Origin of the sequence: Methylobacter sp. S3L5C, assembly GCF_022788635.1 — a bacterium.
Classification (GTDB): Bacteria; Pseudomonadota; Gammaproteobacteria; order Methylococcales; family Methylomonadaceae; genus Methylobacter_C.
Window position 1 is genome coordinate 3,343,022 of sequence record NZ_CP076024.1, and the last position, 922,746, is coordinate 4,265,767.

The window sequence follows — 922,746 nt, forward strand, 5'->3', positions numbered from 1 at the left end:
TCAAAAGCTTGAATTAGTCATTCACCTACTATCCAATTCAAATCAGGCTCTTGTTGTTTGCGGTCCGTCAGGTATCGGTAAATCAACATTACTAAGTATATTGCAAGAACGCAAGCTTGATTCGTGGCTGTATTGTCCAATCTTGGGCAATACAGGGTTAAATTTCGAAAAGATTCAGGAACGGATAATTAGCGCCATTACTGATAATAAGTCCAGGCAAAAAAGTCGGAGTTTATCAGGCGCTTTTGGGCTACTTGAAAGTCAACACAAAAAAATAGTTTTAGTCATTGATGAAGCCGGATATTTACCGCCAGGCCTGATCAATACAATAATTAGCTATGTACAAGAACAGCTTGTTTTACAAGTTATTTTTGTGCTGACACACGATGACTTGTCTATAAAAAACAGCTCGGACAGTGCCATTGATGATTGTCACTTAATTGAAATACCACCCTTGTCAGAAAAACAATGTGGTGAATTTTTACAGTACCTGGCTATAAAACCCCGTTCACCGATAGCGTTTAACGGCATTAGTGATGCTATGATAGAAACTGTTTATCTGGAAACACACGGTATTCCGGGCAGAATTATCGGTAACTTGCCTAAGTTGAAAAATACCGGCAAAAATAATAACTCGTTATGGGTTCTTATTGCCGGAGTGCTGGGACTAATTATTTTAGCGCTATGTATTCAATGGTTTAGTTCTTCTGAATATAACAGCAAACCGTTACAGGCAACACCTTCGAATACTCAGTAATCAGTTGTTATTAATAGTGCCGAGATAATTAATTCCATTAAAAGATAAGTTGTAGAATAACCAGTAGAACCAACCCGGCATTTTTCAATTGTAAAATGTTTTAAACCTTTATAAAAAAACCTAATGACAGCATTAAAAAACGACATCTTTATCAGAGCTCTTTTAAAACAACCTGTAGATCGTACACCGGTATGGATGATGCGTCAGGCAGGAAGATATTTACCGGAATACAGAAAACTTAGGGAACAAGCAGGTAGTTTTTTAAATCTATGTACCAATCCCGAATTAGCTTGTGAAGCGACCATGCAACCTCTGCGGCGCTTTGATTTTGATGCCGCTATTTTATTCTCGGATATATTGACTATTCCTGATGCTATGGGATTAGGACTTTATTTTACCGAGGGTGAAGGTCCCCGATTTAAATATCCAGTAAAAACAGCTGCCGATATTAAAAAATTGCCCATTCCTGATCCGGATATCGATTTGCGTTACGTAGTTGATGCAGTTCGATTAATCAGGAAAACATTACAAGGCAGTGTACCGTTAATCGGTTTTTCAGGAAGTCCCTGGACCTTGGCAACTTATATGGTCGAAGGTGGCAGCAGCAAAAGCTTTCAAAAAGTTAAAGGTTTGATGTATGAACAACCCAAGCTACTACATGCCATGCTCGATAAACTGGCCCAATCGGTAGCAGCCTACCTGAATGCCCAGATTGAAGCAGGTGCCCAGGCAGTCATGTTATTTGATACTTGGGGCGGGATGTTGACATCAGAGGATTATATTGAATTTTCATTATATTACGCCAAACAAATCAGAGCCTTACTTAAAACCGATGTTAACGGACAACAAATTCCTGCCATTTTATTTACCAAAGGTGGCGGACTTTGGCTGGAAGCCATGACTGACGCGGGTTATGATGCACTGGGGCTGGATTGGCAGACAGATTTACAAAAAGCACGTGCCAGGGTCGGTGACCAAGTTGCTTTGCAGGGTAATATGGATCCAGTCGCACTTTACGCACAACCAGAAATCATTACTGAAAAAGTAAAAGCCATTTTACAAAAATACGGTTCCGGTTCCGGGCATGTTTTCAATTTGGGTCATGGTATTTTACCGGATATTAATCCTGATCATGTTAAAGCCATGGTTGATGCGGTACATAAATACAGTCCTGTTTATCATCAATAGTCACTAAAAAAGGTACCTATGAAAATATTAAATAGTTTTCTGGTCATGTCTTTGCTTATTTTTAATACGGGCATTAAGGCCGACGTAACTGATGCCGATGATAAACCGGTTGATATTGTAGTATATAGAAGTCCAAGCTGTGAATGTTGTGGCAAGTGGCTGGAACATCTGAAAAAAAATAATTTTACCGTCAAGGACATCGTGACTGGTGATGTCCAAGCAGTAAAGACAAAATATGGCGTTTCAGAGTCGATGGCTTCCTGTCACACGGCAGTAGTTAACGGTTATGTCGTTGAAGGTCATGTACCTGCTAATGACATCATGACTCTGTTAAAAACCAAACCAAAATTAGCCGGTATTGCTGTTCCGGGAATGCCCAAAGGTACTCCTGGCATGGAAATGGGCGACAAAAAAGATTCCTATAAAGTAATGAGTTTTGATAAAGAAAACCACTATGAAGTTTTTAACAGCTATCAAGGAACGCAGTAACTTAATCAATTTTTCTTGAACAGCCATATCATCAAGAAACGGGGGAAAAGAATACACAGAAACGCAAGGAGGCTGTCCGAGAAAATTAGCTACATAAAAAAGCTTAGCGGGGTGGTGTTGGTTTAACTTGTTGCCAGCCACTTCGACAGTCTTTAACGTGGGGATAATAACCTTCGGGATTATTACAGTAATACCAATAATTTTCCGGATATTGTTGCGCAACCGGAGGTTGCCGGATATAAACAGGGGGTGTTGCCGGAACAGTGATTACAGCCTGCGGATAATAAGGGGTTTGCCTGGGATAATAAGGATAAATCGGTGTATTGAAATAAAAACCTGAACCTGCATTACCGTAACGGTTTCTGTGACCAAATCCTCCCTGAAACCCGCTGCCATAGCGTCTACTGCCAAATCCTCGATTATGCCTTCCACCACCATATCCGCTGCCATGTCTTCTGACACCATAACCACCATGACTATGCCCACTATGATGCCTTCCACCGCCATGGCCACGATCTCTTGACCATACAACGGTACTGGTTACCAGTCCAATCAGGATGCTAAGCAAACAGACTATCGTCATTTTTTTCATAAAAACTCCATCCCTACTATCGGGATGTTTTTCAAAAAACGTAACCCGACGAAATATTTCCAAAAATACATAATGGGCTCATTTGTGCTGTTAAGCAAACTAGCGCATTCCTTGTGTATAATTTCCCTTCATGGCGAACAAACATTGTCTTCATTGTTGGCGCACTCATGTTGCTTGCCTATAGTTTATAGTTTGCCCCGTTTTTTCGTCCCACCCTCCGGCGTTTTTGCTTCTGTGTAAGGATTTTCTGCCAAGCCCTTTTTAACCAGTCCATCGTATTGCTGTTCAAATAAAATGATTTGTTTGGGGCTTAAAGAGTCTTGTTCCGACGGGAAGGCTGCTATGGTGTTTTTGATGTTGACCAATAAAGTCGCTATCTCACCCGCCCAAGTTTGTTGGAATTGTTTTTCCAGATAATCCAGTTCCCTTAGGTGATGGGCATTGCAAGCAACGTGTTCGCAACCGTCGTAGCTGAAATAAACTTTCCAATGGTCATGCACCAATTTGCCATGAAAATTTTTCCATAATCCCGGCAGAATTCATGGCTTCTCTACCCCGTTTGGCGCGAACTTCATAATCGGTGAGTTTGTCGGTTGAGGCTGAATGCAAGTAATGCAGCTTGCCAGCGACACGCAAACCTGGTCGAGTCACCCAAGGGATCTTCCCCCTCAGGTGCTCACGGAACCGTACGTGAACCTCTCGATTCATACGGCTCTTCCTATCCAGTCAATTTCATACCATAAAATAATCGCCAGTGTGCAAACAAATCAGGCTGACTCCGGGCTACGCCCAGCAACCAATTCTCTGCTCGCTGTCGGTGTCCACGAAAGTGTTTAAACTTCCGCGCTGCCCACAAAACAAGTTTCCGATTCAAATGTCTCCAAACCGGATTTAATGCCGATCGATAGAACACCCCGTAATACGCTATCCAACCGCGTATCACAGCATTAAACATCCTTGCCAAATCGTGCAGACTCTTATCACTTTTCTTCTGGAGCGCCCACCCTCGAACTTCCTGGCGTATCGCTTTGGCTGCTTTATTACTGATAGCCGGAACAAAGCCGGTGAATAAGCCACCTTCTTTGCTTTTCGCTCCACGAGGCCTGAAGGTGAACCCTAGAAAATCAAACGAAACGTCCGGGTAATCCTCTTTACACCGATAGTTTTTACAGTACACCACACGGGTCTTCAAAGGATGCAGCTCAAGTCCACAGACTGCAAACCGTTCTTGCAACACCTGTTTTAGCCTTTCCGCCTGCTCTCAACTCCGACAATGTAGAACACCATCATCGGCATAGCGCTCAAACGGAATTTCGGGATAGTGCCTCTGCATCCACATATCAAATGTGTAATGCAGAAACAAATTAGCCAACAAGGGGCTAGCAACTCCACCTTGCGGGGTTCCCCGGTCTCTAAGGCTGTAGTGTGCCATCCGCCATCTGCACGGGTGTTTTCAGCCAACGCTCAATATATAGCAACACCCATTTTTCCTGGGTATGCTTACGTACTGCACGCATGAGTAGATCATGGTCGATATTATCAAAATAACCCTTAATATCGAACTCTAGCACCCAATTGTATGTCTAGCAGCGCTTCCGCGTCACAGACAATGCCTGATGTGCTGATCTTCCTGGCCGGTATCCATAGGAATCAGGATGGAAGTGCTTCTCCAATTCCGGCTCCAGTACCTGCTTGACCACCGTTTGGGCGATTCGATCCGTCACCGTTGGAATGCCCAAAGGACGGGTTCCTCCATTGGCTTTGGGAATTTCGACGCGCTTGACCGGCGTAGGCTGATAGCTGCCTGATGCCATCCGATTCCATAGCTTATAGAGATTGTTACCAAGATCCTGGTCAAACTTCTCCAGTGTCTGTGCATCAACTCCCGCTCCGCCACGGTTTGCTTTTACTCGTTTGTAAGCTTCCCACACCTGATGTTTGGTAATAGGAAACGATTTTGCCGGGTTCAATAGAATTCTCCTGTTGCCAGTTGTTTTATCGTTCCAAGCCAGATAGGGCAACCTCTTTGCTCCAGTGCCATTACAGCCCCTTCATCACTACTACAGGTTGCTCCGTCCCTGTACTCCACATTGGTACTCTCACACTTGGGATGCTCCCCCTTGTGTTTCTCCCTTAGCATCGGAGTGACAGGTTCCCACGTTCCACACAAGAGCCCGGATCGCACTCTCGCCACCTCCATGCCGGATGCCGACCGGGCCGTCAACAGGCACCTCCCGGACTTATCCTGCGGTAACGAAACCTCCGCAGTTTTGACATCGTCTCCACGTTTCGACACGTCATCAGTGGTTCACTTGCGTTCGACTTTACGACCCATACCTGACCAAATCGAGTTTGGCCTTTTCCTATCTCGCTCACCACAACGCCTCTTAAACGTTGCAGCAGTAGGTGGTTTGAAGCCTCCGCCTGTACGGCGACTCCGAGGGACCTACCCTCATCTCTTGTGCAGCATAGCTGCACGGGGGATTTTCACCCCCAATGCGCCTTCGTGACACACTTTCATCAACATGCAAGATTTCCGCTTGTTGCAGTTGCTCTTTGATTGCAACTCTGGCGGGTTCAATTTTCTGTTCCAATTGCTTGCCCGCATTAAGGATGAAGGCTTCGGAAGGGGATTACCCGAACAAATCCTTAAATATTTGCGCGGTGCGTTCAATAGGAATGAAATGCCCGGTAGTGAAATAAGTGGCGGCCGTTTTAACTCCATAGCCATACTGCACGGGCTGGCTGACATTTTCTGGAAAATCGCTTTTATTTTCGGTTTTGCATTCAGGGCAGACTTTAAGGGTAGCTTGATGTGCGGTGACGATGGTTTTCATTGCAGGGATATCAAAAACCTGCCGCTCCTCCACCTTCAGCACAGCAACATCTGCCAAAGAAACGGCGCAGTTTCTGCAACAGTCTTTGTCATGGACTTCGACTTCATCCGGGATTTCGACTGGGTTCAATGTTGTACCCTTATGTCCGGGTTGTCCGCCATTCGGTTTTTTGCCGTCACCATCGCTTGACGGTGGTTTTGAACTGTTACTGCTATTCTTAGCCGCCTTTGCTTGAATTTCTTTTATTGCCGCAGCCTGTATTTCTAACTGTTCGGCAAGTACCTTGAATTGTGCTTCGAATTTGTCAAATAACGCCAAAATAGCCTCTTCGCCTTCGGCGAATACTTTTTGTATTTCTTCATGACTGGATATTTGAATATTCATGGGAAGATATTAGACTCGGGAACCGATTTTTTGGCAAGTTTGAATTAGGCTGAGTAGTTACAAAAATTATTTTGCACAGAGGCTTATTTATGCGATGAAAGACTCCCCTTCCAACAAAGAATCTATTATCAAGTAATAAAGTTGTCTAAATAGAGTACTCATAATATCACTCGGTGCGCAAAGCTTCTAATGGTTCCAGTTTGGCCGCTTTCATTGCCGGAATAACACCGGCGACAATGCCAATAAGTAATGACACCATAAAAGCCATGGCGATATACCCCCAAGCGATTTGCACAGGTAAAGCAGGAAGCATGGCATCAAGAATTTGCACGATAAACAGGCCCAGTAATACGCCAAAAGTTCCACCGACCATACTAAGCGTCAGCGCCTCCCATAAAAACAACTGAAAAATAGTCCGTCGCTCTGCCCCTAAAGCTCGTAGCAAACCAATTTCTGAAATTCTTTCAGACACTGCTATGGTCATTATTGTCAGAATACCAACTGACCCAACCACTAAAGAAACACTACCTAAAGCGGCTACGGCCAAGGTTAAAATACTCAAGATAGAATCCATTTTTTCCAGCATTTGGTTTTGTGAAACCAAAGTAAAATCTTCCATACCATGCCGCGAAATCAATAATTTTTTAATGGATTTTTGTATGCTGGTAACAGAAATACTGTTTTTATAGAGTAAATCAATTTGCATCAAACTTTCCCTATCGAACAGTTCCAATGCCTTTGCTGCCGGAATATAGATCGTGTCATCCATATCAAAACCCAATAATTGGCCTTTTTTTTCCATCACCCCCATAATCCGATACCGGTCAGTGCCAATTCTGATTCGTTTACCGAGCGGATTATTAGTGCCAAACAACTCACTGGCTAACTTATTGCCCAACACGGCAAAAGCACGCGGATTAGTTTCCTCACCGGTAGGTAAAAATCGCCCACTGACGGCTTTCATTTTCCAGACTTGGGGCACTGAGGCACCAACCCCCAGAACATTGGTTCTTCGCTGCTTGTTGTCCGCTTCAATACGAACATTACCCTGCACTAACGGTACTACGGCAATAATGTTTTCCAGTTGGCTCAAACTGACTGCATCTCCCAAATTTAGTGGTCTAACCGTGCTTATTGTTGCACCTGACAAACCAAAAGTGCTTTTTTTTCCGGGAGAAACACTCACCAGATTAGTCCCAAACTGAGTAAATTCAGCGAGTACAAAAGTATGAATCCCGCGTCCTATGGACGTTAGAATAACCACCGCAGCGATGCCGATAATCAAGCCCAAAGCCGTTAATGAGGAACGTAACTTCTGACTGGTGATGGTTCGAAATGACAAAACCAATAAATCGGAAGTATGCATGATTATCGCTTGCCCAATGCGACAACGGGATTAAGCTTTGCTGCTTTTCTGGCCGGCAATACGCCAAATAACAGACCGGTAAACAACGACACAGCCAATGCGGCCAGCAGCGCCCAACCCGGTAATTGAATGGGGAAATCGGGGTAAAGAGTCGTTAGTACAGTAATACCTGCCAGACCCAAAGCCATTCCCAACAAAGCACCTGCCAATGATAACATCGTGGCTTCTGTTAAAAACAGCCACTGTAATTGACGTTGGGTTGCTCCCAAGGCTTTTAGCAAACCAACTTCAGCGGTGCGCTGGGTAACGCTGACCAACATGACATTCATCACCAAAACGCCGGCAACAACCAGACTTATACCGGCAATACTGACCACAGTCAGCGTCAACGCCGTTAATATTTTATCAAAAGTATTGACGACACTATCCTGGGTAATGATGGTGATATCATCTTCACCTTCATGACGGGCTTTTATAATACCGGTAATTTCATCAACTGCTTGATACATGGATTGTTTGGATTTGGCTTCGATCAAAATCCGAAATAATGAATGGGTGTTGAATAAAGCCTGTGCAGAAGCCACCGGAATAATCACCATCTCATCAAAATCAACACCAATAGACTGCCCTTCGGATGCCAATACCCCGATCACCAAAAAACGCCGATCATTAATTCGCAGCCATTGCCCAAGAGCCTTCTGATCGGAAAATAATTGCTCGCGTATCGTTTGGCCAATAACACAAACTGACAAGGCTTTGTTGGCATCCATTTTAGGTAAAAAACTGCCTTGTGCCATGGTTAAATGACGCACACGTCTTAGTGCATAAGTCGAACCAAATATGTTGGTTTCCCGCTCCAGTCCTTGAGTTGAAACCGGCGCAGAACCAATAGTCAGTGGCGCAACAGCGGCAATATGATAACTACGAAACAGTGCCTCGGCATCATCCAAAGTCAGGTCTCTAGGTGTTTCACTAAACAGCGGTGGATGCCCGCCTGTTGTTTCATTACGTCCCGGCAAAACAATCATCAGATGAGTCCCCAGCGATTCAAACTCGTTAACAATATAACTACGGGCACTTTCTCCCAGCGCAGTTAGTACAATTACGGAAGCGATACCGATACTCATTGCCAGAATAATGAGTGCCGCACGTAAACGCTGGGCACTGATTGCACCAAAGGCTTGGACTAAAGTGTCTTTAAACAACATCACGGTAAACCTGACTCAACTGTTATCCCTTTATTCATAAGCCATGAGTTATCAACGGGCTATTTTTATGTGATTTTGACCACTTCAGCAAAAAATAACCGGTCATTCAGTACGCTATCTGTCCATCAACGATACGAATTTTTCGTTGTGCCCGATCACCCAAGGTTTGATCATGAGTAATAATCACCAAGGTTACGCCCCGCTGATTAAGGTTTTCCAATAGCTCGATAATTTCCATTCCGGATTTACTGTCAAGATTACCGGTAGGCTCATCTGCCAATAATATCTCGGGTCGCATGATCATGGCCCGGGCAATAGCAACACGCTGAAGCTGTCCACCAGAAAGCTGATCAGGTCTGTGACTGGAGCGATCTTGCAGATTGACAGAAGCCAACGCATCGGCTACTCTTTGTTTACGCTCTTTAACGGCGATACCGGCTAAAATCATCGGCATTTCAACATTTTCAGCAGCCGATAAACGCGGGATTAAATGAAAAAACTGAAATACAAAACCCAAATTTTCGCGCCGAACTTTGGCAAGTTCATCATCACTATGCAGGGTAACATTCAGATTATTTAACCGGTAACTGCCAGTGGAAGGTTTATCAAGCAGAGCAATAACATTTAACAAGGTCGATTTACCTGAACCTGACGGTCCCATAACTGATACATACTCACCCTTGTTAATGGTTAGAGTAATGTCATTTAAGGCATGAACGGTTTGTTCCCCGACCTGAAAATAGCGGTGTATGTTTTCCAGCTGTATCATTTTTGCTGGTGGGCATAAGCGCCCGCAACAACGCCATCCCGACCAACCGACAAAACCACTTTATCGCCAACATTCAGGCCCGATAATACTTCTTCGGCATTCCAATTAGCCAAGCCCGGCTTGAACTCACGTTCTACCAATAAACCATCATCCTGCATCAACAATACCCGATTATTTTCCAGTACCGCCTCAGCGGGAACTATAAGTGCCTGTTGCTTACTGGCCAACAAGATTTCAATATCCGCACTATAACCTGGCAATAAGTCCTTGATATCATTTGGATCAGTTAATTTAACCTCGACCTCAACGGTACGTGCCTGCTTTTCTTTTTCCAAAACATACGGTGCAATACGGGTTACCGTTCCAGAGCAACGTTTTTCGGCAAAAGCATCAAGGGACACACAAGCACTCATACCGGTTCTTATTTTTGGGGCATCAACTTCATCAATCGGTGCGGACACATATAAACAACTGATATCTAATAAATCAATGGCTGGCAAAGTTGGGATACCGGGAGGCGATGGGGTAACATACTCACCGATTTCAACATTGATTTCGGCAACCCTGCCATCAAAAGGCGCTAAAACCAGAGAGCGTTCAACGGCGGCCTGAACCACCTCGCGATTTGCCTCACTAACAGCAATAGTCGCTAATGATGCATTGCAAGTGGCCCGTTTGGCTCTTGCCTCTGTTGTTTTGGCATCAAAGACTTCTTCAGAAACAATATCATGTTTTCGTTGCAGGATCATGCGTTGAGCTTCGCGTTCAGCAACAGCCGCCAACTGACAGACCTGTTCGGCAGTCGCCTGATTAGCCCTGATCTGAAACCCGTGTAATTTTACCTGCGCTTTCAGGTCCTTGTTCCATACTTCCATTAGCAATTGGTTTTGCTTAACACTATCACCTTTCCTGACATGAAGCTTGGCAACTTGTCCACCTGTCGCAGGTGCCAGAAAAGAACGTCGACAAGCTTTAACCGTTCCTACCCGAGTATTGGAAATTGTTGCCCTTACCTCACCTTTTTCAAGTTGAACTATTTCAACGTCAATCAGCTTGGGTTGTTTAGTAAAGAAAAAAACCGCCACCATCGCAATAACGCCGACGATAACCAGCAGTTTTTTACTGACCATTGAGAATAGAAAATGTCATTAGAATAAATAGCCTTCAGCAGAAATAATCCTGCCAACTAAATAATTAGACTATACAGCAATATTCTTCCACACGAACCACCAAATAAAGCGACTTGTTATTTATTACCTGTCGACAACACCGCAAAAATCGAGTTTATTGACAATATTAAGCCCCTTAAATTCTTTATGTGCAACCAAAAAAACAACGATGTCGGCCTCAGTGACAGCATCCTTGTAATTAACCAGATTTAAGCCGTCGTAAGATTTTATATTGGGCTCAACTGCCAACACATCCAAACCCTCATTAACAAGACGTTTAGTGATGGATAAGGCTGGAGATTCTCTTAAGTCATCAATATCAGGCTTAAAAGCAAGCCCCATACAGGCAACTTTGGCTTTTTTACCGGTTTCATTTTCAAAGGCTAATGCCGAATTTTTTATCTTTTCAATGGTCCATTCAGTTTTGTGGTTATTAACTTCTCTGGCAGTGCGAATCAATTTGGCATCTTTACCACCTTTATGAACGATAAACCAAGGGTCTACCGCGATGCAATGCCCACCAACCCCAGCCCCAGGTTGAAGTATATTGACGCGAGGATGTCTATTGGCCAAACGAATAAGCTCCCAGACATTAATAGCAAATTTATCACACAATATTGACAGTTCATTGGCGAAGGCAATATTGGTGTCTCGATAACTGTTTTCAGTTAATTTGGCCATTTCTGCCGTTCTTGCATCAGTTTCAAGCACATCGCCCTGTACAAAGTCGCGATAAAAATCAGCAGTAATTTTAGTGGCAGCGTCCGTTGTTCCGCCAACAATACGGTCATTTTCGACCAGTTCTTTCATGATTTTTCCGGGTAGTACGCGCTCCGGACAATGAGCTATATATATCCCGCAAATATCTATGCCCTGCTCACTCAATAGCTCAGCAACTTTATCAGTGGTTCCTACCGGTGAAGTGGATTCCAGAATAACGATATTACCCGACCTTATATAGGGCACTATGGAAAGCGTAGCCGCACAAACATAATCAATGTTGGGTATAAATCCGTCATGAAACGGAGTCGGCACGGCAATGATAAAAACATCTGCTTCAGCAGGTTTTGTATCGGCTTTCAGTCGTCCCGAATTAACGGCTGATTTTACAAAAGTATCCAGTTCCGGTTCGACGATGTGGATTTCGCCGCGATTAATTATATCAACAGCTCGCTGATCAAGGTCAACGCCATGAATATCATAGCCTCTATTAGCCAATAAAGCCGCTGTTGGTAAACCGATGTAACCCAAGCCTATGACGCAAATTTTTGTTATTTTATTCATCCTATGCCTTCATGAAGTTTATAATTCTTTCACATGCCTTACCATCACCATAAGGGTTATGTGCTTTAGCCATGCTGTCGTAGGCTGACTGATTATCCAGTAACTCACTAGTTTCCTTAATGATGCGCTTTACATCGGTACCGACCAGCTTAACGGTGCCGGCATCGACAGCTTCTGGACGTTCGGTAGTATCACGCATTACTAAAACAGGCTTGCCCAAACTGGGCGCTTCTTCTTGTACACCGCCACTATCAGTAATAATTAATTTGGACAAGCTCATCAAATAAATAAACGCTTCATATTGCAAAGGCTCAATCAGATAGACATTTTTTAAATCACCTAATAATTCATTGACCGGTTTCAACACATTAGGATTTAAATGCACCGGGTAAACGATGTTGATAGCAGGTCTTTCCAACGCTATGGTCTTTAATGCCGAACAAATATCAACAAACCCTTGACCAAAATTTTCCCGACGATGCCCGGTAACCAAAATAAATTCTGTTACTTCGGGATCAAAACCTTTCTCATTGACAGATTCTTGTACGCGTTGTCGAAAAGGCGAATCCGTATCCAATCTGTTCTGCATAAACAGCAGTGCATCTATAACCGTATTTCCGGTAACAATAATTTTTTCATCAGCGACATTTTCTTTTAATAAATTATTTCGACTTTGCTGAGTTGGAGCAAAATGATAAGAGGTCAACTGTGATGTCAATTTACGATTGGCTTCTTCCGGCCAAGGCGAATAAATATTACCGGTTCGTAACCCAGCTTCTATATGGCCAATAGCTATCTTTTCATAAAATGCTGCCAAACTGACCGCAAAAGTGGTTGTGGTATCGCCATGCACAAAAATAACATCGGGACGGTAAATTTTAAAAACAGTTTTCATTCCTTGTAGGATATTATCGGTAATATCATACAAATCTTGATTGGGCTTCATGATATCAAGATCAAAATCAGTGGTGATTTCAAATAAATTTAAAACTTGATCAAGCATTTCCCTATGCTGTGCGGTAACACATACCTTGGTTTGAAAATCTTGATTTTGTTCCTGAAATGCTTTTACTAGCGGTGCCATCTTGATGGCTTCTGGACGCGTACCAAATACCAGCAGAATTTTTTTCATTGAATATGATAAAACCGTTATGACCGTGACAATGTAATTTTAAGAATAGTACAAATTAATAAACTTACCTGACAGGTATAACGAAAAAAGATAATAAGGCTATAGCGGGGCCACCTCGACCATAAATACAGAAAATCCGAGCTACAAAAACGTCGTGATATCGACACTATGTGCAAGATAGTATGTAAAATTCCTATGGCAGCGTTCTAAAATCTTCAGAAATTAAACTTCCACCACATGAAATTTATCTGAAAACCTATAGATAACCTTAATTTACTTCTGATAGCCAAATGTTTTAAATGGCTTTATAACCAAGGCGCACAGACTACGCCCTATTACTCGACAAAACTTATCCGGAACTGTATCAACCTGTAAAAATCACTTGGCCCACGAAAACCAAAAGCAAGTGTCTCCTTTTGGTTTTCCGTGAAATCGCCTATCCCAGCAACGCCAATAACTCTTCGGTTTTTGCCTGCATTAACGCTTGGTCACCGCGTGACTCTACATTTAAGCGTACCAACGGCTCAGTATTGGAACATCGCAAATTAAACCGCCAGCTACCAAATTCCATGCTCAAGCCGTCGGTATAATCAACAATTTGGGCATCGTTCTCATAATGTTTTTTAACCAATTCAATAGCCGCTTCCGGTTGGGCTATGGTGCGGTTAATTTCCCCACTGGCAGGGAAAAGACGCATTCTTTCATCGACCAGTTGCGATAGCTTTGTACCACTTTTACTCATTAACTCAATCACCAGTAACCACGGAATCATACCACTATCACAATAAGAAAAATCCCTAAAATAATGATGGGCACTCATCTCTCCGCCATAAACAGCATCTTCCAGACGCATTCTTTCTTTGATAAAAGCATGACCGGTTTTGCTTTGCACGGCTATTCCCGACATGCTCTTGACTATGTCAATGGTGTTCCAGGTTAAACGCGGATCATGGACAATTTTTGCACCCGGATTTTGTTTAAGGAAGGCCTCAGCCAGTAAACCGACAATATAATAACCTTCGATAAAACGACCGGTTTCATCAAACACAAAACAACGATCAAAATCACCATCCCAGGCGATACCCAAATCTGCGCCATGTTCTTTAATGGCAGCAATGGTACTGTCGCGATTTTCTGTTAATAATGGATTGGGAATGCCGTTGGGAAAGTGGCCATCAGGTTCATGATGTATCTTGATAAACTCCAAGGGTTGCACCATGGCTTTTTGCAGTGCCGCTTCCAACCAATCAATGGCATGCCCTGCTGCACCGTTACCGGCATTAACGACTACCTTTAGAGGTTTTAATGCCAAGGGATCAATATAACTCAACAAATGTTCAATATAATCCGCACCGATTGAAATAGCTGTAACCGTGCCGCGATGTGCTACCGGTTCCCCGAAGTTATTGGCTTCAGCCAACAGTTTAATATCATTCAGCCCGGTATCACCACTAACAGGCTTGCTTTGTTCACGCACCAATTTCATGCCATTATAATCTTTTGGATTATGGCTTGCAGTCACCATAATACCGCCATCCATGGGCATACCGGTATCCGTGTAGGCAAAAGTAGCATAATAAACTTCTTCAGTACCACACAAGCCAATGTCATAAACATTAACACCTGCATCTTGCAGACCTTTAATAACCGCATCCGCCATTTCGTTACTGGAAAGACGTATGTCACGCCCGACAATCACTCGGGTAGGCTGAATATTCTCTGCATAAGCGCGACCTATACGATAAGCAATATCGGTATTCAATTCATCGGGAATGCGCCCACGTATGTCGTAGGCTTTAAAACAGCTTAATAATTTAGTCATGATATTTTATAAAGTTGATGATTTATACAGCACATTGACGCTGCCCTGGGAGGCTGTCCGAGAATAGGAACCGTAGCGATGGTTTCCTATCCTTGAACCGCCTCCTATGTTATTAGTACAGGTTTTAATGACAAAATGATGAAAATATTTTACATAATCCGTCAAAAAAACTATAAAGCTTGCCATTCTAACAACATTTACCTTAAATCATCGGTAGATAATGTCATAATTACTAATTTTTTAGATTTCAAAAGGACTGTTGTTTTACATGGCTAATTTTAACACCCATTTATCCATTGCTATAACTGCCAGTATAGGTGCTGCACTAATTGCCGTTAATGTTCACTTGATTACTAGCCCTGATATGCCTTGGCTTGTCTTTCTGGGTACCTTGGGCGGACTATTGCCGGATATTGATGCGAGCAACTCAAGACCGGTAAAGCTGCTGTTTACTGTATTGGCCTTAATGAGTGTAGCAGGTGCGCTACAGGTTTTTAAAAACACTTACGACCCCTACCCGTTATTACTGATTGTTGCAGGCACTTACCTGTTTATTCGACATATAGTATTTGCCCTGTTTAACCGTCTTACCGTGCATCGAGGTGTATTCCATTCAGTATTGGCAGCAGTGTTTTTTGCTTTATTGATGACATGCATCAGTTATCATTTTTTACGCTGGAGTATTTTACACGCGTGGTTAAACGGGCTTTTTATTGGCTTTGGATTTATCGTCCATTTATTATTGGATGAGCTCTATAGCGTCGATTTATCAAATGCCAGAATGAAAAATTCTTTTGGTACCGCATTAAAATTATTTAGTTATAACGACATTACTGCTTCGATATTAATGACTGTTTTTACCCTACTACTTTTCTGGATGGCACCGTCACCGATGCCATTAGCCAAAGTATGGAAAGGGGCACAATGGCATAACTATTTAACACCAGTTAGATTCTTGAAATGAATGGCTATTTTTCTAACAATAGTGATTTTTCTACGAAAAGAACAAAAGACACAAAAGAAGAGGGAAGTTGCAATGTTTTTCTAAACTTTAGATAATCTTTTCATGCTTTATATTGTTAGCGGTGGGCAAAAAAGCCTGTACATTCCTACCCTGAAAAACCATATATTACCAACAATCGGCTGCGGTAACTCCCGTGCCAGTAAACCCTTTTACGCCTGTATGAGTCAACGTTAAGGTGCCACATTTATCAGATGACTGGACACCAGTAGGCTCAGCACTTAAGGTGTAACTACTGGCAGTAGCCGCATTAATAGTTAAATTGTAAAAAGCGGTTCCCCCATCTACCGGGCTGGTTATGCTATAAATTCGTGGCGAACCAGTATCAGCATGTGATCCAACAGTTCCAGCAGCACCTAAATAACTATTATTAACTGTAAAATAGCGTTCCATCGCATTTTCAAAGCCCAGTAACGCACCTTGCGCATCGGCGCGCCGTGACTTCATAACACTAGCCTGATAACTGGGAATAGCGATACCGGCTAAAATGCCCACGATAACGACGGTAATCATGAGTTCAATGAGTGTAAAACCTGGTTGTGATTTCTTCATAATCTTTATCCTAAATATCCAATAAATAACCACTCATTAGACACTTGCCTGCCAATATTAATAAATATTGTACATTGTTAACCTGTACAACTATTGTTTGCCAATGTAATTATGGAAAAACCAGTACTGAAAATAGCTTAAACATTACCATTCAAATTATTTCATACACATTCATAACTTGACAATGCCCTCTCTATTGCAAGAGCTCACGCCAACTGAGACGACCTTTGGAGCTACTACCGAAATTAATTGGAATTGGCTTCAGATCGCCAGAAGTAAGAGATGAAACACCGACACCGATATTACTTGAATCTACACTGGACAGGTTTTGGATGAAAGTTGTCCCTCCTAGTGCCGCTCCAACTTGAAAGCCTCCCACGTTAATGTCGGAGCTACTGAAAGTGCCGCTACCACCGGTGATGAAGATGGGACGGGAAAGCAGGCCGCCATTCAAATAGTCCAGGGACATTAACCAGCCCGTACCTGGAGAACAGATCGTAGCGGATGGGATTAAGGTATTGAAAAATATTACTTGATTAATAATCCTTGGTATCCCTGTAGCGCGTTCGCCGGCACTGGGCATATCCAAATACCAACCCATGTGAGTAGGCGAACAAGTAGGTGTGCAATTTGCGGTGGCACTAACAGCAGGTGGAGCCGGTCGCCAATTAATTGCGGTATTAGTGGGAATGCGGAAATTTCCACCGGCTAATGCTGACTCGGTCACCGTCTGCGGAAGCAAATCTGCAGCACGTGAACCCAGAGGTGTCCCGGTGACAATATGCCGATCCCATACACCATAGAAAGTTTGGGTTTGGGAATTGGTTTTATCGGCTGGTTCAAGATACTTGCCGGTGCCAAACAGGATCATCTGCCCGCCACTGGGATGCAATGTTACTTCTGGCGGCCAAATAATAGGCTGAGCCAGTCCGCCGCTGTCTGTTGCGGTAAAAAGTGAGGCACCGGAAAAGGCCACTTTCCAGGTTGTATCGGAGCTGGTAACGGTCGCATCGCTGTTATTGGGCCCCACTAGGAACTTCCACATATTGCCTTTTAAATCACCCGCGTAGACGGTATCAACGTAGCCATCACTGTTAGTGTCAAAAGGTACGGGCGTGGAAAGTCCATTGTCCAATCCTGCCGGTGTATCAGCTACGAGCTTTATAAAATCGCCCGTACTCCAACCGCCCACACCATCATTAATGAAAAGTATATACAGCACCGCCTTGCCCAGACTGCTGTTGTAACCATTTCCAACGATAACCGCCCACTTGCCGTTTGCCATTCTTATAATTTGTTTGGCTTGTCCTGTTGCTGAACTTGCTGATGGCAAATTATAGGCATAGCCCATATCAGCATCATCTACGTCATTAAACTCCCAGAGCAGAATATCAGCTGCGTTGCTTTCATTGAAAAGGGAAGGGTCTGAGATATCCAGCGCATAAAAGCCTTTGCCGCCAGCCGCCATAGCGCCTACCAATACCGTATGCCAGTTCGAACTGGTCATATCAACATCGCCGATCATTGGCGAACCATCAACAAAATAAAGATGATTCTGATTGTAAGTCAAGGCACTTAGCTTACTAAGGTTCGGAAATACACCCGCAGGGACATAAGCTAAAACTTCATTACCCGAAGTGGTTGTGGGCACACCGGCAGCGATAGTCGTCGTGTCAATTGAGGCATCAAAACCGTGTAGCATGCCGTCATTACCACCGGTATAAACGACAGGCTTACGGGTCATTTTGCCGCGCCGAAAGGCGCTGTAACCAGGATAGTCGATATCCGAGAAACCTGCCGAAGGAACACCAACATACCAGGGATTGGAATTGACGATGTCACCTAATTTGGTGGTACTGCGTTGGCGAAATTTACTGATTACACTACCGGAAGCGCAGACAAATGTTCCGTTTGCCGCTTCGTTGGTTGAATCACCACGAAGATAGGCGACCCGCTCCAAACCGCAATTTTCCGTCACGCCTGCCGCATTTTTATCCAGTAAATTTTGCTGTGTTCCAGCCGTTGTGGTGGGCCCGGTAAGGTTTGCATAGGCAAATGCCACGCCATCCCCTATAGCCCCTTTTGTTATAATGATGCGCCCGGTAGTCAGAATCTGTGCATTGATCTTGACGCCGGCATCCCATTCGGCTGTGCCGTTGAGCACTCCAGTGGCACTAAGCTGGTAAGACAGCAATTGTCCATTCCAGTCCAGACTGTTGTATCTGGCCTGATAGACGCGGCTTTGGGTCTTCAGGCTCGTAGAGTTGGTCGCTACCGCTGAAGCTGAGCTGTCGCGGGCTAGAATTTCGGTAAAAGCCCGATCTAATTGCTCCTTAAGCTTACTGGCATTGGTAACCAGAAAATAACTGTCAGGCACGCCGTCAGCGCCATCGCGGCTATCCCATTCCGTTGCATCGAGCAGGTTATTATCATTGCTGTCGATAAAGCCGCCCCACTTGGCGGCATACCATAAGGGGTCATGCGCAACAAAGGTAGCCGAAGTATTGGTGCCAACCGAAAAATTGCGCGTAATGGTGGTAGGCAGAGCCGCACCGCTCCGGCTATGCGGCGTATCCAGATAATAATCCACATCGCTTCCTGCCGCCGTGTCTGGATCCCTGACTTCCAGGTAAATGCCATCCGCAGATGTGCCGGAGATAACGTAACCCATGTGCTGAATACAGCCACCTGCTGCGTAAGTTGAAGACACCTTGATATCCAGTGTATTATCGGCTTTTGCCGTCAACTCGTATTCCGCGATAGCATCCATATCATGATCCGAACCGTATTCGGAATCTTCGTAATTGATTCTAAACTTGGCTTTAGGCAAACCGCTATTGACCGTCACGTCGATATTGGTCGAATCGGTGTTGGTGATGGTATCCACATAGAAATCGACAATGGTATTGGTCGGCTGATAGTGTCCTTGAGCAGCCGAAACACTGCCACAACCGCCTACGGTTTTAGCGAAGGGCACTAAGGTGATGTTCTGTCCGTTCAATAGAAAGGCAATGCGTGGTAATGGTGATGCAAGGGCAACACTGAAGATGTCGGCTTTCTGATTGCCGCTGGCGGTGGCATTTAAGTCAGTCGTTTTACCGAACAGGCCGATACTGGCTGCATAATAGCCACCCCGTTGCGTAGGTTCTTCTGGAGAAAGTCCGCGCATAGTGCCGAAGCTGGTGACATTTTTAGCCGTAGGCGCACCATCATAATTTGCACCTGATTGTCCGATAAACAGGGATTTGTCCGCGCCATATTCGCCATTCCAAATGGTTTGTGCAAGGGTATCAACGTTTAACCCGGTCATGTCTCCAGTAAATGCATTGAAATAACTGCCCGGTAACTGATCGGTATCGAAATTGGGATTAATATCACTAATCACGAATAGTGAGGGCCTTGAGCATACCGGATAGCCGCCGGTTGTCGACCGGTAAGGATCCAGCCATGCTGGCAGAGGTAAGCCAAGACTGGTGTCATCTGGGCTGCTACTGGTAATGGAGAAATTTGAAGTTGGTGCAGCTTTCCCTGCAAAATAACGTAGTCCTTCATACATGATTTCCGCAGTGGGATTACCCCACATCCGGCAGCGCCCTTCCGCCAAAGGGCCACCTACCTCAGGCACAGTGCAGTTTTGGTCGTAGGAATAGCCGCTGCCAAAACCGATGATTTTCAAGGCATCAATCGTCTTGATAATACCGTTGGTGTTGGTAAATTGGCCGGTAGCCGGATTAATCTCATCAGTCAGGGACGAAATGTTTTTTCGCAGTACGCCACCTGATTCGTTTTTTGTGTAAGTACCGGTTATCAAACCAAACGCCATCCGATCATTTTCCCCATACTGCTGCAATATGCCCGCAGGTTTGTAAACCGTCGTGCTGTTGGCTGGATAGCCCCGGCATTCACTTTCCAGCAGACTGGAGACACAGGCATCAACGCGGACGACATAATCAGTCATGGTGGAGGTGGGGGCTGTCCTTTGCCACCAAAGTTGATAACCATCACCACCGCCCGCTTCCTGCATACGGTAAAGAACGGTATGAATCCCTGCAGTAAGGTTGATAGTGCCAGTGTGGCTCGTACAATTACAAAAACCATGCGCACCATAGTAGCTGGCTACCACGGTACCGTCAATAATGACTTCCTGCGCATCATCACCATCCACTGCAAAGGTAAAGCTCCCCCCCATACTTGCAGGAATAACTAAATTACCGCTGATTAATGTCAAATAATTATCTTGTGCCCCGCTAGCTGTTGAGTTTACATTACAATTACCATTACTACTGTTACAGTCGATATTTGAAGCGGAAGTGCTGCCAAACAATTTCGAACTGTTCCCGTAAGTGCTAACCAGGGCATTAAAATCGCTGTGACTATTGGGATAATTTGCACCATAACCGATTGTATTGTATGTCGTAACTGTCAAATTGGTGAAATAGCTGGCAGGGATTTTTTCCCAATAAGTGCTGCCGGCCACCGCGCAATTCGATCTGACATTATTACCGGTAGCGCATTGCGTGCCAGCTACGGGACGTTCGATGGATAACCATTCCCATACCCTGAAAGCGGTGTTTTGCAAAACCCTTAGCAGCGGATCGGTGGTGTTCAACAGCGTCGTATTGGCGAATAAATGATGGGTGCCTGAAGTGGGCTGCGCCAGCGGCGTATACAGTGCAATATCGTAGCCATCAATCACCTCACTGGTATATTCCTTGCCCCAGCTATGGGCGTCTTGAGGAATAAAAGACCGTTCCAGTACAGTGGCAGTCGCATCATCAATGTAGCGCTTGCCACCATAGAGCACTCGCCGCAAAGCATCCATCCGTGACGTAGTTAAATAATTCAGATAATCACCGCTCCATGCCCCACTGCATTGCTTGTTAACTGTGACAACAGTGGGGGTGAACTTGCCAGAACCATAACTGTAGCACTTATACGAATCGAAATAGCCGAAATAAGTGATGGCAGGTTTGTAGCGGATATCGAGTATGCTATCACCATTGATGTCAGAAGCGTCGTTATAGGCCTCATAATAAAGCTTATGATCACGCTCCATAGTTAACATGACCAGCGGTGTGCCACTCTCACTTAGATAAAGCGGGCTCTGTGAGAGATTTAATGCGATCGTAGACGCTGGCAAAAACCCCAATAGGGTAATAAGCAGAATACGTTTTGCGTTCATGGTTGACTCCGGATGAGTAGCAGTTTTTATTATTGCTTATAAACCACTTGTAACCAGACGACCGTGTTAGGGCTAATTCCTTGAGCGCGGACGGTGATGCGGTAGTAAGTGTAAGCACTGGTCGTGTAACCTTCAATAACATAACGCGGTTGCGCGGAAAGCCCTGCGATCGCTAAGGCTCCGGTAAATTTTCCGTAGGCGACACTTGGCGTTGTGGTCATGTCAATAGTGAGTGCGGCATAGGAAGTGCCGGCAGTTGTTGTGAAGGCGGGCCAGCTTATGGATGTGCCCGTATAAGATGATGGCGCCCCCCATTTTCGGTCACAAAGACCATCATCATAGGTATTAGCCAAGTTATCCATATTACAATTATCGTAGAAGTCAGTAATTCCAGAAATGGTTGGGCTCCTGGGGTTTGTTCCAATACCTCGAATATCTTGTTCTGCATCGCGTATCGCTGACTCTGCTGCTTGAAAAGCGATGTTTTGATCTCGCAGGTTACCGGCCATTTTCTCTTCCAGCGAGGTAGTTTGTATACTGGATGCGCCTATCAGCATCATCAGCAGCAGCATAATTAAACTGATAATCAGGACGGCACCGGATTGATGCGCTGTTTTGTTGCAGAAGAGCTTGTCTGGTTGGACTGATAATGAGGATTTATTGTTCATAAAGACCTCTGGGCTATCGTAGCCGATTACGCAAAGCAATAGTCGAAGTGAAAACCCGTCTGATTTTACGGTTTGTTGGCGTGGTCGTTGTGCCATTATAGGTATAGGGCTGAGGCTGTGTGGTCAAATTATCATCAAGAGTTGTTGCCAACAGACTGATACGGATACTAACGACTTGATTCATGTTAGTTACACTACTTGCCGGAACATAATAATTAGGCGTTCCATAACCGGTGGTTCCATCTGAATCAGTGTCCACGCCGTATAAAAACTGCATATTTTCTATGCCTTCAATCAAGTCGTTATTCTGACCATTAGTATTCTGTTGTAAAACGCCGGTATTTATCTTGTAAGTGATTACTGAGCTGTTGCCAGTGTAGTAAGCAGCCGATGTGTTTACTGGAGTTCCACATGTCCCGGTTGGCGTCAGAACGAATGCGCCTTTTAGAGTTATGGTATCGGTACCGTTATCTATACTATCTCCGCTAACGGCATTGTTATCTGTTCCAGCAATATCAGTGTTTGGGCTATTTGGACTAAGACAGCCCCAGTAACCCGCCATGCGAATATCCTTAGCTAAAAAATCCAGTGAAAACCGGCCATTTTCCTGTAATCTGGACAAATTTTGCTGCATCCGGTAAGTCTGTTTACTGCTTATAAAAATCTGTAGTACCCCCCCTATCAAAAACGCACCTATCAATAAGGCAATCATAATTTCTATCAGGGACAAACCGGATTGATAGGGTTTAGTTTTCATAATTGAAAGCGTGTTTGGAAATTGGGGTCATTGCTATCAGTGTTGCCGTCCCGGTTATCATCCCAATTAATCGATACAGTATAAACTCCGGTTGCAATGGCTACAGTGCCTACACCGCCAGGTAAAGCGGAGGCCACTGCGAGATTCCATTGATAAAGATCATTTTCTGCCATCTCAACTGGACTACAACCGGTTGAGGTCAAGCAATTGGCATTTGCATTGGCCGAGCTTGGAGAAATGGATGTATAGGTGACTTTTCCAGCGATATTGGCACGCATTCTTTCCGCCAAGTCATAGCTAAGTTGCGTGGCCTGACTTCGGGTGTAGGCACTCTGATTGTTTCTAAGACTGGTTGCTTGCAAGCCAGCCAATCCCAGTAAACCGACCGCCAATACCACCATGGCTATCAGGACTTCGATGAGAGTAAATCCGGCGCTTTTATTCATGACTCTAAAATGGCGAGTCAGTACAAGAGACAATTTCAGTACCGTCATCTTTTTCAGGAATTCCATTATTGTCTATATCAAGACCTATATGCACTCTTCCTGAAAAATTAACGGTCAGTAGCTTTGAGGTATCTTTTTCGGGCAAGTTATTATTATCACTATTATCGCAAAGAACAAAACTACCTATATTATTACTGGTTCCGTCGGGTTGATAGCGTATAAAATTGATGAAATTATTATTACCTCTTAGGGTATAAGAGTCGGGAAGCGCCGAATAAACTCTTAGTACAAGATCGCCGGCATCAGGCGCATTTTGTTTTGCTAAAGTAGATCGATCAATATCAACGAATACTTGCCAACCATCCTCCCAATCGGTTCCGGTTTTTCTTACAACAACATGCTGCCCCCGCTTTACCGCCTCACTACGTGCCAAATTTAAAGCGGTTACTAATTCGTTAACATAAGTCGTCAAGCGGTTGCTGGAGATAATGGAGGTAAAGCTGGGGATAGCCAGGCCTAAAAGTATGCCAGCGATAGAGATGGTCACCATCAATTCCATCAAGGTATAACCTGAGATCGATTCTGGTTGGTTGTGCATGATATTGTTATTTCCCCGTTGCCGTTTTTTATGACCATTATGGTAATAATGGTTAGCTATCAGAGTTTATTTTAAAGCGGGCTAATTTCTTTCTTGAGACGCTGGTATAACAACGCTGCGGAACCGGGTTTGCAAACCCGTCCCAAACATTAGGTACTGCCACTGCCGTATTGATCGACGGAAACTGGAGCTCCCAAGTCTGTATTCCCAAGCCGGAGCTTGGAAATGACATAACTTGGCAAATAATAATCCCCTTACTTGAATAGCTCAAGAGTTTAAATGATTACTTGCCTTAAACACGCAGGTCGAAGCGTCACCATAGCCGATAACTCCACGGTATTTAAGTCTGTCTTACTGATTCGATACAAAATCGCATCCCGAATGGTATACTAAAAATATACCTAATCAAGGGAAAAAACACTCATGTCAGCCAAAATACAAACCAGCTTGCGCATTGATGCCGGGATGTATGTGCAAGAACAAACCTGGAGATAGACGTATTCCTGACCAAGAAACATTAAAGATGGAAATCGCGGCATGGCAAGAAAAAAGAAATGCTATTGCCCGCCCTATGGAATGGCGATTCACCACTGAGGATGCACGGATAAAACTGAAGAAACTTTATCCAACATTATCAGATTGACTGAGTACTAGGCGGAGACCCCCTACTTATCTACCAGACTGATGCGCAACACGTTTACCTGACGCGGTTAGGTAATCACGCCCAACTTTTCAAAAGTATGTGAGCTACTTAGGGACGTGGTTTGCAACCTCTTCCTTAACGTTTTGGCAATGCCACGGCCCCATTGCTCGACGGGAAGCTGGAGCTTCCAAGACCACATTCGCAAACTGGACAATGGAGGTCATGCTTTGCCTGACCTCCACGAGCAAAAAAGGAGTAGCTTTAGTTAAACCAACCTTGATTAACCGCTAAAAGCAATAATGCACCGGCAAATATTCCGGCCAGAACGTCATCAATCATGATGCCAAACCCGCCTTCGACATGCCTGTCTAACCATTTAATCGGCCACGGTTTTAGAATATCGAAAAATCTGAACAGGATAAATCCGGCGATGATGGTTTGCCAGGTAAGAGGAACCAACCACATGGTTATCAGGAAACCGGCAATTTCATCCCAAACGATACCGCCAAAATCATGTTCGCCTAATTTTTCTGCTGCATTTCCACAGATCCACACACCGACGACAGTTACGACTACAGTCAACAGACTATAAATAAGACAATCGGCTTGGGCAAACAACCAATAAACGGGAATTGCGGCCAAAGTACCCATTGTGCCCGGTGCTTTTTTTACCAACCCGGAACCAAAGCCAAAAGCCAGAAACAATATCGGATCAGACAGAATTTGCCTGGGTGTCAGTTTATTTTTACCGTAGCAGGTATCAAGAAAAATGCTCATAACTTTTACTATTAAAGGGTTGGATAGCACCTGATTTACGCAAACGCAAACCGGGAGTTGATTCAATAACGCCAATCTTTGTACAATTGATGGTTAATTGAGATGCTTTTTCCGGGCTTACCGTGAAGCACAATTCATAGTCATCGCCAGCGGTCAGCGGCATAGTCCAGTCTCCGGTAGCATTTATATAAGCCAATACCGCATCGGACAGTGGCAAAGCTTCCCAATCAAGACAAGCACCGACATTGCTTTGCTCCAAAATATGGCCTAAATCACCAGCAAGACCATCTGATACATCAATACAGGCATTGGCAATATCGAGTAATGCCTGCCCTGCTTCTATTTGCGGATTCGGCTGATTAAAGCGTTGCTGTGATGCCTGTGGATCATCGCAGTGATAGCCTTGTTTGATTTTCAAGCCTAACCCGGCATCACCTAGTGACCCGGTGAGATATACAAAATCACCCGGTTTTGCACTTGAGCGCAGTAGCGCTTTGCCTTTTGGCACAAAACCCATCGCCTGAACCGTTAGCGTTAACGGACCTAATGTGGTATCGCCGCCAATCAAATCCACTGAATAATGCTCGGCAAGATTTAAAAAGCCTTTAGAAAAAGCCGTTAACCAGTTTTCGTCGACACGGGGTAACGTTAACGCCAGTGTCACAGAAACAGGCTTTGCGCCCATACCGGCCAGATCACTTAAATTAACGGCCAGTAATTTATGCCCCAGTTGTTCAGGATCGGTTCTCGCAAAAAAATGGACATTTTCAACCATGGTATCGGTAGTCACTGCCAACTCATACCCCTCCGGCAATGACAATAGGGCACAATCATCACCGATACCCAAGCGTGTTGATGGATTAATAACCCGCTGCTTGGTAAAGAAACGTTGGATTAAGGAAAATTCGGAAATTGGGGGATTATGGTTCAAGGTTCAAGGTTCAAGGTTCAAGGTTCAAGGTTCAAGATTCAAGGTTCAAAGAACGATGCCGGTCGGGATTTGCAACCCGGACTAAAACGTTTAAAGATATCAATAGCTTTTAAATCGTGAGTAACGGGGTTACAAACCCCGCCACGCTTCATTTAAAACTGGTTAAAGCTTTTTACCTTGGGCTTTGCGCCCTACTCCTAATTTCTACCGTTCTTTTTTGCTGAGCCACTTTATCCAATATGCCGTTAACATATTTATGACTGCCATCAGCACCAAAGTACTTGGCCAGATTAATGCCTTCATTTAAAACGACGCGATAAGGCATATCCAATCGATTCATTAATTCATAGACACCAATTCTTAAAATAGCTCTTTCAACAGGATCAATCATATCGACCGGACGATCGACAAATTCAGCCAAGGCTTCATCTATGGCAGCCAAATTTTTAGGCACACCGTGAAACAGCTCGGTAAAATAGCTTTTTTGAACATCTTTCAGACGCTCTTCTTCGATAAATTGTCGCTCGATTTCAACCAGACTCTGCCCTGTCATTTGCCATTGATATAATGCCTGGACAGCCGCTTTACGGGCATTAGTACGCGTTGAACTCATCAGGCTTCCAGGTTATTAAATAAATTCACCATTTCAATGGCTGACATTGCTGCTTCCGCGCCCTTATTACCTGCTTTTGTGCCGGCACGTTCTATCGCCTGCTCAATTGAGTCAACGGTTAAAACGCCAAAACTAACCGGGATATTATATTGCAGGGAAACCTGTGCCAAGCCTTTTACACATTCACCGGCAACATATTCAAAATGTGGCGTACCACCACGAATGACTGCGCCAACGGCGATAATCGCATCATATTTTTTGATTGCGGCAATGCGCTGCACTACCATCGGCAACTCAAATGCACCGGGCGCTTTAACCAGATGAATATCGGCTTTATCGGCACCATGACGAACCAGTGTATCTATGGCACCGGCTTCTAATTGCTCAACGATAAAACTGTTAAAACGGGACGCTACGATACAAAATTTACCGCCCTGTGCCAATAAATTTCCTTCAAACGTTTTTATTGCTGACATGCTTTTTCTCTAATTAAATTACAAAATTCTGTTAACTAAAACAACACCATAAAATGGTGTTATCGCTTGACTTAGCCTAAGCCAAGCATTGTTGTGATCACTATTGATCCGGCTAAGCCACTCTATTGACCGATAAACTACAACGCGTCAATTTCCAAGAGGGTATTGCCGATTGGCAATTCAGGCTACATGCTCAGACACTTCCAAATCATACCCGGATAAGCCAACATATTTTTTCTGGGCGCCCAGTACTTTTAATTTATGTACGCCCAAGTCGGCCAGTATTCTTGCACCGGTTCCGGTCAGTCGCCAATGTTCTGCAGCTGGCGCGTTAACCGTGCTGAGTACACCGTTATCTTCCAACTGATAGCGATGAATTAATTCTGCCAGTGCTTTATTATCTTCACTTTGCCTGATTACCACCAAAACGCCGCGACCTTCCTCGGCAATTTTTTGCATGGCGGTTCGAATTGAAACGCTGGAGTCATTTCGTTTTGATGAAAATATATCATCCAGTAAATTACGGGCATGAACGCGAACTAAAACCGGCTCGTCACCCGAGACCTTGCCCATAACCAAAGCCAGATGCAGATTATTATCGTTCTGGTCTTGATAAGCATAGAGACGAAAATCACCAAATTCCGTGGGATACACACATTCACTAATGCGTTCCAGCGTGTTTTCATGCTGAATACGATAATGAATCAAATCAGCGATAGTACCCATCTTAAGATTATGTTGCTTGGCAAATACCTCCAAATCCGGTCGTCTCGCCATGGTACCGTCTTCATTAAGGATTTCTACTATAACAGCAGAAGGGTCGACACCCGCCAGTTTAGCCAGATCACAACCCGCTTCGGTGTGTCCGGCACGGCGCAGTACGCCACCAGGATTGGCCATTAAAGGGAATATATGCCCGGGCTGTACCAAATCATCTGCCGTGGCATTGGGTGCCACAGCACTTTGAACCGTTCGGGCACGATCAGCAGCAGAAATACCGGTGGTCACACCAACTGCCGCTTCAATAGAAACGGTAAAATTGGTCGAATGTGCGGTTTTATTCTCATTAACCATCAACGGTAAACGTAACTGCTGACAACGCTCACTGGTTAAGGTTAAACAAATCAAGCCACGTCCGTAACGGGCCATAAAATTAATATCTTCCGGTCGCGTAAAAGCGGCAGCCATTAACAGGTCGCCCTCATTTTCACGATCTTCATCATCCATAATGATGACCATTTTTCCTAACCGTAAATCGTCTATAATTTCTTCAATTGTATTCATTAGCCAAAAAACCCACTCTTTTGCAATAATTCTTCTGTAATGCCACCCTGATCATAAGCTGCTGACTTGCCTTGCATTAATCGCTCCATATAACGCGCCAGTAAATCTACTTCAAGATTAACCTCAGTACCAACTGTCGCTGAACCCAGCGTCGTATCTTTCAGTGTGTACGGTACGATATTAACACTGAATTGAGCACCCTTAACCTCGTTGACTGTCAAACTAATACCGTTGATACAGATAGAGCCTTTTTCAGCGATATATTTAGCCAGATTATCAGGGGCTTTAACGGTAAAGCGATACGAATTTCCATCCGCTTTTTTTTCTGTCACTTTACCGATACCGTCAACATGCCCGCTAACAATATGCCCACCCATCCGGGTTGACGGCGTTAAAGCCAGCTCCAGATTAACAGGCGTACCCACCGTTGCGGTATTTAAAATGCTTCTTGACAAGGTTTCATTGGAAACATCGGCACAAAAATAATGCGCTCCCAACTCCACTGCCGTTAAACAAACGCCGTTAACAGCGATACTGTCACCCAGCACCACATCTGTTAGTGATAACTTGCCGGTGTCTATCTTAAGCTGGCAAGCCCCTGCCCGACGACCGATTGCTGCTATTTTACCTACGGCTAAAATAATACCTGTAAACATTAGGCCTCTGTGTCATTTAGGGCGCATGCCATGCACCGATTAATAATAGAAAAAAGCACGCTATGATGCAGTCAATGTTAACTTTATATCTGGCCCAATCTGCCTGACATCGCTTACATGTAACGTTTTTTTATCCGCCATATGCTGCAATCCAGGTACGGTAAATAATCCTCGCCCTTGATCACCAAGGATACAGGGTGCCATATAAACCACCCATTCATCAACCAGGCCTTCAGCCAGTAACGCGCCATTAATTATCGAGCCTGCTTCAACCAGCAACTCATTAATTTGTTGTTGCGCTAAAAAAGCCATCACGGCAGACAGATCAAGCCGGCCATTTTTATCGGCCAGCGTATAAACTTCAAAACCAGCTGCCTGCAAAGCTTGCCGCTTTTGTTCATCCTGTGAGCACGTCAAAATCAGACTACGTCCAGCCAACTTTGCCATTTTGGCAGTAACCGGCATGTTCAAGGCAGAATCAAGTACCACTCTAACCGGTTGCACAACATCCCAGGCAACCCTGGCATTTAACGCGGGATCATCCGCTAATACCGTATTAATACCCGTTAAAATAGCCGAACTCTCCGCTCTTAAGCGATGTACATCCGCTCTGGCTTCGGCTGAAGTTATCCATTTACTTTCTCCAGAGGCCATCGCAGTACGTCCATCCAGACTCATCGCCAACTTGCTGCGGACAAAGGGACGCGTTACTGTCACTCTTTTAATAAAACCCCGATTTAATGCCAGTGCATCTTCTTCCAATACACCACAACTTACTTTAATGCCGGCGGCTTTCAGTTTTTCCAAGCCACGACCTGACACCAGCGGATTAGGATCTTGCATGGCAACCACAACACGACTTACACCGGCGGTTATCAGCGCATCACTGCAAGGCGGTGTTTTGCCATGATGACTACAAGGCTCCAAGGTGACATAAGCAGTTGCACCGCGAGCATCCTGAACATTTTTTAATGCTTCAACTTCTGCGTGTCCAAGGCCCGTTTTAGCATGCCAGCCTTCACCAATAACTTCGCCATTTCTGACTAAAACACAGCCTACACGGGGGTTGGGGTCCGTCGTATAGCGACCTTTTTTAGCCAGTTGAATCGCTCTGGCCATATAAAAAGCATCTTCACTGGGTGAACTCATTTTTTTTGTAAATCTTCAATCATCTCAGTAAATTCACTGACATCCTGAAAACTGCGATACACCGATGCAAACCTTACAAAAGCCACATGATCCAGTGAACTTAACTCTTTCATGACTTTTTCACCCAATTCCTCCACGGCAATTTCACGCTCCCCCCGTTGCATTAACTCTTTTTTTATACGATTAATTGCCGCTTCAATAGCATCACTATCAACCGGTCTTTTTTCCAAGGCTTTAAGCATTCCCGAGCGCAATTTTCGCTCTTCAAAAGGCTGGCGGTTACCATCACGCTTGACAACACGTGGCATAGTTAATTCTGCTATTTCAAACGTGGTGAAGCGTTCCTTGCAGACATTACATTCACGTCGACGACGAACCTGATCCCCTTCATTTATTAATCGGGAATCAAGGACTCGTGTATCTTGTGCCGCACAAAATGGACATCGCATAAAACTTAAGCCACTGTTTTTATATACCGAAAACTCGGCCTTTATATTCAAAACCTGTTATTTTATAACATTTCATAACGTTATTTGACTTTTATTTTTATAATCAGTTATTTAAGCTTGGTCAATTTTACCACTCGCCCTTCAGTGGCAGATTGCAAAGCCGCAACAATAACCTTGCAATTGGCTTTAGCATCATCCAACGATAATGCAGGTTGGCGGTTATTTAACACACAATCACTGAAATGCTCAATTTCAAGACGGAAATGATTCTCAACGGGCAGTTGCTCTTCGCAGTGCCTGCCATCTTCAGTCCACCAGGAAATGGTGGGGACATCTCCCGGAGATTGCCAGACAGTATGGCATTTTATACCGCCTTTTGACCCGGTAATCTCATATTCAGAGCGCCTTGCACGCTCAAAGCTAAAATCAAAATGTGCCTGTTTTCCGGCACCGAAATCAATGATACCGCTGGTAGTAATATCAGCACCACTCTCAACATACTTGGCCATCGCGGTTACCGCGACCGGAGTTTCCTTAAAAAACATCCGTGCCGAATGAATTGCATAACAGCCAATATCCCACATGGCACCACCGCCATGCTCAACACTTTCTACCAGACGATATAGCCGTGCAGGTTTCATCATAAAAGAATAACTGGCACGCACAAATCTTACTTCGCCAATTAGCCCGGAATGAATCAATTCCTGAACCCGTGCGTATTGCGGGTGAAATCGATACATAAAACCTTCCATGACTGTCACTTTATGCTTGATAGCCGCAACTTTAATGGCTTCAATATCAGCAACTGTCAACGCCATCGGTTTTTCGCACAACACATGCTTGCCGCATGCTATGGCACGTAGTACCCATTCGGCATGTTCATGATTGGCAAGAGGCAAGTACACGGCATCAACGTTAGTATCGCTTAGCAAATCTTCGAGATTATCATACGTTTTAACAGACTGATGCTGTGGCGCGTATTGAGCCATTATTTTCGCAGCGGCGCCAGGACGACGACTGGCAATGGCCACCAACTTCGCATTTGACGCTTCAACGATAGCCGGAAGCAAGCGCTCATTTACACGAGCAGCACCTAAAATACCCCAGCGTAATTTTGTTTTTATATTCATACGATTAATCCTTTTCGTGTGCGAGTCGCAGAAAATCGCCTGTTTTCTGTTCCAACATAACTTGATATGTACTAAAGCAGATTTAAGAGGGCTGGTTAATTATCAGTCAGGGTGTTTTTCGATTGTGCATACAATGCCGCACCCACAATACCGGCCTGATTTAAAAAGGCAGCTGGCTTTACCTGTGCATCTACCGTAATTTGTTTATTAAATTTGTTGAACTTTTTGCTGGCACCACCGCCAAGAATGATCAAATCAGGCCAGAACAGCGCTTCCATCTGCATCAGATAAGTGTTGAAGCGCTTTCCCCAAACTTTCCAGCTCAAATTTTTATTTTTCCGAACGGCATCTGAGGTGTAATGCTCGGCTTTTTTGCCGTTTTTTAAATATACATGGCCTAATTCCGTATTGGGAAGTAACTTTCCATCACTAAAAAAAACCGTACCCAAGCCGGTACCAACGGTTATCAGTAAAACAACCCCGGATTGACCTACTCCTTCACCAAAATGCATTTCTGCCATGCCGGCCGCATCGGCATCATTCAAACTATAACAGGAACATTTAGTCGCTTCTGAAAACAGCCTATCGATATTGATACCGATAAACGATGGCGCTATATTAGCCGCTGTCTTCGGTATACCGTGTTGAATAGCAGCAGGAAAACCACATCCAACCAAGCCGCTCCAGTTGAAATGAATGACCAGTTGCGCCAGGATTGCTGCAATCGCTTCTGGCGTTGCCGGTTGCGGTGTATCAATACGATGACGCTCGGTGACCAGTTCACCCGTTACCGTATCAACAACAGCGCCTTTAATACCTGACCCACCTATATCCACACCGAGAATTAGCATAAAATTTCCTGATAATTTATTACTGGGAAAGTCATTGTAGGCAAAGTCATTGCAAATGCAATGATTGAATCAGTCGCTCCTTGTTATTCTGCATCAAATGAAATCGAAAATTATAGAGAAGTTAAATTCTGAAAAGGTATAGTCGAGTAACGAGGCGTAAGAATAAACTGAACTTGTAAAATAAGTTATTATTCGGAAAACTTAAAAACCCGACACTATCGGTATGGGTACTACAATAAAGGTATGGGTGGGTAAAACAGCATTACCCACCTCATGCAATTTATTAGTTTGTAATCAGTTTACTTGGTTAGTTTTGCACTCAGTTGTGCTGACCATTGACCAAAATAAGTACCAACAACAATGGAAATAGAGATAACCAGTAAAGGGTTGCTCAGAGAAATACTCCACAGAACATCCTGATTTAACTTATCAGGTGTTTGCAACAAATAGGCAAAAGTTGATGAATAACCTAATACGCTGGCAGGTATTGTGGCAAGTTGTGGGATATTTGCAGCCAGACACATAACGACAACAGCAACGGCTACGGTAATGGCAGCCATAGCTGGAAAACCAAGAATCGCTGTAGATGGAATATGGGTAAGCAAAATAGCCGTGATCCAGGCCATAAATACACCGAAAATTCCGCATACGATAGTGTTTATCAATGCTTCTTTGCTGGCACCCAGAAAAAAGTAAGCAGCCCATGCGATAGTCGCTGCCCATATAAAAAAGAAACCACTCAAAGGTCCTACTGCCAAAAATGTTGCAACTCCGGCCAGACCGCCAATACTTAAAGAGAGCGCTGTTAGTGAATCGAAAGAGAGTGCTTTTAGTTTATCCATAATATATATCCAAAAAAGATCACCTCACAATTAGTATTTAGGAGATTTCCTGCAAATAACATACCCTGCTTGCAGGTCTTTTTATTTGTTGACGACAAGTCAAAATAGTTGCGTAATCAGAGCTGCGAGCTTATTTTTTGTCGTGTAAATAAAAAATCCTGTAATATTTAGGTCTATTAATTCCTGGATATCACCTTAGCCAGACTTCACATTGAGGTGGTTCTATGAAATCCAACATTTTCGGTTAATCAAACGACCAAACAGATCTGACGGTATCAAGTATTATCGAATAATACTCAAAAGCACTCAAATCAGCGGCTGATTTTATACTTTACTGATGACATAGGTCAATTGATAAGACCGCATCCCGGCATGAGCACTTTAATAAACAAATTTCTCAAGATGATATCCGAGAATTAATATACCCAAGTAGCGTAGGATTTTTGTTTAATTACAAGGCGGAGAAATAAGTGCGTAGTTGGCTACGTAATTATTTTGACTACACAGTAAATGAATAAAAAGACCATCAAGCTGGGTATATTATTCTCAGAACATCACCTAAGTCCATCAAACAGTGTAGTAGGTATAAGCACGGTAAGCAGCAAAAGCAGAAAGCACAAGAAAAATGCTGCCACTAATTTTATGCAACAAGACCAAAGGAATCTTTTTTAAAATAGTACGACCGGCAAGAATACCCAAAGCCGATGTTGAAGCCAACGCCGTTGTCGATCCCAGCCATACCGCCAGTGGCGTCACAGTACTGCTTAAAGCAACAACTGCCAATTGTGTCTTGTCACCAAATTCAGCGACAGTAATCAATAAGAAAGTAGTCAAGAAAATACTATGACCACTTTTTTCCTTAACGTACTCATCATTTTCCTCCTCGTGCATTCGTAAGGAATGGATCCCAAAAACGGCAAACAGCAAAGCAACGGTTGCCGCGACACTATATTCTGGTAACCAACTGGCAATGGCGACACCAAAAACAACAGCCAGGGTATTTAAAAAGGCAAAAGCTGCGATAGCACCCAATAAAACCGGCATGGCTCTATGCCTGGATGCCAAGGTCATACAAACCAACTGACTTTTATCGCCAATTTCTGCGGCTGCAATCAGGGCAAAACTGGTCACAGCGGTGGTTGATAGCTCGGTAATATTACCGGTAGCCAATAACGATAAAAATCGCTCCAATGAAAATTGTTGCAAAATATTTTGAATATTATCCATTCTTGTCTCAGTCGTTTTAATGCGAACATCATGTTCCACAGCCTGCTATTTTTGGGCCAAGCTACAGCTATGAAGAGCGTAAAGTCCCTCGCAGCAAGCCTTGCAGAAAATGCCCTGATATCAGAAACAACGATAAAAAAGCTGTTTTGGATGTTTTTTAGTATCAGCCAAGCAGATTATCCAGAATCATCATAATGATAAAACCACCCATCAAGGCGAAGGTTGCGAAACGCGAGCGTCCCTTTGAATGCGTTTCAGGGATAATTTCTTCACTGATAACAAACAACATTGCACCGGCGGCAAAACCCATTGCAATCGGTAAAACAGGTTCAAAAACAGTCACCATAGTAATACCCAGTAAGCCACCAACAGGCTCAACCAAACCTGTTAAGGTAGCAATACCGATAGCTTTCCATTTATTGTAACCCAAACCAACCAATGGCAAGGCAACGGCTAAACCTTCAGGAATATTTTGCAAAGCGATGGCAATCGCTAAAACCAGACCATTTTTCATATCTCCGGTACCAAAACTGACACCTACCGACATGCCTTCAGGAAAATTATGGATAGTGATGGCAATGATAAATAGCCAGACTTTTTTTAAAGACGATAATTGAATATCTGAGATTGAATCAAAATGTACATGTGGCAACTGGCGATCTGCGTAATGCAAAAATACTGCCCCCACCATCATTCCCAGAGAAACAATATAAATGCCTTTACCCGGCCAGATTAAATTGCCATAAGTCATACCCGGCATCAATAGCGAAAAGGCAGTTGCAGCCAACATAACACCGGCAGCCGCACCCAACATACTATTAAATAAATTACGAGAAATATCCTTAAAAAACAAAGCCGGTAAAGCACCAACACCGGTAGCCAGGCCGGCTAAAATACTGGCCAGAAAACCGATAACAACCACTTTTCCTAAAAACAGGTATAACAAACCAAAAAACACCAATTGTGATACTAAAAACAGGCCTGCCAACGTTGCCCAGCGTTTAAGTGGCGGTAAAGCCTGCAACTTCTGATAATTTTCGCTATCTTTTATCTGCTCTACCTTAATTTCAAAATAGCTTTGTAATTTTGAAAGTGTTCTTGTTGTTATCGTCATTATTACTTACCTGTGTCAGCAGTTTTAGTTATTGCCTCGCATTATAGCCAAATACCAAATTTTTATGCTGTTATTATAATTGTCTAATATACAATTTAGGTTGGGCAAGCATCTTTTCTCTACACATTGCTTACACCGATCTAATCAAGAGATATGATGAAGCTCTTTGTTTATCGCCCTAACCCCTTGTAAATTAGAATAGTGAGTGAAGTTATTATACCTAGAACCATTGTTTATTGGTTTTTCTGTAGTAAGCTGACAAGTCTAAAATAATTCATGTCTCACATTTTTGTCGATAAATTAAAGTCCCATCAGCGCGCCTATTTCATATCAGACGTTATCAAGCACCCACTCACATCTCATAAACCATGAACCTAAAACTAACAGATAAAACAGCTTTTATTTCGGGCTCTACCAAGGGTATCGGCTTTTCCATTGCCAGCCAACTAGCCTCGGAAGGAGCGCATGTCATTGTCAACGGGCGTTCGAATGAAGCGGTCGACAACGCCTTAAAACAAATTCGACAGACTGTGCCGGAAGCAAAAATCGAAGGCTTTGTTGGTGACTTTTCCAAAGCAGAAACAATCGAAGCTCTACTCTTGCACTTCCCTGCTGTGGATATTCTCGTCAACAATCTCGGCATTTTTGAACCCAAACCTTTCGAGGAAATTCCTGATGAAGATTGGCTGCGATTTTTTGAGGTCAACGTACTCAGTGGTGTGCGTCTTAGCCGCGCTTATATTTCCGGCATGAAGCAAAAAAATTGGGGACGGATTATTTTTATCAGTAGCGAAAGTGCTATTCAAATTCCTGCGGAAATGATTCATTACGGTACTACAAAGACAGCTCAGCTCGCTCTTTCACGTGGCTTGGCCGAGTCTTGTGCCGGAACCGGGGTTACTGTTAATGCCATTCTTCCCGGGCCGACTCGAACAGCTGGCGTTGAAGATTTTGTGACGCAACTCAGTGGCGGACTTGAATTCGCTGATTTTGAAAAGGAATTTGTTGAAAGCGCACGACCCAGTTCGCTGATCAAACGATTCGCAACGCCTGATGAGGTCGCCAGTTTGGTGACATTTGTTTGCAGTCCCGTTGCCTCAGCTATCACCGGTGCCGCTTTACGGGTAGATGGCGGCATTGTACGTTCGTGTTTTTAACAACAGTGCAATTTATAAAAAAACCTATTAATTAAGGCATTTAATGAAAACTATTTTAATCACCGGCAGTAATTCTGACATCGGTATTGCCGTAGCAAAAGCACTTGCCGATCACTCGGTAAACCTGGCATTACAATATTATTCCAATCAGACTAAAGCCGAATCGCTAAAAGAATGGCTGGATAATAAAAATATCAATAACAAGCTGTTTCAAGCGGATCTGACTCAAGCATCATCAGCTAAAAATTTGATTCAAAACACCTTGAAAGAATTTGGCAACATCGATGTACTTATTAATGTCATTGGACCTTTTGTCTATAAAGATATCTTGACCGTATCGCCACAGGAATGGGAGCAAGATATCCAATCCAATTTAAGCACTTGTTTTAACACCTGCCATTACGCGCTGGAAACACTAAAAAAAAACCAAGGTCATATTATCAACTTCGCTTTTTCCGGGGTAGAAAGCATTAAAGCCCGGCCAATGTCAGCAGGTTATTGCGCCGCAAAAACAGGTGTTGCCGTCTTAACAAAAAGCCTGGCTACCGCTTTGGCGCCTTTTAAAGTAAGAGTCAACGCAATCTGTCCAGGCCTGGTCGAAGAAGGCAACATATCCATTGAAGAGCGTCAAAATATGGCTGAACAAATTCCCTACGGTCGCCCTGTCTATCCCGATGAAATAGGAAAAACCGTCAAATGGCTGATTTTTGACAGCCCTGAAGCGATGACCGGATCATTTCTTACGGTTTCCGGAGGATGGGAATATTAATTACTGATGTTATTCGGTATTAACAAGAAAATGATAATCTTTGGGAACAACAGTAATACCACACTGGCAAGCATCGGGCTCGTGCCGAAACTCAATACGTGGCAAATGCTCGGGTAATGGCTGGCGTCCAGCGCGGGGCCGTTTAGGTTTACAATCGTTGTCGACCGGCACAGTGGCGCTTAACTGTTCAAGTGCCGCCTCAGCAGCGGCGACGTCTTCGTTCCAAGACTCCTCAAACAGACCCTTTTGTAGCTGACTAAAGGCTTCGGTTTTAGCGCCGTATCTGATCCTGCGTAGGTAGGATAAGCTCGTAAGTTAATGCTTGGATTTTATCTTCTTTGCTTTGAAGCTCAACTGTTTTACGTTAAATTTCTTGCGCATCTTTCTTAGTCTGTTCGAGCAGCGCACGAACCATTTCTGCCACCTGGGTTTTAGAGGCGGTTTCGAGGTCAAACTGTTCAAACTGGCTAAGTGATTTCATGGTGATATTATAACAAAAAAACCATGAAAGCCTTGTTATTACTGGGCTAAAGCGAAAAAATAGCTTACTGAAGAGTTATCGTTTACATCTGTAAATCTGCTGGCAGGATGGCCGACAAGCGCTGCCAGTTCACCCCGGCAATTAACCATTGCCATTGCTCAAACGTCACCGAAAAACAGGTGTCTGTAGACTTTGGTCAAACGAAACCACCTACATGTAAACGACGTTGACACAGCCACACGCCAGTAGCATCCCAGAGCAACACTTTGATGCGATTACCGGGGCGATTGCGGAACACGATGGCGACACCTGAGCAAGGCACCTTACACAAAGCTTCTTGGGCAATCATCGACAAGCCATCAATGCCACGCAGCATGTCCACGGGCTCGACTGCCAACCAAATAGCCATAGGATCTGTTATTAACCCAGGCATTGTAATAGCTCCGCAAGCCAGCGCGGCGAGGCGTTAACAGGCAGCTCCAATGAGAGTCCATTGGCTAACCGTAGTCGTAAGGGTTCATTTATCGCCGGCGGAGTTGTAATCGGTTGTGTAACGTCGATTGCAATCAACGAAGGTGCCATTGCTTGGGAAAGTGCTTGATAATTGCTAAACCATCTTGAAAACGTTTTTTTATTCAATGCATGTGTTTGGCAATAAGCTGTTTGCGAGGAACCACACGCTTGCCATGTTTTTATATGTTTTAGTTGCTGTTCAGTTAATGCCATGAGATATCCTCAGAAAAAAACTGAAGGATACCAGTGCATTTAGAATGTTTTAAGATGGTGGCGCTACGCGCTTACATTACAATCATACCGGCATCGTTCATAAGTCGGGCGACTTCGGTAATACGACGAATATTCTCTGTACGATTTTCATTGGAGAAACCGAGATTTTTATTTAGCCCATGACGGATGTTGTCGCCATCCAGTACATAGCAAGTACGACCTTCAGCGAACAGTGCTTTTTCAAGCGCAAAAGCCAAAGTGGATTTTCCTGCAGCACTAAGCCCTGTAAGCCAAATTGTGAGCGCTTTATTGACCCAATAAAAACTCTCTATCTTCACTGCTTACATGCCCGCCGTGCCAAACCACGTTACCTGAATTCTCTGTCATTCAATTACCTGCTTTGTATTTTTTCAGCCCAACACCGTTAGAATGATTTTCGGTCAAAGAAAAATCATCATATTTGCCGTCAGTGATACCATGCAACAGACACATCGAGTTCATCTGCCATAGAAAAAGATGGTAACAATGCGTCATCATTATTCTTACTTCAAACTATATTACTGCTATTTACGATCATTTCCGCGAACGCGAACGAGCTGGTAAAGGCAGGAGAAATTGCATTAAGTACGTGGGTAGAATGATCAGTATGCTGAAAAATATAATCCATTTCCAACTTCCCTTCACGCAAATTGACAAGCTGTGGACGAATACCTGCTTTAGGAGTTGGGATCATATCCTCAGAAGTAATCGATAGAAGCAAACGCTGCGCAGCCAAAACGAAATTGTGTTTCATGTACTTGGCTAACTCCATATGCGCCATGCGACGAAAGTTATATCGATTACCTAAGTACATTCCAGCCAAACGATAGCCAACATCAATGGCTTCCAACGGTCTAATGCCTTGAATCAATCCATAATTCTCACGGCCAAGCGCAGGTATGGCAGTGGGTCCGACATACACATCTCCGCTGATAACACGGGTTAAATGGACGCCCAAAAAAGGCAGTTCGATATCCGGAACCGGGTAAATATTGGCACGAACCAAGTGTTCAGCTTCCGGCCTCAGCTTCCAGTAAATACCCTTAAAAGGCACCAGTGCATAGTCAGAGGCCAGGCCAAAGCTTTTAGCCACAACATCAGCGTAAGCTCCCGCACAATTAAAAAGATAACCAAAAGAAAGTTTCCCTTGGTCGGTAACCACTTCACCAGATCGACCCAGCTTTCTAAAACCATGACGCCATAGAAATTGAACACCCTGTTGCTCAAGTAGAACCGTTAACTGATTGACCACCGCGCGACTATCTATTACTGCCGTGTCTGGCGAATAAATCGCTGCCAGTCCCGGAACTGCATACGGTTCGATTTCATGCAGCTCTTTTTCATCAATGCGCCAAGCGCGTATCCCGTTTTCATTGGCATTGCGTAGCAGACGCTTTACCGTTGGCAAATCCTTCTCGGACGTAGCCACGATTACCTTGCCGGATTTCGAGCAGGGAATACCGTGTTCTTGAGCAAAAGCCATCATCCTCGCGGCACCAACACTACAAACCTTGGCTTTGAGCGTGTCACTGCTGTAGTAAATACCACTATGCAACACACCACTATTACGACCGCTTGCGTGTAAACCTGAATTGGCTTCCTTGTCCAAGACACCTATTTTTGCAGATGGAAAGCGCATTTTAAGCTCGTGCGCAACGGTCAAGCCGACAATACCTGCACCCACTATCAAATAATCATAAGAATTTTCATTCATTTACTTTTCTCGTAAGACGTAGCGGCGACAAATTAACGAAGGTGAAACAGTATTTCATTAATCGTAAGTAAACAATCAAGTTGTAAATCCGGTTGAGGAGATACGACTATGTGCGGTGGTGCCATTAATACGACCTTGCCTACCTTTGCGGTGCGTGCAGCAATCATGTCAGAAGCTTTGTCCCCCACCAGAATCGAGTCCTCAAGCGATAGTCCCAGATCATCCCTGGCACGCAGAATCATCCCTGGATTGGGCTTGCGATCGAAGGAATCTGCTTTGTATTTTCCGATACCGTGTTCAGCATGATAGGGGCAAAAATACACGCCAGAAATGTTGACACCTTCTTCTGAAAAACGCTCACACATCCAATCCGACAATTCACAAAACTGATCTTCAGTATAGTAGCCACGCCCTATTCCTGCCTGATTTGTCACCACTACAATCGCCATGCCTACTGCTATAGCACTACGGCAAAGATCGAATATACCGTCAATAAACATAAAATCGTTAATGCGATAAACATAGTTCGTCTCCACATTAATGACACCGTCACGATCAAGGAACAGCGCTCCGCGTTTGTTACCCACTGTAAATCACTAGAACTATAATTGTTATGCTAACGCACAAACGGCCACAGCATTCCCCGTCCGGCCATATATCTACCGATAAACCATACCCAAAGATAAGCTCTCCAACGGAAAGGTAAGCCACAGTCAAATAAAAGCTTGCGAGTAAATTCTGCAATGGCCTTAAACAGTGTCTCAGGAACCTTTTCTATTTTGCCGCTTTCAGGACAGTATAAAACCTCAGGTTCTTCGCCACGTAAAACTTGCAACAACCGAGTAGCCACTTTTTTGCGAGAATTGATTAATGCCAAAAAAGTGTGATCATCGGCAAAACGGCCACGCTTTTGATAGGTATCATCAAAAAGAGCTTTTCCGGTTCGATAATGCAAATGTTCAAAAATAACATCGTCCAGGTAATAAAGTCGATCAAATCCAGCATATTGAAGGCGTTTAAAGATATCAAATAAATGGTAGTCAATAAATGCACCTTGATATTCTTTAGGATAAGGCTCTAACAACAGTTCGCAGGTGCGCCGTGACAAAATCGGGAATGTACAAAGGTTACCCTTCTTAAAAAGATCATTACCGTAGGCCAGATAAATTTTGTCGGGAACACTTGCGTGCAAGTTTATAATCCGGATATCCCAGTCTTGTGTACCGATCACCATATCATCGTTAACAAGGATGATAATGTCACCCCGTGCCTTTTCCAGACAAGCCGAGTTATAACAACCCATTGACATACGCGGCCCAATGATAGTAACAACGGAAACATCGTCACTACCAAGATGATGACTGTCGGTATCATCCTCATCTATATAGAGAATAATCTCAACCTGAATCAAGTCATTAGTATGGGTTACCAGGCTTTTAATAAACCGATCGACCAAAGTGGGGCGATCTCGCGTAGGCATTAAGAGCGAAACAAAAGGATGTGTCATTTATTCGGCCCCACGCTGTAGGCCACTGTCATTAAGTTAAGCCGAGATAACGAAGCTTTTCTTAACTTAATGGCAGTGTCTGTGCAGATGCCTACAATGCTGATAATGGGGTTGTGCTTTATCAACTTACCTTCCTGCTAAAAAATATCATTGGTACACCCCTGTTTTATGGCTGCCAAATTAAGGCGTGCCAAAGTTAATAGATTGTGACATGTGGAGCGCAAGCCCTGCTTGCGAACAGGCAAAGCCTATACTTCTGTTTTGTCCCGCTTTATAGCCCAAGATTTTTTGCAATTTCAAGTAAAATCGCCAAAATATCATCAACTATCATAGTTATTTCACTATCCCGTAATAGTTATAAGCTACGGTCAAAGTATAGTAGGACAAAAAAACAATATCGTTCGACAGACATTACAGTATCTTTCTAAAATACTCGATTGTCTTTACCAAGCCATCGTCCAGCTTAATAGTAGGAGACCAGCCAAGCTTCTCACGAGCGAGTGTAATGTCTGGTTGCCTTTGCTTAGGGTCATCCATAGGCAACGGTTCATATATAACTTTACTCCCGCTTTCAGGAATGAGCTGCAATATTCTTTCTGCCAACTGCTTGATAGTAAACTCATTTGGATTTCCCATATTGACAGGGCCAGTAAAGCCAACTTCGCTAGCCATCATTCTTACCATTCCCTCTATAAGATCGTCTACATACTGAAAGCTGCGTGTTTGTGAACCATCACCGTAAAGCGTAATGTCCTTATTTTGTAGTGCCTGGACAATAAAATTAGAGACTACCCGACCATCACACGGATGCATGCGGGTGCCATAGGTATTGAAGATACGGATTACTTTAATATCCAACTTGTGCTGCCGATGATAGTCAAAAAATAGCGTTTCAGCACACCGCTTTCCTTCGTCATAACACGCCCGCAGCCCAATCGTATTAACTCTTCCCCAATAGCTTTCTGTTTGAGGATGTATTTCCGGATCACCATACACTTCAGATGTTGAAGCCTGCAATATTTTTGCATGAATACGCTTGGCAAGGCCGAGCATATTAATCGCACCATGAACACTAGTCTTGGTGGTCTGGACGGGATCGTGCTGATAATGAATGGGTGATGCGGGACAAGCCAAATTGTAGATTTGATCCACTTCAACAAAAAGGGGAAAAGTAATGTCATGTCTTAACAACTCAAATCTTGGATGCCCAAACAAATGCTCCACATTTTTTTTGCGCCCCGTAAAAAAATTATCGGCACAAAGAACCTCATGGCCGTCAGCAATCAGTCGATCACATAAATGTGATCCGACAAAACCGGCACCACCCGTGACTAAAATACGTAAGTTATTCATGCGACATTATCCTTTTTATTTTTTATTTTTTATTTTTTATTTTTTATTTATCTTACTTTCAAATATTATTTGGATTTTCGTGAAATGTAGTGTTTTATATTTAATACGGAAGCCTCTGCAATCACCTTTATGTAAAAAGACGCTTGACGACTAAACAGCTTATGGAATATTTAATCCGGGCAGTTTTTTCCGGGAATCACTTTTGTGGCATGGATATCCAGTTCTCGTAGATACACCCCAGAACCCACTTTCGGGTGATGATTACACAAATCTTCTTTAGAGTACCTACTCCAAATAAAGGGCTCTGAAGAGCAGAATGTTTAGGTTGCATAACCACAGTGTAGCTATCGAGGCCTGATGACACCGAAACTTTCTCAGAAAAAACCCCGTTACTGTTTACTAGTCGTGCAGGTAATTAAGTCCATGTTTAGGGATTTTTATTTGGTTGTGATGTAGCTATCAGCCTTACATCTTTCATGTGTTCCGCCATGAGCCTTACCAACACTAAATTTAGGCAGACTGGCTGCGAAAAAGTACATGCCGCAAAAGGATCTGGATCATTTTCTTTTGATCCCCATGCAGTAGCGTCACAGACTCCGGATAATGTGGCGGACTGACCGAATGCCAACCGGGTTGCACTGAAGCGAAGAGACCTTGTGGCCCTAACTCATCTTTTTGTGAGCTGGCAGTGACTTTGTAGTCTTTTATTTTTGTGCTGGAAATGTCTATGGCGGAACGAGGCCAAAGAAGTTTGGTGGAATCATTTGAGTCACCACAACCTGTGGCCGCCACCAAAACAAAAGCTGAGGCAAGTAAGTATCTTATTTTCATGTTGATCTCCAATGTTATTAAAGCTTGGTTTTAAATATCCAAGTGCAATGAACTTCATACTTGAAACTAAGGTTGTAAAAATCAAAATTATTGCCTCAATTTGGCTAGCATTAACTAATCCGTTGACCAACGATTAAAATCCATACCCGACTAACCAATTGCATGCTTAACTAGCAAAACATCGTAATCAATCTTTACGTCGTAATCTGGACTGAGTACAATTTCATCTAGTATTGATAACCCAAGGTCGACATCCCCTCGCAAAACATGAAAATGCGCTCGAGCCGCCAAAACACATAACTTATACCAGCCTTTTAAATGGCTTGAAGCAGAAATCATAAGCGCGTCTCCTTCGTTTACGCTAAGTAAATTGTAGAAATTTTTGCCTAGCACGCCTTTGGGAATTTTACGTATTAGCCGAAAACACACGCTACTATCATCAGGAGAATCTACCAACTCGAAATAACTCGATAGAGACTCTTGAATCGCGTGAATCCATGGGCATTCTGCAGAAATAAAATCTTGATGAATGACAATTGAGTGACCAGGAATTAATGCTGGATAGAACTCGTTCACAATGCGTTCCATAGTTTCTGGACTTTTGGCTACGTCCACAAACAAAATTTCGATTGGGCTATCATTCCATGTTGCTTCGCAAATATTGCCCTTATGCGGTACAACTAATCTACTCAAGGTACCAAGGTTTTCCAGGAAAACCCCCGAAATATCCTCTAAATGACTAAAACTCTTCCCCGGGAAAAAACGACCCCAGTCGTCCCAAAATTGCCATAAATCATAGGAATGAATAACTGGTTCAGAAGATTTATGCCCTCCCTCATCCAAACCCAATGCTAAAGAGTAAGTACTGCCTCCAGCAAGCGGCCCAAGATCTACAATTGCGCCACAATTTGTAAAATATTCCTTAACCAGCCAATACAAATATCTGCTTTCATCTTCAGAAATCATTGACCCAATAGGGTTGATCTCCGATATTGGCTTTGTGCTTGTTCGCCACGGCAAAAGCCCATTGCTTGAAAGTATTTCAGGATGTACTAGTTTAAAATGTTCCATATATTGCCTTTGTTTTTCTAGGATGACGCACGCTGTATGTATACAGCGAACTTTTCTTTAGTAAAGCACTACGATGCCAAAATACAACTATCGAATTCGCTGACCAGCTATTTCAAAGCCATGCTGGACTAACCAGTTTGGATCATAGTCACTCAGTTCGGCAATAATATCGGCCGTCAAAAGATCTTTCCCTTCATAGGAAATAGAGAAGGAAATTTCCTTAATATCCTGGCGAGCCCTTAAAGTATCAAGGTCATATTGATCTAATAATAAGCCATTGATGTGCCGACGAGACAGCATGGAGTTGATATAGTCTTCAGCTGATACTGCCATATCTTCTTTAATGCGATCTGCCGCGCCGGTAGTTTCGGCATAGCGGAGAATCTGGTCGGGTGTCTTACGCAAATGTATCCAGGGATATTCCCCAAAATAGTTAAACATGTGATGACCAAATGGCGAATGATAAAGTGGCCCCGCCTGGATATAGAAATACCCGCCGACTTTTACCAACCGGATGATCTCATCAAACACGGCTTGCGGATCAGAAATATGTTCGAAGGTGGCAATCGAATAAACCATATCGAAACTTTCATCCGGGAAAGGTAAATTCTGTGCATCCCGGCAAAAATATTTAATCCTGGCATCTGGAAAGTTGCAGCCAGCGGTTTGCATCACATCAACGCCGATTACTTGCTTGGCTCCCAAATTCACCATGTATTCACAGACCAGGCCATCACCACATCCCACTTCAAGAACCGTTTGATTCTTGGGTAATGGCAGATGATTGAACAAACACGTCAGGTAATGCTTGTTGTAGATTAATCTATGTGCGTTCTCACCGGTGAGTGCGTGCCGCTGACCGGTATTCGTTAAAATTTCTACAGTATTGGCAAGGAGTGTTGCGGCTTGCTCGATTACGCTCTGAGACCAGGCACCATCCACCGCGATAGGCAAAACCACCTGATCGAAGCCGCTTTCCTTAAGAAGTAAGGCTACCTCTTCTTTGCTAGCAGCCACAATGGCATCAGCCAGAATAGGTAAAGCTTGACCTGCCACAACTATTTTACTGATGCCGTCAGGCTTTGCAGTAGGCTTCTCCACAAGTAAAGTAAAAACCTCTCCAGGTCTGGCAGATAAGATTAATTGATCCAGTTGGTCATTATCGGTAATACCGAAAATCAGTGTCTGCAATTGTTCGCCTAGTGCTAATTTTTGATGCCGATCTATCTCTATCTTTAATTGACTGACGCTGTGGGCATTAAGGCACACACTATATTCGTTGTTTACAAACTTGTCGTAATCAAAAGGTACCTCTGCGATAGGAATGGCGAAGTAAGTATGCTCGAACCGCGTAATAGTGAATCCCTTGAAATTCGAAAACAATTCTACGGGATCTTTTTTTTCTAAAGCTGCCTTCACCTCATCTGCTGACAGCCCCCAAAATATATCGGCATCAGAATCGTTAGCCCGTATTCTCGAACGTGCAAAAAAGGATGCATCACGTTGAAAGATCGTGAAATTCCGATAATCCTCATCGACCATGATAGTTTCGCCGCCCGTCGAGAGTTTCGCCATTAGAATCGGGACTTTGTATTCATGATCAGATTGGTGGGAGACGGACTTGTTAGCTTGTTGTCTTACAGCATTGCGCAGGAATTTTACTATTCGCAATTCTCGTGAATAGTCCGACTGGTCTATCTTGATCCAGAAAGCCCGAAACAAATGCTTGGTTATTGGAGTATTTTTAGTTATATGAATAGCCGATTTCGCTGTAATTCGAGCCAGTCGTTTTACTAAAGGAACTGGTTTTAATCTTTTGATAAAGTTGTAGCGAACAACTCTATTAGCCCCTCTTGTCAACAAAGCCCCACAATCATACTGGGTTAAAACAGACTCTTGGTATTGATCATCGATAATCAAGAGCGCACCCGAAATATTGCCCATTATCAGGGTTCGTAATTCATCAATCGTGTTTGCAGACAAAATACCAGGCAATTCACGGTCGGCTTGCACTGTAATATTTAGCGTGCCTAATCTCTGTGGTGCTCCCCAAAATCTATTCATGTAGCTGATAATGTTATGTCCATGAAATCCACTCTCAACAAGAGTGACCTCATACAGGGATACCAACTGGTTGTTGCCGCCGGACAAACAGACAACATCGATATCCTTTATACGATTGACATTCCACACTGGATTATCCTGTGGAAAACCGTATAGATTGCTTTGATAAGCGTAAACCACCCATTCCCCCCAATACCGTGGGAAGCACTCGAGTAATATGGCTAATTGGGCAGATTCTACGCTGTCAGAAGTTGTAGTGATAAACTGTTGACTATTAATAACAAGTTGCTTGGCGTAGTCGATAAGCGCGGGATAAGCATTGAGTTTTTCTGCAATAGCGAATGCTTTAAGCTTTAGCTCATCCGCTGACAAGCTACTCTTAATGAGCGTATCAATCTCTTCTTGCAAGTCTAATTGGGCAAGAATCGTTGGTTCACGATTCCAGATAGTTGTCTTAAGGCGCTGCCAACGCCCCGTATCCCGCCAAGCTTTAATGAAGATGGCACGCTGCTGTTCAAACTTTGTTCCTGCACTTTCTGAGTTGTGCGCCAGAGTCCCTCCGCCCACATGGGTAAGAAGAACTTCAGGTGTGCAAATTAACCGGTAGCCCGCCTCCCATACTGCAAACCCATAGGCAATATCCAGAAAATATTTTGAGTAAATCTCCTCAACTTTAATATGCCCTATTTTGTTTAGATCCAAAAGCATGACTGCACTGCAAATACTCTGTACGGCTACCGGTCGGTTATGCATCTCAAAAACGTGAGTGTGATGTCCTGAGTCATCCGGGTTCATTACGATGCCGGCGTATGAGAATTGCCCCTTTGCATTTTTATGGCATGGTGTTACCAGGGCAGTTTCATCGTCTATGCATTTCAGCAGACCATCAAGCCAATCTTCTTCAACGAACACATCGTCGTCCATCAATACAAGGTAATCCGTCCGACACATATCAATCAGCCGATTCATCTCCCGAGAGTGATTAAAATTCCCTGCGCCATTGTTATCAATCACAACAAGATCGAAGTTGGTTGTATAGCGTTTGACGCTATCAATGCAGCGTTGTGCCATCGGCGACATTAGGTTTGCAGAGACTACACCAACAGTGACTCGCGTATTGGCACTGGATAGCCTGGCTTCGGTTCCCATGTGCCTTACATATTCTGCCTGCCGTAGTCCTGCCCAATCGGTTAACGCTTCTACACGCCGCTGCCAAATTCCGTTATTGGCCTGCGTACGTCGACTCATTATGTAGCCCATTAATTGGCCAACCAGATGAGCTCTTTTCTCCTGCATTCCCTCAAAAAGAATGGTATCGAGCTTGTGGATTTCTTCATTTGGCTTGTATGATTCTGGGCCTCTAATTCCAACCTCTCTATTCAGGTGTTCGAACACAACATCAGGGAGGTAGATGATTCGTCGTTGCCCCAAACTTCCCAGTAAATCAAAAATATTATAAATGTGGTCGTCTATGCGATAGCGCAGAAAGGCTTCTGGACAAATGCCATTGGCGTAATCACAAAAAACGCGACTGACTAAGGGAAAAGTACAAAGCTTGTCTTCAAATATTTTGTCATTGGTATGGATTAAAACAATTCCATCCGGAAAGTTATCAGCGACAGCCCGAATTTTAATATCCCACCCCTGAGTACCAGCCAGGACATCATCGTTAAGAAGCATTACATAATCCCCAATGGATACTTGATAGCCTGCCATGTTCAGGGCACCCATTGACTGTCCAACTGGTACGACAACCATTTTGGTATTCAGCTTAGAATGGCGATAGTTGGCGGTCTCCTGATCATCACTATCGGCAACGATAATAACTTCGATATCTTCCGGATTTGCAACTGTGTTATACAAACTATTGAGACATCGAGCCAGACCAACCGGTCGATTACGACTAGGTATAATAATTGAAAGAAACAAATCATCTTGTTTTGATGAGGGATTTAATGTCATGGCTGCTTTAATTTTCACGTTGCCCCCATTTTTTTGTCAAAATTATTTTGCCAAACATGCTCTGCGATATAACAGCTAATTGTTGAGCAGATTCTTCTACTTTTTGCCTTAAAAAGACTGAACTCTCAGCTTGTCGGGTTTCTGATTGTTCTACGAAACGCTTCAGGGTATCCTCAGCGTCCTTGACTTGCTGCTGTAGCGATGCATTACTTTCAGATTGTCGGGACTCTGACTGGTCTTCGTAACGCCTCAAACTATCCTCAACTTCTTTAAGTTGTTGCTGTAGTGATGCATTACTTTCAGCTTGTCGGGTTTCTGATTGTTCTACGAAACGCTTCAGGGTATCCTCAGCGTCCTTGATTTGCTGCTGTAGCGATGCATTACTTTCAGCTTGTCGGGACTCTGATTCGCCCAACTTCTTCCGTAACGCAATTCCGACAATTACTTCATCTGTATTTGTACCAGTTAGAATTCGTTCGGGGCCCAGTTGTTCAAGAAGCAAAAGCATACCTAAGCGAACATCAATCGGGCCAGAAGTTTGATGGATTCCAATAACTTGGCCTTTAAAAGAAACCAGGTTGTAGCCCTCATAAGAACCAATTATAGTCGGCGTATCATTAGACTCAGCCTCTGACTGATCTTCATAATGCTTCAATCGATCCTCAACTTTTTTAAGTCGCTGTTGTAAATCTGCATTACTTTCAGCTTGTCGGATCTCTGACTCTCCCAACTTTTTTCGTAACGCAATTCCGACAATTACTTCATCTGCATTTGTACCTGTTTGAATTTGTTCGGGACCCAGTTGTTCAATAAGCAAAGGCATACCTAAGCGAACATTAATCGGGCCAGAAGTCTGAGGGATTCCAATAACTTGGTCTTTGAAAGAAACCAGGTTGTAACCCTCATAAGAACCAATTATAGTCGGCGTATCATTAGACTCAGCCTCTAACTGATCTTCGTAATGCTTCAATCGATCCTCAACTTCTTTAAGTCGCTGTTGTAGATCTGCATTACTTTGAGCTTGTCGGGTCTCTGACTCTACCAATTTTTTGCGTAACGCAATTCCAACAATTACTTCATCTGCATTTGTACCTGTTTGAATTCGTTCGGGATCCAGTTGTTCAATAAGCAAAGGCATACCTAAGCGAACATCAATCGGGCCAGAAGTTTGATGGATTCCAATAACTTGACCTTTAAAAGAAACCAGGTTGTAGCCCTCGTAAGAACCAATGATAGTTGGCGTGTCATCATGGGTATTGACTAGGGGAACTGTCACCTCTGGATTTAAAATGGTATCTAGTTTTTTATTGAGTTCGACAATAGAGTCAGCAATAAAAATAACTGGAGAAATATCAAAGTTAAATGAAACAGACTCAAAAATTTGTTTTGGATCAAGATGTATCGCTATAGCAATATATCTTGATCCAAATTCATGGATACGAAATTTACCATCATTTTCAATTAGTCGCAAAGAAGGTGATTCGTCAATTGCGCATTGTATATGTGCAGGTAAATTAACGGCTGCTAAATCAAGCACAATTTTCTCAGCCATTCCAGAAACCCAACGGATAGCCCAATAGCCCTGCCATGCTGATACCTCGCCTAATTCTTCAGCTACTGCTGCTGTAACACCAGGATGGAAGAAATGCCCACTGCTGTCACAGTTCGTGTAATCCAATCCGGTTTCTAATGATTGAAGAAGTGCTTGAGATGATAGCTCATTTGCCTGGATTTCAAGATCGTCACCACAAATAATGCCACCTTCCAGAATCAATCGCTTAGTCTCACGAATATCTGATATTACATTTGTATAGAGATGGGAACCGTCAATATAAATTAGGTGATACGTGTTATCGTTTAATTTTGGCAAAGTATCTTGCGCAGAACCACGTCTAATAATAACCTGATCTAAAATGCCTTCAGCACGAAGATTATGTAAAAATAGGGCATAAATATCCTCGGATGCTGCTGCTTCATTCATCAATCGATAATGATCGTTCGTTTCGCAAGCGAGATCGAAGTATGGTATCCATTGATCAACACAATCGATAGTGACAGTTCGACCCATTGCAACAAAGGCTTTAACCCAAGTAATTGCTGAAGCTCCTGCCCATGAGCCAATTTCGAGAATGCGAATCGGCCCTTCGAACATTTCACACACCAGCTCAACTGTGGGTCGAAAAAAAAGGTGGCGTTCAGGTGGGCCCTGTAACGCAGCCAATTCTGATCCAAGATAAACCTTACCTCTGAGTACACATTTAGCAAATCTAGTTATATCTCTCAAGTATATAATCTCCTATTTATTATTCAGTGCAATCAGTGCGTCCTGAAGGCTATTAAAAATTACTATATCTCCTTGCTGTTGGAACAACTTGAGTTGATCAGAAGATATTGTACGCAAATCAAAGTGACCCAAGTCCACACGAGCACTAAAGAACTTGTCTCTATAAAAAACAATATTCCAACCAAAGTATGACTCCCTCAGTAATAACAGATCATGATGGTGTTTATCTCCGTGACAAAGTGCGTACAAACGGTTGTCGACGACATTATTATTTAATATTGCTGAACTTATCGCCTCTACCAAATAGTATCCATATCCAACACCTTGCTGTTTAAAGGCTATTACATCTTTAAGGTGCTTGAACTCCCTGATAATTTGCTTAGAGCCGCAAATGTAATAGCCATCAACAACAAATATTGATTTGTCATCACATAAATCGTATGCAAGTGCAACGTTATTAGTGTTTATGGACGTATCAAATTCAAGCCAACCAGGTAAATCAATATCCAAAAATATTGTATTCAAAAATTCACCAAGTTTTCGAATACGAGGAGTAAACAATGCTGGATATATCCTATCAATAGTTTCTTGGATATAACTGTCTTCCCATGTATGGTTAATACGCTCAATATGCAATAAATCCAAATTGACCGAAAGCCCTAAAAATTGCATTACTCGATCAAGAAAAGTATTGACGTCAATTTGCAGGTCATCATAAAACAATATGAGAAACTGTTCTTTTGGAAAAACTGTAAGCCACCGACTTAGATTCTCAGCGTAATCGCTGGCAACAACAGGTCCGTCTGACAGCACATAAGACAATATCTCACTTTCTGTACAGTTTTCCCGGTTACGAAAAGTATGTTTCCAATCAGACGCGAGCCTTTTTCTGGGTTCCCGAAGGATGTATATTAACTTCAACTGGGGATTCATGTCGTAGATAAGCCGAATCCGAGAAAGTGGTAAACTGGCGTATGAAGGCGTCGCTTCCCCTTTGACTTGCCCTATTCCTCCTATGAATTGATTCAGATAGCTTCTGTAATCGAAGTTGAGTATATTCGATGAGAAAAACTTAAGTTCCTTATGCTCAGCAACGAAAGCGTTAGATACCTGTTTTATTATTTCGCTAAGAAACGTTGTTCCAGATCTCGGTGCACCTATAATCATGAAATCTGGAATCAGATTTGGATTAAAAATATCGCTTAGGATGTCTTGTTTAACATTATCTTCGCAGCTTTGGTATGTGTCACGATCGACGATAAATTTATCAAAATCCATGATGTACTAAAACATTCAAATTTGATTTCTCCAATGGAATTTCCAAGAACGATGCCGAGATATCTAGTATCCCCATAAATGTATAATCCTTCTGGTTCTTTATAGTAAAGTGAATAATTGATCGCCGCACTTCCATTACAATCCCTCCAGGTGAACCATCGATTTCTCCAACACCGAGGTCAATAAAATAGTCACCATGATTTAACGGTAACCGAAAATCAAATCGATAAAGACGGCTTTCACCTTTTAATGAGGTTGCCACATGGGTTTTTGCCAAAAAAGTATTAATGCCATAAATCGTAATTCCTGCTAATGTCTTCAACTCGAACCCAACAACCGGTGCGTAAACTGTTCTGTCGTAGCGCACTTTAATATATAAAGAAATCTCATCGCCACCTACAATATTTGTTTTATTTTTTTCTCCTGAAATAATTATTAGGTAATCAATTATTGCCGCACCACCATTCGCAACTATTACTTCTTTGTCATTATAAAAACGCCGTAACAGGCATTCATCTTTATTGGACTTGGCACAAAAAAGATGATCTATATCAGAATCTATAGGTGCCTCAGAAATCAAATGATCTATCACAGGCATTAGTCTGTTGACCTGTGTAACGAACATGAGTTGTAGATATTTATCTACAATATTTTTAGGTTCACCTGCCGCATACAGCCGATGCTTCTCAAGTAATATTGCGTAATCACATAATGCAGTGATGGCATCTACGCTATGAGAAACAAAGAGGATCGTTTTACCCGATTTCTTAAATTCGTGCATCCTTGCGTAGCAACTCTCTTGGAAGCGGGCATCTCCGACGGCTAATGCCTCGTCAATAATTAATATGTCTGGATCAATGCTAGTAGCAGCAGCAAATGCTACCCGTACAAACATTCCTGAAGAGTATATTTTCACAGGCTGATCGAAGAATTCCCCTATATCAGCGAATTTTTCGATTTCAGGAAGTTTTTTATCAATTTCCTTGCTGGAAAAACCCATCACTTGAGCTTGAAATATCACATTTTCACGGCCCGTGAATTCTGGATTAAATCCCGCACCGAGTTCGAGTAACGCGGATATACGACCGTTGACGATCACTTCTCCGCTAGTCGGTTGCATGATACCGGCGATAATCTGCAAGAGAGTTGACTTTCCGGAACCGTTACGCCCCAAGATGCCGACAGTCTGTCCCTTTGGGATTTCGAAACTCACGTCATCAAGCGCCCAAAACTCGCGGTGATAGTGCTTCGAGAACGGATGTAACGCCTCTTTTAGTCTGTCTTGATTGTTATCAAACAAACGATACTTCTTACTGATACCCTTAACAATAATTGCAGTTTCACTCATAGCCGGCTCATATTACGTCAGCAAATTCTGGTTTTAATCGCCGGAATACGTAGGCACCAAAGGCACCAAAAATTAAAGTACCTACCCAAAAGCATGATAATTGCGTAAGGTCATGCCACACAGGTTGGTTGTATAACAGTGCATCACGGTAACTTTCCACTATGTGATAGGCAGGATTAAGGTTTATAAGCGGCTTCCAGCGTTCCGGCAACATGTCAGTACTCCAGACGATGGGCGTTGCCCAAAACCAGAAACTCAATAAAACGGACAGAAACTGTCCTAAGTCACGATGAAAGACATTGACGGCAGCAAACAGCCAGCCCAATCCTAATGTCAGCGTTACTACACAGAAATAAGCATAGATTAACTGGACCAATCCCCAGCCGGGAACGATGCCATGGATAAGGAGTAAGCCAATAGTGAGCGTTAGTAATATCAGATGTCCAAATGTCAATGAAATAATCTCTACCAATGGCAGGGTTTCGGTAGGAAACACCATTTTTTTTACTAAATGACGGTTGCCGACTACGGAGTTGGTCGATGCCGCAAGTGCTTCGGTAAAGAAACTCCATGGCAGAAATGCCGTCATGAAGTAAACATCAAACGGTATACCATTCGGCCCCTTCGCTTTAAAGCCCAAGGAGAAAACCATCCAGTATGAGAATACGGTGGCCAATGGAAGAACAATACTCCAGATAACACCGCCCCCAGTACCAACAAAACGGGTTTTAAAACTGCGACCCGCCAAACTAAGAATGGCTACTCTGTACGCGAGCAACTTCTGACCAAAAGAGACTATCGTTTGCATGCTCTTTTTCAAAAAAATATTTTAGAAAGTGACATGTAAGCCTTCAATAAAATTGTGTTCAGCTTCATTTCGGGTTATTACAAATGTTTAATTCTTTTTGAATTAATGGATAAAAATATGTTGTACATGGACGTAATTTCAAGAGCCTACTTAACATATATTTAATCTCTTTTTTAGCGCTTCCACCAGATCGTTATTATGCTGTTTAACAATCTCGTTATAAGCTTCTATTTTGGGCTCTACAAAACCAATCATTGCCTCTCTGTTGAAAAATAACTCATAAAACGCGGCGAGTGAGTTCCAATCTTTCATTAAAAAACATACATCTTCAATAGGGTTCTGAGCAAAATTCTTGGTCAATATAGGTAAGTTATGATCAATCTCTAAAGCCCGATAAATCCGCATTGAACTGCAATATTTCCAATTGCGTGTTTGTGGCGGGTGTAAAGAAAATGCAGCTCGCTCAATTTTTTCACCTGAAGCCAATACCGAAAATGGTAAGGCTTTGCATCGGCCAAATATATTATTTAAACCCCTTAGTGTGATTTGGAAATTAATTTTTTTTAACCATTTTTTGCGATACTGGGTAACAGTGCCTGTAATTTCAAAAAATAGTTTTTTATCTATCATTAGCTGCTTTATTACATTTTGCTTATTAAACTCCGGGTATATAACGCCCAGAAATTTAAGTGCCTTGCCATCACTTCCCAATTCGTCATCATAACCCGGCATGATAAGCTCATGACTAGACATAGCGGCATCGGCGTATTTAAGATGCGCTTTTAACCCCAGATAGCGCATGTGAAAGTAAATCAACTTATGCTGCTTGAGTAGGAACTTAGCTAGCGGGTTTGATACCTTCTTTCTGAGAAAATTAAGCGCAATATAATTTGTGACAGAAAACAAAAAATATATAAATAAAATAGGGCTATACAACAACAAAGCCACGTAATCACGAAATCGTAATGAGGGAAAATCGTCGCGTGATTTACGTAAGTAAACATTAATCAAAGCAATAATGGCAGAATCAAATAATCCGCCAAAGTGATTGAGCGACTCAATTCCGTACTTCCGTTCTTTAAACTCTGTTAATAGGTAAATACATCGGTTATTGGGACTGTCCTTACTAAACGCTGCTATGCTTTTATTTTCGATATAATTAGTAAATTCGTCGATAATGATGTTGGTCGAATTGATGTGTAGCGTAGTTGACACCTCAACTTGAAAACCCCTGGAACCAAACACATTTTTACATAGCGTCAAATAGTCCTCGATACCATCCTGTTTACCATGGTTACCAGTATAGATAAATAGACGGCTATCCATTAAATCTACTTCCTAATTTCATTTTTCCGCTCCGACCTTTTCAATTCACTCTGCTTGAATTGTTGCTTCAACAAAATCACCAACGTACTGGCATCTTCAATCTCACCGTTGGCAATAAGATTATCAATTTCTTCTGTGTTATAAAATGCCAATTCTCCGTGTCCAAGTTCGCCATCCACCACACTCGCAATCTTTCCAGTCACTATTACCGTAAAAAGGCGGGTGCGGGCTTTGATTACACCCGCCTCAGGCGAAACGGCACCAAGATCAATAAGCTCTTCGGCTGTTACCAAAAAGCCGGCTTCTTCTTGTAGTTCACGTAGCGCAGAAAACCTGACATCCTCGTCCGGCTCAACATGCCCTTTGATAGCCTCCCATGACTCTTTGCCCAGCGGATGCCTGAATATCCGGATCAACCCAACCTTATCTTCGATGATTGGCAGTACGGCAACACCCGCAATTGCACCCTCCAAAAGACAGTTGGGTACTACACTCAAATAACGCTCTACCTGATGCCCGTTTTTATCAACAATGTGGTCTGCGAATACAGAGAAAACGGTGTTTTCAAAAACACGAGTTCGTGAGAGAACGTTAATCTCTGGATCACTATTCGCATTTATAGGATTAGCCGATAAGTTGGGTTTTATCATTGGGAGCGTTAATTAAACGTTGCCGTATTGTGTGTTTTTGATCATGGTGTAGCCTTTGATCAACTCTGCAATGCCTGTATCTAGCGACATCGAAGTTTTATAACCGGTTGCTTCAATTTTTTCGTTCGATACTATGTAGTTGCGCTGATCTGGATCTTTACCTATTGGCGCATCAATAAAAAGAAAGTCCGGTATTTGCTTCTGAATGGTTTCGCAGAGTTCTTTTTTTGATACGTTTGCCTCAGAAAGTCCGACGTTATAAATCTGTCCTTTCATAGTGTCAAAGTTGCCTATGGCGTGCTGAAAAGCACGAGAAACATCACGCACATGCACGTAGTTGCGTTTAAAATAGCTCTCAAACAGCACGACGAAGCGATCGTTAACGGCACGGTAGGTAAAGTCATTTACGAGCAGATCAATCCGCATGCGTGGTGACATACCAAACACAGTGGCAAGTCGGAAACTGATGGCGTTTTCGCGCTGCATCAGTTCTTTTTCAATACCTACTTTTTCTATGGCGTACTGAGAAATAGGCCGCAGGGGGGACTCTTCGGTGCAGAAATTGTTTTCGTCACCGGTGCCGTAAGCGCTATTTGTTGTCGGCATCAAAACAATTTGCTCTTTGGACAGCAGTTTTATCATCAGGGTAATGGCGTCGTGGTTAATCGTTGTTGCGCCTATAGGGTCAAGGTTACACAAAGGTGCGCCGACCAAAGCTGCCAGTGGAATAACAATGTCCGCTTTTTTAAGTAAGGGAGCCATTACGCTTTCAATGCGAATATCTCCCTTAACAACCGAAAAATTAGGATTATTACAAACATGATTAAGGCTGGTTTGCTTGAACATGAAATTGTCTAGCACCGTTACTTTGTGGCCTGCATTAAGTAAATCAGGAACCATTGTGGAACCCAGATAACCGGCTCCGCCCGTGACAAGTATGTTGTAACTCATTGTGTGTCCTTATTTTTATTTTAAAAGATTATTTGCCAAACATTGCCACTTCAATGCATTCACAGAGCGTGTGGGCTAATATGATGTGCAGCTCCTGAATGGTGCTTGTGGCTATTCCTGGAGCAATAATTGAATAGTCGGCCATTGCCTTTGCTTGCCCCCCATCGTGCCCACAAAAAATAATACTCGGTATATTCATAATGCGGCATTGCTCCAGTGCTTTAAGTATATTGGGCGATTGACCTGAAGTGGTTATACCTAAAAATATATCTTTTCCTGTAGCTTTGCCCGCCAGTTGCCTGGAAAATATCACGTCAAAGCCGTAGTCGTTGCCAATAGAAGTTAGTATAGAGGAATCTACGTTAAGTGCTTCAGCGGGTAATGGCGCTCTGTCGTGAGCCAAGCGACAGACAAACTCGGCGGCCAAATGCTGTGCATCAGCAGCTGAGCCGCCGTTACCTGCAATATAGAGACGTCCACCTTGTTTATAACGGTCGATGATGATTTCTATTGCTTTGGAAAATACCTCAAGACACGCTTCATCGGCAAACAACTGTTGTTTGGCTTGTATAGAGGCTTCCAGGTTCTTCTTTAATCGTGCAATTGTATTCAATAGCCTTCCTTTTTTACTAAGCCAGTAAGGTGGGTGCGCGATGATAATCATCCGGTACGCCAATATCGATAAAGGTGCCTGAAAACTCAACGCCTAGTAAATTCTGCCCCAAGTCCATGGCCGCCACCAAGAAATCATCCTCCAGAGATAGCTTGTCGCCTGGCGTAAACTTTTTATTAAGTAAAGCCTTTGGATTAACCCAATAGACGCCACCATTAGCCAAATGCCCCGCTACACCAGCGCCTGATTTAAGGGAGGTAATTTGCCCTTGCGGCGAAATATCCATCCCCATATATCGACCTTCTTCATGGGTACGAAATAAAGAAAAGCACCAATCTGCGTTATTTGCCAAGGAGAACTCATTTAATAGTTTTAAATCCACAGCAAAATAAGTATCGCCATTCAGTAGTAAAAAAGGCTTGTTTTTACTCACTTTTTCAGTCGCCAACAATAGTCCACCGCCGGTACCGAGTGGGGTTTTCTCAATGACATAATCAAGCTCGGCATCCTTATAACGATTGCCAAAATGGTCAATAATAATCTCATGGCGATAGCCAACAGACAGTACAAAATGACTGACACCTTGTTTAATCCAGTAGTCGATCTGATGCTCAAGAAACGGTCGCCCACTTATCGGCGCCATTGGCTTGGGCAAGTCCGGTACGACACTGCGTAAACGCGTACCCAAACCACCGGCAAGTATAATAGCGGAGGTTACTGCCACTTTCTTATGCCGAATTTATAATTGCACAGAGTTCATCTACTTCTTCATTTTTCAAGTCCGGAAAGTTACCAATGTAAAAGCCATAGAAATGAACATGCTCGGTTTCCGGAAAATCAAGATGATGCGCGTTGGGTACAATGCCTTTCAAATAAGGTTGACGAATTTGATTACCACCACCAGCACTGCCTCTCCGAAATTCGATACCAGATTCGCGCATTTTCTGCATTAATCGTTGGATCAGTTCATCATCCGGGTGCTTCAATATAAGATTGAAGGCATAGTTGCTGGAGCCTTCCAGCTTAAAGTCAGTGCGGTATTTTGACGGATCGATTTGCTTTAAAAAACGCAACAGGTTTTCAGTACGACGTGTCACTATTTTGTCCAGACGTTTAAGTTGACTGCGGCCCATGATGCCGCCAATCTCGGTATTACGGACGTTATAGCCAGCGTAGGCAAAAATAAAGTCAGGGTTTAGCTCAGGGTTTTCATTCGGGTAACGGTCGCGTAAAACATTGTCGTTAGCCTCTCGCACCATACCATGGGAGCGTAACATACGAACCTGCTGGTAGACTTCAGGATCATTGGTGCAAACCATGCCCCCTTCGATGGTGCTCATGTGGTGTGCGTAGTAATACGAAAAATTTGATATCCAGCTTATGCTACCCAGACGTGTGCCGTTATGGGTAGCGCCGTGGGATTCACAGACATCCTCAATCAGCGGGATATTGCGACGTTTGAGTTCATTGATCAGTTCGTCAGTCAACCCATCAAAACCTTGTACATGCGTCAGTAATACCGCCCGAGTTTTATCGGTAATTTTGCTCAAAATCAGGGCTGTGTCCATCGCCAGAGTCGCTGGGTTAATATCTGCAAATACCGGAGTAAAACCGTTTTGCAATACGGATGCGACATCAGAAACCCATCCCAACGGTGGCGTAATGACTTCACCACCTTCCGGGTAACGAATCTTGAGTACAGCCAAGGTCAAAAGGTTTGCGGATGCACCTGAGTTGACAAATACGCTGTATTTAACGCCAAGCCATTCTGACCATTCTGCTTCGAAGGCTCTTACATTGGCTCCGTGGGTCAGGATAGGATCGTCCTGCTTTAAATGTTCTATCACTGCGTCAAGGTCTTCGCGCAGGATGTTGTTACGCATTAAAGGAAATTTCATCTTATTTTTATCAGCATTATTTTGGAAGTGATTGGATAAACGTCGTCACGTTACGTAATACAAATTCAGGACCGATTCCTACCTGTTCGTGCAGTTCAGCACGCGATCCGAGTTCGAAATGGTAAGCCCCTTCGACGCCGATATTAAGCATGCGTGCGTTTAGGCCACGTCGGGCAATAAATTCAAAGAGCATGGCATCAACGCCGCCTCGCCCGCGAAAGCCTTCTTCAAGCGTGACGATACCGGAATAAGATAAGAGAGCGTTCTGAAGTTGGTCGGCAGCAAAATTGGAAATATCAAAAAGGTCTATAACGCCGACCGAATGTCCGGTAACAGCAAGCCTTTCTGCGACTTTTAGGGCGGTATGTAGCATATAGCCGGTTGCCACCAGACAGATACTTTTACCACGTTGATGGATATGAAAGCCGACATCCAGATCTGGGGCGACTGTCTCATAAATTACGGGTAATACTTGGGCATCAAGCCGCAAATATTTAGGGCCCAGAGTGCTTATGCAACGATCAAAAAGAGCACCTGCACTGACATGATCGGCGGGTGAAAGTACTCTAAAATTGGGTAACGCACGCATCAGGGTAATATCTTCGTAACACTGATGCGTGGGGCCGGACACTACATAGCTATAACCAGCGCCAACCCCAATCAAATTGACGTTAAGGGGACGTACTTCTGAGAGTAGCGCCAAGCTGACGCGAATTTGCTCGTAACAGCGCATGGTAATAAATGGAGCAATGGCATAAGCAAAGACAGTGTAACCTTCCAGTGCCAAGCCAACTGAAACGTTGATCAAATTTTGTTCAGCGATTCCTACATTAACGAAACGCTCAGGAAAATCAGCGCGAATTTTGTCTAGAATTGGGGAGCCAAAATCAGCACTGGTGAAGAAAATTTTATGATCTTCCGCCATAGCTTGCCAAATGCGATCAAGCAGTACATCGCGCATGGCGAGTGGTTTGATGCTCATGGGTGTTGCTCCAGCAGGCTGTCAATCAGCTCAGGTTTAGGATTCATAATGTGCGCAAGCGGGGCATTTTCAAGCCCTGGTACACCATGACCTTTCAAGGTTCTGGCTATCAGTGCCTTAGGTTTACCTGTATTGCTTGCTTTCATTTGCAGCAGAGCAGCTTGCACAGCTTCTATATCATGCCCGTCAACTTCATGGCAATCCCAGCCAAAGGCTGACAAGCGGGCGGAGAGCGAGTTATGACTCACAATCTCGTCGGTGTACCCAAGCATGCTAATTCCGTTGTTATCGACAATCAGGTGCAAATTATCAAGCTTATGTTGCGTAGCAAACATGATTGCTTCCCAGTTGGCGCCCTCATGTAATTCACCATCACCGCATACAACAAACACACTGCGGTCACTGCCTTTGCGCTTTAATCCCAAGGCCATGCCTGTGCCCACGCCCAAGCCGTGACCCAAAGAGCCGTTAACGGTTTCGTAGCCAGGAATCACCGGGTCGGGTATCCCACCCAAAAAGCCGCCGGTTTGACAAACGCGCTGCAATTCTTCAAGTAGAAAATAGCTCAAGTCAGCTAAAATGGGATACATGCAGATTGAGCCATGCCCTTTACTGATAATGCACCGATCACGGTGTTCGTCTAACGGCTGGCCAGGGTCAAAACGCAGAACCCCCCCATAATAAAGTGCGACAAAAATCTCGATACAAGAGAGCGATGAGGCTATACGGGTTTCTGGAGCCCTGCGATGTATCGCCAATGTTTCTCGCCATACCCAATGGGCTTTTTCGCGCAGATCAATCGGGTTAACTTTCATGGGCAGGTTCCTTGCTTAAGGTATTGTCGAGATACCATTGGTAGGTGTCTTGGAGGCCTTTTTCAAAATCCACCACCGGTTGCCAGCCAAAGCCTCGAAGACGACTACTGTCGAGTAATTTTCTGGGTGCTCCATCCGGCTTGTTGGTATCCCATTCTATGGCGCCGGTGTAGCCAATGACACGGGCAATGGATTCTGCCAATTCACGAATGGAAAAGTCTTTGCCGGTTCCCAAATTCAGGGGCAGTGTCAGCGTGGTTGTGTTGCCGGTAAGCAGCGCAATACAGGCATCGGCGATATCATCGGTATGAATAAACTCACGTCGCGGTGTACCACTTCCCCACAGCGTCAAACTCTGGGCGCCCGTTAGTTGTGACTCATGGAAGCGCCGAATCAGAGACGAGAGGACGTGGCCGGACTTTGGGTCAAAGTTGTCGTTGGGGCCAAAAGCACTATTAGGAATCACGGGGATAAAACGTTGCTCGCCGTATTGTTGGTTATAGGCAAGACACATTTGTAGACCGGCCAGCTTTGAAATTGCGTAGGCCAAGCTGGTCGGTTCAGGCTGTCCCGATAGTAAAGCGGTCTCTGCCATGGGTTGCGGACATTCGCGCGGATACATGCACGATGAGGCAAACAAAATCAGTTTGCGAACGCCCGTTTCGTGAGCTGCTTTAAGTACATTTAATTGAATAGCCAGATTGGCGTTCATAAAGTCAGCCGGATAGGTCTGGTTCTCGATAATGCCACCGACTCTTCCTGCCGCCAATACCACATAGCCAGGTAAATGCTTGTCAAAAAAACGAGCAACTGCTCCGGTATCGGTCAGTTCCAGATCCGTATGATTAGCCAATAGCAAATTGGAAAAACCTTCGCTTTGCAAGCGTCGAACAACCGCTGAACCAATTAAGCCGGTATGCCCGGCGACAAAAATTTTAGCTGTTTTATTCATTATTTACAGGCCGTTAGGTTGATACAATACGACACGACTGCCGGAATCATCAAAATTGAAAGAGACATGCACCAAGTTTTTAAGACGTTCACGAATTGCCGCATGCTTCTCGGGTTTTGCAAAAAGCAGCATAAATCCGCCGCCGCCAGCACCAAGAATCTTGCCGCCAATTGCTCCAGCACGCATGGCTTCATCGTAAATTTGGTCGATTTCCGGGGTTGATACCTGGTCAGACAAGCTACGCTTGTACTTCCAGCTTAGGTCAATCAGCTTTCCAAATTCATCAATACTCACGTGACTATCCGTTAGAATAGCAATGCCCTCATCAACCATTTCTCGCATACGATTAAGTTCTGTTTCACGATTTTTGAGGTTGTCGATTTTAGATTTTGCGATCGCATCAGCAATGCGTGAAAAGCCGGTAAAACAGAGCATAAGGTGATCATGAAGTTCTTCAAGCCGATACCTTGACAGAATGATCGGTGACACGTCAAAAGAATCATCTTGATGAAAATCAATACGGTTAAAGCCACCGTAAGCAGCTGAAATCTGATCCTGAGAGCCAACATTCTCGCCAATGAGATTTTGTTCTATATGTATCGCATCTTTAGCCAGAGTGTGCTGACTAACCATCTGACCACGAAGCCCGTACAGTGCATGCGCTAAGCCGACAGTAAAGGATGAACTGGATCCTAATCCCGAACGGGCGGGCAAATCGCCATCGTGATGAACTTCCAGACCATCAAAAACATTGGCCCAATTAAATACCGCCCGAACTGCAGGATGTTCAATTTCATGGTTATTACATACATTTTCGATATGGGAGTAGACAATACGATGTTTGTGCTCGAAAAATGGCGGCAAACGACGGCAGGTAATGTAACAGTATTTATCGATAGTGGTTGCCAACACGGCACCTCCGTGTTCCCGATACCATCCTGGATAATCGGTGCCGCCACCAAAAAAAGAAATTCTAAACGGGGTTCTGGTAATAATCATGCGTTATCAATTACCCAATATTTTGCGACTAAGATGGATGCTGACCATGTCTTCTATATTTTTTCTTTCAAGTGTGCCAAATTTTTTCTCAACCAAATTTAAGTAAGCCGGGTTGCTAAAGTACGTTTGCCAAGCTTCGTCACGGAATCTTAAAACATCAGCTGAGCTAACGTATTTTGTAGGCAGTGGTTGGCTTTCGTAGGATAAAAAGGCGTAGCCTTCGTAGGAGTCCGGTAATGCCCACCCGTTTTTCTTTGCAATGTTATACATCGGACTGCCCGGCAATGCCTGGCAAGGATACATATTTGCCATCTCGGTGTTGAGTTCCATGGCGAGATCCAATGTTTCTTGCATTGTCTGCAAGGTGTCTTCCGGGAATCCAAAAATGTAATTACTGATAATTTTAATATCAGAGTCGTTAATTATTTTGCAAACTTCGCGAATATTAACTTCATGGAAGGAACCTTTTGACACTTCTTGGCGAACCAGTTGATTGCCGGCTTCAACCCCCAGCGCAAGCCAGTTGACTCCCGAGCGTTTAAATAAATCAAGCGCGTCTCTGCGAACCGTATCAACCCGCGAGTAGGTCCACATATTGAAACCAAAGTCCTGATCAATGACCTGTTGAAGAATCGGCGTGTAATATTTTTTATTTAAAAAGAACATCTCGTCGCTGATCCGTAAGGTACGTACGCCCATATCAGCGAGTTTTCGCATCTCACGACTTACCCATTCAGGACTCCAGAAACGCATTCCTCGTGAATCTGCGGCATTAATTTCATTGCCGTTATCGGAGCGATTAACGATGTTGATCATGCAAAAATTACAGCCGAAATTACAGCCTAAAGAAGTATATATGGCGGCAAATGGGGTGCGTTTTGCATGATCAAATTCGGCATGCCAGAAATGCGCGCGGTAAAGGTCTAACGGCTTTTCCCGGTAGGGCAGTAGATCCCAGGCATAGCCAGGCAAGTCATGATCCATCCGTTCCTGCGGTACTATGCCCTGTGGTGGATTAAGTGTTGGGATTTTGCTGTTTGCTTGCCCCTGCTTTTTATAACCGATGCCCTTGATGTATTGCAAATCGCTGCCAAGATTGCTCTTAAGAAGATTGTGCAGTGCATAAACGCCTTCATTTAACAGTACGATATCAACACAATTATAATCGAGCACTTCCATGGGTAATGCACTGGTATGAGAACCAACAAAACATATTGGAATTTCAGGGTGCTTTTCTTTAACTGACTTAGCCATCGCTAAAGCACCAATCATGCTGGTGGTGCCAGAATTTGGGTTTTGACCATACACAACAAAGACAACCAGACGTGGTCGTAAGTCTTCGATTCTTTGCACCGATTGCTCAAGAGAAAGTCTTTCAGCATCGCAATCAAGAATACCAACCCCAAAACCTTTTGAGCGGCAAGACTCTGCTAACAACAAAGACCATGTCGGGGGCTCTATAGCTGAGTAAACTATTGCCAAGCCTTGATAGGCTTTAGCTGAAGAGTCTGGATTAACAAACAAGACATCCATGGTTATATCCATTTATTAAAAATGCTGTAGCAAAACAATCCCGGTACAACCAAGTAGTGTGCTAATTACGTAATAAATAAAAGGCAAAACAACTTGCTTCAAGAAAATTGGCGTTAAAATAAGTGCTACAGAAACAAAGCTAAAATGGATTTAAGTAATTACCCTGTTACTAAATAATTGCATAAATACTGCTGAATCAGTTACTTTGTAGCTAAGTTAACGTGAAGAATGTAAGCGTCTAAGCATTTTTATCAATAATTCGAAAGTATAGTTTGCCAATCTAAATTTTCAATAGGTATAAATACTAATACTGCTACCGCAAATGTAATTAATCTATAAGTTACAGTTAGATACGCAAATAATAAGATAAAGATCAAGCACTATTCTGGTAGAATTTTGAGTATTACAAAGTCTGATCAATAACTTAACCATGCCAGCTATTAAAAAAACCGTATTCAGCAGCAAATTGACCGCTTCAAAAAGTCATTTTTGCAATCCCAAGGACTAGTACTCAGTCAATCTGATAATGTCGGATACCATGTCAGTAATTTCGTTATTACAGGGCTACTTTTATCCGACATATCAACGCTGACTGAGTACTAGGTGTTGAGGATTTTTTTCAGCCGACAGCATTACCAACATTATCGCCAATACCCCGCATAAACGCTCCTCGGTGTTCTTGCCCTTAGTCACGCTTAAAGCTTTCATTTTCCAAGTATTAAGTGATGACGGTTCCTGTAAACAGGCAGTGGCAGGCGTATTGATTGATCGTATCGTCGATGGACAATCAGCTAATAAGGTCAACACGGGACCTTACTGTAAAGCCCGCAACGCTCGCCACTAAAGGAACTCAGAGCAGCCACCACAGCTGCTGGTTTGCGTCTTCATAACCAGTCTCTGACCGCGTGGCGATGGAAGGGTTATAACGTTGTCCTTACTGATGGAGCAACGGTACAAATGCCAGATACACCAAAGAATCAGGCAGACTTTCCTCAGCTGGATAGTCAAAAGCCTGACTTAGGCTTTCCGATTGCTCGCATGGCTGTGTTGATTTCTTTGGCTGCAGGAACCGTGCTCGACTATAGCTTGGGAGCCTATTAAGGCAAGGGAACTGGCTAAACATCTTTACTCAGTCAACTGTTTGGCAGCTTGTCAGCTGGCGACTTGCTGATGGCAGACCGCTATTGCTGTACCTTCGCCATTATTGCGCTCTTGCAGGCTCGTGAAATTCCTGTGCTATTTCCACTACATGCCCGGAAAAAAGTAGATTTCAGCTTGGGTGTCTACCTGGGTGCAAGAGATCATTTGATTGACTGGACGAAACCCAAACGGAAACCGGTGTGGATGTCCAAGCAGGACTATAGCGACTTGCCGGAATCGATTACCGTCCGAGAGTTTGCGGTAAACGGCAGAATCTATTTGACCACCTTACTAAATGCAAAGGGCTTTCATAAGCAAGAGCTGGCTATGCTTTATAAGCAGCGCTGGAAAATTGAGCTGGATTTTCGTTTAATCAAAACCAATATGGGCATGGAAATATTACGGTGCAAAAAACCTGACATGTTAAACAAGGAGATAGCTATCCACTTATTGGCATACAACATCATTCGTGGCAATTTGGCACAGGCAGCCAGCCTGCATGAGAAGATACCCCGCCAACTGAGTTTCAGGTCAGCAGTGCAACTGGTCATTCAAGCCGCCAAGCAGATGGTAGGCTTGACAGGGAACCAACTCATAAGCGCCTTGCGTGAATTATTAAAAGCGATGGCATCAACGGCCATTGGAAAACAAAAACGTAAGAGCCAGCCAAGGGCAGTCAAACGCCGACCAAAACCCTTTCCTTTGCTGATGGTGCCAAGAAACGAGGCATGTTTAAGCCTCTGACTTTGTTTTTTATATTTGCGGTAGCAGTATTGAGGGCCTGACCTAGCCATTTTCGACCAGCGTTATAAAAACTTGCCATAATATATTTTTTATATACTGAGTAGCAGTTTACCTAAACTGACTATCGTGCGATTAACTAAGGATAAGCGTAATTATATGCAAAACTTTATTCACCGGTAAAAGTGTATCTCCATAAAAGGCTTCATACTGAAATTTTTCTCAAGGCCGATATTAGCGAATTAGGAGCGAATAGCGGGATAAACAAATCAGCAAGTTTCCTCGGCACTTTTATGGTTAAGATTAAACCTTAATAAAACCAGACAGTTAAGAAAAATTTAGGTTGATTATAATTGACATTAATGACTTTTTTGATAATTAATGAATTTTTATCATTAATGAAGTATTATTGGTAATTATAATGCTCAAGCAAAATTAAATTTGCACTATATAATATTTATGATACCTTTGATTTAGTAAAATTATTATTTTAATAAGATTAACTTATCACTGTTAATTTAAAAATCAAGATTTATAAATAAATGATCACTGTATAAACTAAACATTCAATGACTAACAGAAATTGGCAGGAAAAGACTGGCACCGTTTTTTGGTTGACGGCTGGTTGACTTTGAAAAATAGTCATTTAGTAACAGGCACTGTTGTCGCTGACCAGTCATGCTGGAAAAAGAACTTAAAGCGGCAAAAATTGAGTGCAATTCAATAAATAAGCAACGATATTTTCAGTTTTAAAACATCAAAAATACATAAAAAAGAAATAAATATCTTATTTTTGCATTATAAAAATATATAATATATTATATCGCATAATATACCCATAAAATATCTCATTTATGTAAAAAGCTCCAGAGTGACTATAGAACAAACCTTAGGTTAAATACTCACCCTTTTGGCAATTTCTCATCAATATTAATTGATTAATACCAGCAAAAATTAGATGGCTCTTAAAGGTCGTTTTTTTATTTATTTAATCTTTTAGAAATTAATTTTTCATTACACATCGCTTCCAAAACTTTCTTAAATAACACGACTATAAGATTCAAATTTTCATTTGCCAATCCTATCCAAGGTCTAACATGTCCAACACGCAACAGACTGAACTTAACAAAATCCAGACAGGTATTCGCGGGTTGGATGATATTACCAACGGTGGCTTGCCCAGAGGTCGGGGCACTTTGCTCGCCGGTGGCCCAGGTTGTGGCAAGACGGTAATAGCCTTACAAATACTGGTTTATGGAGCGAAGCATGGTGAGCCGGGCATTTTTGTCACCTTCGAAGAAGATTCCTCACATATTATTAACAACGCCAGTGCCTTTGGTTGGAGTTTGCCTGAACTGGAAGGACATAAACTCTTTTTTCTTGATGCCAAACCGAGACCTGACATTGTTTGTGCCGGACAGTTCGATCTCTCTAGCCTACTCGCTTCGCTCAAGGTCAAAGCCGATCAGATGACGGCCAAGCGTATCGTTTTTGATTCCATTGACGTACTATTGTCGCTACTTGATGATCCGCTAGCCGAACGTCGCGAGTTATTCCGCTTGAATGACTGGCTGATATCAAGTGGATTAACCGGTATTATTACCTGTAAGAATAATGACTCCTGTCAGTCAAGGCTCGACTATCAGGATTTTATGCAGTATATGGTTGATTGCATGATCTTCCTGCGTCATGATGTGGATAACCGACTTGCCCACCGCACCATGCGTATTATCAAATATCGTGGCTCCAGCTTTAATTCTAGGGAAGCAGCCTTATTGTTGGGTGATACCGGTGCCGAGGTTATCGCTTTCACGCTATCGTTACCCCAACTAAGCGCCAGTACCGAGCGTATCTCCTCCGGCATAGATCGGCTCGACAGTATGCTGGGAAGCGGTTACTATCGGGGTTCTGCCGTGGTGCTAAGCGGCGCTCCCGGCACAGCAAAGACTACCCTCTGCGGTTGTTTCCTGCTTGCCGCATGCGAGCGCGGAGAACGCTCTCTTTTTATCGGATTTGACGAACCGGCGCAGGAAATTGTTCGTAATCTGCGTTCGGTAGGCATTGATTTGGGACCGTATGTCGATAGCGGTTTACTGCATATTCAATCGCTTCGTAGTAGCGTGAGCGGAACAGAAGAGCATATGGGAATGGTACGTAGGCTTATCGAAACCTATCAACCACGTTGCCTTGTGATTGATCCACTATCCGCCATCGTCAATAGTCATAGCAATGACGAGGCTCTCAGACGCATGCCTGAACAATTGCTGGCGTTGACCAAGTCAACCGGCATTACCATGGTATGTACCAGTTTACTGGCTTCTAATAACGACGCGCTGAACGAAGATACCAATATTCATATATCTACGGTGGCAGATACCTGGATACATATCAGTTACGCCATGCTCGCCGGCGAACGAAACCGGGCTCTAACCATTGTTAAATCACGCGGTACAGAACATTCCAATCAGGTACGGGAGCTAATCTTAAATTCGAGTGGCGTATCTTTGGCCGACGTCTATCAGGCAGGCGGTGAGGTATTGATGGGCACAGCCCGCTGGCAAAAAGAGACTGCTGAAAAAGCGACCGAAGATCTGTTATTGGCAAGCGTCGTTCACAAACGTCGGGCCATCGAACTGGCTCAAGCGGAGGTTAACGCACGCGTCGAAGTCTTGCAGGTTGAATTGGCCGTCAAGGAAGCGGAGTTAAAGTTGTTATTGGCGACTGAAGATACCCGTGTCAAACTATCTAATCTATCGCGCGATGAATTGTGGAGCAAACGCAGTGGCGATGACTTGAAGCCCTCATCGGAAAACTGGCACATCGACCAGGAGTTCTAGCGCATGCCTAACATTTCACTTATACCAAAACATACTTCAGAAATCAGTACGGCGACTCATGTTTTCCGTCTTTATGTTGCAGGAGAAGCACCTAACTCAATTCTTGCCCTTCATAATCTCAAGGCGCTCTGTCTTAGGCTGTACCGTGATGATTACCGAATTGATGTCGTCGATGTCTTGCTGTCACCTGAACGAGCGTGGGCTGAGGGCGTTATAGTTACTCCCATGGTCTTGCGTATTTCTCCAGAGCCGGTAGTTAAAATCATTGGTAATCTAAACAATACTGATCAGGTACTGCGAGCTCTGGGTCTTGTGATCAACGACAATGACTAAGAACATAATGTTAATTGATACCCTGAATCGGGAAAGTTTCGAAAAGCAGTTAACCAGGATCGAAAATTCTCCTGCTGATCTGATGATGAATGGTATCGATGCAGTGCTAACCCACGAAGGGCCGGTATTGAGTTGTGATGCACATTTAGCCATAACCAAATCTGAAGCTCGTTATCGCCATCTCATCAACCGGATAGCAGCTCTTATTGTAGAGCTTACTCCGACCGGTGAGATTCTCTATACCAACGAGGCCATAACGCTTATTACCGGATTTTCAACCGAGGAGTTAATATTCTGCAACTGGTTAGATCTGCTGTTGCCACTTCAGGAATCGACACACCTCAATTTATTGCCCCAACAATTTCTTGAAAATGGTGAATTGAATGCTTTCAAAACCCGCATCCTGACAGGAGATGGAAGTCGGAAAATTATTTCCTGGAATTCGGCTCATGTTCTTGGCACCAATGAGCTTGTTGAACGGATAATTTATTTCGGTATTGATGTTACCGAGCAGGTGCTCGCTGAGCAGGAATTAAGTATTGCGGCTATCGCCTTTGAATCACAGGAAGGCATGATGGTCGCTGATGCCAATGGCCTGATTTTGCGGGTAAACAACGCCTTCGTTACTATCACCGGCTATAGCGCTGAAGAGGTCATAGGTAAGCATACACGAACACTCCAATCTGGACACCATAATGTGGACTTTTATGCCGAGATGTGGCGGATTATTACTAGTACCAGTATGTGGTTTGGCGAAATATGGAATCGGCGCAAAAATGGTGAAAGCTATACGAGTTATCAGTCCATTACTGCAGTGAAAGACACCAACGGTATCGTCTCCCATTACGTTTCAACACTCACCGATATCACTGCAAGTCATCTGGCTGCAGAGGAAATTAAGAATCTGGCATTCTATGATCCGCTTACCCACCTGCCCAACAGGCGGTTACTTATCGATCGGCTAAAACAAGCATTAATTTCTAGCACGCGTACCGACCTTGAAGGGGCTGTACTATTTATCGACTTGGACTATTTTAAGGCTCTCAACGATACTCACGGTCATGCCATAGGTGACTTGCTGCTAAAACAAGTTGCACAACGTTTAACCTCTTGTGTGCGCGAATGCGACACCGTATCCCGCCTGAGTGGTGATGAGTATGTGGTAGTTTTGGTAAATCTGAATAAAAATAGTGTAGTAGCTGCGGCCCAGACCGAAAGCATAGGCAGAAAAATTCTGGCCGCTCTTACACGGCCCTACCAACTTGACAAGCATCACTATCACTGCACCGCCAGCATTGGCGCAACATTATTCAATGTTACCCATTCCGACACAGAGGAACTGCTGCAACAAGCCGACATTGCCATGTATGAAGGCAAAAGAACCGGCCGCAACAAACTGTGTTTCTTCGACCAGCAAATGCAGGATACTATTAGCGCTCGTGTGGCGCTAGAAAATGAATTACACCTCGCCATTAAGCGCGGACAATTTCAATTATACTACCAAATCCAAGTGGACAGTTCGGGATGTCCATTAGGGGCAGAGGCGCTTATCCGTTGGCTACATCCTGAACATGGCTTGGTCTCTCCCCAACAATTTATTCCGTTAGCGGAAGAAAAAGGCTTGATCCTGCTCATTGGACAATGGGTACTGGAAACGGCTTGCGCCCAACTTAAGGCATGGCAGCAAGAGTGCAACACCAGCAATCTTACACTGTCCGTGAACGTCAGTGCTCACCAGTTCCGTCAGGCTAATTTTGTCAATCAAGTACTGGCGACTATAAATCGATATGCTATTAATCCTGGCTTGCTCAAACTGGAACTAACAGAAAGCATTTTTCTGTCAGAAATTAACGATACGGTTATCGTTATGGACACATTAAGAAAAATCGGTATCCGGTTCTCATTAGACGACTTTGGTACCGGCTATTCATGCTTGCAATACCTTAAGCAGTTGCCATTTGATCAATTGAAAATTGACCGGTCCTTTGTACGTGATATTACTGCCAATAGCAGTGATAAAACGATTGTGAGCACCATCATTGCCATGGCACACAGTTTGGAACTGGATGTTATTGCCGAAGGGGTGGAGACTGAAGAACAGCAACAAATTCTCTTGGAAAAAGGCTGCGTCTATTATCAAGGCTATTTATTTGGCAAGCCGTTACCCATTGAGCAGTTTAATGTATTACTGCTGAAGACTTGATTATTTTTGAAGTAGGCTATTTTGGATTTTAATAAACAAAAGACTATATGTTGTAACTAAGTTATATGATCTAAAATCATCTATTTTCTTTCCATGCAAAGTCTAACTGTTATCCGGTAAAAAAGTGGCGGTGACACTCGAAAAACCATACTACTTACCTTTACCCATCAGCACGGAGAGGATAGCCATCGTCAATAGGCAGATCACGAATTGAATTTCGATTTTGTAGCGTTTTTTTTCTGAAAAATACACTTTCTGGTTTTTAACAGCACGCTCAATAGGCTGTTCAGAAACATCGATGACCACGGTAACTGCAGGATTTTTTAACAGAGCCTTGCGGTTGGGGAGTTTTTCGATTCTGACCAATAACCTTGCTGTGCGGGTATAAATTTTATGGCAATACGATTTGCTGATGTCGAAGATCGCAGCTAAATTTATCAATGTTGGATAGTGGTGTAGGCAATAGAGCGTCAGTAACAAACGGTCTTCCAAAGCCAGCGAAGGAAGTCGCTATTTCTGCGAAATATTTTTCCGGGCTTCCTGCTCGAAAAATCAGCAAAAAATCACGCGACCGCCAATGCCTTCGGCTGCCCCGATTCGTCTTCGTCACCTCGTTTCGACCCAACAAGGGGTCGAAAAATAGGATCCAGATGACTTGTCGCCCGATACGAGTAGACGAACGACAGCAATTGCAAATATTGCAGACGTTGGTTGGGAATAGCCGTCAGGCAGTGTTGGCCGTAATGCATAGCTATACATAGTGAAGAGGGTTCTTAGTCTGGCGGTAGCGGAGCACGGAACAGGATAACTGTATGGGACGATCACCGCGACCGGTAGACTAAAAATCCTGTTGTACTGAACCGCTGCACTGGCCGAAGTTTTATGGGAATTGAATCAGAGCGGCATCATCGAGGTGGGCGACTGCCAGAGGAAAAAGGCATACAGTCACGTTTGCACATTAATTTCTGGCAGGGTGTCCGAATATTGAACAGCCACAATTCGTAATTTAATGAACAAACTAGCCGAGACATAAGCCTATTAGCGCAGACTTTGCCTGCTCTGACCAAAGCAAGCCTACCGTTCCGCTTGCTTATTCCGGAAACGTTCAGCAACGTTATTAAGAGGGCTATCATGACTACGCTCCCGGAGATCCGCGTGGTAGGGTTCCCGGAAGGAAGGTTTCGATACAAATCATGTGTCCATGGCCACACTTTGGGCAATCACCGGTCATCGACAGCATGGCTTCAATAAGCAGGGTCCCCCCTGCGTCAGAATAGTTGTCGCCTCAACTTTTAAGAAAAAATAAAATTTGAGAGTAGAAATGAAAAAATATAAAAGGTATTCAGTAGGCTTCAGAGAGCAGGCCCTGGTAAAAGTATACAATCGTAGTAATGACCAATCAGTTCAGTCCGTCGCAAACGAATTGAATATCCATTTAACAACCTTGAAGGCTTGGATGAAACAGAAGGAACAGGACGTCAAACTTGCACCGCTAAAATCAAAGCGTCCCGAAGATTGGAGCTCTGAAGAACGCTTTACTGCTTTACAAAAAACCTATAATTTGATCGGTGAAGACTTAAATGCCTGGTGTCGTGAACGCGGCGTTTTTATTCATCAGTTGGAACAATGGAAAGCTGATTTCTGCCGCCAGGATGACTTAGTAGACAAGCGTGAAGAAGCGCGGGTCCTGCGTATATTGAAAGAAGAAGTCCAAAGCCTTGAGCGCAATTTATTGCGTAAAGACAAAGCCTTAGCAGAAGCCGCAGCGCTGTTGGTACTGCAAAAAAAGTTCCGGGCGCTCTTGGGGGGAGAGGTCGAATGACTGGCCACGAAGAGCGCGAACAAGTGATTGCTTTACTTAATGAATCAGTAACTGCGGGAGCACGTCAAGCTAAAGCCTGTGAAGTATTAGGACTTAGTGAGCGTACCTTACAACGCTGGCAGACAGGTGAGACGATTCACTGCGATCAACGCCCCTTGCGTGACTATCAACCGCCACACAAACTAACAGCAATCGAGCGTGCCGAGGTGCTGATCGTCGCTAATTCAGATGAATTTGGTCATCTGCCACCGAGTCAGATCGTGCCACGACTGGCCGACCAAGGTAGCTATCTGGCGTCTGAGTCGACCTTCTATCGCATCCTGCGCGAGGAAAAACAGCTTACCCATCGGCGTAGCGAACGTCCGGCTCAAACACGAACAAAGCCACGCGCGGCATGTGCTACAGCACCTAATCAACTGTACAGTTGGGACATTACTTATCTGCCATCACTGATCCGTGGACAGTTTTTCTATCTGTATCTATTTGTTGATATTTTCAGCCGAAAGATCGTCGGTTGGCAGGTGTATGAAGAAGAAAACAGCGCCTTGGCTGGCGAATTGTTACGTGATCTCTGTCATCGTGAAGGGATACAGGCAGAACAGCTTATCCTGCATTCTGACAACGGCAGTCCGATGAAGGGATCGACTATGCTGGCGACCTTGCAACAACTGGGTGTCATGCCTTCGTTTAGTCGGCCATCGGTTAGCAACGATAATCCGTACTCAGAATCGTTGTTTAAGACCTTGAAATATCGTCCTAACTATCCGCTAAAGCCGTTCGCCGATGTTACGGAAGCGCGTCAGTGGGTCACAAGCTTAGTGGAATGGTACAACCATGAGCATCGTCACAGCGCTATTCGGTTTATTACTCCAGCGCAACGCCATGAAGGCTTGGACGACAAGCTTCTGGATAACCGTAAAGTCGTCTACGAAGCAGCACGTGCTAAACATCCGCAACGCTGGACTGGAAGTTCCCGTAATTGGGAAAAAATCCAGACAGCCCACCTTAACCCAGACAAGGTCTAAACAAAAAAATGCTACCAAGGAAGTGATTATTTAGAAAACAAACCAGAGTAAGATTTAACCGTCGAGGCGACAACTACATTGACAATTACCGCAGGTGAGACGATTCACTGCGATCAACGCCCCTTGCGTGACTATCAACCGCCACACAAACTAACAGCAATCGAGCGTGCCGAGGTGCTGATCGTCGCTAATTCAGATGAATTTGGTCATCTGCCACCGAGTCAGATCGTGCCACGACTGGCCGACCAAGGTAGCTATCTGGCGTCTGAGTCGACCTTCTATCGCATCCTGCGCGAGGAAAAACAGCTTACCCATCGGCGTAGCGAACGTCCGGCTCAAACACGAACAAAGCCACGCGCGGCATGTGCTACAGCACCTAATCAACTGTACAGTTGGGACATTACTTATCTGCCATCACTGATCCGTGGACAGTTTTTCTATCTGTATCTATTTGTTGATATTTTCAGCCGAAAGATCGTCGGTTGGCAGGTGTATGAAGAAGAAAACAGCGCCTTGGCTGGCGAATTGTTACGTGATCTCTGTCATCGTGAAGGGATACAGGCAGAACAGCTTATCCTGCATTCTGACAACGGCAGTCCGATGAAGGGATCGACTATGCTGGCGACCTTGCAACAACTGGGTGTCATGCCTTCGTTTAGTCGGCCATCGGTTAGCAACGATAATCCGTACTCAGAATCGTTGTTTAAGACCTTGAAATATCGTCCTAACTATCCGCTAAAGCCGTTCGCCGATGTTACGGAAGCGCGTCAGTGGGTCACAAGCTTAGTGGAATGGTACAACCATGAGCATCGTCACAGCGCTATTCGGTTTATTACTCCAGCGCAACGCCATGAAGGCTTGGACGACAAGCTTCTGGATAACCGTAAAGTCGTCTACGAAGCAGCACGTGCTAAACATCCGCAACGCTGGACTGGAAGTTCCCGTAATTGGGAAAAAATCCAGACAGCCCACCTTAACCCAGACAAGGTCTAAACAAAAAAATGCTACCAAGGAAGTGATTATTTAGAAAACAAACCAGAGTAAGATTTAACCGTCGAGGCGACAACTACATTGACAATTACCGCAGATACAGCTATTACTGAATTATCGATACCTTTTAATACTTCTACTTGTGAAGTACCTACTTTAAGCAAAAAGTCCAACCCAGCATTTGAAGCGGTAAAGGAATCAGTTAATATCTGATTACTTAAATCATACTGTGTCTGAGCAGAAGTAGACATAGCTGTGATAGCATCTACTGTTGCCTGAGCTACGGATACTTGGGCAGTTGTTCTACTTGATAGCTCGCTTATAATATTACCCGCTTTTGCCTGCTCTAAAGCATAGGTAGCGAAGTCAGAAAATAGTTGCTCACTTGGTTTAGCTATATTTGCCAGGGCACTTGTTATAGCAGGGGTTAAGGCTAAAGAGCCACCAGACCTAGAGGTATTTAATGCACTAGACAGAGTAGCTTGGGCATTACTACGTTGTTGCCTTAAAGTAGCATCGCTCTCTATAGTTGTCGAGCCTATGGCTGACTTTAAAGCATCAGCCATAGCCGTAGCGGATGACAAAGTATCACCAGCGGCTTTCTGTAACGTAGCATGATACGCTAACGTCGTATCTAACTGTGTTTTTAGCAGGGCCCCATCAGAGGCATACTTATCAGATAATACTTTTTTCTCTGCTGTTATAGCCCTATTTAAGGTAGCCAATGAAGCATCCAGAACTGCTGTACTATCTTTTATGGAGTTAGCTATAGCAGCAGCTAGATTCTTTTGCGCAGCTGTATAGTCATTATTTACATTTATAAGGGCTTGCAACCCTTGCAATGTCGCGTCAATAGCCAGAATCTCATCTTTACGCTTTATAGCTAAGGCAGCTATAGAGTTGCCTTGGGCTCCTAGTAATGCTATTTCAAGCGCATGCTTTTGGCCAGCTAATTGTTTGGCACTATCCAGGGCAGCTTGGGCATTAGCCTCTAAATTTGTGTAGTATTGGTCAGCAGAGCTACTAAGTTTTAATAGGACCGAGTATAGAGCCTGCCCTGAGTTAGTTGTTAGGCGGTAATTGTCAATGTAGTTGTCGCCTCGACGGTTAAATCTTACTCTGGTTTGTTTTCTAAATAATCACTTCCTTGGTAGCATTTTTTTGTTTAGACCTTGTCTGGGTTAAGGTGGGCTGTCTGGATTTTTTCCCAATTACGGGAACTTCCAGTCCAGCGTTGCGGATGTTTAGCACGTGCTGCTTCGTAGACGACTTTACGGTTATCCAGAAGCTTGTCGTCCAAGCCTTCATGGCGTTGCGCTGGAGTAATAAACCGAATAGCGCTGTGACGATGCTCATGGTTGTACCATTCCACTAAGCTTGTGACCCACTGACGCGCTTCCGTAACATCGGCGAACGGCTTTAGCGGATAGTTAGGACGATATTTCAAGGTCTTAAACAACGATTCTGAGTACGGATTATCGTTGCTAACCGATGGCCGACTAAACGAAGGCATGACACCCAGTTGTTGCAAGGTCGCCAGCATAGTCGATCCCTTCATCGGACTGCCGTTGTCAGAATGCAGGATAAGCTGTTCTGCCTGTATCCCTTCACGATGACAGAGATCACGTAACAATTCGCCAGCCAAGGCGCTGTTTTCTTCTTCATACACCTGCCAACCGACGATCTTTCGGCTGAAAATATCAACAAATAGATACAGATAGAAAAACTGTCCACGGATCAGTGATGGCAGATAAGTAATGTCCCAACTGTACAGTTGATTAGGTGCTGTAGCACATGCCGCGCGTGGCTTTGTTCGTGTTTGAGCCGGACGTTCGCTACGCCGATGGGTAAGCTGTTTTTCCTCGCGCAGGATGCGATAGAAGGTCGACTCAGACGCCAGATAGCTACCTTGGTCGGCCAGTCGTGGCACGATCTGACTCGGTGGCAGATGACCAAATTCATCTGAATTAGCGACGATCAGCACCTCGGCACGCTCGATTGCTGTTAGTTTGTGTGGCGGTTGATAGTCACGCAAGGGGCGTTGATCGCAGTGAATCGTCTCACCTGTCTGCCAGCGTTGTAAGGTACGCTCACTAAGTCCTAATACTTCACAGGCTTTAGCTTGACGTGCTCCCGCAGTTACTGATTCATTAAGTAAAGCAATCACTTGTTCGCGCTCTTCGTGGCCAGTCATTCGACCTCTCCCCCCAAGAGCGCCCGGAACTTTTTTTGCAGTACCAACAGCGCTGCGGCTTCTGCTAAGGCTTTGTCTTTACGCAATAAATTGCGCTCAAGGCTTTGGACTTCTTCTTTCAATATACGCAGGACCCGCGCTTCTTCACGCTTGTCTACTAAGTCATCCTGGCGGCAGAAATCAGCTTTCCATTGTTCCAACTGATGAATAAAAACGCCGCGTTCACGACACCAGGCATTTAAGTCTTCACCGATCAAATTATAGGTTTTTTGTAAAGCAGTAAAGCGTTCTTCAGAGCTCCAATCTTCGGGACGCTTTGATTTTAGCGGTGCAAGTTTGACGTCCTGTTCCTTCTGTTTCATCCAAGCCTTCAAGGTTGTTAAATGGATATTCAATTCGTTTGCGACGGACTGAACTGATTGGTCATTACTACGATTGTATACTTTTACCAGGGCCTGCTCTCTGAAGCCTACTGAATACCTTTTATATTTTTTCATTTCTACTCTCAAATTTTATTTTTTCTTAAAAGTTGAGGCGACAACTATTCTGACGCAGGGGGTTAGGTCTAGTGCCTCTATGAATTGTCTATACTCTACTCTTGAAGCTGGCAAATAGGCATTAGGATTAACGGTAGCTAACTGGCTCTGTATATTGGTTTTTAATCTCGATTGCTTTTCAGCACCGGTGTAAAACTTGTCGTAAAAAGATTCAAATTGTTTTTGAAATTCAGCAAGGCCACCCGCAGCTTGCACCAGTGCGTCACTGATTGCAATGGCATTAGTTGCGAGGCTTAAACCGGATGTTGCGAGAGCATCTTTTACTACTGCAACTTCGGAAACTATCCGCACCGCTGTTTCGAGCATACCCTCACCGAGTTTTTGGTATTGTCCGATTATGTCGCCAAAGACGGCGGTTGACATAGTATCGAGAGCCGTACTGATTACGCCGTTCAGCTTTTTTGCTGCGTCTTCTCCCGACAAGCCCTTTAACTCAACTGTGAACGCTGGAATAACATAATCTTTGACTCGTGTTGCCAAGTCACCGCCAAGGTTATCAGCCAAGCCAAGCATAGTAGATCCCATACTAGAAAACATATCATTCATGGCGGCTTGGGTAGCTTTATCAATAGCCTGATATTGTGTAGAGTTTTTATATTTGTTTGAGGTGAACCAGCCACCTGCTGTTTTCGTCTCGATGTTTGTGTATTGTTGAGCGCCAATATTCCCGCCATTCATTACATCATTTAATGATGTCGCCCCAGTTGATATGCCTTGGCCGGTTACTGTGTTGGTTTTTTTACCACCAAACATAGAGTTAATAATCCAGGTGCCCATCAAATAGTTAGCCCAAGGCGGTATTGCATTTAGCCCTGTTTGCTGTGCCTTTGGTGCGGTCACGTTAGCTAGTCCTCCACCCTGATATAATCTTGTAATTACATTAGTGATACTACTGGATAGTGCCGCTACGCCTGAGTTGATGCCGCGTAATTCAGAGTATTCGTCAGCATGTATTGATTTAAGAAGATCGTAAGTTTTATCTATTGATTCGGATTTTGCTGTGCTATCGCCTAAAACCGTGCCAGTGTCAGGGGATGTTGGCATGACTGGAGCCACTGATGTGCTGCCGCCTCCAACGCCAAATCCTATGGCGGCCATAGCAACTGCCATTGCTGCCATAAGAGCAAAGCCTATATAAGGGCCTGCTGCTGCTTGTGTTGCCACACCTGTTGCGGCCGCCGCCTGGCCTTTAACCATTTCACCTGCCACGAACGGGACTACTGCTGCAGTATGTGCTGCCGATACTGCACCAATGCCAAATAACTTGATCAATGTTTGCGCCATTTGAGCGCCTGCTATACCCATCTCAATAGCATGAGCAGCTCGCTGCTCTGTTGACCCCTTGGTTAGCATGGCGCTTACTGCACCTGCTATTTGCCGTGTACCAGATAATTTATCAGATAATATCTTGCCGTTTAGGTCGCTTTCTTCTTTGGCATACTTTGCCGCATTAGATGCCTTGGCCGCTTGATCTACAGTTGACTCATTAAGCACTTGCATCTTGGCATTTTCATCCAGCGCTAATGATGACTTGTTAATAGAGTTAACCATGTTGTCAAATGCTCCAGCCATGGCGTTAATGCCACCTAAAGCCCCGTCAAATATTGCCGATGTCACCGCACCAAGATCACTGGTTTTAACGTGAGCATCATCCAGGGTTTTGTTGTAGGCCTCAAGCGCTACCCTTGCTGTTTCAGTAGTTTCTTTCTGTATAATTCCGCTGCCTTTCGCTGGCAGATTTCCACCTTGACTTGTTAGCGACGATAGCTGCTGATCTGCTGAGTTTTTAGTGTCTGTATATCCAGCAACTACATCCTTTGGCAAATAAAAGTTTGCTTCAATTGCGGCCTTTTTTTGTTTTTCAAGGTCTATCTGCTCTTTTATTGCTGCGTTGCTAAAACCTTGTAACTGTAGTGATTTGGCCATATTTGCCAGTTCTACGGCATAACGAGAATCATCTTTTAGCTTATCGAGCTCATTTGCCTGGCTTATAGTTTCATCCCACATAGATTGCTGGATTCTTCTGGTCTCGGTTTCTGCGGCTATTTGCTTGGTAATTAACTCAATCTCTACTCGTTCATCACCAATGGCATCTTTCAAGTTGGTTCTTAAGGCTATTTGCAATGCCTTGTCTTTGGCTGAAAGCGTATTTATATAAAGCTCGCTAGATAATGACTGAAGCAATTCCAGTATTTTTTTATTATGAGTATCTGAGGCAGTCGCGGCTTTTTTGGTTGCCGTTTCTTCATCACTACTGGCTTTTTCAGTCGCTTTTTTGCTGACTGTCAGTGTGTCTATTTGGTTTTTCAGAGCGACGTACTGCTCAAGTTCCTGACCAGTGAGCTTTAATGCCTCACCCTGGGTTCGGTTATAGTCCCCACTGGTCATCGTTAATTTATTTTTATCATCATTAAGCTTGGCCATAGCCTTTGAAAATTCGGTAACGGCAGTCGACGATAGAGCGATATCTAAAGCACCCTGGTATTTTGCCATGGCCTTGGTATAGGTTTCAAAGCTGATCTGCCCGGAATCAAGCAAGGCCTTGGTCGTTTTTAACTGATCATTAAAGACTTCCTGAGGACTTCGAAACGCCATTACCAAAGCTTTGGCTTCGTCTGTCACTGCGTTGGTTGTCGATAATGCATTACGATAGGCAATAGTGCCGTTGATATTGTCATCAATGGCTGCAATGTTTTTTTGATGCTCGGCAGTTAATGCAGAAATAGCGCTGGTATCAGTGATATCTGTGGTAAATAATTTGCTCCAGTAGCTTAATGTTTCAAACTTTTTAGCCCATTCACCCATGGCATAACTTGCCTGGTTAGCAACAGCAGTAAAAGAGTTTAACCAGGTACCGATTTCCCAACCAATCAAAGCCGCAAAGCCGATATTTAATAGATTTAATGGGTTTAGTAGTAACCTAAAGCTTGCTGCCAAGCCTGTTGACGCAACAATTCCCGCCTCTTGCTCAAGCTTTAGTTTGGCAGCCGCTACAGCTGCCGCATCTGTTGCAGCAGTAATTCGATTTGTTGTTATCGCATAAAACTCGCCCATTTGCGTAAGCTTTGCCAAGATTATCGTGCGCTCAGCTTCTGCTATACCCAGTGCTTGCTCGGCCTGCCTTTGAATGTAAAGTGTGGATGTAGTTTGTATAGTTGCTGACGTTGCCGCTATTGTTGCCCGTGACTGCGCGATTGTTATGTCAATTAGTGCTAATTTAGCTCTACCCGCGACTGATTCCACAGATACTGTCGACAATTGCGCAACCTCATAGGCCAATAGATAGGCAGTTGTAGCTACTGTCGATTCAGCCCGGGCAATGTTGACTTGTAAATTCTGCATGATTGCTGCTGAATGTGCTGATTCAACAGAAATAGCGGTTTTTGTTGCCGCAATATAGGCCGCGATACTACCAGCCATTTGCGCAACAAAAACAGTGACGGCAATTTTGCCAAGAGTAACCAGACCCTCAATAATTGGCGTTAAATTCATCGCCAGCGAATTTACGGATTGCGCCAATCCCGCTGTTGCTCCAGAGCCTTTGTTAACCTCCAAAACATATTGCCCAAAGGCCGTGTTGATATTCTCCATGGCCGAGCCTACGGTCAGCGGGATTTTGGCAAACTCCTCATTAATAGACATCTTTCCTAAATAATTGACATAGAATTTGGCTTTGATAGGGTTAAAATAGCGATCTACCTCTGAAAACACGGATAGCCATGACTCCTTATGCCCAATTGCCAAGACACAAGCCTGAAGAATTTTTAAGGACTGTCGGCCTGTCACCAGAAGATTTTCTGCATCTTCACGGTAAGCTGGTGACTTACCTGGACGAACAAAAAGTCCTTAATCCACTGACTAGACGGGGACGAAAAGACTCCAAGATGGCTTTGGAAGACCGCTTGTTACTGACACTCTATTATCTTCGTCACTATCCGACGTTGATAAATCTGGCTGCGGTCTTCGACATCAGCGAATCGTATTGCCATAAAATCTATACTCGCACTGTAAGACTATTGATCAAAATCGAAAAACTGCCCAACCGCAAAGCACTGTTGGAAGATCCCGCAGCTACCGTGGTCATTGATGTTTCGGAGCAGCCTATCGAGCGCCCTGTTAAAAACCAGAAAGCGTACTTTTCAGGAAAAAAAACGCCACACGATCAAAGTCCAACTCGTGATCTGCCTATTGACGATGACTATACTCTCCGTAGTGATAGGTAAAGGTCAACAGCATGATTTTTCGATCTTCAAAGATAGCCGTCTATTGTTACATCCTGATGCCCTGTTGTTGGCGGATTCCGGATACCAAGGGATAAAGAAACACCATCAGAACTCGACTCTACCGGTTAAAAAGAAAAAAGGCCAACCGCTTTCGGCAGAAGACAAAGCCGATAATAAGGCACTATCAAAACAGCGTATTTTTATTGAGCATGTTAATCGCCGATGCAAAATTTTCAGGATTGCCAAAGATGTTTATCGGGGCAAACACAAGCATTACTCCTTGACATGGAATTTAGTGGCTGCTCTTGTTAACTTACGCTATGGCTGTATTTAGGAAAGATGTCTAATGACTGAGGACTGACTTTGTATCGCCGTGATAACGCGTTTTGATGTTAATTCACCGGCTTCAGCCATCGCTCTTAACGCACCAATGCTGACATGCATACCGTCAGCTAAAGCTTGTGACAAACGTGGCGAGTTTTCCATCAGACTGTTAAATTCATCGCCACGCAATACCCCTGAGGCTAATGCCTGTGACATTTGCCGAATAACTGACGCGGCTTCTCCAGCACTGGCGCCGGATATCCGTAATGATTGCGCCAAGGTTTCAGTAAGCGCTGTCGTGTTGCGAGTGGTACCACCCATCTGCTCCATGGCTTTATTGATTCGGGAGAAGATAGTCGCGTTAGCTTCAAAACTGGTGCCGGTGCGCAAGCTGATAGCGACCAGCTCTTTTGATGAAGACAAGTAATCGGCTTGGCTGCCGGTGGCGATTTTTATCCGCGAATCTAACAGCGTCATGGTATCTGCCAGGCGAATGAGCTCTTTTGTAGACTGGTAAATTGCCAGTACTGACAAGCCTGCTGCCAAGCCCTTCAAGGCACTGCCCAACCCCAAGGTTTCCCGTGCCATTGCGGCAAAGGATCTATTAGCATTTTGGGCTGCGCTGTCAGCACCATTGATACTACCGCGCACCCGATCCAACTCGCCGGTTACTTGAGCAGAACCGTTAGCCCGGATAGTAATGCCTAAAACAATCGGTGCAGCCATTATTTATCTTTCCTTTTGTTTAGCTCATTAACAATGGTGCGGGTAAAAAGCATCAATCCCATAAAGATATCTTTGTTAGGCTTAATGCCCGCATAGCCCCAAATAACCTGTGCTGCCTGATAATTAAGACCAATCAGGTCGCCCATGCTGGCATATTGCCAGGCACAGCCGTCGAGGACAAAAAAAGCTTCCAGCACTGGCCAGTTGCCTTTCATCACTTCAAAATTAATCTCTTCCGGCTCTTCAATTTCCGGTAGTACCAAGCCAAACAGGGCGGCATCCTCATCCATGAGCTCGGTACTTAAATCTTGCGGCTGACTACAATAGTATTCAGCCGCCTCAATTAGTTTTTTCTTCTAAGTGCCTTGCCGGCAATAGATTCAAAAAAGCCCTTAACCAGTGCGCCACGAACAAAGGGCACCGACAGAATCAAGTCCTTGTTATCCTCGTTAAAGGCCAAGTCTGCACCTGCCTCATCTTTAAAGGTACCGTCATCCCAACCGATCAATACATCGTTCAAAATATCGGCATCTTCTTCCGCTTCATTTTTAACGATTTCATCAATGCGGCCTTGCGATAGCATCTTAAATTTAACACGGACCTTTTGGTCATTAAACTGGCCTCCGTCAACGGGCTCGCTGATAGTAATAGGCCAGGTATAACTTTTGTCTTTCTTGATAACGAATGCCATGGTGATTCCTTTATATATAGAGTGGGTTGGGCGTGAGTTCTACTGTTTTTGTCACGCCCTGGTTACGGTTATTTACTGCAAATTCTTATTTCATCATTGCCACTGACACCATACGGCAATAGTGCCATACTCAAATCCAGCATCGCGACACCATTAGAGTCAGAATACTTGGGGGCCGATAACTGCACTTTCGGGCAGGTAAAGCCAACGATATTACCGGCCGTTTGGCCGTGCTTAATAGCAAAGGCACCGGTGGTACTATCTTTAACAGCCGTCCACCAATCTTTGGTCGCAATAAGGCCCGCCTCCAATGAAATAGACCCGGAAGGCTTTCTGTCAGTAATCAATACCGACTCAGAGCCGAGTGTTTGACGGTAAGTGACGGTATTAGCGATATCAAAACTTAACTTTTCAATCGCTGCGCCGTTATAGCCCAGCAAATGGATATCGGTCGTATTGGCTGTTGATACCGGTATAGGTGTTTGCCAGCCTGTAAAATCCGAACTAGGAACCGCTTGCGGACTGTCGGTAATAGTGCCCAGCAAACCGTCAAATTTCCATTTCATTTTTGGAATGGCTTTAGGTGACAAATCAAAACTCATCGTGCCGCGAGCGCCCAGCAATACATGTCGAACACCATCAAGATTGAAATAAATGGTTGCCGAAGTGTTAGGCTGTCCAGATCCAAAATTGCTATTGGGCAGGTAGATAACATTGGGGCTAATTGAAAAAGGCGATGATGCGGTTACCGCTGCTTTCAATGGTTTACTAAGGGTTGCTATTTTAGTGGATGCAACGTACTTAATAATCTCATACTGTGCTGGCAGCGCATTAAAAGAAATAGACATGCCGGTATAAATATCATCTGTTGCTCCCACTGATAATGTAACTGTCGTCGTGTCAATTGCGCCAATAGCCGTAGTTGTTCCGACGATAGCAGTAGGGGTAATATTTTCTGAAAAATTCGACGCTTTTAATAGCGATCCCCATTCTGGCGCGGTTGCTGCCGTTCCGGATCCCGCAACTTCAGTTTCAAACGATACTGAAGCATAGCCTTCTACACGAATAGAGCCGGAATTACCAAAATAGGGCCGGATAAAGTCGCGCTCGACTGATGAGCCTTCCAATGGTGAAATATCCAGCGCGGTACAAAGCACCGCGTCAGCAATAGCAGGCGCTGAATCAGTGCTGTATGCAGCTTCCAGCTTAATGAGAATAAGCCGCTTTTTTTGTGATAATGCCATTAGACGGCCTCGTTAGTGGGTGATTTGGTGGCTTTTGCAACAGAAACCTTTGCAGCGGCAGCTTTAGCGGCTTGCTCGGCTTGGTATTGCTCCAGCGGGATTCTGATCCCTAAGTCGGGATCAACAATAAATGTCCCCGCGTGTCCAGTGTATTGATCTTGCATAATTAAACTCCTGACCGGATAAATTGATGGGTTATAAAAGACTCTTTCCAGATAAAAAAGCCGTTGGCGAAAGAGACCAGCGCGCCACCACTGTATTCCAAGGGATCGGCACTGGCATCGGGACACCAGCCCAGCAAGGCCGACTTAACGCTGTCTTGCAATAGATAACTGGCATCTGCTGCGTCACCTCCACGTGCATCACGGACATTACGAACGGCAATCAATATGGCAAATGACACTGCCAAGCGCTGCATGGTGGCACCAATCAAGTCACTTTCAGTCGCCGTTACACGCTCATGAAAGATATAACAACCGGCATCGCTTAAGCGTCCCGCCATAACATTGGTTAAATCAGCGGCACCGGCCACTTCTTTAAAGGCCGGTATTTGTGTCCGAATACGAGCTTCGATAAGGGGGCGTAAATTAGTAGCCACTTTCACGCCCAAAGAGTGAAGCGCTTGAAGTAAAGCTGGCTGACTGTGTTGTCACCGCATCGGCAATGCCAGCAATGTCGGGCGCAATAGCCACCTTCCCCTGTCCAACCAGCTTTAAATAAGCAATCGCCTGAGAATAAAGAAACTCAACTTTCTCGATTTTCTGATCTTCATATAAATAATACCGGGTAATATCGCAGGCAATCCGCACCAGATTGGCAGGTATGTTGGTCAGCGGCAGATAAGCGACTAAATAGCCGTTAATTTCTGCTGTGGCATCACCGATCGCTTGGTCAAGTACCGTGGTATTAATAGTGCCGACATTATCCCGATCAGTGAGATGGATTATTTCCCGCTCACCGTAGCGATTGATTAAGTCTTGTTGGGTGCAGTAGGTCATATCATATTTTCACTGATTTAAAGTCACATCACCAGACCGCACCGACCATGGCGCATTACCACGCGATGAGTGTTTGGGTTTGGGTTTGGGTTGTCATGTTAATATCTGTTTTGGTCTTGTGGATTATTACAGTTTATTTATAAAATCTGCAAACAACCCACCCAGGTAAGTTGTACAATCAAGATTCCAGTGAGTATTGTTATCCTGATCGTAAATAGCTTTAATGCCAACACCATTTGGATTGCTAATATAAGTTGCAATGTCAAAAACAGGTAGACCTAACGATTTTATAAAATCGTTATAAGAAGCAGCCATAGCTTGCTCACCAGCAGTTAGATAACTGTTTAACGGTTGTGTACCTAAAATTATCTGTATATTATTGTCGCAACACTTATTAATAATATTTAAGGTTTGCTGTTTGCCCAAGTTAAAAGCTGGAATTGACCCTTTAACGTTATTAATGCTCCACGTTTGCCACAATAAAAAACTAGGCTTTTGGGCGATTACGTAATTTACAGTGTTATTGTAATATTCCGTTTGTGTCCTACTTGCTTGAGCACAATTCCATGCTGTCACATTCCTATTCTTATTGCTTGCTAGTTTTGCGCCTAGACTAGCAAAACTAAGACCACCTAACACCTGCGCTGTAACATTAGATACACCAGCGTCCCCTTGCAGTCCTGCATAAGTGCTGTCTCCGCAAATTGCTACGTCAACCGCATTTTTTTTGTAAAAAAACTTTATAGTTGGAATGGCAACAAATATACCACTGGATGTATCGGTAGGAACATAAGCTACAGTGGTTGCATTTGTTGTTCCATCGGTTGCGCCTGATGTATTCTTAATCTCCCGCCCTGTACTGGTATTAAAAACACCAGTACCATTTGGATTTATTGAAATCATTCTCCAAATTGTCGCTCCATTTCTAACCCTTATATGTACTAGCGGATTAGCGTCAAGCACATCTGTGCGCGGTATAGATTCTAAATAAATAATATCAGATACCAATTGCCCAGGGATAGGTCTGACTGTACCAGAATCAGTAGCGGCTGGTATTTCACCTGTAGTTAGCCCATTAAATGTAATTGGTACAAAAGACATACCCAAGCCACTATGCCCATTTGTAGGTATTGCACATGCTGTAGCTGCTAGAATGGGCTGTACAGCCGCAGTATCATAATTTTCTAGGATTATTTGAATACCAAAAAAACCACCCATTGCATCACGCTGTTCTACCCATGTTCTATTTGCATAGGTTGATGCACCAGCATGGGCAAACACTTTATCTATTGCCGAGCGTTTTGATTTACCACCAGCCTCAGCCCCCTCCAAAAACATCCTTTTTCCGATCCTCTCCGCACCAGAATTGGACAGTTCCGCTATGGATGTACGTGGGGTAATTGTTTCCGTACCCGCATACGCCTTTTCCGGTATCGAAAACCCCGCCGAACTCCCGGCCGAATAATTCCCCCGCGCATCAAATGCTCTAACAGATATACTATGCGTACCAGCCGGAATGCCCGACAAGTTAATTATTGTCGTATTGCTACGTCCCACCTCATTTACCGCACCATTCAAAAATGCTGCATAGCCAATTACACCAACAGCATCCGTCGAGGCTGCGACAGTAACGGTTGCTGTTCCGTTTTCCAGCGCATTGGTAATGACTGGCGTACCAGGTGCTGTGGGTGCAGCTGTATCGGGCGCCGGGTAAGTACCATTAAATGGAGCAGTAGCCATAATTATTCCTTGGTTTTTCTAATAGGCTTACTGGTTGCTTTGATAGCCTCATCAGTGACTATCTCAACAATCAACATTGGCTCGGCTTGCAATACAGCCAGCTCGTCTGCCGTGAAGTGCTCATCTGAGTATTCCACCGGAATACTTGAATGAGCAGTCCCACAGCGCCGAAAACCATCTGCCCTTGACGTGATTATGACAGCCATAAATCAGCCTAAAGCCGGAACAATGACCAGCTCTACCGAGTTGTACCAGGGGTTAGTTGTGCCGCCGATATTTTCCAGCCTAATCAACTGGCGAGCTGCTGCTTCGTTGGAAGGTCCAACCAACAGATGGGTCGGCATAACATTCATGCTACTGCCATCCGGTTTGCGCTGGGTGCCGATAGCGACACGAGCAGCCGCGTAAGCGGCGACATCAAGGGCAGTCTTGCCCATATACGCCAACTGATGAAAGCCAAAGCCCACGTTATAACGCGCATCTGCGCCGTACATAAATTGGCGCTTTAAAAACACATTGTCGTCAGTTTCTCTGTCCAAATTGACAAACTTCACGTCTTGACGTTTTTGCATGACTAACGGCTTCATGTAAGTGCGAGACAAGTCCATCAGAAACCAGGGCGCCGCCGCACCAGCCGCATAGTTGCTATAAACCGCTTCAACACCGGCAGCATCATAACCAACGTGATCAGTATCAAAAAAATACTGCCCATCAAGACCGATAGTTGAATTACCCAGCAATAGTGATGACCACACCAGCGTATCGCCATGCTGGGCTGCTACCTCACCTTGCATGGCAAAGCGATTTCGATACAAGCCAAGCTGGTCATCTTCAATATCATTGCGATCAACACCGATGGTGTGCTCCCAATTTTTATTGATCAACTGGTAATTAGTCGCTTCAAGGTTATGGATAACCCTGTCACCAACCCACTCACGCATACCCGGCAAATCCCGCATCCACCCATAGTTTTCAATTTTTGCAGTAGACTGCACTTCCATGGCAACTAAAGGCCATTGCGGCTTGACCGACTCAATACCTTGTAAAAACGCAGCCTGAAAGCCTTGTCCCAGGGCACGTAAAACACCTTGTGTAATTTGCATGATGATCCTTAATTAATTAAACGCCCAAACCGAGCAATACCCAAACGCCGGCCGATTCAACAGCAACGATTTTACCGGCACGAGAGCGGGTAGATGTGCCGCTGGTTTTAGCGACAGTTTGATCGTCAACCAGGTAACAATCCGAACCAACATCAGCCTGGGCAATCAAATCGGTTGATGCTGAATTGCCAAACAAGAAGGTTCCGCGACCTACGCGCGCCTTAATCGCCCCTGCACCACCCGCTGAATTGTCAGCCGTATCTTCAAAGCGGCCAATGGCAATCAGTCCGGTTGCTGTTGTTGCGGGAGCTGCATAGCCACCACTTAAAACAGCCAGTCCACCCTGCAGGCATTTAACGGCGGCTTTTACAGGAAACTCGCCGATATCACCGGTGCGCTGTTTGGTATTTCTTTCTACTACTAATGCGGTCATTTATTCGCTCCGGTATTTAATCATTTGCTCATCGGTTAAGCCGAGCTGTGACGCTACAGCCTGCTCATCGACAGAAAGTGCAGCGGTGAGCGTGTCTTCTGGCGCCTTACCTTTGGTTTGCATACCAGACAAGGCAGCAATGGGTTGTGCCGAGCCCAGATAAGCCGATAACGATTCCAGGTTAGATTCACCTAACTTTTGTGCCCAGCCTTTTTGCGCAGCCAGCAAGCGCCCATCAGCCAGCGCCGGTTCAATCAGCTTATTTATCTTGTCAGCGTTAACGACAACGGATAGTGCGGCAAAATCAGCTTGCAATGCCGTCATCACCTCAACTGAGACAAATAAAGCAGGATCTGGCGTTTGTGCAGACAGTGCTGTCAACTGATCAGTCTTGGCGGCCAAGAAAGCCGATAGTCCGGTTGTTGTCCCCTCCGGCGTGGAAATAGCGACTTTCAGCTTATCCAGTTCCGCAAGGATTTCGTCGAGCGTTGCCAGGGTGGGCAGGTTGAGCATATAGCGCAACCGCTCCAATAGTTCATCTTGATCCATAATCGAGCCTTGTAGTGATAAATCAAAGTGTGCCGCAGCCAGATCGGTTAGGCCGTCCAGTGCGGGGTAATTTACGAGTGCCGCCATTAGCAGGCCGGTAATTTCGCCGGTGCTTGGGTTGTATTTCAAGACGGGAGAGATATAGCGGTATTCTTTGGCCTCAATTGCGGCTTTCGCTGATTCATTCCAGCCCACATCAGTCGCGTAAAGCCCATCATCAGGCCGCCAAGACAACGCAGAAAACCACCCGGCTGCCGGTGCTTTTTGGCCATTGGTTTTGCTGTGTAAGGTTTGGTGGTCGTAATCAATAAGATACTCGTCAGCTTGTTGCGCTGACGCACTTAACAGGGCGCTAGCGTTGGCCTCGGTCATCACCCAACCTGACAAGCCCAATGGCCTTCCGTCTTTGGCGCGAAATCTACCGGCCGGCAATAACCTAAATTCAGTCGGCGCAGTACCGCTTAGCTCGATTAATTGAGCAGAAAGAGCAATGGTTTCGGTATTGGGTGTTTTTTTCATGGCTGTAGAATAAAACAGCCGGGGAGTTTTTAGCTTAGGGAGGTGTTCGTAATCAACTATAAGCCCATAGCATGTGATTAGTCGCTTTAAAATAGCGCTAAAACTGCATTTAACGCCTATTTAACGGGGGTAAAAACAAAAAGTCTGATACTGATATAGATAGCAATAAAAGTAGGGCTTAAAACGTAGATTCCAAGTGGTCGCGAATAATGGCCAATATGGCTGATTCATCCTCGGTCGATATCCCTAAAAACGGCCGAGCAGGAATATCACCCCATAGATGAGGAAATTCGGCGGTGGCGCCACCGAACTGTTGCATGGCAGCGTATTCCATCGGACTACCAATTTGCACACTATCATTGCCCAGCAACTGATAATTAATAGTATCGCCCAGGATACCTCTATCAGTTAATGGCCGGTCGCCCTGCTTATCGCCTAACAAAGTAGATAATACCGAATTGAGCGCCCAGCGCTCACCATCCGGACCGGTTGTTGTTACAAAGCGTTTTTTGGTTGATTCGCTTAACGTCTCGCCGATCTCTTTAAGTGCCGGGCGCAAATTAGTGACCGAGCTTTGCAGGTTGCGCAAAGCGGCCATGATAGCTTGGTCATTGATAGTGATATCAATCATGACTGTACATACTGTAGATCAGGTATAAATCAGGGGTTTTCATCGTTTATTGTTTAGCCTATACTGATTATTAATCGAAGGTGACGACCGGAAAATCGGCGTCCGGTCAACTGGCGGGGTATACCAACCAGGGATAGAGGAACTGCCGACCTCTCACCTTCGAGCCTCAATTTAAGGGGATATATCTGCGCCTATCCTGCAACGCATTAACATTTATTTTAAACGTAGAACGAGCGAGATTAAGCTGCGCCTTCATTTTCCCCTGCAAAAAATCCATCTCTAATACAATCTTTATATCACGCGAATCAGTTAGCCCGGGCAATACATACAAAAGATTTCCCGTATCACTATCTAGCAACACGCGTGGATTATCGGCCAAGGCAGAGGGCATCGACTTCCACTCATCAACGCTTAGGGCGTCGCCATCGCGACTATGGCGGTCAGCCTTTTTACCAACCAACAACCTGTCTTCGGTATAAATTTCAGCAGTGATCGGTACCTTACCTTGTTTGGCGAGACCACTTAAAACACCGGAATCCATCCACCCCATTAGCTGCGCCGAGTTTTTTGACACGCCATCCGCTAAAGTAATATCTACCCACGCCGAAAAGCTTGCGTCTATCTCTGCCAACAATACCGGCTTTAATAAACTCATCATCGCCGCACCCACGGGCGCAGGCAAGCGGATTAGCTTGTCATCAATCAGGCTCTTAAAAGACTGGGTAACCGATGCTCCCGGCGCATAGTCCCACCCGTAATCAACACCCTGCGGCAAGGTATGCACTGTGCCATTCCGGTCAGTCTTAGTATAGGTTCCGTCATCCGGTGCCGGATGCCCCTTATACTCGGTGGCTCGTACTGCCGTTATTCGGCACCGGCAACCAAAGCCATTCGGGGCAAAATGCGCCTGCCACCACGGATCGTCATACCTCAATACCGTGCCATTCCAGCTTTGATGTAATGGCCGTGGGTGCGCCACCGTGTCATTGTGGATATACTTCCAGTAAGGCCGTGACTGCAATAACTCAGGGTCGGTCAATTGCGCATAGCGCCCAGCCGCATAACTGGCGCGCATGTTGGTGTTGTAAATCACCCTCGCTCGCCAATCCCGACCCGTCACGGTATCACTGCCGGTCCAGCCTTCCCAACCATGCTTCTTGACGATGCTTTCAAATTCTTGCTTAAACGCGCCTATCGACTTGCCGTCAGCGACCGCTTTATTAATCGCGTCATGAAAATCCGTTAATAAATCCGCCTTGGCTGCACCAGCAACTATAAATGCCCGATCATGCGCACTACTTCGAATATCGTCCCAGTGCGCCGTTGGCAGGTTCAGCTTTTGCTTTAAAAAATCGACCTGTTCCTGGAACGGCCGGTTAAATTTGCCATCGCCCCGCGCGTTAAATGCCAGTTGGGTAGGCGATAGATTTAGCGGCATAACAACCTACAGATGCGATTAATCACCGTACAGACGCGATTAATCGCGTCTCTACCCTTCATGCACCCTCCTTAACATCAAAACGCCCCGACAAATCCGAACAAGCAAAAGCCAGTGCCATTACCTTGACCAGCTCGGTACTGTTCAGATCACCGTAACTGTTGAGCAAGTCATCACGCAGACTATCCAGACTATCAGCCGCATCAACCTTGCTACGAATGGTTTCCACCCAGCTTTTCAGCACCGGTGCTGCCTCTTGTGCCAGTAAATCAGCCTGCGCGGTAACCGGTGAGTTATCAATGTCGGGTACAGACGCGATTAATCGCGTCTCTACTGCCAACATTGCGGCACCATTCCCTGGTGGTAAAGGGGCGACCTGTGCAGGCATACCTAATATCGCTTCACCGGCTTCCGGTTCCGGTATCTTTAATTTCAAATTAACATAACTTACCGGTATCTTGGCCCCGGCAGCCGCCAGCGCGGGCAAGGCAGTAGCAAACAAGGCTAGATCACTCGGCTCCTGGGTATCACTGACCCATGTCGGACAGCGGTTATCAGCAAACAGGCCATTAAGCATCGCCATCGGATACACCAGATAGGCGCTTAAGGTTTGATCCAGCTGCGTTACATCATCATCGCGGATATCCAGGCGCACTTCGTTATGAACTTCGCCCAAGCTACGATTACCACTTGCCCCGGTAGAGCTGGTCAGCGTGCCACCTAAAATCGCTTTACTGACACTGCCTTCACACCAGTCGATCATGACCTTAAAAGCATCGGCACTGCCGGTCGCCATCACCTGCTGTAACTCCAGCTTCATCGAGTCAGGGATAATCCCGGCGGCGTTATGGCCAATACTCAACACGGCATTCATCAAGGCGCGTTTTTCATCATCAGAAGCCCCCGGGGGATATTGCCCGACCCGAATCGGCAAGCCATAAACTTCCAGGAACTCGGCCAGATCACGTACTGAAAAATTCTTATACAGGTATGGCCAGGCTAATACCCGATGCAAACCAGAACGGGCCAGATAGCCGGAGCGGGAGCTATGGATATGGACAATCCAGCCAAACGGCTGCAAGGGCACGCCGTAAGTCGAGCGATTATCCCGCAAATGCAGGGTATTGCGGTTTTCTTGCGGACAGGTAAACCAAGTCGGCGGGCGGTGCTCGACTTGATCGGGAAACCATAAGCCGGCAGCGGTACGGCCCCACCCTAACTCAATACAAGAAAAGCCATGCCCGATAGCATCCAGCAAGCTCATTCGCAAGGCACCGGCATCCAGCTCATCACGAATCAAGGCCTCCAGCAGCTTGGTCGCCTTTTTCTCGGCAGCAGTGGCATCACGCGGCGGTACCAACTTCCAGTCCAGCTTTTTGGCAGCCATCTTGCGCTTGCTTAATTCAGCGGCAATATGGGCATCCTTCTCTTCCATATCCATAAACAACTCGGCCTGGGCAAGCATATTGCCCTGTTCGGCCTGTACCAGTATTTGGGCCAGCTTTGCCGGTGTCAGCCCTCGGGAAGGGTGCGAATCGAACTCACGATGCAATAGCGCCGCTTGTGGCGAGTCTGTTTGTCGCTCTGCGACCAGCGCCGGGGTTAACTTTTGTTTAAACCAATCAGCAAAGCTCATTACCAGGCACCTGTTGTAGAGTGTTCAAAATCGTCAGTTCCCCAGTAACGCGCATCTTTACTGGGCAGAGGGTTATATTCAATAATTTGCGCTTCGGTCAAACTGGCAAAATAGGCCAGTGCTTTCGAGATCGCGCTGTCACCATGGCGCTGATTAGGGCCGGTTTCGGTCTTGGTTTTGGGCAAGCGGATAATGCCGTTAATCACCTGCAAGGCGCGTAGATCGTTCATTTGGTCAGCATCGGCCGGAATCGTCAGCTTGCCATCTTCAAAAGCCGCTTTCAGCTTGGGCATGTTTTCCAGATACCAGCTTTCCGATAACTTGATTTCCTGAATACGCCCGGAACCATAACGGTGCCGTGCCTGCTCGGCCAGATACATGCCGTTTCCTCCCGCATCTAGCGCCCCACCAATTAATTTAGGTAGGCGATCAACGATATAAAACAATACCTGTTCTTGCTGTTTAAAGGGGATGTTGCGCAGCTCCACGCTAAACGGCACGGTTCTATCCAGATTCTGCTCGATAGTCATCGGGTCAATGACCGATAGATCACCCAAACGACCAAAGTCCATGCCAAAAGCATGCATAAGCTTGGGGTTAATCTTATCAAGCTCCGGACGCAGCAGCCCATCACACCAATCCCTTATTTCCGCCTGGCGCAAATGCTCCGGCCACTCGTTAAAGCTATTATCTTTACTTAATCGAAGCACGGGATAGCGCTTATCCATCCGTGCTTCAATCAATACCCGACTTAAAGCCGCGCCACCAGACTGACTGGGCACACAAAAATATTCTTCGTCGGCAGCTTCTTTGCTGGGCGCATTGGCAATGGTCTTGGTGCGCCATGCCAGCTCGGCTTCGGGGCTCCAGACTTGGCCAGTGACATAGCAAATACGCTTAAAGACGCCATCGGCCAGCGCATCATCCAGGGTAATCCGGTGCACACTGTAGGGCTTACGGCCAGCCCTGGCATCCTGAACGTACTGGTTGTATTCGTTATCGACGCCGTTATGGGTGCTGATAATCCGCACCCGCGCACCCCACATGGTCAATGCCATCGCGGCTTTTAACAGGCCATGCAAGGAGTCATGAAAGGCCGCTTCGTCAATAACGACATCGCCCTGCATACCTCTTAAATTCGAGGGGCGCGACGACAACGCGGTAATTTTAAAACCCGAGTTCGGGAAGCGAATGGTATAAGCAAGGATCTCCTTACTGCCTTCTTCGTCTTTGAATAAGGACTGGTCCACGCTGCCTGCCAACTGGTTGAAGGCCTTGGCAAACAATGCACAGGCGGCAATATATTCCAAAGCCATCTCTTGACGACTACCCACATAATAAACATTGTGTCCTCCGCGTTTTTTAGGTTTTGAAGCAGTGATAACGTTACAAGCGGCTTCCGCCCAGGTTAAGCCGGTACGCCTAGACTTTTCGGCAATTTTGACTTCCGACTCGTCTTCAAACCAGCGCGCCTGATAGCCCAACAAGACCGGCTCGTTGGCGGGAAAATAGTCGCCGGTTTGCAGCTCTTCAACCAGCTCGACGGGGACTGAAACAACCGTGTTAGTCATCACTTGCCCAGTAAAATGCGTTTAATGGACGCTTCCAGCTCAACACTGATGCCGTCGCTTTTAAGGCCTGCCGTCAGCTCTTCAGCGGCTTCAGCGCGCGCTTCCTGCCTAATTCTGGCGTCGCGTTTTGATTGCGACTCTTTTTGTAAGGTGCTGGCACGGGTTGTATCCAGTACAGACTTGGCCGCCTCTTTCAGCAGCGCCATGCGTTCGGCAGGTTCTGCATATTCCAGATCCTGCAAACTGACCATCACATCAAACAATTCAGATTGCACCAGGCTTATGACCGCCGCCGAGCGCAAGTCGGAATCATCCGGGGCTGCTTCGGCAATCATCCGCGCCGCTTCAGTGCTATTACGTACCGCTTGGATGCGGCGCTTGAGCTTGGAGGCATGGCGGTAAGCCGCACTGCGTGACAGTTCAAAGCCGTTTTCTGAAAGCCAAACAACCAGGCCGTCATAATCGGCAAAGTTGCGGCGAATCAGCTCGCGCTCAAAGTCGGCGCGCTGTTCCGGTGTCCAGCCATCGACCTGCGCAGGACTAGACATCGAAATACTTCTCGGGCCGGGCAATGCCGGGCTCTAAAACGACCGTGTACTCGACGATATCAACCCCGTAGCGAGCAATTTCGATAAACCAGCGTCCATCGGGGCGCTTGTCGACCTTAATCAGATCCCTGTCGTGCAAATACTCGCACTCGCGCCGAATCTCGTTTTGGGTAGCATCGGTGTATTCAGCCTGAATAACCGATAAGACAATGCGCTCGTAAGTCCCGATGGGCCGGGCATTGTTCAGTGTTAACAAGATTTGCCAGCGAATGTTCTCGCGGCGTATTTTCGGCATATCAGCCATATCGATCCCCTTTTAAAAAAGCATTTTCAAGTCGTACTGCCAAGCCATCGATCTTGGCTTCGATAACACTCTGATTGCGGATATAGTCGTCACGACGAACATAGTGGATCGGCAAATCGGCTTTCATCTGCATAATGTCCCGCTCTACCCGCTGCCACTCCCGTGCCTCATTGGCCGCCGCCAACTCCAGCGCCGCAAATTTAACGTCCCAGTGCCGCTGTGCCGAACTACGCGCTTCTTCCTGGGTAGAAAACTTCTCATCCAATCGCGCTTCAAACTGTCCTACCAGCAATTTACCGGCAGTGATAATCACGGATACCAACGTACCCAGCAAAGCACCGGCAACGCCCAATAACTGCCAGATATCAACCGCAACAGTCATAAGCTTCTCCCGGTTTTTAGTTGTTCATAAGCCGTTTGGCACTGAATACAGCGAATACATAACGGTAGCGCTGCCAGCCGGTTTGCCGGTATCGCTTTATCACAATCCAGACACAGCACACTCTCGGCAACAATACGTTGAAGGGTCAAGCGATGCCGGGCCAATTCCTGCTGCACCGCCCTGTTGATATCAAACAGCATCCGATCATTGGCACGATCAATATCATCACTCATCAGGCACCGAGACTTTCCCGATGACAGCACCGGACTCCCCAAGCGACGGTCGTGTCGATTTGACAATGACCTCAAGGCGCTCGGCATACTGGCGCTGTAAGCGGTTGCGGGCAGCAAGACGCAGATAAGTGTCGTCAGACAGGCACGCCAATTCATCGGCTTTAATCGCCGGTAGTACCGGACGTACCGGCAGCGGCAGAACTACCTGTGTGATAATTGGTGCCGGCAGGGTCGTACAGCCCAGCTGTAGCAGCCCAATCATTATCCAGGCCATCGCGCCTGGCCAGCGTTGTTGCGGTTGTTTCATTGAGTGTCTCTTGACGTTGTTGGTGTTCTACCGTTGTTAAAGCCTGATCCAGCGTGGCTCGGTGTTGGGTTTGATTAAGTGCCGCCTCGGCAATAGTGCTTTGGATAGCGGCATAATGCTCGGCCTGTTTGGCTTTGCTGCGATAAGCCAGGGCAATAACCACTAACAGCAAGCCGATGGCGACAAGGATTAAAAACAGGGTTAGCGACACAGGCCCACCTTGTCGCTGGTCGCAACGGTTAAATAGCTGTTAATAAGACCGCCTATTAACGCAATGCTGGAGGCGATAGCATCCAGATCATCAGGCGCCAACTCCACCGGTAAAAACTTAACCAGCAAATACAAAATGGCCAGAATGGCGTTTAGGCGTAACTGTTTATTTTTCCAGGCAGCAGGATCAGCCAGCGACTCACCAGCCTGTAGGGCACGACATAACAACAAAAAACCGGCTAACATTGGCCACGCTCCTGTAAAAATTTGATAAAACTGCGGTGGGATGAGCTTAGCAGCAACTCGAATAGCGCTGCCTTGCCTTGGGCTATTAATGCATCCAGCTCAGCCTGCAAGGCAGTAATAACCGCCTCGTGACTTTCACTGTAATTTAAGTAATACAAACGCATAGCCAATTGCTCAGCGCGCTCATTTGCCAAAATCGTCAAGCTATCTATGCGCCGTATTAAGGCTTTATTTTTACTCATACACCCTCAAATAAGGCGCGTTCTGCCGCACGTCGCGTGACCAGACCTGCCAGCTTGATCTTTTTACCGTCTACCGTAGCAAACACCCAACGATCAAACTCGGCAGCAGCACCGGAAAAATCACCGGCTTTTAGTTTTTTACGTAAGGTTGAATCGCAGTAATTACCCTGGCCAATGTTAAAGACCAGGCTTACCAACGCATCAAACTGGTTAGGGGTTAAATCAGGACGGGTAATAGAGCTGATAAACTCGGCCACTTGCTGGGTATCTTTACGCAGTAGGGTATCGGCTTGGGCAGGACTGATAAATAAACCGGCGGCTTCACGCGTTAACTTGCGGATACTCCGACAGGTATAAATAATGCGCTGCAAAGCCGTGGCATCAAAAGCCTTAAACAGTACGTAATCACGAGTCGGCAAAATAACATGACCATAACCAATAGTGAGCTTGTTGGCCGGGCATAGATACGCCTTTAGCTTTAAGCTTTCACTGGTTTTGATGATATTTAGCCCGGCTGTGCCGAGAATGTAGTGGGGTTGTGTTTTCATGGTGCCAGTGTAAAGACTGACACGACTGGGGGGATTCAGCAGGGATTCGTACGCGCGGTAGAGACGCGCTTTATCGCGTCTAAATGTACGGTAATTAGTATAGGTGTGATAAATCAGGCGCGATAAATCAGACGCGATAAAGCGCGTCTCTACAACGAAAAAATATCCAGCTGCCTATCCAGCCTGACAGTATTGCAAATCTTGTTAACCTGTCGCTCGGTAATGCCGTGCTCCAACGCCATTGTTGATTGAAATATACCCTGGGCAAAGCCCTTAAGAATCTTCTGATTACGTAGCGCCCTAATAGCGACGGCTGCTCGTGGTATCTGAATAACCTCATTGCCATACAGCTCACACAGCTGCACGAAGGCAGCAAAGCCCAACAACTCGGCTAGCCTATGAGTCGGCAGGGGATTTTTTGGAATGGCGACATGCACGCCGGGGTAATGCAATAACAAAACCATGGCAGTTTGCTGGCCACAGTAGCTGGCTATTTCCTGCATTCGCTCGGGAATTAATTCGGGGGGCAGATCAAACAAGGGCAAGGATGGCATGGCAAGCTCCAATAAAATAAAGGTAACCGCCACCATTATAAATAATGTTCCTCTATTGAGCGTACATAAAAAACCCCGCGTTAGCAGGGTTAGTGTGGACATTACTGAGAATAGGCTCATATAAGCCAGTCCTGAGTATATTTTTTGTCAAATCTAAACTTTTTTGTGCCTTTCGTCGATATCTAATTTAACAACTTTGGGTCGTATTGCGCTTATCTGCTACTGCCCATGATTCAACCTTAAACTTAGCATCATAGGTAGCGATTCCGGTACATGTGGCACTATCCAGTGCCGTCATCTCCAACGGCCATAAGACAATCTCAGCCAATCCCAATGTAAAGACATCAGCCGCTACATAAAAAACGGCCCTCACTTTGCTGGCTTGATTAAATCCAGACTGGAATTCAAAGATATCCTGCTTATTGCCATTCGCCGCAGTATCGATCATTTTGGGCGCACCTAACTGGATAATTAATGATTGCCGAGAACTCCCTATACCTATGCCTGATAAATCCGCAGGGCCTGGCTGCGATATTGCTTTATAGGCTGAACAGCCTGCTAATTGCATAGATAGCGCTACCATAATGATTATCTTATTTCTCATGCTTTAGCCTGTTTTATGTTGAAAAAGTAAAGGGTGCACAGTATGGCACCATTTTATTAATCATTATGTTTTTATCGTTTAAACACCCCTTTCATCATCGCTTTAATCCTTACCCGATTAGCTGCTGCCTTCTCTGGCGGATATTCCGGCGCTGACAGTTCCGGCAAGGGGTAAACCCGTGGCGGCAAGTCCTGCCTTAGCTGTCCGGGACTTGGCCAGCGCGTTGACCGGCCTGCCAAGGTTAAAAACGCTATCGTTAACCGTGGTCGGTCCAGCGCCTCATCCCAGACTATCGGCCAGCCCTTAATCACCCGATACCAAACATCGGCAGTCTGGGTGACGGTTTCACTGCTTGGGCTGCCGTCCAGATGTAATACCACCAGCGCCGATAAGCCCTTGCCTACCTCGCTCTTTAGCCAGTTAAGCAGCGCTTTGGGTGGCTCACTATCCGACTGTATAGGCCCATCATAAATAGTGCCCTCAATAACTATCTTTGCTACTTTATTCATTACCGAACCCCTCTAAGGCTGCTAAAGCCTGTGCTGTTTTTGACCGACCGATAATCTGACCAGGCATGGCCCGAGACTCTTTCATCGGTAATGGAAAAGGCGTCAACAAAAGCGCCTCTAAGACTTTCTTTAAATAATTATGATTGGTTAATGCCCTGCCACCTTTGCCTTGCAAGCTCTCCACGGTTTGTTGCATAGCCGCCGCAACCATTTCCCAAGGCGCCAAAGCTAGCGCAGACTTAGCCAACCTTAGCGCCTTATCGTTAGCCAGATCACGTGTTGTCGAGCGAAACAAACCCAGATAAGCCACCAAGGCGCTACCGGCCTCGGTGTTTAGTTTGCACAATAAACCCAACAGCTCTCGCCCTGACTCGTCTTGCACCAGGGCATCCACGCCAATACGGGCATGACAGATCGGGCATCTATTCAGTTGCATTGATAACCTCCTCTGGCTGTGCGGCACGTAATTTAGCAAACGTCTCATAGTCCAACAGCTCAATCGATGGGTTATGTTTTTTAATGTGCGCAATAAAGGCACCGGGGGTTCTAAATTCCGGCCAGACATAGCAGCTCCTCTCAAGATAGCCGCCTTCCCGACAACCCTTCTTGCCATAAATGTTCACGAGTAGTGCCGCTCGCTTCGCTGGCTGCCCCTTACTGTGTAGGCAATAGAAGCGCCTGGCGATATTGCTCATTTCCGCCAGCTTGCTCTCTTTGCCACACCAAACGTCTCTACCTCTAAAGTAGCCGTCGACATAAACCATGATAACCAACCGCATATTCCGCTGAACAACTCGCGGCGAAAGCAAATAATCATCACACTTCAAATAAACAGCGCTACCGTAAGTCGACGACAACTTGACCTTTACATCCGCCCACTCCCCTTTAGATAAACTCATCGTTCCCGCCTCCCTTCGCGTGCGGCATTTTTGGTTAACGCAGCAATAAGCCCTGCCAGCTCCTGACTGTTGCAAAACTCCAGCTTACTTTTTTTATACATTTGCACAGCCATTGCTGTTGCATAAGCCCACGGCCTGCCAGCCTCAGCCAGTAAAGCCTCAAGCTTTTTAAGCTGTTTGGCGGTAGTAGCAGCACTGTCAATGTTGTGCGGCCTGCCTGGATAAGCGGTTTTTCCGGTAAAGCCTGCCTGCTTCAACTGCTCCAGCACGGCCGCACGACCCAATGCCGTTAAATACTTTGCTGAAATAACACCTTCAAAGGCTTTGGTTTTACCTATGGCCGTCAAGTATCTGGCATCCAGCGCATTAACCTTCCTCAATAAATCCCGATAGGTATCATCATCCAACCCCAAATCTTTCTTGGCAATGTGGATCTTGGCCAGCTCTGCCAGTTTTATTTTGTCAGACGCTGACTTAGGCTTTTCAGTTTTTAGACTCATTGCTGATGCTCCACTGCCAATTTGGCATCATCTCTACTCATGCCCCGATCAAGCGTGGCATTTTTGCCGGCCAACTGACCTTTATAGCCATCAAAAGTAGCCGCCTTAGCTTTGCTGGTTCGTGCATTTGTACTGTTAACGTTACTGTGATTTTTATCCATATAGGCAGTAATCGCCTGCTCATCGGCCTGACTGGTAGCAATAGCGACCAGCTTATCGACGGCAGTAACCACCCAACCCCGACAATAAGCATCTGCACGTACGGTTTTAGTCGCCGCAGACCTACAGCGCTTCAGCTCGGTTTTGATGTAATCAGTACGGCTACGCCTGACTTGACGCAGCAACACCTCAAACGCATACCCTGATAACTCAGGGGCGGGGCTAATGCCAATAAACGACCAGGCGGCATGCGATGCCCAGCTACTGGTCATAAAAATCAGCTTGCAACCAAAAGCCGTGGCGGACTTGTTGGCCAAAAAGGCTTCCCAGTCGGTAGGCTTGGTCTTTACCGTAGACTTGGCATGGGTACTGGAAGCCTCAGCCGCCAGAATATCTGACCGGCTCAGGTTGTACTTGGCCATTAGCGCCTGCGCCTGCCGAAGTGCGGTTTCCGCCTCGTTGGCATTGGCACTACCAGCCAGCCGCAAGCATTTTCTTATCTTGCCGACTATCTTGGCTTGCTCAGTCATAACGCACCTCCGGCCCTGACAGCCCTTTCCAAGATAGCGCGACCGATTGCCTTGCTGCCCCGCTTCCAGCCGCGACGGATAACTTGCTGTGCCATCGCATCATCAAGGCTTTGCAATTTATTCATTGCTGAGGAGCCTTTCTTGGGGTTCTGATAGGTGACCAAAAAGTCAATAATATCGGCTTGCCGCCATAATGAGCGCCCCATACCCACGCCACCCTGCACTGAAGCAGGAAAGGTTGGCTGCTCCCGCTGCATTTTTAGCGTCCAATTCTTATCAATATGACCGGCCAGCTTGGCAACGCCTTCAATACCGATTAATTTATTTGCGCTCATAACGCCGCCAAGTCTAACGATAACTGCTCATACTTGCCGCCGGGCTTGTCGCGTCGGTAAATCCGTAAATACGCCTTGGTGCTGACGACTTGCATGGATTCACGCAAAGCTTTCATGGCCTGCTGCCACTGCTCGTCGGCAATATCCAGCTGCAACAAGGAATAAATACGGCCGATAGAGATATTGCCTTCCTTATCAGTCTGAAAGGCGTGTTCGACCAGTGCTTTGATTTCAATGCGACTGCCTTCTGTCCACTTATGGATGCAGATATCGACCAGCTCTTTGGCGGCGTGGATCCTTTCATCAAAAATTTTGACATCAGCCTGGGACAGCTTTAATTGATACTGACCATCAAAACTGCATAAGGTCACGTTACCTTTAACCCCACCTAATTTAACGCCGTACTTTTCTGCCGACAATTCAACAAAGGCACCGATATCGCCCAAGGTATCCACCTTAAAATCGGCCATAATTGCACGTAAATCCAGCACCTTCTCGACAATCTCCAGTACCAGTGCATCGCGGGTTTTATCGATTTCACTGATGAGCTCAGACGGCACTAAATGGCCGGCGGTATTGCGTAAATAACCCAAAGGAATGCTATTCGTAGTCATAAAGTTCTCTCTTATCTATAAAGGGTAGAGACGCACGGGCGTGCGCCTCGTTAACAATTAATCTTTCAGCGTTAGCAATGCCGACCATAGCCGACTAGCCAAGCGGAGCAAGCTATAAAGCGCCGCAATGCTCCATAACAAACATAGCGATAGGATTATGCTTAAGCCCAGCAGCTGATAGCCGGTAAGTTGGCAGCCATAATCAGCCAGCAAAGCAACATTCATAACACCCCCCGACGTTCCAGCTCTTTGGCAGTGCGGCGATTGCGCCGAATCACCCGGGCCAGCGCCAAGGCCGACAAAGCCTCATTGATACGGTCCCAGAACAAATTACGATTAATTTCCTTTAACAAATCACATTTACGACTCATAGCACTAACTCCTCATTGCCGGTAGCAACCCGACAGGTATCCAGTAATAAACGAATAAAACCCATGCATTCATCGGCGGTCATCACCGTTAAAATATCCGTCGCACCGGCGATGGTTCTAAACTCTGATACCCCGGAAATACGCAAGGCGATATCGCCCCGGCCATAATTTTGTACGGTTAACGTGTGGGCGGGGCTTGCGCCACCACTATTGACCTGGTCATCAATGACCATGCTTTTATTGGTTAACATGTGCAGCTCCACGCTCTTCACAAAATTGACAGGCTTCCCACCAAATTAACTTGGATAGGCCACCAAACGGGCGGGGTGCGCTTGAGCGAGCATTACACTGCACGCGTTCAATAACGCGCCCAACATGCGGGCAGGCCACCACATTGATATATTGCCGGGCAAACTGGTTTAAAATCGCCGTGGGATTGGGATAGTGGCCGGTGCCGATCATGCGCACCGCACTGTCTTTAATCCCCAAGGCATCGGCCAGCGCCTTGGTGCCGATCTCAGTGCGCTTAGCGTTAAAAGCGATTAATAACTCACTCATGATCGCCGCCCTCAATAATGGCATTACTATTGGGATCAAAGACCTGCCCGCCTTGCGCTCTGACTATAGGGGCTTTAGGGCCGAGGTCTTTAACCACGGTATAGCTATAACTACCATTGCTGGTCAGCTTGCCATCATCCACCCGTTCAATAACGACCACTCCGGCGGCAGCCAGCTTGGTTAGCCATTTGCGTAGATTGGCAACCGGATCTTTCTCGGAGCCGGTACACAGGCTACTTTGTAAATCAATTAAGGTCATGCTGCGGTTTTTACGTAAAACCCACCAGGCCCGTGCGCGTAGTCCGCCGGTTCTGGTTCGTGGTGCTTGTTGTCCTTGGCGCATGGCGCTCACTCCTGACTGTTTCTAATGTTATCGGATTGGTTACTCATTATTTGGAACTTTTACGTAAAGACTTCATGGCGTCCTCACAGAGCATCATGCCCTTGGTATCAGCCGCCGTAAGTTGGGTCTTGCCGGTAGCCGTAGCAAAGTCTTCCAGATTTCGACAGGCCACCGCCAGCAGTCGATAACGGCCACGCGACTGGGTTAAGGCTTGCTGGGCAATACCGACATCAATGCCAACTTCGCACAACTCAGCCAGATACAACTGACAATCGGCTAAGGTAGCGGGTACAAAATCCACCAGAGCGCTGATGCGCGTGGCGATATGTGCCAGCCGATGTTCACCAAAGCGGTGTTTTTCACTGTTATGACAGACCAGAATCAATACGCTACCGGCCTGCTCACAGATACGCCGTAAATACTCAATACAATCGGCTTTTTTGTCCAGACCATGCTGGGCTTCGTCCAGTATCACCATGGGTTTGCGCACGGCAAAGGTATCGGCAATCGCTTTTTGTTGTAAAAACTTGGAGCCTCCAGAACAACTCAACTCATAGGCCAATAAGTCCCGTAAATAGGTCACGTTCATACTGGGAATACCTTCGATGTGAATGGCATTGTGTTCGGCGCCAATGTTATCGACACAGCGACTTTTGCCGGTGCCCGGCTCACCTGCCAATAACAAAATACGGGCCTCGCGTGGGGTGCGCGCTTCCAGGGCGCTTAACATCGCCACAAATAACTGATGGTTACTGGTTTTTACATAATGGTATTTCATGGTTATAATCCTGTTTCATGGTTGTAAAAAGTGCCTTCCGGCTGTAACCGAAAGGATGGTGAGGGCGGTTTATCCGCCCTTATTCATGCCTGCCATAGAGCCTGTCTCGTTGGGTTAGTACAGACGCGATTAATCGCGTCTCTACCTATATGAACCCACTATTCCTCCGCTGCTTTATCAGCCATTAACTTGGCTAGCCACAAGGTTTGCTCTTGGTAATTCCTCATCATGGCAACCTCGGGTTCCTTGTTAAAATTACCCTCAACTACCGTATTTTTTAACGGCTCGTCAACCGCTTGCAGTATGTCCTGCATCGATATCAAGGGCGCCTCAAGCTCTCGCATAATCACCGGAATACGCTGCAAAACCTCACCCTCAATAATATTTCCGTCTACCAGTCCGGCACGCTTACTGACTACCACCTTCTTTTTGTCCAGATTCTTCAAGTTGGCAACTGCCCGTTTTTCATCCGCTGCTTCCGATCCGGTCACTGATCGATAACCTGTAGCTTCCAGGAAAGGTGCAATACAAATCAGCTCACCCTTCATATCCTTCACGATGACCTCGTCATAGTTCATGCTGTCATAAGCCACGACCACTTTGTCGCCTTCGTAGGCATCCAGCTCAGGCGAGCGAAACAACATGCCACCGTAAGGTTTGACCATACCGCGACTGACCCGTAACGTTATATGCACCATAAACAAATCTGCCAGGATAGATTCATCCATAAAGATCGGTTGCCAGCCATGCGCCTTATGCTCATCCAAACACTCTTGCGGGGTTTGGTGGCGCATCTTGCCGCTGTTGGCACAGCGCACCTTCGGCAAGGCACTATGGGGCTTGTTATTCCACTTCCGGCGCAAGTTGGTTTCTATCCATTCCAGCGCCTCGGCATAACTACCAAAGACAATCCCGCCGCCCACTTTGGCCGCCCGCGCTCTTAGCTTATCGCGTAGTTCCAGATCCCCTTTATCGGCAGCCTTGACCATTTGCGCGGTAATTTTCTTCACATTGCGTAGCGTTACACTGTCCTGCCCCTTGGCCTGATAGGTTGCCAAGACCCGACACTGCTTATCAGCCCAGGCATGCCAGTTTTCAGCGATGCCGTTGGCCTGTGCATTCCCGACCGTCTTGGGATGCACAATGGTAATGCCCGCCTTATCACTGATAGACTTAACCGGATCGCCGGTAAAATTCTTGTTAGCCTTAATGATATTGGTCGAGTCAGTTTGCAAAATAGCCATAACACCTTGATCCCGTATGGCGTTCTCAATACCCTTGGCAATTACTTCAAAGTTTTCCGTTAAACCAATACCAAACGGCGGGATATAACGGGTAGCCACATCATGAAAATCCCATAACTCATAGGTGACAAAATCACCGGTACGCGGGTGCGGTGCGGTAAAGTGCGTATTCCAGCCATCGGCATGGACTTCATCCCAGGGCAACATACCGGCGTTGGTTCGTGGCTGGTAAGCCTGCCGTCCCCGTAACTGCATCCCGGTATGGCGACCCTTCAAGACATCCATCCGGCTGTACTTCTCATTAATCCAGTTGAGCATGGCGGTATAACCCACTTCGGGATGGCGCTCCTGCAATTGCTCATGGATCAAGGCATAGGTACATTTTTGCCGGTTGTTATCCAGGCGTGTTCTCAGATCAACATGCCACGCCTTGATTTCAAAGTCTTTTTGCCTGACTCCCGGGGTGTAATTACCCTGTTCTTTAAGGCGGGCCTGCCATTTAGCGACTGTGGAAGTCGTTAAAATGTCCGTGGTTTTGGTAACCCCGGAGGCTTTCTGCCGACACCGCCCCAAAGCCGAGACCAAGGCACTGGATAATCGCCCGTCCTGATAACCCTGATTAAGCTCGCGCAAGGCCAGGGATTTGTTGTTACTTGGGTAGGTATCCAGCCAGCGCATGACGATCTGTATCGCTAAGTGGGTGTCTCGCTGTCCGGCTGTATAACCGCTAAGGTCGCTGCCTGAATCTCGACATGCAACTGGGCCATCCACAACCGGATGGCTAACAAGCCCTTTTGTGTCAGGCTCCACCGGTTTTCCCACTCGTCCAACTGGGCCAAGCCCTGCTCCTGTAGCTGTACTTGATCGTTGTGCCATTTCAGTACGATCCCTTGTAGTGGTGGATTGCTCCCCGCCATCGAGAAGGTGGCTTCGCCCGCCATTATCTGCAACATCCACTGCAACTGGTACAGGCTCAGGTTTCGCTCTATTTGAAACAGCTCCTCCCACAGCTCCGGCATAATTAAGGGTACTTCTGGTGTTAAATTGCTCATGTTGTTGCTCCATTTGTTGGCTATATAAAGTGATGTGCGCATCTTGCCGATGTTTCATCACCGCAAACTGAATGTCTTGCGGTAAGTCTTTCAGGGCATACAATTGTTTTTTATGTCGGCTGTGGCTTTTTTCAAAGCTGCATTTCCAGTCCTCTTTTTTTGACCACCGCTCAATAGATCGCTTGCTTTTACCCATCGCTGTCGCTATTTCGACCAGTGTGGCCAGGTCGTTAAGCGTACTCATGGCCTTCCCCCGATAATTGGGCGGCGGTCTGTCCCCGTGTTAAGCTTGGTTTTCCACAACGACACTTAAAAGAGAAGACCACCATGACTGAATAAATTGATCTTAACGTCCAAGAACGACTGCGCGATCTTGAAGCGCAACAGCAAATCATTACCGCTTTTCTTTATGCTGTAATCGAAACGCACCCATCACCCGCCGCGTTAAAAAACAGCTTCGCGTTAGCAAGCGAGCATATAATTGCGTCAAGTATTGATAAGCCGTTACCTGATTCTTGGCTTCGTCAACTAAGTACCTACCGTAATGTGCTCGATCAATGGCTTGACCAACGTATTCGTCGAGCAAAGTAAAGGGACTTTCTGATCCAACTTTCCAACCTTCTGGCGGATTAACGGTCTGCCAGGAGTTATTTCTTTCCACTTCTTTACGATCTTGATGGCTCATAGGATATTCCTCTTAAAATTACGTTTTGGGCGGCGGTCTGTCCCCGTGCTAAGCTTCGTTTCCCACAACTACACTTAAAAGAGAAGACCACCATGATAGAAAAACAATTACCACCACCAACACTGGAACAGATGGATAAAGACTTGCTCTTTGTTGCAGATGAAATGGCCGATGCCCGTGACCTGGGTATCGCCCTGCATGTCTTGCTTTTAAACCTAATCATCGCGCTTGATAAAAGCCAGGTGATTGATGGTAAGGCACTCTGTTACAAGCTGATAGCCCAAGCTTATAAAGTTGAGCCGGGTGGCGCTAAAATAGCGCTAGAGCAGGTGGCAAATGAGATAATTATTCATCTTGCCGGCGGCGAGCCAGACGCAACGCAGTAAGTTCCTTATTTCTCGCTGCTACATAAGCGGGATTGCTGGATAACTTCCTGGGAATATAAGCACGATCTTCAGCCTTGGCAGCGTTTATCTCCGCGACCATAATTTGATAAAACGGGTCTAAACAGGGCTTATTAACCTGAATTTTCTTTAACCCTCCCAATAAGTGGCGCCGCATAAGTAGCGCCGCTTTCTTCACCTTGCTAAACCCTGTTGTGATGTTGATTAATTGGCTCATGCTTGCGCTCCTTCGGCCAAGGCTTGTAGACGCTTGGTTCTGCGACTAGACTCTAACTTCTGGAAGCCCTGCAACTTGCGGGCGCCATCCAATTCATAACGACTGGGCCAAATGATTTGCGGCAACACACCGATAGCTTCGGCAATACCGCGTTCTGATTTGGGGTAGCTAAGCGTTAAGGCTTTTGATAGCATCGAGCCGCTTCTTAAGCCCAGTTCTTCAGCCAAAGATGACAGCGTATAACCGGCTTTATTAAGGGCGGCTTTGATGTCGGCGGGATGCCAATCTTGCGCGGTATCTTCCACGCCAAGATCGGCTTTTTTGGTAATTTTTTTAATCATGATTTATACTCCAAGCTGTTCAATTAACGAATGATCATTAAACTCCTAATAAGGATTTATGTCAAAGCAATTTAAATCCTAATAAGGATTGTCGCAACAGAAGTATAGGAATAATTTAGTGATTACTTCATTTTTATATATAAATCAGATGGTTATTGTTGCGTCATGTGTCGCAATAATATTTATTGATGTGTCGCAACAGACGGCATCGGTTGCGACATGACTATCGGGGCAAGATTAAAGCAATGGCGCGAATATAGAAATCTTAATCAGGAAGAAGCCAGCTCCTTATTAGGAACTCCATTTAGCACGCTACAAAAATATGAGATGAATATTAGCAAGCCTGGAGCAGATGCCATCATCCGTTTTATAGATGCGGGTATCAATGCTACTTGGCTATTGAAAGGTGTAGGCCCAATGCTGGTCGCTGACTACGACACAAAGCCTACTAATGAGCCGGTAGCGCCCTCAGCAGCGCCTGCCGAGCCAGTTGAGTCAGTCATTGACGCTAAGTGCTTACAAACGGCTATTGAAGAGATAGAGCTAGAGCTGATTAAACGGCGGCGCACTATGCGTCCGGACGTTAAAACCAGAGTGTTTATTATGGCGTATCACGTACTGGTGGATGAAAAGAAAGAAAAAGAGCTGGCATCGCATGAATATGCCAAACAAATTGTAACTAAACTAATGAATTCAGTTACCTAAACAACTAATGGGGAAATGTTTGAAATTTACGAATAAAATAGAAGATGAATTTAAGTATAATACGGGGGAGGTTCCAGGCAGCTCCTTCACACTAAATTTCTCGCTGTATATCGGCGAGACTTTTATTTTTTACCAAAAGGAGGGTTTTACTGAAGAATTTAAGGAGGATGCCGTTAAAAACGGTTGAATCTAAAAAAAATTAACGCAAATTAAAAAAAACATGCCAAATGTCGCGCGAAATATTTCGTAACCGTTAAAAAGTACTACCAAATATCCCACAAATCAAAAAACGACTAAAACGGCCTAAAGCCTTATTCCGTATAGTCCCGCTTCATTCTGCTTCATTCTGCTATTACATACCAAATAACCCAGCTCTTCACAATAGTCCCGCTTCATTCTGCTTCATTCTGCTATTACATACCAAATAACCCAGCTCTTCACATTTTTTATGCCTGAAATACTGGAAAGCATTGCGGTCGTTTGTTTTAGAATTGCGCATTCAGTGCGCCTTTTTAAATTTCAGGCACAAAAAAAGGACTTGGTATACACCTAAGTCCTTGATTTTTTTGGTGGCGATAGGTGGACTTGAACCACCGACCCCGGGGTTATGAATCCCGTGCTCTAACCAGCTGAGCTACATCGCCATTTAAATTGGTCTTTGTAAAGAACCGGAATTATAGATATCCCCGGTTAATTTGTCAAACGTTGAATCGAAAATGCACCACATCACCATCTTTTACAATGTAATCTTTACCTTCAAGTCGCCATTTTCCAGCATCTTTCGCACCCTGCTCACCTTTATAGGTAATAAAATCTTCATAGGCAATGACTTCGGCACGAATAAAGCCTTTTTCAAAATCGCTATGAATAACGCCGGCAGCTTGGGGTGCAGTCGCGCCAACAGGAATAGTCCAAGCTCTGACTTCTTTAACACCAGCAGTAAAATACGTGGCCAAATTCAACAAATCATAACCCGCCCTGACTACACGATTTAAGCCGGGCTCTTCCAGCCCCAGATCATCCAGAAACTCTTTCTTTTCTTCGTCATCCAACTGGGCTATTTCTGCCTCTATGGCTGCGCAAATTGGTACAACGACTGCGCCTTCTTTTTTGGCAAGTGCCAGTACTTTATCCAATAAAGGATTATTTTCGAAGCCATCATCCTGGACATTAGCTATATACATGGTTGGTTTTAGCGTCATTAAACAAAGATCTCTAATGAATAATTTTTCATCATCTGTTAACGGTAATGTACGGGCTGGTTCGCCTTCATTCAGTTGATTTAAAACCCGCTCTAAAACCAGCTTTTTAACCAGTTCTTCTTTATTACCAGTTCTGGCAATTTTACTTGCCCGTATTAACGCTTTTTCAACCGAAGCCATATCGGCAAGGGCCAATTCAGTATTAATCACTTCAATATCTGAAATTGGATCAATTTTTCCGGCAACATGAACAACGTTATCATCGTGAAAGCAACGGACAACATGTGCTATCGCATCGGTTTCCCGAATATTAGCCAAAAACTTGTTACCCAAGCCTTCGCCTTTTGATGCACCGGCAACCAGACCGGCTATATCAACAAATTCGATAGTTGTAGGCAATGTGCGCTGAGGTTTCACTATTTCTGCCAATTTTTCCATTCTGATGTCTGGCACAGGTACAACACCGACATTAGGATCAATGGTACAGAATGGATAATTTTCAGCAGCAATCTTTGCTTTAGTTAAGGCATTAAACAGGGTCGACTTACCAACATTGGGTAAACCAACGATTCCACAATAAAGCGCCATAGGTTCCTCTTGAGAGTTTTGAGTTAAAAAATGAAGACAGGTACAGCAAGATTATCAAGCCGAAACAACGGTAATTATACTAGCTATCGCTCCGATCTAAACACTTAAAACACTAATTTAGCTGTTATTGGTTCTGATTGACTCTGGATAAGAAGACTCTTTGTAGTCAAAAAATGACAATCGCTCGCTGAAAATCTTGGAAACGGAGCGACAGCGAAGTGAAGATTTTTAGTCCGCGATAGCCGTAGGGCATGTGTTTTCACGAAGCGTAGCGTAGTGAAAATGCAGGCTTTACGAGACGGTGTCAAGTCATTTGGAACCTATGTTTCGACCCCTTGTTGGGTCGAAACATAGGTGACGAGGACGAATCGGGGCAGCCGAAGGCATTGGCGGTCGCGTAATTTTTTGCTGATTTTTCGAGCAGGAAGCCCGGAAAAATCTTTCGCAAAAATAACGACTCCCTTAATGCTTGTGAAGACTATCATTTTACTGACTTTTATCCATCTAATAACTATCAGTATCTCCAGATTTTATAGCCAAGTTTGCTTTGATACCGTCAGTATTTCTACGACTCAACAAAGCCCTATGCTACCATATGCAAGATAGTTTAATGCTGAAACTAAGCACAAATACAGATATAATTGCAATTAAAACAGTATCTTAACGAGATTAAAGATTTTTATGGAAGAACTATTTATTGGCTGGCTTAAGGAATACGGTTACGTTATTTTGTTCCTGTGGAGCATAGTAGAAGGAGAAATGGGCCTGATCATGGGTGGAATCATGTCCCATACCGGCGACATGGATTACTTCGTAACGGTGTTTGTGGCAGGTCTGGGTGGTTTTACTGGCGATCAAATCTATTTTTATATAGGCCGTTTTAACAAAGGCTTTATTCAACGCAAACTGCATAAACAGCGGCGTAAGTTTGCAATCGCACATTTACTGTTAAAAAAATACGGCTGGCCCATTATTTTTATGCAGCGCTATATGTATGGCTTGCGTACAGTCATTCCGATGTCGATTGGTATCACCAAATATTCGGCAAAAAAGTTTGCCTTCATTAATCTTATCAGCGCATGGGTTTGGGCTGCGATTACTGTAACGCCGGCTTATTACTATGGCGCAGAAATATTAACCTTATTGACCACTGCCAAAGAACACTGGTATTTGGCGCTGCCAATAGCGGCAGGCTTTTCTTATGGGATTTATGCTTATTTTCAAAAGCTGGAGCAGCATTTCTTACAAAAACGCAACGGTCGTTTGTCGAAAAAATAGCATTTTTTGACAAACTAACCAGTAATGAATTGAATAAACATGCATAAAGAAGCCCCTTTAGTTGAAGTGATCATTGAGATACCCCGAGGCAGTTTTTTAAAGCGGGGTTCAACAGGAGAAGTGGATTTTATTTCTCCCTTACCTTGCCCGTTTAACTATGGCTCAATTCCGGCATTTATTGGAATGGATGGTGATTTTCTGGATGCAGTAGTGCTTGGTCCGCACCTTGCATTGGGTACAACGATAAAAATCCATGCTTTGGGTGCGATTAGAATGATCGACAACGGCTTGTATGACGACAAACTAATATGTAGTCGCTTACCAGTTTCGCCATGGAAAAAACGTCTGATTCTGCTGTTTTTTATGCTCTATGCCAAAGCCAAAAGCCTGATTAATATGACAAGAGGCTATCGAGGATGCAACAGCTGCGAAGGCTGGCATGAGGCCGATGATGCCTTGGCAAAGGCAACTCCCTGTGCCCATACTGACTGAAAAGACACGACAATCCTTTAGTCAGCATCTCCATGTCGTAGCGCATTAATTATGTTACCGTTAAAATGATAAGGATAATGTTGCTGCATTAAACAGATGCAACTTTATTAACCTAATAAAATAATTTTTCTGGGAAATTATATAGCAACTTAACTTAAACAGGATGAATGTAGCATTACCCGATTACGACCCTCCTGTTTGGCAATATACATTGCCTGGTCTGCTGCCGCTATTAACAAGGTAAATTCCACGCCGACATGTAGTGAATCAGAAACACCGATGCTAATGGTACTGTGCAGACTTTTCCCATCGAACTTCATCAACATGTCAGCATATGTTTGACGAAGACGTTCAGCTAATATCCAGGCATCTTTCTCACTGGTGGACGGTAGCAGAATACAAAATTCTTCACCACCGTAACGAGCGAAATAGTCATCTCTACGAATGATTTTTTGCGCCACCTCAGCCAGATTTATCAATACCGCGTCGCCAACTGGATGGCCGTAGCGGTCATTAATGGACTTGAAATCATCCAGATCAATCATCATGACTGCCATTATATCTCCGGTACGGGTGCAGCGCGCGGACAGACGATCTGCTTCTTGTTCAAGACTTCGTCTGTTCAGGGCTCCGGTCAGCGGATCAAGCAATGCCAGTTTTTGTAGCTCTGCGGCCAGTCGGGAATTTAGCATCAATACAAAGCCGAAGGTTACGCACATTTCCGACATAATTCCGATAAAAACCGATGCAGTATTAAAGGCTGCCGGCGAGTAAAGGCTATAGGTTTCGGGTTGTGCGTTAAAAATCGTTATCGCTCTGGCCAACAATAATGTCGCAAATATTGCAAACGACGTACCAGTAAACCAATATGCAGTACGCAATGGTTGCTCTATCCGGATAAACAAAGCTTGAGCGCAAGCGGCGTTACCCAATCCGTAAAGTAGTGAATTAGCGATAACTCTGGAATGAATATCGGGATCAATGACAACGAACCAGATGTTTTGAATAAACATCAATCCAGCCAGTAACCATGGAATATACTTATTATAGCGACCAGTCTTGAAAACCTGTATCCCATTGAATTGTAAGCCCAGCCCCCCCGCCAATAAGGTTGCGGCAAATACCAAAAGCCATGTATTGTAAATTGGCCCTTGCTGAATATAAGCAGAACCAAGACCCAAGCCGATATATAAACTACCCAGTGCCCACTGCTGAACTCCACGGGCGTTACCGACATGCAATCCAGCCAGTATGAGCAGACCGGAAAATAGCAAAGTCAGCAAGGACATTGTCATCAACATGGTGCGTATATCAAAAATCAATGTTTTACCCGGTAGTCAATAAAAACCTTAAGTTGAATAAACATCTGTATTCCTACACTGTCGGCATTACAGAGGTAATAAAGTATTCCAATAAAAATTATCAATTTATTGGGACAGGGTGATATAACATAATTTATTTGCAGATACTCATGTATCGCTTGCTTGAAAATTTTATTATATAGCAGACAAACCATAATACGTTGCTGAATACTTATCTGAGTTTTATTTTTTAAATTAAAAAGTTGGTTTGAATAAATAAATCGGTGGTAAATCAAATAGTCTATCAGTATTTGATGACAATTTATTTAAGATAAATCAGCGCATAAAAATGCCCCTGTCATGAGCACTTAAAATCTTTCATATTTCAGGTAATAAATAACCGCCACTACTTAATTTTAAGCACTTAACAAGGCCGTAACTCATACAGATTTTTTGGATCTGCTGTTTTCTCAAGCAATCCCATCGTGTATCATGTGAGTATATAATGAACGTTCCATAGGGCACTTACAAAATGACAATCTATTACTAAACAGTTAGTTATAAAATAATCAACCCTTCTTGCAATATGACTTATAAAGGTAAAATGCCGATATGCTAGACCCCCGCTTATTTAGAACTGATCTTGATTTTGTTAATGAACAATTAAATCGGCGTTCATTCACCTTTAATTCCGAGTCTTATGTTAAGCTGGAAGCCAGACGCAAAGACGTACAAATTAAAACCCAGGAATTACAAAATGAGCGTAACAGTCGCTCAAAAGCGATTGGACAAGCCAAAGCCAAAGGTGAAGACGTACAGTCGTTGTTGGATTTAGTACAACATTTAGGCGATGAATTAAAAGCTGCCGAAGCTATATTGACGGACATTCAGTCGGAAATGGAAATCTTGATGGAGGGTATTCCCAATATTCTCGATGAAATTGTGCCTGATGGTAAATCTGAAGAATTTAATCTTGAGATTAGTCGTTGGGGTGATGTGCCTGATTTCGACTTTGTGCCCAAAGACCACGTTGATTTAGGCGCACAACTAAAAGGTATTGATTTTGAGTTAGGTGTAAAAATTGCCGGCAGTCGTTTTGTCGTTTTAACTGGCCCGTTGGCAAGATTACAACGCGCAATTATTCAGTTAATGATGGATACGCATACAGCTGAACATGGCTACACAGAAACGTATGTACCTTTTTTAGCCAATGCCGATAGCATGCGCGGTACAGGACAATTACCAAAATTTGAAGATGATTTATTCAAAATCAATCAAGATCCGGTTTTATATCTGATTCCGACTGCAGAAGTTCCTGTTACCAATATGTTTAGGGATGTAATCATTGATGCCAAGGAGTTACCGCTTAAATTTGTTTGTCATAGCCCGTGTTTTCGGAGTGAAGCAGGTGCTTATGGACGTGATGTGCGAGGCATGATTCGTCAGCATCAATTTGAAAAAGTTGAACTGGTGCAAATTGTTAAGCCTGAAGACTCCGCTAATGCACACGAAGAACTGACTATTCATGCCGAAAATATCCTGAAAAAATTAAACCTGCCTTACCGGAAAATGTTGTTATGTGCCGGCGATACCGGGTTTTCATCATCAAAAACCTACGATCTTGAAGTATGGTTGCCGGGACAAGGCGCTTACCGGGAAATATCGTCCTGCAGTAATTTTAGGGATTTTCAGGCGCGGCGTTTACAGGCACGCTGGCGAAACCCTGAAACCGGCAAACCTGAATTGGTGCATACTTTAAATGGTTCTGGTCTGGCGGCTGGTAGAACCCTGATTGCCGTGATGGAGAATTATCAGGATGCCCAAGGTCGTATTCGTGTTCCTGAAGCACTATTGCCTTATATGGGCGGTTTCGCTGTTATTGAATTAGTCGAATAATTATTTTTATGAAGTGATCAGTGGTGTAATGTAGTTGAGGAATGCCGCTTTTCTGTTAAGTTAAGTGGCGACTTGAATGCAGATAATTGCTCCTGAAAACTCGGCATTCAGTAAATTCCATGCCGTCCCAAGATCTATAATTATAAATTATTGGGGATATTTCAAGTAAAACCATCCCCCCTAAATACCTTATCTAAGCAACCATTGTAATCTGAAGTAGCAATAGTACTTTTAGTATTGTTACTGCCTGCCCCGTAAAAAATACTAGACTTCCCAGAGAATTGCAGTGATCGGAATAGACAATAAGCAGTCGGTAAAAGATAGCTCAGATACAAGTGAGAACATTTACCGCATCCTTTTTGAAAAAGTAAATGATCCGATGCTTTTACTCAAAAATGGTCGTTTTATAGACTGTAATGCTGCAACCTTGAAACTGCTAGCCTATCCAACCAAGTCTGATTTTCTTAATCAGCGGCCCGGTGATATTTCTCCCGCGTTTCAAGCGGATGGTCGATCTTCGGAGGAGAAAGCCGAGGAAATGATTGCCATTGCCGTACAAACGGGGTTTCACTGTTTTGAATGGCATCACCAACGCCACGATGGCTTGACTGTTGCTGTTGAAGTAATGCTGACACCGGTAATAATGAATGATGAATTAATTTTGTACGCAGTGTGGCGTGATCTCACCGAGCGTATAAAAGCTTATGAAGAGTTGCGTAGATCAGAGACAAAACTTCGGACTCTCTATGATTCCACCAGCGATGCGGTAATATTGCTAAATGAACAAGGCTTGTTTGATTGCAACAAAGCCGCGTTGGCAATGTTTGGCTGTACTGATCAGAAACACTTTTGCTCTTTGCATCTCGCTGACTTATCGCCAGCCAAACAGCCATGCGGAAAAAACTCCACCGAACTGGCCAATCGATACATCATGATAACGATGGCCAAAGGCAGTTATCGTTTTGAATGGATGCACAAACGAGTAGATACCGGTCAGAGCTTTCCAGCCGAAATATTGCTTTGCGCTATGAAAATTGATGGCAGCCCTGTCATACAAGGCGTTGTACGTGATATTACCAAACGTAAACAGAGTGAAAATGCCTTGAGGGAAAGCGAATTTCGCTGGAAATTTGCCATCGAAGGTTCTGGTGACGGGGTTTGGGATTGGAATATTCAGACCGACGAGGCAAAGTATTCCAAGCGCTGGAAAGAAATGTTGGGCTATACGGAAGACGATATCCTACCGACTAACGATGAATGGATAACGCGTATTCATCCAGATGACCGATTAACTGTGGCAGAAACAATGCAGGCATATCTGAGTAGAAAGACCGATGTCTATGTCGTTGAATATCGCTTGAGATGTAAGGACAACAGCTACAAATGGATTCTTGGTCGCGGCATGATTGTAAGTTACGACGCAGATGGTAAACCACTGCGCATGATTGGTACCCACACCGACATTACTGAACGCAAGCAGATGGAAAAGCAAGTCCGCCAATTGGCCTTTTATGACCCGCTGACCAAATTGGCTAACCGCCTCCTGCTTCGTGACCGCTTAACCCAGGCGATATCTGCCGGTAAACGCACTTATTGTCATATCGCCGTAATGTTTATTGATTTGGATAACTTTAAGCCACTTAATGATAATCACGGACATGTGATTGGTGATTTACTGTTGATTGAAGTTGCCAGCCGGCTGGAAAGTTGTGTGCGTAAGCATGATACGGTAGCACGATTTGGTGGTGACGAGTTTGTCGTGATGCTTAATGAGTTGGATGTAGATAAATCCAAGTCTGTATTACAAACCACTATTGTTGCGGAAAAAATACGCAATATTTTATCAAAACCGTATCGATTAACTGTCAGTCACCACGGTCAGTCAGATATAACAGTCGCACATGACTGCACTGCAAGCATTGGCGTAGCGCTTATCAACCATGAAGGCAATCAGGATGACATCATGGAGTGGGCAGATGCTGCAATGTATGAAGCTAAAGAGGCCGGGCGAAATTCAATCCGGTTTTATAATTAAAAATATCAGGCATTCAGTCGATATGGCAATAAAATATTGACGCCAATTAAAAGCAAAATATTGCGCCAGGGTGATTGATTCTGTAAAAGCTACTCAGACCAAATTATCACTGCCGTCCGTAACCTGTTTTTACCAAAACAGGACATCCGATCAAAATCCTCGCGGGCAATCGGAATAAACTGGCAGTCGATCTCACTCTGACGCCCATCGTCAGGATCTGGATCATGCATATACAGGCAATCATCATCAAAGCCGCTCATAACCACCCAATGCGGCGCTTTTTTTCTATCCAATAAAAAAGTACTAATCAGTATCACTGGAATGGCCCCGGCTTTAAATGCAGCAATCAATTCATTTTGGGTAATATTGGCAAAATGCAGGGTAATGCCCTGCTCTGCTGCCTGACGCTTAAAGCAATTATCAACCAATTCAACGATCTGTTTTTTTTCTTCATGTCGCACGCCATCAATAAATAACGTACCGGTTTGGTTTATCCACACTTCAACAGAAAATTGCCGGCGCTTGGCCGCTAATGCCAAACCAATCGGATGACAGCCCCCGTGCCCTGAGGTCATAAAAATAGTAGTCGCTTCACGCCATAAATTAATTTCCTCCTCCTGTGAAGGCTGATATGACTTGTTAATGGCATGCATAGCCATCATCAATGCTGTCGGCCCACAAGTAAAAGGGGTCGTTTGTCTTAACCAATGTACTGATCGGTATTGCAGGGTATCTCGATAACGCCGAATACGTTTTTGATAACGCAAGGCATCTTTATGATCTTGATAATAATCACGATATATCCCGAATTTTTGATACCCCAGCGTTTCGTAGAGTTTTATGGCCGGATTATTATCCGCACTGACTTCAAGACGCAGATATAACCGCCCATCCTCATTAGCTGCCTGCTCGCCTGCAGTCATCAGTTGTTTGGCAAGACCCAAGCCTCTATATTGGGAAGCCACCGCTATCGAATATATTCTGGCCAGTCTTGTACCGGGATGATAAATAATCAGAATATAACCGGCAAGGGCTTTGGCTACTTCCGCAACCAGTAAAGCCCGGTGGTCTGCTGCCAACCAGTGTTTAAAGCTGCGCCGACTCAATCTATCGGTTTCAAAACAAGCGGCTTCCAGAGCTACCAGCTCATTAAGATCGGTAAATTGGGCATTACGAATTAAAACCGTCAAGTAGAGATTCCCCACAATGCCTGATTAATGACTTGTCTGGCCCGAAACAACACCATTTCCTGCCAGGCTTTATCTTGCGGGAAAAAGTGCTGTCGCATCAATTGACTATGCTCCTGACGAGCCAAAGCATTACCCGGTTGCGCCCAGAGTTGATGATCGCGCAGCAATACTTCAAATAATTGATCGGTTCGGTAAGTGCCAAATTCAAGCGTGATGTAGCAACTACGTTCATTCATAATGGCATGCCAAGCATAATCGAGTAAGCCCAGTTTAGGCACCGAACTGGACGTACCCAACCAAGGTAAGGTCACGGAATCGCCATACCACTGACGCGCCACTTTTATTGCCGGACTGTCCGGTTGATGGTCACAAATAATTTCACCGTAACCAAAAGAACCCAGCCCGGTATGTATATCAATAACGGCTAGATCGCGTTGTTGCAAAAAATACTTGGACAGTAAATCATCAATAACCAATCGGCCATGTGCAGGAGCTTGGCCCCCATAAAAAGGACCAGCCGGATCGGTATATTGCCCTCCGCTGATGGCTTTTTCCAGTGCCTCACGACCATGCGTCTGTGCAAATTCAGTAAAAACACGCTGGCGTTGCTGTGTATCGTTTAATAACAAGGTCGGTTTAAGTATTTCATAACCGCTATTTTCAGGTAAAGGCCCCGAGAAATCGACTACATTGCGATTAAGATCAACCCCATCGGCATCACAGCGGCGCAGCCAGGCATAACCCCACGGCGTTAAGGCATGTATCATTAACAGCGCAGTATCAGTCGGTATAACAAGTTGCCCGCCAGCCAGTAACCGCAGTATATCCGTTTCTATCGCACTGCCTGCAAAACCTTCAACACCATGCGTACCGCCAATTAATATCACAACTTTGGTAGCGGTTTCGGGGCCAATCCAGACGGTATCGGTAAACAGCGCGTCGCCTTGTGGGCTGCTACCCGCACAAGGATAAGAATAACAGCGCATGGTATTGCTCAACTCGGCTAACCAACGTTGCCGGCCCGATGCGTAGTTTGCCGGAAATAACGAGGTATCAATAGCAGTAAAAGGCAGAGAGCAAGACATAAAGATTAAACGGCACTATCGCTATAAGCTGTCGCCTGCCAGCTAATGATATGTTTAAGATCAAGCCGGGAGGTTAGCGTTTTTATGGCTTTAGCCACTTTTTCCGGCTCATCATAAAACTCTATAATCAACGGCAGTTCCAGTGACAAGGTCAGCAGCGATGAAGTATGTACCTCGCGGTTTTCACCAAAACCGGCAATACCACGAATGATGGTGACACCAAAAATTTTTTCTTCATCGCGCAGAATATCTAACGCCTTGTTTAACTGGTCCTGCCCTTCCAGGGTATAAATTCTGGCAATGGTAACGACTTTTGTGTTCATATCTGCTTACCCACTAATAAACCCAGCCAAATAACTAAAAGGCAGCCAAGACCGTTACCGACAAAAGTACCCAACATTAAGTTGGTGTGGGTCTCAAAGGAATAGCCGTGCTCGATCAAAAACAAAACTAAATACAAACCTGACAAGGTTAAATAAGCGCCGATCATGATTACCATCATAGCGGCGCGATATTCCATGGACAGCGCAACTTTCTGTAACAAAATAGTCGCCACAATGCCTATTAAAAAAGCACCTATGGCATTGACGATCAATAACGCGAAAGGAATAACACCACCACTCCAGTGAAACATGCCCCCCGAATAAAGAAATAACGTTCTGCCGCACAACAAACCAATCCATACCGCCAATAGACAGCCCACCAAACTGACGATTACATTTAAGGCCGCTTTGTTTAAGCTGCCCTGCTCCAACAGATAAATAGTTTCCAGGGAAAAAGTGGAAAAGGTGGTAAACGCACCAATAAAACCAACCAGTATTGCCGCCCTATATTCCAGTGTCATGGGGATGCGTTGCAGAATAAGGGCTTCGGTAAGTAAGCCGATTAAAAAAGAACCCAATACATTAACAACCAGAGTGCCATAAGGAAAGCCTCTGCCCAGCCACTGATAAAGTCCCGAAGATATTAAAAAGCGCATTACCGCACCACTGGCTCCGCCCAAGGCAACTGCTATTATTTGATTCATGGCTAAAACTTGATGAAATGTTCCCGGTAGTAGCGTAACTCTTCAATGGATTCAATAATATCATCCAGTGCCTGATGTTTGGATTCTTTATTAAAACCGTCTTTTACTGCGGGCGCCCATCTTGCTGCCAACTCTTTAAGCGTTGATACGTCAATATTTCGGTAATGAAAATAGGCTTCCAGTTTAGGCATATAACGATATAGAAAGCGTCTATCCTGACCAATACTGTTACCGCAAATAGGTGAGGTATTTTCGGGCACCCAAAGCTTTAGAAATTCAATCGTTAGTTGCTCTGCTTCCCGGTCATTAATCGTAGAAGCTTTAACGCGATCAATTAAACCGGATTGACCGTGATGTTTTTGATTCCATTCATCCATTGCCGCCAGTGCTTTATCAGACTGATGCACCGCCAGGACCGGACCATGCGCAAGAATATTTAAATCTTTATCGGTAACAATCGTGGCAATTTCAATGATCAAATCAGTGTCAGGATTAAGCCCTGTCATTTCAAGATCTATCCAGATAAGGTGCTGTAAATCCTGCGCCATTTGTTGATTCCATTGTGTTAAAGGTGAGGGTTAGTGTAGCATTGGGTAATCTGTACGTCTAACTCTTAAACTTAATATACCCGGCCTATGAATACCTTTACTATTATCTTTTTAATCGCACTGATTATTTCTTCTTCGATACAATTTTGGCTGGCTAAACGCCAGGCTGATTATGTCGCCGCTCATCGTCCTGCCGTGCCTTTAGCGTTCAAAGACAAAGTGTCTTTAGCTGCCCACCAAAAAGCCGCTGATTACACCCTTGAAAAAGTCAACCTGGGCAATATAGATGGCGTACTGGGCATTATGGTTTTGTTGTTGTTAACCGTCGGTGGCGGTATCAATGCAGCTTTTGAGTATTGGACTGATATTGTCTCAACCCCATTATTAGCCGGTGTTGCCGCAACAGCGACCATTTTTCTGATTTTGACCGTGATAGAAATACCCACCAGTATTTATCAGACGTTTGTCATTGAAGAAAAATTTGGCTTTAACAAAAGTACGGTTAACCAATTTATCAAAGACCAGTTCCTGCACTTGGGGTTGGGCGCAGCAATCGGCTTGCCTTTACTGGCATTAATCCTGTGGATTATGGATAACGTTGGTCCGTTATGGTGGTTATGGGCGTGGGCTATCATCATGGGCTTTTCTTTATTGATGAGCTGGCTTTATCCTACCGTTATTGCGCCTTTGTTTAATAAATTCACGCCGATGGACGAAGGCTCCTTAAAAGAGCGTATTCAAGGCCTGCTAACGCGTTGCGGCTTTAACAGCCAGGGTATTTTTATCATGGATGGTTCCAAACGCTCCGGTCACGGTAATGCTTATTTTACCGGTCTTGGCAATAACAAGCGTATCGTATTTTTCGACAATCTGGTTAATTCGCTGGAAGATGAAGAACTGGAAGCGGTACTGGCCCATGAACTGGGTCATTTTAAATGCAAACACGTAATCAAAATGCTGATTGCCACCGCCATTATGAGCTTAATCAGCTTGGGAGTTCTAGGTTGGCTGATTGATCAGGATTGGTTTTACACAGGACTAGGCGTTGCTTTGGAACAAAAATCCCATGCCGCCGCTTTATTATTATTCCTGATGGTTTCATCGACCTTTACTTTTTTTATGCAACCTGTCAGCGCCTACTTTCAACGTAAATTTGAATTTGAAGCCGATGACTTTGCTGCCAACAATGCCAAAGCCTCAAAAATGATTAGCGGACTGGTTAAGCTGTATGAAGAAAATGCCAATACCTTAACGCCTGATCCTTTGTATTCGGCCTTTCATTACAGTCATCCGCCGGCAGCGATTCGCATCGCCCACTTGGAAACCAAAAGTTAATGGCTGAGTTACTGGAAGGTTTGGTTATTTCCCATTTGGGCCAGGGTATTGCAGTTGAATACAACCATGAAATTATTCTCTGCCAAACCCTAAGGCGACTGGAAACTGTCGCCGTTGGCGACAGGGTTTCATGGACACTGTCTTCACCCGGCCAGGGCCGTATTGAAGCAATACTGCCCCGGCGTTCATTACTGGAGCGCCCTTCCAGAAACGGTAAAACCCGACCGGTTGCGGCTAATATTGATACCATTTTTGTCGTTTTTGCGGTCGAACCCCATTGTGATTTCTTATTGATAGACCAATATCTGGCGGTCTGTGAAAATCATAATATCGACGCCGCTTTAATACTCAATAAAACCGACCTTCCACAAACCGATATTATAGAAAAAGAACTGCTGGATTATATCAATCTGGGTTATTCCCTGTATCGGGTCAGTGCCTGGGGAAACTCAGGCATGGCTGAATTAAAAAGCGCCTTAAAAGATCAGGTTAGTATGCTGGCCGGGCAATCGGGGGTTGGCAAATCTTCGTTAACCAATGCCATCATTCCCGATAAAGACCTGAAAACCAACACCGTCTCGGCAACCACTAAACATGGCCGCCATACCACCACAGCTGCAACACTGTATCATTTAAATGACGGCGGAGATTTAATCGATAGTCCCGGCGTTGCCATTTTTGGCTTGGCGGGACTTACAGAACAACGCTTGGCTTATGGCTACCGGGAGTTTCAACCATTTATTGATCAGTGCCAGTTTAATGACTGCCGGCACTTAAAAGACAAAGGTTGTGCAGTATTGATGGCCTTAGAAAGTGGAGATATCTCCAGAACCCGCTATGAGCGATTTTTAAAACTGAGAGAAAAAATGCCCAAAGCATTTATTTAGGAATGAAGATTTACCTACGCAAACAACGGTAGGATGTGCCGAGGTTATCGAACGCATCCTACAGAATATTTTGGATAATTAACATTGTTTGATACCCCCGCGCTAATACCTGATTTGCAAGGTTTTTCTCATCATTTAAAGACATTTAAATCATTTGTGATGAATAATTTCACTGAACACTATTCGACGCCGCTAGGCAAGTACTTATTAATCTCAAATGACATTTATAGCATATCAATTGCTTAATAGTTGAGCAGCAGGTAATCGTGTTTACTGCTATTTTCTTTTCAGATTTGAAAATACTCACTGAGTGGATATTTCATGATCAACTATAAAAAATATTCTAAAACGTTGTTTCTTCGAGTATTACTTGGCACTTTAATGGCCGGAAATGCAATCGCTGAATCTGTTTTGGCACCGGTATATCTTGGCAGTGTCGATACTTTTGCGATTCTTAGCCAAAGTGGAATCACTGATGTTTATCGCTCTGCTATTGTTGGCGATATTGGTGTGAGCCCCATCGCCGGTGCAGCGCTGCTGCTCGTTTGCAAGGAAGTGACGGGCAATATATACTCTGTCGATGCAGAAGGCACTCTGACCTGCGCGACGACCAACGCTGTTTTATTGACCTCTGAGGCTGTCCGAGAATGGCGACTTTACGATGGTTTTTCTTTCATTAAAATAATGGCCTATGAAATAACTTAAACCATGTGTTGGCTGGCAGGACATAGGTAAAACATTACTTCCTCCAGGAGGAAATCCTTTAGGCAGAATGCTGTTGATAAGTTAAAGTACTCAGTATAAGTTTCTACCCATGAAGTGATGTGAAAAACAAATAATGTTGTATTGTAAGAACAGCCCCCCCCCGCGATTTAAGCATCTTCTACAGGAATGGCGGTGGGATGTTCAGTGTTAGCTGCCAAATTACGGGTGATGCCGGTTTTTTTGCGTAAAGCGAATTTATCCCGTAAACATAGGTTTCCGCGATTGGCACTCTGGGTGATTGCTTGTGCAATCTCATGTTTCATGGTGTGGCCATCTGCTTGTATGGCTGATGTGCGTGAGCTTGCAGGACTCTGGTATCAGGTTTCAGAGGACTGGAGCTATCAGGGACAGACAGATCTTGCTGTTGCAGGACTCAAGCCGGTAGCCAAGGTGGAATTGACCGGAGGCCATTTTTGGCAACAGGTGGATTTCGACATCAAGACTGCCGGTCGCCAGGTACTGGATTTTAAGAATACCAGTACCATTGGCTATTTTCGCCATATCATTCTTGATGCGCAGCAACATCCGGTTGCCGATTTGCAAGGCGGCATCCAGAGCAGCGAGCCCAATCCGTTTTTCTTGCGGCATGGTCGTGAGGTCGACCTTCCCTCTGGCCATTATCGCCTATTGACCGAACTGAATTCCCCTTTCTTTCTGGCTGAGCCGCAACCTTATCTGGATATGCTGGATACTTACCGACAGGCGATCAAGCAGGGTAACGCCCTGACGCTGATATGTCTGGGGATGTTTATGGGCTTGATTGTTTATTACGCGGCACTGGCGATGGTTCGCCAACGCTTGGCAGAAGCGTCGTACTCGACCTTCATCTTGGGTAATTTGCTGTTTAATGGCACGGCACTGCTGGTGTTCCCAGAACTGTTCAACATACACTGGATTTATCTGGTTAGCTATCCCATCGTGTTTTCCAATTGCGCTTATATCCTGTTCGTAATGTCCTTATTGAAAATTCGGCATAACAATTATCCTCGCCTTTACACGGCTGGAATAATTCTATTGGCACTGCTGGTCGGACTGATTATACTGGCGGTGCTCAAACCGCACTGGTCGCTGGAGATTGCTCGTTATGGTGTCGGAGTGTTCCTGATTTACGGTTTAACTGCTGGGATAGTGCGCTCGCTTAAAGGTAGCATTACTGCGCGTCTTTATCTATGTGCCATTGGAACGTTTTTTGTGTTGGGAATTACCACAATCTCGGTTAACAATCTCAGTTTCTTTACCCTATACGTCGAACATATGGGCCTTTTTTCTGTGTCGGTAGAGATCCTGCTGCTGGCTCTGCTACAATCTTATCAGTTTGCCCAGCTTTATCGCGAAAAGGAGTATGCGGTAGAACGAATGGAGCTGAGTAATCGCATTTCCCATACAGATGCCCTGACCGGTCTGCCCAACCGTTTGGCGCTGGATCTCGCGCTGGAAAACTTGCCGCAGCATGGCAGCCTGACCTTTATCGATATGGACGGTCTCAAGTATTACAATGACCGGTTCGGGCATGAACGTGGCGATGGATTGCTGTGCACTTTCGCTATACACTTAAGTCAGCGTTTGGGAGACGCTGCCCAGGCACACCGTCTGGGCGGCGACGAGTTTGCCATTACCTGCGAGCAAGGGGATGTGCCATGGGTCGAAAGAATGCTGACGCAGGCAGTTGATGACTTACGTGCCAATGGGTTTGAGTCTGCCGGCGCGAGTTCCGGTTCGGCGCATATCCACGAAATTCAAGGCAAAGAAGATATTAAGCATATGGCTGATTGCCGAATGTACGTAAATAAGCGTTTGCGCAAGCGGAGTCGCTATGGAGATCATGAAAATCAGATCTAACATAACTAGCAGGAAAAATGTAATGCAGCGCTTTTGTGGCTTGGTTTGGCCGATCGTTTTGTCGATAACATTACCGCTTGTGGCTGCATGGTTTGCATATCCTGAAACGCATTTACCGCCTGGCTTCGGGATTTTTCCGCCGCTGGTTGTGGACAACCCTCCCGGTTTCAATTTGGTAATCTTCGTTGCGTTGGCGCTAATTGAAGCTGCCATCGTCTTCTTTCTGTTGTTTCCTCAATGGTTCGGCTTTAATATCCCGACCCCGCCGCCCAAGCCTGTCTCGGCGCGATTCCCTGTGTGGTTTTGGATAGGCACGGTGCTAACGCTATTTTTTTGGTGGCTGATGTGGAAACGGGTCACGCCTTTTGGCGACCTAGTGTATTATGCCTTTACGCCCATGTGGTGGGGCTTTATTTTGGCGCTTGACGGGCTGGTATATCATCGTAACGACGGTTATTCGCTGCTGGCGGCGCGCCCCAAAACCTTGCTTATCAGTGCAGTCGTCTCTCTGACCGGTTGGTTTTATTTCGAATATTTCGATTATTTCGCGTTAGGCAATTGGTACTACCCCAACAGTACGATGCCGGAACTCAGTCATACATCTGTCGTACTGCTGTACTTGACTGCCTATACCACAGTCTGGCCTGCCATTTTCGAGTGGTATACCTTGTTAAATACCTTTCCCCGTTTGGCTAGCCGTTATAGTAACGGCCCAAAAGTAGCTTTACCTGGCGGGTTGCTGTTATGGGGCGGCTTATTTCTTATCTTTATCGTGGTGTTCTTTCCCTACCCGTTGTTTTGGGTAATGTGGATCGGGCCTTTGGCGATCTTCTCCGGACAACTGATCAGGAAGAACATATGGAACCCGTTTACTGCGATGGCAGAAGGCAACTGGGGGCCTGCCTTGCTGATGGCGCTTAGCGCCATGTTAAACGGTTTTTTCTGGGAATTATGGAATTGGGGTAGCGCCCATCCGGCACAACCGGTAACCAATCCTAATTATTGGATGTACGATATTCCTTACGTGAATGTTATCCATATTTTCGCAGAAATGCCGTTGCTTGGATACATGGGCTACATGCCTTTCGGTATCCTGGCTTGGGCAATATTCATCTGGCTGGGAGCATTGTTCGGCTTTGACACCAAGCTGCTTAAGGGCGATCTGGATAAAGGTTGAAACAACGCAAGTAGGGATGGGGCGTTGCATGCTGATTTGATCAAGGTGAGTTAACGCGATTACATAAAAAAGTTGAAAAGTTGCGAATGAAGTGCAAAATATTACAACAAGGTGCCTTTACATTGTCGTAGTATCAGTTGATTTATTAAAATTGACTGACAGGTATAAGTGAGGCTACTGTCATTAGAAAATCTGGCGGCAATCTCGCTTATGGGTCGTTAGCGCCCCTTGAACAAAGAGCCAATTCCATTCACTTTTTTACCAAAAACTTGGGGGAGTGTAAGAAAATTTGTGTAAACTGCCATTAATTAAAATCGGGCATCCTGTCCTGATACATCATCATAAACTGATTAATGGTCGGTTTCCAATCGCGTAATGGCATGGACCATTTTTTTGACGCATTTTCAATAGCCTCTCTGGACTGAAACTGTTGATCACAGTTAAGCCACAATTTTCGATACGTCTCCGTGGGCAATAACTCATCCCTGAACTGTAAAAACCTGAACGCCTGCGGTTTAGCGGATAGACTATGAATAACATGTCGATAATCAATGCAACGACCCCGTTCATGACTACCGGCGTTAGGGTAAACACGAGCGAGTGTGCTGGTTAAGGTTTGGCCAACAAAAAAAGCCAGGCGATCATGGTAAACATGGACGCGAACGTTTTCACCAATCATTCTGGATGGGACGGTATAAAGCACCTTTTTGACTTCCAGGGTGCTGCTGCGCGTCACTTTCAGACTGAGCTCGCTATAATCCATGAAGCGCTCTCTCGGTAAAGCTTGTAAGGCCAGTTGCTCATCTTTAAAGCGGCCTTGGCAGCGTTTGTTTAGGCGCTCTGTAACCTTGTTTAGAAATGCCTGATAATCTTTGATGGCGGCAAAATCAGCACTTCCTCTCAGCTTTAGTGCTTGATCCAGTCGTCGTTTAAAGGATCCATGGGCACATTCAATCGCCCCGTTTTCATGGCTCACGCCACGATTATTGCGTGTTGCCCGCAAGTTATAATGGGCACAGAGCGCATCATAAGATTGCGTCAATTTCTGCTCTTCAACGCTGTTAATAAAAGCCGCACTTAAACTGTCGGTACGATGCTCAACAGGACTGCCACCGGCCAGCGTTAACGCTGACTGCAAGCCATCGGCCAAGGCGGAATAACTTTCACCGCCCAAAATGATCTGTACATAACGCCAACCACTATAAGCAAAACGAAACTGGTACAAGAGATGGGTAAACACTTTATTCTGGATGGTAATTTCGGTATTTGGATGACTGAAGTCTGATAAGCCTTGCTGTCCAGCCGGCACGGACTGACGAAAGATCACCACTTTCTCCGGTCCTTCGGTTGCTTTCCACTGTTTGACACGACGCTGAAGGGTTCGCAATACGCTAAAGGGAAATTTACCGGCATGTTCATCTTCCAGATATTCCCAAAGTGTTAAGCCCGTTAGTTGCGCTTCTTTCTCTAGCAAGGGCACCAATTCTTTTTTCCAAATAGCTTCCAAAGGGTCTTCACGAGTACGCCAATGACGTTCTCCATGAATTGATAATCGTTCACCTTTTTCTATTCTTCGACCGGAACGCTCAGAAATGGAGGCTTTAGCTGCTGCGGTTTCTTGGCTTTTTCCTGATTTACGTGTGTTCATATATAAACTCTCTTGACGTTAAGTGATACGTTTTCCAGCCAAGGGTGGACTCCAAAAAATTGAAATACACCCTTGTCCTACATATCGGTCAACCGGTCAAGATAATTGACGCCGACCGGACAGGGTAATTGTCGCCGAACATCTAGGTGACCGTTTTGGCATGAATCCAACAGGCACTCCCGACACCATCGTTCCTTATGGCAGAAACCTGGCTGGCATGGGACGTTCAGTTTATGTCGGTGTGAATATCAAATATTAATCTGCTTGGCAAGATGTTTCAGTCAAGCCCAATCAGCTAATAGAGAACTTATACTAAATGTTAAGTTAAGTAGCTTGTGTCAAGTTAATGAATCACGTTCTGTTCCTAAAATAAATATTTTGGAAACAGAACGTGTTCAGCGATATTTTTCTTATCCAACAGCGTTATGGCTGAACTTCCTCAATCTGGTTTACTGGCTAACTAACTACCATGGCAGATGCTAAATCAGTAAAAAATGTGCTAACATTAGTATTACAGTGTTCTCTAATATAAATTGATGGGACACAATTAACTTGAAGATAATAATTAATTTGCAACGCCGTAAGTTATTAAAGTACGCAGCCGTCGCCATTACCAGTACGGCCACTGATGACCATTATCGTTTTTTATAAGAGTTTACCATGACCCAACGTACACTTTCGTTTCCTGTTAGCGGCATGCATTGTGCCGGCTGTGAAGCCGTTATTTGTTCTGCTGTGAAGGAGTTGCCGGGGATTGACACGGTTAGCGCTGATCATATCGCCAAAAAAGTACAGGTTAGCTTTGATGATGTACTCACCTCACCGTCAGCAATTCTGGCCTGTATCGAAAGCAAAGGTTATAACTATGGTGTCCAGGTCGAAAAATTTTTATGGGGACCACGCTTACAACAACTCGCCGTATTTTTAGTATTGCTGGTTCTGGTGGGAGGAGTCGCCTTCTGGGGGAAAAGCCTCATGCCCGGATTAATGAAGCAATTCGATGCACGTCTTGGCTATGGTGTAATCTTTACCGTGGGGTTTCTTACCGGTTTTCATTGCATTGGTATGTGCGGTGGTTTTGTGATGAATTACACTCAAGGCTTACAAGAACGCGGACGACGAGCGGTATTTTTTGCCCATTTGTCCTATGCGCTAGGCAAGAATCTCTCTTATGCTCTGCTCGGTGCCGGATTCGGTGCGTTGGGTGCCGTTCTTACCATCACTCCACATATGCGTGGAATCGCCGCACTGGTAGCAGGGATATTTTTAGTGCTGTTTGGTTTGACCATGCTCAAACTGTTGCCCAAATTTCGTCTGCCGTCTCTGCGATCCAAATCGGGATCAGTCACGCAACAAATCTATCGTGATCTCAAACCCAGACGCAACCCCTTTAGTATCGGCTTTTTAAGCGGTTTTTTACTGGGCTGCGGCCCGCTACAAGCCATGTATATCATGGCACTCGGTATCGCTAATCCCTTGGAAGGTGCTTTATTGCTGCTGTGTTTTGGCACCGGCACATTAATTCCTTTATTGACTTTCGGTATATTCGCCAGCGCACTTAGCGCAAAAATCCAGAACCAGTTAATGGCCGTATCCGGTATTCTCGTTATTCTTATGGGCTTGATGATGACAGATCGCGGACTAAAACTAACCCAGTCCGGTTATAACTTCTCGACAGTTGTAGAGCGGTTTTCAGTGCCACATCCTTAGTTTTGCCATTAGGCAATGCCAAGATAGATGTTTTTTTAATGACACACTTTGCAAAATTAATAACCCAAGGAAAGATGATGAAGAAAAAGTACCGTATCCTGATGGCCTTATGCATGTTTGTGACTACTGCCGCATTGGCGGGCAATAGCTTGTTAAAAGAAACGGACATTGAAGCGGTGGCACTTAAAGTAGCCACAGAAACCGTGCAAGGTGGTTATAAACTTTTGAGCGTGGCTGAGCTTAAACAAATGATTGATGCCAAAGAAAACTTTGTGCTAATTGATGCACACCCTACCGAAGAATACAATCTGGCTTACATTGATGGCGCACGGCATTTTGGGTTTCAATCCAATCATTCGGGCAATTGGGAAAAAGATATAACGATGCCTAATAATTTTACTCAGGAGGATTATCGTGTCTTACTGGGTGCTGATAAAAATAAGAAAATCGTCACTTATTGCGGTCTTACCAAATGTGGCCGCTCACATAATGCGGCATCTTGGGCAAAAAAACTGGGCTACACCAATGTATACCGTGCGCCAGGTGGTATTTCTGCATGGATAGATAGCGGTTATTCCTACAAAACCAATCACAACAAGTAATGGATGTAACCATTATTCGGCATTTCATGTAACAAAAATTATTTGATTGTCACACGCAAGTTATTAATTTTAAGCACATCAAAAAGATGTGTAACGGAATAGATAAAGGGGGGAATCACCGGGGCTTTTTTGTTACGCGACATTAGTCTGTTGGTCTGTTTTCGTTGCTACCGCATAAATAACGTTAGTTTCAATTGCATTCACCTGACCTTCAACAAGACGTGATAAATTTCCCTGGCGCACACGATCCAAGGTATCCGTATCCAGTTGCTCAAGCGTTCCTCGGTAGCCGCTACCCATGGCGATTTTCCACCAGTCATCCGGTAAATTTAAAGGATGCGTTCCTGCTTCGGCAAGAATGTCGACGTTGCACACATTAGCTTTCGCAAGCATTGCTCTGAGGCCGTCCGGCTCTGAAATACGGTCCCAAGGATTAAAGCCATGATGCAGATCGGGACGTTCGATATTGATGACATCCCAAAAAGCGCGGTTGGCCGGCTCGAATAAATGTGGCCCCCAAGTGGTAATGGCCAGTCTGCCGCCGGGTTTCACCATACGCCATAATTCCTTGACTGCCTCGGTCATGTCCGGAACGAAGAAAATACCGAAGACGCATACCACCGCATCGAAACTATCATCGGGATAACCCAGAGCCAGCATGTCGCCAACGTGAAACTCAATGTTTTCCAAACGCCTGACTTCCGCCTTGGCTTTGGCCAGATCAATCAGGCGTTCGGCAAGATCAGCCGCAATAACGTGTCCATCCGGCCCGACCATTTCTGCCGCCGGCAACGCAGAACCTCCGCTGCCTGAACAAACATCCAGCACGCGTTCGCCAGGTTGCAGATTGATTCGTTCAATGGTTCGTCTGCCAAAGCGATGCCAAAAAGAGCTGACCGGATGGTCGAAGTGATCTGCGGCGGCATTGTAGGCTTTCGCTGCCTTCGCTTTTGCCTCATCTGTGTTTTGGCCATTTTTGGCACTAGTGCTTAAAATATCTATTTCCACTGACTCGGTCATGATTACTCTCTCGTTGAATTAGTTTGTGGCGATTAGTTAAAAAAGAACTAATCAATATTGGTTGATTTTTACCTTACGGCATAAAACCGTTTCCTGAAGAAAAACGCCACATTTGTTAGCGCAATCATAACCGGCACTTCAATCGGTTGTCCAGGCCAAACGGGACAAACCTGATTGGCGGCATTATCACAAACCGTGATCACAAAATCGAGGGCTATGGCAACAGGTTTAGCAAACTCAATTCCAGCTCTAAACGCTCAAGGGCAAGTGGGTTAACGTGATGAGAAGGAAAATTACCAATGATAAAAGCCTGAAACTGGCCATTACGCTATTTACTTAGGAATGAACACGAAATAGTTTGAGCAACAAATATAAAATTGTTGCTTCACGAATAGCAATGTAATGTCGGAATCGCGTTGACAGGACACACTTAAAATAATGAAAATTGGTGCTGTTAAGGCACATCGCAATAACCTAAACGACTCGTCTCAAAAGAGATGTCAGTTTTTTATGTCTTATGCGAAACAAGGCCAACCCTGTGGATAGAATAATGAGTAGATTTAAAAAAACGGCGGCAATGGCGATCAGGATCGTTAGAACAAGCACAGCCGACTTAGTGTGCGTGCCGTTCGCGCTTTTTGATTTAGGTTTTTTATAAGACACTCGATGTCGTATATATCACGTTAGGAACTAATGAAACAAGACAAGCACTTCCAAATAATTGAAGCTGATGAATCCCACGTCGATTACCTTATCGATTTCGGACGAAGATCTTTTGTCGATACTTATAAAGGTACTTTATCAATAAGAGATTTGGAGGAATACACCAACGATGCATTTTCAAAATCAACTATAACTGCTGAAATCAACGATCCCTCGATGAACTATTTTGTATGCAGAGATTTAGAATCAAACCTGTATGGATACTCAAAATTAATCCTGTCTTCTTCTCCCGGATGCGTTGATCCCGATCGTACCATTGAACTTCAACGTCTTTATGTTGATGAAAGTTACAGAGAACGAGGGATAGGGAAGCCACTATTAATGCATGCTGAGTTATATGCCGGGAATCGAGGTTTTCGCAGTATTTGGTTGCGGGTCTGGGATGGAAATGTCATCGCGCAGAGGAAATATTTAAATTGGCATTACTTGGTGGTTGGAAAAGAACAGTATCAAGTTGGAAGAGATGCAAGAACCGTGATTCTGATGCAGAAATATTGTCAAACAGATAATACTTTAAGCGAGTGAAATTATGTTATTTAAGATGCCATTCACTAAAATATGCGATGAGAGAAAACCTAAATTTGATCAGACCGAATAACCTTATAACGGAAATTTCAGATCTACTATTGGCTGGTCGCTTTCCGTGAGTATGGTCCCATTTAGAAATCTGGATTTCTCCCCTGCAAGGCATAGAGATCCTTACGCGAAGCGGATTGATAATCCGCAAATTAGGCGCGTCGCATTTGACTCAGTCACATAAACTTAAGATAAAGACTAGCGGAACTTTTCACACGGTTAGACTTGAAGCCTCATTAACCCTTATTAGATCAAATTTAAAATAAATGATATTATACCTTTTGCTTATTATATTTATTTCTCTATGCCCTCTAAATTTGGTTTTCTAAGTTACGAAATCAGTCACGTTATTCGTCAGCGTTTTAATAAAGAAGCTGAAAACATCGGTTTAACCCATGCTCAATGGCGCGTCTTGGTACATTTGTCCGGCAATGAAAATTGTCGCCAAATTGATCTGGCGGAAAGCCTTGAAATCAAACCAATCACCCTGGTCAGGCAGATTGACTTATTGGAAGCTGCAGGGCTGATCAGGCGTAATAAAGATACTAGCGATCGACGAGCTTATCGCCTTGAACTCATGCCCAAGGCGTATCTCGTCATGCAGGAATTATGGAATATTGCCGATGCAGTAGAAGCAGAGGCGCTTGGCACCCTGACAACCAGCGAACAAGAAACCTTAACTACCTTGCTTGAGCGGGTTAAAAACAGCATTAACCCAAGTTCATTGGCCAAAGCTGTCGCTTAGCATAATTAATCTTGCGCATTATTAAATCAAGCCTTTTTATTAGGTGCTTGGCAGTCTTTTTCACTGATCAGTTTTATAAAAATAACGTGGCGTTTTCTATGTCTGCGTCGTTGTACTTAAAGGAATAGCATGCTCTTTTTATCAAAAAAACAGGATTGGCTCGGTAATATTCGCGGGGATCTGCTGGCTGGAACTGTCGTTGCCCTGGCTTTAATCCCTGAAGCCATCGCCTTTTCCATTATCGCCGGCGTTGACCCTAAAATCGGGCTTTATGCTTCTTTCTGTATTGCCGTGGTAACGGCAATTGTTGGCGGCAGGCCAGGTATGATAAGTGCTGCAACGGGAGCCATGGCGTTGTTAATGGTGACCTTGGTCAAGGATCATGGCTTACAGTATTTGCTGGCAGCAACGGTGTTGACCGGCATTTTTCAAATCATTTTCGGTTATCTACAGCTCGGCGGCTTGATGCGTTTTGTTTCGCGTTCAGTGGTCACGGGCTTTGTTAATGCACTGGCAATATTGATTTTTATGGCGCAATTACCGGAACTGACCCATGTAACCTGGCATGTTTACGCGATGACGACCGGTGGATTGGCAATTATCTATCTATTTCCCTACCTGCCGCTGATCGGCAAGACCTTACCGTCGCCGTTAGTGTGCATTGTGCTGTTGACCGGTATTGCCATGTATTTACATCTGGACATTCGCACCGTTGGCGACATGGGTGCTTTGCCTGATACCTTGCCAATTTTCCTCTGGCCTGAAGTACCGATGACGTGGAAAACCTTGCAGATTATTTTACCTTATGCAGCCGGATTGTCGGTGGTTGGTTTACTGGAGTCGTTAATGACCGCCACTATAATAGATGATTTAACCGATACGTCCAGTAACAAAAACCGGGAATGTAAAGGTCAGGGGCTTGCCAATATCAGTGCCGGCTTATTGGGGGGCATGGCGGGCTGTGCGATGATTGGTCAGTCTGTCATCAACATTAAATCAGGTGGACGAGGACGTCTGTCGACATTAACGGCAGGAGTGTTTTTACTGGTCATGGTAGTTTTTCTGGATACCTGGATTTCCAAAATCCCGATGGCCGCCTTGGTGGCGGTGATGATCATGGTCTCGATCGGTACTTTCAGCTGGCGCTCCATTGTTCAATTAAAAGAGCATCCTTTATCGACTAATATCGTCATGATAACCACCGTTATTGTGGTGGTGTGGACGCACAATCTGGCCTTTGGTGTCATAACCGGCGTGTTGCTGGCTGCCTTGTTTTTCGCCAATAAAATCGGCCATTTCATGGTGGTAAAATCTGCTCTGGATGAGCCAACCAATACCCGAACTTATCAGGTAACAGGTCAAGTCTTCTTTAATTCAGTCGATAAATTTACGGCAAGTTTTAATTTTAAAGAAGCCGTTGATAAAGTAATCATCGATTTACAGCGCGCGCATTTTTGGGATATATCTTCAGTTGCTGCGCTGGATAAAGTGGTGATTAAATTTCGACGTGAAGGTGCCGATGTCAGGTTACTCGGTATGAATGAAGCCAGCGCAACGATTATCGATCGTTTTGGTATTCATGATAAACCGGAAGAAATTGAAAAAATCATGGGAGGACACTAATGGCAACGAATAACCAAATGGTCGTAGCGAGTATTGATGGTTCGTTATTGACAGAAGCCGTCTGTGATTACGCCACCTGGATTGCGCAAGGAATCGATGCACCATTAAAGCTGCTGCATACTATTGATCACCATCAAGAAGCCGCCGCGATAACTGATTTATCCGGTAATATTGGTTTGGGTAGCCAGGAAGCGTTGCTCGAAGCACTGATCTCTATCGAACAGCAACGTAGCAAGTTACTATTGCAGCACGGAAAATTAATAGTCAATGCGGCAAAAAACCGCATTATTCAAGGCGGACTTGCCGAACCTGTTACCGATCAGCGTCATGGCAATCTGGTCGAATCACTGATAGAAATTGAAGACAGCATTCGTGTCCTTGTTATTGGTTTACGAGGAAAAGCACATGAAAACCAACCGGATCAGATAGGTGCAAAGCTTGAGTCTATCATTCGCTCATTACATACGCCTGTTTTGGTCGTTAACGCCGCCTTCAAAAAACCGCAACGTATCATGATTGCCTATGATGGCAGCAAAGCAGCAGAAAAAGCCGTCGATATGGTGGCAACAAGTGCGCTTTATAACGGCTTGGTTTGTCATCTGGTTTATGTCGGCAAAGATAATGCAGAGACAGAACTATTGCTTCACTCAGCTGCTGACAAGCTTATAAAAGCTTGCGGCCTTGAAGTGATCAGCAAAAAACTATCAGGCAAGCCCGATCAGGCACTTTGTGACTATCAGGACAATCACGCGATTGATATGATAGTAATGGGTGCATTCAGCCATACCCGTATCCATGATCTGTTACTGGGTTCTTTTACTGCCAAGATGCTGCTAAATACCCAAAAGCCGCTGCTATTGCTTAGATAATTGTCCCCGAGGCTTGCAGGTTGCCAGCCCTTAGCTGGCAAACACACTATTCAATATTATTAGTTTTTACTGCTTATGAAATGTATTCTATGGGGATTATTAAGTCTCGCGTTATTTGCCATGCAAAGTAGTCACGCTCAAAATACTGATGCTAACACGCAAAGTCCTGAACCAACGGCACTATAAACGATAATACTATTTATGAAACTGAATCGCTCAATGTTACCTGGAATACTCGTTTTACTCTGGGCGCTGATGGCAGCATTGCCTTTATATTGTTCCGCTTCAGATTTTCTTAAAGTGGATGGAACGAATATCAGGGACAGTTATGGCGCGGGCAAAGATGTGCATCTTTACGGCACCAATCTGGGTGGTTGGAAGGTTCACGAACCCTGGATGTCGCCATTAGCCGGCGCATCAAATGAGTGGGATGCGCGAAATATTCTTACCGCTCGTTTTGGTGAGACGGCTGTCAGTGATCTATACAATACTTATTGGAATTCCTGGATCACAGACATTGATTTTAAGAACATCGCCGACGCCGGTCTCAACTGTATCCGTTTGCCAATATATGCGCTTAACCATATCGATGATGAGGGCAACTGGAGACTGGACGATAATGGTGCCATTGATTTATCCCGGATTGAATGGACTGTAAACAAAGCCCAGGAATATGGGCTCTACACCATCCTTGATTTACATGGTGCTCCGGGGTCACAAAACGGCGCCCATCATTCGGGCCGGCAAAACGGCACGCTACTTTATTCCACTCCGCGCTATCAGAATCAACTGGTAGCGCTTTGGGAAACCCTTGCCACGCGCTTTAAAGGCAATGCGGCGGTGGCCGGTTATGACCTGCTGAATGAACCCTCAGGGACCTTTCCGGGAGCTATGGGGCCTGAGGTGGTTAATCTTTATGACCGTTTGTATCAGGCTATCCGAAAGATTGATCCCGACCATATCATCATTATGGAAGCTATCTGGTGGTGGGATACACTGCCCAATCCCCAAGAGAAAAATTGGGAAAACGTCGTCTATTCTTTGCACTATTACCAATGGCAAAACAATGACGACTTCGGAGTAATGAAAAGTGCTGTAGATGGATGGATACAGGATGCTAAAAAATGGAGTTCAGAATATAACGTGCCGCATTTTATAGGCGAATTCACGCTGTTCGGAAATACCGAATCCTGGAATTACGGACTTCAGCAATTTACAGAAACCGGCAGCCACTGGACCACCTGGTCTTATAAGGTGATGGGCCGCAATAACTGGGGCATGTACAACACAGCCGAACAAAACAGCAATGTTGTCAATATCGATACAGATGATTTAAACACGATCAAATACAAATGGGGTCAATGGAACACGCCAGACTATTTTTCACCCAACGCTACCGTCATCAACGCAATGCAAAAAGCAACCCTAGGCTTAAACCTGAAGCGACCCACTCAAGTCTTTACGGCTAAAGCAGAAAAACCGGTGCCACAAAACAATCCGGTGAAAGTAGAAGTAGCCTTTAAGTTTGCGGGTACGCAGACCTTACAAAATGAACGCCAGGAAGATACCTTAACGACTCTTAACGCAGAAGTAGAACAAAAACCGGCTGTCAGTGAATTAAATGTGGATGAAAAAATCAATATCGGCTTGCCACAGGATAAGGATCAACTGCACCAGGAAGTCAATGAGTTAAAAGCCAAAGTGGTGATGCTAGAGGACCTGAATGAACCCCTGCTTCAAGACCAGCAGGTATTGCAACAACATGACGCTATCCTTAAACAAAAAGACCTGGAAAACCATTCGGTAAAACTGAATAACTCATAAATTACCAGCCACACTGAACATTTAAGAGCGTGCTGAATAAGAAAAAAGTGGCTTCCAACTTGCCAGGTCAGTTGGAAGTTTATCGCTCATTGGCTAAAACCGAACCATTGGCCTAATTAGTTAATTTTTCTTTTACATATATTGCTGTCAAATAACCGGATATTGCGCCCCAAATTAACATATAAATACCGTGTAATATTATCTCAAAATTAAGTCTATAGACTTGTATATTGTAATCATACAGGTAATCCGCTATCACAATAAAAACCGTTATAACGAGAGCATTTTTGAGTGTAAGTGCTTTTGCATACCAAAAACTAACCCCTATGACAAGAAAACCCACCAAAAATCGTAGACTGGCATGGATTATCCAATCAAGATTGGGTAAATAAGTTTTTAGTAGCGCTACATTTAAAAAATAGAGCAGCACAGAGCCCGTAATAGTAGAAAAAATAATTATTTTCATGAGATGACCTTTGTTGATTTAGACAATATCTATAATTTTGTGTAACCACTTATTTTCAAACCGGGTAAAACGCTTCCCAGGAGACAAGAAAATGAGCGCTATCAGCAAAGATCTCATTATTATTTCCGCTTTGCAAGCGTTAGCAATAGCGGCAAAGTAACCGTGTGATTTAGCGGATCTAGTCAATGTTAATTAAAAATCACGGCAAAGCGGCTTTCATAAGTTGACTAACCGTTTTTACAAACTTTATTTTAACGGATATTGACACTGTAAAAAACAACGGATGTTTAAGAACGATACTACTGTAGACACCGTCGTCAGAAAGCACGTCATCAATGAATTTTTCTTATACTTTCAAGTTAGCAGTCCCTTTACCAACAACGGCTTTAGGAAGCAATAAGCGGATGAAAAACTTTTCGATTTCAACCAATATAAACACACTTGACGCGACAGCAACAATCATTTTCCAGGTCTGCCCGTCTATAGCAACCGTACCAAACAACACTTGCATGGACTGCCAATAGGTGAAAGCCATTTGAAACGTAATCAGTAACAGGATAGCAATCCATATCAGCCGGTTACCAAACAAACCCTGAAGATTGAGCACCGAATGATATAAGTAACGGCTATTGAAGACATAAAATATTTCAAACATTACCAGTGTATTTACAGCAACAGTCCGAGCCTTTTCAATCGACACTCCCAGTGCTTGTTCCCAGAGAAACAGACCAAAGGTACCGGCTACAATGATTAGTGACACGAATAGGATGCGCCAGATCAAAAACACCGAGAGTAATGGTTCATTAGGTTTCCGGGGCATGCGGCTCATAATATTTCGCTCCGGCGGTTCAAAAGCCAGTGTCAGCGCCAGAGTCACTGCAGTAATCATGTTCACCCAAAGTATTTGTACCGGAGTAATCGGTAGTGTTTCGCCCATAACGATAGCAGCAACGATAATAAACGCTTCACCGCCATTGGTAGGCAAAATAAAAATAATTGATTTTTTCAAATTGTCGTAAACACTGCGACCTTCTTCAACGGCATCAGCTATAGAAGCAAAATTGTCATCTGCCAACACCATTTCGCTAACTTCCTTAGCGACCTCGGTACCTTTTTTGCCCATTGCCACACCGACATCGGCGCGTTTAAGCGCCGGTGCATCATTAACGCCATCACCAGTCATTGCCACTATTTGCCCGTCGGCTTGCAGTGCCGTTACCAAGCGTAATTTATTTTCCGGACTGGCACGGGCAAAAACATCGACGTTGCGGATAGCGGCTTTAAATTCGCTATCCGTCATTCGATCGAGCTCTTCTCCACTCAGAACCGAGCCATTACCAATATTAATTTGTGCGGCAATTGCAATGGCCGTCGTTGCATGATCACCCGTGATCATTTTGACAAGAATGCCGGCGTTTTGACACTTAAGCACGGCTTTGATAGCTTCAGGACGCGGCGGGTCAATCATGCCGACAATACCCAGTAAAGTCAGGCCGGTTTCAACATCAGTCATGCCAATTTTCTTCTGGGTGGAAAGGACAGTTTTAAACGCAACCGCAAGCAGACGCTGGCCATGACTTGCAATTTCATTCATTGTTTGCTGCCACTGGGCAACATCAATAGGCACCTCTTCACCATCAATGCGTTGTAAACTGCACATGCCAAGCACCTGTTTAGGTGCGCCTTTGACAAACACAAAAGCATGGCCGCTAAGGTCGTGATGTAGCGTTGCCATATAACGACGTGCTGATTCGAACGGAATAACATCGGTACGGGGCATTTCCTGATTGAGAAAATCGGAATTGATCCCCGCTTTATGAGCCAGCGTAATCAAGGCACCTTCGGTAGGATCACCCTGTATAATCCAGTTCCCGAAGGTCTTTCCAACCTTGCGTTATTGCACAGTGCCGCAGCACGAACCAACTCATACAAATGCGAATAATCTTCTATGGTTGTAGTTTCGTCGATTATTTCAAAATCGCCTTCGGGGTTATAGCCGACACCGGCTACAGTAAATAGTTTGTTGTTAACGAGAACCGCTTTAACCGTCATTTCGTTACAAGTGAGGGTCCCGGTTTTATCAGAACAGATGACCGTAACAGAGCCTAACGTCTCAACTGCCGGTAAACGCAGTAGCGGTGTGGACAATTGAGGAACCGTGCGTAGCATGGAACTGATACGCACGATTTCGGTTTTATCACCAGTAGTGACGACCATGCCGAGCGCAGTACCGTAACTAATTAATGTACCCGAATAAACCAGACAAAATCGATCCCTCAAGGCAGCATTACTGTCGACAATCGCGGTGTTTTTTTCGATAGGTAAAGATTCTCCGGTGAGCATGGATTCATCGACACGCAAATTTTCAACCTGTAACAAACGCAAATCAGCCGGCACTTTGTCACCGCTTTTATCACGCCATACCATGGACTGTTGCGTGAGCATATGACGTATTGCATCCAGGGCCTTTTCCGCCTTGCCCTCTTGGATAAAACCGATCAGCGCATTAATCATTACCACGCTGATAACAACGCCGCTGTCAACCCAGTGCTAAATGGCTGCCGTTATAACCGCAGCAGCAAGTAATACATAAATAAGTACATTGTGAAATTGACTGAAAAAACGTTTGAGAGAGCCGCTACTGCTTGTTGGTGTCAGTTTGTTAAAGCCATAGTGTGTCAGTCGCTGTTGTGCCTCTTGCTGACTTAAGCCCTACTTACTACTGGCCAAAGCAGCACAAGTTTTATCCTGAGAAAGAGAATGCCATGAACAACTGTCTAATAGAGGCTTTTTTTTCATCATAACTGATCTTACTGGTGGTTTATATCGGCAAGCATCGCCAGCTCTTCTTTTTGATCTAAATCAACACCGACACTGACAATAAAACTGGTAACCGCTTCAATATTCATGCTCGATTTGACGACCTTTGATTGATGCACAATAAGCGTAAACCCGGAGGTTGGGTTGGGCGATGTTGGTACATAGACAATCAGCATTTCGCCTGCCTTGTTGGTGACATAGCCCGGTACCCATAAGCCTTCCTTGGGATATTCAAGAAACACAATTTCTTTGGCGACACTTTTTTCCTGATTACCCAGTAGATTGACCAATTTTGTACTGACTCTATAAATTGTCCGGATCATTGGTATACGATTAATCAGTAATTCTAACTGACGCAAAGCCCATAATTTTTCAGCTTTTGTCACCCTATAACCGGTGTAGGCAATAGTAATAAAAGACAGTGTGAAGGCCAGGGTAGTTACAAAGATATTGTTGGAATAGCCGTAAATATAAATAAAGAATTCTCTCAGGATGGTCTCCAAAAACACCATAACCTGAATAACGATAACTAACGGAATGACCGACAGAACCCCGACGATAAAGTATTTTAGGATTGATTTTATAAAAAAAAGCATGGTTAACTCCTGGTTCGATAAATAAGGGAATTTTTACAGAGGAATTTTGATAAATAGCCTTTACTAATAACAACAAACCTGTTTACTACTGCGATAGCATTTTCCAATTACAAAATAACGGCAGGTAAACGGGGTTCGTAAAAAGTTATTGTTGTCCAAGTACATGGTTAATTTTCTGGCTTAAATAAAAGATAAGTCTTTATTGATTCGGTTACCAACCAATCACCAAGCGACTTTTACTCGCAAGCGTCCATTTAAACAGGATAGCGATAGCCAGGCTTATCGCGATAACCAGCGGTACCGTCACCATGAAGCCAAGTGTTCCAGGAAGAAAATTGAAATGTTTAAAAACGGATAAATAATCAAAGAAATAAAGAATCCATGGATGTATAAAATAAATAGCAAAGCTGGTCGAGGCGAGATATTTTAAAAAAGGTATGTGTTTATCCTTAAATTTCTGTATTACCGATAACAGAAAAAAACACATCAGTATTTTTTGAAAAATAATCAAATCAATGCCCTCATAAGACAGCAGGTTTTCTTTATGAAAACTCCCATACTGCTTGTAGATTAAAACTTGTGCAGCTGATAGAACAATAACAGAAAGGCCTAAAATAAAACTTTTGCCTTTTAAAAAGTGAAATACCTCTGCCCTTTTTATAGAGCACATAATACCCATCATATAAATAGGAATGAAATAAATCACAGAATGAAAGGATGATAAATTATGCGCAGGGCGATGAACCAAGCTGGAAATGCATAAGAGAAAAATAAATAGCCACAGTTGGACCTTGATAGGTAGTTGTATTTGTTTAATAAAGAGCGGTGACAGCACAAAAATAATCATTATAAAAGGCACATACCAATAAGCATCCAATATGTTGCCTACCAACCAGTATTGGACGCATAGCCAGATATATTGATGCCAATCGTTTATTTGGTTAGTGATAAAAATTTCAGCATAAGGTGGACGATCCAAATAGAAAACAAAACAGGCAACACCTGCGAGCGTTAGCAAGGTGTAAGGTAGTAAAACATATTTCGCTTTTTTAAAAATAAATTGCTGGTACTGAAATGTAGGATAAAAAACATGATGAAAAAAGAAACCGGAAATAAACACAAACAAAATAGTGCCTCCGGTGATTAAGTTGGCAAACATTTTTTCATAAAATGAGTCTATAGCCCAGTACGTATAACAATGACCGGCAACTATAAATAATATGGCTAAACTTCTAAAATATTCAAATGACTTTACGTGCATGTTGTTCCATTAAAGTGGCTATTCTTATCGTAAGCATACTGTTCAAATGAGCTCAACAACAGTAATAACGGTCATAAAGAACGACCTACTGATGGTTTGGCTCTTGGTTAAGTTTTATTGGTCTTCAGTAGCCATCAAGATTTTTTGCGGTTACTTTAACTTTTCAAAGCTGGTCGCTAACAACCCCGATGCCATCATGGCGTCAAGTTCTGCCTCAATTTCGGTTACCAGCAGTTCCAGGTGATTTAATTTCATATCAGTGCTTGATCGTGAAGAATCCAGCAATTCTAATAAACCTGTTTTCCCCAAGCGATAGGCATCTTCGGCCATTTGCTTCAGGCTTGGCAAAGGTTTAAGTACAGTGCGTTCAAATTCGACCAAGGTTACCCGACGCCCATTCAGCACGGCCACTGCGCGTTCAAGCTCCTGCCGTGTGGTGGTTAACAGTAATTCTTTTCTAAGTTGAACGGCATGCTTTTCTGCAGAGGCTCTGGCCATACCACCCTGGCCACGATCAAATATCGGCAAATCGACGGATACGCCCGCATACGTTGCATTTCCGTAGGGTTGATCAGTAAAAGCGGTGCCCAGAAGTAGTGAGGGAACCGGCCAACGTTCACGACGAGCGCGATCGAGTCCTGAATCGGCAGCAATGATTTCTCGGTGCGCACTTTCAAGTTCCGGGTTATTTTGTTGGGCATGCAACCATAATTCGTTAATATCTGCCGTTATGCCAATAGGTACCAATAAACCTTTCGCTTGTGGCTTCCAATCGGGAAAACCCAACAACACACCCAGTTGACCAACAAGACCAACGTTATCACTCCGCGCACTTTCAAGACGCGTCTTGATATTATAAACTTCCTGATTGATGCGCATGACATCGTAACGACTGGCGGTTCCCGCCTTTTCTTTGCCGCTAATAATAGCCTGTAAGCGTTCCAGTTCTTGAGTGGCGACTTCAAATACGGCCAAGCGTTGCTGGCCGGCCAGTAATTGCACAAACAATAGCCATGTTTTGTGAAGCAATCGATGGTATTCAATTGCGACATCGGCTTCGGCAACGTCGACCCGCCGTTCTGCGGTATCTTTACGTGCACCACGCTGGCCAGCCAATAACACGGGAACTTCGACGGTAATATTTTGTTGCGAAGACCCATCGAACTGGGTATTCCTGCGACCACCCGCCTGATCATAACGGCCATAACTGACTTTGGGATTGGGCAGAACATCTGCGGCCACAACTTCAGCTTGAGCTGCTTCAATTTGAGTTTGGGCAACGGCATAACGAGGACTTTTTTCTTTAACAATGGTCAATAGTTGGTGAATCGATACTTCATTAGGCAATACCTTGTTTTCTCTTTCATTTTCCGAGAAAACGGCCGCGCTGTTAAGCAATAGCATGCCAAGTAACCATACTTTTATCGTGTTGACGGATACTTTACTTTTTAAATAATACTTGATCATCATTGCGTTTCCATTAATTCATCAGCTTCTTCGGGCGTTAGCAGCTGTTTTGGCGTCAGTAGTGTGTAAATAACCGGCAATATAAACATGGCCATCAAAAAAGTGGTTAACATGCCGCCAACGATAACCACCGCGAACGGGCGTTGCGTTTCACTGCCAATACTGGTGGATAACGCCATGGGCAATAAGCCCAGTAACGCCAGTAATGAGGCCATTAATACCGAGCGTAACCGCCGTGTCGCGCCTTCCCTGATAGCGTCCATCAATTCCAAACCATTACGGCGCATGTCTTCTGTTGCACTAAGTACCAACAAGCCCATTAAACAAACCTGACCCAACAAGGCAATAAACCCGATCGCCGCACTGACTGATAATGGAATACCCGTCAGTAATAAAGCGAACACTCCGCCCGTCATCGCAAACGGTGTAACCATTAAAATCGCCGCAGCGCTGCGTGCCGATTGCAGTGCGCTGTACAGTAAGCCCAGAACGATCAATACGGCGATGGGCACAACCACGCCAAGCCGGGCCATAGCCCGCTGCTGGTTTTCAAATTCGCCGCCCCAGAGCAAAAAATGACCGTCTGGCACATTGACTTTTTCTGCGACTAAAGCCATCGCTTCATGGACAATTGAGCCTAAATCGCGATCTTCAACATTGAATTTGAGCGCCATGTAACGACTGTTAGCTTCACGCTCAATAGACGTTCTCCCGCGTGCGATGTCGATAGTTGCCAAATCCCGCAAGGGAATATAGGCCGCTGATGGGCTGACAATATTAATATTACTGATTTTTTCGATATCATTACGTTCAGTTGCCGGAAGTATCAAGCGAATAGGCACCGGTCGTTCAGCCTCCCATAATTCAGCGACAACCCTCCCCGCCATGCCGATTTCAATCGTGTCTTGTACACTATCGACATCAAGACCATTGCGTGCCAGAGCCGCGCGATCCAGCGTAATCTGTAGCTGTGGCACTTGGGATTCACGATAAAGATCCAAATCAATGACACCAGCAACATTAGCCAATACCAACTTTACCGCTTCCAGCGTATCGCGCATTTTTTCAAGGTCGGGGCCATAAATTTTCAGCACGACTTTACCGCGCACGCCACTAACAGCTTCTTCCACATTATCTTTAATCGGTTGCGAGAAATTAAAGCGCACTCCCGGTATTTCTTCCAGCGAGGTACGCATGGCATCCACCAGCTTTTCTTTGTGCCAACCTTTACGCCATTGATCGTGCGGCTTGAGATGCGCGAAAGTTTCACTCATATTGACGCCTTCGTTATCAGTACCGTCCTCGGAGCGGCCTTGTTGGCTTAAAACGCCAATAACTTCGGGGTATTGCAGCAGGCGACGACGCATATCCAGTAAAATATCCTGGCCTTTTTCCAGGGCAACACTGGATGGCATTTCAACGAACACATGAACATCCCCTTCATCCAGTTCCGGTAAAAACTCAGTACCCAGTCGGGTTCCCGACACCATGCCAGCGAGCAGTAACAGCATTGCCAAGCCTAATGACAAGGTACGATGACGTAAAGTTGAATCCAGTAATCGCGAATAGCCTTGGCGCAGTTGCACCAAAAACCGGGGCTCTGTAATTAAGGTATGTTTAGGCTGAATAAAGGTGGCACATAATGCCGGAACCAGGAATAAAGCAAAGACCAGTCCGCCTGCCAAGGCAAAGCTGTAGGTCATTGCCAATGGACGAAATATCCGCCCTTCGACCCGTTCCAGGGTAAACACCGGTATTAACGCGGCAATGATGATCAACATCGCAAAGAAAGCCGGCTTGGCAACATCATAGGCAGCATCGGCAATCAAATTCAGCATTTCCCGGCGCGTCTGTGGTTTGCGCTGCGCCGCCTGGTGCATGACGTTTTCCATTAATACCACCGCACCATCCAAAATAATGCCAAAATCAATCGCGCCCATGGAAATCAGGTTGGCCGGCATCCCTAACTGATATAGCCCTAAAAAAGCGACCAATAGCGACAAGGGGATGACGGTGGCAACAATCAGCGAACCACGAATGCTGCGCAAAAATAACCAGACCACGCCCACCACCAGAAAAAAGCCGTGTAGTAAATTTTCAAACACCGTATGCAAGGTATTACTGACCAGATCAGCCCGATCGAGAAAGGGTACGATGCGCATACCGGTCGGCAGAATACTGGCATTCAATTCATCTACTTTGCCATGCAAAGCATCGAGTACCTGAGAAGGATTTTGACCGCGTCGTAGCAATACAATACCTTCCACCACCTCTTTTTGTTCATCAATGCCTACCGTTCCCCGGCGTGGCGTATAGGCTTGCACCAAACGGGCAACATCGCCAACGGTGACCGGTGTTCCATCGCGATTTTTCAACACGATTTTTTTGATATCTTCCGGTGAAAGTAAATTACCTACCCCACGTACGACCATCTCCTGATCGCCGTAACTGAGAAAACCTGCACCGACATTACGATTAGATTTTTCAATAGCGATACCGACTTCTGCCAACGTTAAGCCCAAAGATTCGATGCGATCCGGATCAATTTCGATGTGGATTTCTTTATAATAACCACCAAACGTCAGTACATCGGCAACACCAGAAATTTGCCGTAAAGCACGTGAGACATTCCATTCCATTTCCGAACGCAATTCATAAAGGGAATGGCGATCGCTAACCAAGGTAAATTTATAAATCTCACCCAATGGGGTGTAATCGGGAGCCAATACCGGCACCACGATCTCGGGTAATTGCGCACCGGAAATTCGTTGGGAGATTTCTGTCCGGGAATGAAAACTGTCAATGTGATCTTCAAAAGTAACGGTAATTAATGATAAACCGAACAAACTCTGACTGCGCATTTGAATCATGTCCGGCGTACCGTTTAACACCCGCTCCAAAGGCACTGTTACTTGGCGTTCAACTTCCTCCGGCGCGTAACCGGGCATCAGACTAATCACGGTAACTTGGGTATTAGTAACGTCGGGGTAGGCCTCAATCGGTGTTTCCAGAAAAGCATGTATGCCAAAAATAGCAATCACCAGTGCCAGAGCAATAACAGCAAAGCGTCTATGAACACAGCGTTCGATGAGTGTTTTTAACATGGCAAACGCCTCCTATAACAGCATGGCAGCTTGAGAATCAAGCAGTAAGGTTCCCGAAATAACTACCCGCTCACCCTCACCAAGACCGCTAAGCATCGGCACTTGACCATCGCGCGCCTGACCGATAACAACATGGCGTGGTTCAAACAGTCCGTCAGTCCTTTCCACATAAACTACCGTTTGTTTTTTATCTTTGATGAGCACCGCAGTGGTCGGCAACACAATACGGCGCAGGCCTGCTGTCTCTATCGATGCCCTGCCAAACATGCCGGGTTTGAGGGTTAAATTGGCATCATCAAGTTCAATAAAAACCGCACCACGGCGCAGGTCGGATTGCATCGCGGCACTGACGGCGACCACGCGACCCGAGACCGGTTCTGGCAACGCGTTTATTTGCAATAATGCCTTGGCACCTTTTTCTATTAGTGAGAAATCGTTGTCGAATACATCAGCTATAATCCACAGTGCTCCGGGTTGACCCAGTTCAAAAAGCACCGCACCGGCTTCCACAGCGGCACCAATCGATGTGTTAACGCGTAATACCACGCCGTTAATCGGTGCCCGTAATACCACGGATTGGCCAGTACCATCACCCAACAATCGAACCGCTTGCACACTGCGCTGATAATCCACGCGTGCTTGCCAGTGTTGCACATCCGCCTCTGCGCGTTCTATTTCCAGCCCCACGCCGCTTTTTTTCATTATAGCCTGGCGTTTGGCGCGATCTTCGGTATGCTGTAGCTCAGCTTTTGCGCGAGCAACATCTGCACGCATTTGCGCAGCCATGGGGCTTTCCAGTGTGGCCAATGCAGCACCTGCCTTAACATGGTCTCCGACTTGGACGTTAATTGTGCCAAGACGGCCAGCAACGACAGTGCCCACCGTCGATAGCGCCTTGGCACGAAACTCTACCCGGGACGGCGCTTGCACGGTCGCCGTGAAGGTTTGCGGACTAACTGCTGCGACAGTAATGTAAGGACGCGATGCTATTGGAATCGAAATGGCTTTCTGTTTATCAGTGGATTCCGCTTGCGACGCTTGAGTACTTTCTGCTGAAACAACCGATGCTTGTTTGCGATCAGTTTCCTCAGCAATCGGCTTTGTACAACCGTTAAGCAACAAGAGAGGAATAAAAATAACCAATAAATAATCGCGCATGATAGTGTCTGTCTATATTTAATAAGATGATGCTGTAAACATATCAATAATCGTGCCAGAAATATAAACGCCAGGCATTTATCTTGTTATGAGCGTATCTATCCAACACACTACACTGTTTTTATTGAAAAATAATTTTATCCAATAGCGGGCCGTTCACTTGGTTGACTACCGTTTGTTATCTTTGAAAGTAATTGCTGTCATTGCATATGTTGCGATATACTGCAAACCACTGTAGCAAATTACAACAGTTCAGGTTTCATGCGCATTTCCACTAAACTCACTTTCTCGTTAACCGCCATTGGCTTACTTATCTTTATTGCTTATGGGTTCTACCATCTGTCAATTGAGCAAAGGGATTTAACCCGGGTTATCTGTCGGCAAACCAAACTACTCGGTAAAGGCATGCAAATCGCTATTGAAAATGCCATGCGGGATAAGCAGTTAGCAGACATCACAGAATTGCTGAAAGGTCTTGAACAAATTGAACCCGAATTAAAAGTGCGGGTTTATGATGATCAGGGGCAGAGCTTCCCCGATATTATCGGTAATTCTTACCCAAGCGATTTCCAGAAAAGGCTTAATGTTGCTTTGCAAGACGATGCAGATGATCAGTTCTTTTATCCAGAAAATGCCCCTGAATATATTACGTTGATTTTGCCGCTACAAAATACACAAGGTAAAAAGCGGGGGGTTTTGGTGTTTGTACGTACCTTGTATGAAATGCACCGCGACCTTGATGTGACCAAGCGTAATTTGGCTATTTCCACACTTGCTTTTGTTTTAATTGCCGCGCCTCTTTGTACAGTAATTGGTATGGTTTACATTGGTTGGCCCTTACAACGACTGGCTAATGGTATGAAACGAATACGTGACGGCGATTTTTCGCCGTTACCACTCATTAATCAAAAAGATGAAATTGGTATTTTGTTAAAGGCATTCAATGCTATGGCGGCAGAATTAGCCATTGCTCAACAAAAACTTAAACAAGAAGCCCAATCTCGCCGTCATCTCCAGACGGGGCTTGAAGACGCGGACAAATTGATTACCATCGGGCAATTATCTGCTGGACTGGCTCATGAAATTGGTTCACCGTTACAGATATTAAAAGGTCGGGGAGAGCATTTGTTGTTGTGTGCCGACCAACCTGAAGAGGTCATTCGTCATGCGCGCATATTGGTGTCCCAAACTGAACGAATCACGCGTATTGTTCAACAACTACTGGAATTTGCCAGACGCAGACCGGCTAACATCACCTGTATTGATCTACGTGAACCTGTTAATGCTGTGCTCAATTTATTGGCATATGAAGCCCAAAAAAAACACGTTGAACTACGCTTAACAGCCTCAAAAGACCTTCCCTTGATCCTGGCTGATAGCGACGGTATTCAGCAAATTATTTTAAACCTGATTACCAATGCCTTATCGGCAAGCTCTGACGGCGGGCACATTATTGTGACTATTGAACGGCAGCCACTCAGGCCTAATCCGGTTAACAACCAGGCGACCGAAACCGTACAACTTATTATCAAGGATAACGGCTGTGGAATGCCGCCGGAAACACTAAAATATCTGTTTGAGCCATTTTTCACCACCCGGCATGAACAAGGGGGTGTCGGACTTGGGCTTGCCGTTGCTCACAGTCTTGTTAAGGCACATCACGGCAGTATTAAAGCCGAAAGTAGCCTGGGTACAGGCAGTACCTTTACCATCATATTACCTGTGGAGAAACCCTATAATGGCGCTAATTAATCAAGCAACACAAAAAAACAGGCAATTGCTGGTTATTGATGACGAGAGCGATGTTATCGATTACTTGACTGAAATGCTTAATGACAATGGTTATAAAGCGAGCGGTGAAACTGATCCACAACGGGCCTTGCAACGTTTGGAAACAGAGCATTTTGATTTGGTGATCAGCGATATAGAAATGCCCGGTATGCGTGGTCTGGATTTGATGTCGGCTATTCATGCCCGAAAGCCCGAGCAGTTAATTCTATTGATGACTGCTTTTGGCAGTATTGATTTAGGGGTACGCAGTTTACAGGCAGGGGCTTGTGGTTTTGTAACCAAACCGTTTTCTTTAAATGACTTGTTGGCCTCCATTGAACGGGCGTTTAACGACCGACAAATGCACAGGGAAATTGTCCGTGTTGGTACGCCAGATCAAAATCCCACGCCGCGTGGCTTGATTGCAGAAAGTCCCAACATGAAAAAAATACTGCAACTTGCCGGTCGGGCCGCCAAGATCAACTCCCCGGTACTGCTAACGGGTGAAAGTGGTGTCGGTAAAGGTGCTTTAGCACGCTTTATTCATGAACATAGTCCACAGGCTAACGGCCCTTTTCTACAAATCAACTGTGCAGCATTACCGTTTACTTTAGTGGAAAGTGAATTGTTTGGTGTCCGTAAAGGTGCTTACACGGATGCCCGTGAACACCGCCCAGGATTATTTGTTGAAGCCGAGGGTGGCACACTGTTTCTGGATGAAATTGCCGAAATGCCTTTGGCAATTCAACCCAAGTTATTACAAGCACTGGAAACAGGCAAGGTAAGACCCGTAGGAGCGGCCAGCGAAGTTGCCACCCATGTGCGCATTATTGCTGCGACTAACCAACCTATTGAAAAAGCCTTACAAAACGGCTTGATACGCCCGGATCTTTACTATCGCCTTAATGTTATTCGTTTGGACATTCCACCATTAAGAGAACGTCTGCCTGATTTGGAGTATCTGGTTGATCATTTATTGCAGAATGCCCAAACAAAATTACAACGACAAATAAAAGGTATCTCTGCCGAAGCCATGAGATGGATTCGGGCTTACCCATGGCCCGGGAATGTACGTGAATTAGCTAATACATTGGAGAGGGCGGTTGCTTTGACCGAGCATGATACGATCCTGCTGGAAGATTTGGCTCAGGCTACGCAGCTACCTATTGAGAGTAATTTTTCAGGTAATGCGGCAACTCACTCAATGACTCTGGCAGAATTAGAAATTAACTATATCCACCGCATTTTGGAAATAACCCAAGGCAACAAAGCGCAAGCGGCTAAAATATTAGGGATTGATCGAGGCACACTTTATCGGAAGTTGGGCGATGAAATTTAATTAAGGATTTAGCGAGGTAAAACGACGTAGTAATTCCAATCCGTCAATATCAGGCAAGCCTAAATCAAGCTATCATCTAAAATAACATTGTCTTATCAATACCTTCGCCAAAATTTAAGCCGCTCTTGCATGAATCCTGCCAATTTCTGCGGCTTGGAAGATACGGTCGTCGATTAAAAATGTGTCATCATTTTTGTCCAACGAATTAATAATCCGCTGCGTGTATTTTCGGGCTCTGAAGATGGTTTTCAAATCCAGCATACTGCCCTTGTTGGTTCCCTCTATTTTTGCCGATAAAAGCGGTGAAAAAGTGACCATGAACAAGGAGAAGTTAGCCGCATTGTTGACTTGCGTTTCTTTGACATTCATAAAATCTCCCAACCCCCAATATTGCTTGGCATCGCGGAAGTTAAACTCGATTTGAAACCGCAAAGCGTAGTAGCTGATCAATTTTTCACTGGCCAGTGTCAGGTCATCACTAAACAACAGTACCTTTGCGATCCGTCCTGTTTTTAGGTTGGTCTTTACAATGATGGCGACATTGAGCAATTCAGGAAAGTTTTTGTGCCAAACGTGTACCTGATAGGTACACGTTTGAATGCCTTTTTCCACGGCCTCCGATTTCCGATGCGCGTCCGTTAATGTTTCCAGTGTTAGTTTTTCACCGTATTTACGCGGCTTACCTTTTCCTGAATACTCGCCCGAGTAGGGCAAGTAAAGCGTTGAATCATGGCGTAGCTTGCAAATAAGGTGTAGCCCCGTTTGTATAACGGCTTGTAGGCCAGCATTGTTGCCCAGTGCGCCATCGTAAACAAAGTAGACGATTCCCAAATTCAACCCTATCAACGTTAATACCGCATTAATACAGGCTTGCAACTGTCGTTGAAAAGACCATAGTTTAACAACTTTCCGGTTTTTGTTAACACTGCCCTTAGGCCTGCCAGGTTTCGAGTTTTTTGGTTTAACGGCCTTGGGCGCACTGGTTTGAACATCGCCACGTACCAGCTATTCGGTGATTAAAGGGTAAGCCGTCCGTGTTTCGACAGATAACAATGACAGGTTTAAAAAACACAGCCCAGGCAATGGCTTGTTGTAAATCGAAGAAAAAAAACCCCTAAGCCATGCGTTTCTTTCCCTGATTTGGTCACCATGACCTCATCCCCAATCAGCAACCATATACCTTTAGTTTCCTGTGTATGTTGCTTTATGAGTTGTCAACGTAACGCTGACCACGCTATTTTTCTTTAAAAAAACGCTGTACCGTCCGATAGCTGCCATCCTTTTCAGTCCAACGCGACAAACTCAGCATGGTTACCCGCCCCGTCATCGACAGCATGGCTTCAATAAGCAGGGTCATCTGCTTTAGCGTGCAGGCTTTTAAATGTGGACTTACGGTATTTAGTATTGCTATGATTTCGTTCATGGTCAGTTTGGCTGCGAATGCTCTGTTAGAAGCGGTATTCTACCTTCTCTGACCTTTCTCCTTCCTCCGATATCTGTAAATTACTCATCCCAATTGGCGAAGGTATTGCTTGTATCAATAAAATGTTCATAAATCCGATACAACTGCCATTAAAAGTTGGTGAAAGAAAAAGGCTTTAGAATTACGTCTAAGCAATAAGCTGATAGTAAAATAAAGTACCATAGAGTTTAAAAGCAGGGTCTCAAAGTATAAGACTGGTATTTATAAAAAGTTTTCCTTTGGATAAGTTGTGAGCTATAAGCTTTTATAAATTAAATTTCTAATTCACGCCGCTGTAATACTACATAGAAATTATTTATCAGAGAATCTATATAAACAAATTAATTTCAATTAACTTCACCGGACTATTAATATGATACACAAACACAAGCAGTATTATTTTCGTCATTTAAAAAATGATATTCCTGCCGGAATTGTCGTATTTTTAGTGGCTTTGCCTTTATGTTTAGGAATAGCTCTGGCATCTGGTGCGCCCTTGTTTTCTGGTTTAATCGGTGGCCTAGTTGGTGGACTTATTGTCGCTTGGTTAAGCGGCTCACAACTGGCAATTTCTGGCCCAGCAGCCGGTTTAACCGTCATTGTGCTCAATGCCATTGAAACCTTGGGTGGTTTTCAGGGCATGCTCGTCGCCTGTATTTTAGCGGGTATCATGCAGCTTTGTTTGGGCTATCTAAGGGCTGGTATTATTGGCGCATTTTTTCCCTCTGCAGTCATTGAAGGTATGCTGGCTGCCATCGGTTTAATTCTGATTATCAAGCAAATTCCTCATGCAATAGGTTACGACAGTAGTTATGAAGGTGATGAGAGCTACATGAAAGAAACGGCTGAATCCAGTTTTATGGAGTTATTTCATGCATTTAATGGTGTATCTCCTGGCTCTGCTGTTATCAGTGTTGTCGCGATACTGTTGCTGATGCTATGGGGCACAACATGGTTTAAAAAACAAAAGCTGTTAAAACTGATTCCCGGAGCATTGGTTGCTGTAATTTGGGGTGTTAGCTATAATTTGCTTGCTCTACGGTTTTCCCCAGAGTGGGCTGTTAGCAGCAACCATTTGGTCAGCTTGCCTGTTTCAGAAAAAATAACCGACTTTTTCAACAATTTTTCGCTACCAAACGCTAGTTATCTGGATCATCTGAGTAACCCACAGATTTATGTGGTCGCCGTAACTATTGCAATTATCGCCAGTCTGGAAAGTTTATTAAGCCTTGAGGCAACCGATAAGATGGATCCCTTGAAACGTATCGGCCCCACTAACAGAGAGCTTAAAGCGCAAGGCGTCGGTAATATCGTTAGCGGCTTACTTGGTGGTTTGCCCATAACAGCGGTTATCGTGCGCAGCGCGGCTAACATCAATGCTGGCGGGCAAACTTGTGTAGCCTGCTTCACTCATGGCGTCTGCTTGTTGCTTAGCGTTATGTTTTTGGCGCACTACTTAAACTATATCCCCTTGGCTTGTTTGGCGGCTATCTTGTTGCATACCGGATACAGACTGGCTAATCCGCTTTTATTCAAGGCGTTTTACCGGAAAGGCATGAGCCAATTTCTGCCGTTTGTCATCACTGTTATTGCTATTCTCGCTACTGATTTATTAAAAGGCATGGCTATCGGGATGGTTATTGGCTTGTTTTTTGTCATTAAGACCAATTATCATGCTGCCATTACCTTGACTCAAGATGGCGCACATTATTTGTTGGCGCTAAACAAGGATGTTTCCTTTCTGAATAAAGCGCTATTGAGAAAATTTATTTTGAGTATTCCCGAGCAAAGCACGGTTACTATTGATGCAAGTAATACTAAGTTTATTGATCACGATATTTTGGAAACAATTGAAGATTTTCTGGCCACTGCGCCGGACGACAACATTTTAGTTAAAGTCATTGATCTACATGGCAAAGAAAAAATCAAAAAGCACGAGGCCGTGGTGATATTAAATGGCAGTGCCGAGAAAACGGACGCGGCGCTTATTGGTGCTGAACAAAAACTATTGAAACACTAACATCTGATAATTTATACAATAAACATTTTTCCTAAATTGTGATGGGCGCTTTTTTGGGGATGCTTTGGTGCTTTGAACGACTGTTCCTCAAGTCATCCAGCGGACGCAAACGTTACAATGTCCTCGGAGCATTTAGTGTAAAAGGCACCGATTTGGTCACCATAACCAATGATGCTTATATAAACTCTGATACGATTGTGGATCTTATCAAGCTCAATCAAGAATACACCGACATCCCATTGACACTCATTATGGACAACGCGCGTTACCAACCATGCACCAAGGTAACTGAACACGCCGAGTTACTGGGTATCAACATCCTTTTTCTGCCGCCTTACTCGCCTAATTTGAACTTGATTGAGCGCTTGTGGAAGTTTACAAAAAAGAAGTGCCTATACAATCGGTATCATGAGACATTTTGCGATTTCAAGGAAGCCATTGACGACTGCATTGATAAGGTGAAATCCACCTTCAAAGAACAAGTAAAAACACTTTTAAATCCAAAATTCCAGCTATTTCGAAAATCCGCAGGCGTGACCGCGTGAGGTATAGTTTCAGGCTGCCCCACCGCCATTGCTAGACGAAGCTTTGTCACAGTCATTTTGAATGGTCACCCACCTACTCTACCGCAAGCACGAATCGATGCTCTGTTTGATGGACACTGACAGACGAGGATCGGCCGGCCATTGAATTAAAGGGTATACCAAACTTCTAGATAACTGGTTTCTATTCGTAACTTAACAGTTAAGATACTGATAGAATTGCTACGCATAAACGCGCTGAGAAAAGGTTATTTTATAGAGTAGATCGCGGTAACTTGCTGAGACAAGTAATAAATACCCATTTATAAAGAAATTAGCCGAGTTTGCGGTATAAAGTACTTCGGTCTAATCCGAGTATCCGAGCCGCTTGAATTTTATTGCCACCGGTTACTTCTAAAACATGGTGAATGTAAGCTTGCTGAATATCATCTACCGTCCATCCTTGTATTATAGCTAAGTCCAGAAAACCTTTGTCGCTGACCGGTATTTTCGATGCCTGGGCCAAATCTTCTAATAAAATGGTATCGTGTTCGGCAAGTACGATAGCGCGTTCCAAGGTATTGGCAAGCTCCCGGATATTACCCGGCCAATGATAGGCGCGAATCCAACGTAACACTTCCATCGAAATATTAACCGATCCTTGTTTGCCAAGACGTAGACAAATTGTATCGATTAATGTCTTGGTTAACTCGTCAAGATCCTCCTTACGCTCTCTTAACGGTGGCACTTCAAGATTAATCACATTCAGTCGATGATAAAGATCGGAGCGAAATTGCTTGTCGTTGACGCGCTGCTCCAGAGGCTGATGGGTAGCGGCAATTAAGCGGACATTGACCTCAGTTTCTTTAGTATCGCCCAACGCACGGACTTTTCCGCTTTCCAATACGCGCAGTAACTTAGGTTGTATTTCTAAAGGTAGTTCAGCAATTTCATCAAGAAATAGCGTCCCTAAATTGGCTTGTGAAAACAAACCTGGCCTATCTTTGCTGGCATCGGTAAAAGCCCCTTTACGGGCACCGAACAATTCACTTTCCACTAAACTGTGTGGCAATGCAGCGCAATTAACGGCGATAAAAGGCCCTAGATTATTTTGACTGTTGTTATGGATCCAATGGGCCAATGCGCTTTTTCCGGTACCGCTTTCGCCCGTTAGGAGTATCGTTGAATTTACTACCGCCGCCCGTTTTGCCATACTCAACAATTGCTGCATACATGGGCTATGGGTTATAAAGATGCTCGAGTCGCTATTTTTATCACCGATATAGCCTATTTTTACTGCCGTACGCCGCATTTGCCGATCTTCAAGTGCATGTGTCACGGCAGAATAAAGATCTTCGATACGAAAAGGCTTGGTTAAAAAGTCGCATGCACCTGCACGTATACTTTGCATCGCTAAATCAATGGAACCAAAGCCTGTCATTAGTAATACCAACTGTTCAGGCCGTTTATGGTGTATAGCAGCCATTAATTCCAGTCCACGCATCCCAGGCATGATAATGTCTGATATCACAAGGTCAAAGGGCTCAATTTTGATCGCTTTAAGTGCTTCAGCAGTTTCTGTAAATCCGATGACCGAATAATTAACCTGTCGTAACATGTCAGTTAGATAATCAACAACACCTGGATCGTCGTCAATCACTAAAAGTCGACCACTTGTTGTCATCATAGAAATTTTCTCCAGGGCAATTGAATGATAAATAGGCTACCTTTTCCAAGTTCTGATTCGGCCATGACGCTACCGCCCATTTCAGTAACTAATGTCTTGACCACAGCCAAACCAAGACCAGTGCCACCTTGTCTGCTACGAGTAGTAAAGAAGTGTTCAAAAATCTGGGCGAGATGTTCCTGGGCAATTCCTGTACCCGTATCGCCTACGGTAAGTTTTAGCGACGGAATTGTTTGCTCAGCATAGATAATCGAAGCCTGGGATAACTCGATAGTTATCGCGCCTGTATTAACAATGGCTGCTAACGCATTGGTGAGCAAGTTTAAAACGACCTGTTGGATACTATCTTTGTTAATAGATATTAGCGGCAACGACTCGGGGTGTACAAAAGTCATTGCTACTTCTTGACGCCGAGCTTCAAAACCCAGCATATCAATAACTTCAGCAATAGCTGCGATAGCATCACAGCTCACAGGCTCAGCCGAACTGCGGGGCGTAAAATCCAGGAGACGCTGGACTATTCGTGTGATACGGTCAGTTTGATCGACTAATATGTTGGCAATGCGGCGCACCTCATCATAATCATCATTGCACTTCGCGAGAGCCCTTGCCCTGCCGTTAACAATTTGTAATGGTGAGCCAATTTCGTGAGCAAATCCAGCTGATAAATGACCGAGCGTAATTAATTTATCCGCGTCTTGTAATGCCCTTTGTAGTTTCTGCCGATGTTCTGTTTCAACATCCAGTCGACGGTAAGCCGAAAATAACTCGGCAGTCATCCGGTTAAATTCTTGTGTCACAGAAGCCAGTTCATCTTTACCATATACAGGTAAAGGTTTTGGGGGGTCTGTGCTGTACCTAAAAGCCCGCATGGCCTGACGAAGTCTTTGTAGGGGTAGAGAAATATAGATATGGCCTAATAAAAGGCAAAGCAAGGAAGTGAACAGAATGAAAGTAATGAAAGATAAAAGAATATAGGTTTTGGTTTTACTTAACTTTTCATTCATCATTTTCAGTGATTTTACGACGGCCACATTGCCACGTAAAGCACTTGATACTTCATTAAAGGGCATTGAAAAAATAAATAAGTAGGGTTCTTCCTCTGGATAATAAAATTGTTTCAGCTCACCATCCCTTGCCGCCTGATATAAAGCCTCTTCGACTTTTTCCGGCCAGACCAAGCTTTCTGCATCCAAACTAATGACACTGCGGTTTTGAATATAGATGCGGACGTCGACAGAGGGTTTGATACGTTCTAATTGCTGCATCAGTTTTTGCACGTCTCCAGTGTCATGATCACGCAACGAGTTTTCGACTGAAACCAGCAAGCTGTTGGCTAATAAACGCGTGTCTTGTTCTACGGTATCTCGTAAATCCTGCGATTCAGATCGAATTTGATACGTTCCATAAATACCAAAAACTATCAAACTTAAGGCAAATAAGGAAATCGCTAATTTATAAATAATAGGCATAATGAGATATTTTCCACTTAATTGTTGCAAAATGCAACGTTACCATAACGTAAAACTTGTAACTATTTAAAGTAACCTTATGAAATATAGCAAGAAATATAGAAAAAAATATATGGCGTGTTTTTTGCTGATAGAATCTAAGAGACTATAAATAATTTCTATCATCATTACAATTTTGTTCAAAAAAATAACTGATTTTTTATGTATATAAAATTACTTTTGATAACCGCTTACTCCCCCTTCACGGATTCAGTTTGGATGCTATTAATGGATGGATTGAAAAAAGTAACAGTAACGCTCAGTGAACAGGTTAAAAAATCCTTCCAGTTCAATTTCATCTGTTTGAACAATCCGCATCCGTGACTGAATGAAACATAACCACGCAATTTGTGCCATGGATAAAAACTCTACTTTGCATAACTACTAAAAATGAAAATTAGCCAAATACTGTTCCTTGCCTTGTGCTTAATTACGGCATCTTGTGACTCAAAAAAAGAAGCCAATACTATCGATACATATGAGGTGGTAACACCCCTAGTTAAAGATGCCACCTACAGTAACGAATATGTAGCCGAAATTCACTCGGTGAAATACGTCGAGATTAGAAGCAAAATTAAAGGCTACGTCGAAAAAATTTATGTGGACGAAGGCCAATCGGCAAAAGAAGGACAATTATTATTTAAACTTAACTATTTAACATTTGAAAAAGAATTGCAAAAAGCGAACGCGGCTCATAAAAGTTCTGTAGCCGCATTGAAGGCTACCGAAGTGGAATTAGCTAATGTGAAGCGGTTGGTGGAAAAAGAAATTATTTCTGAAACGGAGCTTGATGTAGCTAAAGCAAAAGTAGACGCTTTAAAAGCCGGCGTGGAAGAGGCTTTGGCAAACAAGGAGCAGGTAGCCTTAAAGCTATCATATTCACAAATAAAAGCGCCATTCAACGGCTTTATCAACCGTATTCCGAATAAAGTGGGAAGCTTGATAACGGAAGGCGATATGTTGACTTCTATTTCTAACAGTCAGGAGGTATTTGCTTATTTCAACCTATCGGAAACCGATTATCTTAATTACATTTCTGCCGGGGGAGAAAAGACAAAAATAGTGAGTTTAAAACTTGCCAATAATGCTCTCTATGATCACGAGGGAGAAATAGAAATGATTGAAAGCGAATTTGACCGCGCAACAGGTAATATTGCTTTTAGGGCAAGGTTTCCAAATCCGGATGGACTTTTAAAACATGGTTCGAATGGCAAGGTGATTGTAAACAAAGAACTTAAAAATGCTTTGCTAATTCCTCAAAAATCAACTTTTGAAATTCAAGACAAGCTTTATGTTTTCGTCGTTAATCAAGATAGTGTCCTGGAGCAAAGGAATATCATCCCCAAAATGCGGCTGCCAGATTTTTATATCGTGGAATCCGGCTTGTCTAAAGAAGAAAAGATACTGTTCGAGGGAGTTGATAATGTAAAGGATGGTAACAAAATACATTCCGTTGAAGTCGATTTGGCAACAGCTATGATGCCAAACAGTAAAGATTAAATAGGAATTAATACACATGATATCTAAATTTATTCATCGTCCAGTACTATCCATCGTCATATCTATTTTCATCACATTATTGGGCTTGTTGTCTTTATTCCAACTTCCTGTTACGCAGTATCCCGATATCGCACCTCCTGAGGTTAATGTCACTACAAAATTTACTGGTGCTAATGCAGAAACCAGTGTCAAGGCTGTAGTAACACCTCTTGAGAGAGCGATAAATGGTGTGCCTGGGATGGCATATATGAATACAGTTTCCGGTAATGACGGAGTCAGTATCATACAGATTATTTTTAAAGCAGGAACTAATCCTGATATTGCCGCAGTAAACGTTCAAAACAGAGTGGCAGCCGTTTTGGATGAGTTACCTGAAGAAGTAATTAAAGCGGGAGTGGCTGTTGAAAAAGTTCAAAACAGTATGCTGCTCTACATTAACGTATTGAGTAACGATCCGTTATTAGACGAGAAGTTTCTGTTCAATTTTACAGACATCAATGTTCTTAAAGAAATTAAGCGGATTGAAGGAGTCGGATTCGCAGAAATATTGGGAGCACGGGAATATGCCATGCGAGTGTGGCTAAAGCCCGATATGATGCTGATGTACAACATCTCTGCTTTAGAAGTGATAGAAAAATTGAAAGCTCAAAATGTGGAAGCTGCACCAGGTAAAATTGGTGAAAGTTCCGGAAAAACCGCTCAATCGCTGCAATATGTTTTACGTTACACAGGAAAATACAAAACCCAGCATGATTACGAACAAATAATCATCAAGAGCAATGTAAATGGCGAATTTATTCGTCTAAAAGATATTGCCGGCATTGAATTCGACTCACAAGGTTACAAGGTCGTTTCCAAGGAAAACGGGCAGCCTTCTGCCGCCATAATATTAAAACAAAGGCCTGGATCCAATGCTAAAGATGTAATAAAAAATATAAAAAAACTCATGGCTGATATTAAAGATAACTCTTTTTTACCCGGCATGGATTACACCCTGAGTTATGATGTTTCCGAGTTTTTGGATGCGTCTATTCATGAAGTCATTAAAACATTACTGGAAGCCTTCTTATTGGTTGCTTTGGTGGTGTTTATCTTTTTACAGGATATTCGCTCAACTCTCATATCTATTATTGCTATACCGGTATCGCTTATCGGCACCTTTTTCTTTATGCAATTAATAGGCTTTTCCCTTAATCTCATCACGCTGTTTGCCTTGGTACTTTCCATAGGCATTGTCGTAGACAACGCCATCGTGGTTATTGAAGCCGTGCATACCAAAATGGAGCATTCAGGCATCGGGCCCCGCAAAGCAACCGAGCACGCCATGCGTGAAATTAGCGGGGCGATTATTGCGATCACCCTGGTCATGTCGGCAGTTTTTCTACCGGTTGCTTTTATGGAAGGATCTACCGGAATTTTTTACCGGCAATTTTCCCTAACCATGGCAGTTTCTATTGTCCTCTCAGGTATTACCGCACTCACATTAACGCCTGCGCTGTGCGCTCTGTTTCTTAAAAAAACCAATCACGCTGAAAAGCATAAAAAATCAGGACTTCAGAAATTTTTCACCGGATTTAATAATCGGTACGGCAGACTGTCTGATAACTACAAGAATCTGATCGACGCGATAGCCAACCGAAGGATTATTACGTTTGGAATCGTACTGGCATTTTCTGTGGGTACCGGTTTGATAGGGAAATTTGTGCCTGCGGGCTTTATTCCCGAGGAAGATCAAGGCACTATCTATGCCAATATCACTGCACCGCCGGGAGCAACCCTGGAACGTACTGAAAAAGTGGCGGATGAAGTGTATCGCATCGCATCGGGTTTAGATGCCGTTAAATCAGTTTCTAGTCTTGCCGGATTCAGCCTCCTCTCTGAAGGCACCGGTGCCGTTTATGGAATGAACCTCATCAGCTTAAAACACTGGGAAAAAAGAACTGTCTCTGATAAGGAAGTTATCAGCCTTCTTGAAGAAAAAACCAAACACATAAAAGATGCCAGCATAGAATTTTTCACCCCTCCTCCAGTGCCGGGTTATGGCAATTCGAGCGGCTTTGAAATGCGCTTGTTGGACAAAACCGGATCTAACGATCTTGAGCAATTGCAGAAAGTTTCTATTGCCTTTGTAGAAGAACTCAACAATCGCCCCGAGATTGTCAATGCCTTCACTACCTTCAACGCACGTTTTCCGCAATTTTTACTGCATATTGACGGTGATAAAGCCGCTCAAAAAGGCATTACTGCCAAGAATGCCATGAGTACTCTTCAAGCCCTCATAGGCAGTGAATATGCTACCAACTTTATTCGTTTCAGTCAGATGTATAAAGTCATGGTACAGGCGCTACCCGAATATCGTGCGCAACCTGACGATCTGATGAAGTTGTACATAAAAAATGAATCCGGAAATATGGTACCTTTTTCTTCCTTTCTTCGTATTGAAAAAGTTTATGGTCCGGAGCAGTTGACACGTTTCAATATGTATACCTCCGCCATGATCAATGGACAGTCTGCAGAAGGATATAGTAGCGGGCAGGCTATTGCGGCAATTAAAGACGTCGCCGCAAAAAAATTACCTAAAGGTTTTGGCTACGATTGGGCAGGGGCATCAAGAGACCAAGCCAACGCCGGCAATCAGGCTATTTATATTTTTATGGTTTGCCTGTTATTTGTTTACCTGGTTCTTGCGGCACAATATGAAAGTTTTTTGTTGCCTTTCGCGGTGATTCTTTCTCTGCCAATTGGCATCTTCGGCGCCTTGTTTTTACTCATGATTATGGGCTTGGAAAATAATATCTACGCACAAATAGCGATGATTATGCTCATTGGCATACTTGGGAAAAATGCCATTCTGATCATTGAATTTGCCACATTGAAACACCGCCAAGGGAAAACACCATTTGAAGCTGCCGTGGAAGCGGGTGTGCTAAGGTTACGCCCTATTTTAATGACCTCATTTGCATTTATTGCCGGGCTTATTCCGTTAATGTTTGCCTCGGGTGCAGGAGAGATAGGCAACAACACTATCGGTTCAGCAGCAGCAGGCGGAATGATTTTGGGGACCATTTTTGGGGTAATTATTATTCCAGGGCTATATGTGGTATTTGCAAGCATTGCCGATAAGTATCGTCACGACGGAACCAATGAAGAAGCTCCATTCACTGAAACTATTTAATATCTAAATGAAAACTAGAATTTATTATTGCCTAAGCATTTCGTTTTTACTGATACTTTTCAGTGGTTGCACAGCGCTCAATACAGACCTGTCTATTCCGGAAAAGGAAATGCCGGCAAGTTTCCAAAATCAAAAAAATAGCGCCACTATTGCAAGCATCAACTGGCGACAATACTTTACCGATACGCTACTGCTAAAGCTAATTGATACCGCCATAAGCAACAACATGGATTTGCAAATAGCATTGCAACGAATTGAAATGTCACGTTCAAGCGTAAAATTGGCAAACGGTGCACTGCTGCCGCAAGTCAGTTTGAATGTAGGAGGCGGCGTACGAAAATTCGGGCTTTACACAATGGATGGAGCAGGTAACGCCACAACCGAAATTACCCCCGGGCAAACCGTCCCCGTCAATTTACCCGACATTTATTTTGGATTACAGTCTTCATGGGAAATTGATGTTTGGGGCAAATTACGTAGCCAACGCAAGTCGGCTGTTTCGCAATATCTATCCAGCATTGAAGGTACGAACTTTGTCATTTCAACGCTGGTTGCGGATGTGGCTATTTTCTATAACGAACTATTGGCATCGGATAATGAACTCGAAATTATTCGACAGACCATCCAGAAACAACAGGAAGCGTTGGCGGTTATTAAACTGCAAAAAGACGCAGGGAGAGCCAATGAGTTGGCAGTGCAACAATTTAATGCACAGTTGCTTAATACCCAGGTTTTGGAAAAAAATGTACTGCAACAAATTACCGAAATTGAAAACAAAATTAACTTCTTGTTAGGTCGCTATCCGCAACCTGTTCAACGGGCAAAAAACATAATATTCAAAGAGCTTCCACAACAAATTTCAGCGGGATTTCCTTCGCAGTTATTGGTTAACCGCCCCGACATTCGTGAAGCAGAATTTCAAATTGAAGCCAGCAAGTTTAATTTAAAAGCAGCAAAGGCAGCGTTTTATCCGAACTTTAATATTACAGCGAGTTTCGGTTTTCAAGCCTTTAATCCAGAGTTTTTATTTTCGTCACCTGCCTCCATTGCCTATTCGGTGATGGGAACTTTAGTTGCACCAATCATCAACAGGAATGCATTAAAAGCAAGGTTCAGCACCGCAAAAGCAAACCAGTTGACTGCCATGTATAACTATCAAAAAACAGTTTTAAACGCCTATGTGGAAGTGGCCAATCAACTATCCAATATCCAGAATTTGCAACAAATCACTGCCCTTAAAAAACAACAAAGCGAGGTATTGCAACAATCTGTTACAACGGCTAATGAACTATATAAATATGCCAGGGCGAGCTACCTGGAAGTACTTATTGCACAACAAAATGCATTGCAATCCAATCTTGAATTGATCAATGTGACCAAGCAGCAGCGGTTATCAACAATTATCATTTACAAGGCATTGGGAGGAGGATGGCGGTAACCCGAATATTGGCACACTAAAGGAATACTGCTTAAGCATTTGGATTTGGCTGCTTTGCAATAAATAGTCAACAATCAATTAGACAAACTTCAACCACTGAACTTGATAAGGAGATAACCATGCCCAAGCCCAAAGTTCTTATCTTTGATGTAAACGAAACTTTGCTTGATCTCACTCCGGTAATTGTCAATGTAGTTGTCGCATCGACGGTTAAATCTTACTCTGGTTTGTTTTCTGAATAATCACTTCCTTGATAGCATTTTTTTGTTTAGGCCTTGTCTGGGTTAAGGTGGACTGTCTGGATTTTTCCCCAATTACGGGAGCTTCCAGTCCAGCGTTGCGGATGTTTAGCACGTGCTGCTTTGTAGACGGCTTTACGGTTATCCAGAAGCTTGTCGTCCAAGCCTTCATGACGTTGTGCTGGTGTAACAAAGCGGATAGCGCTGTGACGATGCTCATGGTTGTACCATTCCACTAAGCTTGTGACCCACTGACGCGCTTCCGTAACATCGGCGAACGGCTTTAGCGGATAGTTAGGACGATATTTCAAGGTCTTAAACAGCGATTCTGAGTACGGATTATCGTTGCTAACCGATGGCCGACTAAACGAAGGCATGACACCAAGCTGTTGCAAGGTCGCCAGCATAGTCGATCCCTTCATTGGGCTGCCGTTGTCAGAATGCAGGATAAGCTGTTCTGCCTGTATACCTTCACGATGACAAAGATCACGTAACAATTCGCCAGCCAAGGCGCTGTTTTCTTCTTCATATACCTGCCAACCGACGATCTTTCGGCTGAAAATATCAACAAATAGATACAGATAGAAAAACTGTCCACGGATCAGTGATGGCAGATAAGTAATGTCCCAACTGTACAGTTGATTAGGTGCTGTAGCACAGACCGCGCGCGGCTTGGTGCGTATTTGAACTGGCCGTTCGCTACGCCGATGGGTAAGCTGTTTTTCCTCGCGCAGGATGCGATAGAAGGTCGACTCAGACGCCAGATAGCTGCCTTGGTCGGCCAGTCGTGGCACGATCTGACTCGGTGGCAGATGACCAAATTCATCTGAATTGGCGAGTGTCAGCACCTCGGTGCGCTCGATTGCTGTTAGTTTGTGTGGCGGTTGATAGTCACGCAAAGGGCGTTGATCGCAGTGAATCGTCTCACCGGTCTGCCAGCGTTGCAAGGTCCGTTCGCTCAGGCCCAGCACCTCACAGGCTTTAGCTTTGCGAGCCCCCGCTGTTACCGATTCATTCAGTAAAACAATCACTTGCTTGCGCTCTTCGTGGGGAGTCATTCGACCTCTCCCCCCAAGAGCGCACGGAACTTTTTTTGCAGCACCAACAGCGCTGCGGCCTCTGCCAAGGCCTTGTCTTTACGTAATAATTCGCGCTCAAGAGTTTGGTTTTCTTCTTTCAATGTACGTAAAATCCGCGCTTCTTCACGTTTGCCTACTGAGTCACCCTGGCTACAAAAATCTGTTTTCCACTGCTCCAGTTGATGAATAAAAACGCCGCGTTCACGACACCAGGCATTTAAGTCTTCACCGATCAAATTATAGGTTTTTTGTAAAGCGGTAAAACGTTCTTCAGAACTCCAATCCTCGGGACGCTTTGATTTCCGGGGTGCAGGTTTGACGTTCTGTTCCTTCTGTTTCATCCAAGCCTTCAAGGTTGTTAAATGGATATTCAATTCGTTTGCGACGGACTGAACTGATTGGTCATTACCACGATTGTATACTTTTACCAGGGCCTGCTCTCTGAAGCCTACTGAATACCTTTTATATTTTTTCATTTTGAATCTCAAATTTTATTTTTTCTTAAAATTTGAGGCGACAACTATTCTGACGCAGGGGGCACTCCATTGAAAATCTCTGTCGAAAAAGCCCTCGGCGGACGAGAAGATCTTCTGCCGCTCTGGTTTTCAACGATACTGCACTACTCGCTTGTAGAAACCTTAAGCGAAAACTATAGCTTATAACTCGACAATATTTATGACCGTTAAAAGTTGAGTTTAAGCGGTTATTCTCTCTTTTTTGTCATTCGTATTTTTTTTGGTAATGGATTAAGCGGTTGCATTGCTGCTACCTCATCTTTGATTTCCATTCCTTTAACCAACACATCAAGATCCTTTGCAAGGGACTTAAGAACATTCTCCGGCAACTGAAATAGTGAATATTGCAATATACCCTGTGGCGGTGAAGGTGCCATATTTATTAATTGGGCACCCGCTTCAGTCAAAGTCACTGTGATAACTCGTTGGTCTTGACTTATACGTTCTCTGATTATCAAGTCTTTTTTTGCCAGCTTGTTTAGCATATTACTGGCCGTGGAATGATGAATTGACATGGCCTTGGCCAACTCTGTTACCTTCAATCCAGGTTTTTCTGATAGCTCCCAGAGTGCCCAGAGTTGAGCACTGGTGACGCCACAATGTGTTTCAATCCACTGAGAATGTTGTTGAACCGCTTTAAAAATCAACCGAAACCGTTTAAGCACCTCATGGGGCCATTGTTTTAAATCGTTAGCATTAACGATTTCAGCAGATGTTACTCCCTTAGTATTACGATTCATACACGGCAAAATCCAGTCTCAAAAGTATTGTTATCCACCAAACCACCCGTGTAAATGGGTTTATTTCAACCTTTTCGTGGCGGTCATTATCGTTGCTTTAAGTATAAGCGTTTGTAAAATAGCATATATCGGTATCTGGCACATTCATTGCTTTTATGTTTGTACAAACATTGTTTGTACTTTAGAATGTCAATAGCAGCGCTACTGGCCGACTAATTATTAATTAGAGGACATGATTATACAAGCCCTTCGAACTATCGAACCGCCAAACCTTCATGTAACTTTAAACAGTAAATAATCATTCCAGGTAAGAGTTATGAATAAATTCAAAAAAATGGCAGTTTTAAGTGCATTTTTATTTGCTCAACCGATGTCCAGTTTTGCTGGTGAAGCGACAAACAATATGTTCGGCGTATGGGGTTCGGCAACATTGCAAGGTGATTTTAAAGCATTGTCGTCCAGCCTTAATAAATTTAATTGGCTGATAATGGATCAAAGCCGTACCCGTGAGGATTCGCCCAGTGGCTCAAGATACACCGAAAATCTGTTATTCAGTCAAGTTGGCTATCAATTAACGGATAACGCCTCGTTTGCACTGGGTTATGTGCATGATTGGATTCACCCGCTAGACAAGACGGCTTATCAGGAAAGTCGTCCCTATCAGGATTTGGTCTGGAACCAAACTATTGATGGATTTAAGCTCTTGAGCCGTACCCGGTTTGAGGAACGCATTAATCAAGCATCCACGACCGGACCCAGTGATACCGGATATCGTGCCAGACAATTATTGCAAATAAACCATCCTCTACCATTTTTTGACGGCCTAAGTGCTTACGTTGGTGATGAGGTTTTGGGTTACATGAATCAAAACCAATGGGGCAAGCAAGGCTTTTCCGAAAACCGTGTTTTAGCCGGATTAAGTTACCAATTTACGCCTAAAGCGGGAGCAGATTTAGGTTATTTAGGACAATATATAGACAATCTAACTGGTAACAACTTGTTCACGCATAATTTACAAGCCAATATCCGTTATAAATTTTAGTAACCCATGTGAGTGTAAGCATTATCGACCTACACACTATTTAGACTCATAGAACTCAACTTGAAAATTACAGACTTATTTAAGAGCGTTATATCATCAAAAAGAATGTGCTAAAAAATACACACGATAGCTCGCTGATCCTGGAAAGGCAACGTCACCGCTTGCTGGTACCCTCGATTTTACTGGGATTACTGACGGGTGCAATTTCAGTCGGAGTCAATCTATCCCTGAGTTACGGAGAAGAATTCCGTAACCGGGTTATCGATTTTGCTCATCAACAAGTCATCATCGGCCCTTGGATCATGATGGGATTTACGGTAATGGCAGTATGCCTTTCGGTGGGACTAGTCAGTCGTTTTGCGCCAGAAGCGTCCGGCAGCGGCATTTCGCATTTGAAAGGAGTAATGCAGGGCTGCTGGCCTTTTCGCTGGTTACGGGTGTTAGTGATCAAGTTTGTAAGTATGATTATTGGGGCCAGTGCCGGTTTGATGCTTGGCCGCGCAGGGCCAACTGTGCATATGGGTGGTGCAATTGGGCAAGGACTGGTAAATTCATGGCCTAACCAGACCTTTAAGGATCGTTCGGTATTAATAGCTGCGGGCGGTGGTGCCGGCTTGGCTGCTGCATTTAACTCGCCGCTGGCCGGACTGGTGTTTGTGCTTGAGGAACTGGACTCAAGATGCTCATCGTTCGAGTTTTTTGCCGCTGGCATCGCCTGCCTTTCTGCCGATATGGTGTGCCGTATAGTACTCGGACAATATCCTACTTTTCACCTGGTCATAGCCGGAACCCCACCACTGGATATACTAATTGCATTCTTACCGTTGGGAATCGTATCGGCCTTACTTGGCTATCTATTCAACAGGACATTGCTGACAGCCCAAAAATTGATCAGCCTACCTTTATGGCCAAGATTTTTTTGGTGGTTTGTTCTGGCAGCCATGGTAACTACCATCGGTTGGTTGACGCCGGATTTATTGGGGGGTGGCCAGGATTTTGTCAACTCTATTTTAGAAGGTAGGGTGTTTACACTACAGACGATCGTACTGTTTTTTATAATCCGCTTTATAGTGACCATCGGTAGTTCCAGTTCCGGTGCCGCAGGCGGAATCTTCATGCCGGTTCTTGTTCTCGGTGCTTTGCTAGGTTTGGGCGTCGGCAGCATTATCCAACTGCTGTTTCCCGAGTTGAATGTTGACGCGAAATTGTTTGCCGTTGTTGGCATGGCTTCCTACTTTACCGGAGTAGTACGGGCACCTTTGACAGGTATCGTGTTGATCATTGAAATGACCGGAAATTACACGTTGATACTGCCTTTATTTGTGGCCTGTTTTTCAGCGCAGATTGTCGCCGATTGGTTGAGAGTCGTGCCTATCTATGATGCGTTACTGGAAAACACCATCAAAAAAAACGAATCAAGAGAACTGGCGCTATCAAACGGCATTAATTAAAAAATCAACTAAAAGCATATAATGTATAAATCAGTTACCGAAAAATTGTATCTGAAAAAAACAAAAAGCGTCTGGCAATTGATTATTTTCATTTAAATTCAGTTCATTGAACTGTAACTCAACTAACAAAGGAACCACCCTATGGAAACCTATCCTTCTGAACTTCTGCTGATCTTGTTCGTTGCGATGCTGGCACCACTTCTTGTCGAATTGCCAAATAGTTTTCGCATGCCTGTCGTGGCGCTTGAAGTTATTTTAGGAATGCTGATAGGTCCTCATGTATTCAACCTAACCAGTCCTGATGGTATGATCAGTACGCTCGGAGAGCTCGGTTTGACTTTTTTGCTATTCATGGTCGGGCTTGAAATTGATTTTAGCAAGATTCGCGGCAAACCCTTATCACTGGCAGTAGGTGGCTGGTGTCTCTCGCTTAGTCTGGCATTTGTTTGTATGTTGTTCTTTCAATCAATAGAGCTCATAGAATCCCCCCCTTTATTGGCGGCAGTCGCCTTATCCACTACCGCCTTGGGTGTACTATCGCCAATTCTGCGTGATCGAGGCGAATTAAACTCTAAATTCGGAACGTATATGATTGCTGCCGCTGCCGTCGGTGAGTTCGGCCCCTTGCTGGTTATTTCGATGTTACTGATTCCGACGCATAGTACTTTCATACATACATTGTTCATGGTAATTTTTATTATCATTGCCTTTGCTACTGCGTATATTTCGCTAAATACTCGTTCATTACGGTTGATTGAAATGATGACTCGTACTATGCAAAGTAGTGGTCAACTTCCTGTAAGAATTTGTATTCTGCTTCAGATTCTATTCGTTGCACTCGCCGCTAAATTTGGCTTGAATATCGTGATGGGGGCGTTTACTGCAGGCATCGTCGTTGGGCTCGCCACTAAAGGAAAAGAAGGCGAATTATTACGGCATAAGCTGGATGCGATAGGTTATGGTTTTCTGATACCGATCTTCTTTATCGTTGCCGGCATGAACTTTGAAATCAGCGCCTTATGGTCGGCCCCTTTGGCTCCCGTGCAAGTGGCACTTTTATTGGGTTTAATGCTCTTTATTCGGGGAGTTTCGTTATTCTTATATAGGAAGGAACTGACTCCCGAAGAACAAATGCCTTTCGCATTCTATTCCGCAACAGGTTTACCGCTGATTCTTATCATTAGCGAAATCGGTGTTTCCTCTGGACTTATACCACCAGACAGGGCGGCTATACTGGTTAGTGCAGGTATGATTTCGGTCCTGCTGTTTCCAATACTGGCCGTTAAATTACGCGGAAAATTTACTCTGCCTTGGTAATAATCATCAGATAAGCCGTGATTATTAACAGTTAAGGCTTTGCTAAGAACAACCGTGTATGCAAGTCTCTTCATACACGATTCAAGCCTTTCTAAAGCTTTTTTCATAACCCGACACACTACCTTTGCAACACACATTTACAACCGACATACCAGTGATTAGGGTTTAAGGTGCAGTGAAACAATTATGGCTTTATATTCCCTTGTTTCACAGACGCCGTGATTAATGGGTTTGTAAGCCCACTCAAACCACCGGAAATTCCGGCGTAAAAATTTTCAGTCTTTATTCCAATGTCAAATCCGCCACAATTGCATAAAAATAAATGGCCTGCCCCTTATCACGGAAGGTGTATTGACCGTTTAAATGAATGTTCTGCCAATGGGTTCCTTTTTACCCCCAACCAGCGGGATTTCTGATCGTAATTGGTGATAGGATTCGATCCGGTTTTGCATACGCTCCAAATTGGCGGAGGTTATTTTTACGAGTTACCTTACTGCGCGTTCAGCTCTTTTTTTAGTGAGATGTAAAGTTTGGTCGTAATAATCTCAGCATTATGAAGGTCCGTCAAAGTCAAACTTAGTGATTCTTTCAACAAGTTATTCACAGTTTGTCGATTTAACCTGTCCAGCAGTTTCTGATTGGATTGGATTTTATTTTTCATCCGATCTTCAGTCCACATCTGTAACTCTTTAAAAACTGTCAATACATTATCAAGAGCTTGCTTATCATCAAATATCTCATATAACCGTGAATGTTCTATAGTTGACAGCACCTCAATCGATTTAGCAATCAACTTATACTGAGCTCGATAATATAAATACACTTCCTCCGGATCGGGCTGTTTAGGTTTCAGGAATAACGCTCTACGAAAAAAATTTATAAAAGGAAGATAAAACCAGTCGGTAAAATGCTCGTTAATGGCGATTAATTGCTTTTTCCCTTGCTCGACTCGGGCGACCTGAATTTCCAGCATATTAAGTATTTTCTTGTAACCGGCTTCGTTTATTTCACCACGCCGGAAAATTTCCTTCAGTTCCGCTTTCTCCAAACCAAGCACATACAGACGTAACATACCTTCGATAACATGAGAAGAATCGGCAAAGACTTGCCTGGATTCATCCACATGCTGATCATGCAAGGTACGGTAATAAACAGATAGCGTCTTATGTTGATCTGCACTGATCTCTTTAGTGGCAAGCAAGTAATTTAGTTTATTCAACATGTCCAGATAAATGAGCGCCTTGGTTTTAAAGTAGCTCAATTTTTCATGAGAAGACAAAACATCAATTTTTAGCTTTCGAATAAAAAATCCGATGGTGGTGGCTTTAACCAAAAGCGAAAAATAGATACAACCAATCGTAATAGCGGTAATAAAATCCTTTATTGAAAAAGGTAAAGTCCAATTCGGCAAGTTCAAATCATCAGGAATCAACAGCACCATCACTATAGCCAAGGCACCACGCAAACTACCCCACGCCATCAGTTTTTGCCAATTTTCTGGAATGCGTTCTTCCAATTTTAGGGTATTGACAACGGAAACTGACAGGTAAACTGAAACAACCCGGGCAATTACGACCACCGAAATCATGACCATAATAGGTAAAAACGCAACCTTTAGCTCAATCGAGAGATTAGCGAACATTTTCCCCATTAGAATAAAGACCAGAGAATTTGCAACAAAGGCAAAATAACTCCAGAATTTATCCATATATTTTTCAACGCCGTGAGACATTTTAAAACGGCCAAAATTGCCCATGACCATTGACGAAATCGAGGTAGCAATAATAGAAGATAGATGTATTTCCTGACCCAGAATGACCAAGTGCTCGGAAATCAGTTCTGTAAGGATAAAAGTGAAATGAGCAACCAGCAAAGTCAGCGTTATTTCCAGGTGTTCATTACCACTGACCCATTGAATCAGTTTTGAAAACATAAGCCCCATTAACAGGCCAAATAACCCACCTCCGATCAACATAGTGGTGAAAGAAAAAATAGCCTGTTGTATCGTCGAATAGCCGGTATAACCGTGAGCAAATATATCGAGGAACACCATAAACAAAGCGAAAGAAGTCGCATCATTAAACAAGCTCTCACCTTCAAAAATGAGGGTAAGCCGATGTGGAGCACCATAATCCTTAAATAAGGACAGAACAGCGACCGGATCGGTTGAAGAAATAATGGCCCCAAACATTAATGTTACGAATATAGGTACATTCAGACCTATCTCGTGTAATGCCCATTGTCCAACAAAACCAATAAAGACTGTGGATATCAGGAGCCCAAAAATAGCTAGAATACCCATGGAATATTTATTTTCTTTAATATTCCTTAATTTCATATTGTAGGCCGACTCAAAAATAAGAATAGGCAAAAAGACAAAAAATAACGATTCCGGTGTCAGCCGGAAACTATTAATAAAACTGAATGCCTTCATCTGGGAGAGTGGCACCAATAAGGAGCCAGCTATGACCAATAATACGGTATAGGGCATCCGTGTTTTAATAGCGACTAAATTCACTATTAAAGCAATAAACAACAGTGTAAAAATGGATAAAAATACATCAATATTCATTTGTAACTCGCAAAATTATTATATTAGGTTCCATTATGTTGGACTTAGGGTCAGGTCGTCAAACCCACAAATTGCCTGAAAATTATTGGGATATGAACCCTTCTCTCTAATGTTTAAAATCATTTCACAGTAACGGCACAGCTTTCGTAGACATCAAACTTTCTAAACATTGAACAAAAAGATAAACGTCAAAAAAGAATGCGCCATAAGCCGCTAGTACCGCTTTCTGATTTATTGCTGACGTCAATTGAACTTAAACAGCGGACAAAGTTTTGGCCAACTACCGCCTGCCACGCAGACGTGTTTAATATTGATGCTAGCAATCAGTCAGCGTTGATATATCAGGTAAAATTAGCGCTAAAAATTCGAAATTACTGATATAGCATCTGACATAATCAAATTGACTGAGTAGCAAATTACTTGAAGTGCCTTATCAGGTTAAAAAATGTTAAAAGACTTTTGAATGACTATTTACTACATGAAGTTGATGAATGTTATAAAAGCAGCTCGCGCTTATGAAAATATTTAATGGTTAACGTGAGGATTCTTCGTTGTTGAAACGTCTTATAATGGAACGAGCAATGCTGTTTACACTTACCAATCGTGTAAATGCAGGCTGTGAGATAATCCGGTTGACCTTAATCATTTTTTAATTTAATGAGTTTATACTTATAAAAGCTAACAAAACATACCTGTTTTTTTATTGCTATATAATCTCACTACAATCGGAGACATGTTTAACGATGAAAACGAAAATCGCCCTATTTTTAGGACTGCTGTTTATGACCAATGTGAGTTTTGCTAATTTAAAGATTGGCATTGTTAATATGCCTGCCGTTCTTGAGAAAGCACCCCAAGCAGAAAAAGCCAAAAAACGTCTAGAACAAGAGTTTTCGCCGCGCGATAAGCAGTTGGTTGCTCAACAAAAAGAAATCGAAAGCATAGCGAAAAAAATATCTAAAGATGCTCCTGTGATGAGTAAATCCCAGCAAGCTAAATTAGAAAAAGATATTTCAATTAAAAAAAGAAATGCACAAAGAGCGCAACAGGAATTTAGCCAAGATTTTAATGCGCGTCGTAATGAAGAACAGGGGAAATTACAAAGCCATATCGTTGAAGTTATCCGGAGTATAGCCAAAGATCAAAGCTTTGATTTATTACTCACCGATGGCGTTGTTTATGCCGGTGAACAGATTGATGTCACGACTCAAGTTCAACAAAAATTAGCAGCCCAACCCAATTAACTGATGTTTACCGTCAGCCCTTGAGACCCACAGATTCAGTAAACCTGGGGGATCATCCACTTCGTTAGCTACTACATTCATAAAATGACTTGATAGCCTTTTTTCTGTTTGGCTGCGCATAATTTTTGTCCCGCTAGCTGTGCTTCCGTCTCGGTATCGAACCAATCCTTCCGAACAGTTCCTGGTGAACCTGCCCTGCCCCACTCTTTAACCAGCGACCAGTCATCAAAAAGGCCTGGCATTATAAATAACTGATAAAACCGGTGTAGATTTTTGTCCGGGTCATGTCTTTCCAGGTAAATATGTTTCATGGCTCACCTCTGTTTTTAGTACGTTGTGTCGTGAATCAACTGTCGTAGGTTTTTAATAAGGTATAGATGGTTTGCCGGGTGACGTTAAAATGTCGGGCAATCGCTATCTTGGTAGCGCCCCCGTTAAACATCGCCAGGGCCATGTCTTTATTCAGTTCATTGAATGCTTTTGGCCGACCAAATTTTGTACCTTTGTTTTTGGCGGCCGCCAGTCCGGCTTTAACTCGCTCCCGAATCAAGCCGCGCTCGAATTCAGCGAGTGAGCCAAAAATATGAAAGATCAGTTTGCCAGTCGGAGAGGTGGTATCGATATTTTCCGTCAGTGATTGAAAACCAATCTCGCGATTTTCGAGATCCGCGATCACTTCAATTAAATGTTGTAAACTTAGGCCCAGACGATCCAGTTTCCAGACAATTAAACTATCCCCTGTCCTGAGCGATTTTAGAATAGCTCATTTACTCAAGCATCCCAAGCAGTTACAGGCAAGCACAAAGATTATTTCCTGACCTGGAATTTAGTGATTGCTCTTGTTAACTTACGCTATGACTGTATTTAGGAAGGATGTTTATTGTAGATTTCAATAGCAGAAAGCATTGCTGCGATTGATTTTTCCAACATTAGCCAAGATCTGGATTTCATCCTGTTCTTTTATAAAATGTTAATAAATTATTTATCAAAGACTAAATAACATAGACTATTTATATAATTTTTAGGTAAAAATAGCTGTTAACGGTAATTTATACCGATAGTTGAGCAACCGAGCCGAGTGCATTCCAATGATTAAAAAGGTATCATTGCAGCCAGTACTGTTTTTTCCTTCCTGACGTTTACGATCGGCAAGATGCCGTTAAAGCAGATCGTTTATGGAGCTTGTCGCCCCGTCATTCAACAAAAAGAGCACATGGATCACTCTACACATAATAAAATTGTCAGCTTTATCTGGTCAATCGCAGACGACTGCCTTAGGGATGTTTTTGTACGCGGCAAGTATCGCGATGTCATTCTGCCGATGTTCGTCTTGCGGCGTTTGGACTGTTTATTAGAGCCAAGCAAAGCAGCTGTACTCGAAGAAATTCGCTTTCAGCATGATGACGCCGACATGGCCGATCTTGATCCCCACGGCCTTCGCGATGCTTCCGGCTATGTGTTTTACAATACCTCCCGCTTTACGTTAAAAACCCTGCTTGGCAATCATTCCCAGTTGGAAGCCAATCTCAAGAACTATCTGGACGGCTTCTCGGATAACGTAAAGGAAATAATCGACAAATTTGATTTACGCAACCAGATTCGCAAGATGCAGCAATCTGATGTGTTGCACGATGTGATTGAAAAATTTGTCTCCGAAGAGATCAATCTCAGTCCGGATGATCGTAAAGGGCCTGATGGCCGCACGCTGACCGGCTTATCCAACCTTGGCATGGGCTATGTGTTCGAAGAGCTGATCCGTAAGTTCAACGAAGAAAATAACGAAGAGGCCGGCGAGCATTTCACGCCGCGCGAAGTTATTAAATTGATGACAAATTTGGTCTTCATTCAGGTTAAAGATCAGCTACCGAATCCACTGACAATCTACGACCCGGCTTGCGGTAGCGGCGGCATGCTCACCGAGTCGCAGGACTTCATCACCGACCCTGAAGGCGAAATCAAAGCCAAAGTCGGCGTGTACCTGTACGGCAAAGAGATCAACCCGGAAACTTACGCCATCTGTAAATCCGATATGATGATCAAGGGCAACGATCCCGAGAACATCCGCTTTGGCTCCACGTTGGCGACTAACGACTTCTCGGGCAAACGCTTTGACTTTATGTTGACCAATCCACCCTATGGAAAATCATGGTCCAGCGAGCAACGACATATTCTGGATGGTAAAGATGTTGTGGATCAGCGTTTTGAAGTTGAACTTAGCGATTTTCGCAATGGCGACGCCAAAAAAGAACGCGCCATACCCCGTTCGTCAGATGGTCAGCTGCTATTTCTGATGGAAATGGTAGACAAGATGAAGCGTCGCACCGACAGCCCGTTGGGCTCACGTATTGCCTCGGTTCATAACGGGTCGGCGCTCTTCACCGGTGACGCGGGCAGCGGCGAAAGCAACATCCGCCGTCATATCATCGAGAACGACTATCTTGAAGCTATTATCCAACTGCCCAATAACCTCTTCTATAACACCGGAATCACCACTTACGTCTGGGTACTGTCGAATCACAAGGCTAAGCAACGCCAAGGCAAAGTTCAGTTGATCGACGCTTCAAATCTGTATCAGAAGCTACGCAAAAACCTTGGCGCAAAAAACTGCGAGTTTAGCGAGGATCATATCAGCCAGATTACCCGGCTTTATCTCGATATACCCAATGAAGGTATATCCAAAGTTTTTAGTAATCGTGATTTCGGCTACTACAAAGTCACCATAGATAGGCCCTTGCGGCTTGCGGCACAATTTAACGCCGAACGTATCGTCACTCTCCGGTTCACACCGGGTATGCAGGAAATCATGGAATGGGCCTACGGTAAATACGGCGAAGAAGTCTACGCCGACCTGAAACCCCATGCCAAAGCTATCGAAACGCATCTGGAGCACGAGGAAATAACCCTCTCTCCCAAGAATCGCAAAGAGCTGGTTTCTGAGGCAACCTGGTGCGCACAGCGAAACATTATGCAGGCAGCGCAACAAATCGCCGAAAAAATAGGTACTGATGAGCATCTGGACTTTAATCAATTTGAGGCGCAGGTAGACGATGCCATCAAGGCTTTGGGCTTGAAGCTATCGGCTCAAGAACGCAAGCAAATCATCAATGCGGTGAGCTGGCGTGACGAGCGTGCCGCCAAAGTGATCAAAAAACTGCATAAGCTCAGTGGTTCAAAGCTACGCGATTTAGAAGAAGATCTGAAAACCACAAATGACAAACTGATCGACTATGGCTACTGGCCGACCAATAAGGCGGGCGACTATATTGAATACGAAGCTGACAGCGAACTGCGTGACACCGAAAATATACCGTTGGCTAACAATGCCGAAACGTCAACTTCCAGTATTATCCATGACTACTTCATGCTGGAAGTGCGCCCACATGTTGATGACGCCTGGATCACGCTGAACAAAACCGTAATTGGCTATGAAATCAGTTTCAACAAATACTTCTACCGGCATAAACCGCTACGTAGTTTGCAAGAAGTCACTCAGGAAATTCTGACACTGGAAGCTGAGACCGATGGTTTATTGAAACAATTGGTCAGTTTTGTTGAGGCCGTCTAATGCAGCGGTATGAAAGCTACAAACCGAGTGGCGTTGAGTGGTTAGGAGATATTCCGGATCATTAGAAAACAAGGCAATTACGATGGTTAATTGATTTTGTAGAGCGCGGCACAGCTCCATCGTATGCTGATAACGGAATATTGGTAATTAACCAAGCGTGCTTGAGTACCTATGAATTAAACTTGAGCAAAGCAAAATATCACTTTTCAAAGAAAGATTTTCGTAAGTCCCGAGGACTTCTTAAAAAAGGAGATATACTAATCGCTTCTACAGGACGTGGTGTACTTGGGAAATGTTGCTTTGTCAATTCTGAAGTCGAAGGTTTTGTTGACTCTCATGTGAGAGTGTAAATAATTTCGTGTAACTGCTTATTTTCAGCATAATAAAATTCCCTTAGGAGGAATGAAAATGAGCAATATCATCAACGACCCAGCTTTAATTTCAGCAATTCAGGATTTGGCACGCGGTATTAAATCAGAGGCTGACTTATCTTCGTTAACCAGAGAGCTACTTAAAATCACCGTAGAAGCCTCGCTTAATGCCGAAATGGAGGCTCATTTGGGCTACCCCAAGCATTCGCCTACGGGGCATAACTCCGGTAACAGTCGGAATGGTTATGGCAGCAAATCACTTAAAGGCGATCATGGCGTACTTGAGATTGAAACGCCCAGAGACCGCAACGGCACCTTTGAGCCTCAATTTGTGCGTAAAAATCAAACACGGTTAACGCATTTCGACGACAAAATCCTGACCTTATATGCAAAGGGTATGACGACACGGGACATTGTTGATACCTTTGAAGAAATGTACGGTGCGACTATTTCTGCCACGCAGGTTTCAAATATCACCGAAGCCGTTATGGAAAAAATCATTGAATGGCAAGCCAGGCCACTTGATGAGATCTATCCCATCATCTATCTCGATTGTATCGTGGTGAAAATCAAGCAGGATAAGCGCGTCATTAACAAGGCTATTTATGTGGCACTAGTACTCAGTCAATCTGATAATGTCGGATAAAGTTTCTTCAGTTTTATCCGTGCATCCTCCGTGGTAAACCGCCATTTCATAGGCCGAGCAATAGTATTTCTTTTTTCTTGCCACGCTAAAATTTCTGTTTTTAACATTTCTTGATCTGGAATGCGGCGATCCATACATTGCCGTGACAGGATGCTTAATTCTATCTCGGCCATATTTAACCAACTGCCATGCTTGGGCGTGTAGTGTATTTCTAGTTTTTCAAGAATTCTTCTCGCCTCTTTTGGCTCAAATGCCTTATATAAAGAGGCACCAGTATGGGTATTCAGATTATCCATAACCAGGGTAATACGTTTAGCCTGCGGGTAATGGACATCAACCAGGTTACGAATTTGATGCGCCCAATCAATGGCCGTTCTTTGATCGGTTACCTCAACAAACCGTTTGCCCTGCAAGGGTTCAAAAAACATAAAAATATTGCTCACTCCATTACGCTCATATTCCGTGTCGTACCGAGCGACCGTGCCAGGCTTTGCCGGTATTGGTGTTCGCGTGTCTTTAATCTGTTGCTTGCTGCTTTCATCCATGCAAATCAGTGGTTGCGCTTCATCATAAGGTCGCTTGTAAACCTCAAGCGTATCTTCCATAGCACAAACAAACTCAGCATTTTTTTTAGCCGGAATACACCACTCTTTATTTTGCCAGGGTTTTAATTCGTTTTTTTTAAGGTTTGCCGGATAGTTTCATGCGATACACTTTCAATATAACCCAGCTCAACCATCTGCTGTCCAAGTAAACGTAATGTCCAGCGACTACGCCCTTCAGGTGCATCGCCACAACTTAACGCGATCAAACGGGCTTCATTCTCTCCATCAATAGTACGACTTCTAACCCGAATTGACTTTGCCCGGTTTAAAGCCGATTCCAAGCCTTCTTGAACCAGTCGCTCCCGGACTCGTTCAACGGTACGTCTTGAAATACCAAAAGCTTCACTTATTGGCCGGTCCAGCCATTTTTCTCCTAACTCGCTAACATCCGCTTTCAGCAGTATTTCAGCGTGTAACCTTTTATGAGCGGCCACTTTTCCGGTATGAATCAAACTTCCCAAATAAGCGCGTTCATCTTCCGTTAGTCGTACTATGTATTTCTTTTTCAATGGTGTTTATTAATGGCAATGTAAAGACATTATATGGGGGCTATCATTCGACATATCAACGCTGACTGAGTACTAGGCGTGAATATGGCAGGCCAGAAGGAGTTATTAGGGCTTTGGTTATCCGAAAATGAAGGCGCCAAGTTTTGGCTTTCGGTACTGACTGAGCTTAAGAATCGAGGCATCAAGGATGTTTTTGTCGCCTGCGTGGATGGCTTGACTGGATTTCCGGATGCTATCGGCGCGGTCTTTCCTAAAACGCAGGTTCAGCTCTGTATTGTCCACATGGTCCGGAACTCATTACGTTTCGTTTCTTGGAAAGACCGAAAACTGATTGCAATAGATCTCAAGAAAATCTACCAATCGATCACGGTTGAAGAAGCCGAAATGGAGCTCGAAGCCTTTGCAAGGACGTGGGATAATCAATATCCATCAATCAGCCAATCCTGGCGTCATCACTGGCCTAACTTGATTGCTTTCTTTGATTATCCTAATGAAATAAGAAAGATAATTTATACTACCAATGCCATTGAATCCGTGAACAGCGTGATTAGAAAGGCGACCAACGCCAGGAAAATATTTCCCAATGATCAATCTGCAATGAAAGTGGTTTATCTGGCAATAGAGAATGCCTCAAAAAAATGGTCCATGCCATTACGAGATTGGAAACCGGCTATTAATCAGTTTATGATTATGTACGAAGACAGGATACTTAATTTTAATTAGAGGCAGTTTACACAGATTTTCTTACGCCCTCTCCATACGGGATGATGACCCACAGCATTAACAGCAACAACCACGACGTTTTATTAACATGGGTTAACTTCATTTTTTATGCTCCTAACGTTTGAGTGATGTATTTCCCGTCCTCAAACTTAAGTATTTTTACTATTTCTGTTATGCAACGACCTTCTTGGGTTCTGGCGATATGAATAACGCAGTGCACCGCTTCGCCAATCATCGGTTCAATCTGTTTGGGGGAGTCCGGGTGCATACTGATTAACAAGGCCAGTTGATCCAGTCCCGCTCGGGCATTATTAGCATGAAGGGTTGCGACTCCACCTTCATGACCAGTGTTCCAGGCCATCAGCAGATCTAACGCTTACTATTTTTAATCAAATCAAAACTTTCCAAAATATTGCTATATCGTGAGAAGAAAAAGGCAAAACCTATACGGTATTATTATTCTGCACTGACACTGACTGTGCGGCGCTGGACATCCTGCGCTATTACAAAGCAAAATTTCAGATGGAGTTCGGGTTTCGCGATGCCAAGCGACTTCCGAAGCAACATTGAGCTTCCATTTCAATGCTTCACTGGCCGCGCTGAATTTACTGCGTCTGGAAGACCGGCAACAGGCTGTGGAAGGCTCAGATCGCCATGTTATTTCAATCGCCAGTTGGAAGACCCGTAAATTCAATGCGCATTTATTGGAAAGGTTTTCTTGCCACTTAGGGCTGGACTTTACTGCCATAAAATCCAGCCCGGGCTTTGCAGCCCTCTGTAACTATGAGGCTATCGCCGCGTAAACTGTCCGAAGTATTGTATAAATAGCCGCCAAGAAATATCAAACTGCTAGATAGCTTCCCGGATAAATAATTTCGAAATTTAAAGCCACCATCTTTTGAAGGCATTTAGGGTTATTATCTGTATGCGCTTATAACGAGATGAATTGGCAGTTTACTTTCTGAAAGTCTGTACAACGATATTTTACTACTTGAAAAGCAGACGTGTTACTCGTTTAATCGGTCTTCAGGTTATAATGATTGACACAAATAAGCAGCGATATTCTAGCGCCACTTTTTTATTAGTCGTTCAGCGGTGGTTACCGCTATTACTTTTCAATAAAACCAAAAAACCTCAGTACTTTTTAAATGAGTTACCCAGATAAACTATGACACAAAAACTTTATATTCAAACCAACGGTTGTCAGATGAATGAATATGATTCTGATAAAATGCGCGATGTACTGCAAGCATCACATGGCTTTGAATTGATTGACGATCCAAAACTGGCAGACGTTTTACTTCTTAATACCTGTTCAATACGCGAAAAAGCCCAGGAAAAAGTTTTTTCAGCGTTAGGTAAATGGCGCAAGATTAAAGACAAACGCCCCGATGTCATCATTGGAGTTGGTGGTTGTGTTGCCAGCCAGGAAGGTACTGCCATTCAAAAACGTGCACCATTTGTCGATATCGTTTTTGGTCCGCAAACGCTGCATCGTTTGCCACAATTATTGGATCAAGTCCGCAGCAAGCATAAACCGGTTATTGATGTCTCTTTTCCGGAAATAGAAAAGTTTGATGCCCTACCCGAGCCTCGGGCAGAAGGTCCAAAAGCGTTTGTTTCAGTAATGGAAGGCTGCAGTAAATATTGTTCTTTTTGCGTGGTGCCTTATACCCGAGGCGAAGAAATCAGTCGTCCGCTAAAAGATGTCATTGCTGAAATTACTACATTGGCCAGACAAGGTGTCCGGGAAATCAATTTATTGGGGCAAAATGTTAATGCTTATCGCGGTGAAATGGAGGATGGCGACATTGCCGATTTTGCCCTGTTATTGCATTATGTAGCTGCCATTGACGGCATAGATCGCTTGCGTTTTACCACGTCACATCCGGTTGAATTTACGGATAGTTTAATTGAAGCTTTTGCCGAACTTCCACAACTGGTTGATCATCTGCATTTACCGGTACAAAGTGGCTGCGATAATATCTTAAAAATGATGAAACGTGGCCATACCAGCGCCGATTATCGGGAAATCATTCGTAAATTGCGTCAAGTACGCCCCAATATCAGCCTGTCTTCGGATTTTATTATTGGTTTTCCCGGTGAAACGGATGCCGAATTTGAAGAAACCCTGGCCTTTGTTGAAGAGATCGGGTTCGACTTATCTTTTAGCTTTGTTTATAGTCAACGACCCGGAACACCGGCAGCAGATTTACCGGATGATGTGTCTGCAGAAGTAAAAAAACTGCGTCTTGAGCGCTTTCAAAACCGGATTAACGAGATGGCTATCGCTATTTCCAATAGCATGATAGGTACCGTGCAAACGGTTTTAGTCGAAGGACAAGCTAAAAAGAATCCCCTGCAAATGCAAGGCCGAACCGAGAATAACCGGGTGGTAAATTTTATTGGTCATCCTCGGCTGGCAGGACAATTTGTTGATGTGTTCATTGCGGAAGCTCTGCCTAATTCTTTACGGGGACGGATGGTTGAAGCTTCTGTCGATAAAATAGTCACTCATAGCTGATAGATCATTCAATGACTTCTCAAGAACTTTGTTTGTTCCCTGCCGATAATGACAGGCTATCCAACTTTTGTGGCCAGTTAGATGCGCATTTACGGCAAATAGAAAAACGACTCCATGTTGAAATAGCCAATCGCGGCAACCAGTTTAAAGTGACCGGATTGGATAGTTCGTCAGTCCAGGCCACCTGCGCGGTTATACAGAAATTATTTGCCAGCACTGAAAATGACAAGTTAACCGCCGAACTGATTCATTTGGCTATGCAGGATGCCTCTATTGACGACATGTTGGAAACCTTGGCAACGGTAGCGGAACAAGAGGTCGCTATCAAAACCAAATTTGGCTTGATTAAAGGTCGGGGTTCCAATCAACAAGCTTACTTAAGAAAAATTTTCGCTCATGATATTAATTTTGGCGTGGGTCCGGCCGGAACCGGCAAAACTTACCTAGCCGTTGCCTGCGCTATTGAAGCCTTGCAAACTGAAAAAGTCAGAAAAATAATTCTGGTGCGCCCTGCGGTAGAAGCCGGTGAAAAGCTGGGCTTTTTGCCGGGAGATATGGCCCAAAAAGTCGATCCTTATTTGCGGCCTTTGTATGATGCCTTGCATGAAATGCTCGGCTTTGAACGCGTTGAAAAAATGCTTGATAAGGGTATCATAGAAGTTGCCCCACTGGCTTTTATGCGTGGCCGAACCTTGAATGACGCTTTTATTATTCTGGATGAGGCACAAAACACTACAACCGAACAGATTAAAATGTTTCTTACCCGCTTAGGTTTTGGTTCCACGGCCGTTATCACTGGTGATGTTACCCAAATAGATCTGCCTTCAGAAAAAATGTCCGGCCTGCGGCATGTACTTGGCGTTATTAAAGATGTTGAGGGTATCAGCTTTACTTTTTTTGAGGCGCGGGATGTCGTAAGGCACCCTTTGGTACAGCGCATTGTTTCTGCTTATGAAGACTACGAGCAAAAAAATAACATCAAGCCATGAATCTAATCGAAATCCAGACTATTTTTAACTCCGACGGCCAACCTGATCAGCAACAGATTCAACAATGGGTGGATGCGGCATTAAGCGATTATGATCAAGATACCGAAATTGTAGTGCGTATTGTTGATGAACAAGAAATTTCCAAACTTAATGAGCAATACCGCCATAAACACGGCCCCACCAATATCCTCAGCTTTCCCGTTGAAGTACCGGATGGTATTGAGCTGGATTTATTAGGCGATTTGGTCATCTGTGCTCCGGTCATGGAAAAAGAAGCACGGGAACAACATAAAGTTTTGGCTGACCATTGGGCGCATATCATTGTGCATGGCGTCTTGCATTTATTGGGCTATGACCATCTTGATGAGGCTGAAGCCGAATTAATGGAAAGCAAAGAAATAACCATTTTAAAGACATTATCTATACAAAATCCCTATCTACAGGACAATGACGAATGACCGATGAGCAACCTCCAAGTATAATCGCTCCCCGAAAACGGTGGGTGGAAAGAATCAGCCAACTATTTTCCGGTGAGCCTCAAGATTTGGATGATCTTCTTGAAATCATACGAGAAGCACAAGAAAACCGGCTATTGGATACCGATGCCTTATCGATGATTGAAGGCGTATTACAGGTATCACAAATGCGGGTCAGGGATATCATGATCCCCCGCGTTCAAATGGTCGTGGTACCCAAAGATGCCGAACTGGAAACCATATTTCCACTGGTCATCGAGTTTTGTCATTCCCGTTATCCGGTTATTGATGGCGATCGCAGTAAAGTGGTTGGGGTTTTGTTAGCCAAAGACTTACTGGCGCGTGTCTTGCAAAACAACACCATGACGGTTCAGGATATCATGCGGCCCGCCTTGATTGTTCCCGAAAGCAAGCGCTTAAACGTATTGCTGAAGGAATTTCGAACCAATGGTAATCATATGGCTATTGTTGTCGATGAATACGGACAGGCTGCAGGCCTGGTCACCATCGAAGATGTGCTGGAAGAAATTGTTGGTGAAATTGAAGACGAGCATGATGATCATGACGATGAAGGCTACGTTTTTCAGCGTAATCCCAATGAGTTCATGATAAAAGCACTCATGCCCATTGAAGAATTTGATGATTATTTTTCCACCAATTTAGTCACGGATGAATACGATACCATAGGCGGCTTTCTGGTAAATCAATTCGAACATATGCCTAAAAAAGGCGAAAGCCTCGTTATAGAGAACATGCGCTTTGAAGTGATTAGAGCGGATAATCGGCGCATTCGTCTAATAAAACTTAAAACCCAACATAACCTGGTCGCAGAAAAATAATGATGAATAATCAGACAGTATTAATAACCGGAGGCGCAGGTTATATCGGAAGCCATGCTTGTGTAGAATTATTGCAAGCGGGTTTTAAGGTTGTCGTCGTTGATAACTTGTCCAATAGTAAACTTGAAGCATTAACCCGGGTACAAAAAATTACCGGTAAAGCACTGTCTTTTTATCAAGCCGACATTCGTGACAAACCCGCATTAACTGAAATTTTTGCTAAAGAATCACCGTCAACAGTGATTCATTTTGCCGGATTAAAAGCGGTTGGTGAGTCCTGCGCACAACCGCAATTGTATTATGACAATAATATCCATGGAACGCTGGTACTTACTGAAGTAATGAACCATGCGAACGTAAAGCAATTGGTATTCAGTTCGTCTGCGACTGTTTATAGTGAATCATCCTCAACACCTCAATATACTGAAGACTTTGCTTTGGGTGCGATCAATCCTTATGGCCGCTCCAAAGCCATGATAGAAGATATTTTACGGGACTTATCAGCGGCTGATAAAATCAATCAAGCTGCATCACCCTGGAAAATTGCTTTGCTACGCTATTTTAATCCGATAGGTGCACATCAAAGCGGCTTGATTGGCGAAGACCCGAATGGAATCCCCAACAATCTGATGCCTTATGTTGCGCAGGTTGCCATTGGCAAATTAACACAATTATCCGTATTTGGTGATGATTACCCGACTCGTGATGGCACCGGTATCAGGGATTATATTCATGTGGTTGACTTGGTAAAAGGTCATATCAATGCAATAGCAGCATTGAACAGCGAAAAATTTGCAACGGGTGCTTGTAACGCTTATAACCTGGGCGCTGGCAGAGGCTATAGTGTTCTAGAAATAATCAATGCTTTTGAAAAAATAACCGGAAAAACCATTAATTATAAAATTTCTCCGCGCAGAGCCGGCGATCTGGCAGAGTGTTTTGCCAATCCTGATCTGGCCTTAAAAGAGCTTAACTGGAAAGTAGAAAAAACTCTGGATGATATGGTAGCTGACACCTGGAAATGGCAAACCCAAAACCCGCAAGGCTATAACCAAATTTAAACGGCTAAAGCCTGACTATTTTCTAAAGAAACCATAACTCTAATAAATATCTCCACAGGATATGCTGAACGCATTAAAATGTAGTGTATCGCTCAATCACCAATAATGAGCTTTATTACTACTTGGCATGTCCTGTATGAGTAGTCGGCCAAAATATATGTTATCCCTAGCAAATATTTAAAACCGGTAACCCCCGGTGATTACCAGAAAGCTTCAGGATCAAACTTTTCATACCCAATCATTGCTGGCACTACCTTCAACATCAAACTCATCCAAGCCAATCCAGAAATAATACTTCCCTTAGCCTTAAAAAAACTTATTAATTTTATCAAAAGGAAACTGTATGGATAAGCGTACATTTACAAATCGCATAGTCGTTCTTGATACTGAAACTACGGGGTTAAATCCGCAGGAAGGACATCGGATTATTGAAATTGGTTGTGTGGAAATGGTTAAGCGTCGCCTAACGGGAAAACGCTTTCACGTTTATATAAATCCTGATCGAATTATTGATGATGGTGCCATTGCAGTTCACGGCATCACCAATCAATTTTTGGATGATAAACCACATTTTGACCAAATTGTTGACGATTTTATCGGCTTTATTAAGGATGCAGAGTTGGTTATACACAATGCGCCATTTGATGTCGGCTTTATTAACAAAGAGTTTTCACTACTCAAAAATAAAACAGGAGCGGTAACAGATTATAGCGAGGTATTTGATACACTAGCCTATGCCAGAAAAAAACATCCGGGACAAAGAAACAGTCTGGATGCGCTTTGTAAACGTTATGGTATAGATAATAGTCATAGGGATTTGCACGGCGCTTTATTGGATGCAGAAATCCTAGCCGATGTGTTTTTATTAATGACGGGGGGGCAATCTTCGTTACTGGATGAGGGGCAATTGGAGACAACAGGATCAAGTGAAAATACGGAGGTAAAACGGATACTCACAGACCGCCCCGCATTAAGAATTATTACTTGTAATGAGGAAGAGTTGACCGCTCATCAATTACGTTTGGAAGCGATTGAAAAAGCCGGTGACTCTTGTCTATGGAATCAGTAGCTTGCAAGCCGGGAAAGCAGAAACCAACCCAACTTACAAATAACCGTTTTTGATCCGGTTAGCCGAGGCTAACCGGATCAATCAAATTACTCTTCTGCTTTTGGTTTTGCACGTCTGGATGTAGAACCCATTCTTTTTTTGCTTTTATCAACTTTTTTGGCCGCATCATCCGGTTGTGATCTTCTGGCACTTTCATCCATTTTTGAAATGTTAAGCAACTGTCCTGCGACCCGAATTCTTTTCAGTTCTTCAAGCAATTCTTTTGGCATACCTGCAGGTAATTCAACAGTACTGTAGTCATCTTCAATTCTAATACGGGCGATATGATCGCCATCAATGCCGGTTTCATTGGCAATAGCACCAACAATATTGCCAGGTTTTACGCCATGTGCATGGCCGACTTCAATACGAAATGTTTCCATTTCTATATTTGCGCCAGTTCCGAAAGCACGTTTTGGTTTACGATCCCTTTCAGGACGATCCTCCCTACGTGAACGGTCATCTCTGTCCCTTGAAGGACGATCCCTTTCAGGACGATCTTCTCTACTGTCGTAAGCTTTTTTAGGTAAATTTTGCATTAACAACGGTGTATCGCCTTGGACCAATTTTGCCAGGGCAGCCGCTATTTCTAATGCGGTTACATTATGTTCCTGTTGAAATTGCTCTATCAATTGAGTGAAAAAACTCAACTCTTCTGCGGCCAACGTGTCAGTAATATTTTGTTTGAAGCGTGAAATACGTTTATTATTAATGACTTCAGTTGAAGGTAAACCCATTTCTTCAATTTTTTGCTTGGTCGCTCTTTCGATATTACCCAACAACTTTCTTTCTCTGGGTGCAATAAACAAAATTGCATCACCGGTACGTCCCGCACGTCCTGTTCTGCCAATACGATGAACGTAAGATTCGGTATCGTAAGGGATATCGTAGTTGACGACATGGGTAATACGATCGACATCCAATCCGCGCGCAGCAACATCGGTAGCAATTAAAATATCCAATTTGCCATTTTTCAGATGGGCAATAGTGCGTTCTCTAAGAGTCTGAGACATGTCGCCATTAATTGCCGCTGCCGAGTAGCCTCGTGCTTCCAGCTTTTCTGCCAATTCAATGGTTGCCGTTTTGGTTCTGACGAAAATAATCATGCCGTCAAACGTTTCAGCTTCAAGGATACGAGTCAATGCGTCCAACTTATGTACGCCACTAACCATCCAAAAGCGTTGACGTATATTTTCTGCTGATGCAGTAGTTACTTTAATAGTGACTTGCTCCGGATCAGTCAAATATTCTTGAGCAATTTTACGAATAACCGAAGGCATAGTCGCAGAAAATAAAGCTATTTGTATATTTTCCGGTGTTTTTTCAAGTACCCATTCAACATCATCAATAAAGCCCATACGTAACATTTCATCAGCTTCATCAAGAACCAGAACGCTAAGGCCGTCCAGATTCAAGGTGCCTTTACGCATGTGATCCATGACCCGACCCGGTGTACCGACAACCACGTGTGCGCCGCGCTTTAGCTGACGTAATTGTGTGCTGTAGTCTTGTCCACCGTAAATAGGTAAAACATGGAAGCCTTTTAAATGTGCAGCATAACGCTGAAATGCTTCTGCTACTTGTATGGCAAGTTCGCGAGTCGGAGCCAGAACCAACACCTGTGGGTCTTTTTGACGAAGATCTATACGCGATAAAATGGGTAGTGCAAAAGCCGCTGTTTTACCAGTACCTGTTTGCGCTTGACCCAAAACATCTCTGCCTTGTAACATTAGCGGAATAACTTGTGCCTGAATGGGCGAAGGTGTTTCATAACCGACATCATCCAGTGCTTTTAGCAGAGGTTCGATCAGTGCTAAATCACGGAAAGTGGGTAATGTAGAAACATCATTGGACATGGATTTACCTGTTTTGGAGTTTTTGGAATGCGCGTAGAGCGCGGAGAAATTTTTGTTTATTTATAAATTATACCCCATTGTATTGAATTTCGCAGTAAATTGATACAGTCATAACTGTTGATGATGTTTTTTAAGTTACTGCAAGGGCTTGTTTCAATGCGATTATTGATACCTTACGAGGAAATTGGGCATATAAATCCACTACCCGTAACGGTTACCAATCATTTTTTATAACAAACTCTTATGGTTAAAAATGTCGCCGGGTAGTTGCCTTGGATCAAGCATTAAAAACGTGAAGTTCAAAAACAATGTCCGTTAAAGCTTTGCAATCCTGAAATTGAAGAAACATTAGCCTGAAAAATTGATGATATTAATAGACAAACTTGCAGCGCACAAATAAGTAAATAAACCAACGCTCAAGCGTTTTTTAACCGGTCAAAAAGATCTTTTTGGCCATGCATTTTGCGCCTTATACCTTTTTTAAGCATTTGCTTGTTATAATAACCGCAGTTTTGTAACCGTATCAATTCTGATCGAGAAATTTCATGATTCAAGGTAGTATCGTAGCGTTAGTCACACCGATGTATGAAAATGGTGCAGTGGACAAGGACAGCCTGAAAAAATTAGTCGACTATCACCTTGAACATGGGTCAGATGCCCTTGTTGCTGTAGGTACAACAGGGGAATCTGCGACCCTGAATGAAGACGAACACTGTGATGTTATTAAATCTATTGTTGATTATGTTGCCGGCAAAATACCGGTTATTGCCGGAACAGGAGCAAACTCAACTACTGAAGCAATAACGCTAACACGCAAGGCCAAACAAGCGGGGGCCGATGCCTGTCTGATTGTAACGCCCTATTACAACAAGCCAACTCAGGAAGGCTTGTATCTGCATTACCAAGCCATTGCTGAAGCGGTTGATATACCACAAATTTTATATAATGTGCCCGGGCGAACCGCCTGCGATATGCTACCTGAAACTGTTGGACGCTTATCCCATATCAAAAATATTATTGGCGTTAAAGAAGCAACAGGCGATCTATCCAGAGTCAAAACCATAAGGGATTTGGCGGGTATCGATTTTGCAATTTATACCGGAGATGATGCCAGCAGCCGTGAATTTTGTCTTTTAGGTGGTAACGGTACGATTACGGTAACCGGTAACGTTGCCCCTCGTCTGGTACATGAAATGATCATGGCAGCAATAACCGGTGATAAAGACACCGCATTAGCCATTGATATAAAACTGGCAGACTTACATAAAAACCTGTTTATTCAATCCAATCCAATTCCGGTTAAATGGGCGGTTGCTGAAATGGGCTTGATGGGTAAAGGTATTCGCTTACCGTTAACCTGGTTAACCGAGGATTGTTTTACCGTAGTACGCGATGCAATGCGTAAGGCTGAAGTCATTTAATGAAAGTTAAAACCGGCTCACTTTTCATTATGGCAATCCTGTTGCTTAGTCTATCCGCTTGCAGTTACATCAAAAGCTTGTTTCCTGACAAGGAAAAGGATTATCAATACACGACTGAAATTCCTCCGCTAATTTTGCCTAATGATTTAAAAACTAACTACGTTCCCAATGTAACTACATCGACAGCCCCTGCTGCTAGTAGTGATACTAATGCCAATATGCCGGAGGATGCTTCTGGCCTACCGACTGAAGAAGCTACATCAACAGCAACGCCGACAACCGAGGTAGTCATACCCGATGCGGCAATTACAGTTGAGCGCATTCAAGTAACTGATGGTGGTAACCGGTTGCGTATTAATACGCCGTTTATCACATCCTGGCGCATCGTCAATAAATCCTTAAGCCGAAAAGCGATTGAAGTCACCGAGCGCAATCAGGAAGCAAGACTGATTACAATTCAATATGACGCTGAAGGGCAAAAAGTAAAAGACGAATCCTATTTGGATGAAGTTAAATTTTTCTTCGCTGGAATTGACAATAATGACAAAACTTATTTACTCAAACTGGAAGCAAATAATGAACAAACAGATGTCGTTGTTCTTGATAAAGACCAGCAACCATTGTCTGATGCTGACAGCGCCAAGTTACTAATGCTTTTGGAAGAAACCATTAAAGCCGATTTGGCAAAAAAATAACGTCAGCCATTTCCATAGGTTGGGTTGGATTAAGCCAACCCGACAACCGCAACCGCTCGTGTCAGGTTACGCTGTGCTAATCTAACAACCAACATTTACTGTTTTACTCACATGTTAAAAATTTCTGGAACATCTGCATTATCCAACTTTCGTGTCAATAAACTACTGGTTGAATTACAAGCCATAGAAGCAAGCATCACTGCCGTTTCAGCACGGTTTATTCACTTTGTAGATATTGAAAATGACCTGACTGTTGGCCAAAAAACCATTCTAAATCAGCTATTGGCTTATGGTTCATTATCATCAACAAACCAGCCAAACAGTGAAAGCCTTTTGGTCGTGCCACGATCGGGCACTATCTCGCCCTGGTCAAGTAAAGCAACAGAAATTGCCCAGCGCTGCGGCTTGTCTACCATCAAACGCATAGAACGCGGCATTGAATACTTACTGACAGCCAACGAACCGCTGTCAACAGCGGTCAAAACACAGCTGTCAACTTTACTGCACGATCGCATGACTCAAACGGTCTTGTTTGGTAATGCAGAACCGGATTTATTTGCCCAACACCAACCCAAGCTCTTAGTCGACATCAAGATCATTGAACAAGGTCGCGAGGCACTGGTTAAGGCAAATTTACAACTGGGTATGGCGTTGTCGGATGATGAAATTGATTATTTAAATGACAGCTTTCAAAATCTTGGCAGAAATCCGACGGATGTTGAACTGATGATGTTCGCTCAAGCCAATTCCGAACATTGCCGACATAAAATTTTTAATGCCGACTGGACAATTGATGGCATAGAGCAAGCCCAATCTTTATTTGCCATGATACGCAATACTGCCGATAAAAATCCGGAAGGCATTTTATCGGCCTATCATGATAATGCTTCGGTAGCTGTTGGCTCTAAAGCAGCCGTATTTATTCGCAATGCCCTGACTGGCGAATATGGTTACATCGAAGAAGACGTGCATTTACTGATGAAAGTTGAAACCCATAATCATCCTACGGCTATTTCTCCTTTCCCGGGAGCAGCAACCGGTTCGGGTGGTGAAATTCGGGATGAAGGCGCAACCGGAAGAGGTTCGGCGACAAAAGCTGGCTTAACCGGATTTTCCGTATCGCATTTAAAAATCCCCGGATTTATTCAACCGTGGGAACAAGATAATGGTAAGCCGGAACGCATTGCTTCAGCTTTAGACATTATGCTCGAAGGCCCCTTAGGCGGTGCAGCTTTTAATAATGAATTTGGAAGGCCCAATATCGCCGGCTATTTTCGTAGTTTTGAACAACCTGCACCCGGTAGTAACGGTCATGAATTTAAGGGCTACCACAAACCCATTATGATTGCCGGTGGCATGGGTAATATTCGCCCGATGCTGGTCGATAAACACCCTATTCCTGCCGGTTCCTTAATCATCATATTAGGCGGCCCGGCCATGCTCATTGGTTTGGGTGGTGGAGCAGCGTCATCACAAGCATCCGGTGCCGGTTGTGAAAACCTTGATTTTGCCTCGGTACAACGCGAAAATCCTGAAATGGAACGTCGCTGTCAGGAAGTGATTAACCACTGTAATTCGATGGGTAACGACACCCCCATTATTTCTATCCATGATATTGGTGCGGGTGGCTTATCCAATGCCGTCCCTGAAATTATCCATGACTGCAAACGTGGTGGACAGTTTGAATTACGAAATGTCCACAATGCCGATAAAGGCATGTCACCCATGCAAATCTGGTGCAATGAAGCGCAAGAACGTTATGTGGTTGCTATCAAACCTGAATCATTACCGCTGTTTAGCGCTTTTTGTGAGCGCGAGCATTGCTTGCATGCCGTTATAGGTATCGCCACCGAACAAGAGCATCTGTTGCTTAATGACGCCTTGTTAGGCGACAAACCGGTTGATATCCCGATGTCAATATTGTTTGGCAAACCACCCAAACTGCACAGGAATACCCAACATATAAAACCGGCTACCAAGGTACTGGACTTTAGTGGCGTGGCTCTACAAGAAGCCGTTGAACGGGTATTGGCTTTTCCTGCAGTCGCTGATAAAAGCTTTCTCATTCATATCGGTGACCGTTCAGTAACGGGACTGGTCGCACGCGATCAAATGGCTGGTCCTTGGCAAGTCCCGGTGGCTGATGTTGCCGTCACGGCATCCGGTTTTTATGCTTTAACCGGTGAAGCCATGGCAATGGGTGAACGTTCACCGATTGCTGTAATTGATGCCCCCGCGTCCGGTCGTATGGCGATCGGCGAGGCTATAACCAATCTGGCTGCGGCCCGGATAAAATCACTCAATAAAATCAAAATATCTGCCAACTGGATGGCAGCGGCGGGTTTTCAAGGTGAAGACGCCGCGTTATTTGATACCGTTAAAACAGTCGGCATGGAATTATGCCCGGCACTGGGCATTGCCATACCGGTCGGTAAGGATTCATTGTCGATGAAAACCGTGTGGAAAGATAACACCGACGAAAAAGTCATGACGTCACCGTTATCGCTGGTTGTTACCGCATTTGCTCCCGTCATTGATGTCAGTAAAACCCTGACTCCCCAGATGCAGGATATTGAAGATAGCGTATTAATTTTAATTGATTTGGGTGCAGGTAAAAATCGTTTGGGTGCTTCGGTACTGGCGCAGGTTTATAACCAAATGGGTGATGACTGCCCCGATTTGGATGACCCGGAATTATTGAAAGACTTCTTTAATGCTATTCAATCACTCAATAGCCAAGGAAAATTGCTGTCCTATCATGACCGTTCAGACGGCGGCTTATTAACGACCGTAGCTGAAATGATGTTTGCCAGCCGATTGGGCGTTTCCTTGTCAATTGATGAACTGGGCGATAACGCTCTGTCTGCCTTGTTTAATGAAGAACTAGGCGCAGTAGTGCAAATCCATGCCAGCGATTGTGAGCAGGTAATTGATTTATTACAGCAATCAGGCCTAAAAAATTGTACTTTCGTTATAGGTAAAGTGCTAAAAGCACCACAATTAACCATCAATTTTAAAGATAATCCGGTTTATTCTGCCAGCCGTGCCGAATTGCAAACCATCTGGTCAGAAGTCAGTTACCGGATGCAGGCTTTGCGTGATAATCCTGATTGTGCGAAACAACAGTTTGATCGTATTACCGATGATAATGATCCCGGCTTAACAGCAACCTTAACGTTTGACGTTAATGAGGATATCACCGCACCGTTTGCATCAACGTTAAGACCCAAGGTTGCCATCTTGCGTGAACAAGGCGTCAATGGTCATGTAGAAATGGCAGCGGCGTTTGATCGGGCAGGTTTTACCAGCATTGATGTACACATGACTGATATTATTCATGGACGGGTAAGTTTGCGTGATTTTACCGGACTGGTTGCCTGCGGTGGTTTTTCTTATGGCGATGTACTCGGTGCGGGTGGTGGCTGGGCTAAATCCATTCTTTTTAATCCGCTCGCCAGAGCAGAATTTGCGGCATTTTTTCAACGCCCTGATACCTTTGGCCTGGGGGTCTGTAACGGTTGTCAGATGATGTCAGGCTTAAAAGAAATAATTCCTGGAGCCGAGCATTGGCCACGCTTTATGCGCAATACCTCGGAACAATTTGAAGCCAGAGTGGCAATGGTTGAAGTACAAAAATCACCGTCCATTTTATTGGTCGGTATGGAAGGTTCCAGAATGCCGGTTGCCATTGCCCATGGCGAAGGTCGCGCAGAGTTTATTGGCGATCCTCAGACAGCACTTGATGCACAAGCCGTCGCCTTGTGTTATGTTGACAACTATGGCGCAGTAACGACTGATTTTCCTGCCAATCCTAATGGCTCGCCTTTAGGCATAACCGGATTAACGACCAGTAATGGACGCTTTACTATTATGATGCCTCACCCCGAACGCTGCTTTAGAACACTGCAAAATTCATGGCATCCTGATAATTGGAGCGAGTATGGTGCGTGGATGCGGATGTTTAGAAATGCCAAGGTTTGGACGCAAAGCTTAAAATGAAACTAATAAGGGGCAAGTTGTTTTTAGCTTCGCCCCTTTTAAATCACAGGCAGGATGACAAATGCTTTTAACCTCTAATCGAAAGGTTCTTTACGGCTTGATTCTCATCGGCATTGTCATAATAATAACAATGCCTGATGTGATTATCGGATTATTATTTGGGGTAGTCCATTTTTTCTTTGAGTTACTATTTATCTCGTTTGAATGGCTTGAATCCCTATTGGATCATGTCGTCGAACACTTACTTCATACTGAACTCCACGAAACTCAAACCATTGTTTTCTATTTGCTGGTCGGCATTGCCGGAATACCGCTTTATTATCTCTGGATCACGCTGCGGCGGTTTTTTTATTGGTTAAAAAAAACGCTCCCGGTAATATGGACACAATGCAAAACTCACACAATTGTTTACTGGCAAGACTTGTCGTTAATCGACAAAGTAAAAGTACTTTTCATTACGGTGATCGTAATTTATTTAGCCTCTTTTATATTCATGTAATATAGAAAATCTGTTCATATAAACTGCACCCGACCTGCCCTACCACTATTTATTTCTCAGTCCACGGCATAATCGGAACAGTAGAGATACTATTTGCCGGTGCACCTTCAATCAATTTTCGACTAATAGCCACATAAATCAAGGTGTTACGGTTAGCATCAAACAAACGACTGACTTTGGTTTCTTTAAAAAACAGCGAGGTATCTTCGCTAAAGGCTGTTTCTTCTTTCGGCAACTTTCCATCAATAATAATGGGACCGACCTGACGGCAGGCAATAGAAAATTGCGAAGGATCTTCAGCGACGCCAAATGCCCCGGCAATACCCCCGGTACGAGCTTGGCTAATATGACAAGCAACGCCTTTTACCTTGGGATCATCAAAGGCCTGCACGCAGACTTTGTGATTTGATCCAATCAATTTCCACGATGTAGTAATACAGCCAATTTCTTCTGACTGCGCGGAAGGTGTCAAGAAAACAAGTAATAATGAGCTATACGTCAGTATTTTTTTCATAGAAATTTCCATCATATTTATTTTTAGTGGTTTGTTGGCATGCAGTTAAACAAGCTATCCAACGCTTTATCGCTTTCGGTATTAACCGTTATTACATTAATTTGTTCTTCAGCGGACAGAACTTCTGCCCATTGCAGTTGATGGAGTAATACATCAGTCGTCGCTTCTGAGGCATCATTTTGTCGTTGTTTTATACGCCGACATAACGCTTCTGTAGATGCCTTAAAATCAACAATAATAAATCGTACGCCACATTCTGCGGCAAGATTTTTAAATAAGTCGCGCTGATCAGCTTTAAGAAAAGCTGCATCAACAATGGCAGAGAAACCTGCTTTAATGACATTTTTTGCACAACCGGCAAGATGCAGATAAGTTTTATGTCCGGCCTCCCGGGTATAAAGCCCGCTATCAAGATCACTCCCGGTATCTGACTGTGCCTGATAGCCAAATAAGCGTTTACGTTCTATATCTGAACGTATTTGCAAAGCCCCCATTTTTTCGGCAAGCTGACCGGCATAAGTAGATTTACCGGAGCCTGAATAGCCATGAGTAATGATTAAAACCACCGGCTTTACCGTAGTAAATCGCTCGGCCAGAGTAACAAACTCAAGGTATTTTAAACAAGGCTGATTACAGACAGGATCATTTAATTGCTGGGCATTGCGCAACAATGAAACTTTGGCGCACACCAGCGCACGGTAAACCAGATAGTATCGCAATAAAGCCAGTCCCTGATAATCACCGGAATGTTGCAGATAATGGTTGAGTAATCGGTAAGCGTAACACTCATAGCCAACGTGCAGTAGATCAATCACCAGAAAAGCGAGCTCACTGATGACATCAATCCAGCGTAGCAGCGGATTAAACTCGATACAATCAAACAGCGTTACCTTGCCGTTGATAAGCGTCATGTTACTTAAATGCAAATCACCGTGACATTCGCGGATATAGCCTTGCCCCCTGCGTAGCTCCATTAATTCGGCTTTATCATGCCATTCATCATTACCCCAAGTCTCGATAACCTGGAGTTGCTGTTTTTGTTTTTCATCGACCAGCAAGGGCCTTATATGATCAAAATTCTCGTTAAACCAATGTTTGATACCTTCACTTTGACCATAGGGAGAGGCAATATCAGCTTTTTCGATAACATCATGAAAATCAGCAACAATACCGGTAATTTGATCGATTTCATTTACAGTTAATTGCCCACTTTCGGCAAGCTCACTTAAGGTAAATCCTGCGGGAAATTGAAGCATCTTAACGGCGTATTCAATAACCGCCCCTCTTCCTTCCATGGTTGGCTGATCGGGACTACCGGTTATTGCAACCACATCAAGATATAAATCGGGCGCCAATCGCCGGTTAAGGCGTATTTCTTCATGACAAAAAAACCGGCGTTTCTCTAACGTAGAAAAATCCAGAAAGCCAAAGTTAACCGGTTTCTTGATTTTATAGGCATATTTCCCGGTTAACAGCACCCAGGAAATATGTGTTTCAACCAGATTAAAAGCTGTTATTTTATGCTGATATGCACTGGCCTCAGACAAAGCCTTAATCAAGGCAATACTACTATCCAGTCGGGTTTTATTGTTATCCATATTAGCGTCAAACTATTGAAAATACTCAGTCAGATCATCATTAATAGCGTCAAGATCAAACTCTTCGGGATCAAACTCCCCGCCTAACCATTCCAGCGTATCTTCATACTCAGCATGTTTGGGATCTAAAACTATTGCAATAAGCTCTTCATACCCCCAGATACCACCACAATCTTCTGGTGGACAGGCACGCTTACCTTTAAGGCAAACAGGCAAGGCAATTTCAGTATCAAAAGGCAGTATTTTTTCGAGCAGTATTTTGTGTTCCCAGCTATCCCCAAAATCATATTCATAAATCAGGGAATCCTTTTCCTTTGTTAACAATTGCGCCAACGTGTATTGTGTCTCGTCTTCCGTTTCCAGATCATAATCTCCATCGGGGACACTATAAAATGTTTTATTGGCAATAAATTGGTGTAAATGACTGTTGGTCCAGCCCATTACAACCTGAATGACATCATGAAAGGCAGATAAACCTATATCACTGGCAACTAAAACAGTACGCCAAATGGGCGGTTTGGCACCCATCAATGAAATTTTTATTTGATAAATAACCCTTGATTGCTTCGTTGCCATTTTAATAACTCCGTCAAAATATAAATTTATTGATATTATTTACACAAGCATACTAAGGTGACTCCTAAAAGGGTTAAGTTTACCTGATACTTAATTTGTAAATAATTACCAACATTTAATGTTATGATTTTATTGCATTATTACTATAATAACAACAATATATCAATCTAATAATGTAAATAAAAAACTACATTTCTATAAAATTCTTTACAAAAAGTTATTAAGTAGCGTGTGCGTTAAATAATCCATGACTCATAGATGCATAAAATAAATTAGCAGCTAAACCCATCAATATTATTTATTATGAATTTATCTATTCTAAAAGGTCAGTTCGTCTGTTAATTTTTTCTTTAAAAGTTCCACACGTTCTTCAACAAAATCTGGAAAATCTTTAAGATCAAGCTTCTTTGGTAAATAATGCTTTTTCATTGATGGATTAGCTTCTAAAACCCAAACATTTAAGTCTTTTGCACCTTTAGATTTATTTTCATTCTCATCAAGCATTTGTAAATTAATAACTGAATTAAAGTAGCTTGGATCTGTATAGTATTCTCTATTATTATCGTCTAAAGTTACTCCTTTTGATTTTAGCTTCTTCTTATCAAAATGCGATAATGGATGACAATGGTCAAGATTAAAGTCTCTATTCTTATAATCGAGGTGTGGAAATAATAATGCTAATACCGCGAAAGCATATCTATTATCTTTACTTGTAAATAACAAGCTTTCAACAAACTCTTCATCAACCGAGATACTTTTATTAGTTTTGGAAAGCCTTAATGCTATTTGTTTAGCAGGAAAAATATCAATCCCTTTTACTAATTCTTTTTTAATAGTATCCCTGATTGTTTTTAAAACTCCCTCTGCTTGCCCACCAAATATTTGATGTAATAAAACAACATGCAACCATCTCTTAATTATTGCTCTATCATTTTTATATGCTGTTTTTTTACAAAAATTATTCACTCTCCCATTTTTATAAAGATAATAAACAATTGGAAGCACAGAATTCAACGAAGTTAGTGTCTTAGTTGTATATCCAAAGTCCGTTACTAACTGAAAAGATTCTTTAATTGCACTTTTAATTTCATTCCAGTTAGTTTCAAATTCTTTTGCATTTTTTACACTAAAGTTATCAACTCGAAACTTAATATCATCATTGTATAAAACCAAATATGTTCTCAAAATAAAATCTTTGTTAACCAAAAATCCAAATTCTTTGATTAGTTCATCAACAAGCCCATTAATTTCTTTCTTAGCATCTAAATTCATCCAACCTGAAATCGTTGTTGACATAACTAAATCAGAGTAACTTAGTGTTACGCCTCCTGAATTAATGCGTATAAAAATATTTAATGCTCTCGTGTAATCTGCGCTCTGCTCAAGATAGTAATGTATTAATTTTTCGATATGTACCATATCATGAAGTCTGCTTAAAATTTCTAGCGACTCACCATTTTCTATATTATTTTTTTTACAATAACTATTTAGTTGAGATAGCCCTCTGATATCTAATATTTCGCTAATCTTAAACCATTTTTTATTACTATTAACTTCGGCAGCTTCCTTTGGCTTAAGAAAAGAAAAATCATATTTTTTTTCATCGTCACTATCATCTAAATTATTTTTTTCATTTTTCTTGTAAAATAAATTTAAATAAAGGTATCTTGTTTGCACTGAGTATTCATTGTCATTCCAAGCAAGGTTATATCCGTGGTAGGCATATGAACCTTTTAATCCTAAGTATAATGCCGTAAGTCTTTGCTGCCCATCAAGAATAACTTCAAAGCTTGGAATACCTATTGTTGATATCTCTTCTGAACGTATTAAGTACCGCTCTCTATATTTTCTTAATATTCCATAAAATCTTTGATTTTGAGTATTTCTCCCATCAACACTCCAAAGAAGCATTGAGCCAATTGGATAACCCTGCATTAAAGAATCAAAGAGTTTTTCAATTTTACTATGCGTCCAAACAAAATCTCTTTGTATGGCAGGGAGTAAATATTGGTTGTAATCGATTTTTTGTAAAGCATCTGCAACAGACAGTGGAGGGAAAAATGACATTTTAAATTATATTATTATATTAGTTGAAAAATAAAAACGCTGTTAGCGCCGACTGAAACCGAGTTCTAGAGCGTTCTAGAGCATTAAAAATAACCCTACCCATATTTACTACCGACATTCCGTACCTTTGCACATTACGATTAGGGTAGTAAGCCGCTGCTGGCCATCTATGATATTTAGACGGAGGTCTTTCTCTCTGTCTTGTTGGTGCAGGATAATGCTACCCAGATAAAACGGATGAGAAGCTGGCTGCAAACCTGTTGCTGGTTTAAAGTATCTGCGCAGATCATCCAGCAAGCATTGAAGCTGAGATGCCCTCCAACGATAGGGGCGCTGATATTCTGGCAGGTGGAGAGAGCCCTGAATCTGCGCGCCATCACTGGCTATAATACTCGGTTCACCAGCAAACAACTCGGCCAGCGAACAGCTGGCAACAATAATACTCATCTCAACCTTTCCTTAAATCTTTGAATAGAGCGAATCAAGCAGCTTGAATCTTCGGAAAATATTCAACCTTTATGGTTTAAGTCCAACCGCTAGATCCCGGAAGGAGGCAAGCGCAGCTTCAAGGTGCTCAATGATTTCCTGCTGTAAAACATACGGAGGCGGCAGATCATCAAGATTGTCGAGAGTGTCATCCTTGTGCCAAAAAATATCCAGACTGGCTTTATCACGGGTTATTAATTCGCTATAGGTGAAGTATTTGAATCGTTCGGCTTCCTTACGCTCATGCCGATTTTCAGGGTTGTAGCAGGTTATAAAATCCCGCAAATCATCGAGCTTCAGGGTTTTTGTTTTCAGCGTGAAATGCTTGTTAGTGCGCAGGTCATATATCCACACACCTTTAGTATGCACCTTACCGTCTTTTGGTTTAGCGTCGAAAAACAGCACATTCGCCTTCACGCCTTGGGCATAAAATATGCCGGTGGGTAAACGCAGCAAGGTGTGTACGTCGCAGTTCTCCAGCAATTTTTTGCGAATTTTCTCGCCCGCTCCGCCTTCAAATAACACATTGTCCGGCAATACAACGGCGGCTTGGCCTGTGTCTTTGAGGATGGTGACGATGTGCTGCAGAAAGTTAAGCTGTTTGTTGGATGTGGTTTCCCAAAAATCCTGCCGCTCGTAAGTTAACGCGTCTTTGTCTTCCTCGCCTTCCTCATTGGTAATGGTCATGCTGCTCTTCTTACCGAATGGAGGATTCGCTAACACGTAATCGAAACGTTTACCCGGATCACCAATCAACGCATCGGCACGCTCCACGGAAGGCTCGCCATCGAGTTCGCCGATATTATGCAAAAACAAATTCATCAAACACATGCGCCGAGTGTTGGGCACGATTTCATTGCCTTGGAAAGTGTTATGCCGCAGAAACTCTTTTTGTTTTTTATCCAGCGTGTTGCCAGAGCGGGTTAACCAATTGTAAGCACCCAGAAAAAACCCGCCGGTACCGCAGGCAGGATCTGCAATTGATTTCATCGGTTCGGGACGCACGCATTCCACCATCGCCTGAATCAGTGCGCGCGGCGTAAAGTATTGGCCCGCACCGCTCTTGGTATCCTCGGCATTCTTTTGCAGCAAACCTTCGTACAAATCGCCCTTGGTATCGGCATCCATACCCACCCAGCTTTCAGCATCAATCATCTGCACCAGTCGAGATAACTTGGCCGGGTCTTGAATCTTGTTTTGCGCCTTGAAGAAGATTGCGCCCAACATACCCGGCCCAGTGCCTAGCTTGTGTAGTGTCGCTAGATAATGCGCTTCCAGCGGTTCACCCACCTTACTGCGTAAACTGGCCCAGTCATAACCTTCTGGAATATGGGTATCGCGGTTGTACGGTTCTTGCGCGTACTCATGCGCCATCTTCAAAAACAGTAAATAAGTAAGTTGCTCCAGATAGTCGCCATAGCCCACGCCGTCGTCGCGAAGAGTGTGACAAAAGTTCCAGACTTTCTGAATCAGGGTGCTTGTATTCATAGAAGTTCCTCTACCCAAGCTTTATCACGATGTGAGCCAATGGCTGACCTGAAAAAGCTTGAATATTCGTGATCGAGAGATAGATGTTCTTGCAAGTGCGTGATGATGACGGGCTGATTACCTACAAGGCGAATCAGGTCGTCCAACAAGCGCCAATCGTTTTTTTTGCTTTCAGGTATGTTCCATTCGTTAAAACCAAGCCGCTCAATCGTGTAGTACGCACGCTGGTATTCCCAAGTGCCAACAGGTGCAGCGAGCTTGATCTCACCATCTATAGTGTGTGCCAACAAAGCGCAATCGGCCTCAACACATGGATCAAGCAACCTGGGGATTTCAGCGGTAATTGGGCTCGCGGGGGCGTTGCAACGGCTGGTCTCGTTCTGGAGAGGAAATTCGTTGGCCTTGCCGTGCAATGTTGTAAGTTCGTCTTTCTCTGGCCGATTGCACCGTTGGCACGAAAGGCGGAAGTTCGACCACTCATACGCCAGCCAGAAGTAACCGTTATGCCCGACCAGCTTGACGCCATCCACCGTAATGCCGAGCTTAGGTCGGAAATGGTCTACATCAAAAACCGCACGGTTACTCTTCGCCTCGCAGTACCAACACTTATGTCCACTGGCGTTCGATAGCCACTTCTTGAGCAGCCCCCAACTGCCATTCTTCTTCAGATATTTTGACCGCTCTTCTTGCGTGACGAGTGCATTGACGACAGCAACCCTTGCTGGGTAAACCTTAATCCATCGCGCTGGCAGATTTGGTGGTAAAGGAATAATGACGAATCTCACCTACGATCCCCCTGCAAGCTGCTCAGCAGACTTTGCACTAAGGCATCTAAGGCCTTTTGCTTGTTTTCAGGCGTGACGATTGCACCGCCGATTTCGCCATCAGCCGCGAGATCGAATCTCGCCCGCAAATATTCCTGCTCCAGACGATCTCGTGAACCGAAATTGAAATCCAAGCCTTCCAGGCGCTGGCGAACTGCAACCAGCTCTTCTCGGTCGGTATCGCTCAATGTCGCTTGCGTGGAAAGCTGGTGCAATGAGAGCAGGTCAGTATTGGTGGCCTTGTCCAAGCTGGAGCCAAGACCAAACATATCGCTGGTAATGATACCAGCAAAGCCCATGCCCTTGGGGTCCATGGCAGGGTTTTCCGAATGCACTGTTCGAGCGCCGGAGTCTCGGTATAGGATTTGGACTTGCTCTTTGACAAGCTCAGCAATCGCCAAGGGATTGTGAGTCGTCAGAACAATATGGCTATTGTCCTCACCTTCGTTGTTTTGCCCCACAAAGGACTTCAAGTAGCTCAGGTAGTCAACGCACCAACGCGGATTCAAATGCGTATCCGGCTCATCCAGCAAAAACAGGCTTTCATCCTCGGCGGTGAAGCGCAGCAAGCCCAACACTGTCAATAACTGTTGCTCGCCTTCGCTGAGCTCACGGAACGTCACACTGCCGTCGTTTTTCTTGAGACGCACGCGGATGCGCACTTCTTCAATCAGCTCGGAGACATAGGTGCTCTCCAAATCTCGGAAGAACTGCGCCGGAGCCTGATTGCCCACCAAACGCCGTAACGCGGCAATGTCTTTCACGTATAGATATTTGAACTGCAGGGTTTTCTTGTTCCAGATCGATGTCGACACGCGGCGACTGATGTCAACCGGAGCCAAAGCAATGTCATAAAGGCGGGACAGGAAGTCGCGTACTACGCCCCGTGCATTCCAGAAACGCGGGTCGCCATCGGCAGCCTTTGATTTCCAGGGTGGTTGGCGCAGTACGAACAGCACCGATTCAATGCCTTCGTCCGGATCAAGACCCAAATGATCATCCAGGAAAGCCCGCACCATGTCCGACTGCTGGAATAAGAAGGCAAGCAGCACGAATTGACTGTGCACAGGCATTGCGTAAAACAGACGCTTTAGGCCGGGGTCTTCGCCATTGCGTAGCTTGCTATCGTATTTCTCCAAGTAAGGACGGAATATGTCGCGCATGCGTGTGCTTTCGCCTGAGTAGTAGCCGAAAACGTAGCGAGGCAGATACTTGCAATCGTCTTTTAAGAAATCAAGGAGATGGATGCGAGCTTTGTTTAATTTTTTCTTAACTTCAGAGTTAGCTTCAAACAAATAACCCAATGTTTCGTGTTGCTTAGTGTTTTTGATTTGCTCTATATCTTGTGCGTTGCCCACATAAAACTGAATGGGATCCGCTTTGCGATCCGGGTCAGAGCTAATGTAAACATGAAATAGGCTCTCACCCGTGCCTATGCGATAACTGAGCTCAAAGGCAAACGCTGGCATGCGCTTCATGGTAATTAAATCACGGAAGATGATGGCCAACGCCTCCAGCACGTTGGATTTGCCCGTGCCGTTCCATCCGATGACCACAGTCACCCAGTGATCCTGATCGAAGTCGATGGTGACGTTTTTCAGGTTCTTGAACTGGTGCGTCGGGCTATCTTTGGCGCTGCCAATGGTAAGTTTATCCAGGCGCATGGTCAGGTCGCCAACAGCTTCAGCCGATCGTGCAGTTTACGGCCTTGGGTGTCCGTAACCGCCTCTACCGCCAAACGACCCGCTTTATCCAGCATGCGCAGTTCGGCGTACAGCGCTTCAATTTGCTCGGTCTGAGCACCATCGGCCACACCGCAGCGACGAAATGCTTCTTGGGCTGTCACCCAATCGCCCGCCTCGCCGAGCACGTCAATTAATTTGCTCACCACGGCGGCGATCTCCTTTTGTTGTTTGGTTTTACGCACCTTCGGCTGCTTTTCGCGCTCAGCCCTTTCTGCACGAATACGCTCCAGCAACACGCTGGCTGGTTCTTCGTTGGGGGCTTGCGGCACCAACTGGCCGGAAAAAGCGGCTTTGAGGATGTTTTTGCGTTGGACGGCAGATTGTTTGAGGGAAAGCTCTACCGCATTCTCTTGGCGATTAAGGTTTTCAATCTGCAATTCGAGTTGACTCAATAGCTCTCTTTGTTCTGATGCAGGGCCTAAGGGAACAGGAAACATCCGCAACATAGTCATGTTAATTGATGCCAAGTTGGTCGTTTGCTTGCCTGCGTTTTGGAACCACAATTTGCCGAAAGTATTGCCATGATGCGAGATCAGCTCTGGCAATACCTCTGGCAAATACAGGCGCATGCGGAATACGTGGTTTTGGTGAATGCAATTGGCAACTTCATCACTCCACACCCAGCCACGTCCAAGCTTGTCTCGATCACCACCTTCGTTAAACAGCACATCACCGGCTTGTAATGTTAATTCCGCAATGTCGCGCTCAGTGGCCAAAATGGTCTTTATTTCGGAAAGATCGAGAAAGCCGCGCTGCACGTTGGCCACCCGTAAATACGGTACTTCGCGAACCTGGACATCAGGGTTGCGTTTTGTTCCTTTAGCAACGCCTGATGCAATTTCACCTAGCATATCCAAGCTCGTCCAAACCCACCCCTCCGGCAATTCCGACAAATCGCTAGTATCAGGGTTGGCCGGCTCGGGGTATTTGCTTTGCCAGCCTTTAGGCGGAGCTTTACCTTGTTCTTTAAATTTTGCTAATTGCTTGGCTTCCCAGAAGATTCGGCGCTCGGTGAGGATGCGTTCCAGCAATACAGTGCCGGTTTCTTCAGGTTGGTTTGTTGTACGCCACTCGGAAGTCAGCTCACCTTCCACTGCTGCTTTCAGCAGCGATTGCCGATACTGCACCAACTTCTTCTGTGCGGCCTTGAGTTCGCCCACCCCGGCGTCGAGATCGGACAGCATTTCTTCGAGTTTTTCGACGATGCGAGTTTGCTCAGCCGCAGGCGGCAAGGCCAGAAATTCTTTGCGTAAGTGCTGGTAATGGCGACCATACCCACGATTCTCAAGATCAATAGTTCCGAGCTGTAGATACGCAAACATCGGGTCCCAAAGCGCAGTCGGGGCAAATAGCTTGACTCCATCCGCTCCAACAGCAAACGGAAATTTCACGAACTTGAAACGGCGGGTGTGGTCACCAAAAACGATCACCGGAACTGGTGAATTAACTTTCGCATTCAAGTCATTGGTATATCCACCGATCAGACCTTCACCTTGATCAACTACAGGTAGTTCGCCTGCTGGTAAATAGTCTTTCTGTTTAATGCGAAATCCACGATCCGAGATGAGTTCAACGGCTTCATCAAAGCCAATCTGCAACCAAGAACTAGGTAAACCCCTCACGCCACCAACTCCTCATTCATCTCTGTCATCAATTCATCCAGTTGTTTGCCAAACACCGTCCAAACCTTCTGCAACCCGCCTTTATCCGCAAACTCGGCATAGTCGAAATCATCACGACTGATACTGCAACTACTGGCTATGTGGTCTTTGATCATCCGTAGCCATTCGGTTTGTTCGGCACTAAATGCCGTGGTGCGCCGGGCATTGTGGCGGAAGATCCATTCTTGAAAGCGTTTATCGACCTGTTCGCTAAAGGGTTTGAGTTCGGTATCTAGGCCGATGGCAAAGCGCAGCAGTGCGATCAGGTCGGTCAATTGGCGCTTACTGTTTGCACCTTTCACTTGGCTGGTTTGCACTCGGGCATAGGCGCTCCACAGCCGTTCGGTGGTCAGCATCAGCGGCGGGCGGCTTAAGGCATCGTGCAATTCATCGATCATTTCAAAGGTTAGCGTGCGGCGTTGGTAAGGTTGTTGGTAAAAGAAACTTAAGGCTTCGATTTCTTGCTTGTGCTGGTTGATGTAATCGGTGAAGGTCTGAATAATTTTTTGTGCCTGCGCTTCGGCTTGCTCGCTGTAGCCGGAAAAGGTGACTTGATCGAGATTAAGGTGGTCGATCAATTGTTCACGTTCGCGGCGAGCGGATTCGATTTGCTCGCGCAGTTCGGGTTTATCAAACGGCTCGCAGGCTGCGGCAACGCGCTGGGCACGGGCGGCGCTGATTTCATCTTCGGTAAGCGAGTCATCGCTACGGGTAATGCCTTGGGCTTTTGCTGTCGACAGAGCGGCTTCGATGATTTTGTCGGGGTCAATTGCGGTAATCAGCCGCTTGGCAAGTTCGCTGACGGGAATGCCGCCGGACACTTTTTCGATGCGGGCCTGAGCTTTGTCGTCCAATTGTTTGGATAAACGCAGCAAACGATTGGCAAGACTTAATACGGTGTCGTCGTCGCGGTGGCCGATGGCGATGCCTTGCAGTAAATCTTTAAGGGCGACACCGGGTTTTTTCTCCAGCGGGCGGGATTCGGTTTTAAGCGACTTCTCCACGCCAACGGCATCAATCAGCACGAAGCGGGTTTTGGCGCTATCGGCGCTATTGCTGACACGTTTTAAGTCGTCAAAGCCCAAGCTGCGGACGCCGCGACCTTTCATTTGTTCATAGTAGCCTTTGCTGCGCACATCGCGCATGAACAGCAGCACTTCCAGCGGTTTAACGTCGGTACCGGTCGCGATCATGTCAACGGTGACGGCAATGCGCGGATTGTAGTCGTTGCGGAAGCTGCTGAGAATGCTGTCCGGGTCTTCTTCGGCTTTATAAGTGACCTTTTTACAGAAGGCGTTACCCTGACCGTAAACTTCGCGCAAGATATTGATAATGTCGTCAGCATGGCTGTCGGTCTTGGCAAAGATCAGTGTTTTTGGAGTTTCCTTGCGGCTGGGGAAAATTTGGTTTTCCACCGCTGTTTTCATGGCCTGGATCACTTGCCGAATCTGGCTAATGTTGACGACGGAGCGGTCCAACTCTTTGCCGGTGTAGAGCGCGTCTTCTTCGGTTTCAGCCCATCGTTTTTTGCGCGTTTGACGGTCGCGGTGATCAACCCATTCTTTGGCTTTAAGTATCGAACCTTTTTGGGTAATTTCAGTTTCAATCTCGAAGACATCGTAACCCACGTTAACACCGTCGGCCACAGATTGCTCATAGGTGTATTCGGCAACAATGTTTTCGTTAAAGAAGCCGAAGGTGCGTTTGTCCGGCGTGGCTGTCAGGCCAATAAGGTAGGCATCGAAGTAGTCAAGCACCTGCTTCCACAGGTTGTAGATGGAGCGATGACACTCGTCGATGATAATGAAGTCAAAGGTTTCGACTGGAATGACTGATGTATAACGCACTAGCTTGGCTTGTTTCGAAGTTTGCTGAAGCTCGTTAAGCGAGACATCTTCAGCTGAATCGTCAATGGGTTCACCAGACAATATCGAATACATACGCTGGATGGTGGAAATGCAAACCTGCGAATGGGGATCAATGGTCGAAGATGCCAGACGCTGCACATTATAGAGCTCGGTAAATTTTCGTCCGTCGTCAGGCGGCGAGTAGGCCATGAATTCCTGATGCGCTTGCTTGCCGAGGTTACGAGTATCAACCAGGAACAATACACGTTTGGCTCCGCCGAACTTTAGCAAGCGATAGACCGAGGTAATGGCGGTAAAGGTTTTGCCTGCGCCGGTGGCCATGTGTACGAGGGCGCGGGGCTTGTTTTGTGCAAGAGATTTTTCCAGTCCGGTAACAGCACTGACCTGACAGTCGCGCAGGTTGCGCTCGGGTAACACAGGCATCTGCTCGGCCAGTCGGCGGCGCAGAGTTTCTGGCTGAGCCAACCATAAGCTCAGTTGTTCCGGCTTAAAGAAGTGGAACAACTCGCGTGAGCGGGGTATGGGGTCGCGGCCATTGGTAAAACGGATGATCTGGCCGGTACTTTCGAACAGAAAAGGCAGCGGAGTGGTTTGCACTCGCCACTTCAGGGTAGCGTTGGCGTAACGCTCGGTCTGTCTTTCTGTCACGGTAAGGTTCTCACCAGCTTCATCACGCTTGGCTTCGATCACTCCCACGGCTTCTCGATTGACGAACAGCACGTAGTCCGCCGGTCCAGTGTCAGTGGGATATTCACGCACCGCAACGCCTTGGCCTGCACCCAAGTTGATTTGCTTCATATCCTGAATTGTCCAGCCCGCCCGTTCGAGTTTCTGGTCGATCAGTTGCCGTGCTTTGACTTCCGGGGGCATGCTGGTTTGTCCTTGCTCAATTTCCACTTATTTAATTTATTCCGCTTGTCTTGAGCAAAAAACACAACTTTTATTATTAATGCAAAACGAGTCAAATGCATCAAAACTTAGCTCATTATTTGATGCTCATCTGGGAGATAAGCCGCTTTTTTATCCATATTAAGCTAGTAGGCTATAACGAACGACATCTAAATTTCCATAGTAAAACAACATTATACTGGTTTTCTGTGGTCAATTGATATTAAATGAACATCGTCCAAGTATGTTCCATTTCTGTTTGGAAAATTCATTGCCATTGCTAGTCTGCCAGTTGATGATGAGTTTTCGTAGGATATACGATGAAGTATTACGGAACTGTTTTAGCGAGCTGTTGTGTCAGTAGATTCGTTCTATTTCTATTTTTGTGACCATATATTTATTCTGTTCTTTCTCGATCAATCCTTGGCAAAGGTTCATTCAATTGATTCTCCTTCATGCCATATTTGTAAGCATTGTATTGCCAAATCACAAATTGTTCTAATAATGCCGAGTTTTTCTGCTTGAGGCTTTCTATTTCGCTTTGCTGCCTTGCAATTCGATCACCAGCCATAGTTAAACTACTAGGCTTGGGTGTAACAACCCCCTGTACTTTAAGAGTTGCTTTCCTGGAACTATAAGCCTCTTTTATCAGCTTATTGGCATTGAGAGATTGCCGAGTCGGGTTTTTACCTATAATGGGCTCAGATGCTTCGCAAATACTCTCCCAAGTCAGCTTTTCGTCCTTCCAGGCATAGATAATACTGATAATTGCTTCTACATCAGTCTGTGTTAAATGCTTAGCCAAGTCCACCTCCCAAAAGTTTCGCCATATCATCTAAAAGATTGGTATCGTCAGAATTTTTTAACGCAATTATTGCTTGCTTTGACTCAATGGCACGACGTAGTGGACTAAACGATTTATCATTACGTAATTTAATTTGCGCACCGTCATCTACATCTGGATGCTCTAGTATGGAAACCAGTTCTAGCAAACGCTCAAAGGTATTTTTATGATATTCGTACCAACGATCTGCTCCTGACAGCCCTTCCTTTAACGCATTTTCTGCCGCCTGAAACAGCTGCTCAACTTTATTTAGTCGCGCTTTGATCCGTATAAGTTTTTCATTCTCGCCCTTTATGCAGACTTGCTCATGGCAATTTAGACAATCCCTGTATTTTTCACAAGGAGTCATGGTGAAATCATGGACGCATACACCAAACTCCGTAACATGAACGGCACCTTTTTCCATGGTGTTGAATTCCTGAATGGTAATTGGCAGGAACTTGTCAATTTCACCCGATGGCCCGAACAGCGTCAGCGATGTGTCCAGCGCCTCAGCTTTGGCTACCATCTCGTACTCGCTCATGTGATTATAGGTACGGTTCTGCTTTTGATCCGCACGCCCCGACCATTTGGCAATTTCTAGCTGCGACAAGCCACCACGTTGGGCAAAAGTATTGAGCAAATGACGCGCTTGATGTGAGTTCAGCTTGATTTGCTTTCCATCAGCGGCAAGATAGCCGTGTCTATCGAAAATACTCTGATGTGTACTACTTTTTAGGCTTTCTCTGGGAGACAAGTCATTGTTAACAACATTATGAGTAGGAGCCCAAAGAATTACTGGACTAACTCCACGGCCTGTGCCGATTAAATTTCTTCGCATACAGAATAAAGCATTGCTATACTTAATTTTTCTCTCCCGATTTATCCAAGGAAATCCTTCCGGTTGCCTTGAAAGTACATATTTCCAAAGACTCTTGAGAGTATGCACACCATCTTTCTGTTCCAATCCAAAATTGTTTAATGACGTACGACACTCCTTTGATGTGCCATTGGCTTGACCTAACGCTTGGCAAGCCTCCTTCATCGTAAGTGGATAATCATCGTCCAACTTTGGGCAGCACTCATGCCGATAAAATTTATCAGGATTTGTCTCAATCCACTTAGCAAGCTTTCTCGATTCCTCAGTTAATTTCATTAGCCGCTTGATCGCTTCTTTGGCAATACCTACCATTTCCGTTGGAATCCATTTTATATCGCCACCAAATCCCTTTCCTGCGTAAAAACGCCACCCGTAGCGCGACACGCCCTTAGAATCAAACTCTTCCACCTCACAGTCAACGGGCAGTTCCAGCACCTCTGTAATGCGGGATGGGGCGCACATTAGCATTGCGAACGCACAAGAAGTAAAAATATCTTTTGGTTCTGTTGAATCGGCGGCAAAGATTTCTGCCATCGCTATTAGCGCTTCTTCAGAGGGTAACTTTTTTTCTCGCCGGGCTTTGGCTTTTTGTCCTGTTTGAGTTATATCGGTTTTACGTGCTATAGGATTTCTCCACCCGCCTAGATCCGCTGCAATCAGCTTTTTTGAAGTAACAAACTTAGCGAGTCGTTCCAACTCTCTGCCCCCATGATAATCAGCACCACTTAAGTAGCAGGCTCTCATGAGCTGCGATGCATTATCTAAAATGGGTATGGAAAGATTGTGAATGCTTGCAAGGACGCTACTTTGAAGCAATGCGGCTTCAATCGTCCGAAGTGCTTTCAGCTCGTTTTTAGCACCAGTTGGCTTATGTCCTTGTTGATACCGGAAGTAGGCTTTTGCAAAATCAATAAAATCATCATCCAATTTGTCGGCTTCATCTTTAGTGCGTGAATTAGCACCAGACTTGGTAAAGTTTCCAGCTTTAGGCCACCTCCAAGCATCCCAATCCAGATCATTACCAAAAACCGTTAGATCAGTTTCGCATTTGCTGATGAATTCCAGCAAATTACGTTCGGCATCAATTTCCGATTTCGGTTTAAAATGAAATAGTTCAGCCATTTGCTAACTCATCCCTTCGTATAGCGCATCGCTGTATCACATCGGCAATAGCAAGAATGCTACGATCATTGACGGCAGCTATTTGTTTGTCTCCAGTAAGCTCCAGTAGTCTTTCCCTTTCTGAGATTAATTCTTCGTAGGCGATTTCATGAGGGCCATCCAGCCATGGCTGGAAGTGCATACAGGTATAACAAGTAATTGGAATGCTTGCCCCACAAAATCCGTAACTCCCGCAAGACCCCAAGCCTTTTCCATCAACTTTAATGCGGCTATTGAGGTCGTTACCTCTTTTAGCATCAGCTTCCGAATCAACAAGCACACCTGCAAAAGCTTGCGCGTAGGGGGCAAGGTAATGCCCAACAGCCTGATCCAGCTTTTCAACATGCTCAGGTATATTTTTGATATACACGCCGGCATTTTGTGTATCAGAATGATCAAGCAGTTCTGCAATAACCATTTCGCCAAAACCTTCTCTCGCGGCTCTGGTGCCTGTGGTATAGCGAAACCTAACGGGTGTAATATTCAGTAATTCCCCTGTACGTTCAGAATATATTCTTGCTTCATCGGCAATGTGCTTGCAGACCTCTGAAACTTTCACTGACTGAATATGCAACAGATCAGTCTTCAGGGAATCCCTTAGCTGACGTGGAGAGTTAATTTTTGAAATCTCGCTCATGTCAGGAAATAGCGGCAATTCAACCCTATCCATCTCCTGCAACTTAAAACCAAGCACCTTCTCGACTGACTGAACTACATGCACTGTTTGTGCATTCAGTATCGCCCAGAGCTCTTGGGTAATGGCGAACTGCTTAAACTGGCCTCGAAATTCTGTAGCCCGCTGCTTTGCCCTTGGCATATTCAACAAATAAAAAGGTTCGCTCTTTTTGTTTGAACCGTTCAGGACGTCTTTTAACCGCAAATGAGAAATTTGGATTGGGCGACGGCCAGTATTGCTAATCGCCAGTCCCAAGGCTAAGTCTGTTAGCGTAATTGTATCCCTTTCATAGGCTTGTATCGCGCCTTCATTAAATGCTTGTAGTTCAATGTCACTTAGAGGGCCTCTGACTGGATCAAGTCGCTTTATGACATCCCCTTTGATGTTTCCCTTGATAGTCCAGTCATCCAATAAATCGATAACATCATCAGATATTCCTTCATACCCAAGGTCATACCATTTTCTTAGGAAACCACGAATTGTACCTAAATACCATTCGGTATCTCTTGTAAGTTTAGCTCTGTAGTTAATTAATACCGTATCAGTGACAACTGATGCTTCCGTAATTCTGAGCATGTGTAAAAAATATATATTTATATTTCCTGTATGTGAAGCTGATAGATTGGACGCATAATAAGTCAACACCTTTATATAGCTTTTTGCTATTGAATTTTCTAGCAAGCAACGAACTGAACTTACATGGGCTTTTGTGTTTTTATCTAACCGCCAATAATCATCATCTGGACAAAATAAATACCCTGCTTTAGAGAAAACTTGTTCTCTTGCAATGGTAATCTGCTTTTTATTTTCACTTTTCATTACTTACCCCTTCAGGCACTCGAACCATTCCTTCCTGTAACTTCAGCGCCGCTTCATTTGCCTTCTTTTTCACAAAGCGCTTGTTATAGTGTATTGCTGATCCAGAGCCTTCCTTCCAACCCATAATATATGATCGCATTTTTTCTTGCTCTTCTTGGCTAGGAGGGTTATCCATTGAGTCCATTCGAATGGAAAATGCCTCATTCCATGTATGGCGTAATTGGTGGCCTGTGAGATTAAATAATGTGGGTGATGCTGTTCGTACAACCTCGATTACTTTTTTATAACCTGATTTTGAAAGAGGTTGACCTTGCGTTGGACCAGACTTATGGGTCACAAACAGAAAATCATTCTTGGTCGAATTAGGAATAATCTTCCTGCCATTAAGAATATAGTGATGAATTTCTTGTACTAAGGTATCTTTCATAGGAAGGCGACGATCCAGCGTTTTCACCAAAGGCTGATTTGTTCTAGGATCATCTTTTTCGTCTGCCCTCCTGACAACGACTAGCTGGTTTTTACCAAAGTCAATGTCACGAATCCGAATATTCAAAAGCTCACCACCCCGTAAACCAAGGTAATAAAGCATCAAAAAGATTAACCGGTTTCTGATTCTGACTGACTCATCTGCAAATGGATTAAGTTCTGAGCCGGGTCTGAACATTTCAAAAAGTAAATCCAGTTGTTTTTCATCCAAACCTTTCTCATCGCGCTCCATATTGCGATTCTTTTTTATGGGTCTTCTGGCTTTCAGACCTTTTTCCATTTTATCGATTTGCAATACGGTTAACCGATCCTTACTGCTGCCAAAAATTTGTTCGGCCAACCACTTGGTATATTGGGCGATAACAGTCAGTCTTACATATTCTGTTTGAGAGCTAACCTTCTCATTAAACTCCCGCAACTCTGAAAGGGTAAATATTCCGTTACTATTTTCTTTAGTCGTTTGGGTGCTAAATTTTATCTGGCAAAAATCTCTAAGCGCATCAAGTTCATGCTCCTTGAATAACTCTCCCTTTTGAAATCGATTTTCAATGTTCTCACCCCGTTCCTCCAGGTATCTCAACAAAACAGAAACCCCACCCAAACTAGATTCCATTGATGAATAAGACAGCGATCTATTACGCGACTGAGTAGTAATAAACAGATTAGGATAGAACAATGGCAAACCCGTAAGATTATCCACTAACAGGCAATATCGCTCCCCTGACACCATAACAAACGTTTTTATAACGCTCTTCATTATCTGTATTACTCATAAAATTTACATTAGATATATGGTATCACATAACTGATAAATATCAAATGAAAACTTTACAAAAAAAATCCCTATGGAAACAAAAAAGCCTCTTATAACAGAGGCTTATCTACATTCTTTACATAATGATATTAAGGTGTCCGTTAAAAGGGTATATCGTCATCAAAATCATCATAATTAGGGAGCGGAGGAGTCGATCCCGGATTATTTTGCTGTGCGGGTTGCTGAGGCTGGTATGCAGGTTTGGATGATGGTGCAGAATGCCCGCCCATCTGTGCTTGATCACCGCCAAAATTGCTGGTACCGCCACTACGACTGTCCAACATGTGCATTTCTGTGGCAATTATTTCGGTAGTATAGCGATCCAGTCCATCCTGCCCTTGCCATTTTCGCGTTTGCAAACGCCCTTCTACATAAAGCTGACTGCCTTTTTTTAAGTATTCACCGGCAATTTCAGCCAAACGGTTAAAAAAGACCACTCTATGCCATTCAGTAGATTCTTTTTTCTCGCCTGATTGTTTATCCTTCCACCTAAAATTAGTCGCCAAGGTTATGTTCGCTACAGCACCACCCGTTGGCATATAACGGACTTCAGGATCAGCACCCAACCGGCCAATTAACGTTACTTTATTAAGCATATATTCTCCTAAATTTTTAGTCTATTTATTAAAACGACTATTTGTCATTAAACTGTTAGCAGCCATTAAAAAATTTCTTTTTTCAGCGTATGTAATTTTGGTAAAAACTCATGGACCTATTATTTTAACGGTACATTCATGCTGATTATTCTGTAAAAGAAGGCTTGTTTTCAATTGTTAAAACTTAACCTTTTACTATCCGCTTAAAAATATTACCAACCTGAATATTTATCTTTATGTCGTCTATAGTACCCGAACATACTCTTTTTTCTTAAAAAAATTACACATTCAAGGACCCTTTCCAGCAGTTATTTTCCTCTTTACACTGAGTGACAAAATACTCAGCCCCTAAAATCTGATAAGATGGTGCAATTAACTCATACGCAAACACATTCAATGGCGCTTAAGTCAACCATCTATAAAGCCGACTGTCAGATAGCCAACATTGACAACGGTTATTACCAGCCACATAACCTGACCATCGCACTGCATCCCTCCGAAACTGAAGAGCGCATGATGGTGCGTTTGCTTGCTTTCGTAGCCAATGCCCATGAATACCTGCAATTTTCCAAAGGCATGAGTACTGATGATGAACCGGATCTTTGGCAGAAAAGCCTGACCGATGATATTGAACTATGGATAGATGTCGGTATGCCCGATGAAAAACGCATACGCAAGGCCTGCAGTCGGGCTGATAAAGTCATCATATACAGCTATGGCGGACGTAATAGCGTTTGGTGGAAACAAATTCAACCAAAACTGGAACGCTTTAATAATTTAACAGTCGTAAACCTGCCTAAATCGGCAACTGATCAGCTTGGCTTGTTAATAAAACGGGTCATGCAATTACAAATCAGCCTTCAGGATGGACAAATTTGGGTCAGTGACGATCAACAAACCGCTCACATCGTGCCTGAAATATGGCTTAATTATTAGCCTTGGTAACATGCACGACATACTTAAGTATTATTATCCACGCAACCCTCGCCAACAAAAGAGGGAGTAAGACGTTTAGTGTGACATACCTTTCTTAACCCTGCTTTTTTTACCTTTACCCTTGAGAACAATACCTTGATTTCTACAGCTAACATCACCATGCAGTTTGGGGCCAAACCCCTGTTTGAAAACGTCTCTGTCAAATTTGGCGACGGCAACCGTTACGGCCTGATCGGCGCAAATGGTTGCGGCAAGTCAACCTTTATGAAAATTTTGAGCGGCGATTTAGAGCCCTCAGCTGGCAACGTCAGCACCAGTCCCAATGAGCGACTCGGTAATTTACGTCAGGATCAATTTGCTTTTGAAGACTACCGGGTGTTGGACGTAGTACTGATGGGGCATGCGGAAATGTGGGCTGCCATGTCTGAACGTGACGCCATCTACGCCAATCTGGAAGCTTCCGAAGATGATTATATGCATGCCGCCGAACTTGAATCGGTGTTTGCAGAATACAACGGCTACACCGCCGAATCCCGCGCAGGTGAAATACTGCTGGGACTGGATATTCCACTGGAACAACATACCGGTTTAATGAGTGCAGTTGCTCCCGGCTGGAAATTGCGGGTATTGTTAGCCCAGGCCTTGTTTTCCAATCCCGATATCATGTTGCTGGATGAGCCGACCAACAACCTGGACATCAACACCATTCGCTGGCTTGAAGACATACTGAATCAGCGTAATTGCACCATGGTTATCATCTCGCATGATCGTCACTTTTTAAATAGTGTCTGTACGCACATGGCAGATATGGATTATGGTGAACTGCGTGTTTATCCCGGTAATTATGACGATTACATGATAGCAGTTACCGAAGTTCGTGAGCGCTTACTGTCTGGAAACGCCAAGAAAAAAATTCAGATAGCCGAACTGCAAACCTTTGTCAGTCGCTTCTCGGCCAATGCTTCCAAAGCCAAACAGGCCACTTCACGTGCCAAACAATTAGATAAAATCAAACTGGATGAAGTTAAACCGTCCAGTCGGGTTAATCCCTTTCTACGCTTTGAGCAAACTAAAAAATTGCATCGTTTGGCGCTGGAAGTTGAAAACCTCAGTAAAGGTTACGGTGAAGAGCCTTTATTTAAAAAGTTAAATTTAATGATTCCTGTTGGTGAGCGCGTTGCTGTTATTGGCCCCAATGGTATTGGTAAATCAACTTTATTGCGCACGCTGGTCGGTGAATTAGTCCCTGATGCCGGTGAGGTTAAATGGTCAGAAAACTCGGAAGTGGGTTATTTTGCCCAGGATCATTCCGAAGATTTTGCCGAAGATGCCACATTAATTGAGTGGATGAGTCAATGGCGAAAAGAATCTGACGATGATCAAGCCCTGCGCGGTACTTTGGGACGTTTATTATTTAGTGCCGACGACATCAATAAATCGGTTAAAGTCATCTCAGGTGGCGAACAAGGACGTATGATGTTTGGCAAGCTGATACTGCAAAAAAACAACATTATGGTGATGGATGAGCCCACTAACCATCTTGATATGGAATCTATTGAGTCGTTAAATACTGCCCTGGAAAACTACCCAGGCACCTTGATTTTTGTCAGCCATGACCGTGAGTTTGTTTCTTCACTGGCGACGCGCATTATCGAACTAACGCCTAATGGCATCGTTGATTTTGCCGGCAATTATGAAGACTATTTAAATAGCCAGGCGTAAGAAAACCTCCAAAATCTGTAGGGTGTGCCGCGCGCTAAAGGTACTATAAGATACGCGCTCACAGTACACCCTATGCCCTGCATCATATTAGTTGATAACCAATAGTTTCATATTCTTTTGGTTTTGATGCATCAACTGATGTCTCCAAGATGATAGACTACATAAAAAACAGACCCCAATATTTATGGATGGCTATTGGGAGTTTTCGTCAATCACCACAATTCCTGTTTATCCCTTATGACTTCTCAAACGATAATGTCCAAACTCGATGATTTAATTTTCGATAATCGCTTTATCCGTGAATTACCGGCAGATGAAGAAACCATCAATAATCGCCGCCAAGTCATTGGTGCTTGTTACTCCCGGGTAAAACCAACTCCAGTTGTAAATCCGCAAAGAGTGGCATATTCAAGAGAAGTTGCTGAACTATTGGATTTGACTACCGATGCTTGCGAAGCGGATGATTTTACCCAAGCCTTTGCCGGTAATAGCCTGATAGCAGGCATGGATCCCTATGCAACTTGCTACGGCGGCCATCAGTTTGGTAACTGGGCAGGTCAACTCGGCGATGGCCGTGCCATTAATCTGGGCGAAATCGTCAATAAAAAAGGCGAGCGCTGGGCCATACAACTTAAAGGCGCAGGGCCTACACCCTACTCCAGAACAGCCGATGGTTTGGCGGTGTTACGCTCATCCGTACGCGAGTTTTTATGTAGCGAAGCCATGTATCATTTGGGAGTGCCTACCACACGGGCATTAAGCCTGATGTTAACGGGTGAAAATGTTATTCGGGATATGTTTTACGACGGCAACCCCAAAGCGGAACCAGGGGCTGTGGTTTGTCGGGTAGCGCCTTCATTTACCCGCTTTGGCAATTTTCAAATTTTAACGGCTCGCCGCGATATTGCTTTGCTGAAAAAACTGGTCGATTACACCATACGCACTGATTTTCCTCATTTGGGAGAACCTTCACCAGCAGTCTATATGACCTGGTTTACCGAAGTCTGCAGAAGAACCGCAGAAATGATTGTCCATTGGCAACGCGTCGGCTTTGTTCATGGCGTCATGAATACTGACAACATGTCAATACTGGGTCTTACCATTGATTATGGCCCCTATGGCTGGCTGGAAAATTACGATCCCAACTGGACGCCTAACACAACCGATGCCGAACAGCGCCGTTATCGTTTTGGTAATCAGCCGCAAATCGCTTTCTGGAATCTGGGGCAATTGGCTAATGCTATTTATCCATTGATTGAACAAGTAGAGCCTTTCCAGGAAGCCTTGGCTGTTTACACGGAAACCTTTGAACAGGGCTGGCAAGCCATGATGGCAGGCAAACTTGGTCTTAATGCCTTTAACAAGCCAACAGACGATGACTTATGCACAGAATTAATTGTTCTATTGCAACTCGTAGAAACCGACATGACTATTTTTTATCGTCAGTTGGCCAAGGTAGCCATCAATCCAGAGCCGCTATCAACTGAGTTTGATTATGATGCAGCGCTTAATCTTTTGGCTGCCGCTTATTACGTTCCAGAACAAATAACGCCGGAATATAAAACCCGTTTAACTATTTGGTTAAAACACTATAGTCAACGAGTACAAAATGACTGTACGCCTGATACAAAAAGACAACAGCAAATGAATGCTGTTAATCCTAAATATGTACTGCGAAACTACCTTGCCCAGCTTGCCATTGACAAAGCAGAGCAAGGTGACTTTGCCATGGTTAATGAGTTATTGGAATTATTGCGCCAACCTTATGACGAACAGCCAGACAAAGAAAAATTTGCTGCCAAGCGCCCCGATTGGGCTCGGCAACGAGCGGGCTGTTCAATGCTATCGTGCAGTTCTTAAAGCAATAGTGCCACTTTTGATTCAAAAAGGCGATCATCATGGCTATTGCAACTACATTAAAAATAGCGGTGTTTTTGTTATAGCCGTTTCTTATGCTATTTTTATATTTTTTGGCAGTAAAGTTAGTCGGCTTCGATACTTTGAAAAATTCTATGCCCTGGATATTTAGCTGCCAGATCTGCATCCCAACAAAAGTCAACTTGAAAAAGCCATGACCGGCATATTATTGTTCAGGCAGAACGGAATCAACTTCAAAATCAAAATAATTAATAGCGCCAATAATCGGTGTGCGCGGATTTAAGGATAACTTGACCGACACTTTATTAAGTAAAGCGCCCAGACGGCCTTTCGCTTTAAACGCCTGTATAAATTGTCCATTTTGTAGTGCCTGTAATATTTTCGGTGCTATGCCGCCACCGATATAAACCCCGCCCGTAGCCATTGACTTTAACGCCAGATTACCGGTTTCCGCGCCATATAGCTCAACAAATAATTTTACTGCTTCTGTGCAACAAGGGTCTTCACCGGCAACGCCCAGACTTGAAATGACGGCATTTCTGTCAATGCCGCCAGTTAACTCAGGAACATCAGGGCAAGGCGCAAAACCCTGAGTACAGAAAAAATCATACAAATGGCTAAAACCAATACCTGACAGAATACGCTCGTAACTGACATGATCGGGGGTTAGTTTTCTAAGATAGGCCAATAACAAATCTTGCTGAATATTTTGGGCTGCAAAATCACTATGCCCGCCTTCAGTAGCTATAGGATGATGCTTATTGCCATCCCAATAAAGAATAGCTTCGCCCAAGCCGGTTCCAGCCGCGATGACAGCAATATTACCGGCTTGGGGTTCTGCCTCGGCATTTAACTCGATCAAATCCTGTTTGGGCAAATACAGCATACCCAGCGCCATGGCTTCCAGATCATTCAGCAACTTTACCTTGGACGTACCCAGCTTTATTTTTAGCGCTGCGGCATCCAGCAACCACGGTAAATTGGTCGTTTGGCAGCGTTGATTAACAACCGGGCCTGCAACGCCAAAACACGCCGACTTGATCGCGACAGCAGCAGGTAAAAAAGCCGTCAAAATATCATCAAATGTCGGGAACTGTTGGCTTGAGTAGGTTTGCTCCTGCAGGCAAGTCAACGAACCGTTGGGCTCTTTGATCAAAAGGGATAATACTGTCTTCGTTCCACCTATGTCGCCCGCTAGTATCACTATTGACTCCTTAAGTCATTGTTAAGTAAATGTATTAAAGCATCAAGAATGCCATTGGCAACTTTATGTGGGGGTAAGCGATAAAATTCCTGCCATGCCAAAGACACGCTTTCATCATAATTTTCTTTGTTTTCAGGGTAGGCTTGTAACCAGCTAATTTTTACGGCATGGCCAATAATAATATCTGTTAACAATGTATCATCAATATGTAAGGATACATTTTCACGAAAAATAGAGGCTAAGGCTTGCAAAGCTTCTACCGTTAATTGACGATAGACCGGTGCCTGAATTTTATTAAGCAAATGGCTAACGTGTAATTTGAAACTTTGTTCGCCCGCCGTCATTTGTGACAAGGTATTTTCGCTATCCAGCCGATTTTTACTGTTCAATTTTTCACCGATCATTACTCCCTTGCAATGGTGCAAGATATCCCGAACACTGGTAAAAAAAGCATTATTTTCCCTGCCGACACTACCTTGCTGTTCTCGCCACTCGTACCAATCGTTAATTTCTTCCTGGTCTTTTGGATCGGTGTTTTTTAAGAAACGTACACTGGTTAGTTCATGATTGGCAGACTCGGACAAGGAGCCCTCATAGTGCAATATTTCAGCTAAATTTAGTTGATTTTCGGTATCGTTATAATCTTCGAGTGTTTCTTTTACTTTTATGGACAATTGATAAGGTGCCAAAGAAAGAATTTCGTTAAATGCCTGATCCAATGTAGTGTGGCCTGATTCACGCTGTTGCCTGACAATAACCAATTGCAGGATATGTCCTACCCTCACCGTATGCATATCGGTAAACAATTCAGGATTAGACTTAATTAACATGCCCAGATAAAGAATCAATTCCTGAATAATAACATGCTCACTGGCATCCGCATTATAAGCACGAATAATGTCCAATATTTCTGACGAATCAGCAGGACGCGTCAAGGTAGCTCTCCCGCTATAAGCGCGACCTAATGTCAGTGCATGTTGACGAACGAGTATATCGGTTGCTGTCTGCTCCAGATTGATATCATATTTGCCCAGCAATCCGGCAGCGCGTCTAAGTATATACCAGGTATGTTGATCACCGGCTCGTTCATATATTTCTTCCAACAAATCACGTACACAACTGACAGTGCCACCCATTGCTGTTAAGCCGGTATCATAATCCAGGCCGTGACGAAAACTTAGTAAGCTTAATACTTCAAGTTGTGCGTAAATATTAGGATTGGATGTTAATTGCTCAAGCAATATTCCATCGCTAGCGATTTCCCATTCTGTCAACACCTCTGTATTTAAGGGTACTGGTGGGTTGCTATCTATGGGTAATGCCAGAAAAAAAGGTCGCTCCGCCTCATCCCATGACGCTTTGGAAAATTTAAAATCATGCAGGTAGTTAATGATTTCATGACTTGATGTTGCCACGAAATCCGAAAGGGCTCCAAGTTCTACAGAAATGCCTTGACTATAGCCTTCTTGCAGTTCTTTAATAAATTCAATGAGAATCTCACGGTGATAACTATCCAACATATTTTGTTTTATAGTGATGACCACCAACGGGTTACCTGGTACATCCCAATGTTTACAGATATACAAAAGTTCCAGTCGTAAGCGCTCAATAAGCAAACGGTTGTCCATCGCAAGATAAAAGCCTTTTTGATTAAGACACTGCGGTAAAAAAAGCAAACACTCACCTGCCAAACTGTACATTTTGGATGTTGCCAATGTTCGCAGTTGCCTTAAAGGTCTACCGGTCAAACCAATGCGGTCATTTCTGCCTACTTGGGTAAACGCTTGAGCCAATTCACTCGCATCCCTTATCTGCAAAGGCGCTGTTTCAGCAAGTGTTTGCGTAAAAATGCCGTAGTCCTTTAAGCTGTTCTGTACGGTTTCATCATGAGCAAGCAGCTGAATTTGTAACTTACAATCCTTATATTCATTAACAACTTTATGGCGTCCCAAGGGATCTATATCGTCACAAGAAAGTAAGCCATCCTGTATCAGACACCCCAGCATAAAAAGACTTTGTGCCCAAACCAGCGGAACATTTTCATTGGGAACCCGTTCCTGACTATGTGGATTGGCTTTTTCTGCGGCAATCAAATCTAGTGGTACAGCATACAGCTCAGGTAATAATTGCTGACCATTTTGTTCAACCAACAAATCTTTAAGTTTGTTACGGTAGATTGCAGCAGCTTCATGATCGCCGGTAAATAAATTATTAAGCAATAAATAAGTAAAAAACAACGGCCATTCACATTCAATATCCGAAAATTGTTTTAATTCATGCGGATCATAATATTGGCGGTGACTATCTTCTATGACGGTTTGGTGGCCGTCCAACAAAAAACGTTTACAGCCAAACCGGCCTTCCAGCTTGCCACAAATAATGGCTTCTGTTTTTGCCCGAATAGTTTGATTATCAACCGCGAAAGCAGGAAACCCCGTGATACTCAAAACCGCTGAATCGGCTTCTTTGGAAATGGATTCTCTGGGTAACAGTGATTCCAGGGTAATTCTTGTCCGGGCAATATCATCACTGATAACATGAATAATAGACGCTTGCCCACCCTCTTTGCCAAACAAATTAAAACCCGATAGCGCTTCCAGCGCGGCTTTTGCCATGCCGATGGAACTGGCATTTAGCTCGGCGACACCGTGGTTAATTTTATTACCGCGCTCCCAGATACCGTAATCAGGGGTACGGTAAGTTCGGCTGATATAGTGAACCAGGTTTTGTACAAAATTAACTTCATTGATAGTAAAGACAATGCGTAAGCCGGATGCTGTCATTTGTGCCAACATCAACAAAAATAAAGACGTGGCATCCAGTTGTAAATGTCCCCATTCATCATCGCCCACGACAATCTCGCCCGATTTTGTATCGTATTTGGCATGTAAAGCATCCATTGGGTTTTGGGACTGCTTAAACTTTTCAACTTTCGGTGCCTGCCGCATCATTGCCGTTAATAGCCCTCGCATTAACTTAACGACACTTTGCTCCAAAACGTAGGTTCGTCCCTGATTATCTTCACTACGCCGATAAGCCAGTGCCAAACCCCACACGGCAAGAATACTGTAGACATTATCCCTTACCCAGGCATCGGTATAGTTACCATGGGCATTAACAGCAGTACTGGCAGGCAACAAGCCACTGATCCAATCCTGTTTATTAAGGATGATATCTTGTACTTGCTGGTAGTAAGTATCCAGCTTATCTTGCGAATCAATCATTTTCATATTTTGCAACGTGTCAATTTCCTGGTAGAACCATTATATTCATATTTATATAAAAATTTCTAGCAGATGTTGTGCCATTATTTCTGTTAATAATAAATGTCGCTACTACAGACATATCGATAGACTAATTATTTATTTTTCAGGCTGATTTGAAGCTAACCAGCAAACAATTAATAAGGCTTCCCGCCATAAAAAATCAGCCAACATTTTACAAAGCCAATATCGGTTGATTGTTTGCACCAAATTAGTCCAGATTGCACTACAAAAGTGCTATGTTAATCAACAAGTAAGTCACTAACATTAAAAGAGAAACAATCAGTCATTATTTCCCTACAGCCAATACCGCTATTTCAAATTTTTGAGTGATTTTGCTAGACTGTTCAATTAAACTGACTAAAATGAATGGTAAATAACAATCTGTAATCTAAAGCCTGTTATTTCTGATTCATCCTTTGTAATACCCCATCTAAACCCAAGCGGACTTTTCTAATGAAACAGCTTACGCCGGAAGGCCAGCAAATAATCAACAACATTGCCCAGCGCTATAACTTTAGTCCTGATGCCGTATTCAGCATGTTACAGTCAGTCATTAAAGGTAATGGCTCCATGGCTCAGTTTAATCATCGTGAGTTTGGTGGTTCCGGCCAATGGATGAAAGGTGGCATGATTATGTTGGGCGATATGTTCAATAATGGTTTAAAAAACAGCGTAGGTGGACTGTGTCAAGAATTGTCGACGCTCATTGCCAATCAACCGGGGCTTATCCAAAGCGGCAGTTTTCAGTCGCAGAGTCAGGGCAATCAGGAACAAAGCAACTTTGGTAACGGTTATTCCAACAACAACGGCGGGCAGCAACAACAAAACGGCTCCGGACCTGTCGGAGCAGTAAGTTTGTTTGTACCACCACCTGCCGGCAGCTCCGGAAACTGGTGGCCCGCTGGTCTGCAAAACCCCAACAGCACGGGTGCACAAAATAACGTGCGCTATGCTTACTTTGCCACCATTAATCGACTCGCTATTGACATTAATGGACAGGTAACCCTTTACGATACGCTAAATCATCACATTGGTGGCTTTTCCCAACAACAATCGACAGGAGGCTCAGTTACTTTTACCAGTCAATTCGGACTGGTCGACGTTAAAAACCTGCCCATCATTTCTATCGATAACGTGCCGGTACAAAAACCGCTGCAAGCCCCCTCAACACCTGCACCGGTTTATACTCAAGCTAATTCTGTTAGTAACTCAAGTGGAAATCAAAATCAGGAAGCCGATATTTTTGGCGCAATCGAGAAATTGGCTGCTCTGAAAGATAAAGGCATCTTGTCTGATAGCGAGTACAGCACCAAAAAAGCGGAACTATTAGCCCGATTATAAGCTGATAACTCTGTCATCTTTATTGAGTCCAGTAGGTCGGGTTAGCAAAGTATAACCCGACAATTTTGGCTCAATACAGTGTAATACAATACCAGTTTTTATCAGTTTATTCTGGCAAGCGTGGCAGGGTTTGTAAACCACGACCGGCTCGAAGGATAAAAATTGGGGGGACGGTGAAATGGCTTTTGCTGATAATATTGGCTATGAATAATCAAAATGTCGAGTTACGCTATCACTAACCCGACCTACAAGACTTGGCTTTCCAATAACCATGATTTGTCTTAGTCTCCAGAAATAAAAAAATAACGATAAAGCCCAGAAGGTCAATGGAATGGAATCCTCCCATTGACCAGAAAGACTCCAAGGCTGACGACAAATCCACTCTACGAGTTATAAACCTCGTCATATTTCGGTGCTTGCCGAAAACAGCCGTTATCGCTATCTCCCAAATAGGCTTATTTCTACTTAAATCTCCAATTATTTTTAGGCAAAAAGCAGGGTATAACCTTGCTCATTGCTTTACTCAAAAAAAAGTAATACCATTTAAGTATTACTCATAAACAGGTGATAACGATGCGTGTAACCAGTAAAGGACAAGTAACCATTCCCCAAAATGTCAGGGAAAACATGGGCATTTTGCCCGCTGAAACCGAAATCGAATTCTTGCAGGATGAAAACGGGCGTTGGTATATCAATAAAACCCAAGCTTCAAAGCAAAAATCCAGCCGATTCCGGACTGCCCATAATGCAGGCAAACTGACAATGAGCACCGCTGACATCATGGCATTGACGCGAGGCTAAACATGGCTGTTATTCTAATCGACAGCTGCATTGTTACCGATTTAGCCGCTCCTGAAAGCGCCTGGTTTGAATGGAGCGCTTCAACACTGGAGCGACTGGATCAAAACCACATCATGGTCATTAACCCGATTATTTATGCCGAGTGTTCGGTGGGCTTTGCACGCATTGAAGAGGTGGAAGCATTATTCGAGACCTTAGGCTTTGCGATGAAACCTGTTCCGAGAGAAGCCCTGTTTCTGGCCGGAAAAGCTTTTTTGCAATACAAAAAACGCAAAGGCGAAAAAGGCAATGTGCTCCCGGATTTTTTTATCGGTGCACATGCGGCAGTGTCCGGTTATTCATTAATGTCCCGTGACAAGGGACGGTTCAGTACCTACTTCCCCAGCGTTGAATTGATTATCCCCGAATCAACTGCCGGAGTTAATTGATGTAAATGGCAAGGAAGCCTTAATATTATTAGGGTGGATTTATGACACCGATCAATAAAAATGCCTAGAAGATAAACATGCTAAGGGTCAGATTTTGCAAAAGCCTATTTTGATAAATCATTGCAAGCCCTGACCCTGTTAATATATTAACCGCTTGAAGCGTGACAGGGTTTACCACCCTGTCACTCATGTTTTGAAAGCTATTGAAGTCTTTAAACATTTCGGTCGGGGTTGCAATAAACGACCGAAACGTCATAAACCCTGTCATGCTAAGTAATATTAGCTATAAATAACAAAATCTCGGGTGCGGTATCGCTAAGCCGACTTACAAGGCTTACGAGTTATTTATTTAAACCTGTAGAGCCAAATCCCCCTTCACCTCGTTGTGTGCTAGATAATTCTTTTTGTTCTTCTATATCAACAGATAGCGTTGGTTTAATAACTAATTGGGCTATTTTTTGTCCCTTGGTTACATGATAAGTTTCTTTTCCATGATTTATCAAGATAACTCCTATTTCACCTCTATATCCCTCATCAACAGTACCAGGTGTATTTAGCACTGTGATGGCATATTTAAGAGCTAAACCACTTTTAGGTCGCACCTGAGCTTCTGTATTTTCAGGCAGTTGAACCGAAAGACCTGTACCAATTAAAGCAACTTCATTTGGCAAGATTTCTTTGTCACAGATAGAACATAAATCCATTCCTGCATCACCTGGGTGAGCGTATGATGGAATTATTGCATCAGCATGTGTTTTTTTAAATATTAGTTTCATTTTAACCTTGTTCATTTTTTTACGTCATAATATTTCGAAGCATATATAGCTAAAGCAACGCCAGTAGCTACAATCCCATTAAATAAATAGTTATTATTGTTACTAATATTGGCAACAAAAGCCCCAACTATTGTAAAACCGACAACTAAACTAGGTGGTATCCAGAGTCCTCTGCACCGTGTTTTTTTTTCGTTAGCTAATTTGGTATCATTTTCTTTTATTTTTTCATCAATATTTATTGATGAAAATAACTCAGTAATAATATCTGCTCTACCACCAGAATGGCGGCTTATTTTTTTTGGAGCTACATTATTTTTAACAAAAATAATAGTACAAAATTTTTCCTTATACTCTAGTTCTATTTTTTCTGACGAATGATTATGTATAGCTATTAGTAAATGACCACTCCAATCAGGGTCAATAGTTGTTGATATATGCGATAAACCTAAACTTACCTTTTTAACTTTAGACTCGATTAATCCAGCATATAATCTATTTTTTGGCATTTGAATATTTTCAAGTGTCGAAATAAGTGTTGTTGAATTCGGGAGTAAAATAATAGGAGCTTCATCTGAAGCATGATTGGCTCCTTTTTTTTCTAATGTATAGTAATCACTACCGACTCTTAAATCATAACCTATTGCCGTCATTGATTTATCACTGTGAGGAGAAATAACTAACTTAGTTAAATCCGAACAATTAGTATCAGTTGAAAGTATTTCTTCTAATTCACCATCTGTTAAAAATGACATTAATGCTTCCCTATTTAGTATTCATAAATGATCTCTTAAATTTCCTCTAAGAAAAGATATATTAGGACACCTACATTGAAGGAAAAATCAAAGCACTCATGATTGATGCATAATTAATTATTCGAATCAATGAACCAAACTCGATTAATTCAAGCTTAGACATCTAAAAAGTGCTTAGTAATTCTTTATAAAATTCAAAAATAAACATCTACTATTTGTTTTATTTTATCTTTTTTATAATATTATCATAATTTATTTTTGTTAGCGACCTAAACTTATGCAAATTAATTCTAGATTTCCCAATCTACTGGGTAATCAATGGAACCAGGTATGCCGGGCAAATGCTTTTCGTGCCCGACATTTTCACGTTAAAAGACACGAATGGCATTGAAGTAATCTCTCGATATTCTGATTTTGACCGTTGAATGTTGGGCAACGAAAAGCTGTTGCCCAACCAACATTACTGTTATCGGTTCTTATTGATTAATTACCAGCGCAGAAAAAGCCAACAATTCAGGCCTTTGTTCGTGCTTTTCGTGTCTTTCGTGGATATTGCTTTTTGCTTGTTTATCTTATTTACCTAATACGACCCGTTGTATCGGGCTCCATTCACCATGAGCCTGACTTTTGTCCCACCAGCGCATTCGGTATTCGCGGGTTTCATAAGTGCCACCGTCTGCCACCGGGCGCTCATCATAATAAGGTTTTACGGTATTAATGGCTAAAAAACTCCAATCGCCACCATTACTATTCGTCTCTATCCAGATGCCATCATGACCATGTTTTTTAAAATCAAAACGGACACGCGGGCCGGTATCACCTTGTTCCAGCGTCAGCGTATAGTCAGGAATGGGGTATTCAACGGTATTAACCGAGCCAATAATACCCAAATCGTGGCCGATGACTTCGGTGTACTTAAGGCTGGCTTTGATGCGGACAATCTGGTTAAACAGACGCTTTTGAATGCCCGGGATAACAGCAGGCGGTGGCGTGGTAAAGACTGATGCTTGCGGATAGTTGATAATATCATTGCCGCTACCGCTTATCATGAGTTGCTTATAGGCGGTTGCTTCTTTGGCATCGCGGCGCATGGCAGGATGCCATTGCTCTAACAGCCAAATATAATAAAGCAGATCCGCTGAGGTCGCCTTAAGCTCTTGATTATTAATACCGCACTCAGGGCCGTTAACCGGCAACTTTAAATTATAATGGTTTAGCCAGATAATTTGGGCAGCTTCGGTGGTAGGAAAAAAACTGTTACTGGTCATAAAAAGGTCTCTCCTGGTAGGTTAATGGTGGTTATAAAATTATTTTAAGACATTATTGATGCGATTAAGATCGCTGCCTGGAAGTATTGGCAGAGTTTTATGCCTTGTGAGGAGTATTCTTAAGGATATTTCCTGATTTGTCTAGCTTTTGAGTTAAGTCTTTTTTACTGACTGTTTTCAAGTTATTCTTGCAAGGTAATCCCTGCATCTACCAAGGTAATCCCTGCGTCTTAGCGGGAATATATTTAATAATTTGGTTGGCAATAAATAGTATTTGAGAGTGGCTAATAACCTTGAAGGATTGTCGGCACAGGCTAATGGATCGCCTAAAACAGCGAGGACGTTCCCTGTTAACCATTGTGATTCTCGACTCACTCTGCCGACTCTCCCTGAGGCTCTCAGGGATTAACCAATAACTTTCGGTATATTCCCTGAGACTCTCGGCAGGTTCCCTGAAAGATGCAATATGAGCACAGGCACGAGCGTAGACTTGATAAATTTTATTGATAACAAAAAAACCGGCAAGGGCGTAATACATCAAAATGGGATATAGCCTTATTTAGGCTACCCATGTTAAGCGGAACGCTTTTACAGATACCAGTCCTTGAAGAATTGGTATCTGTAACAACTTAATTTGACCCTTTCCAAGTCTGCTTTCTGGCTTTTTTCTTGGCCGCTTTCTCTTCACGAATAATCTCAAGCTCCACCAGCTCTTGTTCCATCATCGCAGGCGTTTCAAAAGTAACCCGGCCTATCGTCCCTGCGCGTAATTCGGCCAACAAAATTTTAGCGACTTTATCCATTTCGACACGCCCACCTGAGCGCAAACAACCACGATTTTTGCCAATGGCCTGCATCAATTCATGTTCGGTTTGCGGCAATGGCTCCAACTGAAAACGAGCTTTCAAAAAATCGGGGTAATGGTTTAATAAATATTCAGCCGCAAAAGAAGCAATTTGTTCATGATCTATAGCGGTATCTTTGATAGCACCGGTGGTGGCAAGTCGATAACCGCTATTTTTATTTTCGACGTTACCCCACAGCAAACCGGGCGTGTCCAACAAAACAATGCCGTTGCCTATTGCTATACGTTGTTGTGTTTTGGTAACGGCGGGTTCATTACCGGTTTTGGCAATCATTCTGCCGGCCAATATATTGATGAAGGTGGATTTTCCCACATTGGGAATACCCATAATCAGAGTGTTGATGAGCCTTGAACTGGTCGCTTTATCCGGCAGCATTTTATGGCACAACTCAGAAAGTTGACGAATTTTTTCAGGATGATCAACGGTAACAGCCAGGGTTTTTACGCCTTGTTCCCGCTCCAGATAAGTTTGCCATTGCAAAGTTCTTTCCGGGTCGGCAAGATCACTTTTGCTGAGTATTTTGATGCAGGGCTTGTCGCCACGCAGCTTGGCAACCATGGGGTTTTGGCTACTAAAGGGAATACGCGCATCCAAAACTTCAATAATCAAATCAACCTGAGGCAGGATTTCTTTGATCTCTTTGCTGGCCTTGTGCATGTGACCGGGGTACCACTGAATAAGCATAATTTTGTATTTGATTAAGATGATGTTGGCTTTAGCGCGTAAAATACGCCTGAATGCGAACTAAATTAAATAGGGTTTAACACGTTCTCTCATCACGGTAGACAAGATGTCAGCCGTCCACAATACCAGAATGCAGCATTAATAAGTAGGAAAATCAATATCATGAAACAGATAACCATAACCAGTAGTTTTTATGCCTATTTATCACGATTAAGATGGATCAAGCGCTGGGGACTTAAACGCAATGCCTGTGAAGAAAATGTCATGGAACATAGTTGGGAAGTATCCGTGATTGCCCATACCCTGGCCTTGATTAAAAACCGCTATTATGATGGCACTGTTGACGCCAACGCGATCGCTACCGCAGCTTTGTACCATGATATTACCGAAGTGATTACGGGTGATTTACCGACGCCGATCAAATATCACTCCAAAGCCATCAATACCGCTTATAAGCAGATAGAAAAACAGGCTGAACTTGAATTGCTGGCGCTGTTACCGGCAGAACTTTATGAAGATTTTGAGGCGCTTATTCATCATGGCAACATGCCTGAAGAGCATGTAAAGATCATCAAGGCCGCCGATAAAATATCCGCTTATCTGAAATGCCAAGCGGAATTAAAAGCCGGCAATACCGAATTTGAAACCGCCGCCGAACAACTGGCGCTGGCAATTGGTGAATCTGAACAACCGGAAGTTATATTTTTTATGCAGGTTTTTGTACCCAGTTGTGGTTTGACGCTGGATGGTTTGATGAAAACCAATTGAGCTGGAAAAAGCTGTTCACCACGAAGACACGAAGATAAAAATGTTTTTTTTAGAAGCAGGAGCTTCCAAACTGCATTCCCAAGTCGGAACTTGGGAATGAACTCAATCCATAAATACAACCTGTCTTTCTTCGTGTCCTTCGTGGTGATAGCTTTTAATCTTTACACAAACTAGCAGCATAAGCATCGAGGGCGTTAATAATAGCCATGTTACTATTGCTGTTACTGCGTAATTCTTCCAGTCGTGCCAAATAAGCATCAAGGGTAATACTGGCTCCGGATTGCCTGCCGGTTAACCGATTCTGGCAAAGTTCATGCCATTTTAACTGCTCATCAGCACTGAGTGTTTCGGGATAATTACGCGCCCTATATCTAAAAAGCATTTCAGGGAGACGGGCATCGTTGAAACTCATGGCTGATGTTGCCAACTGCTCTGGAGACATTTCCCTAATGGTTACCATTTTCTGCCGGTCGGCTTCAGAGAAAAAGCCGCCACTATAGATGGACAAATCGGGGTCGGAATCCTGCTCGGCATAAGTATGACCGCTAAATACAGCAGCCAATTTTTTAACCAAACCTTTAGCCGCTTTAATTTTGTCAATATTGCTCAGACATAAAACCCAATCAATCGCCAGTCGCTGTGCATCGTCCGGCTTGATAACAGACACCGGCGCTACAACCGGGCACTTATTAATATGCACGGTTTTTAGCGGTATTCTCGTTACCCCTTCGGGCAAGTCATCCGTCGCGGTAAATAGTCGTTGCTGAATGGCTTCTATTGATAAAGTCAGCAATGGCTCAGGATCAACCGACAAATCATAAACAATAATTCCATTGTTATTGGTCGGGTGCTTGCAAAGAGGCAAGACAATGGCAAGGCCGTTCTTAACGATAGGGTACATACCGGATATATGTACCACCGGATTAAAGCTGCCTAACTGAAGCAACTCCAAAACTTTGGCTTTACCCCTATTATGCAAAAGAAACTGATACAATTTTGGCTGGGCTTGACTGACTAATTTAGCGATGCCGATGGTTGCATAAACATCTGACAGCGCATCATGCGCAGCTTCGTGAGCAATGCCATTGGCAACCGTTAATTGATCAAGTCGCAAACTGGGTCTGCCGTCATCATTAACCGGCCAATTTATGCCTTCAGGCCGTAACGCTCTTGCAGCTCTAACCACATCAATAAGGTCCCAGCGGGAATTGCCATTTTGCCATTCGCGGGCATAGGGATCATAAAAGTTACGATACAGGCAGTTACGGGTAACTTCATCATCAAAACGCAGATTGTTATAACCCAGGGTACAGGTATTGGGCTGAACAAGTTGTTGGTGTATCCGGCCAATAAACTCGGCTTCACAAACGCCTTTTTGTTCAGCCAACTGTGGGGTAATGCCGGTAATCAGACAGGAATCAGGGTTTGGCAGGCAATCTGAGGCCGGTTTACAATAAATAACCAGAGGATCTTCGATAACATTAAAATCAGCATCGGTGCGAAGACCGGCAAATTGCACCGCCCGGTCTCGCTGAGGATCAATACCGAAAGTTTCGTAATCGTGCCAATAAAAGGTTTGCGTGTTGGGGTTGCGTTCAGGCATCTTGCTAAATGGTCATTAAAGCTCTTAAAACATCGACACGACTGATAACGCCAACAAATTCACCCTCATCAAATACCGGAAAACTTCTGACCTGTGACTTCTGAAATTGTTCAGCCAGATCGACAATAGTCGACTTGGCATCAACGCTGATAGTATCTATGGTCATGTAGTCACCTACTTTCCCACTCATGCCTTGATTATAAACCGCCTCTAAAAAAACCTTGATACCGTCTTTTTCAGAAAACATACCAATCAAATCACCCTTTAAGTCAACAACCGGAGCACAGGTGATTTTATGATCCAGCAATTTCTTGATGGCATCTATCACATTTGTATCTTTGGTTAAGGTGACTAATCTTTTAGCCATGTAATCTGCTACCGTAATTTTTACCAGCATAATAAATTCCTCATTAGTATTTTTATTATTATCGGTCTGCTGAAGCGTAAATCAACTTTGCGTTAAACGGGCCTCTGCGTCCATTTTCTTTCTTTTATCACATTTTTCTACACAAACGCATTCTGCCTTGCTCATACCGCCACCACATGAGCCTTTAATGGCGCGTCTGCCAAAAATAACACCGATTGCCATAATGGCAATAACGATTAACATCACTACAAAAGTTACTAAAAAATAAGTCATGATACTACCTCATAAAATTGGCAAACAGTGATGTCATTTTTACATCAATCTTGTTTGCTGTTTTAAACATTAATAGACGCAGGTAAAGAGGTTTTCTCAAAAAAAAACATTTACCGGCATTGGCCCCGGCCTTGTAGCTATTGGGCTGGCAATTATCGTTTTATTCAAGCTACGGATCTTGATCGTTTAGCGATATCGGACACTTTTTTTAAAAAGAGTCTACAAAAAACCACTTATCATCTTTAATAAGCTATTGCTAATGGTTTAATTTTACCATCCCGCGTCTATTAATATTCAGTATTTTTCCTGTTATTATTTTTTAGCAGTAACAACAAGCCTGTTTACCGAGACTAATAATCATGACAATGACAAAAAATAGCGGTTAAATTTAACTGAAAAGCCAATAGGTTAACGCTGGCAAATCCAATGGGTAAAATACCAAAAGCAAGCTAACCTCAGTTACCCACAGAAGCTGTGGATAACTCTGTGTATAGCTTGTTATATTTAAGCCTTAAGTGCAGTTTTTATTACAATTTTGTCAAATCGTATAAAAATACGACAATCTGTTGGCAATTATAATTATCAATGAGTTACGGCTTGTTATTTGGTAATCTCGCAGTTGTCAACAACTTAAATGAAAGACATCCAAGCGATTGATTTTTACTGTGCACAAATCACAGCTAAGCATAAAGCAAGGTATTTTAGGCTACCAACAAAAAGTAAACGCAAATGCGCACCAGCCTGTAAATAAACCAAGCAAATGCAGCGGCATTAATAAAATTGACGACCACAAATAAAAATCGCCTATCATATTGTCACGCAACGATTACAGCGTCCACTATGATTTAATTTATTGATGAGGTTTTCATGAAGCATTTGTTATTGTTTGTGTTTTATATCGTGCTGTTAAGCTATGGACATAATGCATCTGCAAGTAAGCAGAATAAAAATCCCCAACAAGAGGTATTACAATGTGCCGCGTTCAGTCCTTATGTGGGAAAATTTAATCCCAATTATGGTGCGCATCCTTCCAAAGAATTAATCAATGAATTGCTGGATAAATTAGTTAAAGAAACCCCTTTTCGTTGCATTATGACTTATGGTGTTCTAAACGGCCTGGACACTATTTTTACAGCGGCAGAAGCCAAGCATATTAAAGTCATTGCCATTCTCTGGCTGGATGATGACATTACAGTTAATTCACAATCCATTGCCAAAGGCATTGAAGTTGCCAAAGCTTTCCCGAAAACCATCATCAAACTAAGCTGCGGTTCTGAAGTAAGAACCCGTCATGCCTATGCTTTTGATGGTGAAATAACCCGTTGTATCGATGCCTTGCGCAAAGCCGGTGTAACTCAGCCGATTACTACCATAGATACCTGGTGGGAATGGTGTAATCGGTCATTAGAATGTGGGCAGACCAGTTTTTCAGCCCAGGTTGATTGGATAGGCATCAATATATTTCCTTGGTGGGAAAACAAGTATTCCGGCATTCATACCTGCATTAGCGCAGAAACAGCCGCTGATTTTCATATTGCACGGCTTAATGAAGTTCACCGAATCAATCCCGACAAAGAAATTATGGTCACTGAGTTTGGCTGGCCCAATGGTCCGGAAGGCGGCACAGAAATCAATAATAAAACCAAGCAGCATTGCGGTATAGCCGGCAAGAAAAACCAAACGTTGGTCGTTGAATCGACTTTTAAAAAACTGGCCAAAAAGAAATGGTCCGGCGTGGTATTTGAGGCATTTTCAGAAAACTGGAAACCCAGTGAAGAAGGTGATTTTGGCAGTTTTTGGGGAATATGTCTCGGCGAATCTCCTTACACTTGCAACAAGAAATTAACTATCCACTAATGAAACAAGATGATTGTACCAAGATTAACAAAATACCATATTATCATTGCGTATCGTTTGATAGAATACCCGCCTTACGGTCACCAATGAAACTTGACTACATTAGCTAAAATTCTATTCGCTTTAGGTTGCCAATCATTTTTTATTAACTTAAAAATTGGTAACCTACTGTAATCATTTTACTTATTTAATAAATCCTGAATAACTCAAATCATTAAAACCAAGTATAGCTTAAATTTACCATGCAATAGCAAGTAAATACACAATCCATAAACTACTAGAGGCCCCCTTTTTAAATGAAAACTGTGAAATCGATACTACTTATTTTGATGCCTGTCTGGTTATTATTGCTACCGGCATCCAGTTATGGACGCCATGCTGCGATAATAATTGATGCGGATAACGGTAGCGTATTGCACGAAGAAAACGCAACTCACTCATGGTTTCCGGCTTCACTTACCAAACTGATGACACTTTACATGACCTTTGATGCGTTACAAGCAGGTCAAATTCATCTTTACGATACTTTAACAACATCCAATCATGCCTCACGCCAACCCAATAGCAAACTGGGCTTGAGGCAAGGTGAATCATTAACGGTTCAAGAAGCGATATTAGCGCTTATTACCCGCTCTGCCAATGATGCCTCTGTCGTTTTGGCCGAACATATTGGCGGTACTGAAGAAAGCTTTGCTGTTAAAATGACCACCAAGGCACATAATCTGGGCATGTACGATACCCACTTTATGAATGCAACCGGCCTCCCCCATCAATGGCAAGTCACAACTTCTCGTGACATGGCGATACTGGCATGGAAGACACAACGAAACTTCCCTAACTATTATCCTTATTTTGCTGCACACAGCTTTAATTTTAAGGGCCGTGAACTACGCGGAATCAACAAATTTACCGCCAGTTATCCTGGCGCTGAAGGTATGAAAACCGGGTTTACTTGTGGCTCCGGTTACAATCTTATTTCTGCCGCCAGTCAAAATGGCAAGCATCTGATCGGGGTAATATTAGGTGGAATGACGAGTGCAGAACGTTATCAGTTAATGATCAGCATGATGAATAATGGTTTTGCCAATAAATTCCCCCCTTATCCCGCTAAAAATATCACTACCATGGTCAGCAATTCAGCGGGTACACCACCCTATCAACTGGGTTGCGGAAATATAGCACCTACCGCCATAGGTTCCAACGATAATAGCAATAAAAAAGCACATATCAATCAGAGTCGACACACAAGCAATCGCAAAAATTTTAAGAAAACCAAGGTTAGCAGTAAAAGTAAAGTTGTCAGTCACAAAAAAGTTATTATCAAGAGCAAGAAAACTGCCAGTAAAATCAAGCCTAAATCCAGTAAAACCCGCTATCATCGATAGCTATTATCTAAAACATCATAAGATAATTTGCTGCCAGAAAACGTACATCAAATAAAATCAACTTGTTTCATGTACGTTTGTAAAGCCTGTAATCATTAGCCTAAAAATACTATATCTCTTAACTGTTTCGACCTTCCACACAACTTGTTAGAGTAAATCTTATTATCAAAAGCGTCATCATGACAGGATATAACATGAAGTTTTCAGGAAATGCCAGACAGCCTAAAACAAAAGTCATTACGACCCAAGGCTGAATTAAGCTTTTTTTGGAAAGGGATAGCATAAAACCAAAACTTTCCTCATCAATTTTATGCCGCTGGCTAATAAAAAATAATGATACAAAAGCAGCAATCAGTGCAAAATAAAGCGGATAGAAAAAAAATATCGGTGAATCATTGTTAAACAACGGCTTCCAATAACCAAACCAAACCAACAAGATACTGCTGGAAAAAATATCGTAACAAATTATGACCGATATTTTTTTAAAAATACTGGTCATAATACTGACAATAGCAATCGCTAAACTAATATAAGTCACCAACTGCTCTGCCAGTAGGACTTGTAATGGACTGGCCGTTTCCACCAGAAAACAAAGTCCAAGGCTAAAAACAATAAAAATCGGCATGGCGGTCAGTTAATATCCATAAAAAGTATCATTAAAAATATAGACTGGAAGCTTCCAGACTATGAAGATGTATTAATCGACAATAACAACTCAACCCGCCAAAGGCTTACAACAAGTATTATTGTTAATACCCATATACGGTTTAGTGTAGCCATATCAACTATCATAATGTATATCGTGAAGTCAATTCCAATTAGTTCGTTACCGAACAGACCAAGTTCTGCCTCGTGTGTAGAATCTATGTCCAATGATAGAAAATAGTATTTTGAACCTCTTCATGGCTAATTTATCAGGAGATTCTCATGATAAATACTTCGGACAGCTTTGATTGTGCTACTTTACCAATAACAAAGCTTGTGGGGAATTAAATCAAACTTATGCAAAATACAAGGCTGTATTAAATATAAGTAAACTGTCGGCTAACCTATCGTAATGTAAGATAGCTTGCAATTAAGAACTCACTTGTGTTGATGTTATTTATGCTGATAAATTTTCTATACCTTAGAAAAATAAAAGAAATTGATATAAGCCGTTATTTAGCGTTAAATATGCTCATTTATTTTTCAATAATATTTAATTGACGGACCTATAAAGTCGGTAGTGTGACAGGTTATATTAGAGTGTATCCACTAAAAACAAAGAATAAAATGATGAGTGTCTAATACACACATCGGGTAATGCTACATAGCAACAATACTAACCATCCAGGAAAAGATTAATCATGAGTACACAAAAAACCACTATCCATAAACCGCTATTACTGAGTAGCCTGGTCATTTCGGTTACCTTGGCAGGTTGTGCATCAGCGCCAACGACTGTCGAACCTGAACAAAATGATCCTTGGGTAGGTTGGAACCGGGGTACTCAATCGTTCAATGACAATCTCGACAAAGCTATTATAAAACCAATGGCAAAAGGCTATCTATGGATAACCCCAGACTTTGTTGATGAAGGTGTAACCAATTTTTTCAGTAACATTAACGATATTGGCGTAACTATCAACGATGTATTGCAATTTAAGATGGCACAAAGTGGCATGGATGCAGGTCGTTTTCTGATTAACACAACAGCAGGCGTTGCCGGTTTTATTGACGTAGCAACCATGATTGATCTGCCTAAGCATAAAGAAGATTTTGGACAGACCCTAGGTTTCTGGGGAGTTCCATCAGGTAACTATCTGGTATTGCCACTCTTTGGTCCAAGTTCACCCAGAGATACGATTGGCCTGGTTGGCGATGCGTTATTTAATCCATTGACTTATGTTTCGATATTTGGCGGTGCTGCAGCAACTGCAGCAACAGCAGGTTCCAAAGTTCTTGATGTGACCGATAAACGCGCAAATTTGATGACCACGGAAAAAATTCTTGATGAAGGTGCGGTCGATCGTTACGACTTTATTAAAAACTCTTATGAACAAAATCGTGATTATCTTATTCATGATGGCAATCCTCCTGAAGATCCTGATTTGTTTGATGAGAACTTTGAACCCGGAACCAGTGATGGAACCACTGATGGAAAAGGTTCTTCAAACACAGCACCTGCAAATAACAGTGCTAAAGGCAGTAATAAATCAAATGGTTCAAAATCACCAGCGACTGATAAAAAACCTGGCCACTATTTGGACTTGTCAGAACCCAAATAAATAGCCGCCGTTGGCAAATAAATTACCTTATTCTCGTCACTGGTTAGATAATCTGTAACCAGTCGGTTTAAGGTAATTAGCCCTATTACCCTCTCCCTGACCAAATTAACAACCGACAATTTATACGATAACATAGCAATACCCCCTAAAACAAAGGAGTATGAAATGAAATCACAAGAACTGGTTAAAGTATGGGATCTTCCACTTAGAATTTTTCACTGGCTATTGGTTGCCGGATTTGTTGTTGCTTACCTGACTGAAGATAACTTGTTAACAATTCATGTTTGGGCGGGCTATCTGGTATTTGGTTTACTGGTATTTAGGTTAATCTGGGGATTTATAGGCAATGATTATGCCAGATTCTCCAATTTTTTATGTAGCCCCGCTCAGTCAATCGCCTATATCAAAGACCTGATTGCCTTAAATGCTCAACGTTTTCTTGGCCACAACCCTGCCGGTGCCGCCATGATTATGTTATTACTCGTCAGCCTGCTACTGACATCCATCACAGGATTTGCTGTTTATGGTGCAGATCAGGGGGCAGGACCATTAGCCGGCATCATAACCTCCAGTAATGAAGATTTATGGGAAGAAACGCATGAATTCTTTGCCAACTTTACGCTATTTTTGGTGCTTGTACATATCGTCGGGGTAATCATTGAAAGTGTTATACACCACGAAAATCTGGCAAAAGCAATGTGGAACGGCCTTAAAAAACCTGAAGAAAAATAAGCCATTCCAAGCTGTATTATATCGATTTAAACTATTACTGCTTTTTTCACGATCAAGACCATGCAGGCTTTAGCACCGAAAAGCAAATGCGGCAATCACCGTCTTGAGTATTGACTACGCTAACCCAACAATACCAAAAACATGACCAACTCGGCTAAAGAACAGCAAGTTGTAGCCACTTCAAAGTATGAAAATGGCATTGCCATTTTGAGCATACTCGGTATTGGTTGCTATCTGATGCTAAGGTATGTTTTTGATATGGGTCATGACGTTTATACACTATCCGTCAATACTGCCTTAACGTCAGCCATTTCATCGCTATATCAGGGACAGGCAACCTTTTCTACTGCATTGCTACAACTACCACTCCTGACGGTTTTGCTGCTCGGTGGTATGCCTTTACTTTATCAGCTCACCGTAAAACTATACCATGGCGATTTTGGTGCCGATTTACTGGCAGGAATATCCATCGTTACGGCAATCGTGCTGGATGAATATCTGGCCGGGAGTCTCTTGGTATTAATGCTCTCGGGCGGAGCTGCACTGGAACATTATGCCGTGCGTAAAGCGTCTTCAGTACTTGAAGCGCTGGCAAAACGTATGCCGTCAGTAGCACATAGAAAATCAGTTGATGCACTAACCGACATCACTACAGAACAGGTAAATATCAACGATATTTTATTGGTACTGCCTCATGAAATTTGTCCCGTTGACGGTACCGTTCTGGAAGGAACCGGCACCATGGATGAATCCTATTTAACCGGCGAGCCTTATATGATGTCGAAAACCATAGGTTCACTGGTCATATCCGGTGCGATTAACGGTGATTCAGCCTTAACTATTCGTGCGGATAAACTTTCTGTTGATTCCCGTTATGCAAAAATCATGGAAGTCATGCGCTCTTCCGAGCAATATCGTCCCAACATCAGACGACTGGGCGATCAACTGGGCGCGTTGTATACGCCATTAGCCGTACTCATTGCCTTGGTTGCCTGGCTAATCAGTGATGATGTCGTTCGTTTTCTGGCCGTATTGGTTGTTGCCACGCCCTGCCCTTTGCTAATTGGCATACCCGTTACCATTATCAGCTCAATTTCGCTGGCAGCCAGGCGGGAAATTATTATCAAAAATCCGGCTATTCTGGAAACGATAGGTACCTGCCGTACCGCCATTTTTGATAAAACCGGCACACTAACCTATGGTCGCCCCTCGTTAACGGGTTTGATACCCGGAAAAAACCAGACTGAGCAAGACGTATTAACCCTAACAGCCAGCCTGGAACGTTATTCAAAACATCCACTTTCAGGCGCAATTATTAAAGCCGCAGAAAAAGCTGGATTATCTTTATTAAGTGTGACCAATATCGCCGAATTACCTGGTAAAGGCCTTACCGGTACTGTGATGGGTAAACAGATACAAATTACCAGCCGTAAAAATTTTATTGAAACAGCACTGACTGGTATTGAAGAATTACCGCCCCTGTCGGGAGGCCTTGAATGTGTTGTACTAATTAATGGAAATTATGCCGGAACGCTGCAATTTCGTGACGAAGTTCGCACTGACAGCTCTTCCTTCATCAATCACTTGCAGCCCAATCACTTATTTGAACGGGTGATGCTGGTATCCGGGGACAGAGAATCCGAAGTACGCTATCTGGCAGAACAAGTTGGCATTAAACATGTTTACTTTAGCCAAAGCCCTGAACAGAAACTGGAATTGGTACGCAAAGAAACCAAAATGGCAAAAACCATATTTCTGGGTGACGGTATCAATGATGCTCCGTCGTTAACGGCTGCGACTATTGGTATAGCCTTTGGCCAAAACAGTGATATTACCGGCGAATCAGCGGATGCAGTAATCATGGATAGCTCGTTGTTAAAAGTCGATGAGCTGTTTCATATCGGTGAGCGAATGCGAAGTATTGCCTTGCAAAGCGCGCTAGGCGGTATGGCGTTAAGCTTGATCGGTATGGGTTTTGCCGGCTTGGGTTATTTGTCGCCGGTAGCGGGAGCCGTAACCCAGGAAATTATTGATGTACTGGCTGTTTTAAATGCTTTAAGAGCCGCCATTCCGCCAAAAACACTCTCGGATTTTTGATAAATTTATAATGCGCAGTTATCTTCAAAGGCAAGCTATAAAGATCTTCTGTTTAAAGCTTAAAATGCACGAGTACTGTTCTAAAAGTATCCGTTGATATCGTCACCGATCCGGTAAACGGGAAGTCAAGCGTCATAATGGTAAAAAGCGACAAGGCGACCAGAGTCGATAACATTGACGACATAATCAATTGAGCAATAAAATTTTCTGTCCCAAAAAATATCGTAAACAATATCGTAATCAAGCCACCAGATAACAATACAACCCAAAGAATCGGCGGAATCCCCGGCCCTGCGGCCAATATCCGCTCACGTCGCAGTTCAGCGGCTTCATTTAATTTCACCACGGATTGTTCAAAAAATATTGCCTGACTTTCATTTTCAGGCAAAAAAGACGTATAAAGATCCCAAATTATATCGGAAGCGGCCTGCACCTTTTCGCTGCGCTTCCCAACTGCCAGTGTCGTCCATTCATCGTTAACAATGGCAGAGGCATAATTTCTTAGCGCTAATCTCACAGCATTCTTAAAAACAGGCGGAAAACCGGTAGAATCCCGGTAGAGATCTTCAATACAAATAGCTTCTTGGGCAACATTTCTGTCAGCCCTGGCAAAGTTTTGCCAAGAGACAATAACCATAAAAGCCAGCAATACCGCATAAATAACGCCGATGGTAGAGAAGATAAAACCTGCCACATCGTTATGGGTTTTAAGCTTGTGAAAGGGAATAAATCTTCTGACCATAAAAAGCGAACCTATGGTCACCCCAAGAAATAAGCCGATCACTAAAATCGCCAGAATAGAGCTTGGGACGTAAAACAACAACCATTGATTTAAAGGCATGTGTTTCTCCTAAAAAATAAATGCTATCTGTTGGTCGTTTATGTGTCAATACGGATATTTACCAATATCGTTCGATATAGATTATTTATCTAAAAATATATACGTAAAAACATAATCAGAAAATGTAGCATATTATCATCAGCTACTTCATAGCGCTGATAAGTCGGGCAAACAACTCGACTTGTGGCCAATCGGTAAATTCAATAACGGCCAGGGGATCTGTCGGACCTTTGGTCACACACATAATCAGCCTGATTAGTAAACGGTCAAAAAACCGATAACTTGGATAATCAAGCTTACCGGCAAAAACTGCCTGTTCTTTAGGTTTCCAGACTATTTGTTTAAGAAATTTTTGCAGATAAGGATTGTTTCCCGGCCTGCATTTATCGTGTTTACGGGCAACCAAACTCACCGAAAAAAAAGCATTCGGTTTACTGTCCAATAACCGTCTGTTTTTCTCAATAAACGCAATAACTTGCGAACTGTGATGTCCGTAGCGGATACTGGCACCTATCACGATTTTATCAAACTTCGCCAAATCCGGTTGGGGAGCTTCATTAACCGAAACGACGGTAACCAGATGCGCTTCTTGCTCAATGACAACTCGCAGTCGATGACAAATTTTTTGAGTTTGTCCGTCAGTGCTTGAATAAACGATAAGGATGTTGGCCATATTGCGAACCTTAACCTATACTCCGCACGGAGTATGATTTCACTAAAAAAGAACTTGAAAACATTTTCAGCTCACCTCTTGTCGACTTCCTGTTAACGTCTGACAAATGACCAGACTAAGACAACAATCAACCCAGCCCATCCATTGACTGGAAACTGTTGACTTTAACTGGTTTTTTTAAATCAAGCTTCAAATATTAGTAAGCCGTCATCATGCACTGCAATTATTCTACTGTTGAACATGTTGGCTTAATAAGCGCCCATAAAATCGCCTTTACCAACTTCCAGTCCATTATGCCGCAAAATATCATAGGCAGTGGTGACGTGGAAGAAAAATTGCGGCAACCCGTAGTTGCAAAGGTAGGTATTACCAAGCAATTTTTTCTCTTTTGGTGTACCTGGACGCAACACGATTTCACGACTGTCACTACCTTCAAATTGCTCAGGTGTCAGACTTTCGATAAACGCCAGGGCCTTGGCAATTCGTTCTTGTAATTCAGAAAATGTCTGTTCATTAGTATCATAAGCAGGTACCTCAATACCCGCCAACCGGGCAGTTACACTCATGGCAAAATCAGCGGCAATTTGTACTTGACGGTTCAAAGGGAACATATCAGGAAACAGCCGCGCATCCAGTAATACTTGCGGTTCAAATTTTTTTTCAGTGGCGTGTTCTTCCGCTTTGATCAAAATAGCGCTGAGGCTGGTCAATAACTGTTTAAAAACGGGTACAGACGTGGTGTACATATAATTGGACATAGATTTTGCTCGGTTAATTGATTACAGTTATTGTTTTATACTGGCGATAAGTATCTCATGGATAGGCTGGGTTTGGTAAATTCAACACGGAGTCGATCCACAAGGTAACCACCTATAAAATTAAACATTGATAAAACCACATTACTTTATGTAGGGAGTAACATGCGAAATTAATTCATGGCTCTGAATCACTCACGGATGTTATGCAGATAATTATATAGTCAGCGTTAGTGTCGTTAACATAAACAGACCGGTAAAAATCAGTCAAATACAATAACCGGCGTACCGTCTTTGATATTTTCGTAAAGCCATTGTGACGTTGCTATGGATATTCGGACACAACCATGAGATACATTGTCAGCTGGAACCAACGGTGAACCATGAATGGCAAATCCGCCATTAAAATACAGCGGGTTATAAAGTTTGCCCAGATCACTTTCGCGCCAACCGGAAATTCTCCACTGAATGCGAAACTTGCCACGCGGCGTGCGAGCCACGCCGCAAATCCGCTCTCCCGACTTTTTTGATATTTCGCAATATTTGCGATTTGAACCCGTTGATACCGCAATAACACGATTGAGTCCTTGCTTATCAAAAAACAGGAGTACCTGACGCGTAAGATTTATCTCGATACGCGGCAAACCCATTTCAGGATGCTCCCCTGAAGGAATTACTGCTTTTAGCAAGGCTACTTGTGTTTTCAACGTATACGTGCCGGTGCGCTTTAACCTTGCATATTTTTGAAACGCCACAACGCCCTGCCACATCTGTTGGTCGTAATATCCATCGACAGCCCCCACGTCGTAACGAAGTTCTGCAAGCCTTTTTTCCAGAGCCAATACCGCATCGCCTTGTGAGCCGACTTTAAGAACATTGAAGGTCGCAAACGATCCTGAATCAGGTGGTGGCGTTGGAGCGACTGTTGAAGTTGCTGGCGGTGTGCTTATACTCTCGGTAAGGTGTGTCGCTGGCGGTGGTGGCAATGCCTCTGCAGGTGCCGACGTTTTTAACCTGGAAACATTGTCCTTATTAATCGAAAACAGTGTCACGTCCTTTGCTTTTGGCAAATCAGCATAGAATCGTTGCACAGATTTTAGCGCAAGCGTAAGGCTACCACAACCGGTCAGCAATACGACGACTAGCAATGCAAATAAAGCTTTCATGATGAATTATTTATTTTGTTTGTGCTGATCTATGCTGCAATGGAACCAAAATGCACTATTTATCGCTTTAAACAGGCAAGTTTACAGAAACAACAGCAATATCTCATAGCATTTACAATCCATTCGCTATTGTAATCCACACAGACTAACAAACGATACCATTGATCTAGCTATTAAGATATAGAGTCCGAAGTTGATTTAAGCGACATTACTTTCTGTCGGGCACGGTAATTGTCAATGTAGTTGTCGCCTCGACGGTTAAATCTTACTCTGGTTTGTTTTCTAAATAATCACTTCCTTGGTAGCATTTTTTTGTTTAGACCTTGTCTGGGTTAAGGTGGGCTGTCTGGATTTTTTCCCAATTACGGGAACTTCCAGTCCAGCGTTGCGGATGTTTAGCACGTGCTGCTTCGTAGACGACTTTACGGTTATCCAGAAGCTTGTCGTCCAAGCCTTCATGGCGTTGCGCTGGAGTAATAAACCGAATAGCGCTGTGACGATGCTCATGGTTGTACCATTCCACTAAGCTTGTGACCCACTGACGCGCTTCCGTAACATCGGCGAACGGCTTTAGCGGATAGTTAGGACGATATTTCAAGGTCTTAAACAACGATTCTGAGTACGGATTATCGTTGCTAACCGATGGCCGACTAAACGAAGGCATGACACCCAGTTGTTGCAAGGTCGCCAGCATAGTCGATCCCTTCATCGGACTGCCGTTGTCAGAATGCAGGATAAGCTGTTCTGCCTGTATCCCTTCACGATGACAGAGATCACGTAACAATTCGCCAGCCAAGGCGCTGTTTTCTTCTTCATACACCTGCCAACCGACGATCTTTCGGCTGAAAATATCAACAAATAGATACAGATAGAAAAACTGTCCACGGATCAGTGATGGCAGATAAGTAATGTCCCAACTGTACAGTTGATTAGGTGCTGTAGCACATGCCGCGCGTGGCTTTGTTCGTGTTTGAGCCGGACGTTCGCTACGCCGATGGGTAAGCTGTTTTTCCTCGCGCAGGATGCGATAGAAGGTCGACTCAGACGCCAGATAGCTACCTTGGTCGGCCAGTCGTGGCACGATCTGACTCGGTGGCAGATGACCAAATTCATCTGAATTAGCGACGATCAGCACCTCGGCACGCTCGATTGCTGTTAGTTTGTGTGGCGGTTGATAGTCACGCAAGGGGCGTTGATCGCAGTGAATCGTCTCACCTGTCTGCCAGCGTTGTAAGGTACGCTCACTAAGTCCTAATACTTCACAGGCTTTAGCTTGACGTGCTCCCGCAGTTACTGATTCATTAAGTAAAGCAATCACTTGTTCGCGCTCTTCGTGGCCAGTCATTCGACCTCTCCCCCCAAGAGCGCCCGGAACTTTTTTTGCAGTACCAACAGCGCTGCGGCTTCTGCTAAGGCTTTGTCTTTACGCAATAAATTGCGCTCAAGGCTTTGGACTTCTTCTTTCAATATACGCAGGACCCGCGCTTCTTCACGCTTGTCTACTAAGTCATCCTGGCGGCAGAAATCAGCTTTCCATTGTTCCAACTGATGAATAAAAACGCCGCGTTCACGACACCAGGCATTTAAGTCTTCACCGATCAAATTATAGGTTTTTTGTAAAGCAGTAAAGCGTTCTTCAGAGCTCCAATCTTCGGGACGCTTTGATTTTAGCGGTGCAAGTTTGACGTCCTGTTCCTTCTGTTTCATCCAAGCCTTCAAGGTTGTTAAATGGATATTCAATTCGTTTGCGACGGACTGAACTGATTGGTCATTACTACGATTGTATACTTTTACCAGGGCCTGCTCTCTGAAGCCTACTGAATACCTTTTATATTTTTTCATTTCTACTCTCAAATTTTATTTTTTCTTAAAAGTTGAGGCGACAACTATTCTGACGCAGGGGGGGCATGCCATTGTGCGATTTGAAAGCAATGACCCGCACGGCATGCCCTACCATGTACTATAACTCTTTTCACAAGCACTAATGTGCGCTATCGTACTGACTGTGTTTAGTATTGTAGTTATAGTGGCATTGTAGTTTTGACTCCCTCAAGAAATACCCGAAACTGGGGAGCATTTGAAACCTTACCCTACAGACTCTTAATTCTTGGGCTTACCTTAAACCTTACAAAGGTTTTTAGCTTACCGGAATAAATACTTAATTGGAGATTTACTCATGAAACAACTTATCAGATTTTTATCCGCATTTTTTTTGGCACTAACATTATTGACTGCCGTGGGTTGTGCATCAACGCAAAAGCATGAGGCAACCGGCGAATACGTTGATGACAGCATCATCACCAGTAAGGTTAAGGCAGCCATACTCAATGAGCCGGGGTTAAATTCTGCGGAGATTAACGTTGAAACTTTCAAAGGCATCGTGCAATTGAGTGGCTTTGTAAGTTCGAGTGCCGATATTAACAAAGCAGTTACACTAACACGTGATGTTGGCGGCGTAAAGTCAGTAAATAATGACATGAAACTTAAATAGATAAGGAAACCATTATGGAAACAATTAAAAAAGCATCCAAATCTGCACATGAGACGGTTGATAAAATCGCCAATGCAAGTAATCAGGCAGCGGAAACTATCAACGAAAAAAGTGCAGAACTAAAAATTGCCGAACAGCAACTGGTAGAAACTTGCCGTGGTTATGTCCGCGACAACCCCATAGCATCGCTGGGTATCGCGGCAGCGGCCGGCTTTTTTCTGAGTCGTCTGTTAAGCAAACGTTAAATCGTAAATTATGATGGACCCGGATGCTCTGGAACAAAAAACCCATGAGCAGGATGCAAAGGGTAACGATCCATTAAGCAATTTCGGCATATTTAAAGATGGCCAAGCATTATGGTACGAACTGCGTGGCTTAATTCTGGCTCGCTTTCAGCTTGCCATACTGGAGACACAGCAGGCCGGTAATAGCCTCGTAACCATGCTTATTGCCGGGGTGATAATCGCCATCTTGCTGGGCAGTGCATGGTTGGGCTTAGTGGCTGCTGCCGCTGTCTGGCTGGTCGAGAATAACGTGGTAATGGCTAGTAGTGCCATTCTGTTGGCGGTCGCTTTAAATTTGTTGCTTGCGATAATTCTATGTGGCGTTATACGCTGCAAGAGTCGCAATCTGCAATTTCCGGCGACCCTTCGCGCCCTTGAGCCAAAATCCCCAGAGAGTCCAAATACGGAGAAGTTATGATGAAGACCTGCCTAAGTAAGTCCAAGTCTCTTAAGGCCCAAATCAACGCTATGGAGCAGATCGTCTTAATCCGTCAACGCAAGGTCAGTGTTCGCACCACGATATTAATTGGTAAAATACACCAACAAATGACCACTCCGACAACTCTGCTACTGGCGGGTGGCATCGGCTTTATCATTGGCGAACTTACCAAACGGAGGACTCCAGGCAGCGGCAGTCATACCGATCAGTCAATCACTACCGAAACCTCACCCTTAACAACTGCACTTAACCTGATTGTCTCGGCACATACCTTATACATGGCTTTACCTGTAGCCTGGATAATGCAGACCTTCAATCAATCAAGAGCCTCTTCAGATAAACAAGCTCATCCGGCACCAAACAATATCAATGACCACGAAAATCATCGAAGCTCAATGCACTAGTTGCTGGCTGTTTTTTCAAAAGCTAGATGATTATAAATGGCTACAAAAGAGAATTTACTTACCGAAGCAGGCGTACATAATCGACATTTTAGCCGACACGATCCTAAATAAAATTAACGTTAAATCGCCAATTAATAATTAAAGGAAAAATCATGAAAACTAAAGACGAATACATAGAAAATCTGGCATCAGATCTGAAAGAGTGGAGCGCTCAAATTGATGTTTTAGCTGCCAAGACAGAAAAAGCATCGGCAGATGCAAAGCTTAAGTACACCGAAGAGCTCAACGACTTACGAGCCAAACAGGATGCAGCAACTGAAAAAATGAAGGAGCTGAAGGAAGCTGGTGGTGATTCTTGGGATACGGTTAAAGAGACTGCCGATAAGGTCTGGAATGACCTCAGCAAAGGCTTGACCAGCGCCGTTTCCAAATTTAAGTAAGTTAATGACTAACTTGTCTTATGGTTCTGCTATGCCGATAGCAAACTAATGCAGGATATCGTACAGGCAGGGTCAGCAGCTCTTGCTGCCAATCTTTTTTTACTTTATTTATTAGGATAATCACCATGAACCTGAATATTGCAGCCGAACCTTTGCTGGCACTTGTGATAGGTATATTAATTTTACTGGTACCACGATTTTTAAATTATTTTGTCGCTGTCTATTTGATAGTGGTAGGTGTCTTGGGACTAATGCACCATAACCTCACTTAAGATATAGCTATCTACACAAATACTGCTATTCCCTCTCCAACAGGACAGGGAGCAGCAGTATTTTGTAACACTTTGTTTTTATAGTACGAAAAATAATATTAACACCCATGCGGTTGAGACAAAAATCATTACCTCGTCGGTTTGGTATAAGTTTTTAGTTTAACGTTTTTGTCTTAATAGGAGTACCGTTCATAGCACATGGCACAATTTTACAACTACTCCCAACAATTGAAGTCTAAAATTGTTGAGGGGTCATTAACTTGCCAGCAACCTGTAAAAGCCCCAATTGAAAAATATTAAAGATCTATCTCGATGCCGACCGGACAATGATCCGATCCGGTAATATCCGGCAGAATAAAAGCCTGCTTGACTTTATCGACCAGAACTTTGCTGGTCAGCACATAATCAATCCGCCAACCGACGTTTCTTGCCCTGGCACCCCCGCGATAACTCCACCAACTGTAAGCGATGGTATCCGGGTGAAAATGCCGATAACTATCGACCAATCCGGCATCGACAAACCCGCTGAAACCGTCGATTTCAACTTGCGTATATCCCGCCGATTTATTGTAATTAGGTTTTGGACGAGCGATATCAATTTCCTGATGCGCGACATTAAAATCACCGCAGATAATGAGCGGTTTTTTGCTTTTCAGTTGCAGGCAATAAGCCAGAAAGTCAAGATCCCAGCTATGCCGATAATCCAGTCGTGCCAAGGCCTCGCCCGAATTTGGTACATAAACATTCAGCAGAAAAAAATGTTCAAACTCGGCAACCATCACGCGACCTTCCCGGTCGTGCTCGGCAATACCCATATCATGGATAACTTGCAGCGGTGCCTGCCGGGATAACAGTGTAACCCCCGAATAGCCCTTGCGTTCGGCGCAGTTGGAATAAATATGATAGCCCTCAATGCCCTCCAGAGCTTTTTCAACCTGATCTACCTGAGCCTTGTTTTCCTGCAATAAAATGCAATCGGCATCCAACTGCGCGAGCGTTTCAGCAAAGCCTTTGCCTTGTATCGAGCGAATGCCGTTGACATTCCAGGAAATTATTTTCATACGATGATTGCGCCTTCTAGGGTTGAAATTACACTTTCAACAGTGAAAATGTGTCTGACGCTATTGTAACCTTCTGCCTTTTGGCTAACCAGTCGTTTTCGGATTGATTTAAAAGTCAGTGCCCTTCATCAATAAAGGAGTTATACAATAAGGTGATGTTGTACGACTTGTTTGATCCTTTTTGTATCAATTGGCAGTGAGGTAAGCCCAAATATTTGACGCATTTAATGCACCAAATTGTCGGGTTACCTTAGGTGATTTCCTGCGAAGAATATACCCAATTTACTGGTCTTTTTATTTGTTTTCTGCGTTGTCAAAATAGTTACGTAGCCAGCTACGTGCCAATTTTACCGCTTTGAAAATAAACAAAAATCCTGCGCCACTTGGGTATATTCATTCTTGGATATCACCTTAACTCACCACTAACCTGCAAAACAATCCCAACGGCATTGCGCCAATGGTTATTTGATAAACAACATTTCTTGATAGGTTGGATAAGGCCACAATTCATCGGCAATTTCACCTTCAAGCGCATCGGCATAGTGACGCACGTCATCCATGAGTGGACGGATGGATTTTGCACAGAAGTGCATATGTTCTTCGGGTGTTGAAAAATCATGCTGACTGATAGCAGCGCTTAGTTTATCTACCGTCTCCATCATTGATGTCAGCATTGCTGCGATCTTGACCAACCGTTCATTATCCAGTTCGATACCGTTGCTTTTAAGACTGCTGATGGTAGCGGAAAGCTCGGACAAATATTTGACAACAGCGGGATAAATGCCGGTTTTTGCCATACTCACGACCAGTTTTGCTTCCACATCAATGGCGAGTATGTATTGCTCGGAATAAATTTCGAAGCGACTGGCCAGTTCAACCGGTGATAATACGCCAAGCTTGTCGAATAATTCCTCAATATAGGCTTCTTTTAAAACCGGTAACGCATCGGCTGTTGTTTTAAGATTAGCCAAGCCACGTTCTTCAACCGCCATTTTATGCCACTCGGCGGAATAGCCGTTACCACCGAAGACAACTGCGCCATGCTGATCGATTAATTCTTTCAGTGTTTTAAGGATTGCCGTATCAAGATCAGCCCCTTGACTTATATTGCTTTCCAGAGTGTCGGCAACCCAGTTAAGTGAATCAGCCAACATCGTGTTCATAGCCACCAGAGGACCTGCGACCGATTGCCCGGAACCAACAGCACGAAATTCAAAACGGTTACCGGTAAAGGCAAAAGGCGAGGTACGATTTCTATCGCCCGAATCTTTATTAAAAACAGGCAAGGTATTGATACCCAAATTCATAACGCCAGCGTTTAGTGAGCCGGTTATCTTGCCATTGCTGATTTGCTCGAAGACATTATCAAGTTGCGACCCCAGATAAACAGACATGATGGCCGGTGGTGCTTCGTTGGCACCCAGACGGTGATCATTACTTGCCGTTGCGATAACGGCACGTAATAGTGGCCCGTATTTGTGGACACCACGAATAACTGCGCCGCAGAACAGTAAAAACTGGGTATTGGAATGCGGTGTGGTACCCGGATCAAGCAAATTGCCTTGGCTTGCATTACCGACTGACCAGTTAACATGCTTACCTGATCCGTTAATGCCTTTAAACGGTTTTTCATGCAGCAGACAGACCAGACCATGTTTTTTGGCGGTATTTTTTAATACCGTCATCAGTAATTGCTGATGATCCGTTGCTACATTGGCTGCTTCAAAAAAGGGTGCAATCTCAAATTGTCCGGGAGCCACTTCGTTATGCCTGGTTTTGGCAGGAATACCCAAACGATATAACTGTTCCTCAGCATCCTGCATATACACCTGGATGCGTTCAGGTATCGCGCCGAAATAATGATCGTCAAATTGCTGGCCTTTAGCCGCCGATGCGCCAAACAAGGTTCTCCCTGCCAGCAGCAAATCCGGACGATTATTGACAAAATTAGCATCGACCAGAAAGTATTCCTGTTCAGCTCCGCAACTGGAATTAACGGGCGCAATGTCAGTGTGACCAAGAAGCGACAAGACTCTCTGGGCGGCTTTATTCATCGCGGCATTGGCACGCAGCAACGGCGTTTTTTTATCCAGTGCCTCGCCAGTCCAGGAAACAAAAACCGTTGGAATACAAAGCGTAGCACCGTTGTCAGTTGTCATGATATAAGCAGGACTGGTAACATCCCATGCGGTATAGCCGCGCGCTTCAAAAGTCGAGCGTATGCCGCCATTCGGAAAGGATGAACCATCCGGCTCGCCTTGCACCAGCACTTTGCCACTAAATTCAGAAATAACTGAACCATCACTTTGCACGGAAATAAAGCTATCGTGCTTTTCTGCCGTTGCATTGGTTAACGGATAAAATACATGAGCGTAATACAAGGCACCCTTGGACAGGGCCCAATCTTTCATTGCCAATGCCACGACATCGGCAATAGAGACGTCAAGTTCTGCACCGGCTTCTATGGTCTTTTTTACCGATTTAAAAACGTCTTTAGGCAGGCTTTCCTTCATCTTGCTTAGCGTAAACACATCACTCGCCCACAGATTACTGAGCGATTCCGGTGTTTTAGCCGGCATGGGTATTCGATTGGTAATGTTTTGTACAGCCTGAACGCGGGCACTATTTCCAGTCATTTTTATTCCCCTGTGTAATATTGAATGTCAATCAACAATAACAAAGCAATAATCGAACCAATATACTTATTTAAGCATATATGTCCCAAGAAGAAGCAATACAACACACAATAAGGTATACACACAAATTAACACGTACAATAAACGAGCATTTTCAGTGCAAAAAAAGGCGCTTTCCATTCAAATTGGTGCAAATTATCACGAATAGATTAACTTATGGTCTCTATTTAGAGCGGTCTTGTGCCAATGCAGGGCAATAAGGCTCAACGTTAATAACAACGGTTATCGGCAGTTTTTACAAACGACGATCCCTGTCTGAATGATTCAAGCCATCGGATTGACAGTTTTCATCTTTTTATAAAACGCACCATAGACCGGTTATTGATGTGCGTTCTTTTAAGAATTACCTTAACAACCCTCATCATGAGTAAACCTCACGCGCTCCTCCGCTGAATGCCCTAATGCTTTGGCAAACCACGGCGGCGGCGCAGCAAATACTTTCTGAAATTCGGTTAACTGGTCAACCGCCCCGGTTACCTCAGGAATCTTGATCGGGTAAATATCGGCGCGTATCACTTTAGCTGCTGCCGGACCGCCAATTGATTGCACAAAAACTACATGACAATCTTTAATCAAATTAGCACGAAACAGGTTTCTGTCATCACTACTATCGGCTTCAATAGTTGAACGTATATCAACCAGCTTATAATCATTTTGTGATAACTGATAAACCAGAAAACGTATGCAAGAGCCGAAATGCCCGTTAATCAATGCACCACTGTTTGAACTGATAGCGACACGAATAGAATCGGGGATTTCACCGTCTTTATAAGGTAGTATTTCCGGCAAATCTTCATCTTCAGCCTCGTCGCCCCAAAGATACCGGACCGCCAGCTTTATATTGGCAAGGCCGATACCGATATCTTCACCATCTTCTTCGCCATCCAGACTGCCCAAACCAGTCTTAAGATTGGTCACTGTGATCGATTTTAATTTTTCATCATCCAACGGCGAACCGACTCGCTCATGTAAAATTTCCAGTAATGCGGGTATGTCAATACCAGGTAGAATGCGCGACGCCAAGGCAATACGCAAAGCCAGTTCACGGGGTAATGCTTCCATTTTGATATCCTCATTTAACAAGTATGGCAAATAATAATTGCTTTATAACCAAGTCCTTATTCAGGCTTCCTGATGTTTATCTTTCCAGCTGGAATAACCGCCCTCCAGGCTGTAAACCTTCTTAAAGCCAAAATCAAAGAAAAACTCGGCAAGATGTTCGCTGGCATGACCGTAATAGCAATAAATCAACAAGCACCGCTGCTTATCGCCGCGTTTGACTAAAGAATCTTTTAAACCTTCATGAACATGAAGGGCATCTTCCAAGTGCCCTGCCCGATAATCTTTTAAATCCCGGCAGTCAAGAATCATGGGATTGATTTCTTTAATTAATTTTTCAGAATCGGTAATAGAGATAGTTTTATATTTCATCGTATTATTAATGACTATAAAAAGTCATTCCTCAAGAATGGAAAGATTGTTTTAAACCTGACAATAAAACTGACGTTGTTGCTCCCTGTATCGTTTTTTGACCTTTATCAGCTCTGAATTTGAGTTAATTCGGGATACTGAATAATTAAGCAAATTATCTGCCAAATTTTAGATTGAGCCGTTTTTAAACAACCGGCAAGATCATCAGACAAAAAAAAGCGCCCTGACCGAGAAGGCAGGACGCCAAAGGTAAATGCCCAGGAGAGAGCAACAGAAAAGAGAGGTATCTTAATAAGGTATTAAGCACTATCGATGCCAAAACTTTATATCTATATATTTCAGTTACTTATATTAAATACATACTTTTTATGCTTAATATTTGCACCAAAGACAAGCATTTATGTATTTTTACTGACCTAACTTTGTGCAATAAGATGTGCTGCCGAACGTGGCACATCCCTCGCTATCAAAAGGTTGTTTTATCCGTACCTTTTATGGACTTATAGTATATTTTGTTACTATTCAAACACAATAAAAAAATGAGCCATTTTCATACCGCTGTTAAAGAACACAATCCAGATAATGTGCCGCTATTCTTGTTTTTCAAATAACAGCCGTCCTTGCCTGAATTTCGTAAAAACATTATTTATTAGATTATCCAATTGATAAATATGGATAAATTATTTAGATAGAGAATCAACAGAACCTAATAATTTAGATTATTGACTGAAAATCTATACGAAATAATTAAAATAAGTAAATAAAAATTCAAATTTAAAGTAAAAATATATAAAATACTTACACTACCCAAGGTAATTAGAGATTATTGATATGGCATCCGACAAAATCAGACTGACTGAGTACCAGACTTTACCTGTAAGATTGAAATAGTTAAGACAATCATATAGTTAATATTTTTCCGTATAAATTAAAAACCATCAAGAAGGTAATTTATTGGTAAGCCCCGAGAAAAACCTGACTAATTTAACCGAACAGGCACAGCTATTTGCCGAAAAGCAGTTACCGATTTTTACATTATTACAAATTGCGTTAATTGGCAGGGTTTTTATCCGAAGCTGAGATCAAATGGCTTACGCGTTAAACCTTATTGATGGCAACGTACTGTAACGACGCGCGATATTTGGCATAGTTTTGTTCGATATTTGGCATAGAAATAAACCTATAAGCCATCAAAAAACCAATCTATCTCACCTGATTCAGCGTTAAATATAGCAAAATTTAACAGCACATTAAGCCATCAAACTTCATCAATAGTTAACCCCGTCGAATAGGCAGAATACCGCGCAATTATAATGGCTGATTGCTGCGATAATTTCCCCCAAATCTGGTAGTCTTGTTCAAGGTTTTTGTCCGCATCATTTGGAAATACGCTTATATATAATGGTGAGCCAATCCCATTGCGCATGACCGCCATAAGCGCGTCTCTATCACTCGGTGACGCATTGGAAAAATTAAGCGTTAATGTTTTTGATCGCGTTTTAATGTCAGTAAGCAAATCGCCGGCATCGTTCCGAACATGCTGGCTGTCATCGTTCCAACCAATTGACGCGCCATAGTCCGCATTAATAACCGGCTCAAAATACTTACCCACCAGCAATCTTGACGCTTCGACATAGCCTGCTGGATTATTGCTATCTGAGACATAAACTACTATTCTTTTTACTGTCCCACCTACAAAAAATAGTGACGCATAAGCACCGCCAGCATAGCCAAAATTAGCCACTCCAGGAACTGTGTTTCTTGATGCATAACCACAACACGGCAATACTCCACTATCAAAAACAGCCGTAGTATCAGCGGCATTTGCGTAGCCCATAACCCGTATAGTTGCAGTACTGCTAAAATTAGTAAATGGAAGCATCACACAGTTGATAAATTTTGGAGTAGCCCATAGCGCCGCTATTTCTGCAACCGTTGTCGATGATCTAAATATTTGGCTTTTAATATCAGTTGCCAAATTTGAGTGCGGCAATGATGCTGGAGTAATTCCACCGGATAAGCTAGCACTATCAATTTCATTTTTATAAAGCACCCTTAAATTACTCATAATGCCGCCATTGCTCCAATAAAAACTTGTTCCGCTGCTTGTATATCACCATCGGTTAGTGCGGCTGACACCTTATTTTTTGCTGCAATTCGTTGGCTCTCGATAGCTGCCCCTACTTGCCCCCATAAATTAGCCATATAATTGATTAAATTAGCCACCACCGTTGCTGTTGTGCCAGTCGCTAATGCCTCAGCGTTTACCCACGTATAGGGTGCTGCGTCGGCAGGATAACCCGCTGCAATATACGCTTTCGCATCAGCAAGTTTGGCTGTATATGTTATGTCTTGACCTGCTGAGACTGTTATATATTTTAGCCGAGTCATACCGGCCAAGGCATCAATTCTATCCGCTGATTCAGCTTGCAAAATTGCAATCGGTATTGGTTCAACAGGCTTTAAAACAATAGAAAATGTTGCCAAATCATATCGGTAATTTATGTAATTATCGCCATTGAACAGGTATTCATTCTCGTAAAAATCTATGCCAACCGTGTTACCGAAATAGCTTAAACAGTCGCCATTTGCCTGAGTGACCGCCAAAATACTTCCGTTATCGTCAAGTGTCATTGATGCATAAATCATTTAACAACCTCAAGCGTTATAATAATGTGCTCCGCCCATGAAGCTATACTTGCATCATTAGTTATTTGAAATGCATAAGCTGTTGTTTCAGCGCAGGTTATTGTTAAATGAAAAGGGACCTTTACGCCACCACCACTAACCATTGAAATTGTGGCCTGATCATAAACAACTTCTCCGCCCGCATAAATTGGAGTCCACGCCGACGAGTCAGCGTTAACCTTTAATGCTGATAGCCTGGCTCTAGAATTAACTGATCCCCCATTTGTTGTTATATAAACCGCTCCTGTTATTAGTATCGATGTTGGTACTGCTGCGCTGCCATGCACATTTATTTGATGCCAAATGCCTTTTGTTGACGACGCATAGCTTGTGCAATTATTAGCGAGGTATGCGTCCCGATTCGCAGGTGTTACCTTTCCGATTAAATTTGCATAATCACCAGGGTTTTTTGTTGCGTTATCAACGGGCTTTTTACCTGTTGGGTCAGATACCGAATCCCAAAGCGATGTTGTAGCGGCTTTAGCAGTTATTAGGCTTATTGAAGAAGCCCTAAAAGCATAGTAATAAACAAATAGATTTTTAAGAGTAACACCGTTTATATTTGTGTTTGTTGTAAGATTTGCATCATTGATATACAGAGGTTCTGGAGGGTATGTAGCCATATTAACTGTACCACCACCATTTAAGTAGTTATACAAATCACTTATTGCAGCAGTATAGTTTACTCTATCTGTACCAAGCTCCTGAGCCTGCCCATCTATCACATAGTATTCTTCATAGATGGAATCCCACTCTTTACGCACCCGTGGTTTTTCAGATTTATCTAAAATATTATCATCGACAATGATTGCTATAGCAGAGTTGGCAGTATCAGCAAGTGATTTATTTTTTGTTACGAAGGCATTAAGCAGTAGCTGTTTCTGCTTGTAAACTTCCTCAAATTTAGAATTAAAGGTTGCTGAAACAATAGGTGTGTTTTGGGTTGCGTCATTCCATGCAGGGGTTAGTGCATTTAAGTAAGTACCTAAAGCAGTTATAGCAGTATCATAAGCTACTCTACTAATTACAAGTGCATCAGCTTGAGCATCAATACCAGCTTTATCATTATCAATGGTCTTAGCTTTTAGGATAGTATCAGGCTTCTCACTCTTAGATAAAATACCATCATCAGAGATAGCATTTACCTCTGCTATCGCGGTGTTGGTCTTAGCTTGCAGGGCAACTAAAGTGGCTTCCGAGCTGTAAGGGGTAGCTGGTAGTTGTCTGCGCTCTACTTTGATTTGCCTACAACCGATAATTACATTTGTACCCGATACTTGTGCTACAAATCTTGCCATAGCAGATACCGCACCAGCAGGAGCTTGTGAAGAAACTGCATGTACATTTCTATTTGAACTGGTAATACTAAAATCATGATGGGTAGTCATAGTATTTTGAGCACCATCACCTACTACTGCACCAGCACTGTTTTTAAAGATAAGATCAAAATAGACACCATCATTAACACCAGGATTAAGAAGCAAAGAGTCCCCTGTGATTGTGCACCAATCACTTGCTTGAACAGAGACTCCTATTGATTGCTGTAATACATAAGTTCCTGCAACAAGACCAGTCTTTGTAATTGCAGTACCCCATATAGAGTTATCAACCGTAGCTGCAAAGTTATTCACCCAACCATCTGTACCATTTTCAAAACCACCATTGTAAAGCAAGTTAGGGCTAGAAGTTAAGGCAGCAACAAGTGAATTACCATCAGTGATATTAAGCGTAGCTAGTGAAGTTGGTCGATTAACTACGCCCAACCATGTCGCCGTCATTGCCGCTGCATCAATGCTGGCTTGTGTGTCTTCCGGTGCCGCTGTCCACGTTGATGATTTATTGCCCTCTTCAAACTTAATGTCAGTTATATAAAGTGTTTGACCTGATATTGTTGGTACAAAGAACCGCAAAATGCAACTGAGCATATCCGCGCTGGATGAATTAAAAACATACCTGATCGTTGTTTTTGTCGTTGTGGCTATTGGTAGAAATTGAGGCAGGGAATCAGGGAATAAGTCGGCATAGAATGGCACGGTGCCAGTGCTGCACCAGCATAAAAAACTGGCAGTATAATCGGTATTTTGCTTTAGTGACATATACTGCGAATTGCCAATATACGACCCATTAACGCTTGTAGTCATGCCCCAACCGGATAATCCACCCGCAACCGGTGTGTTTGAGCTGCCTGATTTTATGATTAAATTGCGGCCACCAACCGCGCCGATAATCAGCCGTGGTGCTGTAGCTTGCAACGCAAGATCAACTTGGTTTCTTGTTATGGCCATTAAATCATCACCTCAATTTGCACGCGAAAATTTATCCAGTCTGGTTGTAACTTGGTCACGATGCCGGTTTTTCCTGCGTTTAGGCCAAATCTGCTATGCGTTAGCGTTACAGCTTGGCCTAAAACCAAATCAAGGCACCGGCTAAAACCTTCAAATCCGTAAATAGTGCGTGGCACTGAATAAATCGCAAGTTGCCGTTCTGCCTCGGCCGTAGCTTCTGTTGTGTTAATTAATACTGTGTTTACCTGGACTGGTTCTGCATCTAATTTATAGTTAGCTGCCACGGTTGCGTTACTGCTTGTGACTGTTAAAAACTCGGTATTCAACAGATTTTTGCTTGATTCAGGTATGCCGGTCTGGAGATTATTTTGTACTGTCCAGTTTTTGCAATAGCCAAATTTTACTGATGATTTAACTGGCAATCGTCTGACTATATGCAGACTTGACTGAACCATATCAACATTGGTTATTGCTGTGGCCACGCCCAATGGTGGGAACGCAATTTGCAGTAATGAGAGTTTACCTGCGCGGGTAATAACGACTTGAGCGCCAATGCTTGCGGCCAATTCTTGCATCGTAGTAATGACATTTTCACGACCTGATAAATAAGTTCCTACGGCCTGCGTGTGTGCTGATTCAAATGTGGCAAGGGCTATTATATCGAGATCGCCAGCGACAAAGCGTGTTGATAATTTGCCATAAGCTGTTGCCAGACGCTGTATTAATGATGATACCGTATTGATATAGGTTGACTGCTTGCTACCTTGAACGCTGCAAGTAATCACTCCCGCTGGTGCTATTGTTAGTACAAATTTACCCGTGGTTAAATTAGCGGTAAATGTAGTGATCGGTACACCGTTGTCCCGAACTTCAATTATTGATTCAATAGCCCCGTTATGCACTTGATATTCAAGTGTAGCGGGGTTGGTCAATAGCGGTGTAATGTTGCAGACCTCACCAAACACCAGCGGCAAAACCATGTCTGCATTCGCGGTTGTCCCGCCAAGTTTGGTATCGCTGACAGGACAATTCAGGCGTTGTAATTTATCTCTGATTTTTAAATTTATCCGGTCACGGCTGCTGGAGCCAATATCATCAACTACACCATCAAATAATAATGTGAACGATGACCGAGCCGCACCAAGATTGCCGTTAAAAACTTTTACCGTGCGATTCGACCACACATAGTCAAGCCAGCCGTCACGCTCACCGGACACGTTATATAGCTCAATATCGCCGTATGACATAGCCGCTGAACCATCAAGCGAGATTTCTTCTGTAACCTGAACGCCACCGGCTATTGCTGGCATATAGACTGTGTTCGCGGGGTTATCTGCTGCGCCCGATACATAGCCTTTTGTCGACAAATACAGCGTGGTTTCTACTCCGGCAATGCTTGCTATTACTTCAACTAAAATACAGGGGATCATGCAATCACCGCACGTGAGTTATTCACCCAGGCTGATTGTTTGGCCGTGTCTTTTCCGCCAGCCACCACCTTGTCTGCGGCTTGGTCGTTTGCGTCATAATTACTTTGAATCAATGCGCCTGTGCTGTCGCGCTGCTCTGCTCTGAGTTTTGCCACTTCTTCTCTCAACGCCCTGAGTTCCAAAATTATCTCCTGAGAATTTCCACCGCTGTTTCTCGCTTGGCTGGCTGTCAATACCCGTTCGCCCCTGTGTAGTTCTGCGCGGTAACCATCAAACGGCACAAAGTCCAAGCCGTTGGCGTGTGAGCCGTTTATCAGTCTGTCGGATGCCGCAGAGTAGTTAGTGTTTGCCGCCTCCATATTTGCTTTGTATATCGCAACCGCATTATAAAATACCGGCAAGGTTGCCGCGCTTGCTGCTGCCAGTCGGGTAAACTCTGCCGCTGCTGCGACTGCTGCCGTTTTAGCTACTGAATCAGGCATTACCGCTGCTTTGTTTGTATCAGATAGTGCCGCCGCTGTCCCTGCCGCCGTTCCAAATAACGCATTATCCAGATTTTTAACGCCGAGGTTGTACATCGCTGTTGCATCTGCTAAAGCTGATTGTGTGGCATTTTTAGTTAATGCATCACTAGCAGTGCCAAGGCCAAGAATCGCGTCTTTAACAGATAACACAGAGGTATTTAGAGTTATCAATCCATCAACTGATGCTGTCAACACGGTAAGCTGTTTTTCTGCGTCTGTTTGCTGTGAGCCTGCGCTAATGCCTAAGCTGTCTATTAGTGACATAATTTGTTGATAGTCTGCCGTGTAACCGCTGCCACTCGCATTGTATGTTTTTGACGCATCCAAAAATCCGGTTATTTTTGCGTTAATCCCGCCAACTGCTGAATCATAAGCCGCTTTGCTTGCAGTTGTAGTTCCTGCGCCACCACTAATTGTTGCTGCCGTGGTGTTTAACTGACTGCGTGACTCGTTGTATTTATCAAGCGGGGTCCCGGTCGATAAATTGCCCAGCGACAATGAATCTTTCAGAGTTTTCAGTGATGAAATGAATGATGTTAATTTGCTGATCGTTCCACTTATTGCATCTGATTCGGTTTTATAAGCTGTTGCCAGATTGCTCTTTGCTGTGCTTATTGCATCTGTGTACACTTTTGTTTGTGCATCAATCGCGGTGTAATAGCTATCAGCCGCATCGCTTAATTTCAGCATCATGGAATAACGCTTCTGATCGAGTGCGTCATTAAGATTTAAACTCTCAAGATATTTACGATATTCTTCCCGTGTTTTTGGCAGGACATAAAGCACATCGAGCATGGATGATGTCAGTGATTTATAACTTGCTGCTTGTTTTTCTGAATCAGTGTAAAACTTGTCAAAAAAGGCTGAGAATTGCTTTTGAAATTCAGCAAGGCCACCTGCTGCTTGTACCAGTGCGTCTGATATTGCGATTGCATTTGTTGCTAGGCTTAGGCCTGATTTTGCCAGCGCGTCCTTCACCACTGCGACTTCCGAGACTATCCGTACCGCTGTTTCCAGCATGCCTTCGCCGAGCTTTTGATACTGCCCGATAATATCGCCAAAGACAGCGATTGACATGGTGTCGAGAGCGGTTGAAATGACACCGTTTAATTTCTTTGCTGCTTCTTCCCCGGATAGATCCTTTAAATCTACGTTCATGGCTGGAATGATGTAATCCTTAACACTTTGCTCAAGATTGCCACCCAATAACTTCGCAGCCTGCATCATAGACGCACCCATGCCATTAAAAACCTGACTGATAGAGTTGGTTACTTTGCTGTCAAGCTCTTTAAAATAGGTATTGTAGCTTGTCGATTTTGATAATCCCCACCACGAACTTTTATCTGTTTTTACAGTATCAAACTGACTTCCTGATACCTGGCTTCCAGCCATAATGTCAGACACACTGATCGCATTAGTATTAATTCCAGACGCAGCGATACTTTGTTTGCTTGAATTAAAGCCCATTGCTCCTGATGTATTTTTTGTGGGTACTGATACCAGCCCACCTCCCTGAAAAATTGCAGTTATAGTTCCGGTTATAGCCGAGGCCAAACTACCAATGCCAGCATTGATACCCCTAAGCTCAGAATATTCATCGGCATGAATGCTTTTCAGTAGATCATAGGTTTTGTTAACTGATTCGGATTTAGCTGTGCTATCACCCAAAACTGTACCTGTGTCCGGTGATGTTGCTGGTGGGGGTGCTACTGACGCACCACTCCCACCTGATCCAAAACCGATCGCCGCCATAGCAACTGCCATAGCTGCCATAAGAGCAAAGCCAATGTAAGGACCAGCCGCGGCTTGTGTCGCTATACCTGTTGCTGCCGCCGCCTCCCCTTTAACCATTTCTCCTGCCACGAATGGAACTACCGCCGCGGTATGTGCTGCCGCTTCCGCACCAATGCCTAGTAACTTAATTAGCGTCTGCGCCATTTGAGCGCCTGCTATACCCATCTCAATAGCATGAGCAACTCGCTGTTCGGTACTACCTTGCTTAAGCATGGAGCTTACTGCACCAGCTATTTGCCGGGTACCAGATAATTTATCAGATAATATCTTGCCGTTTAGGACGCTTTCTTCTTTGGCATACTTTGCCGTATTAGATGCCTTGGCCGCTTGATCTACGGTCGACTCATTAAGCACTTGCATCTTGGCATTTTCATCTAGCGCTAATGATGACTTATTAATGGAGTTAACCATATTGTCAAATGCACCAGCCATAGTATTAATGCCGCCTAAAGCCCCATCAAATATTGCCGATGTCACCGCGCCCAGATCACTGGTTTTAACGTGGGCATCATCCAGGGTTTTGTTATAGGCCTCAAGTGCTACCCTTGCTGTTTCAGTCGTTTCTTTCTGTATAATTCCGCTGCCTTTCGCTGGAAGATTTCCGCCCTGACTTGTTAATGCCGATAGCTGCTGATCTGCTGAGTTTTTAGTGTCTGTATATCCAGCAACTACATCCTTTGGCAAATAAAAGTTTGCTTCAATTGCGGCCTTTTTTTGTTTTTCTAACTCTATTTGCTCTTTAATTGCCGCATTGCTGAATCCTTGCAGTTGCAATGATTTAGCCATATTTGCCAGCTCTGTAGCATAACGGGAATCATCTTTTAGCTTATCGAGCTCATTTGCCTGGCTTATAGTTTCATCCCACATAGATTGCTGGATTCTTCTGGTCTCGGTTTCTGCGGCTATTTGCTTGGTAATTAACTCAATCTCTACTCTCTCATCACCAATGGCATCTTTCAAGTTGGTTCTTAAGGCTATTTGCAATGCCTTGTCTTTGGCTGAAAGCGTATTTACATAAAGCTCACTGGATAATGACTGGAGTAATTCCAGTATTTTTTTATTATGAGTATCTGAGGCAGTCGCGGCTTTTTTGGCTTCTGAGTTCTGCTCTTTGGTATCTTTTGTAAGAGCTTTTTTGCTTTCCTGAAGCGTTAAAATCGCATTACTTAGCCGCTCGACAGAGGCTATTTCTTCTGGACTACCTGCAAATGACTGTGCATTCTGCTTATTATAATCTTTAGGCGATAGCGTTAATTTGTCATACTGGTCTTGGAGCTTTGCGGCTTCTTTCCCGGCCGCTGATAACTTTGCATTTTGTTCTTCTGCATTAGCTTGGCTCCATATTTCCAATGCTTTAGCCCCTAGGGCCAATCGCTGATCTTCGGTAATAAGGAGCTTTCCGGTAGTTGCGTCCAGCGTCTTAGCTGCCTCGTTAGCATCAATTAATTTTTGGTTATAAACCTCTTGCGGTGACTTTAGCGATTCAAGTGCAGAGGCCATTTCGCCGGTTAATGACGAACCTTTTTCTTTTGCATTATTGTTGGCAATTATGCTGGCTGTTATTTCATTGTGAGAAGCCATACTAGCCTCATGCTCAACCCGTAACTGCCTGGCGCGGTCAAAATCCAGCTTTGACAATAAAATGGCTTTTTCGGTGACATAGTTCAATGTCTCCATGGTTTTTATCAAGTAATTGGCTGCCGATGCGCCCGCGTTCTGAACGGCCACAAACTCATTCAGATAGGTTGCCAGCTGAAGGCCGATAAATATACTGGTGGCTGCGCTTAATGCCGCCATAGCGACACCAGCCAATGTCAAACCGGCAATAAATCCTGTCAGTGAAAAAGTGGCGACTCTTTGTGCGGCTGCCAACTCCGCAGTTGCAGCTGCCTGCGCTTCTTCGGCAATGGTTAATTGCGTGGCCATAGCAGTTTGTTGCCTGCCCAGCACGTTTAATTCCGTTATGATCCCGACCCGCGCTTGCTGTGCAATTGCTAAATCCTGCGTAGCCTGGCGATTCAGATAAAGAATCGCTGTACTTTGCACAGTTGCCGACGTTGCCGCTATCGTTGCCCGCGCTTGTGCTATTGACGTATCTACCAATGCTAATCGAGATGTTACCGCTGCCTCTTCTGCTATTGATAGACTTACCTGTGCCGCTCGATAAGCTACTACTGAAGCAGTTGCAGCAATGGTCGCTTCTGCCCTGGCAATGTTAACCTGTGCATTTTGTACGATAGCTGCGGAATGCGCCGACTCAATAGCCATTGCACCTCTAGTAGCTGCAATATATGTGGCAATGTAGGTGGCAATACTGCCTGCCATTTGTGTAACAAAAACAGCAACAGCTATTTTACCCAGGGTAATAATGCCATCCAAAACCGGTGTTAAATTTTTAGCCAGGTCATTTACTGATTGCGCCAGTCCCGCTGTTGCTCCAGAGCCTTTGTTAACCTCCAAAACATATTGCCCAAAGGCCGTGTTGATATTCTCCATAGCCGCGCCGACGGTCAGTGGGATTTTTGCAAACTCTTCATTAATGACCGATGATTGACTTTGTATTGCCGTGATAACGCGTTTTGAGGTTAATTCACCAGCCTCAGCCATCGCCCTTAACGCACCGATACTGACATGCATACCATCCGCCAGTGCCTGTGATAACCGTGGTGAGTTTTCCATCAGACTGTTAAATTCATCGCCGCGCAATACCCCAGAAGCTAACGCCTGCGACATTTGGCGAATAACTGACGCGGCTTCTCCAGCACTGGTGCCGGATATCCGTAATGATTGCGCCAGGGTTTCAGTAAGCGCTGTCGTGTTGCGCGTGGTGCCGCCCATCTGCTCCATGGCTTTATTGATTCGCGAGAAGATAGTCGCGTTAGCGTCAAAACTGGTACCGGTGCGCAAACTGATAGCGACCAGCTCTTTTGACGACGATAAATAATCCGCTTGGCTGCTGGTAGCGATTTTTATCCGTGAATCCAACAGCGTCATGGCATCGGCAAGATGAATAAGTTCTTTTGCAGACTGGTAAATTGCCAGTGCTGACAAGCCTGCAGCTAAGCCCTTCAAAGCACTACCCAACCCCAAGGTTTCCCGTGCCATTGCAGCAAAGGATCTATTGGCATTTTTGGCAGCGCTGTCAGCACCATTGATACTACCGCGTACCCGATCTAAGTCACCGGTAACTTGAGCAGAGCCATTAGCCCGGATGGTAATCCCTAAAACAATCGGTGCAGCCATTATTTATCTTTCCTTTTGTTTAGCTCATTAACAACGGTGCGGGTAAAGAGCATCAACCCTATAAAGGTATCTTTGTTAGGCTTAATGCCCGCATAGCCCCAGATAACCTGTGCTGCCTGATAATTGAGACCAATCAAGTCACCCATACCGGCATATTGCCAGGCACAGCCATCGAGGATAAAGAATGCCTCCAGCACTGGCCAGTTGCCTTTCATCACTTCAAAATTAATCTCTTCCGGTTGTTCAATTTCCGGTAGCACCAAGCCAAACAGGGCGGCATCCTCATCCATGAGCTCGGTACTTAAATCTTGCGGCTGACTACAATAGTATTCAGCCGCTTCAATTAGTTTTTTCTTCTAAGTGTCTTGCCGGCAATAGACTCAAAGAAGCCCTTAACCAGTGCGCCACGAACAAAGGGCACTGATAGTATCAAGTCCTTGTTATCCTCGTTAAAGGCCAAGTCCGCACCTGCTTCATCTTTAAAAGCGCCATCATCCCAACCGATCAGCACATCATTCAAAATATCAGCATCTTCTTCCGCTTCATTTTTAACGATTTCATCAATGCGGCCTTGCGATAGCATCTTGAATTTAACACGGACCTTTTGATCATTAAACTGACCGCCGTCAACAGGCTCTGAAATAGTAATGGGCCAGGTGTAACTTTTATCTTTCTTGATAACGAATGCCATGTTAATTTTTTCCTAAAAAAATGAGAGGTGAGTTGGGCGTGAGTTCTACTGTTTTTGTCACGCCCTGGTTACGGTTATTTACTGCAAATCCTGATTTCGTCATTGCCACTGACACCGTATGGCAATAGCGCCATGCTCAGATCAAGCATCGCGACACCATTAGAGTCAGAATACTTGGGGGCCGATAACTGCACTTTCGGGCAGGTAAAGCCAACGATATTACCGGCCGTTTGGCCGTGCTTAATAGCAAAGGCACCGGTGGTACTATCTTTAACAGCCGTCCACCAATCTTTGGTCGCAATAAGGCCCGCCTCCAATGAAATAGACCCGGAAGGCTTTCTGTCAGTAATCAATACCGACTCAGAGCCGAGTGTTTGACGGTAAGTGACGGTATTAGCGATATCAAAACTTAACTTTTCAATCGCTGCGCCGTTATAGCCCAGCAAATGGATATCGGTCGTATTGGCTGTCGATACAGTGACGGGTGTTTGCCAGCCGGTAAAGTCTGTGGCGGGGGCCACTTGCGGGCTATCAGTAATAGTGCCCAGCAAACCGGTGAATTTCCACTTCATTTTGGGGATGGCTTTTGGTGACAGGTCAAAACTCATCGTACCGCGAGCGCCCAACAATACATGTCTAACGCCGTCAAGATTGAAATAAATAGTTGCTGAGGTATTAGCAGTACCGGTACTGAAATTACTGTTAGGGGTATAAATAACATTAGCCCCAATAGAATAAGTACTGGTAGTGAGCGCCGGCGCCAATGCCCAGGGCCGAGAAATTGTTGCTACCTTGGTGCTACCGACATAACCGATAATTTCACCAGTTTGAGTGATGCCGGTACCGGCGACAATCGTTACTGTCATGCCCGTGTAAAAATCATCAATTGCCGAAGCGGCTGCGGCCAGGGCAATAGTCGTCAATGAGCCGGCGGCACCACACGCCCCGGTAATGGCAGCCGCAGTAATAGTCTCACTGAAACTTGCCGCTTTTAATAGCAAACCCCATTCCGGAGCTACACCTGCTGCGCCCATACTGCCTGCTACTTCAGTATCAAACGATACCGAGGCATAGCTTTCTACCCGAATAGATCCAGAGTTAGCAAAATAGGGCCTGATAAAGTCACGCTCAACTGATGAGCCCTCTAATGGGGCAATATCTAGCCCACTACAGAGTACTGCATCAGTAATAGCAGGGCCAGAATCAGTGCCGTAGGCAGCTTCCAGCTTAATGAGAATAAGCCGCTTTTTTTGTGATAATGGCATTAGACAGTCTCGTTAATGGGTGATTTGGTCGTTTTTGCAACAGAAACCTTTGCAGCGGCAGCTTTAGCGGCTTGCTCGGCTTGGTATTGCTCCAGCGGGATTCTTATTCCTAGTTCAGGGTCAACAACGAATGTCCCTGCTTCCCCGGCATATTGATCTTGCATAATTAAACTCCTGACCGTATAAATTGGTGGGTTATAAAAGACTCTTTCCAGATAAAAAAGCCGTTGACGAATGGCACCAGCGCACCGCCACTGTATTCCAAAGGATCAGCGCTGCCATCTGGACACCAGCCTAGCAACGCCGATTTAACGCTGGCTTGCAATAGATAACTGGCGTCTGCTGCATCACCACCGCGCGCATCGCGGACATTACGAACGGCAATCAGCACCGCAAACGATACGGCCAAGCGCTGCATGGTCGCGCCAATCAAGTCACTTTCAGTCGCCATTACCCGCTCATGAAAGATATAACAACCGGCATCGCTTAAGCGTCCCGCCATAACATTGGTTAAATCAGCGGCACCGGCCACTTCTTTAAAGGCCGGTATTTGTGTCCGAATACGAGCTTCGATAAGGGGGCGTAAATTAGTAGCCACTTTCACGCCCAAAGAGTGAAGCGCTTGAAGTAAAGCTGGCTGACTGTGTTGTCACCGCATCGGCAATGCCAGCAATGTCGGGCGCAATAGCCACCTTCCCCTGTCCAACCAGCTTTAAATAAGCAATCGCCTGAGAATAAAGAAACTCAACTTTCTCGATTTTCTGATCTTCATATAAATAATACCGGGTAATATCGCAGGCAATCCGCACCAGATTGGCAGGTATGTTGGTCAGCGGCAGATAAGCGACTAAATAGCCGTTAATTTCTGCCGTGGCATCGCCGATCACTTGATCAAGTACCGTGGTATTAATAGTGCCGACATTATCCCGATCAGTGAGATGGATTATTTCCCGCTCACCGTAGCGATTGATTAGGTCTTGTTGGGTGCAGTAGGTCATATCATATTTTCACTGATTTAAAGTCACATCACCAGCCAGCAACGCCCATGCCACATTCCCTCGCGCCAAATGATATACACTTGCATCTGACACGCTGGATAGGCTTTCTGATGTTGTGAGGGCTGTGAAGGTTTCTGTGAGGAGGGTCATAATCTGATTAAATTCACTTCGGGTATGTAAATAGTCGCTGAACTTCCCGCCATTAATATTATTTGCACAGATACATACGCAAATCTAATTGGATTGCCGGTTGGCTGTATTAATGTAATTTCAGGTGATCTAAGGACACCAGCTCTCGGTATGTATTTACCCGGATAGCCAGAACCGGGATTACCCATTGTGTTGTCATATTTAGGGAATAGAGCTACCCCATATGCCTCAGCAACCGTATTTGATACGCCAACTAGATAAGCTCCAGCGGCTACTTCAATACTTCCAGATAAGCTCTTTATTTCATAAGATAAATCCGCTTGAAATATATCACCTGCTGCCGGTAGTTTTTTCCATACCCATAGAACAGTCCCGTCCAATACTGATTGCCCGTAGTTGGATTCTGATGTAGGCAATGGAACAGTTCCAGTAGTTGTGACACCTGATTTTATACATTGCCAAAATCCTGTAGTAAAGCCAGTTGCTCTAACATTATCTCCTAACTTCATTGCTGTAGACTGTGACCAGCCTTTAGCGCCATTGATATACCCATACTGAGTACCAGCTAAAGTGTTTGCCGAACATCCAAAATCTAAGGTAATTGATGCTTGATCTGAGGGCGCATTAACTATTGTAATTAGTGTTCCACCAAATGTATGGTCTTCTTCCCCAGAGGCAATGTATGGTGCAATAGTTACTGTATTTGTGCCACCTACCCACGTACCTTTTGTTGTTGCAATAGATACCGAATCAGGCCCACCAGCTACCGTAATTCCAGAACCAGCATAAAAGTTATTTGCACCACTAGCATTGTTTCCAGATAACCGTGGATTTGGTAGGTACTGCCTATCTGATCTTTGGTTAAGATGTATGTAGGTAGGTGAAACAAGGTTTTTAATTGACCTCGCTACCTGAATACCCATTACTTTTGCGCCTGATGTATTTGGGTGTACGCCATCAGTAGTAAATTCACTCTGGAATAAACCTGTTGATGGGTCAGCAAGTATGCTATCAGTATTTACATAAATTGCATTATCCAATAGTGCTATATAACCAGCTAACCATGATAGTAATTGTTGGCGCTTAATTACACCTAAAGCGGTAGGGTTGGTAGTAGAGTTGGGTGAATTACTTGGGCTAGGTGATAGCACTACTACAGTTTTTCCAGCACTTAACGTAGTCTCTATGATATAGATATAATCAAGAATCATCTGCTCTATCAAATAAGAGTCATCTGAGTAATCGTTAGGGCCGGGTTCAAATATTAGTAAGTCAAAATTATCAAAATTTGCTGCAACATCAGAAGCGTACCTAGCTCGCATTTGCCAAACTTTGTTACCACCAACACCTTTATTAATTAGTTTACCAAATGGAAACTTTAACGCAGCAGACATCCAGAACGCCCAGCCATTTGAGTTGTATAGCTCTGTGTTTGGTTGAGGGGTAGAATCGGTAGTACGTAATGAGGCTGAGGTCATGTTTGTTATTGATGTTCCTAATAACAATATATTTTTAGCTATATTGCTATTACCACCAACCTCACTCCCCTCCAAAAACATCCTCTTCCCAACTCTCTCTGCGCCAATGCCAGTGAGGGCAGCGATTGAGGTGCGGGGGGTTATGGTTTCAGTACCCGCATATGCTTTAACCGGTATCGAAAACTCCACCGAACTCCCGGCCGAATAATTCCCCCGCGCATCAAAGGCTCTAACAGATATACTATGCGCACCAGCCGGAATGCCCGACAAGTTAATTATTGTCGTATTGCTACGCCCCACCTCATTTACCTCACCATTCAAAAATGCTGCATAGCCAATTACACCAACAGCATCCGTTGATGCTGCGACAGTAACGGTTGCTGTTCCGTTTTCCAGCGCATTGGTAATGACTGGCGTACCAGGTGCTGTGGGTGCATTTGTATCGGGCGCAGGGTAAGTACCATTAAATGGGGCAGTAGCCATAATTTATTCCTTGGTTTTTCTAATAGACTTACTGGTTGCTTTGATAGCCTCATCAGTGACTATCTCAACAATCAACATTGGTTCGGCTTGTAATATATCAAGCTCATCTGCAGTGAAATGCTCATCTGAATATTCCACTGGAATACTTGAATGAGCAACCCCACAGCGCCGAAAACCATCTGCCCTTGACGTGATTATGATAGTCATAAATCAACCTAAAGCCGGAACAATAACCAGCTCTACCGAGTTGTACCAAGGGTTAGTTGTGCCGCCGATATTTTCCAGCCTAATCAACTGGCGAGCTGCCGCCTCATTAGAAGGACCAACCAACAAATGGGTCGGCATAACATTCATGCTACTGCCATCTGGTTTGCGTTGCGTGCCGATAGCGACACGTGCAGCCGTGTAAGCGGCGACATCAAGTGCAGTCTTGCCCATATACGCCAACTGATGAAAGCCAAAGCCCACGTTATAACGCGCATCTGCGCCGTACATAAATTGGCGCTTTAAAAACACATTGTCGTCAGTTTCTCTGTCCAAATTGACAAACTTCACGTCTTGACGCTTTTGCATGACTAGTGGCTTCATGTAAGTGCGAGACAAGTCCATCAGGAACCAGGGCGCCGCAGCACCAGCTGCATAGTTGCTATAAACCGCTTCAACACCGGCAGCATCATAACCAACGTGATCAGTATCAAAAAAATACTGCCCATCAAGACCGATAGTTGAATTACCCAGCAATAGCGATGACCACACCAGCGTATCGCCATGCTGGGCTGCTACCTCACCTTGCATGGCAAAGCGATTTCGATACAAGCCAAGCTGATCATCTTCAATATCATTGCGATCGACACCAATGGTGTGCTCCCAATTTTTATTGATCAACTGGTAATTAGTCGCTTCAAGGTTATGGATAACCCTGCCACCAACCCATTCGCGCATACCCGGTAAATCCCGCATCCAGCCGTAGTTTTCAATTTTTGCAGTAGACTGCACTTCCATGGCAACTAAGGGCCATTGCGGCTTGACCGACTCAATACCTTGTAAAAACGCAGCCTGAAAGCCCTGCCCCAGGGCACGTAAAACACCTTGTGTAATTTGCATGATGATCCTTAATTAGTGTTTGAACGGTAATAAATTATTTAATACAAAACAATAAGTTGCGATAAAATAGGCTATTGAAAATCAAATAACAGCCTATTGGCGTATAAAATGCTGAATTTAAGTAACTTGCTGATAATTATGATTATTATTTTCATCGAAAAGGGCTTGGCAAAAGCTACCTCCCGGATAAGCGCCTCAGCTTTCAAATTCTCGTTGGAAAACTCCCGATGAGAAAGGTATTTTCTCCACAAATGAGCATCGGTCAACGCGATATTGCTGATATCAAAATAGATGTTTCCTCCCGTGATGACATTCCGATCATCTTGCTGGGCTTGCAACACATTTATACGACTCAGCCATTAAGGGATGCTGTTTTTAAAATACTGGAGGATGTGGTGCCTACTAAAATTGACGCCGAAGTGACAAAAATCGTTGCCATCGACAAAGGCCGCCCCGGTATGAATCAATGGTCGATTTTGGTGTTAGGATCGCTACGCGTAGGACTGAATACAGACTATGATCGCATTCTGGAGTTGGCCAATCAGCATAACACCCTACGTGAAATGCTCGGTCTTGGTTGCTTTGATGCCGACAAACGCTATCGCCTGCAAACCTTGAAAGACAATCTCAAGCTGTTTACGCCAGCGATCATGGCGCGTATTAGTACTGAAGTTATTCGAGCCGGCTATCAATTACTGGATCTGGATATTCATGCGCTGATCAGAGGCCGTTGCGATTCTTTTGTGTTAAAAACCAACGTGCATTTTCCAACCGATATCAGTTTACTGCATGATGCGATCCGGATTCTGATTCGGACGTGCGTCAAATGGAGCTTGCAACATGCCTTGCCTGAATGGCGATTGCATAAGCACAACCTGTCTAAATTTAAAAGGCGGTATCGCACGCTGCAAAAACTCAAACATTCCACGTCAAAAAATGACGCTATCAAGGCCGCCAAAGCACTTGAGATCAAACAGGCCTACCAGGACTATATTGATTTGGCAGGGTTTTATCTTGAGCGCACTAAAGCCAGTATGTTGACGTTAAAAAATCACTTTCACATACCAGAAGTGTTGCTTACCGATCTGAGCACTTTTAGCCTGCATGCCGAACGTCAAATCGAGCAGATTAGACGTCGCGCTATTCAAGGAGAAACCATTCCCCATGATGAAAAAGTCTTTTCCCTGTTCCAGACCCACACCGAATGGATCAGCAAAGGCAAAGCCGGAGTCCCGGTTGAACTGGGCTTGCGGGTCTGTATCATGGAAGACCATCAGGGCTTTATATTGCACAGTCAAGTCATGCAAAAGACTACCGACGACAAAGTCGCCGTGCCGATGGTTAAAGCGACTCAAGTAAAATTCCCAAGTTTTAACGCCTGTAGCTTTGACAAAGGTTTCCACAGTCCGGCCAATCAAACCGACCTGAAAGCCCTCCTTGAGCAAGTCGTTTTACCCAAAAAAGGCAAGCTATCCAAAGCCGACCAGAATCGTGAATACACCGCGGAATTTAAACAGGCAAAAAAGCAACATTCCGCCGTAGAATCGGCTATTAATGCGTTAGAAGTACATGGGCTGGATAAGTGCCTTGATCATGGCATTGAAGCCTTCGAGCGTTATGTTGGCTTAGCCGTGTTATCGCGTAACATTCAAAAGCTCGGCACAATTAAACGCGACATGGAACGGCTAAGGCTTGTTAACGAGCAACAAAAACTAGCTGCCTGACGCTTTTTTGAGAACAGCCAACAGGTTATCCACAGGAAAGGTGCGCTTATAATTTGTGATTATTAGAAATAATTCTGAAAAACTGATGGTAAATCAGAAAATAAGTCGTTTGTTCCACTCCGGAAAGATTTTTCCAAAAAATATTTCCGGATGTTGAGCTGGTTTTTTTGAAAAGTGGCTTTTTCGTTCAGGCACTAATTAATTAAACGCCCAAGCCGAGCAATACCCAAACACCAGCCGATTCAACGGCAACGATTTTACCGGCACGAGAGCGGGTAGATGTGCCGCTGGTTTTAGCGACAGTTTGATCGTCAACCAGGTAACAATCCGAACTAACATCAGCCTGGGCAATCAAATCGGTTGATGCTGAATTGCCAAACAAGAAGGTTCCGCGACCTACGCGCGCCTTAATCGCCCCTGCACCACCCGCTGAATTGTCAGCCGTATCTTCAAAGCGGCCAATGGCAATCAGTCCGGTTGCTGTGGTTGCGGGAGCTGCATAGCCACCACTTAAAACAGCCAAGCCACCTTGCAGGCATTTAACGGCGGCTTTTACAGGAAACTCGCCGATATCACCGGTACGCTGCTTGGTATTTCTTTCTACTACTAATGCGGTCATTTATTCGCTCCGGTATTTAATCATTTGCTCATCGGTTAAGCCGAGCTGTGACGCTACAGCCTGCTCATCGACAGAAAGTGCAGCGGTGACTGTGCCTTCTGGCGCCTTACCTTTGGTTTGCATACCAGACAAGGCGGCAATAGGTTGTGCCGAGTCCAGATAAGCCGATAACGATTCCAGGTTAGATTCACCTAACTTTTGTGCCCAGCCTTTTTGCGCAGCCAGCAAACGCCCATCGGCTAACGCCGGTTCAATCAACTTGCTTATCTTGTCAGTATTAACAACGATGGATAGCGCAGCAAAATCAGCTTGCAATGCTGCCATCACCTCAACCGAGACAAATAAAGCCGGGTCCGGCGTTTGTGCGGACAGTGCAGACAGCGCAGTCAATTGATCAGTCTGAGCTGCCAAGAAAGCGGACAAGCCGGTTGTGGTGCCTTCCGGCGTAGAAATAGCGGCTTTCAGCTTGTCCAGTTCCGCGAGGATTTCGTCGAGCGTTGCCAGGGTGGGCAGGTTGAGCATATAGCGCAACCGCTCCAATAGTTCATCTTGATCCATAATCGAGCCTTGTAGTGATAAATCAAAGTGTGCCGCAGCCAGATCGGTTAGGCCGTCCAGTGCGGGGTAATTTACGAGTGCCGCCATTAGCAGGCCGGTAATTTCGCCGGTGCTTGGGTTGTATTTCAAGACGGGAGAGATATAGCGGTATTCTTTGGCCTCAATTGCGGCTTGCGCTGATTCATTCCAGCCCACATCAGTCGCGTAAAGCCCATCATTAGGCCGCCAAGACAACGCAGAAAACCACCCGGCTGCCGGTGCTTTTTGGCCATTGGTTTTGCTGTGTAAGGTTTGGTGGTCGTAATCAATAAGATACTCGTCAGCTTGTTGCGCTGACGCACTTAATAGGGCGCTAGCGCTGGCCTCGGTCATCACCCAACCTGACAAGCCCAGTGGCCTTCCGTCTTTGGCGCGAAATCTACCGGCCGGCAATAACCTAAATTCAGTAGGCGCAGTACCGCTTAACTCGATTAATTGAGCAGACAGGGCAATGGTTTCGGTATTGGGTGTTTTTTTCATGGCTGTAGAATAAAACAGCCGGGGAGTTTTTAGCTTAAGCAAGCATTCGTAATCAACTATAAGCCTATAGCATGTGATTAGTCGCTTCAAAATAGCGCTAAAACTGCATTTAACGCCTATTTAACGGGGGTAAAATCAAAAAGTCTGATACTGATATAGATAGCAATAAAAGCAGGGCTTAAAATGCAGATTCCAAGTGGTCGCGAATAATAGCCAGTATGGCTGATTCATCTTCTGTCGATATGCCTAAAAACGGCCGCGCGGGGATATCACCCCATAGATTAGGAAATTCGGCTTTGGTGCCGCCAAATTGCATCATGGCGGCGTATTGCATTGGGCTGTAAATCATTACGCCGTCATTGCCCAGCAATTTACTGTTAATGGTATTACCCAAGGTGCCTCCGTCCGTTAACGGTATACCGCTACGGGAGGCTTTACGCTCATAAGTAACATCGCTATTCGCCTCCCACATCGCTCCATCCGGCCCAGTGTAGCTTGCAAACCGTTGTTGTGTGGATTCTTTCAGGGTTTCGCCAATCTCTTTAAGTACCGGACGCAAGTTGGCCGCGTGGTTTTGCAGCTGGCGCAAGGCAGCCAGAATGGCACGGTCATCGACCGTAACGTTAATCATACGGTAGAAACGCGCTTTATCGCGTCTGCAGTCTGTACATCAGAGGTTTTCATAATTAAAAAGTTGCCTTATAATTGCAAGGGAGAGCGAGGCGTAGCAAATCGGCTTCTACGTGTCGTGACCCGGTAACAGGGGTAGACGAATGGAGGAACGGCCGACCTCCCGCTCTCATTTAACCACCACATAAATACCACCGCGTATTTTTTCTGCAATCGTGGCATTCGACTGCCTAAACCCAGAAACTACCTGATTTATAAAGGGACTGCCTTTTTTAAGATAATCAAATTCTATAGAAAACTTTGTTGATGCATCGCTAGAGGCGCCAACATAAAGCAATTTTCCCGTTTGCATGTCAAATAATATCCGCTCAGGGTTGCCTACAATCTCCGGCAATTGCCGCCACTCCATTTCATTCAGAGCATCCCCCGATTTTTCATGCCTAATCTGCTTAGTCCCTTTTATCAGACCTTCGCTGATAGCTATTTCAGCAGTTTTCGGGGCTATTTTTTTGTTATCAACTAACCAGGCAAGTGTTGGTGAATCAATAGCACCAACGATAGCAACCCGTCCAACTTGCTCAGTAGCCAGCCACGTATCCAGCGTGCCCACCCATTGCAATTGCGCTTCCATCGCCATGACTGGCTTAAGCGCCTCCATCATCGCCGCACCCACGGGCGCAGGCAAGCGGATTAGCTTGCCATCAATCAGGCTCTTAAAAGACTGGGTAACCGATGCTCCCGGCGCATAGTCCCACCCGTAATCTACGCCCTGTGGCAAGGTATGCACCGTGCCATTTCGGTCAGTTTTAGTATAGGTTCCGTCATCCGGTGCTGGATGGCCCTTGTACTCGGTGGCTCGTACTGCCGCTATCCGGCAGCGACAACCAAAGCCGTTCGGGCAAAAATGGGATTGCCACCAGGGATCGTCATACCTCAATACCGTCCCATTCCAGCTTTGATGTAACGGCCTTGGGTGCGCTACCGTATCGTTGTGGATATACTTCCAGTAAGGCCGTGACTGTAACAACTCGGGGTCGGTCAATTGCGCATAACGCCCGGCGGCATAACTGGCACGCATATTGGTGTTGTAAATCACCCGCGCCCGCCAATCCCGACCCGCTACGGTATCACTACCTGTCCAGCCTTCCCAGCCGTTCTTTTTTACGATACGTTCAAATTCTTGCTTAAACCAGCCTATCGACTTGCCGTCAGCCGCCACTTTGTTAATTGCGTCGTGAAAATCCGTTAACAAATCCGCCTTGGCCGCACCGGCAACTATAAATGCCCGGTCATGCGCACTATTTAGAATATCGTCCCAGTGCGCCGTCGGCAGGTTCAGCTTTTGCTTTAAAAAGTCGGCCTGTTCCTGGAACGGTTGATTAAACTTGCCGTCGCCCCGCGCGTTAAATGCCAGTTGGGTAGGCGATAAATTTAGCGGCATGCTTCGGCTCCGCTCAGCACAAGTAGACTCATCTTAGTATTATCCACGCGAATCGTACCAACCTGGCCAATAGTGCCAAGCCTGCTCCATAAAGAGCGGCATACGCTAAACCTTCCAGGCTGACAGTCAGATCAATCAAGCGCCCTCCTTAACATCAAAGCGTCCCGATAAATCCGAACAAGCAAAAGCCAGTGCCATTACCTTGACCAGCTCCGTACTGTCCAGATCACCGTAACTGTTGAGCAAGTCATCACGCAGACTGTCCAGGCTGTCAGCTGCATCAACCTTACTGCGAATGGTTTCCACCCAGCCTTTTAGCACCGGCGCTGCCTCTTGTGCCAGTAAATCAGCCTGCGCGGTAACCGGTGAGTTATCAATGTCGGGTACAGACGCGATTAATCGCGTCTCTACTGCCAACATTGCGGCACCATTCCCTGGTGGTAAAGGGGCGACCTGTGCAGACACGCCTAATATCGCTTCACCGGCTTCCGGTTCCGGTATCTTTAATTTCAAATTAACATAACTTACCGGTATCTGGGCTCCGGCAGCCGCCAGCGCGGGCAAGGCAGTAGCAAACAAGGCCAGATCACTCGGCTCCTGGGTATCGCTGACCCATGTCGGACAGCGGTTATCAGCAAACAGGCCATTAAGCATCGCCATCGGATACACCAGATAGGCGCTTAAGGTTTGATCTAGCTGGGCAACATCATCATCGCGAATATCCAGACGCACTTCGTTATGAACTTCGCCCAGGCTACGATTACCACTTGCACCGGTGGAGCTGGTCAGCGTGCCACCTAAAATCGTTTTACTGACACTGCCTTCACACCAGTCGATCATGACCTTAAAAGCATCGGCACTGCCGGTCGCCATCACCTGCTGTAACTCCAGCTTCATCGAGTCAGGGATAATCCCGGCGGCGTTATGACCAATACTCAACACGGCATTCATCAAGGCGCGTTTTTCATCATCAGAAGCCCCCGGGGGATATTGCCCGACCCGAATCGGCAAGCCATAAACTTCCAGGAACTCGGCCAGATCACGTACTGAAAAATTCTTATACAGGTATGGCCAGGCTAATACCCGATGCAAACCAGAACGGGCCAGATAGCCGGAGCGGGAGCTATGGATATGGACAATCCAACCAAACGGTTGCAAGGGTACGCCGTAAGTCGAGCGATTATCCCGTAAATGCAGGGTATTGCGGTTTTCTTGCGGACAGGTAAACCAAGTCGGCGGCCGGTGCTCGACTTGATCGGGAAACCATAAGCCGGCAGCGGTACGGCCCCACCCTAACTCAATACAAGAAAAGCCATGGCCAATAGCATCCAGCAAGCTCATCCGCAAGGCACCGGCATCCAGCTCATCACGAATCAAGGTCTCCAGCAGCTTGGTCGCCTTTTTCTCGGTAGCAGTGGCATCACGCGGCGGTACCAACTTCCAGTCCAGCTTTTTGGCAGCCATCTTGCGCTTGCTTAATTCAGCGGCAATATGGGCATCCTTCTCTTCCATGTCCATAAACAGCTCGGCCTGGGCAAGCATATTGCCTTGTTCGGCCTGTACCAGTATTTGGGCCAGCTTTGCCGGTGTCAGCCCTCGGGAAGGGTGCGAATCGAACTCACGATGCAATAGCGCCGCTTGTGGCGAGTCGGTCTGTCGCTCGGCGACCAGCGCCGGGGTTAACTTTTGTTTAAACCAATCAGCAAAGCTCATTACCAGGCACCTGTTGTAGAGTGTTCAAAATCGTCAGTTCCCCAGTAACGCGCGTCTTTACTGGGCAGAGGGTTATATTCAATAATTTGCGCTTCGGTCAAGCTGGCAAAATAGGCCAGTGCTTTCGAGATCGCGCTGTCACCATGGCGTTGATTGGGACCGGTTTCGGTCTTGGTTTTAGGCAAGCGGATAATGCCGTTAATCACCTGCAAGGCGCGTAGATCGTTCATTTGGTCGGCATCGGCCGGAATCGTCAGCTTGCCGTCTTCAAAAGCCGCTTTCAGCTTGGGCATGTTTTCCAGATACCAGCTTTCCGATAATTTTATTTCCTGAATACGCCCGGAACCATAACGGTGCCGTGCCTGCTCGGCCAGATACATGCCGTTACCACCGGCATCCAAGGCACCGCCGATTAATTTAGGCAAGCGATCAACAACATAAAACAGCACCTGCTCTTGCTGTTTAAAGGGGATGTTGCGCAGCTCCACGCTAAACGGCACGGTTCTATCCAGATTCTGCTCGATAGTGACTGGGTCGATGACCGATAAATCACCCAAACGGCCAAAATCCATGCCAAAAGCATGCATGAGCTTGGGGTTAATCTTATCAAGCTCCGGACGCAGCAGCCCATCACACCAATCCCTTATTTCCGCCTGGCGCAAATGCTCCGGCCACTCGTTAAAGCTATTATCTTTACTTAATCGAAGCACGGGATAGCGCTTATCCATCCGTGCTTCAATCAATACCCGACTTAAAGCCGCGCCACCAGACTGACTGGGTACGCAAAAATATTCTTCGTCGGCAGCTTCCTTGCTAGGCGCATTGGCAATGGTCTTGGTGCGCCATGCCAGCTCGGCGTCGGGGCTCCAGACTTGGCCAGTAACATAACAAATACGCTTAAAGACGCCATCGGCCAGCGCATCATCCAGCGTTATCCGGTGCACACTGTAGGGCTTACGACCGGCCCTTGCATCCTGAACGTACTGGTTGTATTCGTTATCGACGCCGTTATGGGTGCTGATAATCCGCACCCGCGCACCCCACATGGTCAAGGCCATGGCGGCTTTTAACAGGCCATGCAAGGAGTCATGAAATGCCGCTTCGTCAATAACGACATCGCCCTGCATACCTCTTAAATTCGAGGGGCGCGACGACAACGCGGTAATTTTAAAACCCGAGTTCGGGAAGCGAATGGTATAAGCAAGGATCTCCTTACTGCCTTCTTCGTCTTTGAATAAGGACTGGTCCACGCTGCCTGCCAACTGGTTAAAGGCCTTGGCAAACAATGCACAGGCGGCAATATACTCCAAAGCCATTTCTTGACGACTACCCACATAATAGACATTGTGCCCTCCGCGTTTTTTAGGTTTTGAAGCAGTAATAACGTTACAGGCGGCTTCCGCCCAGGTTAAACCGGTACGCCGTGACTTTTCGGCAATCTTGACTTCCGACTCGTCTTCAAACCAGCGCGCCTGATAGCCCAGTAAGACTGGCTCGTTGGCGGGAAAATAGTCGCCGGTTTGCAATTCCTCAACCGGCTCGACGGGGACTGAAACAACCGTGTTAGTCATCACTTGCCCAGTAAAATGCGCTTAATGGACGCTTCCAGCTCAACACTGATGCCGTCGCTTTTAAGGCCTGCCGTCAGCTCTTCAGCGGCTTCCGAACGCGCTTCCTGCCTAATTCTGGCTGTGTGCTTTAATTGCCACTCTTTCTGTAAGGTACTGGCGCGGGTCATATCTGCCACCGCTTTGGCTGCATCCTTTAATAAGCCCACCCGCTCATACGGCTCGGCATATTCCAAGTCCTGCAAGCTAACCATCACATCAAACAACTCAGATTGCACCAGACTGATAACTGCCGCCGAGCGCAAGTCGGAATCATCCGGTGCCGCCTCGGCAATCATCCGCGCCGCTTCGGTGCTATTGCGTACCGCTTGGATGCGGCGCTTCAGCTTGGTAGCATGGCGATAAGCCGCACTACGGGACAACTCAAAACCGTTGTCATTCAGCCAGACAACCAGGCCGTCATAATCGGCAAAGTTACGGCGAATCAGTTCGCGCTCAAAGTCAGCACGCTGTTCCGGTGTCCAGCCATCGATCTGCGCGGGACTAGACATCGAAATACTTCTCGGGCCGGGCAATGCCGGGCTCTAAAACGACCGTATACTCGACGATATCAACCCCGTAGCGGGCAATTTCGATAAACCAGCGACCATCGGGGCGCTTGTCGACCTTAACCAGATCCCTATCGTGTAAATACTCGCACTCGCGGCGAATCTCGTTTTGGGTGGCATCGGTGTATTCAGCTTGAATAACCGACAAGACAATGCGCTCGTAAGTCCCGATGGGCCGGGCATTGTTCAGCGTTAACAAGATTTGCCAGCGGATGTTCTCGCGGCGTATTTTCGGCATATCAGCCATGTCGGTCCCCTTTTAAAAAAGCATTTTCAAGCCGTACCGCCAAGCCATCGATCTTGGCTTCGATAACACTCTGGTTACGGATATAGTCGTCACGACGGACATAGTGGATCGGTAAATCGGCTTTCATCTGCATAATGTCCCGCTCTACCCGCTGCCACTCCCGTGCCTCATTGGCAGCTGCCAACTCCAGCGCCGCAAATTTAACGTCCCAGTGCCGCTGTGCCGAACTACGCGCTTCTTCCTGGGTAGAAAACTTCTCATCCAAGCGCGCTTCAAACTGTCCTACCAGCAATTTACCGGCAGTGATAATCACGGATACCAACGTACCCAGCAAAGCACCGGCAACGCCCAATAACTGCCATATATCAACTGCAACAGTCACAAGCTTCTCCCGGTTTTTAGTTGTTCATGAGCCGTTTGGCAATGAATACAGCGAACACATAGCGGTAGTGCTGCCAACCGGTTTTCCGGTATCGCCCGATCACAATCCAGACACAGCACACTCTCGGCAACAATACGTTGAAGGGCCAAGCGATGCCGGGCCAATTCCTGCTGCACCGCCCTGTTGGTATCAAACAGCATCCGATCATTGGCACGATCAATATCATCACTCATCAGGCACCGAGACTTTCCCGATGACAGCACCGGACTCCCCAAGCGACGGTCGCGTCGATTTGATAATAACTTCAAGGCGCTCGGCATACTGGCGCTGTAAGCGGTTGCGGGTAGCAAGACGCAGATAAGTGTCGCCAGACAGGCACGCCAGTTCATCAGCTTTAATCGCCGGCAGTACTGGACGTACCGGTAGCGGCAGAACTGTCTGTGTGATAATCGGTGCCGGCAGGGTCGTACAGCCCAGTTGCAGCAGCCCAATCATTATCCAGACCATCACGCCTGGCCAGCGTTGTTGCGGTTGTTTCATTGAGTGTCTCTTGACGTTGTTGGTGTTCTACCGTTGATAAGGCCTGATCCAGCGTGGCCCGGTGTTGGGTTTGATTAAGTGCCGCCTCGGCGATGGTGCTTTGGATAGCAGCATAATGTTCGGCCTGCTTGGCTTTGCTGCGATAAGCCAGGGCAATAACCACTAACAGCAAGCCGATGGCGATAATAATTAAAAACAGGGTTAGCGACACAGGCCCACCTTGTCGCTGGTCGCAACGGTTAAATAACTGTTAATAAGACCGCCTATTAACGCAATGCTGGAGGCGATAGCATCCAGATCATCAGGCGACAATTCCACCGGCAAAAACTTAACCAGCAGATATAAAATGGCCAGAATGGCGTTTACGCATAACTGTTTATTTTTCCAGGCAGCAGGATCGGCCAGCGACTCGCCAGCTTGCAGAGCACGACACAACAACAAAAAACCGGCTAACATTGGCCACGCTCCTGTAAAAATTTGATAAAACTGCGGTGAGATGAACTTAGTAGCAACTCGAATAGCGCCGCCTTGCCTTGGGCTATCAATGCATCCAGCTCAACTTGTAAGGCAGCAATAACTGCCACATGACTTTCACTGTAATTTAAGTAATACAAACGCATAGCCAATTGCTCGGCACGCTCGTTCGCCAAAATCGTCAAGCTATCTATGCGCCGTATTAAGGCTTTATTTTTACTCATATACCCTCAAATAAGGCGCGTTCCGCCGCACGTCGCGTGACCAGACCTGCCAGCTTGATCTTTTTACCGTCTACCGTAGCAAACACCCAACGATCAAACTCGGCAGCAGCACCGGCAAAATCACCGGCTTTTAGCTTTATCCGTAAAGTTGAGTCGCAGTAATTACCCTGGCCAATGTTAAAGACCAGACTTACCAAGGCATCAAACTGGTTAGGGGTTAAATCAGGACGGGTAATGGAGCTGATAAACTCGGCCACTTGCTGGGTATCGTTACGCAGTAAGGTATCGGCTTGGGCAGGACTGATAAATAAACCAGCCGCTTCACGCGTTAACTTGCGGATACTCCGACAGGCATAAATAATGCGCTGCAAAGCCGTGGCATCAAAAGCCTTAAACAGTAAGTGATCACGAGTCGGTAAAATAACATGACCGTAACCAATGGTGAGCTTATTAGTCGGGCATAAATACGCCTTTAGCTTTAAGCCTTCACTGGTTTTGATGATATTAAGCCCGGCTGTGCCGAGAATGTAGTGGGGTTGTGTTTTCATGGTGCCAGTGTAAAGACTGGCACGACTAAGGGGATTTAGCAGGTCTTCGTATGCGCGGTAGAGACGCGCTTTATCGCGTCTGAATGTACGGTAATTAGTACAGGTGTGATAAATCAGACGCGATAAATCAGGCGCGATAAAGCGCGTCTCTACAACGAAAAAATATCCAGCTGCCTATCCAGCCTGACCGTATTGCAAATCTTGTTAACCTGTCGCTCGGTAATGCCATGCTCCAACGCCATTGTTGATTGAAATATACCCTGAGCAAAGCCCTTAAGAATCTTCTGATTACGTAGCGCCCTAATAGCGACGGCTGCTCGTGGTATCTGGATAACCTCATTGCCATACAGCTCACACAGCTGCACAAAGGCAGCAAAGCCCAGCAACTCGGCTAGCCTATGAGTCGGCAGGGGATTTTTTGGAATGGCGACATGCACGCCGGGGTAATGCAATAACAAAACCATGGCAGTTTGCTGGCCACAGTAGCTGGCTATTTCCTGCATTCGCTCGGGAATTAATTCGGGGGGCAGATCAAACAAGGGCAAGGATGGCATGGCAAGCTCCAATAAAATAAAGGTAACCGCCACCATTATAAATAATGTTCCTCTATTGAGCGTACATAAAAAACCCCGCGTTAGCAGGGTTAGTGTGGACATTACTGAGAATAGGCTCATATAAGCCAGTCCTGAGTATATTTTTTGTCAAATCTAAACTTTTTTGTGCCTTTCGTCGATATCTAATTTAACAACTTTGGGTCGTATTGCGCTTATCTGCTACTGCCCATGATTCAACCTTAAACTTAGCATCATAGGTAGCGATTCCGGTACATGTGGCACTATCCAGTGCCGTCATCTCCAACGGCCATAAGACAATCTCAGCCAATCCCAATGTAAAGACATCAGCCGCTACATAAAAAACGGCCCTCACTTTGCTGGCTTGATTAAATCCAGACTGGAATTCAAAGATATCCTGCTTATTGCCATTCGCCGCAGTATCGATCATTTTGGGCGCACCTAACTGGATAATTAATGATTGCCGAGAACTCCCTATACCTATGCCTGATAAATCCGCAGGGCCTGGCTGCGATATTGCTTTATAGGCTGAACAGCCTGCTAATTGCATAGATAGCGCTACCATAATGATTATCTTATTTCTCATGCTTTAGCCTGTTTTATGTTGAAAAAGTAAAGGGTGCACAGTATGGCACCATTTTATTAATCATTATGTTTTTATCGTTTAAACACCCCTTTCATCATCGCTTTAATCCTTACCCGATTAGCTGCTGCCTTCTCTGGCGGATATTCCGGCGCTGACAGTTCCGGCAAGGGGTAAACCCGTGGCGGCAAGTCCTGCCTTAGCTGTCCGGGACTTGGCCAGCGCGTTGACCGGCCTGCCAAGGTTAAAAACGCTATCGTTAACCGTGGTCGGTCCAGCGCCTCATCCCAGACTATCGGCCAGCCCTTAATCACCCGATACCAAACATCGGCAGTCTGGGTGACGGTTTCACTGCTTGGGCTGCCGTCCAGATGTAATACCACCAGCGCCGATAAGCCCTTGCCTACCTCGCTCTTTAGCCAGTTAAGCAGCGCTTTGGGTGGCTCACTATCCGACTGTATAGGCCCATCATAAATAGTGCCCTCAATAACTATCTTTGCTACTTTATTCATTACCGAACCCCTCTAAGGCTGCTAAAGCCTGTGCTGTTTTTGACCGACCGATAATCTGACCAGGCATGGCCCGAGACTCTTTCATCGGTAATGGAAAAGGCGTCAACAAAAGCGCCTCTAAGACTTTCTTTAAATAATTATGATTGGTTAATGCCCTGCCACCTTTGCCTTGCAAGCTCTCCACGGTTTGTTGCATAGCCGCCGCAACCATTTCCCAAGGCGCCAAAGCTAGCGCAGACTTAGCCAACCTTAGCGCCTTATCGTTAGCCAGATCACGTGTTGTCGAGCGAAACAAACCCAGATAAGCCACCAAGGCGCTACCGGCCTCGGTGTTTAGTTTGCACAATAAACCCAACAGCTCTCGCCCTGACTCGTCTTGCACCAGGGCATCCACGCCAATACGGGCATGACAGATCGGGCATCTATTCAGTTGCATTGATAACCTCCTCTGGCTGTGCGGCACGTAATTTAGCAAACGTCTCATAGTCCAACAGCTCAATCGATGGGTTATGTTTTTTAATGTGCGCAATAAAGGCACCGGGGGTTCTAAATTCCGGCCAGACATAGCAGCTCCTCTCAAGATAGCCGCCTTCCCGACAACCCTTCTTGCCATAAATGTTCACGAGTAGTGCCGCTCGCTTCGCTGGCTGCCCCTTACTGTGTAGGCAATAGAAGCGCCTGGCGATATTGCTCATTTCCGCCAGCTTGCTCTCTTTGCCACACCAAACGTCTCTACCTCTAAAGTAGCCGTCGACATAAACCATGATAACCAACCGCATATTCCGCTGAACAACTCGCGGCGAAAGCAAATAATCATCACACTTCAAATAAACAGCGCTACCGTAAGTCGACGACAACTTGACCTTTACATCCGCCCACTCCCCTTTAGATAAACTCATCGTTCCCGCCTCCCTTCGCGTGCGGCATTTTTGGTTAACGCAGCAATAAGCCCTGCCAGCTCCTGACTGTTGCAAAACTCCAGCTTACTTTTTTTATACATTTGCACAGCCATTGCTGTTGCATAAGCCCACGGCCTGCCAGCCTCAGCCAGTAAAGCCTCAAGCTTTTTAAGCTGTTTGGCGGTAGTAGCAGCACTGTCAATGTTGTGCGGCCTGCCTGGATAAGCGGTTTTTCCGGTAAAGCCTGCCTGCTTCAACTGCTCCAGCACGGCCGCACGACCCAATGCCGTTAAATACTTTGCTGAAATAACACCTTCAAAGGCTTTGGTTTTACCTATGGCCGTCAAGTATCTGGCATCCAGCGCATTAACCTTCCTCAATAAATCCCGATAGGTATCATCATCCAACCCCAAATCTTTCTTGGCAATGTGGATCTTGGCCAGCTCTGCCAGTTTTATTTTGTCAGACGCTGACTTAGGCTTTTCAGTTTTTAGACTCATTGCTGATGCTCCACTGCCAATTTGGCATCATCTCTACTCATGCCCCGATCAAGCGTGGCATTTTTGCCGGCCAACTGACCTTTATAGCCATCAAAAGTAGCCGCCTTAGCTTTGCTGGTTCGTGCATTTGTACTGTTAACGTTACTGTGATTTTTATCCATATAGGCAGTAATCGCCTGCTCATCGGCCTGACTGGTAGCAATAGCGACCAGCTTATCGACGGCAGTAACCACCCAACCCCGACAATAAGCATCTGCACGTACGGTTTTAGTCGCCGCAGACCTACAGCGCTTCAGCTCGGTTTTGATGTAATCAGTACGGCTACGCCTGACTTGACGCAGCAACACCTCAAACGCATACCCTGATAACTCAGGGGCGGGGCTAATGCCAATAAACGACCAGGCGGCATGCGATGCCCAGCTACTGGTCATAAAAATCAGCTTGCAACCAAAAGCCGTGGCGGACTTGTTGGCCAAAAAGGCTTCCCAGTCGGTAGGCTTGGTCTTTACCGTAGACTTGGCATGGGTACTGGAAGCCTCAGCCGCCAGAATATCTGACCGGCTCAGGTTGTACTTGGCCATTAGCGCCTGCGCCTGCCGAAGTGCGGTTTCCGCCTCGTTGGCATTGGCACTACCAGCCAGCCGCAAGCATTTTCTTATCTTGCCGACTATCTTGGCTTGCTCAGTCATAACGCACCTCCGGCCCTGACAGCCCTTTCCAAGATAGCGCGACCGATTGCCTTGCTGCCCCGCTTCCAGCCGCGACGGATAACTTGCTGTGCCATCGCATCATCAAGGCTTTGCAATTTATTCATTGCTGAGGAGCCTTTCTTGGGGTTCTGATAGGTGACCAAAAAGTCAATAATATCGGCTTGCCGCCATAATGAGCGCCCCATACCCACGCCACCCTGCACTGAAGCAGGAAAGGTTGGCTGCTCCCGCTGCATTTTTAGCGTCCAATTCTTATCAATATGACCGGCCAGCTTGGCAACGCCTTCAATACCGATTAATTTATTTGCGCTCATAACGCCGCCAAGTCTAACGATAACTGCTCATACTTGCCGCCGGGCTTGTCGCGTCGGTAAATCCGTAAATACGCCTTGGTGCTGACGACTTGCATGGATTCACGCAAAGCTTTCATGGCCTGCTGCCACTGCTCGTCGGCAATATCCAGCTGCAACAAGGAATAAATACGGCCGATAGAGATATTGCCTTCCTTATCAGTCTGAAAGGCGTGTTCGACCAGTGCTTTGATTTCAATGCGACTGCCTTCTGTCCACTTATGGATGCAGATATCGACCAGCTCTTTGGCGGCGTGGATCCTTTCATCAAAAATTTTGACATCAGCCTGGGACAGCTTTAATTGATACTGACCATCAAAACTGCATAAGGTCACGTTACCTTTAACCCCGCCTAATTTAACGCCGTACTTTTCTGCCGACAATTCAACAAAGGCACCGATATCGCCCAAGGTATCAACCTTAAAATCAGCCATAATTGCACGTAAATCGAGCACCTTCTCAACAATCTCCAGTACCAGTGCATCGCGGGTTTTATCGATTTCACTGATGAGTTCCGATGGCACCAAATGGCCGGCGGTATTGCGTAAATAACCTAAAGGAATGCTATTCGTAGTCATAAAGTTCTCTCTTATCTATAAAGGGTAGAGACGCACAGGCGTGCGCCTCGTTAATAATCAATCGTCCAGCGTTAGCAGTGCCGACCATAGCCAACTGACCAAGCATTTCAAGCCATGCAGCGCAGCAAGGTTTACCAGCAACCACAGGGCCAACATAACCATCAAGCCAATCGGACCAAAAAGTACAAATGGAAAGCTACAGTGAAGTGGCAAAGCGACATTCATAACACCCCCCGACGTTCCAGTTCTTTGGCAGTACGGCGATTGCGCCGAATCACTTGGGCCAGCGCCAAGGCTGCCAAAGCCTCATTGATGCGGTCCCAAAACAAATTACGATTAATTTCCTTTAACAAATCACATTTACGACTCATAACACCAACTCCTCATTGCCGGTAGCAACCCGACAGGTATCCAGTAATAAACGAATAAAACCCATGCATTCATCGGCGGTCATCACCGTTAAAATGTCCGCCGTACCAGCAATGGTTCTAAACTCGGACACCCCGGAAATACGCAAGGCGATATCGCCTCGGCCATAATTTTGTACGGTTAACGTGTGGGCGGGGCTTGCGCCACCACTATTGACCTGGTCATCAATGACCATGCTTTCATTAATTAACATGTGCAGTTCCTAATGGATTTGTGAGGTAAGTGCTTGGCGCTGCTGATAAGCTGCCCTGCCTTCTCTGGACATCGTTATCCAATCCTTGGCGGCATCTACTAGATAAGCGCCCAATGACTGCATTTCTTCTGTAGCTTCAGGCGATAGCGCCGGCATACCATCATCCAGCTCCACTTCAGCAGAAACATACATACCATCGAGAGTTGCCTTTAAATCAATAATATATCTCATGGCTTGTTATCCTTTAATTCACAAAATTGACAGGCTTCCCACCAAATTAACCTGGATAGGCCACCAAACGGGCGGGGTGCGCTTGATCGAGCGTTACACTGCACGCGCTCAATAACTCGCCCGACATGCGGGCAAACCACCACGTTGATATACTGCCGGGCAAACTGGTTTAAAATCGCCGTGGGATTAGGATAGTGACCGGTGCCGATCATGCGTACGGCACTGTCTTTAATCCCCAGGGCATCAGCCAATGCCTTGGTGCCGATCTCGGCACGCTTGGCGTTAAATGCAGTTAATAACGGCATCGGTCGTCCCTCCTTGTTTTGGATTTATGACTGTCTTGGTATTGGAGTTAAACACCTCACCACCTGCTCTGACAATCGGCGCAGCAGGGCCAATATCAATCACTAACTTATAGCGACTACCCCCATTATTGGCCTGCTCGGTATCCAGCACACCTACTGCCACTAACTTAATTAGCCAGCGGCGCAGATTAGCTGTTGCATTTTTTTCACTGCCATCGCAAATAATGTTTTGTATTTCCAGCAAGGTCATGCATTTATTCTTGCGTAAAAGCCACCAAGTACGGGCGCGTAAGCTACCCGTTCGACGTACTTTTCTTCGTGCTATTGTTGATTGGCGCATTGCGCTCTCTCCTGACTGTTTCGTGGTTATCGGATGAGTATTGTTTTTTTTAATATGATGACTCGGCCCTTCTCGGCAGTTGCTATATCTCCATTGGCAGCTCAGCTTTATCAGTGATCATTTGATTACTATTTGGATCAAATACGCGAGTATCATGATGGGTAATTACCGGGGCTTTTGGCCCAACATCGATAACCAGCACATAGCGATAAAACCGCCCCCCAGCTTTTTCTCCACCAGGATCTCTCGACCTGGCAACCAAGCCTGCCCGAGTTAAGCTTAAAGCCCATTTCCCAAGGTTTAGCCTATCTGTTACTTTATCCTGATCACAGATGGCTTGCCTAAGCTCCGCCAGCGTCACTGATTTGTTTTTACGCAAGAACCACCAAGCTTTTTTACGCAAGCCGCAACTTTTAGTACGCGGCATAATAACGGTTCTTGTTTTTCGTGCCTTCTTACCGTTAATTTCCATAATCATTTACGCGCCAACTGATCAGGCGAAGTACGTACCCGTAAGCTACGCATGGCATCTTCACAGAGCAAATACCCTCTTACGTCTGATTCTGCCAGCTCTGATTTATTCAACTTTGCTGCCAGCGCTTCCAGCGTATTAATTGCTGAAGTCATTAATCGATAGCGGCCGCGTGATTGCTCCAAAACTTGCCGGGCAATGCCTTCATCAACCAGCACCTCGCATAACTCTCTCAAATACAGTTGGGTATCAAGCAGATTGGCGGGCTTAAAATCCACTACAGCACTAATACGCGTCGCAATATGCGCCAGCTTATGCTCGGCAAAGCGGTGCTTTTCTGAAGAATGGCAGACCAGAATAAAGACCACGCCAACTTGGTCAGCAATACGGCGCAAATACTCCAGCACTGCGGCCTTCTTTTCCAGACCGTGCTGCGCCTCATCCAGGATGATGGGTTGACGATTGCGCGACATCGCTTCGATAATCGCTTTTTGCAGAGCAAAACCTTTCAACCCGGTTACAGCCAATTCATAAGCAAGCAAGTCACGCACATAACTAATTGTCATCCCCGGCATACCTTCTATATAGATGGCGTTGCGCTCAGCACCATAATGATCGGCAGTCGTGCTTTTACCTGCACCTGGATCACCGGCGATTACTATGCCTTTGGCACCTTTTGCTGCCCCCGTCTCAACGGCGTTAACCAGCGACATAAACAACTGATGGTTACTTGTCTTTACATATTTAAAGCGCATAATAATGTCCTTTATTTTTAAAATTAGCCGTCCCAAAGTGGGTTCGACATTCAATTGGCGAGTGTGCATCGCCGGTTTTTAAGCCTGTCCGTTGTGGTAAACGGTCGGGCTTGTTTTTTGGCGGGTAAGGCCGTTATTCGTTATCTTTTTCGCTGTTTCCATATAGAAACAGCCGCGGGTCTTTTAATTCATCTTGTCTTCCTTCTTGTTCGTTAAAATCCTCATCAACAATGAAGAGTTTTAACGGCTCTTCACGTGCCATGACTATTGGATCAATCCGCACCAATCCGGCAACTTCACCATCAATAACAGTGCCGTCAATAAGTTGCCCAGGGCTTTGTGCTATCGCTGTTTCAGCTTTTATCTCCAGTCGCCTTAATTTCTGCTTCAGGCGCTTTTCGTTATCAGCTTCTTGCGCTGTCATCGCGTGATAGCGTGTCGATTCAACAAACGTCGCCTCACAAATGGGCGCCCCTTTCATATCTTTCACCCAAACCCGACTGTAATCATCGATATCATAAGCAACGATGACTTCTTTCCCGGTCCAATGGCTCAAAATATCCGGGTTCCGGTAGCGCATGCCGTTGTGCGGCGTAACGGTTTCTCGCGTTACCTTAACCACCACATGTGGCATAAAGGCTTCTATTAGCTCCTGTTTATCCAGCGCTACTGGCTCCCAGCCATCGCGGATAAACTCGTTAAGCGCTTCTCGCGGAGTCTGATGCTGACGTTTACCGGTCTTCTCGTCAGTAACCATTTTTAAAGCACTGTGAGGGCGGTCGTTATACTCGTAACAAATCTGGATAATCCAGTCGCGGGCTTGGTTATAACTATCAAATACTAAGCCTTTCCCCATCCGCTCGGCTTCGCGCTTCTTTTGCTCATATTCAACAACATTGCCCTTGTTGCGCGCCTTAACCATCTGCCCAGTCAACTTCCTGACGCGCTTAAAAGTAAGCTTATCCATATTTTCTTTATTTTGATAAGTAGCCAGTAGCTTTGAGCACTTATCGAGATAGCTGGTATTAAAGTTTTCCGATATCCCGTTAGCTTGCGAGTTACCAACTTCCGCCGGATGCGACCAGGTAAAACCCAGCCTCTCTTCAAGCGAATGTAATGCTTTAGTAAACTTTGCCGAACCTTTAACCACCTTTGTACTATCAGTTTGCACCCGTGCCGGAACGCCCAGCTCACGAACACAATGCTCCAGCGCTTTGGCAATAACGGCCGCGTTTTCAGTCAAACCGATACCCGGCTCCGGCACGTAACGGGTAGCTACATCATGAAAATGCCACACTTCATAAGTGACAAACTCGCCTGTTTTCGGGTGCGGCGCGTTAAAATGCGTATTCCAACCATCAGCATGTACTAATGATGCAGGGTCAAGGCCTTCGGATGTGCGATGCTGGTAAAACTTTTTCGACTTCAACTGCGAGCCGGAATAGCGCCCTTTTAACAAGTCAATTTGGCTGGCTTTTTGGCGAAACCAGCTGCACAACACTGAATACTCCGGAGCTTCCTCGCCAAACTGAACGACCAACTGCTCTTGTATCCACCGCTTTACGCTGCCTTGTGGGCGCTGGCACAAAGCCATTGCCAGTGCATGCCACGGCTTATAAGAAAAATCCTCTTCCCGTTTCAGTGGTGCGTAATGCCCCCGGCTTTTAAAGTTTGCCAGCCACTTGTCGTAAGTATTAAGACTTAACACACTACTGGAACGTTTTTTTTCCCAGGCATTGTCGATAGCCCATTGCAGCGCTCTGGGCAGTGTCCCGTCAGCATGTCCAGTATTAAGATAAATTAACGCTTTTTGTTTGGATAAACCGCTGCCCTTAACAAACTTGACAAGGTTCTGGATAGCGCTGTTTATCTTAAGTTGTGCCTTATTTAGCGGAGGCAGACCGGATTGATGGTGGCTTGAATCATATCGTGCAGGTATGCCAGCCAATACTGGAGCGATTGCGCCCCCAGTGTCGTTAACTGTCCAGTCTTGCTGTTTGTAAATTCCAGGTAACCCATCCTGTTCAGGTCTAACATTATTTCTGCTTCCGATATCTGAGTTGATGCCTCTTTCCGCGCAACCCTCATTAGTGTCAATAGTTGATTTACTGTTAACCAGCATTTCATGCTGTTCATCTCCTGAGCGCCTGCAAGCGTTAGCGCTGCCGGAGACTGTGGTTTTCGTTCTTCTGGCATTGTTGTTATCCTGTGATTCGTTGTCGACCTGGTCTATATTGCCAAGCCGCTTAATAGCTATTTTTGTCCGAATATCTTCATCTTTTATATCTTTAAGCTCATAATATTGCTGTTTATTCTTGCCTATAGTGAATTTCCAGCCTTCTTTTTTAGCCTTACGCTCAATAGTGCGTTTTTTTATTCCAGTTGCGTCGGAAATTTCTCCCAGTGTTGACGACTTATTAATATCATTGATTGTTGGCATAGATATAACCTCCGGCCACTGCTTTAATTACCGCTTAGTTAGGTAGCTAGAGTATTATCACACTCGCAATCAATAGCCTTGATAGCAGGCCTGATTCGGTTAAACTGCATGGCATGAAAGCCACGCGGCTTAATATCACCATTATCGTAATACCGGCTTGGCCATATAGTTTTTGGATGTAAACCAAGAACATCAGCGATGCGCTTCTCTGCAATCGGATAGCTACTAACCAATGCTTTTGATAATGTATTTGATGAGGTAAGCCCATGCTCATGGGCCAATGCTGTCATTGTCCATCCAGCTTTATGCAAGGCTGCCTTTACATCAGCTGGGTGCCAATCAATAGCAGGATCATTTTCGTTGGCGACAGTTGATTCTTTGCTAATACTGGAGTATTTTTCTATCTTTTTATTCACTTTCTTAACCTCTAATTGGTTGTTTGCGTGATTGTATTTAAAGCCCAATCGAGATTATTGTCAATATAAAAATAATCCCTTTTGTGCTTGTCGCACACGCCCAATAGAGATTTATTTATTATTATAAAATATATGCATATAAATCAATATCTTGAATGTGCGTCATGTGACGCACTTACTTTTTTTTATATGACGCACTTATCGGCAATGAGTGCGTCATGAGTATCGGTGAGAGATTAAAGCAATGGAGAGCATATAAGAATCTTAAACAAGATGACATAAGCGCCTTATTGGGTATCCCATTCAGCACATATCAAAAATACGAGATGGGAAATAGAAAGCCTGGTGCTGATGCAATGGAGGTGTTTTCGCGAGCAGGAATTAACGCTAATTGGTTGTTAACTGGTAGTGGTGAGATGCTGCTTAAACCACATCAGCCTTATATGGGGATTGAGGCTAATCGTGAGTCTGGCCCTAATAGCTATAAGGAATATCCTAAGGTAGAGATGGGGCCAAAGGTAAAGCCTATAATAATGCTGCTACAGGATTTTGTAACGATACCTCGGCATGGGATTGAATTATTGGAAGAGAAGATTTCACTATCCAATGAACTCCTTCAAGTAGGCCAAGTCGCCTTTAGAAAGGATTGGATAAGTAAAAGAAAGCTTCTATCTGAAGATTGTGTGCTGATTAAGGCTAAAGGTGACAGTATGGAGCCAACTATCTGCAATGGTGACTTACTCCTGGCAGATAGGCGTATCAACTTTATAAAAGATGATGCCATATATGTAGTGTGCGTGGATAATAGCCTGGTCGTTAGGCGTATCCAGAAGGGTATTGATGGCTCGCTAACTATTATTAGCGATAATAAGAAGTATAAGGAGCAAATTATAAGCTCCGAACAAGTCGGCAAGATTAAAATAGCTGGCCGTGTAATTTGGTATAGTCATGAGATATAAAAAACCGTTAAATTTGGAAAATATTTATGCCAAATATCTCCCCAACATTTTAACTATTTTAATTGTCGCACTGATTTATGCCAAATATCCCGCTAATTTTAAAAATGGCCTAAGCCCTTGTTCCGTGTAGTCCCAGCAGGTTCCGCCTCATTCTGCTAATACTCCAAACATCCACCCCCTTCACAGTACCTTATATTAATTATCTATTTTTACGGAATATACAGACATGAACACAGATAAAACCCTCAATCAAACATCAGCAGACCTTAATACAAGTTTGTCATCTTTGGTAAACACTATTGACTTAACCACAGTCGTGCCTCAGCGCACCGAAATCGTCTTTATCGAAAGCAACATCGGTGATTACCAGACTTTGATTGATGGTATTAATCCCGGTGCAGAAATATATATATTGGATGCTTCCGGAGACGGCTTAGCGCAAATTGCACAAATTCTTAATGGCCGCAGCGGCATTGATGCCATCCATATTGTCTCCCACGGGGCCGAAGGACTGGTTGGATTGGGTTCGCTGAATCTCACTACGCAAAACCTGCAACAGCACAGCACCGATTTAGCGAGCATAGGCAACGCATTGAACCAGGATGCCGATATTTTGCTGTATGGCTGTAATGTGAGTGCAGGCTCTGATGGTGCGGCGTTTATCTCGCAACTGGCCAATCTGACCCATGCCGATATAGCGGCCTCCAACGATTTGACCGGGGCGGCGGCAAAAGACGGCAACTGGGTGCTGGAAAGCGCCAGCGGTCAGATTGAGACAGCGGCTTTACAGTTTTCCGGATTCCAAGGTATTTTGCCCAGCGTTGCCGGGACCATCGCGCCGACGAGTGCGAATAATGGCTTCGATTTTGGCTCGGTGTTTATTGACGGCGAAGGCGGCTCGACCGATATCGCAGGGATTGAATACGATTTCTATTGCGTTGATGGTGCAAATAATCAGATCAATACTGTGGCGGTATTCACTTCCACGTTCACCGGCACTTCCTATACGGGAATGTTAAACAGTGCACTCGACTCGTCGGCGGATGGGGTGGTGTTCAAGAGTTCTGCAGGAGAGAATTTCAAACTGACAAGTTTTTTTATTCAGGATGCCGACGGGATGGATGGGACCTGGACGGTCACTGCGTATGAAAATGGCAACCCGGTGGGCACTCCCCAGACATTTACGATTGCCCATTCTGGAGAATATGCCACGACAGTCAATTTATCGAGCGACTTTCAAAATATCGACGAAGTTCGCATCACTGTAGCCGGAGGCACCAGCGGCGGCCATATATATGCAACCCTGTTCAGCGACTTCGTCGTTGCTGATCCCGTGCTTCCCGATGTCACGGCGCCCACGGTGGGCATCGTCGTCGCGGACAATGCGCTCCTGGCCGGCGAGACCTCCCTAGTGACTTTCACCTTTTCGGAAGCGGTGACGGGTTTTGGCAATGGCGACTTGACGATACCGAACGGCACATTGAGTGCGGTCAGTTCCAACGATAGCGGCGTTACTTGGACCGCAACCCTGACGCCCAACACCGGCGTGACCGACGCCACCAATATGATCGCCATCGACATGACCTCGCTGACTGATGCGGCGAGTAATCCCGGCGTGGGCACCACCAATTCAAATAATTACGCTGTGGCGACGGTACGCCCGACAGCGGGCATCGTGGTGGCCGATAATGCGATGGCAATCGGCGAAACCTCGCTGGTCACAATCACCTTCTCGGAAGCAGTGACCGGCTTTAGCAATGCCGACTTGACGATCGCCAACGGCAGTCTGTCCGCCGTCGATTCGGTCGATGGCGGCGTCACCTGGACCGCGACGTTCACGCCGACAAGCGCGGTGACCGACGCCACCAATCTCATCACGCTGGCCAATAACGGCGTAAGCAATGCTGCCGGCAATACGGGCAGCGGCACGACCGACTCAAACAACTACGCGATTGACACGGTACGCCCGACAGCGGGCATCGTGGTAGCCGATAATGCGATGGCAATCGGCGAAACCTCGCTGGTGACAATCACCTTCTCGGAAGCAGTGACCGGCTTCACCAACGCCGATTTGACGATCGCTAACGGCAGCCTTAGCACCGTAGATTCGATAGACGGCGGCATCACCTGGACGGTGACGTTGACACCGACAAGCGTCACCACCGACGCCACCAACCTTATCACGCTCGACAACACTGGAGTGATTGATACCACCGGCAATGCGGGCAGCGGCACGACCGACTCAAACAACTACGCGATTGACACGGCGCGCCCGACAGCGGGCATCGTGGTAGCCGATAATGCGATGGCAATCGGCGAAACCTCGCTGGTGACAATCACCTTCTCGGAAGCAGTGACCGGCTTCACCAACGCCGATTTGACGATCGCTAACGGCAGCCTTAGCACCGTCGATTCGATAGACGGCGGCATCACCTGGACGGCGACGTTGACACCGACAAGCGTCACCACCGACGCCACCAACCTTATCACGCTCGACAACACGGGAGTGTTTGATACCGCGGGCAATGCGGGCAGCGGCACCACGGACTCAAACAACTACGCGATTGACACGGCGCGCCCGACAGCGGGCATCGTGGTAGCCGATAATGCGATGGCAATCGGCGAAACCTCGCTGGTGACAATCACCTTCTCGGAAGCAGTGACCGGCTTCACCAACGCCGATTTGACGATCGCTAACGGCAGCCTTAGCACCGTCGATTCGATAGACGGCGGCATCACCTGGACGGCGACGTTGACACCGACAAGCGTCACCACCGACGCCACCAACCTTATCACGCTCGACAACACGGGAGTGTTTGATACCGCGGGCAATGCGGGCAGCGGCACCACGGACTCAAACAACTACGCGATTGACACGGCGCGCCCGACAGCGGGCATCGTGGTAGCCGATAATGCGATGGCAATCGGCGAAACCTCGCTGGTGACAATCACCTTCTCGGAAGCAGTGACCGGCTTCACCAACGCCGATTTGACGATCGCTAACGGCAGCCTTAGCACCGTCGATTCGATAGACGGCGGCATCACCTGGACGGCGACGTTGACACCGACAAGCGTCACCACCGACGCCACCAACCTTATCACGCTCGACAACACGGGAGTGAGTGATACCGCGGGCAATGCGGGCAGCGGCACCACGGACTCAAACAACTACGCGATTGACACGGCGCGCCCGACAGCGGGCATCGTGGTAGCCGATAATGCGATGGCAATCGGCGAAACCTCGCTGGTGACAATCACCTTCTCGGAAGCAGTGACCGGCTTCACCAACGCCGATTTGACGATCGCTAACGGCAGCCTTAGCACCGTCGATTCGATAGACGGCGGCATCACCTGGACGGCGACGTTGACACCGACAAGCGTCACCACCGACGCCACCAACCTTATCACGCTCGACAACACGGGAGTGAGTGATACCGCGGGCAATGCGGGCAGCGGCACCACGGACTCAAACAACTACGCGATTGACACGGCGCGCCCGACAGCGGGCATCGTGGTAGCCGATAATGCGATGGCAATCGGCGAAACCTCGCTGGTGACAATCACCTTCTCGGAAGCAGTGACCGGCTTCACCAACGCCGATTTGACGATCGCTAACGGCAGCCTTAGCACCGTCGATTCGATAGACGGCGGCATCACCTGGACGGCGACGTTGACGCCGACAAGCGTCACCACCGACGCCACCAACCTTATCACGCTCGACAACACGGGAGTGAGTGATACCACGGGCAATGCGGGCAGCGGCACGACCGACTCGAACAACTACGCGATTGACACGGCGCGCCCGACAGCGGGCATCGTGGTGGCCGACACGGCACTATTGGCGGGCGAAACCTCCCTGGTGACCTTCACCTTCTCGGAAGCGGTATTGGACTTTGACAATACCGATCTGACCATAGCCAACGGCAGCTTGAGCGCGGTCAGTTCCAGTGATGGCGGCACCACGTATACCGCAACATTCACGCCCACCGCAAGCATTACCGATGCCACCAACGTCATCACGCTTGCCAACACCGGCGTCACGAATACGGCGGGCAATGCCGGCAGCGGCAGCACCGACTCGAATAATTACGCCGTTACGACGGTACGCCCGACGGCGGGCATTGTGGTCACCGACACAGCACTATTGGCGGGCGAAACGTCGTTGGTGACCTTCACCTTCTCGGAAGCGGTATTAGACTTTGACAATACCGATCTGACCATAGCCAACGGCAGCTTGAGCGCGGTAAGCTCACAGGATGGCGGCACCACGTATACCGCAACATTCACGCCCACCGCAAGCATTACCGATGCCACCAACGTCATCACGCTTGCCAACACCGGCGTCACGAATGCGGCGGGCAATGCCGGCAGCGGCAGCACCGACTCGAATAATTACGCCGTTACGACGGTACGCCCGACGGCGGGCATTGTGGTCACCGACACAGCACTATTGGCGGGCGAAACCTCCCTGGTGACCGTCACCTTCTCGGAAGCGGTATTGGACTTTGACAATACCGATCTGACCATAGCCAACGGCAGCTTGAGCGCGGTAAGCTCACAGGATGGCGGCACCACGTATACCGCAACCTTCTCCCCGACCGCCAGCATTACCGATGCTACCAACGTCATCACGCTCGCCAACACCGGCGTGACTAATGCCGCGGGCAATGCGGGCAGCGGCAGCACCGACTCGAATAATTACGCGATTGACACGGCGCGCCCGGCAGCGGGCATCGTGATAGCCGATAATGCGATGGCAATCGGCGAAACCTCGCTGGTGACAATCACCTTCTTAGAAGCGGTGACCGGCTTTAGCAATGCCGATTTGACGATCACCAACGGCAGCCTTAGCGCCGTCGATTCGATAGACGGCGGCATCACCTGGACGGCAACGTTGACGCCGACAAGCGTCACCACCGATGCCACCAACCTTATCACGCTCGACAACACGGGAGTGAGTGATACCGCGGGCAATGCGGGCAGCAGCACCACGGACTCAAACAATTACGCGATTGACAACGTGCGCCCCACTGTCTCCATCGTGGTCTCAGACACAGCCCTGTTGGTCGGCGAAACATCCCTGGTGAGATTCACCTTCTCCGAGGTAGTGAACGGTTTCTCCAATGCAGATTTGACCATAAACAACGGCACCTTGAGTGCAGTCAACTCTCAGGATGGTGGCTATACTTACACTGCCACCCTGACCCCAACGGCCAGCACCATCGATGCCACCAACTTGATTACCATCGATAATACCGGCGTCGCGGACAGCTTTGGGAACGCAGGCAACGGCAGCACCGACTCGAACAATTACGCCATTGACACGGTGGGCATTGTGGTTACCGGCAATGTCACACAAAATGAAATACTGGCGGCAGTTACTACACTGGCAGATGTCGATGGTTTGGGCATTATCAGTTACCAATGGTTGGCAGGTGGCACTGCCATTATTGGCGCAACAGCTTCAACATTAACGCTAACCCAAGCAGAAGTCGATAAAACCATCAGTGTAACAGCCGGTTATACTAACCTGCAGGGTACCCCTGTAACGGTAACCAGCTTTGCAACCACTGCCGTAGTTAATGTTAATGATGCACCGACGACTTCTTTAATCATTCTGGCATCAATTCTCGAGCATAGCCAAGCTCGCGTAATTACACAAGCCGAGTTGTTGGGCAATGCAGCAGATTTGGATGGTAATAACCTAATCGCAACTGATCTTAGCCTTGCGTCCAGCAACGGTACTTTGGTCGACAATACTGATGGTACCTGGAGTTATACGCCATTATTAAATGATGTTACATCGGTGAATTTTACCTACACCATCACCGATAGTGTCAGTCCAACTGCAGGAACAGTAGCAGCCACAGCGACGCTGGCTATTACGCCAGTGACTCTAACGGCTGATCCGGTTACAGACTTGTACAAATCCTTTGGTAATGATACCAACACCTATATTAAACCTGAGGCGTATGTACAAAATCCCGGACAAAATTTGGATTTGAAATACCAGCTAATTGACGAGTCACCTGATGCAATCATTATCGGTACAACCAGCAATGATTTTATCAAGCTGGCTGGCACAGGTAATAAGGCAGCCAATGGTGCTGGCGGTAACGATGTCCTTGATGGCTCAACCGGCTCCAGCTTTTTGAGTGGTGGCGATGGCCTCAATACTTTTTTTATGGATGGAAGAGCAACTGGCGTGACATGGTCAACGCTGACTGATTTTGACAAAGGTCAAGATCACGCCACGATTTGGGGTTGGGTTAAAGGCCTCAGCACGATTAATGCCGGTTTTACCGACTTTAATACCGGTGGCGCAACCGGTTATACCGGTTTGACTTTGCATATTCAGAATCTGCTACCGGATGGCTCTGCCAGTGGCGCGACTAATTCCGCGTTAAATTCACTGACACTAACCGGACATACCTTGGCAGAATTTGGCGCGTCTTCTCTGACGGAATTGAATACTCAAATTATCAATGGTACCAATACGCATTTTATTGTCGGGCAAACCACTGATAACTTAGGGGATCATGGTTATTTGTTGATCAGTTAGCAGATCAACTTTACGGCACCCGTAAATTAACACCTAGTAGTAATAAAAAAGCGTGACGGGGTTTTAAACCCTGTCACGCTTTTAACCCTATAAGCATCTTCAATAGTTTTAAATTTCATCGGTGCCGGCATTGCTTAATGTTGGAACAACCGACGCAGCAAACAATAAAATTGTACGACACAGAATCCTTCCGGTATTTTTTAAAACGGCATGAGCTAATGCACCGAATACGCTTATTTTCGCTTACCCTTAACAGCACTGTACTACGCTTAAATTGCACCAACTGCGGCTTTTTTAACCACTACAATGGTATTTTCCTGGGCTTCTGAAAAGGAAACCAACGGTGTTTTCGGCTGATACGATTTGGCTGCTGTGTAAGCAATGGTTACTTTATTTTCAGGAGATTGATTCTTTAGCTCGCTTTTTTCGATATACAACTCTTCCAGTAATTCATTCCATACCAAGCCTTCTTTGAACGGTATTAATTTATAAGTAACACCTTCCAGTTCAACTTGCATGCCTTTAGCGATATTTTCAACATAAACCAACGCATTGCAATCCGGTGCTATATCGTCTTTATATTTTTCCACGAAAACCGGTAGTAAATCGAGCGTAGGCAACAGGCCATTGACAAATTTAATCTTGTCATTTTCAATCAATAAAGCCGAGTGAATAAAAAGCGCTTCCGGGGGTTTACGGTCCGTTGTTGAACCTTCACGTAGAGTGCCTTCTTTTAAAACCAGGTCACCACGATAAGCATAAACACCAGCGTCACTGGTTTGACCGTTAACCAGCGTGACCGTCAGTAAGCCTTTAGCTTGATAAGTTTCTAGTAGCATCGTTTGTTCTCCAAGATAAGTTCACGTAAAAAAATCATTGTTTAGCAAACAGCGTCGAGTAATTCTTCTGTGCTTGCATCGATAATTTCCAAGCCTATTTTTTTGCAAAACCGCTGTTCCTTATCGGTTGGATTTTTGTTCAAAACCCAACCTTTTTGTGGCGCTGCCCCATAAACAATATCGCTCATCACCATACGCTCTGAATCCCGGTTTAAGGGCATACCTATAAATAGATATTGCTTACCCTTGCGGTACTCTTTAAGAAAGTCAGGAATAGCAAAGCCCCCCATCAACTCGGTTATGTAATCGACATAATCGGCATCAGAAGCGATGTAGTTGGCTTCCGGTTTAGGCGTTCCCATAGGTTTAAATAAAATAGGTAGTCTGGCATCAACCTGTTCCTGTGGAATTTCAAAATAATCACTGCCATCAAAGTGAAATATTTTATAGCGAAAGTCGCTGGCGGTAATTCTTGCAACACCCACAATCAGCGTGTGCTCTTCATCGGCATAGCTATTTTGCAGCTGGGTATCCCTGTTGATATCAATAACATAAGCAGGTTTCCATTCTGCCAGCCAATCGTGTACTGCCGCGCGCGTCCATTCTGTATCGCCATATAGCTTGGTGAGAAACTGACCCAGAAAATTTCTGCCTTTTTTAAGCTCCTGATTCATGGCGGCTCTGGGGAACTCATACATCAGTTTGGGTGCCATCGGGTTACCGTTATTCATGGCCAAAATCAGACTGTTACTATCAGCAGGCATGGCAGCTCCTGTTAATTTATTGGTGGCATCAAAAAGTACACCCGGCCCCAGATAAGGTATAACCCGATTTTCATATAAACCGTTTAATATTTCAGAAAAGACATTGGAAGACATTGCAAACTCCATTCGTTATTGTTTGTTCTTGTAATTAAGCAATAATCAAACCAGTTCTTTATTACCTGTAAAAAATAGATTATAGTCAATATAAACAATGTCTTATAAATATTTCCATCTTAAATTCCAGGACTGTACGGTTATTATTTTGTTCTTTTTATGACAATTTTGGATTGATTAATCCGACTACCGACACAGGAAAAAATCGGTAGCAAGTAATGAATACAACATCACTAAACTTATCGTTAGTGACAGCATTATTATTGCAGTCTGGTTTTGTCCTGGCCGGTTACGTTGATATAAAGAAAAATAATAACCCTACTGTTAACAAGCTTACAGAAGACTAACAAAATGTTTGAAACATAACGTCACCCACCCGTTACCATTAAAGAAATAATCATTATTAATCAATAATATAAATCAATATTAAACAGTTGGCATACTGATTGCTTTAACCATGATGTCACTAACAAAACGTCCTATTACGAGGAGAATATCATGGCAAGATTACGTCAATGTGCAATATACGGTAAAGGTGGAATTGGTAAGTCTACCACCACTCAAAATTTGGTTTCTGCACTGGCAGAATTAGGTAACAGTGTAATGATTGTCGGCTGCGATCCTAAAGCTGACTCAACCCGTTTAATACTTCATGCCAAAGCCCAAACAACCATTATGAGTTTGGCAGCTGAAGCCGGTAGTGTTGAAGATTTGGAACTTGAAGATGTATTGAAAGCCGGTTACCGCGGTATTAAATGTGTTGAATCAGGCGGCCCTGAGCCCGGTGTTGGCTGCGCAGGCCGCGGTGTAATTACGGCGATTAACTTTCTGGAAGAAGAAGGCGCTTATGACGATGAACTTGACTTCGTTTTTTATGATGTACTTGGGGATGTTGTGTGTGGTGGTTTTGCCATGCCAATCCGTGAAAACAAGGCGCAAGAAATTTACATCGTCTGCTCGGGAGAAATGATGGCGATGTATGCCGCCAACAACATTGCCAAAGGTATTGTGAAATACGCCAACTCAGGCAGTGTGCGTTTGGCAGGTTTAATTTGTAACTCTCGTGAAACGGCGCGTGAAGATGAATTGATCTCGGCGTTGGCTGCAAAAATCGGTACTACCATGATTCACTTTGTGCCACGTGATAACGTCGTACAACGCGCAGAAATTCGTCGTATGACCGTTATCGAATACGAACCCGAGCATAAACAGGCACAAGAGTATCGTGACTTGGCCATCAAGATTCGTGATAACAAGAATTTTGTCATTCCAACACCCATCACGATGGATGAACTGGAAGAGTTAATGATGGAATTCGGCATTATCGATGATGTGGATGAATCTATTATTGGTGTATCAGCGGCCGCGGAAGCAGTCGCTTAACACCAAAGAACCGTAGAGACGCGATTTATCGCGTCTCTGACTGTAGAGATGCGATTTATCTCGTCTGATTGTAAAGCGATAAATCAAGCGTTAAATCAAGACGCGATAAATCAGATGCGATAAATCGCGTCTCTACAGAATTCCCGTCCTGAAACCTGTCTGTTGGGAGATTACCCACGGCATAAGTAGGAGATAATCATGGCAGCTCTAACAAGAGAAGAGACCGAAGCGCTTATTCAAGAAGTGCTGGAAGTCTATCCCGAACAAGCCAGAAAAGATCGCGCCAAACATTTGGCGGTTAACGATCAATCCCTGGAAAAATCAAACAAATGTATTACTTCAAATCGTAAATCTCAGCCCGGCACCATGACCATTCGTGGTTGTGCTTATGCCGGTTCCAAAGGGGTGGTTTGGGGGCCGATTAAAGATATGATCCATATCTCGCATGGTCCGGTGGGCTGTGGTCAGTATTCACGGGCAGGTCGTCGTAATTACTATGTCGGCACCACCGGTATCAATACGTTTGGCACGATGAACTTTACCTCTGATTTTCAGGAAAAAGATATTGTTTTCGGCGGCGATAAAAAGCTTGCCAAAATCATGAACGAAATCGAACAATTATTCCCGCTGAATAAAGGTATCAGTATTCAATCAGAATGTCCGATCGGTTTGATCGGTGATGATATTGAAGCGGTCGCCAAAAAAGCCAACAAAGAAATCGGTAAACCGGTCGTACCCGTTCGCTGCGAAGGTTTTCGCGGTGTATCACAATCATTGGGCCATCACATTGCCAATGATGCCATTCGGGACTGGGTACTCGAAAACCGCGATGGTGACGACAGCTTTCCTACCACACCTTATGATGTCGCTGTTATCGGTGACTACAACATCGGTGGTGATGCCTGGGCTTCACGAACTTTACTGGAAGAAATGGGTTTACGCGTTGTCGCCCAGTGGTCTGGTGACGGGACCATTGCGGAAATGGAAAAAACCCCCAAGGTGAAACTAAATCTGATCCATTGCTATCGTTCAATGAACTACATTGCACGGCACATGGAAGAAAAATACAAAATCCCCTGGCTTGAGTACAACTTCTTTGGCCCGACCAAAATTGCTGAAAGCTTGCGCAAAATTGCCGCGTTATTTGATGAAACCATTCAGGCTGGCGCTGAAAAAGTGATCGCCAAATATGAGTCTGAATACCAAGCAGTAATCGACAAATACAAACCACGCCTGCAAGGTAAACGCGTCATGTTGTATGTCGGCGGCCTGCGTCCACGTCATGTGATCGGCGCGTATGAAGACTTGGGTATGGAAGTGGTGGGTACCGGTTATGAATTTGGTCATAACGATGACTATGATCGCACCATTAAAGAAATGGGCAATGCAACACTGATTTACGATGATGTAACCGGTTATGAATTTGAAGAATTCGTTAAACGGGTACAACCGGATTTGATCGGTTCCGGTATCAAGGAAAAGTACATTTTTCAAAAAATGGGCATCCCTTTTCGGCAAATGCATTCCTGGGATTATTCCGGCCCTTATCACGGTTATGACGGCTTTGCCATTTTTGCCCGCGATATGGACATGACGTTAAATAACCCCTGCTGGAAACAAGTGAAAGTGCCCTGGAAAACAGCAGAAAGTACCCCGGTAGCCGTTGCCGCAGGCGCGTAATTTTTGAGTTTGTAGGGTGCTCATCGCGCACCTTTTGCAAGTCATGCGATGTACTTTGTAGAAGGTGCGCAATGCCCGCCCTGCCCTTCCTTCAACCGTCGTCCACAGATTAGTGGCGCGTAGGAGATTATCATGAGTCAAGAAGTAGATAACATTCAACCCAGCTATCCGTTATTCCGCAATGATGAGTACAAGGAAAGTCTGGCCAATAAACGTGAAGCTTATGAAGAGCGGCACCCCCAGGAAAAGATTGATGAAGTCTTTCAGTGGACAACCACTAAGGAATATCAGGAGCTCAATTTTAACCGCGAAGCCTTGACCGTCAATCCGGCTAAAGCCTGCCAACCCTTGGGTGCGGTACTTTGCGCACTGGGTTTTGAAAAAACCATGCCTTATGTACATGGCTCGCAAGGTTGCGTCGCTTATTTTCGCACCTATTTTAACCGTCATTTTAAAGAACCTGTCGCTTGTGTTTCAGACTCTATGACCGAAGATGCAGCGGTATTTGGCGGTCAAAAAAATATGATGGCCGGTTTGGAAAATGCCAAAGCCTTATATAAACCGGAGATTATTGCCGTATCCACCACCTGTATGGCTGAAGTTATCGGTGACGACTTAAATGCCTTTATCAATAACGCTAAATTAGCCGGGCATATCGAACAGGATTTCCCGACACCTTATGCGCATACCCCAAGCTTTGTCGGTAGTCATACCACCGGTTGGGATAACATGTTCGAGGGCATGATCAAGTATTTCACGTTAAATCATATGGAAGGCAAGAAAGTCGGTTCAAACGGCAAGATCAACCTGGTCCCCGGTTTTGAAACGTATTTGGGTAACTACCGCGTCATCCGCCGCATGATGAAGGAAATGGATGTCGACTATACGTTAATGTGTGATCCTTCTGAAGTTTTGGATACCCCCGCAGACGGCACTTTCCGCATGTATGCCGGTGGCACTACCCAAGCTGAACTAAAAGACTCGCCCAATGCGATTGATACCTTGTTGTTACAGCCTTGGCAGTTGGATAAAACCAAAAAATATGTGCAAAACATTTGGCATCAACCTGCTACAGCCATTAACATTCCAATGGGTCTGGAATGGACCGATGAATTTCTGATGAAAGTCTCTGAATTGACCGGTAAACCCATTTCTGCTTCTCTGGAACTCGAACGTGGCCGCCTGGTTGACATGATGACTGACTCGCACACCTGGATGCACGGCAAAAAGTTTTCCTTGTACGGCGATGCTGATTTTGTCATGGGTATGACCAAATTCCTGTTGGAAATGGGCGCTGAACCTGCCGATGTATTATGTAACCATGCCAACAAACGTTGGGCGAAAGCGATGGATAAAATGCTGAAAGATTCCCCTTATGGACAAAAGACTGTCGTCCATACCGGTAAAGATTTATGGCATTTTCGCTCTTTGGTCTTCACCAACAAACCCGACTTCATGATCGGTAATTCTTATGGCAAGTTTATTCAACGGGATACTTTTTATAAAGGCGAAGCGTTTGAAGTACCGTTAATTCGTATCGGCTTTCCAATCTTTGACAGACATCATCTGCACAGAATGACAACACTGGGTTATGAAGGCGCTATTTATATGCTGACAACCTTGGTTAATGCCGTACTGGAGCAGTTGGACAAAGAAACCAAAGGCATGGGTACAACAGACTATAACTACGATTTGATTCGTTAATTTGCCCGTAGAGACGCGCACATCGCGTCTCTACATACAACCCAATGCGCATAACGGAGAACTCCATGCCCAGTGTCATGTTGAAAAAGAATACCGAAGGCAAATTAATCTTCTACGTACCCAAAAAAGATTTGGAAGAAGTAGCTGAATCGGTTGAATTTGATAGTCCCGAAAAATGGGGTGGTGAAGTTTTACTTAGTGATGGTTCAAAATATTACTTTGAACCTGTTAATGCACAGCCCGACTTTCCCGTTACCTTACGCGCAAAACGTTTAGATTCAGGAGAATAATCATGGCCTTATATATTGTTGAAGCAGATTGTATTTCTTGTGGCGATTGTGAACCTGTCTGCCCTACCAATTCAATCACCGAAGGTTCTATTGTTTTTAAAATAGACAAAAAATCGTGTACCGAATGCGAAGGGGATTTTGACATACCCCAGTGTATCAAGGTATGTCCCATTGATAATTGCATACTACCACTGGAGGCATAATCTCATGAGCAGTCAAGATATCATGTTAAGAGAACTGGCTTTACGTATTGGTTTGGCTGCCCATGCTTTACCGGACACCGATGCCAGACGTCTGTTTACCGTGCTGACCGACTGCGTTAGCTTGCCTATAACTGAAGCTAAAATTAGCAGCATCAACTTGAAAATGCTAAAGACTGCTCAACAAGGCGAATTTTCAACCATTGATGACGCTTTACTAAGAAAGGCCTTACACATTCTTAAAACCAATGTGGAAACCGGTGAAATACCGAAACCGGAAATTCTTAGACTTGCTGAAGGAGAAATGCCGGGGTCTGTTCGTATTGCTTGTGCCAGCAATGATGCCATCAATGTCGATGGTCATTTTGGTTCTTGTACGCAATTTATGATTTACCAGGTTTCCGCCGATGAAACCCGTTTAATCGACATACGCCCAACCAACAGTCTTGATGGTTTGGATATGGAGGACAAAAACCGGTACAGAGCAGAGCTTATACAGGATTGTCAGGTGATTTATATGGCATCAGTAGGCGGTCCTGCTGCGGCGAAAATTGTCAAGTTAGGCATACATCCGATGAAACTTCCGGATGTTGAGCCCATTACCGACATCATCGACCAACTACAAACCGTTATTGCCGGTACACCACCACCCTGGTTGGCTAAAGTTATGGGTATTGAAGCAACCAATCGATTTAGATTTGAACGGGAAGCAACGGGATGATTACCACACAACAAGTCACGGCAATAGCGGCAAAAATTGCCGCATCAGGTGTTGATGAATCGACTGTTTTGACGTTAAGACAGGAATATCAACCCATTCATTTCACTTATTGTATGGATGATGATCTTCCCAATAACACGCCAATTATTGAACATAAAGGCTTCAATCTTTATTTAATTGATGGCCGTGAGCATTGCCTGTGTCTGACTAATGACTACGATGCGGCAACCGGCATTATCGTTGCTGAAACTGTCCCTGATTAAACGGAACTTCCCATGCCCGGTCGTGAAAGCCCTGTTAGCATTCCTGTCGCTGATTGTTCTCTTTGTCCTTTTCGTGGCAAAACCCTGCTAATGGGGCGCTGTATGCCGGGTGACACCTGTGTCTGTGTGGAAAGTGGCCGGCAAATTGACCGTTTTTTTCGCGTTAATCCAAACTATGCCGAGCAATATCTACACGATGGTTTTTGGGAAAGACGGGCCATTGCCGTTCGTTATGCGCCACAAAAATCATTGGCTGACTTGATTCATGATGAAGATGAAGTGGTTAGACGTGCAGTTGCCTATCGCCTGCCGCAATCTTTGTTGACTCAACTGCTTGATGATCCCGATCGGGAAGTGCGCATGACTGTTGCTGATCGCATTGCCTTAGAGGAATTGGAAAAACTGGCTAATGACTCTGACTATATTGTTAGATTAACGGTTGCCAGACGACTGCCGACAGGTCGCCTGTTTCGTCTTATTCGGGATAGAGATGCACAAGTCAGAAAAGTGGTTGCTGAACGTTTGCCAGAGGTTAGTCTGGGATTAATGACTCATGACGATGCCCCTGAAGTCAGGCGCATTATCGCTGAACGTATGAGTACTGAAGATGCCGTCACCTTATTAAATGACCCTGATTGGGTGGTGCGTTATACCGCTGCCCAGCGTGTCGCACCCGAAGCCTTGGTCTGTCTGCTTGATGATCCCGAACCTGATGTCAGGGCAGTAGCGCGGGAACGATTAGTTGGCCATGCCGGTCAGGCCCATGGCAACCAGAAACCGGAGGCATAAGATGGCTACTCAACCTTTTCAACTGGATGGACAACAACTTGCAAAAATTTGCAAACACAGCCTGCCCGGCTCCGATGGCATGGGTACAGAAGCTGGAGCAGCACAGCGATATGTCGAGGATGATAAATTCTTGTTATCGACACTGCAAGCGCTTAACCCTGATTATCCCGTTCGTTTAGTCAAAACGGATGAAGAATGGTATCGCTTGGGCGGTATAGTTGATAAGGAAGGCAACCGTATTGCCAGCGATCTGATTGAGTGGACGGAAAGAACTTATATCGAATGCGGCAAAAATTTGCAAACCCTGATTGACCATGCCCAGGAACAGAAACTGATTGCCACGCGGCAAACGGGTAATACCCTGCATTTTGTTGTGCAAACCGGCAATAAAGCCGAACAATTTACACAGATCGACATTGATAAAACGCATGAAATAGCAGATCGTTTACTGGTCAGCGAACACAATCCGCCTGAGGATTTAGAAGAATTTATTGATCCACTAGAACCGGAATATGTAGAAACATTCTGTATCGGAACCCCGCGTTATTCTTATCGACGTAAAACTGACGTGGCGATTTTCATGGCTGAAATCAATAAATACCATAGTGATGAACATCCTGTACAACGCTTTATGGATGACTGGAACCGTAGTAGCGCCCTGCAAAAATCCATACTTTCCAATGACTGGATTGTTCGGCCGTTCCGGCATACCGGCCGCTTTGGAGAACAAATCATTAATATTGAAATCATCAACATCCAGCAAAAACACCTGCCGCAATTGGATAATATTAATGGTAAAAAAGGTATCTCACTACAAAACCTGTTAACACGTTTTGATCGCCAGGCAGGCTATCCTTTTGCCTGGTTTTTTTATATGGTTAAAGGCAAATTGGTTTCTCCGGATAGCGGTGTCGCTGTTTTTAAAGATATTAGCGGAGATTTTTCTTATTTACCGGAACGTGATGTTGCTGTACTCAAAGATTGGGTAAACACCCCTTATAGCGTGTAGTCATGCTACTTATTTTCATCAACTGCTTTGTAATGCAAAGCTTATTTTTCAAACAAAAGAGGTAAACACCATGTCAATCGCACAAATAAAAGCCTTCTCTGAACACGCTAAAACAGATTCCGGCTTAAAAGAAAAACTGTTGGCGGTACAAAAAATCAGGGAACTTATTGCCTTGGGCAAAGAATATGATTTTGAACTTGATGAAGTCGAGCTTTATCCACCCAACGAACCGCAGTTCGTCGAAGCACAACTTTCTGAAAGAATGGCCAAAGCGTTACTGAGAGTTTAGTTCTTTGTAAGTTAACGGTAAGACCTAGCCCGATAAGATTAACAAGCAAAAGCCAATACCACGAAAAACACGAAAAGCACGGCAAGGTCTGCTATGTAGGGCGTCAATAGCGTAGGATATGCGCCCTACTTCTAATCCGTCTTACGGGTTAATAGGTAATACGCAAACCTGCGGTACCGGCATGCATGGATGCCCCACTGGCCAATGCACCGTCATAACGCAGAAAAAAATTGACCGACTTCAACGTAAAGCTCGCCCCGGCACCAACCAAACCTTGGTCACGTGGTGCTTTTGCCCCTTGAACAGTAAATATTGCACTCGGCAAGCCCTCAAAACTGGCCGTGCTGTTACGGGTCACCTCGGCAAAGTCATGTCCCCACCCCGCCCGTAAAGTTAACAACAACGGTGATGCCAAGCCAATCGGCAGACCTTGTGACAGCTCCGTCCCTAAAACGCTACGCGCTGAGGCAGTGGTGTGAGTACGCATCTGCAAATTGATTGCTCCTGCCCCACTTTCATTAAAGCTGTCTTGAGAGATCACAATGCCTTGCATGGCAAGCAGCGGAGTTAAGACCGTCCGTTCACCCAAGGTAAAGTGGCGACCGGCTTCTAGGCTGGATTGGAACTGGTTGGCATTGGGGTTTCCACTGGCATTACGCGCCAAATCAGAGAAAATAATAGTACGGCTCAGTGTCCCCTGACTGCGGCCATAACCCAACATACCGTCAATATACCAAGACCCTGGCGAGTAGCTTGAATAGGTTTCAGCCGAGAACGAATCGATAGTGCCGTTACCCGATATGCCGTTGGTATTTAAAGTGCTGTGTGTATAGCCCAATGCCAAGCCAGCCAACAATTCAGCATTAAACCGGTGATCGATACCCGCAGCAATGCCACCGGCGTTATAACTCAAACCGTGAGTATCGCCATTGCCGTCCAAACCTCCACCACCACCAAACCCGCTAAGCCAAGGCCTTACAGTACCAATATTCCTTTGACCATTGGCCTCACCGGTTAAGGCACCCACTGCAACGGAGCCCGCCAAACCACCCGAACCCCGTCCGAGACGCATCTGATCATGCACAACACGCTGAAACATTTGCGCGGCAACGATTTCAACCGATGCCACATCGGCATATGCTTCGCCATCCAGTTGGGTCAGTGCATATTGCAGTGCCGCCGGGTTGCCAAAATTGAGCACGTCCAGTCTGTTGTAAACGCCATCCATATCCGTGAATAGCGCTGGCGGCATTGTCAAATCCAGTGCAGAGGCAACTGCGCTGGCATTGCCAAAACCTGCCCTGGGTCGATACGATAGCGCATAAGCACCTATTAGCTGCTGATTAATGTAACTACCGGCACTCAGGAATTGGGCATTGCCACAATCCGTTGGGTTTGCATTTCGGCCAATCAGCCTTTCTTGAAATACGCCGCCATTACCCCACGGCCCTGACGTAGGAATTGAAGGTGGATTAGCCGGGAAATTGCCCATGATCGGCGCGGCTGTACCAACCAATAGACAAGTTCCCGCCGGCACTTGCACGATTGTGTAAGAATCAGGCTGATAAGGTAAAGCCAGTACATCGCGCACCTGTTCAGGTGTGGCGCCGCGCACTGCGTTTGAACCGGCAATAAAACCACCGATTGGGTTGGTCACTCCGGCAGTGTAGAAACGCATATATTGCGTTGGTTCATTCGTAATAACAACTCGCGCTGCAAGCGATGGCGTAAAGGATTCGGTTGGCGGTGTGCTTTTAATATAAAGATTGGCATCAGCACCCGTATTAATTGAAGGTACAGATGTTCCATCCGATCGCTTTACCGGACCGGAAATTATCTGGCCAGGGGGTAGCGGTAAATCGACCGGGTCTTGTTGCGCCAAGGCTCCGGCAGAAAGTGTTGCCAGTATCACACTTACAAAAAGAAGCCTTAACCCCGGGAATGGCCGTTGATATTTACCGGTTACCTTTTTGTCCATCATGACCTCGCTATCGTTGACTTAAGTTCGACATAAGCCAATAAAATCTCATAGTAAAATAAACACCCCGTATCCTACAATAGGTAATTCTACGTATAAGCCGGAGATAACTGCAATGGAATTACCTCTGCTAACCAGAACCTTTACTTTTACATTCAACTTTCTAATTTGGCTGGCGCAGCAACCGCCATCATCACCGTCACTATTGCTCCAATAAATCTGTTTGTAATAACGGACCCAGCTGCTTTGTAAGTTTTACTACAAAAAAAATACCCATAAAAGCCAATATATTCAATTGCTTATAATAATGGCATAAGCTTTGCTATGATCAATATAAACAAGGCTATCGGATATAAGCAACCATGAAATCAACAAAAGATATTGCTGCGCTACTGGATGAACCTGCCTGTGAGCATAACAAAAAGGAAAAGTCAGGCTGCGCCAAGCCCAAACCCGGAGCTTCTGCGGGTGGCTGTGCTTTTGACGGTGCCCAGATTGCCTTGCTGCCTATTGCCGATGTTGCTCATATCGTCCACGGGCCTATTGCCTGTGCCGGTAGTTCGTGGGATAACCGGGGGACGCGATCTTCCGGAGCGGATTTATATCGCATTGGTATGACCACTGATTTAACCGAACAAGACATTATTATGGGTCGCGCGGAAAAACGTTTGTTCCATGCCATTAAACAGGCAATCGACACTTACGCTCCGCCTGCGGTGTTTATTTATAACACCTGTGTTCCGGCGTTAATTGGCGATGATATTACTGCGGTCTGTAAATCTGCTCAGGAGCTCTGGGGCGTTCCGGTAGTGCCCATTGATTGTGCCGGGTTTTACGGCACCAAAAATCTGGGTAACCGCATTGCCGGTGACGCGATGGTTAATCATGTGATTGGTACGCGAGATCCTGATCCACTGCCTAAAATCGCAGCGCATTCCGGTATTAAGGTTCATGACGTTAATCTGGTCGGTGAATATAATATTGCCGGTGAATTCTGGCATGTTTTACCGTTACTGGATGAATTGGGTTTGCGCGTATTGTGTACGCTGTCGGGTGACGCACGCTTTCGTGAAGTGCAAACCATGCACAAAGCCGAAGTCAATATGATGGTGTGCTCAAAAGCAATGGTAAATGTCGCCCGCAAGTTACAGCAACAATACGGTACACCGTGGTTTGAAGGCAGTTTTTACGGCATTACCGACACCAGCCAGGCATTAACGGATTTCGCCAAAGCGCTAAACGATACCGATTTAACCGCACGTACCCAAGCACTGATAAAGCGTGAAGAAACCCGTGTCAGAGCAGAACTTGAACCCTGGAAAGCCCGCCTCAAAGGCAAGCGGGTGTTGTTGTTTACTGGCGGCGTAAAAAGCTGGTCAGTCATTTCAGCCCTGCAAGATTTAGGCATGGTGGTGGTTGCTACCGGCACCAAGAAATCTACTGAAGAAGATAAAGCCAGAATACGTGAATTAATGGGTGAAGATACCGTCATGATTGATGACGGCAGCCCCAGAGCGTTACTGAAAATCGTCCATGATTATCAGGCCGATATTCTGATCGCCGGAGGTCGCAATATGTATACGGCTTTAAAAGCCAAAGTACCGTTTTTGGATATTAATCAGGAACGTGAATTTGGTTATGAAGGCTATCAGGGCATGCTGGAACTGGTGCGCCAATTGGCACTGACTATTGAAAGTCCGGTATGGGATGCCGTCAGGGCACCGGCACCCTGGAAAAAATACCAAGATGCCGGTCGGCAAAAAAGCCTGCCCGCCCTGGAACAAGAGGTCGCACATGGTTGATATCCTGAAAAGAAACAAAGCCCTATCCGTAAATCCGCTGAAAGCCAGCCAGCCCATAGGCGGTTCCCTGGCTACACTGGGGTTTAATCGCTCAATACCCATGCTGCATGGCTCGCAAGGTTGCACCGCTTTTGCCAAAGTATTTTTTGTTCGTCATTTCAGAGAGCCCATTCCGTTGCAAAGTACGGCAATGGATCAGGGTAGTTCGGTTATGGGTGCCGACGAAAATGTACGTGAGGGTATTAGAACCATTGCAGAAAAATCACGCCCTGCCCTGATCACTATTTTGACGACGGGACTGGCAGAAACCCAAGGCGCTGATGTACACCGTAATGTCAGGGAATTTAGAGAAGCTAACCCGGAATTTGCCGACATTGCCGTCGTCGCTGTCAATACCCCTGATTTTACCGGCAGTGTTGAGACGGGCTACGCCGCGACACTCACGGAAATAATCCGTGCTTTAGTGCCGGATGCCAAAGATGCAGGGACTTGCCCGGGCACACGCAAACGTCAGGTTAATGTTTTGGCAAATTACACACTAACACCGGGCGACCTGGAAGCACTTCGGGATATATTTGAGCAATTCCAGCTCAGACCTGTTTTTGTACCTGATATTTCTGATTCGCTGGATGGCTGTTTGACGGATGAAGATTTTAGCCCGGTGACTATTGGCGGTACCCCTTTGTCAGAAATGACAACGCTGGGCGATGCCTTGGCAACTGTAGTTATTGGTGCCTCTCTTTGTAAAGCGGCAGAATTACTGGAAGAAAGAACCGGCGTGCCAACGGTTAGCCTGGATCATCTTTACGGCTTGAAAGCCAATGATGCACTGATCAGCGCATTGGCTGAAATCAGCGGCCGAAAGGTGCCTGAACGCATTGAACGGCAGCGGTCACAATTGCAGGATACCATGTTGGATACCCACTTTATGCTGGGTCAGTTAAGGATTGGGATCGCCGCCGATGGCGATTTACTGGGGGCATTTGTTGATCTGGTTCAGGAAATGGGCGCTGAAGTTGTTGCTGCGGTCACGTCGTGCAACGTGCCTTTGTTGGCGCGTATTCCCGTTGCCAGTATTAAAATTGGCGATCTTGAAGATATGGAAATTATTGGTAAAACCAATAAAGTTCAACTGGTGATTGGCAATTCTCATGCGGTTGATACGGCCCAAAGACTCGGCGTACCTATTTTAAGGGCTGGATTTCCGTTGTTCGACATTATTGGCGGTTATCAAAAAACTTGGGTAGGTTATCGCGGCACTAGGCAAACGCTGTTCGATTTAGCCAATCTGGTCATCAATTATTCGCATGAAGAAATACCGGTTTACCATTCCATATATGCCCAAAAACCGGCCAGCGAACTCACCGAACTTCATTCAAGTAAAGCGCTGTCATGTCATTAACCCGACGTATGCACGTTGTGCAATCTATTGATAAAAGGAATCTTATGGAAACAGCAATAAAAGTCGCTTTTGCTACTACCGATATGGAAACGGTTAATCAGCATTTCGGTTCGGCAAAATCCTTTGCGGTCTATGCCGTCGATAGGAATAATTCAGAACTGCTGGAAGCCGCCCAGTTTGGCGAGCTTAATCAGGATGGTAACGACGACTGCAGGGATGCAGGAGGTAGAGCAATGCAGGGAGCAATTGCCGAAGATAAATTGTCCGTCAAGATTGATTTACTGAAAGGTTGTGCTGCCGTTTATTGCCAAGCCATTGGTGGCTCAGCGATTAATCAGCTTATCCTGAAAAATATACAACCCGTTAAAGTACATGAAAACAGCAAGATTAAAGACTTAATCATTGATCTGCAAAATGAAATAAAAGCCGGACCTTCAAATTGGTTGGCAAAAGCCATTAATCTACATAAAAGTCCGGATCCTGATCGCTTTAAGAAAATGGAGGATGAAGGTTGGGATGAATAATGTAGGGTACGCACCGCGTACCTTCTATAACTTTGAAAAAGGGACGCAATGCGTACCCTACTCACTTTTTATTTAACGGAGAAAAAAATGGCCACTGCTGAATTAGTCGTACAAGAAAATGATGTTAATTTAACTTCCGACATTGTCAAAGATTATATTAAACAATTACGTGCCATAGATACCTATGATACTTATGACGGTTGGTCGGAAGCAAAAATTATTGATCCGGTCGTATTAACCAAAGAACGCAAACAGAAAATTCCGGTTATCGGTGACCCTGAAGAAATAACTATTGCCCGTTTAAAAGCCTATTACAACTCACTCGCGACACTGATTGAAAAAAAGACCGGCTTAATGGCAGCACCTATGATTAACGTTACCCATGAAGGGTTTGGACGCGCATTAATCATGGTGGGAAGATTAATTGTCGTCGACAAAGTATTACGCGATACCCATCGGTTTGGCTTTTCAAGCCTGGAAGATCTGTGCGAAAAAAGTGATAAAGCGATAGAGAAAGCACTCGGATTAATCGAAAAATATAACAACGCAGCTACCGATTAAGGAGTATTTCCATGAGCCCTGAAGACTTGAAAAAGTTGGAAAAAAATGTCAAAAAAACCAAACGCCTGGCCAGCGAACAGGCGATGGAATTACATGATCTGATTGAAGACCGCTTACCTGATGCTTACGATGAAATAATGGGGATTGCACAAGCGACCTACGATGCCTGCAAAGCATGGGATGAAGCCACTCAAAAATTGAATGCCGCCCAATCTGAAGCGGCTTAACCGGGAGATTAATCATGTCTGAATTTGTAACCGGCGTAACCTTTGGCGGTACCCAATGGACGCCTGCTTATGTAACTGACATCAATCAAAACACCTGTATCGGTTGTGGCCGTTGTTTTAAAGTCTGCCCACGTGATGTTTTTGATTTGGTTGAAAAGACCGAAGCCCTTAATCCAGAGGATTTTGATGACGATTATGGCGATTTTGAAGACGATGACGACAACAGCATGGTCATGAGTATAAAAAACGGCCTTGATTGCATCGGCTGCGAAGCTTGCTCCAAAGTATGCCCGAAAGACTGTTTTACTCATATACATAAACAAGCGGCTTAACATTATCATAACAAGCATTGATCCACAAAAGACACGAAAACGTTTGTAGCTCTTAATTTTATATCAGGATCACGATCATGCCAAAACCAGAAAAACATGTATTTGTTTGCACACAAAACCGCCCACAAGGACATCCCAGAGGTTCTTGTGCCAGTAAGGATTGTGCCGAAATCATGAATGAATTCATGAATGAAATACAAAGCCAAAATTTATTTGAAAAAATTGGTCTGACCAATACCGGCTGCATGGGACCTTGTATGATGGGTCCCAGTGTCCTGGTTTATCCGGAAGGTATTATGTACGGAAACCTGAAAAAAGCTGACGTCAAAACCATTATCGATCAGCATCTGCTCGGTGGTACTCCCGTTATCAGTTTGATGGTTCCTGCAGAAATCTGGTAGGCCGATGGATTTATCTGCACACATCACCAAGCATCATTATTTGGCGGAATGTATCTGCCAGCGACTGAGTGAAGAAATCAACAAGCTGGGTTTTCCACCTGGAGAGATCAAACACTATCCACATTACGATGAAGCCAGTTATGTACTTATTAAAGACCCTTATACGGGAGAACATAACTTAACCTGCTATTGGTACGATGAGTTTAAAAAATTACGCATCGGCAGGCTGCAATTTAATAGTGACGGCACCTTTTACGCGGAATATGATGTAATCAAAACCCATCCGGGTAAATCTAAATGGTTTGTTGAAGGCGTTACTGCCTGGGGTAAAGCTGAAAATATTAAAGCTGAAGCCAAGTTATTACAAATACCCGACTAACCGATATGAACAAACTCTCACGAATATATCAGCTATTACTGGATCACGCCGATAGTGACATCGCCGTCAAGGAAGTTACCATTGGTTTGGTTTGGACCGTGTGTAAAACAGGGCAACTGGGTTTGGCAATGAGTCCCGGCATGCCAACCCGAACCTTGTCATGGCCAGGATCATTGGCCGGTAAAACGCTGGGTGAACTGGCCGAATGGATTACGGATTGGGAACCTTACAAAGCGACTGTAGGCATGGCGGCTATAAATTGTAGCTTAAACCGTTTTGAATTACCATCGGGCATAACCCTGCTGGCGGCTACAGACAGGGGTAATCTGGCCGTTTTTGAACATTTCCTGCCCCAACTTAAAGATAAAAAAGTCGTTGTGGTTGGTCGTTATCCGGGTATTGAACGTTACGCTGAACAAATCAACCTGAGTATTCTGGAACGCCAACCGCTGTACAACGATTACCCTGATCCCGCCTGCGAATTTTTATTGCCCGATGCTGACTGGGTATTTTTAACGGCCAGTTCGATCACCAATAAAACTTTCCCGCGTCTTGCCGAACTGGCACAAAACGCGACTACCGTATTGATGGGACCCACAGTGCCGTGGTTACCGCAATGGCATGAGTTTGGCATCAATTATCTGGCAGGTTTGGAAATTGTCGATCCGGTAAAACTGTACCAGACTGCGGCAGAAGGCGGCGGCGTACGCATTTTTGAAAACGGTGCCCGTTACCGGATAGTTGAGTTAACGCCGGATAACAGCATGACTTGGCTGAAAAACCGGATAAGTCATGACTATGCTGAAAAACAACAACTGACGTTAGCCATGGAGCAGTGGTATGCCGGTGGCAAAAATGGCCGGTTTCCTGATTTTAACCAACTGCATCAAGTCACAACGCGCCTTTCGCATCTGGACATCAGTTATAAGTGCCTGTGGGATATCCATCACAGAGAGCCATCATGACCGACTTCTTAAATCGCAGCCGGCTTATCCTTTATTATAATGGTGCCATCAGCGCTCTGACCCTGTTCGTGCAACATCCTGACGGCAGTGTGTGCAAGCCCTCCCCTTTACCCGCAAGGTCTTCGGTTCTGGAAGAAGATGAACTGTCTCTGACTATCGTACACACACCTCCTGCTATCGTCGTGAGCACTATCAGCAATATCATGGGCTTACCGGCCAATCTTCTGCAAGCTGATACCGGTTATCGGGAACAGGTTGATACCCCGGATGGCATCATCACTGTTTATCTGGCGCATTTTACTATGCTGGATCCTCCCCGCCAGTTGATGGCTGACAAAGGCTGTCAATTAAGAACATTGACTGAACTAAGAAACAGGCCGCCGGCAGAATTGGAATTATTACGCCGCGCTTATGTACTGGTAATGGAATCATAGCCATGTTTGAATTTATTGACGATTACTCCAGCGATAACGTCATTTATCCTCAAGACGGTTTATATATACCCGATGCAACAGAGTGTATGCGTTGTGGACTCTGTATCAGCTTGTGTCCGACGTATAAACTATTCCGGATTGAAGCAGAAACACCACGTAGCCGTCTGCGTACCATCGATAAAATCATTAATGAAAATACGGCTGTTTCCGATAAAGAGCTCAAGCACCTGAACAATTGTACCCAGTGCCGAGCCTGCGAAACAATCTGCCCCGGTAAAATGGCTTACGGTCATTTGTTTGATCTCGCTCGTGAACAACGTTGCCAGACAAATGCTTTAGACAGGCGCGGCAATTTTCTTACAACAATAGGTTTTAAATTGATTGAACATAAAGCCTTGTTGACTGCAGCAACTGTCATTATCCGGCTATATCAAAAAACCGGATTACAGTTTCTGTTAAGAAAAACCGCTTTACTTCGGCTGTTTAAACTTGATAAGGCGGAGTTGCTAATGCCGGAAGCCGACATCAGCAATCTGGCCCGGCGCTATCCCACAGACAAGCAACACCGTGGCAATGTGGCCTTGTTTACCGGCTGCATCAGTGATCATTTTGACCGCAAAACCTTGCTTGCTGCAGTTAAATTGTTAAATGTTATCGGTTTTGATGTTCTTGTTCCAAAAGCACAAACCTGTTGCGGTGCCATTCATCAACATCAAGGAAAAACCGACATCGCCGATAAAATGGCGACACTCAACATTGATGTATTCAATTCACTGGATATTGAAGCCATTATCTTCACTGCCAGTGGCTGTGGCTTGATGCTGAATGAATATGAGCAAAAAGCTGGTGATGCCCCAAAAAATTTCAGTAACAACCTGTTCGATATTACCGAATTTCTAAACAGGCACTGGCCGGACGATATCAAACTGAAAGAGCCCCACGCTAACGCGAGGAAAGTCGCCGTACATGAACCCTGTAGCCAACGTAACGTTCCCAAACCGGAGCTTGGGAACAAGGACGCTTGGAGCCGGCATCAGCACGTCTATGCCTTACTGGAAAAAATTCCTGAAATAACCGTAATTTCGTTACCCGAGAATCAAATCTGCTGTGGTGCCGGTGGCGTTCATATGCTGACCCATCCCGAAATAGCCGAGCCACTCAGAAATATCAAACTGGCTCACTTTGAACAAACCAAAGCAGACTTTCTGGTATCGACCAACATCGGTTGTGCCTTACATTTAACTACAGGACTGCCCCGGAATAAGGTTATACATCCGGTGGTTCTGTTGGCGGAGCTGTTACCTTGAAATACCCTCTTGTCCCTTTCCACGCATAGCATTAAAAGGTAGCGGAACAATCGTTAACGCTTTCTCAAGCAAACCAACTGTGTCGATTGCCAGCCCTGTTTTTCATAAAAATCCAAAGCCGACCGGTTATTTTTATCCGCCAATAACTGCAGACGTTTAAGTCCCTTAACCTCAGCCCAATCAACAGCGCCTGCAATCAATTTTTCCGCTATACCCTGACGACGAAAGTCTGCTGCAACAATCAGGTCTTCAAGTAAACCAACGGCGCCGCCTTCCGCCGTTGAAAGCAATGTTTGTACCGTACACATACCCAATATTCTATTATCACTTTGTAATTGCGCAACCAAAATACAATCTTTTTCACTTTTTAACAGTAGCGTCAAGCCATGCCCCTGTTTATTCTGATCAAACGCAAAATCTGCCTCGATACTAAAAAGTACTTTTAAGAGCGCAACAAGTTGTGGAATGTCGGATGGTTTTGCAGTTCTAATAGTGATCATTATTACTAACTGATATTAGCGTCTGCGCCGTTGCACAGTTTGCGGATCAACGGTTATCTGCCGATAAATTTCCACTCGATCTCCTTCCTTGACAAGAGTATCCAATGCCGCAATTTTACCGAATATGCCAACTTTTTGGTTATCCAGGTTTATGTCAGGGTAGAGTTTTAACAAGCCCGAGAGATTAATTGCTTCCTGTATCGTACTGCTATCGGGCACTTCCAGGCGCATCCATAACTGCCTGTCGACTTCTGCATAACAAACTCCGACATTCATAATAATTCCTTAATTTTTTTATTCAGTTGTTGCTTCGTGAAATAAAGCGACTGGGACTTTTCTCAGCGCAAGCTTTTGATCTATCAAGCGCTTACCGACAATCAAAAAAGCCAGCATAATGAAGCCGCCCGGAGGTAGTGCCATTAATAAAAAGCCTTTGTAGTTAGGGATAACAGTCACTTCCAGAAACTTAAACGACTCACCCAGTAACAATGAAGCATTAGCAAATAGCGTACCTGCAGAACTTATTTCTCTTAGCCCGCCAAGGGCGACAAGGACAAGGGTAAAGCCCAGCCCCATCATCAGGCCATCCCATAAAGCAGCCTTTACCGGTTGCTTGGAGGCAAAGGCTTCGGCCCGACCTAACAGCGCGCAATTGGTAACAATCAAGGCAATGAACAGGCCCAGTACTTTATAAAGTTCATGCGCCCACGCATTCATTAAAATATCCACCAAGGTCACTAAGGTGGCGATAAGCAACACAAAAATCGGGATGCGAATTTCACCGGGAATTAAGTGCCGGGTTAATGAAATAAGGCCATTGGATGCCGTGATAACAACCAGTGTAGCGATACCCATCCCCAAGCCATTGGTTGCTGTTCCGGTTACTGCCAGTAAAGGACACAGCGCCAGGTTTTGTCCGAAAACAATATTATTGTTCCAGATTCCATCAATAGCGATCTTACGATAAGTTTCTGATAGTAACATGACGGTTTCCTCAGGGATTAATGAGTTGTGCTTGATGGGCTTTAAACCATTGCAAGCCGCGATAAGTCGCTTGTACTGACTTGCGAGGGGTGATGGTTGCACCGGCAAATTGGTCGAAAATGCCGCCATCTTTTTTAACCGTCCATTGTGACGACGTTAAATTGTCCAAAGAGTGACCGACAAAGCTCAATATCCAGTCTGATTTAGCGACTTCAATTTTGTCGCCCAAACCCGGTGTTTCTTTGTGAGCAAGAACGCGCACGCCCAAAATATTACCATCCCGATCCAGCCCCATAATCATGTTTATTGGGCCCGAATAGCCGTCAGGCGCACTAAATTTAAAGCACACAGCAGTCACTTGCCCGGATTTTTTAGCCAGATACACGGTGGTTTTGTCAGCGCCGATATTATAGTCAGCAGACGATATCGTTAATGTGTCTTGCCGTAAGTCATTATCATAAAGACTGGCGGGTACCACTTCTTGCAGCGATTTGTTTAAATCTTCATCAAGACGCTGTTGAATGGTGCCTTGCGTACTGCAATTGGTAACACCCAGCAAGATACTGGCCAGTAAGGCAAAGCCGGCTAAAATACCCGTTTGAAACTCCAACCGGGGTCTAAGACGTGCCAGATTGGCAGGCTCCAACCAGTTTTTTATAAATTCCCTGTAAACGGCAATTTTATCTTGTAAGCGTTGACGTGTTGCGGGGTCAAGTTTCATGGTTTACGCTCTAGCTTAATCATTGTAAAACTTACGATTTTGGAATTTCAAGAGGCTTGCCTTTGCGATCGCGCCCGTAAATTCTGGGGCGTATGTAATGATCTATCAGCGGTGTCGCAGCATTCATCAACAATACCGCAAACCCGGCGCCTTCCGGATAGGCTCCCCAGCTACGAATGACGAAAATAAAAAGCCCGCAACCTGCACCAAATACCAATTGCCCTGCTTTGGTGTTGGGAGAGGTAACATAGTCAGTCGCTATAAAAAATGCCACCAACATTAATGATCCTGAACTCAAATGTAGAAATGGACTGACATAATGTTGATCGTCCATGACATGAAAAAAACCGGATAACAGCACGACAGTCAATAATAAAGAGACAGGAATATACCATTTAATAACGCCCTGCCTGATTAACCAAAAGCCGCCCAAACCCAGTAACAACGTTGAAGTTTCGCCCAGGCTACCTCGTGTCCAGCCGATGAAATTAAAAAACCCGGAATAGTCTTTTAAAATATCAACCAACAACCGATTTTGCGAGAATTCAGTTTTGGTAAATCCCAGCGTAGTCGCACCCGTGCTTGCATCGATATTTTCCAATCCTGCTAAAGTGATATGCCAACTTTCAATAATCCCCGGTGAACTTGAAAAAAATAATGGTGACACATTAGCCCAAGTCGTCATTTCGACAGGAAAAGAAATTAACAAGGCGACTCTGGCCAACATGGCAGGGTTAAACAGATTTTGTCCCAGACCGCCATAAACCTGTTTACCCAAAATAATCGCCAGTCCGGAACCAACCACCCCAATCCACCACGGAGCCCAGGGTGGCAGCGTCATAGCCAATAACCAGCCGGTCAATACGGCAGAGCCATCCATAATGACGGGTTTGGCAACTCTTCCGGCCAGGCGCAGACAAAAGACTTCAAAAAAAACTGCGGATAACACGGTAATAATGAATAAGTTTAAAGCCGGCCAACCAAAACACCAGAGTCCAAAGACAGTCGCGGGCGTAATAGCCAGCATGACTTGCCACATAATATGACTGACATTGGCTTTAACGCCAACATGTGCGCCGCAGCCAGGTTTTATATTGGCAATCATGTTGTTGCCTCCTGCGCGGCTTTTAGCCTTTCCCGTTCGGCTTTTGCCGCTATCCGTGCCAGCTCTTCTTCGTGTTGTTGCCTGGCGATGCGCTCCATGCGCAAATTACGATCATCAATCAAGCGTTTGGTTTGCCCGGATTTATGTTGGGCTTGCTGTCTGGCTGCGACTTCACCGGAAGCATACTTAAAATATTGCACCAGAGGAATATTGGAAGGACAGATGTAAGAACAGCAACCGCAACTGATACAGTCCTTTAAGCCTAAATCAACAGCAATATCCAGTTGGTTGATACGGATATTATTCGCCATATCCAAAGGGCGTAATCCGGCCGGACAAACGCTGATGCAACTGGCACAACGAATACACGGCTGTTCATCGGTATTTTTTAATTCGCCATGGGTTAAGGCCAGAATACCGCTAGTGGCCTTGACCGTCGGTAATCCCGTATGCGGCAAAGAGTCACCCATCATCGGCCCCCCCATGATAATGCGGGCAGTTTGCTCCGGATTTACCTGGCAAAAACCAAATAGTTCCGAGATTAAAGTCCCCAACGGCACTTCTACGTTCATAGGCCTGGCAACCGCACCGCCTGATACGGTAATAACCCGGCTCACCAGCGGTTGTCCGTAACGAATGGCTTTATGAACAGCATGAGCCGTGCCGACATTATGAATCGTCACACCGATTTCCGATGAGCGGCAACCTACCGGAACTTCCTTACCCGTCACATAGCGAATCAATTGTCTGTCCCAACCCATCGGATAACGCGTAGGGATTTGTATCACTTTAATTAGCGGGTACGGCTGTGCTGCCGCTTGCATAGCAAGATAGGCTTTCGGTTTGTTATCTTCAATCGCCACGACTGCGCTTTCGGCCGCCATGCCATGCAGCATCAAACGCACACCGTCGATAATCTGTTCGGCACGTTCCTGCATCAAACGATCGTCACAGCTTAAGTAAGGCTCACATTCTGCCCCATTAATAATCAGCGTATCTATCTGATTTTCACGCCCCATATTAAGCTTAACCGCTGTCGGGAATGTTGCGCCGCCCAAACCGACAATTCCCGCCGCACCTACGCGTAAACTAATATCTTCAGGTGTTAACAGGAACGGATCGGCAACCGGTTTGGTTGCCAGCCATTTATCATTACCGTCAGTTTCCAGCACGATCATACGAATCGGCAAGGCCGATGGATGTGGGGCAGGATAATCATTAACATCAACAATGATGCCAGAACTCGGTGCATGCACAGGCGCGGAAATCATACCTTGACTGTAGGCCAATAGCTGACCCTTTAGTACTTTATCACCGACTTTAATTAACGGCTCGGCAGGTTTGCCGACATGCTGTTGCAGAGGAATATACAGTTTTTTTGGTAACGGGAAATTTGTTACTATGCCTTGTGTCGCCGTTATGGTTTTGTGTTGTTCCGCATGCACACCACCCCGTATACGCGGTTTTGAGAAAAAATCCGGTAGCCGTTTAAAAACGTCAGACCCGCTTTCTGAGTAAGGCGTAAAAGAGCGAAAAAAAGGCAAATACAGGAAATTTTTAAGCGCTTTCGCAACGCCATCAGGAATTAATTCAGCAGTGTTTAAATAGCTTTTTAACATACGGCATTACTCGCTTCAGGTAAAGCAGGTTTGGTCCAGCGCCAGTTACGCAAGGTCACGTCAATCGGGTGCATCTGCAAACATTCAGTCGGACAAACCTCAATACATTTTTTGCAACCTATGCAAGCATCGGCAACCACAACATGAATTTGCTTGGGCGCACCCACAATAGCATCGGTAGGACAGACTTTAAAACAACGAGTACAGCCGGTGCAGGTAGCTTCGCTGACTCTGGCTACCAGTAATTCAGGTTCTTTTACCGCACTTAAATCCAGCTCCAGTCCCAATAAAGCGGCAATTTGTTCGGCCAGGGCACTGCCACCGGGAGGGCATATCGTAGAAGCCGCTTTACCTGCGACCAACGCTTCTGCGGCAGGCCTGCAACCAGGAAAACCGCATTGACCGCATTGTGAACCGGGCAATAAAGATTCCAGTTCATCAACAATTGGACTGCTTTCTACTTTTAAGTATTTGGCAGCGATACCCAATAAAAAACCTAAAACCAGACCTAACAAGGTCAAACTGATAATCGCGGATAAAACATACATGGCTGCTTTCCTGTCACATTTTTGTTAAGGCGATTTCCTGCGAAGGATATATTCATTCCCGGATATCACCCGAGACCGGCAAACCCCATAAATGCCAGCGATAAAATACCGGCGGTGATAAACGCAATCGGTGTCCCGGCAAATAACACCGGAACTGCCATCAAGGCCAAACGCTCACGTAAACCTGCAAACAGCACCATGACCAAGGTAAAGCCCAATGCGGAACCAAAACCAAAAATCATGCTTTGCATAAAACCGTATTGTTCCTGCACATTTAATAATGCTACCCCCAACACGGCGCAATTAGTGGTAATCAACGGCAAGAAAATACCCAGTATTTGATACAGAACCGGACTGGTTTTATGCACGACCATTTCGGTGAACTGCACCACCGCAGCAATCACCAGAATAAAGGCGAGTATGCGCAAAAACTGGATATTAAATGGCGCGAGCACAAAATGCTCCAGTATCCAGCTGGTCATAGCCGCCAAGGTCAGCACAAACGTTGTTGCCAGTCCCATGCTTAATGCGGCATCCAGTTTTTTTGACACGCCCATAAACGGGCATAATCCCAAAAACTTTACCAGAACCACGTTATTGACTAAAGCCGTGCCTAATAAAAGCAAAAGATATTCACTCACTGTTTTTTCCACGCGGTTGAGCTGTATACCAGCATTTATAATTTCTTGAAGCATCAATTATGCCAAGGTAAAATTAACCGGTGATTGCCAGCTTGGCGCGCAGATATTGTGCAATCGGTACAATATCAGTGCAATAAAACTGTGATAAGTCCAACATACCCGTACCGATAAAAATAATTATGTCGCAAATCCTACAAAAATAGTTATGCTTATCGCTATACTCTTTTTAGCTGCTGCTAATCGACAGCAGTTATAGGTAGGGCGAATGACAACAATGCAAAATGCTATTATCAACAAAGGCATGATTTTTGCTTTCTATAATTTATAGTCACTCTCCAGCACTAATCATAAATCTATGAAAAAGAAGTCATTACAATATTTACGGATGCATACCAATATGGAACGTGTTATTGATGAGCTGGCACCTAATTTTCTGGATGAGGCCTATAGTAATTGCGACGATGACAAAGTCCCTTATGGCTTGTTTATTGAAGCAGTTGAACAAGCGCCCATTGCCATTTCTATTACTGATAAAAAATCCAACATACTTTACGTTAATGAAGAATTTTCCAGAGTCACCGGTTACCAATCGGCTGATATTCTCGGGGAAAACGAATCATTGCTATCAGATAAATCGACACCCAGAGCCCTGTATTACGATTTATGGCATACCATCAGATCCAAGAAAATATGGCATGGAACGTTATGTAACCGACATAAATCCGGTCATCGCTATCTCGCTGACTTAACCATAGCCCCAATGCTAAACGAATGGGGGACAATTACTCACTACATAGGCATGCACCGGGATATTACCCAGTCTTATGAATCTGAAAAAAAAATCATTAATCACAAATTATTGATTGAATCGGTGATTAATTCATCCCCTATAGCCATGGTGGTTATTGATGATCAGGATCGGGTAATTTTGGATAATCACATGTATAAAACATTGGTCACCGATCTGGCTAAAGGTGAACCGGCAACTTGTTTTTTGCAATTGCTGCGTGATGAAATGGGCGACTTATGGCAACAAATACAAAGTAATGAGCAGGGCTTTAATAACCGTGAATTCAGGATAGAAGGCAAAGGGAGTCGCAAGGCTCACTGGTTTTCCTGTGCCGGCAACTGGTTTATGGAAAATTCGGTTAATGCCGATGCCTTTTTTGAGAACACGTCAAAACAGTATCTGATACTGACAATAACGGATATCACCCGGCAACGCCAACAGCTCGAAGATCTCCATCTGCAGACCTTAAAAACCCTTATGTCAGAGGATGAACGTGTGCGTAGCATCAGGGAAACATTGCTGGGTGCGATGCATCAAATTCAAATGCCTATGAACCAAATCAAGGCCGCCGAGCAGATTTTAAAGCATAAAAAAGAGATTCAACATATAGGGCTGTTACAGAGTTTGCAACAGATTCAACAATCCGGTGAAGAAGCCATTGCAACGATGCAAAAATGTATCCCCGAGATTTTGCAAAGTGCTGTTATTCCGGTTAATTTGAATAAAATTTTGCATGAAGTATTATTATTCAGTGACCATCAAATTTTGAGTAAGGGTATCGATGTACATTGGCAACCACTGTCCGAACTGCCTAACATGCTGGGTTCTGAAAATCGCCTGCGCATATTGTTTAAGCAGTTGATAGATAATGCCATTGATGCCATAAGCGCATCTCGCAATGAAGAACAGCGTCTCAAGATTACTACGGATGCTGACGCTGATTTGATTTATGTCTACATTGAAGATAGCGGGCCGGGCATCCCCTTTGAGAAACGCACCAAAGTATTTGAACCTTTTTATACTACCCGTCCCATGGGTGGTAATCAGGCCGGTATGGGACTAGTTATGGCAAAGGAGATTGTCAACCAGCATCAGGGATTTATTGATATCGATGCAACTTATAATCAGGGCTGCCGGCTAAAAATAAGCTTCCCCCTGCACAGACAGGAGTCCCATAGGGAACATAATGTCTGAGCGTACACAACTAATCGAAGCCGAACTGGATACCTTGTACCTTATCAGTCAGGTACTAAACAGCACCGATGATTTGCATGCAAAATTACAAGCCGTTCTGGAGATACTTCATAAAAGATCAGGCATGCGCTCAGGAATGATAACGCTAAAAGAAATAGAAAATAACAGCATGATAGTCAGTGCCGTGCACTCTGACGGGGCCATTAAACTGAATCAACCGGTCAGATACAACCCTGGTGAAGGTTTAATGGGAGCCATACTGGATGAGGGTTGTACTATTGTTGTTGAAAAAGTATCTGAAGAACCGCGTTTTTTAGGTCGCTTGGGATTATATGACCCTGAGTTACCTTTTATAGGCTCACCCATTTATATCAAAGAAGGCGATACCATTGGTATATTGGCCGCCCAACCGGATAACTGTCTTTTCCTGGGTGAACGTGCCCGGTTTATGGAGATGGTAGCCAACCTGATTGCGCAAAGCGTTAAAATGTTGCGCGTGATTGAGCGCCAACAGCTTAACCTGCAAAACGAACGCGATCATCTCAAGCTGGCGTTAATTAAAAATTATCGTTTTGAAAACATTGTTGGCCACTCATCGCCCATGTTAAAAGTATTTGATTTAATCCGCCAGGTTGCAAAATGGAATACTACCGTATTGATTCGAGGCGAATCGGGCACCGGTAAAGAGGTCGTGGCTAATGCCATTCATTTTAATTCGGGTTGTGCCGGTGGCCCCTTTTTAAGACTGAACTGTGCTGCCCTGCCCGATACCTTATTAGAGTCTGAATTGTTTGGTCATGAAAAAGGGGCATTTACCGGTGCGACCAATCTGCGTAAAGGCCGTTTTGAATTAGCCGATAACGGTACTCTGTTCCTTGATGAAATCGGTGATATTTCGGCCTCATTCCAGGCTAAATTGCTACGCGTATTGCAAGAAGGTGAATTTGAGCGAGTCGGTGGAACGCATACGATTAAAGTCAATGTACGCATTATTGCCGCCACCAATCGTAATCTTGAAGAAGAAGTCACCAATGGCAATTTCAGGGAAGATTTGTATTACCGACTTAATGTCATGCCTATCCAAATGCCGGCCTTACGGGATAGACTGGAAGATATCCCTAAATTATCCGAATTTTTGCTCGGTAAAATTTCGCAACAACAAAATGGACGCCCGTTGGAAATTAAGGAAAGCGCTATCAGGATATTAATGAAACACGACTGGCCCGGTAATGTCCGCGAACTGGCAAATTGCCTGGAACGCGCGGCTATCATGAGTTCTAACGGAATTATTGATCGCGATGTGATGGTCAATACGGGTCTTGAAGATGTAGTTGCACAAGCAGGCTTTAGCAGTAAACCGTTAAAGACCCTTACGGTCGATTTTAGCAATGAAAACATGGATGATCGTGAACGTGTGATTGCCGCGCTGGAACAAAGCGGTTGGGTGCAAGCCAAAGCCGCTCGTCTGCTCAATATGACGCCGAGGCAAATCGCTTACCGCATTTTGACTCTGGATATCACCATGAAGCAGATTTAGGCAGATTAAGTTTTCTCACCACGAACGACTGCATTCATGCAGTCGTTCGTGGTGAATAAAAAATATTTAAAGGCTTTTCATCAACCCGTTTGGAGCAATAATGACCATTTTATATGTGCAACACGATTATGCCGTTTTCGGCTTCGGTGAAACCCGGCAAGATGCCATCGTTATGGCAGCGCAATGGCTGAAAAATGAAACCGGCAAAGAAGGCTGTTCTGTTGATTATGCTGAAAGTTTACTGGTAACTTCACCAAAACCCGGACAAATGACGCTCTACGAAACCGATGAAATAATACCACCCGATGCCGAAAACTGGGGCGGGGAAGAACTTTTAGACTGGTATTACGATGTCGCTTGAGGTTGTTGCTGTATTCACCGCCACTTAAATGTGATGTGGCCGCAAAACAACCAGGTTATAAAATGAAAAAATTCTTGTATAAACAGCTTTGTTAGGCAGAAGAGAACTCCCCATAAAAGTGGCCACAGAGTCGCAGATTATAAATAAATTAATCGGTCAATCTGTGGCAGTTTGTTTTTCGCACGTCATTTTAAGAACACACTATTCAGCCCATAAATATAAATCGTGGACACGTATTACTTTTGTATAACATCTCGATCAAACCACCCTTTAGTTTCTTGACCAAAAATCATTACTTTTATATCGGCATGAGCAACTTTCTGTTCATTAATACCCATCTACTTTCCTTATTAATCGTGAGCTATAAACTTTCAGAAATTAAATTTTCAATTCACGTCACTGTAAGTTCACACAGATAACATCCCTTCAATGGATATTATCTGTCGACATTGAATTATTTATCTGAAAATATATAATTTAAAAATATGTAAATATGTAAATATGTAAATATGTAAATATGACCGAGACTATATCAAACACCAAAGAATGACAAACAAATAACGCCTCATCTTAATTTGGTAGCCTATTCTGCCATGCAGCTTAAATGCCCATAAGCAGGTAACGTTTCAATCCGCTTATCTTCGAGCGGCTTACCCACTGTAAAGTGATAAAGACTTTGAAATTGTTCATCCTTGAAGCCTAAAAGTTCATGTACGTTGTCATCAAAGTAACAACCGATTCCGGTACCGCGAATGCCTGCGGCTTCTGCTTCCAGATAAAACACTTGTCCTATCAACCCGCATTCCCAGAACAGACGGCGATAAAGCCAAGGCTTGGTTTCGATGGTTTCGTTAAATTCTGCGACCATTCCCAAGCTAAAAGCGCTGTCACTGGCGATAGGTTGATGACAGGAAAGGTTTTTGGCGGTTAGCCTGAAATCCCCGTAATACAAATGATAAAGCGGAATTGCTTCAGTTACTTTTTGCCAGTCAAAATCAACCAGGGTTGCAGCTTGTAATTTTTCCAGAGCATCACGATCTCTTGGCAGTGCATATAAACCGGGTTCCAAACCGTCAACTCGATGCACAAAAATAAATAAATGTATTTTAGATGGCCAACGCCAGTGATCAAAAGCGGCAGATGCCGGTAACACGGCAGCTAGCATCCGGTAAAAGTCGGTTTGTGGCAAGGGCGACATTTTGCCATCAAACTGTTGGGCACTGCGGCGTTGACGGATAATGGCTGTGGCTTTTTGGTTACCAAATGATTTTATGGTGTGCTTGCGGATGCCTTGCCATTCAGGTTCGACCGTCGGTGGCTTGCTGGTGGCAATGGCGACTTCATCAATGATCGGCCATTTATATAAGTGATAAGCGCGAAGGCTATCGGCTTTACCAAACCAGTCTCCTGATTGTGCGCTTTCCAACAACGCTTCGATGTCTAACGGCATGCTATCTGTATGCGTATTAATCCGGCAAATAAGGTCGGGGGTTTCCTGTTCCAGTGCTATAAAATCGTCGTTTCGATTAAGTCCCAAAAGATTGGCGATGTCATCGTCCGACCATTCAGCTTGCAATTCAACCGACCAGCCCAGCGTCGCTGCCGCGTAACGCAAAGCTCCCAAGGCATGGCCAATATCATGCTGGCAATAGCGAAAAGCTCTTTCCCCATATTTCCAGGCTTCCCGCCAATGGATTGACGACAAGCCGATCAATAGACCGGCATCAGGTAAATCACCTGCAAGCCGGCAACGCTGCTCAAGGCTGTGATCGTGACTGACGTAGTGATAAACCCCTGAGTTAATAAAAGCATTGCCGGTACTGATCAGATAAGCTTCAGTCGGGTGCAGGTTTCCGCTGGAAGGATTACAGCGCAAAGCCCAACGACTGGGCCCGAATTGTTTCCAGGCTGACAGGCCAAAAGCCAGTTCCAGCAATAAACCGACATTAGCCAAATTTACCGGCTTTGATGGTATTGTTTCCGGATTATCCAGATCGGCAAACAACGCTTCAAGTTCTGTCCCCGATTTTGGCAGCGTTACAATCTCACAACCAGAAAAATGCCGGAATTGATCGGGTTGATCGTCCCAGTCAATTGATTCCGGGCCTTTTGCATAGCGCTCCAGGCTATGCTTGGTGCGATTGTGGTAATTTAAAATTGTTTCAGTTTTCTTGATCATAATGCGTTAAGTTTAAGTAGGATCAACTATTATCTATGATTTTATTCTTAACGATACCGGTCGGGTTTGCAACCCCAACCGAAACGTTTAAAGTCTTCAATAGATTTCAAAACATGAAAATTGGATGGTTAATTAATCAGCTTGGGCTCCATCGTCAAATCTTCAACCCAGCAGCCAACCGGACTCCCCAGATTCATGTCTTTATCTTCAAAGCGTACCAGAAAAACGCTACGCGCCTGTTCTTCTTCTACATAACCAATCAGGGTAATTACGCCACGAGTTCCGGCTTCAGCCAATATTTCACCTTCGAGACCATCAGGAATTGAGCCATCATCAATAATGGTATTAGCGGCATAAATGACATCACCAATATCTAAATCTTCTACGTTCATTTTATATCCCCTATTTTGTAGCAAAGCTGACATTGTCAGTTGATTGTGTGATTGAAACCTGTTTGACAAGACGTTGTTTATGATATTGATCAATTATTAAAACAATATTAAAACAACAAGTTAACTAATAATCAACGAAATGGCATACAGGTTGCTATAAGTATTAACAAGAACGATGCCACACATTCAGGAGAGCTTAAAAATGATTACATTAACAGACAAAGCCGTTACCGCTGTTGGCCGCTTTATTGCCGGTTCGGAAACACCTTTGGCAGGTTTACGAATAGAAGTCACTGATGGCGGTTGTTCAGGTTATCAATACGGCTTGAAGCTTGAAGGCAGTCATTCACCGGAAGATACTGTTATTGATTGTGGTGACGTGAAAGTGTTTATTGATCCGGTCAGTCTGCCGATGCTCGACGGTATGTCTATTGATTTTCTGGACAGTATTGAAGGTTCGGGATTTAAGTTTACCAATCCTAATGCGGCTAAAAGTTGCGCTTGTGGGACGTCTTTTAATACCAGTACCGAAGCGACAGGAAAACCCTGTTCTTAAAGCAGGGTGGGCAACGTTTTTTTGCCCACCTTTTATTGCACATATTGCCTTGTGCGGTGGACAGAAAAGCGTTGCCCACCTTACACCTACACCCAGTTAATCCGAGGATAAAGCCATGTGGGACTATTCAGATAAAGTAAAAGAACATTTTTTTAACCCGAAAAATGCAGGTGCGGTCGTTGATGCCAATGCCACCGGCGAAGTCGGTTCAATTAGTTGTGGCGATGCGTTAAGGCTGACCTTGAAGGTTGATGATGATAGCGAAATCATTCTGGAAGCCGGTTTTCAAACCTTTGGTTGTGGTTCAGCGATAGCCTCGTCATCGGTACTGACTGAAATCATTAAAGGCATGACACTGGATGAAGCCGCCAAGGTAACCAACCAGGATATTGCCGATCAACTCGAAGGCTTGCCACCCGAAAAAATGCACTGTTCGGTGATGGGACGGGAAGCACTACAAGCGGCGATAGCGAATTATCGAGGTGAAGTATGGCAAGATGATCATGAAGAAGGTGCCCTGATCTGTAAATGTTTCGCGATTGATGCGGTGATGATTGAAGAAATGGTCTGGGCCAATAAATTGCGTACCGTTGAAGATGTGACCAATTTTACCAAAGCAGGCGGTGGCTGTGCCTCTTGTCATGAAGACATTGAAGCCATTCTGGAAAAAGTGCTGGCCGAAAAAGGCGAAAAATTCGACCCGACTGCCACACCGATAGAAGCCATTACAAAAATTGCCGCCGTTAAAGCACCGCTAACCAATTTACAACGCATTAAAAAAATTGAGCAGGTTTTAGAATCGTTAAGACCGGCATTAATGGCAGACGGTGGAGATGTAGAGTTGGTTGAGGTTATTGGTAATACCGCTTATGTCAACATGACCGGTGCCTGTAACGGTTGCCAAATGGCAGCAATGACCATTGCCGGGATACAACAACGCTTGATGGAAGTCATGGGCGAGTTTATTAAAGTCGTACCGGCTTCGGAAATGAAAAAATTAGTCAATATTGAGGTGGCATGATGAAAGATATTTACCTGGATAACAATGCTACCACCAAGGTTGATCCCGCCGTTGTCGATATGATGATTCCTTATTTTTTGGAGCAATACGGCAATCCGTCTTCCATCCATAAATTTGCTGACGGTGTGGCGAAAGGCCTTAAGCACGCCCGCCAACAAGTTCAGGCACTGATCGGTTGCGAGCATGACTCTGAAATAATTTTTACTTCTTGCGGTACTGAATCCAACTCCACAGCCATTTTGTCTGCGATTAAAGCCCAGCCCAACAAGAAAGAAATCATTACCACGATGGTGGAACATCCGGCCATTTTAAGCGTCTGTGACATGCTTGAAAAAGAGGGTTATACCATTCACAGAATGCCGGTTGATAAAGCCGGCCGCCTGAACTTAAATGCTTACAAGAATTTATTATCCGACAACGTCGCCATTGTCTCGGTGATGTGGGCCAATAATGAAACCGGTACTATTTTCCCGGTCGAAGAAATGGCGGATATGGCTAATGCAGAGGGAGTCATGTTTCATACCGATGCAGTGCAGGCAGTGGGCAAAATTCCCATGAATCTGCAATATACCAAAATTGATATGTTGTCATTATCGGGACACAAGTTACATGCTCCCAAAGGCATCGGTGTTTTGTACCTGCGTCGTGGTACGCGTTATCGTGCCTTGTTACGCGGCGGCCATCAAGAACGTGGCAGACGGGCAGGAACTGAAAACAGCGCATCAATTGTTGGTTTGGGAAAAGCCTGTGAGTTGGCGCTAGAGTTTATCAAGTATGAAAACACCCAAGTAAAAGCCATGCGTGACCGTCTGGAACGTGGCCTTACTGACCTGATTCCACATTGTTTTATCACTGGTGACATTTATAATCGTTTGCCTAATACCACGGATATCGCTTTTGAATATATCGAAGGTGAATCCATTTTGATGTTACTGAACAAGGCAGGGATCGCTGCATCCAGTGGCTCAGCCTGTACTTCGGGATCGTTGGAACCTTCACATGTGATGCGGGCGATGGATATCCCCTACACCGCCGCACACGGCACCATTCGCTTTTCCTTTTCGCGCTACAACGACATGTCCGAAGTCGATGAAGTGTTGCGAGTGATGCCGGGGATTGTCGCCACGTTGCGTAAATTGTCGCCGTATTGGGATGGTAACGGCCCGGTAGCTGATCCTGAAAAAGCCTTTGCACCGGTTTATGCTTAAGACACAACAACTCGGCAGCAAAATCAAACGCCACAAATTCACAGATTAAACTGATGAAAACACAAACCCGCCAAATTATCATAGATGACACGACGCTTAGGGATGGTGAGCAATCGGCGGGTGTAGCTTTTTCGCTACATGAAAAGTTGGAGATTGCAAACCGGTTGGCGGACTTGGGTGTCCCCGAACTGGAGATTGGCATTCCGGCAATGGGCGCGGTAGAAAGAGATGAAATCAAGGCTATTGCCGCTTTAGGATTGCCTTCAACGCTACTGGTCTGGTCAAGAATGCGGCGTGATGATTTATATGCCTGTTTAGGTTTGAATGTGCACAAGGTTGATTTATCCATTTCGGCTTCCGACCAGCATATCCACCATAAGCTTAAACAAAGTCGACCATGGGTTTTAAACACCATTAACAGTTGTGTGCAGGAAGCGAGAAGTCTGGGCTTGGACGTGTGTGTCGGGATGGAAGATGCTTCCCGGGCAGACGTGGATTTTTTAATCCGTATGGTTGAAACTGCGCAACAGGCCGGGGCGAGTAGAATCCGTTTTGCCGATACAGTCGGTATTATGGAACCGTTTGGCGTTTTTGAAACAATCAAAAAGTTACGGGCGGCAACGGATCTTGAAATTGAAATGCATGCTCATGACGATCTGGGGCTTGCTACCGCCAATACGCTGGCAGCGGCTTTGGCTGGCGCAACCCATGTTAATACCACGGTTAACGGACTGGGTGAACGTGCCGGCAATGCGGCTTTAGAAGAGGTTGTCGTCGGCTTGACACAATTGTATGGCTTTAAAACCGGCATATCGTTACAGAATTTCCCCTTGCTGTCCGAGCAGGTTGCGCGAGCATCGGGAGATGCCATAGGCAGCCGAAAAAGCCTGATTGGAAAAAATGTATTCAGTCATGAAGCCGGTATTCATGTTGATGGACTATTAAAAGACCCCAATAATTATCAAGGTGTAGATCCTGCCATTGTCGGGCGCTGTCATCAATTGGTGCTGGGTAAACATTCCGGTACCCAAGGTGTTATTCATGCTTATAAGCAAATAGGCATAGCAGTAACGCGGTTACAGGCACAAAAATTGTTGACTGTAATCAGGCTTTTTGTCAGTAACACGAAAAAATCACCAAAAACCGAAGACTTAAATCTTTTTCATCAAAATTTGTAAAAGGACACTTTATCATGAATGAACAGGCTGAGCTAGAGTCATGCGAACCGGAAGTAAAAGAAACGGTAGAAATACCGGTTCAAGATGATGATCGATATCCGGGTTCCTTTTTTAGAATACCAGGGCGACCAACCTTGGGAAAAAGCAGTTGGAGCTTAAGTTAATATGCTTGGCTTAGATGTGTGGTGATTTAAGTTCCCTCTCTTGTTGGAGATGGCTGAGGTGACGACTGCACGGATGCAGGAGGTAGAGCAATGCAGGAGCAATTGCCGAGGAGAGTAAAATCAAGCAGTTACATTCCCCTCACCCAACCCTCTCGGCAACTGCTCCTGCGTTGCTCTACTTGCCTACATCCATGTAGGCATCCCTTTGGAGAGCGCTTGAATCGACATTGCATACAACATCATCGGCACACTTACCGGGAGCTTTGAAAATGGTTATGGTCATGCCAAATAATATTAAAAGCCGGACAGAAACACCTCAGGGTTTTCTTGCCCAATGGCATGAAGATGTCTACTGTGTTTTTGGCCGGGATCCGGCGGCACACAGTGTCTGGGAAATATTATTGACCTATTCCGGTGTTCATGCAGTATTAGTACACCGAATCAGTCACCGTTTATGGAAAGCCAACTGGAAATTGACCGCCAGAATTTTGGCAGCAATGGCCAGAATACTGACAAATGTTGAAATTCATCCAGGCGCGACCATCGGACGACGTTTATTTATCGACCACGCCTTGGGCGTAGTGATCGGTGAGACAACCGAAATTGGTAATGATGTGACTTTATATCATGGCGTAACCTTGGGTGGTACGACCTGGAACAAGGAAAAACGCCATCCAACACTGGGCAATAACGTATTGGTGGGTTCGGGAGCCAAAATTCTTGGCGCCATTACCTTGGGCAATAACGTTCGGGTTGGTGCCAATTCAGTGGTTGTTAAAGATGTTCCACCTTGCTGTACGGTAGTGGGTATTCCGGGACGTATCATTCAAAGTAAAGGCACGCAAATACAAAGCCTACAGGGTATTGACCTGAATCATCATCTCATTCCGGACCCGGTAGGAAAGGCAATTTCTTGTCTGATTGAACGGCTTGATGAACTGGAAGCCAGACAAAACCAGTTCAATAAAATAACTAGTGACGAAAACTGTGATAACTGTGAAGCAGAAAGTGTGTGTATTCCCAAGAAAGAGAGTAGAGAAACGATTAATCGCGTCTCTACCAGAGCGAGGATTTAAATGGATCTGTTGGATTTTGAAGCACAAGGTTTGTATTTTGAAGAACCGGATATAGCAGGCGTTAAAGAAATGATAACGGCTGCCGCAGAAAATTATGCATCAGGTGACGCCGAACTACCGTTATTAAAAGCGTATTTTCTGGCACCTGAATCGTTGAACGTATTGATTGCCTTAAACCGTTTTTATTATTACCAACATCGCTTGGAAGAGGCGTTACAGGCAACCCTTAAAGCCTTGGCAGTTATCAGGGCTTTGCTGGATTTTCCTGAGGACTGGCGTAATTTACACACCGGTCATATTCAATATACTCCGGCAGAATTATTAACCCAAGTCAGATTGTATTTGTTTACCTTGAAAGCCATTGGTTTTTTAAATATGCGCCTGGATAATCTGGCGCTAAGTCAGCAGATTTTTGAGAAGCTGGTGGGCTTGGATGACAAGGATCGAATCGGCGCAAAGGGCTTGCTGGAGTTGGTTGTTAAACGACAAGATGAAGTCGTGTAGCTTGGGTTATGACATGAATGCAAAAACCATGGGCCTGACCCAACACAGAAAAGATTTTATTACCGGAGCAAGATTATGTTGAAAGATAAAAATGCTTTATTAAAGGGAATAGTGAGCCTGGCTGTATTTATCATTCTGGTAATTTACCTGCTGACTCAGGATGTCTCTTTAGTCGGGCCTATTTAATGATAACCGGAGAAACCTCATGAATTTTGAAGAAGAAATAGAAGAACTGGAGTCCGCAGAAGACTTCTTGCAATACTTTACACTGGACTACGAACCAAGTGTGGTGCATGTCAATCGCTTACATATTCTGCAACGCTTTCATGATTACTTACAAAAAGCCGGCACTGACATGCCTGAAAATGAGTCGGCAAAGCGGGCTGTCTACAGTAAATTATTACTGCGGGCTTATCAGGATTTTGTTGAGTCCGATGCGCAAACAGAAAAAGTGTTTAAGGTGTTTTCCATGGGCCAAGCACAAACTGCCTTCGTTGCTCTGGGTGATATAAAAACATGAATCCCGAGCGTTTCGACGAAGGTCGGTTTGAATTTGGTGAAGCGGTTCGGGTCACCAGAAACATCCGTAATGACGGTACCTATCCGGGAATGGATGTTGGTAACTTATTGGTTCGCCGAGGCAGTGCCGGCAATATCCTTAATGTGGGCACTTTTTTACAAGATCAGGTTATTTATACCGTCCATTTCCTGGCTGTTGACCGAATGGTGGGTTGTCGACTGGAAGAGCTGATCGGTGCAGATGAACCTTGGAACCCCAGTCGCTTTGAATTTAGGGACCGGGTTGTTTGTAATATTGATTTAGGCATGCAAGGTAATATCCTGTTTGAAAAAGGTACTGAAGGCGAAGTCTTCAAGGTACTCAGAGACAGTAAACAGATTCAATATCATGTTGCCTTTCAGGGCAGAACCTTGCAAGTGCCTGAATCGGCGCTGGCGCCCGCACACCCTGAATCATTTAATGAGCCAGAGGTTTGATATGAACCCGTTCAAACAGACTATCCATAACTATCCTTATGCTTTGTTAAGAGCGGCTCTGACGCTATTTAAAAAAACACCGGATGAGTTACCAACCGCTGAATTAAGACAGGCAGAAATTCAGGCTCTCAATGAGGTTAAAATTGAAAGCCGAATTCTTAATACGCAAGAAGCTGCAGCCGTTATTATTTCCGCTCAGGAATTACAGGATGCTTATCAGGAAATCCGCGGTCGTTATACTGATGATGAGTCATTTTTTAGTGATCTGAAAAAAAACCAGCTCAGCAAGGATAGTCTGGAAGCGGCGCTTTATCGTCAGTGCAGGGTTAATGTGGTGTTGGAATTTATAGCGTCACGTGCACCCGATATCAGCGAAGTAGAGATAGGCATTTATTACCATTTACATAGCGAACAATTTAATCGTCCCGAACGGCGTGAAGCTTGTCATATATTGATCAGTATTAATCCTGACTACCGCGAAAATACCCGTGTAACGGCTTTTTCCAGAATGCAGGAAATCAGCGAGAAATTACAAAAGAAACCCCATAAGTTTGCTGACCTGGCCTTAAAACATTCTGAATGTCCGACTGCGCTGCAAGGCGGTTTTTTGGGATTAGTACCCCGTGGCAAGCTGTATCCGGAATTGGATACGGTACTTTTTAGTATAAAAGTCGGTGAAGTCAGCGACATTGTCGAATCGGAAATCGGTTTTCATCTTGTTTTATGCCGACAAATACAAAAAGCAGAAACGTTGTCATTACAAAAAGCGACACCCAAAATACGTGAAATAATGCGTGATCGTTTGCGGCGAACTTGTCAGCGCGAATGGTTGGCCGGTTTATCTGACTGACGTTACGCACGCTCGGTGAGCCATGAAAGCCATGGAAAGAAGATTGTCCACGAAAACCAAAAGTAGGCACTTTTAGGCGGCACAAAGGACACGAAAACAGGCAAAATAGAGCAATAAGTTACATTCTTACAGGAATCCACTTGTTGGTATGGATAGCTTGATTGATTGATTGAGCTACATTATTCCTTGTAAGACTGCCCTGTGTGCTCACATTAATTCAGGACTATATAACCTGTGACAGCTCTTTTGATTTTTTTTCGTGCTTTTCGTGCTTTTCGTGGACAAAAAAATTTTTACCATAAATAACATCAGTTAGCCAAAGTAACCTTAAGGAATTATCCATGAGCGATAAAGAAATTAAACACTGTTCCTTTTGCGGCATAGCTCAATCACCTACGGTACCTTTGATTGCAGGTAGCGATGGCACTATTTGTGGCGATTGCGTTTTGCTGGCCAGTCAGGTTGTCAGCAATTGGAGCAGGAAAAAAGAGCTTTCTGAAATGCAGGGCCCGTTACCTATCCCGGCAAAGATAAAGGCGCATCTTGATCAATATATTATTGGTCAGGATCTGGCTAAAGAAATTCTATCTGTTGCTGTTTATAACCATTACAAACGGCTCAAACATGAAGGTGGCAACGCAGGACTGGGTGAATTTGATAAAGATGTTGAAATCGGCAAAGCCAATATTCTGTTGATAGGCCCATCCGGTACCGGTAAAACCTTATTAGCCAGCACGCTGGCTAAAATTGTCGGCGTCCCTTTTGTCATCGCTGATGCGACAACGCTAACCCAGGCCGGCTATGTAGGCGACGATGTAGAAAATATTCTGGTCAGATTATTGGATGTCGCAGAAGGCAATATGGCCAATGCAGAATGGGGTATTGTCTATCTGGATGAAATTGACAAAATTGCCCGCAGTCCAGAACAACAAACCGGAACGCGTGATGTTTCCGGTGAAGGTGTCCAACAAGCATTACTGCGTTTGGTTGAAGGTTCGCATGTTAAGGTTTCCGGAAAAGGTCAACGCAACAAAGACAGTGAAATGACCATTGATACGCGTAATATTCTGTTTATTGCCGGCGGTTCCTTTCCGGGCCTGGAGAAATATGTAGAAAAACGCTTGGTGCCTACCAATTCTGCCATCGGTTTTCATGCTGAAGTGAACGACCCGTCTGATAAACCGGCACTTGAAGCCTTGCTTAATGCCACACAACCCAGTGATTTACGTAAATTTGGTTTGATTCCTGAATTTATTGGTCGTTTCCCGGTATTGGCACCGTTGGAACCTTTGGATATAGATTCATTGATCAGGATTTTAACCGAACCTAAAAATGCGCTGGTTCGTCAATATCAACAATTATTTGCCTACGATGGTGTAGAGCTAAAGTTTGAACCCGATGCCCTGGTTGAAATCGCCAAAAAAGCCATAGAACGTGAAACAGGCGCCCGAGGCTTACGAAGCATTTTGGAACAGATACTCAGAAGAACCATGTTTGATATTCCTTCCTGTGACGATATTGAGCAATGCCTAGTTGATGCCGAAGTCGTTAGAGGAGAAGGTGAAATCAGATTGATTAAAAAAGCTGAAATCAAACTCAGGCAACAGGCGGGAACATAAGAACTATAACCAATGCCGGTCTGGGCTTGTAACCGCGACCGGAACGTTTAAAGACTTTAATCGCCTTAAAAACGCTGGCAACCGGGTTGCAAACCTAGTCATACTTGGCTTCGTGGTCATTATTTAACTCTTTACATTAGACAATAAAACGGGAATATCATGAAAACCGAAGACAAAATCCGCCATCAACTGGCAACCAACCCTGTCATTTTATATATGAAAGGCGTGCCTGATAATCCGCAATGTGGATTTTCCGCCAAATCGGTAGGTATTTTAAATGCAACCAATTTTCCTTACGCTTATGTGAATGTGCTGGAAGCTCCTTTCATCCGTGAAAAGTTGCCGAGTATTTCACACTGGCCAACTTATCCGCAACTGTTCATTAACGGCGAACTGGTCGGCGGTTGCGACATTATTGAGGAAATGTCTAACGATGGTAGTTTGTTATCCCTGTTAACAACAGCTGCACCAAAGACAGTAGAAGCCGAAAAAGAGGGCCTATCCATTAGTGCTATTGAACAACTGGTGCAATCAGGCATTCCTGATGCAAAAGTTCTGGTCGAAGGCGAAGGCTGTGATTTATTGATTACTGTGGTTAGCGAACAATTTACTGACCTGGCTTTGGTTAAAAAACAGCAAGCGGTTATGGTAACGTTGAAAGAGCCGCTGGCTTCAGGAAAACTCCACGCCGTCAGCGTAAAAGCTTATACCCCCAACGAATGGCAGGAAAAACAGATAAACAAGGAAGCCGGACTGCTACAAATAAAACTTTAATAACCTATTAACCTGCCCTGAAATTAAAACATCAGGCGTCCATTTTATGTAAGTGAGGAAGTCATGGCTAAAGTAGGCGTTTTTTTTGGGACTGATACCGGTAATACCCGACGTATTGCCAAAGATATTGCAACGGTATTGGGTTCGGCAGTTGCTGCCAAACCGGTAAATATACGCAATGCCAAGGTAACTGATTTGTTGGCGTTTGATATCTTGATTTTAGGTACCCCGACTTATGGCGAAGGCTTGTTACCGGGATTGTCAACCGGCAACGCGACTGAAAGTTGGGAGGAGTTTTTGCCAACACTGACAGGGCAAGATTTTAGCGGTAAAAAAGTGGCTATTTACGGGCTGGGTAATCAAAAAAGTTATCCCGCTGAATTCGTTGATGCGATATTTTATCTATACGAACAGTTTAAACAATGTGGTGCCACCATTATTGGTGAATGGACGACAGACAGTTATAAATTTCAGTCCTCCAAGGCTGTAATTAATGGCCACTTTGTAGGTTTGGCCTTGGATCAGGAAAATCAGAAAGACCTGACGCCGGACAGATTGGCTGCCTGGTTAGAAATGTTGGCAAAAACTTGGGATTAATATCTTAAGGTTCAAGGTAAAGATTATCCCAGATAATCAAAGGGTTATAATCAATTATGAAAGCAGGAGTAGCTATGGCAAACGACAATAAAAAACCGGCTTGCACTCGTCTTGAACTACAGGAAACCAACTTTTTAATTCGTCACGTCAACTATAAAAAACAGCCTGTTTCAGTCATAATTTTCGTTTTTGAAGCATCGACTTACGCATACATCAATAATTGTATGCACATGCACAGGCCTTTAAATTGTCAACAGGATGCTATCTTTGATGAAACCGGAAAATATCTGCGTTGCTCCATGCACGGCTTTGTCTTTGATCCAAAAACCGGTGAGTGCCAAAGTCCGGTTTGTTTTGGACAATGCTTGCAGGCACTACGACTGGAAGAAATTGATGACACACTTTTTTTTGCCGAAAAGCATCTGACACTTAACGATTAATGGAGTAGTTATGATTGAAGAATTAGCGGTCGTGGTAAAAATAGAAAATCACCAGGTCTGGGTCGAAAGCGGACAAAATAATGCTTGCGGTGGTTGCCAACAAAAAGCATCTTGTACAACCAACGCCATTGGCAGCGTTCTTAAAAAAAAATCAGTGCCGGTAGATTGCAACATTCAACTAAAAACCGGTGATGAAGTTATGGTGGCCATTGATGAAAACCTGTTACTACGTGCATCTTTACTTTTATATCTAACGCCTTTAATCGCCCTGTTTACCGGTGCCGGTATTGCCGATTGGATGCTGCCGGATAATGACCGATATGCAGACTTGTGGATTGCGTGTAGCGCCCTGCTCTGCTTTGTTCTATCGCTGTGGCTGATCAATAAAGCCCAAAGCCTGTTGATACTGAACTATTACGCTCGACCTGTTGTTGTCAGGAAAATTTAAAAAGTCGTGCCTAACTCGGTTATATTAATATGGCTATAGCTTATCTTTTTACCTGTCCTTATCAATCAAATCCTGTTTTGCAATACCTTCGCCAATTGGCATGAGTAATTTATAGATGTCGGAGGAAGGAGAAAGGTCAGAGAAGGTAGAATAGAGCTTCTAACAGAGCATTCGCACCCAAACTGACCATGAATGAAATCATGGCAATACTAAATACCGTAAGTCCACATTTAAAAGCCTGCACGCTAAAGCAGATGACCCTGCTTATTGAAGCCATGCTGTCGATGACGGGACGAGTAACCATGCTGAGTTTGTCGCGTTGGACTGAAAAAGGTGGCAGCTATCGAACGGTACAACGTTTTTTAAAGAAAAAATAGCGTGGTCAGCGTTACGTTGGCAACTCATAAAGCAACATACACAGGAAACTAAAGGTATATGGTTGCTGATTGGGGATGAGGTCATGGTGACCAAATCAGGGAAAGAAACGCATGGCTTAGGGGTTTTTTTTCTTCGATTTATAACAAGCCATTGCCTGGGCTGTGTTTTTTAAACCTGTCCTTGTTATCTGTCGAAACGCGGACGGCTTATCCTTTAATCACCGAATAGCTGGTACGTGGCGATGTTCAAACCAGTGCGCCCAAGGCCGTTAAACCAAAAACTCGAAACCTGGCAGGCCTAAGGGCAGTGTTAACAAAAACCGGAAAGTTGTTAAACTATGGTCTTTTCAACGACAGTTGCAAGCCTGTATTAATGCGGCATTAACGCTGATAGGGTTGAATTTGGGAATCGTCTACTTTGTTTACGATGGCCCACTGGGCAACAATGCTGGCCTACAAGCCGTTATACAAACGGGGCTACACTTTATTTGCAAGCTACGCCATGATTCAACGCTTTACTTGCCCTACTCGGGCAAGTATTCAGGAAAAGGTAAGCCGCGTAAATACGGTGAAAAACTAACACTGGAAACATTAACAGACGCGCATCGGAAATCGGAGGTCGTGGAAAAAGGCATTCAAACGTGTATCTATCAGGTGCACGTTTAGCACAAAAACTTTCCTGAATTGCTCAATGTCGCCATCATTGTAAAGACCAACCTAAAAACAGGACGGATCGCAAAGGTGCTGTTGTTTAGTGATGACCTGACACTGGCCAGTGAAAAATTGCTCAGCTACTACGCTTTGCGGTTTCAAATCGAGTTTAACTTCCGCGATGCCAAGCAATATTGAGGGTTGGAAGATTTTATGAATGTCAAAGAAACGCAAGTCAATAATGCGGCTAACTTCTCCTTGTTCATGGTCACTTTTTCACCGCTTTTATCGGCAAAAATAGAGGGAACCAACAAGGGCAGTATGCTGGATTTAAAAACCATCTTCAGAGCCCGAAAATACACGCAGCGGATTATTAATTCGTTGGACAAAAATGATGACACATTTTTAATCGACGACCGTATCTTCCAAGCCGCAGAAATTGGCAGGATTCATGCAAGAGCGGCTTAAATTTTGGCGAAGGTATTGCATAAGGGATTCTTTTAAAATTAGCTATAAGGATTATGTTCATGTAGCAAGCTATTTTTTTATATTGGATGTGGATCCCGTCCTATTGCTTTTGTTTCATGATTCAAATTAAGCTTTACATCTGAAATCCCGAGACAAGCCTCTCTTCTAATAAAGTATGCCGAATTTGCGAGGATAAGTTATCGATAAGGTTAGCCAGAAAATCCCAAAAGGCTTGCTGATCTGCAGTTTGAGTGACCAATTCGGAAGGTAAAAAACGTCGCATCTCTTTTCTAAACTCTAACGCTACCTTGGGATCTGTTTTGAGTAATGCACAACGCTTATCAAACAGATCCAAAAACTGCTGAGGATCACTTTTATGGTCTGCTAGCTTTACTGGAATTAAGTCCATTTGTGGTTTTACACCTTGTTGATATAACCAGGTTATATCCCATAAATCGCGATTCTTAATTCGATTGGGTCGAAGTGCAAAGGCACAAAGCTTGTCAGTAAAAATTTCTTCCCGGCTTTCAACTTGCAGAATTAAACCACTGGTACCCATCTCAACGCCATGGGGGTTTAATAAAAGCATAGGGCGTGGTTGATAACTTGGAATAGCACACACATCAATATTGATTCTCTGAGCCGGTAGATCTTTACGCCCCGGTCGCATTTGCACCTTCAACTTCCAGGTATCGACGTTGCCTACATCTCGAGTTGGTTCACTCACTGTAATTTCAAGACCGTATTTAGCCATCATTTTCGTTACCAATACGTCTGCCATAGCTGTCAAACTATCCCGATCAAAGTTGACACCTCCCGTGAAATCAAGATCTTCACTGAGTCGATTAGAGCCATAACATGCACGTAAACAAGTACCACCGATAAAGGTGAGTTGAGCCAACATGCCTGATTGACTTAACACCCGCAAAATATCGTGATGTAGCAGTTCTTTCTCGACCACCATACGCAGTGACGCTAACTCTTGCTGATTCTTTAATGCCTCATCGACCAATTGATCAAATAAGTTCACCCCCTGCGTCAGAATAGTTGTCGCCTCAAATTTTAAGAAAAAATAAAATTTGAGATTCAAAATGAAAAAATATAAAAGGTATTCAGTAGGCTTCAGAGAGCAGGCCCTGGTAAAAGTATACAATCGTGGTAATGACCAATCAGTTCAGTCCGTCGCAAACGAATTGAATATCCATTTAACAACCTTGAAGGCTTGGATGAAACAGAAGGAACAGAACGTCAAACCTGCACCCCGGAAATCAAAGCGTCCCGAGGATTGGAGTTCTGAAGAACGTTTTACCGCTTTACAAAAAACCTATAATTTGATCGGTGAAGACTTAAATGCCTGGTGTCGTGAACGCGGCGTTTTTATTCATCAACTGGAGCAGTGGAAAACAGATTTTTGTAGCCAGGGTGACTCAGTAGGCAAACGTGAAGAAGCGCGGATTTTACGTACATTGAAAGAAGAAAACCAAACTCTTGAGCGCGAATTATTACGTAAAGACAAGGCCTTGGCAGAGGCCGCAGCGCTGTTGGTGCTGCAAAAAAAGTTCCGTGCGCTCTTGGGGGGAGAGGTCGAATGACTCCCCACGAAGAGCGCAAGCAAGTGATTGTTTTACTGAATGAATCGGTAACAGCGGGGGCTCGCAAAGCTAAAGCCTGTGAGGTGCTGGGCCTGAGCGAACGGACCTTGCAACGCTGGCAGACCGGTGAGACGATTCACTGCGATCAACGCCCTTTGCGTGACTATCAACCGCCACACAAACTAACAGCAATCGAGCGCACCGAGGTGCTGACACTCGCCAATTCAGATGAATTTGGTCATCTGCCACCGAGTCAGATCGTGCCACGACTGGCCGACCAAGGCAGCTATCTGGCGTCTGAGTCGACCTTCTATCGCATCCTGCGCGAGGAAAAACAGCTTACCCATCGGCGTAGCGAACGGCCAGTTCAAATACGCACCAAGCCGCGCGCGGTCTGTGCTACAGCACCTAATCAACTGTACAGTTGGGACATTACTTATCTGCCATCACTGATCCGTGGACAGTTTTTCTATCTGTATCTATTTGTTGATATTTTCAGCCGAAAGATCGTCGGTTGGCAGGTATATGAAGAAGAAAACAGCGCCTTGGCTGGCGAATTGTTACGTGATCTTTGTCATCGTGAAGGTATACAGGCAGAACAGCTTATCCTGCATTCTGACAACGGCAGCCCAATGAAGGGATCGACTATGCTGGCGACCTTGCAACAGCTTGGTGTCATGCCTTCGTTTAGTCGGCCATCGGTTAGCAACGATAATCCGTACTCAGAATCGCTGTTTAAGACCTTGAAATATCGTCCTAACTATCCGCTAAAGCCGTTCGCCGATGTTACGGAAGCGCGTCAGTGGGTCACAAGCTTAGTGGAATGGTACAACCATGAGCATCGTCACAGCGCTATCCGCTTTGTTACACCAGCACAACGTCATGAAGGCTTGGACGACAAGCTTCTGGATAACCGTAAAGCCGTCTACAAAGCAGCACGTGCTAAACATCCGCAACGCTGGACTGGAAGCTCCCGTAATTGGGGAAAAATCCAGACAGTCCACCTTAACCCAGACAAGGCCTAAACAAAAAAATGCTATCAAGGAAGTGATTATTCAGAAAACAAACCAGAGTAAGATTTAACCGTCGATGCGACAACTACATTGACAATTACCGGTTCATTGGCAACACTCCAATCTATCAAGTCTGTACTACGATGGGTTGCCCGCATATCACGCAAGGCTTGGGGTACCTTAGCACGCCAAAGCTTGCAGCGGGTGTCATAATATATTTGATCAACGAGTTCCTGAGGCTTTTGACAGGTATGAACAAACTCAATCGAGCCCCACCGACCACAAGAAATTACACTACTCCGTCCTGATGACATAACGGTAATTCGATTGATCGGTATTTGAGAAATAACGCCCGAATCACTAAGTACAGTTTCCAGACTAATATAATTTAAATAATCTGCACGTAATCTTGCTGCAGCATGAAACAATAAAAGTCCGCTAATGGGTGCGACTTTATCAAAAAGATAGAGCCCTCGGCATAATCTAATCAAGTGACATTGCTTGGCGGCACGGCTTAAAAGCGTATTAAAAGCCGATTCCGTCAGATCAGGCAAAATAGCCCTCAAGTCATCAGGAGTAAAAAGATAATGCTCTGGACCGGCTAACTGAGCCAAGCTTTGCATTAAACGCCGTATAGGTTGCATTGATTTCTACTCATCACTAAATGTCACTTAGTGTAATTTAGTGATGAGTTATTTTCAATGTTTTTGATTTCCATCACCTTGGTACTAACGCTATTCATGTGATATTAAAAGGTGTATGTGACTCATGAGACGAATTGTGTGACGCTACATAAAATTCTCAAAAATTCCATAGTAAATTTTTTAATGTTGTTCGTTCATTTATGGATAGTCACATATTGTTTAAAAGAAACCTTGTTTACAACACGGGAAAGAGACAAGGAGGTTATGCGAGAATAAAAAAGCAGCATTCTGCCTTGTCTATCAACTACCATTGCATGAGCCAATACATATTTCAAATAATTAAGGTATGTTTAATAAAGTGCTTTACTCGCTGTACCAAGTGCTCTACCGGCTTTTTTTTGTAATGTCTCATAATATCGTCAACTTTATTAAAGACCTGATCGTGCATGTGAATTCTTTGTGGCATGGTTGTTCTCCTCGTTATAAGAATGTAATTAATGTGATCGGTAACTGCGCATTTGCCCGACTAACACGCCCTGAATGGTAACTTGTTCGGGACGATAAGACAGCGCTGACATGTGGGCATTGCCGGGCAGCAGCAGCACTTGCTCGGCGGTCTGCTCAATGTATTTCAGGGTGGCCTCAAAGTTGTCGATCAAGGCGACTACTATCTCCCCGTTAATTGCATAGTCACGTTGCTCGATAACCACCCAGTCACCATCAAAAATACCGGCCTCAATCATGGAGTCGCCTTTAATCTGCAACACATAGCAGGATTTATCGGTTTTCAGTGCATCCGGGACAGTCATGTAACTGATGGTTGCCAGTGCTTCAATCGGCTTACCGGCGGCGATTGATCCGACAAAAGGCAAGCCTTGCTCAGAACCGGAATCATCACCCTGCGCCTGAGCAGTCAAGCGAACACCGCCTTGTTTATTGCCGGTAAAAGGCTCTACCAGACCCGCTTTAATCAACGCCATGATGTGCTTGTACAAAGAGCCTCGCGAGGCCATGCCCAGTGCCGTACAAAGTTCATCCAGGCTGGGCGGGCGAGAAAAACTGTCGGTGTTGTCACGAAGAAAATTGAATATCTCTCGTTGTCGCCGGGTTAATACACTCATAAGTGGTGGTCTCTCGATCTGCTTTAAGTTTTTGTCATTTTAGCAAAAATAAACTAGAATGCAATAAAAAGAGAACAAAAAGAAAACATAAAGATATCCTTTGCCCTTACCCCCCCCCCTACCAAGTACCTATGATCATGACTTCTTTTACTGTGCTATTGCCGACGCCACGGCCTTGTGTGATGCCCTTACCCTTATTCAGCGGTAAAGTCGCCGCAGGTTTTCCCTCACCTGCCGATGATTACGTCGAGAAAAATCTGGATTTGAACGAACTGTTGGTACAAAAACCTGCGGCAACCTTCTTTGTTCGTGCGCAAGGCGAATCCATGCTCGGTGCCGGCATCCATCCCAATGATATCTTAGTCGTTGATCGTTCCCTTGAAGCCGTGCCGGGTAAAATCGTGATTTGTGCCTTAAATGGCGAATTAACCGTTAAACGCTTGGCGCAGGATAAGGGGCAATGGCAATTGAAAGCAGAAAATCCGGCTTATGCCAATATCGTCATTTACGATGAGCTAGACATGGTGATCTGGGGCGTAGTGACTAACGTAATTCATGCCGTATAATTCAGCCACTGATTGCCTTAGCTGATTGCAACAATTATTACGTATCTTGTGAGCGTGTCTTCCAGCCTGATTTAATCGGCAAGCCGGTGGCTGTGCTCAGTAATAATGATGGTTGCGTGGTTTCCCGTAGCAAGGAAGTGAAAGACTTGGGGATAAAAATGGGGGTTCCGCTGTTCCAGATTCAGCAACTAATTAATCAACATCAGATTCAGCTGTTTTCATCACACTATTCGTTGTACGCGGACATGTCAGCGAGGGTAATGTCAATTTTAGAAGAATTTGCTCCCAGCCTGGAAGTCTATTCCATCGACGAGGCGTTTTTGGATTTAACTGGCGTTTGCCACCAAGACTCGATTGCTTACGGCCACCGAATCAAAAAAGCTGTCGTCCGTACAACCGGCATTCCCATCTGTGTTGGCATGGGGCCAATAAAAACACTGGCCAAACTGGCAAATTTCGCAGCTAAAAACCGGTGGCGTGTTGGATTTGTCAGACCCTGTGCGCCGCGAAAAACTGATGCGCATCGTGCCGGTCGGCGAAGTGTCGGGCATCGGTTCACGAACTACGGCAAAATTGAATCAACTTGGCATTTATAGTACTTGGGACTTGGCGACACAATCCAGTAAACGCATTCAAAGTCAGTTTACTATTGTGGTTGCCAGAACCGTATTGGAATTGAACGGCATTCCCTGTTTGGAACTACAAGAGATTGCCGCCAACAAACAGCAGATTGTCTGTTCTCGCAGTTTTGGTCGTCGACTGACCGAGTACAAAGAACTGTCCGCAGCCTTAGCCGAGTTTTGCAGTCGGGCCGCAGAAAAGCTTAGAAGACAACATTCGGTGACCCGTTGCATCACGGTTTTTATCAGAACCAGTCCGTTCAATACCCAAGAACCGCAATATCAGCGTTCGGCCACTGTCAAGCTCGATACCGCCACCCAAGACACCCGCACACTGATCGCCACAGCCAACCGTTTGCTAACGGCAATTTTCAAAACCGGTTACGGCTACCAGAAATGTGGTGTTCATCTTAGTCAACTTCATTCACAATCAGCGTCTCAGCTTGAATTATTCGATTTTGTAGATAGCAACTTGCCTACGGAAAACCGTTTATTAATGGCAGCCATGGATAGTATCAACCAACGCTTTCCTAAGGCTATTTCAGTAGCTGCCACTGGCTTTGATAAATCCTGGAAGCCCAAAGCAGAGCGGGTGTCACCCCGCTATACAACCAATTGGCAAGAGTTGGTTCGCGTCAAATAGAAAAAGACAATTTCCAAAGAATGGTTCTTAATATTTAAACGCTTACCACATATATAAGTAGCTTATAAAACCATTGCATCCAAACGAATGGCCTGGTTTAGGCCATAAACACTGACAAATTTTAGAAAGAATATACCGGTCAACAGTGACTAAAATTATGTCATTGCAACCGATTGGGCTTTACTGGTAATCTGGCCGCTCTGGTTAATCTGGTTGGGCATTGAGAGCCATAGCCAAGTTGATAAATGAACCTTGGCATTCTCGGTTGACTAGCTTTTTTAACTATCTATATGTATAGCTAAACATCGCACAGTTTTATTAAAAACACTATGGGAGACAAAAAATGAACAAGATAATTACAAAAATTTTGGGGTTGTTCGTGCTGGTTTTTTTAACCGCGTGTGTTACGACAACAAGCAGTTATAACGCCTTGCAACAGCAATACGATCAATTGGAAGAGGCTTTTAGTGCTGATCAGGCAAAGATTGTTCTGCTTGAGGGCGAGCTAAAAGTTACACTATTGGATAATCTTCTGTTTCCGGAAGGAGGATATAAACTAAGTACCTTTGCCCAGTCAGTTCTTGTCAAATTGGTACCCACCTTGTCGGGTTTGCATCAAACCAAGGTTGTGATTGCCGGATATACCGACAATATTCCAATCGGAGGACACCTTAAGCGTCAGGGTATCGTCTCGAATCTCGATTTGTCATCCAAACGCGCGGATGAAGTGGTTGATTTTTTGCTCAAGAAGGGAGTCGATCCCACTATTATCTCGGCACAAGGCTTTGGTGAAAATAATCCTGTTGCCAGCAATGACACGGCTGATGGCAGAGCGCAGAATCGCCGTATTGAGGTCACTTTAGTGGGGCCAGGTAATTAATGACTGCCCCTCAGGTATGAAGTAAAGCCACTGCAAGGTGGCTTTGCAATGCCTCGTATCATTTTAATTATGAGTATCGACAATCAGCAGATAACCCTTAACAAAAGTATCCATACATTACGTAGTCAGTGATTGGTATGCTATATTTCCGGCCAGAATCTTTAGAATCCACGCAGCGAATGAATGATGCCAAAATTTGACAAGAAGAAATTAGTCTCCATGATGGAATGGATTCGGCCTTTAGGAATAAGCCTCATTATATTTTTTGCTTACTTTTTTGGTAACGATCCAATTTCACGATTCCACATCATGGGTCCATTCATTGTTTTGTTAATGTCAGGAACAGTAGCTTTGGAGGGTTTGTTATGTGGAGACGCCGCCTCGGAAAAGATTGGCTATATACCGAACAAAGCCTATCAAATTCAATCGCGACTAAATAATGCCGCTACTGCTCTTACGGCCGTTCTAGTCTATGTATTGAATTGGGGTAGATACGCTGATTCAACGATAGTGACTGTTATGTTGATGTTCTTCACTTTCTCTGCCACAAACCATGCAGTTAGTGCGCTTAAAGATCACAATATGAAAATAGTCAATTTACTTCGCCCTGTAATGTCCTTGCTCTTAATTACAATTTTAGTGCCTCACATGATTCAAGCACTAAATCAGTAGCGTTATTAACTCATCAATCCCTATGTCACAAAATACCTCAACGACCAAAAAATCAAATTTTCAGCGCAAAAACCCTGCCGGTTTTTTAGAAGACAGGGACGTTAAGTATTATCAATATCTGGCTAAAAAATCCGGCATTACCAACGTAGAGGCATTGGTGGCAATTGATGATTTACCCTCGGATGATAACTTAAGTTCAGCGGCCAATAATATTACCCATTTTGCGGCTTTCATTGCTTTTGGTATTGGCGCTTTAACGACGGTAGTTAGTGTGTGGTTTGAATGGAAATATGCGGGACGCCTGGATGATTTTCTTTACTACAGTGGTTATCTGCTCGTGATCAGCACCATGTTGGCGCTTGAAATGACGGTATTATTTTGGTTGGGACTGAGAACCGTACACCAGCTTGCCTGCTTGACTGGACATCATGATTTACATGATGACCCGCTTTTAAACGACGCTTATACCGTGCCTAATATGTTGGCCAGAGCTGCTTTGGAAGTCCCTGATCCTGTTATTCACTATCTTGGCATTGATCCGCTTAAACATGTACCAAAATCCGGATTATTGTTTATAGGCCTGTTATACAAAGCAAAAGTGCTGTTAAGTAGCTTGTTCATTAAATTTGTTTGCGTACGTGTTTTTGGTAAAGGCAGTTCACGTTTAGGTTTTGCCTGGGTTGCGATCCCTGTCACCGGTATTTGGGATGCTGTCGTCATGTATAAAGTCGCCAGAGAAGCCCGGTTACGACTATTTGGTAATCGTTTGGCGCGGCATATTACCGATGAAATCATGCAGCCCGAATTTATTTCCCAGTTATCGGCTAAAGCCAAAGAAGGCGCTATTCGCGCTGTCGCCACCATGATGATCTTATCACAAAATCATCATCCTAATATGCTGGTTTTATTAATTGAGCTGTGCAAAAACTTCGAAACAGACGAACGTTGTGAGTATGATAACTGGGCAGATTTTTTAACCCTACTCAATGAAGTCAGCCTGCGGGAACGTTATTTTATTCTTGATTTACTCAGTGTATCTGCAGCTTTTGATGGTCATTTATCGCGACTGGAACGTCATCACTTGCCCCAAGCCTTTGGTGAACATACTGAGGTTTATATGCTGCGTATTGAAGCCCTTAAAGAGGCGTTGTTAAGCGGACGATTACATAAAGCCAAACAACTGTGCTTGCTTGATTTTGAGCCTGGCTAAAAAATTTACCCTAAAATAAACACGGGGTCAGAGTGCTATTTGTCTGTTTACACATCGTAAAGTGAAGGACTGATACCAGCCTGCACCAGATATTCTCGCAGATGCTTAATGTCTTGCTTATTGCAAACACTGCCGTGATGCGGATGATGCAAAATACCTTCAACCTCATTCAGAATTACACGAAAACGGGCTCCATGACTGGGTTCAATTCGGGCCCCCAAGTGATGAAGCAAAGATTCGACTTCACGCCAATGGATATTACCGCTGATCGGGTCTTGAAATATGACCCGTAATAACTTTATAGGGTGGCTCATGACTGTATCCTCACTATCTGGTTACTCTCAGAATACACGTTAACATGCTTTCCGTTCAAGACTTAATGCCAAAAAAGATCTGTGTTTTGGCCATTTTTAGGCACTGGTGCCTAAAATATCTATATCTACTGACTTGGTCATGATTACTCTGCCGTTGAACTAGATTATAAAGAACTGATCAAGGTTGGCTGATTTTTACCTTACAGCATAAAATCGTTTCCTGAAAAAAAATGCTACATTTACTAAGGCAATCATAACCGGCACCTCAATCAGCGGTCCGATCACCGCAGCAAAAGCGGCACCGCTGTTGATGCCAAACACCGCAACTGCCACAGCAATCGCCAGTTCAAAGTTGTTACTGGCAGCGGTAAAGGCCAGCGTGGTACTTTTCTCATAGTCCGCGCCGATGGCTTTTCCCATAGCAAAACTGACTAAAAACATCACCACAAAGTAAATTAACAGCGGGATGGCAATCCGCACTACGTCCATAGGCAGTTGTATAATTAAGTCGCCCTTCAGTGAAAACATCACGACAATGGTAAACAATAAGGCAATGAGTGTTAGCGGACTGATTTTAGGTATGAAATGCTGCTGATACCAATCCTTGCCCTTGGCACGAATTAGCAGGAACCGTGTCAGAAATCCGGCAATAAAAGGTACACCTAAATAAATAAAGACGCTTTTGGCAATCTCACCGATGGTAATAGTCACCAAGCTACCTTGCATGCCAAATAAGGGCGGTAATACAGTAATGAACAACCAGGCATAAACACTATAAAATAATACCTGGAAGATACTGTTAAATGCGACCAAACCGGCTGCATATTGGTTGTCGCCTCTGGCCAGTTCATTCCAGACGATGACCATGGCGATACAACGAGCCAGACCAATCAAGATCAAGCCGGTCATGTATTCCGGATAATCGCGTAAAAACAGGATCGCCAAGACAAACATTAATAGCGGACCGATGATCCAATTTTGGACTAACGATACCGTTAATATTCGCCAATTACGAAACACATCGCCCAGCTCCTCGTAATGAACTTTTGCCAGCGGCGGGTACATCATCAGAATTAATCCGATGGCAATTGGGATATTGGTTGTACCGACAGAAACCGCACTATTGAAGCCATTAACCTCAACCGGAAAAGCAAAGCCGATACCAACGCCAATCGCCATAGCGGTAAAAATCCATAGGGTCAGATAGCGATCAAGAAAGGATAAGCGGGGATTAGGGCAGTTAGGTAAAGTCATCAAGGTTTCCAGTAAATGTTCTCGGCAAGCAACTTAAGAAATAATCGTTTTTAACAGGTTATATCGTCTTTCGACGGCTTGCAGCAGGTCGAGGCAGGTTCAAGCTGAATGACCTCATCTTCACCAAACATCGGAATGGCATTCAATGAATGAAAAGCTTCCCAGGCGATACCTTGCGGATCGACCGTCCAGTATTTGTCAGATTGTACATAACAGCAGGCGGCCTGTTTTTGCGCCACGATGGGTAACGCCGCAGCGGTCAATCCCTGTTGAACGGATTCAAGTTCTGCCGTGGATTCGACCTGGAGTCCCAAGTGATCCAATCCCGGTTTACGCCCCCGATTGGAAATGGCAAAGTTGATGCGCGGATCATCCAGTATCCATTTTGCATAATCGGCTTCGCGAAGCGTCGGCTCGCTTTGAAATAACGCACTATAAAATTGAATATTCTGCTCAAGATCTTCAACAGCAATGTGAATATGAAAACGTTTCATGGCGATTACTCCAGTAGCAGGAAATTTTTTATGGTTCTTCTGCACAAGACCAAGATCGTCTGCACAGTTTACAAGTGTCGTTATTGAAGCATTTCACTAATCGGTAGGTGTTTCCTAATCTTTCAACATTCGGAATTGATCTTGTTATCACCTGTTAATTCAAGCAAACGACTGACGCCAATCGGTTCTTCCTTAAGCATAGGTACCACCGCATAACGTTGGGCATGCAATTTGGCAACGGCATTGATTTCGCGCAGTTCGTTGATAGCGCGTTGGCGCAGCAAGGGTGACGTGGAGACCGCTGCAGCAACACTGGCATTGATGATCCAGGCCCAAGGCTCTATTCCTGCTCGTTGCAAATCGGCTTGCAGGCTTGCAGCTTCCAGCACAGGGGTAGTTTCTGCCAATGTAACAATCAGTACCTTGGTCTGTTTAATGTCCTGCAATTGCATCATCGGCGTGGTGTAGTGCTGGCCAGAATCGCCCATCTGGCGGGTAATTTCACGGTGATAAGCGCCGGTTGCATCCAACAACAGCAAGGTGTGACCGGTAGGTGCAGTATCCATTACCACGAACTTTTTGCCGGCTTCCCGGATAATGCGGGAAAATGCCTGGAATACAGCGATTTCCTCAGTACAGGGCGAGCGCAGATCTTCTTCCAGCAGCGCACGACCTTGTGCATCAAGCTTTGCACCTTTGGTCTTCAAAACATGTTCACGGTAATGCTCGATTTCAGCTACCGGGTCAATGCGGCTTACAGTCAGATTGTCGAGTGCGCCATTGAGCGTTTCGGTCAAGTGCGCAGCAGGATCAGATGTAGTCAGATGCACAGGCAGTCCACGCTGTGCCAGTGCGACAGCGACGGCTGCCGCCAGCGTCGTTTTACCAACGCCGCCTTTGCCCATCAACATCACCAAGCCATGCCCGTCTTTGGCAAGAGTATCTATCAGTTCAAAAAGACGGGGTTCGTCCAGCTCAATGGGCAAATCTACCCTGAGGTGCTCTTGCATAGCAGTATCAACCAGCAATTGGCGCAAGGCATCCAAGCCAACCAGATTGAAGGACTTCAGCATGACCTCGTCACAAGGCAAGGTTTTCAAAACTTCAGGGATGGCAGCCAGTGCTGCCTGTTCACGTTTATGAATAGCAGCGACCAAGGGATCATTATCTTCCTCAGTGCGAGGCAGGATACCATTGATGATCAGATATTGATGTTGAAAGCCAACCGCAGCCAGCTCTTCATGGGTACGGGCGACTTCGCGTAAAGTCGCTTGCTGGGCACGGGCCACCAGAATCAACCGGGTACTCGTTGCATTGGCCAGTGCATCTACTGCTGCCTTGTATTGCTCCCGCTGTTTTTCCAGACCGGCCAACGGGCCAAGACAAGACGCATCACCTTTACCTTCTTCAAGAAAGCCGCTCCAGGCACCGGGTAGTTGTAACAAACGTATGGTATGGCCTGTGGGTGCCGTATCGAAAACGATGTGATCGTAGCCGGCAGTCAACGCCGAATCGGTCAACAGCGAGGTGAATTCATCAAAGGCCGCAATCTCGGTGGTACAAGCACCGGACAGTTGCTCTTCGATGCCGTTCACCACTGCTTCGGGCAGAATTCCGCGTACCGGACCGACGATGCGATCGCGATAGGCTTGGGCGGCGGCTTGCGGATCAATCTCTAATGCAGCCAAACCCGGCACGGGCAGAATATCGGTAATCTGGTTGCCGATGTCAATGCCGAACACTTGACCGACATTGGAAGCCGGATCAGTACTAACCAACAGAACCTGTCGTCCGGCATCGGCCAAATGTATCGCCGTGGCGCAAGCGATTGAGGTCTTGCCTACGCCACCCTTGCCGGTAAAAAACAGGAATCGTGGTGGCTGATCGAGAAATTTCATATCCGTCATGACGACATCTCCATCGGTTTTTTTAACAACGACTGCCTTTACAGCAATCGGACTGTGACTTTTCTTCCGTTTGGATAAGTCCAGTCCAACGTGCCAGTTCGGCTCTATTCGGGTAGCGCCCGGCCAACGCTACTTCACCATCGATCAGAATCAAAGGTAACGCTTCAGCACCGGAGCGTTCAAGAAAACCTTTTACAATAGAGTTTTCCGCAAACACCATTGGTTGCTGAGCCAAGTTAAAACGCTCAATCTGAGCGCCGTTTTGCTTTGCCCAATCGACATCGGCAGAAAATCCGACTAATTGTTCATCAACGTCTACGCCGCAAACACCGGTACTGCAACATAAGGCAGGGTCAAAAACTTGAATTATTGTCATGATAAAATTCCTTGGTAATTAGGGTAGCAGGGTGCCAATACGGTCCAGTTCGGCTTTCAAACGTACGTTATCGAGCTTTAATTCAGCCAGTGGCAATGCCAGAAATTGTTCAATGCGATGGCGCAAAATGCGATAAGCGACTATAAATGCTGCTTTGATTTCTTCTTCAGTACCCTCAGCATGTGCAGGGTCTTCGACACCCCAATGACTGCGTAAAACGGAACCCAAATAGGCGGGACAAGTTTCGTTGGCGGCATTGCCGCAAACACTAATAACAATATCCGGAATCAAGGGTAGATCATTCCAGGATTTACTGTAATATCCCTCAGTAGAAATACCTTCCTGCTCAAGTAAAGCCACTGCCCGACTGTTTAATTTACCTAAAGGCTTGCTGCCTGCACTGAGTGCATGCCAACCTTTTGGCGCAAGATGATTGAAAGTGGCTTCGCCAATCAGCGATCGACAAGAATTACCGGTGCAGAGAAATAAAACGTTCATGAAAGATAGTAAATTTTAAATGTATAAAAAATATCGGATGCATTAAGGAAGAAGTAAAACTCTTTTAAGCTTCACCCATGTTGCCAATATCGCGAACTTGTCGTTCTAGTGCCATTCGTTCAAGACTAGCTATAGGTAAGCTAGTGAACAATATGATACGGCGCTCAAGGATGGCAAACGCTTTAGCGAAAGCAATACGCTTTTCTTTTTCTTCGGCTACTGCTGGATCAACCACTCCCCAATGAGCATTAATGGGTTGTCCAGGCCAAACGGGACAAATTTCATTGGCGGCATTATCACAAACCGTGATTACAAAATCGAGGGCTACGGCATCAGGTTTCGCAAACTCATCCCAGCTTTTGCTACGTGCATCAGGCAATGAAATACCTTCCAGCTCCAAACGCTCAAGGGCAAATGGGTTAACGTAACCAGAAGGAAAACTACCGGCGCTAAAAGCCTGAAACCGGCCATTACCATATTTATTCAGCAAGCCTTCAGCCATAATACTTCGCGCTGAATTGCCGGTGCAGAGAAACAGAACATTCATAATCAATAGCTTCCAAAGTTAAAGAAAAAATTAGTTGGTATCGCAGCAGGAGGTTGCCTTATCGATATCAAAACAGTGCTCGGGGTTGCCCGTACAGCATTCGGCAGTCAGATAATCTATCAACGACTGCATCACTGAAAGATTCGCCCGATAGCGTTGGTAGCGCCCCTCTTGAGTCACGTTAACCAAACTGGCATGAGTCATGGCTTTGAGATGAAACGACAGGTTGGTTGAAGGCAAACCTAATATTGAGGCTATTTCACCTGCAACCAACCCCGTAGGTGCCTGTTTAACAAGCAGTCGAAAAATATCCAGTCGTATACCGGATGCCAGTGATTCAAAAAGTGTTGTTGCAAGTTGCTTATCCATTGTTTGACTATACAATAACTATTGAAATATAACAACAGTAGTAACAAACTGAACTTTTCCAAAGTAAAGTTTAAGGTCCAAGTTGATTCGGTTAAATATGGACATGACAGTGAGTATTTTCGAGAATTGATACGTCGCGACCAAGATAGATCAGCAATGCTCATGCTGTAGACGGCTTTATGGCGATGAATATGGCAGATAAAGGTCGGCAATATGCCATAAAGATATCATTAGTGCTTCCACTAATATTATTTACCAAGCTAAAAGAGGGTTAGCTTCCTGTTTTTCATGCACCTTACCGTCTTTATTTTGGCAACAATTCATTAAGACTACCAGCTTTCCCAAGCCTTCAACCACTTATTAACTTCGGTTTAATTGCTGCTCAAATACGTCTAGCGGCACCGGCTTACCAAATAAATAACCCTGAACAATAGAACACCCGTGACGCTCTAAGAAAGCACGTTGTTCTTCTGTTTCTACGCCCTCGGCAACCACCTCCATACCTAAATTGGCAGCCATGGCAATAATGGTCTGTACGATCAGGGCATCGGTAACTTTAACATCAATATTATGTACAAAAGATTGGTCAATTTTTAGCTGGTTAAGCGGCAATTGCGTTAAATAAGCCAGTGATGAGTAACCGGTCCCGAAATCATCCACAGAAAATTGCACCCCGATTTGTTTAAGCTCATTCATCTTGATGATAGCCTCATCAATATTAACAAGCAGCAAGCTTTCGGTAATTTCAAGGTTAAGTCGGTCAAACCGGACGTTATATTTTTCCACTAATGCGCCAATCTGCTCAACAAAACCATCTTGATGAAACTGCTGGGCACTGACATTAACGGAAAGCTGTAAATGTTGCGTTGAAGATCTTTTTGCCCATGATTCCAACTGGGCGCACGCTGTCTCCAGTACCCATTGACCAATCGGCAATATCAACCCGGTCTCTTCGGCCAACGGGATAAAATTTAGCGGCGAAACCAGGCCTCGCTCTGGATGCTCCCAATGTAGCAGGACCTCGGCACCAATAATCCGGCCGGTATGATAAACCTGCATCTGAAAATATAGCTTTAACTGATTTTGTGCCAACGCACAGCGTAAGTCTTTCTCAAGACCGGCGTTGGCAGTTACCACCTCCTGCATGGTCTTGTCAAAGAAACGCACCGTATTACGACCGGCTGTTTTGGCTTTATACATAGCCATGTCAGCGTGCCCAAGCAGTTCATCAACCGTCTCCAAATTTCGGTACATGGCGATGCCAATACTGGCAGAACAATGAAATTTGTAGTCATTACCATTGATATTATAGGGTTCGGCAAGTATCTCACGCACCTTTTCACCAACCTGTCTGGCATAAGTCGCGGCCATATCAGCTTCTGTATTGAGATTTTCCAGTAACACGACAAACTCATCGCCGCCCAAGCGCGCCAAGGTATCCACTTCTCGAATGGCTTTTCGAAGACGCTGCGCCACTTCAATCAGTAACTGGTCACCGGCATCGTGACCGTGGGTATCATTTAATGTTTTAAATTTATCAATATCCAAAAACAAAATTGCCCCGTACAACCGACTGCGGCCTGCCGCAATAAGCGCTTGACTCAATCGGTCATGCAACAAGCGACGATTGGGAAGTTTGGTCAGTGGATCATAATAAGCCAAGCGATGAATCTCCTCCATCGCTTCCTGATTCTCGATAATACTGGAATAATTACCGACGTAATGCGTCACTCTACCCTCTGGCGTAATAACCGCTGAGATGGCCAGCCATTTAGAGTAAACATTACCGTTCTTGTAACGGTTCCAAATCACGCCTTGCCAGTAACCATAATGTTTTAGAGTATCCCACATTGAGTCAAAAAACGCTTTGTCGTGCTGACCGGAATGGAACAGACGAGGATTCTGTCCCAATACCTCTTCTTCGCTATAACCGGTCAGCGTGGTAAACGCCTTGTTAATACGTAAAATTGTGCCGTCGACATCTGTTACCAGCATCCCCATCTGGGAATCAAAGGCAAGAGCTGCAATTTTCAGCTCCTCTTCAACCTGCTTGCGTGCAGCCAACTCAGTTAATAATTGCCCGTTTAATTGATTGAGCCGATCATGAATGATGGCATTGTCGATGCGATAGGGTAATTGTTCAAGATAGTCAGCGCGCTTGACAATATAATCTGCGGCGCCCAACTTAATGGCAGTAACAGCTTCACTATCATTGCCTTGGCCAGTAACCATAATAAACGGAGGTAACGTAAGGTTTCGGCTTCGTGCCTCTCGCACAAAGTTTAAACCACTCTGATCGGGCATGCGCAGGTCAATTAAAATCAGGTTATAATTATGTGGTTGGGCCAGACATTCCAAGGCATCCGCACAATTTTGGACAACATCAATAACAAAATACGGCAACGTTCCTGCAAAATGTGACAGCGTCAGATCAATGTCCATCGACTGATGCTCAATATAAAGAATCCGTCGAATATCACTGTCGGCCAGCAAACCCACAGGCTGTTTAAGTTTGTATTCCTTAAGTGCAAGATGCAATATCTCAGGCAGCATTTTTAAATAATGGTTGTTTTTAGGCAGGTAGTTGATTGCCCCCAACTTTAACGCTTTTACCACCACTTCCTCGTCATGAGCGCCCGTTACCAGTACTACTGGCATTTTGATACCCGCGTGAATTAGCCACGTTAACAGCTGTATACCGTCCATATCGGGCAGTCGATAATCCAGTAACAACAAGTCAAAGGTAGCCTCTTGTAGGCGCTGCTGACACTGCTGCCCGGTGTTGACAATCTCGATTTTAAACTCCGGCGCATACTCCGCCAAACAGGCTTGGGTCAGATCCGCATCCTGGGGATTGTCTTCGACATAAAGAAGACGGAAGGTGGCTGTCATGATTGATTCCTGGCCGGTTCGGGAAAAGGTGGTTGATTTACCTGTAGCCAATAGGCCTTGATATACTGCATCATTTCGGCAAAGTCCGCGAAGTTTAGCGGCTTGATAATATAGGAATTGGCACCCAACTGATAAGCTCTGGAAATATCAGTGATTTCGTGTGAGACAGTCAGTACGACAACAGGTATTTGTTTCCAGATGACATCTTGTCTAATCTGGTGCAAGACCTCGAAACCGTCTATTTTTGGCAAGTGCAGATCCAGCAACACCAGCGCAGGTAGTTGTAAATCATCCGGAGTCGTGTGGGCATTAATAAATGTCAACGCTTCTTCACCATCCCGACAAATCACTACCGGATTATTAATCTGATTTCCCGTAAATGCCTGAAGGGCAAAATCAATGTCCATCGGGTTATCCTCCAATAGCAAAATCGGACGACTCTGAGTGCCAACTAAACCACTTTTTGATTGAAAAGTCATTACGCAGGACCTTGTTTCGGGTTTCGGGTTTCGGGTTTCGGTAACTCGACATAAAAGGTCGCCCCTAGTCCAGGTTTTGAATCTGCCCGAATGCTGCCTCCTATTTTATCAAGTATTTTCTTGACAATAGCTAGGCCGGCACCAGTACCTTCAAATTCCTCAGTGCGTACCAGCCGGTTAAATAAACCATAAATGCGCTCGCTATATTTCATATCAAAGCCGATACCATTGTCACTGACAATAATTCGATAACAGTCTTCCAGCTCCTCTGCCCGAATACTAATGCGCGGAGGATCAGCTTTACCGCTGAATTTTATGGCATTATCGATCAGGTTAGCAAGTACCTGTGTCAAACCACATTCCCACGTGAATAATGTTATAAACGGAATGTTTATTGTCACTTCTTCATGCAGCTCGGTAATCATCAAGCTGCGGTCTTTTAATAACTCTTTAACCAGGCTACCCAGATCAACCTCAACAAATATCGGGGCAGTTTCAGTATCCATACGCACAAAATTGAGCAGGTCTTCAATTAAATGATCCAGATTACGATTGGCAGAGATAATCTGACTTAGGCAGAACAAAGCCCGTTCACTCAGTCCTGCTTTGTGCTTGATTGTCAGCTCTTGTGCGTAACCTGTGATACCCCGTAAAGGTGCTTTAAGATCGTGCGCGACTGTGTAAGCAAAACCTTTCAGCTCTTCATTATGCTTCAAGAGCATTTGCTCTGTTTTTTGCAGTCGTTGGGTTTTATCATCCAACTCGTTATAAAGGGCGACGATGCCGATATTGGTTTCAATCAGTTCTTGATTGATGCGTTTCAGCTCTTCATCACGCTGGCGGATCACTTCAAGAGCGGCCAGCAATTCGTGATTTTGGCTGCGAATTGCTTCCAATGGTGATTCACCGCGCTGCTTAGCCAACGCTTTTTCGATACGTTCCAACGTAGCGTCCATAACCGGTGAGACAGCAGCTGGAAGCCATTTTCCGAGCGTAACCGTAGTGCCCTGACCCAGCTTACTGTCAATATAAAAATGCTCAGGTAGCAGTCGTTTGCTACCAATGATACCTTGCCCCATACCGGTACTTGACGTATAAAAGCCTTCCATAATGGTATCCAGACCTTCAATACCGGGGCCATGATCACGCACGACAATGGCTAACCATTGTGACGGGGCAATACCTTCAATAGAAAATTCAGCTTCGCCACCCTGCCCATATTGGAGAGCATTACGGGCGATTTCCGAGACAGCTGTTGCGATACGAGCCTGATCCTGCCGATCAAAACCCAGTATTCCGGCAATAAGCCTCGCTTGCTGTCGCGTTGCAACGACATCCTGATCAAATTTAATATCGGCACGGGCAATGCAAGTACTCATAATAACACCCTGCATGAGTCAGCCTTGGCGACCACGATGGTACTGTCATCACGCAAGCGCTGATGATCACGAAACAATACCCCGGCAATAAGGCTTGGGTGTTTCAACGCCAAACCCGGATAATCGGCCAGTGACCAATGGGTCGCAATACCGTCAGAATGCAAAATAAGTAAGGCATTGTTAGTCCAGGGATAGGTAAAAACATGGATAGTCCTTGCTTCAACCCCTGCAGTGCCATTATTGGAGACCATCTGCCGGGAAGTGTCGCCGGTAATAATAAGCCCGGAGAGGTTACCGACGCCTGCATAGCGAACAAGCTGCTCTTTGAGAGCTACCTCGACTACCGACACAGCGGCACCCCGGGTACTTTGCAAATCTGTGTGAATCAGCGACAACATTACCTCCGGGCTACGCGGGGCGTATTTTTCAAAAATTGCCACCGCCAGATTAGCGGCAGTTGCCGCATCCGGCCCATGCCCCAAACCATCGGCGAGCATGAATAAAATTCTGTCACAACCGGCTTTCATCGCCCATGCATCACCACAGGCTTGTTCCCCTAAAACGGGCAGACACACCGCACCAATAGCCAACAAGAGCACCGGCGGCAAGGAAGTTTTATTAGGTAAATCTTTCCAAAGCCGACTCAACACAGCGGTACCTTGGCCGGGAACCGAGAAAATATCGAACACCGAGGATAACCGGCGAATGGCACCCAAACCGCCACCCAAACTGCCAGTCGTAGAATGACCATCACGCAAACTTTCACTAATATTGGTAATACCGGGGCCTTTATCAAGCGAGAGAATATCAATACCGGTAGTACCACCCTCTGTCAACGGACAAAAGATAAGGTCACCGCCAGCACCAGCAGTATGCTTAACCAGATTAGTCGCCAGCTCAGTCACCAACAATGCAGCTTCACCAGTGCGTACTTCATTAAAATCCAGTTCATGGCAGAGCGAAGTTACCAAGCGCCTCGCCATACCTGTGTCACTGACATCTTGGACATGCAACTGTTGAGAGAATATCATCACTTTATTTCCACATGGTAATGGTCACGCGCGTACCATAGCCTGGCTCCGACCAAATCTCGAAATCATTCACCAGACGCTTGGCACCACCCAAACCCAAGCCCAAGCCTTTACCTGTGGTAAACCCGTCCGTCAACGCTTGATTGATATCGGCTATACCCGGCCCCTGATCCTCAAATATTACCCGAAAACCTAGCCGGTAAAAATCGTCCAGACATTCCAACCGCGCAAAACCACCACCGCCGTATACCACTATGTTACGACCCAGTTCACTGGCAGCCGTCACCATTTTAGTCTGCGCTACCAAACCAAAAGCCTGTTCAATCATCCACGCGCGCACGGCTTGACGCACTTTTACCAAGTCATCATCAGTATGTAATGGCAGTACTTCACTTTTGATGAGTCTCATGACGGCTACCTTTGTCTCCGGTTAAGTTAACCAGGACTCGGAGCAAGTCTATGCCTTTATCTACGTTTAAGGCAGTACGAACATTACTCAACGATAATCCCAGCTCGACAATGGTAATAGCCACCGCTGGTCGCATACCAACGACAACGGTTTCAGCCCCCAACACGTTCATCATTGATGCAATATTGCCAATCATCCGACCAATAAACGAATCAACAATTTCAAGCGAAGAGATATCAATAAGAACACCTTGAGCACGAGTTTTGATCAAGTGGATGGTGAGATCATCCTGTAATCTCATCGCCAGTCGATCATGCATATCCACCTGAATACTTACCAGCAGAAATTCACCGACTTTAATGATAGGTATATGATCCATAGTAACTTCCCGAGTTTTTACTACGCTGGCTTGTTGATAGTACAACCCATTTGACGAAGCGCATAAGCCAAAGCATCGGCCAGTGTAGCCTTGGTGACCACATCACTGAACTCCAGGCCAAGATGCACCATCGACTGCGCAATCTGCGGACGAATACCGCTAATAACGCAATTGGCACCCATTAACTTCGCAGCAGAAACTGTCTTAAGCAAATGCTGGGCAACCATCGTATCGACCGTGGGGACGCCAGTAATATCAACAATGGCAAAACTGCTACCGGTATCGACAATACTTTGTAACAAATTTTCCATCACAACCTGAGTACGGACACTATCAAGTGTACCAATAAGCGGCACCGCAAGAATACCCTCCCAAAGCTTTACCACTGGCGTGGACAACTCAAGCATTTCTGCCTGCTGATGCCTGATAATCTCTTCACGACTCTTTTGATAGACCTCAGTGGTGTAAAGCCCCAACTTATCAATAAGTACCGTCGTATTCCATAGCTCATTAGCCAACAATTCGGCATCAGCACCCACCTCCTGCCGAAGACGGGCAAACAGCGGTTGCTTAAGCGAAAAAACAAAGGTGGCGGTTTCTGAAGGCGAAAAGCCCTGGATAGCGCGACTACGAGAGACGCTAACCAGAAAGTCCAGAACCGGCCTCCACTCAGGCTTGGTAATGTCAGTAAGGTTACCTATAGAACAGGCGGAGGTAAAAAGCGTGAGAAATTCGATTGATTGCCGACGTAAATCAAGTTCGGAAATTAAATCCTGACGTGCAGAGAGAGCGGCAAACTGCTCATGCAACCACTCGTCAATGATTTCTTCTTGGTGGTCGAAAATTCTTGTAATGGTGCCTTGTTTATTGGTGGTCATTGTTTCATCTCCGGTGGTATTGGTTTGAGATGCGTGGTGTTATTAATTGATGGTATCGTTGTAAGCTGATGATTGATTTTATTTTTATGACTGCAATAAAACATGACAGAAATTATTCGCGCATTAAAGCACAATAAAATAGGAAAATAAATACGTACAAATACTTAAATAGAGCAGATATTGATCGACAAGGCTTATTCAAAAATAAGCTAATGGCTTCTCCAAAATACGCCAATACCTGCAAAAGTTACAACACCAGCAGGACGCCATGTCTAGTGTAACTTCCACTAATATTTTCAGCTCGGCAGGTAAGGTATGGGGAAAATAGGGAAGTTGCATAGTCAACCACCGTTATTTTTTAATCTATATTTTGGCTCTAGCTGATTTTCGTCAGTAACATTATCCAAGCCCTTGGTTAATGCCATGAGATGCAGACAGGAATAGACCACCCAAGCCTGTCCTGGGCTTGTCAAAGGGCTTAGCGTGGTGGCGTTTAGGGCACACAAGTACAGTCTGTGCCGGAAACGCTTGTTCTCGCTTACGCTTGAAAAGCTTTATTCCAACCTACATTTATTAGTCGTTGTATTGCAGGTTATCCAGGATCTATAAAGCCAAAACAAGAGAACTTAATGATCGAGTGTGAAGGGAATTTCCCCGGCAGTAATTGCGGTCATTACCGGAAAATTTTGCAAATAAAAATGCGAATTTGGCAATGTTTAAACATTGATTCCTGTGTTGTTTTTATACAAAAAAACCTGCCGGGCAAGCACTATTTATACGTTGTTTTAACAAGTTGATATTCTCATGATGAGCTTATCTCTAACCTGAAAACAGGTCGTCAAAAAGGTTGTTGCAAATAAACAACGGGCCAAGCTAACACCGAAAAAAGCACCTAAAGCGCTAACTAATCTTTATTTAATGAATGCTTAAATTACTTGTTTTGCCTATTTAACGAGAGGATTATCAGCATCGAAATCAAACAAACATTCGGTGATGTCGTATGAAAATTATAAACATGATGATCTTAACAGCCTCTCTTTTTGCAATAGCGAGTGCGGCTTTTTTCCAACTTTTTCTTCTGGTAATCAATAGACTATTTGGTCAGCAAAGCTATAGTCGTGGTGCTTAAAGACACGGTTAATGAAGCCTTTATTCGGTAATGCCAAATTTATCACTGGCAGCATTAACCCGATCTCGCATTTCTTTACCGGGTTTAAAGTGAATAGTGACTTTTGCCGGCAAATTAACGGCTTCACCTGATTTAGGATTTCGCGCAACCCGCGCTGGACGCTGACGACAATTAAAACTACCAAAACCTCTAATTTCAATGCGTTCGCCACTGACCAATGCATTTTCCAACTGCCCTAAAATGACATTAAGTGCTAATTCCACTTCTTTTTTTTGAAGCTCCGGCAATTTATCATTTAGCACATTTACAAGTTCTGATTTAATCATAATTTACCTCACTTATTCATTGGAGGGGTATTCTAGCAGATTAAAGCAATAGTCATTAACACCTCTTATAAAACAATCTGTTATTTCTTTAACTTGCTTACAACTGATAATCAACTATTAGGCAATATCCAATAATGTTTAGCCGATGTCTTAGTTTTGAATCGGGGTATTAGAAAAACCATTAGCTCTTTCTATAGACTGGGGGGACTGTTTTTTAGCTAATTCTTTTTGTTCGTTTGATAAAAAAGTTCCGCCAAGAATCACTGCCATAATTATAAGATAAGTAACTGACGCCACGCGCCGCGCTTTTTTGCTATTTTCGTAATGGTTCATTATTAAATCCTGCGTTGTTGTTGATTTAGAGTAATACAAAAGCCGCTATCAGGTCTATTAATTTAAGCATTCATGACTTGGTAAACTATCCACAAGCCTGGCTAAATCAACAAATACTCTTGCAATACCTTAATTTCATCCCTGATTCTGGCGGCTTGCTCAAATTCAAGATTTTTCGCATAGCCATACATGGCATCTTCCAGTTGCTTGAGCTTTTTACCCAATTGCCTGGGTGTCATCGTTTTATAGTCTGCAGCGTATTCTGCCACCTTACCCAGTGATTTATTGGATGGCGGTCCGGAACCGGGAATAGCAACCTGCATAATATCAGTGATTGATTTAAGAATGGTTGCGGGCTCAATACCATGGGCAAGATTAAACAGATGCTGCTTTTCCCTGCGACGATCGGTTTCTTCTATCGCCTGTTGCATGGAACGAGTAATCCGGTCACCATATAAAATAGCTTTACCATTAATATTTCTCGCCGCTCGTCCAATCGTCTGAACCAACGACACGACTGAACGCAGAAAACCTTCTTTATCGGCATCCAGAATAGCCACCAAAGACACTTCGGGTATATCAAGACCTTCACGTAACAGGTTGATGCCGACCAGCACATCAAACTGCCCCAAGCGCAAATCCCGGATAATCTCAACTCTTTCTACAGTATCAATGTCAGAATGCAAATAACGCACACGTACGCCATGCTCGGCTAAGTATTCCGTTAAGTCTTCAGACATTCTTTTGGTCAAGGTGGTGACCAGTACGCGCTCTTTTACGCTGACACGCAGATTAATTTCTGATAATAAATCATCAACCTGAGACGTTGCCGGTCGCACTTCCACAACCGGATCAAGCAAGCCGGTTGGCCTGACAACCTGTTCGGCAAATACGCCTGAATGCTCTCTTTCATAAGGACCTGGAGTTGCTGATACATAAATTCGTTGCGGTGATTTGGCTTCAAACTCGGCAAACATTAAGGGCCTATTATCCAGAGCCGACGGCAATCTAAAGCCGTATTCAACCAGAGTTTCCTTGCGTGACCGGTCGCCTTTATACATGGCGCCAATTTGCGGTATGGTAACGTGGCTTTCATCAATAATAACCAGTGCATCATCCGGTAAATAATCAAACATGGTAGGTGGTGATTCTCCAGCCATCCTGCCTGACAAATAACGGGAATAATTTTCAATGCCGGAGCAATAACCTACCTCCAATATCATTTCAATATCAAATAAGGTACGTTGTTCCAATCGCTGCGCTTCAACCAGTTTGTTTAATGACCGCAACTGCTGCAGACGTTCAATAAGCTCAATTTTTATGGCTTCAACCGCTGACAGCAAATTCTCACGGGGGGTCACATAATGGCTTTTTGGATAAATGGTATAACGTGCCAGTCTCCGGACTATTTCTCCGGTTAATGGATCGAATAAGGACAACCGCTCCACTTCATCATCAAATAATTCGATTCTTAAAGCTTCCTGCTCCGATTCAGCAGGAAAAACATCAATAACCTCACCACGCACACGGTAAGTGGCGCGGCGCAATTCCAGATCATTACGCGTATATTGCATTTCTGCAAGGCGGCGCAGAATATCGCGTTGATTAATGATGTCACCCTTGACCAGATGCAAGACCATTTTAAAATAGGATTCCGGCTCACCCAAACCATAAATCGCCGAAACCGTTGCGACGATAATGGTGTCGCCTCTTTCAATTAATGCCTTGGTCGCGGATAAGCGCATCTGTTCAATATGCTCATTAATTGCCGCATCTTTATCAATAAACGTGTCTGATGCCGGCACGTAAGCTTCCGGCTGATAATAGTCATAATAAGAAACAAAATACTCGACACTGTTTTCCGGAAAAAATTCTTTCATCTCACCGTATAACTGCGCAGCCAGCGTTTTATTGGGCGCCATAATCATCGCGGGACGCTGCACCTCATTAATAACATTGGCGATGGTAAAGGTTTTTCCCGAACCGGTTACCCCCAGCAGGGTTTGATGAACCTCACCATCACTTAAGCCTTCAATCAATGCTTTTATGGCAGTAGGTTGATCGCCTGCCGGTTGAAATTGACTATGAATTTTAAATTTTTTTCGCACTAAACTTGTTTCTCGGTAATGAAATGCTCTTCTTTTTAAGGGAGAAAAAAAGATACGGCATGAACAGTAAACCCAACACACTCCAGCTCTCTTCTTTTGCAGAGGGAGACTTTTGCTGCCACTTTTTAATACTCTACTATTAGCAAGCCATTATACATAGCGTATAATTGCTGTCATTTCTTACATTACTATTACGCGACGAAATATGAGCATCACACTTTCCAACAGAGTTAAAGCAGTTAAACCTTCACCCACGTTGGCAATTACTGCCAGAGCCGCTCAAATGCGTGCCGCAGGCAAAGACATTATCGGCCTTGGCGCAGGCGAACCCGATTTTGATACGCCTGATCATATTAAAGCAGCGGCTGTTAAGGCCATGAATAGCGGTTTTACCAAATACACTGCCGTAGATGGAACTGCCAGCCTGAAAAAAGCCATTATCACTAAATTTAAAAATGATAACGGCCTTGATTACCAACCTAAACAAATTCTGGTTTCTTGCGGCGGTAAACAAAGCTCTTACAACCTGACTCAGGCCATGATTAACCCTGGCGATGAAGTGATTATTCCTGCGCCATACTGGGTTTCTTATCCTGATATGGTATTACTGGCTGATGGTGTGCCGGTTATTATTGAAACCACACAAGCACAACATTTTAAAATTTCACCCGAGCAATTACGCGCAGCGATTACCGAAAAAACCCGGTTGATCTTTATTAACAGCCCTTCCAATCCATCAGGTGTTGCCTATAGCCTGGAAGATCTGAAAGCGCTGGGTGACGTGCTGGCTGATTTCCCCAACATTATTATCGCCACTGATGACATGTATGAGCACATTCTTTGGAATCAAGGCTCGTTCGTTAATATTTTAAATGCACATCCCGAATTTTATGACCGCACAGTGGTTATGAATGGTGTATCGAAAGCTTATTCAATGACCGGATGGCGTATCGGTTATGCCGCAGGTCCGGCTGATTTGATTGAAGCCATGTGTACTATTCAGTCACAAAGCACCTCCAATCCAACGTCTATTTCACAATATGCTGCCGAAGAAGCCTTAACCGGTGACCAAAGCTTTATCAGCAATATGTGCATTGAATTTAAAAAACGTCATGATTATGTCGTAGCAGAACTTAATAGTATTGACGGTGTTGAGTGTCTGGAAACTGATGGCACTTTTTACGTGTTTCCCAATATAGAAAAACTGATTGCCCGCTTGGATGGCATTAACAACGATTTGGAGTTTTCGGATTATTTAATCGAAAAAGCCGGTGTTGCTTTGGTTCCGGGTTCTGCATTTGGCTCCGAAGGCCATATCCGCATTTCGATTGCCACCAGCATGGCTAATCTACAAAATGCTTTGGAACGAATCAAAAACGCCATTTAAAAACCGCTGACTAAAATGGGTAGAGGCTCAATTGCCTCTACCCATTCTAATTAATGGCCGATAGTACAGGTTCCATTATAAAAGGCTTTAGTAGAACAACTTGAACCATCCTTAAAGGTGCAAACTGATTGTGGCTCTGCCACTGTTTTACCGCCAAGCCATATACAATATTTCTGATCGATACGATCAAATCCGGCGATTTTAACGCCTCCCTGCGGACAATCACCACGCAGCAATGCCCATTCCTCACACGCTTTGTTGTCTTGAAAAGCACACACACCGTATTCTCCGCCATCGCCACGTTTTTCAATAACCAAATCACCGCCTGATTTTGAACAATTAACCGATGCAGGATTGGCTAGTTGAGCAGGTGCCTTATTATTTACTGCCGTTATACAGTCTTTAAATGTGTTTTTATTACCTTCGTCTATAAAAGCGGTATTACCTTTATTCCAAAATATCAATGATTCGTCGGTGTTTGTATAACGGGCACCGGAAGCTGAAATAGCCTGAAGCAACAGCAAATGCCTGCCATCACTCAAAGTAAGCTCGGCTTTATCTTTAAAAAAAAGTGCTTGAATGGTTTTTTTGTCTGCACAACTAAAAGTTGCCGCATTCACAACCCTATTTTCTGGTGAATTTTTTTCATTTGAAAAACAGACACTTATGTTTATAAACAGGATAATAATGACAGTAAAAAATGCTGTTTTTTTCATAAAAAAATCAATTTTATAAAGTTAAGAATCCAACCGATATTGACCGGCGTTTTGACCAAGTCGCCCCATGTAAAATTAAAAACATTGACTCTAATCAAGCCTGTAATGATCTTGCTTTATCCAGCTTGGCTAAAGTTGTTCTTTCAAGTGCATAAGAGTATGCTTAAGCCCGATGTATTTAGGAGTTAAATATCGTCACCTTAATCTTCAAAACACAGCAATGCTTATGTTATTTTTATTCGTTATAAGAAAACCACCATCAACTATTTGGAGCCATTACCATGAGCAAAGAACAAAAAAGCAATAAAGAAGACAAGAAAAAACCGGCCATGAATCCAAAAGAAAAAAAAGCCGCCAAAAAATCTAAAAAAGATTCCAAGAACTAAAAGCCAATATTATTCAGGATGGTTGGCGTGTCGACATTTTTTGTCTATCAGCCAATAAAAGCATCGGCTTTTCAATGTGCAGGATAGAAAAACACGACCACCCTCCGGGGCTTTGGCTTATCAAAAAGGGCGGCTAATCAGTCGCCCGTCGTAGCCTTACCAAGTCCCTCTATTTTCCATGGAAAGCCATGGCTCTGCAGGAGCCAACGACTCACCTTTCTGTAACAGTTCAATAGAAATTTTGTCTGGTGAGCGCACAAATGCCATGTGGCCATCACGTGGTGGACGGTTGATTAATACGCCCGCCGTCATCAATTTTTGACAGGTCTCATAAATATTGTCAACTTCAAAAGCAAGGTGACCAAAGTTACGCCCTCCCTCATAGACTTCAGTATCCCAATTATAAGTCAGCTCTATTAATGGCGCTTCCACCTTCAAGGCCTGATCCACATCAAGCGGCGTATACAAATAAACCAGGGTATAACGGCCCGATTCACTATCAAACCGGTGACTTTGCAACAATCCCAATTTATTACAAAAAAAATCCAGAGATTCATTCAAATCATGAACCCGAATCATGGTGTGTAGATAACGCATAGTGATTTACTCCTTATCAATTGATTTATTGTGACAAACTAACTTTAACCAGCATCCGGATAGCATCAACCTCACCTGTCATGCTATTTTGTATCATCCAATTGATGACCACAATATTTACAGTAGTCGGCATCAACATCATGCCCTGTTTTACCACAATCAGGACAGGCATCATTTCTGATTGTTCCGGCATTATACGTTTTATAAAGCTCGGCACTATAAATGCCCGTAGGCACAGCAATAATGCCATAACCCATTATCATCAGCGTAGCAGCAATCATTTGGCCTAATACCGTTTGCGGTGCAATATCACCATAACCAACGGTAGTAATGGTCACAATCGCCCAATAAACGGATTTTGGAATACTGGTAAAACCGGCTTCGTTATTTTCAACGGCATACATCAGCGACCCAAAAATAATAACCAGCGTTAATACCGCATAAAGAAACACAATGATCTTTCGGGAACTGTTACCTAATGCCGTCATCAGAACGCTCGCTTCCTGCATATACTCTGATAGTTTCAGGATACGAAAAACGCGTAATAACCTGATAATCCTAATAACGAGCATATATTCTGCCCCTGGAGTCAGAAGCATCAAATAAGCGGGTAATATCGACAGTAAATCCACCACGCCAAAGAAACTCTTAAAATATAGCCAAGGCCTCCGAACGCTAATTAAACGCAAACCGTATTCAAGCGTGAATAAGGCAGTAAATACCCATTCAAAAACAGCCAGACTATAAGAAAACTGTTGCTGAAAGCTATCAACACTGCTCATCATGACAACCACTACACTCAGCAAAATAGCGATACTCAATGCAATATCAAAGGCTTTACCCTTGGCCGTTTCAGAACCAAAAATGATGTCATTCAGTGATTCTCGCCACGCTGAGAGCCTCGCACCGTCATTGTAAGAAAGCTTTATTTTTGACGATTTTTTAATAGCCATCCCTTTAAAATCCTGTCTTGATCAGCTTCAAAATTACCTTCATTACTTGTAAATCATGTGCTGTATGTTCTTTTAATGTCATTATATCTAAAGCAATCGACCGTATGATCATTCACCATACCGGTTGCCTGCATAAAGGCATAACAAATAGTGCTGCCAACAAACTTAAATCCGCGTTTTTTCAGGTCTTTGCTCATTAAGTCAGATAGACAAGTCGAAACCGGAAGATCAGCAGCACTCTTAAAGCGGTTACACAAAGGCCTGCCATCGACAAATAACCAAATATACTCATCAAAACTGCCAAAACTTTCTTGAACCGCCAAAAAAGCCTTGGCGTTACCTACGGCAGAATTAATTTTTAGCTTGTTTCTGACAATACCTGGATTAGCCAACAGTAAATTGATTTTGTTATCGTCATAGGATGCAATGCAACGCACGTCAAAATTATCAAAAGCTTTTCTGTATTCTTCACGTTTTTTTAAAATAGTCACCCAACTTAAACCCGCCTGAGCACCCTCAAGTATCAAAAATTCAAATAACAGCAAGTCATCATGGACAGGAACACCCCATTCCAGATCGTGATAGTGTTCTGAGACAGAACTGGTCAGTGCCCACGCACATTTTTTTATGGATGTTGCCAAAATTAAATCCTTAAAATAAAGTAGTGACAGTCAATTGTTGATGTGTAAGAATCTGGTTAGCCTTGGGAGATATGAATAAACTTCACTGATGGTAATTTATCGGTGATTAATTTTTACTAAAAAGGCTAACTGAATTACCGATACAGTAGTCCACACCAATAACTGACGAGGATCTTTAAATGATTTCTGCGGGTATTTATATCTTAACCATTGTCTTTGCAGCCTATGTAATTTACAGGGTGCTTGCCAAGTAAACCAACAGCTCTAACGTCTATTTAGAATGTTGATTATGTCTACATAAACTTAACAATAAAAACCAATCTGTCAGTAACTCAATGAAAAAATTAACCAACTTTGGATCAACTTGAATGATCTTGCATTGGATTATCGCATATTCGTTAAACCCATAGATAGCACTCCAGCGGTGATAGTCATCGGCAAGACTATTTTTTCATGCTGTTGATCCCGTAATCAAGAGGAGAGGCGAAAAACGCTTACCTTTCAGTATTTTTCCCTGTTGTTCTCGACATGGAAATTACTCACACCCAACAATGAAAGTTAAGAAGACCTGAAAATAACCTTAGCTTTAAATTGCACAATGGCAACACTTCTAAAAAAATCATCATTTCGGTAATCCTTTCATCATTGTACAAAAGCATAAGATAAGATTCAGCCGCAGAGTAGTTATGCTCTTCCAGATCGGTAAGCCACTCAATCTCTTTCACTTTTTATTCAACTCATTAAAATTTTTCATAATCTTGTCTCTGGTAATCGAGATTGATATGCCAAGTTTTAATTATCAAGCAGATTTGTCGGCTAAGCAATTAATGAATGTCTTCGATAAATTAGGGTGATAAGCCATAAAACCAAGCAAATACAAAACTCCACAAAAACCGATTTCAGAGTTATCTATTTTAAAGAATCTATTTGCTATTGACTCAAGAAGTCTGTCCGAGAATAGGAACCGTAGCGAGGGAAAGCTATTTTGGTCATTTGAGACAAATAGCTGTTCTATTAAACGAAAATAAACGGAAAATATGGCCAAAATAGCTTTTCCGCAGTAGGTTTTCTATTTTCGGACAGCCTCCTACTGCACCAGAAAAATTGGAATTGGGGGATTTCAACCAAAAGCTTTGGTTGATTTAAACACTACCCCGACCAGAATTCTCTACTTTTAGCTAATCCAAACACATCTAGTAATAACAAGAAACCATTCCTTAACAAGTAAATTACTATTATTTATCATCGAGTTATTAATTAGTTAAATAAAACCATCAGGCCTGTTGGTAAACCATTTATTGCTTGGCATGTTTGGTGCTTATTAATGTGTAATACAGTCTTTATCAGATGTTAATACGGTATCGCACCTTTACCAACAATGCCGAGGTTAAAAATAACAACATGGCTTATCGTGAAATCACCCAACCGCTTTTGGAAAACTCCACGGCAACATCAAAAAAAATCGAGTTTAATCTGGATGCGTCGATAGAACATATCGCTCACTGGCTTCCTGCTCAAGGGCCGATAAAAGATTTTATTCATCACAATACCTTACACGCTTTTCAGCAGCATCCTTTTCATAAAGGTATCGCTATCGCCGCAAAAACTTTCGGTGCTCGTAGTTATTTGCCTTTGGAAGATTATCAAGCGATGTACCAACAAGGCCGGATCAACAAAGCTGCGATTGAATGGGCTATCGAACATTCCGGTTGCACAAAACCAATGCAAGAAACACTTAGAGAATCTTTGTTCGAGGCCGATGCTACGAGTCATTATCCACCCATTTCGCTGGCTAACCATGGCATTCGCAACGCCTGGTTGACTCAGCTAGAAGTTAATCTCAATGCTCTGGTGCATCCGGTATTATTTCGGTTGTTGGGCAACTTTCTGGATCAGGGAATTAGTCGCTGGAGCTTACCAAAAAATGGCGAACATTTCTGGGACTGCGTATTACGCTTGGCAAAAAACAGTTTATTACCGCTATATCCATTAGATGAACCCGTTGTCCATGAATTATTATCGGCAAGCCCTGATGATGTCATTAACGTTTGCCTGAAAAAAATAGTCGGTAATGAAGAACTTTACGAACAATACCTTTTAGAAATGCTCTTGGCTCATCCTGGCTGGGCCGGTATGGTACACGTCATTGAACAAAATCCGAAGTCCCTGCTTGCCCGCCGCGAAATTTCACTTAAAGAAATGATTGCTGTAGAACTGGCTCTTGAACTGGCTTTTCTGCATAAGAAAAAAGGCACCCAATTTTCAGGTATTGCCGCCCTGCCCTACACCCAGGGCACTCCGTTACTTAAAGATGGCGGTTTTAAACCAATCATTCCATTACGTCTGAGAGTCTGGCACGAAGCAATGGAATGGTCACTGCATAGCGAATTACTAAAGGCTCTAAAACCCAAAGATACGCAAATCATTTCCCCTACCCAAAAAAAACTGCCTGAAGCCCAAGCACTATTTTGTATCGATGACCGCGAATGTTCATTAAGGCGTCATCTTGAAGCAAGCAACCCGGCCATTGAAACATTAGGAGCCGCCGGATTTTTTGGCATTGATTTTTTTTACCAAGGCCTGAATGATGCTTACCCGGTTGCCCAATGCCCCAACATTATTACCCCCAAACATCTGATCAAGGAAGCCAGCAGGAAACAACAAAACGATAAAACCAAGAGCAAATCAGGTAACCTGACCAATATGCATTTTACGGCGCATTCAATCTTCCGGGGCTGGCTCTTTACTCAAACACTGGGAATTGGTTACGCCATTCGAATGGCCTGGAATGTATTTCGTCCAGGTTCCAAATTGCCCAGTATAAGAACCTTAAGCGAAGTCGAAACACATACCCATCTACATTTACTTCGAGAATCAGAAGATCTCACGGAAGATGGTTATTTACTGGGCTTTTCCTTCCCCGAAATGGCAGATCGTGTGGGTGGGTTACTGCGTAATATCGGCTTGACACAACATTTCTCACCGCTGGTGGTCATCGTTGCGCACGGCTCCAGCAGCGTCAACAATCCGCATTTTGCCGCTTACGATTGCGGCGCGTGTTCAGGAAAGCCTGGCGCACCCAATGCCCGTGCCTTTGCCTGGATGGCTAATCATGATACAGTGCGGGCGATCCTGTTTGAAAGCGGCATAGAAATCCCCGTCAACACCCGATTTGTAGCAGCACTACACAATACCAGTCGTGATGAAATCACCTATTTCGACAAACAGTTGTTGAAACAACATCCCGCTCCCGGTTTACCTGCTTTTCAGAAAGCCATGAAACAGGCTTTAGAAAACAATGCCGGAGAACGCTGCCGTTGGTTTGAACTGGGCCCACAATCGCAAACCAATAAAAAAGCACACCAGCATGTTATCGAACGATCGTCTTCGATATTTGAACCGCGCCCCGAATACAATCATTCTAATAATCTTTATGCTATCGTCGGTCGAAGAGCGTTAACCAAAAATTTGTTTATGGATCGACGTGCATTTTTGCATTCCTATGACCCTCAGACAGATACGCAAGGCGATATTATGGCCCGAATTTTGTCCGCAGTTATTCCGGTCTGCGGCGGCATCAATCTGGAATACCTGTTTTCACGCATCGACAATTCGGTTTATGGGGCTGGCACCAAGCTACCCCATAATGTTATCGGCTTGCTTGGCGTTGCCAATGGTGTCGAAGGCGATCTGCGCACTGGTCTACCCTCGCAAATGATCGAAGTGCATCAACCTGCCCGGTTACTGATCGTAGTCGAGCAAATGCCCGCAATTCTGGATAAAACCATCGCCAAATTAGGGGGGCTTAAAGAATGGTTGGATAACGAATGGGTTAGATTTGTTGCTTGCCATCCTGAAAACCGTCAACTTTTCCTGTATTCCGTTAATGGCTGGGAAACAGTTGAGTTTGCGGATGACAGCGAGACTCCCCAAGCTACCATTTCAGAGGAAATACTTTTGGGCCAAACAGAAACCATACCGGTGCATCAATTTATTCGGAGACACGCATGAATGGCTTACTTTTAACCAGTCTGGCGCTCCCTTTATTGGGCTTTTTATTAATTTTCCTGACTGACAGGAACGAGAAAAAAATTGCGACCATCAGTTTTTGGTGCAGTCACGTCATGGGGCTCAGTATTATTGCCTTACTGAGTGTGTGGGCGCTTGCCGGTTTTCCGAACCATGAATATGAGTGGTTTACACTCTATGAAACCGACGAATACCGCTTCCCTATCTTGTTTTATCTGGATCGAATCGGCGCTGTTTATCTTTTTTGCGTATGGGCGATTTTCTCCATTATCGTCAAATATTGCCGCGTCTATTTACATCGAGAAACCGGTTATAAGCGTTTTTTTCTGACTATTTTTGGTTTCGTGTTCGGACTAAATCTGGTCATCTTGTCAGGTTCTATTGATATACTGTTTGCCGGTTGGGAAATTGTCGGCATCGCCTCATTTTTGTTAATCGCCTTTTATAGACACCGTGTACAACCAGTACGTAACGCCTTAAGGGCATATACGATTTACCGATTTTGCGACATCGGCTTATTGTTGGGTGCCTGGATGAGCCATTTATTATTTCATGAAAGTCAGCATTTTAGTCAACTGGCCGACTTGTTCAATAACCCGGCGATGCCGCCGGCAGGATACGCCTCTTTGCTATTGGCATCGACCTTAATCCTGATTGCAGCCTCCGGCAAATCGGCACAGTTCCCCTTCTGCTTTTGGCTACCCAGGGCTATGGAAGGGCCAACTCCTTCGAGCGCTATTTTTTATGGTGCCTTATCGGTGCATCTGGGGGTGTTTTTATTACTGAGAACCACGCCAATATGGTCTTATTATTATTCAACCCGCTTTAGCGTATTTATAATTGGCTTGCTGACCGTCATTGTGGCCAGTATTTCTGAAAAAACACAGTCCAATATCAAAGGCCAAATTGCTTATGCCTCGATTACCCAAGTAGGCTTTATGTTCATGGAACTGGCTTTGGGTCTTGAATCGCTGGTGCTGGTTCACTTTTTAGGTAATGCTTTTCTGCGTTGCTATCAATTATTGGTTTCGCCTTCAATCGTAGCCCATTTGTTAAGAGTGGAAGGTTCTGCTGATAGCGATTTCTACATCAGAAATCATTCAAGATTCGAGTTTCTGCCAGCATCACTACGTAATACCTTGCCGGAAGTCTTGCAAAATACACTTTATGTATTTTCGCTACAAGAAGGTAATTTGGAGCTTTTGGTGCGCTCTGTACTTTGGAACCCCTTAAAGCGTATCGGTACCACCATCAACGCGCTGAACCTTTGGATGAAGCTCCTGTATGCTTTAGGCGGTTTCACTTTGGTTGGGTTGATCATCGTAGCCGCTGGCATTAATAGCGAATATCTATCGATACCGATATCCGTATTGATGGTATTGGCATCATTAAGCGCCTTCAGTCAAAAGCACAACCCATTCAAGGTTTGGAATGCGATCGGCTTAAGCGCAATTTTGGCAGGCGTGGCGGTTTGGTTTTTAAATCCAGCTGCCTGGTTCGATGTGGCGATATTTGCCAGTGGCATTATCCCCGCCTGGATATTGGGGATAGTTGTCTTGGCAAAACTGCTTAAAAATGACAACTTTTCCGAATCACCCTTTGCCTATCGGGCGATGGCAGAAACCCAGCCGAAACTTTCCCTACTATTGTTTTTGAGTTTCTTGGGGCTGGTCGGCTTTCCGATTTCACCGGCTTTTCTCGGCGAAGATTTATTGCTTTCTCATGCCAGTAATCATGCACCCTGGTTTGCACTACCTATCACTGTTGCTTTCGTTATTAATGGTATCGCTGCCGCACGCGTCTTCCAAAGACTGTGTATGGGCAACCCGACTGAACTTAATATAATGACAGAAGAACTTGATACAAAAGCAGCACTACCTATGAAAATACCAAAGCACCATACGGCTTGATTAACTGCCTAAACATGAATGGCAGTGCATAATTGCCTCAGGAACTTCCCGATACTGGTAAGGAATTTTCAGCAAACAGGATGTTGCCGCAGTAACGGATCTTGCCGGTAATAAAGTTGTAGTTGTTGATAAACTTCAGCAAAATGCGACTGCAAAATTTCCGGCGCGCAGAAAAAATATTCACTGATTACCGCAAAAAATTCGGCCGGACTGGTTGCTGCATAAGAGTCAATAACGGGGTGATGGTGATGCTCGACTCGTTGAACCAGACTTTCATAAGCAACACTGAGTGAAGTTGACCACGCAACCACAGCCATCCCGTGATGCAACGGAGGAAAGCCGTCAGCCGAACCATTAAGCATATCCAGCTTATGAGCAATTTCATGAATAACCACATTGCGGCCGGATTGATTATCCGGCATATCCCGTTCAACATCATCCCATGACAATATCAATGGCCCCCGCAACCATGATTCACCGATTAAGGCATTGTCGTTATAGTGAACAACACCCGCCGCATCCTTTTCGTCCCGGCTAATCCTGAATGCAGACGGGTAAACAATAATCTCTGTCCATCCCGATAAACAGCCAATTCCCAGCCAAAGCGCAGGCACACAGGCTTGGATCGCGATAATCAGACACATGGTATCGGTAAGTTGAAATTCTTGTGCACCGGAAAATTTTTTTTCATTGAGAAACAAGGTTGTTAGTTCCCGTAAATGCGCCTTCTCAACCGCCGTCATGCCCTCTAAAGAAGCCAGTTTTTCAGTCACCTCAAGCCATAAAACATGCTCAATAGCATGATGCTGTAAAACGTAACGGGTATGTAGGCGATTAAAAAAATTCATAACCAATTAAATCCTGATTTCTATAAAGCTGGGATGACAATACGGGCACTAATAATCATAAACAGTCGATTGATAACGATTAACAGAAAAATATGTTAAATAATTTCAAAAGAGAAAATCACCGTAATTAATGTCATTGATACTAATCCCAGCAAGAAGATCATTTCTGCCCAACGCTCTAATCGTTCATTGGCTTGCTTTGAACGAATCGATGAAAATGAAAGTAATGCACTGATCATAAATAATAAACTATCAATCGCCAAGGCTTTATCAATCAGGTAATTTGTAAGTCCTGTATCCATCGTTTTGACGATACTGATAACCATAATACAAACACCCACCATCGTCGCAGAATTCGGCAAAATATGGTGAGATAGATCATTTGAACTGTTATTTTTCATCAGCTATTTCCTTATAAACAAGACAGAAAAAATCAAACTTCTCTAAAAATTTATTGATTTATCTGAGCGTTTGAACACATTTGCCAAGACATACCAAATTAATTTCAAAAACATGGCGACCGCAAAAACAAATAATATAGCTATCAGGTATATTCCTCCCCACCTACCATCCTCTTTAAACTGCGGATAATAAGGAGAAATATCAGCCAAAAAACGAAACAAGTATATTGAACTACCAAAGACAGCAATGCTGACAAAAAACTTTTTACCTCTTAGAAATAATGGCAAAAACGCCAAGACAGGACATATTACGATTAACAGATTAAACGTATTATTAATTAACGCAGTTAATAAGGGATTTTGTATTTGTGACAGCCTTTCCTGCGTTGCATTGCTTACCTCAATGACTTCATCGTTTAAAAGAGGAGCGATAATATAAACAGCCTCTTTTCCTTGTAATTCTATCAGTGCATTCATTGCACCAATACGTATCTTGGGCTGATTATCTTTTAAAAAAAAGGCCAGCGTGGGGATTGCTTCTTTTGCCTGTAATTTTGCTACGGCCTCTGTCGCGGCAAGGCGGACATCATCATCACTATCTTGCAAAAGATCAATAATACCGGGAATCGCTTCTTTTGCCTGTAACTCTTTTAATGTAGTAACTGCCGTATAACGTATGCTTTTATTGTTATCTTGTAAAAAAGGCACAACAGTAGAAATTACTTCTTTTTCAGAAACTAAGACATTTTTTTCTTGTAATTGCTGCACTAATTCCATTGCCCGAATGCGTATCTCGTCGTCATTATCGTGTAACAGAGGAACAAGACGAGGAACAAGTTCTTTTTCTTGCAATTGCACTATTGAATTAAGCGCCTGAAGGCGCACACGACCAACGCTATCTTTTAACAATGGAAGAATACCGGAAACCGCATTTTCTCCCTGTAATTCTTCTAATGCAACTATTGCATTTCTACGCACATCAGGATTGCTATCTTTCAAAAGAACGGTAATTTTTGCAATGGCTTCTTTTGCCTTTACTTTGCGTAACAGGCTTAGTGCACTGGAACGAAGCTCTGCATTGCTGTCTTGCAAAAGCAGAATAATGCCAGGCACCGCTTCTTTTGCGTCTAAATCCTGCAATGCTTTTATCGCGCTTAAGCGTACGTTGTCGTCTTTATCTTGTAAAAGAGAAATAATTCCAGGAAGCGCCTCTTTTCCTTGTAACAAGCCGAGTGCTTCCATGGCCCGGATACGTATATTGCTATCTTTATCTTTCAAAAGCCCGGTAATACTGGAGGTCGCCTCTTTAGCCTGCAATTGCAATAAGACGTTTATAGCAGCCATGCGTACCGTGTTTTCGCTATCGTTTAATAGCAGAATAATCGTTGGAATCGCTTCTTTAGCTTGCAATTGCAATAAGGCATCCAGTGCACTAATACGTACATTGGCATCTTTTTCTTGAAAAAGAGAAATAATGCTTGGAATTGCTGCCTTTGCGCGAAATTGCACTAATACTTCTATGGCTTTATTCCGAACGGAGCTGTCCGCATCTTGTAAAAGAGGAATAATACGGGGAATCGTTTCTTTCGCGTCTAATTGTCCTAACACTTCTATTGCGGCAGCGCGTACATAAGGTTCGCTATCTTTCAAAAACGGCGTAATACTGGAAATTGCCCGCTGCTCTGCCAAGCTTTGCAATAGTTGCAACACGTATGATTTACTATTACTTAAATTGTTTTTCGGGTTTTTTAAAGCAGGAGTACTAGTCGGGATCGTGTCTTTTTTTTGTGACTGCGTTAATATTTTTTTTGCGCTTTTACTGGCTTTATCTGCCTTCTTTCCTGTCAAACATTCCTTTTCAGACCCGGAAGAGTGATTAGTACAATTCTGGATTTTTTCTGCCAGAACAGTATGATTTGCTAAAACCATGATCATGGAAAAAATAAAATAGAGTCTTATTTTCATAAATAATGAACTGTTTTGATAGATAGCTTAAGTTTGAAATAACACACTTGATGGGTGTCTAAAAATTACTTTTAGCAAATTGGGCATGAGGTTATTTTAATGACTTATTAAAAAAACACCAATATCCAAAAACTTTAGTGGTTCCCATAAATGAATATATGATTTCCGTATTTTATTGATGAATTACCAATTTTCATCTAAAAACCCCTCTCTTTCCCTTGCTATCTTAGATGGCTATCAGCCTAACAGGAAAGCAGTATATATGGTTTCTTTATTTGTTGCACAATAGACAGATCTTGGCTAAATATTCATTGGACCGAAAGAAACCAACTTACTATAGTGACGTTAAATCGTTTTTGGTAACTTGGTTTCAAGCTGTTTTTGGTGTGCGTTTTTATCATTACTGTCAGACGGTATTTTTATTACTCTTTCAAAGCCCAGTTTTTCAGCTGTAATGCTACCCACACTGGATCGTCAAGCGTTAAATCATGACCTCCCCATGAATGACTGTGCAATTCTAAATGCCATTTTTTTTGTATTGCTTCCGAGCAGTTTGGTGACACTAGTCTGTCGCCTTTGCTGTTTAGTAACAAAATGGGCTGTCTTGGCTTTCTGTCGCCGGGACAATAGCTTGCCGCTGCTATAATTTGTCGAAAGCTGTTTTTAAGACTAATCGGGCGCTCATGCTGTATTTTCTCCCAAGCAAGACTTATCGGTTCATCCTGATCGCGGCGATTGCTTATTAATTGCAATATGGCTTTTTCCCGGCTGCAACCCTTTCGCTTCGACATCAATAGCGCAAATTTACCGTAACTTTGCCAGCGTAATCGATGATAAAAAGGACTTAAATCGGCAAAACTGGTATTAATCAAACTTGCCCCACAAATATCCTCAGGGTAACTTCGCATCCACTCCCAGGCTACCATGGCTCCCAATGAAACAGCCAGAAAGGTAACAGGTTGTTGCAGGTAACCCTGAGCAAGCGCTTGACCACGAACTTTGTCGGTAATGGCCTTGATGGTAGCCGGACTGACTGCTTTGTAAAAACAACCGGTACCAGGTAAATCCAGCATGGTGATGTTGGCATCAGGAAAAGTTGTTTTCAGGACGCCAATAAAATTGCCCCAGTGCGCTGATTCACGTGACAAGCCTCTAAGTAGAAGCCAGTTTTGACCGGGTTTATTATTCATACCAAATATCCTGTGCTTTTTTTGTATATTTGGCTTTTTGTTGCTGCGCCAAGTGGGCCCAACTTCCTGGATATAAAAGACTTCTGTGTAAAAAATCAAAAAGCAAAAAATGTCGACGTAAAACCCGATGCTGCCGATGCGGCAAGAGCGGGTGAAACAAGCCGTGGCGGGAAAAAAGATGTGATGGATTCTTGCGTAACCATAGCCATGAGCCCATTTCCAGAGTCAAAGGCAAAAATAAACGATCAGAGCCAAATTTTTGTATGAATTCATCTAGCAGATAATCCCATAAATCACCACTAATGACATATTCCAGACACATGGGCTCTATTTTATAAATATGATGTGGATAGCATCGATCAAACAATTCTTTTAAAACCAAGGTTTCAGCGATAAAAGGAAAGGGAATTTTACGTGAAGCATAAGGAAACCATAAGCGGTCTTTAATTCCAAAACCGGAATGTAAATCCAGGGCAATCGACAATGGTGAGTTAAATAGTTGTTGATCAACTACACGACATAAAGCCAACGATTCTTTTTCCATATTCAAGACATCGCCGCGATACCAAGGCAAACGAGACGTCAGGTTTTGACCGCTGTAGAGCTTGGTTGCACCGACACCTTCTACGGGTGAATTTCGCATAAGATCAACCCCATTACCATTACAACGAGTCCCCAGATAAATACCTACCGGATTAACCAGAGGCACAAAAACCAATCGGGATTTTTCCAGACGGGCAAGAAGTTCTTCATCCCAATTAAGTAATTGACTGATAGTTTCCATATAAGACAAAATCACTTCCGAACCTATTTTTTCCAGTCCATGGACACCGCCAAAAAAAGCCAATACCGGCGCACTGGGTTCAGTTGATCCCAAGGTCACGCAATGGATAGGAAATTCATGGCCTTTATGATGAATTCTCTCTATAACTTGGGTGCGGGCTTTGTCGCCAAATTGTTCAATAATACGCTCAAGCTGCTCAAGTTCAGGAAATTTAAAACCAGTCATATGTATAAATCAGAAGTTATAAGCTATGAAAAACAACTTTATTGTTTTATGCATGAGCATCACACAGTGTAATTGTTATGCTTTGTTAAAAAAATCAGAAGATAACTCTTAAACAAACGGTTATCCTATTACACTCGCATGACAAAAAGATGAATTGTAGGCGACTACTTACGGCACCGATTTTCATATTTTTTTACTCGATTAAACATCAACATTGAATAATCTGATACCAAAACAATAATGTCCCGACTAAAACTCTTTCTGCTGGCTCTTGGCTTTTATACCCGTATACCTTGTTCACAACTATTGGATTATAAACAGCTGCCTAAAGCAACTGTTTATTTGCCGCTGGTCGGCTGGCTGGTTGGTGGCATTACGGCGTTCAGCTTTTATCTGGCTGATTGTTTGTGGCCGCAAACAACAGCAGTCATATTGGCTTTAATTACCGGTATTTTTTTGACGGGTGCCTTTCACGAAGATGGTTTTGCCGATGTCTGTGACGGTTTTGGCGGAGGCTGGAACAAACAACGTATTCTGGAAATCATGAAAGATTCCTCTATCGGCGTTTATGGCGTTGTCGGGTTGTTGCTACTTTTTTTATTGAAGTTCAGTTTACTGGATGGTTTATTAGCCACAGCCGTTCCTGTTGTCTTATTGGCGGGGCACAGTATTAGCAGGTTGTCGCCACTGCTGCTCATGCAGCGATATGATTATGCGCGTAATAATGACAGCAAGGCGGCTGTTGCTGTTTATAAAAGCAATAGGCAACAATTGTTTGTCGCTGGCGTGTCAGGTTTGTTACCTTTGCTGCTGCTGCCAGCTGTGTGTACACTGGCAATTATTCCTGTGTTTGCTGTTAATTGGTATTTGGGACGTTATTTTTATCGCCATATTGGTGGTTACACGGGAGATTGCCTCGGTGCAAGCCAACAAATTTCAGAAACTGTTTTTTATTTAAGCATTAGTGCCTTATGGATATTTATTTAATTCGCCATACGAAAACTGACACCTTTAAAGGACTTTGTTATGGGCAAAGTGATGTTGGACTGGCGAAAAGTTTCCTTGAAGAAGCGCATCAACTGCAACAGAAATTACCTGAACTTAATGACAATAGCCTGCTTTTTAGTAGTCCGTTAACGCGCTGTGTAAAATTGGCTGAACGGTTTTCCACGTTTGTGACGACTGATGCCAGACTGATGGAACTTGATTTTGGTGATTGGGAAAACAGGTACTTTGATGATATAGATACGGCTATTTTACAGCAGTGGACCGATGACTTTGTCCACGCTGCACCACCAAACGGCGAAAGTTTTATCGATTTATGCCAGCGTGTCGGAAATTTTTGGCAAGAGTTAGTGCAGGGAATACCCCAGACAACAAAACAAGTTTTAATAATAACCCATGCCGGTGTTATTCGCGCATTGTTGGCACATATTTTAAAACTACCGCCCGCTAATGCTTTTCAGTTTCGGGTTGACTTGGGTTCTGTGCATAAACTTCAGCACCTCGATAATTACACTTACATAAACTACATCAACTTATAAATGAAACACGGCGGTAATATTTATCAGTTTGCCCACCATCTTGGCTGCCTGCCTGAACAGATACTGGATTTTTCAGCCAATATTAATCCACAACAAGCCGTTGATTTGAGCTATTTGCAAGCGGTTTCACTGGGTCCTTATGCCGACCCGGATTATAAATCGTTAAAACAGGCGATTAGCGCACGCTATAACTATCCGGCTAATGCCGATATTGAAGTATTTAATGGTGCCAGTGCAGCTATTTTTGCTTTATTACGTTGGATACAACCGCAAGATTTGGTTTTATACACGCCTTTGTATGGCGAATATGCGCATATTGCCGGAGAACTGGGTTGTAAGCTATATAATATCAATCGGTTGAATTCGTTAATGATGGATATTCCAAAAAATAGCACAGTGATTTTTGTTAATCCCTCCACGCCGGATGGACAGCTTTATGACATGCAAGAACGATTGGCAGCGTGGCAAGCGGCAGACTGCAATATTATCGTCGATGAGTCATTTTTGGATTTTTGCATGGCCGATTCAGTAGCAAAATACATAGCCCGTTACGATAAACTTTATATTATTAAATCCTTAAGTAAATTTTATGGTTGTGCCGGCATTCGTATCGGCTTTATTATCGCAGCTGAACAAGCAATAAAGGAACTAAAACGTTACGAACCAGCGTGGAAATTATCCAGCTTTGATATGATGTACATCCAACAGGCGTTGGCAAATACTGATTTTGTTGAACAAACCCGGCAGCAAACAGCGCATCGACGCAATTTACTACAATGTGCCCTCCAATCTTCCGGTTTGTTTGAACGGATTTATTCAGGACAGGCTAATTTTCTGCTGGCAAAATTAGCCGATCAGCTTGATGGTTCCCATTTGCAAAGGCTTTTGGAACCATCACGTATTTTAATTCGGGTTTGCGATAATTTTGAAGGAATGGATAATCGCTATGTCCGTTTTGCTGTAAAAGATACACTGTCTATTAGTTTACTTGCGGACAGCTTAAAAATGCTGTCGCAAAATATTGGTAGTCGATAAACATCCGTTAATTTACCGGGTGGTAAGTCAGACTAAAACGGCAATAAAATTGCCATTGCCATGAGACGTTGGAATACAACGCTTTTATTTATGGATTAAAAGGGATATATGAAACCATTAGCTGTTTTTGGTACCGGTTCAGATGCAGGTAAAACCAGTTTGGTCATGGCTTTGTGCCGAATTTTTGCCGATCAAGACATAAAAGTTGCGCCTTTTAAGGCGCAAAATGTGTCCAATAATTCTGCGGTTACCCAGGATGGTCGTGAAATTTCCAGGGCTCAGTGTTTACAAGCAGAAGCGGCACGTGTAGAACCCAATTACTTGTTTAATCCGGTACTGCTTAAATCCCATGGTAACAGTTCTGTACAGGTTATAGTCAATGGCTTGGTTCATAAAAAACAAACCATAACCGCTTATTATGATGAAATTGATGAGTTAAAATTACAAGTACAACTGGCTTTTTCGCGCTTACAGCAAGATTATGAATTGGTCATTGCTGAAGGAGCAGGATCACCTGTTGAATTAAATTTGTTGGACAAAGACTTATCAAATACCTTCATCGCCAATACTTTCAACACCAAAAATATTTTGGTAGCCGATATAGAAAGGGGCGGAGTATTTGCTTCAATCTACGGCACCATGGCATTAATGGATCCGGTTATGCGCAGCAATCTGGTTGGGGTAGTCATCAATAAGTTTCGCGGCGACCGGCGTTTTTTTGATGAGGGTGAAAAAATTATCAAGGATCGGTTTGGTATTCCTGTTTTGGGTGTACTACCTTTTCAGCCGTTGAATATTGATATGGAAGATTCCCAGTCTCTGGGAAATTATCAACAACGTCTGGATGATGTAAAAATCCGTGTTGGCGTTATCGTTTATCCAGGTTTAAGTAACTATAACGATCTTGATGTTTTAATGGCAGATCCTGAAATTTATGTCGAGTTAATCCATGCTTATCGTTCGCTGAGTGATTTTGATATGGTTTTACTACCCGGTAGCAAAACCGTAATCCGTGATTTGCAATGGCTAAAACAACAGGGTTTATTTAAAGAACTTCAACAATTCAATAAACCTGTTTTTGGGCTTTGTGGCGGTTATCAAATGCTTTGTGAAAGTCTGCATGATCCTGATGCCTTGGAACATGATGAACCCATCATTGAAGCCGGTTTAAGTTTTATTGATGATGTAGTCATCTATCAAAGTCCTAAAATACTTCAGCGCGCCTATTATCAATTATCTTCATACACGGCAATAAAAGGCTATGAAATCCATAGCGGACGCATGGGCAAATATCCTTTATTTTATCAAGGCGGACGCTTTACGGGTACGCATGTGCATGGTATTTTTGATAATGATGCGTTCCGGAGAGATTATTTTAAGGTCATTAATCCTCGCTATCAAGGTTTTGACTATGCAAACTATCGTGAAGCACAAATACAGGGCTTTACTGATATGGTTGCAAAAAATCTGGATACGACTACTATCTTGCAAGCGCTTCAGCCCGATTAATAGTGTTTGAATTAGCGGCTTTAGCCTATCTTATTGATATCATTTTTGGTGAATTTCGTTGTAAACATCCGGTAGTATGGATGGGTGAATTTATTTCGGGGTTTGAAAAACGTTTTTATCATGACCGGGTTTTACCCGGTGCGTTATTAGTAATCAGTTTGGTCGCTTTGACTCTCCTGATTAGCAGCGTTCTTGTTTATCTGTGTGGATGGTTACCGGAAGAGCTGTCTTTAATCGTATTGGCATTGTTTGCCTCCACCGGACTGGCCATGAACATGTTGCATGCCAGTGTCACTGAAATATTGACTACTGAACAACCTAAACAGGCATTACGTTTTCTGGTTAGTCGCGATACCGATACGATGACAGAAACTGACATCTACAAAGCAGCACTGGAAACTTGGGCTGAAAATCTCAGTGACGGTGTAATTGCACCCTTGTTTTATTTGATATTGTTTGGCTTGCCGGGGATTGCAGTTTATAAAGCCATCAATACGATGGACTCCATGATTGCCTATAAAACCGGGCGATATTTTTATTTTGGTAAAACAGCGGCTATTGTTGATGATATAGTCAATTTTTTACCGGCACGACTGACGGCGTTGTTGATTGTTTTATTGGCTAAAAATAAAAAACTTGCCTGGCAGTGCTTATGGCGTGATGGTAATAAACTGGAAAGCCCCAATGCCGGCTTTCCGATTGCCGCAATGGCAGGTGCTTTAGGTATTGCCTTGGGTGGCGATGCCTCTTATCACGGACAACTAAAACATAAACCGCTATTAGGACTACCTGTTAAGCCGGTCAATAAAGCCGTATTAGCGGAGGCCTTAGCGATGAAAACAGGGTTTAATTGGCTGATTTTAGGTTTATTAGTGACAGGCGTTGCAATGACATGAAAACACTGTTTATAGGTGGTATAAAAAGTGGTAAATCCCGATTGGCAGAAGCGTATATTTTAGAAAAAAAATACCCAGATAAACCTTACTATTTGGCAACAACTGAATTTTTTGATGATGAAATACAAGCGCGGGTGACTATTCATCAACAGCGCCGTAAAGATTTTTTTGTCACACTGGAAGAACCTGTAAAACTGTTTGACGCCCTTGAAAAATGCGAACGTCCGGTATTGATAGAGTGTGTATCGATGTGGCTAAACAATTTACTTTATTATCAAATTTCTGAAGCTGATATTTTGCAGGAACTGGAAGCCGTATTGCAATTACCCTGCCCTATGGTTCTGGTACACAATGAAGTTGGCCTGGGTGTCATTGCCGATAATCTATTGGCCCGTCAATTTGTTGATTTATCGGGTAAAGCCGCGCAGTTGATGGGGCAGTACTGTGATGAAGTGTTTTTTTGTAGCGCAGGATTAAAGCTGCGTATGAAGTAAATTGCTATTCACGAACGGCCCTCTGCTGACTTGGCCAACACGCTGATGTTAAAGATCTCTCTTGGAAAGTAGCAAAAATTTAGGCCTGGCACCATTTTCTATTTGATCTGTCTTTCGATAACGGTTAGATTTGATGTTCCCTGGCACACTAAGAACGCAACATAAGATTAACCATAATGAACGTTGCCACGTTGCCACATAGCCTTTGCAGGCATCGCCCAATTTTACAAACTTACAAATGAGACTTTTTTGTGGGTTGTCTGACTGCCTGAAATAAACCTGTTATCTGATTTCAAAAGAAGTAAAAGCCTCATCCATTTCCAGCTCAATCATGTCAACCTGATCGACTCGGGCCGTGATCGGGCCTTTTTGACACCATTGTATTAATTTCTCAATGCTGACATGATCAGCTTCGGCAATAATTTCGACCCGACCATCGGGCAGATTTCTGACCAAGCCTTTTATATCAAGCTGTTTGGCTTTTTTCTGGGTAAACATCCGAAAATAAACGCCTTGCACACGTCCGGAAACCTGAAGCCTTATTCTACGTATCACTTGGTAATTTTCCAGCAATAATGAATTCTTGGATTGCGGGAAAAATCTTCAGGAATAGTGGCTGTGCTAATGTCTTCTACCGTTAAATCAGACAAGCCCGGCTTATCAATTTTAAAACGTCTGAAATTGGTAGAAAAATATAAAATACCTTCAGGTGCCAAGAGTGTCACGGCATTTTTTATTAGCTGAACATGATCATTTTGTATGTCGAACACATCATCCATTCGCTTTGAATTGGAAAAGGTTGGTGGATCAAGAAAGATAAGATCGTATTGCCGGGTATCTGTTTGTTTGGCTTCATTTGCCAGCCATTCCAAACAATCTGCCTGAATAAACTCATGCTCTCCGGTATTTTTATTCGGAGCCATATTGTTTTTGGCCCAATTAATATAAGTATTGGACATATCCACCGTAGTGGTTGACGTTGCCCCTCCCATAGCGGCATGAACGGTGGCACTGCCCGTATAAGCAAACAAATTTAAAAAGCGTTTATCTTTAGCCTGTTGCTGAATCAGTAGTCGGATAGGTCGGTGATCCAAAAATAAACCGGTATCCAGATAATCTTCAAAATTAACCAATAACTTGCAACCACCTTCTTCAACGGTATGGAAGCGTCCCAGCTCACCGTGTTTTTCGTATTGGTCAGTACTTCTTTGTTTACGACGTATTTTTAAGAAAACCTGCTCACTGTTAACGCCCAATACCTGAGGTATTTCGGAGAGTAAACCGGCTAATCTCTGATCTGCTTTGTGTTGGTCGATCGTTTTAGGGGGTTCATATTCCTGAACATTAATCCAGGTTTGCTCACCCTCGCCTTGATAAATATCAACTGCTGCTGCATATTCCGGTAAATCGGCATCATAAACACGATAGCAGGTAATCCCGTTTTGCTTTGCCCATTTGGATAATTTTTTAAAATTCTTTTTCAGTCGATTGGCGAATTCTACCGCTCCAACCTTGCTTTCAATGCTATTGACTACGGATTCATCTCCAAGCTCAAACTTTTTGTCGGCCACAATTTCTGTTTGCTGTTCACGACCTTTCTCTACACTGACAAGCCTTTCGGCATTGACAACAGGTTGCTCGGTTTTACTAATCGCAATGACTTGAGCAATGCGTTCTTCCTGTGTTTTAGCTTTTGGAATAAAAAAATTATTTGCTTCGATGTTAAGACGTAATAATTTACACTCAAGCGCACCGTTAAACAGGGTAATCGGTTTTTGTGAACGTAACCCCAAACGAAAACCCAGCTCGGGATTACTGATAATCATCGCGGCTTTCCAGCCAACAAAATGCGTTTTTAGTGCCGTACCAAATTTTTTGTACAGCTCTGCGGTTTCTTGTTCATCGCCTAAACGTTCACCGTAAGGCGGGTTACAGATTAACAACCCCGGTTTCCAGCTTTCAGCAGGCTCTGCATCTTCAATATCACGACGCTCAACATGAATTTTATTTTGTAGTCCGGCATTGGCTATATGCGTTAAAGCCGCATTTACAGTGTGACGATTTTGATCAAAGCCAACGATAACGGGGAGTTTTTCCATGCCCACTTTTCTGCGTTGTAGCGCTTCAATGCGTAATTTCTTCCAGCACTCTGCATCATGTTTTTTCCAGCCAATAAAGCCGAAATATTCACGCAACAGCCCGGGGGCGTAATCTGCAGCGATCATAGCACCTTCCAACAACAGCGTTCCTGATCCACACATTGGATCGATTAATGAGCCGTTTTGTTGGGCAATTTCTGGCCAACCACAACGCAATAACATCGCAGCCGCAAGATTTTCTTTCATCGGCGCTTGTATATTGACATCCCGATAACCGCGGCGATGCAAACTTTCACCGGAAAGATCCAAACTAAGTTGGGCAATTTCGCCATTCAAATACACATTAATACGAATATTTGGTTGCTCGGTATTAATGCTGGGGCGTTGCTGAAACTTTTCCCGCATCTGATCGACAATCGCATCTTTAACTTTTAATGCGCCAAAATGGGTATTATTAATAGCCTGCGAGTTTTTTGCACTGAACGAGACAGCAAAAGTATCATCAGCGTTAATATGTTCAAACCAGTTGATTTGTTGCACGCCATTGTAGAGATCTTCCTGGGTTTTTACCTCAAAAGAACTTAATACCAGTAAAATCCGGTTGGCTGTGCGGGACCATAAACAGGCACGATAAGCAGTTTCCAGATCGCCCTCAAAAGCAACGCCTGCCATTGTAGCCTTAATATTATTGATGCCGAGAGTTTTAAGTTCTTCGGTAAGAATGGTTTCCATCGCCTTTGGCGTGGTGGCAAACAATTGGTAAGTGGGCATAAGAACAAGGAAAAAGGTAAAAGGCGAAAATAAAAAAAGGCGTAAGTGACAGACTTTTTTGCCTGCCGTTTTACGCCTTTTAGTTGTTTTTTTATTGAATTTTTAGCAGTTCAACATCAAATATCAAAGTTGAGTTGGGGCCGATTGATCCGCCTGCACCTTGCTCGCCATAAGCAAGTTCTGAAGGAATATAAAAGCGATATTTAGCGCCTTCGGTCATTAATTGTACGCCTTCAGTCCAACCTGGGATCACTCTGTTTAAAGGGAATGAAATAGGCTCGCCACGACTATAAGAACTGTCGAATTCTTTACCATCGATGGTTGTACCCTTGTAATGAACTTTTACAGTTTCTGTCGCTGAAGGCGATACGGTACCTGTTCCAGGGGTTAAAATTTCGTATTGCAAACCGCTGGCTGTGGTTACAATATTGGCTTTTTTAGCATTTTCTGCCAGAAAAGCGACACCAGCCGCTTTATTTTCTTCAGGTGTAGTGGCATTGGCCATTGAAAACATAGTAATCCCTATAAGTAGAACAGTGATAATTGAAACAACTTGAATTTGAATTTTTCTCACGATTTTGCCTTTTTGTTAACGTAAAAAGTGGTTAGTTTATCAAAAAATAACACTATTTTTTAATTCATTTTGCAAGCACCCAATTGGCTTTGAAATAATCTGGCCCGGTAAGCGACTTTATTCGCTACTCGTTGTAACCAGGCTTTTTTTAAATAACTTTTATGCTTATAGCCACTATGGCCTTCATGATAGGCCAGATATAAATTTTTTGCGTCTCCTTTTGAGATACCCAGTCTGGAATGACTTATGTTGCAATACCAACCGATGAAATCGGCAGCATCAGCAAAATCATCACGATCAGAAGTCCAGCCTCCCGCTGCATCAAGATAATCATCCCAAGTCTCATCTTTAACTTGCGCATAACCATAAGCACTGCTGGGTCTAAACCAGGGAATAATACCTACCAGCCAGACTCGGGGCGGTTGCGCATCGGCAACAAAATGAGACTCTTGGTGCATAATTGCCATTTGCACAGAAATAGGCACTCCCCATTTCTTATAAGATTCTTGGGCGTCGGTATACCAATCATCTTTTTCTCTGAAGGTAGCACAGATATTGTCACTATTTTTAGGTGGAAGCGCGGTACAAGCGGCTAAAGAAAATACTAAAAATAGTATTAATTGGCTTTTTATGATGTTGTGTAACGTATTAATCAAAATAGGGCTGGTTAAAAATTAAATAGTTGATGTTGTAATAAAAACAAGTGTGTAAGCACAGCTTGAAAATATTACAATTGTACTTGATAAATTTATGCACAGTAAGCTGAACACTATAAGCGAATAATCAATCAGGAGATAATAATGTACGAAAACCTGGATAGGGCTCATCGCGCAAACTTGGTGTCACACGGTTTTATTTATATGGGAAAAGAAGAGCATAAAATCACGGTTAAAAATCTTTCTATCAGCGGTGTACTTGCCCAATTAAACACCAATAGAAAAGATATTGATATTAAATATATTTTTAACCAATTATTGGTTTCAACCATTGTTGATTTGTATCTTCCTGAAATGCGCCTGATTGGTGAAGCTGAAGTAGTCAGAGCTGATATGGAAGAAGGTCTTATTTTACTGGCTCTGGAGTTTAAAAATATTGCCTTTGATGTCGATAAAGAGCTCAACAAAAGAAAAGCCTATAGAAAAAACATACCTGGCCCGGGAAGGATTTTATTAAACGGTGAATACCACTATTTGACTACAATAAATATTTCAGTAGGAGGTTTGATGATCTGTCTTTCAGAAACAATAGCTGTTAAGGAGGGCACTATAACGCAGTTTGAATTTAAACGTCTGGAATTGGAGGGGAAAGTAAAAATAATCTGGATTAAGCATATCTCCGATAACCAAACACTGATTGGCTTGCAATATGTTGATATGAAAAAATATGCCCTTAAAGGAATCCCGTGCTTTGCCCTGCAGCAAAAAGTATAATTGCTATCCACCGCATTTGCTACCACAGAATTTATACTGACTACTCCATACGAATTGTTCTGCAATTAACCCGGAATAAATACTGAAGACCGAAATCAAAGGCCTGCATATTTTTGCTTATCCCTGTTTAGCCAGTAATCCGTCGCTAATTGATGTGCTTGTTGTTGTGTAACGGCTTTACCCAATAATTTAAGTGCAATCGCTGCAGTACCAATGATAGTGCTTTGTGCAAACTCATCCTGCACAGTACCATGCCAAATTGCAGCCAGTTGCCTTGGATCAAGTTCCTCGGGTTTAACATGGCGGCGGGCAAATAAAGCAGGCCAATTTTCGTCAAATAGCTGGCCGTTATGAACACTTTGCACCAGACATTCCATATCAGGATTGCGTTCAGTTTCACCGCCCTCACCTTTCAAAGCAGCCGCATGAGGCTGTTGCAATAAAGCTGACGCTTGCTGATGTACAGGACGATAACCGGGATGAAATATACCCTGGATACTGTATGCTGCATTAAAAGGATTTAACAATCGCACCAACGTATGAACGGGTGAACGTAAACCCAATAGCGGACGCAACTCTATGATCTCATGCAGTTTCGGGCAAAAATACTCCAATGATAAATAACTGAAATGCTGCTGTTCCAGTTGTTGCCTGGTTTGTTCAATTGAGGTTGCATATTCCAGCCCCAGATATTTAAGTACATCACGGGTATAGACCCTGTCTGCACTATGACCACTCGCACCGTGCATAAAAACGGTGATGCCGTTTTCTGCCAATAACAGTGCCGACAATAAAAACCAGGGCAAATGGCGACGTTTACCGGCATAAGATGACCAATCCAGATCGACTATCGACTGCGCAGCGGCAAGATTACAGGATTCTCTGGCAGCCAAAACAAAACCGGCCAGTTCTTCCGGTGTTTCTTCCTTAACACGCATTAACATCAAAAATGCCCCCAACTGAACCGGAAGTACTTCGCCTGCCATGATCATTTTCATCGACTGATAGGCTTCCTCCTGCGTCAACGGTCTTGAGCCTTTTTTACCTTTACCCAATATGCGAATGTACTCTGCAAAAGGGTGTTCAGGGCGCGGGGTTTGCTCGTGATGCGTTAAGTTCATAAAGTAAATCGTATATAATGATCGATTAATAAAGCGGCAAACAACAGCGTTATATAAACAATTGAATAAACAAACGTTTTCATCGCAGTTTTATTATCTTTATTACGCATCATTAACACCGCGTAATAAATAAAACCAAGATCCAAAAGTACCGTAGACCCCAGATAAATTAGACCGCTCATGCCGGTTAAATAAGGTAGCAGCGTCACAATCAACAGCAAAATGGTATAAAGCAATATTTGCAGACGAGTAAATTCAACCCCGTGAGTAACGGGTAACATGGGGATATTTACTTTGGCATATTCTTCACGTCTGGCAATGGCCAATGCCCAGAAATGTGGGGGTGTCCAAACAAAAATGATTAATGCCAGAAGCAAGCCAAAAGGATGCACTTCACCGGTCATTGCACACCAACCCAACAGTGGTGGTGTAGCACCAAAAATACCGCCGATAACAATATTTTGCGGAGTCGCTCTTTTAAGATACAACGTATAAATAATAGCGTAACCAAATAACGAAAGAAAAGTCAGAACAGCGGTTAAGGTATTGACTAATAAAATCAAAATAAGCATGGAACTAACGCCCAAGACAACCGCGAAAGTAATTACATTGGTTGCATTTAATTCGCCTGTGGGTAAAGGACGCTTTTCGGTGCGGGCCATTTGCGCATCCGCTTTTCGATCAATAAAATGATTAATGGCTGCAGCAGAAGATGCCGCCAGAGCAATACCGACGGTAGCATAAATTAAAAGCCCCAATGGCGGCATGCCAGGTACGGCCAATAACATACCGACAACGGCGGTAAATAACATTTCCGCAACAACATTGGGTTTACATAGTGTAAGGTAGTTCTTCCATGAAAGCATAAAGGGTTTGCTAGGCATTATTTAATTAAGTTCCAACTTGTAGTTTATTGTATAGAATACAGTGAACTATTAATTATTGAAATAGTCCGTTGCGCTTACCATCATTTAAAGAGGGAGTTATGAATAATCGATTACTGTGTACAGTCTTAATGTGTCTGCCGGCGTTTGCCGGTAGCGCAGAAACAAAAGTATTTGAACACACACTGACCAATGGTCTAAAGGTTCTGGTAAAAGAAGATCATCGCTCACCGGTTGCCGTGTCTCAAGTATGGTACAAAGTGGGTTCCAGTTACGAACCTGGTGGTATTACCGGAATCTCGCACATGCTGGAACACATGATGTTTAAAGGCACAGACAAACACCCAGCAGGTGAATTTTCGCGCATTATTTCAGAAAACGGGGGTGATGAGAATGCCTTTACCGGCCAGGATTACACGGCTTATTTTCAAACCATGGAAGCGTCAAGACTGGCAGTAAGTTTTGAACTGGAAGCCGATAGAATGCGTAATTTGCATCTGCTGCCCGAAGAATTAAAAAAAGAACTACAAGTAGTCACTGAAGAGCGCAGAATGCGGACGGACGACAATCCGCAAGCAAAAATGCAGGAACAGTTTATGACTATGGCTTATTCCAATAGCCCGTATCAGCATCCTGTTATCGGTTGGCCGGCGGATATTGCCAATTACACCGTTGAAGACCTGCAAGCCTGGTATCAACTTTGGTATGCACCCAATAATGCCACTTTAGTTGTCGTGGGTGATGTTCAGCCCCAAGCGGTTTTTGATTTGGCAGAAAAATATTTTAGCGCACTTAAACCCAGTGATATTAAACCGCTAAAGCCACAAACAGAAATCGAACAACTGGGTGTTCGTAAGATGACCGTTAAAGTTCCTGCAAAGCTGCCTTCTATCATAATGGCTTATAAAGTGCCGACACTAAAAACGGCTACCAATGAATCGGAAGCCTATGCACTGGAAGTATTAGCCGGTGTACTTGATGGCGGTAGCAGTGCCCGCTTGACTTCAGCATTGGTGCGCGGCAAACAAATAGCCGTTGCGGCCGGTGCCGGCTATGGATTAACGTCAAGAATGTCCGATTTATTTGAACTGGAAGCGACACCCGCTGAAGGTAAAACAGTGATTGAGTTGGAAGTTGCGTTAAAGGATGAAATTAAAAAACTTCAACAAAACCTGATTAGTACAGAAGAATTAGCGCGTATTAAAGCACAGGTTTTAGCCAGTGATATTTACCAGAAGGATTCCAATTTTTATCAGGCTATGGAAATAGGCACCCTGGAAACAGTTGGTTTAGGCTGGCAAAAAGCGGATGAGTATGTTTCTAAAATCAATCAGGTAACTGCAGAACAAGTGCGTGAGGTTGCGCGAAAATACTTAATTGAAGATCATCTCAGTATCGCTTATCTGGAACCACAAACAATCAATTTAACGGCTGAAAAAAAGGGAGCTAAATAATGCACTTACACCTCTTAAGCGACGTAAATCCGGTTAACGATAGCGTAACCCAACACCTCGAGCATAAAAAAAACAGCATCCACAAAACCATAATCAGAGCTAAATTTCTTTGTTTTTTAAGTCTTGTCTTATTGTCATTTAGCCAATTAACCAGCGCTGCTGCAAAAATTGACCATTGGCAAACTCCGCAAGGTACGCGAGTTTATTATGTGCATACCGAAGGCCTGCCCATGGTCGATATACAGGTTGTTTTTGATGCCGGTAGTGCCAGAGACGCCCAGCAGTTTGGCTTGGCGGCTTTAACAGCAGGATTACTGGATACCGGCGCAGGAAAATGGAATGCCGATGACATTGCCCAACGCTTTGAAAGCGTTGGGGCCAAGTTTAGCGCCAGCAGTTCCATTGATACTGCCACCGTATCGTTACGCACTTTGACGGATAAACCTTTATTCGATAAAGCCTTGGAAACCATGCAAGTTATCTTGACCCAACCGGTTTTTAACGAGGCTGATTTTAAGCGAGAAAAAAACCGTACCCTGGCCGGTTTAAAACAACAGGAAGAATCACCTGGAGCATTGGCCAGCATCGCTTTCTATGATGTCCTTTATGGCAAGCACCCTTACGCCCATCCTGAATCCGGTGTTATTAAGACAGTAACCAGCCTTAAAAACACTGATCTAAAGCATTTTTATCAAAAATTTTATGTTCCTGAAAATGCAATAGTTGTCATTGTCGGGGATTTATCCAAACTGCAAGCAGAACAAACCGCAGAAAAGTTGCTGGCCGGATTACCTGCCGGAAAAAAACCGGACGCTTTACCGGATGTTGCAATGCCACTGAAATCGACACAGCAACATATTGAGTTTCCATCAACACAAACCCATGTTTTGGTGGGACTGCCTGGTACCTATCGTAAAGATCCCGATTATTTTAATCTATATGTGGGCAACCACATATTGGGCGGCAGTGGCCTGGTTTCCAAACTCTTTAATGAAGTACGCGAAAAGCGCGGCTTGGCTTATAGCGCATCCAGTGCTTTTATCCCCATGTTGAAACCGGGGCCTTTTTTGGTTAGCTTACAAACCCGTAATGATCAAACCACCCAAGCTTTGCAAGTACTCAATCAAACCTTGGCCGATTTTATTACCAAAGGCCCGAGTGAAGCCGAGCTGATTGCCGCAAAGAAAAACATTACTGGTGGTTTTGCCATGCGTTTTGATACCAATAAAGAACTGGCCAGCTATGTTGCCATGATTGGTTTTTATGAAATGCCCCTGGATTATTTGGATACCTTTCAACAAAAAACAGAAGCAGTAACTGTTGCCTCAATAACCGATGCCTTTAAACGTCGTGTTAATCTGCAATTACTACAAACCATAACAGTCGGCAAGGCAGAAGAAAAAAGTGTCAAATAAACTCAGAATTATAGGTGGTGACTGGCGCAGTCGCTGTATCACTTTTATCGATACGCCAGGATTAAGACCAACACCCGTAAGAGTTCGCGAAACCGTATTTAATTGGCTACGCAATGATATTATTGGTAGCCGCTGCCTGGATTTATATGCCGGGAGCGGCGCCTTGGGCTTTGAAGCAGCTTCCAGAGGGGCCAAGTCAGTCATTCAGATTGAAAATAATGCCTTAGCCTGTAAGGCCTTAAAAGACAACAGTATCCAACTTGCTGCCGAGCAGATAAAAGTCGTTCAATCCGATGTGTTACGTTATCTATCCGGCGAGACTGGCGTTTTTGATGTCGTCTTTATTGACCCGCCTTTTGCTATGGAACTCGCCATCCAAACCTGTCAATGGTTGGAAGAAAAAGGCTGGTTAAGTCAGCATGCAAAAATTTATGTTGAAACGGAAAGTACGCTAAAGCTTGAAGGACTACCCAAAAATTGGCAGCTACTGAAAAGTAAAGTGGCAGGAGAAGTGGGCTATCATTTGTTTGAAAGATTGGGATAAATAGTCTTGTCCATCAGCAATTCTATTCATAAGAGTTGCTGTATTTCCGGACAATAATTATGGCTTATTTTCAGATAATCAAACAAGTAACGACAAAATAACTTCTTCTTGACGCTAAATTTTACATCCGCTTTTGATGATTACAACAGTGAATTATTACGGCATCAACTTTCAGCAAAAAACGTATCGTTTAAAATTAACCTGACCATTATTGATTACTAAGTGTCAGGTTAAATTTACGCTATCAATTTTTATTCCGGATGACTTCTAAATTCGGCAAAATACCCTGAATGCTGTCGGCTAGTAAAATTTACCGACTAAACACCATTGGGATATGCGTAACTGTAATGCTTACGCAATGGCTTGATTACTTCCCATTGACTATCCAATCCCGCGTGGAATGATACCAAATCACCCGGTAGAATTCTTACCGGCTCGCCTCCAGCAGGTGTCACCAAAATTTCGCCTTCCAATATATAAGCGCATTCAGTTTCATCAAAATCGATTGGAAAGGTTGAAATTTCTTTTTCCCATATTTCCCAGTTGGATACACCCAGTTCATTTAAACGCTCATCACTAGGATTATGTTCTATGGTAATTTTACTCATGTTCTTCCTAAAAAATTAATATTGTTAAAGTGTTAAGTTGATATCCGGAAATTAATAGTCCTAAATGCCACAGGTTTTTTGTTCATTTTTAACGACTGCATAGATACATGAGCAACTGTCGGGTTATCAAAAATAGGCACATAACGGACTATGTAATTATTTTGACACCCCGGTAAATGAATAAAAACCCCAGCGATGTGGATATATTCTTCACAGGAAATCGCCCAAGTTGGCAATTTTAGCATCCTATCCAACTTTGTACCATTGAGTATCATGGCTGCCACCTACCGGGCACGATAACTGTGATATCACCAAATTAAAAGCAGCACAATTTATAAAGCTAATACTACTAACAGAATGCCCAAGCGATTTATGGCTATTGTGCAATAACAAGTCTGAATCAACAGTCCCATAGAGTTTATGAAAAAAACCTACAATTATTGTAATAATGCTCAACTATAATTGGCTATAGTAATTTTAAGGAAAACGATATACCGCGATGAATCCAAATACCATCAAAGAACTTTTGCTTTACAATCTCGCATTAAACTACACAACACTGATAATTTGGTTTAGCGTCTTCAGCCTTGCCCACGACTGGTTGTATCGCCTCCATAGCCGCTGGTTTAACATCTCGACTGAAACCTTTGATGCGCTCCACTATGCCAGTATGGCCCTTTACAAAATTGGGATTATCCTGCTGAATATAGCACCGCTTGTCGCACTCTGGTTGGTGTTTTAAAAAAACTCTCGCTCCAATTGTACAGAGCTCCAGACGGCTTCGCCGGTCAAGTCAACCTAAACGAATCATTATAATTCCCTTTAGGCTGACTCCGTTTGAGTATCTAAATTTTTCCATCCAGGCCCATCTGGAAATATTTATGGATAATTTTATCCTGATTTTCCAGCAACCAATCGATCCCCGGTTGATTGTTCATGGCCTTATGGATAGCGGTTGACATGGCTTTACGGTGAATATCGAAAAGGATTCTATGATCCAGATTATCATCAGTCGCTACACTGGGATTTAGCCAGACCGAGACGATAATACCTAAATCGTTGGCCTTTTCTTTAGGAATATCTCCGGCACGGACGGCATCCAAAACACCATTGGCAATTGCAGCTTGTACCGTGCCCATTAAAATGTTCGTGTAGCGGCTATTTTTAACAGTGACTTTACTAACCATCAAGGTTACCGGCCTGACCTGAATATCGGTATTTAAAATGGCAAATACCCGTGTATGACCACTAACTTGACCTGCCGTCATGGTGGCAATTGCTGTGCCCACAGGCCCGTCAAGCGCCCCAATAATAATTTCAGGTTCGGCTGCTGTTCCGGGTGGCCCACCAGCAACCAACGCTTCTCCTGTGCGCATAATAATTCTCTCGTTCATTAATTTTTCCTCTTAAAGTAATAATGGTTTGACTCAAATATATAATGCCATCGTGTAAGATGACAATACTATATTACAACCTGATGCTCTGATGATTTTTCACTGATGTTACACAGGCCTTAACTTTTGTTATTTAGTATAAGCTATCTGATTGGCTTTAATCACGGTGCGATTAAAATTTTTCGAACCGGGAAATAGTTTCTGCCTGCATACCACGACATCCTATCTTATCGATTTTATGCGCTGCATACAGGTAAATATATTGGAATGAGAGAATTTTATTTTTGATATTTTATTATCGATTTAAAAACCAAAACACTGACTTTGGTAAAATCAAGATTTTCACCTGCTTACCAATTACCATGTCTGCCATGATCTTCAATAAATTTACTGGCTCCTGTTACTTCGCTGGTTATTTCAAAGCAAAACATTGCATTATGATCATTGGTTGACTCAAATTGATCAACCTCAACTTCAAATTCAGTCGCTTCATTGATTAAATCACCTGCCTCATCATATTCGGCATTAACCCCATAGCAATCACCATAAACACCCATAATAAGGTTGTCATATACAGTTAAATATCGATCATCCTCTGACAGATAATCCTTATCAGGCGTCCATAAAGCAAATGGGGCCTCGTGCAGTTTCGCAAAGTTTTTGGCTATTACTATTTTTTGACTATCATTATTCATTTTTTTTTTACCGTTAAATATTTATAAATGGACAAGTACCGTCAGGCTTTTATTTTGAGCCTGACTCTTTTAATTTTGTGATCACTGCTTGTGGTTCTTGACCAATCATTGTCAGCAGTTGTGACAGATCTCCAGAAGCTTGTACTACCAATTGTGGCCCCTGTATTTTTTCTTGTGTCCAGTCTACTATTTCACCTGAACCCCAAGACACTCCTGATGCGAGTATAAACACCAGTATGCTGGGTGTCATACCTTTGGCCAAACCACGCTTTTCCAGATAACCCTGTAGATATCTGGCTGCTATAAAGAACACAAGGGTAGAGATAATAAGGTTCCAAAAGGAGGGTAGCGTAAACATAAGCAGATTTTCTCTTGAGTTTAATTGAGAAGTTATTTTTCAATGGCCTTATTAAATACTGTATCAAGCATTAAGGCGATTTCCTGCGAAGAACATACCCAATTCGCTGGTCTTTTTATTTATTTTCTGCGTTGTCAAAATAGTTACGTAGCCAGCTACGCGACTATTTTTCCGCCTCGGTAACTGCTTCTGCGTTGCTCTAGCTCCTGCATCCTTGCAGTCGTTGAAAATAAACAAAAATCCTGCGCCACTTGGGTATACTAATTTTTGGATATTGCCTAAAAATTGATCTTGCCAGTACTTAACAAATATGTGTGGTTGTTGATTGAGTCAATTACTCCCCAAATAGTACCGACTTGCATCACAAGCCAAACCAAAACCCACGCTGGATAAACGGTTCCCATCGGAAATTTCGGCCATTGGAAATAATCGACGGGTGATTTGTTGAATGATCGGAATGGCTGTACCACCGCCGGTAAGTATAACGAGAGCAACCTCATCTGTTTTAACACCCGCCATCACCACACATTCATTAATGATTTCCTGAAGATTCTCGATGCTCGCACAGAGACTCTCTTCAAATTGTGTCCGATTACTATACACTTGCAAACCTGCTTCAATAAAAGCCAGATCAGCAATTGCTTGCTCGTTTGAGCTAAGCTGAATCTTGGTTTCTTCAATGAGAGACATCAATATGTGCCCCTGTTCTTCCTCAACAATTGATAACAGCCTGTTGGTAAGGGCTTTGTCGGTTGACTGGCTGATTAACGCGCTTAAATCCCTTTTATATTTTCGCGTATACATGTATTGAATTTTACTCAACTCTGACAAATCAAAAAAAGGTGTTATTGGAAAAGTCAGACCTTTTGAACCCCATAAAGAACCCATGCCCAATAATGGCATAAAAGATTTCAGGCTCAATGCCCGATCAAAATCATTACCACCAATCCTTACTCCGGCATTAGCCAAAATATCCTCTTGGCGCTCAGGCTTTTTGATATAACGCCCGGATAAACGCATTATCGTAAAGTCCGAGGTACCCCCACCAATATCCATAACAATAGCTAAGCGCTCTTTATCGCCCATCGTTAATTCATGAGCGAATGCAGCGGCAATTGGCTCATATTGAAAGCGAATATTTTTAAAACCGGCCGATGTAAATATGGCTTCAAGTTGACCTTCTGCCTCCTTATCCGCCTTATCATTGCCATTGACAAAATGAACGGGTCTTCCTGCAACAACGTTACTGATTTCTCTGCCTGCAAATAACTCGGCTTTATTTTTTATATCCTCAATAAAATAGCCGATAATGGACTCAAATTTTGTTTTTCTTCCGCCGATGATAGTTCCTTCATTCATTAAAGAAGTTCCAAGCACCCGCTTAAAACTTCTCATGAAGCGGCCATCTTCTCTTGCGACATAGGCGTTGATTGCTTTGCGGCCAAAAAGAACACTGTTAGTTTCTGCCGGAAAAAAAATTGTCGACGGTATCGTTAAATGTTCTTCCTCTACTGGAACCAGTGTTATTGGATGATGACTACCAGTAGCAATGGCAACTGTTGTGTTAGACGTTCCAAAATCGATTCCACAGGCAATTTCATTGTTGCCATGCATTTTTCGTGTAGTCATACCAAGTTTTATTGTAAATAGAGCCACTGATATTTATGATCAGTAATCCGGGGTTGGGCTAAACCGGGAATTACCACGGCAATATATTTTCCCGTCTGATAACGGCCAGGATAATCCAAAGCTCAAAATGAGCAGAACACTAAGAAATTTTTTACAACGCCAATTTACTCGCCAACAAATCAAAATCAGCGCTTTCCAACCAAGGCAACATACCCAGCAAAGGAACGTCCAAAGCGGTTACAATGGTGTCTATGTTTTCATTAAGCTTTAACATGTGAGGGTCTACACATACGGCAATCCACCCAGCACAGGGCACACCCGAGTGTTGTATTGCTAAATAAGTTAATTTTGCATGATTGATACAACCCAATTTGATGCCAACCACCAGTATAATCGGCAATGCAAGCGCTTTTGCCAAATCGCTAATATCTTCGTGATCATTCAACGGCGCATACCAACCTCCGGCACCTTCGACCACTACGATTTCAACTAATTCTTTCAGAACAGTAAAATACTCGACAATACTGGCCAGCTTGACAGGATTAGTTGTGCCTGCAATATGCGGCGAAACAGGTAATTCGTATGCGTAGGGATTGATCAAGTCATAGTCAATCTTGAATGATGCATTTTCCTGTATCAACAAGGCATCTTCATTTTTCAATTTTCCATTCTGCATAGAGCAACCTGCTGCGACTGGTTTCATACCAACAACGGTTTTTCCTTGCTGCTTAAAATAACGCATCAGCGCAATAGTCGCCCAGGTTTTTCCGGCATTGGTATCGGTACCGGTTATAAAATAGCCTTGTTCCATAATGTTACACCTTGGCGATAACGCTAATAACTTCAAAAGTCGCTGAAATCTGACCACTGACTTTATATTTTTCGTAAGCTAAAATCATCTGCTGCATTGCTGTTTTTGTGGTTATTTTTTTATTGCGACCGGCAATCACGTGCTGTGCGCCCAAGCATTTTAACTCTTGCATTAACATCCAAACAGAATCATAAGGAGATATATAAAGCTTACTTTTAAACTGACTATTTTTAAATCCCGCTTGCTGAAGAAACAGCTTTAACTGTGCTTCGCTGTAAAAAGTATTAACGTGATTGTAGTTATCAACAGTAGCCCACGCACTTTTCAGCTCCTGTAGTGTTTGTGGGCCAAATGTCGAAAAAACAAGCTGACCTTCCGGTTTTAATACCCGTTTAATATCAGTAAAAACTACCTCCAAATTTCGACACCATTGCAAGGCAAGGTTTGAATAAACACCATCAATACTTTTCTCGGCAAGAGGCAAGTGCTCTGCATCTGCACAGATATAGTTAACGCGGTATTTATCAGACAACTTGCCTTGCGTTGTTTGCAACATCGATAAAGCAATATCCAGAGCAATAACAGTTTCATAGTTCGAATGTACTAATAACTCACCGGTTAAAAACCCCGTACCGCACCCCAAGTCCAACAAGGTATCAGTCAGCTTGGTTGCATCAATGGCATGGAGTAATTCTCTACCTACGGTACGCTGCAATCCGGCGACACTGTCATAAGTTAATGAAGCGGCTGAAAATGATTGTTTAATTCTGACTTTATCCAGGATCATTATGCCTATCCAAAAAACAGGAAATAATGGTTAATACCTCTTCGGGATGTGACAAAAACGGGACATGCCCTGCTCTATCAATGATATTAATTGCTATTTTAGGCGCTAACGCTTGCATATTTTGACCTACACTGATGGGTACTAACGTATCCCTGCCACCTAATATCACAGAAACCGGCACCGTTATGTCAGATAAAGCTTGCCGTAAATCGGCATGTTTTAATATCTGCAAACCACCTTGCAAAGTTTCTTTATCAGGTGCATTGCACTCCATGACTGCTGATTTAAGCGCTTTCAACAAGATTTTGTAATCCGGTAAGTTACTCACTTGCAGGGATAAAAAGCGTAGCAAAGTCGCTTGACAACTTTCATTCAACTGCCCGGCAAAGGCCTCTAACAAACTAACATTCATGCCCGACCACTGCCCTGTTTGGGTAAACAAAGGATTTCCTGCCAATAAAACCAGAGAATTAACACGCTCGGGAAAACGGTTGGCTATATCCAGCACTACCGTCGTACCCAACGACCAACCCAACCAACAACTACTTTCATCAGATACGGCATTAACCAGCGCTTCACTGATCTGCTCCAGTGCAAATGAATCAATATTTTCACTGTATCCATGCCCCGGCAAATCAACGCAGGTCACTTGATAATTTTTTGCTAACTGTTGGGCAAAATGTCGCCAAATGCCACTATGCATAGCCCAGCCATGAACCAGCACCACGGGTTTGCCTTTACCAAAAGTTTGTTGATGAATTTTAGTCATTCGTTTTTGCACAAAAATAGTGAACCATTTGGCTCATAAAACGATGTCGGTCGAGGATTGCAAACCCCAACCAGTACGTTTAAAAACGTCAATGACTTTCAAAATACGGCTCATGGATTTCCAAGCTTCGTCACGCTTTAGCTTTAAATTATCAACTTGGCAATGAAAAACCCCTGTTCTTCTTCGTACCCTTCGTGTCTCGGCAACTGCTCCTGCGTCTCTTAAGGAGCCTACTATTGGTGCTCTAGTTCCTGCATCCATGCAGTCATTCATGGTGAAAAGTTTTTGGCTTATTTTCACTTTCTCGTTGCCTTAACCAACGTATCCAGCAACTGGTCAACCTGACATTCTTCATGCAATGCCGAAAACGTTACCCGTAAGCGCGCACTCCCTTTTGGCACTGTGGGCGGTCTGATTGCACTGACTAAAAAACCGGCATTCAACAAGTCATTACTGATATCTACAGCTCGTTGACTCGCGCCAATGATAATCGGTTGGATTGCGGAAGTGATATGGTCTTTACTTTTAGCATCAAGAGGATTTACCAAAGACAAACCTGCCTGCCCTGCCCCCAGCCTAAAACGATCCGCCAGCTTTTTAAGCTTATCTCTGCGCCAATTATCTGCAATAACGATTTTTAAACTGGCCCGCGTAGCTTCTGCGACTGCTGCAGGTAATGCCGTGGTATAAATATAGGTACGGGCTTTCTGGATCAAGGTTTCAATTAATGCGTCAGAACCCGCTATGAATGCGCCAAAAGTGCCAAAGCCTTTACCCAGCGTCCCCATTAACACGGGTACATCTTTCTGGTTAAGCCCGTAATATTCCAAAAGCCCACCACCATGTTCACCGATTACGCCCAGTCCATGCGCATCATCAACCATTAACCACGCAGCACTGGCTTTTGCGGTGACAGATAATGCTGTCAAGGGCGCAAAATCACCGTCCATACTGAATACGCCATCAGTAACGATCAATTTATTACCTGTTGATTTTTTAAGCTGAATCGTAAGATTTTCAACATCCGCATGGGCATAGCGTTTAAACCTTGCACCCGAGATCAAACCACCATCCAGCAAAGAAGCATGATTTAAACGATCTTCAAACACCGCATCACTTCGGCCTAACAACGCCGACATTACGCCCATATTGGCCATGTAACCGGTAGAAAACAATAAGGCCCGATCACGACCGGTGAAGGCCGCCAACTCTTCTTCAAGTGCGTGATGAGCGGCACTATGCCCACAGATTAAATGTGCGGAACCACTGCCAACGCCGTAGTGATCAACGGCATTTTTAAAAGCGCTAACTACCTCAGGATGATTTGCCAGACCTAAATAATCATTACTGCAAAAATTGACGACATTGCGGCCGTCGATTTGAAGATTAACACCTTGAGGCGAAGCGATAATGCGTCGGGAACGATACAAACCTGCGTCAGCAATAGCTTCCAGATTACCCGGTAACTGTGAAAATGCAATTGTCATCAGGCGTAACTTGAACCGCCTGAATAAATACCCAAGCGGTCAAATAACGCCAAATCGTGGTTAGTCATTGGATTGTCGGTTGTCAATAATTTATCACCGTAAAAAATAGAATTTGCACCCGCAAAAAAACATAAAGCCTGCATTTCATCGCTCATTTTGCTGCGACCCGCTGACAAACGCACCCGTGATTTGGGCATCATAATTCTGGCAACCGCCAATGTTCTGATAAAAACAAGTGGATCCAAAACTTCCGTACCCATTAACGGCGTACCTTCAACCTGAACCAACATATTAACCGGCACACTTTCAGGGTGCTTGGGCATGTTGGCCAACTGGATTAACAAATTAGAGCGATCAACATCACTTTCACCCATACCAACAATACCACCACAACACACGTTAATACCGGCATCTCTAACCCGCGCCAAAGTATCCAGACGATCCTGATAGGTTCTTGTCGTAATGACTTCAGAATAATACTCTTCAGAAGTATCCAGATTATGATTGTAATAATCCAAACCACCTTCTTTTAACCGGAGTGTTTGGGCATCGGTCAGCATTCCCAAGGTAACACAGGTTTCCATGCCCAGTGCTTTGACACCCTGAACCATCTCTATCACCCGTTCAACATCTTTGTCTTTTGGTTTACGCCAGGCCGCGCCCATACAAAAACGTGAAGCACCTTGATCCTTGGCTTGCTTGGCGGCTTTTAAAACGGCATCAACCGGCATTAGTGCCTCGGGCGTTAAACCTGAATCATAACGCGCACTTTGCGGACAATAACCACAATCTTCTGAACACGAACCGGTTTTAATACTCAATAAGCTACTAATTTGAACTTCATTAGGATCAAAATGCTCTCTATGGACGATTTGAGCCTGAAAAAGCAAATCATTAAAAGGCAAAGCATAAAGTGCTTGCACTTCATCCAGTTGCCAATCATGACGAATGGCCAGTGAAACGTGACGGTTAATGGCGGGGTTTTCAGGCATTCGGTTATCTCCGGCTACAGTAATAAATTATGAGTAACAAGCAATGACATCACTCGTCAACCTGTTGAAATGAAAAGTGTACACAACTGGATTAATATTATACAGGATTACCTACTTCCGCCTACCTGCATCTTGTGTGGCAATACCGGATCAAATGGCCTCGATTTATGTAATTCGTGTTACCAGCGCTTACTTAGAAATAATCAGTGCTGTTATCGATGTGCAGAAATTTTTGAAACGCCAATAACTTCGCCTGTGCTTTGTGGACGCTGTCTAAGTTCAAATCCAGCCTTTGATGAAACTTACGCACCCTTTATCTATCAAGGCGAAATGCGTCACCTGATTACCTCATTAAAGTTTGGTGCACACTACAAAAACGCACGTTTACTGGGCCTGTTACTGGCTGAACACCTGAAACAAACAACGCAAAGACCTGATTTAATACTACCTGTTCCACTGCATAAAATCCGTTACCAACAACGGGGCTTTAACCAGGCTATCGAAATTGCGAAAACAGTTGCCAAAGAATTAAAAATTCCTTTAGACCTGAATAGCTGCATCAAACATCGTGACACGCCACATCAAACCGCTTTAACTGCAAAACAACGCCGTAAAAACATCAAAAATGCTTTCTCCATTATCAATCCTATTCATGCCCAACATATCGCCATCCTTGATGACGTAATGACTACCGGATCAACTGCCCATGAGTTGGCTTATCTATTAAAAAAAGCAGGAGTCGATCAGGTGGATGTTTGGGTGTGCGCTCGAGCTTGATTTAGAGTAGAAATTAATAACTACTTCTTATTTTTTGAGCTAAAAATACTGACAAAATAAGCACTACTATTGTTAGTCAAAATGTTTGATTGTCGGGCTTTCAAGATATATTTAAATAACCTGATTAAGCATTGCATAAATTCTGGCAATTGCCCCCTGATTCTGACGCACAAATAGTAATCCTTTTTCGGCTAATGCCGCTCTGTACGCTGGCTGCTCATATAATGCCAACATGGCATTGACAACATCCTCTTTATTTTGGCATTGAATGGCAGCCTTACCACTTAATACTCCGCGTACTATCTCTTTAAAATTGGTCATATAAGGGCCAAACATTACAGGAATGCCCACAGCAGAGGCCTCCAGAATATTATGACCGCCGGTAGGCACCATGCTACCGCCGACAAAAGCAACATCTGCAGCCGCATACAGAATTTTTAATTCACCCATGGTATCAGCCAGATAAACATCAGTTTCTGTATTTATGATGTTACCTGACGTGCGCATGACTACCGCTAGTTGTAATTGTTCACACAGCTTTTCAACATCAGCAAAACGTTCGGGATGTCTTGGCGCTATCACCAGTAATAATTCAGGAATTTTTTGCTTGATTTCTTTATAAATCTCCAAAAACAAAGCTTCCTCGTCTTTATGGGTACTGGCAATCAACCAAACAAATCGTCCACCAAACAAATCGTTTTTTACCTGTAAACCCTGAATAATAATTGATTGTGGAATTTCAACATCAAATTTTATATTGCCTAACATGCTAACTTTATCACTGTCCGCACCAATAGCAATAAACCGGCTTGCATCATCTATTGTTTGTGTTGCAATACCTTTAACCTGAGCTAAAGCCGAATGAACCAACGAGGGGATTTTTTGATAACCACGAGATGACTTTTCTGATAATCGGGCATTAATAATATATAAGGGGATATTATTTTTGCCGCAAGACATAAATAGATTTGGCCAGATTTCCGTTTCCATAATAACCGCCAACTTAGGCTTAAAACAGCGTATAAACCGATTGACTGCGCCAGGGATGTCATAAGGAAGGTAAACATGTGCCACTGTTTCCTGCATTACCTCAGTAACCCGAGCAGATCCTGTCGGTGTAGTGGTGGTAATTAACAACTTGACATCTGGATGTTGCCTTTGTATATGTCGAACCAGGGGGAATAAAGCCTCAGCTTCGCCTACGGAGACAGCGTGAAACCAGATAACATCTTGAGGGAATTTTTTATTATATAAAGCAAAGCGTTCACGCCATCGACATCGATAGGCAGGTGCTTTTATACCACGCCAGAGCAGACGTAAAAGTATGAAGGGAATTAACAGGTAAAAAAAACAAGAATAAATAATTCGCATGGTAAAAAGGTGTAGACATCAGATTAAAAACCAACACCTACACCTTTCGCTTTACATTTTTAAAAACTATGATTCAGCAACAACTTTTATACTCAGTGTTACGATAACATCAGAATGTAAATTAATATCAATATCATAATCACCAATAAGGCGAATCGCTCCATGCGGCAAACGAATTTGATGTTTTCCGACAGCAATACCTGCTGCAGTAATAGCATCAGCAATATTATTAGTCCCTATGGAACCAAATAATCTGCCTTCGTCACCCGCTTTATGGGCAATTACAACTTGCAGCTTGCCTAATTCATTACCTAATTTTTGAGCAGCACTCAGCTTTTCAGCAGCGGCTTTTTCAAGATCGGCACGACGTGCTTCAAATTCGGCAATTTTCTTAACTGTTGCAGGAACAGCTTTACCTTGTGGAACAAGATAGTTTCTTCCGTAACCTGATTTAATAGTGACTTTGTCACCCAAGCTACCCAAGTTTGCTATCTTTTCAAGAAGAATGACTTCCATCTTTAAATCCTTACCTTTCGGTTTTTAACCAATTATTTATACGCCGTCAGGCGTGTGTGTATTCTATTTTCTTTTTCGTAAGTTCAACCACGGGTCACTCAAACCAATCAAGGCAACAAGCAACATGATATGAGGTATTAGAAACAACGTTATATAGAGCATAGGCACCATATACCGGCCTAGCTTCATCTTTGAAAACACGGTATGTAATACAGCGGTTCCACTGACTGTGTATAACACAAAAAGCAGGATACTGACATTCCATGCTATTTCAGATATTGCTCCAGAGCTGGCTAATGCAATGACTATAACCGCAACACTGCCTATTGACAGCCTTGGCTTGGTTTCCAAAGACAAAAACTCTTCCTTGAAACCACCTGGATTATAGAGATTTGCCTGCCACCATCGACCTAAAAACAAGCCAAACAGCAAGCCAAATACTGAACCGGCAGCAACCACTCCAGTCATGTAATGCACAAGAATATCAATTGTACGTTGAATATCTGTAACGGGTGCATCGGCCGGGATCATTTGCGAAAGAACGGCTTTCCACATCAACGCTGGATCTGCGGCAGTAAGGTAAAAACCTATAACACCAACTATGCCAATCAATATCGCAATTTCAACCGCCAGAGATAAATACTGCCCTTCTCTCAAGACGATTGAAATTAACCAAACCGGCAACCATAGAACCATTACATAAAGCAAAGCAAACTGATAGTTACCTAGTACCAGAAACCCTAATAATCCGGCTGCCACACTTGAGCATGCCAAAACATAGAAGCCTTCGAATGCACCTCGTCTTAAGGTAACGAGAGCAACAGTGGCTGAACTTACAACACTTACAGGGGGCATCATTAGTGACAATAAGGCGAGAGAAGAAGCGACTAACATAGCCTGCATTCTGCCACGCATAATATATTTCGCTAAAAAATTCACAGCCCCTCCGATATGATGTTATTTGTGTGCGTCGCAGAACGGCAGCAAGGCAATAAAACGAGCACGTTTAATTGCAACACATAGCTGTCTTTGATACTTGGCGCTGGTTCCTGTAATTCGGCTAGGAACAATTTTGCCGGTTTCAGTAATATAATCACTTAATAAATCCAGATCTTTATAATCAATCTGTGTTCCGCCTTCTGAACTAAATCGGCAGAATTTTTTGCGTCTAATGTTACGTGCCATGATAATTTCCGTAATCCAATAAGTTAAAAGTGTTATTCAGGAGCTGTTTCGTCAGCATCAGCCTCATCAGAATCGTCATCTTCTGAAGCTTCGTCTTCAATATCGCCTGCTACAGGAACTGCAACTGCTTCTCTGGCAGCGGCATCTTTAGCTCTTGATTCAGCTGCTTTATTTTCTTCCGCTGTTGATGTGGCAATAGTAGAAGTTTCAGTGACGGCTGCTTTTTGCAATAAAGTCATACTACGCAAAATAGCATCATTGAAACGAAAGCCACTTTCTAATTCTTCCAGCGTAGCCTGATCACACTCAACATTCATCAGCACATAATGGGCTTTATGAATTTTTTTAATTGGATAAGCCAGATGTCTACGACCCCAGTCTTCCAAACGGTGAATAGTACCGGATGTAGCTTCAATGGTTGACTTATAACGTTCAATCATTGCTGGAACCTGAGCGCTTTGGTCAGGATGGACTAAAAAGACAATTTCATAATGTCGCATTATTTTTCCTTTCGGTTAAGCCTCCCCTCTCTGTCTTAAAAAGAAGGTAAAGCAAGGAGGAGCGGAATGCTCCGTACAGCCCAGCATTATAAAGCTTTTTTCTGTTATTGGAAAATACTATTACTCGATAAGCTAACTAATAAGAAAATCCTGCCTGTCTAAAAACCTAAAAACTAATTTTTACTACCTGTTTTGTCATACTAACCACCATAATTAATTGGCTGGTAGTCACTAACAATACTTCGGATAGTTTACGCAGCGATAGCCCCATAGTTACAGAGGGCTGCAAAGCCTTGGCTAGATTTTATGGCAGTAAAGTCGATCCCTAAGTGGCAAGAAAACCTTTCCAATAAATGCGCATTGAATTTACGGGTCTTCCAACTGGCGATAGAAATGACGTTGCGGCCCGCACCTTCCAAAGCTTGCTGCCGGTCTTCCAGACGCAGCAGATTCAGTGCGGCCAGTGAAGCATTGAAATGGAAGTCCAGCTTTGCTTCGGAAGTCCCTTGGCAATCGCATAGTCCAGTGTATTGCTTGGCATCGCGGAACACGAATTCAATCTGAAATCTTGCCTTGTAATAGCGCAGAATGTCCATGGTGGCACAGTCAATGTCAGTGCAGAATAATAATGCGGTATAGGTTTTGCCTTTTTCTTCCCGCACGATATAGACAATCCGCAGATTACGTTTGAACGTCGGCGAATTGACGATAGCGGTATAGACGTGCTGGCCATCGATTTCTCCGGCCAGTTCAAAGCGTGATAAATCATCAAAACACACTTTGCCTGCAAACTTGCGAGGTCGACCTTTGGCTTTTTGTTCACCGGTATATAACCAGCGCAGATCGGCATCATGCCGTAACTTACTGGTCACGTGCAAGCCATGTTCTACCACGCCATTAATAAACTTGGTCTTGGCGTAAAAGCTGTCGGCGACCAGATAACGGATTTTCCCCAACAGTCCCTTGGTATCCCGTTTGACGTGATCAAGGTAGCTATCTACCCGGGTGATCCGGGTTTCTTTGGGCGTTTTCTCGGCTTTGCTCTTCGGGGTCTTCTCGACATCTTGAGCCACCTTGGTTTCGCTATTTACGGTCGACTCTTTGACGACTTCAGCTACCTTCGGTGCTTTGGGCAAAGCGGGCGTTTGATAAGCCGACAGCGTATAGGCTGTGTTGTGTGTCACATCCACCAAGGCCAGCAGTGAAATTTCCAGTCCGCGTTCCGCTTGTCCCTGTGAACCGTTCCAAAACCAGTCCAGGCCGTAACTGCTGCGACCGCTTCTGGGTAAAAAGCTGGCATCAATTGCTGATATCCATTCACCCCTATTCGTTAAATCTTTAAATCTTTCAAGCTCAGCAAATTGAAGGTAACAAAATCGAACGAGCGACGAAACCATCTCGAAAAGGTTTTTTCATTCAGAGCACTATAACGGCCAAGGTTTCGGAAATTTACCCGTCCCGGCAGATAAGTCAGGGTTGTTAGCAAGATGAACATAAACTTACGCTGCGGTTTTGCTACACTGGACATTTGCTGAAAAATGGGTTCTATTAAGTTCATGGAGGCCTTTGGCGTGTTGAGTTGTTATCGTCGTTGATTACAACTTCACATACTGAAGGCTTCCAGACTATTTTTTAATCAAATCAAAACTGTCTGAAGTATTGCACTAAAATATTTAAATATAAAGCACTGCCATACGTCGCCAATAATAACCACTATGTGCCCTATCATCCCAAACCACTAACTGATGATTAATACTTTTTTGCCATAATGTTGAACTTAACTGTTCATTATTCTGCAAAAACGGATCTTCTTTACCAATAACCAGAGTGATATCCATTTCCCTTAATTTGCCCAAGCGCCACGAACATTCCAGATTAGGCAAAAAATGACTGGGCGTATGAAAATAAATATCTTCGTTATAAAAACCATCAAAAAGATCGTTAAAAAACTCTACATTCAGCGTAAGATCATAGCGACCAGAAAAGGCAACCAATTTTTGAAAAAACTGAGGATACCGAAAAACGATATTAGCGGCATGAAAGGCACCCAGACTTAAGCCATGAGAAATCACACAATCATGCGGATTCTTGCTGTGCATAAAAGGTAACACTTCGTTCAAAATATATTCTTCAAAGTCTATATGCCGCTTAATACGGCCGGAAGGGTGCGCCCATTCACAGTAGAAACTTTCCGCATCAACACTATCAATACAATAAAGCTGTATCCAGCCTTGTTCTATCTTGTGCCTTAAAGACGCGACCATCCCCAAGTTTTCATACTCGTAAAATCGTCCAATGCGCGAAGGAAAAACCAATACTTTGGCGCCGGCATGACCAAATACCAGCAACTCCATATCACGCTGCAAGCCATCACTCCACCACTTGTGATATTCGCGGTTCATCATATCTCTCCAATGCTTATGTCAATTTAGTCTTCGCCAAGCGGTGCAAAAAAAGCATCGAGTTGATTAATGAGTTCGTATTCTTGCTGTACCTGATTAGAGTAGTTATGATGCCCTGCCTCCAAAATGAACAATTGTTTTTGCTCCGGCAATGCGTTGTATATTGCAAACTGTCCGGGCGGAGCAACACAAGGATCAAATTTTGCGCAGGCACAATGCATGGGTATAGTGATTCGTTTTGCTGCCAAAGCTGCATCGTAATAGCGTAAAACGTTAAGTGTCTGTTTTTTATGCGTACAATAATATTGCTGAACGCTATGTGCACTGCCATTGGAAGCAAGTCTTAATCGTAAAGGATGATGACCAAAAGAGGGTACATTAAGATGACCTCTGCTAATACGAGACTCCCACGCTAACGCCAAAGCGCCAATACCGCCGCCAAAACTAATACCCAAATAACCCAAGCGTCCTGCCAAATTTGGAAACAAGGACAACATAGCAGTAACTGCCAGCCATACATCTTCTACACACCCCCCCAGAATATAACGATCCTTTTGGTTAATGTTATGCAGGACATGCCAACAGGGTTCGGAAGAAATCGATGGTTGGGCACTGAGCCCCAAGCCACGAGAACAGGGAAACAACAAGGCCGCATCCTTAAAGGGCAAATGATAATCAGGCCCATCGCGTCCGCCATAGCCGTGTCCGACGATAAATCCACGCTTAATAACGCCAGAAGTTGGCACCATTAACCAACCTCGAACAGGAAAATTATCGGTAGAAATGTAACTGATCCCAAATACACGCCAGCCTTGACTGTCTTCACTAATAATCTTTGTCTGTGGCTGCGGATTAATAGTTAATGCTTTTTGATAGCGTTGCTGCCAAAAACTATCAAAGTCTTTCGGCTCTTTCGGCGGTTTTACCTCCAGCAACTGGTCAAGCGAATATCCATAAGTCGGGTCAAAATCATATTCAATTGTATTCATAACGCATTTATTGTTGCTTGATATTAATGTAGCCCTCAAAAATTCTGCTACTTATAACACGGTAATTACTACAGGATTATTTACACAGATGCTACGAGCTAATTAACTATCAGACACTACTGACAAGCCTTATCTTTCTTCTTTAAAATCACCTGATCAGTAATAAACCCTGAACGAACGCTGTATTTGCTCAAATTCATAGAGGTAAGGTTGTGCTACCTGGTGATTATTAACCACTACCAATAAGTCATGAGAAAAAACAGAGGTGTTATACCAGTTAAAACTGCCTTCTATAACAATTGAATCATCAATAACACAATATTTGGAATGAATCGGCGAATAAGGGACGGGGTGATCGTCTTGGCCATACACCAAACCGACTGAAATACCGGCATTTTTTAAGCGTTGTACTGCCGGTAATAACGGGCGATTAAGTTCATCTGCCATAGGTCGTGCAACACCAATCTGTCCTTGCCTGGCTAAATGTCCATTAAAAAGAACATGTACATAAACGCCTCTATTTTTGGCATGTATCAAAGCATCAACCACACTATCATGATAATCGCCCAGCAAATCGCCCATTAAAAACAAACACAACTTGATCGAATGCCGGGCACGATGAATTTCTGCCAGGATGGCGTGATGCGGTCGATAGGGTTTCCCGTTAAGCATCATCTGCCTGCCAAAGGTATAAAGCAGATTAAAATGACTTAAGGGATTAATGCCGTATTTTTGATTAACCCCACCACGCTGACTCTGAAATATATTATCAAGCAGTCGACAGACACCCTTGGAATGAAAAGTCATGCCGGATTCCCAATTAGCCCACCAGCGATCGAAGGTGATATTGAATGAACCCAGTATGCAGTCCTCATCGTTAAAAATAACAAATTTGGTATGCATATCCGGCTCAACTTCAATGAGATGATGCTGAGGTGTACAGAAGACGCCTATCAACTCAAGTCGTGCACGTTTCAATCTTGCATAGTTGTGACTATTGGTGAGAGTCATCTTGCGCCAGTCCACAATACACTGCACCAAAACTCCCTGCTGACTGGCGTGAATTAAATGGGAAACAAAATCCGAGTCATCAATGCAGTCAACACTCACTTTAATGGTACAAAGTCGACCAGGGTTTTCCCACTTGCTCCGAATCACCTTATCGATATGATCATGGATAAAACGTTTGGGATGATAAGGGTGATATTGCTGACCTTTGGTAAATTTTGGCGTCAGGTTTAAGGATTCAAAATGGTGATTATACCAATCGACGTCGCTTTGTAATTCGGCGGCATTTAATTCGTAGGTTCGATAATTATTAGTCGTTGCCCATTCGCCGGTAATCTTTCTATACTGCGGAAGTGCATCGTGCGCTTGATGATTATCCATAAAAATATAATCATTTTGAGACGGGATAGAGTGCTCGTCCCGGTGCACAACAAATGAAAACTTGATGCAATTAATCGGGCCATGATTATTGGAAAACGGTAATATATAGAAATCACGTGTGCAGCGCTTATGCCGATCCCATTGGATATCAAAAGCATCCGTATCAACAATGTAAGTTTCGCATAATCCATGGTCACGATACACTTTGAGAATAACTTTTAGATTAGCCTGAACGCCGAAGAACATATCAAATTCTATTTTCCCCCAGCGCACAGCAAATTTATCATTATAGTCATTGACTCTCTGAAAATAGCCGCCCAAATACCCATGAACGGGAGTGGCATAGTGCTCTGCTATTTGCATGTAATTACCGGGCAGAAAAGTAAATTTTTTATATTATTTTTATTCATCAGATTAATAATAGAGTTGATAACTTTACTTCGGCTCAAAGATCATGAAATAACCACAGTGATCCGAAACGCGACCGTAATCTTCTTCAGTAAATAGCACCTTTCCTGAAATAATATGTAATTGACTGGCCTTATTCATAAAAATATAGTCAATACGGTAATCATCGGCAAGGTAATGTTGCCAATGGGCGTCATTTACTTTAAATATCTTTTCAAATGCACCTTGGTCGTTAACGGCCAGAAATTGATCATCATACACATTGGCGCCAACCACCAGACTGTAGCCCTCTGATCCTGCCGTGATATTAAAGTCACCACACAGCATGGTTGCACTCACCGCTTCTGTTTGGTTATCTCGAACCCACTCACTTAGTTTGTTAAACTGCTCTGAAAAGCCGTCATCCCACCAACTCAGATGCGCCGAAAAAAAATTAATCAAGCCCATGTAAGGCACATTAACTTGTGCCATTACGACTTTTCTGGAATGGATACTGTAGGCACTATGACTGCCCGAAACATATTTTGATGCCTGTTTCAAGAGCGGATATCGGCTTAAGATAGCAACGCCTTCGCGGTATTTATCAAAACCCAAATGCGACCAATCCGTGTAAAGATGATAAGGGGAATTAAGTCGATCGTTTATTATTTTAGCTGAATTGCTGTTCCAGTCACCCTGTCCATCGTTCCAAAGCTCGGCGACTTCCTGAAAACAGACAACATCAACATCCAGATCGTTAATCGCTGTCGCTATTTGTGAAAATTTAAAATCCTGATTATCTTCCTGATAGCAGTGTAAATTAAGAATCATAACTTTTAACGGTTCATGACTAACCGAATAGTTTTTATCCTGATTATTGTCCCAAAAAACCTTATCGTCGCATTCACAGGAAATGGTGTATTGCACTCGAAAAGCATTATCTATTTTGAGCAATCCTTGCCAAATCTGAGAACCATATTGATTTGGATTTCTGGCATTGCTGCCCGATTTTTTATCCCAATAATTTCTTTTGAAATTACAGGGAGTTTTATAACTATGCTGCCAATTATCCGTTGTCCAGTGAATAGTCACTGTTTTGGCATTAACCGCATGATTTACTGATACGCTAACAGGAACGTATTTTTGCCCATCATTTAGTTTATTTACAAAGCCGATATTGAGTACTGGATGAGTGGTAACAACTTTAATTCCGGAATCGGCCTGACTGGAATAATTTAAGCCATATTTGTTATCCCAATATTCTCTGCCCTGTACCTGATAACGCAAGGCAATAGTAATATTACCCGGCAGTGACTTATCTGCTGTGCTGATAGCTGTTATTTGCGCTTGCCAGTACTCTTCATGATGACCTAAATTACTATGCCAGGTTGCCGGTAGCATATGCCAAACGCCATCTTCACCAGCCCATAGAACATCGATTTTCTTGTCATGACCCTGATTTTCTACCAGCATAAAAAAAGCCAATTTCTGGTGCAGCTCTCTTTTTTTTCTGCTGATAACATTTTCAACGTATAGCAGTTGAATCATTTTCATCGGTTATCTCCGCCACCATAAACGTGCACATCACAGATAATGCTGTCAGAACATGATTTATAGATTCTCAGAAATATTTCGATGCCAACAGATACAACCCCTTCAAGGGATTAAGGGTTATTATCTGTATAAACTTACAGCGACGTAAATTGGAAGTTTAATTTCTGAAAATCTACGTAATTATTTACTTACATATTCATTCTTGAGTATAGCTTAAAAGGTTCTCATACAGCGCCAGATACTGCTCAGCACTACGTTGCCAGGAAAAATCTTTTTTCATGGCATTAATCTGCATTTTCTTCCAGGTATCAGGAATACTATATAAAACCAATGTGCGCTTGATGGCTTCCAGCAATGCACCTGAACTGGCTTCATTGAAGACAATACCACTGGCTGTGTGATTACTTAATGATTCAGGTAAAGTATCAGTCACTGTATCGGCCAAGCCTCCAGTTTTTCTAACGATAGGTATAGTACCGTATCGTTGACTGTACATTTGATTCAAGCCGCACGGCTCAAATCGGGAAGGCATTAAGAAAATATCAGCACCAGCCTCGATAAGATGCGCCAGTGATTCATCGTAGCCGATAGTTATCGAAATTTTATCAGGATACAAATCAGCCATTTTTTGCAGCTGTTTTTCAAACTTTTTATCACCATTGCCCAATAATGCAAATTGCATATCCATAGCAATCATCTCCGGAAGACATTCCAAAATCAGATCTATGCCTTTTTGCTCTACCAGTCGACTAATTAAACCAATGAGAGGAATACGATCGTTAACCGGAAGCGCAAATCGTGTTTGTAATTCAGCTTTGTTAAGTCGTTTTTTATTAAGCGTTGCAACCGTATAATTCTGTGCTATTAAGGGATCTGTTTCAGGATTCCATTGATCAAGATCAATACCGTTAATGATGCCGCCTAAAAACTCTTTGCGATGATCCAATAGCCCTTCAAGACCATAACCAAACTCTGGCGTTTGTATTTCCAAAGCATAGGTTGGACTAACTGTAGTAATGTGATCGGCATAAACCAGACCACCTTTAATAAAAGACAACATCTCATGAAATTCCAGCCCGGCCGGATTCCATAATTGCCCTGACAAATTTAACAGGGCTGCCGTACTTGCAGGAAACAAGCCCTGATAAGCCATATTATGTATGGTAAATACGGTCGATGGCCGATCGCTTTCAAGCGATAGCAAGGCTGGAACCAAACCACTTTGCCAATCGTTACAATGAACAATATCGGGCTTCCAGCCCTGATTGGCCCTATCCATAGCCATTTCAACGGCAATGCGACAAAACAAGCCAAAGCGCTCAGCGTTGTTGGACCAAGGCTCACCCAACTCATCGACATAGGGATTACCCGGGTAGTTAAAGTATGCAGGATAATCAACCAGCCAGACAATTACATGACTATCGGGCATTCGGGTTTCAAGTATATTAATGTTTCTGTTATCAATCCGTATGGAACAAAGAAAACGGACATTTTCACTGGTTTTTAATGCTTGATAATTAGGAATAATCAGCTTTATATCTTGGGATAATTCGGCTAGCGCCTTAGGCAAGCTACCGCAAACATCCGCAAGCCCACCCGTTTTAATTAAAGGATGTGCTTCACTGGTAACAAAGAGAATTTTTTTCATCGGACTCCAAGATTACTTAAATTTAAGAGCAGGTAAAAGATACAAGGCAAACACAATCACTCTTAACCTTGTACCTTGTACCTTGTACCTAATTTATAACTTTAAGATCAAAGCTCCCAAAGGTGGCAAGTCAAGGCTGATGGAATGTGGGCAATTCATCCAGGGCGTAGGTTCTGACACCACCGCACCATTACCCACATTACTGCCATCATAATATTCGGAATCAGAATTAAAAATCTCAGTGTAAGTACCTGCTTCAGGCACACCAAGCCGATAATTTTCTCTGGGAACCGGCGTAAAGTTAAGCACAATAACCAACTCTTCAAATTTGTTTTTGCGACGATAACTAATAATGGACTGTTCAACATCATGACAATCAATCCACTCAAACCCATGATGATCAAAATCATGCGCAAATAAAGCCGGATGTGTTTTATAAAGATGATTAAGATCTTTAACTAAAGTTTGTACTCCCTTGTGATGAGGGTAATCCAAAACGTACCAGTCTAATTCTTTATTGGCATTCCACTCCGTACCTTGACCAAACTCACAGCCCATAAACAACAGTTTTTTACCTGGATAGGTATACATAAATGTATATAACAATCGTAAATTAGCGAATTTTTGCCAAGCATCACCCGGCATTTTACTCACTAACGAACCTTTCCCATGAACGACCTCATCATGCGAGAAAGGCAGTGCGAAGTTTTCAGTAAAAGCATAGAGCATACCGAAAGTAAGCTGGTCATGATGGTATTTGCGATGTATCGGCTCCTCACTCATGTAAGAAAGAACATCATGCATCCACCCCATATTCCACTTCATCGAAAAGCCTAAACCACCTGTCCATGTCGGACGGGTGACCTGAGGCCAGGATGTGGATTCTTCAGCCATCATGACAGTGCCAGGATGCAGGTCATGAGTGACGGTATTAAGTTCTTTAAAAAATTCAATAGCCTCCAAATTCTCGTTGCCGCCATACATATTGGGAATCCAGTCATTTTCTTCGCGTGAGTAATCGAGATAAAGCATAGAAGCCACCGCATCAACTCTTAAGCCGTCCAGATGAAACTCTTTCAACCAGAAAACTGCACTGGCGAGTAAAAAATTTTTAACCTCATTACGTCCGTAATTGTAAATTAAGGTACCCCAGTCGCGATGTTCACCTTTACGCGGATCTTCATGTTCATAAAGGGCACTGCCATCAAAACGCGCCAGTGCAAAAGCATCTTTAGGAAAATGAGCAGGAACCCAATCCAGAATAATACCTATCTCATTTTTGTGGCAGGTGTCGACAAAATAGCGAAAATCATCAGGGGTGCCATGACGACTGGTCGGCGCAAAATAGCCTGTAGTTTGATAGCCCCATGAACCATCAAAAGGGTGCTCGGTAACAGGCAACAGTTCAATATGGGTAAAGCCCATTTGTTTGACATAGTTGACAAGCTCAACTGCCAACTCCCGATAAGAAAGAAAATTGCCCTGATTATCCCGTCGCCATGAACCCAGATGAACCTCATAGATAGCCATAGGTTCGTGCAGCCAATCGTGTTTTGCACGCCGTGACACCCATTCCTTGTCCTGCCAAGTATAGCTGTTTTCTTCGACAACAATAGACGAGGTATTTGGGCGAAATTCAAATTGCTGTCCATAAGGATCAGTTTTTAGCAGGATTTCATTAGTATTTCGATTTAAAATTTCAAATTTATATAAGCAACCTGTCTTTAGGCCGGGAATAAATAGCTCCCATAATCCACTACCACCAAGACTTCGCATAGGATGACAACGGCCATCCCAGCGATTAAAGTCGCCAACCGCACTCACCCGACCCGCATTGGGGGCCCACAGCGTAAATAACACGCCATCGACACCATCAACACTATGCAGGTGTCCACCCATTTTTTTGTAAATATGCCAATGCTTTCCTTCGCCATACAAATGTATGTCAAATTCAGGTAATTGGGGACCAAAATCGTATGGATCGTAATTCTCGTGGGTGTAACCGTTTTTATCAATCCAGGTTAACTGATAGTGTTTCGGCAACTTCGGTAACTCATCTTCTTTCGCGTAATATTCAAAAAAATCAGTACCTGCTATCCTGTTAAGTGCAGGACCATTATTACTGAAGCAAACTGTTTCTGCGTAAGGCAGATAGACTTTAACCTGAACTTGATTATTCTTTGGATGGCGGCCTAAAACTGAAAAAGGATCATGATGCCTTGCTTCGCTTATTTTTAGTGAATCAGGATCAAGAATATTCTCTACTTCTTTTGCTACCAGGGCATTTACAGGTACTGAAATTGAAACAGGGACTTTCACTTTTTCCTTTATTTTTACACTTTTTGTCGAAGTAGAATCAGATATGCTCAATGCCGGTTTTTTTTCAATAATAGCTGTCGATTCAGAGTCATGCAGGTTCGCTTTCAGTTTTTCTGAGATTGCTTTTTTAGCATCAGAGTCTAGAGTGTTATTAGAACGCTTTTTCACTTTGAATGGCCTCGGTGTAGTAGTAGAATGAATGCTAGTAATAGAATTAATGTTAGGCGAATCTTACCAAAATAACAAACAGTTGTAATATCTATATCAATATGGAGATAAAAATGTCAGCGTCCAGCAATAAAAAGCATGATCATAATGTCGGTCATTTAACCCGTAATACAATTGCATTAATATTAGCTGGTGGCCGAGGCTCGCGGTTGATGAACATGACAGATTGGCGTGCCAAGCCCGCTGTTCCATTTGGTGGCAAGTTTCGCATTATTGATTTTCCGTTATCAAATTGCGTTAACTCAGGTATACGTAAAATTGGTATTTTAACGCAATACAAATCAGATTCTCTTATTCGCCACATTCAACAAGGATGGGGATTTTTACGAGGTGAATTTGGTGAATATGTTGATTTAATGCCTGCACAACAAAGACACAATGAAAACTCCTGGTATCAAGGAACTGCCGATGCTGTTTTTCAAAACATCGATATTCTCCGTAGTCGTAATCCGGAACATATTCTGGTTTTGGCCGGCGATCACATTTACAAAATGGATTATGGCGCAATGCTGGCCGACCATATTGAGAAAAATGCTGACCTGACCATAGGTTGCTTTGAAGTCTCACTGGAAGAAGCATCGGCTTTTGGAGTGATGGATGTTGATAGTAACCGACGCGTTAAAGCTTTCGTAGAAAAACCTGAAAATCCCCCCGTTATGCCAGGCAGAACCGATACCGCTTTAGCCTCTATGGGTATCTATATTTTTAATGCCAGTTTTCTTTTTGAACAATTGCTTAAAGATGCCGATACTAAAGACTCTACACATGATTTCGGCAAAGATATTATTCCTGCAGTTATTGATAGATATCTGGTCAATGCCTATCCTTTTTTAGATTTACAAAGTGGTGAGCAAAGCTACTGGCGTGATGTAGGTACTATAGATGCTTACTGGGCTGCTAATATGGAATTAATTGGTGTTAATCCTGGCTTGAATTTATATGATACCACTTGGCCAATATGGACTAATCAAGAACAAACGCCGCCAGCAAAATTTGTTTTTGATGATGATGAACGACGCGGACAGGCTGTTGATTCTATGGTTTCAGGAGGCTGTGTAATTTCAGGCGCTAAAATAAGACATTCATTATTATTCTCAAATGTCCGTGTTAATTCATTTACGTCGGTACAAGACTCTATCGTTCTGCCCCAAGTCAACATAGCGCGCCATTGCCGCATCACCAAAGCAATTATAGAAAAAGGTTGTGAAGTTCCCGAAGGCACTATCATTGGCGAAAACCGGGCGGACGACGAAAAAAGATTTTTTGTCAGTCCTGGTGGCGTTGTGTTGGTGACTCCTGATATGTTGGGACAAAAATTGCATTATGTTCGGTAAATAATATTTACAGAATAGATGCAGGAAGTACGTAACCAAAGATGATGTAAGCAAAAAGCGCATCAGCGTCACTTAAAGTAATTGCTTTAAGTGACGCATGAAGCAATTACCAAGAGCGAAACTAATCCAGAAAAAAAAACATAAACCACGAAAATCTATCTGTACTTAAAGCATAAATTTAATTACCCTCTTCCGTATGACTGTTATTGGCGAGAATAGAAAAATATGCCCAACAAAAAAAAATTGAAACTGGTCTTGTGCTGGCACATGCACCAACCAGAGTATAGGGATTTACACTCAGGAGAATTCAAATTGCCGTGGACGTATCTTCATGTAATTAAAGACTATGTTGATATGGTTGCTCATCTGGAAGCCGTGCCTGAAGCTAAAGCAGTCGTCAATTTCGCGCCTATTTTACTGGAACAAATTGAAGAATATACCAACCAAGTCAATGGTTATTTACATAATGGCTATTCTATTACTGATCCTTTACTGGCCGCTTTAATAGCTCCCACTGTTCCTGAAAATTCTAAAGATTGCTGGAAACTGATTAAAAACTGTCTCCGTGCCAACCGGGACAGACAAATAAACCGTTATCCAGCGTTCAAACAATTAGTAGAAATGACCGAGTGGCTTGAACAACATAATGACTCATTTCGCTATATCAATACCCAATTTATTAATGATCTGTTAGTTTGGTATCATCTGGCATGGATAGGAGAAACCGTAAAATTATCAGATGACCGGGTAAAACGCTTAATAGAAAAATGTTCCGATTATAGCCTCGATGACCGAGTTGAAATGGTCAGAATTATAGGCGGGCTTCTGGAAAATGTACTTAAAAGATATAAGGTATTAGCAGAACAAGGGCAAATCGAGCTGTCAGTAACACCTTATGCACATCCCATTATGCCACTATTACTGGACTTGCAGACAACACATGAAGCAATGCCTGATGCACCTTTACCTGAACGGGATACTTATCCAGGGGGTGAGGAACGTGTTAAATGGCATCTTGAAAAAGGCGTACAAACTTTCATGCGTTTTTTTGGCACTAAACCTAAAGGCTGCTGGCCATCAGAAGGTAGTATCAGCAAACAAACACTAGAAGTACTGAGTGACTTTGGCTTTAGTTGGGCAGCAAGTGGTGGTACGGTTCTACAAAATAGTTTACATCTATCTGACCATAAAGAAGCAATCGGAATACACCATCCCTTTAAGCTAAAAGATACCAAAATAGCCTGTTTTTTCAGGGACGATGGGTTGTCTGACATGATAGGTTTTGAATATTCAACATGGCACGCCGACGATGCTGTTGGTGATTTTATTCAGCATTTGGAAAATATCGCTACCCACGAACCGGGGGATAAAATCGTTTCAATCATCATGGATGGCGAGAATGCCTGGGAATATTTCCCTGATAACGGTTATCACTTCCTGAGTGCTTTATATAGCCGGTTAGCCAGTCACCCAACCATTGAATTAAGCACTTTTTCGGATTGTTTAAAAAATAAAACGACTGTCAAACCCTTAACTAAATTAGTTGCAGGTAGCTGGGTTTACGGAACTTTTTCAACCTGGATAGGATCTCCGGACAAAAACCGCGGTTGGGAAATGCTGGCTGACGTAAAAGTTGCCTTTGATAATGCCATGACCACCAACCACTTAAGCGATCAACAAGTTCAACAGGCCCAAATTCAGCTTGCTGTTTGTGAAGGTTCAGACTGGTTTTGGTGGTTTGGTGACGATAATCCTGGCGAAGCAGTTAGCAGTTTTGAGAAACAATTCCGGCTTAATTTAACCAATCTGTATCAATTATTAGGCGAAAACCCTCCCGCTTATCTGGCCCTGTCATTTACGCACGGCGCTGGTAATCCCGCTATGGGCGGAGCAATGCGGCCAAGCTCTGAACATTAACTAGAGATACCTAATCGTGAATAACCTTTTAAATAAACGTCGGGCAGGTATTCTGCTCCATATTACTTCGCTGCCAGGCACTGATAGACAAGGTAATTTAGGTCAAGAAGCCTATAATTTTGTCAATTTCCTGCATGATTCAGGTGTTGGGGTATGGCAAACATTGCCCTTGGGTATGACCCATGCAGATGGTTCTCCTTATCAATGCCTCTCTGCTCACGCAGGTAATCCAATATTCATTGATATTCTTGGGTTGGTTAAACTGGGTTGGTTACCATTGTCAGAGCAATGTGACGAGTGTCAGGCAACTTCCGCGTTTAATAAAAGCTGTTTAGTCGCAAAAGCTTTTAAAGGTTTTTTAGAAAGCGCAAATCAAATAGACAAGGATGATTTTGCCGATTTTTGCCAGAAAAAAGCCTATTGGCTTGATGATTTTGCTTTATTTATAGCACTTAGAATTGTATTTAATCAACAATGCTGGAACCAATGGCCTGAACCTTTCAAGGAAAGAGAGCTGGTTGCCCTTAATGAAGCACGTCAACGGCTAGCTGACAGTATTGAAAATATTAAATTTGAACAATATGTTTTTTTCCGGCAATGGATGGAATTAAAAGCCTATGCCAACAACAAAGAGGTACTTTTGTTTGGCGACATTCCTATTTTTGTATCTTATGACAGTTCTGATGTCTGGGCTCATCGTGAGGTTTTCAAACTTGATGAATCAGGTGAAATGTTGGTTGTTGCAGGTGTCCCACCGGATTATTTTTCCGAAACCGGCCAGCGCTGGGGTAATCCGCATTACGATTGGGATTATCTGAACAAAACCGGCTTTGCATGGTGGGTTGAACGAATGCAAACTCAGCTTGAACAATTTGACATTCTTCGCATTGATCATTTTCGGGGCCTGGAAGCGGCCTGGGAAATACCTGCCGATGAACCAACCGCCCAAAATGGTCAGTGGGTTAAAGCGCCTGGAAAAGATTTATTAAATGCACTGCAAAGCCATCTTGGCACCATTCCCTTGGTAGCTGAAGACTTGGGGATTATTACCGATGAAGTCGATGAATTGAGAGACAGCTTTGGACTACCCGGCATGAAAATCTTACAATTTGCTTTTGGTAGCGGTCCTGACAACCCCTATTTACCGGGTAATCATGAAAGAAACTGTGTGGTTTATACAGGGACTCATGACAACGATACATCGGTAGGTTGGTCGAAAAGTATCAGTGATCATGAAAAAAACTACGTTTACGAATACCTGGGTAACCCTTCAATGCCGGTGCATTGCGCAATTATACAAGCGGCTTTGGGATCAGTTGCCAACCTTGCTGTTATACCCATGCAGGATATTCTTGAACTGGGCTCCGAGGCTCGAATGAACACCCCCGGCACCACCGTAGGAAACTGGAAGTGGCGTTTCCAATGGGATCAATTATCACATGACCAAGCTACCCGATTTGCCCATCTGGTAGCACTATTTAATCGAAATTGATTTTTAAAAGCAGGTTCGAGGTAAAAAATAACCCCTTTTACCTCGAACCTTTTACCTGCTTTGGTTAATCATCATCACGAACGACTTCTTTTGTTATCGGTAACAAAGGAATATTGTAACTCGCTATAATTTCTTTAATCTTATCTGCTTTAGCAACAATCAGTTTGTCAAGTACGACTTTTCTTGTCTTATCACCATTACGAACGCCCATCGCCATAGCAAAATCAAACTTTATTGCCGGTGTTGATTTCATTGGAATCATTACATAACTATTTTTGGGGCTTTGTGCCGTAACGTAAGCTGCCATTGGTCCCCACAAAATAACCATATCAATTTTTTTGGCTTTTAGATCCTTCTCTATCTGCATAGCCGTGTTGTTTTCGCTATCCCCGGACATTGACTGATAAGAGATACCTTGATCAAGCAGGCCATTTTTTTGTAACCAGGCCGTACCAGGACCGCGATCAAACATCGCAATTTTTAAGGATTCCTGTCTTTGCAAAGGCAATTGTGTTAACTGAGAGGCGTCCTTAATATCATCCCAACCACGTCCTTTCGCAACCAACAACACATAAGTTGATTTGTAGTAAGGCACAGTAGTCAAGGTTAAATCATAACCGGCTGGCACGCCCATGACAATGTCGCATTTAAACTCATCACTGTCTACCGCCAGATCGCTTACTGATGCTGTTAACGTATTACGAATAAAACCAAGACGTTGGGCAAACCAGGTGTACTCAATTTTTTGCCCCAGTTCCTTGGCAAATAATTCGGCAATTTTGTTTTCAAAACCGTCTTTATTTTTTGTTGAGTAGGGAGGATTTAGTGGATCAGCACAGACTTTAAATGCTTCTTCTGCTGAAGCCGGCAATATAATTGCCGCTAAAAACAGGCCGGCGAATATTTTTGTAAAGCTCATTTTGTTTCCTTTTGGAAGGGTAAAGACTTGATATATCGTATCTACATTAATTACGTCAGTTTATTCAAAAAATACACTTTCCATACATTTTCTGTACCTAATATTTCCAGCTAATCAGAATATTCAGGGATGACTCGTCAGTAAACTGCTTTTAAATAAAAGCAGTTTACTCTCGTACAATCATAAACTCATTAATGACTGCTTTCCAGTCACGTAATTGCATGGATTATTTTTGGCAGCCTCTCTATACTTAATAAATTGCTTTTAGATCATGCCGGATAAATCAAAAGCCTTACGATTTTTAAATATCAAAGCCAATAAAGCCTTGTCTGCTGACCTTGCAATCGAGGTACGTAACAAGATGCTTCGCCGACCTCCTTATGATTAGGTTTGCTGATAACGCTACCTGATTCTTGTGGTATTTTTTTATCTTGTCCAGGCAAATTCTCGTTTGAGTCTTTTGATGTACAGCCAGAAATAACCAGCATTCCAAGCGCAGTTATTCGGGTGATTGATAAGAGCCATTTTTTAAAAGTCAACCAGAAAAGAATCATCATCCTTTCTGATTCCAACCAGTAATAAACGGTTACTACCAATAACCTTGTTTAAAACTTGGTGTCATCTGTTTCATAAAATATCCTGCGGCTTCCGATTAATGGGATCGTAAGATACAAGTCACATAAATAACTTTATGTGACTTTATGCTTTCCTGCTATAGCCCTATAATGCGCGTGATTCAAATAACTGTCTGCTCGCCGTCGAACACAAAACCATGCACCAACAAATTTAATACCCCTCGGCAATTAGCGAGTATTTACAAAGATAACAACATCCAAACTCGTACTATTCTATTAATCGTTGTTTTCATAAAAACACCGACTTATTTTCTGCACCTGTGGAATATTTTTTATCTGCCATATAACAAAATCAACTTAGTCAATAATTGTCATTTCTAATTGAATGCCATGCCACTATCGTAATGTGTATCTTGAACTAATTTCAAATCTGTACGTTACCGCACTGACCAGACTCGGTCTTGTGTGTAAAATCTTTAGCCAGTGGTCGGAAATAGTATTTCGCACCTCACTCATGACTCAATAGGTCATGACTAACTTATCAGGAGATTCTCATGAACAAAGATCAAATAAAAGGCCGTATCGAAGAAGCCAAAGGTAAAGTCAAAGAAGCTACCGGCGTTATTCTGGATGACGAGGATATGGAAGCAGAAGGAAATATCCAAAAAAATATCGGCAAGGTTCAGTCAGGACTTAGTGATCTGAAAGAAGACACTAAAGAGTCGATTAAAAAAGCCATCGATAAAATTTAAAATCAGCGGCTAAGTCCAGATGAGCGCAAGTTAATTTGCGGCATCGCAACAAGAAAATAATTGCAATCCATTTTTTACAGGAAGAAAATATGAAAATCAATAATATAAAACTTACCCATTTGGCAGCAACTATCATTCTAACATTTTCCTCATTTGGCGCTTATGCCACAGAAAGTCAAAACCAGACACTTGTCAATAAAGATCAAGTCAATGGCAGGGTTGAGGAAGCAAAAGGTACTGTCAAGGAAATCACCGGCCAAGTGATAAACGATAAAAGTATGGAACTGGAAGGCAATATTCAAAAAAATGTTGGTAAGGTTCAGTCAGAATATGGTGATATCAAGCAAGATATCAAGAACGAAACCAAGAAAGACAAATAAAAAAGTGACGTTGATTGTGCAGTAAACAACTCTACAATCTAGCGCAGAATCAAAATGAAAAATTCTTGAATAACTATTAAGAGACATACAATGAAACTTACTAATTTATGTGCAGGTAGTATCCTGGCTTTGGCTTCATTTGGTGCTTATGCCGAAGAGAGCCACATCACCGAAGCACTCAAACATGCGGAAGCAGCAGTTAGTGCTGCTGATGGTAAGACCATCGCTGAACATGCAGAAGTTGCAAAAACTCATGCCAAGGTTGCTGATGAACACCTTGATGCCGGTATCAAGAGTCTGAATGACGCTATTGATCACGGTAAAATGAAGCACACTGACTTAGCCAAAAAATCGGCTGAAGAAGCAGTAACGCATCTTAAAGCAGCCCAATAAATATTGACGACTTTGGTAACGAAAAAAATGTTGCGTGGATGATCCACCGACTTTTTCGTTACCGAATACTATTTATTACCGTTACTTTATATCGTCGTCAATTGACAACCTCTTTCGGAGAAAAAAAATGCTTGAATCTCTAGCTATCGTCCTAATCATCCTTTGGGTACTGGGATTAGTGTCAGCCTACACACTAGGTGGGTTTATTCATATTTTATTGGTTATCGCAGTCATCGTAATATTATTACGTATTATTAATGGGCGAAGAGTTTTATAACAGTACTGAAATATATTTATACAAACCGTAATAGAATATTCATTAAAGTGCAAAAACGTTTTTAGGAGTCTTAATTAAATCACCTAGAACCTTTGTGAAAACAGATCAATCCAACCGAAAATATCATTAATGATAGGGGAAACGATATGAACGTAGTCAAGATTTTGGCAGTTTTGCTAATCATAGCCGGCCTGTCTGGGTTGGTATATGGTCGTTTTAGCTATACCAAAGAAACCCAGGAAGCCAAGATAGGCCCATTGGAACTATCGGTTAATGAAACACAGACCGTTTATATTCCTGTCTGGGCTGGTGTAGGAGCAATAGTTGCAGGTGCAGGGATATTGCTTTTTGCAAGTAAGAAGCGTTAGAACTCTATCAGTGCTTCTCCCATCCAGATTAAAATAGCCAAGGATTTTTTTATTGGAAAAATTACCTCCTCATCAACAAACATAATAAAGTGAGCGCCATTGTTCAGACAATAGCTTATCAATATTAAAAATGGATTGATTCCGTTACAGCAAACAGGTGTTTTCCCGTTTGGCTTGTAAGTGCTTTTTATTACTACTCAAGCTGCGAAATTTCTGGTATAAAACCTGACGGGTTTCAAGATCAAGCTTCATTTATTACCGGATTATTTTTGCCATGGCATGCACCCTGCTGGTTGTTGACAATCTTTCAGATTGGAACCCTTATTATCCTAGTGACCAGGTTATGACCTTTGAAACCTATCTCGCTACCGAGCAAGGTGAATCGGAACAACGGGTTCGCGTGATTAATCTTTGCAGTAGCTATAGTTATCTCTCCGATGGTTATTACTGCTCATTGCTCGCAGAAGCGCGCGGTCATCACGTAATTCCTTCTGTTAAAGTAATTAACGACCTAGGTAAACAAGCACTCTATCAACTTCAGCTTGAAGATCTGTCATCAACTTTAGCGCGTGCTTTCAAAAGTCGTGAAACCCTCAATAATGAAATAACCCTGTTAAGTTATTTTGGCACTACCGCTGATCCGGCTTTTCAAGAACTGACCAGACTACTGTTTGAACGTTTTTCCTGTCCGGTTTTGGAGATAACACTATGCTTTAGTCAGCAGTGGAAAATAATTGGCTTAAAACCAATTTCGCATCGTGCCTTGGATGATCCTCAGCAAACTGTTTTTGCTGAAGCACTGGATAAATTCAGTAAAAAAGTCTGGCGCAAAAGCCGGGCGCGTAAGACTACACGTTATGACCTTGCAATGCTCATTGACTCGGAAGAACAGTTACCACCGAGTAATCGGGGGGCACTTAAAAAGTTTATCAAGATTGGTCGGGAACTAGGTATTGAAGTTGAATTAATATCCCAGCAAGATTATGCCCGCTTACCTGAATTTGACGGCTTGTTTATCCGCGAAACTACCGGTATTGATCATCACACTTATCGCTTCTCAAAAAAAGCCGAGGCCGAAGGTTTGATCGTTATTGACGACCCCACATCCATGCTGCGGTGCGCCAATAAAGTGTATCTTGCTGATTTATTCAGGACTCATCATGTCCCCAGCCCAAAAACCTGGCTACTACACAAGGGCAATGCTGTTCATCTGGACAGAGTGGAAAGTGAAGCAGGCTTTCCAATGGTGATCAAGATTCCGGATGGATCATTTTCCAGGGGCATTGTTAAGGTCAATAACCGACAGGAACTTAATAGTAAAGTTGACGAGTTATTTCAAAAGTCTGCCCTGCTGTTAGCTCAAGAATTTCTTTATACTGAATTTGACTGGCGCATCGGTATTTTTAATAACCGTGCTTTGTACGCCTGCCGTTATTACATGGTTAAAAACCACTGGCAGATCTACCGCCACCACGAAAGCCGGACCGATAGCGGCAGCTTTGAAACCTTGCCGACCTTTGAGGTACCCAAAGCCGTGCTTGAAGCGGCTTTAAAAGCGACTCTACCGATAGGGAATGGTTTATACGGCGTTGATGTTAAAGAAAAAAACGGCAAAGGCTATGTCATAGAAGTCAATGATAACCCCAATATAGACAGCGGCATTGAAGACAAGTATCTGGGTGACGAACTCTATCGGCTGATCATGGCCGAATTTTTACGGCGTATGGAAAACCGTAGCAAAGGCGTATGAAATAAAATCATAATCCACGAAAGGCACGAACAATATAAACCTTAACAGTAGATGCTTTCAGATAATAGACCGATAACGCTAACCTGGCCGACAAAACTACCTTAAAATTTCCGGTAAAAAAAACTCGCTGACCAGCATTTGCTGATGGGCAATGGCATAAACCGTTCGCCTGCCCCATATCGGTTGCTTGATATCGACTTCAGCAAGTGCTGGCTGCGTCCATGTAGACGGGTTAATCAAGGTAATATCCATCGCAATGCGTTCCAGTTTGGGATAAGAAAAAATAATCTCCCCTAACGGGCGACTGCCCAGTTTGGATAAATTGCTTTTAGCCGTTTTGACGGTGCTTGCCGGAATGATGGTTCTTGCCAAAATCAGCGGCTTGCCGTTGACATGAAGTAACACCTCGCGGATCAGGCTGTACTGATGTTCAGGCAATTTAAGTAAACGGCGCTCACTCAAAAAAGGCGTTTGCCAACGTTGAAGCAATACTTTAACGGCAACCCCGGCACCATAATAATTACGTAACCGTTGGGTTAAGGAGCCTGACTCATAGGTCCATGATTGAATATTTTCAGGGATTTTATGGCGTAAACCCTGGCAATTTTCCTGCCATGACGGTTCGCGGTTAAATAACAAGCTTTTAGTAGTCAAACTGAACTAAACCTCGGCATAATCTGTGGATGTACCCAGCCAACGATCACACAAAGGTTGTATGGCTTGGGGCGCTTCGGTAAAAATTTGCTCACCGGTCTGTTGGATAGCATCCAGCAAATCGGCGTCTCTGGCCAAATCGGCAATTTTAAAATTTATGGCACCGGTTTGCCGTGTACCCATCACCTCGCCAGGCCCTCGTAATTGCAGGTCTTTTTCGGCAATAACAAACCCGTCATTACTGTCTCTTAAAATACTCAAGCGCTGACGGGCAGTATCTGACAATGGGGCTTGATACATCAATAAACAGTAGCTATCGTCCTCCCCTCGCCCGACCCGTCCGCGTAATTGATGCAGTTGTGAAAGCCCCAGGCGTTCAGGATTTTCAATAATCATCAAACCCGCATTGGGTACATCGACACCCACTTCAATAACTGTGGTGGCAACCAACAAGTCAATTTCATGTTTCTTAAAGGCCTGCATAATGGCATCTTTATCGGCGCTTTTCATACGTCCGTGAATCAAAGCAACACGCACATCGGGTAAAGCCATGGTTAACAGTTCGGCGGTTTTTTCAGCGGCTTCGCACTCCAACACTTCTGATTCTTCTATTAATGTACACACCCAATATACCTGCCGTTTTTTACTGACCCAACTGTTAATCCGTTCAATTACTTCGGCGCGGCGTTCGGCGGGAATGACACTGGTGACAATGGGTTTTCTACCGGGGGGCAGCTCATCAATAATGGATATATCCAAATCAGAATATTGCAACATGGCCAGAGTACGAGGAATCGGGGTAGCAGTCATTACTAATTGATGTGGCCTGGTATTGCCCTGCTGGCCTTTTTCTCTCAGCGCCAACCGTTGATGAACCCCGAAACGGTGTTGTTCATCAATAATAACCAAACCCAGCCGATGAAAATTAACAGTTTCCTGAAATAACGCATGCGTACCAATAATAATGCCGGCAGAACCATCCTCCAAGGCTTGTAAAAGCTCTTTACGGGCATTGCCTTTAACTTGACCGGTCAAAAATACGACTTTGGTCTGAAAATTTTCAAACCAGATACTAAAATTGCGTTTATGCTGTTCTGCCAATAATTCTGTCGGTGCCATGATCGCGACTTGATAACCCGCCATTAAGGCCAGCAACGCCGCATAAGCAGAAACAATAGTTTTACCTGAGCCGACATCGCCCTGAACCAGTCGCATCATCGGATGTTGCAGTCGGAAATCGGCTTCAATTTCTGCGATAACACGTTGCTGTGCACCGGTTAATTTAAAAGGCAGCGAGTTTAAGAACTGTTCGGTGATAGTTTTATCAGTAGATTCTTCGAATATTGGTGCTTGCCAGGCTTTGGTTTTATTTCGGGTGACTCGTAAACTCAGATGATGCGCCAGCAATTCTTCAAAGGCCAAACGTTTAAGCGCAGGAACACTGCCATTTTGTAATGCCTCAATAGAAACTGATTCATCAGGGGCGTGTAAAATTTGTATTGCTTCTGCCAAAGACGGATAGTGGTAATTTTTTAAAATCGCTGCAGGAATCCAGTCAATTAACAATTGCGGTTCATTAACGCAAAGACTTAAGGCATTTTTTACCGCTTTTCTTAAGGTATTTTGGCCAAGTCCCTCTGTTAATGGATACACAGGGGTTAAACAGGCTTCCCTAACCTCAGTATCCGGATTTAAAATAATATGATAATCAGGATGCACCATTTCCAGTCCGCCAAAGCCGTGGCGTACTTCAGCAAAACAACTGATTAATGTCCCCGGTTTTAAGCTATTGTGCTGGTTGGCACTGAAATGAAAAAATTTTAAAGAGATAAAACCGGTGTCATCACTAATTCGACAAATCAGACTTTTGCGACCTCTGGGTAAAATATCAATAAATTCAACCCGACCACAAATAAGTGCGGTCATGCCCGCCCGCAAAGAGCCGATAGGATAAATCCGGGTTCGATCTTCATAGCGCAGCGGTAGATGAAAAATAAGATCCTGAATAACACGGATACCGAGTTTTTCCAGACGACTTACCGTTTGAGAGCCTATCCCTGTTAACTTACCGACCGACTGGTAAAAAACATTCACGTGGTAATCACAGGAAAAGTTGAATCAGCATTCTTGTAACGCAAAATGGAACGGATTGTCACGCATAAATCTGAGTAAACTTGCCTCATTGGAAAGTTAATTTGCAAAAGCTAAGATGCAGGATATTCCTGGGGCTTTAAAAACATAATGGCATCCATTTCCACGGCGGCATTTTTAGGTAAAGCGGCAACGCCAATAACTGCTCGTGCAGGGTAAGGCTCTTCGAAATAATGCCCCATAATTTCATTAACTAACGGGAAGTGCGATAAATCCGTTAAAAAAACATTTAATTTAACAATATCAGAAAAATCCCCACCAGCAGCTTCTGCAACCGCCTTTAAATTATCGAATACCTGGGTAATTTGGGCGGTAATATCACCGTCAATAATCGTCATGGTTTCAGGTACTAAAGGAATCTGTCCGGAAAGATAAACAATGTGATCGACTTTAACTGCCTGTGAATAAGTACCGATTGCTTTAGGCGCTTTATTGGTGTGAATGATTTCTTTGGTCATTTTTTATCCTGATAAGTTATTTTGCCAGAAGGCGAAGTCTTAACTACGGTTATCTATAAGACATTATATCGATTATTGCTACCGGATAGAAATACAACAAGAAAGATTCAAGATGAAAGGCACAGGGCACAGGATTAAAAAAACCTGGCTCACCACAGTTTCCCTTGAACCTTGAACCTTGAATCATAGCGTTACAAGGCGTCCTGTTCAAGTAATAAGTCATAAAAATGAATCAAAAGACAAGATCGCCATAGCCCACTACCAAGCTTCTATTTTTTTAACTTTATAATACAGATCTACCTCATATCAGCTATTGAGTTAAAATCACTAATTATCGAAATAATTTATGATCTATAAAGCTCAGGGATACGACTTACAGCAATGGTAAAAAGATGAACTTATGCTCATGATAATATTGATTAAAGCAAAAGCAGGTTTAATCAAACCGATACAATCCCGATTAATGGTATCTTTGCTGGTGTTTTTATTTTCCGGCTTAAATTGTTTTGCAGAAGAAGCAATGATGCCAATACCCATAGATACCAGTATTAGCCTGGATCAAGCAACAGCAAAAATCATTAAGAATGATGACAACATCAGAATACTCGGTGCTGAAACAGAAATAATTGATGATAGAGAGATACATGTTATTAAATTTTTAACGCTGGATGGCCGTATCCAACATTACAAAATAGACGCTAAAACCGGCGAAATAATTAATTAAAGCGTAAACACTATTGGAGCAACCATGCGTATTCTTATCGTTGAAGATGAAATTACACTCTGTAACCAGATTCATCAGTATCTGGCTGATAAAGGTTTTGCTGTTGACACAGCGCATACCGGTAGCGATGGTTACTACATGGGCAAAGAGTACCCCATAGATGCGGCTATTATTGACATTGGTCTCCCCGACTTTTCAGGTATCGAACTTATTAAACGCTTACGTAAAGATAAAGTCAGTGTGCCTATTTTAATTTTGACGGCCAGGAGTCGTTGGCAGGAAAAAGTAGAGGGATTGGAAGCCGGAGCGGATGATTATTTGGTTAAACCCTTTCAATATGAAGAGTTGCTTGCACGAATTAACGCCTTAATCAGACGTTCGGCCGGACAGGCACATCCGGTATTAACCCATGACAATATTGAACTGGATACCGTAGCCCAGGAAGTTACAGTGTCCGGGATAAAACTGGATTTAACCGCCTACGAATACAAAGTACTGGAATATTTAATGCTTCGTCAGGGCGAATTAATTTCAAAATCCGTATTAACAGCGCATATCTACGATGAAGACTTTGATCGTGACAGCAATGTTATCGAGGTTTTTATCGGTCGTTTAAGAAAGAAACTTGATCCTGACGGGACTCGTAAACCTATTGAAACCTTGCGGGGACGTGGCTACCGGATTTCTTCCGAGCTCTCGTAATGAGAGTATTAATCAACCAGCCATTCTTCCCTGTAACTTATATTAAAAGGCTTTAAATGTGGGCTAATTCGTTAAGTTTTCGCTTACTCATCGCTGAAGGTTTGGTACTTGCCGCTTTCTTTGCTTTGGTTGCCGTTGTTCTAGAACAAGGCTTTCGTGAAAGTGCCGAACAGGCACTACAAGAACGCTTACAGGTGCAAGTATATTCACTTTTATCAGCTGCCAAACTAAATAATGCGGGTGAATTAATCATGCCTGCCAGCTTGCATGAACCACGCTTCACAAATCCGGGTTCAGGCCTTTACGGATTTATTCAGCAAGCTAAAAAACTGGTTTGGCGATCACCTTCAGCAATCGGACTGGAAGTGATTGATCCACCTGAGCTAAGTGCAGGCAACTCGGCATTTATGCTTGATAAACGAGGCCGTTATGTTCTCCATTATGATGTACTTTGGCAAAATGTAACAGGAATAGAACGGGAATATATCTTTACTGTGGCAGAGGATGCCCGCTTTGTAAGTGGTCAGGTGAAACAGCTTCAACAAACATTAAGATTTTGGTTACTGATTATCGGGCTGGTTTTGGTTTTTATTCAATTTGCGGTATTACGCTGGAGTTTAAAACCATTACGTAGCATCGTAAGAGATCTTGAAGCTATAGAACAGGGAAAAAAAACCCTTTTAGACGGTTACTACCCAACCGAACTGCAAGGTCTGGCAGGTAACCTTAATGCTTTCATAACGCATGAGCGTGCACATTTGGAACGTTACCGTAATAACCTGGCTGATTTGGCACACAGCTTAAAAACACCGCTTGCCATTTTACGCGGCTGTGTCGAATCTTTTAATGACAATAAGGAAACGGTACAGGAACAAATATCCAGAATGAACCAAATTGTTGAATATCAATTACAGAAGGCGGCCGCCAAAGGTGGGCATAAAGCGATCAAGGCTATTGATGCCATCGTTATTATTAATAAAATCAAAGCCTCACTCAACAAGGTTTACATCGATAAAGCCATTAATTTTGAGTTACTTATTCCTGATCGATGCCAGATTTATTGTGAAGAAGGTGATATGTATGAAATAGTCGGAAATTTGCTGGATAACGCCTGTAAATGGTGTAACCACTCTGTCAAGGTCAGTATCTCCCTAAATCAACGTAAAAGTAGACGTAATTTTTCATTACTGCTTCAAATTGAGGATGATGGGCCGGGCATTCCCGTAGGAAAGTTTAATGAAATTTTAAAAAGAGGGATTCGCGCCGATGAAAATATTCATGGACATGGCATTGGTATGACCGTCGTTTATGAATTAATAGGCTTGCTGGGCGGCAAATTAGAAGGAGGTAAAAGCGAGTCACTGGGCGGCATGAGATGGAGTGTTTATTTGCCGTGATACTATACGTTTCAATGACTTATAGTTAAATTAATTTCCCTTACCTTCCCTGTCGCTTACTCCTCGTTATCACATAATGCGTATTAAACTTAGTTATATCACTATCATTTTACTTTGGGCGACAACACCACTGGCTATTAAATGGAGTGGCGAAGGCCCCGGATTTCTGTTTGGCGTCACCGCACGCATGGCCATTGGTACAGTGTGTGTATTAATCGTCTTGGCACTCATGCGCCAACGCATGGCTTGGCATCGTAAAGCATGGCTAACGTATATTGCGATAGCTTTGCAAATCTACGGGTCAATGCTGCCGGTTTACTGGGCTGCACAATTTATTCCTTCCGGCTGGATTTCGGTGATATTTGGCCTTACACCACTCATGACAGCTTCATTGGCGGCGATATTTTTAGGCGAACGTAGCCTTACCTTGGGCAAATTATTAGCTTATGGTTTGGGTATCAGCGGCTTGGTTATTATGTTTGGTTCGGCACTGCAATTGGGGGATGAAGCCGTACTGGGTATAGGTGCCGTATTGCTCTCGGTATTTTTACAATCGGCCAGTTCAGTTTGGATAAAACGTATTGCAGCAAAATTGCCTGCTTTATCGCAAGTAACCGGTGGCTTGTTATTGGCGTTGCCAGCTTACTTGCTGACATGGGCTATAGTTGATGGCCATTGGCCTCTATTATTAACGCCCACCAGTTTGGCGGCCATTATTTATCTGGGAGTCATCGCTACTACCTTGGGCTTTGTCCTTTATTTCTATTTACTGACCCATCTACCTGCTACACGAGTTGCCTTAATCACGCTGGTTTCACCCCTACTTGCGCTAATGTTGGGACATAGTATTAATGATGAACCACTGACCATGAAAGTGATAATCGGTACATTATTAATACTCTCTGCCTTGATTATGCATATATTTTTTGATCGTTTAACGGCTGTAAAGCCAAGACCTAAATAATCAGTCGACTCTTAAAAAGGCATAGAAAAATCGTTAGATACAAAATAATCGAAATTTAATTAAAATGTTTTTGCCCTACTTACATTTTTAGTGCTACTATTTGGCCGTAGTTAAAGTTTGAGTCGGCTTCTTCCTGAAGCTGGAATTTGTAAAGCCAATATTATGGCGTTTTTTAGTTAAGAGTGTGATATGTCAGAGCAAGTTGTAGGTACCGTTAAGTGGTTCAATGATGAAAAAGGTTTTGGATTTATTGAACAAGAAGGTGGCAAAGATGTTTTTGTTCATCACAGTGCAATTAACGGCGCCGGCCGCAAAACCTTGCGCGAAGGCCAGAAAGTTACTATGGAAGTGACTCAAGGTCAAAAAGGACCGCAAGCTGAGAATGTAACGCCCGCGTAACAAACTCAAAACCGAACCCAAAAGTCGATTGATCTTTGGGTTCGGATTCTTATAGAAAATAATTAAGGTTGGTTCGTTATTCAATGCAGCAACTGCTTGCTAAAAAAGTACCTACTGTTATTTATACGAAAAAATATGGCGTCATTTTTTAACGAAAAACTTCGTTCGCAGCTTCAATAAATTCTATTAATCTTGGCAATAATAAAAAACACTTACGTTAGTATTTTTGCGTTGCCTTGTGAATAATAAATTTGGCATTGGCAGCGACTACTGAGTGCCCGCCAAATAATCGATTAAGATTAATATGATAATTCAGATGGCGATTGCCGATTATCCATAGTTCCCCGCCATTCCTTAATACTTTTTTTGACTGATTAAACATGCTGTTGGCAAGCTGATCACCTATTGTGTTGTGCTGATGAAAAGGTGGATTACAAAGAATAATATCTGCTGAAGCCAACTTAAAATCTTTTAGTCCATCACTGACACGAAATGTCGCATGACGCTTTTGCCCAAAAGCACGATAAAAATTTTCCTGCGCAGATGCTACAGCCATAAAAGACTCATCAACAAAGTGCACTGTCGCCGCCGGATTTAGCTCTGCCGCCATTAAACCCAGCAAGCCGTTGCCACAACCTAAATCAACAATATCAACACTATCAACACTATCCTGTCTTGAGGGCAAATGCTGGAGAAAAAATCGCGTACCAATATCAAGACTGTCACGCGAAAAGACATTGGCATGATTACTAATTAAATAATCAGATTCTTCAAGTTGATAACAAACCGGATAAGGACTGACAGGAATAACCAAATCCGGATCCGGCGTTGCAAAAATAAGCCGCGCCTTCTTTCTTGCCAGTGCCGTTGTGGTCGGACCAACTAACCGCTCCAGTAACTTCCAAACAGATGGTGGCAGTGTTTTTATCATGCCTGCCACAATAACCTGCGTTGAAGGCAATAAATGAGGATGTAACCGTATCAACTGATCTTCCAACAAAGCCAGTGTCTTGGGCACTTTAATCAGAACCAAGTCAAACTGTCCTTCTAACGGCTCAAGACTATTGATAAATTTAACACTGTGTTCAGATAAATTATTGGCAAGCAGATTAAGCCTTGTCGCTTCTTGTGACAGATAGGAATCGGATACTGCCTGAGGCTGAAAAGTGCTTAGCGCAACAGCCAATGCTCCAAAGCTATCATTAACTATCAAAATACGGGCATCGGTTGAAGGCTGTAAATCTTCTGCCAAGATTTTGAGTAAATACTCATCTGCAGCATCCCAGGCACGTAATAGCTCTAAGGGACGTTTTGGAAGTCGATTTAACTCAAACTCGCCCTGAGCAACCGTTAACCGGTTCTCGGTATTAATAGACATTAACAATATAAACTCAGAATTGATTTAAGCGCGTGACATATATTTTCCGCTATCGGTATTGATTTTAATCAACTCGTCAGTTTCCAGATATTCAGGCACCTGAACTTCAAAGCCGGTAACCAGTCGAGCTGTTTTGGTACGTCCCGAGGCTGTTGCACCCTTAATGGCGGGAGCTGTCTCGACAATACCCAAGACTACCGAACTGGGTAATTCAATCCCCAGCACGGCATCATCAATTAATAATGCCACAATCCCTTCCAGTCCCTCGGTCAAATAGTTAATTTGCTCATCCAGTTCCTCGCGGCTCAAACTATATTGGGTATAATCTTCCATATTCATAAAAATATAATTCTCCCCATCTATATAAGAAAACTGCACTTTAGCTCTTATCAGGTCACTATCTTTAAAGAAATCATCGCCTTTTAAGGACTCATCCAATTTTTGCCCAGTTTTGAGATTGGTAAAGCGAATCTTATACAACGTTGACGCCCCTCGCGATGAAGGACTTTTTGCATCAACTTGCTTAACCACATGCGGTATGCCATTAATTTCTATGATCATTCCCCGCTTTAAATCACTCGCTTTAGCCACACAACTCTCCAAAAAATTACCTGGTCAACTGTCTATACTGACAGCAATGGTTACCGTAAAAACTACAATACTGGTGGATGGTTATGAACAAACCAGACAGCTTATAGAGGCATTATAACGTAGAATGGTCATCGCAATCGGATGAAGAAAAGAAACTTGTTTGTTCAAACAACCTTTATAGCTATTGCAAAATAAAATTAGGACAGTTAAATTTTTTATTAATCTAATACCTGTTAGGGCTTATAATTAACCCATAAATATTTAATTATCTGAAACGAGAAAGTAATGAACGCCAGCTTAAAATTTTTGACCACTATCGCTTTTGTTACCTTGGCGGCATGCTCAACTCAAGAGGTTAAACAAGATGCAATAACCGCCGATAAAACAGCCCCCATCAAGTCACCAGCGGTATCCAATAAAACCGACTCCATACCTGGTCAAAATCCACCGATGACTATTATGAAAGGCGACAAGAAATTAAGCCTAGTCAGAATAATGGATGGTGGAATCTGTAAAAATGAGCTGCAAGGTGCAAAAGGTGCCTTTCTGCTTTATGCTGATCAAAATGACATAACTCGGATCAAACGTGAAAAAGGACCGGCAATCTTTACGACTTTCGAAACCAAAATTCAGGATATTGCCGCCGATGTATTACAGGAAACCATTGAAAAAATGAATCTTTCGGAAGATCCATTTGCCTTGGGTGCTGATGAAGCACAAGAAAAGCTGACAGCCAAATTAACTGCTGATTTTCGTAAAGCTGCGGCTAGTGCCACTTACAAATTTAAAAAAGAAACAACCCTGACCATTGATATCACCGCATTTCCGTCATCTTTTGTTTTTTTTCAAAAAGGTTGCGAAATAACGTCTTCTGATTCAGAAAAAACTGAGCCGGACAGCCCACCCAACACCAAGCATTAAGATGATATCGAAGAATTAATAGTCCAAGTTGGGTATATTATTTTCAGAAAATCACCTAAGCTATTTAATTTTTTAACCGAATAGCCATCACATCACATTTGGCATAATGCAGGACACTATTTGCCGTTGATCCCAATAATAAAGCCAAGCCATGCCGACCATGTGAACCAACAACAATCAAATCAGCCTGCTCCTGCTCGGCAATATGAATTATTTCTTGCTTGGGAACCCCCCAAAGTAGCCAACGATTGACCAAATCAACAGCCAAATAATCACCCAGTCGGGTAAATTTGGCTTTTTCCGTTTCAAGCAACTCATCTGATGATGTTTGCGTTAACGAAATCACAGTACCATAGTTGGTATCCGGCATAGGAATATTGTCCAACACATGAATAATACTCAATTTGGCGTGATACAGCGAGGCCAGAGACTTGGCTTTGTCTGCAACATACCTACCTTGTTTAGAATAATCGACTGCCAGTAAAATATGTTGATAATTTCTCATTTACGCGTACCTTATTTTGATAATTGATTTTTGGGTAGTCGGTGCTTAAAATCGACTCTATTAGAACAATAGGGTCTCATAATCAGAATAATATATTACCCGGATGATAAAATGTAAAATTTAGTTAAATTCGCCTTTTTTATTTTGGCGCGCTTTTATATCAACCTTCCCTGCCTTCTTCTTACGTCAACTCAATACCCCCCCTCATGCAACCAGCATTTATTCATTTAAGACTTCATACCGAATTTTCACTGGTAGATGGCATCGTAAAAATAAAACCACTCATTAAGCGCTTGGCTGAATTAAATATGCCTGCGGTTGGAATTACTGATCACGCCAATTTGTTTTCGCTGGTCAAATTTTATAAAACGGCTTTGGGCAATGGCGTTAAGCCAATAGCGGGCGCTGATGTACTGATTTTTAATCCTGAAGAACCTGTCACCCCTTATCGCTTAACCTTGCTCGTCAATAATCACACAGGTTATATCACCCTGACTGAATTAATTTCAAAAGCTTATCAGGAAGGTCAGCATCAGGGTGTACCTATGCTTAGGCAAGAATGGCTGAAAGCAAACCATCAGGGCTTAATTGCTTTGTCTGGCGCAATGAGCGGCGATATTGGCAAGGCCTTACTGGCAGAAAATCATGAAGAAGCCAAACGCCTGGCAATGCAATGGGGTGCGTTATTTGAACAAAGTTTTTATCTGGAATTAATTCGCGTTGGCAAACCCGACGAAGAGCGTTATATTGCCGCTGCCGTTGATCTTGCATTAGCAACCGATTTACCGGTGGTTGCCACTAATGATGTGCGCTTTATTCATCAAAAAGATTTTTCTGCCCATGAAGTACGGGTTTGTATTAATCAGGGACGTGTATTGGATGATTCGCGGCGCCCCAAAGATTATACCGACCAACAGTATTTACGTAGCACCGAAGAAATGCTGGCATTATTTGCCGACATCCCTGAAGCCTTGGCAAATACGGTAGAAATTGCCAAACGCTGCAACTTAAAGCTGACCTTGGGCGAAAATTTCCTGCCTGATTTTCCGGTGCCAGAAGGCATGAATCTGGGTGAGTTTATGGCCGAAGAGTCCATGAAAGGCCTGGAAGAGCGTTTGCAGCATTATCCCGCAGTTGGAAAAGGCTCAGATGAAGAAAACCGACGGGTTTACTATGACCGTCTGGATTTTGAGTTAAAAATGATAACCCAGATGGGTTTTCCCGGTTATTTTATGATTGTTGCCGACTTTATTCAGTGGGCAAAAAAAAATCTTATTCCGGTCGGCCCCGGACGGGGCTCAGGTGCCGGTTCGTTGGTTGCTTATGCGTTGAAGATTACCGATCTTGATCCGATTGAATTCGATCTACTGTTTGAACGATTTTTAAATCCCGAGCGGGTTTCCATGCCTGACTTTGACGTAGATTTTTGCATGGATCGCCGCGATGAAGTGATTGATTATGTTGCCCGTCATTATGGCAGGGATCATGTCGCACAGATCATTACCTACGGTTCGATGGCAGCCAAAGCGGTTATTCGTGATGTAGGACGAGTCTTGGGTTTTGCTTACGGCTTTGTCGATCGTCTGGCCAAACTGATTCCGTTTGAAATCGGCATGACCCTAACCAAAGCGTTAAAAGACAGTCCTGAGCTTAAACAGCTTTATGACACTACAGAAGAAGTCAGAACCCTGATTGACATGGCGCTGTCTTTGGAAGGGACGGTAAGAAATGCCGGCAAACATGCCGGTGGTGTGGTGATATCACCCACCAAGCTGACCAATTTTACGCCATTGTATTGCGACCAGGATGGTAATAATCTCGTTACCCAGTTTGACAAGGATGATGTGGAAGCCGTCGGTCTGGTCAAATTTGACTTTTTAGGTCTACGCACACTAACCATTATTGATTGGGCATTACAAGATATCAATGCCAAACATAAATTACTCGGTAAACCATTGGTTGATATAACCACTATTCCCAGAGATGATCCAGCTTCCTATAAATTATTAACTAACGCCCAAACCACCGCCGTATTTCAGTTGGAATCACGTGGCATGAAAGAACTGATTAAAAAGCTAAAGCCCGACTGCTTTGACGATATTATCGCACTGGTGGCGCTGTTTCGTCCGGGGCCTTTGGAGTCGGGCATGGTTGATGATTACATTAATGTCAAACATGGGGCAAAAGCCGAGTATGCACATCCCTTGTTGGTACCTATTTTAAAGCCTACCAACGGCGTTATTTTGTATCAGGAACAAGTGATGCAAATTGCCCGTGAATTGGCCCTTTATACGCTGGGCGGCGCAGATATGCTGCGTCGGGCCATGGGTAAAAAGAAAGCCGAAGAAATGGCAAAAGAGCGTGAAAAATTTACTACCGGTGCGGTCGAAAATCAGGTCGATGAACCGATAGCCACATATGTTTTCGATTTAATGGAAAAGTTTGCCGGCTATGGTTTTAACAAATCCCATTCGGCGGCTTACGCTCTGGTTGCTTATCAAACCGCCTGGTTAAAAGTGCATTTTCCTGCCGAGTTTATGGCTGCAGTATTGTCTGCCGATATGGATAATACTGACAAGGTCGTGGTATTGATAGAAGAATGTCGACAAATGAAACTGGCTATTCTTCCGCCCACCCTCAACGTATCGACCTATCGATTTGCCGTCAATGATGACAATCATATTGTTTATGGTTTGGGTGCAATCAAGGGTGTGGGGCAAGCAGCCATTGAAGACATGCTTATCGAACGTAATAATAACGGGCCGTTTTCAGGCTTGTATGATTTATGTAAACGGGTTGATTTACGAAAATTTAATCGGAGGGTACTGGATGCCTTAATCCGCGCCGGTGCTTTTGATGAATTTGATGACAATAGAGCCCGGCACTTGGCAGAATTGCCTACCGCCTTAAGAGCCGCCGAGCAACACGGAAAAATGGCACAAACCGGACAAAATGACCTGTTCTCGCTACCCGGTTCTGATTCTGAAACGGAAAATAATGATAATACTGTCGATAATACCGATGCTTATGCTGCCATCATTCAACCCTGGTCGGACAAGGAACGTTTGGCGGCAGAAAAACAAACCTTGGGCCTGTTTTTAACAGGGCATCCGATAGACCAATATGAATCGGAATTAAAAAACTTTACCCATGGAAAAATAGGCACGCTGCAAGTCTCACGCGGCAATGTGGAAGCAAGGATTGCCGGTCTAGTGGTAGAAGTACGTACCCGTCAAACCAAACAAGGAAAAACCATGGGCTTTGCTACCCTGGATGATAAAACGGGTCGACTTGAATGTGCTGTATTTGGTGAGGTTTACGAGAAATATCGGGGGATTTTTACGCGCGATAACTTGCTAATTGCCGAGGGATCTTTAGGTATTGATAATTTTTCCGGTGGCCTGCGCTTAATGGTAGAAAAACTATACGATATGGATCAGGCAAGAGAGAGTTTTTCCCGAGGCATTAAACTAACCTGGAATGCTCCCAAAAACAAACCGGAAGAAGAGCATTATATTGACAGACTGTCTGAAGCACTCGCCCCGTTTAAGGGCGGTAGCTGTCCTGTCAGCATCAACTACACGTCACAGCATGCTCAAGCCACTGTTCAACTGGGTGATGAATGGCGAATCCATCCAACCGATGAACTGATTTCGCGCTTAAAATCCTTGTTTGGATCAACAGCCATAGAAGTAAGATATCGATAAAATCAGATGCCGTTTAAAAAGCTTTCCCGGTTACCTGTTATCAATCTCCCGCTTGCAAATACAGCCAGGCAAGCCGAAATAAAACCTCCTGAAGGTAGCATATGGATACTTTTCCGGCTTACATGGGTTTACTACAGCCTTTATGAATGTATTACACAGGTTAAAACCTTAATAAAGATGTCGCTAATTTTTCTTGTTACGCAGGTATCGTATTTTTAGCAAATAAAATGATGTTATTTGCTCATCATCCAACCCATTTCAGTACCAAGGAATTAATACCTATGAAAGCTCTAAAATTAACCCTGATCGCTACAGCAGTGGCATCTTTACTATCGCCACTAGCAGCACAAGCGACTAGTGAATTTGACAACTTTACGCCTATGACAGGCAACACTACTCCTGTCAATCCGGGATCGGCGACGCCTTATAAATTATCTTCACCCAACTTCAGCCAAGAAACAATTTCTGATCGCGGCACACAGAACACTTTGGTACCCGGCTCTTATTCCGGCAACCCGGATATGATGACTGCCAATGAAACAGGTGTAGATGCCGGTCGTTACTTATTCATGCCTTTCGAGACTGGCTCAGCCGGCGTGGTAAGAATTGACCTTCAAGATACCAACTACAACACTCGCACCACAACTATAGTGGCTCCAGGCACACAAGACTTTGTATCTGGTGACGCATCACGTTGGACTCCTTGGGGCAGCTATTTGACTGCCGAAGAATCGTGGGGAACAGGTAGCACTAAAGGCCGTCTTTTCGAAATCGACAATGCCACCACAGCAACTGCCAACGGCGGCAACTTTATACAACAAAGCATCATTCCACGTGTATCCCATGAAGGTCTGGCTTTCGATAATAACAACAATCTCTATTTCGTCGACGAGTTAAACGGCGGCAGCATTTACAAATATACTTCGGCCAATCCTTTAGCACTTAACGGTAGCGATTTCTTTAGCGCCGGCCAGACTTTCGCATTGAAAGTACAAGCAGGCGGTCAGTTCGAAGGCACTAGTGGCGCAGCAATTACAGGTCTTGCAACTTGGGAAGCTATCACCAACACAACTGGCGGCGCTTTGGCCGGTATTTCTACAGTGCTGGCTGATGGTACCATCGACGGTCGCGTATCTGCTGACAATGCCGCTGTTATGGCTACCGGCTTTAACCGTCCGGAAGATCTGGAGATCCAGGATCTGGGTGACGGCAACCAGTTCCTGTACTTCGCTACTACTGACTCAGACAACGATGCCAAAGGCTCTAATGGTAGTGGACGTGTTTATTCATTCAATCTGGCCAGCAGTGAAGTCAAGTTATTTGCGGACAGCAACACTATTGATGCGGCAACAGGCCTGAGCGTTGGCGGTGAATTCAAAAGTCCGGACAACCTGGCGATTGATGCCGAAGGCAATATGTATATTGTCGAAGATCAGAATGGCGGTGTTGAGGATGTCTGGTTTGCAATGGATGCCAATCGTGATGGCGTAGCTGATTCAGTCTCTAAGTGGATCAGCTTGACAACGCAAGGCGCTGAAAGCACAGGTCTATACTTTGACAAGTTTGACACAACCAAAGCTTATATCAACGTACAGCATCCAGCTGACGGCATTGATCGTACCATCATGCTGACTGCACCGGCAGCTGTTCCAGTACCTGGCGCTGTTTGGTTGTTCGGTTCTGCGCTGATGGGCTTTCTGGGCTTTTCACGTCGCAATAAAAAAGCCTAAGTTCATAATGGCTTAAAATCCTGCAATTGGGATAATATTAAAAAGCGGCGGCAAGGCAATCTTGCCGCCGCTTTTTTTTCATTTTTTTTTAGCTTATGCTCTAAGTACGAATACCGGTAAACAGGCGATTAACAAGCTTTTACTTACCATGAAAAAAACTTCGTATTGAGGTAAACATAGGGCCAAACCTGTTAATCCTCAGAGGATGTAAAGTTGGTGTAACGGAGTGGAATCAGGGGCAATCAAAGCCTAAATGGATTGATTATATCGAGGGGATTTTTTGCTATTTAATTGATGGTTTTGCCGCGAGGTAAATAAAACACCAGCCCTGGGACGCATACTGCGTGTCCCAAGGCTGGCGTTTATTATTCTGTTGGAGCGTCTTGCTTTGGTTCTACTACTTTTGGTGCGGATTCAGGTGCAGCTTGTTTCGGTTCCAAAGTATCCACAGCAGGTGCCTTAGGTTCAGAGCGCTCTACCTTTTCTTGTCTTTCAGCAAAATCACTGTTGTAAGATCGGGGTTTTGTCGGGCGCACGTCGTCTTGTGCTACCGTTGAAACTTCGCCGGCATTGCCACCGTTTGACTCGCCGTCTTCATCCGTTTTTTTATAATTCGGATTGCGTGGTCTTCTACGATTTGGACCTCTTCTACTGGTGCTTTTTCTGGCAGTTTGCCGGGGTTGCTCATCAGTCGATGCAGACGCATCCGCTGATGGTAATGTTGCCTCATTAATTGACGCTTCATTAACCGCTACAGATTCGCTTTTAACCAACGCAATAGACTCATCTCCGGCATTGGTAACCGGTGCAAGGTTACGCCTTACATTACGACCAGGACCCCTGATATTACGATTAGGCTTGGGCTCCCTGTTTTCTTTGCCTTCCCGACTGTCTTTACTTGGTTCAGGCTTCGCCTCTTGCTCTTGTTGCGAGCGATTAGGCCGTGGTTCCGTAGATTTTTGCCCCTGACTTCTACCGCGTCTGTTATTTCGACCTCTGCTTGGCTGACTTTCATCAGCTGATCTGGCTTTTTCAACAACCGGCGCAGGAGTTGGAGCGGCTATTATTTCAGGTTCGGCACCCAGACTAACCAACTTATCCCAGAAGCGTTTGATCAAGCTGGCCGCTTCATTTTTTACTTGCACAGGTGCCGGTGAATCATGCATAAATTCCTTGATTGCCGCTTTTTCAGCTCTTGGCTTAATTTGCTGGGCAAAATCAGGAATGGTGATGTCTTCGGCTTTTATTTGTAAATAACTGGGCTTGTCATCAACTGATTCTTTTTCCTTGATACGCTCAATGTCATAAGCGGGCGTTTCAAGATGTTTACTCGGCAAAATAATAATACCAACTTTCAGTCGAGTTTCAATTTGCTCAATGGCATGACGCTTTTCGTTTAACAAAAATGTTGCACATTCAATAGGCAAATGGGCAATCACTTTTTCTGTGCCTTTCTTCATGGCTTCTTCTTCAAGAATCCTCAATACAGAAAGTGCAACCGATTCAACATTACGAATAGTACCTTGGCCCTTACAACGTGGACAGGGTAATTGCGTAGAATCGCCCAGTGATGGACGCATTCTTTGTCTGGACATTTCCAACAAACCGAAACGTGAAATACGACTGGTTTGAATACGCGCCCTATCAATTTTAAGCGCATCACGAAGATGGTTTTCGACAGAACGTTGGTTTTTGTTGGAAAGCATATCGATAAAGTCGATAACAAACAAACCACCCAAATCGCGTAGCCTCAGTTGACGGGCAATTTCATCGCACGCTTCCAGGTTGGTATTCAGTGCAGTTTCTTCAATGTCACTGCCTTTGGTAGCGCGGGCAGAGTTGATGTCAACAGACGTTAATGCTTCGGTATGATCGATAACCAGTGAACCACCGGAAGGCAATGATACTTCGCGGCAATAAGCCACTTCAATTTGCGATTCAATCTGATAACGGCTAAATAAAGGTACCGCGTCTTGATACAATTTCGCTTTCGGTAAAAAATGCGGCATAACTTCTTTAAGGAAGTCTTGTACCAATTTAAACGACTCTTCATTATCAATCAGAATTTCATCAATATTGCCACGTAAATGGTCACGCAGCGCTCTGATGATAACGTTGCTTTCCTGAAATACCAGAAAAGGCGCTTTCTGTTCACCGGAGGAACGCTCAATGGCTTCCCACAGTTGCAGCAGATAATTTAAATCCCATTGCAACTCTTCGGCATTTTTTCCACAACCGGCTGTTCTGACGATCAAACCCATACTGTCAGGAATCTCCAGCATCGCCATCACTTCACGCAAATCACTGCGTGTTTCGCCTTCTATGCGCCTTGATATCCCACCAGCCTTGGGATTATTCGGCATTAAAACCAAATAAGTACCGGCCAGACTGATATAAGTAGTTAAAGCAGCGCCTTTATTACCCCGTTCTTCTTTTTCAATTTGAACGATAATTTCCTGACCTTCTTTGATCAGATCTTTTATCGCCGGACGGCGGCCTTCTTCGGCACCTTCCTGAGCATGTCGGTAGAGTGGTGAAATTTCCTTAAAAGGCAAAAAACCATGTTTTTCAGCGCCATAATTAATAAAGGCGGCTTCCAGACTCGGTTCTACGCGGGTAATAATGCCTTTGTATATATTGGACTTTTTTTGTTCTTTTGAAGGGATTTCTATGTCAAAATCGTAAAGTTTTTGACCGTCTACCAAAGCGACTCGCAGTTCTTCAGCTTGCGTAGCGTTGATAAGCATTCTTTTCATTCATTTATCCTTGTAGTGTCCTGCTCCATTGTCAGAGTTTACTCAATTAAACTGGTTTTGGTCATCGCATCATTGTGTGTCGATACAAACATAAAGCTCTATGTCAAAAAACCATCAGCTTCGTTTTTACGATCATATGTTCCGTCATCTGCGCAATTTTGTCATTATTTTAGACTTAACAACCAGGTGAAGTCTTATAGGGCGCGGACAGATGCCAAGTTAATATTTATTTCAGTCTTTGGTGGTAAATTCTGTTTTAAACAGGTATTAAAAAAAATCGTGCGTCTAGGGTCGAACGATGAACCCGAAAATCGTATAATAAAAAAGCTAATCACGTAAGTGTGTTCTATTAACCTTTATTAAGTAGCTTCAGAGCGGTTTCTTTATTGAAATTCGCAGAGCTTTAAGTCTGTTTTTTTATGAAAACTCGCCTAATATAGCAACCTTATTGTCACACATCAATTTTAAAGAATCAATTTACCCAAGATACTGGTATTATTTGCCTAATGAGTATAGAAGAAAACCCCTTACCCCATGTTGTATATGTCGAAATTACTGAAGATAACTGCGATCAACGCCTGGACAATTTTTTAATAGCCCGCTTGAAAGGCGTCCCTAAAAGCCGCATTTATCGCATTGTCAGAAAAGGTGAAGTCAGAGTCAACAAAGGCCGTGTCGATGTTAAATATCGGCTGGTTGCCGGAGATATCATCAGAATTCCGCCCATCAGAGTCGCTGAGCGTAGCGAAGAACTTTATGTTCCTCAAGGCTTGCAAGCGGCATTACAGGAAGGTATTTTATTTGAAGATGACGGCTTCATTGTCATCAACAAACCCGCAGGTTTTGCCGTACATGGCGGCACCGGCGTCAGTTCCGGCATTATCGAAGGACTCCGTTTGATAAGACCTGAAGCACGCTTTTTGGAACTGGTACATCGTCTTGATAAAGATACCTCGGGTTGCCTGTTAATCGCCAAAAAGCGCAGTGCCTTACGTAAACTCCAAGAGTTTTTTCGCAACAGCGAAGTTAAAAAGACTTATCAGGCCTTGCTAGCCGGTCAATGGGGCAGAAAAAAACTGATAGTTACTGCACCACTGTTAAAAAATGTCAGTAAAGGCGGTGAGCGCATAGTCGTCATCAGTTCCTCGGGAAAATCCGCTGAAACATTATTTACCCGCTTAAAAACTTTTCGTCATGCAACGCTGGTAGAAGCCTCGCCAAAAACCGGACGCACTCATCAGATACGAGTCCATGCTGCTAGTTTGGGTCATCCGATTGTTGGTGATGATCGTTATGGTGTCGATGAAGTTAACAAAATTTTTAAAAACAAAGGCTATAAACGTATGTTTCTTCATGCAGAAACTTTAAAGTTTCCGCACCCGGTTACCGGAATCTCCATGAGTATTTCAGCCCCCTTACCCGCTCATCTGGCAAATTTATTACAACATGAAGAACAAGTTTGATTTAATTATCTTTGATTGGGATGGCACGCTGGTTAATTCGATAGACTGGATTACGATCTGCCTGCAACAGGCCGCTGGACAATGCGGCATTACCGTACCTGAAGATCAGGCGGCAAAAAATGTCATTGGCTTAAGCCTTAACCAAGCCATGCAAAACCTGTTTCCCGGTATTGATCCCGCTACCCAGGCACAACTGGTTGCCTATTATAGCCAGCACTATAATTCCAAAAAAATCAGCCCGAACGATTTGTTTCCCGGTGTTTATGATATGTTGGTGCAACTCAAGCAATCCGGCTATCAACTCGCGGTTGCTACCGGTAAAAGCCGCGCAGGCCTACAGAAAGCATTAGAAGGGACAGGCACAGAAGCGCTGTTTTGTGTTACCCGTTGCGCGGATGAAACCGCCTCCAAACCAGACCCAAGAATGCTTCACGAAATTCTTCAGCATACCAATACCGCCAAGGAACGCTCATTAATGGTGGGCGACTCTGTACATGACTTGCAAATGGCGCTTAATGCCCCTATGTCTGCTATTGGTGTGTCCTGTGGCGCAAACTCAGCAGAACTTTTGCAACAATATAATCCGTTACTGTGTTTGCAACAGTCAACTGAATTACTGAACATTATTTAAGGTTACCAGTACATGGAAAATCAACAAGACAATTCAACTAAAACAGACGCTAACGAAGTAGCCGGTTGGGAGCGTGACATCATTAGCAAACTGGCTTTGGCTGCTGTCACAGAACAGACCAGAGCCAGACGTTGGAGTGTGTTTTTTAAATCATTAATATTTATTTATCTGTTTGCCGTCTTTGGTATGGCTATTTATCCAAAGCTAAAAATGGATATCGGCGTTGACAGTAAATATCATACCGCGGTGATTGACGTGGTGGGCGTTATTGCTGATGGTAAAGACGCCAATGCCACCGATATTATTGAAAGCTTAAGAGATGCCGTAAAAGATAAAGGCACCAAGGGTATTATCCTGCATTCTAATTCACCGGGTGGTAGTCCTGTGCAATCGGCTTATGTTTATGAAGAAATCCGAAACATAAAAAAAGCCCATCCCGAATTACCTATTTATGCGGTCGTTAGCGATATGTGTGCCTCCGGTTGTTATTATATTGCCTCTGCCAGCGACAAGATTTTTGTCAATCAATCCAGTCTTATTGGTTCAATAGGCGTATTGATGGATGGCTTTGGTTTTGTCGATATTATGCAAAAAATGGGCGTAGAACGCAGACTGTTAACCGCCGGTGCCCATAAAGCGATGCTGGATCCTTTTTCGGCGGCCAAAGCAGATGAAACAAAATATATGCAGGGCTTGTTAGATGAAGTACACCAGCAATTTATCAGTGCGGTTAAAGCCGGACGTGGTAACCGCTTGCAAGAAACACCCGAGATGTTTTCAGGTCTGGTTTGGACCGGTGAAGCCGGCGTTAAACTGGGCGTTGCTGACGGCTTTGGTAATGATGATTACGTCGCCAAAGATATTATTGGCGCCGAGAAACTGGTTGATTTTACCAAGCAAGGCAGCTTACTCGATAAAATGACCGGCAAACTGGGAACCTCTTTCGGTCAGGCAATTGGTAGCCTGCTCCAAGGCCCGTCAATACGCTAAACAAAAGCTTACCAGCGAGCTAATTAGTGTCCACCAAAGACACGAAATAAATATCAAGGGTGGGATGGGCTGAACAAGAAAGCTCATCCTGTGCGAGTGTTTCGTCTCATTTTTGGCACCTCCTACTGACCACCAAAATCTGTATCGTCTCTTATTACTCGCTTGACCGGTAAAAAAAGCGTAAGGTAAATGTTTCTGTAACTATAAGTGAAACTTTATTTATGAGTAATATATCACCATACGATGCCATGTTTTCCAGCATCATCGGACAAGATTATGACATGCTCCAGTTGCTATCCCCCGCAGCAGCTGAAATGAGCCGTTTAGTAGGCAGTACCGTCAATGCTTGCCCCGCTGGCACTAAACCGTTACAGATAGTTGAATTGGGCGGAGGCACCGGCGTTACCACGTTGGCCTTATTGACTGCCAATGAAACCCTGCAGGTATTCAGCATTGATAATGAACCCGTCATGCAACAGCAGGCAAAACAGCGCTTACAGCAATGGGTAGATCAGGGACGTTTAACTTTTTGCGATGATGATGCCTTGACCGCATTACAAAAATTAGCCAGCGACAGCGTCGATGTCATCGCTTCGGCTTATACCCTGCACAACTTTCTTAACAATTATCGCGAGCAAGTCCTTAAAGAAGTTTTTCGCGTACTAAAACCAAACGGGAAATTTATCAACGCTGACCGTTATGGTTTGAACGACATCAGTCAACATACCCTTATTGTTCAGGAAGAGGTGAAGCACTATTTCAAAGTGCTTGCCCCACTCAATCGCCCGGATTTACTGGAGCAGTGGATCGTCCATTTATTTAGTGATGAATCAGAAAATCATATCATGCGTGAAGCCGTTGCTCTTCAGCAATTGCAGGACTGTGGTTTTACCTCAATCACCGTCAGTGATCGCAATGCCATAAATGCCTTGGTGACCGCTAAAAAGCCGCCCAACGAAAACAGTCCGGCATAACAGTTTAAACAACAGCGACTGCCCCCCTCTCCACTTCCCCTTTAAGAGCGGACGATTTTACAGATAACATCCTTTCAAGGGATGTTATCTGTAACTGTTTAAGCTGATAAGTATTTATATTTTCCACGAAAAACACGAAAGAAAAGTAATACGAAGGATGCCCATCATTTCTCGGCATAGCCAGCCTATTAAACTTGACTTTATTTTTGATAAAAATATAGTGAAAACAAAACATGGGCGTAGTGTGGGTTTCGCGATAGCAAGCCGTAAATTTACGCCCAACACCGATGATAGCCAATTACTACTAGTGAATTGCCTGTCGGCGAATCTACCCTACAATATATACACAGTAAGGCCGTATAAAATTACGCTCACAAGAATTAATCTGATAAGTTTAATCGAATAACTCGCATAATTTAATCAGTTAAATTTACTAAATTCCTTGTAAGTCAAGAATAACCCTATAAGTAATAGCACGAAAGCGATAATGCCTACAAAAAAGATAAGGCCCATGACTATCTCCTCCCCATTAACGCACAAAGCTTAAAATAGTGTTTGAACGGTAATAAATTATTTAATACAAAACAATAAGTTGCGATAAAATAGGCTATTGAAAATCAAATAACAGCCTATTGGCGTATAAAATGCTGAATTTAAGTAACTTGCTGATAATTATGATTATTATTTTCATCGAAAAGGGCTTGGCAAAAGCTACCTCCCGGATAAGCGCCTCAGCTTTCAAATTCTCGTTGGAAAACTCCCGATGAGAAAGGTATTTTCTCCACAAATGAGCATCGGTCAACGCGATATTGCTGATATCAAAATAGATGTTTCCTCCCGTGATGACATTCCGATCATCTTGCTGGGCTTGCAACACATTTATACGACTCAGCCATTAAGGGATGCTGTTTTTAAAATACTGGAGGATGTGGTGCCTACTAAAATTGACGCCGAAGTGACAAAAATCGTTGCCATCGACAAAGGCCGCCCCGGTATGAATCAATGGTCGATTTTGGTGTTAGGATCGCTACGCGTAGGACTGAATACAGACTATGATCGCATTCTGGAGTTGGCCAATCAGCATAACACCCTACGTGAAATGCTCGGTCTTGGTTGCTTTGATGCCGACAAACGCTATCGCCTGCAAACCTTGAAAGACAATCTCAAGCTGTTTACGCCAGCGATCATGGCGCGTATTAGTACTGAAGTTATTCGAGCCGGCTATCAATTACTGGATCTGGATATTCATGCGCTGATCAGAGGCCGTTGCGATTCTTTTGTGTTAAAAACCAACGTGCATTTTCCAACCGATATCAGTTTACTGCATGATGCGATCCGGATTCTGATTCGGACGTGCGTCAAATGGAGCTTGCAACATGCCTTGCCTGAATGGCGATTGCATAAGCACAACCTGTCTAAATTTAAAAGGCGGTATCGCACGCTGCAAAAACTCAAACATTCCACGTCAAAAAATGACGCTATCAAGGCCGCCAAAGCACTTGAGATCAAACAGGCCTACCAGGACTATATTGATTTGGCAGGGTTTTATCTTGAGCGCACTAAAGCCAGTATGTTGACGTTAAAAAATCACTTTCACATACCAGAAGTGTTGCTTACCGATCTGAGCACTTTTAGCCTGCATGCCGAACGTCAAATCGAGCAGATTAGACGTCGCGCTATTCAAGGAGAAACCATTCCCCATGATGAAAAAGTCTTTTCCCTGTTCCAGACCCACACCGAATGGATCAGCAAAGGCAAAGCCGGAGTCCCGGTTGAACTGGGCTTGCGGGTCTGTATCATGGAAGACCATCAGGGCTTTATATTGCACAGTCAAGTCATGCAAAAGACTACCGACGACAAAGTCGCCGTGCCGATGGTTAAAGCGACTCAAGTAAAATTCCCAAGTTTTAACGCCTGTAGCTTTGACAAAGGTTTCCACAGTCCGGCCAATCAAACCGACCTGAAAGCCCTCCTTGAGCAAGTCGTTTTACCCAAAAAAGGCAAGCTATCCAAAGCCGACCAGAATCGTGAATACACCGCGGAATTTAAACAGGCAAAAAAGCAACATTCCGCCGTAGAATCGGCTATTAATGCGTTAGAAGTACATGGGCTGGATAAGTGCCTTGATCATGGCATTGAAGCCTTCGAGCGTTATGTTGGCTTAGCCGTGTTATCGCGTAACATTCAAAAGCTCGGCACAATTAAACGCGACATGGAACGGCTAAGGCTTGTTAACGAGCAACAAAAACTAGCTGCCTGACGCTTTTTTGAGAACAGCCAACAGGTTATCCACAGGAAAGGTGCGCTTATAATTTGTGATTATTAGAAATAATTCTGAAAAACTGATGGTAAATCAGAAAATAAGTCGTTTGTTCCACTCCGGAAAGATTTTTCCAAAAAATATTTCCGGATGTTGAGCTGGTTTTTTTGAAAAGTGGCTTTTTCGTTCAGGCACTAAAATAGATGCCAAAGCAGAAAATGGATGGAATCCAAATTGCTGTAAATATCGCCTGGTGAGCATCTTTGACGATAAACCACAAATACGCGGAAACAAAAAACGATATCATCACAGCTAAAATTATAAAGTAATCTGATTTATTAAACATGCTAATTCTCCTAATTTTCTAATAATCAAAATAGTCCAAAATGCCATAACCAATGGCGCTCACTAAACAACCGCTAATTGCTACCATCGCAATGATCCGTATGCCCGATGAAAGCCCCAATGCAAATGTCTCTAAGGGAAATAATCCAATGGCCCCAAAAATTAAGGCTATGCACCCTATTATTGCCATTGAATTGCCGACGTTTATCAGTAACCGGCAGTAAAATTGTTTTGAAGTATTCACTCGAAATCCTGTGATTCAGTTATCGACTATACCAATCGAAGCTTTTAAAAAAATACCAATAAAATCGTTTATCTAATCCATCTTCGAAACAGGCAGCACTTACATCACAGTCGTTTGTTCCTGCGAAGGTTGCGGTAAAGTTTTTTTATTTCCAATTGTCAATGCCAGGCAATTTGACTAATTCTGTCATTACTTTATGGAAACATTCGCCAGTTTATCTTGGAGTTTTTGTATCTGGGATAAGTTGTCTAAGTCACCATCTTCACGTTGGGAATCACGCTTGTTTTCCACATCATGTCTAATTAAAACCATTTGTCCAAACACAACATAACTCTGAATGGGGCTTTGTCAACGAAATTAATGATTTTCAAAACGATTGGGCTTCGACCTTATTATTAAATTATTGCATGTCATGGAAACGTTCAGGACTGCGTTCATACTCCGTCATACTATGAATTGCCTAAAGCGAATTGGCTTTAAGGTTTACGATTCTGAATTTCAGCTAATATATTAGCGACTTCTTTTATCGGTAGATAATTCAAATCCCAGCCATATAAGCCATGTCGGCTTAGGGGTTAATCGTAACCCAGACATTCGCGCAAAATATCGGGTTACACTATCGCTAACCCGACGGGACTTCCCCTTTACAGCCGAACGATTTTACAGATAGCATCCTTTCAAAGAATGTTATTTGTGCCTACTTAAGCTAATAAGTCGTTATTTTTGTTGACGAAAGACACGAAATAAAGGCAATAAATTGATTATCAAAAATTTAAACAGGTTACAAATGACGAAAGACCTACTATCCAGAATTTTTGAATTGAAATGGTTTAATTAAACAGGACACTTCTAAAGACAGCTTTATAATGTCAACAGAGGTGAATATGAGTAATAAAACTAAGCAAAAACGACCCAATTACACGATTGAATTTAAACAAGATGCGGCCAAGTTAGTTAATGAAAAAGGCTATACACAAAAGCAAGCAGCCGATAATCTAGGTATTTTCCTTAGCGCCATTGGGCGATGGGTGAGAGCCGAACAAGGATCGCCGTCACCATCGGCGATCAAGAAAAGCGTTTTGAACTTAATCGATCAAGATGAGTTAACGCGCTTACGCAAAGAAGTTGAACAATTGCGAATGGAGCGCGAGATATTACAAGGTGCCCTTTAGGGTGAAAAAGGCCGCAGTCTTCTTTGCGAAAGAACTCCAATAAAATACGGTTTTATTCGAGAGCAACAGAAGACTTTTCCAGTTACCGTGCTATGTAAAGTAATGCAGGTTAGTACCAGCGCCTTTTATGCGTGGGCGAAAATGCCTAAAGATACTGACAAAAAAATACGGCAAAAACAGCTTGAAGCTAAGGCGATTGAGCTATTTGGAGAAAACAAGAACGTTTACGGTTCTCGCCGTTTATCGGAAGCTTTTATAAAAGAAGATATTCAGGTCGGGCGCTATAAAGCAAGGCAATTGATGAAAAAATTGGGCTTAAAACCACGCTACCCAAAACGTTTCCAAGTGACTACAGATAGCGATCATAATGAGACGATTGCTCCCAATCTGTTAAACAGGCAATTTGATGTTGCTGCGCCCAATAAGGTTTGGACGACCGATATTACTTACGTCTGGACTCTTGAAGGCTGGCTGTACGTCGCGATTGTCGTTGATTTATTTTCCAGGCAAGTAGTGGGCTGGTCCATTGCCGATAACATGCGTACCTCACTGTGTGTTAATGCCTTACAAATGGCGTTTTGGCGGCGAAAACCTGAACCAGGCTTGGTGCATCATTCGGATCGGGGTAGCCAGTATGCTAGCCATGAATACCGAAGTCATTTAGGAATAATGAAGATGCAGCAGAGCATGAGCCGTAAAGGTGATTATTGGGATAATGCGCCGACCGAGCGATTTTTTCGAAGCTTAAAACATGAGCAACTAAACTACGAAAAATTCAAAGCTAAAGAGGCGGCAAAGCTGAGTATTATTGATTATTTGGCGTTTTATAATGGCAAACGATTGCATTCAACATTAGGATACCAATCCCCACTGGAATTTGAACGAGAATTTTACAAGAAGACTACTTAAGAAAGTGTCCGGTTTTACTTGACCATTACAATAGGAATCGGTCTGCCATTTTAGGTCATTAACGTCATAATGATAATTGCTGGTCCGAAGTATTGAATGATTAATTCAAAGAAAATGTGATTTTTTCGATATGAAATTTATATGCGGTTGCCCTGACCCTATGGGGTGTCGCCTCCCCGAAGCTCCAGCAACATCTCCTCAATTTCTTGGCAGCGGGCATTAGCAAACCCCTTCGCCTCGCCGATGACGAGGAATCCACATTTTTGCAGAACCCGGAGCGAGCGAAGATTATCCTTGGCGGCCCGGGCATAGATAGGGCGCGCCTGGTTAACATGCGCCAAGAACTCCCGGAGCGCCGGGGTGGCAATTCCCTGGCCCCAAAATTCCTTTCCAAGCCAATAGCTCACTTCGGTTTTGCCGTTGTCTTCATAGCTCAAGACGCTGCCGGCCACCCGATCGTCCAAGACGATGGTCTTGATGATCACCGTTGTATCCGCCAAAATTCGGCTCCAATGTACGGTAAAAGCTTCCAGGTTAGTTGGATCCTTGGCCGTAAAGGCGGCCATGAAATTGGCTTCTGGATCGAGTTCCTGCTCAAAGAAGATCAGGATATCCGTTTCGATGACCTCGCGTAGCCTGAGATGTCGGTTCATAAAGTTTTCTCCTTGAAGGTAGTGGTTAAGCTTGGCATCTTGGCCACCACCGGACACCATGTCTCCTAAGCTCAAGGGTCTCGCGTCCGGTTCTGTGAGAAACTAAGGGAGCAGTTACCTTCAGTTTACCCGCCCCTTTTCAGAAAGCTTCTTTCATACCCTGAAAACAGAGTTGGTTTATCATCAGCACTATCAAACCAGAACTGAAGCTAAGCAGGATATATTTAAATACATTACGATGTTTTATAATCGTGAACGGTGTCATTCGAGGAGTAACTATTTGTCGCCAGCGGACTACGAAATGCAGCTAAAGTCTGCTTAACTTTGTGTCCGGAACAGTGTTGACGAATCAAAATACGAACCGACCAATATTCAAGACATAAAAAAACGGACCGCCTACAGAGGCTTATCATTCGCTTCTTTAATCACCTGACTGAGTATTTTTAACCAGGTTAAACGGTAAGGTAACTCTAATAATTCCATGTGCCAGCAATCAATACGGTAGATCCTTACTATACCGTTAAAAACAGCAATCCAATCGTCCATTTCACGATGGCTTGTATGAACGATGATAGCGTTTTCCATGCCATCCTGAACAAACCTATGCTGATAGCCTTGATTCGCGGATCGATAAATACTTAACATATAAAACCAGTGAAAACGCGCGGGTAACGCTATGTTCAGACTGAAATAGGTTTTTATGATGATAGGCAACAATTGTTTTCTAACATGGTTCTTAAAATAAGCCATAGAGCCTGCTCTTTTTAAGTTCTTGTATTCGTTGCTTAGCGTTATTTTTTGCTTAAGATAATCCTCATCGGTATCATCATAGCCTATCCCAGAAGGATCCAATATAAAAAGCAATGCAACGTGCTTGCCCTGTGCGCATAACTGGCGGGCTATTTCATATATAATCGTACCACCAATGGAGAAGCCGCCTAAGTAATAAGGTCCGTCGGGATCTATTTTTTGAATATTCTGCAAATAATAGTTCGCTATCTCTAAAATAGTGACATGCTTGGCTTCAACCCCATCTAGAGCTTGATGATTTAATAAATAAAGCGGTTGGTTAGCCCCCAAGTGTTCAAGTATCATTGGTACTACCGGGCCGCCATGCAAACCCCAAAAAAGAGGCGGTTGAGTTCCGTCAATTTGAAAGCCGGTAATGATAGAATCGATTTTTTTGCTATCACTGCCAATAGGCTGCGTCAATATATCGGCCAACTGACTGATGGTGGGATATTGATATATCCATTCCACCGGCACCAATTTACCGATTTTTGCCTCTATTTTTGTGCTTAGCACGATTGCCAGCAATGAATGACCGCCTAATGCAAAAAAATCATCCTCAATACCGATCGAGTTAATTTTCAGAATACCGCACCACATAGCGACTAGCATCGCTTCCATCGGCGTATGGGAAGCAACATAAGATGGATCAAATGCAGTGTGTATAAGCTCCGGTGCGGGCAAGGCTGCTCGATTGACTTTACCATTAGGGGTAAGTGGCAATTTATCCAGTAACACAAAAGCCGTAGGCACCATGTATTTAGGTAACTTTCTTGTTAAAAAAAGGCGTAACGCGTTTATATTCGGTAGCTTATCTTGTGAATAGGTTAGATAGGCGACCAAATGTTTATAGCCGGATGAGTCATCCCTCACGATAACAATAGCACCATTTATGTCAGGATGCTGTCCCAGGACATATTCAATTTCACCTGGCTCAATGCGAAATCCGCGTAGCTTAATCTGGTAATCGGTACGTCCCAAAAATTCAATCGCCCCATCGGGTAGATACCGTGCCAGATCCCCGGTTTTATACAATCGCGCCTGACCGTATTCACAGAAAGGGTCGGCAATAAATTTTTCAGCAGTTAATTCAGGACGATTAAGGTAATCTCTTGCCAATCCGTCACCACCAATATGAATTTCGCCCGATACGCCGATAGGCACCGGTTGCAAATGCCTATCCAGGATGTAAATGCGAGTGTTGGCAATGGGGTATCCAATGGGAATAGATGTCGCCAGTGGCGGGATAGTTTTAGGGATCGGATAACAACAGGCAAATGTCGTACTCTCTGTAGGACCGTAACCATTAATCAGCTGACTGTCAGGCAACAGCTTAACAGCACGTTGTATATGAGCGACGGATAAAGCTTCACCGCCAGTCAGTATTTGTGCAACTGAACGTAGTATCTGTGGCTTTTCGTCGATCACGGCATTAAACAATGCCGCTGTTAACCATAGAATACTGATTTTCTGCTGCTGAATAATGGTTTCCAGACCATGCAGTGATGGAATACGTTCAGCATAAATAACGCAACGAGCCCCATGAAGTAGACTGCCCCATATTTCAAAAGTGGAGGCGTCAAAGGTAATAGGCGCTAATAATAAGAATGTCTGCTGATCATCAAAGTGGACATAATCGGTATTTAACAGTAGCCTGGCAATATTGTAATGGCAAATTGCAACACCTTTAGGCCGCCCGGTAGATCCGGATGTGTAAATAACATAAGCCAGATTTTCGGCAGTCGTATTGCAGCCTAGATTTTCGGCACTTTCCCGATTAATCTCATCCCGGCAATTATCTAAACAGAAGCACTGCCCTGAATAGGCAGGCAATTGCGCAAGTAGTGACGAATGTGTCAACAATACCGGCGCATTAATATCTTCCAGCATAAAAGTCAGAGCATCGCGCGGGTAATTAGGATCCATCGGCACGTAAGCGCCACCCGCTTTAAGTATAGCCAGCAATCCGACCACCAAACCAACGGAGCGCTCCATGCAAATCAACACCAGAGTGTCCACTTTAACACCGGCGGTTTGCAGATAATGCGCCAATTGATTGGCTTGGGCGTTGAGCATCTGATAACTCAGTTGTTGCTCAGCATAGACCAGTGCAATAGCATCCGGAGTTCTGGCCACCTGTTCCTCAAAGAGTTGATGTACGCATTTATTTTTAGGGTAGTCGGTTTGAGTGGCGTTCCAATCGATTAATAATTGCTGCAGTTCAGATGCAGTGAGTAACGGTAAGTGGGCAATAGCAGCTTCCGGGTGCTCGACTACTGCTGCCAACAGGATTTTAAAATGGCCTACCAGTCGGACAATCGTTTCGGCATTAAATAAATCGGTGCTATATTCAAGATTGGCAGTTAAGCCGTTGGCATCTTCCGCTAACAAAATTGCTATATCAAAGCCGGTCATCTCATTACCGGAAGTGAAATTGTTAACCACCAGATCAGGTAATTGCAGTCCGGGTAATGCCGAATCTTGCAAAACCAGCATGATCTGAAACAAGGGATGCCGATTTGTATTTTGGGGCACTTGTAACTGTTCTACCAATTTTTCAAAGGGCAGATCCTGATGAGCATAGGCGCTCAAACAGACCTCCTGCACACGGCTTAAAAGCTGATAAAAACTGAGCGTACCCGACAAATCGGTTCTTAATGCCAGCATATTAACAAAAAGCCCAGTTGGGTTTTCAGCGCCCTGATCGTTATGATCGGTAATAGCTGTACCGACGACGATATCATCCTGCCCGCTATAACGGTGCAACAGCACTAGCAGTGCCGCCAACAGAATCATGAATAGGCTCGCATTTTGCTTTTGACTTACTGTTTTTAAGTCTTTGGTTAATGCAGGAGATAATTGAAACGTCTCTTTGGCGCTACGGTAAGAAAGCTGTTTTGGACGCGGCTTATCCGTCGGTAATTCCAGCAGACCCAAACCAAATAGTTGATTTTTCCAATAGCTAAGTTGTTTTTCTAACATTTCATTCTGAGGTTAATAATGCTTTTTGAGTTTTGAACGACGGAAACTATACCCGAATTATTAATAGGTGATTCGTAAGCGTCCAGCGAGGCCATCTACCCCTAAATTTCATTCTGATTTTAAGGGGCTACTATACTAAATACACTGGTATCCTTTCATTTTTTTCTGAGGGTATCTCATGGCATTAACTGGACAATTTCCATTTGCGGATTTTTTACTTCTGTTTTTTATTACCACGCGCCTTGAAATTATTGGCACAGAAGATCCCCGTGCGTAATTCATTTAATCCCAGTGCTATCGTTTTGCGATCCCAACCTATGGCCCTTACAGCCAAATAAGCCTTTGCATAAAAATAATCCAGGGTGACTTGGGCTTCAAACACCCATCTTTTGGTAGCAGTTAGCTTTTCGCTGCATTTTTAAGTGTAGCAATATACTGTTTCGATAAGGTGGGCATGTTGTTAACAATGATGTGTCAAATATAGGTCCACTGAATACATTAATTTTCAGATGCTGATCCGGAAAAGTTTTTTTGGGGGGGGGGGGGGGGGGGGGGGATATTTATTGCGCGTTACTTTACCCCTGATAACTACGCGCTTACACTGAAGTCAGGCGCTTTCACTTTAGGGCAAGTAATAATAGATTATTTTGCGGGGCAAAGCAAATTATCAGCAATGTTCATACGTGGGAGATAAAGTAGTTAAAATCGACTTAAAGTATTAATACCCCATACTTTCTCTGCCCTGCAGCAGCGTCTGATTTATCAGCAATACCGGTTTTCTTAAGTGCTGCGGGATGGGGTTATACTGCCCTGCTGATATTCTTGATAACCTGAAAGGTTTTCTTATCTGCCTCAGAGTTTTTCTTGATAATCTCAACGATTTTCTTGTCTGCCCAAGAGTATAGCTTAATCATCCCGTAGCTTTTTTTGTCTGATCCAGAGCATTTCTTGATGCTTTACGCTTTTTCTTGTCTATTCCAGGGCTCTTCCGGTCGGAAATATAACCAAAACGACTTGCCCGGTGCCATTGCAATACTGCCCAAGCGTATTGCAGTTTGGACTGACAGTATTGCCGATTACTGTTAAATAGCCATGTGGATCGGGAAACGGCTTTATCGTTGCCCAACATTATAGCCGTGGAATGTCGGGCACAAAAAGATGTGCCCGACCTACATGACTTAAATCAGCGATTATTATTTTGGTAATAATGGCTTTAACAAGCAGGCCTTATTTCATCAACATGCGCGTTAAAGGACTGTCGCTATCGACAACGGCTTTTTGCTCACCGTCAGTTGCCGCACATTGTTCCATAATCTCTGAAAGCTGCGTTATCTGGTCTTTATGTTGCTCAACAAGCATGTCGACTACCTGTAAAACTTCGGTTTCTATCACGCTAAAAGCGTTAAGCAGGCCTTTATTAAGACCCTTTAAGGCACTTTTTTGCAGCGAAGGCTGGAGCTTTTTTAAAATAAAATAGGGAATTAACCAAGTCATGGCAATCAGCAGGCTGCTATGAATGGCAAAATCCACCCCCAGATAGTGATTTTCGGCCATGTTACTGGTGTAATAACCCATAAATACTTTATAACCAACCCACGTCATGGCCAGCAACGGCAAAAATATTTCGGCAAAACGCATGCCTTTTAAAAACACGCGCTGTAAGGCGTTACCGGGATTTACCAAGGCTTGCCTTGCTGCCAGTTCAGTTTGTGTTTGCATGATTTTAGGCGCTTTTTCTCGCACGGCGATTATCTGCTGTTTAAACGGCAAAACCGGTAAGCCCTGCTCATCAATTTTGCCAATAAATTCATCCAGGGCATCGTCAAAACGGGCTTGTGCCCAGGCATCCCATAAGGAATTTTGCTGAGTGGGCGGATTTTTCATTAAATCAGCCGCGTGTTCTGCATAGTAAGTGGCCGTCTGTTTCATCGGCCAGGCAAAACCTTGTTGCAAAAGTTTCACGGTTTCTCGCCATTGCTGCTGCCACAACGCGGGGACTTGTTGAAAAGTTTGCCCGGAACCTAGCAATTTGGCGGTATTTTGCAGTTTTTTCTGTAACTCGTCTTTGCGTACCTGTACACCACGTTGTTCCAGTTGGTCAATAACATGCCCGGTCGCCAAAGATAATATAGTGGTTTCCAATCCGGCAAATTCATCGTCTTTAGGCCCGTCAGTACACACGGTTTTAAAAATAATGGGCGCGACAAAACCCGCTTTATGCAATTGTTGGTTAAAATCTGCATATTGCTCATCCTGCCCCCGATCCCATTGGTTAAGAACAAACAACCAGGCATGGCGCGCACCTTCTGCCAGCAGTAAACGCCAGGCCTTTTCGTCCCGATAACGCTCGGGACTGACCACATAAACAAGTACATCAATATGCGGTAACCACTGCAGAACCAATGCTTTATTGCTGTGCTCGGTACTGTCAAAATCCGGCATATCGATCCAGACAATATTTTTTTTGGTCTCATCATCATGTTGCGCAACACTAATTTTGGCGAGCGGTAATTGCTCCGGAAAATTCTGTATGGCGATATTGCGATGATGAAACAACGTCACTTCGCGTGAAGTGGGGCGCTCTATGCCTGCCTTGGCAATGGCCTGCCCTGCGAGACGATTAAGCAGGGAACTTTTGCCCACGCCGGTGCCGCCCATAAAGGCGACAATAAGCGGCCTGGTACCGGCTTGCATTGCCAAAGCGGAGCTTGAAAACAAGGCTTCCGGCGTTCGGGTATCAAAATACTGTAACGCGACTGCGTTATCGGCATTAAGCCAGCCTGCGGTGCAAGCTTGATCGGCCCAGTGTTGGGTTTTTTCTATTAAATTAGAGTAATCGTAAGCCATTGCGCTTTTCTATAAGTTGATGTTCAGCTGCTTGTACCTGATCAGGAGTAATATTAAAATGATTCAGCCGTGATAATTGATCCGGCAACGCCAACAGTTTCAGGCCAAGATTATCCACAAACAGCGCCTGTTTTACAGTCTTTAATTGATGCTGTTTTAAGTCATGCTCTACTTTATGCATATAGCCGCCGATGGCGCTTTCAGCCAATAACGAAGTCACTGCCAACATTGCCGGTGCAAAAACCAGATCATGTACTCCAATACCGCCCATATGTACTGTCAGGGCAATAGCCGCCGCATCGGTAGTGACCCGGGTGACTCGCAGACTGTTTAAAAGCAGGGGTTGTTCCTGGAGTTTGAGATATAAATCCTGCGCTGTTTGCTCTACATCCTGCTGAAAATCCAGATGATAAATTTTTGCTGCAGCACTAAAGTCCTGCAAAATACTTTGTCGTTGACGACGCAGTAAACTACTAAACTCTTTCCACCATAAACGTTGCTGACCTTCTTCACTATTATCCAACAGCCGGTCAGCGAGTTGAATCAACACATGCTCGGCTATTTGCTTTAATAAAATAATTTCTTGGCTGCTATCGGCAATATGCAGTCTTTTACGCCCCAGCTTCATTACTTGCCGTGCCGGCCAGGTAATGACTTTACGGGCTCCGGTTAAAACACCTGCCAGACCAGGAATTTCCAATAACGTTAATAACTCTGCCAAGGCCTGTTGAAAGGTTTCATAGTGACGCGGATGATTTAAATAATCACGTTGATAATTTTCCACCGCTTGCCTGATGGCCTCATTAACCAGTTCCTGCCAATCTTTTTGGGCATGATGCTCGGCAATAATCGGCTCCAGCCAGGTCTGCCAATGTTTTTGCAGTAAATTTTGTTCCAAACGTGCCTGTTTTTGATGATCAACCTTGCCGGCCAGATCTTTGAGCAAGGTTTGTTGGGCTTGTGGCCAGAGGGGCAAGCCCGTTTCTTTTTGATAATACAAAGGCACGACTTCAGGAAACTCATCTTGCCGGGTCAGTTGCCATTTTTGTTTTAATGACTCAATCAACAAGCTTTCAGAACCTTCACTCAACTTGTTTAAACAGATAACTGTTGGCTGATGCAGTCCCTCAAGCGTCGCCATAATGTCCCAAACTGATTGGTCGGCATATTTTTCTTTGCTGACCACCAGAATAATAATATCAGCCAGCACCATCGCCCTGATAACACCTTCGCGATAAACAGCCGAATCTATCGAATCAAAATCAGGTGTATCCCATAATACCCCTTGGGGCAACAGCGCAGAATCCGCCGTTGTTTCAGCCAAGGAATAACAGTCATGCCGGTCTCTGGGAATCGCATTTTTTTGTAGCTGTTGAAAACGCCCAAAATAGCGCTGTAAACCGCTACAATCATTTAAGCTTACCCCAAGACAAAAACCTTGGGGATGAATGGTGTAACCTGCCAAAGGACTGACGCCGGCATCATTACTATTAAGCAAAACATTAACCAGAGAACTTTTACCTGCTTGTGTTGGACCTACTACCGTCATTTGTAGGGGTTGTGCCGGTACCGCGTTAATCAAGCGGCCTTTACGTATAAAGGCTTCTGTAAAAATCAGTTGGTCTATACGTTGTTGATAAGCACTTTTAACAGCCTCATTACCCGATTGACTTAAAACTGTTTGGTAACGCTGATTTAATAATTGAATAAATTCCAGCATGTAAGCTTAGCTCAGGGTTATAATAATTGACCCATTTTACTTTGTTTGGTGATCTGGCGTTATAAATTCCATAACATAAACCTGTCACTTAATTTCGAGGCTATCTTTATGAAAAAATTACCTGCACTGCTGCTTATACTCAGCTGCGCAACCTTAGTCGCCTGTGGTAGAGGGCAAGAAATAAACGGTCACAATACAGCGACTGCTTATCGATCGGTAAAATCCATCAAAAATCGTTTTGCTCCAGACAAGCGTATTGAGTTTGAAGTGTCTTTCTGGACAATCAGGGATGCAAAAAAAGATGACAAAGAATTCCTGGATGCCGTTGATGGCAAAAATCCTGACGAAATTATTGCGATGGGCAGAGAAATATATCAGGAACGAAAAGCTGCCGGCTTTAAAGCTTATGAGTCCTATTCAAGCTGGGATGAAATGATTGCCAAATTTGGCAAGGAAAGAATAGATCAGGATAATCGAAAAAAAGGCTCCAAAGATGATCCAGATAAAAACAAGCCTAATGATTCCATATTATATAAACTCTAATAACAGTAACGTTAAACCTAAAGTTACTGTACATAAAAAAATACCGGGAATGCAGTAGTTAGTTTAAATTAACCATGATAAAAGATGCTCACACGATTAACGACCAGGCAACGCTTTCTGCTCGATAATTTTTTTATCAACCAACGCCGAGACAAAGTGACTTGCCTCGGCAATAGTTTGCTCCATTGCCTGAATAAGTTGAGAAATATCAATACTGATTTCAATCAACTCATGTTGCAATGCGGCTATAGCTCGCGCATTGAGATTATGTTTCAGGTATAACACCTGATCTTTAAATGCGGCCAGCACGGGCTGAATTTTGCTTTCGGCCCGTTGCATGGCTTTAATCAGCCGGGCATAATTTTGTCTGGCGGCTTTTAACTGTTGCTTGCTGCTGTTACGTAAAGTCCGATTAGTATATTCATTTAACTCAGCTTCCCATTCGACAAACAATGCCTCACTGACTTCTTGTATGGCGCTTATTTTAGTACTGACAGCCGCCGATTTTGAGCGACAAAACTGATATTGCCGGTTAAGCAGGTTATATTTATGCTCTAAACCTGTTTCATTGACACAAACCAAATTTTTAAAGCGCTCCAGCGCATCTTCAAATTCATCTCTGGTTTCTTTAAGGCTGACGCACGCTTGTTCGACCTGATAAATAACGATTTCCCGTTTATGCTCACCTATCGATTCTCTAGCGTGATAATAAACCGTCCTTAGTTTTTTTAAAAAAAACCGCGTAATAAAATTTAACGAGCTTGATAATTTGTCAGCTTCAGCCATTGGAGTTTTTCTGTAATGAAAACGGTTATATGAGTGCCGGTTATTTTGTATAACCTTATTATAAGCGGTTACGCGCTGGTGACCAACGGCAAGTACAGACTTAGTTTATCCAGCTCCCTAATTGATAACGTTAAAAGTCTGAATCTACCTGGCCAAAATATCATGACTATCAGTAACAATGCTGCAAAAGTAGCTCTGTACTATAACGTGACTGGAAACCACGCATTAATAAGTTTATTATTAAGCAATTGAAGCCTAGACATAAAAGTGTTTACACCAGTTTTTTGTACTCTTGTTTCATAAAGTGAAGTAACACGTCTTGAACAAATTCTTTTTCCTGTTAGCTGCCCGGTCAGTTTTCAGGTTATTTCGTTTATCCACCCAAACTGCCCCATAAATGTCGCCACAAAAACAACGTACATCTAAACTGCCTTATTTTGCTGATAGTTCAGCGTTATTTTCCTCGCTTGCAGGACAACCCTGGTCCGTTTTTCTGGATAGTGGCTTTCCTGCAAGCCATCAAGGCCGCTACGATATTATCGCGACTGATCCGATATGTACCCTGGTGACGCATGCTGGTATAACAGAAATCACCCGTAATAACCTGACAACAAGATCAAGTGCCGATCCCTTTGATCTGGTTAAAGAACAGCTTGTAGCTGACTTTTTCCTCGATGATGACTGCCCTTTCAATGGCGGAGCCATCGGTTATTTTTCTTATGATTTGGCTCGCCGACTGGAGACTTTGCCGGTTATTGCCCAAGATGCCGAATATATTGCCGATATGACTATCGGCATTTATCAATGGGCGGTTATTGTCGATCATCAACAACAGCAAAGCCGATTAGTCGGGCATGGCTGTAATGAACAACAATGGCAAGCGTTGATAGCACAGTTTAGTTATTTGCCTGAACAGCAAAAATATGACGCTTTTAAAGTGCTTGGCCCGGTTAAATCCAATATGGATAAGTCTTCTTACACCGAGGCTTTTAAGCGCATTAAACAATATCTTAAAGAAGGCGATTGTTATCAGGTGAATCTGGCACAACGCTTTGTTGCTGAATGCCAAGGCGATCCCTGGACGGCTTATTTACTTCTGCGTGAATTAAATGCCGCACCATTCAGTGGTTATCTTAATTTTCCTGAAGTGCAAATCTTAAGCTCATCCCCGGAGCGTTTTTTAAAACTTGCCAAGAATATTGTTGAAACCAAACCGATTAAAGGCACACGTCCCAGAAAACTCGATAGCACTGAAGATCAGGAACAAATACAGTCCCTTGAAAACAGCCATAAGGACAAGGCAGAAAATCTGATGATTGTTGATTTACTGCGTAATGATATCAGCAAAACCTGCATAAAAGGTTCCGTAAAAGTACCCAGTATCTTTACCATAGAAAGTTATGCGACTGTGCATCATTTAGTCAGTACCGTAACCGGCATATTGGCCGATGATCAACACGCCATGGATTTATTAAAAAGCTGTTTTCCTGGCGGCTCAATTACCGGCGCACCCAAGATTCGTGCCATGGAAATTATTGAAGAACTGGAACCTAACCGACGCGGCGTTTATTGTGGAGCCATCGGTTATATAGGCTTTAATGGCAATATGGATACCAATATTGCCATTAGAACCCTTGTCCATTCTAAAAATACGATTCGTTGCTGGGCAGGTGGCGGTATCGTTAATGATTCGGTGGCTGACGAGGAATATCAGGAAAGCTTTGACAAAGCCGCAGCGCTGCTGGATTTACTGCAGCAACTGACAAAAAAATGATAGTTGTTAAACTGGGCGGTAGTCTATCCCACTCAGAATCACTGATTAAATGCCTGAATAACTTGGAACAAAATTATGCGCCTAACGCCATCGTTATTGTTCCGGGGGGCGGTGCATTTGCCGATCAAGTCAGACTGGCCCAACAACGCTGGCAGTTTGACGACCTCACCGCCCACAGAATGGCGATATTAGCCATGCAGCAGATGGCCTTGTTAATAAAAGGGCTTAAAAGGTGTTTTACTATCGCTCATTCAGTAAATGACATTAAAAAACAGTTATCCCGGCAAAGAATTGTCATTTGGTCACCCGATATTGTTGAGCTGGATCAGGCGGGGATTGAAGCATCCTGGGATATCACCTCGGACAGTCTGGCGGCATGGTTAGCCTCTACACTCGCAGCGAAAGAACTTATTTTGATTAAATCAGCAATCATTGATAAAAACTTCAACCTGCAACAACTTGCTGAACACGATATTATTGATCAAGGCTTTTGTGATGTTGTCAGTCAAGCGACTTTTAAAATAACCATTATTAACCAGCAAAATTGCTGATGCTTACCCGCAAACAACCTATACGAAAAAGCAATTTAATCACGACAATCAAAGTAAAATTCAGTTTTTTTTCGTATTTTCGTGTCTTTTCTGCATAATTACCTTAATTTTTTGGTGAATCTGACGACACAATTATCAGCTTAACCTCATTGATTAATTGGCAGAATCATAATATTTTTTACTCATTTTAATCTATTGTGTTATAAAGATGGCATGAATGTAAATTTTACAATTTCAAGTTACGTTTCTGCTATTTCTTTAATTTTTATCTATTGGTCGCATGATTAAAAATAATATAAAAATAGTCTCAAGTATACAGTCGCAATCGCAGACCCCTGATCAAAACCATCTTCTTGCTGCCCTACCCGCAGAAATACTTGAACGTATAAGCAAGCAACTGGAACTTATCTTGTTGCCCCTCGGTAAGGTTATTTACGAATCCAGCGATCAACTGCAATATGTCTATTTTCCGACTACTGCCATCATCTCTCTGCACTACGTTATGGAAAACGGCGCGTCGGCGGAAATCGCCGGCGTGGGCAATGAAGGTGTACTGGGAATTTCAGTGTTTATGGGCGGCAATAGCACACTCAGTCGTGCCACCGTTCAAACTGCGGGTTACAGCTTTCGACTGAAAGAAAAACTTATGATGGAGGAATTTAACCATTACGGCATATTTCAGCATTTAATGCTGCGTTATACCCAAGCCTTAATCACCCAGATATCCCAAACTGCAGTCTGTAATCGGCATCATTCCATAGGGCAACAACTATGTCGTTGGCTATTGTTAACGATCGACCGATTGCCCTCACAAGAATTGACCATGACACAAGAACTGATTGCCACCATGCTCGGTGTTCGCCGAGAAGGCATCACGGAAGCCGCCGGGGATTTACAGCGCTCGGGGTTTATTAGTTACCGCCGTGGCCACATCACGGTACTTGACCGATTCGGATTAGAGTCAAATACTTGTGAATGCTACGATGCCGTCAAAAAAGAATTTCATCGTCTGCTTTGTTATAACGAAGTCAGGCGCTAATCCCATTAGTTTTCCTCTGCAATTATCGGTCTTGGCCTTATTTGCTTGCAGACGACTAACCATTTGTATAAAGATAAACCATGTCGGAAAAATTTTCATTTTACGCTTATGAATGACACTACAGGTACAGCACAGAATAAATATTGCTCGAAAGCAACGCTTAAAATTGGTGCTTCGTTCATTACCGCAATGCTACTGATTGCATTGGTATTAGCAACAACATTCTGGGCTTTCAGACAAATAGAAACAGCGGCTAAAGCACGAAATTACACCGACAATATCATTGAGCAGGCAAATCTGTTAATGTCGGCATTAAAAGATGCAGAAACGGGACAACGCGGCTATTCACTGACCGGTAACGAAGTCTTTTTAGAGCCTTATTTGACCGCTCATGATAATATTCCCGTCCATTTAAGTGCATTAAATTCACTAACATTAACCAGCACTGCACAAAAACACCAGGAGGCACTGCCGACATTAGTGGAGGCAAAGTTGGCGGCCTTATCTCAAATCATTGAATTACGGCGCCAGAATGATATAACAGGCATGCTGGCAATTATCAATGGTGGCCGTGGCAAACAGTTAATGGATTCAATTCGTACCGAGATTGGTAGCCTTATCAAGATAGAGGAAGGTACGCTGGCTCAGCGTGAAATAGAATTCCAGACCAATATGCGCCATCTGTTTGCCATCATTGTTACTGCCAGTCTTTTTACTTTGCTGTTTACACTTTGGTTCGCCTTGTTAATCTATCGCGAAGCACAGCATCGCCTTAAGGCTTTAGTACATCTCGAAACACAGCATTCACTGGAAATCCAGGAGGCAATGAATAGCCAACTGCAGCAAGCCAATGCAACCTTGCAAGCCAGCGAGGAAAAGCTTGCCGTTACGCTTTTTTCTATTGGCGATGCAGTAATAGCCACCGATGCCGAAGCCCGTATCACACTGCTGAATCCTCTTGCCGAACAACTGACCGGTTGGACACTCGCACAAGCTACCGGGCTCAAGATAGCCGATGTTTTCCACATTATCAACAAAGAAACCCGTCAACTAGCGGCTATCCCGGTAACGGAAACCTTGGTGCATGGCACCATACAAGGCTTGGCTAACCACACCGTTCTGATTTCACGTGATAAAACCGAATACGATATCTCCGACAGTTGTGCGCCTATTCGAGACCGGAACGATCAGGTAATCGGAGCCGTACTGGTATTTCGCAATGTTACTGAAGAATACGCGGCTCAGCAGGCCTTACTTGACAGTACGACGGTAATCCAGGCGATACTCAATACCGTGGTCGATGGAATCATAACCCTTAATGCTGCCAGCGGCCTGATTGAAACTGTTAATCAGGCTGCCGAGCAATTTTTTGGCTATAGTGCAGGGGAACTTGTTGGCCAAGAATTCAGCCTGTTGATTCCCGAACTTGATCAAGATCAGCATAGAAATATAAGCAGTTCCCTAGACTACTATAGTATTAGCGATGAGTCTCGCGCCATCGCCTTAGGACGTGAAGTTGTTGGCAGGCATAAAAATGGCAGCAATTTCCCGATGGAGATGGCGGTAAGTGAGATGTGGCTAGGTGGTCAGCGACACTTTACCGGTATCTTGCGGGATATCACTGCACGCAAGCAGGCTAAAGAAGCACTGCTCAAGGCCAGTGCCTTACAGAGTGCGATTTTCAACAGTGCCAATTTCTCAAGTATCGCCACTGATGCAAAGGGCGTCATTCAAATATTTAATGTTGGCGCAGAACACATGCTGGGTTATACAGCTGACGATGTGATAAACAAAATCACCCCGGCTGATATTTCCGATCCGAATGAAGTAATTGCACGTGCCGAAGCATTAAGCCTTGAACTTGGAACCGCCATTGCACCAGGCTTTGAAGCACTGGTATTTAAAGCCTCGCGAGGTATCGAAGACATTTATGAGCTGACCTATATTCGTCAAGATGGCAGTCGCTTCCCTGCGATCGTCTCAATCACAGCGCTGCGTGATGACCGGAACAGCATTATTGGCTACCTGCTGATCGGCACTGACAATACTGCTAGAAAACAGGTTGAAGCCGAGCAAAAGCGTCTCGATCAACGTCTACGAGATCAACAGTTTTACACTCGCTCTTTGATTGAAGCCAATATCGACGCCATCATAACTACCGATTTGTCCGGCATCATTACCGATGTTAACAAGCAAATGGAAGTGCTGACCGGTTGTACGCGAGATGAACTGATCGGTGCCCCGTTCAAGAATCATTTTACTGAACCGGAAAGGGCCGAAACCGCTATTAAGCTTGTGCTTAGCAAAAAGAAACTCACCAACTATGAACTCACCGCTTGTGCCTTGAGTGGCAAAGAAACGGTAGTTTCCTACAATGCGACAACTTTTTATGATCGCGATGGAAATCTGGAGGGGGTATTTGCCGCAGCTCGTGATATTACCGAACGTAAACGCCTGGATCAGGTTCTCCATGACAAGAACATTGAACTGGAAAGCGCCAAATCTTTAGCCGAAAAAGCCAACCTGGCAAAATCAGATTTTCTATCCAGTATGAGTCATGAGTTGCGCACACCACTCAATGCCATCCTCGGCTTCGCTCAATTACTCGAAGTCGGCTCACCGCCACCAACTGATGTCCAGATTGTCAGGCTACACCAGATTATTAAAGCAGGCTGGTATCTACTGGATTTGATTAACGAAATTCTTGATCTCGCGTTAATCGAGTCAGGCAAGCTATCATTGTCGCTGGAACCGGTGTCGCTGACGACTATCATGCAAGAGTGCCAAGCCATGATGGAGCCACAAGCACAACAGCGTGATATCAAACTGACTTTTCTGACATTCGATGACACCTGGTTTGCCTATGCCGATCAAACCAGAGCAAAGCAGGTTCTGATCAATCTGCTTTCCAATGCCATCAAATACAACCGAGCACATGGAACGATTGAAGTGAAATGCACGGCAAGCGCTTCAGATCGCATACGTATCAGCGTTAAAGATAGCGGTTTTGGCTTAGCTTCGGAACAACTGGCGCAGCTGTTTCAGCCGTTTAATCGTCTTGGACAAGAATCCGGCACTGAGCAAGGCACCGGTATCGGACTGGTGGTAACCAAACAATTGGTTGAACTAATGGGCGGCTCCATCGGTGTAGAAAGTATCGTTGGGGTAGGTAGCGAGTTCTGGATAGAGCTACTGAAGGATATCACGCCGCAGCTTGATGCAGGTCATACACTGGCCATAGAATTAATGCCTAAAGCCTGGGGAAATTCGGCACAACGCACCTTGCTCTATGTAGAAGACAATCCCGCCAACCTGATGCTGGTTGAGCAAATAATTGAGCATCACCCGAATCTACGCATGTTGAGCGCATGTGATGGTAATATAGGTGTAGCTCTTGCACGCGCCCACCTTCCCGATGTAATCGTGATGGATATTAATTTGCCCGGAATTAGTGGCATCCAGGCACTGAAAATTTTACGTGAAGATCCGGCTACCTTGCATATTCCCGTTCTTGCTCTTAGCGCTAATGCGATGCTCCGTGATGTTGAAAAAGGACTGGAAGCGGGGTTTTTTCGATATCTCACCAAACCTATCAAGGTTAATGAATTTATCAATGCCTTGGACGATGCTCTGAATTTTTCTAAACCAGGATTGCTTGATACCAATGAAACCGAACAAACATCATGATTAGCACACAAGATATTCTTAATGCCAGCATTCTGATCGTTGATGATCAGCAAGCCAATGTGCAACTGCTCGCAGAAATGCTGCGTGAGGCAGACTATCGTTGCATTGCGTCGACAACTAACCCCTATGAAGTTTGTGCATTGCATCAAAAAGACCATTACGATCTCATTATTCTTGATTTACAGATGCCTGGTATGGATGGTTTTGAGGTAATGGAAGCCCTTAAGGAATCAGAAACAGATGGCTATGTGCCTATATTGGTGATTACTGCACAACCGAATCACAAATTACGGGCATTGACTTCTGGTGCAAAAGATTTTGTCAGTAAACCATTTGATTTGATTGAAGTACAAACACGCATTCATAATATGCTGGAAGTACGATTGCTGTACAAGCAACTGGAACATAACAACGAAATCTTGGAACAAACGGTGTTGGAACGGACTGCAGAGCTACATCAAAGCGAAGCACGTTTTCGTCGCCTGACCGAACTGTCATCAGACTGGTATTGGGAGCAGGATACAGACGGACATTTTACCAAGATTTTCGGCCCGGTACTTGAAATGCTTGGAATCAAGGTCGATGATGAACTAGGTAACATAAGAGATGATCACGGTGCATGCTGGAATGAAGGCGAACGGGAAATACTGGAAGCCAAACTCGCTGGCAGGCGACCTTTTCTGGATTTTGTCTACAGCCGTATCAAACCCGATGGCTCACAGCAATATTTAATGGTCAGCGGTGAGCCAATATTCGACTCCTCTGGTGGATTTACCTGCTACCGTGGCGTTGGTAAGGACGTAACCGATACCATGCGTTCCAACTATGCATAAGCTGCGAATAAGTAAAAGTTAATACTCTAAAAAAATAAACACCTTCTCCTGTGTATACAGATCCTGCTTTATAGTCTTTGACGGAGTTAAAACGCCAATAATCAATACCTCGTATATTTTTCAGCCTCCTTGGCTGATGTAAATAAACCTTACCTTCCCCTATAGATCCTCATACAAATAATTCTGATGCTCATACAGATGCCATTCATTTAAGGGATGGTATCTTGTAAGCCTCAGGCGATGTCAATTGGAAAATTAATTTCTGAAAGAGCCTATGTTCGTTAACGCACGGTCTGTAGTCAGCTTTTCGCCTATTCTGTTTCAAAGTTTACAAACTTACCTTGATACTTCGCTTTGATTGAAGTGACAAACAGGTCTTTAACCTCACTTCTTTTATAGGTAAGCCCTGGAAGGCTAAGTAATGTATGGCATCTGATCGTTAATCAAATTCTGATCAATTTAGTCCTTTTTAATACACTATTGGAAATTTATTCATGAAATACCTTAAATTAACCAACAATCAATTTATGCACATAAGCGCACGTCTCGTTACCTCTGCGACTCTGGTTGCGACTCTGGCTTTTGCACCGGGATTGACCTTTGCTGTGACTGCCGCCGATAAAGATGTTCACGAAGATCGCACAGAATTGCGCATCAAAGATATGCATACCAAGCTAAAGATTACGCCAACACAGGAAGAACAGTGGGCAAAGGTCACACAGACAATGCTTGATGATGCAAAAATTATGGATGCCCTTACTCAAGCCAGAGTCGATCATGCTGAGGACAGGAATGCTATCGATGATCTTAAATCCTACGGAGAGATTGTTGAAGCTCATGCCGACGGTATCAAAAAATTAACCCCTGTTTTTGCTGATCTCTATGCCAGCATGTCCGACGTACAGAAAAAAGAAGCGGATACCTTCTTCCGCAAGGGTGACCACAAGAATAGTGACAAGAAGTCTGTTGGCAAATAATGATGAATACCGTGATATCCCTATCAGGCATGTTCAGCCTTAGGTTCGTAATCACATCAAGTATTCCAGAAAAGGAAAGTCAATATGAAAACTTTAATACAGAAAACCGGATTTTACAGATCAATTGCCAATAAGGTACTGATCGGACTAATCTTTGCATCACTAATTAGCCTTTTATCGCCGTCGACAGCATTTGCTGATCGTGATAAAGGCCATCGGCGAAGTCACCAAGGATCCTATGGTAATCGTGGCAAGCATAACTCGCGTGGCAAGCATAATAATAGGGGATACCGATCCGGATATAACTATAACTACGCGCAACCTGTTTACGTGCCGCCACCTGTATATTACGCACCGCAACAATCACCAGGCATAAACTTATTTTTGCCGCTAAACCTTCATCGGTAAATACATTAACAAAGGAAGCTCATCGCTGACATATGATGGGCTTTACTTTTCCTGTTTTAAGTCATTTAAATACCCCTATAAATAGTAACGCCATAAGCTTTAATATTCCTGCCTATAGAAAACTACCCGCTTTAGTTAACAATTGTTCAGTTACAATGACATCAAAATTAGAATCGATGCTCGGAAGGCTGAAAATATGACTAAAAGCACTGTTCCTGGAGTTGCAGGCTACAAGCAACTGAAAAAATTGCGTACCGCATTGGCGATTTATCAGGGTTTACAACTATTACCCACTCTGCTGCAAGAGGCTGAAGGAACAGTATCGCATGATCAAACAAAGCGCGTTACTTATCTGACGGAACTTTTTTCGCGCATTCACCGGGAAATTTTTCAGGATTGGAAAGAACAACCTACTGTTTGCCATCGCCCAGGCACTATGCTTGATGCGGATAAAAGAAAAGAATTTCGTGAAACCATAGAATGCCTGGTTTTAGATGACGACGGGAATCTGGATACGGCAATTTTTGATAATAATGGCTTCGTTATCAAAACGGAAGATATAGCTGAAAGACTGGCTACTTTTTACCAAAAAATGCGCGGTGTAAGACCCTTCACTTATGGAAACAGATTAACACTTGATTTGTTTTTAACCATGCTGGGTAAATTGCCGGCAATCAAAAGTGTTTATGAACAGGGCATAGATTTCAGACGAATTGAAGCCTGTGACGCGGCCGCCTTGCATAATCCTGATAGTACCCTCAGAGAAATCACACAAGCCTTCGAACATGCACTTGATCCGACCCGCTGTAAAAGCCTGCAAAATAAAGCCAACGCTTATGGAAAATGGCCGGAAAACAAGAAATTTGTCTATGGCATTCCTTTTTTGTCACATACAACAAAAACCGGAATAGAATGCCTGGTTGCGGTAAACGGCGGTCTGATACCGATGGATAGCATTAAAAAAGAATACTTTATCGCTGGCAAGCATTTTGCTGATTACCCGCTCTGTGCTGCCGAAAACATGATTGGTTATCTCGCAGGTACAGAAGCCGTACGACACTCTGGAAACTATGAAATTGACGGCATCAGCATGGGTGAAGATGGAGCTGCGCCGCTGTTTTGTCTTGATATTAACATGTTAACCGGATTACGTTCTCCCGGCCATACAGAAGTTTTACAACTACTTAAGCAATGCGAAGGCGATAAAGCCCTGATATTTAATTTAGCGAAAAATGAAGCGCTTAAAGACAAAATGATAACCGCAGCCAATGGTGATTTACGTTTAGAGCGAGCCGTTGAAATAGCCTATGAGCGACTAAGTAAAATTATAAAAAAACTCGATGAAGCGAAAGACAAGCTCTTTAAAGGCAAGATTGCTGATACAAATCCTACGTTGTTTATGGCAATGGGAGGGGCTGGATCAGGAAAAACAGCTGTTGAAGAAATTGCACAAATACAGTGCAGAGATAATTTTGTTATTGCTTCATTGGATGAGTTTCGTAAAAAAAGCGACCTGTACAAAATACTCACTGCCGCCAGCCATCATAGTGACGATTATGTTTATGTAGAACCTTTTGCGAACAGACTACGTGATTTGGTTGCCGATCATGCCAAAAAAAATAATATCAATATTCTCTATGATGGCACCGGTATTCCCTACCAACCACGCTACTCGAACATAATCAACCAATTTAAAGAATACGGTTTTCATACCCAAATAACGGCCGTAGACGCTTTTGTTATTAAACCTCAAGGCCGTGAAAATGAATTAATAAGATCCAACGTTATAACCAGCGTAAAAGAACGTTTTGAAACAACCGCTCGCGCACTGCCTTGGGTGGTTACAGTAGATAAACATATTCGCGCGCCCCGGTCATTTTTGAACGCATTGGAACATGAAGACCTGGACAAGATATCACTGTTTGCCAATGACAGCGAAAAAGACCGGCATTATCTCGTCGCCGAAAGCTTTCCTTTTTCCGTCCAGGATATCAAGGCGCTCCAGAAACACCAAATAGCAGGTACATTAATGACGTACCTGAAACAACTAATCAGGAACCGTGAAGACTCTATTTTAAAAAATCTGGCTCAAGGTGATGAAAATCTGCTTGAAGCACTCATCAATAGAAATACCGTATTTACCGAAAATAACGTGGCTTTTCAAATTTACCCGGGGAAAAATCGCCATCGCGTACTGGTGATTTATAACACACGTCGCATGGTTGACTTTGTTGAAAAAAGACAATTAAACCCTAATGCTTCAGGCGAAGAAGGCTTGTTGCATAAACCTGAATCCCTTGCCTTTCATGTGGATCCTTATACCAAGGATCCCTGGATGACCCGGCTTCAGGATTAATTAATCCTGCATAAAGAATGGCAGAGAGAGATAATTTATACTTGCTCAATAATTTCTACGGTATTACCATCTGGATCCCGGCAAAAAAGTGCTTTTCGTCCCGAAATACTCATCGTATAAATAATACCTGCTTTTTTCAATGCATCTTGAATGGGCTTTAGTGCCAAGGCATTCAAAGCAACATGACGATCACGTCCACCATGTTCAGGCCGTCCCTTTATCGGGTCTGGATTTTGTAACTGAAGTAAATGAATTTGCTGAGCACCCAGTTGAAACCATGCACCAGGAAACCCTAAATCCGGCCTGTCAACTTGCTGTAAATCTAAAACTTTACAGTAAAATACCAGCGAAATATCTAAATCGGCAACAATAAAACTGGCGTGGTTCAGGGAAAGTATGTTCGTTGACATTAATTGAATGATTTATCTTTTTATAGGTAAGAAATTATACCGTCTCAGACTTGATTGTAAATTACATTTTGACTGCAAAATGCTGCGCATAAGGCCACTATCGATAATTAACCTTACTCAATACAGACAGCCTTTAATGTAGCGGCAACATAAATAACCTTAATCAGGAGCGGGAACTACCTCTACAACCACGTTCATCATGGGCGACTGCGGGTTATCGGTTGCCGTGGCTATAAACGAACCGGAGACAGGTGGTACTGATTCGGGATGGCGACTCACAGCCACAGTGATATGATGATTACCAACCAGCAAACCCGAGGTTGAATCAAAGCCTTTCCAACCGGCACCGGGCAGATAAACTTCTGACCAAGCATGAGTTGCACCCTGCCCCTGAGGAAGTGTTGGTGAATATAAATAACCGCTCACAAAACGCGCTGCCAAGCCCAGATAATGGCAAGCTTCAATGAACAGAGTTGCAAAGTCGCGGCAGGACCCGGTACGCTTTGCCAACGTCGTTGCCGGTGTTTGAACTCCGGGTTCCTCGCGCTGCTGGTAAGTGAACCCGGTGGCAATGGCTTTATTGATCCATTCAAGCAGAATATAGGTTTCTACAACTTGGCCAGTGCTCCAAAATTGTCGCAACCATGTATCTAATATTGCATGATCTTGATCAAAGATCACTGACAGATAAGGGCTTAAATCAATACGTTCTGCAACATCGTATTGAAAAGGAAAAAAAACCGCATGCTCCGCTACCAGAAAATCCAACGGTTGATTATCATAATGCTGAATAACAACACAACTACTGATAGAAAGCTGGTTAGTTGGCTCAAGAAAAGTTGCCAATGCTACAGGATTGTCGTACACATCCCGCTGCCATTGCAATTGATGGGCAGGAGAAATAGTTAACTCGGCTGATTCAATACGAACATCATGGCCTTCTCGAGGACGTAACAGTAATTTATGCGGCAATAAGGTTACCGCTTGAGCATATTCGTAAGTGGTTACGTGCTTTATTTGCAGACGGCGCATTTATACAACTCCAATAATAAATAATTTGGTTATTTTTGATATGCATTTTGCCACAATATTCCAAACTACGTAATTTATTACCATCGAGAGTATGAAAAAACTCCCTTACAATGACGTCATGACCGACTTTTTTCAGTGTAAAAGATTATTGATCATTTTGATGAATAATATTTCCATGCCAGCCATGAAAGCCTGTTAAGAAATATCAATAAAGTAAACGGAGAGTTGCGCTTTTCAGCAAAATCAGGATAGGGATTTAAGTTGGACAACAATTATTAAAAATTGACCATAAAAATAGCCCGGTAATTTTCCTGCCGGGCTATTTTTTGTACCGAAATAACGGGTGTTATTTCATCATGGATCGTTTAAACTTTCTGTCTAATTTGTTATTGGCATCTTGAGATAATTGTGCGGCCCGATTAGCCGCTGTCTCTGCCGATTCTGCTTTGGTAGCGGCATCAGCAGAGGTAGCTTGTGCGTTCGCCGCATCAGCTGATGCCTGTTTAACAGAAGTATCCAGACCATCTACCTGTGACTGTAAATTTTCAACGTCGGAAGTCGTTGCACAAGCTCCAAGTAGACTGAAAGCCAAACCAATCATTGCTAATTTCATTACTTTTTTCATATTAATTTTTCCTTACCCAATATAATTACTACTTGGTAGTGTTTTATTTAAATGCACCCAATTTTACTTAAATCAGAGTGACACATTCGCTAAATACTGATTCTGTTGGTGCCTAATAATAACTGGTTAAAACCGATTATTATTAAAGTCATCGCGACCAGCGTTATACACAAGTTGCTACAACTGCATCAAGATTACATGAACAAGATGAAAGAAAGCCTGTAGGTTTGATTAAGATTAGATGAAGACAGGAAAATCTTGTGAGCATTATATATTCCTCATAGAAGCTGATGGCTTACCCATAACGATAATGATTTGGGACACAAAAAGGTCTGGCAATAGTGTTATTATTATTGGTATTACTTCATTAGGCTAAAATTCTAATTAAAGGAGTATGTTAAACCAGTGCCTTGGTATAGAATTAACGAATTTTTTTAAAAGCTATAGACTATGCAAATTATCGCAATTTATCCAGGTACATTTGATCCTGTTACTAATGGACATATTGATATCATTGCCAGAGCATCAAAACTATATCATAAAGTTATTGTTGCTGTGGCAGTCAACAGAGGGAAAACCCCCTTATTTTCACTAGATGAACGCGTTGAACTAGTAAAACTGGTTACTCCCGAATTTTCTAATGTCCAGGTTATTGGTTTTGATAATTTGTTGGTTGATTGTGCCAAACAGCAGGGTGCCAATGTCATTTTAAGAGGTTTGCGTGCAGTGTCCGATTTTGAATATGAATTTCAGTTGGCAGGAATGAATCGACGGCTTGCCCCACAACTGGAAACCATGTTTCTGACGCCTGCTGAACAATATGAATTTATTTCTTCAACCATGATCAGAGAAATTGCACAACTTAAGGGCGATGTGTCCTGTTTCGTCCCTGAGCCTGTACACCAGCGTTTAATAGAAAAATTTAGTTAGGAATTAAGATGGCCCTTATTATTAATGATGAATGCATCAATTGTGATGTCTGTGAACCTGAATGTCCAAATGCCGCCATTTCACAAGGCGAGGACATTTATATTATTGACCCCGAATTATGTACCGAGTGTGTTGGGCACCATGGCTTGCCCCAATGCGTTGAAGTTTGTCCGGTTGATTGCATCGATAAAGATGTCATGCATGTTGAAGACCATGACACGCTATATCAAAAGTATTTAAAGTTGACGCAATAGAATGTTCCGAGAAATAGAATTAGCAGATTTTAAATTCTGTCATTTAAAAGCTGTTATAAATTTTCAGAAACTAAATTTCTAAACACATCGCTGTAAATCCACACAGATAACACCCCTTCAAGGGATCGTATCTGTTGACATCAAAATTATTTATCCGCGAATCTCTCAATAATTTTTACCTTGGATTTTGTTGGTATCTCTGCAACTGCTATCTGGAGAGCCTAAAGTAACTACTTTTGACGATCCAGAGAGCTACTCCAGATTCGATTCTATCTTCTGCCACCCATGGCTACGTAATCCCTGTGATTGGTGGTAAATATTTTTTACAAACAATCCAAAATTGCCCGTTTAACAGCATCCAGACTGGCATCAATGGTTACCGGCTTGGCATCGGCGCATTGTTGCATGGCAATTTCAGGATCTTTAATACCGTTACCGGTTAAAGTACAAACAATTTTGCTGCCTTCAGGGATTTTTCCGGAGACTATATCTTGCAAGGCACCCGCTAATGAAGCCGCTGATGCCGGCTCACAAAACACACCTTCATATTGCGACAACATTTTTTGTGCCGCCAAAATTTGTTCATCACTAAATTTATCAAACCAACCACCAGACTCTTTTTGGGCAGCCCAGGCAAAATCCCAGGATTGTGGATGACCGATGCGTATCGCCGTAGCGACAGTTTCAGGATTATCAATCATCATGCCTGCCACGAAAGGCGCAGCACCAGCAGCTTGATAGCCACACATAATAGGGCGATTACCGCAAACACGATCAGTTGCATATTCGTTATAGCCTTTCCAATAGGCAGTAATATTACCGGCATTACCAACGGGCAGACAGTGATAATCAGGAGCAAAACCCAGTTCATCAACAATTTCAAAAGCGGCAGTTTTTTGGCCTTCAATTCTGAACGGATTAATAGAGTTAACAATAGTAACAGGAGCATGGTTAGCCACTGCTTTAACCAGTGCCATACCTTTATCAAAATTACCGTTAATCTGAATGATAGTCGCGTTGTACATTAAAGTTTGCGCCAGCTTGCCCAGAGCAATTTTACCTTCGGGTATCAATACAAAGGCTTTAATGCCTGCCCGTGCCGCGTAGGCAGCAGCAGAAGCTGAGGTATTACCGGTTGAAGCACAGATAATGGCTTCACTACCGTCTTCTACGGCCTTGGTAACAGCCATGGTCATACCACGGTCTTTAAATGAGCCGGTTGGATTTAAGCCTTCAAACTTGACATAAATTTCAACGTCTTTGCCTATCATTCGGGGGATGTTTTGCAATTGAATCAGCGGCGTTCTGCCTTCATTCAAACTGATAATACGCGTTGTTGCACTGACCGGCAGGCGGTCTCTGTAACGCTCAATTAATCCTGTGTAATGTTTTTGTGTTGTCATGATGTTTATTTATTTTAAAGTTTCCAGGCGAATGCGATTAACTTTTCCGGTAACGGTTTGCAGCGCTTCAATTTTAGCAATCGCTGCATTCATTTCTTTTTCCAGCGTAATTTGCGTCAGCAAAATAATCGGTATGGCAGTTTCATCACCTACCGGTTCTTTTTGGATGATGGCTTCAATACTGATGTGATGATCTGCCAATATTCTGGTGACGTCAGCCAGTACACCCGGTTTATCTTCTGCATTCAGGCGTAAGTAATACGACGTTTTAAAGCGCTCGGAGGACAAGATCGGAATATCGGCCAATGAATCTGCCTGAAAAGCCAGATGCGGCACGCGGTTTTCAGGATCACTGGTTAACGCTCTGACGACATCAATAACATCGGCAACAACGGCTGAGGCAGTCGGTTCTGCACCAGCGCCTGCGCCATAATAAAGAGTCGCACCAACGGCATCACCTTTAACCAACACGGCATTCATCACACCATTGACGTTGGCTATCAATCGGCGCTCGGGAATTAAGGTGGGATGCACTCTTAATTCAATGCCTTCAGAGGTTTTTCTGGCAATACCTAAATGTTTGATTCGATAACCCAATTGTTCAGCGTACTCGACATCAAGACGGGTAATTTGGGTAATACCTTCGGTATAAACTTGATCAAATTGTAAAGGGATACCAAAAGCTATTGAGGCCAAGATAGTCAATTTATGTCCGGCATCAATACCTTCGACATCAAACGTTGGATCAGCTTCCGCATAACCTAGCGCTTGCGCTTCAGCCAGTACGTCATCAAAATCCCGTCCTTTATCGCGCATTTCGGTCAGAATAAAATTACCGGTGCCATTAATTATACCTGCCAGCCATTCAATTTGATTACCGCTCAAGCCTTCACGTATGGCTTTGATGATGGGAATACCGCCGGCAACGGCAGCTTCAAAAGCGACGATAACACCTTTTTCACTGGCTTTGGCAAAAATTTCATTACCGTGTAAAGCGATCAGCGACTTATTGGCCGTGACAACGTACTTACCATTTTCTATGGCTTTTAAGACCATTTCTTTAACAAGCCCTGCACCACCGATCAATTCCAGAACGATGTCAATTTCTGGATCGTTAATAATATCCATAGGATCAGTGCTTAAAATAATGCCTTGGGTATCACAAATCCGTTCCTTGCTTAAATCTTTTGCAGAAGCTCGGGTAACAACTATTTCCCGACCCGCACGGCGGGCGATTTCTGCCGCATTACGTTTTAATACATTGACTGTACCACCACCGACAGTACCCAGTCCTAATACACCTACTTTTACCGGTTTCAAATTAAGCTCCAGTTAAAAAATCGTTCACGTTCCAATTGAATGGGGCAATTTTATCGCCCTTAAGGTTTTACTTGGCTACCTGTTTAATACCGTCTTTTTTCATCATAAGGCGGATACCTCGCACTGCCTGACGTGTCCGGTGTTCATTCTCGATTAAACCAAAACGGACATGATCATCTCCGTACTGACCAAAACCAATTCCTGGGGAAACCGCCACTTTTGCTTCTGCCAGTAATTTTTTACAAAATTCCAGCGACCCCATAGCTTGATAAGCTTCCGGAATTTTTGCCCAGACAAACATGGTGGCTTTAGGTTTTTGAACAGGCCAGCCGGCAGCATTTAAACCCTCGCATAACACATCGCGTCTTTTTCTATAGATCTCGGCGATTTCCTTGACACAGTCTTGTGGGCCTTCCAGGGCAGCAATGGCAGCGATTTGAATCGGCGTAAACGTACCATAATCCAGATAGGATTTAATCTTGGCCAACGCAGTAACCAGCTCTTTGTTACCACACATAAAACCCACGCGCCAACCAGGCATGTTATAACTTTTAGACATGGAGAAAAATTCTACGGCAATGTCTTTCGCGCCTTCAACCTGAAGAATGGAGGGCGCTACATAACCATCAAAAACAATATCCGCATAGGCAATATCCTGTACTACCCAGATATGATGCTCTTTAGCCACGGCGATAATCTTTTCAAAAAAATCCAGATCCACACATTCAGTGGTAGGATTTCCCGGAAAATTAAGAATTAACATTTTGGGTTTGGGCCATGAATCAACAATGGCTTTTTGCAACTCTTCAAAAAAATCGCCGCCCGGAATCATTGGCACATGCCGTAAATCTGCGCCAGCAATTACTACCCCATAAGGATGTATGGGATAAGCCGGATTAGGTACCAGCACAACATCACCAGGCCCCAGTGTTGCCAAAGCCAAATGCGCCAAACCTTCTTTGGAACCAATGGTGACAATCGCTTCGGTTTCAGGATCCAGGTCGACATCAAAACGGATTTTATACCAATTACAGATAGCCTTTCTTAAACGGGGAATCCCTTTGGAAACTGAGTAACGATGCGTATCAGTTCGCAGCGTTGCTTCAACCATTTTATCAACAATATGTTTAGGCGTTGGCTGATCGGGATTACCCATGCCAAAATCAATAATATCCTCTCCCGCCGCTCGGGCTTTAGCTTTTAGCTCGTTAACAATGTTAAAAACGTAAGGGGGTAAACGACTTATTCTATGAAATTCTTCCATTAACAGCTCTTGAGCGACCCGGATATAAGTGGGATTAAAAAAATATAATGTCCTGCAAAATATTCAATGCTTTTAAGGTATTGAATGATTGGTAAAACATCACAAAAAAATTCTAAATTACGGTTATTAACACTTTATGGCAAATAATCGCAATTATTTGCTGGTATAACAGCTTACTTTACAGCGATGATGTTCCTGTTTAGCACTTCAATAATAATGCTTGTTCTACGCGCATCAAATCCTGTTGGGTATCGACACCGGCTTCCGGGGTTTTTTCCACCACGTTAACGATGATTGCTTCGCCATGCCATAGTATTCTGAGTTGTTCCAGTGATTCAATCGACTCCAATGGTGATGGCTCCCAGGAACAATAACGGTTTAAAAAATCGACTGTATAGGCATAAAGTCCGATGTGCCGAAGATATTGCCTGCCTTCTGACGGTTTTCCACCTGTCTGGGTAAAAGTTTCTCTTTCCCAGGGAATTGGCGCACGACTAAAATAAAGTGCGTAACCGGCTTTATTCAAGACCACTTTAACAGCATTTGGATTAAATATTTCTTCTGCATGACTGATTTTTGCAGCCAGCGTTGCTATACCTGCCAGTTTCTGCCCTGCTAATGCAACCGCTACTTCACGAATCATTGAGGGTGGAATCAGTGGTTCATCACCTTGCAAATTTACGATAATTTCATCACCTGCCCAACCGCATTGCTGTGCGACTTCAGCGATTCTTTCCGTACCACTTTGATGATCAGGACGCGTCATTACGACATTAATGCCTAAATCGTAAACAGCTTGAAAAATTCGTTGATCATCAGTAGCGACGACAATTTCTTCCGCACCAGCTTCCTGCGCCCGCTCACAGACATGAGCAATCATGGCTTTACCGGCAATAGCCAATAACGGTTTACCCGGTAATCTGGTTGAGGCGTATCGTGCCGGAATAACGACTTTAAAGCACAGATTCATTTATATAATGCATCAGTTTCTTCGCTACTTAACTCGCGGGCTTCATCCTCAAGCATCACAGGGATGTCATCGCGAACAGGAAAAGCCAGGCGATCAGCCCGGCAGATTAATTCTGCTCTAGGCTTATCATAAATCAGTGGGCTCTTGCATAAAGGACACACCAAAATATCAAGTAATTTTCTATCTATCATACTTTTCTCTTAAGTAAATTTAATAATTGTTCTGAAAAAACAGTATCAGGAACGGCTTTTACTGGAAGATACCAATGCTGTAATCCTGCAAATTCTGTGCATTTTACCGCATCTTTTTCGGTCATTAACACCGGTTTATTGTCGCCAAAGTCAATATCGTGACGCTGAAAGGAATAATGATCGGGAAAACTATGAGTTGCACAAATCAATCCCGCCACTTCAAGCTGCTTAAAAAAGCGCTCAGGATTACCAATCCCTGCTAATGCATGGCACTCAACGGCATTAAATTCTGGTAACGGTTTTTGCTCTCCGGTCACTACATTAACCAATGTTTGGCCAACGAGTTGCATGGAAAACTCATGATCTTCGTATTTTTCGCCATTGACGATAACAAAATCGACACGTTGTAATCTTTCTATCGGTTCACGTAAAGGCCCAGCAGGTAAACAGTGCCCGTTACCAAAACGTCTTTCCCCATCAATGACCGCAATTTCGATAGTTCTGTTTAAGGCATAATGCTGTAGACCATCATCGGATAAAATAACATTACAATCGGCTTGCGAAAGCAGCATTTTTGCAGCCTCTACCCGTAATGGCCCTACAGCCATAGGGCAACCGGTTTGTGTAGCGATTAATAAGGCTTCATCACCCACTTGATTGGCATCGCTGTCAGCAGTAACCGGTTGTGGCCATGATTGTGCCTGTCCACCGTAACCGCGACTGATAATGCCGGGGTTAAATCCTGAATCTTTAAGAAACCGTGCCAACCAAATAACTAACGGCGTTTTGCCGGTGCCACCGACAGTAATATTACCGACGACAATAACCGGAACCGGTAAGGTATATGATTTCAATACACCCAAGCGATATAAAAATCTTCTGAACTTCACCGCATCGCTGAATAAAAAACCAAAAAGCGATAACCACACCCCCAGAAAATGGTCTTTATACCAAATATCTGCCGCCCAGCGCGTTAACGTTTTTTTCATGGTACTGTCTTTGGCTGTTGTGCGGCAAAGGTAATATGGCTAAACCCGGCTTCACTGGCGCACTGCAATGCCGTAATAACAGCCTGATGAGGCGTTTTGCCATCGGCATTAATGATAAAAGGGACATCCTTTGATTGCTCTGTAAACTTCAATAACTCCTGTTTTAAGGTTTCCACGTCCTGATTGACCAACTTGTTAGAGACACCATTGTCGCCCATTAAATAATAAGTACCGTCTGCATCAATCGTTAAGGTAATCATTTTAGGCGCTTGTTCTGCTTCTGCTCCAGCCGCCTCAGGCAATGTAACCTTCACTTCCGTGTTACGATTAAACGTGGTGGAAACCACAAAGAAGAGTAATAACACAAACAGTACATCTATCATTGATATCAAAGTAATATCAAGTTTTTCTCTTTTTTTATGTCGAAAATTCATCAGGATACCTCGCGGTCTCCATGTAGTATATCTATCAGTTTTAATGCTTCAGCTTCCATATCGACGACATATTCATCCACCAATCTTTCAAAGTAGCGATGAAAAATCAAACTGGGTATGCCTACGGTTAATCCTGCTGCTGTGGTAATTAATGCGACCGAAATGCCGCCTGCTAAAACACTGGGATCTCCGGAACCATGCTGCATCAATGACGCGAAAATATCTATCATACCAAACACCGTTCCCAACAAACCCAATAATGGACTTATTGTTGCAATAGTACCCAAGGTATTAAGATAGCGCTCCAAATCATGCACAACTTTTCTGCCTGATTCTTCAATACATTCTTTCATCACATCCCGGCCATGATGCCTGTTCGCAAGACCAGCCGCCAAGATACAACCAAGAGGCGAACTGGTCTTTAAACGATGTAAAGCAACATCATCCAATCTTTTTTCGCGAGATAATTTCCATACCTGAGGAACCAATTCCGGTGGCAATATCTTCTTTTTTTGTAACGACCAAAAACGTTCGACGACAATACCCATTGCACCAATTGAACATAGCATGATGGGTAGCATCATCCAGCCACCGCTTTTTATTATTTCAAACACTTTGTTTCCTGATAAAGTAAATTGGAGCCAATATAAGCTGAAAAAATCTTGAATCTTGCGCCTTATTCTAACCTAATGCCGTCGATTTTTGAGAATTTTCCCTACCTACCCAGATATAAGTAATCACCAAGGCAAGACCGCAACAGAGTGCCGCCACTGAATAAACAAACCTTGAACCCAATGACTCCCAGTAATAACCGCTATAAAGACTACCCAGGACACCGCCGACACCAAAACTAAGACTGCTATATAGTGCCTGACCTTTACCCTGATGCTGGTCGCCAAAATAAAGATGCACCAGATGTATGGCAACAACATGAACACCGCCAAAAGTTGCGGCATGTAATAATTGGGCAAAAATCAACAAACCCAAATAATCAGGACACCAGCCTATTATTAACCAGCGACCTGTGGCCAGCACCAAACTAAATAATAAAATAGCTCTTAAAGAAAAGCGTTTTAACAAACGTCTCATATACAGAAATAAAACGATCTCCGCTAAAACTCCAAGCGCCCAGAGTAATCCGGTAACTGTTGCTGAATAATGATTTTGCTTTAAATAAATCGAATAAAAAACATAATATGGTGCATGAGCCACTTGCAGTAATATGTTAACCACAAAAAAAGCCAAGACTTCAGGTCTTTTTATTATTTGCAACATCCCAAGCGAAGCAGATCGATGGCTGACAGACTTGGCTTCGGGCGTTATTAAGGTGACCCACCAGTTTAAAACCAACAACACGACAATGGCAACCGGAAGTGTTGCAACAGGCAACTTATCGAGTATAAGTCCCATGCCTAACACCGTGACAATAAAACCAACCGATCCCCACAGCCTTATTTGACTGTAACGATGCGCTTCCTTTTTTAAATGAAACAGAGTAACGGCTTCAAATTGCGGCAACACGGCATTCCAAAAAAAACTGAAACTGATCGTTATTACGGCAACCCATAAATAATCATGGACATATAAAAAGCCGGCAAAAAGCACTGCTGCAAAAAATGCAGCCAGACGAATTATACGTAAACTTTTTCCGGTATGGTCGGCAATCCAGCCCCACAACAAAGGGGCAATAATTTTGGTGCCTACCAACAACGCAGAAAGCTCACCAATTTCAACGGGATTAAAGCCAATCCCTTTTAAATAAAGGCTCCAGTAAGGGACAAAACAGCCTAGCGTGGCAAAATAAAAAAAATAAAACCCTGACAATCGCCAGTATGGAACAGACATTTAATTATTCATGTAAAAAAAGGGGCATCTCTTTTCCAAACCTATTGAAAATATGGCTACCCATTTAAAGTGGGATAATTTTACTGATAACATCCCTTCAAGGGATGGTATCTGTCCCTGGTTAAGTTGGTAGTCGAAAATACCACTATAAAAATGGTTAACCACAACGGCTTTAATCAGGACAATCACACAGGATTGCCCCTACAAGATTATCGCAAAATCGGCAATCCTGACACAACACCCATATTTTGGGCCCGGTGACGCAGAAAATGATCCATCAACACAATTGCCATCATCGCTTCGGCAATTGGCGTGGCACGAATACCAACACAGGGATCATGACGACCTTGGGTAATCACATCAATTGCCTCACCTTGCTGATTGATACTTTTACCGGCCAGTCGCAAGCTGGACGTTGCTTTTAAAGCGATACTGGCGGTAATTGATTGACCACTGGAAATCCCCCCCAAAATACCACCGGCATGATTACTTAAAAAACCGGCTGGCGTTATTTCATCGCGAAACTGTGTACCTTTAGTATCAATGCAAGCAAAGCCATCACCGATTTCCACGCCTTTTACCGCATTAATACTCATTAGAGCATGAGCCAAATCGGCATCAAGTCGGTCAAAAATGGGTTCACCCAAACCGGGTGGGACATTGGTTGCTACCACTTCAATTCTTGCACCTATCGATTCGCCTTCCTTGCGCAAGGCATCCATATAAGCTTCCATTTCAGGAACTTTATCAGCGTCAGGACAAAAGAAAGGGTTGCTGTCAATAATACTCCAATCGAGCTTTTCAATTTTTATCGGTCCCAGTTGCGATAAATAACCACGAATCTCTATACCCGCCTGCTCTTTGAGATATTTTTTGGCAATACCGCCAGCGGCGACACGCATGGCAGTTTCCCGTGCCGATGAGCGCCCGCCGCCACGATAATCTCTAAATCCATACTTCTGCTGGTAAGTGTAATCCGCATGTCCCGGTCTGAAGGTATCGGCAATTTTGGAATAATCTTTAGAGCGTTGATCAGTATTCTCAATGAGCAAACCAATCGGCGTACCGGTTGTTTTACCTTCAAACACCCCCGACAAAATTCTAACCTCATCGGCTTCACGCCGTTGCGTGGTATACCTTGAAGTACCCGGTTTCCTACGATCAAGATCTTCCTGTAAATCGGCTTCTGTCAAAGCCAGTCCCGGAGGGCAGCCATCAACGATACAGCCGATGGCAGGACCATGACTTTCGCCAAACGAAGTGACGGTAAAAAGTTTTCCTATTGTATTTCCAGACATAATTAACGTAAGGCCGCGATAAATAATTCGTGATAGTCATGAACCTGTTCAGCGGTCAGCAAAAATACGCCATCGCCGCCCCGTTCAAAATCCAGCCAGTAAAATGGCACATCAGGGAAAGTGTTCTGCAGAGTTTCTGCACTACTACCGACCTCCACAACCAAAATGCCCTGCTCGGCCAAATAATCATCCGCATCAACCAATATACGAAGAACAATATCCAGACCGGTAAGGCCACCTTTAAAGCCCATATCCGGCTCCGCACGAAACTCCTGCGGCAAATTTTCCCATTCTTGATGACAGACATAAGGTGGATTACTGACGATAACATCGTATTGAACGGGTGGCAGTGCTTTAAACAAATCCGACTGATAGAGTGTCACCGAGTCGGATAGCTGATGATTTTCAATATTGATTTCAGCGACAGCCAGGGCATCAACGGATAAATCAACGGCATCAACCAAAGCATTTTGAAAAGCATAAGCACAGGCGATGGCAATACAAGCACTGCCGGTACATAAATCCAGAATACGCCCGACCTGATCTTCTTCTACCCAGGGCGAAAAGCGTTGTTCGATTAATTCAGCAATGGGTGATCTGGGCACCAAAACCCTTGGATCAACGTAAAATGACAAGCCTGCAAAAATAGCTTCATTAGTTAAATAAGATGCCGGTATTCTTTCATTAATCCGTCTATCAATAATAGTAATGACAGCCTGGCGCTCATGCATCGTTAGCACGGTGTCCAGATAAGCTTCAGCCAGATTATAAGGCTGATAAACGGTATGCAAGACCAAAGCTGCGGCTTCATCAAGCGCAGTGACCGTCCCATGACCAAAACTGACCCTGGCTTGGGTAAATCGACTGGCTGCCCAACGAATATAATCACGCAAGGTCGATAATGTAGTTAAAACTTCAAAGGATGTTGTTTGCATTATTTAAAATAAGTAATCAGGATGTACACAGGATCAATTTAAATAGATTTTAAACTAAATGCGCAACAGGGTGGTAAGTTTAGTTAAGAACCATCAATCAGCAAATGGCGATTGTGCCGCAAAAAACAAAAACAGGGGCATTTTAGGTAGCATGGAACTCATGAAAACACCCAGGAGCGAACTATGCGTTAGGCAAACTTAACAGGGTTGATTAAATGTAGAACAGGCACATGGATCTGTCCCTACAGTATAATGTTGAACAATATAAATTTTTTTCCTTATCTACCTGACAATCTTTTTATGCCAAAACCAATCTCGACATTTACCCTGATTGTAATCCTTTAAATGGCTACGAGAAACTCTACACGTTTACTTGATGTTGTAACCTGTGAATTTTTTCGTGTCTTTCGTGTCTTTCGTTCTTTTCGTGGACAAAAATCAATCAAAAAAACGGCGGAATAAATCCGCCGTTTTTGAGTTATTAAGCTCTTACTGCAATCATTTACTTACGATCGCTTTTTAGCTTTGTACCACAACATTACTTATCTATTTTAAGTGCCAAAAAGGCAGGACTACCACGACGCTGAATTAACACAGCGACAGATTTCCCTACAGGAAGGGTTTTAAGGGTCTTTTCAAATTCAGCGACACCAACAATAACATTATTACCAATGCGTAAAATAACATCGCCAGGTTGGATACCCGCATTCTTGGCAATACCTTTTTCGACACTTTGAACCAACACACCGCCTTTAATAACTTGCAAGACCTCTCTTTCTTCAGCGGTTAAATCAGTAACACTAATGCCCAATCTATTGGTGGGCCTAGCCTTCTCGGCTTTGGTATCAGCGACTTTATCAATCTGTTCCGGTAAAAGTCCTATACTGAAATTTAGCGTTTTCTCATTACCTTGCCTGAGAATTTTTAGCGTTGCTTTATCATTAATCGGTGTCATACCAACCATAGGTGGTAAATCACCTGACTTTTCAATCGGTTGACCATTAAACTCGGTAATAATATCACCAATCTGCAAGTCTGCTTTTTCTGCAGGACTACCAGGAATCACTTTAGAAACTAATGCTCCCTGTGGTTTCTTCATATTAAATGATTCAGCCAATTCACGAGTGACGTCCTGAATTTGCACGCCTAACCAGCCATGCGCCGCTTTACCGCTCGATTTTATTTGCTCAACGACATTCATCACTATATCCATCGGAATAGAGAATGAAAGACCCATAAAGCCACCGGTACGGCTATAAATTTGTGAGTTGATACCCACAACTTTACCATCCATATTAAATAGCGGCCCGCCTGAATTGCCTGGATTAATCGCCACATCCGTTTGTATAAACGGCACATAATTGCCACCCGGCAAACTGCGGCCTTTAGCACTGACTATACCTGCTGTCACTGACTGCTCAAAACCAAATGGTGAACCAATCGCTAAAACCCACTCACCAACCTGCAGTTTAGCAGGGTCTCCAATAGTCACTACCGGCAAATCAGTCGCTTCGACTTTTAATACCGCCACATCGGTACGCGTATCCGAACCGATAAGCTTTGCTATTAATTCCCGTCTATCAGAAAATTTAACAATGATTTCATCAGCATCTTTAACGACATGATGATTGGTTAATATATAGCCATCTTTGGAAATAATAAAACCGGAGCCCAGCGACTGGGTGTCTCCACTTCCACCCTCACCACCACCGTTACCACCATCAGGATTATTAAAAAAACGTTTAAACAGCTCTTCCATTTCAGGCGGCAACCCTTCAGGCATGGGCTGTTGTTCTTTAGGTGCTCCGGCAACCTCGACCGGCGCTTTTTGGGTAGTACTGATGTTGACTACTGCGACGCCATTAACCTTTACCATTTCGGTAAAGTCTGGTAGCTGCGCTACTACATTTTGACTACAAAGAAAAACCAGAAAAACAGACCAACCAAGCTTTTTAAGCATAAAAACTCCATTCCCTAACATTAATAAAATAAATACATTACTGTGACTTATAACAAATAAACTTGCTGCCTATGCCTATACTATCAGTATTTAACATCCAGTAAAGCGTAAGCACTCCAATTCCATGTTCTTATAGTACCTGGCGTAAACACAATGATTCAATTCGTCAAATCCCGAAGTTTGATACCTTCGGCAATATATTTTGCGGTTTCTGCGGGCACTTCACCCATTACCGTCAGTTGATAATTATTGATGGTTCGGCTATATAAATTAACCGCACCGACAGATTGAAGACCCGACAACATTCCGGCACTTTTGCTTTCCATATAAATTGACACGGAAGTAAAGCCATCACTTAACAATAAATGATCAACAGGTTGTTCATTATTGTGTATGGGCTTACGGGCAAAAAATATACCCCGAAAACCTGCTGGCAGCGCTGTTACAACAAATGCCGCCTGATCCGGGGATTGCGTCGGTATCTGTTGGATGTGCTGAGCTGAATTCTTGGTATCCAGGGATTTAATCGTAATAAAAGACAACGCATCTTTAACGGCTATATCGGTAAAAACAACCTGTTCTAAAAGAGTACCAGAATGGTCGTAAACAGCTACTTTAAGGGGCAAAAAATAGCGTTTTTCAACCCATATTTTTCGTAAATACCTTACATTATCTTGGGGTTGGATGGTAATAACGTAGCTCGGCAGCATGGCAATATTCTCCTGCCCCACTAGCCTGAACTCATAAATAGCACTTATATCATCCAGATTGCTCGGCATATCAACCAGAAAAGAGCGTTCAAATGGCCGGTAATCGACCTGCGTTTGCTGTGTTTCCTTAAACAGGCAACTAACTTTACCTGCGTCCCTGATAATTTCACGCAACGGCGAGTTTAACGACAATAGACGTTCCTGCTCAACACCATTTTTAGCCACGTGGACATATTTCATTGGCTCCAGTTTGCCATTTTTAAAGAATGCAACCGTGCCTTGATAATTTAAGACTGCCATGGCATGGTTCATTTTCATCAATATTTGGCGAGCAGTTAACTCAGGTTCTTTTGCCGAAACAATCCCGATAGATAAAATTAAAACTACAAAGAAATGCTTAATCGCAGTCATTTATTATTACTGGGAAGCTGTCCGAGAATAGAAGCTGTAGCGAGGAGAAGCCGTTTTGAGTCAGGTTTTTTGATCATTTGAGGCAAATAGTTGTGCTATTTAACGAAAATGAGCGGAAAATCTGACCGAACTGGCTTTTCCGCAATCGGTTTTCTATTCTCGGACGGCCTACTGGATGCCGTTACTCTGGCATAGGGCTGAAAATCAGCCTCACCATTGGTATAAACACTATTATTATGGGCTTGAAGATAATCATTAATTTGTTTATTGAGTGGATATTGCGTAGCTTCAACAGGCTTATCCGGCTGTTGATGGGGTTTATTCTGCGCAACCTGGAGCGCTGTTACCGCGTTAACCGACTGATTGGAAATGTTTATACTCCGTCCTGCAATTACGGCAACAATAACCAGTGATGCCGCGACCGCAATTTGTTTATGGCTACGCTTAAATGACTTATGTTGAGGTAAAAAATAAACCGGTTCTTGCTGTATCTGCTGATGTATTTTTGTTGAAAAATCGGCTTTGATTAATAAAAAAGCGTCTTTTTTCATGGCATGACTAATCATTTCATAACGCCTCAACTTGTCTTTCAACTCAGGCCGGGATTGCATTCTTTTCAAACAAGACAAAGCATCGACTTGATCAAGTTCATTATCAAGAAATTGAGATATTTTTAAATTTAAATCTTCAGGCATTAAAAACCACCGTGTTCAAGCAAAGGGTTTAATTTATCATCGATCGCCTCACGCGCTCTAAAAATGCGTGACCGTACCGTACCAATAGGACAATCCATTGCTTGTGCAATTTCTTCGTAACTCATGCCCTCAAATTCACGCAACATAATGGCTGTGCGCATATCTTCAGGAAGCTTTTCAATGACGATTTTAATAGTGTCGACTATTTCCTGATTTAATAATAACTGTTCAGGGGTATCCATTCCCTGCAACTGTGGTGCATTTTCAAAAGCCTCGGCATCCTGAATATCGACATGATAATTAGCGCTTCTTCTTGATCGTGATACCAGGTAATTTTTTGCCGTATTAATGGCAATACGATAAAGCCAGGTATAAAAAGCCGAGTCGCCCCTGAAATCCCCCAACGCACGATAAGCTTTGATAAAAGCTTCCTGAGCCACGTCCTGAGCCTCACTGGGGTCTTTGACATAACGATTTACCAACTGAATGATTCTATGCTGATATTTAATCACCAAAAAATCAAATGCAGATTTATCGCCTTGTTGCACCCGCAACACCAGGTCTTCATCTAGTTGTTCGCTGTATTTAGTGTAACTGCTCACTACTGCTCTTTAACCCGGGGGTGGACAAATACAATCGCATAAAGTTCTATTATGTACAAAAATTGTGCTATCACTCTAAAAAGCGTTATTATCCATAAACAATGATAACTAAGCCACAACCTTAATTTAGATAATGAAATTTTTTCTAAAGTTTGCCCTGTGGATGTTGACCAACTAACCTTTATGCCCTATTCAAAAAATTATGACGTCCTTATTATTGGCAGCGGCGGTGCCGGGCTAAGTTTGGCGCTTAAATTAGCTGACCACTCGATCAATGTTGCCGTATTATCCAAATTTGCACTAACTTCCAGCAGCACCTATTATGCACAGGGTGGCATATCAGCTGTTTTTGATGCTGAAGATTCCATTGAGTCTCATATTGAAGATACACTGGATGCTGGTGCAGGGCTTTGCAATCCTGACATTGTCAGACTTACCGTAACTCACGGAAAAAGCTCCATAGACTGGCTTCGAGAACAAGGTGTTGTTTTTACTGAGGAAGAAAACAATGCAGGCGAAATACAACTGCATTTAAACCGTGAAGGTGGTCACTCTCATCGACGTGTTGTGCATTCTGCGGACGCAACCGGCAAGGCAATTTCATTATCACTTATTGAACGTGCGCAAGAACATGCCAATATTGAATTATTTAAACACCACAGCGTTGTCGAGTTAATTACTGCGCCAATCGGCGAGGATAATGGTAAACAAGTATTGGGTGCCTATGTTCTGGACACTCAAAAAAACCGGGTTAAAACCATAACTGCCCGCGTCGTGGTGCTGGCGACCGGCGGTGCCAACATGGCTTATATTTATAGTACCAATCCACATAGCTCAACCGGTGACGGCATTGCCTTGGCATGGCGTGCCGGTTGTCGCGTCAGTAACATGGAGTTTATGCAATTCCATCCAACCTGCCTTTTTCATCCCGAAGCTCGCTCTTTTCTTATCAGTGAAGCACTAAGAGGCGAAGGCGGTAAGCTGGTTTTGGCCGATGGCTCTTCTTTTATGCAAAATTTTGATCCCAGAGGCGAATTAGCCCCAAGAGATATTGTTGCCAGAGCCATAGATCACGAAATGAAAAAACGCGGTATAGACTGTGTTTATCTTGATATCAGTCACAAATCGGCAGACTTCATACGCGAGCATTTTCCTACCATTTATCAACAGTGTCTTGACTATGGTATCGACATCACCAAACAGCCTATCCCTGTTGTTCCTGCTGCCCATTACACCTGCGGCGGGGTGTTAACGGACAGCTATGCACGCACAGACATAAAAAATCTTTATGCTGTTGGCGAGGTGGCTTGCACCGGGCTGCACGGTGCCAATCGAATGGCCAGCAACTCATTACTGGAATGCCTGGTTTTTGCCGATCGGGCCTGTGAAGATATTTTACAAAAACTTCCCAACATTCTTTCGACGCCCAAAATTCCGGACTGGGATGAATCGAAAGTCAGCGACTCCGATGAAGAAGTGGTTGTTTCCCATAACTGGGATGAATTACGTCATTTCATGTGGGATTACGTAGGCATCGTCAGAACGGATAAACGCCTTAGTCGGGCAATGAACCGGGTAGAATTACTTAAAAAAGAAATTGCTGAATATTATGGTAATTTTCGTGTCACCAGTGATTTACTTGAATTGCGTAATCTGGTCATCGTCGCCGAATTAATCATTCGCTGTGCACAGCAACGCAAAGAAAGTCGTGGCCTGCATTACACATTGGATTATCCTGAAACTGATAATAGCAAACCGCCACAAAATACTATTCTTAAACCTTGAGTCAAGAAAATTGATGACACCTGAATTCAGGACACCGCGAACATTATGAAGAAAAACCAAGATCAAAATTGGGTGTCTTGATTGGTTAAGCTACATTCCCCCCTATAGTGCTTGATTAATACACGACTCTATACCTTATGTAGCTTCCTATGAAGAGTAAGCCTAAGCTGCAGCTCCTCTCTAAAAAGATGGACATTCCGGTACAAGGTTATTAGCTGTTACGCTTTCTTTATGCCAAGCGTAACAGCTACCTGAATAAATCAGAAGCACTCTACTTCACCTAACCTATTGCTTGTTCCGTCAGAAGTAGATTTTCTTCGGAAGACCCTTTAGCCTTTGTAACATCTTGATGCCATGCTTTAAAGTCATCAGCGGGAATTGGCCTAGAGAAAAAATAACCTTGTACTTCCTGGCAATTATAATTTTTAATGCAGTCCAGTTCATCCAATGTTTCAACGCCTTCGGCAATAATTTCCAAGCCTAAACTGCTGCCCAATGCAATGATCGCCCGAACAATCGCCTCATTACCTGGAACACCCTGAATATTACGAATAAAAGACTGATCTATTTTAAGTTTGTCTATAGGAAACCGGGTTAAATAACTCAAACTAGAATGACCTGTACCAAAATCATCAATAGCAAACTTAATTCCTAGAGACCTGATTTTATTCAACATCGCTACGGTTTGTAGTGGATTTGTCATCACCAGACTTTCGGTCAGTTCAAGCTCAAGATAACTAGGATTTATGCCGCTAGTTTCAATTGCCTTTTTGACGCAATCAAAAAAATTATTCTGCCGAAACTGAATAGCCGATACGTTAACGGCAATCCGCAAGGATGGTAAGCCTTGGCTAATCCAATCAACCTGCTGTCGACAAGCTTCATTTAGCACCCATTCACCAATAGAAATGATTAGCCCTGATTCTTCGGCAATTGGAATAAATTGAGCGGGGGGGATTAGACCTAATTCACTGTGATACCAACGCAACAATGCCTCCACGCCAACCACTTTACTAGTTTCAAGATTAATTTGTGGTTGATAGTGCAGGGAAAATTCATTTTTATTCAACGCCATTCTCAGACCTACCTCAAGGGAGTTTCGCTGAATAAACCCACAATCAGATACGTCAGAGTACATTGCATAATTATTACGCCCTTTTTCCTTGACTTCATACATAGCAGCGTCAGCTTTTCGAAGTAAGCCATCGAGCGAATCATCATGCATCGGATACAACGCCACACCCAAGCTTGCAGTAATTTGAATTTCTTGATTGTATATCAGCATCGGCTTTCTAATATACTCAATAATATCCAGGGCAATTTTTTCTGCATCTGTAGCTTCAACCAGATTTTGCAGGATAATAACAAACTCATCGCCTCCCAAGCGGGCTACAGTGTCACTTTCTCTTACATTAACAATTAACTTTTGCGAAAAAATCTTTAACAATTCATCGCCAAAACTGTGGCCTAATGTATCGTTAATATGTTTAAACCGGTCCAAATCAACAAAAATCAGGCTAAACAGCTTGTTAGTACGTTTTGCCTGTTGAATTGACTGCAGCAACCGGTCTTTAAACAATAATCGGTTAGGTAGACCGGTAAGCTGGTCGAAATGAGCCAGATAATGCAGATCTTGTTGCTTGCGATAGGTAATTTCCTCAAGTAATTTCTGTCCTGTTGCCATACCAATATAGCTACCACGTTCAACAACAATAAAGCCATTAACCATATGCAACATACCGGCGTTAATCGTAATATTTGCAAGATCGTCAATGCTGGTATTGGTATCGACAATAACCGCATCCATCTGCATGATTTCGCCAATCGTTTTTTTATGATGTAAGTCCCTGGCAAAGGGTTTAAAAAACAGCTCAGTTAGACGTCCCCGACTAATCAACCCAACAGGAATATTATTTTCATTAACAATTGGCACAGTAAAAATTGTAGTATCGTTACTAAAAAGAGTTAAAACATCCAGACACCACATATCCGCAGAAATAGGTTTAACGTAGTAAACCAGATCTTTTACCGTAGAAAATTGGCTCCGGTATAATGAATTATTAAAATATTCGCTACTTACATCAAAATCGATTAATTTTTTTTTCTTGGAGTTATGTATTTGTAAATTCATCAGTAATAAAATGGTAAACAATTGCTATAAATCAATCTGTACATTTTCAGAGAAACAATTTCCAATTCTTGTACAAAACATCACTAAATTTTAAAGTTTTCACTTAAAATAAATATGAAAATTTAATTTCTAAAATACTATACATTTATCTTGTTACATCATTATGTCAGTTTGATATTTAATTCATAAAAATTGTATCTCGTATCCAAACCCCCTTAATCAAGCATAACTTGCCATGAGCAGTAAAATAACACATAAATTCCCATGTAAATCCATATAAAATAATATTGATAGAATGCCAAAACCACTCATAGCTTTAATCGTATCAAATAATAGCGCTTAACGCTTTATTCACCATGAGGTAAGGACTTGTGAGCAACGCAGCAGCAGCAAAAAATAATAATTGATATACTATCAGCACCAACCATATTTTTACTAAATATGCTAAAAATATAGAAATCAATATCAACAAGTAAAAGCTGGGCCTAAAGCGCCTACTTCTGGTAATCTTTATGCACCTTAAACTTATCAAGTAAAGACTATGGCGCAATATATCTATTCAATGAATCGGGTCGGCAAAATTGTCCCACCTAAAAAATATATCCTTAAAGATATTTCGTTGTCTTTTTTCCCTGGCGCAAAAATTGGCGTACTGGGTTTAAATGGCTCAGGAAAATCAACGCTGCTGAGAATTATGGCGGGCATCGATAAGGAAATCGAAGGCGAAGCTATCGCGCTAAAAGGCATTAATATTGGCTATTTACCACAAGAACCGCAACTGGATCCGAATAAAACCGTGCGCGGTAATGTTGAAGAGGCAGTCATTGAAATCAAGGCTGCTTTGGATCAACTTGATGCGGTTTATGCCGCTTACGCGGATCCTGATGCCGATTTTGATAAATTAGCTGCCGATCAAGCACGTTTGGAAGACATTATCAATGCCTGTGACGGTCATAATCTGGATCGCAAACTTGAAGTTGCAGCCGATGCCTTACGTTTGCCAGATTGGGATGCTGATGTTACCAAATTATCAGGTGGTGAAAAACGCCGCGTAGCCTTATGTCGATTGTTATTATCCAATCCAGACATGTTGTTATTGGATGAACCTACCAACCATCTGGATGCAGAATCAGTTGCTTGGTTGGAACGGTTTCTACACGATTATCCCGGAACCGTCGTTGCCGTAACTCATGACCGTTACTTTTTGGATAATGTAGCAGGTTGGATACTGGAACTGGACAGAGGCGCAGGCATTCCGTGGGAAGGCAATTACTCAAGCTGGCTGGAACAAAAAAGCAATCGATTGTTGCAAGAAGAAAAGCAGGAATCTTCCCGCCAAAAAGCAATGAAAGAAGAACTTGAATGGGTGCGCTCCAATCAAAAAGGCCGTCATGCCAAAAGCAAATCACGGCTTGCACGCTTTGACGAACTATCATCATCCGATGTGCAAAAACGTAATGAAACCCATGAGATTTATATTCCGCCCGGCCCTCGCTTGGGTGATGTCGTTATTGAAGCCGATAACATCACTAAAGCTTTCGGCGATAAGTTATTAGTCAATAACTTGAGTTTTAAACTTCCACCCGGCGGTATCGTGGGTATTATCGGCCCTAACGGCGCTGGTAAAACTACCCTATTCCGCATGATGGCAGGTCTTGAACAGCCAGATTCGGGTACCTTAACACTGGGTCAAACGGTTGAACTGGCTTACGTTGATCAGTTACGCGATGACCTTGACCAAAAGAAAACCGTCTTTGAAGAAATTTCTGATGGCTTGGACATAATTACGGTTGGTAAATATGAAACGCCCTCACGATCTTATGTCGGCCGCTTTAACTTTAAAGGTGCCGACCAAGGCAAACGTATCGGCGATCTTTCCGGAGGAGAACGCAACCGCGTGCATTTAGCCAAGCTACTGAAAACCGGTGGCAATGTCTTGCTGCTTGATGAACCGACTAACGATCTGGATGTTGAAACCCTGCGAGCCTTGGAAGAAGCGCTGCTGGCTTTCCCGGGTTGTGCGGTAGTTATTTCTCATGATCGCTGGTTTCTGGATAGAATTGCTACGCACATACTGGCCTTTGAAGGAGATAGTCAAGTAGTGTGGTTTGAAGGCAACTACGAAGATTATGAAGCCGATCGCCATCGCCGATTGGGCAGTGATGCCGACAACCCACATCGACTTAAATATAAAAAGCTGTCTTGATCAAATGATCATGACTGTAGTGTAGGTTTCTTATAACCAATAAACTGCCACAGATTAAATTTATTTATAATTTGGAGTCTGTGGCAAGATTTTTAGTCACCTTAACAACCGTCATTAGATTTAAGAAATCAAACACCGTTTTTCATGATTATAGTAGCGGTTGATCTGTAATTGAGCGGTTTAATCCAAAGCCCCCCCGCAACTACTGCCCTGCCCTGCAGTACAGCCATAACAATGCTGGCGTATATTAATAGCGGAACCCGTTAACAATGAAGCATTGATTAACTCGCTTAAATGCGTTTTATTTGCCGGATTTGCGCCTAAAGGTAGTTGTAGCATCTGGTTAAAATCGCAATCATAGACAAAACCTTGCCAATCCACACTCAAGGTATTACGACACATGACACTCGACAGATTTTCCGATCGGTAATTGTCTTTTAATAATTGCATATAGTCATTTAACAAGCCTTTACTAATCAACATACTGCCAAAGCGCTGTACAGGAAGATTGGTTAAGGCAAACAACTTGTTGAAAACAATGCTATAGTGTGTTGTGAGATGTTTTTTATAGGCTTTTTCCAAGGCCTTTTGCTCTGGCGGCAAGTTAATACCTTGCGGATTAAAGACCAGGTTAAGCTGTAAATCACTATCCGCTTGACCGTAACCTAAACTGTTTAATTTTTTTAGCGCTAACAAACTGCTACTAAATGTACCTTTACCACGTTGTTTATCGACATTATCTTCAAGATAACAGGGCAACGAAGCGGTGATCACTACCTTATTCACGGCAAGAAACCCAGCCATTTCTTCAAATCCTGGTTCTTCAAGAATAACCAGATTACAACGATCAATAACAGTAACATTCATTGCCCTTGCCTTCATAACCAGATAGCTAAAATGCGGATTCATTTCCGGTGCACCACCGGTTAAATCAAGCGTATGAATATTTTCTCTTTTAATAAAGTCCAGAACCAAATCCACGGTTTCCTTAACCATTAATTCGGTGCGCTTTGGCCCCGCATTAACATGACAATGCGTGCAACTCAGATTACACAAATAACCCAGATTAACCTGTAGTATTTCCAGGGTATGCCTGTTAATAGCAGGGAAATCGGTTTGTTCCAAATAAGGTAATGTGCCGTGCATAATGTAATTAGTTTGTACTAAAGTAAATATCGCCGTAATAAGCCGTTACTTTCCCATTAGAATCATCGGTATCAGACATAACGGCAACCGCATCAATATATTGTATATCTTCACCAAACTGTTGTTTCAGGTCGGCAAGAATATTTCTCTTTTCAGTATACCAAGTACCGGTTTTATCCGCTGATGACCGAAGTGCAATCATCGTCATTTTTCCATTGGCACCTGCATAAGCGTAGGCATTAGGCCAAATTTTACCGGCAGGCGAAGTACTTGCCCAGACATAATTGAGAGCCTTGGTTTGCCAAAAAGCAGCACCTCCACTAACGACCACATAAACGCGTGCCGCATAGTCGTCACCGGATTTTTCCTGCTCATTAAGATCGTTACTGAGCCGGTTTTCGATATGCCAACGCCAGTTCATAACCGGTGTTTTATGCAAATCAATGCGCTGTTCATTAAATAAACCTGAAGCACTTCCAGTACTTTCAGCTTTTAATACGTTGGTTCCGGCAAGATCGACTAATTGATAGTTGGTCTTGCCTTTAAACTCCTTGGCTTCCCAGTGATCAAGTGATCCCGATGAAAAAGAACCTATCATCAGCTTTTCACCCGTACCTTCGGCGCGAATAGTAATACTTAAAAATAGTAACAGATAGAAAAATAACAGCTTACTGAAAACGTGCATTAAAAGTTTTTCCTGTTTACAATTAAATTTATTAAAAGACGGATTTCACTCCGAAGTGCAATTCTGGTAATCTTTACTTGCCCTTTAAATTTATACTAAAAATGCTTATATTCCTATTCAAATAGCCATCTACTCATAAAAACATCAAGAATTCACACAAACCTATAGGTGACAATTAATTTAGTGGATTGTTTTCGTGTAAGCAAATAACAGTAGTGTTACACAATAATAATATTAGCTATTGTTTAAAAAAGATCAGATAGGTCTGGTTTATTTTTCTAGTTGCTATATAATTAGCGGCTTACCAAAGATATAGATGCCTCGGTGGCGAAATTGGTAGACGCAAGGGACTTAAAATCCCTCGACTGTAAGGTCATGCCGGTTCGATTCCGGCCCGAGGCACCATATTTTAGTATATTAAAACAAGGACTTAAGCATTTATGCCTAGTCCTTTTTTTATGCCTAAAATTTACGGGTCATGGCCGGGTCATGTTTCAAAGTAGATTTACAGTATGTTCAAGTAACCTTTAGGGATAATTAATTTAAATATCATAGGCAACCATTACCGATTTTTTAGCGTAAATATAAAGTGGCCTTAACACTTCTTGATTTAAAGCTATAATCCTTCATAACTTTACCCTGGATTTCAACCACTAGCTAATCCTCTAAATAATCTATTTCCCAAATTCCACGCACAAAAAAACAAGCATTGCCCATCTCTGATTGCTTCACCAGCAAATTTTTTTAGACACTCGCTAATAAGTTGGCGTTACTTCCCATTATATAAGACTGATTTTTATCATCTCATGTGAATAAAATTGTTTTTATCGACAACACATAAAACGCTAAATCTTTATCCCAATTTAAATGTATTCCGTATTATCGCAAGCCATTCTTAATTGTTAGTCATATCCAAGTAGTTTATGATTGGGTAGGAACCACCATTAATAGTGGTTAAACAGATTCCCCCGTTGGCGTCGCAATCGCTACATATAGTAAACCCTACTCAATCAAACAATAAATCACTAATGGCTATCAAAAAATCCGAGCTTTACAGCTCGCTATGGAAAAGCTGCGACGAACTTCGCGGCGGTATGGATGCATCCCAGTATAAGGACTATGTACTGGTATTGCTGTTTGTTAAATACATCTCCGACAAATACGCCGGTCAGAAAGATTCCCTGATAGAAGTGCCGATGGGTGGCAGCTTTGCTGACATGGTCGCACTTAAAGGTGACAAGGAGATCGGTGACAAGATCAACATTATCATCAGTAACCTTGCAGATGCCAACGACCTGAAAGGTGTTATTGATGTTGCCGACTTTAACGATGCCGAGAAGTTGGGCAAAGGTAAAGAGATGGTGGATCGACTGTCCAATCTGGTCAGCATTTTTAATACACCTGGACTCGATTTTAAAGGCAATCGTGCTGAAGGCGATGATATTCTGGGTGATGCTTACGAATATTTAATGCGCCATTTCGCAACCGAATCCGGCAAGAGCAAAGGCCAGTTTTACACGCCGGCAGAAGTCTCACGCATTATGGCGAAAGTAATAGGTATTGGCAGTGCCAGCAGTGCCAACCAAACCTTGTATGATCCAACCTGCGGCTCGGCGTCGTTATTGCTTAAAGCCCATGACGAAGCGCGTAGCAACACCGGTTTGGATATCACCATTTATGGGCAAGAAATGGATAACGCTACCGCCGCGTTAGCCAAAATGAACATGATTTTGCACGATTGTCCGACGGCAGAAATCTGGAAAGACAACACACTTTCCAGTCCGTACTTTAAACAAGCGGATGGGCATTTAAAAACCTTTGATTTTGCCGTTGCCAATCCGCCGTTTTTAACCAAAGCCTGGAGCAATGGCTTTAACCTGGCAGAAGATGACTACCACCGTTTTGACTACGGTATCCCACCTGCCAAAAATGGTGACTATGCCTTCTTGCTGCATATTCTTACCTCCTTAAAAAGCACAGGTAAAGGCGCGGTGATTTTACCGCATGGCGTCTTATTCCGTGGCGGTGCCGAAGGTGTTATTCGTAAAAACGTCATTCAGCGCGGCTATATCAAAGGCATCATTGGCCTGCCTGCCAACCTGTTTTACGGTACCGGCATTCCCGCCTGTATTATTGTGTTGGACAAGGATAACGCAGCTGCCCGCAAAGGCTTGTTTATGATCGACGCCAGCAAGGGTTATATTAAAGACGGTAACAAAAACCGTCTGCGCGCCCAAGATATTCATAAAATCGTCGATACCTTTAACAAGCAAATCGAAACAGCCAAATATGCTCGCTTGGTTCCGGTGGCAGAAATTGTAGCCAATGACTTTAATCTTAACCTGCCTCGCTATATAGATAGCAGTGATGCCGAAGACTTGCAGGATATTGCCGCTCATCTTAAAGGCGGCATACCGCATTATGATATTGACGGGCTTGCTGCTTACTGGAAAGTATTTCCTGCCGTGCGCAGGGAACTGTTTAGCGATGCTGGCCGTACTGGTTACAGTTTACTTAAAGTAGATGCAGCCCAAATCAAAGCCATCATTTTTGCACATCCGGAATTTACTGCATTTAACCAACAAGTCACCCAACTGTTTGTGGATTGGATGGCAAGCAACATGCCATTGTTAACCGGTATCCAGCCCGGTGATCGTCCCAAGACCTTAATTGATAGCTTATCAGAAAACCTGCTGGAAACATTCCGCACCGTACCGCTCATTGATGCTTATGATGTCTATCAACATCTGCTCGATTATTGGAGTGAAACACTACAGGATGATGTTTATCAACTCAGCCATGAAGGTTGGCAAGCAGTTTTGGACGGCAAAGCCAATACGGATTTAATCCCTACCCTATTAATTGTTGCCCGTTACTTTAATACTGAACGACAAGCCATCGACCAACTGGAAGCCGACCGCGAAGCCATTAGTCGGCAAATGGAAGAGCAAGATGAAGAACACGGCGGTGAAGATGGTTTACTGGCCGAAGGTAAAACCGATAAAGGCAAACTCAGTGCCAAGAGCGTCAAAGATCGGCTGAAAGCCCTCAAAAATGACAACGAGGCCGTTGAAGAACAAACCGCTTTGGAAGCTTATCTGGCGCTAATTGAACAAGAATCAGCCGCAGCTAAAAAAGTAAAGGAAGCGCAAAAAGCTCTGGATACTCAAGTCATCCGCAAATATGCGCAACTCAGCGAGGCCGAAATAACAACACTGGTGGTGGAAGATAAATGGCTGACCGCCTTGGCTACCAGTGTGCAAAGTGAATTGGATCGGGTCAGTCAGGCATTAACCGGACGTATCAAACAACTCGCTGAACGTTATGCCAAACCATTGCCTAAATTGACCGAAGAACTGGAAGCGCTGGCCAGCCGGGTCGATGAGCATCTAAAAAAGATGGGCTTTGTATGGAACTGATGGCTACCGATGACTACCGATGACTACCAACAGCTGTTAAAGCAAATTTCCGATACCTATACGCAAGGTCGCATACGAGCAGTCCAGGCCGTCAATGTTCAGATTACAGAAACCTATTGGCAACTGGGTCGGCATATTGTTGAGTTTGAGCAAGGTGGTAAAATCAGGGCCGATTACGGCAAAGCGCTGATTGCCAGTTTGGCTAAAGACCTGAATTTGCTACATGGCAAGGGCTTCAGCCGCAGTAATTTGGTGTACATGCGCTTGCTTTACCTACGTTACCCAATAAGTCAGAAGCCTTCTCACCAATTGAGTTGGTCACATTATGTTGAACTGCTCAAGCTTGATGACGAATTGGAACGCAGTTTTTACGAGCAACAAGCGATTGCCGAACACTGGTCAGTACCGGAACTCAAACGGCAAAAAGCGGCTTCGCTGTTTCTGCGTCTGGCAGCAGGTAAAGACAAAGCCGATATTTTACAACTGGCCGCACAAGGTCAAATCGTTGCCCAACCCGCCGACCTGTTACGTGAACCTTATGTGTTTGAGTTTCTAAAAATCCCCGAACCCTGGCAAGTTTCCGAAAACCATCTGGAAACTGTACTCTGCAACCACTTGCAACAGTTTCTATTGGAATTAGGCAAAGGCTTTACCTTCGTCGGACGGCAATACCGCATCACGCTTAATAACAACCATTACAGAGTTGATTTGGTTTTTTACCATCGTATCCTGCGTTGCTTTGTACTGATCGACCTGAAAATCAATGAAGTACAACACCATGATATTGGCCAGATGAATATGTACCTGGGCTACTTTGCCAGCGAGGAAAACATCGAAGGCGACAACCCGCCTATCGGCATTATCCTGACCAAAAACAAGGACGAACTGTTGGTGGAATACGCTACTTATCAAATGAACAGCCAGCTTTTCGTACAAAAATACCAGCTCTATCTGCCGGATCGCGAAGAACTGCGCAAGGAACTGGAATTAAGCTTACGCGAGGTGGAAGCGGATGAATAAGAATCCACTGGCTATTGAAGAAGCAAGTAGCACGTATTAATTAGTGGCTGACAATTGCGGCTTGCCGAAAGGCTATAAGCAGACTGAGGTGGGGGTGATTCCGGAGGATTGGGATGTTGCTAAGATAGGTGATTTGATCGATTACACCAAAAGTTATGCTTTTCAGTCCAAGGAATATACAAATGATGGTATACGAGTTATCAGGGTGAGTGATACAACCTATGATTCAATTATAGATTCATCACCGATATTCGTCAGTTCCAGTAAAGCATCACAATATGCTAAATGGACTCTAAAAGAAAATGACATCGTAGTATCGACTGTGGGTTCTAAGCCTCCCATGTATGATTCAATGGTCGGCAAAGTAATCATAATTAAACGTCAATACGATGGTGCGCTACTTAATCAAAATGCTGTTTTAATAAGAGATCGAAAGAACCGCAGGGACTTTCAACTACTCTTACTGAGTCATTTTAGAACGAAAAGATACTTCGGATTTATAGAGTCGATTTTTCGAGGTAATGCAAACCAAGCCAGCATTACACTCAAAGAGCTATTTGAATTTCCTATACCTTTTCCACAATCTGGTATTGAACAACACGCAATTGCCTCCGCACTATCCGATGTCGATGCTCTGCTCGCCAAACTCGACCAACTTATCACCAAGAAGCGCGACCTCAAACAGGCCGCCATGCAGCAACTACTCACCGGCCAGATTCGTTTACCGGGGGTTAGTGGTGAGTGGTTAACGGTTAAAGCCGAGAGATAGGTCAGTTCCGAGGTGGAAGCGGATTTCCTATAAAATGCCAAGGAGAAACTACGGGGAGATTTCCATTGTTCAAGGTTTCAGATATGAATAACGATGGAAATGGCACTTTCATGAAAACTGCGAATAATTACATCGGTGAAGATATTCGCAAGCAGCTTGGTGCTACTGCTTTCCCTGCTAATAGCATCGTATTTGCTAAAGTCGGTGCTGCCGTATTTTTGGAGCGGAAAAAAATATTGATTAGGTCAAGTTGTTTGGACAACAACATGGCGGCTTTTGTGATGGACTCCAATCGCGCATATTTTCGCTTCATACATTATGTGCTACTCAATATCAAATTAGGTGCTTTGGTGAGTACTACTGCGCTACCTTCGTTAAGTGGTAGCGTACTTTCAAATATTGATTTACAGCTTCCCTCTTTAACAGAACAAATCGCCATAGCCACCCTCCTTTCCGATATGGACACCGAAATCACTGCCCTTGAAGTCCGCCGCGACAAAACCCGTGACCTTAAACAAGGCATGATGCAGGAACTACTGACCGGCAAGATTCGCTTAATTTAACACGGGAGCGTTAAGAACTAAAATAGCAGCTTGTGTTATTTTAGTTTCCTCGTAAAATCTAAATTAACAAACGAAATTATTTTAGTTTTTAGGAAAAGCCACAGCAATGAAAAGTTTTCAGGCAGGTCAGAACGTCCAGCAAGCCCATTATAAAAGTTTTCAGCCTAATCCTATCAACCGTGCTTGGGTGCTGGATAATATGGCGTTAATTCAGTTACTGGGACAGGCTGATCGGGAACTGGGCCGACTGGACATGTATTCGGACTACATCCCCAATATCGATTTATTTATCCGTATGCACGTGTTGAAGGAGTCTACGCAATCGAGCAAGATTGAAGGCACGCAGACCAATATGGAAGAAGCGCTGCTGGAGCAGGAAGATGTCGCGCTGGATAAACGGGATGACTGGGAGGAGGTGCAAAACTATGTGGCGGCTATGAATCAGGCGATTGTAACTTTGCAGACGCTGCCCTTTTCTGCACGCTTGATCCGTGAGACACACAAAACTTTGATGCAAAGTGTGCGCGGCAAGCACAAGCAGCCGGGCGAGTTCCGGCTTAGCCAGAATTGGATAGGTGGGGCAACGCTTAACGATGCGGTGTTCGTGCCGCCAGTGCATACTTCCATTGGCGAGCTGATCGGCGATATTGAACAGTTTGTGCATAATGATAAACAGTATTTTCCCGAGTTACTAAAAATTGCCTTGGTACATTACCAGTTTGAAACCATCCACCCATTCCTTGATGGCAATGGTCGCGTGGGGCGCTTGCTGATTACGTTGTATCTGGTGAGCAAAGGGATATTGAAGCAACCGGTCTTGTATTTGTCGGATTTTTTCGAGCGCAATCGCTCCCTTTATTACGACAATCTGATGCGGGTGCGGGAAAAAAACGATTTGCAGCAATGGTTCAAGTTCTTTCTGGTCGGCGTTATTGAAACCGCGCAAAGCAGTATTACCACGTTCGACAATATTCTGAAGCTGCAAAAGCAGGTAGATAGTCAAATAGAAACCTTGGGCAGCAGAACTGCTAATGCACGGAAAGTAATTCATTATTTGTACCAACGTCCGATGATTGATGCCGCCAAAGTGGGCGAGGTGGCTGAAATATCATCTGCCTCGGCCTACAAGCTGATTGTCGATTTGGAACGGTTTGGCATATTAAAGGAAATCACCGGAGGCAAACGCGGCAAGATGTATGTGTTTACGGATTACTTACAGCTATTCAACTAACGACGGAAAAACAGCGCCATGGAATCATCTAATGTCGGCCAAATAGAAAAACTAACCCAAGCCCGTGTGGTTAAGCTGTTTAGCGAGTCATTGGGTTACGAGTATTTGGGTAACTGGATAGACCGAACAAATAATCGCAATATTGAGTCTGTTCGGCGACAATTACCCTGTCCGGTCGGCGTCAATTATCTTGACCGGTTGACCGATATGTAGGACAAGGGTGTATTTCAATTTTTTGGAGTCCACCCTTGGCTGGAAAACGTATCACTCAACGTCAAGAGAGTTTATATATGAACACACGTAAATCAGGAAAAAGCCAAGAAACCGCAGCAGCTAAAGCCTCCATTTCTGAGCGTTCCGGTCGAAGAATAGAAAAAGGTGAACGATTATCAATTCATGGAGAACGTCATTGGCGTACTCGTGAAGACCCTTTGGAAGCTATTTGGAAAAAAGAATTGGTGCCCTTGCTAGAGAAAGAAGCGCAACTAACGGGCTTAACACTTTGGGAATATCTGGAAGATGAACATGCCGGTAAATTTCCCTTTAGCGTATTGCGAACCCTTCAGCGTCGTGTCAAACAGTGGAAAGCAACCGAAGGACCGGAGAAAGTGGTGATCTTTCGTCAGTCCGTGCCGGCTGGACAGCAAGGCTTATCAGACTTCAGTCATCCAAATACCGAAATTACCATCCAGAATAAAGTGTTTACCCATCTCTTGTACCAGTTTCGTTTTGCTTATAGTGGTTGGCGTTATGTACAGATCATTTTGGGCGGTGAAAGTTATTCCGCCTTGGCCGATGGCTTGCAGTCAGCGTTAACGCTGACCGGTGGCAGTCCTGTTGAGCATCGTACCGACAGTTTAAGTGCGGCTTTTATTAACAGCGTTGAAGAGCAGAAATTGACGCAATCTTATGATGCGCTCTGTGCCCATTATAACTTGCGGGCAACACGCAATAATCGTGGCGTGAGCCATGAAAACGGGGCGATTGAATGTGCCCATGGATCCTTTAAACGACGACTGGATCAAGCCCTAAAGCTGAGAGGAAGTGCTGATTTTGCCGCCATCAAAGATTATCAGGCATTTCTAAACAAGGTTACAGAGCGCCTAAACAAACGCTGCCAAGGCCGCTTTAAAGATGAGCAACTGGCCTTACAAGCTTTACCGGGAGAGCGCTTCATGGATTATAGCGAGCTCAGTCTGAAAGTGACGCGCAGCAGCACCCTGGAAGTCAAAAGGGTGCTTTATACCGTGCCATCCCGAATGATTGGTGAAAATGTTCGCGTCCATGTTTACCATGATCGCCTGGCTTTTTTTGTTGGCCAAACCTTAACCAGCACACTCGCTCGTGTTTACCCTAACGCCGGTAGTCATGAACGGGGCGGTAATTGTCAATGTAGTTGTCGCCTCGACGGTTAAATCTTACTCTGGTTTGTTTTCTAAATAATCACTTCCTTGGTAGCATTTTTTTGTTTAGACCTTGTCTGGGTTAAGGTGGGCTGTCTGGATTTTTTCCCAATTACGGGAACTTCCAGTCCAGCGTTGCGGATGTTTAGCACGTGCTGCTTCGTAGACGACTTTACGGTTATCCAGAAGCTTGTCGTCCAAGCCTTCATGGCGTTGCGCTGGAGTAATAAACCGAATAGCGCTGTGACGATGCTCATGGTTGTACCATTCCACTAAGCTTGTGACCCACTGACGCGCTTCCGTAACATCGGCGAACGGCTTTAGCGGATAGTTAGGACGATATTTCAAGGTCTTAAACAACGATTCTGAGTACGGATTATCGTTGCTAACCGATGGCCGACTAAACGAAGGCATGACACCCAGTTGTTGCAAGGTCGCCAGCATAGTCGATCCCTTCATCGGACTGCCGTTGTCAGAATGCAGGATAAGCTGTTCTGCCTGTATCCCTTCACGATGACAGAGATCACGTAACAATTCGCCAGCCAAGGCGCTGTTTTCTTCTTCATACACCTGCCAACCGACGATCTTTCGGCTGAAAATATCAACAAATAGATACAGATAGAAAAACTGTCCACGGATCAGTGATGGCAGATAAGTAATGTCCCAACTGTACAGTTGATTAGGTGCTGTAGCACATGCCGCGCGTGGCTTTGTTCGTGTTTGAGCCGGACGTTCGCTACGCCGATGGGTAAGCTGTTTTTCCTCGCGCAGGATGCGATAGAAGGTCGACTCAGACGCCAGATAGCTACCTTGGTCGGCCAGTCGTGGCACGATCTGACTCGGTGGCAGATGACCAAATTCATCTGAATTAGCGACGATCAGCACCTCGGCACGCTCGATTGCTGTTAGTTTGTGTGGCGGTTGATAGTCACGCAAGGGGCGTTGATCGCAGTGAATCGTCTCACCTGTCTGCCAGCGTTGTAAGGTACGCTCACTAAGTCCTAATACTTCACAGGCTTTAGCTTGACGTGCTCCCGCAGTTACTGATTCATTAAGTAAAGCAATCACTTGTTCGCGCTCTTCGTGGCCAGTCATTCGACCTCTCCCCCCAAGAGCGCCCGGAACTTTTTTTGCAGTACCAACAGCGCTGCGGCTTCTGCTAAGGCTTTGTCTTTACGCAATAAATTGCGCTCAAGGCTTTGGACTTCTTCTTTCAATATACGCAGGACCCGCGCTTCTTCACGCTTGTCTACTAAGTCATCCTGGCGGCAGAAATCAGCTTTCCATTGTTCCAACTGATGAATAAAAACGCCGCGTTCACGACACCAGGCATTTAAGTCTTCACCGATCAAATTATAGGTTTTTTGTAAAGCAGTAAAGCGTTCTTCAGAGCTCCAATCTTCGGGACGCTTTGATTTTAGCGGTGCAAGTTTGACGTCCTGTTCCTTCTGTTTCATCCAAGCCTTCAAGGTTGTTAAATGGATATTCAATTCGTTTGCGACGGACTGAACTGATTGGTCATTACTACGATTGTATACTTTTACCAGGGCCTGCTCTCTGAAGCCTACTGAATACCTTTTATATTTTTTCATTTCTACTCTCAAATTTTATTTTTTCTTAAAAGTTGAGGCGACAACTATTCTGACGCAGGGGGAAGCTTCTGGATAACCGTAAAGCCGTCTACAAAGCAGCACGTGCTAAACATCCGCAACGCTGGACTGGAAGCTCCCGTAATTGGGGAAAAATCCAGACAGTCCACCTTAACCCAGACAAGGCCTAAACAAAAAAATGCTATCAAGGAAGTGATTATTCAGAAAACAAACCAGAGTAAGATTTAACCGTCGATGCGACAACTACATTGACAATTACCGACGGGTGTGGGGAACGCTAACGCCATGTCAGCAAGGTAAGCGGGAAGGGCGGTTCATCCCCACGGGTGTGGGGAACGCTTTACTGAGCCGTTTAAGATGTACTTTGCGTACGGTTCATCCCCACGGGTGTGGGGAACGCAGTTTTTTCAGTAGTAATTGAAAGAGCTACTGCGGTTCATCCCCACGGGTGTGGGGAACGCACTGATCATAACATACTGTTAATCATAAGAAATAATGACCTCTTATTTTCCACCAAAAAAACAGCTGTTTTTTAGCCTTAAATTGTTAAAGAGCGTGATCCTATTTTTGATCTTCAACAGGGTAAAAAGAAACCAATTTTAATCCGTCAAACTCGACCGGTAAGCGCCGATTTTTACCCAAGGTTATAAAATCAAAACCGGATTCGGTATTGGTACTCCAAGTCATAATTGCATTACCTTCTTCAATACCTTGTTCGATTTGCGACCAAAGCATTTCTCTCACTTTAGCCGATAAATCGCCAACATAAACACCCGCACGAATCTCGATTAGCCATACCGCTAATCGACCTCTTAATCGATGCGGAACATTTTCAACTACGATGACCAACATCGCCGATACTCTCTGGATTAGGAATGGCTGGCGCAATACTTTCTTCAGCCGCTTTGGGCAGTTCAAATTCGCCGGCAGCCAGCACCTCTTCAATGGTAGGAATAATTTTTCTGAGAATTTTACTTTGCCGAAAAATATCGCGGCACATTAACCGTACTTCGCGTTCCGGATCATGATAATTTTTAGCAGCAATTTTGAAGGCATGGGGGATAATCGCGTCAAATTTAAACAAATCGGCAATGTCGTAAACAAAGGACAAGGGTTTGCCAGTGTGGATAAATCCGATGGCGGGCGCATAACCCGCTGCCAACACCGCCGCTTCAGTAATACCATAAAGACAGGCTGTCGCCGCACTGATACAACGATTTGACGTATCGCCTGCTTCCCATTGGGTGTAGTCATAATTACGCCCTTTCCAATCGACACCCGCCTGCTTGGCCAACAATTGGTAAGTTTTTTTAACACGAGAGCCTTCTATACCTCGCAACTGTTCAACACTGCGGCGTTCGGGCGGTTTTTCACCAAAGCGAATTTCGTACATTTTACGCACAACTTTTAAGCGAGCATCATCATCCAGGGCTAATTTGGCTTGATACAACAACCGGTCTGACCGTGCTCCACCGGGTTGTCCTGCGGCATATAACCGAACTCCGGCTTCACCTATCCAAACCAACAACGTCCCTGCCCGTGCAGCTAAAGCGACGGCATGATGCGAAACCCGTGTGCCTGGCTCAAGCATAATACAAGCCACACTGCCAACAGGAATATGGGTACGAATACCGGTTTCATCGATAACGACAAAAGCGCCGTCTTTAACATCAATTTGACCTTTTTCCACAAACACCATAGAAACACGTTCTTTCATGGTGATAGGTTTTAAGGGTGGCAGCATAATTATTCCTTCAATAAATGGTTTTGAAAGGGTGGATGGTTTTTGGCAGACTGATTTTAATAATGAGCCAAACGGTTAAAAGTATTCGGCTGCGACTTACTATTTTAAAAAAACAACTGGTGAACCGCCTCGTTGGTATGAACAATCCGAATATAAAAATCAGCATCAGAGACTTTCAGAATGATTAAACCAGACTTGGACAGCTAGGAAGCCTCTTTATCTGAATGTAAACAAGTTGTAAATAACGCATACCAGCCATATTGTTAAGTTGCAACATGTGCTTTTGCTTTCCGCTGTCCTATTTTTATCATTAAAATGCGTGTATGGATGGTTCACTCAGCGCCTATGGAAGGTCCGCTGGCGCGCATGGGACGTTACTGAAATAACGACCCGCTGAATGCCTTGATAGCTATGGCCTACGCGATTCCGGAGGAGCCTTCCATACGCGCCAATGGAAGACTCGTACCCACTATTCTTTCTTCCAATAGCGCTATTGAGGATTTTCTACTCAGGTTTAATCACCGGCAACTCTAAATCAGTATGCTCACTGGCTTAATAAGCCATATCGTGCGTAACAATTAAGCGTTGGCTGGCAGATTTCACTTGCCCCATGAAATTCAATTGCAATTAAATCCTGGCTAAAGAAAGCAAACCGCACCCAAAAGCTTTGGCAGGGCCGATGCCTTGTTTGATTTTACAAGGGAAATCATCTGATTATCTCTGCAATAACGCATGTAAAAACTCAGGAGCCAAATCAGCTTCGTTAGGCCAAACCACAGTAGATAATTCTTTATTCAACTTAACCTGACAGAATAAAGTCAGGTCTTTAAGTGGTTCAAATACTGTTCCCCACAGTTCATCCTCTAAATTGACGATGCCTTCTGAAGTATCGTTAAAACGTAGCCACAATTGATAATCGTGAAGATAAATAACGTTTGTTATCTGTAAGATCATTTGTAAGCGCCAAAAGATACCCAGCAACAAATTAAGCCACTGATAACCATAGCTTTTAGCCACATCGCCGTATCAGTAGCAATCCACAACCAAAAGCCTTTGATCTGCCAATACCTGTAAATAAAGCATCCTTAAATTTATCTATATCAGTTACTTGTAGCTCACCGGTAAAATCGACTGAGCTAAAACCTGACTTATCACCTTTACACCCTTTTACAGACAAACTATGCCATTGATAAGCACTGTTTTGCAGTTTTCTTAAATCATTGTCGTCAGTAAGCAGCTTAAATCCCAGTCGTTCACCCTGATTTTTAAACCAGTTTTCAAGAGATCTATCAATACAGGATTTTAGTGCCCATTCCAAAAGTTCAGAAAGTTGCTTGCACTGCTGTAATTTCTCGGCATAAAGTGGATCAGCTTGTAGTATGTCAGTAAGACGCTGACTGAATGCTTCTCCACCTTTATCCAAAAGAAGTTTTTTATAAGCACTCTTTTCCTGTTTTTCTGGCAACTGAGTTTCAAGATTGAATTCTTTAACCAGTAATTTTAAAAACTGCTGCTGTGCATCCATGACTACATCATGTTTTTTACCGAGCCTTGTCACCACTGGATTGGCTCGACATTCAAAGGTCAAATGTTGCCCGACTGCCAATTGTGGTTGATAATTTTTAAAATCAACACTGAATAACTCATTTTCGATTGGCTTGGTTTGCGATACCAAATAATAAACAGATTCGCCGCGCACAGTGGGCAATGCTCCCAATTGTTCACGGGCAATTTCTTCGCGGTATAAAAAAGTTCTTTGCTTTTCTTCCGGGAACAAATCCCATAACAGACGATGAATACCGTAAACATTGCCTTCCAGCACTTTACCTAATTGCGATGATTTAAAAATATTAGGACGAATGCGAACTCTGGAAAAATACATTACGCTCCTCCCGAACAAAATAAATAATGCTCTTGGCGCGGCATAAACTGCCAGCGCTTACGAGATAACGGTTGATCATGCCGTGTGCGCGTTTGTCGCCGAGTTAAAGCCAAAGTATCATCGGAAAAATCCTCCGGCAGTCCTTCCCAGTAATAATGGCGATCATTCGGCCGACCCAACCAGTCATAATCACGTTGTGCCAACGTGCCATCACTTGCGATTGATGTCGGCAACATGGGTTTATGTTGGTAGGCTTTAAATGCGGAAAAATAATTAGCTTGGTCAGTAATAAGCTGAGGCTGCAAGGGCGCTGCCAAAGGGCAGGATTTACGTCCCAGATACAAATGATATTTAGGCTCCAACAAAGCGGCCTGAATTTCAGCCAACGCAAAAGGAGCATTAGCTAAAGTACGAACAGCAACCAGCGCCAATGCATCAGTGCGATATTCGCGGCTGGATAAAATAGTACCCAAGCGCTGTTTGCCTAAAATCAATTCATCACGTCGAGTGCGATAAGTAAACTTACCTACCGAGTCGGGCACTTGCGTCGTGTGATAATCACGCAGCAAATTTCCGACAGCCACAACTTCCACAGCCAACGCATAACCTTGTTGCAGGTGTTGCTGTTTTTCTTCATCGTCGCGAGCAATGCCCAGCGCGGCTGCCAACAAGCCGATAATGGCCGATTTACTAGGGTAATTGGCGGTGTGGCGATTTTCACCAACGGCAATTTCACCCCAGCTTGCCATCGGCCCATATAAACGAAATACCAGAACATCCATAGCGCCCCCCTTTATTGACCGACAAAATCCAGCAGTTCAGCCAAAGTACCCTGCTCTTTTGAGACATTCAGCTCACAGCGAGTATCCGCACAGGCACCGTAGACTTTATCAAAACTATCTTTTTGTTTGATAATGGCGTTAATCGAATCGGCGATGAAATCTTCGTTTTCACGATGATTAATGGGTTTAAGGTAGGCAATTGATAATGATCTTGGTTGTTGATTGCCCCTTTCAGCCAGCACATACGAGGCATAAGCGCGAGACGCAAAGCTGTTTTGTTTACCTTCGGGAGCGACTTTAACCGCTGCTTCGGTTAGAGCGCGAATGGCTTTGTTTGCCAGATCTTCATTACCGTCCAGATTTTTAACCAGCAATTCGCGGTTGATACAAATGTAGGAATAAAACAAACCGGCAGCAAAACGTGTTTCGCCGATGTGGGCGGCGCCCGCATCTTCAAGGCCATTATTGAGATCATCAACAGCCGTGAAGTAATCATCTTCAATCACCACTGGATGTACGCTGATGGCATGAGCGACTTGACAGGCAGCTTCAATATTAAAAGAAGGACTGGAAGCTAACATACGACCAAACAGGGCAATATCTACCGCCTGTTCATTTAAGCGCAGCAACTTAATTTCATCAACCTCGGGTGCTCGCTGTTCAGCAATAAGCTTTTCAGTCAGGGCTTTAATCGTTTGTAATTCAGCAGGACTGACATGAACCAATTGTTCAATCTCAAGATCTGCCAACGGTTTGTCTTTTTCAGCTTTTTTTAACGCACCGAATACCCCTGCCATGGCTTTCGTCCAATCTTTAGCATCCTTTTCTTTTATTTCACCCGCGATTAACTGGTTATAAATATCAATCCCTAACAATTTGGTTCGAGTACCCAAGTGATCACTCATTGCAGTTTGAAATAAATCTGATGTACGCCATGTTCTTTTCAAACACTGCGAAGAAACCCTCAAGCGATCGTAACCGCCCATTTTTGCAGTTTTTGGACTGCCTTGGTCGTCACGATTCAAATTGGCAGGCGGATAAGCAGTTAGTAAATGTAATTGTATAAAACGACTCATGTAGTCTCTCCTTAGTCAGATTTTTTAGGTAAAGCAGTGAAGTAATCGGTGACCCAGCGAACCGCCAGCCGGTTAGATGGATGTCTATCAAGCTGATGTTCAAACTCTTTATGCCAATGAATAATATCGTTGGCTAACGAAAGAATATTGACATTACTACCCAGTAATTTAATGGCTCTGATAATACGACGATAAAAATCATCGGTGGTTGGGCTTTTTTGTAATTGCTGAAAACGTAATTCACTCATGGGAGCCTTGCTTTTGTCTTTCATTGGCGTTGCCAACTGCTTGGCAAAGCTGAATGGCGTATCGCCCTTCTTAACCTGTGAAAGTAAACCAGCAATAGCCGCAGAAACATATAATTTCTGATCTTGAGGCAATTTTTGAGGAAACATTTCAGGCATTTTTGCCAAGAAATGAAAAAATGCATCCGTTAATAAAATATCTTCCGGGCTTTCTGCTCGACGTAACCGAGCGCGGTCACCGCGATTATCGTCCAACCCTACATGCCAACTTTGTAAGGCGTGTTGTTCCGCTGTATTTAAAAAATAGTAGTCTTCGCTCATCAGGCTGCCTCCTCTGGTTTAGCTTTTGCTTTAAGTGCTTTAATAATTTTGTTGCTATAAAATTTAATGCGTAAGGCTTTTTGCGCAGTCACAATCCGCTTTAAATTCAGGTCTTCCGGTGTTGATGCCAAGGTTGCCGTTTCAAAAACATGATTCATCTGTTTTCTAAGGGTTTCATGCCAGCTTGCGTAAATTTCACTCGGTGCCATTCGCGTATCCTCCGGCAGCATCGCCAGTTGCTCCAGTAAACGGTAAAAATCCATTTCTGTGGCTTGCCAAAATTGCGCGTCAATTTGGCTCATATCACCCTTAGCATCTTTCGGATGACTAAACCAGGCTGATTTCACTTCTTCACGTAGCATTTTGACTGTTTCTTTGGCCGCATTAACAAACTCAGTCGCCCAATCAGTCAGATTGTTACGTTGCATTTCGCTAAGGTAATAGATGGGGAATCTTGATTCATACCAACACCTTGCTTTCATGTTGTCCATATCGTAACCAAAGCACCAAAGTGAAACTGCGCCACTGTCACTTATAATTCTGCCACGTTCTTGGTTATATAACTGTACGGTTTTTGACGCTTTATCGCCGTTATCATTATCTTGCAAAGTGATACCTAGCCAATGCCGATAACCTAAGCCACCTTGTTGTCCTTTCAAAGATAACGGGAGATTAACTTTTTTCGAGTCGAAACGATAAGGCGTTAAAGGATGTATCCAGGCACCATCATAGTTAGTGCCATAATTTTTTGTTCGATAGGCCTGATATAAAAGCTCCGCATGATTGCCACACAAATCGCAGTCAGTATTGGCTATTTTTGTCGTCAAGCGGATACGACGCGGCATTCCCCAGTACGCATGCAATGGATGAACCTCGGCTGGCGAGGTGATTTTACCCTTTTCGGAAACACGGGTTTTACCCAGCCAAGGCAAGATGCTTGAATCGATTTTTTCAGCAGGTTCCAGTTCCTCTTGGTTCAACACATTCAACCAAAGTTTTTGCCATAAAGTGGCCGATGGGTCTTTTGGAAAAATTAAGCTTGTTAGCGGCCCACCGCCGCGAAGTCCTACACGATGTCCAACGCCACCGGAAGGAGCGTTGGTTTGTAGCGTAAATAAAGCTGTTGCAGTACAACTTGGACAAAGCTGATTGGCGCGATCGCGCTTAACGAAGTGGTCAAGATTATCTTTAAGTGTTTTTCCACCCGGTGATTCGATCAATAATGCCGAAATACCTTTAGTTTCTCCATCGGGCAAATCAAAATCCTGCAAAAATGCAGGGCCATCGACAGCATCCAACTCGAACGCAAACGCAACCTTTTCTAAACAGGCCTGCAATTCATCCGGTTCAGGCGATTGCTGCCAATAATCAAGCCATTGATCTTCATCTTCTGGCGCAAAACAGGTTTGCAGCGTACCGATTAACAACTGGTACAAAGCGCCCTGAAAATCTGGCCTTGATGCAGTAATTTCAACAACTGGATTATCTACTTCAGTAATTTGCCACAGGGCGATAATGTCCGGTTGTCCATTTTGACGAATAACGGGTATCCAGTGGTCGGTCATTAAATTCATGTGTTCTCCTTGGCTTTCAAAAGCCGTTTATACACTGTGTATAATTGCCAAAAAATCACTTGCTATCCTACAAATCCAAGCGAAGAGGAATAAATAACTTGTCCTTCCTCAAATGGCAGTATTTCAACCCAGCACAACGCTTTTTGCTCAGCTTTCAAGGTTACGATCATGGCTTTTAGATTATCCGGTATCTGTTGCTGTGCTTTTCCCCATTCATGGCTCGGTAATTTAACGGTACTCAATGCCCAGGCATAAGTTTCTGCTTGGGCGTAGGGTTTTAGTTGGCCATTTTCAACAATGGCCAACGCTACCGAGATGGTTTCTTCTTCTGTTAAACGCGTCGGCATTCTGGTTTCTTCATCCCAATCGCCGCTGGAACGGGTATAGCCCTTGTTGAGTTTTAGCACGTTCAGATCGGCCATGCTTTTTTGTACCATGGCTTTACTTGTCGCCTGTATAGAACCGTCTAACAGTGCATCTGGTATTTTCTCTTCGGCATCAAATGAATACACGCCTTCAATTAAATCCCTCGCATCATCAGGCATAGTAAATTGGCCTCGCCTAACCAAAAGTTTCGCCGTCAACCAAAGCTGACCGATATGCTGATAAACGGCCTGTGTTCCGGCGTAATCTGGTTTTAGCCAATTTATATCGGCGCCTTCTATCGGATCTGGTGAAAGCAGGTAAAGTATCGGCCTGCCTCGTAAATCTTTTGCGCCTTCCTGCCTAATCCGGTTACCTTGCATATCCCGGATATGTCGCATTAATCTTCCTGCCCGCTGTATGATCAAGTCAATAGGTGCCAAATCACTGATCATCACATCAAAATCCAAATCCAAGGATTGCTCAACTACTTGCGTAGCTATCAACACCTGACCTTTTCTATGTTCAGGGGTAGAGTTATCGCCAAAGTATTCCAGCGTTCTATTTTCAATGACTTGACGATCAATCATCGCAAAGCGGCTGTGAAAAAGACTTAGTTGATTCGAAGCAATACCAGCATCTAATAAATCTTGATATGACTGTCTGGCAGATTTTACCGTATTGCGTATCCAGCAGACGCAGCGGCCAGCGGCAACAGCTAACTTAATTTGTGCAATAACTTCTTCTTCGTTATTCAAGCGTTGAATGTTGACGGTACGTTTAACTGCTTCGCGGGTATCTATCGACTGTTCAATGGCTGTAGCCGGTGTATGTGTTGCTAAAGGATAAGGAGCAGGATAACTCAACGCTGGAGCATTTTGCCCCAGACCTTTATAAAAAGCGTTAACAAGCCCTTCACGCATGGTTTGCGGCAAGGTTGCCGATAATAAAATCACACTACCGCCTTGCCTGGCGTGAGCTTCAAGTAACGCATTCAGCAACTTTTGCATGTAACTGTCATAAGCATGGACTTCGTCGACCAGTAACACTTTACGACCCAGACCCAGCAAGCGTAGAGATTGATGGCGTGCGGGTAAAACGGCTAACAACGCCTGATCCAATGTACCAACACCCACATCGGCTAATAATGCTTTTTTTCGGCTGTCAGCCAGCCAAGCGTTGCAATAGGCGGTCGCACTTAATTCCTGATCCTCCTCGTTTTGTCCACTCAGATAATCGCCATCTGTTATCGATTGCTTGGCTAAAACAACAGAATCCTGAAAAACTTGAGACAACTCACGCGCACCATGCGCCAAAATTAAGGACGGTTTACTGCCGGATTGATAAAATTGGTGATAAACATTGCTCAATCTTTTATACATGGCATTGGCAGTTGCCATGGTTGGTAAGGCAATATATAAACCATCCGCCAAGCCATGTGCCATCAAACGCTGAGTTAAAATCAAGGCAGCTTCGGTTTTTCCGGCTCCAGTGACATCCTCCAAAATAAACAATTGCGGTTGCTCGGTGAGCGGTTCTTTAATGGCATATTCTTGCAACGGCGTCGGTTGCTGGATAAAAGGGAACAGTTTTTCAATAGTTTGAAATGCATTAACATCCGGGATTTTAGGTAATGCACCGATAGCCTCTTTTGCTTTTTCTAAAGCAATCTCATGCCAATACGTTTTTAATTCTTTAGGCTTATCGTAATAAATAAAATATTCCTGATTAGAACCCAACCAATCAGCTAACACAGCAACACCGGCCAATTGCCAGGATACCGGTTTCAGCCGTTTTTTAAGTGCCTTGTCCAACAGTGGTTGGAAGTCGAAATCTGCAAGAAAGAACTCAACTGAATCCTGAACAAATGCCATTGCGGCTTGTTCATCTACAACTTCAAAAAAATTCCGCGTTCGTAAATTCGTTTTGGGCGGCACACCATGATGACCTGTTACTATTTCCAGCCAAGATTTGAGCTGGATCGGCCAGGCGTTAACAGCAGAATCAGTCGAATCACTGGCTAGTAATTGCTCATCAAGCTTGGTTTGCAGTATTTCTTGCCATAGACAAAAACCCAAACTATCGTGTCGTTCAGAATAAGACATTCTTGGATTGGCTTTTACTAAATCAACTGACAAATCCTGCCGTAGGCTTTGAAAAGCTTGAGAAAATTTACCTAAATCATGCAAAGCCAAACAAAAAACAAAAAACTGTCTTAACCATTCGGGCTCTACTTTTAATTGCTTTGCTAATTGTTTGCAAAGTGGTTTGTCAGGCGCTAATAATTGCCACCCAACCGCCGCCACATCCAAACAATGATAAGGCAGCAAATGGTAACTTGCGCCGCTGTCATTATCTGACTTGGCCTTGCCCCAATACTTGTAATACATTTTTTCTGTCATGTTTCTGCCCTAAAGTTTGGTTTGATTAACGCTATCAACTGGCTATTTTCATAAGGTTATCGCTTGTTTTTATCATTTTTTGTATAGCGCTATTTTTACTGGCGGTAGCAAGTAAAACCGGGGCATTTAATTTCTACTGCCGTAGCTTGTTTGAGTAACCAACTAATCTTATTGGGTTGTTATTAAAAAATACGGCTATCAATTTAAGGCCAAGAAGGGCTGATCAAGGCATTAATGGTAAGCATTTCCACAAACTGAAGACGAACGAGGCTTCTGTTTAAAGCTGTTCCAGTTATACGTTTTTTATGCTTTAGATTTACTTAAACCATATCACAGACAAAGAGTAATATATATATTATTTATATGTAATTTGTTTTTTAAATTTAATTTATTAAAATTGCCGTATTCCCCTTTATATATGGGTGGCCAAGTTAAAAGGGGCAAAAAGCATAACTTAACCTTTCGCCCTGGGTTAATAGAAGAATGAACGGAAATCAAGATAACCTTTACCGCTTTGCTTTTTTTCGTGCTTTTCGTGCTTTTCGTGGATAAAAATCCGTAGATCAGGATTATTATTTGTATAATCCTGTAATTACAAGCCAATCTCATCATTGGTAGCTGATGATGGCCAATGATGCGCCACCATGTAAAGTTGCCTGCTTATCTTTTATAAAACAGACTAACAGTTATTCTCCGTTGTATTGCCGGCTAAAATATAATAGAATTTTTCAACATTACACATAGGATTTTGTGCCTTGTTTTTATACCACCAACCCGTTAATCAATATATGCCCACTGCACCCACAGATTTTCAGCTTAGTGGTTTTATAAAGTTCTTAATTCTGGAAGGTTTGCTTACGGAAAGTGAAGCCAAAATTCATAACCAGGAAGCACAAAAAAACAATCTCCCCTTATTAAGCTATCTTGCTGCAAGTCATCTTGTTGACAGTAAAGTGGTCGCAACAAAAGCCTCAAATGAATACGGTGTATCCTTTCTTGATCTCGATGCTCTTGATCTCCATAGTTTGCCAATTAGTCTAATCAACGAAAAACTGATCCGTAAACATCGCATTTTGCCAGTGTTTATGCGGGGAAAAATACTATTTATAGCCCAATCTGATCCAACCAACCTTTTGGCGTTGGATGAAATAAAATTTCAAAGTCGGCTACATCCAGAAACCATTCTGGTCGAAGAAAACAAGCTGGCCAAGGCTATTGAAATTGCCCTGGAAGTCGTTGATACCTCAATGACTGATCTTCTTGACGAAGACCTTGATAATCTTGATATTAGCGGCGGCGACCAAGAATCCACCAAAACCGATATCGACACCGATATTGATGACGCGCCGATTGTTAGATTTGTGAACAAAATCCTGTTGGATGCCATAAAAAAAGGCGCCTCTGATATACACATGGAACCTTATGAAAAAAACTTTCGTATTCGTTTCAGAGCGGATGGCATACTGTATCAGGTTGCCAGTCCGCCAACCAATATCGCCAGTCGAATAATATCCCGGGTTAAAGTGATGGCTAAAATGGATATTGCCGAACGTCGAGTACCGCAGGATGGGCGTATAAAAATGAACTTGTCCAAGCACCTTGCGATTGATTTTCGTGTTAATAGCTGCCCCACATTATTCGGTGAAAAAGTGGTTTTGCGTATCTTGGACCCTACCAGTGCGCAGATTGGTATCGAAAAACTGGGCTTTGAGCCTGAACAAGAAAAGCTTTTTCTCCATGCCATTAACAAACCTTACGGTATGGTTCTGGTTACAGGACCTACGGGTAGCGGTAAAACGGTGACGCTGTACACCGGTTTAAACCTACTCAACAGTATCGAACGCAATATTTGTACTGCTGAAGACCCCGTTGAAATTACTGTAGAAGGTATCAATCAGGTAAATATGAACGTTAAAGCCGGCTTGACGTTTGCTAGCGCCTTACGGGCTTTCTTGCGTCAAGATCCCGATGTTATTATGGTCGGTGAAATCAGGGATTTGGAAACCGCTGATATTGCCGTAAAAGCCGCGCAAACCGGTCACTTGGTATTATCAACTTTACATACCAATGATGCCCCGCAAACATTAAACCGTTTGATGCAAATGGGCATCGAGCCTTTCAACATAGTCTCTGCTGTTATTTTGATTATGGCTCAGCGTCTGGCGCGACGTCTTTGTGAGTACTGTAAAATCCCGGCTGATTTTCCCGAGCATATTCTTGTCTCTGCAGGTTTTACAGAAGACGAGTTAAAGACACTTAAAATATATAGTTCTGTAGGTTGTGAGCACTGTACCAATGGTTATAAAGGCCGGGTCGGTATTTATCAGGTAATGACCTTGAGTGAAAACATGCGCGCGCTGATATTGGAAGGCGGCAATGCCATGCAATTGGCAGAGCAGGCAAAAGCTGAAGGCATCAATGACCTTCGTGCCTCAGGCTTAAATAAAGTACGCATGGGTATCACCAGTCTTGAAGAAATTGATCGGGTAACCAAGGAGTAATTATGGCAGATCCTGTTGAGCAACTTGATTTTATCTGGCAAGGCGTCGATAAAAACAGAAAAAAAACCAATGGAATTATCGCCGCTAAAAATGAGCTGATAGCAAAAACCGAATTACGACGACAAGGCTATCGCGTCACTAAAATAAAGAAAAAATCCAAGCCGTTTTTTAGCCCACGGTTAAAAAAAATTACCCCTGCGGATATCGCCATTTTCGCGAGGCAGTTAGCGACTATGCTGGGTGCAGGTATACCGCTGGTTCAATCCTTTGATATTGTCGGCAAAGGCCATGAAAACCCCAGCATGCAAAATATGCTGTTAAGCGTAAAAGCGGATATTGAAGCCGGTGATACCCTGGCGGAAGCGCTAAAGAAAAAACCTCTGTATTTTGATGAATTATTTTGTAATCTGGTCGATGCCGGCGAGCAAGCCGGGGTACTGGAAACACTGCTGGATAAAATTGCGACTTACAAAGAAAAAACCGAGTCCATGAAGAAAAAAATCAAAAAAGCACTGGGCTACCCTATTGCCGTAATCGTGGTCGCTTTTATTGTTACCGCTATTCTTCTGTTGTTTGTCGTACCGGTATTTGAAGACATGTTTAAGAGTTTTGGTGCCGATTTACCGGCGTTTACCCGCATGGTTGTCAATATGTCCCAATGGATGAAAGAATGGTGGTGGATTTTACTTGGCATTATTATTATTGTTATTTATGTGTTTGGTTATTTTAAAAAACGCTCACGGCCCTTTAATCACTTTTTGGATAAAACCTTACTAAAAGTGCCTGTAGTCGGTATGATTATCAACAAGTCCGCGATTGCCCGCTTTGCCAGAACCTTATCAACCATGTCTGCGGCAGGCGTGCCTTTGGTAGATGCGTTACAATCAGTCTCTGGCGCTTGTGGTAATATTATTTACGCCGAAGCGGTATTAAAAATGCGCGAAGAAGTCGCAACCGGCCAACGACTGCAGGTTGCCATGCTGCAAACCAAACTTTTTCCACATATGGTGCAGCAGATGGTTGCTATCGGTGAAGAGTCCGGCTCAATGGACGCAATGCTGGCTAAAGTCGCCGATTTTTTCGAAGAAGAAGTGGATAATCTCGTCGACAACTTAAGCAGCTTAATGGAACCGATTATTATGGTTATTTTAGGCACTCTGATTGGTGGTTTGGTTGTTGCCATGTATTTACCCATTTTCAAAATGGGTGCGGCTGTCAGCTAAACCTGACAAAAAAACCGTTATGCGAGCTTTTATAGCAAATGCTTTTACACCCACTTTTTTATATAGGTCATGATACAGCAGCTACATATCTTATTAACAACCCCTTATTTACTGGTAACCTTGGCGAGTCTTATTGGATTAATAGTCGGTAGTTTTCTCAATGTAGTTATTTATCGATTACCGGTAATGATGCAACAAAACTGGCGTAAGGAGTGCACTGAATATTTGCAAATAGACACTATTGAAACAAATACACGGCAAGAACCCTTTAATCTGTCTTTGCCCTTATCACGCTGCCCTCATTGCAAAACACCGATCAAGCCTTACCAAAACATCCCCGTCATCAGTTACCTTTTTTTAAAGGGTCGCTGTGCAACTTGTAGCCAGCCAATTTCTTTACGCTATCCGCTTATAGAAGCGCTCACTGCCCTAACATCGGCCATAGTGGCCTGGCATTTTGGCTATTCTCCGCAAACTGTTTTTGCCTTGGTACTAACCTGGTCGCTGGTTGCCCTGAGCTTTATTGATATAGACCACCAGTTATTACCCGATAACATAACACTGCCCTTACTTTGGCTGGGCTTGTTGTTGAGCCTGTTTGGTTTTTTTACTGACACGCATGCCAGTATTATAGGTACCATAGTCGGCTATACAAGTCTTTGGGTCGTCTTTCATGTATTTAAACTGGCAACCGGCAAGGAGGGCATGGGCTTTGGTGATTTTAAATTACTGGCTTTATTTGGTGCGTGGCTGGGTTGGCAATGTTTACCCCTTATTATTTTATTATCGTCACTGGTAGGCGCAATTATTGGCGTATCCCTGATTATTTTTGCCAAACGCGATCATACTATCCCTATTCCATTTGGTCCCTATTTGGCACTCGCCGGATGGTTGGCACTATTGTGGGGTGACGATATCAATCAGTTTTATTTAACGACAGCAGGTTTGTAATCTCATGCTCAAAATCGGCCTAACCGGCGGCATAGGTTGTGGTAAAAGTACCGTTACCAAAATTTTCGAGCAATTAAAAATACCGGTTATTGATGCTGATGAAATAGCGCATCAACTGGTTGCTACCGGGCAACCGGCATTAGCACAGATACAGAGAGAATATGGCGCAGACGTACTCAATGTAGACGGTTCGCTAAACAGAAAACAGCTTAAAGAACTCATATTTTCGGATTGCCAAAAAAAGCAAAAACTGGAAGCTATTCTGCATCCATTGGTCTATCAAGCCATACAAGCAGAACTTAATCTATTAAAGGTGCCATACTGCATAATTTGTATCCCGTTATTATTTGAAACCAATATGGCTCATCTGGTCGACAGGGTACTGGTTGTCGACTGTCCGGTTAAAATCCAAATCGAACGTTTACAAAAACGCGATAATATGACGATAGCAAGAATACAGTCCATTATTGATAGTCAAGTATCACGCGATGTCAGAAAATCGCTAGCCAATGATCTGCTCGATAACTCGAAAACCGATGATAGACTTGCAGAAGCCGTTAAAAAACTGCACAATTTCTATCTTTCATTAAGCAATTTCCAGGATAAACTTGTCTGTGAATAATACTATTACTTATGAATTTCCACTCAATGAACGAATCCGTGTTTTCATAAGACTTGAGCAACTATTTCAACAATTCATGCACTTTTCAGTAGGGGAATCTATTGCCGATAAACGTGCAGCCATCACCGTGCTACTTGATATCATGTCGATTTTCCGGCGTAACGATCTAAAATCAGAAATCATTAAAGAACTTGATCGTCAAGCAACGGTGCTTAATAAAATTGCCGACAGCGAAGGGGTTGATAAGGAAAAATTGCAAGATATTCTTGACCAGCTTGCCGGCATCAGTAAAAAACTTTATGCGATTACCGGAAAAATCGGTATCAATATCATGGAAAGTGATTTATTTCAAAGTATTAGCCAGCGCAGCTCTATTCCTGGCGGCACTTGCTCTTTTGATTTACCCGAGTACCATTACTGGCTTGAACAGGATGAAGCTATTCGCGTAAAAAACCTGCAACACTGGAGCAGTCCGTTTATTGATATTCACACCGCGATTGATTTTATTCTTAATTTTATACGTAACAGTCGATCAGCCAAACAGGAAGTCGCTGTTGCGGGTTTTTTCCAGGTTTCTCTGGATAAAAACCAACCTTTCCAACTTATCAAGATAAGTCTGGATAAGTCACTATCCTGTTTTGCTGAAATAAGTGGCGGCAAACATCGGTGTACCATCCGTTTTATGGAAGCATCTACTGATGATAACCGTCCAAAACAAAGTACCAATGATATTCCCTTTAAGCTAACCTGCTGTTTATTCTAATGTCATCAACCGGTAAACCAATCACTGTAAAATGCCCCAATTGCCAGCGTCCCGTTGAGTGGACGCCTGAACAGGAATTTAAACCTTTTTGCTGTGAACGTTGCAAATTAATCGACTTGGGTGAGTGGGCCATGGAAGAAAAAATAATCCCTGGCAAATCGCTGGAGTTGGAAAACGATGAAGGAGAGGATTCGTTTTTCCAATAAAGCTGAACCACGTTATCAATACCGGCAGGGAGATTACAAAATCAAAAGCTTCCTTCGTAACTGCCTTTGCAAAACTACTGTCAGCGAGGTTGCCGGGTTAACCCACTACCTTTCTGTTGAATCAAGTTTAGCGTTCTTTCCGGCAGCTTTTCGGTAGTTGTGCCCTCCAGGTGCAGACGCGCATCTTCATGTACCGTGGTCATAAAATTAATCAACTGTATCTCGTGCTGCATTTTTTGTTCAAAATCTTCCGCTTCCCACATTTGGTTCAATAGTTGTTTGGCATGATGATGAATGGTGAAAGCAACTGCTTCAGGCAGATGAGTATAACTTGTCTTTATTGATTGTTTGAGCCGGTCCAATGATATCAGGTACTGCTTATAGTCCTTAATATCCTGCTTACACTTGGTTTTAAGCATGGATAATTCAGTAGCATTTTTGGTTTGCAGCAAGGTAATTTCATGCGCCAACTGAACACTTTTATTTTTTAATTCCGCTTCCAGAGCTTTCTCGGCGATTACCCTGGTGTGTTTAAGTTTAATCTGTTGATCCAGGTTGCTTGCTTGCCATTGCAGATTTTCATCTTTAACTGAATGAAAAAGCTTGATCAAGGTGAAAACCCGATTTTTTAAAGTCGTCATTACCTAAATAAAAGTGGCTATTTTTTGCTGTAATTTTAATAGAGCCTCAATATCTTGTTGATCGCGATACCGGGAATTTTCTTGTTGTAATTGCAGATAAGTTGTTTTTGATAGCTGATGTTTAATCAACTGCAAGTCTTTAGTGATGGCTTTGGATAAAGAGTCAATGTGTTGGCGATTATTAACCGTTAACAATTGCTTTCTTTTTGTTTCATTAAAATAATTAATTTGTGTTGCTCTAAAAAAAAACAACTTTTTTAAACGATCCTGTTGAGATTGAATAAATAATAACTGCCGCTGCAAGCGCTGTTTCGCGGAAAAATATTCCAAACAGGCGGCAATAATCAGCTTAATTATAACCAATAATCCCGTTATTATTAATAAAGCAATCGCAGTTAACAGGAAGGCCAAACCCAATTGAGTGATAAGCTCAGGTAGCATCGGCATATCCAGTGCCAGCAACAGGTCTGCCGATATCAATACGGCAAAAGCAAAGAACAGTAATAATAGGGTAATTCTAATAATCAAAATGACAACTGACGTTTTTAATATTACAGGACGGTTGTATCCAACTTCTTATCAAAAGCCTTAACACCTGATGCTTATGGCAGTAAAAAATTGCCCTTCCGGCATAAAATCAACCAAGTAATATTGACTTTTATAATACGTTAAGAGGCCATCAGGCCCTCACCGCCTATGATCATGCTTTAGAAACTTCAGTTAAAGCCTCTAAAATATCTTCACTATGGTTTTTAACTTTTACTTTACGCCATTCACCGATCAGTATGCCCTGAGGGTCAATGAGGAAAGTACTGCGCTCGATACCTCGAACCTGTTTGCCATACATATTTTTCATTTTTATAACATCAAATAATTCGCACAGCTTTTCATCCTTATCTGACAGTAAGTCAAAGGGAAATTCCTGCTTGCATTTAAAGCCTTCATGGACACCAACACTATCACGCGACACGCCGAGTATAACGGTATTTAATAAGTTAAATTTTTCAATATTATCCCGAAAACTCTGACCCTCCTGAGTACAACCTGGTGTATTGTCTTTGGGATAAAAATAAATGACGACAAATCGACCTCGAAAATCAGTCAATTTAATAGTTTTATCACCAGTAGACATTGCCTCAAAATCAGGAATAACCGTACCGACATTAATCTGGCTCATAATAACTCCTAGCGTTTTATAGGCTCAAGAATTGCATCTATGTTTAAATGATCGCAAAAATCCAAAAACTCTTCCCGTAATGACAAGAGAGGCAGTTGCTGTGGAATTAAAACGATAAATTTGGTTGAAAATACTGCTGATTGAATATAAGGAGCCTGGTATGAACTGCCCGTTATTTCTTCGATACTTATATCACGATCAAACAGAAATGAGGTAATAGACTCTACGACGCTATCCTTATCCAGAGAGATAGTTTCCAATGAGTAAGGTATGCAATCTTTACCTTTGTCCTTATCTTTTTGATCAGGACGTAAAGTATGGACTTTTATTTCCAGACGCTTTTGGATACTATCCAGCGTATTTTCAAACTTGGCAATTTGATTCCAGTTACCTTGAATAAGCAAGTAAGCGGCAACAGATTGACCTAGATGGGAGGATCTTATTTCTAAAATATTACAGTTGCAATCACGAACAACGGGTAGTATTTCTCCAATAAAATTAATGTGATTGTTACCTAAAACAGTAATAGCTAGTTGCATTGTATTTTTTTAAAAAAAGTTTTTTTGAAAGTTTAGCATTAAAAACATAAAACTTATGCGAACATTAAATTTTATTGGTATTAAAATAAGGCAATATATTCAAAATATCAATAAAAAGCCACAAATTCAATTTTGTGGTTATTTTTTACTTTAGCCAAGAACCTCAACCATGACTAAAAAACAAAAACACAGAAGGAATAGCTTTTCCGCTGACGTCAACGCGGGGGAAGACGATTTTATCTTGGTCGATTTGGATGTTATGTCGGGCAAAGAATACCCTTCCCCAGTCACTTTAAATAATTTTTCTGATGATGAAGAAATTATTGACCGATTACTTGTCAGGCCGGATTTTAAAGCCTATGACGAGCTGAAAGGAAATCACAGAAATATGGATAATTGGGCAGCTGAGACGTTACATTTGACCGATAGTTTCTCGGCTTCAGCACTTGACTCCAATACTGATTTGGCTGGCGTACCTGATGAAGAAGATGCCATTGACAGATTACTTGTTGACACCGGTTTTGACGCGAATCAATGGGCAGGAAAAAATAAGGAAGCCGATGCCAAGGCAATTGATGATATAGATTTAGCTGGTGAACTCTCAAATGTTGATCAATTTTTCATTAAGCCTTTTGAGCAAACAGAACAAACCCTGTTAGCAGCAAGTAGACGCTCAACTTCAGACCTTGATGAACCAGCGACCAAAAATACTGATGACAATGAAATTCAAGAAGCCTTGGTAATTGATGGTATTAATCAAGCTGGTGAGCTTACTGTGCCTTTTAAAGAACAAAATGCCATTCTGACAGATAAAAATATTTTCAAAGCCAAGAAAAGCGTATTACTCTCCGATAAAGCCCTGGACAACAACACTTTGAAAACGGAAGATAAAACTGAAACCATCAGCCAGGCCCAATCTGATACCAAGATAATTTATCGCAAAGAAGTTGCCAATAAGGATCCCGAGGCAACATCATTCAATAGCATTAAAACTAAACAGAACGCGATTAAAAAACAACAAAATGCCCCTGTAAATAACATTAAAAAATCCAACCTTATCACTTACACTGCACTGAGTTTTGCTATTGCAGCTGTATTGGCTTCAATTGTCATGGCAATCATCATTGCCAATATGCAAACTAAAATGTCAAAACTGACTGATATGGTATCCATTATTGAAGAAGATAGTGGCAGTGGCCCTGAAAAAAATGCTGATATGGACCTTAACAATAGCGATATATCCATTGAACAGTTAAATCAAAAGATCAATGAACTTGGTCGGCACTTACCAGAAATCAACAATTTAGAAACCCGGACATCTGAACTGGAAAAAAAATTAACCCTACAAAAACAGATCATGGGCCAATCACAGGCATCACTGGAGCAATCAAAAAATAACACCAAAGCCATTGCCAGTATTAATAAATCCATTGATAAACAAAATACCAATGCCTCACATTTGGCAGAAAAAAAATCAGCATCTGTTAAACCCGCTTCCTCAGAAAAAAAAATACCCAATACCAAAACGGCATCAGGCTGGTCAGTTAATCTGAGCGCCTACAAAAAACAAAGTGATGCTAAAAGGAAAGCTGACCAACTCATACAAAAAGGTATACCTGTTAAAGTAATAGAGGTTGATATGAATAATACCAAATGGTATCGACTTAAGCTGGGTAGTTTTAAAAATAAAACGAATGCAAACTCCTATGCTGCCAGAATAAAAAAATCGCACCATTTAAACAACATTTCTGTCGATAATAAGTAATGTCATCGAAAAAACAAAAACTGGTGGTAGCTGTTTCATCCAGGGCTTTATTTAACCTGGATGATTCTCATACGATATTTGAAACGCAGGGTAAAGAAGCTTTCTGTCGCTATCAAATAAAACATGAAGATGAAGTGCTGGCTCCAGGATACGGATTTTCTTTAGTTAAAAAGTTACTAGCTATCAATGCCAGTTGCCCGGATGATCCCCTGGTTGAAATAATCCTGTTGTCGCAAAATAGTGCCGATACAGGCTTGAGAATTTTTAATTCCATTGCGCATCATAAATTAAACATTACCCGTGCAGCATTTACCAGTGGCTCATCACCCTATCACTATATGTCTGCATTTGGAGCACACTTGTTTTTGTCTGCAAATGCTGATGATGTCGTCAAGACACTGGATGCCGGCTTTGCTGCGGCAACAATCTTATGTGGCTCGTCATTAACAAACTCTTCAAGTCAGTTACGAATAGCATTTGATGGGGATTCAGTATTATTTTCAGATGCATCAGAACGTATTTATCAACAGCGAGGTTTGGCTGTCTTTGCTGAAAATGAACGTCATGAAGCCAAAAAACCTTTACCTGGAGGCCCTTTCAAGGATTTTCTTAAGGCTTTACATCATATTCAATCCCAGTTTGGCTCTGAATTATCTCCTATTAGAACAGCGCTGGTTACTGCACGCTCAGCCCCTGCTCATGAACGAGTGGTAAGAACATTGAGAGCGTGGGAAATTCGTATCGACGAAGCGCTTTTTTTGGGGGGAATGTCTAAAGGTGATTTTTTGAAAGCTTTTGGTGCGGATATTTTCTTTGATGACCAAAGAGGACACTGTAAATCTGCCGCTCAACATGTTGCCACAGCTCATGTGCCACATGGTATTAGCAATGAAAAATTGCTGAACGATTAACCTGAAAAATCAGTTAAAAGTTAAACCAGGAAATCTGTCACTATTAAATATGGAGGGTAATTTGCTGCTCTGTGCTGTAACCGTTGCAGATAATGAAAATTACTGACAGGAATGAGTTTTTACATTTAATCTACAAATCTGTGGCATTTATCTATGAGCGAGATTCACTAACCCGCTATTCTAAATCCATTAAGTAGATATCTTCAATTAACTTTGCTTCCCCCTGAGTAAGAAAAATAGACGTTTTTTTTTTACTCAGGGTAGTTTCTGTAACTAATGATTCACGACGATCAGACAAGCATCTGTTATCAATAGGATTTTCAAGTTTTCGACGATTAAAATCGGGACAATCCACGTTATTATTTTTTATAGCTGTAAACCATTCAGATGAACCAAATTCATGGGTAATTTTACGTCGTTCGTCCAACTTACAAGTTATGAATAACCTTCGCGGACTCTTCCTTAAATCAATTATATACACTTTTTATCCTTCTGATTCTTAAATGGCCGATTATTTGACACATGAGTTGAATAATAGAAGATGTTTTCATAAAATACAAAATCAAAAAATTCATTCGGTATCCAACTTTATTAGCTCAGTGTCGGTAAGCTGTTGCTTCAATTTCTAAAACGATATCCGGATTAAATCAACGACTTTGCCGGTGTTGATTAAGCATTAATAAGTATTAAAAGATACCTATTAAGACTATATCAAGGCTTTTTGAGCAGCCTGCAGGTCTTAAGCACTCAGTTAATGAATAGCCTGCAAACTGGCTTTGTTAGTTGCTGATTAAAGCGCCTTTGCCAAGCGATGTAACGCTTCGCTACCATGATTAAATATTGGCCAGCCATCGCCCGTTAAAATTGCTTTAATGCCGGGTAAGTCCGAAATACGTTTAACCGATTGAATTGCCTTGTGTGCATCAGCCAGTTTTGTTTCCGGCAGCATACATAATTCACCGGCAATTTGGCAACGAATTAAATCACCGGTTATTAAGGTAGTATGTTCCAAAAGTAATGCGAGTTCTCCCGGTGTTTTTGATCCTTCCAGTTGATAAGCAATCAACCCCGGAACGACTTCTTCATTGTCGTGCAACCAGCGTTCACAACAAATTGGAAAGGTATCTTCTTCACCTGCGGGGCCATAAATCGGTGCACCTGTACTACCGGCAATATTTTCAGTATCACGGCAATGATCGCTATTAGTAATAACGATAAAATTGACACCACCCAAGCGTTGTAGGTGACTATGATCATGTTCTGACATAGGCAGAGGATCTATTAAAACATTACCGCCGTCACGCACCCAAAGCACGCTATGAAAATCCAGATTACGTTCCTTGTTAAATTCTGACCAGCCAAATAAATCTTTTCTATGCAATTGTTTCATTTAAGGTATCCTCAAGTTATTGTTCATGCACTGTTTTTTTTCGACAAGATAAATATTCAATAGCCATTAATTATGGGATTACCGTTGACGACTTTCAACATTGTCCATAAAGTGACGACGAGTTTTTTCATCAACTTGAGTCCAGCGGATAATTTCATTAAGCGAACGAAAACACCCCACACAGATATCCTCATCATTCAAACAACATTTCCTGATACAGGGTGAAGATATAGGAGTCTGAATCGAGTTCATTGATAATTTTTATTGTTGGTCAGGTAGAAAATTGCATCCGGTTTACTTACTGATTATTACAGGATAAACCCGTATAACCGCCTTATAAATTTATTGGTTAGCTTTATATTACACAACAACAATAATTTTTTGCGATCCAGTAATGCCCTTTATTTTTGATAATCGTAACACGCTCGACCATAACTGTTGAATAATAATCAAGCTTGTTTTTTAAAGCCTTAGCACATTTAAAATGTGCGCAATTATTACTCACTACTTCTGGATCTATTTAATCGACCGCTTACCTGACTCTAAGCAAGCTTAAGCAAGGTATCCAATTTTTTTTGCTGCTCAAGTGCATGTAAGTCATCAAATCCGCCCACATGAAGATCGCCAATATAAATTTGCGGTACGGTTCGGCGCTTTGTTTTACGCATCATTTCTTCTCTCATCCCCGTTTGGGCATCGACATTAATCTCGGTATAAGAAACTCCTTTTTTGTCGAGCAGACGTTTAGCCATAATGCAGTAAGGGCAAATATTGGTTGTATAGATCAGTATCTCAGGCATGTTTTAATGATGTTTGTTAATATAGTGCGCCAAGGTTAACGATTAAATGTTAAAGAGTCAAAAATAGCCCTTAATCCAGCACCGAGATCCTTTAAATTTTCAGCTTATTAATTTTTGAGAGAGTCAACCATGAATCATTTACCGGAAAACTTAAAATATGCGCTGACACACGAATGGGCGCATGTGGAGGATGATAATGTTGTTCGTGTAGGTATAACTGATTTTGCCCAAGAACAATTGGGCGATTTGGTTTATATAGAATTACCTGAATTAGGGCGTAAAATTGCAGCGCAAGAGCAATGTGCGGTAGTTGAGTCGGTTAAAACAGCCTCCGATTTATTCAGTCCGGTTTCCGGAGAAATTTTTGCGGTCAATTCAGCCCTCGTTGATGAACCTGAGCAGGTCAATGACAATCCCTATGGGGCATGGATTTTTTGTGTTAAAACAACAGACTTATCAGGTTTGGATCAGTTAATGGATGCTGATGCTTACCAATTGGTCATTGACCAATAATACTATATCAACTTTTTATAATTAATTTGGGTACAATTCACACTTTTTATATGGATAATTACTGACACAATGGCAAATCCAAATGCAAAAGGCGTTAAGCGCCTTATTAACGCGTGTTTCTTTTCTGTTGCCGGATTTAAAGCAACCTGGACTTATGAAGAAGCCTTTAGACAAGAAGTTATTCTCTTTGTGGTGACTACTCCACTGGCAATCTGGCTGGGAGAAACCAATATTGAAAAACTGCTGTTAATCGGCAGCATCGTATTGGTAATGTTAGTTGAATTATTAAATTCAGCAGTAGAAGCCGTGGTTGACCGGGTAGGCCTTGAACACCATGAATTATCAGGCAGGGCCAAAGATATAGGTTCTGCAGCAGTAATGATGTCTTTAGCTTGGGCCGCAACCACCTGGGCATTAATTTTACTTTAAAGAGGAATACCAATGAGTGCTTTAATTTGCGGGTCTATGGCTTATGACACCATCATGGTATTTCATGATAAATTTAAAAATCATATCTTGCCGGAAAAAGTTCATATTCTAAACGTATCATTTTTAGTCCCCGTCATGCGCCGTGAATATGGTGGTTGTGCGGGCAATATTGCCTACAATTTGAATTTACTTGGTGAAGAAGCCTTGGCCATGGCTACCGTGGGACATGATTTTGAACCCTACAGCCAATGGATGAGCCAGAACGGTTTATCCAGTGAGTTTATTCATATTATGGATAATAACTATACCGGCCAAGCTTATATCACCACTGACGAAGATGGCAATCAGATTACTGCATTCCATCCTGGTGCAATGAGCTTTTCTCATGTCAACTCGGTTCCTGTCGACAGAGAAATCGAGATAGGTATAGTATCCCCTGACGGCAAAGAAGGTATGCTACTTCATGCCGACCAGTTTGCCGAGTTGGATATACCCTTTGTGTTTGATCCCGGCCAAGGTATGCCCCTGTTTAATGGCGCAGAATTGCTTACATTTATTGATCAGGCAACCTGGGTGACTTTAAATGATTATGAATCCGAGTTAATGCAGGAACGCACAGGATTATCCTTGGAGCAAATGGCAGAACGACTGGAAGCGTTGATTGTTACTCTGGGTAGTAAAGGTTCAAAAATTTATACCAAAGGCGAGTGCATCACTATTCCCGCTGCAAAACCCTTAGCACTGCTTGATCCTACCGGCTGCGGCGACGCTTATCGTGCCGGCTTGCTTTATGGCCTGATGAATGAACTGGATTGGGACACTACCGGCAGAATCGCGTCATTGATGGGGGCCATTAAAATAGAACATCACGGTACCCAAAACCATACGCTAGATATGAGCGAATTCAAGCGACGCTATCATGAAAATTTTGGTTGTTCGTTTTAATAGATTGAGCTTTCAATGTTAAAAAATACCCAACAACTAATAGATCTTATGGCTCGCCTGCGTCGTCCGGAAGATGGCTGTGCCTGGGATATTAAACAAGACTTCACCAGCCTGATTCCTTACGTTATTGAAGAAGCCTACGAGGTCGTCGATGCCATTGAACGTAATGATCTGGATGATTTACGCTCGGAATTAGGCGATCTTTTGCTACAGGTCGTTTTTCATTCCCAGATTGCCGATGAGCGTGGCTTGTTTACTTTTGAAGAGGTATCAGCAGGTATCTGTGAAAAATTGATACGCAGGCACCCCCATGTGTTTTCTGATGCGGTTTTTAACACGGATGCCGAGCGCCACCAAGCTTGGGAACAAGCCAAGGCTATTGAGCGACAAGAGAAGAATAAAACAGCGACACCAGATAGCGTTTTATCCGGTGTCGCTGGCAGTCTTCCCGCGTTGATTGAATGTGAAAAAATTCAGGACCGTGCTGCACAGCACGGATTTGACTGGCCCGATGTTCCGCCTGTTTTTGCCAAAGTATTAGAAGAACTGGAAGAAGTCAAAGAAGCATGGGAGTCGGGTGACCAGGCACATATACAGGAGGAAATCGGTGATTTATTACTGGTTGCTGTAAACCTGGCACGGCATTTAAACGTCAATCCTGAAATTGCTCTTAAAGAAAGTACCAAAAAATTCTCGAGACGCTTTCATTATATCGAACAACAGGTTGAAGCATCCGGGCGAAGTTTGCTTGATTGTGAGCTAATGGAATTGGATGCTTTCTGGAATGAGGCAAAGCTGGTTTTAAAAAAGAAATAAAGGCAATCACCACGAAGACACGAAGAGCACGAAGGTTTTTCTTTGTGTCTTCGTATTTAAATAGTCAGGCTTTATGGTTTATGTTGATGGGATCGATACAATAACAGACGCTATCAGTAACAAACTTTGTAGATAAATTGGATTAAGAGTACTTAGGAATAATGAGTAACGAATATAATGCGGCCGCAATAGAGGTTTTAAGTGGATTGGATCCGGTTCGAAAACGTCCCGGCATGTACACGGATACCACCAGGCCGAACCACTTGGTACAGGAAGTTGTTGATAACAGTGTTGATGAAGCGATGGCCGGTTACGCCAAAGCTATCGATGTGGTTTTGTATAAAGACGGTTCAGTACTGGTCAGTGATGATGGTCGTGGTATGCCCGTTGATATTCATCCCGAGCAAGGTATCCCGGGCGTTGAAGTGATTCTTACCCAGTTACATGCCGGCGGCAAATTTTCCAATAAAAACTACCAGTTTTCTGGTGGCTTGCACGGTGTCGGCGTATCGGTTGTTAATGCGTTATCAGCGAAACTTGATATTGAAGTCAAGCGTAACGGCAAAGTTTATGGCATGAGCTATGCCGATGGTGAAAAGCAAACCGAATTAGCGGAAATCGGCACAGTAGGTCGCAATAACACGGGAACAACAGTTAAATTCTGGCCGAATGAAAAATACTTTGATTCCAATAAAATATCCGTTACCAAATTAAAGCACGTTTTACGCGCCAAAGCCGTTTTGTGTCCCGGCTTAAAAATAACCTTAAAGGTTGAGCAAAGCGACGAAGATTACGTTTGGTGTTACCAGAATGGTCTTAAAGAGTACTTACTGGATCGGATAGGCGACATTGACTTTTGCCCGGAACAGCCGTTTATGGGTAATATGGCTGCAAATCATGAGGCTGTCGAATGGGGTATCGTCTGGGCGCTTGAAAATCCGGCTGAAATACTTAACGAAAGTTACGTTAATCTGGTGCCGACCGCGCAAGGTGGGACCCATGTTAACGGTTTGCGTGCAGGTTTGACCGAAGCCATGCGTGAATTTTGTAATATACGTAATATATTGCCACGTGGCGTTAAAGTCGCACCGGAAGATGTATGGGAAAACTGCCATTTTGTCTTGTCCGTTAAATTGGAAGATCCCCAGTTTTCCGGCCAAACCAAAGAGCGGCTCAGTTCACGCGAATGTGTGGCGTTTGTTTCGGGTGTTGCTAAAGACAACTTTAGTCTTTGGTTAAATCAAAACCCGGCGGAAGGCGAAAAAATAGCTGAAATTATTATTTTTAGCGCCCAAAAAAGATTGCGATCCAATAAAAAAATTATCCGTAAAAGAATCACCTCAGGCCCTGCCCTACCAGGAAAGCTGGCAGATTGCTCCGCTCAGGACATAACCAGAACGGAATTATTTCTGGTGGAAGGTGACTCTGCCGGTGGTTCAGCCAAACAAGCCCGTGAACGTGACTTTCAGGCCATTATGCCGTTGCGGGGCAAGATTCTTAATACCTGGGAAGTGGAATCCAGTCAGGTAATGGCTTCACAGGAAGTACATGATATTGCGGTTGCTTTAGGCATAGAGCCAGGCTCCAGTGATTTGCAGAACCTGCGCTACGGTAAAGTCTGTATTTTGGCGGATGCTGATTCTGACGGTAATCACATTGCGACGTTAATCTGTGCCTTGTTTTATCAACACTTTAATGCGCTGGTTAAAGAGGGTCATGTATTTGTAGCGATGCCACCCTTATATCGGATTGATGTGGGTAAACGCGTCTTTTATGCTTTGGATGAAGCGGAACGCCAAGGTGTTTTGGATAGAATTAAAGCCGAAAAACTCAAAGGGCAAATCAACGTGCAGCGCTTCAAAGGCTTGGGAGAAATGAACCCCAGTCAGCTTCGGGAAACCACCATGAATCCCGATACCCGAAGACTGGTGCAATTAACCATTACTGAAGACGACGATACCAGCGGACAACTGGATTTATTACTGGCCAAGAAACGTTCACAAGACCGAAAAATATGGCTGGAAACCAGAGGAAACCTGGCCGATATAGCTTGAAAAATCGCCTGATTGATAAGGACATCGGCCAGCGACGTCATAATGGCATCAACAAGGATAGATATTTGCTCCAGCAGTATTTATCCTTGCTGTCATTGAAAGTAAACGAAAATTCTGTACCGCTGGAATATATTCATTCTTGGATATCGCCTTATTTGTAAAGACTGGGGCAGAAAATTTTAACTGTTGAAGTCAAAAACCTCCGGCAAAGCCGGAGGCTTGAAAATGTGAACCGCTCAAAGCGGATCAATAATTGCGCCACCTAAAGGTGACGATGCCTTAAAATAAATCGATTTGTTCTATTCGTTTATCCTCTTCTTCTTGATGCCTGATATAGTTTCGTACAGTGACTTCATCCCTGCCCACTGTTGAAACATAATATCCTCTTGCCCAAAAACTTTGTCCGGTGAAATTCTTTCTTCGCCCCATAAAAGTTCGTGCAATGGATATAGCGCTTTTACCCTTAATAAAGCCAACAACCTATGATACTGAATATTTGGCTGTAATTGAGATTAGAATATGGACATGATCTGACATCAAATGTCCTTCCTCAATCTTGCATTACTTTTGCAAGGCTAAATCTTTAAGTATTGATCCCAGATATTGCCTCAACTCCATAAAGGCTTTTTTCTATACTTTGGAATCCAGATTATATGGTATTTATATTCCCATTTTGTATGACTTAAACTCTCTACTGAATTCATCTTTTGTTTCCTTATCTTTTAAACTTTAAGCGGTTCACAGATAGGGAGACTCTCGATGATTCCCGTAATTGTCAAACTTTATGAGTCCCCCAGCAAAGCTGGGGGTTTACTTATTATTTTTTATGCCAGTTCTTTAATTGCATCTTCGGTATGGAAAAATACTTTCCCGGGCTTTAATTGGTTAAAAAAATCGGTTTTCTCAAGTTTATCCAGTACGGGGCCCTTCGCTTCTGATAAATGCAGTGTTATTCCTGATATTTGTAAGGCATGGTTTACATTTTCCAATGCCTCTAAAGCCGTAGCATCTATATCACTGACTGAGGTAAAAATTAGAATAATATGCTTAATATCGGCTTGCCGCTTCAATTCTGTGGTAATAAAGTTTTCAATGTAATTAACATTGGCAAAGGTGATATTTTCATCGATACGCAGCAATAACAAGTGCTGCCAGGTTTCTACATTATGGCGTTTAATATTACGATAATGCCCTGTTTCAGGAATACGTCCAACGACTGCTATATGCGGCTGACTGGTCTTGCGTAAGTAACTGATAACGGTAAGAATAATACCTAAACTAATGCCTTCTTCAATACCCAGCACCAAAACACCTAACAGAGTTACAATTTCGGCCAAACCATCACCACGATCGTAGCGCCAGGTGTGAACAATACTGCCTAAACGCACTAAAGGTATAATGGCAACCAGAATAATGGCAGCCAATGCTGCCTTGGGAATATTTTCAAACCATGGGCTAAAAAAGATTACTGCCAACGCCAATATTCCGGCAGCAATCAGCATCGCCATTTGGGTTCTGGCACCGGCTGAAAAATTGACCATGGTTCGACTAAAGCCACCTGCAACCGGCATACCGCCAGAAATAGCCGTAGCCAGATTAGCGACACCCAAGGCAATCAACTCCTGATTAGGACTGATTTTCTCGCCTCTGAGATTGGCAGTGACTTTAGCAATTGCGACACTTTCTACATAAGCAATTAAGGCAATAAAGGCAGCACCGGGAAATAACAAACGCCATTTTTCAAGATCAATAAAATCCAGGCTTAAAGCAGGAAAGCCGGCAGGAACCAAACCTACAACAGCCACTTTATTGTGCATCGTTAAACCAAAATAACTAACGACAACCGTCGCCAAAAGCACTGTTAACAAAGGGCCACATTTACTAATAGCCGTTACCAGAGGCAAACTGAACCCTGCTTTTTTAAGTAGCATAGTGAGTGGTTTTCCAAAAACTATCAACAACATGACTGCGGTCATCCCCAGTAACAAAGTCGTCGAATTATAGCCCGACAAATAATCCCGGTAACAAATACCATCAAAACCACAAACAGGACTTTTTAAACCTAAGAACTGGGGTAATTGACTGCCTATAATCAAGAGAGAGGCACCGCTGGTAAAGCCGGTAAGTACAGGATGACTAATAAAATTAACCAGTCCCCCCATCCGGAAAAGAGCCATCAACAACATGATTAAGCCACTTTCGGCTGACAAAATTAATGCACTTTGCACAGGATTGCCCAGCGCACTAATCTCAGGCATGTTTAAGGTACTGGCAATCATAATAGCGGCAATTGACACCGGCCCTACCGATAAGGTTCGACTGGTACCGAACAAGGCATACAATACAGGCGGCAAAATACTGGCATAAAGCCCAAGTTGTGGCGGCAAGCCAGCCAAAATCGCGTAGGCAATACCTTGAGGAACCAGCAAGATAGCCGTAATAATACCAGCGAACAGATCGCCGTTAAAATCCTCACGGGTATAGGTTTTTAGCCAGCCCACTAGAGGAAATAATGCCGCTAAGCGTGACAATCTGGTTGCTGAATCAGTCATTGTGGTTGTTACCCTTGGATCACAAATTGAGGCATGAGAATGTATAGAGTTCTGAATTAAGTATGGGTGCCGTGCGCGCTTTAGTTTTCCAGGCGCGAACAGCACGCCTGGAAAATAATGTCGCTTGATTAACAAAGATCCCTATAGCTAGTCTTTCAGATGTTATCCGGGATAACGCTTTGCAAGCGAAAGCAACTTTAAAAGCATTATCAAAAAACAGGTTAAAAACACTATTCACCACGAAGACACGAAGTACACGAAGAAAAACAATCGCTTTTATTGAGTGTATTGAACACTTCGTGTCCTTCGTGTCTTACTGATGAGCGGTACAAGCGTGAGGACCCAATAAAGATAAAAGGTCAAAGTTAAACTGATTCGACTACACCTTGTATCTGTCCTACTTATTCTTCTTTAGTAAAGCGTTTTGCATAGGATTCCAGATGCGGTATATCAATACGATAGCCTTTAAGCATTAAAGACCAGTACATCCAGGGAAAACCTATTTTTTTGCCAATCCACCAGATATACAAACTTTTTCGCGGGTCCAACCAAGGAAAAGACGGGGTCACCTTACCGCCATAAGCAAATTCGGCCAACATAACGGTACTTAGTGAGGTGGTTAATGGACAAGAACCATAACCATCATATTTTTCCTCAACGGCTTTACCGTTGATAAGATGCAAAATATTATCAACCAAAATGGGCACCTGTTTTCTGACGGCAGCCGCTGTTTTGGCATTTGGCGTTGATGTCGCATCACCCAAACCAAAAATATTGGCGTATTTGTTATGCTGCAACGTTCTGTCGTGAACATCCACCCAGCCTGCCGCATTCGCTAACGGGCTGTTTTTAATAAAATCGGGGGCGCTTTGCGGCGGCGTGACATGGATCATATCAAAGGCTTTAACGACTTGCTGCTTGTTGCCTTCTGCATCGGTCATCTCAAATGTGGCTGTTTTGGCAGGGCCATCGATAGCCACCAGATTATGATTAAAATTGGTTTTAATCCCATAACCCGCGACGACCTTATTTAAGGCTTTGGCAAAAAAAGGAATGCCAAACATGGCAGGACCGGCATTACAAAATTCAATGGTAAATTTATCCAAAAACCCTTTTTTACGAAATCTATCCGCAGCCAGATACATAATTTTTTGAGGTGCGCCGGCACATTTAATCGGCATCGGCGGCTGTGTAAATAGAGCGACTCCCGATTCAATGTTTTTAATACATTCCCAAGTGTATTCGGTCGTATCGGGTGAATAATTACTACAAACGTTATTTTTACCCAGCGTTTCTTTTAAGCCTGCAATTTTACCCCAGTCCAGTTGCAAACCGGGACAAACGACCAGGTAATCATAACTGATCGTTGCACCGGAACGTAAACTCACGGTATTGTTATCCGGCTGAAAAGTTTCTGCGTAATCTTTCAGCCAGGTAACGGTTGGATGAATCAAATCCACTTCATTGCGGGTGGTTTGTTTTAAGGTATAAGCGCCGCCGCCAATAATGGTAAAACCTGGCTGGTAATAATGTTTTTCAGATGGCTCGATAATGGCAATATCAATATCGGCATTTTGACGACGCATGTTATTGGCAACGGAAACGCCTGCTGCGCCGCCGCCGACAATCAAAATAGTATGGTGTTGTTGTGACATGAACTCTTCCTGTTATTATTTATTTATAGTTTTAAGATGCAAGGCGCAAGGCGCACTATCTCCTTTTACGCACTTGACGTTAATTGTAAGAGTTATCGCCCTTGCACCTTTAAGCAATTTATGCTTTTTGCCAAGCCTCATAACCACCTGCCATTGACAGGACATTGTTATAACCCAATTGTTGCATGGTCTGCGCTGCCAATGCAGAACGCCCACCGGTACGGCAATAAATAAGTACGGCTTTGGATTTATCAACCAACTCAGGGCTATTACCAATCTTAAATTCCAGCACTCCACGTGGTAAAAGCAGCGCGTTATCAATATGACCCGCTTCATACTCGCTCTCTTCCCGCGTATCGACAACAACGATATTGCCTTCTGCCAGCAATTTTTTAGCCGTAGTTACACTCACTTCGGTAATCTGTTGTTTGGCTTGGGCTACCAAATCTTGAGGACTTATTTCATTGCGAACGGGACGCGAAGTCTCTCTTACCATAATGGCATCCTGACGTTCATTTTCATCCAAACCGCAATAACGGTTGGCAGGTACTGCTTGATCGATTAGTCGTGGTTTTGGCAAATTTAAATTATTCATTACGGCAATAAACTCTTCACGCGTTTTTCCGGCCAGACGTGGATTAGTTGTGCGTTCCTGCTTGATGCTACTAACCCAGTGCTCTTGATAATCATGACCCGGATAAACCAGTGTTTCATCAGGTAAAGTAAATAACCGTTGAGTAATGCAATCATAAAGCGCACCGGCATCACCACCCTGAAAATCGGTACGCCCACAACCCCCTATCAATAAAGAGTCACCGGTAAAAATCCGGTCACGCCATAAAAAAGAAATACTACCGGGCGTATGGCCTGGCGTAGCAATTACTTTAATTTGCTCGTTAGCGCCTAATTTAAAAATATCGCCATCCTGAATTTGGACATCGGCAGTCTCTGCACCGCAAAGTTGGCTGACCGCTGTTTGTGCGCCCAAGCGTTGACGCAGCAAGCCGCTTGCCGTTATATGATCGGCATGAACATGGCTTTCCAGCGTATATTTCAGCTGCAAACCATATGTTTCCAGCAAAGTGATATAGTCATCAATATGCGTGTTGACAGGATCAATAAAAACCGCTTCTTTACTTATTGCATCAGCAATTAAATAAGTGTAAGTCCAGGTTTCTTTATCAAATAATTGTTTAAATATCATCATGTCTCTCCGATTTTTGTATGAAGAATTAATTAAGTATTACGCCTTTCACTCTGGATTACCAAAAGCCGGGACTGACAAAGGTAAAGCAGATTAATGCAATAATCTACGTAGTTGGTAGTTATTCACCTCCCCCCTTTGAAAAAGGGGGATTGAGAGGGGATTTATAATTTATCTAATAAAATCTCCCCTACCCCCTCTTTTTCTAAAGAGAGGGACTGAATAAATACCGTAGTTGTTACCCTTCATTTTAAGTAAGGTTGCCAAATAACGCACGACAATTTCGCTGATATCTCAAAGGTTACCTTGCTTGTCTTTCATAATATCAATAGTACTGCCATGCAATGTACATAGCCAAAACCATGCCAATAAGAATTTATTTTATAAATAATTGTTTTATCTGAAAAAATAAAACAGATAGACTTAACCTATATGTTTCATGTATCGTTTCAATGAAACAACTATACAACACAATGATACAGCCATGAAACAATCTGCATTATTTGCCACAAACAACCCGCTATGGTTGGCACAATTTGACAATTCAACGCTTTTAATTAAAGTACTTGACCTTTGTGAGTCAGTCGCTATTTACATTATTAATAGCAATCAACAAGTGCTTTATTGGAGCCAGGGAATAACCGACTTATCGGGCTTACGACAAGAAGATGTTGTCGGAAAATCTTGTTTACCCGAATACAAAATTACTGATACCGACAATCATCAAGAAACGATTATCAAAATATCCAGCACGGACGGTAGCGACATTAAAGTAAAAAAAGTGGTACAAGTTTTATACGATAAAAAAAACGTCTTCGCTGGCGGCGTAGTCTTGCTTGCCATTCTGCCAAAGCCCATGACTTTGGGTACTTTGCCGAAAATGAGCGCCAAAGTGACCAATACAGAGCTTGGGAGCCAAAATTTCCAAGGCATAATAAGTCGCTCACCGGCCATGAAAGACGTGTTTCAGATTATTTCAAATGCCGCTGAAACAGAAGCGACTGTGTTGGTAAGAGGCGAAAGCGGAGCCGGTAAAGAACTGGTTGCCAAGGCGATCCATGATCTTAGCGCTCGTCATGACATGCCTTTTCTGGCGATAAATTGCGCGGCTTTATCAAGCAACTTACTAGAAAGCGAATTGTTCGGTCATGTGCGCGGCGCTTTTACCGGAGCGATTAAAGATCATAGCGGTTTGTTTCAACGTGCGTATGGTGGAACCTTGTTTCTGGATGAAGTAGCCGAGCTGCCACTTGAACTACAGGCCAAACTGCTCAGAGTAATACAGGAAAGAAACTATATTCCGGTGGGCGGGGATCGTTCAATTGAGGTTGATGTACGCATAGTAGCAGCTACACATCGGTCATTAAGAGAAGAAGTAAAAACAGGGCATTTTCGTGAAGATTTGATGTACCGGTTAAGAGTTGTCCCCATTTTTATCCCGCCATTACGGGAGCGCAGGGAAGATATCAGTTTATTACTATGGTATTTTATCTATCAGCATAATACCGCTAATTTTAGAAAAATTGAAAAAATTGAACCAGAGGCCATGCGGGTTTTGCTTGACTATACGTGGCCCGGCAATATCAGGGAACTTCATAATGTTGTGGAATATGCATTTGCGGTAGGCCGTGGCACAACTTTACGTTGTTCTGAATTACCGCCGGAATTTAGGGAACCACGCAGAGTTAATCAGCAAATCCTGTCATCCGTACCATTATCAGCAGCAGAAGAAATCGTCGCCATTCGTCAGGCACTGACGCAAAGTAAAGGCATGGTCACCGTCGCTGCGCAGTTAATGGCTATGAGCCGGGCCACTTTCTGGCGTAAACGCAAGCTGTATGGATTATGAAAGCTTCTACCGCTTAAGATTAAGATACTCAGTGCTATCTGGGCTTACAACTCTGAACGAAAGTTTTGAAGAGTTAAATAGATTTTCAAAACCTTGCTACGTTTCATACTTTTACTCAAGATTCAAAAGCTTCTTGCCGAGACCGAAGTTTTTTCTTCGTGTCTCGGCAACTGCTCCCTGCGTAGCCTAAAGCGCCTACTTTTGGTGCTCTATCTCCTGCATCCATGCAGTCGTTCGTGGTGAATAATTGATGAATAAGATAATAAATCACCAGTCATCCGATTTGTCTTCTTCGTATGGCTGCGATTTAACTGTATCAGGAATTTTCGGCATTTTTGCCGACCTGAGTAAAATTAATGCCCCTCCCAAAACAAACAATAAAGCAACTACCAGTAATAATACCCACACTTTTTGTATTCCTTTTTTTAGCTTTGCCTAAGCTGGTGTAATATATGGCCTATATTACACCTATCATTGACAGCTATCATCATGAAACAAATTGAGCTTCTCTCCCCTGCCGGAACCATTAAAAACATGCGCTACGCCTTTGCCTTTGGCGCGGATGCTGTCTATGCAGGGCAACCCCGCTACAGTCTTAGAGTGCGTAATAACGATTTTCTTGCCGATAATCTGGCCAAAGGCATTGATGAAGCACACCGGCAAGGCAAAAAGTTTTTTCTGGCAACCAATGTGATTCCCCATAACGCCAAAGTTAAAACCTTTATGGCCGATATTGCCCCTATTATCGCCATGAAACCGGATGCCTTGATTATGGCTGATCCCGGTTTGATTATGATGACTCGTGAAGCTTGGCCGGATATGCCTGTCCATTTATCAGTACAGGCAAATACCGTTAATTATGCGACGGTGAAATTCTGGCAAAACAGCGGTATTAAGCGGGTTATTTTGTCACGAGAACTATCACTTGATGAAATAGAAGAAATCCGTCAAAAATGCCCGGATATAGAACTGGAGGTATTTGTCCATGGCGCGTTATGCATTGCTTATTCGGGACGCTGTTTACTGTCGGGTTACTTTAATCATCGCGACCCTAATCAAGGTACTTGCACCAATTCTTGCCGCTGGAAATACGACACCCTGCCCGCTCATGAAAATGCCGAAGGCGAGTTGATACCGGATAGCGAAGTACTGTCAATGAGCGACATCAGCACGGCCAGTTGTGGTGGCGCAGAACGGCATCCATTAGCCGACAAGCAGTATTTTCTTGAAGAAGAAGACCGCAAAGGCGAATTGCTACCAATCATGGAAGATGAAAATGGTACCTACATCATGAACTCCAAAGATTTAAGGGCGGTGGAGCATGTACAACGCTTGGTTGAAATTGGTATAAATAGTCTTAAAATTGAGGGCCGCACCAAATCACATTATTACGTTGCCCGCACTGCGCAAACCTACCGCCTTGCTATTGACGATGCCTTGGCAGGCCGGGCATTTCAACCGGAACTGATTGGCGTTCTGGAAAACCTCGCTAATCGTGGCTATACTGACGGCTTTTACCAGCGCCACCATAGCCATGAACAACAAAACTATATCACCGGTTATTCCAAGAGCCATCAACAGCAATTTTGCGGCGAAATAAGAAGTTATGATCCAACCACCGGAATGGCTATCATTGATGTAAAAAATAAATTTTCGGTGAGCGATAAGCTGGAACTTATTTTGCCTGAAGGCAACCAGGACATTATTGTGAAGCACATGGAAGATATGCATGGTCATAGCATGCAAGAGGCCTTAGGCGGAGGCTATGAAGTTAAAATACCGTTACCGGAAATACGTAGTGTTAATGGACTGTTGGCGCGTTATACTGATCAAAAAGAGGTACAACGTTAAAGGCACAAACCCATTTAATCTTAAACCTTTCACCCTAAACCTTGAAAACTTAATCCATGACTTTCACTACAGCTAATCTTTGCGATACCCATTCAGGAGAGGATTATTTCCAGATAGCCGAACCTCTGTTTATTTCTTATGGCGCCAACCCGATTTTTTCTGGTCAAATCACCACATTGAAAGCCTTTGAGGATAACGTTTTAGTCGGAACCGTTCTGCAAGAAAAAGTACAAAACCGGGTATTAGTTATTGATGGTGGAGGATCTCACCGCTGCGCTTTAATAGACAATAATTTGGCAACCATTGCCATTAATAATGGCTGGCAAGGTATTATTGTTTATGGCTGCATTCGGAATTCTGCAATGCTGTCCGAACTACCGATTGGTATACGTGCACTGCATACACATCCTTTAATAAGCCATAAAAAAAATCACGGCGACCGCGATTTATTAGTCTCTTTCGCAGGCGTCAATTTCAAAAAAGATCATTTTTTATATGCGGATATGGACGGAATTATCGTATCAGCAACGATGTTGAGTTAAAATAACCTCAATTTAACCTAGTAAAGAAGTCAAGATATGCAAATTGTACTCGCTAACCCCCGTGGATTCTGCGCTGGTGTAGACCGCGCAATCGAAATTGTTGACCAAGCACTCGAAACATTTGGTGCGCCAATTTATGTTCGGCATGAAGTTGTTCATAACCGTACAGTTGTTGATGGTCTTAAAGAAAAAGGCGCTATTTTCATTGAAGAATTAACGGATGTACCCGTAGGTTCCTACCTGATTTTCAGTGCTCATGGTGTTTCCAAACAAGTCCAACAGGAAGCTAAAGAACGCAAACTAACGGTCTTTGATGCTACCTGCCCGCTGGTGACTAAAGTTCATATACAGGTTGCCAAACATGCAAAATCAGATCGGGAAGTTATTCTTATAGGTCACGCAGGACATCCTGAAGTTGAAGGCACCATGGGTCAATATGAAAAGTGCACTGACAATGGAGGTATCTATTTGGTAGAAACACCTGAGGATGTTAACAAATTAGTCGTCAATAACCCGGACAATTTGGCTTATGTGACACAAACTACGCTATCAATGACCGATACCAAAATCATGGTTGATGCCTTGAGAGCTCGCTTTACCTCCATTCAGGAACAGAAAAAAGACGATATCTGTTATGCAACCCAAAACCGTCAAGATGCTGTCTATGAACTGGCAAAAACAGCGGATACCATTCTGGTTGTTGGCTCAACCAACAGTTCTAACTCAAACCGTTTACGGGAAATTGCCGAACAATTAGGTAAAACCGCCTATCTGATTGATACTGCAAAAGACATGCAACAGAGCTGGTTTGATGGCGTTAATGTGGTTGGTGTTACTGCCGGAGCTTCTGCGCCGGAAGTACTGGTACAGGAAGTTATCAATCAGTTAAAACAATGGGGCGGTAAATCAGCCATTGAAATTCAGGGTATAGAAGAAAAAGTGGTATTTTCTTTGCCTAGAGGCTTAAAAAAAGAAAAAGAGTTGAGTGCAGACTGAAATAGAAAGCATTCGCCTGGATAAATGGTTATGGACTGCGCGTTTTTTTAAAACGCGCAAACTGGCTGCCGATGCTATCTCCGGTGGCAAAGTTCATATCAACAAGCAGCGCACAAAACCCGGCAAAGAAGTCAAACCTGGGGCGTTGCTGTCCATAAATAAAGACGGACTAAACTGGGAAGTCGAAATAATCGGGCTTTCAAAGCAACGACGACCTTTCAAAGAGGCTATTTTGCTCTATGAAGAATCCCCTGAAAGTTTTACAAAACGCCAACAACAAATGATTTTGCAACGTGAACAACGCGAACTATTTGATTTTAGCGGCCAAGATCATAAACCGAATAAAAAAGACCGCCGCTTGATACATCGCTTTAAGCAAGTAAGCGATTGATTTTTTTCTATATTCACCACCTACAAACAAGTCGGTGGTTTAGGAAGTCCGGCCAACTTACAGGCATATTTCAACGGCCCGTCAGGAAACAATTTATGCAAATAGCGACTGTTGCCTTTGTCCTCACCTAATTTGCGGGCAATCGCTTTAGTAAAAACACGGGCATTAGGTAGATGCTTAAATTGCAGATAATATTCGCGAATAAACGCAATAATTTCCCAGTGCGCGTCATTTAACGAAATATTGTTAAGTTCAGCCAGTTGCTTTGCAACCTCTTCATTCCAGTCGGCCAAGTTGACTAAAAAACCCTGATCAGTTGTTTCCAAACAGCTATTTTCAACCCTCAAAACCATGATTGAATCACCGGATTTTTAACAGTCAGGTCAACCATCCCCGAATAATCAATGACTTCAATGCCCTCAATCAGTTCAGCTATACCGACCCCCCTAACCTCAATATCTTCAACTAAAACATAAAGACGGTTTTGTATCAATAACTGTGTTAATCCTACACATAAGCTACCATTTTTCAGGATGCGCAAAACGGCATTTTCAAGAAACAGCACATCATCACCTGAATCAATCCGCTCCAAAATAGCACTATCAATAGGCGACTGAAAAATAAGATGCAGCATCTTACTGACTATCCGTTAATTTAAGACCGACAATCCCGGCAATCACTAAAGCAATAGATAACAACCGATACCAATCAACTGATTCTTTAAATAAAATGATGCTGAGTATAGCGACACCCACTGCTCCCATACCTGTCCAAACCGCATAGGCTGTTCCTAGTGGTAACGTTTTAATCGCCCACATTAACAAACCAAAACTGCCAATTCCCGATATTACAGTCGCTATACTGGGCCAAAGCTTGGTAAAACCTGCATTATATTTAAGACTTAAAGCAAAAATTATTTCTACGAATCCCGCAGAAAATAAAAGCAACCACGCCATAAAAACTCCTATTTTTTTGTACATACAAGCAGGGTATTTTACAATAGCCTGAATAATAAGCTTGCACTCAATACCTACTAACCCGTAATGAATACTTCATCCACGTTGACACAACGCAATATACTAACAGTTTCACAGCTTAATAGGGCAACCAGTCGGTTACTTGACGAACATTTTCTGAGTGTTTTGGTTGAAGGTGAAATATCCAACTTGGCACAACCTTCATCAGGTCATCTTTATTTTTCTCTAAAAGATGCCGGTGCTCAGGTGCGCTGTGCGATGTTTAAAACCCGGCAAAGCCGACTGGGATTTAAGCCCGAAAATGGCAAACAGGTCGTCGTTAAAGCGCAAGTAAGCCTGTACGAGCCCAGAGGTGACTTTCAGCTTATTGTCGAACATATTGAAGAAGCCGGAGATGGTGCCTTACGACGGGCATTTGACGTATTAAAACTCAAACTATTGGAAGAAGGTTTGTTTGCTGCTGAAAATAAACAAAACCTCCCTGCCCTGCCTAAAACCATCGGCGTCATCACTTCGCCGTCAGGCGCTGCGCTTAGAGATATACTGACGGTATTACGACGACGTTTTTCAGCGGTAGAGGTTATTATTTATCCCGTTGCCGTACAAGGTGATAATGCCAAATATGAAATCGCCAAAGCCATAGCGCTAGCCAACGAACATAAACAATGCGATGTACTCATTTTGGGACGGGGCGGCGGGTCACTTGAAGATCTGTGGGCTTTTAATGAAGAAATAGTTGCTCGTGCCATATTCGCCAGCACAATTCCGATAATTTCAGCCGTAGGTCACGAAACCGATGTCACTATCGCCGATTTTGTCGCTGATTTACGTGCCGCAACGCCCTCGGCAGCAGCTGAACACGCAGCACCTGACCAACAGGAATGGTTATCACGGTTTGTTCAATTAGAAGCGCGATTACAACAACAACTACAACTTAAGTTAAGCCAAAAACGGCAATCCTTGGCGTGGTTAAGCAAGCGTCTGGAGCAGCAACATCCCGGTCAAAAACTGGCAAAAAACGCGCAACGACTTGATGAGCTTGAATTACGACTTAATCAGACAATGCAAACAAAGTTACGCCACGATAAAAGCCATATTGAAGCAAAAATCGCTCACCTTTGGCAATACAACCCAGCCATAACCATCAACAACTATAAACAAAAACAGGAGTATTTAAGTAAGCGCCTGATTACCGTAATCCGCCATAAACTGGAAGGGCTCAACCAACAATTATTAAATGCCAGCCAGACATTACATGCCGTTAGTCCTTTGGCAACGCTAAATCGCGGCTATGCGCTGGTCATTCAGCAACCATCAGGACAAATCATCCAATCTGCACAACAACTAAAATCAGGTGATATCGTTGAAACACGTCTAGCTAAAGGTCGTTTTACCAGTCAAGTTAAAACTATCATTGGCGACAAAGTACAAGACTAAAACCGCTTTATCGAAGTTTTCAATTCCGACTGAAACAGTTGGGTACTTCAACAGCTTTCAAAAAACAGGAGTAACAATCCATAAATGGATAGTTTTTTTGAATATTTTCGTGGATTATAGGTGTTGCATTTAATCGACAGGCTTAGTAAAAGACCATTGCTGTCTCACTTTATAATTAACACCGCCTGGTTCACTGTATGACTCCACCAGACAAAATGCTTCGGCGTGCCAAACAATAGGCTCAACGTTTACGTCCGGTAAATACCCGGCATGTCTCGCCAAGGTAATATGCGGAATATAAGGCCGGGGGTCAATTTGCAATCCGCAACCGGCAACCTCCCTGTTCAACGATGCCACCAATCTCTCAAGCTCATCGGGTATGTGCGAACAGGTAAAGCACAATACTTTAGGCTTATGCCAATAACTTAACTGATCAAACGTCAACACAAAGGGTTTTGCAAAAATAGCCATAACACCGTGTTTAATCAATAACTCAGAAGCGATATCAATTAATCCTAAAAACACCAACGTTGCATGGAGGTTATACGGCTGTACCGACTTGAATCCTTGCACTTCTAAAGAGTGATTCAAGCGCAGTAATTTCAGTCTGATTTGATCATCGGGCCATAAAGCAAAAAATAACCGTGAAGATTCAGGGTAGCTTTTCATTAATCACCGTGGGCATTAAAAATAGTTTGTTCACCGCAAAACCCGAAGGAAGATAAAGTTTTCTTTCTTCGGGTCCTTCGTGTCTTCGTGGTGAAAATCTTTTCAGTCTTTGGCATCAACCAGGAAATCCGCTACTTTCTCCAAAATTCCGGTACAAATAAAATAATGATGGAGAATATTTGCACACGCCCTAACAGCATGGCGAAGGCACATACGGCTTTTTGAAAATCACTTAGACTCGCGTAATTGGACGCAGGACCTACTTCGTTTAATCCGGGACCTGCGTTGTTAAAGCAGGCGATGATCGCAGAAAGAGCTGTCATAAAATCCAGTCCGCTCAATAGCAACGTAAAGACCAGGATAACTATACTAATAAAATACAGGAAAATAAATCCGGTCACTGAGTTAATAATATTATTGCTAACTATCATCTCCCCTATCTTTAATGGCCTGACCGCAAAAGGATGAATAAATTTAAACATCTCAAGACGTGCCTGCTTCATTAAAATGATGGTTCGGATCATACGAATGCCGCCTCCCGTAGAACCCGAAGAGGCAGAAAGACAGCTTAAAAACAACATCCACATCGGCACAAAAATAGGCCACTTATTGAAATCTTGGTTAGAAAAACCACAATCCGTAGCAATAGTTACCAAATTAAAGCTCGCATAGCGCAAGGCGGTAAAAAAATCAGGATAAGTACCCGCATCCCACAATACCAACGTAGCCAAAATACAACTCCCCAAAACTAAAATAAGAAAAGCTCGAGCCTCCCTGTCATCTAGATAAGGTTTGAGTGATTGCTTGCGAAGTACGACAAAATGAGTGGCAAAATTAATAGCCGCCAATAATTGGAAAATTGTTAATACTATCTCAATGGACAAGGAATTAAAAAATCCGACACTGGCATCGTGCGTAGAAAAGCCACCCAGACTCATTGCCGAAAAAGCATGACAAATGGCATCAAACCAATCCATACCCGCCAGGCGCAAAGCAATTATACAAGCCACGGTGATACCTGCATAAACCATCCATAAGGCTTTTGCGGTTTGAGCTATACGTGGTGGTAAATCTGATTCCTTAACAGTACCCGGCGACTCTGCTTTATATAACTGCATGCCACCGATACCCAAGATAGGCAAAATAGCGACGGCAAAAATAATAATCCCCATTCCCGCAATCCAACACAATTCATGCCGCCAAAGGTTAATCGACATCGGTAAAGTATCAAGGCCGGAAAATATGGTGGCACCCGTCGTAGTAAGACCGGAAACCGTTTCGAAATAAGCATCAATAAAGCTCAGTCCCGGCATATAAATCATTAGCGGAAGAGTACAAAATACTGGCGTTAATGACCAAGTACTTGCTACCAGTAAAAAACCCGCTTGTCGGGATACTTTTTTGGGCGTCCGTAATGTCGGAATAAACATCAATGCGCCAAACAGAAAAGTAATCAACGTACCTTGATAAAAAGCGTTAGTGGCTCCATCATCGGCTATTTTTGAGGTGATCAGGCAAGTGCTCATCAGGCCACTAAAGCCCATAGTGACTAGGCCGAAAATATGGACGATGGTAAGAATGGCATTCATGGGATTGTTTAAGGTTTATGCAATATCAAAAAGACCCAAGAATTAAAAAATACAGGTATCATGCCTGTCTATCTTAAACCTGACCTAAGTAAGCCTTGGCTATATTTGTGAAAGAGGTTGAAAAAATTTTTCGATATTACTAACCAGCTTTTTATCCATCGCAAACATAACAACGTGATCGCCTTCTTTAAAGACGGTGTCGTGATGAATGGAAATAACTTCATTGTTGCGAATCAAAGCTCCCATGACAATACCTTCCGGGAAATTAATAGTATCAACACGGCGACCAACCACAGAGTCATCATTGTCATTATCATGGGCAATAGCTTCAATGGCTTCAGCGGCACCACCACAAAGAGAACTAACCTGCACGACATCACCGCGTCGCACATGCTTTAAAATACTGCCAAGGGTTTCCTGGTTGGGTAAGACAGTGACATCAATACCGGTACCCGGCAATAATTTAGTATATGACGTATGATTAAGCAGACAGATAATTTTTCGTGCACCCAAGCTTTTTGCCAAAGAAGCAGAAATAATATTGACGCCATCATTATCGGTAATGGCACAAAATAAATCGGCGCTCTCAACAGATTCACCCAATAATAATGACTCATCAGAACAATCGCCTAAAAGTACAACAGTTTTACGAAGATCATTGGCAATTTTATGGGCGCGCTGGGGATTTTTTTCAATAATTTTTACCTGATGGTTATCTTCCAGAGCAAGCGCCAGACGTTTACCGACATGCCCGCCGCCGGCAATGATAATACGTTTTAATGGTGCCTCCAGCTTGTTCAGTTCTTTCAATACCTTGCGCACTTCTTTACGGGGTGCCACCAAAAAAACTTCATCATCCGTTTCAATGGTTGCATCGCCGCTGACGCAAACCGGCTTGCCTTGTCTAAATATTGCTACCACACGAGTTTTACCATCAGATAAACGCTCTTTTAGGGTTTTAATTTTTTTACCCGTTAAAACACCCTCAGCTCCCACTTTAACGGAAAACAGTCGTACCAGACCACCAGCAAAATCGGAAATATGTAAAACCCCGGGAAACTCAATTAAATTACGAATTGACTCCATAACAATTTGTTCCGGACTGATAACAATATCGACAGGAATACCATTCGGGCCAAATAATTTGGGATTTTTCAGATATTCAATAGCACGCACCCGGGCGATCGTTTTCGGGCGGCTATAAAGTGTGTTGATAATCATACAGGCCAACATATTGGTTTCATCACTATCAGTAACCGCTATCACCATGTCGGTATGGTAAACCCCAGCCTGCTCCAGTACCGTCGGATGCGCCGCATTACCAGTGACCGTGGCAATATCAAAACGCTCTTTTAAAGCATCCAGAAGATCCTGCTTGAAATCAATAACAACAATATCATTTTCTTCACTCGCTAACGCTGCCGCAACAGATGAACCCGTGACACCAGCCCCAAGAATAAGTATTTTCATTAACCATATACCGAATTAAACAGTTACCACATCAGCCATAGTAACTGACACATAACGCCACATTTTACCTGAATAACCAATATTTCATACTTAACAGCAACAGAAGCAGATAAAGTGGTCTAAAATAATTTTTTAAAGAGTCGGTTTCACTCAAAAAACAGCTATAAATACGAGGAAATAATATGCGATTTCAATGCATTGAAAATGCCATACTCACGATAGTTTATTTTTTCACATAAAAATAATTTTTTTATACTGCCGACAGCAAAAGCCATCACAAAGACTTTAAGTGATCTAAAAAGTAAGTTGCTTCTTAAAAACAGCTACCATAATCCAGCAATAACTCCTCACAGCCAAAAAAGATGCGTGGATAATCGATGCGTATCAGCAATTTCAATCCATATTCAAAAAACACCGCAAACGTGAGCAACCGAGCACACGCCATCCAAACGCGTAGATGTGTATTGACTGAACAACGCCAAATAGCCACAATCCACCAAACAATCGGCAATAACAGCATCAAATGCACATCATCCCAACTGGATACCGTTAACATACCGTTTTTTGCCAAGGTATCTGCCACATACAAGCTACTGTTTAAAATAAGGAAAAATGGCCAGAACACCCATCCTAATGTCACACGACCAGTCCAGGCAGAAAATAAATAGCCTTTAGCCTGCTCCTGAAAATCTTCACTGACTGGCGGCGAACTTATAAACAGCACCACAAACAGGCCAAAAAAAATTATCAGTAATTCTAGCGGACTTGCTGAACCAATATGAGTAAAAAATAACGGCAATGAATAATAAAACATAACGCGAAGAGTATTTTTTAAAATAAATAAAGTAATAGTCATAACCTGTCATATTAAATAGCCAATATGACAGGTTACCAGTGGCCGTGACTGAGCAACCTTGCCTATCTGTTGGTTGCACAGCCATTATTGAGTTATTCTGACGGTGTTGAATGGTGCCGGCTATGTTCAGGTATGGCTTCGTTACCATGCTCACTCATCTGAGCGTCAAACCATTCATGCAGCGCTTGAACATACTGTGGATATTCAGTTGAATAATGAATCTGTGCACCACTTGGCAAGACTTTATATTCATATTTAATATCGTCAGTTTCGGCCTTTTTTAACAGGGTAAGGCCAGGCATAATAGTGCCATGAATATGTTCAGTAACAGAAAAATCACCTTTTCTGAAGTCATTGGCCATTTTAAGCAGATTTTCCTGAATCAATTTTATCTGCTTCGTATTATCTGCCGATTTTGCGACCACATGCTGAACACCGCCATGAACAGTTCTGGTAAACGTCATGGTCGTTTGATCCAAGGCATAAGGCACCAATTGTTGGGTGCGTTGCTGTACCTCATCAACCGGTTTTGGGTTAACTTTTTCAAGTGCTAACGCTGTTGTAGAAAAAAGTAAAAGCCCTGCCCATAGTAATGTGTAAGATTTCATCATCGTATTCCTCGTATATTTTAAGATTAATAAAAACAGCTTGTCTTGCAAATCCCGTCCAAAATTATATTCTCGTTAATCAAGTTCAATAAATCAATACTATATCCCAACCAGCACAAGTAATGTGAGCAACCAGCATAAATCCTTTTATTATCCGCTAGTTGATTGATTTAAAACCTGTTAATAACTCGTTTTAACCTATATAATGATCGGCTAAATTATTCCAGCCAAAGAGAACGCCGTGGATATTAAAGAATATATGCAAGGCCTTGGCCTGCAAGCCAGAAAAGCTGGAAGGGAAATCAGCCGGGCTGAGTCGGGCAAAAAAAACCGGGCCTTATTAAAAATTGCCGAGGCGCTTGAAAGTAGCCATGACCTGCTGATCACTGAAAACCAAAAAGATTTGGCGGACGGTAAGCAAAACGGCCTGGATGCAGCGTTGCTGGACAGACTGGCCTTAACTTCCAACGGCATTCAAGCGATGGTCGAAGGCTTAAAACAAGTGGCTGCCTTACCTGATCCAGTCGGCGAAATCAGTGATTTAAGTTATCGACCAAGCGGTATACAAGTTGGGCAAATGCGCGTGCCTTTGGGGGTAATTGGTATTATTTATGAATCCCGTCCCAATGTAACTGTCGATGCCGCCGCCTTGTGCCTTAAATCCGGTAATGCCTGTATTTTACGGGGCGGCTCTGAAGCCTTGCATTCCAATCAGGCCATTGCCGCATGCATTGCCAAAGGCCTTGAAGCTGCCGGCTTACCTTCGAAAGCCGTGCAAGTTGTGGCAACCGCAGATCGTGCGGCGGTGGGCGAACTTATTACCATGAAGCAGTATGTGGATGTTATTGTGCCACGCGGCGGCAAAAGCCTGACTGAACGTATTTCCCGGGATGCGACCATTCCCGTAATCAAGCATCTTGATGGTATTTGCCACGTTTATATCGATGATAAAGCCGATATTACCAAAGCGATTAAGATTGCCGTCAATGCCAAAACCCATCGTTATGGGGTTTGCAATGCCATGGAAACATTGCTGGTTGCCGAAAGCATTGCCGCAAAAGTATTACCGTTATTGGCTGAAATCTATCTTGAAAAAGGGGTTGAATTACGCGGCTGTCTTAAAACCTGCTCCTTAATCCCACAGTGTTCAAGAGCAACGGAAGAAGACTGGCGTACCGAATATCTGGCACCTATTTTATCGATTAAAATCGTACATGGTATCGATGAAGCGATCACGCATATTAATCAATATAGCTCCAGTCATACCGAAGCCATTGTCACCGAAGATTATACATTGGCAAGACGCTTTCTGCGCGAAGTGGATTCAAGCTCGGTAATGGTTAATGCTTCAACCCGTTTTGCCGATGGCTTTGAATATGGTTTGGGTGCAGAAATTGGTATTAGTACCGATAAGTTGCATGCACGTGGCCCGGTCGGTTTAAAAGGCCTGACGTCATTAAAGTACATTGTTTTGGGTGATGGTCATATCCGATCTTGAAACAACATTTAGCCACGAAAAAAAATCAATAGATTTTATTGCGCAGTTACCTGTCCTTGGAATAATAACTTACCGCTGCATATCCCTTTGACTATTTTCATGCTTTTCGTGTCTTTCGTGGACAAACTGCTTTTTACACAATGATCGGTATTTTTGGCGGTACTTTTGATCCTATTCATTATGGTCATTTGCGTTCGGCGCTTGAAGTTAAGGAAATTTTTGGCTTAACCGAAGTTCACTTAATCCCCAGCGCCCAACCACCGCATAGGGAACAGCCTGCTGCAAGCGCACTAATGCGCTTGCAGATGCTGGAACTGGCCATAAAAGATCAACCAGGACTAATTATTGATACCCGCGAACTCAATCGGCAGGGCCCATCTTATATGGTAGATACCCTACGATCTTTACGGCAAGAATTAACCAACGAAACATTATTATTATTTATCGGCAGCGATGCCTTTAATCAGTTAAAAACATGGCATCAATGGCCGAATTTATTCGATTTAGCGCATATTGTCGTAATGACTCGACCCGGCTTTACCATTCAAAATCTTGATGTTTTTTTTAATAGTCGACTGACTACCAGGATAACAGAATTGGCAAACAACGGTGCGGGTAAGTTATACTTTCAACAAGTAACGCAACTGGATATTTCGGCAACGGATATCAGAAACAGTATTGCAAAACAACAAAATCCGGGCTTTTTATTACCCGATAATGTTATTGCCTATATCAGGCAACACAAGCTTTACCAGAGACCTTAGTCTCTTCATTTATACTAGGAATTTTAATGCAAGTAGTAGAAGATTTATTGAAAATAGTCCAAGATGTTTTGGATGAACGTAAAGGACAAAATATAACGACATTGGATGTTCGGGGAAAAACCAGCTTTACTGATTACATGGTAGTAGTCACAGGAACCTCTGACCGTCATCTGAAAGCTTTGTGCGATTACGTCGTAGAAAAAGCCAAAGAAGACGGATTTAAACCATTGGGTATTGAAGGTGATTTGGGCTCAGACTGGGTGCTGTTGGATTTGGGTGATGTAATTGTTCATGCCATGACCGCCCAGGCTCGCGGCTTTTATCAACTGGAAAAATTATGGTCAGTTGATCGCGCCAATGAAACTGAACAAGAAGCTGTTTAAATAACCTACGCAACTTAACATCAGTTGATAAGCCGGGATTATTAATATTAATCCCGGTGACTACACCCTCAATCACACTTTTCCTCGGCTTTTGCCTACAAAATTTTTTTGTGCCTATCATACAACAGCAAGCGAAAACCTGCGCACCCATGTTTACGAAAATCCTACCTACATCTCTACTTGCTTAAATCGTAGCATCGATACAGTAAAACGAAATCGATTATTTGTACACTTCGATTACACTGGGTTAAATCGGCTTGTTAAATGGAAAATAGTAAAGACGAATTCCTAAAGGAACTACTAAACTCGACACCTGAATTAGTAGATTCGCTATGGATTTTGGATAAAATTCCATACCATTTAAAGAAAATAAAAAACTATAAACTGTCAGGAATTAAATTTCCAGGTTAGCCAACTATAGATTCCCGTATAAATAATTTCCATGCGCACAGCGACGTGTATTGGAGATTTAATTTCTGAAAATCCATATATAAATTGATTACACCGCTTGGGAAATCCAATGTTGACGTGTAATTCTTGACAATAAAACAATAAAGTAGGTATGTTAGCCAATTTTGTTTAATAACTTGTTAGGTCTACGAATCAAAGCAATAACTAATCTATCCGCTTCTGTTCAAACCGTCGGGGTTTTCGATTCCGGTGTCGGCGGCTTGTCCGTACTCAAAGCAATTCGAAAAGAGCACCCTACAGTTGATTTTATCTACATAGCAGATTCGGGAAATGCTCCCTATGGAAGCCGATCGACAGAATTCATCGAAAGTCGGGCCTCTCATATAGCAGGCTCCCTGGTTGGCGCCGGGGCACAGATTATTGTCGTGGCGTGTAATACTGCGACTGCGGTAGCCGTTGAAAAGCTTCGTTCACAACTGGCCGTCCCTATCGTTGCGATGGAGCCCGCTATAAAACCGGCGGTCGCTCATACAAAGACCGGGGTTATCGGCGTTCTTGCCACTGAAAGAACCTTAGAGAGTCTCGCTGTAGCAAAGCTGTGCAGGGAATTTGGCCAGGGTGTGAATATACTCCTACAACCCTGCCCCGGCTTGGTGGAACTGGTCGAGCGCGGCGAACTCTCATCCGCGGTTACCCGCGAGTACCTTCGAAAGCTTGTTTCCCCATTGATAGATCAAGGAGCTGACACCCTCGTACTCGGATGCACGCACTATGTCTTTTTGGAAGCCGAGATACGGAGCATTGTTGGACCAAGAGTGCATATAATTGAATCATCAGCAGCCGTTGCCCGCCAAACCATGCGGCATCTGAGTAGTGAGATGAACATCGGCCCAATCGAGTGTGCAGGCCGAGAGATGTTCTTCACCACAGGGTCACCGGAAAATGCGCAGACAGTTTTTTCCCAACTATGGGGCGCTCGTGTTGAGGTTCAGGCACTTGAGAATAGAAATGCTCCGGTGGAAGTCTAGCCAGCCAGATGAGCGATTGTTTCCCGCTGCTCATCGGCGCGGGTTATATGAGTCGTTATACATGACCGTTTTCAGAAATTGACGAGCCATTTATAGACTTTTAGAAATTAAATTTCCAATGTACCTCATTGTAAACTCATATAGATAATATCCCTTCGAGGGATGGTATCTATATGCATGGAATTTAATTATCCCAAAATCTATAGTTAGTAATTGTGCTCGTCAATCGATTTTGAAACGCCGGTTCAGTATTTTGTCGCAGGCTCTTGATTAATCATGTGCGTTGCCAGTTGCTGCAAAGCATTTTGGATAGTGGTTCTTAGCTGTAAGTCCATAGTCATTTCCGCCAGTGCTTTATTCATGCACAACAGCCACTGATCACGCTCTGATTCGCCAATTGCAAACGGGAAATGACGGGCACGTAGCATCGGGTTACCAAATTCTTCGATAAACAAATTGGGGCCACCCAGCCAACCGGACAAGAACTTGAACAGCTTGTCCTTGGCTGAGGCAAGATTGGCTTGATGCATGTCGCGTATGCCTTGTGCTTCAGGCAGGGTATCCATATAAAAGTAAAATCGGTCAACCAAAACAAGGATAATTTGTTCACCGCCGATCAGGCTGTAAGGCGTTTTGTTAGTTGTCATTACTAATTACTCTATTTGGTTACAACCGTATTATTAGCCCCCGAGTTTACAATTTATAGCTTAACATCACCATTACTATTCGACAGGAAAGCAAATATGACGCCAATAAAAACTCTCTGTATCTATTGCGGCTCAAATTCCGGGCGACTTGACGCCTATGGCACAGCCGGTTGTGCACTGGCCAAAGCCTTGGTTAGCCGCAACATTAGCCTCGTTTACGGTGGTGCCGGCATCGGCTTAATGGGCATGGTGGCCGATCAAGTTTTGCAACTTGGCGGTAAGGTAATTGGTGTAATACCAAAAGCTTTGGCCGATAAAGAAGTTGCGCACAAAAATCTGACCCAATTGCATGTTACCGAATCGATGCATGAGCGGAAGATGCTGATGGCCGAGCTTTCGGATGGTTTTATAGCGCTCCCTGGCGGCATAGGAACACTTGAAGAATTATTTGAAATTTGGACGTGGGCACAGCTAGGATTTCATAACAAGCCCTGCGGCTTACTGAATGTTGAAGGCTATTACGATTCGCTGATCGGATTTCTGGATCATGTATTGGCAGAGCAATTTGTTAAAAAAGAACATCATGCCATGTTGATTGTGGAGACAAATCCGGATTTGCTACTAAATCGCTATATCAATTATGAACCTCCAACGGCAAAACAATGGGTTGGCAAAGATGAAACCTGATTGGCTATCAATTTTTGATCTTTCAAAAAATTATCGCTATTTTCTGGCAGCTTAATAACCATGTTTATTAAAGGGGGAAATTGAAGCGTAAAATAGAACCAAGGTTGGGTTAGGCTACATCAGTAACCTCACACATTCGCGCAAAATGTCTTCGCAAAGGGTTGCTCCTGGCTCAAGCACTAAGATATCAAAATTAGTTGTTCGAACAGAAATCTAACGCCTATCGATAAGGTTATTTTTCGTAGCGTTGCGTTTCAACTGCCTTTAAGGAAGATCCGGGATTTTGCTAAACAACAGAGCCTGATGCCAGGTCATGTGATATATGCTGGTTGCAGGATAAAAACGCTCTGCTTCAGCTAAAGCAGATAAGATAGCAACATTTTCAGGCAGATCATTGTGACGAATATGTTGAATAATAGCGGTTAATTCTTGCTCATCCAATTGCAGCCATTCTTCCCGTACCCACTGGCAATAATTATCCAAATAAGACGGCAAGCTTTCATTGGATTCGCGCATAACATCAATGATAAGCAGCAGGCCATTTTCTGTCAATACGCCGTGTGCCAAGCGAAAGAATTCAGCTTTTTCTTCCCGGCTTAAATGATGTAAGGCATAGCTGGTGAAAACAATATCAAAACGCTCCTTGGTTTGTGCCAAGCCTTCCATAAAATCGATATTAATTAATTCTACTTGACAACCCAGTGGGGCAATATTTTCAGCAGCAAGCGCAAGGGCAGGATCAGAAAGATCAAAGCCTACATAGTGCTGAATGCTTGCACCATGAAGTGCCTGAGCGATGAAACTGGCATCGCCACAGCCTAAATCGAGTAACTTAAAAGGTTGCATTGCCCATTGATCGTTCAGCAAGGTAGTAACGGCCTGATAAATTCCTCTATGATGCATGTAATTATTGGTTAATACCTTGCGATAAATCGTCCAGGCATTAAAAAACTCACCGACTTCTTTATGCGAAGTGTTCATAAAGCCTCAATAAAATATAAATAATAAATTGCGCAAAATTATAATCCAGTTTGTGTAGATGCGGTAATTTTAAGAATCACTCAAGGGACTGTATTACTTAAAGTACCAGCCGATAATTTACAACGGCGCTCTATTAGAGATTTAATTACATAAGCGGACCATTAGGATTTTACGCATCCTTTGGATATCCCTGTCGAATGATTGGCAAGGGTATCCATTGCTCGTTACAATGACTCCATATAACTTAACCAGAGGCAAAACATGAGCAGTATTATTGAAATCAGTGAATCCGTCCGGCACTACTATGGCAAAGTACTGCAATCCAGTAACGATTTAAAAACCAGCGCCTGTTGCAGTATCGATTCGATCCCTACTCACCTAAAAATACTGCTCGCCGAACTACACCCTGAAGTGGTCGAACGTTTTTACGGATGCGGCTCACCGTTACCGCCACTCCTGTCAGGCTGTACCGTATTGGATTTAGGCTGCGGTTCAGGGCGTGATTGTTACCTGTTATCGAAACTGGTGGGTGAAAATGGACACGTGATCGGCGTAGATATGACACCGGAACAATTGGAAGTTGCTACTCGCCACCGCGACTGGCATGCGGAACAATTTGGCTACAAAAACTCCAACGTGGAATTTCTGTACGGTCATATTGAAAACCTGGCTACTCTGGGTATTGCCGATAATTCCATTGACGTGGTGGTATCCAATTGTGTTATCAATTTATCTCCTGAGAAAGCACAGGTAATGGCGGAAATTTTTCGGGTCTTAAAACCCGGTGGCGAGCTGTATTTCTCTGATGTGTTTGCCGACCGTCGTATTCCGGCAGCTTTGCGTAATGATCCTGTCCTGCTTGGTGAATGCCTGGGTGGCGCCATGTATTGGGAGGACTTTCGCCGTGTCTTGTCTGATCTGGGTTGTCTTGACATACGCACAACCAAGGAAAGCAGCATTAATCTGGACGATCCGGAAGTGGCTGCCAAAATCGGTATGGTGAAATTCCGTTCTGTCACCGTGCGTGCTTTCAAAATGCCGCTGGAAGACCGCTGCGAAGATTATGGACAAGTGGCCTGTTATTTCGGCACAATACCGGAACATCCGCACGCTTTCGATTTGGACGACCATCACCATTTTGAAACCGGACGTCCCTTGCGCGTCTGTGGTAATTCTACTGACATGCTGATGGAAAGCCGGTACGCCCCACATTTTACCGTATGGGGAGACAAAACCACGCACTTTGGTTTATTTGACTGCACACCGGGATCACAAGGTGAATCAGTAGCAGCAGGTGGTAATTGTTGCTAAATACAGTGGACAAGCACTGCTAATCATCGGCCTCTCAGATTGGGTGAATTATTCTTTGAATAATCCAAAAATAGTGTGCCCTCAAAAAATTCGCCAAGGATAAATGTCCTTGGCGTAAGTTTTAGCCGTTTAATTGTTTAATCAATGCTGCTAATTCATTTTTACCGGCAGAATCAAGTGGCAACAAAGGCTCACGGGGAACGCCGGCATCAAATCCGCGTACTTGCAGGCCGGCTTTTATTGTCGTAGGTAAACCACCTTTAAGAATAAATTGCAGCAAGGGAAGCTGTTTATAAAATACTTCGCGCGCCTGCTCTAAATCACCAGCCAAACTAGCCTCATACAGTCTCAACGGCCAGGCAGGAATCAGGTTGGGTGCTGCGGTGCACCAACCGACGGCACCTGCGGCAAAAGCTTCCAGTGCCAAAGGATTACTACCGTTATAGAAAGGAATTTCTGCATTGGAAAGTTGCGCTATTCGATGCATACGTTGAATATCACCAGAGCTTTCCTTAACCATCGTCACATTGTCAATCTCCTTGATAATACGCACGATTAACTCGGGCGACAAATCCAGACCACTGGTAGCCGGGTTATTATAGAGCATCACCGGAATACTGATGGCTTCGCTGATAGTTGCGTAATGCTGAAAAATTTCCCGTTCGGTCAACTTCCAGTAAGAAACAGGTAAAACCATTACTGCATCTGCCCCCGCTTTTTCGGCAAACTTAGCTCTGCGCACGGCGTTTTGAGTCGTCAGATCGGATATGCCAACCACTGTCGGTACGCGTTTCGCGACATGTTTTACCGAGGCTTCAGCCACCGCATTCCATTCCTCATCATTCAGGTATGCACTCTCGCCGGTGCTGCCTAGTGGAGCAATTGCATGAGAGCCATCGTCGATAAGACGATCAATTAGTTGCTCCAGCGTTTTAATATCAACCCCACCATCTCCTGCAAGAAAAGGTGTAATGGGATAAGCGATGATACCTCTGAACAGATTTTTTGACATGATATTAAGTCCTTGTGGTGGGTAAAAAAATGACCAGCATAAACTATATGTCGGCTACGTTACTTATCGAAACATTCATCTTAGGCAATCAGGATGGACCCTTAAGGCGCGGCGGGCATAATACGCAAAGGTAGTCTGATTACGTTTTGCAGTGGAGATCCAGTCATGCGCCTCACTACCCAGTTTTTGCGGAATGGGTTTAATAGCGCCGGAAGCCAAAGCAAGCAGTTGCATTTTCGCGGCACGCTCGAAAAGTATGGCAAGCATGCAAGCCTCTTCAACGGTCGTGCCCACAACTAATTGACCATGATGGGATAATAACAAGGCACGTTTGTCACCAAGGGCAGCCGAGATGATTTCGCCTTCCTCATTGCCCACCGGTATGCCCGGCCAGTCTTGCAAAAACGCGCAATCGTCAAATAAAGGACAGATATCCATATGCGATACCACTAACGGTATTTCCAGCATGGACAGGGTCGCAATATGTAACGGATGCGTGTGTATAATGCAATTAACATCAGGGCGGGCACGATAGACCCAGCTATGAAACCGATTGGCCGGATTGGCCATGCCCGAGCCGCCAATGACATTCAAATCCTCATCGACCAGCACCAGATTAGACGGTGTAATTTCATCAAAACCCAAGCCGAATTGTTGTGTGTAATAGGTGCCCGAACGCTCGGCTCTAGCGGTGATTTGTCCTGCCAAGCCGGAATCATGCCCCGCATCGAACAGAATGCGACAAGTAAGCGCCAGTTTTTCTCGAATAGTCCATAAGTTATCCGGCAGTACCTGTTGCATCTGTTGATGAGCCTTGGCAATAAGTTCGGATTTTTCAATATGAAAGGTATCAGCCATAATCTTGAAATTTTCCTTTTGTCATGTAAAAATTCCTGCGGAGTTGTCCGCAGTGATAATGTCAGGATTAATAATAACGGCTTACTGGTCTAGTTGTAACATCCAGTATTAGAAACCTGACTGGTCCAAGTGACAGTTATGGCGTACTCAAGACGCGCTTAAGACGCTGAATACCTTCTGTCAACTCACGCTTGTTCAAGCTGGCAAAGCCCAGTCTGATGGCTTGCGTTGCTTCATTGGCATCCGTAAAAAGTGAACCAGGCAAAATATGTACCTTTTGAGCCAAAGCACGTTCAGCCAGGTTATCGATAGTAATGGGTTTTTTGAGCCGCAGCCAAAATGCCAAACCACCTGACGGTAATTCAAAATCAACCAGTGAACTCAGCTCCTGATGAATGAGCTGTTCCAGCGTCGCTCGACGCTCGCTATAAATTTTAAAGGTCCTACGAATATGGCGCTTGATTTCCCCGGCATCCATCAACTCGGTAACCGCCAATTCGGTAACCGAATTACCTTGGCGATCTATCAGCATAATTTCAGCGGCGCAGCGCTCTATAAAAGCGGTTGTCGCGACCACATAGCCAATACGTAAACCAGGCGCCAGCACTTTGGATAATGAACCGACATAAATCACTCGTTTCGAACGATCCGTACTCGCCAGTGGAAATACCGGATGGTGTAAAAAATGAAACTCATGGTCATAATCATCTTCAACGATGGCAAAGTCATATTGCTCAGCCAGTATCAACAGTTTGAGTCTGCGCTCTGCCGTCATCATCACGGTCGTAGGAAACTGATGATGGGGCGTGACATAGACAGCACGTATCGCTTGCTGTTTGCACAACTGTTCCAACTCTTCCACATTAATGCCGTATTCATCCTGCCCCACACTCAATACTTTGGCACCACAAGATTTAAACGCCTCGCGTGCCGGCGGGTAAGTCAGTCGCTCGAAGACAATACAATCATTAGCCCGCGTCAATAGTCTTGCCGCCAGAAAAATACCCATCTGACTGCCTCGTACCATGCAAATGTTATCAACTCCCACAGCCAAACCTCGCTCCATATTAAGCATGGCAACAATGGCTTTACGTAGCGCCAAGGTACCTTTAGGATCATCATAACCTAATCGATTAGCTCTTGCGGATACCACCAGCGCATGACGAAACGCTCTGGAAAGCACTTCAAACGGAATCAACCGGGTATCAGGAATACCGTCGTTAAAATCAATGATATTTCCCTGTAAAGAAGGTGCTTCTTCTATGGTTGCGGATTGCGTATAGGTCACGATTTCAGTGCCTGAGGTTTCCGTAACAGGGCTTGATGGATCATTGGTCGGAAGCAAAAAACCGGGTAGCTTGGCCGAAACAAAGGTGCCCCGACGACTTTCTGTAGACAACCAGCCTTGTGCCACCAGTTCATCGTAGGCTTGCACGATGGTTTTTCTGTTGACCTTCAAACTATCAGCCAGCTTTCTGCTTCCAGGCATCATGGTAGAAGGGGGTAATCGCCCCAGTTGAATGTCGGCAATGATTTTTTGCGTTATTTGTAAATAGACGGCAAGACCGGAGGCCTTGCTAAAATCCATTTTCAGGCTCCACGATCTCAGCATGTTGATTTAATCCGTAAACAGGTGTTAATAATCCGAGAAGCAGAGACTTGTATTGATGCTGTCAGTTCTGACGTCAAGCTACTCCCGATTTTTAATAAAATGGAATCGATTGGTAAAACCAGACATCAAAGTACACAAGCACTATGCATAAAGAGAGATGGCTACGCAGAGTAAATTACAACACGCCTGCATTAACCGCTGAAATATATTTTAAGTAAGCCAATAAAAATATTTATGGGCTATGCGTTTAATGAATTGATGTTATTCTGTTATTTTACCTGTACTGTTTTTAAAAATGGAAGTAAAACAAATCAGTAGTATGACCCAAGTTGCCAGCACAGACTGGAATGACCTTACCGGTCATGCTTACCCTTTTTTGCGTCATGAATTTTTATTGGCACTGGAGCAAAGCGGCTCTGTTTCCGGGGAAACGGGTTGGTTGCCTGCGCATTTACTGGTGCTGGATAAACATAAATTAATTGCTTTTATGCCTTTGTACCTTAAACAGCATTCTTGGGGCGAGTATGTATTTGATCATCAGTGGGCCCAGGCTTATCAGCAACATGGACTTGATTATTATCCAAAATGGTTGACTGCCATCCCCCTGACGCCTTGCCAGGGAGCGCGTATTGTTAGTAAAACGGAAGAGCCGGATCAGCTTGAAATTACGCGTACCTTACTGACTTTTATAAAACAACTATCAGATCAGCGTGGCATTTCTTCATGGCATTGTTTGTTCCCTGACCTGCAACAGGTAGACCTGTTGCGGTCATTGAATTTAAGTATTCGCGAGGGCGTACAGTTTCACTGGTTTAACAAGGGTTACGGGGATTTTAATGATTTCCTGCAAACCTTAAGCGCCAGTAAACGTAAAATGATTAAACGTGAACGCCGCAGGGTAAGCGAACAAGATGTTCATTTGTTACGCATTGCAGGACCGGATGTCAGTGATGGTCAATGGCAGGTGTTTTTTGAACTTTACACGATGACTTATTTAAAAAGAGGCTCGCAGCCTTATTTAAACCTGGCATTTTTTAAACAAATAGCGGTAACCATGGGTAAGCAATTATTGCTTGTTCTGGCCGTTAAAGACGATAAAATTATTGCGGCAGCGCTCAGTTTTATCGGTGCCGATACTTTATATGGTCGTTATTGGGGCTGTTTTGAGGACTATAACAGTCTGCATTTTGAAACCTGTTATTATCAGGGACTGGACTATTGCATTGAGCATGGTTTAAAGCGTTTTGATTCAGGCGCACAAGGCGAACATAAGATTGCTCGTGGCTTTGAGCCAATCACCACTTATTCTGCACATTGGCTTAAAGATGCCCGGTTTGCAAAAGCAATCGACCGGTTTTTAACTGAAGAGCAAAAAGCAGTGCAACTTTATAAACAGGATGCAGCCTCTTATCTACCCTTTAAACAGGATATTAACGAGACTTGAAAATTAACATAGAAATGATACCGTTAAATTTACGCTACAATCCGGTAAAATTGTTTTTTAACTATTATTTAAGGGTAAATAATAATGTCTGACTATAAAAAATATGTGTGTGAAGTGTGTGGTCATATTTATGACGAAGCCGATGGTGACCAAGATACAGGTATTGCACCGGGTACGCGCTGGGAAGATGTTCCTGATGAGTGGCGCTGCCCTGAATGCGGCGTAGAAAAAAGCGAATATATATTGTTGGATTAGTCTGAGGCAGTATGCACATTATCATCATAGGCTCCGGCATAGCCGGGGTCAGTTTTGCCGAGAAATACCGGTCCTACTCAACAGATGACGAGATTACCCTAATAACCGGAGAAAATGCTGGTTATTACTCACGCCCCTTGCTGTCCCGTGGTTTTAGTAAGGATGACATTGAGCAAACTATTATTCTTAAAACCTTCGATAAACTGCGCGCCAATAACATCACTGTTATCAGTGGTCTTAAGATAACCGCTATTAATCGTACTGAAAAAACAGTGACTTCATCATCTCAAGATGATGGCCCGCTACACTACGATAAACTGATACTTGCCACCGGTTCTGCCGCTTTTATACCGCCGCCGTTTAGACCTTATGGTGAGCTGTTTTTTTGTTTAAACAGCCTTACTGATTTAAAAGCCCTGCGTAAGTTTCGCTGTGAAATTACCCGTCAAAACCGCCCGCCCGCTTGGGCAATTATCGGCGGGGGCTTAATCGGTTGTGAAGTTGCCTCGGATTTAGCGGTTTCCGGTGATCATGTTACTTTGTTTCATGCACTGGACAGGTTAATGGAGCGTCAACTGGTTGCCGAAGATTCTGCTTTGTTACTAGAGGTGTTACAAAATTCGGGCGTAAAAGTCTTACTCAACCAGGACGTAAAAGGATTTTCCAAACAAGAAAAAAAAGTTTGTGTAGATACCAAGATAAGCACAGAATTTGATGCACTGATTGTGTCTTGCGGTTTTAAACCCCGCGCCGAACTGGCGGAACTTGCCGGCCTGAAAGTAGGACGAGGCATCAAAGTTAATCAATCCATGCAAACCTCTGATGAATCTATTTATGCCTTGGGTGATGTTGCAGAATTTCCCAACGGTAAACTTTATGCCTTTATTTTGCCGATTCGCAACCAGGCGCACTGGCTGGCTGGGTTTATAGCCGGACAAGAACCACCAAACTGGACACCCCCCGTATTTACAACCAAAGCCAAAGTACACGGCTTTGAAGCCGCTCACCCGTATAATGTTTAGCAAGGCAAACGAATACCTGACTTACCTTGATACAATATAATTGCCTGATTTTTTGTTGTTTTTCGTGGCTCAATCATTGTTTTCAGAATCACTATAACAAATCAATCTACCCATGAACAAAAATCGTTTCTCAGATGTCGAGTGTACCGCCATTTACCGCGCCATTTATGAGCGCCGTGATATGCGCCATTTTTTATCCGACCCCGTCGCTCCCGAAATTTTAACCCGCTTGCTTGATGCTGCACATCATGCGCCTAGTGTTGGATTTATGCAGCCGTGGCGATTTATTCGTATCAGTTGCCCGGACCTTCGCAAAGCCATTCATGGCTTGGTCGAGCAGGAACGACTCTCCACCGCCCAAGCTTTAAATGAGCGTGAAGACGAGTTTATGAAGCTAAAAGTAGAAGGTATTATGGAATGTCCGGTTGTGTTGGTCGCCGCTCTTTGTGAGCAGCGTGATCAATATGTTTTTGGCCGTCGCACGTTGCCGGAAATGGATTTGGCATCACTGGCCTGCGCCATACAAAATATGTGGCTGGCAGCACGTGCAGAAGGTTTGGGCTTGGGTTGGGTATCCATGTTTGAACCGGAAGCCTTGAAAAAATTATTGAATATGCCTGAAGACAGTCGTCCCTTCGCTATTTTATGTTTGGGACACGTCGAACAATTTTACGAAAAACCGATGCTGGAGCAGCAACACTGGGAAGAACGTAAAAACATTAACACCTTACTATTTGAAAACACCTGGAATACGCCGTGCCCCTAGATTTTGTTATTTGTCCCCGCTCTGAAACGCTAGTCTCCTTATTACAAACAAAAATAGACCAGAAAACCAAGCCCTTGGGAGCATTAGGCCAACTGGAATCGTTAGCCTTACAAATCGGCTTATGCCAAAACACGCTAACCCCCAGCTTAAACAAACCCTGCATCATCATTTTTGCCGGCGACCATGGCATTGTTGAAGCGGGTGTCAGCGCCTATCCGCAAACAGTTACCGCACAAATGGTCGCCAACTTTTTGTCAGGAGGTGCCGCAATCAGCGTTTTTGCCAAGCAGCACCAATTGGAATTACTGATTGTTGATGCCGGAGTCAATGCCGATTTAGCCAGTCATCCCAAACTGATTGTGGCAAAAATTGGTAAAGGAACCAAAAATTTTTTAACGCACCCGGCAATGACCACCGAGGCTTGCACCCAAGCCTTAAAAGCCGGAGCGGAACAGGTTTTACAGCAATTTAACAACGGCTGTAACTGTATTGGTTTTGGTGAAATGGGTATCGGCAATACCTCATCCGCCGCTTTATTGATGCACTGTTTAACTGCTCTGCCATTGGCGCAATGCGTTGGTCGTGGCACAGGATTAAATGATGATCAGCTACAACATAAACTAAGCGTATTACAGCAAGCGTTAAATCAGCATAACGGCTTAACTCAGCCTTTAGAAGTGTTAGCCACTTTTGGTGGTTTTGAAATCGCCATGATGGTCGGTGCGTATCTTAAAGCTGCGGAATGCGGCATGTTGATTATAGTCGATGGCTTTATAGCCAGCACTGCCCTTTTGGTTGCCAGTAAACTGCATCCGCAAGTACTCGATTATTGTATATTTAGCCACGCTTCCAACGAACAAGGACATCAAGCTTTACTGAATCAGTTTAAGGCCAAGGCCTTGTTGAACATGGATTTGCGCCTGGGTGAGGGCTCCGGCATTGCTCTGGCTTATCCCTTGTTACAATCAGCTGTCATATTTTTAAATGAAATGTCTACATTTGCTGAAGCGGGTGTTGATCATTAAGGAGTAAGTTAAAAGTTGCCTTATTCGCACGTTGTTATTCCGAAACCCTATTAAATAATTGATAGCGATTTTTGTTGGTTTTTAATACATTGACATTGCAAGCCGTCAAATCGCGACATTAAGGATGTGGTTGGTAATGGATATACTTGTCAAGACCAAGCGTATTGTTTAGCTGAAATTGCATTAAACCCTTTGAAAAAAACCGCCCATACATTGTTGTATGGACGGCAAGTTTTAAAGATCCCGATTTAATTCAGTTGCGAGAATTAAACCGCTTTCTTGTTGCGTGCTTGATAACCGAACACACCAACCATACCGGTCAACATCAACCAAACCGCACCAGGTAATGGTACAGCGGCAGGTACAATTGGAGGTACAACGGGGGTAGTTACATCTGTGGGTGTAATTTCAAAATTAACGCCATAACTTCCTGCTTTAGTACCTAAAATATTTCCTGTGGTTTTTAAAGAATATACGTTACCTTCTATCAAGCCAAAACTAGAGAGCAACCTATAAAATTTATCTGTGCCTCCACCCGAACTAACCATCACACTTTCGGACTGATTGCTTATTAAGCTGGTGCGGTCTCCATCATAAAGGGTAAAAGATGTCATATTAGTACCTTTTGTACCGTTATTCTTGGTGGAATAAAGTGCTGTCGCGCTAAGGTCAAAGTTACTGCCAATTACTGTAAAGTCATACCACTCGGTAAACGACGAATTACCAGCCAGTACACTTTGTTGAGCATAATAGTCAGATTCATCATTTGAATAAGAAGTTATAGAAGCGCTTACCTGCGGTAAGTAAGCCATGCCAGCAAAAGCAATGGCCGCAGCCAGAACTTTAGTTTTGTTTTTTAGTTTCATAATCAGTATCTCTGAGTTTTACTTGAAAGGAGGTCCAAGCGTAGTTATTAAACTACAATAAAATTACAATTGTAAGTAATTTTTTAATGATTTTTTTAATTATTATTATTTTTGTGAAAAAGCTGATTTTACTCGCTGCTGATTCAATTTATTTACTAATAAATTGTTCTCTATCACCTTTAATATCAGCTCTCTGGCTTCAATACTAACTGATTGACGATTACTGCCTGAGCTGTTAATCACCGGTAAAAAAGAAACGTGTACTTCAATTTTATCCAAACTCAACATTTTTATTAAATGCGGAAGAAAATCATCATCGCCAACAAAAGGCGCTTGTTGTTTTGCTAAACCGTAATATTGAAGCGCCACCGGTTGAATGGCTGACTTGGTTAATAATGCCGGTTGAAATAAAGACGCATGAAAGCTCAAAACATCATCGCCCTGAGTGGTTGTGCCTTCAGGAAAGGCAATAATATTGTTGTTTTGTTTTAAAATCCAGAGCATTTGTTCAGTCGTGGCTTTAATATGCTTTTTATCGCCTCTACGAATAAAAATAGTACCGCCCTGCCTGGACAAATAACCAATAATCGGCCAGCTTAAAATGTCACTCTTGGCGACAAAATGAGCCGGTAAATACTGCCCAATAACAATAATATCCAACCAGGAAATATGATTACACACCAAAAAAGTACCTGGGTGCGGTAGCTCGCCTTCCAGCACAATATCCAGATTCATAATGCCGCTAAATATTTTTAACCAATGGGTTTTTAAGGTATTGCGCTTATTTTTTGCATTATTTGCCGAACACAGCAATTTAAGTAATGAAAATAATACTCCCGCAATGATTAAGCCATAGCTAAACAGCAGAACAATAAGGACAAGTTTATAAAGTAGCCGAAGTTTCAATTTCATTAGTCGCCTGCGCCGGGCGTTACTCCCGGAATGCCTGCAGCATACACGCTATTCCTGGCGATCGCTGCGTCAGTTCCCGACTGACCTGCAGCATACACACCATCCCTGGCGATCGCTGCGCCAGCTCCCGACTGGCTTGCAGCATACACACCATCCTTGGCGATCGCTGCGCCAGCTCCCGACTGGCTTGCAGCATACACACCATCCTTGGCGATATAGCCGCGCATATAGTGTTTGCTGTAACGATCTTTTAGTTGATCCAGTGGCAGCAATACAAATAAATCCATACAGTTAAAATCTTTATCCCAGTAAGGTTCGCCGCAAATCAGTGCTCCAAAACGCAAATAGGCCTTAAGTAACGGCGGAATACCTGATTCATCGCGTTGACATCGTAATGCATCAGGTACTGGAATGCTGGGTTTAACTTGCAAGGATGCAGGGGCAATATTTTTAGAATCAATATTTCGATAAACGGCATCTACGGCAAAGCCACTTGGACCCGGAGTGATACTGGCACAACCCAGTAAATAATTAAACTCGCCTTCCAGTGCGTATTGCACTAATGCCGACCATAGCGTGGTTAACACTGCACCACCGCGATAATCAGGATCTATACAAGTTCTACCTATTTCGAGAAAACGACCGGGCAATGCCAGAACTTGATCCAGGTTAAATTCATCCTGCGAATAAAACCGGCCCAGTTGTTTAGCTTGATGTTGGGTTAGCAAACGCGTGTAACCAATTATTTTTTTATTGGTATTGTCATATACAATTAAATGATCGCAATAACTATCAACCTCGTCATAATCCAGGCCTTCAGATTCGGTTTTTAACTTGGCTCCCATTTCCTGTGCAAAAACCCGGTAGCGCAACGCCTGAGCTTCTTTTATCAAAGCGTCTGAGTCTGCCAAAAAACATTCCAGTTTTTTAGTCGGTTTAATGAGTATTGCTGTATCTATTTTTTTCATGGGTAGTCACATAGCTCAATTAAAGATGCAGATACAGTAATCAAACAAAGTGTCAATTGCGTGTCAATTTTGTGAACGTACGATGACAATCAGGTTAAATTTTGATGACCGACACTGAAAATCGAGACAACGGAGCATCTTCATAGTGAAGATTTTTAGCGCCGATAGCCCCATGTATTTTCACGAAGCGCAGCGTAATGAAAATCCAGACTTTACAAAACGGCCTCAAGTCAATTAATTAGTTAGTTATGTTTAGCTCCTTTGCCAAGTTGAAACGAGCGAAGCAGGCAAGGAGTCGCTATTTTTACTAATGATCGTAAATAAAGCCAATAATCCTGTCGCCCGCTTTCATCATTTCGTCACATTTCACCCGTATGATACGACTCATTTTTCTTCAAAACTACCGAGTCACGCTTGAACAAAACCGTCATCAAATTTACATTGCGTTATTGTTCGCCTGCAATCGCTATTCTGGCCAGCATTATTCTAATCAGTTCTGCAGGTCTTTATGGGTCAGAGTTTAAAAAATCGGAGCACTTTACCTTGGAAAGACTTTTCCCTGGCGATGCCCTACCCTCGGTTACTTTTGATGACAGTATTATTGCCTCTCCACTACTGGATTTGTCGCAAGGTAGACCACTGATTATAGTGCCCGCTTCAAATGGACTTATTGCCGCACTGGATGGTGAAACAGGCGCTTTGGACTGGCAAGTTAATGCACCAACACCTAAAGGCCAATTGGCTCAGCTTATTTCAACGCCGATAATAATCAACAATAAACTAGTTATACTTTATCAATGCCTGACTAAAGGTGTGCGTACCAGTCATCGTCTAGCGGTTATTGATCTTGCTAAAAAACAACTGGACGAAGCCTTTCCAGTACTGGTGCTATCTGCCGAAAAACCCACTATTGACGGAATTGGCACGGTAAAATTTAATCCACCTACCGCCTTTTCACATTCAGCGCTAAAACATGCGCTCAAACCAGATTCAAATTTAGGTTATTTGTATGCTGCTTTTGGTAATTCCGGTGACGAACAACCTTACCATGGCTGGCTTTTTGAAATTGATCTGGATGCCTGGCATACTGACAAAAAAGAACTTAAAAATACAGATGCAATACCGGCAATTAGTAGCGTGTTGTTAACAACACCAGAAACTGACTGTCCGGTAACCAAAGAATTTGGTAATCAGGAAATGATTTGCGGTGGCGGTATTTGGACGCCCGCCGATCCACAAATCTATCAGTCTGATAATGACTTTGAATTATTTGTACCTACCGGCAACGGGCAAATTAATCTTGACCGGCATGATTTTGCCAATACCATTATGCGGGTAAAGCCAGGGCTAAAATTTGATGCCGGTTGCGATGCAAATTTGTGTGCAAATTTTAATCCTACCAATCCCGACAGGGCTTGCATGGCATCCTGCAAAAATTTATTTATTCCTCGCTTATTGGAAAGCGATCTCCCTTTAAATCCTGCCTCGGGTGATTGTAATGATAAATCTTTCTGGGAATGTCTGGCCTGGATGGACTACGATTTGGGTGCCAGTGCCCCCGTTAAAGTAAACATGGCTACCGGCTATTCTGTCTTGGTGCAAGCCAGCAAGGACGGCAGTGTCTATTTAATTGATGCAGAACATCTGGGAACTCAATATGATCGCCTGCAACTTGTTGATTTATGTGGAACCAAAACTGATGAATGTAAGTTGGGGTGGATGGGCATGATTGTTACCCAACCGGTGGTTACCTTTGTTAATGATACACCGATTGTAGTAATTCCTGCTTTTGTGGCTGATAAGACCCATCCAGCCGGATTGATCGCGCTAAAAATTGTCATGGAAAAGGGCCAGCCAAAATTCAAGCGCTTTTGGCAGTTTCCTGATCCTTCAAGTCCCAAGGCCTTAAAAACATTCAGAAGCCACCCCTCTTTGCCTGTCATCAACACACCAACTGAAAACGGTAATGCCGTAGTATGGATTATAGATATTAATACTAATGGTACAATTTATGGTGTCCGAATTAAAGATGGCGCATTGGTTGCCAAACAAACCTTGGCAGGAGCAGGACGCCCGCTTTCCTCGCCATTAATCTACGGCAATAAACTTTATGTAGCTTCGATAATGCCGGATACGAACAAAGCCATGATAGAGGCTTACCAAATTAACACTGCCCATCATTGATATTGCCCTATCAATTTCAAACACTTTACTGTCACAAAACTATCATAAAAATGTCATCATGCTTTAACAAAATGCAATCACAATAACTTTATTAAATCGTTATTGTGAGCTAACTGCCATGAATAAACCCATCATCAAAAGCGACCAGATCAATGCTACCACTATTATGTATGGCTCACTAACAATGGTTTTTTTTGGCTTGCTGGTATCTTGGGGTGTTGAACGCCTAATGAAAGAATTATTTCAGTTAGGCTAGCCTCCCTAAACCGCACAAGTCAGGTATGCCTGACACGGCGAAATTTATTTGCCGTTCATAAAACCCTGAAACCAATAACAGAATCGTCTGCCAGTTAATTTTATCCTCTTACTTATTCACGCCAACATCCTCAAAAACTCACCAAAATCAGGGCCCCATAGCCTATCCTTGCTGATTAATTCTCTTTAAAAAAACCTCTGTAGCTGTTTAGGACAGATATTGGTTGTATAATTAAAGGTAAACAGCTTATCTTGCTATGACATTCATTCTGTCTGATCATGATAAGATTTTTAATCAGCAAATATTATGAGTTAAATTATGGAATATGCTATAGAAACCGCGCCATTAGAAACATTACAATGTGATTGTCTTATTGTCGGTGTTTACCAGGACCTGCAACTCAGCGCATCTGCAAACTCAGTCAACGTTAATACTCAGGGACTGATTAACAAAATTCTTGCCCGTGGTGACATTAGCGGTAAAAATGGCGAAACCGTGTTAATAAATGCTATCCAGGATAGCTCTATTGAACGTATTTTGCTGGTCGGGCTGGGTGAAAACCAGGCCTTATCTGGCAAAAATTACAAAAAAGCACTGCTTGCCGCCATTAACAGTCTTAAAAAAACATCCATTAAATCAGTTGTCTGTAGCTTGGCAGATGCTGACGTTATTGATGCTGATCGACAATGGAAAACCCGCCAAATCATCGAAGTATTTAGCGATGCCATTTATCAATTTACTGCCTACAAATCGAATAAAGAAACGGACAGTAAAGTTGAGAAAATCTGCATTACCACGCCAGAAGCTGAACGTGGACTTGCCCAAGCCGGCCTGACTCAAGGGAAAGCTATTGCCGAAGGCGTCAATCTGACCAAACTGTTAAGTGATTTACCGGGTAATATCTGTACGCCAACCTACCTTGCCGAGCAAGCACTTGAGTTGGGCAAGCAATACCCCAGCCTTGATATTAGCATCCTTGAAGAAGCCGACATGGAAAAGTTGGGAATGGGCGCTTTATTATCGGTTTCACGCGGTAGCCGCCAACCCGCTAAAATGATTACGCTGGATTATCGCGGCGGTGAAAAGAACGGCAAGCCCATCGTGTTGATCGGCAAAGGCCTGACTTTTGATGCCGGTGGTATTTCCTTAAAACAAGCTCCCGGCATGGATGAGATGAAATATGATATGTGCGGTGGTGCAACGGTTCTTGGAACGTTGCTGGCTGCAGCACAAATGCAGTTGCCACTGAATATTATCGGCCTGATTGCTTCCTCGGAAAATATGCCCGATGGTGACGCCAATAAACCTGGAGATATTTTAACCAGTATGTCCGGAAAAACCATTGAAGTATTAAATACGGATGCTGAAGGCCGCCTGCTTCTTTGTGACGCCTTAACGTATGCAGAAAGATTTAACCCTGATGTCGTGATAGACATGGCAACGTTAACCGGTGCCTGCCTGGTGGCCTTGGGCCGTGTCCCCAGCGGCTTGCTTGGTAATAATGACGCTTTGTGTAATGACTTGTTGGCCGCCGGTGAAACGTCTACCGATAGCCTGTGGCGCTTGCCTTTGTGGGAAGAATATCAGGAGCAAATCAAATCCAATTTTGCCGATCTGGCTAATGTTGGCGGTAAAGATGCCGGTACTATTACTGCAGCCTGCTTCCTGTCACACTTTGCTGAAAACTTCCACTGGGCGCATCTCGATATTGCCGGTACAGCATGGCGCACTGGTCCTACCAAGGGTGCAACCGGTCGTCCGGTGCCGTTATTAAGCCAATACCTGATTAACCGGGCGCATGGCTGAAGTCAGCTTTTATATCCTGCCGTCACAATCGATACAGGAACGCGATGAGTTTGCCTGCAAACTCATCGAGAAGGCCTATCGTAACGGTTGTTTTTGTTATGTACTCACTGATAATACAGAACAAAGCCAAAAAATAGACGACCTGCTCTGGACTTTCAGGGCAGGCAGTTTTATTCCACACCAGATTTACACGGGCGAATTGCCATTTATCGCCAAGGATGGTGTGTATGCCGAAAGCTCGCAGGTAGCGAGCTCGGCCATTGAAAAAGTCATTTTGATTGGCTCACTTGATGTGCCTGAGCATTGGCAAAACACCGTTATTAACCTGTCTTCGCATTGCCCCGAACACTTCGACAAAATCGAACGCATTTTTGAGATACTGGATAATAGCGAAACCGCCAAAGAACTGGGTAGAAATCGCTACCGACACTATCAGCAGTCAGGTTTAACCATAACTACCCATAAGATTGGGCATTAATTGCGTGTAATCAGGGTCATGTAAACCGGCGAACCAACACCGTATCCTTTTGGTTACCATGCAATAAAACCAACCCAACCAAATACCTAATTTTTCACAAAAATAATAACGCATCCATGGAAAAAATATACGCTCCGCATTCAATTGAACAACGCTGGTATCAAACTTGGGAAGAAAAAGGCTACTTTGCCGCCAAATCGGAAGGTGAATCTTATTGCATCATGATCCCACCGCCTAATGTCACCGGCAGCTTACATATGGGTCATGCCTTTCAGGATACCATTATGGATGCCCTAACCCGCTATCACCGTATGAAAGGCTATAGCACCTTATGGCAACCGGGCACTGACCATGCGGGTATTGCTACGCAAATGGTGGTCGAACGGCTATGTAATACCGAAGGCCAAACCCGCCATGATTTGGGGCGCGAAAAATTTCTTGAAAAAGTCTGGCAATGGAAAGAAGAATCCGGCGGTACGATTACCCGTCAACTGCGGCGTATGGGCTCTTCCCTGGATTGGGACAGGGAACGTTTTACGATGGATGACGGTATGTCTGATGCCGTGCAAGCCGTATTTATACAACTTTATGAAGAAGGCCTGATTTATCGCGGCAAGCGTCTGGTCAACTGGGATCCTGTTTTGCATACCGCGGTATCTGATCTGGAAGTGCTTTCTGAAGAAGAAAACGGTTTTATGTGGCACCTGCGTTATCCTTTGTCTAATGGCCAAGGCCATTTGGTAGTTGCGACCACGCGCCCTGAAACCATGCTTGGTGATGCAGCAGTAGCGATACATCCCAATGATGACCGTTACAAACATTTACTGGGCGAATTTGTGGAACTGCCATTAACCGGTCGTCGCATTCCCATTATTGCCGATGACTATGTTGATCCTGAATTTGGTACAGGCTGTGTCAAAATTACGCCTGCCCATGACTTTAACGATTACGAAGTGTGGACACGTCATCGCCATACCTCAGCCATTCAGGATTTACCCCATGGCGGCCTGATTAATATTTTAACGGTTAATGCTGCAATACGCAGTAATGCCGAGGATGAAAATGAGCTGATCCCGCAAAAATATTGCGGCCTTGATCGTTTTGAAGCCCGTAAAGTCATGGTTGCTGATCTGGAAGCACTCGATTTGCTGGAAAAAATTGCTGACCATAAATTAATGGTGCCGCGCGGCGACCGTACCAACAGTGTTATCGAACCCTTATTAACGGATCAGTGGTACGTTAAGGTCGCGCCGTTGGCAGAACCTGCGATTGCTGCGGTTGAAAACGGCGATATCAAGTTTGTGCCGGACAACTGGAAAAATACCTATTTCGACTGGATGCGCAATATTCAGGACTGGTGTATTTCCCGGCAAATATGGTGGGGTCATCGTATCCCGGCCTGGTATGACGAACTGGGTAATATTTACGTTGGCAACTCTGAGCAGGACATTCGCGACAAACACAATCTATCAGCGGACTATGCACTCAGACAGGATGAAGATGTTCTGGATACCTGGTTTTCTTCCGCATTATGGCCTTTTTCTACCTTGGGCTGGCCGGAAAATACTGAGGAACTGGCCAAGCATTACCCAACCAGTGTTCTGGTAACGGGTTTTGACATTATTTTCTTCTGGGTAGCCAGGATGATTATGATGGGCCTGAAATTCCAGGGTGCGGTGCCGTTTAAAGAGGTTTATATCCATGGCTTGGTGCGTGATGCCGAAGGCCAAAAAATGTCCAAATCCAAAGGTAACGTACTCGACCCGATTGATATCATCGACGGTATAGAACTGGAAACTTTGGTAGCAAAACGCATTTCAGGCATGATGCAACCGCATTTAGCCAAAAAAATCGAACAAGATACACGTAAACATTTTCCGGATGGCATCCAATCTTACGGTACCGATGCCTTGCGCTTCACTTTTGCTTCTTTGGCATCTACGGGACGGGATATTCGTTTTGATCTTGCCAGAACCGAAGGTTATCGCAATTTTTGCAATAAACTCTGGAATGCTGCACGTTTCGTATTGATGAACACCGAAGAACAGGATAACGGTTTATCTGATGCACCGTGCACCTACACACAAGTTGATCGCTGGATTATTTCCAGACTGGATCAAGTAACAGCGACTACCAGCAACGCGATTGATAATTATCGTTTTGACCTGGCGGCACAAGCGATTTATGAATTTACCTGGAATGAATATTGCGACTGGTATCTGGAACTGGCAAAAATATCGCTGCAATCCGATGATGCAGCTCTTCAACGCGGTACCCGCAAAACGCTGTTGACCGTTTTAGAGTCTATCTTACGCTTGGCACATCCCATCATGCCATTTATCACTGAAGAAATCTGGCAACGTGTAGCACCGTTAGCAGGGATTATCGCCAGTGATGGTGTGTATGCCGCAAGCCACTCGGGAACTGGCGCAGCGAACGCTGAATCCATCATGCTGCAACCTTATCCAATCGCTGATGGAGCACGGATTGATAACAATGCGGTCGCTGAAATCAATTGGGTTATGAACTTTATTTTAGGTGTGCGCCGTATTCGTGGTGAAATGAACATTGCCCCTGGTAAGCCTTTACCGGTATTACTACAAGATGGCTCAGTGACTGACCAGGATTACTTAACGAATAGCTCGGCTTATTTAAAAAGACTGGGCCGCTTGGAGTCTATTACCTGGCTAAATAGCGATGACGCAACGCCTGAATCGGCGATTGCCTTGGTTGGTGAATTGAAAATTCTGATCCCTATGGCAGGCCTTATAGATAAAGAGGCTGAACTGGCACGATTGGAAAAAGAAATACAAAAGATTAAAAATGATCTGCCGAGAATTGAAGGCAAGTTAAGCAACCCCACCTTTATTGATAAAGCGCCACCTGAAGTTATTGACAAAGAAAAAACCAAGCTGGCGGATTTACTGTCAAATCTAAACAACCTTGAACAACAACAAACCAAGATTCAGTTGCTATAAAATAGCAACAGTTTGGGTTAACAAGTCGTTCGGGACGCTACAGGTAACCAGAAAGTATTCCCGCTCCACGCTGAAAAAGCAGTGATTTATTGACGCTGCTTTGAGAATAAAATGCCCCGTCAGGAAACTAACGGGGCATTTTTTTTGGATTCTGTGACCAAATTATATTCGATCAGCTTGACATGATAAACTACGAAGGAAAAAAATCGACCAAAAATAGTCAAGGGATTTTAGCCTTTACCTCGAGTCCGGGTCCGGGTCGGTGATTTATCCTTTGTCGTTTCCATGGTTTCAAAACGTTTTTCAATAAACTGTATAATCAATTCGGCAATATCTTTTTCACTGGCCGCTTCAATACCTTTTAAACCGGGTGATGAGTTAACTTCCATAATAACCGGACCATGATTTGAACGCAGCAAATCAACACCACAGACATTCAATCCCATTATTTTTGCTGCACGCACTGCGGTTGAGCGCTCTTCAGGTGTCAAACGTATCAGGGCTGCCGAGCCACCACGATGCAAATTTGAACGAAACTCACCATCCAAAGCTTGCCTCTTCATGGCTGCGACGACTTTATCGCCAACCACAAAACAGCGTATATCACTGCCACCCGCTTCTTTAATAAACTCCTGAACCATAATATTGGCATTCAGGCCCATAAAAGCTTGAATAACACTTTCAGCGGCATTATGGGTTTCTGCCAATACCACGCCAATACCTTGAGTACCTTGCAACAGTTTAATCACTAATGGGGCGCCACCGACTTGAGAAATTAAATCTTCAATATCATCCGGGTTATTGGCAAAACCGGTTACTGGCAGACCGATACCTTTTCTGGCGAGTAACTGAACCGAGCGTAATTTATCTCTTGAACGTGAGATGGCTACCGACTCATTTAGAGGAAAAACATTCATCATTTCAAATTGCCTGAGTACTGCAGTACCGTAAAATGTCACTGAAGCACCAATTCTTGGAATAACAGCATCAAATCCGGTTAAATCTTCTCCCCGATAATGGATGGATGGATTATGCGAGGTAATATTCATATAGCAACGCAAAACATCCAAAACCCGTACCTCATGTCCGCGTGCTTGCGCTGCTTCAACCAATCGAGCGGTTGAATAGAGTTTAGCGTTACGGGATAAAATAGCAATTTTCATAGTTTCTCTAATTAGCACTTAAGATAGTGCTATATTTTGGCATGAAATATGGCAACAAACCTAAAAATTTACCTGATCAGTAGTAAAGACAATGGGTTTATAAAGGAATACAGAGACATAGACGTCTTACAATTTGACGTAGCTAGCGATAGACAATCGTTATTATCAGGAAAAGTACGTAAGTGGGCGAGCACTCTATCCAATTTGATTGCAAACAAGTAACTTACTCGCCAGATATAAAAAGCATTAATTTTGAACAACTGGATTATCAATAAAAAAGCGAGTCGGGATCAAGCCGAAATAATGTTCCGGCTTGGTCCCGACTCGCTTGGATAATTTTTCGGATAGCAGGCTTGCCCTGCCTTGCCAGGAGTCTAGCCTAGACGAAACGCTTGCGAAATGCGCTAAAACTCATACCTACCAAACCGCTGATAAAAATCAGCAAGGCAGGAGGTAATGGCACGGCGCTAATAGTAAAGTTGCTACTAACGTTTATTGCTGACCGATCTTGGTTTAAAAAAGTTAAACCTTGATTAAAATCCGATAACTCAGAATCAACAAAAATTGAGACATTACCTGCTGCCAGTGCTTGAAAATGCAAACTTGCCAGGGTTAATGTTTGTCCCACAACTACGTCATTAGTGATAGCGTCATATACCCAACCAGCGGCATTCAGACCATAATTCACTGAATTATCTTCAAACAGCGGATTGATAGTGCTACCGGTAAATGCAAGCAGACCGTTAGTTGAATAGAGGGCATTCAAACCAAAAGCCAGCAGAGAATCGGTTAAGTCATTGGCGAACAGATCATGTACGATAACATCGACATCAAAAGAATCACCGACCTGAACTTGGTTGCTTGCAGTATCCAGAGAAAACGAAATAATGGCGGCATGGCTTGGGGCGATGCTTAAAAGAAACACGGTAACCAGTGTTAAAATTTGAATTAGATTTTTCATGATTTTTATCCAAAATAGGGTTGAGGCTTGTCACCGGAAAGCGACCTGACTTTCCGGTGATGGGCGTTTATTTAACAGCCTTTAAACTGCTGTTATAATTGTTGTAATAGCCATACCAGATTCGATAATCGGCAGCGGATATGCAGCCGATTTTGTCATAGTTGGCTTCCTGGTTAAATCCAAACTGACCGGGACATTTACCAGCCTGCGCTCTTACCAAGCTGGCGTCGTTTGCATCGACATCACCATCGTTATCAAGATCGCCGGGTACAAACAGCTTGATCAACAAAGGATCGTGATCAGATGACCGATAAGCATTTGCCGCATAAAAGCTGCTGATTTGCGCACCGCTTTTAAACTCGGTGTTGTAATCTAGCGCAATCGGTTCATCGGCATTAATGTGCCATTCAGTGATGCCTTTAACTTGCGACGTTAATGCCGCATTGGCCAACGCATGATCAAGGTAACCGGAGGCACCGTCAAATACATAGCTGTAGGCGCTATTGTTACCGATAAATTTTTCTACCAGATTTTGATAGCCGGCATTACGCAATGCAGTGATCGGATCTTCCTTGGCATAAGCATTCAGATCGCCGACAATCAAGGCGTTATCAGAGCCACTATGAGTAGGATCAGCCGATAGCCAAGCTGCTAGTGCTTCAGCTGCATCTGTACGAGTGAGATTGCAATTACCTTGACCATCGCCGGTATCAGGATCGTTAAGATCAAGACAAGCTGAGCCTTTGGATTTAAGGTGATTAACCGCTATAGTCAGCATTTTATTGGATGCTTTGTCCAAAAAGGTCTGTGCCAAAGCGGGACGATTTTTGGTATCGACAAATAACTGATTAACAGAAGAATCCAGAATCGCCACAGAGCCGACTACACTGGCTTTAGCGGGCTTGTAGATGATACCGACGCTAATTTCGTCAGTACCGATTTTACTAACACCAGGGTTAATAAAAGCATAACTTCCGGCTCCGGCCAACTGGTTAAGACCGTTAACCAAATCAGCAATGGCGCTATTGCTACCATAACCATCATTTTCGATTTCCATCAAACCGATGATGTCAGCATTGAGGGCATGGATAGCTGGAATGATTTTATTGCGCTGCCGAGTAAATTCAATAGTTGTAGTGGCGCCACGTGCTGTCGGAAACCCGCCACCAAGACCATTGCCATTGAAGTAGTTAAGTACATTGAAAGCAGAGATACTTAAAGAACCCGGTGTTAATAAGCCCGGTGTTGTCGTGCGATTATTATCCGCCACGAAGGTCAGTGGCTGTGTAGGCAACAGACGATAAACGCTGTAATCATAGGCCAGAATGCCGGTAGCACTCATTACCGTATTGCCGCTACGCAAAGTATTGGCTGCGCTTAAGCCAGTCGGCTCAGGATAAATTACCGGATCCGGATTTTGAGTGCTGGAACCGTCGTCAACCAGTATCTGCTTAAGCAGGTTTTGCGCAGCAACATCAATAGCTGTCTGACCGGGAGCGGCAATTTGGGTTGGCGTCATTAAACGGCCGCCGGTCGACAACAATAATTCGCCATAGCGCGCCAAGGTGTAATTTTCGGTAACCGTTAATACTTGTGGTAAATTGATCAGCATACCTTCCCGCCATTCCGGATTATTGCTGAGGTTTTCAAACGGTAGAGTGACACTGACTGCCGTTGGCAAAGTATTGCCGGTTGAGCAGACATTGACTGAGCTGACAGTTTCCAGACGAGTCATACTGAAGGTTTCGGTAACGGTACCTACGACATGCACTCTGTCACCGACATTAACCGGGCTGTTGGAAGTGATGAACAAGCCTTCAGATGTCGCAGCATTTCCATCGCCTTCATTATCAGTTTGTTGTACAAAAAAGCCGTTCAACTTGGCACTGTCCTGAAAATCGCCGCTGACTACCGCTTCAACATGCGCAATGGAGCCAATTAATGGACTTGCACTACCACTGCCTTGGATGGCACTAATTAAAGTCGCACCCTGACCACATTGAGAAACTGGAGGAGGAGTAGTGCCTCCGCCATTCCCGCCATTAAAGCTTTGACCAGTATTGACAGCGGCAAATGAACTGGCAGAAGCCGAATTCCAGACAAAATCTTCATAGTTGGTGCCGTTGCCTTTTAATTGCAACGATTGACCGACTGGTGCAGAGGTTTCATTCACTCCAATGTTGACTCCGCTCATACCAGCCGCAGCGCCACCAACGGCAACAAAGGTACCTTCATAACTTAAAAACTGCACTACCGTAGTGCCATTTACCAGGGCGATAGCATCTGGTGAGCCGTTTTGTATGCCGTCAGTTGGATAATTAAAGCTCAGCGTACCAAAGCCATTACCAGATTGATCAGTAATCAAACCACTGAGGGCTTTTGTATTGTATACGGCGCCGCCGTTGCCATTATAAAGTACGAGCGACCATCCGCTAAGATTGGTACCTGCCGGGCCGGAAATTTCGATAGCTTCGCCGCTGTCAGTACCGGCATTATCATAGTGAATTTCGTTGATAAAAACCGGGGTAACTGCCTGAGCATTGCCGATAAAGCCGATGGCCCCCACAGCTACCAGTAGTGGATAGCGACTTAAACTTTTTGCGATCATTGTCGTAGTTTCTCTTTGCATTAAAATCGGTTAACAGGCTCTAAGCCCATGGCTTGACTCACAGAAAAAACATTACCAATGACCAGGTAACGCCCACCGAGTGACACTTAACTATCCAACTCCCTTAAATTCTGCAAGCTCGTAAATACTACAAGTTAATTATTTACAAGCCGTTAAGAAACCATGACAGTTTGCGAACAATACGGTGACATGTAATACGAGAAGCTTACATAAATTTATGACGATCAGCTAAAAACCAAAAGCGCTAGTTGCTACAGTTTGGTGAGTTGATAACCTGTTCAGGTGCACACAGCAATATCCTCATACAAAGTACATATGTATTACATTTCATTAAATCGTCTTGAAATGATAATAACGTCATCACAAAAACTCTTCATTATTAGCTCGCTATTTACCAATGCAAAGTACGTGCATTATTTGTCTTTTACCAAACTTAGCACCAATCACTTTTCTTACTGGAAGTAATCTTAATGAACAAAAATAAACTATTTATCGCCGCAGTTTTAATGTCGACACTGTGTGGCCAAGCTGAAGCCGCCTCACTGGTTGCCGATGGCACATGGAACGAATTTGACGTAAGTAAAATGTTGTCAAATTCTGGAAATCTTGAGTGGATAGACTATGAAAGTAATGACGCATTAAGCTTTGATTTTACCTTAACCGGATCAGCCTATTTGAAAGTTGTTGATGGCGGCTTTGCCGGAGATCGTTATAACGTTTACGATAATGGAAATTTGCTGGGGCAAACCTCGGTTGCTGTTAATACTTACCCGGACAGTATAGGCCATGATTTTGATGCAGCGTCTGCTGATTCTAATTTTAGTTACGGTAGCTTTTTGTTAGGCGCCGGCACCCATAGCATCACCGGTCTTCTAAGTCAGTCCGCTTTGGATGATTCAAGCATTGAGCTTAACTCCACATTTGGTGCGGTCAGCCTGACAGCTGTTCCATTGCCTGCCGCTGCCTGGTTGTATTTAACCGGTACTGCACTGATGAGCTTTGTCGCTCGTCGTCGTAAAACTACTCTTTAGGACTGTAACCTATGAAATTGAACAAACTTGCAATAGCTATCGCACTCAGTTTAACTGCGATGAATTGTGCCAATGCAGTTCCCAATAACACCACAACCATCAAAATCATTGCCTTCAATGACTTTCACGGACAAATGGAATCACCGGGTACGCTTCGCCAAACGCCTATCAGTTCAGCAGCATCAAATGTCGCTGTAGGTGGCGTAGATTGGATGGCAGGATATATTGCCAAGCTAAAGAGTCAAAATCCTAATACGGTAGTGGTTTCAGCGGGTGACATCATCGGTGCAACACCGCTCATTTCTGCGCTATTCCATGATGAAGGCACCATTGAAACCATGAACCGTCTAGGATTGGATTTTAATTCAGTCGGTAATCATGAGTTTGACGAAGGCAAAGCTGAACTAAAACGCATGCAAACCGGTGGTTGCCATCCTACTGATTTGAACTCTTGCCGTGGTGTTGACGTTGGCACGCCTGTACCTTTTGAAGGTGCCAAGTTTAAATTTCTAGCTGCCAACGTCGTGGAAACGGCTACCGGTAAAACGATTTTTCCGTCTTATGCAATTAAAGTGGTTGGCGGTATTCGCGTAGGCTTTATCGGCATGACTTTAAAAGAAACACCAACCATTGTTACGCCAAGCGGCGTGGCTGGACTGGAGTTTAAGGATGAAGCTGCAACAGTCAATGCATTGATACCCCAACTGCGTGCACGTGGCGTTGAATCCATCGTAGTGCTGATACATCAAGGTGGAGTTGTCCCGACTACACAAAGCTTTTCAACGATCAATCTGTGCGATGGCGGTCTGAACAACTCCCCTATCAAAACTATCGTTAATCAATTGGATGATGAAGTTGATTTAGTCGTCTCAGGCCACACTCATCAAGCCTATAATTGCCAAATCGCCAACCGGGATGGCCGCATGATCTCGGTCAGCAGTGCAAGCGCTCAAGGCAAAGTATTAACCGATATTAACCTGACTGTTAATAAAGCCACCGGTGAAGTCAGTGCCGTTTCGGCAAATAATATCGTCGTTGATCGCACTAATGCAACCGTAACACCAAATGCTGCGATTAAAACCATTGTTAATAATTACAAAACTATCTCGACTCCTATAGCCAATCGTGTGATCGGCACAGTAAGTGCGACGATTACCAAAACAGTCAACAGTGCTGGTGAATCAGCATTAGGCGATGTGATTGCCGATGCGCAGTTATTAGAAACCCAAGGTGTCGGCTTTGGCGAAACTGTAGTTTCTTTCATGAATCCTGGCGGTATTCGCGCAGATATAAGCTATGCAAACAGCGCAGCAGGCGAAGGTGACGGTAACGTAACTTACAGTGAAGTATTTACCGTGCAACCTTTTGGCAATACGCTTGTTTCTGTGACATTAACGGGTGATCAAATTCACACGTTGCTGGAACAACAGTTCACCGGTTGTACTGTAGGTTATCCAGCCAGTGCACCAGTTGGCGGCCAACCTTTTAACCGTATCCTGCAAGTTTCAACCGGCTTTAGCTATGAATGGAAAGAAAAGGGCACGGCTTGTGATAACGTCGATCCAGCCAGTATTCAAATCAACGGTATCATGGTTGATCCTGCCGCAAACTATCGCGTTTCGATTAATAACTTTATGGCCGACGGCGGCGATCAGCTTTATGTACTCATACAAGGGACAAACCGTCTCGGTGGGGCACTCGATTTAGATGCACTTGAATATTATTTTAGTTCTAATAGTCTGATAGCACCTGGATTGAAAAATCGCATTACCTTATTACCATAACCTTACCTAAGATAAATTTTTATCTTTAAAAAGCTTGGTTGGCTCCATGAGAGCCGGCCAGGCTTTTTTTGTGCTGGCAACAAAGCCTTTTACGTAAAGGCTTGTGTCACATTCCAACCATAGAACCATGATTTAATTAAGTCCGTTAAGCGTGCATAAAATAAAGTCACTTAATCAACTTCGGACGCTATAACGACTCAGAGGATGAATCGGTATTAAGCCATAACAAAAACAGCTCGTAACCAAGCGCCAAAATAACCGCACCAATAAACAGGCCGATAACGCCCGAACTGAGAAGACCGCCAATTGCGCCGATAAAAATAACTGCCAACGGTGTCTTAACGCCTCGACCCAGCAGGATTGGTTTAAGAATATTATCTATTAAACTAAGAGGAATGGCCCAGACCAAAAAAGCTACAGCAGTAAACGTATCAGCGTTGTAAAACAGGTAAATAATTACCGGGATCAAGATCGGAGCAGTACCAATCTGGGCTATAGAAAAAATCAGACAAAGCAGAGCCCAAAGACCTGCAGCTGGCAGACCCACAACCATAAAACTGATCCCTGCAAGTAAACTTTGAATGACTGCAACGCCTAAAATACCGTTAGCCACACTGCGTACCGTCGCTTCTGCCAAGTCGGCAAGATCAGCACCTTTTTCATCAGCAAGCCGATAAGTAATAGCACGAGCGACTCGATTACTGCCACTGGAATTAGCCAATAATACGCCGGCAATAATGATGGCAACTATAAAATGTAAAATGGCAAGACCCGCACCGGTTGCCGCTGATAATAGCCAGCTACCGATAACTTTAAATGCCGGTGTGAGTTGTTGCAAAGCATTATCGATGTTTTGTGAGGCCAGCAACCAAAACTTGGCTAGCGGTTTACCGATAATCATTATGTTGCCAAGATTTTCGGGCGGCGGTGGAATTGACAGCGAGCCATCTTTTATTTTCTCTGCCAACATTTTTATCCCGTCAATCAGCGTATCAGTCAGCAGTACGGTAGGGACTATTAATATTATCAGGAAGATGAAAGTAAAGACCGTAGCCGCAAGTTTGTGCCTTTCACCGAGAATTGTTCGCAGTCGACTGTAAAGTGGATGAGCCGCAATGGCAATAATAATCCCCCAGATTATCGGCGCGATAAAAGGCTCAACGATCTTGAAACACCAGACCGTAATGATGAGCAACAGAGCTATTCGGATAGTCGCTTCAAGTGATTTGTGGATAAAAACCCGGTCGCTTGGGGAAAGATTGGAATCATTCATAATGAGTTTCTTAGGTAAATTATAATTTCAGGAAGGTAAATGCTCTTGCAAACGTACTTATATATATTTTACTTAGGGGTTACCGTTTTTCTATGTTGTTAGCGATTTTTGAAGACAGATTACAAAACAACCTTCCATTAAACAATAGCTAACTCCTCATAGTCATTATTATCTTCCGGTAGAATATCATCGTGAAAGTTTTCTACCTGCTCAGCAACTTCCCTGGAATCTTCAAATTTTGCAATATGGTAGACAGCCTCGCCTTCATGCACCAGAGGTATTTCACTACGACCTATAATAATGCCGCTAAATGGTGAGATAACTTCGATCTCAAGACTGGAAACCGGATCGCTAATCATACCCAACAAATCATTCTTTGCGACTCGACAGCCCAATGATTTCAGGGTACGAAAAATACCGCTACCGGGTGCCCTTATCCAGCTACTGGAACGAGCGATATAGGGTTCTTTGGCAGTAGCAATTTTACGATTTTTTCTGCCGGCAATCATGCCCAAATGACGCATCACATTTAGAATTCCCCTTACGCCGGCACGGATTGATACTTCATCGAAACGCAAAGCTTCACCCGCTTCATACAGCAACATGGGAATGCCTAGCTCAGCTGCTGATTCTCTTAATGAGCCATCACGCAGATTGGCATTAATCAAGACGGGAACATTAAACGCCTTGGCCAAGGACAATGTTGTTTCATCATCCAGATTGGCACGTATTTGCGGCAAGTTGCTACGATGAATGGCACCCGTATGTAAATCAATACCATGTGTGCTGTTTGCCACAATTTCACTCATAAACAGATCCGCTATTCGTGAGGCCAGTGCTCCGGATTTGGAGCCAGGGAAAGAACGGTTCAAATCTCGCCGATCCGGCAAATATCGCGAATGATGAATAATGCCATAAACATTCACCATGGGGATCGCGATTAATGTTCCGGTTATGCGTTTTAAGGCGAGGGCTTTTAAAAGACGACGAATAATTTCGACACCATTTAGCTCATCGCCGTGTATTGCCGCACAAATAAATAATCGGGGACCGGATTTTTTGCCATGGATAATGTGCACCGGCATAGTCATCGGTGTATGCGTGTACAACGGCGGCAAGGGTAAATCAATAAAAACACTGGTATCAGGTAAAACGATTTGGCCGCTAATAGTCAAGATCTGTTGCATATAATGAATATTTATCGCAACTATGGCGATGGATTGTTAATTAATAAGGCGATATCCAAGAATGAATATACCCAAGTGGTGCAGGATTTTTGTTTATTTTCAAGGCGGAAAAATAGGCGCGTAGCTGGCTACGTAACTATTTTGACAACGCAGAAAATAAAAAAAAGACCAGCGAATTGGGTCTATTTTTCTCAGGAAATCGCCTAAGTACGCCTTAACTTACCAGCTTTTGTTACGGTCATAATTATTTTTTGTGTTTTAGGACTTGAGCGGCATATACCAAAGCGGCAATACCAGTACGAATTGTACCTATATCAACACCTTTGATTAATTCCCGTAATTTTGTCATTTGCTCTCTGATTATTAATTCCTCGGACTCCGTTATTTGAGTGTAATAAATATTCAATGAGAGTTCGATTTCAGAAGCAAGGACTTCGGCGTGGTTACGCACGTCCGCAAGTTCGCGCAGTCTGTGTGTTGCCTCGGCATAATCCTCGGCACGTTTTATCATACGGCTAATTTCATTCTCACCAAGGCTGGTGCTACCTTCGATTCTTATCTGCTGCTCGTTACCGGAGACGATATCTTCGGCCATTACAGTGATGATTCCATTGGCATCAATATCGAAGGTAACATCAATCTCAAGCAAACCACGCCGCACTGGTGGCAAGTCAACAAGCACGAACGTACCTAACGATTTATTAAAGGCAGCCATCTCCGACTCACCTTGGAGAACGTGAATTTCTACCGAGTCCTGATTATCCTCGGCCGTTGTAAATGTTTGTGTTTTACGCGTTGGAATACTGGTATTTCGCTCAATCAGTTTCGTGAAGACACCACCCTTGGTCTCTATCCCCAACGAAAGCGAAGTGACATCAAGTAACAGAACATTGGTAATTTCCCCACAGAGAACCCCAGCCTGAATTGCCGCACCAATAGCAACGACCTCATCGGGATTAATGTCCTGGTGCGGCTCTTTACCGATCAACGCCCTAACTTTGTCCTGAATAGCCGGCATACGGGTCATGCCACCAACAAGTACGACGTGATCAATCGCCTCGGCGTTAATGTTTGCATCAGCGAGGGCCTGCATAACCGGCCTTACAATACGGGCGATCAGGGCTGCGCTTAGTTCGTTTAACTGGGCACGGGTAAGTTCGAAGTTAAGGTGCTTTGGGCCTGCTGCTGTAGTTGAAATGGACGGCAGATTAATATGCGTCACCAGCACCGTTGAGAGTTCAATTCTGGCTTTCTCTGCAGCAGCATAAAGGCGCAACATGGCAAGCGGATCTTTGGCCAAATCACATGCTTGCTCACGATTAAACTTGTCAAGTAACCAATCAACGATAGCTTTATCAAAGTTATCGCCACCCAAATGGTTATCACCGCTGGTAGCCTTAACCTTGAACAGGCCGGCATCAAGCTCAAGGATTGAAACATCAAAAGTACCGCCACCGAGATCAAAGACAAGAATCATCTGGTTAGCTGTTTTATCCAGTCCGTAGGCGAGCGAAGCGGCAGTCGGCTCGTTAATAACGCGCAGCACATTAAGCCCGGCGATTCTTCCGGCATCCCGGGTGGCTTTGCGCTGTGCATCATTAAAATAAGCAGGGACAGTAATGACAGCCTCATTCACGCAATCACCCAAATAAGTCTCGGCATCAGTTTTCAATTTCTGCAGGATCATTGCACTGATCTCTTGAGGTGCGTACGTTATCCCTTTAACAGTAACGATAACATCACCGCCATCAGCTTTTCCGACAGGATAGGCAACAATGGCAATTTCCTCGGCGACCTCATCCCACTGGCGACCCATAAAGCGTTTTATTGAAGTGATGGTGTCCTTTGGGTTATCGGCATGCTGTTGCTTGGCAGATAAGCCTACCAGCCGTTGCCCGTCTTGTGTGAAAGCAACCACGGACGGCGTCGTCCGCTCGCCCTCTGCGTTCGGAATAATGAGTGGCTTTCCGCAAACAAGCACAGCCATGCAACTATTCGTAGTTCCAAGATCAATGCCGATTGCCTTATTCATACAGCGGACTCAGATTTATTGATGCGAGCCAACACCGCGCCCTTGTTATCAACAATAAAAGATTTCTCGACGGCCTCCTTGTTAAAAGAGTATTCATTAAACTTTAATGGCTCCCCAAATTTTGGCAAACTATGACAATACGCGCTAACAATTTCGTAGGCTTCAACGATGTCTTTGGTACGTTGCGCAGCTTTTGTGTCATCAGGATTTCTATCTGGATGATTAGCCAAAAGCAACTGTCGATAAGCCGATTTTATACTCTCCCAGGAAGCCTGCTCGGGTAACTGCAATAGCTTTCGTGACTTGTCTACCATCAAAAAATTACCTTGATTCAACTCGATATTAACAAAACTATACACTGGCAAGGGTCCTATATAACGAAAAGTTAAATAATCTTCAAGCTCAGTCGCTATAGCGTCAACAGAATCGTCAAATAATGACTCCTGCTTTTTTTCAACCAGATAACTTCTGTTAAAAATCATTGCCTCTGTTTTGAGTGGTGCATCCAGATAGTCTTTTGATAGCGGTGATAACGTGCCATGGATATCCGCAACCAACTTACGCTTTTTCACCTCAGCTGCTTCAAAAAGCAGCTTGCCAGTCTGTACCGCGTCTGTACCCGCCAAGTCAGGATTGCTTTTGACGATATCCTGAAGTATCTTTGGCAGCTCCCACGAGGCTTGAATTACCAGCTCCATCGTCCCTTGCAATCTGTCAAGGCAGCTTCTTAATTGAATATAAGCCTGCTCCAGAACCTTTTCAACCGCTTCATTACTGCTGGCTGTAAAACCGAATTTTAGTGGCAGCATTCCACCGCTGCCGATCTTTTCAAAGAGGAACGAATTGACCTGTTGATACTTTAGCAGATATGCCTTGTAACTTTCTTGTTGTTGTTCGGTTATTCCTTCAAGCGGCAAATCAGGAACGAGTTGGTCAATATCGATGGCGCTCACAACTGCGGCAATATCCCGGTAACAGACAACTTCAAGAGGTGCCGCATTAATTCCGCCCGCCTGGTATTGAGCCAAGTCCGGCATTTCTGAGCGATTATCGATTGTCGCATAAATAAAGCGCTTTAATTCCATACCTGTTACCTCACAACTAACGGATAAAAAATGCAATTATTCACGGCGGTTTTACCGCCATGCCCTAACCATTATAATTCCATGACCAAGCTCAGGAAATCCGATAAGCTTGCCTCCATTTTTGGAGCATGATGCGCTTGGGGCGAAACACTGTCAAACCGGGATTGGTTCAGATGACAAAATTGCCTTGATTTAAATGAGTTTGATAAAGTGCAACCTGTCTTGCTTTTGGTCGATACCAATATTGCAAAGAAATTTTCTGTCACGGAAATACTGGTATTATAGGGATTTATAGCCAACTAAAGCTCCAGATTTCTGTTCCTGAAATTGATCAATATCTCAAGGAGAAAAGATGAATAACCTAAATTATGATAGCAATTCAGAGACCGATAGACTCATTGTCGTCGCGACTCATCTTGGTGGTATTTTTTTTGGATTTTTACCATCGTTATTGGTCTATCTGGTCAAAAATGATGGCTGGATCAAAGAGAATGCAAAAAACGCACTCAACTGGCAACTAACAACACTTATTTATTACGGCATTAGCTGGATTCTGGTAGTGGTACTTATCGGACTATTTTTACCCTGGCTAATAGTGGTTTTAAATATGGTTTTTTGCTTGGTTGCGGCAGTTCGTTCGAGCAAAGGCGAGGCATATAGATACCCGCTGACCATTGAATTTATTAAATTTTGATGCTTAGCTGGTGCACCGGCAGGTGTCTGCATTGGTTGCAGAGTAGCGAACCTCGTTATATTTTTAAAACGGACTTAAATCAATGAAAATACCTACTCCCGACGAGCGCCATGCCCTATTGATTGCAAGACGCAATAAAAAAATGGCTCGTTCGCCTCATGCCTATATGCGTGGTAATACTGCCCAGTATTACGAATGGCTGCACAGTCAACGTGGTCATTCCTTGCCACATGGACCGGCTATTTGGATTTGTGGTGATTGCCATCTTGGTAATATTGGTCCGCTAGCCGATATTCATGGCAAGGTCGATGTACAAATACGCGACTTTGATCAGACGGTTATTGGTAATCCGGCACATGACCTTTTAAGGCTTGCCCTGTCATTGGCAACAGCAGCCCAAGGCTCAAACCTGCCAGGAGTAGTTACAGCACATATGCTTGAGCACATGATGGAAGGTTATGAACAAGCCCTCGGCACAGATGAGGAGCGAGTCTTTATCAAAAAACCTGATTTGGTAAAAATAGTTATGCGTGGCGCGGTCAAGCGCACTTGGAAAAAGCTTGCCAAGGAACGCACGGTCAATACACAATCAGAAATTCTGCAAGGGAAAAAATTCTGGCCACTATCCAAAGCCGAGAAAAATGGCATCAGGCAATTATTTGAAACCCCAAAAATATTAGCGTTGGTCACTAAATTAAAGTCGCGCGACAGTGATGCCAAGATTGAGGTATTGGATGCGGCTTACTGGGTAAAAGGTTGTAGCTCATTGGGCTTGATGCGCTATGCAGTTTTGGTCAGTGTTGATAGGGATGACTATTGCCTTATCGATATTAAAGAAGCCGTACATTCAGCCGCTCCGCGTTATCAACATGTCAGCATGCCTCGCCATAATGCAGTGCGTGTCGTTGAAGGAGTGAGTCAAATGTCGCCTGCTTTGGGTGAGCGTATCATTGCCCAACGTTTCCTGGATCATGGCGTATTTATTCGCGAACTGTTACCACAAGATCTTAAGCTCGATCTTGATCAAATGAGTATAAATGAAGCTATTTGTATGGCAAATTATCTTGCCTATGTTGTTGGTTGTGCACATGCCAGGCAAATGGATGACATTACCCGCAAAAGCTGGCGCCGTGAACTGAAGCTCAATCAAGGAAAGTCACGCAACACGCCGACCTGGTTATGGAAAAGTGTTGTGCAGTTAATGGCTAGTCACGAAGCCGGTTATTTGGATCATTGCCATAAATATGCTTTACCCTTGGATGATTGATAAATTCAGCTGCAGGCACTATAAAACCTGAGTTGTCATTTTGGGTTATGTTAGGTAACATAATTTACCTGCAAGCAAAATAATTTTATCTGCTGTTGTGCACAGGACTCACCGCACAAGTTACAGAAAATTTTCGATTATTTAAGATAATTTTTTATGGAAAACACCTTCAAAAATAATTTTTTCATTCATTTACTGCATTGTCAAAATAGTTACATGGCCAGCTACATGGCTATTTTATAGCTGTGAAGACAAATAAAAATCCTGTGCTACTTGGGCATATTTTTCCTGGATATCACCTAAATAATTGATCCAGATAAAACTAAAGAGACTATAAATTAGCTGTGACGACTTTATTCCCGATTCCTGAAAATCATCCGCAACGCTTTGTTCTTCACAATGAAGTTCACGCCAGAGCGCCTTTTATGCTCAATTTACCGGTTAGAGCCAGTCATCTTGCGTTATTACTGTCCAGTGATGAAAAGTTGCAGGAACGTCAGCACTTGATCATGCTCTGTGAAAGATTTGGTGTGGCTCCGCCCGAAAAAGAAGTGGATCATTTTAGTGCCAGCTTTAATTCTTTTCAGATACGCTGGGAACAACACGGCGAGTTTAGTACTTACAGTTTTTATGTACATGATACCCCTAAAGATCCTTTTATGGATTCTGCCTTAAAAAAAGTGCCAGTGGATTGGTTAGCGGCACTAACCGGACAAGTTATTGTTGCAGCACATGCAACCATTGTCTGTGCCGACGATATTAATTATGAAGAAAGTACGGATTTAGGTGCACTCTCGGTTTACTTTGCCGGAAACTCTATTATAGGCTCTAAAGTAACCGGTGAGGCAGCCTCAGTGTTTACAGATTTCCGGATACATATTGATGGATTTAGTCGTTTTTTAGTTATTAATAACGACTTAAGAGCCGAGCAGGCAGGACGCTTATTACAACGGTTATTTGAAATTGAAGTCTATCGGGTGATGGCATTACTGGCTTTTCCTATCGCTCGCAAACTTTATCCGGCCTTAAATAAGGCCGATCGCCAACTGTATACCATTACCAACGCAATGACCCTGCCTGATAATAATGATGCTGAATTATTGGATGAGTTAACCACTTTGGCTGCTGAAGTTGAAAACTATATATCCGGTAATCATTTTCGCTTTGCCGCTGCCAGCGCCTATTATCAATTAGTGGAACATCGCATTAATGATTTACGTGAGGTTAGAATTCAAGGTATTCAGACTTTGGGTGAATTTACCAAACGGCGACTGGAGCCGGCGATTAATACTTGCGAATCTGTTTCGCACCGTTTTACCCTGTTATCAGAACGTGTCAGTAACGCCAGCCAATTATTGCGAACAAAAGTTGATATTGTTATCGAGCGACAAAATCAGGGCTTACTCACGTCTATGGCTTTACGTGCAAAAATGCAATTGCGCATGCAGCAAATGGTTGAAGGTATATCGATAGTTGCCATTACTTACTATCTGGCCGGCCTGATTGGTAAAATAGCCGAAGCACTCAATATTCTTGGCTGGAAAGTCAACCCAGAGCTTATTGAAGGTATTTCTGTACCCTTTATTTTGATTGTTATTGGCATTAGCACTAAACGTATCCATAAAATTATTGCCAATACCACTGAATAATCCGCTTACAGGTTATCAACTTAACAAATTGATAATTGCCTTGGCAGTACCTGCTTTTGTTAACAATAAAAAACGCTTTTTCTTACAATACAGGAAGTGTCAGGGCAAAAACAAAAGCAATTATCACAAAAACAGTAAATAGTGCCTTTTTAGACAGTCCTGCTTTTATCCTATTGAATTCGTTCAGTAACTCTTGCTTTTTATCATCTGCAGCCAGTATCCGTTTGCAATAGCCACGAAACGAGTGCCTTTCTTCATTGGCTTCTTCTTCGGCAATAAGCTCTGCTATTGTCGGGTAAAAACTTCCGCATTCAGGACACCGAATATCAAAGCTCTCACGTTTATAGCCACACGCTAGACATTTATGCATTTCGTACTCCTAAAAATAAATTTCATAAAACCAAGGTGTGCATAGCAGACCCTAAAGGTAAGATAAAACTTATCATGATAAACATATACCCATTAGCGGGTTAACATACCATTATCGTCATTAAAAATCAGATCCTGTTGAAAAATATTTTTCGCAAAAAAAAATTTAATGTAGCGCTATGAGTTAAAAACTTATCAATAGCAATAGCATTATTTAAAGGATAGGGATTCATTTTTATCTCTATTAAAATAATTTGCTATCATGGTATCTGTTTTGCTAACTCTTACACTTCACATACAATCATTGTAGATACGGGTTTGGTAATATTGGTCAAGGCTCAATACCATTAATTTAAGAAAACAGACTACTTCTCTCAGGGAAGATAATCGGCATTAGAAAATTTAAAAATATCTCGCGTTTTACTTTATACCTTGTCTGCAGTTCAGTCTGAAAGTTAGGCATTTTAAATAATTTATAAGGAGTTCGTTATGCTGGAACAATACCGCAAACATGTTGAAGAACGCGCCACTGAAGGCGTTGTAGCCAAGCCGCTTGATGCAGAACAAATGGCTGCTTTGGTTGAGCTGATTAAAAATCCACCAGAAGGCGAAGAAGAGTTTATTTTAAATCTGTTGGCTAATCGGGTTCCTGCGGGTGTTGATGAAGCCGCTTATATTAAAGCAGGCTTTCTGGCGGCAATTGCCAAAGGTGAAGTTAGCTCACCTATTTTAACGGCTGCCGATGCAACAGAATTATTGGGTACCATGCTCGGTGGTTATAATATTACGCCTTTAATAGACTTGCTGGATGACCCTGAACTGGGAGCCATCGCCGTTAAAGGCTTGTCTCACACTTTACTAATATTTGATGCCTTTCATGATGTCCAGGAAAAAGCCGATGCAGGCAATGATTTTGCCAAGCAAGTCATTCAATCCTGGGCAGATGCACAATGGTTTACCAGCAAACCACGCGTACCCGAAAAAATGACAGTGACGGTTTTTAAAGTTACCGGTGAAACCAATACTGACGATTTATCGCCGGCCCCTGATGCCTGGTCAAGACCTGATATTCCTCTCCATGCCAAAGCCATGCTAAAAATGCCGAGAGAAGGTATTAATAATGCGGAGCTTCAAATCGAAGTATTGCATGAGAAAGGCTTTCCAGTGGCTTATGTAGGCGATGTAGTGGGCACAGGATCATCGCGCAAATCAGCAACTAATTCGGTATTATGGTACATCGGTAATGATATTCCTTTTATTCCCAATAAACGCGATGGTGGTGTTTGTATCGGTAATAAAATCGCTCCCATTTTCTTCAATACCATGGAAGATTCAGGCGCCTTACCCTTTGAATGTGATGTTACCAGTATGTCCATGGGCGATGTTATCGATATTTATGTCTATGAGGGCGTTATTAAACGTCATGATAGCGATGAAGTTATTTGTACCTTTGCCTTAAAAACCGATGTTATTCTCGATGAGGTTCGTGCCGGAGGACGTATTCCGTTAATTATCGGACGCGGCTTGACTGACCGTGCCCGAAAAGCCTTAGGATTAGAAACCTCTACCGTATTTCTACGTCCGGTTGACAAAAAAGACAGTGGTAAAGGTTACACCTTAGCCCAGAAAATAGTGGGTAAAGCTTGTGGTGTACCTGGCGTTCGTCCGCATACTTACTGTGAACCACGCATGACCACGGTGGGCTCACAGGATACAACCGGCCCGATGACCCGCGATGAATTGAAGGATCTGGCCTGTTTGGGCTTTTCAGCGGATCTGGTATTGCAATCGTTTTGTCACACGGCGGCCTATCCCAAGCCGGTTGATGTGGTTATGCAACATACTCTGCCCGACTTTATAATGAATCGTGGCGGCGTGTCGTTGCGTCCTGGCGACGGCATTATTCATTCCTGGTTAAACCGCATGTTATTGCCGGATACCGTCGGTACAGGCGGAGATTCGCATACCCGCTTCCCGATCGGTATTTCTTTTCCTGCCGGTTCAGGTTTAGTCGCTTTCGCAGCGGCTACAGGCGTTATTCCACTAGACATGCCGGAATCAGTACTGGTCCGTTTTAAAGGTGAAATGCAGCCAGGTATTACACTACGTGATATGGTTAATGCCATCCCTTATGCGGCGATACAACGCGGCTTACTGACCATTGATAAAAAAGGTAAGGAAAATGTCTTTTCGGGACGAATTCTGGAAATCGAAGGTTTGCCCAATTTAAAGGTAGAGCAGGCGTTTGAATTATCCGATGCCTCAGCTGAACGCTCGGCGGGTGGCTGTACAATTCGTTTAAGTGAAGCACCGATACGTGAATATCTTAATTCCAATATCGCGCTACTAAAATGGATGATTACTGAAGGTTATGGCGATGTCCGTACCCTTGAACGTCGCATCAAAAGTATGGAAGAATGGCTGGCTAATCCGGTATTACTGGAGCCTGATGCGGATACTGAATACTTTGAAATCATCGAAATTGATATGAGCGAGATCAAGGAACCGCTACTGGCATGCCCTAATGATCCGGATGATGTAAAAACCCTCTCCGCTGTCGCCGGTACCAAAATTGATGAAGTTTTCCTGGGCTCTTGTATGACTAATGTGGGTCATTTTCGTGCTGCCGGTAAGTTACTTGAAAAACATGACGGTGAATTACCAACGCGGTTGTGGGTTGCTCCTCCCACCAAAATGGATCAAACCCAGTTAACCGAAGAAGGTTATTACAGCACTTTTGGTAAAGCCGGCGCCAGAATGGAAATGCCGGGGTGCTCATTATGTATGGGTAATCAAGCACGAGTAGCTGAAAATTCCACCGTGGTGTCTACATCAACACGAAATTTCCCTAATCGCTTGGGGAATGGTGCCAATGTTTATCTGTCATCTGCCGAACTGGCAGCAGTGTGTTCAATTTTGGGAAAAATTCCCACTTTTGAAGAATATATGCACTACGCCGAACAGATCAGCGAAACCGCTGAAGATACTTATCGATATCTTAATTTTAATCAGATGGCTGCTTATCAACAAAAAGCCGAGGTCTAAAAGACTTAAAGGGATAATAAGCTTGAGCTTAACCGTCCAGAAGGATTGACGGTTAAGCCATTCGTGTAAACTTTATTGACCAAAGAAAAGCTTAACCTTTACAACCCTGTTTACTTTCAGAATGGCTCTATAAAATTAATTGCTAACTGAAGATGCTATTAATAAAAATTGAAATATGTTCTATTTCTTCAGTGCAAACTGAGTGAGCCATCACGTAATCATGCCATTCAATATTATATTCCAAGGCATGCAGTGTATTGAATACGGCTTTACTTGATTCTATAGCCACCACTGTATCCAGTATGCCATGCGCCATAAACACCGGCATAGACTTGTTGACTGTTGGCAGTTCGATTTTTAATTTTTCAAGGGTAGGTAAATAAGCCGAAAGTGTAACAACTCCAGCCAGCTTATGTGGAAAATTTAGCCCGGTATGCAACGCAATCACCCCGCCTTGAGAAAATCCAGCCAATAAAATATGCTCTGAAGGAATGCCTTTAGCCATTTCTTGATCAATCAATTGTGTCAGTAGTTTTTCTGATTGGTAAATCCCCGCCAGATCAACTTTTCTCTCCAGTGAAGCTTCCAAAATATCGTACCAGGCACGCATATGCATTCCGCCATTAATGGTAATTGGCTGAATAGGCGCATTGGGGAAAATAAAATGAATATTAGGTGCCGCGTTAACAGATAATTGCGAGGCGACATCTTCAAAATCGTGCCCGTCAGCACCTAATCCATGTAGCCAGATGACAGAGTATTTGTGCGCTGATTCCGGCTGAATTTCTATTGTACTAAGTTCAGAATACATAGGTATTTTTCCATAAAATCTATAAAATTAATCAAAGTGCCTTGGCGTAAATTACCGTCCAAAACTCCCTTCCTATTTAGGAAAGTCAGAATTATTAAACACCAAGGCCAAACAATATAATACTTACAACTGTAATAACTACCGTAACAACATCGCTTACTTTAATAGTGGGCTTGCATTAAGTAGAATATACGATTCTAACGGTTCATATCAAATTCTAAACCATGTTAAGCGATATTATTTTAATAAGTTTTATATGTCTGGCATACGGATACTGGTTTAATTCCCAGAAAGCCAAAGAAATTGCGCTTAAAATAGCTAGCGCCCATTGCCTGTCAATGGAGGTTCAAATGCTGGATGGTTATGTAGCATTAAATGGTATTGGGCTAAAAAGAAACAAGGCAGGAAAAATAAGCTTGCGGCGATCATTTCTGTTTGAGTTTTCATCGACCGGTAATGAGCGCTATAACGGGAATGTATTAATGCTGGGTCGTAAAGTCGAGTCCATATATATGGATCCGTATCGAATTGAATAAACCAGCCCATTGTATTGATCGATATTATTGCTATTGCACCCTGTTGAAATTTAAGGTGCACTTGTAAAAATTTTATTTCTTTAAAATACTCTTAAACTAAATCTTACATGCGGTGTTTTTACACCATATAGTATAAAATAATTAAGGTCATTAAATATTAACTAATCCCCTGATAAAACTATGCCTCATAGACGATTCAAAAAAAGCCAACCCGTATTTTCAATTACGACACTTCCCGATTTAGGTAATGATAAAAATGAAATAATCAGCGATTTTAAGCGCTATTATGGCCACAGACTCGGCAGAGATGAAGACTGTAGATCAATTCATTATGTCTATGAAGCTTTATCCATGGTAATAAGCGATCGACTCACAGAGCGCTGGAAAAAAACTTATAACAGCTATAAAAAAGAGGATTGTAAGAAAGCCTATTATTTATCAATGGAATTTTTAATGGGCCGAACGCTCAGTAATGCCATGTTAAATCTGGGTATAACAGATAATGTATCACAAGCCATGTATGATTTGGGTCTTGATATTGAAGAGTTAATTGATGCAGAACCCGATGCCGGTTTAGGCAACGGTGGTTTGGGCCGTTTAGCGGCTTGTTTTATTGATAGCTGTGCAACCTTACAATTACCGGTAACCGGTTATGGCTTACGTTATGAATATGGCATGTTCTCCCAAACTATTGTTAATGGTGAACAAGTAGAAGAACCTGATCATTGGCTACGTAATGGCAATGTCTGGGAAATTGAACGTCTTGAGTACAAACAGCGTATTAAATTTGGTGGTCGTACCGAGCGCCATATTGATGACAAGGGCAAGATTCGGGTTAGTTGGGTCGATACTCACGACATAATCGCCGTACCTTTTGATACGCCAATTCCCGGCTACCAAAATGGTACAGTAAATACTTTGCGCTTATGGAAAGCGACAGCAACCGAAGAATTTGATTTACAAGAGTTTAATGCCGGTGATTATGCAGAATCAGTCGCTGCGCAAAATACCGCTGAAAATATTACCATGGTGCTGTATCCAAACGATGCCAATGAAAATGGTAAAGCACTGCGTCTACGCCAACAATATTTACTGGCTTCAGCCAGTTTGCAAGATATCCTTGAACTTTGGTCCGGTCGACATCACAATGATTTTTCCAAGTTTGCCGAAAAAAACTGTTTTCAATTAAACGATACCCATCCAAGTATAGCCGTAGCAGAACTGATGCGCCTGTTGATTGATAATCATGGCTTGGCATGGAATGAAGCTTGGGCAATTACCCGTAAGACCATGGCTTATACCAACCATACACTGTTACCAGAAGCATTGGAACGCTGGTCCGTCAATCTTTTTAAACAATTATTACCACGCTTAATGGAGATAATTTTTGAAATTAACGCCCATTTTCTGGTAGAAGTATCTGCGCGTTGGCCGGGTGATAAAGATCGGGTAACTCGCATGTCGCTAATTGAAGAAGGCGGTGATCAACACGTTAGAATTGCTTATTTAGCGATAGTGGGTAGCTATTCCGTAAATGGTGTTGCCGAATTACATTCAAAATTACTACAACAAGGCTTGTTTCATGATTTCTATGAGCTATGGCCGGAAAAATTTAATAATAAAACTAATGGCGTTACGCCACGCCGTTGGCTGGCTTCGTGTAATCCGGAACTGGCTGAATTAATTACAGAAACCATTAGTGATGCCTGGCTAACTGATTTATCGTTATTAAAAAAACTGGAGCTATACATTAACGATCAGGCGTTTTGCAAACGTTGGCATGAAGTTCAGCAAGCGGCCAAACAAAAGCTGATTGATTTTAAAAAGCAAGAGTTGGGGGTTGACTTAAATGTGAATGCTTTGTTTGATGTGCAAGTTAAACGGATTCACGAATATAAGCGCCAATTATTAAATGTTTTACACGTTATCCATCTTTATGAGCGTATCAAGCGTGGTGATACTGCAAACTGGACCGATCGTTGTGTATTGATTGGCGGTAAAGCGGCTCCCGGTTATTACATGGCAAAAAAAATTATCAAACTGATTAATAATGTTGCCCATGTTATTAATAACGATGCTGATGTAGGTGACAAATTAAAACTTGTTTTCCTGCCCAATTATCGAGTCTCTGCAATGGAAAAAATTTGCCCTGGCGCCGATCTTTCCGAGCAAATATCAACTGCCGGAAAAGAAGCTTCCGGCACGGGTAATATGAAATTCATGATGAACGGCGCATTGACCATTGGTACGCTGGATGGAGCCAATATCGAGATTCGTGAAGAAGTCGGTGATGATAATTTTTTCCTGTTTGGCTTAACTGAAGACCAGGTTGAAAATTTGCGAGGCCACTACAATCCCGTTGCAATCATTAATCAAGATAACGACCTAAAAAGGGTAATGGATATGCTTGAAACCGGACATTTTAACCAAGCGGAACCAGGTATTTTTGAAGGTATTATTGACTCAATGAAAAGCCCGCATGACCCTTGGGTAACTATTGCTGATTTCCGTAGCTTTGTTGACGCACAAAAACGTGTAGAAGCGGCTTTTCAGGATAAAGATCGCTGGACAAAAATGAGTATTATAAATTGTGCCAACAGTGGTAAATTCTCTACTGACAGAACGATTTCTGAATATAATAATGAGTTATGGAAACTCACTCCTATTCATGTTCCTAAATAGCTTTTCACTACTATTTCTCCATAAATCTAATATGGAAACAATACAACCAGCTTATTGTTTCTACCAAGCTAAATTGTAGTAAAAACTCTAACTGTCGTGATTGATACGTCAAGTCATTGTAATAAACTTGTTCCAATTCACTTACAGGATTGGAACAAGTTTAAACTGACTGAAGATATGATAAGTCAAGAGTAGTGACCGATGACAATTTAGTTTGTCGGAAAATATATTTGTAATTTGATTCAAAACTACCTAATCAATATTAGAGCTGAATTACAACTAATTTTTAAAGTCATCAAATTAAGTCTATACGGCTAAATCCAATCTCCTCACCAAGTCTCATAACTTCTTGTTATAAAGATAAATCAACAATTAAATATTGATAACACTTCTAAAATGTATAGTTTCGCCGGACATAGCTTTCGGAATTTTTGGCAAAAAAAAACCCAAGAGATTATCTTGGGTTTTTAATTTAAGCGCTTGGCAATTCCCTACTTTCGCATGGCAAACTGCCACACTATCATCGGCGCTAAGCGGTTTCACTTCCGAGTTCGGGATGGGATCGGGTGGTTCACGCTCGCTATGGTCACCAAGCAAACTGGTGTCGCCTCAGGCTATTTTATTTGCCTGTCGACGGTCTTCGCTGTGCGGTTAAACACAACGCTGGAAATCTGTAACACTTTTTTGGTTAGCTTCATATCAACTAACTTTTTGCTGCTTTTTTTGTGTTCTTTTTTACAGTGATTAGCGATAATCGGCTGGCCAGAACAGTTATTGCTAACCGTCCCGGCGTATAACTCGCCCAAACTGATTGGGTGTTATATGGTCAAGCCTCACGGGCAATTAGTACACGTTAGCTTCACACATTACTGCGCTTCCACACCGTGCCTATCAACCTGGTAGTCTTCCAGGGCCCTTCAGGGGACTCATGGTCCCAGTGAGATCTCATCTTGGGAGGGGCTTCCCGCTTAGATGCTTTCAGCGGTTATCCTGTCCGAACGTAGCTACCCGGCAATGCCATTGGCATGACAACCGGAACACCAGAGGTTCGTCCACTCCGGTCCTCTCGTACTAGGAGCAGCTTCCCTCAAATCTCAAACGCCCACGGCAGATAGGGACCGAACTGTCTCACGACGTTCTGAACCCAGCTCGCGTACCACTTTAAATGGCGAACAGCCATACCCTTGGGACCTGCTTCAGCCCCAGGATGTGATGAGCCGACATCGAGGTGCCAAACACCGCCGTCGATATGAACTCTTGGGCGGTATCAGCCTGTTATCCCCGGAGTACCTTTTATCCGTTGAGCGATGGCCCTTCCATACAGAACCACCGGATCACTATGACCTACTTTCGTACCTGCTCGATGTGTCTATCTCGCAGTCAAGCACCCTTATGCCATTGCACTCATTGCCTGATTTCCGACCAGGCTGAGGGTACCTTCGTGCTCCTCCGTTACTCTTTAGGAGGAGACCGCCCCAGTCAAACTACCCACCAGACACTGTCCCCAATCCAGATAATGGATCCAGGTTAGAACTTCAAATAAACCAGGGTGGTATTTCAAGGTTGACTCCACCAAAACTAGCGTTCCGGCTTCTAAGTCTCCCACCTATCCTACACAAATCGATTCAAAGTCCAGTGTCAAGCTATAGTAAAGGTTCACGGGGTCTTTCCGTCTAGCCGCGGGTATACGGCATCTTCACCGCAATTTCAATTTCACTGAGTCTCGGCTGGAGACAGTGTGGCCATCGTTACGCCATTCGTGCAGGTCGGAACTTACCCGACAAGGAATTTCGCTACCTTAGGACCGTTATAGTTACGGCCGCCGTTTACTGGGGCTTCGATCAAGAGCTTCTCCGAAGATAACCCCATCAATTAACCTTCCAGCACCGGGCAGGCGTCACACCCTATACTTCCTCTTCCGAGTTTGCAGAGTGCTATGTTTTTGCTAAACAGTCGCAGCCACCATTTTATTGCAACCCTCTTCAGCTCCATCCGCAAGGGACTTCACTTACCAAGGGCATACCTTCTCCCGAAGTTACGGTATCATTTTGCCTAGTTCCTTCAGCCGAGTTCTCTCAAGCGCCTTAGAATTCTCATCCCACCCACCTGTGTCGGTTTGGGGTACGGCTACTAGTAACCTGAAGCTTAGAGGTTTTTCTTGGAAGCATGGCATCAATCACTTCGTCTCTCCGAGGAGAGTCTCGTCATCACGTCTCAGAATAGAGGTTCCCGGATTTGCCTAAGAACCCTCCCTACTCGCTTAAACTGACACTTCCAACCGTCAGCTGACCTAGCCTTCTCCGTCACCCCATCGCAGTTACTACTAGTGCAGGAATATTAACCTGCTTTCCATCGACTACGCTTTTCAGCCTCGCCTTAGGTACCGACTAACCCTGCGTCGATTAGCGTTGCGCAGGAAACCTTGGGTTTTCGGCGTGGGGGTTTTTCACCCCCATTATCGTTACTCATGTCAGCATTCGCACTTCTGATACCTCCAGCAAACTTCTCAGTTCACCTTCGCAGGCGTACAGAACGCTCCTCTACCGCTCATCTAAAAGATGAACCCGTAGCTTCGGTACTATGCTTAGCCCCGGTAAATCTTCCGCGCAGACCGACTCGACCAGTGAGCTATTACGCTTTCTTTAAAGGATGGCTGCTTCTAAGCCAACCTCCTGGCTGTCTGGGCCTTTCCACATCGTTTCCCACTGAGCATAGATTTTGGGACCTTAGCTGACGGTCTGGGCTGTTTCCCTTTCCACGACGGACCTTATCACCCGCCGTGTGTCTCCCGTGCTCAAACTTGTTGGTATTCGGAGTTTGCATCGGGTTGGTAAGTCGAGATGACCCCCTAGCCGAAACAGTGCTCTACCCCCAACAGTTATACACGAGGCGCTACCTAAATAGCTTTCGAGGAGAACCAGCTATCTCCGAGCTTGATTAGCCTTTCACTCCGATCCACAGCTCATCCCCGCATTTTTCAACATACGTGGGTTCGGCCCTCCAGTAAGTATTACCTCACCTTCAGCCTGGCCATGGATAGATCGCCCGGTTTCGGGTCTAATCCCAGCGACTAAACGCCCTATTAAGACTCGCTTTCGCTACGCCTCCCCTATTCGGTTAAGCTTGCCACTGAGATTAAGTCGCTGACCCATTATACAAAAGGTACGCAGTCACACCACGAGGGTGCTCCCACTGCTTGTACGCATACGGTTTCAGGATCTATTTCACTCCCCTCTCCGGGGTTCTTTTCGCCTTTCCCTCACGGTACTGGTTCACTATCGGTCAGTAAGGAGTATTTAGCCTTGGAGGATGGTCCCCCCATGTTCAGTCAAAGTTTCACGTGCTCCGACCTACTCGTTTTCACTGTATAGCGTTTTCGTGTACGGGGCTATCACCCTGTATCGCCAGACTTTCCAGACTGTTCCACTAACAACTATACAACTTAAGGGCTAATCCCCGTTCGCTCGCCGCTACTAGGGGAATCTCGGTTGATTTCTTTTCCTCCGGGTACTTAGATGTTTCAGTTCTCCGGGTTCGCTTCATGCAGCTATGTATTCACTGCAAGATGACGTGCTGATGCACGCCGGGTTTCCCCATTCGGAAATTCTCGGATCAAAGTTAGTTTGCAAACTCCCCGAGACTTATCGCATGCTACAACGTCCTTCATCGCCTCTTACTGCCTAGGCATCCACCGTATGCGCTTATTCACTTGACCATATAACCCCAATAAGTCTGTTTTCGCCAACCAATCAGCCAACAGGGTATTTTCTGTTGCTTGACTGGCCGGTTAACAGCATTACGTGTTATACCGATCAGCTTTCTTAATCGCTTTTTTCTGTTTTTGAGAACTCATTCGCGTGAGCATCTGTGCTTTTGTATACCAACAAGTTTTGCCAATTAATTGCTTAATCCGGCAAGGCTTGCTACTATCCGCTGACACTGTCGCTGCACGCGAACTCGTTGCGTAATCTTGTCACCTTTACAGATCAAGATTACGTTGTTACAGATTTCCAAATTGTTAAAGAGCTATTCGTGTATTCAATAAATACACCAATTCTATAAGGTCTCTGCCGATTCTTAAGTGAATCGAAACGTTATAGAATTGGTGGAGCTAAGCGGGATCGAACCGCTGACCCCCTGCGTGCAAGGCAGGTGCTCTCCCAGCTGAGCTATAGCCCCAATGTGTCTTGCTTATGCTTGCGCTGCTGCTTACTGACATCCCCGGGCCACATCACGCTTACCTTGCGGCAAGATGGTGGGCCTGGGTGGACTCGAACCACCGACCTCACCCTTATCAGGGGTGCGCTCTAACCAACTGAGCTACAGGCCCTGGGCTCATACTGCGTCTGATCAAAATAATTTGTTGTGGATACGCATGATGACGATAGACCATCTTTGTAAGGAGGTGATCCAGCCCCAGGTTCCCCTAGGGCTACCTTGTTACGACTTCACCCCAGTCATGAATCACAAAGTGGTGAGCGCCCTCCCGAAGGTTAGACTACCCACTTCTTTTGCAACCCACTCCCATGGTGTGACGGGCGGTGTGTACAAGGCCCGGGAACGTATTCACCGCGACATTCTGATTCGCGATTACTAGCGATTCCGACTTCATGGAGTCGAGTTGCAGACTCCAATCCGGACTAAGACCGGCTTTCTGGGATTTGCTTACTGTCGCCAGTTCGCAGCCCTCTGTACCGGCCATTGTAGCACGTGTGTAGCCCTACCCATAAGGGCCATGATGACTTGACGTCGTCCCCACCTTCCTCCGGTTTATCACCGGCAGTCTCCCTAGAGTTCCCGGCATTACCCGCTGGCAACTAAGGACAAGGGTTGCGCTCGTTACGGGACTTAACCCAACATCTCACGACACGAGCTGACGACAGCCATGCAGCACCTGTCTCAGAGCTCCCGAAGGCACTCTACTATCTCTAACAGATTCTCTGGATGTCAAGGGTAGGTAAGGTTCTTCGCGTTGCATCGAATTAAACCACATGCTCCACCGCTTGTGCGGGCCCCCGTCAATTCATTTGAGTTTTAACCTTGCGGCCGTACTCCCCAGGCGGTCGACTTAATGCGTTAGCTGCGCCACTAATCCTGTAAATAGGACCAACGGCTAGTCGACATCGTTTACGGCGTGGACTACCAGGGTATCTAATCCTGTTTGCTACCCACGCTTTCGTACCTCAGCGTCAGTTTTAGTCCAGGGAGTCGCCTTCGCCACTGGTGTTCCTTCAGATATCTACGCATTTCACCGCTACACCTGAAATTCCACTCCCCTCTACTAAACTCTAGTCCGCCAGTTTCAAATGCAGTTCCCAGGTTGAGCCCAGGGCTTTCACATCTGACTTAACGAACCACCTACGCACGCTTTACGCCCAGTAATTCCGATTAACGCTCGCACCCTCCGTATTACCGCGGCTGCTGGCACGGAGTTAGCCGGTGCTTCTTCTAAAGGTAATGTCAAGCTACCGGGTATTGACCGGCAGGTTTTCCTCCCAATTGAAAGTGCTTTACAACCCTAAGGCCTTCTTCACACACGCGGTATTGCTGGATCAGGCTTTCGCCCATTGTCCAATATTCCCCACTGCTGCCTCCCGTAGGAGTCTGGGCCGTGTCTCAGTCCCAGTGTGGCTGATCGTCCTCTCAGACCAGCTATAGATCGTCGCCTTGGTAGGCCTTTACCCTACCAACTAGCTAATCTAACGCAGGCTCATCTCATAGCGAAAGGTCCGAAGATCCCCTCCTTTCCCCCGTAGGGCGTATGCGGTATTAGCGTGGGTTTCCCCACGTTGTCCCCCACTATAAGGCAGATTCCTACGCGTTACTCACCCGTCCGCCACTCGTCAGCGCCCGAAGGCCTGTTACCGTTCGACTTGCATGTGTTAAGCATACCGCCAGCGTTCAATCTGAGCCATGATCAAACTCTTCAGTTTAAATCAGTTTGCCACTCAATAAGATGAGTAGCCAATCTTGGCTCGACTACAAAACTAAACGTTAAAAATTACTTCTTAATGTGTTGTCTTTGTGTCGATTATTTTTTAACAGCCTAACAATCACCACAAGTACCCACACAAATTATTTTGATCAAGTTGTTAAAGAGCGTTGGTGCCGCAGCACCGTTGAGTCCGGCAATTATACAGAGCGGATTCGGTTTGTCAACCCCTTGTCGACATTGCCTGTTGCTGTCCTGGTTCAGGGTCAAACTACGTTACCCCGAACAAGCCGGCCATTATAGCCTACCTGAACAACTTGTCAACAGCTGAATAACTTAAATTACTGACAACCTGCAAATCCTAGTTGCCCCCAAGCCTCGTAACTAACAATAGCCACGGCATTTGATAAGTTTATGCTGCGATTATTTGGCCTCATAGGTATTTTCAATTGATGACTTAACGCAATACTATTTCGTATATCCTCAGGTAGTCCGGCAGTTTCAGACCCAAATAACAAAACATCATCCGCCTGATATTTGACTTTATTATATGACTGACTGCCTTTTGTTGTTAAGGCAAATAGCCTGTGCCCCTGCATCGCTTTTATAAAAGTATGATAATCCGCATGACAGGTAACATTTGCCAAATCAAAATAATCAAGACCGGATCGACGTAGATTCTTTTCCTCAAGATCAAAACCCAACGTACCAATTAAATGAAGATTGCAGCCGTTATTAGCAGTAAGCCTAATAATATTCCCTGTATTTTGAGGAATTCTTGGCTCATAGAGTGCAATATTAAACATATCTTTAGGTGTTTTTATTCAAAGAAGTTGATTTATGGATGATTATATTATCATTTTAAAAACTTGAGGATTAAATCATTACCAGAATTTTATAGAAACTCCATGTACAAACAAACACTTAGCTTCTATACTGAAGCTTCAGCTCAGCAAGCCTGAAATAACACCTTTGGTAGGAATAATTTTACGTTTTATGTTAATCAAAACAACTTTCAAACCTGCCTGGTGGCTGAATAACACCCACTTACAAACGCTATACCCCGCGCTAATGCGCAAAGCGCGATTACCCTTAGGATTGCGACGCGAGCGATTAATAACACCGGACAATGATTTTATTGATATTGATTGGTGTGGCGAAGGCAGTCAACCGCTAATTATTTTATTACATGGCTTAACAGGCAGCTCTCAGTCGGTCTACATCAGAGGCTTACAGAGCGTTTTATTACAGCAAGGGTTTCGTAGTGTCGCATTAAATTTTCGTGGTTGCAGTGGTGATTATAACTATTCAGCGCGGTTTTATCACTCAGGAGAAACTGAAGATATTCATTTTCTCTATCAAACCTTACGCCGACGCGAACCTCATACACCTTTCGCAGTCGTTGGTTTCTCATTAGGAGGCAATGTACTATTAAAATGGCTGGGTGAGCAAAACAATAGCTTATCGTTATTTGCCGCTATAGCCGTTTCTGTGCCTTTTGTATTAGGTGCTTGCGCAACCCGACTGGATAAAGGCTTTTCAAGGCTTTATCGCAAAAAATTACTACGCGAATTAAAAGACCATGTCCAAGACAAACAACGACATTTGGAAGCAATTGGCCAATACCAGGAAGCCGGTAAAATTGAACAACTAGGGGATCTGTCACCTATTAAATCTTTTTGGCAGTATGATAATCAGGTAGTCGCAAAATTATATGGCTTTAAAAATGTACACGACTATTATCAACGCTCCAGTTCTCGACAATTTCTTAAATCGATAACAACAACCACTTTATTGATTCAAGCACTTGATGATCCCTTTATGACGGCAGATGTTATTCCTAAATTGGATGAGCTATCATCAAGCATTCATCTGGAAATTACCCAAGGTGGCGGGCACGTAGGCTTTATTTGCGGCGAAATACCTTTCAAGCCAAATTACTGGTTAGAGCAACGTATTCCTGACTTTTTAAAACAACAGCTAACTCATCAATAAGCACCTTGCTCACCAAAATAATTTAATTTAACCAGGAGGCCAGATCATTTGTCGACCGCCCAGCAAATGCAAGTGCAGATGATAAACATCTTGACCGCCTTTTTTATTGCAGTTAAATACGGTTCTATAGCCCTCTTCAGACAAACCTTCCTGTCTGGCTAATTTTATGGCAACTTGCAATAATTGACCGGCCAGCAAGGTATCATTCAGAGCATTCAAGTTGGCAATATGCAACTTGGGAATAATAAGAATATGCACAGGGGCTTGAGGATTTATGTCCCTAAATGCCAAAACCGTATCATCTTCAAAAACGACATCCGGCTTAATTTCACCAGCAACCATTTTGCAAAATAAACACTGAGTCATAACCATCACTCCTTATAATTTTAGCTATCTGACACTTATATGAATCATATAATAGGGAAGGCACGCTAAATTTCTTTTCGGCCTTTAAATGCATGCGATAGCGTACCACTATCTATAAACTCAAGCTCACCACCCATCGGCACACCATGCGCTATTCTACTGGCCTGAACCTGATATTTTTTGGCTATCTCGCCAATAAAGTAAGCTGTCGCCTCGCCCTCTACTGTTGAATTGGTCGCCAAAATCAACTCTTTAACGCTACCGGTTGCCAAACGCTGCTCAAGCAAATCGAGACCCAACTCATCAGGACCAATACCATCCAGTGGCGACAAGCGCCCATGCAATACAAAATAACAACCTTTAAATTGGGTAGCCTGATCGACGATCCAAACATCAGCGGGACTTTCAACGATACAAATAAGGGAATCATCTCTTGAACTGTCTGCACAAATTTCACAAAACGGATACTCAGTAAGCGTTCGGCATTGCTCACAATGACCAATTTTATCAATCGCCTGCAGAACTGTTTCTGCCAGATTTCTTGCGCCATTACGATCGCGCTGGAGTAAATAAAAAGCCATACGTTGCGCTGTTTTGGGACCAACGCCGGGTAAACAACATAAATTTTGTATTAGCTGCCCTAATAAGCCTTTTTTGTGCATATTAGAAAGGCAGTTGAAATCCGGGAGGTAAGGGAATTCCAGCAGTTACATCAGCCATTTTTTCTTTTTTTAATTTACCAACTTTATTCACTGCGTCATTAATAGCCGCAGCAATAAGATCCTCAAGCATATCTCTATCGTCGCCCAACAGCGAATCATCAATAGTTACTTTTCTGGCTTCGCGCTTCCCCGTCATGACAATAGTCACTAAACCGCCGCCTGATTCACCTAACACTTGCATTAACCCCAACTCTTCTTGAGCCTTTTTCACATCTTCCTGCATTTTTTGGGCTTGCTGCATGATATTACCTAACGCATTTTTCATTTCTTTCCTCTTTTAATTTTACAAAGGCTCTATGGTGCCAGGTAAAACCCGCGCATCAAAACGATCTTTTAAAGCCTGAATGTTATGATCTGAATGAATAAACTCAACCGCCGATTGTTGCTTATCTTCACGCTCTTTGGTCAGCTGGACCGCCGGCGTATCCTGGGTAATTTTTTTAGCATTGATGACCAACTTAAGCGGCGCCCCACGATAGACTTGCAATGTTTTTTGCAAGGTTTCTTCTGCTCGAGCACCTCTGATATGACCTGGATCGACTATCAAGGAGCAAACTTTATCATCAATACTTTCCAATACACAATTACTTGCAAACTCTTTGGTTAGACCACTCAGCTTCATCGCTACAATCATTGATAACCAATCATTACTGCCAGCATTAACAGACACCTCATTACGCGGCACTACTGCCGTCACAACCGGCGTAAGCATTTTTACCTGAGGCTTGCTGACAGCTGACTGAATTTTAATGGATTTTATACTGCCCTGCACCAACGTTACCGGCTTAAATGTCAGCATACGCAACATAACCATTTCAAAACCGCTGCGTGGATCGGGGGCCAGATCAAGATCTCTTCGCCCCACCAGACCGATTTGATAAAAAAGCTGAACATCTTCGGGGGTTAACTGGCCTGACAAGGCAGCGATCATATCAACATCAAAATCGCGATCAACGGCACCCGGCACTTGCTGAACCAAGGCAACACGATGCAGGATTTGTAATATTTGATGTAAAATTTCACCAAAATCAGGCGTTAAGTTAGCAATTTCATTGATTTTATCCAGAATATCAACTACATCGCCACGAGCCAAAGCGCTTAATATGTCATTAACCGGTTGCTGCGCAACTGTGCCAAGCATCGCCCTGACATCATCAGCAGGAACCTTACCATTACCATAGACGATAGCTTGATCCAACAGACTTAAACCATCACGCATACTGCCATCAGCAGCGCGGGATAATAATTTTAACGCGGCAGGTTCAAATTCAATCGCTTCCTGCTGAAGGATAAACTCCATTTGCGAACAAATCTGCGCTGGAAGCAATCGCTTTAGATTAAATTGCAAACAACGGGACAACACAGTAACAGGAATTTTATGAGGATCTGTTGTTGCCAACAAGAACTTGACATGCGGCGGCGGCTCTTCCAGCGTTTTTAATAACGCATTAAAGCTATGCCCGGACAACATGTGCACTTCATCGATTATATAAACTTTATAGCGTCCATGACTGGGCGCATATTGGGCGTTATCGAGTAAATCGCGGGTATCTTCAACTTTAGTGCGGGATGCTGCATCAACTTCAATTAAATCTAAAAACCGTCCTTCATCAAGATCCCGGCAAACGCTACAAACGCCACAAGGATTAAATTCCTGGAGATTTTCACAATTGATAGCTTTAGCAAGAATTCTGGCAATGGTAGTTTTACCTACGCCACGCGTTCCAGTAAATAAATAAGCATGATGGAGCCGATTATGTTGCAAAGCGTTAATTAACGACTTTACTACATGCTCTTGTCCGACGACTTCAGTAAAATTGTGAGGACGCCATTTTCTGGCAAGAACCTGATAATTCATTGCAGGCTCGAAAAATAGTGGGGGTATTGGGCGGTAATCATACCAGCCACATCCCGGCACACGAATCTGCTGCTACCGTTGCTTCCTTCCGGACCTGGCGGGGTTTACAGCGTATCGTTGCGAGAGGACCGACATGATCACCATTATGCTTTAGCCGTACTGGCTAAAAGATGGCTATTATGATTGATAAAATTTTATAACACAAGCTAATAAATCATGATTTTTTAAAAAAAGTGTCATCAGCTTTCACTATCACTCTTAAAATGTCCTTTTCAGAAGACTCACAATAAATAAAACACGCTTTATAGGGTGTGCTTTTTTGTTTACAGCACATTCTATAAAAGTAATAATTTATTTTTGTGTCTTGCCTGAAATAAAAACTATAAAGAAGCAGTTGACGACAACATTGTTAGGAATCGCTTTCTATGAAGCCACGAAATTAAAGACACATTTATGACAACAGCTTTGAAAAATACTTTGCTAGCAATTAAAAATTTTTTTAAACAGGCATAAAAAAAGGCATGTCATTTTCGGCACGCCCTTTTTTACAATCAAAAATTTAAGCTTTTACAGCATCAACGATGTCATTAAATGCATCAACTCTTAATTTAGCGGTCTTGATGAGCTCAACACCGGTATCAACAATCATTTTGCAAAGTCCGGGGGTTTTGTAAACAACAAAGCACAAATAACCAACAACCGGGATGGCAATTAAAGCGCCGATAAAACCATGAAGACCCAAAACACCCATCAATTTTATCAGCAATGCAATAGCATCTAGTGGCAGTAAAACCATCGCACCAAAATACACTATTACCATAAATATAAAGAGTACAAAAACTATAAACTGAAATAACCTTACCAACGCAACATTAACTTTTTTCATATTATTTTTCAATTTCCCGATAACTTTAAGAGCCTTTTTTAATCAGTAACAATGACTGATTGTTGTTGTTTTCATCAAAAAGCCCGACTTTTGAAGGTCAAAATTATACCTTAAAGCGATCAAATTACGTCATTTTTATTGCTTTTAAGAAAAACCCGATACAAAATCGACCCGGCAACAAACCCGCCCAAATGTGCCCACCAGGCGACACCTATCGTTACGCCTTCAAAAATAATGGAGGTTGTTGCATTATCCACTTGTAAAATAATCCACAAACCTAAAAAAGCAATAGCTGGCACATGAAACAACATTGGCGGAAAAAACACGATAACACGCTCAAGTGGATATAGAAAAAAATACGCGGCCAATACTCCAGCTATAGCGCCTGAGGCACCTATAACAGGAATATCCAGCAGAGGATCAAAATACCATTGCAAAAGTGTCGCAAAGACTCCGCACAGCAAATAAAAAATTAAAAACGGCAGTCGCCCCATTCTGTCTTCCACATTATCGCCAAAAATCCACATAAACCACATATTCATAAGTAGATGCGTCCAACTTGCATGTAAAAATAAATTGGTTACAAATGATAGATAGCCATCAAAAGGCAAGTTCTCCTGAAAAACGGAATACCGAATAGGCACCATACCATAACGATGCAACAGAGCAATAGCAGCCTGATCAGGCATTATTTTCATGGCGATAAAAATGCTAGTGCAGACCGCTATTATTCCCCAGGTCACATAAGGCTTTGCGTAACAAGGCGCGGTATCTCTAATCGGTATCATTGTTTTTATCCTTTTACGTCGTGAAAAACAAATGGAAGCGGAAATAAAATAAACCAACCGCATAAAATCACCAGTTCAAATTCAAAGCTTACCAGCTAAAACCCGATTTGCAATGCATTGGAGAATGTCCTGTTAATTTTAATCATAACGCCTTATAACAAAAAGCTTATAATGACACAAAATATCCGCAATTTATCACCTGCGTAACCCAACAACTACTCAAGATTCATGCAGCCTAATCCAACAGACACCCCGCTTTCTTTCTCAAGCTTATCCCTCGCTGAGCCCCTGCTTATAGCAGTCAGAAAACTAGGGTTTGAACAACCGACACCTGTGCAACAACAAGCCATTCCACCGGCTTTGGAGCACAAAGACTTACTGGTCAGTGCCGAAACCGGCAGCGGTAAAACCGCCGCATTTTTATTGCCTACACTGCATCACCTACTCACATTATCGACCAGAAAACCAGGTACGCGGGCACTCATACTGGCGCCTACGCGTGAACTGGCCCAGCAAATTTTTAAACAGTGCCAACAATTAATCGAATTTACCGATATTAAGGCCGGCATTATTACTGGTGGCGATGACTTCAGGCTACAGCAAAACATGCTGCGTAGAAATACGGAAATTGTTATTGCAACCCCCGGTCGTATTCTGGAATTGATGGGGCAGGAGATACCCAACTTTACCAATCTTGAAATTCTCATTCTGGATGAAGCCGATCGCATGCTGGATATGGGCTTTAGTGAAGACGTATTAACCATCACCAAAAGTTGTAATGAGCAAAGACAAACCTTATTGTTTTCTGCCACGCTAACCCATTTTGGCGTGATCAAAATGGCTGACAAGATTCTGCAAGATCATAAGGTAGTTGCCTTAAACACCTTGCACGACGGCCATCGCAATATCGAGCAACAAATTATAGTTGCCGACGATAACAACCATAAACAAAAGTTGTTAGCCTGGTTACTGCTTAATGAAACCTACGACAAAGCACTGGTATTTACCAATAGCCGGATTCAGGCAGATCTGCTACGCGGCCCGTTGCGGGGACAAAAACTTCGTGTCGGCGTACTGCATGGTGAAATGGATCAAAAAGATCGCAACCGCATGATGCAACTTTTCCGCGAAGGCGAAGTTAAAGTCATGGTGGCTACAGATCTTGCCGCCCGTGGTCTTGATATTAAAGGTATCAATCTGGTGATTAATTTTGATGTACCTAGAAACGGTATCAATTATATACATCGCATAGGCCGTACCGGAAGGGTTGATGAACTGGGACTAACCATAGCGCTGGTAAAAAGCACCGAATGGAATTTGATGTCAGGTATTGAACGTTTCTTAAAACAGAAATTTAAACACCGCACCATTAAAGAGCTTGAAGGCAAGTATAAAGGTCCAAAAAAACTGAAAGCATCAGGCAAAGCGGCCGGTATAAAAAATAAAATAGAACCCAAAAAAGTAGCAGCAGAAAAAATCAAAATACGCGATAGAGACAAGAAAAATATCGGTAAACGCCGCGCTGCCAGCGCTCAACCTGACCTACCACAGACAGAACAGCAAGAACAAAAAGACTAACGAGTAAACACACATACACAAAAAAGAACAGTGCCCACAAAAAGCATGAAAAAAAATGGCCTGTCTTGATTGAAGCGTTGGAAATCGTTGACGAGTTCAACAAGGTTGCCTCGGTAACGATGCGTCCTTTGCTCGGGTCGACCTGACTTTGTGATTTACTTGCTGCCACAATCTGTGGCAGCCGATTCAAGATAGCATGTTATTAGAACAAGCTATACAATTAACCTGCCACCCTGTTTTTTGCCATAATAAAAGCGGTATGAGGTACATATAGAAGGTCGGCAATTTTTCGTACCAGATATTCTTCGTTCATATCTAATACGCCATCAACAAAAGCAATTTTCCATAACGCTTCGATTAAGCCAACTTTTTGCTCCAGATTATATTCCTTATTAATTAAGGACGTAAATTGAAAATAATCAGTTGCCTGTATTCTTTGTTGTTCGGCTAAAGCCAGCAGAGCCGTTGTTTGTTCAGCCGTTAATGAAAAATTTTGATGAATTAAGGATAAAATAATTTCCTGTTCTTTTGGCTCAACTTTATCATCCATGTACATCATTTCCAAAAATAAAACAACCGTCGCAAGTTGTAGCTTTTCTTCCAGAGATTCATCAGGCGCTGAAAGCATCAAATGTTGCTCAAAAAAAAGTTTTATCTGGTTCAGCATGTTTTAAAAATTCCACTGTTATTGTAAGTTAACAACTATTTACTTCAGTTTACTAATCTGATCAATATTATCTTGTGCCGCACGATGCCCTTGATCCGCAAACTCAAGAGCCCTGGTTTCGTTCTTTGGTAGGCATAACCCATTCCATAAAGATAAGCGAGCTCGTATTGTGCATCAGGATCTCCTTGCTGCGCTTATCTTTGCAATTGCGTGATATTGTCTTCTGTCACAGTAGAGACGGCTTTTTCTAAAGGTTGCTATCTTCGTCCTTTTCATTACAAGCGACAAATACTTACCATTATTACAACAATAGCAATCCGGCTTATTTGTTGATAGAGTGATGGCATGATTTATGTTTCTATTAAAAAATAAAAAATTAGTACAGCATCTTAATTTCCGGTAATTTATTTTTTATAAATGCTGAATTCCGCAACTTTAGGTCTTATGTTGCTTAAGTCCAGTCATCATCGCCGTCACTTAATTACTCATCTCTCCATAAGGAAGTGTCCGCGATACCAAAGTCCGAACCGCCCATGTCGTCATTATCGCTCAGACTTCTTGCTCTCAAATAAAATAACTCGATCATAAATTCCGTACACATAACCGCGCAGAGTGCGATCAAAACATCTCAAAACTTGCCAGATAGCCAAAATGATCGGAAACGATTGGATAGAAATCGTCATTAAAGATGACCTTCATGGCTTTAATTTGCATAGGATTACCTTTGCGTTTAAATATATAATCAATGCGTTTGGGGGGATAGTTTTTCCATCCATCTATTTGGCCATGATAGCTGGGCTGATAAAATCGATGGGGATATAATTCGTGAAATTGATCCACATAGTATTGATTACCGACAATGTGGTTATAAGCATGATCCCCGGCAGGCGCATTAAAATCACCAACAATCAAATCGCCTCTGACACCAAAATGCAAACGTGAGTGGATCAGTTTTTGGAGATTATTATATTCCTCATAAAAACCATGATGTGCCCAACTTAAGTGAACATTAGAAATATGCAATAATCCGAACCATGGAACATCGATACACGACACAGTAATATTTCGAGACATATAATTATCTTTTCGATGATCGTTAGAAACATAGGCTGAAAAATTGTGCTGCATCGGATAACGACTCATGATGGCGGTACCTTCTCGCCAACGATCAAAACCGATATGACTCCAGTCCTGATGAATATGATACCAAAGACCCCACTGACGTAATTTACTACAAATTCGAAAAGCCATGTTGGATGATGATTCGCCGTAAGGACTTACGATGGGATCATGCATATGCTCCCCAACCTCTTGAAAACAAATAACATCAATTTTTAAGTGAGCAATTGCCTCGGCGATAATATATACCTCGCGCTCATGTTGGTGCATCGTTTCAAAGCAACAGTAACGAGGGTGTTCCTGATAGGTATGCAGATTAAGTGTCAGCAGCGATAGTTTCATAAAGTCGGCTTGTTAAACGTAATGATTAGTGCTTCAGGATTCGTTTAATTTTAGTGTATCGTACCAAGGTGATTTGATAGCTCTAAATTTTCCACCCATGTTCCATGACATAATTGACGAGACAGTATGAATTAAACTAGCCACCGGTGAAAAAAAAAACCGGTTTATCTTCCCGGCAACGCAATTGAATAGTTTACATAAGGTAAACTAACAGCCTTATCAATACTAAAAAACACTTAATTAACGGTTATAGTAAATTACTAATATGTAGGTTTTATGACCAAATAAAGATCTCGTGTGCTCCCTCATAAACTTTCTTTACCTGCCGATTTAATCGGGATTCAACGATAGCTTTGCCAATTCCCCGATTAGCAACACTTACCAAGAGAGTTTATTTTTGATTTTCATGGTAATTATCTTTGTTTTTATAAGATAATAATCAAAACTACTTGGTGCATACAAGTTTTCATCAATTGGTCGAAATCGAATTGGCTGTTTACATGATTTGACAGGTAAGGCATTCTGGAAATTTAAACATTCATATCGATGAATAACTCTAACGATCCGCTTCGTTTCACCTCCGCGCATATTATGGCTCTGAAATATTATTCAATACTTTTGCGCAATACTTTGGTCTTGAAATTAAATGACCAACTGATCCAAAGCCTTGGTATTAAAACTGACAAGTTGGTCAAGATGACCTTTTTTTACCTTGTTTGGCCATTTTGGATCAGCAAGTAGCGCTCGACCAACGGCTACAAGATCGAAGCTTCCTTGATCAATTCCTTTACTCAGCGCATCCACATCAACCGACGTATTCGAATCCGGTGATTCTTCACGAGTAAAATGACCAGTACGAAATTCTTTTTCCAAACCAACGCTACCTACAGCAATCACAGGTTTTCCTGACAATTTACTGGTCCAGGCTGCAAGTGAGTCAGTTGAGCCTTCAAATGCCGGCTTAAATAACTTTCTGGTGCTCGGGTGAAAATAATCTACTCCTGCATTGACCAAAGCAGTCAGAATCGTAGCTAGCTCTTCTGGATTCTCGGCGATTTTTGCATCGTAATCTCCCAGCTTCCACTGTGAAAATCGAAATGTTACCGGAAAATCCGCGCTAACTTTAGAACGCACAGCTCTAATAACCTCCACGGCAAAATGCAAGCGATTTTCCAGGCTTCCACCATATCTATCATGACGCTGATTAGTCTTTTCCCATAGAAATTGGTCAATCAGATAGCCATGTGCACCATGTACTTCCACACCATCAAAGCCCAATCTTTCAGCATCTGCAGCTGCTTGCGCATAAGCGGTAACGACATCATCGATGTCTTGCTGACTCATTGCCTTTACTACTTCCAGACCATCTTTCTCTACTGCCATTGGCCCATAACCCGGAACAGTGATGTCTGGTTCTACACCCGGTTGCCTTGCTGCTCCTACGTGCCAAATTTGCGGGATAATCTTGCCACCCACCTCATGTACGGCATCAACAACTTTCTTCCAGCCATTAAGAGCCGCTTCGCCGTGGAATGCCGGCACTCCGGCATATCCATTAGCAGCAGGATGACCAATATAGGTGCCTTCTGTAATAATCAAACCAACACCGCCTTCAGCACGTCTTTGGTAGTAAGTTACTACTTTATCGGTAGGTATGCCGTTCGGAGATTTGTTTCTGGTCATTGGTGCCATTACGATACGATTTGAAAGCTTGCTTTTACCAAACTGTATGGATGAAAAAAGCGCTTGTTTTGAGTTATTTTGAGGCGTGGTCATTATTGTTACCTTATAAAATATGTATGAGTCGTGATTGAACAAAAACCGTAATATTTTTTTGTTCACGGTTTTAATAAAAATACAGATTCTGTATTTTGTGGCTAAAAAAATCTTCGCTAAAAATTAAGACAGCCCCCAAAGTAAAAGCTTTACAAAACCAGATTCTAAATAAAAAATATTGAGCAGGTTATAATTTGACTACCGATTAAATGCTGTTCCCCTAACCAATTACGTAGTTTATATAAATAGCTACCATTTACCAACAACAGACCTCTTATGTTGACTAATTGGAAGCCGTCTGATCTACTGAAGTATTAAAAATTAATACCACTATAATCTCAAACCTTGGCTTATTCAGTACGGTAACGCACACAGAGCATTGTTGATTTAGAGACGGTTAAAAAATAGGTCTCGTAGCGAAGAAAAACCGTTTTAATCATATTTATTAGTTAATTGATATAGATAGTTTGTGTACTTAACGAAAATAAGCTGCAAATCAGGCAGAAATTGCTTTTCCGCAGTCGATTTTCTATTCTCGGACAGCCTTCTGGTAATTAGTCAGGTAAAATTAGCACTACAAGCCTTAAATTTCTGATATAACATCTGACAAAATCAGTATGATTTAATACCAGGATCTGTTGATTGTTCGGCGGCATTTACCTTATCCAGACAGGATAGTTGACGCTTTACCAATCCGGGAGAATAAGTCGTTTTGAATGAGATGAAACGGATAAAATTAGGCGATGAAAAGTAAACTTGTATTTTGACAAACCTAAAAAAAATTGTCTGGAGCATACATAGCCCTACCAGCAAAAATCTCCGCCAAGATTAAAACATTAGGGCGCTCCAAAAACGGGTTTGGTTATTAGATTCACGCGCGTTGTGATGCCTTGAGCATGCCTTTAAAATTCATACTGACAGACGGACAGGCAGCTGAATGCAGACAAGCAATATCTTTACTCGAAAATTGTTAATGCTTCAGCCGTTTTAGAAGAAAAACCTGCTACACAAACCAGTTTCGGGAGTAGTTAGAAAGTCATGAAATAAAAGCGATTATCTCACCTAAATCGAACCGGAAAGAAGTTGTCAATGTGATTATAGGCATTGTAAGAAGCGAAATGTCATTAAATGCAGTTTGATAAACTCAAATATTAACTCAGAGAGTTGTTGCTGCACGATATGAAAAAACTATTCATTACAGGGACACTGTCGCTTTCCCAGAGACTTTTCTGGCTAAGGTAAATCGTTAACAGAACCCAGATTAGTCGTGGACATTATATCTGATAATGACTGCTACATTTTCAGACCATAAAATTGACAGCTAATTGATGATTTTAAAGGTGAGAGTTGGAAATCACTAAAATTTTCTTTATTAAACTTGGTTGGGCGGGGAAATTGATTCCACGTCCATAAGCATTTTTCCTTAAGGTCTACATGCTTATCTTGCTCTTTATTTTAGCTAATGACTACCTCTGTAGAGCCAAGAGAAAATTATCAGCTATTGCGTAAATTTTTAGCGCATCCACACCGGGCAAATTTCAACGCGATCTTATGTAAATCATATCTAAACGTTCAGCGAACTCCACTCGCATAAGCACAGTCGGCCAAAGGAATATTAGACATCTTTCCTAAATAATTGACATAGAATTTGGCTTTGATAGGGTTAAAATAGCGATCTACCTCTGAAAACACGGATAGCCATGACTCCTTATGCCCAATTGCCAAGACACAAGCCTGAAGAATTTTTAAGGACTGTCGGCCTGTCACCAGAAGATTTTCTGCATCTTCACGGTAAGCTGGTGACTTACCTGGACGAACAAAAAGTCCTTAATCCACTGACTAGACGGGGACGAAAAGACTCCAAGATGGCTTTGGAAGACCGCTTGTTACTGACACTCTATTATCTTCGTCACTATCCGACGTTGATAAATCTGGCTGCGGTCTTCGACATCAGCGAATCGTATTGCCATAAAATCTATACTCGCACTGTAAGACTATTGATCAAAATCGAAAAACTGCCCAACCGCAAAGCACTGTTGGAAGATCCCGCAGCTACCGTGGTCATTGATGTTTCGGAGCAGCCTATCGAGCGCCCTGTTAAAAACCAGAAAGCGTACTTTTCAGGAAAAAAAACGCCACACGATCAAAGTCCAACTCGTGATCTGCCTATTGACGATGACTATACTCTCCGTAGTGATAGGTAAAGGTCAACAGCATGATTTTTCGATCTTCAAAGATAGCCGTCTATTGTTACATCCTGATGCCCTGTTGTTGGCGGATTCCGGATACCAAGGGATAAAGAAACACCATCAGAACTCGACTCTACCGGTTAAAAAGAAAAAAGGCCAACCGCTTTCGGCAGAAGACAAAGCCGATAATAAGGCACTATCAAAACAGCGTATTTTTATTGAGCATGTTAATCGCCGATGCAAAATTTTCAGGATTGCCAAAGATGTTTATCGGGGCAAACACAAGCATTACTCCTTGACATGGAATTTAGTGGCTGCTCTTGTTAACTTACGCTATGGCTGTATTTAGGAAAGATGTCTATTGATGTGTTTAAGGTTTGTCTACCTAACCACGTCGTTCCTTTGTGGTTTGGAGGCTTAAAGACTTGGCTTTTATCAAGAAACTCCATTCCATAGCTAACATAACAAATAAGCCGACTATTTTTATAAACTATCTTTGATTTTTTAGATTCTGTTGCTGCACAACTTGTATGCAGCAACAGACAATTGGCACTTTTAGATAACAGTTACGTTTTCTGCTTGTGGGCCTTTTTGACCTTGAGTGACAGTAAACTGTACTTTTTGGCCTTCATCAAGAGACTTGTAGCCACCTGAATTGTTAATTTGTTGGAAGTGTACGAAAACGTCAGGACCTGATGCTTGTTCGATAAAACCGAAGCCTTTATCAGAATTAAACCATTTGACGGTACCAGTAGTGATTGTAGACATAATATAGTCCTATAAATATTAGGTAATAAAGCCATTAAGGCGGATAAAGCTGAGAAATTTTGAAATTACTTAGTGAAACAAGGACGAGCTACTACCAAGAGGAACATCGAAACGGTAAACAGAGGGTAAATCATATTTTCAAGCCTATAATGATTATAAGAATTATTTTACAAATGTCAAATTAATTTTTTGTAGAATTCATGATGAGTACAGTCTAAGCAATCAGGTAATATTAAAAACTTCGTGTTCTTTTTAGTTGTTCGTTTTATGTTGACCCCGGGATATTTTTACAATCTCGGTCTCAATAGCTCAGAACTAATTTATTCGGCCACTCTGATGACTTAAATTTTAATCTAGGAGACTTGCTTATGATGCGTATTTTTTTACTATAGCGACCAATATTACAGTAATAATTAGATCAGTATGTCTTTAGCCTTTTAGTCTTATTTGGCGCTATAAATGCTCAGGGCATGGGTTTAGATCTTAATGCTCGTTTAGTAATGTCCGTTGTATTTATCAACAACTTATTTATAAGCCATTCGCCATATTAGATGAGTGAATTGCAGCGTTACAAAATGTCCGTTGGAACGGGTAATCATGATTGAGACCTACTAAAAAACAACTACCATTGCAAAAGCAACCAAGTCAGGAGACCAAGAGACTGTCCGAGAATAAAAAACCTACTACGGAAAAGCCATTCCTGTCAGAATACCTGCTCATTTTCGTTAAACCCACAAACTATTTATATCAAAAAATCTGACTCAAAATGACTTTCCCTCGCTACTCTACCTATTCTCGGACAGCCTACCAGAATTGCGCTTTGGAACTAAGCCCACACTTTGATATACTGAAAAATCAAGAATTATGTCGATAACTATAATGATGCCAGAAATAAATATTTTTTTGTATCAGAGCAAATGATTAGATTGAGAAATTATTTTCCAGTATAGTAAATCGCTTATATAGATACTGGATAATAAAGCATGCAAAAAACAGCGTTAATAGTCGGTGCAAGCGGCATCGGCGGCAGTAATTTGGCAACTGAACTTATTTCCAATGGCTGGGTCGTCTATGGTCTGGCACGCAATCCGCATCAAGGAATATCAGGCTTGCTCCCGGTAGCAGCAGACCTGCTAGATCCTGCCATCTTGAAAATTGCTTTGGCCAATGTCGCACCAAGTCATGTGTTCATTACCGCCTGGATGCGCCAGGAGACCGAGGCCGATAATATTCGTGTCAACGGTGCCATGGTCCGCAATGTGCTGGCAGCATTGGCTTTGAAAAAATCCGTACACCATGTGGCCTTGGTAACCGGGTTAAAACATTACCTGGGGCCTTTCGAGGCATATGCAAGTGCCGGTACGCTACCAGAAACTCCGTTACGCGAAGAACAACCAAGGCTTCCCGTGGAGAATTTTTATTACGAGCAAGAGGACGAATTGTTCACTGCGGCAGCACGTGACGGCTTCAGTTGGACGGTACATAGACCACATACCATTATCGGCAAGGCAGTCGGTAATGCCATGAACATGGGCACTACGTTGGCCGTGTATGCGTCAATTTGCAAGGAAACCGGCCGGCCGTTTAAATGGCCTGGCTCACAAACTCAGTGGCAAGGGCTATCTGATGTAACCGACGCCCATCAAATGGCCAAGCAACTAGTCTGGGCGGCTGATACCAAAGCGGCGCACAATAGCGCCTTCAATATCGTCAACGGTGATTTATTTCGCTGGCAATGGTTATGGGGCAGACTCGCAAACTGGTTCGGAGTTGAGTCAGTAGGCTTTGTCGGTACAATCCACCCACTTGAGATTGAAATGGCAAACGATAATGCACTGTGGCGCGAGATGGCAAAGCAGTATGGTTTAGCCGAGCCAGATTTAAACAAATTGGCATCGCCATGGCATAGTGACCTTGATCTGGGTCGACCAATCGAAGTAATGACTGACATGGCGCGCAGCCGTAAGCTTGGTTTTACCGGCTACCAAGTAACCGAGGATTCATTTTTCGCGTTATTTTCTCAGCTACGCGCAGAGCGATTAATTCCATAAATCATAACCGCAGCGGCGAACGAAATAAAGCTGATTCACTAATAGTGTGTTTTCGCACTCATCATTATATATTGACGTTATGTAGTCGTTCGTCGTAATCTTGCTATACACACTGGGCATCGGAGCTTTTAACAAGACAAACCTGTAGCGGGTAATCATAAAAGCCAAGCGTTGTTAAAGGAACAGAAGTACCTTTAAACGACCACCTGGTGCACAAACATTCAGCGGTAACCAGGAGTGGCTTGGAAGCGGGGTTTATTTGGACTGACAAACACCCTCTGTTTCAATAACACTATCAATTCAATCCGTCACGATGGCGACACTAAAAATGACCAACTTTGCTGCATCTTTCTCGAACGGCAACAGTTCGAAATCCACTAAACTGCTTAAAGCCGATATTAGCGAGTTAGATACCTAACAACTTGATAAAGGCTTTAATCTGTACTTCATTAAATGGCCAACCCAGCTCTTTTTGGGTTTCCGGATGATATAAAACAGGGATGCGAATGGCATATTTTTCTTGCCATTGATCCTGCTCGGCAATATCTATAATTTCAATCGTGATACCATGATTATCAGGCAAGCAAGCATTGATAATTTCTTGCGCTTGCTCACATAAATGGCAACCGGATGTCCCCAAAAGCAATAGTTGGATCATTAGTGCTTGGTCACTTTATCCAGATAACCCATTAATAAAGCTGATATAACTAGCGTCAGGTGGACAAGAGCAAACCACATAATTTTATCATTATTAACCGTCTCAATATTCATAAAGATTTTTAGCAAATGAATGGATGATATTGCGACTATGGAGGCCGCTACTTTCATCTTTAGAGACCCATAATCATGAGTACCCAGCCAATCCAGCTTCTCGGTTGTCTCACTAATATTCAAACGTGATACAAAGTTTTCATAACCACTAAACATGACAATAATTATCAAATTGCCGACCAAGGTAAGATCGATTAAGGACAGTAACTTTAATACCAGTTGGGACTCGTCAAGCTCCAGGATAAAAGGAATAAAATGATAGAGCTCCTGAAAAAATTTTATAAACAGCGCCACCAAGGTAAGACTTAAGCCCAAATAAACCGGCGCCAATAACCAGCGACTGACATACATTAATCGCTCCATTGTATAGCTTGCTTTCTGTGCTGGTGACATGATTTGTCCTTAATGGTGTAAATGTGCCGATAACCAACGCTCGGCAATTTCTTCGGCGATATCTTTACGCTTGGCGTAATCCTGCAACTGATCTTTATCTATTTTACCTACATTAAAATACTGTGACTGAGGATGGGAAAAATACCAGCCACTGACTGCTGATGCAGGGTACATGGCATAACTTTCAGTAAGTTCTATGCTGGTATTTGCAGTGACATTAAGCAATTCAAACAACTTCGATTTTTCGGTATGATCAGGGCACGCAGGATAACCGGGCGCAGGACGTATGCCTTGATAAGCCTCGTTAATTAACTGGCCGGGATCATAAGTTTCCTCTTCGGCATAACCCCAATAGTCTTTTCTGACGGCTTGATGGAGGTATTCTGCAAACGCTTCGGCTAATCTATCTGCCAATGCTTTAAGCATAATGGCACTGTAATCATCAAGATCTTCCTCAAATTGCTGTAATTTTTCTTCTATACCGATCCCTGTCGTTACTGCGAAAGCACCTATATAATCGGCTTTACCACTATCAAGCGGCGCAATAAAATCAGACAAGCAATAATTGGGCCGTCCTGGTGCTTTAATATTTTGCTGACGTAAATGATGTAAGGTTTCCAACGGTTGCTCGCGGGTATCATCGGTATAGACGATAACATCGTCACCATCACTGTTTGCCGGAAAAAAGCCGACTACAGCTCTGGCAGTCAACCACTTTTCACTGGTAATTTTTTGCAGCATTGCTTTTGCTTCTTCAAACAACTTTCTGGCTTCAACCCCGACCACATGATCGTCCAATATTTTTGGATAACTACCGGCCATTTCCCAAGTTTGAAAAAATGGCGTCCAGTCAATGTATGGCACGAGAGAATCAAGCGGAAAATTATCCAGCACTTTAATACCTAAAAATGACGGCTTAACCGGCTCATAATCTCCCCAGTTAAACTTGTTGCCTCTCGCAGCTTGCAGGGAATGCTGTTTGGTTTTAGCTTCACGACCTTTGTGGCGATCCCTGACTTCTTCATATTCTATGCGTACATTTTTGACAAAGTCATCCTTTAATTCGGTACTTAACAAATTACTGGCCACGCCGACGCCACGAGAGGCATCAGTCACATAAATCGTTGGACCCTTGTTATAATGCGGCTCGATTTTTACTGCCGTATGCGCTCTGGAAGTCGTCGCACCACCAATCATTAACGGAATGGTAAAACCTTGGCGCTGCATTTCTTTGGCGACATGCACCATTTCATCAAGAGATGGTGTAATCAAACCACTTAAGCCAATAATATCAACTTTTTCCAAGCGTGCAGTTTGCAAAATTTTTTCTGCCGGAACCATAACACCAAGGTCAATCACTTCATAATTATTGCATTGCAACACCACGCCAACGATATTTTTGCCGATATCATGCACGTCGCCTTTTACCGTCGCCATGAGGATTTTACCGTTGGTTTTTCTCTCGCTACCCGCTTTATCCGCTTCCATAAACGGCATCAAATAAGCCACCGCTTTTTTCATCACACGCGCTGATTTAACGACTTGTGGCAAGAACATTTTGCCTGCGCCAAACAAGTCCCCGACAACATTCATACCATCCATTAACGCACCTTCTATGACATGCAAGGGTCTTTGCGCTTCCAGCCGTGCTTGTTCGGTATCTTCATCAATGTAATCGGTAATCCCTTTAACCAAGGCATGCTCAAGGCGCTTACTGACCGACCACTCGCGCCACTCCAGATTTTCCTGCCTGACTTCACTGCTACTACCATCACCCCGGTATTTTTCTGCCAATTCCAGTAACTTGTCAGTTCCGCTACCGTCATGGCGGTTTAAGACCACATCTTCTACCGCATTACGTAAATCGTCGGGTATATCGGCATAAATCGTCAGCTGACCGGCATTAACAATCCCCATAGACATACCCGCTTGAATGGCGTGGTATAAAAACACCGCATGGATCGCTTCACGCACCGGGTTATTACCGCGAAACGAAAAAGACACATTGGAAACACCGCCGGAAATAAGTGCGTAAGGCAGCGTTCGCTTAATCTCGTGAGTGGCTTCAATAAAATCCAGCCCGTAATTGTTGTGCTCATCAATTCCTGTGGCGATGGCAAACACATTGGGATCAAAAATAATATCTTCAGGCGGAAACCCGACCTGTTCGGTCAGAATTTTATAAGCTCGCTGACATATTTCGATTTTTCTGGTTTTTGTATCCGCCTGCCCTTCTTCATCAAAAGCCATAACGATAACTGCCGCGCCGTAACGACGCACAAGTTTGGCATGTTTAATAAAAGTGGCTTCGCCTTCTTTTAGTGAAATGGAGTTCACTACACCCTTACCCTGAATGCATTTAAGACCGGCTTCCAAAATCTCCCATTTAGAGGAATCTACCATAATAGGTACTTTGGCGATATCCGGCTCAGAGGCAATCAACATCAAAAAGCGTACCATCGCTTCTTTAGACTCCAACATACCTTCATCCATGTTGATATCGATAATCTGCGCGCCACTCTCAACCTGCTGCTTGGCAACTTCCAAAGCCGTTTCAAAATCACCGGCGATAACCAGGCGCTTGAACGCAGCGGAACCGGTTACATTGGTGCGCTCGCCAACATTAACAAAGAGTGTGTCAGGACCGATAGACATGGGCTCCAGACCCGCCAAGCGACATCTTTTCTCGATTTCCGGAATTATTCTCGGAGGACAAGCTTTAACAGCTTCGACGATAGCTTTAATGTGTGCAGGTGAAGTTCCGCAACAACCGCCAATAATATTCAAATAGCCGCTACGCGCCCAATCAGTCAATTCTTCGGCCATTGCTTCCGGTGACTCATCGTATTCACCAAACTCATTCGGCAACCCGGCATTGGGATGAGCAGAGACATGCGTATCAGCAATCGTTGATAATTCATCTATATATTGACGTAATTCTTTCGCACCCAAGGCACAGTTAAAACCGAAAGATATCGGTTCAACATGTTTTAATGAATTCCAAAAAGCGGCAACGGTTTGTCCAGACAATGTTCTACCCGACGCATCAGTAATCGTACCGGAAATCATCACCGGTAATTTATAGCCGATTTGTTCAAAATATTGTTCAACAGCAAAAATTGCAGCCTTGGCATTTAGCGTGTCGAAAATTGTTTCAATCAGAATAATATCGGCACCGCCGTCAATAAGACCGCGTGTTGCCTCCGTGTAAGCATCAACCAATTGATCAAAGGAAATATTTCTAAAACCGGGATCATTGACATCAGGTGACATTGAAGCCGTGCGATTGGTAGGGCCTAAAACACCGGCAACAAAACGTGGTTTTTCCGGTGTTTTTTTTGTATATTCCTCGGCAGCTTGTTTGGCTAAGCGGGCCGACTCAACGTTAATTTCATAGGCTAACGATTCCATTCGGTAATCAGCCATGGCAATACAGGTTGAATTGAAAGTGTTGGTTTCGACAATATCAGAACCCACTTCAAAATAAGCCATATGAATAGCCTTGATAATATCAGGCTGAGTTAATGACAATAAATCATTGTTCCCTTTGAGATCAACATCCCATTGAGCAAAACGCTCGCCACGATAATCTTTTTCTTCCAGTTTGTAGCTTTGGATCATCGTACCCATTGCGCCATCCAGAAACAAGATTCTTTGGGACATACATTGTTTTAATAATTCTGTTTTGCTCATTGATTGTGCCAAGGGTAGTTATGTCGCGTGAAGATAATCATTGCTTAAAAGACTATCAAGCACTATTATTTTTATCACTATAATTCAGGAGATGAGGATGTCAAAACCAACGATTACTCAAGTCTTTAAAAGTGTTTTATCTGCTTTTATCGGTGTGCAGAGTGAAGACAGCAGAAAAAAAGCTTTCGAACAAGGGTCGCTTTCAACATATATTATTGCAGGATTGATTTGTACCATTCTGTTTGTTATAGCAGTTATTTCTCTTGTTTCTGTTATCGTATAGCTGATTAAGTATCACGAGTTGCAAAAAAAATAAAAAAACTATAAAAAAGCCCAAGCAGAACTTGAGCTTTTTAGTATCAGCTACTTATTATTGTGGCGTTTTGAAGCTTTTCTTTATATTTTGAAACATCTCTTTGAGACCACTAAATAAATTTGTCACTGAAAAATTTTCTTTAGTGATAAGTTTTAAACGGACCACTGCAAGAGCCAGAAAGCCGACAATTGAAGGAGACATTTCTAAATAAAGTGACTTTAATACCCCAATAAATCCCAGGAAATCACCTTCGTTTTTTCTGTCGGCGCCCTGAAGGGATTCATAGTTAGCGCCACCTTCACTTGCCCTGAACGACTCTAAAATATAGATATTGAGGTTGACCAATACCATATTTAAAACAAAAAACCCCACTGCACCAATAGCAACCCACATTAGCACATTACTTACCTTTGCCTTCACAGCTGACTGATAAAACCAGAGCGCTATGAAAATCATCACTATGCCACTTATCATAATTTATACCCCCTATTATATTTATTTATATTTTTGTTAGAAAAAAGTAAAGATAGGTACACTTTAAAATCATATTAGCACCCTCTTTTTCAACAACTTTACATGATTCATATTTTTCACGCCCAGGCGTTGTCTGCTTTTTAATTTCGCCATTTTCGACCAAATATTTAATGGCTATCTTCATTTCTTTGGTTCGACCAACAGAATCCGTTGCTGTTGTTTGCAGAACACCATCGGCTTTAAAATCCCACTCAACAGTAACATTTTTCTTCTCCCCGTCCAATTTAGGTGATTCAGCATATAGCTTCCATTTTCCCAGGATTTCAGAGTTATCTTTTAACGCAACTTCAGCATTCGCCGAAAATGCAAAAAAGAATACTGCCAATGGTAATATTTTAACGTATTTTTTCATTATTATTATTCTCCCCAATCTATCAGCTTCAAAAACAGAATTCAAACTATACCACATCAGTTATCTAGCTTTAACAACAATAGTCAGGAATATTTATTTTCCTGACCATTTTTAATTCCCGCAAACAATAAGCCTTGACTTTAAATCCCTCTAAAGTATCATGCAACTTCCGCTTGCTATGAAATTAGCAATTTTCAAATATAAGAATTACTAGGTAGGAGACACATACATGGGTTTTATTTTAGATTTAACTGAAACACTAAAAACACCAGCTGGCATGGTTGGCGCTGTTGTGGTTGTAGCCGCTGTATACGCACTTCTGAAATGGGTATTCGCAGAACATCCAGACGACGAAAAATAAGCGCAACTAAACAGTTTCGGTTGTTTATAGACCGCTATCTTTCCCCGTGAATAGATAGCGGTATTTTTTTACCTGAATATTTAACCACTTCAAGTTCCTGACTGTATTATAATTTACACATTTTTATTAATGAAATGTATAAATTCATAATCAATAAAATCCTGGCGCTCTACTCTAAACAAGTCCCTGCAACAGGTATTGGCTTGTTCAGGCTTTTTTACGGACTGGTCGCTTTACAGGAAATTTTTTTCCTGCTTTATTTCAACCATTTAATATTCGATCCTATCCCCTATATAGACGTTGAATTCCCCATGATTCCGTTTTTTTTATGCCTTTGGGGAATTATTGCCAGTTTTATTATCATTGGCTATCGCTATCAATTTGCTGTTATCAGTAATTACGTCTTCTGGATTATCTTCGTAAATTTCACACCCATGCAACGTGATTTTGACGGGGGGTTTGATTCATTTATGACCGGCGCCGGTTTTTTTCTGCTTTTTATGCCAGGAGACCGCGCATTTTCGATAGATAACCTAAGACATAAACTCAGTACACCGTTTACCCATTACAACACCTATTCAAAGCCAACAGTTTCCGGACTCGTTTACTACTTACCAGTCCTGATTTGCCTTGGCTTTCTCTATTTTGATTCGGCTGTCCATAAATTGTTTGCCGAACACTGGCGAAACGGTCTTGGCTCTTGGCTACCATCAACACAACCCTATTATGTTTCCGCTATCGACATGTCGTTTTTGTTGAATAACGAACTCCTACAAAAAACCATAGGCTATGCCATACTAGTCTTTCAATTTACCTTTTTATTCTTTTTTTCAAATCGCCGATTACGTAGCGTTTATTTATTCGTAGGTCTTGGCATACATCTGGGTATTACCCTGTCGTTAAATATCTATCCTTTTGGCATGGGGATGTTGATATTTTATTTACTACTGGTGCCTTTTAGCTGGTGGCGTGCAATCGGTAAACAACTAACTGCGAAACAACCATCACTAACCGTCTTCTTTGATCAACAATGCCCTTTGTGTAATCGTACGGCACTTATTCTGAATCATTTCGATATATTTAACTGCATAGACTTTAAAAGCGCTCAAGATCATGCTGCACACTATCCGGCAATGACGGCAATACCCTCCGAAACGCTGTTACTGGATTTATATGCTCTGGACAACGAAAATCGCATTTATTCAGGCGTTAATACTTATATCCAAATACTGAAAAAGATGCGTTATTTATATCCCATCGGGCTTCTTTTAAGCTTGCCTGGAATCCATACTCTGGCGATAACAAAGTACCGGGTTATAGCTGACTCACGTGCCAGGATCACTTGTACAACTGACTGCCTTATATCGCCGAAACTGCAAGACAACAATTGGTATCATCGAATTTTTGAATCTTTTGCCAGCCAAAAACCCAAAGCATTCTCCAGAAAGTTGGCAAAAATACTCATTGCTTTAATCCTGTTACAATTAAACAGTACAATTCATTATGCACTTATTTACCGATTGAATTTAGAGGTAAAAAACAATCCGGTCAGCGCACCTGTTGCTGAAGCCAGTAATGCGCTTATTATGATATCGCTGACCTTTTTTGGGATTACTCCACACGCCCTCTACCTGCATGATCATTTTGCCGGCTATGACCATATTTTAGCAATCACCTATACTGATCAAAATGGCATTGAACGCTGGTTACCGTTTGTTAACGAAGAAGGACGCTTGCTTGCGCCAAACTGGGGCCGCGTTCATTCCATGTGGGCTAATATTGCCGTCACACCTACTATCAACAAGACCCGTTTACAAAAATTTATCATGAAAGTAACGGCTTTCTGGGGGCAAAAAACAGGCTTAAATCTCGATAAAACAGTCTTTCATATCAAGATGAAAAAAATTAATGCACCGACTTATTGGGTTCATGATCAATTACATCAAAATTTTTCAGCGCCATGGACCACCATAGGCACAGTCAAATGGACAAATCATTTAATTTCTTTCGACTTACCTGACAATATAAATTCATTATAAGTGCCCAGTAGGCGGTCCGAGAATAAGAGCCGTAGAGAGAGCTATTTTGAGTCAGATTTTTTGGTTATTTTAGGCAAATAGTTGTTCTATTAAACGAAAATGAGCGGAAAACAGAGCCAAAATAGCTTTTCCCCAGCAGATTTCCTATTCTCGGACAGCCTCATGGAGCAACTAATATGGTTTTTATTATTGCATCATCATTCCAGTCATGTTATAAATTGTCCGTGCTTTTTTACAAATTAGCGCACAATAAATAAAATAATTTAAAACCGTTTGGAGGATATATCATGAAAAAAATCTTAGCTCTTTTAGCAATGGCATTAATGATTGTTGGTTTGTCTGGCTGCATAGACAACCCGGATGATTCAAAGCAAAAAGTTTCTAGTTCTATTGCACTATAAACAAAAAACTTTTGTAAAAACAGAAAGCCCGGTCCTACCTCCGGGTTTTCTGTTTATATCATATTAAAGCTTTAGCAATCCTTGAGTAAAACACTCAACAATCATTACACCAAACGCCCCCATAAATCATAGTCATCCGCATCTTCAATTTCAACATCAACAAACTCACCGACGTTAAGATGTGTGGCACCATCAATAAATACCTGACCATCTATTTCAGGCGCATCCGATTTACTTCTGGCAACCGCACCTTCTTCTACTACCTCATCAATAAGTACTGTTTCAATTCTGCCTATGCGTTGTTGTAAACGCTCAGCACTAATCTCGGCCTGATGCGCCATAAAACGCGCCAACCGCTCTTGCTTGAGCTCTTCAGGGACCAAATCCGGCAAATCATTGGCAACGGCCCCTTTTACCGGAGAATAAGCAAAACAACCTACTCTATCCAGTTGTGCTTCCGTCATAAATTGCAATAATTGTTCAAACTCCTGATCAGTCTCCCCCGGAAATCCGACAATAAATGTACTGCGTAGAGTAATATCAGGACAAATTTCCCGCCACGCCTTAATTCGTTCCAAATTATTTTGGCTGGCCGCTGGACGCTTCATTAATTTAAGAATACGGCTATTTGCATGTTGAAAAGGAATATCCAAATAAGGCAAAATTTTTCCTTCTGCCATCAATGGAATCACTTCGTCAACATGAGGATACGGATAAACATAGTGCATACGCACCCAGATATCCAAATCACCCAAAGCCTCGGCTAAATCATAAAAACGCGTTTTAACAGAACGCCCTTTCCATTCCCGACTTTGATATTTTAAATCCAAACCATAAGCACTGGTATCTTGTGACACCACCAACAATTCTTTTACGCCTGCATTTGCCAGTCGCTCCGCTTCCAACAAGACATCATCAATGGGTCTGCTAACCAGATCTCCACGCATTGACGGGATTATGCAGAACGTACAACGGTGATTACAACCCTCGGATATTTTTAAATAGGCATAATGAGCCGGCGTTAACTTTATTCCCTGAGGCGGTAACAGACTGGTAAAAGGATCATGTCTGGGTGGTAAATATTGATGCACAGAAGCCACGACTTCTTCTAATGCGTGCGCACCCGTGACTTTTAAAACCTGAGGATGACGCGCCCTGATTTCATCTTCACGGGAACCCAAACATCCGGTAACAATTACTTTACCGTTTTTTGCTAAAGCCTCACCAATACTATCTAGTGATTCTTCTACCGCAGCATCAATAAATCCGCAGGTATTAACAATCACTAAATCAGCATTCTGGTAAGTCGGTGAAATGTCATAACCTTCTGAACGAAGCTGGGTTAAAATTCTTTCGCTATCAACTAGCGCTTTCGGACAGCCTAAACTAATAAAGCCGACAGTGGGGATCTTTGTCATAAATATGTGTAAGGTATAGAAGTAGAGTAATGTTTTTTTGATAATCAGACGCAAAAGTTGTCATCATGCCGATAAACTCACTAGCGCTTGAATTTGCTTTTTATTGACGAACTAAAGCCGTCATTCTATCACTTTAGGCGATATCCAAGCATGAATATACCAAAATTACACAGAGTTTTTATTCATTTCCAAAAACGGCAAGGATAGATAGTTAAGACTAAAAACCCTGGATTCACGGTATTCCTGTAGACTATAGCTATCTAATTAAGCGGGACTGAGCTACTACCAATGCGCTAAAATTAATCGACATAACAAATTTTTAAATTGATAAGTTATAAAATCAAACAAAAAAACGGCAGCTACTGGCAGAAACTGGCTGGCTTATAATCGCCAAAGTGCCCAAGTTAACTGATCAGCCATGACAAGAATGAATTTTTTAATACCAGACTTTAATTAAAACAGGTACATTACCATCGGTAAACTATACTGCTAGATTAATTCACCACGTTTTTAAAGGACTAATAACAAAATTTATTTATTGCTTCTGCTTTTTTGTATGGCGAGCATGTGCATCCATTACATTCCAGATTTTTACCAAAAATAACCTGGATAAAGAGAAGTTATATAATGCGACTATTAGTCTTGGTATTAAATTTACTGGTTGGTTCGATATTGTTGACACAATCCACCCATATTTTGGCAGCCTCTATGGAAATTGAGGCTAATAAAAACAATATCAAGCGGGGAAATGCCTCGCACTTACGAGTAAAAAATAAAAAAAATCAATTATCTCGTGTTAAGCAAAATAACTTAACAAATCCGGGTAATGTTTGGGAGCGTATTCGTATCGGCATGAAAATCCCCCGGCCAAGAAAAGTTGAGGCAATTTCAAATCAACTCCTTGTAAATAACAATATTTTGCCTGTGCGATCATTTACCGAGAGGCGTCTTCATACTCGCATTAGTATTAATCATGAAACGATTACGACTTTAAATACCCATATTATCTCAGCGCCAGATGACCGTATCAACCCGACACCACACTTCACTGTAATAACTCGCTCACAACGAGTGCTTGCCCTACAAAAACTCAAACTGCCAGTAACGGCCTCTGCACCTGTTGATAAATCCACGCCTTATGGCCGCCTTAAACTTAACGCCACTCTTTCTTCAAGAATTCGTGATAAGGTAGAGTCACAAGAACAATCAGTTTCATCAAGAAGCAATACCTTGCATGAAGACTCTGCCTATCAAATACAGTCTCACTCGGGTATTGAATTTCATCCAAGACTGCACCAGCTTGACCTTAAAAACCCAAGCGATCCCCTTATCAACAGTAATTTACCACCACTAAAAACCGTCAAAACGAATCTGCCTGATAAAGCGGCCATAACGGCTTACACTTCTGCGCAAGATTCAACAGTTTTAACACCAAACCACGACAAGGAAGCGATTAAGTATGATCGGGTTAATAAACATGTGGTTTGGTATACGCAACACCACGATTATCTGCTTCAAGTCAGTGAACGCGCACGCCCGTATCTTTATCACATCGTTGAGAGCCTTAGTGAGCATAAATTACCTTATGAACTGGCTTTATTACCCATTGTAGAAAGTGCCTATCAAGCCACCGCACTATCCCCAAAAAGTGCCGCAGGATTATGGCAGTTTATTCCAAGCACAGGGCATGATTTTGATCTGCCTCAAAGTGAAAAGTATGATGGCAGACTTGATATTACCGCCTCTACTCAGGCGGCAATGCGTTATATGTCATTTTTAAACCAGCATTTCAAAGGTGACTGGTTACTGGCTTTGGCTGCCTACAATTGCGGACTGGGTGCTGTCGATAACGCAGTTAGTCGTAATATCGTCGACGGTCTTGATACCGATTACTGGTCTTTACGCTTGCCTGAAGAAACGCAGGAGTATGTACCCCGTTTACTGGCATTATCCAGCATATTTGCCAATCCTGATGCGCATGGATTAAAGCTTGCCCAGGTTAGAAATGAACCCTATTTCGTTAAAGTTAAAATAGAGCGTAAACACGATATTGACTATCTGGCTGAAAAAGATTTTAGGGAGGTCGCACAACTTGCCAATCTCAGTTATGAACAATTTAGTCGCCTTAACCCTGGCTATCTAAACTCCAAACTGGCAGTTAATGGACCATTTACCTTGCTCATGCCGGCGGCTAACGCCAATCAATTGCATCAACAACTGGCCAGTATTGCTCAATTTATGAATAAACCGCCCACAATGGCAGCAATTAATGGCCCCTTAAAGAGAAGAGCGCCATTAATGTTTGAAGGGCAAAAAACCGTATTATCCCGGCTTATTGATTTATCATCTGTTAAAGATAAAAATCCGGTATCTGTCTCTGAGCCGTTCTTATCACTTATTTTAAATACCAATCAAACAACACCACGTTTGGCAACCCAGTCTGGAATATCACCCATTGATTTAAACCCGGATACAAAACGGGTAGAAAAAAATATATAGCTATGCATTTACCAAGATACTAAAAATTTCTCGCTAAAATAATAATGCGAAAAAGTGCTATTACGGGAAATACTGCACAGGGTTACTGGCAATGTCTCGTGCAGCCAAAAATTGCGCATAATAGTTACGAGAAGCAAAACCGAACGCTGGACCAGTATAAGTCTTTACGATATGGGTAAAGTCATGGCCAACTTGATTTTGTGCCCGTTTCATACCTCCGATGCCGTGATTATAAGAGGTAATCGCCGTGGGCCAGTCATGCAGCTTACTGTAAGCATAGCTCAGATAGCGGGCCGCGCCGATGGCGGAAGCAAAAGGATCAAGGCGTCGATCAACCCTGTTACCTGCAGGCATAAAAGTTTTTGCTGCACCTTTGGTAAATTGCCACATACCCACGGCACCGGCAGAAGATTTTGCCGCCGGTTGAAACGACGATTCGACATGCGGTAAATAAGCCAGATCTTCAGGCAAACCGGCATCACGGAATATTTTTCTAAATTGCATGTTATAACGACGACTGATATCGAGTCCATGTTTAAAGCGTTCCCGGATTCCACGTTGCGACCGCACCCGCTCGGCGGCACCGTTTAATACGCTGTTAAGTTGCTTACCGGTACTTTGCAGTTTGGCAATTATTTGCTTGTCAGTAGTATTCAACTGCGCGTTGTAACGCAACTTACTCTCCAAAACCGTTAATTGGACTTTCCAAAAATCACGGTGCTGATTAACTATTTCTTTTTGCTCACTGGTCATGCTTTCGTCGACATAGCCGGGTAAATCGATAACCTCGTAAATGACATCTAAATAGCGGTCATCATGAAACGCTACTTGCGAGCGATGCCAAAGCGTATAGGTTTTTCGCCAGAACTCCACAGCAGGCTCCAATTCATCAGGTTTTTGAAATATGCCGGAGCGAGACGATAGTCCATAGCCTTTTTGCGGAGTAGTCACACGAGGTTTAGTCATGGTTCGGTCTGCCATGGCGTTATCATACTTGGTCGTAGGCGCAGTGCTACTGCAAGAATTTAACAGAACGACAATGGCCGGCAATAGCCAAATGCGCATAATTAATTGATTCATTTGTTAGTAAATTAATCCAATATCGACTGGTTTAAAGAGTGTGTTTTGCATGTTTAGATCAATTTTAATACAAATTTGAGGTGAATTTAAACATCCAAAACTCACGCATTAATAGGCTTGCACTTTTACTCCAGTTTTTAAGATGAAGTCAAGAAATTTGTTTTTACTTGGTTTTTTTTCAACATAGCCAACTCGCCAGTATTTTTTGGCATCAACCTTATTTCAGCCATGATTACCGTAAATATTTTGCTATGATGGATAATCTAACGTACTAAACGAAAAAGTAACCACCCGTAAGAGCTGAACCTGTCTATAATTAAAACAGATATGCGAATATGACAACCCAAATTAAAATCTTTCGCTATTTTCTCACTTGCCTACTGACAGTAGCCAGCATTTCTATAGCACTGGCCGAGATTAGCTCATGTAAAGAAACCAGCGATACGCATATCTGGATCTCGCCCCTTAACCCTAAAACCGATGAGCCGGTCAAAATCATGGCCGTATCCACTGACGCCCCATTGTCGGATCTGACCCTGATAGACAGCCAAGACCAGCGTATATCCTTAAAATATAGCCACCGAGGTGGTCCACCTTGGAGTCTAAACGGCGTCTTGAAAAGACTCAACGAAGGAACTTATCGGGTAGTAACCAGCCGGGATAATCAGTTTACCGCCTGCCACAAATTCACCATTGGCAACGAAAATACACAGAAAAACGCCAATTCGTGGGGACTTGCCACCGAAGCCTTTTATTCTGCCTGGATCGAAGCGTTGTTTGATGCTCCGCTGGAAGAAAACCTGAGCTTCCCTTCCCTTAAGCCGGTGTTAAGCAACAACCAACGCAATTTCCTGCACAACCATCTCGGTCTTAATGAAGACAACAGCCTGGCACTGACACCTGATTGCGCAGATCTGCCCTACACCTTGCGAGCTTATTTTGCCTGGAAGGTCGGCCTGCCAATCGCCTTTCGCACATGCGGGCGTGGCGCGGCCAATACCCCACCGCATTGTGGAGCAGCCAATATCAAGACCGAATTCACCCACGGCATCAGCTCACCAGCCAGCTTCAGGCTTGTCAACGAGCAATTAGTAAATACCGTTCATTCAGGGTCGCTCCGAACCGGACTTGAGGACGAGTCCACAGACCTATATCCCATAGCTCTCAGTCGTCAGTCGCTTTGGCCGGGGACTGTCTATACCGACCCCTACGGCCATGTCCTGATACTGGTTAAATGGGTGCCGCAGACAACGACTCAGCCTGGTATCTTGCTGGCCGTCGATGCCCAACCAGATAACTCTATTACCCGAAAACGCTTTTGGGAAGGCACTTTTCTATTTGCCAACCTTGCCAGTGCCGGCCCCGGATTTAAGTCTTTCCGGCCCTTGGTTCGCAGAACCTCAAACGAGTTTCGGACACTCTCCAATGACGAACTGGTCGACAACCCAGGCTTTACGCCCTTTTCTCTGGAACAGAATCAACTCTCTCCCGATGATTTTTACACCAAGTTAGACAAACTCATCAACCCCAAAGGTCTTGAAGTAAAACAAGTTTACGAAGCGACCCTGAACGCCTTGGTGGAACAAATCGAGACGCGCGTAACCTCCGTAGACAACAGCGAGGCATATTTTCGCAAACATCCCGGGAGCATAATTACCATGCCTGACGGCGCAGCAATTTTTCAAACCATCGGCCCTTGGGAAGATTATTCCACGCCATCGCGCGACATGCGCCTTATCATCGCTATTAACGTACTAAAAGGATTGCCAGAAAAAATCACGCGCCATCCCGACTTGTTCCTGATAAACAACAGGGATCCTGCAGACGCACAGGCCGAAATTGAGCAGCATCACGCAAGGCGTATCCAGGAACTCAGCATACACTATACGCGCACCGACGGCAGCTTGTGGGAGCTATCTGTAGCCGAGGTGCTGGCACGAAAGCCTGCCTATGAAATGACTTATAATCCCAATGACTGTAGCGAAATACGATGGGGTGCAAAGCCGGGTACGGAGGAGTATTCCACTTGCCGCCGTCACGCACCAGCAGCACAGCACACAAAAATGGAGCATTACCGGCTTTGGTTCCGCGAAGCACGAAGACCGACACTATGAAATACTGTTGGGGTTACGGTACTATTTCCATTACATCCCGGCATCCCGACTAATTTCTACCGAAAAATACCTGATTCATCAATTTAAACCAGCTAAGCGATAACATCTCCCTGATTAATATTCAGGGCTATAGCTATGATTAGTCAGCATTAAAAACCAGAAACTAACCCCGCCGCCAGGAATGAAAACGTTCCAGACAATGAAGTAAACCTTGCGGTGCGTGCTCTCGCTTCCAGACTCCGGCAACATATTTATTGGCTTCTGCGAGCGTCGGGTAGATATGGATCGTACCTAATATTTTATTTAAACCGATGCCGTATTTCATTGCCAATACAAACTCGGCAATCAAATTTCCGGCATCTTCACCAACGATGGTAACGCCGAGAATCTTGTCTTTGCCAGGCAACGTTAACACTTTAACAAAACCGTGTGCCTCGCCATCGGCGATAGCGCGATCCAGTTCACCAATATGGTAAGTCGATACTTCATAGGCGACGCCTTGCTCTTTTGCCTGAACTTCGTTTAAACCAACCCGCGCCACTTCAGGATCGGTAAAAGTGGCCCAAGGTATCACTGAGTAATCGGTGCGAAACCGCTTAAATTGACCAAACAAAGCGTTCACAGACGCATACCAGGCTTGATGGGCAGCTACATGGGTAAACTGATAAGGCCCCGCGACATCGCCGCACGCATAAATATTGGGATAATTGGTTTCCTGAAAGGCATTGATCGCTATAGTTTTTTTGGGTGATAAAATAATATCCAACGCTTCCATCCCATAACCTTTAACATTGGCAACACGACCTACAGCGATCAGCACCTGATCAAAGGCAATGCTGACCAACGACCCTTGGTGATCAGTAATCAGGCGTTTTTCAGTATTTTCAAGTATAAATTCCTTGGCAGTATGACCAAGGCGTAAATCAATGCCTTCCTGTTCAAAACCAACCATAACTGCTTGCGATACTTCCAGGTCTTCACGACCTAATAACTTTGCAGCCTGCTCGACAATAGTCACCTTACTGCCCAGACGGGCGAAACATTGTGCCAGTTCGCAGCCAATTGGGCCACCGCCAAGCACCAGCAGACGCTTGGGTAATTCACGTAGGCTCCAGATAGTATCCGAAGTAAGAGGATCAATACTGTCAATGCCCGGTATTGATGGCAAAAACGGAGTTGCTCCGGCGGCGATAATGATCGAGCGCGTCGTTAAGGTTTTTATACCGGCATCGGTACTAACCTGAACTTCCCACGGAGAAATTATTTTGGCTTCGCCACTCACGATATCGACGCCAAGTTGAGTATAACGCTCAATTGAATCATGCGGCTCAATGGTTTTGATCACTGATTGTACCCGATTCATTACCTCGGCAAAATCAAATTCTGCCTGCGCCTGTTTGATGCCAAATTCTTGCGATCGCTTAAGCTGCGCCAGCCATCTGGCTGAACGGATCAGGGCTTTGGATGGTACACAGCCGGTATTAAGGCAATCGCCACCCATTTTATTTTTTTCAATCAAGGTGACTTTGGCTTTTACGGTAGCTGCGATATAAGCCGCAACCAAACCACCGGAACCGGCACCTATCACAATGACATTATTATCGAAACGCTGGGGCTTTAACCACTGATCGTAAATTTTACGATTTTTTAAGACTTGCACTATTTTTTGAGCCAGCAAAGGAAACAACCCTAATAATATGAACGAGCCCAGTAATACTGGCGACAATATCCCGGATAGTGAGTCTATTTTAGCCAACTGGGTACCGGCATTGACATAAACAATAGTACCCGCCAACATTCCAATCTGACTGACCCAGTAAAACGTCCGTGTTTTCAGGGCTGTTAAGCCCATCGCCAAATTAATGATGAAAAATGGAAATAGAGGTATCAGACGCAGCGTAAACAAATAAAAGGCACCCTCACGGTTAACACCTTCGTCAATTTCTTGCCAACGCTCCCCAAATCGCGATTTAACGGTATCCCTAAATAAAAACCGTGCCGCCAAAAATGCCAGCGTTGCACCAATGCTGGAAGCAAAAGAAACAATCACCGTACCCCAAAATAATCCGAACACCGCTCCACCCGCGAGAGTCAGTACCGTAGCGCCAGGCAGCGACAAGCCGGTAACGGCAATATACACCAAGCCATAGATGATAATAGTGAAACGAGGATTGATCATGCGGAAGGCTTCGATAGCTGCCTGCTGCGATTTTAAGGCCTCTAACGTCAGATATTGCTGGAAATCGAAAATAAAAAAAGCCAGCAATAAGGTGCCAATAATTATAAGTAACAAAGTTTTTGATACTTTCATAGCGCGCTCCCTGTTTTGTTCAATAAAATATCGACTAAGAGTTCAGACTCTTTAACAAGATTGAACATACATGAATTCCTTTTGAATAAAATTAATAACGTAAGTTAGTCGATTAATAAGCTATTTTCGGCTTTCGCCTTAAAGGAATAATAAACGAGATTTAACCGGTGTTGCCGAATTTAAATTTGCTCATTATTGGTACAGCATACTCAAATGCTTGCTGGTACTTGGCTGGCTGATAAGTAAAATAACAATATACACGTTACAGAATTACAGGCAAAAAAAAGGCTTATCAAATGATAAGCCTTTAATTTTATGGCGTCCCCAAGGGGGTTCGAACCCCTGTTACCGCCGTGAAAGGGCAGTGTCCTAGGCCACTAGACGATGGGGACTAAACTGGGTTTAGTCTGGCCTGATAAGGCTATCCATAAAGGATAAAACTATAGATTTTTATTAACAAATAAAAACCGGTCAATCATTAGCTATTAAAATGGCGTCCCCAAGGGGGTTCGAACCCCTGTTACCGCCGTGAAAGGGCAGTGTCCTAGGCCACTAGACGATGGGGACTAGAATTCTAATAAACTTTTTCTTTTTTTGGTGGAGCCAAGCGGAATCGAACCGCTGACCTCAACACTGCCAGTGTTGCGCTCTACCAATTGAGCTATGGCCCCAACTAAAGAACGAGGATTATATAGGATATATACGTAAAGTCCAACACTAATTTAAACTTCTTATGTAGATAATGGCTTTTTCTATTCTGGCCAAGGTTTTTTCTTGTCCCAGCAATGATAAAGTAACATCAATTGCCGGCGAAACTGCCGATCCACAGATAGCGACACGTAAAGGCTGAGCGACTTTACCCATATTAAGTCCCAGGGTTTCGGCTAGATTGACAATAATTTCATGTACACTCTCACCAGTCCAGTCAGTGACTGCTACCAGTTCATCGTGCAAACTGGCTAAAACATGGTCTGATCCCACTGTGAAATTCTTTTTAACGGCTTTTTCATCGTAAGATTCAAAATCCTTATAAAAATAAACACTGGCAGCGGCCATATCAACCAGCGTTTTGCTACGTTCTCTTTGCGCTCTTACGATATTAATCAATTCCGGGCCATCAGCAGGATCAATATCCAACTGTCCCATGTGCCAGCTTAAATGGCGTGCAACATGGGCAGGGTCGCTATTCATAATATATTGATGGTTTAACCACAACAACTTTTCCATATTAAAAGTAGATGCCGACACATTAACATCATCCAATTCAAAATACTCAACCATCTCATCCATGGAAAATATTTCCTGATCGCCATGAGACCAGCCCAATCGCACCAGATAATTTAGCAATGCTTCCGGCAGATAGCCGTCATCACGAAACTGCATAACGCTGACCGCGCCATGACGTTTGGATAAGCGCGCACCGTCAGCACCCAAAATCATGGGTAAATGCGCATACTTTGGCAACTCGGCACCCAGTGCCTTAAGAATGTTCATCTGTCTGGGCGTGTTATTAATATGATCGTCACCTCGAATAACATGAGTGACTTTCATATCCATATCATCAACAACAACCGTTAAATTGTAAGTTGGCGTGCCATCAGCTCTGGCGATAATCAAATCATCAAGTTCTTTGTTGGCAACGACAATATCGCCTTTAACCAAATCCGAAATAGTAACAACACCATCAACCGGATTTTTAAAGCGTATAACTGGCTCCCGATCTAGTTGCGACTCGTCTGAATCCCTGCATTTACCGTTGTAACGAGGCTTTTCTTTATTGGCCATTTGCTCGGTGCGCAATTGTTCCAGCTCCTCTTTGCTGCAGTAACAATAGTAAGCATCGCCCTGCACCAATAACTGCTGGATAATTTCCTTATAGCGATCAAAATGATGGGTTTGATAAAAAGGCCCGGCATCGTAATCCAGCCCCAACCACGACATACCTTCCAAAATGGCATTAACCGATTCCTGTGTTGATCGTTCCAGATCGGTGTCTTCAATCCGTAGAATAAATTTACCGCCATGTTTACGCGCATAAAGCCATGAAAACAAAGCGGTACGCGCACCACCGACATGCAAATAACCGGTTGGACTGGGGGCAAAACGTGTTGATATAGTCATAATGATAATAGTTAATTATTTGGTTAATAAAATTCTGTTTAGGGGAGTCACTATTTTCCTAACAACGTCATCCAGGGCTTCCTGCTGGGGATGACACGAAGAATTACACTACTGCTATGCCTTCCGGCGGTCTCAGACGCCCTGCTTTACTCTCTGGACACCCAACAAGGGGATATCCAGAATCATGCACGCAATGGCTTGACGCTGTTCGGGACACTCCGATATTTTCACTACGTTAACGCTTCGTGAAGACATCTACGTCCTGCGCTGCTGAGAACTATTTTCCACCACTCTCCTGTTCGTTTCGTTTCCGGGAAAACAGCACCGGAATTGGTTTAGAAAAACTTATTCGCAGCGTTTGATAACTTAAATACAACAACATCCTTGGCAAGGTCATTTTTTTCTAAAATAACCATCAACGCAAAAAATTCCTTTATCTGCTTGGCTTTTAAGCCGCCATTTTAACATCGTTTTTTACACTTAACTCGGGATCATAACACCGCTACGAAGTTATCTAAATCTCAAGTATCTGCACTCAATACCTGCAACCGCTTCTCCATAACCAACGCGCTTAGTCTATTATACGCAAACTCCTGCAATAAAACTGGCAACCTGCCTGTCAATTGCTAATGACTTTGTTAATACCAAAAAAACTCGGGTAATTATATAACTTAATTAATTAACGCTAAACATCAAAACCAACCGGCTATTTTAATTAAATCAAGACAATGCTAGAATCCAAACTCATTCGATGATACCGCATAATATTTACCTCATTTTGATCGTTTTATTATTAAAAATAACAATAAGGGGATTTTTCAATGCAAAAAATACTAAAAACAGCTACATTCGTTGCAGCCCTGATACTCTCAGGCTGTGCCTCACAACCTGTAAGTACTTTTGAAACCTTTCAAGCCCAGGACTTGAATGGCTTGCTATCTTCCGGCCAATATGTACAAAAAGCAGACAATTTTTTTGTTATTAATGACTCTTCATCATCAATGGCAGATGAATACCTGGGCGCAGGTTACCCTGCCCAACCAAGTCCCACAAAATTCTCGGTTGAAAAAGAAATTCTTAACCGTATTAATCACACAATTCCCGACTTAAAATTAACGTCAAGTATCCGCAGTTTTGGCTTTGGCGATTGTTTGTCCTGGGGATTTACCCAACTTAATCAGGCTCCTGCAAGCTACTCAAAACCGGTTTTTGGCAGTGGCATAGATGCATTGACTTGTGCCAGTGGAGGTTCGCCCATCGCCAGTGGAATTGAGGGCACAACCGAAGATTTATCAACAACAGTCGGTAATATTGCTGTATTAATACTCAGTGATGGTCACGATCTGGACTCGGATGGTGTTAATGAACTTCAGACCTTAAAACAAAAGTACGGCGACAGACTCTGTGTTTATTCTGTTTGGGTAGGTAATCAAGAAGAACAATCCGGCATAACTTTGTTAAATCAACTGGCTAATATTTCTGGCTGTGGATTTGGCACAACGGCTGACAGAATTTCCAGCTCTGGCAACATGGCTAATTTTGTAAAAAGCATTTTCCTGAAAACCGGCACTCCCATTGCTGCCGACTGCTCGACGCTTGACTCAGATGCTGATGGTGTTAACGACTGCATTGATAAATGCCCTAATACAATACCCGGAGCAAAAGTTAGCATACTGGGCTGCTGGATTGTTGATGTGAAATTTGACAACAATAAAGCCGATATTAAACCAGAATACTTTCAAAACCTTGACAACGCCGCCAAGCGTATACAGGAGCATCCAGAGCTGTTAATTGAAGTACAAGGCCATACCAGTAAAACAGGCTCATTCCAGCACAACATGAAATTATCCGAGCGCCGCGCCTTGGCTGTTAAAAACTACCTGATTAACGGCACTCATTCAACCAATATCACTTCCCGTGGTTATGGTTGGACTCAACCGATCGACACCAATGAAACAGAAGCCGGACGTGCCAACAATCGCCGTGTGCAACTGGAAGTTAATGGTCAAGCCCAACAACCTCTAAATCCTCAATAACCCTCATCATCACTACCAGACTGAATCCTCTTAAAATTATTAACAGTTTCAGTCTGGTAGAAATCATTTTGGAAATAACCTTAGTTATTTATTGCACAGTAACAAGCTTGAACGTCTGCGTGACAGACTGAAAAAATCAATTATCCGTAATCTTCCTGGAATAAAACCACATCTGATAAATGCTGAGCAGAATTTGCAGGCCCATGGACAAGCCCATTAACGCACCGCTATAAACAACTACATAGGCAAACGCAGGCGTGGATTTGGTAATAAACCAGGACAAAATATCCAAAAGCATGGCAGCAAAAGGTATGACCACCGCGACTCTTTTTACATAAACATTAAGATCACAGAGCAAAAACATTTTACCTATAAAAAATAGAATAAAGGCAATGCCAAATAAATGAATATGCGACACACGAACCAAAGTAGGAATTGTTGCACCACCGGCATGCGCAACCTCTGATACCGTCGCATAATGCGTTAAATCCGGTAATGATGGATTAATACCAGGTGTATGACACAAAATACAATCACGATTTAAAATCGGAACGATTTTTTCGTTATATTCCGGCTCGTTGGCGCCACGTTCTATCCATTGCAAAATGACATCCTTATCGCTTTTATATTTTAAATTGGATTCCATAATCCCGTTAATTGCCGTACCCAATTGTGTTTGATTACTTGATCCATGATAACTAATGACTACATCTTCAATAGACAGCCCTGCTTTACCGTCAAGCCCTTGATGGGTGTAATACATATTCGCAAGCGCCATCAGGTAACCCAAGCCTATGGTTAACAAAAACACCGTATTTAAAATTCGTTCGCTAACCGAAATATCTTTAAAGCGAGTATAACGTTCTTTGACCATAATATTTTTTATGCAATGAGTATCGTTGTGAAATTTTCTAAAAGCATAGTTATAGGCAAGATCATTTTACCTTGCCCATACTTTGTATGATGCGTAAATAGATTCGGCAAAAACAGTCAGGTTAATTGAACTTGGAACGTCAACCAGCCATTTACCATGAAAGCATTATTATTATTCTGGTCATCAGTATTGGCACTCTTATGTTGAGAGTAACCAATATACCGCAAACTAATACGAAAATTCATCAGATATAAAAACGACTTGAATTTATCAAACGATACAGACAACAAAGATGCCTGATATTTTCGATATACTTGCAACTCATATTGCCGTATTGAGCCAAGTAACTATTCAAAAAATGTTTTACCAAAAATAAAATACGCAGATATAAAACTGCTGAAAGTAAAACATGCGACTAAATAGCTGTATGTGGTGGCGGTATTTTTTTATTATTCTAACAATAATAATTTTTATCGTCAGTTATCTACTATTAAAAATTGACGAATAAAGATCCCATTATCAGGTGATGCATGGTGTTGTTGGTATGCGTGTTATCGTCCAAATATTGATTAAGATAACCGCCTTCCGCTCGAACGCTTTTATTGAAAGTCCAGCCCAGGCCTGCAAAGGCACGGTTTTGATCAAAACCGGACTGGCCACCGGCCGGTGTTGAATTGACTCGTATAAAAAACTCGTCCCAAGTAATCAAACTTAAGCGCGGCTCAAATTGCAAAGGATGCATCAATCGAATCATCTGCCGTGGACGAACCCTAACCTGATCACCATTACCTGGTATAAAATTACTTTCAATCATAGTTCTAAAACTAAGAGTTCCGATACTGGTCGGCATGACATAACGAAAACCAGGCCAGACATCTTGCTGGGATTTAGAATTTTTACCAACGTTTTGGGTAGGCAGCCAGGTGTAACCAGCCCAAATCGTGGCGCGATCACTCAATGAATAACCCACCGCAGCCCTCGCCATACCTTGATACCAATGATTCCAGTTATCGTCCCATCGGGACTGTCCCTCCACCCAGACACGCGCCTTTTCCAGGCTTGGATCTACAACTTTCAAACTACCTTCTGCAACAACTTGCATCCAACTACCCGCATCCTGAAGTAAATCATCGGGTGGGGGCGTTGCTGCCATGTTGGCAGAACTAAAAATGGCTACCAAAATGCCCAGTATTTTTATTTTATTATTCTTCTTCATGAAAGCTTACTCTGTTATTTATTAGCGCTAAAAATCCAACCTGTTTTTTAAATCAAATTGAGCACTGGGTTGAACGGGTAATTTTATTATCAGTGCAATTGCTGAAACTTGATAAAAATACGGGTAAATTCATCAAGACCCCGAAGGTGATAAAGCCGCTATAAAACGACCAATATAGCTAGATGCTATTTTTAGCACTATAGGAGGCATCAATTGTGAGTATTTATCATGCATTATTCGAGGCTTCCATATAATCGGAACACCTTGTTGAATGAACACGGGTGGTACCTTGTGTACATTAATTATGGCGGGCGGATAAGAATAATAGGATATAAAGTCAGTCGAACCATAATCCTTCAAATTCAAGCCCTGTTGCGCTATTTTATGGAATTTTTTTTTCATATTATGTCTCTCGGTTAAAGCCAAATTAATTTATTAAAAAGAACTTTTAACTTAAAGCCATTTCCGTGCCAACTTTGAATAATCAAAAAAACATGAGTAATATCAATCTTAACGACTAAAAAATAGAGTCTACAAATGAAGCAAAAAAGTGTTGCTGGTTCAAATAAGCCGTTTAACAAAGGTTCTTTTCAACTGCCAGCAGTTTTATAGTCGATTTCATAACCACATCCAAGAATACTCAGATGACTAACACGCCGTTAATGTCTACATTGGAATTTACCAGCACCAGAGCTTCTGATAATGGTAAATTCTTTACGGTAAAACAGTGCTACCCTTATTAAGGGTATCAATGCAAACAGGTACATTTTTTCAATCGTGTTTTTTAAGGACTGACTACCGTAGCAATGGCCTGAAGTTTTCATTTTTAAATCATGGATGAAATTAAACACCTGATCGTATTTTTATTTCGAAGGCGCGGGTGGCGGTGACCCGGACGGTGGTGGTGGAATATGTAAGGGTGGCGTCGCAGCTGGAAGAGCGGATAGCCCGGAAAATTGTCCTGACACCGGAACCTGATGGCCTTTCGCATACATACATTGATAGTAAGTTGTAGCCCACTAAAAACACGCAACCACCTGTTATTTAAGCACTTATTGTTTAAGAAAAAGAAAGTTTTGTATCAAAATTCTCTGACAGTTCTTTGATACTTTATAAAGCATAACCCATGCCCTGCTATCAAATCAATTTTTACCAAAAAAGGACATTGCTTGCCGCCACAAAACAGGCTAAAAATTAACCGTTAGTCTATACAAGAACATGCATAGGAATCACAAGCCCTTATAATACGGGGCTTGTAGACTGACAGGCGGTTTTTATTCTAGTTTGGGTACGCCTACGGGTACACTTTCAAATATGGCTGTTTGTTTTCAGGGCAGATAATTAAAATTATTATTGACTTCTCTGATTTACGGATTGGCTCAAATGACATTAAGAGTCACCTTTACAACCCTTGTTGGCACAGGTGGGCTATCATTATTTAACTTTATACGAACCTATTTTATTGCCGCAAAACATTTCCCACACACCTTCTTGATTTTCAGTTGAACTTGAAATAAATCGAGTAAATCCTGAGTAAGCACCATAACTATTCTTTGAATTAACTTCGCCGCATACAACAGGGTACCCGCTTTCAATCCTAGATATAAATACGTCTCTGAATTTTGCGCTATCCACATCTTTTAAATAATGTTTAAGTATATATATTTGATTTTCAATAGAAACAAAGTCTTTTTTAGTGACCTTATCAGCCGCCGCCGCTGTCGACATCAGTACAGCGGCGACTAACGCAATTATTACATATATTCTTTTCATCTTTTTTTTGCTTTGATTACTTTAGTTTCCGTCTATGAGGGTCGGTGGTTTTTGTACCACTAACCCTCATACCCCTTTAATAAACCATTAAAAATCCTTTTATTAATGACCACGATAACTAGACTTGAAGTCATAGCGGTGATCTTTAGGAGGTGTGGTCATCATACAAATCCTGAACAACTCCTCTGTTGACTGCTCTCTAGTGTAGGATATTGGTAAATCATAAGCCAGACCAATATAAGTTCTAACGTCTTGTTCTGGGTTCACAGTAGCGACCACTTGACTAAAAGACTCACCACTCTTTCGCAAAGCAAAAGCAACTCCGCCCATGTTAGATAATTCTTTACATTGGCGGCTATCATATTGCGCCTTCGTCTCTATTGGCTTAGCCAGACCAGCACATCCAACAGATGTTAATAAAACAACTACAATTGGTAAAATTAACCCATTATTTTTCATAAAAATTTTATATAGGGTCTGTAAGCCCAGAAAGTTATCCATACAAGATGGTTACATTTTTGAGTGTAACTCATTAATGTAAATATATGATTACAAAATAAGAGGTTTTTCATTTAAAGCATCATTCCAATTAAAATAGATTTACAAACTGTAAACGACCGTTTATAATTTGTAACAGGTTAACACAACAGGGCAAAACTAATGAAAGCAATCATCTACACAAGGGTATCAACAGCCGAACAGGGAAAATCAGGTTTAGGCTTAAAAGCGCAACTTGATTCAGTTACCGAGTTTTGCCAAGCTGAAAATATTGAAGTTGTCGCCCACTATGAGGAAACCGAAACCGGCAAAGGTTCTAATGCTTTGGATAAAAGACCGCAATTAGCAGAAGCGTTAAAACATGCTAAAAAAATAGGCGCTCACTTAGTTGTCGCCAAGCTTGACCGCCTAAGTAGAAACGTGGCGTTCATATCAAGCTTGATGGAAACCAAAGTTCCATTTATTGTGGCTCAACTCGGTAAAGATGCCGACCCCTTCATGATGCACTTGTACGCGGCTCTATCAGAAAAAGAGCGTAACCTTATCAGTGAACGAACCAAAGCCGCGTTGGCTATCATTAAAAAAGATCCAACTAGATTACCGCTAGGCAACCGAACCAATTTAGACGAAGCGCGGGAAAAATCGAATGCTACTAACAGGCATGAAGCGTCAACTTTTGCCAAGACCGTCATAGACACTATTCAACAGTGTAGAAATCAGGGTGACTCTCTTCCAGCTATCGCGGCAAAGCTAAATAGTATGGGAGTTAAGACAAGACGCGGCGGTAAATGGTATGCGTCAACAGTAACGAATATTTTGAAGCGCGCTTAGTTAACCAAGCCCTATCCTGTACTCAATAAGCCACTTAATTAGTGGCTTTTTTTATGACTAAAATAAATATGGTAACGTTACTATGTTGTGGTAATATATCAACTAAATTAATAAGTTAGAGTTTAAGCAATGAAATTAATCGGTAAAAAAGCCCTATCCCCTAAACAAAAAATGCAACGACAACGAATGAAAGCCGCCTTTAGAGTCCAAGCCGCAGAAGAGGGCGGCTGTAAATTACTGCTAACACTGATAAACAATAGCCAACTGCTCACATTAGCGAAGCTTTATTCCCTAGCCAATAAGAACCCCAACAGGGGGAATCAAAAGATAGATGATAGAAAGTTAGAGGATATTATTTATTACGGCTTAAAGAGGTACATAGAAACCTTTAAAGCTGAGTTGGCACAATGGGAGGGCATACCATCAGATTTAATTGAACTCTGTGATTCAACAAATTACCCGCAGGACTTTAACGCCTTAAGTGAAGCACAAATGAACGCCACAAAATTATTTAATGACTGGGAACGGTCACAACAAAAGGAAACAAACCAATGATTACAGCAACCAGCACAGCCAATACAGCCGCAACCCTGCGAGAAGTAGAAGATGACCTATTCCCATCAAACCCTTACAACCTTACGATTGCACAAGCAGTCAGATTAATCGATAGATTGCACAGCGCGGTTATTGATAGCAATGGCTTAACTGATATTGATACAGATTACAGGGGGATGTTACAAGAGATTATTAGATTTGATTGGACACCAGACGCTATTAAGCGTGGGGTTAAGCGCGGTAGTCGTATCAAACACGGTTACTTAAATTGTAAGCGATCACCACGCGGTAAAAATTGCAGAATCTTATTTAGGGAACAGGAAGTTATTGAATGGTTTGAAGCTAACATTAAGCCTGAACTGTTAGCAAGATCAACCCACGCGCTACATTGAGCCATGCCTGTGAAACCTGCCAGAACGGTTAAGACTACGGATGAAATAAAGCAAGCCGTTGTCTACAGAGACGCGGGGTATAGTCTCGCTTCAATAGCGGCTAAAACATCTATAAGCCCGTCCACTTTGAAGCGCCATTTTTCAAAGCTGGGGACATCTAAGGGCGCTTTGACTTCTCAGGCGGTTAACGATGCCAGATTAGAGTTATTGAATGATGGCGGATTTATATCAGACCTCAAGCAACAAATAGCTTCTTCATTGCTGGACGATCTGCAACAATCAAAGGATTTAAGGGAATCAATCGCAGTCTGTTTAAGCGAGTTGATGAACGATGCCAATGCAACAGCGGCTATGAAAGCGCGTTCGCTTGCCAGCTTATCAACTTCTTTGGTTCTAAGTCAAAAGATGATGCGCCTTACATTGCTTATCGATAAGCAAGAGGTGGAGCAATCAGAGTTGCCGAATTTATTTATCTCAGAGCTAACCGGTGATGATATAGAGGTGATGCGGTAATTGTCAATGTAGTTGTCGCCTCGACGGTTAAATCTTACTCTGGTTTGTTTTCTAAATAATCACTTCCTTGGTAGCATTTTTTTGTTTAGACCTTGTCTGGGTTAAGGTGGGCTGTCTGGATTTTTTCCCAATTACGGGAACTTCCAGTCCAGCGTTGCGGATGTTTAGCACGTGCTGCTTCGTAGACGACTTTACGGTTATCCAGAAGCTTGTCGTCCAAGCCTTCATGGCGTTGCGCTGGAGTAATAAACCGAATAGCGCTGTGACGATGCTCATGGTTGTACCATTCCACTAAGCTTGTGACCCACTGACGCGCTTCCGTAACATCGGCGAACGGCTTTAGCGGATAGTTAGGACGATATTTCAAGGTCTTAAACAACGATTCTGAGTACGGATTATCGTTGCTAACCGATGGCCGACTAAACGAAGGCATGACACCCAGTTGTTGCAAGGTCGCCAGCATAGTCGATCCCTTCATCGGACTGCCGTTGTCAGAATGCAGGATAAGCTGTTCTGCCTGTATCCCTTCACGATGACAGAGATCACGTAACAATTCGCCAGCCAAGGCGCTGTTTTCTTCTTCATACACCTGCCAACCGACGATCTTTCGGCTGAAAATATCAACAAATAGATACAGATAGAAAAACTGTCCACGGATCAGTGATGGCAGATAAGTAATGTCCCAACTGTACAGTTGATTAGGTGCTGTAGCACATGCCGCGCGTGGCTTTGTTCGTGTTTGAGCCGGACGTTCGCTACGCCGATGGGTAAGCTGTTTTTCCTCGCGCAGGATGCGATAGAAGGTCGACTCAGACGCCAGATAGCTACCTTGGTCGGCCAGTCGTGGCACGATCTGACTCGGTGGCAGATGACCAAATTCATCTGAATTAGCGACGATCAGCACCTCGGCACGCTCGATTGCTGTTAGTTTGTGTGGCGGTTGATAGTCACGCAAGGGGCGTTGATCGCAGTGAATCGTCTCACCTGTCTGCCAGCGTTGTAAGGTACGCTCACTAAGTCCTAATACTTCACAGGCTTTAGCTTGACGTGCTCCCGCAGTTACTGATTCATTAAGTAAAGCAATCACTTGTTCGCGCTCTTCGTGGCCAGTCATTCGACCTCTCCCCCCAAGAGCGCCCGGAACTTTTTTTGCAGTACCAACAGCGCTGCGGCTTCTGCTAAGGCTTTGTCTTTACGCAATAAATTGCGCTCAAGGCTTTGGACTTCTTCTTTCAATATACGCAGGACCCGCGCTTCTTCACGCTTGTCTACTAAGTCATCCTGGCGGCAGAAATCAGCTTTCCATTGTTCCAACTGATGAATAAAAACGCCGCGTTCACGACACCAGGCATTTAAGTCTTCACCGATCAAATTATAGGTTTTTTGTAAAGCAGTAAAGCGTTCTTCAGAGCTCCAATCTTCGGGACGCTTTGATTTTAGCGGTGCAAGTTTGACGTCCTGTTCCTTCTGTTTCATCCAAGCCTTCAAGGTTGTTAAATGGATATTCAATTCGTTTGCGACGGACTGAACTGATTGGTCATTACTACGATTGTATACTTTTACCAGGGCCTGCTCTCTGAAGCCTACTGAATACCTTTTATATTTTTTCATTTCTACTCTCAAATTTTATTTTTTCTTAAAAGTTGAGGCGACAACTATTCTGACGCAGGGGGTGATGCGGAAACAACAACTTGACGCTTATGGCATAGACTCAACAGACTGTATAGATTTGGAAGACAACGAGGTAATGGAAGAAGGTTGATAGGTAGGTAAGCGTTGACTTAACGATGATCTTATAAAGACCCTACAAAAAGGGGGGTAGTCTTAGAAGGGAGGTTTAAACATCGGTGATCAAACCCCCTTTAACGGGTGGTGATTTTGAGATTTCAAAATTCTGGGAAAAACATATACAAAAAAGCCGGTCATTACTGTGACTCTAATCACTAAACCGGCTTTATATCAGCAACCCTCCTACAGACAGCAAGCATATTATATCATGAACACGACCACCGAATTAAGCACAATTTCAGACCAAAAAAGCGTAATTCCAACCCAAAAGTGGAACAGAGTAGAAAAAAGAAGATCAAGAAAAAGGAAAGAGTTAAAAGCCTGTATGCCAGAAGCGGCAAGGGCTACACTGTTTGACATGAAACGCGATATTGTTAACCCTGATTCTTTATCTGTAAGTAAAGCTTACACAGTTAATGCTACTAACCAAAGCCACTATAAAGAAACAAATATCAAAGTTTTCAAGCATTGCTTCTTTAAAGAAAACCAACCGGAATACCCAAGACTTCCATCACTCCATAAACTTTTTGTAGCTCAGTTTATGTTAAATAATGCTTTGCCTGAAACAATAGACGATGCATTAGAGCAACCAATATCAATACCTTTTGTCCTACGTTACAGCCTAGAACAGCAAGGACAGACCCAAAGACAAATAAATAAAAAAATTTGCCGCGTTCTAGGTTCTGTTGACGTTTCACCTCAGCCATAAAAGCACCGAGGAAAATGATAGCATCCCCATGTAATTAATAGCTTTTTTCTCATATCGTGTAGCAATTCTGCGATAGTGCTTGAGCTTACCGAACATACATTCAATGGCATGCCGCTCCTTATAATGCCAATAATCGCACTCAATATCTTCTTTTCGGTTCGATTTAGGTGGGATAACCGCTTTTATTTCACGACTGGCTAACCACTCCCGCAACTCGTTCGTGTCGTAGGCTTTGTCTGCTAAAACGGCTGAAGCATTAACATTTTCCAATAAAGATATGGCTTGCTTGCATTCAGCCTCCTGCCCGCCTGTCAGGATAAATTTGATGGGCATGCCCAAGCCATCACAAAGCGCGTGAATCTTACAACCAAATCCACCTTTGGAGCGCCCAAGTGCTTCATTCTCAGCAGAACTATATGCCGCTCCAGCTGCGCAGGCATGTGCTCTAATAACTGAACCATCCATGGAAACATCTTGTAAATCAGCGTCTTCAGCAAGATGACAGAGAATTTCACCCCATATGCCATTGATACACCAACGTGAAAAACGCTTGAAGATGCTATTCCATTTACCATACGTTGACGGTAATACACGCCACTGTGCTCCCGTACGTAATATCCACAAAATGGCATTAACAAACTGCCTGCAAATATCGGGTAAACCGATATGAACTCCAGGCAATTTTTTTAAGCTTGCCAAAATACGAGTCCACTCTTCATCACTTAATGTTATCCGCTTCATTTCATTCAAAACGACTTATTCTACCGGATTGGTGAAACGTCAACAGAACCTAACAGAAACATTAAACAGACCCCCTTTATTCTGGGTCTATCCTGAGCACGATGATAAGCAACCCGAAGTTTTAACGCACGTTAACGGTGAAATATTAATTTTCCATCACGAGTACAGAAAAGTTATAAAAGCTTTCCTGAAAATTCACGGAAAAAACAACCCTGACGGCACGATAAACAAAAACATAAAAGGCAATAGGATAATCAAGACATCAAGCGATGACAGCGAGGAAAACAACGCTGACGGCACGAAAAACAAAAAAATGCAGGGTAATAAGATAATCAAGACATCAAGCCATAACCGCAACCGGTGGGCGGTTAAAGTATCGCCATTCTACTCAATCTTTAACTGGGTTAGCTACTCAACAAAGCAACAAGTAAAGAGCCGTACTCAGCACATGTTGGAGACCCCTAGAAAGCCGTACCAAGATAAAGATAAGCTGGGGTACATATCGGCGGAATTGAAGCGCCAGTCAACCAAATTTTACCAAGAAAATGTCCGGTAAAAAAAGACGATAAGTCACCACTGACTTACCGCAACCTATTGCTTTTCAATGAATTTTTACATTGCCGGCAACAAATAGTTTCTGCTACAGTAAGCCCTCTAAAAATCAAATCAGGCTTAAAAAAATGAGAACCCAAATAATTACACTTGAAGACTTATGCAACATCTTGGAAGCGGCAACCATTACCGCCACGATTGATCAGGGCTTTATGATAAGCCACACGATTGTGCATCCAGCCTTAGGCAAAGTCCAAACTGTGCAGGCAGATAATAATTGCCTTTTAATTTCCCAGCCCTAAGCATTAAGAAGTGTTAGACGGAAACGCCAAACCATAGTCTAACGCTTCAATGATGCCTTTTAGTTCCATTAAATTATTCCCACCGTCTCCGATTATATCAACATCAATATAATTGAGTGTTACGCTAAAGTCTTTACCGTTTTCGTCTGTTACTCCGCTACAATGTCCCACTATTGGCTGTATTCTACCCATTGCATCCATTCCACCAATACCGGAATTTTTCAGACCCAAAACAAGATGCGACATAAAAGACCCACGCAAGCAATGCATACCTAAAACATTTTTACCTATTGTTTTGTCATCGTACAGACCAACGTTTTTTAAATGATTTCTAAAAAAAACGATAGCATCATAACTGGCTCTACCTAACTTGGGTTTAAAATCATTAAAGATGCGATCATGCCCCAATGCCTTGACCCGATTAACATAATCCAGCAATCCACATTCAATCAGCTTTGAGTGAATCGGAACTTTACGTAAGCTATGTTTATTCTTAGAGGATTTTATAAGCCCCTCACCGGAATCATCCTCAGTTAAGTTCAGATACCATAAACCGCTAACGCTATCCTTCAAAATATCGGTTTGTGGATTTAGCTGGCAAATCTCATTAACACGACCGCCTGTAAATAATCCCAACATAGGTAACCAGAATTTATGCGGCTCTTCAACAGCGTAGCCCCTCATAGTAACGCAACACATCAACCGCTCAATCTCATGACCCCATAACGCCCGCTGTTTGTTTTCACCTTTAGCCCGTAACCCTCCAAAGTCTTTATAGTTAATATGCTCAACTGATAGGTTCAAATTGTAGGATGCATAGTTAGATTTTAGGAATCTAAAAAATTGTCTCGCAGCGCCAAGATAAGTTTGTTTAAAAGTCGTTGCACCCATTAGTACAGCACCGGATTTTTCACACTCAACTATACGCTCCTGCAATGACAATTTGCCAAAAGCATCAGAGTGACCACCCCGACCACCAGGACACTTAACAAGCAGTTTAAAAAAATTATTGACCGTATCTTGATTGATTAGCGTAATAGGAACATCACCGGCATAAGGGATAAATACATTTTTAAAAGATTCGAGCTTTGCCCTGCTCTTTAGATGACCCGCGAAAAATTCACCATAGACGACCGATAATAACGGGGCGTTACTATCTATCACCTTTTCATTAATTGGGACTTGCTTGGTAGATACGATGCTTGAAGAAGTTAGTTTATCAAAAGCATCCGCTTTGATTTTATAACTCAGTGCGTCCAACTCTTCACGATGCCTTATCATCAATGCAAGATTATCATTCTGAAGATCATCAATCTTTATTGCTGTACGAACTTCACGACACATCGTATCAACAGCCTTTCGTTTGGCATTAAGTTTTAGCAAGCGGCTAGGCTCTTCATTCTCAAGGCTATCAAGTGCCTCACTCAACAACACATCATCAATGGATTTATTTTTTATCATTAGGTTATCAAGACATAAGAAAAGTTTTTTTGCCTCACCAGCAAGTTTATAAGCGGCTGGAATTGCATCTTTACGGTTTTGAGTGCGTAGGGATTGCGTAAACTCAGAAGTGTTTAGGATTAGGCGGAAACGTTCAGGAACAGACACGCGAAAATAGAGCGTGTTACCTCTTCGGTATAGGTGCGAAATTTTGGACATTATAACAGCTCTTTTGTAACACGGTTTTGTAGCAAACCATGTAGAGCCTAAATAACGCGCGGATTGATAAACATGCTCAGAAATTATCTTTTAAAATCAACCGCCTTTAAAAACAGACCTTTTACAAAAGATAAATATCGTAAAAAAAGAAAGCATTAAAATCAGTCACTTAGCTAGGCATACAAACATTGAATATAAGCTATATCGAAACGCTGCTGTACAGTGTTCATAGAGCTGCCGGCAATACCTGTACCAACAAGACTGCCGGCTATTAAACCGCTACCGGCACCGATGGCAGCACCGCTCCCACCGCCGAAGGCTGCGCCTGCTGCTGCACCTAACGCTGTACCAACTACAGCACTGGTGACGCCACTTTTCACTCCGGCTTGATTGGCAGTAGTACCACCAACCTGAAAAGAAGCGTATTGCTGACAAATAGCATCGTCGTTACGAAACTGCTCAAAAACCACACCAGTGCCGGGAAGCACCATAATACTTGGCCCATTGGGTAAACCGGCACAACCGCTGATGGCCAATATAATCGTGGCCAAAAACACGAGGGAAAAACGTAACATGAATAAACTCCTTAGCGAGGTGCAGGTGGTATCGGATTAACTTGTTGCCAGCCAAGAGGACATTCCTTAACATAAGGATAATAGCCTTCGGGGTTATTACAGTAATACCAGTAACCCGCCGGATATTGTTGCTGTTGAGGCGGTGGCGGAGGCTGCTGAATGTAAACTGGCGGCGTTACCGGTATGGTAATTACAGTTGGTGGATAATAAGGATACCGATTAGGGTAATAAGGGTAAATCGGCGCATTTAAATAAAAGCTATAATTAGAACGACCGCCATAACCATAAGCACCGCCATATCCGCCCCCATAATGTCTACCATCATAACCATAGCCTCTTCCAGCCCATAAAGAGGGACTGGTTATCGATCCAAGCAAAACAATGACCCAATAGAGCACGGAAATTTTTTTCATATAAGCCTCCATTCCGCTTAAGCAGAACGCATCAAAAATGTGAATCCGACGAAATGACGCCAAAAAAGTTCAAGTTATAGCATTATGCCCTTGTTTTATAATCAGGGATTATTTATATCAATATTGAGATATAATTGCCCTCCTCCCTCGATTTAACGGCAATATTTTAAACAATTTTAAGTCATTGAAATGACGTTTTTTTATCTAAAGGCATCATAAATCTACTATTTATTCGAGAAAATAACTCGTTTATTTTTAATTGGTTAATATTTAATATGGCTCTGGTTTTTACATAATATGGTTGCTATAGGCCTTAAAATAAATCGAGTTATTCTATTCATTTATACTCTTTCTCTTGATGCCGGATGAAGTTTCGTACAGTGACCTCATCCCTGCTGATATGCCCAGAGGAAGCCAGCTTCAGTTACAGTGCCAGTTTCACAGTTTGCTTAAAACAATCCTTTAGAATTTGCCATGACCTTTTCTAAAATCGCTGAGCACTCGAAAATTAGAACAATTCATTTGCGCGATGAACATGAAGGATAAATCTTCTTGGCAGCGTTTTTCGGGAGCTGAAAACCCCTTGCCTGTAAGCAAATATCAGAGTCGCAACGATGAGCTTGGGATGATAGGCGTTCTGGCCTTTAACTCCATTAAGACTTTCAAGGCTAATCGTATCAAGCTGTTAAAACAGGTCGGCGTAAAGAAAACACTCGTGATCTTTTGGGAGTAAATCAAAAATATTAGTGGGAAACAACAGGTGTTGATTAAATTCAACCGGACTTGAGTTGAGTTGAAAGGAACTGACATGGCATAGCCCAATAGTATTAAACTTGTATCTATTATGCGATAAAAAATTGAAATTTATAATAAATTTACTATTTTCCATTAAATTGTTAAACGCTAATTCAAATTAAAAGTGGTCAAGTATTAGGCAATACCTTCGCCAAAATTTAAGCCGCTCTCGCATGAATCCTGCCAATTTCTGCGGCTTGGAAGATACGGTCGTCGATTAAAAATGTGTCATCATTTTTGTCCAGCGAATTAATAATCCGCTGCGTGTATTTTCGGGCTCTGAAGATGGTTTTCAAATCCAGCATACTGCCCTTGTTGGTTCCCTCTATTTTTGCCGATAAAAGCGGTGAAAAAGTGACCATGAACAAGGAGAAGTTAGCCGCATTGTTGACTTGCGTTTCTTTGACATTCATAAAATCTCCCAACCCCCAATATTGCTTGGCATCGCGGAAGTTAAACTCGATTTGAAACCGCAAAGCGTAGTAGCTGATCAATTTTTCACTGGCCAGTGTCAGGTCATCACTAAACAACAGTACCTTTGCGATCCGTCCTGTTTTTAGGTTGGTCTTTACAATGATGGCGACATTGAGCAATTCAGGAAAGTTTTTGTGCCAAACGTGTACCTGATAGGTACACGTTTGAATGCCTTTTTCCACGGCCTCCGATTTCCGATGCGCGTCCGTTAATGTTTCCAGTGTTAGTTTTTCACCGTATTTACGCGGCTTACCTTTTCCTGAATACTCGCCCGAGTAGGGCAAGTAAAGCGTTGAATCATGGCGTAGCTTGCAAATAAGGTGTAGCCCCGTTTGTATAACGGCTTGTAGGCCAGCATTGTTGCCCAGTGCGCCATCGTAAACAAAGTAGACGATTCCCAAATTCAACCCTATCAACGTTAATACCGCATTAATACAGGCTTGCAACTGTCGTTGAAAAGACCATAGTTTAACAACTTTCCGGTTTTTGTTAACACTGCCCTTAGGCCTGCCAGGTTTCGAGTTTTTTGGTTTAACGGCCTTGGGCGCACTGGTTTGAACATCGCCACGTACCAGCTATTCGGTGATTAAAGGGTAAGCCGTCCGTGTTTCGACAGATAACAATGACAGGTTTAAAAAACACAGCCCAGGCAATGGCTTGTTGTAAATCGAAGAAAAAAAACCCCTAAGCCATGCGTTTCTTTCCCTGATTTGGTCACCATGACCTCATCCCCAATCAGCAACCATATACCTTTAGTTTCCTGTGTATGTTGCTTTATGAGTTGTCAACGTAACGCTGACCACGCTATTTTTCTTTAAAAAAACGCTGTACCGTCCGATAGCTGCCATCCTTTTCAGTCCAACGCGACAAACTCAGCATGGTTACCCGCCCCGTCATCGACAGCATGGCTTCAATAAGCAGGGTCATCTGCTTTAGCGTGCAGGCTTTTAAATGTGGACTTACGGTATTTAGTATTGCTATGATTTCGTTCATGGTCAGTTTGGCTGCGAATGCTCTGTTAGAAGCGGTATTCTACCTTCTCTGACCTTTCTCCTTCCTCCGATATCTGTAAATTACTCATCCCAATTGGCGAAGGTATTGATTAGGGGCAAGTAATTTATGAGTTATTCTCGGACAGCTTCCTAGTACTCAGTCAATCTGATAATGTCGGATAAAGTTTCTTCAGTTTTATCCGTGCATCCTCCGTGGTAAACCGCCATTTCATAGGCCGAGCAATAGTATTTCTTTTTTCTTGCCACGCTAAAATTTCTGTTTTTAACATTTCTTGATCTGGAATGCGGCGATCCATACATTGCCGTGACAGGATGCTTAATTCTATCTCGGCCATATTTAACCAACTGCCATGCTTGGGCGTGTAGTGTATTTCTAGTTTTTCAAGAATTCTTCTCGCCTCTTTTGGCTCAAATGCCTTATATAAAGAGGCACCAGTATGGGTATTCAGATTATCCATAACCAGGGTAATACGTTTAGCCTGCGGGTAATGGACATCAACCAGGTTACGAATTTGATGCGCCCAATCAATGGCCGTTCTTTGATCGGTTACCTCAACAAACCGTTTGCCCTGCAAGGGTTCAAAAAACATAAAAATATTGCTCACTCCATTACGCTCATATTCCGTGTCGTACCGAGCGACCGTGCCAGGCTTTGCCGGTATTGGTGTTCGCGTGTCTTTAATCTGTTGCTTGCTGCTTTCATCCATGCAAATCAGTGGTTGCGCTTCATCATAAGGTCGCTTGTAAACCTCAAGCGTATCTTCCATAGCACAAACAAACTCAGCATTTTTTTTAGCCGGAATACACCACTCTTTATTTTGCCAGGGTTTTAATTCGTTTTTTTTAAGGTTTGCCGGATAGTTTCATGCGATACACTTTCAATATAACCCAGCTCAACCATCTGCTGTCCAAGTAAACGTAATGTCCAGCGACTACGCCCTTCAGGTGCATCGCCACAACTTAACGCGATCAAACGGGCTTCATTCTCTCCATCAATAGTACGACTTCTAACCCGAATTGACTTTGCCCGGTTTAAAGCCGATTCCAAGCCTTCTTGAACCAGTCGCTCCCGGACTCGTTCAACGGTACGTCTTGAAATACCAAAAGCTTCACTTATTGGCCGGTCCAGCCATTTTTCTCCTAACTCGCTAACATCCGCTTTCAGCAGTATTTCAGCGTGTAACCTTTTATGAGCGGCCACTTTTCCGGTATGAATCAAACTTCCCAAATAAGCGCGTTCATCTTCCGTTAGTCGTACTATGTATTTCTTTTTCAATGGTGTTTATTAATGGCAATGTAAAGACATTATATGGGGGCTATCATTCGACATATCAACGCTGACTGAGTACTAGAGTAATTTGACGGATAATCGACGCAGAACTTCCTCTGGCAATTCCAGCAATTCTTCTTCAGTTAATTGCAGTAGATCGTGGTCGCTTAATCTCATAGGAAATAACATAGCGCTTTTTTAACCCAATTTTTAGGTTTTTGACGTAGGGACAGAATAATTACCATTACGCCAAGAGGGTGTAAATAAAGCCTGTCCAAATCTACGAGAAACCTGTCTAGCCGTTATCAACCGTTACTCATTATTAGTATGGCTTACGCGGGGAGTCGCAATTTTTGAGTATAGATTACCCTCACTACCAGCGTGGAAACCCTCAAAAACACCGCGACTAATTAGATTGCAACGCAAACTCCATTCTGGTCAGTTGTTCGTCACACAACAAGGCGATGCAACTCACATGCGAAGATGTAAATAATGTTGTGTAACTGCTTATTTTCATCATTACATTAAGTCGTTACGTTCTATCAACACACACATAATCAATATTCTCTTGAACGCTATAAAAACATCGGGATATCTCTTTATTTGATATCTAAATCGAATAATATCGTTTTCTTAAGTAAAAAAAACACACTAAGCTGTTTTCCAATAGTACAAATGTGAATGAATTTTAGGAGCAAACTTGTGCCATTAAAAAAATCAATAAGCCTTCTAAGCTTTATCACGGCATTTTTGATATTTACTGAGATAAAGTAGTTAGATTGTTAAAATTCTTATCAAATAACAGGATTATATTCAATTATGAGTTTATTAAATTTTTCAATCAATGGAAAAAGTACTTCTGCAACCCGCTATGAAGGGACTGCTCGCCAATTTTCTATTGTGGTTGACGAACCACCAATTTTAGGTGGTGAAGATAGTGCTGCAAACCCAGTTGAATATATCTTGGCAGGCTATGCAGGGTGTTTAAATGTAGTATTTAACATCGTCGCAAAAGAATTGGATATTTCAATTAATCAATTAAATATCAATATAAACGGGGATATTAATCCAGAAAAGTTTTTAGGAATTTCTAATAAAGAACGAGCAGGCTTTCAATCGCTGAATGCTCATATCGAATTAAATACTGATGCATCTTTCGAAAAAGAACAACTATTGATTTTAAAAGTTAAGGAAAGATGTCCCGTAAACGATAATCTTTTGAATCCAACCCCCGTAAACTATATCTTTACGAACAGTTAAAAGCCAATTGGCATGGAGTTATTGCCATGCCAAAAGTAGCATAACGTTTCATCCCATAAAGAAGTTAATTAACCTAAAGAACGATTTATCCTGAGGCAGCCCTGAAACCCTTGGTATCACTGGCATACAGGCGACATATAAATTTCAAAGCCGGCAATAATATTATTGATAACATCATAAATATAAAAAAGATATCCTTTGCTGTAGAATTCATGGTTGTGTTTCATTAAATACTCAAAAATATCAACTAATATGGCCTTTTTCTAACCGAATAATAAAGACATCAGTCGTTTATTATATCAACACAATTACAACAATATTTGAGGGGGGAGCACCATGAATTTTAAACTAACTACTTTTAGTGCAACTTTTATATTAAGCTTTGCCTGCTTTTCTGCCAGCGCCGATGAAACCTGCGCTTCTCCATACATGGCTAAAATTACTGGTCAGGAAGATTTTGTTTATATTTGGACCCTAGGCGCAGAAGGCGTTGGTGACGAACAGGACAAACTCGTTACGGTCGATGTTAATCCTAAATCGACTAAATACGGCAAGGTAATTGGTAACTTGTCTGTCGGTGGACGTAATGAAGCTCACCATTCGGACTTTACTAGACATCTTTCCTAAATACAGCCATAGCGTAAGTTAACAAGAGCAGCCACTAAATTCCATGTCAAGGAGTAATGCTTGTGTTTGCCCCGATAAACATCTTTGGCAATCCTGAAAATTTTGCATCGGCGATTAACATGCTCAATAAAAATACGCTGTTTTGATAGTGCCTTATTATCGGCTTTGTCTTCTGCCGAAAGCGGTTGGCCTTTTTTCTTTTTAACCGGTAGAGTCGAGTTCTGATGGTGTTTCTTTATCCCTTGGTATCCGGAATCCGCCAACAACAGGGCATCAGGATGTAACAATAGACGGCTATCTTTGAAGATCGAAAAATCATGCTGTTGACCTTTACCTATCACTACGGAGAGTATAGTCATCGTCAATAGGCAGATCACGAGTTGGACTTTGATCGTGTGGCGTTTTTTTTCCTGAAAAGTACGCTTTCTGGTTTTTAACAGGGCGCTCGATAGGCTGCTCCGAAACATCAATGACCACGGTAGCTGCGGGATCTTCCAACAGTGCTTTGCGGTTGGGCAGTTTTTCGATTTTGATCAATAGTCTTACAGTGCGAGTATAGATTTTATGGCAATACGATTCGCTGATGTCGAAGACCGCAGCCAGATTTATCAACGTCGGATAGTGACGAAGATAATAGAGTGTCAGTAACAAGCGGTCTTCCAAAGCCATCTTGGAGTCTTTTCGTCCCCGTCTAGTCAGTGGATTAAGGACTTTTTGTTCGTCCAGGTAAGTCACCAGCTTACCGTGAAGATGCAGAAAATCTTCTGGTGACAGGCCGACAGTCCTTAAAAATTCTTCAGGCTTGTGTCTTGGCAATTGGGCATAAGGAGTCATGGCTATCCGTGTTTTCAGAGGTAGATCGCTATTTTAACCCTATCAAAGCCAAATTCTATGTCAATTATTTAGGAAAGATGTCTACTGATGATCGGAAATTTCTATGGGCTGGTGGACTAGATACCAATAAGATATTCATCTTCGACGTAGCCACTGATCCGGCCAAGCCAAAATTGACTAAAACAATTACCGATTTTGTCACCAAAAGTGGTGGTGTGGTTGGTCCACACAGCCTGTATGCCTTACCGGGGCGAATGATTATTACCGGTCTATCCAACAATAAAGATCATGGTGGTCGTACCGCCATTGTTGAATACAGTAACGCGGGTGATTATATAGTCACCTATTGGCTACCGACCGACAGTAATTTAGAAGGTGCCATTAAATCCGGAAAATATGCTGACGGTTATAACTACGATGTAAGAGTCTTACCTCGCAAAAATCTAATGCTGACTTCTTCGTTTACGGGTTGGTCCAATTACATGATGGATTTCGGCAAGATGCTGACAGATCCTGAAGCGATGAAACGCTTCGGCAACACAGTAGTACAGTGGGACTTAAATAGTCGCCAACCTAAAAAGGTGTTCGATGTTCCCGGTGCTCCCTTAGAAATTCGCTGCGCTTGGGCCGAACAACATAACTATTGCTTTACCAGCACCGCACTGACCTCAAAGATCTGGCTGATTTATCAAGACGACAAAAATGAATGGCAAGCTAAAGATGTTGCTGATATTGGTGATCCTGCCAAAATCCCGCTACCAGTAGACCTCTCTATCTCTAGCGATGACAAAACCCTGTGGGTCAACACTTTTATGGATGGCAAGACTCGTCGCTTTGACATCAGCGATCCGTTTAATCCAAAACAAGTGTTTGAACAAAAAATCGGGGCTCAAGTTAATATGGTATCGTCGAGCTGGGATGGCAAAAGATTGTATTACACCTCTTCATTATTAGCTAACTGGGACAAAAAAGGCACCGATAATGAGCAGTTTTTCAAGGCTTATAACTGGGATGGTAATAAGTTGACCGAGCAATTCTCGATTGACTTTACTAAAGAAAAGTTAGGTAGAGCACATCAAATGCGCTTTGGTGCATATTCCTTGTATGGCAAAAAAGCTAAATCATAAATTCTGATTTAACATCCGTTTCTTGACCTTCGCCCTCTTCATTTGCCTTCAAGCATTATGGAGCGGGCGCTATTGAATCAACCCCGGTTAGCACGATATCCAAATTTAAAAGGTAACAACAAGAAATCATGAAAAGTCCTTATTTCCTTAGCCTTTTCTTAATTCTGATAACAACAACAGTTCTAGCCCAAGAATCAAAGTCATTAGCAGTTGGTTACTCCGATCTGCCATTCCAACCTGCAGCACCCGGCAGTTATACCTTGCCAATCATCGGCCCTGCTGCCAACGGCGAAATTTTAACTATCGAAAAAAAATCCAAACGACTTCACCAATTTATGGGCGGTAAGTTAGTATTGCTGAGTTTTATTTATGCCACTTGCAATGACATAAACGGCTGTCCGTTGGCAACCCAAGTGCTGCATAAGATTAGCCAACAATTACAAAAAGAACCTGAGTTAGCCGGCAAATTACGACTGTTAACCTTGAGCTTCGACCCGACTCACGATACTCCAGACATGATGCGCCATTACGGCCAGAATTTTAAAACAGGCAATTTAGATTGGCAGTTTCTGACCACCCGCGACGAAATAGCCTTACAACCCATGCTCGATGCTTATCAACAAAATGTGCAGAAAATTTATGATGACAAAGGTCAATTCACCCGCACCTTTTCGCATTTACTGCGAGTGTATCTAATTGACACAAACAAAAATATTCGCAATATCTATAGTATTGATTTTTTGCATGCCGATACCGTTATCAACGATGTAAAAACTTTATTGGCAGAAACCCCGCACCAAGTCGAATCTCAGCCCACCAAAATTGAAATGTTTTATGAGGCCGGCGACAACAAACAAAATTATCAAAAAATTGATTACCAAACGCGTTCCAAGGCGCTGCCTCAGCGCCAAGGTAAAGCAGCCGAGCTGATTAAATTTGCGAAAAGCCCACCGTTAGGTTTGCCTATACTGCCTCAACCTAAAGACAACCCGACGACATCGCTCAAAATCACATTGGGTCGTAAATTATTTTACGACCGTCGTCTGTCTTTAAATAATACCTTTTCCTGCGCTATGTGTCATATCCCTGAGCAAGGTTTCAGCAGTAATGAAATAAGTACTGCAGTAGGTATAGAAGGTCGAAGTGTAAGACGTAATAGCCCTACTCTGTATAATGTCGGTTACGCGCAACTACTATTTCACGATGGTCGCGAAAACAATTTGGAACAGCAAGTGTGGGGACCACTACTGGCACACAACGAAATGGCTAATCCATCCATCGGGTATGTGATCGATAAAATAAAAAATAGCCCTGATTATAGCGGCCTGTTTGAAAAAGCTTTTAACAAAGGCCCGAATATGGAAACGATAGGACAGGCGATAGCGAGTTATGAACGCACACTTAATTCCGCTGACTCGATTTTTGACCGCTGGCATTACGGTAAGCAGTCTCAAGTTGTAAATGATGAGGTTAAACGGGGATTTGCTTTATTTACTAACAAAGCCGCTTGCGGCGACTGCCACACTATTAATGAGCAATCAGCCTTATTCACCGATCACAAACGCCACAACACAGGGGTCGGTTACGCTGCCTCTATGCAAAAAAAACCAGAACAACAAAACGTTCAAGTAGCTCCCGGTGTATTTGTTAATGTTCCCCAACAAAGCTTAACGGGCTTAAATACCGAAAAGCCCAGTGACTTGGGCTATTACGAAATCAGTCAAAATCCCAAGGACCGCTGGACTTATAAAACGCCTTCACTTCGTAATATAACACTGACAGCACCTTATATGCATAACGGTTCGTTAGCCACACTGGAAGATGTCGTGCGTTTTTACAATCAGGGCGGCATTGCCAATGAAAATTTGTCACCGTTAATAAAGCCATTGAATTTATCAGATTCAGAAATAGCGGATTTGATCTCTTTTTTAAAAGTGCTGACTGGCAACAATATTAAAGATCTGGTGTCAGATGCTAATACTGCTACCGCAAATATAAAAAACAAAGTCAGAGGCTTAAACATGCCTCGTTTCTTGGCACCATCAGCAAAGGAAAGGGTTTTGGTCGGCGTTTGACTGCTCTTGGCTGGCTCTTACGTTTTTGTTTTCCAATGGCCGTTGATGCCATCGCTTTTAATAATTCACGCAAGGCGCTTATGAGTTGGTTCCCTGTCAAGCCTACCATCTGCTTGGCGGCTTGAATGACCAGTTGCACTGCTGACCTGAAACTCAGTTGGCGGGGTATCTTCTCATGCAGGCTGGCTGCCTGTGCCAAATTGCCACGAATGATGTTGTATGCCAATAAGTGGATAGCTATCTCCTTGCTTACCATGTCAGGTTTTTTGCACCGTAATATTTCCATGCCCATATTGGTTTTGATGGAACGAAAATCCAGCTCAATTTTCCAGCGCTGCTTATAAAGCATAGCCAGCTCTTGCTTATGAAAGCCCTTTGCATTTAGTAAGGTGGTCAAATAGATTCTGCCGTTTACCGCAAACTCTCGGACGGTAATCGATTCCGGCAAGTCGCTATAGTCCTGCTTGGACATCCACACCGGTTTCCGTTTGGGTTTCGTCCAGTCAATCAAATGATCTCTTGCACCCAGGTAGACACCCAAGCTGAAATCTACTTTTTTCCGGGCATGTAGTGGAAATAGCACAGGAATTTCACGAGCCTGCAAGAGCGCAATAATGGCGAAGGTACAGTAATAGCGGTCCGCCATCAGCAAGTCGCCAACTGACAGGCTGCCAAACAGTTGACTGAGTAACGATGTTTCGCCAGTTCCTTTGCCTTGATAGGCTCCCAGGCTATAGTCGAGCACGGTTCCTGCAGCCAAAGAAATCAACACAACCATGCGAGCAATCGGAAAGCCCAAACCAGGCTTTTGACTATCCAGCTGAGGAAAGTCTGCCTGATTCTCTGGTGTATCTGGCATTTGCACCGTTGCTCCATCAGTAAGGACAACGTTATAACCCTTCCATCGCCACGCGGCCAGAGACTGGTTATGAAGACGCAAACCAGCAGCTGTGGTGGCTGCTCTGAGTTCCTTTAGTGGTAAGCGTTGTCGGGCTTTACAGTAAGGTCCCGTGTTAACCGTATTGGCTGATTGTCCATCGACGATACGATCAATCAATACGCCTGCCACTGCCTGTTTACAGGAACCGTCATCACTTAATACTTGGAAAATGAAAGCTTTAAGCGTGACTAAGGGCAAGAACACCGAGGAGCGTTTATGCGGGGTATTGGCGATAATGTTGGTAATGCTGTCGGCTGAAAAAAATCCTCAACACCTAGTCCTTGGGATTGCAAAAATGACTTTTTGAAGCGGTCAATTTGCTGCTGAATACGGTTTTTTTTAATAGCTGGCATGGTTAAGTTATTGATCAGACTTTGTAATACTCAAAATTCTACCAGAATAGTGCTTGATCTTTATCTTATTATTTGCGTATCTAACTGTAACTTATAGATTAATTACATTTGCGGTAGCAGTATTAGACTATCACTCCTGATGATCGCCAATAATTTATCCGGCAGAAGCTTTCGAGAGAAACTAATTCTTTATACATTTTAAACTCCAATAAAATATTTTTAGACACAGGTTTGGCATCCGTAACAAGTTACTTAGTTACCAATATTGACGCATATTTAACCTTTGGATGGTTTTGAGATTATTCACCACCCGCTTCAAATAATTCTAAAGATAGCCCAACCAAAGCTTTACCCCCCTGCGTCAGAATAGTTGTCGCCTCAAATTTTAAGAAAAAATAAAATTTGAGATTCAAAATGAAAAAATATAAAAGGTATTCAGTAGGCTTCAGAGAGCAGGCCCTGGTAAAAGTATACAATCGTGGTAATGACCAATCAGTTCAGTCCGTCGCAAACGAATTGAATATCCATTTAACAACCTTGAAGGCTTGGATGAAACAGAAGGAACAGAACGTCAAACCTGCACCCCGGAAATCAAAGCGTCCCGAGGATTGGAGTTCTGAAGAACGTTTTACCGCTTTACAAAAAACCTATAATTTGATCGGTGAAGACTTAAATGCCTGGTGTCGTGAACGCGGCGTTTTTATTCATCAACTGGAGCAGTGGAAAACAGATTTTTGTAGCCAGGGTGACTCAGTAGGCAAACGTGAAGAAGCGCGGATTTTACGTACATTGAAAGAAGAAAACCAAACTCTTGAGCGCGAATTATTACGTAAAGACAAGGCCTTGGCAGAGGCCGCAGCGCTGTTGGTGCTGCAAAAAAAGTTCCGTGCGCTCTTGGGGGGAGAGGTCGAATGACTCCCCACGAAGAGCGCAAGCAAGTGATTGTTTTACTGAATGAATCGGTAACAGCGGGGGCTCGCAAAGCTAAAGCCTGTGAGGTGCTGGGCCTGAGCGAACGGACCTTGCAACGCTGGCAGACCGGTGAGACGATTCACTGCGATCAACGCCCTTTGCGTGACTATCAACCGCCACACAAACTAACAGCAATCGAGCGCACCGAGGTGCTGACACTCGCCAATTCAGATGAATTTGGTCATCTGCCACCGAGTCAGATCGTGCCACGACTGGCCGACCAAGGCAGCTATCTGGCGTCTGAGTCGACCTTCTATCGCATCCTGCGCGAGGAAAAACAGCTTACCCATCGGCGTAGCGAACGGCCAGTTCAAATACGCACCAAGCCGCGCGCGGTCTGTGCTACAGCACCTAATCAACTGTACAGTTGGGACATTACTTATCTGCCATCACTGATCCGTGGACAGTTTTTCTATCTGTATCTATTTGTTGATATTTTCAGCCGAAAGATCGTCGGTTGGCAGGTATATGAAGAAGAAAACAGCGCCTTGGCTGGCGAATTGTTACGTGATCTTTGTCATCGTGAAGGTATACAGGCAGAACAGCTTATCCTGCATTCTGACAACGGCAGCCCAATGAAGGGATCGACTATGCTGGCGACCTTGCAACAGCTTGGTGTCATGCCTTCGTTTAGTCGGCCATCGGTTAGCAACGATAATCCGTACTCAGAATCGCTGTTTAAGACCTTGAAATATCGTCCTAACTATCCGCTAAAGCCGTTCGCCGATGTTACGGAAGCGCGTCAGTGGGTCACAAGCTTAGTGGAATGGTACAACCATGAGCATCGTCACAGCGCTATCCGCTTTGTTACACCAGCACAACGTCATGAAGGCTTGGACGACAAGCTTCTGGATAACCGTAAAGCCGTCTACAAAGCAGCACGTGCTAAACATCCGCAACGCTGGACTGGAAGCTCCCGTAATTGGGGAAAAATCCAGACAGTCCACCTTAACCCAGACAAGGCCTAAACAAAAAAATGCTATCAAGGAAGTGATTATTCAGAAAACAAACCAGAGTAAGATTTAACCGTCGATGCGACAACTACATTGACAATTACCGTTTACCAATCCATTCTCGAGCGATGTTGTTGGATGGCCCCATACTGATACCTGCTCGGGCATCGCGGAAGATGCGTTCAAGCTGGCCTTTTTTGTAACCATAACCGCCGCTGACATCCATGGCATTGCGTGCCGAGATGTTAGCAACTTCTGAGGCATGGACTTTGAATTCAGTTAACGACAGCAGGATTTGCCCTTGTGGTTCACCATTGGCTTGCAATTGGTCTAATTGTCTGGCTAAATCGTGCTGCCAAGGGCGCAGGCTCTCCACTAATATTTTGGACTCACCCAATTGTTGTCGCAGTACTTGATAATCAGACAGTTTTCGGTTGAAATCGCGATGGATCGTACCCGTTAGATGATCAACAGCTTTTTCTAATGCTGCTCTGGCTACGCCATGCCAAACAGCCCCCAAACCGACTAAATATACCGGTGAAACGCCGTGGTAAACAATATCTTTACCCTGCCCTTCTTCACCTAGGCGATCAATACTTTTGATGTGCACATTTTTGTAAGTAATTGGACCGCTGTGGTTACCACGAACGCCAAGTGCATCCCAAACGCCATGGCTAATACCATCCAGCTTGGAATCGACGATGAAAAAACTAATATCGGTAGCGCTTTTAGCGCCAGGTGAGCGCGTTTGAAAAATATAGTAATCTGCTTGTCCTGCACTGGTAGTAAATGATTTTTCGGCATTGAGCAGATAGTTATTGTCATTATCACGGGCAGCCTCACTAAAATTAAACCACCAGTGTCCGCCTGATGCTTTTTCGCTGGTAGAATAGGTGCCGATTAAACCGTCCCGCGCGGGTTTCAACCAACGTTCTTTTTGATCGTGATTACCAAATAAGTTGATGGTCTGAGCAGCGCCAGTGTGCATCACATAAACCAGTCCGGTAGAAGCGCAGACACGACCGATCTCTTCAGCAACGATTGAAAAGGCAACGTAATCCAGGCCTAGACCGCCGTATTCTTTAGAAACAAGCACCCCATTCCAACCAGCCAGAGCAAGGGCTTCAAGGTTTTCTCTAGGAAAAATACCTTGGTCAGTTTGTTCAGCATTAAGTCGAATGACTTCGTCAACCAACGTACGGATTTCAGAACGGATTTTTTCGTAATCATGTATAGGCATAATTTATTCCTTAAACAGTTTTAGGAAATTGCGTTACGCACCGCCATAATTTTGTTCTGCAGCATACAATCCCGTATCGCAATGTATTTACGGTCATAATTCAACATATTTTTATGTTGTGGCATTAAGCAGTCGCAGTTACTTTTTGTTGTGATTCAAGCTCTCGTACGAGTGGCAGAACGTTCTTGCCAAAGTAACTGACCTCTTCCTGAAAATGCAAAAAGCCTGATAGAATCAGATCGACTCCAACCGCCTTAAATTCAACAATACGTTCAGCAATCTGTTGAGGTGTTCCAATCAAGTTGGTTTTAAAACCATCGTTATATTGCACTAAATCTTCAAATGTTGATTTGGCCCAATTTCCCTCAAGCTCAGAAGTCGATGCCCCTGCTTGTTTTGCTGCGTGCCCAAAAGCATTGACCGCTTCATGGTTGGCTTTAGCTATAATTTCAGCCAATACTGCTTTGGCTTCCTCTTCAGTATCACGAGCAATAATAAAAGCATTCACACCTATCTTTATCTTATGGTTATTAGCAGTCGCCTTTTCCCGAATATCATCAACCTGTGCCTTAATACCCTCCACAGTATTGCCATTAGTAAAATACCAATCAGAAACTTGAGATGCCATATCCCTGGCAGCACGAGAACTCCCGCCTTGAAATACTTCGGGATGAGGTTGCTGTAATGGCTTTGGTTTTAATGAGTAATCATGGAGTCGATAAAAATCACCTTGGTAAGTAAAGCTATCGGTTGTCCAGATACCTTTCAAAACCTCAATGAATTCTTGAGAGCGGCGATAACGCTCATCATGCTCCAACCATGGTTGCCCAATGGCTAAAAATTCACCTTTGAACCAACCAGAAACAATATTTACCGCAATACGACCTTCAGTAAGATTATCAATGGTTGATAATTGCTTGGCAGCCAAGACCGGGTCCCACGGGCCAGGTAAAATAGCGGCAATGACTTTAATTTTAGTGGTTGCAGCAAGCAGGGCATGTGAAAAAGCCACTGACTCATGTTGGAATTCAGCACCATAACCAGCAGTAAATCTGATCTGGGTCAGCGCATATTCAAAACCACTTTTTTCTGCAATTTGTGCCAGCTTACGATTGTAATCAATATCCCAACTTGTTCTCTGTTCGATATCACTGACGACTAAACCACCGCTAACATTAGGTACCCAATAGGCAAATTTAAGTTGTTCTACACTCATATTTTTTCCTGAATTACTTTATTTTAAAATTTAGGCTTTTGCTAAATCTTGATGATTAATTACCGGGGACGCTTGTTCGGGTACCAAATTACGATGCTTAAGATGCGGCAATGCTTTTTCTACCGCCAAATCAAGTCGTGCTTCTAGTGCTTTGCTGGCTACTTGGTAATTAACAAACTCGGCCTCAGTAGCATAAACACCAATTGGCAGTGTTAATGCCTGGAAGAAACCAAATAAAGGCCGAAGTTGATGTTCGATAATCAGGGCATGTCGGTCACTACCGCCGGTTGCGCTGAGTATCACCGGAACATCAATGAGTGCTTCATGATGAACCAAGTCAAATAGATGTTTAAACAAACCCGTGTAAGAGCCTCGATAAACTGGCGTTCCAACTATCAGCAAGTCTGCCGTTTCAATGGCCTCTATATCCTTTTTAATAGGCTCAGGTAAAGCATCACGAGTTCCTGCCGCGCCAAGCAAGCTACTTATTTGGCCTAATTCAATCAAATGAAGTTCGATAGGGATTTGTTTATCGAGGCGTTTAATTATTTCTTCAATAATGGTGAGCGTTCTTGACGGCTGACCAGCTCCACCGGACACAGCAGTTATTTTTAGTTTATGACTCATAATTCTCTCCAGTTAAATGTTTTTAACAAATCAATTTAAAATAGTGAATACACATAAATTAAATGAACATTTTAATAAGAGCAGAAACTGTGCCATGTATAATTATCGATAATTATCAATAAGTTAATGTAATTCAAGCGAAGGGGATTTGTTGATTATCATGCCTGTTTGCTGATGCCTTGCTGCTATGGCAGCATTTTTCATAAACTATCAGCTCACCTACATTCAGTCTGTTTTTTTTGGACATCTATATTTGTATGCTGCTGCTCTATAAGCAACCCATCAGCATAAAATTAGAACTTCAGCAATTAACCTTAATTGAAAAATATAAAAATACTTAATAATCAATGGGTTAATTATTGGCATATTAAGTGCTTGACAGATAGTAAGCGTTTATTTGATATACAAACGCTGGCTTTTTTAATTAGCAATTACTTTCACACGGAGCATTTATGCCATCATCACCAAGAATCCTTGCCGAAGCTGCTCTGGAAATCATTCCCAGACCAAGCGCGCATATCATTAAATCAGATGCAGAGGCGATTGAAGTGGCTAAAAAAATAGCCATAGAAATTGCCAAAGGAGCAGCCACTCGTGACAAAGAACGAATCTTGCCCCGTAAAGAACTTGACCTTTTTTCCCAAAGTGGCTTATGGGGTATAACCATACCTAAAGAATATGGTGGTGCATTTGTTTCAAATAAAACCTTGGCTGAGGTAATCACTATCGTTTCCGAAGCAGATCCATGTGTCGGACAAATACCACAAAATCATCTCTACATGATAGAAGCCATTCGTCTTGATGGTACCGAGTTTCAAAAGAAGTATTTTTTTGACTTGGCCCTCAAAGGCTTAAGATTCGGCAATGCTTTTTCTGAGATTGGAACAAAACAAGTTACGGATATAAATACCCGTCTCACGCCTACTAAAGACGGCTATTTACTTTCCGGTAAAAAATTCTATTCTTCGGGTGCGCTACTTGCTGATTGGGTTCCTGTCGTCGCAAAAGATGAAAACGACAACACCGTGGTTGCTTTCGTAAAAAAAGGATCAGATGGTCTGACTATTATCGACGACTGGTCAAGTTTTGGTCAGCGCACTACCGCCAGTGGAACCACTATCCTGGAAAATATTTTCATCCCCACAGCCTATGTACTACCCCACTATCTTGCTTTTGAAAACCCAACTACCATGGGCCCCATCGCACAAATTATTCAAGCAGCCGTCGATACCGGTATTGCTCGCGCCGCATTGAAGGACACACTGTATTTTGTACGCAACCATACTCGTCCCTGGATAGATACAAGTTTAGAACATGGCTATGAAGACCCGTTGACACTAAAGGATATTGGTAATATTCAAATTCAGGTACATGCAACCGAAGCGTTATTAAGTCGAGCCGGTGAATTAATTGATCATGCCCAACTGAAGTCCAATGAGGATACAGTCGCAGCGGCATCCATTGCTGTAGCAGAGGCAAAAATATTTAGTACGGAAACGGCTTTGCTGGCAGGTAGTAAATTATTCGAATTAGCGGGTACCCGTTCAACATTAGGAGAATATAATCTTGATCGTCATTGGCGCAATGCACGAACTCATACACTGCATGATCCAGTGCGCTGGAAATACTATGCGGTAGGTAATTATGTATTAAACGGCATTAATCCGCCTCGTCATCCCTGGTTTTGAATTATAGATTTTCAGGTAAATAATTTAAATACCTACAGATACTATCCTTTTATAGGTTGGTATCTGTATAAATTTAAAATAACGTGCAATAGAAATTTAACATCACTCTAAAAAGCCCATATTATTTATGGGCTTTTTAGTCTTGAAGATTAGATGCGCACTTCTTCAATGGTACATCTAGCGTTAGATAGCCCCCCTCTATAATTCACATATTCAGAATGTTCCAGAAGATTTTGTTTACGGTACGCGATCAAATCTTCAATAGTAATAATCTTAAGATCGTGTTGTTTTGCAAAGGCAAACAAATCCGGTCGACGAGCCATGCTGCCGTCATCATTCACAATTTCACAAAGCACTCCTACTGAATTTAAACCTGCCAGGCTAGTTAGTGTTTGAACGGTAATAAATTATTTAATACAAAACAATAAGTTGCGATAAAATAGGCTATTGAAAATCAAATAACAGCCTATTGGCGTATAAAATGCTGAATTTAAGTAACTTGCTGATAATTATGATTATTATTTTCATCGAAAAGGGCTTGGCAAAAGCTACCTCCCGGATAAGCGCCTCAGCTTTCAAATTCTCGTTGGAAAACTCCCGATGAGAAAGGTATTTTCTCCACAAATGAGCATCGGTCAACGCGATATTGCTGATATCAAAATAGATGTTTCCTCCCGTGATGACATTCCGATCATCTTGCTGGGCTTGCAACACATTTATACGACTCAGCCATTAAGGGATGCTGTTTTTAAAATACTGGAGGATGTGGTGCCTACTAAAATTGACGCCGAAGTGACAAAAATCGTTGCCATCGACAAAGGCCGCCCCGGTATGAATCAATGGTCGATTTTGGTGTTAGGATCGCTACGCGTAGGACTGAATACAGACTATGATCGCATTCTGGAGTTGGCCAATCAGCATAACACCCTACGTGAAATGCTCGGTCTTGGTTGCTTTGATGCCGACAAACGCTATCGCCTGCAAACCTTGAAAGACAATCTCAAGCTGTTTACGCCAGCGATCATGGCGCGTATTAGTACTGAAGTTATTCGAGCCGGCTATCAATTACTGGATCTGGATATTCATGCGCTGATCAGAGGCCGTTGCGATTCTTTTGTGTTAAAAACCAACGTGCATTTTCCAACCGATATCAGTTTACTGCATGATGCGATCCGGATTCTGATTCGGACGTGCGTCAAATGGAGCTTGCAACATGCCTTGCCTGAATGGCGATTGCATAAGCACAACCTGTCTAAATTTAAAAGGCGGTATCGCACGCTGCAAAAACTCAAACATTCCACGTCAAAAAATGACGCTATCAAGGCCGCCAAAGCACTTGAGATCAAACAGGCCTACCAGGACTATATTGATTTGGCAGGGTTTTATCTTGAGCGCACTAAAGCCAGTATGTTGACGTTAAAAAATCACTTTCACATACCAGAAGTGTTGCTTACCGATCTGAGCACTTTTAGCCTGCATGCCGAACGTCAAATCGAGCAGATTAGACGTCGCGCTATTCAAGGAGAAACCATTCCCCATGATGAAAAAGTCTTTTCCCTGTTCCAGACCCACACCGAATGGATCAGCAAAGGCAAAGCCGGAGTCCCGGTTGAACTGGGCTTGCGGGTCTGTATCATGGAAGACCATCAGGGCTTTATATTGCACAGTCAAGTCATGCAAAAGACTACCGACGACAAAGTCGCCGTGCCGATGGTTAAAGCGACTCAAGTAAAATTCCCAAGTTTTAACGCCTGTAGCTTTGACAAAGGTTTCCACAGTCCGGCCAATCAAACCGACCTGAAAGCCCTCCTTGAGCAAGTCGTTTTACCCAAAAAAGGCAAGCTATCCAAAGCCGACCAGAATCGTGAATACACCGCGGAATTTAAACAGGCAAAAAAGCAACATTCCGCCGTAGAATCGGCTATTAATGCGTTAGAAGTACATGGGCTGGATAAGTGCCTTGATCATGGCATTGAAGCCTTCGAGCGTTATGTTGGCTTAGCCGTGTTATCGCGTAACATTCAAAAGCTCGGCACAATTAAACGCGACATGGAACGGCTAAGGCTTGTTAACGAGCAACAAAAACTAGCTGCCTGACGCTTTTTTGAGAACAGCCAACAGGTTATCCACAGGAAAGGTGCGCTTATAATTTGTGATTATTAGAAATAATTCTGAAAAACTGATGGTAAATCAGAAAATAAGTCGTTTGTTCCACTCCGGAAAGATTTTTCCAAAAAATATTTCCGGATGTTGAGCTGGTTTTTTTGAAAAGTGGCTTTTTCGTTCAGGCACTAGTTAAATCATAAGCCGCTTCAGTATGTCCCGGTCTATCCAAAACACCACCTTGCCGCGCTTTTAAAGGAAAGATGTGTCCTGGTCTTAAAAAATCTACTGGTTGTGTTGAAATATCTGCCAAGGCCCGTAACGTCGATGCTCGATCATGTGCAGAGATTCCCGTTGATGTTCCATATCGATAATCAACGCTAACCGTGAATGCTGTTCTATGCGACTCGGTATTATTATTTACCATCAACGGCAATTGAAGTTGCGCTAGTCTCTCGGCCCCCAGTGCAACACAGATAACGCCACTACTATGCCTGACAAGAAAGGCCATTTGACTACTGGTAATTTTTTCGGCAGCAATAATCAAATCACCTTCGTTTTCTCTGTTAGTATCATCGACAACTACCACAAACTGACCATTGGCAATCGCTTGAATGGCATCGCTAACACTATCAAACGTCTCTAAGTTTCCTCCCATTTCCTAAGCCTTAATATTTAAAAGTTGTTCGGCATTCTGATAAAAAACTTTATCGAGAACAGTATCTTTGAAGCCAAGTGCAGCAAAATCGTCAATCGTTTGTTTCAAATCACGAAACGGGTAAGAAGACCCAAACAGAAGTTGCTCACCTAAACAAGAATTTGCCGCTTCAACATAAAGCGTTGAACCCGGTTGAAAAATATACATATCCGGGACAAGATAAATATTGGCATAGCGAAATGCAGCGCCAATAATTTCATTCACAAAAGGGTAATAGCCATGAAAACAAATAATTTTAAGTAATGGATATTTTCTAGCCAGCCTGGCTACTGCATTTGGGTGCGCATAATCAAAATCGGGTGTTGTCGGGCCACTCATCAAGCAAACAGGAACACCTAGATGAATGCACGCTTCATACACAGGAAACAGTGATGGATCATCAACATACAAAGCCGGTTCAGCAAATCCTGGTTCTATATTAATGGCCTTAAATCCTAACTGCTTGACCGATCTTTCGATTTCATCGAGCGCACTTTGTTCACCTCTGGTTTGTATATCCACAGAGCCAAGCCCAATCAGTTTTTGGCTTTGCGCAATTAATTTGGCAATCTCATCATTACCTATCGTCAGACTTGGCGTTTCTCTCCCTACGATTACCGCCTTATCTACACCGGCATGATCAATTTCAGCAAGATAGCCTTCTAACGTAGAAGATCGCCTGAAATGTTCGATGTCTTTTGATCCCACTCGTTGATTAAGCCATTTAGCCGTTTCATAACCTGGAGTATTAGGTTCTGTTGACGTTTCACCAATCCGGTAGAATAAGTCGTTTTGAATGAAATGAAGCGGATAACATTAAGTGATGAAGAGTGGACTCGTATTTTGGCAAGCTTAAAAAAATTGCCTGGAGTTCATATCGGTTTACCCGATATTTGCAGGCAGTTTGTTAATGCCATTTTGTGGATATTACGTACGGGAGCACAGTGGCGTGTATTACCGTCAACGTATGGTAAATGGAATAGCATCTTCAAGCGTTTTTCACGTTGGTGTATCAATGGCATATGGGGTGAAATTCTCTGTCATCTTGCTGAAGACGCTGATTTACAAGATGTTTCCATGGATGGTTCAGTTATTAGAGCACATGCCTGCGCAGCTGGAGCGGCATATAGTTCTGCTGAGAATGAAGCACTTGGGCGCTCCAAAGGTGGATTTGGTTGTAAGATTCACGCGCTTTGTGATGGCTTGGGCATGCCCATCAAATTTATCCTGACAGGCGGGCAGGAGGCTGAATGCAAGCAAGCCATATCTTTATTGGAAAATGTTAATGCTTCAGCCGTTTTAGCAGACAAAGCCTACGACACGAACGAGTTGCGGGAGTGGTTAGCCAGTCGTGAAATAAAAGCGGTTATCCCACCTAAATCGAACCGAAAAGAAGATATTGAGTGCGATTATTGGCATTATAAGGAGCGGCATGCCATTGAATGTATGTTCGGTAAGCTCAAGCACTATCGCAGAATTGCTACACGATATGAGAAAAAAGCTATTAATTACATGGGGATGCTATCATTTTCCTCGGTGCTTTTATGGCTGAGGTGAAACGTCAACAGAACCTAGGGGTAGCTCCAAAAAAATCGTGCAAATAAGCAGGACGATTTCTCATATCAATAATTTTTTGCATAATTTTTTATCTATTTTTTATCTATTTTTTTATGAGTAAAAACTGTGAGAAGGATAATTTCCGTTTAGTGCCCAATCACCCAATTCATTTAATTTATAATCCAAAGGATCATGTAATGTATAAACGCGCAAATTTCGCCAAAATCTATCCAGCTTGAGCGTAAAGGTTGTGGATCTGGCGCCAGCGACTTCAAATATGCGCGATGTCACATCCAAACCCGTCTTGGTGATATTTACTTTTGCTGCAAAAATGGCAAGTGCAACTTCACCTCGCTCTTCTGCAGTCAGGCTTAAGCCTTTTTCCCAGGCATTATCTAAAAGTCTGGCCGCATGATCTGCCAACACCCTTGATGCTTCGAGACTGGCCCAAAACTCACCATAATGTAAAAGGGTATAAGGATCTTCCTGAATGTTTTTGGCTAGTGACCCTGACCAGACACGTGAATTTTTTTGAGTATATTTCACCGCTTCAGACAATGCACCTTCAGTAATTCCAAGATAAATGTTGGTAAAAATTAATTGAGCTATTAAAGATCGTAGACTTGAAAATGGAGAACTAAGCGGTCCCGGGTTAATTAATAACTCATGCTCTTCTACCCTAAGCGCTGTAAATTCAACGCTACCACTATCTGTCTGGCGTTGCCCCATATTATTCCAGTCATTATTGAGATGAATACCAGAACGTTGTGTCGGAATAGCTGCCACAATAAATTTTTTAGTGCCCTCTTCAATCGCAGAAATAATCAGGCGATCCGAATCCGTTGCACCCGAACAAAAACTCTTTTGACCATTAAAGAATAAATGATTATCTTGATGTGTTGCGATAGTCCTGGTGTCCAAAGGATTGAGTGCATTACCCCACCATAAATTTTTTTCTGCAGTTTCTTTAAATAATTTTTGCCACTGGTCTGTTGTTCCATACAATCGAATGGACGCTAGCATAAGAAATTGAAAGGCGAACACTTGAGCTAAGGAGCTATCAGTTTTAGCGATAGTTCTAACCGTTTTATAAATAGTTGACCAATTAGCGCCCAATCCTCCGAACTCTTCTGGAATTGAAAGCTTAAGCAATCCACTTTCCCGAATTGCCTGCCTTTGTTCTAATGGTGTTCCCCCTTCAGCATCCCGTTCCGCAGCGGTTTCATAAAAATACTGACTTAGTTCTTCTGCTACTTCATGAATTTGCCCAACAAATCTTGGACTTGATGGTTCATCCAGGTTAACTGCTTTCATTATTTTAACCTTATGCTGATACTGGTTCTTGAGATTTACCAAGAGCTTCACCGAATGGTCCAGTGAGATTAATTTTAATCCCTGCTTCATGGCTTGGGGTAAGATCAATCGGTAACAATGGAAATAAAAGCTCTGCGACCCGATATGATTCTTCCAAATGTGGATAGCCCGAGAAAATAAAGTAATCAATACCCAAGTCAGCATATTCCTTAATTCGGCTAGTAACTTCTGTTGGATTGCCAACCAAAGCAGTACCGGCACCGCCCCTAACCAAGCCAACACCAGCCCATAAATTGGGAGCAACAACGAGATTATCCCGACTGCCTTTATGTAACTCAGTCATTTTTTTTTGTCCTACCGAATCAAAGTTGGCAACTGCTGATTGTGCGGCAGTAATAGTTTCATCGGTCACATAGGACAACAACTCATCAGCGGCTTTCCATGCCTCACTACTGGTTTCTCTTACAATAACATGCAGACGAATTCCAAATTTTAACGTTCTGCCTAATTTGGCTGCCTTATCACGCACTCTGTTTATTTTTTCCGCTACTGCCGCAAGTGGCTCTCCCCATGTTAAAAACACATCAATATGTTCAGCACTAAGGTCTATAGCGGCATCCGATGAACCACCTATGAATAATGGGGGGTATGGCTTCTGAATTGAGCCGGAAGGAAGGCTTGCCCCTTTAACCTTAATATAATCGCCATCAAAATTCGTTGTTTCACCTGATAGTACAGCTTTCCAGATTGTTAAAAATTCACTCGCTTCCAAATAGCGTTCGTCATGCTCTAGAAAACTACCATCCGCTTGTTGCTCAACAGGATCGCCACCGGCAACAACATTAATCAATAGTCTACCCCCGGAAATACGATCCAAGGTTGAAGCCATTCGTGCCGATACGGTCGGCGAAGTGAATCCTGGGCGGACTGCAACTAAAAACTTGAGGTTTTTAGTTCTATTAATCAAGGATGAAGCAATCACCCAAGGATCTTCACATGCGCGTCCCGATGGTACTAATACCCCTTCAAAACCCAAGTTATCAGCGGCTTGTGCAATTTGTTTTAGATAAGAATAAGTGACTGGTCTGGCACCATGTTCGGCACCTAGGTAACGGTTATCCCCATGCGTGGGAAGGAACCAGAATATTTTCATGTTAATTTTCCTTTTAGAAAGAACTCTATTGAATTTATAGCGATTATCGTGCCATAAAAATTTCAACATAAATTCATTAAGTTAGCATTCATGCGTTACTGTTCCTGCTGCTACAGAAGCAGCTCAGCACTATCTATGCTGTTATAGCAGCAGAATATTCGGAAAAAATTCAAATTTTATATTTACCGGTCTTGAAATAAGCATCTCAGTGCGTTTTGCTATCAACGCAAGTTATTGATGCTGCTTATTAATCAATAAATGCTGCTGGAACAGCATCTTAAGCTCTGTAATTGGCACGTTATCTGCTGTTAATTCTAGAAATAAACTATTAATAGTTTAATTTTTCTCTATTTTAATAGGTCATATTCTTTGGACTTGTATCTCATTAGAGCAGTTTTTAATTGAATTAGAGCGTTATTGATATAAAAAATATGGTGTTAACTTTGAATAAAAATGTATTTACGACCAACGAAAAATTTTTAAATGAAAATGTGGAAAGCCCATTAGAGATTGCCCGAAGATTATCTAAACAATTTGCTCAAACTGCGGCTGAAAGAGATTATCTTGGTGGGACTCCAAAATTGGAAAAAGACCAAATCCGTGAAAGTGGCTTGCTTTCTTTAATCATTCCCAAGGAATATGGAGGGCTGGGAGCCAATTGGTCAGAAGCTATGCTGGTAATCAGAGAAATTGCAAAAGCAGATAGCTCGCTTGCCCATTTATTTGGATTTCAACATTTGATGTTAGCGACAGTTTATCTTTTTTCAAAACCGGAACAATGGAAGCCTTGGTTTGAGCAAACAGCTCAGCTCAACTGGTTTCCCCCTGCGTCAGAATAGTTGTCGCCTCAACTTTTAAGAAAAAATAAAATTTGAGAGTAGAAATGAAAAAATATAAAAGGTATTCAGTAGGCTTCAGAGAGCAGGCCCTGGTAAAAGTATACAATCGTAGTAATGACCAATCAGTTCAGTCCGTCGCAAACGAATTGAATATCCATTTAACAACCTTGAAGGCTTGGATGAAACAGAAGGAACAGGACGTCAAACTTGCACCGCTAAAATCAAAGCGTCCCGAAGATTGGAGCTCTGAAGAACGCTTTACTGCTTTACAAAAAACCTATAATTTGATCGGTGAAGACTTAAATGCCTGGTGTCGTGAACGCGGCGTTTTTATTCATCAGTTGGAACAATGGAAAGCTGATTTCTGCCGCCAGGATGACTTAGTAGACAAGCGTGAAGAAGCGCGGGTCCTGCGTATATTGAAAGAAGAAGTCCAAAGCCTTGAGCGCAATTTATTGCGTAAAGACAAAGCCTTAGCAGAAGCCGCAGCGCTGTTGGTACTGCAAAAAAAGTTCCGGGCGCTCTTGGGGGGAGAGGTCGAATGACTGGCCACGAAGAGCGCGAACAAGTGATTGCTTTACTTAATGAATCAGTAACTGCGGGAGCACGTCAAGCTAAAGCCTGTGAAGTATTAGGACTTAGTGAGCGTACCTTACAACGCTGGCAGACAGGTGAGACGATTCACTGCGATCAACGCCCCTTGCGTGACTATCAACCGCCACACAAACTAACAGCAATCGAGCGTGCCGAGGTGCTGATCGTCGCTAATTCAGATGAATTTGGTCATCTGCCACCGAGTCAGATCGTGCCACGACTGGCCGACCAAGGTAGCTATCTGGCGTCTGAGTCGACCTTCTATCGCATCCTGCGCGAGGAAAAACAGCTTACCCATCGGCGTAGCGAACGTCCGGCTCAAACACGAACAAAGCCACGCGCGGCATGTGCTACAGCACCTAATCAACTGTACAGTTGGGACATTACTTATCTGCCATCACTGATCCGTGGACAGTTTTTCTATCTGTATCTATTTGTTGATATTTTCAGCCGAAAGATCGTCGGTTGGCAGGTGTATGAAGAAGAAAACAGCGCCTTGGCTGGCGAATTGTTACGTGATCTCTGTCATCGTGAAGGGATACAGGCAGAACAGCTTATCCTGCATTCTGACAACGGCAGTCCGATGAAGGGATCGACTATGCTGGCGACCTTGCAACAACTGGGTGTCATGCCTTCGTTTAGTCGGCCATCGGTTAGCAACGATAATCCGTACTCAGAATCGTTGTTTAAGACCTTGAAATATCGTCCTAACTATCCGCTAAAGCCGTTCGCCGATGTTACGGAAGCGCGTCAGTGGGTCACAAGCTTAGTGGAATGGTACAACCATGAGCATCGTCACAGCGCTATTCGGTTTATTACTCCAGCGCAACGCCATGAAGGCTTGGACGACAAGCTTCTGGATAACCGTAAAGTCGTCTACGAAGCAGCACGTGCTAAACATCCGCAACGCTGGACTGGAAGTTCCCGTAATTGGGAAAAAATCCAGACAGCCCACCTTAACCCAGACAAGGTCTAAACAAAAAAATGCTACCAAGGAAGTGATTATTTAGAAAACAAACCAGAGTAAGATTTAACCGTCGAGGCGACAACTACATTGACAATTACCGGTTTTGGGGTAATGCTGTTAATCCGTTAGATGAAAGATTAATCGCAAAGGTATTTCCTAATTGGTATGAGTTTTCTGGTAAAAAAAGCTTTTGTTCCGGGGCGATAGATTCTGAAATGCTAATCATTTCCGCGAAGGAAAAAGTGAACGGCAACCTCTTAATTGCTGCGATTCCAACAGGTAGAAGTGGTGTCACACTAATCAATGACTGGGATAATATAGGCCAACGTCAGACAGATAGCGGCAGTGTGATTTTTGAAAAAGTTCGTGTTGAAGAACATGAAATCTTAAAAGATCCCGGTCCTTTGTCAACACCATTTTCATGCCTGCGACCATTAGTCGCTCAACTGATATTAACGAATATTTATTTAGGCATCGCTGAGGGTGCTTTTGAAGATGCCAAACAATATAGCCTTCATGAAGCAAGACCATGGCATACCTCAAATATGGCAGCAGTTAATCATGATCCCTATATTCTTAAACATTATGGAGATTTCTGGGTTGGGATTGAAAGCACTAAAGCATTAACTGATCTTGCTGCCATAAAATTGGATAATGCTTGGAAAAAAAATGCCCAGCTTTCTGATGATGAGCGTGGCGAAGTAGCAATCCGAATTAACTCAGCAAAAATTTTAGCGACAAGAACAGGACTAGACATTACCAGTAAAATGTTCGAAGTCATGGGGTCACGAGCTACACATGCCGGATTAAGGTTGGATCGTCACTGGCGAAACCTTAGAACACATACCCTGCATGATCCATTAGATTACAAAGTTAAGGAACTTGGCGAGTGGGCACTAAACAATATTTATCCTAAACCAACATTTTACTCATGAATATTATGAACAATTATTCTATTGATAGAACGTCCAAAAAAGCATTTGAGCTTCATAATATAGACGAGAAAAATCAACAAACCAATTTATTGGTCTTACCGAATGCACAAGAGCTGAGCAAGTCAATTAGAGCCACTGCACAGGTATTTGAGGATCCAAAATCTATTGCGCTACTTGCTCGGATAAAATTGATCGCGCCTAGTGATGCAAATGTCTTAATTATAGGTGAAACGGGCACTGGTAAGGAATTGATAGCACGCCACGTTCATGGTTTAAGTAATCGAAGAGATAAACCATTTGTTGCTGTTAATTGCGGGGCATTTTCAGACACACTGGTGGAAAGTGAGTTATTTGGTCACGAAAAGGGAGCTTTCACTGGAGCATTTTCTGCTAAAGCCGGCTGGTTTGAAGCAGCAAATTCCGGCACACTTTTTCTTGATGAAATTGGCGACTTGCCACTCAGTATTCAAGTAAAACTGCTACGTGTTCTCCAAGAACGGGAAATAGTGAGGCTTGGTTCAACAACCCCGACGACTATTGACGTCAGACTGGTAGCGGCGACTAATGTAAAATTGGAAGAAGCCGTTCGAGCCGGACATTTTCGAGAAGATTTATATTATCGGTTAAGAGTTGCCCACATTGAACTACCAACATTACGAAATCGTCCAGGAGACATCCTTCCATTAGCTAAATATTTCATCTCTGAATATACGCGTCGACTGAAATATGGTGATATTAAGTTAGATGAACAAGCCAAGAAAAAAATATTACGGCACCCTTGGCCAGGCAACATAAGAGAACTTGAGAATGTCATCCATCATGCTCTGCTACTTTGCAAGAATAATATTGTTACTAGTGAAGATCTCCTGCTTTCTTGTATTCAGCTTCACAATCGAGGTGAAAATAGCACGAATTATGGTCTTGAGCAAAATAAACTAAATGATGCACTACATCAATTATTTGAATCCAATACAGAAAATATTTATGACCATCTTGAAGATACAATCGTGAGAACTGCTTATAACTATTGCCATAATAACGCGGTTCAAACGGCTAAATTATTAGGTATTAGCCGAAATATAGTGAGGGCAAGGTTGATTAAAATGGGGGCTATTAATGCCATCAGATAAAAATGCATTAAATTGATTGATCACTAAATCATCGTGTATACGGTAGCAGTATCGAATTAAATTCGTCACAGTTTAGGCATTCAGAATAGATGATTTTTGAAGATGCCAAACTCAATACCTTTAACAGCGTGCTGACAGTCTATGTTGGCAACCAACATTTTAAAAAAACTACTTGCTCTAGTGGCAAAGATAACTCAATACGCTTTAAGGAAACTTTCAATATTTAATAACAATATAACCATGAAAAATCTAGTTAAAATTTCCTCATCTATTTTACCCACAGAATTTGGTGATTATGTCATTTATGCATATAAAGATAGTAGGACTTCTGTTGAACATGTTGCCTTGATTATGGGTAAAGTCAATTTTAAGGAGAATGTACTCACTAGAATACATTCAGAATGCCTGACTGGAGATATTTTTTCTTCAAATCGTTGTGACTGTGGAAAACAATTAAAGCTAGCTCAACAAATGATTGCAGAAGAAAGTGCTGGAATTATCATTTATCTTCGTGATCATGAAGGGAGAGGGATAGGTCTTGGTAATAAAATCCGCGCTTACGCACTTCAGGATCAAGGTTTTGACACAGTTGAAGCCAATATTGCTTTAGGTCTTCCCGTAGATGCACGGTCTTTTGAAGTCGCATCAGAAATTCTTCAAAACATCAATGTTAATTCGATTAGGCTGATGAGTAATAACCCTAACAAATTCAATGCCCTTAAAACCCTGGGTATTTGTGTTAACAGCTTGGTCCCATTAACAACCACGCCAAATAAAAGTAATTTTCAATACCTACAAACTAAAAAAATGAAATTAGGACACTTACTAAATAACATTCATAAGATATAGGCTTTCAGATAAATAATATCCTAAGCAGTTAAAAACTCCTTTGAAAAATAGACTTATTTCTACGAAAAAAATCTTCCAAGGAGCACATAAATGATAAAACTCGCGACCACATGCTGAATGCTGACTGGAAGGATTAGACACCTCGCCATTCAAGGCAAAACCATTCCCCATGACGAAAAAGCCTTATCCTTGTTCCAGCCGCATACCGGATGGATTAGCAAAGGTAAAGCCGGAGTTTAGTTGATCTGGGCTTACGGACCTGCATCATGGAAGACAGTCATGGCTTTATCTTGCACAGTCAAATCATGAAAAAGACCACTGACGACAAAGTTGTATATTTTAGCCCAAGCTGAACACTTTCTGGGTTTTTCCAGAATCGGTGTTCAAGTTGCCAGAATCCTGCCTAACGCATTGTTTATTTAATCAGACTATCTTTTCAGCCTTTTATGGAAAGAATATGTCAGCGAAGAGAACAGCAATGCGAAAATTACGAGAAGTCCTTAGACTCAGCTACAGCGTCGGATTAAGTATCCGAAAAATCAGTGCCAGTACCAAAGTCAAAAACCTCCGACAAAACCGGAGGCTTGAAAATGTGAACCACATAAAGCGGATTAATAATTGTGCCACCTAAAGGTGACAATGCCTTAAAATAAATCGAGTTGTTCTATTCGTTTATCCTCTTCTTCTTGATGCCTGATATAGTTTCGTACAGTGACTTCATCCCTGCCCACTGTTGAAACATAATATCCTCTTGCCCAAAAACTTTGTCCGGTGAAATTCTTTCTTCGCCCCATAAAAGTTCGTGCAATGGATATAGCGCTTTTACCCTTTAAATAAAGCCAACAACCTTGATACTGAATATTTGGGTGGAATTGAGATTAGAATATGGACATGACATGATCTGATCTGATCTGATCTGACATCAAATGTCCTTCCTCAATCTTGTATTCCTTTTGTAAGGCTAAATCTTTTAGTATTGATCCCAGATATTGCCTCAACTCCTTATAAAGGCTTTTTTTCATATACTTTGGAATCCAAAGTATCAGCAATTCTCATTATGATGTTAATGACCTAAAATGGCAGACCGATTCCTATTGAGACCTGTGATATGAGTGCCCCCTTTGGATTAAATGCCTTGACCTTTAGTGATGTAGTCAAGCAATTGCATACCACTTTTGAAACTTTTTCTGATCCTCGAACCGGCAAGAATACAAACTATACGATGACTGATGCTGGACTGAGTGCATTTTCAGTATTTTTCATGCAAAGCCCGTCATTTTTAGATTTTCAGCGGACCATGCAGGATACACAAGGGAAAAATAATGCACAAACACTGTTCGGTGTTTTTAAGATCCCAACAGACAATCACATCCGGAGCCTGCTTGATGCGGTAGAGCCTGCGACAGTGTATCCGCTGTTTGATTTTGTATTTGACGGTTTGCAACGGGCGGGGGGTGATTGATACTTTTCGCTCAACAGACAATCGATTACTGCTGGCATTGGATGGAATCCGACTATTTTTTGCTGGTGCACCGTGTGGGTATCACAAAAGCTCCACGGCGCCTGCTGTTCAATTAAAACACACCGTAACGGTAAAGTCAGCTATTCGCATAAAGTAATAACACCGGTGCTGGTTAAGTCTGGCAGTGACAAGGTTATTTCACTGGCGCCAGAATTTGTTCGCCCGCAGGACGGTCATGAAAAACAGGATTGCGAGATCAACGCCTCTCTGCGCTGGCTGGAAAGTCGGGGTAGCCAGTGGCACTACCGTACTCGGTGATGATTTGTACTGTCATGAGCCATTTTGTCGGGCGTTGCTGGCCAAAGGACTTGAATTTACCCTGGTCTGCAAACCGGATTCTCATAAGACATTGTATGAATGGATTGATGATCTGACCCGTAACGGTATTGTTAAAACCTTGGTGCAGACTCGCTGGACCGGCAAACGCCATGAAACAGACACCTATCGTTATGTCAGCAACGTGCCCTTGCGTGATGCCGATGATGCATTAATGGTGAACTGGTGTGAAATCACCACCCGCACGGCAGACGGTAAGGTACTGTATCTAATACTACTACCGCAAATATAAAAAACAAAGTCAGAGGCTTAAACATGCCTCGTTTCTTGGCACCATCAGCAAAGGAAAGGGTTTTGGTCGGCGTTTGACTGCCTTTGGCTGGCTCTTACGTTTTTGTTTTCCAATGGCCGTTGATGCCATTGCTTTTAATAATTCACGCAAGGCGCTTATGAGTTGGTTCCCTGTCAAGCCTACCATCTGCTTGGCGGCTTGAATGACCAGTTGCACTGCTGACCTGAAACTCAGTTGGCGGGGTATCTTCTCATGCAGGCTGGCTGCCTGTGCCAAATTGCCACGAATGATGTTGTATGCCAATAAGTGGATAGCTATCTCCTTGCTTACCATGTCAGGTTTTTTGCACCGTAATATTTCCATGCCCATATTGGTTTTGATGGAACGAAAATCCAGCTCAATTTTCCAGCGCTGCTTATAAAGCATAGCCAGCTCTTGCTTATGAAAGCCCTTTGCATTTAGTAAGGTGGTCAAATAGATTCTGCCGTTTACCGCAAACTCCCGGACGGTAATCGATTCCGGCAAGTCGCTATAGTCCTGCTTGGACATCCATACCGGTTTCCGTTTGGGTTTCGTCCAGTCAATCAAATGATCTCTTGCACCCAGGTAGACACCCAAACTGAAATCTACTTTTTTCCGGGCATGTAGTGGAAATAGCACAGGAATTTCACGAGCCTACAAGAGCGCAATAATTGCGAAGGTACAGTAATAGCGGTCCGCCATCAGCAAGTCGCCAACTGACAGGCTGCCAAACAGTTGACTGAGTAACGATGTTTCGCCAGTTCCTTTGCCTTGATAGGCTCCCAAGCTATAGTCGAGCACGGTTCCTGCAGCCAAAGAAATCAACACAACCATGCGAGCAATCGGAAAGCCCAAGCCAGGCTTTTGACTATCCAGCTGAGGAAAGTCTGCCTGATTCTCTGGTGTATCTGGCATTTGCACCGTTGCTCCATCAGTAAGGACAACGTTATAACCCTTCCATCGCCACGCGGCCAGAGACTGGTTATGAAGACGCAAACCAGCAGCTGTGGTGGCTGCTCTGAGTTCCTTTAGTGGTAAGCGTTGTCGGGCTTTACAGTAAGGTCCCGTGTTAACCGTATTGGCTGGTTGTCCATCGACGATACGATCAATCAATACGCCTGCCACTGCCTGTTTACAGGAACCGTCATCACTTAATACTTGGAAAATGAAAGCTTTAAGCGTGACTAAGGGCAAGAACACCGAGGAGCGTTTATGCGGGGTATTGGCGATAATGTTGGTAATGCTGTCGGCTGAAAAAAATCCTCAACACCTAGTCCTTGGGATTGCAAAAATGACTTTTTGAAGCGGTCAATTTGCTGCTGAATACGGTTTTTTTAATAGCTGGCATGGTTAAGTTATTGATCAGACTTTGTAATACTCAAAATTCTACCAGAATAGTGCTTGATCTTTATCTTATTATTTGCGTATCTAACTGTAACTTATAGATTAATTATATTTGCGGTAGCAGTATTAGTGGCTGATGTTTTCGCGCCATTGCTGGAAATCATTCAGCAAGAGCAAGAAGCAAAAAATCAAGGACAAGTCTGGTTGATAGATTCTTTTCCGGTGGCGCTGGCCAAGCAAGGACACAGATTTAAAGCGCGCGTAGCAAGCGAGTTAGCCGATGCAGGTTATTGTTCAACCAAGAAATTGTACTATTATGGGGTTCGGGTTCATATTGTCGGGCGTCGCCAAGCGGGCACGTTACCTAACCCTGAATATATTGGTGTAACGGGAGCAAGTTGCCATGATGGAACAGTATTTGATCAGATTAGGCCTGAATTGAATAACAACGCGCTTTATAGCGACAAGGCCTATCACCGATCCGATGCAAAAGAAGTCAGAGAGGCTCAAAACCTGACGGTATTAACGCCGGTAAAAAAACAAAAAGGCCAAACGTATTTGGAACCATAGGATCAATGGTTGTCGACGGCCATTTCTCGTGTCCGACAACCCATTGAAACCTTATTCGGCTGGATTGAGCAACAAACCGGCATTGAATGCGCTGGCAAGGTGCGATCATACAACGGTCTAATGGTTCATGTATTTGGCAAGTTGGCCGCCGCCATGTTCTTTTGGAATCATTTACGAGTTAGCTCTTAATTCACATTTTAGTTCCTCTTAAAAGGCTTGGATAAATATGTCTTGTTGTCAAAAAACAAGTCTATCTTATTAAATTACCCATAAAATTTTTGTAAAAAAATACGGTAACTATATAAAAATTTTATAAAAACAGTTCAGCCATTGATAGTAAGATCCGCGTAAACAAACGGGACATTTTGACCGTTTGTAATATAAGTAACTGGGTTTGGGGCCGACCGGTTTTAAAGCTGTTAGACTTTAAGCCGATAGCCGACACCTGATTCCGTTAATAAATACTGGGGCTGAGTTGAGTCGATTTCCAGTTTCTGTCTGAGCTGGCTCATGTAAATCCGTAGATAATGCGAATTATCCCTATAGGACGGCCCCCAAACTTCCTTGAGCAGGTATTGATGTGTCAATACCTTGCCGGCATTTTTAATTAGCACTGACAATAGCCGGTACTGAATCGGCGTCAGATGAACTTCCCCGTCGCCAACAAAGACCTGACGTTTCAGTAAATCGACTTTCAGCGCGCCGGCGTTAAAAATACCGCTCTGCTCCTGGGCCGGACTGCCCACCGAATGACGCATAGCTACCCGTATCCGCGCAAGCAATTCACCTAAACCAAACGGCTTGGTCAGGTAATCGTCAGCACCCGCATCCAGCGCATCGACTTTATGCTGTTCGGTGCTGCGTGCTGACAAAATAATAATAGGCAATGCCGACCATTCCCGTATGGCTTTGATAACCTCAACACCCTCCATGTCGGGCAATCCCAGATCCAGGATAATGAGGTCAGGTTTGCGCACGCCTGCTTCAACAATACCTTGCCGGCCCAGGTTTGCTTCGAATACCTTAAAGCCATGCACGCCAAGGCCGGTTCGCAAAAACAGGCGTATCGCTGGATCATCTTCTATAACAACAATAACAGGGCTGGCAATAGTCATGGCTAGTCAATAAATCAATAAATTATTCTTCTGGGTCCAGCATCGGCGATGCGTGATCCAGAGGAATTACAAACGAAAATATGGCACCTCCCGTGGGCCGGTTTTGCACCTGAATGGTACCGCCATGCGCATCAATGATAGCCTTGCAAATTGCCAAGCCAAGTCCCACCCCGCTTTGCGCCGCCTCGTGGCGAACCCGATAAAACTTTTCAAACAGCTTGTTTTCGAGGCCCTTGGGAATACCCTGCCCCTGATCGGCAATCGAAATTTCCATCGCGCCAAAAAAAACTTCTGCCATGATCTCCACAGGACTTCTTTCTGGTGTATAACGAAGGAGATTTTCCAGAAGATTGATCAAAACTTGTTCGATCATAACTGCATCAACATAAATCATCGGCGTGCCGGGCGGCAATTTAACAGTTACCAAGCGGCCTGCAAGACGCTTTTGCAAGAGAGTCAACACGGCTCCGATAATTTCTTCAAGCGGGAACCATTGTTTATTCAACTCAATGGTGCCTGCGTCAAGCCGAGCCATATCCAGAATATTGTTAACCAGACTCGACATCCGCAACCCTTCATTGTAAATAGCGCGGCTCAGTTCAAGCTTGTCTTCTGCCTTTAGGGCGTGGTCTTCCTCTACTAAAGTACTGGCTGAACCTACGATGGTTGCGAGCGGCGTACGCAAATCATGAGAAATGGAACTGAGTAGTGAGTTCCGCAAGCGTTCGGCTTCTATTTCCAGCTGAGTTTTTCTGGCTTGCTCGGTCAACCGTACACGGGTAATCGCTTGGGCAATCTGCCCAAGAAAGGTTTCCAGTAATTTCTGTTGTTCAGGCAGGAACACCCTGCGCAAGTTAACAGGAAGTAAAACCAAAACTCCCAGCACGGATTCCTTGTTACTCAATGGAAAATAAATAGCCTCGGCACCCGGCAAGGTATGGGTCCCCTGGCCGGCAAGCTCGTTATGATCCATAACCCACTGCGCAACACTTAGGTCAGCAGCCCGTAGCGATTCAGACATAGCGTGACCTGCAGGATAAACAATACGGCCGTTAGTATCAGGAAAAAGAATAACGTTTCGGCTACCGAACTCCGAATAGAGATGATGTACCGCCGCACGCACTATTTCATCTTCACTCTGGCTCGCTGTCAGATCACGGCTCATCGCATAAAGAACCGTCGCACGCCGCTCCCTGTGTCCCGCCACCTTGGCTTGGGAGCGCACATTAGCCATCAAATTGCTGATTAATATTGCCACGATCAACATCGCCAGGAGTGTCACCAGGTATTGGCTATCGGATACCGAAAAACTGAAATAAGGTGTTACGAACAAAAAATCAAATATCGCAACGCCGAGAAGAGAGGCTAAAATAGAAGGACCGCGACCGAAACGCATGGCAATAAAAACCACGCCTAGTAAAAAAACCATAACCAGATTGGCCAGCTCAAACCTGCCGAACATCAGATAGGCGAGCACGGTAATGGCAACTATCACGGCCACCGCCCAGACATAACCCAGAGTGTCTTTTTTTCGCGATGACAATTTCCCGCCAAGTCCCGGCAACGGATTTTTCCGATACAGGGAAACCTCTGCTTTATCCCCACTACCATCCCTGTCATATCTGGGACTGCCCAGTAGATACAGATTAATATTGTGCGCATCGCTAATCAACACATCCACCAACGAACCCAACAGCAAACGCTTCCAGCCTCGACGGGTCGGTTTCCCCATGACGATCTTGGTCACATTTCTTTCATTGGAAAACTTAATGATGGCGGAGCTCATATCGGGCGCACTCAATGTTACTGTCTCGGCACCCAACTGCTCGGCAAGACGGAGTATGCGCAGCACACCATCACGTTTTTCAGCTGACAAGCGTTGCAGCTCGGGCGTTTCGACATACACTACGATCCATTCAGCTCGCAGGCTGGTTGCAAGACGTTTCCCCGAGCGAACCAGACGTTCTGCCAAAGCATTAGAGCCGATACAAACCATAATACGCTCATTAACCTGCCAGACTTCGCTGATAGAATTATCCTCGCGATAATTCAACATCTGGGTGTCGACCTGGTTAGCGGTTTGCCGCAGTGCCAGTTCCCGTAACGCAATCAGATTGCCTTTGCGGAAAAAATGCTTAATCGCTTCCTCGGCCTGTTGCGGCAAATAAACCTTGCCGTCTTTGAGTCTGTCGAGCAGTTCGTCTGGCGGCAGGTCCACCAATTCAATTTCATTGGCGGCTTCAAACACCGTATCCGGCACGGTTTCCCAAACCCGTATGCCGGAAATCTGGCCTATATCGTCATTAAGACTTTCCAGATGCTGGACATTGAGGGCCGTATACACATCGATGCCGGCATCAAGAAGCTCTTCAATATCCTGCCACCGCTTGGGATGCCTGCAACCCTGTGCATTGGTGTGTGCCAGTTCGTCAACCAGAATAACCGAGGGCTTGCGCTTGAGGGCTGCATCCAGATCGAACTCCCGCAAAGTCGTCCCACGATAGTCAATCTGCTTGAGTGGCAATACCTCCAAACCTTCCAGCAGGATGGCAGTTTCCTTGCGGCCGTGGGTTTCTACCAAGCCAACAATGATGTCAATATTTTCGGCTCGTCTCTCGTGGGCCGCCAGGAGCATGGCATAGGTCTTACCTACGCCTGCTGCCGCACCGAAAAATATCTTCAGCCTGCCTCGCCGGGCCTTGGCTTTTTCCCGCTCGACTCGAACAAGCAATTGATCGGGATCTGGGCGCTCAATAGTCATGGTTTGATTTCCATTTTCAGTGTCATACAAAAGGCTACGGTAGGGCGTGCCGTGCATGCCAGATTGGGGTTAAAATTAGTCATCAACTTTCAAAGAGACGCACACGCGATCCAACCTACAAAGCTTAGCGCGGTGGAAGTGGCTTTAGCCTCGCTAGTCGGAACTAAAGTCTCTCCCACCAAATTACTAAACTAGTCCAGTCTCAACGGCTCAACTGATCCATCGCCAGATTCAGCTTTAGCACATTAACTCGCGGCTCTCCCAGAAAGCCCCACTGACGCGATTCAGTGTTCGCATCAACCAGGGCGCGGAGTATTTCCGGTCTGATGTTACGAGTCTTGGCCACGCGATTGATTTGATAATCTGCTGCCGCAGGACTGATCTGCGGATCCAGTCCACTGCCCGATGCCGTAACCAGATCAACCGGAACCGGTGCCTTGTTGTCAGGATCGGCGATTTTTAACGCCTGAATACGTGCTTTAACGGCATCCACCAGAGCCGGGTTGGTCGGCCCCAGATTTGAACCGCTGGAGGCGCCGGCATTATATGAGAAGGGTGCTGTTGCGGAAGGTCGTCCCCAAAAATGACCGGAACTACTGAAAGGCTGTCCGATCAGACTGGAACCTGTAGTTTTGCCGTTACTGTCCGTCATCAGGCTGCCGTTAGCTTGAGAGGAAAACAGAAACTGTGCCAGACCCGTTACTATGGCCGGATAAATTACACCCGTCAACACACTTAATAGAACAAACAAAATAACTCCCGGTTTCAAATGCTTAATCATTGTCAACTCCTTTAAATTAGACCCAGCGTGACCAGAAACAGGTCAATCGCCTTGATGCCGATAAATGGAACAATCAACCCGCCTACGCCGTAAATCAGCAAATTATTTTGCAGCAGCTTGGCGGCCCCGATTGGTCGATAATTGATACCTTTTAATGCTAGAGGAATCAGCGTCACAATGATCAGCGCATTGAAGATCACTGCCGACAGAATGGCACTCGCCGGGGTTGCAAGATGCATCACATTCAAGACATTAAGCACCGGATAAGTGGTTGCGAACGCGGCCGGGATAATTGCGAAATATTTTGCGACGTCATTGGCTATGCTAAAGGTAGTCAGTGCACCGCGCGTCATCAGCATCTGCTTTCCGGTCTCGACAATCTCGATTAATTTGGTCGGGTTCGAGTCGAGATCAACCATATTACCGGCTTCTTTGGCCGCCTGGGTGCCAGAGTTCATCGCTACGGCGACATCGGCTTGCGCCAGTGCGGGCGCATCATTAGTACCATCACCGGTCATTGCGACCAAACGCCCTTCTGCCTGGTATTGTCTGATTAACTTCAGCTTCTCCTCTGGCGTGGCTTCGGCCAGAAAATCATCGACCCCGGCCTCGGCAGCAATCGCGGCGGCAGTCAAGCGATTATCGCCGGTAATCATGATGGTTTTGATACCCATCTGGCGCAATTCGGCAAAACGTTCTTTGATACCGCCTTTGACGATATCCTTGAGTTCGATGACACCCAGCACACGAGCCCCTTCAGAAACTACCAGCGGCGTACTACCGCGACGCGCCACGTCATCGACCAGCTTTCGAAATTCTGGCGGAAATTTACTACCCAACCCTTCAATATGACCACGAATGGCATCGGCCGCACCCTTGCGAATCTGCCGTCCGTTAATATTAACCCCGCTCATCCGGGTTTGGGCACTGAAATGCACGAATGTAGCGCACAGAGTATGCACATCCCGTTCTCTGAACCCATATTTTTGCTTTGCCAAAATCACCACACTGCGTCCTTCCGGTGTTTCGTCAGCCAGAGAAGCCAATTGAGCAGCATCGGCCAGTTCTTTTTCAGAGACGCCTTTAACCGCTATAAAAGCGGATGCCTGTCGATTACCCAAGGTAATCGTACCGGTTTTATCCAGTAGTAATACATCAATGTCACCGGCTGCTTCCACAGCCCTGCCGGAGGTTGCGATGACGTTTTTCTGCATCATCCGTCCAATACCCGCGACGCCGATGGCAGACAATAACCCGCCAATGGTCGTCGGAATCAGGCAGACCAGCAATGCCACCAGGACGGTAATTGTGATTGGTTGTCCTGCACCTGAGGTGGTTACAGCGTACAAAGAAAACGGCAGTAAGGTCACGGTAACCATCAGAAAGATCAAAGTCAATGCGACCAGTAGAATCGTCAAGGCAATTTCATTAGGTGTTTTCTGCCGTTTAGCGCTTTCCACCATAGCAATCATACGATCCAAGAAAGCTTCGCCCGGATTGGCGGTAATGCGCACGACCAGCCAGTCCGATAACACCCGCGTACCACCAGTCACCGAACTGAAATCGCCGCCCGATTCGCGGATTACCGGCGCACTTTCGCCGGTGATTGCACTTTCGTCCACTGAGGCAACGCCTTCAATGACTTCGCCATCGCCGGGAACAAAATCACCGGCTTCTATCAAAACCACATCACCGCGTCGTAAATTGGAACCCGCCACTTTGGAAAAATTCGCACCATAACGCGGCTCATCCAGTTTTTTTGCCAAAACATCACGCTTGGCGCCACGTAAAAATGCGGCTTGTGCCTTACTCCGCCCTTCGGCGACGGCTTCGGCAAAGTTGGCAAACAAGACCGTACCCCATAACCATAAAGTCACTGCCAAAATGAAATTGGCCGGATCCTTACCGTTTCCGCCAAGAGCCTGTACCCAGAGCAGGGTAGTCAGGAGACTACCTATATAAACAACAAACATCACCGGATTTTTCCATTGCTGCTGCGGAGCCAGCTTTCGGAATGAATCCACTAAAGCTACCCCCAGGATTTCCCTATCAAACAAAGACGTTGAAACAGATTTTTGACTCATGAAATTCTCCCGTTCACTGGTTTTCGCTGGGTAGATAAAACACGCCCACCCTTATATCTTGATTTTGATTATTTAGCGCCAATCATTTGCAAATGTTCGACTACAGGCCCCAAGGCCAAGGCAGGAACAAATGTCAGCGCACCAACCATGAGTACGGTACCGATCAATAACGCAATAAATAGCGGAGTATGCGTCGGTAAGGTACCGAGACCGACCGGCACTTTCTTCTTTGCGGCCAGGGAACCGGCGATAGCGAGTACGGGTACGGCCAGCCAGAAACGTGAAAACAACATGGCCAGACCCAACATGACGTTATAGAAGGGCGTATTCGCCGAGAGCCCGCCAAACGCGCTGCCGTTGTTGTTACCCGCCGACGAGAACGCATATAATACTTCGCTGAAACCATGTGCGCCCGGATTGAAGACGGACGCCTTGCCGACCTCAACCATAACGGCGAACGCAGTACCGCCCAATACCATTAGTGGTGGTATCAAAATAGTGATTGCGGCCATTTTCATCTCGTAAGCTTCGATTTTTTTACCCAGATATTCGGGTGTGCGGCCTATCATCAAGCCGGATACAAATACCGCGACTATCGCAAACATGATCATGCCATACAACCCTGAACCAACGCCGCCGAAAATCACTTCACCAATTTGCATCAGCCACATCGGCACCATACCGCCGATTGGTGTAAAGGAATCGTGCATGGCATTGACTGAACCGTTGGAAGCAGCGGTAGTGACGACCGCCCACAGAGCGGAGTTGGTAACTCCGAAGCGGGCCTCCTTGCCTTCCATGTTGCCGCCGGACTGGCTAATGCTTGCTGATTGGTCGACACTCAATGCTGCCAAAGCCGGATTGCCGCTTTGCTCTGCCGGTACGGCGACAAAAACCAGCGCCACAAAAACCAGTGTCATTGCCGTCAGAATTGCCCAGCCTTGCCGGGTGTCGCCCACCATCATGCCAAAGGTGTAGCACAGTGCACCCGGAATAAGCAGTATCGAGAGCATTTCCAGAAAATTACTCAATGGCGAAGGATTTTCCAACGGATGCGCCGAGTTGACATTGAAAAAGCCGCCGCCGTTGGTGCCGAGTTGCTTGATGGCTACCTGTGATGCCGCAGGCCCTACCGCCACGACTTGCTCTTTGACTTCTATCGACGCCATGACCGGCTTGCCATCGGCATCTTGCAACGCTACACCATCTACGCCCAGTTTGGGCTGTTCATAACTGACAGTTTCGACCAGCGGTACAACTTGATAGGAACTGAAAGTCTGCACCACGCCCTGTCCAACCAGCACCAATGCCAGAATCAACGATAACGGCATCAGGATGTACAGCGTACTGCGGGTGAGGTCCACCCAGAAATTACCGATGGTATCTGCATTGCGCCTTGTAAATCCCCGGATCAGAGCGACCAGCACCGCCATACCGGTTGCAGCGGAAACAAAGTTTTGCACGGTAAGGCCCAGCATCTGGGTCAGATAGCTCATTGTTGTCTCGCCGCCATACCCCTGCCAGTTGGTGTTGGTGGCAAAGCTGGCTGCCGTGTTGAAAGAAGAATCCGGACTGACGCCAGGCAGGTTCTGTGGATTAAAAGGCAAAGAGGCTTGCAGGCGTTGCAATGTGAAAACTGCCAGAGCACCCAACAAATTAAATACCAGGAAACTGACGGCGTAATCCGTCCAGCGCATCTCTTTTTTCGGATTCACGCCGCTTAGGCGATATATCAACGTTTCGACCGGCGCCAATAATCGGTTTAAACCCACCGACTCACCCTCATAGACTCTGGCCATATACCAGCCTAACGGTTTAGCCAGTGCGAGTAGAGTAACGACATAAACTATAATTTGAAAATAACTGTTACTGGTCATCAGACTACTCCGGATAAAAAAGTGCGGCGACCAGATAAACGAAAATCGCCAGCGCAAGTACACCACTTAACAGATAAACCCAGCTCATAACTGCCCCCTTAATTTTTCAAAGGCATAAACCAGTGCGACGGTGACGGCGAAAAAAACAAGCGTCAATAGAAGATAAACACTATCCATAAAACCACCTTATATAAAATGACTAACCCAATCGCTGATTACAGAATCTGCGTCAAAAACAACAATGGACAGTCTACTCTGGAAGGGTGTAAAAAAACTGTAAAAATTTAGGTCGGGGATATAAAGAAATAGTAAAAAGTGAAGCGCATTGTCTCATCTAAAATCGTACTACTTTTAAACACTATAAAAGGGGTTTGGGATGAGGCAATACGGTAATTGTCGTGGAACCTATTTGAGCTGATTTTACAATTTCGAGAGATGAGCAATAATAGCCAATGAACAAACATTCGCGTTTTAGTTAATAAATACTATAGTGGATTAAAATGGATCCCGAAATCCGAACAATAGTTTAAGCTATAGCCTGTCATGAAAAAAGAGGTCGATAATGAGCGAAAGCAAACGAAAGATTTTTACTGGAGCGCAAAAAGCCAAGGTTGCCTTGGCAGCGTTCAAGGGCCTGAAGACGATTAACGAGATCGCTCAGAAGCACGGAGTCCACCCAACCCAAGCAGTCTATGGAAAAAGGATTTGCTGGACAATGCAGGCAGTTTATTTGAAGGTAAGCGTGGTCCTAAGCCGGTTAATGCCCAAAGTGATCCGGACAGGTTGTACGCCAAGATAGGCATGGAAAAAACCTTTAAAGACCTACAAGCTAGAGAAACCGGGCAAGTTTCAAGAATTAATCATTTACAAAAAGAACTAAACAAAATGGAAGATCGTGTTATGGCTGATGAAAGGCACAAAGAAGCTCAAAGGAGATATAAAAAAGGTTTAGCAGAGTGTCCTATTGCCTTGATGGTATTTGATGACTACCCGCCTAATGATGAACAGATAGTTGTCTGGAAAAAACTATTAAAGTGGACCCCTATAACGGACCCAAAAAACCGGTTGTTCAATGTGGCATCTGTCATTGCTAGACTAATACTTCATTATCATTACAACTACTTAAATCGGGTTAGCGACAGCGTAACCCGATAAATTGTGGTTATGTATTTAATGGATCAAATGATTTTTTCGAGGATGAATGACATCCCTTAATACGCTTTAATCCCCTGCCCTGACATCAAACTCAATTTTCCAGCGGCTACTGTCTTTTAATGAAATCGCTTGTAGTTCCAGTGTCCCCACTTCGGTTACCGCTGCACACAAATGTACAGAGACAACTTCACCGGATCTACGGCCTTCTTCCGGCAAAGTAATATCCAGTTCATCCAGTTCTGACAGCTCTTCATTCGTCCAATAATCCAGACGAGTGCCCACTTTATCATCACGACGGGTAGTGGAAGCAAAGAAACGAAACCGTACTGGTTCGCCTACCACCAAACCGAATTCATCATCCGGCAATTCTTCGCGTGTCCCTTCTTCCATACCAAAGGGCGCAATACATAAAGCTACAATGTCTGGAGCCATACCCGGTACAGCAGGCATCGAGCTTTCAATACTGACATAATAAGCGGCAGCCGTGCCACCTTTAATACGCACACCTTTGCCTTTTCGTACAAAACCATAATAAGCGGCACCTCGTGCAACGGCCAAATCAAGGTCAGCACCTGCCAACAAGCGTGCTTCAGGGGCTTGTTCAGCGGCTAACCAAGAATTTAATACTTCCATTAAACGCTCAGCCAGTGCATTGGCTTTTAACACACCCCCATTAAACAGGACGGCAGTGGGATGCAAAAAGGTCGCATGTTCCGGCAGGTTGATATCGTTAAGATCGTCGGTAGCATTTTGCTGTTTGGTCAGAAAAGCCGCTAAATGACGCGTAATCCCTGCATCCTGCGCATAAGGCAAGCCGGTCGTTCTTAAACCCGTACGGGTACGACTTACCGGTCTCTCACTAACCGCTACTTTAGGCAAGAAACCTTCAACCAGTACTCTATTGACTTCCTCACGGGTTAATTCAGTACGCAGGTTACCAGACATTAAAGACGAACCACGACTGGCAACTACCAAAGGAATATTATCAATATCAGCTGAATTAAAGATTTTTTCTTTAGCATCCCGGCAACTATGGGTTAAAGCCTGAATTTGCCAAGGTTCCAGGCGTTTGCCATCTTGTTCCAGCTTGGCTTTAACGGTATAAGCTAGCGCCAAATCCATATTATCGCCGCCCAGTAAAATATGATCGCCTACAGCAACACGGGTAAGCTCGAGATTTCCATCTTTCTCGGTAACCGCTATCAACGATAAATCAGTGGTTCCACCGCCAACATCAATAACCAGGATAATATCGCCGCACGTCGCTTGTTTACGCCAATCACCCTGACTTTTTTCAATCCAGCTATACAAAGCCGCCTGGGGCTCTTCCAATAAAATTGCTTGATCAAGACCGACTGCGCGTGCCGATTCAACAGTCAATTCACGAGCAGCCGGATCAAACGAGGCAGGCACGGTAATCACCAAATCCTGTTTGTCCAACGGTGCCTCAGGATGCAGACTTTGCCAAGCATCACGGATATGTTGCAGATAAGCTGTGGTTGCCTGAAACGGTGAAATGCGTTCTACTTCATCGGGCGCATCTGCTGGCAGTATCGGTGATTTACAATCTACCCCGGCATGACATAACCAGCTTTTGGCACTGGATACGAGACGAATGGGCGTTTTACTACCCAAATTACGGGCTATTTCACCAACCAGGTAATCCGGTTTTGCATTCCAGGGTAAGGACGTAGATCCTTCGGCAAGCTCTGCCTGATGGGCCTGATATAAGAATGACGGTAACTGAAAACTGTCTTCAACCACACCCGGCGAGGTTAACTGCGGTATTGCCATGACTTGCTGAGAAAATTCTCCATCGTCACTATCGGTAATCTCGGCATATGACAAAACACAATGGGTCGTACCTAAGTCGATACCGACTGAAAAACGCTTGGGTGCTAAAGACACATTGTCTTGACTGCTTTCTTTTATGTCTGTTTCCGAGGAAGATGCTGACGTGGAAAAATCTTCATCGACAGAATTCTCGACCTGTTGGTTTTGAGGCTCAGTGTTGAACTGTTCATTACCAAAACCTGCCGAATCTTTATTATCATCGGCATAGGGCTCTGAAACAGGTATTGCCGAAACTTTTTGGCTCACCGCTTCTTCTTTGTTGTCTGTCTGCTTTTTTATATGCCCAAACAAACTCATAACTCAACCTCTGCTGCGGCAAGAATAGCGGCATTATGGCCTTGAGTTAATTTTGGCAGTCTGATGCTCGTTACCTGCCAACCCTTATGTATCAGCGTTCCTGTAAAAGGTGCCGAACCGACAATATTACCGGTTAAGCGCACTGCAGCGGCATCAAAGCCTTGTGGCAGAGTGATTTTTTCACCTTCTTGCTCGCTACGAACCGGTGCCAGTGTAAAGTGTTCGTTAATTGCTTTGTTACAGCCTTCATGAACAACGCGTGCAGCAATACCAATATCTGCATCGTTGTAGGAAGTAATATCTTCTTTAATAAAGTCGATAAAACGTGCTTCTTTTTGTAGTAGTCCCAGTAGTTGTAATGCGGCATCGGGTGTAGATTCTTTTAATATCACAGGCTCCGGTGCCGGTGCATAAACAAGCTTTTCAACTTCGACAATTTTCTCCACGATTTTTACGACAGGTTCGGGAGCGGGAGTTGGCGCAACTTGCTGGACGTGTTGTACTGTGGGCTTTTTCTTACAGCGCACCAAGCTAACGAGCATAGTAAGCAGCAATACAATAAGAATCAGGGCTAATAAAACTACGGTACCTGCCAGGCAGACATGCCATAAATCAAAAGTGGTAGGTTTAAGCGATAAATCAATTGCGTAAATCATATTCATAAAAGACCCTCTATTTATTATTATTGATTGCCCGCTTTACGCGATGCCTCAGAAAATATCATACCTTGCAAGGCATCACGCGTAGTTTGTGTACGCACTTGTTTTAAATGCCGATCGGCAATAACTTCCGGCACTTTTGCTTCAGCATAGACTTCACGCATCTTCGCCAAATTGGCTTCACATTGCTTCATAATGGCATCAGTCGCCTGGCGTGAGTCCTGCTTCTGATAGACTGATTTTTGCATTTCACCGCCAACACACTTTTTATACTCATATTTAACCACCTGAATTTTTTCAATGGTAGCATCTGACAACGTGGTGTTATGCCACTCATTTTTCGCATCATCAGCAAAAGCAGTTCCGGCAGACAACAACAGGCTTAAGAAAAGAATATTTTTCATGGTGTTCCTTGAGATAATTATTATAATTTTATAGCGCTTGATTTTACGCGAAGTGGTTACAAATGAATAATTTAAAGCGCTCATATTCAGGGCATATTTTTTAAAACAGATTACCGGAGCTTTTTTTCTTGCTGAAACCATGCCGGTCAAGGTTTACATCCTCGACCGAAACATTTAAAAACCTCAATAGTTTTCAAAAGATGAGTGTACCGGACTGAAACCCACGTCACGCGTCAGTACGAAGAGCACGAAAGTTTACTTCTTCGTGCTCTTCGTGGTGATAATTTTTTAAATAGTTTAACGTTCACGGTTAGTAAAGTACCAAATCAAGTCAAATGACTTAACGATTGTTTTGTAATGCAGCAATGCGTTCTTCCAATGGTGGATGACTCATGAACAATCGGCTTACGCCACCGCCATTAATACCAAAAGCCGCTAATTGTCCCGGTAAATCTTGCGCCTCTTGTCCACGTTGCAAAGCACGTAAAGCAGCAATCATTTTTTCACTACCGGCTAATTTTGCACCACCGGCATCGGCTTTAAATTCTCTATACCGAGAAAACCACATAACCAACATGGATGCCAGAAAGCCCAAGGCAATTTGGGCAACCATTTGAGTAATGTAATAAGCAGGACCATAACCGCGTTCGGTTTTAAAAACAACGCGATCAACAAAGTGACCAATGATAGTTGCAAAAAAGAATACAAAAGTGTTTACCACTCCTTGCATTAAAGCCATGGTAACCATATCGCCGTTGGCAACATGGGTCATTTCATGGCCCACTACGGCTTCCACTTCATCGGCATTCATGTTTTGCAGTAAACCGGTACTGACTGCTACCAGCGCACTGTTTTTATTCATTCCGGTAGCAAAAGCGTTAGCTTCTGGGGTCTCGAAAATACCTACTTCAGGCATACCGATTCCTGCCAGACGTGCCTGTTTAGCCACAATATCCAGTAACCATTGTTCAGTCTGGTTTTGCGGTTGCTCAATAACGTGCACGCCCATCGCCCGTTTGGCAGACCATTTTGACATCGCCAGAGAAATTACTGAACCGGTCATGCCGATTAGGGCGGACATGACTAATAAAGCATTAAGATTAAGATCTATGCCTTGCGCATCCAAAGTACCGCTTAAGCCCAATAAATTAAAAATAATACTGACAACAACCATTATTGCAATATTGGTCGCCAGAAAAAGAAAAATTCGCATCATGGTAATAGCCTCAGATAAGTTGATGTTCGATCTAATATGGGGATTTATTAACACATTCCAACCCTCATAAGAATGATAATATATAGCAAAGTCTATTTATTAAGGTCATTGTCATGTATTTTTTTAAAACCACGCTACTTTCCTTACTTTTACTTAATACTTGCTTGGCTTTTGCAGAACCCGGCGATCATCAGGCGGTGTTAAAACAACTGCATTTACCTGAAGGCTTTAAAATATCCATTTATGCCAATAACGTACCCAACGCGCGCAGTTTAGCCTTGGGTGATAATGGCGTTGTTTTTGTCGGCACAGGCTCGGAAGGCAACGTCTATGGGCTACAAGATAGTAATAATGACGGGGTGGCTGAACAACATCATGTCATTGCCAGCAATTTAAAGATGCCCAATGGCGTTGCTTTTAAGGACGGTGTGCTTTATGTTGCAGAAATCAATCGTATTATCCGTTTTGACGATATTACCCGGCAATTAGCCAAGCCTCCCAAACCCGTTGTCATCTATGATAAATTTCCCTCTGATATACGTCACGGCTGGAAATATCTGCGTTTTGGTCCTGATAACAAGCTCTACACTGCCATTGGTGCGCCCTGCAATATTTGTAATCCTGAAAAAGATATTTATGCCTCACTGGTCAGGTTAAATCCTGATGGCAGTGATTTGGAAATTATTGCCAAGGGCATTAGAAACACCGTTGGTTTTGATTGGCAACCGGAAACGGGCACGTTGTTTTTTAACGATAATGGCCGGGATCTTTTAGGTGAAGATACGCCACCGGATGAACTTAACCAATGGTCTGTTAAAGGTGAACATTTTGGCTATCCCTATTGTCATGGTGGCAACATTCCTGATCCTGAATTAGCGGCCGATAAAAAATGTTCACAATTTACCGCCCCCGCCTGGAAATTTAAAGCCCATATCGCCCCGTTAGGATTACGTTTTTATCAAGGCACGCAATTTCCGGTTGAATACAAAAATCAGTTATTTATCGCACAGCATGGCTCCTGGAACAGAGCCGAGCCGCAAGGCTATCGCGTTGCTTTAATCAGATTTAATAAGGGCAAACCCGTTTCAGAGCAGGACTTTATTAGTGGCTGGTTAACCAAAGAAGGTAATGTGTTGGGACGTCCTGTAGATATATTAACGATGCCGAATGGCAGTTTGTTGATTAGTGATGACAAACTGGGTGTTATTTATAAAGTAGAATACCAAGGAAAATAATGACCAAACAATTTGAGATTATCGATAAGGAAACCGTTTATTCGGGGTTTTTCCGTATGGAAAAATACCGCTTAAAACATACCTTGTATGCCGGTGGCTGGAGTGCTGAAATAAGTCGTGAAGTTTTTGTGCGCGGTAGTTGCGTTGCGGTACTGTTATATGACCCCCATGCCGATAAAGTGATATTAATCGAGCAATTCCGTGCCGGTGCCATTTTGCAACCCGATAGAGCCTGGCTCGTGGAAATTGTTGCCGGCGCCATTGAAGAAGGTGAAACCGCAGAAGAAGTAGCTTACCGGGAATCACTGGAGGAAGCCGGCTGCGAAATTCAGGAATTAATGGTCATTAACGAGTTTTACACGACACCGGGTGGAGCTGCAGAACGAATCACCCTGTTTTGTGGCAAAGTAGACAGCACTGATATTGGCGGCATTCATGGACTGGATCACGAAGACGAGGATATATTAGTGCGCGCCGTTGATTTTGATGAAGCCTATCTTATGTTGGAAAACAATAAAATAGAGTCGGCAATTCCTATTATTGCCATTCAGTGGCTGGCATTGAACAAACAAAAACTCAAGCAAAAATGGTTATTGTAACGGCGACTCAAGCCGGTTTATGAACACGTCCACCAGCAAAGTTTTTATTCGTTTGCTTTTGCCGGCAGTCGTTATTTTATTTTCCGGTTGCGCCAGCGTTCCTGAAATAAAGCCTGCCGCTCAAAACCAGTCGCAAGTCATCACTTATGCGCTAAGCTTGCAAGGTACGCCTTATCGTTATGGTAAAAGCTCACCTGAAGACGGTTTTGATTGTAGCGGCTTTGTTCAACATGTCTACGAAAAACAGGGTATAACCTTGCCGCGCACCGTAAAAGATATGGCATTATCTTTGCCGCAGATCCCCAAAAATGACGTGCATTCCGGTGACCTGGTTTTTTTTAATACCAACGGCAAGTCATTTTCTCATGTCGGAATTTATATTAATAATGATAAATTCGTTCACGCTCCCAGCCAACGTACCGGTAAAGTACTTGTCTCCAATCTTAAAAACAGCTATTGGAAAAAACACTACATCGGTGTGCGTCGTCCGAAATAATTTGGAGACAAAACGAATCATCTATAACTTGAATTAGCCCGATACCTCAATAAAGCCATGCGTACCACGCTTGGATTTAACGGCTAGCCAGTCTTTTAATTGTCTTAACTCTTCAGTTTCTTCCAACTCCTCCAGGCTTTGCTTGTTTTTTAACAAGCGAAATGCCGCTGAAAGCACTTTATAACGATCTCCGGTAATGCCTGCCCGTCTTAAACCTACGCTATTTAATTTGTAGTGACGGGCCGGTCGCCCACCAATCAACATAAACGGCATGACATCCATATTAAGTCCGGTTGTGCCCTGCACTATCGCAAAAGAACCGATCCGACAAAACTGGTGCACGACCACAGCGCCGCCCATAAAAACATTATTGCCCACTTCTACGTGACCACCTATCGCCACATTATTGGCAAATATCGTGTTGCTGCCGATACTACAATCATGAGCAACATGACTGTTATTCATAAAATAACAACCCGAACCAATACGAGTTGTACCATTCTCTTTAGAAGACCTGTGCGCAGTAAAGCCTTCCCTGAAATTATTATTATCGCCAATAATTAACCAGGAAACCGTCTCGGCCTTAAAACTGGTATCTTGCGGCAAGCCGCCCAACACCGCATGTGGATGTAAAATATTGCCGGAACCCATTTTTACCCGACCGTGAACTACCGCATGAGCACCAATCTCGCAATTTTCACCCATCTCAACGCCACTTTCAATAACGGCAAAAGGGCCAACGGTAACGGCGTCTCCCAGTACAACATCAGGCGCTATGCAAGCAGTCGGGTGAATATTTTGAGCCATATTAATTATCCTCTGGGATGATATTTTGAATGTAATTCTTTTAAGCGTTCGCGGGCAATATGGGTATAGATTTGGGTAGTCGATAAATCAGCATGCCCCAATAATAACTGCACAACGCGTAAGTCTGCACCGTGATTTAACAAATGTGTCGCAAAAGCATGCCTTAAAGTATGTGGCGACAACTCTTTATTAATACCGGCTTTTTTGGCATGACGTTTGATAATATGCCAAAAAGCCTGTCTTGTCATGCCCCCAGCCCGGTTAGTGACAAACAAATAGTCGCATTGTCGCTCACCTAAAGTGGTTTTTCTGGCCTGATTCATATAACCTTCCATCCAGCTCATGGCTTCTTCACCAACCGGTACCAAACGCTCTTTATTGCCTTTGCCAATTATTCTGACTACGCCTTGCCTGAAACTAATTTGTGCAAATTTTAAACCAACCAGCTCTGATACCCTAAGTCCCGTTGCATAAAGCATTTCCAACATGGCTTTATCTCTAAAACCAAGCGCATTAGTTACTTCGGGAGCATTCAATAATAATTCGACATCATGCTCGGAAAGCGACACCGGTAAAGCACGACCGATATGAGGCGCTTCTATTAATGCCGTAGGATCAATGGTTAACCGGTTTTCGCGGATGTAATAACCATAAAAGCGACGCAGACTGGATAAAATACGTGCAGAAGATCGGTTGCCTATACCGGCTTTATATCGACTTGCCAAAAACTTTGATAAATCACTGGTATCAACTTCCAACAGGGATTTATCCGCCAACCATTTGGCAAAAATCCTCAAATCACTACCGTAGGCAGAAAGGGTATTTTCACTCAAACCCTGCTCTACCCAGACAGCATCAAGAAACTGGTCTATTAAAACATGAGCTGTCATTTTTTATGGGTTGCCTCATAAGTCAATAGTTTATTTTTGATCGCCATAAAATCGCCTTGTGTTTGTCCGCAATAGCCCCCCATGCCCGAAACGGATACAACACGATGACAGGGAATAATAACGGGATAAGGATTATCCCTGCAGGCATTGCCGACAGCTCGCGCAGACGAATCAATTTTTTTTGCTAATGCCGAATAAGTCATGGTTTCTCCAAAAGGAATATTACCCAGTGCAGCCCAGACTTTATGACGATAGGCACTACCTTGTTTTAACAATTTAATATTAATATGTTTATCGGTATTTAACCAATTTTGGTTAAATTGTTCCTGTAGGTCAGGGTCTTGAGTATAAAGATCATCATCAGACGCCCAGTCTGCTTTACAAATAATGCCTTGCTGGCAGTGTAAAACCAATTGACCTGCCGGAGTAGAAATTTTAATAACTTCCACAGCTCCATAACACGCTTCCATCCACTGAATTTCAAATGACATTAAGTATATTTCTCCAAGGCTATCTACTGAAATTATTCCACCAAAATTGATAATTTTAATTCTATTCTGTCAGCAGATTTAGCTAATGGGCAAAAGGTGGGTATATCAATGCTATTAATATCACTGATTTTATCAGCTTTGTCACCTAAAGAAACCTCACGTTGCTTAAGAAAAACGGATGCTGAAAAATGGATATGGCACTATTTAACACCACCAACAACCTTGTTTTTGGCCAGGCATTTTTGATAAAGGCGCGTCTGTACCATGCAAGGTAATAGTGACCGGAATTTTTAGCCATGTCCCCAAAAACGCCGTAGCGTTGCCATCGAAATAAGCAAAATTCACAGTAATAATATTAATTTTTTTAGAGGTTTTGTCAGCGTAAAAAACAATCCAGTGCCATAAAAAACCATTACAAGATTTAAATAAGCCGGGATCTGGTAAAAAACGGGAAAAGTAGACCGATATGCCTTGCTGTTCTTCGTAACTATTGCATTGCTTTTTAAAAATGCGGCCGCCGGTAACGTACTAATCCCTAAATAAGAAAACCAGGGCTCCGATAAGACGAATATAACAGGCATTTGCTATGCTGCCCTAAAGCAAAAGATGCCACAAATTCACAAGTTATAAACAGGTTTACGTTATGAAGCTGTGGCTGTTTATTTATTACGAGTCCTCTAAAACATTAGACATCTTTCCTAAATAATTGACATAGAATTTGGCTTTGATAGGGTTAAAATAGCGATCTACCTCTGAAAACACGGATAGCCATGACTCCTTATGCCCAATTGCCAAGACACAAGCCTGAAGAATTTTTAAGGACTGTCGGCCTGTCACCAGAAGATTTTCTGCATCTTCACGGTAAGCTGGTGACTTACCTGGACGAACAAAAAGTCCTTAATCCACTGACTAGACGGGGACGAAAAGACTCCAAGATGGCTTTGGAAGACCGCTTGTTACTGACACTCTATTATCTTCGTCACTATCCGACGTTGATAAATCTGGCTGCGGTCTTCGACATCAGCGAATCGTATTGCCATAAAATCTATACTCGCACTGTAAGACTATTGATCAAAATCGAAAAACTGCCCAACCGCAAAGCACTGTTGGAAGATCCCGCAGCTACCGTGGTCATTGATGTTTCGGAGCAGCCTATCGAGCGCCCTGTTAAAAACCAGAAAGCGTACTTTTCAGGAAAAAAAACGCCACACGATCAAAGTCCAACTCGTGATCTGCCTATTGACGATGACTATACTCTCCGTAGTGATAGGTAAAGGTCAACAGCATGATTTTTCGATCTTCAAAGATAGCCGTCTATTGTTACATCCTGATGCCCTGTTGTTGGCGGATTCCGGATACCAAGGGATAAAGAAACACCATCAGAACTCGACTCTACCGGTTAAAAAGAAAAAAGGCCAACCGCTTTCGGCAGAAGACAAAGCCGATAATAAGGCACTATCAAAACAGCGTATTTTTATTGAGCATGTTAATCGCCGATGCAAAATTTTCAGGATTGCCAAAGATGTTTATCGGGGCAAACACAAGCATTACTCCTTGACATGGAATTTAGTGGCTGCTCTTGTTAACTTACGCTATGGCTGTATTTAGGAAAGATGTCTATTATTTGCCCCTCTACCAATAGCATAATAAGTGATGCCTTGCTTCTTGAGTAATTCAGGCTGATATAAATTTCTGCCATCAAAAATCACCGTATCTTTTAAGGTATTTTTTATCAAGTCAAAATCAGGGCTCCAAAAATTTTTCCATTCTGTGACTACAATTAAGGCATTTGCACCCTGTAATGCATCTTCAGCGGTTTCAACTAACGTTAAACCTGGTTTGTCACCATAAATTCGCTTAGCTTCAGCCATAGCTTCAGGATCAAAGGCTCTAACATCGGCACCTGCATTAATTAGTGCCTCGATAATAACACGGCTTGGTGCATCTCTCATATCATCAGTTTTTGGTTTAAATGCCAAGCCCCAAAGTGCAAAGGTTTTACCCTGTAAGTCACCCTTGTAATGCTGAATAATTTTATTAAATAAAACCTGTTTTTGGCGGTCATTGACATTTTCAACCGCATTCAGCAATTCTGCTTTATAGCCCATTTGTTGGGCTGTACGTTCCAAGGCTTTAACATCTTTAGGAAAACAGGAACCGCCATAGCCACAGCCCGGATAAATAAAAGAATAGCCAATGCGAGAATCTGAACCTATACCATTTCTAACGTGCTCTATATCGGCTCCCAACAACTCAGCCAGATTGGCCAATTCATTCATAAAGCTAATTTTTGTGGCTAACATGGCATTAGCAGCATATTTGGTTAATTCCGCCGAACGCACATCCATGGTTATAATACGCTCATGACTACGATTAAATGGTGCATAGAGCGCTTTTAACAACTCTGCCGTTCTTGGATTATCGGTGCCGACAATAATGCGATCCGGCTTCATAAAATCATTAATCGCTGCCCCTTCTTTTAAAAACTCGGGATTTGATACGACATCAAAGTCAATGGCTACACCACGCTTTTTTTGCCCTTGAAGAATGGTTTCCTTGACTTTATCTGCTGTGCCAACCGGCACTGTCGATTTATCGACAACAATACGATATTCATTCATATTTTCTGCGATGGATTTGGCCACCGCTAAAACATATTGTAAATCAGCCGCACCATCTTCATCGGGTGGTGTACCTACTGCTATAAACTGAAAAACACCATGATTAACGGCTTCTTGAATATCAGTGGTAAATCTTAGTCGTCCAGCCTGTTGATTATCTTTAACCAGTTCTTCAAGCCCTGGCTCATAAATCGGAATAATGCCATTTTTTAAATTTTCAATTTTTTGTTGATCGACATCAATACATAAAACGTCATTACCAACCTCGGCCAGACAAACTCCTGTTACCAATCCTACATAACCAGAGCCAAATACTGTTACTTTCATTTTTATTCCCTAAGATTGTATAATTAATTGAGCATAGATATTTTTTTATAAAAACTGATACTTCTGGTCCAATTCCTTTCATGTTCCATATACAAACGGTCTGCTACTCTTAGCAGTTATAATTGTTGTGAAAGGCTTAACAAATCAAGGATGTGTCCGACTCTACATCATCAGCAAAATGCTCTATATTAACCGTAGTAGGTATAACCGTTATTTATCATGCTTGCATACCCCGTCAGCCAATATCGACATGCAATCCCTCGCATATTATCGTGATAACAATCCAAAAAACCCGACATTCATAAACTACAGGGATATTGTATTTTTTGGCGACTTTCAATATCGCCAAGCCATTTAATGCCGGAGAATAAGCATGGCGTATATCAGGATTTATTTCGGGGATAATTTCATCCAGCCATTTTGCTAGGGACTGAACAATAGCCCATTAATTAAAAGAAGGTATTTTTGCAAACAGACCTTTAGGCTTTTCTAAACAGAAAAAAGTAAAGCCGTCCATCTCTTCTATACGAACAATGGTAATTGCATGTTTAGGAGCGTTAGCATGGAAAGTTTGCCAGCCCGGTTTTTGCTGTTGCCCTAAAATGACTTTGGTACGAGTAGTACATCCGTTGTGTAATAATATTGAATAATCAGGAATATGAAGAATTTTCATACTGCGTTAATAATAGTTAAGGTAATTAACAATTAATGCCCTTCTTTTCCCTGCGCACATCTAAATGCTTTACTCCTCCCTTAATAATTCGACGCTTTTTCCCACACCGTCTTCTGTAATCAGCTTTTTATGTTGTAATTATTGATTACTCATAAATAAACGTTAAAAATAAATTTAAGTGATATCTAAAAATAGATATAACCAGGGGACGCAGGATTTTATTATTATTCAACACTTGCCAATACAGATGTTTGCTCCTGCAATATCTGTATTCACCTCATACCTGTCGATTATACAGGAGCTAAGTAGTAATAGATGACGGAGGTAAAATCGCATCTGGAACAGCGATCGAAGACACCGACAGTAAACCCCCATAAGAGACGCAGGAACAGTTGCCGAGACGGGAAAATAGCCTCGTAGTTGGCTACCTAACTATTTTAACAATACAGAAAATAAATAAAAATACCAATAAACTGGGTATATTTTTCGTAGGAAATGACTTTAAGCTTTATATTAAGTCCATTTAGCAGTAATCGCTAAAATAAATTCGGCTAATCTACCGGTAAATCAAGAATATGCCAACACTAAATTTTGATATGTTTATTCGTAAAATTATTATAGTTTATAATTGTTACAATAAAACCCACCAACCCAATCAATTATGAAACCAATATTAATCGTTAGCACTGTTCAACAACCTTGCAATGAAGATGGGCAAACAAACCTGGAATTTTCCATTGCAAAAATACATGAAGCCGCAGCGGCCAATGCAGATCTGGTGGTATTACCAGAACTGCATTTAGGGCCCTATTTTTGTCAAAATGAAGATTATAATAATTTTGATCTTGCTCAAGAAATTCCTGGTCCTGCAACTGAAATTCTGTCAACCGTAGCCAAGAAATTAAAAATTGTCATCGTCTCAACTATTTTTGAAAAAAGAGCACCCGGACTCTATCATAATACTGCCGTGGTTTTTGATAAGGATGGCAGTATAGCCGGTAAATACAGAAAAATGCATATACCCGATGACCCGGGGTTTTATGAAAAATATTACTTCACTCCCGGTGATCTAGGTTTTAAACCCATAGAGACTTCTATAGGTAAATTAGGCGTGTTAATTTGCTGGGATCAATGGTTTCCAGAAGCAGCCAGATTAATGGCTTTAGCTGGCGCAGAAATTTTAATATACCCTACAGCGATAGGCTGGGATCAGCTGGACTCAAAAGAAGAACAGCAACGCCAACTGGATGCCTGGATTACTATTCAACGCTCTCATGCAGTTGCCAATGGTATTCCGGTTATTGCCTGCAATCGGGTAGGCTTTGAACAAGCACCTGATTCAGCAACAGGAATAAACTTCTGGGGGAATAGTTTTATTGCCGGCCCTCAAGGCGAAATAAAAACCCAGGCTAATGATTCAGAAACAAAACTGTTAACGGCAAAGATTGACAGATCTCATACTGAGCGGGTCAGACAAATATGGCCCTATTTACGTGACCGTAGAATTGATGCTTATGGTGATTTAAGCAAACGTTTTATCGATTAACAATAACAGCAACCCGTCTTATAAATTTGTAAGACGGATTCGTCTACCTCTAAGTGCTTAGCAAACTCTAAATTTCAAATTCAGAGCGGTCTCGACCTTCATTCATAAAGGTTTGCAACCATGTCGGCATTACCCCGCGACCTGTCCATGTTTTTTCCGGATCATTGGGATGACGATATTTAACCGCCACTTTACTACCTTTACGCGCTGGTTTTTTATCCGTTTCGTATATATCTACTGCAACATCAATAGATGCAGCTAAGTCTTTAATCTGCGCTATGACGTCTTTACGCTTATTTGCTTGAATAATTTTTAACGCTTTTTCTGCGTTATCAATAATGGCCTGTAATTCACTTTCTGAAAGACTTTGATAATCGGTCATTGTTCCCTTAATAATAAAAATTTTTGAATAATGTTACCGTAATGAGCATGTGTTTTTAAAAGTCATATTTGTTATAAATAAGCTAACTATTAATTATTTTATAATGTTTTAGATTCAGCGCCACACTTATTCATAATTAATACTAAAATCTATCTGATTTAATATCTGACCGGATTCATCAACCAACCTTGCAATCCAATTAGTTTTTATATTATAAATAAATAACTGTCTACTTGATGTCCGCCAATTATCATTTGATATATTAACTTTTTTTCTGGTGATAAGCGTACCATCGAGTAGCCACTCATGATAAATCGTGCGGTCTTTCATTCCCGATAATTCAACAAAATAATAAATCGACGTTGATTTTGTTTTACTCAACGTTAAAGGCAGTGTTATTTTACCTACCGGTTCATTATTATTAATATTAAAAGTCAGTAACGCTCTGGTAATGGTTATGTTTTTATTAAAATCCATGTTTGGCTTAACCGGTATCTTAATAACTTCTTCAGACAATACAGCTTGGGATTTTAAATCGGTATTTTCAGCATTCGGCTTAAAAAAAAACCACAATGCCGTTATCAATAAAATAACACCGAGCAAAGCCAATAATATCCGTTTAATATTCCATTCCGTTATTATTTTTGATGTGGAAAGACCATCCTCGGTTTTTTTACCATTACCGGGATATTTAACCTTAATTACAATACTTTTTTTGTCTTCCATAAAATGGCCTGATGAATGTCGCTATCAAGTACGATAGCAAATTAAACGTGTTTATCTTCCTCATTAGTGCGAACAAGAAGATGGATATCGAAAGCCATATAAGGTTCAACACAACAAATTTAAACCAGAGCTCGGCAGGTTTTTTATGCATACCGAATCTATTTTTTATACCGGGCAAGCTACTGTAGAACCGAAATTTAAAGCAGTAACGGGGTTGCTCCGTTACTGCATTTTTCGCTAAACCTTGTGATAAATATCAGCACCTTCATCAAGAAACTGTTTGGATTTTTCATTCATGCCTTTAATTAACGCCTCTTGCTCATCTTTAATGCCTTTTTCCTTTGCATAATCACGCACATCCTGACTGATTTTCATCGAGCAAAAATGCGGACCACACATGGAACAAAAATGGGCAACTTTTGCTGAATCTTTCGGCAAGGTTTCATCATGAAATTCACGGGCTTTTTCAGGATCAAGTCCAATATTAAACTGATCTTCCCAACGAAACTCAAAACGGGCTTTAGACATCGCATTATCACGGGCTTGGGCGCCAGGATGACCTTTTGCCAAATCAGCCGCATGAGCGGCAATTTTGTAAGTTACAATGCCTTCACGGACATCCTGCTTATTCGGCAAACCCAAATGTTCTTTTTGGGTAACATAACAAAGCATGGCACAACCATACCAACCGATATTTGCAGCACCTATAGCTGACGTAATATGATCATAACCGGGAGCAATATCCGTAGTCAATGGCCCCAAGGTATAAAAAGGCGCTTCTCCACATTCTTCCAGTTGCTTTTCCATATTGACTTTAATCATATGCAAAGGTACATGACCCGGACCTTCAATCATGGTTTGCACATCGTGTTTCCAGGCGATTTTTGTTAATTCGCCCAAGGTTTCCAGCTCACCAAATTGCGCTTCATCATTGGCATCATAGATTGATCCCGGACGTAAACCGTCACCTAATGAAAAAGAGACATCATAAGCTTTCATAATTTCGCAGATTTCTTCAAAATGCGTATACAGAAAACTTTCTGTATGGTGTGCCAGACACCATTTAGCCATGATGGAGCCGCCACGCGAAACAATACCCGTCATACGTTTTGCCGTTAAAGGTACATGGTGCAAGCGGACTCCGGCATGGATAGTAAAGTAATCTACGCCCTGCTCTGCCTGCTCGATCAAGGTATCACGAAAGATTTCCCACGTCAGGTCTTCAGCTTTACCATTCACTTTTTCCAACGCTTGATAAATTGGCACGGTACCGATAGGCACTGGTGAATTACGTAAAATCCATTCACGGGTTTCATGAATATTTTTACCGGTCGATAAATCCATGATGGTATCGCCGCCCCAACGTATACCCCAGAGCATTTTTTCCACTTCTTCATCGATAGAGGAAGTAACTGCCGAATTGCCTAAATTACCATTAATTTTTACCAGAAAATTACGACCTATAATCATCGGTTCCAATTCAGGATGATTAATGTTGGCTGGAATAATCGCCCTGCCTCTGGCTACTTCATCACGGACAAATTCAGCAGTAATGGCTTCAGGTATTGAGGCACCAAAAGAATCTCCAGGATGTTGACCTTTCCACAAATGGCGCATTTCTTCCATTTTCTGGTTTTCACGAATGGCGATAAATTCCATTTCCGGAGTAATGATACCCAGGCGTGCATAATGCATTTGCGATACATTGGCACCGGCTTTGGCACGACGTGGTTTACGGATATGTTCAAAACGCAGATCAGCGGTCGCCGGATCTTCCAGACGCTGACGGCCAAAATCAGAACTGGGACCTGTTAATTCTTCAGTATCATTTCTTTCTTCAATCCAGGCTGATCGAATTGAACCCAAGCCTTTTTTTAAATCAACCTCGACATTGGGGTCAGTATAAACACCGGAAGTATCGTAAACATAAAGCGGGCCGTTTTTTTCTACAGCACCAAAGTGAACCGGCGTGTCGGATAAGGTAATCTTACGCATGGGGACTTGTATGTCAGGGCGACTGCCTTGTACATAGATTTTTTCTGATGCGGGATAGGAATCAATTTTTACACTACCGGCAGTAGTCTCAGTAACATCTTTTAAAACAGCGCTCATAGCTTTACTCCAATAACAATAAAACAAGGCGCAGGGAAGTTGGGGCTTTCCTACGCCGGTATTAACCGGGGTCAGGTTCAAAGGGTTTCTCTCAGCCTCTCGTTTCTGCGCAATGCGTGGAAACAGGGAAGCACCCCTAGCCTTTACGGATGTGGCACTAAGTTAAAGTATAATGCTCCGGATTGCAAGTATAGTCAGCATCATTATTCTTGTAAACGCCTTATAAAACAAATGGTTTTAATCCAGCGAATTAACGCCTTTTTAAGTATCGGTAAGCTTAATAATCAATGATTTACATTTAATCATAGCGATATTTTTAGGATATTTGAGGCATTTTTTATATCATAGTCGGTCGAAAGTGATTGATTATTGATTGGCAAAAAGATGATAAGCTCATTTTTGCCCTGCTCATACACTGTAAATAAACTATTTAGTTAGGATGGTCTGTGAAAATTTCTGTTGTTGTTCCCGTTCATAATGAAGCCGACAATATTGTCCCTTTAATTGAAGAGATAGTTAGTGCGATGAGTCAGGCTAAAGCCTATGAAATTATTTATGTTGATGACGGGAGTAACGACCAGACAACAGCCGTTCTAAAACAGGCACTTCAAGATTTTAAGGCACTGAAAGTCATTCGACATGAGCAAAGTTGCGGACAAAGCACCGCTATTCATACCGGTGTTAAAGCGGCAAACTACCCCTGGATTGCTACTCTGGATGGTGATGGTCAAAATGATCCTGCCGATATTCCCCGTTTATATGAAGTTTTAACACGAGAAAGAGAAACAATCGACAATTTATGGATGGTTGCCGGATGGCGAAATAAACGTCATGACTCTGCTTGGCGGCTTTTTTCATCCAAACTGGCTAACGGAGTACGGGCTCGCTTGCTGGGAGATAATACCCCTGACACTGGTTGCGGCTTAAAGGTATTTTCAAGGGATCGTTTTTTGGGTTTACCTTATTTCGATCATATGCATCGTTTTTTACCCGCCTTGATTCTAAGGTCCGGTGGCCAGGTAATTTCTGAGCCGGTAAATCATAGATCCAGAACAAGCGGTCAATCAAAATACGGGACTTTAGATCGTCTTTGGGCGGGGATTATTGATTTATCCGGGGTCATTTGGCTACAGAACCGCGCAAAACTGCCAGTAATTAAAGAAGTCGAAGAGTAACGCAGCTCGATTTTTTAGATAAAAATACTTTAATTTTTTAATCGCCACGAGAAACACGAAGAAAAATAAAACTTCGTGTTCCCGGCAGTGGTACTTATAACGTGCCGTACTACCCGTTATTACATTTTATACTTTTTGGTTAACTCTTTAAGGTAAGCTAAAAAACCATCTTTTAATTCTCTGTTCAATAATGCCAGCTCTACATTCGCTATTAAAAACCCCAGCTTGGAGCCACAATCATAACGTGTACCTTCGAACTCGTAAGCCAACACGGGTTCATCATTTAATAAATCAGCAATGGCATCAGTTAACTGAATTTCACCACCAGCGCCCCTGCCTGTTTTTTTGATTTTATCAAAAATTGCCGGCGTTAAAATATACCGACCCACTACAGCCAAATCTGAGGGGGCATCTTCCGGCTTTGGTTTCTCAACAATTATTTCTATTGGTGCTGATTTTTCTGAAAAATCGGCAGTTTTAACAATACCATAACTACCTGTTTCTGATGGATCAACCCGTTCTACGCCAAGAATGGAAGTATGTTTTTGTTCATATAATTTAACCATCTGCGCCATACAACCCCGACCGGCATCTTCGATTAAATCATCGGCCAATATCACCGCAAAAGGTTCATCGCCAATAACCGGTCTGGCGCAATAAACCGCATGACCCAGACCTAATGCCTCGGATTGCCTGATAAAAATACATGACACATGCGGAGGCACAATATCCTGAATCAACTTTAATATTTCAGTTTTATTTTTTGATTCCAGCTCTTTTTCAAGTTCATAGGCCTTATCAAAATGATCGGTTATTGCATTTTTACTACGCCCGGTAATAAAAACCATGGTATCAATACCTGCGGCAACAGCTTCTTCCACAGCGTATTGAATTAAGGGCTTATCAACAATCGGCAACATCTCTTTAGGGATACCCTTAGTTGCCGGTAAAAAACGTGTTCCTAAACCGGCCACGGGAAAAACTGCCTTGGTGATTTTCTTACTCATTAATTATTTCCTTTTTATTCAAATTATTAAAACACAAGACCGGTAAAGATACCGGTCTGTAAAAAACCGGTATCTAATACGCTCACAATCTTCGTCGCCATTACACCATTTTTTACTTTATACGAGATCAAATACGTCCGTATTCGTCGCCAAAGCGCACGATATCATCTTCTCCGAGATAACTTCCCGATTGTACCTCAACGATTTCCAAAGGAATAACACCTGGATTTTCAAGACAATGCACAATACCCAAGGGAATATAAATAGATTCATTTTCAGTAATTAACAACTTTTCCTCACCCTTGGTAACCAAGGCAGTTCCTTTAACGACAACCCAATGCTCGGCACGATGATGATGTTTCTGTACCGATAATTTACCGCCCGGCTTAACCACAATCCTTTTGGTCTGATGGCGCTCACCCGTATCAACCAAATCATAATGTCCCCAGGGACGGTAGGCTTTACGGTGAATATCCGCTTCGCTACGGCCACGTTCTTTTAACTGGGCAACAATTTGTTTAACTTCCTGAACCCTGTCTTTGGGCGAAATCATCACTGCATCATCGGTTTCGACAATGACCAGATCATGAGCACCAATAACCGCAACCAGTTTACTTTGCGCATGGATAAATGAATTGTGGGTATCAACTGTCAATACGTCGCCACTAATGGCATTACCAAAAGTGTCTTTTTCGGTCACGTCCCATAAAGCGGACCACGACCCTACATCGTTCCAGCCGGCATCCAAGGGAATAACAACGGCCTTATCCGTTTTTTCCATGACAGCGTAATCAATAGAATCAGCAGGACAGGTAGCAAATAGTTCTCTATCCAAACGGATAAAATCCAGATCAACTTTTGCCGCGTTAAGGGCTTGACGGCATATTGCCAACATCTTCGGATTAAATTTCTCCAACTCACTGAGAAAACTTCCCGCCTTAAAGGCAAACATCCCGCTATTCCAATAATAACCGCCACTCTGGAGATAGCGTTTTGCCGTATCTACATCCGGTTTTTCAACAAAAGCGGCCACACCAAAAGCGGCTCCATGTTGTACAGTATCTGCCTTGATATAACCATATCCGGTTTCAGGTTCGGTAGGTACTATACCAAAAGTCACCAAAAAGCCCTGTTCTGCCAAGGCTTTTGCCTGAACGATTGCGGAATGAAAAGCAACCAGATTGGAGATAACATGATCCGCAGGTAATATTAATAATATATCATCTTCGGATGTTGCTGTTAATGCCGCCATAGCAACTGCAGGAGCAGTGTTTCTGCCTGTTGGCTCAAGAATAATAGCGGCTGGTTTTGCACCTATCTCCCATAATTGTTCCGCCATCATAAATCGATGATCTTCATTACATACCGCAAGCGGTGCTTTCAATCCGTCAATTCCATCCAACCTGAGCAGGGTTTCCTGAACCATCGTATGACTTGAAACCAGTGGTAGAAATTGTTTGGGATAGTGTCCGCGAGAAAGTGGCCAAAGTCTTGTTCCTGAGCCACCCGATAAGATAACGGGAATCATAATGTTGTTTTCCTTAAAAAAAGTAGATGTAGCAAAATAGATGAAATCAATTGGACGTATTTAAAATTCTCTTAACTGACTGTTTGGCTTTAGCAGACAATATCTTTAATAACGCCTCGCTGCATAAGCAGGTTTAACACTTTTTTAACACTTTCCTCCAAAGTTAATTCATGAGTATTTACAACCAGCTCAGGCATTCCTGGTGTTTCGTATGGGGAACCAATACCCGTAAAAAAAGGGATTTTTCCAGCCCTGGCTTTTTTATACAGACCTTTTACATCTCTTTGTTCGCAAGTTTCGATGGGGCATTGGCAATATATTTCCAAAAAATCACCGTGCGGAACTCGTTTTCTGGCGTCATCACGATCTGCTTTAAAGGGTGAAATAAAAGCCGCTAAGGTAATAACACCCGCTTCTATCATTAACTTTGCCAACTCACTAACACGCCTGATATTTTCAATCCGATCACTATCACTGAAGTCCAAATCGCCGCACAATCCATGTCGAACGTTATCACCATCAAGCACAATAGTTGAAATACCGACTTTATGTAAATATTCTTCTACTGCATGAGCCAACGTAGATTTACCAGACCCGGATAATCCGGTAAACCAGATGATAACACTTTTATGTTTATGCAGTGCTTCCCTGTCGGCGCGTGTTATGGTCGCATGATGCCATAAAGTATTTGTGCTTTTTTTTGTCATTGGATTTGATAATGTACCTAAATATTAATTAACCAGACCTTAAGTATATTTTTTTGCAAAGGCTGCAATAAATATTGGCAACTCAGCAAGAGGCAGATGATTAACGCCTGCTGCGCCTTTACGACCTCCACCTGTGGCAAAGGATGAACATAACTCATCAGCTCCCACTTTATTGGCTATTGGTGCCCTGACACTAACCTGATAGCCACCTTGTGAATTATAACTTAAGACGGCATGAGCACGTGTTGGACTTTCATTGGCCAGTTGATTACCGAATACACCGCTAATTCGTCTGGCCCAAAAGGCATCCGGCAAAATATAGACGCTAACAGTAGCAGTTTGATATTCAGGCTTAATATTCCGCGCATGACTCATATCATCTTTATATCCCGTCAATAATTGTTCATAAATAATTTGATTATCAACGATAAAGTCAAAAGGTGATGAATAAGGAACTAATTCACGATAAAGCGCATCCGGTGCAAAATGTAAATCACTAATACAGTTACCATAACCGTTATAGTTAATATAAATGCCCAAATTTTTAAGTTGCTGAAGTTGGTAGTCAGATAATGACAAGCTTTGGGCAGCCTGTTCTGCGCTGTCAATCAGGTTATCGCCAAAAGCTGCAGTTACCGCCCATGCCCGGTATTTTCCGCCAAGATATTGATCAACCAGTAAACTGGTACAGGTATTTGCTGCGGTATTGATAATCGTTTTGAGATTGGGGTGTTGCGGAATGTCACCTGACTCGTGGTGATCGACATAAAATACAGTAACGCCTTGCCGGAGAATTATATCCAGGGCCAGATGATTTTTTTTTAAAGAAATATCCAATACGGTAACAGAATCATTTTTTTGAACGATCAGATCTTTTAATAATTGAATATCCCTTTTTACACCGGTAACCAACCTGGATTGAGCCGGTTGCGCCAAACGCAACTGCACAAGAGCACAGATACCATCAGCGTCGCCATTAAATATATCAATCTGCAAGCTTTTCTCCTTTTTTCATGTTGGGTTTATTTTACTCGATGAATATGTCAATTGAAAAACATCATAACTGGAAAAGCTTTATTGCCTGTAGAATGCCGGTAATAAAAACAAATTATTCTGTTACTAATGACCACTCACTCCTCCTATGTAAATTTACGTTTTATTTCCGAATCTTTTAAACGTTTTTTACCCAATTCCCAAGCTGTTTCACTGGTAATTATATTGATTGTCAGTTTTGCACTCATTTATTCCTTATCCAGTATATTAATGCCTGTTTTTGCATCTATTGTGCTGGCCTATTTACTGGAAGGACTGGTGGGCAAGTCAGAAGATTTAGGAATGTCACGTTTACCTGCAGTATATCTAATTTTTTCAGGTTTTATGGCTTGCTTGGGTTTTTTATTGTTTTATTTGATGCCTATCGTTTCTCAACAAGCTGTCGAACTTATTCAAAATATTCCGGAAATTATTAACAGTGCCAAAACGGGGGTTATGCGTTTACCTGAAATGTATCCAAAATTGATTTCAGAAAGCAAATTTCAACTAATGTTGTTTGCAATTCAGCGAGAATTATTAACTTATGTTCAAAATGGCTTGTTGTCGCTTTCAGCCGCCTCAGTCGTCGGCATAGTTAGCGCAATGATTTATTTGTTTTTGGTACCCATGATGGTTTTTTTCTTTTTGAAAGATAAAAAGACATTAATTACCTGGTTTTTGCAATTTATGCCAAAGAACAGAAATCTGACTGTACGGGTATGGAAAGAAGTTGATATTCAGATTGGTAATTATGTGCGCGGCAAGTTTGTCGAAATATTTATTCTCTGGTTTGTCAGTTACGCAACTTTCGCAACAATGGATCTGAATTATGCCATGCTACTGGCTGTATTAATGGGCTTACAGGTAATTATTCCTTATATTGGCGCAACGTTGGTGACTTTTCCGATACTTGGTGTCGCTTATTTTGAGTGGGGCTTAAGTGGTGATGATTTTATGTACATAGTTATTGCATACTCGATTATCCAGGCTTTAGATGGCGTTGTGTTAGTACCGGTATTATTTTCTGAAGCTGTTAACTTGCATGCTATCGCGATTATCGTCGCTATTTTGTTTTTTGGAGGCGTATGGGGCTTTTGGGGAGTGTTTTTTGCTATTCCCTTGGCAACTGTCGTTAAAGCGGTTTTAACTGCATGGCCACGCATTGATGATAAAACTTTGGAGACTAATTAGCCGATACCGACTTACTTAAAAGGCTAATTACCCATTAAGGTTTCAACATGAACAGCAACACTCGTCGCTAGTGCTTCAAGGTTATAACCACCTTCCAATGTGGAAATAATTCTGCCATGACAATAGCGGTCAGCAATATGCATCAATTCTTGGGTAAGCCAACGAAAATCATCTTCTATTAGTTTAATTGATGATAACGGATCATCTTTATGAGCATCAAAGCCGGCTGAAACAAGCAATAATTCGGGTTTGAAATTTCTTAATGCCGGTAAAATAATACTGGTGTATTTTTTTCTGAATTCGATACCGCTATCACCTGCGGTGAGAGGGACATTAACAATGTTACCAACACCAATTTCTGTTGGATAACCTGTCCCGGGATAATTGGGCATCTCATGACTGGATGCATAGAGAACATTGGGTTGATTATAAAAAGCCGCTTGTGTGCCATTGCCATGATGGACATCAAAATCGACAATTGCAATACGCTCCAGATGATAATGACGGCGCGCATATTCAGCGGCAATCGCGACATTATTAAACAAGCAAAAACCCATCGCCAAGTCCGGTTCGGCATGATGGCCGGGCGGGCGCACCGCACAAAAAGCATTGTTTGCCTTGCCCGTCAGAACGTTATCAATGGCATCACAAACAGCACCTACCGCACGAAAAGCGGCCTCTTTTGATCCAGGCGACAATACCGTATCATGATCCAGATAATATTCGCCTTGTTTGGGTATTGCTGCCAGAATGCCCTCAATATGAAACAATGGATGAATCAGCCTGATTTGCTGTTCGGTACCCAGTGGTGCCAGCATTCTGATTAGATTTGAAAACTCCGGAGCTTCCAAGGCACTGGTTATGTTTCTAAGTCGATCAGGACATTCAGGGTGATCGGCACCGGTTTCATGAAAAAGAAAATCCGGATGGCTATAATAGAGTGTTGTCATAACATCTCGCTTTGGAATAAATAACCAACTTAAAGATATTAATTCACCACGAAGACACGAAGTTCACGAAGTTCACGAAGTTCACGAAGTTCACGAAGTTCACGAAGAAAAACCAAAGCAAAATCTTCGTGTCTTCGTGGTGAAATGTCTTAAGTTGATGTCTAGGAAGCTGTCCGGGAATAGAGAACCTACTGCGGAAAAGCCATTTCGGCCAGATTTTCCGCTCATTTTTGTTAAATAGAACAACTATTCGCCTCAAATGACCAAAAAATCTGACTCAAAATGGCTTTCCCTCGCTACGACTCCTATTCTCGGACAGCCTCCTAGCGCACCACCCCCGGATTGATTTTAGTACAATCCCAACTGCAGCTGTGCCACTTCCGACATCATTTCCCTGGACCAGGGCGGATCAAGAACAACTTCTACATCAACGCTGGCAACACCCGGCAACGCACGAATACATTTTTCTACATCACCCTGTATAACCGGCCCCATACCACAACCAGGAGCCGTTAAGGTCATCATAATATGGACGGCGTTTTTATCATCATCCACAGGCTTTACGTTACAGTAATAAACCAGGCCGAGATCAACAATATTTACCGGAATTTCCGGGTCATAAACCGTTTTCATCACTTCCCAGCAATTTTTTTCAACAGCTTCAGGACTGGTTTCTGATACCAAGGTATGCAATTCAAGATGCTCTTTACCCAGAGCATCGGCATCGACACCGGCAATACGTACCATATGACCACGGTCGGTAACAACCGTGTAGTTATTACCAAGAGACTGGTGGATAGTCACTTGCTCGCCTTGTTTTAAAATATCAGGCGTACCGTCAGGGATGGTAACAATATTAACATCCCTGGTTAAAACAAAGCTTTCTCGTTCTGCCATAATAATAAATTATAAGTGAAAGGTTGGGGCCTCAATCGTCTGGCCGGTTACACCAATACTTTGAGAGCCAAATAAATACAGGTAAGCGGGGACTAATGATTCCATAGTAGGTAATTTGGCTTTATCTTCTGCCGGATAGGCCCGTTTTCTTAAGGGTGAATCAACAGCACCGGGTACCAAGATATTTACCCGAATTTTGTTGGCAGCTTCCAGCTCTTCAGCCAGTATTTTAGCCAAACCCTCCATAGCTATTTTAGACACGCCATAAGCGCCTGAGTAAGCGTGCGCTTTTCTGGCTGAAGAATCTGACGTAAAGACAATAGAGGCGTGTTGGCTTTTTTCCAATACGGGCAATAACATCCGGGTTAATATAAAAGCGGCATTTAAATTGACGTTTAAAGTATGTCCCCACTCTTTGGTACCGAATTGGCAGAGCGGCGTAAAAGAGCTGAATTCTACTGCTGAATGTAGCAGTCCTTGCAAGGAACCGTATTCTTCATTAATTTTATTGGCCAATTCCTGGTACTCGTTTTCATTGGCACCAGCAAGATCAAACGGATAAATAACCGGTTCGGGCGCATTTGCCGCCAAAATTGCATCGTAAACCGCTTCCAATTTGGCAATATTTTTATCCAGTAAAATAACGTGAGCGCCGTTTTTTGCCAATGCCAAAGCCGCTGTACTACCAAGACCACCGCCAGCACCAGTAATTAAAATAACGTGATGTTTTAGTGTCATAGTGCAGCGCGTATCCAGATTGCCAGTTGTTCAGGAGATTCAATCAGGGCATCAGCACCCCATGTTTCCGGCATATCGCCAGGATTAATGTAACCATAAAGAGCAGCCAGTGTTTTCATTTGGGCATTTTTTCCCGCCGTAATATCATGAGGTGCATCACCGATATAAACACATTCCTGCGGATTAACACCGGCTTTTTTGCAGGCAGCCAACATAGGTTCGACATGAGGCTTAGGGTTTCCCGTCGTATCTCCGCTGATGATGCAAGCAGCTCGATCAGTAAGTTTTAGAGCAGCCATTAGTGGATTGGTAAATCGTTCGCGCTTATTGGTCACTACGCCCCATTTCAACCCGTGCGCTTCAATAGCATCAAGCGTGTCTAACATGCCGTTAAAAAAAACCGTGTGTTCGGCAATATTATTTTGATAAAAATCAAGCATGGTTTCCAAAATATCGGCCCGGAGCGCTTCTGTTATGGATTTATGCAAACTATTATTAATCATCGCAACAGCACCAAATGAAATACACGGCTTGACTGCCGCCGCAGTAACCGTCATAAAGCCATGCTGGCTTAAGGCTTTATTCAAACATAAAACCAGATCGGGCGCGGTATCGACCAAAGTACCGTCGAGGTCAAATAACACACAGGATAATTTGAAATCAGTCGACATCAGAACCTTTATTCCGTACGTTTAAAAGCAGCGATGTAATTAACATCAATGTCTTTTCCGAGGTTAAACTGTTTATTAAACGGATTGTATTCAATCCCGACCATGCCTTGTAACTCAAGACCTGCAGCACGTGCCGACTGACTTAGCTCAGAAGGTTTGATAAAAGTTTTATAATCATGCGTACCTTTAGGCAACATCTGCAGAACATGCTCCGCTGCAAGTATCGCTAATAAATAGGCTTTAGGTTTACGGTTGAGCGTAGAAAAAAATACCATACCGCCAGGTTTCACCAAAGTAGCACAAGCAGTAATGATCGAACCGGGATCAGGCACATGTTCCAGCATTTCCATACAAGTAACATGATCGAAACTTTCAGGCTGTTGCAATGCCAAGGCTTCAGCACTTATTTTTTGATAATGTGCATTGACGCCCGACTCCAGACCATGCAAATCAGCAATATCAATCAATTCTTCACTGAGATCAATACCCAAGGCATCAACACCGAGTTTGGCCAAACCTTCAGTTAAAATACCGCCACCGCAACCCACATCGACAATGCGTTTACCGGCAATATCCGCATAGCGCTGGATAAATTGCAGTCGTAACGGGTTGATATCATGGAGGGTTTTAAACTCTCCTTGCATATCCCACCAGCGCTCGGCCATTGAGCCAAATTTATTGATTTCGTGCAAGTGTACGTTGTCTTTTGCTGTCATCGTGCTAAACCGTTTTTTGTGTTGATATAGTTTACTATAATACTGGGTTATTCGTCATGTGTTGTTGTAACGAACGTTATTTTTTTAAGACAGCAAGCAAAATAACCGGCCGTCTTGAACACTAATCCGCTGCTTGTTCAAGCGCTTGAATTTTTGCTTCCATTAGCTTTATTTTTTTTAGTAGTTCAGGCAGTTTACTGAGTGCAATCTGCTCTTTATAAGCGGTTTTTTTGTCTTTTGCCGGACTACCAAAAACCTGAGTGCCGGCCTTTACATCACCTGCTACGCCGGAACGCGCCATTACCACAGCGCCTTGACCAATGGTGACATGATCTGCTACCCCTGAACTACCCGCCAGAATGGCATAATCTTCAATATTACAGGAGCCGGAAATACCGGTCAGGCCACACATAATGACGTTTTTCCCAACCTTGTTATTGTGGCCAATTTGCACCAAATTATCTATTTTAGTCCCTAATCCTATTAGCGTACTTCCCAGTGCACCTCTATCAATACAGGTATTGGCACCTATCTCAACATTATCATCAATAACCACATTACCTACTTGAGGCACCTTAACGTGTACATTATTTCTAAATTTATAACCAAACCCGTCAGCGCCAATAATTGACCCTGAATGAATAATGACATTGTTTCCTAGCACAGCATCATCGTAGATAACAGCATAGGGATAAATTTTGCAATTTTCACCCACGGTTACATTTTTCCCAACATAAACGCCTGCCAGTATGGTACTTCCATCCCCTATAATGGCATTTTCACCAATCACGGCAAAAGGTCCGATACAAACATTAGCTCCCAATGTCACATTATTTTCAAGCACTGCCTGAGCTGAAATATTCGGAGCATAAACCCTTGCTGGATGTAGTAACTCCACTGCCTTGATAAAACTGATCTCCGGATCAGCGCAAACCAGTAACGCCAAAGATTCAGGTATGTTATCAACGGCAAATCCTTCGGCAATAAAGCAGGCTGACGCAGTTGAATTTTTGATATGCTGGACATAGCGACGACTGGTTAACTGGGTAACCTGCCCCTCTTGTGCCGCTGTAATATCGGCTGCAGAATAAATAGCCTTAGTTAAATCGCCCCCTACAATCTGGGCATCACAAAAATCGGCAAGCTCTTTTAAGGTAATTGACATAGATGTCCCTGTGGTTGTTTTGTATGGTGTAGTGTATCAAATACCGCTATTCATTGGTTTGCTATAGTCTTTTCACGACCTGAATCCCGATAATAAACGGTCATTGATTGCGCTGCCAGTTTCCAGACTTGCCACCATCTTTCTGAAGTAACTGTACAGACTGGATGACCATGCCACGGTCGACGCCTTTACACATATCATAAATAGTAAGTAAGGCAATTTGAGTGGCACATAAGGCTTCAATTTCTACGCCGGTCTGACCGCTGGTTTTTACTGTGGTTTGGCAACGAATACGGTTTTTTTCAGTTTCAACCGTCAAATTTACTTCTACATGTGTGATTGACAGAGGATGGCAAAGCGGAATTAAATCTGCCGTTTTTTTACTGGCCATAATACCGGCAATTCTGGCTATAGCCAGCACATCGCCTTTTTTATGTTCACCGCGAAGAATTATCTGCAGCGTTGCCGAAAGCATTTCAATATAACCTTCAGTAATAGCGGTACGTTGAGTAATTGCTTTTCCGCCGACATCGACCATATGCGCTTCGCCAGCCTGATTAAAATGCGGTGTGTAAGTCATGTGTGTAAAATAGATAATGAAAAAAAGTGTTTTATTATCTATTGTTTCTTTAGCCCCGTGAATCATTATGTCAATTAAAGTACGTTACTTTGCCAGCTTAAAAGAAAGCGTGGGTCGCCCTGAAGACCAACTAACCGTTTTAAGCTTACTAACTGTTCATGAAGTCTGGAATTGTGCCAACCCTGAGAAATCATTACCCGACAACATCCTGGCAGCAGTAAATATGGACTATGTTGACTTGGATTACCTCGTTAAAGATGGCGATGAGGTGGCTTTTTTTCCACCAGTTACCGGAGGTTAAAAATGACCATAAAAATTACTACCCAAGCATTTGATCCCTTTCAAGAAATTCAAACTTATCAAGCGGATAAAATAGACAATATCGGCGCTATTGGTGCAACCAGTATTTTTATAGGTACCATGCGTGACTTTAATGAAGGTGTCACGGTTAAAGGTATGACTCTGGAATACTATCCCGGCATGACTGAAAAACAGCTGGAAAAAATTATTCTTGAAGCACAGCAGCAATGGCAACTGCTTGATAGCCTGGTCATTCATCGGGTGGGCGATATTTTGCCAACTGATGCCATCGTTTTGGTTGCTGTATGGTCATCCCACAGAGGCGATGCCTTTGATGCCAGTCGATATATTATGGAAGCCTTAAAATCAAAGGCACCATTTTGGAAAAAAGAACTATTGATAACTGCAGATGAGCGCTGGGTTACGCATAATAGTAATGGCTTCAAGCCTGATTAAATGACCAACAGTAACGGACCAGCTTCTTAATGGTCTTAACAAACTGTTACTGCTTTCGCGTTGAAAACAGCTAAAAAAAATCTGAATATAGCCATCAATCTTATGAAAATGCTGCAGCTAATAATTTCGACCCTGTTACTTACAGCCTTGTCGGGCTGTATGCCAATGACTTATCCACCTGGGGCAAAAAATACTACCGCCAGCCTCAGTGAAAATAATTTCCTGACTGAAGACGGTGCCAATTTACCCTTTCGCCATTGGCTGCCAAAAACTGATCCGCAGGCCATACTAATAGCATTGCACGGCTTTAATGATTACAGTTTGTTTTTTCAACGGCCGGGGGAATATTTCAGCCAACACGGTATAGCCAGTTTTGCTTACGATCAACGTGGCTTTGGTGCCGCCCCAAAACGTGGTTTGTGGGCAGGAACTCCAGCCTATACTGACGATTTACTGACAATGGTGCAACTGATAAAACAACGTTACCCCAATCGTCCCGTTTATCTGCTCGGTGAAAGCATGGGCGGTGCCATTATCATCAATGCCATGAGCCAGCCCGGCATGCCGGTTGTCGATGGCATTATTCTTGTCGCTCCGGCATTGTGGGCAAGGTCAACGATGCCTTGGTATCAAACCAGTTTGCTTTGGACACTGGCACATAGCTTGCCATGGCTAACGCTGACCGGTAAAGGCGTGCAAGTGATGCCCTCGGATAATATCGAAATGCTCAGGGCTTTGAGCCGTGATCCCTGGGTTATCAAAGCAACCCGGGTAGAAACCGTCTACGGACTGACCGATTTGATGGATGAGGCCTTTAATAGTGCCACACTGCTACACGGAAATACCTTGATGCTTTATGGTGAGAAAGACGAAATTATTCCCAAGCAACCGACCTACGAATTTTTACATAAATTTCTCGCGACCAACGCGACAGAAAAAACCGTAGCATTTTATCGACAAGGCTACCATATGTTATTGCGTGATTTACAAGCACCCACTGCCTGGAAAGATATTGCGTCATGGATCAGCAATAAACCCAAAAAGCTACCTTCCGGTGCGGATAACAGAGCGCGTGAGATATTAGTAGAGCTGGTTCCGAAAACGCCCAAAACAGAAGATTAACATTATCGCCTAATAATAGCGGCCAAGAGACTGTCCGAGAAGAGAAAATCGATTGCGAAAAAGCTACTTTGGCCCTGTTTTCCGTTCATTTTGTTTAAACAATGAGGAAACATCCCTTTGGGATGAAGCTAAAGACTGGGAAGGGGTCTGCATCCCCTCCCCAACCCGCACCCGATAAAGCAACGTCGCTTCGCTTGTTGCAGGGCACTCAATTCGGCCTAAAGGCCGAGGTTTAAATCAGCAAGGAAGTTTGATTAAAAGAGCTTCCCCTCGCTACCGTTCCTATTGTCGGAAAGCCTCCAGCAATTCACCACCGCCAACGCCGCTAAAAACAAAGAGTAACAAAACCCTCATTGAAAGCTTTCGAATGAGGGTTTTTATTGTACAAAAGATTTTTTATCGATTAACCTTTGTCCTTTAGGGACACCTATCTGTCACCATCATCCGAACACACCGCAAAAAATCCTATTTTTGAGAAAAAACCATCATGCAACCTTTTACCAATATTCGCGCACTCATCATTGATATGGACGGTGTTTTATGGCACGGCACTCAGCCGATACCAGGATTAACCGAGTTTTTTCAAACTCTGGCTGATCTGAAAATTCGCTTCATCCTGGCGACTAACAATGCTAGTTTAACGCCAGGCCAATATGTAACCAAGCTGGTACAAATGGGCGTAACCGTTACTCAAAAGCAAATTTTAACTTCAGGGACTGCTACTGCGCTATACCTGAGCAAGCAGGTTAATCCAGCTGAAACACGCGTGTTTGTTATCGGCGTGGACGGCGCTACGCAACCGCTTATTGATCATGGTTTTACGCTAACCGGCCTTTATGAAGTCAATAATGACAATGATACTCTAAAAATAGGCGCTGATATTGTCGTCTGTGGCAAAGATGAAACTCTAACCTGGGACAAACTGGCAACAGCCACACTGAATATTCGCGCGGGTGCAAAATTCATTGGCACCAATGCTGACACCACACTACCCACCGAACACGGCATCACCCACGGTAATGGAGCAATTCTGGCAGCGCTTGAGGTCGCCACTGGTGTAACACCGACCATTATCGGCAAACCGGAGCCCATTATTTATCAACAGGCTCTTGCCTTATTGGGCGTCGAACCCGATGAAACGGTAGCTATCGGTGATCGTCTGGAGACTGACATTCTTGGTGCAGTTCGTACCGGCATCCGCAGCATCATGGTACTAACGGGAATATCCACTAAAGACGATTTAAAAGTTGCAGATTATCAGCCAACCTGGGTTATGCCGGATATTAGTGCCATAACGAAAGCATTACGAGATCAGGCTGTATTATAACGACATCGTTGTCTGTAAGGCGTGCGATCCCTACTTAATTCAGAGCTCTATAAAATCCCTGGCCAAAACGGTTTACCCTAAACACCTTTATAAAGTCTTTTAAGATCAGAGCATTTTATGTTTTTCTTCATGTTCCTTGTGCCTTCGTGGTGAAATATCTATTAACAGGGCTATAACGCATAATAAGCAAACAAATATCAGGAGTCGCCGCCATGAAAAAATTCATCAATTCCATCGATACGTTGCGTGACGAAAGCTTGCTCGGTTTTTCCAAAGCGCATGCCGATATTATCCAACTTAATACCCAACCGTACTTCATCAGCCGTATAAATTCAACCAGATCCGGCAAGGTCGCGTTGATTTCCGGCGGCGGCTCCGGGCATGAACCCCTGCATACCGGTTTTGTCGGCCAGGGTATGTTGGATGCCGCTTGTCCCGGCCAGATATTTACCTCCCCTACTCCCGATCAAATGTTGGCTGCTGCAAAAGCAGTTGAAAATGGCGGCGGGATATTATTTATCGTCAAGAATTATGCAGGCGACGTGATGAATTTTGAAATGGCTGCCGAGATGCTGGAATGCCCTAATGCAACCATTCTGGTGAGTGATGATGTTGCTTTACCGAAAACACATAGTACCGGACGACGAGGGGTAGCAGGTACGTTAATTGTCGAAAAAATGGTCGGCGCAGCGGCAGAAAACGGCGCTGACTTGGCAACGTGTCAGGCATTGGGTGATAAAATCAACAATGTTACCGCCTCAATAGGCGTAGCATTAAGCAGTTGTACTGTACCCGCATTGGGAAAACCTACTTTTAACATTAGTGATACTGAAATGGAAATGGGCGTAGGTATTCATGGTGAACGTGGACGTGAAACCCTGAAGTTAACCAGTGCCACAGAAATTGTCGAGCACTTGGCAAGCATGATTGATGATGAATTAAAACCGAAAAAAAACCAGCCGGTGTTACTGCATGTGAACGGATTTGGTGCTACGCCGCTGATGGAACTATATCTGATTTATGATCTGGTGGCCCAATTTTGGGAAAAACGCGGTATCAAAATAGCCCGCTCTTTGGTTGGCAACTACACAACATCCATTGATATGGCCGGTTGTTCAATAACGTTGAGCCTACTTGACGAAGAACTCCTACACCTTTGGGATGCTCCCGTTCATACAGCAGCATTACGCTGGGGATGCTAACTGTTTGGTTAATACATCAACGACAGCACAAATCATTAGTTGACCGGTTTTGGCACCGGCATCAATATGACCAATACTGCGTTCCCCCAAAAAAGAAGCCCTGCCTTTGGTTGCAAGCATAGTGCGGGTCGACTCCATTCCCGCGATGGCGACCTGCGAAACCTTAACCAACACATCAGGTAACATTACCGAATTTTCCGCTGCTGTTCGCAAGTAATCCGCCACGGGAATAAAAACATCAAGCATGGTTTTTTCACCAGCAACTGCCTTACCCCGCTGCTTAATCGCATCCACGCCATGACTAAAAGTATCGGCAAAGCCTTGCTGATCTAAAGTTTGTTCACGCGCAGCTTTGCTTAAGGCAATAAATAAAGTGCCATATAGTGAACCAGATGCACCACCCACTGCTGACATTAACGTCATACCGATTTTCTGGAAAGCAGCCACCCAATCCAATTGACTTAATTCATCGCGTTGAAGCATCAGCGCATTAATACCACGCTGTAAATTAATGACATGATCGCCATCACCAATCGCTTGATCTAAAGCAGTTATTTCTTCAGCGTTTTGTTCGATCACATCGGCTATAGCTTCGATCAGATGCAGTAATAATGCAGGCGTAAGTTTCATAGCGATTTCCGGTTTATCAAGTATTTTAAAATCTGAAGCTTACCCTTCAATTCGCACCGTTGTCCATGAGTAAATATTAAAAATATATGGAAGCTTAAAATACCAAATACTTTATGGTTTCAGGCTTAGCAAATTATTGAAATATTCAAGCAGTAAGGTATCGATCATAAACCTTGACCTTCAGAGAAGTTTTTATTTCTGCGCATGATATAATTCAGTAAAAATAATAACCGGATTTTTCATGTTCGGCTTACTCACCATTAAACAGCTTAAAAACAACATGGAAAAACTGCCCGGTTCTAGTCTGCGGCGACTACCTTGAAATACCCTACCAACACCATAACAACAAAAACTGTTCATCTCCGATAAAGTTGAACCGTTTATTATAGAGTGATGTCCAGCTCTAAATAACCCTCTGTTTATTTATTCGCACATCTAAAATAACTCTATGAAACTTATTGATTTTTCTGCTTTTTATTGCAAGATTTCTGTATTACTTTTTTTGTTGTTGCTTAACTTTTTTGGCTCCACTGAGACATGGGCTAAAAAAGCTGCCCCAACCAGGGAGCAAAATGGCACGGCTATTGAAATCACTAAAGGTACATTACAAGCCAACATTGAGGCTATCAATAACAGGCAAGGTCTTGATGAGGCGCTTAAAGCCAAAGTCCTGTCTGCCTATCAATCAGCGCTGGATAATCTAAGCAACAGCGAGAACTTTAAGGCGCGAATCGTTGAATTTAATCAAGCGATTAAACAAGCACCACAAAAAACCAAACAGCTACAAAAAGAAATTGAACAGACTCTGCAACAGGTATCCAAACAAAAACCCGAAGATTTTACCCGAATACCTACTGAAGAACTGGATCAACGACTGATTATTGAGAAAGGAAAAATAAGTGCTTTAGACGAACAAACAGGCAAGTTGGAAAATGAACTTACTTTGCAACAGAGTCGTCCCCAATTTATTCGCGAAGAGACAGTAACAGCAAAACAAGATTTTGAAGCTATAAAAAGTAAACTGGCAAATTCATCCAATAAAACCGGTTCAAAACTTGAAAGTGAAGCAGAACAGATCTATTTAAAAACACAGCTTGATTCACGTGCAACAGAATTAAAAATGTTGGATAGTGAGGCCATCAGTAATCCGGTCAGAGTGGAATTACTTAATAGTAATTTTCGATTATTGGATATTAAAAAAAATGCCCTACTCCCTGCCATTTCGGCCATAGAAAACATCCTAACTGACCGTAGACAGCAGGAAGTTAAAGAGATGCAGGATGCACTTAGTCAAGCAGAAAAAGAACTTTCTGGAAAGCATCCTCTTATTCAAGCGATAAGTCGGGAGAACATTCAATACAGTCGAGACTTGCAAACAATTACCGCAAAAATCAATAGTTATACCGAGCAAAAAACCAAATTGGATGCACAAGCCAGTGAAATTGATAATGACTTTAAAAGTGCAGAAAAAAAAATCAGCCTGGCTGGTTTAAGTCCGGTACTCGGCAAAATCCTGCGTGAACAACGACGTAATTTAACGACCCAGGATCAAGCTTCGATACAGTCAGAAAGTATTCAGGATGAAACAGCATCAACCAGCCTTGAACAATATAAAGATGAGTACAAGTTAAAACAACTCGCAGATATTGATGCAGATTTGCAGGAGATCATGGAGAATCAGGTTGATCATAACCTTCCTGTAGCGGAACGCATGATGATACAAGCTGAATTGCGGGTATTATTGAACAACCAGAAAGAACTGCTTAATAAATTAGCTAGTGATTACATCACGTATCTACGTACCTTAGGCGACTTTGATTTTGCCAGACAACAAATGGTTAATCAAGCAACCAAGTTTGCAGCTTATCTGGATGAAAATTTATTATGGGTAAAAAGCTCCAATGCCATTGACGCTGATTATATCGTGGGGCTGTTTAATTCAACAAAATGGCTGTTATCACCGCTTAATTGGCTGGCGTTAAGTAAAGACGTACTTAAGGTAGGGATGCAGCAGCCATTTTTTATTGTCATCGGCATACTGGGTTTAGTATTGCTATACTTCAGCAAAAATTGGGCAAAAAAGCATCTACTGATTATCTCGGTTAAAATTGAAAAAATTTATACCGATACGTTTAGTTATACCTTGCAAGCATTAGGCTATACACTAATCGTGGCATTACCGATACCGCTGCTTAGTTATTATTTAGGCTGGTGCTTAACAAATAATGTTCATTTTATTGATTTTACCCAGGCAATTGGCGAAGGCTTGAAAAGCGCGTCAATACCGCTACTTTTTCTGCAATTTTTTTACCGCCTGTTTGCAGATGACGGTATCGCACGTAAACATTTTCGCTGGAAAAAAACTAACACCACTTTATTGCGCAAACAAATTGGCTGGGTACGCTTTGTCGTTGTGTTAGCGATATTTATTATCAACAGTACAGCAGCGTCGAAAGAACCCATGTATAGCGATAACCTCGGGCGCCTGACATTTATCGTTTATATGCTGGCACTGACGATTTTTTTGGGTCGATTACTCAATCCTGCTAGCGGCTTATTGCAAGGCATTATCAAAAACAATCCTGATGGTTGGTTAACCAAATTACGTTATATCTGGTATCCAACAGCTATTTTCACACCACTAATCATTATTGGTTTTGCTGTTACAGGCTATTATTTAAGCGCACTGGAACTACAAGATCAATTGGTTTTATCTCTGCGCTTGATTTTTGTGATGGTCCTTATTAATGAAATGGTCATTCGTTGGTTAACCTTAATTAATCGGCAGTTAGCCATAAAAAATGTCATGCAAAAGCGCAAGGCAGCAGAACTTAACGAAAAACAACCTGTAGCAGGGGTAGAAGATCCTGTTTTGCCTATTGATGAACAACTTATCGACATTCCTAAAATCAATGCCCAAACTATAAAACTACTTAACGTATTTATAACCTTAAGTTTGATTATCGGTATTTGGGTAATCTGGAAAAATATCTTACCCGCATTTTCCTTTCTGGAACGTATTGTACTTTGGCAGCATGCAGTAACGATTGATAATCAGCAAAGTTTTCAACCAATAACCTTAATCAATCTGATGTGGTCGGGATTATATTTCTTTTTAGCCGTAGTTTCGGTGCGAAATTTCCCCGGTGTTATGGAATTATTGGTATTTAGACGTTTGGCTATAGAAACGGGAGGGCGTTATGCCGTTAACCAGCTGGCAACCTATGTATTAATTACTATTAGCTTTATTAGTATAGCCAATGAACTTGGCGGCAGTTGGTCGCAAGTACAATGGCTGGTTGCAGCTCTCAGTGTCGGACTAGGCTTTGGTTTACAAGAGATTTTTGCCAATCTGGTATCAGGGATTATCCTGCTGTTTGAGCGCCCGATACGCGTCGGTGATACGGTAACGATTGGTAATGTTACCGGCAAAGTTTGTCGTATTAAAATGCGTGCCACCACACTAATCGACTTTGATGCAAAAGAACTGATTATTCCCAATAAAACCTTTATTACCAGTCAGTTGAATAATTGGACGTTAAGCGACACCGTAACCCGTATCGTGGTTCCCATTGGTATTGCCTACGGTTCTGATATTGAACTGGCACATAAAGTAATGGTTGATGCCGTACAATCATTGCCGCTTATCCTCAAAGACCCTGCACCAGCGGTATTAATAGATAGTTTTGGCGATAGTTCAATAAATTTTTCCATTCGATTTTTTGTCAGTGAGCTGGCAAACCGGTTACCCGCGACTCACGAGATACATATTCTTCTTGAAAAAGGCTTGCGCGAAAATAAAATAGAAATCCCATTTCCGCAACGGGATATTCATGTTCGTTCAATCGTACAGGAATTTAAAGCAGCGCACCCTAATATCAAGAAAACAGTGGAACCTAATTCACCTCCGGTTGAAAGCAGTTTTAATCCGGCTTTATTCGAATAAAAACCACCAAGAATATGCTGAAAAATAAAACCTCATGCGCTATATTCTTGGTGATTTGATAAGCGTTTTTATGAATATTTTTAGTCGCGGCTAATGAGTAACGGCAAAGTTAATCATGAGCAAGTTGCCGGTAAGCACCGGAATAATATAAAAGTGGTTCTCCCGTACGAAAAATACACTCGTGGACTTCACCAATAATTATCCAGTGAGTGCCGGCAAGCACCTTATCAACAACCTTGCAATCCAGGGATATCAAGCTGTGGTTTAGCAGAGGTGAGCCGGTAATACCGGCTATCCAGTCTGTGTTTTCGAAACGCTGTTGTTGACTGGCACCACCAGCAAATTGATTGGAAAGATCTTGCTGATCCGAGCCTAAAATATTAACTGAAAAACTCTGGCTTTCCTGAATACCTTCACCCGTATCCGCCGCGTTATTAATACAAACCAATACTTGCGGTGGGTTAACTGAAACACTTGAAAATGCGGTTACTGTCATACCTTGATTGCCGAACTTCTCGGAATGGGTAGTCACAACAGTGACGCCACTGGCCCAAAGTTGCAAAGCCTTTTTAAAATCATCAACACTAACAGTCATTTAGCTCTCCGGTTATTCACTATATTTATATAATTCTGTTTCTTTGAATTTAAGAAAACAGCTATTCAAGCACTTTACGTTTGTTTATCCATTATGGCACAACCCACCTGCGCAGACTGGTAAAATAATCGTAACTATTATTAATAGTTATCCAAAGTTGTTTGTAAGTTATCAACAACCATTAACCGAGCACTACCAACACCTGATGCAGGTGCCCATCATTCTTTAAGGTAATACTGTTAGCTTTTAACAGATATTTGTTATCCAATTTTATCCTGGCGACCCCCTGCTCTACTCCATTCGGGTTTTCAATCGTAATTTCATAGCGGGTATTTTGGTGCTGGTAAAAAATGCAGTAACTACGCCATGCCTTGGGAATACAGGGATCAAAAATCATTTTATCGCCGCGAATCTGCAAACCCAGCAGCCATTCTGTCCCGGCACGATAAAACCATCCGGAAGCCCCCGTATACCAAGTCCAACCACCACGTCTCATATGGGTTGGTTCAGCGTAGATATCAGCCGCCAGCACATACGGCTCAACCTTATAGGTATAAACACCGATACGGGTAGTCGTATGATTAATCGGATTTAACATACTCAGTAACTCCATCGCTTGATCACCGTCACCGAGCATGGCGTAAGCGATAACCGACCAAATGGCGGCATGCGTATACTGGCCGCCATTCTCGCGTATACCGAGCGGATAACTTTTGATATAGCCCGGATCATGTCCGGTTTTATCAAAAGGTGGCGTCAATAATAAAACCAGATCACCATAGCGAAGCAGATTTTCCCGTACTGAATTCATTGCCTGTTGTGCCCGACCGGTGTCTGCGGCACCGGAAATAACAGCCCAACTCTGGGCAATTGAATCAATGCGGCACTCGGAATTATGGGCAGAACCCAGCGGCGTTCCATCGTCAAAATAGGCACGACGATACCATGCCCCATCCCATCCTTGCGCTTCAATGGCAATCTTCAGTTGCTCAGCATGATCGCGCCAGCGAATAACCCGCTCATGGTCTCCCCGTGTTTCTGCAATGCCTGTCAATTCGGACAATGTAGCAATCAAAAACCAGGCCATCCAGATGCTCTCACCTTTACCCTTATTACCCACCCGATTCATGCCGTCATTCCAGTCACCGCTACCCATCAACGGCAGACCGTGCATACCGGTTTCCAGACTTAAGTCCAGCGCACGCGCGCAATGTTCAAAAAGAGTCGCTTGTTGCAGCGAGCGGGTCGGTTCGTAATAAGCGTCATCTTGTTCCGCCTCCAGCACCGGTCCTTCCAGAAACGGTATTTCTTCATCAAGCACGCCCACATCGCCAGTCACCTTGATATAGTGGGCTACGACATAAGGCAGCCAGACACGATCATCAGAAAAACGGGTACGCACACCACGACCGGTAGGTGGATGCCACCAATGCTGCACATCACCTTCAACAAACTGGCGAGCTGCAGCACACAGGAGATGTGCACGAATCAGATCGGGACGGGAGACAGCCAAAGCCATACTGTCCTGTAGCTGATCACGAAAGCCGAAGGCTCCACCCGCTTGGTAAAAAGCGGCTCGCGCCCATAAGCGACAGCTCAGGGTTTGATACAACAACCAGCGATTTAACATAATATCGAGTTGCCGATCCGGTGTTTTTACCTGAACTTTAGTAAGCATTTGTTGCCATGACCGGGTTACTTGAGTATAAGTTGTCGCCACCGGAATTATCCGATAACGCTCAATCAATTCTCTGGCGTGGGCACGGTCATTGCCTTGCCCAAGCAATAAGATAATCTCAATATTTTCACCAGGTGCCAGATTAATCACCCTCGACAAGGCGGCACAAGGGTCCAGTCCTACACCAACACGACCTTTCAGTGCTTTAAGACCTTGCATACCTGCCGGAGCATCAAGGCTACCGTTACGGCCAATAAATTCTGCCCGATTGCCTGTATATCCGGTTTGTTTGCCCGCAAGGTCGGCAAAGGCAATACGCTCACCAAATTCTACAGCCCATGGATTATAAGCAAACAGAGCACCGGTATTGACATCCAGTTCGGTGATAATATGTGGGGCAGTGATCGTACGCGAAGTGCCCAATACCCATTCTATATAAGCGGCTACCGTCAGACGACGAGAGCGTCCGGAAACATTTTTTAAGGTCAACACTGATATTTTGATCGGATCGTCAGGACTGACAAATTGCAGAAGTTCACTATGAAGCCCATGAGAAGCATGCTCAAAACGGCTATAGCCCTGCCCGTGATGAATAACATAACTCGCATTGTCGACCCTAATGGGTAGTGCGGTAGGCGTCCACAACTCATTAGTTTCGTCATCACGCAAATAGATTATTTCCCCGGAAGGATCGCTGACCGGATCATTTGACCAAGGCGTCAACTGGTTTTCACGGCTATTACCACTCCAGGTACAACCACTACCCGACTCCGAGACCATAAAACCAAACCCGGCATTGGCAATCACATTAATCCAGGGTGCCGGTGTCCACTGCCCCTTGTCGAGCACAATCACATATTCGCGCCCGTCATCGGCAAAGCCGCCAAGACCGTTAAAGAATTCAAGAGGTGGTGGAAGCAGTCTTGGTGAATGAATATTGGCTGTACTCGGGGCTTTTTGTGAAGCCCACGCTGCCGGTGGCCTTGGATGCCGCAGTAGTTGCTCGGCCAAAGTTCCTCGATTACTGATAAGCACGGTACGCGCAACGGCTTGGAATAATTGTCGATCTTCTACTGACACCTGATCGATCTGCATGAGAAAAACTGCCCCCTGATTTTCATGGGGCTGCCCGGCTGAAAATGCCTGACTTTCCTTGATCATGGCCTCCAGCCTGTCCTGTAAAGCCTTGGCATAAGACAGTTTATCTTCATTCATAATAACAAGATCGACACCAAGACCTTTCATACGCCAGTACTCGTGCGCACGCAGTAATTGTTCAACGATGGCATTATCTTCAGGTTCCGTTACACGCAGCAACACCATTGGCCGATCTCCCGATATGCCATGCCGCCATAACCCGGTAACATTAAGGGCATTCATCTGCAGCAACTTGCTGGATGGTCTCAGCCAGGGATCGGCATAAAGTAACCGGTTGGCCAAATCCTGGAATAACTGAGCTTCATCCGGCTTGATACGCAGATGGTGTAATTGCACATGGGCATGAGTCCATGCCAGAGAAGACACTCTCTCAAACATAGCTACGTTATGATATTTATCCGCCAGATCTTCAATGATTTTATGCGAATCGGCGACTAACGTGGTAAATATAATGTGCTCGGTTGTACCGGGTGCAATACTAACCCGTGTACGTAAACTAAAGATAGGATCAAGAACAGCACCGACCGTATTGCTCAGAGGACGGCCATCCATCACGGCAACCGGTTCCCGTAGCGATTGTCCACGACCGACAAAACGCACACGCTCGGTTTCGTATTGCCGCATGTTGCCGGTTTGGCCGTCCGCCAGCACATGAGCAGCCCAAAGGGTCGGTTCAGAGGCCAAACGCGGCCGGCGTTGCGCAATCAATGTGCAGGGCTTGGGTAAAAATTCGGTCTGTACAAACAGATTGGAAAAAGCAGGATGTGCCATATCAGCAGCAAAAGGCGCAAGTACCACCTCAGCGTAGGAGGTGATATCAATTTCCCGGACCTGTAAGCCATTATTAATCAAACTCAGGCGACGGATTTCCGCATTATCTTCAGGGGACACAACAATTTCCAAAATGCTAACGATATTGCCATCCGCACGGGTAATACGGGCACGGTCTTCAGCAAAAACGACGTCATAGTAATCGGGCGCCTTTACCGTCGGCTGATACCCGGCAGACCAGACCTGCCCGCTCGCCACATCACGCAGATAGATATAACTACCCCAGGTATCCCGTGTCACATCTTCGCGCCAGCGTGTGATCGACAAATTCCGCCAAGCACTGTAACCCGAACCCGCTGCCGTGATCATCACGGCATAGTAGCCATTGGATAGCAAATGTGCCGAAGGCACCGAAGAGGTCGGTGATGGCAAGCGCCGAACAGGCGGCTGTAACGATTCTTTTACTTCAGAAAAATCATTAAGAACCGGGATGCTGTTGGTATACAGACAATTCGGAATGCGCTCCTGCAATAATAGTTGAACCGACTGAATCAACGGCACGCTATGAAAGCGATGGCGCATTATCCCGTCGTGTACTGCATTGGCAATCGCTACCAGAGACATACCCTGATGGTGTGCCATATAACAGCGCACGATTGCCACACGCTCCTTTTCAGCAAGCCTGATTGGCGTAAAATCAAGTGCTTCATAGAAACCAAACTGACCCAAAGCCCCCTCGCTTTCCAGATACTCAAAGTTTTCCACGGCCGCATGAGGAAAATACATGGCGGCAAGCGCAGTAGCGTAAGGGGTAATGACCAACTCGTCACCAAGCCCGCGTTTCATCCCCAGTCCTGGTACGCCAAAAGCAGAATATTGATAAGTAAAAAAAAGGTCGCGGCTATTAAAAGCGGATTCCGATACCCCCCATGGCACGCCACGCTCTTTACCATAATTAATCTGCCGTTGCACAACCAGACGGCAAGTCTGATCAAGCAAGCTGTATCGTGGCGTATAGGTGACCAGAGAAGGCATCAAATATTCAAACATTGATCCTGACCACGATAGTAATACCGTGCCATGAGCCGCGCGTATCAAGCGTCTCCCCAAGTGAAACCAATGCGTACCCGGCACCTCGCGTTTGGCAATCGCGACAAAACTGGCCAGACGAGCTTCAGAGGCAAAGAGGTCGTAATAACTGGAATCAAGACTACCTTCCTGAACACGGTAGCCTAGCGAGAACAAATGACATTTTTCATCATAAAGAAAACCAAAATTCATTTCATAAAACAAGGTATCCACCTGCTTAACAAGACTCTGCAGGCGCTCCACAAGTATTGTTGCTTGCTCTTTGGCCTCCCGTATTATGGCTATCCTGGTTTCCGGTTGTGTAGACGCAGGAGCACTTATCGACATGGCATCAAGCTCTGCTAAGCCCTGCGCATAACTGCCGGGAAGCTCAACAAGCGGCGTATTCAGAGTTAATTGCTGCCAAAATATTGCCGTTTGTGAAGGCATAAGTGGCGCTTCTTCACTACTATTTAAATGACCGGTAAAATGAATCCAGGGAACCAGACTATCGATATCGCGGACATGGGAGTAAATATCATCGCGTAGCAAGGTAGCCCATATCAACAACTCGCTATCGCTGCTATCACCGCGTTCGGCAATAAAAGCGCGAGCCATATCCTGTAAGGTATCGCTGCAAAATGTTAACTGCCGCCACAAATCACTCCAGCCATTTCCATCAACCGGCCGACTTGCCAAAAGTTCGCCGATCACAAGGACTTTTTGGCGCAGCTCTTTTAAGGTAACCGTCAATGTACGCCGGTCATCCGTTATTTTAGCCAGCGTATCCATCAGCAACTGATGGGTATCAATAAGACCTGTCAAGGCATCAAAAAATACCGGTGGTCGATGCTGCATTTCCCGGCAAGCTTCAGCCAAAGTCAGTAAATGTCCGGCCAGATTACCACTGTCAACAGTTGAGACATAGCGGGGTTCCAGTACGTGTAAATCAAGGGTATCGTACCAGTTAAAAAAATGCCCCTGTAAGCGCGGCAGCTCAGCCAGAGTCTTTATCGTGTTATCCAGTCGATCGACCGTGTCCATCAAGCCAAGCCAGCCAAAATCGCGGGCCGTCACGACAGACAACAGATAAAGACCAAAATTGGTAGGCGAACTACGGTGGGCGATAACAGGCTGGGGGTCTTCCTGAAAATTATCCGGCGGTAGATAATGCTCCTGGGTTGTGACAAAGCTGGTAAAAAAATACCAAATACGTCTACCGATCAAACGCAGTCGCTCGCTGTCTTTTAACTGTAAAGCTTCAGCTTTATCAAGTCCGGGTGGCAGGCTCAATAGCCAGGCAATGACCGGTGCCAACCACCATAACAGTAAAAAAGGGCTGGCAACCTTGATAGCTGCTGAATTAAAAATTAATATCATGCCACTGATTGCCATGACAACAACCGATGAATTAACCAGCGCAGCAATGAGATTATGTGGCGAGTTCACTACGGCGACTTTTGTCTGCTGTGCGGTCACCCAGCTAAGTAAATGACGATGAGTAATAAACAGCCGTACCAGCGTACGGACAATGGCATCCATCATCAGCCACGCATGTTGCACCAATAACGTCAACGTCACCAAGCTGTTGCCGATTGCCCAGAGTATATTCTTCGCCATTACCCGGATATAAATATCCGGCGAGACACCTCGATGTTGAGTCCTGTTTCCACTCATGAGTGTCAGTAGCGCAGGCAAAGCCAATGCCGTCAGCACAAACCCAATCAAGACAGCCTGCGGTGCATGTGGGATAGTCCAGGTTGCGAACAGCGTAAATAAGGTACCTGGTGCCGAAAGGGACCTGCGTAAATTATCGAGCATTTTCCAGCGCCCGATCATCGGCATGCCTTTGCCGCGAGCGCCAAAAATCCAGGGTAATAACTGCCAATCGCCGCGAGTCCAACGATGCTCACGTGATGCAGCAACTTCTGTTTGAGAAGGAAATTCCTCAAAAAACTCGATATCGTTTATTAATGCACAGCGCGCAAAGACACTCTCGAACAAATCATGACTCAGTAAGGTATTATCCGGTACACGTCCCGCCAAAGCGGCTTCAAAAGCATCGACGTGATACAAACCCTTACCACTATAAGTACCAAGGGCAAACAAGTCTTGATAAAGTTCAGATACTGAACTGGAATAGGTATCGGTACCGCAAGAGCCGGCAAAAATTCGGTGAAACAGCGAATACTCCTGGCGCAGTGGTAGCGTCGGGGTAACGCGTGGTTGAAAAATAGCGTAGCCATCGATGACACACCGGGTCTTTGGATCAAATATCGGCTGATTTAACGGATGGGCAGCGACACCCACCAATTGAGAGACAACGCCCATGGGTAAATTGGTATCGGTATCCAGGGTAATAACATAACAAATACCCGGAGGAATAACGATTTGAGCCGCTTTGCCGGCTATCGGCAAAAAAGAGGTATCCGTAGCTCCTCGCAACAAATGGTTGAACTCCTGCAATTTTCCGCGTTTGCGCTCCCATCCCATCCACTTGCCTTCACCCGGATTCCATAAACGTTTACGGTGAAAGACAAAAAACCGTGGTTCGCCATATTTGGCATTAAGAGCGGCTACTCCGGTAGTCGCTATACTGAGTAGCTGGTCATCCCCCGGCATGGTTTCCTGATCGGCATCGGTCCAATCAGAAAGCAGGGCAAAGTATAACCGGCTCTCCCGATTGGACAAATAACGAATCTCCATCTGCTTGATTTGCTCTTTTACCTCCAGCTCGTTAAAAAATAAAGTGGGGATAACAACAAAGGTACCCGGCATTGGTGAGATACTATCCTCGGCATCAGATTGCGACAGCCGGTTTAAGTCAAAACGTGGTAAATAACGCGGCGGCAAAGAACCTATAATCAATCGATTGACTAAACCGACAGCGATATCTGATGCCGGAAATAAAACAAATACTGCCAGCAGGCACAACTGAAAGTAACTTAGATCAACCATAACACTGGCCGTCAATGGCAGTGAAAGCAGTAAACCTGTCAACAACACCAGACTGCTTAAATAAGCGCATCCGGCGTGGGCGATATAACCGCGCAATAAGCGTTGTTTAATTAAAGGCTGATAGTTAATTTCGTGTTCAAAAGTATAGCGACCGCCACCGATCAAGTAATACCCGGGCTCTTGCCTGCGAAGGTCAGGAGTCAGTTGTTCATCAATACTCTGGACCTTGTCAATCAATAGACGAGCTATCTTTACTTCTGAATGCGGCGAACGCTTGGCAAGATCCTCAATCGCATGGCGATAACGATCGCGGGTCTGAAAATCCATGGCACGGTAACCCGGATGAACGCGCAGACATTTATCTATCAAACTCACTTCTTCAACAAACCGGGGCCATTCAAATGCGGAAATAGCCCGCATACTCATAATAATATTGCGAACTGTCAAATTATTGGCGACTTGCTCGGCATGCTCTCGATGCACAATTTCATCATAGCCAACGATTTCATCTCTATTAAGCCCTTGTTCTTTGAGCCAATCATCCAAAAAATCAAGCGAAAGCAGTGCTCCCGGATGCCGATCATGCAAACGCTGCAAGATCTGCACGGCATAAGCCTGACGCTGTGATTCCGAGGGTAATATGCCTTTGGGGAAAACCAAATCCGGCTTATCCGTTTGAGCGGCAATTTGTTCGACCCGGTCAAGAAAGTCATCCGCCAACTTACGGCCGGATTGAGAGCGCATGATACAAACAGCAATGCGGCGAAGATTTTCTACCAGCAAGACCCGTAAGGTACTCGAAATCGCCCATAGTTCACCGATAGTAAGAGGATCGACATCTTGATAAGCCCGTACAAAAACCGTCAACAAGTCAGCATCAAAACGGCTATCAGTGTGAGCCACCAAAGCCCAGGCAATACCGTAAACACGAGGATAACCGGCCAGTACACCTTCAGCTAACTTGGGTAGCGCTTGATAATAACTTTCAGGCAAGTCCACCTGAATATCATGGACCTGCTCTTCAAGTACATGAAAATTATCCAAAAGCCATTCAGCTGCCGGCGTAATGGCATGTTGCTCATGGACAGCCTTGGCGACCGCTTTATAAGCATCTTGCAAAATCCGGCAATTATCTCGCACCCTGGGGATTAATTTTTGACCCTTTATCTTATTACTGATTTTTTGTGCCTGCGCCAAACTGACGGCATGCTGCTCAAGTCGCTCAATACTAAACAACTCAAAGCGAATGGGGGCTTCCTCGCTACTCGGGTGATCTACCCTAACAAACTGCCTTTTTTCTCGCCGCTTTGCCATGATGTGATGCTCCCGATCCCAATAAAACTAAAATTGAAGCGAGCCGTTATCGGTGATTATTTTTTTGAATCTTTCAGTGACCAAATTCGACTTGCCAATGATGAACGCTTAAACGATTTCCTGAGCGGCATAGTGAACCAGATAAGTTATTTCCTGCTTATACAGGATATACCGTGTCCTAAACTCCCTGCGTAAGTTGACATCCTTGGCTTGAGAGCAATGGGAAAAGAAAAACTTTTCTGAACAACTATAATTATCTGTCTGGATATCATCTAACAGATACAATCAGCTCCATTGCCGGATTGACTAAGGCGTGATCATATGACTGATGAGATCCTGGCTTAAACAAAAAGCCTGTCGGCAAGATATCTTACCTAAGCCCGTTTTATGACATCATTAACCGGTAAATTCAATAACGACACAGCACAAATGCTGGTTTATTGAAAATTAATCAAGAACTGAGAATGCTGATTAAATCTTTATTTGTGCCATTTTGCAATAAATAAATCAGCCTGGCCAATAACATTTAGCCATTAAAAACTAAACCGCTTGGCTTTTTGCTACAACTTGTGTAAATATCTGGCCTTTATAACAGGCTTGGCGTAGTTTACTGACTAACCTCATTTTGGAGAAAAATTAATGTGTCTTGCCGTACCCATGCAGATTACTAAAATTGATGGTTTTAATGCCCATTGTGTTGCCAAAGGTATTGAACGGGACGTCAGCTTGTTTTTATTGCAGGATGAAACCATCAAGACCGGTGATTATCTGTTAATTCATGTTGGCTATGCCATTCAAAAAATAAGTGTAGAAGAAGCGCTATCAACATGGGAATTACTTGACCAATTATTCACCGAGGATGAACTCAGTGCATGAGCTATCCTTGTGTGATGACCTGCCAAGCCAGGTCTCATTGCCGTTGCAGCGCAACACAATTCACAGTCAGATAAATTTATAGTCAGGATTTGTGATGTTTAAAAACCACTATTATATTCAACTGATTGTAATCATAAAAACAGATCTGCCACCAAAATAGAATAATTTTTTATCTATAACAATCAATAAATTAAAAAAATTAGCAGAACGAATATTTATATTTACAAACTCATATTAATAAAAATATATGAATATTTTTATTAGGATAATTAAATATTTGCATGCTAAAGTAACCCTAAATATTTAGGGGTTAATTGGATGGCGCTGAATAAAACATTAGTTCTCGGAATCGGCAATCCACTGATGCAAGACGATGGAGTGGGTGTTCATGTTGTACAGCACCTAAAAGCTGATAACCCTGATTTCCCGCAAGTCGAATTCATGGATGGTGGAACACTTGGTTTTTCATTGATCGGTGCCATTGAGGATGCTACCAACCTGATTGTCATTGATGCCGCTCAATTTAGCGACACACCCGGTTCAATTAGAATTTTTCTCGGCGAAGAAATGGATCTTTTCTTGGGCCGGCAAAAAAATTCGAGCGTACATGATGTTACCTTGGTCGACTTGATGTCGATTGCTCTTCTGTCTGACCAATTACCAGTCAGGCGTGCATTGATTGGCATTCAACCTGGAGTGATTGATTGGAGTACAGAACTGACTCCAACTATCAAGAAAGCAATTCCCAACGTATGCAATATAGTTCTGGAACTCATCGAAAAATGGCGCACGTAAATACTTTTGCCAATATTCCGATTAACGTTGTTATCACGTCTCAATCAAGTGGTTTGACCATAGCCATGACTCTTTTGCATGAGATTCAAGCCATGCTGAAAACATTACTCGACACCGGTCAAAATGGAATCCTTGATCTGCGTGCATTACCCGCATTGGGCGAAGACGGCTATCAATTTCTGAAGGAAAAACTGGGGCAAGGAGAAGTTAGCGCCCGCATCCAAAGTTTTGGCCATTCCGAGATACAGGAAACCGCTTACTCCGGTATTTGGTGGATAGTTCATTACAACCAGGATGATGGCATTCTAACCGAACTTGTTGAGGTCAATTTCTTGCCTGAACTGCTAAAAAGTCCAAGAGATGACGTCGTGTTTGGCCAAACCAATCTGGCCAAAATTTTGAATGAATTAACTGAAAAAAAGTAGTTTTCCTACAGATTTATGCGGTTCCGAACCGCTATTTTCGGCCGCTTAAAGTAAAACGTCGGTAACGATATCCACTTAACTCGGGCTGTTACCTACGCAAACATTAATCCTAAGTTAGTAGGTGTGTTATGTCGATCGTATCAAAGAAAGAACTAAGAACCAGTATTGCTTCGCGGCTATCCCAACATCTGGAATTGGAAACTCTGGATGAAAAGCCATATATTGAAACTCTCGGTGACAGATTAGCCAGCTCAGGTGTCAGCCGTCGAAGTTTCATGAAATATTGTATGGGGTTGTCGGCCATGATGGCGATACCCGTCTCGCTGATGCCAAAGCTGGTCGAGGCAGCTTTATTAAGCCCTCTCACTTCCGTAGTTTATCTTTCCTTTCAGGAATGCACAGGTTGTCTGGAATCATTGGTCAACGTCTTCCCCAACACCCAGTTCAAAACCGACTCCATTGAGAATATCTTGTTGACGGCTCTCTCACTGGATTATTCCGAAACATTGATGGCCCCATCCGGAACTCAAGCCGAAAAGTCACGGGCAGATGCAATTGCCAAGAAAAATTATATTTTAGTCGTGGACGGCGCCATGCCGGATGATAAAGGTGGAGCAGGATTCTTCATCCAGTCAGGCAAAACCGGACTGCAACTCTTAAAGGCGGCTGCCACCAACGCCGCTGTGGTTGTGTCAGTGGGGACTTGTGCCAGCTTTGGCGGACTACCTGCAGCCAAGGGGCCAAACGGAAAAAGTCCGACTGGAGCAATCTCTATTAAAGCTGCGTTAACAAGCTTTGGCGGCACATACGCCACCAAAAAAGTGATTAACGTGTCGGGTTGCCCACCCATTGCCGAGGTGATTGCGGGTACTTTAGTCTACTGGATACTCAACAAAAAAGCCCCGGAACTAGACTCCATCCTACGTCCCAAGATGTTCTATGGCGAGACTGTTCATGAGGAATGCTACCGCAAGGAGTTCTTCGAGCATGGCCAGTTCGTCGAAAGTTTTGACGATGCCGGCGCACGTAGAGGCTTTTGTTTGTTCAATATGGGTTGCAAAGGGCCTATTACCCACAACGCCTGTACCACGCTAAAATGGAATCAGGGTACCGGATTTCCGATGGAAGCAGGACATGGCTGTCTGGGCTGCTCTGAGCCGGGGTTCTGGGACAAAGAAGCTATTTCTGGTCAGGGGGTCGGTTTTTACAAACCCCTGGATATAAACACCATCGACGATTAACTGTTATTTTTGCCGTGTCTTTCTGGTACGGCGTTTGGGAGAATTTATATGGCTACAAATATTGTAATTGATCCGGTCACCCGGATTGAGGGACACCTGCGCATTGAGGCAGAACTCGGCGCTGACGGAAAAACCATCACCAAGGCGTATAGCTCCAGTACCATGGCGCGCGGCATTGAAGTTATCATGCAGGGTCGTGATCCCCGTGATGCAGCGCATATCTCGCAGCGTATCTGTGGAGTCTGTACAGTGGTTCACGGATTAACAGCCGTCAGGGCAGTGGAAGATGCTCTTGGTGTCAAAGTTCCCGAAAACGCCGAACTTATTCGCAATCTGATGATAGGTGCGCAGTATATCCATGATCATGTGATGCATTTTTATCACCTGCATGCCTTGGATTGGGTTGATGTGGTTTCAGCATTGAGTGCTGATGCAGCAGCAACGGCGGCTTTGGCAAAGTCAAATAATCCGGACTACTACGCCAATCAGACTTTGGCGGCACTAACGACTACTTTTAACGGAGTAAAAGCCAAGCTGAAAAATCTTATTGATAGAGGGCAACTTGGCTTGTTCGCCAATGGCTACTGGGGGCATCCGGATTACAAACTTCCACCAGCGGGAAACCTGCTTGCTGTCGCCCACTATCTGGATGCGCTGGGATGGGCTCGTGAAGTAGTCAAGCTACACACAATCTTCGGAGGTAAAGACCCGCATCCAAACTTGGTAGTGGGTGGTGTGCCTTGCGCTGTCAGTCGTAATTACAACAACAAAGCCAGCGAAGGCTTGGGCGGCACGTCCTTAAATAAAGTCAATATGGCAAAGGTGACTACACTTATTACCAAGATGAAAAACTTTGTAGATCAGCTCTATGTACCTGATACCATATTGATTGCCGGTTTCTATAAATCTCAGGGGAGTTATACAGGCTGGGAGAAACGCGGCGGTACCGGCTGGAATTACCTCTGCTACGGCGAGTTCCCCGAGAATGGTATTCGCGATCCAAATAACTTCCTGATACCGCAAGGCGTCCTGGAGGGCAACCTGTCGATCAAATCTTTGGATATGGAGCACCGGGATGAAATTAAGGAGTATGTTACCCATTCATGGTATAAATATCTCGGTGTAGGTAACAGCGTTGGTCTTCATCCCAGTGAAGGCCAAACCAATTTGGATTATGCAGGCAGAGGCGGCCCAGCTCCCGGAGCTAATTACAAGCTTAACAGAGACACCGGTTACTCGTGGATCAAATCGCCACGTTGGTATGATAAGCCGATGGAGGTAGGTCCGCTAGCCCATGTCGTCATGATGTACGCCAAAGCAAAATCCAGCCCGACAACTGAGGCAGAAAAAGCTCACAAGCGGGCAAAAGATTTGGTAGATAACATCTGGGTAAGCAAGCTCGGACTCTCTATTAATGATATTGACTCTACTCTCGGCAGGATCGCAGCCCGGACCATCGAAACCAGCATCATTACGGATGCCATGTCACGCTGGCATATCAAACTGTTGAGCAACATTAGTGCGGGCAAGTTGGCTACGTTTGTAACAGATGCGGATGTTGTTGCTCAAAATCCAAGTTTGACTGGTTTTAAATGGACTGATACATCAACATGGAACAACGGGAATCCCTTGCAAGTCGGAGTTGGCTTTACCGAAGCGCCTCGCGGAGCGCTGGGACACTGGTTGTCGATATTCGGCGGTAAAATCCAAAACTATCAATGTATCGTCGCCAGCCAATGGAATGCCGGGCCCAGAGCCGGTACAGGGGGTGTGGACGGTGCGGGAATTCCGGGTCCCTATGAAAAATCCCTGGAAGGTCATATTTTGGCCATTCCGACGCAGCCGTTGGAGATTCTGCGAACAATACACAGCTTCGATCCCTGCATTGGCTGCGCTGTACATGTTACCGACCCGAACGGTGAAGAGCTGATCAAGGTCAATATTTCAACTACCTTAAGGTAATAGTCATGAAAGTAAAAACTTCTCTCTCTTTGTTGGGATTATGCGTCTATGCTTTGTTTCTGCCGGTTGCCGAGGCACATACCTTCGGTGCGCAAGGTGCTGGTCTGGCGGCTGGTTTTGCTCATCCCTTTATGGGCCTGGATCATTTACTTGCCATGATCGCGGTCGGTATTTGGGCAGGGCAACTAGGCGGCAGGGCAGTCTGGATCGTCCCGCTTACCTTCGTGAGCGTTTTGGCAGCCGCTGCCGGTTTAGGTCCGCTTGGTTTCGCCCTACCCCTGGTGGAACCGGCAATTGCCTGCTCGGTTTTAGTCTTGGGACTGCTTATCGCAGGATCAATTCGCTTGCCAACGATTATCGGTGCCAGCCTTGTGGGGCTATTCGCAATGTTTCATGGCTACGCGCATGGACTGGAATTACCGCAAGCCGCATCGCCTGTCCTTTATGGCATCGGGTTTGTTTTGGCGACTATTTTACTGCATGGCTTGGGTATCGGCTTTACACTAAATTCTCGCCATTACAAAATCATGCAACGCATCGCTGGCGGTTCACTCATTGTTGCTGGCGGTTTATTGCTGGCTGCAGCATAGTCGCTTTATTATCTTTACTTAAACGGAAAAACTGCCATGTGCCTTGCGATTCCCATGCAAATTACCCATATTGATGGCTTTAATGCTCATTGTGACGCCAAGGGCGTAAAGCGCGATGTCAGTCTGTTTTTGTTACAGGATGAGACATTGCAAGAGGGGGATTACCTGCTGATTCATGTTGGCTATGCCATCCAGAAAATTTCCGCAGAGGAAGCTCAGTCGACATGGGAATTACTTGATCAGATGCTGATTGAGGAAGATGCCGGTGCATGAGCTTTCGCTTTGCGAGGACTTGATGGATCAGGTAATGACAATTGCAAAGACACATCACGCGGAAAAAGTCGTTCGAATCATTGTCAGAATAGGTCCCCTTTCTGGTATCGAACCGTTGCTGCTGGAAAGCGCCTTCAACATCAGCTGCGCAGGCACATTAGCCGAATCGGCAGAGTTTCTAACAGAAACTCTGCCGATTCTTGTTCTTTGCAACAACTGTGGAGCCGAATCTGAAGCCACCACTAATAATCTCTTATGCCAAAGTTGCGGCGGTTATAATACCAAATTGTTGAGTGGTGACGAGTTGATTCTGGCACGTGTTGAATTAGAAAATGCAGACTAAGACAAGTTAATTAATTGGAGTGTGATTATGTGTAATACCTGTGGTTGTAACATTACACCGGGTAATCGCCCGTTGGTTATGGCAGAAAAACCTAAAAATGGCGTGACGACAGTGTCGGTACTACAAAACTTGTTGTCAAAAAACAATCATCAAGCCGAGCACAATCGCGCACATTTTGACGCTCAAAAAGTACTGGTAATTAATTTAATGTCTTCACCCGGTTCGGGTAAGACTGCATTACTTGAAGCTACCATCAAGCATCTGCGCGACTCGTTAAAAATCGCCGTCATCGAAGGCGATCTTGAAACCGAAAATGATACCAAACGGATACAGGCACAAGGTGTGCCCGCTTATCAGATTACAACCGGGACGGCTTGTCATCTGGACGCGCATTTGGTGCATAATGCCTTGCATCATCTGGCGCTGGATGGTCTGGATCTGTTATTTATTGAAAATGTAGGTAATCTGGTTTGCCCTGCCAGTTTTGATCTGGGTCATCATCGTAATGTCGTGTTATTGTCAGTGACCGAAGGCGATGATAAGCCGGCAAAATATCCGGTTATGTTTCGTGCAGCCGACTTGATGTTAATCAGCAAGACTGATTTACTGCCGTATCTGGATGATTTTTCAGCCGTTAATGCTGAACAAAATCTGCATAATCTGGCCAACGATGCGCCCGTCATCGCTTTTAGCGCAAAAGACGGCAATGGCCTGGATGCGTGGCTAACCTGGTTGCAGTCAGAAATAACCGCTTATCAGGCACTCTTACTTAAGCAACAGACACAACGCCCTAAAGTACAACAGGATGGGCAATTACTTCATGCCCAACCCGGTAACACCAAGTTTTATCCGATCAGCAATAAAACTGCCCATAAAATTAATGTTAAACAGGCTTAACTAAAATATTTAGTCCACGAAAAGCACGAAAGACACGAAAAAAAGGCTTGGGTTAGCGCATGATGGGGTTTGCAAGCCATAGTAGTCTTCAAACGTTAGGGTAGGGAATTTATCTAATAAAATCTCCCCTAACCCCTCTTTTTCAAAGAGGGGAACTGTATAGTTACACTAAACTTAACATCATCTGGAATAAATACTATGCCGACCGGCGCAAAACTATTACTGGAAAAAATTCGTGAACTGCCCTTGCCTGATAAGGTTCGGATCATGAATGTTTGCGGCGGGCATGAGCGGTCCATTTCCATGGCGGGTTTGCGTACTGCCCTGCCCGCTAATATTGAGCTGATTCCGGGGCCGGGTTGTCCGGTTTGTATTTGTCCGGAAGAAGATATTTATCAAGCCATACAAATCGCGATTAATGAAGAGGTTGTGTTATTGGCCTTTGGCGATATGTTACGTGTTCCTGTTAATGTACCCAAAGCGGCTATTCGTACCTTGGAGCAGGCCAAAGCTGCAGGTGCAGATATCCGGCCCATTGCCTCGCCAACCGAAGCGGTTAAGATCGCCAGCGCCAACCCTGAAAAAACGGTCGTTTTTTTTGTCGCCGGTTTTGAAACCACCTGCGCTCCGGTCGCGGCAATGCTTGCTGAAGGCATTCCTGATAATTTATTACTATTAATGAGCGGTCGTTTAACGTGGCCTGCCGTAGCCATGTTACTGGATTCTGACACGCCTGCTTTTGACGCCCTTATTGCGCCAGGCCATGTCGCCACTATTATGGGCTCAGAAGAATGGCGCTTTGTTGTTGATCAACATCATATTCCAACCGCCATCGCCGGATTTACTACCGAAAGTCTGTTGGCCGCCATTTATTCGGTATTACGCCAACTTATCGAACATAAGATATTTCTTGATAATTGTTACACTCAGGTAGTTACCGCAAAAGGCAATAACACAGCCCGAAAATTATTACACTCAACCCTTGATATTGTTGATGCACCTTGGCGAGGCATTGGCATTATTCCACAATCCGGTCTTGAGTTAACGGCAAAGTTTGCCGCACATAATGCCCGATACCGTTTTCCTGTCTATGCTGACGAAGCCCGAAAAAAAGCCGGTACCATGCCGCCGGGTTGTGATTGTGCAAAAGTTGTTTTAGGCAAAATCAAGCCGAATGAATGTCGTTTATACGGTGAATCCTGCGTGCCCCGAAATCCTGTAGGCCCCTGCATGGTATCCGATGAAGGCGCTTGTCGTATCTGGTGGGCATCAGGCATTAAAAATGGTTTGCCCACGAAAAGCATGAAAGTACCCGATTGATGCTTAACCATTAAAAAATGGAATATATTATTTATTCACCACGAAGACACGAAGAAAAACAAAAAATATAACTTCGTGTCTTCGTGGTGAAAATATTTTCTCGTGTCTTCATGATAAAAATCTTTAAAGCTTTGCCTGCGTTCATCCCAAAACTTATCCACCCCAACTAAAATGTTTGAACAGGAAATTTATCTATTGATTACTGACCAGCTTCAAGCCAGACAAATAACTATAACCGGCCGAGTACAAGGCGTTGGTTTCAGGCCTTTTGTCAGTCGACTGGCTAATCAACACAATTTATCGGGCTGGGTACGTAACCGTGCCGGGCAAGTTGAAATATGGGTGCAAGGCTCCCTTAAAAATCTGGCATTATTTGAGCAACAATTACTAAGTAAAGCCCCGCCTTTAGCCCAGCCTGATCACCCTGTTACGCAAATAGTCACCGCTGTTGATCTTAACGTTTTTACCATACTGCCCAGTGTAGCCGGCGATGTCAGTCAGGCGCATGTTCCACCGGATTATTTTACTTGTGATGATTGTTTGGCAGAGATGCGCGATAAAACCCGGCGCCGTTATCGTTATCCCTTTATTAATTGCACCCAATGCGGGCCACGCTACACCTTAATTAAACAATTGCCTTATGATCGCCCCAACACCAGCATGGCTGATTTTTTGCTGTGTTCAGAATGCCGTAAAGACTATGAAAACCCGCTAGATCGACGCTTTCATGCCCAACCACTGGCCTGCCCAAATTGTGGCCCTACCCTTGCCTTTCATCGTCAAGGCAGTGCCGATATCAATGACAACGAAGGGGCCATTAAGGCCACAATAGCAGCGCTACAAGCGGGCTTAATTGTAGCCGTTAAAGGTATCGGTGGTTATCATTTACTATGTTCAGCTACCTCGGAAGCGGTCGTCTTAAAACTGCGCCTTCGTAAACAGCGCCGCTTTAAACCCTTGGCAATCATGTTGCCCTGGTCTGGTGCTGATGGTCTTGATCAGGTTCGATGCTACACTAAGACATCGGCAACTGAACTGGCACAACTGACTGATCCAAGCCGCCCTATCGTGCTGATAAAAAAACGCCTGAATACCGACTTAGCAAAATCAGTAGCGCCTGAAATGCATGAATTAGGCATCATGCTACCATATAGTCCCCTGCATCATTTATTACTGCAAGACTATGGCGCGCCATTAATTGCCACCTCTGCCAACATCAGCGGCGAACCGGTACTAACTAAAGCTGAGCAGGTTGAAAGTCGCTTAGGGCTAATCGCCGATGCTTTTTTACATCATAATCGACCGATATTAAGACCTGCGGATGACAGCGTCTACAAAGTTATCGGGGATTCTGCACGCGCCATAAGAGTAGGTCGTGGAATGGCACCGCTAGAGTTTACTTTACCATTTTCTTTAGACTACCCCTTGTTGGCGGTGGGTGGTCAAATGAAAAACACCATTGCTCTGGCTTGGGACCAGCGTGTCGTTATTTCTCCCCATTTAGGCGATCTTGGCTCACCAAGAAGCCAACAGGTATTTGAACAAACCATCGCCGACCTTACCCGACTTTATGGCCTTACCGTCAAGCAATGTGTTTGCGATGCGCACCCGGATTACAGCGCCAGTCGCTGGGCTGAACGCTCAGGCCTTACCGTGCATAAAGTATTTCATCATCATGCCCATGCTTCCGCTTTAGCCGCTGAACATAAAATTGCAGAAACCCTGCTGGTATTTACTTGGGATGGCACAGGCTTCGGCGAAGATGGCACAATCTGGGGCGGTGAAGGTTTATTGGGTAAACCGGGAGACTGGCGACGGGTAAGTTCATTTAGGCCTTATCACTTACCAGGAGGTGAAAAAGCCGGACGAGAACCTTGGCGCAGCGCGTTGGCTTTATGTTGGCAGCAAGGCGATGATTGGCGTGAATGCCCGGTCGAAACCGGTTTACTTAAACAAGCCTGGCAAAAACAAATTAACAGCCCGTTATCGAGTTCAGTTGGCCGCTTGTTTGATGCCGCCGCCGCACTAACCGGCATGGTACAACAGGCCGATTTTGACGGCCATGCGCCGATGTGGCTGGAAGCTGCAGGCTCCGGCATAGCATCTGCAGGTATTGATTTGCCGCTGACTTGCAATAGAGACGGCTTATGGTTAAGCGATTGGGCACCGCTGCTCTCGATGCTACAAAATCAACACTTAACCCTCTCAAAACGCAGTAGTTGTTTTCATGCCAGTCTGGCAATGGCATTAGTTAAACAGGCCAAGCAAATACAAACCGAACATCAGTTTATTAGCGTGGGTTTAACCGGTGGCGTTTTTCAAAATCGTTTATTAACCGACTATGTCACCTCTTTATTGCAGGCAGAAGGCTTTACTGTCTGTATGCCAAAGCAGATCCCCGGCAATGATGCCGGCATCAGTTTTGGGCAAATCATCGACGCCGGAAGTTGTCTGTCTACAACAAGATAAGTCAATTGTTATTCATTTGACTTTAACATAAGTTCTGGTAAATATTTAGTGTACGAGAGTGAATTAAATATAACTAAAAATAAAAATAAAAAAGAATTATTTTTCCATTATAATATTGCCAATATGGTAAATCTTTGTTTAAAATCCCAATAGTTAAAACTAGAAATCATCAAACAAGCACCATCATCTATGTTAAAAAAATCCGGTAATCACCTGCAAAACATAACCATTCCTGTTGTAACATATCAGGAGATAACTTTTGGCATGAGAACAGCATGTTGATTGATAATAAGCAAACCACCATAGTGGTTATTGATGATGATGTACTACAGCACAAAATCATCAATAATTGCCTTAAGGATGAACCCTATAAAATAATTTCATTACTACGTGGTGAAACTGCTCTGACTTTCTTGCTCATGAATCGGCCGGATCTCATTCTATTGGATATTAATATGCCCGACTTTTCCGGAATAGAGATATTACAACGGATAAAAAGCTACAAACATCTTTCCGGCGTGCCCATCATCATGGTAACGGGCGACAAAAATAGAGATACCATTATAGAATGCATAAAAAAAGGGGCTACTAATTACATTATTAAACCTTTCACGCGGTCTTTACTTATAGAAAAAGTCGGAACAGCATTAACCACCGCCACATTAGCCACTGAAAATGACGACTAATAACGCGATGTAGTTTATTCTATTCACTTTTTAAAAGAATTTCATTCACATCCCATAACAAATCATCCAATTGATCTTTGGACAAATAAAGATAAGCAAGTAATTCTGCTTTATAATTTGTCCACTCATAACTTTTGAAATAAGTATCACCGTTCGCAATGATATATTCTGCCAGTTGAGTAATAGTAATCATATTCAGTTCTGCCGTCGATAATTGTTTTGACGAAAATATATCCAAATCATGGTGCCTTCCTATGGCATTACGTATGCTTTTTGGAAGCCCCCATGCCCTTGCCAACAGAGCACCTGTCAGCATGTGATCAGTTAAGTAGCGGGACGTTTCAATCGAGATTAAATTTTCATCGGGTGCAGCGGCAAGTTGCAATGTTTCGTGATAATCGGAAAAGCGCTGCATCATCAGAATCTCACCAGAGTCATGGAATAGACTATATAAATGTACCTCATCCTTATCAATACCATCAATACGTTTGGTCAAATAATTTGATACCATTGCCGTACGGGTATTGTTATTCCAATAATGTTCCATACCAAGGGCAGGTGCAATATTACGCAAGGAAAAAGCCGTAACTAAAGTAGCAATATTTTTAATACCTAACAGAATTATAGCGCGCTCAATACTGTCCACTTCATTACGCAAGCCGTAATATGCTGAATTGATAGTTTTTAATACCGCTGCTGAAAGTCCTACGTCAGTTTTAATCAATCGCGCTATCTCACGCGGACATCCCCCGTCACTTTTGCTTTGCTCCTGCATAACAGCAACTAAAATAACAGGCTGAGGTGGAATAATAATGCCTTTGAGTAGCTCTTGGGCCTCAGTATCACTTAAAGTATCAACTAGCTCTTTATTCATAATGTCGTTGGGGTTAGTAATAACAAGCATTAGATATAGGAAATAAGACCACCCTGAGAAGCTGTGAAAGTATTCGTTTTTTGTACAAAATAAAAAACTCACTACGAAGGCACAAGAAGTACACAAAGTTTTTAATGCGTTGAATAAAAGCAATTATTTTTCTTCGTGTACTTCATGTCTTCGTGGTGAATAAGGTTTTTAAAAAAATAATTTCATATTAATTCCTGTGTTGGCTCATCGGGCCAGGCAAGCAAATATTTTTGTAATACACTCCACTCCCCCTCAAAATCAGCTAACAAGCCCTTAAGCATAATCTCATTACCGGATTTTCCGGCACTCTCAAGTTGTGCGCAGAGCTCACCAAAGCTGATTGCTCCGACGCTGAGCGCTGACGCTTTTAACTTATGAGCTGCGTTACCTGCCGCAATAATATCTCCGTTATTAATAGCCGCGATTATTTCTGCACTTATCTCAATGGCAATAATAGTAAAATAGTTCAGAAACTCGGAAATAGTCTCTGGATCATCGCCAACCAACTCTTTTAAGACACACATCTCCCGGTCCAGAACCGGCTTCAACAAATTATTTATATCAGCAGTATTAACCGACAAAGATTGTATATTTAAGACATTATCAATGCAATCCGACATCAATAAATCATCTGCATATTCTTTTATCGGTGATTTGGCGGTATCAATAGCCGTTATCGTCACGGCAGAAGGATTTACCCATTGCACCAACGTTGATAAGAGTAGCGATGGATTGATAGGCTTACTGATAAAATCATTCATACCTGCTTCCAAGCATTGGCCTCTTTCCTCTTCGGTTACACCGGCCGTGAGTGCAATTACCGGCAGATTTGCAAAGCACGGCTGGTTACGTATCTCCCTGGTTGCAGCAAAGCCATCCATGATAGGCATGTGGATATCCATCAACACCGCATCAAACTCGCTTTGCTCAAGAAAGGTCAGCGCTTCTTTGCCGTTATTGGCAATCTCAACGCTAATGCCGGATAAGACAAGAAATTCCCGAATAATTTGCTGATTAAAAAGATTATCTTCTGCCACCAAAATACGGATGCCGACAAGCTGTCTGCCAAACTCCTGCAACGCTGAACTGAGCGTTCCCGATGGTTGCTTGATTTTTTCCCGGAAAGACTCAGAAGACAAGCCAAAAACCAACTCAAAGCTAAAGCTGCTACCCACTTCGGGCATACTTTCTACTATAAGATTGCCGCCCATCAGCTTTACCAGATTATGACTAAGTGCCAGTCCAAGGCCAGTTCCTCCAAACCGACGCGTAATAGAGTCATCAGCCTGACTGAAAGGCTGGAATAATTTTCCCTGTTCCTTGCTGGACATGCCAATACCGGTATCTTTAACACAACACAATATCCGGGCTTGTAATGAATCACTGTCCAGCAAACTTATATTAAGACTGACAGAACCGCTCGCGGTAAACTTGACCGCATTACCCAACAGGTTAACCAGTACTTGTTGCAGGCGGAGCTCATCACCAATCATGTTACACGGCATATCTGGCGCGATATCTATAGAAAATTTCAGACCCTTTTTTTCGGCACTATCAATAAATAACGTATTGAGCATGTTCCTTAGCTCATCAACAGCAAACAAGCCAAGACTAAGGCTGACACCTCCTGCATCCAGTTTGGATAAATCCAAAATATCATTCAGTATGCCCAGCAGCCCTATTGAAGAGGTGTTAATCTTGGTTAGATAATCCCGTATGTCAAAAGGCATCTCTCTGAGTAATGCCAGTTCCGAGAAACCAATGATGCCATTCATTGGCGTGCGAATTTCATGTGACATATTAGCCAGAAATTGCGCCTTTGATTTGGCAAGCCCTTCAGCCTGCATTACAGTGGCTAAAGTCAGTTTTTTGATAACCTCATCCGCCTGCTTACGTGCAGTATTATCTGTGCCGATTAGCAGATAACCAATAATCGACTCTTGAGCATCGCGTAGCGCAGTCACTGATACAATAGCCGGAAAACGGCTGCCATCCTTACGGATATAAGTCAGCTCATAAATATCTTCAATGCCGCGCGAAGCCTTAAAAACCAACGCGTCAAAGCCCGGTGCAATCGGCGTCTCAAGTTCCTCGGTGAGCGCTTTGGCGCGTGCGATCACTTCCTGGGGATCAGAGATATCAGCCGGCGTGATTTTATTCATCACCTCATCGGCCTTATAACCCAACATGTTTTCCGCACCGACATTAAAAATCTGAATAACGCCATTCGCATCGGTGGCAATACTGGAAAAATTGGCGCTGTTAAAAATGGCATTTTGTAATGCCCCAGCCTTACTTAGCGCCTCTTCTGCCTGCTTGCGCGCAGTATTGTCGGTACCAATCAGTAGATAACCAATAATCAACTCTTGATCATCGCGTAGCGCAGTCACTGATACAATAGCCGGAAAACGGCTGCCATCCTTACGGATATAAGTCAGCTCATAAATATCTTCAATGCCGCGCGAAGCCTTAAAAACCAACGCGTCAAAGCCCGGTGCAATCGGTGTATCAAGTTCCTCGGTGAGCGCTTTGGCGCGTGCGATCACTTCCTGGGGATCAGAGATATCAGCCGGCGTGATTTTATTCATCACCTCCTCGGCCTTATAACCCAACATGTTTTCCGCACCGACATTAAAAATCTGAATAACGCCATTCGCATCGGTGGCAATACTGGAAAAGTTGGCGCTGTTAAAAATGGCTTTCTGCAATGCCCCAGCCTTGCTTAGCGCCTCTTCTGCCTGCTTGCGCGCGGTATTGTCAGTACCAATCAGCAGATAACCGATGATCAACTCTTGATCATCGCGAAGTGCAGTCACTGACACAATCGCCGGAAAATGGCTGCCATCCTTACGGATACAAGTCAGCTCATAAATATCTTCAATACCGCGCGAAGCCTTAAAAACCAAGGCTTCAAAGCCCGGTGCAATCGGTGTCTCAAGCTCCTCACTAAGCGCTTTGGCACGTACGACTAGTTCTTGCGGATCAGAGAGTTCAGCCGGCGTGATTTTGTTCATCACCTCATCGGCCTTATAACCCAACATGTTTTCCGCACCGACATTAAAAATCTGAATAACGCCATTCGCATCGGTGGCAATACTGGAAAAATTGGCGCTGTTAAAAATGGCATTTTGTAATGCCCCAGCCTTACTTAGCGCCTCTTCTGCCTGCTTGCGTGCGGTATTGTCAGTACCAATCAGTAGATAACCAATAATCAACTCTTGATCATCGCGTAGTGCAGTCACTGATACAATAGCCGGAAAACGGCTGCCATCCTTACGGATATAAGTCAGTTCATAAATATCTTCAATGCCGCGCGAAGCCTTAAACACCAAGGCTTCAAAACCGGGTGCAATCGGTGTATCAAGTTCCTCGGTGAGCGCTTTGGCGCGTGCGATCACTTCCTGGGGATCAGAGATATCAGCCGGCGTGATTTTATTCATCACCTCCTCGGCCTTATAACCCAACATGTTTTCCGCACCGACATTAAAAATCTGAATAACGCCATTCGCATCGGTGGCAATACTAGAAAAGTTGGCACTGTTAAAAATGGCATTTTGTAATGCCGCAGCCTTACTTAGCGCCTCTTCTGCCTGCTTGCGTGCGGTATTGTCGGTACCAATCAGTAGATAACCGATAATCAACTCTTGAGCATCGCGTAGCGCAGTCACTGACACAATCGCTGGAAAATGGCTGCCGTCCTTACGGATATAAGTCAGATCATAAATATCTTCAATACCACGCGAAGCCTTAAACACCAAGGCTTCAAAACCGGGCGCAATCGGTGTCCCAAGTTCCTCGGTGAGCGCTTTGGCGCGTACGATCACTTCCTGGGGATCAGAGATATCAGCCGGCGTGATTTTATTCATCACCTCATCGGCCTTATAACCCAACATGTTTTCCGCACCGACATTAAAAATCTGAATAACGCCATTCGCATCGGTGGCAATACTGGAAAAATTGGCGCTGTTAAAAATGGCATTTTGTAATGCCCCAGCCTTACTTAGCGCCTCTTCCGCCTGCTTGCGCGCGGTATTGTCGGTACCAATCAGTAGATAGCCAATAATCGACTCTTGAGCATCGCGTAGTGCAGTCACTGACACAATCGCCGGAAAATGGCTGCCATCCTTACGGATACAAGTCAGCTCATAAATATCTTCAATACCGCGCGAAGCTTTAAATACCAAGGCTTCGAAGCCCGGTGCAATGGGTGTCTCAAGCTCCTCACTAAGCGCTTTGGCACGTACGACTAGTTCTTGCGGATCAGAGAGTTCAGCCGGCGTGATTTTGTTCATCACCTCCTCGGCCTTATAACCCAACATGTTTTCCGCACCGACATTAAAAATCTGAATAACGCCATTCGCATCGGTGGCAATACTGGAAAAGTTGGCGCTGTTAAAAATGGCATTTTGCAATGCCCCGTTTTCTGGAGTCTGAGCGGTCCACTCAACTCCCAGACTTTTATTATTTTTTTTCATATTATGTTGGTATATATCAGTTAATTTTTTAAAACGGCTATATCACATAAACAGATACTTGGTTACCGCCATTTTTTGTTGCACTATTAACTCCGCTGTTTGCTGCTTCGCAGAGTATCTTGGGGAATAAATTTTGCGAAACAGCAATTTTAGTGGCCACCCCTACACTAATCGTGACAAAACCGGCTGTTGAGTCAATATGGACTACCCCCAACTTTTCAACACTCTCACGCAGGCCTTCGGCAATCTGTAAAGCAGTCTTTTCATCGGCGTCCGGCAGAATAACCATAAAGGTATCGTTGTTATATCTGGCAATAAAATCGCCCGGCCGCTCCAGATTTTTTGCTAAAGTAATGGCAAGCATTTTTAACAATATATCGCCAATGCCATAGCCATATTCATCGATATAACCTTTGAAATAATCGACATTGATTTCCAGCAATGATAATGATGTTTTATCACGCATGGCGCGCCGCCATTCTGACACCAGGGTTTCATCAAAACGACGATGATTGGGAATAAGTGTCAGTGCATCAATCATCGCGAGAGATTCCAATAAGTCAGCTTGCTGCTTAAGTTGGATGTGATTACGGATACGGGCCTTAACAATCGGGATGGCGATAGGTTTGGTAATGTAGTCAACGGCGCCAAGGTTTAAACCCTGCTCCTCATTAATTTCACCACTCAAAAGCGTCAAGAACATCACGGCAATTTTACAAGTCTGCGCATTTTCCTTCAAATGTCGGCAAACTTCAAAACCATTCATTTTTGGCATCATGATATCCAAAAGGATTAAATCCGGCTGCTCACGCTCTGCAATCTCCAGCGCATCCTTACCATTATTGGCTACTTTAATGCGATAACCTGAACCTAAAGCTTCCGCAAGAATTTTGATGTTGACGGGCATATCGTCAACAATAAGTATCATTGGATAATGTTGGGTAATGATCATAAGGTCTCTTGTATATCCGGGAGTACTACCAATTGTTGCAACAATAAGCGTGCATCTTGGTAGTGAAGATCGTAGATTAATTTTCGTAAGCGAATAAACAGCTTAAATTTTACCGTTGCCAAATTTTCCATAAGATTATTTAACAAGATTTCAGGGATAAAATCATGCTCTCTTAGTAACGCATCTAGTTCGTTGATACAGTGCCGCACTATTTCACTATTACCGGTATTTTGGGGCGACACTATGGCAGGCTGCGGCGGTAGGGTAATCTTCGACATGGTTTTGACAAAAACAGCATTGAAATCATTAACCATGGCAGCAGTCGGCAACCCTTCCTTTAGTTGCGTTTGCAATAGTATTGCTGCCGCATGCAATTGCAAGGCCCCCAGATTACCAGCGACACCTTTAAGACTATGTATATGTGCCCAGATAGAGGAGATATCCTTTACTGTTATCATGGCGGCAATTTCAGCCGGAAAATTTTGCATGTCCTCCTTAAAATCAACTAATAATCGGTCCGTCAAATCTTGATTATTACCCAGCATCACTAATAGCGCGGTCTTGTCAAAATACGGCAATTCTTTAATAGGCGGCTCTTGTTCAACAGTCTCTATACTTTCAGGCACAATATCGCTATCAGTTGCCATTACGCCACGAAATTTTATCCAGCGCACCAGTGCTGACGTAAGCAAAGTCGGATTAATGGGTTTACTGATCATATCGTTCATGCCTGCAGCCATATATTGATCGCGTTCTGCTTCAGATACCGCAGCCGTGAGTGCAATGATCGGTAACTTGGCAAAACGTGGCTGACTACGTAGTTGCTGTGTAGCGGTAATACCATCCATAACCGGCATGTTGATATCCATTAATACCGCATCAAATTTAACCATCTCCAATAATGCTAACGCTTCTTTGCCATTATTGGCAAACTCGACATTAATACCCAATAAGTTGAGAAATTTCTGGATAATTTTCTGATTAAAAAGATTATCTTCAGCGACCAGAATATGTAAACCAACCAACTGTTTATTAAAATCATTCAACGTAAACCAGCTTTGGGTTTGGATAAATCAAGAACATCGTTAACTATAACCCTATAGCCAAGCAAATTAAGACAGCTACTACTAATCTTTTTCATATAATCCCTGTGTCAGTTAATATTGCTTTAAGCAATGTCAATATTTAAAATCCGCTGATGCCATTTATTGGCGTATAAATCTCATATTACCTTGTTGCTAATAACAAGCACTTTATTAGTGATAAAATTAAATAAAATAATATTTTTTAGAGTAATTTAAAGTAATAAAACCTAAGTCAGGAAGATAAAGCCTACTATTTGCAGATAACAAATATTTAACTTAAAGAATAAAAATATTGCACATATTACCAGTCAAGCAGCATTCCTACTAGCTAATTAGAAGGGTTATTTGGCTTCATACAGACTCCGTCCCTTCAAGAGATGTTATCTGTATCAACTTGTAGCCAAGCAAATTGACAATTTAATTTCTGAAAATCTTTAGCTTTAATAGTAGGTAACAGCACCAATTATTGTTCCTTGTTACCTCATATGGTCAGGGCATACATAGACTATTTCTGTTGGCTATTTCATAGCCTTAAAGAGCTATTCAAGATTATTGGTAAGCCTACCCAGTGTTTTGGTATGTACACCCAGTGTTTTGGTAAGTCCACTAACTGTTTTAGTAGGTACGCCAACTGTTTTTTTGTAAGCCTTTACATATACTGCCCGCTCTTTATCATTGCCAAAAAGAAACAAAAATAGCTTGCTGTTAATGTTGGCAATAATTTTAATGACAACGAATAAAAAGAAGCGTAGCTTAAGCACCAGACAAGAAGCCCAGCCAGACCCGCTACCGCTATTTATAGTAATAGCAAAAGCCCTATAACTAGCGACCACCCAGTTAATAATGCCTGCCTTTTGCTAAAACAACCGATTATCGCTAATCAATTCGGCCGGAGACTGCCTTTTACCATGACTACTAATAGTTTTTTCCCCACGACTGAAGCCGGGCAAGTTGTCTGGCTTTCTCACTATGCTTTAAAACTCCCTATCGATGGCCCGGTCTGTGGTATTGATGCCAAGGAAATAGCCGCTACCCTGACGGATTGTCTTTATTATGTCTGGCTATTGCAACACTGGTATCCTGCCGTGCATCGCGATGCCAAGGAGGCAACCGCCTATAAGGTGCTGATGACAAGTGGTAGTGGCAAGTCCCCTATCAGCTATCCGCAACCTTCTGTTTTTCCTGATCCACCCCCTGCGCCTGCGCCCGGCATCCAAAAACGTTTATTTAGCCAAATTGCCCGTATCAAAGCCAGCCTCAATTACCATGAGGCTATCGGCCATGATCTGGGTATTATTGCTACCGCCAATACTACTGAACATCTGGTTCCTGAAGCGTCTCTTTCGGTAGAGCTTGGACCTGCCGGTAGCCGGGTACGGATTGATTTTAAAAAATATGGCCACGATGGCATCTGGATTGAAAGCCGCATTAATGGTGGCGATTGGAGTTTTCTGGCTATTGATACCGTAAAACCCTATCTGGATGAACGACCCTTTGAACCCGGCAATACCCATGAAACCCGTGAATATCGACTGCGGTGGTGGGATAAAAGCGAGCCTCATGGTGAGTGGAGTGCCGTACAAAGGGCAGTTTTGGGTATTTGACAATAGCCTTTTACAAACCCCGGATTTTGGCCATTAAGCCATCTGTTATCTAACAAATCCAACCAGGTATTTATGAAAATATTAAACTGTATCAATCGCCTACAGGCACTTTATATTAAGTCAAAACCGGCGGATGAGGTATTCAACAGCTTATTAACGGATATTCTCAATTTGACTAATAGCCAGTTTGGTTTTATTAATGAATTAAAATATGATGAAACTGGAGGCCAATACCTGCAAGCCTTGGCGATGACCAATATTACCTGGGATGATGCCAGTCGGCGTTTTTGGGAGGATAATTACTCCAGCGGCTTAAAATTTTATGCGACCGACTCCCTCTATTTCGCGACTGTTATTACCAATGCCCCTGTTATTGCCAACGATCCGGCTCATGATAGCCATAGTTGCGGACGGATGCCACCCGGTCATCCTGCGCTGGATTGCTTTCTGGGTTTATGCCTTTATTGTGAAGATGAAATTATTGGCTGTCTGGGTATGGCTAATCGCCCCGATGGCTATGATGAAGCACTGGTTAAGAACCTGCAACCGGTACTGGCTGCCTGTGCCCAAATAGTTGAGGGTTATCGTAGTGAAATGCGCCAGTTGGCCGCCGAAGCAAAGCTTCAGGAGAAATCTGTACTACTGGAAAATATGATTAATTCTTCGGCCGATTATATTTTAGCCAAAGATGCTAATTTAAATACCATTCTTTGCAATGAGACTTTTGCGCAAGCCATTGGTAAAAAACCGACTGACCTGTATGGTAAAACGGACCAAGAAAATGGCTTGGCCCGTTATAAGCAAAGCGATGAGCATAGCGACCTGGCCGTGCTGTCCGGTAAAATCATGCATAACACCAATCATATTTATCACAGCGATGGCAGCTTGCGTATTTTTGATTCCGTTAAAGTGCCATTACGCTCTGCTGACGATAAAATTATTGGTTTACTTGAAGTCAACAGGGATATCACCGAAAAAAAAGCACTGGAGGAAAAACTTCAACTGGCCGCCAGTGTGTTTACCAATACCCTGGAAGGCATTATGATTCTCTCTTCTGACGGTACTATCCTGGATATTAACAAAGCCTTTAGTCGTATTACCGGCTATGAACTTGACGATATTGTGGGTAAAAACATGCGTATCTTAAACGCCGGCCTTCAGGATAATAATTTCTTTGAAACAGTCTGGTACAACCTTAATACCAAAGGCCATTGGTATGGCGAAGTATGGAACCGGCGTAAAAATGGTGAAGTTTATGCCGTGATGCAAAGTATTAATACCGTCAGCGATGAACATCAAACCTCCGCCCGGAAATATGTATCCCTGTTATCTGATATCACCATGATCAAAGAACATGAAAATGAGCTGGAGCATATCGCCCATTATGATGCCCTAACCAGTCTGCCTAATCGTTTATTATTGGCAGATCGCCTGTATCAGGGCATAGCGCAAAGCCGAAGACGAGGCGAACAGTTGGCAGTTATCTATATTGACCTCGATGGTTTTAAGTCGATTAATGACAATTATGGCCATGAAGCGGGTGATCAATTATTGATTGCCGCAGCGCAGCGTATGAAACAGGCTCTGCGTGATGGCGATACCCTGGCTCGAATCGGCGGCGATGAGTTTGTCGCCATTTTGCTTGATATTGGTACTATTGAAGCCAGCGTGCCGATACTCAGCCGCATACTGATGGCAGCCTCCCGGCCGGTACATTTCAACCAGTATACTCTGCAGGTTTCAGCCAGTTTGGGGGTCACGTTTTATGCCTCGACAGATAATACCAATATCGATCAACTGCTACATCAAGCCGATCTGGCGATGTATCAGGCCAAGCTGGCAGGCAAGAATAATTACCATTTTTTTGATGTTGTCCAGGATAGTCATATCCGTGGTCACCATGAAAGTCTGGAGCGTATACGCCAGGCACTGATCGCGCATGAATTTGTGCTGTATTATCAGCCCAAAGTTAATATGCAGACAGCGGCAATTATCGGCGTTGAGGCCTTGATTCGCTGGCAACACCCCAGCAAAGGCTTACTGCCGCCAAATATTTTTATGCCGATTATTGCAGATAATCCTTTGGCAATAGACCTTGGCGAGTGGGTTATTGATACGGTTCTGACCCAAATGGAACGCTGGACTGCCGCCGGATTGACCATCCCGGTGAGTATTAATATCGATGCCCGTCAGTTACAACACAGCGGATTTCTAGAGAGTTTACGGACTTTTCTTGCCGCTCATCCGACCGTTAATCCGGCCTCTTTGGAGCTGGAAGTATTGGAAATCAGTGCCATGGAAGATTTGAGCAAGGTATCCAAAGTGCTTGAAATCAGCAAAGAAATGGGCTTTAAATTTGCCCTGGATAACTTTGGCACCGGCTATTCTTCATTGACTTATCTAAAGCGCCTGCCGGTGACCATACTCAAGATAGATCAAAGCTTTGTGCGTGACATTATTAAAGATCCCAATGATCAGGCCATTGTTAAAGGTTTACTGGGGCTGGCACCGGCCTTTGATCTTAAGGTTATCGCTGTCGGTGTTGAAACCATTGAACATGGCACGCTACTCAGACAACTGGGTTGTGATCTTGCGCAAGGTTATGGTATTGCCCTGCCCATGCCGGCCAATGAGCTGCCTGATTGGTGTCTTAGCTGGAAACCTGATCCCGTCTGGGCTAATATCCCGTCAATCAATGCAACAAGACCTAATTAAATATGACAAGATTGTAACTGTCAGTATCTATGCCGGGTTACGGCTAGCGCCTAACCCGACCTACTACTATGCTTAAAAGGATGGTATCTGTCAGGCAAAAAAAAGGGCCTTGCGGCCCTTTTTCTGTACTACGAACAGCTTTGTATTACAATGCTGCTGCGTCTTCTTTATCAACTTCTTTAATACTTAATCTGACTCTACCTTGGCGGTCAATTTCAAGTACTTTAACTCTGACTACATCGCCTTCATTTAAACGGTCGCTGACTTTATCAACATGCTCGTCTGAAATTTGTGAGATATGCACCAGACCATCTTTACCAGGAAGAATGGTAACGAAAGCGCCAAAGTCCATTAGTCTGGCAACTTTACCTTCGTAAATTTTGCCGACTTCAACTTCTGCAGTAATTTCTTCGATAAGACGGCGGGCTTCTTCACCTGCGGCTTTATCAACAGAAGCGACTTTAACTACACCGTCATCGGTTAAATCAATACTGGCACCGGTTTGTTCGGTAATGCTGCGAATGGTTGCGCCGCCTTTACCGATAACTTCACGAATTTTGCTCGGATCAATTTTAAACGTGATGATGCGTGGCGCAAAATCAGACATTTCATCGCGTGTGCTTGATAATGCCTTGTTCATTTCTTCCAGAATATGCAAACGACCTTGTTTTGCCTGTTCCAGTGCCGCTTTCATAATTTCTGCAGTGATGCCATCAATTTTGATGTCCATTTGCAGAGCGGTAATGCCTTCTACGGAACCTGCAACTTTAAAGTCCATATCGCCAAGATGATCTTCATCACCCATGATGTCAGATAAAACTGCAAAGCTGTCGCCTTCTTTAATCAAGCCCATTGCGATACCGGCAACAGGTGATTTAATTGGCACACCGGCATCCATCAACGCCAAACTGCTACCGCAAACGGAAGCCATTGAGCTTGAACCGTTGGATTCAGTAATTTCAGAAACCACACGAATGGTATAAGGAAATTCATCCATATTAGGTAACACGGCAGCAACGCCACGTTTTGCCAAGCGGCCATGACCAATTTCACGACGTTTTGGTGAACCGACAAAACCGGTTTCACCCACACTATACGGAGGGAAATTGTAATGCAACATGAACGGTTCTTTATATTCACCGGCCAAAGCATCAATGATTTGTGCATCACGGGCAGTACCCAAGGTTGCCACAACCAGGGCTTGTGTTTCACCACGGGTAAACAAGGCAGAACCATGGGTTCTTGGCAAGACACCGGTTCTGATGGAAATTGGTCTGATCTTGTCTAAAGCCCTGCCATCAATACGCTTGCCATCAATTAGAATGGCGTTACGAACAATGCGGTATTCCAGATGTTCGATGATGCCTCGGATATCTTTTTCGGCATAGTCAGCGTTGGCGGTCAATTTTTCAACAACGGCATTTCTGAGCGCTTTTAACTGTTCTTGTCTGACCAGTTTTTCAGCTACTTGATAAGCGGCTTTAATGCCGGCTTCAATTTCTTCGGTAACTAATCTGACCAATTCAGCATTCGCTTCAGGAGCGACCCATTCAACGACACCCGTACCTGCAGCTAGTGCAAATTCATTAATGGCATTAATGGCTATTTGCATTTGTTGGTGACCAAATAAAACCGCACCCAACATAATTTCTTCAGATAAACCGGTGGCTTCAGATTCAACCATTAATACTGCATGAGCAGTACCGGCGACAACCAGGGTTAATGCAGAATCTTTTAACGCGGCAGGTGATGGGTTTATTAAATAAACGCCGTCTTTATAACCTACGCAAGCAGCTCCAATGGGGCCGTTAAAAGGTAAGCCTGATACTGCCAAAGCAGCAGAAGCACCCAAAAGCGCAGGAATTTCAGGATCAACGTCTGGATTTAACGAGATTACTGTAGCAATAATCTGAACTTCGTTGGTATAACCTTCAGGAAAGAGCGGACGAATAGGCCGATCAATTAGTCTGGAGGTTAAGGTTTCTTTTTCGCTGGGACGTCCTTCTCTCTTAAAAAAGCCGCCGGGAATTTTACCCGCTGCGTAGGCTTTTTCTTGATAATTAACCGTTAACGGGAAAAAATCTCCACCATTGGCTTCTTTTTTACCAACGACAGTGACTAGCAGTGATGTACCATCGACATCGATTATGACAGCACCGTCTGCTTGACGTGCGATTTCACCAGTTTCTAGCGTAACGAGCTTATCGCCATACTGAAATTCTTTCCTGATAGGATTCACTATAGGTTCCTTTGTGTGGATATTATGTACAGAGACCTTGCAGGGCAAGGTCTCGTATGTGCTGCTTCTTAACGACGTTTATTAAATAAAATCGCAAGCCGTTTACAGCAATTGAATCAGGCTGTTTTTACTTACGTAAACCCAAGCGCTCAATCAATGAACGATACCGACCGCTGTCTTTATTTTTTAAATAATCCAACAATTTACGACGCTGATTAACCATACGCAACAAACCGCGACGTGAATGGTTATCTTTTTTATGAGCGGCAAAATGCGGTGTTAAATGAAGAATGTGCGCTGTCAATAAGGCAACTTGTACTTCAGGTGAGCCAGTATCGGTTTCTGATTGACGGTAGGCTTCAACAACGACTTTTTTTTGTTCTGCAGTAAATGGCATTTATAATCCCCTAAGATTAAAATTAAAAAATAAAACCGTCTGATAACGGTCTTTAGTACATTGACTTCCACGATAGGGTGTAGAAATCAATATTTATTACAGTAACGTGATTTATCCCGTTACTGTTGATTGTTTATATTAAACAATTTTTTCGGTGTTATTTTACCATCCAATAGCATTTCTCCCAAGCCTAAAAAAACATCCCTGTGATACAGCCTTAACAGCCCTTCCCCACCTTCCAAAGCAAAAGCCAGGTCTGGAGCCAAATGGATTGCTTGTCCATATTTTATGGAAATGGCTTGTGCCTCCGATAACTGTACGCTACGCAAGGCTTCCAAAGGTTTGTCAACAGGCATAAGCGCTTGAAACAAATCTTGCTCGGTTAGCGCCCTTAACTGCTCAATAGTCATGGCATCTTTAATACTAAACTGACCTGCTTCCAACCGACGTAATTGGGTTACCGTACCACCGCAGCCCAGAACATGACCGATATCTTCAGCCAGTGATCTGATATAAGTACCTTTGGAACAGAATACTTCCAACCGTAATTGATCGGGTTTGCTGATCTCGGCATCGGAATAGGGCAACAACTTTAATTCGAAGATGTTAATACGTCGAGCTTTACGCTCAATGGTTTTACCTTCGCGTGCCAATTCATAGAGTTTTCTGCCGTTATGTTTTAACGCAGAATACATGGGGGGAACCTGATCGATTGCACCGGTAAACTGCTGCAGGCAGACTTGTATTTGTTCAATCGATAAATCGGGAACCGGTTTGGTCTCGATAACAGTGCCTTCTGCATCACCGGTATCAGTCATGACACCGAGCTGCACAAGTACCTGATAACGTTTATTGTCATCCAGCATTAATGCCGATACTTTAGTGGCTTCGCCAAAACAAAGCGGCAACAAGCCGGTTGCCAAAGGATCAAGGCTACCGGTATGTCCTGCTTTATTGGCATTAAATAAATGCCTGACTTCCTGCAACGCCTTATTTGATGAAACGCCCAGACGCTTATCCAACAGCAATATGCCGTGAATATTAAGTCCGGACTTGCGTTTACTCATGTATCGGAAATATCCGAATCATGCTTGTCCTGAGCGTCGTCTTCGGGCTTGTCCTTAACGTCGCCGATGGGCTTAATCACATCACTTAATAACTCGGCCACCCGCATACCGGTATCAAAGGAGTCATCATAATGAAAGCGCAGTTCAGAAATATGCCTTAAGCGCATTCTTTTTGCCAACTGATGCCGGATAACCGGTGACATCTCATTTAACAATTTAACGTTCGCGCGCTTACCTTGCTCATCAACATTTAACACGGTGACATAAACTTTAGCAACGGCCAGATCTTTAGTTACTACAACTTCATTGATAGTAACAAAACCCAACCTCGAATCATCGATATCACGCAACAAGATTAAGGAAAGCTCTTTTTGCATCTGTGATGAAACACGGGCATTACGACCAAATTCTTTTGCCATAAGCTTACAGTTCCCGCTTGATTTCTATGCGTTCAAATACTTCGATCTGATCGCCAGGCTGAACATCGTTGTAATTTTTTACGCCGATACCACATTCCATGCCCATTTTAACTTCGGCGGCATCATCTTTGAAGCGACGTAACGATTCCAACTGGCCTTCATAAATAACGACATTGTCTCGCAATACACGAATGGGCAGGCTTCTTTTAACAAAACCATCAATGACCATACAACCGGCAATAGCACCAAACTTTGGTGACCGGAATACGTCGCGAACTTCAGCGAGACCGACAATTTGTTCCTTGATTTCAGGCGCCAACATACCGCTAATCGCTTTCTTGACTTCATCAATCGCATCATAAATAACACTGTAATAATGCAGGTCAATATTTTTTTCTTCAATCAGCTTTCTGGCTGTCGTATCGGCTCTAACATTAAAGCCCATTAAGATCGCACCCGAAGCCAATGCCAGATTGGCATCACCTTCATTAATACCGCCAACACCGCCAAAAACAATCTTGACTTCTACTTCTTCGTTGGATAAGGAAACCAGTGATCCACGTAATGCTTCCAAACTGCCTTGCACATCTGTTTTGATAACCAGATTTACACTGGCAATCTCACCGGTTGCCATTCTGGAGAATACTTCATCCAGCTTGGAAGCCCGTTGTGCAGCATGTTTAGTGAATTTTTTGCGGTCTTCACGATGTTTTGCCAAGTCTTTGGCAATACGTTCGTTTTGAACCACCAGAAACTCGTCACCGGCATTGGGTGTACCCGACAAGCCAAGAATTTCAACCGGAGAACAAGGACCGGCTTCTTTAATGGCTTTTCCATTTTCGTTAAACATGGCGCGAACCCGGCCATATTCTTGACCGCAAAGTACCATTTGGCCACTTTCCAAGGTACCTTTTTGAATCATTATTGTCGCAACAGCACCACGACCTTTATCCAGTCTTGACTCAATCACAAGACCTGATGCAGCGCCTTCAACCGGTGCTTTCAACTCTAAAATTTCGGTCTGAACAATTAAAGCTTCAATTAAATCATCAATGCCTTCACCGGTCTTGGCAGAAATTTTAAGAAACTGGACATCGCCGCCCCATTCTTCTGCAAGCACATTAAGAACCGATAGTTCTTGCATGACTTTTTCAGGATTTGCATCCGGTTTATCGATTTTATTGATGGCTACGATAATTGGCACATTAGCAGCTCTTGCATGCTCAACGGCTTCTTTCGTTTGTGGCATCACACCATCATCGGCAGCAACAACAATAATGACTACGTCAGTAATGTCCGCGCCTCTGGCTCTCATGGCAGTAAAGGCAGCATGTCCGGGTGTATCCAAAAAGGTTACCGAACCATGATCTGTTTTAACTTGATAAGCACCGATATGCTGGGTAATACCACCCGCCTCACCGGCAGCAACACGGGTTTTGCGAATATAATCAAGCAACGATGTTTTACCATGATCGACGTGACCCATAATGGTAACAATAGGTGCGCGTGGCAGTTCAACACGAGTATCTTCTACCTGCGCTTCAGCCAGCATTTCTTGCTCAAGGTCATCATCACTCTGCATAATCGCTTTATGACCCATTTCCTCAACCAAAATGACCGCTGTTTCCTGGTCAATGCTTTGATTGATAGTTGCCATAATGCCCAGCTTCATCAAATGCTTGATGACCATCGCCGCTTTGACACTCATTTTCTGGGCAAGATCGGACACAATAATCATTTCTGGTATGGTGACGTCTTTGACTATCGGTGCAACCGGCATCTCAAACTGATGTTTACCATCATTTTGTACAGCAACACGTTGTGGTTGCTTGCCTTTTTTCTTGCCTCTTTTAGCATCTTTACCGGATGGACGAGCATTGCCGCCGCCTTCTTCCTGCTTTTTTCTGTGCAGTGTTTCCTGCTTGGCCGCCGCTTGCTGTCTTACTTTATCAGCATTTCTCTTGATGGATTCCTCAAGTCGACGCTCTTTTTCCTGCAGCTTTTTCTTGGCCTCATCCGCTTCATTGGTTTTGATCGATTTTTCCTGCTTGATTTTCTTTTCTTCCTTTATTTTTAAAGCTTCAAATTTAGCTTCAGATTCAAGTGATTCAATGGGCTCAACAGGCTCAACTTCAACCTCTTGTACAGTGACAGCCTGAACTTCCGGTTCAATTTTGACGGGCTCAACTTCAATCGCTTCTTCTATTGGAGCAATTTTTACTACAACAACGGGTGCTTCAACAACAGGCAATTTTTCAGCAGGCGTTAAAACAACTTCTGCTATTTTTACCGGCTCAACCAAAACAGGCTTTACCAATTCTTCTTTGTTACTTAAATCAGGATCGCTTACTTCACTACGTTTTATATATGTTTTCTTTTTACGAACTTCAACGCTAATGGTTTTCGTAGAACTACCAGGCGCGCTAGCCTGTTTGATTTCAGTTACTTTTCTGCGTTCCAAAGTGACACGTCGGGGGGAATTACTGACTTCGCCCTCAGCCTTACCATGCCGCTTACGCAAATGCGCAAGCAACTGCATTTTTTCATCTTCATTAATAACATCATCAGGAGCTCTGGCAGATAAACCCGCTTCTTTTAGTTGCTCTAATAATCGTTCCAGAGGTATTTTTACTATCTCTGCTAATTGCTGTACTGTTTTATCGCTCATCTTTAACCCCTTACTTACTCGCTATGTGCCTTAAGCAAACCAAGGCTCACGCGCCTTCATAATTAATTTTGCCGCCCGCTCTTCGTTCATGCCTGAAAAACCCAGCAAATCATCAACTGCTTGTTCTGCTAAATCATCCATTGTGATAATACCCTGACTTGCCAGGTCATGGGCCAGATCAGCATCCATACCGTCCATTTCCAGCAAGTCTTGTGCCGGCTTTGCTGTTTCTATTTTTTCTTCCATGGCAATGGCACTAATCAATAAGGCATCTTTTGCCCGACTTCTTAATTCATTGACCAAATCTTCATCAAAGCCTTCAATTTCAAGCATTTCACTGACAGGAACATAGGCAATTTCTTCGACGCTAATAAAACCTTCTTCAGCCAAAATCAACGCGATATCTTCATCGACATCTAATTGATCTATAAACAATTGCTTTATCTTGCCAACTTCCGCTTCAGCATTTTGATCTGCTTTGGAGGCATCAATAACATTTAATTCCCAACCGGTTAACTGGCTTGCCAGACGTACATTTTGACCACCCCGACCGATAGCCTGCGACAGGTTATCTGAACTGACGGCAAGATCCATACTGTGTTTGTCTTCATCCACAACAATGGACTGAATTTCAGCCGGTGACATGGCATTAATGACAAACTGAGCCTCACTGGGATTCCAAAGAATAATGTCGACGCGCTCGCCAGCCAGCTCATTGGTCACTGATTGCACTCTGGAACCGCGCATGCCTACACAAGCACCCACCGGATCAAGACGGGGATCATTACTTTTGACTGCCAACTTGGCTCTGGAGCCTGGATCACGCGCCGCACCAATTACTGAGATTAAACCCTCACCGACTTCGGGTACTTCCAGACGAAATAAAGCAATTAATAATTCAGGTGCCGTACGGCTAACAAATAATTGTGGACCACGGGGTTCTGACCTGACATCTTTTAAATAGCCCCGAATTCTGTCACCAATACGAATGGCTTCGCGTGGAATCATATCTTCTTTGGCGATATAGGCTTCTACATGGCCACCCAAGTCCAGATAAACACTGCCTTTTTCAATACGTTTGACAATCCCGGTAATCAGCTCACCGACACGGCTGTTATAGGCTTCAACAATTTTTCTGCGTTCAGCTTCCCGAACTTTGTGGATAATAACCTGCTTGGCAGTTTGCGCAGCGATACGTCCGAAATCAACAGATTCAATTTCTTCTTCTACCACATCACCAATTTGGATTTCCGGATTATCCAGCAGGGCAACCTCTAATAACACCTGAGTGGTTGGAAATTCAACATCACCAGCACAAGACAGATTAGTATCAACGACATCCCATTGTCGATAAGTGAGGTAGCCTCCGGTCTTTCTGTCAATGACAACACGCGCTTTGATGGGATTGGTGTGACGCTTTACCGTAGCAGCTTCCAGTGCTGACTCTATTGCCTGGAAAACGATTTCCTTTTCAATCTCTCTTTCATTAGAAAAAACCTCAACTACTAACAAGATTTCTTTATTTGCCACTGCGGCCTCCTTTTTCAATTAAATATTCAGGCACCAAACGCGCTTTACTCATCGCATCAAAAGGCACCTCATAAATCTGTTCGCCTTCCTGAAGCGTAATAATATCATCTTCAACTTTTTTTATCAGGGCGGTAATTTTTCTTCGGCCACCTATTGCTTTAAATAGATTAACCAATACCATACTGCCGATAAATTGTTCAAACTGACTTATCTTAAAAAACGGTCTGTCTCCACCCGGAGAAGATACTTCTAACTGATAGTTGCCTTGTATGGGATCTTCCACATCCAAAACACCACTAATTTGGTGACTGACTTTAGTGCAGTCTTCAACCAAAATACCATTTTCACTATCAATATAAATTCTTAACAAGCCATGCTGTGGATGCGGGTTATAGTCAATACCAACACACTCATAACCCAAGCCTTCAACAATTGGCTCGATTAAGTTGACCAAATGCTCAGGAGCCTGTTTCATGGTTTTCTCACTTATTTTCGAACAAAAAAAAAGAGCCAAAGGCTCTTCCATAAACAATCTAATTTTAAGCTTCCCAAAACCGAAGCCCAGAAAATAAAAAACCCCAAAATGGGGTTCTAAAATATGGTAGCGGGGGCAGGATTTGAACCTACGACCTTCGGGTTATGAGCCCGACGAGCTACCAAGCTGCTCCACCCCGCGATTGATTTAGCTATTATAAGCATTTATCAGAATTTGGCAAGTGTTTTATAACTTTATTTTTTAAACGGTTAAAAACAAAGCCCGCATCAACCTTTAATAAAAGCAAGTAAACAGCTTACAACCCTGCATCAACAAGACTTAAGGGATGACTGAAAAAATAAAGAATGGTTTTTTAAATAGTGATCACACCTTATTAATATAGGTGCCAAATTAAACCTGACACACACTATCAATATTAAGCTTTATTAAAATGATAAACACCGATTAAGAAATCGAGATCCGGATTTTTACGCAACAACCCGGCATGCCAATGCAAACGCTGGGGATAATACCAGCCATCAGCATCTATAAATGGTGGTTTGGCAATTTGGGGACTTAGCGCCGGAATTCTTGACTCGAATTAGAGCCGTTCTTAACTAAAAAAAAGGGGTTATTGATTTTCAGATAAATGATTTCGATACTAACAGAAATTATTTCTTCGAGAGATTATGGGTAATGAGGCACCTTAAATGAAAAGGGTTTTAGCTGTGATCAACGCATCTAAAACCCTTTTACAGAAAACAATCAAACATCACCGACACAAAAACAGGCGCTCAAAAAGCAGTTGTTGTTATGTCAAAGAAATGGTTTCTGCACGATTGACTATCTCAAGAGAAACCTTTCCTTCTTGAGCCAGCCAACCGATACCACGTTGAATATTTTTTTCATCTATTTTAGTTTCCCTGGTTAACTTGGCTATAGTGGTCGCGCCATTTTTATCCAGATACTTCCAGATTTCACCTGCTGTATTGCCTACTATGTCTGACATATTACTATCACCTTAGAGTCATTAATTAAGTCACAATCGATATTACCCTAAATAAAATCAGGAATAAATAGTTTATTTTATCTCCCACAGGATATTGAGTAGCAGCTCTATCAACTCTATCCTCTAATAGATACTCTGCCGCAATTAGTATAGCTATTCAGGCCGACTTTGTCTTTGCAGATATAAATAAATTAGCTATGAAACCTCAATTGCATCAATATCACAGAGAATTTAAGCAAAAGACTTTGCCGCCCAAAATATTGCCAAAGGTTCGCGCTATTTAATAACGCACTTATCAAATACCCTTCTATTTGTGAAATTTCCCAGTCAAGGTATTTTCCATTCCCTGACACTCCTCCCAAGCGTAAATTCTGAAAAACCAATGACTCTATTAATATACGAAATTTTTTCGTGTCTTTGGTACTTTTCGTGGATAAACTGACGTTTTTAGATTTAATCATGCTGCACTATAAAAACCTATCCCGATGAAAGAGCAAGAAGGTGTCATAAAATATCAATTGCAGCATATGCAAAAGCCTATCAAGGAAACTTTTTCATTTAATGAAATTAATGCCTGGCGCACTATTATTTTTCGTCTTGGCCTTATTGGACAGGATCCTGATCGCTATAACAATCTTGGTTTTGGCAATATCAGTCAACGACTTTACCCCCTAAGTAGTCAGTTTATTATTAGCGGCACGCAAACAGGATCTATTGAACAGTTAAATCCGGAACATTATTGCCTGGTTATCAACGCAGATCCCCGAAAAAACCGGCTTTCATCATGCGGACTGAAGAAACCTTCATCTGAAGCACTGACTCATGCAAGCATTTATGCCCAAGACAATACCATACAGGCCGTTATTCATGTGCATAGCCCTGAATTATGGAGCTGTACTGCCGCGCTTAAGCTAACCCATATCCCCACAGACATTCCTTATGGCACGGTTGCAATGGCTACCGCCGTTGAGCAGCTATTTCAAACTGGTCAGTTACAACAAACACCCCTATTTACCATGTTGGGACATAAAGATGGAGTCGTTGCTTTTGGCAAAAACATGCAAGAAGCAGCATGGATATTGATAAAGTATTTATCATTGGCTATCAGTACGGCAAAGCAATAGCCTAAATAAAGACACTCATCATAATCGATTATTGGTAAAAACCTTATGGTCTTCGTGGTAAACAAAAAATATTAAATAGTCCGTTAGCCGTATTTTACGTTTAGTCTGTTTAATTTTAAAAAAACATCTCCGGGCAAGCAGAAGTTACTCTATAAGTTACCGTTTAGTATATTTATTGACTACCAAATACGACATTGAGAAAACATTGATTTTGTGTTGTAATGCCAACGTTTTACGTCTTAATGCGCCCCTTGTTTTCAAGTGTTTGATATAAGGGGCTCGGTTCGCCGCAACTTGTTTGGAGAGTAGGCTTATTATCTATGCGATTTACTATTAAAAACGGTTTAAACCTACCCATAACGGGAGGTCCTAAACAAATTATTGAGGATGGCAATAAGGTTAATTCCGTTGCCATTCTGGGGATTGATTATGTAGGCATGAAACCTACCATGATGGTTAGCGAGGGGGATACGGTCAAATTGGGTCAGGTACTTTTCACTGACAAGAAAAATCCTGGGTGCGTATTTACGTCACCGGGTGCAGGTGTCGTTAAAGCGATTAACCGTGGTGCCAAACGGGTATTACAATCAGTCGTTATTGACTTACAAGGCTCGGCAGAAGTATCGTTCAGCCAGTACAGCGAATCCGAACTTAACGATTTAACAGCAGAACAAGTTAAAGAGAATCTGTTGGCATCAGGCTTGTGGGCTACCATACGAGTGCGTCCTTATGGTAAAACGCCTGCTATAGATAGCAAGCCCAGCTCCATTTTTGTTACGGCTATAGATACCCGACCTTTAGCAGCAGATCCTGCCGTTATTATTAAGGAACGCAGTAATGATTTCGTTAATGGTTTAGCGGTAATTGCCAAACTGACAACCGGTAAAACTTACGTTTGCAAAGCGTCAGATGCTGATATAGTAATTGGTAGCGCTGCAACTGTTGCTGAATTTTCAGGTCCGCATCCTGCCGGTTTACCCAGTACCCATATTCATTTTATTGATGCAGTTAATATCAATAAATCTGTCTGGCATCTGGATTATCAGGCAGTAATGGCAATAGGTGCATTATTTACTACCGGTAAATTGAATGTCGAAAGAGTCGTTTCGTTAGCGGGCCCTACTGTAAAAAACCCAAGATTAATCCGCACTCGCGTTGGTGCCAACACCAATGATTTGGTTGCAGGTGAGCTTTTGGATGACGTTGAGAGTCGGGTTATTTCCGGTTCCGTTTTATACGGTCATACTGCCAGCGATTGGGCTGCCTATTTAGGCTGTTACAGTAACCAGTTGTCGGTATTGCAAGAAGGCCGCGCCCGAGAATTGTTTGGCTGGATTGTTGCCGGTAAAGACAAATACTCGGCACTGAATGTTTATACATCCAGTGTTGATCGTAAAAACAACCGTCTTTTTCCATTAACTACCGATAAAAACGGCAGTAACAGAGCCATTGTTCCAATTGGCGTTTATGAAACTGTCATGCCTATGGACATTTTGGCAACACCATTGTTAAAAGCGTTAGTAGTTGGTGATTCAGATCAGGCGCAATTATTGGGTTGCTTGGAACTTGATGAAGAAGATGTCTCCTTATTTACGTTTGTGGATCCAGGTAAACATGACTTCGGTCCTGTACTGAGAGCGAATTTAACTAAAATCGAGAAGGAAGGATAATGTCGGCTAGAGAAATTTTAGATAGCATAGAGCCGCATTTTACAAAAGGTGGTCGATTAGAAAAGTATTACGGTCTCTATGAGATGGTCGATACCTTTATATATACGCCCGCTGATGTAACACGCGGCACTACCCATGTTCGTGACGGTAATGACCTGAAGCGAACCATGACTTTTGTGGTTATAGCAACGCTGTTTTGTGTATTGATGGCGATGTATAACACCGGATATCAAGCCAATTTGGCAATGGAATCCATGGGTCTGGAAAAAATTGATAACTGGCGCAGTGTCCCGATGATGTTATTCGGATATAGCACTATGAATCCGTTTTCTAACCTGGCTCATGGCGCCTTATACTTTTTACCTATTTATATCACCACGTTGGCTATCGGCGGTATTTGGGAAGTATTATTTGCTACCGTTCGTGGCCATGAAGTCAATGAAGGCTTTTTGGTTTCATCCATGTTATACGCTTTGATTATGCCGCCTGATATGCCTCTATGGCAGGTAGCGCTGGGTATTTCATTCGGCATCGTGATTGGTAAGGAAGTTTTTGGCGGTACCGGCAAAAACTTTTTAAATCCTGCGCTGACCGGACGGGCATTTTTATACTTTGCTTACCCCGCCTCAATGACTGGTGATTCTGTATGGATCGCAGTTGATGGCTATACCCGGGCAACGCCTTTAGGTCTGGCGGCAAACGGTGGTCTTGACGCTGTTTACGCAGCTGATTATAGCTGGATGCAAACATTTTTTGGTTTTGAGCCTGGCTGTTTGGGTGAAACATCAACTCTGGCCATTTTAATAGGTGCCGCATTCCTGCTGTATACCCGTGTTGCGTCCTATCGCATTATGGGTGGTGTATTTGCCGGTATGGTCGCTATCGCTACGCTGTTTAACTTTGTTGGCAGCGATACCAACCCCATGTTTGCCCTGCCCTGGTATTGGCATTTAACGATGGGCGGTTTTGCTTTCGGTATGGTTTATATGGCCACTGATCCGGTAAGTGCGGCAATGACTAATAAAGGTCGTTGGATATTTGGCGCATTAGTCGGCGGTATGACCGTGTTAATCAGAGTCGTCAATCCTGCCTTTCCGGAAGGAATTATGCTGGCTATTCTGTTTTCAAACATGTTTGCACCGACGATTGATTACTTCGTCATTCAGGCCAATATTAGAAGAAGGGTGAAACGTCATGCCTAATAATAAAAAGTCTTGTAAACAGATGGAAAAATTGTGTACTGCACTCAATAATAATGAGTACTATCAAAAATTTGATGCTTATAAAAACAAAGTTCTTGCTTTAGGTAACGATAGTCTGGAAAAGACAATTGCAATTGCAGTTGCGTTGTGTCTGGTCTGCGCGGTTCTGGTTTCATTTGCGGCGGTTGCATTAAAACCCCTACAAATAGATAACAAAGCAGCGGATATGAAGCAGAATATTCTTGATGTTGCCGGCTTGCTGGAAGAAGGCGCGGATATAAATTCGGCATTTGCAGAAAAAATTGAAGCAAAAATCGTTGACCTGGAAACAGGCGATTATGTTGAAAATATCGATGTCGCTGAATTTGATCAACGTAAAGCGGCAAAAGATCCTGCTCAAAGCGTTGCCATCCCAAAAGATAAAGATATTGCCCATATCCGGGTAAAATCCAAATATGCCAAAGTTTTTTTGGTTAAAGAAGGCGATGTGACTAAATCCATTATTCTGCCTATGCATGGTTATGGATTATGGTCTACCTTGTATGGTTTCCTTTCTTTGGATCCTGATGGTCAAACCGTACAAAGCATCAACTTTTACGATCAAGCTGAAACTCCAGGATTAGGTGGTGAAGTTGTTAATCCTAACTGGCGTGCATTATGGAAAGGCAAGAAAGTTTATGCTGAAACTGATCAACCGTCATCAGAAAAAGGTTTAATTACTGAAGCTGATATCGGCGAACCTGCCTTAAGTTTAATTAAAGGCGTGGTAGATAAAACCAAACCTGGTTCTCAATATCAGGTAGATGGTCTGGCTGGTGCGACTTTAACCAGTACCGGCGTGACTAATCTGGTTAGATACTGGATGAGTGATGAAGGTTTTGCACCGTATTTGAAAAAAGTAAGAACGGTTAAACAGGTGAAATCATGAGCGCAATTTTAAATGATGAAACAAAAAAAGTATTAACTGCACCACTGGTTAACGATAATCCTATTACTTTGCAGGTTCTGGGTATTTGTTCAGCGTTGGCGGTTACTTCACAAATGTCAACATCGCTGATTATGGCGCTTGCCTTGACTTTGGTAACGGCATTTTCGAGTGCGGCAATTAGTGCGATTAGAAACCATATTCCAAGCAGTATCCGGATTATTGTCCAAATGACCATTATTGCTTCATTGGTTATTGTGGTTGATCAACTATTAAAAGCTTTTGCTTATGATGTCAGCAAACAGTTATCAGTATTTGTTGGTTTGATTATTACCAACTGTATCGTTATGGGACGTGCTGAAGGTTATGCGATGAAAAATCCGCCTTTAGAAAGCTTCATGGATGGTATCGGTAATGGTCTGGGCTATAGTTTGATATTGATTATCGTGGCATTTTTTAGAGAAACTTTGGGCTCAGGTAAATTATTGGGCATAGAAGTCTTCAAGCTGACAAAAGATGGCGGCTGGTACGATCCTAACGGTTTAATGTTATTGCCGCCCAGTGCTTTCTTTATTATTGGTTTGATTATCTGGAGTGTCCGTCAGTGGAAACCCACTCAAGCTGAAAAGGTAGAATTCAAGATTATGGCGATTGCTCATGGTGAAGGAGGACATCACTAATGGAAGCTTATATTAGTTTATTTGTTAAGGCAGTCTTTATTGAAAACCTGGCGCTTTCCTTCTTTTTGGGAATGTGTACGTTTATAGCGGTATCAAAAAAGATTGCTACGGCGATGGGTTTGGGTATTGCCGTTATGGTAGTGCAAGCCATTACGGTACCCGCCAACAATATCGTTTACCATGCCTTGTTGAAAGAAGATGCCCTGTCCTGGATAGGAATAAAAGGCGTTGATTTAAGCTTTTTGGCACTATTAAGCTGTATTGGCATGATCGCTGCCTTGGTACAAATTCTTGAAATGATTTTAGATAAATTCTTTCCAGCTTTGTATCACGCCTTAGGCGTATTTCTACCTTTAATTACAGTAAACTGCGCAATTCTTGGCGGTAGTTTATTTATGATTGAACGGGACTATAATTTCGGCGAAAGCGTTACTTACGGCGTAGGCAGTGGTTTGGGCTGGGCATTGGCTATTACTGTTATGGCGGGTGTACGCGAAAAACTTAAATACAGTGATATTCCAGCCGGACTGCAAGGCCTGGGCATAACTTTTATTACCGCAGGTCTGATGTCGCTTGGCTTCATGGCTTTCTCCGGAATCCAACTTTAAGAAGGTAGCTTATAATGCTGGAAATTCTATTAGGGATCATCATTTTCACGGCTTTTGTTATAGCACTGGTATTTGTAATTATCGGCGCTAAAAGCAAATTGGTCGCGGAAGGAGATGTTGAGATCCTGATCAATAATGAAAAGAAAATTCATGTCCCAGTCGGCTCAAAACTGTTAACTGCTTTGGCAGATAATGGTTTATTTGTTTCGTCAGCCTGTGGTGGTGGCGGTACCTGTGCTCAGTGTAAAGTTGTCGTTCATTCAGGTGGCGGTGAGATTTTACCTACTGAACTGACTCATATTACCAAACGCGAAGCCGCTCATGGCGAACGTCTTTCTTGTCAGGTCTCGGTAAAACATGACATGAGCATAGAAGTTGAAGATGAAGTATTTGGTGTTAAAAAATGGGAATGTACTGTTAAGTCAAATAACAACGTTGCGACTTTTATTAAAGAACTGGTACTTCAATTACCTGAAGGCGAAGAAATCAAATATAAGGCAGGCGGTTATATTCAAATTGAATGTCCTGCGCACATTGCCAAATACAGTGATTTTAACGTTGAAGAAAGATTTCATGAGGATTGGGATAAATTCAAGATATGGCGTTATGTTTCTGAAGTGAAACAACCGGCATTACGCGCCTATTCAATGGCAAGTTATCCTGAAGAAAAAGAAATCATGCTGAACGTTCGTATCGCGACACCACCTCCCGGTGCACCCGATAGCGTACCGCCAGGTATCATGTCATCTTATATCTTTAGTTTAAAACCCGGTGACAAATGTATTATTTCAGGACCTTATGGTGAATTCTATGCCAAAGATACTGAAGCAGAAATGGTCTTTGTTGGTGGCGGTGCCGGTATGGCACCTATGCGCTCACACCTTTTTGATCTGTTACGCAGGCTTAAATCCAAACGTAAAATCACTTTCTGGTACGGCGCACGTAGTAAACGTGAAATGTTCTATGTAGAAGATTTTGACATGCTGGCCAGAGAAAATGATAATTTTGAATGGCATGTTGCGTTATCCGATCCACTGCCAAATGAAGAATGGGATGGTTATAAAGGCTTTATTCATAATATTCTTTATGAAGAATTCATTAAAAACCATCCAGCGCCAGAAGATTGTGAGTTCTATATGTGCGGACCTCCAATCATGAATACATCTGTTATCAATATGTTGATTGATAACGGTGTAGAGCCGGAAAACATTATGTTGGATGACTTTGGTGGTTAAATAATACGCTGTCTTCTCCCTTGAATAATTGTTGTTTTAGGGAGAGCAAAGTATCGATAAAAAAATGGGGATAAGCGAAAGCATTATCCCCATTTTTTTGTCTGCCACAGACTCTCGGAAATTACATGCTCAACTCACGTCGCTGTAAGCTTATACAGATACTATCCCTTCAAAGGCTGTATCTATTGGTATCGAAATTATTTATCTAAGAATCGGTAAAAATAAACCTCGGGAATATGACAGTCCCTGCTCTATCTTTAAAAAAATTTTCCACTACATGTGGCTTTAAAAACATACCAATAATATCTCTTAATCTCTCAAAGAGATGGTATTTGTATAGGCTTAACAAGACGCGTAGTGGAAATTTAATTCCTGAAAATCTATAGCCGTTATAATAGCCAATAAATAAAATTTATTAATAACCCGATTTCCTTAAGTACGAGCATTATTTACCATGAATTTATTAATCAAATACCTTTCGCTTTGTTGGTTCAAAAATAATCCAGCTGATTTATTTCCATCAAAATCGTTTATGTGGAAAACCGTGGTGTTTTATCTTATTTCCGGCATTATTGTTGAAGGTCTTATTGCCGACCCTGCCGATGGCTCACTGGAAGTCTCATTGCGAGCTATCATGGCGCTTTCATCGATAGCCCTGCTGTTATTAATCATCAAAAAACGGCACTATTTTAGCCAACTATTTACGGCTATTTTTATCTGCGAAAATTTTATTATGACTTTGGCCATTGGTGCCGAAGCATTGGATTTTGTCATGGTAATGAACCACAACGAATATCGGGAAATAATATCGATTTCTTTAGCAGTGTTATTGGTCAGCTGGTATATTGCCATTGTCAGTTATATTTTTAGACAACTGTTAGAATTTAAAATGAGTACCAGCATTATTTCCGCCTTTAGCTATTTTATTTTAACTTACGGTATTCCCATGCTGTTCATGGATATATAAATAAAATACTACAGCTTTTACACAATCGGCTTTGGCGAACCCTTAAAAAGATCAGGAGGCATTGGTTTCAAGGCTATTCAGGACAGTCAAGTTATTGAAAGATTTTTTGGTAAATGAATTGCTTATTTGTTGATAATTTTAAAGCAACAAACAGCACCACCTTTTGCCATACACTCTACATGATCAATATTCTTATCCAGTAACGAAGAAATTAATGTTCTATCAAACTCACAAATTTCTTCGTGTTTTTGAGCAAGGTCATGATAAATACAGTTACGGGCTTCAATAGTGGGCTCATTTCTATCGGGGTCGGTAATAATCCTCGCATCAAAACCCAAGCTATCCATCACTTTCAATAATGCCTCAATCCGCTCATTAGTCTGTTTTCCTTCAAATTGAGGCAACAAAGTTTGTGACAGATTACTACCCAACCTATGCAGATAACGCTGAAAAGCTTCAGACCCTATTTCGTTTTTCATATCAGTAAGCATGAGTTCAGAAAACCACGCGTATTGCTTTGGAAAACTGTTAATGCCGGCTTCGGTCAGAATAAAGCTACGTACCGGCCGACCAGCTGTCTTATTGAGCACTCCAGGCTGTATGTAACCGTCTCTTTCCAACACAATAAAATGTTGCTGTACCGCGTTACGGGAAATATCCAATGCAGTAGCAACTTCATCAATACTTAACCCGGCTTTTTTTTCCAACAGCAATTTTAAAATTTGCTGTTGGCGTGGTCTGGCTTTATCCACCATAAAAATCCCTTCTTTTAATTTGCTTTATAACTTAAAGCATAGCAGAAAATGCTGCTTTAAATACTAAAATTTGATATAACATATTTATATTGTATAAGTTAAATCGATTTGTTATTATTTTCCTGTAGTCAATCCAGTTTGGTTACATTTTGGCAAAAAAAATTGAGGCAATAATAATGACTGACACACAAAACCATGAGGAAGCAATAGTGAGTAAAACGCTTTATGACAGACTAGGCGGAGAACCGGCAGTTAATGTAGCCGTGGATATTTTTTATCGCAAGGTTCTTAATGACGACCGTATCAACCGTTTTTTCGACGACGTTGACATGGAAACGCAAGCAGCCAAACAAAAAGCTTTTTTAACCATGGCTTTTGGCGGACCACATAGCTATACCGGCGCAGACATGCGCAAAGGTCATGCGCACCTTGTTAAGATGGGCTTGGATGATAGCCATTTCGATGCCGTTGTAGAACATTTAGGCGCTACATTGGTAGAGTTAAATGCACCTCAAGAACTCATCGCTGAAGTCGTGGTAATTTGTGAAACCACACGCAACGATATATTAGGTAGATAAATACGACAACCCCACTCCATAATATTTTACTTTGACTAATTACCAAAATATTATGGAGTCTGTTTTAAGTACAGGATCATGTACAAATTAACCATTGAAGAAAACTCTTATTCTTGCCAAGCAGATGAAACAGTACTTGATGCTCTGTTACGTAAAGATGTCGCTATTACCTATAGTTGTAAAAAAGGTACCTGCCATAGTTGTATAGTAAGCAGTCCGGATACCACTCCACCGGAAGCAGCTCAGTCCGGGTTAAAAAATACCCTGAAAAAACTCAATTATTTTCTTGCTTGCCAGTGTCATCCGGAACAAGACATGACCATTAAGCTTCCCGATCAAGCGGAATTCTATAGCGAAGGTACAGTTATTGTTACCGAAATGCTTAATAGAAACACCTTGTTACTAAGCCTGACTTTTAACGATACGTTCAAATTTAATGCCGGGCAATTTGTCAATCTGCAGCGGGCAGATGGCTTAACACGCAGTTATTCCATTGCCAACACTCCGCAAAAATCCAATATTCTGGAATTTAATATTCGTCGACTGCCTAATGGCCAGTTTAGTGAATGGCTACATAATGATATCAAGGTTGGAGATACCATCGCTGTATCCGAAGCGAACGGATCTTGTTTTTACCTGCCCGAAAAAAATGATCAAAATATATTGCTGGCAGGAACCGGAACCGGCTTGGCACCACTGGCAGGTATTCTAACTGATGCACTTGCGCAAGGGCATTCGGGTTCCATTTATCTGTTTCATGGCAGTCGTGAAGTTGAAGATCTTTACCGGATTGATGAGATGCAAAAACTTGACGAAGAGCATGAAAATTTTCATTACATCCCTTGCCTGTCGGGCGAAGATAGTCCTGAAGGGTTTAGTCATGGACGAGTCAACGAAGTCGCATTGGCGTCGCTTCCGGATTTAAAAGGTTGGCGGGTATTTCTCTGCGGTAATCCTGACATGGTCAAGCAAATGAAAAAAATGACCTTTCTCAAGGGTGCAGCATCAGCCGATATATACGCAGATGCCTTTTTGGTATCACCAGCCTGATTCAGGCTGTTTTATTGTACGAATCAAGCATTTTTAGCTGTTGATAATAACGGGGTTGTTGGACAGTTCATTGGGATTGTCGGCATCCGCAGGAAAGTGGGTAGTCAGCATTGTCGTAATGTGCTCAATACCTTCAAGTGAGCCGCGCCGGAAATCGCCAACCCGAAAAGCTTCCTGCATGTCGTGTGCCACTGAATCCCACTCTGTCTGATGCACGCGCCTGGCAATACCACGGTCAGCAATGATATGAACTTCCCTGTCAGCCAATAACAAATAAATTAATACACCGCTATTTTCTTCAGTATCCCACACCCGTAAATTTGAAAATATTTCTGTTGCACGCTGACGGGCTGACAGTCCTCGCCACACCCAAGTGGGTGCAAGGGTATTTTCAATGGCAAAACGCAGTTCCCCTCGGTGCTGACACTCGGATTGTTTTACCGCTTTTTCAATATCATTAAGCACTGCCGCAGGAAATGCCAGTCGCCAACGCCATGGCGGCGTAAAGGTATGCAAAAACCAGCGTTTAATCGCTACCATGATCCTGAGGCACCTCCCCCACCAAAATTACCGCCACCGCCGCCACCCCATGATCCACTACTGCCACCACCGAAACCGCCGCCACCTGTCCAGCCACCACCGCCACTATGGCGAACGCCGACAATGAAAAAAACCATTATGCCAATAAGTACTACCGCGAAACTCAAACCCAAAAATAGCGCAGCTAGCGCACCGGTACCCAAGCCGGCAAGTATTCCCGCCATTACTCGCCCCATCATCGCAGACAATATAAACCCTGCTATCAAACCACCCAACAAAATAAACATAAAAGCGCTTTCGTTCAACTTGTCATCCGACTCATCAACAGGGGTGGGCAAAGACTCGCCCTCAATCAGTTGCATTAACTGCGTAACGCCAGCATCTACGCCGCCAGCGTAATCGCCCTTTTTGAAAAAGGGCGTGATAGTCTCGGCAATCACACGTTTGGCAATGGCATCAGGGATAGCACCTTCTAAACCATAACCCACTTCCAGACGTAATTTACGGTCATCTTTGGCAATAATCAAAATAACGCCGTCATCAACATTTTTACGACCAATTTTCCAGGCTTCAGCTACCCGTATACCAAATTGAGCGATATCTTCAGGTTGGGTAGTGGGGACAATCAGAATAATAATCTGGCTGCCTTTTTTGGCTTCAAATTCTGCCAACCTGCTTTCTAACGCTGTGGCTTGTTGGATGCCTAGAGTAGCGGTAAGATCAGTGACCCGACGCGATAATTCAGGAATTTCAATCTGCGCCCAAACTGCCGTAAAAAACAGTAGCAAGAAAACCCCAAATCCGTAACGGACTAATGGCAACATTGCAGACTAAACCTTACTGACCTGGAGCCATTGCCGGCGTACCAAAATCCACTTTAGGCGGTTCTAAAATAGATTTTTCATTTTCCACGGTAAAGCTTGGCTTGATTTTGTGACCAAACAGCATTGCCGTGAGGTTAGTGGGAAACAACCTTACGGTAATGTTATAGTCTTTAACTGCGGCGATATAGCGATTACGCGCCACGGTAATACGATTTTCCGTACCTTCCAATTGCGCCTGTAAATCCCGGAATAAGCCATCGGCTTTTAGTTGGGGATAATTCTCGGAAACTGCCAGCAGCCTGGAAATCGCGCTGGTCATTTGCCCCTGCGCGGCAATAAACTTCTTGAAGGCCGCCTCATCATTAATCAACTCCGGTGTCGCCTGTATTGCGCCAACTTTGGCACGCGATTCAGTAACTTGGGTTAACACCTCTTTTTCATGAGCAGCATAGCCTTTAACGACATTGACCAAGTTGGGCACCAGATCGGCGCGGCGCTGGTATTGATTTAACACTTCTGCCCATGTCGCGGTGATATTTTCATCAGTAGACTGTAGCGTGTTATAACCACAGCCTGACAAAGTCGTTATCAACAATAATGTAATCAGCCCTCTAAACATATCAATCTCTCAGCTATCAGTTAACGTACTTACATGAAAAAAATCGTGTGCTCAACGAAAACCCAAAGCAAGCACTTCGCGGCAGAACAAAAATGGTCAAAAGAGTTATCAAGCAATTAATCATTAGCAGAAAAATTAATGGCTACATGATACATTCTATTAATTTATTGCGTATCTTTCGTAGAAAAATTTTCGTTTTCAGAATAAGGGTTACCCATTTGGTTATACCTCATAACCTTTAGGTGATGGTCCATATTCATTTCTTTCCGGATTGCTGTCAAGCACCATAAAGAAAAAGAAGATGATGGCACCAACGCCTGGCACAAAATTAATCAGTAACCACCAGCCACTTCGGCCAGTATCATGTAACCGTCTAACAGATACCGCGAGCGTCGGAAGCAAAACCCCCAGAGGATAAAGACTGCTTAAAATACCCAAGCCTGTTTCAGGATCAACATTACCGGTAAATCGGTCAATAATTGCCAGTGCCATGCTAATAAGCACGTTAAACAGTATAAAAAACCAATACTCTTTTCGTCTGGCCCGACCATCAAAAACCGTATATTTTTTTAAAACTTCAAGATACCAGTTCATAAAACTGTAACGCTCCTGCCTACCTTTAACGGGTATGGCAACTTATATATTAAGGAAACCACCATCATTAGCGACTAAGTGGTAGATCCTATAGACTAATCGAAAACAGGATATTTATATAGTTGTTCAGGAAAGTTTTTCTCTCATTATCGTTCCCGACTTGAGAATATTCTCTTGCAGTACCTTGACAGTTTAGGTGCGCCTTACATAAGCATAACAAAATTATCTTGATAGCTACCGTTACCATAAGCCATAAAACCCATGCCAGCCTTATAGCTCACGGTAATAAAAGTAAAACTATTATTACCGATAAATACCAGATTTTTTGCTTGTCTCCGCTTGGGGATATTGACAATTTGATGGTAATGGCGCGTTTTTCTGTACCAAATTGGCCATAATAATTTCTTGAGCGTTGGCTTCTGCTTTATCAAGCTCATCAATAAAGATATCAGTCTCATACTCCTCACTGGAAACAGCTGCCAGTGATGTGCCTAGAGGTAGTTTCGATTCTTTAACATCAATGGAAGTGATTGTGGAGAGCCCCGGACGCAGAGGATATTTTAGTATTTCATCTTTTTGCAAGGCGATACGCACAGGAACACGTTCGACAATATGAATAAAATTTCCGGCCGCATTATCAGGCGGCAATAAAGCAAAGACGCTGCCTGTACCTGGTATCAAGCCTGCTACCGTTCCGTGATAAAGGTGCTGCTTACCATAAAGATCAACCACAATTTCGGCCTGTTGGCCGGGGCGCACCAGTGCTATCTCCGTCTCCCGCAAGTTAGCCTCTACCCAGAGATGATCCAAAGGAACCAGTGTCATTAACGGATCACCAGGCTGAACCCGATTGCCGACCTGAACCTTACGCATGGATACATAACCTGAAACCGGCGCATGAATTTGTTGTCTTGCATACTCAAGATAGGCGGCAATAAATTTATACTTGGCCGCCTCTATATCGGGGTGTAATACCCTGCTGGTGCCGCCCACTTTTGCATCAATAGATTTGAGTTCTGCTTCGGTTTCGCGCATCTCGGCTTCGAGAGCTATCATCTGGTCTTCAGCATTTTGCACAACCTGATCAGATACTGAACCGTTTGGCAGCGCCTGACGTAATCGATTAACATCATGACGCACCCGGATAAATCGTGCAGAACGGGCAAGCATTTTTTGACACATTTGCTCATGTGTGGAAAAAACAGCACTGATATCCCGTACTACTTTCCCCAGCTCACCGCGACTCTGACCTAAACCGGTCCGGGCGCGATGCTCATCAAGACGAACTAGTAAATCGCCCTTATTGACATACTGACTTTCTTCAACCAAAACCTGGATAACGATACCGGTTGCATCAGCTTCAACAGGAACAAGATTACCCGAGATAAAGGCATTATGACTGACAACCTGGAAGCGTGAGTAATACCACCAATAACCGGTATAAGCCAATGTACTGGCAAGCAGTATCAGCATCACTAATAATAAATAGCGATTGCGACGGTTACGAATAATTTGGGGATCAGTTTTCATTGGTATTTATATGGCAATATCCCACTTTCATCAAAGCTACCATGGCAGCCAACTAATGAGTTTGGGTTCGGGTTTCTGTTGGACGGGCTGAAGATCGTTAACGTAGCCGCCGCCCAAAGCTTCCATTAAGTCCACCATGGCAAGGCGTTGATCAGCTGCCAAAGTTTGCAAGGCATATTCCTGGTTCAGCAAGGCATGCTGGCCAGTCAGCAATGCTCGACGATCATCCAGACCACTGCGAAAACGCTCTTCAATAAGACCTAAATTTTCATGTTGTGTAGACAGCAAACGCTCGTGTGCTTCAAGAATGGTATGGCTTTTCCGCCAGCGACTCAAGCTATCGGCTACCTCCTGCAAGGCATGTAATAAAGTTTCATTGTACAACTCCACGGCACCATCGTATTCTGCCCGCTGTGCCGATAACTCCCCGCGTAGACGTCCACCTTCGAATAGGGGTAGTCGAAGGCCCGGTGCAATTCCATAGGAGAAACTGGAGCCGGAAAATAAAATACTGGCCAGAGAACTTGCTCCATTAGTTAATCTTAAGGCATTGACGCCGGCAAACGCAGTCAGATCAATAGTGGGTAAAAAGCTGGCTTTGGCAACGGTAACACCTTTTTCTGCAGACTCGGCTCGATGCAGAGTCGCAGCAAGATCCGGGCGATGCCTGAGTAATTCCAGCGGTAATTTCTCAGGCAGCTTTATCGGCTCAGGGCTAATCACGGTGTTGGTAAACAGGTTTTGTGTTGAATCAGGTCCGTCACCGATCAGCCGGGCCAGTAAATTTCGCTGAATAGTTAACTGCTCACGGATACCGGCTTCGTACTTATTTATCTGCTCTAATTCAATGGTACCTTGTTTAACTTGATCGGCGGCATCCAGTCCCAATCGTAACCGTGTTTCATACAGTTCAAGCAAATCGTGCTGCAACGTCACCATGGTATGTACCAGTTCCAATTGCTCGCGTAGCGCCATTCCTTGTATATAAGAACGTGCAATTGTGCTGGTTAATTGCAGTAAAACTTCAGCCAGCTCCGCTGCTTCAGCGGCTGCCTGCCCCAATGCTGCTTCTATTGCGGCACGATTTTTACCCCAAAAATCAAGCTGGTAGCGCAAGTTCAAGGGATTAATAAAAGCGGAAGAAAATTTTTCTCCCCGCAGTGCCACATTAAAACCATTTCCTGAAACACGACCTGATTCCACGCCCACCTGTGCATCCAAAAACGGTAATAACCTTGCATCCTCTACCTTAACCAGAGCCTGGGCTTGACGTAATCGGGCCGCAGCGACCTTGAGGCCAATATTATCTTTAAGCGCAATAACCATAAGACCATTAAGTTCCGTACTACCAAATTCCCGCCACCAACGCTTGTGAGGCCAATGTTCTGTAGTCACAGACAATTCATCATGGCCGGTCTGCGATAGCGTATATTTCATGGCTGGCATTTTTATAAACTCGGCACGCTTGTCTCCTGCCGGTATCCAGGCACAACCGGACAGCAAGAGCATAAGTCCCGTAAGGAGAAATTGCTTCACCATAAATTGACGAGTCATGCTTCTTCTATTATTTCTTCGGCGCGAAGATTTCTTACTTCTTCTGCTATAGTAGGATGCAAAGGTTGATAGGTCGGATAAGCCAACCACACCAATCCGGCCAATCCCAGAAACAGGTAGCTCGCCAATAAAAAAGCATCATTCAACGCCAGGATGCCGGCATGCTGCTTTATGAGGATCAGGAGCCTGGCTTTTACCATACTGGTATCGAGGCCGGCAGCCTCCAATTCCGAAGCAAACCCTTGCAGTAAATCAATAGCAGCAAACTGCCGCCCGCCGAAATGATCAGCCAAATGCAATTGATGATAAGGGGTGCGCTGAAAAAGCACAACACCTTGCAAAGTAATGCCGAAGGCACCGGCAATTACTCGCAGGAATCCCGCTTCTTCAGAGGCACGCATCTGCAGTTCGCCAGACAGCCCGTGAAGAGTCAGCTTGACCAATGGGGTGAAAAACGATCCTAAAAAAAAACCAAGTAATAGCAAGGGCCAAAAAATTTGCTCGAATGAACCCGGATCATCGAACAGACCCAACCAATAAAAAGTGAACGCGAAACCAAGAAGATTGACACAGACGAGCAGACGAGCATCAAGTACTTTGGGTAGCTTATGCATTACCAACGTCACCGGTACAGCAAGTAATATCATAGGCAGGTAAGCCATACCGGCAAGAAACGAGGAATAGCCCAGTAATACTTGCAGCTGAACAATAAATACCGAAAGTAAGCCCTGGATTGAAAAAAATCCGGCGGCAATGCAGATTACACCTATTGTAAAATTACGATGAGCAAAAAGGCGTATGTTAAACGCCGGGTGATGTTCGTTGAACTCCCAAATAATAAAACAGGGTAATGCCACTGTGAACAAAATCAACATACTGACCAGAAACAATGAATCCAACCAGTCAAAATCATTACCTAGATTCAGCAAGGTTTGCAGACTACCAAGAACCAAAGCCAACAAAATAAAACCAACGTAATCAAAACGCGTGTGGTTATACCTAAAGCCTCGCCCGACCAGTAGTGAACCGGTAATCCCGGCGATGGCCAAGGCGATCGGGATATTTAAATAAAATAAGTAACGCCACCCCCACTCGTCAGCGATCAGTCCGCCAATAGGAAAACTGATGGTAAAAGGCATCAGTGTAACCAGTCCCCATATTCCTAAACTTAATAATTTTAGATGCTCAGGATATTCTTTCAATAACAGCGATTGTCCAATAAAGAGTGTAATTCCACCTGAAAATCCAAGTAGGATACGTCCCGGAATAAACAGCCACAAACTTTGACTGATGGCACATAGATAAGAAGCAACTGCATAAATAATAAATGCTGCGATAAATAAACGATAATCACCCAATAGACCTGAGAGCCAGCGTGCCACAGGAAAAGCCAGCGCCAAGGCAATAATAAAATAGGTCTGTCCCCAGGTACCAAAACTGGGTAAGACCCCACCCAAATCACCGGTAACATGAGGCAGTACGGCAATGTATGCACCGACATTAAACAACACAATAATGTGCCCTAAACTAAGCACGATATTAAACAAAATAAAACGCCATCTACTCAAGCGTTCGGCATAAACGATGGTCATTGGGTTACGGTATCAATAGCTAATGGCGAAAGCGTGATGGACTGGTCAGTCGCTTTCAGTGGTAGTCCCAGTTCATTAGCTCCACGAGTAATTAAGCGCTTACCCATTTCGGTTACGAGCTGCTTGAACTTTTCAGCATCATAATTAAGTAAGGTTTGTGGCGAATCCTTGGCAGAAAAAGTTTTAGTACTAGCTTTTCCGATAACTTGTCCGGTATTGGGATCAATTAACTTAATCAATACCTGTAATGACGTTTGCACAGCAAAAATTCTATAGGTTTCGATACCCACTTCCAATACGGCATCAACGTGCTCCAGACCAAGTTGTCGATAATCAACAGACGACCGATTTTGGTTGTACCATTGCCTGATGGTCTTACGCCAATAACCAATATTGACTTCGCTATCGCCACTGGCCATTGGCAAACGATAATAATACGTACTCAATAGCGCTTTAACTCTATCGCCATTTAATTGGGAAACGGCTTCCTGCGCCAACATAAAAGTTGGCATCCAGCTCGCTGACAGCGATACCAAGGACTTCAGGTTGGCTGTTTTTTCCGTTGAGTCCGGGCTTTGATGAAGATTTACTACCGAGACACTATCATCCTTGCTTAACAAACCTGCGATAAGCACTCCTCCGGAATTTTTGTAAATATGTTTTTCCAAAAAAACAGAATGGGGTAGCGCTTGATACTGATATTGACTGTATACGGGAAATCGGGATTCAATCAGATCAGGAATAACTTCTAGTGGTGGTGACTCCACCGGCACCACCAAAATAGTATGTATTTTAGCCATCGTGTCACTTGACGGCTTGACCGGTTCAATAACACAACCGCTTAATAAAAAAACCAGTAACAACCATGCGCCATAATTTTTTATCTCTGCCAAAGAATGCGAAGCATAAAAAATTGGCTGTCGATAAACACTAATCATAGACTTGTGATCCCTGTTTTTGGCATGCAATAATTTATACGTGGCTTCATTGTCTTTATTGCCAATAAATGCAAAAAAAACGACGAAAAACGATTTATTAATATTCATGCTGTCTACTATAAAAGCTCGTCCTTATATAAGGCAAACGATATTTATTGGACAATAGTATCGACATATCCGATACTAAATTGATGGATATAGATCAGATCAAAACTTTTTTAGGGGTAGTGGCTAATGGTAGCTTTCTGGAAGCGGCGACCAGACTACATGTTACCCAATCAACCGTGAGTACACGCATACAAAGACTGGAAGCCTATCTTGGCGTTAGCCTGTTTGTACGCAATCGCTCAGGCGCTGTACTAACACTACCTGGACGTCGTTTTTTAGGTCATGCAAAATCCATATTATTAACATTAGAACAAGCACAATACGATATTGGCTTACCCAGTCGTTTTAATGCCAGTATTACCATAGGCGCACGAATTGCTTTTTGGGAAGAATTATTGCCCCAATGGCTTGGTACAATGCGCAGGCAGGCTCCGGATATTTCCATTTGCAGCGAAATTGGCTTTGAAGATGATCTAATGCGCGGACTCATTGAAGGTAGAATCGATGTAGGCATGATGTATACACCACAACATAGCCCCGGCCTTCAGATTGAGCATTTATTCGATGAAACACTGGTACTGCTAACCACCGATCCGGATAAACCCTGGCCAAATGATGATTATATCTATGTGGACTGGGGACCGGCATTTTACGCCTTACACAGTAGCAGCTATCCTGATCTGGAACGCCCTCCCCAGCTGGTAAATATCGGTTGGCTTGGGGTGCAATTAATCCTTAGTAATGGTGGTTCATGTTTTTTACCTATGCGTATTGCTGAACCGTTAATTCAGGCTAATAAATTGTTTCATGTACCTGGTAGTCCACAATTTAGATTACCGGCTTACATGGTTTTTTCCAGTGGAAATGATTCACTAGTGTTGTATCAGGTCTTGGAAAGCTTGCGTTCGTTAGCGGTTGTTGAGCAACAAAAAGTATTAAATTTTTAGGATGTTAGGCACTAACTATCTTGACTCATTAATTTATATAAAAACAGGTATCAGCATAACTATAAAAATATCGATCAGGACACTATTAAGCTTCAATTTAAACCGATTATCCTTACGCTAATAAATTAAATAACGGCTATCGACTTAAACTAGCCAATATCAAAAAATAGCTTCATGATTAGCCATTTATTTAAAAATGCTTCTTGGTAAAATACCAACGTATTTTATCCACATTTGGATTATTGGTTAACGATAAAGCACTTAACCCGTTATCAACCAGCATTGAAAAATTGTCACTAAAATTTAATATTGAAAACTCCGTACAAGCGTATTTATATGCTACTCTATGTGTCATTTTAATTGGGGGAAAAAAATGCAAGCAACAGTCAAATGGATTGATGGTGTAATGTTCGTCGGCGAAACTGGCAGTGGTCATGCGGTTGTTATGGATGGCGCGCCTGATCATGGCGGACGTAATATGGGAATGCGGCCAATGGAAATGATTTTAGTGGGCTTGGGTGGTTGCTCATCTTTTGATGTTGTGCAGATTTTACAAAAAGGCAGAAATAACATTGTCAATTGCGTGGCAGAAATTTCTGCTGAACGGGTTGATACTGTTCCCAGTGTGTTTAGCAAAATTCACCTGCATTTTGTCGTCAGTGGTCGTGATTTGAAAGTATCGGCTGTTGAGCGGGCAGTTAAATTGTCGGCAGAGAAATATTGCTCTGCTTCCATTATGCTAGGTAAAGCGGGGGTAGAAATTACCCATGATTTTGAAGTTTTAGAGGTTTAACAGTTTTGAATAAATTGCAATTACACGGCTTTAACAATTTAACAAAATCCCTTAGTTTTAATATATACGATATTTGTTATGCTCCAGCAGAACAACAGCAGGCCTATATTGAATATATTGACGAAGCGTATAACGCCAAAAAATTGACGCAAATTCTTAAAGATGTTGCTGAAATTATTGGCGCGCAAATTCTTAACATCGCCCATCAGGACTATGATCCTCAAGGTGCCAGCGTTACCATGCTGATATCAGAGGGCGATGCTCCACCGCCACCCAGCATGAATAGCCAATCGCCAGGCCCGTTACCTGACACCATCTTGGCGCATCTGGATAAAAGTCATATTACCGTGCATACTTACCCTGAAAGCCATCCTGATAATGGTATAAGTACTTTTCGCGCTGATATTGATGTATCAACTTGTGGTCGTATTTCACCATTAAAAGCGCTCAATTATTTACTGCATAGCTTTGAATCAGATGTAGTCACTATGGACTATAAAGTGCGTGGCTTTACCCGTGATATATCAGGTAAAAAGCATTATATTGATCATAACATTACCTCTATTCAAAACTATATTGCCAAAGATACTCAGGAAAGCTATCAAATGATAGATGTGAATGTGTATCAGGAAAATATTTTCCACACCAAAATGATGCTCAAGGAAACCGAACTGGAAAATTATTTATTTGAGAAAGAAAGTAATCTCACTGGCACTCAAAAAGAAGAAATAGAAGAAAAGTTACGTAAAGAAGTCACCGAAATTTTTTACGGGCACAACTATCGGCGTAAAAAAATAAAAGTTGCCGATCAAGAGTTTTAAATTTTTGCAGTAGAGATGCAATAAATTGCATCTCTACGCAACTTAAACGGTTAGTTATTATGTGTACAATGAATGACTTTACTCTTGAGTCTGTATTTTAATTTAGCTATACCCGCCTGTTAATAAACACTGATAGCCTAAAAACGGTATAAGACTCTCCAATGCCGCTGCGTGTTAAGTCTACTTATAGCTTTTCAGTAGTCAACGTCAAGCCTTCAACAATCCTGGCATATTCCTCCACTTTAGGTCGGTATAAAAACAGCCCTAATGCAGATAATCCCGAAAATATATACAACGTATTAACGTTATCGCCCAAGACAAACATGACCAAGCCAAAAACTCCAACGCTCTCAATGAGTGACATAGACACAATAATTGTCACTAAATAACGGCTTTTTGCCTCATTAACGGTTCCTTGCGAAAACGGCATGGTTTGATTTAACCGTAGTTGAATGTAGCGGATCAAGTTGGTTAGTGGGAAGGTTATGATGGCCACTACGTAAAATATCGTTCTTATAAGCACTCTCTGAGCTTCCGGGAGTGGTTGTTGCATCTGTTCACCTAATGTCAGACAAACAATAAGCAAAGCTGCCAGCATAACCAGCATAACGCCCAGAATGATCCAAGGGATAACAAGATCCGCTTTTAATTGTTCAGGTTTAACTTTACCCGGCATTTTTTTTCCTGAAAGGTTGATGATAAGTGGTCATGATACCAAAACTCGTGGCTTAGTCCTGATTTTCTGTCAAGATAACCGACTGTTAACAACGTTTAAATATAATTCCTATAAATTGGTATGATATGTGTTCATACACTATAAATAGAGAATACGATGCAAGACTTAACTGAACAGCAGCTATATCAAGCCCTGCAATACGCCAAAAACATAGACGAAGACAATGGCAAACTAATTATGTCTCAATTTGAGACTGATCAACCGATACTTTTTCAAACAATTTTTGGCATTTTTCCTTCCATTCTGGCTGATAAAAATCAGGATATGGCACACCTGTTTATGGATTTATGTTTCGAGATAATTTGCGTGTATCAAAATGCGTTGGGCGATGTACCAAAATCTATAGACGACCCTACCTGGATGGAAAGGCAAACCATTCTATTGGAAACAGATTTTCAATTATTAAGACAAAATGGGGCTGTAGTTGATACGAAAAATAATATCCTGCAGGGACAATTTATTAAAGATAAAGAAAATCCGGTTCAGATTAGGCTGGTAAAATTCTTAAATGAATCTATTGATGAATTTGCTTCTGCCAGTATTAGCCGGGTGCCATTCATTGAATTTACCCAAGCCATTATTTTTGTTGTGGTCAAGTTATTTAACAACCTATACAACGAACCAACAACACAGTAACGCTTTTTTATCTGGATAAAAATCAGGCATATGATTTATATCCAGGCTGGCAATGGAGACATTCTAATCTCAGAGACAGTCTCCCAAGGCTTACTATGCGCGCCTAAGTACAATGGATCGCGTAGCAGGCCCACTAGAATGAATACTTAAGGCAATTTCCGACGAAGAATATACTCAAGTCGAGAGCAATAGCTAGAGACAAAATTTTCCTGGATAGCTATAGTCCAACTTTACCTCACGCTTTATAAGTGTCCGTTAGCTAAATGCAAATAAAGCGATAAAGGATACGCTCACCGTAAAAGAGGTAACACATTTTATTTTCTGGGCAGAAGACAACTGCTCCCAATAACTGGCAAGGTATAATTGATACTCCCTGCCAATAGCAAGGAGCCGGTTTTTAAGCCAATGATAAAATACCGGCAGCACACGCCATAATAGATAGCAACCGCCCAGTGCCATAAAGCACAACAGGTAAAAGACGATAATTTGGCCCTGTTTGCGGTCGGTATGAAAAAGATGCTCAATGAGATGCTCAAGAGCAAGTTCAAACCATTCAAAAGCAAGATGCACGATGGTCAATAATGAATGCAACATTACATCATACATCGTCACAACAATAATGATCACAATAAAATGGATCAGTATTTTTCGATTATTTAATGGCATCATAGGCTCTTCCCAAAATAATAGAGTCAATAAAATTTAATTTTTAATAACAGCAATGTCTGCCTTTAATGTATCTTACCGCTAAACATCCGCATAGAATTTCACTTTCCCGGTTTCAATATCATACATCGCGCCAACTATACCAATTTCACCATTTTTAACCATATCGTCTAACAAAGTACTTTTACTTCTGATTTGCTCAACGGTTAACTGCACATTTTTATCCGCTACTTTTTGAACCAGAACAGGATCATCGGCACTAATTCTCAACGATTCATCAATTCTGACAGCATTAACCGCCGCCTTGATTTTGGACAATAACCCGGTCAGATGATCCAGCTTAACATCAGCGCAGGCACCTTTAATAGCCCCGCAATGCGAATGCCCCAACACCACAATAAGCTTTGATCCGGCAATTTTACAAGCATATTCCATACTACCCAGAATATCATCATTGATAACATTACCGGCTACCCGAGTGCTAAATACATCACCCAGACCCTGGTCAAAAATCAGTTCCACCGAAGTACGTGAATCCATGCAACTCAAGATGATGGCAATAGGAAATTGTCCTTGCCGGGTATCATTAACCTGTTCCAGTAAATTGCGATTGGCCTTTAAATTATTAACAAAGTGTTCATTACCTTCTTTTAATAGCGCCAACACTGCCGATGGTGTTAATGATTGTTGTGTGTTGTAGGTTTGTGCTCGTGCATTCTCAACCGGCTCCAGCACACCATAGCCACGAAGATTCTCAATGGTCAGTTTGATATTTTTATATTCAGCTTCGATTTTAAAGTTTTGAATAATTTCATAAACATCGTAATCGATATATTTGGAGCGGGTTGCATCAATAATAACCTCGGCATTCCTGGGTAACTGTTCAAATGTTTTTTGGATGTTGGCTTTATTTAAAAAAGAAACATGCTCGGATAACCGAATAATGATTTTGTTACCAACATGAACTTCATTAAAATAAAAAGCGCTTTTATAATTTTCCAGCAAAATTGAAAATATAGCGGCACTCAGACCAATAATGATCCCCAACAACATATCCGTAAAAACCAGCCCAGAAATAGTGGCACAGAATGGAATAAAATGATACATCCCTGCTTTGTACATGGCTTTAAAAACATCCGGCCTCGCCAATTTATAACCTACCATCAATAAAATTGCAGCCAGACTAGCCAACGGAATTTTATTTAACAGGGTGGGGATAAAAATAACTGCAAACAATAATAACAGTCCCCGGATAAAAGCTGATGCCTTGGTTCTTGCACCTGACTGGATATTAACTGAGCTACGGACAATAACTTGCGTCAGAGGCAAGCCACCAATCAATCCTGAACTGATATTACCGATGCCTTGCGCTATCAACTCCCGGTTGGAAGGTGTTACTCTTTTATAGGGATCCAGCTTATCAACCGCTTCTACAGAGAGTAGCGATTCTAAACTGGCGACCAATGCCAATGTTAATGCAGCCAAATAAATTTTAGGATTGCCCAGCTGCGAAAAATCAGGAAAATACAGCTGACTTAACACATCATTTGCACTTTGAAAGACCGGAATCATCACCAGATGACCGTCACCAAGAGCAAAATCAGAATAAAAGTTTTGCAGAATATAATTGGTTACTACGCCAGCAATAACAGCCATTAAAACACTGTTAAATAGTTGGAAAAAACGGTGTTTTTTCATAAACGGCTGATCCCACAAAATCAGGAACAACAGTGATATGACGGCAATCAGAACTGAAGCAGGCGAAATAAACTCCAGCATGTGCGATAGCTCTGAAAATGAAGAGTAATTATCTGCCTGAAAAAAACTAAAATCACCCTCGTAATCTTTGTCATAGCCTAGAGCATGTGGGATTTGCTTGAGAAAAATAATGATACCTATCCCCGACAATATGCCGTTAATGACCGAAGACGGAAAGTAATAAGCAATAACGCCAGCTTTTGCCAGTCCCATCATAATTTGAAAAACACCGGCCATAACCACTACCAGCAAAAAAGCATTAAAGCCAAGATCCTGGATAGCACTTAATACAATGACAGCAAGTCCCGCAGAACTACCGCTGATACCTAACGATGAACCACTTAACGGCGCTACAATGATGCCGCCGATAATGCCGGTAATCAATCCCGAAAATAGCGGTGCACCAGACGCCAGTGCGATACCTAACGATAGTGGAATAGATATCAGAAATACCGCAATACTGGCGGGAAGGTCATATTTTAAATTAGCCAATATGCCAAATTTATGTCGCTGAAGTTTTGATAAGGGATTGCTTGTCATTGTTATAATATCCTTTTGTGCAGACTCAAAAGTATTTTTGTTGTCTAAAAAAATAGCCCTATCACTTTATCGACTTTTATATCGTGGTGATAGGACGTTATCTATTTTGAGTCAAAAAAAACGAATTAACGTTTTTCTTCAAACCATCGGTAAAGTGTTGGCAACATAATTAACGTTAATAACGTTGAAGTGATCAGCCCACCGATGACAACAATAGCCAGCGGACGCTGAACTTCCGAGCCCGGTCCGGTAGCAAACAAAAAAGGCACCAATCCCAGTAGGGCTACGGTAGCTGTCATCATAACCGGGCGAAATCGTTGAGCGCAGCCCTGACGAATAGCATCTATTTGGGATAGCCCGTTATCTCGCAGATTACGTATATAGGACACCAGTACGACGCCGTTTAATACTGCAATTCCCCACAGAGCAATAAAACCTACGGAGGCTGGTACTGACAGATATTCACCGGTAATAAACAAAGATACAACGCCGCCAATCGACGCAAACGGCAACACTAAAATAATCAGCGTAGCAAAGCGTAGTGAATTGAACAGCATGAAAAGTACAAAGAAAATCGCACCTATCGTAATAGGAATAATAATTTTAAGATGTCCCAATGCGCGTTCCATATTTTGAAATTGACCACCCCATTCCAGATAGTAGGATTCCGGCAACTTAACTTCACTGGATATGGTTTTTTGTAGCTCAGCCACAAAGCTTCCCAAATCCCTGTTTCTGACATTAATGCCGACCACGATGCGGCGCTTACCCATTTCCCTGTTTATCATCGCAGGCCCGTCTGTCAATCGAATATCAGCCAGATCGCCTAACGGTATACGGGCACCGTTTGCAGACGTCAACAAAACAGCATCGATGTCTTCGATACTGTTACGAAAACTTTCCGGAAAACGGACGGACGCTGTAAAGCGGCGTTCACCTTCATAGATTTCCGTCGCTGTTTTGTTACCAATAGCAGTTTCAATAACATCGTTAATATCAGAGGCATTAATACCATGTCTGGCAGTCGCTTCCCGATTAACGGTGATGGATAAATACTGTTGACCGGTAAGTCGTTCTACACGAATATCCTCAGCACCTTGAATACCACCGGCAACTCGAGATATCTCGTTGGCAGTGGCTTTCAATTTTTCCAGATCATCTCCGAATACTTTGATAGCCAAATCCGAGCGAACTCCAGTGAGCATTTCATCAACACGATCGGAAATAGGCTGTGCCATCACAATTTGTACGCCAGGTAAATCAGTACTTAGCTTGTCACGCATCGCATCGGCAATATTATCCTGAGTCCAACCCTCAGGCCATTCATCCCGAGGCTTCAAACTGACGATAGGGGTAGAATCATTTTGACTCTGAGGATCAGCCGGACTTTCACCCCGGCCAACATTACTCACTACAAGACTCACACCCGGAATATCCATGACCATACGCATGGCATCCATTTCCATTTTAATGGATTCTTCCAAAGAAATATTTGGCATACGGGTAATTGCGGGCACAATAGAGCCTTCTTTCATTTCCGGAATAAAAGCACTACCCAACAACGGCAGTAATACCAAGGCACCAACAAACAAACTGGTCGCCACCAAAACAACAGTCTTGCCTTTTTGCAGAGATAGATCCAGCAGCTTCAAATAGGGCTTCTTCATGAAGGCTATAATACGCGTGTCGTGCTCTGTTCCCTCTTGCCCCTGCAACAGAAAAGAGCATAAAACCGGTGTTAAGGTCAGCGATAAAAACAGTGAAATCAGCAAGGCAATCGCTATCGTGTAGGCCAGTGGTGCAAACATCTTACCTTCCATACCCTCCAGCGTCATCAGCGGTAAAAACACCAAAACGATAATGCCAACACCAAACAACACCGGCGTGGCAACTTCCTCAGCCGCCTCCATCACTACTTTTACCCGACTTTTGGTACTACCTTTGCGCTCGGTAAGTAAACTGAAAGCATTTTCGACAACGACGACGGAACCATCGACAATCAGGCCGATAGCAATCGCCAATCCACCCAACGACATCAGGTTGGCAGAAATCCCCAACTGGTTCATTACGATAAAAGTAGCCAGAGGCGTAACGACCAAGGTACTGACAACAATGACACTGGAGCGAATATCACCGAGAAACAAGAGTAAAGTAACGACCACCAGCGCAATACCTTCAAGCAGCACTTTGGTGACTGTGTGCAGGGAGGCATCAACCAGTTCACTTCGATCATAATAAGGAACGATTTTCAGACCATCCGGCAACATATTCTGGTCATTAATTTCCTTAACGCGTTCCTTAATGCGACTAACGACCTCTTTGGCATTGCCGCCGCGCAGCATCATGACAATACCACCAACGGATTCGGTGTAACCATTTTTTACAACAGCACCCACCCGTACCTCACTGCCTATTTTTACTTTGGCAACATCATGAATATGAATGGGGACGCTTTGTTCCTCTTTAAGAACGATATTGCCAATATCAGCAGTATCACGAATCAAACCGACTCCCCGAATCATATATTGCTCGGCATAATGCGGTAAAACGCCGCCACCGCTATTAGCATTGTTATGCGCTAGTGCATTAAAGACTTCTTTCAGGGTAATATGATAATGATGCATACGGTCAGGATTAACCAACACCTGATATTGCTTAATGTAACCACCCTGTGAATTAACTTCCGCAACGCCCGGTATACCTCGCAATAAGGGGCGTACTACCCAGTCTTGGGCTTCACGCCGCGTCATCAATTCTTCCGGCGTCAACGCACGCTGACCATCATCGGCTTTATCCAAGGTGAATTGATAAACTTCGCCAAGTCCTGTAGAAACCGGCCCCAATGCCGGATTGATACCTTCCGGCATGCTGTGACTGACTTCTATCAAACGCTCCATGACTAATTGTCTGGCAAAATAAACATCGGTCGCGTCAGTAAATACCAAGGTAATCAATGAAAGACCATTTTTATTTAATGAGCGCATCTCCGTAAGGCCTGGAAGGCCTGCCATTGCTATTTCTACCGGCACGGTAATAAAGCGTTCAACCTCTTCCGGAGAACTTCCTGACGCTTCGGTAGCAACTTGTACCTGCACGTTAGTCACATCAGGAAAGGCATCAACGGATAACGATTGCAGTGAACGAACACCAAACAAGGTTAGCGCTACCGCCATAACCAGTACCAGAATGCGGTTATTTAAACTTCCGCGTATTAAAGCTTGAATCATGGTTTACTCCAATTCCTTGCGTAGACGTTCGCTATTAAGATGAAAGCCGCCTTCTACAACAACCTTGTTACCCTGTTTTAAGCCATTAATAACATGACGAACGTTACCATCAAGAACGCCCAGCTTTACGGGTTTTAGCTCAAATTCTTCAGGGGCTGTCTGGACGAAAACATGCTCGCTGTCATTAATACGAAGTACCGCTGAATCGGGTACAACTAATGCGGGTACGCCCTGTTTACGGATCAGTAAAGTTGCCAGCATTTGCGGCTTGAAATTACGCTCCGGATTGGGCAAGGCCATTCGCACTGTAACGGTGCGGGATTTTGGATCAACCATGTCAGCAACATAAATCAGGCGACCACTCAACTCTTGTCCCGGCAGGGCGGCAATAGTGACCAGTGCTTCATCACCTTTATGCGCCCAACTCGCCTGTTGCTCAGGCAATTCGGCAACGACCCAGACATGGGAAAGATCAGCTACAGTAAACAACGCGTCAGCAGGCTGGACGACCTGACCGACCGTCACCTTGCGTTCAACAATAGTACCCTGGATACTGGCAGTAATGGGTAAGAATGAATGAATTTTCCTGTCTCTAGCTAGTTGTGCCAAATCCCTGTCCGACATACCGAATACACGCAACTGATCGGTAGCCGTGCGTAAATCGACATCAGCTTCATTCAAAATACCTTCTCTTTCCTGGAGTTCGGCTGCCGCAATAACATCACTGGCCAATAACCGTTTGGCTCTATTGACAGCGAGTCTGCGCAGATTTACCTGAGCGCTGGTTTTCAGATAAGCTGACTGCACCAAGCCAAGTTCAGTGCTATTAATCGTTGCAAGATGCTCGCCTTTAGCAACATTCTGACCGAGTTCAACCTGGATTTGGGTAATTCGGCCGGTTACCGTTGCACCCATTCGTGCAACACGCTGTTGATCCAGATCCACTCGTGCCGGCAAGCGCAATGAATCATGCACTTGACCTTCACCAATAGCCATGATTTTGATTTGCTTCATCAATGTGGGGGTAGCTTTTACCATCGGCAACGAATCGTCAGCGTTACTTGTCGATGAAATCAGAAGCAGGATAAATAATAATGGGGTAAATAAAGTCATGGTTACAAGTTCTCCAGGTCGGTAGCGCGTAAACGGTCCAGATCAATTCGTGCTGCCTGGCGGTCAAATTGGGCGTTAAGATAATCCGTACGAACACTACGATAAGTGCGCTGGGCATCAAGGTAATCAAGTATGCCACGCTCACCGAAGCGGTAAGCCGCTTCAGCGACTTTTAGCACCGTTTCAGCTTCTTTTAATAAACCGGCATCAAACGTTTCAACTTGGCGACTGGCTATTCGATAGCGGTTATAAGCATTTTCCAGCTCCCGTATAACCGTAAACTCCTGTTGATTAGCCAAGGCTTCTGATTGTCTTAGTTGTGCAGCGGCTTCGCCAATAGGTCCCTGACGCTGATTCCACACAGGTAAAGGTATAACAAGATTAACCCGCCACTGCTTAAGACCCGGATCTTGTTCAGCACCGGCTTTCAGGGTTGGTTGCGGATAACGAAGATTTTCCTGAAATTTGACGTTGGCTTGGGCTTTTTGAACTTCTGCACGGACCTGTTGAAGGATAGGTTGTCTGTCCAGCACTTCTTCACGCAAACTTGCCAGCGTCGGCAATGACACTAATGGTGCAGGTAAAGCACCGGATGTTTCATATTGGAGCGGTAAACCAGAACCGAACATCATACGTAATGCAGATTTTGCATCATCTACCTGTGTTTCGGCACTTTCCCTCAACTTCAAGGCATTGAGTGATTCCGCTTCAGATTTGACCTGTTCATAACGGGGTGATTCGCCTTCTTCCACTTTGAGTTTAATTTTATCGCGTATTTGCGTCAGTAATAATTCGTTGTCTTTACTGATTTGCAGTACTTCCTGACGGCGTAAAATTTCATAAAATGCCAAGCGTACCTGACTACGCACGGTTAGCCAGACATGGCGATTGGCCTCATCTGCCGAGGTAATACCGGCTTCGGCAACCATACGCCGAGCCTCTCTTACAAAGGGAAAATCCAGTGGTTGGGAAATAAAAATCTGTTGATTGGAGCCACTAAGCGCCCCTTGACCAATGCCTGTGGACGTGCCTCCGCCTACTTCAAGTTCCGGATTTGGATAGGCTCTGGAAGTTACTAATGCAGCCTGTGCCAAATCTTGACGTGCATTGGCATTGGCAATGGATGGATTATGTTCTTCAAGCAAGCCAAGCACTTGCGGTAAAGTCAAGGTTTCTGCAGACAGACTACTGTGCCAAAAAGTGCTCAGGGTAAAGATAAGACCAAGATATTGTAAAATGGAAAGGGGCGGATATAGTAATTTTCTAGGTCTTCGCATGATTTTATATTTTAGGTTAAAGATGATGATAGTGTATTGCTATCAAGTTAAGTTAGACTTAAGCAAAAAGGAATCTGCCTGCCAGTTTACTAATTAACCCGAAATAAGCTATTTCGGTTCATATGCAAATTTTTCGACTTTCTTTCTTACAAAGTTACCAGCAGGTTTTATACCAAAGGAATCATGCATTTCAAGGTATACTACAATTATGATGCTGGCATTTTGATAATCAGCTGTCAGCCATAAAATATAACAGCCTTTTTTCATGACCATAACAATGCTTTTTTATGGCCATGAAAGCTTTAGTAAAAGTTTGTTTTAGCGATTATTTATGCTTCTGCCCGATCATTTATTATAACGATGGCTTGGTGTTTTTTAATTTTCTCTTTGCCATGTAACTCAATAACTTCGACAGTAATATCGTCATCCGGCGCAGTTTCCAGAAAATCTTCAATCGTTTCCAAAATATCGTGGTCAATAAATTTGGCATCACTCGCATCAATGGTTACTGTACTTTGCTCGGGAATGCTCAAAATAAATTTTCTTAATAACGCTTTATTCAAGAAGGAAACATCCTTGTTTAGCGCCAACAAATAATGCGTACCATCTTGAGTCAAGGTAATAGCAGCATGGTAATTGGCTTTAATGACAAAAAACAAACCAATAACCATGCCGATGGCCATACCTTTTAATAAATCAGTGGTAAGAATGGCAATAACCGTAATGACAAAAGGCAGAAATTGGCTCATACCTTTTCGGTAAAACGCCTTGAATAAAACCGGATTTGCCAGCTTATATCCCGTATGCAACAAGATAGCCGCCAAACAAGCCAGAGGGATATAGTTTAAGTAGTGCGCCAAAAACATAACGCTAAGCAACAAAAAGACACCATGAGTGAAGCTGGCTATACGCGTTTGGCCACCCGCATTAATACTGGCGGCACTACGGACGATGACGGCAGTTATTGGTAAACCGCCAAGTAAGCCACTGATAATATTACCGACGCCTTGCGCTTTAAGCTCTCTGTCGGTGGGGCCGATACGCTTCAAAGGATCCAGTTTATCGGTTGCCTCAAGGCTTAACAAGCTTTCCAGACTGGCAATAATTGCAATGGTTACGGCAACCATATAAACCTGTGGATTACTCAGATAATCCAGATAACTGGCGTTTGGTAGTACAAAATTACTAAAAAAATCGATCGCTTTTTCTGAAACCGGTAAGTTAACCAGGTGTTCACCGCTAACTGCCCACTGAGGGAAAAATTTTAGGGCAAGCAGATTATAGCCAACACCCCAAATGACAGCGACTAACGCTCCAGGAATCAGTTTTAATAGTTTTTGTTTTTTAAACCATGCTGTACCCCATAGCATCAGCAACAATATCGCTACAACACTAATAACAACCGAGCCTGGAGATATGCCATTAAACGCCTCAAATAACTCCATAAAGCTGGATTCGGCAGTTTCCCTCATGTAGCTCTCATCGCCTTCATAACTGCTATCATATCCCGTTGCATGAGGAATTTGCTTGATAATCAAAATTAAACCAATGGCTGCCAACATGCCTTCTATGACTGCGGAAGGGAAAAAAGCACCAATAATACCGGCCTTAAGGTAGCCCAAACAGAGCTGCATAATGCCTGCTAAAACACAAGCAACCAATACTCCCTGAAATCCACCCAAAGTTTCAATGGCATTAAAAACAATAATGGTTAAACCAGCCGCAGGTCCCGAAACAGCGAGTTGTGAGCCACTAAACCAGGCAACGATCAGACCACCGATCAAGCCACTAATTAATCCCGAAAACAAAGGAGCACCTGATGCCAATGCGACCCCTAAACATAAAGGTAAAGCCACTAAAAACACGACAATTCCGGCTGGAATATCATTTTTTAAATGGCGCAAATAATACTGCACGTGTTTGTGTATCATATTTAATAGTCCGGTGAAGTTATGTGTTGCTATTATTATAAGCAGTATCGAATCGAAATTAATAATTAATATATTTATAGCTTCCAGATTATCCAAAGAAAGCCTATTTATAAATACCAGTTTTATGCTCTGAGACTCTACCTTTAAACTGTATTGTTTTTTATTTCACTATCAGCTTATTGTTTAGACGATATTTTAGCCGCTCTTTCTTTCACCAACCTTTCACAATAGTTGTATCGGATTTATGAACATTTTATTGATAGAAGACGATGCTGTTTTAGCCGATGGCTTAATTCATACCTTGGCCAATAGCGGTTATGTCGTTACCTGTGCAACGACGGGGACTTATGCTGAACATTTATTACTAGCACAGGGCTTTGATTTAATTGTGCTTGATTTAGGCTTGCCTGATGTGGACGGACTGGAATTACTGCGCCGTTTTAGACGATTAAAGGTACCCTTGCCTATTATTATTTTAACAGCGCGTGATGGCGTCAATGACAGGATCACCGGCATAGAGCAAGGTGCCGACGATTACATGACCAAACCTTTTGAGCTTCGGGAATTGGAAGTGCGGATTAATGCCCTGATTCGGCGCTGTTATGGCGGCTTTAGCAATGATATTGTTATTGGCCGATTGGTACTGGATACGCACAACCACCAAGTACTGGTAGAGAGACAACCGATTTTATTATCGGCAAGGGAATATGGCGTATTGGAGATTTTATTGCTACAAGCCGGAAAAGTCGTTACCAAAGATAGTATTGCACAACGCTTATCGGTTGATGGTGATGCATTAACCGACAATGCCATTGAGATTTATATTTACCGCCTCCGTAAACGCATAGAACCTTATGGAGGAGTAATTCGCACCGTACGCGGCTTAGGCTATCTATTGGAGAAATCAACGGATGAATAAAAACAAAAGTCTCAAAACGGAAATGCTTTTCCGGTTGGTTATTCCGCTTATTTTTTTCGTGATAGTTGATGCCACCCTGTCTTATTTCGTAACCCTGAATTATGTCGATGAAGCGTATGATCGGTGGTTACTCGATTCTGCCAAATCCTTAACGCAGGAAATCAAAGTACGGGAAGGCAAGATAATTATTGAGTTGCCAACCATTGCCTTGAAGATTTTCAACTGGGATGAGCAAGATAAAACTTATTTTAAAATAACCTCTTCAGCGCAGGAAATACTGGCGGGCGATAATCTGGTTCCCGAGCCCGAAGATCTAAAAAAAGATTGGTCACATCCGGTTTATTTTAACGACAAGATGAACGGGCAATCAGTCAGAGTTGTGTCCATGTTAATTCCTCTGGATCAAACATCAGAAAAAGTTTTTGTACATGTCGCAGAAACCATGAACAAGCGCCAGACAATGATGATTGATATATTATTATCCGATCTGATTCCGCAAATAATATTAATTCTGCTAACCGGCATTTATCTGTTGAAGGGCTTGAAAAAAGGTCTGGAGCCCCTGCGGTTATTGGCTAATCAAATCAGTCAGCGGTCATCTCGTGACCATAGCCCCATACCGGAAACACATGTTTTTATCGAAGTGCGCACACTGACAGATACTATTAATGATTTGCTGGCAGCACACACGCTGGCTATTGCTACCCAGCAGCGTTTTATTGCCAATGCCGCACATCAACTACGTACACCGCTGGCAGGTTTGAAATTACAGGCTGAACGTGCACTGCGTGAACAGGATTTATCGGCAATGCAACCCGCACTCAAACAAATCCAAAACAGTGCTGATCGCATGTCCCATTTAACGACACAATTATTGGTTCTTGCCAGATCAGAGCCCATCAATGGTGGATACGAGTTGCTGCCGGTAAATCTTTGCAAACTGGCTAAAAAAACCTGTATAGATTGGGTACCTAAAGCCTTACAGCGAAACATGGAGTTGAGCTTTGAAAGCACGGAAGACGTGATTTACGTCCAGGGCGATGAAATACTACTGGGGGAATTATTAACTAATCTTTTGGATAACGCTATTTTTTATGGCTACGATAACGGTAACATTGCCGTCAAAATTTGCCGCTATCCTGTTCCGTGCCTGACAGTAGAAGATGATGGTCCCGGCATACCCGACATTGAAATAAACAGGGTTTTTGAGCGCTTTTACCGTATCCCCGGAAGCACGGGCAATGGTTGCGGCCTGGGATTAGCCATTGTTAAGGAAATTGCTGATCTGCATAAAGCACGTTTTGAAATGGGTAAATCAAGTATCGAAGGCGGAACCCGCATTAATTTACTCTTTGAAAAAACTTAAAATCACCAACAGTGAAAGCATAAGATAATATCGAAATAGTTGACATTTTTTTATCAAAAATGCGTAACAATCCCGGTAGGCAGGTCAGGCGCCACCCCTAACTCGAAACACAGACTTTGATTTTCCGGGGTTACGTTATTGCGTCACCCCGAATCCTTTATAAAAGCTATCGTCTTGCAGGACTGTGGTTTCTAGGTTCTCTTCTGGGATTATGGCCTTTGGTTTCCGGCTTGCCTTTTATTACTTCAGGCTCATTTCTTTCTAGTCCGGCAAATTCAAATAACAAATCCAGTTCTTTATCCGTCAATTCATAAAACGTACAGGCTTTTAGACGTTCAGGTAAAACTACCGGCCCGTAGCGAACACGCATTAAGCGGCTAACAACAACTTCCTGAGACTCCCATAAGCGCCTGACCAGTCGGTTACGTCCTTCACTAACGATAACGTGATACCATTTATTGGCACCTTCACCGCCAAAAAACCGAATGGCATCGAATTTGGCTTTACCATCCTCAAGCTCTACACCTTGCTTGAGTTTTTCCAGCGTTGCCTCTGACACATCACCTAAAATACGCACCGCATATTCACGTTCAACTTCCGTGGAGGGGTGCATTAATTGATTGGCCAGCTCACCATTATTGGTAACCAATAATAATCCCGAGGTGTTAATATCCAACCGGCCTACTGAAATCCAGCGAGCGGTAGTCAGTGTCGGCAACTGCGTAAATACCACCGGACGACCTTCAGGATCGCGACGAGTTACCACTTCACCAGTAGGTTTGTGGTAAAGCAGTACCCGCGTGGGTTGTACCGCAAATTTTTCCCAATGAACCACCCGTTCATTGAGCTGCAAATAATCACGCTCTTTTAAACGGTCACCCAGTTTAACAATCTCACCGTTTAACTTTAACCGGCCTTCAGCTATCCAGCGTTCAATTTCCCTACGCGAACCGACACCGCCGCGTGCCAGCACTTTTTGTATGCGCTCGCCTGCATCGGGCTGATTTTTGTTAACTTTTTTTGCTACCTTGATTTCATCCGGCTGTTTCGCTGAACTGCCGGCCGGTTTGTAACCCGTTTCTTTCGGCGCATTTCTTTCCTTGTTTTTACGCTGTTGTTTGGGTGACCTTTTTATTGTCTTCGGCGAGTTGCCCGGCTGCTTCGATGAATCGTTGGTTGGTTTCTTGCTTTTCACTCGTTACCTGCATAGGTTGTTGCGTATTATCTAACGACTCATCAAGATGTTGTATATCCTGCAAAGTTGGTAGTTCATTTAATGACGTAATATTAAAATAATCCAGAAATTGTTTGGTCGTGCCATATAAGCCGGGTCTACCCGGCGTTTCTTTATATGCTACTACTCTGACCCACTCACGTTCAAGTAAAGTCTGAATAATACTTGAGCTGACACTGACACCGCGTATATCTTCAATATCGGCACGAGTCACCGGTTGCCGGTAGGCAATAATTGCCAAGGTTTCCAGTAATGCCCGTGAATATTTTGGTGGTTTCTCTTCAAATAAACGCGATACCCAGCGGGATAAATCCTGTTTAATTTGAAATCGATAACCACTGGCTACCTGTTTTAATTCAATGGGCCTGGATTTGTAATCTTCCGTAATAGCCTCTATTGCCAATTGTATTTCCTGCAGTTCCGGTTGTTCCAGTTCAGGAAAAACGTGTAATACTTGTTTAGCCGTCATCGGACGCTTGGCAACAAATAGAATTGCTTCAACTATACGCTTGGTTTTTACGTTGATGTCAGGTTGTTCAGTCACAGATGGAAGTGTGTTCAATGTTGTTGGTCTTAACGGTTTATGTCGTTTTCTAAACTTGCCAAAAGGACGCAGCCTGATTGGCACAACAAACCGCTCTTCGACAAAGCCCTTTTGGGCAAAGTTGATGGGTACATCATGGTCAGCTACGATTAAGTCAACAACAGCAGGCTTTACCGATACTTTAGTTTCCCGTTTCGATGGCGATGTAACCGGCACCTCTAACTCGTATTTCGGTAAAGGGTTCTGACTGAATGATTTCGATAAGTCCTTCTTTACCAAGTTCGAGGATGGCCAGAAACGCGACAACAACTCCGGGTCGACCTTCTTTTCGGATAAATAATTGCGAGAAAAGGAGACTATCTTGTCCTTTAAGGTTTGCCAAAATGGTTGCCATTCGTTCACGGACAGATAACGCTTCTTTGGTAATTTGATGATGACTGAGTTGGTCTACCCGTTTAAGAACATCCTGAAAAGCCAGTAACATGTCTCTTAACTGAATATCCGGTAATTGCTGCACAATATCCAATGCTGAAATATCAATATCTACTGCAAATATATCACGTTCAACTCTGGGTAAAAAATCCATCTCTTCAGCAGCGGCCTTAATACATTCATATTCCTGTAATCTGCGAATTAATGTAGCCCGGGGATCGTCTTCGCCATCATCTTGCTCAGACTGCCTGGGTAAAAGCATTCTTGACTTTATTTCTGCCAGGAGCGCTGCCATAACCAAATATTCAGCGGCCAATTCCAGGTTTAATTCCCCCATTAGTTGAATATAAGTAATGTATTGTTTGGTAATCTGGGCAATAGGGATATTTACAATATCCAGATTTTGCCTTCTGATTAAATACAGTAGTAAATCCAGCGGCCCTTCAAATAAGTCCAGAAACACTTCCAGTGCATCCGGCGGAATATAAAGATCATCCGGTAATTTATTAAAAGCCGCACCGTTAACCATGGCAAACACCGGCACATGATCCATAACAGCAGTCGTTATGTTAGTAGTCATTTTATTGCCGTTGGTATCGCGTCAGGTTAAAATGATTGGCAGGATCGTCCAAAACAAGATTCAAGAGTAATTCATGAAAATCATAAGCCGGCAATTGAAAAAAACAATTTCTGGGCGATAAACAGAGGGTATTCTAAAAGTACGTTTAAAACTTTAGTGTAGAGCAATATGATCAAAATAATAAACCCGTACCGTTCCAGGCGATTATATTGCCGAGCCCAATAAGTCGGTAAAATACCTGTCAAAATACGACTGCCATCAAGCGGCGGAATCGGTAACAAATTAATCAACGCCAAAACCAGGTTAATTGAAATACCGGCAACACCTGAATAAATCAACGGATGTGAGATCGCTTCATTGCCCGCGCCGATAGTAACACCCAAGCGAATAATTAGCGCCCAAAAGACCGCCATCAACAAATTTGAAACAGGCCCGGCCAAAGCCACTATAGCCATATCCTGCAAGGGATTTTTAAAATTTCGCGGATCAACAGGAACCGGTTTTGCCCAGCCAAAAATAAAACCGGTACCGGTAATCAGTAACAGTCCTGGAAGAATAATCGTACCAAACAGATCGATATGCTTGATCGGATTTAAGGTTAACCGACCCAAACTGGAGGCAGTATTATCGCCGTATTTTTTGGCAACCCAACCGTGTGCTACTTCATGTACGGTAATCGCAAAAATCACCGGCAATATCCAAACCGCTATGCGCTGAATTAACGTTAAATTATCCATCATATTATATATTCTCTATCAATCCAGCATGGGAGCAAGACCCTTGCCCTGGCGGATGATCTCTGCACCGTCATTGGAAAACTCGATCATGGTCGTTTCTCCACCGTCAATAATGCCGGCATCAATGATTAAATCCAATTCATTTTCAAGCTGGTTTTTAATGTCGTAAGGATCGGTCATAGGCTCGGTTTCTCCCGGCAATATCAAAGTCGCACTGAACAAAGCTTCGCCCAACTCCTGAAGCAACAATTGTGCAACCGGATGATTGGGAATACGTACACCGATAGTTTTTTTCTTGGGATGTTGAAGCCGGCGCGGCACTTCTCGCGTGGCATCCAGAATAAAAGTAAAAGGCCCCGGCGTTAATATTTTAATCAACCGATAAGCATCATTACCGATTTTAGTAAATGTTGATACTTGCGTCAGATCTTTGCACACGAGCGTAAAGTTGTGTTTATCATCCAATTGTCTGATACGCCGTATCCTGTCCAGTGCCTGTTTGTCATCCAATTGACAGGCAAGCGCATAGGATGAATCTGTCGGATAAACAATAACGCCACCCTTGCGAATAATTTCCACAGCACGGTGAATCAATCGCAATTGCGGATTTTCTGGATGTATTTCAAAAAACTGAGCCATCGTGGATGCTAAAGTGAAATTAAATAGACGCGCATTATACCTTACATCCCCGAATGATCGCGTTTAAAAATACTTGAAAATAGAATTTAAATAGGGATAAAACCGCTATCAACATTAATAATAAGGCGACTGAGGGAACACTCCATAAAGTAAATCCAAGATAAATATTTTTACTTTCACCAGAATCAAGAGTCTGCCCGAGAAAAGATACCTTCATTAATTAAGCGACATTATTTTCTGTAGGGTCTGCCGTGTGGATCTTGAAAGCTAAAATGCACGGGCTTATTTAATCCAGAAATCTATAACTATCATCCTTAATTTTGGCTATTTTTTTGTATCCACGAGATCATGTCTGACGCTTTCTTTTTGCTGGGTGTTTTTCGAACTATTTAGATAGTTTATTTCAGCCCAATTGATAACTTTCTCGCGCGCTTGCTTTAAACGCATGTCATCTTCTTTTTCGTTGCGTCCTTTCATATACTGATGCAATGTTAACCTGTCTTTTGAAAATCTATAGGCATTAGAAAAACAGGCTACCGCCTTATTGACTTCACCCTTTTTTCCGAATACTTCGCCTAAATTTTCCCATGCTGTTGTTCGCCCTGGAGACAATGTTAAGGCGCTGGTTATTGCTTGTTGGGCCGCATTAATATCACCTTGTCTTAAGTAAGAAAACCCCAAATTATTGATAACTTCAACATCCGACCGATCTAATTTATTGGCTTTTTCAAACAGCTCTACCGCCTTATTAAAACCACCTTCTTTTAGTGCCACCAAACCTTTAAAGTTAACTGCTCTCGCCGCCTTCTTGTTACCTTGCTCTGGTTTGGATGAATTTTCTATTTGCTGCTTTAGTTGTTGTAGTGCTGATTCGTGACTTAATCCACCAGCATTTAACGCATATTCAAGCATCTGCACAACCATTGTTTGCGATATATTTGCTGAGGAAATATTCCCGGCTTTATCTTGCTGCTCGAGCAACTCCTGCTTGGGTAGTTCCTGGATTGCCGGTGATTTTGGCAGTATTTGTAGCACTGACTGTTCAGGTGTTTTTGATGCCTCTTCTGCGACGCTATCCAATAACAAGGATTGCGCTGATGAGGATTGCCTGGAATTAACTATTTGCTTGACTTTATCCACAACAGCAACTTTATTTTCGTTTATTTGAGCTTTTTCAGGTGGTTGATAACCAGCAATTTCATGCCTTGTAACAACAAATATCCCCAGGCAAATCATCAATACCAAAACGAACAAGCCCACACGGCGATTACTATCAATAACCCCAGGATTATTAATTCCACAATACGGGCAAGTTTTAGCTTCTGTTGAAATTTCTTTTCTACATTCTTTACAGTTATTTAATGCCATGGGCCTTACTTCATTAATAATTACAGGCGAATTTTTTAGTCAAGCAAATATCCTGTGTTGTCAGTGTCATGACAGGCGCTTATTAGAAATAAATAACCTGAAAACCATTCTAAATCGACGTATCTTTAAGCGTTAACATTGCTTCTCTCAGGTAATGTCAAAAAATCAATAGCCTCAAGTGACGCAGGATTTTTGTTTATTTACATCGACGGCAAGGTTATAAAAAGTAGGACAATGCAGGAAATAACCTTATGGATGCGCTAACCCCAAGATACCCACAACAATCAAATATACCGCTACGAAGTAATTTAAAAACCTTGGCATTAACAAAATCAATACCCCCATTACAATAGCCAGTATGGGTGCGATGGCGACATTCATAATCATGATAATTTTTCCTTAGAAATTTAAGTCAAAGGCAACTAGTACTCAGTCAATCTGATAATGTCGGATGCCATGTCAGTAATTTCGTTATTACAGGGCTACTTTTATCCGACATATCAACGCTGACTGAGTACTAGCTTATATCGCTTTGCGTTTCGCTATTGATGTCGTTACCTATTCCGGCTACCAACTTTCAGAGGGAAAGTCTTAACTAGCAAAAATACTTTTTAGGGTATCACATATTTTTACATGAAACATGTAACCTTGAAACTCTAATTCGTAGAGATAGTGTTTACAAATTAACGATAAACCAACGAACAAGATTTAATGCCGGCAATCTCGTTTCCTGTAATAGTCAAAAACCTCCGGCAAAGCCGGAGGCTTGAAAATGTGAACCGCTCAAAGCGGATTAATAATTGTGCCACCTAAAGGTGACAATGCCTTAAAATAAATCGAGTTGTTCTATTCGTTTATCCTCTTCTTCTTGATGCCTGATATAGTTTCGTACAGTGACTTCATCCCTGCCCACTGTTGAAACATAATATCCTCTTGCCCAAAAACTTTGTCCGGTGAAATTCTTTCTTCGCCCCATAAAAGTTCATGCAATGGATATAGCGCTTTTACCCTTAATAAAGCCAACAACCTGTGATACTGAATATTTGGCTGTAATTGAGATTAGAATATGGACATGATCTGACATCAAATATCCTTCCTCAATCTTGCATTCCTTTTGTAAGGCTAAATCTTTTAGTATTGATCCCAGATATTGCCTCAACTCCTTATAAAGGCTTTTTTTCTATACTTTGGAATCCAGATTATATGGTATTTACATTCCCATTTTGTATGACTTAAACTCTCTGGTGAATTCATCGTTTGTTTCCTTATCTTTTGAACTTTAGGCGGTTCACAGATAGGGAGACTCTCGATGATTCCCGTAATTGTCAAACTTTATGAGTCCACCAGCAGAGTTGGGGGGTTTACTTATGATTAATTACCGCTGATATACTTATTCTGGTCACTATAGCCAGTTATAATCATCAGGCTTAATAAACTCCAATGAAAAATACCATATACTTAAGCACGAATATTATCACGCCACCTTAACTCTTAAATAATGACAAATCACTATCCCATCGGTCCGGTTATGCTGGATGTTGAAGGCTTAACCCTTGCCCCCCATGAACAGGAAAAAATAAACCATCCCAATACCGGAGCGGTTATTCTTTTTTCCCGTAATTTCCAAAACCCACCGCAAGTTAGCGAACTGATTAACAGTATTCGTGCAGCACGAAAGGGCGACATTCTGATTGCGGTGGATCAAGAAGGCGGCAGGGTTCAGCGGTTTCAAACCGGCTTTACGCGGTTGCCGCCTGCGTCTTATTATGCTGAAATTCCTGAGCTTGCAGAATCGGCAGGTTGGTTGATGGCGACTGAATTATTGGCAGTGGGTGTTGATTTCAGTTTTGCGCCGGTACTGGATATTGATTGCGGTATTAGTCAAATTATCGGCAATCGCTCCTTTTCAACCGACCCGGAACTGGCAACACACCTTGCAAGTTTGTTTAGAAAAGGAATGAACACAGCAGGCATGGCAGCGACTGGCAAACATTTCCCAGGACATGGCGCAGTCGCGCTGGACTCACACCTGACGCTGCCGACAGATGACCGCGACTTGGAGAGCCTTCGCGCAAAAGATTTCCTGCCGTTTAAGCAACTGATAAAAGAAGGCTTGGAAGGTATTATGCCTGCACATGTTGTTTATCCAAACATTAATCCTTATCCCGCCGGTTTTTCAACTTTCTGGATACAACAAATTTTACGTCAGGAATTAAACTTTAACGGGGCCGTATTCAGTGATGATTTAAGCATGGCGGGTGCGGCATCGGTGGGGGATTTTACTGAACGCGCCAGACTGGCACAAATTGCTGGTTGTGATATGTTATTAGTCTGCAATAATCCACTTGCGGCTGAACAGGTTTTGGAGGCATTGCCGGTTAAACCAGATCCCGTCAGGGAACAACGACTTAAGCGAATGCAAGGCAAACGGAAACCGGCAACACACAAAAATACTGAAAAATGGCAACAAATTTCTGATCTTATTAACCAACTGATGCAAAAATATGCTTAAAGAAATAAACTACATTCAGACAAATGCCGATTTGTTGTTCAGCGAACAGGAGGTAGAGGCCGCTCTGGATAAAATGGCTGACCAAATTAATGTGTTGCTGGCTGGCCGTAATCCTTTACTACTTTGTGTTATGAATGGTGGCATAGTCGTTGCCGGTAAATTAATTACCCGCTTGACTATCCCTCTCAATATAGATGCAATTAACGCCAGTCGTTATCAAAACAAAACCGCAGGCGGCAGCATCGAATGGATATTGAAACCGGGATTACCTCTTAAAAACCGGACGATATTAATTATTGATGATATTTTGGATGAAGGCATAACCTTGGCGGCAATTTATCGTTATTGCCTGGAACAGGGCGCGACATCGGTTTACAGCGCGGTATTAGTAGACAAAATGCTGGATCATGAAAAACCGGTAACCGCTGATTTTGTTGGTCTTAAAGTAGCAGACCGTTATTTGTTCGGTTATGGCATGGATTACAAAGGTTATTTACGCAACGCATCCGGCATTTATGCCTGCAGAGAAATAAAAGAGGACATAATATAATGACCAAGCTTGCAATTATTGGCGGCACAGGACTGACCCAACTTAGTGACTTAACCATCATCAAACGTGACAAACTGACCACTCCTTATGGTGAGCCTTCAGCTGACTTTATTACTGGCGAGCTCAACCAAAAAGAAGTGATTTTTTTGGCCCGACATGGTAATCCGCACACTATCGCACCACATAAAATAAATTATCGAGCCAATATCTGGGGACTTAAACATCTGGGCGTTGAACAGATTATTGCGGTTGCCGCCGTGGGCGGTATTACCGAAGCCATGAGACCTGCACATATCGCCATTCCCGATCAAATCATTGATTATAGCCATAGCCGCCTGCATACTTTTTTTGAAGACGAAAACTACCCTGTCACGCATATAGACTTTAGCTATCCTTATTGTCAAAAATTGCGCTCCGCTTTAATTATAGCGGCCACTAATGCTGATATTACCATCAGTCCAATAGGCACTTATGGTTGTACCCAAGGTCCTCGCCTCGAAACCGTTGCAGAAATTAATCGCCTTGAAAGGGATGGTTGCGATGTAGTGGGCATGACTGGTATGCCGGAAGCGGCTTTAGCTAGAGAACTTGACATGAGTTATGCCGCTATTTCTGTTGTTGCCAACTGGGCAGCAGGCAAAACTGAAGGTGAAATTACCATGGCTGAAATTGAGCAGCATCTCCATGTTGGTATGGCCAATATGGCGAAATTGCTAAAAGTTTTTATCGCTCAGGCGTAAGGCAATTTTCTACAAAGGCTTTACGCACCTATAGACTCCCGGATAGTAATTTCGATGTCAAGAGATAACCATCTCTTCAAGGCATAGTCACCCATACAAATTTTTTTCATAGTAAAAACAATAAGTTAAGAAAAAACACCCTCTCCTATTGGAGAGGACTGGGTGATGACTATATGGACATAGGGTGACTTTAACCTGCTGAGAAAAGCGGGCTTTCAAGATAATTGCCTACGGCGCTCTCGCGAAATTAACCATTCAGCCACCGCAAGGTTGATAGCCCAGCCCGCTCCCATGCATAGTGTCCTTGCCAGCTCCCCTTGTATGCTCGTAAACAGGAACATGGGGATATGAGTAAAGACCTGTGTACCGGCACCCAAGCCGAGAGCATAGCCGCGTATCATCCAGGCTCGGTGATGAGGAATATCCCGTTTGCAGATAGCAGTAAAGCCGAGACATAGACACAAGACCATCGCCGAACCTACCAGAAGCCTTATGCCGTAAAGGAACGGGCCGTCAAAATTGACTGGTGGATAGAAATAGGTCATCCACAGGCCGGAAAGCGCGACGACTAGTCCGCAAGGGATAAGTATCCGCCCGGCCGCACGGTGCCAATTGGGTTTGCGGCTACGGAAGCTGGGGGAAAACTGGAAAGCGCCGAGAACGCAGTAGATCACGGCATTGATAATATGCAACACCACCGGCAAGGGAGCCGCGAAGAACCGTGCATTATCTGGAGTGATCTCGATACCGCTGGCGAGTCCAATCACGCGAAAAGTGCCGGCAACAATCGGGATAAAACCAAGCGCTATTAACCCTGTGGGTATGAGCCATTCAGATTTGGCGGTGAAGTTCATTATTAAAGGTTCCTTATGTCTACTGCCCGAGAATAGCAATTGTAGCGAAGGAAAGCCGTTTTGAGTCAGATTTTTTAGTCGTTTGCGGCAAACAGTTGTTCTATCTAACGAAAATTAGCGGTAAATCTGGCAAAAATGGCTTTTCCGCAGTCGGTTTTCTATTCTCGGACAGCCTCTAAACAGTCGACATTGCCAAAAATACTGACACAGCAACGTATCCAAGGATACAGGAGTTACCCAATGTTTGGGACCTGTAACTCATCAAGTAGCAAATAACACTAAGGTGCAATAGTTGTAATATTACACAGGGTAACATCAGGTGTTTTCACGAAAGCGAAACGAACAATTGAGTGGTGGAAAATAGTCACCACAAACGCAAGCCTTAGGTCTTTTCACAATACGTTTTTTGAGTAATGCAAATGTCGAAGCATAATGAACAGCGTCAAGTCATTGACGTGCACGGTTATGGGCATCGCCTTGTTGTCTGGACAGAGAGGTCCACTTTAGTAATCTATTAATATTGTCAGGAGATAATTTTTGAAACAATCCTTTTATGACCTAAATTATTCTGACTTGGGAATGATTATAAATCAGAATAATTTAAACAATTCAGGAGCGTCGGTTCTGTTTAATTGGCATTATAAGAAAAAAGAAACGGCTCAATGCACTGATAAAATAGCCAAATGCTCATTGGCCTTTTTTCAAAATAATTTCGACTTTTCTTTACCCGAAATCGATACGGTTCATGAATCAAAAAATGATCGAACAGTAAAATTTCTTTTTAAGCTTAAAGACAACCATAAAATTGAAACTGTCCTTATTCCGTTTCATAAAAAATATTCTATTTGCCTTTCATCGCAGGTTGGCTGTGCAATGAATTGTTCTTTTTGTTTTACCGGAAAACAAGGGCTTAAAAGAAATTTGACTACCAGTGAAATTGTTGGCCAATTTATTCAGGCTTGGCGCTGGTTAGCGGCAAACAGGCCTGGAGAAGAAAGAATTTTAAATATAGTTTTTATGGGACAAGGCGAACCTTTACATAATTTCGATGCGGTTAAAAAAGCGTGCGAAATATTTTTATCCAAACACGGAACATCAATTGGCGTTCAAAAAATTACTATTTCAACGGCGGGGTATATTCCCGGACTTAAAAGATGGAGCGAGGAAATTCCTGGAGTAAACCTTGCGTTATCTCTTCATTCACCCTTTGAAGAAAAGAGAAATGAACTTATTCCCATTAATAAAAAATATCCGCTAGATGAAGTGCTGGCCACTATTGACAAAATTCCTTTAAATAAAAAGCAGTTTATAACTTATGAATATATTCTGATAAAAGATTTTAACGATTCTCCAGAGGATGCTCAAAAATTGGGCGCGATACTGATGGGTAAAAGTGCTTATATCAACTTGATCCCTTTTAACTCATTCCCCGGATCACATTACCAGCGACCGGATTTGGATAAAATTGAAAAATTTAAAGAAGTTTTAGATACTTTTAAAATCCCGACTCTAATAAGAAGTGTTAAAGGTGATGATGTATTAGCAGCATGTGGACAACTTAATTCTAAAAATAAAATAGTTTTTGTGAGTTAAAACGATTTTTCTAAGATGCTTAGTGAATAACGATTTTAAGTGTTTTTAATTTAGTGCCTTTCTCTGTATTAAAAGCAACAACCAAAACAGCATCATAGCGAACAGCAATTCCTGCCATGGGCCAAAGGCAGGAACTTGTTGTGGCGTAGCGGTGACTGTTTCGCTAATAGCCACCGACGTATTTCCGGCATTATTACGGTGCCAGAGGGAGATGCGCCGGTTACGGTTGCGATCAAGGTAAGGCTTTGTCCAGCCATAATAGTAGACTCCGAAACAGTAACGGTAATGGTAGTTGCGGCAATCACGGTCTCGGATAGCGCAGTTGAAATGCTGGTGAGGTTATTACTGTCTCCGGCATAAACCGCAATAATCAAGCCGACACCTGGGGAGGTCAAGGCGCTGGTGGTCAGCGTGGCCACGCCGCCACTTAAAACTGAAGTCCCTAGCGATACGTCGTTATTATTGAATTGGACACTGCCGGTAGGCATAAAACCGCTGACCGTTGCGGTAAACGTGACGGATTGGCCGCTAACAAGATTGGCCAAAGAACTACTTAACCCGACACTGGTCGAACCGGGGTTTAAATTGCGCCATTGTGTTATCAAAAGATTGGCATCGACCGAGCCCAAGCCGGTTGCCGGATTATAGCCAGAACCGTTAGCAATAAAGCCGACTTGACCGGGTACCGAGTTGCTGCCGGAAAGCGTAGGATGGAAATAAGCATAACTGCCGCCGTTGGCCTGCATTTGGTATAGCCCATAAAGGGTCGGGTTGATATTGCCTTGACGGCCAAGGTTATATTGCTCCAGTAACGCGACAATCCCTGCCAGTGATGGCGTAGAGGCGGAGGTTCCACCAACCACTTACTGAGAGCCGCTCACATAAATGATATAACCGTCATGACCGGATGCCGACTGCGAAACGTCAGGAACATATCTGGCATTATCCACAGGTACGCCTGGTGAAACCTGCCAGACGGGTTTAGACAAGTAGCGACTTTTACCGCCACCAGAAGCATATAAATTACTGCCGCTTTCATTCCAAACCGTTTCCGGAATATAACTCAAGGCGGATACCGTTCCGCTAGATTGCCAATAGAGCGACGGATTACTAGTGTTATTAAACTGTGTGCCGCCCACGCAGGTACTGTATGGCGAACTGCATAAGCCGTTGACGCCAGCGCCGCCAACAGCAGTCGCCTGGCTGGAGATGTCACAGCCTGCGACACCGCTATCGCCTGAAGACACCAGCACTGTTTGCCCCTGTGTTTGAGCTTGCTGCCAAAGACTGCTCCAATAATTTACGCCCGATCGGCTAATGGATTTTTCACAAGAACCATAACTCAAACTAATGATATCCCCGATATTGTTACTCACCGCATATTGTGCAGAAAGTTGAATGCCATCGGCAGTTGTTGTGGAAGCCGAGGTGATGAATTTTTCCGTGGCACTGGGCGCGATTCCACTTGCCCACTCGACATCCAGACTGGATTCCATCTGATCGCCATTGACCAAATCCGGATCTGGTCCATTAATAATGGTTTGTATTGGATTCGACGGCAAGCCGGAAAAGCTTTGGAAAGTGGCGATGTCGCCGGGAACGATATTACTACGTCCAATAACGGCAATAGTAACGCCGCTACCTTTCACAGATGCCGCATAAAGGGGATTACACGCCATAATCCCCAGGCGTTAAAAATGGCTACCGCCAGAGGTCATGTCTGAATTTCGCAAAATAGTGATGGATTTCGGTATGGCTACAATGCACCGTATTTGCAGGCTGTTATACACTGCTCAATTACGGTTATTTTAAGATTTCGAACGAGCTATTCATAAATGTTATTTACTACCATGGCGTAGTGACTATTTGCGCCGATCTGATTAACATGCTCGCTCCGTTGGAACAGGTTTTGCCGCAGCAGAATCATTTACTTTCAGTTAAAGCTAATTTGGAGATCGTTCGCGGCTGCGATGGAGCTGGTGTGTTGTTTTTGATGGTGTCGGCCATTGTTGCTTTTCCATCAACATGGCGGCGAAAATTGATCGGGCTGCTCTTGAGCATCGGCTTAATCTATCTGCTCAATCTACTGCGTATTATCACCTTGTATTTTATCATTGCTTACCAACCCGACTGGTTTTTGTTGGTTCATGCTTATCTGGCACCGACCTTGATGATAATCGTGGGTTGTGTCTATTTCGTCTGGTGGGCATTCGGTTCAACGGAAAAGATTCATAAACCGGCGTGAGCTGATTTTCCTCAGTTTGAAAGACCTACTGGCATGGCTGGTCTTATCCGGCTTGGTTTGGTATTTTGGGGAGTGGTTGTTAAAAGTGCTATTCCCCTTGTTTGAGGTGTAAAGTGGACCCCATTGTCCAGACAATATTTAAGCTTAATTAAGAGGGCATCGATTCCGTTACAGCAGATTGGCGCTGTCCCACTTCTTCTTTTGAAGAAACCCGTTTGTCACTAAAATGATCAACTACTTTTACGCCGCCGCCGATGCCTGTCCGATAAACTTCATTGGGCGTTTTATAGCTCAATGCCTGGTGAAACCGCTCACTGTTATAGAATATAAAGTACGCGGTCAGACCCAACAACAATTCAGGCACAATGACATAGTTTTTCGGGTAAATGTCCTCGTATTTGACACTACGCCATAGCCGTTCAACAAAAATATTGTCCAAGGCACGACCCCGATCGTCCATACTAATCTTACAGCTGTGTTCCAGTAATTTATTGACCCATAAGGTGCTGGTAAACTGCGATCCCTGATCGGTGTTAAAAATTTCTGGTGCGTCATATTGATTAAGCGCCTCAGTCAAACAGTCCAGGCAAAAACCAACATCCATGGTGTTTGAAACCTTCCACGCCAACACTTTACGACTGTACCAATCAATGATTGCGACCAGATACATAACGCCATGCGCGAGTCGTATATAAGTTATATCCGTACTCCAGACCTGATTCGGTCGGACAATAGCTAATCCTCTGAGTAAATACGGATAAACCTTATGTTGCGGATGTTTTTTACTGGTATTAGGACCAGGCACCATGGCAACCAACCCCAGTATTTGCATCAAACGCTGCACTCGTTTTCGGTTCACGCCATGCCCTTGTCCGCGTAGCCAGACTGTCATTTTCCTGCTGCCATAAAAAGGATGGCGGGTATATTCTTCATCCAGCAAGCGCAGCAATAACAGCTCGTATTCATTCACAACTACTGTCTTGTTAGCGTAGACGGTGGATCGGGCAATACTCGCTAATTTACACTGCCGAACCAACGCCAGTTCATCATGGGGATCGATCCAGCTCTGTCTTTCGCTTAAAAACTGATTCCTGACTTTTTTCTAGTGCCCCGTGCGGGTATTAAGCCAGTCCAGTTCCATATTAAGCTGACCAATCTTGGCATACAATCGTACCGGATCGCTCTGAGGATCAAGGGGCTTCGAGCCACGCTTTACCTCAAACAGTTGGCTGGCATTTTCTAATAAGGCCTTCTTCCATAAACCAATTTGGGTAGGATGAACGCCATACTCTTGAGCAATCTCATTTACCGTTTTTTGCTCCTTCAAAGCTTCTAACGCTATTTTAGCTTTTTGTGCCCCCGTCAAAATCTTACGTTTTTTTTCACTCATTCCTGTCTACTTTTTTTATGGAAGACACCATCTTAATCGACTGTCCGGATTTTGGGGTCCACTATATGGGTAGGTAACGTAAAATAAAAAGAACTACCCTTTTCATGCCGGCTATTGAAATACAAATTACCATCATGGGCTTCAATAATTGAACGACTGATAGATAATCCCATACCCATGCCCTCAGTTTTGGTTGTATAAAAAGGCATTAATATTTTTTGTTTTTGGTCTTCAGCAATACCGGAGCCATTATCTTTTACCCTGACTTCTAGCCTATTATTGAAAAGCAATCGACTATAGATAGATATCTTGCGCTGCTGGTTTGCAGGAGAGTTTTCCAAGGCTTCAACACTATTTTCGATCAGATTTATAATGACCAGTTCAATTTGGGCAATATCAACATTAACAACGGGTAAATCATCCTCAAGTTCAAACAAGATTGTTATATTTCCGCGCTTAAGATCAAACAAATACAAATCGACAGATTTTTGAATTAACTCATTAAGGTTACTGATTACCTTATGATGCACATTAGGATTAGCACATTTCATAATTTTATGAATAATCTGCCCTACTCTTAACGCCTCTTTCTGTGTTTTTTGGATAACCTCTGTCAGCTTTGCCAAGTCAGGACTTGCAGCCTCAAGCAGATTTAAACTAACTCCTGAATAGGCAACAATCGCATCCAGTGGTTGATCAACTTCACGAGCAATACCTGATACTATTTCTTCTATCAGGCTAAGGCGAGCGACATGGGAAAGCCGCTTGAGATGCCTTCTGGATTTCTGTTCCTGATATTTACGCGAGGTAATATCCTGCATACTGCCCACCAGGCGTAGCGGTTTGTTCATGGTGTCGTATTGCAATTTACCACTGCTACAGATAAAACGAATGCTGTCATCCGGTAATCTGATACGAAAAATGAGTTCTTGCATCGTGATCCCCTTCAGGCAATCATTAAACCAACTATTTTTTAATTCCAGATCGTCGGGAAGCATTAAAGCATTAATTGCTGTAACGGTATGTCCGAAGGTTTTCGGAGAAACGCCAAAAATTCGGTACATTTCATCTGACCAGGTCAGGTAACCCGTTGTCACATTTAAAGACCAACTACCAATACCGCCGATGCGTTGTGATTGGGACAATATTTGCTCTTTTTCCCGCGAGGCTTCCTGTATTTGTTTTCGCTCGGTAATATCGGTATGTGTACCAATCATACGTAAGGGCTTTCCATCTTTGCAGCGACTAACCAGCATACCTCGACCCAAAATCCATTTATAACTACTATCCTTACAGCGCAGACGATATTCAACATGGTAAATCTCCGTTTGCCCTTCCAAATACTCTTGCATTATATTTGCAACAGTTATCTGATCATCTGGATGAATACGATCCAGCCATTCTTGGTGGGCAGGTAAAATATCTTCTTGACTATAGCCCAGCATTGCAAGCCAGATAGGGGAATAAGTCGCTTGCCGGGTCTGAAGATTACAGTCCCATACGCCAAAATTAGCGCCTTCTATGGCAAATTTCAACAGAAACTCACTCTCCTGTAGCGCTTTTTCTATTCGTTTTCGTTCGGTGATATCGGAGGTATAGCCATGCCAGAGCGTGGAGCCATCAGCTTCTCGTTGTGGTACTGAATTACTAAATAACCAACGCTCCGTACCATCATTGTCTATTACTCGATATTCATGGCTGAAGAGGCTCAAATCTTGAAGTGATTTGCGCATAACCTCAATAATTCCATCGCTGTCTTCCGGGTGGAATCGGGAGAATAATTTGGAGGCATCCTCGCGAACTTCTTCCGGACTGAGTTGATGAACATTATTGAGACCTTCACTGGCGTAAGGAAAACAACAACTACCATCGGGGCGCACACGAAATTGATAGACAACTCCCGGTACTTGACTGGCGATTTTCTGCAAACGGTCAAGAGACTCTTCCAAGAGTTTATTTTCGGTGATATCAGTAAAGTTGATGCGCACCAGCAGATTTTGGTCATTAGCTGGTATAAGTCGACAGCTGAGCCGAGAATGACATTCAGATCCATCACCGACTTGAAAAGATAATTCGGCGCTAAAGACTTCTTCGTTTCGCATCAACTTCATAAAGAGAATATGCCAGTGATCGCGATCTTTAACAGTAACCAAAGCGGTGAAAAGATGATTAATCAGAGCCTCGCGCTCTATGCCGAAGATACGGGTACCCGATAAGTTAATCTTTGCGATTCGGCCTTCGCGAGTTAGCGTCAGATAACCATTGGGAGAAAATTCATAAAGATCAACATAGCGGTAATGAGATTCACTAAGCGCAATTTGAGTGCGCCTTAATTCTTCATTTTGAATCTCAAGTTCAATTTGATGAAGCTCGAGTGTATGAAATAGTTTTTCTTTGTTTTTGGAATCTGCCAATAGTTATATCTCGGTAGTTAACTTTTTAGCCATCCCCGTTAGGTACTTCCGTTTGGTTCTATTGATTTTTGATTTTACTCTTAAAATTACCATGGAAAATGACAGAATCATCATGCAATTAATAGTCTTTTTTCTATCTCGTAACAATTCTGCGAGAGTATTTAAGCCTACTAAATATGCATTCAATGCATGTTTTCTTTTATAATAACATACATAACACTTACAACTTCTTTCCGGTTCGATTTATATACTTTTGATAAACAACTGCGATGTTGACAGATACCACTCCTTAGGTGATTTCCTGCGAAGAATATACCCAATTTACTGGTCTTTTTATTTGTTTTCTGCGTTGTCAAAATAGTTACGTAGCCAGCTACGTGCCTATTTTGCCGCCTTGAAAATAAAAAAAATCCTGCGCCACTTGGGTATATTCATTCTTGGATATCGCCTTAAAGGATATTATCTATCAAAGCTTTGAACGATATACAGCTGAAATAACTGTTTTTGCCTGACTATTTATGCATCTTATCGTTGCACGACAAAGGGGTTTTTATTGTGATGATAAACTTTTTTGTAAAATGATATGCTTGGCTCTCCTGCTAAATATCTATTCGACGGTAACAGACTTTGCAAGATTTCTCGGCTGATCCACATCAGTGCCTTTTAAAACAGCGACATGGTAAGACAGCAATTGTAATGGAATGGTATAGATAATCGGTGAAATTTCATTCTTAACTTGCGGTATTTTTATAATTTGTACGTTGTCATCGGCTGTCGTAGCTAATGTTTCATCCATAAAAACAATTAACTGCCCACCTCTTGCGCTAACCTCCTGAATATTTGATTTCAATTTTTCAAGCAGATTATTGTTTGGCGCTACGGTAATAACCGGCATATCCGCATCAATTAATGCCAAGGGGCCGTGCTTTAACTCACCTGCGGGATAGGCCTCGGCATGAATATAAGATATTTCTTTTAATTTTAATGCACCTTCCATGGCTATAGGATAATGACTGCCTCTACCCAAAAACAAGGCATGCTGTTTTTCTGAAAATTGTTCGGCCAACAATTTAATCTCATTATCCAACTGCAACACTGCTTCAATTTTTCCGGGTAAACCAAATAATTCCGAAGTAATTTTCTTCTCCATTGTTTCAGTCAACTCAAATCGCCTGCCAACAGCTATCACCAACAGCATCAATGCTGTTAACTGTGTTGTAAACGCCTTGGTCGAGGCAACACCAATTTCAGGCCCTGCACGCGTAATCAAGACCAGATCAGATTCCCTGATCAAAGAACTCTCGGGAACATTGCATATCGCCAAGGAATATTTGGCGCCCAGTTTTTTGGCTTCCTGCAATGCAGCCAAAGTATCAGCGGTTTCACCCGATTGCGAAATGGTAACAACCAGGGTATCGGCTGCCAAGACCGGACTTCTGTAACGAAACTCACTGGCGACTTCAATATTGCAAGGTACGCGAGCCAGCTTTTCAAACCAATAGTGTGCGACCATGCCGGCATGATAACTGGTACCACAAGCGATAATCTGTATCGATTTTATGCTGTCAAATACTTCAGGAGCCTTATGTCCAAAGGCACTATCTTGCAAGCGATCATTTATAAATCGTCCTTCCAAAGTCTGAGAAATTGCAAACGGCTGCTCATAAATTTCTTTTAACATAAAATGGCGATAGTCACCCTCCTCAACCGAATCTGCGGTTAATCGACTTTCTCTGGCAGGACGATTAACAACATTGTCATCTGCATCATAAATAACCAATTTATCTATACTGATAGAGGCTATATCGCCCTCCTCCAGAAACATAAAACGTCGCGTAACAGGGAGCAAAGCGGCAACATCCGAAGCGATAAAATATTCACCAATACCTACGCCAATAACCAGCGGACTGCCTTTTCTGCAGGCTATCAAGATATCCGGTTCTGAGGTACTGATTATCCCCAAGGCGTAAGCACCTTTCAGTTTTTTTACCGCCAGCTTAACTGCATTTAACAAACCATCAGTATCCTGCCCTGAGCCAAGCCGAAGGGATTCCATAGCCTGATAAATTTCATGCACAATAACTTCGGTATCAGTTTCTGAAGTAAACTCGTAGCCATTTTTTATCAGTGCGCTACGCAGCACCTCATGATTTTCAATAATACCGTTATGCACTACCGCAATTTTATTCCGACAAATATGTGGATGGGCATTGGCTGTACTGGGTTTACCATGTGTTGCCCACCGGGTATGTGCAATGCCGATCTTGCCACAAACAGGATCAGCCAGTAACAATGCCTCAAGACCGTTAACTTTACCCAACTCCCTTTTGCGATATATCGTCTGGTCGTTAATAACTGCCAATCCTGCTGAATCATAACCACGATATTCCAGCCTTTTTAAGCCTTCCATCAATATTGGTACGACATTTCGTTGCGCTATTCCACCTACTATTCCACACATATAATTAATTATTGTCTAATAAGAAGTTTATTGGTGAGTGCATAGCCAACAGCATGCACCGTTTTGATAGGCAATTCACGATTCAACATGGTGAGGGATTTTTTTCTAAGCCTGCCCAGAATTAAATCAAGTTTACGACAGCCATGTTGATTAAATTCACCAAATATTTTTTTGGAAAAACAATTTTTATTAATAACTTGATCAGAATTTTCCTGGATATAGCAAAGAAAAGAAAACTCTCTCGATGTCAATGTCATTAACTGATTGTCCGGTGCAATTAATGTCCAGTTTGAATGAGATAAATACCAAATAAAATCAGTTGGTTCAACTGGTTCAACTGGTTCAACTGGTTCAACTGGTTCAACTGGTTCAAAATGCAGATCAATGGCTTTTTGTGTACGATAAATCGCATTGATATTGGCGAATAATTCTTCTGAAACAATAGGTGCATTTAAGGTTCTATTAACCCCCATATTAATTAGTGTGGTTTTATCTGCATGATCCAAATCAGGGTTAACCATAGAAATAATGATTAATTTAGGATTTACTTTCAAAAACTTATCAATACAAGGATTAGTATCATTTAAAAACTCAACATCAACAACCAAAACATCTATTGTCGATGCCAACAATAATCTGAAGTAGTCAATCGGCTTAGTCAGGATGGTAACAGGAAGATTAATAAAATCATTTGCTACAATTAAGCTGGATGTAAGTATTGTAATTTCAGGCTTCATTACTTTGTTTAATGGACGTTAGCTGTAATTTTTAATATTACTATAAATAATAAAAAATTAAACTATCTGAGTTATTTTGATGCAATTTGCAGTAAATGAGCCATTTTGATGCATTTTGATACTACCTAAAAGACATGAAATATATAATAATTAAATATCAAAAAATTATTGGCACTACAAAAGCAAAAAAAAGATAACTTAAACCGTTAGAACCAATAACATAAATCGGCACAAGCGCACTGACCATTTTATTTTATAGAATAAATACCTGTCGTTCGTTTAGTACTGAATTTATGTCAACTATTATTAACTGCCATTAATGAGTGATTGAAACATGAATACGCCAAAAAATTATTTAAAACTAGCTCTGATAAGCGCTGCCTTATCTACTCCACTGGCAGCAATTGCTGCAGATGTTGCCTCTACTGCTATTACACTCAACGCTGATCAAACTGACATACTCAGTAACATCTCAGCAGCAATCACAGCCAATCCTGATCAGGCAGCGGCTATTATCACAGCAGCAATTGCAGCATCGCCTACCCTGGCAGCCGCTATTACCACCGCAGCCGTTACTGCAGCACCTGATTATGCAGCCGCTATCACCACCGCCGCTATTACCGCTGCACCAAGCTTCGCAGCCGCCATTACCACCGCAGCTATTACCGCTGCACCAAGCTTCGCAGCTGCCATTACCTCCGCAGCTATTACCGCTGCACCAAGCTTCGCAGCTGCCATTACCTCCGCAGCCGTTTCCGCAGCACCAGGCTCGGCAACTGCCATTACCTCCGCAGCCGTTTCCGCAGCACCAGGCTCGGCAACTGCCATTACCACTGCAGCCGTTACGGCAGCACCAGGTTTTGCAGCCGCAATTGTTACCGCCGCCATTGCTGCAGCACCAAGTTCTACATCTGCCATTAGCAATGCAGCAGTTACCGCAGCGCCAAGCTCTGCAGCGACTATCACCACAGCAATAGTAACAGAATTGGTTTCAGCATCAACTCCCACAGCCTCAGTATCAGAAGCAACAGTAAACAATACTGCTACTGTGACAGAGGTAATAGTAAGTTCTTTTACAAAAACAGTGGATGCCTGTAATGGTAACAGTGCATGTATAGACACGGCTATCAATACTGCGGTAAATCAGGCCACCAGTTCGGGTACAGGTTCATCTGTAATTGAAGAAATCAACACCATAGCAGCGACTGTCAGTCCTAATTAATCAATTTATCTGTAAATCAATTTCTTCGAGTTGAAAAATCATGTTTAAAAACAAAATTTTAGCAGCTTCACTTATCGGAATATCGAGCGCAGGCGGTGCTTTGGCTACTGAACGCTCTGATTATGATCTGCAATCATCTCAATATTATCAAGAAGGTGTACATGCGGGTGCTTTCACTCTTCTACCCAAACTGGGTTTTAATAATGAGTACAATTCCAATATTTTTATGCGCGATAAAAGCCTTGCCCAGCCCATAAGTGATAGCTACATTGCACATTTCAGACCCGGCCTTCAAGCAAAATCAAACTGGAACCGACACGCACTTAATTTAAAGTTTGATACCGATCTGGCCCAATATGTGACCTTGCCTGACCAAAGTAATTACAATGATCTGATGACTCAAGTTAATGGCCGACTGGATGTCGTTCGTGATAGCCACCTGGATGGTTCCTTTGCTTATAACAGCGTGCATGAAAATAGAGCGTCGCCTGATCAGATTGCCGGTATCGGCCCGACTTTTTATGATACCAAAGTCATTGATACCTTTTATACCCATAAGTTAAACCGGGTGTCCGTTAATGCGGGTTTAAATGCTATCCGTTATGACTATCAGGATGTCGCCACCGCTGCATCAAATACGCCTCTGTTGATGAGCACCAGAAACCATTGGGAGTATTTGCCCTCAATCCGTTTAGGTTATGAAATTCAGCCGGCTTATGAAGCCTTTGTAAAATTTGTTTATAAAGACTCAACTTATGATTCACTGGTACTTTCTAATGGCGTCGGCACTGCCTATAACCGTAATGCAACCGGTTACAACGCTTTGGGTGGCATGGCCTTTCAATTAACCGATCTGGTAACCGCAGATGCTTCGGTGGGTTATTTGCAACGCACTTATGAAGATTCCCGTTTAAGTCAAATTTCCGGTGTTAACGGTTTTATCAATTTAAAATGGCGCCCCACCATGCTAACTACTGTCAACGGCAGATTTAGTCGTGATATCAACGAAACCACTCAGCAAGCTGTTTCCGGAGTTTTTGCATCCGCCGTAGCGCTGGATATGGAGCATGAACTGATGCGCAACATATTTCTTATGGCGGGTGCTGATTATACCAATAACGACTACCAAGGCTATGTGCAAAACAATGCACCGGGTGCCACCAACCAACAAAATCGTACCGATAATATTTATGGTGCTAATGTCGGTGCCAAGTACTTGTTAAACAAAAATTTTTCTACCGACCTGACATATATGTACCACAATCGTGATGTTAATTATGTAAACAATAATTATGAAGTCAATCAAGTAATGCTTAATTTAAGAGGCCAGTATTAAGCTATCTTTGCTTTGATGTTTCACATTCCTGTACTCTAGATTCCGGCCAACTCTCGCTTCGCTCTCCCTGCCGGATTTACGCTGCTTTTACGAATGAAGATATCTATGCCCGGAGGGTGTAACCCGACAAAGATTATGTAGTTTATAAAATGTTTATCAGGGTGGATATCACCCTTTCTTAACCGCCTTTTTCTCTGTAAGAAAAAATGAGTCCATATCGTAATAAAGTTGTTTCCACCCTTTTGCTGTGCATTGTGTGTTTTTGCACGACCTTATTTGCTGACAACAACAACGAGACACTATCTAAAAGCCAAAATTTGATTAATGAAGAATATAAACTGGGATCAGGTGATTTAATAAAAATCACCGTCTTTAATCAAGAAGATTTGTCCGGTGAATACACAATTAATGGCGCCGGCAAAATAGCTTTGCCGTTAATTGGCGATGTTGAAACTAAAGACTTAACGGTAAAGCAGGTAGAAGAAGGTATTGCCAATAAATTAAAGCCGGATTATTTACTTAATCCTCGCGTTAATGTGCAAGTATTAAATTATCGACCCTTTTATATCCTCGGTGAAGTAAAAGGCCCACAGTCTTATCCATATGTCGATGGCATGACCTACCTTAACGCGGTCGCAATCGCCGGTGGTTACACTTATCGCGCCAAAGAAAATCATGTGATAGTTATCCGCATGAATGATCGACAAAAAAAAGAGCTAAGACTCAACATGAATGAAAAGGTATTACCGGGTGATGTTATTCACGTAGAAGAGCGTTTTTTTTAAAGCCAATACAAACGCATCCTTTTAGAACTTTATTAATCAATACCCATCGAGAAAACTGTGTACGATTTAAAAGAAAAACAGATAACATCTATCGACTTACCAAACAATGACAACACAGAAATATCGCTGAGCCATATTTTTAATACGCTGTGGCTAAAAAAACGTTTATTAATAAGCGTTACTGTTTTTATCAGTGTATTAGCCTATTTATACGTATCCCAGTTAGTGCCCCGCTACACGGCAACATCACAATTACTGGTTGGCATTAATGCGGCCAAGGTAGTCGATATCCAAGAAGTAATATCAGGTAACTTAACTGGCGATTCAGCAGTGATAGGTGAAATGGAGGTTATTAAATCGCGTGAACTGGCGCGTAAAATTATCAGCCATTTACACTTGGCTCAATCCGAAGAATTTAATCCAAAACATAAAGAACCGGGTTTTTTTGCACAGTTTAGCGTCAACAATTTATTGCCTGATACCTGGAAAGAAGCTATGGGACTGGTAAAAATAGACAATACCACAACCGAGGAAAAGGAAGAGTCAACGTTAACTAATTTAATCGATAACTTTCTGCTCAAACTAACCGTTTCACAAGTCAAGCGTTCACAAGTGATTAATTTAACTTATGAATCTGAAGACCCAAAATTAGCAGCAAGAATAGTTAACGATCTGGCTGATCAATATATAGTCGGGCAAATGCAAGCCAAATTTGATGCCACTAAAAAAGCCACGGATTGGTTAAATGATCAACTGGGCGAATTAAAACAAAAAGTAGAATCATCAGAACGCATCGTAGAAAATTACCGCAAAACCCATGCCTTGCAAGAAGTTTCCAAAGGCTTGGGCGTAACACAGCAACAATTGTCAGAAATAAATAGCCAGTTAATTATCTCGCGTGCCTTTCGGGCCGAAGCCGAAGCCAAATATCAACAAGTAGAATCCATAACCAGAAGTGGACATGATATTGACAGTGTTTCCGATGTGTTAAATTCACCTTTAATCTCAAGTTTACGCGGTCAAGAATCAGAAGTGCAACGCAGGTATTCTGAAATGTTGGTGGAATACGGCATCCGTCATCCACGCATGATTCAAATGCAGGCAGAACTGGAAGACATCAAAAATAAAATCAACCAGGAAGTTAAAAAAATTGCCGCCGGCTTGCGCCACAATTTGGACGTTGCCATCGCACGTGAAGGTTCACTATCCGGCAGTTTGAGGCAGATGGAATCAAAAACCAGCGGCAACAGTCAGGCGGAGGTTGAACTCCATGCTTTGGAACGTGAAGCCACTGCCAACAAAGTATTATTTGAAACCTTTTTGGGGCGTTTTAAAGAAACCGCCTCAACTCAAGGTATCGAACAAGCGAACGCCCGGGTTATTTCCTTTGCAGAAACCCCACAGAATGCCTCCTTCCCCAAGAAAAAGTTAATGCTCGCCGTCAGCTTTATTGGCGCACTGTTTTTTGGTATTGCTCTGGTTTTTGTGCTGGAAATGCTCAACCCTGGTGTGCGCTCACCAGAGCAAATTCAGGCGCTCTTTACTCTGAGCACCTTGGGTATCATCCCTAAAATAATGGATAACAAAATCTTGCCACATAGCTATTTGCTGGCTAAACCGCACTCCGCTTTGGCAGAGGCCATTAATACCTTACGGGTTTCATTGTCTTTGCTTAATCCGGATGCCGAAGTTAAATCATTAATGGTTACCTCATCGGTACCCGGTGAGGGCAAAAGCACTTTATGTGTTTTGTTGTCCAGACATTCGGCTGCTGCGGGCAAAAAAGTGGTATTAATTGATGCCGACTTACGCCGCCCAAGCATAGGCAAAATCTTTAACCTTAACGAAAACACACCCGGCTTAACCGATTTATTAATGAATCATGATCTGGTACTTAATGATGTACTGGTTACTGACCCCGAAACCGGCATGCAAATTTTAACCCGAGGTAAATCGGCTTTTATTAACCCGCTTGATTTATTTGCCTCGCATAGAATGCAGGCCATAGTTAATCAATTACGCAAGCAATTTGATTTAGTTGTTATAGATACAGCCCCCCTTATGCTCATATCTGATACCAGAGTTTTGGCAGGTCTGGTTGATAAAACTATTTTCGTTGTAAAGTGGGACTACACGCCCAAAAAAGTGATAACCAGTGCTTTGGAGATTTTAAATAAAGATGGCCATAACAACCTGGCCGGCATTGTGTTACAAAAAGTTAACCTGAAACAATATGGCCGTTATGGTGAATCGGGTTATTACCATTCTTATGGCCGTTATAATAAATATTACACCAGTTGATTATGAGTAAGCCAAACACCAAGCTCCTAAATAATCAGCAAATCTTTGCACTTATAGGCATAGCAGTTTGTTGCGGACTATTAATATTGGCGGTACCACGTTTTATTGCCAGTTTATATGCGCTCTATCCTGAAGCCGCATTTAAGCAAATGCCACAAACCCTGCCGACTGAAGTTTATGAAAAAAGTATTGCCGATTTAAGTAAGGCTTTGTCTTGGTATCAAAACCCGGACTATTGGCAAACCCAGGGAGGGTTTTATTTACAGCTTTTTAATAACCGACCTTTGCAAACTCCGGCCCAAAAACAGGCATATCTTAAACAAGCCAAGACCGCCATTACACGGGGCTTAAGCTTATCCCCTGTTGATCCACGCGGCTGGTTGCAATTAGCCGTAGTTGACAGCCTGCTTAAGATGCCTAAGCAACAGATTATTTCAGCTTTGCGCCTATCTTTTTACGCCGGGCGCGTAGAACCAGAGTTGGTAATACCCCGCTTACGCTTTAGTTATACTTATTACGCTGATTTTACTGAAGACATGCAGCAGCTGTGGCAAAAGCAAATACCGGTTGCCTGGGCATTTAAAGCGCCGCAACTGGTTAAATTTATTACCGCACATCCTGAAGCTAAACAGCCGGCTTTAAAAGCCTTCATTTATTCACCTGAGGAGGCTGATAAATTTTTAAGCCGGTTTAAGTAAATGGGCAAAGCAACGCTTACTCATGAGGGATTTATGGTGGCTACGCCAAACCGAATTTCATTTCTAAAATAACCTGATGCGTGCGGAATATATTGACAATGAATCAAGAAAAAAAAACTGTCTATAGTAAAAACTTTAGAGCCTCTTCGATCAAGATAGCACTGGATTCGGACCAGCCACTGGCTCAGGTAGCGAGAGCTTTAGGTATTAAGTCTACCCTGTTGTATACCTGGATTAATTCCTATAAGCAACCAATGAAACCCGGCACATGCAGGCGAACAGACAATTATCTTTACGATGAATTAAAGCGGCTAAAGAACGAAAACAGCCTTTTAATGGAGGAGCGTGATCTTTTAAAAAAAGCAACAGCTTACTTTGCAAGTAAGCAATGATGAAATACAAAAAATTGATAGTAAACTCCTCACTGTGAAAATTAAAAAACGATTATGTCAATCAACTTGTTTTTAACCTCCTTATTTTTGACAATAATTTTTATTCTTGTCTTGTTTCCTTGCGCTTTAAAATTAGGGTTTGTTGACAAACCCTGTATTAGAAAACAGCATACCAATCCGACACCACCGATCGGCGGCATTGCCATATTTTTGAGTGTGTTGCTAACCCTGTGGTTTTATAACATCAACCTGCCTCATAAAACCGCTTTTATTCTGGCAATGACATTACTGGTAATAGTCGGAGCCATTGATGACCATGTAAACCTTAATGTAAAAATACGCTTAACTGTACAAATTTTTGCCGCCCTTATTATGACCGAAATTGCCGATATAAAAATAATCGATATGGGCACTTTATTTGGTAATGGCACCGTAAATTTGGAGGGTTTTTCAACGGTACTGACAGTCTTTGCGGTGGTCGGCGGCATCAATGCCTTTAACATGATTGATGGCATTGACGGCCTTTCGGGTAGCTCATCACTTATCTCGATTAGCTTGGTTGCCTTACTGTCAGAATTTTACAATCAGCCGTTAATTTTTCATATCAGCCTTATTTTTATAGGCGCCATCAGCGCATTTTTAATTTTTAACTTACGCATTTTTGGCCGTAAAAAAGGCCTGATTTTTTTGGGTGATTCGGGGAGCACACTGCTGGGCTATGTTATCTGTTGGTTAATTATCTCTGCATCACAAGGCGAAGAGCGTATTATGCCGCCAGTTCTGGTCTTATGGCTTATTGCCGTTCCCTTATTTGACTCTATTTGCATCATGCTGCGGCGCATACAGAAAGGCCAGTCACCTTTTGCTCCGGATCGTGAACATTTACACCATATCTTGCCACTTAAAGGCTTTAGCGTTAACCAAACCCTGGTCACTATTCTGACAGTTTCTTTAGTTATGGCGATTACCGCCATTACCGCAAGCTTATTTTTCATGGTACCCGACCAGCTATTATTTGTGGTTTTTTTACTCTGCTTTGCGCTGTTTTATTGGGCTATGCATCAAAGCACAAAAATGATAACTGATGAATTATCTAAAAAATGAAGTTGCTAACAATAAATAATTTATGAAAGACATAAAAGTACGAAAAAAAAATGCTTAAAAAAATCTTCCAGCTCCCATGCTCAGTCGTGGAATAGCAGACAGTGATCGAACAGTAATAAACACTTACAAGCTAATTTTTTCATGCTGTTCGTGGATATGAGTCTTTTTAAAATTAACACAGCTAATAACTTATAAATAATTAAATGAAAATCAGTGTAATCGGTAGTGGCTATGTTGGCCTGGTGAGTGGTGCCTGTTTTGCCCAAATGGGCAATACCGTCACTTGTGTCGATATTAACGAAAACAAAATAGCCAAGCTGCAACAAGGCATTGTGCCTATTTATGAGCCTGGTCTGGAAGAAATGATCCAGGAAAACCTGAAAATAAATACCTTACATTTTACTACCGATAGCCAAACAGCCATTGCCGAAGCCACCGTTATCTTTATTGCCGTAGGCACACCAATGGGTGAGGACGGAAGTGCCGATCTGCAATACATCTTGGCAGTTGCAAAAAGTATTGGCCAACACATGCAAGGCCACCTTATTGTCGTTGATAAATCAACCGTACCAGTCGGCACCGCTAACAAAGTACGTGCAACCATTCAAACCGAACTCAAACTACGTGCCAGCAAGTTGACGTTTGATGTCGTATCAAACCCCGAGTTTCTTAAAGAAGGGGCGGCCATCGATGACTTTATGAAGCCAAACCGGGTGGTGATAGGTGCTGATAACACCAACGCAATGGACATAATGCATGAGCTCTACACCCCCTTCATGACAAAAAATGACCGGTTTATCGGCATGGACATTAAAAGCGCGGAAATGACCAAGTATGCGGCCAATGCCATGTTGGCCACCAAAATTTCGTTTATGAATGAAATCGCCAATATCTGTGAACAAGTCGGCGCTGATGTTAATCAGGTCAGACACGGCATTGGTTCTGATAGCCGCATCGGCTACAGCTTTATTTATCCGGGCTGTGGTTACGGTGGCAGCTGCTTCCCTAAAGATGTACAAGCCCTGGTTAAAACCGCCAAAAATAATGGCTATACCCCAAGGCTTTTAGAAGCAGTGGAAGCCGTTAATACCGATCAGAAATCCGTACTCGCCTATAAAGTTATCCAACGATTGGGGACAGATTTAACCGGCAAAACCCTTGCCGTCTGGGGACTGGCCTTTAAGCCGGAAACCGATGACATGCGCGCCGCCGCCTCTATTACCATTATTAATATGCTAACTGCACACGGTGCAAAAATAGTCGCTTATGACCCCAAAGCCCGGCATGAAGCAGAAAGTTGTTACCTTAAAGACAATAACAACGTCAGCTATGTTGACAGCAAATACGAAGCACTAAAAAATGCCGATGCCATGTTATTAATAACAGAATGGCAAGAATTTAGAAGCCCTGATTTTGATGAAATAAAAAAACTACTCAAAGCTCCTTTATTTTTTGATGGCCGCAACCAGTTTAAACAACAGCGAATGGAAGCCATGGGCTTTGAATATATCCAAATTGGCGTAACAGCATAAAATAAACATGAAAATATTAGTTACCGGCACCGCAGGTTTTATTGGCTCATATGTAGCTCAACGCTTACTGAAAAGAGGCGATGAAGTCGTAGGCATTGACAACATAAACGATTATTACGATGTCAACCTAAAACACGGTCGCCTGGAAAAAGCCGGTATTAAAAAAGACCAACTGGCTTGGTATAAATTTGTACAAAGTGATAAATATCCCAATTACCGCTTTATTCAAATGAACTTGGAAGACAAACAAGCGCTGCAAATGCTGTTTGCCAATGAAAAGTTCGACAAGGTTTGTCATTTAGCCGCCCAAGCCGGTGTGCGTTATTCCATTGAAAATCCGCAGGCTTATATACAAAGTAATATTGACGGCTTTTTAAATATCTTGGAAGCTTGCCGCTGGAACGCAATAGAGCATTTAGTCTATGCCAGTTCTAGCAGTGTTTATGGCTTAAACAGCAAAGTACCCTTTTCAGAAAAGGATTCAATTGCACACCCGGTAAGTCTTTATGCTGCGACCAAAAAAAGCAATGAGTTAATGGCCCACGCTTACAGCCATCTTTATAACTTACCCACAACTGGCTTACGATTTTTTACCGTATATGGCCCGTGGGGACGACCCGATATGTCGCCGTTTTTATTTACAGACGCCATTTTAAATAACCGGCCTATCAAGGTATTTAATAACGGTAACATGCTGCGCGACTTTACCTATATTGATGACATTATAGAAGGCGTCATTCGCTGCATAGACAAAGTGGCGTTGCCTGCCAAGGAATGGGATGCACAACACCCGAATCCAAGCCGCTCTTTGGCACCCTATCGACTTTATAATATTGGTAATTCATCCCCTGTCAAATTAATGGATTTTATACAAGCAATAGAATCAGCATGCGGAAAAGTAGCGGTAAAACATTATCTGCCGATGCAGCCAGGTGACGTCTATCAAACCGATGCAGATACAACTGCATTAGAACAAGACATGAGCTATAAACCGGCTACAAACCTTTATGAAGGTATTAAAGAAACCGTAGAGTGGTTTAAAGAATATTACAAATTACAGTGAATTTTTTATAAACCGTAAAACCTCATGATTTGCGGTTTTTAAAGCATCGTTACCATCTAAATATATATCCATATAAATATTTATAAATTTATTAACACAATTAGTAATTTTCACAACCAGAAAATCTAATAAAGGTTCTTTTATTCCACCTTTATCTTTAAACAAATTATAGTTACTAAATGTCCAATACCGCAAATAATAAAAGAATTGCCAAGAATACAATACTCTTGTATTTCAGAATGATACTGACAATGCTGGTATCATTTTATACAGTACGAGTCGTGTTTAACGAACTGGGTTTAGTTGATTACGGGCTTTATAATGTTGTTGGCGGCATTGTGATGATGTTTTCTTTTTTCAGCGACTCTATGGCTACTACATCACAACGTTTTTTTTCAATTGAACTGGGAAGAAACGATAAACGACAGCTTAAACAAATATTTAGCCTGACTATTATCATTTATATCGCAATTTCTGTGATAGTTCTGTTGTTGGCTGAAACTCTGGGACTTTGGTTTTTGAATACTCAAATGGTTATTCCTATTGAAAGAATCAATGTTGCAAATTGGATATACCAATTTTCAATTTTATCTTTTATTATCAAAATCATGACCATTCCCTATAATGCGACGATTATTGCCCGTGAAAACATGAGCGTTTATGCTTATGTCAGTATTATTGAAGTATTATTAAAACTCCTTATCGTCTATCTTTTAGTTTTCTTTTCGATTGATAAATTAAAGCTATATGCTGTTTTTATGTTCATATCAACGTGCATAATTAGTATTATTTATCTAATTATTTGCATACGAAAATATGAAGAATCCCGCTTTAATTTTTATTGGAATACAGAATTGTTTAACGCAATGTTTAGCTTTTCTGCCTGGAAATTAATAGGCTCAATATCTGGGTTATTTGGCAATTACGGACTGAATATTCTTCTTAATATTTTCTTTGGACCAGCTGTTAATGCGGCACGCGCCATATCATATCAAGTTAATAGCGCTTTAGTGTCTCTTTCTTCCAGTTTATACACCGCAGTGCGCCCACAAATTACAAAGTCTTATGCGATAGGTAATACCAATCATGCGCTGCTTTTAGTTTTCCAAAGCTCCAAATTTTCATTCTATTTAATTCTACTTTTATCTATGCCAATAATACTGGAAGCACCTTTTTTATTGCATCTTTGGCTGAAAGATACAACTGAGTACATGATAATATTTACACGATTAATTATCATATTCTCATTGATAAACTGTTTGGAAAGCCCCTTATCCGATATGGTTCAGGCCACAGGAAAGATTAAAAAATATCAAATTTTGATTGGAAGCATTACTCTTTTATCTTTACCCTTGTCTTACACTTCTTTTAAATTAGGTTATCCCCCACAAATCTCTTTATATATATTAATTACTGTTTATTTCTTAGCTCATTTTTTACGCGTATGGGTAGTACACAACTTAGTGGGAATGAGTATAAAAAAATACATAAGAGAAGTCATTTTTGTTATCGTAATGGTTGGTTTAATAGCTTTAATATTACCAATAACGTTAATGCACTACCTTAAAGAAGATAATTTGTACCGATTCATTTCAATAGGATTTAGTTGCGAATTTTCATTACTGTTGACTGTATATTTTATTGGCTTAAATAAAAATGAACGAAAAATTGTTTTTGATTTTGCAAAAAAATCATTGTTCCGTAACCTGAGTTTTTTTAAAAAAGTTAAACCGTAGTAAACACATGAACACTATACCCTACACACTATTTAAGTTCAGTTTACTGATACTGTTATTGTACTCAATGTTTGCTTGGTTTTTATGGGGATTGATACCTATACAGGTAATTTTTTTAAATGTAATTTTTTCTGGCGTATTTTTCTTTTCGTCAATAAATCTTTTTTCTCTGAACAAGTCGAATTTGATTTCTATTATTTTTTTAATCAGCATTCAATTGTATGTTGTTATGGATCTCAATGCTAACGGCATGATTATAGCCATGTTACATGCTGCTATTCTTTCGTGTGTATTGCTGTTAAAAGACAAAATAAAAATCGATTTGTTTAATTTTTTTACATGCTCTTTTTCTATTATATTGTCCATATCTATTTTTACATGGATACTCTTTTTAATCGGTATTTCTTTACCTAATTATTCAATAGATTTTAATAATGGCAATTACTATTACTACAACTATTATTTTTTTCTATTAAATTATGCTGATATCGATTTACCGATCCCGCGATTCTCTAGTATCTTCTTGGAACCAGGACATTTAGGAATGATTACCTCTTTTCTTCTATATGCTAATCAATTTGATTTTAAGCGGAAAGAAGTTTGGATTCTTTTTGTTGCAACATTACTTACATTCTCACTAGCTGCTTATGTCCTATTACTTTTATCAGTGCTTATTCTGGCATTTTTTAAATCTAAAAGACCTATGCTTAATTTATTATTATTATTAGCATTTTTATTTGCATTCTATTCCTATTTTTCAATTCTTGATAATGGAGATAATGTCGTAAATAATTTAATTCTTGAACGCTTACAAGTTAATGATGGAGAAGTATCAGGTAATAATCGCTCTTCTGCTGAATTGGATATTTATTTTGAACAATTTATAAATTCGACTAATGCTTTTTTTGGAATAGGACCCACAAAATATACAGACTTATTCAGTGGGATTGGGACTGGAAATGCAGGGTATAAAGTTTTCATATCGACGTATGGACTAATAGGAACCACATTATTGTTTATACTATATATAGCAATTACATCTTATAATCCATCAAAATTATCTATTATGCTTCTTATAATATATATATTTAGTTTTTTACAACGTGCATACGCATTATGGGATGTTGAATTGTTAATTTTTATAACTGCCTTACCAGCACTATCATTAAATAGTAATAATAAAACTTATGTTAAATAATTTTAGAGTTCTATATGTATTAAATTCATCATCAAAACATGGTGGATCTAGCAAGTCTTTTTTAAACATGTTGGACGGTTTAATTGGAAAAGATATTACCCCCTTTGTAGTCATGCCAAATTATGGTGGCCTATGTGAAGAATTGAGTCAGAGAGATATTCAGTTTTTGTTAATGCCTTATGTCTACTCAATTTACCCACCATTCAAAACAAATAAAAATAAGGTTATATTTCTAGCTCGACTGTTACGCACACTATATATCAATGCTAAAGCAACCAAACAGCTAATTAATTATATACAGGAAATTACCCCACATATAATCCATTCCAATGTTGGCCCTATATATATTGGTTATATGGCGGCTAAAAAACTTAAAATACCTCACGTATGGCATATTAGAGAATACCAGACATTGGATTTTGAAATGCATCCGCTTTTTTCAATGAACGGCTTTATTCAGAAACTTCATACCTTCAACAATTATCCTATAGCTATCACTCGAGGTATTTATAACTATTTTTCAATGGACGATTCAGCAAGTGTTATTAATAACGCTATCTGTAAAACGAACTGTACACAATTTATTACCCGTAAAAAGAATTATTTTTTATTTGCAGGCCGTTTGGAAAAAAACAAAGGCATTAACAATTTAATTATTGCTTTTATCGACTTTGCAAAAAAAAACCCTGACTATTTATTGTATATAGCAGGCGAGACCACTGACTTAAATAATGAAAGAATACTTTTATCTCTTATTGAAAACGCTGGAATTAATGAACGGGTAATGTTTCTTGGTATGAGAGATGACATTAATAGTTTGATGTCCCAGGCCACTGCTTTGATTGTTCCATCTATTCATGAGGGCTTTGGAAGAATTACTGTTGAAGCCATGTTTAATGGTTGCCTAGTTATAGGAAATAATTCAGCAGGTACTAAAGAAATCCTAGAACCAGAAAACTTGGGGATATTGTATTCCAAACATGATGAATTGGTTGCAGCCATGCAAACCGTTATTGAAAAGGGTATAGAAAGTTATTTTCCAATGCTAATAAAAGCGCAAGAGCGGGCAGTAACTCTCTATTCTCAAGAGCAGAATATTGATGCTATATATAAGCTTTATAATAGAATTACAGATGCTCAAACAAAAACAATATTGTAGATAATAAAACATCATTAAGAAATAATTGATATGGAAAACAAAAAAGCACGAATTATCGCGTTTTATTTACCACAGTTTCACCCAATCCCCGAAAATAACAAATGGTGGGGAAAAGGCTTTACCGAATGGACGAATGTGGGTAAAGCTATACCCTTATTTAAAGGTCATTATCAGCCCAGAGTACCCGCAGACTTAGGTTATTACGATTTAAGAATGCCCGAAGTAAGAGAAGCACAAGCAGAAATGGCTCGTGAAGCAGGTATCGAAGGCTTTATGTATTGGCACTATTGGTTCGGGAACGGAAAAATGGTTCTTGAGCGACCTTTTAAAGAAGTTTTAAAAAGTGGTAAGCCAGACTTCCCCTTCGCTTTAGGTTGGGCTAATCATTTATGGCGAACGCATGACTGGAATCCAACATCATTGGAGCATAAAGAAGCCATTATTGCGGAACAATTATATCCTGGAGAAAAGGACTATACCGATCATTTCTTCTACGTTTTAGATGCTTTTAAAGATAAAAGATATTTAACGATAGATGGTAAACCTATTTTTTATATTTTTGATCCCACAGCATCTCCAGAGATATCCAAGTTTATTTCACTTTGGAGAAAGCTGGCATTAGAAAATGGATTGCCTGGAATTCATTTTATAGGAAGATCACACGGATGGCTCAGTAAAAACAAAGTAATTCTTGATGTTGGCGTTGATAGCGTTAACTCTGTAGGAGAATGGAGAGCAGAAAGCATCGTTTCCGGCAAATGGCTCAATATGCTTAGACATACTATTGTCGAAAAATTTGGAGGGCTTATTTTAAAAAAATATTCCTACAAAGAGATTAGTAAATATCTATTCACAAAAGAAGACGAAGCAGAGAACATTTATCCATCAATTGTACCTCAATGGGATAGAAGTCCTAGGTCGGGAAGAAAAGCAATCATTTACTACGGTAGCACTCCTGAATTATTTGGACAGCACTTAGAAGATGCACTTAATAGGATTAAGAATAAGCAAGATGAACATAAAATTATTTTCTTAAAATCCTGGAATGAATGGGGTGAAGGAAATTATGTAGAACCCGATTTAAAATTTGGGAAGGGTTATCTCAATGAGATTAAAAAAAGAGTCTTAACAAACCATGATGAACAGCTATGATACCTAAAGCAAGAGTTATTGCATTTTATTTGCCTCAATTTCACCCTATACCAGAAAATGATGAAACCTGGGGAAAAGGATTTACAGAATGGACAAATGTCGCTCAGGCAAAGCCTCTCTTCAAAGGGCACCATCAACCCAGAGTTCCTGCCGATCTTGGTTTTTATGATTTAAGACTTCCAGAAATACGAGATGCACAGGCAAAAATGGCACAAGAGTCCGGTGTAGAAGGATTTATGTATTGGCATTATTGGTTCGGTAATGGAAAAATGCTGTTGGAAAAGCCGTTCCAAGAAGTGCTAAAAACAGGCAAACCAGATTTCCCTTTCTGTTTAGGTTGGGCAAACCATTCGTGGTCAACAAAAACCTGGGTAAAGGGCAAGGCTCTTCAAAAAGACAAAATGATTGCAGAACAACTTTACTTAGGTGAAGAAGATTACAGAAAACATTTTGATTATGTACTGCCGGCACTGAAGGACAATAGGTATATAAAAGTTGATGGTTGTCCCATGTTTGTAATTTACGACCCTCTTGCAATACCTGACATGAAGTTATTCATAAAAATTTGGCGTGATCTAGCAATTGAAAATGGATTAAAAGGCATCCATTTTGTTGGACTTAGATCTGGCAGAACATCCTCTTATGATAAATTAATGGATATGGGATTCGATGCCTTAAATTCAAGAGGAATGTGGGAAGCAGAGTGTGCTGCTGTTGGGAATAAATGGCTTAAGATATTAAGAAGTCAGATTTCGTTTAGGTTTAGAGGTGCGCTTCTACAGAAATATCAATATAAAGATATTATAAAATATCTATTCTCTGAAGAAGATAAAAAGGAAAATGTCTATCCGACCATTTTACCAGGATATGACCGAACAGCTAGATCAGCTAGAGAAGCTATCATTTATCACGGTAGCACCCCTGATCTTTTTGGAAAACACGTGAATATGGCTTTAGATCATATTAAAGACAAACAAAACGAGCATAAGATTTTATTTCTTAAATCATGGAATGAATGGGGTGAGGCTAATTATATGGAACCAGATATTAAACATGGAAGGAAATATCTTAATGAGCTTAAAAAAAGAATCTTTTAATAATTTATATCCAGAATTCATCACACTATAGCCAAAGAAAACTTCTCCCTCAATCCACTTTTTCCAAAGGGGATTGAGATGAATAACTATCTTTCGTGTAGCTTTATACATAAATTGGTTTACAGAAACTGAAATAAAATAAATTTGGAAAAATACCTTCGATTCTTCTTTTATAACTATGCGATCAGCATATTACAGCGTAGATAAACTATGATTTTGAAAAGAATTACCCGCTTTATTGCATTATTGGCATGCAGCATTATCTGGCTGCCTCCTGCATTTTCAGAAAATGCACCAAAGCCCCAACCGGTACGCGCTTTGCATTTTGTGCTATCGGGCGCAACAACAGTCGATGCAAAACGCATTACTGATCTGGCTAGGTCATCAGGGTTTAATACACTGGTTATCTCGTTAGGAAATGCGGTTAAATTCAACAGTTTTCCGGGGAAATTGCGTCCAGGTGCATGGGGTATCGATGAGTTGCTGACACTTGTAAACTATGCCAAGCAGCTCGATTTAAATGTCATACCTGAAATCATTTTATTAACCCATCAGGACATGTTTTTTGGCAATAGCCATCCTGAATTAATGTTCAATAATAAAACCTATGATCCGCGTAAACCGGAAGTCTATAGCCTTATAACCACTTATATTGACGAGATCATTTCAACACTACACCCTTCTGCAATTAATATCGGCCACGATGAGTTGAAAGGATTTATGGGACAAGATGCCCATACCCCAAATATAGCAATCGATTTATTACCTGACGAACAAATTTTACCTGCCGAATTATTCTTGCAAGATGTGTTGTTTATACACGATTATTTGAGTAAACGCGGAATCGAAACAAGGATGTGGGGCGACATGTTGATTTCACCGAAAGAATTTCCTGACATGTTACATTGGCAACTACATGGAAGGCCACTTGGATATGGTAAAGCCTTGCGTGATAAATTACCGCGCGACATTGTGATTTGCGATTGGCATTATAACGATGATCAAGCTGATTTCCCTTCACTTGCTACCATGCAAAATGAGGGGTTTCGCGTGCTTGGCTCGACATGGAAAAAATCGGCAACCATTCGGGCTTTCAGCCATTACGCCGCAAAACATAATGCCTATGGCATGATAGCGACGACATGGATTCAAATACCCAGTAAAGAATGGGATGTAACCGAACGTATTATTCGCGAATCCGGAACGGCCTTTCGTAAAGATTTCCCCGATATCCAATAGAATACCTACATAAATAATTAATTTCTTAGCATAATTTGGTGACACTACGCTATACCAACCTGACACAAAATTTAAAATGACTAAAAAAATAGAAATACTTAGTAAGTACGATTCAGTGCAAAGCTTACGTTTTTTTGCTGCCAGCTTAGTAATGGTGACTCATATTACTTATCAGATTAACACACGACTTCTAGATCATAGTGGTGATTATTGGATGACAGGAAAATCGGGGGTAGATATATTTTTTGTTATCAGTGGTTTTGTTATGGCTTATACAACCAAAATCGGTGGGCGACGTGATTGGGCTAATTTTTTTATTCGCAGGATTATCCGTATTGCTCCCCTTTACTGGATAGCAACCGCACTTAAAATTTCATTAGTTTTTCTATTTGCGGAGCTAGTAATACAATCAAACAATAATCCAAATCACATAATAGCTTCTCTTGCATTTATTCCTTGGTATGATGCCGGTAAAGTACAATTACCAGTAGTTCCTGCAGGTTGGACACTTAATTTTGAAATGTTTTATTACGTAATATTTTCTCTCGCCCTTTTCCTTAAATATAAACCTTTAATTTTCTGCAGCGCAATTTTTATTTTATATATTTTGTGCAATAAATTATTTTTGTTCGGTGGCATAGCTGAATACTATGCAAATCCAATAATTATTGAATTTATTCTTGGAATGCTTATTGTACCTTTAATAAAAAAAGAATCAGGGTATTTTGACTTTTATATTGGTATATTAATGATTTTTATTGGTTATTGTACTATTTTTTTTACACCTTATTTTTTCCTTGATAAATCGATAGAACATTATCGATGGCTAGTATGGGGAGGAGCCGGGGTAGCTTTAATTTATGGAGGAATACTTATAGAAAAAAAAGGAATTAATATTTATCCAAACTGGACTGTACATCTCGGCAACGCATCGTATTCTTTATATTTATTTCATGCCATGATAATACCTGCAATTATTGTGATATGCATAAAATCTGGCATTAAAAATAATTTGTTAATTTTTATTATCTCTGCATTTTCTTCTTATGTAATGGCCTATGTTAGTTACCTGTATATTGAGAAAAACATAATTAAATATTTCAAGCCTACAAACATCAACAACAACAAAATATCTGGTTAGCAACACAGTGAAATCTAAACAAATGAAAATTTTATTCGTTACCAATTTATACCCTACTAAAGATACACCAGATTATGGCGTTTTTACTAAAGACCAAATACAAAGTACCTTTGAAAAAGGCGTTACTGGCGATATTTTATTTATAAATGCCAGGGAAAATGGAATTGGAGAATACTTTAAAGCATTAAAACGAATAAATGATGTCTATAAAGATTATGATCTAATACACTGTTTTCATGGACTATCGCTTATCGTCACATTTCTTGCTTCAAAAAAGAAACCAATTCTCGTTTCATTTTTGCTGCCAATAAAGTTTGAAAGTTTTAACAAAAATAAAGTTATTAATGGACTTTACTCCTTGACATATAGCACGATTATAAAATCCAAACGTGTATTCTCAATTTTTAAAGATAAATTACCTGACCATCTTGTTTCAAATGGCCGTTCCTTTTATTTACCCAATGGAGTGAATTTATCAACATTTTATCCTGTAAATAAAGCAGATTCGTGTAAAAAATTAAATCTAAATCCCAATAAGACATATATTTTATTTGCATCATCAAAAGATAGTTTTCGTCCGGTAAAACGTTACGATATTTTTTCTAAAACACTTCAAATACTAAAAATTAATTCCAAATATCTAAACATTGAAGAATTAATACTTTCAAATGTTTCCAGAGAAGAATGTATCTATTATTTTAATGTAGCATCTGTACATCTTCTTACATCTGATTATGAAGGATCACCAAACTCTGTTAAAGAAGCCATGAGTTGCAATACACCTGTTGTAAGTACGGATGTTGGCAATGTAAAACAAATGTTTAATGGAGCATGCAATTGTTTTATATCACCTCAAGACCCCATCATTCTTGCTGAATATGTTTTAAAAGCCATAATAGATCCTCCTTGTGATTTAAGAAATGTATTAACAGAAAACAAACTGACAGTTCAAGATAAAACCAATGAACTAATTAATATTTACAGAACAATAATTGGAAAATAAATTGATATTAAAATATGATTTTTCTATTAATAGAGTATTAAGGAAGGCGCGATTATATTTTACATCTTCATCGCTCAATACGTCGGACAGTTTTTATCAAATGACAGTCCGTAGAAAGATAACTATCTGAAAAAAAAACAACTTTATATTTTTAAGAAAAAATTTTAAAATTCTTTAAAATCAGGTATTTACAAAAATTATCCGAAGTATTGATAGTTACCCTGCCTTATTAATTACAAGAATAAAACAATATATATACTAAAAATAATAATTTTATTTCTATAGTATATTGATGTGTAATATTTAAATAAAGTGCAGTTCCTTTCCTCTATTTTCGTGATGTTGAAGTCAATAACTCAAATAAATTCTAAGGATTTTGTGTGAATATAAAAATTGCCATCATCGGCACTGTAGGCCTTCCGGCTATTTATGGCGGCTTTGAAACATTAGCCGAATATCTGACAAAATATTTAGGTAAAAACTATGCGATGACGGTCTATTGCAGCAGCAAAAGTTATAGCCAAAAAATAACTAAATACAATAATGCCAAGCTTGTTTATCTGCCATTAAATGCCAATGGTGTACAAAGTATCCCTTATGACATTTTAGCTATTTTAAAAGCCATTTGTTATGCCGATACGTTGTTAATACTAGGTGTATCCGGATGTATTATTTTGCCATTGATTAAATTAATCAGCCAAAAAAAAATTATTGTTAATATTGATGGTATGGAATGGCGGCGTAACAAATGGAGCAAGTTTGCCAAGTGGTTTTTAAAGTTTTCTGAAAAACTGGCTGTTAACTATGCCGATACTGTTATCACCGATAATAAAGTGATTCAGGATTATGTATTATCAGAATACGGTATTGAAAGTACGTTGATTGCTTATGGTGGCGATCATGCGGTTGCTGCACCTTTAACCAAAAAAGTGTCATCACAATATCCCGTCCTGGATACTAATTATGCCTTTACGGTTTGTCGGATTGAACCGGAAAACAATATTAATCTTATTTTAGAAGCTGTTGCCAAACAAACTAAATTACCTTTAGTTTTGATCGGCAATTGGCAAGCAAGTCAATATGGTAAAGATTTATATGCCAACTATGCCGGCATTACACATCTTCATTTACTTGATCCAATTTATGACCAAGGTCTGTTAAATCAGTTTAGGTCTAATTGCCTCGTTTATTTGCATGGCCATAGTGCAGGTGGAACCAATCCATCGCTAGTTGAAGCCATGTGTTTAGGTTTGCCCATATTTGCTTTTGCTGCCAACTACAATAAAGAAACGACTGAAAATTCCGCAGAGTATTTTTGTGATACTGATGAACTTATGCACTTAATAGTTAACGCAAATGCAGAATCATTATTAGCCAATGGCTTGGCTATGTCAGCCATTGCAACCCGCCGTTATCAATGGCAAGGCATTGTTGCGCAATATGCCGGGTTATTGGATTAGGGCAAATAGTCGGACTTATGACTTTAGTACCTTGGCGGTAGAACTTTGGGAACGATACGCTTGGATATTATCGTTTCTATCGCTCAAGATTAGGAATCAGGTAACTTTTTATCATGTCATTGCCTATTCACACTGTCCCGGCTTAAGCTGATCGGCTTTAAATCCACTCGATGCTGGCATGTCGCACTACAAATTCAACAATCAATTTATTTTTAATGGAGTATTAAATGAAAGGTATTATTTTAGCGGGTGGCAGCGGAACCAGACTTTACCCGATTACCAAAGGCGTCAGTAAACAGCTAACACCGATTTACGACAAACCCATGATTTATTATCCGCTGTCGGCCTTAATGCTTTCGGGCATTACAGAAATATTGATTATTTCTACGCCTAAAGACTTGCCCCGCTTTGAAGAATTATTGGGCGATGGTTCGGACATCGGCATGTCTTTTTCTTATAAGGTGCAACCATCGCCGGATGGCTTGGCTCAAGCATTTATTCTGGGCGCTGACTTTATTGGTGACGATGATGTGTGCATGGTGCTGGGCGATAATATCTTTTACGGGCATGGCTTGGTCGAGATGCTGGCTCATGCGGTTATTAATGTCACCGAGCATAAAAAAGCGACCGTGTTTGGCTATCATGTTAAAGACCCTGATCAATACGGCGTTGCCGAATTTGATGACAACGGTAATGTGCTGAGTATTGAAGAAAAGCCAGCCCAACCTAAAAGTAATTATGCCGTCGTAGGTTTATATTTTTATCCGAACAGTGTCATTGAGATTGCCAAAAATATTAAACCTTCGCACCGTGGTGAACTGGAAATTACTACTGTTAATCAGATTTACCTTGAACAAGGCAATTTAAAAGTTGAACTGATGGGCCGTGGTTATGCCTGGCTGGATACCGGCACCCATGAATCTTTACTGGAAGCCTCTAACTTTATTCAGACCATTGAAAATAGACAGGGCTTAAAAGTGGCGTGTATTGAAGAAATTGCCTATGAGATGGGCTATATTTCTCAACAACAATTAATCAAACTGGCCCAGCCGCTGTTAAAAAACCAATACGGCCAATATTTGTTACGCCGCGCAGGCGAAGGTTTGGTAAGCGTATGAATTTTATAAAAACTGCCATCCCCGATGTCATTATCATTAAACCCCGCGTTTTTGGTGATGAGCGAGGTTACTTTGTGGAAACGTTTCGCCAAGATAAACTAAATGCTTTTTTGGGTTTTAATGCTGATTTTATTCAGGATAACGAATCAAAATCGGGTTACGGCGTATTAAGAGGCTTGCATTATCAACTGGCACCGGCCTCACAAACCAAACTGGTACGGGTGATCAAAGGCAAGGTACTGGATGTCGCGGTAGATATTAGAGTCGGCAGCCCGACTTTTGGACAGCACGTGAGTGTCGAGTTATCTGAACAAAACAAACGCCAACTATTTGTACCACGCGGTTTTGCTCATGGTTTTGTCGTGCTCGAAGATGACACCATTTTTGCTTATAAAGTGGACAATTATTACTCGCCGGAAAACGACCGGGGCTTGGCTTTTGATGATCCGTCTTTAGGCATTGATTGGCTGGTAACAAAGGAACAACTACAACTGTCCGCAAAAGATACCGTCCAACCCACGCTGGATAAGGCGGAGTTGTTTGTTAATGCGGGTAGTCTTTATGCCTAAAGCCATACTGGTGACCGGTGCAAATGGACAACTGGGCAGTGAGCTGCGCGAACTGAGTAACTTAAACACCGATTTTATCTTTACTTTTATCAGTCGGGACGAGCTGGATTTAAGTGACTCGGCGGCCATACAAAACTGGTTTGTTGATAAAACCTTTGACGTCATTATTAATTGTGCCGCCTACACGGCTGTCGATAAAGCCCAAGCAGAGCCCGATCTGGCGAGAGCCATTAACAGCGTCGCCGTCGAAACGCTGGCGCGGATTGCCAAAGCCAAAAACAGCGCGTTGATTCATATCTCAACCGACTATGTGTTTAATGGTAAAAATTACCAACCTTATAACGAAACAGACCTTACCGATCCGCAAGGCATTTACGGACAAACCAAGTTTGAAGGCGAACAGGCAATGCTGGCGATTAATCCGGCAAAATCCGTTATCATCCGCACGTCCTGGGTGTATTCAAAATTTGGTAATAACTTTGTCAAGACCATGTTGCGCTTAGGCAAAGAACGTGAAGAGCTGGGCGTTATTTATGATCAGGTAGGGACACCGACCTCGGCACGCGATTTGGCAGAAGCCATTCTGGCGATTATTCGACACCCGAAACTGGAGAGCGTGACTGACACCGAAGTTTATCACTTCAGTAATGAAGGCGTTTGCAGTTGGTATGACTTTGCCAAAGCCATCTTTGCGCTTTCAGCGCTTACGTGCCGGGTTAAACCGATAGAAACCAAAGACTATCCAACACCGGCAAGCCGTCCGCATTACAGCTTGCTGAACAAAGCAAAAATCAAAAATACGTTTGACTTGACTATCCCTTATTGGAAAGACAGCTTAGCTGACTGCCTGAATAGCTTAACCGGAACCGAGCACTTATGAAATCTCTCTTAATCACCGGCTGCGCCGGTTTTATCGGCAGTAATTTTGCACCTTATTTTTTAGACAAGTATCCTGATTATCACTTGGTTAATCTTGATTTATTGACTTATGCAGGCAATCTTGAAAATCTTGACGAAATTGCCGGTAGTGACCGTTATACATTTATTCACGGCGACATTTGTGATCGTGACTTACTGGAGCAACTGTTTAGCCAGCATGATATTCGTGGGGTTATCCATTTTGCCGCAGAAAGTCATGTAGATAACTCCATTAAAAACCCCGGTGTTTTTGTGCAAACCAATGTTAACGGCACGTTTACCCTGATTGATGTGGCCTATAAATACTGGATGGAAAAACCGTTTGCCTTCAAATCCGGCTATGAGGCTTGTCGCTTTCATCATATCTCTACCGATGAAGTGTACGGAACGTTAGGGGAAACCGGCCTGTTTACTGAAGCCACACCTTACGCGCCTAATTCTCCTTACTCGGCCAGTAAAGCCGGCAGCGATATGATTGTCCGCAGTTATTATCATACCTACGGCATGAACACCGTCATCACTAACTGCTCCAACAATTATGGCCCCAAACAACATAACGAAAAGCTGATTCCAACCATCATCCGCAAAGCAATTACCGGCGAAAATATCCCCATTTATGGCGACGGCAAAAATATACGTGACTGGCTTTATGTGCTGGATCACTGCAAAGGCATTGATCTGGTTTACCATAGCGGTAACGTCGGCGAAGTCTACAATATTGGCGGCAGAAATGAACGCAACAATAATTACATTGCCGATAAAGTCTGTGAAATTCTGGATGAACTGCGCCCCAAAGCCCAAGGCAGCTATAAAGATCAGCTTAACTATGTTGAAGACCGCGCCGGTCATGACAAACGTTATGCCATTGATGCCACAAAGATAGAAACAGAGCTCGGCTGGCAAGCCGATGAAAGTTTTGAAACAGGGATTGTTAAGACGATTAAGTGGTATTTGACTAAGGCTTGATTGCAAAATAACATAAGTATTGCGTACTACTGTGTGCCGGTAGACTCGACACTGGTGCAGTGAGAGTGATAATAATTTGTAGGCATATTTCAACAATAACCCATGAAGCTTACTCTTGCTGTAACCGGTATTTTATTGTTATTGGTTGCCATTTTATTTTTAAATCTTGGTCATTGGCTTTCTACACCTGCCAATACCTCTGTTAAGGCGGACTTGATTGTTACGTTAGGCGGCGGAGAAGTAGAAAGGGATAAAATGGCGGTGGAGCTTTATAAAGCCGGTTATGCCCCCAAAATTTTGTTAACGGGTATGTTTCCTAGCTTACGTGCCGGACAGAGCTATTATAAGTCTCCACGCTCTTTATTTTTTCTTAAACAAGGTATTCCTCCTGAGGCATTATTATTTGATGGCTTATCAGTTAATACCCATCAAGAGGCTTTAAATCTTGCCACTTTATTAACAGTACATCATTGGCATAGTGTCTTGGTAGTCAGTGATCCACCGCATCTACGCCGCATTAATTTTTGCCTGCAACCCGTTTTTAAAAACGCCGGTTTGTCTTATCGGGTAATACAAAGTACTACACCGACTTGGCAGGCTGATCGTTGGTGGCAAGATAAAAGATGGCGACAGTTTTGTCTGAATGAAATGGTAAAGCTGATTTTTTATGCGCTGGTTTATGGTGTGTAGGGCATGAGTGTTTCCCTTAAAGCCAAAGATAACAAGGAAATGCTCAGACCAACAGCTCTCTAAAAAGTGCTGTGAAGCTTTTCTTTGTATTTTACAAAATAGAGTGATGGCGACAAAAAGAAGGGGCAATTGATTCAAACATTAAATAAAAAAAATTACAATTCTAAAATAAATTTTTTCGGATTTTACATTTTTTGACACTTGAATAGAAAATCTGCATAAATAATAATATCCCCCCTTAATGATTACCTCCGTGACCACTGCAATGACAGTATGGAAAGAGCGCGGTCACTTATATGTTGGAAGGGGCCATGTTGCCTAACGATCATTTGGGTAATGAAGGTCATTTGCGTGCTGGCCATGTGCAATGGATGACCGCTGCCCATGGCATTATTCATTCTGAAATGCCGGAACAGGAAAATGGTCGGTTACACGGCTTTCAGTTATGGATTAACCTGCCTGCCAAAGAAAAAATGCAGCCCCCACATTATCAGGAGTTTGCCGCTGCAAAAATTCCTCAGGTTAATCTGGCAGACAGTAGCTACCTTAAAATTATTGCCGGTGAATATGTTGCCAAAACCAAAAAAATAGCGGGTCCGATAACCGGCGTGACAACCCAACCGTTGTATTTTTATATTTGCTTAAGTTCACAGCAACAGCTTGATATACCGGTTTTTTTGCAGCATACGGTTTTAGTCTATGTTTACCAAGGTGAGTTGATTGTTGATCAACCGAACCAGGTTTTAAAATCCGGACAACTGGCACAGTTAATTAATGGTGATACCATATAGCTGATAACCCGTGATCAATCGGCGCGATTTTTGGTGTTAGCTGCGCGCCGTTAAAAGAGCCGGTGGTGCAATCAGGTCCGTTTGTAATGAACAGCATTGAAGAAATTGAACAAGCATTTCGTGATTACCGTAACGGTGTGTTGACGTTATAAATATTTATCTAATCAGACTAAGGAGACCACTATGCAAAATAAACCGGCAACAACCTCTGTACAAATCCACAATCTTATTGAAAAACGTTGGAGTCCAAGAGCTTTTGACCCTGACAAACGGGTAAGTCATGATGATTTACTGGCATTGTTGGAAGCTGCTCGTTGGGCACCGTCCTCATCTAATGATCAGCCCTGGCGTTTTGTGGTGTGCGATAAAGCGACTGATGAAAGTGGCTGGCAAAATGCGCTGGCAGTAGTGGTTGAAAAAAACCGGCTATGGGCCAAAAATGCCCCGGTTTTGATACTGGCTGTTGCCATGGAAAATTTTAATCATAATGGCCAGCCAAATCGTTGGGCCATGTATGACACTGGTGCCGCCAGTGTTAGTTTATGCTTGCAGGCCACAGCGTTAGAATTGATTGTGCATCAAATGGGTGGTTTTGATGCGGAAAAAGCCCGAGAGGTTTTTCATCTGCCCGGTGATTGCAAGCCCATGGCGATGATCGCTGTTGGTTATCAAGCTGATGTTGATGTCCTTGACGATACTTTTAAAGAAGCCGAGTTAGCTGCCCGTTCGCGTATTGCACTGAATGAACGGTTTTATGCCGGACAATGGGGCAAGGGCATCAAATAATTAATGTATGGTCTTGGCTAGTTGGCAATCAATACAATACTAAAAATCAGTACATCCCCTCTTTTTACAAAGAGGGGATGGCCGTTTTAATGTCCTGCCTGGTTGTCATTTTGTTGCGGAGCCAGATAAGTGAGTAATGCAGAAAGCTTATCAAGTTTTATGTTCAGGTCGACAACCTGTTGTTGAAGTTGCTTTACTTCATTTTGTGATTCACGGATATTTTCATGAATATGTTGAAAATGAATCTGAAAATATTGGGTGAGATGAGCGTCAGTTACTTGATTATCCGGTTGTGAATAGTGAAGGCCGGCAAATTTTATTGCCGGATGCTTATGTTGTTCTTGTAAAAGTTTTAGCGTGCTCATGGTGCTTCTCAATGGGTTAATGCGGCGAAGAGAACTATAACTTATGCTCTTCGCCTTAATGATTTCTTAATGGCTGAGCAGGTATTGACTTATTGCCGTTAACTCATCATCACTTAACTGCGAAAATCCAGGCATTTTCATAGTGTCTGGACGCTTTTTACCCGGCGCTTTAGTCCAGGCAGCAATTCCAGCAGGATTGTTGGCGTAGATTTCTTTAATTTCCTGTAATGCCGGGCCAACCGTAGTCAATGTTGGATGGTGACAAGCTGCGCAATTTAGGTTAAATGCACTTTCACCGGGAACCAATGTTTGGCTTTCCTGAGTTATTGCAGTCAATTGTGCTTGCTCCCCTGCGTCTTTAACGGCTGCCTGGTAGTTTGCTGTTTTTTCAGCAATTGCCGATTTATGATCAGCCAAGGCATTTTCCCGATAATCATGGCGTGCTATACCCATGATAATGGCTGCACAGACAAAGCAGGTAGTGATTTCTTTTACGCGATCATCCAGGAGATGGCTGGGATAAGTCAGATTTTGCCACATCCACCACATGGCCGGTAAAACCAACAAGCCACCCAGCATGAGTAATAAAGTAAAGCCCCAGCTCATACCTTGCGGAGGCAATGACGCGAATACTACCAATCCGGTTAATATCTGAAAAACGGTGGCCCCAAATGCAAACGCATAAAAAAATCTGCGCACACTAATAACCCGTAGCCTGCTAAACCCGACTTCGTCTTGAAAAGATTTACGGCCGCTCCACCAGACAAAAAATAAAGAGCTAAACAGTATGGTGGCTGAAATAAAATGCAGATAACGCTGTAAAACATTGGGTAGCAACATGGCAGAAAAGAAGCCTTTGACTTGCGGCCAATATTCCGGAAACAGCATTAGATTAACATTGGTCATGAAAATCAGCGGAATAAATAAAAATAATCCGGTCTCTAAGGCGGCAATGCCTATATGCAATTCTGGAATATTAATAAAGTGATTCCACCAGAATTTGTGCGCATAAGCCAATAAAAAAGCCACCGTTACCAAGGGAATAACGGCCATCCACATGTCACCAATTAATGCACTGGACGCATAAAATTGTGGAGCATAGAGTGTGTTGATAACCAACAGTGGCGCTACGCCCATGACAACAGCCAGGCTTTTATTGACAGTGACCGTTTGCATGATGCGGTAGGCAAGCTTTTCATAATCGGGCGATTTCAACCCTCTTATTTGACAGACGAGGCTGAACAAGGAGCCTCCAACCATTAAATGGACAAACAGGATATGTATCAGGAATGACACAATGAGCAATATTTCCAAAAACCCTTCCGGAGCTGGTAGAGGTAATGGAATATCGCGAGGGATAGGGGTTGTCATTATTGAAGGTCTCCGTGGGTATTAGCCAGATTGGGTAAAGTGCCGTAAAAGGTTGAGGCTGAAATTTTGTCAGGTTTGGGGATGCCGTTAGTTTGCGCACCATTAAAGGCGGCTGCCCGTTTTTGTAGTGAGGAAAGGTAAACGGAAAGAGCGTCAAGTTCAGCTTTATTGCCTGGAAACGGCGGCATAAAATATCGTGCACCGTGCATATTTTCAACGTAGGCCGCAATAGCCTCTGATTGCCATGGTTTTTCGCCATACATGTTTTTTAGTTGACCGCGTATGCTGTTAACGCCATTGACGGTATGGCAGCGTGTGCAGGCTTGTTCAAACACTTCGCGACCAGCACTGACCTGATTGTCAGCAGTGATTTCGCGGATACTTGCATAGGTGGCGTGTTGTAGAATGCCGTCACGTTGCAACAAGGGATAATCTTCTACACGGATACCGTTGGCATACATGTACTGACCGATAATAAAGGGTTTGCGAATAAATTCCCGTACCCGTTCAAATTGTCCCAGCATGGCAAACAATAACAGCACCGAGACCAGATATTTTGCACCATGTACTTTGCCCGGGTTCTTTACTGATAACCATAAAACCCGACTCACATAAAGTAAACCAACGATCAATATTAGTTTTAATCGGCCATTCCAGCTGGCATATTCTTGCGTGGCGAATGCGACGGGTATGTTTGCCAACATGTGCTGAGGTATTACTTGATAGTACCAGATTGAGGCGATTATCAGTCCTGCTAACCAGGCACTTGACCAGGTTGATATGGTGCGTAATACCATGGCGCGAAAAGCAAGATCATGCCGGGTAAATAAATACGTCAAACAGATCATGGTCATACTGCCCATCACCATAGCCAGTGTGGTTCTGAGTCCTAACTGCGGAAAATACATGGGGTTAAATAAGCCGGAAAGCAGTGTGCGCTTAGTCATCCAGTTACCGGGATCCATCATAAAACCAAGAATGGCGACGATAATAGCCATGGTAATCCATGAGAAAGCGGCCAGAAAAATACCTAAACGTAAGTGCTTTAATTTAGCTTCTGGTGATTTACTGGCTGAGTGCCATCTTAAAAAATAGGCCATGATTAGGCTGACTTCAGTCACAAACACGACCCATTCGGTAAACCAGCCCCAGAAAAACACCCGAATTAAGCTGCCAATGGCTGCTGGATTTATCAAGGATGCAGAAAACCAGATACCTACACCCGTTAACGCACCGACTGTTGTGGTAATAATAAATATTATTTTTAACAGTCGATAGGCCAGATTGTCCCAGCGTAGGTCTTTACTGCGAATGCCAATAAGCTCCAGCAAGACAATTATCGGTAAAGCGCCAACAGCAAGCGCATGATTGATGATGACATGTAAGATCGCATCGACTGCGATCAGCATGCGATTACCGATAAAATCGATATGAAAAATAGGAAAATCCATAAATCCTCTTTGGTTAAGTAAGCTATCGGTTTATTGTCTTCGATAAATATTTCGTTATTTAACGAAATATTGACGACTCTCGCTAACAATGCAACAAATATGCCATCACCTAAAAAATCAATAATATTTTTACATGTCTTGATTTTATTGACGTGGTGGTCTGGCGAGGCTGTTTTTTTAGCGATTAAATCGAGTAATTAGTCATTAATAGACGTTCAATAAATAGACACTAGTCATAATTCAGACAGTTTCCCAAGCTTTTTTCCCGGGTTTTGTCGTAGATGGCAAGATAAAGCAATGCTTTGCAGGTTGTTTGTCGTTCTTGATCAGTACAGGTAAGACATGATCAATTAAGATGAAAGACCTATGGTTTTTTTAGCGCCTATTGAGCTAAAGACTGACTGCGACAGGTTGTCGCGCGACAATATGCCCTGTTTTCTAAATGAAAATAACCAGTTAGAATTGTCGCAACTCTTGATTATCAGGACCTCCTAAAGGGTTTTAGAGTTTTTGTGCGACCAATGTAAATTGGTCGCATTTTTTTTGCATACTGATTTATGCCCGTTTTTATTTTCTTGCGACACTTTGTCGCGCGGCAACTGGTCGCATGTCAATTTTTTGTCAGTCAAGCTAGAATCAAGACTTATTACTTAGCGTTTTGTATACAGAATTTCTTAACTTTAGGAACATGCCTTATGTTTAATCAACCTGATTTTTTTACTATTCGCCAGCTTGACCTGGAAAACAAGCTGATTTCTCCGTCAATAAAATTGTACGGTCAGGTTGGTTTTAAACTGAATGCCTTATATCAGGATATTCAGACCGTATTGATTGATTTTCACAGCAAGGTAGCCATTGCTGGAAAGCAGCTTTACGACCATCCTGTTGAAACCCTGACTGTCTGGTATCAACAAACCGCTTATGCCGGCAATGCTTTATATACTCAGGTTCAAACATCGGTGTTGCCAATTTATCAGGACTGGCAAGTCAAGGTAAAGGCCGGTAAGGATGCAACCAGCCAGTACTTACAGGCTTTTTGGGATAATCCTGATCAAGTGGCTTTGGCAACCATTGAACCAGTAACTCGTTATGTGGCAGCGATTGGTAAACAGTCTGAGCATTACTGGCAGCTACTTTTGGACAATCCGGAACAATTGATGGCATCGGCATTCGCCCCCGTAACCGGTTATCTGGCTACGCTTACTCAAGACGCAGAAGCGACTTTAATTAGTAGTTATTATGCCCTTGCAGAGTTATTTCGTTTGTTAATGACACAACCTTCAGTGACCTTGCAGGCTTTATATCACAATACCTTGGCGGCTTTGCTGGAAATTTATTTTGATATTGTTTCGTCATTATTGGTAATGGCATAACGTTGATTCGACAATCATTATCCCAACCTGACTACTAAACAATTAACACTATGATCGATAAAAAATTACTTCATAAACTGGCTATCGAGCTGGATAAATGCGTACCAGAAAATGAACATCTAACACCTGACGGACTTAGTGGTTTTTTTTATGCCTTGGCAATCACACCGGCCATTATTGATCCCGCTGACTGGATGGCCGAGCTGTTTTTTGGTGAACGCCCTCAGCTTAACGGTAAGCAATCAAAAGACTTAAAAAAAGCCGTTACCGCAGTGGTTAAAGCCAGCAATAAAGCGCTATTAAAAAATGAACTCAGCTTCCCTTATGATTTTAGTGCGCTTGATGATAGCGGGTTTGATCAATTGTGGCATTGGAGTTCTGGATTCTTGCAAGGCTTGTATTTACGACTGGCTTTTTGGAAAAGCGGAATTATCGCCAACGAAACACAACAAGCTTTGGATGTCGTTGCAAATAGTGTCGATATTATTTTTGCTTTGGTTGAGGGCAACGTATCCGTTCTTAAAAATCTCGACCAGTTAAAAGCACAGTTGCAATTAGCGGGCAAAGAGCCGACAGATGAATTAATTATGGCCTCTTTACTGCAAGCTTTACCAGAAGCTTATGAGTGTATTCGATTATTTGCCGACCGGATGTCCATACGATTGCTGGCAAGACAAAAAACGCCCAAAGTTATGGCTAAAACGTAGCGCCAAGTAATGAATGCAGTCGAGTTGTTAAGATTAATCAAGACGCAAGGCTTTGATATTAAGCTTCAGGAACAGGTAATTTCTTTGGCTGATGCAGAATTGGCATATCGGTTTGCGCATGATTTACTGGAGGCAGATATGGACCGGCTTGAATTAGTCATTGTCACCGCAAAAATGCCGCGTATTGCTTATGAGTTTGCCTTAATTAAGGCGGCTCGAGGTGGGAATATTGAAAAGCTACAGGATATGATTATCCGTTCTGCTGACGGGGGCTTGATGCTTTTATTTGCTGCCGATGTTCAAGGTGCAGACATCGAGCTGTTTGAAGAAGCCATTCGTTGTCATCCTGAAGCTAAATTCAGCCAACTTTTTGAAGCAGAAATGCGCCAAAAAGGTTTTTATTAGCACTAATCGAGTAAAGACTTATCCAAGCCGGAAAGTTCGGTAATACTCAATTTTTTTTTGAAATAGTTTTGGGTGAAATACCGAAGTGTTTTATGAAGGCATTACTAAAATTACTGGCATGGTTGTAACCAACAAAATCTGCGGCAACACTAACTTGGCAGCAGGTAGATTCAAGCAACTGATAGGCTTTATTCATCCTGAATTCCAGTAACAAACCATAAGGTGTATTCTTAAAAAAGTGGTGAAACAGTTTTTTTAATTTAAATTGATTGGTTCCTACGCGGATTGATAACATTTCTACAGAGGGCGGATTTTTAAATTCATCAAACAGAATGTCGCGAGCCAACTTTGCCATTCTCTGGTCTTTTTCATTAATTAGCCCACCATCTTCAGGTCGTGCTTGGCATAGCGGTGTTAATTCCGCAGCCAAGAGCGACATGGCTTGGCCATGCATAAATATCGATTTTATTTCTCTTGATACGTTACACGTCAATAACTGTTGTGCCGCACACATTCCTTGATGGGATATAGGGTGATAGCTGACTTGTTGAATGTTGCCTTTATTAAATAAATGCGTAAATTTATTTTCGCCAAAATATCTATCCAACCATTTTTTTCCGATGGAAAAACGCAGTTGGGTTATCGGTTTATTGGCTTCGTATTGTCGTTCACCGATGCTTGAATTGACTGTGGTAATGGAGGTAAAGCCTTCATTAAAAATAATCTTGTTGCCTTGCCCCCCAGAAAAACCCGAGCGTCCCTTTAAGCCAACAGTAACGATCATTCGTGGTTCCTGAAAATCTACTCGGCTTAAAATAGCCAAGTCTTTAGCGGGTGTATAGAGTGTTTCAATATAGCTCAAATCTTTATCAAGCTGGAATATATTGGAATGGCCGGATCCAGCCTCTTTTGGTAAAGACTGGTGCAAACAATTATTTGTTTTTTGGAGTTGTAACGGCAAATCACTGGCATTGATGCTCCATTTTCGGGCCGTTAGCTGTTGTATTTTTTTCATTACCCGAATTTTCCTTTACTATAAAACGCTTTAGAAATTAAGCATGAAGTATGCCTTTGTTTATTAGTGACTGATTTTTAATATAAATAATTGTTTTTTATTAAAATAAGGCAAGGTTTATTCTAATAAAAATACGTCATATCACACACTAAACAAGAAAAAATAAGGGATATGACGCAATCCTACTTTTAGCATAAGAAATAATCTTTTTTGCATATGAATTGGCGAAGAATTAGCGGTTATTATTCGCTACTATCATCGCCAGTTTTTAGTCATGTCCAACAATGGATTTAATGACTGAATAAAAAATTCTCAGTCAATGCTGAGGTGTATTTTCTTGCTATGTTGGATTTTAATATGAAACTCTTACGCTCTAATCGGCCGGTTAAACTTTTAAGATTAACCCGTCCACTATTGATGTCCTTTTTATTATTTAATTCCAGTTCTGCTGTGATGGCAACAGAGCAGCCAGATAGTGCTACTGAAACGGCAAAGGCGACGGGTAAAAAAGTCAAGCCGGCATCTGATAAAAGTGCGGCACTGCCTGTTACACTTAAGACAATGGAAGTGACGGAAAAAAGCGATCCACAACTTGCGGCGACAACTGCTGAAGTGGCGCTTACACCCGGTGGCGTTAGCTTGATTAACATTGATGAGTTGCGTGATCGTAATGTCTCCAGTATTGCAGATTTTTTCCGTTATGCACCAGGTGTTTGGGCACCTAGTCAAAGTGGTAATGATGAAGTATTTATTTCCAGTCGTGGTTCAAATCTGGATTCTAACAACTATGCGGGCAGTGGTATCAAGCTTCTGCAAGATGGGTTGCCGGTTACTGCCGCTGATGGTAATAATCATAATCGCATGATCGATCCGCTGGCTTCGAGTTTTGCAACCGTTGCACGCGGAGCCAATGCTTTTAAATATGGCGCCAGCACTTTAGGTGGCGCGGTCAATTTTACCTCGCCTACGGCTCATGATAGTCCCGAAATGAGATTATCCCTTAGTGGCGGTAGTTTTGGTCAGTTTCTTGGGCGGGGTACGGTCAGTAAGGTTTTTAATGACAGTCTTGACGGTTTGTTGACTGTCGAAGGCAAAGAATGGGATGGTTATCGTGGCCATAACAAGCAGGATCGCTTTGGTCTTTATAGTAATTTTGGCTGGCAAATTTCTGACGATGTCGTTAATCGTACCTTTGTCAGTTATATTAAAAACAATCAGCAGTTACCGGGCCAGTTGAACCGGGCACAATTCACGGCAGATCCTTATCAGGCTAGCACCCAAGCTATTGACGGTAACTATCAATTAAATACTGAAACAGAGCGCGTTGCCAACAAAACAACGTGGACTATTGATGATAAAAGCTCTCTGGATATTGGTTTTTCTTTTGAAAACCAACAGCTTTATCATCCGATAGTATCCAAGGTGATGTTGCCGAATGTTAAGGGCGGCCAAAATGATATGTTCAGTATGTTGGTCGATACCAACCAGCAAGACTGGGGTACGTCGGCTCGCTATAATCGGCGTATGGATAACCATGAATTATTAGTGGGTTTGAATTTTGGTACCAATTCGGATAAAGGTGGCAACTATACCAATAATGGCGGTCAGCGTGGTGCGATGACTAATGACATTACCAAGAAAGCCGATAATATCGAAATTTTTGCTCAGGATCATTGGCATCTAACGGATAAATGGACGTTAACACCGGCGTTGCAAGGCGTATTTGCACATCGTGAAGTCAATAACAAACGTTTATCTATTCCTCAAGACGGACAACCTAATTTTATTTTTGCACCCACGCCCAATTTTTATCCCCAAGGCGGTAATCCCAGTAACGACTATGCCGGTATTAATCCCAGTTTAGGCTTAATGTATAACGTGACCCAGAACTCCAGTCTGTATGGTAACGTCAGTCGTTTATTTGCGCCACCAACCAACTATAACATCTCGGATAATATCACTGCAGGTTCAGGTAGTACCAATCTTAAAGCAATGGAAGGAACTTCTATTGAAATAGGTACACGCGGCTTGCAAAAAATCGGTAACCTGAATAATGTAAATTGGGATTTGGCGCTGTATTATTCCTGGCTTAATAATGAAATTCTGTCGACTACTCCTCCGGGCGGTTCACCCATAGCAACAAATTTTAATAATACCATCCATGCCGGTGTTGAAGGTTTAATCGGGGGCTCTTTTGCCCTGGATAAAAATGGCACACATACCATCAAACCGGTATTGAGCTACACCGTCAACCATTTCAATTTTGATGGTGATGCCACTTATGGTAATAATGCTTTACCGGCAGCCCCCGATTATTTCTTGAAAGGCGAGGTGATGTATAACCATGCCAACGGCTACTTTATTGGGCCGACTTTTGACGTGGTCGGTAAGCGCTGGGGAGATTATGCCAATACTTATGCTGTTGACGCCTACAATTTGTTGGGTATGCGTACCGGCTGGTCTAACAGTCATTATAAGGTTTTTGTCGAAGGCCGGAATTTGCTTGATACTGTCTATGTTGCCAATACCAATATTTTGAATACAGCAACATCCGCTGACGCCATGTTAAACGCTGGCGCACCTTTAGCATTCTATGGTGGCGTAGAAATTACTTACTAAGGGTTTATCTGTAAATAGTTGACGGCATCAGTAAAAAATATTGATGCCGTTTTTTTTATATCAATTTGCCACTATAACGCTTTTCCTTTATGAAAATACTCTTGAAATTATTTTTGAAAATTATATTGTTACGATTTTTATTTTTGGCGGCTATTGTCTCATCTCCGGTAATGGCTTTGGAAACGGAGCAAACTCCTTTACTTATTCATGCCGCCCGGGTTTTTGATGGCACCAACATGAGAACCAATACTTCGGTATTAGTCATTAATGGAAAAGTGGCGCAAATCGATTCGCGTGACGTATTTAAGTCCAGTCCTGTTAAAGTCATTGATTTAGGCGATGCAACCTTGCTGCCTGGTTTTATTGAGCTACACGCGCATCTTGCTTTTCAACATATTCCGGCTGACATTGTTCTACGACATGGGATTACCACGCTTCGAGATGTTGGCGGGCCTTTGCACCAACCTTATGGTGGTGACGGCAGTTTGCGTGTTTTGACGTCAGGCCCGATTATTACTGCAGTAAATGGTTATCCCATTCCCGGTATGGGAGCCGATAATATTGCTGTTCCTGTTGCTACAGAAGAGCAGGCGCGAGCAACCGTGAACAAGTTAATTGCTGGCGGCGCGGTAGTGATTAAGGTGGCTTTGGAACCGGGCGGTGAAGTCGGTGCACCGTGGGCATCAGGTCACGGGCATGGTCATGAAGATAAACCGGTTGCGGAGCATGATGATCCTCATCATCAACCTGCACATAAAACGACTGATTCAAAAATGGCATGGCCGTTATTGCCGGAAAATATAGTTAAAGCGATTGTCGATGAAGCGCATAAACATCACCGTAAAGTGGCCGCACATATTGGTGAAGAAAAAGGTGCCGAGCTTGCCATCAATGCCGGTATTGATGAATGGGCGCACGTTCCTTGTGATGTTATTCCTGAGCCTTTACTAAAGAAAGCCGTCGCTCAACAGGTAAAAATAGTCACTACCATAGATACCTTATCAAAATGTCCGGGTATCACTCACAACGTTAACCGATTGGCAGCGCTGGGTGCCGAGTTTTTATATGGCGCTGAAGTTGCCCATCCCGACATTCCCTGGGGTATTGATGCACAAGAGCTTATGTATATGATGCACATGGCAAAAATGCAGCCGCTGGAGGTTTTGCATACAGCAACACAAAAAGCCGGTCGCTATCTGAATATACCACTGCTGGGAACCATACAAAGCGGTGCACCGGCCGATATGATTGCCGTAAAAGGTGATCTTGCTCACAGTTTTAAAACCTTGGAGTATCCCGATCTGGTTATGTCCGGCGGCAAGATTATCGTCAATAATTTTGTTAAGGAACTGCCTGTTTTACGCTGATATAGGGTAGCTTCTCATTAGCTGCAGGTATATTATAAATCAATGGCTTACATGGAAATAAAATTTAAACACCATGCATTTTCTTATAAGAATTCATCGCAACTCGATTTGATTTCTGATTGTCCGGCACTAAAAAAGCGAGTTTTAGTGAATTTCAAGTGCGCTAACTTATTGAAAAATAAGCTTACCTGTGACTAATGAGAAGTTGCGATATAGGTAGTGAAGCTTCGATGGGTAATCAATCCGGTATGCCTTGCTTGCCTGATTAATTAATTCATGATCCTATTAATCTTTGAATAACAATTATTAATACATTTAATGCCCTTCGGGGCATTTTTTTTGCCGATATTTTGGCTACCTACAAACTCTGTCGATCACACAAATGCGTTATATGACACTATTTGTGTCAAAAAATAGGGGATATGGCGCATTTATTTAATGTAATCCATGGATTACATGACTTTTGTCTAGGATGTATTGCTGTCAGCCAGCCAGAACAGTACGCTGGCGCTGTTCTGGCATGTACTTTGCTGATAATTTATGACTTGTCTGTTTTATAGAATATGCAGGCAATAAAAGCGCACAAATTATCACTAAACATAGACAATTGCAAAAAATGAAAACTAAAAATCAAATGGTCACCGGCATTCTGGTAGTGGCCGCTATTACCGTTACGCCAATGATTGCCGAGTCCGCCGATGAGCAGAAAGCCTCATCAGCTAAAGTACCGTCAGTTAAAGCTCCGTCAGTTAAAAAAAGCACAGAAGTACCGGATAAAAAATTGCCGGCTGATAATACGGTCTTTGAATTGGGCCAAATGGTGGTGACAGCGGCATCCACACAAAAATTACAAAGTACGGATATTATTACTTCGGTGGATGTTTTAAATGCCGATAAAATCCAAAACCAAAATGTACTGACCAGTTATGATTTATTTCACCGTATGCCGGGTGTGCAGGTTACCCAATTTAATCAAGGAACTACGACCGGAAAATTTTCTTTCCGGGGCTTCAACGGTGAAGGTAACATTAATGGTGTCAAGCTGTTAATCGATGGCATTCCCAGTAACAGTAATGATGGCAATATGCCTTTTATTGATGCGATATTCCCGTTGGATATTGAATCAATTGAAGTACTTCGCGGCACCAACGATCCTCGCTATGGCCTGCATGCCATTGCGGGTAATGCCAATATATTCACAACTCAGGGCGGCAATTACCTTAAAGGTCGAGTGAGTTATGGCAGCTTTGATACCCATGACATTCAAACCGGTGCAGGTTACGAATCAGGTGGTTTTTCACAAAACTATACGGTGTCATATCGGGCGACCAATGGTTATCGCGATCATGCCTCTTCGGAAAAAAACAGTTTTTCAGGTAAATGGTTTTATACGCCTGAAAGTGAAAAAATTAAAGTAGGGCTGATTGCCAGATGGAGTGAAGCTGAAGCACAAGAATCCGGATATTTGACGCTCGAACAAGCTAAAGCCAATCCAACCCAGTCCATGGCTCATAATGCCAACGATAGTGGTACCCGGCAAGTTGGCCAACTGAGTGGCCATCTGGATGTTAATTTAACGGATGATCTGTTTTGGTCGACTAAAAGTTATGCCAATACCCTTGATGATCAGCGTTGGGTACGCTATAGCGTTGTCGAATCGCAGCAAGAACGAGATACCAATGAAGTCCAGTATGGCGGTATTACTTCACTGACCTACCACCCCGATATTTCCTGGTTGGATGATTTCTCCCTGGAATCGGGTTTTGATGTTCAGCAACAAGATAACAAAAGCTGGCGGTACAGAAATTTAAATCGTGCCAGAACATCGCAAACCCGCAATCAGGATTTTAATTTCAATGTTTATGGCGGCTATTTGACGGCCATGGTTAAACCTTTTAAATGGTTAAAATTGACGCCAGGTTTTCGTGCTGACAAGGTTAGCGGTGATTATACCAATAAGTTGGTTAATAAATCGTATGAGGTCAATGATTACGGTACTATCTGGCAACCTAAAATGGGCGCGATTATTACTCCAATAGAAGGTTACAGTCTTTATGGTAATTGGGGGCGGACTTTTCAGGTTGCCGTTGGTGCCGGTGCTTATAATACCAATCCCAATCCTGTTGATATTGCGCCGTCAATTAATGATGGCTGGGAAGTGGGTGTTAAAGTCGAGCCTGTCGATTGGGCCGAAGGACGTGTAGCGTACTGGAAGCAAACAGCGACTAATGAGTCGAGTCGGGTTCTTAACAGTGCGGGTAACGATTCCACACTTGTTGGTGCCACTGATCGGCAAGGGGTTGATATACAGCTTAAAGTCCAACCAATTAAGTTGGTTAGTGTGTGGACTGCTTTTTCCTTACAGGAAGCTATTGTTGCTACACCCAAAAGTAATCCGGCACTGGCAGGAACCCAAATTTTCAATACGCCAAATTACTTGTTTTCCGGCGGTATAGATTATCAAATAATGCCCAAGCTAAAATCATCCCTGTGGACAACAGGACAGAGTAGCTATTATGTTGATGAGGCAAATAAAAAAGGTAAATTTGGTGAATATGCCTTGTTAAATCTGGATATCGGTTATCAGGTAAACAAGCTGGTTGATTTACAGTTTCAGGTGAAAAACCTGACAGATACCTATTGGGAATACGTTTGGTATAATACGACCGCCAATCAAACTGCCCATGCGCCCGGTGATGGTCGTGCCTTTTATGGGGCCATTAATGTTAAATACGATTTATAACCGATAAAATCATGTCGACAGGAAAAAATCCAGGCAATAAGATGCCACTAAGTCATAATCACTGGCGTAAGCGTTGGTTGAGCCTTCATCTTTATTTGGGATTGAGTCTGGGTCTGGTGTTTGTGCTGGCAGGATTAACCGGCAGCTTACTGGTTTTTTACGTGGAGCTTGATGAAATTATCAATCCACAGTTGCAAGTCTCGGCTGCGCTGGCTGAGCAGGAACCGCAGTCTTATGAGGCTGTCTTTCAGGCTCTTCGTCAAGCGCATCCGCAACGAAGTGCTGCCTGGCGGTTGGAAATACCGCGTCATAAACAAGCCTTGTTAATGGCGCGTTATTACAAGCCGGTCGAAAAAGCAGGTCTGTCTTTTGCTCCGCTGATTGTTTGGGTTAATCCATATAACGCAGAAGTCGCCAGTAGCCGTTTTTGGGGCGAGTTTGTAATGACCTGGTTGTTTGATCTGCATTATGAGTTATTGCTGGATGGCGCTGGCAAAATAGTGATGGCTATTGTGGGGGTTTTATTATTGATCCTGTTATTTTGCGGGATTTATTTATGGTGGCCAACTTCAGGAAAATTGCGTCAGGCACTGGTTATCAAACGTGGAGCAAGCAAACCCCGATTTATTTTTGATTTACATAAAACCAGTGGTATTTATGGTTTTGTGATTTTATTACTGTTATTGCTTAGCGGCATCATTTTGGAATTACCCGCGGTGTTTAAACCAGCAATCAATTATCTATCGCCTTTATATCAAATGGAGGCCAAGCAAATAAACTATCAATCCGATTATTCCAGAATTACCCTGGATCAGGCGGTTGCTGTTGCTACAAATCGTTATCCGGATGCTTTGTTACGCTGGATAGAAACGCCGGATAGCCAGATCGGTTCTTACCGAATTGTGTTGTACCAACAAGGTGAAGCCAGTGTTCGTTTTCCAAAAACAACGGTATGGGTCGATCAATATAGCGGAGTAGTACTATCAACGCGGGATCCCGTAACTGAGCAAGCCGGCGATACTTTTATGAGCTGGCTGCATCCTTTACATAATGGTGAAATAGCAGGTATGCCCGGACGGTGGCTAATTTTTGTGAGTGGTTTTATCCCTGCCATACTCTATGTTACCGGTATTATGCGCTGGCTACAAAAGCGTCGTGCACAGCATTTGCATAAGTTAAAAAAAGCTGATTGAAGATGGTTTACCCAAAGTGTAATGACATAGAAGTCAATCCGGTATCAGTAAAATGGTATATCGAGGTTTTCTTTGAGGACTGGAAGCTTTATGAAGGATAGGGGCGTGCGGCCAAACAATTGGATGAAGAGGAATCAAGCCGTGGCCTGATTTTGAGTATGTTGTTTGACCATTGCCTTCTCCTTCACCCAGAGCAGACGGCTCGTATAGACAACAAACTGTTCGCGTATACCTTAGGTAGCCTGCAAAGAAAGTCTCAAATGGATGTGCTGATTGAATTTATCAAAACATTGCTGGATCACCAGAATCCAGCAGAGAAACTTAAAGAATTGGCTGTACTTGTTGACGATGTTTTTCAGTTAATGCCTTCCGGCAAGCATATGGTTGGCAGAGATTTAGGCCGACTGGAACCCACGGCTTCCCTACAGTATCGTGTTGCTGGATGATTTGCCAAAAATAAGACTGTAAAGAATTTAAAAACTTGAACATCGAGTGAAAGCAGTTTATAAGCATACCTGCTCAGCGTGGGTTAGGCTCTATATTGAACAGTGGCTAACGGCACCTATGCAGATGCCTAATGGAGAGCAGGTAAGACGAGACAAGGACACGCCACAGGGTGGTGTAATTAGTCCGATATTAGCGAACCAGTATCTGCATTATGTATATGGTAAATGGATGGAAAAGTATTTTCCGAATAGACATTGGTGTCGTTATGAGGATGATGGTCTGGTACATTGTTGTAGTGAAGCAGAAGCCAAACACATGTTGGCAGTACTTGAGCAACGCTTCAATGCCTGTGGTTTAGAGCTTCACCCGCTGAAAAAAAAATCGTTTACCGTAAAGATGGCAGTCGCAAAGTACGCTATGAAAATATGGACTTTGATTTTCTTGGCTATACGTTCAGGCGTCGGTTATGTAAAAATCGCAAATGAAATAGTTTGTTTGTAAGTTTTACACCTACGGTTAGTAAGGTGGCGATGAAGTCGATGCGACTGAAAACTAGGAACATGCGCGTGCGAATGCCTTCAGAGATGAGTGTCGAGCAGTTGGCTAAGTGGCTGGATAGCCTACTATGGTCGTTACTATCGATCAGTCCTCTATGGTATGTGTCGGCACGTAAACAGAGCACTGGTAAGGTGGGCGCGGCGTAAATTTAAGCACCTCCGTTGGCATAAAACCAGAGCATCGCAGTTACTTGAGAGAGATGCTGATCAATGTCCAAGCTTGTTCGCCCATTGGCGAACTGGAATGACAGGAGCGTTTGCCTGATGGGAGCGGTATGAGTCGAGAGGTTCACGTACCGTTCTGCGAGAGGCTGCTGGTAAGTTCCTGCGGCCTACTCACCATAAAACTTTTTCCATCGGAAAATCCTTGTTCCGGCCACCCTATACTGCATATAACTTTTTCTTGGGTTTACTGCAAATTCCTGGAGTTCTTAGTGATCATATTTAATCTGTCAATTAAAAATCCCACCCGCTGTCACACAACTAAAAGTTTCGCTGGATTAGCAAGATTGTTCAGCCTGTTGTTTTTGCTCAGCGGTTGTCAGGGAGTATTAACTCCGGAACAAGTTACTACAAAATTTTGGAAAGCGATGGTAGAAGGTAATCTTGATTCTGCCAGAAAATACGCAACTCAAGAAACTCAACAACTGGTGACTAAACAGCAAAACATGGATGATGCAACGCTAAAAACCAGTGCTATTTTAATAGATGGCTCCAATGCAACGGTATCCACGATCATAACGCTAAAAGATCCCGAAATTAATAAAGTTTTATCTTTTAACACCGTTTTATTAAAAGAAAATGATCTATGGAGAATTGATTATCAGCGAACACTCAACAACCTTTTAAACCTGCCTTTTGCAGATTTTTTTAAAAGCTTGCAGGGTATAGGCGAAACCATTAACGATAAACTGGAGCAGCAAATTCCTTTATTTGAGAAACAAATGAAATCCTTCAGTGAAGAATTAATAAGACAAATGGACGAGTTTCGTCATCGGCTGGAAAAATCCCTGCCGCCTGAAAAACAACAACCTCATTCTGGCAGCATATAAGCGTTTATTTCAAAGCCTTTCTGATTCTTTGATTGACTGCCAATCGCTAGAAGTTAATGCTGATCCAAAGCACAAAATATTTACGCAGCTTGTAGTCAAAAACCTCCGGCAAAGCCGGAGGCTTGAAAATGTGAACCGCTCAAAGCGGATTAATAATTGTGCCACCTAAAGGTGACAATGCCTTAAAATAAATCGATTTGTTCTATTCGTTTATCTTCTTCCTCTTGATGCCTGATGTAGTTTCGTAAAGTGACTTGATCCCTGCCCACTGTTGAAACATAATATCCTCTTGCCCAGAAACCCTTGTCCGGTGAAATTCTTTCTTCGCCCCATAAAAGTTCGTACAATGGATATAGCGCTTTTACCCTTAATAAAACCAACAACCTGTGACACTGAATATTTGGGTGGAATTGAGATTAGAATGTAGACATGATCTGACATCAAATATTCTTCCTCAATCTTGCATTACTTTTGCAAGGCTAAATCTTTAAGTATTGATCCCAGATATTGCCTCAACTCCTTATAAAGGCTTTTTTCTATACTTTGGAATCCAGATTATATGGTATTTACATTCCCATTTTGTATGACTTAAACTCTCTGGTGAATTCATCGTTTGTTTCCTTATCTTTTGAACTTTAGGCGGTTCACAGATAGGGAGACTCTCGATGATTCCCGTAATTGTCAAACTTTATGAGTCCCCCAGCAGAGCTGGGGGTTTACTTATGATTAATTACAGCGGCATGATCAGACAGACAATTAAATTTCATCGCCCAACTTCCGATAAAGTGTGCCTCGATCAATCCCTAATATTTTAGCCGCTTGCGCTTTGTTGCCTTGGGTTATTTCCAAAATGCGGTGGATATAGTTAATTTCTAATTCTGCCAGAGTCATTGAGTGAGTTGCCGCATTACCTGAAAAATTACTCTCAATAGGTAGCTGCGTAGCCTGAGCCAAATCTTCCAGCAGGATCGTATCATGCTCGGTCAAAGCAACCGCCCTCTCCAATGTATTAGCTAATTCACGTACATTCCCGGGCCATGGGTAAGCCCGAATCCATCTCATGGCTTCGGCAGAGATACCTTTTATTTGTCGTTGTAATTTTGTTTGGGCATTCTGCAATAAATGATCAACCAGATACTCCAAATCAGGCAGACGTTCTCTTAATGGTGGAATGTCCAAACGAATAACATTAAGGCGATAGTAAAGATCCGGGCGTATCAAGCCGTTTTGTAAGGCTTTTTCAATAGGTTGGTTAGTCGCAGCAATAATGCGCACATGGGTGGCAACTTCGCTGGCCGCTCCTACGGGTCTTACCTTGCCTGTTTCCAGTGCTTGTAATAACTTGGGTTGAATTGCCAAAGGCATTTCGGCAATTTCATCCAGAAACAGTGTGCCACCCTCGGCTTCAACAAATAATCCTGGGCGGTGTTCACGGGCATCCGTGTAAGCACCTTTACGGACACCAAACAATTCACTTTCCACTAAAGTAAACGGTAATGCTGCACAGTTGATTTGTAGAAAAGGGCCGTTAGCCTGTGGACTATGTTCATGAATAAAGCGTGCTAAAGCACCTTTACCGACACCACTTTCACCCGTTAGCAGTACCGGGGAGTTGATCTTGGCGGCCCGACCGGCAAGTTGCAGTATTTTTTTCATGTTGGGACTTTCTGCAATCAAGCCACGCGGCGTGGGATTTTGATCTGGCGTACCAACACGGACAATTTCCCTGTGCATTTGTCGGTCGTTAAACGCCCGTTCAATGGAGGCCAACAAGTCATTTAAAGAAAACGGTTTGGTTACAAAACCACAAGCCCCTGCCTGTAAACTGCGTACCCCTAAATCAATACTGCCAAAAGCAGTCATCAATAGAATTAACTGCTCGGGCTTTCGGGCATGAATAGCCGACATCAAATCCAGACCACGCATACCGGGCATTTCTATATCGCTGATCACCAAATCAAAATGCTCTGTTTCCAAACGTTGCAAGGCCCGTTGTGGATCAGTTTCACCGCTCGCTTTATAACCATTGTCATTAAGCATTTCAGTCAAGTAATCGATAACATCGCTCTCGTCATCAATAACCAGCAATTGCCTGTTTTTTTGTGTTGCTTGATTAATTAGCGCCATTATAGGGTTTCTCCACAGGTAATATGATGGTAAAGGTACTGCCTGTACCCAGGCTACTTTCGGCTTTAATACTGCCGTGATGTGCCTTAACAAGACTGTGAGCAACGGCAAGCCCAAGTCCGACACCCCCTTGTTCATGCCGGGTGGTGAAAAATGGCTCAAACAGATATTTTAGTGTTTCCGGCGGCATTCCACAGCCGTTATCCTTGATAATAAGTTGTACGGTTTCGGTCGCCTGGTTGTTAACCGGATTAGGCCTGAGTGGCTGCCGTTCAATAGTCACAATAATGTGCCCGCCGTCAGAGCTTGCCGATAAGGCATTGGTAATCAGGTTTAAAATAATTTGCTGAATACCGTCGCTATCAGCCAGGATCAAGGGAAGGTCTTTTGAGGCTGTTAAGCGTAGTTCAACGTGTTTTTTTTGGGCTTCATATGCCAATAAATTGAGCACAGCATTAACAGGTTCACGTAGATCAATACAGGTGATGTTAGCCGGTCTGCGTCTGGCAAATTCCAGTAGTTGTTGAACAATACGCGTGATTCGTTCAGTTTGGGACACCAATATGCGCGCATGACGAATGACCTCTTCAGGTTGGTCGGCACACAACAACAAATGCTCTCCCCGACCTTTTAATATCTGTAACGGTGAACCAATTTCATGAGCCAGTCCAGCAGATAATTGCCCGATGGTAATCAATTTGTCCGCGTCTTCAAGCCCCGTCTGGAGATGACGGCGAGATTGGGCTTCTTGTTTAAGTTTTTGTTGAGCAATGGCTAATTCTGCCGCCATAGCATTGAATGCCTTTAACAAAATACCAATTTCATCTTTTTGATTAATGAGTGGTAACGGCGAAAAATCGCCGTCACGTATTCGTTTCATACCATTAGCCAGTCGTTGTAAGGGCCAACCAATGTAAACCATACCAATTACTGTACAAAGAGGCGCGGCAATTAAAACAAAAGCAAGTGTGGAAATAGCCAAATTACGCTTGGTCACATCAAGGTCGCGCGGTGCATTTCATACAAGGTACGTACAAACACCAACCCCCCCCCGCTTTTTACCCTGTGTATTTTGTAAAGGCAGGCGTAAAGCAATGTATTCAGGATCTGTATCAGGATAAAAAAACTGATCACTATAATCATCTTGCAAAGCGCCATTAAGCCTTTTCTGGAAATCGCTTGCGTAAGAATTACCAATAATATCGGGAAAACTCTGACCCTGCTCATCATAAACCCGCACTTTTAATTCGGGTTCAATTTGTTCAAGACCTTTCAGGAGTTCTGGAATATCACCCAATTGCTTATCCCGCATGGCATTTACAACAGCAATTTGCAGACCTTTGCCAAGTAGTTTTTTTTGCTGACTAATAACCTGAGTTAAATCTCTTTGCTCAAGCGAAAGATTATAGAAGCCATAGCTGATAAATATAAGCAAACCAATAGAGGTTAACAATAAAGTAAGTTTAGTCGAAATTCGCACGGAACAATATGTTTTAATTTTCTACATAACTGGAGTTTATCGCAACACATACAATTACTCCAAGTATTTTCAAAGCTCTTAAACATTAACCAACTAAGTAAACTTACTTATCTTCAGTAAAAGTATTATTTAATAAAAACAGTGAGATAAGACAAGACAACAAGAAAAAAAACGATAAACCCCTCATTTTAGTGTAGTTGGCGTGATTATTGATTGAGTTATAAGACCATCTTTCAAAATACAGGCATACAAAATCATGCGTGATTATTTATTGGTTGTTTTTATCACGGCCTTTTCACTAAACAACTATAAAAAGCACGACACGGACAAATCCGCGCACAAACCATCATCAGTTGTTAGCTTAGAAAATGACCATTCCCTTATGTTTTTATGAAAAAGAAGATTCAGCAAAAGCAAAATCTTCTTAAACAAAGCGTATTTTTTGGTTACTTAAGCTGCCTGATACTGGTCATGTCGTTCCCTGTAGAGGCTGATGACAGCCATTCCGAAATGGATACCGCCGTGGCCGGTAGCAATTTACCCCATATTCCTGAACCCATGGTTTTCGATTTAGTTAGACCGCTAGGCGTTCGCCAGGGTGACCTGGAAATGAATGTCCTTTCCGCACACTCGCTTCGAAGCGGTCAGGCCGGATGGGCTCCAGAAATTGAATTTGGTTTATTTGATAACTTTGCTGTGGAACTTGAAATGCCGTTCGACCAGCTGTCATTGAGCGATTACAAAGTGGCCGCCCAAGGAACATTAGGCACCGGATTTAACAATCGTTTCATACATGGCTGGCAAATGATTGGCTACCATGACAGAAAAGAACAAAAATACTCGATTGACGGCCTTTATATAGCCGGATTTCGTTGGAATTCAGCAATCAGCAGCCTTAGTATGATGGGCTTACGCCGCAAGAACGTCGAACGTGATGGTCATTTTGTGGGCCTGTTCAATAACAGTTGGTTTTACGATTATTCGGAAAAATTAACCTTGGGAATTGAAATGAATAACGAATTCAGCAGGGAATCAAAATGGCACTATCTACTGATGCCCCAAATACACTGGAATTTTAATAATCATGTCACAGTACAATTAGGCGCTGGTTTCAGTCAGACCGATGGACGTCAAACTGATTGGCTAGGTACTTGGCGAATGATTTACGCCTTTTAGGCGCCTTAAACTCGAACTTCAAGTTTTGTTACCTTGATTTTATAGTTCGTATATTATTTACGAACTATAAAATTAAAAATATAAAGCACATGATGCACAAATCTGTTCTCCTGCTGGAGAGCGCTGAGGCGAGGACTTGCGGTTAAGAAACTCAGTGCATTTATCAAGGCGGAAAAATAGCTACGTAACTATTTTGGCAACACAGGAAATCACCTTAACTAACCCCGCTTAAAAACCATTAAAGTAATATCATCATTAAACGATTCACTTTGGCAAAACTGTTTTAGATGCGTTAGCAGCGCTTCAATAATTTTTTCTGGTGAATGTTGGGCATAGTGAATAAAAAGTTCACAAACACGATCTACCCCAAAAAATTCACCAGCGGGGTTTTCGGCTTCCGTTAAACCGTCAGTATAAAGCAAAATTAAATCACCTTCAGAAAGTGTAGTGGTTTTTTGCTCAAAAAAAACATTTTTACGTACCCCCAATATCATACCCTCAGCATCAAGTTGCCTACAGACACTTTGAAAAGGACTGAGTAACAACGGCGGTGGATGTCCGGCATTGGCAAAGCTTAATTGCTGATTGGTGATGTCATATTGCAAATAAAACAGGGTAATAAAATAATCAGCATTATCCAAATCATCAAATAAAAAATCATTAAGCACTCCCAGTGTTTCAGAGGGCGTGCCTGGCCTGTTTACCTGTGAACG

General features: G+C 43.3%; 835 protein-coding genes, 8 tRNA genes, 3 rRNA genes, 1 other RNA gene, 32 pseudogenes, 1 CRISPR repeat array and 1 riboswitch (2 of these 881 only partly in view). Of the genes and pseudogenes, 362 read left to right on the top strand and 517 right to left on the bottom strand.

Annotated elements, in window-relative coordinates:
* The 3 genes from KKZ03_RS14985 to KKZ03_RS14995 form a co-directional block, all read left to right on the top strand.
* Positions 1-757, top strand: partial view of an AAA family ATPase gene (locus KKZ03_RS14985; RefSeq protein ID WP_243217611.1) — the 3' portion only. It extends 95 nt beyond the left edge of the window; 757 of the gene's 852 nt are visible here — the last part of the coding sequence; the start codon falls outside the window, past its left edge; the stop codon is at positions 755-757.
* Positions 758-880: 123 nt separating this feature from the next.
* Complete coding sequence (hemE, locus tag KKZ03_RS14990; protein ID WP_243217612.1) at positions 881-1,945, top strand: uroporphyrinogen decarboxylase; 1,065 nt, start codon at positions 881-883, stop codon at positions 1,943-1,945.
* An 18-nt stretch (positions 1,946-1,963) separates the two neighbouring features.
* On the top strand, positions 1,964-2,434 hold the full coding sequence (locus tag KKZ03_RS14995; protein WP_243217613.1) for a DUF411 domain-containing protein: 471 nt from the start codon (positions 1,964-1,966) through the stop codon (positions 2,432-2,434).
* Between the two features lie 103 nt (positions 2,435-2,537).
* On the opposite strand, the gene KKZ03_RS15000 is transcribed toward KKZ03_RS14995, so the two are convergent.
* From KKZ03_RS15000 to KKZ03_RS15060, 14 genes are all read right to left on the bottom strand, one after another.
* Positions 2,538-3,026: a hypothetical protein gene (locus KKZ03_RS15000; protein WP_243217614.1), complete on the bottom strand. Its 489-nt coding sequence runs from the start codon at positions 3,024-3,026 to the stop codon at positions 2,538-2,540.
* A gap of 185 nt (positions 3,027-3,211) precedes the next feature.
* Positions 3,212-3,526: a transposase gene (locus KKZ03_RS15005; protein ID WP_243217615.1), complete on the bottom strand. Its 315-nt coding sequence runs from the start codon at positions 3,524-3,526 to the stop codon at positions 3,212-3,214.
* The gene (locus KKZ03_RS15010) at positions 3,519-3,677 is read right to left on the bottom strand and encodes a hypothetical protein (protein ID WP_243217616.1); all 159 of its coding nucleotides are present in this window, start codon (positions 3,675-3,677) and stop codon (positions 3,519-3,521) included. The genes KKZ03_RS15005 and KKZ03_RS15010 overlap by 8 nt, the downstream gene beginning before the upstream one ends.
* A 67-nt stretch (positions 3,678-3,744) precedes the next feature.
* Complete coding sequence (locus KKZ03_RS15015) at positions 3,745-4,263, bottom strand: group II intron maturase-specific domain-containing protein (RefSeq protein WP_243217617.1); 519 nt, start codon at positions 4,261-4,263, stop codon at positions 3,745-3,747.
* 24 nt (positions 4,264-4,287) lie between these two features.
* A complete protein-coding gene (locus KKZ03_RS21835) occupies positions 4,288-4,458 on the bottom strand; it encodes a reverse transcriptase domain-containing protein (RefSeq protein WP_256451976.1) in 171 nt (56 codons plus the stop codon).
* 151 nt (positions 4,459-4,609) lie between these two features.
* The gene (locus tag KKZ03_RS22090; RefSeq protein ID WP_371744743.1) at positions 4,610-4,996 is read right to left on the bottom strand and encodes a reverse transcriptase domain-containing protein; all 387 of its coding nucleotides are present in this window, start codon (positions 4,994-4,996) and stop codon (positions 4,610-4,612) included.
* Between the two features lie 663 nt (positions 4,997-5,659).
* Entirely contained in the window at positions 5,660-6,247 is a 588-nt protein-coding gene (locus KKZ03_RS15025) for a DUF6444 domain-containing protein (protein ID WP_243217618.1), read from the bottom strand.
* Positions 6,248-6,413: 166 nt separating this feature from the next.
* A complete protein-coding gene (locus KKZ03_RS15030; protein WP_243217619.1) occupies positions 6,414-7,613 on the bottom strand; it encodes an ABC transporter permease in 1,200 nt (399 codons plus the stop codon).
* 2 nt (positions 7,614-7,615) lie between these two features.
* On the bottom strand, positions 7,616-8,821 hold the full coding sequence (locus tag KKZ03_RS15035; protein ID WP_243217620.1) for an ABC transporter permease: 1,206 nt from the start codon (positions 8,819-8,821) through the stop codon (positions 7,616-7,618).
* 106 nt (positions 8,822-8,927) lie between these two features.
* Positions 8,928-9,590, bottom strand: a complete 663-nt coding sequence (locus tag KKZ03_RS15040) for an ABC transporter ATP-binding protein (RefSeq protein WP_243217621.1) — start codon at positions 9,588-9,590, stop codon at positions 8,928-8,930.
* Positions 9,587-10,720: an efflux RND transporter periplasmic adaptor subunit gene (locus KKZ03_RS15045; protein WP_243217622.1), complete on the bottom strand. Its 1,134-nt coding sequence runs from the start codon at positions 10,718-10,720 to the stop codon at positions 9,587-9,589. The genes KKZ03_RS15040 and KKZ03_RS15045 overlap by 4 nt, the downstream gene beginning before the upstream one ends.
* 123 nt (positions 10,721-10,843) lie before the next feature.
* Entirely contained in the window at positions 10,844-12,043 is a 1,200-nt protein-coding gene (gene wecC / locus KKZ03_RS15050; RefSeq protein ID WP_243217623.1) for a UDP-N-acetyl-D-mannosamine dehydrogenase, read from the bottom strand.
* A gap of 1 nt (position 12,044) precedes the next feature.
* On the bottom strand, positions 12,045-13,175 hold the full coding sequence (wecB, locus tag KKZ03_RS15055; RefSeq protein ID WP_243217624.1) for a non-hydrolyzing UDP-N-acetylglucosamine 2-epimerase: 1,131 nt from the start codon (positions 13,173-13,175) through the stop codon (positions 12,045-12,047).
* A 436-nt stretch (positions 13,176-13,611) separates the two neighbouring features.
* Complete coding sequence (locus KKZ03_RS15060) at positions 13,612-14,997, bottom strand: phosphomannomutase (RefSeq protein ID WP_243217625.1); 1,386 nt, start codon at positions 14,995-14,997, stop codon at positions 13,612-13,614.
* 268 nt (positions 14,998-15,265) lie between these two features.
* Here KKZ03_RS15060 and KKZ03_RS15065 point away from each other — a divergent pair, with 268 nt between their 5' ends.
* Positions 15,266-15,961, top strand: coding sequence for a metal-dependent hydrolase (locus tag KKZ03_RS15065; protein WP_243217626.1), 696 nt, complete (start codon positions 15,266-15,268; stop codon positions 15,959-15,961).
* A gap of 165 nt (positions 15,962-16,126) precedes the next feature.
* Here KKZ03_RS15065 and KKZ03_RS15070 read toward each other — a convergent pair whose 3' ends face one another.
* The 6 genes from KKZ03_RS15070 to KKZ03_RS15095 all read right to left on the bottom strand — a co-directional run bounded on the left by KKZ03_RS15070 (position 16,127) and on the right by KKZ03_RS15095 (position 24,221).
* Complete coding sequence (locus tag KKZ03_RS15070; RefSeq protein ID WP_243217627.1) at positions 16,127-16,570, bottom strand: type IV pilin protein; 444 nt, start codon at positions 16,568-16,570, stop codon at positions 16,127-16,129.
* A 193-nt stretch (positions 16,571-16,763) separates the two neighbouring features.
* Positions 16,764-21,752, bottom strand: coding sequence for a PilC/PilY family type IV pilus protein (locus tag KKZ03_RS15075; RefSeq protein ID WP_243217628.1), 4,989 nt, complete (start codon positions 21,750-21,752; stop codon positions 16,764-16,766).
* Between the two features lie 29 nt (positions 21,753-21,781).
* A complete protein-coding gene (locus tag KKZ03_RS15080; protein ID WP_243217629.1) occupies positions 21,782-22,420 on the bottom strand; it encodes a PilX N-terminal domain-containing pilus assembly protein in 639 nt (212 codons plus the stop codon).
* 13 nt (positions 22,421-22,433) lie between these two features.
* Positions 22,434-23,177, bottom strand: coding sequence for a PilW family protein (locus tag KKZ03_RS15085; protein ID WP_243217630.1), 744 nt, complete (start codon positions 23,175-23,177; stop codon positions 22,434-22,436).
* Positions 23,174-23,671, bottom strand: coding sequence for a type IV pilus modification protein PilV (pilV, locus tag KKZ03_RS15090; RefSeq protein WP_243217631.1), 498 nt, complete (start codon positions 23,669-23,671; stop codon positions 23,174-23,176). Before pilV ends, KKZ03_RS15085 begins: the two co-directional genes overlap by 4 nt.
* Positions 23,628-24,221: a GspH/FimT family pseudopilin gene (locus KKZ03_RS15095; protein WP_243217632.1), complete on the bottom strand. Its 594-nt coding sequence runs from the start codon at positions 24,219-24,221 to the stop codon at positions 23,628-23,630. Before KKZ03_RS15095 ends, pilV begins: the two co-directional genes overlap by 44 nt.
* Before the next feature lie 490 nt (positions 24,222-24,711).
* On the opposite strand from KKZ03_RS15095, the pseudogene KKZ03_RS15100 reads away from it, so the two are divergent.
* Positions 24,712-24,864, top strand: a pseudogene (locus KKZ03_RS15100) (IS630 family transposase); the annotation flags it as partial.
* 261 nt (positions 24,865-25,125) lie between these two features.
* On the opposite strand, the gene KKZ03_RS15105 reads toward KKZ03_RS15100, so the two are convergent.
* The 13 genes from KKZ03_RS15105 to KKZ03_RS15165 all read right to left on the bottom strand — a co-directional run bounded on the left by KKZ03_RS15105 (position 25,126) and on the right by KKZ03_RS15165 (position 36,363).
* Positions 25,126-25,641: a phosphatidylglycerophosphatase A gene (locus KKZ03_RS15105; RefSeq protein ID WP_243217633.1), complete on the bottom strand. Its 516-nt coding sequence runs from the start codon at positions 25,639-25,641 to the stop codon at positions 25,126-25,128.
* Positions 25,625-26,572: a thiamine-phosphate kinase gene (gene thiL, locus KKZ03_RS15110; RefSeq protein WP_243217634.1), complete on the bottom strand. Its 948-nt coding sequence runs from the start codon at positions 26,570-26,572 to the stop codon at positions 25,625-25,627. Before thiL ends, KKZ03_RS15105 begins: the two co-directional genes overlap by 17 nt.
* Positions 26,573-26,744: 172 nt before the next feature.
* Complete coding sequence (gene nusB / locus KKZ03_RS15115; RefSeq protein ID WP_243217635.1) at positions 26,745-27,185, bottom strand: transcription antitermination factor NusB; 441 nt, start codon at positions 27,183-27,185, stop codon at positions 26,745-26,747.
* Positions 27,185-27,661 carry a 6,7-dimethyl-8-ribityllumazine synthase gene (gene ribE, locus KKZ03_RS15120; protein WP_243217636.1) on the bottom strand — a complete coding sequence of 159 codons (477 nt, stop codon included), beginning with the start codon at positions 27,659-27,661 and terminating at the stop codon, positions 27,185-27,187. Before ribE ends, nusB begins: the two co-directional genes overlap by 1 nt.
* 180 nt (positions 27,662-27,841) lie before the next feature.
* Positions 27,842-28,945: a bifunctional 3,4-dihydroxy-2-butanone-4-phosphate synthase/GTP cyclohydrolase II gene (gene ribBA / locus KKZ03_RS15125; RefSeq protein ID WP_243217637.1), complete on the bottom strand. Its 1,104-nt coding sequence runs from the start codon at positions 28,943-28,945 to the stop codon at positions 27,842-27,844.
* On the bottom strand, positions 28,945-29,601 hold the full coding sequence (locus tag KKZ03_RS15130; RefSeq protein WP_243217638.1) for a riboflavin synthase: 657 nt from the start codon (positions 29,599-29,601) through the stop codon (positions 28,945-28,947). Before KKZ03_RS15130 ends, ribBA begins: the two co-directional genes overlap by 1 nt.
* Before the next feature lie 60 nt (positions 29,602-29,661).
* Positions 29,662-30,750: a bifunctional diaminohydroxyphosphoribosylaminopyrimidine deaminase/5-amino-6-(5-phosphoribosylamino)uracil reductase RibD gene (gene ribD / locus KKZ03_RS15135; RefSeq protein WP_243217639.1), complete on the bottom strand. Its 1,089-nt coding sequence runs from the start codon at positions 30,748-30,750 to the stop codon at positions 29,662-29,664.
* Complete coding sequence (gene nrdR, locus KKZ03_RS15140; protein ID WP_243217640.1) at positions 30,747-31,199, bottom strand: transcriptional regulator NrdR; 453 nt, start codon at positions 31,197-31,199, stop codon at positions 30,747-30,749. Before nrdR ends, ribD begins: the two co-directional genes overlap by 4 nt.
* Positions 31,200-31,306: 107 nt before the next feature.
* Positions 31,307-32,329 carry a Gfo/Idh/MocA family protein gene (locus tag KKZ03_RS15145; RefSeq protein ID WP_243217641.1) on the bottom strand — a complete coding sequence of 341 codons (1,023 nt, stop codon included), beginning with the start codon at positions 32,327-32,329 and terminating at the stop codon, positions 31,307-31,309.
* A gap of 95 nt (positions 32,330-32,424) precedes the next feature.
* Entirely contained in the window at positions 32,425-33,180 is a 756-nt protein-coding gene (ppgK, locus tag KKZ03_RS15150) for a polyphosphate--glucose phosphotransferase (protein ID WP_243217642.1), read from the bottom strand.
* A 299-nt stretch (positions 33,181-33,479) separates the two neighbouring features.
* Complete coding sequence (locus tag KKZ03_RS15155) at positions 33,480-34,022, bottom strand: DUF1097 domain-containing protein (protein WP_243217643.1); 543 nt, start codon at positions 34,020-34,022, stop codon at positions 33,480-33,482.
* 567 nt (positions 34,023-34,589) lie between these two features.
* A complete protein-coding gene (locus KKZ03_RS15160) occupies positions 34,590-35,249 on the bottom strand; it encodes a TMEM165/GDT1 family protein (protein WP_243217644.1) in 660 nt (219 codons plus the stop codon).
* Between the two features lie 163 nt (positions 35,250-35,412).
* Complete coding sequence (locus KKZ03_RS15165; RefSeq protein ID WP_243217645.1) at positions 35,413-36,363, bottom strand: ZIP family metal transporter; 951 nt, start codon at positions 36,361-36,363, stop codon at positions 35,413-35,415.
* A gap of 368 nt (positions 36,364-36,731) precedes the next feature.
* Here KKZ03_RS15165 and KKZ03_RS15170 point away from each other — a divergent pair, with 368 nt between their 5' ends.
* Positions 36,732-37,520 (top strand): SDR family NAD(P)-dependent oxidoreductase, encoded by a 789-nt coding sequence (locus KKZ03_RS15170; protein WP_243217646.1) that lies wholly within the window; start codon positions 36,732-36,734, stop codon positions 37,518-37,520.
* Between the two features lie 43 nt (positions 37,521-37,563).
* Complete coding sequence (locus tag KKZ03_RS15175) at positions 37,564-38,289, top strand: SDR family NAD(P)-dependent oxidoreductase (RefSeq protein WP_243217647.1); 726 nt, start codon at positions 37,564-37,566, stop codon at positions 38,287-38,289.
* Positions 38,290-38,298: 9 nt separating this feature from the next.
* On the opposite strand, the pseudogene KKZ03_RS22095 reads toward KKZ03_RS15175, so the two are convergent.
* From KKZ03_RS22095 to KKZ03_RS15300, 26 genes and pseudogenes are all read right to left on the bottom strand, one after another.
* Positions 38,299-38,583, bottom strand: a pseudogene (locus tag KKZ03_RS22095) (transposase); the annotation flags it as partial.
* 383 nt (positions 38,584-38,966) lie between these two features.
* Positions 38,967-39,203, bottom strand: a complete 237-nt coding sequence (tnpB, locus tag KKZ03_RS15180) for an IS66 family insertion sequence element accessory protein TnpB (protein ID WP_243217648.1) — start codon at positions 39,201-39,203, stop codon at positions 38,967-38,969.
* On the bottom strand, positions 39,191-39,496 hold the full coding sequence (locus tag KKZ03_RS15185; protein WP_243217649.1) for an IS66 family insertion sequence element accessory protein TnpB: 306 nt from the start codon (positions 39,494-39,496) through the stop codon (positions 39,191-39,193). Before KKZ03_RS15185 ends, tnpB begins: the two co-directional genes overlap by 13 nt.
* Before the next feature lie 71 nt (positions 39,497-39,567).
* Positions 39,568-39,834 carry an adenylyl-sulfate kinase gene (locus KKZ03_RS15190; RefSeq protein WP_305852355.1) on the bottom strand — a complete coding sequence of 89 codons (267 nt, stop codon included), beginning with the start codon at positions 39,832-39,834 and terminating at the stop codon, positions 39,568-39,570.
* 209 nt (positions 39,835-40,043) lie between these two features.
* Complete coding sequence (gene lhgO, locus KKZ03_RS15195; protein WP_243217651.1) at positions 40,044-41,249, bottom strand: L-2-hydroxyglutarate oxidase; 1,206 nt, start codon at positions 41,247-41,249, stop codon at positions 40,044-40,046.
* A gap of 32 nt (positions 41,250-41,281) precedes the next feature.
* A complete protein-coding gene (locus KKZ03_RS15200; protein WP_305852356.1) occupies positions 41,282-41,836 on the bottom strand; it encodes an HAD family hydrolase in 555 nt (184 codons plus the stop codon).
* Between the two features lie 29 nt (positions 41,837-41,865).
* A complete protein-coding gene (locus tag KKZ03_RS15205) occupies positions 41,866-42,756 on the bottom strand; it encodes a glycosyltransferase family 2 protein (RefSeq protein WP_243217652.1) in 891 nt (296 codons plus the stop codon).
* 411 nt (positions 42,757-43,167) lie between these two features.
* Positions 43,168-44,109 carry a UDP-glucuronic acid decarboxylase family protein gene (locus KKZ03_RS15210; protein ID WP_243217653.1) on the bottom strand — a complete coding sequence of 314 codons (942 nt, stop codon included), beginning with the start codon at positions 44,107-44,109 and terminating at the stop codon, positions 43,168-43,170.
* 510 nt (positions 44,110-44,619) lie between these two features.
* The gene (locus KKZ03_RS15215) at positions 44,620-44,940 is read right to left on the bottom strand and encodes a hypothetical protein (RefSeq protein WP_243217654.1); all 321 of its coding nucleotides are present in this window, start codon (positions 44,938-44,940) and stop codon (positions 44,620-44,622) included.
* Positions 44,941-45,090: 150 nt separating this feature from the next.
* Positions 45,091-46,011 (bottom strand): class I SAM-dependent methyltransferase, encoded by a 921-nt coding sequence (locus KKZ03_RS15220; RefSeq protein ID WP_243217655.1) that lies wholly within the window; start codon positions 46,009-46,011, stop codon positions 45,091-45,093.
* A gap of 87 nt (positions 46,012-46,098) precedes the next feature.
* Positions 46,099-50,055 carry a methyltransferase domain-containing protein gene (locus tag KKZ03_RS15225; protein WP_243217656.1) on the bottom strand — a complete coding sequence of 1,319 codons (3,957 nt, stop codon included), beginning with the start codon at positions 50,053-50,055 and terminating at the stop codon, positions 46,099-46,101.
* A complete protein-coding gene (locus KKZ03_RS15230) occupies positions 50,045-52,321 on the bottom strand; it encodes a class I SAM-dependent methyltransferase (RefSeq protein WP_243217657.1) in 2,277 nt (758 codons plus the stop codon). The genes KKZ03_RS15225 and KKZ03_RS15230 overlap by 11 nt, the downstream gene beginning before the upstream one ends.
* Positions 52,322-52,333: 12 nt before the next feature.
* On the bottom strand, positions 52,334-53,599 hold the full coding sequence (locus tag KKZ03_RS15235; RefSeq protein WP_243217658.1) for a sulfotransferase domain-containing protein: 1,266 nt from the start codon (positions 53,597-53,599) through the stop codon (positions 52,334-52,336).
* Positions 53,589-54,947 carry an ABC transporter ATP-binding protein gene (locus KKZ03_RS15240; RefSeq protein WP_243217659.1) on the bottom strand — a complete coding sequence of 453 codons (1,359 nt, stop codon included), beginning with the start codon at positions 54,945-54,947 and terminating at the stop codon, positions 53,589-53,591. The genes KKZ03_RS15235 and KKZ03_RS15240 overlap by 11 nt, the downstream gene beginning before the upstream one ends.
* A 7-nt stretch (positions 54,948-54,954) precedes the next feature.
* Entirely contained in the window at positions 54,955-55,755 is an 801-nt protein-coding gene (locus KKZ03_RS15245; protein ID WP_243217660.1) for an ABC transporter permease, read from the bottom strand.
* 150 nt (positions 55,756-55,905) lie between these two features.
* Complete coding sequence (locus KKZ03_RS15250) at positions 55,906-56,970, bottom strand: hypothetical protein (RefSeq protein ID WP_243217661.1); 1,065 nt, start codon at positions 56,968-56,970, stop codon at positions 55,906-55,908.
* 116 nt (positions 56,971-57,086) lie between these two features.
* Complete coding sequence (locus KKZ03_RS15255; protein WP_243217662.1) at positions 57,087-57,731, bottom strand: NUDIX hydrolase; 645 nt, start codon at positions 57,729-57,731, stop codon at positions 57,087-57,089.
* A 12-nt stretch (positions 57,732-57,743) separates the two neighbouring features.
* Entirely contained in the window at positions 57,744-58,682 is a 939-nt protein-coding gene (locus tag KKZ03_RS15260) for an NAD(P)-dependent oxidoreductase (RefSeq protein WP_243217663.1), read from the bottom strand.
* Positions 58,683-58,710: 28 nt separating this feature from the next.
* On the bottom strand, positions 58,711-59,295 hold the full coding sequence (locus KKZ03_RS15265; protein ID WP_243217664.1) for an SIS domain-containing protein: 585 nt from the start codon (positions 59,293-59,295) through the stop codon (positions 58,711-58,713).
* Between the two features lie 16 nt (positions 59,296-59,311).
* Positions 59,312-60,019, bottom strand: coding sequence for a sugar phosphate nucleotidyltransferase (locus KKZ03_RS15270; protein WP_243217665.1), 708 nt, complete (start codon positions 60,017-60,019; stop codon positions 59,312-59,314).
* 4 nt (positions 60,020-60,023) lie between these two features.
* On the bottom strand, positions 60,024-61,193 hold the full coding sequence (locus KKZ03_RS15275; protein WP_243217666.1) for a DegT/DnrJ/EryC1/StrS aminotransferase family protein: 1,170 nt from the start codon (positions 61,191-61,193) through the stop codon (positions 60,024-60,026).
* Positions 61,194-61,209: 16 nt separating this feature from the next.
* On the bottom strand, positions 61,210-62,175 hold the full coding sequence (locus tag KKZ03_RS15280; RefSeq protein WP_243217667.1) for a transketolase family protein: 966 nt from the start codon (positions 62,173-62,175) through the stop codon (positions 61,210-61,212).
* Positions 62,172-62,990 carry a transketolase gene (locus KKZ03_RS15285; RefSeq protein ID WP_243217668.1) on the bottom strand — a complete coding sequence of 273 codons (819 nt, stop codon included), beginning with the start codon at positions 62,988-62,990 and terminating at the stop codon, positions 62,172-62,174. The genes KKZ03_RS15280 and KKZ03_RS15285 overlap by 4 nt, the downstream gene beginning before the upstream one ends.
* Entirely contained in the window at positions 62,980-63,942 is a 963-nt protein-coding gene (locus KKZ03_RS15290) for a GDP-L-fucose synthase (protein ID WP_243217669.1), read from the bottom strand. Before KKZ03_RS15290 ends, KKZ03_RS15285 begins: the two co-directional genes overlap by 11 nt.
* 3 nt (positions 63,943-63,945) lie before the next feature.
* Positions 63,946-64,941 carry a hypothetical protein gene (locus KKZ03_RS15295; RefSeq protein ID WP_243217670.1) on the bottom strand — a complete coding sequence of 332 codons (996 nt, stop codon included), beginning with the start codon at positions 64,939-64,941 and terminating at the stop codon, positions 63,946-63,948.
* Positions 64,942-64,947: 6 nt separating this feature from the next.
* The gene (locus KKZ03_RS15300) at positions 64,948-66,486 is read right to left on the bottom strand and encodes a B12-binding domain-containing radical SAM protein (RefSeq protein WP_243217671.1); all 1,539 of its coding nucleotides are present in this window, start codon (positions 66,484-66,486) and stop codon (positions 64,948-64,950) included.
* 661 nt (positions 66,487-67,147) lie between these two features.
* Between KKZ03_RS15300 and KKZ03_RS15305 the strand changes: the two genes are divergently transcribed.
* The 6 genes from KKZ03_RS15305 to KKZ03_RS15330 all read left to right on the top strand — a co-directional run bounded on the left by KKZ03_RS15305 (position 67,148) and on the right by KKZ03_RS15330 (position 73,728).
* On the top strand, positions 67,148-67,318 hold the full coding sequence (locus tag KKZ03_RS15305; protein ID WP_243217672.1) for a hypothetical protein: 171 nt from the start codon (positions 67,148-67,150) through the stop codon (positions 67,316-67,318).
* A 113-nt stretch (positions 67,319-67,431) separates the two neighbouring features.
* The gene (locus tag KKZ03_RS15310) at positions 67,432-67,575 is read left to right on the top strand and encodes a hypothetical protein (RefSeq protein WP_243217673.1); all 144 of its coding nucleotides are present in this window, start codon (positions 67,432-67,434) and stop codon (positions 67,573-67,575) included.
* A 48-nt stretch (positions 67,576-67,623) separates the two neighbouring features.
* Entirely contained in the window at positions 67,624-68,358 is a 735-nt protein-coding gene (locus KKZ03_RS15315; protein WP_371744746.1) for a transposase, read from the top strand.
* Positions 68,359-69,452: 1,094 nt separating this feature from the next.
* Entirely contained in the window at positions 69,453-71,192 is a 1,740-nt protein-coding gene (gene kaiC / locus KKZ03_RS15320; RefSeq protein ID WP_243217675.1) for a circadian clock protein KaiC, read from the top strand.
* Positions 71,193-71,195: 3 nt separating this feature from the next.
* Complete coding sequence (locus tag KKZ03_RS15325; RefSeq protein ID WP_243217676.1) at positions 71,196-71,525, top strand: circadian clock KaiB family protein; 330 nt, start codon at positions 71,196-71,198, stop codon at positions 71,523-71,525.
* A complete protein-coding gene (locus KKZ03_RS15330) occupies positions 71,518-73,728 on the top strand; it encodes a bifunctional diguanylate cyclase/phosphodiesterase (protein WP_243217677.1) in 2,211 nt (736 codons plus the stop codon). The genes KKZ03_RS15325 and KKZ03_RS15330 overlap by 8 nt, the downstream gene beginning before the upstream one ends.
* Before the next feature lie 150 nt (positions 73,729-73,878).
* On the opposite strand, the gene KKZ03_RS15335 is transcribed toward KKZ03_RS15330, so the two are convergent.
* The gene (locus tag KKZ03_RS15335; RefSeq protein WP_243221753.1) at positions 73,879-74,094 is read right to left on the bottom strand and encodes a hypothetical protein; all 216 of its coding nucleotides are present in this window, start codon (positions 74,092-74,094) and stop codon (positions 73,879-73,881) included.
* 6 nt (positions 74,095-74,100) lie between these two features.
* Positions 74,101-74,220: pseudogene (locus KKZ03_RS21840) on the bottom strand (transposase family protein); the annotation flags it as partial.
* 829 nt (positions 74,221-75,049) lie between these two features.
* Between KKZ03_RS21840 and KKZ03_RS15345 the strand changes: the two are divergent.
* A pseudogene (locus tag KKZ03_RS15345) lies at positions 75,050-76,575 on the top strand (IS3 family transposase).
* 78 nt (positions 76,576-76,653) lie between these two features.
* On the top strand, positions 76,654-77,568 hold the full coding sequence (locus KKZ03_RS15350) for an IS3 family transposase (RefSeq protein WP_371744747.1): 915 nt from the start codon (positions 76,654-76,656) through the stop codon (positions 77,566-77,568).
* 26 nt (positions 77,569-77,594) lie between these two features.
* Here KKZ03_RS15350 and KKZ03_RS15355 read toward each other — a convergent pair whose 3' ends face one another.
* The 3 genes and pseudogenes from KKZ03_RS15355 to KKZ03_RS15365 form a co-directional block, all read right to left on the bottom strand.
* Entirely contained in the window at positions 77,595-78,407 is an 813-nt protein-coding gene (locus KKZ03_RS15355; protein ID WP_243217678.1) for a hypothetical protein, read from the bottom strand.
* A 323-nt stretch (positions 78,408-78,730) separates the two neighbouring features.
* Positions 78,731-80,256, bottom strand: a pseudogene (locus KKZ03_RS15360) (IS3 family transposase).
* A 15-nt stretch (positions 80,257-80,271) separates the two neighbouring features.
* Positions 80,272-83,958: a hypothetical protein gene (locus KKZ03_RS15365; RefSeq protein ID WP_243217679.1), complete on the bottom strand. Its 3,687-nt coding sequence runs from the start codon at positions 83,956-83,958 to the stop codon at positions 80,272-80,274.
* A 77-nt stretch (positions 83,959-84,035) separates the two neighbouring features.
* Between KKZ03_RS15365 and KKZ03_RS15370 the strand changes: the two genes are divergently transcribed.
* Positions 84,036-84,539, top strand: a complete 504-nt coding sequence (locus KKZ03_RS15370) for a transposase family protein (protein WP_243217091.1) — start codon at positions 84,036-84,038, stop codon at positions 84,537-84,539.
* Positions 84,493-84,873 (top strand): transposase family protein, encoded by a 381-nt coding sequence (locus tag KKZ03_RS15375; RefSeq protein ID WP_243217090.1) that lies wholly within the window; start codon positions 84,493-84,495, stop codon positions 84,871-84,873. The genes KKZ03_RS15370 and KKZ03_RS15375 overlap by 47 nt, the downstream gene beginning before the upstream one ends.
* Here KKZ03_RS15375 and KKZ03_RS15380 read toward each other — a convergent pair.
* From KKZ03_RS15380 to KKZ03_RS15580, 41 genes are all read right to left on the bottom strand, one after another.
* Positions 84,870-85,589 (bottom strand): tape measure protein, encoded by a 720-nt coding sequence (locus KKZ03_RS15380; protein WP_243217680.1) that lies wholly within the window; start codon positions 85,587-85,589, stop codon positions 84,870-84,872. The genes KKZ03_RS15375 and KKZ03_RS15380 overlap by 4 nt on opposite strands.
* Positions 85,589-85,879: a hypothetical protein gene (locus tag KKZ03_RS15385; protein WP_243217681.1), complete on the bottom strand. Its 291-nt coding sequence runs from the start codon at positions 85,877-85,879 to the stop codon at positions 85,589-85,591. The genes KKZ03_RS15380 and KKZ03_RS15385 overlap by 1 nt, the downstream gene beginning before the upstream one ends.
* A 53-nt stretch (positions 85,880-85,932) precedes the next feature.
* Positions 85,933-86,280: a hypothetical protein gene (locus tag KKZ03_RS15390; protein WP_243217682.1), complete on the bottom strand. Its 348-nt coding sequence runs from the start codon at positions 86,278-86,280 to the stop codon at positions 85,933-85,935.
* Between the two features lie 68 nt (positions 86,281-86,348).
* On the bottom strand, positions 86,349-87,524 hold the full coding sequence (locus KKZ03_RS15395) for a hypothetical protein (RefSeq protein ID WP_243217683.1): 1,176 nt from the start codon (positions 87,522-87,524) through the stop codon (positions 86,349-86,351).
* The gene (locus KKZ03_RS15400) at positions 87,524-87,688 is read right to left on the bottom strand and encodes a hypothetical protein (protein WP_243217684.1); all 165 of its coding nucleotides are present in this window, start codon (positions 87,686-87,688) and stop codon (positions 87,524-87,526) included. Before KKZ03_RS15400 ends, KKZ03_RS15395 begins: the two co-directional genes overlap by 1 nt.
* A gap of 2 nt (positions 87,689-87,690) precedes the next feature.
* Positions 87,691-88,122 carry a hypothetical protein gene (locus KKZ03_RS15405; RefSeq protein ID WP_243217685.1) on the bottom strand — a complete coding sequence of 144 codons (432 nt, stop codon included), beginning with the start codon at positions 88,120-88,122 and terminating at the stop codon, positions 87,691-87,693.
* Positions 88,112-88,522, bottom strand: coding sequence for a gp436 family protein (locus KKZ03_RS15410; protein WP_243217686.1), 411 nt, complete (start codon positions 88,520-88,522; stop codon positions 88,112-88,114). The genes KKZ03_RS15405 and KKZ03_RS15410 overlap by 11 nt, the downstream gene beginning before the upstream one ends.
* Before the next feature lie 126 nt (positions 88,523-88,648).
* On the bottom strand, positions 88,649-90,262 hold the full coding sequence (locus KKZ03_RS15415; protein ID WP_243217687.1) for a hypothetical protein: 1,614 nt from the start codon (positions 90,260-90,262) through the stop codon (positions 88,649-88,651).
* Positions 90,263-90,264: 2 nt separating this feature from the next.
* Positions 90,265-90,468: an HI1506-related protein gene (locus tag KKZ03_RS15420; RefSeq protein ID WP_243217688.1), complete on the bottom strand. Its 204-nt coding sequence runs from the start codon at positions 90,466-90,468 to the stop codon at positions 90,265-90,267.
* A 3-nt stretch (positions 90,469-90,471) separates the two neighbouring features.
* Positions 90,472-91,365: a Mu-like prophage major head subunit gpT family protein gene (locus KKZ03_RS15425; protein ID WP_243217689.1), complete on the bottom strand. Its 894-nt coding sequence runs from the start codon at positions 91,363-91,365 to the stop codon at positions 90,472-90,474.
* Positions 91,366-91,381: 16 nt separating this feature from the next.
* Positions 91,382-91,798: a hypothetical protein gene (locus tag KKZ03_RS15430; protein WP_243217690.1), complete on the bottom strand. Its 417-nt coding sequence runs from the start codon at positions 91,796-91,798 to the stop codon at positions 91,382-91,384.
* Positions 91,799-92,866 carry a phage protease gene (locus tag KKZ03_RS15435; protein ID WP_243217691.1) on the bottom strand — a complete coding sequence of 356 codons (1,068 nt, stop codon included), beginning with the start codon at positions 92,864-92,866 and terminating at the stop codon, positions 91,799-91,801.
* Between the two features lie 178 nt (positions 92,867-93,044).
* Positions 93,045-93,497, bottom strand: coding sequence for a phage virion morphogenesis protein (locus tag KKZ03_RS15440; RefSeq protein WP_243217692.1), 453 nt, complete (start codon positions 93,495-93,497; stop codon positions 93,045-93,047).
* A gap of 166 nt (positions 93,498-93,663) precedes the next feature.
* Positions 93,664-94,935, bottom strand: a complete 1,272-nt coding sequence (locus KKZ03_RS15445) for a phage minor head protein (RefSeq protein ID WP_243217693.1) — start codon at positions 94,933-94,935, stop codon at positions 93,664-93,666.
* A gap of 58 nt (positions 94,936-94,993) precedes the next feature.
* Positions 94,994-96,571, bottom strand: a complete 1,578-nt coding sequence (locus tag KKZ03_RS15450) for a DUF935 domain-containing protein (RefSeq protein ID WP_243217694.1) — start codon at positions 96,569-96,571, stop codon at positions 94,994-94,996.
* The gene (locus KKZ03_RS15455; RefSeq protein WP_243217695.1) at positions 96,571-98,142 is read right to left on the bottom strand and encodes a hypothetical protein; all 1,572 of its coding nucleotides are present in this window, start codon (positions 98,140-98,142) and stop codon (positions 96,571-96,573) included. Before KKZ03_RS15455 ends, KKZ03_RS15450 begins: the two co-directional genes overlap by 1 nt.
* On the bottom strand, positions 98,142-98,690 hold the full coding sequence (locus tag KKZ03_RS15460) for a phage protein Gp27 family protein (RefSeq protein WP_243217696.1): 549 nt from the start codon (positions 98,688-98,690) through the stop codon (positions 98,142-98,144). The genes KKZ03_RS15455 and KKZ03_RS15460 overlap by 1 nt, the downstream gene beginning before the upstream one ends.
* Positions 98,683-98,994 (bottom strand): hypothetical protein, encoded by a 312-nt coding sequence (locus tag KKZ03_RS15465; RefSeq protein ID WP_243217697.1) that lies wholly within the window; start codon positions 98,992-98,994, stop codon positions 98,683-98,685. Before KKZ03_RS15465 ends, KKZ03_RS15460 begins: the two co-directional genes overlap by 8 nt.
* On the bottom strand, positions 98,987-99,376 hold the full coding sequence (locus KKZ03_RS15470) for a hypothetical protein (RefSeq protein WP_243217698.1): 390 nt from the start codon (positions 99,374-99,376) through the stop codon (positions 98,987-98,989). The genes KKZ03_RS15465 and KKZ03_RS15470 overlap by 8 nt, the downstream gene beginning before the upstream one ends.
* Positions 99,373-99,765 (bottom strand): TraR/DksA C4-type zinc finger protein, encoded by a 393-nt coding sequence (locus KKZ03_RS15475; protein WP_243217699.1) that lies wholly within the window; start codon positions 99,763-99,765, stop codon positions 99,373-99,375. The genes KKZ03_RS15470 and KKZ03_RS15475 overlap by 4 nt, the downstream gene beginning before the upstream one ends.
* Positions 99,766-99,770: 5 nt before the next feature.
* Positions 99,771-100,127, bottom strand: coding sequence for a hypothetical protein (locus tag KKZ03_RS15480; protein ID WP_243217700.1), 357 nt, complete (start codon positions 100,125-100,127; stop codon positions 99,771-99,773).
* Positions 100,118-100,372 (bottom strand): hypothetical protein, encoded by a 255-nt coding sequence (locus KKZ03_RS15485; protein WP_243217701.1) that lies wholly within the window; start codon positions 100,370-100,372, stop codon positions 100,118-100,120. Before KKZ03_RS15485 ends, KKZ03_RS15480 begins: the two co-directional genes overlap by 10 nt.
* Complete coding sequence (locus KKZ03_RS15490; RefSeq protein ID WP_243217702.1) at positions 100,366-100,614, bottom strand: hypothetical protein; 249 nt, start codon at positions 100,612-100,614, stop codon at positions 100,366-100,368. The genes KKZ03_RS15485 and KKZ03_RS15490 overlap by 7 nt, the downstream gene beginning before the upstream one ends.
* Positions 100,611-101,162, bottom strand: coding sequence for a lysozyme (locus KKZ03_RS15495; RefSeq protein ID WP_243217703.1), 552 nt, complete (start codon positions 101,160-101,162; stop codon positions 100,611-100,613). The genes KKZ03_RS15490 and KKZ03_RS15495 overlap by 4 nt, the downstream gene beginning before the upstream one ends.
* A 149-nt stretch (positions 101,163-101,311) precedes the next feature.
* Entirely contained in the window at positions 101,312-101,836 is a 525-nt protein-coding gene (locus tag KKZ03_RS15500; RefSeq protein ID WP_243217704.1) for a Mor transcription activator family protein, read from the bottom strand.
* A gap of 67 nt (positions 101,837-101,903) precedes the next feature.
* Positions 101,904-102,320, bottom strand: coding sequence for a hypothetical protein (locus tag KKZ03_RS15505; RefSeq protein WP_243217705.1), 417 nt, complete (start codon positions 102,318-102,320; stop codon positions 101,904-101,906).
* 71 nt (positions 102,321-102,391) lie between these two features.
* Entirely contained in the window at positions 102,392-102,829 is a 438-nt protein-coding gene (locus tag KKZ03_RS15510; protein WP_243217706.1) for a hypothetical protein, read from the bottom strand.
* Complete coding sequence (locus tag KKZ03_RS15515) at positions 102,822-103,265, bottom strand: hypothetical protein (protein ID WP_243217707.1); 444 nt, start codon at positions 103,263-103,265, stop codon at positions 102,822-102,824. The genes KKZ03_RS15510 and KKZ03_RS15515 overlap by 8 nt, the downstream gene beginning before the upstream one ends.
* Positions 103,252-103,608 (bottom strand): hypothetical protein, encoded by a 357-nt coding sequence (locus tag KKZ03_RS15520; protein WP_243217708.1) that lies wholly within the window; start codon positions 103,606-103,608, stop codon positions 103,252-103,254. Before KKZ03_RS15520 ends, KKZ03_RS15515 begins: the two co-directional genes overlap by 14 nt.
* Positions 103,609-103,724: 116 nt before the next feature.
* Entirely contained in the window at positions 103,725-104,228 is a 504-nt protein-coding gene (locus tag KKZ03_RS15525) for a regulatory protein GemA (protein WP_243217709.1), read from the bottom strand.
* Positions 104,225-104,917, bottom strand: a complete 693-nt coding sequence (locus KKZ03_RS15530) for a DUF2786 domain-containing protein (RefSeq protein WP_243217710.1) — start codon at positions 104,915-104,917, stop codon at positions 104,225-104,227. Before KKZ03_RS15530 ends, KKZ03_RS15525 begins: the two co-directional genes overlap by 4 nt.
* A complete protein-coding gene (locus KKZ03_RS15535) occupies positions 104,914-105,252 on the bottom strand; it encodes a hypothetical protein (protein WP_243217711.1) in 339 nt (112 codons plus the stop codon). The genes KKZ03_RS15530 and KKZ03_RS15535 overlap by 4 nt, the downstream gene beginning before the upstream one ends.
* Positions 105,249-105,866 (bottom strand): DUF3164 family protein, encoded by a 618-nt coding sequence (locus tag KKZ03_RS15540; RefSeq protein WP_243217712.1) that lies wholly within the window; start codon positions 105,864-105,866, stop codon positions 105,249-105,251. The genes KKZ03_RS15535 and KKZ03_RS15540 overlap by 4 nt, the downstream gene beginning before the upstream one ends.
* A 57-nt stretch (positions 105,867-105,923) precedes the next feature.
* Complete coding sequence (locus KKZ03_RS15545) at positions 105,924-106,091, bottom strand: hypothetical protein (protein WP_243217713.1); 168 nt, start codon at positions 106,089-106,091, stop codon at positions 105,924-105,926.
* The gene (locus tag KKZ03_RS15550; protein WP_243217714.1) at positions 106,088-106,237 is read right to left on the bottom strand and encodes a hypothetical protein; all 150 of its coding nucleotides are present in this window, start codon (positions 106,235-106,237) and stop codon (positions 106,088-106,090) included. Before KKZ03_RS15550 ends, KKZ03_RS15545 begins: the two co-directional genes overlap by 4 nt.
* Positions 106,234-106,488 (bottom strand): hypothetical protein, encoded by a 255-nt coding sequence (locus tag KKZ03_RS15555; protein ID WP_243217715.1) that lies wholly within the window; start codon positions 106,486-106,488, stop codon positions 106,234-106,236. Before KKZ03_RS15555 ends, KKZ03_RS15550 begins: the two co-directional genes overlap by 4 nt.
* Positions 106,475-106,795, bottom strand: a complete 321-nt coding sequence (locus KKZ03_RS15560; protein ID WP_243217716.1) for a hypothetical protein — start codon at positions 106,793-106,795, stop codon at positions 106,475-106,477. Before KKZ03_RS15560 ends, KKZ03_RS15555 begins: the two co-directional genes overlap by 14 nt.
* Positions 106,788-107,138, bottom strand: coding sequence for a hypothetical protein (locus KKZ03_RS15565; RefSeq protein ID WP_243217717.1), 351 nt, complete (start codon positions 107,136-107,138; stop codon positions 106,788-106,790). Before KKZ03_RS15565 ends, KKZ03_RS15560 begins: the two co-directional genes overlap by 8 nt.
* A gap of 46 nt (positions 107,139-107,184) precedes the next feature.
* Positions 107,185-107,916: an ATP-binding protein gene (locus KKZ03_RS15570; protein ID WP_243217718.1), complete on the bottom strand. Its 732-nt coding sequence runs from the start codon at positions 107,914-107,916 to the stop codon at positions 107,185-107,187.
* A gap of 158 nt (positions 107,917-108,074) precedes the next feature.
* A complete protein-coding gene (locus tag KKZ03_RS15575; protein WP_243217719.1) occupies positions 108,075-110,456 on the bottom strand; it encodes a Mu transposase C-terminal domain-containing protein in 2,382 nt (793 codons plus the stop codon).
* A 150-nt stretch (positions 110,457-110,606) separates the two neighbouring features.
* A complete protein-coding gene (locus tag KKZ03_RS15580; RefSeq protein ID WP_243217720.1) occupies positions 110,607-110,897 on the bottom strand; it encodes a hypothetical protein in 291 nt (96 codons plus the stop codon).
* A gap of 92 nt (positions 110,898-110,989) precedes the next feature.
* On the opposite strand from KKZ03_RS15580, the gene KKZ03_RS15585 reads away from it, so the two are divergent.
* A complete protein-coding gene (locus KKZ03_RS15585; protein ID WP_243217721.1) occupies positions 110,990-111,283 on the top strand; it encodes a hypothetical protein in 294 nt (97 codons plus the stop codon).
* Here the strand turns inward: KKZ03_RS15585 and KKZ03_RS15590 are convergent.
* The gene (locus KKZ03_RS15590; protein WP_243217722.1) at positions 111,243-111,518 is read right to left on the bottom strand and encodes a hypothetical protein; all 276 of its coding nucleotides are present in this window, start codon (positions 111,516-111,518) and stop codon (positions 111,243-111,245) included. The genes KKZ03_RS15585 and KKZ03_RS15590 overlap by 41 nt on opposite strands.
* The gene (locus KKZ03_RS15595) at positions 111,515-111,859 is read right to left on the bottom strand and encodes a helix-turn-helix transcriptional regulator (RefSeq protein WP_243217723.1); all 345 of its coding nucleotides are present in this window, start codon (positions 111,857-111,859) and stop codon (positions 111,515-111,517) included. The genes KKZ03_RS15590 and KKZ03_RS15595 overlap by 4 nt, the downstream gene beginning before the upstream one ends.
* A 219-nt stretch (positions 111,860-112,078) precedes the next feature.
* Here KKZ03_RS15595 and KKZ03_RS15600 point away from each other — a divergent pair, with 219 nt between their 5' ends.
* Entirely contained in the window at positions 112,079-112,564 is a 486-nt protein-coding gene (locus tag KKZ03_RS15600) for a helix-turn-helix domain-containing protein (RefSeq protein ID WP_243217724.1), read from the top strand.
* Between the two features lie 567 nt (positions 112,565-113,131).
* Here KKZ03_RS15600 and KKZ03_RS15605 read toward each other — a convergent pair.
* Together KKZ03_RS15605 and ychF are read right to left on the bottom strand one after the other, a co-directional pair.
* Positions 113,132-113,208: transfer RNA gene (locus KKZ03_RS15605), tRNA-Met, on the bottom strand.
* 54 nt (positions 113,209-113,262) lie between these two features.
* A complete protein-coding gene (gene ychF, locus KKZ03_RS15610) occupies positions 113,263-114,354 on the bottom strand; it encodes a redox-regulated ATPase YchF (protein ID WP_243217725.1) in 1,092 nt (363 codons plus the stop codon).
* Between the two features lie 681 nt (positions 114,355-115,035).
* Between ychF and KKZ03_RS15615 the strand changes: the two genes are divergently transcribed.
* Together KKZ03_RS15615 and KKZ03_RS15620 are read left to right on the top strand one after the other, a co-directional pair.
* Positions 115,036-115,632: a DedA family protein gene (locus KKZ03_RS15615; RefSeq protein ID WP_243217726.1), complete on the top strand. Its 597-nt coding sequence runs from the start codon at positions 115,036-115,038 to the stop codon at positions 115,630-115,632.
* A gap of 39 nt (positions 115,633-115,671) precedes the next feature.
* The gene (locus KKZ03_RS15620) at positions 115,672-116,124 is read left to right on the top strand and encodes an inorganic diphosphatase (RefSeq protein ID WP_243217727.1); all 453 of its coding nucleotides are present in this window, start codon (positions 115,672-115,674) and stop codon (positions 116,122-116,124) included.
* A 149-nt stretch (positions 116,125-116,273) separates the two neighbouring features.
* Here the strand turns inward: KKZ03_RS15620 and KKZ03_RS15625 are convergent, their stop codons facing one another.
* On the bottom strand, positions 116,274-117,446 hold the full coding sequence (locus KKZ03_RS15625; RefSeq protein ID WP_243217728.1) for a GGDEF domain-containing protein: 1,173 nt from the start codon (positions 117,444-117,446) through the stop codon (positions 116,274-116,276).
* A 591-nt stretch (positions 117,447-118,037) separates the two neighbouring features.
* Between KKZ03_RS15625 and serS the strand changes: the two genes are divergently transcribed.
* Both serS and KKZ03_RS15635 read left to right on the top strand, forming a co-directional pair.
* Positions 118,038-119,321 (top strand): serine--tRNA ligase, encoded by a 1,284-nt coding sequence (gene serS, locus KKZ03_RS15630; RefSeq protein WP_243217729.1) that lies wholly within the window; start codon positions 118,038-118,040, stop codon positions 119,319-119,321.
* A 286-nt stretch (positions 119,322-119,607) separates the two neighbouring features.
* A complete protein-coding gene (locus tag KKZ03_RS15635; protein WP_256451977.1) occupies positions 119,608-121,356 on the top strand; it encodes a bifunctional diguanylate cyclase/phosphodiesterase in 1,749 nt (582 codons plus the stop codon).
* Between the two features lie 89 nt (positions 121,357-121,445).
* Here KKZ03_RS15635 and KKZ03_RS15640 read toward each other — a convergent pair whose 3' ends face one another.
* The 5 genes from KKZ03_RS15640 to orn are packed head-to-tail and all read right to left on the bottom strand — an operon-like array spanning position 121,446 to position 125,206.
* The gene (locus KKZ03_RS15640) at positions 121,446-122,546 is read right to left on the bottom strand and encodes a GNAT family N-acetyltransferase/peptidase C39 family protein (RefSeq protein WP_243217731.1); all 1,101 of its coding nucleotides are present in this window, start codon (positions 122,544-122,546) and stop codon (positions 121,446-121,448) included.
* Positions 122,543-123,631 (bottom strand): DUF2817 domain-containing protein, encoded by a 1,089-nt coding sequence (locus KKZ03_RS15645; protein ID WP_243217732.1) that lies wholly within the window; start codon positions 123,629-123,631, stop codon positions 122,543-122,545. Before KKZ03_RS15645 ends, KKZ03_RS15640 begins: the two co-directional genes overlap by 4 nt.
* Positions 123,632-123,636: 5 nt before the next feature.
* Positions 123,637-123,954: a DUF190 domain-containing protein gene (locus KKZ03_RS15650; protein WP_243217733.1), complete on the bottom strand. Its 318-nt coding sequence runs from the start codon at positions 123,952-123,954 to the stop codon at positions 123,637-123,639.
* Positions 123,951-124,658 (bottom strand): fluoride efflux transporter CrcB, encoded by a 708-nt coding sequence (crcB, locus tag KKZ03_RS15655; RefSeq protein ID WP_243217734.1) that lies wholly within the window; start codon positions 124,656-124,658, stop codon positions 123,951-123,953. The genes KKZ03_RS15650 and crcB overlap by 4 nt, the downstream gene beginning before the upstream one ends.
* 2 nt (positions 124,659-124,660) lie before the next feature.
* Positions 124,661-125,206 (bottom strand): oligoribonuclease, encoded by a 546-nt coding sequence (gene orn / locus KKZ03_RS15660; RefSeq protein WP_243217735.1) that lies wholly within the window; start codon positions 125,204-125,206, stop codon positions 124,661-124,663.
* An 87-nt stretch (positions 125,207-125,293) separates the two neighbouring features.
* Between orn and KKZ03_RS15665 the strand changes: the two genes are divergently transcribed.
* The 3 genes from KKZ03_RS15665 to KKZ03_RS15675 all read left to right on the top strand — a co-directional run bounded on the left by KKZ03_RS15665 (position 125,294) and on the right by KKZ03_RS15675 (position 128,133).
* A complete protein-coding gene (locus tag KKZ03_RS15665; protein ID WP_243217736.1) occupies positions 125,294-126,541 on the top strand; it encodes a M48 family metallopeptidase in 1,248 nt (415 codons plus the stop codon).
* The gene (rsgA, locus tag KKZ03_RS15670) at positions 126,541-127,428 is read left to right on the top strand and encodes a ribosome small subunit-dependent GTPase A (RefSeq protein ID WP_243217737.1); all 888 of its coding nucleotides are present in this window, start codon (positions 126,541-126,543) and stop codon (positions 127,426-127,428) included. The genes KKZ03_RS15665 and rsgA overlap by 1 nt, the downstream gene beginning before the upstream one ends.
* A 321-nt stretch (positions 127,429-127,749) precedes the next feature.
* Positions 127,750-128,133: an ice-binding family protein gene (locus tag KKZ03_RS15675; RefSeq protein ID WP_243217738.1), complete on the top strand. Its 384-nt coding sequence runs from the start codon at positions 127,750-127,752 to the stop codon at positions 128,131-128,133.
* A 167-nt stretch (positions 128,134-128,300) separates the two neighbouring features.
* On the opposite strand, the gene KKZ03_RS15680 is transcribed toward KKZ03_RS15675, so the two are convergent.
* Positions 128,301-128,456, bottom strand: coding sequence for a hypothetical protein (locus KKZ03_RS15680; protein ID WP_243217739.1), 156 nt, complete (start codon positions 128,454-128,456; stop codon positions 128,301-128,303).
* On the opposite strand from KKZ03_RS15680, the gene KKZ03_RS15685 reads away from it, so the two are divergent.
* Positions 128,455-130,032 (top strand): diguanylate cyclase, encoded by a 1,578-nt coding sequence (locus KKZ03_RS15685; RefSeq protein WP_243217740.1) that lies wholly within the window; start codon positions 128,455-128,457, stop codon positions 130,030-130,032. The two genes, KKZ03_RS15680 and KKZ03_RS15685, sit on opposite strands and share 2 nt — an antisense overlap.
* 22 nt (positions 130,033-130,054) lie before the next feature.
* Positions 130,055-131,209, top strand: coding sequence for a mechanosensitive ion channel protein MscS (locus KKZ03_RS15690; RefSeq protein ID WP_243217741.1), 1,155 nt, complete (start codon positions 130,055-130,057; stop codon positions 131,207-131,209).
* 304 nt (positions 131,210-131,513) lie between these two features.
* Here the strand turns inward: KKZ03_RS15690 and istA (KKZ03_RS15695) are convergent, their stop codons facing one another.
* On the bottom strand, positions 131,514-132,857 hold the full coding sequence (gene istA, locus KKZ03_RS15695; RefSeq protein ID WP_243217742.1) for an IS21 family transposase: 1,344 nt from the start codon (positions 132,855-132,857) through the stop codon (positions 131,514-131,516).
* A 660-nt stretch (positions 132,858-133,517) separates the two neighbouring features.
* On the opposite strand from istA (KKZ03_RS15695), the gene KKZ03_RS15700 reads away from it, so the two are divergent.
* Entirely contained in the window at positions 133,518-134,567 is a 1,050-nt protein-coding gene (locus KKZ03_RS15700; RefSeq protein ID WP_243217743.1) for a sulfite exporter TauE/SafE family protein, read from the top strand.
* Positions 134,568-134,641: 74 nt separating this feature from the next.
* A complete protein-coding gene (locus tag KKZ03_RS15705) occupies positions 134,642-135,169 on the top strand; it encodes a rhodanese-like domain-containing protein (protein ID WP_243217744.1) in 528 nt (175 codons plus the stop codon).
* 132 nt (positions 135,170-135,301) lie between these two features.
* On the opposite strand, the gene KKZ03_RS15710 is transcribed toward KKZ03_RS15705, so the two are convergent.
* Positions 135,302-136,189 carry a class I SAM-dependent methyltransferase gene (locus KKZ03_RS15710; RefSeq protein ID WP_243217745.1) on the bottom strand — a complete coding sequence of 296 codons (888 nt, stop codon included), beginning with the start codon at positions 136,187-136,189 and terminating at the stop codon, positions 135,302-135,304.
* Positions 136,190-136,882: 693 nt separating this feature from the next.
* On the opposite strand from KKZ03_RS15710, the gene KKZ03_RS15715 reads away from it, so the two are divergent.
* The 5 genes from KKZ03_RS15715 (at position 136,883) to KKZ03_RS15735 (ending at position 142,549) form a co-directional block, all read left to right on the top strand.
* On the top strand, positions 136,883-137,437 hold the full coding sequence (locus tag KKZ03_RS15715; protein WP_243217746.1) for a GNAT family N-acetyltransferase: 555 nt from the start codon (positions 136,883-136,885) through the stop codon (positions 137,435-137,437).
* A gap of 355 nt (positions 137,438-137,792) precedes the next feature.
* Entirely contained in the window at positions 137,793-138,233 is a 441-nt protein-coding gene (locus KKZ03_RS15720) for a MarR family winged helix-turn-helix transcriptional regulator (protein WP_243217747.1), read from the top strand.
* A gap of 129 nt (positions 138,234-138,362) precedes the next feature.
* The gene (locus KKZ03_RS15725; RefSeq protein ID WP_243217748.1) at positions 138,363-139,856 is read left to right on the top strand and encodes a SulP family inorganic anion transporter; all 1,494 of its coding nucleotides are present in this window, start codon (positions 138,363-138,365) and stop codon (positions 139,854-139,856) included.
* A complete protein-coding gene (locus KKZ03_RS15730; protein ID WP_243217749.1) occupies positions 139,856-140,725 on the top strand; it encodes a universal stress protein in 870 nt (289 codons plus the stop codon). Before KKZ03_RS15725 ends, KKZ03_RS15730 begins: the two co-directional genes overlap by 1 nt.
* Positions 140,726-140,926: 201 nt before the next feature.
* A complete protein-coding gene (locus tag KKZ03_RS15735) occupies positions 140,927-142,549 on the top strand; it encodes a glycoside hydrolase family 5 protein (RefSeq protein ID WP_243217750.1) in 1,623 nt (540 codons plus the stop codon).
* 112 nt (positions 142,550-142,661) lie between these two features.
* Here KKZ03_RS15735 and KKZ03_RS15740 read toward each other — a convergent pair whose 3' ends face one another.
* The 9 genes from KKZ03_RS15740 to KKZ03_RS15780 form a co-directional block, all read right to left on the bottom strand.
* On the bottom strand, positions 142,662-143,015 hold the full coding sequence (locus KKZ03_RS15740) for a hypothetical protein (protein ID WP_243217751.1): 354 nt from the start codon (positions 143,013-143,015) through the stop codon (positions 142,662-142,664).
* Between the two features lie 346 nt (positions 143,016-143,361).
* Positions 143,362-144,849, bottom strand: a complete 1,488-nt coding sequence (locus tag KKZ03_RS15745) for an HAD-IC family P-type ATPase (RefSeq protein WP_243217752.1) — start codon at positions 144,847-144,849, stop codon at positions 143,362-143,364.
* On the bottom strand, positions 144,846-145,529 hold the full coding sequence (locus KKZ03_RS15750; RefSeq protein ID WP_243217753.1) for a hypothetical protein: 684 nt from the start codon (positions 145,527-145,529) through the stop codon (positions 144,846-144,848). Before KKZ03_RS15750 ends, KKZ03_RS15745 begins: the two co-directional genes overlap by 4 nt.
* Positions 145,530-145,565: 36 nt before the next feature.
* Complete coding sequence (locus KKZ03_RS15755; RefSeq protein WP_371744904.1) at positions 145,566-145,697, bottom strand: cation-transporting P-type ATPase; 132 nt, start codon at positions 145,695-145,697, stop codon at positions 145,566-145,568.
* 128 nt (positions 145,698-145,825) lie between these two features.
* Positions 145,826-146,431 (bottom strand): DUF502 domain-containing protein, encoded by a 606-nt coding sequence (locus KKZ03_RS15760; RefSeq protein WP_243217754.1) that lies wholly within the window; start codon positions 146,429-146,431, stop codon positions 145,826-145,828.
* 211 nt (positions 146,432-146,642) lie between these two features.
* On the bottom strand, positions 146,643-147,692 hold the full coding sequence (locus tag KKZ03_RS15765) for an acyltransferase (protein ID WP_243217755.1): 1,050 nt from the start codon (positions 147,690-147,692) through the stop codon (positions 146,643-146,645).
* 150 nt (positions 147,693-147,842) lie between these two features.
* Positions 147,843-149,162: a TolC family protein gene (locus KKZ03_RS15770; protein ID WP_243217756.1), complete on the bottom strand. Its 1,320-nt coding sequence runs from the start codon at positions 149,160-149,162 to the stop codon at positions 147,843-147,845.
* On the bottom strand, positions 149,159-152,263 hold the full coding sequence (locus KKZ03_RS15775) for an efflux RND transporter permease subunit (protein WP_243217757.1): 3,105 nt from the start codon (positions 152,261-152,263) through the stop codon (positions 149,159-149,161). The genes KKZ03_RS15770 and KKZ03_RS15775 overlap by 4 nt, the downstream gene beginning before the upstream one ends.
* A 12-nt stretch (positions 152,264-152,275) precedes the next feature.
* Positions 152,276-153,421, bottom strand: coding sequence for an efflux RND transporter periplasmic adaptor subunit (locus tag KKZ03_RS15780; protein ID WP_243217758.1), 1,146 nt, complete (start codon positions 153,419-153,421; stop codon positions 152,276-152,278).
* A gap of 261 nt (positions 153,422-153,682) precedes the next feature.
* Here KKZ03_RS15780 and KKZ03_RS15785 point away from each other — a divergent pair, with 261 nt between their 5' ends.
* Both KKZ03_RS15785 and KKZ03_RS15790 read left to right on the top strand, forming a co-directional pair.
* Positions 153,683-155,173: an ATP-binding protein gene (locus tag KKZ03_RS15785; RefSeq protein WP_243217759.1), complete on the top strand. Its 1,491-nt coding sequence runs from the start codon at positions 153,683-153,685 to the stop codon at positions 155,171-155,173.
* Positions 155,160-156,530, top strand: a complete 1,371-nt coding sequence (locus tag KKZ03_RS15790; protein ID WP_243217760.1) for a sigma-54 dependent transcriptional regulator — start codon at positions 155,160-155,162, stop codon at positions 156,528-156,530. Before KKZ03_RS15785 ends, KKZ03_RS15790 begins: the two co-directional genes overlap by 14 nt.
* A 114-nt stretch (positions 156,531-156,644) precedes the next feature.
* On the opposite strand, the gene KKZ03_RS15795 is transcribed toward KKZ03_RS15790, so the two are convergent.
* Both KKZ03_RS15795 and KKZ03_RS15800 read right to left on the bottom strand, forming a co-directional pair.
* Positions 156,645-157,535, bottom strand: coding sequence for a transposase (locus KKZ03_RS15795; protein WP_243221649.1), 891 nt, complete (start codon positions 157,533-157,535; stop codon positions 156,645-156,647).
* Between the two features lie 229 nt (positions 157,536-157,764).
* Positions 157,765-157,953, bottom strand: coding sequence for a transposase (locus tag KKZ03_RS15800; RefSeq protein WP_243217761.1), 189 nt, complete (start codon positions 157,951-157,953; stop codon positions 157,765-157,767).
* 412 nt (positions 157,954-158,365) lie between these two features.
* Between KKZ03_RS15800 and KKZ03_RS15805 the strand changes: the two genes are divergently transcribed.
* Both KKZ03_RS15805 and KKZ03_RS15810 read left to right on the top strand, forming a co-directional pair.
* Positions 158,366-160,012 carry a SulP family inorganic anion transporter gene (locus KKZ03_RS15805; protein WP_243217762.1) on the top strand — a complete coding sequence of 549 codons (1,647 nt, stop codon included), beginning with the start codon at positions 158,366-158,368 and terminating at the stop codon, positions 160,010-160,012.
* Positions 160,013-160,071: 59 nt separating this feature from the next.
* Positions 160,072-160,557, top strand: a complete 486-nt coding sequence (locus tag KKZ03_RS15810) for a transposase (RefSeq protein WP_243217763.1) — start codon at positions 160,072-160,074, stop codon at positions 160,555-160,557.
* Positions 160,558-160,867: 310 nt separating this feature from the next.
* On the opposite strand, the gene KKZ03_RS15815 is transcribed toward KKZ03_RS15810, so the two are convergent.
* A complete protein-coding gene (locus KKZ03_RS15815; protein ID WP_243217764.1) occupies positions 160,868-162,220 on the bottom strand; it encodes a sigma-54 dependent transcriptional regulator in 1,353 nt (450 codons plus the stop codon).
* Positions 162,217-163,692: an ATP-binding protein gene (locus KKZ03_RS15820; protein WP_243217765.1), complete on the bottom strand. Its 1,476-nt coding sequence runs from the start codon at positions 163,690-163,692 to the stop codon at positions 162,217-162,219. Before KKZ03_RS15820 ends, KKZ03_RS15815 begins: the two co-directional genes overlap by 4 nt.
* Before the next feature lie 429 nt (positions 163,693-164,121).
* Between KKZ03_RS15820 and KKZ03_RS15825 the strand changes: the two genes are divergently transcribed.
* From KKZ03_RS15825 to KKZ03_RS21845, 4 genes are all read left to right on the top strand, one after another.
* The gene (locus tag KKZ03_RS15825) at positions 164,122-165,231 is read left to right on the top strand and encodes an efflux RND transporter periplasmic adaptor subunit (RefSeq protein ID WP_243217766.1); all 1,110 of its coding nucleotides are present in this window, start codon (positions 164,122-164,124) and stop codon (positions 165,229-165,231) included.
* 16 nt (positions 165,232-165,247) lie between these two features.
* On the top strand, positions 165,248-168,406 hold the full coding sequence (locus KKZ03_RS15830; RefSeq protein ID WP_243217767.1) for an efflux RND transporter permease subunit: 3,159 nt from the start codon (positions 165,248-165,250) through the stop codon (positions 168,404-168,406).
* 7 nt (positions 168,407-168,413) lie between these two features.
* Positions 168,414-169,844: an efflux transporter outer membrane subunit gene (locus tag KKZ03_RS15835; RefSeq protein WP_243217768.1), complete on the top strand. Its 1,431-nt coding sequence runs from the start codon at positions 168,414-168,416 to the stop codon at positions 169,842-169,844.
* Positions 169,845-169,963: 119 nt separating this feature from the next.
* Positions 169,964-170,086 carry a hypothetical protein gene (locus KKZ03_RS21845; RefSeq protein WP_256451978.1) on the top strand — a complete coding sequence of 41 codons (123 nt, stop codon included), beginning with the start codon at positions 169,964-169,966 and terminating at the stop codon, positions 170,084-170,086.
* Positions 170,087-170,112: 26 nt separating this feature from the next.
* On the opposite strand, the pseudogene KKZ03_RS15840 reads toward KKZ03_RS21845, so the two are convergent.
* A pseudogene (locus KKZ03_RS15840) lies at positions 170,113-171,638 on the bottom strand (IS3 family transposase).
* A gap of 227 nt (positions 171,639-171,865) precedes the next feature.
* Entirely contained in the window at positions 171,866-172,417 is a 552-nt protein-coding gene (locus KKZ03_RS15845; protein ID WP_243217769.1) for a MarR family winged helix-turn-helix transcriptional regulator, read from the bottom strand.
* A 316-nt stretch (positions 172,418-172,733) separates the two neighbouring features.
* Between KKZ03_RS15845 and KKZ03_RS15850 the strand changes: the two genes are divergently transcribed.
* From KKZ03_RS15850 to KKZ03_RS15860, 3 genes are all read left to right on the top strand, one after another.
* Complete coding sequence (locus KKZ03_RS15850; RefSeq protein WP_243217770.1) at positions 172,734-173,459, top strand: DUF2490 domain-containing protein; 726 nt, start codon at positions 172,734-172,736, stop codon at positions 173,457-173,459.
* A gap of 107 nt (positions 173,460-173,566) precedes the next feature.
* Entirely contained in the window at positions 173,567-174,910 is a 1,344-nt protein-coding gene (gene clcA, locus KKZ03_RS15855; protein ID WP_243217771.1) for a H(+)/Cl(-) exchange transporter ClcA, read from the top strand.
* 141 nt (positions 174,911-175,051) lie between these two features.
* Positions 175,052-176,227, top strand: a complete 1,176-nt coding sequence (locus tag KKZ03_RS15860; RefSeq protein WP_243217772.1) for a cation:proton antiporter — start codon at positions 175,052-175,054, stop codon at positions 176,225-176,227.
* A gap of 490 nt (positions 176,228-176,717) precedes the next feature.
* On the opposite strand, the gene KKZ03_RS15865 is transcribed toward KKZ03_RS15860, so the two are convergent.
* On the bottom strand, positions 176,718-178,799 hold the full coding sequence (locus KKZ03_RS15865) for a sodium:proton antiporter (protein ID WP_243217773.1): 2,082 nt from the start codon (positions 178,797-178,799) through the stop codon (positions 176,718-176,720).
* 743 nt (positions 178,800-179,542) lie between these two features.
* Between KKZ03_RS15865 and KKZ03_RS15870 the strand changes: the two genes are divergently transcribed.
* Complete coding sequence (locus KKZ03_RS15870) at positions 179,543-180,043, top strand: OmpH family outer membrane protein (RefSeq protein ID WP_243217774.1); 501 nt, start codon at positions 179,543-179,545, stop codon at positions 180,041-180,043.
* A 77-nt stretch (positions 180,044-180,120) separates the two neighbouring features.
* Here the strand turns inward: KKZ03_RS15870 and KKZ03_RS15875 are convergent, their stop codons facing one another.
* Both KKZ03_RS15875 and KKZ03_RS15880 read right to left on the bottom strand, forming a co-directional pair.
* Positions 180,121-180,354, bottom strand: coding sequence for a WGR domain-containing protein (locus KKZ03_RS15875; RefSeq protein ID WP_243217775.1), 234 nt, complete (start codon positions 180,352-180,354; stop codon positions 180,121-180,123).
* Positions 180,355-180,389: 35 nt separating this feature from the next.
* Complete coding sequence (locus KKZ03_RS15880) at positions 180,390-180,803, bottom strand: recombinase family protein (RefSeq protein ID WP_256452034.1); 414 nt, start codon at positions 180,801-180,803, stop codon at positions 180,390-180,392.
* A 453-nt stretch (positions 180,804-181,256) separates the two neighbouring features.
* Between KKZ03_RS15880 and KKZ03_RS15885 the strand changes: the two genes are divergently transcribed.
* Together KKZ03_RS15885 and KKZ03_RS15890 are read left to right on the top strand one after the other, a co-directional pair.
* Entirely contained in the window at positions 181,257-183,608 is a 2,352-nt protein-coding gene (locus tag KKZ03_RS15885; RefSeq protein WP_243217776.1) for a class I SAM-dependent DNA methyltransferase, read from the top strand.
* Positions 183,609-184,016: 408 nt separating this feature from the next.
* Positions 184,017-184,595: pseudogene (locus tag KKZ03_RS15890) on the top strand (transposase); the annotation flags it as partial.
* A gap of 8 nt (positions 184,596-184,603) precedes the next feature.
* Here KKZ03_RS15890 and KKZ03_RS15895 read toward each other — a convergent pair.
* Positions 184,604-185,739, bottom strand: a protein-coding gene (locus KKZ03_RS15895) for an IS630 family transposase (protein ID WP_243217008.1) whose coding sequence is annotated in 2 segments (ribosomal slippage) — positions 184,604-185,310 and positions 185,310-185,739 — 1,137 coding nt in all. Because the reading frame shifts where the segments join, the coding sequence is not laid out codon by codon here.
* A gap of 72 nt (positions 185,740-185,811) precedes the next feature.
* Between KKZ03_RS15895 and KKZ03_RS15900 the strand changes: the two are divergent.
* Positions 185,812-186,462: pseudogene (locus tag KKZ03_RS15900) on the top strand (IS256 family transposase); the annotation flags it as partial.
* 106 nt (positions 186,463-186,568) lie between these two features.
* Here the strand turns inward: KKZ03_RS15900 and KKZ03_RS15905 are convergent.
* Positions 186,569-186,838 (bottom strand): annotated as a pseudogene (locus tag KKZ03_RS15905) (ATPase, T2SS/T4P/T4SS family); the annotation flags it as partial.
* Positions 186,839-187,028: 190 nt separating this feature from the next.
* Between KKZ03_RS15905 and KKZ03_RS15910 the strand changes: the two are divergent.
* The 7 genes from KKZ03_RS15910 (at position 187,029) to dnaQ (ending at position 193,420) form a co-directional block, all read left to right on the top strand.
* Positions 187,029-187,265, top strand: a complete 237-nt coding sequence (locus KKZ03_RS15910) for a hypothetical protein (protein ID WP_243217778.1) — start codon at positions 187,029-187,031, stop codon at positions 187,263-187,265.
* Between the two features lie 365 nt (positions 187,266-187,630).
* On the top strand, positions 187,631-188,986 hold the full coding sequence (gene miaB, locus KKZ03_RS15915) for a tRNA (N6-isopentenyl adenosine(37)-C2)-methylthiotransferase MiaB (protein WP_243217779.1): 1,356 nt from the start codon (positions 187,631-187,633) through the stop codon (positions 188,984-188,986).
* Between the two features lie 11 nt (positions 188,987-188,997).
* Complete coding sequence (locus KKZ03_RS15920; RefSeq protein ID WP_243217780.1) at positions 188,998-189,975, top strand: PhoH family protein; 978 nt, start codon at positions 188,998-189,000, stop codon at positions 189,973-189,975.
* Positions 189,972-190,433 (top strand): rRNA maturation RNase YbeY, encoded by a 462-nt coding sequence (gene ybeY, locus KKZ03_RS15925; RefSeq protein ID WP_243217781.1) that lies wholly within the window; start codon positions 189,972-189,974, stop codon positions 190,431-190,433. The genes KKZ03_RS15920 and ybeY overlap by 4 nt, the downstream gene beginning before the upstream one ends.
* Positions 190,430-191,290, top strand: a complete 861-nt coding sequence (locus KKZ03_RS15930) for an HlyC/CorC family transporter (RefSeq protein WP_243217782.1) — start codon at positions 190,430-190,432, stop codon at positions 191,288-191,290. Before ybeY ends, KKZ03_RS15930 begins: the two co-directional genes overlap by 4 nt.
* A gap of 2 nt (positions 191,291-191,292) precedes the next feature.
* Complete coding sequence (galE, locus tag KKZ03_RS15935) at positions 191,293-192,351, top strand: UDP-glucose 4-epimerase GalE (RefSeq protein WP_243221654.1); 1,059 nt, start codon at positions 191,293-191,295, stop codon at positions 192,349-192,351.
* 343 nt (positions 192,352-192,694) lie between these two features.
* Positions 192,695-193,420 carry a DNA polymerase III subunit epsilon gene (gene dnaQ / locus KKZ03_RS15940; RefSeq protein WP_243217783.1) on the top strand — a complete coding sequence of 242 codons (726 nt, stop codon included), beginning with the start codon at positions 192,695-192,697 and terminating at the stop codon, positions 193,418-193,420.
* A gap of 86 nt (positions 193,421-193,506) precedes the next feature.
* Here the strand turns inward: dnaQ and KKZ03_RS15945 are convergent, their stop codons facing one another.
* A complete protein-coding gene (locus KKZ03_RS15945; protein ID WP_243217784.1) occupies positions 193,507-195,315 on the bottom strand; it encodes a DEAD/DEAH box helicase in 1,809 nt (602 codons plus the stop codon).
* 545 nt (positions 195,316-195,860) lie between these two features.
* Here KKZ03_RS15945 and dapA point away from each other — a divergent pair.
* From dapA to KKZ03_RS15965, 4 genes are all read left to right on the top strand, one after another.
* On the top strand, positions 195,861-196,736 hold the full coding sequence (gene dapA / locus KKZ03_RS15950; protein WP_243217785.1) for a 4-hydroxy-tetrahydrodipicolinate synthase: 876 nt from the start codon (positions 195,861-195,863) through the stop codon (positions 196,734-196,736).
* Positions 196,736-197,431: an outer membrane protein assembly factor BamC gene (gene bamC / locus KKZ03_RS15955; protein WP_243217786.1), complete on the top strand. Its 696-nt coding sequence runs from the start codon at positions 196,736-196,738 to the stop codon at positions 197,429-197,431. Before dapA ends, bamC begins: the two co-directional genes overlap by 1 nt.
* A 111-nt stretch (positions 197,432-197,542) precedes the next feature.
* Positions 197,543-201,430, top strand: a complete 3,888-nt coding sequence (purL, locus tag KKZ03_RS15960; RefSeq protein ID WP_243217787.1) for a phosphoribosylformylglycinamidine synthase — start codon at positions 197,543-197,545, stop codon at positions 201,428-201,430.
* Positions 201,431-201,491: 61 nt separating this feature from the next.
* Positions 201,492-201,929, top strand: coding sequence for a hypothetical protein (locus KKZ03_RS15965; RefSeq protein WP_243217788.1), 438 nt, complete (start codon positions 201,492-201,494; stop codon positions 201,927-201,929).
* A 49-nt stretch (positions 201,930-201,978) separates the two neighbouring features.
* Here KKZ03_RS15965 and KKZ03_RS15970 read toward each other — a convergent pair whose 3' ends face one another.
* The 15 genes from KKZ03_RS15970 to ssb all read right to left on the bottom strand — a co-directional run bounded on the left by KKZ03_RS15970 (position 201,979) and on the right by ssb (position 221,899).
* Entirely contained in the window at positions 201,979-202,443 is a 465-nt protein-coding gene (locus KKZ03_RS15970) for a CreA family protein (protein WP_243217789.1), read from the bottom strand.
* Positions 202,444-202,466: 23 nt separating this feature from the next.
* Positions 202,467-204,041, bottom strand: coding sequence for a bifunctional aminoglycoside phosphotransferase/ATP-binding protein (locus tag KKZ03_RS15975; RefSeq protein WP_243217790.1), 1,575 nt, complete (start codon positions 204,039-204,041; stop codon positions 202,467-202,469).
* A gap of 12 nt (positions 204,042-204,053) precedes the next feature.
* A complete protein-coding gene (locus KKZ03_RS15980) occupies positions 204,054-204,617 on the bottom strand; it encodes a plasmid pRiA4b ORF-3 family protein (RefSeq protein WP_243217791.1) in 564 nt (187 codons plus the stop codon).
* Positions 204,618-204,935: 318 nt separating this feature from the next.
* On the bottom strand, positions 204,936-206,684 hold the full coding sequence (locus KKZ03_RS15985; protein ID WP_243217792.1) for a DUF262 domain-containing protein: 1,749 nt from the start codon (positions 206,682-206,684) through the stop codon (positions 204,936-204,938).
* Between the two features lie 108 nt (positions 206,685-206,792).
* Positions 206,793-207,131: a DUF262 domain-containing protein gene (locus tag KKZ03_RS15990; RefSeq protein ID WP_243217793.1), complete on the bottom strand. Its 339-nt coding sequence runs from the start codon at positions 207,129-207,131 to the stop codon at positions 206,793-206,795.
* Positions 207,132-207,200: 69 nt separating this feature from the next.
* Positions 207,201-208,658 (bottom strand): class I SAM-dependent DNA methyltransferase, encoded by a 1,458-nt coding sequence (locus KKZ03_RS15995; protein WP_243217794.1) that lies wholly within the window; start codon positions 208,656-208,658, stop codon positions 207,201-207,203.
* Positions 208,655-209,443 carry a hypothetical protein gene (locus KKZ03_RS16000; protein WP_243217795.1) on the bottom strand — a complete coding sequence of 263 codons (789 nt, stop codon included), beginning with the start codon at positions 209,441-209,443 and terminating at the stop codon, positions 208,655-208,657. The genes KKZ03_RS15995 and KKZ03_RS16000 overlap by 4 nt, the downstream gene beginning before the upstream one ends.
* Complete coding sequence (locus tag KKZ03_RS16005) at positions 209,440-211,146, bottom strand: ATP-binding protein (protein ID WP_243217796.1); 1,707 nt, start codon at positions 211,144-211,146, stop codon at positions 209,440-209,442. Before KKZ03_RS16005 ends, KKZ03_RS16000 begins: the two co-directional genes overlap by 4 nt.
* A gap of 2 nt (positions 211,147-211,148) precedes the next feature.
* The gene (locus tag KKZ03_RS16010) at positions 211,149-212,849 is read right to left on the bottom strand and encodes a hypothetical protein (RefSeq protein ID WP_243217797.1); all 1,701 of its coding nucleotides are present in this window, start codon (positions 212,847-212,849) and stop codon (positions 211,149-211,151) included.
* Entirely contained in the window at positions 212,846-215,653 is a 2,808-nt protein-coding gene (locus tag KKZ03_RS16015; protein WP_243217798.1) for a type I restriction-modification enzyme R subunit C-terminal domain-containing protein, read from the bottom strand. The genes KKZ03_RS16010 and KKZ03_RS16015 overlap by 4 nt, the downstream gene beginning before the upstream one ends.
* A 388-nt stretch (positions 215,654-216,041) precedes the next feature.
* Positions 216,042-216,455 carry a hypothetical protein gene (locus KKZ03_RS16020; protein ID WP_243217799.1) on the bottom strand — a complete coding sequence of 138 codons (414 nt, stop codon included), beginning with the start codon at positions 216,453-216,455 and terminating at the stop codon, positions 216,042-216,044.
* The gene (locus KKZ03_RS16025; protein WP_243217800.1) at positions 216,442-218,469 is read right to left on the bottom strand and encodes a hypothetical protein; all 2,028 of its coding nucleotides are present in this window, start codon (positions 218,467-218,469) and stop codon (positions 216,442-216,444) included. The genes KKZ03_RS16020 and KKZ03_RS16025 overlap by 14 nt, the downstream gene beginning before the upstream one ends.
* Positions 218,462-220,003, bottom strand: coding sequence for a site-specific integrase (locus KKZ03_RS16030; RefSeq protein ID WP_243217801.1), 1,542 nt, complete (start codon positions 220,001-220,003; stop codon positions 218,462-218,464). The genes KKZ03_RS16025 and KKZ03_RS16030 overlap by 8 nt, the downstream gene beginning before the upstream one ends.
* Positions 219,993-221,246, bottom strand: coding sequence for a site-specific integrase (locus KKZ03_RS16035; RefSeq protein ID WP_243217802.1), 1,254 nt, complete (start codon positions 221,244-221,246; stop codon positions 219,993-219,995). The genes KKZ03_RS16030 and KKZ03_RS16035 overlap by 11 nt, the downstream gene beginning before the upstream one ends.
* 158 nt (positions 221,247-221,404) lie before the next feature.
* On the bottom strand, positions 221,405-221,899 hold the full coding sequence (ssb, locus tag KKZ03_RS16040; protein ID WP_243217803.1) for a single-stranded DNA-binding protein: 495 nt from the start codon (positions 221,897-221,899) through the stop codon (positions 221,405-221,407).
* Between the two features lie 396 nt (positions 221,900-222,295).
* Between ssb and KKZ03_RS16045 the strand changes: the two genes are divergently transcribed.
* The 3 genes from KKZ03_RS16045 (at position 222,296) to KKZ03_RS16055 (ending at position 226,417) form a co-directional block, all read left to right on the top strand.
* Positions 222,296-222,835 carry a YaeQ family protein gene (locus tag KKZ03_RS16045; RefSeq protein ID WP_243217804.1) on the top strand — a complete coding sequence of 180 codons (540 nt, stop codon included), beginning with the start codon at positions 222,296-222,298 and terminating at the stop codon, positions 222,833-222,835.
* A gap of 135 nt (positions 222,836-222,970) precedes the next feature.
* Positions 222,971-224,557, top strand: a complete 1,587-nt coding sequence (locus tag KKZ03_RS16050; protein WP_243217805.1) for an ABC-F family ATPase — start codon at positions 222,971-222,973, stop codon at positions 224,555-224,557.
* Positions 224,558-224,812: 255 nt separating this feature from the next.
* The gene (locus KKZ03_RS16055; RefSeq protein ID WP_371744752.1) at positions 224,813-226,417 is read left to right on the top strand and encodes a YdiU family protein; all 1,605 of its coding nucleotides are present in this window, start codon (positions 224,813-224,815) and stop codon (positions 226,415-226,417) included.
* A 223-nt stretch (positions 226,418-226,640) separates the two neighbouring features.
* Here KKZ03_RS16055 and glk read toward each other — a convergent pair whose 3' ends face one another.
* Positions 226,641-227,639 carry a glucokinase gene (gene glk, locus KKZ03_RS16060; RefSeq protein WP_243217807.1) on the bottom strand — a complete coding sequence of 333 codons (999 nt, stop codon included), beginning with the start codon at positions 227,637-227,639 and terminating at the stop codon, positions 226,641-226,643.
* The gene (locus KKZ03_RS16065; RefSeq protein ID WP_243217808.1) at positions 227,639-230,863 is read right to left on the bottom strand and encodes a glycoside hydrolase family 15 protein; all 3,225 of its coding nucleotides are present in this window, start codon (positions 230,861-230,863) and stop codon (positions 227,639-227,641) included. Before KKZ03_RS16065 ends, glk begins: the two co-directional genes overlap by 1 nt.
* 495 nt (positions 230,864-231,358) lie before the next feature.
* On the opposite strand from KKZ03_RS16065, the gene KKZ03_RS16070 reads away from it, so the two are divergent.
* The 3 genes from KKZ03_RS16070 (at position 231,359) to KKZ03_RS16080 (ending at position 233,475) form a co-directional block, all read left to right on the top strand.
* Positions 231,359-232,246, top strand: coding sequence for an SHOCT domain-containing protein (locus tag KKZ03_RS16070; protein WP_243217809.1), 888 nt, complete (start codon positions 231,359-231,361; stop codon positions 232,244-232,246).
* Between the two features lie 573 nt (positions 232,247-232,819).
* Positions 232,820-233,047 carry an AbrB/MazE/SpoVT family DNA-binding domain-containing protein gene (locus KKZ03_RS16075; protein ID WP_243217810.1) on the top strand — a complete coding sequence of 76 codons (228 nt, stop codon included), beginning with the start codon at positions 232,820-232,822 and terminating at the stop codon, positions 233,045-233,047.
* Positions 233,048-233,049: 2 nt separating this feature from the next.
* Positions 233,050-233,475 carry a type II toxin-antitoxin system VapC family toxin gene (locus KKZ03_RS16080; RefSeq protein ID WP_243217811.1) on the top strand — a complete coding sequence of 142 codons (426 nt, stop codon included), beginning with the start codon at positions 233,050-233,052 and terminating at the stop codon, positions 233,473-233,475.
* Between the two features lie 341 nt (positions 233,476-233,816).
* On the opposite strand, the gene dut is transcribed toward KKZ03_RS16080, so the two are convergent.
* From dut to ylqF, 4 genes are all read right to left on the bottom strand, one after another.
* Complete coding sequence (gene dut, locus KKZ03_RS16085) at positions 233,817-234,266, bottom strand: dUTP diphosphatase (protein WP_243217812.1); 450 nt, start codon at positions 234,264-234,266, stop codon at positions 233,817-233,819.
* Complete coding sequence (locus tag KKZ03_RS16090) at positions 234,263-235,003, bottom strand: hypothetical protein (protein WP_243217813.1); 741 nt, start codon at positions 235,001-235,003, stop codon at positions 234,263-234,265. Before KKZ03_RS16090 ends, dut begins: the two co-directional genes overlap by 4 nt.
* 572 nt (positions 235,004-235,575) lie before the next feature.
* Positions 235,576-236,271: a hypothetical protein gene (locus KKZ03_RS16095; protein ID WP_243217814.1), complete on the bottom strand. Its 696-nt coding sequence runs from the start codon at positions 236,269-236,271 to the stop codon at positions 235,576-235,578.
* A 629-nt stretch (positions 236,272-236,900) separates the two neighbouring features.
* Positions 236,901-237,821 (bottom strand): ribosome biogenesis GTPase YlqF, encoded by a 921-nt coding sequence (gene ylqF, locus KKZ03_RS16100; protein ID WP_256451979.1) that lies wholly within the window; start codon positions 237,819-237,821, stop codon positions 236,901-236,903.
* A gap of 162 nt (positions 237,822-237,983) precedes the next feature.
* On the opposite strand from ylqF, the gene yfbR reads away from it, so the two are divergent.
* Entirely contained in the window at positions 237,984-238,589 is a 606-nt protein-coding gene (gene yfbR, locus KKZ03_RS16105) for a 5'-deoxynucleotidase (RefSeq protein WP_243217816.1), read from the top strand.
* A 154-nt stretch (positions 238,590-238,743) separates the two neighbouring features.
* Here yfbR and sbcB read toward each other — a convergent pair whose 3' ends face one another.
* The 3 genes from sbcB to nqrM are packed head-to-tail and all read right to left on the bottom strand — an operon-like array spanning position 238,744 to position 240,832.
* Positions 238,744-240,192 (bottom strand): exodeoxyribonuclease I, encoded by a 1,449-nt coding sequence (gene sbcB / locus KKZ03_RS16110; RefSeq protein WP_243217817.1) that lies wholly within the window; start codon positions 240,190-240,192, stop codon positions 238,744-238,746.
* Between the two features lie 4 nt (positions 240,193-240,196).
* A complete protein-coding gene (locus KKZ03_RS16115) occupies positions 240,197-240,589 on the bottom strand; it encodes a CBS domain-containing protein (protein ID WP_243217818.1) in 393 nt (130 codons plus the stop codon).
* A 51-nt stretch (positions 240,590-240,640) separates the two neighbouring features.
* Positions 240,641-240,832, bottom strand: a complete 192-nt coding sequence (gene nqrM / locus KKZ03_RS16120) for a (Na+)-NQR maturation NqrM (RefSeq protein ID WP_243217819.1) — start codon at positions 240,830-240,832, stop codon at positions 240,641-240,643.
* Between the two features lie 867 nt (positions 240,833-241,699).
* On the opposite strand from nqrM, the gene KKZ03_RS16125 reads away from it, so the two are divergent.
* Entirely contained in the window at positions 241,700-242,689 is a 990-nt protein-coding gene (locus tag KKZ03_RS16125) for an exo-beta-1,3-glucanase (RefSeq protein WP_243217820.1), read from the top strand.
* Between the two features lie 296 nt (positions 242,690-242,985).
* Positions 242,986-244,074 carry a D-alanyl-D-alanine carboxypeptidase family protein gene (locus KKZ03_RS16130; RefSeq protein WP_243217821.1) on the top strand — a complete coding sequence of 363 codons (1,089 nt, stop codon included), beginning with the start codon at positions 242,986-242,988 and terminating at the stop codon, positions 244,072-244,074.
* A 118-nt stretch (positions 244,075-244,192) separates the two neighbouring features.
* On the opposite strand, the gene KKZ03_RS16135 is transcribed toward KKZ03_RS16130, so the two are convergent.
* Positions 244,193-244,699, bottom strand: coding sequence for a hypothetical protein (locus KKZ03_RS16135; RefSeq protein ID WP_243217822.1), 507 nt, complete (start codon positions 244,697-244,699; stop codon positions 244,193-244,195).
* A 721-nt stretch (positions 244,700-245,420) separates the two neighbouring features.
* Here KKZ03_RS16135 and KKZ03_RS16140 point away from each other — a divergent pair.
* The 3 genes from KKZ03_RS16140 to KKZ03_RS16150 all read left to right on the top strand — a co-directional run bounded on the left by KKZ03_RS16140 (position 245,421) and on the right by KKZ03_RS16150 (position 249,170).
* Entirely contained in the window at positions 245,421-246,341 is a 921-nt protein-coding gene (locus KKZ03_RS16140) for a VacJ family lipoprotein (RefSeq protein ID WP_243217823.1), read from the top strand.
* Between the two features lie 165 nt (positions 246,342-246,506).
* On the top strand, positions 246,507-247,073 hold the full coding sequence (locus tag KKZ03_RS16145) for a cytochrome b/b6 domain-containing protein (protein WP_243217824.1): 567 nt from the start codon (positions 246,507-246,509) through the stop codon (positions 247,071-247,073).
* 141 nt (positions 247,074-247,214) lie between these two features.
* A complete protein-coding gene (locus tag KKZ03_RS16150; protein WP_243217825.1) occupies positions 247,215-249,170 on the top strand; it encodes a heavy metal translocating P-type ATPase in 1,956 nt (651 codons plus the stop codon).
* A 52-nt stretch (positions 249,171-249,222) separates the two neighbouring features.
* Here KKZ03_RS16150 and KKZ03_RS16155 read toward each other — a convergent pair whose 3' ends face one another.
* From KKZ03_RS16155 to KKZ03_RS16175, 5 genes and pseudogenes are all read right to left on the bottom strand, one after another.
* Positions 249,223-250,011, bottom strand: a complete 789-nt coding sequence (locus tag KKZ03_RS16155) for a DUF4239 domain-containing protein (protein WP_243217826.1) — start codon at positions 250,009-250,011, stop codon at positions 249,223-249,225.
* Between the two features lie 142 nt (positions 250,012-250,153).
* Complete coding sequence (gene hemG / locus KKZ03_RS16160; RefSeq protein ID WP_243217827.1) at positions 250,154-250,684, bottom strand: menaquinone-dependent protoporphyrinogen IX dehydrogenase; 531 nt, start codon at positions 250,682-250,684, stop codon at positions 250,154-250,156.
* Between the two features lie 248 nt (positions 250,685-250,932).
* The gene (locus KKZ03_RS16165; protein ID WP_243217828.1) at positions 250,933-251,442 is read right to left on the bottom strand and encodes a DUF1993 family protein; all 510 of its coding nucleotides are present in this window, start codon (positions 251,440-251,442) and stop codon (positions 250,933-250,935) included.
* Positions 251,443-251,702: 260 nt separating this feature from the next.
* A complete protein-coding gene (locus KKZ03_RS16170; RefSeq protein WP_243217829.1) occupies positions 251,703-252,605 on the bottom strand; it encodes a L,D-transpeptidase family protein in 903 nt (300 codons plus the stop codon).
* A 316-nt stretch (positions 252,606-252,921) separates the two neighbouring features.
* A pseudogene (locus KKZ03_RS16175) lies at positions 252,922-254,447 on the bottom strand (IS3 family transposase).
* 334 nt (positions 254,448-254,781) lie between these two features.
* Between KKZ03_RS16175 and KKZ03_RS16180 the strand changes: the two are divergent.
* From KKZ03_RS16180 to KKZ03_RS16205, 6 genes are all read left to right on the top strand, one after another.
* The gene (locus KKZ03_RS16180; protein ID WP_243217830.1) at positions 254,782-255,096 is read left to right on the top strand and encodes a BON domain-containing protein; all 315 of its coding nucleotides are present in this window, start codon (positions 254,782-254,784) and stop codon (positions 255,094-255,096) included.
* 14 nt (positions 255,097-255,110) lie between these two features.
* On the top strand, positions 255,111-255,341 hold the full coding sequence (locus tag KKZ03_RS16185; protein ID WP_243217831.1) for a YqjD family protein: 231 nt from the start codon (positions 255,111-255,113) through the stop codon (positions 255,339-255,341).
* 10 nt (positions 255,342-255,351) lie between these two features.
* On the top strand, positions 255,352-255,798 hold the full coding sequence (locus KKZ03_RS16190; RefSeq protein ID WP_243217832.1) for a phage holin family protein: 447 nt from the start codon (positions 255,352-255,354) through the stop codon (positions 255,796-255,798).
* Positions 255,795-256,223 carry a hypothetical protein gene (locus tag KKZ03_RS16195; RefSeq protein WP_243217833.1) on the top strand — a complete coding sequence of 143 codons (429 nt, stop codon included), beginning with the start codon at positions 255,795-255,797 and terminating at the stop codon, positions 256,221-256,223. The genes KKZ03_RS16190 and KKZ03_RS16195 overlap by 4 nt, the downstream gene beginning before the upstream one ends.
* 152 nt (positions 256,224-256,375) lie before the next feature.
* On the top strand, positions 256,376-256,663 hold the full coding sequence (locus KKZ03_RS16200; protein WP_243217834.1) for a hypothetical protein: 288 nt from the start codon (positions 256,376-256,378) through the stop codon (positions 256,661-256,663).
* 131 nt (positions 256,664-256,794) lie between these two features.
* Complete coding sequence (locus tag KKZ03_RS16205; RefSeq protein WP_243221656.1) at positions 256,795-256,935, top strand: DUF3096 domain-containing protein; 141 nt, start codon at positions 256,795-256,797, stop codon at positions 256,933-256,935.
* A 296-nt stretch (positions 256,936-257,231) separates the two neighbouring features.
* On the opposite strand, the gene KKZ03_RS16210 is transcribed toward KKZ03_RS16205, so the two are convergent.
* The 18 genes from KKZ03_RS16210 to KKZ03_RS16295 form a co-directional block, all read right to left on the bottom strand.
* Positions 257,232-257,996, bottom strand: coding sequence for an exodeoxyribonuclease III (locus KKZ03_RS16210; RefSeq protein ID WP_243217835.1), 765 nt, complete (start codon positions 257,994-257,996; stop codon positions 257,232-257,234).
* Between the two features lie 461 nt (positions 257,997-258,457).
* Positions 258,458-260,632, bottom strand: coding sequence for a glutamine synthetase III (locus KKZ03_RS16215; protein WP_243217836.1), 2,175 nt, complete (start codon positions 260,630-260,632; stop codon positions 258,458-258,460).
* A 408-nt stretch (positions 260,633-261,040) separates the two neighbouring features.
* Positions 261,041-261,754 carry a dinitrogenase iron-molybdenum cofactor biosynthesis protein gene (locus KKZ03_RS16220; RefSeq protein WP_243217837.1) on the bottom strand — a complete coding sequence of 238 codons (714 nt, stop codon included), beginning with the start codon at positions 261,752-261,754 and terminating at the stop codon, positions 261,041-261,043.
* Positions 261,755-261,814: 60 nt separating this feature from the next.
* Entirely contained in the window at positions 261,815-262,123 is a 309-nt protein-coding gene (locus KKZ03_RS16225; RefSeq protein WP_243217838.1) for a rhodanese-like domain-containing protein, read from the bottom strand.
* A 1,258-nt stretch (positions 262,124-263,381) separates the two neighbouring features.
* A complete protein-coding gene (locus tag KKZ03_RS16230) occupies positions 263,382-264,191 on the bottom strand; it encodes a hypothetical protein (protein WP_243217839.1) in 810 nt (269 codons plus the stop codon).
* Complete coding sequence (locus KKZ03_RS16235; RefSeq protein WP_243217840.1) at positions 264,188-264,772, bottom strand: hypothetical protein; 585 nt, start codon at positions 264,770-264,772, stop codon at positions 264,188-264,190. Before KKZ03_RS16235 ends, KKZ03_RS16230 begins: the two co-directional genes overlap by 4 nt.
* The gene (locus KKZ03_RS16240; RefSeq protein ID WP_243217841.1) at positions 264,769-267,096 is read right to left on the bottom strand and encodes a hypothetical protein; all 2,328 of its coding nucleotides are present in this window, start codon (positions 267,094-267,096) and stop codon (positions 264,769-264,771) included. The genes KKZ03_RS16235 and KKZ03_RS16240 overlap by 4 nt, the downstream gene beginning before the upstream one ends.
* Positions 267,096-268,526 (bottom strand): hypothetical protein, encoded by a 1,431-nt coding sequence (locus KKZ03_RS16245; RefSeq protein ID WP_243217842.1) that lies wholly within the window; start codon positions 268,524-268,526, stop codon positions 267,096-267,098. The genes KKZ03_RS16240 and KKZ03_RS16245 overlap by 1 nt, the downstream gene beginning before the upstream one ends.
* Complete coding sequence (locus KKZ03_RS16250; RefSeq protein WP_243217843.1) at positions 268,523-274,087, bottom strand: tape measure protein; 5,565 nt, start codon at positions 274,085-274,087, stop codon at positions 268,523-268,525. Before KKZ03_RS16250 ends, KKZ03_RS16245 begins: the two co-directional genes overlap by 4 nt.
* Positions 274,087-274,377 carry a hypothetical protein gene (locus tag KKZ03_RS16255; protein ID WP_243217844.1) on the bottom strand — a complete coding sequence of 97 codons (291 nt, stop codon included), beginning with the start codon at positions 274,375-274,377 and terminating at the stop codon, positions 274,087-274,089. Before KKZ03_RS16255 ends, KKZ03_RS16250 begins: the two co-directional genes overlap by 1 nt.
* Positions 274,378-274,430: 53 nt before the next feature.
* Positions 274,431-274,778: a hypothetical protein gene (locus KKZ03_RS16260; RefSeq protein ID WP_243217845.1), complete on the bottom strand. Its 348-nt coding sequence runs from the start codon at positions 274,776-274,778 to the stop codon at positions 274,431-274,433.
* Between the two features lie 74 nt (positions 274,779-274,852).
* Positions 274,853-276,043, bottom strand: a complete 1,191-nt coding sequence (locus tag KKZ03_RS16265) for a hypothetical protein (protein WP_243217846.1) — start codon at positions 276,041-276,043, stop codon at positions 274,853-274,855.
* On the bottom strand, positions 276,043-276,207 hold the full coding sequence (locus KKZ03_RS16270) for a hypothetical protein (protein WP_243217847.1): 165 nt from the start codon (positions 276,205-276,207) through the stop codon (positions 276,043-276,045). The genes KKZ03_RS16265 and KKZ03_RS16270 overlap by 1 nt, the downstream gene beginning before the upstream one ends.
* Positions 276,208-276,209: 2 nt before the next feature.
* The gene (locus KKZ03_RS16275; protein ID WP_243217848.1) at positions 276,210-276,641 is read right to left on the bottom strand and encodes a hypothetical protein; all 432 of its coding nucleotides are present in this window, start codon (positions 276,639-276,641) and stop codon (positions 276,210-276,212) included.
* Complete coding sequence (locus KKZ03_RS16280; RefSeq protein ID WP_243217849.1) at positions 276,631-277,041, bottom strand: gp436 family protein; 411 nt, start codon at positions 277,039-277,041, stop codon at positions 276,631-276,633. The genes KKZ03_RS16275 and KKZ03_RS16280 overlap by 11 nt, the downstream gene beginning before the upstream one ends.
* 146 nt (positions 277,042-277,187) lie before the next feature.
* Positions 277,188-279,152, bottom strand: coding sequence for a GDSL-type esterase/lipase family protein (locus tag KKZ03_RS16285; RefSeq protein WP_243217850.1), 1,965 nt, complete (start codon positions 279,150-279,152; stop codon positions 277,188-277,190).
* A 3-nt stretch (positions 279,153-279,155) separates the two neighbouring features.
* A complete protein-coding gene (locus KKZ03_RS16290; protein WP_243217851.1) occupies positions 279,156-279,359 on the bottom strand; it encodes an HI1506-related protein in 204 nt (67 codons plus the stop codon).
* A gap of 3 nt (positions 279,360-279,362) precedes the next feature.
* Positions 279,363-280,256, bottom strand: coding sequence for a Mu-like prophage major head subunit gpT family protein (locus KKZ03_RS16295; RefSeq protein WP_243217852.1), 894 nt, complete (start codon positions 280,254-280,256; stop codon positions 279,363-279,365).
* Positions 280,257-280,483: 227 nt separating this feature from the next.
* Here KKZ03_RS16295 and KKZ03_RS16300 point away from each other — a divergent pair, with 227 nt between their 5' ends.
* Entirely contained in the window at positions 280,484-281,980 is a 1,497-nt protein-coding gene (locus KKZ03_RS16300) for an ISNCY family transposase (RefSeq protein ID WP_243216937.1), read from the top strand.
* A 202-nt stretch (positions 281,981-282,182) separates the two neighbouring features.
* Here the strand turns inward: KKZ03_RS16300 and KKZ03_RS16305 are convergent, their stop codons facing one another.
* The 33 genes from KKZ03_RS16305 to KKZ03_RS16465 all read right to left on the bottom strand — a co-directional run bounded on the left by KKZ03_RS16305 (position 282,183) and on the right by KKZ03_RS16465 (position 302,336).
* Positions 282,183-282,599 (bottom strand): hypothetical protein, encoded by a 417-nt coding sequence (locus tag KKZ03_RS16305; RefSeq protein ID WP_243217853.1) that lies wholly within the window; start codon positions 282,597-282,599, stop codon positions 282,183-282,185.
* Positions 282,600-283,676: a phage protease gene (locus tag KKZ03_RS16310; protein WP_243217854.1), complete on the bottom strand. Its 1,077-nt coding sequence runs from the start codon at positions 283,674-283,676 to the stop codon at positions 282,600-282,602.
* Positions 283,677-283,854: 178 nt separating this feature from the next.
* Positions 283,855-284,307 (bottom strand): phage virion morphogenesis protein, encoded by a 453-nt coding sequence (locus tag KKZ03_RS16315; RefSeq protein ID WP_243217855.1) that lies wholly within the window; start codon positions 284,305-284,307, stop codon positions 283,855-283,857.
* A gap of 168 nt (positions 284,308-284,475) precedes the next feature.
* Positions 284,476-285,747, bottom strand: coding sequence for a phage minor head protein (locus tag KKZ03_RS16320; protein ID WP_243217856.1), 1,272 nt, complete (start codon positions 285,745-285,747; stop codon positions 284,476-284,478).
* 135 nt (positions 285,748-285,882) lie between these two features.
* A complete protein-coding gene (locus KKZ03_RS16325) occupies positions 285,883-287,460 on the bottom strand; it encodes a DUF935 domain-containing protein (protein ID WP_243217857.1) in 1,578 nt (525 codons plus the stop codon).
* A complete protein-coding gene (locus tag KKZ03_RS16330; protein WP_243217858.1) occupies positions 287,460-289,031 on the bottom strand; it encodes a hypothetical protein in 1,572 nt (523 codons plus the stop codon). The genes KKZ03_RS16325 and KKZ03_RS16330 overlap by 1 nt, the downstream gene beginning before the upstream one ends.
* Positions 289,031-289,579, bottom strand: coding sequence for a DUF3486 family protein (locus tag KKZ03_RS16335; protein WP_243217859.1), 549 nt, complete (start codon positions 289,577-289,579; stop codon positions 289,031-289,033). Before KKZ03_RS16335 ends, KKZ03_RS16330 begins: the two co-directional genes overlap by 1 nt.
* Positions 289,572-289,883: a hypothetical protein gene (locus tag KKZ03_RS16340; RefSeq protein ID WP_243217860.1), complete on the bottom strand. Its 312-nt coding sequence runs from the start codon at positions 289,881-289,883 to the stop codon at positions 289,572-289,574. The genes KKZ03_RS16335 and KKZ03_RS16340 overlap by 8 nt, the downstream gene beginning before the upstream one ends.
* Entirely contained in the window at positions 289,876-290,265 is a 390-nt protein-coding gene (locus KKZ03_RS16345) for a hypothetical protein (RefSeq protein ID WP_243217861.1), read from the bottom strand. Before KKZ03_RS16345 ends, KKZ03_RS16340 begins: the two co-directional genes overlap by 8 nt.
* Positions 290,262-290,654: a TraR/DksA C4-type zinc finger protein gene (locus KKZ03_RS16350; RefSeq protein WP_243217862.1), complete on the bottom strand. Its 393-nt coding sequence runs from the start codon at positions 290,652-290,654 to the stop codon at positions 290,262-290,264. Before KKZ03_RS16350 ends, KKZ03_RS16345 begins: the two co-directional genes overlap by 4 nt.
* A 5-nt stretch (positions 290,655-290,659) precedes the next feature.
* Positions 290,660-291,016 (bottom strand): hypothetical protein, encoded by a 357-nt coding sequence (locus tag KKZ03_RS16355; RefSeq protein WP_243217863.1) that lies wholly within the window; start codon positions 291,014-291,016, stop codon positions 290,660-290,662.
* A complete protein-coding gene (locus tag KKZ03_RS16360) occupies positions 291,007-291,261 on the bottom strand; it encodes a hypothetical protein (RefSeq protein ID WP_243217864.1) in 255 nt (84 codons plus the stop codon). Before KKZ03_RS16360 ends, KKZ03_RS16355 begins: the two co-directional genes overlap by 10 nt.
* Positions 291,255-291,503 (bottom strand): hypothetical protein, encoded by a 249-nt coding sequence (locus KKZ03_RS16365; RefSeq protein WP_243217865.1) that lies wholly within the window; start codon positions 291,501-291,503, stop codon positions 291,255-291,257. Before KKZ03_RS16365 ends, KKZ03_RS16360 begins: the two co-directional genes overlap by 7 nt.
* Positions 291,500-292,051, bottom strand: a complete 552-nt coding sequence (locus KKZ03_RS16370; RefSeq protein WP_243217866.1) for a lysozyme — start codon at positions 292,049-292,051, stop codon at positions 291,500-291,502. The genes KKZ03_RS16365 and KKZ03_RS16370 overlap by 4 nt, the downstream gene beginning before the upstream one ends.
* 149 nt (positions 292,052-292,200) lie before the next feature.
* A complete protein-coding gene (locus KKZ03_RS16375) occupies positions 292,201-292,725 on the bottom strand; it encodes a Mor transcription activator family protein (protein ID WP_243217704.1) in 525 nt (174 codons plus the stop codon).
* A 67-nt stretch (positions 292,726-292,792) separates the two neighbouring features.
* Complete coding sequence (locus tag KKZ03_RS16380) at positions 292,793-293,209, bottom strand: hypothetical protein (RefSeq protein WP_243217705.1); 417 nt, start codon at positions 293,207-293,209, stop codon at positions 292,793-292,795.
* 71 nt (positions 293,210-293,280) lie between these two features.
* Positions 293,281-293,718 (bottom strand): hypothetical protein, encoded by a 438-nt coding sequence (locus KKZ03_RS16385; protein WP_243217706.1) that lies wholly within the window; start codon positions 293,716-293,718, stop codon positions 293,281-293,283.
* Positions 293,711-294,154: a hypothetical protein gene (locus KKZ03_RS16390; protein WP_243217707.1), complete on the bottom strand. Its 444-nt coding sequence runs from the start codon at positions 294,152-294,154 to the stop codon at positions 293,711-293,713. Before KKZ03_RS16390 ends, KKZ03_RS16385 begins: the two co-directional genes overlap by 8 nt.
* Complete coding sequence (locus KKZ03_RS16395) at positions 294,141-294,497, bottom strand: hypothetical protein (protein WP_243217708.1); 357 nt, start codon at positions 294,495-294,497, stop codon at positions 294,141-294,143. The genes KKZ03_RS16390 and KKZ03_RS16395 overlap by 14 nt, the downstream gene beginning before the upstream one ends.
* A gap of 116 nt (positions 294,498-294,613) precedes the next feature.
* Entirely contained in the window at positions 294,614-295,117 is a 504-nt protein-coding gene (locus KKZ03_RS16400) for a regulatory protein GemA (RefSeq protein ID WP_243217709.1), read from the bottom strand.
* Positions 295,114-295,806: a DUF2786 domain-containing protein gene (locus KKZ03_RS16405; protein ID WP_243217710.1), complete on the bottom strand. Its 693-nt coding sequence runs from the start codon at positions 295,804-295,806 to the stop codon at positions 295,114-295,116. The genes KKZ03_RS16400 and KKZ03_RS16405 overlap by 4 nt, the downstream gene beginning before the upstream one ends.
* Positions 295,803-296,141: a hypothetical protein gene (locus tag KKZ03_RS16410; RefSeq protein WP_243217711.1), complete on the bottom strand. Its 339-nt coding sequence runs from the start codon at positions 296,139-296,141 to the stop codon at positions 295,803-295,805. The genes KKZ03_RS16405 and KKZ03_RS16410 overlap by 4 nt, the downstream gene beginning before the upstream one ends.
* Positions 296,138-296,755, bottom strand: coding sequence for a DUF3164 family protein (locus tag KKZ03_RS16415; RefSeq protein ID WP_243217712.1), 618 nt, complete (start codon positions 296,753-296,755; stop codon positions 296,138-296,140). The genes KKZ03_RS16410 and KKZ03_RS16415 overlap by 4 nt, the downstream gene beginning before the upstream one ends.
* Positions 296,756-296,812: 57 nt before the next feature.
* On the bottom strand, positions 296,813-296,980 hold the full coding sequence (locus tag KKZ03_RS16420; RefSeq protein WP_243217867.1) for a hypothetical protein: 168 nt from the start codon (positions 296,978-296,980) through the stop codon (positions 296,813-296,815).
* On the bottom strand, positions 296,977-297,126 hold the full coding sequence (locus tag KKZ03_RS16425; RefSeq protein ID WP_243217868.1) for a hypothetical protein: 150 nt from the start codon (positions 297,124-297,126) through the stop codon (positions 296,977-296,979). Before KKZ03_RS16425 ends, KKZ03_RS16420 begins: the two co-directional genes overlap by 4 nt.
* Positions 297,123-297,377 (bottom strand): hypothetical protein, encoded by a 255-nt coding sequence (locus KKZ03_RS16430; RefSeq protein ID WP_243217869.1) that lies wholly within the window; start codon positions 297,375-297,377, stop codon positions 297,123-297,125. Before KKZ03_RS16430 ends, KKZ03_RS16425 begins: the two co-directional genes overlap by 4 nt.
* Before the next feature lie 9 nt (positions 297,378-297,386).
* On the bottom strand, positions 297,387-297,608 hold the full coding sequence (locus tag KKZ03_RS16435; RefSeq protein ID WP_243217870.1) for a hypothetical protein: 222 nt from the start codon (positions 297,606-297,608) through the stop codon (positions 297,387-297,389).
* The gene (locus KKZ03_RS16440; protein WP_243217871.1) at positions 297,605-297,913 is read right to left on the bottom strand and encodes a hypothetical protein; all 309 of its coding nucleotides are present in this window, start codon (positions 297,911-297,913) and stop codon (positions 297,605-297,607) included. Before KKZ03_RS16440 ends, KKZ03_RS16435 begins: the two co-directional genes overlap by 4 nt.
* Positions 297,891-298,253 carry a hypothetical protein gene (locus KKZ03_RS16445; protein ID WP_243217872.1) on the bottom strand — a complete coding sequence of 121 codons (363 nt, stop codon included), beginning with the start codon at positions 298,251-298,253 and terminating at the stop codon, positions 297,891-297,893. Before KKZ03_RS16445 ends, KKZ03_RS16440 begins: the two co-directional genes overlap by 23 nt.
* 82 nt (positions 298,254-298,335) lie before the next feature.
* On the bottom strand, positions 298,336-298,731 hold the full coding sequence (locus tag KKZ03_RS16450) for a hypothetical protein (protein ID WP_243217873.1): 396 nt from the start codon (positions 298,729-298,731) through the stop codon (positions 298,336-298,338).
* Complete coding sequence (locus KKZ03_RS16455) at positions 298,728-299,480, bottom strand: ATP-binding protein (RefSeq protein WP_243217874.1); 753 nt, start codon at positions 299,478-299,480, stop codon at positions 298,728-298,730. The genes KKZ03_RS16450 and KKZ03_RS16455 overlap by 4 nt, the downstream gene beginning before the upstream one ends.
* A 133-nt stretch (positions 299,481-299,613) precedes the next feature.
* The gene (locus KKZ03_RS16460; protein ID WP_243217875.1) at positions 299,614-301,920 is read right to left on the bottom strand and encodes a Mu transposase C-terminal domain-containing protein; all 2,307 of its coding nucleotides are present in this window, start codon (positions 301,918-301,920) and stop codon (positions 299,614-299,616) included.
* 38 nt (positions 301,921-301,958) lie between these two features.
* Positions 301,959-302,336 carry a helix-turn-helix transcriptional regulator gene (locus KKZ03_RS16465; RefSeq protein WP_243217876.1) on the bottom strand — a complete coding sequence of 126 codons (378 nt, stop codon included), beginning with the start codon at positions 302,334-302,336 and terminating at the stop codon, positions 301,959-301,961.
* 218 nt (positions 302,337-302,554) lie between these two features.
* Here KKZ03_RS16465 and KKZ03_RS16470 point away from each other — a divergent pair, with 218 nt between their 5' ends.
* Together KKZ03_RS16470 and KKZ03_RS16475 are read left to right on the top strand one after the other, a co-directional pair.
* Entirely contained in the window at positions 302,555-303,295 is a 741-nt protein-coding gene (locus KKZ03_RS16470; protein ID WP_243217877.1) for a LexA family transcriptional regulator, read from the top strand.
* 226 nt (positions 303,296-303,521) lie between these two features.
* The gene (locus KKZ03_RS16475; RefSeq protein ID WP_243217878.1) at positions 303,522-309,857 is read left to right on the top strand and encodes an Ig-like domain-containing protein; all 6,336 of its coding nucleotides are present in this window, start codon (positions 303,522-303,524) and stop codon (positions 309,855-309,857) included.
* 269 nt (positions 309,858-310,126) lie between these two features.
* Here the strand turns inward: KKZ03_RS16475 and KKZ03_RS16480 are convergent, their stop codons facing one another.
* The gene (locus KKZ03_RS16480) at positions 310,127-310,696 is read right to left on the bottom strand and encodes a hypothetical protein (RefSeq protein WP_243217879.1); all 570 of its coding nucleotides are present in this window, start codon (positions 310,694-310,696) and stop codon (positions 310,127-310,129) included.
* A 41-nt stretch (positions 310,697-310,737) separates the two neighbouring features.
* On the bottom strand, positions 310,738-311,574 hold the full coding sequence (locus KKZ03_RS16485) for an SIR2 family protein (RefSeq protein ID WP_243217880.1): 837 nt from the start codon (positions 311,572-311,574) through the stop codon (positions 310,738-310,740).
* 498 nt (positions 311,575-312,072) lie between these two features.
* Here KKZ03_RS16485 and nifH point away from each other — a divergent pair, with 498 nt between their 5' ends.
* From nifH to KKZ03_RS16535, 10 genes are all read left to right on the top strand, one after another.
* Complete coding sequence (gene nifH, locus KKZ03_RS16490; protein ID WP_243217881.1) at positions 312,073-312,957, top strand: nitrogenase iron protein; 885 nt, start codon at positions 312,073-312,075, stop codon at positions 312,955-312,957.
* Between the two features lie 198 nt (positions 312,958-313,155).
* Positions 313,156-314,637, top strand: coding sequence for a nitrogenase molybdenum-iron protein alpha chain (nifD, locus tag KKZ03_RS16495; protein WP_243217882.1), 1,482 nt, complete (start codon positions 313,156-313,158; stop codon positions 314,635-314,637).
* A 132-nt stretch (positions 314,638-314,769) separates the two neighbouring features.
* Positions 314,770-316,341, top strand: coding sequence for a nitrogenase molybdenum-iron protein subunit beta (gene nifK / locus KKZ03_RS16500; RefSeq protein WP_243217883.1), 1,572 nt, complete (start codon positions 314,770-314,772; stop codon positions 316,339-316,341).
* A 65-nt stretch (positions 316,342-316,406) separates the two neighbouring features.
* Positions 316,407-316,631, top strand: coding sequence for a putative nitrogen fixation protein NifT (gene nifT / locus KKZ03_RS16505; protein ID WP_243217884.1), 225 nt, complete (start codon positions 316,407-316,409; stop codon positions 316,629-316,631).
* Between the two features lie 2 nt (positions 316,632-316,633).
* Positions 316,634-316,834 carry a 4Fe-4S binding protein gene (locus tag KKZ03_RS16510; protein ID WP_243217885.1) on the top strand — a complete coding sequence of 67 codons (201 nt, stop codon included), beginning with the start codon at positions 316,634-316,636 and terminating at the stop codon, positions 316,832-316,834.
* 4 nt (positions 316,835-316,838) lie between these two features.
* Positions 316,839-317,552, top strand: a complete 714-nt coding sequence (gene nifX / locus KKZ03_RS16515; protein WP_243217886.1) for a nitrogen fixation protein NifX — start codon at positions 316,839-316,841, stop codon at positions 317,550-317,552.
* Positions 317,549-317,815 carry a DUF6129 family protein gene (locus tag KKZ03_RS16520; protein WP_243217887.1) on the top strand — a complete coding sequence of 89 codons (267 nt, stop codon included), beginning with the start codon at positions 317,549-317,551 and terminating at the stop codon, positions 317,813-317,815. The genes nifX and KKZ03_RS16520 overlap by 4 nt, the downstream gene beginning before the upstream one ends.
* A 12-nt stretch (positions 317,816-317,827) precedes the next feature.
* Complete coding sequence (locus tag KKZ03_RS16525; RefSeq protein WP_243217888.1) at positions 317,828-318,604, top strand: 4Fe4S-binding leucine-rich repeat protein; 777 nt, start codon at positions 317,828-317,830, stop codon at positions 318,602-318,604.
* A gap of 1 nt (position 318,605) precedes the next feature.
* The gene (locus tag KKZ03_RS16530; RefSeq protein ID WP_243217889.1) at positions 318,606-319,613 is read left to right on the top strand and encodes a hypothetical protein; all 1,008 of its coding nucleotides are present in this window, start codon (positions 318,606-318,608) and stop codon (positions 319,611-319,613) included.
* A gap of 70 nt (positions 319,614-319,683) precedes the next feature.
* Positions 319,684-319,902: a Nif11-like leader peptide family natural product precursor gene (locus KKZ03_RS16535; RefSeq protein ID WP_243217890.1), complete on the top strand. Its 219-nt coding sequence runs from the start codon at positions 319,684-319,686 to the stop codon at positions 319,900-319,902.
* 148 nt (positions 319,903-320,050) lie between these two features.
* Here the strand turns inward: KKZ03_RS16535 and KKZ03_RS16540 are convergent, their stop codons facing one another.
* On the bottom strand, positions 320,051-321,883 hold the full coding sequence (locus KKZ03_RS16540) for an autotransporter outer membrane beta-barrel domain-containing protein (protein ID WP_243217891.1): 1,833 nt from the start codon (positions 321,881-321,883) through the stop codon (positions 320,051-320,053).
* Between the two features lie 359 nt (positions 321,884-322,242).
* Here KKZ03_RS16540 and nifE point away from each other — a divergent pair, with 359 nt between their 5' ends.
* From nifE to KKZ03_RS16595, 11 genes are all read left to right on the top strand, one after another.
* Positions 322,243-323,682 carry a nitrogenase iron-molybdenum cofactor biosynthesis protein NifE gene (gene nifE / locus KKZ03_RS16545; RefSeq protein ID WP_243217892.1) on the top strand — a complete coding sequence of 480 codons (1,440 nt, stop codon included), beginning with the start codon at positions 322,243-322,245 and terminating at the stop codon, positions 323,680-323,682.
* Positions 323,675-325,084 (top strand): nitrogenase iron-molybdenum cofactor biosynthesis protein NifN, encoded by a 1,410-nt coding sequence (gene nifN / locus KKZ03_RS16550; protein WP_243217893.1) that lies wholly within the window; start codon positions 323,675-323,677, stop codon positions 325,082-325,084. Before nifE ends, nifN begins: the two co-directional genes overlap by 8 nt.
* Positions 325,075-325,608 (top strand): NifB/NifX family molybdenum-iron cluster-binding protein, encoded by a 534-nt coding sequence (locus KKZ03_RS16555; RefSeq protein WP_243217894.1) that lies wholly within the window; start codon positions 325,075-325,077, stop codon positions 325,606-325,608. Before nifN ends, KKZ03_RS16555 begins: the two co-directional genes overlap by 10 nt.
* A gap of 87 nt (positions 325,609-325,695) precedes the next feature.
* A complete protein-coding gene (locus KKZ03_RS16560; RefSeq protein ID WP_243217895.1) occupies positions 325,696-326,169 on the top strand; it encodes a NifX-associated nitrogen fixation protein in 474 nt (157 codons plus the stop codon).
* A gap of 11 nt (positions 326,170-326,180) precedes the next feature.
* Complete coding sequence (locus KKZ03_RS16565) at positions 326,181-326,396, top strand: CCE_0567 family metalloprotein (protein WP_243217896.1); 216 nt, start codon at positions 326,181-326,183, stop codon at positions 326,394-326,396.
* Positions 326,397-326,410: 14 nt separating this feature from the next.
* On the top strand, positions 326,411-326,728 hold the full coding sequence (gene fdxB, locus KKZ03_RS16570) for a ferredoxin III, nif-specific (protein ID WP_243217897.1): 318 nt from the start codon (positions 326,411-326,413) through the stop codon (positions 326,726-326,728).
* 62 nt (positions 326,729-326,790) lie between these two features.
* Positions 326,791-327,129, top strand: coding sequence for a ferredoxin (locus KKZ03_RS16575; protein ID WP_371744905.1), 339 nt, complete (start codon positions 326,791-326,793; stop codon positions 327,127-327,129).
* A 4-nt stretch (positions 327,130-327,133) separates the two neighbouring features.
* Positions 327,134-327,508 carry a hypothetical protein gene (locus tag KKZ03_RS16580; protein WP_243217899.1) on the top strand — a complete coding sequence of 125 codons (375 nt, stop codon included), beginning with the start codon at positions 327,134-327,136 and terminating at the stop codon, positions 327,506-327,508.
* 5 nt (positions 327,509-327,513) lie between these two features.
* Positions 327,514-328,473 carry a DUF364 domain-containing protein gene (locus tag KKZ03_RS16585; protein WP_243217900.1) on the top strand — a complete coding sequence of 320 codons (960 nt, stop codon included), beginning with the start codon at positions 327,514-327,516 and terminating at the stop codon, positions 328,471-328,473.
* Positions 328,470-328,907, top strand: a complete 438-nt coding sequence (locus KKZ03_RS16590) for a hypothetical protein (RefSeq protein ID WP_243217901.1) — start codon at positions 328,470-328,472, stop codon at positions 328,905-328,907. The genes KKZ03_RS16585 and KKZ03_RS16590 overlap by 4 nt, the downstream gene beginning before the upstream one ends.
* Before the next feature lie 2 nt (positions 328,908-328,909).
* Positions 328,910-330,214 (top strand): (Fe-S)-binding protein, encoded by a 1,305-nt coding sequence (locus KKZ03_RS16595; protein ID WP_243217902.1) that lies wholly within the window; start codon positions 328,910-328,912, stop codon positions 330,212-330,214.
* A 53-nt stretch (positions 330,215-330,267) separates the two neighbouring features.
* On the opposite strand, the gene KKZ03_RS16600 is transcribed toward KKZ03_RS16595, so the two are convergent.
* The 8 genes from KKZ03_RS16600 to rsxA form a co-directional block, all read right to left on the bottom strand.
* The gene (locus KKZ03_RS16600) at positions 330,268-330,714 is read right to left on the bottom strand and encodes a GNAT family N-acetyltransferase (protein ID WP_243217903.1); all 447 of its coding nucleotides are present in this window, start codon (positions 330,712-330,714) and stop codon (positions 330,268-330,270) included.
* Positions 330,715-330,729: 15 nt separating this feature from the next.
* Complete coding sequence (locus tag KKZ03_RS16605; RefSeq protein WP_243217904.1) at positions 330,730-330,990, bottom strand: RnfH family protein; 261 nt, start codon at positions 330,988-330,990, stop codon at positions 330,730-330,732.
* An 18-nt stretch (positions 330,991-331,008) separates the two neighbouring features.
* Positions 331,009-331,698: an electron transport complex subunit E gene (locus KKZ03_RS16610; RefSeq protein ID WP_243217905.1), complete on the bottom strand. Its 690-nt coding sequence runs from the start codon at positions 331,696-331,698 to the stop codon at positions 331,009-331,011.
* Positions 331,699-331,708: 10 nt separating this feature from the next.
* Entirely contained in the window at positions 331,709-332,419 is a 711-nt protein-coding gene (rsxG, locus tag KKZ03_RS16615; protein WP_243217906.1) for an electron transport complex subunit RsxG, read from the bottom strand.
* Positions 332,420-332,450: 31 nt separating this feature from the next.
* Positions 332,451-333,524: an RnfABCDGE type electron transport complex subunit D gene (locus KKZ03_RS16620; protein WP_243217907.1), complete on the bottom strand. Its 1,074-nt coding sequence runs from the start codon at positions 333,522-333,524 to the stop codon at positions 332,451-332,453.
* On the bottom strand, positions 333,521-335,143 hold the full coding sequence (gene rsxC, locus KKZ03_RS16625) for an electron transport complex subunit RsxC (RefSeq protein ID WP_243217908.1): 1,623 nt from the start codon (positions 335,141-335,143) through the stop codon (positions 333,521-333,523). Before rsxC ends, KKZ03_RS16620 begins: the two co-directional genes overlap by 4 nt.
* The gene (locus KKZ03_RS16630; protein ID WP_243217909.1) at positions 335,137-335,691 is read right to left on the bottom strand and encodes an RnfABCDGE type electron transport complex subunit B; all 555 of its coding nucleotides are present in this window, start codon (positions 335,689-335,691) and stop codon (positions 335,137-335,139) included. The genes rsxC and KKZ03_RS16630 overlap by 7 nt, the downstream gene beginning before the upstream one ends.
* A gap of 65 nt (positions 335,692-335,756) precedes the next feature.
* Positions 335,757-336,332, bottom strand: coding sequence for an electron transport complex subunit RsxA (gene rsxA, locus KKZ03_RS16635; protein ID WP_243217910.1), 576 nt, complete (start codon positions 336,330-336,332; stop codon positions 335,757-335,759).
* Positions 336,333-336,687: 355 nt separating this feature from the next.
* On the opposite strand from rsxA, the gene nifL reads away from it, so the two are divergent.
* The 3 genes from nifL to KKZ03_RS16650 all read left to right on the top strand — a co-directional run bounded on the left by nifL (position 336,688) and on the right by KKZ03_RS16650 (position 340,214).
* Positions 336,688-338,316: a nitrogen fixation negative regulator NifL gene (gene nifL / locus KKZ03_RS16640; RefSeq protein ID WP_243217911.1), complete on the top strand. Its 1,629-nt coding sequence runs from the start codon at positions 336,688-336,690 to the stop codon at positions 338,314-338,316.
* Entirely contained in the window at positions 338,309-339,853 is a 1,545-nt protein-coding gene (gene nifA, locus KKZ03_RS16645) for a nif-specific transcriptional activator NifA (RefSeq protein WP_243217912.1), read from the top strand. The genes nifL and nifA overlap by 8 nt, the downstream gene beginning before the upstream one ends.
* Positions 339,854-339,953: 100 nt before the next feature.
* A complete protein-coding gene (locus KKZ03_RS16650) occupies positions 339,954-340,214 on the top strand; it encodes a hypothetical protein (protein ID WP_243217913.1) in 261 nt (86 codons plus the stop codon).
* 583 nt (positions 340,215-340,797) lie between these two features.
* On the opposite strand, the gene KKZ03_RS16655 is transcribed toward KKZ03_RS16650, so the two are convergent.
* Together KKZ03_RS16655 and KKZ03_RS16660 are read right to left on the bottom strand one after the other, a co-directional pair.
* Positions 340,798-342,393 carry a SagB/ThcOx family dehydrogenase gene (locus tag KKZ03_RS16655; RefSeq protein WP_243217914.1) on the bottom strand — a complete coding sequence of 532 codons (1,596 nt, stop codon included), beginning with the start codon at positions 342,391-342,393 and terminating at the stop codon, positions 340,798-340,800.
* A 128-nt stretch (positions 342,394-342,521) separates the two neighbouring features.
* Positions 342,522-342,785 (bottom strand): nitrogen fixation protein NifZ, encoded by a 264-nt coding sequence (locus tag KKZ03_RS16660; RefSeq protein ID WP_243217915.1) that lies wholly within the window; start codon positions 342,783-342,785, stop codon positions 342,522-342,524.
* A gap of 202 nt (positions 342,786-342,987) precedes the next feature.
* On the opposite strand from KKZ03_RS16660, the gene KKZ03_RS16665 reads away from it, so the two are divergent.
* The 18 genes and pseudogenes from KKZ03_RS16665 to KKZ03_RS16750 all read left to right on the top strand — a co-directional run bounded on the left by KKZ03_RS16665 (position 342,988) and on the right by KKZ03_RS16750 (position 355,712).
* Positions 342,988-343,341, top strand: a complete 354-nt coding sequence (locus tag KKZ03_RS16665) for an iron-sulfur cluster assembly accessory protein (protein ID WP_243217916.1) — start codon at positions 342,988-342,990, stop codon at positions 343,339-343,341.
* 115 nt (positions 343,342-343,456) lie between these two features.
* Positions 343,457-344,362: a Fe-S cluster assembly protein NifU gene (gene nifU, locus KKZ03_RS16670; protein ID WP_243217917.1), complete on the top strand. Its 906-nt coding sequence runs from the start codon at positions 343,457-343,459 to the stop codon at positions 344,360-344,362.
* Positions 344,359-345,570: a cysteine desulfurase NifS gene (nifS, locus tag KKZ03_RS16675; RefSeq protein ID WP_243217918.1), complete on the top strand. Its 1,212-nt coding sequence runs from the start codon at positions 344,359-344,361 to the stop codon at positions 345,568-345,570. The genes nifU and nifS overlap by 4 nt, the downstream gene beginning before the upstream one ends.
* Before the next feature lie 53 nt (positions 345,571-345,623).
* On the top strand, positions 345,624-346,748 hold the full coding sequence (gene nifV / locus KKZ03_RS16680; RefSeq protein ID WP_243217919.1) for a homocitrate synthase: 1,125 nt from the start codon (positions 345,624-345,626) through the stop codon (positions 346,746-346,748).
* A gap of 14 nt (positions 346,749-346,762) precedes the next feature.
* Entirely contained in the window at positions 346,763-346,912 is a 150-nt protein-coding gene (locus tag KKZ03_RS16685; RefSeq protein ID WP_243217920.1) for a hypothetical protein, read from the top strand.
* A gap of 281 nt (positions 346,913-347,193) precedes the next feature.
* Positions 347,194-347,988, top strand: coding sequence for a serine O-acetyltransferase (gene cysE / locus KKZ03_RS16690; protein WP_243217921.1), 795 nt, complete (start codon positions 347,194-347,196; stop codon positions 347,986-347,988).
* Positions 347,989-348,492 (top strand): hypothetical protein, encoded by a 504-nt coding sequence (locus KKZ03_RS16695; RefSeq protein ID WP_243217922.1) that lies wholly within the window; start codon positions 347,989-347,991, stop codon positions 348,490-348,492.
* Positions 348,493-348,697: 205 nt separating this feature from the next.
* Positions 348,698-349,012 (top strand): nitrogenase-stabilizing/protective protein NifW, encoded by a 315-nt coding sequence (gene nifW / locus KKZ03_RS16700; protein WP_243217923.1) that lies wholly within the window; start codon positions 348,698-348,700, stop codon positions 349,010-349,012.
* Positions 349,009-349,488, top strand: a complete 480-nt coding sequence (locus KKZ03_RS16705; protein WP_243217924.1) for a nitrogen fixation protein NifZ — start codon at positions 349,009-349,011, stop codon at positions 349,486-349,488. The genes nifW and KKZ03_RS16705 overlap by 4 nt, the downstream gene beginning before the upstream one ends.
* A gap of 1 nt (position 349,489) precedes the next feature.
* Complete coding sequence (gene nifM, locus KKZ03_RS16710; RefSeq protein WP_243217925.1) at positions 349,490-350,338, top strand: nitrogen fixation protein NifM; 849 nt, start codon at positions 349,490-349,492, stop codon at positions 350,336-350,338.
* Positions 350,339-350,679: 341 nt separating this feature from the next.
* On the top strand, positions 350,680-351,957 hold the full coding sequence (gene clpX / locus KKZ03_RS16715) for an ATP-dependent Clp protease ATP-binding subunit ClpX (protein ID WP_243217926.1): 1,278 nt from the start codon (positions 350,680-350,682) through the stop codon (positions 351,955-351,957).
* 159 nt (positions 351,958-352,116) lie between these two features.
* Positions 352,117-352,731: a Grx4 family monothiol glutaredoxin gene (grxD, locus tag KKZ03_RS16720; RefSeq protein ID WP_243217927.1), complete on the top strand. Its 615-nt coding sequence runs from the start codon at positions 352,117-352,119 to the stop codon at positions 352,729-352,731.
* A 63-nt stretch (positions 352,732-352,794) separates the two neighbouring features.
* Positions 352,795-353,328 (top strand): flavodoxin, encoded by a 534-nt coding sequence (locus KKZ03_RS16725; protein ID WP_243217928.1) that lies wholly within the window; start codon positions 352,795-352,797, stop codon positions 353,326-353,328.
* A 74-nt stretch (positions 353,329-353,402) separates the two neighbouring features.
* Entirely contained in the window at positions 353,403-353,768 is a 366-nt protein-coding gene (locus KKZ03_RS16730; RefSeq protein WP_243217929.1) for a Rieske 2Fe-2S domain-containing protein, read from the top strand.
* Between the two features lie 10 nt (positions 353,769-353,778).
* A complete protein-coding gene (locus KKZ03_RS16735) occupies positions 353,779-354,216 on the top strand; it encodes a SoxR reducing system RseC family protein (RefSeq protein ID WP_243217930.1) in 438 nt (145 codons plus the stop codon).
* Between the two features lie 200 nt (positions 354,217-354,416).
* Positions 354,417-354,593: a transposase gene (locus KKZ03_RS16740; protein WP_243217931.1), complete on the top strand. Its 177-nt coding sequence runs from the start codon at positions 354,417-354,419 to the stop codon at positions 354,591-354,593.
* A 294-nt stretch (positions 354,594-354,887) separates the two neighbouring features.
* Positions 354,888-355,259, top strand: a pseudogene (locus KKZ03_RS16745) (transposase); the annotation flags it as partial.
* 198 nt (positions 355,260-355,457) lie between these two features.
* Positions 355,458-355,712 carry a hypothetical protein gene (locus tag KKZ03_RS16750; protein ID WP_243217932.1) on the top strand — a complete coding sequence of 85 codons (255 nt, stop codon included), beginning with the start codon at positions 355,458-355,460 and terminating at the stop codon, positions 355,710-355,712.
* Between the two features lie 133 nt (positions 355,713-355,845).
* Here the strand turns inward: KKZ03_RS16750 and KKZ03_RS16755 are convergent, their stop codons facing one another.
* Positions 355,846-356,742, bottom strand: a complete 897-nt coding sequence (locus KKZ03_RS16755) for a nucleotidyl transferase AbiEii/AbiGii toxin family protein (protein WP_243217933.1) — start codon at positions 356,740-356,742, stop codon at positions 355,846-355,848.
* Between the two features lie 61 nt (positions 356,743-356,803).
* On the opposite strand from KKZ03_RS16755, the pseudogene KKZ03_RS16760 reads away from it, so the two are divergent.
* Positions 356,804-358,329, top strand: a pseudogene (locus tag KKZ03_RS16760) (IS3 family transposase).
* A gap of 26 nt (positions 358,330-358,355) precedes the next feature.
* Here the strand turns inward: KKZ03_RS16760 and abiEi are convergent.
* The 3 genes from abiEi to lexA form a co-directional block, all read right to left on the bottom strand.
* A complete protein-coding gene (gene abiEi / locus KKZ03_RS16765; protein ID WP_243217934.1) occupies positions 358,356-358,961 on the bottom strand; it encodes a type IV toxin-antitoxin system AbiEi family antitoxin in 606 nt (201 codons plus the stop codon).
* Between the two features lie 331 nt (positions 358,962-359,292).
* Positions 359,293-359,427: a hypothetical protein gene (locus KKZ03_RS21850; protein WP_256451980.1), complete on the bottom strand. Its 135-nt coding sequence runs from the start codon at positions 359,425-359,427 to the stop codon at positions 359,293-359,295.
* A gap of 28 nt (positions 359,428-359,455) precedes the next feature.
* On the bottom strand, positions 359,456-360,082 hold the full coding sequence (gene lexA, locus KKZ03_RS16770) for a transcriptional repressor LexA (protein ID WP_243217935.1): 627 nt from the start codon (positions 360,080-360,082) through the stop codon (positions 359,456-359,458).
* A 182-nt stretch (positions 360,083-360,264) separates the two neighbouring features.
* On the opposite strand from lexA, the gene KKZ03_RS16775 reads away from it, so the two are divergent.
* From KKZ03_RS16775 to KKZ03_RS16795, 5 genes and pseudogenes are all read left to right on the top strand, one after another.
* Positions 360,265-360,648: a LexA family transcriptional regulator gene (locus KKZ03_RS16775; RefSeq protein WP_243221657.1), complete on the top strand. Its 384-nt coding sequence runs from the start codon at positions 360,265-360,267 to the stop codon at positions 360,646-360,648.
* Positions 360,648-361,911: pseudogene (locus tag KKZ03_RS16780) on the top strand (Y-family DNA polymerase). The gene KKZ03_RS16775 and the pseudogene KKZ03_RS16780 overlap by 1 nt, the downstream one beginning before the upstream one ends.
* A gap of 343 nt (positions 361,912-362,254) precedes the next feature.
* A complete protein-coding gene (locus tag KKZ03_RS16785) occupies positions 362,255-362,791 on the top strand; it encodes an OmpA family protein (protein ID WP_243217936.1) in 537 nt (178 codons plus the stop codon).
* Positions 362,792-362,974: 183 nt separating this feature from the next.
* Positions 362,975-363,463 carry a DUF6790 family protein gene (locus KKZ03_RS16790; protein ID WP_243217937.1) on the top strand — a complete coding sequence of 163 codons (489 nt, stop codon included), beginning with the start codon at positions 362,975-362,977 and terminating at the stop codon, positions 363,461-363,463.
* 22 nt (positions 363,464-363,485) lie between these two features.
* The gene (locus tag KKZ03_RS16795) at positions 363,486-364,673 is read left to right on the top strand and encodes a hypothetical protein (protein ID WP_243217938.1); all 1,188 of its coding nucleotides are present in this window, start codon (positions 363,486-363,488) and stop codon (positions 364,671-364,673) included.
* Between the two features lie 47 nt (positions 364,674-364,720).
* Here the strand turns inward: KKZ03_RS16795 and KKZ03_RS16800 are convergent, their stop codons facing one another.
* From KKZ03_RS16800 to uvrB, 18 genes are all read right to left on the bottom strand, one after another.
* Positions 364,721-364,987: a type II toxin-antitoxin system HicA family toxin gene (locus tag KKZ03_RS16800; protein WP_243217939.1), complete on the bottom strand. Its 267-nt coding sequence runs from the start codon at positions 364,985-364,987 to the stop codon at positions 364,721-364,723.
* Between the two features lie 195 nt (positions 364,988-365,182).
* Entirely contained in the window at positions 365,183-366,241 is a 1,059-nt protein-coding gene (arsB, locus tag KKZ03_RS16805; protein WP_243217940.1) for an ACR3 family arsenite efflux transporter, read from the bottom strand.
* Positions 366,242-366,291: 50 nt separating this feature from the next.
* Positions 366,292-366,735 carry an ArsI/CadI family heavy metal resistance metalloenzyme gene (locus KKZ03_RS16810; RefSeq protein WP_243217941.1) on the bottom strand — a complete coding sequence of 148 codons (444 nt, stop codon included), beginning with the start codon at positions 366,733-366,735 and terminating at the stop codon, positions 366,292-366,294.
* Between the two features lie 122 nt (positions 366,736-366,857).
* Positions 366,858-368,633 carry an arsenical pump-driving ATPase gene (gene arsA / locus KKZ03_RS16815; RefSeq protein WP_243221659.1) on the bottom strand — a complete coding sequence of 592 codons (1,776 nt, stop codon included), beginning with the start codon at positions 368,631-368,633 and terminating at the stop codon, positions 366,858-366,860.
* Positions 368,634-368,664: 31 nt separating this feature from the next.
* Positions 368,665-369,018, bottom strand: a complete 354-nt coding sequence (arsD, locus tag KKZ03_RS16820; RefSeq protein WP_243217942.1) for an arsenite efflux transporter metallochaperone ArsD — start codon at positions 369,016-369,018, stop codon at positions 368,665-368,667.
* An 18-nt stretch (positions 369,019-369,036) separates the two neighbouring features.
* On the bottom strand, positions 369,037-369,516 hold the full coding sequence (locus KKZ03_RS16825; protein WP_243217943.1) for an arsenate reductase ArsC: 480 nt from the start codon (positions 369,514-369,516) through the stop codon (positions 369,037-369,039).
* 64 nt (positions 369,517-369,580) lie between these two features.
* Complete coding sequence (locus KKZ03_RS16830) at positions 369,581-370,063, bottom strand: arsenate reductase ArsC (RefSeq protein ID WP_243217944.1); 483 nt, start codon at positions 370,061-370,063, stop codon at positions 369,581-369,583.
* Between the two features lie 30 nt (positions 370,064-370,093).
* Entirely contained in the window at positions 370,094-370,432 is a 339-nt protein-coding gene (locus KKZ03_RS16835) for a helix-turn-helix transcriptional regulator (protein ID WP_243217945.1), read from the bottom strand.
* Between the two features lie 360 nt (positions 370,433-370,792).
* The gene (locus KKZ03_RS16840; RefSeq protein ID WP_243217946.1) at positions 370,793-373,324 is read right to left on the bottom strand and encodes an EAL domain-containing protein; all 2,532 of its coding nucleotides are present in this window, start codon (positions 373,322-373,324) and stop codon (positions 370,793-370,795) included.
* Positions 373,321-373,803: a response regulator gene (locus KKZ03_RS16845; RefSeq protein ID WP_243217947.1), complete on the bottom strand. Its 483-nt coding sequence runs from the start codon at positions 373,801-373,803 to the stop codon at positions 373,321-373,323. Before KKZ03_RS16845 ends, KKZ03_RS16840 begins: the two co-directional genes overlap by 4 nt.
* Positions 373,803-375,182, bottom strand: a complete 1,380-nt coding sequence (locus KKZ03_RS16850; RefSeq protein WP_243217948.1) for an ATP-binding protein — start codon at positions 375,180-375,182, stop codon at positions 373,803-373,805. The genes KKZ03_RS16845 and KKZ03_RS16850 overlap by 1 nt, the downstream gene beginning before the upstream one ends.
* Positions 375,179-376,213, bottom strand: a complete 1,035-nt coding sequence (locus KKZ03_RS16855; protein ID WP_243221661.1) for a SpoIIE family protein phosphatase — start codon at positions 376,211-376,213, stop codon at positions 375,179-375,181. Before KKZ03_RS16855 ends, KKZ03_RS16850 begins: the two co-directional genes overlap by 4 nt.
* Before the next feature lie 4 nt (positions 376,214-376,217).
* Positions 376,218-376,622, bottom strand: coding sequence for an anti-sigma regulatory factor (locus KKZ03_RS16860; protein WP_243217949.1), 405 nt, complete (start codon positions 376,620-376,622; stop codon positions 376,218-376,220).
* A complete protein-coding gene (locus KKZ03_RS16865) occupies positions 376,603-377,001 on the bottom strand; it encodes an STAS domain-containing protein (RefSeq protein WP_243217950.1) in 399 nt (132 codons plus the stop codon). The genes KKZ03_RS16860 and KKZ03_RS16865 overlap by 20 nt, the downstream gene beginning before the upstream one ends.
* Before the next feature lie 20 nt (positions 377,002-377,021).
* Positions 377,022-377,879 (bottom strand): STAS domain-containing protein, encoded by an 858-nt coding sequence (locus tag KKZ03_RS16870; protein ID WP_243217951.1) that lies wholly within the window; start codon positions 377,877-377,879, stop codon positions 377,022-377,024.
* Between the two features lie 1,149 nt (positions 377,880-379,028).
* Positions 379,029-379,334: an integration host factor subunit beta gene (locus KKZ03_RS16875; protein WP_243217952.1), complete on the bottom strand. Its 306-nt coding sequence runs from the start codon at positions 379,332-379,334 to the stop codon at positions 379,029-379,031.
* 150 nt (positions 379,335-379,484) lie between these two features.
* The gene (locus KKZ03_RS16880; protein ID WP_243217953.1) at positions 379,485-379,667 is read right to left on the bottom strand and encodes a hypothetical protein; all 183 of its coding nucleotides are present in this window, start codon (positions 379,665-379,667) and stop codon (positions 379,485-379,487) included.
* Positions 379,668-379,768: 101 nt separating this feature from the next.
* The gene (gene uvrB / locus KKZ03_RS16885) at positions 379,769-381,775 is read right to left on the bottom strand and encodes an excinuclease ABC subunit UvrB (protein ID WP_243217954.1); all 2,007 of its coding nucleotides are present in this window, start codon (positions 381,773-381,775) and stop codon (positions 379,769-379,771) included.
* A gap of 205 nt (positions 381,776-381,980) precedes the next feature.
* Here uvrB and KKZ03_RS16890 point away from each other — a divergent pair, with 205 nt between their 5' ends.
* Complete coding sequence (locus KKZ03_RS16890) at positions 381,981-383,162, top strand: pyridoxal phosphate-dependent aminotransferase (RefSeq protein WP_243217955.1); 1,182 nt, start codon at positions 381,981-381,983, stop codon at positions 383,160-383,162.
* A gap of 50 nt (positions 383,163-383,212) precedes the next feature.
* On the opposite strand, the gene KKZ03_RS16895 is transcribed toward KKZ03_RS16890, so the two are convergent.
* The 4 genes from KKZ03_RS16895 to KKZ03_RS16910 all read right to left on the bottom strand — a co-directional run bounded on the left by KKZ03_RS16895 (position 383,213) and on the right by KKZ03_RS16910 (position 386,443).
* Positions 383,213-383,878, bottom strand: coding sequence for a DUF333 domain-containing protein (locus KKZ03_RS16895; protein ID WP_243217956.1), 666 nt, complete (start codon positions 383,876-383,878; stop codon positions 383,213-383,215).
* Positions 383,879-384,420: 542 nt separating this feature from the next.
* Positions 384,421-384,861: a VOC family protein gene (locus tag KKZ03_RS16900; protein ID WP_243217957.1), complete on the bottom strand. Its 441-nt coding sequence runs from the start codon at positions 384,859-384,861 to the stop codon at positions 384,421-384,423.
* Positions 384,862-384,944: 83 nt separating this feature from the next.
* The gene (locus KKZ03_RS16905) at positions 384,945-385,814 is read right to left on the bottom strand and encodes an ion transporter (RefSeq protein ID WP_243217958.1); all 870 of its coding nucleotides are present in this window, start codon (positions 385,812-385,814) and stop codon (positions 384,945-384,947) included.
* A gap of 53 nt (positions 385,815-385,867) precedes the next feature.
* Positions 385,868-386,443, bottom strand: coding sequence for a DNA-3-methyladenine glycosylase I (locus tag KKZ03_RS16910; RefSeq protein ID WP_243221662.1), 576 nt, complete (start codon positions 386,441-386,443; stop codon positions 385,868-385,870).
* 1,359 nt (positions 386,444-387,802) lie between these two features.
* Between KKZ03_RS16910 and KKZ03_RS16915 the strand changes: the two genes are divergently transcribed.
* Together KKZ03_RS16915 and KKZ03_RS16920 are read left to right on the top strand one after the other, a co-directional pair.
* Entirely contained in the window at positions 387,803-390,466 is a 2,664-nt protein-coding gene (locus KKZ03_RS16915) for a YbcC family protein (RefSeq protein ID WP_243217959.1), read from the top strand.
* Positions 390,463-392,394 (top strand): proton-conducting transporter membrane subunit, encoded by a 1,932-nt coding sequence (locus KKZ03_RS16920; protein ID WP_243217960.1) that lies wholly within the window; start codon positions 390,463-390,465, stop codon positions 392,392-392,394. Before KKZ03_RS16915 ends, KKZ03_RS16920 begins: the two co-directional genes overlap by 4 nt.
* A gap of 68 nt (positions 392,395-392,462) precedes the next feature.
* Here the strand turns inward: KKZ03_RS16920 and KKZ03_RS16925 are convergent, their stop codons facing one another.
* The 5 genes from KKZ03_RS16925 to KKZ03_RS16945 all read right to left on the bottom strand — a co-directional run bounded on the left by KKZ03_RS16925 (position 392,463) and on the right by KKZ03_RS16945 (position 397,807).
* A complete protein-coding gene (locus tag KKZ03_RS16925; RefSeq protein ID WP_243217961.1) occupies positions 392,463-393,242 on the bottom strand; it encodes a zinc-dependent peptidase in 780 nt (259 codons plus the stop codon).
* A 95-nt stretch (positions 393,243-393,337) separates the two neighbouring features.
* Entirely contained in the window at positions 393,338-393,643 is a 306-nt protein-coding gene (locus KKZ03_RS16930; protein WP_243217962.1) for a hypothetical protein, read from the bottom strand.
* A 42-nt stretch (positions 393,644-393,685) separates the two neighbouring features.
* The gene (locus tag KKZ03_RS16935; protein ID WP_243217963.1) at positions 393,686-395,608 is read right to left on the bottom strand and encodes a HEAT repeat domain-containing protein; all 1,923 of its coding nucleotides are present in this window, start codon (positions 395,606-395,608) and stop codon (positions 393,686-393,688) included.
* Between the two features lie 422 nt (positions 395,609-396,030).
* Positions 396,031-396,798, bottom strand: coding sequence for an alpha/beta fold hydrolase (locus tag KKZ03_RS16940; protein WP_243217964.1), 768 nt, complete (start codon positions 396,796-396,798; stop codon positions 396,031-396,033).
* Positions 396,791-397,807 carry a M14 family zinc carboxypeptidase gene (locus KKZ03_RS16945; RefSeq protein ID WP_243217965.1) on the bottom strand — a complete coding sequence of 339 codons (1,017 nt, stop codon included), beginning with the start codon at positions 397,805-397,807 and terminating at the stop codon, positions 396,791-396,793. Before KKZ03_RS16945 ends, KKZ03_RS16940 begins: the two co-directional genes overlap by 8 nt.
* A 240-nt stretch (positions 397,808-398,047) precedes the next feature.
* Between KKZ03_RS16945 and cobS the strand changes: the two genes are divergently transcribed.
* From cobS to KKZ03_RS16975, 6 genes are all read left to right on the top strand, one after another.
* Positions 398,048-398,794, top strand: coding sequence for an adenosylcobinamide-GDP ribazoletransferase (gene cobS / locus KKZ03_RS16950; protein ID WP_243217966.1), 747 nt, complete (start codon positions 398,048-398,050; stop codon positions 398,792-398,794).
* Positions 398,779-399,351 (top strand): alpha-ribazole phosphatase, encoded by a 573-nt coding sequence (cobC, locus tag KKZ03_RS16955; RefSeq protein ID WP_243217967.1) that lies wholly within the window; start codon positions 398,779-398,781, stop codon positions 399,349-399,351. The genes cobS and cobC overlap by 16 nt, the downstream gene beginning before the upstream one ends.
* The gene (locus tag KKZ03_RS16960) at positions 399,352-400,386 is read left to right on the top strand and encodes an aminotransferase class I/II-fold pyridoxal phosphate-dependent enzyme (protein ID WP_243217968.1); all 1,035 of its coding nucleotides are present in this window, start codon (positions 399,352-399,354) and stop codon (positions 400,384-400,386) included.
* A 108-nt stretch (positions 400,387-400,494) separates the two neighbouring features.
* A complete protein-coding gene (locus KKZ03_RS16965; protein ID WP_243217969.1) occupies positions 400,495-401,895 on the top strand; it encodes a cobyric acid synthase in 1,401 nt (466 codons plus the stop codon).
* 2 nt (positions 401,896-401,897) lie between these two features.
* Positions 401,898-402,791: an adenosylcobinamide-phosphate synthase CbiB gene (gene cbiB, locus KKZ03_RS16970; RefSeq protein ID WP_243217970.1), complete on the top strand. Its 894-nt coding sequence runs from the start codon at positions 401,898-401,900 to the stop codon at positions 402,789-402,791.
* Positions 402,788-403,285 (top strand): bifunctional adenosylcobinamide kinase/adenosylcobinamide-phosphate guanylyltransferase, encoded by a 498-nt coding sequence (locus KKZ03_RS16975; protein WP_243217971.1) that lies wholly within the window; start codon positions 402,788-402,790, stop codon positions 403,283-403,285. The genes cbiB and KKZ03_RS16975 overlap by 4 nt, the downstream gene beginning before the upstream one ends.
* A gap of 282 nt (positions 403,286-403,567) precedes the next feature.
* Here the strand turns inward: KKZ03_RS16975 and KKZ03_RS16980 are convergent, their stop codons facing one another.
* From KKZ03_RS16980 to KKZ03_RS16995, 4 genes are all read right to left on the bottom strand, one after another.
* Complete coding sequence (locus KKZ03_RS16980) at positions 403,568-403,837, bottom strand: acylphosphatase (RefSeq protein WP_243221663.1); 270 nt, start codon at positions 403,835-403,837, stop codon at positions 403,568-403,570.
* A complete protein-coding gene (gene rlmKL, locus KKZ03_RS16985; RefSeq protein WP_243217972.1) occupies positions 403,837-406,155 on the bottom strand; it encodes a bifunctional 23S rRNA (guanine(2069)-N(7))-methyltransferase RlmK/23S rRNA (guanine(2445)-N(2))-methyltransferase RlmL in 2,319 nt (772 codons plus the stop codon). The genes KKZ03_RS16980 and rlmKL overlap by 1 nt, the downstream gene beginning before the upstream one ends.
* Positions 406,156-406,246: 91 nt before the next feature.
* Entirely contained in the window at positions 406,247-406,729 is a 483-nt protein-coding gene (locus tag KKZ03_RS16990; RefSeq protein ID WP_243217973.1) for an FKBP-type peptidyl-prolyl cis-trans isomerase, read from the bottom strand.
* A gap of 59 nt (positions 406,730-406,788) precedes the next feature.
* Complete coding sequence (locus tag KKZ03_RS16995; protein ID WP_243217974.1) at positions 406,789-407,385, bottom strand: transglycosylase SLT domain-containing protein; 597 nt, start codon at positions 407,383-407,385, stop codon at positions 406,789-406,791.
* Between the two features lie 204 nt (positions 407,386-407,589).
* Here KKZ03_RS16995 and KKZ03_RS17000 point away from each other — a divergent pair, with 204 nt between their 5' ends.
* The gene (locus KKZ03_RS17000) at positions 407,590-408,159 is read left to right on the top strand and encodes a PilZ domain-containing protein (protein ID WP_243217975.1); all 570 of its coding nucleotides are present in this window, start codon (positions 407,590-407,592) and stop codon (positions 408,157-408,159) included.
* A 95-nt stretch (positions 408,160-408,254) separates the two neighbouring features.
* On the opposite strand, the gene KKZ03_RS17005 is transcribed toward KKZ03_RS17000, so the two are convergent.
* Both KKZ03_RS17005 and cyoE read right to left on the bottom strand, forming a co-directional pair.
* A complete protein-coding gene (locus KKZ03_RS17005) occupies positions 408,255-409,280 on the bottom strand; it encodes a glycosyl transferase family protein (protein ID WP_243217976.1) in 1,026 nt (341 codons plus the stop codon).
* The gene (gene cyoE / locus KKZ03_RS17010; protein ID WP_243217977.1) at positions 409,277-410,164 is read right to left on the bottom strand and encodes a heme o synthase; all 888 of its coding nucleotides are present in this window, start codon (positions 410,162-410,164) and stop codon (positions 409,277-409,279) included. The genes KKZ03_RS17005 and cyoE overlap by 4 nt, the downstream gene beginning before the upstream one ends.
* A gap of 101 nt (positions 410,165-410,265) precedes the next feature.
* On the opposite strand from cyoE, the gene KKZ03_RS17015 reads away from it, so the two are divergent.
* Genes KKZ03_RS17015 through rsmD form a run of 3 tightly spaced genes read left to right on the top strand, consistent with a single transcriptional unit; the run spans position 410,266 to position 413,577 of the window.
* Positions 410,266-411,618 (top strand): pitrilysin family protein, encoded by a 1,353-nt coding sequence (locus tag KKZ03_RS17015; protein ID WP_243217978.1) that lies wholly within the window; start codon positions 410,266-410,268, stop codon positions 411,616-411,618.
* Complete coding sequence (locus KKZ03_RS17020; RefSeq protein WP_243217979.1) at positions 411,618-413,033, top strand: pitrilysin family protein; 1,416 nt, start codon at positions 411,618-411,620, stop codon at positions 413,031-413,033. Before KKZ03_RS17015 ends, KKZ03_RS17020 begins: the two co-directional genes overlap by 1 nt.
* Positions 413,023-413,577: a 16S rRNA (guanine(966)-N(2))-methyltransferase RsmD gene (gene rsmD / locus KKZ03_RS17025; protein WP_243217980.1), complete on the top strand. Its 555-nt coding sequence runs from the start codon at positions 413,023-413,025 to the stop codon at positions 413,575-413,577. The genes KKZ03_RS17020 and rsmD overlap by 11 nt, the downstream gene beginning before the upstream one ends.
* A 317-nt stretch (positions 413,578-413,894) precedes the next feature.
* Here rsmD and KKZ03_RS17030 read toward each other — a convergent pair whose 3' ends face one another.
* Positions 413,895-414,185, bottom strand: coding sequence for a cupin domain-containing protein (locus KKZ03_RS17030; protein ID WP_243217981.1), 291 nt, complete (start codon positions 414,183-414,185; stop codon positions 413,895-413,897).
* A 499-nt stretch (positions 414,186-414,684) separates the two neighbouring features.
* Between KKZ03_RS17030 and KKZ03_RS17035 the strand changes: the two genes are divergently transcribed.
* Positions 414,685-414,927 (top strand): DUF6868 family protein, encoded by a 243-nt coding sequence (locus KKZ03_RS17035; protein WP_243217982.1) that lies wholly within the window; start codon positions 414,685-414,687, stop codon positions 414,925-414,927.
* Between the two features lie 103 nt (positions 414,928-415,030).
* On the opposite strand, the gene fae is transcribed toward KKZ03_RS17035, so the two are convergent.
* From fae to bioB, 10 genes are all read right to left on the bottom strand, one after another.
* Entirely contained in the window at positions 415,031-415,579 is a 549-nt protein-coding gene (fae, locus tag KKZ03_RS17040; protein ID WP_243217983.1) for a formaldehyde-activating enzyme, read from the bottom strand.
* Between the two features lie 350 nt (positions 415,580-415,929).
* The gene (locus tag KKZ03_RS17045; RefSeq protein WP_243217984.1) at positions 415,930-416,274 is read right to left on the bottom strand and encodes a hypothetical protein; all 345 of its coding nucleotides are present in this window, start codon (positions 416,272-416,274) and stop codon (positions 415,930-415,932) included.
* Between the two features lie 49 nt (positions 416,275-416,323).
* Complete coding sequence (locus tag KKZ03_RS17050) at positions 416,324-416,632, bottom strand: hypothetical protein (protein WP_243217985.1); 309 nt, start codon at positions 416,630-416,632, stop codon at positions 416,324-416,326.
* 330 nt (positions 416,633-416,962) lie between these two features.
* A complete protein-coding gene (locus KKZ03_RS17055; protein ID WP_243217986.1) occupies positions 416,963-418,261 on the bottom strand; it encodes an Hsp70 family protein in 1,299 nt (432 codons plus the stop codon).
* A 151-nt stretch (positions 418,262-418,412) separates the two neighbouring features.
* Positions 418,413-419,072 (bottom strand): dethiobiotin synthase, encoded by a 660-nt coding sequence (gene bioD, locus KKZ03_RS17060; RefSeq protein WP_243217987.1) that lies wholly within the window; start codon positions 419,070-419,072, stop codon positions 418,413-418,415.
* A gap of 4 nt (positions 419,073-419,076) precedes the next feature.
* Positions 419,077-419,859: a malonyl-ACP O-methyltransferase BioC gene (bioC, locus tag KKZ03_RS17065; protein WP_243217988.1), complete on the bottom strand. Its 783-nt coding sequence runs from the start codon at positions 419,857-419,859 to the stop codon at positions 419,077-419,079.
* The gene (gene bioH, locus KKZ03_RS17070) at positions 419,846-420,628 is read right to left on the bottom strand and encodes a pimeloyl-ACP methyl ester esterase BioH (RefSeq protein WP_243217989.1); all 783 of its coding nucleotides are present in this window, start codon (positions 420,626-420,628) and stop codon (positions 419,846-419,848) included. The genes bioC and bioH overlap by 14 nt, the downstream gene beginning before the upstream one ends.
* Positions 420,629-420,661: 33 nt before the next feature.
* Positions 420,662-420,901, bottom strand: a complete 240-nt coding sequence (locus KKZ03_RS17075; RefSeq protein ID WP_243217990.1) for a hypothetical protein — start codon at positions 420,899-420,901, stop codon at positions 420,662-420,664.
* A 23-nt stretch (positions 420,902-420,924) separates the two neighbouring features.
* A complete protein-coding gene (gene bioF, locus KKZ03_RS17080; protein ID WP_243217991.1) occupies positions 420,925-422,115 on the bottom strand; it encodes an 8-amino-7-oxononanoate synthase in 1,191 nt (396 codons plus the stop codon).
* Positions 422,115-423,107 carry a biotin synthase BioB gene (gene bioB, locus KKZ03_RS17085; RefSeq protein ID WP_243217992.1) on the bottom strand — a complete coding sequence of 331 codons (993 nt, stop codon included), beginning with the start codon at positions 423,105-423,107 and terminating at the stop codon, positions 422,115-422,117. The genes bioF and bioB overlap by 1 nt, the downstream gene beginning before the upstream one ends.
* A gap of 69 nt (positions 423,108-423,176) precedes the next feature.
* Here bioB and KKZ03_RS22100 point away from each other — a divergent pair.
* Positions 423,177-423,371 (top strand): annotated as a pseudogene (locus tag KKZ03_RS22100) (double zinc ribbon domain-containing protein); the annotation flags it as partial.
* Between the two features lie 66 nt (positions 423,372-423,437).
* On the top strand, positions 423,438-423,884 hold the full coding sequence (locus KKZ03_RS22105) for a ComF family protein (RefSeq protein WP_371744922.1): 447 nt from the start codon (positions 423,438-423,440) through the stop codon (positions 423,882-423,884).
* Between the two features lie 111 nt (positions 423,885-423,995).
* On the opposite strand, the gene waaA is transcribed toward KKZ03_RS22105, so the two are convergent.
* The 12 genes from waaA to glgB form a co-directional block, all read right to left on the bottom strand.
* A complete protein-coding gene (gene waaA, locus KKZ03_RS17095) occupies positions 423,996-425,255 on the bottom strand; it encodes a lipid IV(A) 3-deoxy-D-manno-octulosonic acid transferase (protein ID WP_243217994.1) in 1,260 nt (419 codons plus the stop codon).
* Between the two features lie 66 nt (positions 425,256-425,321).
* Positions 425,322-425,771, bottom strand: a complete 450-nt coding sequence (gene rplI, locus KKZ03_RS17100) for a 50S ribosomal protein L9 (protein ID WP_243217995.1) — start codon at positions 425,769-425,771, stop codon at positions 425,322-425,324.
* Between the two features lie 63 nt (positions 425,772-425,834).
* Positions 425,835-426,710 carry a DUF2232 domain-containing protein gene (locus tag KKZ03_RS17105; RefSeq protein ID WP_243217996.1) on the bottom strand — a complete coding sequence of 292 codons (876 nt, stop codon included), beginning with the start codon at positions 426,708-426,710 and terminating at the stop codon, positions 425,835-425,837.
* A gap of 18 nt (positions 426,711-426,728) precedes the next feature.
* On the bottom strand, positions 426,729-426,956 hold the full coding sequence (gene rpsR, locus KKZ03_RS17110) for a 30S ribosomal protein S18 (RefSeq protein ID WP_243217997.1): 228 nt from the start codon (positions 426,954-426,956) through the stop codon (positions 426,729-426,731).
* Positions 426,957-426,988: 32 nt separating this feature from the next.
* A complete protein-coding gene (gene rpsF, locus KKZ03_RS17115) occupies positions 426,989-427,456 on the bottom strand; it encodes a 30S ribosomal protein S6 (RefSeq protein ID WP_243217998.1) in 468 nt (155 codons plus the stop codon).
* 251 nt (positions 427,457-427,707) lie between these two features.
* The gene (locus KKZ03_RS17120; RefSeq protein ID WP_243217999.1) at positions 427,708-428,853 is read right to left on the bottom strand and encodes a transposase; all 1,146 of its coding nucleotides are present in this window, start codon (positions 428,851-428,853) and stop codon (positions 427,708-427,710) included.
* 276 nt (positions 428,854-429,129) lie between these two features.
* Complete coding sequence (locus KKZ03_RS17125; RefSeq protein ID WP_243218000.1) at positions 429,130-429,861, bottom strand: esterase family protein; 732 nt, start codon at positions 429,859-429,861, stop codon at positions 429,130-429,132.
* A gap of 23 nt (positions 429,862-429,884) precedes the next feature.
* Positions 429,885-430,847, bottom strand: a complete 963-nt coding sequence (locus KKZ03_RS17130) for an acetylxylan esterase (RefSeq protein WP_243218001.1) — start codon at positions 430,845-430,847, stop codon at positions 429,885-429,887.
* Positions 430,848-431,003: 156 nt separating this feature from the next.
* On the bottom strand, positions 431,004-432,599 hold the full coding sequence (locus KKZ03_RS17135) for a phosphatidylserine/phosphatidylglycerophosphate/cardiolipin synthase family protein (RefSeq protein ID WP_243218002.1): 1,596 nt from the start codon (positions 432,597-432,599) through the stop codon (positions 431,004-431,006).
* A 72-nt stretch (positions 432,600-432,671) separates the two neighbouring features.
* The gene (locus KKZ03_RS17140; protein ID WP_243218003.1) at positions 432,672-434,177 is read right to left on the bottom strand and encodes an endonuclease/exonuclease/phosphatase family protein; all 1,506 of its coding nucleotides are present in this window, start codon (positions 434,175-434,177) and stop codon (positions 432,672-432,674) included.
* A gap of 196 nt (positions 434,178-434,373) precedes the next feature.
* A complete protein-coding gene (glgA, locus tag KKZ03_RS17145) occupies positions 434,374-435,825 on the bottom strand; it encodes a glycogen synthase GlgA (protein WP_243218004.1) in 1,452 nt (483 codons plus the stop codon).
* 93 nt (positions 435,826-435,918) lie between these two features.
* On the bottom strand, positions 435,919-438,105 hold the full coding sequence (gene glgB, locus KKZ03_RS17150) for a 1,4-alpha-glucan branching protein GlgB (protein WP_243221664.1): 2,187 nt from the start codon (positions 438,103-438,105) through the stop codon (positions 435,919-435,921).
* 320 nt (positions 438,106-438,425) lie between these two features.
* Between glgB and glgC the strand changes: the two genes are divergently transcribed.
* The 3 genes from glgC (at position 438,426) to malQ (ending at position 443,115) form a co-directional block, all read left to right on the top strand.
* Positions 438,426-439,706, top strand: a complete 1,281-nt coding sequence (glgC, locus tag KKZ03_RS17155) for a glucose-1-phosphate adenylyltransferase (protein ID WP_243218005.1) — start codon at positions 438,426-438,428, stop codon at positions 439,704-439,706.
* A 225-nt stretch (positions 439,707-439,931) separates the two neighbouring features.
* Positions 439,932-441,623, top strand: coding sequence for a glycoside hydrolase family 57 protein (locus tag KKZ03_RS17160; RefSeq protein WP_243218006.1), 1,692 nt, complete (start codon positions 439,932-439,934; stop codon positions 441,621-441,623).
* Between the two features lie 16 nt (positions 441,624-441,639).
* Positions 441,640-443,115 carry a 4-alpha-glucanotransferase gene (gene malQ, locus KKZ03_RS17165; RefSeq protein ID WP_243218007.1) on the top strand — a complete coding sequence of 492 codons (1,476 nt, stop codon included), beginning with the start codon at positions 441,640-441,642 and terminating at the stop codon, positions 443,113-443,115.
* A gap of 64 nt (positions 443,116-443,179) precedes the next feature.
* On the opposite strand, the gene KKZ03_RS17170 is transcribed toward malQ, so the two are convergent.
* Positions 443,180-444,034: a quinoprotein dehydrogenase-associated putative ABC transporter substrate-binding protein gene (locus KKZ03_RS17170; RefSeq protein WP_243218008.1), complete on the bottom strand. Its 855-nt coding sequence runs from the start codon at positions 444,032-444,034 to the stop codon at positions 443,180-443,182.
* Positions 444,035-445,163: 1,129 nt separating this feature from the next.
* On the opposite strand from KKZ03_RS17170, the gene KKZ03_RS17175 reads away from it, so the two are divergent.
* The 6 genes from KKZ03_RS17175 (at position 445,164) to KKZ03_RS17200 (ending at position 448,529) form a co-directional block, all read left to right on the top strand.
* Positions 445,164-445,361: a CsbD family protein gene (locus KKZ03_RS17175; RefSeq protein WP_243218009.1), complete on the top strand. Its 198-nt coding sequence runs from the start codon at positions 445,164-445,166 to the stop codon at positions 445,359-445,361.
* Between the two features lie 89 nt (positions 445,362-445,450).
* Positions 445,451-445,741, top strand: a complete 291-nt coding sequence (locus KKZ03_RS17180; RefSeq protein ID WP_243218010.1) for a CsbD family protein — start codon at positions 445,451-445,453, stop codon at positions 445,739-445,741.
* Between the two features lie 90 nt (positions 445,742-445,831).
* Positions 445,832-446,134, top strand: coding sequence for a small metal-binding protein SmbP (gene smbP, locus KKZ03_RS17185; RefSeq protein ID WP_243218011.1), 303 nt, complete (start codon positions 445,832-445,834; stop codon positions 446,132-446,134).
* A 127-nt stretch (positions 446,135-446,261) separates the two neighbouring features.
* Positions 446,262-446,411 (top strand): lmo0937 family membrane protein, encoded by a 150-nt coding sequence (locus KKZ03_RS17190; protein ID WP_243218012.1) that lies wholly within the window; start codon positions 446,262-446,264, stop codon positions 446,409-446,411.
* Positions 446,412-446,557: 146 nt separating this feature from the next.
* Positions 446,558-446,779: a hypothetical protein gene (locus KKZ03_RS17195; protein WP_243218013.1), complete on the top strand. Its 222-nt coding sequence runs from the start codon at positions 446,558-446,560 to the stop codon at positions 446,777-446,779.
* A gap of 274 nt (positions 446,780-447,053) precedes the next feature.
* Positions 447,054-448,529 carry a RimK family protein gene (locus tag KKZ03_RS17200; protein WP_243218014.1) on the top strand — a complete coding sequence of 492 codons (1,476 nt, stop codon included), beginning with the start codon at positions 447,054-447,056 and terminating at the stop codon, positions 448,527-448,529.
* Between the two features lie 96 nt (positions 448,530-448,625).
* Here the strand turns inward: KKZ03_RS17200 and KKZ03_RS17205 are convergent, their stop codons facing one another.
* The 3 genes from KKZ03_RS17205 to KKZ03_RS17215 form a co-directional block, all read right to left on the bottom strand.
* On the bottom strand, positions 448,626-449,183 hold the full coding sequence (locus KKZ03_RS17205) for a chorismate lyase (protein ID WP_243218015.1): 558 nt from the start codon (positions 449,181-449,183) through the stop codon (positions 448,626-448,628).
* A gap of 6 nt (positions 449,184-449,189) precedes the next feature.
* Complete coding sequence (recG, locus tag KKZ03_RS17210) at positions 449,190-451,277, bottom strand: ATP-dependent DNA helicase RecG (RefSeq protein WP_243218016.1); 2,088 nt, start codon at positions 451,275-451,277, stop codon at positions 449,190-449,192.
* A 110-nt stretch (positions 451,278-451,387) separates the two neighbouring features.
* A complete protein-coding gene (locus KKZ03_RS17215; RefSeq protein WP_243218017.1) occupies positions 451,388-451,792 on the bottom strand; it encodes a RidA family protein in 405 nt (134 codons plus the stop codon).
* Between the two features lie 406 nt (positions 451,793-452,198).
* On the opposite strand from KKZ03_RS17215, the gene KKZ03_RS17220 reads away from it, so the two are divergent.
* The 5 genes from KKZ03_RS17220 (at position 452,199) to KKZ03_RS17240 (ending at position 455,978) form a co-directional block, all read left to right on the top strand.
* Positions 452,199-452,516, top strand: coding sequence for a PepSY domain-containing protein (locus tag KKZ03_RS17220; RefSeq protein WP_243218018.1), 318 nt, complete (start codon positions 452,199-452,201; stop codon positions 452,514-452,516).
* Positions 452,517-452,540: 24 nt separating this feature from the next.
* On the top strand, positions 452,541-453,218 hold the full coding sequence (locus KKZ03_RS17225; RefSeq protein ID WP_243218019.1) for a response regulator transcription factor: 678 nt from the start codon (positions 452,541-452,543) through the stop codon (positions 453,216-453,218).
* Between the two features lie 56 nt (positions 453,219-453,274).
* Positions 453,275-454,615, top strand: a complete 1,341-nt coding sequence (locus tag KKZ03_RS17230) for an ATP-binding protein (protein WP_243218020.1) — start codon at positions 453,275-453,277, stop codon at positions 454,613-454,615.
* A 76-nt stretch (positions 454,616-454,691) separates the two neighbouring features.
* Positions 454,692-455,579, top strand: coding sequence for a DMT family transporter (locus KKZ03_RS17235; RefSeq protein ID WP_243218021.1), 888 nt, complete (start codon positions 454,692-454,694; stop codon positions 455,577-455,579).
* A gap of 189 nt (positions 455,580-455,768) precedes the next feature.
* On the top strand, positions 455,769-455,978 hold the full coding sequence (locus tag KKZ03_RS17240) for a cold-shock protein (RefSeq protein WP_006893693.1): 210 nt from the start codon (positions 455,769-455,771) through the stop codon (positions 455,976-455,978).
* Positions 455,979-456,195: 217 nt separating this feature from the next.
* Here KKZ03_RS17240 and KKZ03_RS17245 read toward each other — a convergent pair whose 3' ends face one another.
* Both KKZ03_RS17245 and yeiP read right to left on the bottom strand, forming a co-directional pair.
* Entirely contained in the window at positions 456,196-457,356 is a 1,161-nt protein-coding gene (locus KKZ03_RS17245) for a methyltransferase (protein ID WP_243218022.1), read from the bottom strand.
* A 24-nt stretch (positions 457,357-457,380) separates the two neighbouring features.
* On the bottom strand, positions 457,381-457,947 hold the full coding sequence (gene yeiP, locus KKZ03_RS17250; RefSeq protein ID WP_243218023.1) for an elongation factor P-like protein YeiP: 567 nt from the start codon (positions 457,945-457,947) through the stop codon (positions 457,381-457,383).
* A gap of 285 nt (positions 457,948-458,232) precedes the next feature.
* On the opposite strand from yeiP, the gene KKZ03_RS17255 reads away from it, so the two are divergent.
* Positions 458,233-458,868 carry a hypothetical protein gene (locus KKZ03_RS17255; RefSeq protein ID WP_243218024.1) on the top strand — a complete coding sequence of 212 codons (636 nt, stop codon included), beginning with the start codon at positions 458,233-458,235 and terminating at the stop codon, positions 458,866-458,868.
* A gap of 64 nt (positions 458,869-458,932) precedes the next feature.
* Here KKZ03_RS17255 and KKZ03_RS17260 read toward each other — a convergent pair whose 3' ends face one another.
* Positions 458,933-459,373 (bottom strand): universal stress protein, encoded by a 441-nt coding sequence (locus tag KKZ03_RS17260; RefSeq protein WP_243218025.1) that lies wholly within the window; start codon positions 459,371-459,373, stop codon positions 458,933-458,935.
* Between the two features lie 206 nt (positions 459,374-459,579).
* Between KKZ03_RS17260 and dnaE the strand changes: the two genes are divergently transcribed.
* Positions 459,580-463,080, top strand: coding sequence for a DNA polymerase III subunit alpha (dnaE, locus tag KKZ03_RS17265; RefSeq protein WP_243218026.1), 3,501 nt, complete (start codon positions 459,580-459,582; stop codon positions 463,078-463,080).
* A 281-nt stretch (positions 463,081-463,361) separates the two neighbouring features.
* The gene (locus KKZ03_RS17270; RefSeq protein WP_243218027.1) at positions 463,362-464,810 is read left to right on the top strand and encodes an alkaline phosphatase PhoX; all 1,449 of its coding nucleotides are present in this window, start codon (positions 463,362-463,364) and stop codon (positions 464,808-464,810) included.
* Between the two features lie 365 nt (positions 464,811-465,175).
* Here the strand turns inward: KKZ03_RS17270 and KKZ03_RS17275 are convergent, their stop codons facing one another.
* Positions 465,176-467,566, bottom strand: coding sequence for an Rne/Rng family ribonuclease (locus tag KKZ03_RS17275; RefSeq protein ID WP_243218028.1), 2,391 nt, complete (start codon positions 467,564-467,566; stop codon positions 465,176-465,178).
* Between the two features lie 506 nt (positions 467,567-468,072).
* Between KKZ03_RS17275 and rluC the strand changes: the two genes are divergently transcribed.
* The 8 genes and pseudogenes from rluC to KKZ03_RS17315 all read left to right on the top strand — a co-directional run.
* Positions 468,073-469,029 (top strand): 23S rRNA pseudouridine(955/2504/2580) synthase RluC, encoded by a 957-nt coding sequence (gene rluC, locus KKZ03_RS17280; protein WP_243218029.1) that lies wholly within the window; start codon positions 468,073-468,075, stop codon positions 469,027-469,029.
* The gene (locus tag KKZ03_RS17285) at positions 469,013-469,660 is read left to right on the top strand and encodes an HAD family hydrolase (protein WP_243218030.1); all 648 of its coding nucleotides are present in this window, start codon (positions 469,013-469,015) and stop codon (positions 469,658-469,660) included. Before rluC ends, KKZ03_RS17285 begins: the two co-directional genes overlap by 17 nt.
* Before the next feature lie 12 nt (positions 469,661-469,672).
* Positions 469,673-470,650, top strand: coding sequence for a signal peptide peptidase SppA (gene sppA / locus KKZ03_RS17290; protein ID WP_243218031.1), 978 nt, complete (start codon positions 469,673-469,675; stop codon positions 470,648-470,650).
* A gap of 221 nt (positions 470,651-470,871) precedes the next feature.
* Entirely contained in the window at positions 470,872-471,624 is a 753-nt protein-coding gene (locus KKZ03_RS17295) for a class I SAM-dependent methyltransferase (RefSeq protein WP_243218032.1), read from the top strand.
* Positions 471,625-472,387: 763 nt separating this feature from the next.
* Entirely contained in the window at positions 472,388-473,884 is a 1,497-nt protein-coding gene (locus tag KKZ03_RS17300; protein WP_243216937.1) for an ISNCY family transposase, read from the top strand.
* Positions 473,885-474,282: 398 nt separating this feature from the next.
* Positions 474,283-474,453, top strand: a complete 171-nt coding sequence (locus KKZ03_RS17305; RefSeq protein ID WP_243218033.1) for a hypothetical protein — start codon at positions 474,283-474,285, stop codon at positions 474,451-474,453.
* A 904-nt stretch (positions 474,454-475,357) separates the two neighbouring features.
* Positions 475,358-475,645 carry a transposase gene (locus tag KKZ03_RS17310; protein ID WP_243218034.1) on the top strand — a complete coding sequence of 96 codons (288 nt, stop codon included), beginning with the start codon at positions 475,358-475,360 and terminating at the stop codon, positions 475,643-475,645.
* A 21-nt stretch (positions 475,646-475,666) separates the two neighbouring features.
* Positions 475,667-476,554: pseudogene (locus tag KKZ03_RS17315) on the top strand (IS3 family transposase); the annotation flags it as partial.
* A gap of 158 nt (positions 476,555-476,712) precedes the next feature.
* Here KKZ03_RS17315 and KKZ03_RS17320 read toward each other — a convergent pair.
* Positions 476,713-477,267 carry a GNAT family N-acetyltransferase gene (locus tag KKZ03_RS17320; RefSeq protein ID WP_243218035.1) on the bottom strand — a complete coding sequence of 185 codons (555 nt, stop codon included), beginning with the start codon at positions 477,265-477,267 and terminating at the stop codon, positions 476,713-476,715.
* 82 nt (positions 477,268-477,349) lie between these two features.
* Between KKZ03_RS17320 and KKZ03_RS17325 the strand changes: the two are divergent.
* A pseudogene (locus KKZ03_RS17325) lies at positions 477,350-477,529 on the top strand (IS3 family transposase); the annotation flags it as partial.
* Between the two features lie 74 nt (positions 477,530-477,603).
* Here the strand turns inward: KKZ03_RS17325 and KKZ03_RS17330 are convergent.
* The 4 genes from KKZ03_RS17330 to KKZ03_RS17345 all read right to left on the bottom strand — a co-directional run bounded on the left by KKZ03_RS17330 (position 477,604) and on the right by KKZ03_RS17345 (position 485,545).
* Positions 477,604-480,978, bottom strand: a complete 3,375-nt coding sequence (locus KKZ03_RS17330; RefSeq protein WP_243218036.1) for an amino acid adenylation domain-containing protein — start codon at positions 480,976-480,978, stop codon at positions 477,604-477,606.
* 910 nt (positions 480,979-481,888) lie between these two features.
* A complete protein-coding gene (locus KKZ03_RS17335; RefSeq protein ID WP_243218037.1) occupies positions 481,889-482,107 on the bottom strand; it encodes a hypothetical protein in 219 nt (72 codons plus the stop codon).
* A 98-nt stretch (positions 482,108-482,205) separates the two neighbouring features.
* Positions 482,206-483,825: a GTPase gene (locus KKZ03_RS17340; RefSeq protein ID WP_243218038.1), complete on the bottom strand. Its 1,620-nt coding sequence runs from the start codon at positions 483,823-483,825 to the stop codon at positions 482,206-482,208.
* Positions 483,806-485,545 carry a GTPase gene (locus KKZ03_RS17345; RefSeq protein ID WP_243218039.1) on the bottom strand — a complete coding sequence of 580 codons (1,740 nt, stop codon included), beginning with the start codon at positions 485,543-485,545 and terminating at the stop codon, positions 483,806-483,808. Before KKZ03_RS17345 ends, KKZ03_RS17340 begins: the two co-directional genes overlap by 20 nt.
* A gap of 108 nt (positions 485,546-485,653) precedes the next feature.
* Here KKZ03_RS17345 and KKZ03_RS17350 point away from each other — a divergent pair, with 108 nt between their 5' ends.
* Positions 485,654-486,088 carry a hypothetical protein gene (locus KKZ03_RS17350; protein ID WP_243218040.1) on the top strand — a complete coding sequence of 145 codons (435 nt, stop codon included), beginning with the start codon at positions 485,654-485,656 and terminating at the stop codon, positions 486,086-486,088.
* A 96-nt stretch (positions 486,089-486,184) separates the two neighbouring features.
* Here KKZ03_RS17350 and KKZ03_RS17355 read toward each other — a convergent pair whose 3' ends face one another.
* On the bottom strand, positions 486,185-486,874 hold the full coding sequence (locus KKZ03_RS17355; protein ID WP_243218041.1) for a DUF2959 domain-containing protein: 690 nt from the start codon (positions 486,872-486,874) through the stop codon (positions 486,185-486,187).
* A 397-nt stretch (positions 486,875-487,271) separates the two neighbouring features.
* Between KKZ03_RS17355 and pabB the strand changes: the two genes are divergently transcribed.
* From pabB to KKZ03_RS17395, 8 genes are all read left to right on the top strand, one after another.
* Positions 487,272-488,648, top strand: a complete 1,377-nt coding sequence (gene pabB / locus KKZ03_RS17360; RefSeq protein WP_243218042.1) for an aminodeoxychorismate synthase component I — start codon at positions 487,272-487,274, stop codon at positions 488,646-488,648.
* Positions 488,645-489,199: a uridylate kinase gene (locus KKZ03_RS17365; protein ID WP_243218043.1), complete on the top strand. Its 555-nt coding sequence runs from the start codon at positions 488,645-488,647 to the stop codon at positions 489,197-489,199. Before pabB ends, KKZ03_RS17365 begins: the two co-directional genes overlap by 4 nt.
* A 280-nt stretch (positions 489,200-489,479) precedes the next feature.
* Positions 489,480-490,238: a Crp/Fnr family transcriptional regulator gene (locus KKZ03_RS17370; RefSeq protein WP_243218044.1), complete on the top strand. Its 759-nt coding sequence runs from the start codon at positions 489,480-489,482 to the stop codon at positions 490,236-490,238.
* 108 nt (positions 490,239-490,346) lie between these two features.
* Positions 490,347-493,925: a PAS domain S-box protein gene (locus KKZ03_RS17375; RefSeq protein WP_243218045.1), complete on the top strand. Its 3,579-nt coding sequence runs from the start codon at positions 490,347-490,349 to the stop codon at positions 493,923-493,925.
* Positions 493,922-494,758 (top strand): response regulator, encoded by an 837-nt coding sequence (locus KKZ03_RS17380; protein ID WP_243218046.1) that lies wholly within the window; start codon positions 493,922-493,924, stop codon positions 494,756-494,758. Before KKZ03_RS17375 ends, KKZ03_RS17380 begins: the two co-directional genes overlap by 4 nt.
* A 494-nt stretch (positions 494,759-495,252) precedes the next feature.
* A complete protein-coding gene (locus tag KKZ03_RS17385) occupies positions 495,253-495,735 on the top strand; it encodes a Spy/CpxP family protein refolding chaperone (RefSeq protein ID WP_243218047.1) in 483 nt (160 codons plus the stop codon).
* Between the two features lie 84 nt (positions 495,736-495,819).
* Positions 495,820-496,143, top strand: coding sequence for a hypothetical protein (locus KKZ03_RS17390; RefSeq protein WP_243218048.1), 324 nt, complete (start codon positions 495,820-495,822; stop codon positions 496,141-496,143).
* Positions 496,144-496,339: 196 nt separating this feature from the next.
* A complete protein-coding gene (locus tag KKZ03_RS17395; protein ID WP_243218049.1) occupies positions 496,340-498,499 on the top strand; it encodes a zeta toxin family protein in 2,160 nt (719 codons plus the stop codon).
* Positions 498,500-498,534: 35 nt separating this feature from the next.
* Here KKZ03_RS17395 and KKZ03_RS17400 read toward each other — a convergent pair whose 3' ends face one another.
* From KKZ03_RS17400 to KKZ03_RS17410, 3 genes are all read right to left on the bottom strand, one after another.
* Positions 498,535-498,909 carry a VOC family protein gene (locus KKZ03_RS17400; RefSeq protein ID WP_243218050.1) on the bottom strand — a complete coding sequence of 125 codons (375 nt, stop codon included), beginning with the start codon at positions 498,907-498,909 and terminating at the stop codon, positions 498,535-498,537.
* A 159-nt stretch (positions 498,910-499,068) separates the two neighbouring features.
* A complete protein-coding gene (locus KKZ03_RS17405) occupies positions 499,069-499,941 on the bottom strand; it encodes a transglutaminase family protein (protein ID WP_243218051.1) in 873 nt (290 codons plus the stop codon).
* 346 nt (positions 499,942-500,287) lie between these two features.
* Complete coding sequence (locus KKZ03_RS17410; protein WP_243218052.1) at positions 500,288-500,566, bottom strand: Lpp/OprI family alanine-zipper lipoprotein; 279 nt, start codon at positions 500,564-500,566, stop codon at positions 500,288-500,290.
* 450 nt (positions 500,567-501,016) lie between these two features.
* On the opposite strand from KKZ03_RS17410, the gene coaD reads away from it, so the two are divergent.
* Together coaD and KKZ03_RS17420 are read left to right on the top strand one after the other, a co-directional pair.
* Positions 501,017-501,496, top strand: a complete 480-nt coding sequence (coaD, locus tag KKZ03_RS17415) for a pantetheine-phosphate adenylyltransferase (RefSeq protein WP_243218053.1) — start codon at positions 501,017-501,019, stop codon at positions 501,494-501,496.
* Between the two features lie 8 nt (positions 501,497-501,504).
* On the top strand, positions 501,505-501,750 hold the full coding sequence (locus KKZ03_RS17420; protein WP_243218054.1) for a YfhL family 4Fe-4S dicluster ferredoxin: 246 nt from the start codon (positions 501,505-501,507) through the stop codon (positions 501,748-501,750).
* A 323-nt stretch (positions 501,751-502,073) separates the two neighbouring features.
* On the opposite strand, the gene thrC is transcribed toward KKZ03_RS17420, so the two are convergent.
* The 15 genes from thrC to rpoE all read right to left on the bottom strand — a co-directional run bounded on the left by thrC (position 502,074) and on the right by rpoE (position 516,777).
* A complete protein-coding gene (gene thrC / locus KKZ03_RS17425) occupies positions 502,074-503,153 on the bottom strand; it encodes a threonine synthase (protein ID WP_243218055.1) in 1,080 nt (359 codons plus the stop codon).
* A 9-nt stretch (positions 503,154-503,162) separates the two neighbouring features.
* Positions 503,163-504,473, bottom strand: a complete 1,311-nt coding sequence (locus KKZ03_RS17430; protein ID WP_243218056.1) for a homoserine dehydrogenase — start codon at positions 504,471-504,473, stop codon at positions 503,163-503,165.
* A gap of 67 nt (positions 504,474-504,540) precedes the next feature.
* Entirely contained in the window at positions 504,541-505,737 is a 1,197-nt protein-coding gene (gene alaC / locus KKZ03_RS17435; protein WP_243218057.1) for an alanine transaminase, read from the bottom strand.
* A 199-nt stretch (positions 505,738-505,936) separates the two neighbouring features.
* Positions 505,937-506,707: a 3-deoxy-manno-octulosonate cytidylyltransferase gene (kdsB, locus tag KKZ03_RS17440; RefSeq protein WP_243218058.1), complete on the bottom strand. Its 771-nt coding sequence runs from the start codon at positions 506,705-506,707 to the stop codon at positions 505,937-505,939.
* Complete coding sequence (locus tag KKZ03_RS17445) at positions 506,704-506,895, bottom strand: Trm112 family protein (protein ID WP_243221666.1); 192 nt, start codon at positions 506,893-506,895, stop codon at positions 506,704-506,706. Before KKZ03_RS17445 ends, kdsB begins: the two co-directional genes overlap by 4 nt.
* A complete protein-coding gene (gene lpxK, locus KKZ03_RS17450; protein ID WP_243218059.1) occupies positions 506,895-507,887 on the bottom strand; it encodes a tetraacyldisaccharide 4'-kinase in 993 nt (330 codons plus the stop codon). Before lpxK ends, KKZ03_RS17445 begins: the two co-directional genes overlap by 1 nt.
* The gene (locus KKZ03_RS17455) at positions 507,884-508,321 is read right to left on the bottom strand and encodes a biopolymer transporter ExbD (RefSeq protein WP_243218060.1); all 438 of its coding nucleotides are present in this window, start codon (positions 508,319-508,321) and stop codon (positions 507,884-507,886) included. The genes lpxK and KKZ03_RS17455 overlap by 4 nt, the downstream gene beginning before the upstream one ends.
* On the bottom strand, positions 508,321-508,935 hold the full coding sequence (locus KKZ03_RS17460; protein ID WP_243218061.1) for a MotA/TolQ/ExbB proton channel family protein: 615 nt from the start codon (positions 508,933-508,935) through the stop codon (positions 508,321-508,323). Before KKZ03_RS17460 ends, KKZ03_RS17455 begins: the two co-directional genes overlap by 1 nt.
* A gap of 67 nt (positions 508,936-509,002) precedes the next feature.
* Positions 509,003-510,166, bottom strand: coding sequence for an MFS transporter (locus tag KKZ03_RS17465; protein ID WP_243218062.1), 1,164 nt, complete (start codon positions 510,164-510,166; stop codon positions 509,003-509,005).
* 209 nt (positions 510,167-510,375) lie between these two features.
* A complete protein-coding gene (gene aroC, locus KKZ03_RS17470; protein ID WP_243218063.1) occupies positions 510,376-511,464 on the bottom strand; it encodes a chorismate synthase in 1,089 nt (362 codons plus the stop codon).
* 2 nt (positions 511,465-511,466) lie between these two features.
* The gene (gene prmB / locus KKZ03_RS17475; RefSeq protein ID WP_243218064.1) at positions 511,467-512,399 is read right to left on the bottom strand and encodes a 50S ribosomal protein L3 N(5)-glutamine methyltransferase; all 933 of its coding nucleotides are present in this window, start codon (positions 512,397-512,399) and stop codon (positions 511,467-511,469) included.
* 538 nt (positions 512,400-512,937) lie between these two features.
* A complete protein-coding gene (locus KKZ03_RS17480) occupies positions 512,938-514,359 on the bottom strand; it encodes a DegQ family serine endoprotease (RefSeq protein ID WP_243218065.1) in 1,422 nt (473 codons plus the stop codon).
* A 158-nt stretch (positions 514,360-514,517) separates the two neighbouring features.
* On the bottom strand, positions 514,518-515,480 hold the full coding sequence (locus KKZ03_RS17485; protein WP_243218066.1) for a MucB/RseB C-terminal domain-containing protein: 963 nt from the start codon (positions 515,478-515,480) through the stop codon (positions 514,518-514,520).
* A 95-nt stretch (positions 515,481-515,575) separates the two neighbouring features.
* Complete coding sequence (locus KKZ03_RS17490; RefSeq protein ID WP_243218067.1) at positions 515,576-516,175, bottom strand: sigma-E factor negative regulatory protein; 600 nt, start codon at positions 516,173-516,175, stop codon at positions 515,576-515,578.
* Positions 516,175-516,777: an RNA polymerase sigma factor RpoE gene (rpoE, locus tag KKZ03_RS17495; RefSeq protein ID WP_243218068.1), complete on the bottom strand. Its 603-nt coding sequence runs from the start codon at positions 516,775-516,777 to the stop codon at positions 516,175-516,177. The genes KKZ03_RS17490 and rpoE overlap by 1 nt, the downstream gene beginning before the upstream one ends.
* Before the next feature lie 183 nt (positions 516,778-516,960).
* Between rpoE and nadB the strand changes: the two genes are divergently transcribed.
* Positions 516,961-518,562, top strand: a complete 1,602-nt coding sequence (gene nadB / locus KKZ03_RS17500; protein ID WP_243218069.1) for an L-aspartate oxidase — start codon at positions 516,961-516,963, stop codon at positions 518,560-518,562.
* Positions 518,563-518,842: 280 nt separating this feature from the next.
* Here nadB and KKZ03_RS17505 read toward each other — a convergent pair whose 3' ends face one another.
* Positions 518,843-520,693 (bottom strand): bifunctional diguanylate cyclase/phosphodiesterase, encoded by a 1,851-nt coding sequence (locus KKZ03_RS17505; RefSeq protein WP_243218070.1) that lies wholly within the window; start codon positions 520,691-520,693, stop codon positions 518,843-518,845.
* A gap of 541 nt (positions 520,694-521,234) precedes the next feature.
* On the opposite strand from KKZ03_RS17505, the gene ettA reads away from it, so the two are divergent.
* Positions 521,235-522,899, top strand: coding sequence for an energy-dependent translational throttle protein EttA (gene ettA, locus KKZ03_RS17510; RefSeq protein ID WP_243218071.1), 1,665 nt, complete (start codon positions 521,235-521,237; stop codon positions 522,897-522,899).
* 180 nt (positions 522,900-523,079) lie between these two features.
* Here the strand turns inward: ettA and arsS are convergent, their stop codons facing one another.
* Together arsS and KKZ03_RS17520 are read right to left on the bottom strand one after the other, a co-directional pair.
* Complete coding sequence (gene arsS / locus KKZ03_RS17515; protein WP_243218072.1) at positions 523,080-524,045, bottom strand: arsenosugar biosynthesis radical SAM (seleno)protein ArsS; 966 nt, start codon at positions 524,043-524,045, stop codon at positions 523,080-523,082.
* Between the two features lie 7 nt (positions 524,046-524,052).
* Entirely contained in the window at positions 524,053-524,730 is a 678-nt protein-coding gene (locus KKZ03_RS17520) for a DUF3047 domain-containing protein (protein ID WP_243218073.1), read from the bottom strand.
* A gap of 318 nt (positions 524,731-525,048) precedes the next feature.
* Between KKZ03_RS17520 and KKZ03_RS17525 the strand changes: the two genes are divergently transcribed.
* From KKZ03_RS17525 to istA (KKZ03_RS17560), 8 genes are all read left to right on the top strand, one after another.
* A tRNA-Leu gene (locus KKZ03_RS17525) sits at positions 525,049-525,135 on the top strand.
* Positions 525,136-525,758: 623 nt separating this feature from the next.
* Complete coding sequence (locus KKZ03_RS17530; protein WP_243218074.1) at positions 525,759-528,149, top strand: class I SAM-dependent DNA methyltransferase; 2,391 nt, start codon at positions 525,759-525,761, stop codon at positions 528,147-528,149.
* A gap of 9 nt (positions 528,150-528,158) precedes the next feature.
* Positions 528,159-529,169, top strand: a complete 1,011-nt coding sequence (locus KKZ03_RS17535) for a YhcG family protein (RefSeq protein ID WP_243218075.1) — start codon at positions 528,159-528,161, stop codon at positions 529,167-529,169.
* A 43-nt stretch (positions 529,170-529,212) separates the two neighbouring features.
* A complete protein-coding gene (locus tag KKZ03_RS17540; protein WP_243218076.1) occupies positions 529,213-529,938 on the top strand; it encodes a restriction endonuclease subunit S in 726 nt (241 codons plus the stop codon).
* Positions 529,935-530,501 carry a restriction endonuclease subunit S gene (locus KKZ03_RS17545; RefSeq protein ID WP_371744906.1) on the top strand — a complete coding sequence of 189 codons (567 nt, stop codon included), beginning with the start codon at positions 529,935-529,937 and terminating at the stop codon, positions 530,499-530,501. Before KKZ03_RS17540 ends, KKZ03_RS17545 begins: the two co-directional genes overlap by 4 nt.
* A gap of 106 nt (positions 530,502-530,607) precedes the next feature.
* Complete coding sequence (locus KKZ03_RS17550) at positions 530,608-531,732, top strand: Fic family protein (RefSeq protein WP_243218077.1); 1,125 nt, start codon at positions 530,608-530,610, stop codon at positions 531,730-531,732.
* An 18-nt stretch (positions 531,733-531,750) separates the two neighbouring features.
* Positions 531,751-531,945, top strand: a complete 195-nt coding sequence (locus KKZ03_RS17555) for a hypothetical protein (protein ID WP_243218078.1) — start codon at positions 531,751-531,753, stop codon at positions 531,943-531,945.
* Positions 531,946-532,022: 77 nt separating this feature from the next.
* A complete protein-coding gene (istA, locus tag KKZ03_RS17560) occupies positions 532,023-533,147 on the top strand; it encodes an IS21 family transposase (protein ID WP_243218079.1) in 1,125 nt (374 codons plus the stop codon).
* A gap of 54 nt (positions 533,148-533,201) precedes the next feature.
* Here the strand turns inward: istA (KKZ03_RS17560) and KKZ03_RS17565 are convergent.
* The 11 genes and pseudogenes from KKZ03_RS17565 to cas3 form a co-directional block, all read right to left on the bottom strand.
* Positions 533,202-534,727, bottom strand: a pseudogene (locus tag KKZ03_RS17565) (IS3 family transposase).
* Between the two features lie 267 nt (positions 534,728-534,994).
* Positions 534,995-535,206: direct repeats of the CRISPR family, unit length 29 nt; unit sequence CGGTTCATCCCCACGGGTGTGGGGAACGC.
* Positions 535,207-535,306: 100 nt separating this feature from the next.
* On the bottom strand, positions 535,307-535,597 hold the full coding sequence (gene cas2e, locus KKZ03_RS17570; protein ID WP_243218080.1) for a type I-E CRISPR-associated endoribonuclease Cas2e: 291 nt from the start codon (positions 535,595-535,597) through the stop codon (positions 535,307-535,309).
* Complete coding sequence (gene cas1e, locus KKZ03_RS17575) at positions 535,578-536,489, bottom strand: type I-E CRISPR-associated endonuclease Cas1e (protein WP_243218081.1); 912 nt, start codon at positions 536,487-536,489, stop codon at positions 535,578-535,580. The genes cas2e and cas1e overlap by 20 nt, the downstream gene beginning before the upstream one ends.
* Before the next feature lie 627 nt (positions 536,490-537,116).
* Positions 537,117-537,188 (bottom strand): annotated as a pseudogene (locus tag KKZ03_RS22110) (type I-E CRISPR-associated protein Cas6/Cse3/CasE); the annotation flags it as partial.
* A 15-nt stretch (positions 537,189-537,203) separates the two neighbouring features.
* Positions 537,204-537,506, bottom strand: coding sequence for a DUF2442 domain-containing protein (locus KKZ03_RS17580; RefSeq protein ID WP_243218082.1), 303 nt, complete (start codon positions 537,504-537,506; stop codon positions 537,204-537,206).
* Complete coding sequence (gene cas6e, locus KKZ03_RS17585) at positions 537,499-538,371, bottom strand: type I-E CRISPR-associated protein Cas6/Cse3/CasE (RefSeq protein WP_243218083.1); 873 nt, start codon at positions 538,369-538,371, stop codon at positions 537,499-537,501. The genes KKZ03_RS17580 and cas6e overlap by 8 nt, the downstream gene beginning before the upstream one ends.
* On the bottom strand, positions 538,371-539,153 hold the full coding sequence (gene cas5e / locus KKZ03_RS17590; RefSeq protein ID WP_243218084.1) for a type I-E CRISPR-associated protein Cas5/CasD: 783 nt from the start codon (positions 539,151-539,153) through the stop codon (positions 538,371-538,373). Before cas5e ends, cas6e begins: the two co-directional genes overlap by 1 nt.
* An 11-nt stretch (positions 539,154-539,164) precedes the next feature.
* Complete coding sequence (gene cas7e, locus KKZ03_RS17595) at positions 539,165-540,229, bottom strand: type I-E CRISPR-associated protein Cas7/Cse4/CasC (RefSeq protein WP_243218085.1); 1,065 nt, start codon at positions 540,227-540,229, stop codon at positions 539,165-539,167.
* 11 nt (positions 540,230-540,240) lie between these two features.
* The gene (casB, locus tag KKZ03_RS17600) at positions 540,241-540,795 is read right to left on the bottom strand and encodes a type I-E CRISPR-associated protein Cse2/CasB (protein ID WP_243218086.1); all 555 of its coding nucleotides are present in this window, start codon (positions 540,793-540,795) and stop codon (positions 540,241-540,243) included.
* Positions 540,795-542,369: a type I-E CRISPR-associated protein Cse1/CasA gene (casA, locus tag KKZ03_RS17605; protein WP_243218087.1), complete on the bottom strand. Its 1,575-nt coding sequence runs from the start codon at positions 542,367-542,369 to the stop codon at positions 540,795-540,797. Before casA ends, casB begins: the two co-directional genes overlap by 1 nt.
* A gap of 62 nt (positions 542,370-542,431) precedes the next feature.
* Positions 542,432-545,134, bottom strand: a complete 2,703-nt coding sequence (gene cas3 / locus KKZ03_RS17610) for a CRISPR-associated helicase Cas3' (RefSeq protein WP_243218088.1) — start codon at positions 545,132-545,134, stop codon at positions 542,432-542,434.
* Between the two features lie 788 nt (positions 545,135-545,922).
* On the opposite strand from cas3, the gene pilB reads away from it, so the two are divergent.
* The 6 genes from pilB (at position 545,923) to yacG (ending at position 551,400) form a co-directional block, all read left to right on the top strand.
* Positions 545,923-547,635 carry a type IV-A pilus assembly ATPase PilB gene (pilB, locus tag KKZ03_RS17615; protein WP_243221668.1) on the top strand — a complete coding sequence of 571 codons (1,713 nt, stop codon included), beginning with the start codon at positions 545,923-545,925 and terminating at the stop codon, positions 547,633-547,635.
* 2 nt (positions 547,636-547,637) lie between these two features.
* Complete coding sequence (locus KKZ03_RS17620; RefSeq protein WP_243218089.1) at positions 547,638-548,858, top strand: type II secretion system F family protein; 1,221 nt, start codon at positions 547,638-547,640, stop codon at positions 548,856-548,858.
* Between the two features lie 69 nt (positions 548,859-548,927).
* Positions 548,928-549,809 carry an A24 family peptidase gene (locus KKZ03_RS17625; protein WP_243218090.1) on the top strand — a complete coding sequence of 294 codons (882 nt, stop codon included), beginning with the start codon at positions 548,928-548,930 and terminating at the stop codon, positions 549,807-549,809.
* 4 nt (positions 549,810-549,813) lie between these two features.
* Positions 549,814-550,431, top strand: a complete 618-nt coding sequence (gene coaE, locus KKZ03_RS17630) for a dephospho-CoA kinase (RefSeq protein WP_243218091.1) — start codon at positions 549,814-549,816, stop codon at positions 550,429-550,431.
* Positions 550,424-551,194 carry a cell division protein ZapD gene (gene zapD / locus KKZ03_RS17635; RefSeq protein ID WP_243218092.1) on the top strand — a complete coding sequence of 257 codons (771 nt, stop codon included), beginning with the start codon at positions 550,424-550,426 and terminating at the stop codon, positions 551,192-551,194. The genes coaE and zapD overlap by 8 nt, the downstream gene beginning before the upstream one ends.
* Entirely contained in the window at positions 551,194-551,400 is a 207-nt protein-coding gene (gene yacG, locus KKZ03_RS17640) for a DNA gyrase inhibitor YacG (protein ID WP_243218093.1), read from the top strand. Before zapD ends, yacG begins: the two co-directional genes overlap by 1 nt.
* An 80-nt stretch (positions 551,401-551,480) precedes the next feature.
* Here the strand turns inward: yacG and KKZ03_RS17645 are convergent, their stop codons facing one another.
* From KKZ03_RS17645 to KKZ03_RS17660, 4 genes are all read right to left on the bottom strand, one after another.
* Positions 551,481-552,041, bottom strand: a complete 561-nt coding sequence (locus KKZ03_RS17645) for a hypothetical protein (RefSeq protein WP_243218094.1) — start codon at positions 552,039-552,041, stop codon at positions 551,481-551,483.
* A 3-nt stretch (positions 552,042-552,044) separates the two neighbouring features.
* Complete coding sequence (locus tag KKZ03_RS17650) at positions 552,045-552,569, bottom strand: hypothetical protein (RefSeq protein WP_243218095.1); 525 nt, start codon at positions 552,567-552,569, stop codon at positions 552,045-552,047.
* 172 nt (positions 552,570-552,741) lie between these two features.
* The gene (locus tag KKZ03_RS17655) at positions 552,742-553,218 is read right to left on the bottom strand and encodes a peroxiredoxin (protein WP_243218096.1); all 477 of its coding nucleotides are present in this window, start codon (positions 553,216-553,218) and stop codon (positions 552,742-552,744) included.
* An 8-nt stretch (positions 553,219-553,226) separates the two neighbouring features.
* A complete protein-coding gene (locus tag KKZ03_RS17660; protein WP_243218097.1) occupies positions 553,227-553,757 on the bottom strand; it encodes a glycine cleavage system protein R in 531 nt (176 codons plus the stop codon).
* A gap of 169 nt (positions 553,758-553,926) precedes the next feature.
* Between KKZ03_RS17660 and KKZ03_RS17665 the strand changes: the two genes are divergently transcribed.
* Both KKZ03_RS17665 and KKZ03_RS17670 read left to right on the top strand, forming a co-directional pair.
* On the top strand, positions 553,927-555,522 hold the full coding sequence (locus KKZ03_RS17665) for an SPOR domain-containing protein (protein WP_243218098.1): 1,596 nt from the start codon (positions 553,927-553,929) through the stop codon (positions 555,520-555,522).
* Positions 555,522-556,433, top strand: a complete 912-nt coding sequence (locus KKZ03_RS17670) for a 5'-nucleotidase (protein WP_243218099.1) — start codon at positions 555,522-555,524, stop codon at positions 556,431-556,433. Before KKZ03_RS17665 ends, KKZ03_RS17670 begins: the two co-directional genes overlap by 1 nt.
* A gap of 175 nt (positions 556,434-556,608) precedes the next feature.
* Here the strand turns inward: KKZ03_RS17670 and KKZ03_RS17675 are convergent, their stop codons facing one another.
* From KKZ03_RS17675 to grxC, 4 genes are all read right to left on the bottom strand, one after another.
* Entirely contained in the window at positions 556,609-556,914 is a 306-nt protein-coding gene (locus KKZ03_RS17675; RefSeq protein ID WP_243218100.1) for a hypothetical protein, read from the bottom strand.
* Between the two features lie 309 nt (positions 556,915-557,223).
* Positions 557,224-557,823 (bottom strand): MBL fold metallo-hydrolase, encoded by a 600-nt coding sequence (locus KKZ03_RS17680; protein WP_243218101.1) that lies wholly within the window; start codon positions 557,821-557,823, stop codon positions 557,224-557,226.
* 78 nt (positions 557,824-557,901) lie between these two features.
* Positions 557,902-558,075 carry a DUF1289 domain-containing protein gene (locus KKZ03_RS17685; RefSeq protein ID WP_243218102.1) on the bottom strand — a complete coding sequence of 58 codons (174 nt, stop codon included), beginning with the start codon at positions 558,073-558,075 and terminating at the stop codon, positions 557,902-557,904.
* 290 nt (positions 558,076-558,365) lie between these two features.
* Positions 558,366-558,623: a glutaredoxin 3 gene (grxC, locus tag KKZ03_RS17690; RefSeq protein ID WP_243218103.1), complete on the bottom strand. Its 258-nt coding sequence runs from the start codon at positions 558,621-558,623 to the stop codon at positions 558,366-558,368.
* A 129-nt stretch (positions 558,624-558,752) separates the two neighbouring features.
* Here grxC and gcvH point away from each other — a divergent pair, with 129 nt between their 5' ends.
* From gcvH to parE, 5 genes are all read left to right on the top strand, one after another.
* Positions 558,753-559,136 (top strand): glycine cleavage system protein GcvH, encoded by a 384-nt coding sequence (gcvH, locus tag KKZ03_RS17695; RefSeq protein WP_243218104.1) that lies wholly within the window; start codon positions 558,753-558,755, stop codon positions 559,134-559,136.
* Positions 559,137-559,205: 69 nt separating this feature from the next.
* The gene (locus KKZ03_RS17700) at positions 559,206-559,565 is read left to right on the top strand and encodes a diacylglycerol kinase (RefSeq protein WP_243218105.1); all 360 of its coding nucleotides are present in this window, start codon (positions 559,206-559,208) and stop codon (positions 559,563-559,565) included.
* Positions 559,566-559,577: 12 nt separating this feature from the next.
* Positions 559,578-560,510, top strand: a complete 933-nt coding sequence (locus tag KKZ03_RS17705) for a carbohydrate kinase family protein (RefSeq protein WP_243218106.1) — start codon at positions 559,578-559,580, stop codon at positions 560,508-560,510.
* Positions 560,511-560,525: 15 nt separating this feature from the next.
* Positions 560,526-561,326 carry a nucleoside triphosphate pyrophosphohydrolase gene (gene mazG, locus KKZ03_RS17710; protein ID WP_243218107.1) on the top strand — a complete coding sequence of 267 codons (801 nt, stop codon included), beginning with the start codon at positions 560,526-560,528 and terminating at the stop codon, positions 561,324-561,326.
* A 161-nt stretch (positions 561,327-561,487) separates the two neighbouring features.
* Positions 561,488-563,380, top strand: coding sequence for a DNA topoisomerase IV subunit B (gene parE, locus KKZ03_RS17715; protein ID WP_243218108.1), 1,893 nt, complete (start codon positions 561,488-561,490; stop codon positions 563,378-563,380).
* 279 nt (positions 563,381-563,659) lie between these two features.
* Here the strand turns inward: parE and tnpA (KKZ03_RS17720) are convergent.
* The 4 genes and pseudogenes from tnpA (KKZ03_RS17720) to KKZ03_RS17735 all read right to left on the bottom strand — a co-directional run bounded on the left by tnpA (KKZ03_RS17720) (position 563,660) and on the right by KKZ03_RS17735 (position 568,794).
* Positions 563,660-564,084 (bottom strand): annotated as a pseudogene (tnpA, locus tag KKZ03_RS17720) (IS200/IS605 family transposase).
* Between the two features lie 120 nt (positions 564,085-564,204).
* Positions 564,205-565,932, bottom strand: a complete 1,728-nt coding sequence (locus KKZ03_RS17725; protein WP_243218109.1) for a SulP family inorganic anion transporter — start codon at positions 565,930-565,932, stop codon at positions 564,205-564,207.
* A 401-nt stretch (positions 565,933-566,333) separates the two neighbouring features.
* Positions 566,334-567,587: an FAD/NAD(P)-binding oxidoreductase gene (locus KKZ03_RS17730; protein WP_243218110.1), complete on the bottom strand. Its 1,254-nt coding sequence runs from the start codon at positions 567,585-567,587 to the stop codon at positions 566,334-566,336.
* A gap of 118 nt (positions 567,588-567,705) precedes the next feature.
* Positions 567,706-568,794 carry a rhodanese-like domain-containing protein gene (locus KKZ03_RS17735; protein ID WP_243218111.1) on the bottom strand — a complete coding sequence of 363 codons (1,089 nt, stop codon included), beginning with the start codon at positions 568,792-568,794 and terminating at the stop codon, positions 567,706-567,708.
* Positions 568,795-569,275: 481 nt separating this feature from the next.
* Here KKZ03_RS17735 and KKZ03_RS17740 point away from each other — a divergent pair, with 481 nt between their 5' ends.
* From KKZ03_RS17740 to KKZ03_RS17760, 5 genes are all read left to right on the top strand, one after another.
* Positions 569,276-570,640: a sigma-54-dependent Fis family transcriptional regulator gene (locus KKZ03_RS17740; RefSeq protein WP_243218112.1), complete on the top strand. Its 1,365-nt coding sequence runs from the start codon at positions 569,276-569,278 to the stop codon at positions 570,638-570,640.
* A gap of 489 nt (positions 570,641-571,129) precedes the next feature.
* Positions 571,130-572,491: a tRNA 5-hydroxyuridine modification protein YegQ gene (gene yegQ, locus KKZ03_RS17745; protein WP_243218113.1), complete on the top strand. Its 1,362-nt coding sequence runs from the start codon at positions 571,130-571,132 to the stop codon at positions 572,489-572,491.
* Between the two features lie 56 nt (positions 572,492-572,547).
* Entirely contained in the window at positions 572,548-573,033 is a 486-nt protein-coding gene (rraA, locus tag KKZ03_RS17750) for a ribonuclease E activity regulator RraA (RefSeq protein WP_243218114.1), read from the top strand.
* Positions 573,034-573,069: 36 nt separating this feature from the next.
* Complete coding sequence (gene ispH / locus KKZ03_RS17755; RefSeq protein WP_243218115.1) at positions 573,070-574,029, top strand: 4-hydroxy-3-methylbut-2-enyl diphosphate reductase; 960 nt, start codon at positions 573,070-573,072, stop codon at positions 574,027-574,029.
* Positions 574,019-574,420: an RNA-binding S4 domain-containing protein gene (locus KKZ03_RS17760; protein ID WP_243218116.1), complete on the top strand. Its 402-nt coding sequence runs from the start codon at positions 574,019-574,021 to the stop codon at positions 574,418-574,420. The genes ispH and KKZ03_RS17760 overlap by 11 nt, the downstream gene beginning before the upstream one ends.
* 20 nt (positions 574,421-574,440) lie before the next feature.
* Here KKZ03_RS17760 and KKZ03_RS17765 read toward each other — a convergent pair whose 3' ends face one another.
* The 3 genes from KKZ03_RS17765 to KKZ03_RS17775 are packed head-to-tail and all read right to left on the bottom strand — an operon-like array spanning position 574,441 to position 575,376.
* A complete protein-coding gene (locus tag KKZ03_RS17765) occupies positions 574,441-574,773 on the bottom strand; it encodes a TusE/DsrC/DsvC family sulfur relay protein (protein WP_243218117.1) in 333 nt (110 codons plus the stop codon).
* Entirely contained in the window at positions 574,764-575,054 is a 291-nt protein-coding gene (tusB, locus tag KKZ03_RS17770) for a sulfurtransferase complex subunit TusB (protein WP_243218118.1), read from the bottom strand. The genes KKZ03_RS17765 and tusB overlap by 10 nt, the downstream gene beginning before the upstream one ends.
* A gap of 1 nt (position 575,055) precedes the next feature.
* On the bottom strand, positions 575,056-575,376 hold the full coding sequence (locus KKZ03_RS17775) for a multidrug efflux SMR transporter (protein WP_243218119.1): 321 nt from the start codon (positions 575,374-575,376) through the stop codon (positions 575,056-575,058).
* Positions 575,377-575,463: 87 nt separating this feature from the next.
* Between KKZ03_RS17775 and xseA the strand changes: the two genes are divergently transcribed.
* Complete coding sequence (gene xseA / locus KKZ03_RS17780) at positions 575,464-576,834, top strand: exodeoxyribonuclease VII large subunit (protein ID WP_243218120.1); 1,371 nt, start codon at positions 575,464-575,466, stop codon at positions 576,832-576,834.
* A gap of 129 nt (positions 576,835-576,963) precedes the next feature.
* Here xseA and thpR read toward each other — a convergent pair whose 3' ends face one another.
* From thpR to KKZ03_RS17805, 5 genes are all read right to left on the bottom strand, one after another.
* Positions 576,964-577,503: an RNA 2',3'-cyclic phosphodiesterase gene (gene thpR, locus KKZ03_RS17785; RefSeq protein ID WP_243218121.1), complete on the bottom strand. Its 540-nt coding sequence runs from the start codon at positions 577,501-577,503 to the stop codon at positions 576,964-576,966.
* 131 nt (positions 577,504-577,634) lie between these two features.
* Entirely contained in the window at positions 577,635-579,092 is a 1,458-nt protein-coding gene (locus tag KKZ03_RS17790) for a TrkH family potassium uptake protein (protein ID WP_243218122.1), read from the bottom strand.
* 99 nt (positions 579,093-579,191) lie between these two features.
* A complete protein-coding gene (gene trkA, locus KKZ03_RS17795; protein WP_243218123.1) occupies positions 579,192-580,562 on the bottom strand; it encodes a Trk system potassium transporter TrkA in 1,371 nt (456 codons plus the stop codon).
* Positions 580,563-580,875: 313 nt separating this feature from the next.
* On the bottom strand, positions 580,876-581,418 hold the full coding sequence (locus KKZ03_RS17800; protein ID WP_243218124.1) for a hypothetical protein: 543 nt from the start codon (positions 581,416-581,418) through the stop codon (positions 580,876-580,878).
* Positions 581,419-581,510: 92 nt separating this feature from the next.
* Entirely contained in the window at positions 581,511-582,029 is a 519-nt protein-coding gene (locus KKZ03_RS17805) for an aspartate carbamoyltransferase (RefSeq protein WP_243218125.1), read from the bottom strand.
* 256 nt (positions 582,030-582,285) lie between these two features.
* Here KKZ03_RS17805 and KKZ03_RS17810 point away from each other — a divergent pair, with 256 nt between their 5' ends.
* The 4 genes from KKZ03_RS17810 to murI all read left to right on the top strand — a co-directional run bounded on the left by KKZ03_RS17810 (position 582,286) and on the right by murI (position 586,110).
* The gene (locus tag KKZ03_RS17810; protein ID WP_243221669.1) at positions 582,286-583,524 is read left to right on the top strand and encodes a glutamate-5-semialdehyde dehydrogenase; all 1,239 of its coding nucleotides are present in this window, start codon (positions 582,286-582,288) and stop codon (positions 583,522-583,524) included.
* Between the two features lie 140 nt (positions 583,525-583,664).
* Positions 583,665-584,288 carry a nicotinate-nucleotide adenylyltransferase gene (gene nadD / locus KKZ03_RS17815; RefSeq protein ID WP_243218126.1) on the top strand — a complete coding sequence of 208 codons (624 nt, stop codon included), beginning with the start codon at positions 583,665-583,667 and terminating at the stop codon, positions 584,286-584,288.
* A gap of 26 nt (positions 584,289-584,314) precedes the next feature.
* The gene (gene rsfS, locus KKZ03_RS17820) at positions 584,315-584,671 is read left to right on the top strand and encodes a ribosome silencing factor (protein ID WP_243218127.1); all 357 of its coding nucleotides are present in this window, start codon (positions 584,315-584,317) and stop codon (positions 584,669-584,671) included.
* A 575-nt stretch (positions 584,672-585,246) separates the two neighbouring features.
* Entirely contained in the window at positions 585,247-586,110 is an 864-nt protein-coding gene (gene murI, locus KKZ03_RS17825; RefSeq protein ID WP_243218128.1) for a glutamate racemase, read from the top strand.
* Between the two features lie 245 nt (positions 586,111-586,355).
* Here murI and KKZ03_RS17830 read toward each other — a convergent pair whose 3' ends face one another.
* Complete coding sequence (locus KKZ03_RS17830) at positions 586,356-586,757, bottom strand: group II truncated hemoglobin (RefSeq protein WP_243218129.1); 402 nt, start codon at positions 586,755-586,757, stop codon at positions 586,356-586,358.
* 96 nt (positions 586,758-586,853) lie between these two features.
* Here KKZ03_RS17830 and KKZ03_RS17835 point away from each other — a divergent pair, with 96 nt between their 5' ends.
* Complete coding sequence (locus KKZ03_RS17835) at positions 586,854-587,444, top strand: TIGR00730 family Rossman fold protein (RefSeq protein WP_243218130.1); 591 nt, start codon at positions 586,854-586,856, stop codon at positions 587,442-587,444.
* Between the two features lie 264 nt (positions 587,445-587,708).
* On the opposite strand, the gene KKZ03_RS17840 is transcribed toward KKZ03_RS17835, so the two are convergent.
* Positions 587,709-588,425 carry a class I SAM-dependent methyltransferase gene (locus tag KKZ03_RS17840; protein WP_243218131.1) on the bottom strand — a complete coding sequence of 239 codons (717 nt, stop codon included), beginning with the start codon at positions 588,423-588,425 and terminating at the stop codon, positions 587,709-587,711.
* Between the two features lie 261 nt (positions 588,426-588,686).
* On the opposite strand from KKZ03_RS17840, the gene KKZ03_RS17845 reads away from it, so the two are divergent.
* On the top strand, positions 588,687-589,736 hold the full coding sequence (locus KKZ03_RS17845; protein ID WP_243218132.1) for a methyltransferase domain-containing protein: 1,050 nt from the start codon (positions 588,687-588,689) through the stop codon (positions 589,734-589,736).
* Between the two features lie 121 nt (positions 589,737-589,857).
* Here KKZ03_RS17845 and KKZ03_RS17850 read toward each other — a convergent pair whose 3' ends face one another.
* The 3 genes from KKZ03_RS17850 to KKZ03_RS17860 form a co-directional block, all read right to left on the bottom strand.
* A complete protein-coding gene (locus tag KKZ03_RS17850) occupies positions 589,858-590,748 on the bottom strand; it encodes a dihydrodipicolinate synthase family protein (protein WP_243218133.1) in 891 nt (296 codons plus the stop codon).
* Positions 590,749-590,823: 75 nt separating this feature from the next.
* On the bottom strand, positions 590,824-591,606 hold the full coding sequence (locus KKZ03_RS17855) for an aldolase (protein WP_243218134.1): 783 nt from the start codon (positions 591,604-591,606) through the stop codon (positions 590,824-590,826).
* A gap of 136 nt (positions 591,607-591,742) precedes the next feature.
* Entirely contained in the window at positions 591,743-593,218 is a 1,476-nt protein-coding gene (locus KKZ03_RS17860) for a PLP-dependent aminotransferase family protein (protein WP_243218135.1), read from the bottom strand.
* A gap of 295 nt (positions 593,219-593,513) precedes the next feature.
* Here KKZ03_RS17860 and KKZ03_RS17865 point away from each other — a divergent pair, with 295 nt between their 5' ends.
* The 5 genes from KKZ03_RS17865 (at position 593,514) to cobT (ending at position 597,730) form a co-directional block, all read left to right on the top strand.
* A complete protein-coding gene (locus tag KKZ03_RS17865) occupies positions 593,514-594,662 on the top strand; it encodes a GNAT family N-acetyltransferase (protein ID WP_243218136.1) in 1,149 nt (382 codons plus the stop codon).
* An 84-nt stretch (positions 594,663-594,746) separates the two neighbouring features.
* Positions 594,747-594,917 (top strand): rubredoxin, encoded by a 171-nt coding sequence (locus tag KKZ03_RS17870; protein WP_243218137.1) that lies wholly within the window; start codon positions 594,747-594,749, stop codon positions 594,915-594,917.
* Between the two features lie 11 nt (positions 594,918-594,928).
* On the top strand, positions 594,929-595,939 hold the full coding sequence (locus tag KKZ03_RS17875) for an NAD(P)/FAD-dependent oxidoreductase (protein WP_243218138.1): 1,011 nt from the start codon (positions 594,929-594,931) through the stop codon (positions 595,937-595,939).
* Between the two features lie 112 nt (positions 595,940-596,051).
* Entirely contained in the window at positions 596,052-596,705 is a 654-nt protein-coding gene (gene bluB, locus KKZ03_RS17880; protein WP_243218139.1) for a 5,6-dimethylbenzimidazole synthase, read from the top strand.
* On the top strand, positions 596,696-597,730 hold the full coding sequence (cobT, locus tag KKZ03_RS17885; RefSeq protein ID WP_243218140.1) for a nicotinate-nucleotide--dimethylbenzimidazole phosphoribosyltransferase: 1,035 nt from the start codon (positions 596,696-596,698) through the stop codon (positions 597,728-597,730). The genes bluB and cobT overlap by 10 nt, the downstream gene beginning before the upstream one ends.
* Before the next feature lie 266 nt (positions 597,731-597,996).
* Here the strand turns inward: cobT and KKZ03_RS17890 are convergent, their stop codons facing one another.
* From KKZ03_RS17890 to KKZ03_RS17900, 3 genes and pseudogenes are all read right to left on the bottom strand, one after another.
* Positions 597,997-598,596, bottom strand: a complete 600-nt coding sequence (locus KKZ03_RS17890; protein WP_243218141.1) for a hypothetical protein — start codon at positions 598,594-598,596, stop codon at positions 597,997-597,999.
* A gap of 105 nt (positions 598,597-598,701) precedes the next feature.
* Positions 598,702-599,508, bottom strand: coding sequence for a 1-acyl-sn-glycerol-3-phosphate acyltransferase (locus KKZ03_RS17895; protein WP_243218142.1), 807 nt, complete (start codon positions 599,506-599,508; stop codon positions 598,702-598,704).
* Between the two features lie 209 nt (positions 599,509-599,717).
* Positions 599,718-600,476 (bottom strand): annotated as a pseudogene (locus KKZ03_RS17900) (GNAT family N-acetyltransferase); the annotation flags it as partial.
* Positions 600,477-600,890: 414 nt separating this feature from the next.
* Between KKZ03_RS17900 and KKZ03_RS17905 the strand changes: the two are divergent.
* The 5 genes from KKZ03_RS17905 (at position 600,891) to KKZ03_RS17925 (ending at position 608,178) form a co-directional block, all read left to right on the top strand.
* Complete coding sequence (locus tag KKZ03_RS17905) at positions 600,891-602,660, top strand: PQQ-like beta-propeller repeat protein (protein WP_243218143.1); 1,770 nt, start codon at positions 600,891-600,893, stop codon at positions 602,658-602,660.
* A gap of 118 nt (positions 602,661-602,778) precedes the next feature.
* On the top strand, positions 602,779-602,916 hold the full coding sequence (locus KKZ03_RS17910) for a hypothetical protein (RefSeq protein ID WP_243218144.1): 138 nt from the start codon (positions 602,779-602,781) through the stop codon (positions 602,914-602,916).
* Between the two features lie 318 nt (positions 602,917-603,234).
* On the top strand, positions 603,235-604,722 hold the full coding sequence (locus tag KKZ03_RS17915) for a leucyl aminopeptidase (RefSeq protein WP_243218145.1): 1,488 nt from the start codon (positions 603,235-603,237) through the stop codon (positions 604,720-604,722).
* Positions 604,715-605,200 (top strand): DNA polymerase III subunit chi, encoded by a 486-nt coding sequence (locus KKZ03_RS17920; RefSeq protein WP_243218146.1) that lies wholly within the window; start codon positions 604,715-604,717, stop codon positions 605,198-605,200. The genes KKZ03_RS17915 and KKZ03_RS17920 overlap by 8 nt, the downstream gene beginning before the upstream one ends.
* Before the next feature lie 116 nt (positions 605,201-605,316).
* Positions 605,317-608,178, top strand: a complete 2,862-nt coding sequence (locus KKZ03_RS17925; RefSeq protein WP_243218147.1) for a valine--tRNA ligase — start codon at positions 605,317-605,319, stop codon at positions 608,176-608,178.
* 230 nt (positions 608,179-608,408) lie between these two features.
* On the opposite strand, the gene rimK is transcribed toward KKZ03_RS17925, so the two are convergent.
* The 3 genes from rimK to KKZ03_RS17940 all read right to left on the bottom strand — a co-directional run bounded on the left by rimK (position 608,409) and on the right by KKZ03_RS17940 (position 612,931).
* On the bottom strand, positions 608,409-609,341 hold the full coding sequence (gene rimK, locus KKZ03_RS17930; protein WP_243218148.1) for a 30S ribosomal protein S6--L-glutamate ligase: 933 nt from the start codon (positions 609,339-609,341) through the stop codon (positions 608,409-608,411).
* 379 nt (positions 609,342-609,720) lie between these two features.
* Positions 609,721-610,302, bottom strand: a complete 582-nt coding sequence (locus KKZ03_RS17935) for a hypothetical protein (RefSeq protein WP_243218149.1) — start codon at positions 610,300-610,302, stop codon at positions 609,721-609,723.
* Between the two features lie 67 nt (positions 610,303-610,369).
* A complete protein-coding gene (locus KKZ03_RS17940; protein WP_243218150.1) occupies positions 610,370-612,931 on the bottom strand; it encodes an ExeM/NucH family extracellular endonuclease in 2,562 nt (853 codons plus the stop codon).
* Between the two features lie 470 nt (positions 612,932-613,401).
* Between KKZ03_RS17940 and KKZ03_RS17945 the strand changes: the two genes are divergently transcribed.
* Positions 613,402-613,962 carry a VPLPA-CTERM sorting domain-containing protein gene (locus KKZ03_RS17945; protein ID WP_243218151.1) on the top strand — a complete coding sequence of 187 codons (561 nt, stop codon included), beginning with the start codon at positions 613,402-613,404 and terminating at the stop codon, positions 613,960-613,962.
* A gap of 11 nt (positions 613,963-613,973) precedes the next feature.
* Positions 613,974-615,746: a bifunctional UDP-sugar hydrolase/5'-nucleotidase gene (locus KKZ03_RS17950; RefSeq protein WP_243218152.1), complete on the top strand. Its 1,773-nt coding sequence runs from the start codon at positions 613,974-613,976 to the stop codon at positions 615,744-615,746.
* Between the two features lie 187 nt (positions 615,747-615,933).
* Here KKZ03_RS17950 and KKZ03_RS17955 read toward each other — a convergent pair whose 3' ends face one another.
* The 4 genes from KKZ03_RS17955 to KKZ03_RS17970 all read right to left on the bottom strand — a co-directional run bounded on the left by KKZ03_RS17955 (position 615,934) and on the right by KKZ03_RS17970 (position 621,323).
* Positions 615,934-617,019 (bottom strand): AI-2E family transporter, encoded by a 1,086-nt coding sequence (locus KKZ03_RS17955; RefSeq protein ID WP_243218153.1) that lies wholly within the window; start codon positions 617,017-617,019, stop codon positions 615,934-615,936.
* A gap of 137 nt (positions 617,020-617,156) precedes the next feature.
* A complete protein-coding gene (locus tag KKZ03_RS17960) occupies positions 617,157-618,206 on the bottom strand; it encodes a succinylglutamate desuccinylase/aspartoacylase family protein (RefSeq protein WP_243218154.1) in 1,050 nt (349 codons plus the stop codon).
* A 244-nt stretch (positions 618,207-618,450) separates the two neighbouring features.
* Positions 618,451-620,238, bottom strand: coding sequence for a molecular chaperone DnaK (gene dnaK, locus KKZ03_RS17965; protein WP_243218155.1), 1,788 nt, complete (start codon positions 620,236-620,238; stop codon positions 618,451-618,453).
* Positions 620,235-621,323: a GvpL/GvpF family gas vesicle protein gene (locus KKZ03_RS17970; RefSeq protein ID WP_243218156.1), complete on the bottom strand. Its 1,089-nt coding sequence runs from the start codon at positions 621,321-621,323 to the stop codon at positions 620,235-620,237. Before KKZ03_RS17970 ends, dnaK begins: the two co-directional genes overlap by 4 nt.
* A gap of 352 nt (positions 621,324-621,675) precedes the next feature.
* On the opposite strand from KKZ03_RS17970, the gene KKZ03_RS17975 reads away from it, so the two are divergent.
* The 3 genes from KKZ03_RS17975 to KKZ03_RS17985 all read left to right on the top strand — a co-directional run bounded on the left by KKZ03_RS17975 (position 621,676) and on the right by KKZ03_RS17985 (position 624,933).
* Positions 621,676-622,017, top strand: coding sequence for a DUF4870 domain-containing protein (locus tag KKZ03_RS17975; RefSeq protein ID WP_243218157.1), 342 nt, complete (start codon positions 621,676-621,678; stop codon positions 622,015-622,017).
* Positions 622,018-622,099: 82 nt separating this feature from the next.
* Positions 622,100-623,284: a DUF2252 family protein gene (locus KKZ03_RS17980; protein ID WP_243218158.1), complete on the top strand. Its 1,185-nt coding sequence runs from the start codon at positions 622,100-622,102 to the stop codon at positions 623,282-623,284.
* A 344-nt stretch (positions 623,285-623,628) separates the two neighbouring features.
* On the top strand, positions 623,629-624,933 hold the full coding sequence (locus KKZ03_RS17985; protein WP_243218159.1) for a DUF3422 family protein: 1,305 nt from the start codon (positions 623,629-623,631) through the stop codon (positions 624,931-624,933).
* 82 nt (positions 624,934-625,015) lie between these two features.
* On the opposite strand, the gene KKZ03_RS17990 is transcribed toward KKZ03_RS17985, so the two are convergent.
* Complete coding sequence (locus KKZ03_RS17990) at positions 625,016-625,303, bottom strand: hypothetical protein (protein WP_243218160.1); 288 nt, start codon at positions 625,301-625,303, stop codon at positions 625,016-625,018.
* A gap of 488 nt (positions 625,304-625,791) precedes the next feature.
* On the opposite strand from KKZ03_RS17990, the gene acnB reads away from it, so the two are divergent.
* On the top strand, positions 625,792-628,347 hold the full coding sequence (acnB, locus tag KKZ03_RS17995; RefSeq protein WP_243218161.1) for a bifunctional aconitate hydratase 2/2-methylisocitrate dehydratase: 2,556 nt from the start codon (positions 625,792-625,794) through the stop codon (positions 628,345-628,347).
* A gap of 142 nt (positions 628,348-628,489) precedes the next feature.
* Here acnB and KKZ03_RS18000 read toward each other — a convergent pair whose 3' ends face one another.
* On the bottom strand, positions 628,490-629,158 hold the full coding sequence (locus KKZ03_RS18000; protein WP_243218162.1) for an alpha/beta hydrolase: 669 nt from the start codon (positions 629,156-629,158) through the stop codon (positions 628,490-628,492).
* Positions 629,159-629,382: 224 nt separating this feature from the next.
* On the opposite strand from KKZ03_RS18000, the gene KKZ03_RS18005 reads away from it, so the two are divergent.
* A complete protein-coding gene (locus KKZ03_RS18005) occupies positions 629,383-629,694 on the top strand; it encodes a DUF3301 domain-containing protein (protein ID WP_243218163.1) in 312 nt (103 codons plus the stop codon).
* A 180-nt stretch (positions 629,695-629,874) separates the two neighbouring features.
* On the top strand, positions 629,875-632,376 hold the full coding sequence (locus KKZ03_RS18010; RefSeq protein WP_243218164.1) for a glycogen/starch/alpha-glucan phosphorylase: 2,502 nt from the start codon (positions 629,875-629,877) through the stop codon (positions 632,374-632,376).
* Positions 632,377-632,854: 478 nt separating this feature from the next.
* Here the strand turns inward: KKZ03_RS18010 and rrf are convergent.
* From rrf to KKZ03_RS18040, 6 genes are all read right to left on the bottom strand, one after another.
* Positions 632,855-632,970: ribosomal RNA gene (rrf, locus tag KKZ03_RS18015) — 5S ribosomal RNA — on the bottom strand.
* A 228-nt stretch (positions 632,971-633,198) separates the two neighbouring features.
* Positions 633,199-636,091 (bottom strand): 23S ribosomal RNA (locus KKZ03_RS18020).
* A 388-nt stretch (positions 636,092-636,479) separates the two neighbouring features.
* A tRNA-Ala gene (locus KKZ03_RS18025) sits at positions 636,480-636,555 on the bottom strand.
* Positions 636,556-636,629: 74 nt separating this feature from the next.
* A tRNA-Ile gene (locus KKZ03_RS18030) sits at positions 636,630-636,706 on the bottom strand.
* Between the two features lie 68 nt (positions 636,707-636,774).
* Positions 636,775-638,309 (bottom strand): 16S ribosomal RNA (locus KKZ03_RS18035).
* The 16S, 23S and 5S rRNA genes sit together here with 2 tRNA genes alongside, the layout of an rRNA operon.
* Before the next feature lie 340 nt (positions 638,310-638,649).
* Entirely contained in the window at positions 638,650-639,114 is a 465-nt protein-coding gene (locus KKZ03_RS18040; RefSeq protein WP_243218165.1) for a tRNA (cytidine(34)-2'-O)-methyltransferase, read from the bottom strand.
* Between the two features lie 190 nt (positions 639,115-639,304).
* Between KKZ03_RS18040 and KKZ03_RS18045 the strand changes: the two genes are divergently transcribed.
* Positions 639,305-640,303, top strand: a complete 999-nt coding sequence (locus KKZ03_RS18045; RefSeq protein WP_243218166.1) for a hydrolase — start codon at positions 639,305-639,307, stop codon at positions 640,301-640,303.
* A 27-nt stretch (positions 640,304-640,330) separates the two neighbouring features.
* Here the strand turns inward: KKZ03_RS18045 and KKZ03_RS18050 are convergent, their stop codons facing one another.
* The 7 genes from KKZ03_RS18050 to KKZ03_RS18080 form a co-directional block, all read right to left on the bottom strand.
* The gene (locus KKZ03_RS18050) at positions 640,331-640,669 is read right to left on the bottom strand and encodes a histidine triad nucleotide-binding protein (protein ID WP_243218167.1); all 339 of its coding nucleotides are present in this window, start codon (positions 640,667-640,669) and stop codon (positions 640,331-640,333) included.
* 65 nt (positions 640,670-640,734) lie between these two features.
* Positions 640,735-641,331: a recombination mediator RecR gene (recR, locus tag KKZ03_RS18055; RefSeq protein ID WP_243218168.1), complete on the bottom strand. Its 597-nt coding sequence runs from the start codon at positions 641,329-641,331 to the stop codon at positions 640,735-640,737.
* A gap of 1 nt (position 641,332) precedes the next feature.
* The gene (locus KKZ03_RS18060) at positions 641,333-641,656 is read right to left on the bottom strand and encodes a YbaB/EbfC family nucleoid-associated protein (protein ID WP_243218169.1); all 324 of its coding nucleotides are present in this window, start codon (positions 641,654-641,656) and stop codon (positions 641,333-641,335) included.
* Between the two features lie 18 nt (positions 641,657-641,674).
* Positions 641,675-643,249 (bottom strand): DNA polymerase III subunit gamma/tau, encoded by a 1,575-nt coding sequence (gene dnaX, locus KKZ03_RS18065; RefSeq protein ID WP_243218170.1) that lies wholly within the window; start codon positions 643,247-643,249, stop codon positions 641,675-641,677.
* A 37-nt stretch (positions 643,250-643,286) separates the two neighbouring features.
* Positions 643,287-643,383: signal recognition particle sRNA small type (gene ffs / locus KKZ03_RS18070), an RNA gene on the bottom strand.
* 425 nt (positions 643,384-643,808) lie between these two features.
* Entirely contained in the window at positions 643,809-644,135 is a 327-nt protein-coding gene (locus KKZ03_RS18075) for a hypothetical protein (RefSeq protein ID WP_243221670.1), read from the bottom strand.
* A gap of 119 nt (positions 644,136-644,254) precedes the next feature.
* Positions 644,255-644,923 carry a rhomboid family intramembrane serine protease gene (locus KKZ03_RS18080; protein WP_243218171.1) on the bottom strand — a complete coding sequence of 223 codons (669 nt, stop codon included), beginning with the start codon at positions 644,921-644,923 and terminating at the stop codon, positions 644,255-644,257.
* A 228-nt stretch (positions 644,924-645,151) separates the two neighbouring features.
* Here KKZ03_RS18080 and KKZ03_RS18085 point away from each other — a divergent pair, with 228 nt between their 5' ends.
* On the top strand, positions 645,152-646,501 hold the full coding sequence (locus KKZ03_RS18085) for a DEAD/DEAH box helicase (protein WP_243218172.1): 1,350 nt from the start codon (positions 645,152-645,154) through the stop codon (positions 646,499-646,501).
* Between the two features lie 220 nt (positions 646,502-646,721).
* Here the strand turns inward: KKZ03_RS18085 and KKZ03_RS18090 are convergent, their stop codons facing one another.
* From KKZ03_RS18090 to KKZ03_RS18100, 3 genes are all read right to left on the bottom strand, one after another.
* On the bottom strand, positions 646,722-647,168 hold the full coding sequence (locus tag KKZ03_RS18090) for a TerB family tellurite resistance protein (RefSeq protein ID WP_243218173.1): 447 nt from the start codon (positions 647,166-647,168) through the stop codon (positions 646,722-646,724).
* A 618-nt stretch (positions 647,169-647,786) separates the two neighbouring features.
* Entirely contained in the window at positions 647,787-648,629 is an 843-nt protein-coding gene (locus KKZ03_RS18095) for an endonuclease/exonuclease/phosphatase family protein (RefSeq protein ID WP_243218174.1), read from the bottom strand.
* A gap of 642 nt (positions 648,630-649,271) precedes the next feature.
* Positions 649,272-650,405: an NADH:flavin oxidoreductase gene (locus KKZ03_RS18100; protein ID WP_243218175.1), complete on the bottom strand. Its 1,134-nt coding sequence runs from the start codon at positions 650,403-650,405 to the stop codon at positions 649,272-649,274.
* Between the two features lie 1,700 nt (positions 650,406-652,105).
* Here KKZ03_RS18100 and KKZ03_RS18105 point away from each other — a divergent pair.
* Positions 652,106-652,609, top strand: coding sequence for a transposase family protein (locus KKZ03_RS18105; RefSeq protein WP_243217091.1), 504 nt, complete (start codon positions 652,106-652,108; stop codon positions 652,607-652,609).
* The gene (locus tag KKZ03_RS18110) at positions 652,563-652,943 is read left to right on the top strand and encodes a transposase family protein (RefSeq protein WP_243217090.1); all 381 of its coding nucleotides are present in this window, start codon (positions 652,563-652,565) and stop codon (positions 652,941-652,943) included. The genes KKZ03_RS18105 and KKZ03_RS18110 overlap by 47 nt, the downstream gene beginning before the upstream one ends.
* Before the next feature lie 206 nt (positions 652,944-653,149).
* Here KKZ03_RS18110 and KKZ03_RS18115 read toward each other — a convergent pair whose 3' ends face one another.
* Complete coding sequence (locus KKZ03_RS18115; protein ID WP_305852357.1) at positions 653,150-653,362, bottom strand: cold-shock protein; 213 nt, start codon at positions 653,360-653,362, stop codon at positions 653,150-653,152.
* A 983-nt stretch (positions 653,363-654,345) separates the two neighbouring features.
* On the opposite strand from KKZ03_RS18115, the gene KKZ03_RS18120 reads away from it, so the two are divergent.
* Entirely contained in the window at positions 654,346-655,413 is a 1,068-nt protein-coding gene (locus tag KKZ03_RS18120) for an SDR family oxidoreductase (protein ID WP_243218176.1), read from the top strand.
* 406 nt (positions 655,414-655,819) lie between these two features.
* Here KKZ03_RS18120 and KKZ03_RS18125 read toward each other — a convergent pair whose 3' ends face one another.
* From KKZ03_RS18125 to metH, 3 genes are read right to left on the bottom strand one after another with little or no spacing between them, the layout of a single operon-like run.
* Positions 655,820-656,071: a glutaredoxin family protein gene (locus KKZ03_RS18125; RefSeq protein ID WP_243218177.1), complete on the bottom strand. Its 252-nt coding sequence runs from the start codon at positions 656,069-656,071 to the stop codon at positions 655,820-655,822.
* Positions 656,071-656,577 (bottom strand): TIGR00645 family protein, encoded by a 507-nt coding sequence (locus KKZ03_RS18130; protein ID WP_243218178.1) that lies wholly within the window; start codon positions 656,575-656,577, stop codon positions 656,071-656,073. The genes KKZ03_RS18125 and KKZ03_RS18130 overlap by 1 nt, the downstream gene beginning before the upstream one ends.
* Positions 656,578-656,586: 9 nt before the next feature.
* A complete protein-coding gene (gene metH, locus KKZ03_RS18135; protein ID WP_243218179.1) occupies positions 656,587-660,270 on the bottom strand; it encodes a methionine synthase in 3,684 nt (1,227 codons plus the stop codon).
* A 97-nt stretch (positions 660,271-660,367) separates the two neighbouring features.
* Here metH and KKZ03_RS18140 point away from each other — a divergent pair, with 97 nt between their 5' ends.
* Positions 660,368-660,553 carry a DUF2970 domain-containing protein gene (locus KKZ03_RS18140; protein ID WP_243218180.1) on the top strand — a complete coding sequence of 62 codons (186 nt, stop codon included), beginning with the start codon at positions 660,368-660,370 and terminating at the stop codon, positions 660,551-660,553.
* An 87-nt stretch (positions 660,554-660,640) separates the two neighbouring features.
* On the opposite strand, the gene KKZ03_RS18145 is transcribed toward KKZ03_RS18140, so the two are convergent.
* Together KKZ03_RS18145 and KKZ03_RS18150 are read right to left on the bottom strand one after the other, a co-directional pair.
* A complete protein-coding gene (locus tag KKZ03_RS18145; RefSeq protein WP_243218181.1) occupies positions 660,641-661,060 on the bottom strand; it encodes a hypothetical protein in 420 nt (139 codons plus the stop codon).
* A gap of 25 nt (positions 661,061-661,085) precedes the next feature.
* Complete coding sequence (locus KKZ03_RS18150) at positions 661,086-661,472, bottom strand: Hsp70 family protein (protein WP_243218182.1); 387 nt, start codon at positions 661,470-661,472, stop codon at positions 661,086-661,088.
* 229 nt (positions 661,473-661,701) lie between these two features.
* Between KKZ03_RS18150 and KKZ03_RS21855 the strand changes: the two genes are divergently transcribed.
* Positions 661,702-661,833: a hypothetical protein gene (locus tag KKZ03_RS21855; protein WP_256451981.1), complete on the top strand. Its 132-nt coding sequence runs from the start codon at positions 661,702-661,704 to the stop codon at positions 661,831-661,833.
* 134 nt (positions 661,834-661,967) lie between these two features.
* A complete protein-coding gene (locus KKZ03_RS18155; RefSeq protein ID WP_243218183.1) occupies positions 661,968-663,872 on the top strand; it encodes a DCC1-like thiol-disulfide oxidoreductase family protein in 1,905 nt (634 codons plus the stop codon).
* Between the two features lie 505 nt (positions 663,873-664,377).
* On the opposite strand, the gene rimO is transcribed toward KKZ03_RS18155, so the two are convergent.
* On the bottom strand, positions 664,378-665,691 hold the full coding sequence (gene rimO, locus KKZ03_RS18160; RefSeq protein ID WP_243218184.1) for a 30S ribosomal protein S12 methylthiotransferase RimO: 1,314 nt from the start codon (positions 665,689-665,691) through the stop codon (positions 664,378-664,380).
* Between the two features lie 627 nt (positions 665,692-666,318).
* Here rimO and KKZ03_RS18165 point away from each other — a divergent pair.
* Positions 666,319-668,190: a transglycosylase SLT domain-containing protein gene (locus KKZ03_RS18165; protein WP_243218185.1), complete on the top strand. Its 1,872-nt coding sequence runs from the start codon at positions 666,319-666,321 to the stop codon at positions 668,188-668,190.
* Between the two features lie 60 nt (positions 668,191-668,250).
* Here KKZ03_RS18165 and KKZ03_RS18170 read toward each other — a convergent pair whose 3' ends face one another.
* On the bottom strand, positions 668,251-669,270 hold the full coding sequence (locus KKZ03_RS18170; protein WP_243218186.1) for a lytic transglycosylase domain-containing protein: 1,020 nt from the start codon (positions 669,268-669,270) through the stop codon (positions 668,251-668,253).
* Between the two features lie 614 nt (positions 669,271-669,884).
* Here KKZ03_RS18170 and KKZ03_RS18175 point away from each other — a divergent pair.
* Positions 669,885-671,384 carry a hypothetical protein gene (locus tag KKZ03_RS18175; RefSeq protein WP_243218187.1) on the top strand — a complete coding sequence of 500 codons (1,500 nt, stop codon included), beginning with the start codon at positions 669,885-669,887 and terminating at the stop codon, positions 671,382-671,384.
* Positions 671,385-671,547: 163 nt separating this feature from the next.
* Here KKZ03_RS18175 and KKZ03_RS18180 read toward each other — a convergent pair whose 3' ends face one another.
* The 6 genes from KKZ03_RS18180 to KKZ03_RS21860 all read right to left on the bottom strand — a co-directional run bounded on the left by KKZ03_RS18180 (position 671,548) and on the right by KKZ03_RS21860 (position 676,071).
* Positions 671,548-673,695, bottom strand: coding sequence for an FAD-dependent oxidoreductase (locus KKZ03_RS18180; protein ID WP_243218188.1), 2,148 nt, complete (start codon positions 673,693-673,695; stop codon positions 671,548-671,550).
* Positions 673,696-674,011: 316 nt separating this feature from the next.
* Positions 674,012-674,087, bottom strand: a tRNA-Glu gene (locus tag KKZ03_RS18185).
* A 99-nt stretch (positions 674,088-674,186) separates the two neighbouring features.
* Positions 674,187-674,262, bottom strand: a tRNA-Glu gene (locus KKZ03_RS18190).
* Between the two features lie 28 nt (positions 674,263-674,290).
* Positions 674,291-674,366 (bottom strand) — tRNA-Ala (locus KKZ03_RS18195).
* A 46-nt stretch (positions 674,367-674,412) separates the two neighbouring features.
* Entirely contained in the window at positions 674,413-675,816 is a 1,404-nt protein-coding gene (gene gltX, locus KKZ03_RS18200) for a glutamate--tRNA ligase (RefSeq protein WP_243218189.1), read from the bottom strand.
* Between the two features lie 132 nt (positions 675,817-675,948).
* Positions 675,949-676,071 carry a hypothetical protein gene (locus tag KKZ03_RS21860; protein ID WP_256451982.1) on the bottom strand — a complete coding sequence of 41 codons (123 nt, stop codon included), beginning with the start codon at positions 676,069-676,071 and terminating at the stop codon, positions 675,949-675,951.
* A 566-nt stretch (positions 676,072-676,637) separates the two neighbouring features.
* On the opposite strand from KKZ03_RS21860, the gene KKZ03_RS18205 reads away from it, so the two are divergent.
* A complete protein-coding gene (locus KKZ03_RS18205) occupies positions 676,638-677,852 on the top strand; it encodes an OmpA family protein (RefSeq protein WP_243218190.1) in 1,215 nt (404 codons plus the stop codon).
* A gap of 136 nt (positions 677,853-677,988) precedes the next feature.
* Here the strand turns inward: KKZ03_RS18205 and KKZ03_RS18210 are convergent, their stop codons facing one another.
* From KKZ03_RS18210 to KKZ03_RS18225, 4 genes are all read right to left on the bottom strand, one after another.
* Positions 677,989-678,726: a hypothetical protein gene (locus KKZ03_RS18210; protein ID WP_243218191.1), complete on the bottom strand. Its 738-nt coding sequence runs from the start codon at positions 678,724-678,726 to the stop codon at positions 677,989-677,991.
* Positions 678,727-679,216: 490 nt separating this feature from the next.
* Positions 679,217-679,942, bottom strand: coding sequence for a DUF2490 domain-containing protein (locus tag KKZ03_RS18215; protein WP_371744759.1), 726 nt, complete (start codon positions 679,940-679,942; stop codon positions 679,217-679,219).
* A 1,434-nt stretch (positions 679,943-681,376) separates the two neighbouring features.
* The gene (locus tag KKZ03_RS18220) at positions 681,377-681,715 is read right to left on the bottom strand and encodes a hypothetical protein (RefSeq protein WP_243218192.1); all 339 of its coding nucleotides are present in this window, start codon (positions 681,713-681,715) and stop codon (positions 681,377-681,379) included.
* Between the two features lie 102 nt (positions 681,716-681,817).
* The gene (locus tag KKZ03_RS18225) at positions 681,818-682,174 is read right to left on the bottom strand and encodes a hypothetical protein (RefSeq protein ID WP_243218193.1); all 357 of its coding nucleotides are present in this window, start codon (positions 682,172-682,174) and stop codon (positions 681,818-681,820) included.
* A gap of 201 nt (positions 682,175-682,375) precedes the next feature.
* On the opposite strand from KKZ03_RS18225, the gene KKZ03_RS18230 reads away from it, so the two are divergent.
* From KKZ03_RS18230 to KKZ03_RS18245, 4 genes are all read left to right on the top strand, one after another.
* A complete protein-coding gene (locus tag KKZ03_RS18230) occupies positions 682,376-683,044 on the top strand; it encodes a recombinase family protein (RefSeq protein WP_243218194.1) in 669 nt (222 codons plus the stop codon).
* A gap of 129 nt (positions 683,045-683,173) precedes the next feature.
* Positions 683,174-683,599, top strand: coding sequence for a hypothetical protein (locus tag KKZ03_RS18235; RefSeq protein ID WP_243218195.1), 426 nt, complete (start codon positions 683,174-683,176; stop codon positions 683,597-683,599).
* The gene (locus tag KKZ03_RS18240; RefSeq protein WP_243218196.1) at positions 683,596-683,991 is read left to right on the top strand and encodes a hypothetical protein; all 396 of its coding nucleotides are present in this window, start codon (positions 683,596-683,598) and stop codon (positions 683,989-683,991) included. The genes KKZ03_RS18235 and KKZ03_RS18240 overlap by 4 nt, the downstream gene beginning before the upstream one ends.
* A 9-nt stretch (positions 683,992-684,000) precedes the next feature.
* Positions 684,001-684,504, top strand: a complete 504-nt coding sequence (locus KKZ03_RS18245; RefSeq protein ID WP_243218197.1) for a hypothetical protein — start codon at positions 684,001-684,003, stop codon at positions 684,502-684,504.
* Between the two features lie 85 nt (positions 684,505-684,589).
* Here the strand turns inward: KKZ03_RS18245 and KKZ03_RS18250 are convergent.
* A pseudogene (locus KKZ03_RS18250) lies at positions 684,590-686,115 on the bottom strand (IS3 family transposase).
* A 385-nt stretch (positions 686,116-686,500) separates the two neighbouring features.
* Between KKZ03_RS18250 and KKZ03_RS18255 the strand changes: the two are divergent.
* Entirely contained in the window at positions 686,501-687,001 is a 501-nt protein-coding gene (locus tag KKZ03_RS18255) for a hypothetical protein (RefSeq protein WP_243218198.1), read from the top strand.
* Here KKZ03_RS18255 and KKZ03_RS18260 read toward each other — a convergent pair.
* Positions 686,987-687,742 carry an IS5 family transposase gene (locus KKZ03_RS18260; RefSeq protein ID WP_243217187.1) on the bottom strand — a complete coding sequence of 252 codons (756 nt, stop codon included), beginning with the start codon at positions 687,740-687,742 and terminating at the stop codon, positions 686,987-686,989. The genes KKZ03_RS18255 and KKZ03_RS18260 overlap by 15 nt on opposite strands.
* A 31-nt stretch (positions 687,743-687,773) precedes the next feature.
* Between KKZ03_RS18260 and KKZ03_RS18265 the strand changes: the two genes are divergently transcribed.
* Entirely contained in the window at positions 687,774-688,298 is a 525-nt protein-coding gene (locus KKZ03_RS18265) for a hypothetical protein (RefSeq protein WP_243218199.1), read from the top strand.
* A gap of 124 nt (positions 688,299-688,422) precedes the next feature.
* Positions 688,423-688,596 carry a hypothetical protein gene (locus KKZ03_RS18270; RefSeq protein WP_243218200.1) on the top strand — a complete coding sequence of 58 codons (174 nt, stop codon included), beginning with the start codon at positions 688,423-688,425 and terminating at the stop codon, positions 688,594-688,596.
* Positions 688,597-688,599: 3 nt separating this feature from the next.
* Here the strand turns inward: KKZ03_RS18270 and KKZ03_RS18275 are convergent, their stop codons facing one another.
* The 3 genes from KKZ03_RS18275 to KKZ03_RS18285 all read right to left on the bottom strand — a co-directional run bounded on the left by KKZ03_RS18275 (position 688,600) and on the right by KKZ03_RS18285 (position 691,243).
* Entirely contained in the window at positions 688,600-690,255 is a 1,656-nt protein-coding gene (locus KKZ03_RS18275; protein ID WP_371744760.1) for a DUF6538 domain-containing protein, read from the bottom strand.
* Between the two features lie 173 nt (positions 690,256-690,428).
* Positions 690,429-690,830: a glycine zipper family protein gene (locus KKZ03_RS18280; protein ID WP_243218202.1), complete on the bottom strand. Its 402-nt coding sequence runs from the start codon at positions 690,828-690,830 to the stop codon at positions 690,429-690,431.
* An 11-nt stretch (positions 690,831-690,841) separates the two neighbouring features.
* On the bottom strand, positions 690,842-691,243 hold the full coding sequence (locus tag KKZ03_RS18285; RefSeq protein WP_243218203.1) for a hypothetical protein: 402 nt from the start codon (positions 691,241-691,243) through the stop codon (positions 690,842-690,844).
* A gap of 535 nt (positions 691,244-691,778) precedes the next feature.
* Here KKZ03_RS18285 and KKZ03_RS18290 point away from each other — a divergent pair.
* Positions 691,779-691,976 (top strand): hypothetical protein, encoded by a 198-nt coding sequence (locus KKZ03_RS18290; RefSeq protein ID WP_243218204.1) that lies wholly within the window; start codon positions 691,779-691,781, stop codon positions 691,974-691,976.
* Positions 691,977-692,196: 220 nt separating this feature from the next.
* On the opposite strand, the gene KKZ03_RS18295 is transcribed toward KKZ03_RS18290, so the two are convergent.
* From KKZ03_RS18295 to KKZ03_RS18305, 3 genes are all read right to left on the bottom strand, one after another.
* On the bottom strand, positions 692,197-693,087 hold the full coding sequence (locus tag KKZ03_RS18295; RefSeq protein ID WP_243221649.1) for a transposase: 891 nt from the start codon (positions 693,085-693,087) through the stop codon (positions 692,197-692,199).
* 229 nt (positions 693,088-693,316) lie between these two features.
* The gene (locus tag KKZ03_RS18300; protein WP_243217761.1) at positions 693,317-693,505 is read right to left on the bottom strand and encodes a transposase; all 189 of its coding nucleotides are present in this window, start codon (positions 693,503-693,505) and stop codon (positions 693,317-693,319) included.
* 160 nt (positions 693,506-693,665) lie between these two features.
* Positions 693,666-694,801 (bottom strand): IS630 family transposase gene (locus KKZ03_RS18305; protein WP_243217008.1). Its coding sequence is split into 2 segments (ribosomal slippage): positions 693,666-694,372 and positions 694,372-694,801, totalling 1,137 coding nucleotides; the frame shifts between segments, so codons are not numbered across the junction.
* An 813-nt stretch (positions 694,802-695,614) separates the two neighbouring features.
* On the opposite strand from KKZ03_RS18305, the gene KKZ03_RS18310 reads away from it, so the two are divergent.
* Both KKZ03_RS18310 and KKZ03_RS18315 read left to right on the top strand, forming a co-directional pair.
* Positions 695,615-696,055, top strand: a complete 441-nt coding sequence (locus tag KKZ03_RS18310) for an OsmC family protein (protein ID WP_243218205.1) — start codon at positions 695,615-695,617, stop codon at positions 696,053-696,055.
* Between the two features lie 336 nt (positions 696,056-696,391).
* Positions 696,392-696,667 (top strand): annotated as a pseudogene (locus KKZ03_RS18315) (selenium-binding protein SBP56-related protein); the annotation flags it as partial.
* A gap of 11 nt (positions 696,668-696,678) precedes the next feature.
* On the opposite strand, the gene KKZ03_RS18320 reads toward KKZ03_RS18315, so the two are convergent.
* Together KKZ03_RS18320 and KKZ03_RS18325 are read right to left on the bottom strand one after the other, a co-directional pair.
* Entirely contained in the window at positions 696,679-697,059 is a 381-nt protein-coding gene (locus tag KKZ03_RS18320) for a transposase family protein (RefSeq protein ID WP_243217090.1), read from the bottom strand.
* Positions 697,013-697,516 (bottom strand): transposase family protein, encoded by a 504-nt coding sequence (locus KKZ03_RS18325; RefSeq protein WP_243217091.1) that lies wholly within the window; start codon positions 697,514-697,516, stop codon positions 697,013-697,015. The genes KKZ03_RS18320 and KKZ03_RS18325 overlap by 47 nt, the downstream gene beginning before the upstream one ends.
* Before the next feature lie 83 nt (positions 697,517-697,599).
* Between KKZ03_RS18325 and KKZ03_RS18330 the strand changes: the two are divergent.
* Positions 697,600-698,643 (top strand): annotated as a pseudogene (locus KKZ03_RS18330) (selenium-binding protein SBP56-related protein); the annotation flags it as partial.
* Between the two features lie 128 nt (positions 698,644-698,771).
* Positions 698,772-700,718 (top strand): cytochrome c peroxidase, encoded by a 1,947-nt coding sequence (locus KKZ03_RS18335; RefSeq protein ID WP_243218206.1) that lies wholly within the window; start codon positions 698,772-698,774, stop codon positions 700,716-700,718.
* Here KKZ03_RS18335 and KKZ03_RS18340 read toward each other — a convergent pair.
* Positions 700,651-702,011 (bottom strand): annotated as a pseudogene (locus KKZ03_RS18340) (IS4 family transposase). The gene KKZ03_RS18335 and the pseudogene KKZ03_RS18340 overlap by 68 nt on opposite strands.
* A 414-nt stretch (positions 702,012-702,425) precedes the next feature.
* Between KKZ03_RS18340 and KKZ03_RS18345 the strand changes: the two are divergent.
* Positions 702,426-703,951 (top strand): annotated as a pseudogene (locus KKZ03_RS18345) (IS3 family transposase).
* A gap of 85 nt (positions 703,952-704,036) precedes the next feature.
* On the opposite strand, the gene KKZ03_RS18350 reads toward KKZ03_RS18345, so the two are convergent.
* The 3 genes from KKZ03_RS18350 to msuE form a co-directional block, all read right to left on the bottom strand.
* Complete coding sequence (locus KKZ03_RS18350) at positions 704,037-705,176, bottom strand: acyl-CoA dehydrogenase family protein (RefSeq protein ID WP_243218207.1); 1,140 nt, start codon at positions 705,174-705,176, stop codon at positions 704,037-704,039.
* Positions 705,177-705,300: 124 nt separating this feature from the next.
* Entirely contained in the window at positions 705,301-706,392 is a 1,092-nt protein-coding gene (gene sfnG, locus KKZ03_RS18355) for a dimethylsulfone monooxygenase SfnG (protein WP_243218208.1), read from the bottom strand.
* A 30-nt stretch (positions 706,393-706,422) separates the two neighbouring features.
* On the bottom strand, positions 706,423-707,019 hold the full coding sequence (gene msuE / locus KKZ03_RS18360) for an FMN reductase (RefSeq protein WP_243218209.1): 597 nt from the start codon (positions 707,017-707,019) through the stop codon (positions 706,423-706,425).
* Between the two features lie 452 nt (positions 707,020-707,471).
* On the opposite strand from msuE, the gene KKZ03_RS18365 reads away from it, so the two are divergent.
* Positions 707,472-708,707: an SfnB family sulfur acquisition oxidoreductase gene (locus KKZ03_RS18365; RefSeq protein WP_243218210.1), complete on the top strand. Its 1,236-nt coding sequence runs from the start codon at positions 707,472-707,474 to the stop codon at positions 708,705-708,707.
* A gap of 149 nt (positions 708,708-708,856) precedes the next feature.
* On the opposite strand, the gene KKZ03_RS22115 is transcribed toward KKZ03_RS18365, so the two are convergent.
* Entirely contained in the window at positions 708,857-709,111 is a 255-nt protein-coding gene (locus KKZ03_RS22115) for a 3,4-dihydroxy-2-butanone-4-phosphate synthase (protein WP_371744907.1), read from the bottom strand.
* A 196-nt stretch (positions 709,112-709,307) separates the two neighbouring features.
* On the opposite strand from KKZ03_RS22115, the gene KKZ03_RS18375 reads away from it, so the two are divergent.
* Positions 709,308-710,804: an ISNCY family transposase gene (locus KKZ03_RS18375; RefSeq protein ID WP_243216937.1), complete on the top strand. Its 1,497-nt coding sequence runs from the start codon at positions 709,308-709,310 to the stop codon at positions 710,802-710,804.
* A gap of 187 nt (positions 710,805-710,991) precedes the next feature.
* Here KKZ03_RS18375 and ribB read toward each other — a convergent pair whose 3' ends face one another.
* Complete coding sequence (gene ribB / locus KKZ03_RS18380) at positions 710,992-711,468, bottom strand: 3,4-dihydroxy-2-butanone-4-phosphate synthase (RefSeq protein WP_243218211.1); 477 nt, start codon at positions 711,466-711,468, stop codon at positions 710,992-710,994.
* A gap of 3 nt (positions 711,469-711,471) precedes the next feature.
* The gene (locus tag KKZ03_RS18385; protein ID WP_243218212.1) at positions 711,472-712,215 is read right to left on the bottom strand and encodes an amidohydrolase family protein; all 744 of its coding nucleotides are present in this window, start codon (positions 712,213-712,215) and stop codon (positions 711,472-711,474) included.
* Between the two features lie 93 nt (positions 712,216-712,308).
* On the opposite strand from KKZ03_RS18385, the gene KKZ03_RS18390 reads away from it, so the two are divergent.
* The gene (locus KKZ03_RS18390; protein ID WP_243217187.1) at positions 712,309-713,064 is read left to right on the top strand and encodes an IS5 family transposase; all 756 of its coding nucleotides are present in this window, start codon (positions 712,309-712,311) and stop codon (positions 713,062-713,064) included.
* Between the two features lie 111 nt (positions 713,065-713,175).
* Here the strand turns inward: KKZ03_RS18390 and KKZ03_RS18395 are convergent, their stop codons facing one another.
* Both KKZ03_RS18395 and ssuD read right to left on the bottom strand, forming a co-directional pair.
* Complete coding sequence (locus KKZ03_RS18395) at positions 713,176-714,378, bottom strand: acyl-CoA dehydrogenase family protein (RefSeq protein ID WP_243218213.1); 1,203 nt, start codon at positions 714,376-714,378, stop codon at positions 713,176-713,178.
* A 10-nt stretch (positions 714,379-714,388) separates the two neighbouring features.
* A complete protein-coding gene (gene ssuD / locus KKZ03_RS18400) occupies positions 714,389-715,531 on the bottom strand; it encodes an FMNH2-dependent alkanesulfonate monooxygenase (RefSeq protein ID WP_243218214.1) in 1,143 nt (380 codons plus the stop codon).
* Positions 715,532-715,974: 443 nt separating this feature from the next.
* Here ssuD and KKZ03_RS18405 point away from each other — a divergent pair, with 443 nt between their 5' ends.
* The 6 genes and pseudogenes from KKZ03_RS18405 to KKZ03_RS18430 form a co-directional block, all read left to right on the top strand.
* Positions 715,975-716,370, top strand: a complete 396-nt coding sequence (locus KKZ03_RS18405) for an acyl-CoA dehydrogenase family protein (RefSeq protein WP_243218215.1) — start codon at positions 715,975-715,977, stop codon at positions 716,368-716,370.
* A 44-nt stretch (positions 716,371-716,414) separates the two neighbouring features.
* Positions 716,415-717,940, top strand: a pseudogene (locus KKZ03_RS18410) (IS3 family transposase).
* Positions 717,941-718,146: 206 nt separating this feature from the next.
* On the top strand, positions 718,147-718,866 hold the full coding sequence (locus tag KKZ03_RS18415) for an acyl-CoA dehydrogenase family protein (protein ID WP_243218216.1): 720 nt from the start codon (positions 718,147-718,149) through the stop codon (positions 718,864-718,866).
* Complete coding sequence (locus KKZ03_RS18420) at positions 718,863-719,996, top strand: sigma-54-dependent Fis family transcriptional regulator (protein ID WP_243218217.1); 1,134 nt, start codon at positions 718,863-718,865, stop codon at positions 719,994-719,996. The genes KKZ03_RS18415 and KKZ03_RS18420 overlap by 4 nt, the downstream gene beginning before the upstream one ends.
* Before the next feature lie 141 nt (positions 719,997-720,137).
* The gene (gene ribA, locus KKZ03_RS18425; protein WP_243218218.1) at positions 720,138-720,845 is read left to right on the top strand and encodes a GTP cyclohydrolase II; all 708 of its coding nucleotides are present in this window, start codon (positions 720,138-720,140) and stop codon (positions 720,843-720,845) included.
* A gap of 153 nt (positions 720,846-720,998) precedes the next feature.
* Positions 720,999-721,177: pseudogene (locus KKZ03_RS18430) on the top strand (ISNCY family transposase); the annotation flags it as partial.
* A gap of 366 nt (positions 721,178-721,543) precedes the next feature.
* Here the strand turns inward: KKZ03_RS18430 and tnpA (KKZ03_RS18435) are convergent.
* Positions 721,544-721,894: pseudogene (tnpA, locus tag KKZ03_RS18435) on the bottom strand (IS200/IS605 family transposase); the annotation flags it as partial.
* Between the two features lie 59 nt (positions 721,895-721,953).
* On the opposite strand from tnpA (KKZ03_RS18435), the gene KKZ03_RS18440 reads away from it, so the two are divergent.
* On the top strand, positions 721,954-722,307 hold the full coding sequence (locus KKZ03_RS18440; RefSeq protein ID WP_243218219.1) for a hypothetical protein: 354 nt from the start codon (positions 721,954-721,956) through the stop codon (positions 722,305-722,307).
* A gap of 235 nt (positions 722,308-722,542) precedes the next feature.
* Positions 722,543-722,935 (top strand): hypothetical protein, encoded by a 393-nt coding sequence (locus KKZ03_RS18445; RefSeq protein WP_243218220.1) that lies wholly within the window; start codon positions 722,543-722,545, stop codon positions 722,933-722,935.
* A gap of 9 nt (positions 722,936-722,944) precedes the next feature.
* Here the strand turns inward: KKZ03_RS18445 and KKZ03_RS22120 are convergent.
* Positions 722,945-724,281: pseudogene (locus tag KKZ03_RS22120) on the bottom strand (IS4 family transposase).
* 148 nt (positions 724,282-724,429) lie between these two features.
* Between KKZ03_RS22120 and KKZ03_RS18460 the strand changes: the two are divergent.
* The gene (locus tag KKZ03_RS18460; protein ID WP_243218223.1) at positions 724,430-724,870 is read left to right on the top strand and encodes a transposase; all 441 of its coding nucleotides are present in this window, start codon (positions 724,430-724,432) and stop codon (positions 724,868-724,870) included.
* A gap of 9 nt (positions 724,871-724,879) precedes the next feature.
* Positions 724,880-725,059 carry a hypothetical protein gene (locus KKZ03_RS18465; RefSeq protein ID WP_243218224.1) on the top strand — a complete coding sequence of 60 codons (180 nt, stop codon included), beginning with the start codon at positions 724,880-724,882 and terminating at the stop codon, positions 725,057-725,059.
* Between the two features lie 230 nt (positions 725,060-725,289).
* Here KKZ03_RS18465 and KKZ03_RS18470 read toward each other — a convergent pair whose 3' ends face one another.
* The 6 genes from KKZ03_RS18470 to KKZ03_RS22125 all read right to left on the bottom strand — a co-directional run bounded on the left by KKZ03_RS18470 (position 725,290) and on the right by KKZ03_RS22125 (position 733,576).
* Positions 725,290-725,985 carry a response regulator gene (locus KKZ03_RS18470; protein WP_243218225.1) on the bottom strand — a complete coding sequence of 232 codons (696 nt, stop codon included), beginning with the start codon at positions 725,983-725,985 and terminating at the stop codon, positions 725,290-725,292.
* A 22-nt stretch (positions 725,986-726,007) separates the two neighbouring features.
* A complete protein-coding gene (locus tag KKZ03_RS18475; RefSeq protein ID WP_243218226.1) occupies positions 726,008-728,746 on the bottom strand; it encodes a sensor histidine kinase KdpD in 2,739 nt (912 codons plus the stop codon).
* Between the two features lie 202 nt (positions 728,747-728,948).
* Entirely contained in the window at positions 728,949-729,527 is a 579-nt protein-coding gene (gene kdpC, locus KKZ03_RS18480; RefSeq protein WP_243218227.1) for a potassium-transporting ATPase subunit KdpC, read from the bottom strand.
* 11 nt (positions 729,528-729,538) lie between these two features.
* Positions 729,539-731,611, bottom strand: a complete 2,073-nt coding sequence (kdpB, locus tag KKZ03_RS18485; RefSeq protein WP_243218228.1) for a potassium-transporting ATPase subunit KdpB — start codon at positions 731,609-731,611, stop codon at positions 729,539-729,541.
* Positions 731,612-731,679: 68 nt separating this feature from the next.
* A complete protein-coding gene (gene kdpA, locus KKZ03_RS18490) occupies positions 731,680-733,488 on the bottom strand; it encodes a potassium-transporting ATPase subunit KdpA (RefSeq protein ID WP_243218229.1) in 1,809 nt (602 codons plus the stop codon).
* Positions 733,489-733,492: 4 nt separating this feature from the next.
* A complete protein-coding gene (locus KKZ03_RS22125) occupies positions 733,493-733,576 on the bottom strand; it encodes a potassium-transporting ATPase subunit F (RefSeq protein ID WP_371744908.1) in 84 nt (27 codons plus the stop codon).
* Between the two features lie 617 nt (positions 733,577-734,193).
* On the opposite strand from KKZ03_RS22125, the gene KKZ03_RS18500 reads away from it, so the two are divergent.
* Positions 734,194-734,643 carry a hypothetical protein gene (locus KKZ03_RS18500; protein ID WP_243221754.1) on the top strand — a complete coding sequence of 150 codons (450 nt, stop codon included), beginning with the start codon at positions 734,194-734,196 and terminating at the stop codon, positions 734,641-734,643.
* Between the two features lie 66 nt (positions 734,644-734,709).
* On the opposite strand, the gene KKZ03_RS18505 is transcribed toward KKZ03_RS18500, so the two are convergent.
* The 4 genes from KKZ03_RS18505 to htpX all read right to left on the bottom strand — a co-directional run bounded on the left by KKZ03_RS18505 (position 734,710) and on the right by htpX (position 739,073).
* Positions 734,710-736,794 (bottom strand): Hsp70 family protein, encoded by a 2,085-nt coding sequence (locus tag KKZ03_RS18505; RefSeq protein WP_243218230.1) that lies wholly within the window; start codon positions 736,792-736,794, stop codon positions 734,710-734,712.
* Positions 736,791-737,456, bottom strand: a complete 666-nt coding sequence (locus tag KKZ03_RS18510; protein WP_243218231.1) for a DUF2760 domain-containing protein — start codon at positions 737,454-737,456, stop codon at positions 736,791-736,793. The genes KKZ03_RS18505 and KKZ03_RS18510 overlap by 4 nt, the downstream gene beginning before the upstream one ends.
* 20 nt (positions 737,457-737,476) lie before the next feature.
* The gene (locus KKZ03_RS18515) at positions 737,477-737,857 is read right to left on the bottom strand and encodes a hypothetical protein (protein ID WP_243218232.1); all 381 of its coding nucleotides are present in this window, start codon (positions 737,855-737,857) and stop codon (positions 737,477-737,479) included.
* 340 nt (positions 737,858-738,197) lie between these two features.
* Positions 738,198-739,073, bottom strand: coding sequence for a protease HtpX (htpX, locus tag KKZ03_RS18520; protein ID WP_243218233.1), 876 nt, complete (start codon positions 739,071-739,073; stop codon positions 738,198-738,200).
* A 113-nt stretch (positions 739,074-739,186) separates the two neighbouring features.
* On the opposite strand from htpX, the gene KKZ03_RS18525 reads away from it, so the two are divergent.
* From KKZ03_RS18525 to KKZ03_RS18535, 3 genes are read left to right on the top strand one after another with little or no spacing between them, the layout of a single operon-like run.
* Positions 739,187-740,308, top strand: a complete 1,122-nt coding sequence (locus tag KKZ03_RS18525) for a sorbosone dehydrogenase family protein (RefSeq protein ID WP_243218234.1) — start codon at positions 739,187-739,189, stop codon at positions 740,306-740,308.
* The gene (locus KKZ03_RS18530) at positions 740,308-740,907 is read left to right on the top strand and encodes an NUDIX domain-containing protein (protein ID WP_243218235.1); all 600 of its coding nucleotides are present in this window, start codon (positions 740,308-740,310) and stop codon (positions 740,905-740,907) included. Before KKZ03_RS18525 ends, KKZ03_RS18530 begins: the two co-directional genes overlap by 1 nt.
* A 19-nt stretch (positions 740,908-740,926) precedes the next feature.
* Positions 740,927-741,403, top strand: coding sequence for a C40 family peptidase (locus tag KKZ03_RS18535; protein ID WP_243218236.1), 477 nt, complete (start codon positions 740,927-740,929; stop codon positions 741,401-741,403).
* 33 nt (positions 741,404-741,436) lie between these two features.
* On the opposite strand, the gene lpxA is transcribed toward KKZ03_RS18535, so the two are convergent.
* The 4 genes from lpxA to KKZ03_RS18555 all read right to left on the bottom strand — a co-directional run bounded on the left by lpxA (position 741,437) and on the right by KKZ03_RS18555 (position 743,936).
* Positions 741,437-742,210, bottom strand: coding sequence for an acyl-ACP--UDP-N-acetylglucosamine O-acyltransferase (gene lpxA / locus KKZ03_RS18540; RefSeq protein ID WP_243218237.1), 774 nt, complete (start codon positions 742,208-742,210; stop codon positions 741,437-741,439).
* 5 nt (positions 742,211-742,215) lie between these two features.
* Complete coding sequence (gene xerD, locus KKZ03_RS18545) at positions 742,216-743,100, bottom strand: site-specific tyrosine recombinase XerD (protein ID WP_243218238.1); 885 nt, start codon at positions 743,098-743,100, stop codon at positions 742,216-742,218.
* The gene (locus KKZ03_RS18550; RefSeq protein WP_243218239.1) at positions 743,097-743,591 is read right to left on the bottom strand and encodes a methylated-DNA--[protein]-cysteine S-methyltransferase; all 495 of its coding nucleotides are present in this window, start codon (positions 743,589-743,591) and stop codon (positions 743,097-743,099) included. The genes xerD and KKZ03_RS18550 overlap by 4 nt, the downstream gene beginning before the upstream one ends.
* Before the next feature lie 204 nt (positions 743,592-743,795).
* Positions 743,796-743,936 carry a hypothetical protein gene (locus KKZ03_RS18555; protein WP_243218240.1) on the bottom strand — a complete coding sequence of 47 codons (141 nt, stop codon included), beginning with the start codon at positions 743,934-743,936 and terminating at the stop codon, positions 743,796-743,798.
* A gap of 425 nt (positions 743,937-744,361) precedes the next feature.
* On the opposite strand from KKZ03_RS18555, the gene KKZ03_RS18560 reads away from it, so the two are divergent.
* Complete coding sequence (locus KKZ03_RS18560; RefSeq protein WP_243217091.1) at positions 744,362-744,865, top strand: transposase family protein; 504 nt, start codon at positions 744,362-744,364, stop codon at positions 744,863-744,865.
* On the top strand, positions 744,819-745,199 hold the full coding sequence (locus KKZ03_RS18565) for a transposase family protein (protein WP_243217090.1): 381 nt from the start codon (positions 744,819-744,821) through the stop codon (positions 745,197-745,199). Before KKZ03_RS18560 ends, KKZ03_RS18565 begins: the two co-directional genes overlap by 47 nt.
* Here KKZ03_RS18565 and KKZ03_RS18570 read toward each other — a convergent pair.
* Together KKZ03_RS18570 and KKZ03_RS18575 are read right to left on the bottom strand one after the other, a co-directional pair.
* Positions 745,196-746,539, bottom strand: a complete 1,344-nt coding sequence (locus KKZ03_RS18570; RefSeq protein WP_243218241.1) for a UDP-glucose/GDP-mannose dehydrogenase family protein — start codon at positions 746,537-746,539, stop codon at positions 745,196-745,198. The genes KKZ03_RS18565 and KKZ03_RS18570 overlap by 4 nt on opposite strands.
* Before the next feature lie 445 nt (positions 746,540-746,984).
* The gene (locus tag KKZ03_RS18575; RefSeq protein ID WP_243218242.1) at positions 746,985-747,212 is read right to left on the bottom strand and encodes a hypothetical protein; all 228 of its coding nucleotides are present in this window, start codon (positions 747,210-747,212) and stop codon (positions 746,985-746,987) included.
* Between the two features lie 661 nt (positions 747,213-747,873).
* Here KKZ03_RS18575 and KKZ03_RS18580 point away from each other — a divergent pair.
* On the top strand, positions 747,874-748,758 hold the full coding sequence (locus KKZ03_RS18580) for a carbon-nitrogen hydrolase (RefSeq protein WP_243218243.1): 885 nt from the start codon (positions 747,874-747,876) through the stop codon (positions 748,756-748,758).
* 67 nt (positions 748,759-748,825) lie between these two features.
* Here the strand turns inward: KKZ03_RS18580 and KKZ03_RS18585 are convergent, their stop codons facing one another.
* The 3 genes from KKZ03_RS18585 to thiC all read right to left on the bottom strand — a co-directional run bounded on the left by KKZ03_RS18585 (position 748,826) and on the right by thiC (position 751,978).
* Positions 748,826-749,140 carry an H-NS family nucleoid-associated regulatory protein gene (locus KKZ03_RS18585; RefSeq protein WP_243218244.1) on the bottom strand — a complete coding sequence of 105 codons (315 nt, stop codon included), beginning with the start codon at positions 749,138-749,140 and terminating at the stop codon, positions 748,826-748,828.
* A gap of 126 nt (positions 749,141-749,266) precedes the next feature.
* Complete coding sequence (locus tag KKZ03_RS18590; RefSeq protein ID WP_243218245.1) at positions 749,267-749,866, bottom strand: DUF2914 domain-containing protein; 600 nt, start codon at positions 749,864-749,866, stop codon at positions 749,267-749,269.
* A 237-nt stretch (positions 749,867-750,103) separates the two neighbouring features.
* Positions 750,104-751,978 (bottom strand): phosphomethylpyrimidine synthase ThiC, encoded by a 1,875-nt coding sequence (gene thiC, locus KKZ03_RS18595; protein WP_243218246.1) that lies wholly within the window; start codon positions 751,976-751,978, stop codon positions 750,104-750,106.
* 30 nt (positions 751,979-752,008) lie between these two features.
* Positions 752,009-752,126: riboswitch (TPP riboswitch) on the bottom strand.
* Between the two features lie 298 nt (positions 752,127-752,424).
* Between thiC and KKZ03_RS18600 the strand changes: the two genes are divergently transcribed.
* On the top strand, positions 752,425-753,153 hold the full coding sequence (locus KKZ03_RS18600) for a glycosyltransferase family 2 protein (protein ID WP_243218247.1): 729 nt from the start codon (positions 752,425-752,427) through the stop codon (positions 753,151-753,153).
* A gap of 119 nt (positions 753,154-753,272) precedes the next feature.
* Here KKZ03_RS18600 and galU read toward each other — a convergent pair whose 3' ends face one another.
* From galU to KKZ03_RS18620, 4 genes are all read right to left on the bottom strand, one after another.
* Positions 753,273-754,160: a UTP--glucose-1-phosphate uridylyltransferase GalU gene (gene galU / locus KKZ03_RS18605; protein WP_243218248.1), complete on the bottom strand. Its 888-nt coding sequence runs from the start codon at positions 754,158-754,160 to the stop codon at positions 753,273-753,275.
* Positions 754,161-754,287: 127 nt separating this feature from the next.
* Positions 754,288-755,688 (bottom strand): mannose-1-phosphate guanylyltransferase/mannose-6-phosphate isomerase, encoded by a 1,401-nt coding sequence (locus KKZ03_RS18610; RefSeq protein ID WP_243218249.1) that lies wholly within the window; start codon positions 755,686-755,688, stop codon positions 754,288-754,290.
* An 89-nt stretch (positions 755,689-755,777) separates the two neighbouring features.
* Positions 755,778-756,395 (bottom strand): adenylyl-sulfate kinase, encoded by a 618-nt coding sequence (gene cysC / locus KKZ03_RS18615; protein WP_243218250.1) that lies wholly within the window; start codon positions 756,393-756,395, stop codon positions 755,778-755,780.
* A 39-nt stretch (positions 756,396-756,434) separates the two neighbouring features.
* Complete coding sequence (locus tag KKZ03_RS18620) at positions 756,435-757,391, bottom strand: DHH family phosphoesterase (RefSeq protein WP_243218251.1); 957 nt, start codon at positions 757,389-757,391, stop codon at positions 756,435-756,437.
* 126 nt (positions 757,392-757,517) lie between these two features.
* On the opposite strand from KKZ03_RS18620, the gene KKZ03_RS18625 reads away from it, so the two are divergent.
* Positions 757,518-758,618 carry an AI-2E family transporter gene (locus tag KKZ03_RS18625; protein ID WP_243218252.1) on the top strand — a complete coding sequence of 367 codons (1,101 nt, stop codon included), beginning with the start codon at positions 757,518-757,520 and terminating at the stop codon, positions 758,616-758,618.
* Between the two features lie 23 nt (positions 758,619-758,641).
* Here KKZ03_RS18625 and KKZ03_RS18630 read toward each other — a convergent pair whose 3' ends face one another.
* The 7 genes from KKZ03_RS18630 to moaC form a co-directional block, all read right to left on the bottom strand.
* Complete coding sequence (locus KKZ03_RS18630) at positions 758,642-759,568, bottom strand: histone deacetylase family protein (RefSeq protein WP_243218253.1); 927 nt, start codon at positions 759,566-759,568, stop codon at positions 758,642-758,644.
* 348 nt (positions 759,569-759,916) lie between these two features.
* Positions 759,917-760,465 carry a putative Fe-S cluster assembly protein SufT gene (gene sufT, locus KKZ03_RS18635; RefSeq protein ID WP_243218254.1) on the bottom strand — a complete coding sequence of 183 codons (549 nt, stop codon included), beginning with the start codon at positions 760,463-760,465 and terminating at the stop codon, positions 759,917-759,919.
* A 9-nt stretch (positions 760,466-760,474) separates the two neighbouring features.
* Positions 760,475-761,203: an SDR family NAD(P)-dependent oxidoreductase gene (locus KKZ03_RS18640; protein ID WP_243218255.1), complete on the bottom strand. Its 729-nt coding sequence runs from the start codon at positions 761,201-761,203 to the stop codon at positions 760,475-760,477.
* Positions 761,200-761,874 (bottom strand): HAD family hydrolase, encoded by a 675-nt coding sequence (locus KKZ03_RS18645; RefSeq protein WP_243218256.1) that lies wholly within the window; start codon positions 761,872-761,874, stop codon positions 761,200-761,202. Before KKZ03_RS18645 ends, KKZ03_RS18640 begins: the two co-directional genes overlap by 4 nt.
* 8 nt (positions 761,875-761,882) lie before the next feature.
* Positions 761,883-762,590, bottom strand: coding sequence for a bifunctional 2-polyprenyl-6-hydroxyphenol methylase/3-demethylubiquinol 3-O-methyltransferase UbiG (gene ubiG, locus KKZ03_RS18650; RefSeq protein ID WP_243218257.1), 708 nt, complete (start codon positions 762,588-762,590; stop codon positions 761,883-761,885).
* 121 nt (positions 762,591-762,711) lie between these two features.
* Positions 762,712-763,755, bottom strand: a complete 1,044-nt coding sequence (lpxD, locus tag KKZ03_RS18655) for a UDP-3-O-(3-hydroxymyristoyl)glucosamine N-acyltransferase (RefSeq protein ID WP_243218258.1) — start codon at positions 763,753-763,755, stop codon at positions 762,712-762,714.
* Positions 763,756-763,855: 100 nt separating this feature from the next.
* Positions 763,856-764,335, bottom strand: coding sequence for a cyclic pyranopterin monophosphate synthase MoaC (moaC, locus tag KKZ03_RS18660; RefSeq protein WP_243218259.1), 480 nt, complete (start codon positions 764,333-764,335; stop codon positions 763,856-763,858).
* Between the two features lie 67 nt (positions 764,336-764,402).
* Here moaC and KKZ03_RS18665 point away from each other — a divergent pair, with 67 nt between their 5' ends.
* The 5 genes from KKZ03_RS18665 (at position 764,403) to dhaK (ending at position 768,742) form a co-directional block, all read left to right on the top strand.
* Complete coding sequence (locus tag KKZ03_RS18665; RefSeq protein ID WP_243218260.1) at positions 764,403-764,636, top strand: MoaD/ThiS family protein; 234 nt, start codon at positions 764,403-764,405, stop codon at positions 764,634-764,636.
* Positions 764,637-764,638: 2 nt separating this feature from the next.
* Positions 764,639-765,091, top strand: coding sequence for a molybdenum cofactor biosynthesis protein MoaE (locus tag KKZ03_RS18670; RefSeq protein WP_243218261.1), 453 nt, complete (start codon positions 764,639-764,641; stop codon positions 765,089-765,091).
* 159 nt (positions 765,092-765,250) lie between these two features.
* The gene (locus KKZ03_RS18675; RefSeq protein WP_243221675.1) at positions 765,251-766,213 is read left to right on the top strand and encodes an alpha/beta hydrolase; all 963 of its coding nucleotides are present in this window, start codon (positions 765,251-765,253) and stop codon (positions 766,211-766,213) included.
* A 487-nt stretch (positions 766,214-766,700) separates the two neighbouring features.
* A complete protein-coding gene (locus tag KKZ03_RS18680) occupies positions 766,701-767,540 on the top strand; it encodes an HAD-IIA family hydrolase (protein ID WP_243218262.1) in 840 nt (279 codons plus the stop codon).
* Positions 767,541-767,752: 212 nt separating this feature from the next.
* Positions 767,753-768,742, top strand: coding sequence for a dihydroxyacetone kinase subunit DhaK (dhaK, locus tag KKZ03_RS18685; RefSeq protein WP_243218263.1), 990 nt, complete (start codon positions 767,753-767,755; stop codon positions 768,740-768,742).
* On the opposite strand, the gene dhaL is transcribed toward dhaK, so the two are convergent.
* Positions 768,725-769,372, bottom strand: coding sequence for a dihydroxyacetone kinase subunit DhaL (dhaL, locus tag KKZ03_RS18690; protein WP_243218264.1), 648 nt, complete (start codon positions 769,370-769,372; stop codon positions 768,725-768,727). The two genes, dhaK and dhaL, sit on opposite strands and share 18 nt — an antisense overlap.
* Before the next feature lie 448 nt (positions 769,373-769,820).
* Between dhaL and KKZ03_RS18695 the strand changes: the two genes are divergently transcribed.
* A complete protein-coding gene (locus KKZ03_RS18695) occupies positions 769,821-773,318 on the top strand; it encodes a mechanosensitive ion channel domain-containing protein (RefSeq protein ID WP_243218265.1) in 3,498 nt (1,165 codons plus the stop codon).
* A gap of 109 nt (positions 773,319-773,427) precedes the next feature.
* On the opposite strand, the gene KKZ03_RS18700 is transcribed toward KKZ03_RS18695, so the two are convergent.
* Both KKZ03_RS18700 and KKZ03_RS18705 read right to left on the bottom strand, forming a co-directional pair.
* On the bottom strand, positions 773,428-773,913 hold the full coding sequence (locus KKZ03_RS18700) for a flavin reductase family protein (protein ID WP_243218266.1): 486 nt from the start codon (positions 773,911-773,913) through the stop codon (positions 773,428-773,430).
* Between the two features lie 181 nt (positions 773,914-774,094).
* Complete coding sequence (locus KKZ03_RS18705; protein WP_243218267.1) at positions 774,095-782,860, bottom strand: GH36-type glycosyl hydrolase domain-containing protein; 8,766 nt, start codon at positions 782,858-782,860, stop codon at positions 774,095-774,097.
* Between the two features lie 639 nt (positions 782,861-783,499).
* On the opposite strand from KKZ03_RS18705, the gene KKZ03_RS18710 reads away from it, so the two are divergent.
* The 12 genes from KKZ03_RS18710 (at position 783,500) to KKZ03_RS18765 (ending at position 794,737) form a co-directional block, all read left to right on the top strand.
* Positions 783,500-783,736: a HypC/HybG/HupF family hydrogenase formation chaperone gene (locus tag KKZ03_RS18710; protein ID WP_243218268.1), complete on the top strand. Its 237-nt coding sequence runs from the start codon at positions 783,500-783,502 to the stop codon at positions 783,734-783,736.
* A gap of 318 nt (positions 783,737-784,054) precedes the next feature.
* A complete protein-coding gene (locus KKZ03_RS18715; RefSeq protein ID WP_243218269.1) occupies positions 784,055-784,531 on the top strand; it encodes a HyaD/HybD family hydrogenase maturation endopeptidase in 477 nt (158 codons plus the stop codon).
* Complete coding sequence (locus KKZ03_RS18720) at positions 784,519-784,956, top strand: hydrogenase expression/formation protein (RefSeq protein WP_243218270.1); 438 nt, start codon at positions 784,519-784,521, stop codon at positions 784,954-784,956. The genes KKZ03_RS18715 and KKZ03_RS18720 overlap by 13 nt, the downstream gene beginning before the upstream one ends.
* Before the next feature lie 128 nt (positions 784,957-785,084).
* Positions 785,085-786,197, top strand: coding sequence for a hydrogenase small subunit (locus tag KKZ03_RS18725; RefSeq protein ID WP_243218271.1), 1,113 nt, complete (start codon positions 785,085-785,087; stop codon positions 786,195-786,197).
* 48 nt (positions 786,198-786,245) lie between these two features.
* Entirely contained in the window at positions 786,246-788,159 is a 1,914-nt protein-coding gene (locus tag KKZ03_RS18730) for a nickel-dependent hydrogenase large subunit (RefSeq protein ID WP_243218272.1), read from the top strand.
* Between the two features lie 5 nt (positions 788,160-788,164).
* Positions 788,165-788,749 (top strand): HupE/UreJ family protein, encoded by a 585-nt coding sequence (locus tag KKZ03_RS18735; RefSeq protein WP_243218273.1) that lies wholly within the window; start codon positions 788,165-788,167, stop codon positions 788,747-788,749.
* A 36-nt stretch (positions 788,750-788,785) separates the two neighbouring features.
* Positions 788,786-789,022, top strand: coding sequence for a HypC/HybG/HupF family hydrogenase formation chaperone (locus tag KKZ03_RS18740; protein WP_243218274.1), 237 nt, complete (start codon positions 788,786-788,788; stop codon positions 789,020-789,022).
* 34 nt (positions 789,023-789,056) lie between these two features.
* Complete coding sequence (locus tag KKZ03_RS18745; RefSeq protein ID WP_243218275.1) at positions 789,057-789,365, top strand: hydrogenase maturation nickel metallochaperone HypA; 309 nt, start codon at positions 789,057-789,059, stop codon at positions 789,363-789,365.
* A 27-nt stretch (positions 789,366-789,392) separates the two neighbouring features.
* A complete protein-coding gene (gene hypB, locus KKZ03_RS18750) occupies positions 789,393-790,262 on the top strand; it encodes a hydrogenase nickel incorporation protein HypB (RefSeq protein WP_243218276.1) in 870 nt (289 codons plus the stop codon).
* A gap of 198 nt (positions 790,263-790,460) precedes the next feature.
* On the top strand, positions 790,461-791,582 hold the full coding sequence (gene hypD / locus KKZ03_RS18755; RefSeq protein WP_243218277.1) for a hydrogenase formation protein HypD: 1,122 nt from the start codon (positions 790,461-790,463) through the stop codon (positions 791,580-791,582).
* A 171-nt stretch (positions 791,583-791,753) separates the two neighbouring features.
* On the top strand, positions 791,754-794,051 hold the full coding sequence (gene hypF / locus KKZ03_RS18760) for a carbamoyltransferase HypF (protein ID WP_243218278.1): 2,298 nt from the start codon (positions 791,754-791,756) through the stop codon (positions 794,049-794,051).
* A gap of 275 nt (positions 794,052-794,326) precedes the next feature.
* On the top strand, positions 794,327-794,737 hold the full coding sequence (locus KKZ03_RS18765; protein WP_243218279.1) for a PleD family two-component system response regulator: 411 nt from the start codon (positions 794,327-794,329) through the stop codon (positions 794,735-794,737).
* A 19-nt stretch (positions 794,738-794,756) separates the two neighbouring features.
* On the opposite strand, the gene KKZ03_RS18770 is transcribed toward KKZ03_RS18765, so the two are convergent.
* The 4 genes from KKZ03_RS18770 to KKZ03_RS18785 form a co-directional block, all read right to left on the bottom strand.
* On the bottom strand, positions 794,757-795,641 hold the full coding sequence (locus KKZ03_RS18770; RefSeq protein WP_243218280.1) for an HDOD domain-containing protein: 885 nt from the start codon (positions 795,639-795,641) through the stop codon (positions 794,757-794,759).
* 182 nt (positions 795,642-795,823) lie between these two features.
* Entirely contained in the window at positions 795,824-800,116 is a 4,293-nt protein-coding gene (locus tag KKZ03_RS18775) for a PAS domain-containing hybrid sensor histidine kinase/response regulator (RefSeq protein ID WP_243218281.1), read from the bottom strand.
* A gap of 37 nt (positions 800,117-800,153) precedes the next feature.
* The gene (locus tag KKZ03_RS18780) at positions 800,154-801,068 is read right to left on the bottom strand and encodes a diguanylate cyclase (RefSeq protein ID WP_243218282.1); all 915 of its coding nucleotides are present in this window, start codon (positions 801,066-801,068) and stop codon (positions 800,154-800,156) included.
* On the bottom strand, positions 801,065-802,114 hold the full coding sequence (locus KKZ03_RS18785; RefSeq protein ID WP_243218283.1) for a response regulator: 1,050 nt from the start codon (positions 802,112-802,114) through the stop codon (positions 801,065-801,067). Before KKZ03_RS18785 ends, KKZ03_RS18780 begins: the two co-directional genes overlap by 4 nt.
* 947 nt (positions 802,115-803,061) lie before the next feature.
* Between KKZ03_RS18785 and KKZ03_RS18790 the strand changes: the two genes are divergently transcribed.
* Together KKZ03_RS18790 and KKZ03_RS18795 are read left to right on the top strand one after the other, a co-directional pair.
* The gene (locus tag KKZ03_RS18790) at positions 803,062-803,757 is read left to right on the top strand and encodes a hypothetical protein (protein ID WP_243218284.1); all 696 of its coding nucleotides are present in this window, start codon (positions 803,062-803,064) and stop codon (positions 803,755-803,757) included.
* A 72-nt stretch (positions 803,758-803,829) separates the two neighbouring features.
* Complete coding sequence (locus KKZ03_RS18795) at positions 803,830-806,472, top strand: EAL domain-containing protein (protein WP_243218285.1); 2,643 nt, start codon at positions 803,830-803,832, stop codon at positions 806,470-806,472.
* A 145-nt stretch (positions 806,473-806,617) separates the two neighbouring features.
* Here KKZ03_RS18795 and pnp read toward each other — a convergent pair whose 3' ends face one another.
* The 9 genes from pnp to KKZ03_RS18840 form a co-directional block, all read right to left on the bottom strand.
* A complete protein-coding gene (gene pnp, locus KKZ03_RS18800; protein ID WP_243218286.1) occupies positions 806,618-808,711 on the bottom strand; it encodes a polyribonucleotide nucleotidyltransferase in 2,094 nt (697 codons plus the stop codon).
* Between the two features lie 127 nt (positions 808,712-808,838).
* Positions 808,839-809,108 carry a 30S ribosomal protein S15 gene (gene rpsO / locus KKZ03_RS18805; RefSeq protein ID WP_243218287.1) on the bottom strand — a complete coding sequence of 90 codons (270 nt, stop codon included), beginning with the start codon at positions 809,106-809,108 and terminating at the stop codon, positions 808,839-808,841.
* A gap of 119 nt (positions 809,109-809,227) precedes the next feature.
* Positions 809,228-810,175, bottom strand: coding sequence for a tRNA pseudouridine(55) synthase TruB (truB, locus tag KKZ03_RS18810; RefSeq protein ID WP_243218288.1), 948 nt, complete (start codon positions 810,173-810,175; stop codon positions 809,228-809,230).
* The gene (gene rbfA / locus KKZ03_RS18815) at positions 810,172-810,594 is read right to left on the bottom strand and encodes a 30S ribosome-binding factor RbfA (protein WP_243218289.1); all 423 of its coding nucleotides are present in this window, start codon (positions 810,592-810,594) and stop codon (positions 810,172-810,174) included. Before rbfA ends, truB begins: the two co-directional genes overlap by 4 nt.
* Positions 810,595-810,598: 4 nt before the next feature.
* Complete coding sequence (infB, locus tag KKZ03_RS18820) at positions 810,599-813,262, bottom strand: translation initiation factor IF-2 (RefSeq protein WP_243218290.1); 2,664 nt, start codon at positions 813,260-813,262, stop codon at positions 810,599-810,601.
* 30 nt (positions 813,263-813,292) lie between these two features.
* Positions 813,293-814,792 (bottom strand): transcription termination factor NusA, encoded by a 1,500-nt coding sequence (nusA, locus tag KKZ03_RS18825; protein ID WP_243218291.1) that lies wholly within the window; start codon positions 814,790-814,792, stop codon positions 813,293-813,295.
* Positions 814,782-815,267 (bottom strand): ribosome maturation factor RimP, encoded by a 486-nt coding sequence (gene rimP, locus KKZ03_RS18830; RefSeq protein WP_243218292.1) that lies wholly within the window; start codon positions 815,265-815,267, stop codon positions 814,782-814,784. Before rimP ends, nusA begins: the two co-directional genes overlap by 11 nt.
* 124 nt (positions 815,268-815,391) lie before the next feature.
* A tRNA-Met gene (locus KKZ03_RS18835) sits at positions 815,392-815,468 on the bottom strand.
* A gap of 610 nt (positions 815,469-816,078) precedes the next feature.
* Positions 816,079-816,276: a winged helix-turn-helix domain-containing protein gene (locus KKZ03_RS18840; protein WP_243218293.1), complete on the bottom strand. Its 198-nt coding sequence runs from the start codon at positions 816,274-816,276 to the stop codon at positions 816,079-816,081.
* 485 nt (positions 816,277-816,761) lie between these two features.
* Here KKZ03_RS18840 and KKZ03_RS18845 point away from each other — a divergent pair, with 485 nt between their 5' ends.
* The 8 genes from KKZ03_RS18845 to KKZ03_RS18880 all read left to right on the top strand — a co-directional run bounded on the left by KKZ03_RS18845 (position 816,762) and on the right by KKZ03_RS18880 (position 824,687).
* On the top strand, positions 816,762-817,400 hold the full coding sequence (locus KKZ03_RS18845; protein WP_243218294.1) for a class II aldolase/adducin family protein: 639 nt from the start codon (positions 816,762-816,764) through the stop codon (positions 817,398-817,400).
* A gap of 320 nt (positions 817,401-817,720) precedes the next feature.
* The gene (locus tag KKZ03_RS18850) at positions 817,721-819,070 is read left to right on the top strand and encodes a Na(+)-translocating NADH-quinone reductase subunit A (RefSeq protein ID WP_243218295.1); all 1,350 of its coding nucleotides are present in this window, start codon (positions 817,721-817,723) and stop codon (positions 819,068-819,070) included.
* Positions 819,070-820,272 (top strand): NADH:ubiquinone reductase (Na(+)-transporting) subunit B, encoded by a 1,203-nt coding sequence (locus KKZ03_RS18855; RefSeq protein ID WP_243218296.1) that lies wholly within the window; start codon positions 819,070-819,072, stop codon positions 820,270-820,272. The genes KKZ03_RS18850 and KKZ03_RS18855 overlap by 1 nt, the downstream gene beginning before the upstream one ends.
* Positions 820,265-821,200 carry a Na(+)-translocating NADH-quinone reductase subunit C gene (locus tag KKZ03_RS18860; protein ID WP_243218297.1) on the top strand — a complete coding sequence of 312 codons (936 nt, stop codon included), beginning with the start codon at positions 820,265-820,267 and terminating at the stop codon, positions 821,198-821,200. The genes KKZ03_RS18855 and KKZ03_RS18860 overlap by 8 nt, the downstream gene beginning before the upstream one ends.
* Positions 821,197-821,877, top strand: coding sequence for an NADH:ubiquinone reductase (Na(+)-transporting) subunit D (locus tag KKZ03_RS18865; RefSeq protein ID WP_243218298.1), 681 nt, complete (start codon positions 821,197-821,199; stop codon positions 821,875-821,877). The genes KKZ03_RS18860 and KKZ03_RS18865 overlap by 4 nt, the downstream gene beginning before the upstream one ends.
* Positions 821,877-822,485 (top strand): NADH:ubiquinone reductase (Na(+)-transporting) subunit E, encoded by a 609-nt coding sequence (nqrE, locus tag KKZ03_RS18870; RefSeq protein ID WP_243218299.1) that lies wholly within the window; start codon positions 821,877-821,879, stop codon positions 822,483-822,485. Before KKZ03_RS18865 ends, nqrE begins: the two co-directional genes overlap by 1 nt.
* 14 nt (positions 822,486-822,499) lie before the next feature.
* On the top strand, positions 822,500-823,720 hold the full coding sequence (gene nqrF / locus KKZ03_RS18875; protein WP_243218300.1) for an NADH:ubiquinone reductase (Na(+)-transporting) subunit F: 1,221 nt from the start codon (positions 822,500-822,502) through the stop codon (positions 823,718-823,720).
* Positions 823,721-824,174: 454 nt separating this feature from the next.
* Positions 824,175-824,687 (top strand): hypothetical protein, encoded by a 513-nt coding sequence (locus KKZ03_RS18880; protein WP_243218301.1) that lies wholly within the window; start codon positions 824,175-824,177, stop codon positions 824,685-824,687.
* 122 nt (positions 824,688-824,809) lie between these two features.
* On the opposite strand, the gene KKZ03_RS18885 is transcribed toward KKZ03_RS18880, so the two are convergent.
* Positions 824,810-825,442 carry a metalloregulator ArsR/SmtB family transcription factor gene (locus KKZ03_RS18885; protein ID WP_243218302.1) on the bottom strand — a complete coding sequence of 211 codons (633 nt, stop codon included), beginning with the start codon at positions 825,440-825,442 and terminating at the stop codon, positions 824,810-824,812.
* 176 nt (positions 825,443-825,618) lie between these two features.
* Between KKZ03_RS18885 and KKZ03_RS18890 the strand changes: the two genes are divergently transcribed.
* Together KKZ03_RS18890 and KKZ03_RS18895 are read left to right on the top strand one after the other, a co-directional pair.
* Entirely contained in the window at positions 825,619-826,020 is a 402-nt protein-coding gene (locus KKZ03_RS18890) for a group 1 truncated hemoglobin (protein ID WP_243218303.1), read from the top strand.
* 78 nt (positions 826,021-826,098) lie between these two features.
* Positions 826,099-827,070, top strand: coding sequence for a 2Fe-2S iron-sulfur cluster-binding protein (locus KKZ03_RS18895; RefSeq protein ID WP_243218304.1), 972 nt, complete (start codon positions 826,099-826,101; stop codon positions 827,068-827,070).
* 33 nt (positions 827,071-827,103) lie between these two features.
* Here the strand turns inward: KKZ03_RS18895 and KKZ03_RS18900 are convergent, their stop codons facing one another.
* The 8 genes from KKZ03_RS18900 to KKZ03_RS18935 all read right to left on the bottom strand — a co-directional run bounded on the left by KKZ03_RS18900 (position 827,104) and on the right by KKZ03_RS18935 (position 835,369).
* Positions 827,104-827,610: a TPM domain-containing protein gene (locus tag KKZ03_RS18900; protein ID WP_243218305.1), complete on the bottom strand. Its 507-nt coding sequence runs from the start codon at positions 827,608-827,610 to the stop codon at positions 827,104-827,106.
* A complete protein-coding gene (locus KKZ03_RS18905; RefSeq protein ID WP_243218306.1) occupies positions 827,604-828,434 on the bottom strand; it encodes a YgcG family protein in 831 nt (276 codons plus the stop codon). The genes KKZ03_RS18900 and KKZ03_RS18905 overlap by 7 nt, the downstream gene beginning before the upstream one ends.
* 13 nt (positions 828,435-828,447) lie before the next feature.
* Positions 828,448-829,053, bottom strand: coding sequence for a LemA family protein (locus tag KKZ03_RS18910; protein ID WP_243218307.1), 606 nt, complete (start codon positions 829,051-829,053; stop codon positions 828,448-828,450).
* A gap of 222 nt (positions 829,054-829,275) precedes the next feature.
* A complete protein-coding gene (locus tag KKZ03_RS18915) occupies positions 829,276-829,647 on the bottom strand; it encodes a DUF805 domain-containing protein (RefSeq protein ID WP_243218308.1) in 372 nt (123 codons plus the stop codon).
* A 303-nt stretch (positions 829,648-829,950) separates the two neighbouring features.
* Positions 829,951-831,177, bottom strand: coding sequence for an HlyD family secretion protein (locus KKZ03_RS18920; protein WP_243218309.1), 1,227 nt, complete (start codon positions 831,175-831,177; stop codon positions 829,951-829,953).
* Positions 831,178-831,213: 36 nt separating this feature from the next.
* Positions 831,214-832,731 (bottom strand): efflux transporter outer membrane subunit, encoded by a 1,518-nt coding sequence (locus tag KKZ03_RS18925; RefSeq protein WP_243218310.1) that lies wholly within the window; start codon positions 832,729-832,731, stop codon positions 831,214-831,216.
* Complete coding sequence (locus KKZ03_RS18930; RefSeq protein ID WP_243218311.1) at positions 832,728-834,323, bottom strand: DHA2 family efflux MFS transporter permease subunit; 1,596 nt, start codon at positions 834,321-834,323, stop codon at positions 832,728-832,730. The genes KKZ03_RS18925 and KKZ03_RS18930 overlap by 4 nt, the downstream gene beginning before the upstream one ends.
* Positions 834,320-835,369: a hypothetical protein gene (locus tag KKZ03_RS18935; protein WP_243218312.1), complete on the bottom strand. Its 1,050-nt coding sequence runs from the start codon at positions 835,367-835,369 to the stop codon at positions 834,320-834,322. Before KKZ03_RS18935 ends, KKZ03_RS18930 begins: the two co-directional genes overlap by 4 nt.
* A gap of 47 nt (positions 835,370-835,416) precedes the next feature.
* Here KKZ03_RS18935 and KKZ03_RS18940 point away from each other — a divergent pair, with 47 nt between their 5' ends.
* From KKZ03_RS18940 to speD, 3 genes are all read left to right on the top strand, one after another.
* On the top strand, positions 835,417-836,316 hold the full coding sequence (locus KKZ03_RS18940; protein WP_243218313.1) for a LysR family transcriptional regulator: 900 nt from the start codon (positions 835,417-835,419) through the stop codon (positions 836,314-836,316).
* A gap of 373 nt (positions 836,317-836,689) precedes the next feature.
* Positions 836,690-837,109 carry an OsmC family protein gene (locus KKZ03_RS18945; RefSeq protein ID WP_243218314.1) on the top strand — a complete coding sequence of 140 codons (420 nt, stop codon included), beginning with the start codon at positions 836,690-836,692 and terminating at the stop codon, positions 837,107-837,109.
* Between the two features lie 5 nt (positions 837,110-837,114).
* A complete protein-coding gene (gene speD, locus KKZ03_RS18950; RefSeq protein WP_243218315.1) occupies positions 837,115-837,930 on the top strand; it encodes an adenosylmethionine decarboxylase in 816 nt (271 codons plus the stop codon).
* Positions 837,931-838,114: 184 nt separating this feature from the next.
* Here the strand turns inward: speD and KKZ03_RS18955 are convergent, their stop codons facing one another.
* A complete protein-coding gene (locus tag KKZ03_RS18955) occupies positions 838,115-838,606 on the bottom strand; it encodes a hypothetical protein (RefSeq protein ID WP_243218316.1) in 492 nt (163 codons plus the stop codon).
* A 156-nt stretch (positions 838,607-838,762) separates the two neighbouring features.
* On the opposite strand from KKZ03_RS18955, the gene KKZ03_RS18960 reads away from it, so the two are divergent.
* A complete protein-coding gene (locus tag KKZ03_RS18960; protein ID WP_243218317.1) occupies positions 838,763-839,302 on the top strand; it encodes a hypothetical protein in 540 nt (179 codons plus the stop codon).
* Between the two features lie 255 nt (positions 839,303-839,557).
* Here KKZ03_RS18960 and KKZ03_RS18965 read toward each other — a convergent pair whose 3' ends face one another.
* The 6 genes from KKZ03_RS18965 to KKZ03_RS18990 form a co-directional block, all read right to left on the bottom strand.
* A complete protein-coding gene (locus tag KKZ03_RS18965; RefSeq protein WP_243218318.1) occupies positions 839,558-839,971 on the bottom strand; it encodes a hypothetical protein in 414 nt (137 codons plus the stop codon).
* A gap of 78 nt (positions 839,972-840,049) precedes the next feature.
* A complete protein-coding gene (locus tag KKZ03_RS18970; RefSeq protein ID WP_243218319.1) occupies positions 840,050-842,266 on the bottom strand; it encodes a bifunctional SulP family inorganic anion transporter/carbonic anhydrase in 2,217 nt (738 codons plus the stop codon).
* A 125-nt stretch (positions 842,267-842,391) separates the two neighbouring features.
* A complete protein-coding gene (locus KKZ03_RS18975; RefSeq protein ID WP_243218320.1) occupies positions 842,392-845,493 on the bottom strand; it encodes an efflux RND transporter permease subunit in 3,102 nt (1,033 codons plus the stop codon).
* Between the two features lie 3 nt (positions 845,494-845,496).
* Complete coding sequence (locus tag KKZ03_RS18980) at positions 845,497-846,606, bottom strand: efflux RND transporter periplasmic adaptor subunit (RefSeq protein WP_243218321.1); 1,110 nt, start codon at positions 846,604-846,606, stop codon at positions 845,497-845,499.
* A 2-nt stretch (positions 846,607-846,608) separates the two neighbouring features.
* Positions 846,609-847,775, bottom strand: a complete 1,167-nt coding sequence (locus tag KKZ03_RS18985) for a TolC family protein (protein ID WP_243218322.1) — start codon at positions 847,773-847,775, stop codon at positions 846,609-846,611.
* Positions 847,776-848,212: 437 nt separating this feature from the next.
* Complete coding sequence (locus tag KKZ03_RS18990) at positions 848,213-849,814, bottom strand: SulP family inorganic anion transporter (protein WP_243218323.1); 1,602 nt, start codon at positions 849,812-849,814, stop codon at positions 848,213-848,215.
* A 244-nt stretch (positions 849,815-850,058) separates the two neighbouring features.
* On the opposite strand from KKZ03_RS18990, the gene KKZ03_RS18995 reads away from it, so the two are divergent.
* Together KKZ03_RS18995 and KKZ03_RS19000 are read left to right on the top strand one after the other, a co-directional pair.
* Entirely contained in the window at positions 850,059-850,733 is a 675-nt protein-coding gene (locus tag KKZ03_RS18995; RefSeq protein ID WP_243218324.1) for a response regulator, read from the top strand.
* Positions 850,726-852,099, top strand: coding sequence for a sensor histidine kinase (locus KKZ03_RS19000; protein ID WP_243218325.1), 1,374 nt, complete (start codon positions 850,726-850,728; stop codon positions 852,097-852,099). Before KKZ03_RS18995 ends, KKZ03_RS19000 begins: the two co-directional genes overlap by 8 nt.
* Before the next feature lie 166 nt (positions 852,100-852,265).
* Here KKZ03_RS19000 and rluB read toward each other — a convergent pair whose 3' ends face one another.
* The 8 genes and pseudogenes from rluB to tnpA (KKZ03_RS19040) form a co-directional block, all read right to left on the bottom strand.
* Complete coding sequence (gene rluB / locus KKZ03_RS19005) at positions 852,266-853,132, bottom strand: 23S rRNA pseudouridine(2605) synthase RluB (RefSeq protein WP_243221677.1); 867 nt, start codon at positions 853,130-853,132, stop codon at positions 852,266-852,268.
* A 73-nt stretch (positions 853,133-853,205) separates the two neighbouring features.
* On the bottom strand, positions 853,206-854,093 hold the full coding sequence (scpB, locus tag KKZ03_RS19010) for an SMC-Scp complex subunit ScpB (RefSeq protein ID WP_243218326.1): 888 nt from the start codon (positions 854,091-854,093) through the stop codon (positions 853,206-853,208).
* Positions 854,059-854,889 carry a ScpA family protein gene (locus tag KKZ03_RS19015; protein ID WP_243218327.1) on the bottom strand — a complete coding sequence of 277 codons (831 nt, stop codon included), beginning with the start codon at positions 854,887-854,889 and terminating at the stop codon, positions 854,059-854,061. Before KKZ03_RS19015 ends, scpB begins: the two co-directional genes overlap by 35 nt.
* An 80-nt stretch (positions 854,890-854,969) precedes the next feature.
* Entirely contained in the window at positions 854,970-855,629 is a 660-nt protein-coding gene (locus KKZ03_RS19020; protein ID WP_243218328.1) for a site-2 protease family protein, read from the bottom strand.
* A 15-nt stretch (positions 855,630-855,644) separates the two neighbouring features.
* Positions 855,645-856,265 carry an L-threonylcarbamoyladenylate synthase gene (locus KKZ03_RS19025; RefSeq protein WP_243218329.1) on the bottom strand — a complete coding sequence of 207 codons (621 nt, stop codon included), beginning with the start codon at positions 856,263-856,265 and terminating at the stop codon, positions 855,645-855,647.
* Positions 856,266-856,589: 324 nt separating this feature from the next.
* A complete protein-coding gene (locus KKZ03_RS19030) occupies positions 856,590-857,633 on the bottom strand; it encodes a hypothetical protein (protein WP_243218330.1) in 1,044 nt (347 codons plus the stop codon).
* A 249-nt stretch (positions 857,634-857,882) separates the two neighbouring features.
* Positions 857,883-858,014: a DUF3096 domain-containing protein gene (locus tag KKZ03_RS19035; RefSeq protein WP_243221678.1), complete on the bottom strand. Its 132-nt coding sequence runs from the start codon at positions 858,012-858,014 to the stop codon at positions 857,883-857,885.
* Positions 858,015-858,459: 445 nt separating this feature from the next.
* Positions 858,460-858,887: pseudogene (gene tnpA / locus KKZ03_RS19040) on the bottom strand (IS200/IS605 family transposase).
* A 244-nt stretch (positions 858,888-859,131) separates the two neighbouring features.
* On the opposite strand from tnpA (KKZ03_RS19040), the gene nagZ reads away from it, so the two are divergent.
* Genes nagZ through KKZ03_RS19055 form a run of 3 tightly spaced genes read left to right on the top strand, consistent with a single transcriptional unit; the run spans position 859,132 to position 861,435 of the window.
* Positions 859,132-860,145 (top strand): beta-N-acetylhexosaminidase, encoded by a 1,014-nt coding sequence (nagZ, locus tag KKZ03_RS19045; RefSeq protein ID WP_243218331.1) that lies wholly within the window; start codon positions 859,132-859,134, stop codon positions 860,143-860,145.
* On the top strand, positions 860,138-860,695 hold the full coding sequence (locus KKZ03_RS19050) for a hypoxanthine-guanine phosphoribosyltransferase (protein WP_243218332.1): 558 nt from the start codon (positions 860,138-860,140) through the stop codon (positions 860,693-860,695). Before nagZ ends, KKZ03_RS19050 begins: the two co-directional genes overlap by 8 nt.
* Positions 860,695-861,435, top strand: a complete 741-nt coding sequence (locus KKZ03_RS19055) for an S-methyl-5'-thioinosine phosphorylase (protein WP_243218333.1) — start codon at positions 860,695-860,697, stop codon at positions 861,433-861,435. The genes KKZ03_RS19050 and KKZ03_RS19055 overlap by 1 nt, the downstream gene beginning before the upstream one ends.
* A gap of 215 nt (positions 861,436-861,650) precedes the next feature.
* On the opposite strand, the gene KKZ03_RS19060 is transcribed toward KKZ03_RS19055, so the two are convergent.
* Positions 861,651-862,289 (bottom strand): DUF2306 domain-containing protein, encoded by a 639-nt coding sequence (locus tag KKZ03_RS19060; protein WP_243218334.1) that lies wholly within the window; start codon positions 862,287-862,289, stop codon positions 861,651-861,653.
* Positions 862,290-862,826: 537 nt separating this feature from the next.
* Here KKZ03_RS19060 and rlmN point away from each other — a divergent pair.
* On the top strand, positions 862,827-863,882 hold the full coding sequence (gene rlmN, locus KKZ03_RS19065; RefSeq protein WP_243218335.1) for a 23S rRNA (adenine(2503)-C(2))-methyltransferase RlmN: 1,056 nt from the start codon (positions 862,827-862,829) through the stop codon (positions 863,880-863,882).
* Positions 863,883-863,974: 92 nt separating this feature from the next.
* On the opposite strand, the gene KKZ03_RS19070 is transcribed toward rlmN, so the two are convergent.
* Both KKZ03_RS19070 and KKZ03_RS19075 read right to left on the bottom strand, forming a co-directional pair.
* Positions 863,975-864,745, bottom strand: a complete 771-nt coding sequence (locus tag KKZ03_RS19070) for an Ig-like domain-containing protein (protein WP_243218336.1) — start codon at positions 864,743-864,745, stop codon at positions 863,975-863,977.
* Complete coding sequence (locus KKZ03_RS19075; RefSeq protein ID WP_243218337.1) at positions 864,746-865,561, bottom strand: hypothetical protein; 816 nt, start codon at positions 865,559-865,561, stop codon at positions 864,746-864,748.
* Positions 865,562-865,722: 161 nt separating this feature from the next.
* Here KKZ03_RS19075 and xrtM point away from each other — a divergent pair, with 161 nt between their 5' ends.
* Positions 865,723-866,127: an exosortase family protein XrtM gene (xrtM, locus tag KKZ03_RS19080; protein WP_243221680.1), complete on the top strand. Its 405-nt coding sequence runs from the start codon at positions 865,723-865,725 to the stop codon at positions 866,125-866,127.
* 148 nt (positions 866,128-866,275) lie between these two features.
* Here xrtM and KKZ03_RS19085 read toward each other — a convergent pair.
* From KKZ03_RS19085 to KKZ03_RS19100, 4 genes and pseudogenes are all read right to left on the bottom strand, one after another.
* Positions 866,276-867,517: pseudogene (locus KKZ03_RS19085) on the bottom strand (IS3 family transposase).
* Positions 867,518-867,549: 32 nt separating this feature from the next.
* Positions 867,550-869,931 carry a PAS domain-containing protein gene (locus KKZ03_RS19090; RefSeq protein ID WP_243218338.1) on the bottom strand — a complete coding sequence of 794 codons (2,382 nt, stop codon included), beginning with the start codon at positions 869,929-869,931 and terminating at the stop codon, positions 867,550-867,552.
* 607 nt (positions 869,932-870,538) lie between these two features.
* A complete protein-coding gene (gene glmS, locus KKZ03_RS19095; protein WP_243218339.1) occupies positions 870,539-872,392 on the bottom strand; it encodes a glutamine--fructose-6-phosphate transaminase (isomerizing) in 1,854 nt (617 codons plus the stop codon).
* Between the two features lie 8 nt (positions 872,393-872,400).
* Positions 872,401-873,129 carry a helix-turn-helix domain-containing protein gene (locus tag KKZ03_RS19100; protein ID WP_243218340.1) on the bottom strand — a complete coding sequence of 243 codons (729 nt, stop codon included), beginning with the start codon at positions 873,127-873,129 and terminating at the stop codon, positions 872,401-872,403.
* A 334-nt stretch (positions 873,130-873,463) separates the two neighbouring features.
* Here KKZ03_RS19100 and KKZ03_RS19105 point away from each other — a divergent pair, with 334 nt between their 5' ends.
* The 26 genes from KKZ03_RS19105 (at position 873,464) to KKZ03_RS19230 (ending at position 900,585) form a co-directional block, all read left to right on the top strand.
* Positions 873,464-874,351, top strand: coding sequence for a hypothetical protein (locus tag KKZ03_RS19105; RefSeq protein WP_243218341.1), 888 nt, complete (start codon positions 873,464-873,466; stop codon positions 874,349-874,351).
* 40 nt (positions 874,352-874,391) lie between these two features.
* Positions 874,392-875,687: an outer membrane beta-barrel protein gene (locus KKZ03_RS19110; protein ID WP_243218342.1), complete on the top strand. Its 1,296-nt coding sequence runs from the start codon at positions 874,392-874,394 to the stop codon at positions 875,685-875,687.
* A 206-nt stretch (positions 875,688-875,893) separates the two neighbouring features.
* Positions 875,894-876,472, top strand: a complete 579-nt coding sequence (locus tag KKZ03_RS19115) for a polysaccharide biosynthesis/export family protein (protein ID WP_243218343.1) — start codon at positions 875,894-875,896, stop codon at positions 876,470-876,472.
* 57 nt (positions 876,473-876,529) lie between these two features.
* Positions 876,530-878,773 (top strand): polysaccharide biosynthesis tyrosine autokinase, encoded by a 2,244-nt coding sequence (locus tag KKZ03_RS19120; RefSeq protein WP_243218344.1) that lies wholly within the window; start codon positions 876,530-876,532, stop codon positions 878,771-878,773.
* Between the two features lie 2 nt (positions 878,774-878,775).
* Positions 878,776-879,471: a hypothetical protein gene (locus KKZ03_RS19125; RefSeq protein WP_243218345.1), complete on the top strand. Its 696-nt coding sequence runs from the start codon at positions 878,776-878,778 to the stop codon at positions 879,469-879,471.
* 98 nt (positions 879,472-879,569) lie between these two features.
* Positions 879,570-879,863 carry a transposase gene (locus KKZ03_RS19130; protein WP_243218346.1) on the top strand — a complete coding sequence of 98 codons (294 nt, stop codon included), beginning with the start codon at positions 879,570-879,572 and terminating at the stop codon, positions 879,861-879,863.
* Between the two features lie 54 nt (positions 879,864-879,917).
* Entirely contained in the window at positions 879,918-880,967 is a 1,050-nt protein-coding gene (locus tag KKZ03_RS19135) for a hypothetical protein (protein ID WP_243218347.1), read from the top strand.
* A 203-nt stretch (positions 880,968-881,170) separates the two neighbouring features.
* On the top strand, positions 881,171-882,499 hold the full coding sequence (locus KKZ03_RS19140) for a UDP-glucose/GDP-mannose dehydrogenase family protein (RefSeq protein WP_243218348.1): 1,329 nt from the start codon (positions 881,171-881,173) through the stop codon (positions 882,497-882,499).
* A gap of 7 nt (positions 882,500-882,506) precedes the next feature.
* Positions 882,507-883,562, top strand: a complete 1,056-nt coding sequence (locus KKZ03_RS19145; RefSeq protein ID WP_243218349.1) for an NAD-dependent epimerase — start codon at positions 882,507-882,509, stop codon at positions 883,560-883,562.
* Positions 883,563-883,741: 179 nt separating this feature from the next.
* Entirely contained in the window at positions 883,742-885,298 is a 1,557-nt protein-coding gene (locus KKZ03_RS19150; RefSeq protein WP_256451983.1) for a lipopolysaccharide biosynthesis protein, read from the top strand.
* Positions 885,299-885,527: 229 nt separating this feature from the next.
* Positions 885,528-886,496 carry a hypothetical protein gene (locus tag KKZ03_RS19155; RefSeq protein ID WP_243218350.1) on the top strand — a complete coding sequence of 323 codons (969 nt, stop codon included), beginning with the start codon at positions 885,528-885,530 and terminating at the stop codon, positions 886,494-886,496.
* Positions 886,486-887,655, top strand: a complete 1,170-nt coding sequence (locus KKZ03_RS19160; protein ID WP_243218351.1) for a glycosyltransferase family 4 protein — start codon at positions 886,486-886,488, stop codon at positions 887,653-887,655. The genes KKZ03_RS19155 and KKZ03_RS19160 overlap by 11 nt, the downstream gene beginning before the upstream one ends.
* Positions 887,656-887,685: 30 nt before the next feature.
* Positions 887,686-888,807 carry a glycoside hydrolase family 99-like domain-containing protein gene (locus KKZ03_RS19165; protein WP_243218352.1) on the top strand — a complete coding sequence of 374 codons (1,122 nt, stop codon included), beginning with the start codon at positions 887,686-887,688 and terminating at the stop codon, positions 888,805-888,807.
* Positions 888,804-889,904, top strand: a complete 1,101-nt coding sequence (locus KKZ03_RS19170; protein WP_243218353.1) for a glycoside hydrolase family 99-like domain-containing protein — start codon at positions 888,804-888,806, stop codon at positions 889,902-889,904. Before KKZ03_RS19165 ends, KKZ03_RS19170 begins: the two co-directional genes overlap by 4 nt.
* 210 nt (positions 889,905-890,114) lie before the next feature.
* Positions 890,115-891,143 carry a family 20 glycosylhydrolase gene (locus tag KKZ03_RS19175; protein ID WP_243218354.1) on the top strand — a complete coding sequence of 343 codons (1,029 nt, stop codon included), beginning with the start codon at positions 890,115-890,117 and terminating at the stop codon, positions 891,141-891,143.
* A gap of 76 nt (positions 891,144-891,219) precedes the next feature.
* Positions 891,220-892,284: an acyltransferase gene (locus tag KKZ03_RS19180; protein WP_243218355.1), complete on the top strand. Its 1,065-nt coding sequence runs from the start codon at positions 891,220-891,222 to the stop codon at positions 892,282-892,284.
* 7 nt (positions 892,285-892,291) lie between these two features.
* Positions 892,292-893,287 (top strand): glycosyltransferase family 4 protein, encoded by a 996-nt coding sequence (locus KKZ03_RS19185; protein WP_243218356.1) that lies wholly within the window; start codon positions 892,292-892,294, stop codon positions 893,285-893,287.
* A 380-nt stretch (positions 893,288-893,667) separates the two neighbouring features.
* Complete coding sequence (locus tag KKZ03_RS19190) at positions 893,668-894,747, top strand: DUF1972 domain-containing protein (RefSeq protein WP_243218357.1); 1,080 nt, start codon at positions 893,668-893,670, stop codon at positions 894,745-894,747.
* 227 nt (positions 894,748-894,974) lie between these two features.
* Complete coding sequence (gene rfbA, locus KKZ03_RS19195; protein WP_243218358.1) at positions 894,975-895,865, top strand: glucose-1-phosphate thymidylyltransferase RfbA; 891 nt, start codon at positions 894,975-894,977, stop codon at positions 895,863-895,865.
* Positions 895,862-896,434, top strand: a complete 573-nt coding sequence (gene rfbC, locus KKZ03_RS19200) for a dTDP-4-dehydrorhamnose 3,5-epimerase (protein ID WP_243218359.1) — start codon at positions 895,862-895,864, stop codon at positions 896,432-896,434. Before rfbA ends, rfbC begins: the two co-directional genes overlap by 4 nt.
* Complete coding sequence (rfbD, locus tag KKZ03_RS19205; protein WP_243218360.1) at positions 896,427-897,314, top strand: dTDP-4-dehydrorhamnose reductase; 888 nt, start codon at positions 896,427-896,429, stop codon at positions 897,312-897,314. Before rfbC ends, rfbD begins: the two co-directional genes overlap by 8 nt.
* On the top strand, positions 897,311-898,318 hold the full coding sequence (rfbB, locus tag KKZ03_RS19210; protein WP_243218361.1) for a dTDP-glucose 4,6-dehydratase: 1,008 nt from the start codon (positions 897,311-897,313) through the stop codon (positions 898,316-898,318). Before rfbD ends, rfbB begins: the two co-directional genes overlap by 4 nt.
* Before the next feature lie 102 nt (positions 898,319-898,420).
* The gene (locus KKZ03_RS19215; RefSeq protein WP_243218362.1) at positions 898,421-899,008 is read left to right on the top strand and encodes a YdcF family protein; all 588 of its coding nucleotides are present in this window, start codon (positions 898,421-898,423) and stop codon (positions 899,006-899,008) included.
* A gap of 311 nt (positions 899,009-899,319) precedes the next feature.
* The gene (locus KKZ03_RS19220; protein ID WP_243218363.1) at positions 899,320-899,799 is read left to right on the top strand and encodes a pirin family protein; all 480 of its coding nucleotides are present in this window, start codon (positions 899,320-899,322) and stop codon (positions 899,797-899,799) included.
* An 86-nt stretch (positions 899,800-899,885) separates the two neighbouring features.
* The gene (locus tag KKZ03_RS19225; RefSeq protein WP_243221684.1) at positions 899,886-899,951 is read left to right on the top strand and encodes a hypothetical protein; all 66 of its coding nucleotides are present in this window, start codon (positions 899,886-899,888) and stop codon (positions 899,949-899,951) included.
* Positions 899,952-899,982: 31 nt separating this feature from the next.
* The gene (locus KKZ03_RS19230) at positions 899,983-900,585 is read left to right on the top strand and encodes a nitroreductase family protein (protein ID WP_243218364.1); all 603 of its coding nucleotides are present in this window, start codon (positions 899,983-899,985) and stop codon (positions 900,583-900,585) included.
* 86 nt (positions 900,586-900,671) lie between these two features.
* Here the strand turns inward: KKZ03_RS19230 and KKZ03_RS19235 are convergent, their stop codons facing one another.
* The 3 genes from KKZ03_RS19235 to KKZ03_RS19245 all read right to left on the bottom strand — a co-directional run bounded on the left by KKZ03_RS19235 (position 900,672) and on the right by KKZ03_RS19245 (position 903,772).
* Entirely contained in the window at positions 900,672-900,950 is a 279-nt protein-coding gene (locus tag KKZ03_RS19235; protein ID WP_243218365.1) for a hypothetical protein, read from the bottom strand.
* Between the two features lie 66 nt (positions 900,951-901,016).
* Positions 901,017-902,321: a cytochrome c gene (locus KKZ03_RS19240; protein WP_243218366.1), complete on the bottom strand. Its 1,305-nt coding sequence runs from the start codon at positions 902,319-902,321 to the stop codon at positions 901,017-901,019.
* Positions 902,321-903,772: a cytochrome c gene (locus KKZ03_RS19245; RefSeq protein WP_243218367.1), complete on the bottom strand. Its 1,452-nt coding sequence runs from the start codon at positions 903,770-903,772 to the stop codon at positions 902,321-902,323. Before KKZ03_RS19245 ends, KKZ03_RS19240 begins: the two co-directional genes overlap by 1 nt.
* Positions 903,773-904,467: 695 nt before the next feature.
* Between KKZ03_RS19245 and KKZ03_RS19250 the strand changes: the two genes are divergently transcribed.
* The 3 genes from KKZ03_RS19250 to KKZ03_RS19260 are packed head-to-tail and all read left to right on the top strand — an operon-like array spanning position 904,468 to position 906,257.
* Positions 904,468-905,145: a hypothetical protein gene (locus tag KKZ03_RS19250; protein ID WP_243218368.1), complete on the top strand. Its 678-nt coding sequence runs from the start codon at positions 904,468-904,470 to the stop codon at positions 905,143-905,145.
* A gap of 50 nt (positions 905,146-905,195) precedes the next feature.
* Entirely contained in the window at positions 905,196-905,852 is a 657-nt protein-coding gene (locus KKZ03_RS19255) for a UPF0149 family protein (RefSeq protein WP_243218369.1), read from the top strand.
* A gap of 9 nt (positions 905,853-905,861) precedes the next feature.
* Positions 905,862-906,257 (top strand): hypothetical protein, encoded by a 396-nt coding sequence (locus KKZ03_RS19260; RefSeq protein WP_243218370.1) that lies wholly within the window; start codon positions 905,862-905,864, stop codon positions 906,255-906,257.
* A 46-nt stretch (positions 906,258-906,303) separates the two neighbouring features.
* Here KKZ03_RS19260 and KKZ03_RS19265 read toward each other — a convergent pair whose 3' ends face one another.
* Positions 906,304-907,272 carry a helix-turn-helix transcriptional regulator gene (locus tag KKZ03_RS19265; protein WP_243218371.1) on the bottom strand — a complete coding sequence of 323 codons (969 nt, stop codon included), beginning with the start codon at positions 907,270-907,272 and terminating at the stop codon, positions 906,304-906,306.
* 357 nt (positions 907,273-907,629) lie between these two features.
* On the opposite strand from KKZ03_RS19265, the gene KKZ03_RS19270 reads away from it, so the two are divergent.
* The 9 genes from KKZ03_RS19270 (at position 907,630) to KKZ03_RS19310 (ending at position 917,250) form a co-directional block, all read left to right on the top strand.
* On the top strand, positions 907,630-909,891 hold the full coding sequence (locus KKZ03_RS19270; RefSeq protein ID WP_243218372.1) for a TonB-dependent receptor domain-containing protein: 2,262 nt from the start codon (positions 907,630-907,632) through the stop codon (positions 909,889-909,891).
* A gap of 113 nt (positions 909,892-910,004) precedes the next feature.
* Positions 910,005-911,258, top strand: a complete 1,254-nt coding sequence (locus KKZ03_RS19275; RefSeq protein WP_243218373.1) for an amidohydrolase family protein — start codon at positions 910,005-910,007, stop codon at positions 911,256-911,258.
* Between the two features lie 616 nt (positions 911,259-911,874).
* Positions 911,875-914,001 carry a TonB-dependent receptor gene (locus KKZ03_RS19280; RefSeq protein WP_243218374.1) on the top strand — a complete coding sequence of 709 codons (2,127 nt, stop codon included), beginning with the start codon at positions 911,875-911,877 and terminating at the stop codon, positions 913,999-914,001.
* A gap of 41 nt (positions 914,002-914,042) precedes the next feature.
* Positions 914,043-915,194, top strand: a complete 1,152-nt coding sequence (locus KKZ03_RS19285) for a PepSY domain-containing protein (RefSeq protein WP_243218375.1) — start codon at positions 914,043-914,045, stop codon at positions 915,192-915,194.
* A 119-nt stretch (positions 915,195-915,313) separates the two neighbouring features.
* On the top strand, positions 915,314-915,640 hold the full coding sequence (locus KKZ03_RS19290) for a hypothetical protein (RefSeq protein ID WP_243218376.1): 327 nt from the start codon (positions 915,314-915,316) through the stop codon (positions 915,638-915,640).
* Between the two features lie 46 nt (positions 915,641-915,686).
* Positions 915,687-916,142 carry a reverse transcriptase domain-containing protein gene (locus tag KKZ03_RS19295; protein ID WP_243218377.1) on the top strand — a complete coding sequence of 152 codons (456 nt, stop codon included), beginning with the start codon at positions 915,687-915,689 and terminating at the stop codon, positions 916,140-916,142.
* A 65-nt stretch (positions 916,143-916,207) separates the two neighbouring features.
* The gene (locus KKZ03_RS19300) at positions 916,208-916,345 is read left to right on the top strand and encodes a hypothetical protein (RefSeq protein WP_243221755.1); all 138 of its coding nucleotides are present in this window, start codon (positions 916,208-916,210) and stop codon (positions 916,343-916,345) included.
* On the top strand, positions 916,299-916,463 hold the full coding sequence (locus KKZ03_RS19305) for a hypothetical protein (RefSeq protein WP_243221686.1): 165 nt from the start codon (positions 916,299-916,301) through the stop codon (positions 916,461-916,463). The genes KKZ03_RS19300 and KKZ03_RS19305 overlap by 47 nt, the downstream gene beginning before the upstream one ends.
* A gap of 169 nt (positions 916,464-916,632) precedes the next feature.
* Positions 916,633-917,250 (top strand): DUF4878 domain-containing protein, encoded by a 618-nt coding sequence (locus tag KKZ03_RS19310; protein ID WP_243218378.1) that lies wholly within the window; start codon positions 916,633-916,635, stop codon positions 917,248-917,250.
* A 182-nt stretch (positions 917,251-917,432) separates the two neighbouring features.
* Here the strand turns inward: KKZ03_RS19310 and tnpA (KKZ03_RS19315) are convergent.
* From tnpA (KKZ03_RS19315) to KKZ03_RS19330, 4 genes and pseudogenes are all read right to left on the bottom strand, one after another.
* A pseudogene (tnpA, locus tag KKZ03_RS19315) lies at positions 917,433-917,860 on the bottom strand (IS200/IS605 family transposase).
* Between the two features lie 146 nt (positions 917,861-918,006).
* On the bottom strand, positions 918,007-919,377 hold the full coding sequence (locus tag KKZ03_RS19320) for a sigma-54 dependent transcriptional regulator (RefSeq protein WP_243217760.1): 1,371 nt from the start codon (positions 919,375-919,377) through the stop codon (positions 918,007-918,009).
* Complete coding sequence (locus tag KKZ03_RS19325) at positions 919,364-920,374, bottom strand: sensor histidine kinase (protein ID WP_243218379.1); 1,011 nt, start codon at positions 920,372-920,374, stop codon at positions 919,364-919,366. Before KKZ03_RS19325 ends, KKZ03_RS19320 begins: the two co-directional genes overlap by 14 nt.
* A gap of 21 nt (positions 920,375-920,395) precedes the next feature.
* The gene (locus tag KKZ03_RS19330; RefSeq protein ID WP_243218380.1) at positions 920,396-920,830 is read right to left on the bottom strand and encodes a hypothetical protein; all 435 of its coding nucleotides are present in this window, start codon (positions 920,828-920,830) and stop codon (positions 920,396-920,398) included.
* A 417-nt stretch (positions 920,831-921,247) separates the two neighbouring features.
* Here KKZ03_RS19330 and KKZ03_RS19335 point away from each other — a divergent pair, with 417 nt between their 5' ends.
* Positions 921,248-922,033: a hypothetical protein gene (locus tag KKZ03_RS19335; protein WP_243218381.1), complete on the top strand. Its 786-nt coding sequence runs from the start codon at positions 921,248-921,250 to the stop codon at positions 922,031-922,033.
* A 218-nt stretch (positions 922,034-922,251) separates the two neighbouring features.
* Here KKZ03_RS19335 and KKZ03_RS19340 read toward each other — a convergent pair whose 3' ends face one another.
* Positions 922,252-922,746, bottom strand: the final stretch of a protein-coding gene (locus KKZ03_RS19340; RefSeq protein WP_243218382.1) for a SpoIIE family protein phosphatase. 1,074 nt of this gene lie beyond the right edge of the window; only the last 495 of its 1,569 coding nucleotides appear in the window; its start codon lies off the right edge, out of view — the gene reads right to left on this strand; it ends in the stop codon at positions 922,252-922,254.

Coding starts and splice junctions, on each gene's coding strand:
- KKZ03_RS15945 (WP_243217784.1), bottom strand. CDS start 195,315: ATGTCCAATGATGTTTCTACATTACCCACTTTCCGTGATTTAGCACTG.
- ylqF (WP_256451979.1), bottom strand. CDS start 237,821: ATGCTTATTCAGTGGTACCCCGGTCACATGCACAAGGCCAGCAAAGAG.
- KKZ03_RS18895 (WP_243218304.1), top strand. CDS start 826,099: ATGTACAAATTAACCATTGAAGAAAACTCTTATTCTTGCCAAGCAGAT.
- KKZ03_RS16030 (WP_243217801.1), bottom strand. CDS start 220,003: ATGAAAAGTGAAAATAAAAAGCAGATTACCATTGCAAGAGAACAAGTT.
- KKZ03_RS18290 (WP_243218204.1), top strand. CDS start 691,779: ATGAAGGATAAATCTTCTTGGCAGCGTTTTTCGGGAGCTGAAAACCCC.
- KKZ03_RS16365 (WP_243217865.1), bottom strand. CDS start 291,503: ATGAGTAAAAATAAAGCCTTAATACGGCGCATAGATAGCTTGACGATT.
- KKZ03_RS16190 (WP_243217832.1), top strand. CDS start 255,352: ATGATGGACCCGGATGCTCTGGAACAAAAAACCCATGAGCAGGATGCA.
- KKZ03_RS16560 (WP_243217895.1), top strand. CDS start 325,696: ATGGCCACTGCTGAATTAGTCGTACAAGAAAATGATGTTAATTTAACT.
- KKZ03_RS18335 (WP_243218206.1), top strand. CDS start 698,772: ATGAAAAGTCCTTATTTCCTTAGCCTTTTCTTAATTCTGATAACAACA.
- KKZ03_RS15060 (WP_243217625.1), bottom strand. CDS start 14,997: ATGACTAAATTATTAAGCTGTTTTAAAGCCTACGACATACGTGGGCGC.
- KKZ03_RS17535 (WP_243218075.1), top strand. CDS start 528,159: ATGACTACCGATGACTACCAACAGCTGTTAAAGCAAATTTCCGATACC.
- KKZ03_RS17340 (WP_243218038.1), bottom strand. CDS start 483,825: ATGGCTTACGATTACTCTAATTTAATAGAAAAAACCCAACACTGGGCC.
- KKZ03_RS15075 (WP_243217628.1), bottom strand. CDS start 21,752: ATGAACGCAAAACGTATTCTGCTTATTACCCTATTGGGGTTTTTGCCA.
- KKZ03_RS15990 (WP_243217793.1), bottom strand. CDS start 207,131: ATGAGTATTATTGTTGCCAGCTGTTCGCTGGCCGAGTTGTTTGCTGGT.
- hemG (WP_243217827.1), bottom strand. CDS start 250,684: ATGGCCAACATCCTTATCGTTTATTCAAGCACTGACGGACAAACTCAA.
- KKZ03_RS16280 (WP_243217849.1), bottom strand. CDS start 277,041: ATGACCTACTGCACCCAACAAGACCTAATCAATCGCTACGGTGAGCGG.
- KKZ03_RS18995 (WP_243218324.1), top strand. CDS start 850,059: ATGAACATTTTATTGATAGAAGACGATGCTGTTTTAGCCGATGGCTTA.
- KKZ03_RS19250 (WP_243218368.1), top strand. CDS start 904,468: ATGTTTAATCAACCTGATTTTTTTACTATTCGCCAGCTTGACCTGGAA.
- KKZ03_RS16865 (WP_243217950.1), bottom strand. CDS start 377,001: ATGGATCATATACCTATCATTAAAGTCGGTGAATTTCTGCTGGTAAGT.
- thiC (WP_243218246.1), bottom strand. CDS start 751,978: ATGAGCGCTGTTTTAAAAGATGTTACTGAGACTACTGCCGGTAGTGTA.
- KKZ03_RS15825 (WP_243217766.1), top strand. CDS start 164,122: ATGAAAATTAGCCAAATACTGTTCCTTGCCTTGTGCTTAATTACGGCA.
- KKZ03_RS18900 (WP_243218305.1), bottom strand. CDS start 827,610: ATGGTAGCGATTAAACGCTGGTTTTTGCATACCTTTACGCCGCCATGG.
- KKZ03_RS18415 (WP_243218216.1), top strand. CDS start 718,147: ATGCTAATCATTTCCGCGAAGGAAAAAGTGAACGGCAACCTCTTAATT.
- grxC (WP_243218103.1), bottom strand. CDS start 558,623: ATGCCTGAGATACTGATCTATACAACCAATATTTGCCCTTACTGCATT.
- fdxB (WP_243217897.1), top strand. CDS start 326,411: ATGTCTGAATTTGTAACCGGCGTAACCTTTGGCGGTACCCAATGGACG.
- KKZ03_RS15470 (WP_243217698.1), bottom strand. CDS start 99,376: ATGACTGTTGCGGTTGATATCTGGCAGTTATTGGGCGTTGCCGGTGCT.
- galE (WP_243221654.1), top strand. CDS start 191,293: ATGAATAATCAGACAGTATTAATAACCGGAGGCGCAGGTTATATCGGA.
- KKZ03_RS15245 (WP_243217660.1), bottom strand. CDS start 55,755: ATGCAAACGATAGTCTCTTTTGGTCAGAAGTTGCTCGCGTACAGAGTA.
- bioH (WP_243217989.1), bottom strand. CDS start 420,628: ATGACTAAAATTCATCAACAAACTTTTGGTAAAGGCAAACCCGTGGTG.
- dnaX (WP_243218170.1), bottom strand. CDS start 643,249: ATGAATTATCAGGTTCTTGCCAGAAAATGGCGTCCTCACAATTTTACT.
- KKZ03_RS17305 (WP_243218033.1), top strand. CDS start 474,283: ATGGCGCTCACTAAACAACCGCTAATTGCTACCATCGCAATGATCCGT.
- KKZ03_RS17990 (WP_243218160.1), bottom strand. CDS start 625,303: ATGCATAAATGTCTAGCGTGTGGCTATAAACGTGAGAGCTTTGATATT.
- KKZ03_RS18845 (WP_243218294.1), top strand. CDS start 816,762: ATGAAAGAGCAAGAAGGTGTCATAAAATATCAATTGCAGCATATGCAA.
- KKZ03_RS17405 (WP_243218051.1), bottom strand. CDS start 499,941: ATGCGCCGTCTGCAAATAAAGCACGTAACCACTTACGAATATGCTCAA.
- KKZ03_RS16840 (WP_243217946.1), bottom strand. CDS start 373,324: ATGACAGCCACCTTCCGTCTTCTTTATGTCGAAGACAATCCCCAGGAT.
- dhaK (WP_243218263.1), top strand. CDS start 767,753: ATGAAAAAATTCATCAATTCCATCGATACGTTGCGTGACGAAAGCTTG.
- KKZ03_RS16620 (WP_243217907.1), bottom strand. CDS start 333,524: ATGATTGCCAATATAAAACCTGGCTGCGGCGCACATGTTGGCGTTAAA.
- KKZ03_RS17180 (WP_243218010.1), top strand. CDS start 445,451: ATGAAAATCAATAATATAAAACTTACCCATTTGGCAGCAACTATCATT.
- KKZ03_RS19020 (WP_243218328.1), bottom strand. CDS start 855,629: ATGATGGATAATTTAACGTTAATTCAGCGCATAGCGGTTTGGATATTG.
- KKZ03_RS16255 (WP_243217844.1), bottom strand. CDS start 274,377: ATGGATGAGGATGCCGCCCTGTTTGGCTTGGTGCTACCGGAAATTGAA.
- nifD (WP_243217882.1), top strand. CDS start 313,156: ATGGCAGCTCTAACAAGAGAAGAGACCGAAGCGCTTATTCAAGAAGTG.
- KKZ03_RS18045 (WP_243218166.1), top strand. CDS start 639,305: ATGTTAATCAAAACAACTTTCAAACCTGCCTGGTGGCTGAATAACACC.
- KKZ03_RS16595 (WP_243217902.1), top strand. CDS start 328,910: ATGTTTGAATTTATTGACGATTACTCCAGCGATAACGTCATTTATCCT.
- KKZ03_RS16460 (WP_243217875.1), bottom strand. CDS start 301,920: ATGCCAACAATCAATGATATTAATAAGTCGTCAACACTGGGAGAAATT.
- KKZ03_RS18630 (WP_243218253.1), bottom strand. CDS start 759,568: ATGACAACACTCTATTATAGCCATCCGGATTTTCTTTTTCATGAAACC.
- KKZ03_RS16510 (WP_243217885.1), top strand. CDS start 316,634: ATGGCCTTATATATTGTTGAAGCAGATTGTATTTCTTGTGGCGATTGT.
- KKZ03_RS17865 (WP_243218136.1), top strand. CDS start 593,514: ATGGAAGTAAAACAAATCAGTAGTATGACCCAAGTTGCCAGCACAGAC.
- KKZ03_RS15770 (WP_243217756.1), bottom strand. CDS start 149,162: ATGATGATCAAGTATTATTTAAAAAGTAAAGTATCCGTCAACACGATA.
- KKZ03_RS16285 (WP_243217850.1), bottom strand. CDS start 279,152: ATGGCTACTGCCCCATTTAATGGTACTTACCCTGCGCCCGATACAAAT.
- KKZ03_RS19165 (WP_243218352.1), top strand. CDS start 887,686: ATGGAAAACAAAAAAGCACGAATTATCGCGTTTTATTTACCACAGTTT.
- cas7e (WP_243218085.1), bottom strand. CDS start 540,229: ATGAGTCGTTTTATACAATTACATTTACTAACTGCTTATCCGCCTGCC.
- lhgO (WP_243217651.1), bottom strand. CDS start 41,249: ATGAATGAAAATTCTTATGATTATTTGATAGTGGGTGCAGGTATTGTC.
- KKZ03_RS17925 (WP_243218147.1), top strand. CDS start 605,317: ATGGAAAAAATATACGCTCCGCATTCAATTGAACAACGCTGGTATCAA.
- KKZ03_RS15805 (WP_243217762.1), top strand. CDS start 158,366: ATGATACACAAACACAAGCAGTATTATTTTCGTCATTTAAAAAATGAT.
- cas1e (WP_243218081.1), bottom strand. CDS start 536,489: ATGCTGCCACCCTTAAAACCTATCACCATGAAAGAACGTGTTTCTATG.
- KKZ03_RS17920 (WP_243218146.1), top strand. CDS start 604,715: ATGGCTGAAGTCAGCTTTTATATCCTGCCGTCACAATCGATACAGGAA.
- KKZ03_RS15235 (WP_243217658.1), bottom strand. CDS start 53,599: ATGGATTTTGATAAATTTATCGTCGATCGTGACACATACCAAAGCTGC.
- KKZ03_RS18095 (WP_243218174.1), bottom strand. CDS start 648,629: ATGAAACTATCGCTGCTGACACTTAATCTGCATACCTATCAGGAACAC.
- KKZ03_RS16065 (WP_243217808.1), bottom strand. CDS start 230,863: ATGATTGATTCGCAAGATAAGCTGGATACTTACTACCAGCAAGTACAA.
- KKZ03_RS15580 (WP_243217720.1), bottom strand. CDS start 110,897: ATGAGCCATCAAGATCGTAAAGAAGTGGAAAGAAATAACTCCTGGCAG.
- KKZ03_RS16800 (WP_243217939.1), bottom strand. CDS start 364,987: ATGAGCCACCCTATAAAGTTATTACGGGTCATATTTCAAGACCCGATC.
- KKZ03_RS18125 (WP_243218177.1), bottom strand. CDS start 656,071: ATGATCCAACTATTGCTTTTGGGGACATCCGGTTGCCATTTATGTGAG.
- KKZ03_RS15420 (WP_243217688.1), bottom strand. CDS start 90,468: ATGGCTGTCATAATCACGTCAAGGGCAGATGGTTTTCGGCGCTGTGGG.
- grxD (WP_243217927.1), top strand. CDS start 352,117: ATGAAAACCGAAGACAAAATCCGCCATCAACTGGCAACCAACCCTGTC.
- KKZ03_RS17320 (WP_243218035.1), bottom strand. CDS start 477,267: ATGGTGTCCGGTGGTGGCCAAGATGCCAAGCTTAACCACTACCTTCAA.
- arsS (WP_243218072.1), bottom strand. CDS start 524,045: ATGCACGGCACATTACCTTATTTGGAACAAACCGATTTCCCTGCTATT.
- KKZ03_RS17335 (WP_243218037.1), bottom strand. CDS start 482,107: ATGTTGGGCAACGATAAAGCCGTTTCCCGATCCACATGGCTATTTAAC.
- KKZ03_RS19110 (WP_243218342.1), top strand. CDS start 874,392: ATGTTTAAAAACAAAATTTTAGCAGCTTCACTTATCGGAATATCGAGC.
- KKZ03_RS16370 (WP_243217866.1), bottom strand. CDS start 292,051: ATGAAAACACAACCCCACTACATTCTCGGCACAGCCGGGCTTAATATC.
- KKZ03_RS19150 (WP_256451983.1), top strand. CDS start 883,742: ATGTCCAATACCGCAAATAATAAAAGAATTGCCAAGAATACAATACTC.
- miaB (WP_243217779.1), top strand. CDS start 187,631: ATGACACAAAAACTTTATATTCAAACCAACGGTTGTCAGATGAATGAA.
- KKZ03_RS16170 (WP_243217829.1), bottom strand. CDS start 252,605: ATGAAAGCTTTATTTGCATTGCTAGTCGTCGTATTGCTGACCGGTTGT.
- KKZ03_RS16960 (WP_243217968.1), top strand. CDS start 399,352: ATGAAACACGGCGGTAATATTTATCAGTTTGCCCACCATCTTGGCTGC.
- KKZ03_RS16945 (WP_243217965.1), bottom strand. CDS start 397,807: ATGACTGGTTTTAAATTTCCTGAACTTGAGCAGCTTGAGCGTATTATT.
- purL (WP_243217787.1), top strand. CDS start 197,543: ATGTTAAAAATTTCTGGAACATCTGCATTATCCAACTTTCGTGTCAAT.
- KKZ03_RS17050 (WP_243217985.1), bottom strand. CDS start 416,632: ATGTTTACGCTACCCTCCTTTTGGAACCTTATTATCTCTACCCTTGTG.
- KKZ03_RS16435 (WP_243217870.1), bottom strand. CDS start 297,608: ATGAGATATATTATTGATTTAAAGGCAACTCTCGATGGTATGTATGTT.
- KKZ03_RS17765 (WP_243218117.1), bottom strand. CDS start 574,773: ATGGTTTTGAGGGTTGAAAATAGCTGTTTGGAAACAACTGATCAGGGT.
- KKZ03_RS17190 (WP_243218012.1), top strand. CDS start 446,262: ATGCTTGAATCTCTAGCTATCGTCCTAATCATCCTTTGGGTACTGGGA.
- nifS (WP_243217918.1), top strand. CDS start 344,359: ATGATGAAAGATATTTACCTGGATAACAATGCTACCACCAAGGTTGAT.
- KKZ03_RS19220 (WP_243218363.1), top strand. CDS start 899,320: ATGTTGCCTAACGATCATTTGGGTAATGAAGGTCATTTGCGTGCTGGC.
- KKZ03_RS18510 (WP_243218231.1), bottom strand. CDS start 737,456: ATGAATATGATTTACGCAATTGATTTATCGCTTAAACCTACCACTTTT.
- lpxK (WP_243218059.1), bottom strand. CDS start 507,887: ATGAAAAAAACGTTAACGCGCTGGGCGGCAGATATTTGGTATAAAGAC.
- KKZ03_RS18300 (WP_243217761.1), bottom strand. CDS start 693,505: ATGAACGAAATCATAGCAATACTAAATACCGTAAGTCCACATTTAAAA.
- KKZ03_RS16055 (WP_371744752.1), top strand. CDS start 224,813: ATGTCCAAACTCGATGATTTAATTTTCGATAATCGCTTTATCCGTGAA.
- KKZ03_RS15385 (WP_243217681.1), bottom strand. CDS start 85,879: ATGGATGAGGATGCCGCCCTGTTTGGCTTGGTACTACCGGAAATTGAA.
- KKZ03_RS15565 (WP_243217717.1), bottom strand. CDS start 107,138: ATGCGCCAAGGACAACAAGCACCACGAACCAGAACCGGCGGACTACGC.
- KKZ03_RS16930 (WP_243217962.1), bottom strand. CDS start 393,643: ATGAAAAATAACAGTTCAAATGATCTATCTCACCATATTTTGCCGAAT.
- nifA (WP_243217912.1), top strand. CDS start 338,309: ATGTCTGAGCGTACACAACTAATCGAAGCCGAACTGGATACCTTGTAC.
- nifT (WP_243217884.1), top strand. CDS start 316,407: ATGCCCAGTGTCATGTTGAAAAAGAATACCGAAGGCAAATTAATCTTC.
- KKZ03_RS16525 (WP_243217888.1), top strand. CDS start 317,828: ATGCCCGGTCGTGAAAGCCCTGTTAGCATTCCTGTCGCTGATTGTTCT.
- ribBA (WP_243217637.1), bottom strand. CDS start 28,945: ATGAATACAATTGAAGAAATTATAGACGATTTACGGTTAGGAAAAATG.
- KKZ03_RS15560 (WP_243217716.1), bottom strand. CDS start 106,795: ATGAGTGAGTTATTAATCGCTTTTAACGCTAAGCGCACTGAGATCGGC.
- KKZ03_RS17740 (WP_243218112.1), top strand. CDS start 569,276: ATGAAACAATCTGCATTATTTGCCACAAACAACCCGCTATGGTTGGCA.
- KKZ03_RS19160 (WP_243218351.1), top strand. CDS start 886,486: ATGTTAAATAATTTTAGAGTTCTATATGTATTAAATTCATCATCAAAA.
- KKZ03_RS17000 (WP_243217975.1), top strand. CDS start 407,590: ATGGGAAAAGAAGAGCATAAAATCACGGTTAAAAATCTTTCTATCAGC.
- KKZ03_RS17455 (WP_243218060.1), bottom strand. CDS start 508,321: ATGAATTTTCGACATAAAAAAAGAGAAAAACTTGATATTACTTTGATA.
- KKZ03_RS18475 (WP_243218226.1), bottom strand. CDS start 728,746: ATGACTATTGAGCGCCCAGATCCCGATCAATTGCTTGTTCGAGTCGAG.
- KKZ03_RS16240 (WP_243217841.1), bottom strand. CDS start 267,096: ATGGCCATAACAAGAAACCAAGTTGATCTTGCGTTGCAAGCTACAGCA.
- KKZ03_RS17680 (WP_243218101.1), bottom strand. CDS start 557,823: ATGAAACAATTGCATAGAAAAGATTTATTTGGCTGGTCAGAATTTAAC.
- moaC (WP_243218259.1), bottom strand. CDS start 764,335: ATGACTTACACACCGCATTTTAATCAGGCTGGCGAAGCGCATATGGTC.
- KKZ03_RS17245 (WP_243218022.1), bottom strand. CDS start 457,356: ATGTCTATTAATACCGAGAACCGGTTAACGGTTGCTCAGGGCGAGTTT.
- KKZ03_RS16880 (WP_243217953.1), bottom strand. CDS start 379,667: ATGAACCATTACGAAAATAGCAAAAAAGCGCGGCGCGTGGCGTCAGTT.
- KKZ03_RS15185 (WP_243217649.1), bottom strand. CDS start 39,496: ATGGCATTAACTGAACAGCAACTAAAACATATAAAAACATGGCAAGCG.
- thpR (WP_243218121.1), bottom strand. CDS start 577,503: ATGAAAAGCTACCCTGAATCTTCACGGTTATTTTTTGCTTTATGGCCC.
- KKZ03_RS16555 (WP_243217894.1), top strand. CDS start 325,075: ATGTCATTAACCCGACGTATGCACGTTGTGCAATCTATTGATAAAAGG.
- KKZ03_RS19055 (WP_243218333.1), top strand. CDS start 860,695: ATGACCAAGCTTGCAATTATTGGCGGCACAGGACTGACCCAACTTAGT.
- KKZ03_RS16070 (WP_243217809.1), top strand. CDS start 231,359: ATGAAACAGCTTACGCCGGAAGGCCAGCAAATAATCAACAACATTGCC.
- KKZ03_RS18965 (WP_243218318.1), bottom strand. CDS start 839,971: ATGATGCCATTAAATAATCGAAAAATACTGATCCATTTTATTGTGATC.
- KKZ03_RS18060 (WP_243218169.1), bottom strand. CDS start 641,656: ATGAAAAATGCGTTAGGTAATATCATGCAGCAAGCCCAAAAAATGCAG.
- KKZ03_RS15815 (WP_243217764.1), bottom strand. CDS start 162,220: ATGATGACAACAAGTGGTCGACTTTTAGTGATTGACGACGATCCAGGT.
- KKZ03_RS15165 (WP_243217645.1), bottom strand. CDS start 36,363: ATGACGATAACAACAAGAACACTTTCAAAATTACAAAGCTATTTTGAA.
- serS (WP_243217729.1), top strand. CDS start 118,038: ATGCTAGACCCCCGCTTATTTAGAACTGATCTTGATTTTGTTAATGAA.
- KKZ03_RS16740 (WP_243217931.1), top strand. CDS start 354,417: ATGGCAATACTAAATACCGTAAGTCCACATTTAAAAGCCTGCACGCTA.
- KKZ03_RS15450 (WP_243217694.1), bottom strand. CDS start 96,571: ATGAGCTTTGCTGATTGGTTTAAACAAAAGTTAACCCCGGCGCTGGTC.
- sfnG (WP_243218208.1), bottom strand. CDS start 706,392: ATGAGTGTAGAACAACTTAAATTTGCCTATTGGGTACCTAATGTTAGC.
- parE (WP_243218108.1), top strand. CDS start 561,488: ATGAGTAACGAATATAATGCGGCCGCAATAGAGGTTTTAAGTGGATTG.
- KKZ03_RS15570 (WP_243217718.1), bottom strand. CDS start 107,916: ATGAAATACCATTATGTAAAAACCAGTAACCATCAGTTATTTGTGGCG.
- KKZ03_RS15085 (WP_243217630.1), bottom strand. CDS start 23,177: ATGAAAACTAAACCCTATCAATCCGGTTTGTCCCTGATAGAAATTATG.
- KKZ03_RS19305 (WP_243221686.1), top strand. CDS start 916,299: ATGTGTCGGCACGTAAACAGAGCACTGGTAAGGTGGGCGCGGCGTAAA.
- KKZ03_RS16895 (WP_243217956.1), bottom strand. CDS start 383,878: ATGAAAAAAACAGCATTTTTTACTGTCATTATTATCCTGTTTATAAAC.
- KKZ03_RS18935 (WP_243218312.1), bottom strand. CDS start 835,369: ATGAATATTAATAAATCGTTTTTCGTCGTTTTTTTTGCATTTATTGGC.
- KKZ03_RS17480 (WP_243218065.1), bottom strand. CDS start 514,359: ATGCTTAAAAAGCTTGGTTGGTCTGTTTTTCTGGTTTTTCTTTGTAGT.
- KKZ03_RS15045 (WP_243217622.1), bottom strand. CDS start 10,720: ATGGTCAGTAAAAAACTGCTGGTTATCGTCGGCGTTATTGCGATGGTG.
- KKZ03_RS15290 (WP_243217669.1), bottom strand. CDS start 63,942: ATGAATAAAACAGCTAAAATTTTTGTCGCCGGGCATACCGGCTTAATT.
- rimO (WP_243218184.1), bottom strand. CDS start 665,691: ATGACAAAGATCCCCACTGTCGGCTTTATTAGTTTAGGCTGTCCGAAA.
- KKZ03_RS18730 (WP_243218272.1), top strand. CDS start 786,246: ATGGCTACAAATATTGTAATTGATCCGGTCACCCGGATTGAGGGACAC.
- nusB (WP_243217635.1), bottom strand. CDS start 27,185: ATGAGTTCAACGCGTACTAATGCCCGTAAAGCGGCTGTCCAGGCATTA.
- KKZ03_RS17950 (WP_243218152.1), top strand. CDS start 613,974: ATGAAATTGAACAAACTTGCAATAGCTATCGCACTCAGTTTAACTGCG.
- KKZ03_RS19260 (WP_243218370.1), top strand. CDS start 905,862: ATGAATGCAGTCGAGTTGTTAAGATTAATCAAGACGCAAGGCTTTGAT.
- acnB (WP_243218161.1), top strand. CDS start 625,792: ATGCTGGAACAATACCGCAAACATGTTGAAGAACGCGCCACTGAAGGC.
- KKZ03_RS16795 (WP_243217938.1), top strand. CDS start 363,486: ATGTCACAAAATACCTCAACGACCAAAAAATCAAATTTTCAGCGCAAA.
- KKZ03_RS15995 (WP_243217794.1), bottom strand. CDS start 208,658: ATGAATACAAGCACCCTGATTCAGAAAGTCTGGAACTTTTGTCACACT.
- KKZ03_RS19000 (WP_243218325.1), top strand. CDS start 850,726: ATGAATAAAAACAAAAGTCTCAAAACGGAAATGCTTTTCCGGTTGGTT.
- KKZ03_RS18890 (WP_243218303.1), top strand. CDS start 825,619: ATGACTGACACACAAAACCATGAGGAAGCAATAGTGAGTAAAACGCTT.
- KKZ03_RS18975 (WP_243218320.1), bottom strand. CDS start 845,493: ATGATTCAAGCTTTAATACGCGGAAGTTTAAATAACCGCATTCTGGTA.
- KKZ03_RS15410 (WP_243217686.1), bottom strand. CDS start 88,522: ATGACCTACTGCACCCAACAAGACTTAATCAATCGCTACGGTGAGCGG.
- KKZ03_RS21850 (WP_256451980.1), bottom strand. CDS start 359,427: ATGCCACAAAGAATTCACATGCACGATCAGGTCTTTAATAAAGTTGAC.
- KKZ03_RS18625 (WP_243218252.1), top strand. CDS start 757,518: ATGACCACTCACTCCTCCTATGTAAATTTACGTTTTATTTCCGAATCT.
- KKZ03_RS16095 (WP_243217814.1), bottom strand. CDS start 236,271: ATGACCAGTAACAGTTTTTTTCCTACCACCGAAGCTGCCCAAATTATC.
- bioF (WP_243217991.1), bottom strand. CDS start 422,115: ATGACAATTGCATTTTCACAGTTACCGGGTAATCTGGAAGCTATTGCT.
- KKZ03_RS15595 (WP_243217723.1), bottom strand. CDS start 111,859: ATGATTAAAAAAATTACCAAAAAAGCCGATCTTGGCGTGGAAGATACC.
- KKZ03_RS16080 (WP_243217811.1), top strand. CDS start 233,050: ATGGCTGTTATTCTAATCGACAGCTGCATTGTTACCGATTTAGCCGCT.
- KKZ03_RS18440 (WP_243218219.1), top strand. CDS start 721,954: ATGAGTGCCCCCTTTGGATTAAATGCCTTGACCTTTAGTGATGTAGTC.
- KKZ03_RS19230 (WP_243218364.1), top strand. CDS start 899,983: ATGCAAAATAAACCGGCAACAACCTCTGTACAAATCCACAATCTTATT.
- KKZ03_RS16850 (WP_243217948.1), bottom strand. CDS start 375,182: ATGAGTACTTGCATTGCCCGTGCCGATATTAAATTTGATCAGGATGTC.
- KKZ03_RS15785 (WP_243217759.1), top strand. CDS start 153,683: ATGCGCATTTCCACTAAACTCACTTTCTCGTTAACCGCCATTGGCTTA.
- KKZ03_RS18790 (WP_243218284.1), top strand. CDS start 803,062: ATGACTACTAATAGTTTTTTCCCCACGACTGAAGCCGGGCAAGTTGTC.
- KKZ03_RS15330 (WP_243217677.1), top strand. CDS start 71,518: ATGACTAAGAACATAATGTTAATTGATACCCTGAATCGGGAAAGTTTC.
- KKZ03_RS19285 (WP_243218375.1), top strand. CDS start 914,043: ATGCCACTAAGTCATAATCACTGGCGTAAGCGTTGGTTGAGCCTTCAT.
- KKZ03_RS18915 (WP_243218308.1), bottom strand. CDS start 829,647: ATGAACTGGTATCTTGAAGTTTTAAAAAAATATACGGTTTTTGATGGT.
- KKZ03_RS18230 (WP_243218194.1), top strand. CDS start 682,376: ATGAAAGCAATCATCTACACAAGGGTATCAACAGCCGAACAGGGAAAA.
- nifH (WP_243217881.1), top strand. CDS start 312,073: ATGGCAAGATTACGTCAATGTGCAATATACGGTAAAGGTGGAATTGGT.
- KKZ03_RS17285 (WP_243218030.1), top strand. CDS start 469,013: ATGAAGAACAAGTTTGATTTAATTATCTTTGATTGGGATGGCACGCTG.
- KKZ03_RS17850 (WP_243218133.1), bottom strand. CDS start 590,748: ATGTCAAAAAATCTGTTCAGAGGTATCATCGCTTATCCCATTACACCT.
- KKZ03_RS18140 (WP_243218180.1), top strand. CDS start 660,368: ATGTCAAAACCAACGATTACTCAAGTCTTTAAAAGTGTTTTATCTGCT.
- KKZ03_RS16580 (WP_243217899.1), top strand. CDS start 327,134: ATGGATTTATCTGCACACATCACCAAGCATCATTATTTGGCGGAATGT.
- dhaL (WP_243218264.1), bottom strand. CDS start 769,372: ATGAAACTTACGCCTGCATTATTACTGCATCTGATCGAAGCTATAGCC.
- KKZ03_RS17980 (WP_243218158.1), top strand. CDS start 622,100: ATGAAAATACCTACTCCCGACGAGCGCCATGCCCTATTGATTGCAAGA.
- KKZ03_RS18115 (WP_305852357.1), bottom strand. CDS start 653,362: ATGTCTACAATCACTACTGGTACCGTCAAATGGTTTAATTCTGATAAA.
- KKZ03_RS19175 (WP_243218354.1), top strand. CDS start 890,115: ATGATTTTGAAAAGAATTACCCGCTTTATTGCATTATTGGCATGCAGC.
- KKZ03_RS18390 (WP_243217187.1), top strand. CDS start 712,309: ATGAAGCGGATAACATTAAGTGATGAAGAGTGGACTCGTATTTTGGCA.
- KKZ03_RS15720 (WP_243217747.1), top strand. CDS start 137,793: ATGCCCTCTAAATTTGGTTTTCTAAGTTACGAAATCAGTCACGTTATT.
- cas2e (WP_243218080.1), bottom strand. CDS start 535,597: ATGTTGGTCATCGTAGTTGAAAATGTTCCGCATCGATTAAGAGGTCGA.
- KKZ03_RS19050 (WP_243218332.1), top strand. CDS start 860,138: ATGCTTAAAGAAATAAACTACATTCAGACAAATGCCGATTTGTTGTTC.
- KKZ03_RS17485 (WP_243218066.1), bottom strand. CDS start 515,480: ATGACTGCGATTAAGCATTTCTTTGTAGTTTTAATTTTATCTATCGGG.
- nqrF (WP_243218300.1), top strand. CDS start 822,500: ATGCTGGAAATTCTATTAGGGATCATCATTTTCACGGCTTTTGTTATA.
- KKZ03_RS16860 (WP_243217949.1), bottom strand. CDS start 376,622: ATGAGACTCATCAAAAGTGAAGTACTGCCATTACATACTGATGATGAC.
- KKZ03_RS18105 (WP_243217091.1), top strand. CDS start 652,106: ATGACTCCTTATGCCCAATTGCCAAGACACAAGCCTGAAGAATTTTTA.
- KKZ03_RS15395 (WP_243217683.1), bottom strand. CDS start 87,524: ATGGCATTATCACAAAAAAAGCGGCTTATTCTCATTAAGCTGGAAGCT.
- KKZ03_RS16395 (WP_243217708.1), bottom strand. CDS start 294,497: ATGCGGTTGGTTATCATGGTTTATGTCGACGGCTACTTTAGAGGTAGA.
- KKZ03_RS15975 (WP_243217790.1), bottom strand. CDS start 204,041: ATGGATAACAATAAAACCCGACTGGATAGTAGTATTGCCTTGATTAAG.
- KKZ03_RS17670 (WP_243218099.1), top strand. CDS start 555,522: ATGTCATCGAAAAAACAAAAACTGGTGGTAGCTGTTTCATCCAGGGCT.
- KKZ03_RS16975 (WP_243217971.1), top strand. CDS start 402,788: ATGAAAACACTGTTTATAGGTGGTATAAAAAGTGGTAAATCCCGATTG.
- thrC (WP_243218055.1), bottom strand. CDS start 503,153: ATGACAACACAAAAACATTACACAGGATTAATTGAGCGTTACAGAGAC.
- KKZ03_RS15255 (WP_243217662.1), bottom strand. CDS start 57,731: ATGATAAAACCCAACTTATCGGCTAATCCTATAAATGCGAATAGTGAT.
- KKZ03_RS18590 (WP_243218245.1), bottom strand. CDS start 749,866: ATGGAAGACAAAAAAAGTATTGTAATTAAGGTTAAATATCCCGGTAAT.
- KKZ03_RS16600 (WP_243217903.1), bottom strand. CDS start 330,714: ATGATCACTATTAGAACTGCAAAACCATCCGACATTCCACAACTTGTT.
- KKZ03_RS15485 (WP_243217701.1), bottom strand. CDS start 100,372: ATGTTAGCCGGTTTTTTGTTGTTATGTCGTGCCCTACAGGCTGGTGAG.
- mazG (WP_243218107.1), top strand. CDS start 560,526: ATGTTAAAAAATACCCAACAACTAATAGATCTTATGGCTCGCCTGCGT.
- KKZ03_RS21855 (WP_256451981.1), top strand. CDS start 661,702: ATGGGTTTTATTTTAGATTTAACTGAAACACTAAAAACACCAGCTGGC.
- KKZ03_RS18700 (WP_243218266.1), bottom strand. CDS start 773,913: ATGACTGTTAGTGTTGATGATTTTAAAAAGGCTTTGCAACTTTGGGCC.
- KKZ03_RS16090 (WP_243217813.1), bottom strand. CDS start 235,003: ATGTCATTTTTAACAGATGGTGAATTAGAAGAAATACTTTCAACTGAT.
- KKZ03_RS15550 (WP_243217714.1), bottom strand. CDS start 106,237: ATGAGTCGTAAATGTGATTTGTTAAAGGAAATTAATCGTAATTTGTTC.
- KKZ03_RS18420 (WP_243218217.1), top strand. CDS start 718,863: ATGAATATTATGAACAATTATTCTATTGATAGAACGTCCAAAAAAGCA.
- KKZ03_RS16340 (WP_243217860.1), bottom strand. CDS start 289,883: ATGGCTGATATGCCGAAAATACGCCGCGAGAACATCCGCTGGCAAATC.
- KKZ03_RS18445 (WP_243218220.1), top strand. CDS start 722,543: ATGAAAAACAGGATTGCGAGATCAACGCCTCTCTGCGCTGGCTGGAAA.
- KKZ03_RS16965 (WP_243217969.1), top strand. CDS start 400,495: ATGAAACCATTAGCTGTTTTTGGTACCGGTTCAGATGCAGGTAAAACC.
- KKZ03_RS15475 (WP_243217699.1), bottom strand. CDS start 99,765: ATGAATTGGCGTGCCTGTCTGACGACACTTATCTGCGTCTTGCTGCCC.
- KKZ03_RS18155 (WP_243218183.1), top strand. CDS start 661,968: ATGTATAAATTCATAATCAATAAAATCCTGGCGCTCTACTCTAAACAA.
- nagZ (WP_243218331.1), top strand. CDS start 859,132: ATGACAAATCACTATCCCATCGGTCCGGTTATGCTGGATGTTGAAGGC.
- KKZ03_RS17465 (WP_243218062.1), bottom strand. CDS start 510,166: ATGTCTGTTCCATACTGGCGATTGTCAGGGTTTTATTTTTTTTATTTT.
- KKZ03_RS16270 (WP_243217847.1), bottom strand. CDS start 276,207: ATGCAAGATCAATATGCCGGGGAAGCAGGGACATTCGTTGTTGACCCT.
- KKZ03_RS15505 (WP_243217705.1), bottom strand. CDS start 102,320: ATGAGAAATAAGATAATCATTATGGTAGCGCTATCTATGCAATTAGCA.
- smbP (WP_243218011.1), top strand. CDS start 445,832: ATGAAACTTACTAATTTATGTGCAGGTAGTATCCTGGCTTTGGCTTCA.
- KKZ03_RS16185 (WP_243217831.1), top strand. CDS start 255,111: ATGGAAACAATTAAAAAAGCATCCAAATCTGCACATGAGACGGTTGAT.
- ribA (WP_243218218.1), top strand. CDS start 720,138: ATGTTGGCAACCAACATTTTAAAAAAACTACTTGCTCTAGTGGCAAAG.
- KKZ03_RS17015 (WP_243217978.1), top strand. CDS start 410,266: ATGAATAATCGATTACTGTGTACAGTCTTAATGTGTCTGCCGGCGTTT.
- rsfS (WP_243218127.1), top strand. CDS start 584,315: ATGCAAGTAGTAGAAGATTTATTGAAAATAGTCCAAGATGTTTTGGAT.
- KKZ03_RS16825 (WP_243217943.1), bottom strand. CDS start 369,516: ATGAACGTTTTATTTCTCTGCACCGGTAATTCTTGTCGATCGCTGATT.
- KKZ03_RS15040 (WP_243217621.1), bottom strand. CDS start 9,590: ATGATACAGCTGGAAAACATACACCGCTATTTTCAGGTCGGGGAACAA.
- KKZ03_RS19125 (WP_243218345.1), top strand. CDS start 878,776: ATGAGTAAGCCAAACACCAAGCTCCTAAATAATCAGCAAATCTTTGCA.
- KKZ03_RS17810 (WP_243221669.1), top strand. CDS start 582,286: ATGCAAGGCCTTGGCCTGCAAGCCAGAAAAGCTGGAAGGGAAATCAGC.
- KKZ03_RS17220 (WP_243218018.1), top strand. CDS start 452,199: ATGATAATATTGATTAAAGCAAAAGCAGGTTTAATCAAACCGATACAA.
- KKZ03_RS16935 (WP_243217963.1), bottom strand. CDS start 395,608: ATGAAAATAAGACTCTATTTTATTTTTTCCATGATCATGGTTTTAGCA.
- nifE (WP_243217892.1), top strand. CDS start 322,243: ATGAAATCAACAAAAGATATTGCTGCGCTACTGGATGAACCTGCCTGT.
- rplI (WP_243217995.1), bottom strand. CDS start 425,771: ATGGAAGTCATTCTTCTTGAAAAGATAGCAAACTTGGGTAGCTTGGGT.
- KKZ03_RS18910 (WP_243218307.1), bottom strand. CDS start 829,053: ATGTTTAGAGGGCTGATTACATTATTGTTGATAACGACTTTGTCAGGC.
- KKZ03_RS15735 (WP_243217750.1), top strand. CDS start 140,927: ATGAAACTGAATCGCTCAATGTTACCTGGAATACTCGTTTTACTCTGG.
- KKZ03_RS18725 (WP_243218271.1), top strand. CDS start 785,085: ATGTCGATCGTATCAAAGAAAGAACTAAGAACCAGTATTGCTTCGCGG.
- KKZ03_RS16200 (WP_243217834.1), top strand. CDS start 256,376: ATGAAAACTAAAGACGAATACATAGAAAATCTGGCATCAGATCTGAAA.
- KKZ03_RS15295 (WP_243217670.1), bottom strand. CDS start 64,941: ATGATTATTACCAGAACCCCGTTTAGAATTTCTTTTTTTGGTGGCGGC.
- KKZ03_RS15175 (WP_243217647.1), top strand. CDS start 37,564: ATGAAAACTATTTTAATCACCGGCAGTAATTCTGACATCGGTATTGCC.
- kdpA (WP_243218229.1), bottom strand. CDS start 733,488: ATGACCAGTAACAGTTATTTTCAAATTATAGTTTATGTCGTTACTCTA.
- KKZ03_RS18705 (WP_243218267.1), bottom strand. CDS start 782,860: ATGGCAAAGCGGCGAGAAAAAAGGCAGTTTGTTAGGGTAGATCACCCG.
- KKZ03_RS15510 (WP_243217706.1), bottom strand. CDS start 102,829: ATGAATAAAGTAGCAAAGATAGTTATTGAGGGCACTATTTATGATGGG.
- gcvH (WP_243218104.1), top strand. CDS start 558,753: ATGAATCATTTACCGGAAAACTTAAAATATGCGCTGACACACGAATGG.
- KKZ03_RS16695 (WP_243217922.1), top strand. CDS start 347,989: ATGGATCTGTTGGATTTTGAAGCACAAGGTTTGTATTTTGAAGAACCG.
- KKZ03_RS17125 (WP_243218000.1), bottom strand. CDS start 429,861: ATGATGAACCGCGAATATCACAAGTGGTGGAGTGATGGCTTGCAGCGT.
- KKZ03_RS17655 (WP_243218096.1), bottom strand. CDS start 553,218: ATGAGCCAGATTAATGTCGGTACGGTTATTCCTGATTTTGAGGCAATG.
- KKZ03_RS18645 (WP_243218256.1), bottom strand. CDS start 761,874: ATGTCGACTGATTTCAAATTATCCTGTGTGTTATTTGACCTCGACGGT.
- KKZ03_RS17215 (WP_243218017.1), bottom strand. CDS start 451,792: ATGACCAAAGAAATCATTCACACCAATAAAGCGCCTAAAGCAATCGGT.
- KKZ03_RS17270 (WP_243218027.1), top strand. CDS start 463,362: ATGAAAGCTCTAAAATTAACCCTGATCGCTACAGCAGTGGCATCTTTA.
- glmS (WP_243218339.1), bottom strand. CDS start 872,392: ATGTGTGGAATAGTAGGTGGAATAGCGCAACGAAATGTCGTACCAATA.
- hypB (WP_243218276.1), top strand. CDS start 789,393: ATGTGTAATACCTGTGGTTGTAACATTACACCGGGTAATCGCCCGTTG.
- KKZ03_RS17330 (WP_243218036.1), bottom strand. CDS start 480,978: ATGTTAGAAAAACAACTTAGCTATTGGAAAAATCAACTATTTGGTTTG.
- rpsF (WP_243217998.1), bottom strand. CDS start 427,456: ATGCGACATTATGAAATTGTCTTTTTAGTCCATCCTGACCAAAGCGCT.
- KKZ03_RS18960 (WP_243218317.1), top strand. CDS start 838,763: ATGCAAGACTTAACTGAACAGCAGCTATATCAAGCCCTGCAATACGCC.
- KKZ03_RS17520 (WP_243218073.1), bottom strand. CDS start 524,730: ATGCACGTTTTCAGTAAGCTGTTATTTTTCTATCTGTTACTATTTTTA.
- KKZ03_RS18740 (WP_243218274.1), top strand. CDS start 788,786: ATGTGCCTTGCGATTCCCATGCAAATTACCCATATTGATGGCTTTAAT.
- KKZ03_RS17355 (WP_243218041.1), bottom strand. CDS start 486,874: ATGGCTGAAGCTGACAAATTATCAAGCTCGTTAAATTTTATTACGCGG.
- KKZ03_RS15835 (WP_243217768.1), top strand. CDS start 168,414: ATGAAAACTAGAATTTATTATTGCCTAAGCATTTCGTTTTTACTGATA.
- KKZ03_RS18000 (WP_243218162.1), bottom strand. CDS start 629,158: ATGTATTCTGAACTTAGTACAATAGAAATTCAGCCGGAATCAGCGCAC.
- pilV (WP_243217631.1), bottom strand. CDS start 23,671: ATGACGGTACTGAAATTGTCTCTTGTACTGACTCGCCATTTTAGAGTC.
- KKZ03_RS17840 (WP_243218131.1), bottom strand. CDS start 588,425: ATGAACACTTCGCATAAAGAAGTCGGTGAGTTTTTTAATGCCTGGACG.
- KKZ03_RS16835 (WP_243217945.1), bottom strand. CDS start 370,432: ATGGATAAGCAACTTGCAACAACACTTTTTGAATCACTGGCATCCGGT.
- KKZ03_RS17300 (WP_243216937.1), top strand. CDS start 472,388: ATGAGAAAGGTATTTTCTCCACAAATGAGCATCGGTCAACGCGATATT.
- rsxC (WP_243217908.1), bottom strand. CDS start 335,143: ATGTTAAAAAGCTATTTAAACACTGCTGAATTAATTCCTGATGGCGTT.
- KKZ03_RS17140 (WP_243218003.1), bottom strand. CDS start 434,177: ATGAAAATGATTCAACTGCTATACGTTGAAAATGTTATCAGCAGAAAA.
- KKZ03_RS21835 (WP_256451976.1), bottom strand. CDS start 4,458: ATGGCACACTACAGCCTTAGAGACCGGGGAACCCCGCAAGGTGGAGTT.
- KKZ03_RS18005 (WP_243218163.1), top strand. CDS start 629,383: ATGTTAAGCGATATTATTTTAATAAGTTTTATATGTCTGGCATACGGA.
- KKZ03_RS19235 (WP_243218365.1), bottom strand. CDS start 900,950: ATGAGCACGCTAAAACTTTTACAAGAACAACATAAGCATCCGGCAATA.
- KKZ03_RS17935 (WP_243218149.1), bottom strand. CDS start 610,302: ATGAAAAATCTAATTCAAATTTTAACACTGGTTACCGTGTTTCTTTTA.
- KKZ03_RS14995 (WP_243217613.1), top strand. CDS start 1,964: ATGAAAATATTAAATAGTTTTCTGGTCATGTCTTTGCTTATTTTTAAT.
- KKZ03_RS19180 (WP_243218355.1), top strand. CDS start 891,220: ATGACTAAAAAAATAGAAATACTTAGTAAGTACGATTCAGTGCAAAGC.
- KKZ03_RS18840 (WP_243218293.1), bottom strand. CDS start 816,276: ATGTCAGACATAGTAGGCAATACAGCAGGTGAAATCTGGAAGTATCTG.
- KKZ03_RS16220 (WP_243217837.1), bottom strand. CDS start 261,754: ATGGAAGCATTACCCCGTGAACTGGCTTTGCGTATTGCCTTGGCGTCG.
- KKZ03_RS15820 (WP_243217765.1), bottom strand. CDS start 163,692: ATGCCTATTATTTATAAATTAGCGATTTCCTTATTTGCCTTAAGTTTG.
- KKZ03_RS16540 (WP_243217891.1), bottom strand. CDS start 321,883: ATGATGGACAAAAAGGTAACCGGTAAATATCAACGGCCATTCCCGGGG.
- KKZ03_RS16610 (WP_243217905.1), bottom strand. CDS start 331,698: ATGTTACTATCAGAAACTTATCGTAAGATCGCTATTGATGGAATCTGG.
- KKZ03_RS15850 (WP_243217770.1), top strand. CDS start 172,734: ATGAATAAATTCAAAAAAATGGCAGTTTTAAGTGCATTTTTATTTGCT.
- KKZ03_RS18235 (WP_243218195.1), top strand. CDS start 683,174: ATGAAATTAATCGGTAAAAAAGCCCTATCCCCTAAACAAAAAATGCAA.
- KKZ03_RS15260 (WP_243217663.1), bottom strand. CDS start 58,682: ATGAGTTACAACATACTTGTCACGGGCGGAGCCGGTTATCTGGGTTCC.
- glgC (WP_243218005.1), top strand. CDS start 438,426: ATGTCAGCGTCCAGCAATAAAAAGCATGATCATAATGTCGGTCATTTA.
- KKZ03_RS16890 (WP_243217955.1), top strand. CDS start 381,981: ATGAGCATCACACTTTCCAACAGAGTTAAAGCAGTTAAACCTTCACCC.
- KKZ03_RS19135 (WP_243218347.1), top strand. CDS start 879,918: ATGTCAATCAACTTGTTTTTAACCTCCTTATTTTTGACAATAATTTTT.
- KKZ03_RS18090 (WP_243218173.1), bottom strand. CDS start 647,168: ATGCTGAACCAGATAAAACTTTTTTTTGAGCAACATTTGATGCTTTCA.
- KKZ03_RS16440 (WP_243217871.1), bottom strand. CDS start 297,913: ATGCCGTTATTAACTGCATTTAACGCCAAGCGTGCCGAGATCGGCACC.
- KKZ03_RS18745 (WP_243218275.1), top strand. CDS start 789,057: ATGACAATTGCAAAGACACATCACGCGGAAAAAGTCGTTCGAATCATT.
- KKZ03_RS16385 (WP_243217706.1), bottom strand. CDS start 293,718: ATGAATAAAGTAGCAAAGATAGTTATTGAGGGCACTATTTATGATGGG.
- ychF (WP_243217725.1), bottom strand. CDS start 114,354: ATGGCGCTTTATTGTGGAATCGTTGGTTTACCCAATGTTGGTAAGTCG.
- KKZ03_RS17420 (WP_243218054.1), top strand. CDS start 501,505: ATGGCCCTTATTATTAATGATGAATGCATCAATTGTGATGTCTGTGAA.
- htpX (WP_243218233.1), bottom strand. CDS start 739,073: ATGATGCGAATTTTTCTTTTTCTGGCGACCAATATTGCAATAATGGTT.
- KKZ03_RS18925 (WP_243218310.1), bottom strand. CDS start 832,731: ATGACTCGTCAATTTATGGTGAAGCAATTTCTCCTTACGGGACTTATG.
- KKZ03_RS17730 (WP_243218110.1), bottom strand. CDS start 567,587: ATGTCACAACAACACCATACTATTTTGATTGTCGGCGGCGGCGCAGCA.
- KKZ03_RS16165 (WP_243217828.1), bottom strand. CDS start 251,442: ATGTCCAATTATATGTACACCACGTCTGTACCCGTTTTTAAACAGTTA.
- ispH (WP_243218115.1), top strand. CDS start 573,070: ATGCAAATTGTACTCGCTAACCCCCGTGGATTCTGCGCTGGTGTAGAC.
- KKZ03_RS15535 (WP_243217711.1), bottom strand. CDS start 105,252: ATGAGCGCAAATAAATTAATCGGTATTGAAGGCGTTGCCAAGCTGGCC.
- KKZ03_RS17005 (WP_243217976.1), bottom strand. CDS start 409,280: ATGAACTTAACGCATCACGAGCAAACCCCGCGCCCTGAACACCCTTTT.
- KKZ03_RS18225 (WP_243218193.1), bottom strand. CDS start 682,174: ATGAAAAATAATGGGTTAATTTTACCAATTGTAGTTGTTTTATTAACA.
- hemE (WP_243217612.1), top strand. CDS start 881: ATGACAGCATTAAAAAACGACATCTTTATCAGAGCTCTTTTAAAACAA.
- sppA (WP_243218031.1), top strand. CDS start 469,673: ATGGAAAATCAACAAGACAATTCAACTAAAACAGACGCTAACGAAGTA.
- KKZ03_RS15380 (WP_243217680.1), bottom strand. CDS start 85,589: ATGGCTGCACCGATTGTTTTAGGCATTACTATCCGGGCTAACGGTTCT.
- KKZ03_RS15760 (WP_243217754.1), bottom strand. CDS start 146,431: ATGCTTTTTTTTATAAAATCAATCCTAAAATACTTTATCGTCGGGGTT.
- KKZ03_RS18795 (WP_243218285.1), top strand. CDS start 803,830: ATGAAAATATTAAACTGTATCAATCGCCTACAGGCACTTTATATTAAG.
- metH (WP_243218179.1), bottom strand. CDS start 660,270: ATGAGCAAAACAGAATTATTAAAACAATGTATGTCCCAAAGAATCTTG.
- KKZ03_RS18215 (WP_371744759.1), bottom strand. CDS start 679,942: ATGAAGAAGAATAATAAAATAAAAATACTGGGCATTTTGGTAGCCATT.
- sufT (WP_243218254.1), bottom strand. CDS start 760,465: ATGGCAGAACGAGAAAGCTTTGTTTTAACCAGGGATGTTAATATTGTT.
- KKZ03_RS15765 (WP_243217755.1), bottom strand. CDS start 147,692: ATGCACGTAAAGTCATTTGAATATTTTAGAAGTTTAGCCATATTATTT.
- KKZ03_RS17310 (WP_243218034.1), top strand. CDS start 475,358: ATGAGTAATAAAACTAAGCAAAAACGACCCAATTACACGATTGAATTT.
- KKZ03_RS19060 (WP_243218334.1), bottom strand. CDS start 862,289: ATGAACTTCACCGCCAAATCTGAATGGCTCATACCCACAGGGTTAATA.
- KKZ03_RS17225 (WP_243218019.1), top strand. CDS start 452,541: ATGCGTATTCTTATCGTTGAAGATGAAATTACACTCTGTAACCAGATT.
- KKZ03_RS16310 (WP_243217854.1), bottom strand. CDS start 283,676: ATGAAAAAAACACCCAATACCGAAACCATTGCCCTGTCTGCTCAATTA.
- KKZ03_RS19255 (WP_243218369.1), top strand. CDS start 905,196: ATGATCGATAAAAAATTACTTCATAAACTGGCTATCGAGCTGGATAAA.
- KKZ03_RS17860 (WP_243218135.1), bottom strand. CDS start 593,218: ATGCTGAGATCGTGGAGCCTGAAAATGGATTTTAGCAAGGCCTCCGGT.
- rfbB (WP_243218361.1), top strand. CDS start 897,311: ATGAAATCTCTCTTAATCACCGGCTGCGCCGGTTTTATCGGCAGTAAT.
- KKZ03_RS17505 (WP_243218070.1), bottom strand. CDS start 520,693: ATGAATTTACAAATACATAACTCCAAGAAAAAAAAATTAATCGATTTT.
- KKZ03_RS15415 (WP_243217687.1), bottom strand. CDS start 90,262: ATGGCTACTGCTCCATTTAATGGTACTTACCCGGCGCCCGATACAGCT.
- KKZ03_RS16250 (WP_243217843.1), bottom strand. CDS start 274,087: ATGGCTGCACCGATTGTTTTAGGGATTACCATCCGGGCTAATGGCTCT.
- nrdR (WP_243217640.1), bottom strand. CDS start 31,199: ATGCGATGTCCATTTTGTGCGGCACAAGATACACGAGTCCTTGATTCC.
- KKZ03_RS15585 (WP_243217721.1), top strand. CDS start 110,990: ATGATAGAAAAACAATTACCACCACCAACACTGGAACAGATGGATAAA.
- arsD (WP_243217942.1), bottom strand. CDS start 369,018: ATGACAATAATTCAAGTTTTTGACCCTGCCTTATGTTGCAGTACCGGT.
- KKZ03_RS15325 (WP_243217676.1), top strand. CDS start 71,196: ATGCCTAACATTTCACTTATACCAAAACATACTTCAGAAATCAGTACG.
- KKZ03_RS15700 (WP_243217743.1), top strand. CDS start 133,518: ATGACCCAACGTACACTTTCGTTTCCTGTTAGCGGCATGCATTGTGCC.
- KKZ03_RS21845 (WP_256451978.1), top strand. CDS start 169,964: ATGCCCAAGCCCAAAGTTCTTATCTTTGATGTAAACGAAACTTTGCTT.
- KKZ03_RS16605 (WP_243217904.1), bottom strand. CDS start 330,990: ATGAATGTCGGAGTTTGTTATGCAGAAGTCGACAGGCAGTTATGGATG.
- KKZ03_RS21860 (WP_256451982.1), bottom strand. CDS start 676,071: ATGTCTTCACGAAGCGTTAACGTAGTGAAAATATCGGAGTGTCCCGAA.
- KKZ03_RS16470 (WP_243217877.1), top strand. CDS start 302,555: ATGAGTATCGGTGAGAGATTAAAGCAATGGAGAGCATATAAGAATCTT.
- KKZ03_RS16905 (WP_243217958.1), bottom strand. CDS start 385,814: ATGGCTATTAAAAAATCGTCAAAAATAAAGCTTTCTTACAATGACGGT.
- KKZ03_RS17130 (WP_243218001.1), bottom strand. CDS start 430,847: ATGAATACAATTGAATATGATTTTGACCCGACTTATGGATATTCGCTT.
- KKZ03_RS17975 (WP_243218157.1), top strand. CDS start 621,676: ATGAATAACCTAAATTATGATAGCAATTCAGAGACCGATAGACTCATT.
- KKZ03_RS17200 (WP_243218014.1), top strand. CDS start 447,054: ATGGCATGCACCCTGCTGGTTGTTGACAATCTTTCAGATTGGAACCCT.
- KKZ03_RS15845 (WP_243217769.1), bottom strand. CDS start 172,417: ATGAATCGTAATACTAAGGGAGTAACATCTGCTGAAATCGTTAATGCT.
- KKZ03_RS15465 (WP_243217697.1), bottom strand. CDS start 98,994: ATGGCTGATATGCCGAAAATACGCCGCGAGAACATTCGCTGGCAAATC.
- KKZ03_RS16750 (WP_243217932.1), top strand. CDS start 355,458: ATGAATGTCAAAGAAACGCAAGTCAATAATGCGGCTAACTTCTCCTTG.
- KKZ03_RS16475 (WP_243217878.1), top strand. CDS start 303,522: ATGAACACAGATAAAACCCTCAATCAAACATCAGCAGACCTTAATACA.
- KKZ03_RS15725 (WP_243217748.1), top strand. CDS start 138,363: ATGCTCTTTTTATCAAAAAAACAGGATTGGCTCGGTAATATTCGCGGG.
- KKZ03_RS16045 (WP_243217804.1), top strand. CDS start 222,296: ATGGCGCTTAAGTCAACCATCTATAAAGCCGACTGTCAGATAGCCAAC.
- KKZ03_RS15390 (WP_243217682.1), bottom strand. CDS start 86,280: ATGGCATTCGTTATCAAGAAAGACAAAAGTTATACCTGGCCTATTACT.
- KKZ03_RS15875 (WP_243217775.1), bottom strand. CDS start 180,354: ATGAAACATATTTACCTGGAAAGACATGACCCGGACAAAAATCTACAC.
- KKZ03_RS16790 (WP_243217937.1), top strand. CDS start 362,975: ATGATGCCAAAATTTGACAAGAAGAAATTAGTCTCCATGATGGAATGG.
- KKZ03_RS15430 (WP_243217690.1), bottom strand. CDS start 91,798: ATGACCGCATTAGTAGTAGAAAGAAATACCAAACAGCGCACCGGTGAT.
- KKZ03_RS17910 (WP_243218144.1), top strand. CDS start 602,779: ATGAATAAACCCATCATCAAAAGCGACCAGATCAATGCTACCACTATT.
- KKZ03_RS15310 (WP_243217673.1), top strand. CDS start 67,432: ATGCCAGATACACCAAAGAATCAGGCAGACTTTCCTCAGCTGGATAGT.
- KKZ03_RS16330 (WP_243217858.1), bottom strand. CDS start 289,031: ATGACTAACACGGTTGTTTCAGTCCCCGTCGAGCCGGTTGAGGAATTG.
- KKZ03_RS18530 (WP_243218235.1), top strand. CDS start 740,308: ATGACCAAACAATTTGAGATTATCGATAAGGAAACCGTTTATTCGGGG.
- KKZ03_RS18735 (WP_243218273.1), top strand. CDS start 788,165: ATGAAAGTAAAAACTTCTCTCTCTTTGTTGGGATTATGCGTCTATGCT.
- infB (WP_243218290.1), bottom strand. CDS start 813,262: ATGAGCGATAAAACAGTACAGCAATTAGCAGAGATAGTAAAAATACCT.
- KKZ03_RS16230 (WP_243217839.1), bottom strand. CDS start 264,191: ATGAGTAATTTAAGGGTGCTTTATAAAAATGAAATTGATAGTGCTAGC.
- KKZ03_RS16260 (WP_243217845.1), bottom strand. CDS start 274,778: ATGGCATTCGTTATCAAGAAAGATAAAAGTTACACCTGGCCCATTACT.
- KKZ03_RS17555 (WP_243218078.1), top strand. CDS start 531,751: ATGGAATCATCTAATGTCGGCCAAATAGAAAAACTAACCCAAGCCCGT.
- orn (WP_243217735.1), bottom strand. CDS start 125,206: ATGGCGCAGGATTTACAGCACCTTATCTGGATAGATCTTGAAATGACA.
- KKZ03_RS18670 (WP_243218261.1), top strand. CDS start 764,639: ATGACCATAAAAATTACTACCCAAGCATTTGATCCCTTTCAAGAAATT.
- KKZ03_RS16390 (WP_243217707.1), bottom strand. CDS start 294,154: ATGCAACTGAATAGATGCCCGATCTGTCATGCCCGTATTGGCGTGGAT.
- KKZ03_RS18365 (WP_243218210.1), top strand. CDS start 707,472: ATGCCATCATCACCAAGAATCCTTGCCGAAGCTGCTCTGGAAATCATT.
- nifU (WP_243217917.1), top strand. CDS start 343,457: ATGTGGGACTATTCAGATAAAGTAAAAGAACATTTTTTTAACCCGAAA.
- KKZ03_RS17890 (WP_243218141.1), bottom strand. CDS start 598,596: ATGAAACTAAAAAACAAAACTAAAGTTCTGGCTGCGGCCATTGCTTTT.
- KKZ03_RS18515 (WP_243218232.1), bottom strand. CDS start 737,857: ATGAAAAATATTCTTTTCTTAAGCCTGTTGTTGTCTGCCGGAACTGCT.
- KKZ03_RS16915 (WP_243217959.1), top strand. CDS start 387,803: ATGTTAATACGGTATCGCACCTTTACCAACAATGCCGAGGTTAAAAAT.
- KKZ03_RS18695 (WP_243218265.1), top strand. CDS start 769,821: ATGAAACTTATTGATTTTTCTGCTTTTTATTGCAAGATTTCTGTATTA.
- KKZ03_RS16035 (WP_243217802.1), bottom strand. CDS start 221,246: ATGAAGAGCGTTATAAAAACGTTTGTTATGGTGTCAGGGGAGCGATAT.
- KKZ03_RS17685 (WP_243218102.1), bottom strand. CDS start 558,075: ATGAACTCGATTCAGACTCCTATATCTTCACCCTGTATCAGGAAATGT.
- KKZ03_RS17700 (WP_243218105.1), top strand. CDS start 559,206: ATGGCAAATCCAAATGCAAAAGGCGTTAAGCGCCTTATTAACGCGTGT.
- KKZ03_RS16810 (WP_243217941.1), bottom strand. CDS start 366,735: ATGAAACGTTTTCATATTCACATTGCTGTTGAAGATCTTGAGCAGAAT.
- KKZ03_RS16150 (WP_243217825.1), top strand. CDS start 247,215: ATGACCAACTCGGCTAAAGAACAGCAAGTTGTAGCCACTTCAAAGTAT.
- KKZ03_RS16425 (WP_243217868.1), bottom strand. CDS start 297,126: ATGAGTCGTAAATGTGATTTGTTAAAGGAAATTAATCGTAATTTGTTT.
- KKZ03_RS16415 (WP_243217712.1), bottom strand. CDS start 296,755: ATGACTACGAATAGCATTCCTTTAGGTTATTTACGCAATACCGCCGGC.
- KKZ03_RS15515 (WP_243217707.1), bottom strand. CDS start 103,265: ATGCAACTGAATAGATGCCCGATCTGTCATGCCCGTATTGGCGTGGAT.
- KKZ03_RS15495 (WP_243217703.1), bottom strand. CDS start 101,162: ATGAAAACACAACCCCACTACATTCTCGGCACAGCCGGGCTAAATATC.
- KKZ03_RS16480 (WP_243217879.1), bottom strand. CDS start 310,696: ATGCTACTAGAAACTTATCAAGCTAAAGGCTTACTGACGGTCACGCTG.
- KKZ03_RS16335 (WP_243217859.1), bottom strand. CDS start 289,579: ATGTCTAGTCCCGCGCAGATCGATGGCTGGACACCGGAACAGCGTGCT.
- kaiC (WP_243217675.1), top strand. CDS start 69,453: ATGTCCAACACGCAACAGACTGAACTTAACAAAATCCAGACAGGTATT.
- KKZ03_RS15885 (WP_243217776.1), top strand. CDS start 181,257: ATGGATCACTCTACACATAATAAAATTGTCAGCTTTATCTGGTCAATC.
- KKZ03_RS16225 (WP_243217838.1), bottom strand. CDS start 262,123: ATGAAATATAAAACTATCTCTATTACCGATTCTGAAAAATTAATTAAA.
- KKZ03_RS18240 (WP_243218196.1), top strand. CDS start 683,596: ATGATTACAGCAACCAGCACAGCCAATACAGCCGCAACCCTGCGAGAA.
- KKZ03_RS18220 (WP_243218192.1), bottom strand. CDS start 681,715: ATGAAAAGAATATATGTAATAATTGCGTTAGTCGCCGCTGTACTGATG.
- KKZ03_RS17030 (WP_243217981.1), bottom strand. CDS start 414,185: ATGAGTAAAATTACCATAGAACATAATCCTAGTGATGAGCGTTTAAAT.
- clpX (WP_243217926.1), top strand. CDS start 350,680: ATGAGCGATAAAGAAATTAAACACTGTTCCTTTTGCGGCATAGCTCAA.
- KKZ03_RS16630 (WP_243217909.1), bottom strand. CDS start 335,691: ATGTATGTTTTATCCGCGATTATCAGTTTGACCTTGTTAGGTCTGGTT.
- nifM (WP_243217925.1), top strand. CDS start 349,490: ATGAACCCGTTCAAACAGACTATCCATAACTATCCTTATGCTTTGTTA.
- xerD (WP_243218238.1), bottom strand. CDS start 743,100: ATGACAGCTCATGTTTTAATAGACCAGTTTCTTGATGCTGTCTGGGTA.
- KKZ03_RS16775 (WP_243221657.1), top strand. CDS start 360,265: ATGCCCTTACCCTTATTCAGCGGTAAAGTCGCCGCAGGTTTTCCCTCA.
- cysC (WP_243218250.1), bottom strand. CDS start 756,395: ATGACAAAAAAAAGCACAAATACTTTATGGCATCATGCGACCATAACA.
- KKZ03_RS18550 (WP_243218239.1), bottom strand. CDS start 743,591: ATGTCATTTGAAATTCAGTGGATGGAAGCGTGTTATGGAGCTGTGGAA.
- KKZ03_RS18930 (WP_243218311.1), bottom strand. CDS start 834,323: ATGACCATCGTTTATGCCGAACGCTTGAGTAGATGGCGTTTTATTTTG.
- rfbD (WP_243218360.1), top strand. CDS start 896,427: ATGCCTAAAGCCATACTGGTGACCGGTGCAAATGGACAACTGGGCAGT.
- KKZ03_RS16145 (WP_243217824.1), top strand. CDS start 246,507: ATGAAATCACAAGAACTGGTTAAAGTATGGGATCTTCCACTTAGAATT.
- KKZ03_RS17120 (WP_243217999.1), bottom strand. CDS start 428,853: ATGGTTTCGTCGCTCGTTCGATTTTGTTACCTTCAATTTGCTGAGCTT.
- KKZ03_RS17705 (WP_243218106.1), top strand. CDS start 559,578: ATGAGTGCTTTAATTTGCGGGTCTATGGCTTATGACACCATCATGGTA.
- KKZ03_RS15730 (WP_243217749.1), top strand. CDS start 139,856: ATGGCAACGAATAACCAAATGGTCGTAGCGAGTATTGATGGTTCGTTA.
- KKZ03_RS18120 (WP_243218176.1), top strand. CDS start 654,346: ATGCAAAAAACAGCGTTAATAGTCGGTGCAAGCGGCATCGGCGGCAGT.
- KKZ03_RS17255 (WP_243218024.1), top strand. CDS start 458,233: ATGAACGCCAGCTTAAAATTTTTGACCACTATCGCTTTTGTTACCTTG.
- KKZ03_RS17970 (WP_243218156.1), bottom strand. CDS start 621,323: ATGGAATTAAAGCGCTTTATTTATGCGACAATCGATAATCGCTCAGAA.
- KKZ03_RS18770 (WP_243218280.1), bottom strand. CDS start 795,641: ATGCTTGTTATTACTAACCCCAACGACATTATGAATAAAGAGCTAGTT.
- sbcB (WP_243217817.1), bottom strand. CDS start 240,192: ATGCCTGAACGCAACCCCAACACGCAAACCTTTTATTGGCACGATTAC.
- KKZ03_RS15025 (WP_243217618.1), bottom strand. CDS start 6,247: ATGAATATTCAAATATCCAGTCATGAAGAAATACAAAAAGTATTCGCC.
- KKZ03_RS16660 (WP_243217915.1), bottom strand. CDS start 342,785: ATGAACGTAGAAGATTTAGATATTGGTGATGTCATTTATGCCGCTAAT.
- kdsB (WP_243218058.1), bottom strand. CDS start 506,707: ATGAATCTGTGCTTTAAAGTCGTTATTCCGGCACGATACGCCTCAACC.
- KKZ03_RS16140 (WP_243217823.1), top strand. CDS start 245,421: ATGAGTACACAAAAAACCACTATCCATAAACCGCTATTACTGAGTAGC.
- KKZ03_RS16380 (WP_243217705.1), bottom strand. CDS start 293,209: ATGAGAAATAAGATAATCATTATGGTAGCGCTATCTATGCAATTAGCA.
- KKZ03_RS18525 (WP_243218234.1), top strand. CDS start 739,187: ATGTATTTTTTTAAAACCACGCTACTTTCCTTACTTTTACTTAATACT.
- KKZ03_RS15065 (WP_243217626.1), top strand. CDS start 15,266: ATGGCTAATTTTAACACCCATTTATCCATTGCTATAACTGCCAGTATA.
- KKZ03_RS15490 (WP_243217702.1), bottom strand. CDS start 100,614: ATGAGTAAAAATAAAGCCTTAATACGGCGCATAGATAGCTTGACGATT.
- KKZ03_RS15500 (WP_243217704.1), bottom strand. CDS start 101,836: ATGAGCCTATTCTCAGTAATGTCCACACTAACCCTGCTAACGCGGGGT.
- KKZ03_RS15870 (WP_243217774.1), top strand. CDS start 179,543: ATGAAAACGAAAATCGCCCTATTTTTAGGACTGCTGTTTATGACCAAT.
- bioD (WP_243217987.1), bottom strand. CDS start 419,072: ATGGAACAAGGCTATTTTATAACCGGTACCGATACCAATGCCGGAAAA.
- cas5e (WP_243218084.1), bottom strand. CDS start 539,153: ATGGATGTTCTGGTATTTCGTTTATATGGGCCGATGGCAAGCTGGGGT.
- KKZ03_RS16180 (WP_243217830.1), top strand. CDS start 254,782: ATGAAACAACTTATCAGATTTTTATCCGCATTTTTTTTGGCACTAACA.
- rimK (WP_243218148.1), bottom strand. CDS start 609,341: ATGAAAATTGCTATTTTATCCCGTAACGCTAAACTCTATTCAACCGCT.
- KKZ03_RS17800 (WP_243218124.1), bottom strand. CDS start 581,418: ATGACTATTACTTTATTTATTTTAAAAAATACTCTTCGCGTTATGTTT.
- KKZ03_RS18920 (WP_243218309.1), bottom strand. CDS start 831,177: ATGAAAACTGATCCCCAAATTATTCGTAACCGTCGCAATCGCTATTTA.
- cysE (WP_243217921.1), top strand. CDS start 347,194: ATGCCAAATAATATTAAAAGCCGGACAGAAACACCTCAGGGTTTTCTT.
- KKZ03_RS15600 (WP_243217724.1), top strand. CDS start 112,079: ATGACTATCGGGGCAAGATTAAAGCAATGGCGCGAATATAGAAATCTT.
- ybeY (WP_243217781.1), top strand. CDS start 189,972: ATGAATCTAATCGAAATCCAGACTATTTTTAACTCCGACGGCCAACCT.
- KKZ03_RS18665 (WP_243218260.1), top strand. CDS start 764,403: ATGTCAATTAAAGTACGTTACTTTGCCAGCTTAAAAGAAAGCGTGGGT.
- KKZ03_RS15365 (WP_243217679.1), bottom strand. CDS start 83,958: ATGTCTATTAATGAGGAGTTTGCCAAAATCCCGCTGACCGTAGGCTCG.
- arsA (WP_243221659.1), bottom strand. CDS start 368,633: ATGAAATTTCTCGATCAGCCACCACGATTCCTGTTTTTTACCGGCAAG.
- KKZ03_RS19265 (WP_243218371.1), bottom strand. CDS start 907,272: ATGAAAAAAATACAACAGCTAACGGCCCGAAAATGGAGCATCAATGCC.
- KKZ03_RS16235 (WP_243217840.1), bottom strand. CDS start 264,772: ATGATTTATGCATCAATGACACTTGACGATAACGGAAGTATTTTGGCG.
- KKZ03_RS18050 (WP_243218167.1), bottom strand. CDS start 640,669: ATGACTCAGTGTTTATTTTGCAAAATGGTTGCTGGTGAAATTAAGCCG.
- ubiG (WP_243218257.1), bottom strand. CDS start 762,590: ATGACAGCAAAAGACAACGTACACTTGCACGAAATCAATAAATTTGGC.
- KKZ03_RS16565 (WP_243217896.1), top strand. CDS start 326,181: ATGAGCCCTGAAGACTTGAAAAAGTTGGAAAAAAATGTCAAAAAAACC.
- KKZ03_RS22125 (WP_371744908.1), bottom strand. CDS start 733,576: ATGAGCTGGGTTTATCTGTTAAGTGGTGTACTTGCGCTGGCGATTTTC.
- KKZ03_RS15170 (WP_243217646.1), top strand. CDS start 36,732: ATGAACCTAAAACTAACAGATAAAACAGCTTTTATTTCGGGCTCTACC.
- KKZ03_RS18085 (WP_243218172.1), top strand. CDS start 645,152: ATGCAGCCTAATCCAACAGACACCCCGCTTTCTTTCTCAAGCTTATCC.
- KKZ03_RS18040 (WP_243218165.1), bottom strand. CDS start 639,114: ATGTTTAATATTGCACTCTATGAGCCAAGAATTCCTCAAAATACAGGG.
- KKZ03_RS15105 (WP_243217633.1), bottom strand. CDS start 25,641: ATGAGCATTTTTCTTGATACCTGCTACGGTAAAAATAAACTGACACCC.
- waaA (WP_243217994.1), bottom strand. CDS start 425,255: ATGCGAATTATTTATTCTTGTTTTTTTTACCTGTTAATTCCCTTCATA.
- nifX (WP_243217886.1), top strand. CDS start 316,839: ATGAGCAGTCAAGATATCATGTTAAGAGAACTGGCTTTACGTATTGGT.
- KKZ03_RS15780 (WP_243217758.1), bottom strand. CDS start 153,421: ATGCGCGATTATTTATTGGTTATTTTTATTCCTCTCTTGTTGCTTAAC.
- KKZ03_RS17775 (WP_243218119.1), bottom strand. CDS start 575,376: ATGGCGTGGTTGCTTTTATTTTCTGCGGGATTCGTAGAAATAATTTTT.
- xseA (WP_243218120.1), top strand. CDS start 575,464: ATGAATACTTCATCCACGTTGACACAACGCAATATACTAACAGTTTCA.
- wecB (WP_243217624.1), bottom strand. CDS start 13,175: ATGAAAAAAATTCTGCTGGTATTTGGTACGCGTCCAGAAGCCATCAAG.
- lpxD (WP_243218258.1), bottom strand. CDS start 763,755: ATGTCAATTACCTTAAAAGAGCTTGCCGATTTTTGTGATGCCCAGATT.
- KKZ03_RS18865 (WP_243218298.1), top strand. CDS start 821,197: ATGAGCGCAATTTTAAATGATGAAACAAAAAAAGTATTAACTGCACCA.
- ribB (WP_243218211.1), bottom strand. CDS start 711,468: ATGGGAGGAAACTTAGAGACGTTTGATAGTGTTAGCGATGCCATTCAA.
- KKZ03_RS18570 (WP_243218241.1), bottom strand. CDS start 746,539: ATGAAAGTAACAGTATTTGGCTCTGGTTATGTAGGATTGGTAACAGGA.
- KKZ03_RS19035 (WP_243221678.1), bottom strand. CDS start 858,014: ATGAATGTCGCCATCGCACCCATACTGGCTATTGTAATGGGGGTATTG.
- KKZ03_RS17175 (WP_243218009.1), top strand. CDS start 445,164: ATGAACAAAGATCAAATAAAAGGCCGTATCGAAGAAGCCAAAGGTAAA.
- dnaQ (WP_243217783.1), top strand. CDS start 192,695: ATGGATAAGCGTACATTTACAAATCGCATAGTCGTTCTTGATACTGAA.
- KKZ03_RS17375 (WP_243218045.1), top strand. CDS start 490,347: ATGAATGACACTACAGGTACAGCACAGAATAAATATTGCTCGAAAGCA.
- KKZ03_RS15965 (WP_243217788.1), top strand. CDS start 201,492: ATGCTTTTAACCTCTAATCGAAAGGTTCTTTACGGCTTGATTCTCATC.
- KKZ03_RS17400 (WP_243218050.1), bottom strand. CDS start 498,909: ATGTCAACGAACATACTTTCCCTGAACCACGCCAGTTTTATTGTTGCC.
- KKZ03_RS19240 (WP_243218366.1), bottom strand. CDS start 902,321: ATGACAACCCCTATCCCTCGCGATATTCCATTACCTCTACCAGCTCCG.
- KKZ03_RS15280 (WP_243217667.1), bottom strand. CDS start 62,175: ATGAGCATCAAACCACTCGCCATGCGCGATGTACTGCTTGATCGCATT.
- KKZ03_RS16320 (WP_243217856.1), bottom strand. CDS start 285,747: ATGCCGCTAAATTTATCGCCTACCCAACTGGCATTTAACGCGCGGGGC.
- kdpC (WP_243218227.1), bottom strand. CDS start 729,527: ATGATTAAGCATTTGAAACCGGGAGTTATTTTGTTTGTTCTATTAAGT.
- KKZ03_RS16585 (WP_243217900.1), top strand. CDS start 327,514: ATGAACAAACTCTCACGAATATATCAGCTATTACTGGATCACGCCGAT.
- KKZ03_RS17160 (WP_243218006.1), top strand. CDS start 439,932: ATGCCCAACAAAAAAAAATTGAAACTGGTCTTGTGCTGGCACATGCAC.
- KKZ03_RS15810 (WP_243217763.1), top strand. CDS start 160,072: ATGCTTTGGTGCTTTGAACGACTGTTCCTCAAGTCATCCAGCGGACGC.
- KKZ03_RS16650 (WP_243217913.1), top strand. CDS start 339,954: ATGACCATTTTATATGTGCAACACGATTATGCCGTTTTCGGCTTCGGT.
- truB (WP_243218288.1), bottom strand. CDS start 810,175: ATGAGTAAACGCAAGTCCGGACTTAATATTCACGGCATATTGCTGTTG.
- KKZ03_RS15205 (WP_243217652.1), bottom strand. CDS start 42,756: ATGACACATCCTTTTGTTTCGCTCTTAATGCCTACGCGAGATCGCCCC.
- KKZ03_RS18375 (WP_243216937.1), top strand. CDS start 709,308: ATGAGAAAGGTATTTTCTCCACAAATGAGCATCGGTCAACGCGATATT.
- KKZ03_RS16920 (WP_243217960.1), top strand. CDS start 390,463: ATGAATGGCTTACTTTTAACCAGTCTGGCGCTCCCTTTATTGGGCTTT.
- bioB (WP_243217992.1), bottom strand. CDS start 423,107: ATGCCTGAAAACCCCGCCATTAACCGTCACGTTTCACTGGCCATTCGT.
- KKZ03_RS19140 (WP_243218348.1), top strand. CDS start 881,171: ATGAAAATCAGTGTAATCGGTAGTGGCTATGTTGGCCTGGTGAGTGGT.
- ettA (WP_243218071.1), top strand. CDS start 521,235: ATGGCGCAATATATCTATTCAATGAATCGGGTCGGCAAAATTGTCCCA.
- glgA (WP_243218004.1), bottom strand. CDS start 435,825: ATGAAAAAAATTCTCTTTGTTACCAGTGAAGCACATCCTTTAATTAAA.
- KKZ03_RS15545 (WP_243217713.1), bottom strand. CDS start 106,091: ATGAATGTTGCTTTGCTGGCTGATTATGGCTGCCAACTTACCGGCTAT.
- KKZ03_RS17240 (WP_006893693.1), top strand. CDS start 455,769: ATGTCAGAGCAAGTTGTAGGTACCGTTAAGTGGTTCAATGATGAAAAA.
- KKZ03_RS19170 (WP_243218353.1), top strand. CDS start 888,804: ATGATACCTAAAGCAAGAGTTATTGCATTTTATTTGCCTCAATTTCAC.
- KKZ03_RS19145 (WP_243218349.1), top strand. CDS start 882,507: ATGAAAATATTAGTTACCGGCACCGCAGGTTTTATTGGCTCATATGTA.
- nqrE (WP_243218299.1), top strand. CDS start 821,877: ATGGAAGCTTATATTAGTTTATTTGTTAAGGCAGTCTTTATTGAAAAC.
- KKZ03_RS19100 (WP_243218340.1), bottom strand. CDS start 873,129: ATGAAGCCTGAAATTACAATACTTACATCCAGCTTAATTGTAGCAAAT.
- KKZ03_RS18075 (WP_243221670.1), bottom strand. CDS start 644,135: ATGAAAAAAGTTAATGTTGCGTTGGTAAGGTTATTTCAGTTTATAGTT.
- KKZ03_RS17170 (WP_243218008.1), bottom strand. CDS start 444,034: ATGAGCTTTACAAAAATATTCGCCGGCCTGTTTTTAGCGGCAATTATA.
- rfbA (WP_243218358.1), top strand. CDS start 894,975: ATGAAAGGTATTATTTTAGCGGGTGGCAGCGGAACCAGACTTTACCCG.
- KKZ03_RS15000 (WP_243217614.1), bottom strand. CDS start 3,026: ATGAAAAAAATGACGATAGTCTGTTTGCTTAGCATCCTGATTGGACTG.
- KKZ03_RS15710 (WP_243217745.1), bottom strand. CDS start 136,189: ATGACCGAGTCAGTGGAAATAGATATTTTAAGCACTAGTGCCAAAAAT.
- KKZ03_RS18100 (WP_243218175.1), bottom strand. CDS start 650,405: ATGACCACGCCTCAAAATAACTCAAAACAAGCGCTTTTTTCATCCATA.
- KKZ03_RS18285 (WP_243218203.1), bottom strand. CDS start 691,243: ATGAAAAAAATTTCCGTGCTCTATTGGGTCATTGTTTTGCTTGGATCG.
- bioC (WP_243217988.1), bottom strand. CDS start 419,859: ATGATCCTGGATAAAGTCAGAATTAAACAATCATTTTCAGCCGCTTCA.
- KKZ03_RS15865 (WP_243217773.1), bottom strand. CDS start 178,799: ATGAATATTGATGTATTTTTATCCATTTTTACACTGTTGTTTATTGCT.
- KKZ03_RS15285 (WP_243217668.1), bottom strand. CDS start 62,990: ATGAAAGTTAACCCGATTGATCTGCGCGAAAAAGCCCATTGGGTATGG.
- KKZ03_RS16130 (WP_243217821.1), top strand. CDS start 242,986: ATGAAAACTGTGAAATCGATACTACTTATTTTGATGCCTGTCTGGTTA.
- tnpB (WP_243217648.1), bottom strand. CDS start 39,203: ATGCCTGGGTTAATAACAGATCCTATGGCTATTTGGTTGGCAGTCGAG.
- KKZ03_RS17350 (WP_243218040.1), top strand. CDS start 485,654: ATGAAAAAATTACCTGCACTGCTGCTTATACTCAGCTGCGCAACCTTA.
- KKZ03_RS19280 (WP_243218374.1), top strand. CDS start 911,875: ATGAAAACTAAAAATCAAATGGTCACCGGCATTCTGGTAGTGGCCGCT.
- KKZ03_RS17260 (WP_243218025.1), bottom strand. CDS start 459,373: ATGAGAAATTATCAACATATTTTACTGGCAGTCGATTATTCTAAACAA.
- KKZ03_RS18395 (WP_243218213.1), bottom strand. CDS start 714,378: ATGAAAGCAGTTAACCTGGATGAACCATCAAGTCCAAGATTTGTTGGG.
- KKZ03_RS18130 (WP_243218178.1), bottom strand. CDS start 656,577: ATGTCACCAGCACAGAAAGCAAGCTATACAATGGAGCGATTAATGTAT.
- KKZ03_RS19075 (WP_243218337.1), bottom strand. CDS start 865,561: ATGGCGTGTAATCCCCTTTATGCGGCATCTGTGAAAGGTAGCGGCGTT.
- hypD (WP_243218277.1), top strand. CDS start 790,461: ATGCCGACCGGCGCAAAACTATTACTGGAAAAAATTCGTGAACTGCCC.
- KKZ03_RS15070 (WP_243217627.1), bottom strand. CDS start 16,570: ATGAAGAAATCACAACCAGGTTTTACACTCATTGAACTCATGATTACC.
- KKZ03_RS17725 (WP_243218109.1), bottom strand. CDS start 565,932: ATGACTGATTCAGCAACCAGATTGTCACGCTTAGCGGCATTATTTCCT.
- KKZ03_RS15675 (WP_243217738.1), top strand. CDS start 127,750: ATGATCAACTATAAAAAATATTCTAAAACGTTGTTTCTTCGAGTATTA.
- KKZ03_RS16430 (WP_243217869.1), bottom strand. CDS start 297,377: ATGTTAATTAATGAAAGCATGGTCATTGATGACCAGGTCAATAGTGGT.
- KKZ03_RS15220 (WP_243217655.1), bottom strand. CDS start 46,011: ATGGAACATTTTAAACTAGTACATCCTGAAATACTTTCAAGCAATGGG.
- yacG (WP_243218093.1), top strand. CDS start 551,194: ATGTCATCAACCGGTAAACCAATCACTGTAAAATGCCCCAATTGCCAG.
- KKZ03_RS15455 (WP_243217695.1), bottom strand. CDS start 98,142: ATGACTAACACGGTTGTTTCAGTCCCCGTCGAGCTGGTTGAAGAGCTG.
- KKZ03_RS18470 (WP_243218225.1), bottom strand. CDS start 725,985: ATGACTATTGCCAGCCCTGTTATTGTTGTTATAGAAGATGATCCAGCG.
- dut (WP_243217812.1), bottom strand. CDS start 234,266: ATGAACAAGGTTAAAATGAAACTAATATTTAAAAAAACACATGCTGAT.
- ribD (WP_243217639.1), bottom strand. CDS start 30,750: ATGAGTTCACCCAGTGAAGATGCTTTTTATATGGCCAGAGCGATTCAA.
- KKZ03_RS18980 (WP_243218321.1), bottom strand. CDS start 846,606: ATGACTTTATTTACCCCATTATTATTTATCCTGCTTCTGATTTCATCG.
- KKZ03_RS15930 (WP_243217782.1), top strand. CDS start 190,430: ATGACCGATGAGCAACCTCCAAGTATAATCGCTCCCCGAAAACGGTGG.
- KKZ03_RS17830 (WP_243218129.1), bottom strand. CDS start 586,757: ATGACAACTAACAAAACGCCTTACAGCCTGATCGGCGGTGAACAAATT.
- KKZ03_RS15830 (WP_243217767.1), top strand. CDS start 165,248: ATGATATCTAAATTTATTCATCGTCCAGTACTATCCATCGTCATATCT.
- KKZ03_RS15130 (WP_243217638.1), bottom strand. CDS start 29,601: ATGTTTACAGGTATTATTTTAGCCGTAGGTAAAATAGCAGCAATCGGT.
- KKZ03_RS18010 (WP_243218164.1), top strand. CDS start 629,875: ATGCCTCATAGACGATTCAAAAAAAGCCAACCCGTATTTTCAATTACG.
- KKZ03_RS15690 (WP_243217741.1), top strand. CDS start 130,055: ATGCAGCGCTTTTGTGGCTTGGTTTGGCCGATCGTTTTGTCGATAACA.
- KKZ03_RS15800 (WP_243217761.1), bottom strand. CDS start 157,953: ATGAACGAAATCATAGCAATACTAAATACCGTAAGTCCACATTTAAAA.
- KKZ03_RS18860 (WP_243218297.1), top strand. CDS start 820,265: ATGCCTAATAATAAAAAGTCTTGTAAACAGATGGAAAAATTGTGTACT.
- KKZ03_RS16535 (WP_243217890.1), top strand. CDS start 319,684: ATGTCAATCGCACAAATAAAAGCCTTCTCTGAACACGCTAAAACAGAT.
- KKZ03_RS17075 (WP_243217990.1), bottom strand. CDS start 420,901: ATGAATGACTGCATGGATGCAGGAACTAGAGCACCAATAGTAGGCTCC.
- KKZ03_RS17945 (WP_243218151.1), top strand. CDS start 613,402: ATGAACAAAAATAAACTATTTATCGCCGCAGTTTTAATGTCGACACTG.
- rsxG (WP_243217906.1), bottom strand. CDS start 332,419: ATGAAACTTGACCCCGCAACACGTCAACGCTTACAAGATAAAATTGCC.
- KKZ03_RS16405 (WP_243217710.1), bottom strand. CDS start 295,806: ATGACTGAGCAAGCCAAGATAGTCGGCAAGATAAGAAAATGCTTGCGG.
- KKZ03_RS17235 (WP_243218021.1), top strand. CDS start 454,692: ATGCGTATTAAACTTAGTTATATCACTATCATTTTACTTTGGGCGACA.
- KKZ03_RS17385 (WP_243218047.1), top strand. CDS start 495,253: ATGAAATACCTTAAATTAACCAACAATCAATTTATGCACATAAGCGCA.
- KKZ03_RS18145 (WP_243218181.1), bottom strand. CDS start 661,060: ATGATAAGTGGCATAGTGATGATTTTCATAGCGCTCTGGTTTTATCAG.
- KKZ03_RS18850 (WP_243218295.1), top strand. CDS start 817,721: ATGCGATTTACTATTAAAAACGGTTTAAACCTACCCATAACGGGAGGT.
- KKZ03_RS17805 (WP_243218125.1), bottom strand. CDS start 582,029: ATGATGAAATCTTACACATTACTATGGGCAGGGCTTTTACTTTTTTCT.
- KKZ03_RS17490 (WP_243218067.1), bottom strand. CDS start 516,175: ATGCCTGAAGATTTAAATTTAAAAATATCTCAATTTCTTGATAATGAA.
- KKZ03_RS18945 (WP_243218314.1), top strand. CDS start 836,690: ATGCAAGCAACAGTCAAATGGATTGATGGTGTAATGTTCGTCGGCGAA.
- KKZ03_RS17275 (WP_243218028.1), bottom strand. CDS start 467,566: ATGAAAAGAATGCTTATCAACGCTACGCAAGCTGAAGAACTGCGAGTC.
- KKZ03_RS16845 (WP_243217947.1), bottom strand. CDS start 373,803: ATGACTTTTCAATCAAAAAGTGGTTTAGTTGGCACTCAGAGTCGTCCG.
- galU (WP_243218248.1), bottom strand. CDS start 754,160: ATGAGTAAGAAAATCACCAAGGCAGTTTTTCCCGTGGCCGGTTTAGGA.
- KKZ03_RS15645 (WP_243217732.1), bottom strand. CDS start 123,631: ATGTCTTGCTCTCTGCCTTTTACTGCTATTGATACCTCGTTATTTCCG.
- KKZ03_RS15920 (WP_243217780.1), top strand. CDS start 188,998: ATGACTTCTCAAGAACTTTGTTTGTTCCCTGCCGATAATGACAGGCTA.
- KKZ03_RS17660 (WP_243218097.1), bottom strand. CDS start 553,757: ATGCAACTAGCTATTACTGTTTTAGGTAACAATCACATTAATTTTATT.
- KKZ03_RS15370 (WP_243217091.1), top strand. CDS start 84,036: ATGACTCCTTATGCCCAATTGCCAAGACACAAGCCTGAAGAATTTTTA.
- nifK (WP_243217883.1), top strand. CDS start 314,770: ATGAGTCAAGAAGTAGATAACATTCAACCCAGCTATCCGTTATTCCGC.
- KKZ03_RS15750 (WP_243217753.1), bottom strand. CDS start 145,529: ATGATTAATGCGCTGATCGGTTTTATCCAAGAGGGCAAGGCGGAAAAG.
- KKZ03_RS18180 (WP_243218188.1), bottom strand. CDS start 673,695: ATGAAAGTATCAAAAACTTTGTTACTTATAATTATTGGCACCTTATTG.
- KKZ03_RS17135 (WP_243218002.1), bottom strand. CDS start 432,599: ATGCAAATAGCAGAGCACTATGCCACTCCCGTTCATGGGTATTTGGGC.
- KKZ03_RS18310 (WP_243218205.1), top strand. CDS start 695,615: ATGAGTTTATTAAATTTTTCAATCAATGGAAAAAGTACTTCTGCAACC.
- rimP (WP_243218292.1), bottom strand. CDS start 815,267: ATGAAACAGGCTCCTGAGCATTTGGTCAACTTAATCGAGCCAATTGTT.
- msuE (WP_243218209.1), bottom strand. CDS start 707,019: ATGAGTCATAAACTAAAAATAACTGCTGTGTCCGGTGGAGCTGGTCAG.
- KKZ03_RS17345 (WP_243218039.1), bottom strand. CDS start 485,545: ATGCTGGAATTTATTCAATTATTAAATCAGCGTTACCAAACAGTTTTA.
- cobS (WP_243217966.1), top strand. CDS start 398,048: ATGTCCCGACTAAAACTCTTTCTGCTGGCTCTTGGCTTTTATACCCGT.
- KKZ03_RS17875 (WP_243218138.1), top strand. CDS start 594,929: ATGCACATTATCATCATAGGCTCCGGCATAGCCGGGGTCAGTTTTGCC.
- KKZ03_RS17370 (WP_243218044.1), top strand. CDS start 489,480: ATGATTAAAAATAATATAAAAATAGTCTCAAGTATACAGTCGCAATCG.
- KKZ03_RS17665 (WP_243218098.1), top strand. CDS start 553,927: ATGACTAAAAAACAAAAACACAGAAGGAATAGCTTTTCCGCTGACGTC.
- KKZ03_RS18715 (WP_243218269.1), top strand. CDS start 784,055: ATGGCGCTGAATAAAACATTAGTTCTCGGAATCGGCAATCCACTGATG.
- lexA (WP_243217935.1), bottom strand. CDS start 360,082: ATGAGTGTATTAACCCGGCGACAACGAGAGATATTCAATTTTCTTCGT.
- alaC (WP_243218057.1), bottom strand. CDS start 505,737: ATGGAAGAATTTCATAGAATAAGTCGTTTACCCCCTTACGTTTTTAAC.
- dnaE (WP_243218026.1), top strand. CDS start 459,580: ATGCAACCAGCATTTATTCATTTAAGACTTCATACCGAATTTTCACTG.
- KKZ03_RS18970 (WP_243218319.1), bottom strand. CDS start 842,266: ATGACAAGCAATCCCTTATCAAAACTTCAGCGACATAAATTTGGCATA.
- KKZ03_RS19245 (WP_243218367.1), bottom strand. CDS start 903,772: ATGGATTTTCCTATTTTTCATATCGATTTTATCGGTAATCGCATGCTG.
- casA (WP_243218087.1), bottom strand. CDS start 542,369: ATGAATTTAATGACCGACCACTGGATACCCGTTATTCGTCAAAATGGA.
- KKZ03_RS19155 (WP_243218350.1), top strand. CDS start 885,528: ATGGATCTCAATGCTAACGGCATGATTATAGCCATGTTACATGCTGCT.
- KKZ03_RS16445 (WP_243217872.1), bottom strand. CDS start 298,253: ATGCGCCAATCAACAATAGCACGAAGAAAAGTACGTCGAACGGGTAGC.
- KKZ03_RS17790 (WP_243218122.1), bottom strand. CDS start 579,092: ATGAATGCCATTCTTACCATCGTCCATATTTTCGGCCTAGTCACTATG.
- coaD (WP_243218053.1), top strand. CDS start 501,017: ATGCAAATTATCGCAATTTATCCAGGTACATTTGATCCTGTTACTAAT.
- KKZ03_RS16450 (WP_243217873.1), bottom strand. CDS start 298,731: ATGATTATGGAAATTAACGGTAAGAAGGCACGAAAAACAAGAACCGTT.
- KKZ03_RS16875 (WP_243217952.1), bottom strand. CDS start 379,334: ATGATTAAATCAGAACTTGTAAATGTGCTAAATGATAAATTGCCGGAG.
- KKZ03_RS16665 (WP_243217916.1), top strand. CDS start 342,988: ATGATTACATTAACAGACAAAGCCGTTACCGCTGTTGGCCGCTTTATT.
- KKZ03_RS19115 (WP_243218343.1), top strand. CDS start 875,894: ATGAGTCCATATCGTAATAAAGTTGTTTCCACCCTTTTGCTGTGCATT.
- KKZ03_RS15590 (WP_243217722.1), bottom strand. CDS start 111,518: ATGAGCCAATTAATCAACATCACAACAGGGTTTAGCAAGGTGAAGAAA.
- KKZ03_RS17035 (WP_243217982.1), top strand. CDS start 414,685: ATGAATCCAAATACCATCAAAGAACTTTTGCTTTACAATCTCGCATTA.
- KKZ03_RS16315 (WP_243217855.1), bottom strand. CDS start 284,307: ATGATTAACGTTACGGTCGATGACCGTGCCATTCTGGCTGCCTTGCGC.
- ssb (WP_243217803.1), bottom strand. CDS start 221,899: ATGCTTAATAAAGTAACGTTAATTGGCCGGTTGGGTGCTGATCCTGAA.
- KKZ03_RS16135 (WP_243217822.1), bottom strand. CDS start 244,699: ATGCCGATTTTTATTGTTTTTAGCCTTGGACTTTGTTTTCTGGTGGAA.
- KKZ03_RS17960 (WP_243218154.1), bottom strand. CDS start 618,206: ATGCAACAGATCTTGACTATTAGCGGCCAAATCGTTTTACCTGATACC.
- prmB (WP_243218064.1), bottom strand. CDS start 512,399: ATGCAAACAACATCCTTTGAAGTTTTAACTACATTATCGACCTTGCGT.
- KKZ03_RS16455 (WP_243217874.1), bottom strand. CDS start 299,480: ATGCGCTTTAAATATGTAAAGACAAGTAACCATCAGTTGTTTATGTCG.
- KKZ03_RS16730 (WP_243217929.1), top strand. CDS start 353,403: ATGGCAAACGACAATAAAAAACCGGCTTGCACTCGTCTTGAACTACAG.
- KKZ03_RS18275 (WP_371744760.1), bottom strand. CDS start 690,255: ATGTCCAAAATTTCGCACCTATACCGAAGAGGTAACACGCTCTATTTT.
- KKZ03_RS18990 (WP_243218323.1), bottom strand. CDS start 849,814: ATGATACACAAACACGTGCAGTATTATTTGCGCCATTTAAAAAATGAT.
- KKZ03_RS18505 (WP_243218230.1), bottom strand. CDS start 736,794: ATGAGTTTGTTTGGGCATATAAAAAAGCAGACAGACAACAAAGAAGAA.
- KKZ03_RS18270 (WP_243218200.1), top strand. CDS start 688,423: ATGAGAACCCAAATAATTACACTTGAAGACTTATGCAACATCTTGGAA.
- KKZ03_RS18640 (WP_243218255.1), bottom strand. CDS start 761,203: ATGACACTAAAACATCACGTTATTTTAATTACTGGTGCTGGCGGTGGT.
- KKZ03_RS16785 (WP_243217936.1), top strand. CDS start 362,255: ATGAACAAGATAATTACAAAAATTTTGGGGTTGTTCGTGCTGGTTTTT.
- KKZ03_RS15620 (WP_243217727.1), top strand. CDS start 115,672: ATGCATAAAGAAGCCCCTTTAGTTGAAGTGATCATTGAGATACCCCGA.
- KKZ03_RS18710 (WP_243218268.1), top strand. CDS start 783,500: ATGTGTCTTGCCGTACCCATGCAGATTACTAAAATTGATGGTTTTAAT.
- KKZ03_RS22105 (WP_371744922.1), top strand. CDS start 423,438: ATGCGTCACCTGATTACCTCATTAAAGTTTGGTGCACACTACAAAAAC.
- KKZ03_RS17940 (WP_243218150.1), bottom strand. CDS start 612,931: ATGCAAAGAGAAACTACGACAATGATCGCAAAAAGTTTAAGTCGCTAT.
- KKZ03_RS16295 (WP_243217852.1), bottom strand. CDS start 280,256: ATGCAAATTACACAAGGTGTTTTACGTGCCCTGGGGCAGGGCTTTCAG.
- KKZ03_RS18855 (WP_243218296.1), top strand. CDS start 819,070: ATGTCGGCTAGAGAAATTTTAGATAGCATAGAGCCGCATTTTACAAAA.
- cas3 (WP_243218088.1), bottom strand. CDS start 545,134: ATGACAGAAAAAATGTATTACAAGTATTGGGGCAAGGCCAAGTCAGAT.
- KKZ03_RS18885 (WP_243218302.1), bottom strand. CDS start 825,442: ATGGTGGATAAAGCCAGACCACGCCAACAGCAAATTTTAAAATTGCTG.
- KKZ03_RS16725 (WP_243217928.1), top strand. CDS start 352,795: ATGGCTAAAGTAGGCGTTTTTTTTGGGACTGATACCGGTAATACCCGA.
- gltX (WP_243218189.1), bottom strand. CDS start 675,816: ATGACTATATCAACACGTTTTGCCCCCAGTCCAACCGGTTATTTGCAT.
- KKZ03_RS15705 (WP_243217744.1), top strand. CDS start 134,642: ATGATGAAGAAAAAGTACCGTATCCTGATGGCCTTATGCATGTTTGTG.
- KKZ03_RS18205 (WP_243218190.1), top strand. CDS start 676,638: ATGCAAAAAATACTAAAAACAGCTACATTCGTTGCAGCCCTGATACTC.
- KKZ03_RS15160 (WP_243217644.1), bottom strand. CDS start 35,249: ATGGATAATATTCAAAATATTTTGCAACAATTTTCATTGGAGCGATTT.
- KKZ03_RS16195 (WP_243217833.1), top strand. CDS start 255,795: ATGATGAAGACCTGCCTAAGTAAGTCCAAGTCTCTTAAGGCCCAAATC.
- KKZ03_RS18775 (WP_243218281.1), bottom strand. CDS start 800,116: ATGAAAAAAAATAATAAAAGTCTGGGAGTTGAGTGGACCGCTCAGACT.
- fae (WP_243217983.1), bottom strand. CDS start 415,579: ATGAACGAGAGAATTATTATGCGCACAGGAGAAGCGTTGGTTGCTGGT.
- KKZ03_RS15460 (WP_243217696.1), bottom strand. CDS start 98,690: ATGTCTAGTCCTGCGCAGGTCGATGGCTGGACACCGGAACAGCGCGCC.
- KKZ03_RS17845 (WP_243218132.1), top strand. CDS start 588,687: ATGAGCAGTATTATTGAAATCAGTGAATCCGTCCGGCACTACTATGGC.
- istA (WP_243218079.1), top strand. CDS start 532,023: ATGAACACACGTAAATCAGGAAAAAGCCAAGAAACCGCAGCAGCTAAA.
- KKZ03_RS16410 (WP_243217711.1), bottom strand. CDS start 296,141: ATGAGCGCAAATAAATTAATCGGTATTGAAGGCGTTGCCAAGCTGGCC.
- KKZ03_RS15145 (WP_243217641.1), bottom strand. CDS start 32,329: ATGAATATAAAAACAAAATTACGCTGGGGTATTTTAGGTGCTGCTCGT.
- KKZ03_RS16155 (WP_243217826.1), bottom strand. CDS start 250,011: ATGCCTTTAAATCAATGGTTGTTGTTTTACGTCCCAAGCTCTATTCTG.
- nadD (WP_243218126.1), top strand. CDS start 583,665: ATGATCGGTATTTTTGGCGGTACTTTTGATCCTATTCATTATGGTCAT.
- KKZ03_RS15520 (WP_243217708.1), bottom strand. CDS start 103,608: ATGCGGTTGGTTATCATGGTTTATGTCGACGGCTACTTTAGAGGTAGA.
- KKZ03_RS17195 (WP_243218013.1), top strand. CDS start 446,558: ATGAACGTAGTCAAGATTTTGGCAGTTTTGCTAATCATAGCCGGCCTG.
- KKZ03_RS16210 (WP_243217835.1), bottom strand. CDS start 257,996: ATGAAAATAATTTCCTGGAATGTCAACGGCATTCGCTCGATACAAGGC.
- istA (WP_243217742.1), bottom strand. CDS start 132,857: ATGAACACACGTAAATCAGGAAAAAGCCAAGAAACCGCAGCAGCTAAA.
- cyoE (WP_243217977.1), bottom strand. CDS start 410,164: ATGCCTAGCAAACCCTTTATGCTTTCATGGAAGAACTACCTTACACTA.
- KKZ03_RS17230 (WP_243218020.1), top strand. CDS start 453,275: ATGTGGGCTAATTCGTTAAGTTTTCGCTTACTCATCGCTGAAGGTTTG.
- nifN (WP_243217893.1), top strand. CDS start 323,675: ATGGTTGATATCCTGAAAAGAAACAAAGCCCTATCCGTAAATCCGCTG.
- KKZ03_RS15555 (WP_243217715.1), bottom strand. CDS start 106,488: ATGTTAACCAATAAAAGCATGGTCATTGATGACCAGGTCAATAGTGGT.
- KKZ03_RS17295 (WP_243218032.1), top strand. CDS start 470,872: ATGAGTAATATATCACCATACGATGCCATGTTTTCCAGCATCATCGGA.
- KKZ03_RS18210 (WP_243218191.1), bottom strand. CDS start 678,726: ATGGTCAAAGAACGTTATACTCGCTTTAAAGATATTTCGGTTAGCGAA.
- hypF (WP_243218278.1), top strand. CDS start 791,754: ATGTTTGAACAGGAAATTTATCTATTGATTACTGACCAGCTTCAAGCC.
- KKZ03_RS17045 (WP_243217984.1), bottom strand. CDS start 416,274: ATGAATAATGATAGTCAAAAAATAGTAATAGCCAAAAACTTTGCGAAA.
- yegQ (WP_243218113.1), top strand. CDS start 571,130: ATGAAACAAATTGAGCTTCTCTCCCCTGCCGGAACCATTAAAAACATG.
- KKZ03_RS16075 (WP_243217810.1), top strand. CDS start 232,820: ATGCGTGTAACCAGTAAAGGACAAGTAACCATTCCCCAAAATGTCAGG.
- KKZ03_RS18165 (WP_243218185.1), top strand. CDS start 666,319: ATGCGACTATTAGTCTTGGTATTAAATTTACTGGTTGGTTCGATATTG.
- KKZ03_RS18170 (WP_243218186.1), bottom strand. CDS start 669,270: ATGAATCAATTAATTATGCGCATTTGGCTATTGCCGGCCATTGTCGTT.
- rluC (WP_243218029.1), top strand. CDS start 468,073: ATGAGTATAGAAGAAAACCCCTTACCCCATGTTGTATATGTCGAAATT.
- KKZ03_RS17410 (WP_243218052.1), bottom strand. CDS start 500,566: ATGAAAAAAGTAATGAAATTAGCAATGATTGGTTTGGCTTTCAGTCTA.
- ribE (WP_243217636.1), bottom strand. CDS start 27,661: ATGTCAGCAATAAAAACGTTTGAAGGAAATTTATTGGCACAGGGCGGT.
- nqrM (WP_243217819.1), bottom strand. CDS start 240,832: ATGACTTATTTTTTAGTAACTTTTGTAGTGATGTTAATCGTTATTGCC.
- KKZ03_RS15665 (WP_243217736.1), top strand. CDS start 125,294: ATGAATACCTTTACTATTATCTTTTTAATCGCACTGATTATTTCTTCT.
- KKZ03_RS15740 (WP_243217751.1), bottom strand. CDS start 143,015: ATGAAAATAATTATTTTTTCTACTATTACGGGCTCTGTGCTGCTCTAT.
- crcB (WP_243217734.1), bottom strand. CDS start 124,658: ATGAATCAAATAATAGCAGTTGCCTTGGGCGGAGCCAGTGGTGCGGTA.
- KKZ03_RS16530 (WP_243217889.1), top strand. CDS start 318,606: ATGGCTACTCAACCTTTTCAACTGGATGGACAACAACTTGCAAAAATT.
- KKZ03_RS15985 (WP_243217792.1), bottom strand. CDS start 206,684: ATGTCATTTTTCCCTCCACTGTCTGTTGCAGATGCTTTACAAAAAATC.
- KKZ03_RS16025 (WP_243217800.1), bottom strand. CDS start 218,469: ATGGCTGAACTATTTCATTTTAAACCGAAATCGGAAATTGATGCCGAA.
- KKZ03_RS16245 (WP_243217842.1), bottom strand. CDS start 268,526: ATGATCCCCTGTATTTTAGTTGAAGTAATAGCAAGCATTGCCGGAGTA.
- aroC (WP_243218063.1), bottom strand. CDS start 511,464: ATGTCTGGAAATACAATAGGAAAACTTTTTACCGTCACTTCGTTTGGC.
- KKZ03_RS18325 (WP_243217091.1), bottom strand. CDS start 697,516: ATGACTCCTTATGCCCAATTGCCAAGACACAAGCCTGAAGAATTTTTA.
- KKZ03_RS18260 (WP_243217187.1), bottom strand. CDS start 687,742: ATGAAGCGGATAACATTAAGTGATGAAGAGTGGACTCGTATTTTGGCA.
- trkA (WP_243218123.1), bottom strand. CDS start 580,562: ATGAAAATACTTATTCTTGGGGCTGGTGTCACGGGTTCATCTGTTGCG.
- KKZ03_RS15030 (WP_243217619.1), bottom strand. CDS start 7,613: ATGCATACTTCCGATTTATTGGTTTTGTCATTTCGAACCATCACCAGT.
- rraA (WP_243218114.1), top strand. CDS start 572,548: ATGACTTTCACTACAGCTAATCTTTGCGATACCCATTCAGGAGAGGAT.
- KKZ03_RS16485 (WP_243217880.1), bottom strand. CDS start 311,574: ATGTCTTCCAATGTCTTTTCTGAAATATTAAACGGTTTATATGAAAAT.
- KKZ03_RS19030 (WP_243218330.1), bottom strand. CDS start 857,633: ATGGCATTAAATAACTGTAAAGAATGTAGAAAAGAAATTTCAACAGAA.
- coaE (WP_243218091.1), top strand. CDS start 549,814: ATGCTCAAAATCGGCCTAACCGGCGGCATAGGTTGTGGTAAAAGTACC.
- KKZ03_RS18880 (WP_243218301.1), top strand. CDS start 824,175: ATGAATTTATTAATCAAATACCTTTCGCTTTGTTGGTTCAAAAATAAT.
- rlmKL (WP_243217972.1), bottom strand. CDS start 406,155: ATGCCCACTTACCAATTGTTTGCCACCACGCCAAAGGCGATGGAAACC.
- rbfA (WP_243218289.1), bottom strand. CDS start 810,594: ATGGCAAAAGAATTTGGTCGTAATGCCCGTGTTTCATCACAGATGCAA.
- KKZ03_RS17955 (WP_243218153.1), bottom strand. CDS start 617,019: ATGAATGATTCCAATCTTTCCCCAAGCGACCGGGTTTTTATCCACAAA.
- KKZ03_RS16215 (WP_243217836.1), bottom strand. CDS start 260,632: ATGACTGGAAATAGTGCCCGCGTTCAGGCTGTACAAAACATTACCAAT.
- KKZ03_RS16400 (WP_243217709.1), bottom strand. CDS start 295,117: ATGAGTCTAAAAACTGAAAAGCCTAAGTCAGCGTCTGACAAAATAAAA.
- KKZ03_RS16900 (WP_243217957.1), bottom strand. CDS start 384,861: ATGCGTTATCTACACACCATGATTCGGGTTCATGATTTGAATGAATCT.
- bamC (WP_243217786.1), top strand. CDS start 196,736: ATGAAAGTTAAAACCGGCTCACTTTTCATTATGGCAATCCTGTTGCTT.
- yfbR (WP_243217816.1), top strand. CDS start 237,984: ATGAAACAGATAACCATAACCAGTAGTTTTTATGCCTATTTATCACGA.
- KKZ03_RS17020 (WP_243217979.1), top strand. CDS start 411,618: ATGCACTTACACCTCTTAAGCGACGTAAATCCGGTTAACGATAGCGTA.
- tusB (WP_243218118.1), bottom strand. CDS start 575,054: ATGCTGCATCTTATTTTTCAGTCGCCTATTGATAGTGCTATTTTGGAG.
- KKZ03_RS15400 (WP_243217684.1), bottom strand. CDS start 87,688: ATGCAAGATCAATACACTGGACACGCGGGGACATTTATTGTTGATCCC.
- KKZ03_RS19335 (WP_243218381.1), top strand. CDS start 921,248: ATGAAAAAGAAGATTCAGCAAAAGCAAAATCTTCTTAAACAAAGCGTA.
- KKZ03_RS19025 (WP_243218329.1), bottom strand. CDS start 856,265: ATGGCTCAGTTTTTTGAAATACATCCAGAAAATCCGCAATTGCGATTG.
- KKZ03_RS16325 (WP_243217857.1), bottom strand. CDS start 287,460: ATGAGCTTTGCTGATTGGTTTAAACAAAAGTTAACCCCGGCGCTGGTC.
- KKZ03_RS15790 (WP_243217760.1), top strand. CDS start 155,160: ATGGCGCTAATTAATCAAGCAACACAAAAAAACAGGCAATTGCTGGTT.
- KKZ03_RS16375 (WP_243217704.1), bottom strand. CDS start 292,725: ATGAGCCTATTCTCAGTAATGTCCACACTAACCCTGCTAACGCGGGGT.
- KKZ03_RS18580 (WP_243218243.1), top strand. CDS start 747,874: ATGAAACCAATATTAATCGTTAGCACTGTTCAACAACCTTGCAATGAA.
- KKZ03_RS17915 (WP_243218145.1), top strand. CDS start 603,235: ATGGAATATGCTATAGAAACCGCGCCATTAGAAACATTACAATGTGAT.
- rpsR (WP_243217997.1), bottom strand. CDS start 426,956: ATGGCACGTAACATTAGACGCAAAAAATTCTGCCGATTTAGTTCAGAA.
- KKZ03_RS15445 (WP_243217693.1), bottom strand. CDS start 94,935: ATGCCGCTAAATCTATCGCCTACCCAACTGGCATTTAACGCGCGGGGC.
- KKZ03_RS19320 (WP_243217760.1), bottom strand. CDS start 919,377: ATGGCGCTAATTAATCAAGCAACACAAAAAAACAGGCAATTGCTGGTT.
- KKZ03_RS15540 (WP_243217712.1), bottom strand. CDS start 105,866: ATGACTACGAATAGCATTCCTTTGGGTTATTTACGCAATACCGCCGGC.
- KKZ03_RS16300 (WP_243216937.1), top strand. CDS start 280,484: ATGAGAAAGGTATTTTCTCCACAAATGAGCATCGGTCAACGCGATATT.
- KKZ03_RS18080 (WP_243218171.1), bottom strand. CDS start 644,923: ATGATACCGATTAGAGATACCGCGCCTTGTTACGCAAAGCCTTATGTG.
- KKZ03_RS18575 (WP_243218242.1), bottom strand. CDS start 747,212: ATGAAAATTCTTCATATTCCTGATTATTCAATATTATTACACAACGGA.
- nadB (WP_243218069.1), top strand. CDS start 516,961: ATGCCCTATTCAAAAAATTATGACGTCCTTATTATTGGCAGCGGCGGT.
- KKZ03_RS15680 (WP_243217739.1), bottom strand. CDS start 128,456: ATGAAACATGAGATTGCACAAGCAATCACCCAGAGTGCCAATCGCGGA.
- bluB (WP_243218139.1), top strand. CDS start 596,052: ATGAACAAAAATCGTTTCTCAGATGTCGAGTGTACCGCCATTTACCGC.
- KKZ03_RS16520 (WP_243217887.1), top strand. CDS start 317,549: ATGATTACCACACAACAAGTCACGGCAATAGCGGCAAAAATTGCCGCA.
- KKZ03_RS18535 (WP_243218236.1), top strand. CDS start 740,927: ATGAACACGTCCACCAGCAAAGTTTTTATTCGTTTGCTTTTGCCGGCA.
- KKZ03_RS18280 (WP_243218202.1), bottom strand. CDS start 690,830: ATGTTACGTTTTTCCCTCGTGTTTTTGGCCACGATTATATTGGCCATC.
- KKZ03_RS17365 (WP_243218043.1), top strand. CDS start 488,645: ATGATAGTTGTTAAACTGGGCGGTAGTCTATCCCACTCAGAATCACTG.
- KKZ03_RS15035 (WP_243217620.1), bottom strand. CDS start 8,821: ATGTTGTTTAAAGACACTTTAGTCCAAGCCTTTGGTGCAATCAGTGCC.
- abiEi (WP_243217934.1), bottom strand. CDS start 358,961: ATGCAACCTATACGGCGTTTAATGCAAAGCTTGGCTCAGTTAGCCGGT.
- KKZ03_RS17395 (WP_243218049.1), top strand. CDS start 496,340: ATGACTAAAAGCACTGTTCCTGGAGTTGCAGGCTACAAGCAACTGAAA.
- cobC (WP_243217967.1), top strand. CDS start 398,779: ATGGATATTTATTTAATTCGCCATACGAAAACTGACACCTTTAAAGGA.
- KKZ03_RS15525 (WP_243217709.1), bottom strand. CDS start 104,228: ATGAGTCTAAAAACTGAAAAGCCTAAGTCAGCGTCTGACAAAATAAAA.
- KKZ03_RS18780 (WP_243218282.1), bottom strand. CDS start 801,068: ATGATCATTACCCAACATTATCCAATGATACTTATTGTTGACGATATG.
- KKZ03_RS18955 (WP_243218316.1), bottom strand. CDS start 838,606: ATGCCGGGTAAAGTTAAACCTGAACAATTAAAAGCGGATCTTGTTATC.
- KKZ03_RS18255 (WP_243218198.1), top strand. CDS start 686,501: ATGAACACGACCACCGAATTAAGCACAATTTCAGACCAAAAAAGCGTA.
- nifL (WP_243217911.1), top strand. CDS start 336,688: ATGAAAAAGAAGTCATTACAATATTTACGGATGCATACCAATATGGAA.
- rfbC (WP_243218359.1), top strand. CDS start 895,862: ATGAATTTTATAAAAACTGCCATCCCCGATGTCATTATCATTAAACCC.
- KKZ03_RS17620 (WP_243218089.1), top strand. CDS start 547,638: ATGGCAGATCCTGTTGAGCAACTTGATTTTATCTGGCAAGGCGTCGAT.
- KKZ03_RS19270 (WP_243218372.1), top strand. CDS start 907,630: ATGAAACTCTTACGCTCTAATCGGCCGGTTAAACTTTTAAGATTAACC.
- dnaK (WP_243218155.1), bottom strand. CDS start 620,238: ATGAATAAGGCAATCGGCATTGATCTTGGAACTACGAATAGTTGCATG.
- pilB (WP_243221668.1), top strand. CDS start 545,923: ATGCCCACTGCACCCACAGATTTTCAGCTTAGTGGTTTTATAAAGTTC.
- casB (WP_243218086.1), bottom strand. CDS start 540,795: ATGAGCGAAGACTACTATTTTTTAAATACAGCGGAACAACACGCCTTA.
- KKZ03_RS17645 (WP_243218094.1), bottom strand. CDS start 552,041: ATGACGACTTTAAAAAATCGGGTTTTCACCTTGATCAAGCTTTTTCAT.
- KKZ03_RS17380 (WP_243218046.1), top strand. CDS start 493,922: ATGATTAGCACACAAGATATTCTTAATGCCAGCATTCTGATCGTTGAT.
- dapA (WP_243217785.1), top strand. CDS start 195,861: ATGATTCAAGGTAGTATCGTAGCGTTAGTCACACCGATGTATGAAAAT.
- wecC (WP_243217623.1), bottom strand. CDS start 12,043: ATGAATAAAATAACAAAAATTTGCGTCATAGGCTTGGGTTACATCGGT.
- KKZ03_RS16685 (WP_243217920.1), top strand. CDS start 346,763: ATGAATGAACAGGCTGAGCTAGAGTCATGCGAACCGGAAGTAAAAGAA.
- KKZ03_RS15685 (WP_243217740.1), top strand. CDS start 128,455: ATGGTGTGGCCATCTGCTTGTATGGCTGATGTGCGTGAGCTTGCAGGA.
- KKZ03_RS15860 (WP_243217772.1), top strand. CDS start 175,052: ATGGAAACCTATCCTTCTGAACTTCTGCTGATCTTGTTCGTTGCGATG.
- KKZ03_RS17625 (WP_243218090.1), top strand. CDS start 548,928: ATGATACAGCAGCTACATATCTTATTAACAACCCCTTATTTACTGGTA.
- recR (WP_243218168.1), bottom strand. CDS start 641,331: ATGCACAAAAAAGGCTTATTAGGGCAGCTAATACAAAATTTATGTTGT.
- pabB (WP_243218042.1), top strand. CDS start 487,272: ATGTCGCCACAAAAACAACGTACATCTAAACTGCCTTATTTTGCTGAT.
- KKZ03_RS15210 (WP_243217653.1), bottom strand. CDS start 44,109: ATGAATAACTTACGTATTTTAGTCACGGGTGGTGCCGGTTTTGTCGGA.
- KKZ03_RS16655 (WP_243217914.1), bottom strand. CDS start 342,393: ATGATCAAGAAAACTGAAACAATTTTAAATTACCACAATCGCACCAAG.
- KKZ03_RS16830 (WP_243217944.1), bottom strand. CDS start 370,063: ATGAATGTTCTGTTTCTCTGCACCGGCAATTCAGCGCGAAGTATTATG.
- KKZ03_RS18720 (WP_243218270.1), top strand. CDS start 784,519: ATGGCGCACGTAAATACTTTTGCCAATATTCCGATTAACGTTGTTATC.
- KKZ03_RS15440 (WP_243217692.1), bottom strand. CDS start 93,497: ATGATTGATATCACTATCAATGACCAAGCTATCATGGCCGCTTTGCGC.
- KKZ03_RS16590 (WP_243217901.1), top strand. CDS start 328,470: ATGACCGACTTCTTAAATCGCAGCCGGCTTATCCTTTATTATAATGGT.
- KKZ03_RS16115 (WP_243217818.1), bottom strand. CDS start 240,589: ATGCTGGTAAAAATTACGGTAGCAGATTACATGGCTAAAAGATTAGTC.
- KKZ03_RS18765 (WP_243218279.1), top strand. CDS start 794,327: ATGTTGATTGATAATAAGCAAACCACCATAGTGGTTATTGATGATGAT.
- KKZ03_RS17855 (WP_243218134.1), bottom strand. CDS start 591,606: ATGGCTGATACCTTTCATATTGAAAAATCCGAACTTATTGCCAAGGCT.
- KKZ03_RS18560 (WP_243217091.1), top strand. CDS start 744,362: ATGACTCCTTATGCCCAATTGCCAAGACACAAGCCTGAAGAATTTTTA.
- KKZ03_RS15650 (WP_243217733.1), bottom strand. CDS start 123,954: ATGAACACAAAAGTCGTTACCATTGCCAGAATTTATACCCTGGAAGGG.
- KKZ03_RS18350 (WP_243218207.1), bottom strand. CDS start 705,176: ATGCCTATACATGATTACGAAAAAATCCGTTCTGAAATCCGTACGTTG.
- KKZ03_RS15775 (WP_243217757.1), bottom strand. CDS start 152,263: ATGTTAAAAACACTCATCGAACGCTGTGTTCATAGACGCTTTGCTGTT.
- KKZ03_RS15425 (WP_243217689.1), bottom strand. CDS start 91,365: ATGCAAATTACACAAGGTGTTTTACGTGCCCTGGGACAAGGCTTTCAG.
- KKZ03_RS18585 (WP_243218244.1), bottom strand. CDS start 749,140: ATGACCGATTATCAAAGTCTTTCAGAAAGTGAATTACAGGCCATTATT.
- arsB (WP_243217940.1), bottom strand. CDS start 366,241: ATGACTTTACCTAACTGCCCTAATCCCCGCTTATCCTTTCTTGATCGC.
- KKZ03_RS16265 (WP_243217846.1), bottom strand. CDS start 276,043: ATGCCATTATCACAAAAAAAGCGGCTTATTCTCATTAAGCTGGAAGCT.
- KKZ03_RS17530 (WP_243218074.1), top strand. CDS start 525,759: ATGGCTATCAAAAAATCCGAGCTTTACAGCTCGCTATGGAAAAGCTGC.
- KKZ03_RS15980 (WP_243217791.1), bottom strand. CDS start 204,617: ATGGCAACGAAGCAATCAAGGGTTATTTATCAAATAAAAATTTCATTG.
- KKZ03_RS18905 (WP_243218306.1), bottom strand. CDS start 828,434: ATGTTGCCATTAGTCCGTTACGGATTTGGGGTTTTCTTGCTACTGTTT.
- KKZ03_RS18680 (WP_243218262.1), top strand. CDS start 766,701: ATGCAACCTTTTACCAATATTCGCGCACTCATCATTGATATGGACGGT.
- KKZ03_RS15300 (WP_243217671.1), bottom strand. CDS start 66,486: ATGGATATAACCATGGATGTCTTGTTTGTTAATCCAGACTCTTCAGCT.
- KKZ03_RS17895 (WP_243218142.1), bottom strand. CDS start 599,508: ATGAAATTGAAACTTCGGCTACTTTATAAACTTGTCCTTATTGTTCTG.
- KKZ03_RS15095 (WP_243217632.1), bottom strand. CDS start 24,221: ATGCACAACCAACCAGAATCGATCTCAGGTTATACCTTGATGGAATTG.
- KKZ03_RS16350 (WP_243217862.1), bottom strand. CDS start 290,654: ATGAACTGGCGTGCCTGTCTGGCGACACTTATCTGCGTCTTGCTACCC.
- KKZ03_RS16925 (WP_243217961.1), bottom strand. CDS start 393,242: ATGAATTTTTTTAATCGCCTACATACCCGTTACGTTTTACAGCATCAT.
- KKZ03_RS16420 (WP_243217867.1), bottom strand. CDS start 296,980: ATGAATGTCGCTTTGCCACTTCACTGTAGCTTTCCATTTGTACTTTTT.
- KKZ03_RS15715 (WP_243217746.1), top strand. CDS start 136,883: ATGAAACAAGACAAGCACTTCCAAATAATTGAAGCTGATGAATCCCAC.
- KKZ03_RS17870 (WP_243218137.1), top strand. CDS start 594,747: ATGTCTGACTATAAAAAATATGTGTGTGAAGTGTGTGGTCATATTTAT.
- KKZ03_RS15970 (WP_243217789.1), bottom strand. CDS start 202,443: ATGAAAAAAATACTGACGTATAGCTCATTATTACTTGTTTTCTTGACA.
- KKZ03_RS16940 (WP_243217964.1), bottom strand. CDS start 396,798: ATGAATAATAAACCCGGTCAAAACTGGCTTCTACTTAGAGGCTTGTCA.
- rpsO (WP_243218287.1), bottom strand. CDS start 809,108: ATGCCATTTACTGCAGAACAAAAAAAAGTCGTTGTTGAAGCCTACCGT.
- lpxA (WP_243218237.1), bottom strand. CDS start 742,210: ATGGCTCAAAATATTCACCCGACTGCTTGCATAGCGCCTGATGTTGTA.
- KKZ03_RS17735 (WP_243218111.1), bottom strand. CDS start 568,794: ATGATGATATTTAAACAATTATTTGATAAAGAAACCTGGACTTACACT.
- KKZ03_RS18675 (WP_243221675.1), top strand. CDS start 765,251: ATGCCAATGACTTATCCACCTGGGGCAAAAAATACTACCGCCAGCCTC.
- ppgK (WP_243217642.1), bottom strand. CDS start 33,180: ATGCTAATTCTCGGTGTGGATATAGGTGGGTCAGGTATTAAAGGCGCT.
- KKZ03_RS16125 (WP_243217820.1), top strand. CDS start 241,700: ATGAAGCATTTGTTATTGTTTGTGTTTTATATCGTGCTGTTAAGCTAT.
- rsgA (WP_243217737.1), top strand. CDS start 126,541: ATGGCTGAGTTACTGGAAGGTTTGGTTATTTCCCATTTGGGCCAGGGT.
- KKZ03_RS19130 (WP_243218346.1), top strand. CDS start 879,570: ATGAATCAAGAAAAAAAAACTGTCTATAGTAAAAACTTTAGAGCCTCT.
- KKZ03_RS15080 (WP_243217629.1), bottom strand. CDS start 22,420: ATGAACAATAAATCCTCATTATCAGTCCAACCAGACAAGCTCTTCTGC.
- KKZ03_RS15615 (WP_243217726.1), top strand. CDS start 115,036: ATGGAAGAACTATTTATTGGCTGGCTTAAGGAATACGGTTACGTTATT.
- KKZ03_RS19215 (WP_243218362.1), top strand. CDS start 898,421: ATGAAGCTTACTCTTGCTGTAACCGGTATTTTATTGTTATTGGTTGCC.
- nifW (WP_243217923.1), top strand. CDS start 348,698: ATGAATTTTGAAGAAGAAATAGAAGAACTGGAGTCCGCAGAAGACTTC.
- KKZ03_RS17550 (WP_243218077.1), top strand. CDS start 530,608: ATGAAAAGTTTTCAGGCAGGTCAGAACGTCCAGCAAGCCCATTATAAA.
- KKZ03_RS16305 (WP_243217853.1), bottom strand. CDS start 282,599: ATGACCGCATTAGTAGTAGAAAGAAATACCAAGCAGCGTACCGGTGAT.
- KKZ03_RS18150 (WP_243218182.1), bottom strand. CDS start 661,472: ATGAAAAAATACGTTAAAATATTACCATTGGCAGTATTCTTTTTTGCA.
- nifV (WP_243217919.1), top strand. CDS start 345,624: ATGAAAACACAAACCCGCCAAATTATCATAGATGACACGACGCTTAGG.
- KKZ03_RS19015 (WP_243218327.1), bottom strand. CDS start 854,889: ATGACTACTAACATAACGACTGCTGTTATGGATCATGTGCCGGTGTTT.
- KKZ03_RS16705 (WP_243217924.1), top strand. CDS start 349,009: ATGAATCCCGAGCGTTTCGACGAAGGTCGGTTTGAATTTGGTGAAGCG.
- KKZ03_RS15530 (WP_243217710.1), bottom strand. CDS start 104,917: ATGACTGAGCAAGCCAAGATAGTCGGCAAGATAAGAAAATGCTTGCGG.
- KKZ03_RS15435 (WP_243217691.1), bottom strand. CDS start 92,866: ATGAAAAAAACACCCAATACCGAAACCATTGCTCTTTCTGCTCAATTA.
- KKZ03_RS16005 (WP_243217796.1), bottom strand. CDS start 211,146: ATGCGCCTGGATAAACTTACCATTGGCAGCGCCAAAGATAGCCCGACG.
- KKZ03_RS15215 (WP_243217654.1), bottom strand. CDS start 44,940: ATGAAAATAAGATACTTACTTGCCTCAGCTTTTGTTTTGGTGGCGGCC.
- KKZ03_RS16855 (WP_243221661.1), bottom strand. CDS start 376,213: ATGATATTCTCTCAACAGTTGCATGTCCAAGATGTCAGTGACACAGGT.
- KKZ03_RS16735 (WP_243217930.1), top strand. CDS start 353,779: ATGATTGAAGAATTAGCGGTCGTGGTAAAAATAGAAAATCACCAGGTC.
- kdpB (WP_243218228.1), bottom strand. CDS start 731,611: ATGAGTCAAAAATCTGTTTCAACGTCTTTGTTTGATAGGGAAATCCTG.
- KKZ03_RS16360 (WP_243217864.1), bottom strand. CDS start 291,261: ATGTTAGCCGGTTTTTTGTTGTTGTGTCGTGCTCTGCAAGCTGGCGAG.
- KKZ03_RS19105 (WP_243218341.1), top strand. CDS start 873,464: ATGAATACGCCAAAAAATTATTTAAAACTAGCTCTGATAAGCGCTGCC.
- KKZ03_RS15275 (WP_243217666.1), bottom strand. CDS start 61,193: ATGAAATTTCCTTTAATGCGTAACAACATCCTGCGCGAAGACCTTGAC.
- KKZ03_RS15240 (WP_243217659.1), bottom strand. CDS start 54,947: ATGAGTGAAACTGCAATTATTGTTAAGGGTATCAGTAAGAAGTATCGT.
- cas6e (WP_243218083.1), bottom strand. CDS start 538,371: ATGTATTTTTCCAGAGTTCGCATTCGTCCTAATATTTTTAAATCATCG.
- KKZ03_RS15575 (WP_243217719.1), bottom strand. CDS start 110,456: ATGAGTACGCTTAACGACCTGGCCACACTGGTCGAAATAGCGACAGCG.
- KKZ03_RS17055 (WP_243217986.1), bottom strand. CDS start 418,261: ATGACTACACGAAAAATGCATGGCAACAATGAAATTGCCTGTGGAATC.
- KKZ03_RS18610 (WP_243218249.1), bottom strand. CDS start 755,688: ATGATTCCCGTTATCTTATCGGGTGGCTCAGGAACAAGACTTTGGCCA.
- ssuD (WP_243218214.1), bottom strand. CDS start 715,531: ATGAAAATATTCTGGTTCCTTCCCACGCATGGGGATAACCGTTACCTA.
- KKZ03_RS17835 (WP_243218130.1), top strand. CDS start 586,854: ATGACGCCAATAAAAACTCTCTGTATCTATTGCGGCTCAAATTCCGGG.
- KKZ03_RS17390 (WP_243218048.1), top strand. CDS start 495,820: ATGAAAACTTTAATACAGAAAACCGGATTTTACAGATCAATTGCCAAT.
- KKZ03_RS16870 (WP_243217951.1), bottom strand. CDS start 377,879: ATGACCACCAATAAACAAGGCACCATTACAAGAATTTTCGACCACCAA.
- KKZ03_RS16290 (WP_243217851.1), bottom strand. CDS start 279,359: ATGACTATCATAATCACGTCAAGGGCAGATGGTTTTCGGCGCTGTGGG.
- KKZ03_RS15155 (WP_243217643.1), bottom strand. CDS start 34,022: ATGGATAAACTAAAAGCACTCTCTTTCGATTCACTAACAGCGCTCTCT.